This is a genomic window from Amycolatopsis umgeniensis (genome assembly GCF_014205155.1).
Classification (GTDB): Bacteria; Actinomycetota; Actinomycetes; order Mycobacteriales; family Pseudonocardiaceae; genus Amycolatopsis; species Amycolatopsis umgeniensis.
The window spans coordinates 4,714,171-5,615,843 of the sequence record NZ_JACHMX010000001.1 but is presented as its reverse complement, the minus strand read 5'-3'; the positions used below and the strand labels follow the sequence as shown (position 1 = coordinate 5,615,843).

General features: G+C 68.5%; 909 protein-coding genes, 15 tRNA genes and 2 pseudogenes (2 of these 926 only partly in view). 379 read left to right on the top strand and 547 right to left on the bottom strand.

The window, feature by feature from the left end:
• On the top strand, nt 1-898 hold the 3' portion of the coding sequence (locus HDA45_RS26750) for a hypothetical protein (RefSeq protein ID WP_184899809.1). The gene continues 176 nt to the left of window position 1, outside the view; only the last 898 of its 1,074 coding nucleotides appear in the window; the start codon falls outside the window, past its left edge; the stop codon is at nt 896-898.
• Between the two features lie 144 nt (nt 899-1,042).
• Here HDA45_RS26750 and HDA45_RS26745 read toward each other — a convergent pair whose 3' ends face one another.
• From HDA45_RS26745 to HDA45_RS26720, 6 genes are all read right to left on the bottom strand, one after another.
• Nucleotides 1,043-1,825 carry a hypothetical protein gene (locus tag HDA45_RS26745; protein WP_184899807.1) on the bottom strand — a complete coding sequence of 261 codons (783 nt, stop codon included), beginning with the start codon at nt 1,823-1,825 and terminating at the stop codon, nt 1,043-1,045.
• Between the two features lie 92 nt (nt 1,826-1,917).
• A complete protein-coding gene (locus tag HDA45_RS26740; protein ID WP_184899805.1) occupies nt 1,918-3,204 on the bottom strand; it encodes a DUF58 domain-containing protein in 1,287 nt (428 codons plus the stop codon).
• Complete coding sequence (locus HDA45_RS26735; RefSeq protein ID WP_246480797.1) at nt 3,204-4,193, bottom strand: AAA family ATPase; 990 nt, start codon at nt 4,191-4,193, stop codon at nt 3,204-3,206. The genes HDA45_RS26740 and HDA45_RS26735 overlap by 1 nt, the downstream gene beginning before the upstream one ends.
• Complete coding sequence (locus tag HDA45_RS26730) at nt 4,190-5,314, bottom strand: DUF4350 domain-containing protein (RefSeq protein WP_184899803.1); 1,125 nt, start codon at nt 5,312-5,314, stop codon at nt 4,190-4,192. The genes HDA45_RS26735 and HDA45_RS26730 overlap by 4 nt, the downstream gene beginning before the upstream one ends.
• Nucleotides 5,311-5,952, bottom strand: coding sequence for a DUF4129 domain-containing protein (locus HDA45_RS26725; RefSeq protein WP_184899801.1), 642 nt, complete (start codon nt 5,950-5,952; stop codon nt 5,311-5,313). The genes HDA45_RS26730 and HDA45_RS26725 overlap by 4 nt, the downstream gene beginning before the upstream one ends.
• Nucleotides 5,946-7,046 carry a DUF7847 domain-containing protein gene (locus HDA45_RS26720; RefSeq protein ID WP_184899799.1) on the bottom strand — a complete coding sequence of 367 codons (1,101 nt, stop codon included), beginning with the start codon at nt 7,044-7,046 and terminating at the stop codon, nt 5,946-5,948. The genes HDA45_RS26725 and HDA45_RS26720 overlap by 7 nt, the downstream gene beginning before the upstream one ends.
• Before the next feature lie 216 nt (nt 7,047-7,262).
• Here HDA45_RS26720 and HDA45_RS26715 point away from each other — a divergent pair, with 216 nt between their 5' ends.
• A complete protein-coding gene (locus tag HDA45_RS26715; RefSeq protein WP_425491718.1) occupies nt 7,263-8,348 on the top strand; it encodes a neutral zinc metallopeptidase in 1,086 nt (361 codons plus the stop codon).
• Nucleotides 8,349-8,649: 301 nt separating this feature from the next.
• Here the strand turns inward: HDA45_RS26715 and HDA45_RS26710 are convergent, their stop codons facing one another.
• Together HDA45_RS26710 and HDA45_RS26705 are read right to left on the bottom strand one after the other, a co-directional pair.
• Nucleotides 8,650-9,057, bottom strand: coding sequence for a hypothetical protein (locus tag HDA45_RS26710; protein WP_184906066.1), 408 nt, complete (start codon nt 9,055-9,057; stop codon nt 8,650-8,652).
• Between the two features lie 180 nt (nt 9,058-9,237).
• A complete protein-coding gene (locus tag HDA45_RS26705) occupies nt 9,238-10,314 on the bottom strand; it encodes a potassium channel family protein (protein ID WP_005167664.1) in 1,077 nt (358 codons plus the stop codon).
• Nucleotides 10,315-10,403: 89 nt separating this feature from the next.
• Here HDA45_RS26705 and HDA45_RS26700 point away from each other — a divergent pair, with 89 nt between their 5' ends.
• Nucleotides 10,404-10,790 carry a DoxX family protein gene (locus HDA45_RS26700; RefSeq protein ID WP_184899797.1) on the top strand — a complete coding sequence of 129 codons (387 nt, stop codon included), beginning with the start codon at nt 10,404-10,406 and terminating at the stop codon, nt 10,788-10,790.
• Here HDA45_RS26700 and HDA45_RS26695 read toward each other — a convergent pair.
• Complete coding sequence (locus tag HDA45_RS26695; protein ID WP_184899795.1) at nt 10,787-14,044, bottom strand: ATP-dependent helicase; 3,258 nt, start codon at nt 14,042-14,044, stop codon at nt 10,787-10,789. The two genes, HDA45_RS26700 and HDA45_RS26695, sit on opposite strands and share 4 nt — an antisense overlap.
• On the bottom strand, nt 14,041-17,256 hold the full coding sequence (locus HDA45_RS26690) for a PD-(D/E)XK nuclease family protein (protein WP_184899793.1): 3,216 nt from the start codon (nt 17,254-17,256) through the stop codon (nt 14,041-14,043). The genes HDA45_RS26695 and HDA45_RS26690 overlap by 4 nt, the downstream gene beginning before the upstream one ends.
• 54 nt (nt 17,257-17,310) lie before the next feature.
• Between HDA45_RS26690 and HDA45_RS26685 the strand changes: the two genes are divergently transcribed.
• Together HDA45_RS26685 and HDA45_RS26680 are read left to right on the top strand one after the other, a co-directional pair.
• The gene (locus tag HDA45_RS26685) at nt 17,311-17,634 is read left to right on the top strand and encodes an MGMT family protein (protein ID WP_184899791.1); all 324 of its coding nucleotides are present in this window, start codon (nt 17,311-17,313) and stop codon (nt 17,632-17,634) included.
• Nucleotides 17,635-17,648: 14 nt separating this feature from the next.
• On the top strand, nt 17,649-18,479 hold the full coding sequence (locus HDA45_RS26680) for a siderophore-interacting protein (protein WP_184899789.1): 831 nt from the start codon (nt 17,649-17,651) through the stop codon (nt 18,477-18,479).
• A 417-nt stretch (nt 18,480-18,896) separates the two neighbouring features.
• On the opposite strand, the gene HDA45_RS26675 is transcribed toward HDA45_RS26680, so the two are convergent.
• Genes HDA45_RS26675 through HDA45_RS26665 form a run of 3 tightly spaced genes read right to left on the bottom strand, consistent with a single transcriptional unit; the run spans nt 18,897 to nt 22,010 of the window.
• Entirely contained in the window at nt 18,897-20,186 is a 1,290-nt protein-coding gene (locus HDA45_RS26675) for a sensor histidine kinase (RefSeq protein WP_184899786.1), read from the bottom strand.
• Between the two features lie 53 nt (nt 20,187-20,239).
• Nucleotides 20,240-21,049 carry a uroporphyrinogen-III synthase gene (locus HDA45_RS26670; RefSeq protein ID WP_184899784.1) on the bottom strand — a complete coding sequence of 270 codons (810 nt, stop codon included), beginning with the start codon at nt 21,047-21,049 and terminating at the stop codon, nt 20,240-20,242.
• Nucleotides 21,042-22,010, bottom strand: coding sequence for a helix-turn-helix transcriptional regulator (locus HDA45_RS26665; RefSeq protein WP_184899782.1), 969 nt, complete (start codon nt 22,008-22,010; stop codon nt 21,042-21,044). The genes HDA45_RS26670 and HDA45_RS26665 overlap by 8 nt, the downstream gene beginning before the upstream one ends.
• Nucleotides 22,011-22,070: 60 nt before the next feature.
• On the opposite strand from HDA45_RS26665, the gene HDA45_RS26660 reads away from it, so the two are divergent.
• Entirely contained in the window at nt 22,071-22,466 is a 396-nt protein-coding gene (locus tag HDA45_RS26660) for a DUF3224 domain-containing protein (RefSeq protein WP_184899780.1), read from the top strand.
• Nucleotides 22,467-22,474: 8 nt separating this feature from the next.
• A complete protein-coding gene (locus tag HDA45_RS26655) occupies nt 22,475-23,593 on the top strand; it encodes a DNA glycosylase AlkZ-like family protein (RefSeq protein WP_184899778.1) in 1,119 nt (372 codons plus the stop codon).
• A gap of 349 nt (nt 23,594-23,942) precedes the next feature.
• On the opposite strand, the gene HDA45_RS26650 is transcribed toward HDA45_RS26655, so the two are convergent.
• Genes HDA45_RS26650 through HDA45_RS26625 form a run of 6 tightly spaced genes read right to left on the bottom strand, consistent with a single transcriptional unit; the run spans nt 23,943 to nt 32,772 of the window.
• Nucleotides 23,943-25,046, bottom strand: coding sequence for a uroporphyrinogen-III synthase (locus HDA45_RS26650; RefSeq protein WP_184899775.1), 1,104 nt, complete (start codon nt 25,044-25,046; stop codon nt 23,943-23,945).
• Nucleotides 25,043-25,390 carry a nitrite reductase small subunit NirD gene (nirD, locus tag HDA45_RS26645; protein WP_184899773.1) on the bottom strand — a complete coding sequence of 116 codons (348 nt, stop codon included), beginning with the start codon at nt 25,388-25,390 and terminating at the stop codon, nt 25,043-25,045. Before nirD ends, HDA45_RS26650 begins: the two co-directional genes overlap by 4 nt.
• Nucleotides 25,387-27,891, bottom strand: coding sequence for a nitrite reductase large subunit NirB (nirB, locus tag HDA45_RS26640; RefSeq protein ID WP_184899771.1), 2,505 nt, complete (start codon nt 27,889-27,891; stop codon nt 25,387-25,389). The genes nirD and nirB overlap by 4 nt, the downstream gene beginning before the upstream one ends.
• Entirely contained in the window at nt 27,891-29,249 is a 1,359-nt protein-coding gene (locus HDA45_RS26635) for a nitrate/nitrite transporter (RefSeq protein WP_184899769.1), read from the bottom strand. Before HDA45_RS26635 ends, nirB begins: the two co-directional genes overlap by 1 nt.
• Before the next feature lie 29 nt (nt 29,250-29,278).
• Nucleotides 29,279-30,706, bottom strand: coding sequence for an FAD-dependent oxidoreductase (locus HDA45_RS26630; RefSeq protein ID WP_184899767.1), 1,428 nt, complete (start codon nt 30,704-30,706; stop codon nt 29,279-29,281).
• Nucleotides 30,703-32,772, bottom strand: a complete 2,070-nt coding sequence (locus HDA45_RS26625) for a molybdopterin-dependent oxidoreductase (protein ID WP_184899765.1) — start codon at nt 32,770-32,772, stop codon at nt 30,703-30,705. Before HDA45_RS26625 ends, HDA45_RS26630 begins: the two co-directional genes overlap by 4 nt.
• 202 nt (nt 32,773-32,974) lie before the next feature.
• Between HDA45_RS26625 and HDA45_RS26620 the strand changes: the two genes are divergently transcribed.
• From HDA45_RS26620 to HDA45_RS26610, 3 genes are read left to right on the top strand one after another with little or no spacing between them, the layout of a single operon-like run.
• Complete coding sequence (locus HDA45_RS26620; protein ID WP_184899763.1) at nt 32,975-33,499, top strand: PadR family transcriptional regulator; 525 nt, start codon at nt 32,975-32,977, stop codon at nt 33,497-33,499.
• A gap of 18 nt (nt 33,500-33,517) precedes the next feature.
• Nucleotides 33,518-34,198, top strand: a complete 681-nt coding sequence (locus HDA45_RS26615; protein WP_184899761.1) for an ATP-binding cassette domain-containing protein — start codon at nt 33,518-33,520, stop codon at nt 34,196-34,198.
• The gene (locus HDA45_RS26610; RefSeq protein WP_184899759.1) at nt 34,195-36,429 is read left to right on the top strand and encodes an FtsX-like permease family protein; all 2,235 of its coding nucleotides are present in this window, start codon (nt 34,195-34,197) and stop codon (nt 36,427-36,429) included. Before HDA45_RS26615 ends, HDA45_RS26610 begins: the two co-directional genes overlap by 4 nt.
• Nucleotides 36,430-36,470: 41 nt before the next feature.
• Here the strand turns inward: HDA45_RS26610 and HDA45_RS26605 are convergent, their stop codons facing one another.
• The 4 genes from HDA45_RS26605 to HDA45_RS26590 all read right to left on the bottom strand — a co-directional run bounded on the left by HDA45_RS26605 (nt 36,471) and on the right by HDA45_RS26590 (nt 40,962).
• The gene (locus tag HDA45_RS26605; RefSeq protein ID WP_184899757.1) at nt 36,471-37,268 is read right to left on the bottom strand and encodes a TIGR02569 family protein; all 798 of its coding nucleotides are present in this window, start codon (nt 37,266-37,268) and stop codon (nt 36,471-36,473) included.
• Nucleotides 37,269-37,563: 295 nt separating this feature from the next.
• A complete protein-coding gene (moeZ, locus tag HDA45_RS26600; RefSeq protein ID WP_184899755.1) occupies nt 37,564-38,742 on the bottom strand; it encodes an adenylyltransferase/sulfurtransferase MoeZ in 1,179 nt (392 codons plus the stop codon).
• Between the two features lie 117 nt (nt 38,743-38,859).
• A complete protein-coding gene (locus HDA45_RS26595; protein WP_343072155.1) occupies nt 38,860-40,023 on the bottom strand; it encodes a DUF3152 domain-containing protein in 1,164 nt (387 codons plus the stop codon).
• 81 nt (nt 40,024-40,104) lie between these two features.
• On the bottom strand, nt 40,105-40,962 hold the full coding sequence (locus HDA45_RS26590) for an alpha/beta fold hydrolase (protein WP_184899753.1): 858 nt from the start codon (nt 40,960-40,962) through the stop codon (nt 40,105-40,107).
• Between the two features lie 280 nt (nt 40,963-41,242).
• Between HDA45_RS26590 and HDA45_RS26585 the strand changes: the two genes are divergently transcribed.
• Nucleotides 41,243-41,866 (top strand): TetR/AcrR family transcriptional regulator, encoded by a 624-nt coding sequence (locus HDA45_RS26585; RefSeq protein WP_184899751.1) that lies wholly within the window; start codon nt 41,243-41,245, stop codon nt 41,864-41,866.
• A gap of 71 nt (nt 41,867-41,937) precedes the next feature.
• Here the strand turns inward: HDA45_RS26585 and HDA45_RS26580 are convergent, their stop codons facing one another.
• Nucleotides 41,938-43,359 (bottom strand): amidohydrolase family protein, encoded by a 1,422-nt coding sequence (locus tag HDA45_RS26580; RefSeq protein WP_184899749.1) that lies wholly within the window; start codon nt 43,357-43,359, stop codon nt 41,938-41,940.
• A gap of 172 nt (nt 43,360-43,531) precedes the next feature.
• Here HDA45_RS26580 and HDA45_RS26575 point away from each other — a divergent pair, with 172 nt between their 5' ends.
• Nucleotides 43,532-44,068: a carboxymuconolactone decarboxylase family protein gene (locus HDA45_RS26575; RefSeq protein WP_184899741.1), complete on the top strand. Its 537-nt coding sequence runs from the start codon at nt 43,532-43,534 to the stop codon at nt 44,066-44,068.
• 68 nt (nt 44,069-44,136) lie between these two features.
• Here HDA45_RS26575 and HDA45_RS26570 read toward each other — a convergent pair whose 3' ends face one another.
• Both HDA45_RS26570 and HDA45_RS26565 read right to left on the bottom strand, forming a co-directional pair.
• The gene (locus HDA45_RS26570) at nt 44,137-45,060 is read right to left on the bottom strand and encodes an alpha/beta fold hydrolase (RefSeq protein WP_184899733.1); all 924 of its coding nucleotides are present in this window, start codon (nt 45,058-45,060) and stop codon (nt 44,137-44,139) included.
• A complete protein-coding gene (locus tag HDA45_RS26565) occupies nt 45,057-45,965 on the bottom strand; it encodes an AurF N-oxygenase family protein (protein WP_184899731.1) in 909 nt (302 codons plus the stop codon). Before HDA45_RS26565 ends, HDA45_RS26570 begins: the two co-directional genes overlap by 4 nt.
• A 50-nt stretch (nt 45,966-46,015) precedes the next feature.
• Here HDA45_RS26565 and HDA45_RS26560 point away from each other — a divergent pair, with 50 nt between their 5' ends.
• Together HDA45_RS26560 and HDA45_RS26555 are read left to right on the top strand one after the other, a co-directional pair.
• Nucleotides 46,016-46,795, top strand: coding sequence for a TetR/AcrR family transcriptional regulator (locus HDA45_RS26560; RefSeq protein WP_181777028.1), 780 nt, complete (start codon nt 46,016-46,018; stop codon nt 46,793-46,795).
• Nucleotides 46,792-47,118 carry a DUF4873 domain-containing protein gene (locus HDA45_RS26555; protein WP_016331491.1) on the top strand — a complete coding sequence of 109 codons (327 nt, stop codon included), beginning with the start codon at nt 46,792-46,794 and terminating at the stop codon, nt 47,116-47,118. Before HDA45_RS26560 ends, HDA45_RS26555 begins: the two co-directional genes overlap by 4 nt.
• Before the next feature lie 348 nt (nt 47,119-47,466).
• Here HDA45_RS26555 and HDA45_RS26550 read toward each other — a convergent pair whose 3' ends face one another.
• The 3 genes from HDA45_RS26550 to HDA45_RS26540 form a co-directional block, all read right to left on the bottom strand.
• The gene (locus HDA45_RS26550; RefSeq protein WP_184899729.1) at nt 47,467-48,747 is read right to left on the bottom strand and encodes a heparan-alpha-glucosaminide N-acetyltransferase domain-containing protein; all 1,281 of its coding nucleotides are present in this window, start codon (nt 48,745-48,747) and stop codon (nt 47,467-47,469) included.
• Between the two features lie 114 nt (nt 48,748-48,861).
• Nucleotides 48,862-49,092, bottom strand: a complete 231-nt coding sequence (locus HDA45_RS26545; RefSeq protein ID WP_005167610.1) for a DUF3107 domain-containing protein — start codon at nt 49,090-49,092, stop codon at nt 48,862-48,864.
• Between the two features lie 60 nt (nt 49,093-49,152).
• Nucleotides 49,153-49,806, bottom strand: a complete 654-nt coding sequence (locus tag HDA45_RS26540) for a ferritin-like fold-containing protein (RefSeq protein ID WP_184899727.1) — start codon at nt 49,804-49,806, stop codon at nt 49,153-49,155.
• Nucleotides 49,807-50,268: 462 nt separating this feature from the next.
• Here HDA45_RS26540 and HDA45_RS26535 point away from each other — a divergent pair, with 462 nt between their 5' ends.
• Nucleotides 50,269-51,864 carry a DEAD/DEAH box helicase gene (locus HDA45_RS26535; protein ID WP_184899725.1) on the top strand — a complete coding sequence of 532 codons (1,596 nt, stop codon included), beginning with the start codon at nt 50,269-50,271 and terminating at the stop codon, nt 51,862-51,864.
• A gap of 35 nt (nt 51,865-51,899) precedes the next feature.
• Nucleotides 51,900-53,294 (top strand): Rv3212 family protein, encoded by a 1,395-nt coding sequence (locus HDA45_RS26530; protein ID WP_184899723.1) that lies wholly within the window; start codon nt 51,900-51,902, stop codon nt 53,292-53,294.
• A gap of 40 nt (nt 53,295-53,334) precedes the next feature.
• Here HDA45_RS26530 and HDA45_RS26525 read toward each other — a convergent pair whose 3' ends face one another.
• The 7 genes from HDA45_RS26525 to HDA45_RS26495 all read right to left on the bottom strand — a co-directional run bounded on the left by HDA45_RS26525 (nt 53,335) and on the right by HDA45_RS26495 (nt 57,955).
• Nucleotides 53,335-53,979, bottom strand: coding sequence for a hypothetical protein (locus HDA45_RS26525; RefSeq protein WP_184899721.1), 645 nt, complete (start codon nt 53,977-53,979; stop codon nt 53,335-53,337).
• A 114-nt stretch (nt 53,980-54,093) separates the two neighbouring features.
• Nucleotides 54,094-54,438 carry a hypothetical protein gene (locus tag HDA45_RS26520; RefSeq protein WP_184899719.1) on the bottom strand — a complete coding sequence of 115 codons (345 nt, stop codon included), beginning with the start codon at nt 54,436-54,438 and terminating at the stop codon, nt 54,094-54,096.
• Between the two features lie 34 nt (nt 54,439-54,472).
• Nucleotides 54,473-55,333 carry a RecB family exonuclease gene (locus tag HDA45_RS26515; RefSeq protein WP_184899717.1) on the bottom strand — a complete coding sequence of 287 codons (861 nt, stop codon included), beginning with the start codon at nt 55,331-55,333 and terminating at the stop codon, nt 54,473-54,475.
• A 204-nt stretch (nt 55,334-55,537) separates the two neighbouring features.
• Nucleotides 55,538-56,167: a MarC family protein gene (locus HDA45_RS26510; protein WP_184899715.1), complete on the bottom strand. Its 630-nt coding sequence runs from the start codon at nt 56,165-56,167 to the stop codon at nt 55,538-55,540.
• Complete coding sequence (locus HDA45_RS26505; protein ID WP_184899713.1) at nt 56,164-57,027, bottom strand: PHP domain-containing protein; 864 nt, start codon at nt 57,025-57,027, stop codon at nt 56,164-56,166. Before HDA45_RS26505 ends, HDA45_RS26510 begins: the two co-directional genes overlap by 4 nt.
• Before the next feature lie 181 nt (nt 57,028-57,208).
• Nucleotides 57,209-57,769, bottom strand: coding sequence for a PH domain-containing protein (locus HDA45_RS26500; protein ID WP_101612506.1), 561 nt, complete (start codon nt 57,767-57,769; stop codon nt 57,209-57,211).
• 24 nt (nt 57,770-57,793) lie between these two features.
• Nucleotides 57,794-57,955: a hypothetical protein gene (locus HDA45_RS26495; protein ID WP_005167589.1), complete on the bottom strand. Its 162-nt coding sequence runs from the start codon at nt 57,953-57,955 to the stop codon at nt 57,794-57,796.
• 186 nt (nt 57,956-58,141) lie between these two features.
• On the opposite strand from HDA45_RS26495, the gene HDA45_RS26490 reads away from it, so the two are divergent.
• Nucleotides 58,142-58,570, top strand: coding sequence for an NUDIX hydrolase (locus HDA45_RS26490; protein ID WP_184899711.1), 429 nt, complete (start codon nt 58,142-58,144; stop codon nt 58,568-58,570).
• Between the two features lie 103 nt (nt 58,571-58,673).
• Here the strand turns inward: HDA45_RS26490 and HDA45_RS26485 are convergent, their stop codons facing one another.
• Together HDA45_RS26485 and HDA45_RS26480 are read right to left on the bottom strand one after the other, a co-directional pair.
• Nucleotides 58,674-59,777 (bottom strand): DUF2332 domain-containing protein, encoded by a 1,104-nt coding sequence (locus tag HDA45_RS26485; protein WP_184899709.1) that lies wholly within the window; start codon nt 59,775-59,777, stop codon nt 58,674-58,676.
• Nucleotides 59,778-59,809: 32 nt separating this feature from the next.
• Entirely contained in the window at nt 59,810-60,388 is a 579-nt protein-coding gene (locus HDA45_RS26480; RefSeq protein WP_246480796.1) for a MaoC family dehydratase, read from the bottom strand.
• 250 nt (nt 60,389-60,638) lie between these two features.
• Between HDA45_RS26480 and corA the strand changes: the two genes are divergently transcribed.
• The 3 genes from corA to HDA45_RS26465 all read left to right on the top strand — a co-directional run bounded on the left by corA (nt 60,639) and on the right by HDA45_RS26465 (nt 63,389).
• A complete protein-coding gene (gene corA / locus HDA45_RS26475; RefSeq protein WP_184899707.1) occupies nt 60,639-61,727 on the top strand; it encodes a magnesium/cobalt transporter CorA in 1,089 nt (362 codons plus the stop codon).
• Between the two features lie 178 nt (nt 61,728-61,905).
• Nucleotides 61,906-62,553, top strand: coding sequence for a metallophosphoesterase family protein (locus HDA45_RS26470; protein ID WP_184899705.1), 648 nt, complete (start codon nt 61,906-61,908; stop codon nt 62,551-62,553).
• Nucleotides 62,550-63,389 (top strand): ParB N-terminal domain-containing protein, encoded by an 840-nt coding sequence (locus HDA45_RS26465; protein WP_184899703.1) that lies wholly within the window; start codon nt 62,550-62,552, stop codon nt 63,387-63,389. The genes HDA45_RS26470 and HDA45_RS26465 overlap by 4 nt, the downstream gene beginning before the upstream one ends.
• A 421-nt stretch (nt 63,390-63,810) precedes the next feature.
• Here the strand turns inward: HDA45_RS26465 and HDA45_RS26460 are convergent, their stop codons facing one another.
• Nucleotides 63,811-65,334, bottom strand: a complete 1,524-nt coding sequence (locus tag HDA45_RS26460) for an MFS transporter (RefSeq protein ID WP_184899701.1) — start codon at nt 65,332-65,334, stop codon at nt 63,811-63,813.
• Between the two features lie 121 nt (nt 65,335-65,455).
• On the opposite strand from HDA45_RS26460, the gene HDA45_RS26455 reads away from it, so the two are divergent.
• A complete protein-coding gene (locus tag HDA45_RS26455; RefSeq protein ID WP_184899699.1) occupies nt 65,456-66,133 on the top strand; it encodes a TetR/AcrR family transcriptional regulator in 678 nt (225 codons plus the stop codon).
• Between the two features lie 214 nt (nt 66,134-66,347).
• Here the strand turns inward: HDA45_RS26455 and HDA45_RS26450 are convergent, their stop codons facing one another.
• Complete coding sequence (locus HDA45_RS26450; protein WP_184899697.1) at nt 66,348-67,274, bottom strand: hypothetical protein; 927 nt, start codon at nt 67,272-67,274, stop codon at nt 66,348-66,350.
• Nucleotides 67,275-67,474: 200 nt separating this feature from the next.
• Between HDA45_RS26450 and HDA45_RS26445 the strand changes: the two genes are divergently transcribed.
• Nucleotides 67,475-67,675, top strand: coding sequence for a PspC domain-containing protein (locus HDA45_RS26445; RefSeq protein WP_184899695.1), 201 nt, complete (start codon nt 67,475-67,477; stop codon nt 67,673-67,675).
• 23 nt (nt 67,676-67,698) lie between these two features.
• On the opposite strand, the gene HDA45_RS26440 is transcribed toward HDA45_RS26445, so the two are convergent.
• From HDA45_RS26440 to HDA45_RS26415, 6 genes are all read right to left on the bottom strand, one after another.
• Nucleotides 67,699-68,877, bottom strand: coding sequence for an ABC transporter ATP-binding protein (locus HDA45_RS26440; protein WP_184899693.1), 1,179 nt, complete (start codon nt 68,875-68,877; stop codon nt 67,699-67,701).
• Nucleotides 68,878-68,880: 3 nt separating this feature from the next.
• Nucleotides 68,881-69,723, bottom strand: a complete 843-nt coding sequence (locus tag HDA45_RS26435; protein WP_184899691.1) for a carbohydrate ABC transporter permease — start codon at nt 69,721-69,723, stop codon at nt 68,881-68,883.
• Nucleotides 69,723-70,673, bottom strand: coding sequence for an ABC transporter permease subunit (locus tag HDA45_RS26430; RefSeq protein WP_184899689.1), 951 nt, complete (start codon nt 70,671-70,673; stop codon nt 69,723-69,725). Before HDA45_RS26430 ends, HDA45_RS26435 begins: the two co-directional genes overlap by 1 nt.
• Nucleotides 70,670-71,992 (bottom strand): ABC transporter substrate-binding protein, encoded by a 1,323-nt coding sequence (locus tag HDA45_RS26425; RefSeq protein ID WP_184899687.1) that lies wholly within the window; start codon nt 71,990-71,992, stop codon nt 70,670-70,672. Before HDA45_RS26425 ends, HDA45_RS26430 begins: the two co-directional genes overlap by 4 nt.
• 226 nt (nt 71,993-72,218) lie before the next feature.
• The gene (locus HDA45_RS26420; protein WP_184899685.1) at nt 72,219-72,728 is read right to left on the bottom strand and encodes a general stress protein; all 510 of its coding nucleotides are present in this window, start codon (nt 72,726-72,728) and stop codon (nt 72,219-72,221) included.
• A 60-nt stretch (nt 72,729-72,788) separates the two neighbouring features.
• The gene (locus HDA45_RS26415; protein WP_184899683.1) at nt 72,789-73,985 is read right to left on the bottom strand and encodes an acyl-CoA dehydrogenase family protein; all 1,197 of its coding nucleotides are present in this window, start codon (nt 73,983-73,985) and stop codon (nt 72,789-72,791) included.
• A 259-nt stretch (nt 73,986-74,244) separates the two neighbouring features.
• Here HDA45_RS26415 and HDA45_RS26410 point away from each other — a divergent pair, with 259 nt between their 5' ends.
• Nucleotides 74,245-74,619: a DUF4190 domain-containing protein gene (locus HDA45_RS26410; protein WP_184899681.1), complete on the top strand. Its 375-nt coding sequence runs from the start codon at nt 74,245-74,247 to the stop codon at nt 74,617-74,619.
• 49 nt (nt 74,620-74,668) lie between these two features.
• Nucleotides 74,669-75,289, top strand: a complete 621-nt coding sequence (locus HDA45_RS26405; protein WP_184899679.1) for a DUF4190 domain-containing protein — start codon at nt 74,669-74,671, stop codon at nt 75,287-75,289.
• Between the two features lie 272 nt (nt 75,290-75,561).
• Here HDA45_RS26405 and HDA45_RS26400 read toward each other — a convergent pair whose 3' ends face one another.
• Nucleotides 75,562-76,392, bottom strand: coding sequence for a slipin family protein (locus tag HDA45_RS26400; RefSeq protein ID WP_184899677.1), 831 nt, complete (start codon nt 76,390-76,392; stop codon nt 75,562-75,564).
• Nucleotides 76,393-76,480: 88 nt separating this feature from the next.
• Here HDA45_RS26400 and HDA45_RS26395 point away from each other — a divergent pair, with 88 nt between their 5' ends.
• Genes HDA45_RS26395 through HDA45_RS26380 form a run of 4 tightly spaced genes read left to right on the top strand, consistent with a single transcriptional unit; the run spans nt 76,481 to nt 80,401 of the window.
• The gene (locus HDA45_RS26395; protein ID WP_184899675.1) at nt 76,481-77,392 is read left to right on the top strand and encodes an aminoglycoside phosphotransferase family protein; all 912 of its coding nucleotides are present in this window, start codon (nt 76,481-76,483) and stop codon (nt 77,390-77,392) included.
• 44 nt (nt 77,393-77,436) lie between these two features.
• Nucleotides 77,437-78,744: a magnesium transporter MgtE N-terminal domain-containing protein gene (locus HDA45_RS26390; RefSeq protein ID WP_184899674.1), complete on the top strand. Its 1,308-nt coding sequence runs from the start codon at nt 77,437-77,439 to the stop codon at nt 78,742-78,744.
• Nucleotides 78,737-79,246 (top strand): DUF1003 domain-containing protein, encoded by a 510-nt coding sequence (locus tag HDA45_RS26385; protein WP_184899672.1) that lies wholly within the window; start codon nt 78,737-78,739, stop codon nt 79,244-79,246. The genes HDA45_RS26390 and HDA45_RS26385 overlap by 8 nt, the downstream gene beginning before the upstream one ends.
• Before the next feature lie 9 nt (nt 79,247-79,255).
• Nucleotides 79,256-80,401 carry a P-loop NTPase gene (locus HDA45_RS26380; RefSeq protein ID WP_184899670.1) on the top strand — a complete coding sequence of 382 codons (1,146 nt, stop codon included), beginning with the start codon at nt 79,256-79,258 and terminating at the stop codon, nt 80,399-80,401.
• A gap of 72 nt (nt 80,402-80,473) precedes the next feature.
• Here HDA45_RS26380 and tatB read toward each other — a convergent pair whose 3' ends face one another.
• Together tatB and HDA45_RS26370 are read right to left on the bottom strand one after the other, a co-directional pair.
• The gene (gene tatB, locus HDA45_RS26375; protein ID WP_184899667.1) at nt 80,474-80,899 is read right to left on the bottom strand and encodes a Sec-independent protein translocase protein TatB; all 426 of its coding nucleotides are present in this window, start codon (nt 80,897-80,899) and stop codon (nt 80,474-80,476) included.
• A gap of 55 nt (nt 80,900-80,954) precedes the next feature.
• On the bottom strand, nt 80,955-82,496 hold the full coding sequence (locus HDA45_RS26370) for a S1C family serine protease (protein WP_184899665.1): 1,542 nt from the start codon (nt 82,494-82,496) through the stop codon (nt 80,955-80,957).
• Between the two features lie 160 nt (nt 82,497-82,656).
• On the opposite strand from HDA45_RS26370, the gene HDA45_RS26365 reads away from it, so the two are divergent.
• Complete coding sequence (locus HDA45_RS26365) at nt 82,657-83,310, top strand: LppU/SCO3897 family protein (protein ID WP_184899663.1); 654 nt, start codon at nt 82,657-82,659, stop codon at nt 83,308-83,310.
• A 9-nt stretch (nt 83,311-83,319) separates the two neighbouring features.
• Here HDA45_RS26365 and HDA45_RS26360 read toward each other — a convergent pair whose 3' ends face one another.
• Together HDA45_RS26360 and sigE are read right to left on the bottom strand one after the other, a co-directional pair.
• Complete coding sequence (locus HDA45_RS26360; protein WP_184899661.1) at nt 83,320-83,997, bottom strand: anti-sigma factor family protein; 678 nt, start codon at nt 83,995-83,997, stop codon at nt 83,320-83,322.
• Complete coding sequence (gene sigE, locus HDA45_RS26355; protein ID WP_378316435.1) at nt 83,994-84,614, bottom strand: RNA polymerase sigma factor SigE; 621 nt, start codon at nt 84,612-84,614, stop codon at nt 83,994-83,996. Before sigE ends, HDA45_RS26360 begins: the two co-directional genes overlap by 4 nt.
• Nucleotides 84,615-84,792: 178 nt before the next feature.
• On the opposite strand from sigE, the gene HDA45_RS26350 reads away from it, so the two are divergent.
• Nucleotides 84,793-85,443 (top strand): class I SAM-dependent methyltransferase, encoded by a 651-nt coding sequence (locus HDA45_RS26350; RefSeq protein ID WP_184899659.1) that lies wholly within the window; start codon nt 84,793-84,795, stop codon nt 85,441-85,443.
• A gap of 26 nt (nt 85,444-85,469) precedes the next feature.
• Here the strand turns inward: HDA45_RS26350 and HDA45_RS26345 are convergent, their stop codons facing one another.
• A complete protein-coding gene (locus HDA45_RS26345; protein WP_184906063.1) occupies nt 85,470-86,705 on the bottom strand; it encodes an MFS transporter in 1,236 nt (411 codons plus the stop codon).
• A 105-nt stretch (nt 86,706-86,810) separates the two neighbouring features.
• Between HDA45_RS26345 and HDA45_RS26340 the strand changes: the two genes are divergently transcribed.
• A complete protein-coding gene (locus HDA45_RS26340; protein WP_184906062.1) occupies nt 86,811-87,695 on the top strand; it encodes a LysR family transcriptional regulator in 885 nt (294 codons plus the stop codon).
• Nucleotides 87,696-87,765: 70 nt separating this feature from the next.
• Complete coding sequence (locus HDA45_RS26335) at nt 87,766-88,377, top strand: phosphatase PAP2 family protein (RefSeq protein ID WP_184899657.1); 612 nt, start codon at nt 87,766-87,768, stop codon at nt 88,375-88,377.
• A 361-nt stretch (nt 88,378-88,738) separates the two neighbouring features.
• Here the strand turns inward: HDA45_RS26335 and HDA45_RS26330 are convergent, their stop codons facing one another.
• Both HDA45_RS26330 and HDA45_RS26325 read right to left on the bottom strand, forming a co-directional pair.
• The gene (locus HDA45_RS26330) at nt 88,739-90,214 is read right to left on the bottom strand and encodes a leucyl aminopeptidase family protein (protein WP_184899655.1); all 1,476 of its coding nucleotides are present in this window, start codon (nt 90,212-90,214) and stop codon (nt 88,739-88,741) included.
• Between the two features lie 91 nt (nt 90,215-90,305).
• Nucleotides 90,306-90,473, bottom strand: coding sequence for a DUF3117 domain-containing protein (locus HDA45_RS26325; protein WP_005155393.1), 168 nt, complete (start codon nt 90,471-90,473; stop codon nt 90,306-90,308).
• 196 nt (nt 90,474-90,669) lie between these two features.
• Between HDA45_RS26325 and HDA45_RS26320 the strand changes: the two genes are divergently transcribed.
• Nucleotides 90,670-91,464 carry an enoyl-CoA hydratase-related protein gene (locus HDA45_RS26320; protein WP_184899653.1) on the top strand — a complete coding sequence of 265 codons (795 nt, stop codon included), beginning with the start codon at nt 90,670-90,672 and terminating at the stop codon, nt 91,462-91,464.
• A 103-nt stretch (nt 91,465-91,567) separates the two neighbouring features.
• Nucleotides 91,568-92,044, top strand: a complete 477-nt coding sequence (locus HDA45_RS26315; RefSeq protein ID WP_184899651.1) for a hypothetical protein — start codon at nt 91,568-91,570, stop codon at nt 92,042-92,044.
• Here HDA45_RS26315 and HDA45_RS26310 read toward each other — a convergent pair.
• The 6 genes from HDA45_RS26310 to HDA45_RS26285 are packed head-to-tail and all read right to left on the bottom strand — an operon-like array spanning nt 92,041 to nt 94,995.
• On the bottom strand, nt 92,041-92,607 hold the full coding sequence (locus tag HDA45_RS26310; protein ID WP_184899649.1) for a DNA-3-methyladenine glycosylase I: 567 nt from the start codon (nt 92,605-92,607) through the stop codon (nt 92,041-92,043). The genes HDA45_RS26315 and HDA45_RS26310 overlap by 4 nt on opposite strands.
• Complete coding sequence (locus HDA45_RS26305) at nt 92,600-93,049, bottom strand: SRPBCC family protein (RefSeq protein ID WP_184899647.1); 450 nt, start codon at nt 93,047-93,049, stop codon at nt 92,600-92,602. The genes HDA45_RS26310 and HDA45_RS26305 overlap by 8 nt, the downstream gene beginning before the upstream one ends.
• Nucleotides 93,046-93,348, bottom strand: coding sequence for a DivIVA domain-containing protein (locus HDA45_RS26300; RefSeq protein ID WP_184899645.1), 303 nt, complete (start codon nt 93,346-93,348; stop codon nt 93,046-93,048). The genes HDA45_RS26305 and HDA45_RS26300 overlap by 4 nt, the downstream gene beginning before the upstream one ends.
• Nucleotides 93,345-94,019, bottom strand: coding sequence for a permease prefix domain 1-containing protein (locus HDA45_RS26295; protein ID WP_184899643.1), 675 nt, complete (start codon nt 94,017-94,019; stop codon nt 93,345-93,347). The genes HDA45_RS26300 and HDA45_RS26295 overlap by 4 nt, the downstream gene beginning before the upstream one ends.
• Nucleotides 94,016-94,672: a permease prefix domain 1-containing protein gene (locus tag HDA45_RS26290; RefSeq protein ID WP_184899641.1), complete on the bottom strand. Its 657-nt coding sequence runs from the start codon at nt 94,670-94,672 to the stop codon at nt 94,016-94,018. The genes HDA45_RS26295 and HDA45_RS26290 overlap by 4 nt, the downstream gene beginning before the upstream one ends.
• Nucleotides 94,669-94,995, bottom strand: a complete 327-nt coding sequence (locus tag HDA45_RS26285) for a helix-turn-helix transcriptional regulator (RefSeq protein WP_005155407.1) — start codon at nt 94,993-94,995, stop codon at nt 94,669-94,671. The genes HDA45_RS26290 and HDA45_RS26285 overlap by 4 nt, the downstream gene beginning before the upstream one ends.
• Nucleotides 94,996-95,135: 140 nt before the next feature.
• Here HDA45_RS26285 and HDA45_RS26280 point away from each other — a divergent pair, with 140 nt between their 5' ends.
• From HDA45_RS26280 to cydC, 4 genes are read left to right on the top strand one after another with little or no spacing between them, the layout of a single operon-like run.
• The gene (locus tag HDA45_RS26280; protein WP_184899639.1) at nt 95,136-96,314 is read left to right on the top strand and encodes a cytochrome ubiquinol oxidase subunit I; all 1,179 of its coding nucleotides are present in this window, start codon (nt 95,136-95,138) and stop codon (nt 96,312-96,314) included.
• A 3-nt stretch (nt 96,315-96,317) separates the two neighbouring features.
• The gene (locus HDA45_RS26275) at nt 96,318-97,310 is read left to right on the top strand and encodes a cytochrome d ubiquinol oxidase subunit II (protein WP_184899637.1); all 993 of its coding nucleotides are present in this window, start codon (nt 96,318-96,320) and stop codon (nt 97,308-97,310) included.
• 9 nt (nt 97,311-97,319) lie between these two features.
• The gene (gene cydD / locus HDA45_RS26270; protein ID WP_184899635.1) at nt 97,320-98,879 is read left to right on the top strand and encodes a thiol reductant ABC exporter subunit CydD; all 1,560 of its coding nucleotides are present in this window, start codon (nt 97,320-97,322) and stop codon (nt 98,877-98,879) included.
• A gap of 11 nt (nt 98,880-98,890) precedes the next feature.
• Nucleotides 98,891-100,429 (top strand): thiol reductant ABC exporter subunit CydC, encoded by a 1,539-nt coding sequence (cydC, locus tag HDA45_RS26265; RefSeq protein WP_343072154.1) that lies wholly within the window; start codon nt 98,891-98,893, stop codon nt 100,427-100,429.
• Here cydC and HDA45_RS26260 read toward each other — a convergent pair.
• The gene (locus HDA45_RS26260; RefSeq protein WP_184899631.1) at nt 100,415-101,320 is read right to left on the bottom strand and encodes a glucosyl-3-phosphoglycerate synthase; all 906 of its coding nucleotides are present in this window, start codon (nt 101,318-101,320) and stop codon (nt 100,415-100,417) included. The genes cydC and HDA45_RS26260 overlap by 15 nt on opposite strands.
• Before the next feature lie 51 nt (nt 101,321-101,371).
• On the opposite strand from HDA45_RS26260, the gene HDA45_RS26255 reads away from it, so the two are divergent.
• Entirely contained in the window at nt 101,372-102,046 is a 675-nt protein-coding gene (locus HDA45_RS26255; protein ID WP_184899629.1) for a lysophospholipid acyltransferase family protein, read from the top strand.
• Between the two features lie 337 nt (nt 102,047-102,383).
• On the opposite strand, the gene HDA45_RS26250 is transcribed toward HDA45_RS26255, so the two are convergent.
• The 3 genes from HDA45_RS26250 to HDA45_RS26240 all read right to left on the bottom strand — a co-directional run bounded on the left by HDA45_RS26250 (nt 102,384) and on the right by HDA45_RS26240 (nt 105,721).
• Entirely contained in the window at nt 102,384-102,962 is a 579-nt protein-coding gene (locus HDA45_RS26250; RefSeq protein WP_184899627.1) for an LOG family protein, read from the bottom strand.
• Nucleotides 102,962-103,747, bottom strand: a complete 786-nt coding sequence (locus HDA45_RS26245; RefSeq protein ID WP_184899625.1) for a TIGR00730 family Rossman fold protein — start codon at nt 103,745-103,747, stop codon at nt 102,962-102,964. The genes HDA45_RS26250 and HDA45_RS26245 overlap by 1 nt, the downstream gene beginning before the upstream one ends.
• Before the next feature lie 111 nt (nt 103,748-103,858).
• Nucleotides 103,859-105,721, bottom strand: coding sequence for a glycoside hydrolase family 9 protein (locus tag HDA45_RS26240; RefSeq protein WP_184906061.1), 1,863 nt, complete (start codon nt 105,719-105,721; stop codon nt 103,859-103,861).
• 152 nt (nt 105,722-105,873) lie between these two features.
• Between HDA45_RS26240 and HDA45_RS26235 the strand changes: the two genes are divergently transcribed.
• The 5 genes from HDA45_RS26235 (at nt 105,874) to HDA45_RS26215 (ending at nt 112,921) form a co-directional block, all read left to right on the top strand.
• Nucleotides 105,874-106,077, top strand: a complete 204-nt coding sequence (locus HDA45_RS26235) for a DUF397 domain-containing protein (RefSeq protein ID WP_184899623.1) — start codon at nt 105,874-105,876, stop codon at nt 106,075-106,077.
• 48 nt (nt 106,078-106,125) lie between these two features.
• A complete protein-coding gene (locus HDA45_RS26230) occupies nt 106,126-107,439 on the top strand; it encodes a helix-turn-helix domain-containing protein (protein WP_184906059.1) in 1,314 nt (437 codons plus the stop codon).
• A gap of 280 nt (nt 107,440-107,719) precedes the next feature.
• Nucleotides 107,720-109,984: a M4 family metallopeptidase gene (locus tag HDA45_RS26225; RefSeq protein WP_184899621.1), complete on the top strand. Its 2,265-nt coding sequence runs from the start codon at nt 107,720-107,722 to the stop codon at nt 109,982-109,984.
• 90 nt (nt 109,985-110,074) lie between these two features.
• Nucleotides 110,075-111,661, top strand: a complete 1,587-nt coding sequence (locus HDA45_RS26220; protein ID WP_184899619.1) for a M20/M25/M40 family metallo-hydrolase — start codon at nt 110,075-110,077, stop codon at nt 111,659-111,661.
• A 204-nt stretch (nt 111,662-111,865) separates the two neighbouring features.
• Entirely contained in the window at nt 111,866-112,921 is a 1,056-nt protein-coding gene (locus HDA45_RS26215) for a chitinase (protein ID WP_184899617.1), read from the top strand.
• A gap of 166 nt (nt 112,922-113,087) precedes the next feature.
• On the opposite strand, the gene HDA45_RS42465 is transcribed toward HDA45_RS26215, so the two are convergent.
• Complete coding sequence (locus HDA45_RS42465) at nt 113,088-113,384, bottom strand: zinc metalloprotease (protein ID WP_246480795.1); 297 nt, start codon at nt 113,382-113,384, stop codon at nt 113,088-113,090.
• On the bottom strand, nt 113,381-113,599 hold the full coding sequence (locus HDA45_RS42460) for a hypothetical protein (protein WP_246480794.1): 219 nt from the start codon (nt 113,597-113,599) through the stop codon (nt 113,381-113,383). Before HDA45_RS42460 ends, HDA45_RS42465 begins: the two co-directional genes overlap by 4 nt.
• A 111-nt stretch (nt 113,600-113,710) precedes the next feature.
• On the opposite strand from HDA45_RS42460, the gene HDA45_RS26205 reads away from it, so the two are divergent.
• Together HDA45_RS26205 and HDA45_RS26200 are read left to right on the top strand one after the other, a co-directional pair.
• On the top strand, nt 113,711-114,964 hold the full coding sequence (locus HDA45_RS26205) for a helix-turn-helix domain-containing protein (RefSeq protein WP_184899615.1): 1,254 nt from the start codon (nt 113,711-113,713) through the stop codon (nt 114,962-114,964).
• Nucleotides 114,961-115,851, top strand: coding sequence for an aminoglycoside phosphotransferase family protein (locus HDA45_RS26200; RefSeq protein WP_343072153.1), 891 nt, complete (start codon nt 114,961-114,963; stop codon nt 115,849-115,851). The genes HDA45_RS26205 and HDA45_RS26200 overlap by 4 nt, the downstream gene beginning before the upstream one ends.
• Here the strand turns inward: HDA45_RS26200 and dapE are convergent.
• Nucleotides 115,844-116,917, bottom strand: a complete 1,074-nt coding sequence (dapE, locus tag HDA45_RS26195) for a succinyl-diaminopimelate desuccinylase (RefSeq protein WP_184899613.1) — start codon at nt 116,915-116,917, stop codon at nt 115,844-115,846. The genes HDA45_RS26200 and dapE overlap by 8 nt on opposite strands.
• 49 nt (nt 116,918-116,966) lie before the next feature.
• On the opposite strand from dapE, the gene HDA45_RS26190 reads away from it, so the two are divergent.
• From HDA45_RS26190 to HDA45_RS26180, 3 genes are all read left to right on the top strand, one after another.
• On the top strand, nt 116,967-117,356 hold the full coding sequence (locus HDA45_RS26190) for a hypothetical protein (RefSeq protein WP_221471236.1): 390 nt from the start codon (nt 116,967-116,969) through the stop codon (nt 117,354-117,356).
• A gap of 28 nt (nt 117,357-117,384) precedes the next feature.
• Nucleotides 117,385-118,371, top strand: a complete 987-nt coding sequence (gene dapD, locus HDA45_RS26185; protein WP_184899608.1) for a 2,3,4,5-tetrahydropyridine-2,6-dicarboxylate N-succinyltransferase — start codon at nt 117,385-117,387, stop codon at nt 118,369-118,371.
• 117 nt (nt 118,372-118,488) lie between these two features.
• The gene (locus HDA45_RS26180) at nt 118,489-119,457 is read left to right on the top strand and encodes a CHAD domain-containing protein (protein WP_184899606.1); all 969 of its coding nucleotides are present in this window, start codon (nt 118,489-118,491) and stop codon (nt 119,455-119,457) included.
• Here the strand turns inward: HDA45_RS26180 and HDA45_RS26175 are convergent.
• The gene (locus HDA45_RS26175) at nt 119,433-120,836 is read right to left on the bottom strand and encodes an FAD-dependent monooxygenase (protein ID WP_184899604.1); all 1,404 of its coding nucleotides are present in this window, start codon (nt 120,834-120,836) and stop codon (nt 119,433-119,435) included. The two genes, HDA45_RS26180 and HDA45_RS26175, sit on opposite strands and share 25 nt — an antisense overlap.
• Nucleotides 120,837-120,916: 80 nt before the next feature.
• Between HDA45_RS26175 and HDA45_RS26170 the strand changes: the two genes are divergently transcribed.
• Nucleotides 120,917-121,525 carry a TetR/AcrR family transcriptional regulator gene (locus tag HDA45_RS26170; RefSeq protein ID WP_184899602.1) on the top strand — a complete coding sequence of 203 codons (609 nt, stop codon included), beginning with the start codon at nt 120,917-120,919 and terminating at the stop codon, nt 121,523-121,525.
• A gap of 56 nt (nt 121,526-121,581) precedes the next feature.
• On the opposite strand, the gene dapC is transcribed toward HDA45_RS26170, so the two are convergent.
• From dapC to HDA45_RS26155, 3 genes are all read right to left on the bottom strand, one after another.
• Complete coding sequence (gene dapC / locus HDA45_RS26165; RefSeq protein WP_184899600.1) at nt 121,582-122,676, bottom strand: succinyldiaminopimelate transaminase; 1,095 nt, start codon at nt 122,674-122,676, stop codon at nt 121,582-121,584.
• Nucleotides 122,673-122,993, bottom strand: coding sequence for a ferredoxin (fdxA, locus tag HDA45_RS26160; protein WP_016331413.1), 321 nt, complete (start codon nt 122,991-122,993; stop codon nt 122,673-122,675). Before fdxA ends, dapC begins: the two co-directional genes overlap by 4 nt.
• A 110-nt stretch (nt 122,994-123,103) precedes the next feature.
• Nucleotides 123,104-123,298, bottom strand: coding sequence for a hypothetical protein (locus HDA45_RS26155; RefSeq protein WP_037316170.1), 195 nt, complete (start codon nt 123,296-123,298; stop codon nt 123,104-123,106).
• A 55-nt stretch (nt 123,299-123,353) separates the two neighbouring features.
• Between HDA45_RS26155 and HDA45_RS26150 the strand changes: the two genes are divergently transcribed.
• The 7 genes from HDA45_RS26150 to HDA45_RS26120 all read left to right on the top strand — a co-directional run bounded on the left by HDA45_RS26150 (nt 123,354) and on the right by HDA45_RS26120 (nt 128,344).
• Entirely contained in the window at nt 123,354-124,088 is a 735-nt protein-coding gene (locus HDA45_RS26150) for a GNAT family N-acetyltransferase (protein WP_184906055.1), read from the top strand.
• Entirely contained in the window at nt 124,085-125,083 is a 999-nt protein-coding gene (gene cofD, locus HDA45_RS26145; RefSeq protein ID WP_184899598.1) for a 2-phospho-L-lactate transferase, read from the top strand. The genes HDA45_RS26150 and cofD overlap by 4 nt, the downstream gene beginning before the upstream one ends.
• Entirely contained in the window at nt 125,076-126,413 is a 1,338-nt protein-coding gene (locus tag HDA45_RS26140) for a coenzyme F420-0:L-glutamate ligase (RefSeq protein ID WP_184899595.1), read from the top strand. The genes cofD and HDA45_RS26140 overlap by 8 nt, the downstream gene beginning before the upstream one ends.
• On the top strand, nt 126,410-126,955 hold the full coding sequence (locus tag HDA45_RS26135; RefSeq protein ID WP_184899593.1) for an NUDIX domain-containing protein: 546 nt from the start codon (nt 126,410-126,412) through the stop codon (nt 126,953-126,955). The genes HDA45_RS26140 and HDA45_RS26135 overlap by 4 nt, the downstream gene beginning before the upstream one ends.
• 30 nt (nt 126,956-126,985) lie before the next feature.
• Nucleotides 126,986-127,639 carry a hypothetical protein gene (locus tag HDA45_RS26130; protein WP_246480793.1) on the top strand — a complete coding sequence of 218 codons (654 nt, stop codon included), beginning with the start codon at nt 126,986-126,988 and terminating at the stop codon, nt 127,637-127,639.
• Nucleotides 127,640-127,723: 84 nt separating this feature from the next.
• The gene (locus tag HDA45_RS26125; protein ID WP_184899589.1) at nt 127,724-128,074 is read left to right on the top strand and encodes a GntR family transcriptional regulator; all 351 of its coding nucleotides are present in this window, start codon (nt 127,724-127,726) and stop codon (nt 128,072-128,074) included.
• 36 nt (nt 128,075-128,110) lie between these two features.
• A complete protein-coding gene (locus tag HDA45_RS26120; protein WP_343072152.1) occupies nt 128,111-128,344 on the top strand; it encodes a hypothetical protein in 234 nt (77 codons plus the stop codon).
• A 13-nt stretch (nt 128,345-128,357) separates the two neighbouring features.
• On the opposite strand, the gene HDA45_RS26115 is transcribed toward HDA45_RS26120, so the two are convergent.
• The gene (locus HDA45_RS26115; RefSeq protein WP_184899587.1) at nt 128,358-129,254 is read right to left on the bottom strand and encodes a DNA-3-methyladenine glycosylase 2 family protein; all 897 of its coding nucleotides are present in this window, start codon (nt 129,252-129,254) and stop codon (nt 128,358-128,360) included.
• A gap of 75 nt (nt 129,255-129,329) precedes the next feature.
• On the opposite strand from HDA45_RS26115, the gene HDA45_RS26110 reads away from it, so the two are divergent.
• Nucleotides 129,330-129,782 carry an adenylyltransferase/cytidyltransferase family protein gene (locus HDA45_RS26110; RefSeq protein ID WP_184899586.1) on the top strand — a complete coding sequence of 151 codons (453 nt, stop codon included), beginning with the start codon at nt 129,330-129,332 and terminating at the stop codon, nt 129,780-129,782.
• Nucleotides 129,783-129,915: 133 nt separating this feature from the next.
• Nucleotides 129,916-130,413: a hypothetical protein gene (locus HDA45_RS26105; protein WP_184899584.1), complete on the top strand. Its 498-nt coding sequence runs from the start codon at nt 129,916-129,918 to the stop codon at nt 130,411-130,413.
• A 56-nt stretch (nt 130,414-130,469) separates the two neighbouring features.
• Here the strand turns inward: HDA45_RS26105 and HDA45_RS26100 are convergent, their stop codons facing one another.
• The 4 genes from HDA45_RS26100 to HDA45_RS26085 all read right to left on the bottom strand — a co-directional run bounded on the left by HDA45_RS26100 (nt 130,470) and on the right by HDA45_RS26085 (nt 135,055).
• Nucleotides 130,470-131,510, bottom strand: a complete 1,041-nt coding sequence (locus HDA45_RS26100) for a serine hydrolase domain-containing protein (protein ID WP_184899582.1) — start codon at nt 131,508-131,510, stop codon at nt 130,470-130,472.
• 59 nt (nt 131,511-131,569) lie between these two features.
• Nucleotides 131,570-132,433, bottom strand: coding sequence for a glycosyltransferase (locus tag HDA45_RS26095; RefSeq protein WP_184899580.1), 864 nt, complete (start codon nt 132,431-132,433; stop codon nt 131,570-131,572).
• Between the two features lie 359 nt (nt 132,434-132,792).
• The gene (locus tag HDA45_RS26090) at nt 132,793-133,929 is read right to left on the bottom strand and encodes a glycosyltransferase (RefSeq protein ID WP_184906051.1); all 1,137 of its coding nucleotides are present in this window, start codon (nt 133,927-133,929) and stop codon (nt 132,793-132,795) included.
• 67 nt (nt 133,930-133,996) lie between these two features.
• Nucleotides 133,997-135,055: a glycosyltransferase family 4 protein gene (locus HDA45_RS26085; RefSeq protein ID WP_184899578.1), complete on the bottom strand. Its 1,059-nt coding sequence runs from the start codon at nt 135,053-135,055 to the stop codon at nt 133,997-133,999.
• Between the two features lie 18 nt (nt 135,056-135,073).
• On the opposite strand from HDA45_RS26085, the gene HDA45_RS26080 reads away from it, so the two are divergent.
• From HDA45_RS26080 to HDA45_RS26070, 3 genes are all read left to right on the top strand, one after another.
• Entirely contained in the window at nt 135,074-135,985 is a 912-nt protein-coding gene (locus HDA45_RS26080; protein ID WP_184899576.1) for a glycosyltransferase family 2 protein, read from the top strand.
• Between the two features lie 200 nt (nt 135,986-136,185).
• On the top strand, nt 136,186-138,699 hold the full coding sequence (locus tag HDA45_RS26075; protein WP_184899574.1) for a glycosyltransferase: 2,514 nt from the start codon (nt 136,186-136,188) through the stop codon (nt 138,697-138,699).
• Nucleotides 138,692-139,780 carry a glycosyltransferase gene (locus tag HDA45_RS26070; protein WP_184899573.1) on the top strand — a complete coding sequence of 363 codons (1,089 nt, stop codon included), beginning with the start codon at nt 138,692-138,694 and terminating at the stop codon, nt 139,778-139,780. Before HDA45_RS26075 ends, HDA45_RS26070 begins: the two co-directional genes overlap by 8 nt.
• 147 nt (nt 139,781-139,927) lie before the next feature.
• Here HDA45_RS26070 and rfbD read toward each other — a convergent pair whose 3' ends face one another.
• Nucleotides 139,928-140,818 (bottom strand): dTDP-4-dehydrorhamnose reductase, encoded by an 891-nt coding sequence (rfbD, locus tag HDA45_RS26065; protein ID WP_343072151.1) that lies wholly within the window; start codon nt 140,816-140,818, stop codon nt 139,928-139,930.
• Nucleotides 140,805-141,788 carry a dTDP-glucose 4,6-dehydratase gene (gene rfbB, locus HDA45_RS26060; protein ID WP_184899571.1) on the bottom strand — a complete coding sequence of 328 codons (984 nt, stop codon included), beginning with the start codon at nt 141,786-141,788 and terminating at the stop codon, nt 140,805-140,807. Before rfbB ends, rfbD begins: the two co-directional genes overlap by 14 nt.
• Before the next feature lie 151 nt (nt 141,789-141,939).
• Here rfbB and HDA45_RS26055 point away from each other — a divergent pair, with 151 nt between their 5' ends.
• The 3 genes from HDA45_RS26055 to HDA45_RS26045 all read left to right on the top strand — a co-directional run bounded on the left by HDA45_RS26055 (nt 141,940) and on the right by HDA45_RS26045 (nt 145,597).
• Nucleotides 141,940-143,478 (top strand): LCP family glycopolymer transferase, encoded by a 1,539-nt coding sequence (locus HDA45_RS26055; RefSeq protein WP_184899569.1) that lies wholly within the window; start codon nt 141,940-141,942, stop codon nt 143,476-143,478.
• A gap of 90 nt (nt 143,479-143,568) precedes the next feature.
• Entirely contained in the window at nt 143,569-144,879 is a 1,311-nt protein-coding gene (locus tag HDA45_RS26050) for an LCP family protein (protein ID WP_184899567.1), read from the top strand.
• Nucleotides 144,880-144,889: 10 nt separating this feature from the next.
• Nucleotides 144,890-145,597: a TIGR03089 family protein gene (locus HDA45_RS26045; RefSeq protein ID WP_184899565.1), complete on the top strand. Its 708-nt coding sequence runs from the start codon at nt 144,890-144,892 to the stop codon at nt 145,595-145,597.
• A gap of 55 nt (nt 145,598-145,652) precedes the next feature.
• On the opposite strand, the gene HDA45_RS26040 is transcribed toward HDA45_RS26045, so the two are convergent.
• Entirely contained in the window at nt 145,653-146,078 is a 426-nt protein-coding gene (locus tag HDA45_RS26040) for a DoxX family protein (protein ID WP_184899563.1), read from the bottom strand.
• 201 nt (nt 146,079-146,279) lie between these two features.
• Here HDA45_RS26040 and HDA45_RS26035 point away from each other — a divergent pair, with 201 nt between their 5' ends.
• A complete protein-coding gene (locus HDA45_RS26035) occupies nt 146,280-146,735 on the top strand; it encodes a hypothetical protein (protein ID WP_184906033.1) in 456 nt (151 codons plus the stop codon).
• Here HDA45_RS26035 and HDA45_RS26030 read toward each other — a convergent pair.
• On the bottom strand, nt 146,683-147,111 hold the full coding sequence (locus HDA45_RS26030; RefSeq protein WP_184899561.1) for a hypothetical protein: 429 nt from the start codon (nt 147,109-147,111) through the stop codon (nt 146,683-146,685). The genes HDA45_RS26035 and HDA45_RS26030 overlap by 53 nt on opposite strands.
• A gap of 387 nt (nt 147,112-147,498) precedes the next feature.
• Complete coding sequence (locus HDA45_RS26025; protein ID WP_184899559.1) at nt 147,499-148,671, bottom strand: acyl-CoA dehydrogenase family protein; 1,173 nt, start codon at nt 148,669-148,671, stop codon at nt 147,499-147,501.
• 105 nt (nt 148,672-148,776) lie between these two features.
• Between HDA45_RS26025 and HDA45_RS26020 the strand changes: the two genes are divergently transcribed.
• A complete protein-coding gene (locus tag HDA45_RS26020) occupies nt 148,777-150,426 on the top strand; it encodes a class I adenylate-forming enzyme family protein (protein ID WP_184899557.1) in 1,650 nt (549 codons plus the stop codon).
• 3 nt (nt 150,427-150,429) lie between these two features.
• Here the strand turns inward: HDA45_RS26020 and purE are convergent, their stop codons facing one another.
• The 5 genes from purE to HDA45_RS25995 all read right to left on the bottom strand — a co-directional run bounded on the left by purE (nt 150,430) and on the right by HDA45_RS25995 (nt 155,622).
• Entirely contained in the window at nt 150,430-150,927 is a 498-nt protein-coding gene (gene purE / locus HDA45_RS26015; RefSeq protein ID WP_184899555.1) for a 5-(carboxyamino)imidazole ribonucleotide mutase, read from the bottom strand.
• A 10-nt stretch (nt 150,928-150,937) separates the two neighbouring features.
• The gene (locus HDA45_RS26010; RefSeq protein ID WP_184899553.1) at nt 150,938-152,122 is read right to left on the bottom strand and encodes a 5-(carboxyamino)imidazole ribonucleotide synthase; all 1,185 of its coding nucleotides are present in this window, start codon (nt 152,120-152,122) and stop codon (nt 150,938-150,940) included.
• Nucleotides 152,123-152,135: 13 nt separating this feature from the next.
• Nucleotides 152,136-153,341, bottom strand: a complete 1,206-nt coding sequence (locus HDA45_RS26005) for a glycosyltransferase 87 family protein (RefSeq protein WP_184899551.1) — start codon at nt 153,339-153,341, stop codon at nt 152,136-152,138.
• Nucleotides 153,316-154,668 (bottom strand): glycosyltransferase 87 family protein, encoded by a 1,353-nt coding sequence (locus tag HDA45_RS26000; RefSeq protein WP_184899549.1) that lies wholly within the window; start codon nt 154,666-154,668, stop codon nt 153,316-153,318. Before HDA45_RS26000 ends, HDA45_RS26005 begins: the two co-directional genes overlap by 26 nt.
• Before the next feature lie 81 nt (nt 154,669-154,749).
• On the bottom strand, nt 154,750-155,622 hold the full coding sequence (locus tag HDA45_RS25995; protein ID WP_101612417.1) for a nucleotidyl cyclase domain-containing protein: 873 nt from the start codon (nt 155,620-155,622) through the stop codon (nt 154,750-154,752).
• Nucleotides 155,623-155,878: 256 nt separating this feature from the next.
• Between HDA45_RS25995 and HDA45_RS25990 the strand changes: the two genes are divergently transcribed.
• From HDA45_RS25990 to HDA45_RS25955, 8 genes are all read left to right on the top strand, one after another.
• Nucleotides 155,879-158,188, top strand: coding sequence for a sigma-70 family RNA polymerase sigma factor (locus tag HDA45_RS25990; RefSeq protein ID WP_184899547.1), 2,310 nt, complete (start codon nt 155,879-155,881; stop codon nt 158,186-158,188).
• A 10-nt stretch (nt 158,189-158,198) separates the two neighbouring features.
• Complete coding sequence (locus tag HDA45_RS25985) at nt 158,199-158,699, top strand: GtrA family protein (protein WP_184899545.1); 501 nt, start codon at nt 158,199-158,201, stop codon at nt 158,697-158,699.
• Nucleotides 158,700-158,808: 109 nt separating this feature from the next.
• Complete coding sequence (locus HDA45_RS25980) at nt 158,809-159,348, top strand: GtrA family protein (RefSeq protein WP_101612414.1); 540 nt, start codon at nt 158,809-158,811, stop codon at nt 159,346-159,348.
• Between the two features lie 234 nt (nt 159,349-159,582).
• The gene (locus tag HDA45_RS25975; RefSeq protein WP_184899543.1) at nt 159,583-160,941 is read left to right on the top strand and encodes an MDR family MFS transporter; all 1,359 of its coding nucleotides are present in this window, start codon (nt 159,583-159,585) and stop codon (nt 160,939-160,941) included.
• Between the two features lie 12 nt (nt 160,942-160,953).
• Nucleotides 160,954-161,790 (top strand): NAD(P)H-binding protein, encoded by an 837-nt coding sequence (locus HDA45_RS25970; protein WP_184899541.1) that lies wholly within the window; start codon nt 160,954-160,956, stop codon nt 161,788-161,790.
• Between the two features lie 633 nt (nt 161,791-162,423).
• On the top strand, nt 162,424-163,071 hold the full coding sequence (locus HDA45_RS25965) for a response regulator (RefSeq protein WP_184899539.1): 648 nt from the start codon (nt 162,424-162,426) through the stop codon (nt 163,069-163,071).
• A 130-nt stretch (nt 163,072-163,201) separates the two neighbouring features.
• Nucleotides 163,202-163,834 carry a helix-turn-helix transcriptional regulator gene (locus HDA45_RS25960; RefSeq protein ID WP_184899537.1) on the top strand — a complete coding sequence of 211 codons (633 nt, stop codon included), beginning with the start codon at nt 163,202-163,204 and terminating at the stop codon, nt 163,832-163,834.
• A gap of 4 nt (nt 163,835-163,838) precedes the next feature.
• Nucleotides 163,839-164,252, top strand: coding sequence for a Pvc16 family protein (locus HDA45_RS25955; RefSeq protein WP_184899535.1), 414 nt, complete (start codon nt 163,839-163,841; stop codon nt 164,250-164,252).
• Here HDA45_RS25955 and HDA45_RS25950 read toward each other — a convergent pair.
• From HDA45_RS25950 to HDA45_RS25940, 3 genes are all read right to left on the bottom strand, one after another.
• Nucleotides 164,230-164,742 carry a hypothetical protein gene (locus tag HDA45_RS25950; protein WP_343072150.1) on the bottom strand — a complete coding sequence of 171 codons (513 nt, stop codon included), beginning with the start codon at nt 164,740-164,742 and terminating at the stop codon, nt 164,230-164,232. The two genes, HDA45_RS25955 and HDA45_RS25950, sit on opposite strands and share 23 nt — an antisense overlap.
• 63 nt (nt 164,743-164,805) lie before the next feature.
• On the bottom strand, nt 164,806-166,089 hold the full coding sequence (locus HDA45_RS25945) for an ATP-binding protein (RefSeq protein WP_184899534.1): 1,284 nt from the start codon (nt 166,087-166,089) through the stop codon (nt 164,806-164,808).
• Nucleotide 166,090: 1 nt separating this feature from the next.
• Nucleotides 166,091-166,795 (bottom strand): response regulator transcription factor, encoded by a 705-nt coding sequence (locus HDA45_RS25940; RefSeq protein ID WP_184906029.1) that lies wholly within the window; start codon nt 166,793-166,795, stop codon nt 166,091-166,093.
• Between the two features lie 42 nt (nt 166,796-166,837).
• Between HDA45_RS25940 and hisN the strand changes: the two genes are divergently transcribed.
• Entirely contained in the window at nt 166,838-167,623 is a 786-nt protein-coding gene (gene hisN / locus HDA45_RS25935; protein WP_184899531.1) for a histidinol-phosphatase, read from the top strand.
• A gap of 3 nt (nt 167,624-167,626) precedes the next feature.
• On the opposite strand, the gene HDA45_RS25930 is transcribed toward hisN, so the two are convergent.
• The 5 genes from HDA45_RS25930 to HDA45_RS25910 all read right to left on the bottom strand — a co-directional run bounded on the left by HDA45_RS25930 (nt 167,627) and on the right by HDA45_RS25910 (nt 171,243).
• On the bottom strand, nt 167,627-167,902 hold the full coding sequence (locus HDA45_RS25930) for a hypothetical protein (RefSeq protein ID WP_184899529.1): 276 nt from the start codon (nt 167,900-167,902) through the stop codon (nt 167,627-167,629).
• Complete coding sequence (locus HDA45_RS25925; protein WP_343072149.1) at nt 167,899-168,708, bottom strand: TNT domain-containing protein; 810 nt, start codon at nt 168,706-168,708, stop codon at nt 167,899-167,901. The genes HDA45_RS25930 and HDA45_RS25925 overlap by 4 nt, the downstream gene beginning before the upstream one ends.
• Nucleotides 168,709-168,803: 95 nt before the next feature.
• Nucleotides 168,804-169,736: a hydroxymethylglutaryl-CoA lyase gene (locus tag HDA45_RS25920; protein ID WP_184899527.1), complete on the bottom strand. Its 933-nt coding sequence runs from the start codon at nt 169,734-169,736 to the stop codon at nt 168,804-168,806.
• The gene (locus tag HDA45_RS25915; protein ID WP_184899524.1) at nt 169,736-170,320 is read right to left on the bottom strand and encodes a PH domain-containing protein; all 585 of its coding nucleotides are present in this window, start codon (nt 170,318-170,320) and stop codon (nt 169,736-169,738) included. Before HDA45_RS25915 ends, HDA45_RS25920 begins: the two co-directional genes overlap by 1 nt.
• A gap of 98 nt (nt 170,321-170,418) precedes the next feature.
• Nucleotides 170,419-171,243: a biotin--[acetyl-CoA-carboxylase] ligase gene (locus tag HDA45_RS25910; protein WP_184899515.1), complete on the bottom strand. Its 825-nt coding sequence runs from the start codon at nt 171,241-171,243 to the stop codon at nt 170,419-170,421.
• Between the two features lie 80 nt (nt 171,244-171,323).
• Here HDA45_RS25910 and HDA45_RS25905 point away from each other — a divergent pair, with 80 nt between their 5' ends.
• A complete protein-coding gene (locus tag HDA45_RS25905) occupies nt 171,324-172,439 on the top strand; it encodes an NlpC/P60 family protein (RefSeq protein ID WP_184899512.1) in 1,116 nt (371 codons plus the stop codon).
• Nucleotides 172,440-172,499: 60 nt separating this feature from the next.
• Here the strand turns inward: HDA45_RS25905 and HDA45_RS25900 are convergent, their stop codons facing one another.
• Nucleotides 172,500-173,342, bottom strand: coding sequence for an alpha/beta fold hydrolase (locus HDA45_RS25900; protein ID WP_184899510.1), 843 nt, complete (start codon nt 173,340-173,342; stop codon nt 172,500-172,502).
• A gap of 33 nt (nt 173,343-173,375) precedes the next feature.
• Here HDA45_RS25900 and HDA45_RS25895 point away from each other — a divergent pair, with 33 nt between their 5' ends.
• From HDA45_RS25895 to HDA45_RS25865, 7 genes are all read left to right on the top strand, one after another.
• Complete coding sequence (locus HDA45_RS25895; protein ID WP_184899508.1) at nt 173,376-174,026, top strand: methyltransferase domain-containing protein; 651 nt, start codon at nt 173,376-173,378, stop codon at nt 174,024-174,026.
• Nucleotides 174,027-174,054: 28 nt separating this feature from the next.
• Complete coding sequence (locus tag HDA45_RS25890) at nt 174,055-174,450, top strand: nitroreductase/quinone reductase family protein (protein ID WP_184899506.1); 396 nt, start codon at nt 174,055-174,057, stop codon at nt 174,448-174,450.
• A gap of 45 nt (nt 174,451-174,495) precedes the next feature.
• A complete protein-coding gene (locus tag HDA45_RS25885; protein ID WP_184899503.1) occupies nt 174,496-174,891 on the top strand; it encodes a MerR family transcriptional regulator in 396 nt (131 codons plus the stop codon).
• A complete protein-coding gene (trxA, locus tag HDA45_RS25880; RefSeq protein ID WP_184899501.1) occupies nt 174,891-175,229 on the top strand; it encodes a thioredoxin in 339 nt (112 codons plus the stop codon). Before HDA45_RS25885 ends, trxA begins: the two co-directional genes overlap by 1 nt.
• Before the next feature lie 156 nt (nt 175,230-175,385).
• Nucleotides 175,386-176,009: a LysE family transporter gene (locus HDA45_RS25875; RefSeq protein ID WP_184899499.1), complete on the top strand. Its 624-nt coding sequence runs from the start codon at nt 175,386-175,388 to the stop codon at nt 176,007-176,009.
• 16 nt (nt 176,010-176,025) lie between these two features.
• A complete protein-coding gene (locus tag HDA45_RS25870) occupies nt 176,026-176,952 on the top strand; it encodes a sigma-70 family RNA polymerase sigma factor (RefSeq protein ID WP_184899497.1) in 927 nt (308 codons plus the stop codon).
• Nucleotides 176,953-176,994: 42 nt separating this feature from the next.
• Entirely contained in the window at nt 176,995-177,429 is a 435-nt protein-coding gene (locus tag HDA45_RS25865) for a VOC family protein (protein ID WP_184899495.1), read from the top strand.
• On the opposite strand, the gene HDA45_RS25860 is transcribed toward HDA45_RS25865, so the two are convergent.
• The 5 genes from HDA45_RS25860 to HDA45_RS25840 form a co-directional block, all read right to left on the bottom strand.
• Nucleotides 177,426-179,189 carry a S9 family peptidase gene (locus HDA45_RS25860; RefSeq protein WP_184899493.1) on the bottom strand — a complete coding sequence of 588 codons (1,764 nt, stop codon included), beginning with the start codon at nt 179,187-179,189 and terminating at the stop codon, nt 177,426-177,428. The two genes, HDA45_RS25865 and HDA45_RS25860, sit on opposite strands and share 4 nt — an antisense overlap.
• A 4-nt stretch (nt 179,190-179,193) precedes the next feature.
• The gene (locus HDA45_RS25855) at nt 179,194-179,634 is read right to left on the bottom strand and encodes an SRPBCC family protein (protein WP_184899491.1); all 441 of its coding nucleotides are present in this window, start codon (nt 179,632-179,634) and stop codon (nt 179,194-179,196) included.
• A complete protein-coding gene (locus HDA45_RS25850; protein WP_184906025.1) occupies nt 179,631-179,948 on the bottom strand; it encodes an ArsR/SmtB family transcription factor in 318 nt (105 codons plus the stop codon). The genes HDA45_RS25855 and HDA45_RS25850 overlap by 4 nt, the downstream gene beginning before the upstream one ends.
• Nucleotides 179,949-180,015: 67 nt before the next feature.
• On the bottom strand, nt 180,016-180,732 hold the full coding sequence (locus HDA45_RS25845) for a lysoplasmalogenase family protein (protein WP_184899489.1): 717 nt from the start codon (nt 180,730-180,732) through the stop codon (nt 180,016-180,018).
• 61 nt (nt 180,733-180,793) lie between these two features.
• Nucleotides 180,794-181,804 carry a GlxA family transcriptional regulator gene (locus tag HDA45_RS25840; protein WP_184906023.1) on the bottom strand — a complete coding sequence of 337 codons (1,011 nt, stop codon included), beginning with the start codon at nt 181,802-181,804 and terminating at the stop codon, nt 180,794-180,796.
• A gap of 43 nt (nt 181,805-181,847) precedes the next feature.
• On the opposite strand from HDA45_RS25840, the gene HDA45_RS25835 reads away from it, so the two are divergent.
• Nucleotides 181,848-182,648 carry an NAD(P)H-dependent oxidoreductase gene (locus HDA45_RS25835; RefSeq protein WP_184899487.1) on the top strand — a complete coding sequence of 267 codons (801 nt, stop codon included), beginning with the start codon at nt 181,848-181,850 and terminating at the stop codon, nt 182,646-182,648.
• On the opposite strand, the gene HDA45_RS25830 is transcribed toward HDA45_RS25835, so the two are convergent.
• Entirely contained in the window at nt 182,645-183,214 is a 570-nt protein-coding gene (locus HDA45_RS25830; protein WP_184899485.1) for a flavodoxin family protein, read from the bottom strand. The two genes, HDA45_RS25835 and HDA45_RS25830, sit on opposite strands and share 4 nt — an antisense overlap.
• Before the next feature lie 98 nt (nt 183,215-183,312).
• Between HDA45_RS25830 and HDA45_RS25825 the strand changes: the two genes are divergently transcribed.
• From HDA45_RS25825 to HDA45_RS25790, 8 genes are all read left to right on the top strand, one after another.
• Nucleotides 183,313-183,732: a MarR family transcriptional regulator gene (locus tag HDA45_RS25825; RefSeq protein ID WP_184899483.1), complete on the top strand. Its 420-nt coding sequence runs from the start codon at nt 183,313-183,315 to the stop codon at nt 183,730-183,732.
• Nucleotides 183,733-184,052: 320 nt separating this feature from the next.
• On the top strand, nt 184,053-185,204 hold the full coding sequence (locus HDA45_RS25820) for a sensor histidine kinase (protein WP_184899482.1): 1,152 nt from the start codon (nt 184,053-184,055) through the stop codon (nt 185,202-185,204).
• A complete protein-coding gene (locus tag HDA45_RS25815) occupies nt 185,201-185,863 on the top strand; it encodes a response regulator (RefSeq protein ID WP_184899480.1) in 663 nt (220 codons plus the stop codon). The genes HDA45_RS25820 and HDA45_RS25815 overlap by 4 nt, the downstream gene beginning before the upstream one ends.
• A 58-nt stretch (nt 185,864-185,921) precedes the next feature.
• Nucleotides 185,922-187,559, top strand: coding sequence for an acyl-CoA carboxylase subunit beta (locus tag HDA45_RS25810; protein WP_184899478.1), 1,638 nt, complete (start codon nt 185,922-185,924; stop codon nt 187,557-187,559).
• Complete coding sequence (locus HDA45_RS25805; protein ID WP_184899476.1) at nt 187,556-187,774, top strand: acyl-CoA carboxylase epsilon subunit; 219 nt, start codon at nt 187,556-187,558, stop codon at nt 187,772-187,774. The genes HDA45_RS25810 and HDA45_RS25805 overlap by 4 nt, the downstream gene beginning before the upstream one ends.
• 118 nt (nt 187,775-187,892) lie before the next feature.
• A complete protein-coding gene (locus HDA45_RS25800) occupies nt 187,893-188,726 on the top strand; it encodes a Scr1 family TA system antitoxin-like transcriptional regulator (protein ID WP_184899474.1) in 834 nt (277 codons plus the stop codon).
• Between the two features lie 197 nt (nt 188,727-188,923).
• The gene (locus tag HDA45_RS25795; protein WP_184899472.1) at nt 188,924-189,130 is read left to right on the top strand and encodes a DUF397 domain-containing protein; all 207 of its coding nucleotides are present in this window, start codon (nt 188,924-188,926) and stop codon (nt 189,128-189,130) included.
• Nucleotides 189,127-189,447, top strand: a complete 321-nt coding sequence (locus HDA45_RS25790; RefSeq protein WP_184899470.1) for a hypothetical protein — start codon at nt 189,127-189,129, stop codon at nt 189,445-189,447. Before HDA45_RS25795 ends, HDA45_RS25790 begins: the two co-directional genes overlap by 4 nt.
• Here HDA45_RS25790 and HDA45_RS25785 read toward each other — a convergent pair.
• Entirely contained in the window at nt 189,444-190,823 is a 1,380-nt protein-coding gene (locus HDA45_RS25785) for a serine hydrolase domain-containing protein (RefSeq protein WP_184899468.1), read from the bottom strand. The two genes, HDA45_RS25790 and HDA45_RS25785, sit on opposite strands and share 4 nt — an antisense overlap.
• A 158-nt stretch (nt 190,824-190,981) precedes the next feature.
• Between HDA45_RS25785 and HDA45_RS25780 the strand changes: the two genes are divergently transcribed.
• Nucleotides 190,982-191,608, top strand: a complete 627-nt coding sequence (locus HDA45_RS25780) for a PadR family transcriptional regulator (RefSeq protein WP_184899466.1) — start codon at nt 190,982-190,984, stop codon at nt 191,606-191,608.
• Nucleotides 191,589-193,202 carry a DHA2 family efflux MFS transporter permease subunit gene (locus HDA45_RS25775; protein WP_184899464.1) on the top strand — a complete coding sequence of 538 codons (1,614 nt, stop codon included), beginning with the start codon at nt 191,589-191,591 and terminating at the stop codon, nt 193,200-193,202. Before HDA45_RS25780 ends, HDA45_RS25775 begins: the two co-directional genes overlap by 20 nt.
• 79 nt (nt 193,203-193,281) lie before the next feature.
• On the opposite strand, the gene HDA45_RS25770 is transcribed toward HDA45_RS25775, so the two are convergent.
• Nucleotides 193,282-195,087, bottom strand: coding sequence for a glycoside hydrolase family 3 N-terminal domain-containing protein (locus tag HDA45_RS25770; protein WP_184899462.1), 1,806 nt, complete (start codon nt 195,085-195,087; stop codon nt 193,282-193,284).
• Between the two features lie 166 nt (nt 195,088-195,253).
• Between HDA45_RS25770 and HDA45_RS25765 the strand changes: the two genes are divergently transcribed.
• A complete protein-coding gene (locus HDA45_RS25765) occupies nt 195,254-195,892 on the top strand; it encodes a Maf family nucleotide pyrophosphatase (protein ID WP_184899460.1) in 639 nt (212 codons plus the stop codon).
• A 100-nt stretch (nt 195,893-195,992) separates the two neighbouring features.
• Complete coding sequence (locus HDA45_RS25760; RefSeq protein WP_184899458.1) at nt 195,993-197,360, top strand: cation:dicarboxylate symporter family transporter; 1,368 nt, start codon at nt 195,993-195,995, stop codon at nt 197,358-197,360.
• An 84-nt stretch (nt 197,361-197,444) separates the two neighbouring features.
• Here the strand turns inward: HDA45_RS25760 and HDA45_RS25755 are convergent, their stop codons facing one another.
• Nucleotides 197,445-198,134 (bottom strand): hypothetical protein, encoded by a 690-nt coding sequence (locus HDA45_RS25755; protein ID WP_184906021.1) that lies wholly within the window; start codon nt 198,132-198,134, stop codon nt 197,445-197,447.
• A gap of 83 nt (nt 198,135-198,217) precedes the next feature.
• On the opposite strand from HDA45_RS25755, the gene HDA45_RS25750 reads away from it, so the two are divergent.
• From HDA45_RS25750 to HDA45_RS25730, 5 genes are all read left to right on the top strand, one after another.
• On the top strand, nt 198,218-198,502 hold the full coding sequence (locus HDA45_RS25750; protein ID WP_184899456.1) for an SAV_915 family protein: 285 nt from the start codon (nt 198,218-198,220) through the stop codon (nt 198,500-198,502).
• A 107-nt stretch (nt 198,503-198,609) separates the two neighbouring features.
• Entirely contained in the window at nt 198,610-200,400 is a 1,791-nt protein-coding gene (locus HDA45_RS25745) for an ATP-binding protein (RefSeq protein ID WP_184899454.1), read from the top strand.
• Nucleotides 200,401-200,446: 46 nt separating this feature from the next.
• Nucleotides 200,447-200,902 (top strand): DUF1707 domain-containing protein, encoded by a 456-nt coding sequence (locus HDA45_RS25740; RefSeq protein ID WP_184899453.1) that lies wholly within the window; start codon nt 200,447-200,449, stop codon nt 200,900-200,902.
• Nucleotides 200,903-200,943: 41 nt separating this feature from the next.
• Nucleotides 200,944-201,318 carry a DUF1707 SHOCT-like domain-containing protein gene (locus tag HDA45_RS25735; RefSeq protein WP_184906019.1) on the top strand — a complete coding sequence of 125 codons (375 nt, stop codon included), beginning with the start codon at nt 200,944-200,946 and terminating at the stop codon, nt 201,316-201,318.
• A 21-nt stretch (nt 201,319-201,339) separates the two neighbouring features.
• Nucleotides 201,340-201,870 carry a GNAT family N-acetyltransferase gene (locus tag HDA45_RS25730; protein WP_184899450.1) on the top strand — a complete coding sequence of 177 codons (531 nt, stop codon included), beginning with the start codon at nt 201,340-201,342 and terminating at the stop codon, nt 201,868-201,870.
• A gap of 29 nt (nt 201,871-201,899) precedes the next feature.
• Here HDA45_RS25730 and HDA45_RS25725 read toward each other — a convergent pair whose 3' ends face one another.
• The gene (locus HDA45_RS25725; protein WP_184899447.1) at nt 201,900-203,363 is read right to left on the bottom strand and encodes an aldehyde dehydrogenase family protein; all 1,464 of its coding nucleotides are present in this window, start codon (nt 203,361-203,363) and stop codon (nt 201,900-201,902) included.
• 98 nt (nt 203,364-203,461) lie between these two features.
• Nucleotides 203,462-205,201, bottom strand: a complete 1,740-nt coding sequence (locus HDA45_RS25720) for an FAD-dependent oxidoreductase (RefSeq protein WP_184899445.1) — start codon at nt 205,199-205,201, stop codon at nt 203,462-203,464.
• Nucleotides 205,202-205,436: 235 nt separating this feature from the next.
• Between HDA45_RS25720 and HDA45_RS25715 the strand changes: the two genes are divergently transcribed.
• Both HDA45_RS25715 and glpK read left to right on the top strand, forming a co-directional pair.
• The gene (locus HDA45_RS25715) at nt 205,437-206,192 is read left to right on the top strand and encodes an aquaporin (protein ID WP_184899443.1); all 756 of its coding nucleotides are present in this window, start codon (nt 205,437-205,439) and stop codon (nt 206,190-206,192) included.
• A gap of 13 nt (nt 206,193-206,205) precedes the next feature.
• Nucleotides 206,206-207,720 carry a glycerol kinase GlpK gene (gene glpK, locus HDA45_RS25710; protein WP_184899441.1) on the top strand — a complete coding sequence of 505 codons (1,515 nt, stop codon included), beginning with the start codon at nt 206,206-206,208 and terminating at the stop codon, nt 207,718-207,720.
• 74 nt (nt 207,721-207,794) lie between these two features.
• On the opposite strand, the gene HDA45_RS25705 is transcribed toward glpK, so the two are convergent.
• The 6 genes from HDA45_RS25705 to HDA45_RS25680 all read right to left on the bottom strand — a co-directional run bounded on the left by HDA45_RS25705 (nt 207,795) and on the right by HDA45_RS25680 (nt 212,714).
• Complete coding sequence (locus HDA45_RS25705; RefSeq protein ID WP_184899439.1) at nt 207,795-208,409, bottom strand: hypothetical protein; 615 nt, start codon at nt 208,407-208,409, stop codon at nt 207,795-207,797.
• A gap of 73 nt (nt 208,410-208,482) precedes the next feature.
• Nucleotides 208,483-209,016, bottom strand: a complete 534-nt coding sequence (locus tag HDA45_RS25700; RefSeq protein WP_184899437.1) for a hypothetical protein — start codon at nt 209,014-209,016, stop codon at nt 208,483-208,485.
• Between the two features lie 5 nt (nt 209,017-209,021).
• Nucleotides 209,022-209,693, bottom strand: a complete 672-nt coding sequence (locus HDA45_RS25695; RefSeq protein ID WP_184899435.1) for a class F sortase — start codon at nt 209,691-209,693, stop codon at nt 209,022-209,024.
• 146 nt (nt 209,694-209,839) lie between these two features.
• On the bottom strand, nt 209,840-210,439 hold the full coding sequence (locus tag HDA45_RS25690; RefSeq protein ID WP_184899433.1) for a hypothetical protein: 600 nt from the start codon (nt 210,437-210,439) through the stop codon (nt 209,840-209,842).
• 329 nt (nt 210,440-210,768) lie between these two features.
• A complete protein-coding gene (locus HDA45_RS25685) occupies nt 210,769-211,206 on the bottom strand; it encodes a hypothetical protein (protein ID WP_184906017.1) in 438 nt (145 codons plus the stop codon).
• A gap of 104 nt (nt 211,207-211,310) precedes the next feature.
• Nucleotides 211,311-212,714 carry an NAD(P)H-quinone dehydrogenase gene (locus tag HDA45_RS25680; RefSeq protein WP_184899431.1) on the bottom strand — a complete coding sequence of 468 codons (1,404 nt, stop codon included), beginning with the start codon at nt 212,712-212,714 and terminating at the stop codon, nt 211,311-211,313.
• Nucleotides 212,715-212,841: 127 nt separating this feature from the next.
• On the opposite strand from HDA45_RS25680, the gene HDA45_RS25675 reads away from it, so the two are divergent.
• Entirely contained in the window at nt 212,842-213,294 is a 453-nt protein-coding gene (locus tag HDA45_RS25675; protein WP_184899429.1) for a gamma-glutamylcyclotransferase, read from the top strand.
• Between the two features lie 42 nt (nt 213,295-213,336).
• Here HDA45_RS25675 and HDA45_RS25670 read toward each other — a convergent pair whose 3' ends face one another.
• The 6 genes from HDA45_RS25670 to HDA45_RS25645 all read right to left on the bottom strand — a co-directional run bounded on the left by HDA45_RS25670 (nt 213,337) and on the right by HDA45_RS25645 (nt 221,345).
• Complete coding sequence (locus tag HDA45_RS25670; protein WP_184899427.1) at nt 213,337-214,230, bottom strand: endonuclease domain-containing protein; 894 nt, start codon at nt 214,228-214,230, stop codon at nt 213,337-213,339.
• Between the two features lie 177 nt (nt 214,231-214,407).
• Nucleotides 214,408-215,706 (bottom strand): amidohydrolase, encoded by a 1,299-nt coding sequence (locus tag HDA45_RS25665; RefSeq protein WP_184899425.1) that lies wholly within the window; start codon nt 215,704-215,706, stop codon nt 214,408-214,410.
• Nucleotides 215,707-215,944: 238 nt separating this feature from the next.
• Nucleotides 215,945-216,244: a hypothetical protein gene (locus HDA45_RS25660; RefSeq protein WP_184899423.1), complete on the bottom strand. Its 300-nt coding sequence runs from the start codon at nt 216,242-216,244 to the stop codon at nt 215,945-215,947.
• A gap of 59 nt (nt 216,245-216,303) precedes the next feature.
• A complete protein-coding gene (meaB, locus tag HDA45_RS25655) occupies nt 216,304-217,302 on the bottom strand; it encodes a methylmalonyl Co-A mutase-associated GTPase MeaB (protein WP_184899421.1) in 999 nt (332 codons plus the stop codon).
• 3 nt (nt 217,303-217,305) lie between these two features.
• Nucleotides 217,306-219,474, bottom strand: coding sequence for a methylmalonyl-CoA mutase (gene scpA, locus HDA45_RS25650; RefSeq protein ID WP_184899419.1), 2,169 nt, complete (start codon nt 219,472-219,474; stop codon nt 217,306-217,308).
• Entirely contained in the window at nt 219,474-221,345 is a 1,872-nt protein-coding gene (locus HDA45_RS25645) for a methylmalonyl-CoA mutase family protein (RefSeq protein ID WP_184899417.1), read from the bottom strand. The genes scpA and HDA45_RS25645 overlap by 1 nt, the downstream gene beginning before the upstream one ends.
• 178 nt (nt 221,346-221,523) lie before the next feature.
• Here HDA45_RS25645 and HDA45_RS25640 point away from each other — a divergent pair, with 178 nt between their 5' ends.
• Entirely contained in the window at nt 221,524-223,296 is a 1,773-nt protein-coding gene (locus HDA45_RS25640; protein ID WP_184899414.1) for a protein kinase domain-containing protein, read from the top strand.
• Here the strand turns inward: HDA45_RS25640 and HDA45_RS25635 are convergent.
• Entirely contained in the window at nt 223,276-223,917 is a 642-nt protein-coding gene (locus tag HDA45_RS25635; RefSeq protein ID WP_184899412.1) for a MerR family transcriptional regulator, read from the bottom strand. The genes HDA45_RS25640 and HDA45_RS25635 overlap by 21 nt on opposite strands.
• A 120-nt stretch (nt 223,918-224,037) precedes the next feature.
• On the opposite strand from HDA45_RS25635, the gene HDA45_RS25630 reads away from it, so the two are divergent.
• From HDA45_RS25630 to hisS, 11 genes are all read left to right on the top strand, one after another.
• The gene (locus HDA45_RS25630) at nt 224,038-225,012 is read left to right on the top strand and encodes a hypothetical protein (protein WP_184899410.1); all 975 of its coding nucleotides are present in this window, start codon (nt 224,038-224,040) and stop codon (nt 225,010-225,012) included.
• Nucleotides 225,009-225,440, top strand: a complete 432-nt coding sequence (locus HDA45_RS25625) for an ABA4-like family protein (RefSeq protein ID WP_184899408.1) — start codon at nt 225,009-225,011, stop codon at nt 225,438-225,440. The genes HDA45_RS25630 and HDA45_RS25625 overlap by 4 nt, the downstream gene beginning before the upstream one ends.
• Nucleotides 225,433-226,218, top strand: a complete 786-nt coding sequence (locus tag HDA45_RS25620) for a purine-nucleoside phosphorylase (RefSeq protein ID WP_184899406.1) — start codon at nt 225,433-225,435, stop codon at nt 226,216-226,218. The genes HDA45_RS25625 and HDA45_RS25620 overlap by 8 nt, the downstream gene beginning before the upstream one ends.
• A 105-nt stretch (nt 226,219-226,323) precedes the next feature.
• Nucleotides 226,324-227,961, top strand: a complete 1,638-nt coding sequence (locus HDA45_RS25615; protein WP_184899404.1) for a phosphohexomutase domain-containing protein — start codon at nt 226,324-226,326, stop codon at nt 227,959-227,961.
• A 5-nt stretch (nt 227,962-227,966) separates the two neighbouring features.
• Nucleotides 227,967-228,419 (top strand): NAD(P)H-dependent oxidoreductase, encoded by a 453-nt coding sequence (locus HDA45_RS25610; RefSeq protein ID WP_184899402.1) that lies wholly within the window; start codon nt 227,967-227,969, stop codon nt 228,417-228,419.
• Nucleotides 228,420-228,781: 362 nt separating this feature from the next.
• Complete coding sequence (locus HDA45_RS25605) at nt 228,782-229,174, top strand: helix-turn-helix domain-containing protein (RefSeq protein ID WP_101612343.1); 393 nt, start codon at nt 228,782-228,784, stop codon at nt 229,172-229,174.
• Complete coding sequence (locus HDA45_RS25600) at nt 229,171-229,692, top strand: hypothetical protein (RefSeq protein WP_016331300.1); 522 nt, start codon at nt 229,171-229,173, stop codon at nt 229,690-229,692. The genes HDA45_RS25605 and HDA45_RS25600 overlap by 4 nt, the downstream gene beginning before the upstream one ends.
• A complete protein-coding gene (locus HDA45_RS25595) occupies nt 229,689-230,822 on the top strand; it encodes an MAB_1171c family putative transporter (protein ID WP_184906015.1) in 1,134 nt (377 codons plus the stop codon). Before HDA45_RS25600 ends, HDA45_RS25595 begins: the two co-directional genes overlap by 4 nt.
• The gene (locus HDA45_RS25590) at nt 230,819-232,015 is read left to right on the top strand and encodes an amidohydrolase family protein (protein WP_184899400.1); all 1,197 of its coding nucleotides are present in this window, start codon (nt 230,819-230,821) and stop codon (nt 232,013-232,015) included. Before HDA45_RS25595 ends, HDA45_RS25590 begins: the two co-directional genes overlap by 4 nt.
• Before the next feature lie 451 nt (nt 232,016-232,466).
• Nucleotides 232,467-232,859, top strand: a complete 393-nt coding sequence (locus HDA45_RS25585) for a hypothetical protein (protein WP_184899398.1) — start codon at nt 232,467-232,469, stop codon at nt 232,857-232,859.
• Nucleotides 232,860-232,869: 10 nt separating this feature from the next.
• Nucleotides 232,870-234,156, top strand: coding sequence for a histidine--tRNA ligase (gene hisS, locus HDA45_RS25580; RefSeq protein WP_184899396.1), 1,287 nt, complete (start codon nt 232,870-232,872; stop codon nt 234,154-234,156).
• Between the two features lie 42 nt (nt 234,157-234,198).
• Here the strand turns inward: hisS and HDA45_RS25575 are convergent, their stop codons facing one another.
• The 3 genes from HDA45_RS25575 to HDA45_RS25565 are packed head-to-tail and all read right to left on the bottom strand — an operon-like array spanning nt 234,199 to nt 236,608.
• On the bottom strand, nt 234,199-235,200 hold the full coding sequence (locus HDA45_RS25575; protein ID WP_184899394.1) for an aldo/keto reductase: 1,002 nt from the start codon (nt 235,198-235,200) through the stop codon (nt 234,199-234,201).
• A gap of 26 nt (nt 235,201-235,226) precedes the next feature.
• Nucleotides 235,227-236,210, bottom strand: a complete 984-nt coding sequence (locus HDA45_RS25570) for an aldo/keto reductase (protein ID WP_184899392.1) — start codon at nt 236,208-236,210, stop codon at nt 235,227-235,229.
• Nucleotides 236,207-236,608 (bottom strand): MerR family transcriptional regulator, encoded by a 402-nt coding sequence (locus HDA45_RS25565; protein WP_184899390.1) that lies wholly within the window; start codon nt 236,606-236,608, stop codon nt 236,207-236,209. Before HDA45_RS25565 ends, HDA45_RS25570 begins: the two co-directional genes overlap by 4 nt.
• A gap of 84 nt (nt 236,609-236,692) precedes the next feature.
• Here HDA45_RS25565 and HDA45_RS25560 point away from each other — a divergent pair, with 84 nt between their 5' ends.
• Complete coding sequence (locus HDA45_RS25560; protein WP_184899388.1) at nt 236,693-237,286, top strand: TetR/AcrR family transcriptional regulator; 594 nt, start codon at nt 236,693-236,695, stop codon at nt 237,284-237,286.
• Between the two features lie 75 nt (nt 237,287-237,361).
• Here the strand turns inward: HDA45_RS25560 and HDA45_RS25555 are convergent, their stop codons facing one another.
• Genes HDA45_RS25555 through HDA45_RS25540 form a run of 4 tightly spaced genes read right to left on the bottom strand, consistent with a single transcriptional unit; the run spans nt 237,362 to nt 240,372 of the window.
• The gene (locus HDA45_RS25555) at nt 237,362-238,642 is read right to left on the bottom strand and encodes a hypothetical protein (RefSeq protein ID WP_184899386.1); all 1,281 of its coding nucleotides are present in this window, start codon (nt 238,640-238,642) and stop codon (nt 237,362-237,364) included.
• On the bottom strand, nt 238,639-239,232 hold the full coding sequence (locus tag HDA45_RS25550; RefSeq protein ID WP_184906014.1) for a sigma-70 family RNA polymerase sigma factor: 594 nt from the start codon (nt 239,230-239,232) through the stop codon (nt 238,639-238,641). Before HDA45_RS25550 ends, HDA45_RS25555 begins: the two co-directional genes overlap by 4 nt.
• A 54-nt stretch (nt 239,233-239,286) precedes the next feature.
• Nucleotides 239,287-239,910: a uracil phosphoribosyltransferase gene (gene upp / locus HDA45_RS25545; protein WP_184899384.1), complete on the bottom strand. Its 624-nt coding sequence runs from the start codon at nt 239,908-239,910 to the stop codon at nt 239,287-239,289.
• Nucleotides 239,911-239,928: 18 nt separating this feature from the next.
• A complete protein-coding gene (locus tag HDA45_RS25540; RefSeq protein ID WP_184899382.1) occupies nt 239,929-240,372 on the bottom strand; it encodes a protein-tyrosine phosphatase family protein in 444 nt (147 codons plus the stop codon).
• Between the two features lie 105 nt (nt 240,373-240,477).
• Here HDA45_RS25540 and HDA45_RS25535 point away from each other — a divergent pair, with 105 nt between their 5' ends.
• The 5 genes from HDA45_RS25535 to HDA45_RS25515 are packed head-to-tail and all read left to right on the top strand — an operon-like array spanning nt 240,478 to nt 245,560.
• Nucleotides 240,478-241,089 carry a DUF1707 SHOCT-like domain-containing protein gene (locus HDA45_RS25535; protein WP_184906013.1) on the top strand — a complete coding sequence of 204 codons (612 nt, stop codon included), beginning with the start codon at nt 240,478-240,480 and terminating at the stop codon, nt 241,087-241,089.
• 23 nt (nt 241,090-241,112) lie between these two features.
• Entirely contained in the window at nt 241,113-242,270 is a 1,158-nt protein-coding gene (locus HDA45_RS25530; protein WP_184899380.1) for a serine hydrolase domain-containing protein, read from the top strand.
• 19 nt (nt 242,271-242,289) lie between these two features.
• Nucleotides 242,290-243,264: a deoxyribose-phosphate aldolase gene (deoC, locus tag HDA45_RS25525; protein ID WP_184899378.1), complete on the top strand. Its 975-nt coding sequence runs from the start codon at nt 242,290-242,292 to the stop codon at nt 243,262-243,264.
• A gap of 3 nt (nt 243,265-243,267) precedes the next feature.
• Nucleotides 243,268-244,701: an aldehyde dehydrogenase family protein gene (locus HDA45_RS25520; RefSeq protein ID WP_184899376.1), complete on the top strand. Its 1,434-nt coding sequence runs from the start codon at nt 243,268-243,270 to the stop codon at nt 244,699-244,701.
• Nucleotides 244,694-245,560 (top strand): aldehyde dehydrogenase family protein, encoded by an 867-nt coding sequence (locus tag HDA45_RS25515; protein WP_184899375.1) that lies wholly within the window; start codon nt 244,694-244,696, stop codon nt 245,558-245,560. The genes HDA45_RS25520 and HDA45_RS25515 overlap by 8 nt, the downstream gene beginning before the upstream one ends.
• A 214-nt stretch (nt 245,561-245,774) precedes the next feature.
• Here HDA45_RS25515 and HDA45_RS25510 read toward each other — a convergent pair whose 3' ends face one another.
• Nucleotides 245,775-246,413, bottom strand: a complete 639-nt coding sequence (locus tag HDA45_RS25510) for a TetR/AcrR family transcriptional regulator (RefSeq protein ID WP_184899373.1) — start codon at nt 246,411-246,413, stop codon at nt 245,775-245,777.
• Between the two features lie 217 nt (nt 246,414-246,630).
• Between HDA45_RS25510 and HDA45_RS25505 the strand changes: the two genes are divergently transcribed.
• On the top strand, nt 246,631-247,845 hold the full coding sequence (locus HDA45_RS25505) for a cytochrome P450 (protein ID WP_184899371.1): 1,215 nt from the start codon (nt 246,631-246,633) through the stop codon (nt 247,843-247,845).
• 8 nt (nt 247,846-247,853) lie between these two features.
• Nucleotides 247,854-248,048, top strand: a complete 195-nt coding sequence (locus HDA45_RS25500; RefSeq protein ID WP_184899369.1) for a ferredoxin — start codon at nt 247,854-247,856, stop codon at nt 248,046-248,048.
• A gap of 125 nt (nt 248,049-248,173) precedes the next feature.
• Here HDA45_RS25500 and HDA45_RS25495 read toward each other — a convergent pair whose 3' ends face one another.
• From HDA45_RS25495 to HDA45_RS25480, 4 genes are read right to left on the bottom strand one after another with little or no spacing between them, the layout of a single operon-like run.
• Entirely contained in the window at nt 248,174-248,989 is an 816-nt protein-coding gene (locus tag HDA45_RS25495) for a carbohydrate ABC transporter permease (RefSeq protein WP_101612323.1), read from the bottom strand.
• Nucleotides 248,986-249,921: a carbohydrate ABC transporter permease gene (locus HDA45_RS25490; protein ID WP_184899367.1), complete on the bottom strand. Its 936-nt coding sequence runs from the start codon at nt 249,919-249,921 to the stop codon at nt 248,986-248,988. The genes HDA45_RS25495 and HDA45_RS25490 overlap by 4 nt, the downstream gene beginning before the upstream one ends.
• The gene (locus HDA45_RS25485; RefSeq protein ID WP_184899365.1) at nt 249,921-251,261 is read right to left on the bottom strand and encodes an extracellular solute-binding protein; all 1,341 of its coding nucleotides are present in this window, start codon (nt 251,259-251,261) and stop codon (nt 249,921-249,923) included. The genes HDA45_RS25490 and HDA45_RS25485 overlap by 1 nt, the downstream gene beginning before the upstream one ends.
• Nucleotides 251,254-252,258, bottom strand: coding sequence for a zinc-dependent alcohol dehydrogenase family protein (locus HDA45_RS25480; RefSeq protein WP_184899363.1), 1,005 nt, complete (start codon nt 252,256-252,258; stop codon nt 251,254-251,256). Before HDA45_RS25480 ends, HDA45_RS25485 begins: the two co-directional genes overlap by 8 nt.
• Nucleotides 252,259-252,387: 129 nt before the next feature.
• Here HDA45_RS25480 and HDA45_RS25475 point away from each other — a divergent pair, with 129 nt between their 5' ends.
• Nucleotides 252,388-253,368, top strand: coding sequence for a sugar-binding transcriptional regulator (locus HDA45_RS25475; RefSeq protein ID WP_184899361.1), 981 nt, complete (start codon nt 252,388-252,390; stop codon nt 253,366-253,368).
• Here HDA45_RS25475 and HDA45_RS25470 read toward each other — a convergent pair.
• Nucleotides 253,337-253,705 carry a winged helix-turn-helix transcriptional regulator gene (locus HDA45_RS25470; RefSeq protein ID WP_184899359.1) on the bottom strand — a complete coding sequence of 123 codons (369 nt, stop codon included), beginning with the start codon at nt 253,703-253,705 and terminating at the stop codon, nt 253,337-253,339. The two genes, HDA45_RS25475 and HDA45_RS25470, sit on opposite strands and share 32 nt — an antisense overlap.
• Before the next feature lie 75 nt (nt 253,706-253,780).
• Between HDA45_RS25470 and HDA45_RS25465 the strand changes: the two genes are divergently transcribed.
• Nucleotides 253,781-254,374, top strand: coding sequence for an NADPH-dependent F420 reductase (locus HDA45_RS25465; protein WP_184899357.1), 594 nt, complete (start codon nt 253,781-253,783; stop codon nt 254,372-254,374).
• A 98-nt stretch (nt 254,375-254,472) separates the two neighbouring features.
• Here the strand turns inward: HDA45_RS25465 and HDA45_RS25460 are convergent, their stop codons facing one another.
• Nucleotides 254,473-256,983, bottom strand: a complete 2,511-nt coding sequence (locus HDA45_RS25460) for a DEAD/DEAH box helicase (RefSeq protein WP_184899355.1) — start codon at nt 256,981-256,983, stop codon at nt 254,473-254,475.
• A 153-nt stretch (nt 256,984-257,136) separates the two neighbouring features.
• On the opposite strand from HDA45_RS25460, the gene HDA45_RS25455 reads away from it, so the two are divergent.
• Nucleotides 257,137-258,381 carry a primosomal protein gene (locus tag HDA45_RS25455; RefSeq protein WP_184899353.1) on the top strand — a complete coding sequence of 415 codons (1,245 nt, stop codon included), beginning with the start codon at nt 257,137-257,139 and terminating at the stop codon, nt 258,379-258,381.
• Nucleotides 258,382-258,401: 20 nt separating this feature from the next.
• Here HDA45_RS25455 and HDA45_RS25450 read toward each other — a convergent pair whose 3' ends face one another.
• On the bottom strand, nt 258,402-259,610 hold the full coding sequence (locus HDA45_RS25450; RefSeq protein ID WP_184906011.1) for an MFS transporter: 1,209 nt from the start codon (nt 259,608-259,610) through the stop codon (nt 258,402-258,404).
• Nucleotides 259,611-259,675: 65 nt separating this feature from the next.
• Entirely contained in the window at nt 259,676-260,776 is a 1,101-nt protein-coding gene (locus tag HDA45_RS25445; protein ID WP_184899351.1) for an adenosine deaminase, read from the bottom strand.
• A 209-nt stretch (nt 260,777-260,985) separates the two neighbouring features.
• Between HDA45_RS25445 and HDA45_RS25440 the strand changes: the two genes are divergently transcribed.
• Nucleotides 260,986-262,074, top strand: coding sequence for a PA containing protein (locus tag HDA45_RS25440; protein WP_101612312.1), 1,089 nt, complete (start codon nt 260,986-260,988; stop codon nt 262,072-262,074).
• Between the two features lie 395 nt (nt 262,075-262,469).
• On the opposite strand, the gene HDA45_RS25435 is transcribed toward HDA45_RS25440, so the two are convergent.
• From HDA45_RS25435 to HDA45_RS25410, 6 genes are all read right to left on the bottom strand, one after another.
• Complete coding sequence (locus HDA45_RS25435) at nt 262,470-263,750, bottom strand: thymidine phosphorylase (protein ID WP_184899348.1); 1,281 nt, start codon at nt 263,748-263,750, stop codon at nt 262,470-262,472.
• Nucleotides 263,747-264,136, bottom strand: a complete 390-nt coding sequence (locus HDA45_RS25430) for a cytidine deaminase (RefSeq protein WP_184899346.1) — start codon at nt 264,134-264,136, stop codon at nt 263,747-263,749. Before HDA45_RS25430 ends, HDA45_RS25435 begins: the two co-directional genes overlap by 4 nt.
• Before the next feature lies 1 nt (nt 264,137).
• On the bottom strand, nt 264,138-265,367 hold the full coding sequence (locus tag HDA45_RS25425; protein ID WP_184906005.1) for an ABC transporter permease: 1,230 nt from the start codon (nt 265,365-265,367) through the stop codon (nt 264,138-264,140).
• Between the two features lie 38 nt (nt 265,368-265,405).
• Complete coding sequence (locus HDA45_RS25420; RefSeq protein ID WP_184899344.1) at nt 265,406-266,494, bottom strand: ABC transporter permease subunit; 1,089 nt, start codon at nt 266,492-266,494, stop codon at nt 265,406-265,408.
• The gene (locus HDA45_RS25415; protein WP_184899342.1) at nt 266,491-268,071 is read right to left on the bottom strand and encodes an ABC transporter ATP-binding protein; all 1,581 of its coding nucleotides are present in this window, start codon (nt 268,069-268,071) and stop codon (nt 266,491-266,493) included. The genes HDA45_RS25420 and HDA45_RS25415 overlap by 4 nt, the downstream gene beginning before the upstream one ends.
• Nucleotides 268,072-268,149: 78 nt before the next feature.
• Nucleotides 268,150-269,292: a BMP family lipoprotein gene (locus tag HDA45_RS25410; RefSeq protein ID WP_184899340.1), complete on the bottom strand. Its 1,143-nt coding sequence runs from the start codon at nt 269,290-269,292 to the stop codon at nt 268,150-268,152.
• A 543-nt stretch (nt 269,293-269,835) separates the two neighbouring features.
• Between HDA45_RS25410 and sdhC the strand changes: the two genes are divergently transcribed.
• From sdhC to HDA45_RS42455, 5 genes are all read left to right on the top strand, one after another.
• Entirely contained in the window at nt 269,836-270,279 is a 444-nt protein-coding gene (gene sdhC / locus HDA45_RS25405; RefSeq protein ID WP_184899338.1) for a succinate dehydrogenase, cytochrome b556 subunit, read from the top strand.
• Nucleotides 270,279-270,692 (top strand): succinate dehydrogenase hydrophobic membrane anchor subunit, encoded by a 414-nt coding sequence (locus tag HDA45_RS25400; protein WP_181771737.1) that lies wholly within the window; start codon nt 270,279-270,281, stop codon nt 270,690-270,692. Before sdhC ends, HDA45_RS25400 begins: the two co-directional genes overlap by 1 nt.
• Before the next feature lie 28 nt (nt 270,693-270,720).
• The gene (sdhA, locus tag HDA45_RS25395) at nt 270,721-272,475 is read left to right on the top strand and encodes a succinate dehydrogenase flavoprotein subunit (protein ID WP_184899336.1); all 1,755 of its coding nucleotides are present in this window, start codon (nt 270,721-270,723) and stop codon (nt 272,473-272,475) included.
• The gene (locus HDA45_RS25390) at nt 272,475-273,245 is read left to right on the top strand and encodes a succinate dehydrogenase iron-sulfur subunit (RefSeq protein ID WP_184899334.1); all 771 of its coding nucleotides are present in this window, start codon (nt 272,475-272,477) and stop codon (nt 273,243-273,245) included. The genes sdhA and HDA45_RS25390 overlap by 1 nt, the downstream gene beginning before the upstream one ends.
• Before the next feature lie 735 nt (nt 273,246-273,980).
• Nucleotides 273,981-274,376, top strand: coding sequence for a hypothetical protein (locus HDA45_RS42455; RefSeq protein ID WP_246480784.1), 396 nt, complete (start codon nt 273,981-273,983; stop codon nt 274,374-274,376).
• Nucleotides 274,377-274,438: 62 nt separating this feature from the next.
• Here HDA45_RS42455 and HDA45_RS25380 read toward each other — a convergent pair whose 3' ends face one another.
• The 3 genes from HDA45_RS25380 to HDA45_RS25370 form a co-directional block, all read right to left on the bottom strand.
• Nucleotides 274,439-275,656, bottom strand: a complete 1,218-nt coding sequence (locus HDA45_RS25380; protein WP_221471232.1) for a M14 family zinc carboxypeptidase — start codon at nt 275,654-275,656, stop codon at nt 274,439-274,441.
• 133 nt (nt 275,657-275,789) lie between these two features.
• A complete protein-coding gene (locus tag HDA45_RS25375) occupies nt 275,790-277,202 on the bottom strand; it encodes a S8 family peptidase (RefSeq protein WP_184899328.1) in 1,413 nt (470 codons plus the stop codon).
• 80 nt (nt 277,203-277,282) lie between these two features.
• Complete coding sequence (locus HDA45_RS25370) at nt 277,283-277,537, bottom strand: SCO4848 family membrane protein (protein WP_184899326.1); 255 nt, start codon at nt 277,535-277,537, stop codon at nt 277,283-277,285.
• A 43-nt stretch (nt 277,538-277,580) separates the two neighbouring features.
• Here HDA45_RS25370 and HDA45_RS25365 point away from each other — a divergent pair, with 43 nt between their 5' ends.
• Nucleotides 277,581-278,819, top strand: a complete 1,239-nt coding sequence (locus tag HDA45_RS25365; RefSeq protein ID WP_184899324.1) for a serine hydrolase — start codon at nt 277,581-277,583, stop codon at nt 278,817-278,819.
• Nucleotides 278,820-278,828: 9 nt separating this feature from the next.
• Here HDA45_RS25365 and HDA45_RS25360 read toward each other — a convergent pair whose 3' ends face one another.
• Entirely contained in the window at nt 278,829-279,851 is a 1,023-nt protein-coding gene (locus HDA45_RS25360) for a YhjD/YihY/BrkB family envelope integrity protein (protein WP_184899322.1), read from the bottom strand.
• Between the two features lie 41 nt (nt 279,852-279,892).
• On the bottom strand, nt 279,893-280,912 hold the full coding sequence (trpS, locus tag HDA45_RS25355; RefSeq protein ID WP_184899320.1) for a tryptophan--tRNA ligase: 1,020 nt from the start codon (nt 280,910-280,912) through the stop codon (nt 279,893-279,895).
• A gap of 163 nt (nt 280,913-281,075) precedes the next feature.
• Between trpS and HDA45_RS25350 the strand changes: the two genes are divergently transcribed.
• Complete coding sequence (locus HDA45_RS25350) at nt 281,076-281,822, top strand: S1 family peptidase (protein ID WP_184899318.1); 747 nt, start codon at nt 281,076-281,078, stop codon at nt 281,820-281,822.
• 459 nt (nt 281,823-282,281) lie between these two features.
• Here HDA45_RS25350 and HDA45_RS25345 read toward each other — a convergent pair whose 3' ends face one another.
• Entirely contained in the window at nt 282,282-282,599 is a 318-nt protein-coding gene (locus tag HDA45_RS25345; RefSeq protein ID WP_184906003.1) for a hypothetical protein, read from the bottom strand.
• 401 nt (nt 282,600-283,000) lie between these two features.
• On the opposite strand from HDA45_RS25345, the gene HDA45_RS25340 reads away from it, so the two are divergent.
• The gene (locus tag HDA45_RS25340) at nt 283,001-283,888 is read left to right on the top strand and encodes a glycoside hydrolase family 19 protein (protein ID WP_184899316.1); all 888 of its coding nucleotides are present in this window, start codon (nt 283,001-283,003) and stop codon (nt 283,886-283,888) included.
• 60 nt (nt 283,889-283,948) lie between these two features.
• Here the strand turns inward: HDA45_RS25340 and HDA45_RS25335 are convergent, their stop codons facing one another.
• On the bottom strand, nt 283,949-284,446 hold the full coding sequence (locus tag HDA45_RS25335; RefSeq protein WP_184899314.1) for a MarR family transcriptional regulator: 498 nt from the start codon (nt 284,444-284,446) through the stop codon (nt 283,949-283,951).
• A gap of 64 nt (nt 284,447-284,510) precedes the next feature.
• Between HDA45_RS25335 and HDA45_RS25330 the strand changes: the two genes are divergently transcribed.
• A complete protein-coding gene (locus HDA45_RS25330) occupies nt 284,511-285,011 on the top strand; it encodes a cupin domain-containing protein (protein WP_184899311.1) in 501 nt (166 codons plus the stop codon).
• On the opposite strand, the gene HDA45_RS25325 is transcribed toward HDA45_RS25330, so the two are convergent.
• The 4 genes from HDA45_RS25325 to HDA45_RS25310 are packed head-to-tail and all read right to left on the bottom strand — an operon-like array spanning nt 285,005 to nt 287,491.
• The gene (locus HDA45_RS25325) at nt 285,005-285,904 is read right to left on the bottom strand and encodes a hypothetical protein (protein WP_184899309.1); all 900 of its coding nucleotides are present in this window, start codon (nt 285,902-285,904) and stop codon (nt 285,005-285,007) included. The genes HDA45_RS25330 and HDA45_RS25325 overlap by 7 nt on opposite strands.
• A gap of 12 nt (nt 285,905-285,916) precedes the next feature.
• Nucleotides 285,917-286,192, bottom strand: a complete 276-nt coding sequence (locus HDA45_RS25320) for a nucleotidyltransferase domain-containing protein (RefSeq protein ID WP_184899307.1) — start codon at nt 286,190-286,192, stop codon at nt 285,917-285,919.
• Between the two features lie 31 nt (nt 286,193-286,223).
• Entirely contained in the window at nt 286,224-287,030 is an 807-nt protein-coding gene (locus HDA45_RS25315; RefSeq protein WP_184899305.1) for an exodeoxyribonuclease III, read from the bottom strand.
• A gap of 26 nt (nt 287,031-287,056) precedes the next feature.
• Nucleotides 287,057-287,491 carry an SRPBCC family protein gene (locus tag HDA45_RS25310; RefSeq protein ID WP_184899303.1) on the bottom strand — a complete coding sequence of 145 codons (435 nt, stop codon included), beginning with the start codon at nt 287,489-287,491 and terminating at the stop codon, nt 287,057-287,059.
• Nucleotides 287,492-287,575: 84 nt separating this feature from the next.
• Between HDA45_RS25310 and HDA45_RS25305 the strand changes: the two genes are divergently transcribed.
• Both HDA45_RS25305 and HDA45_RS42835 read left to right on the top strand, forming a co-directional pair.
• Complete coding sequence (locus HDA45_RS25305; RefSeq protein WP_184899301.1) at nt 287,576-288,319, top strand: MBL fold metallo-hydrolase; 744 nt, start codon at nt 287,576-287,578, stop codon at nt 288,317-288,319.
• Nucleotides 288,320-288,502: 183 nt separating this feature from the next.
• Nucleotides 288,503-289,447, top strand: coding sequence for a cold-shock protein (locus tag HDA45_RS42835; RefSeq protein ID WP_184899299.1), 945 nt, complete (start codon nt 288,503-288,505; stop codon nt 289,445-289,447).
• A 122-nt stretch (nt 289,448-289,569) separates the two neighbouring features.
• Here the strand turns inward: HDA45_RS42835 and HDA45_RS25295 are convergent, their stop codons facing one another.
• Nucleotides 289,570-289,875, bottom strand: coding sequence for a hypothetical protein (locus HDA45_RS25295; protein ID WP_101613722.1), 306 nt, complete (start codon nt 289,873-289,875; stop codon nt 289,570-289,572).
• Nucleotides 289,876-290,067: 192 nt separating this feature from the next.
• Nucleotides 290,068-291,291, bottom strand: a complete 1,224-nt coding sequence (locus HDA45_RS25290) for an NADP-dependent isocitrate dehydrogenase (protein ID WP_184899297.1) — start codon at nt 291,289-291,291, stop codon at nt 290,068-290,070.
• A 249-nt stretch (nt 291,292-291,540) separates the two neighbouring features.
• On the opposite strand from HDA45_RS25290, the gene HDA45_RS25285 reads away from it, so the two are divergent.
• From HDA45_RS25285 to HDA45_RS25275, 3 genes are all read left to right on the top strand, one after another.
• Entirely contained in the window at nt 291,541-292,050 is a 510-nt protein-coding gene (locus HDA45_RS25285; RefSeq protein WP_246480782.1) for a hypothetical protein, read from the top strand.
• Between the two features lie 82 nt (nt 292,051-292,132).
• Nucleotides 292,133-292,723: a hypothetical protein gene (locus HDA45_RS25280; RefSeq protein WP_184899295.1), complete on the top strand. Its 591-nt coding sequence runs from the start codon at nt 292,133-292,135 to the stop codon at nt 292,721-292,723.
• A gap of 21 nt (nt 292,724-292,744) precedes the next feature.
• Entirely contained in the window at nt 292,745-293,740 is a 996-nt protein-coding gene (locus HDA45_RS25275; RefSeq protein ID WP_184899293.1) for a DUF2203 family protein, read from the top strand.
• A 4-nt stretch (nt 293,741-293,744) separates the two neighbouring features.
• Here HDA45_RS25275 and HDA45_RS25270 read toward each other — a convergent pair whose 3' ends face one another.
• Together HDA45_RS25270 and HDA45_RS25265 are read right to left on the bottom strand one after the other, a co-directional pair.
• Complete coding sequence (locus HDA45_RS25270) at nt 293,745-294,596, bottom strand: alpha/beta fold hydrolase (protein WP_184899291.1); 852 nt, start codon at nt 294,594-294,596, stop codon at nt 293,745-293,747.
• Between the two features lie 108 nt (nt 294,597-294,704).
• On the bottom strand, nt 294,705-295,139 hold the full coding sequence (locus HDA45_RS25265) for an Lrp/AsnC family transcriptional regulator (protein ID WP_343072148.1): 435 nt from the start codon (nt 295,137-295,139) through the stop codon (nt 294,705-294,707).
• A gap of 115 nt (nt 295,140-295,254) precedes the next feature.
• On the opposite strand from HDA45_RS25265, the gene HDA45_RS25260 reads away from it, so the two are divergent.
• Both HDA45_RS25260 and HDA45_RS25255 read left to right on the top strand, forming a co-directional pair.
• Nucleotides 295,255-296,115 carry an NAD-dependent epimerase/dehydratase family protein gene (locus HDA45_RS25260; protein ID WP_184899289.1) on the top strand — a complete coding sequence of 287 codons (861 nt, stop codon included), beginning with the start codon at nt 295,255-295,257 and terminating at the stop codon, nt 296,113-296,115.
• A gap of 3 nt (nt 296,116-296,118) precedes the next feature.
• On the top strand, nt 296,119-296,946 hold the full coding sequence (locus HDA45_RS25255) for an aldo/keto reductase (RefSeq protein ID WP_184899287.1): 828 nt from the start codon (nt 296,119-296,121) through the stop codon (nt 296,944-296,946).
• Here the strand turns inward: HDA45_RS25255 and HDA45_RS25250 are convergent, their stop codons facing one another.
• On the bottom strand, nt 296,947-297,561 hold the full coding sequence (locus HDA45_RS25250) for a LysE/ArgO family amino acid transporter (protein ID WP_184899285.1): 615 nt from the start codon (nt 297,559-297,561) through the stop codon (nt 296,947-296,949).
• Between the two features lie 66 nt (nt 297,562-297,627).
• Between HDA45_RS25250 and HDA45_RS25245 the strand changes: the two genes are divergently transcribed.
• Complete coding sequence (locus tag HDA45_RS25245) at nt 297,628-298,506, top strand: ArgP/LysG family DNA-binding transcriptional regulator (protein WP_184899283.1); 879 nt, start codon at nt 297,628-297,630, stop codon at nt 298,504-298,506.
• 66 nt (nt 298,507-298,572) lie between these two features.
• On the opposite strand, the gene HDA45_RS25240 is transcribed toward HDA45_RS25245, so the two are convergent.
• Together HDA45_RS25240 and HDA45_RS25235 are read right to left on the bottom strand one after the other, a co-directional pair.
• Complete coding sequence (locus HDA45_RS25240) at nt 298,573-299,301, bottom strand: MAE_28990/MAE_18760 family HEPN-like nuclease (RefSeq protein ID WP_184899281.1); 729 nt, start codon at nt 299,299-299,301, stop codon at nt 298,573-298,575.
• 8 nt (nt 299,302-299,309) lie between these two features.
• Entirely contained in the window at nt 299,310-300,425 is a 1,116-nt protein-coding gene (locus HDA45_RS25235) for a GmrSD restriction endonuclease domain-containing protein (RefSeq protein ID WP_184899279.1), read from the bottom strand.
• A 155-nt stretch (nt 300,426-300,580) separates the two neighbouring features.
• On the opposite strand from HDA45_RS25235, the gene HDA45_RS25230 reads away from it, so the two are divergent.
• Nucleotides 300,581-301,168, top strand: a complete 588-nt coding sequence (locus tag HDA45_RS25230; protein WP_184899277.1) for an HhH-GPD-type base excision DNA repair protein — start codon at nt 300,581-300,583, stop codon at nt 301,166-301,168.
• On the opposite strand, the gene HDA45_RS25225 is transcribed toward HDA45_RS25230, so the two are convergent.
• The 4 genes from HDA45_RS25225 to HDA45_RS25210 are packed head-to-tail and all read right to left on the bottom strand — an operon-like array spanning nt 301,169 to nt 303,398.
• A complete protein-coding gene (locus HDA45_RS25225) occupies nt 301,169-301,735 on the bottom strand; it encodes a GNAT family N-acetyltransferase (protein ID WP_184899275.1) in 567 nt (188 codons plus the stop codon).
• A gap of 7 nt (nt 301,736-301,742) precedes the next feature.
• Nucleotides 301,743-302,336 (bottom strand): hypothetical protein, encoded by a 594-nt coding sequence (locus HDA45_RS25220; RefSeq protein ID WP_184899273.1) that lies wholly within the window; start codon nt 302,334-302,336, stop codon nt 301,743-301,745.
• A complete protein-coding gene (locus HDA45_RS25215) occupies nt 302,318-302,962 on the bottom strand; it encodes a spermine/spermidine synthase domain-containing protein (protein ID WP_184899270.1) in 645 nt (214 codons plus the stop codon). The genes HDA45_RS25220 and HDA45_RS25215 overlap by 19 nt, the downstream gene beginning before the upstream one ends.
• Before the next feature lie 22 nt (nt 302,963-302,984).
• Complete coding sequence (locus tag HDA45_RS25210) at nt 302,985-303,398, bottom strand: TrmH family RNA methyltransferase (protein ID WP_281400953.1); 414 nt, start codon at nt 303,396-303,398, stop codon at nt 302,985-302,987.
• Nucleotides 303,399-303,606: 208 nt separating this feature from the next.
• Here HDA45_RS25210 and HDA45_RS25205 point away from each other — a divergent pair, with 208 nt between their 5' ends.
• The gene (locus HDA45_RS25205; protein WP_184899266.1) at nt 303,607-303,795 is read left to right on the top strand and encodes a DUF1918 domain-containing protein; all 189 of its coding nucleotides are present in this window, start codon (nt 303,607-303,609) and stop codon (nt 303,793-303,795) included.
• 3 nt (nt 303,796-303,798) lie between these two features.
• On the opposite strand, the gene HDA45_RS25200 is transcribed toward HDA45_RS25205, so the two are convergent.
• A complete protein-coding gene (locus HDA45_RS25200) occupies nt 303,799-304,968 on the bottom strand; it encodes an MFS transporter (RefSeq protein WP_184899264.1) in 1,170 nt (389 codons plus the stop codon).
• 277 nt (nt 304,969-305,245) lie between these two features.
• On the opposite strand from HDA45_RS25200, the gene HDA45_RS25195 reads away from it, so the two are divergent.
• Both HDA45_RS25195 and HDA45_RS25190 read left to right on the top strand, forming a co-directional pair.
• Nucleotides 305,246-305,566: an ArsR/SmtB family transcription factor gene (locus tag HDA45_RS25195; RefSeq protein ID WP_184899262.1), complete on the top strand. Its 321-nt coding sequence runs from the start codon at nt 305,246-305,248 to the stop codon at nt 305,564-305,566.
• 195 nt (nt 305,567-305,761) lie between these two features.
• The gene (locus HDA45_RS25190) at nt 305,762-306,934 is read left to right on the top strand and encodes an MFS transporter (protein ID WP_184899260.1); all 1,173 of its coding nucleotides are present in this window, start codon (nt 305,762-305,764) and stop codon (nt 306,932-306,934) included.
• A 19-nt stretch (nt 306,935-306,953) separates the two neighbouring features.
• Here HDA45_RS25190 and HDA45_RS25185 read toward each other — a convergent pair whose 3' ends face one another.
• On the bottom strand, nt 306,954-307,253 hold the full coding sequence (locus HDA45_RS25185; RefSeq protein WP_184899258.1) for a DUF3017 domain-containing protein: 300 nt from the start codon (nt 307,251-307,253) through the stop codon (nt 306,954-306,956).
• Nucleotides 307,254-307,370: 117 nt separating this feature from the next.
• Here HDA45_RS25185 and HDA45_RS25180 point away from each other — a divergent pair, with 117 nt between their 5' ends.
• On the top strand, nt 307,371-310,106 hold the full coding sequence (locus tag HDA45_RS25180) for a TNT domain-containing protein (RefSeq protein WP_246480781.1): 2,736 nt from the start codon (nt 307,371-307,373) through the stop codon (nt 310,104-310,106).
• Nucleotides 310,107-310,175: 69 nt separating this feature from the next.
• Here the strand turns inward: HDA45_RS25180 and HDA45_RS25175 are convergent, their stop codons facing one another.
• The 8 genes from HDA45_RS25175 to HDA45_RS25140 all read right to left on the bottom strand — a co-directional run bounded on the left by HDA45_RS25175 (nt 310,176) and on the right by HDA45_RS25140 (nt 318,962).
• Nucleotides 310,176-310,763: a pentapeptide repeat-containing protein gene (locus tag HDA45_RS25175; protein ID WP_184899253.1), complete on the bottom strand. Its 588-nt coding sequence runs from the start codon at nt 310,761-310,763 to the stop codon at nt 310,176-310,178.
• A gap of 4 nt (nt 310,764-310,767) precedes the next feature.
• The gene (locus HDA45_RS25170; RefSeq protein ID WP_246480780.1) at nt 310,768-311,853 is read right to left on the bottom strand and encodes a reverse transcriptase family protein; all 1,086 of its coding nucleotides are present in this window, start codon (nt 311,851-311,853) and stop codon (nt 310,768-310,770) included.
• 139 nt (nt 311,854-311,992) lie between these two features.
• A complete protein-coding gene (locus HDA45_RS25165; RefSeq protein ID WP_184899251.1) occupies nt 311,993-312,475 on the bottom strand; it encodes a VOC family protein in 483 nt (160 codons plus the stop codon).
• A gap of 68 nt (nt 312,476-312,543) precedes the next feature.
• Nucleotides 312,544-313,053, bottom strand: a complete 510-nt coding sequence (locus tag HDA45_RS25160; protein ID WP_184899249.1) for a hemerythrin domain-containing protein — start codon at nt 313,051-313,053, stop codon at nt 312,544-312,546.
• A gap of 106 nt (nt 313,054-313,159) precedes the next feature.
• Nucleotides 313,160-316,513 carry an error-prone DNA polymerase gene (locus HDA45_RS25155; RefSeq protein WP_184899247.1) on the bottom strand — a complete coding sequence of 1,118 codons (3,354 nt, stop codon included), beginning with the start codon at nt 316,511-316,513 and terminating at the stop codon, nt 313,160-313,162.
• 3 nt (nt 316,514-316,516) lie between these two features.
• The gene (locus HDA45_RS25150) at nt 316,517-316,669 is read right to left on the bottom strand and encodes a hypothetical protein (protein WP_184899245.1); all 153 of its coding nucleotides are present in this window, start codon (nt 316,667-316,669) and stop codon (nt 316,517-316,519) included.
• 2 nt (nt 316,670-316,671) lie between these two features.
• Nucleotides 316,672-318,273, bottom strand: a complete 1,602-nt coding sequence (locus tag HDA45_RS25145) for a DNA polymerase Y family protein (RefSeq protein ID WP_184905992.1) — start codon at nt 318,271-318,273, stop codon at nt 316,672-316,674.
• 14 nt (nt 318,274-318,287) lie between these two features.
• Entirely contained in the window at nt 318,288-318,962 is a 675-nt protein-coding gene (locus HDA45_RS25140) for a hypothetical protein (RefSeq protein ID WP_184905994.1), read from the bottom strand.
• A gap of 232 nt (nt 318,963-319,194) precedes the next feature.
• Between HDA45_RS25140 and HDA45_RS25135 the strand changes: the two genes are divergently transcribed.
• Nucleotides 319,195-319,785, top strand: a complete 591-nt coding sequence (locus HDA45_RS25135) for an HD domain-containing protein (RefSeq protein WP_184899243.1) — start codon at nt 319,195-319,197, stop codon at nt 319,783-319,785.
• Nucleotides 319,786-319,789: 4 nt separating this feature from the next.
• Here HDA45_RS25135 and HDA45_RS25130 read toward each other — a convergent pair whose 3' ends face one another.
• Genes HDA45_RS25130 through HDA45_RS25120 form a run of 3 tightly spaced genes read right to left on the bottom strand, consistent with a single transcriptional unit; the run spans nt 319,790 to nt 322,141 of the window.
• On the bottom strand, nt 319,790-321,136 hold the full coding sequence (locus tag HDA45_RS25130; RefSeq protein WP_184899241.1) for a hypothetical protein: 1,347 nt from the start codon (nt 321,134-321,136) through the stop codon (nt 319,790-319,792).
• 58 nt (nt 321,137-321,194) lie between these two features.
• Complete coding sequence (locus HDA45_RS25125; protein ID WP_184899239.1) at nt 321,195-321,644, bottom strand: VOC family protein; 450 nt, start codon at nt 321,642-321,644, stop codon at nt 321,195-321,197.
• 11 nt (nt 321,645-321,655) lie between these two features.
• A complete protein-coding gene (locus tag HDA45_RS25120) occupies nt 321,656-322,141 on the bottom strand; it encodes a pyridoxamine 5'-phosphate oxidase family protein (protein ID WP_184899237.1) in 486 nt (161 codons plus the stop codon).
• Between the two features lie 180 nt (nt 322,142-322,321).
• Here HDA45_RS25120 and HDA45_RS25115 point away from each other — a divergent pair, with 180 nt between their 5' ends.
• Nucleotides 322,322-323,026 carry an SRPBCC family protein gene (locus HDA45_RS25115; RefSeq protein ID WP_184899235.1) on the top strand — a complete coding sequence of 235 codons (705 nt, stop codon included), beginning with the start codon at nt 322,322-322,324 and terminating at the stop codon, nt 323,024-323,026.
• Here the strand turns inward: HDA45_RS25115 and HDA45_RS25110 are convergent.
• The 9 genes from HDA45_RS25110 to HDA45_RS25070 form a co-directional block, all read right to left on the bottom strand.
• Nucleotides 323,023-323,796: a hypothetical protein gene (locus tag HDA45_RS25110; protein ID WP_184899233.1), complete on the bottom strand. Its 774-nt coding sequence runs from the start codon at nt 323,794-323,796 to the stop codon at nt 323,023-323,025. The two genes, HDA45_RS25115 and HDA45_RS25110, sit on opposite strands and share 4 nt — an antisense overlap.
• Before the next feature lie 278 nt (nt 323,797-324,074).
• Nucleotides 324,075-325,637: a bifunctional phosphoribosylaminoimidazolecarboxamide formyltransferase/IMP cyclohydrolase gene (gene purH / locus HDA45_RS25105; RefSeq protein WP_184899230.1), complete on the bottom strand. Its 1,563-nt coding sequence runs from the start codon at nt 325,635-325,637 to the stop codon at nt 324,075-324,077.
• Nucleotides 325,634-326,251: a phosphoribosylglycinamide formyltransferase gene (gene purN, locus HDA45_RS25100; protein ID WP_093935171.1), complete on the bottom strand. Its 618-nt coding sequence runs from the start codon at nt 326,249-326,251 to the stop codon at nt 325,634-325,636. The genes purH and purN overlap by 4 nt, the downstream gene beginning before the upstream one ends.
• A gap of 76 nt (nt 326,252-326,327) precedes the next feature.
• Nucleotides 326,328-327,797, bottom strand: a complete 1,470-nt coding sequence (locus tag HDA45_RS25095) for a cell division protein PerM (protein ID WP_184899228.1) — start codon at nt 327,795-327,797, stop codon at nt 326,328-326,330.
• Between the two features lie 142 nt (nt 327,798-327,939).
• A complete protein-coding gene (locus HDA45_RS25090; protein ID WP_184899226.1) occupies nt 327,940-328,755 on the bottom strand; it encodes a DUF5336 domain-containing protein in 816 nt (271 codons plus the stop codon).
• Nucleotides 328,756-329,054: 299 nt separating this feature from the next.
• Nucleotides 329,055-329,942 carry a succinate--CoA ligase subunit alpha gene (gene sucD / locus HDA45_RS25085; RefSeq protein WP_076163092.1) on the bottom strand — a complete coding sequence of 296 codons (888 nt, stop codon included), beginning with the start codon at nt 329,940-329,942 and terminating at the stop codon, nt 329,055-329,057.
• A 1-nt stretch (nt 329,943) separates the two neighbouring features.
• Nucleotides 329,944-331,113: an ADP-forming succinate--CoA ligase subunit beta gene (sucC, locus tag HDA45_RS25080; RefSeq protein ID WP_184899224.1), complete on the bottom strand. Its 1,170-nt coding sequence runs from the start codon at nt 331,111-331,113 to the stop codon at nt 329,944-329,946.
• A 117-nt stretch (nt 331,114-331,230) separates the two neighbouring features.
• Nucleotides 331,231-331,590, bottom strand: coding sequence for a hypothetical protein (locus tag HDA45_RS25075; RefSeq protein WP_184899222.1), 360 nt, complete (start codon nt 331,588-331,590; stop codon nt 331,231-331,233).
• Nucleotides 331,587-333,416 (bottom strand): hypothetical protein, encoded by a 1,830-nt coding sequence (locus HDA45_RS25070; RefSeq protein WP_184899220.1) that lies wholly within the window; start codon nt 333,414-333,416, stop codon nt 331,587-331,589. Before HDA45_RS25070 ends, HDA45_RS25075 begins: the two co-directional genes overlap by 4 nt.
• Nucleotides 333,417-334,036: 620 nt before the next feature.
• Between HDA45_RS25070 and HDA45_RS25065 the strand changes: the two genes are divergently transcribed.
• Nucleotides 334,037-334,723: a peptidoglycan DD-metalloendopeptidase family protein gene (locus HDA45_RS25065; RefSeq protein WP_184899218.1), complete on the top strand. Its 687-nt coding sequence runs from the start codon at nt 334,037-334,039 to the stop codon at nt 334,721-334,723.
• Nucleotides 334,724-334,910: 187 nt separating this feature from the next.
• On the opposite strand, the gene HDA45_RS25060 is transcribed toward HDA45_RS25065, so the two are convergent.
• Both HDA45_RS25060 and pcrA read right to left on the bottom strand, forming a co-directional pair.
• On the bottom strand, nt 334,911-335,159 hold the full coding sequence (locus tag HDA45_RS25060) for a hypothetical protein (protein WP_184899216.1): 249 nt from the start codon (nt 335,157-335,159) through the stop codon (nt 334,911-334,913).
• Between the two features lie 241 nt (nt 335,160-335,400).
• On the bottom strand, nt 335,401-337,818 hold the full coding sequence (pcrA, locus tag HDA45_RS25055; RefSeq protein WP_184899214.1) for a DNA helicase PcrA: 2,418 nt from the start codon (nt 337,816-337,818) through the stop codon (nt 335,401-335,403).
• A gap of 90 nt (nt 337,819-337,908) precedes the next feature.
• Between pcrA and HDA45_RS25050 the strand changes: the two genes are divergently transcribed.
• The 7 genes from HDA45_RS25050 to HDA45_RS25020 all read left to right on the top strand — a co-directional run bounded on the left by HDA45_RS25050 (nt 337,909) and on the right by HDA45_RS25020 (nt 344,930).
• Entirely contained in the window at nt 337,909-338,319 is a 411-nt protein-coding gene (locus HDA45_RS25050) for a DUF1707 SHOCT-like domain-containing protein (RefSeq protein WP_184899212.1), read from the top strand.
• A gap of 168 nt (nt 338,320-338,487) precedes the next feature.
• Nucleotides 338,488-338,775, top strand: coding sequence for a chorismate mutase (locus HDA45_RS25045; RefSeq protein WP_184899210.1), 288 nt, complete (start codon nt 338,488-338,490; stop codon nt 338,773-338,775).
• A 283-nt stretch (nt 338,776-339,058) separates the two neighbouring features.
• Entirely contained in the window at nt 339,059-339,364 is a 306-nt protein-coding gene (locus HDA45_RS25040; protein WP_005165118.1) for a hypothetical protein, read from the top strand.
• A gap of 339 nt (nt 339,365-339,703) precedes the next feature.
• Complete coding sequence (locus HDA45_RS25035; protein ID WP_246480778.1) at nt 339,704-340,924, top strand: hypothetical protein; 1,221 nt, start codon at nt 339,704-339,706, stop codon at nt 340,922-340,924.
• A 255-nt stretch (nt 340,925-341,179) separates the two neighbouring features.
• Nucleotides 341,180-342,019, top strand: a complete 840-nt coding sequence (locus HDA45_RS25030; RefSeq protein WP_184899208.1) for a hypothetical protein — start codon at nt 341,180-341,182, stop codon at nt 342,017-342,019.
• 219 nt (nt 342,020-342,238) lie between these two features.
• Entirely contained in the window at nt 342,239-343,855 is a 1,617-nt protein-coding gene (locus tag HDA45_RS25025) for a protein kinase domain-containing protein (protein ID WP_184899206.1), read from the top strand.
• Between the two features lie 13 nt (nt 343,856-343,868).
• Nucleotides 343,869-344,930, top strand: a complete 1,062-nt coding sequence (locus tag HDA45_RS25020; RefSeq protein ID WP_184899204.1) for a serine/threonine-protein kinase — start codon at nt 343,869-343,871, stop codon at nt 344,928-344,930.
• Here HDA45_RS25020 and HDA45_RS25015 read toward each other — a convergent pair whose 3' ends face one another.
• Complete coding sequence (locus HDA45_RS25015; RefSeq protein ID WP_184899202.1) at nt 344,931-345,599, bottom strand: alpha/beta fold hydrolase; 669 nt, start codon at nt 345,597-345,599, stop codon at nt 344,931-344,933.
• Nucleotides 345,600-345,714: 115 nt separating this feature from the next.
• Nucleotides 345,715-346,614, bottom strand: coding sequence for a LysR family transcriptional regulator (locus HDA45_RS25010; RefSeq protein ID WP_184899200.1), 900 nt, complete (start codon nt 346,612-346,614; stop codon nt 345,715-345,717).
• Between the two features lie 101 nt (nt 346,615-346,715).
• On the opposite strand from HDA45_RS25010, the gene HDA45_RS25005 reads away from it, so the two are divergent.
• Nucleotides 346,716-347,657: an EamA family transporter gene (locus tag HDA45_RS25005; protein WP_184899198.1), complete on the top strand. Its 942-nt coding sequence runs from the start codon at nt 346,716-346,718 to the stop codon at nt 347,655-347,657.
• Nucleotides 347,658-347,803: 146 nt separating this feature from the next.
• Here HDA45_RS25005 and HDA45_RS25000 read toward each other — a convergent pair whose 3' ends face one another.
• The 3 genes from HDA45_RS25000 to HDA45_RS24990 are packed head-to-tail and all read right to left on the bottom strand — an operon-like array spanning nt 347,804 to nt 350,244.
• The gene (locus HDA45_RS25000) at nt 347,804-348,172 is read right to left on the bottom strand and encodes a DUF4345 domain-containing protein (RefSeq protein WP_184899196.1); all 369 of its coding nucleotides are present in this window, start codon (nt 348,170-348,172) and stop codon (nt 347,804-347,806) included.
• A complete protein-coding gene (locus HDA45_RS24995; RefSeq protein ID WP_005165099.1) occupies nt 348,173-348,847 on the bottom strand; it encodes a response regulator in 675 nt (224 codons plus the stop codon). It abuts the gene before it with no gap.
• 41 nt (nt 348,848-348,888) lie between these two features.
• Nucleotides 348,889-350,244: a PspC domain-containing protein gene (locus tag HDA45_RS24990; protein WP_184899194.1), complete on the bottom strand. Its 1,356-nt coding sequence runs from the start codon at nt 350,242-350,244 to the stop codon at nt 348,889-348,891.
• Nucleotides 350,245-350,355: 111 nt separating this feature from the next.
• On the opposite strand from HDA45_RS24990, the gene HDA45_RS24985 reads away from it, so the two are divergent.
• Together HDA45_RS24985 and HDA45_RS24980 are read left to right on the top strand one after the other, a co-directional pair.
• Entirely contained in the window at nt 350,356-351,630 is a 1,275-nt protein-coding gene (locus HDA45_RS24985) for a PspC domain-containing protein (protein ID WP_184899192.1), read from the top strand.
• On the top strand, nt 351,623-351,865 hold the full coding sequence (locus tag HDA45_RS24980; protein WP_184899190.1) for a hypothetical protein: 243 nt from the start codon (nt 351,623-351,625) through the stop codon (nt 351,863-351,865). The genes HDA45_RS24985 and HDA45_RS24980 overlap by 8 nt, the downstream gene beginning before the upstream one ends.
• A gap of 178 nt (nt 351,866-352,043) precedes the next feature.
• Here HDA45_RS24980 and guaA read toward each other — a convergent pair whose 3' ends face one another.
• Nucleotides 352,044-353,600 carry a glutamine-hydrolyzing GMP synthase gene (gene guaA, locus HDA45_RS24975; RefSeq protein ID WP_343072146.1) on the bottom strand — a complete coding sequence of 519 codons (1,557 nt, stop codon included), beginning with the start codon at nt 353,598-353,600 and terminating at the stop codon, nt 352,044-352,046.
• A 127-nt stretch (nt 353,601-353,727) separates the two neighbouring features.
• Between guaA and HDA45_RS24970 the strand changes: the two genes are divergently transcribed.
• Genes HDA45_RS24970 through HDA45_RS24960 form a run of 3 tightly spaced genes read left to right on the top strand, consistent with a single transcriptional unit; the run spans nt 353,728 to nt 356,811 of the window.
• The gene (locus HDA45_RS24970; RefSeq protein ID WP_184899184.1) at nt 353,728-354,258 is read left to right on the top strand and encodes a DinB family protein; all 531 of its coding nucleotides are present in this window, start codon (nt 353,728-353,730) and stop codon (nt 354,256-354,258) included.
• A gap of 53 nt (nt 354,259-354,311) precedes the next feature.
• A complete protein-coding gene (locus HDA45_RS24965; RefSeq protein WP_184899182.1) occupies nt 354,312-355,346 on the top strand; it encodes a zinc-dependent alcohol dehydrogenase family protein in 1,035 nt (344 codons plus the stop codon).
• Between the two features lie 19 nt (nt 355,347-355,365).
• Nucleotides 355,366-356,811: an aldehyde dehydrogenase family protein gene (locus HDA45_RS24960; RefSeq protein ID WP_184899180.1), complete on the top strand. Its 1,446-nt coding sequence runs from the start codon at nt 355,366-355,368 to the stop codon at nt 356,809-356,811.
• On the opposite strand, the gene HDA45_RS24955 is transcribed toward HDA45_RS24960, so the two are convergent.
• Genes HDA45_RS24955 through HDA45_RS24945 form a run of 3 tightly spaced genes read right to left on the bottom strand, consistent with a single transcriptional unit; the run spans nt 356,808 to nt 360,753 of the window.
• Nucleotides 356,808-358,262, bottom strand: a complete 1,455-nt coding sequence (locus HDA45_RS24955; protein WP_184899178.1) for an FAD-binding oxidoreductase — start codon at nt 358,260-358,262, stop codon at nt 356,808-356,810. The genes HDA45_RS24960 and HDA45_RS24955 overlap by 4 nt on opposite strands.
• Before the next feature lie 52 nt (nt 358,263-358,314).
• On the bottom strand, nt 358,315-359,037 hold the full coding sequence (locus HDA45_RS24950) for a maleylpyruvate isomerase N-terminal domain-containing protein (protein WP_184899175.1): 723 nt from the start codon (nt 359,035-359,037) through the stop codon (nt 358,315-358,317).
• 9 nt (nt 359,038-359,046) lie between these two features.
• Nucleotides 359,047-360,753: a GMC family oxidoreductase N-terminal domain-containing protein gene (locus HDA45_RS24945; RefSeq protein ID WP_184899173.1), complete on the bottom strand. Its 1,707-nt coding sequence runs from the start codon at nt 360,751-360,753 to the stop codon at nt 359,047-359,049.
• A 77-nt stretch (nt 360,754-360,830) separates the two neighbouring features.
• Here HDA45_RS24945 and HDA45_RS24940 point away from each other — a divergent pair, with 77 nt between their 5' ends.
• Entirely contained in the window at nt 360,831-361,391 is a 561-nt protein-coding gene (locus tag HDA45_RS24940; RefSeq protein WP_184899171.1) for a DinB family protein, read from the top strand.
• 110 nt (nt 361,392-361,501) lie between these two features.
• Here HDA45_RS24940 and HDA45_RS24935 read toward each other — a convergent pair whose 3' ends face one another.
• The 3 genes from HDA45_RS24935 to guaB form a co-directional block, all read right to left on the bottom strand.
• Nucleotides 361,502-362,635, bottom strand: coding sequence for a GuaB3 family IMP dehydrogenase-related protein (locus HDA45_RS24935; protein ID WP_184899169.1), 1,134 nt, complete (start codon nt 362,633-362,635; stop codon nt 361,502-361,504).
• A 172-nt stretch (nt 362,636-362,807) separates the two neighbouring features.
• The gene (locus HDA45_RS24930) at nt 362,808-363,296 is read right to left on the bottom strand and encodes a DUF3574 domain-containing protein (protein ID WP_184899167.1); all 489 of its coding nucleotides are present in this window, start codon (nt 363,294-363,296) and stop codon (nt 362,808-362,810) included.
• Nucleotides 363,297-363,377: 81 nt separating this feature from the next.
• Complete coding sequence (gene guaB / locus HDA45_RS24925; protein ID WP_184899165.1) at nt 363,378-364,889, bottom strand: IMP dehydrogenase; 1,512 nt, start codon at nt 364,887-364,889, stop codon at nt 363,378-363,380.
• Nucleotides 364,890-365,024: 135 nt separating this feature from the next.
• Here guaB and HDA45_RS24920 point away from each other — a divergent pair, with 135 nt between their 5' ends.
• Nucleotides 365,025-365,411, top strand: a complete 387-nt coding sequence (locus tag HDA45_RS24920) for a DUF5319 domain-containing protein (RefSeq protein ID WP_076163060.1) — start codon at nt 365,025-365,027, stop codon at nt 365,409-365,411.
• 92 nt (nt 365,412-365,503) lie between these two features.
• Here HDA45_RS24920 and HDA45_RS24915 read toward each other — a convergent pair whose 3' ends face one another.
• The 5 genes from HDA45_RS24915 to HDA45_RS24895 form a co-directional block, all read right to left on the bottom strand.
• Nucleotides 365,504-366,457: an anti-sigma-D factor RsdA gene (locus HDA45_RS24915; protein WP_184899163.1), complete on the bottom strand. Its 954-nt coding sequence runs from the start codon at nt 366,455-366,457 to the stop codon at nt 365,504-365,506.
• On the bottom strand, nt 366,458-367,030 hold the full coding sequence (locus tag HDA45_RS24910; RefSeq protein WP_037314832.1) for a sigma-70 family RNA polymerase sigma factor: 573 nt from the start codon (nt 367,028-367,030) through the stop codon (nt 366,458-366,460).
• 382 nt (nt 367,031-367,412) lie between these two features.
• Nucleotides 367,413-368,009 carry a response regulator transcription factor gene (locus HDA45_RS24905; RefSeq protein WP_003073605.1) on the bottom strand — a complete coding sequence of 199 codons (597 nt, stop codon included), beginning with the start codon at nt 368,007-368,009 and terminating at the stop codon, nt 367,413-367,415.
• Between the two features lie 130 nt (nt 368,010-368,139).
• Nucleotides 368,140-368,988, bottom strand: coding sequence for a hypothetical protein (locus HDA45_RS24900; RefSeq protein WP_184899161.1), 849 nt, complete (start codon nt 368,986-368,988; stop codon nt 368,140-368,142).
• Nucleotides 368,989-368,997: 9 nt separating this feature from the next.
• Nucleotides 368,998-369,915 (bottom strand): MerR family transcriptional regulator, encoded by a 918-nt coding sequence (locus tag HDA45_RS24895; protein WP_184905988.1) that lies wholly within the window; start codon nt 369,913-369,915, stop codon nt 368,998-369,000.
• 249 nt (nt 369,916-370,164) lie between these two features.
• Here HDA45_RS24895 and HDA45_RS24890 point away from each other — a divergent pair, with 249 nt between their 5' ends.
• Nucleotides 370,165-370,467 carry a WhiB family transcriptional regulator gene (locus tag HDA45_RS24890; protein ID WP_037315007.1) on the top strand — a complete coding sequence of 101 codons (303 nt, stop codon included), beginning with the start codon at nt 370,165-370,167 and terminating at the stop codon, nt 370,465-370,467.
• 283 nt (nt 370,468-370,750) lie between these two features.
• Here the strand turns inward: HDA45_RS24890 and groL are convergent, their stop codons facing one another.
• Complete coding sequence (gene groL, locus HDA45_RS24885; protein ID WP_184899159.1) at nt 370,751-372,364, bottom strand: chaperonin GroEL; 1,614 nt, start codon at nt 372,362-372,364, stop codon at nt 370,751-370,753.
• A gap of 99 nt (nt 372,365-372,463) precedes the next feature.
• Nucleotides 372,464-372,757: a co-chaperone GroES gene (groES, locus tag HDA45_RS24880; RefSeq protein ID WP_007031106.1), complete on the bottom strand. Its 294-nt coding sequence runs from the start codon at nt 372,755-372,757 to the stop codon at nt 372,464-372,466.
• 306 nt (nt 372,758-373,063) lie between these two features.
• Between groES and ubiA the strand changes: the two genes are divergently transcribed.
• Nucleotides 373,064-373,924: a 4-hydroxybenzoate octaprenyltransferase gene (ubiA, locus tag HDA45_RS24875; RefSeq protein ID WP_184899156.1), complete on the top strand. Its 861-nt coding sequence runs from the start codon at nt 373,064-373,066 to the stop codon at nt 373,922-373,924.
• Between the two features lie 52 nt (nt 373,925-373,976).
• Here the strand turns inward: ubiA and HDA45_RS24870 are convergent, their stop codons facing one another.
• Entirely contained in the window at nt 373,977-374,639 is a 663-nt protein-coding gene (locus HDA45_RS24870; protein ID WP_184899154.1) for an HAD family hydrolase, read from the bottom strand.
• 141 nt (nt 374,640-374,780) lie between these two features.
• Between HDA45_RS24870 and HDA45_RS24865 the strand changes: the two genes are divergently transcribed.
• The gene (locus HDA45_RS24865) at nt 374,781-376,676 is read left to right on the top strand and encodes an N-acetylmuramoyl-L-alanine amidase (protein ID WP_184899151.1); all 1,896 of its coding nucleotides are present in this window, start codon (nt 374,781-374,783) and stop codon (nt 376,674-376,676) included.
• 43 nt (nt 376,677-376,719) lie between these two features.
• On the opposite strand, the gene HDA45_RS24860 is transcribed toward HDA45_RS24865, so the two are convergent.
• Nucleotides 376,720-378,108, bottom strand: coding sequence for an XrtP-associated glycosyltransferase (locus HDA45_RS24860; protein WP_184899149.1), 1,389 nt, complete (start codon nt 378,106-378,108; stop codon nt 376,720-376,722).
• Complete coding sequence (xrtP, locus tag HDA45_RS24855) at nt 378,108-378,599, bottom strand: exosortase P (protein ID WP_184905986.1); 492 nt, start codon at nt 378,597-378,599, stop codon at nt 378,108-378,110. The genes HDA45_RS24860 and xrtP overlap by 1 nt, the downstream gene beginning before the upstream one ends.
• Nucleotides 378,600-379,032: 433 nt before the next feature.
• Here xrtP and HDA45_RS24850 point away from each other — a divergent pair, with 433 nt between their 5' ends.
• From HDA45_RS24850 to wecB, 3 genes are all read left to right on the top strand, one after another.
• The gene (locus HDA45_RS24850) at nt 379,033-379,809 is read left to right on the top strand and encodes a choice-of-anchor protein CoaP (RefSeq protein ID WP_184899147.1); all 777 of its coding nucleotides are present in this window, start codon (nt 379,033-379,035) and stop codon (nt 379,807-379,809) included.
• 21 nt (nt 379,810-379,830) lie between these two features.
• A complete protein-coding gene (locus tag HDA45_RS24845) occupies nt 379,831-380,010 on the top strand; it encodes an LPXTG cell wall anchor domain-containing protein (protein WP_184899145.1) in 180 nt (59 codons plus the stop codon).
• A 109-nt stretch (nt 380,011-380,119) separates the two neighbouring features.
• Nucleotides 380,120-381,271, top strand: coding sequence for a non-hydrolyzing UDP-N-acetylglucosamine 2-epimerase (wecB, locus tag HDA45_RS24840; protein WP_184905984.1), 1,152 nt, complete (start codon nt 380,120-380,122; stop codon nt 381,269-381,271).
• Here wecB and tsaD read toward each other — a convergent pair.
• Genes tsaD through tsaB form a run of 3 tightly spaced genes read right to left on the bottom strand, consistent with a single transcriptional unit; the run spans nt 381,268 to nt 383,455 of the window.
• The gene (gene tsaD, locus HDA45_RS24835) at nt 381,268-382,314 is read right to left on the bottom strand and encodes a tRNA (adenosine(37)-N6)-threonylcarbamoyltransferase complex transferase subunit TsaD (RefSeq protein ID WP_184899142.1); all 1,047 of its coding nucleotides are present in this window, start codon (nt 382,312-382,314) and stop codon (nt 381,268-381,270) included. The genes wecB and tsaD overlap by 4 nt on opposite strands.
• On the bottom strand, nt 382,314-382,793 hold the full coding sequence (gene rimI, locus HDA45_RS24830) for a ribosomal protein S18-alanine N-acetyltransferase (RefSeq protein ID WP_184899140.1): 480 nt from the start codon (nt 382,791-382,793) through the stop codon (nt 382,314-382,316). Before rimI ends, tsaD begins: the two co-directional genes overlap by 1 nt.
• Entirely contained in the window at nt 382,790-383,455 is a 666-nt protein-coding gene (tsaB, locus tag HDA45_RS24825; protein WP_184899138.1) for a tRNA (adenosine(37)-N6)-threonylcarbamoyltransferase complex dimerization subunit type 1 TsaB, read from the bottom strand. The genes rimI and tsaB overlap by 4 nt, the downstream gene beginning before the upstream one ends.
• A gap of 285 nt (nt 383,456-383,740) precedes the next feature.
• Here tsaB and HDA45_RS24820 point away from each other — a divergent pair, with 285 nt between their 5' ends.
• The 3 genes from HDA45_RS24820 (at nt 383,741) to HDA45_RS24810 (ending at nt 387,423) form a co-directional block, all read left to right on the top strand.
• Complete coding sequence (locus tag HDA45_RS24820) at nt 383,741-385,162, top strand: AMP-binding protein (protein WP_184899135.1); 1,422 nt, start codon at nt 383,741-383,743, stop codon at nt 385,160-385,162.
• Entirely contained in the window at nt 385,159-386,490 is a 1,332-nt protein-coding gene (locus tag HDA45_RS24815; protein WP_184899133.1) for a carboxyl transferase domain-containing protein, read from the top strand. The genes HDA45_RS24820 and HDA45_RS24815 overlap by 4 nt, the downstream gene beginning before the upstream one ends.
• Nucleotides 386,491-387,009: 519 nt before the next feature.
• Nucleotides 387,010-387,423, top strand: coding sequence for a hypothetical protein (locus tag HDA45_RS24810; protein ID WP_184899130.1), 414 nt, complete (start codon nt 387,010-387,012; stop codon nt 387,421-387,423).
• Nucleotides 387,424-387,543: 120 nt separating this feature from the next.
• On the opposite strand, the gene tsaE is transcribed toward HDA45_RS24810, so the two are convergent.
• From tsaE to glmS, 8 genes are all read right to left on the bottom strand, one after another.
• The gene (gene tsaE / locus HDA45_RS24805) at nt 387,544-388,008 is read right to left on the bottom strand and encodes a tRNA (adenosine(37)-N6)-threonylcarbamoyltransferase complex ATPase subunit type 1 TsaE (RefSeq protein ID WP_184899128.1); all 465 of its coding nucleotides are present in this window, start codon (nt 388,006-388,008) and stop codon (nt 387,544-387,546) included.
• Nucleotides 388,008-389,105 carry an alpha/beta fold hydrolase gene (locus HDA45_RS24800; RefSeq protein ID WP_184899127.1) on the bottom strand — a complete coding sequence of 366 codons (1,098 nt, stop codon included), beginning with the start codon at nt 389,103-389,105 and terminating at the stop codon, nt 388,008-388,010. Before HDA45_RS24800 ends, tsaE begins: the two co-directional genes overlap by 1 nt.
• Entirely contained in the window at nt 389,102-390,241 is a 1,140-nt protein-coding gene (gene alr, locus HDA45_RS24795; protein ID WP_184899125.1) for an alanine racemase, read from the bottom strand. The genes HDA45_RS24800 and alr overlap by 4 nt, the downstream gene beginning before the upstream one ends.
• A 28-nt stretch (nt 390,242-390,269) precedes the next feature.
• On the bottom strand, nt 390,270-391,361 hold the full coding sequence (locus tag HDA45_RS24790; protein ID WP_184899123.1) for an ABC transporter ATP-binding protein: 1,092 nt from the start codon (nt 391,359-391,361) through the stop codon (nt 390,270-390,272).
• 4 nt (nt 391,362-391,365) lie between these two features.
• Nucleotides 391,366-392,793, bottom strand: coding sequence for a xylulokinase (gene xylB, locus HDA45_RS24785; protein ID WP_184899121.1), 1,428 nt, complete (start codon nt 392,791-392,793; stop codon nt 391,366-391,368).
• Nucleotides 392,783-393,598 carry a DeoR/GlpR family DNA-binding transcription regulator gene (locus HDA45_RS24780; RefSeq protein ID WP_184899119.1) on the bottom strand — a complete coding sequence of 272 codons (816 nt, stop codon included), beginning with the start codon at nt 393,596-393,598 and terminating at the stop codon, nt 392,783-392,785. The genes xylB and HDA45_RS24780 overlap by 11 nt, the downstream gene beginning before the upstream one ends.
• 221 nt (nt 393,599-393,819) lie before the next feature.
• The gene (locus tag HDA45_RS24775) at nt 393,820-395,265 is read right to left on the bottom strand and encodes an NAD(P)H-hydrate dehydratase (RefSeq protein WP_184899117.1); all 1,446 of its coding nucleotides are present in this window, start codon (nt 395,263-395,265) and stop codon (nt 393,820-393,822) included.
• 14 nt (nt 395,266-395,279) lie between these two features.
• On the bottom strand, nt 395,280-397,142 hold the full coding sequence (gene glmS / locus HDA45_RS24770; protein ID WP_184899115.1) for a glutamine--fructose-6-phosphate transaminase (isomerizing): 1,863 nt from the start codon (nt 397,140-397,142) through the stop codon (nt 395,280-395,282).
• 128 nt (nt 397,143-397,270) lie between these two features.
• Here glmS and HDA45_RS24765 point away from each other — a divergent pair, with 128 nt between their 5' ends.
• Complete coding sequence (locus HDA45_RS24765) at nt 397,271-398,095, top strand: dienelactone hydrolase family protein (RefSeq protein WP_184899113.1); 825 nt, start codon at nt 397,271-397,273, stop codon at nt 398,093-398,095.
• 240 nt (nt 398,096-398,335) lie between these two features.
• Here HDA45_RS24765 and HDA45_RS24760 read toward each other — a convergent pair whose 3' ends face one another.
• The 5 genes from HDA45_RS24760 to HDA45_RS24740 all read right to left on the bottom strand — a co-directional run bounded on the left by HDA45_RS24760 (nt 398,336) and on the right by HDA45_RS24740 (nt 403,764).
• Nucleotides 398,336-398,872, bottom strand: a complete 537-nt coding sequence (locus tag HDA45_RS24760) for a hypothetical protein (protein WP_184899111.1) — start codon at nt 398,870-398,872, stop codon at nt 398,336-398,338.
• 28 nt (nt 398,873-398,900) lie between these two features.
• Nucleotides 398,901-401,318 carry a collagen-like domain-containing protein gene (locus HDA45_RS24755; RefSeq protein ID WP_184899109.1) on the bottom strand — a complete coding sequence of 806 codons (2,418 nt, stop codon included), beginning with the start codon at nt 401,316-401,318 and terminating at the stop codon, nt 398,901-398,903.
• Nucleotides 401,318-401,632 carry a hypothetical protein gene (locus HDA45_RS24750; RefSeq protein WP_101612201.1) on the bottom strand — a complete coding sequence of 105 codons (315 nt, stop codon included), beginning with the start codon at nt 401,630-401,632 and terminating at the stop codon, nt 401,318-401,320. Before HDA45_RS24750 ends, HDA45_RS24755 begins: the two co-directional genes overlap by 1 nt.
• Nucleotides 401,633-401,771: 139 nt before the next feature.
• A complete protein-coding gene (locus HDA45_RS24745; protein ID WP_020633351.1) occupies nt 401,772-402,077 on the bottom strand; it encodes an acyl carrier protein in 306 nt (101 codons plus the stop codon).
• Nucleotides 402,067-403,764, bottom strand: a complete 1,698-nt coding sequence (locus HDA45_RS24740) for a fatty acyl-AMP ligase (protein ID WP_184899107.1) — start codon at nt 403,762-403,764, stop codon at nt 402,067-402,069. The genes HDA45_RS24745 and HDA45_RS24740 overlap by 11 nt, the downstream gene beginning before the upstream one ends.
• 15 nt (nt 403,765-403,779) lie before the next feature.
• Here HDA45_RS24740 and HDA45_RS24735 point away from each other — a divergent pair, with 15 nt between their 5' ends.
• Nucleotides 403,780-404,712: a cytochrome P450 family protein gene (locus tag HDA45_RS24735; RefSeq protein WP_184899105.1), complete on the top strand. Its 933-nt coding sequence runs from the start codon at nt 403,780-403,782 to the stop codon at nt 404,710-404,712.
• A 4-nt stretch (nt 404,713-404,716) separates the two neighbouring features.
• Here HDA45_RS24735 and HDA45_RS24730 read toward each other — a convergent pair whose 3' ends face one another.
• The 6 genes from HDA45_RS24730 to rplM all read right to left on the bottom strand — a co-directional run bounded on the left by HDA45_RS24730 (nt 404,717) and on the right by rplM (nt 410,609).
• On the bottom strand, nt 404,717-405,193 hold the full coding sequence (locus HDA45_RS24730) for a hypothetical protein (RefSeq protein ID WP_184899103.1): 477 nt from the start codon (nt 405,191-405,193) through the stop codon (nt 404,717-404,719).
• 19 nt (nt 405,194-405,212) lie between these two features.
• Nucleotides 405,213-407,648 (bottom strand): hypothetical protein, encoded by a 2,436-nt coding sequence (locus HDA45_RS24725; protein WP_184899101.1) that lies wholly within the window; start codon nt 407,646-407,648, stop codon nt 405,213-405,215.
• Complete coding sequence (locus HDA45_RS24720; RefSeq protein WP_343072144.1) at nt 407,648-407,962, bottom strand: type VII secretion target; 315 nt, start codon at nt 407,960-407,962, stop codon at nt 407,648-407,650. The genes HDA45_RS24725 and HDA45_RS24720 overlap by 1 nt, the downstream gene beginning before the upstream one ends.
• A 78-nt stretch (nt 407,963-408,040) precedes the next feature.
• Nucleotides 408,041-409,375 (bottom strand): phosphoglucosamine mutase, encoded by a 1,335-nt coding sequence (gene glmM / locus HDA45_RS24715; RefSeq protein ID WP_184899097.1) that lies wholly within the window; start codon nt 409,373-409,375, stop codon nt 408,041-408,043.
• A gap of 251 nt (nt 409,376-409,626) precedes the next feature.
• On the bottom strand, nt 409,627-410,142 hold the full coding sequence (rpsI, locus tag HDA45_RS24710; RefSeq protein ID WP_184899095.1) for a 30S ribosomal protein S9: 516 nt from the start codon (nt 410,140-410,142) through the stop codon (nt 409,627-409,629).
• A gap of 14 nt (nt 410,143-410,156) precedes the next feature.
• Nucleotides 410,157-410,609: a 50S ribosomal protein L13 gene (gene rplM, locus HDA45_RS24705; protein WP_005166833.1), complete on the bottom strand. Its 453-nt coding sequence runs from the start codon at nt 410,607-410,609 to the stop codon at nt 410,157-410,159.
• A 275-nt stretch (nt 410,610-410,884) separates the two neighbouring features.
• Between rplM and HDA45_RS24700 the strand changes: the two genes are divergently transcribed.
• Together HDA45_RS24700 and HDA45_RS24695 are read left to right on the top strand one after the other, a co-directional pair.
• Nucleotides 410,885-411,775 carry a hypothetical protein gene (locus tag HDA45_RS24700; protein ID WP_184899093.1) on the top strand — a complete coding sequence of 297 codons (891 nt, stop codon included), beginning with the start codon at nt 410,885-410,887 and terminating at the stop codon, nt 411,773-411,775.
• A 62-nt stretch (nt 411,776-411,837) separates the two neighbouring features.
• Complete coding sequence (locus tag HDA45_RS24695) at nt 411,838-412,590, top strand: DUF4333 domain-containing protein (protein ID WP_184899091.1); 753 nt, start codon at nt 411,838-411,840, stop codon at nt 412,588-412,590.
• Between the two features lie 116 nt (nt 412,591-412,706).
• Here the strand turns inward: HDA45_RS24695 and HDA45_RS24690 are convergent, their stop codons facing one another.
• The 5 genes from HDA45_RS24690 to eccCa all read right to left on the bottom strand — a co-directional run bounded on the left by HDA45_RS24690 (nt 412,707) and on the right by eccCa (nt 419,958).
• A complete protein-coding gene (locus HDA45_RS24690; RefSeq protein WP_101612192.1) occupies nt 412,707-412,991 on the bottom strand; it encodes a WXG100 family type VII secretion target in 285 nt (94 codons plus the stop codon).
• Nucleotides 412,992-413,044: 53 nt separating this feature from the next.
• A complete protein-coding gene (locus HDA45_RS24685; protein WP_005166828.1) occupies nt 413,045-413,365 on the bottom strand; it encodes a WXG100 family type VII secretion target in 321 nt (106 codons plus the stop codon).
• Between the two features lie 231 nt (nt 413,366-413,596).
• Nucleotides 413,597-413,959: a hypothetical protein gene (locus HDA45_RS24680; RefSeq protein WP_184899089.1), complete on the bottom strand. Its 363-nt coding sequence runs from the start codon at nt 413,957-413,959 to the stop codon at nt 413,597-413,599.
• Nucleotides 413,960-413,971: 12 nt separating this feature from the next.
• Nucleotides 413,972-415,882: a type VII secretion-associated protein gene (locus tag HDA45_RS24675; protein WP_184899087.1), complete on the bottom strand. Its 1,911-nt coding sequence runs from the start codon at nt 415,880-415,882 to the stop codon at nt 413,972-413,974.
• A gap of 68 nt (nt 415,883-415,950) precedes the next feature.
• Entirely contained in the window at nt 415,951-419,958 is a 4,008-nt protein-coding gene (gene eccCa / locus HDA45_RS24670; RefSeq protein ID WP_184899085.1) for a type VII secretion protein EccCa, read from the bottom strand.
• 458 nt (nt 419,959-420,416) lie between these two features.
• Between eccCa and eccD the strand changes: the two genes are divergently transcribed.
• Both eccD and HDA45_RS24660 read left to right on the top strand, forming a co-directional pair.
• Nucleotides 420,417-421,781, top strand: coding sequence for a type VII secretion integral membrane protein EccD (gene eccD / locus HDA45_RS24665; RefSeq protein WP_184905982.1), 1,365 nt, complete (start codon nt 420,417-420,419; stop codon nt 421,779-421,781).
• 23 nt (nt 421,782-421,804) lie between these two features.
• Nucleotides 421,805-423,454, top strand: coding sequence for a S8 family serine peptidase (locus tag HDA45_RS24660; RefSeq protein WP_184899083.1), 1,650 nt, complete (start codon nt 421,805-421,807; stop codon nt 423,452-423,454).
• A 99-nt stretch (nt 423,455-423,553) separates the two neighbouring features.
• Here the strand turns inward: HDA45_RS24660 and HDA45_RS24655 are convergent, their stop codons facing one another.
• The 3 genes from HDA45_RS24655 to eccB all read right to left on the bottom strand — a co-directional run bounded on the left by HDA45_RS24655 (nt 423,554) and on the right by eccB (nt 426,719).
• Entirely contained in the window at nt 423,554-424,705 is a 1,152-nt protein-coding gene (locus HDA45_RS24655; RefSeq protein WP_184899080.1) for a WXG100 family type VII secretion target, read from the bottom strand.
• Nucleotides 424,706-424,710: 5 nt separating this feature from the next.
• A complete protein-coding gene (locus HDA45_RS24650) occupies nt 424,711-425,025 on the bottom strand; it encodes a hypothetical protein (protein WP_184899078.1) in 315 nt (104 codons plus the stop codon).
• A 68-nt stretch (nt 425,026-425,093) separates the two neighbouring features.
• Entirely contained in the window at nt 425,094-426,719 is a 1,626-nt protein-coding gene (eccB, locus tag HDA45_RS24645) for a type VII secretion protein EccB (protein ID WP_184899076.1), read from the bottom strand.
• A 280-nt stretch (nt 426,720-426,999) separates the two neighbouring features.
• On the opposite strand from eccB, the gene HDA45_RS24640 reads away from it, so the two are divergent.
• The 4 genes from HDA45_RS24640 (at nt 427,000) to HDA45_RS24625 (ending at nt 430,364) form a co-directional block, all read left to right on the top strand.
• On the top strand, nt 427,000-427,191 hold the full coding sequence (locus tag HDA45_RS24640) for a hypothetical protein (protein ID WP_184899074.1): 192 nt from the start codon (nt 427,000-427,002) through the stop codon (nt 427,189-427,191).
• Between the two features lie 59 nt (nt 427,192-427,250).
• Complete coding sequence (gene eccE / locus HDA45_RS24635) at nt 427,251-428,432, top strand: type VII secretion protein EccE (protein ID WP_184905980.1); 1,182 nt, start codon at nt 427,251-427,253, stop codon at nt 428,430-428,432.
• Entirely contained in the window at nt 428,429-429,151 is a 723-nt protein-coding gene (locus HDA45_RS24630; RefSeq protein ID WP_037314709.1) for a hypothetical protein, read from the top strand. Before eccE ends, HDA45_RS24630 begins: the two co-directional genes overlap by 4 nt.
• Nucleotides 429,152-429,404: 253 nt before the next feature.
• A complete protein-coding gene (locus tag HDA45_RS24625; RefSeq protein WP_184899072.1) occupies nt 429,405-430,364 on the top strand; it encodes an endonuclease domain-containing protein in 960 nt (319 codons plus the stop codon).
• On the opposite strand, the gene truA is transcribed toward HDA45_RS24625, so the two are convergent.
• The 40 genes from truA to HDA45_RS24425 all read right to left on the bottom strand — a co-directional run bounded on the left by truA (nt 430,334) and on the right by HDA45_RS24425 (nt 455,479).
• A complete protein-coding gene (gene truA, locus HDA45_RS24620) occupies nt 430,334-431,167 on the bottom strand; it encodes a tRNA pseudouridine(38-40) synthase TruA (RefSeq protein WP_246481357.1) in 834 nt (277 codons plus the stop codon). The genes HDA45_RS24625 and truA overlap by 31 nt on opposite strands.
• A 73-nt stretch (nt 431,168-431,240) precedes the next feature.
• Nucleotides 431,241-431,804 carry a 50S ribosomal protein L17 gene (rplQ, locus tag HDA45_RS24615; protein ID WP_101612181.1) on the bottom strand — a complete coding sequence of 188 codons (564 nt, stop codon included), beginning with the start codon at nt 431,802-431,804 and terminating at the stop codon, nt 431,241-431,243.
• A 75-nt stretch (nt 431,805-431,879) separates the two neighbouring features.
• Nucleotides 431,880-432,953 (bottom strand): DNA-directed RNA polymerase subunit alpha, encoded by a 1,074-nt coding sequence (locus tag HDA45_RS24610; RefSeq protein WP_005166811.1) that lies wholly within the window; start codon nt 432,951-432,953, stop codon nt 431,880-431,882.
• 127 nt (nt 432,954-433,080) lie between these two features.
• Nucleotides 433,081-433,686, bottom strand: coding sequence for a 30S ribosomal protein S4 (rpsD, locus tag HDA45_RS24605; RefSeq protein WP_184899070.1), 606 nt, complete (start codon nt 433,684-433,686; stop codon nt 433,081-433,083).
• Between the two features lie 23 nt (nt 433,687-433,709).
• Nucleotides 433,710-434,117 (bottom strand): 30S ribosomal protein S11, encoded by a 408-nt coding sequence (gene rpsK, locus HDA45_RS24600; protein WP_004558885.1) that lies wholly within the window; start codon nt 434,115-434,117, stop codon nt 433,710-433,712.
• Nucleotides 434,118-434,135: 18 nt separating this feature from the next.
• Complete coding sequence (locus HDA45_RS24595) at nt 434,136-434,321, bottom strand: hypothetical protein (protein WP_004558884.1); 186 nt, start codon at nt 434,319-434,321, stop codon at nt 434,136-434,138.
• Nucleotides 434,318-434,698 (bottom strand): 30S ribosomal protein S13, encoded by a 381-nt coding sequence (gene rpsM, locus HDA45_RS24590; RefSeq protein WP_005166805.1) that lies wholly within the window; start codon nt 434,696-434,698, stop codon nt 434,318-434,320. Before rpsM ends, HDA45_RS24595 begins: the two co-directional genes overlap by 4 nt.
• 205 nt (nt 434,699-434,903) lie before the next feature.
• A complete protein-coding gene (rpmJ, locus tag HDA45_RS24585; protein ID WP_004558882.1) occupies nt 434,904-435,017 on the bottom strand; it encodes a 50S ribosomal protein L36 in 114 nt (37 codons plus the stop codon).
• 36 nt (nt 435,018-435,053) lie between these two features.
• Nucleotides 435,054-435,275 (bottom strand): translation initiation factor IF-1, encoded by a 222-nt coding sequence (gene infA / locus HDA45_RS24580; RefSeq protein WP_005166804.1) that lies wholly within the window; start codon nt 435,273-435,275, stop codon nt 435,054-435,056.
• Nucleotides 435,276-435,741: 466 nt separating this feature from the next.
• Nucleotides 435,742-436,518 carry a type I methionyl aminopeptidase gene (gene map / locus HDA45_RS24575; RefSeq protein WP_184899065.1) on the bottom strand — a complete coding sequence of 259 codons (777 nt, stop codon included), beginning with the start codon at nt 436,516-436,518 and terminating at the stop codon, nt 435,742-435,744.
• A 44-nt stretch (nt 436,519-436,562) separates the two neighbouring features.
• A complete protein-coding gene (locus HDA45_RS24570; RefSeq protein ID WP_101612177.1) occupies nt 436,563-437,117 on the bottom strand; it encodes an adenylate kinase in 555 nt (184 codons plus the stop codon).
• The gene (secY, locus tag HDA45_RS24565) at nt 437,114-438,421 is read right to left on the bottom strand and encodes a preprotein translocase subunit SecY (RefSeq protein WP_184899063.1); all 1,308 of its coding nucleotides are present in this window, start codon (nt 438,419-438,421) and stop codon (nt 437,114-437,116) included. The genes HDA45_RS24570 and secY overlap by 4 nt, the downstream gene beginning before the upstream one ends.
• Nucleotides 438,422-438,743: 322 nt before the next feature.
• A complete protein-coding gene (locus tag HDA45_RS24560) occupies nt 438,744-439,376 on the bottom strand; it encodes a LysE family translocator (protein ID WP_184899061.1) in 633 nt (210 codons plus the stop codon).
• A gap of 50 nt (nt 439,377-439,426) precedes the next feature.
• Complete coding sequence (locus HDA45_RS24555; RefSeq protein WP_343072143.1) at nt 439,427-440,035, bottom strand: hypothetical protein; 609 nt, start codon at nt 440,033-440,035, stop codon at nt 439,427-439,429.
• A 508-nt stretch (nt 440,036-440,543) separates the two neighbouring features.
• Nucleotides 440,544-440,990, bottom strand: coding sequence for a 50S ribosomal protein L15 (rplO, locus tag HDA45_RS24550; protein ID WP_184899057.1), 447 nt, complete (start codon nt 440,988-440,990; stop codon nt 440,544-440,546).
• Nucleotides 440,987-441,172 (bottom strand): 50S ribosomal protein L30, encoded by a 186-nt coding sequence (gene rpmD / locus HDA45_RS24545; RefSeq protein WP_005166796.1) that lies wholly within the window; start codon nt 441,170-441,172, stop codon nt 440,987-440,989. Before rpmD ends, rplO begins: the two co-directional genes overlap by 4 nt.
• A gap of 1 nt (nt 441,173) precedes the next feature.
• A complete protein-coding gene (rpsE, locus tag HDA45_RS24540) occupies nt 441,174-441,809 on the bottom strand; it encodes a 30S ribosomal protein S5 (RefSeq protein WP_184899055.1) in 636 nt (211 codons plus the stop codon).
• Nucleotides 441,810-441,840: 31 nt separating this feature from the next.
• The gene (gene rplR / locus HDA45_RS24535; RefSeq protein ID WP_039919720.1) at nt 441,841-442,239 is read right to left on the bottom strand and encodes a 50S ribosomal protein L18; all 399 of its coding nucleotides are present in this window, start codon (nt 442,237-442,239) and stop codon (nt 441,841-441,843) included.
• Between the two features lie 2 nt (nt 442,240-442,241).
• The gene (gene rplF / locus HDA45_RS24530) at nt 442,242-442,781 is read right to left on the bottom strand and encodes a 50S ribosomal protein L6 (RefSeq protein ID WP_184899053.1); all 540 of its coding nucleotides are present in this window, start codon (nt 442,779-442,781) and stop codon (nt 442,242-442,244) included.
• A 16-nt stretch (nt 442,782-442,797) separates the two neighbouring features.
• Nucleotides 442,798-443,196 carry a 30S ribosomal protein S8 gene (rpsH, locus tag HDA45_RS24525; RefSeq protein ID WP_005166791.1) on the bottom strand — a complete coding sequence of 133 codons (399 nt, stop codon included), beginning with the start codon at nt 443,194-443,196 and terminating at the stop codon, nt 442,798-442,800.
• Nucleotides 443,197-443,378: 182 nt separating this feature from the next.
• The gene (locus tag HDA45_RS24520) at nt 443,379-443,564 is read right to left on the bottom strand and encodes a type Z 30S ribosomal protein S14 (protein WP_005166789.1); all 186 of its coding nucleotides are present in this window, start codon (nt 443,562-443,564) and stop codon (nt 443,379-443,381) included.
• A 4-nt stretch (nt 443,565-443,568) separates the two neighbouring features.
• The gene (gene rplE / locus HDA45_RS24515; protein WP_101612171.1) at nt 443,569-444,132 is read right to left on the bottom strand and encodes a 50S ribosomal protein L5; all 564 of its coding nucleotides are present in this window, start codon (nt 444,130-444,132) and stop codon (nt 443,569-443,571) included.
• A 2-nt stretch (nt 444,133-444,134) separates the two neighbouring features.
• Complete coding sequence (gene rplX / locus HDA45_RS24510) at nt 444,135-444,449, bottom strand: 50S ribosomal protein L24 (protein WP_076163007.1); 315 nt, start codon at nt 444,447-444,449, stop codon at nt 444,135-444,137.
• 3 nt (nt 444,450-444,452) lie between these two features.
• On the bottom strand, nt 444,453-444,821 hold the full coding sequence (gene rplN / locus HDA45_RS24505) for a 50S ribosomal protein L14 (RefSeq protein ID WP_005166785.1): 369 nt from the start codon (nt 444,819-444,821) through the stop codon (nt 444,453-444,455).
• Between the two features lie 90 nt (nt 444,822-444,911).
• Entirely contained in the window at nt 444,912-445,190 is a 279-nt protein-coding gene (gene rpsQ / locus HDA45_RS24500; protein WP_005166784.1) for a 30S ribosomal protein S17, read from the bottom strand.
• A complete protein-coding gene (gene rpmC, locus HDA45_RS24495; RefSeq protein WP_184899051.1) occupies nt 445,187-445,435 on the bottom strand; it encodes a 50S ribosomal protein L29 in 249 nt (82 codons plus the stop codon). Before rpmC ends, rpsQ begins: the two co-directional genes overlap by 4 nt.
• Nucleotides 445,435-445,854, bottom strand: a complete 420-nt coding sequence (gene rplP / locus HDA45_RS24490) for a 50S ribosomal protein L16 (RefSeq protein ID WP_004558864.1) — start codon at nt 445,852-445,854, stop codon at nt 445,435-445,437. Before rplP ends, rpmC begins: the two co-directional genes overlap by 1 nt.
• A gap of 3 nt (nt 445,855-445,857) precedes the next feature.
• On the bottom strand, nt 445,858-446,709 hold the full coding sequence (gene rpsC / locus HDA45_RS24485) for a 30S ribosomal protein S3 (protein WP_061979957.1): 852 nt from the start codon (nt 446,707-446,709) through the stop codon (nt 445,858-445,860).
• Entirely contained in the window at nt 446,709-447,125 is a 417-nt protein-coding gene (gene rplV, locus HDA45_RS24480) for a 50S ribosomal protein L22 (RefSeq protein WP_005166780.1), read from the bottom strand. Before rplV ends, rpsC begins: the two co-directional genes overlap by 1 nt.
• A 28-nt stretch (nt 447,126-447,153) precedes the next feature.
• Nucleotides 447,154-447,435, bottom strand: a complete 282-nt coding sequence (gene rpsS, locus HDA45_RS24475; protein WP_026468892.1) for a 30S ribosomal protein S19 — start codon at nt 447,433-447,435, stop codon at nt 447,154-447,156.
• 18 nt (nt 447,436-447,453) lie between these two features.
• Entirely contained in the window at nt 447,454-448,287 is an 834-nt protein-coding gene (gene rplB, locus HDA45_RS24470) for a 50S ribosomal protein L2 (RefSeq protein WP_076163002.1), read from the bottom strand.
• Between the two features lie 16 nt (nt 448,288-448,303).
• Nucleotides 448,304-448,615 (bottom strand): 50S ribosomal protein L23, encoded by a 312-nt coding sequence (gene rplW, locus HDA45_RS24465; RefSeq protein ID WP_101612167.1) that lies wholly within the window; start codon nt 448,613-448,615, stop codon nt 448,304-448,306.
• Entirely contained in the window at nt 448,612-449,298 is a 687-nt protein-coding gene (gene rplD, locus HDA45_RS24460; protein WP_184899049.1) for a 50S ribosomal protein L4, read from the bottom strand. Before rplD ends, rplW begins: the two co-directional genes overlap by 4 nt.
• A 2-nt stretch (nt 449,299-449,300) precedes the next feature.
• On the bottom strand, nt 449,301-449,951 hold the full coding sequence (rplC, locus tag HDA45_RS24455; protein ID WP_061979959.1) for a 50S ribosomal protein L3: 651 nt from the start codon (nt 449,949-449,951) through the stop codon (nt 449,301-449,303).
• Between the two features lie 31 nt (nt 449,952-449,982).
• Nucleotides 449,983-450,288: a 30S ribosomal protein S10 gene (rpsJ, locus tag HDA45_RS24450; RefSeq protein ID WP_003102098.1), complete on the bottom strand. Its 306-nt coding sequence runs from the start codon at nt 450,286-450,288 to the stop codon at nt 449,983-449,985.
• Between the two features lie 394 nt (nt 450,289-450,682).
• Nucleotides 450,683-451,876, bottom strand: a complete 1,194-nt coding sequence (gene tuf / locus HDA45_RS24445; protein WP_076162999.1) for an elongation factor Tu — start codon at nt 451,874-451,876, stop codon at nt 450,683-450,685.
• 124 nt (nt 451,877-452,000) lie between these two features.
• The gene (gene fusA, locus HDA45_RS24440) at nt 452,001-454,100 is read right to left on the bottom strand and encodes an elongation factor G (RefSeq protein WP_184899047.1); all 2,100 of its coding nucleotides are present in this window, start codon (nt 454,098-454,100) and stop codon (nt 452,001-452,003) included.
• 63 nt (nt 454,101-454,163) lie between these two features.
• Nucleotides 454,164-454,634 (bottom strand): 30S ribosomal protein S7, encoded by a 471-nt coding sequence (gene rpsG, locus HDA45_RS24435; RefSeq protein ID WP_005166770.1) that lies wholly within the window; start codon nt 454,632-454,634, stop codon nt 454,164-454,166.
• Entirely contained in the window at nt 454,634-455,008 is a 375-nt protein-coding gene (gene rpsL / locus HDA45_RS24430) for a 30S ribosomal protein S12 (RefSeq protein WP_003102113.1), read from the bottom strand. Before rpsL ends, rpsG begins: the two co-directional genes overlap by 1 nt.
• Before the next feature lie 324 nt (nt 455,009-455,332).
• On the bottom strand, nt 455,333-455,479 hold the full coding sequence (locus tag HDA45_RS24425; protein WP_020633314.1) for a hypothetical protein: 147 nt from the start codon (nt 455,477-455,479) through the stop codon (nt 455,333-455,335).
• A 178-nt stretch (nt 455,480-455,657) separates the two neighbouring features.
• On the opposite strand from HDA45_RS24425, the gene HDA45_RS24420 reads away from it, so the two are divergent.
• Genes HDA45_RS24420 through HDA45_RS24405 form a run of 4 tightly spaced genes read left to right on the top strand, consistent with a single transcriptional unit; the run spans nt 455,658 to nt 459,179 of the window.
• Nucleotides 455,658-456,245: a YbaB/EbfC family nucleoid-associated protein gene (locus HDA45_RS24420; RefSeq protein WP_184899045.1), complete on the top strand. Its 588-nt coding sequence runs from the start codon at nt 455,658-455,660 to the stop codon at nt 456,243-456,245.
• On the top strand, nt 456,242-456,580 hold the full coding sequence (locus HDA45_RS24415) for a hypothetical protein (RefSeq protein WP_184899043.1): 339 nt from the start codon (nt 456,242-456,244) through the stop codon (nt 456,578-456,580). Before HDA45_RS24420 ends, HDA45_RS24415 begins: the two co-directional genes overlap by 4 nt.
• 13 nt (nt 456,581-456,593) lie before the next feature.
• Nucleotides 456,594-457,757, top strand: coding sequence for a hypothetical protein (locus HDA45_RS24410; protein WP_184899041.1), 1,164 nt, complete (start codon nt 456,594-456,596; stop codon nt 457,755-457,757).
• Between the two features lie 9 nt (nt 457,758-457,766).
• A complete protein-coding gene (locus HDA45_RS24405) occupies nt 457,767-459,179 on the top strand; it encodes a hypothetical protein (RefSeq protein WP_184899039.1) in 1,413 nt (470 codons plus the stop codon).
• A 4-nt stretch (nt 459,180-459,183) separates the two neighbouring features.
• On the opposite strand, the gene HDA45_RS24400 is transcribed toward HDA45_RS24405, so the two are convergent.
• The 6 genes from HDA45_RS24400 to HDA45_RS24375 all read right to left on the bottom strand — a co-directional run bounded on the left by HDA45_RS24400 (nt 459,184) and on the right by HDA45_RS24375 (nt 464,544).
• Nucleotides 459,184-459,684, bottom strand: a complete 501-nt coding sequence (locus tag HDA45_RS24400) for a GNAT family N-acetyltransferase (protein WP_184899037.1) — start codon at nt 459,682-459,684, stop codon at nt 459,184-459,186.
• Nucleotides 459,685-459,826: 142 nt separating this feature from the next.
• The gene (locus HDA45_RS24395; protein WP_184899035.1) at nt 459,827-460,318 is read right to left on the bottom strand and encodes a hypothetical protein; all 492 of its coding nucleotides are present in this window, start codon (nt 460,316-460,318) and stop codon (nt 459,827-459,829) included.
• Between the two features lie 55 nt (nt 460,319-460,373).
• Nucleotides 460,374-460,607: a hypothetical protein gene (locus HDA45_RS24390; RefSeq protein WP_184899033.1), complete on the bottom strand. Its 234-nt coding sequence runs from the start codon at nt 460,605-460,607 to the stop codon at nt 460,374-460,376.
• Nucleotides 460,608-460,634: 27 nt separating this feature from the next.
• Entirely contained in the window at nt 460,635-460,868 is a 234-nt protein-coding gene (locus HDA45_RS24385; protein ID WP_184899031.1) for a hypothetical protein, read from the bottom strand.
• 44 nt (nt 460,869-460,912) lie between these two features.
• Nucleotides 460,913-462,664 carry a hypothetical protein gene (locus tag HDA45_RS24380; RefSeq protein WP_184899030.1) on the bottom strand — a complete coding sequence of 584 codons (1,752 nt, stop codon included), beginning with the start codon at nt 462,662-462,664 and terminating at the stop codon, nt 460,913-460,915.
• Between the two features lie 80 nt (nt 462,665-462,744).
• The gene (locus HDA45_RS24375) at nt 462,745-464,544 is read right to left on the bottom strand and encodes a hypothetical protein (protein WP_184905974.1); all 1,800 of its coding nucleotides are present in this window, start codon (nt 464,542-464,544) and stop codon (nt 462,745-462,747) included.
• Nucleotides 464,545-465,185: 641 nt separating this feature from the next.
• On the opposite strand from HDA45_RS24375, the gene HDA45_RS24370 reads away from it, so the two are divergent.
• The gene (locus HDA45_RS24370; protein WP_184899028.1) at nt 465,186-465,986 is read left to right on the top strand and encodes a M15 family metallopeptidase; all 801 of its coding nucleotides are present in this window, start codon (nt 465,186-465,188) and stop codon (nt 465,984-465,986) included.
• 232 nt (nt 465,987-466,218) lie between these two features.
• Here the strand turns inward: HDA45_RS24370 and HDA45_RS24365 are convergent, their stop codons facing one another.
• The 4 genes from HDA45_RS24365 to rpoB all read right to left on the bottom strand — a co-directional run bounded on the left by HDA45_RS24365 (nt 466,219) and on the right by rpoB (nt 476,869).
• On the bottom strand, nt 466,219-467,319 hold the full coding sequence (locus HDA45_RS24365; protein WP_343072142.1) for a serine hydrolase domain-containing protein: 1,101 nt from the start codon (nt 467,317-467,319) through the stop codon (nt 466,219-466,221).
• 132 nt (nt 467,320-467,451) lie between these two features.
• Nucleotides 467,452-469,182 (bottom strand): hypothetical protein, encoded by a 1,731-nt coding sequence (locus HDA45_RS24360; RefSeq protein WP_184899024.1) that lies wholly within the window; start codon nt 469,180-469,182, stop codon nt 467,452-467,454.
• A 190-nt stretch (nt 469,183-469,372) separates the two neighbouring features.
• Nucleotides 469,373-473,284 carry a DNA-directed RNA polymerase subunit beta' gene (locus tag HDA45_RS24355; RefSeq protein ID WP_184899022.1) on the bottom strand — a complete coding sequence of 1,304 codons (3,912 nt, stop codon included), beginning with the start codon at nt 473,282-473,284 and terminating at the stop codon, nt 469,373-469,375.
• A gap of 84 nt (nt 473,285-473,368) precedes the next feature.
• A complete protein-coding gene (gene rpoB, locus HDA45_RS24350; protein WP_184899020.1) occupies nt 473,369-476,869 on the bottom strand; it encodes a DNA-directed RNA polymerase subunit beta in 3,501 nt (1,166 codons plus the stop codon).
• A 639-nt stretch (nt 476,870-477,508) separates the two neighbouring features.
• On the opposite strand from rpoB, the gene HDA45_RS24345 reads away from it, so the two are divergent.
• Nucleotides 477,509-478,741 carry a hypothetical protein gene (locus HDA45_RS24345; RefSeq protein WP_184899018.1) on the top strand — a complete coding sequence of 411 codons (1,233 nt, stop codon included), beginning with the start codon at nt 477,509-477,511 and terminating at the stop codon, nt 478,739-478,741.
• Between the two features lie 104 nt (nt 478,742-478,845).
• On the opposite strand, the gene HDA45_RS24340 is transcribed toward HDA45_RS24345, so the two are convergent.
• The 13 genes from HDA45_RS24340 to rplJ all read right to left on the bottom strand — a co-directional run bounded on the left by HDA45_RS24340 (nt 478,846) and on the right by rplJ (nt 491,794).
• Complete coding sequence (locus HDA45_RS24340; protein ID WP_184905972.1) at nt 478,846-479,754, bottom strand: hypothetical protein; 909 nt, start codon at nt 479,752-479,754, stop codon at nt 478,846-478,848.
• An 84-nt stretch (nt 479,755-479,838) separates the two neighbouring features.
• The gene (locus HDA45_RS24335) at nt 479,839-480,360 is read right to left on the bottom strand and encodes a hypothetical protein (protein ID WP_184899016.1); all 522 of its coding nucleotides are present in this window, start codon (nt 480,358-480,360) and stop codon (nt 479,839-479,841) included.
• A 31-nt stretch (nt 480,361-480,391) separates the two neighbouring features.
• Nucleotides 480,392-481,657: an MCE family protein gene (locus tag HDA45_RS24330; protein WP_184899014.1), complete on the bottom strand. Its 1,266-nt coding sequence runs from the start codon at nt 481,655-481,657 to the stop codon at nt 480,392-480,394.
• Nucleotides 481,657-482,856 carry an MCE family protein gene (locus HDA45_RS24325; RefSeq protein ID WP_184899012.1) on the bottom strand — a complete coding sequence of 400 codons (1,200 nt, stop codon included), beginning with the start codon at nt 482,854-482,856 and terminating at the stop codon, nt 481,657-481,659. Before HDA45_RS24325 ends, HDA45_RS24330 begins: the two co-directional genes overlap by 1 nt.
• Nucleotides 482,856-484,034 (bottom strand): MCE family protein, encoded by a 1,179-nt coding sequence (locus tag HDA45_RS24320; RefSeq protein WP_184899010.1) that lies wholly within the window; start codon nt 484,032-484,034, stop codon nt 482,856-482,858. Before HDA45_RS24320 ends, HDA45_RS24325 begins: the two co-directional genes overlap by 1 nt.
• Nucleotides 484,031-485,017, bottom strand: coding sequence for an MCE family protein (locus HDA45_RS24315; protein ID WP_184899008.1), 987 nt, complete (start codon nt 485,015-485,017; stop codon nt 484,031-484,033). The genes HDA45_RS24320 and HDA45_RS24315 overlap by 4 nt, the downstream gene beginning before the upstream one ends.
• Complete coding sequence (locus tag HDA45_RS24310) at nt 485,014-486,045, bottom strand: MCE family protein (protein ID WP_184899006.1); 1,032 nt, start codon at nt 486,043-486,045, stop codon at nt 485,014-485,016. The genes HDA45_RS24315 and HDA45_RS24310 overlap by 4 nt, the downstream gene beginning before the upstream one ends.
• Nucleotides 486,046-486,145: 100 nt before the next feature.
• Nucleotides 486,146-487,489, bottom strand: coding sequence for an MCE family protein (locus HDA45_RS24305; RefSeq protein WP_184899004.1), 1,344 nt, complete (start codon nt 487,487-487,489; stop codon nt 486,146-486,148).
• Nucleotides 487,486-488,322, bottom strand: a complete 837-nt coding sequence (locus HDA45_RS24300; protein ID WP_184899002.1) for an MlaE family ABC transporter permease — start codon at nt 488,320-488,322, stop codon at nt 487,486-487,488. The genes HDA45_RS24305 and HDA45_RS24300 overlap by 4 nt, the downstream gene beginning before the upstream one ends.
• Nucleotides 488,323-488,325: 3 nt before the next feature.
• Nucleotides 488,326-489,078 carry an MlaE family ABC transporter permease gene (locus tag HDA45_RS24295; RefSeq protein WP_020633292.1) on the bottom strand — a complete coding sequence of 251 codons (753 nt, stop codon included), beginning with the start codon at nt 489,076-489,078 and terminating at the stop codon, nt 488,326-488,328.
• A gap of 38 nt (nt 489,079-489,116) precedes the next feature.
• On the bottom strand, nt 489,117-490,286 hold the full coding sequence (locus HDA45_RS24290) for an ABC transporter ATP-binding protein (RefSeq protein WP_184899001.1): 1,170 nt from the start codon (nt 490,284-490,286) through the stop codon (nt 489,117-489,119).
• Nucleotides 490,287-490,804: 518 nt separating this feature from the next.
• Nucleotides 490,805-491,191: a 50S ribosomal protein L7/L12 gene (rplL, locus tag HDA45_RS24285; RefSeq protein WP_184898993.1), complete on the bottom strand. Its 387-nt coding sequence runs from the start codon at nt 491,189-491,191 to the stop codon at nt 490,805-490,807.
• A 51-nt stretch (nt 491,192-491,242) separates the two neighbouring features.
• Nucleotides 491,243-491,794, bottom strand: coding sequence for a 50S ribosomal protein L10 (gene rplJ, locus HDA45_RS24280; RefSeq protein WP_184898991.1), 552 nt, complete (start codon nt 491,792-491,794; stop codon nt 491,243-491,245).
• Between the two features lie 328 nt (nt 491,795-492,122).
• On the opposite strand from rplJ, the gene HDA45_RS24275 reads away from it, so the two are divergent.
• A complete protein-coding gene (locus HDA45_RS24275) occupies nt 492,123-492,956 on the top strand; it encodes a hypothetical protein (RefSeq protein ID WP_184898989.1) in 834 nt (277 codons plus the stop codon).
• An 88-nt stretch (nt 492,957-493,044) separates the two neighbouring features.
• Here HDA45_RS24275 and HDA45_RS24270 read toward each other — a convergent pair whose 3' ends face one another.
• The 6 genes from HDA45_RS24270 to HDA45_RS24245 all read right to left on the bottom strand — a co-directional run bounded on the left by HDA45_RS24270 (nt 493,045) and on the right by HDA45_RS24245 (nt 496,678).
• Nucleotides 493,045-493,809 carry an alpha/beta fold hydrolase gene (locus tag HDA45_RS24270; RefSeq protein WP_184898987.1) on the bottom strand — a complete coding sequence of 255 codons (765 nt, stop codon included), beginning with the start codon at nt 493,807-493,809 and terminating at the stop codon, nt 493,045-493,047.
• Nucleotides 493,810-493,885: 76 nt separating this feature from the next.
• The gene (rplA, locus tag HDA45_RS24265) at nt 493,886-494,599 is read right to left on the bottom strand and encodes a 50S ribosomal protein L1 (protein ID WP_184898985.1); all 714 of its coding nucleotides are present in this window, start codon (nt 494,597-494,599) and stop codon (nt 493,886-493,888) included.
• A gap of 85 nt (nt 494,600-494,684) precedes the next feature.
• The gene (rplK, locus tag HDA45_RS24260) at nt 494,685-495,119 is read right to left on the bottom strand and encodes a 50S ribosomal protein L11 (RefSeq protein WP_076164368.1); all 435 of its coding nucleotides are present in this window, start codon (nt 495,117-495,119) and stop codon (nt 494,685-494,687) included.
• 78 nt (nt 495,120-495,197) lie between these two features.
• Complete coding sequence (nusG, locus tag HDA45_RS24255; protein ID WP_184898983.1) at nt 495,198-496,049, bottom strand: transcription termination/antitermination protein NusG; 852 nt, start codon at nt 496,047-496,049, stop codon at nt 495,198-495,200.
• Between the two features lie 76 nt (nt 496,050-496,125).
• The gene (gene secE / locus HDA45_RS24250) at nt 496,126-496,578 is read right to left on the bottom strand and encodes a preprotein translocase subunit SecE (protein WP_184898981.1); all 453 of its coding nucleotides are present in this window, start codon (nt 496,576-496,578) and stop codon (nt 496,126-496,128) included.
• A 27-nt stretch (nt 496,579-496,605) separates the two neighbouring features.
• Nucleotides 496,606-496,678 (bottom strand) — tRNA-Trp (locus tag HDA45_RS24245).
• Between the two features lie 206 nt (nt 496,679-496,884).
• Here HDA45_RS24245 and HDA45_RS24240 point away from each other — a divergent pair.
• Nucleotides 496,885-498,114 (top strand): pyridoxal phosphate-dependent aminotransferase, encoded by a 1,230-nt coding sequence (locus HDA45_RS24240; protein ID WP_184898978.1) that lies wholly within the window; start codon nt 496,885-496,887, stop codon nt 498,112-498,114.
• On the top strand, nt 498,111-499,007 hold the full coding sequence (locus HDA45_RS24235; RefSeq protein ID WP_184898976.1) for a TIGR03619 family F420-dependent LLM class oxidoreductase: 897 nt from the start codon (nt 498,111-498,113) through the stop codon (nt 499,005-499,007). The genes HDA45_RS24240 and HDA45_RS24235 overlap by 4 nt, the downstream gene beginning before the upstream one ends.
• 33 nt (nt 499,008-499,040) lie before the next feature.
• Here the strand turns inward: HDA45_RS24235 and HDA45_RS24230 are convergent, their stop codons facing one another.
• Nucleotides 499,041-499,256, bottom strand: a complete 216-nt coding sequence (locus HDA45_RS24230) for a hypothetical protein (protein ID WP_184898974.1) — start codon at nt 499,254-499,256, stop codon at nt 499,041-499,043.
• 144 nt (nt 499,257-499,400) lie between these two features.
• On the opposite strand from HDA45_RS24230, the gene HDA45_RS24225 reads away from it, so the two are divergent.
• Complete coding sequence (locus HDA45_RS24225; RefSeq protein ID WP_184898972.1) at nt 499,401-500,306, top strand: GDSL-type esterase/lipase family protein; 906 nt, start codon at nt 499,401-499,403, stop codon at nt 500,304-500,306.
• Nucleotides 500,307-500,431: 125 nt separating this feature from the next.
• On the opposite strand, the gene HDA45_RS24220 is transcribed toward HDA45_RS24225, so the two are convergent.
• The 6 genes from HDA45_RS24220 to HDA45_RS24195 all read right to left on the bottom strand — a co-directional run bounded on the left by HDA45_RS24220 (nt 500,432) and on the right by HDA45_RS24195 (nt 504,473).
• Nucleotides 500,432-500,836 (bottom strand): MaoC/PaaZ C-terminal domain-containing protein, encoded by a 405-nt coding sequence (locus tag HDA45_RS24220; RefSeq protein ID WP_184898970.1) that lies wholly within the window; start codon nt 500,834-500,836, stop codon nt 500,432-500,434.
• Nucleotides 500,833-501,282, bottom strand: a complete 450-nt coding sequence (locus HDA45_RS24215; RefSeq protein ID WP_184898968.1) for an FAS1-like dehydratase domain-containing protein — start codon at nt 501,280-501,282, stop codon at nt 500,833-500,835. Before HDA45_RS24215 ends, HDA45_RS24220 begins: the two co-directional genes overlap by 4 nt.
• 88 nt (nt 501,283-501,370) lie before the next feature.
• Entirely contained in the window at nt 501,371-501,535 is a 165-nt protein-coding gene (rpmG, locus tag HDA45_RS24210; RefSeq protein ID WP_005152047.1) for a 50S ribosomal protein L33, read from the bottom strand.
• 45 nt (nt 501,536-501,580) lie between these two features.
• A tRNA-Met gene (locus HDA45_RS24205) sits at nt 501,581-501,653 on the bottom strand.
• Between the two features lie 50 nt (nt 501,654-501,703).
• A tRNA-Thr gene (locus HDA45_RS24200) sits at nt 501,704-501,776 on the bottom strand.
• 81 nt (nt 501,777-501,857) lie between these two features.
• On the bottom strand, nt 501,858-504,473 hold the full coding sequence (locus tag HDA45_RS24195; protein WP_184898966.1) for a putative bifunctional diguanylate cyclase/phosphodiesterase: 2,616 nt from the start codon (nt 504,471-504,473) through the stop codon (nt 501,858-501,860).
• Between the two features lie 279 nt (nt 504,474-504,752).
• Here HDA45_RS24195 and HDA45_RS24190 point away from each other — a divergent pair, with 279 nt between their 5' ends.
• From HDA45_RS24190 to lon, 3 genes are all read left to right on the top strand, one after another.
• Entirely contained in the window at nt 504,753-505,691 is a 939-nt protein-coding gene (locus HDA45_RS24190) for a GNAT family N-acetyltransferase (protein ID WP_184898964.1), read from the top strand.
• A 39-nt stretch (nt 505,692-505,730) separates the two neighbouring features.
• Complete coding sequence (locus HDA45_RS24185; RefSeq protein WP_184898962.1) at nt 505,731-506,579, top strand: SAM-dependent methyltransferase; 849 nt, start codon at nt 505,731-505,733, stop codon at nt 506,577-506,579.
• 335 nt (nt 506,580-506,914) lie between these two features.
• Complete coding sequence (gene lon, locus HDA45_RS24180; RefSeq protein ID WP_184898960.1) at nt 506,915-509,317, top strand: endopeptidase La; 2,403 nt, start codon at nt 506,915-506,917, stop codon at nt 509,315-509,317.
• 45 nt (nt 509,318-509,362) lie between these two features.
• Here lon and HDA45_RS24175 read toward each other — a convergent pair whose 3' ends face one another.
• A complete protein-coding gene (locus HDA45_RS24175) occupies nt 509,363-510,295 on the bottom strand; it encodes a zinc-dependent alcohol dehydrogenase (RefSeq protein ID WP_184898958.1) in 933 nt (310 codons plus the stop codon).
• An 84-nt stretch (nt 510,296-510,379) separates the two neighbouring features.
• Between HDA45_RS24175 and HDA45_RS24170 the strand changes: the two genes are divergently transcribed.
• Nucleotides 510,380-511,093, top strand: a complete 714-nt coding sequence (locus tag HDA45_RS24170; protein ID WP_343072140.1) for a TetR/AcrR family transcriptional regulator — start codon at nt 510,380-510,382, stop codon at nt 511,091-511,093.
• An 87-nt stretch (nt 511,094-511,180) separates the two neighbouring features.
• On the top strand, nt 511,181-512,341 hold the full coding sequence (locus HDA45_RS24165) for an alkaline phosphatase PhoX (protein WP_184898956.1): 1,161 nt from the start codon (nt 511,181-511,183) through the stop codon (nt 512,339-512,341).
• A gap of 62 nt (nt 512,342-512,403) precedes the next feature.
• On the opposite strand, the gene HDA45_RS24160 is transcribed toward HDA45_RS24165, so the two are convergent.
• A complete protein-coding gene (locus tag HDA45_RS24160; RefSeq protein WP_184898954.1) occupies nt 512,404-513,054 on the bottom strand; it encodes a DedA family protein in 651 nt (216 codons plus the stop codon).
• Between the two features lie 135 nt (nt 513,055-513,189).
• On the opposite strand from HDA45_RS24160, the gene HDA45_RS24155 reads away from it, so the two are divergent.
• Genes HDA45_RS24155 through HDA45_RS24140 form a run of 4 tightly spaced genes read left to right on the top strand, consistent with a single transcriptional unit; the run spans nt 513,190 to nt 515,687 of the window.
• Entirely contained in the window at nt 513,190-514,332 is a 1,143-nt protein-coding gene (locus HDA45_RS24155; protein WP_184898952.1) for a sensor histidine kinase, read from the top strand.
• Nucleotides 514,323-514,967, top strand: coding sequence for a response regulator (locus HDA45_RS24150; RefSeq protein ID WP_184898950.1), 645 nt, complete (start codon nt 514,323-514,325; stop codon nt 514,965-514,967). The genes HDA45_RS24155 and HDA45_RS24150 overlap by 10 nt, the downstream gene beginning before the upstream one ends.
• Nucleotides 514,968-515,010: 43 nt before the next feature.
• Entirely contained in the window at nt 515,011-515,301 is a 291-nt protein-coding gene (locus tag HDA45_RS24145) for a metalloregulator ArsR/SmtB family transcription factor (RefSeq protein WP_184898947.1), read from the top strand.
• Nucleotides 515,298-515,687 carry a VOC family protein gene (locus HDA45_RS24140; protein WP_343072139.1) on the top strand — a complete coding sequence of 130 codons (390 nt, stop codon included), beginning with the start codon at nt 515,298-515,300 and terminating at the stop codon, nt 515,685-515,687. Before HDA45_RS24145 ends, HDA45_RS24140 begins: the two co-directional genes overlap by 4 nt.
• Nucleotides 515,688-515,739: 52 nt before the next feature.
• On the opposite strand, the gene HDA45_RS24135 is transcribed toward HDA45_RS24140, so the two are convergent.
• Together HDA45_RS24135 and HDA45_RS24130 are read right to left on the bottom strand one after the other, a co-directional pair.
• Nucleotides 515,740-516,120, bottom strand: coding sequence for a VOC family protein (locus HDA45_RS24135; protein ID WP_184898945.1), 381 nt, complete (start codon nt 516,118-516,120; stop codon nt 515,740-515,742).
• Between the two features lie 46 nt (nt 516,121-516,166).
• The gene (locus tag HDA45_RS24130) at nt 516,167-516,310 is read right to left on the bottom strand and encodes a hypothetical protein (protein WP_161780884.1); all 144 of its coding nucleotides are present in this window, start codon (nt 516,308-516,310) and stop codon (nt 516,167-516,169) included.
• Between the two features lie 95 nt (nt 516,311-516,405).
• Here HDA45_RS24130 and HDA45_RS24125 point away from each other — a divergent pair, with 95 nt between their 5' ends.
• On the top strand, nt 516,406-517,044 hold the full coding sequence (locus HDA45_RS24125; RefSeq protein ID WP_184898943.1) for a TetR/AcrR family transcriptional regulator: 639 nt from the start codon (nt 516,406-516,408) through the stop codon (nt 517,042-517,044).
• Here HDA45_RS24125 and HDA45_RS24120 read toward each other — a convergent pair.
• Nucleotides 517,026-517,715, bottom strand: a complete 690-nt coding sequence (locus HDA45_RS24120) for a GNAT family N-acetyltransferase (protein ID WP_246480774.1) — start codon at nt 517,713-517,715, stop codon at nt 517,026-517,028. The genes HDA45_RS24125 and HDA45_RS24120 overlap by 19 nt on opposite strands.
• Before the next feature lie 40 nt (nt 517,716-517,755).
• Between HDA45_RS24120 and HDA45_RS24115 the strand changes: the two genes are divergently transcribed.
• From HDA45_RS24115 to HDA45_RS24100, 4 genes are all read left to right on the top strand, one after another.
• Nucleotides 517,756-518,319: a dihydrofolate reductase family protein gene (locus tag HDA45_RS24115; RefSeq protein ID WP_184898941.1), complete on the top strand. Its 564-nt coding sequence runs from the start codon at nt 517,756-517,758 to the stop codon at nt 518,317-518,319.
• Between the two features lie 72 nt (nt 518,320-518,391).
• The gene (locus tag HDA45_RS24110) at nt 518,392-518,772 is read left to right on the top strand and encodes a hypothetical protein (RefSeq protein ID WP_246480773.1); all 381 of its coding nucleotides are present in this window, start codon (nt 518,392-518,394) and stop codon (nt 518,770-518,772) included.
• Nucleotides 518,773-518,887: 115 nt separating this feature from the next.
• Nucleotides 518,888-519,211: a hypothetical protein gene (locus tag HDA45_RS24105; RefSeq protein ID WP_184898940.1), complete on the top strand. Its 324-nt coding sequence runs from the start codon at nt 518,888-518,890 to the stop codon at nt 519,209-519,211.
• 9 nt (nt 519,212-519,220) lie between these two features.
• Complete coding sequence (locus tag HDA45_RS24100; protein ID WP_184898927.1) at nt 519,221-520,222, top strand: hypothetical protein; 1,002 nt, start codon at nt 519,221-519,223, stop codon at nt 520,220-520,222.
• A 9-nt stretch (nt 520,223-520,231) separates the two neighbouring features.
• Here the strand turns inward: HDA45_RS24100 and HDA45_RS24095 are convergent, their stop codons facing one another.
• Both HDA45_RS24095 and HDA45_RS24090 read right to left on the bottom strand, forming a co-directional pair.
• Complete coding sequence (locus tag HDA45_RS24095; RefSeq protein ID WP_184898925.1) at nt 520,232-520,756, bottom strand: GNAT family N-acetyltransferase; 525 nt, start codon at nt 520,754-520,756, stop codon at nt 520,232-520,234.
• Nucleotides 520,757-520,822: 66 nt separating this feature from the next.
• Nucleotides 520,823-520,904: transfer RNA gene (locus tag HDA45_RS24090), tRNA-Tyr, on the bottom strand.
• Between the two features lie 119 nt (nt 520,905-521,023).
• Here HDA45_RS24090 and HDA45_RS24085 point away from each other — a divergent pair.
• Nucleotides 521,024-521,515 carry a YajQ family cyclic di-GMP-binding protein gene (locus HDA45_RS24085; RefSeq protein ID WP_005152002.1) on the top strand — a complete coding sequence of 164 codons (492 nt, stop codon included), beginning with the start codon at nt 521,024-521,026 and terminating at the stop codon, nt 521,513-521,515.
• Nucleotides 521,516-521,569: 54 nt separating this feature from the next.
• Here HDA45_RS24085 and HDA45_RS24080 read toward each other — a convergent pair whose 3' ends face one another.
• On the bottom strand, nt 521,570-522,253 hold the full coding sequence (locus HDA45_RS24080) for a hypothetical protein (RefSeq protein WP_184898923.1): 684 nt from the start codon (nt 522,251-522,253) through the stop codon (nt 521,570-521,572).
• A 183-nt stretch (nt 522,254-522,436) separates the two neighbouring features.
• Between HDA45_RS24080 and HDA45_RS24075 the strand changes: the two genes are divergently transcribed.
• Nucleotides 522,437-523,585 carry a sialidase family protein gene (locus HDA45_RS24075; RefSeq protein WP_184898921.1) on the top strand — a complete coding sequence of 383 codons (1,149 nt, stop codon included), beginning with the start codon at nt 522,437-522,439 and terminating at the stop codon, nt 523,583-523,585.
• 53 nt (nt 523,586-523,638) lie between these two features.
• Nucleotides 523,639-524,520, top strand: coding sequence for a glucose-1-phosphate thymidylyltransferase RfbA (rfbA, locus tag HDA45_RS24070; RefSeq protein ID WP_184898920.1), 882 nt, complete (start codon nt 523,639-523,641; stop codon nt 524,518-524,520).
• Here rfbA and HDA45_RS24065 read toward each other — a convergent pair.
• The 3 genes from HDA45_RS24065 to htpX all read right to left on the bottom strand — a co-directional run bounded on the left by HDA45_RS24065 (nt 524,510) and on the right by htpX (nt 527,906).
• A complete protein-coding gene (locus tag HDA45_RS24065) occupies nt 524,510-525,826 on the bottom strand; it encodes an NtaA/DmoA family FMN-dependent monooxygenase (protein ID WP_184898919.1) in 1,317 nt (438 codons plus the stop codon). The two genes, rfbA and HDA45_RS24065, sit on opposite strands and share 11 nt — an antisense overlap.
• Nucleotides 525,827-525,829: 3 nt before the next feature.
• Nucleotides 525,830-526,903: an LLM class flavin-dependent oxidoreductase gene (locus HDA45_RS24060; protein ID WP_184898917.1), complete on the bottom strand. Its 1,074-nt coding sequence runs from the start codon at nt 526,901-526,903 to the stop codon at nt 525,830-525,832.
• A 136-nt stretch (nt 526,904-527,039) separates the two neighbouring features.
• Complete coding sequence (htpX, locus tag HDA45_RS24055; RefSeq protein WP_184898916.1) at nt 527,040-527,906, bottom strand: zinc metalloprotease HtpX; 867 nt, start codon at nt 527,904-527,906, stop codon at nt 527,040-527,042.
• A 134-nt stretch (nt 527,907-528,040) separates the two neighbouring features.
• On the opposite strand from htpX, the gene HDA45_RS24050 reads away from it, so the two are divergent.
• From HDA45_RS24050 to HDA45_RS42430, 18 genes are all read left to right on the top strand, one after another.
• Nucleotides 528,041-529,009 carry a YncE family protein gene (locus tag HDA45_RS24050; RefSeq protein ID WP_184898914.1) on the top strand — a complete coding sequence of 323 codons (969 nt, stop codon included), beginning with the start codon at nt 528,041-528,043 and terminating at the stop codon, nt 529,007-529,009.
• Nucleotides 529,010-529,048: 39 nt separating this feature from the next.
• Entirely contained in the window at nt 529,049-529,921 is an 873-nt protein-coding gene (locus HDA45_RS24045) for an LLM class F420-dependent oxidoreductase (RefSeq protein WP_184898912.1), read from the top strand.
• A gap of 41 nt (nt 529,922-529,962) precedes the next feature.
• Nucleotides 529,963-531,150 carry a BtrH N-terminal domain-containing protein gene (locus HDA45_RS24040; RefSeq protein WP_184898910.1) on the top strand — a complete coding sequence of 396 codons (1,188 nt, stop codon included), beginning with the start codon at nt 529,963-529,965 and terminating at the stop codon, nt 531,148-531,150.
• Nucleotides 531,151-531,214: 64 nt separating this feature from the next.
• On the top strand, nt 531,215-531,685 hold the full coding sequence (locus HDA45_RS24035) for an acyl-CoA thioesterase (protein WP_343072138.1): 471 nt from the start codon (nt 531,215-531,217) through the stop codon (nt 531,683-531,685).
• Between the two features lie 135 nt (nt 531,686-531,820).
• Complete coding sequence (locus tag HDA45_RS24030; RefSeq protein WP_184898908.1) at nt 531,821-533,746, top strand: S8 family serine peptidase; 1,926 nt, start codon at nt 531,821-531,823, stop codon at nt 533,744-533,746.
• 539 nt (nt 533,747-534,285) lie between these two features.
• A complete protein-coding gene (locus HDA45_RS24025) occupies nt 534,286-535,521 on the top strand; it encodes a class I SAM-dependent methyltransferase (protein ID WP_184898906.1) in 1,236 nt (411 codons plus the stop codon).
• Nucleotides 535,518-536,315, top strand: a complete 798-nt coding sequence (locus HDA45_RS24020; protein WP_184898904.1) for a sugar phosphate nucleotidyltransferase — start codon at nt 535,518-535,520, stop codon at nt 536,313-536,315. Before HDA45_RS24025 ends, HDA45_RS24020 begins: the two co-directional genes overlap by 4 nt.
• Nucleotides 536,312-536,962 carry a PIG-L family deacetylase gene (locus HDA45_RS24015; protein ID WP_184898902.1) on the top strand — a complete coding sequence of 217 codons (651 nt, stop codon included), beginning with the start codon at nt 536,312-536,314 and terminating at the stop codon, nt 536,960-536,962. The genes HDA45_RS24020 and HDA45_RS24015 overlap by 4 nt, the downstream gene beginning before the upstream one ends.
• 5 nt (nt 536,963-536,967) lie before the next feature.
• On the top strand, nt 536,968-537,990 hold the full coding sequence (locus HDA45_RS24010) for an NAD-dependent epimerase/dehydratase family protein (protein WP_020633242.1): 1,023 nt from the start codon (nt 536,968-536,970) through the stop codon (nt 537,988-537,990).
• Nucleotides 537,990-539,264, top strand: coding sequence for a DUF4910 domain-containing protein (locus HDA45_RS24005; protein WP_184898900.1), 1,275 nt, complete (start codon nt 537,990-537,992; stop codon nt 539,262-539,264). The genes HDA45_RS24010 and HDA45_RS24005 overlap by 1 nt, the downstream gene beginning before the upstream one ends.
• Before the next feature lie 7 nt (nt 539,265-539,271).
• Nucleotides 539,272-540,546 carry an MATE family efflux transporter gene (locus tag HDA45_RS24000; RefSeq protein ID WP_184898898.1) on the top strand — a complete coding sequence of 425 codons (1,275 nt, stop codon included), beginning with the start codon at nt 539,272-539,274 and terminating at the stop codon, nt 540,544-540,546.
• On the top strand, nt 540,543-541,493 hold the full coding sequence (locus HDA45_RS23995) for a glycosyltransferase family 2 protein (RefSeq protein ID WP_184898896.1): 951 nt from the start codon (nt 540,543-540,545) through the stop codon (nt 541,491-541,493). Before HDA45_RS24000 ends, HDA45_RS23995 begins: the two co-directional genes overlap by 4 nt.
• On the top strand, nt 541,490-542,677 hold the full coding sequence (locus HDA45_RS23990; RefSeq protein WP_184898894.1) for a polysaccharide pyruvyl transferase family protein: 1,188 nt from the start codon (nt 541,490-541,492) through the stop codon (nt 542,675-542,677). Before HDA45_RS23995 ends, HDA45_RS23990 begins: the two co-directional genes overlap by 4 nt.
• Nucleotides 542,674-543,222 (top strand): dTDP-4-dehydrorhamnose 3,5-epimerase family protein, encoded by a 549-nt coding sequence (locus HDA45_RS23985; RefSeq protein ID WP_184898892.1) that lies wholly within the window; start codon nt 542,674-542,676, stop codon nt 543,220-543,222. The genes HDA45_RS23990 and HDA45_RS23985 overlap by 4 nt, the downstream gene beginning before the upstream one ends.
• Nucleotides 543,223-543,227: 5 nt before the next feature.
• On the top strand, nt 543,228-544,544 hold the full coding sequence (locus HDA45_RS23980) for a glutamate-1-semialdehyde 2,1-aminomutase (RefSeq protein ID WP_184898890.1): 1,317 nt from the start codon (nt 543,228-543,230) through the stop codon (nt 544,542-544,544).
• On the top strand, nt 544,541-546,040 hold the full coding sequence (locus tag HDA45_RS23975; protein ID WP_246480771.1) for a right-handed parallel beta-helix repeat-containing protein: 1,500 nt from the start codon (nt 544,541-544,543) through the stop codon (nt 546,038-546,040). The genes HDA45_RS23980 and HDA45_RS23975 overlap by 4 nt, the downstream gene beginning before the upstream one ends.
• Nucleotides 546,041-546,096: 56 nt before the next feature.
• A complete protein-coding gene (locus HDA45_RS23970; protein ID WP_184898888.1) occupies nt 546,097-547,542 on the top strand; it encodes a right-handed parallel beta-helix repeat-containing protein in 1,446 nt (481 codons plus the stop codon).
• 142 nt (nt 547,543-547,684) lie between these two features.
• On the top strand, nt 547,685-548,635 hold the full coding sequence (locus HDA45_RS42430) for a hypothetical protein (RefSeq protein WP_343072137.1): 951 nt from the start codon (nt 547,685-547,687) through the stop codon (nt 548,633-548,635).
• Here the strand turns inward: HDA45_RS42430 and HDA45_RS23960 are convergent.
• The 11 genes from HDA45_RS23960 to HDA45_RS23910 form a co-directional block, all read right to left on the bottom strand.
• Nucleotides 548,619-549,254 carry a phosphatase PAP2 family protein gene (locus HDA45_RS23960; RefSeq protein WP_184898886.1) on the bottom strand — a complete coding sequence of 212 codons (636 nt, stop codon included), beginning with the start codon at nt 549,252-549,254 and terminating at the stop codon, nt 548,619-548,621. The two genes, HDA45_RS42430 and HDA45_RS23960, sit on opposite strands and share 17 nt — an antisense overlap.
• Entirely contained in the window at nt 549,251-550,432 is a 1,182-nt protein-coding gene (locus tag HDA45_RS23955) for a glycosyltransferase (protein WP_184898885.1), read from the bottom strand. Before HDA45_RS23955 ends, HDA45_RS23960 begins: the two co-directional genes overlap by 4 nt.
• Nucleotides 550,429-551,646, bottom strand: coding sequence for an O-antigen ligase domain-containing protein (locus tag HDA45_RS23950; protein WP_184898883.1), 1,218 nt, complete (start codon nt 551,644-551,646; stop codon nt 550,429-550,431). Before HDA45_RS23950 ends, HDA45_RS23955 begins: the two co-directional genes overlap by 4 nt.
• A gap of 1 nt (nt 551,647) precedes the next feature.
• The gene (locus HDA45_RS23945) at nt 551,648-553,177 is read right to left on the bottom strand and encodes a right-handed parallel beta-helix repeat-containing protein (protein ID WP_184898881.1); all 1,530 of its coding nucleotides are present in this window, start codon (nt 553,175-553,177) and stop codon (nt 551,648-551,650) included.
• Nucleotides 553,174-555,111 (bottom strand): heparinase II/III family protein, encoded by a 1,938-nt coding sequence (locus HDA45_RS23940; protein ID WP_184898879.1) that lies wholly within the window; start codon nt 555,109-555,111, stop codon nt 553,174-553,176. The genes HDA45_RS23945 and HDA45_RS23940 overlap by 4 nt, the downstream gene beginning before the upstream one ends.
• A complete protein-coding gene (locus tag HDA45_RS23935; protein ID WP_184898877.1) occupies nt 555,111-557,291 on the bottom strand; it encodes a Gfo/Idh/MocA family oxidoreductase in 2,181 nt (726 codons plus the stop codon). The genes HDA45_RS23940 and HDA45_RS23935 overlap by 1 nt, the downstream gene beginning before the upstream one ends.
• 7 nt (nt 557,292-557,298) lie before the next feature.
• Nucleotides 557,299-559,206 (bottom strand): asparagine synthase (glutamine-hydrolyzing), encoded by a 1,908-nt coding sequence (asnB, locus tag HDA45_RS23930; protein WP_184898875.1) that lies wholly within the window; start codon nt 559,204-559,206, stop codon nt 557,299-557,301.
• Nucleotides 559,207-559,221: 15 nt separating this feature from the next.
• Nucleotides 559,222-560,982, bottom strand: coding sequence for a Wzz/FepE/Etk N-terminal domain-containing protein (locus HDA45_RS23925; RefSeq protein ID WP_184898873.1), 1,761 nt, complete (start codon nt 560,980-560,982; stop codon nt 559,222-559,224).
• Nucleotides 560,979-562,259: a YveK family protein gene (locus HDA45_RS23920; protein ID WP_184898871.1), complete on the bottom strand. Its 1,281-nt coding sequence runs from the start codon at nt 562,257-562,259 to the stop codon at nt 560,979-560,981. The genes HDA45_RS23925 and HDA45_RS23920 overlap by 4 nt, the downstream gene beginning before the upstream one ends.
• Nucleotides 562,260-562,409: 150 nt before the next feature.
• Complete coding sequence (locus tag HDA45_RS23915) at nt 562,410-563,597, bottom strand: glycosyltransferase family 4 protein (protein WP_184898869.1); 1,188 nt, start codon at nt 563,595-563,597, stop codon at nt 562,410-562,412.
• The gene (locus tag HDA45_RS23910) at nt 563,578-564,894 is read right to left on the bottom strand and encodes a nucleotide sugar dehydrogenase (RefSeq protein ID WP_184898866.1); all 1,317 of its coding nucleotides are present in this window, start codon (nt 564,892-564,894) and stop codon (nt 563,578-563,580) included. The genes HDA45_RS23915 and HDA45_RS23910 overlap by 20 nt, the downstream gene beginning before the upstream one ends.
• Nucleotides 564,895-565,173: 279 nt before the next feature.
• Here HDA45_RS23910 and HDA45_RS23905 point away from each other — a divergent pair, with 279 nt between their 5' ends.
• A complete protein-coding gene (locus HDA45_RS23905; protein ID WP_184898858.1) occupies nt 565,174-566,583 on the top strand; it encodes a carboxypeptidase-like regulatory domain-containing protein in 1,410 nt (469 codons plus the stop codon).
• A 477-nt stretch (nt 566,584-567,060) separates the two neighbouring features.
• Here the strand turns inward: HDA45_RS23905 and HDA45_RS23900 are convergent, their stop codons facing one another.
• The 3 genes from HDA45_RS23900 to ddaH form a co-directional block, all read right to left on the bottom strand.
• A complete protein-coding gene (locus HDA45_RS23900; protein ID WP_184898856.1) occupies nt 567,061-567,738 on the bottom strand; it encodes a glycoside hydrolase family 75 protein in 678 nt (225 codons plus the stop codon).
• Between the two features lie 116 nt (nt 567,739-567,854).
• Nucleotides 567,855-568,511 carry a polysaccharide deacetylase family protein gene (locus HDA45_RS23895; protein ID WP_184898854.1) on the bottom strand — a complete coding sequence of 219 codons (657 nt, stop codon included), beginning with the start codon at nt 568,509-568,511 and terminating at the stop codon, nt 567,855-567,857.
• Between the two features lie 91 nt (nt 568,512-568,602).
• Nucleotides 568,603-569,445 carry a dimethylargininase gene (gene ddaH, locus HDA45_RS23890; protein ID WP_184898852.1) on the bottom strand — a complete coding sequence of 281 codons (843 nt, stop codon included), beginning with the start codon at nt 569,443-569,445 and terminating at the stop codon, nt 568,603-568,605.
• Nucleotides 569,446-569,519: 74 nt separating this feature from the next.
• On the opposite strand from ddaH, the gene HDA45_RS23885 reads away from it, so the two are divergent.
• The 4 genes from HDA45_RS23885 to HDA45_RS23870 all read left to right on the top strand — a co-directional run bounded on the left by HDA45_RS23885 (nt 569,520) and on the right by HDA45_RS23870 (nt 573,992).
• Nucleotides 569,520-569,966: an Lrp/AsnC family transcriptional regulator gene (locus tag HDA45_RS23885; RefSeq protein ID WP_005151923.1), complete on the top strand. Its 447-nt coding sequence runs from the start codon at nt 569,520-569,522 to the stop codon at nt 569,964-569,966.
• 13 nt (nt 569,967-569,979) lie between these two features.
• A complete protein-coding gene (locus HDA45_RS23880; protein WP_184898850.1) occupies nt 569,980-570,732 on the top strand; it encodes an enoyl-CoA hydratase in 753 nt (250 codons plus the stop codon).
• 288 nt (nt 570,733-571,020) lie between these two features.
• On the top strand, nt 571,021-572,928 hold the full coding sequence (locus tag HDA45_RS23875) for a 2-oxoacid:acceptor oxidoreductase subunit alpha (protein WP_184898848.1): 1,908 nt from the start codon (nt 571,021-571,023) through the stop codon (nt 572,926-572,928).
• The gene (locus tag HDA45_RS23870) at nt 572,925-573,992 is read left to right on the top strand and encodes a thiamine pyrophosphate-dependent enzyme (protein WP_184898846.1); all 1,068 of its coding nucleotides are present in this window, start codon (nt 572,925-572,927) and stop codon (nt 573,990-573,992) included. Before HDA45_RS23875 ends, HDA45_RS23870 begins: the two co-directional genes overlap by 4 nt.
• Nucleotides 573,993-574,058: 66 nt before the next feature.
• Here the strand turns inward: HDA45_RS23870 and HDA45_RS23865 are convergent, their stop codons facing one another.
• Both HDA45_RS23865 and HDA45_RS23860 read right to left on the bottom strand, forming a co-directional pair.
• Nucleotides 574,059-575,357, bottom strand: a complete 1,299-nt coding sequence (locus HDA45_RS23865) for a sunset domain-containing protein (RefSeq protein WP_184898844.1) — start codon at nt 575,355-575,357, stop codon at nt 574,059-574,061.
• A gap of 13 nt (nt 575,358-575,370) precedes the next feature.
• Nucleotides 575,371-576,396: a polyprenyl synthetase family protein gene (locus HDA45_RS23860; RefSeq protein ID WP_184905958.1), complete on the bottom strand. Its 1,026-nt coding sequence runs from the start codon at nt 576,394-576,396 to the stop codon at nt 575,371-575,373.
• A gap of 159 nt (nt 576,397-576,555) precedes the next feature.
• Here HDA45_RS23860 and HDA45_RS23855 point away from each other — a divergent pair, with 159 nt between their 5' ends.
• On the top strand, nt 576,556-577,491 hold the full coding sequence (locus HDA45_RS23855; RefSeq protein ID WP_184898842.1) for a neutral zinc metallopeptidase: 936 nt from the start codon (nt 576,556-576,558) through the stop codon (nt 577,489-577,491).
• A gap of 11 nt (nt 577,492-577,502) precedes the next feature.
• Here HDA45_RS23855 and HDA45_RS23850 read toward each other — a convergent pair whose 3' ends face one another.
• Nucleotides 577,503-577,808, bottom strand: coding sequence for a DUF6204 family protein (locus tag HDA45_RS23850; protein ID WP_184898840.1), 306 nt, complete (start codon nt 577,806-577,808; stop codon nt 577,503-577,505).
• 179 nt (nt 577,809-577,987) lie between these two features.
• Between HDA45_RS23850 and HDA45_RS23845 the strand changes: the two genes are divergently transcribed.
• Both HDA45_RS23845 and HDA45_RS23840 read left to right on the top strand, forming a co-directional pair.
• Entirely contained in the window at nt 577,988-578,647 is a 660-nt protein-coding gene (locus HDA45_RS23845) for a hypothetical protein (RefSeq protein ID WP_184898838.1), read from the top strand.
• Between the two features lie 114 nt (nt 578,648-578,761).
• Nucleotides 578,762-579,397 carry an SRPBCC family protein gene (locus tag HDA45_RS23840; RefSeq protein WP_184898836.1) on the top strand — a complete coding sequence of 212 codons (636 nt, stop codon included), beginning with the start codon at nt 578,762-578,764 and terminating at the stop codon, nt 579,395-579,397.
• Here HDA45_RS23840 and HDA45_RS23835 read toward each other — a convergent pair.
• The 3 genes from HDA45_RS23835 to HDA45_RS23825 are packed head-to-tail and all read right to left on the bottom strand — an operon-like array spanning nt 579,373 to nt 582,469.
• A complete protein-coding gene (locus tag HDA45_RS23835) occupies nt 579,373-580,113 on the bottom strand; it encodes an HNH endonuclease (protein ID WP_184898834.1) in 741 nt (246 codons plus the stop codon). The genes HDA45_RS23840 and HDA45_RS23835 overlap by 25 nt on opposite strands.
• On the bottom strand, nt 580,110-581,297 hold the full coding sequence (locus tag HDA45_RS23830; protein ID WP_184898826.1) for an AAA family ATPase: 1,188 nt from the start codon (nt 581,295-581,297) through the stop codon (nt 580,110-580,112). The genes HDA45_RS23835 and HDA45_RS23830 overlap by 4 nt, the downstream gene beginning before the upstream one ends.
• A gap of 26 nt (nt 581,298-581,323) precedes the next feature.
• Nucleotides 581,324-582,469 (bottom strand): hypothetical protein, encoded by a 1,146-nt coding sequence (locus tag HDA45_RS23825; protein ID WP_221471226.1) that lies wholly within the window; start codon nt 582,467-582,469, stop codon nt 581,324-581,326.
• A 299-nt stretch (nt 582,470-582,768) separates the two neighbouring features.
• Between HDA45_RS23825 and HDA45_RS23820 the strand changes: the two genes are divergently transcribed.
• From HDA45_RS23820 to HDA45_RS23805, 4 genes are read left to right on the top strand one after another with little or no spacing between them, the layout of a single operon-like run.
• Nucleotides 582,769-583,191: a hypothetical protein gene (locus tag HDA45_RS23820; RefSeq protein ID WP_184898824.1), complete on the top strand. Its 423-nt coding sequence runs from the start codon at nt 582,769-582,771 to the stop codon at nt 583,189-583,191.
• Nucleotides 583,191-583,817: a DUF3558 domain-containing protein gene (locus HDA45_RS23815; RefSeq protein ID WP_184898822.1), complete on the top strand. Its 627-nt coding sequence runs from the start codon at nt 583,191-583,193 to the stop codon at nt 583,815-583,817. Before HDA45_RS23820 ends, HDA45_RS23815 begins: the two co-directional genes overlap by 1 nt.
• Nucleotides 583,817-585,118 (top strand): hypothetical protein, encoded by a 1,302-nt coding sequence (locus tag HDA45_RS23810; RefSeq protein ID WP_184898820.1) that lies wholly within the window; start codon nt 583,817-583,819, stop codon nt 585,116-585,118. The genes HDA45_RS23815 and HDA45_RS23810 overlap by 1 nt, the downstream gene beginning before the upstream one ends.
• 27 nt (nt 585,119-585,145) lie before the next feature.
• Nucleotides 585,146-585,898: an ESX secretion-associated protein EspG gene (locus tag HDA45_RS23805; RefSeq protein WP_184898818.1), complete on the top strand. Its 753-nt coding sequence runs from the start codon at nt 585,146-585,148 to the stop codon at nt 585,896-585,898.
• Here the strand turns inward: HDA45_RS23805 and HDA45_RS23800 are convergent.
• From HDA45_RS23800 to HDA45_RS23690, 23 genes are all read right to left on the bottom strand, one after another.
• Nucleotides 585,895-586,632 carry a helix-turn-helix domain-containing protein gene (locus HDA45_RS23800; protein WP_246480770.1) on the bottom strand — a complete coding sequence of 246 codons (738 nt, stop codon included), beginning with the start codon at nt 586,630-586,632 and terminating at the stop codon, nt 585,895-585,897. The two genes, HDA45_RS23805 and HDA45_RS23800, sit on opposite strands and share 4 nt — an antisense overlap.
• Nucleotides 586,633-586,769: 137 nt before the next feature.
• The gene (locus HDA45_RS23795; protein WP_184898814.1) at nt 586,770-587,318 is read right to left on the bottom strand and encodes a hypothetical protein; all 549 of its coding nucleotides are present in this window, start codon (nt 587,316-587,318) and stop codon (nt 586,770-586,772) included.
• A gap of 87 nt (nt 587,319-587,405) precedes the next feature.
• A complete protein-coding gene (locus HDA45_RS23790) occupies nt 587,406-588,890 on the bottom strand; it encodes an alpha/beta hydrolase (protein ID WP_343072136.1) in 1,485 nt (494 codons plus the stop codon).
• 113 nt (nt 588,891-589,003) lie between these two features.
• Nucleotides 589,004-589,324, bottom strand: a complete 321-nt coding sequence (locus HDA45_RS23785; protein WP_184898810.1) for a hypothetical protein — start codon at nt 589,322-589,324, stop codon at nt 589,004-589,006.
• Between the two features lie 145 nt (nt 589,325-589,469).
• The gene (gene nuoN, locus HDA45_RS23780) at nt 589,470-591,035 is read right to left on the bottom strand and encodes an NADH-quinone oxidoreductase subunit NuoN (protein WP_184898808.1); all 1,566 of its coding nucleotides are present in this window, start codon (nt 591,033-591,035) and stop codon (nt 589,470-589,472) included.
• A 118-nt stretch (nt 591,036-591,153) separates the two neighbouring features.
• A complete protein-coding gene (locus HDA45_RS23775; RefSeq protein WP_184898806.1) occupies nt 591,154-592,725 on the bottom strand; it encodes an NADH-quinone oxidoreductase subunit M in 1,572 nt (523 codons plus the stop codon).
• Entirely contained in the window at nt 592,725-594,623 is a 1,899-nt protein-coding gene (nuoL, locus tag HDA45_RS23770; protein WP_184898804.1) for an NADH-quinone oxidoreductase subunit L, read from the bottom strand. Before nuoL ends, HDA45_RS23775 begins: the two co-directional genes overlap by 1 nt.
• A gap of 12 nt (nt 594,624-594,635) precedes the next feature.
• Nucleotides 594,636-594,935 (bottom strand): NADH-quinone oxidoreductase subunit NuoK, encoded by a 300-nt coding sequence (gene nuoK, locus HDA45_RS23765; RefSeq protein ID WP_005151882.1) that lies wholly within the window; start codon nt 594,933-594,935, stop codon nt 594,636-594,638.
• The gene (locus HDA45_RS23760; RefSeq protein WP_184898802.1) at nt 594,932-595,777 is read right to left on the bottom strand and encodes an NADH-quinone oxidoreductase subunit J; all 846 of its coding nucleotides are present in this window, start codon (nt 595,775-595,777) and stop codon (nt 594,932-594,934) included. The genes nuoK and HDA45_RS23760 overlap by 4 nt, the downstream gene beginning before the upstream one ends.
• Nucleotides 595,774-596,316, bottom strand: coding sequence for an NADH-quinone oxidoreductase subunit NuoI (gene nuoI / locus HDA45_RS23755; protein WP_184898800.1), 543 nt, complete (start codon nt 596,314-596,316; stop codon nt 595,774-595,776). The genes HDA45_RS23760 and nuoI overlap by 4 nt, the downstream gene beginning before the upstream one ends.
• Entirely contained in the window at nt 596,303-597,643 is a 1,341-nt protein-coding gene (gene nuoH / locus HDA45_RS23750; RefSeq protein WP_343072135.1) for an NADH-quinone oxidoreductase subunit NuoH, read from the bottom strand. The genes nuoI and nuoH overlap by 14 nt, the downstream gene beginning before the upstream one ends.
• Nucleotides 597,640-600,111, bottom strand: a complete 2,472-nt coding sequence (locus HDA45_RS23745) for an NADH-quinone oxidoreductase subunit G (protein ID WP_184898798.1) — start codon at nt 600,109-600,111, stop codon at nt 597,640-597,642. The genes nuoH and HDA45_RS23745 overlap by 4 nt, the downstream gene beginning before the upstream one ends.
• On the bottom strand, nt 600,108-601,388 hold the full coding sequence (nuoF, locus tag HDA45_RS23740) for an NADH-quinone oxidoreductase subunit NuoF (protein WP_184898797.1): 1,281 nt from the start codon (nt 601,386-601,388) through the stop codon (nt 600,108-600,110). The genes HDA45_RS23745 and nuoF overlap by 4 nt, the downstream gene beginning before the upstream one ends.
• Nucleotides 601,388-602,257, bottom strand: a complete 870-nt coding sequence (gene nuoE / locus HDA45_RS23735) for an NADH-quinone oxidoreductase subunit NuoE (RefSeq protein WP_184898795.1) — start codon at nt 602,255-602,257, stop codon at nt 601,388-601,390. The genes nuoF and nuoE overlap by 1 nt, the downstream gene beginning before the upstream one ends.
• A complete protein-coding gene (locus tag HDA45_RS23730; RefSeq protein WP_184898793.1) occupies nt 602,254-603,585 on the bottom strand; it encodes an NADH-quinone oxidoreductase subunit D in 1,332 nt (443 codons plus the stop codon). The genes nuoE and HDA45_RS23730 overlap by 4 nt, the downstream gene beginning before the upstream one ends.
• A complete protein-coding gene (locus HDA45_RS23725) occupies nt 603,582-604,343 on the bottom strand; it encodes an NADH-quinone oxidoreductase subunit C (RefSeq protein ID WP_184898790.1) in 762 nt (253 codons plus the stop codon). Before HDA45_RS23725 ends, HDA45_RS23730 begins: the two co-directional genes overlap by 4 nt.
• Before the next feature lie 5 nt (nt 604,344-604,348).
• Nucleotides 604,349-604,897 carry a NuoB/complex I 20 kDa subunit family protein gene (locus HDA45_RS23720; protein WP_005151847.1) on the bottom strand — a complete coding sequence of 183 codons (549 nt, stop codon included), beginning with the start codon at nt 604,895-604,897 and terminating at the stop codon, nt 604,349-604,351.
• A gap of 6 nt (nt 604,898-604,903) precedes the next feature.
• Nucleotides 604,904-605,311, bottom strand: a complete 408-nt coding sequence (locus HDA45_RS23715) for an NADH-quinone oxidoreductase subunit A (RefSeq protein WP_184905952.1) — start codon at nt 605,309-605,311, stop codon at nt 604,904-604,906.
• Nucleotides 605,312-606,090: 779 nt separating this feature from the next.
• Nucleotides 606,091-607,377, bottom strand: a complete 1,287-nt coding sequence (locus tag HDA45_RS23710) for a geranylgeranyl reductase family protein (protein WP_184898788.1) — start codon at nt 607,375-607,377, stop codon at nt 606,091-606,093.
• Between the two features lie 2 nt (nt 607,378-607,379).
• Nucleotides 607,380-608,078, bottom strand: coding sequence for a demethylmenaquinone methyltransferase (locus tag HDA45_RS23705; protein WP_184898786.1), 699 nt, complete (start codon nt 608,076-608,078; stop codon nt 607,380-607,382).
• A 68-nt stretch (nt 608,079-608,146) separates the two neighbouring features.
• Complete coding sequence (locus tag HDA45_RS23700; protein ID WP_184898784.1) at nt 608,147-608,917, bottom strand: BTAD domain-containing putative transcriptional regulator; 771 nt, start codon at nt 608,915-608,917, stop codon at nt 608,147-608,149.
• Between the two features lie 68 nt (nt 608,918-608,985).
• Entirely contained in the window at nt 608,986-610,089 is a 1,104-nt protein-coding gene (locus HDA45_RS23695; protein WP_184898782.1) for a glycosyltransferase family 4 protein, read from the bottom strand.
• A 44-nt stretch (nt 610,090-610,133) separates the two neighbouring features.
• Nucleotides 610,134-611,252 (bottom strand): glycosyltransferase family 4 protein, encoded by a 1,119-nt coding sequence (locus tag HDA45_RS23690; RefSeq protein ID WP_343072134.1) that lies wholly within the window; start codon nt 611,250-611,252, stop codon nt 610,134-610,136.
• Nucleotides 611,253-611,363: 111 nt separating this feature from the next.
• Here HDA45_RS23690 and HDA45_RS23685 point away from each other — a divergent pair, with 111 nt between their 5' ends.
• Nucleotides 611,364-612,194, top strand: a complete 831-nt coding sequence (locus HDA45_RS23685) for an inositol monophosphatase family protein (protein ID WP_184898779.1) — start codon at nt 611,364-611,366, stop codon at nt 612,192-612,194.
• Nucleotides 612,195-612,373: 179 nt separating this feature from the next.
• Here HDA45_RS23685 and HDA45_RS23680 read toward each other — a convergent pair whose 3' ends face one another.
• From HDA45_RS23680 to menD, 3 genes are all read right to left on the bottom strand, one after another.
• Nucleotides 612,374-612,817 (bottom strand): DUF3592 domain-containing protein, encoded by a 444-nt coding sequence (locus HDA45_RS23680; RefSeq protein WP_184898777.1) that lies wholly within the window; start codon nt 612,815-612,817, stop codon nt 612,374-612,376.
• A 22-nt stretch (nt 612,818-612,839) separates the two neighbouring features.
• Entirely contained in the window at nt 612,840-614,360 is a 1,521-nt protein-coding gene (locus tag HDA45_RS23675) for a M1 family metallopeptidase (RefSeq protein WP_184898775.1), read from the bottom strand.
• 109 nt (nt 614,361-614,469) lie between these two features.
• The gene (gene menD, locus HDA45_RS23670; RefSeq protein ID WP_184898773.1) at nt 614,470-616,146 is read right to left on the bottom strand and encodes a 2-succinyl-5-enolpyruvyl-6-hydroxy-3-cyclohexene-1-carboxylic-acid synthase; all 1,677 of its coding nucleotides are present in this window, start codon (nt 616,144-616,146) and stop codon (nt 614,470-614,472) included.
• A gap of 57 nt (nt 616,147-616,203) precedes the next feature.
• Between menD and HDA45_RS23665 the strand changes: the two genes are divergently transcribed.
• The 4 genes from HDA45_RS23665 (at nt 616,204) to HDA45_RS23650 (ending at nt 619,490) form a co-directional block, all read left to right on the top strand.
• Nucleotides 616,204-617,127, top strand: a complete 924-nt coding sequence (locus tag HDA45_RS23665; protein ID WP_184898771.1) for a 1,4-dihydroxy-2-naphthoyl-CoA synthase — start codon at nt 616,204-616,206, stop codon at nt 617,125-617,127.
• 54 nt (nt 617,128-617,181) lie between these two features.
• The gene (gene menE / locus HDA45_RS23660; protein WP_184898769.1) at nt 617,182-618,306 is read left to right on the top strand and encodes an o-succinylbenzoate--CoA ligase; all 1,125 of its coding nucleotides are present in this window, start codon (nt 617,182-617,184) and stop codon (nt 618,304-618,306) included.
• Between the two features lie 62 nt (nt 618,307-618,368).
• Complete coding sequence (locus HDA45_RS23655) at nt 618,369-618,527, top strand: hypothetical protein (protein ID WP_168214479.1); 159 nt, start codon at nt 618,369-618,371, stop codon at nt 618,525-618,527.
• 93 nt (nt 618,528-618,620) lie between these two features.
• Nucleotides 618,621-619,490 carry a 1,4-dihydroxy-2-naphthoate polyprenyltransferase gene (locus HDA45_RS23650; RefSeq protein ID WP_184898767.1) on the top strand — a complete coding sequence of 290 codons (870 nt, stop codon included), beginning with the start codon at nt 618,621-618,623 and terminating at the stop codon, nt 619,488-619,490.
• 401 nt (nt 619,491-619,891) lie between these two features.
• Here the strand turns inward: HDA45_RS23650 and cds1 are convergent, their stop codons facing one another.
• From cds1 to HDA45_RS23635, 3 genes are read right to left on the bottom strand one after another with little or no spacing between them, the layout of a single operon-like run.
• Entirely contained in the window at nt 619,892-620,974 is a 1,083-nt protein-coding gene (cds1, locus tag HDA45_RS23645) for an L-cysteine desulfhydrase Cds1 (RefSeq protein WP_184898765.1), read from the bottom strand.
• The gene (locus HDA45_RS23640; protein ID WP_184898763.1) at nt 620,971-621,249 is read right to left on the bottom strand and encodes a DUF4229 domain-containing protein; all 279 of its coding nucleotides are present in this window, start codon (nt 621,247-621,249) and stop codon (nt 620,971-620,973) included. Before HDA45_RS23640 ends, cds1 begins: the two co-directional genes overlap by 4 nt.
• Nucleotides 621,250-621,260: 11 nt before the next feature.
• The gene (locus HDA45_RS23635; protein WP_184898761.1) at nt 621,261-621,734 is read right to left on the bottom strand and encodes an Lrp/AsnC ligand binding domain-containing protein; all 474 of its coding nucleotides are present in this window, start codon (nt 621,732-621,734) and stop codon (nt 621,261-621,263) included.
• A 238-nt stretch (nt 621,735-621,972) separates the two neighbouring features.
• On the opposite strand from HDA45_RS23635, the gene HDA45_RS23630 reads away from it, so the two are divergent.
• Together HDA45_RS23630 and HDA45_RS23625 are read left to right on the top strand one after the other, a co-directional pair.
• Nucleotides 621,973-622,185 (top strand): BldC family transcriptional regulator, encoded by a 213-nt coding sequence (locus tag HDA45_RS23630; RefSeq protein WP_005151795.1) that lies wholly within the window; start codon nt 621,973-621,975, stop codon nt 622,183-622,185.
• 149 nt (nt 622,186-622,334) lie between these two features.
• Complete coding sequence (locus HDA45_RS23625) at nt 622,335-622,517, top strand: hypothetical protein (protein ID WP_184898759.1); 183 nt, start codon at nt 622,335-622,337, stop codon at nt 622,515-622,517.
• 59 nt (nt 622,518-622,576) lie between these two features.
• On the opposite strand, the gene HDA45_RS23620 is transcribed toward HDA45_RS23625, so the two are convergent.
• The 8 genes from HDA45_RS23620 to hemL form a co-directional block, all read right to left on the bottom strand.
• Nucleotides 622,577-623,902: a nucleotide-binding protein gene (locus HDA45_RS23620; protein ID WP_184898757.1), complete on the bottom strand. Its 1,326-nt coding sequence runs from the start codon at nt 623,900-623,902 to the stop codon at nt 622,577-622,579.
• A gap of 79 nt (nt 623,903-623,981) precedes the next feature.
• Nucleotides 623,982-624,953, bottom strand: coding sequence for a c-type cytochrome biogenesis protein CcsB (gene ccsB, locus HDA45_RS23615; RefSeq protein WP_184898755.1), 972 nt, complete (start codon nt 624,951-624,953; stop codon nt 623,982-623,984).
• 5 nt (nt 624,954-624,958) lie between these two features.
• Nucleotides 624,959-626,458, bottom strand: coding sequence for a cytochrome c biogenesis protein ResB (gene resB, locus HDA45_RS23610; protein WP_246481349.1), 1,500 nt, complete (start codon nt 626,456-626,458; stop codon nt 624,959-624,961).
• A gap of 74 nt (nt 626,459-626,532) precedes the next feature.
• Nucleotides 626,533-627,306, bottom strand: coding sequence for a cytochrome c biogenesis protein CcdA (locus HDA45_RS23605; protein ID WP_184898751.1), 774 nt, complete (start codon nt 627,304-627,306; stop codon nt 626,533-626,535).
• A 264-nt stretch (nt 627,307-627,570) separates the two neighbouring features.
• Nucleotides 627,571-628,239 carry a rhomboid family intramembrane serine protease gene (locus tag HDA45_RS23600; RefSeq protein ID WP_184898749.1) on the bottom strand — a complete coding sequence of 223 codons (669 nt, stop codon included), beginning with the start codon at nt 628,237-628,239 and terminating at the stop codon, nt 627,571-627,573.
• A 130-nt stretch (nt 628,240-628,369) separates the two neighbouring features.
• Nucleotides 628,370-628,951: a TlpA family protein disulfide reductase gene (locus tag HDA45_RS23595; RefSeq protein ID WP_184898741.1), complete on the bottom strand. Its 582-nt coding sequence runs from the start codon at nt 628,949-628,951 to the stop codon at nt 628,370-628,372.
• Entirely contained in the window at nt 628,948-629,580 is a 633-nt protein-coding gene (locus HDA45_RS23590) for a histidine phosphatase family protein (protein ID WP_101612025.1), read from the bottom strand. The genes HDA45_RS23595 and HDA45_RS23590 overlap by 4 nt, the downstream gene beginning before the upstream one ends.
• Entirely contained in the window at nt 629,577-630,881 is a 1,305-nt protein-coding gene (gene hemL, locus HDA45_RS23585; RefSeq protein WP_184898739.1) for a glutamate-1-semialdehyde 2,1-aminomutase, read from the bottom strand. The genes HDA45_RS23590 and hemL overlap by 4 nt, the downstream gene beginning before the upstream one ends.
• A 122-nt stretch (nt 630,882-631,003) precedes the next feature.
• On the opposite strand from hemL, the gene HDA45_RS23580 reads away from it, so the two are divergent.
• A complete protein-coding gene (locus tag HDA45_RS23580) occupies nt 631,004-631,495 on the top strand; it encodes a tryptophan-rich sensory protein (protein WP_184898737.1) in 492 nt (163 codons plus the stop codon).
• A gap of 57 nt (nt 631,496-631,552) precedes the next feature.
• Here HDA45_RS23580 and HDA45_RS23575 read toward each other — a convergent pair whose 3' ends face one another.
• Genes HDA45_RS23575 through hemB form a run of 4 tightly spaced genes read right to left on the bottom strand, consistent with a single transcriptional unit; the run spans nt 631,553 to nt 633,884 of the window.
• Entirely contained in the window at nt 631,553-631,927 is a 375-nt protein-coding gene (locus tag HDA45_RS23575; RefSeq protein WP_184898735.1) for a hypothetical protein, read from the bottom strand.
• On the bottom strand, nt 631,905-632,360 hold the full coding sequence (locus HDA45_RS23570; protein ID WP_184898733.1) for a hypothetical protein: 456 nt from the start codon (nt 632,358-632,360) through the stop codon (nt 631,905-631,907). Before HDA45_RS23570 ends, HDA45_RS23575 begins: the two co-directional genes overlap by 23 nt.
• Nucleotides 632,357-632,902 carry a hypothetical protein gene (locus tag HDA45_RS23565; RefSeq protein WP_184898731.1) on the bottom strand — a complete coding sequence of 182 codons (546 nt, stop codon included), beginning with the start codon at nt 632,900-632,902 and terminating at the stop codon, nt 632,357-632,359. The genes HDA45_RS23570 and HDA45_RS23565 overlap by 4 nt, the downstream gene beginning before the upstream one ends.
• A 10-nt stretch (nt 632,903-632,912) precedes the next feature.
• Nucleotides 632,913-633,884: a porphobilinogen synthase gene (gene hemB, locus HDA45_RS23560; protein ID WP_184898729.1), complete on the bottom strand. Its 972-nt coding sequence runs from the start codon at nt 633,882-633,884 to the stop codon at nt 632,913-632,915.
• A gap of 151 nt (nt 633,885-634,035) precedes the next feature.
• On the opposite strand from hemB, the gene HDA45_RS23555 reads away from it, so the two are divergent.
• Nucleotides 634,036-635,322 (top strand): Nramp family divalent metal transporter, encoded by a 1,287-nt coding sequence (locus HDA45_RS23555; RefSeq protein ID WP_184898727.1) that lies wholly within the window; start codon nt 634,036-634,038, stop codon nt 635,320-635,322.
• A 255-nt stretch (nt 635,323-635,577) separates the two neighbouring features.
• Here the strand turns inward: HDA45_RS23555 and HDA45_RS23550 are convergent, their stop codons facing one another.
• From HDA45_RS23550 to HDA45_RS23515, 8 genes are all read right to left on the bottom strand, one after another.
• Nucleotides 635,578-635,943, bottom strand: coding sequence for a hypothetical protein (locus HDA45_RS23550; protein ID WP_246480768.1), 366 nt, complete (start codon nt 635,941-635,943; stop codon nt 635,578-635,580).
• Between the two features lie 129 nt (nt 635,944-636,072).
• Nucleotides 636,073-637,605 carry a bifunctional uroporphyrinogen-III C-methyltransferase/uroporphyrinogen-III synthase gene (locus HDA45_RS23545; RefSeq protein ID WP_184898723.1) on the bottom strand — a complete coding sequence of 511 codons (1,533 nt, stop codon included), beginning with the start codon at nt 637,603-637,605 and terminating at the stop codon, nt 636,073-636,075.
• 60 nt (nt 637,606-637,665) lie between these two features.
• A complete protein-coding gene (hemC, locus tag HDA45_RS23540) occupies nt 637,666-638,613 on the bottom strand; it encodes a hydroxymethylbilane synthase (RefSeq protein WP_184898721.1) in 948 nt (315 codons plus the stop codon).
• Between the two features lie 7 nt (nt 638,614-638,620).
• Nucleotides 638,621-639,925 carry a glutamyl-tRNA reductase gene (locus HDA45_RS23535; protein WP_184898719.1) on the bottom strand — a complete coding sequence of 435 codons (1,305 nt, stop codon included), beginning with the start codon at nt 639,923-639,925 and terminating at the stop codon, nt 638,621-638,623.
• Between the two features lie 2 nt (nt 639,926-639,927).
• Nucleotides 639,928-640,755: a redox-sensing transcriptional repressor Rex gene (locus HDA45_RS23530; RefSeq protein ID WP_369862300.1), complete on the bottom strand. Its 828-nt coding sequence runs from the start codon at nt 640,753-640,755 to the stop codon at nt 639,928-639,930.
• Nucleotides 640,756-640,933: 178 nt separating this feature from the next.
• Nucleotides 640,934-642,469: a molybdopterin-dependent oxidoreductase gene (locus HDA45_RS23525; protein ID WP_184898717.1), complete on the bottom strand. Its 1,536-nt coding sequence runs from the start codon at nt 642,467-642,469 to the stop codon at nt 640,934-640,936.
• Between the two features lie 58 nt (nt 642,470-642,527).
• Entirely contained in the window at nt 642,528-642,764 is a 237-nt protein-coding gene (locus HDA45_RS23520) for a glutaredoxin family protein (protein ID WP_037332991.1), read from the bottom strand.
• Nucleotides 642,765-642,774: 10 nt separating this feature from the next.
• Entirely contained in the window at nt 642,775-644,259 is a 1,485-nt protein-coding gene (locus HDA45_RS23515) for an AMP-binding protein (protein ID WP_184898715.1), read from the bottom strand.
• 292 nt (nt 644,260-644,551) lie between these two features.
• Between HDA45_RS23515 and HDA45_RS23510 the strand changes: the two genes are divergently transcribed.
• From HDA45_RS23510 to HDA45_RS23500, 3 genes are all read left to right on the top strand, one after another.
• Complete coding sequence (locus HDA45_RS23510; protein WP_184898713.1) at nt 644,552-645,259, top strand: sigma-70 family RNA polymerase sigma factor; 708 nt, start codon at nt 644,552-644,554, stop codon at nt 645,257-645,259.
• 109 nt (nt 645,260-645,368) lie between these two features.
• Nucleotides 645,369-646,457 carry a DUF5667 domain-containing protein gene (locus tag HDA45_RS23505; protein ID WP_184898711.1) on the top strand — a complete coding sequence of 363 codons (1,089 nt, stop codon included), beginning with the start codon at nt 645,369-645,371 and terminating at the stop codon, nt 646,455-646,457.
• A 96-nt stretch (nt 646,458-646,553) separates the two neighbouring features.
• Entirely contained in the window at nt 646,554-647,456 is a 903-nt protein-coding gene (locus HDA45_RS23500; RefSeq protein WP_184898709.1) for an HAD-IB family hydrolase, read from the top strand.
• 164 nt (nt 647,457-647,620) lie between these two features.
• Here HDA45_RS23500 and HDA45_RS23495 read toward each other — a convergent pair whose 3' ends face one another.
• The 11 genes from HDA45_RS23495 to HDA45_RS23445 all read right to left on the bottom strand — a co-directional run bounded on the left by HDA45_RS23495 (nt 647,621) and on the right by HDA45_RS23445 (nt 657,962).
• Nucleotides 647,621-648,724 carry a 1-acyl-sn-glycerol-3-phosphate acyltransferase gene (locus HDA45_RS23495; RefSeq protein WP_184898707.1) on the bottom strand — a complete coding sequence of 368 codons (1,104 nt, stop codon included), beginning with the start codon at nt 648,722-648,724 and terminating at the stop codon, nt 647,621-647,623.
• Nucleotides 648,721-649,770 (bottom strand): NAD-dependent epimerase/dehydratase family protein, encoded by a 1,050-nt coding sequence (locus HDA45_RS23490; protein ID WP_184898705.1) that lies wholly within the window; start codon nt 649,768-649,770, stop codon nt 648,721-648,723. Before HDA45_RS23490 ends, HDA45_RS23495 begins: the two co-directional genes overlap by 4 nt.
• Nucleotides 649,771-650,056: 286 nt before the next feature.
• Nucleotides 650,057-650,158: a 30S ribosomal protein bS22 gene (locus tag HDA45_RS23485; protein ID WP_007030867.1), complete on the bottom strand. Its 102-nt coding sequence runs from the start codon at nt 650,156-650,158 to the stop codon at nt 650,057-650,059.
• A gap of 145 nt (nt 650,159-650,303) precedes the next feature.
• On the bottom strand, nt 650,304-650,519 hold the full coding sequence (locus HDA45_RS23480) for a helix-turn-helix domain-containing protein (protein ID WP_016330918.1): 216 nt from the start codon (nt 650,517-650,519) through the stop codon (nt 650,304-650,306).
• A 143-nt stretch (nt 650,520-650,662) separates the two neighbouring features.
• Entirely contained in the window at nt 650,663-651,472 is an 810-nt protein-coding gene (gene proC, locus HDA45_RS23475; protein WP_184898703.1) for a pyrroline-5-carboxylate reductase, read from the bottom strand.
• 24 nt (nt 651,473-651,496) lie between these two features.
• Nucleotides 651,497-652,327, bottom strand: coding sequence for an acyl-CoA thioesterase domain-containing protein (locus HDA45_RS23470; RefSeq protein ID WP_184898701.1), 831 nt, complete (start codon nt 652,325-652,327; stop codon nt 651,497-651,499).
• A 141-nt stretch (nt 652,328-652,468) separates the two neighbouring features.
• Nucleotides 652,469-653,266, bottom strand: a complete 798-nt coding sequence (locus HDA45_RS23465; RefSeq protein WP_184898699.1) for a sugar phosphate isomerase/epimerase family protein — start codon at nt 653,264-653,266, stop codon at nt 652,469-652,471.
• Between the two features lie 22 nt (nt 653,267-653,288).
• Nucleotides 653,289-654,866, bottom strand: coding sequence for a hypothetical protein (locus tag HDA45_RS23460; protein WP_184898697.1), 1,578 nt, complete (start codon nt 654,864-654,866; stop codon nt 653,289-653,291).
• A 105-nt stretch (nt 654,867-654,971) separates the two neighbouring features.
• Complete coding sequence (locus HDA45_RS23455; protein ID WP_184898695.1) at nt 654,972-655,961, bottom strand: Ppx/GppA phosphatase family protein; 990 nt, start codon at nt 655,959-655,961, stop codon at nt 654,972-654,974.
• An 82-nt stretch (nt 655,962-656,043) separates the two neighbouring features.
• Entirely contained in the window at nt 656,044-656,733 is a 690-nt protein-coding gene (locus HDA45_RS23450) for a response regulator transcription factor (RefSeq protein WP_005167072.1), read from the bottom strand.
• Nucleotides 656,730-657,962: an ATP-binding protein gene (locus HDA45_RS23445; protein ID WP_184898693.1), complete on the bottom strand. Its 1,233-nt coding sequence runs from the start codon at nt 657,960-657,962 to the stop codon at nt 656,730-656,732. Before HDA45_RS23445 ends, HDA45_RS23450 begins: the two co-directional genes overlap by 4 nt.
• Nucleotides 657,963-658,253: 291 nt before the next feature.
• Between HDA45_RS23445 and HDA45_RS23440 the strand changes: the two genes are divergently transcribed.
• The gene (locus HDA45_RS23440; RefSeq protein ID WP_184898691.1) at nt 658,254-658,901 is read left to right on the top strand and encodes a DNA-binding response regulator; all 648 of its coding nucleotides are present in this window, start codon (nt 658,254-658,256) and stop codon (nt 658,899-658,901) included.
• Nucleotides 658,898-659,815, top strand: a complete 918-nt coding sequence (locus HDA45_RS23435) for a hypothetical protein (RefSeq protein ID WP_184898689.1) — start codon at nt 658,898-658,900, stop codon at nt 659,813-659,815. The genes HDA45_RS23440 and HDA45_RS23435 overlap by 4 nt, the downstream gene beginning before the upstream one ends.
• A 72-nt stretch (nt 659,816-659,887) precedes the next feature.
• Here HDA45_RS23435 and HDA45_RS23430 read toward each other — a convergent pair whose 3' ends face one another.
• The 7 genes from HDA45_RS23430 to HDA45_RS23400 form a co-directional block, all read right to left on the bottom strand.
• Entirely contained in the window at nt 659,888-660,637 is a 750-nt protein-coding gene (locus tag HDA45_RS23430; protein WP_184898687.1) for a phosphoglyceromutase, read from the bottom strand.
• 758 nt (nt 660,638-661,395) lie between these two features.
• Entirely contained in the window at nt 661,396-662,307 is a 912-nt protein-coding gene (locus HDA45_RS23425; RefSeq protein WP_184898685.1) for a DUF4349 domain-containing protein, read from the bottom strand.
• A 67-nt stretch (nt 662,308-662,374) separates the two neighbouring features.
• Entirely contained in the window at nt 662,375-662,890 is a 516-nt protein-coding gene (locus tag HDA45_RS23420; protein WP_184898683.1) for a type III secretion system chaperone family protein, read from the bottom strand.
• Nucleotides 662,887-664,191: a D-inositol-3-phosphate glycosyltransferase gene (mshA, locus tag HDA45_RS23415; protein ID WP_184898681.1), complete on the bottom strand. Its 1,305-nt coding sequence runs from the start codon at nt 664,189-664,191 to the stop codon at nt 662,887-662,889. Before mshA ends, HDA45_RS23420 begins: the two co-directional genes overlap by 4 nt.
• Before the next feature lie 21 nt (nt 664,192-664,212).
• On the bottom strand, nt 664,213-665,025 hold the full coding sequence (locus HDA45_RS23410) for an alpha/beta fold hydrolase (protein ID WP_184898679.1): 813 nt from the start codon (nt 665,023-665,025) through the stop codon (nt 664,213-664,215).
• A 140-nt stretch (nt 665,026-665,165) separates the two neighbouring features.
• Nucleotides 665,166-666,344 (bottom strand): Ig-like domain-containing protein, encoded by a 1,179-nt coding sequence (locus HDA45_RS23405; RefSeq protein WP_184898677.1) that lies wholly within the window; start codon nt 666,342-666,344, stop codon nt 665,166-665,168.
• Nucleotides 666,345-666,511: 167 nt separating this feature from the next.
• The gene (locus HDA45_RS23400; RefSeq protein ID WP_184898675.1) at nt 666,512-667,576 is read right to left on the bottom strand and encodes a UDP-N-acetylmuramate dehydrogenase; all 1,065 of its coding nucleotides are present in this window, start codon (nt 667,574-667,576) and stop codon (nt 666,512-666,514) included.
• Between the two features lie 26 nt (nt 667,577-667,602).
• Here HDA45_RS23400 and HDA45_RS23395 point away from each other — a divergent pair, with 26 nt between their 5' ends.
• Genes HDA45_RS23395 through HDA45_RS23375 form a run of 5 tightly spaced genes read left to right on the top strand, consistent with a single transcriptional unit; the run spans nt 667,603 to nt 671,105 of the window.
• Nucleotides 667,603-668,100 carry a DUF2505 domain-containing protein gene (locus tag HDA45_RS23395; protein ID WP_184898674.1) on the top strand — a complete coding sequence of 166 codons (498 nt, stop codon included), beginning with the start codon at nt 667,603-667,605 and terminating at the stop codon, nt 668,098-668,100.
• Entirely contained in the window at nt 668,082-668,891 is an 810-nt protein-coding gene (locus HDA45_RS23390; RefSeq protein ID WP_184898672.1) for a class I SAM-dependent methyltransferase, read from the top strand. The genes HDA45_RS23395 and HDA45_RS23390 overlap by 19 nt, the downstream gene beginning before the upstream one ends.
• Before the next feature lie 47 nt (nt 668,892-668,938).
• Nucleotides 668,939-669,598 carry a VTT domain-containing protein gene (locus HDA45_RS23385; RefSeq protein WP_184898670.1) on the top strand — a complete coding sequence of 220 codons (660 nt, stop codon included), beginning with the start codon at nt 668,939-668,941 and terminating at the stop codon, nt 669,596-669,598.
• Nucleotides 669,576-670,460, top strand: a complete 885-nt coding sequence (gene purU, locus HDA45_RS23380) for a formyltetrahydrofolate deformylase (protein ID WP_184898668.1) — start codon at nt 669,576-669,578, stop codon at nt 670,458-670,460. Before HDA45_RS23385 ends, purU begins: the two co-directional genes overlap by 23 nt.
• 15 nt (nt 670,461-670,475) lie before the next feature.
• On the top strand, nt 670,476-671,105 hold the full coding sequence (locus HDA45_RS23375; RefSeq protein WP_184898666.1) for a pyridoxamine 5'-phosphate oxidase family protein: 630 nt from the start codon (nt 670,476-670,478) through the stop codon (nt 671,103-671,105).
• A 24-nt stretch (nt 671,106-671,129) separates the two neighbouring features.
• On the opposite strand, the gene HDA45_RS23370 is transcribed toward HDA45_RS23375, so the two are convergent.
• The 3 genes from HDA45_RS23370 to HDA45_RS23360 all read right to left on the bottom strand — a co-directional run bounded on the left by HDA45_RS23370 (nt 671,130) and on the right by HDA45_RS23360 (nt 673,899).
• Complete coding sequence (locus HDA45_RS23370) at nt 671,130-672,128, bottom strand: zinc-binding dehydrogenase (RefSeq protein ID WP_184898664.1); 999 nt, start codon at nt 672,126-672,128, stop codon at nt 671,130-671,132.
• A 104-nt stretch (nt 672,129-672,232) separates the two neighbouring features.
• Entirely contained in the window at nt 672,233-672,667 is a 435-nt protein-coding gene (locus tag HDA45_RS23365; protein ID WP_184898662.1) for an SRPBCC family protein, read from the bottom strand.
• Nucleotides 672,668-673,002: 335 nt separating this feature from the next.
• Nucleotides 673,003-673,899, bottom strand: a complete 897-nt coding sequence (locus HDA45_RS23360; protein WP_184905950.1) for an ABC transporter substrate-binding protein — start codon at nt 673,897-673,899, stop codon at nt 673,003-673,005.
• Nucleotides 673,900-674,074: 175 nt separating this feature from the next.
• On the opposite strand from HDA45_RS23360, the gene HDA45_RS23355 reads away from it, so the two are divergent.
• Nucleotides 674,075-674,761, top strand: coding sequence for an ABC transporter permease subunit (locus HDA45_RS23355; RefSeq protein WP_184905948.1), 687 nt, complete (start codon nt 674,075-674,077; stop codon nt 674,759-674,761).
• Nucleotides 674,758-675,474 carry an ABC transporter permease gene (locus tag HDA45_RS23350; protein ID WP_184898660.1) on the top strand — a complete coding sequence of 239 codons (717 nt, stop codon included), beginning with the start codon at nt 674,758-674,760 and terminating at the stop codon, nt 675,472-675,474. Before HDA45_RS23355 ends, HDA45_RS23350 begins: the two co-directional genes overlap by 4 nt.
• Here HDA45_RS23350 and HDA45_RS23345 read toward each other — a convergent pair.
• The 5 genes from HDA45_RS23345 to HDA45_RS23325 form a co-directional block, all read right to left on the bottom strand.
• Nucleotides 675,413-676,867, bottom strand: coding sequence for an aromatic amino acid lyase (locus HDA45_RS23345; RefSeq protein ID WP_184898658.1), 1,455 nt, complete (start codon nt 676,865-676,867; stop codon nt 675,413-675,415). The genes HDA45_RS23350 and HDA45_RS23345 overlap by 62 nt on opposite strands.
• On the bottom strand, nt 676,864-677,418 hold the full coding sequence (locus tag HDA45_RS23340) for a YbaK/EbsC family protein (RefSeq protein ID WP_184898657.1): 555 nt from the start codon (nt 677,416-677,418) through the stop codon (nt 676,864-676,866). The genes HDA45_RS23345 and HDA45_RS23340 overlap by 4 nt, the downstream gene beginning before the upstream one ends.
• A gap of 13 nt (nt 677,419-677,431) precedes the next feature.
• On the bottom strand, nt 677,432-677,725 hold the full coding sequence (locus HDA45_RS23335; RefSeq protein WP_184898655.1) for a DUF2516 family protein: 294 nt from the start codon (nt 677,723-677,725) through the stop codon (nt 677,432-677,434).
• An 86-nt stretch (nt 677,726-677,811) separates the two neighbouring features.
• On the bottom strand, nt 677,812-678,492 hold the full coding sequence (locus HDA45_RS23330) for a hypothetical protein (protein WP_184898653.1): 681 nt from the start codon (nt 678,490-678,492) through the stop codon (nt 677,812-677,814).
• Nucleotides 678,489-678,896, bottom strand: a complete 408-nt coding sequence (locus HDA45_RS23325) for a helix-turn-helix domain-containing protein (RefSeq protein ID WP_184905946.1) — start codon at nt 678,894-678,896, stop codon at nt 678,489-678,491. The genes HDA45_RS23330 and HDA45_RS23325 overlap by 4 nt, the downstream gene beginning before the upstream one ends.
• 151 nt (nt 678,897-679,047) lie before the next feature.
• Between HDA45_RS23325 and HDA45_RS23320 the strand changes: the two genes are divergently transcribed.
• Complete coding sequence (locus tag HDA45_RS23320) at nt 679,048-680,172, top strand: methyltransferase domain-containing protein (RefSeq protein ID WP_184898651.1); 1,125 nt, start codon at nt 679,048-679,050, stop codon at nt 680,170-680,172.
• Here HDA45_RS23320 and HDA45_RS23315 read toward each other — a convergent pair.
• Genes HDA45_RS23315 through HDA45_RS23305 form a run of 3 tightly spaced genes read right to left on the bottom strand, consistent with a single transcriptional unit; the run spans nt 680,143 to nt 681,572 of the window.
• Entirely contained in the window at nt 680,143-680,793 is a 651-nt protein-coding gene (locus tag HDA45_RS23315) for an AAA family ATPase (RefSeq protein WP_184898649.1), read from the bottom strand. The two genes, HDA45_RS23320 and HDA45_RS23315, sit on opposite strands and share 30 nt — an antisense overlap.
• Nucleotides 680,794-680,795: 2 nt before the next feature.
• Nucleotides 680,796-681,170, bottom strand: a complete 375-nt coding sequence (locus HDA45_RS23310) for a zf-TFIIB domain-containing protein (protein ID WP_184898647.1) — start codon at nt 681,168-681,170, stop codon at nt 680,796-680,798.
• Between the two features lie 33 nt (nt 681,171-681,203).
• A complete protein-coding gene (locus HDA45_RS23305) occupies nt 681,204-681,572 on the bottom strand; it encodes a VOC family protein (protein WP_184898645.1) in 369 nt (122 codons plus the stop codon).
• Between the two features lie 60 nt (nt 681,573-681,632).
• On the opposite strand from HDA45_RS23305, the gene HDA45_RS23300 reads away from it, so the two are divergent.
• Nucleotides 681,633-682,133 (top strand): CGNR zinc finger domain-containing protein, encoded by a 501-nt coding sequence (locus tag HDA45_RS23300; protein WP_184898643.1) that lies wholly within the window; start codon nt 681,633-681,635, stop codon nt 682,131-682,133.
• A gap of 303 nt (nt 682,134-682,436) precedes the next feature.
• Here HDA45_RS23300 and HDA45_RS23295 read toward each other — a convergent pair whose 3' ends face one another.
• The gene (locus HDA45_RS23295; protein ID WP_184898641.1) at nt 682,437-683,735 is read right to left on the bottom strand and encodes a DUF445 family protein; all 1,299 of its coding nucleotides are present in this window, start codon (nt 683,733-683,735) and stop codon (nt 682,437-682,439) included.
• A gap of 29 nt (nt 683,736-683,764) precedes the next feature.
• Here HDA45_RS23295 and HDA45_RS23290 point away from each other — a divergent pair, with 29 nt between their 5' ends.
• Entirely contained in the window at nt 683,765-684,928 is a 1,164-nt protein-coding gene (locus HDA45_RS23290; protein WP_184898639.1) for a pyridoxal phosphate-dependent aminotransferase, read from the top strand.
• A gap of 12 nt (nt 684,929-684,940) precedes the next feature.
• On the opposite strand, the gene HDA45_RS23285 is transcribed toward HDA45_RS23290, so the two are convergent.
• Complete coding sequence (locus HDA45_RS23285) at nt 684,941-685,414, bottom strand: sigma-70 family RNA polymerase sigma factor (RefSeq protein WP_184898637.1); 474 nt, start codon at nt 685,412-685,414, stop codon at nt 684,941-684,943.
• A 401-nt stretch (nt 685,415-685,815) separates the two neighbouring features.
• Between HDA45_RS23285 and HDA45_RS23280 the strand changes: the two genes are divergently transcribed.
• Entirely contained in the window at nt 685,816-686,865 is a 1,050-nt protein-coding gene (locus tag HDA45_RS23280; protein ID WP_184898635.1) for a hypothetical protein, read from the top strand.
• 515 nt (nt 686,866-687,380) lie between these two features.
• On the opposite strand, the gene yczR is transcribed toward HDA45_RS23280, so the two are convergent.
• Complete coding sequence (gene yczR, locus HDA45_RS23275) at nt 687,381-688,835, bottom strand: MocR-like transcription factor YczR (protein ID WP_184898633.1); 1,455 nt, start codon at nt 688,833-688,835, stop codon at nt 687,381-687,383.
• A 61-nt stretch (nt 688,836-688,896) separates the two neighbouring features.
• On the opposite strand from yczR, the gene yczE reads away from it, so the two are divergent.
• Nucleotides 688,897-689,520: a membrane protein YczE gene (gene yczE / locus HDA45_RS23270; protein WP_184898631.1), complete on the top strand. Its 624-nt coding sequence runs from the start codon at nt 688,897-688,899 to the stop codon at nt 689,518-689,520.
• Nucleotides 689,521-689,937: 417 nt separating this feature from the next.
• Here the strand turns inward: yczE and HDA45_RS23265 are convergent, their stop codons facing one another.
• Together HDA45_RS23265 and HDA45_RS23260 are read right to left on the bottom strand one after the other, a co-directional pair.
• On the bottom strand, nt 689,938-690,462 hold the full coding sequence (locus tag HDA45_RS23265) for a Clp protease N-terminal domain-containing protein (protein WP_184898629.1): 525 nt from the start codon (nt 690,460-690,462) through the stop codon (nt 689,938-689,940).
• A complete protein-coding gene (locus HDA45_RS23260) occupies nt 690,462-690,671 on the bottom strand; it encodes a sigma factor-like helix-turn-helix DNA-binding protein (protein ID WP_004559389.1) in 210 nt (69 codons plus the stop codon). Before HDA45_RS23260 ends, HDA45_RS23265 begins: the two co-directional genes overlap by 1 nt.
• 62 nt (nt 690,672-690,733) lie before the next feature.
• On the opposite strand from HDA45_RS23260, the gene HDA45_RS23255 reads away from it, so the two are divergent.
• Both HDA45_RS23255 and HDA45_RS23250 read left to right on the top strand, forming a co-directional pair.
• Nucleotides 690,734-691,507 (top strand): protein phosphatase 2C domain-containing protein, encoded by a 774-nt coding sequence (locus HDA45_RS23255; RefSeq protein WP_184898627.1) that lies wholly within the window; start codon nt 690,734-690,736, stop codon nt 691,505-691,507.
• Nucleotides 691,508-691,560: 53 nt separating this feature from the next.
• Nucleotides 691,561-692,112 (top strand): annotated as a pseudogene (locus tag HDA45_RS23250) (DUF998 domain-containing protein); the annotation flags it as partial.
• Nucleotides 692,113-692,190: 78 nt separating this feature from the next.
• On the opposite strand, the gene HDA45_RS23245 reads toward HDA45_RS23250, so the two are convergent.
• Nucleotides 692,191-693,195 carry a D-cysteine desulfhydrase family protein gene (locus HDA45_RS23245; RefSeq protein WP_184898625.1) on the bottom strand — a complete coding sequence of 335 codons (1,005 nt, stop codon included), beginning with the start codon at nt 693,193-693,195 and terminating at the stop codon, nt 692,191-692,193.
• A gap of 74 nt (nt 693,196-693,269) precedes the next feature.
• Here HDA45_RS23245 and HDA45_RS23240 point away from each other — a divergent pair, with 74 nt between their 5' ends.
• From HDA45_RS23240 to HDA45_RS23210, 7 genes are all read left to right on the top strand, one after another.
• On the top strand, nt 693,270-694,652 hold the full coding sequence (locus HDA45_RS23240; protein ID WP_184898623.1) for an amidase: 1,383 nt from the start codon (nt 693,270-693,272) through the stop codon (nt 694,650-694,652).
• A complete protein-coding gene (locus HDA45_RS23235) occupies nt 694,649-695,197 on the top strand; it encodes a TetR family transcriptional regulator (protein ID WP_184905944.1) in 549 nt (182 codons plus the stop codon). The genes HDA45_RS23240 and HDA45_RS23235 overlap by 4 nt, the downstream gene beginning before the upstream one ends.
• Nucleotides 695,194-696,048 (top strand): oxygenase MpaB family protein, encoded by an 855-nt coding sequence (locus HDA45_RS23230; protein ID WP_184898621.1) that lies wholly within the window; start codon nt 695,194-695,196, stop codon nt 696,046-696,048. Before HDA45_RS23235 ends, HDA45_RS23230 begins: the two co-directional genes overlap by 4 nt.
• Before the next feature lie 113 nt (nt 696,049-696,161).
• The gene (locus tag HDA45_RS23225; RefSeq protein WP_184898619.1) at nt 696,162-697,610 is read left to right on the top strand and encodes a hypothetical protein; all 1,449 of its coding nucleotides are present in this window, start codon (nt 696,162-696,164) and stop codon (nt 697,608-697,610) included.
• Entirely contained in the window at nt 697,607-698,023 is a 417-nt protein-coding gene (locus tag HDA45_RS23220; RefSeq protein ID WP_184898617.1) for a FixH family protein, read from the top strand. The genes HDA45_RS23225 and HDA45_RS23220 overlap by 4 nt, the downstream gene beginning before the upstream one ends.
• Before the next feature lie 19 nt (nt 698,024-698,042).
• Nucleotides 698,043-699,176 (top strand): hypothetical protein, encoded by a 1,134-nt coding sequence (locus tag HDA45_RS23215; protein WP_184898615.1) that lies wholly within the window; start codon nt 698,043-698,045, stop codon nt 699,174-699,176.
• Entirely contained in the window at nt 699,169-699,717 is a 549-nt protein-coding gene (locus HDA45_RS23210; protein WP_221471222.1) for a hypothetical protein, read from the top strand. The genes HDA45_RS23215 and HDA45_RS23210 overlap by 8 nt, the downstream gene beginning before the upstream one ends.
• 59 nt (nt 699,718-699,776) lie before the next feature.
• Here HDA45_RS23210 and HDA45_RS23205 read toward each other — a convergent pair whose 3' ends face one another.
• Nucleotides 699,777-700,031: a DUF397 domain-containing protein gene (locus HDA45_RS23205; protein WP_184898613.1), complete on the bottom strand. Its 255-nt coding sequence runs from the start codon at nt 700,029-700,031 to the stop codon at nt 699,777-699,779.
• Between the two features lie 353 nt (nt 700,032-700,384).
• Here HDA45_RS23205 and HDA45_RS23200 point away from each other — a divergent pair, with 353 nt between their 5' ends.
• Nucleotides 700,385-700,657 (top strand): hypothetical protein, encoded by a 273-nt coding sequence (locus HDA45_RS23200; protein ID WP_101611959.1) that lies wholly within the window; start codon nt 700,385-700,387, stop codon nt 700,655-700,657.
• Between the two features lie 5 nt (nt 700,658-700,662).
• Entirely contained in the window at nt 700,663-700,929 is a 267-nt protein-coding gene (locus tag HDA45_RS23195; protein WP_184898611.1) for a hypothetical protein, read from the top strand.
• A 10-nt stretch (nt 700,930-700,939) separates the two neighbouring features.
• On the opposite strand, the gene HDA45_RS23190 is transcribed toward HDA45_RS23195, so the two are convergent.
• The 3 genes from HDA45_RS23190 to HDA45_RS23180 are packed head-to-tail and all read right to left on the bottom strand — an operon-like array spanning nt 700,940 to nt 703,519.
• Entirely contained in the window at nt 700,940-701,797 is an 858-nt protein-coding gene (locus tag HDA45_RS23190; protein ID WP_184898609.1) for an SAM-dependent methyltransferase, read from the bottom strand.
• A gap of 14 nt (nt 701,798-701,811) precedes the next feature.
• Nucleotides 701,812-702,633, bottom strand: coding sequence for an SAM-dependent methyltransferase (locus tag HDA45_RS23185; RefSeq protein WP_221471221.1), 822 nt, complete (start codon nt 702,631-702,633; stop codon nt 701,812-701,814).
• A 28-nt stretch (nt 702,634-702,661) separates the two neighbouring features.
• Nucleotides 702,662-703,519: a helix-turn-helix domain-containing protein gene (locus HDA45_RS23180; RefSeq protein WP_005163455.1), complete on the bottom strand. Its 858-nt coding sequence runs from the start codon at nt 703,517-703,519 to the stop codon at nt 702,662-702,664.
• Between the two features lie 221 nt (nt 703,520-703,740).
• Between HDA45_RS23180 and HDA45_RS23175 the strand changes: the two genes are divergently transcribed.
• On the top strand, nt 703,741-704,649 hold the full coding sequence (locus HDA45_RS23175) for an MBL fold metallo-hydrolase (protein WP_184898607.1): 909 nt from the start codon (nt 703,741-703,743) through the stop codon (nt 704,647-704,649).
• Between the two features lie 444 nt (nt 704,650-705,093).
• Nucleotides 705,094-706,533 carry an NADP-dependent phosphogluconate dehydrogenase gene (gene gndA, locus HDA45_RS23170; protein WP_184898605.1) on the top strand — a complete coding sequence of 480 codons (1,440 nt, stop codon included), beginning with the start codon at nt 705,094-705,096 and terminating at the stop codon, nt 706,531-706,533.
• Between the two features lie 74 nt (nt 706,534-706,607).
• Here gndA and HDA45_RS23165 read toward each other — a convergent pair whose 3' ends face one another.
• Nucleotides 706,608-707,822 (bottom strand): NAD(P)/FAD-dependent oxidoreductase, encoded by a 1,215-nt coding sequence (locus HDA45_RS23165; protein WP_184898603.1) that lies wholly within the window; start codon nt 707,820-707,822, stop codon nt 706,608-706,610.
• Nucleotides 707,823-707,953: 131 nt separating this feature from the next.
• Here HDA45_RS23165 and HDA45_RS23160 point away from each other — a divergent pair, with 131 nt between their 5' ends.
• On the top strand, nt 707,954-709,303 hold the full coding sequence (locus tag HDA45_RS23160) for a nucleobase:cation symporter-2 family protein (RefSeq protein WP_184898601.1): 1,350 nt from the start codon (nt 707,954-707,956) through the stop codon (nt 709,301-709,303).
• Here HDA45_RS23160 and HDA45_RS23155 read toward each other — a convergent pair.
• Nucleotides 709,300-709,839 (bottom strand): serine/threonine protein kinase, encoded by a 540-nt coding sequence (locus tag HDA45_RS23155; RefSeq protein WP_184898599.1) that lies wholly within the window; start codon nt 709,837-709,839, stop codon nt 709,300-709,302. The two genes, HDA45_RS23160 and HDA45_RS23155, sit on opposite strands and share 4 nt — an antisense overlap.
• A gap of 246 nt (nt 709,840-710,085) precedes the next feature.
• Here HDA45_RS23155 and HDA45_RS23150 point away from each other — a divergent pair, with 246 nt between their 5' ends.
• Together HDA45_RS23150 and HDA45_RS23145 are read left to right on the top strand one after the other, a co-directional pair.
• Nucleotides 710,086-712,854, top strand: coding sequence for a sensor domain-containing protein (locus HDA45_RS23150; RefSeq protein ID WP_184898597.1), 2,769 nt, complete (start codon nt 710,086-710,088; stop codon nt 712,852-712,854).
• Nucleotides 712,851-713,150, top strand: coding sequence for a GNAT family N-acetyltransferase (locus HDA45_RS23145; protein WP_184898595.1), 300 nt, complete (start codon nt 712,851-712,853; stop codon nt 713,148-713,150). Before HDA45_RS23150 ends, HDA45_RS23145 begins: the two co-directional genes overlap by 4 nt.
• 4 nt (nt 713,151-713,154) lie before the next feature.
• On the opposite strand, the gene HDA45_RS23140 is transcribed toward HDA45_RS23145, so the two are convergent.
• The 10 genes from HDA45_RS23140 to HDA45_RS23095 all read right to left on the bottom strand — a co-directional run bounded on the left by HDA45_RS23140 (nt 713,155) and on the right by HDA45_RS23095 (nt 719,313).
• Entirely contained in the window at nt 713,155-713,976 is an 822-nt protein-coding gene (locus HDA45_RS23140; RefSeq protein ID WP_184898593.1) for an arylamine N-acetyltransferase family protein, read from the bottom strand.
• Nucleotides 713,977-714,015: 39 nt separating this feature from the next.
• Entirely contained in the window at nt 714,016-714,507 is a 492-nt protein-coding gene (locus HDA45_RS23135) for a hypothetical protein (RefSeq protein WP_184898591.1), read from the bottom strand.
• 8 nt (nt 714,508-714,515) lie between these two features.
• The gene (locus HDA45_RS23130) at nt 714,516-715,718 is read right to left on the bottom strand and encodes an ABC transporter permease (RefSeq protein ID WP_184898589.1); all 1,203 of its coding nucleotides are present in this window, start codon (nt 715,716-715,718) and stop codon (nt 714,516-714,518) included.
• Nucleotides 715,715-716,419, bottom strand: a complete 705-nt coding sequence (locus HDA45_RS23125) for an ABC transporter ATP-binding protein (protein WP_184898587.1) — start codon at nt 716,417-716,419, stop codon at nt 715,715-715,717. The genes HDA45_RS23130 and HDA45_RS23125 overlap by 4 nt, the downstream gene beginning before the upstream one ends.
• Nucleotides 716,416-717,621 (bottom strand): efflux RND transporter periplasmic adaptor subunit, encoded by a 1,206-nt coding sequence (locus HDA45_RS23120; protein ID WP_184898585.1) that lies wholly within the window; start codon nt 717,619-717,621, stop codon nt 716,416-716,418. The genes HDA45_RS23125 and HDA45_RS23120 overlap by 4 nt, the downstream gene beginning before the upstream one ends.
• 129 nt (nt 717,622-717,750) lie before the next feature.
• Nucleotides 717,751-717,824, bottom strand: a tRNA-Phe gene (locus tag HDA45_RS23115).
• Nucleotides 717,825-717,855: 31 nt separating this feature from the next.
• Nucleotides 717,856-717,929: transfer RNA gene (locus HDA45_RS23110), tRNA-Asp, on the bottom strand.
• Nucleotides 717,930-717,971: 42 nt separating this feature from the next.
• Nucleotides 717,972-718,044 (bottom strand) — tRNA-Glu (locus HDA45_RS23105).
• Nucleotides 718,045-718,155: 111 nt separating this feature from the next.
• Nucleotides 718,156-718,929 (bottom strand): SCO6745 family protein, encoded by a 774-nt coding sequence (locus HDA45_RS23100; RefSeq protein ID WP_184898583.1) that lies wholly within the window; start codon nt 718,927-718,929, stop codon nt 718,156-718,158.
• A gap of 126 nt (nt 718,930-719,055) precedes the next feature.
• A complete protein-coding gene (locus tag HDA45_RS23095) occupies nt 719,056-719,313 on the bottom strand; it encodes a hypothetical protein (RefSeq protein ID WP_020633070.1) in 258 nt (85 codons plus the stop codon).
• Nucleotides 719,314-719,861: 548 nt separating this feature from the next.
• Here HDA45_RS23095 and HDA45_RS23090 point away from each other — a divergent pair.
• Entirely contained in the window at nt 719,862-720,281 is a 420-nt protein-coding gene (locus HDA45_RS23090) for a hypothetical protein (protein WP_184898581.1), read from the top strand.
• A gap of 120 nt (nt 720,282-720,401) precedes the next feature.
• Here the strand turns inward: HDA45_RS23090 and HDA45_RS23085 are convergent, their stop codons facing one another.
• Nucleotides 720,402-720,605 (bottom strand): cold-shock protein, encoded by a 204-nt coding sequence (locus tag HDA45_RS23085; protein ID WP_003097368.1) that lies wholly within the window; start codon nt 720,603-720,605, stop codon nt 720,402-720,404.
• A gap of 420 nt (nt 720,606-721,025) precedes the next feature.
• On the opposite strand from HDA45_RS23085, the gene HDA45_RS23080 reads away from it, so the two are divergent.
• The 6 genes from HDA45_RS23080 (at nt 721,026) to HDA45_RS23055 (ending at nt 725,965) form a co-directional block, all read left to right on the top strand.
• Nucleotides 721,026-722,267 (top strand): L,D-transpeptidase, encoded by a 1,242-nt coding sequence (locus HDA45_RS23080; RefSeq protein ID WP_184905937.1) that lies wholly within the window; start codon nt 721,026-721,028, stop codon nt 722,265-722,267.
• A gap of 132 nt (nt 722,268-722,399) precedes the next feature.
• Entirely contained in the window at nt 722,400-722,735 is a 336-nt protein-coding gene (locus tag HDA45_RS23075; protein WP_184898579.1) for a hypothetical protein, read from the top strand.
• On the top strand, nt 722,736-723,293 hold the full coding sequence (locus HDA45_RS23070) for a SigE family RNA polymerase sigma factor (protein ID WP_184898577.1): 558 nt from the start codon (nt 722,736-722,738) through the stop codon (nt 723,291-723,293). It abuts the gene before it with no gap.
• 4 nt (nt 723,294-723,297) lie between these two features.
• A complete protein-coding gene (locus HDA45_RS23065) occupies nt 723,298-723,756 on the top strand; it encodes a hypothetical protein (RefSeq protein WP_246480765.1) in 459 nt (152 codons plus the stop codon).
• Nucleotides 723,757-723,955: 199 nt separating this feature from the next.
• Nucleotides 723,956-725,371: an MFS transporter gene (locus HDA45_RS23060; protein WP_184898573.1), complete on the top strand. Its 1,416-nt coding sequence runs from the start codon at nt 723,956-723,958 to the stop codon at nt 725,369-725,371.
• 9 nt (nt 725,372-725,380) lie between these two features.
• The gene (locus HDA45_RS23055; RefSeq protein ID WP_184898571.1) at nt 725,381-725,965 is read left to right on the top strand and encodes a PaaI family thioesterase; all 585 of its coding nucleotides are present in this window, start codon (nt 725,381-725,383) and stop codon (nt 725,963-725,965) included.
• 4 nt (nt 725,966-725,969) lie between these two features.
• On the opposite strand, the gene HDA45_RS23050 is transcribed toward HDA45_RS23055, so the two are convergent.
• Entirely contained in the window at nt 725,970-728,651 is a 2,682-nt protein-coding gene (locus HDA45_RS23050) for a tetratricopeptide repeat protein (RefSeq protein WP_184898569.1), read from the bottom strand.
• Between the two features lie 131 nt (nt 728,652-728,782).
• On the opposite strand from HDA45_RS23050, the gene HDA45_RS23045 reads away from it, so the two are divergent.
• The 4 genes from HDA45_RS23045 (at nt 728,783) to HDA45_RS23030 (ending at nt 732,116) form a co-directional block, all read left to right on the top strand.
• On the top strand, nt 728,783-729,535 hold the full coding sequence (locus HDA45_RS23045) for an ESX secretion-associated protein EspG (protein ID WP_343072131.1): 753 nt from the start codon (nt 728,783-728,785) through the stop codon (nt 729,533-729,535).
• A 94-nt stretch (nt 729,536-729,629) separates the two neighbouring features.
• Nucleotides 729,630-730,046: a hypothetical protein gene (locus HDA45_RS23040; protein WP_184898567.1), complete on the top strand. Its 417-nt coding sequence runs from the start codon at nt 729,630-729,632 to the stop codon at nt 730,044-730,046.
• An 11-nt stretch (nt 730,047-730,057) separates the two neighbouring features.
• Complete coding sequence (locus HDA45_RS23035; protein ID WP_184898565.1) at nt 730,058-730,609, top strand: DUF3558 family protein; 552 nt, start codon at nt 730,058-730,060, stop codon at nt 730,607-730,609.
• 19 nt (nt 730,610-730,628) lie between these two features.
• Nucleotides 730,629-732,116, top strand: coding sequence for a PPE domain-containing protein (locus HDA45_RS23030; RefSeq protein WP_184898563.1), 1,488 nt, complete (start codon nt 730,629-730,631; stop codon nt 732,114-732,116).
• A 42-nt stretch (nt 732,117-732,158) separates the two neighbouring features.
• Here HDA45_RS23030 and HDA45_RS23025 read toward each other — a convergent pair whose 3' ends face one another.
• The 8 genes from HDA45_RS23025 to HDA45_RS22995 all read right to left on the bottom strand — a co-directional run bounded on the left by HDA45_RS23025 (nt 732,159) and on the right by HDA45_RS22995 (nt 739,461).
• Nucleotides 732,159-733,124, bottom strand: a complete 966-nt coding sequence (locus HDA45_RS23025) for a glutamate ABC transporter substrate-binding protein (protein ID WP_184898560.1) — start codon at nt 733,122-733,124, stop codon at nt 732,159-732,161.
• Nucleotides 733,124-734,518: a hypothetical protein gene (locus tag HDA45_RS23020; RefSeq protein WP_184898558.1), complete on the bottom strand. Its 1,395-nt coding sequence runs from the start codon at nt 734,516-734,518 to the stop codon at nt 733,124-733,126. Before HDA45_RS23020 ends, HDA45_RS23025 begins: the two co-directional genes overlap by 1 nt.
• Nucleotides 734,519-734,624: 106 nt before the next feature.
• Nucleotides 734,625-735,263, bottom strand: a complete 639-nt coding sequence (locus HDA45_RS23015) for a response regulator (RefSeq protein WP_184898556.1) — start codon at nt 735,261-735,263, stop codon at nt 734,625-734,627.
• Nucleotides 735,260-736,381 (bottom strand): sensor histidine kinase, encoded by a 1,122-nt coding sequence (locus HDA45_RS23010; RefSeq protein ID WP_184898554.1) that lies wholly within the window; start codon nt 736,379-736,381, stop codon nt 735,260-735,262. The genes HDA45_RS23015 and HDA45_RS23010 overlap by 4 nt, the downstream gene beginning before the upstream one ends.
• 7 nt (nt 736,382-736,388) lie before the next feature.
• Nucleotides 736,389-736,511, bottom strand: coding sequence for a hypothetical protein (locus HDA45_RS42830; protein WP_279629241.1), 123 nt, complete (start codon nt 736,509-736,511; stop codon nt 736,389-736,391).
• A gap of 67 nt (nt 736,512-736,578) precedes the next feature.
• Nucleotides 736,579-737,841, bottom strand: coding sequence for a GAF domain-containing protein (locus tag HDA45_RS23005; protein WP_184898552.1), 1,263 nt, complete (start codon nt 737,839-737,841; stop codon nt 736,579-736,581).
• 71 nt (nt 737,842-737,912) lie between these two features.
• On the bottom strand, nt 737,913-738,794 hold the full coding sequence (locus HDA45_RS23000) for a diacylglycerol kinase family protein (RefSeq protein ID WP_184898550.1): 882 nt from the start codon (nt 738,792-738,794) through the stop codon (nt 737,913-737,915).
• Nucleotides 738,745-739,461, bottom strand: a complete 717-nt coding sequence (locus HDA45_RS22995; RefSeq protein WP_184898548.1) for a DUF998 domain-containing protein — start codon at nt 739,459-739,461, stop codon at nt 738,745-738,747. Before HDA45_RS22995 ends, HDA45_RS23000 begins: the two co-directional genes overlap by 50 nt.
• A 133-nt stretch (nt 739,462-739,594) precedes the next feature.
• On the opposite strand from HDA45_RS22995, the gene HDA45_RS43070 reads away from it, so the two are divergent.
• Both HDA45_RS43070 and HDA45_RS22985 read left to right on the top strand, forming a co-directional pair.
• Nucleotides 739,595-740,845 (top strand): histidine kinase, encoded by a 1,251-nt coding sequence (locus HDA45_RS43070; protein WP_184898546.1) that lies wholly within the window; start codon nt 739,595-739,597, stop codon nt 740,843-740,845.
• Nucleotides 740,842-741,501, top strand: coding sequence for a response regulator (locus HDA45_RS22985; protein ID WP_184898544.1), 660 nt, complete (start codon nt 740,842-740,844; stop codon nt 741,499-741,501). The genes HDA45_RS43070 and HDA45_RS22985 overlap by 4 nt, the downstream gene beginning before the upstream one ends.
• Before the next feature lie 65 nt (nt 741,502-741,566).
• Here HDA45_RS22985 and HDA45_RS22980 read toward each other — a convergent pair whose 3' ends face one another.
• The 3 genes from HDA45_RS22980 to HDA45_RS22970 all read right to left on the bottom strand — a co-directional run bounded on the left by HDA45_RS22980 (nt 741,567) and on the right by HDA45_RS22970 (nt 744,113).
• Complete coding sequence (locus tag HDA45_RS22980) at nt 741,567-741,770, bottom strand: cold-shock protein (protein ID WP_037319152.1); 204 nt, start codon at nt 741,768-741,770, stop codon at nt 741,567-741,569.
• A 233-nt stretch (nt 741,771-742,003) separates the two neighbouring features.
• Nucleotides 742,004-742,174 (bottom strand): hypothetical protein, encoded by a 171-nt coding sequence (locus tag HDA45_RS22975; RefSeq protein WP_184898543.1) that lies wholly within the window; start codon nt 742,172-742,174, stop codon nt 742,004-742,006.
• A 277-nt stretch (nt 742,175-742,451) separates the two neighbouring features.
• Nucleotides 742,452-744,113: a thiamine pyrophosphate-binding protein gene (locus tag HDA45_RS22970; protein WP_343072300.1), complete on the bottom strand. Its 1,662-nt coding sequence runs from the start codon at nt 744,111-744,113 to the stop codon at nt 742,452-742,454.
• A 117-nt stretch (nt 744,114-744,230) separates the two neighbouring features.
• Here HDA45_RS22970 and HDA45_RS22965 point away from each other — a divergent pair, with 117 nt between their 5' ends.
• Both HDA45_RS22965 and HDA45_RS22960 read left to right on the top strand, forming a co-directional pair.
• Complete coding sequence (locus tag HDA45_RS22965) at nt 744,231-745,517, top strand: hydroxyacid-oxoacid transhydrogenase (protein WP_184898541.1); 1,287 nt, start codon at nt 744,231-744,233, stop codon at nt 745,515-745,517.
• A complete protein-coding gene (locus HDA45_RS22960; protein WP_168214469.1) occupies nt 745,511-745,930 on the top strand; it encodes an acyl-CoA thioesterase in 420 nt (139 codons plus the stop codon). Before HDA45_RS22965 ends, HDA45_RS22960 begins: the two co-directional genes overlap by 7 nt.
• On the opposite strand, the gene HDA45_RS22955 is transcribed toward HDA45_RS22960, so the two are convergent.
• The 4 genes from HDA45_RS22955 to lanKC all read right to left on the bottom strand — a co-directional run bounded on the left by HDA45_RS22955 (nt 745,886) and on the right by lanKC (nt 752,131).
• The gene (locus tag HDA45_RS22955; RefSeq protein WP_184898540.1) at nt 745,886-747,622 is read right to left on the bottom strand and encodes an ATP-binding cassette domain-containing protein; all 1,737 of its coding nucleotides are present in this window, start codon (nt 747,620-747,622) and stop codon (nt 745,886-745,888) included. The two genes, HDA45_RS22960 and HDA45_RS22955, sit on opposite strands and share 45 nt — an antisense overlap.
• A complete protein-coding gene (locus tag HDA45_RS22950; protein WP_184898539.1) occupies nt 747,619-749,286 on the bottom strand; it encodes an ABC transporter ATP-binding protein in 1,668 nt (555 codons plus the stop codon). Before HDA45_RS22950 ends, HDA45_RS22955 begins: the two co-directional genes overlap by 4 nt.
• Before the next feature lie 122 nt (nt 749,287-749,408).
• Complete coding sequence (locus HDA45_RS22945; protein ID WP_101613675.1) at nt 749,409-749,549, bottom strand: SapB/AmfS family lanthipeptide; 141 nt, start codon at nt 749,547-749,549, stop codon at nt 749,409-749,411.
• A gap of 38 nt (nt 749,550-749,587) precedes the next feature.
• On the bottom strand, nt 749,588-752,131 hold the full coding sequence (gene lanKC / locus HDA45_RS22940) for a class III lanthionine synthetase LanKC (protein ID WP_184898538.1): 2,544 nt from the start codon (nt 752,129-752,131) through the stop codon (nt 749,588-749,590).
• Between the two features lie 425 nt (nt 752,132-752,556).
• On the opposite strand from lanKC, the gene HDA45_RS22935 reads away from it, so the two are divergent.
• Both HDA45_RS22935 and HDA45_RS22930 read left to right on the top strand, forming a co-directional pair.
• Complete coding sequence (locus tag HDA45_RS22935; RefSeq protein ID WP_076164161.1) at nt 752,557-752,922, top strand: hypothetical protein; 366 nt, start codon at nt 752,557-752,559, stop codon at nt 752,920-752,922.
• A gap of 19 nt (nt 752,923-752,941) precedes the next feature.
• Nucleotides 752,942-753,349, top strand: coding sequence for a hypothetical protein (locus HDA45_RS22930; RefSeq protein WP_378316284.1), 408 nt, complete (start codon nt 752,942-752,944; stop codon nt 753,347-753,349).
• A gap of 48 nt (nt 753,350-753,397) precedes the next feature.
• Here HDA45_RS22930 and HDA45_RS22925 read toward each other — a convergent pair whose 3' ends face one another.
• Nucleotides 753,398-754,384 (bottom strand): MCE family protein, encoded by a 987-nt coding sequence (locus tag HDA45_RS22925; RefSeq protein WP_184898534.1) that lies wholly within the window; start codon nt 754,382-754,384, stop codon nt 753,398-753,400.
• Between the two features lie 109 nt (nt 754,385-754,493).
• Nucleotides 754,494-754,886, bottom strand: coding sequence for a MerR family transcriptional regulator (locus HDA45_RS22920; RefSeq protein ID WP_184898532.1), 393 nt, complete (start codon nt 754,884-754,886; stop codon nt 754,494-754,496).
• Between the two features lie 54 nt (nt 754,887-754,940).
• Between HDA45_RS22920 and HDA45_RS22915 the strand changes: the two genes are divergently transcribed.
• The gene (locus tag HDA45_RS22915) at nt 754,941-755,900 is read left to right on the top strand and encodes an SDR family NAD(P)-dependent oxidoreductase (RefSeq protein WP_184898530.1); all 960 of its coding nucleotides are present in this window, start codon (nt 754,941-754,943) and stop codon (nt 755,898-755,900) included.
• Here HDA45_RS22915 and HDA45_RS22910 read toward each other — a convergent pair.
• Nucleotides 755,884-756,972: an alpha/beta hydrolase family protein gene (locus HDA45_RS22910; protein ID WP_184898528.1), complete on the bottom strand. Its 1,089-nt coding sequence runs from the start codon at nt 756,970-756,972 to the stop codon at nt 755,884-755,886. The genes HDA45_RS22915 and HDA45_RS22910 overlap by 17 nt on opposite strands.
• Before the next feature lie 139 nt (nt 756,973-757,111).
• Between HDA45_RS22910 and HDA45_RS22905 the strand changes: the two genes are divergently transcribed.
• On the top strand, nt 757,112-758,314 hold the full coding sequence (locus HDA45_RS22905) for a histidine kinase (RefSeq protein WP_184898526.1): 1,203 nt from the start codon (nt 757,112-757,114) through the stop codon (nt 758,312-758,314).
• Nucleotides 758,311-758,958 (top strand): response regulator, encoded by a 648-nt coding sequence (locus HDA45_RS22900; protein ID WP_184898524.1) that lies wholly within the window; start codon nt 758,311-758,313, stop codon nt 758,956-758,958. Before HDA45_RS22905 ends, HDA45_RS22900 begins: the two co-directional genes overlap by 4 nt.
• On the opposite strand, the gene HDA45_RS22895 is transcribed toward HDA45_RS22900, so the two are convergent.
• On the bottom strand, nt 758,948-759,592 hold the full coding sequence (locus HDA45_RS22895) for a GNAT family N-acetyltransferase (protein WP_184898522.1): 645 nt from the start codon (nt 759,590-759,592) through the stop codon (nt 758,948-758,950). The genes HDA45_RS22900 and HDA45_RS22895 overlap by 11 nt on opposite strands.
• A gap of 159 nt (nt 759,593-759,751) precedes the next feature.
• Entirely contained in the window at nt 759,752-759,955 is a 204-nt protein-coding gene (locus tag HDA45_RS22890; RefSeq protein WP_037319102.1) for a cold-shock protein, read from the bottom strand.
• A gap of 197 nt (nt 759,956-760,152) precedes the next feature.
• On the opposite strand from HDA45_RS22890, the gene HDA45_RS22885 reads away from it, so the two are divergent.
• The gene (locus tag HDA45_RS22885) at nt 760,153-761,046 is read left to right on the top strand and encodes an alpha/beta fold hydrolase (protein ID WP_184898520.1); all 894 of its coding nucleotides are present in this window, start codon (nt 760,153-760,155) and stop codon (nt 761,044-761,046) included.
• A 9-nt stretch (nt 761,047-761,055) separates the two neighbouring features.
• Entirely contained in the window at nt 761,056-761,796 is a 741-nt protein-coding gene (locus HDA45_RS22880) for a MerR family transcriptional regulator (RefSeq protein WP_184898518.1), read from the top strand.
• 81 nt (nt 761,797-761,877) lie between these two features.
• On the opposite strand, the gene HDA45_RS22875 is transcribed toward HDA45_RS22880, so the two are convergent.
• The 4 genes from HDA45_RS22875 to HDA45_RS22860 all read right to left on the bottom strand — a co-directional run bounded on the left by HDA45_RS22875 (nt 761,878) and on the right by HDA45_RS22860 (nt 765,521).
• Entirely contained in the window at nt 761,878-762,711 is an 834-nt protein-coding gene (locus tag HDA45_RS22875) for a hypothetical protein (protein ID WP_184898516.1), read from the bottom strand.
• 114 nt (nt 762,712-762,825) lie between these two features.
• The gene (locus tag HDA45_RS22870; RefSeq protein WP_184898514.1) at nt 762,826-763,599 is read right to left on the bottom strand and encodes a hypothetical protein; all 774 of its coding nucleotides are present in this window, start codon (nt 763,597-763,599) and stop codon (nt 762,826-762,828) included.
• A 298-nt stretch (nt 763,600-763,897) separates the two neighbouring features.
• Nucleotides 763,898-764,809, bottom strand: a complete 912-nt coding sequence (locus HDA45_RS22865) for a trypsin-like serine peptidase (RefSeq protein WP_246480764.1) — start codon at nt 764,807-764,809, stop codon at nt 763,898-763,900.
• Nucleotides 764,810-764,876: 67 nt separating this feature from the next.
• Nucleotides 764,877-765,521, bottom strand: coding sequence for a lytic polysaccharide monooxygenase auxiliary activity family 9 protein (locus HDA45_RS22860; protein WP_184898512.1), 645 nt, complete (start codon nt 765,519-765,521; stop codon nt 764,877-764,879).
• Between the two features lie 493 nt (nt 765,522-766,014).
• On the opposite strand from HDA45_RS22860, the gene HDA45_RS22855 reads away from it, so the two are divergent.
• The 5 genes from HDA45_RS22855 (at nt 766,015) to HDA45_RS22835 (ending at nt 768,788) form a co-directional block, all read left to right on the top strand.
• Nucleotides 766,015-766,524 carry a DUF2625 family protein gene (locus HDA45_RS22855; protein WP_343072130.1) on the top strand — a complete coding sequence of 170 codons (510 nt, stop codon included), beginning with the start codon at nt 766,015-766,017 and terminating at the stop codon, nt 766,522-766,524.
• Between the two features lie 504 nt (nt 766,525-767,028).
• A complete protein-coding gene (locus tag HDA45_RS22850) occupies nt 767,029-767,412 on the top strand; it encodes a TIR domain-containing protein (protein WP_184898510.1) in 384 nt (127 codons plus the stop codon).
• Nucleotides 767,409-767,870 carry a RipA family octameric membrane protein gene (locus tag HDA45_RS22845; protein ID WP_221471216.1) on the top strand — a complete coding sequence of 154 codons (462 nt, stop codon included), beginning with the start codon at nt 767,409-767,411 and terminating at the stop codon, nt 767,868-767,870. The genes HDA45_RS22850 and HDA45_RS22845 overlap by 4 nt, the downstream gene beginning before the upstream one ends.
• Nucleotides 767,870-768,169 carry a DUF7701 domain-containing protein gene (locus HDA45_RS22840; RefSeq protein WP_184898508.1) on the top strand — a complete coding sequence of 100 codons (300 nt, stop codon included), beginning with the start codon at nt 767,870-767,872 and terminating at the stop codon, nt 768,167-768,169. The genes HDA45_RS22845 and HDA45_RS22840 overlap by 1 nt, the downstream gene beginning before the upstream one ends.
• Nucleotides 768,170-768,173: 4 nt before the next feature.
• Complete coding sequence (locus HDA45_RS22835; protein WP_221471215.1) at nt 768,174-768,788, top strand: hypothetical protein; 615 nt, start codon at nt 768,174-768,176, stop codon at nt 768,786-768,788.
• 11 nt (nt 768,789-768,799) lie between these two features.
• Here HDA45_RS22835 and HDA45_RS22830 read toward each other — a convergent pair whose 3' ends face one another.
• Together HDA45_RS22830 and HDA45_RS22825 are read right to left on the bottom strand one after the other, a co-directional pair.
• Nucleotides 768,800-769,219 carry an NUDIX hydrolase gene (locus HDA45_RS22830; protein ID WP_184898506.1) on the bottom strand — a complete coding sequence of 140 codons (420 nt, stop codon included), beginning with the start codon at nt 769,217-769,219 and terminating at the stop codon, nt 768,800-768,802.
• 8 nt (nt 769,220-769,227) lie between these two features.
• Nucleotides 769,228-769,584 (bottom strand): annotated as a pseudogene (locus HDA45_RS22825) (DUF5919 domain-containing protein); the annotation flags it as partial.
• A gap of 14 nt (nt 769,585-769,598) precedes the next feature.
• Between HDA45_RS22825 and HDA45_RS42425 the strand changes: the two are divergent.
• Nucleotides 769,599-769,880, top strand: a complete 282-nt coding sequence (locus tag HDA45_RS42425; RefSeq protein ID WP_343072299.1) for a tyrosine-type recombinase/integrase — start codon at nt 769,599-769,601, stop codon at nt 769,878-769,880.
• A 1,493-nt stretch (nt 769,881-771,373) separates the two neighbouring features.
• On the opposite strand, the gene HDA45_RS22815 is transcribed toward HDA45_RS42425, so the two are convergent.
• Nucleotides 771,374-771,449 (bottom strand) — tRNA-Lys (locus tag HDA45_RS22815).
• A gap of 99 nt (nt 771,450-771,548) precedes the next feature.
• Here HDA45_RS22815 and HDA45_RS22810 point away from each other — a divergent pair.
• The 3 genes from HDA45_RS22810 to HDA45_RS22800 all read left to right on the top strand — a co-directional run bounded on the left by HDA45_RS22810 (nt 771,549) and on the right by HDA45_RS22800 (nt 774,565).
• The gene (locus tag HDA45_RS22810) at nt 771,549-772,088 is read left to right on the top strand and encodes a DinB family protein (protein WP_184898504.1); all 540 of its coding nucleotides are present in this window, start codon (nt 771,549-771,551) and stop codon (nt 772,086-772,088) included.
• A gap of 25 nt (nt 772,089-772,113) precedes the next feature.
• The gene (locus HDA45_RS22805) at nt 772,114-773,487 is read left to right on the top strand and encodes a nitrosuccinate lyase (protein ID WP_184898503.1); all 1,374 of its coding nucleotides are present in this window, start codon (nt 772,114-772,116) and stop codon (nt 773,485-773,487) included.
• A gap of 82 nt (nt 773,488-773,569) precedes the next feature.
• Nucleotides 773,570-774,565 (top strand): SCO0930 family lipoprotein, encoded by a 996-nt coding sequence (locus HDA45_RS22800; protein WP_184898500.1) that lies wholly within the window; start codon nt 773,570-773,572, stop codon nt 774,563-774,565.
• A gap of 12 nt (nt 774,566-774,577) precedes the next feature.
• Here HDA45_RS22800 and HDA45_RS22795 read toward each other — a convergent pair whose 3' ends face one another.
• A complete protein-coding gene (locus HDA45_RS22795; protein ID WP_184898498.1) occupies nt 774,578-775,174 on the bottom strand; it encodes a DUF4383 domain-containing protein in 597 nt (198 codons plus the stop codon).
• Nucleotides 775,175-775,371: 197 nt separating this feature from the next.
• Here HDA45_RS22795 and HDA45_RS22790 point away from each other — a divergent pair, with 197 nt between their 5' ends.
• A complete protein-coding gene (locus tag HDA45_RS22790; RefSeq protein WP_184898496.1) occupies nt 775,372-776,283 on the top strand; it encodes a serine hydrolase in 912 nt (303 codons plus the stop codon).
• A 45-nt stretch (nt 776,284-776,328) separates the two neighbouring features.
• Nucleotides 776,329-777,159 (top strand): oxygenase MpaB family protein, encoded by an 831-nt coding sequence (locus tag HDA45_RS22785; RefSeq protein ID WP_184898494.1) that lies wholly within the window; start codon nt 776,329-776,331, stop codon nt 777,157-777,159.
• Here the strand turns inward: HDA45_RS22785 and HDA45_RS22780 are convergent, their stop codons facing one another.
• Nucleotides 777,160-778,377: an alpha/beta hydrolase gene (locus tag HDA45_RS22780; protein WP_184898492.1), complete on the bottom strand. Its 1,218-nt coding sequence runs from the start codon at nt 778,375-778,377 to the stop codon at nt 777,160-777,162. It lies immediately after the preceding gene.
• Nucleotides 778,378-778,513: 136 nt separating this feature from the next.
• A complete protein-coding gene (locus HDA45_RS22775; RefSeq protein WP_184898490.1) occupies nt 778,514-779,461 on the bottom strand; it encodes an alpha/beta hydrolase in 948 nt (315 codons plus the stop codon).
• A 136-nt stretch (nt 779,462-779,597) separates the two neighbouring features.
• Here HDA45_RS22775 and HDA45_RS22770 point away from each other — a divergent pair, with 136 nt between their 5' ends.
• The 5 genes from HDA45_RS22770 to HDA45_RS22750 all read left to right on the top strand — a co-directional run bounded on the left by HDA45_RS22770 (nt 779,598) and on the right by HDA45_RS22750 (nt 784,637).
• Nucleotides 779,598-780,065 carry a MarR family winged helix-turn-helix transcriptional regulator gene (locus tag HDA45_RS22770; RefSeq protein WP_184898488.1) on the top strand — a complete coding sequence of 156 codons (468 nt, stop codon included), beginning with the start codon at nt 779,598-779,600 and terminating at the stop codon, nt 780,063-780,065.
• A 27-nt stretch (nt 780,066-780,092) separates the two neighbouring features.
• A complete protein-coding gene (locus HDA45_RS22765; RefSeq protein WP_184898486.1) occupies nt 780,093-780,941 on the top strand; it encodes an SAM-dependent methyltransferase in 849 nt (282 codons plus the stop codon).
• A gap of 128 nt (nt 780,942-781,069) precedes the next feature.
• The gene (locus tag HDA45_RS22760; protein ID WP_184898484.1) at nt 781,070-781,606 is read left to right on the top strand and encodes a PadR family transcriptional regulator; all 537 of its coding nucleotides are present in this window, start codon (nt 781,070-781,072) and stop codon (nt 781,604-781,606) included.
• Nucleotides 781,607-781,616: 10 nt separating this feature from the next.
• Nucleotides 781,617-783,635, top strand: a complete 2,019-nt coding sequence (locus tag HDA45_RS22755) for an NADPH-dependent 2,4-dienoyl-CoA reductase (RefSeq protein ID WP_184898482.1) — start codon at nt 781,617-781,619, stop codon at nt 783,633-783,635.
• A 48-nt stretch (nt 783,636-783,683) separates the two neighbouring features.
• Nucleotides 783,684-784,637 (top strand): prephenate dehydrogenase, encoded by a 954-nt coding sequence (locus tag HDA45_RS22750; RefSeq protein ID WP_184905927.1) that lies wholly within the window; start codon nt 783,684-783,686, stop codon nt 784,635-784,637.
• 69 nt (nt 784,638-784,706) lie between these two features.
• Here the strand turns inward: HDA45_RS22750 and HDA45_RS22745 are convergent, their stop codons facing one another.
• From HDA45_RS22745 to HDA45_RS22730, 4 genes are all read right to left on the bottom strand, one after another.
• Entirely contained in the window at nt 784,707-784,952 is a 246-nt protein-coding gene (locus tag HDA45_RS22745) for an antitoxin (RefSeq protein WP_184898480.1), read from the bottom strand.
• Between the two features lie 63 nt (nt 784,953-785,015).
• Complete coding sequence (locus HDA45_RS22740; protein ID WP_184898477.1) at nt 785,016-785,948, bottom strand: TauD/TfdA dioxygenase family protein; 933 nt, start codon at nt 785,946-785,948, stop codon at nt 785,016-785,018.
• Between the two features lie 204 nt (nt 785,949-786,152).
• Nucleotides 786,153-786,491, bottom strand: a complete 339-nt coding sequence (locus tag HDA45_RS22735) for a hypothetical protein (protein WP_184898473.1) — start codon at nt 786,489-786,491, stop codon at nt 786,153-786,155.
• Between the two features lie 75 nt (nt 786,492-786,566).
• Nucleotides 786,567-788,531 (bottom strand): FUSC family protein, encoded by a 1,965-nt coding sequence (locus tag HDA45_RS22730; protein ID WP_184898472.1) that lies wholly within the window; start codon nt 788,529-788,531, stop codon nt 786,567-786,569.
• A gap of 49 nt (nt 788,532-788,580) precedes the next feature.
• Between HDA45_RS22730 and HDA45_RS22725 the strand changes: the two genes are divergently transcribed.
• Nucleotides 788,581-789,021 (top strand): SRPBCC family protein, encoded by a 441-nt coding sequence (locus HDA45_RS22725; RefSeq protein ID WP_184898471.1) that lies wholly within the window; start codon nt 788,581-788,583, stop codon nt 789,019-789,021.
• A 339-nt stretch (nt 789,022-789,360) separates the two neighbouring features.
• Here HDA45_RS22725 and HDA45_RS22720 read toward each other — a convergent pair whose 3' ends face one another.
• The 6 genes from HDA45_RS22720 to HDA45_RS22695 all read right to left on the bottom strand — a co-directional run bounded on the left by HDA45_RS22720 (nt 789,361) and on the right by HDA45_RS22695 (nt 795,142).
• A complete protein-coding gene (locus HDA45_RS22720; RefSeq protein WP_184898470.1) occupies nt 789,361-791,964 on the bottom strand; it encodes a CHAT domain-containing protein in 2,604 nt (867 codons plus the stop codon).
• Between the two features lie 42 nt (nt 791,965-792,006).
• Nucleotides 792,007-792,492 (bottom strand): carboxypeptidase regulatory-like domain-containing protein, encoded by a 486-nt coding sequence (locus tag HDA45_RS22715; RefSeq protein ID WP_184898469.1) that lies wholly within the window; start codon nt 792,490-792,492, stop codon nt 792,007-792,009.
• Nucleotides 792,489-793,094: an RNA polymerase sigma factor gene (locus HDA45_RS22710; protein ID WP_007030724.1), complete on the bottom strand. Its 606-nt coding sequence runs from the start codon at nt 793,092-793,094 to the stop codon at nt 792,489-792,491. Before HDA45_RS22710 ends, HDA45_RS22715 begins: the two co-directional genes overlap by 4 nt.
• 334 nt (nt 793,095-793,428) lie before the next feature.
• On the bottom strand, nt 793,429-793,596 hold the full coding sequence (locus HDA45_RS22705) for a hypothetical protein (RefSeq protein ID WP_184898468.1): 168 nt from the start codon (nt 793,594-793,596) through the stop codon (nt 793,429-793,431).
• Between the two features lie 116 nt (nt 793,597-793,712).
• The gene (locus HDA45_RS22700; protein ID WP_184898466.1) at nt 793,713-794,438 is read right to left on the bottom strand and encodes a GDSL-type esterase/lipase family protein; all 726 of its coding nucleotides are present in this window, start codon (nt 794,436-794,438) and stop codon (nt 793,713-793,715) included.
• 71 nt (nt 794,439-794,509) lie between these two features.
• A complete protein-coding gene (locus tag HDA45_RS22695; protein WP_184898464.1) occupies nt 794,510-795,142 on the bottom strand; it encodes an NAD(P)-dependent oxidoreductase in 633 nt (210 codons plus the stop codon).
• 96 nt (nt 795,143-795,238) lie between these two features.
• Here HDA45_RS22695 and HDA45_RS22690 point away from each other — a divergent pair, with 96 nt between their 5' ends.
• A complete protein-coding gene (locus HDA45_RS22690; RefSeq protein WP_184898462.1) occupies nt 795,239-795,823 on the top strand; it encodes a TetR/AcrR family transcriptional regulator in 585 nt (194 codons plus the stop codon).
• Between the two features lies 1 nt (nt 795,824).
• On the opposite strand, the gene HDA45_RS22685 is transcribed toward HDA45_RS22690, so the two are convergent.
• Nucleotides 795,825-796,328: a GbsR/MarR family transcriptional regulator gene (locus HDA45_RS22685; protein ID WP_184898460.1), complete on the bottom strand. Its 504-nt coding sequence runs from the start codon at nt 796,326-796,328 to the stop codon at nt 795,825-795,827.
• 94 nt (nt 796,329-796,422) lie between these two features.
• Between HDA45_RS22685 and HDA45_RS22680 the strand changes: the two genes are divergently transcribed.
• Nucleotides 796,423-797,319 carry an ABC transporter ATP-binding protein gene (locus HDA45_RS22680; protein ID WP_184898458.1) on the top strand — a complete coding sequence of 299 codons (897 nt, stop codon included), beginning with the start codon at nt 796,423-796,425 and terminating at the stop codon, nt 797,317-797,319.
• A complete protein-coding gene (locus tag HDA45_RS22675; RefSeq protein ID WP_184898456.1) occupies nt 797,316-798,950 on the top strand; it encodes an ABC transporter permease in 1,635 nt (544 codons plus the stop codon). Before HDA45_RS22680 ends, HDA45_RS22675 begins: the two co-directional genes overlap by 4 nt.
• A gap of 45 nt (nt 798,951-798,995) precedes the next feature.
• On the opposite strand, the gene HDA45_RS22670 is transcribed toward HDA45_RS22675, so the two are convergent.
• The 6 genes from HDA45_RS22670 to HDA45_RS22645 all read right to left on the bottom strand — a co-directional run bounded on the left by HDA45_RS22670 (nt 798,996) and on the right by HDA45_RS22645 (nt 802,158).
• Nucleotides 798,996-799,388 carry a hypothetical protein gene (locus HDA45_RS22670; RefSeq protein ID WP_184898454.1) on the bottom strand — a complete coding sequence of 131 codons (393 nt, stop codon included), beginning with the start codon at nt 799,386-799,388 and terminating at the stop codon, nt 798,996-798,998.
• A gap of 36 nt (nt 799,389-799,424) precedes the next feature.
• Nucleotides 799,425-799,748: a hypothetical protein gene (locus tag HDA45_RS22665; RefSeq protein WP_184898452.1), complete on the bottom strand. Its 324-nt coding sequence runs from the start codon at nt 799,746-799,748 to the stop codon at nt 799,425-799,427.
• Nucleotides 799,749-799,801: 53 nt separating this feature from the next.
• Nucleotides 799,802-800,377: an SbtR family transcriptional regulator gene (locus HDA45_RS22660; RefSeq protein ID WP_184898450.1), complete on the bottom strand. Its 576-nt coding sequence runs from the start codon at nt 800,375-800,377 to the stop codon at nt 799,802-799,804.
• A gap of 61 nt (nt 800,378-800,438) precedes the next feature.
• Nucleotides 800,439-801,224: a metal-dependent hydrolase gene (locus HDA45_RS22655; RefSeq protein WP_184898448.1), complete on the bottom strand. Its 786-nt coding sequence runs from the start codon at nt 801,222-801,224 to the stop codon at nt 800,439-800,441.
• A gap of 57 nt (nt 801,225-801,281) precedes the next feature.
• The gene (locus HDA45_RS22650) at nt 801,282-801,635 is read right to left on the bottom strand and encodes an STAS domain-containing protein (RefSeq protein WP_101611865.1); all 354 of its coding nucleotides are present in this window, start codon (nt 801,633-801,635) and stop codon (nt 801,282-801,284) included.
• Between the two features lie 214 nt (nt 801,636-801,849).
• Nucleotides 801,850-802,158 carry a WhiB family transcriptional regulator gene (locus HDA45_RS22645; protein WP_101611864.1) on the bottom strand — a complete coding sequence of 103 codons (309 nt, stop codon included), beginning with the start codon at nt 802,156-802,158 and terminating at the stop codon, nt 801,850-801,852.
• A gap of 135 nt (nt 802,159-802,293) precedes the next feature.
• Here HDA45_RS22645 and HDA45_RS22640 point away from each other — a divergent pair, with 135 nt between their 5' ends.
• The 3 genes from HDA45_RS22640 to HDA45_RS22630 all read left to right on the top strand — a co-directional run bounded on the left by HDA45_RS22640 (nt 802,294) and on the right by HDA45_RS22630 (nt 803,983).
• A complete protein-coding gene (locus HDA45_RS22640) occupies nt 802,294-802,710 on the top strand; it encodes an anti-sigma factor (protein WP_184898446.1) in 417 nt (138 codons plus the stop codon).
• Complete coding sequence (locus HDA45_RS22635; RefSeq protein WP_184898444.1) at nt 802,707-803,480, top strand: SigB/SigF/SigG family RNA polymerase sigma factor; 774 nt, start codon at nt 802,707-802,709, stop codon at nt 803,478-803,480. The genes HDA45_RS22640 and HDA45_RS22635 overlap by 4 nt, the downstream gene beginning before the upstream one ends.
• Before the next feature lie 77 nt (nt 803,481-803,557).
• Nucleotides 803,558-803,983, top strand: coding sequence for an ATP-binding protein (locus HDA45_RS22630; protein ID WP_184898442.1), 426 nt, complete (start codon nt 803,558-803,560; stop codon nt 803,981-803,983).
• On the opposite strand, the gene HDA45_RS22625 is transcribed toward HDA45_RS22630, so the two are convergent.
• A complete protein-coding gene (locus HDA45_RS22625) occupies nt 803,952-804,428 on the bottom strand; it encodes a MarR family transcriptional regulator (protein ID WP_184905925.1) in 477 nt (158 codons plus the stop codon). The two genes, HDA45_RS22630 and HDA45_RS22625, sit on opposite strands and share 32 nt — an antisense overlap.
• Nucleotides 804,429-804,483: 55 nt before the next feature.
• Between HDA45_RS22625 and HDA45_RS22620 the strand changes: the two genes are divergently transcribed.
• Nucleotides 804,484-805,119: a nitroreductase family protein gene (locus HDA45_RS22620; protein ID WP_184898439.1), complete on the top strand. Its 636-nt coding sequence runs from the start codon at nt 804,484-804,486 to the stop codon at nt 805,117-805,119.
• Here the strand turns inward: HDA45_RS22620 and HDA45_RS22615 are convergent.
• On the bottom strand, nt 805,097-805,753 hold the full coding sequence (locus HDA45_RS22615) for an alpha/beta fold hydrolase (protein ID WP_184898437.1): 657 nt from the start codon (nt 805,751-805,753) through the stop codon (nt 805,097-805,099). The two genes, HDA45_RS22620 and HDA45_RS22615, sit on opposite strands and share 23 nt — an antisense overlap.
• Nucleotides 805,754-805,781: 28 nt before the next feature.
• Nucleotides 805,782-806,450, bottom strand: a complete 669-nt coding sequence (locus HDA45_RS22610) for a GmrSD restriction endonuclease domain-containing protein (protein WP_184898435.1) — start codon at nt 806,448-806,450, stop codon at nt 805,782-805,784.
• 156 nt (nt 806,451-806,606) lie between these two features.
• Between HDA45_RS22610 and HDA45_RS22605 the strand changes: the two genes are divergently transcribed.
• On the top strand, nt 806,607-807,599 hold the full coding sequence (locus tag HDA45_RS22605) for a tetratricopeptide repeat protein (protein ID WP_184898433.1): 993 nt from the start codon (nt 806,607-806,609) through the stop codon (nt 807,597-807,599).
• Nucleotides 807,600-807,757: 158 nt separating this feature from the next.
• Here HDA45_RS22605 and HDA45_RS22600 read toward each other — a convergent pair whose 3' ends face one another.
• Nucleotides 807,758-808,651 carry an SWIM zinc finger family protein gene (locus HDA45_RS22600; RefSeq protein WP_184898430.1) on the bottom strand — a complete coding sequence of 298 codons (894 nt, stop codon included), beginning with the start codon at nt 808,649-808,651 and terminating at the stop codon, nt 807,758-807,760.
• Nucleotides 808,652-808,655: 4 nt separating this feature from the next.
• Complete coding sequence (locus HDA45_RS22595; RefSeq protein WP_184898428.1) at nt 808,656-809,336, bottom strand: SDR family oxidoreductase; 681 nt, start codon at nt 809,334-809,336, stop codon at nt 808,656-808,658.
• Nucleotides 809,337-809,360: 24 nt separating this feature from the next.
• Between HDA45_RS22595 and HDA45_RS22590 the strand changes: the two genes are divergently transcribed.
• Entirely contained in the window at nt 809,361-809,930 is a 570-nt protein-coding gene (locus HDA45_RS22590) for a TetR family transcriptional regulator (RefSeq protein ID WP_184898426.1), read from the top strand.
• Here the strand turns inward: HDA45_RS22590 and HDA45_RS22585 are convergent.
• Together HDA45_RS22585 and HDA45_RS22580 are read right to left on the bottom strand one after the other, a co-directional pair.
• Nucleotides 809,927-811,126 (bottom strand): hypothetical protein, encoded by a 1,200-nt coding sequence (locus HDA45_RS22585; protein ID WP_184898424.1) that lies wholly within the window; start codon nt 811,124-811,126, stop codon nt 809,927-809,929. The genes HDA45_RS22590 and HDA45_RS22585 overlap by 4 nt on opposite strands.
• Nucleotides 811,123-812,577, bottom strand: coding sequence for an AAA family ATPase (locus HDA45_RS22580; RefSeq protein WP_184898422.1), 1,455 nt, complete (start codon nt 812,575-812,577; stop codon nt 811,123-811,125). Before HDA45_RS22580 ends, HDA45_RS22585 begins: the two co-directional genes overlap by 4 nt.
• 162 nt (nt 812,578-812,739) lie before the next feature.
• Here HDA45_RS22580 and HDA45_RS22575 point away from each other — a divergent pair, with 162 nt between their 5' ends.
• The 6 genes from HDA45_RS22575 to HDA45_RS22550 all read left to right on the top strand — a co-directional run bounded on the left by HDA45_RS22575 (nt 812,740) and on the right by HDA45_RS22550 (nt 815,917).
• Nucleotides 812,740-813,747, top strand: coding sequence for a phosphorothioated DNA-binding restriction endonuclease family protein (locus HDA45_RS22575; RefSeq protein ID WP_184898420.1), 1,008 nt, complete (start codon nt 812,740-812,742; stop codon nt 813,745-813,747).
• Between the two features lie 515 nt (nt 813,748-814,262).
• Nucleotides 814,263-814,336, top strand: a tRNA-Arg gene (locus HDA45_RS22570).
• A 57-nt stretch (nt 814,337-814,393) separates the two neighbouring features.
• Nucleotides 814,394-814,483: transfer RNA gene (locus HDA45_RS22565), tRNA-Ser, on the top strand.
• Between the two features lie 3 nt (nt 814,484-814,486).
• A tRNA-Arg gene (locus HDA45_RS22560) sits at nt 814,487-814,558 on the top strand.
• A gap of 14 nt (nt 814,559-814,572) precedes the next feature.
• Nucleotides 814,573-814,647, top strand: a tRNA-Cys gene (locus tag HDA45_RS22555).
• Between the two features lie 103 nt (nt 814,648-814,750).
• Entirely contained in the window at nt 814,751-815,917 is a 1,167-nt protein-coding gene (locus tag HDA45_RS22550) for an SRA domain-containing endonuclease (protein WP_184898418.1), read from the top strand.
• A gap of 78 nt (nt 815,918-815,995) precedes the next feature.
• Here HDA45_RS22550 and HDA45_RS22545 read toward each other — a convergent pair.
• The 8 genes from HDA45_RS22545 to HDA45_RS22510 form a co-directional block, all read right to left on the bottom strand.
• A tRNA-Arg gene (locus HDA45_RS22545) sits at nt 815,996-816,069 on the bottom strand.
• Nucleotides 816,070-816,111: 42 nt separating this feature from the next.
• Nucleotides 816,112-816,201 (bottom strand) — tRNA-Ser (locus HDA45_RS22540).
• A gap of 65 nt (nt 816,202-816,266) precedes the next feature.
• On the bottom strand, nt 816,267-817,916 hold the full coding sequence (locus tag HDA45_RS22535; protein WP_184905923.1) for a phosphatidylglycerol lysyltransferase domain-containing protein: 1,650 nt from the start codon (nt 817,914-817,916) through the stop codon (nt 816,267-816,269).
• A gap of 33 nt (nt 817,917-817,949) precedes the next feature.
• Nucleotides 817,950-819,926, bottom strand: a complete 1,977-nt coding sequence (locus HDA45_RS22530) for an acetoacetate--CoA ligase (protein WP_184898416.1) — start codon at nt 819,924-819,926, stop codon at nt 817,950-817,952.
• A gap of 19 nt (nt 819,927-819,945) precedes the next feature.
• Entirely contained in the window at nt 819,946-820,707 is a 762-nt protein-coding gene (locus HDA45_RS22525) for an ESX secretion-associated protein EspG (protein WP_184898414.1), read from the bottom strand.
• Nucleotides 820,707-821,837 carry a PPE domain-containing protein gene (locus tag HDA45_RS22520; protein ID WP_184898412.1) on the bottom strand — a complete coding sequence of 377 codons (1,131 nt, stop codon included), beginning with the start codon at nt 821,835-821,837 and terminating at the stop codon, nt 820,707-820,709. Before HDA45_RS22520 ends, HDA45_RS22525 begins: the two co-directional genes overlap by 1 nt.
• Entirely contained in the window at nt 821,837-822,316 is a 480-nt protein-coding gene (locus HDA45_RS22515; protein WP_246480761.1) for a hypothetical protein, read from the bottom strand. Before HDA45_RS22515 ends, HDA45_RS22520 begins: the two co-directional genes overlap by 1 nt.
• Before the next feature lie 47 nt (nt 822,317-822,363).
• On the bottom strand, nt 822,364-822,996 hold the full coding sequence (locus tag HDA45_RS22510) for a dienelactone hydrolase family protein (RefSeq protein ID WP_184898410.1): 633 nt from the start codon (nt 822,994-822,996) through the stop codon (nt 822,364-822,366).
• 97 nt (nt 822,997-823,093) lie between these two features.
• On the opposite strand from HDA45_RS22510, the gene hisC reads away from it, so the two are divergent.
• Nucleotides 823,094-824,149 (top strand): histidinol-phosphate transaminase, encoded by a 1,056-nt coding sequence (gene hisC / locus HDA45_RS22505; RefSeq protein ID WP_184898408.1) that lies wholly within the window; start codon nt 823,094-823,096, stop codon nt 824,147-824,149.
• Between the two features lie 48 nt (nt 824,150-824,197).
• Here hisC and HDA45_RS22500 read toward each other — a convergent pair whose 3' ends face one another.
• Nucleotides 824,198-824,959: a sulfite exporter TauE/SafE family protein gene (locus HDA45_RS22500; RefSeq protein WP_184898406.1), complete on the bottom strand. Its 762-nt coding sequence runs from the start codon at nt 824,957-824,959 to the stop codon at nt 824,198-824,200.
• Nucleotides 824,960-825,028: 69 nt separating this feature from the next.
• On the bottom strand, nt 825,029-825,673 hold the full coding sequence (locus HDA45_RS22495; RefSeq protein WP_184905919.1) for a GNAT family N-acetyltransferase: 645 nt from the start codon (nt 825,671-825,673) through the stop codon (nt 825,029-825,031).
• A 74-nt stretch (nt 825,674-825,747) separates the two neighbouring features.
• On the opposite strand from HDA45_RS22495, the gene HDA45_RS22490 reads away from it, so the two are divergent.
• Both HDA45_RS22490 and HDA45_RS22485 read left to right on the top strand, forming a co-directional pair.
• Nucleotides 825,748-826,440: an FCD domain-containing protein gene (locus HDA45_RS22490; RefSeq protein WP_184898404.1), complete on the top strand. Its 693-nt coding sequence runs from the start codon at nt 825,748-825,750 to the stop codon at nt 826,438-826,440.
• A gap of 77 nt (nt 826,441-826,517) precedes the next feature.
• On the top strand, nt 826,518-827,333 hold the full coding sequence (locus HDA45_RS22485; RefSeq protein WP_184898402.1) for a class I SAM-dependent methyltransferase: 816 nt from the start codon (nt 826,518-826,520) through the stop codon (nt 827,331-827,333).
• Between the two features lie 191 nt (nt 827,334-827,524).
• Here the strand turns inward: HDA45_RS22485 and HDA45_RS22480 are convergent, their stop codons facing one another.
• The gene (locus tag HDA45_RS22480; RefSeq protein ID WP_184898400.1) at nt 827,525-828,025 is read right to left on the bottom strand and encodes an FBP domain-containing protein; all 501 of its coding nucleotides are present in this window, start codon (nt 828,023-828,025) and stop codon (nt 827,525-827,527) included.
• Nucleotides 828,026-828,109: 84 nt separating this feature from the next.
• Here HDA45_RS22480 and HDA45_RS22475 point away from each other — a divergent pair, with 84 nt between their 5' ends.
• Complete coding sequence (locus HDA45_RS22475; RefSeq protein ID WP_184905917.1) at nt 828,110-829,594, top strand: adenylate/guanylate cyclase domain-containing protein; 1,485 nt, start codon at nt 828,110-828,112, stop codon at nt 829,592-829,594.
• Here HDA45_RS22475 and HDA45_RS22470 read toward each other — a convergent pair.
• Nucleotides 829,581-830,618: a beta-ketoacyl-ACP synthase III gene (locus tag HDA45_RS22470; protein WP_184898398.1), complete on the bottom strand. Its 1,038-nt coding sequence runs from the start codon at nt 830,616-830,618 to the stop codon at nt 829,581-829,583. The genes HDA45_RS22475 and HDA45_RS22470 overlap by 14 nt on opposite strands.
• A gap of 154 nt (nt 830,619-830,772) precedes the next feature.
• Here HDA45_RS22470 and HDA45_RS22465 point away from each other — a divergent pair, with 154 nt between their 5' ends.
• Nucleotides 830,773-831,258, top strand: coding sequence for an Lrp/AsnC ligand binding domain-containing protein (locus tag HDA45_RS22465; protein WP_184898396.1), 486 nt, complete (start codon nt 830,773-830,775; stop codon nt 831,256-831,258).
• A 330-nt stretch (nt 831,259-831,588) separates the two neighbouring features.
• Nucleotides 831,589-831,993, top strand: coding sequence for an SsgA family sporulation/cell division regulator (locus HDA45_RS22460; protein ID WP_101613663.1), 405 nt, complete (start codon nt 831,589-831,591; stop codon nt 831,991-831,993).
• 112 nt (nt 831,994-832,105) lie between these two features.
• Here HDA45_RS22460 and HDA45_RS22455 read toward each other — a convergent pair whose 3' ends face one another.
• Entirely contained in the window at nt 832,106-833,200 is a 1,095-nt protein-coding gene (locus tag HDA45_RS22455) for a S1 family peptidase (protein WP_184898395.1), read from the bottom strand.
• A 472-nt stretch (nt 833,201-833,672) separates the two neighbouring features.
• On the opposite strand from HDA45_RS22455, the gene HDA45_RS22450 reads away from it, so the two are divergent.
• The 7 genes from HDA45_RS22450 to HDA45_RS22420 all read left to right on the top strand — a co-directional run bounded on the left by HDA45_RS22450 (nt 833,673) and on the right by HDA45_RS22420 (nt 845,900).
• Nucleotides 833,673-836,615 carry a helix-turn-helix transcriptional regulator gene (locus tag HDA45_RS22450; RefSeq protein WP_184905915.1) on the top strand — a complete coding sequence of 981 codons (2,943 nt, stop codon included), beginning with the start codon at nt 833,673-833,675 and terminating at the stop codon, nt 836,613-836,615.
• 212 nt (nt 836,616-836,827) lie between these two features.
• Complete coding sequence (locus HDA45_RS22445; RefSeq protein ID WP_184898393.1) at nt 836,828-837,679, top strand: ESX secretion-associated protein EspG; 852 nt, start codon at nt 836,828-836,830, stop codon at nt 837,677-837,679.
• A gap of 30 nt (nt 837,680-837,709) precedes the next feature.
• Nucleotides 837,710-838,123: a hypothetical protein gene (locus HDA45_RS22440; RefSeq protein ID WP_184898391.1), complete on the top strand. Its 414-nt coding sequence runs from the start codon at nt 837,710-837,712 to the stop codon at nt 838,121-838,123.
• A 9-nt stretch (nt 838,124-838,132) separates the two neighbouring features.
• Nucleotides 838,133-840,091 (top strand): hypothetical protein, encoded by a 1,959-nt coding sequence (locus HDA45_RS22435; RefSeq protein ID WP_184898389.1) that lies wholly within the window; start codon nt 838,133-838,135, stop codon nt 840,089-840,091.
• Nucleotides 840,088-840,417, top strand: coding sequence for a type VII secretion target (locus HDA45_RS22430; RefSeq protein WP_184898387.1), 330 nt, complete (start codon nt 840,088-840,090; stop codon nt 840,415-840,417). Before HDA45_RS22435 ends, HDA45_RS22430 begins: the two co-directional genes overlap by 4 nt.
• Entirely contained in the window at nt 840,414-840,926 is a 513-nt protein-coding gene (locus tag HDA45_RS22425) for a YbaB/EbfC family nucleoid-associated protein (protein ID WP_184898385.1), read from the top strand. Before HDA45_RS22430 ends, HDA45_RS22425 begins: the two co-directional genes overlap by 4 nt.
• Nucleotides 840,927-840,962: 36 nt before the next feature.
• Nucleotides 840,963-845,900: an RHS repeat-associated core domain-containing protein gene (locus HDA45_RS22420; RefSeq protein WP_184898383.1), complete on the top strand. Its 4,938-nt coding sequence runs from the start codon at nt 840,963-840,965 to the stop codon at nt 845,898-845,900.
• A gap of 318 nt (nt 845,901-846,218) precedes the next feature.
• Here the strand turns inward: HDA45_RS22420 and HDA45_RS22415 are convergent, their stop codons facing one another.
• From HDA45_RS22415 to HDA45_RS22400, 4 genes are all read right to left on the bottom strand, one after another.
• Nucleotides 846,219-847,355 carry a GGDEF domain-containing protein gene (locus HDA45_RS22415; RefSeq protein WP_221471210.1) on the bottom strand — a complete coding sequence of 379 codons (1,137 nt, stop codon included), beginning with the start codon at nt 847,353-847,355 and terminating at the stop codon, nt 846,219-846,221.
• Nucleotides 847,356-847,648: 293 nt separating this feature from the next.
• Nucleotides 847,649-848,911: an MFS transporter gene (locus HDA45_RS22410; RefSeq protein WP_184898381.1), complete on the bottom strand. Its 1,263-nt coding sequence runs from the start codon at nt 848,909-848,911 to the stop codon at nt 847,649-847,651.
• 106 nt (nt 848,912-849,017) lie between these two features.
• Nucleotides 849,018-849,674, bottom strand: a complete 657-nt coding sequence (locus HDA45_RS22405; protein ID WP_246480760.1) for a hypothetical protein — start codon at nt 849,672-849,674, stop codon at nt 849,018-849,020.
• A gap of 120 nt (nt 849,675-849,794) precedes the next feature.
• Nucleotides 849,795-850,619, bottom strand: a complete 825-nt coding sequence (locus HDA45_RS22400) for an SDR family NAD(P)-dependent oxidoreductase (protein ID WP_184898377.1) — start codon at nt 850,617-850,619, stop codon at nt 849,795-849,797.
• Between the two features lie 147 nt (nt 850,620-850,766).
• Between HDA45_RS22400 and HDA45_RS22395 the strand changes: the two genes are divergently transcribed.
• Both HDA45_RS22395 and HDA45_RS22390 read left to right on the top strand, forming a co-directional pair.
• A complete protein-coding gene (locus tag HDA45_RS22395) occupies nt 850,767-851,528 on the top strand; it encodes a trypsin-like serine peptidase (protein ID WP_184898375.1) in 762 nt (253 codons plus the stop codon).
• Nucleotides 851,529-851,535: 7 nt separating this feature from the next.
• The gene (locus HDA45_RS22390; RefSeq protein ID WP_184898373.1) at nt 851,536-851,754 is read left to right on the top strand and encodes an RNA-binding S4 domain-containing protein; all 219 of its coding nucleotides are present in this window, start codon (nt 851,536-851,538) and stop codon (nt 851,752-851,754) included.
• A 393-nt stretch (nt 851,755-852,147) separates the two neighbouring features.
• On the opposite strand, the gene HDA45_RS22385 is transcribed toward HDA45_RS22390, so the two are convergent.
• Complete coding sequence (locus HDA45_RS22385) at nt 852,148-853,092, bottom strand: Ldh family oxidoreductase (RefSeq protein ID WP_184898371.1); 945 nt, start codon at nt 853,090-853,092, stop codon at nt 852,148-852,150.
• Between the two features lie 113 nt (nt 853,093-853,205).
• On the opposite strand from HDA45_RS22385, the gene HDA45_RS22380 reads away from it, so the two are divergent.
• From HDA45_RS22380 to HDA45_RS22370, 3 genes are all read left to right on the top strand, one after another.
• Nucleotides 853,206-853,493: a DUF2277 domain-containing protein gene (locus tag HDA45_RS22380; RefSeq protein ID WP_101611822.1), complete on the top strand. Its 288-nt coding sequence runs from the start codon at nt 853,206-853,208 to the stop codon at nt 853,491-853,493.
• 28 nt (nt 853,494-853,521) lie between these two features.
• A complete protein-coding gene (locus tag HDA45_RS22375) occupies nt 853,522-853,899 on the top strand; it encodes a DUF4190 domain-containing protein (RefSeq protein WP_184898369.1) in 378 nt (125 codons plus the stop codon).
• A gap of 95 nt (nt 853,900-853,994) precedes the next feature.
• A tRNA-Ser gene (locus HDA45_RS22370) sits at nt 853,995-854,083 on the top strand.
• 50 nt (nt 854,084-854,133) lie between these two features.
• Here HDA45_RS22370 and HDA45_RS22365 read toward each other — a convergent pair.
• Nucleotides 854,134-855,909 (bottom strand): RICIN domain-containing protein, encoded by a 1,776-nt coding sequence (locus tag HDA45_RS22365; protein WP_184898367.1) that lies wholly within the window; start codon nt 855,907-855,909, stop codon nt 854,134-854,136.
• A gap of 103 nt (nt 855,910-856,012) precedes the next feature.
• On the opposite strand from HDA45_RS22365, the gene HDA45_RS22360 reads away from it, so the two are divergent.
• Both HDA45_RS22360 and HDA45_RS22355 read left to right on the top strand, forming a co-directional pair.
• Nucleotides 856,013-856,420, top strand: coding sequence for a YciI family protein (locus HDA45_RS22360; RefSeq protein ID WP_184898365.1), 408 nt, complete (start codon nt 856,013-856,015; stop codon nt 856,418-856,420).
• Nucleotides 856,421-856,428: 8 nt separating this feature from the next.
• Complete coding sequence (locus HDA45_RS22355) at nt 856,429-857,571, top strand: RNA polymerase sigma factor (RefSeq protein ID WP_184905911.1); 1,143 nt, start codon at nt 856,429-856,431, stop codon at nt 857,569-857,571.
• Here the strand turns inward: HDA45_RS22355 and HDA45_RS22350 are convergent.
• The gene (locus tag HDA45_RS22350) at nt 857,561-858,064 is read right to left on the bottom strand and encodes a MarR family winged helix-turn-helix transcriptional regulator (protein WP_184898363.1); all 504 of its coding nucleotides are present in this window, start codon (nt 858,062-858,064) and stop codon (nt 857,561-857,563) included. The genes HDA45_RS22355 and HDA45_RS22350 overlap by 11 nt on opposite strands.
• Before the next feature lie 538 nt (nt 858,065-858,602).
• On the opposite strand from HDA45_RS22350, the gene ypfJ reads away from it, so the two are divergent.
• Nucleotides 858,603-859,526, top strand: coding sequence for a KPN_02809 family neutral zinc metallopeptidase (gene ypfJ, locus HDA45_RS22345; protein WP_184898361.1), 924 nt, complete (start codon nt 858,603-858,605; stop codon nt 859,524-859,526).
• Nucleotides 859,527-859,714: 188 nt separating this feature from the next.
• Here ypfJ and HDA45_RS22340 read toward each other — a convergent pair whose 3' ends face one another.
• The gene (locus tag HDA45_RS22340; RefSeq protein WP_246480758.1) at nt 859,715-861,262 is read right to left on the bottom strand and encodes a M28 family metallopeptidase; all 1,548 of its coding nucleotides are present in this window, start codon (nt 861,260-861,262) and stop codon (nt 859,715-859,717) included.
• 80 nt (nt 861,263-861,342) lie between these two features.
• Here HDA45_RS22340 and HDA45_RS22335 point away from each other — a divergent pair, with 80 nt between their 5' ends.
• Nucleotides 861,343-862,320: an NAD(P)H-quinone oxidoreductase gene (locus tag HDA45_RS22335; RefSeq protein WP_184898359.1), complete on the top strand. Its 978-nt coding sequence runs from the start codon at nt 861,343-861,345 to the stop codon at nt 862,318-862,320.
• Here HDA45_RS22335 and HDA45_RS22330 read toward each other — a convergent pair.
• Nucleotides 862,317-863,516 carry a cysteine desulfurase-like protein gene (locus tag HDA45_RS22330; protein ID WP_184898357.1) on the bottom strand — a complete coding sequence of 400 codons (1,200 nt, stop codon included), beginning with the start codon at nt 863,514-863,516 and terminating at the stop codon, nt 862,317-862,319. The two genes, HDA45_RS22335 and HDA45_RS22330, sit on opposite strands and share 4 nt — an antisense overlap.
• 134 nt (nt 863,517-863,650) lie before the next feature.
• Between HDA45_RS22330 and HDA45_RS22325 the strand changes: the two genes are divergently transcribed.
• Entirely contained in the window at nt 863,651-864,241 is a 591-nt protein-coding gene (locus HDA45_RS22325; RefSeq protein ID WP_184898355.1) for a bacterial proteasome activator family protein, read from the top strand.
• Here HDA45_RS22325 and HDA45_RS22320 read toward each other — a convergent pair whose 3' ends face one another.
• From HDA45_RS22320 to HDA45_RS22310, 3 genes are read right to left on the bottom strand one after another with little or no spacing between them, the layout of a single operon-like run.
• Nucleotides 864,242-865,396 carry an epoxide hydrolase family protein gene (locus tag HDA45_RS22320; protein WP_184898353.1) on the bottom strand — a complete coding sequence of 385 codons (1,155 nt, stop codon included), beginning with the start codon at nt 865,394-865,396 and terminating at the stop codon, nt 864,242-864,244.
• Nucleotides 865,393-866,391 (bottom strand): spore coat protein, encoded by a 999-nt coding sequence (locus HDA45_RS22315; RefSeq protein WP_184898351.1) that lies wholly within the window; start codon nt 866,389-866,391, stop codon nt 865,393-865,395. Before HDA45_RS22315 ends, HDA45_RS22320 begins: the two co-directional genes overlap by 4 nt.
• Nucleotides 866,388-867,134, bottom strand: coding sequence for a cytidylyltransferase domain-containing protein (locus HDA45_RS22310; protein ID WP_184898349.1), 747 nt, complete (start codon nt 867,132-867,134; stop codon nt 866,388-866,390). Before HDA45_RS22310 ends, HDA45_RS22315 begins: the two co-directional genes overlap by 4 nt.
• 49 nt (nt 867,135-867,183) lie before the next feature.
• Here HDA45_RS22310 and pseB point away from each other — a divergent pair, with 49 nt between their 5' ends.
• Together pseB and HDA45_RS22300 are read left to right on the top strand one after the other, a co-directional pair.
• A complete protein-coding gene (pseB, locus tag HDA45_RS22305) occupies nt 867,184-868,167 on the top strand; it encodes a UDP-N-acetylglucosamine 4,6-dehydratase (inverting) (protein ID WP_184898347.1) in 984 nt (327 codons plus the stop codon).
• Nucleotides 868,160-869,293 (top strand): DegT/DnrJ/EryC1/StrS family aminotransferase, encoded by a 1,134-nt coding sequence (locus HDA45_RS22300; RefSeq protein ID WP_184898340.1) that lies wholly within the window; start codon nt 868,160-868,162, stop codon nt 869,291-869,293. The genes pseB and HDA45_RS22300 overlap by 8 nt, the downstream gene beginning before the upstream one ends.
• Nucleotides 869,294-869,648: 355 nt before the next feature.
• Here the strand turns inward: HDA45_RS22300 and pseI are convergent, their stop codons facing one another.
• Genes pseI through HDA45_RS22280 form a run of 4 tightly spaced genes read right to left on the bottom strand, consistent with a single transcriptional unit; the run spans nt 869,649 to nt 872,328 of the window.
• On the bottom strand, nt 869,649-870,704 hold the full coding sequence (gene pseI, locus HDA45_RS22295) for a pseudaminic acid synthase (RefSeq protein ID WP_184898338.1): 1,056 nt from the start codon (nt 870,702-870,704) through the stop codon (nt 869,649-869,651).
• A 10-nt stretch (nt 870,705-870,714) separates the two neighbouring features.
• Entirely contained in the window at nt 870,715-871,233 is a 519-nt protein-coding gene (locus HDA45_RS22290; RefSeq protein ID WP_184898336.1) for a GNAT family N-acetyltransferase, read from the bottom strand.
• Nucleotides 871,230-871,664, bottom strand: a complete 435-nt coding sequence (locus tag HDA45_RS22285) for a hypothetical protein (protein WP_184898334.1) — start codon at nt 871,662-871,664, stop codon at nt 871,230-871,232. The genes HDA45_RS22290 and HDA45_RS22285 overlap by 4 nt, the downstream gene beginning before the upstream one ends.
• 34 nt (nt 871,665-871,698) lie before the next feature.
• On the bottom strand, nt 871,699-872,328 hold the full coding sequence (locus tag HDA45_RS22280) for a glycosyltransferase family 29 protein (RefSeq protein ID WP_184905906.1): 630 nt from the start codon (nt 872,326-872,328) through the stop codon (nt 871,699-871,701).
• Between the two features lie 144 nt (nt 872,329-872,472).
• Between HDA45_RS22280 and wzm the strand changes: the two genes are divergently transcribed.
• Genes wzm through glfT1 form a run of 3 tightly spaced genes read left to right on the top strand, consistent with a single transcriptional unit; the run spans nt 872,473 to nt 875,150 of the window.
• Entirely contained in the window at nt 872,473-873,417 is a 945-nt protein-coding gene (gene wzm / locus HDA45_RS22275) for a galactan export ABC transporter permease subunit Wzm/RfbD (protein WP_184898332.1), read from the top strand.
• 3 nt (nt 873,418-873,420) lie between these two features.
• A complete protein-coding gene (wzt, locus tag HDA45_RS22270; protein ID WP_184898330.1) occupies nt 873,421-874,245 on the top strand; it encodes a galactan export ABC transporter ATP-binding subunit Wzt/RfbE in 825 nt (274 codons plus the stop codon).
• The gene (gene glfT1, locus HDA45_RS22265; protein WP_184898328.1) at nt 874,242-875,150 is read left to right on the top strand and encodes a galactofuranosyltransferase GlfT1; all 909 of its coding nucleotides are present in this window, start codon (nt 874,242-874,244) and stop codon (nt 875,148-875,150) included. Before wzt ends, glfT1 begins: the two co-directional genes overlap by 4 nt.
• Nucleotides 875,151-875,201: 51 nt before the next feature.
• On the opposite strand, the gene HDA45_RS22260 is transcribed toward glfT1, so the two are convergent.
• The 4 genes from HDA45_RS22260 to HDA45_RS22245 form a co-directional block, all read right to left on the bottom strand.
• A complete protein-coding gene (locus tag HDA45_RS22260) occupies nt 875,202-876,683 on the bottom strand; it encodes a hypothetical protein (protein ID WP_184898326.1) in 1,482 nt (493 codons plus the stop codon).
• A gap of 12 nt (nt 876,684-876,695) precedes the next feature.
• The gene (locus HDA45_RS22255; protein WP_246480756.1) at nt 876,696-877,244 is read right to left on the bottom strand and encodes a DUF3558 family protein; all 549 of its coding nucleotides are present in this window, start codon (nt 877,242-877,244) and stop codon (nt 876,696-876,698) included.
• A 2-nt stretch (nt 877,245-877,246) separates the two neighbouring features.
• Nucleotides 877,247-877,723, bottom strand: coding sequence for a hypothetical protein (locus HDA45_RS22250; protein ID WP_221471209.1), 477 nt, complete (start codon nt 877,721-877,723; stop codon nt 877,247-877,249).
• Between the two features lie 146 nt (nt 877,724-877,869).
• A complete protein-coding gene (locus tag HDA45_RS22245; protein WP_184898322.1) occupies nt 877,870-878,634 on the bottom strand; it encodes an ESX secretion-associated protein EspG in 765 nt (254 codons plus the stop codon).
• A 114-nt stretch (nt 878,635-878,748) separates the two neighbouring features.
• Here HDA45_RS22245 and HDA45_RS22240 point away from each other — a divergent pair, with 114 nt between their 5' ends.
• Nucleotides 878,749-878,991, top strand: a complete 243-nt coding sequence (locus HDA45_RS22240) for a hypothetical protein (RefSeq protein WP_037315352.1) — start codon at nt 878,749-878,751, stop codon at nt 878,989-878,991.
• Here HDA45_RS22240 and HDA45_RS22235 read toward each other — a convergent pair.
• The 3 genes from HDA45_RS22235 to HDA45_RS22225 form a co-directional block, all read right to left on the bottom strand.
• Nucleotides 878,988-879,998, bottom strand: a complete 1,011-nt coding sequence (locus HDA45_RS22235) for an acyl-CoA dehydrogenase family protein (RefSeq protein WP_184898320.1) — start codon at nt 879,996-879,998, stop codon at nt 878,988-878,990. The two genes, HDA45_RS22240 and HDA45_RS22235, sit on opposite strands and share 4 nt — an antisense overlap.
• 307 nt (nt 879,999-880,305) lie before the next feature.
• Nucleotides 880,306-882,231 (bottom strand): glycosyltransferase, encoded by a 1,926-nt coding sequence (locus HDA45_RS22230; protein ID WP_184898318.1) that lies wholly within the window; start codon nt 882,229-882,231, stop codon nt 880,306-880,308.
• Nucleotides 882,232-882,237: 6 nt separating this feature from the next.
• Nucleotides 882,238-882,735 carry a GtrA family protein gene (locus tag HDA45_RS22225; RefSeq protein WP_184898316.1) on the bottom strand — a complete coding sequence of 166 codons (498 nt, stop codon included), beginning with the start codon at nt 882,733-882,735 and terminating at the stop codon, nt 882,238-882,240.
• 137 nt (nt 882,736-882,872) lie between these two features.
• Between HDA45_RS22225 and dprE1 the strand changes: the two genes are divergently transcribed.
• The 6 genes from dprE1 to HDA45_RS22195 all read left to right on the top strand — a co-directional run bounded on the left by dprE1 (nt 882,873) and on the right by HDA45_RS22195 (nt 888,278).
• Nucleotides 882,873-884,207, top strand: coding sequence for a decaprenylphosphoryl-beta-D-ribose oxidase (dprE1, locus tag HDA45_RS22220; RefSeq protein ID WP_184905902.1), 1,335 nt, complete (start codon nt 882,873-882,875; stop codon nt 884,205-884,207).
• On the top strand, nt 884,204-884,959 hold the full coding sequence (dprE2, locus tag HDA45_RS22215) for a decaprenylphospho-beta-D-erythro-pentofuranosid-2-ulose 2-reductase (RefSeq protein WP_184898314.1): 756 nt from the start codon (nt 884,204-884,206) through the stop codon (nt 884,957-884,959). Before dprE1 ends, dprE2 begins: the two co-directional genes overlap by 4 nt.
• A 73-nt stretch (nt 884,960-885,032) precedes the next feature.
• Nucleotides 885,033-885,515, top strand: a complete 483-nt coding sequence (locus tag HDA45_RS22210; protein WP_184898312.1) for a YbaB/EbfC family nucleoid-associated protein — start codon at nt 885,033-885,035, stop codon at nt 885,513-885,515.
• A complete protein-coding gene (locus tag HDA45_RS22205; protein WP_184898310.1) occupies nt 885,512-887,002 on the top strand; it encodes a WXG100 family type VII secretion target in 1,491 nt (496 codons plus the stop codon). Before HDA45_RS22210 ends, HDA45_RS22205 begins: the two co-directional genes overlap by 4 nt.
• Nucleotides 886,999-887,685 (top strand): hypothetical protein, encoded by a 687-nt coding sequence (locus HDA45_RS22200; RefSeq protein WP_184898308.1) that lies wholly within the window; start codon nt 886,999-887,001, stop codon nt 887,683-887,685. Before HDA45_RS22205 ends, HDA45_RS22200 begins: the two co-directional genes overlap by 4 nt.
• Nucleotides 887,685-888,278, top strand: a complete 594-nt coding sequence (locus tag HDA45_RS22195) for a hypothetical protein (RefSeq protein ID WP_184898306.1) — start codon at nt 887,685-887,687, stop codon at nt 888,276-888,278. The genes HDA45_RS22200 and HDA45_RS22195 overlap by 1 nt, the downstream gene beginning before the upstream one ends.
• Here HDA45_RS22195 and HDA45_RS22190 read toward each other — a convergent pair.
• From HDA45_RS22190 to glf, 5 genes are all read right to left on the bottom strand, one after another.
• Nucleotides 888,275-889,783, bottom strand: coding sequence for a hypothetical protein (locus HDA45_RS22190; protein WP_184898304.1), 1,509 nt, complete (start codon nt 889,781-889,783; stop codon nt 888,275-888,277). The genes HDA45_RS22195 and HDA45_RS22190 overlap by 4 nt on opposite strands.
• Nucleotides 889,784-889,821: 38 nt before the next feature.
• Nucleotides 889,822-890,241 (bottom strand): hypothetical protein, encoded by a 420-nt coding sequence (locus HDA45_RS22185; protein WP_184898302.1) that lies wholly within the window; start codon nt 890,239-890,241, stop codon nt 889,822-889,824.
• Between the two features lie 97 nt (nt 890,242-890,338).
• Complete coding sequence (locus tag HDA45_RS22180) at nt 890,339-891,298, bottom strand: decaprenyl-phosphate phosphoribosyltransferase (RefSeq protein WP_184898300.1); 960 nt, start codon at nt 891,296-891,298, stop codon at nt 890,339-890,341.
• Nucleotides 891,295-891,810, bottom strand: coding sequence for a phosphatase PAP2 family protein (locus HDA45_RS22175; protein WP_184898298.1), 516 nt, complete (start codon nt 891,808-891,810; stop codon nt 891,295-891,297). The genes HDA45_RS22180 and HDA45_RS22175 overlap by 4 nt, the downstream gene beginning before the upstream one ends.
• Complete coding sequence (glf, locus tag HDA45_RS22170) at nt 891,803-893,029, bottom strand: UDP-galactopyranose mutase (protein WP_184898296.1); 1,227 nt, start codon at nt 893,027-893,029, stop codon at nt 891,803-891,805. The genes HDA45_RS22175 and glf overlap by 8 nt, the downstream gene beginning before the upstream one ends.
• An 81-nt stretch (nt 893,030-893,110) precedes the next feature.
• Between glf and HDA45_RS22165 the strand changes: the two genes are divergently transcribed.
• On the top strand, nt 893,111-895,120 hold the full coding sequence (locus HDA45_RS22165) for a DUF6541 family protein (RefSeq protein ID WP_184898294.1): 2,010 nt from the start codon (nt 893,111-893,113) through the stop codon (nt 895,118-895,120).
• 519 nt (nt 895,121-895,639) lie between these two features.
• Here the strand turns inward: HDA45_RS22165 and HDA45_RS22160 are convergent.
• Nucleotides 895,640-896,533, bottom strand: coding sequence for an LLM class flavin-dependent oxidoreductase (locus tag HDA45_RS22160; RefSeq protein ID WP_184898292.1), 894 nt, complete (start codon nt 896,531-896,533; stop codon nt 895,640-895,642).
• A gap of 46 nt (nt 896,534-896,579) precedes the next feature.
• On the opposite strand from HDA45_RS22160, the gene HDA45_RS22155 reads away from it, so the two are divergent.
• A complete protein-coding gene (locus HDA45_RS22155; protein ID WP_184898290.1) occupies nt 896,580-897,416 on the top strand; it encodes an HAD family hydrolase in 837 nt (278 codons plus the stop codon).
• Here HDA45_RS22155 and HDA45_RS22150 read toward each other — a convergent pair.
• Entirely contained in the window at nt 897,413-898,147 is a 735-nt protein-coding gene (locus tag HDA45_RS22150) for a lysophospholipid acyltransferase family protein (RefSeq protein WP_184898288.1), read from the bottom strand. The genes HDA45_RS22155 and HDA45_RS22150 overlap by 4 nt on opposite strands.
• A gap of 101 nt (nt 898,148-898,248) precedes the next feature.
• Between HDA45_RS22150 and HDA45_RS22145 the strand changes: the two genes are divergently transcribed.
• A complete protein-coding gene (locus tag HDA45_RS22145; RefSeq protein WP_184898286.1) occupies nt 898,249-899,499 on the top strand; it encodes a hypothetical protein in 1,251 nt (416 codons plus the stop codon).
• On the opposite strand, the gene wsfD is transcribed toward HDA45_RS22145, so the two are convergent.
• Both wsfD and HDA45_RS22135 read right to left on the bottom strand, forming a co-directional pair.
• Entirely contained in the window at nt 899,460-900,926 is a 1,467-nt protein-coding gene (wsfD, locus tag HDA45_RS22140; protein WP_184898284.1) for a glycan biosynthesis hexose transferase WsfD, read from the bottom strand. The two genes, HDA45_RS22145 and wsfD, sit on opposite strands and share 40 nt — an antisense overlap.
• Nucleotides 900,923-901,673, bottom strand: the 3' end of a protein-coding gene (locus HDA45_RS22135) for a hypothetical protein (protein ID WP_184898282.1). 860 nt of this gene lie beyond the right edge of the window; 751 of the gene's 1,611 nt are visible here — the last part of the coding sequence; its start codon lies off the right edge, out of view; it ends in the stop codon at nt 900,923-900,925. The genes wsfD and HDA45_RS22135 overlap by 4 nt, the downstream gene beginning before the upstream one ends.

Here is a 901,673-nt window from a genome sequence, read left to right as displayed (position 1 = left end):
GTATCTCGTGTTCAACCCGGCCGACAACACCGTCGCACACAATTTCTGGACCTGGAACCAGGCGGACTTCCCCGCCCCGGTCAACAGCGGCGACGTCTACTTCTGCGGCGACTGGACGCCGGGCACCAATCCCCGCAACAACTGCCCGATCAAGACCGCGCCGGGGTTCACCGGTGAGCCGAACGGCCACTTCACCGGCACCTACACCGAGAACTCCGGGCAGGTGGGCATCACCTGGACCAGCAGCACCGTCAACGGCACCACCTCACCCGTGAACCTCCAGGAGACCTGGTCGGTTTCGGAGACGCGGCCGGGGCTCGGCCGGATGCAACTGGTCGGCGACAGCTACTCGATCTCCAGCGGCATCGCCTACGGCAGCAACGCCTCCCTCGCCCAGACCAGCAAGGCGCCGATGAGCTCGGTCCGCGCGACCCAGCGGTCGTACCTGCTCGAAGGCCAAGGCGTGAATCACCGCGCGATCACCAACTGGACCAGGGGAAGCAGCGGCGCGCTGGGCGTGGGCCCGGGGTGGAACAAGTGTGACGACGGTTCCTGCCTCGGTTTCGTGCAGTACGACTCCGGCTGCGACCCGTCCTCCTGCTGCCCCGCCGGCCCCGGCCACGCGGCGTGCGCGCAGAAGATCATCGACACCGGCGACAGGCGCTTCTACTACCTGAGCGACGCCTTCGGCGGACGGCGCAACAGCTACGAGTTCTGGTGCGAATGCCTGTCCTACAACGGTTGCTACCTCGGCAACAGCCACGTCCGCCCGCTGCTGCAGGTGATCGACGACGCGGGGGCGTTCCAGGGCTGGGTCGGCGCCGAGGTCAGCCCCGACCGAAGCGGCTCGCGCGATCCCTCGGGCGAGTACTACTCCAGTTTCGCGCTGGTGGCTTAGTTCCGGATCGGTCGTAACTCGCGTGATTGGACGCCGCACTCAAGTGTTCGCCGCCCAATCACGCGAGTTCGCCGTCTGATCACGCGAGTCACGCCTTCCGTCCCGGCGAACAACCGTCCGGAATCCTCCCCAGGCCAAACTGGTTCAGCAGGTGCAGCTGCCCTCGAAAGCGATGCTGTTCCCGTCCTCCAGACTCGCGCTGCCCGCGAACCGGATCTCGAACTCGCCGGGTTCGGTCAGGACGATCTTCGGGCTCGTCGCCGCACCGTCGGCGCCGGTCTTCGCCGTCGCGGTCTCGGCGCCGCCTTCGAAGACCAGCACGTTCTTCGGCCGCGCCGCGCGCACGAAGAAGTTCACCGGCACGTCGGCGGCGGGCTGGCCGTTCTCCCCGATCACGCGCACCACGAACGGCTGCCCCGGCGTCTTCGTGGCGAGCCGCTGCCCGTTGCCGGAGAGGATCGCGAGCGTCCGCACCCCGGCCGCCCAGGTGTTGGACAGTCCGGGCAGCGAGCAGACCTCCTGGTACAGCCGCGCCCCGGCGATCGGCGCCTCCGCGGTCAGGCAACGCGCGGTCGCGACGTTCGCCAGCAGCACAAGCCCGGGCAGCCCGGCGTTGCGCCGCCACTGCTGGTACCGGTCCTTTCCGTCGCACGCCAGGAGTTTGACGCCGTTCCCGTCCACCGGGCTGATCGCCGCCAGGCACTGTCCACTCGCGACATGTTTGTACGAAAGCGCCGCCTTGTCGTACACCCACAGCGCGCCCGCGTCCTTCGCGTCGGCGAGGGCGGGCTTGCCCCCGGCCGCGGCCAAGGACACGTTTCCACCCCCGTCGGCGAGGTAGACCGGGGTCCCGGCGGGCTGCGCGGACGCGGGTGACACGAGCAGCGCCATCGGGAGCAACGCGAAGAACAGCACGACCTTGCGCAAGCCGGAACCCCGTCCTGTCGGTGTGGATCTCGTTCCGAGCTAACCGCCCGCGACACCCGCCGCCAACCGGCACCACACCATCGGGTTCAGCGTCACAGCCGCCCGGCCGCCTTGAGCGCGAGATACCGATCGGCCAGCCGCGGCGGCAGCTCCTCGGGCACGGCGTCGACGACCTCGACCCCGTGCCGCGCCAGCCGCGCGGTGACCTGACGTCGTTCGGCCAGCACCCGCTCGGCCGCGGCCGCGTCGTAGACGGCCTCCGCGTCACCACGGCCCGCCGCCATCTCGGCGATGCGCGGATCCGCGACCGAAGCGATCATCAGCTGGTGCCGTGAAGTCAGCTTCGACAAGATCGGGAACAGGCCCTCTTCCAGCGGCGCCGCGTCCAGCCCGGTCAGCAGGACGACCAGCGCCCGCCGCCTGGTCCGCCGCAGCACCTCCGCGACCATCCCCCGCGCGTCGGTCTCGATGAGCGACGGTTCGAGCGGCGCCATCGCGTTCACCAAGGCGGGCAACAGATCCGTCGACCCCTGGACCGCGGCATGGACCTGGCGGTCATAAGCGAGGAGGTCGACGCGGTCACCCGCGCGCGCGGCGAGCACGGCCAGCAGCAGGGCCGCGTCCATCGCCGCGTCGAGACGTGGCGCGTCGCCGACCCGGCCCGCCGAAACGCGGCCGGTGTCGAGGACCAGCACGACGTGCCGGTCGCGTTCGGGGCGCCAGGTCCGCACCATCACGTCGGACGCGCGTGCCGAGGCCCGCCAATCGATCGACCGGACGTCGTCACCGATCACGTACTCGCGCAGGGAGTCGAATTCCGTGCCCTGGCCCCGGATCAGCACCGCGTTGCGGCCGTCGAGCTGCTGCAGTCGCGCCAGCCGCGACGGCAGATGTTTGCGGCTGTGGAACGGCGGCAGCACCCGCACGGTCCACGGAACGTCGTGCGAACCCTGCCGCGCCGCGAGTCCCAGCGGCCCTGTCGACCGGACGGTGACCCTGACCGCCCGGCGGTCACCGCGCCGGGTCGGCAGGAGCGTGGTGGTCACGACGCGGCGTTCGCCCGCGGGCAAGGTCAGACGGTGCCTGTCGTCCGCGCCCGAACTGGGCGGCCAGGCGTCCCGGAGCCGGGCGCGCACCGCACGGCCACCGGGATTGGCCACGGTCAGCGTGACCTCGCAGGCCTCCCCCAGCCGTACGGACGTCGCGCCGGACCGCGCGAAGCGCAGCTTCCGCACACTCCCGGCGAGCAGGAGATCCAGCACCACCAGCAGGAACAGCACCGCCGCGGCCAGCCCGATCCCGGCCCATGAGGGCAGCAGGAGACCGACCACCGGCGCCGCGAGGAGCGCCAGGAGCCCGAGCCGCCCGGTGACGGCCATCAGCGCGGGACGGGCACGGACGCGAGGACGCGGTCCAGCACACCGTCCGCGGTCGCGCCTTCGAGTTCGGCTTCGGGCCGCAGGTCGAGCCGGTGCCGCAAAGACGGCCGCGCCAAGGCTTTGACGTCGTCCGGGGTGGCGTAGTCGCGGCCCGCGAGCCACGCCCACGCCCGTGTCGCGGCCAGCAGGGCCGTCGCGCCACGCGGGGAAACACCGAGGCGCACGGACGGCAGCGCCCGCGTCGCCCGGCAGACGTCGACGATGTAGGCGAGCACCTCGGGGCGCACGGTGACCCCGGCGACCGCGCGCCGCGCGGCGTCGAGTTCGGCGGCCCCGGCGACCGGCTTGATCCCGGCCGCGGCCAGGTTGCGCGGATCGAAACCCTGTGCGTGCCGGGAAAGGATGCCGAATTCGTCCTCACGGGACGGTGTCGGCATGGTCAGCTTCAGCAGGAACCGGTCGAGCTGCGCCTCGGGAAGCGGGTACGTGCCTTCGTACTCGACAGGGTTCTGCGTCGCGATGACGATGAACGGATCGGGCAGCGGCCGTGTCTTGCCGTCGCTGGAGACCTGGCGCTCCTCCATCGCCTCGAGCAGCGAAGACTGCGTCTTCGGCGGCGTGCGGTTGATCTCGTCCGCCAGCAGCAGATTCGTGAACACCGGGCCCTCGCGGAAGGAGAACTCGCCGCTGTGCGCGTCGTAGACGATCGAGCCGGTGATGTCGCCCGGCATGAGGTCCGGCGTGAACTGCACCCGCGTCGTCTCCAGGTCCAGTGCCGCGGCCAAGGCCCGCACCAGCAACGTCTTCGCCACGCCCGGAACGCCTTCGAGCAGCACGTGTCCCCGGCACAGCAACGCGATGATGAGCCCGGTGACGGCCGCGTCGTTGCCCACCACGGCCTTTCCGACCTCGGCGCGCAGGGCGATCAGCGCCGCCCGCGCTTCGGCCGCGCCGTCCCCTGTGTCCAAATCGGACTGTTCGGTACTCAAGACCGCTCCACCTCTCGTTCCACGACATCGAGTCCGTCCGCCAGCCGCACGAGCGCAGCGTCGTCGGCGGGCGGGTCCCCGTACAGCAGCGCGCCGATCTCGGCGGGCATCCCGCCGGTCCGCGCGGCGACGGATTCCACCAGCGCCGCGGGTTCGGCGTCGCGGGTGAGCCCCAGCAACGGCCGAAGCCGCGCGCGGGCCGCCTCGCGCAGGGTCTCCCCGGCGTGCGCGGCGGCCTTCGCCTTGCGATACAGCCGCGCCCGTCCCTCGGTGGCCTCGGCCGCGCGCACCACGACCGGGATCGGCTCGGTCACCACCGGCCCCAGCCTCCTGGAACGCCACAGCGCCAGCAGCACCACCGCGACCCCGGCCTGCAGCGCCGCGTACGACCAGCCGGCCGGGATCAGTTCCGACAGCGGCTTCTTCTCGTTCTCCAGGAAGGGATCGGCCGGTGTCGGCAGGTACCAGACCAGCCGATCGTGCTTCCCGAGCAGCCGCATCGCCAAGGCCGCGTTGCCCTCGTCGGCCAGCCACTCGTTGGTCAGCGGCGCGGGAGCGCCGAGTACGGTCACCGTCCCTTGTGGACCGGGCACTTCCAGGTACGAACCGCCGTAGCATTCCAGTGCCCTCGGCTGCGTGGCCGAATACTTCAGGCCGCCCATCGTCGCGCTCCCCGCCGCGACAGGGTCCTTCGCCTGGCAGTCGGGGGCGCGGGTCTCGGTTTCGAGCTCACCCGTCACCCGCACCCCGGGAAGGACTTCGTCGACCGTGCCGGCGCTCGGCTGCACCAGGACGACATCCGAAGCGATGCGCCGGAGTTCGGTGAACGTGCGCTTGGGGACGTAGGAGGGCTGGGTGATCAGGACGGTCGCTTTCCCCGCGACGTCGTCGGCCTCGGCCGCAGTGCGCACCGTGATGATCTCGACGCCTTCGCGTTCCAGCAGGGTCACCAGCGCGCGGCTGCCGCCGGGCTCGTACGAACCCGGCTCGAGCGCGCCGGTGGTCTGCTCGCCTTGGAAGAGGACGAGCAGCGTCCCGGTGAGCACGAGCAGGAGGACGACCGCGAGCGGGAGCCGCACCCCGTGCCAGATCCGGCGGGCGTCGGGCGAAACCGAGGTCATCCGGCCGCCAAGGCGACGGGCCGGGCGCGACGGCAGCGTTCGTCCAATTCGGACAGTGACCGGTAGCCGGCCTCGGTGGCCGGGATCCCTCCATAGTGGACATCGTCGAACAACCGGGCGCCCGCGCGCAGCGGGTCCGCGACGTCCGGGAGCAACCGTCCGGCCTCGTTGGCGGCCTCGTCCGCGGTCCGGCCGGACTTCTCGTCCAGCAGCGCGCGCTCCTCCAAGGACCGCACCACGGCACGGAAGCTCTCCCGGACGGCGTCGTCGAAGTCACCCCGCGACGCGGCCTCCTCGGCCGCCCTGCGGTGTTCACCGGAAGCCTTGCGCTGTCCGGCGAACACGGCGCGGCCGCCCTTGGCCGACGTCGCCAGCGGGCCGGACCGCAACCGGATCACCACGACCAGCACGATCAGCACGACGACCAGCAGCACCACGGCGAAGATCCCGCCGGGCACGGCGCTGTTGACGGTGTTGAGAAAGCCCAGCAGGTTTTCGAGCACCCAGGTGAACGCCTCGGACAACCAGCTCGGTTTCGCGGCCTGATACGCCTGGCCCGAGAGCTCCTCGGCCGCGCGCAGCCGGGCCGTGTCCCGGTCGATGTCGACCGGGACCTCGGTGAGGAAGCGCGTCACCATGCCTGCGGCGGGGGCGGCGGCGTGATCCCGGCCGCGCGGGCCAGCTCGATGTCCATGCCTTCGCGGCGCATCCGCTGGTCGATGTAGAGGATCACGGTCACCAGCGCGGTGAAGGGGCCGACGATCGTCTGCGCGACCACCGTGCCCACCGACTGCAGGATCAGGTCACCGGTCGACGGGACGTACATCTGGTTCAGGTTGCCGAAGATCGACATGAAGGCGCTGAAGCTGAACGGCAGCGTGATGATCGACGCCAGGAACGACGAGATCACGGTGGCCAGCAGCAGGATCCCGAAGACCCGCCAGAACATGCCCGAGACCAGCTTCACCGACCGGCGGAACGACTCCATCACCGTGCCGCGTTCGAGGATGAACGCCGGGCTGGCCAGCGCCCAGAAGGTATAGGGGATGATCGCGGGCAGCAGGCAGAAGATCGCGGCGACCATGATCGCCAGCGTGTAAAGCACGGTCAGCCCGAGCAGCGGCAGCAGCCGGGGCGTCGCCTCTTTCAGCGCCTCTTTGAAGGTGACCGGTTTGCCCAGCACGGCTTTGCCCATCAGGACGGTCAAGAAGCCCGTGAGCAGCGTCGTCCCGAGCAGGGTCGCGATGAGGCCGATGAACGAGCTCGCCAGTGTGCCGCCGAGAAGGCTGAACATCTGGTTCAGCAGTTCCTGATCGGTGGCGGCCGGGCCGAGGTCGCGGACCTTCTCGAGGTCACTGGTGGTGTCCACCAGCAGCAGCCCGACCAGGTTGATGGCCGCGGTGAGCACGGCGGTGACCGCGGCGGCACCGAAGACCATCCGCCAGTACTTGCGCATGGCCGTGACCGCGCCGTCGAGGATGTCGGTCAGGTTCAGCGGGCGCAGCGGGATGACCCCTGGCCTGCCGAGGCCGACCTTCCAGTCCGGGCCCTGCTGCCGCGGCGGTTGATAGGACGGCAGCGGAGGCGGCGGCGTGGCCCCGGACGGGGATTGCCATTGCTGCTCCGGCGCCGATGGTGGCCGCACTTCGCCCTGCGGCGGCGTCGGTGCGTCCGCCTGCGGCTTCGGCGTCTCGGTACCTTCCGGCCCGGACGGTCCGCCGGTCTCCGTCATGCGACAGCCCCTTACCCGTTCACGTTGCTTACGCACACTCTTCCAGAGGGTCCGACACCCAGCCAGAGCTGGGGGGACGACACTGATGGGTGACCGCTCGCCTCACGCTGGATACCCTCTGCAGCCGAGCAGTGGGAGGGCAGGCCATTAGCTCGTTATGCTGAACATCGGGCCGGGCACCCCCGGTCCGCCCCTAGAACCACCGGGACCGACTTGATGACGCAACCGCCCCACGGCCAGTGGCCGCCACGCGGCGCCGTCCAGCCACCGCCGGTGCACGGCCCGCCCCCTGCCCAGTGGCACGGTGCGCCGCACCACTTCCCGCCGCCGCCACCGCGCCGGTCGATGGGCGCGATCATCGGGATCTGCCTCGGCGCGGTCGCCGTCCTGGTGCTCGGCCTGGTCGCGATCGTTTCACTCAATCGTGACGACAAGGATCACGTAGCGAACGCGGGTTACAGCACCCTGCCGAACCCGACTTCCCCGGCGGCCCTGCCGCCGAGCGGGTCGTCGTCACCGTCCTCTTCGCCGAACCCGTTCCCGACGTCACCCTCCCGGGCGCCGTCGTCGTCGAGCGGGCCGCAGAAGATCCTCAAGCTGGGCGACCACCCGATCCTCCAGGACCCCAACGCGGGCCTGCAGAACCGCGTCTGCGCGCTGCCGCAGTGGCAGAGCAGCCAGCAGGCCGCCGAGGCGTTCTTCACCGCCGCGGGCAAATGCCTCGACAACGCGTGGGGCCCGTTCCTCGAGGCCTACCGCCTGCCCTTCACCCCGCCCGCCCTGCACTTCCCGACCGGCGCCAGCTTCGAAACCGAATGCGGCACGATCCAGGTGGGCATCGCGACGGCGGCGTACTACTGCGAGAACAACCTCTACGTGCCGTTCCGTGGTCTGCAGACCGACCAGTACGGCAACAACCCCGGCGTCTACCTGGCCCTGTTCGCGCACGAGTACGGGCATCACGTGCAGGAGGTCGCCGGGCTGATGGACGCGGCCTGGCAGAAGATCTACGACGCCGGTCAGAACAGCCCCGCCGGGCTGGAGATGTCACGGCGCAAGGAACTGCAGGCGCAGTGCTTCTCCGGGATGTTCCTCGGCGCGCACGTCGACCAGGGCGGCACGGTCAGCCGGGACATGTACAACAAGGCCTGGAACGACCAGGAGACCCGGGGCGACAACACCTCGCGCAGCCAGGACCACGGGACGAACGCGCATTACGCGTCCTGGTGGCGGGCGGGTGCGAGCAACAACCGCGTCGCCGACTGCAACACCTTCTCGGCGCCGGCGAGCGCCGTTTCCTAGCTTCGCGCGTGAAGGCCCCCTTCCCTCGGCTCGGCGGGTGGCTGCCGCTCGCCGATGGATCCGGGGCCGTTGGCGATTCCGGCTTGTTCGGTCCCGCTGGTCATCGTGGCTCGTGATTGGACGCGCTACTCGCGTGATTGGAGCCGGATCTCGCGTGATCAGAAGGCGAACTCCGTGATCGTCGCCCGATCACGCGAGATCCGGCTCCAATCACGCGTGATCCGTCTCTGATCACACGTGATCGCCACCCGGACACGCAACTTTCGGCCATAACCGCCCCTTGCCACTCAAGGGGCTCGTGTCAGGCCGTCGCCATCCGACGCGGCCCGCGCACGACGAGGAACACGTACATCCCGCCCGCGAAGCAGCTGAACACCAGCAGGGCCAGCCCGAGCGGCCGCCGCGCGTCGCTGGCACCCGCCGCCGCGTCCGCCGCGTGCACCGAGACCGCGTCCCCCGAAGCACCGTCAGGGACGACGACCTCGAGCCGCTCGCCCTTGCCGTGCCCGCAGCCGTTGAGCGAGCCCTCCGTCGGCTTGCCGCCGAATTCGAACTTGACGGTCTCGGTCGCGCCGCCGCCCGTACAGGGCGCGGGCTGGACGACCTCGGCCTGCACCGTCGTCCCCTGGGCGTCGTTCGAGATGCCGAACAGCCCCGGCCCGGCGAACCAGGCCAGGAAGATCACCAGCAGGCCGGCACCGGCCGCCACGGCCAGGGAGTTCCACCCCGGGGTGAGCCCTCTGGCGGGGTCCGATCGGTTGCGCACGATCGCCATGCTCCCAGAACCTCGCGGCAAAACACAGCGAGCCCGCTCGTCGGGGAGGGTGATACCAGCGGCAGAACACAGGAGCCCATTTGTCCCGGGGGCGGCGACACCAAAGGTCCCCCGCTACCGCTCGATCGTCTCCGCGGAAGTCACCTTCCGGACGTACAGCAGCTTGTCGCCCGGCTCGATCGCGTCCGCCTGCGGCGCGTCCACGCGGTACAGGACGCCGTCGCGGACGACGCCCAGCACGATGTCCGGCAGATGCCGCGGCGAACCGCCCTCTTCGGACGGCTCCACCGGGCGTTCGGCGATGGCGAGACCGGACTCGGGGGTGAGCAGGTCCTCGACCATGTCGACCACCAGCGGCGTCGAAGTCGCCATGCCGAGCAGGCGCCCGGCGGTCTCGCTCGACACCACGACCTGGTTCGCGCCCGACTGCTTGAGCAGGTGGACGTTCTCCGCTTCCCGCACCGAGGCCACGATGTGCGACTTCGGCGCCAGCTCGCGCGCGGTCAGGGTGACCAGCACGGCGGTGTCGTCCCGGTTCGGGGCGACGACGACGGCCTTGGCCCGCTGCACGCCGGCGACCCGCAGGACGTCGGCGCGGGTGGCGGAACCGTGCACCGTCACCAGGCCGAGTGAGGTCGCCGCTTCCAGCGCCTGCTGGTCGGTGTCGACGACGACGATGTGGTCGGGTTCGACGCTCTCGTCCCCGAGCAGCGCGTTGACCGCCGACCGGCCCTTCGTGCCGAATCCCACGACGACCGTGTGGTCACGCACCTTCGTCCTCCACTTTTGGATCTTGAAAGCCTGGCGAGAGCGCTCGGTGAGCACTTCGAGTGTGGTACCGACCAGGACGATGAGGAAGAGCACCCGCAGCGGGGTGATCACCAGGACGTTCACCAGCCGCGCGGACGACGTCGCGGGGGCGATGTCGCCGTAACCGGTGGTCGACAGCGACACCGTCGCGTAATAGAGGCTGTCGAGGAAGCTGAGCCCGTCGCCGTTGGCGTCGCGATAGCCGTCTCTGTCGAGGTAGACGATCAGAACGGTCGCGAGCAGGGCGAGCATCGCGCCGATGATCCGTTTGAGGATCGACCGCAGCGGGCTGACCGTCAGTTCCGGCATCCGGATCACGCCGACGAGCTCGTGGTCCGGGCGGTCGCTCAGCCTGACCGGGAAACGCTTGAGAACCCTCATGCACAGGCTCCGGCCTGGTCCGTGTGACTCACGGTCGCCGAGGATAGCCGAAGAACCTTGCGTTCAGCTCGGTATGCGAAGCTCAGGGCATGTCTTCGGATCACAAGCCGTCTCAGCGGCCCGCATATTTCCTCGCCGGCCTGCTCGGCGCGGCCGGTGTCCTGCACTTCGTCCAGCCCAAGCCCTTCGACGCCATCATCCCGAAGCAGCTTCCCGGCTCCGCCCGGGCGTGGACCTACGGCTCCGGGGTGGCCGAGCTGGGGGTCGCCGCCGCGGTCGCCGCTCCGAAGACGCGCCGTCTCGGCGGGCTCGCGGCCGCGCTGCTGTTCGTGGTGGTCCTGCCGGGGAACGTGAAGATGGCCCTCGACGCCGACCGCCGGAAGGCCCCGAAGCACTGGCGAGCGGCTTTCTGGGCGCGCGTCCCGCTGCAGATCCCGCTCGTGACCTGGGCACTCAAGGTCCGCGACCGCGCCTAGAGCGTCGGGACGCTTCGCAGCAGTTGTCGCAGGCCTTCGGCATCCAGCAGATCCGCCGGGCGGACGGTTTTGTCGTGTTTCACGTAGTGGAACGCCGCCCGTACCTTCTCCACCGGCACCTTCCGCAACGCGGCCCACGCCAGCCGGTACGCCGCCAGCTGCACGGCCAGCGGCGCGAGCCGGTCCTTCTCCGGGACGGCACCGGTCTTCCAGTCGACGACGGTCCAGCCGCCGTCGGGATCGGCGAACACCGCGTCCATCCGCCCGCGCACCGTCACGCCCACGACGTCGGCCGAGAAGGGGACCTCGACGGCGTGCGGCACCCTGTGCGCCCACTCGCTCTTCTCGAAAGCCGTCTGCAAGGCCTCAAGCTCGGAATCCGGCGCCTCGTCGACGTCCGCGGCGCCCGGCAGATCGTCGATCTCCAGTAGTTGCTCCCCGCCGAACCGCTGCTCCAGCCAGCCGTGGAACGCCGTCCCCCGGCGTGCGTAAGTGTTGGGGCGTACAGGAAGCGGCCGCCGCAGCCGTTTGGCCAGCGCGGCCGGATCGGCCGACAGCTCGACCAGCTGGCTCACCGAGAGATGCGACGGCAGGACAACCTGCTGGACACGGTTCTGTGCCCGCGCGCGCTCTTCCAGCAGCACCTTGGTGTCGGAGATCCAGCCGTCCGGGTCTTCCTCCTCCTCGGAGCCGGCTTCTTCGGCGTCCTCCATGGCGCCGAGGACCAGATCGACGCCGTTGGTGACGCCCTCGCGCCGCGGCCACAGCGGGTCGACCGGCCATCGGGACCGGCGGGAGTCGGCTACCAGCGGGTTCTCGCCGTCGGACTCCGGCTCGTCGGCCCAGTGCTCGATCCGGCCGACCGAGTTCTCCCGCATCACCTCGCCGATTTCGAGCAGGAACTCCGACGGCCCTTTCGGCCGCGCGCTGCTCTCGTTCCACCAATGACCGGAAATCAGCATGGTGTGCTCGGACCGGGTCAGCGCGACGTAGCAGAGTCGCCGCTCCTCATCCGCCTCGCGCGCGACGAAGCCCTCTTCGTGCAGTTCCAGCGCTTCCTGGACTTCCTTGCGGTCATAGCCTTCCGCGACGCGCAGTTCCGGCAGGTCCTCCGAGTCCCCGCGCAGCGCGGCCGGGAGCGACGTCGATGTCCGCAGCCACGAAGAAGACCGGCGCCTCCCGGGGAAGACCTCCTTGACCAGGTGCGGAACCGCGACGATCCGCCATTCCAGCCCCTTGGCCGAGTGCACGGTCAAAACCTGGACCCGGTCCGGGACGACCTCCACCTCGCCGGGGGTGAGCCCGTCTTCCGCGTGCGTGGCCGTGTTCAGGTAATCCACAAAGGACAGAAGAGTGGCCGTCGGCGAGGTCTCGGCGAAATCCGTGACGACGTCGGCGAAAGCGTCCAGATGCGCACGACCGGCGGGGCCGGGGCGGGCCAGGGATTCGACATCGAGCAGCATGGTGCGTTCCACGTCGGCGACCAGTTCGGGCAGCGACTGGTCGAGGCGGCGGCGCAACGCCGTGAGCTCGGCGCCGATCCGCCTGATCCGCCGGAGGCCCTCGGGCGAATACCGTTCCGCCGCACCGGGATCGTCGATCGCGTCGGCGAGGCCCGCCTGCTCGACCCGTTCGGTCACCAGCACCGGTTCGTCCACATCGGACTTCCCCGAAGGCGGCACCGGCGACGAAAGTTCACCGGCGCGGCGCCACAACGCCGCGAGGTCGGCCGCCGCGATCCGCCAGCGCGCGCCGGTCAGCAACCGCGCCGCCGCACTGCCCGCGAGCGGATCGGCGAGCACCCGCAACGTGCTGACCAGGTCCGCGACCTCCGGTTCGTCGAGGAGGCCACCGAGTCCGACGACCTCCACCGGCAGTCCGCGGGCCCGCATTTCGGCCGCGATCGGCGCCATGTCGGCACGACGGCGCACCAGGACCGCGGCCGTCGGCGGTTTTCCGGTTTCTTCGACGGTTTCGAACCAGCGTTTCGCCACCGCGTCGGCGACCCACTCGCGTTCGGCGCGGATGTCCGGCAAAAGCGCGGAGGCGATGTCCGCCGTTCCCGCGCCTTCCAATGCGCGCAGCCGCGCGACGCCGAGGCCGCGCTCCCGCAGCGGTTCCGAGATCGCGTTGGCCAGTTCCAGCACCTCGGGCGGATTGCGGAAACTCGTCAGCAGCCCGAAATCCAGCGCCGGGACGAGCCTTTCACCGTTGTCGCGAGGGAAGTCCGTGGTGAACCGCGGCAGGTTCGCCGCGCTCGCCCCGCGCCAGCCGTAGATGGCCTGCGCCGGATCGCCCACCGCCGTCACCGGCATCGGCGGATGTTCGACACCGCCGAACAGTGACCGCAGCAGGATCCGCTGGGCGTGCCCGGTGTCCTGGTACTCATCGAGCAGGACGGCTCCGTAGCGCTCGCGTTCCCCCGTGACCACCGCCGGATAGCTGCTGGCGAGCTGCGCGGCCAGTGACATCTGGTCGGCGAAGTCGAGCGCGCCCTCCGCTCGTTTCCGCGTGTGATAGGCCTCGACCAGCGGCAGGAGCGCGAGCCGGAACCGTTGCGCCGTCATGACTTCGGCCAGCTTCTGCGGCAGCGCCGCACGTTGGCCCTTGGCCCGCGGCGCTTTCTCGATGACATCGCACAGCCAGGACGTGTACCGCGCCAGCCGTTCGGTCTCGACCAGGTGCTCGCCGAGCTCCCCGGCCAGCGCCAGCAGCTGCGCCGTCACCGTGGATGGCACGCGATCGGTGTCGAGATCGTTGTCCCAAGTGGACACCACGCGATGCGAGAACTGCCACGAGGACGTCTCCGAGAGGAGCCGGACCCCGGGCTGGACCGGCAGCCGCAGGCCGTGTTCGGACAGTAGCCGTCCGGCGTACGCGTGATAGGTGAGCACCGTCGGTTCCCCGGCGGTCACCGTCGTGCGCAGGTCACCGGTCGGGTCGATCCTGTCGAGCAGCCCCGAGCCGACCAACCGCCGCAGCCGGGTGCGGACGCGTTCGCCGAGCTGACGGGCCGCCTTGCGCGTGAAGGTCAGGCCGAGGACGCGTTCCGGCGGCACGATGCTGTTGGCCACGAGCCACACCACGCGCGCGGCCATCGTCTCGGTCTTGCCCGCGCCTGCCCCCGCGACCACCAGCGACGGCTCGATGGGGGCGGCGATGACCTCGGCCTGCTCGTCGGTCGGGCTGTGCAGACCGAGCGCGCGGGCGATCTCGCCCGGTTCGACCTGGCGGCGCTGGAGTTCGGAGATCAAGGACCGGTCACCTGCCTGCCCTCGGGCCGCAGCGGACAGCAACCCCTTGCCGGGCAACGATCACAATCCGGGTTCTCGGTGACCCCGTACTCGGGGCCCGCGGCGGAACCGGCCGCCGAACGCACCAGCTCGAGCCATTGCTTGCCGCCGTCCTCGTCCAGCGGCGCCTGCTCACGCTGGGTGGATCCGGTCTTGTTGTTGGACTTCGCGACGTAGACCAGCCGCGCGCCACCGGGTTTCGAACCGCCTTCGACGGCGCCGAGCAGCACGGCCAGCTGGTATGCGGCCAGCTGCGGATGCTGTTCGGCGTCGGACGCGGAGATCGGGACCTTGCCGGTTTTGATGTCGATGACGACCGGGCGGCCGTCCTTGTCCATCTCGACGCGGTCGACGCGGCCGCGCAGGAGCACGCGGAGATCGTCATCGCCGACCGGCAGCTCGACCTCGATGTCCTGCTCGACCCCGGCCTCGATCAGCTCCTTGCGGCTGGACTCCAGCCAGGACACGAAGTTCCGCAGCATCTGCTCGACCCGCGACCGCTCACGGCGCGAGAACCACGGCGCCCCGGCGTCGACCCGCACCCACGCCTCGTCGAGGGCCGCGCGGATCTGCTCGTCGCTGCTGCCGCCCGCGACAGCCTGCGCGAGACCGTGCACCAGGGTTCCGGTGACGGCCGCGAGCTGCGCCGGGTCGCTGCCGCCGTGGCGTTCGATCAGCCACCGCAGCGGGCATTTGACCAGAACCTCCACAGTGGACGGTGAGATGCGGATGAGATCGCCCGGTCCGTGCACGGGTTCGCCGGTGGAGGGTTCCAGCAGCCCGTACCAGGTGCCCGGATGCGCGCCCGGCACCCCGGCGGCGGCCAGTTTCGCGAGCTGACGCGCCGCCCTCTGCTGCCGTTCGGGGGCGCTTTTGTCATCACAGACGACCTCGCGCAGTTCTCCGACGAGTTCGGCGAGCACCAGCGAACGTCCCGCCGGTTTCATCCGCGAGTCGAGGCCGCCGTCGTCCGCGCCGTTCTCCTCCAGATCGTCGATGAACCGCGAGGGCTGCTCGTCCTCCCCCGCGACCGCGCTGACCAGCAACGTCTTCCGCGCGCGGCTCGCGGCGAGGTAGAACAGCCGCCGCTCTTCGGCGAGGATCGGCGCGGTGGCGGACACCTTCTCGTCGTCGACGCCGGACATGAGGTCGACCAGCCGCTCCACCCCGAGCACGGAACCGCGCAGCCGCAGATCCGGCCAGCTGCCCTCCTGGACGCCGGCGATCGACACGACCGTCCACTCGCGGCCGGCGGCCCCGTGCGCGGTGAGCAGTGAGACGCCCTCGCTCTTGATGGCCGCGGGCGCCAGCGTGCCACCGGCGATGTTCTGCGAAGACAGGTAATCCGCGAACGAGGCGACACTCGCCCTCGGCAATCTGTCGACATAACGACCGGCCGCGTCGAAGAGCGCGACGATCGCGTCGAGATCACGATCCGCCTGGGAGCCGAGAGAACCGCCGCGATCGACCAACCGCAGGAAGCGCTGTTCCAGGGCGCTGTTCTGCCACAGCTCCCACAGCACCTGCTCGACACCTTCGCCGCGCGCCACGGCTTGATGTGCCGCGTGCAACAGGCCACCGATCCGGCGCATCGGCAAGGACTCGGCCTCGGCCAGCCCGGTGAGGACGTCGTTGACGCGCAAGGCTTCCACCAGCAGCTCGTCGCTGGACCGCTGGCCACCGCCCGCGAGTTCCAGCCTGCGCAGACCGCGACGCAGCCGCCGCAGGGCGAGCGGATCCGCGCCGCCCAACGGCGAGGAGAGCAGCATCTCGGCGAGGTCGACGTCGAGCAGTTCCGGATCCGCCGCGAGCCTCAGCATCGCCAGCAACGGCCGGACGGCGGGTTGTTTCGCGAGCGGCAGTTCCTCGGTGGCCGAGCCGATCGGCACCCCGGCCGCGCGCAGAGCACGTTGCAGGACAAGGAAAGTGCGCGCGGGCGAGCGGACGAGCACCGCCATCTCCGACCACGGGACACCGTCGACGAGATGTGCGCGACGGAGCTGATCGGCGATCCAGCTCGCCTCGGAGGCCGGTGTCGGCATCAGGCGGACGCGGACGGCTCCGCCCTCGGCGTCCGGCGCGTCGACGAGTTTGCGCTGCGGCGACGAACCGGGCAGCACGGAGCCGAGTTTCGTGACGGCCGTGCGGATCACCGGGGCGAGCCGGTGCGCGGTGGTCAGCAGCACCGTGCGCTCACCGTCGTCGTCCGCGTCGGCGAACAGCCGGGGATCCGCGCCGCGGAAGGAGAACACGGACTGATCGGGGTCGCCCGCGACGACGAACTCGTCGGCCGCGTGCCCGATGAGCCGGATGAGCTGTGTCTGCAACGGGTCGAGATGCTGGGCGTCGTCGACGAACAGGTGCCGGATCCGGCGCTGCTCGCGTTCGCGCAGTTCAGGGTCGTCCTCGAGCGCCAGCAGCGCGGAAGTGACGAGCTCCGCCGCGTCCAGCGCGGGCGCGCTCGCCACGCCGAGCGCGTTGCCGCCCGCGCCTTGCAGCAGCGTGACCTCTTCGTACTGGCTCCAGAACCGCCCGGCCGCGATCCACTCGTCGCGGTCGCGGCGCCTGCCCAGTTCGACCAGATCCTCCGGGCCGAGCCCGCGTTCGGCGGCGCGGAGCAGGAGGTCTCGCAGCTCCTCGGCGAAACCGGGGACGTTCAGCGCGGGCCGCAGCTGCTCCGGCCAGTCGAGCGCGCCCGCTTCGAGGTCGCCCGCGAGCAGGTCCCGGACGACGACGTCCTGTTCCGCCCCGGCCAGCAGGCGGGGTGGCGGGAGATCGTCGGCCTGCGCCTCCATCCGCAACAGCGCGTACGCGTACGAATGCACGGTGCGCACGAGCGGCTCGCGGATGGTGCGCGGGAGCGGATCTTCCTCCGGATCGGTGGTGAGCCGGTGGGTGATGTCGGCGCGCAGGACGTCGGCCGCCTTGCGGGAGGTGGTCAGGATGAGCACGCTCTCCGGATCCGCGCCCTCCGCGATACGCCGTGAGGCCGCCGACGCCAGCAAAGCCGTCTTACCCGTGCCAGGGCCACCGAGGACCCGGCGGAAGCCGTCCGGGGCGGCCAGCAGGCGGCGGGCGCCGGAATCCCACTGGAAGGACGGCGTGCCGGTGACCGGCGTGCGGACCAGCCGCGCGTCGGTTCCTGCCGCTGTTCGCCGCCCGTTCACGCCCACGATGGAACCACGCCCCGCCGACACAACCTCGCAGCGGCACGGCAAAGTGGTCCCATGGATGACGAACTGCACGAGCGGGTGCGCGAGGTCATCGCGAGCGTGCCCGCCGGCTCGGTCGCGACTTATGGGGATATAGCGTCGGTTTCGGGAGCTCCGTCACCGCGGTTGATCGGGCGGGTCCTCAGTGAGGACGGCCACGATCTGCCTTGGCACCGCATTCTGCGCGCCGACGGGACACCGGCCCCGCATCTGCTCGACGAACAGCTGCAACGGCTGCGCGAGGAGGGCGTCTTGCCCGATGGCCAGCGCGTCGACCTGCGAAAATACCGGTGGCGACGTGATCCCGACGACGACGCTGGCCCCGGCGCTCTCTTTTAGGTTAGCCTCGCCTAATGAGTTACATCGAGGCGAAGGTGACCGGCGTCCGGCGGCTCACCCCGCATATGAGCAGGGTGACCTTCTCCGGTGCGACGCTGGACGACCATGCGCCCGACCAGTACCTGAAGGTGTTCTTCCCGCAGCCCGGCCAGGCGGAGCCCGTCCTGCCCCCGCCGCTGGGCGGTGACGAAGTGCTGTCCTGGTACCGGACGTACCTCGCGATGCCGGACGACGTCCGGCCGTCGATGCGCACGTACACCGTGCGCGCGCTGCGTCCGTCGGTGCAGGAGGTCGACATCGACTTCGTGCTGCACGGCGACGAAGGCCCCGCCTCCGCGTGGGCTTCGCGTGTTTCGGAGGGCGACAAGGTCGCCCTCCTCGGGCCGCACGGGCTCTACGACGTGCCCGAGGGGACGACCTGGCAACTGCTGATCGGCGACGAGACCGCGATCCCGGCGATCGGCGCGATCGTGGAGGCGCTGCCCGCCGGGACACGGGCGCTGGTCTACGTCGAGATCGGCGACCGCGAAGACCGGCAGGTCTTCGAAACGCGGGGGACGGTGGAACTGCACTGGGTGGTGCGGGAGCCGGGTAGCCCGGTGGGTGACGCCGTGCTGGAGGCCGTGCGGAAGGCGGAACTGCCGGGCGGGACGCCGTACGCGTGGATTTCGGGCGAGGCGAACATGGTGAAGCTGACGCGGCGGCACCTCGTGCGGGAGCGCGGCGTCGACAAGCGGGCGATCTGCTTCACCGGGTACTGGCGACAGGGGCTGAGCGAAGAGGCCGCCAGCCGCGAAGCCATGCGTCAGATCGAGAGCGGCGAAGTCCCCGCTGAGGAAGACTGACCGCCCTCGAGCCCCTCTGCGCGCAGCCGTCGACGTTGCGAAAGCCACTTTCGCAACCTTGAAGGTTGCGAAAGTGGCTTTCGCAACGTCCCGCTCGGCCCGCCGGACCGGCGCAAGAGAGCAAGGGACCTTTGCTATCACTTGCGTAGGCAGGCGATAGCAAAGGTCCCTTGCTGTCGCCCTCGGTTCGAGCGGTCCGTGAAGGCCTCCTTAACCTACCCTGAAGGTAGTGAAGGAGACCTTCATTGGTTTACCTGCGTGTAGCTGGTGGCTCGATCTGTTCGGGGATCGACGGTGGAGGATTTGGGACGTTCAACGTCCCAAATCCTCCACACCCGAACCCACACACACCAGCAGGTCAGCAAACACAAGCCCGCTAAGGAGGCCTTCACGGACTTGAGGGACGACCAGAAAGCGTCAGTGCGGCACCCACAGCGTCACCCGGGTCCCCCGCCCCGGATGCGAATCGATCGTCCCCCGCCCGCCGACCTCCGTCAGCCGCGCCATGATCGACTGGCTGATCCCGAAGCCCGGCGGCCGGTCCAGCATGCTGAAGCCGGTTCCCTGATCCCGCGCGATGACCGCGATGCCGCCTTCGCGCTCTTCGACGCGAAGCACGACCTGTTTCGTCCCGGCGTGCTTCACAGTGTTTCGGAGTGCTTCGCGGACGGCGTCGCGGATGGCGGTCCGGCGCGCGTGCGAGAGGCGGTAGTCCTCTTCGGTCTCGGCCGCGACGAGCTGGGTGCGAAGGCCGTCGCGCGCCATTTCGGTGGCGACCTCGGCGAGGTCCGCCGCGAGGCCGCGTGTCGACGGCGCGTCCGGGCCGGTCAGTTCGCGCCGCAGTTCGACGGCCTGCGCCCGCGCCGTCGCGCGCATTTCCGCGAGGCGTTCCGCGGCCGCGGAATCGTCGTCCGGCGCCTCCAGGCCCATCGCTTCCAAAGTCTGGAGCACGGAGTCGTGCATGACCCGCTGCGTCCGCAGGCGTTCGGCACGTTGCCCTCGGCGCATCCCGATCCCCAGCGCGAACCGGGTCCCGACGCCGAGCAGGATCAGGATCCCCGCCGTGGTCACCATCGCCACGACCAGCGCGATCATGCAGCCCACCGACCGGCTCACCGCGAGCGGATGGTCGATCGGGAGCCCGCCGATCCAGGTCAGGAACGCCCGGAACGGCAGGGCCGCGATCAGCAGCAGGAAAGCGGCGGGCAGCCCGAACGACAGCGTCCACAGCGCCACCGTCCCGACCATCCACGTCCACGCGACGTCGATGGCGAACGGCTGGATCTCGGTGGGCGCGGCCACGGCGACGATCGTCGTGAGCACCACGCCCACCGCGAGATCCGCGTACATCAGCAGCCCGGAGGTCTTCGCCCGGATCCCGCGTCCCCGCACCACCCACCAGACCGCGATGACGTTGAGCAGCACCGCCAAGATCGTCGTACTCAGCACCGGGACGATCCCCGCCGACCCGTTCGCGACCAGGAAACCCAGGTATACCTTGGGAAACGCGGCCACGCGATAGAAGATCGGGCCGAGCGCGGAGTAGCGGATCGCGCGCATGAGCAGCGAATCGCCCGCGTCTTCGCGGTAGCGCCAGTCGGGAACGGAATCGGGGTCGGGTGCTTCGTCGGCGGGGCTCGCGCCCAGCACCGAGGATCCCTTTCGCAACATGGCTCGAACGAAGGTGACCGATTCCGACCCGGACATCCGCCGCCCTCCCGTGCGTCCGGTGTCGAGCCTGGCAAAGCGGATTAGCCGCGTCAAGACGGCCGAATGCGCAGTTCCGCGACGAGAAGTTTCACCAAGGCGCCGAGCCGCTGCCGTTCGGGCTGGACGGTCGGGACTCCGGCGGCTTCCAGCGGCGCCGCGGTCACCGGTCCGACGCAGGCACAAAGGACTGGACCACGTAGTTCGGCGAGAAGGTCCTCCCGGCGCGACCCCGCGAGCGCCAGAAGATTCGCCGCCGCGGGGGCGGAAGTGAACGCGAGCGCGGCCACCCGCCCGGCGATCACACTTTCGACGAGATCGTGCACCGGTTCGACGTCCGCGGGCGAAAGCCAGCGATACGGCTGTGCCTGGACGACATCCGCGCCGGAATCCCGCAGCAGCCCGGTGAGTTCGGGCAGCAGGGTGCCGTGCAGCTGGACGGCGACCCGCGCCCCGCGCACTCCGGCGTCGCGCAGGCCCTCGAACAGTCCGGCGTTGCTCTCCTCCGGCGCGGAGAACTCCTCGCGCAACCCCTCGCCGCGCACCGCGCCTGCCGCTTTCGGCCCGCGCACGAAGATCCGTGACGCCGCCAGCCGGTCCAGCAGCGGTTCGCGCAGCCCCCAGCCTTCGGCCGCCGAAAGCCAGCCGCGGAATCCGGCGCCGGTGGTGACCGCGGTGAACCCGACCGGTTCGGCCAGCACGGCGTCCGTCGCCGCCCGGAGTTCGGTGTCGTCGGGCAGCGGGACGATGCGGATGGTGGGCGCGTGCAGCACGGTCGCGCCGTTCCGTTCCAGCGCGGCGATGAAGTCTTCGGCCCGCCGCTCCGCGGTGATCCCGATCGTGATGCCGTCCAGGTCAGCCATAACGCGCGCCCATCTTCCTGATCTCCTCCGCCAGCCGCTCGCGCAGCTCCGGCGGTTCGAGTACTTCGAGGTTCCCGCCGAACCGCAGTAGTTCGCCGACGGCCGATTCTCCCGGCTCGACGAGCAGGTCCATCGTCAGCCAGCCGTCCTCGTCCGGCTCGGCATCCGCTTCCCGCAACGCGCGCGCTCCGACGGCCCCGAGATAGAACGGCAGCAGTATGCGGGCGAACTCGTTCAAGCGGACCACCGCCATCCGCGAGTACATGCGTTTTTCGAACTGCTCCGACCACTCGTGCCAATAGCGCGCGAGATCGAAGTCGGACGGCCGCTCGAAGGTCTCGCCGAGATCGTCGAGCTCTTCGATCCGGGAGACCCGGTACGTGCGATCGGTCCCGTCGCACCGCGCCGCGAGATACCAGTTCCCCGCCTTGAGGATCAGGCCCAGCGGGTCGAGGACACGATCGACCTTCCGCTGCCCCCAGCGTTCGTACCGGACCTTGATCCGCCGCGCGTGCCAGACCGCGTCGGCCAGTTCGGACAGTCGCGGCAGGCTCTCGATCCCGCGATGCCAGCCAGGGACGTCCAGGTAGAACCGGTCGGATACCTTGCTCGCCCCGGCACGCAGCTCCGCGGGCATGGCCGCGTGCAGTTTGAGCTGCGCGGCGGCGAGCACCGTGCCCAGCCCGAGTTCGGCGGCCGCCCCCGGCAGGCCAGCCAGCGAAAGCGATTGCGCCTCCTCCTCGGTCAGCCCGGTCAGCCGCGTGCGATAGCCGTCGACCAGCTGATAGCCGCCCGTACGCCCGCGATCGGCGTACACCGGCACGCCGGCCGCGGACAGCGCCTCGACGTCGCGGTAGACCGTCCGGACCGAAACCTCCAGCTCCGCCGCCAGCTCCTCGGCCGTCATCCGGCCGCGATTCTGCAGCAGGAGGAGGACCGACAGGAGTCTGCTCGCGCGCATGACTCCAGTATCCCCGAAAACCTGACACAACCTGACAGGTATCGCTGACAGGGTGAACCCATGAACACTTTCGCCGTGAAGAACTGGGAAGAAGCCATCGTCAGCGGCGCCGACGGCGGCCCGCGAGTGGCCCACGCGCACGCCACGTTCGGCTACAACGGGTTGATCGAAGGCGAGTCGATTCTCGACTACCTGCTGTACTACGCGGGTGAGGGCTACGACGGCGAAGGCACGACGGCCGCGGGCTTCGAGCGTTTCGAGGGCAGTGTGGACGGGCGTAAGGGAAGCTTCGTGATCAAGCACGACTGCGGTTTCGACGCGAAGGGCTTCTCGTCGACGTTCAAGGTCGTCGAAGGCTCCGGAACGGGTGAACTCGCCGGGATCACCGGGTCCGGTACCACCACGGGCGTCCTCGGTGAGCCGACGATGTCGTACACGCTCGAATACTCGCTTTAGGAGGATCAGTGCTCGAGGTCGATCGCGAGCAGGTGCTGGCGTACCGGATCGCGGCGCACGGGCTGCACCGCGAGGAGACGGATCCGGCCGCGGCGGCCGTGTTCGACCTCGGCCTGCAGGATTCCGTGCGCGACACCGCCTTGCTGGGACTCGCGGCCCGGATCGACGGCGACATCACGCCCGGGGTCTGGGACGACGAGCGCTTCGTCCTCGCCTGGACGCATCGCGGCGCCCCGCATTTCCACCGTCGCGCGGAACTGGACGCGATCAGGGCGGCGCTCGTGCCGCTCGACGAGAAGGACGCGATGGCTCGCGTCCTCTGGCAGCGCAAGCAGGTCGAGGACGCCGGTATGTCCGCGACGGACGCGCTGTTCACCGCGGCGAAGGCGATCCGCGAGGTCGTCACCGGCGTGCAGACCAAGGGCACGGTGAGCGGCGCGATCACGAAACTCATCCCCGACGGTCTCTCGTACGCCTGCCGCGGCTGCGGTGTCGTGCACATCTACGAACAGTTGATGCGGGTCGCGTCGATCCACGCCGGGGTCCGGCTGGAACCGGGCGCGACACCGGCGACGTTGGCACCGCTGGAACAGCGCGGCAGGCTCAAAACCAAGCCGGACGCCAAAGCGGCCACGCGCGTCGTCGAGGGGTACCTGCGGATCAACGGTCCGGCCACCCCCGGTGACACCGCGACCTACGTCGGGACGACCCGCACCGGTGTCGACGCGATGTGGCCGGAAGACCTGGTCGAGGTCCGGATCGACGGCAAGAAGGCCTTCCTGCCGAAAGACCGGGTGCCGTCGCTGGAGAACCCGCCGGAGCCGGACGTGGTCCGCCTGCTGCCGCCGCTGGACCCGTTCGTCCAGGCGCGCGACCGTGCCGTGCTGGTGCCGGACAAGGCCAGGCAGAAGGAGGTCTGGAAGATCCTCGGGAGTCCCGGCGCGCTGCTGGCGGACGGCGAGATCGCCGGGGTCTGGCGGGCCAAGGCGAGCGGGAAGAAGCGGCTCGACCTCACCGTCACCCCGTTCGACGCGCTCCGCCCGGCCGTACGGAAGGCGGCTGAGGAGGAGGCCGCCCGCGTCGCCGCGGCACGGGAGTTCCCCGACCACCGCGTCACCTTCTCCTAACCCCCGCGTTTAGTCCTCTGGATGCGGTAGTTGCACGCGCAAGGACCGCATCCAGAGGACTAAATGCGGGGCGAGGCATCCTGGCCGGTGCCTGCCGCGGCGTGTGCTCCTTGGGAAGGCGTTGCGAAAGCCACTTTCGCAACCTTGAACGTTGCGAAAGTGGCTTTCGCAACGCGCAGGTGCGTCTCCGCCCGGAGCCCGCCCCCCTCGGCACGCCTCACCGCCATCTCGGGTGTCGCGAAAGCCACTTTCGGGACATCAGACGTCCCGAAAGTGGCTTTCGCGACATGTGCGGCACGCTCACCGGCCGGCACACCCCCACGCGTTTAGTCCTCTGAACGCGGAAAGATCATGGGTCGACGGCCAGGCGGTAGCCCCGTTTCACCACCGTCTGGACGAGTTTCGGGGCGCCCAGGGAGCTCCGCAGACGCCCGATGGCGGTTTCGACGGCGTGCTCTTCGCCGCCGTCGGGCAACGCGGAGATCAGCTCCCGCCGCGAGAACACCCGCCCCGGCGACTCCGCCAACGCCCGCAGCAGGGCCATCGGCGCGGGCGCGATGTCACACCACTGCCCGTCGACCACCGCCGCCTGCCCGCGCAGTTCGATGCTCCGCCCGCCAGCCGTCAGTCGCGACGAGCGAGCTCCGAGCTCGTCGGACACCGTCCGCGCCAAGGCCCCGATCCGCGAGCGCGCCGGCTGCACCGTCGGGATCCCGAGCGCGGCCAACGGCCCCGCGGTGATCGGCCCGACGCAGGCCACCACGACCCGCTTTTCCAGTGCCTGGACGATTCCCGGCAGCCGCCCGGTCCGCCTCGCCATCGCCAGCATGGACGCGGCTGCGGGCGCGCTGGTGAACGGCAGAGCGTGCACCGAGCCATCGAGGACGGCGTCCAGCAGCCGGTCCAGCGGGCCGGGGTCTGCCGGGCCGACCCAGCGGTACACCGGCACCTCGATCACGTCGGCGCCCGCCGCGCGAAGACTGTCCACAAAGTACGGAAGCGGTTCACCGTGCAGCTGCACCGCGATCCGCTGACCGTCCACACCGGATTCGAGCAGATGCCGCAGCACCTCGGCGTTGCTCTCCGAGGCGGGCGAGTAGTCCTCCGAGAGTCCGGCCGCGCGGATCGCACCCTTGGCCTTCGGGCCGCGCGCGAGCAGCGAAGACCGCCCGAGACCGGCCAGCAGTTCCTCCCCCACGCCCCAGTCCTCGGCCGCCTCGATCCAGCCGCGGAAGCCGATCCCGGTCGTCGCGACGACGGCGTCGACCCGGTCCTGAAGCAGGCGCATGGTGGCCGCCCGCAGTTCGGTGTCGTCGGCGAGCGGCACGATCCGGATCGCCGGGCCGTACCGCACGGTCGCACCCTTACGCACGAACAGCGCGCCGAGCTCGTCAGCCCGTCGCGCCGCCGTGATGCCGATGACGAATCCCGCCAGGGGAGGGACTTCTGTCACGGTGAAGCCTCGACCTCCACCACACCCCCGGAAACCCGCACTCCGTATGCGTCCACCGAGACCCCCTCGACGTCCAGACAGGCGCCGGTCCGCAGGTCGAACCGTTCCTTGTACACCGGCGAAGCCACCACCGGGACACCGCCGGCATCGCCGACGATCCCGCGCGAAAGCACCGCCGCACCGCTGATCGGGTCCATATTGGACAGTGCGTACCACCGGTCGCCGGGCAGCCGGAAGATCGCCACCTGGCTCCCGTCGTCGAGCAGGGCGGCGACACCGGACCATTCGGGGACGGCGCCCGCCGCGCAGACGGCGGTCCAGGTGCGCTCGATCGAAGTCGTCACTGTTTCACCTCCGGGATGCCCAGCAGTACGGGCACCTTCTGGTCACGTTCGGTGCGGAACGAGATCGTCGGATCCGGCGTGCCCGGCGCGTTGACGAACGAGCTGAACTTCGCCAGCTTCTCGGGATCTTCCAGCACCCCGCGCCATTCGTCGGCGTAGTCGCCGACGTGTTTGGCCATCGCCGCGTCGAGGTCCTCGCAGATACCGAGCTTGTCGTCGACGATGACCGCGCGCAGATGATCGAGACCGCCGTCCATCTCCTCGACCCACGGCGCGGTGCGCTGCAACCGGTCGGCCGTGCGGACGTAGAACATCAGGAACCGGTCGATCGTGCGGATCAGCGTCTCGGTGTCCACTTCGGACACCAGCAGATCGGCGTGCCGCGGGGTCGCGCCGCCGTTCCCGCCGACGTAGAGGTTCCAGCCCTTGTCGGTCGCGATGATCCCGAAGTCCTTGCTCCGCGCCTCGGCGCATTCCCGCGCGCAGCCGGAGACCGCGGACTTCAGCTTGTGCGGCGAGCGCAGGCCGCGGTAGCGCAGTTCGAGTTCGATCGCGAGTCCGACGCTGTCCTGCACGCCGTAGCGGCACCACGTCGAACCGACACAGGACTTCACCGTGCGCAACGACTTCCCGTACGCGTGCCCCGACTCGAACCCGGCGTCGACGAGCCGCCGCCAGATCAGCGGGAGCTGGTCGACGGTCGCGCCGAACAGGTCGATCCGCTGCCCGCCGGTGATCTTGGTGTACAGCCCGAAATCCATCGCCACCTGCGCGATCACCATGAGCTTCTCCGGGGTGACCTCGCCACCGGGGATCCGCGGCACCACCGAGTAGGTCCCGTTGCGCTGGAGGTTCGCCAGGAACTTGTCGTTGGTGTCCTGCAGCGTCGCCTGCTCGCCGGCGAGGATGTGCCCGTTGCCCAGCGTGGCCAGGATCGACGCGATCGCCGGTTTGCAGAGGGCGCAGCCGGTTCCGCTGCCGTAGCGATCGATCATCTCGCTGAACGTGCTGATCCGCGTGGCCTGCAGGATCTGGAACAGCTCCGCGCGCGACTGGCCGAAGTGCTCGCACAGCGCCTTCGACTGCTCGACGCCGCAAGCCGTCAGCAGCTTGCCCAGCAGCGGGACACACGATCCGCAAGCCGTACCCGCCCGCGTGCAGCCCTTGATCTTGGCGACCGAATCGCAACCCTGCTCGGTGATCGCATGCGTGATGGCGCCCTTGGACACCGCGTTGCACGAACAGATCTGCGCGGCGTCGGGCAGCGCGTCGACACCCACCGCCGCCCCGCCACCGGCCGGGGCGAGGATCGCGCCCGGCTCGGCGGGCAACGGCCCGCCGACCATCGCGCGCAACGTGTTGAACTCGCTCGCGTCGCCGACCAGCACCCCGCCGAGCAGCGTCTTCGAGTCGTCCGAGATCACGAGTTTCTTGTAGGTCCCGGCGACGGCGTCGTTGAACGCGACCTCCAGCGCACCCTCGGTCGCCGCGTGCGCGTCGCCGAAGCTGGCGACGTCGACACCCATGAGCTTGAGTTTCGTCGACATGTCCGGCTCGGGGAACGTGCCCTCGCCGCCGGTCAGCCGCGCCGCGACGATCTCCGCCATCGCGTAGCCGGGCGCGACGATGCCGTACATCTTGCCGTCCACGGCCGCGCATTCGCCGATCGCGTACACCGCCGGATCCGACGTCCGGCAGGAGTCGTCGACCAGGATGCCGCCCCGCGCGCCGACCTCCAGCCCGGACGAACGCGCGAGGTCGTCACGCGGCCGGATCCCGGCGGAGAACACGACCAGGTCGACGTCCAGCTCGGTTCCGTTGCCCAGCTTCGCGATGTAGCGAGAGCCGTCCGGCTCGATGGCGTCGGTCGACGTTCCTGTGTGGACGGTCACGTCGAGCTCGGTGATCAGGCGCCGCAGCAGACCGCCGCCGCCCTCGTCGACCTGAAGCGGCATCAGGCGCGGCGCCATCTCGACCACATGCGGCGAGAGACCCATGTCCCGCAACGCCTTCGCGGCCTCCAGACCGAGGAGCCCACCACCGATGACGACCGCGGACCGGCGACCGCGGCCGGGCCGCTGAGCGGCTTCCCGGATGGCGTCGAGATCCTCGATCGTCCGGTAGACGAAACAGCCGGGAAGATCGTGCCCCGGCACCGGCGGGACGAACGGCCGCGAACCGGTCGCGAGGACGAGCGCGTCATACGGCTGCTCGTACCCGGATTCGGTGACGACGACCTTGCGCTCCCGGTCCACCGAGGCCACCGCGTCGCCGAGCCGCAGCTCGACCTGCTCGTCCCCGGCGTAGTCGGCGCCTTCCAACGCCAGCGACGCCGGATCCCAAGTGTCCACATAGGACGTCAGCGCGACCCGGTCGTAGGCGGGGCGCGCCTCCTCGGCGAGCACCACGACCTGCCATTCGCCGGTCTTGTCCTCCGCGCGCACGGCCTCCACGAGCCGGTGCGCGACCATACCGTGTCCCGCGACGACGAGTTTCCGCATCAGACCTCCGCTCCGGCGAGCGCCAGACCTCGGGTGCTCGCCACCTCCGTCTGCTGTTTGCGCAGGTACACCGCCCAGGTGACGGTGAAGCACAGGCCGTAGAAGACGAGGAAGGCGATGAACGCCGGCACCCCGCTCTTGGTGTCCGCGAAGGACTGCCGGAAGGCCAGGTTGATGAACAGCCCGCCGAGCGCGCCGATCGCCCCGGCCAGCCCGATCAGCGCACCGGAAAGCCTGCGCGCCTTGAGCATTTCGAGCGCCTCGTCCGCGCCCTCGCTGATCGCGACCTTCGCCTTGGCCCGGAAGATCGCCGGGATCATCTTGTACGTCGAGCCGTTGCCGATCCCGGTGAGCACGAACAACACGATGAACGCGACGGTGAACAGCGCCAGCGAGTTCGACGTCGAAGCCAGGATCAGCACGACGGTCGCCGCGGCCATCCCGACGAACGTCACGAAGGTGACCTTGCCGCCGCCGATCCGGTCGGCCAGCCAGCCGCCCGTCGGACGGGAGAAGGAGCCGAGCAACGGGCCGAGGAAAGTCACCGCGGCCGCCTGCAGCGGCGTGCGGCCGAACTGGTTCTGCAGCACCAGGCCGAAGGCGAAGCTGTAGCCGATGAACGAACCGAACGTGCCGACGTAGAGGAACGACATCACCCAGGTGTGCGGATCCTTGACGACCTCGCGCATCGCCTTGGTGTCGCCCTTCATCGAGGCGAGGTTGTCCATGAAGAAGTACGCGCACGTCGCGGCGATGATGATCAGCGGGAGATAGATCGCGAGCACCAGCCGGGGCGCGGCCGCGCCGACGGTACCGATCACCAGCAGGCCGATCAGCTGGATCGCCGCCACACCGAGGTTCCCGCCGCCCGCGTTGAGCCCGAGCGCCCAGCCCTTGTGCTTCTCGGGATAGAACGCGTTGATGTTCGTCATCGAAGACGCGAAGTTCCCGCCACCGACCCCACCGAGCGCGGCGATCAGCAGGAACGTGCCGAGTGCGGTGCCCGGTTCCATCGCGATCGCGGCCAGCGCGGTGGGCGCCAACAGCAGCAACGCGCTGACGATCGTCCAGTTCCGGCCGCCGAACCTCGCGACGGCGAAGGTGTACAGGGGCCGCATGAGCGCGCCGACCACGGTCGGGGTCGAGACGAGCAGGAACTTGTCCGCGGCCGAGAAACCGTACTGCGGTCCCATGAACAGGACCATGACCGACCACAGTGTCCAGACGGAGAAGCCGATGTGTTCGGCCAGGACGGAGAACCAGAGGTTCCGCCGGGCGATCTTCTTCCCGGTCTCCTCCCAGAACCGCTCGTCTTCCGGATCCCAGTGCTCGATCCAGCGCTTGCCACGAGCGTGCATGAGGTCCTCCTTGGTGAATGCGTTCGGGTTCACTGCGCGGCCAGCCATTTCGCGACCCCGCCGACGGCGTCCTTGCAGCCACCGCAGCCGGTGGTCGCGCGGGTCGCCCCGGCGAGGGCGGGAACGTCGGTGGCACCGGCACGCCAGGCCTCGACGAGCCGCCCCTTGGTCACCGCGTTGCAGCGGCAGATGACCGCCGAAGCGGGCAGATCGGCCGGGCTCGACGCCGACGGCGCCCCGGCGGGCAACGAGCGTCCTAAAAGGACAGCCAGCCGGTCTTCGGGCACTGGCGTGCCCCGGTCGTAGAGTTGCGTGATCGTCGCGGCCGCGTCGGGCAGCCCGAGCAGGATCGCGCCCGCCACCCGGTTCTCGCGGACGACGAGCTTGCCGTAGCGGCAGCCCGCCGGGTCGCTGAACGTGAGCACCTCGGCGGTCGGGTCGTCCGCGCCGGTCATCGTCTCGCCGAGCGCGGTGAGGTCGATGCCGCGGGCCTTCAGCCGCGTCACCGCCTGGGTGCCGCGATAACGTGACGCGGATTTCGTCCCGGTGACCAGATCCGCGACGACGGCGGCCTGTTCCCACGCGGGTTGCACGAGCCCGCCGAAAGCGCCGGGATGCCGGGCGCAGTCGCCGATCGCGTGGATCCGGCCGTCGCTGGTGCGCAGGAGATCGTCGACGACGATGCCGCCGTCGACGGCCAGCCCGGCGTCCACGGCCAGTTTCGTCTCGGCGCGGACACCGGTCGAGACGACGATGAGGTCGGCGGGCACGTGCGTGCCGTCGTCGAGTTTGAGCCCGTCGCCGCTCACGTAGCGCGCGGCTCCGACACCGAGCCGGAAGTCGACGCCGAGTTCTTCGAGCTTCCTGGTCAGCACCCGCGCGGATTCCGCGTCCAGCTGCCGTTCCATGATGTGCGGCATCGGATGCACGACGGTGACGAGATTTCCGCGTCCGGCAAGGCCTCGCGCCGCCTCCAGGCCGAGCAACCCGCCGCCGAGCACGGCGACCGGGGCACCCAGTTTGGCGGCGTCGAGGATGCGGGCGCAGTCGTCGAGCGTGCGGAACGCGACCACGTCCGGCCCGGCTTCGAGCCCTTCGACCGGCGGCATCCACGGGTTGGCGCCGGTGGCGAGCACGAGCGCGTCGTAGTCCACAGTGGACCCGTCGTCGAGGTGCACCCGCCGTGCCGCGCGGTCGATCGCCGTCGCGGCGACCCCTCGGCGCAGATCGGCCCCGGTGCGGGTCGGCCACTCGTCGTCATGGAGCCGGACGACCTCGGGCCGCATGGTCCCGGCGACCACCGAAGACAGCAGCACCCGGTTGTAGGCGGCGTGCGTCTCCGCGCCGACGACGGTGAGCCGGACCCGTTCGCCGTCGGGATCGCGGCGGCGGATGTCGTCGGCCAGCCGGGCGCCCGCCATCCCGTAACCGGCGATGACCACCGAGCGGGGGCTCACGCGACGACCTCGGCCGGGGCGAGCGCGACCGCGCACACCTTGAACTCGGGCATCCGGCTCGTCGGGTCGAGCGCCGGATTGGTCAGCAGGTTCGCCCGGCCCTCGCCGGGGAAGTGGAACGGCAGGAACACCAGGTCCGGGCGCAGCGACGACACGCAACGGACCCGGGCGACGGTCTCCCCGCGCCGGGACCGCACGACCGCGAGGTCGCCCTCGGCCAGCCCCGCCCGGGCGGCGGTGTCGGGATGAACTTCCACGAAGGCCTCCGCCACGACGTCGTTCAGCTCCTTCACCAGCCGGGTCTGCGCCCCGGACTGGTAGTGCTGCAGGACCCGGCCGGTGGTGGCCTGCAAGGGGAATTCGGCGTCGGGCACCTCGGCCGGGCCGACGTGGTCCACCGGCACGAACCGCGCGCGGCCGTCCGGATGAGCGAAGGAGCCGAGGAACATCCGCGGTGTGCCGGGATGCGTTTCCGCCGGAACGGGCCAGTACAGGGCCTCGCCGTCACGGAGCCTTTCGTAGGTGATGCCCGAGTAGTCGGCGACACCACCTTTGGACGCGCGGCGAAGCTCGGTGAAGACGGTCTCCGCGTCGGTGGGGAACCGGCCGTCGGGCTGGCCGAGCCGCCGGGCGAGTTCAGAGAGCACGTACAGATCGGTCTTCACGCCGGACGGCGGGTCGATGGCCTTGCGCCGCAGCAGGACACGGCCCTCGAGATTGGTCATCGTGCCGTCCTCTTCGGCCCACTGGGTGACCGGCAGGACGACGTCGGCCATTGCCGCGGTCTCCGAAAGGACGAGGTCCGAGACCACCAGGAAGTCCAAAGAGGACACTTTTTCCTGGATCTTCCCCGCCCCGGGCGACGAAACGACGAGGTTGCTGCCGAACACCATCAGCGCGCTCGGCCCGTCGTCGGTGCCGAGCGCCTCCAGCAGCTCGACGGCCGAACGGCCCGGCCCCGGCAGGGATTCCGTCGGCACACCCCAGACTCCGGCGACGTACTCGCGGGCGGCGGGGTCGTCGATCTTGCGGTAGCCGGGCAGCTGGTCGGCCTTCTGCCCGTGCTCGCGGCCGCCTTGCCCATTGCCCTGGCCGGTCAGGCAGCCGAATCCGGACCCCTTGCGCCCCGGCAGGCCGAGCGCGAGCGAAAGATTGATCCAGGCGTTGACCATCGCCGTGCCGTTGGCGTGCTGTTCCGTGCCGCGTGCGGTGAGGACGTAGGCGTTGCGGGCCGAGGCGAGTTTGGCGGCGACGCGACGCTGATCCGCGGCCGAGACCCCGGTGATCTGCTCGACGCGCTCCGGCCACCACGCCGCGACCGAGCGCCACAGTTCCTCGAAGCCGTTCGTGCGTGCGTCCACATAGGACTGGTCGAGCAGGCCGTCGGCGACGACGGCGTGCAGGATCCCCTGCGCGAGCGCGAGATCGGTGCCGGGCGGAGGCGCGAGGTGCAGTCCGGCGAGTTCGGCGGTCGGGGTGCGGCGAGGGTCGACGACGATCAGGTCCGCGCGCTTGAGATGCTGGGTGAACGGCGGCATCGTCTCGGCCGGGTTCGCGCCGATCAGCAGGACGGCGTCGGCGTCGGCGAGATCCGTGACCGGGAACGGCATCCCGCGGTCGGCGCCGAACGCCTTGATCCCGGCGGCGGCCGCGGAAGACATGCAGAACCGGCCGTTGTAGTCGATCTGCGAGGTGCCCAGCGCGACCCGCGCGAACTTCCCCAGCAGATAGGCCTTTTCGTTGGTGAGCCCGCCGCCACCGAAGACGGCGACCGAGTCGGCGCCCTTGGCCGCGCGGATTTCGGTGAGCCGCCGCGCGACCAGGTCGAGCGCCTGCTCCCAGCTCGCGGGCCGGAGTTCGCCGTCGACCCTGATCAACGGAGTCGTCAGCCGGGAAGGCGAGGTGAGTAGCTCCCCCGACGTCCACCCCTTCTGACACAGGCCGCCGGCGTTGACCGGGAAGTCGCGCGGGGTGACCCGGGCGCCGTCGAGGCTCATCCCGCACTGCAGGGCGCAGTACGGGCAGTGCGTGTCCACCGCGGTTCGGGCGGGAGCGGCGAGCGGCACGGGCACCTCCTCCAGGCGTCGATTGCGCTTGAAGGTAGGTAGGCCGTGTTACCTGGAAACTCCTGAATGTTTCAGGCGTTTGACATTGCCCCCGGCCGACGGACGTCACACCGTGAGGTGGAGCGGGGACTGAAGGGGCCCTTCAGCAGCTATAAACCGCGTGTATAGACGGTGCGTATACACACTGTGTATAGTCGCCCGCATGTCCATCGGGAACACCCTGCTCGGCCTGCTCGAAGCCGGCCCCAAGCACGGTTACGACCTCAAACAGCTCTACGACAAGCAGTTCCGCCAGGACCGCCCACTGCACTACGGGCAGGTCTACTCGACGCTGAACCGGCTCCTGAAGAACGGTCTCGTCGAGGAGAACGGCGTCGAAGCGGGCGGCGGCCCGGACCGGAAGCGGTACGCGATCACCGAAGCCGGCGTCACCAACGTCGAAGAATGGCTGAAAAGTCCGGAAAATCCCTCGGTTTACCTGCAGAACACGCTCTACACCAAGGTCGTGCTCGCGATCCTGTCCGGCCGGGGCGCCCACGATCTGCTCGACGCCCAGCGCGGCTCCCACCTCCGCGCCATGCGCGAGCTCACCGCCCGCAAAACCGGCGGCGACCTCGCCGACCAGCTCATCTGCGATCACGCGCTGTTCCACCTGGAGGCGGACCTGCGGTGGCTGGAGCTCACCGCCGCCCGCCTCGACGATCTCGCGCGCCAGCTGGCGCGCTGAAACCCTGGGGACCACTAAGTGGAAACACCGTTGTTACAAGGCTTGGGCCTGCACAAGGCTTTCGGCCCCGATCAGGCGCTGGCCGGGGCCGGGCTGACACTCGAAGCCGGCGAGATCGTCGCGATCATGGGTCCGTCGGGCTCGGGGAAGTCGACGCTGCTGCACTGCCTTTCCGGCATCGTGCGGCCCGACAGAGGACAGGTGCTGTACCGCGGCCGCGAGCTCGCGAGCATGTCCGACGCCGAACGCAGTGCCTTGCGACGTACCGAGTTCGGCTTCGTCTTCCAGTTCGGGCAGCTCGTGCCGGAGCTGACCTGTCTGGAGAACGTCGCGCTGCCACTGCGTTTGGGCGGCATCAAGCGCCGTCCCGCCGAGCGGCTCGCGCGCGACTGGCTCGACCGGCTGGAAGTCGGCGACTCCGACGACAGCTTGCCCGGCCAGGTGTCGGGCGGGCAGAGCCAGCGGGTCGCCATGGCCAGGGCGCTGATCACCGAACCGTCGGTGATCTTCGCCGACGAACCCACGGGCGCGCTGGACACGCTCAGCGGCGAGCTCGTCATGCGCCTGCTTTCCGAGACGGCGAAGCAGACGAACGCCGCCATCGTCCTGGTCACCCACGAACCGCGGGTGGCCGCCTACTCGGACCGGGAGATCATCGTGCGTGACGGCCGGACTCGTGAACCGGTGGTGACCCGATGACCGGGCGCGAAGACCTGTTGCTGGGGTTCCGGCTGGCCGTCGGGGGCGGCCGGGGCTCGATCGTCAGGCTCGTCCTGAGCGCCGCGGGAATCGGGCTCGCGGTGGCGATCCTGCTGATCGGCGCCTCCGCGGGCACCATCAAGGAGAACCGGGACCAGCGGGCGTTCGACTCGTACGTGCGGAGCGAACCGATCCCTGACGTCGCCCCGCTGTTCTACAACTCGACGACGACCGACTTCCGCGGTCAGGCGATCGCGCTCGTCCATCTGCGGCCGACCGGCCCGAATTCGCCGCTCCCACCGGGTGTGGACCGGCTGCCGTCGCCGGGTGAGGTCTTCCTCTCGCCGAAGCTGGACGAACTCGTCGCGTCCGACACGAGCGGCCTGCTGCGACCTCGTCTGCCAGGCAAGCCCGCCGGGCTCATCGCGGCGGGGACCACGCTCAATCCGAACGACCTGATCGCCTACGTCGGCACGGACACCATGCAGAACGGAACCACGATCTACGGGTTCGGCGCCGAACCCGCCTACCACGACGTGCTCGAAAACGGGATCCTGATGCTCCTGCTGATCGGGCTCTTCGTCCTGCTCACGCCGGTGTTCATCTTCATCGGGACGATCTCCCGGCTCGGCGGCGCCGCCCGGGACCGGCGGCTCGCCGCGGTGCGGCTGGCGGGCTCGTCCGCCCGGCAGCTGCGCCGGATCACCGCGGCGGAATCGCTCGTGAGCGCCGCGGCCGGGCTCGTCGTCGGCGCCGCGTTGTTCCTGCTCTTCCGCGGCGCCGTGACGAACTTCCAGGTGCTCCGCTTCGGGCTCTACCCGAAGGACCTCACACCGTCGTGGCCGCTGGTGGTGCTGATCGTGCTCGTCGTCCCCGCGCTGGCCGTGGTGACGGCGTGGTTCGCCCAGCGGCACACGATCGTCGAACCGCTCGGCGTCGTCCGCGAGACCGCGCCGCCGAAGCGCCGGTTGTGGTGGCGACCGCTACCGATCCTCGTGGGAATCGCCTTGGTGGTACCGAATTTCGGTATGGCGAGCGAGCTGGGCCGCGCGGCGCCGATCGCCGGGGCGGTACTGCTGATGCTCGGGATCCCGGCGATGCTGCCATGGCTGCTGGAACGCGCCGTGTCCCGGATCAAGGGCGGGCCGCCGTCGTTCCAGCTCGCGATCCGCCGTCTGCAGAGCGACAGTGGGACCCCGTCGCGGGTGGTCGCGGGCGTCTGCATGGTGCTCGCCGGGGCGATCGGGTTGCAGAGCCTGATGGCGGGCCAGGCGGTGGAGCAGGGCGGGTACCAGGACACGATGGCAGGCCGGATGATCGTCCACGCGGAGGGCCCGATGGCCGATCAGGCGGTGGCCGCGGCGCGAGCGGTACCGGGTTCGGCCGACTTTCAGTCCATGCGCTCGATGTACTTCGACCTGAGCGGTGCTCTCGTCTCGTTCGGTGTCGCCGACTGCCCCACGATCGAAGCGTCGACGGGGGCGACGGGCTGCCACGACGGCGACGTGTTCGCCGAGGCCCCGTCGTTCCACAAAGGACAGTCGGTGACGCTCACCGACATGGCCAAGCGGCAACAGTCCTGGACCGTTCCGGTCACGCCTCGGACACTCGCCCCGAAGCCGTCGGGAATCGCCGGATATCTCGGGGTGCACGTGCTCGCGACACCGGCCGCGATGACGGGCGTCGACCTGTCCGCCGCCTCGATCTCGGTGAGCCTGCGTGACGGGACCGCGAACCCGGACTTCGTCGAACTGGTGCGGAACTCGGTCGCCCCGTTCGGCTGGCAGGCGTCCGTGACGGCGTACAACCAGAAGCGGATCACCGACGAGGCCCAGAGGATCGGGGACGCGCGGAACATCCTGCTCGGTGGCGCGCTGTTCGTCCTGCTGCTGGCCGGGGTGTGCCTGCTCGTGCTCGCCCAGGAGCAGGTCCGGGAGCGGCGGCGGGCCCTCGGCGCGCTGTCCGCCACCGGCGTCCCGGTGCGCGTGATCCTGCGGTCCTTGCTGTGGCAGAACGGGATTCCGCTGCTGCTGGGGATCGTGATCGCGACGGGGATCGGGATCGGCATCGCCGCGGTGGGCAAGCGGATGTTCTGGAAGGCGCTGTACGTCGACTGGGCCGCGGTCGGGGTGCTCGCCGCGGCGACGATCGCGGTGGTGCTGCTGGTGACGGCGTCGACGTGGCCGCTCGTGCGCTCGGCGGCGAAGACGGAAAGCCTTCGCGCCGAGTGAGCCGTCCGTGAAGGCCTCCTTCTCAGGGGGCCTTCACGGATTCACAGCACGGCGCTGACGTCGCGGGCGGCGGCGCGGAGGCCGTCGTGAGCCGCTCGCGTCGACCGCGGGTCGAGGGCGTTGGCGGCCAGGCGGAAGAGGACGGCCCGCAGGAGAAGCTGGGGCCATTGCGGGAGATGCGCCCAGCGTTCGAGCAGATCGATGGTGGCGCCGCCCCAGGCCAGCGCGTCGACCGCGACGATCGCGGCACCCCATTCACCCGGCCGGTAGTACGGCACGAAATCGACGATGCCGGGCGCCTCGTCGGCGTCGAACAGCACACCGGCGAGAAGTTCGCCGTGCACGACCTGGTCCGGCAGGTTGACCGGTCTTCGGGAACCGGCCAGCACCTCGAACCAGCGGCCGCCCTTGTTCTCGTCGAGGGACATGTCCGCCTCGCCCCACGCGAGTTTGTCGGCCAAGGCCTCGATGTCGGTGCGCCGCCCCAGGAAGTCCGGCCGCGGCAACCCCGCCGTCGCGCGGTGCAGCTTGACCGCCGTGTGCACGACCTCGTCGTACCGGTGCTCGGCCGTACCGGACACGAACCGGTTCGCCGACCAGCCGCCGACCACCCACCGGCCGTCACTGGACCGGACCGGCTTCGCGACCCGCAGCCCGGGCTCGTCCACGGCTTCCAGCGCCCGGGCCGTCCACAGGGTCCGCGACTTGTCCACGACCGGCTTCAGCACGAGATCGGCGTAGCGCCAGGCGCCGGTGCCGGGCATCGGCTCCGCGTCACCGTCACGTCCGCCGAACGCCGAACAGACGTGTTCCGGAGGGCTTTCTAGGGTGGCACGCACGGCACGGGACGTTACCTCGTGAGCCGTTCCACGAACGAGAAGACGCGCTGGTCATCGAGTAGCGATACTCAAGACAGGATCACTCCTGACCTGCCGTTCTTCCACCGTTGCCGCCCGATGTGCCTGGGGCAAGTCCGTGAAGGCCTCCTTGAGGGACTCTGGGTCCCTCAAGGAGGCCTTCACGGATCGCCATCGTCGTAAGAGAGCAAGGGACCTTTGCTAGCGTTCGTTAGCGCACTAACTGACGACAGCAAAGGTCCCTTGCTCTCTTTCCGCTGGTCAGCGGCGGCAAACCTCAGTAGGTCGGCAGGCTCTGGTCGATCTGCCGCGCCCAAGCCAGTACGCCGCCACCGAGGTGCGTCGCGTCCTTGAACCCGGCCTGATGCAGCGCCGCGAGCGCCTCCGCCGAACGCGCGCCCGACTTGCAGTGCAGCACGATCGGCTTGTCCTGCGGCAGTTCCGCCAGCGCCTCGCCCGAGAGAATCCGGTCCTTCGGGATCAGCGTCGCGCCCTTGATGTTGACGATCTCGTACTCATGCGGCTCGCGGACGTCGATGAGGGCGAACTTGTCGCCGTTGTCGAACTTGGCCTTGAGCTCGGCCGGAGTGATCGTGCTGCCGGCGGCGGCCGAAGCGGCCTCGTCGGACACGACACCGCAGAACGCTTCGTAGTCGATGAGTTCGGTGATCTTCGGGGTCTCCGGATCCTTGCGGATCTTGACCTCGCGATACTTCATCTCCAGCGCGTCGTAGCTGACGAGCCTGCCCAGCAGCGGCTCACCGATGCCGGTGATGAGCTTGATCGCCTCGTTGACCATGATCGAGCCGATCGACGCGCACAGCACGCCCAGCACGCCACCCTCGGCGCACGACGGGACCATGCCGGGCGGCGGCGGCTCGGGGTAGAGGTCGCGGTAGTTGAGGCCCTTGCCGTTCGGCGCGTCCTCCCAGAACACGCTCGCCTGTCCCTCGAACCGGTAGATCGAGCCCCACACGTAGGGCTTGCCGGTGAGCACGGCGGCGTCGTTGACCAGGTATCGCGTGGCGAAGTTGTCGGTGCCGTCGAGGATCAGGTCGTACTGCTCGAACAGCTCCAGCGCGTTCGACGACTCGAGCCTGTCGGTGTGCAGGTGCACCTTCACGAAGGGGTTGATCTCGGCGATCGACTCCTGCGCCGACGCGGCCTTGAGCTTGCCGATATCGGACTGGCCGTGGATGACCTGGCGGTGCAGATTCGATTCGTCGACCTCGTCGAAGTCGACGATGCCGAGCGTGCCGACCCCGGCCGCGGCGAGGTACAGCAGCGCGGGGCTACCGAGGCCACCGGCGCCGATGACCAGCACCTTGGCGTTCTTCAACCGCTTCTGCCCGGTCACCCCGACGTCCGGGATGATCAGGTGACGGCTGTACCGGGCCACCTCTTCCTTGGTGAGCTCGGCGGCCGGCTCGACGAGCGGCGGCAGCGTGCCTGACATCGGGTCCTCCATCTCGCGTGGATCGCGGGTCGCATCCCAGTATCTACAACACCGACAGGCGGAAACGACTTCCCCTGTTTCATATCCTGGGAAATTCCAGCAGATGGGACAGCGAGACTAAGGTGTCTGATTCGGCCAGGAACCCGGCTTGCAGACGAGGCCGTCCGCGGGCACCCGGCCGCGGTCACCGCCGGGGAGATTGTTCAGCTGCGCCACGAAGTCGTTGGAGACGCCGAACGTCTGCTGCATCATGACCGGCGCGATCCCGCCGTTCACCTTGCAGCCCACGTGCTTTCCGCCCAGGGCGTGCCCGACCTCGTGGTTGATGGCGTACTGGCGATACCCGACCATGTCGCTCTCGAAGGCCATCGCCCCCCGCACCCAGCGGGCGAGGTTGATCACCACGCGCTTGTCGAAGCTCGAGCGGTAGCACGACGTCTCGTAGGTGATCTGGAACATGCAGACGTCCGCGCGATGCGTCGTGTTCGGTGTGGTGAGGCTCACCCGGAAGCTCGGGTTCGGGAAACTCGCGTCCACGCGCTGGAGCGCCTTCTTGCCGTCCCACGTCCAGCTCTTGGGATTGGACAGGGTGCCCTCCACCATCGTGGCGAAGCTGTCGTCACCGCCGTAGCTGGCCGGATCGATGCCGTCCTCGACCTCGACCGTGTAGGTGTACAGCTGCCCCGTGCCCACCTTTTCGCCCTTGCCCGGCACGGCGTGATAGGTGCCCTTGCCGGACTCGGTGAAAGGCTCGCCCTTGGGCAGGTCGGCGGTCGGGATCTTGAGGTCGACCGGTTTGGCCGGGTTCTCCGGGAGGACGTCGCCACCCCCGTCGACACCGGCACCGGTCTCGCCGCCGTCACCACCCGAACCGTCGGCCGAAGCGAGGCTCGTCCCGTCGGAGGCGATCGGCTCGGCCGGGCCGGTGGCGGTGTTGAACACGACCAGCGCGGTGATCACCACGAGGATCGGCAGCGCGTACACGCGCCAGCCGTAGGTCTTGGCGAAGTGGCCGATGCCGCCCTTGCTCTTGCGCTTGCCCGTCTTGGCGCCGGGCTCGTGCGGCTTCCAGGACGCGCTGAGCGGCTGGGCGCTGGTCCGGCGGCCGCCCGGGCGGTAGCGATCTTCGTCGAGCCGCTGCGACGGCGGCGGCGACGGCCGGTACTGGCCGGTGCGCGGAACGTCCGAGGTCCGGGGCTGGGCGCGTGGCGAACGGCGGGCGGGTGCGGAGTACTGAGACCGCCGACCTTCGCCCTGCGCGCCTTGCTTAACCCGATCCACGGGCACCAGGGTGCCATAACCGAACTGTGATGTTGTGAGCGACCGGCGCATGGTGCGGCGTGTCCCGCCCACCCGAATGGACTACCAGGCGCCCGATTCGACCGATTCCCACATCCCCAAAACGGCCTTCGCTACGACATTCGGGCGTTCCATCTGCGCCACATGGCCGGTTCGAGGGAGAACGAGCAACCGGGCGTGCGGAATCAGCCGAGCGGTGCGTTCCGCGCGCCGGACGGAGATCACCCGGTCGTGCTGACCCCAGACGACGAGTGTCGGCGTGGCGACCGTCGGCGCGACGGCCCACAGCGACGCGGGTCCGCGCGCGGACCACGTCCGGAAGATGCCGAACGTGCTGCGGGCCAGCGCCGGGGCGGCCCAGGCGAAAGCGGCACGGGCGCTGTGCTCCTCCTCGAGTTCGTCCAGCCTGCTTTCGGCGAAGCGGCCTGGATCGGCGAAGCACAGCTTGATGACCTGCATGGCGCGTTCCCGCGGGCCGAGCGCGGCCAGCTGACGGCGCACCCGCGGGCCGACCAGCGGCAGGTACGCGAACGCCATCCGCGGATCGGACAGCCGCTTCATGCTGGGACGAAGATCCGGCATCGCGGGCGAGATCAGCGTCAGCGTCTTCACCAACTCCGGACGGCGGGCCGCGACGAGCAGCGCGACAGCGCCGCCCATCGAGTTGCCGAGCAGGTGCACTGGGCCGGCTTCGAGGCTCTCGATATGGCTCGCGACGATCTCGGCGTGCGCGTCGAGGCTGAAGCTGAAGCCGTCAGGCGGTTCCGAATAGCCGAAACCCGGCAAATCGACCGAGGTGCCGCTCGCTTGGGGCGCCAGGAGCGTGGCGAGGTCGGTCCAGTTCGTGGACGAGCCGCCGAGCCCGTGGACGTACACCGCCGTCCCGGGGCCGCCCGGTGTCCGGCGGATGTGTAATTTCACCCCGCCGACACCTATTGTTTCACCGGGCCAAGGTGGCGGCGCGGGGTCCAGCGACGGCAATGACCTGCGTGACAGCGGCACGTGGGTCAGCGGCGGACGGTCCCGGGCGGCACGGGAAACTGGAGACGACACAGCACCAGGATGCCCGACCCTTGGCGGTCCGGCCGTACCGGCGAGTAATCTCGGGTTCACTTCACGCGGCGGTGACCCCGCCCGCGGAGCCCGCTCGACTGCGCTGATGCGTTCTCGGCGGAGACGAGTGCCTCGAACTGGAGGAACGATGACAGAAATGGCGCGACTGCAGGCCCGGGGCGTCCGCCTGCCCAGAACGGAACGCCGCGCCCAGCTGCTGGCCGCCGCGCAGCGGGTGTTCGCCGCGAACGGCTACCACGCCGCCGCGATGGACGAGATCGCCGAAGAGGCCGGGGTCAGCAAGCCGGTCCTCTACCAGCACTTCCCCGGCAAGCTCGATCTCTACATCGCGCTGCTGGAGAGCCACGTCGACGAATTGGTCAGGCGGGTCAAGGAGGCGCTCGACTCCACGACGGACAACAAGCAGCGCGTCCCGGCGACCGTCGGCGCGTTCTTCGACTTCGTCGACAACGACGCCGGCGCGTTCCGCATGGTCTTCGAGTCCGATCTGCGCGGCGAGCCCGCCGTGCAGGAGGCGGTGGACCGCGCGACGTCGGCCAGCGTCGACGCGATCACCGAGACCATCACCGCCGACGCGGGCCTCGACGAGGACAAGGCGCGGCTCCTCGCCGTCGGCCTCGTGGGTCTCTCGCAGGTCAGCGCCCGGTTCTGGCTGGCGCACCACAAGTCGATGAGCAAGGAAGAGGCCGTCGCGCTCACCGCCAACCTCGCGTGGCGGGGCATCGGCGGTGGTTTCCCGCTGCAGCACTGACCCGCGTTTCGTCCTCTCGATGCGGTACTTGCACGCGCAAGGACCGCATCGAGAGGACTAAACGCGTGGGGTTACTGGGGCAGCAGCTTCTTGATCCGGTCCGCGGCGGCCTGAGCGTCGGCGACGACCTTCGCGGTGTCGAGACCGACAACGCGGCCTTCGCGCTTGAGAGCGCGTCCGTCGACGAAGACCCATGAGACGTTCGCGGGCTGGGTGTTGAAGACCAGCTGGTTCACCCAGTCGACCTTCGGCGCGAAGTTGACCGCCTGAGCGTCGACCAGCTGCAGATCCGCCCTCTTGCCCGGCGTCAGCGAGCCGATCTCCTTGTCCATCCCGAGCGCTTCCGCGCCGCCGAGGGTCGCCATGCGCAGGACGTCGGCCGTGGTCGGATAGACCGCCGGATCCGTCGCGATCGCCCGCTGGAGGCCGACGGCCGCGCGCATCACGTTGAACATGTCGCTCGTGTCGTTGGTGCCGCCGTCGAGACCGAGCCCGACCTTCATGTTCCGCTTCTTCATCTCCGGCAGCCGGATCACGCCCGACGCGAGCCGCATGTTCGACAGCGGGTTGTGCGCCACGCTGACACCCGCGGCCGCGAGTTCGTCGAGGTCGGCGTCGGTGGTCTGGATGACGTGGTTCGCCACCAACCCTGGGTGCAGCGCGTTCGCCCGCCGGAGGGCGTCCATCTGGCCCGCGGTCAGATCGGCCTTCGCTTCGAGCAGGTGGACGTTCAGCGAGACGCCGAGTTCGCGCGCGAGCTTCTCCGAAGCGTCGACACTCGGGAAGTTCCCCGTGGACGGATGCGTGCCGATCTGCAGGCGGGCCAACGGGTTCGGGTCGATGACCTCGCGCTTCACGCGGCGGATCTCGTTCTGCAGCGCGGGATCGGTGGTCCCGTTGTAGGAGTAGAGGAACCGCAGTTTCGACTCTCCGAGCGCGCGGAGGCCGCCCTTGGCGAAGTCGGTGTTGAACGCGTGCGACCAGTCGGTGACCGTGGTGATGCCGGTCGAGACGACGTCGGCGGCCGCGAGCTTCGTGCCCGCGTACGCGTCCGCGTCGGTCACGGGGGCGCGGTACAGCGGGATGACGCATTTGCCGAGCCAGCCGATGAGTTCCTTGTCGGCCGCGCAGCCGCGGATGAGCGACTGCCACAGGTGGTTGTGCAGGTCGACGAAGCCGGGCAGCACGATCTTGCCGCGACCGTCGACGACCCGGGCGTTGCCCGCCTCCAGGTCCTTGCCGACCTGTTTGATCTTGGTGCCCTCCAGCACGACGTCGGCGTCGGCGAGGGCGCCGAGCGGTCCTTCGCCGAGGCTCGGGTCCATCGTGAGCACCATCGAGGCGTCGCGGATGACGACCCGGCCGGCACCGGTGAATTCCGCGTCGCTCCCGGCTCGGGTGTTTTCGCCGCCGAGGCCGACGAGCAAGGCGGCGCCGAGCGCCACGGCGAGAGTGAGGGTGAAGACGGACAGGATGGATCCGCGTTGTTTCATCGTTTCAACTCCCCAGTCGAAAAAGATCACGTTAGCCCACCTGGCACGGATCTTCCGACAGTCGGGCGCACGATGCCTTCGTTCTTGCTGGGGTCCGTCCAGCGGCACCATGGCGGCCCGGATTTCGACTATGAATCGAGCGACCGCGTTGCCGATCCGCGAGGAGTGCCCCATGCCCCACATCGCGCTCGACGAGAACCTGCCTGGTATCACCGCCCTGTTCGCCTACCGGCCGGAGACGGCGGCACCGCTCGGACAACTCGCCGAGGTCCTGCTTCGCGGCCCGAGCAGCCTGAGTGTGGGCGAGCGCGAGCTGATCGGCGCGGTCGTCTCACGCGGCAACGACTGCACGTTCTGCTCACGCAGTCACGCCGCCGTCGCCGCCGAAGCGCTCGAAGGCGGTCTGTCTGTCGTCGAGGCGGCATGGAAAGACGTCGACGGCGCTCCCGTGTCGGCGAAGATGAAGGCGCTCCTGCACGTCGCGCTCGCTGTCCGCGAGGGCGGGAAGTCCGTGAGCGAAGACCTGATCGCGGCCGCCCGCGCGGAGGACGCGACGGACCTCGAAATCCACGACACGGTGCTGATCGCGGCCGCCTTCTGCCTGTTCAACCGCTATGTCGACGGGCTCGGGACCCCCGCCCCGGACGACCAGGACGCCTATCAGGACACGGGGATCCGCCTTCTCGAGGAGGGCTACACCCGCCTCTGAAAAGAGCAAGGGACCTTTGCTACCGCTTGCCCCACCGAGAGCGATAGCAAAGGTCCCCTGCTCTCTCCTCAGACCCGCGCGGCTCGGCGGACGAGTGCCGCGATGCGGGCCGAGACCTCTTGCGCCCGTTCCTGCGGGAGCATGTGCCCCGCGCCGGGGTAACGCACGAATTCGGCCTCCGGCAGCGCGTCGGCGATGACCTTGGCGTGCGTCGTCGGGCACAGCCTGTCCCGCTCCCCCGAAAGCACGATCACCGGTTTCCCCGACAACGCGGCGAGCGTGACACGGCAGTCGTGCCGCGAAATCGCGTCCTGGAATCCCGCGACGCTCGCCGGATGCGCACACAACAACTGTTCGGCGACCGAGTCCAGGTCCGCCCGCTGCGGCCGCCGTCCGAAGACGAGCAGGCGCGCACCCGGGCGCACCACCGACAGCGGCAACGGCAAGGCGTCCCGGCGGTTCTTCGCGAGCAGCTTCGCGAGCCGGCGTTCGAACCTCGCCGCGCCGCTGCCCGCGATCCCCGGCAAGCCGAGGGTGATCCGGTCCATCTCACCGGACGACGTGGCGACGAACGCGACCCCGGCGACGCGCCGGGCCACGAGTTCGGGGTGGCTGCGGGACAGTTCCATGATCGTCATGCCGCCCATGGAGTGCCCCGCCAGCACGATCGGACCGTCCGGGACGCGGTCTTCGATCAATTCGGCGAGATCGTCGGCGAGGGTCTGGATCGTGGCCGTCCCCGGTTTCGCCGGTGCGGAACCGCCGTGCCCGCGCAGGTCGTAGCGCAGGATCCGGCCGGAATCGCCGAGCCGGGCCACCACGCTGTCCCAGGTCCGGTGGTCCTGTGTCCAGCCGTGCACGAGCACCAGCGTGAGTTCGGAGTCGGCGGGGCCGCTCGTCTCGACGTGCAGGGCGGTGCCGTCGGCGGTCACGAACCGGTGTTCCCGCGACGGATCCCAGGAGACGGCGCCGCGCTGCTTGACGCTCCTCATCGCTTCCCCGGCAGCAGGAAGGACTTGCGCCAGAAGTACATACCGGGTTTGCCGATCAGACCGGATTCCTGCAGGAACGGCATGATCTTCTCGCCCGCCCACTGGACGCTTCCCTGCCAGTTCGGGTTGTTCAGCGCGGCCTCGACGCCGTCACGCGGCCGGATGCCGACGGCCTTGTAGACGTTCGGGTTGATGAAGGCCCGCGTCACGAAGTACGAAATGAGCGCGATGATGAACTGCTGGTAGACGATTTCCTTCTTCGTCAGCTTCGCCATCCCGCGAGTGACCTCTTCGCGGGCGAAGGTGACGTGCCGGGCTTCTTCGAGCACGTGGATCCGGTTGACCATGCGCACCAGCGGCTGGATGTCCGGGTCGTTCATCTGCTCGCGCTGAAGCCGGTCGAGGACCTCTTCGGCGACGAGGATCGCGCCGTAGCGCGCGGGGCCGTAGCTGATCGACGGCATCAGTTTCGCCAGGCGTCGCAACCACGGCACGGGGCCGTAGGACGGGCAGCCGATCCGCGACGCCATCCGCGCGAACATCGTCGAGTGACGGCATTCGTCCGCGATCTCGGTCAGCGCGTACTGCGCGTGCGAACTGGTCGGGTCTTCGTCGTAGACCTCCTTGAGCAGCATCTGCATCAGGAGGATCTCGAACCACAGCCCGGTCGTGGCGACACTCGCGACCTCGTGTTTGCCGAGCTCGATGCGCTGCTCTTCGGACAGTGAGTCCCACAGTTCGGTGCCGTAGAGCGAGGAACGGTGGGCGGGGATGTAGCGCTTCCCGTCCACGAGAGGAGCGTTCCAGTCGATGTCGACGTCGGGGTCGTAGAACTTGTTTGCGGAGGACTTGAGCAGCCGCTCGGCCGTCTTCTCCCGGTCTGTTTCCTTCAGCGCCCGCGTCATTGCCGACACACCCCTATCTGTAACTCGCGGTAACAGTTACCTCTGGTAGCATGACTTGGGTGATCGAACGTGTCAAGCGCAACAGCAAGCAGTCGAGCAAGCACCCCACGGCGGGTGAGGCCGACACGGGCGACGCTCGTCGCGACCGCTGGCGCAAGCACCGGATCGCGCGCCGCGCGGAATTCGTCGAGGCCGCCCTGCGCGCGCTCGACACGCACGGACCGGACCTCGGCATGGAGGACGTCGCCGCCGAAGCGGGCGTCACGAAACCCGTGCTGTACAGGCACTTCGACGACAAGGCCGATCTGTACGTCGCGCTCGGGCAGCGCGGCACGGAGATCCTCTTCCAGCGGCTGATCCCGGCGATCAACTCCGAACTGGCCCCGGTCCCCCGGATCCGGATGGCGCTCGACGCGTTCTTCAGCGTCATCGAGGAGCACCCCAACCTGTACCGCTTGCTCGCCCGCGGCGGCCTGCAGGAGAAGGTGCTCGTCAAATCGGACGTCGTCGCCGAGGACAAGGAACTGATCGCCACCGCGCTCACCGCGCTGCTCGGCGACTACATGCGGATGTTCAACATGGACTCCGGCGCCGCGGAACCGTGGGCGCACGGCATCGTCGGCATGGTCCAGAGCACCGGCGAATGGTGGCTGGACAGGCGCTCGATGGGCCGCGACAGCGTCGTCGAGTACCTGACGCAGATCATCTGGGCCGCGATCGACGGCCTCTCCCGGCAGCAGGGCATCGTCATCGACCCGAATCTGCCGCTCGAAGAGAACAAGGTCGTCCAGATGCGGAAGACCGAGGAAAAGCAGGTGGAGGGGCAATGAGCGAACACGACGAAGACGGCTACGCCGGCGAAGCGGTCCTCGTGATCGACGGGACCGAAATCGCGACCACGGTCGACCTGCGGGGCTATTTCCAGCCCATCGACGGGTACTACCGCTGGTACGGGCGTGTGGCGACCAACGAGCAGGTGTCCGCAGCCGCCGGTGGCAAGAAGACCGCCGTCGAGATCCGCGCGGGCGAGTACAGCGCGAAGGGCGAACTCTCCGACCCGGACCCGTGGGACCGCTACCGCATCATGGGCACCAGCACGCCGCCGTTCCACGTGCCGACCAGCCTCGAAGAGCTGAACGAGCTCAACGCCTGACGCCCGCTCCTCCAAAGTCCGTGAAGGCCTCCTTGAGGGACCCTGAGTCCCTCAAGGAGGCCTTCACGGACTTGCGGCCGCCCCGCGACAGCAAGGGACCTTTGCTCACGTTAGTTAGTGCGCTAACTAACGTGAGCAAAGGTCCCTTGCTCTCTTTTCGCAGCTCAGCACGCCAGCACAGGTTGCGAAAGCCACTTTCGCAACCTTGAGCGTTGCGAAAGTGGCTTTCGCAACGCGCCGCCACCCCAGGAGCGCGTGAAGGCCCCCTTCCTTGCGCCTGGCGCAAGGAAGGGGGCCTTCACGTACAACAGGCGGGTAAGCACAGGTACCGCTTCGGTGCCTTGCAGCTCAGCCGCGCCGTTGAGCGGGCACCCGAGCGGCGTCGAACAGGTATTTCGGCCAGCTCGACAGCTTGTTCATCGCCCATTCCAGCGGCCCGCGCCCGATGAACTTCCGCCACAGCACCGCGGCGGTCAGCGCGACCACCGAGAACTCGACGAAGTGCAGCACGCTGAAGATCGAATCGCCGTCGCTCTCGTCCCACAGCAGCGCGATCGCCACGAAATGCAGCACGTACGCGCTCAGCACCCGCCCGCCCAGATCCGAAAGCGGCCGCAGCACGCGCTCGAACCTCGGCATCAGCAGCTGGCAGCCACCGATCACCGCGGCCGCGATCCCGATCGAGATCAGCAGGTCGAACGGCGTGTACGAGGTCCCTGTCGGCAGCAGCTCCCAGGCCCAGCTGGTGGTCGGCGGCGTGCCGTGGATCCAGGTCTGGTGCAGCCGGAAGAACTCCGGTGGCGACATCCCCATCTGCGCGGCGGCCGGTTCCAGTGAGCGGTACACGGCCTGCATGCCGCCGAGCGGTCCGGTCGCGATCCAGGACACGACGTACCCACCCACCGCGAGCGCCGACCCGCCGAAGAACAGCCGTCGGCACACACTGCGCGAGGTCAGGTCCATCCGACCGAGGGACATCCCGGCGAACACGTACGCCATCAGCGTCAACGCGGGGAAGGTCCCGGTCAGGACGAGGACTGTCGCGGCCTTGAGCAGCCCCGTCGACGTGACGTCGTCCGCGGTCAGGTCCGGTGCGAAGAACAGGAGGTCGCGGGGCAGCAGCTGGGCCCTGACCAGGTGAGAGAACAGCGGGGCGGCCACGGCGACGGCGACCGCGGCGATCGCCAGGGTCTTCGCGCTCGCGCGCAGCCACGGGATCGCGAAGAGGAAACAGGCCCCGTAGTAGGCCAGGATCACCATGTAGCCGGTCTCGAGGCTGGTCAGCCACAGCCCCAGCACCACCAGAAGCGGTGCGCGGGTCGCCAGCTTCAGCGCGACACGGGTCCGGTCGCGGCCCAGTTTCGGGCGGCGCCCGCCGGACATCAGTGCGATCGAGACTCCGGCCAGCACCGCGAACAGCGCCGCGGAATGGCCTTCGAACGGTTTGAACAGCACCCCGACGCCGCCTTTGGCGGGATCGGGGCCGACATGCACCGCGTACATGCCGAGTACGGCCAGGCCGCGGGCGACGTCGATACCGGTCAGCCGCCCCGCGGCCCGTTTGCCTTGTCCGGGAACAGTGCGCGCGCCGTCGACCAGCGCGCGGTCCATCACAGTGACGCCGTCCACCTCATTTCTCGGCTAGCCCCCTGCCGTCCCCGCCATAGCGTGACGATCAAATCTGAGAGCTGGCTGAGACGCAGCGGTGACGCCACTGTGACATCCGACTACAACCCGATCGGGTTAGCCACCAACAGCGAAGCCGACCTTGCGAACATCCGACGGCGCGATCTCGACGTAGGCGATCCGGTCGGTGGGCACGATGTACTTGCGGCCCTTTTCGTCGTCGAGGCGGAAGATCCCGTCGCCGGCCCTCAAGGCGTTCGCGACCAGTTCCTCGACCTCGTCGGGTGACTGGCTGCTGGACACCACGAGCTCTCGCGGCGTGTCCTTGATGCCGATCTTGACCTCCACGTGGGACCTCCGCTTGAAAGTTCGTGAATTACTGGTTCGTCAAGGCTAGCCGAAGAGACCTCAGCCGAGCCCCAGCACCTGCATGCGCTTGGTGTGCCCCTGCTGCAACCGGCGGAACAGCGCGGCGATTCCCGAGAGGTCGCCCGACCCTTCGACGATCAGCTCGGCCAGCCCGTCCCGCTCGGCGACCACGTACTGGGCCTGCGTCAACGCCTCGCCCAGCAGACGGCGGCCCCACAGCGCGAGCTTGTCCCGCGCCTTCGGATCGGCCACGATCCCGGCCGCGACTTCGCGTTCGGCGAACGCCGAATGTCCCGTGTCGGCGAGCACGGTGAGCACCAGATCCTTGGTCTCGAGGTCGAGCCAGCTGGCCATCTCGCGGTAGAGGTCCGCCGCGAGCCCGTCGCCGACGTACGCCTTCACCAGGGACTCGAGCCACGACCGCGGCGCCGTGGAGGCGTGCCACGCGTCGATGTGCCCGACGAACGGCCGCATCGCGTCTTCGATCGCGACGCCGTGCCCCGCGAGGTGCTTGGTGAGCAGGTCGTAGTGCCCGATCTCGGCGGCCGCCATGGAGGCCAGCGCGGCCCGGCCGGACAGCGTCGGCGCGGTGCGCGCGTCCTCGGCCATACGATCGAATGCGGACAATTCCCCATAGGCGAGTACGCCGAGCAAATCGACTACGCCTTCACTGATCTGCTTTGCCTCCGTCACGGCGATGAGGGTATCGCCGAACACACCTCCGACGTCGTGAAGAGACCGATCCCACCCTGGTCGGCGCGCCGGGGACTTCCCCAAAAGCGCAGACCAGGTACACTGGCGGCCGGAAACGACGGATCTTCCGTCCGGACCGGAGCGCTGCTGCGGCTGAAGGACAGTCGGCGCGGCACCGGTCAGCACAAAGAATGATGTGCGTGCACGCCATCCTGCGGCATTCCCACGAAGGGCCGCTTCAGCGCCAGTAGCGCGGAGCCGAGCGAATTTTCGTGGTCGAGTGTCGATCGGTGACCAGGGCAGTGCGCGCTGGTCACGAGAGAGGCGAGCACCCTGACCACGAACGAAATCACCACCGAAGAGAACACCACCACGAGCGTCCCGGAGGCCGTCGCGCTGGAGCACAGCGAGACAGGCCCGGCCGCGCTCGACACGTCGCACCCGCTGCAGGCGGGCGCGCCGGTGGAGCCCGAATCCCCTACTTTCGCTTCCTTCGGCGTCAAGCCGGAGATCGTGAAGGCCCTCGGCGAGGCCGGGATCGAGCGCACCTTCGCCATCCAGGCGCTGACGCTGCCGCTGGCCATGGCCGGCGACGACCTGATCGGCCAGGCCCGCACGGGTATGGGCAAGACGCTGGGCTTCGGCGTCCCGCTGCTGCACCGCGTCGAGGTCCCGGGCGACGGCACCCCGCAGGTGCTGGTCGTCGTGCCGACCCGTGAGCTGTGCATCCAGGTCGCGAACGACCTCAAGGGCGCGGGCAAGCACCTCGGCATCCGCACGCTGGCCATCTACGGCGGGCGTCCGTACGAGCCGCAGATCGCGGCGCTCCGCAACGGCGTCGACGTCGTCATCGGCACGCCCGGCCGCCTGCTGGACCTGGCCGAGCAGAAGCACCTGGTGCTGGGCAAGGTCCGCGGCCTGGTGCTGGACGAGGCCGACGAGATGCTCGACCTGGGCTTCCTGCCCGACATCGAGCGCATCCTGCGGATGGTCCCGGACAAGCGGCAGACGATGCTGTTCTCGGCGACCATGCCGGGCCCGATCATCACGCTGGCCCGCACGTTCCTGACCCAGCCGACGCATATCCGCGCCGAGGAGAACGACGCCGGCGCGATCCACGAGCGCACCACCCAGTTCGTCTACCGGGCGCACTCGATGGACAAGCCCGAGCTGATCGCCCGCGCGCTGCAGGCCGAGGGCCGCGGCCTGACGATGATCTTCACCCGCACCAAGCGCACCGCGCAGAAGGTCGCCGACGAGCTCGTCGAGCGTGGCTTCGCCGCCGCCGCCGTGCACGGTGACCTCGGCCAGGGCGCCCGCGAGCAGGCGCTGCGCGCGTTCCGCTCCGGCAAGGTCGACGTGCTGGTCGCCACCGATGTCGCCGCCCGCGGTATCGACATCGACGACGTCACGCACGTGATCAACTACCAGACGCCGGAGGACGAAAAGACCTACGTCCACCGGATCGGCCGCACCGGCCGCGCCGGGCGCACCGGTGTCGCGATCACCCTCGTCGACTGGGACGAGGAGCCGCGCTGGAAGATGATCTCGGACATCCTCGGGCTGGACATGCCCGAGCCCGCCGAGACGTACTCGTCGTCGAAGCACCTGTTCTCCGACCTCGGCATCCCCGAGGGCACCACCGGGCGTCTCCCGCTGTCGAAGCGGACCCGCGCCGGGCTTTCGGCCGAGGTCGAGGAAGACCTGGGCGGCAAGCGCCGGGGTCGTGGCCAGGGCCCGGCGAAGGACAAGGACGAAGAGGCCCCCCGCAAGCGCAACCGCACGCCGCGCAAGCGGACCCGCGGTGGAGCCGAGTCGGCCGCCAAGATCGAGGCGGCGGACGCCGCCGCGGCTGCCGCGGAAGGCACCGAGGGCGAAAGCTCGTCGGACGGCCGCACCCGCACACGCCGCCGCAGCCGTAGCGCCGCGAAGCCGAGCCCGGAGGCCAGCGGTCCCGCGGTCGAGAAGGAGGCAGGCGACAGCGCCGAGCGTCCGGCTCGCCGACGCCGCCGTCGCCGTCCCTCGGCGACTTCTGATACACCTGCGTCGGCAGACTGAGCTTTCATACTGCGGACGTGGGGAGCTAGGGGCACGTGAGCGAACGCTGGGACGCCGCGCCGGAGAACGATCCGGCGCGGCCCGTGCCCGTCGATCCCGAACAGACGACGAACGGCAGTGAGCCGGAAACCTCGGCCACGATCGGCACCGAAGACGTGCTGGACGCCCAACCCGTCCAGCCGGAGGCCACCGAGCCACCGCTGGGCGGGAAACGCGCCCGGCGCTCGCCGTGGAACCGCACACGGGATCGTGTGCTCGCCGCGGCGATCGTGGTGGTCGTCGCGGTCACCGGCGTCGTCCTCGGCGTGAACAGCGACAACGCGGCGACGGTCGCGCAGGTCGCCGCCACCCTGCCGCCCGGGCTCCCGCCCGCGCCGTCGGAGGTACCCGGCTCCCTGACCGAACTGTGGCAGGCGCCGAGTTCGTCGACGCCCGTCCCGATCGGTGAGGCCAACAGCGTCGTCACCGCCGACAAGGGCGAAGTGCTCGGCCGAGACCCGTACACCGGCGACGTCCGGTGGCGTTACTCGCGTGATCTCGAGCTGTGCACCGTCGCGCTCGCCGGGATCAAGGTGGACGCGGTGTACCGCAAGGAAACCGGCTGCAGCGAGGTCACCCAGCTCGACACGGGGACCGGACGCCGCACCGCGCAGCGCAACGGCGACGCCGAACTCGGCACCCGGCTGGTCGTCGATGGTTCGCACATCACCACGACAGGCAAGAAGCTGCTCAACACGTGGCGAGACGACCTGGTCAAGAGCATGGAGTACGGCCAGGTCCCCGCCATGGTGAACGCGAACAAGCAGCCGAGGACGGGCTGCACCTACGGCACGGTGGCCGCCGCGGCGGGCAAGATCGGCGTGATCGAACGCTGCCCCGGCGACCCGGCCGACCGCTTCACCGTCTACCGCGCGAGCAACGACGAAGCCGACGACCCCAAGGTCGACTACAGCACCGTGCTCGCCGGGAAGAACGCGAAAGTCGTCGCGATGTCCGGCGATCTCGCACTGATCGTGCTGCCCGAACAGAAACTGCTGGTCATCTACGGCGGCGACGGCGTGCAGAAGTCCGCGTACCCGCTCGACGTGCCCGCCGCGGACATCGCACAGGATCCGGTGGGCGGCGTCATGACGATCGCGTGGACCGCGCAGGGCGTCTACTGGTTCAGCGGCTCGAAGACCATGGCGTTCTCGCGAGACGACCTCACACCGCGCTGGACGCTGAACAGCTCTGTCGGCCCCGGCGTGACCTTCGGGGAGCAGCTGGTCGTGCCGATCCAGGGCGGGCTAGCCGTACTCGACGAGCTGACAGGCACCACGATCCGCACGGTCGGCGTCGACAGGCGCGGCTACAACGGCCCGGTGCAGCTCGCTTCGGTCGGGCCGGTGCTGCTGGAGCAGCGCGGTCCCACGCTGGCCGCCCTCAAGTGACCGCCAGGCGATAGCAAAGGTCCCTTGCTATCGCCCGGCGTCATCGCGTCGTCGAGGTCTTGGCACTACGCAGGCGGCCGATTTCCTTCCAGCACCAGTTGCCCGTCTCGCCGGACAGTGTGCCGGTGGCGGTGCGGCTTCGCCCTTCCACGCTCAGCGTGACGTCCACGTTGTACTCGGTCTCGGAGACCTTCGTGACCCCGCCGAGCGTGGCGTTCGAGACGTCGCTGACTCGCTCGATGGCCTGTTCGACGTCCTTTTCCGCGTTCCCGCACTTGATCGCCGTCAACGCTGTCCGGTCGTGGGCGTTGATGCCGTCGACGATCGCCTGCGCGGTCGCTTCGGGGCCTTTCGCTTTGTCGGCCTTGTCATCGCCGAGGAAGAACCCGGGAGCGACGAACCCGGTGACACCCAGCGTCACCAGCACCACGACACCGGCGGCGATGCCCACCAGCAGACCGGTCTTGCTGTTCTTCGGTGGCGCGGGCGGCCCACCGAAGCCCTGCCCGTACTGCTGGTTCTGGCCATAGGGCTGCTGCTGGCCGTAGCCGTGGTGCTGTTGGGAGTACTGCTGCTGCGGGTACGCGCCGCTCTGGTCGTAACCGCCCTGCTGGTACTGCTGTTCCGGGTACTGCTGCCCGTCATGGCCGTACTGGGGCTGTCCTGGCTGGGGTGGGTAGGTCATAACGGTGCCCTTCGTCCTCGCTGTGCGGCGGCGTGTTCGTCTACGACGCGCCCAGTGAGTTCAAAGTTTCGCCGTGCCGGATCCGTTTTCCTGGCGGATGGCAGTTTCCTGCCGTCAGTTCCACCAGAACAGGCTCAACGCGGCCGTCACGCTCACCACGACGCCGAGACCCGCGAAGCCCGCGACGCGGCCATTACGGCCATCGGCGACCCGTTGCGCCAGCAAGGCGACGACCGCCGCGACCGGATGCCCGATCAGCAGCAGCGGCCCCGGCCCGGGGGATCCGGTGAACAGGCAGATCCCGGCGATCGCGAGGACGCACACCGCGAGCACGACCATCCCGGCCGCGAGCGAACCGGTCAGCCCGCGCCAGAACCGGCCTCGTGCGGGCGTCTTGGCCTCGTCCGTGCCCACGGGCAGCGGCGTGGTCGCGAGCTCTTCGGTGTCCGGTGACGACACGTCCTCGCCTGTCCAATCGTCGGGTTTCGAGAATCTAGGGCGCCAGCAGCTCCCACGGCTGAGACGCGGGGCCTGCCTCCTGGCCGGCCGCGCAGCTGGGCCGGAAGTCGCACCATGAGCAGCGGCGGCCCGGGCGCGCCGGGAAGAGGACGTCCTCGTCGCCGCCGGCATTCAGGGTATCCGTTGCCAGCCGCAGGTCCCCGGCGGTCTCGTCGGCGCGTTGGAGATGCCGTTTGAGGCTCTGCTCGGTGTGCTCGGCGGCCGCGATCGTGCCGGTGGGCACGTGGTGCAGCTCGACCTGGTAGCACGGCGTCCGCAGCGTCCTGGCCGCCGCGACCGCGTACAGCGCCAAGGCCTGCGAAGAGCGCGCCTCGTACTCGTCCGGCTCTCGACGGCCGGTCTTGTAGTCGATGATCACCAGTTCCCGGCCGCGCTGGTCGATGCGGTCGGCGCGGCCCTCGATGATGAGGCTGGGCCCGCTGCCCGGCTCGAGCGTGACGGGCGCCGAAACCCACCGCTCCAGCCCGACCGGATCGACGCTGACGTCGTTGTGCTCGACGTACTCCGCCACCCATCCCTTGGCGCGGGCGCGATACCGGGCGGCCTGGTCGGAGTCTTCGAACCCGGCGTCCTTCCAGTGTTCGGCGACGAGCGCCATCGCCCGCTGCGGCACGCGTTTGATCACCGGCAGGTCGAACAACGCCCGCAAAGCGTTGTGCACCACCGCGCCGAGCGTGCTGTGCGCCCATGCCCCGGTGCGTGTCGGGGACGGGCGGTCGAGATACGACATGCGGTAGCGGCGCGGGCAGTCTTCGAACGTCGCGAGGCGCGCGGGCGAGACCTTCGTCAGCTTGCGCGGCGCCTCGACGCCGAAGTCGAAACCAATCTGCTCCATCGGATCACCCCGCCCGCAACGCTACGCACCCCCACCGACACTTTTCGAGGGCATCCCCGCCGAAGAGAGCAAGGGACCTTTGCTATCGCCCGGCGGTCAGGTGCCGGGGCAGGGGGCTGAAGGGGCCCATACCCGCATCCGACGCGGTGAAGGAGCTTTCGTCGCGTGGCATGAGGGGAAGGGCCCCTTCAGCCCCCCGCCCGGTCAGTTCCCGACGATGAAGCCCTTCACCGAGTTCGCCACCAGCTCGACCGCGATCGCGGCCAGCAGCAGACCGGCGATCTTCGCCAGCAGCGTGATCCCGCTTTCCTTGATCAGCCGGATGACCACGCCCGAGTACCGCATGCACAGGTACAGCACGAAGTGCACCGTCACGATCGAAAGCGCGAGAGCCACGTACGCGCCGACGTGCCCATCGGCCTGCCGCACGAAGACGATGGTCGCGGCGATCGCGCCGGGTCCGGCGAGCAGCGGCGTCCCGAGCGGCACGAGCGCGACGTTGACGTCGTCGCCCGCCGCCTCGGACTCGCCGCCGGTCTTCCCGGTCAGCAGCTGCAACGCGATGAGCAGCAGCAACAGCCCGCCCGCGCCCTGCAACGCCGGGATCCCGATGCCGAGGTACGACAGGATCGCCTGCCCCGCGACGGCGAACAGCGAGATCACCAGCAGCGAGACGAGCACCGCCTGCCGCGCGGCCTTGGCGCGGAAAGCCACCGGTTTGCGGCCGGTCAGGCTCAGGAACACCGGCACCGTGCCGGGTGGGTCCATGATGACGATCAGCGTGATCGTCGCGCTCATGAACAGGCGCGCGTCGAAGAAGTCCGTGATCGTCACCGGGTCACGACCTCGTACCCGGTCGACCGCGCGACGAGCTCTTCGAGCGCGAGCGGGTCGGTGGTCTCGTCGCCGAGATCGATGGTCTTGTTCGTGCCGTGGTAGTCGCTCGACCCGGTGCGCACGAGGCCCAGCTCCCCCGCCAGCCCGTGCAACCGGACGCGGGTCTCCTCGTCGTGGTTCGGGTGGTCGACCTCGACGCCGGTGAGCCCGTGCGCGGCCAGCCCGGCGAGCACGTCGACGGTGATGGTCGCGCCGCGCGTGTAGGCGAAGGGATGCGCGATGACGGTGACCCCGCCCGCGTCGGCGATCATGTCGATCGCGTCCTCGACGAGCGTGTCCTGCCGCGCCACGAAGTACCCGCTGCCGTTGCCGAGGTAGCTCCCGAAGGCCTCGTTCACCGACGCGACGACTCCGGCGCGCACCAAGGCCTGCGCGAGATGCGGCCGTCCGGCCGAACCGTCCTCCGGCAGCAGCGACATGATCTCGTCGGGATCGACCGGCAGGCCGTCGGCGGCCATCCGCTCGGCCATCACGCGCAGCCGCCACCGTCGCTCCGACCGCAGCCTGGTCTGCTCGGCGACGAGCGCCGGCGACTCCGGGTCGAAGAGGTAGGCGAGCAGGTGGACGCTGACGTGCCGCCCGGTCACCGGATCGACGGAGATCGTGGACAGCTCGGCGCCGGGCACCAGGGAGAGCCCCGGCGGGAGTGCCTCGGCGGCCGGGGCCCAGCCGGCCGTGGTGTCGTGATCGGTGATCGCGACTACGTCGAGGCCCGCCTTCGCGGCGGCGGCGACCAGCCCGGCAGGGCTGTCGGTACCGTCGGAGGCGGTGGAGTGGGCGTGCAGGTCGATGCGCATCGACTGTATTGTCTATCGCGCTGTTCAGAGCCGCGCTGCCAGGGCGCGGCCGGGTGACCTGCGTTGCAGCTGACGACGACGGCGCCCTGCCATCGCGCCCCTGAGGCCTGGCGGCCGAAAGGCGCGCGACCCCAAAAGATCAAAAGACCTGGGTCACCACGGGGCCGAGTCGGGACCTGCGCTAACCGACCTTCTTCTTGCCGCGCGCCGCACGCTGCGCCTTGATCATCGAAAAGCGCTCGGCCTGCTTCTGCTTGTCGCCGAACACGAGCTCGGAGATCGTGTCGTAGAACTCTTCCGGCTTGGGCAGGTAGTCGATGCGGTTCAGCGCCTGGATCTGACCGGCCGACTCGACCACCATCGTCCCGTAGCCGAAGATCCGGCCGGTCGCCGAACGCTCGTAGGTGAGGTCGGTGACCTTGGTGATGGGCATCATCAGCACCTTGGTGGTGTAGACGCCGGTGGTCATCACGAACCGTTTGTCCGTGACGACCAGCCGCTCGACCCACCACTCCATCACCACGTACGCGAAGCGCAGGATGACGAGCAACGCGGCGTACCAGAGAATGTTCTGGATCACCCACGCGGCGGGCGGCAGCAGGTAGGACACCAGGACGCAGATGGCCAGCAAGGCCACCGCCTCGAAGGTGTCCCACAGCAGCACCGCCCAGTGACGGCGAATCCTGATGACCCGCCGCTCGGTGTCGAGGAGATACTCGTCTGGATCGCGTGGGGCGAACATACCGATAGAGTATCCGCTCCTCCGCTAGCTGAAGACGTTGCTGACGAAGGTGATCACCGATTCGGCCGAGTCACGCAGGAATCCGATGATGTTTCCCACGAGGCCCGCGGCCTGACCTGGCTGCGCGATCACGAAGAACAGCACCAACGCGATTCCTGCGAAAGTGAGTAGCTTTTTCGCGTTCACGGCGATCAATCCTGTCTCTTACGGTGACTGACTGCGGATACTGGCTATTCATTTTGTACCGCACCTTCCACCGGCGCGGGAGGGAAGTCCCGCGCTTGGGTCAGCCGGCGAGGGGAAGTGTACCGTACGGCTACTCTCCGTGTACAGGACAGCCATTGTCAGGAAGCCCGTGTCTACCATTCGGGAATGAACACCGTTTCGAACAGCACCGTCCGCTGTGTCGGCGGCATCGTCCACGACGAACTCGGGCGGATTCTGCTGATCCGGCGCGCGAATGAACCCGGACGTGGACTGTGGTCGGTCCCCGGCGGGCGGGTCGAACCAGGCGAAACGGACGAAGCGGCCGTCATTCGCGAGATGCGCGAAGAGACCGGACTGGACGTGATGCCGGGCACATACGTCGGCAACGCCCGCCGCGGCCCGTATGACATCCACGACTACGCCTGCTCGGTCACCGGCGGCACTCTCCGTGCCGGGGACGACGCCGACGACGCGCGGTGGATCGACGCCGAAACCTTGATCGAACTCGACAAAGGCGGCCGGTTGGCCGAACTCCTGTTCGTCACTCTCCGCGACTGGGGTGTGTTGCCCACCGCAAATGCCTCACCTTCATGACAACTGCCGTGTCCGATTCGGCGAATAACGCGCGGATAAAGCAGCGCGTGAGGTGAAAATTATCCTCGTCGATGCTTTGCCGACATCCGGATGGGCCGAAAGGCTAAACAGCGAGCCAGGTCATCCGCTGCCCGTGCGGAGCCGTCCTGGCCAGCGCGCGGACGTCCGGATCGCCGCCGTCCCAGCGGACGAGCCCGAGCACGGCCTGATCCGCCGGCTCGGCCAAATCGGTGCGGCCGGGCACCAGGGGCTCCAGCGCGGCGGCGTAGAACTCCTCGCTGACCCACCACAGCGGCCTGTCCGCGGCGAGTTTCTTCAGCGCCTCGAGGAAGTCCGCCCGCCGCTCCCCCAGGTACGCCAGCACGTGGCTGGTCAGCACCACGAGCGGGACGTCGGCGGGCAGCGTGGCGGCCGCCGAGGCGAGGTCTTCGACGGCGTCGCCGGTGATCAGCTCCGGTCGCTGCTTGGCCTGCGCGGCCGCTGCCGTGCGCAGGAGCCGGATCCGGTCCGGCTGGTCGGCCCAGACGCAGGCTTCGAGCCAGGCCAGTTCGTCCTCGTCGGTCAGGTCCACCGGGGCGCGGTCGAGGCCGGCGCGAGCGGTGACCGTCAGCTTCTTCGGCACCTTCGGCGTGACGGCGCCGGGCGCGAGATCCAGCGCGCAGTGCAGGCCGACGGCGGCCTTCGCCGGTCCGGCGGTGAGCTGTTCGCCGCCGTCGCACTGGTAGCGGTAGGCGAATTTGTCCAGACCGAGGAGCAGCCCGGCGCTGCAGCCGACCTCCAGCAGCGCGATCTTGCCGCCCGCCTCCTTGGCCGCCGCCGTCACCGCGGGATAGAGCAGCGCGGCACGGCGGACCTCGTTGGTCTGCGTGTACCGCGAGGAGATGATCGCGCGCGCCTTGTCCGCCCGTTCCAGCAGGAACGAGCGGAACAGCGGCCACGTCTCCGAGTCCACGCCGTCGAAACCGCCGACGGACGGGTAGTAGCGCGAGAGCGGGTGGATCGGGTCGGCCTGGATGAGCCGGTGCGCTGTCGCCAGGAGCAGCGTGCCGCGCGCTTCACCGCCACGGGCGTCGGTGAGCAGGCCTGCGACTTCGTCGTCCTCGGACGCCTTCGCCGCCAGGTGCTCGTACAGCGGCGAAACACCGGCCGCCTCGACCGTCGCGAACTTCCGCAAGCGGCTCTTGATCTCATCCAGCCCGATGGGCATCGACGCGCTCCCTCTCCGGTTCCTGACAGCCGTTATTCGTGCGGCACGGGACGACCGGGCTGCTCGCCGCCCCTGGCGTCACCGTAGGACCGCTTCGGCACCATCACCTTGCGACGGAACACACACACGATCGTGCCGTCCTGCTTGTAACCGCGGGTCTCGACGTAGACGACGCCTCGATCGTCCTTCGACTTCGACGGCGTCTTGTCCAAAACCTCGGTCTCGCCGTAGATGGTGTCACCGTGGAAGGTCGGCTTCACGTGTTTGAGCGATTCGACCTCGAGGTTCGCGATCGCCTTGCCGGACACGTCCGGCACCGACATCCCCAGCAACAGCGAGTAGACGTAGTTGCCGACCACGACGTTCTTGCCGAAGTCGGTGGTCTCCCCGGCGTAGTGCGCGTCGAGGTGCAGCGGATGGTGGTTCATGGTGATGAGACAGAACAGGTGGTCGTCGTACTCGGTGACCGTTTTGCCCGGCCAGTGCTTGTAGACCGCGCCGACCTCGAACTCTTCGTAATAGCGACCGAACTGCACCCATTCCTCCTGCACGAGTAACGCGGCGTGAGCCTGGGACGACAGGCTTTCGTGTTGAGGAGTACCCTCGACCATTGGTGTCGGGTCGTCAACGCGACCCACACCACTGCGTAACCGTCCGTCGAGCCGAAGGAGGTGAGGAACCCGATGTCCAGTGGCGATAGTCCGCTTCCTAGTAGTCGCAGCGTTTCCGCCTTCACATCTCGCCGGATCCCCACCTGGCAGGGCTGACGAAACCGGGAACGCTGGCCTCGCCGAGCGGCCCCCCGACCGCTTGGCCCGTCGTCTTCGCGCATCAACGCACGACGTCTGCCCAGGAGATCCCATGCCTGCCATTCCCTCGCTCGGCGGCCTTCGCGGCCGGAGCAACGGCCGCGCCAAAGGTGCCCCCGAGCGCCCGCTGCCCGTCCCCCTTTCGGCGTACGTCGTCGACTGCGCGGTGTATGTGGAAGGCAAGCGCCTGCCCGGCCGCTGGTCGCATTCCGAGGCGATCAAAGAGGTGCGCAAGCGGCACGCCGGGTTCGTCTGGATCGGCCTGCACGAGCCCGACGCCGTCCAGATCCAGGGTGTCGCGGAGACCTTCGGCCTGCACGAACTGGCCGTCGAGGACGCGCTCGAAGCACACCAGCGGCCCAAGCTCGAGCGCTACGACGACACGCTGTTCATGGTGCTGAAGACGGTGCGTTACGTCGAGCACGAGTCACCCGCGACGGCGAACGAGATCGTCGAGACCGGCGAACTGATGGCGTTCCTCGGCCGCGACTTCGTGATCACCGTCCGGCACGGGAACCACTCGGGGCTCGCCCGGCTGCGCCGTGAACTCGACCAGGACCCGGAGCGGCTCGCCCTCGGGCCGTCCGCGGTGCTGCACGCGATCGCGGACCACGTCGTCGACCACTATCTCGACGTCACCACCGCGATCGAGTCGGACATCGACGAAATGGAGACGCACGTCTTCGCGCCGCGCTCCAAGGTGAGCGCCGAACAGATCTACTTCATGAAGCGCGAGGTACTGGAGCTGCGCCGCGCTGTCATGCCTCTCGGCACCCCGCTGCAGCGCCTGGCCGAGGGCTACACGCGGCTGATCCCGGACGAGGTCCGCTCCTACTTCCGCGACGTCTCCGACCACCTCACCACGGTCGCGGAGCGCGTCGCGAACTTCGACGAGCTGCTGACCACCCTGGTGGACGCGACGCTGGCGAAGATCACGCTCCAGCAGAACACCGACATGCGCAAGATCACCGCGTGGGCGGCGATCATCGCGGTCCCGACGGCGCTGGCCGGTATCTACGGGATGAACTTCGACTACATGCCGGAGCTGCATTGGCGCTTCGGCTACCCGCTGGCGATGACGATCATCTTCGGCGTGTGCATCCTGCTCTACCGAATATTCCGGAAGAACCGCTGGCTCTGACCACTCTTCCCCCTTCGGTAGTTCTGGAGTTCCCTCATGCCAAGGATCCTGACCAACCTCAAGTTCTGGGCACTGGCCTTCTGCGTCGTCTGGCTGGGCATCGTGATCGCGATCATCGCCAAGGACCCCGCGTTCGCGCACGGCACCAAGTAGCGCCTCCGGCATTACGCTGGAGCGCATGAAGGCGCTGGTCGTCGCGGACGAGGTCGAGGAGCGATTGTGGACTTCCGCTGTCCACGGTCACCGGGCCGACCTCGTGATCGGTGCCGGTGACCTGCCGTACGACTATCTCGAGTTCCTGGCGAGCGCGCTCGACGTGCCGTGCGTCTTCGTCCCGGGCAACCACGATCCCGATCTGTCCGGCTACACCCGCTACGGCGGGCTGTCCATGAAGGACGGCTTTCCCGCGGTGTGGCCGGGCCCGGCGGGCGGGGTGAACGCGGATGGCCGGATCGTCGACATCGGCGGGCTCCGGTTCGCCGGGCTCGGCGGTTCGGTCCGCTACAACGACGGCCCGAACCAGTGGACGCAACGCCAGCAGGCGCGGCGGGCCCGGCGGCTGGTGCGCCGGGCGCGGTTCCGCCGCTGGCGGGACGGGCGGGACGTCGACGTCCTGCTCACCCACGCGCCGCCGCGGCACTGCGGCGACCGCGAGGATCCGCCGCATCGCGGTTTCGACTGTCTCCATCGCACGATCGAGTCACTTCGGCCGAAATGGTTGCTGCACGGGCACATCCACCCGCACGGTGAACCCGTGCCGGACCGGGTGGTCGGCGGGACGACGGTACGCAACGTGGTCGGGCACCGGATCATGGAGTTCTTATGAAGGACACCGGTTTTCCCAGGGCGGACGCCGAGGCCGACTTCCTCCGCGCGCGACGCCGACAGGTGTTGTCGCGGCTGGCGAACTGGCTGCGCGGCGAGCCCGACGACGTCAACATCATGCTGCCGTTCCACGAGGTGGTGGACGCGCTCGGCTACCTCGGCGAGCGGCGGATCGGGGCGCGGGTGATCCGGCTCGATTCGATCGTCGGCAGCGTCGACAGGGGCCGCGACTTCGACCGCCGCTTCCGCCCGACGTCCGGCCGCGTCCGCGAACGCTGGGAACGGCTGGCGCTCGCGACCAGGCGCGGCGAGTCGATTCCGCCGATCGAGGTGTACCGCGTCGGCGAACTGCATTTCATCATCGACGGGCACCACCGCGTTTCGGTCTCGCACGCGATGGGACTGTCCACAATAGAGGCGACGGTCACCGAAGTGCGGACCAAACTGGACCCGAGCGGGATCCGGTACCGCGGCGACCTGATCGTCAAGGACTACCGGCGGCTGTTCCTCGAGCGCGTCCCGCTTTCCGGGCACTCGCGGGCTTCGGTGGTGTTCACGGATCCGTGGGACTACGCGCGGCTCGGTGAGCACGTGGAGGCGTGGGGTTTCCGGCTGATGCAGGACGAAGGCCGCTACTCGGACCGCGCGACGCTGGCGCAGCGGTGGTTCGACGAGGAATTCGTCCCGGTGGTGGAGATGCTGCGGCAAGCGGATCTGATCGGCGACCGCACCGACGCCGAGGCGTATCTGTGGGTGGCGTGCGAGCGGTACCGGCTGATCAGGACGCACCGGTGGGACGACGAGGTCTTCGAGGCCGTGCGGTCGCGGTCCCGCTGACACGCTCCGCGCGTGTTATGAACGGATCGTTCATAACAAATTCTGTTATGAACGATCCGTTCATAACATCGGGCGCGTCGGTGACGTGGGACCGCACTCACGTGATCGAAGGCGGATCTCGCGTGATCAGCGGCGGAAGACACGAGTGCGGCATCCAGTCACGCGAGTCACGTGCCTGATCACGCGAGTCACGCCTTCGCTCACGCCGCGCCTGTGTTCGCAAGTCCGTGAAGGCCTCCTTGAGGGACCCTGGGGCCCTCAAGGAGGCCTTCACGGACTTCGGAACAGTAGGTGCCCAAGACACCTTTGACTCTGACCCGAAACGCCGCGCGGCCCGCCCACCCATGCAATGAATGGCCCGTTACTTGCAAATTTTGCAAGTAACGGGCCATTCATAGCGTCCCCCCGCGCGCCTGGCGACCTACATGTGCACCGCGACCGGCGCGGCCTCCGAAGCGCCCTCCGGCGCCTTCGCCGGAGCACCGGACCGCAGCAGCAGCCCGCAGATCACCGCACCGATCACGAAGATCCACCCGCCCCACACGAAAGCGGTCGTGTAACTGTGCACGGCCGCTTCGGCCGCGAGTTGCGGCGTCGGCGTCTTGCCGACCAGGAAGGACGTCGCTGCGTTACCGGCCAGCGTGCTCAGCAGCGCTGTCCCGATCGAGCCGCCGACCTGCTGCGCGGTGTTGACCGCTGCGGACGCGACACCGGCGTCGTGCGTGTCGACGCCGAAGGTCGCGACGCTCATCGCGGGCGCCATGGCGAGGCCGATACCGACGCCCATGATCATCAGCGGGAACAGCACGCCGTTGGAGTACGTGCTGGTGGTGTCGATGGCCGAGAGCCAGAACAGGCCCGCCCCGGCGATCAGCATTCCCAGTGACACCAACGGTTTCGCGCCGAACTTCGGCAACAGCACGGCCGTCGCCGACGTCGCGCTGGCCATCAGGGTGGCCACCATCGGCAGGAACGCGACCCCGCTCTGCACCGGCGTGAACCCGAGGTTCAGCTGGATGTAGAAGGTGAGGAACAGGAAGATCGAGAACATCCCGATGGCGAGCAGGAACATCGCGAGGTACGAGCCGCCGCGATCCCGGTCGAGCAGGACGCGCAGCGGCAGGAGCGGATGTTCGGCCCGCTGCTGGATCACCACGAACGCGGCGAGCAGCACGACGCCGGCGGCGAGGAAACCCCACACCGAGATCGAGGACCACGAGTCGCGCTCGGCGTTCGCGAAGCCGTAGACCAGCGCGAAGAGTCCGGCCGAAGCGGTGATCGTGCCCGGGATGTCGAGCTTCGGGCGCGGGCCGTCGGTCTCGGAGTTCTTCAGCAGCACGAACGAACCGGCGAACGCGATCACCGCGAAGATGATGTTGACGTACATCGACCAGCGCCAGTCGAGGTACTCGGTCAGCACGCCGCCGAGCAGCAGGCCGATCGCCGCCCCGCCACCGCCGATCGCGCCGAAGACACCGAAGGCCTTACCGCGTTCCTTCGGGTCGGTGAAGGTCGTGGTCAGCAGCGAGAGAGCCGCCGGAGCGAGAAGGGCGCCGAAGACACCCTGTGCGGCGCGAGCGATGAGAAGCATCTCGATGCTGCCGGCGGCGCCACCGATCGCCGACACGATGGCGAAACCGGCGAGCCCGACCAGGAACGCGCGTTTGCGGCCGAAGAGGTCCGCGAGCCGACCGCCCAGCAGGAGCAGGCTGCCGAACGCGAGCGCGTACGCGGTGACGACCCACTGACGGGCGTCGTTCGAGAAGCCGAGGTCTTGCTGCGCGGACGGGAGCGCGATGTTCACGACGGTGGCGTCGAGCACCACCATCAACTGGGCGAGGCCGATCATCACCAGGATCAGCCATCTCCTGGCGTGGTGCGGGTTGGCGTGCTGTGTGGCGCCGGCCCCCGACGGCGTGGCGACAGCGGTGGATGACTCAGGCATACGGGCGGTTTCCTCACCGATAGTGACGAAGAAGCTATGTGGAGTAGGTATCTCCCCTTTCGTCGCCAAGGTACCCGAAAAGCGGAGAGGCGTCCTCTACTTCGTTTGTTAAGCTGGACGAATGGCTCGGGACCTCGCTCCCGCCGCACCGGCGCGGCCGCTGCGGCGCGACGCTGAACTCAATCGGCAGCGCATCATCGCGGCGGCACGCGATGTCTTCGGCGAGCGCGGGCTCGAAGCGACGCTCGACGACGTCGCGCATCACGCCGGCGTCGGCGTCGGCACCGTCTATCGCCGCTTCCCGAGTAAGGAACACCTGGTCGAGGCCATGTTCGTCGACCAGTTCGAGACGATCCGGCAGTTCGCCGAAGAGGCGCTTCGCGCCGAAGACCCATGGAAAGGCTTCACCGACTTCACCTGGCGCGCGGCCGAACTGCACGCCGGTGACCGCGGGTTACGCGAAGTCATGCTGTCGAACGTCTTCGGTCAGGAGCGCGTCGCCGAGGCGAAAGCCCGCATGGTGCCGTTGATCACACAGCTCGTCGAACGGGCTCAGTCGGCGGGCGTCCTCCGCGCCGACATCGTGCCGACGGACATGCCCCTGCTGCACCAGATGATCGGTTCGGTCATCGAGTTCACGCACGGTATCCAGCCGGACCTGTGGCGCCGCTGTCTCGCGCTGCTCCTGGACGGCCTGCGCGCCGAACCCGGCCGCGCCACCCCGCTGCCGCATCCGCCACTGGACTTCGAGGCGCTGGACGAAGTCATGTGCTCCTTCAGGCTCCCGAAGCTACGTTGACCCGCGTTTAGTCCTCTGCATGCGATCCCGCCCCGCCGCCAAGGCCGATCTCGCGTGCTTGGAGGCGGAACTCACGTGATCAGACCCGGAACTCGCGTGTCCCGGGCTCAGTCACGCGAGTTACGGCCCTGGTCACGCGAGTCCCGGGGTTGGTCACGCGAGTCCCGGGGTTGGTGACGTGACGGGGTACCGCGTTCAGTCCTCTGGATGCGGGTCAAGGGAGCTTCGGGAACACCGCCACCGCGACCTCCCGGGCCGCCGCGCACGTGGCGTCCCCCTCCGCGCCGTCGATGCCGACCACGGAGAGCATCGCCTGCTCGACCCGCTCCGGGGTGCCCGGGATCGGCCGGCGCGTGGTCACCTGGCAGAACGCGCCCGACGTGGTGACCTCGGCCTGCCGCCCGCCCAGCGCCTCCGTCGCGCCCGGCGTGGTGTCCGCCCCCACCGACAGCGTGAAGCTGACCTTGCCGCGGATGCAGTTGTGCCCGGAAAGCGCCGGGGCCGGTTTGGTCTCGGCACCGGCGGCCGCGTCGAGTTCGTGCCGGTCGAGCAGCGCGCACGGGGCGACTCGCCCCCATGAGCGCTGGTCGAGGTTCAGTCTCCCGACCTTCTGCCCGGTGATCGCCGCGGCCGCGCCGCCGACCGTCGTGTCGGCGATCCGGCACCGGACGGCCTGGTCGGCCGGGGTTTCGTTGTCCGAGGTCACCACGATGGGCAGCCGGATCCCGTCGGCGAAGGTCAGCAGCCGGGTGCAGGCGGTGCTCTCGTTGAACGTCGACTGCTGGACGCTGATGCCCTCCGGAAGCGGCCCGCCGTAGTCGTAGGGCTGATTGTTCGGATCCTGCCCGGAATCGATCGGTCCGGTGGTCACGGTGTAGCGGTTGGCACCCTCGACGAATTCGAGACGGCAGAAATCGAAAGAGGTCAGAGGCGGTTTGACCGCGTTTCCGCCGCCGACCACCTTCGCCTTGTCGACAAGACTGCAGTAGTCGAGGGACGCGTAGTCCCCGAGCGCCTCCGCGGCGGTCAGGGCCTCGTCGCGGGCCGTGGTCGGCGACGGCGTCACCGCCGGTTCCGGCGCGGCACAGGCCGCGGCGAGGAACAGGCCACCGAGGACTGCGATCAGACTCTTCGGGCGCACCGGAGCAGTATCGTCAAAAGAGCCGGGAACACCACCCCTTACGGGCGAAGAACACAGGGCAGGCCGGGTTTTCGCAGGTGGTCACCTCACGGCGATTTCACGCCCTTAGGGGTCCGTTTCGTTCCGCGGTGGGATGCGGTCGCGGCGTCGCGCGACGAAAATGGGTTTCACACACCGCGACTACCGAGAGGGACGAACCCGTGAGCAACTCCGTGGCCACCCGACTGACCCGCCCGCGCCAGGGCCGCATGATCGGCGGCGTCTGCGCCGGTATCGCCAAACGGTTCGGCACCACGCCGGGCAAGGTCCGCCTGCTGGCCGTGCTCTCGTGCCTGCTGCCGGGCCCGCAGTTCATCGTCTACCTCGTGCTGTGGCTCGCCCTGCCCGAGAGCGAGTACTGATCCCCGGGCAGGACGAGTCCGGATCACTCCGTGTAGGTCAGGTTCTTGCCGCTGGCCCCGTCGAACAGCTTGATCTTGTCCGCGTCGAACCAGAGTTCCACGTTCTGGTTTTCCGCGGCCGAGGACGCCGCCGAGAGCCGGGCCACGATCTGTGACTCCGAGCCCGGGACGTCCGAGGATCCGCTGTCGGCGGCGAGATCCGCGAGGTCGGACGACGACGCGGCCTCACCCTCGACCGAGAAGTGCGCGAACTTCTCGGAACCCATCGACTCGAGGACGTCCACGTGGGCGATGAACGTCGCGCCCTGACGGGCCGACGCGTCCACCAGAGCGGCGTCCTCGAAGTGCTCCGGCCGGATGCCGACGATGACCTCACGCGGCGCGTCGGCGGCCTCGACGAGTTGCCGCACCCGGTCGGTGAGCGGGATGTCGCCCAGCGCGCTGCGGGCGGTGCCGTTCTCCAGCGTCGCGGGCACGAAGTTCATCGACGGGCTGCCGATGAACCCGGCCACGAACAGGTTCGCCGGGTTGTCGTAGAGGAACTGCGGCGACCCGATCTGCTGCACGTAGCCCGCCCGGAGCACGACGACCCGGTCGCCGAGGGTCATCGCCTCGGTCTGGTCGTGCGTGACGTACAGCGTCGTCGTGCCCAGCTGCTTCTGGATCTTCGACACCGAGGTCCGCATCTGGCCGCGGAGCTTCGCGTCCAAGTTGGACAGTGGCTCGTCCATCAGGAACGCCTTGGGGTTACGGACGATCGCGCGTCCCATCGCGACGCGCTGACGCTGCCCACCGGAGAGGTTCGCCGGTTTGCGGTCCAGATGCCCGGTCAGATCGAGGATCTGCGCCGCCTCCTCGACCTTCGCCCGCACCGTCCGGTCGTCGACCTTGGCCAGCCGCAACGGGAACGCCATGTTCTCCCGGACACTCATGTGCGGGTACAGGGCGTAGGACTGGAACACCATCGCGATATCGCGGTCCTTCGGTGCCTTCTCGTTGACGCGCTTGCCGTCGATGCGCAGTTCGCCGGAGGAGATGTCCTCCAGGCCGGCGACCATGTTCAGCGTCGTGGACTTGCCGCAGCCGGACGGGCCGACCAGGATGATGAACTCGCCGTCGGCGATGGTGATGTCCACTTCGGACACTGCGAGGGCGCCGTCGGGGTACTTCTTGGTGACTTTTTCGAGAACGATTTCAGCCATGGGTCAGCCCTTCACCGCACCGGACGTCAGCCCCGCCACGATGCGACGCTGGAAGAACAACACGAACAGGATGATCGGGACGGTGATCACCACGGCGGCCGCGGAGATCGTCCCTGTCGGGTCTTCGAACTGCGAGGACCCGGTGAAGAACGACAGCGCCGCCGGGACCGTGCGCGAGGCCTCTGTCGAGGTCAGCGAGATCGCGAACAGGAAGTCGTTCCAGCAGAAGATGAACACCAGGATCGCGGTGGTGAACACCCCCGGTGCCGCCAGGGGCGCGATCACCTTCCGGAACGCCTGCGCCGGGGTCGCGCCGTCCATCTTCGCCGCTTTTTCCAGCTCCCACGGGATTTCGCGGAAGAATGCGGAAAGCGTGTAGATCGACAGCGGCAGCGCGAACGTGATGTAGGGCAGGATGAGCCCCGGCCACGTGTCGAACAGCCCCAGCTCACGTTCGATGTTGAACAACGGCGTCACCAGCGAAACCTGCGGGAACATCGCGATCAGCAGTGACATCCCGACCAGCAGCTGCTTGCCGGGGAAGTCCAGCCGCGCGATCGCGTACGCCGCCATCGTGCCGAGGACGACCGCGATCACCGTCGCGATGATCGCGATGCCGATCGAGTTCACCAGTGCCCGGATGAACTCCGTGGTCTCGAAGATGTCCGCGTAGTTCTGCCACGTCCATTCCTGCGGGATGAAGTACCCGTCGTCCAAGGTCTCCTTGGTCTTGAACGAAAGGGACACCACCCACAGCACCGGGAACAGCGCGAAGATCAGGACCAGGATGTCGACGAGACCCCATTTGAGCTTGCGGCCGGACGTGACCGCTCCACCGATGGCCATCAGCGCTTACCCCCATTGTCGCTACCGGGCGCGGCCGTGCCGAACACCTTGATGAAGAGGAACGCGATGATCGCCACCGTGATGAAGATCAGCACCGCCATCGTCGAGCCGATCCCGAGGTTCAACCCCTTGACCAGGTTGTTGTAGGTCTGCATCGACACCGACGACGTGTCCTGCGCGCCGTTGGTGAGCACGAAGATGTTGTCGAAGATGCGGAAAGCGTCCAGGGTGCGGAACAGCAGCGCCACCAGGATCGCCGGTTTCATCACCGGCAGCATGACCTTGGTGAACCGTTGCCACGCCGTCGCGCCGTCCATCGCCGCGGCCTTCAGCAGGTCTTCCGGCACGAGTGCCAGCCCCGCCATCAGCAGCAGCGCCATGAACGGCGTGGTCTTCCACACCTCGGCCAGCACGATGATCGCCAGCGAAGACCCGTACTCGGTCAGCGGCGCGCTGTCCGGGAAGAACAGATTGGCCAGGTAGCCCGTGTCCGGCGTCCAGGCGTAGTACCAGGAGAACGCCGCGACCACCGTCACGATGCCGTACGGGATCAGGGCGACCGTCCGCACGAGGCCCCGTCCGACGAGCGTCCGGTGCATGATCAGCGCCAGGATCATGCCCAGGACGAACTCGATCACCACCGAGACGACGGTCAATCCCATCGTCGTCCCGAACGCCGTCCACCAGTAACCGTTGGTCAGCACCGAAACGTAGTTGTCGAGACCGACGAACTCCTGCTGCGCGGGGAACCGGAGGTCGTAGCGCTGCAACGAGAGCCAGATCGAGTAGACGATCGGATACCCGGTGACGGCGATCATCACGAACGCCGCCGGGGCGCACAGCCAGAGCCCCAGTCTGCGCTCGGCCTTCTTTCCTTCACTGAGAACGGGTTTCGCCTTCTTGCCCGGCTTGCTCTCGGTCGCCGAACCGGCGGTTTCCTGCACGGTCACGGGATCACTCCCTTCGACTGGAGCGCGTCGGCGAGCTGTTCTTTCAGCTTCTCCGCCGTCTTCTGCGGATCGATTTCGGAAGGCGGGGAAAGGATCTTCGACAGAACCGTCGAAGCGTTCTGGTACGCGGGCGTCAGCGGGCGCACCGCGGCGTCCTTGAGCGCGTCCAGGATCGTTTCCCGCATCGGGTACTTCGTGTCCATGCTCGGGTTGTCGTCACTCACGCCCGCCGTCGCGTCGAGGGGGACCGTGTCGGTGTAGAGCGATTCGAGTGTCGGCGGGACGCCGTCCTTGAGCGCGGAGAACTTCTGGTTCTTCTCGTTGCGCAGGCACAGCGCGACTTCATAGGCCTCGGCCTTGTGCTTCGAAGTCGAGCTGACGGCCAGGTTGTAGCCACCGATCGTGGTCTTGGCGGGTTTGCCCGCTTCGAACCGCGGATAGGTGGTCCACTTGAAGTGCTTGAGCTCGTCCTTCTTCTCCTTGGCGTAGGAGGCGTAGACGAACGGCCAGTTCAATTCGAAGGCGGCGTTGCCACGCTGGAAGGCCTGGCGGACCTCGTCCTCCTTCGAGTTGGTCAGCGACGGATCGGTGATCCCCGCCGTGGTGACCTTCTTGAGCATCTCCAGCGCCTTGATCGCGCCCGCGTCCATCACGACGGACTTGCCGTCGTCGGAGAGGATCTTGCCGCCCGCCGACTCGACGAGCGTGTTGTAGATGACGACGAGGCCTTCGTACTGGGCGCCGGTGAACACGACGTTCGCCGGTTTGCCCTGTGCCTTGAGCGCCTGGGCCTGCTGGATCATCTCGTCCCAGGTCTTCGGCGGATTCGGGGTCAGCCTGTCGTCGTACCAGAGCAGCTGGACGTTGGTGTTCTTGGTCGCCGCGTAGAGTTTTCCGTTCCACGTGGCGGTTTCGAGCGGGCCCGGCAGGACGCCCGCTGTCGCCTCGGCCTTCGCTTCACCCGTCCATTCGTCGGCCCAGCCCGCCTCGGCGAACTCCGAGACCCACGTGACGTCCAACCCCAGTACGTCGAGTGAATCGTCGCCGGCGGCCAGCCGTCGCACCATCTGTTCCCGCTGGCCGTCGGCCGGCCGCGGGAGCTTGTTGTAGACGACCTCGTATCGCCCGCCCGAGGCCTTGGTGCAATCGTCCACAACGGACTGGAAGTTGTCTTCGGGCGCGTAGTAGACGTTGATCTTGAGTCCGGCATCCGACCCACAGCCCGCCAGCAGGCCGACCGTCAGCGCTGTCGCGCCGAGTAGCGAGCCGGTGCGGCCTGGTGAGCGGCCCCTCCGGCTCGCGCTCATCCTCTTCCCCATGAGGCCTCCTCACCCGCGCACGCCTGGGGATACGGCGGCACTAGGACGCGTTGAAGAAGCCCGCGCGCCAGCACCCCGACGTGCTAGTGCTCGGGCGGACACGCTGGAGTACGCGACCGCCCGACTGGTGTTGTGCAACCTATTCCGGGCGATCTACGCCCGCAAGCAGTATCGGTAACGATTCAGCGGAGTGCACGACGAACAGGTGAACCAGTACCGCCGAATGTCATCGATGCGGCCGCAGCGCGAGCTGGGCGAGGAGCTCCCGGCCCTGTTCGGCCGAACGCGGCTGGCAGAGCACGTCGTAACGACCGGCGACCAGCTGGCTCGCGGAGGAGAAGTCGCGGCGGGACATGCTGTAGCTGATGGCCGCGAAGACCGTCCACGCCAGAATGCCGAGCAGGAGCCCCCCGATCATCGGCTGCCAGGCGAAACCCTGGTTGTTGAACATGCCCAGCAACAGCCCGATGATCAGGCCGAACCACGCGCCCGACACCGCTCCGGTGCCCAGCACGCGGCCCCAGCTCAGCCTGCCGAGGATGCGTTCGACGAGCATCAGGTCGACGCCGACGATGGTCACGTCGGCGACCCCGAATTCCTTCTCCGCGAGAAAGTCCACGGCGTGCTGCGCTTCGCCGTACGTCGCGTAGGAGCCGATCGGCCAGCCGGAAGGCGGTGTCGGCAGCCTGGGCAACCCACCCGCGGCCCGGCCGCCTCCGCCAAAGGGAGCACTCACGTAATCACCTCTCGCCCGTCCCGGTCCATCTTCTCAAGGACGGGCGAAAGGCGCGAACGTTCAGGAGCGTGACTTGTACTCGCGGAGCAGTCCTCGGCTGATGATGGTCTTCTGGATCTCGCTGGTGCCCTCGCCGATGAGCAGGAACGGCGCCTCGCGCATGAGACGCTCGATCTCGTACTCCTTCGAGTAGCCGTAGCCGCCGTGGATGCGGAACGAGTCCTGGGTGACCTCGGCGCAGTACTCGCTCGCGATCAGCTTCGCCATGCCGGCCTCGACGTCGTTGCGCTCGCCGGAGTCCTTGAGCCGGGCGGCGTTGACCATCATCAGGTGCGCGGCCTCGACCTTGGTGGCCATCTCGGCGAGTTTGAACGCGATCGCCTGGTGCTCGGCGATCGCCTTGCCGAAGGTCTTGCGCTGCTGGGCGTACTCCACCGCGAGCTCGAAAGCGCGGATCGCGATGCCGCAGGCGCGCGCGGCGACGTTGACGCGGCCGACCTCGACACCGTCCATCATGTACGCGAAGCCCTTGCCCGGCGCCTCGCCGAGGACCTTGTCCGCGCCGATCTCGTAGCCGTCGAAAACGGCCTCGGTGGTGTCGACGCCCTTATAGCCCATCTTGTCGATCTTGCCGGGGATGGTGAGACCGGGAGCGACCTCGCCGAAGCCCTCGGGCTTCTCGACCAGGAACGTGGTCAGGTTCTGGTGGGCCTTCTCGGCCCCCTCGTCGGTTTTGACGAGCAGCGCGATCAGGTTGGAGCTGCCGCCGTTGGTCAGCCACATCTTCGCGCCGTCGATGACGTAACCGTCGTCGGTCTTGCGGGCGCGGGTCTTGATCGCGGCGACGTCGGAACCGAGATCCGGCTCGGACATCGAGAACGAGCCGCGGACCTCACCGGTGGCCATCCGGGGCAGGAAGTGCTGCTTCTGCTCCGGCGTCCCGTGGCGGGAGATCATGTGCGCCACGATGAAATGCGTGTTGATGACGCCGGAAACGCTCATCCAGCCGCGCGCGATCTCCTCGACCACGAGCGCGTAGGCCAGGAGCGACTCGCCGAGGCCGCCGTACTCCTCCGGGATGGTGAGCCCGAACAGGCCCATCTCCTTCATCCCCTCGACGATGTCGGCGGGATAGGTGTCGGAGTGCTCGAGCTCCTGCGCGCGCGGGATGACCTCCTTGTCCACGAACTGGCGGACCGTGGCGAGGATTTCGGACTGCACGTCGGTCAAGCCGGCGGTCTGGGCGAGGCGAGCCATCGCTGCTCCCTAAATTCGCGGGCACCGGGCTCCCGGCGCTGGGTTACCGGTGAGTATGACGCCTGTCCGGGGACCTCGCTATGAGCGCAGTCACGCGTACGCCATCCGTGGCCATGGCTCTACAGTGACTGGCCGATCACAGTCCGGGGGTACGAAGGGCATCCTGTACGCCATCGCGATCCCGGTCGCGGTGAACACCGCCGCGAAACACGGGGCCTTTCGGTAGCGATACCGTCCTGAACCGACGAGGGGACCCCGCATGACGAATCCGCACGACCCGTACGGGCAGCAACAGCCTTCCGGGCAGTTCCAGCAGCCGTACGGTCTCCAGCCCTATCAGCCTCCGCAGCAGTTCTACGTCCAGCAGACCTACGTGCGACCGCCGGACCAGGGCATGGCGGTGGCGTCGCTGGTGTGCTCGCTGCTCGGGCTCATCATGTGCTTCCCGGCGATCCTGGGGATCATCTTCGGGCACATCGCGCTCGGGAAGGCCAAACGCGGCGAAGCGGGCGGTCAGGGCATGGCGCAGGCCGGGATGGTCGTCGGCTACGTCATCACCGCGCTGTGGCTGATCCCGGTCATCCTGTGGTTCGTTTTCGTGGTGTTCGCGGTCGGAGCCGCGGGCGTCTCGTGACCCGTGCCCGGATACGGTGGGGTCCCGCACGAACCAGGGGGCCAACGGGATGAGCAGTTCCGACTCGCAGGACACACCGTCGACGTCGTCCTACACCGACTCGAACACTTTCTCGGATCCGACGTCTTCGGCGTCCGAGCCGGTGTCGAGCCCGTCGCCGGCGGAACCGCAACAGTTCCAGCCGCCCGCGCCGTTCACGCCGCCTCCGCCGTTCGAGCCGCCGGCGCCGTTCGAGGTGCCTTCCGCTCCCGCCGCGCCGGAACCGGTCGCGCAGGCCATCGACCCGCTGACCGCCGAGCCCGTCCCGCCGTCCTTCGCGGCTCCGGACGCTTCGGCTCCTCCGGCGTACACGCCGATGCCTGTCTCTTACCCGCCGCAGCCGTACGTCCAGGCGTACAACCCATACGCGGCGGCGGCACCGCCCCGGTCACAGGACAACGGCATGGCGATCGCCGGGCTGGTGTGCTCGCTCGTCGGGATCTGCTCGTGCGTGACCGTGATCGTCGGGCTGATCCTGGGGCACATCGGGCTGGCGAAGGCGAACCGAGGTGAGGCGGGCGGGCGCGGCATGGCGCTCGCGGCGGTGATCATCGGCTACGTCGTGCTCGCGTTGTACGTCGGGTTTTTCGGGACATTGATCATTTTGGGCGTCAACGGCCAGCTTGAGTAGCCAGGGTTCGATACGGGTGATGCGAACGCCTGGGGCTTCGTCATGTATCCGATGCACCGCGACTCGCCTGCCGGAAGCAAGGGACCTTTGCTATCGCCCGAGGCCCTGGCCTGAGAAAGGGACGGGTCGGGGTGTCGCGAAAGCCACTTTCGGGACGTCTGATGTCCCGAAAGTGGCTTTCGCGACACCCCGAAGCAGCGGTGAGACTTGGGCCGGGGCGGATTCCGCGTGGCGATGTACCGACGTGTTGCGAAAGTGGCTTTCGCAACCTTTCACGAGCCCTGGTCCGCATCGTCTGGTTCACGAGGTGCAGGCGCCACCTGACCGTTGTTCTCAGGAGCCGGGTCCTTCTTGGGTGTGTTCGCGTCGAGGAAGCGCAGCAACTCCACCGGGAACGGCAGGACCAGCGTCGAGTTCTTCTCCGCCGACACCTGCACGACGGTCTCCAGCAACCGCAGTTGCAGCGCCGCCGGGGTGTCGGCCATGGTCGCGGCCGCCTGCGAAAGTTTGTACGACGCCTGCAGTTCCCCGTCGGCCGAGATGACCCGAGCCCGCCGTTCGCGTTCGGCTTCGGCTTGGCGTGACATCGAGCGCTTCATGGACTCCGGCAGCGCGACGTCCTTGATCTCGACCCGGTCGATGTGGATGCCCCAGTCCAGCGCCGGGCTGTCGATCATCAGCTCCAGGCCCTCGTTGAGCCGCTCACGGTTCGACAGCAGGTCGTCCAGATCGCTCTTGCCGATGATGGACCGCAACGAGGTCTGCGCGACCTGGCCGACGGCCGAGCGGTAGTCCTGCACGTTCACCGCGGCCAGCACCGGGTCGATCACCTTGAAGTACACGACCGCGTCCACCCGCACGGTGACGTTGTCGCGGGTGATGCCGTCCTGCGCGGGGATCGGCATCGTGACGATCTGCATGTTGACCTTCTGCAGCCTGTCCGCGAACGGCACCAGCATCGCGAGCCCCGGCTCCCGGATGGCCGGGCGCACCCGCCCGAACCGGAACACGAGACCGCGTTCGTACTGCTTCACCACGCGGAGGCCGACCGCGAGCCAAGCACCGCCCGCGACGGCGACCGCACTGAGAATCTCCACCACCATGGCTGCTCCCGGGGTTGTTCTCGCTGTTCACGGTACGCCCGGCGGGTCACGGGGGAAACACGGTGGACAGGCCTGCCAAGGTGGGTTCGTGACCGGTTTCAAGATCCCGCCCAAGTTCCTCGACCGCGCCGCCGACCTCGGCCCCGGAGCCGCCGAATGGCTCGACTCCCTCCCGTTCCTCGCCGAGAAGTACACCGCCAAATGGCAACTCCAGTACGACGGCGAGGCCATGCACGGCTTCGTCGGCGTCGCCCAGCCCGTGCGCCGCGCGGACGGCTCCCCCGCGATCCTCAAGCTCGGCTGGCCGCACGAGGAATCCGACGACGAACCCCTCGCACTGTCCACTTGGGCCGGTCAGGGCGCGGTCCTGCTGTACGACAACGTTCCTGAGGACGGCGTGCTGCTCCTGGAGCGCCTCGACGCCACTCGCTCGCTCGAAACGGAGCCGATCCAGATGGCCGTCGAGACGGTCGGCGCGATAGCGCGGCGGCTCGCCGTCCCCGCTCCCGAAGCACTGCAGCGGTCCCTGCGCGAGGAGGCCGCGGAGCTGGTCACCGAACTCCCGGAGACCTGGAGCGAACTGGGCGAGCCGTTCGACCGGAAGTACCTGGACGCCGCCGTGGAGATCTGCGCGGACCTCGGGCCCACGGCGGGCGAGCTGATGGTGAACGAGGACCTGCACTTCGAGAACGTCCTCGCCGGTGAACGCGAACCCTGGCTGGTGATCGACCCGAAGCCGCTTTCGGGTGACCTCGAGTTCGGCGCGATCTCGATCCTCTGGAACCGCGCGGACGAGTCCACAATGGACGACAAGATCAGGTGGTTCAGCGAGGCGGCCGGGGTGGACGCCGAACGCGCGCGGGCGTGGACGCTCGTGCGCGCGGTGGAGAACTGGACCTGGCTGTACGAAGACCTCGCCGAGGGCGCCTCGCCCGAAAGCATCGCCGAAGACCCGGCCTACGCCGCCGTCCCCGCCATCGCCGCCTGGGCATTGCGGTGATCACACGAATCGTCTCCCGCGCCGGGAGCGGATAACCTTCGGACATGGCCGCCGTCAACAGGGTATTCGCAGCTCAGCTGGCCGGTTTGCCGGTTTTCGGACCGGATGGTGAATCGATCGGCAAGGTGCGGGACCTGGTGGCGGGCCTCCGGCTCGATCAGCAGCCGCCGCGGATCCTGGGCATCGTGGTCGAGCTGACGACGAGGCGCCGCGTGTTCGTGCCGATGTTGCGCGTGACCTCCATCGAGCCCAGCGCGGTCACGCTCGCCACCGGTTCGGTCAACATGCGGCGCTTCCATCAGCGCCCCAACGAGGTGCTGGTGGTCGGGCAACTGTTCGACGCGTACGCCACGCTCACGGGATCGGATACCCGGGTCACCGTCGTCGACGCCGGTATGGAGCCGACGAGGACGCGGGACTGGGTGCTCGCGAAACTCGCCATCCGCGAGCGGTCGAGCAGGCTCGGCCTCGGCAGGCGCCGAGCGCCGATGCAGGTGCTGCCGTGGTCGGAGGTGTCCGGGCTCGGGCTCACCGACCTGACCGGCCAGACCCAGGGCGCGGCGCAGCTGCTGATGCTGTTCGACACCATGCGCGCGGCCGACGTCGCCGCCACGGTCCGCGACCTGCCGTTGAAGCGGCGCCACGAGGTCGCCGACGCGATGGACGACGAGCACCTCGCCGACGTCATCGAGGAGCTTCCCGAGGACGACCAGAAGGAGCTGCTGTCCTACCTCGCCGAGGAACGGGCCGCCGACATCCTCGAGGCGATGAACCCCGACGACGCCGCCGACCTGCTGGCCGAACTCGCGCCCGCCGAACAGAGCCGCTTCCTGGAGCTGATGGAACCCGAGGAGTCGGCGCCGGTGAAGCGGCTGCTGAAGTACTCCTCGGACACCGCGGGCGGGCTGATGACGCCCGAGCCGGTGGTGCTGACACCGGACGCCACCGTCGCGGAGGCGCTCGCGCACATCCGCAACGCCGACCTCCCGGTGGCGCTGGCGAGCATGGTGTTCGTCTGCCGTCCGCCGACGGAAACGCCGACGGGACGCTTCGTCGGCGTCGTCCACTTCCAGCGGCTGCTGCGCGAACCGCCCGCGGAGATGGTGGCGAGCGCCGTCGACACGCAGTTGCCCGCGCTGCGGCCGAACGCCACGTTGTCCGAGGTCACCCGCTACTTCGCCGCCTACAACCTCACCTGCGGGCCGGTGGTGGACGCCGAGGACCACCTGCTCGGCGCTGTCACCGTCGACGACGTGCTCGACCATCTCCTCCCGGAAGACTGGCGCGAGACCGGGCTGCACGACATCACCGGCGACATCACCATCGACACAGAGGAGGCCGAGCGTGCCTGAACTGACTTCCGGACGGCGGCTCGACCAGCCCCGCCGCCAAGGCCGGTTCAGGCTGAACATCGATCCGGACGCCTTCGGCAGGCTCACCGAGCGGGTCGCGCGGTTCCTCGGCACCGGCAAGTACCTGTTCTGGCAGACGCTGATCGTCATCGTCTGGATCGTGCTGAACCTGGTGGCGGTCTCCTTGCGATGGGACCCGTACCCGTTCATCCTGCTGAACCTGGCCTTCTCGACACAGGCCGCCTACGCCGCGCCGCTCATCCTGCTGGCGCAGAACCGGCAGGACGACCGCGACAGCATCTCGCTGAAGGAAGACCGGAACCGGGCCGAGCAGACCAAGGCGGACACCGAATACCTCGCCAGGGAGCTCGCGTCGCTGCGGATCGCGGTCGGCGAGGTCGCCACGCGCGACTTCCTGCGGAGCGAACTCGACCGTCTCCGTGAGGATCTTGACGCCAAGCCGCGCAAGGGCAAACCCGACCGTGCCGCTACCGGTACGTAACATGGACGTGTGACCAGTACGCAGCAACTCCCCAGCGTCGACGATGTCCGCACCGCGCTGAAGGCCGTGTACGACCCGGAGATCAAGAAACCGATCACCGAACTCGGCATGGTCAAGGGCGTGGAGGTGGGCTCGGACGGTGTGGTCGTCGTCGGGATCTACCTGACGGTCGCCGGCTGCCCGTTGAAGGCGACGCTGACCAACGACACCACCGAAGCCGTCAAGAAGCTCCCCGGCGTCAGCGACGTCCGGGTCGAGCTCGACGTGATGAACGACGAGCAACGCACGGAACTGCGAAAATCCCTGCGCGGGGACGCCACGGAACCGGTGATCCCGTTCGCGCAGCCGGGTTCGCTGACGCGGGTCTACTGCGTCGCGTCCGGTAAGGGCGGGGTCGGCAAATCCTCGGTGACGGTGAACCTCGCCGCGGCGATGGCCGAGCGCGGGCTCTCCGTCGGCGTGGTCGACGCGGACATCTACGGGCACTCGGTGCCGCGGATGCTCGGCACGCACGAGAAGCCGACCAAGGTCGACACCATGATCATGCCGCCGCAGGCGCACGGCGTGAAGGTCATCTCGATCGGCATGTTCACCCCGGGCAACACGCCCGTCGTGTGGCGTGGGCCGATGCTGCACCGCGCGCTGCAGCAGTTCCTCGCCGACGTCTTCTGGGGCGACCTCGACATCCTGCTGCTGGACCTGCCACCGGGCACCGGCGACATCGCGATCTCGGTGGCTCAGCTGATCCCGAACGCGGAGATCCTGGTCGTCACCACCCCGCAGCAGGCGGCCGCCGAAGTGGCCGAGCGCGCGGGCGCGATCGCGCTGCAGACGCGGCAGCGGGTCGCCGGGGTCATCGAGAACATGTCGTGGCTGGAAACGCCCGAGGGCGAGCGGATGGAGATCTTCGGCTCCGGCGGCGGGCAATCCGTCGCCGACTCGCTGTCGAAGTCGGTCGGCTCGACCGTGCCGCTGCTCGGGCAGATCCCGATGGACCCGCGCGTGGTCTCGCTCGGCGACGCGGGAACGCCGATCGTGCTGGCGGAGCCGGACGCGCCGGCGTCGCTCGTGCTCAAGGAGGCGGCGAAGAAGCTGACCGTCCGGGCGCGCGGGCTGGCCGGGATGATGCTGAACGTCACCCCCGCAGGCCGCTGACCTGCATTTAGTCCTCTGGATGCGGTACTTGCACGCGCAAGGATCGCATTCAGAGGACTAAACGCGTGGGTATCAGGTGGCGTCCGGGTCGACCGGAGGGCGCTCGCCCGGCTTCAGCGGCTCGGGCTGCGCGGCCGTCGCCGGATAGCCGTTGGGCTTCGAAGCGCCGTTGGAACCGCCGCCGTGGGAACCGTTGGTGCCGTTGACGTCCTTGAGCCCCAGCGGATCCGTGTCACCGTCGAACAGGTGCTGGGTGACGACCCGCTTCGGGTCGAAGTTCCGCAGGCCTCGCAGATCCTCCAGCGGCTTGCGCAGCTGGTCGAACTCCGGACCCATCTCCTCGCGCAGTTGCGTCTTGGCCCCGGTCGCGAAATCGCGGACCTTGCGGACGCTCTTCGCCAGCCAGGCCGCCGCTTCGGGCAGCCTTTCCGGACCGAGGATGAAAAGACCCGCGACGACGATGATGAGGATCTCTCCCCAGCCGACACTCTCGAACACCCGTGTGAACCTCCGCCTCGGCGTCTTCCCCGTTCAGGGTACCCGGCCGAACTCGCTAGTCCGAGGCCAGTTTCACGTCGACGACAAGTGAAGACCCATCCCGGACAAGGCGGACAGGCACCATTTCGCCGACTTCACGCGCGCGGACCGCGACGAGCAGTTCCGCCGAGTCGCGCACGAGCCGTCCGCCCACTTCCGTGATGACGTCGCCTTCTTTGATGCCCGCGGACGCGGCCGGGCCACCCGGGGCGACGTTGCGGACCTGCGCGCCCATGGTGCTGGAGCCCGCGACGGTCGACGAAGCGTTGATGCCGATGTCGGGATGGACGACCTTGCCGTCCTTGATCAGTGTTTTCGCGATCTTCACCGCGTAGTCGCTCGGGATGGCGAAGCCGATGCCGATGCTGCCGCCCTCGGCGCTGGACGAGCGGATCGCCGAGTTGATCCCGACGAGCGCACCTGTCGCGTCGACGAGCGCGCCGCCCGAGTTTCCGTGGTTGATCGCGGCGTCGGTCTGGATGGCCTCGTAGATCACCGGCGCGCTGCCGCCGTCGCCGCCCGCGGTGACCGGGCGGTTGAGCGCGCTCACGATGCCCGCGGTGACCGAGTTCTGCAGCGCCAGCGGCGAACCGACGGCGATCACCGAATCGCCGACGGCGAGGTCGGACGACTTCCCGACCTGCAACGCGGTCAGGTTCTTGACGTCGACCTTGACCACGGCCAGATCGGTTTTGGCATCGGCGCCGACGATCTTCGCCTCGACGCGTTTGCCGTCGAAGAACACGGCGGTGACCTTGGTGGCCGAGTCGGCCGTCGCGGCCGAGATCACGTGCTCGTTCGTCAGCACGTAGCCCTGGTTGTCGATGACGACGCCGGAGCCCTGCTGGCCCGCGTCGGCGCCGGGTTTGAAGACCTCGAGCGAGACCACGGCGGGCGCCACCCGGTGGGCGATGTCCGCGATCGAGCCCGCCGGGCGTTCCTTGGCCGCGTCGGCCTCGGAGATGCTGGCCTGACCGGTCAGTTCGGTGCCGGTGTCGGCGAACCACCAGCCGATCAGCCCGCCCGCGGCGCCGATGACCAGCGCGACGCCGGCGAGGATCGCCAGCGCCTTCGTCTGCACGCGCCGCCCGAAGAGCACCTCCGGAAGGCTCAGCAACGCACCTTGCGGGCGCTTCGCGTCCTTCTCGGCTTCTGACTCCTGCTGCACGGCTGGTCCGGCGAGGACGGCGCCGGACGAGGGATCGCGCCACGGATCCGAGGTCGTGGTCCAGAGCGGGTCTTCCGCGCCGTTCGCGGACGGTTCGGAGCCGTTGGTGCCGTGCGGACGCTCCAGCACGACCCCTTCGGCGCCCGGCGGGCGGCGGAAGGCTTCGGCGAGCGATTCCGGTGTCGGCGGCGCCAGGTTCACACCCGGCGTGGCCTGCCCGTTCGTACCGGGCTGGTACAGCTTGTCGAAGGCGCCGTCGACGCCACGCGGCCTGCCGAACGTGGCCGCCTGCGCCGGATCGACGGCGGGCCGGGCCAGCGGGCGCGGCGCGAGCCGATCCCCCGCCGGGTCACCAGGCTGCTGAGGATTCGCGTTCGGCTGCTCGGTCATCATTCCCCGGGGCTGAGATCAGGTTGGCCGGACGCGAGAGTACGCCAAGCCTCGTCCTGGATTCTGCCGTGACCACGGTGAAGTGCGCGTTGATTCCCCGGAACACCAAGAAAAGTGACACTTGAAGCAACCATGTCCCACTTCTGGCAGTCTAACGGTCATGTCGGAGAACCCGGGGGCCCCTTTTCCGCCCCAGAACGCCCCTCACCAGCAGTGGCCCCAGCAGCAGTGGCCGCAACAGCAGGGCTGGCCGCAGCAGCCGCCCAAGAAGAAGGGGTTGTCCACCAAACTGAAAGTGCTGCTGCTCGTCGGCGCGCTCGTCGTGGTCGGCGGCGGGATCAGCCTGATCCTCGTGCTGAAGGCTGTCGCCGGGCCGGAGAAGCAGGCGAAGAGCCTGACCGAGGGCGACTGCGTCGTGCTGACCGGCTCCGGCAAGGAGGCCGATGCGGTCAAGACGGCGTGCGATTCCCCTCAGGCGCCGTACGCGGTGAGCCTCACCGGTCTCGACAAGGGTGAGTGGGAGTGCAAGGAAGGCTTCTACCGCTACGCCGTCCCTCGGCCGGCTCGCGGCGACGGCGTCGCCCTGTGCTTGGCGATCAACGCCAAGGTCGGGCTGTGCTTCGACGACATCGAGAGCAAGACCCCGCCGCCGTTGAAGGACTGCGGCTCGGCGCGGCTGAGGATCAGCGAGGTCTTCCCGCAGTCGAGCATGGTGAACAGTCCGTGCGCGGAAGGCACGGCGGAGGTCATCTCCTACGCCAGCTACGGGACTTCGAACTTCAAGAGCGCGACGATCTGCTTCGTCAAACCCTGACGAAGCGGATCAGCGGGCCGACACGGGCACGGGCAGGCTGGACGTGCTCGGGCTCGGCGCGGGGCTGCGCGGCGGCTCGGGCTTCGCGCCGCCGCCCAGCTGCGCGGGCAGCAGTCCGGCGTTGACGCCCTGCGGGGGCACGAACCCGGGGCCCGGCTGGTCTTCGGTGCCGTCACCCGAGGTCGCGACCAGGGCCAGGGCGCTCAGCACCAGACCCGAAACGACGACTCCGGCGCCCTGCGCGTACTTCCGGCGAGCGACGCCGAACCGCCCGCCGCCGAGGACGTTCGGCGACTGGCCCAGTGGCGCCGATGATCCCAACGGAGCCGTGCCGCCCAGCACTCCGGTGTCACGAAGGCCGGCGACCCTGTCGGGCCGCTGGATGGCCACCAGCTGACCGTCGGCCGTCATCGCCAGGTTGTCCGGCGCGCCGGGGAGTTCGGTGTTCTGCGGGATGGAGCACAGGCTGGCCAGGAAACCCGCCGACATCGACGGGGCTCCCGCCTGCTTCACGGCGGTGACGGCCTGACGCTGCGCGGTGACCTCGGCCGCGCACGACGGGCAGCGGGCGATATGCGCCGATGCCCTGTCCTGGGCGCCGAGAGTCAGCTCGCCGTCCACGAAGGCGACGATGGCGTCCGGAAGCAGATGCGACTCGGGGAGTCCCCAGCCTCGCGGTGCGGTCATACCCCCACCTTCGCAGACTCCTGCGCCGCGGCGCGACGACGCTCCAAAGAAGCGCGAAGTGCCTGGCGGCCACGGTGGATCCGGCTGCGCACGGTGCCGAGTTTGACACCGAGAGTGGCGCCGATCTCCTCGTAAGAGAGGCCTTCGACGTCACACAGCACGACCGCGGCACGGAACTCGGGCGGCAGCTCGTCGAGCGCGGCCTGCAGATCCGGGTCGAGATGGGTGTCCGAGTAGACCTGCTCCGGGCTCGGGTCGTCACCGACGATGCGGTCGGTGTCCTCGGGGAGGCCTTCCATCCGCACGCGTGAGCGGCGGCGGGCCATGTCGAGGAAGAGGTTCGTGGTGATGCGGTGCAGCCAGCCCTCGAACGTGCCGGGCTTGTAGGACGCGAGGGAGCGGAAGACCCGGATGAAGGTCTCCTGCGTCAGGTCCTCGGCGTCGTGGGCGTTACCGGTCAGGCGGTACGCCAGCCGGTACACGCGGTCGGCGTGTTCACGCACGACCTCGTCCCATGACGGCGGCGTCCATGCGGCCTCGTCCACGGTCACCGGCGTGACCTGGTCCGCTTGCTGGTCCTGCATCGTGTCCTGCATCGGGGAAGTAGGCACCTCCATCAGCGTCTTCTCCCAACTACTCCACCCAACGCGGGCGATGTGCACGGTGTTCCCGTTGTCGAGGACCAGTCTGTCCGGCCTGCTTATGTTTCTAGTGAGACTGGACTGAGAAGAGGCTGAGAAGTCGGTACCAGGGAGTCTTCGCCGTTTTGTCCACAGGCAGCGCTAACCTCCGCGTGTGAATTCCGGGACGCATGCGGGCTCGCCTGCCGAGGCCGCCGACGCCGACCTCGTCGACGGGTACCTCCCCGACGACGAGGTTCTGGCCACCGCGCGGGCACGGTCGGCCGATCTGGGGTGCGGTCCGCTGAGCGCGGGCGCGGGCGCGACCCTGCGTTTCCTCGCCACGACGCTGCGCGCGAAGGCCGTCGTCGAGGTCGGAACAGGGGCGGGCGTGAGCGGATTGTGCCTGCTCAGGGGCATGGTCGACGACGGGATCCTCACTTCGATCGACATCGAGCCCGAGTACCACCGGGCGGCCCGGTCCGCGTTCCGGGAGGCCGGTTACCCGCCGGGGCGGACCCGGCTGATCATGGGTCGCGCGCTCGATGTCCTCCCCCGGCTCACCCCCGGCGGCTATGACCTGGTGTTCGTCGATTCGGCGCCGGTCGAGTACCCGAGTTGCTACGAGAAGGCCGTCGCGCTGCTGCGGCCCGGCGGGATACTGGCGTTCCACAACGTCTCAGGGGCCCGAGTGACGGATCCCTCACGGCGCGACCCGGACACGCTCGCGCTGCGCGAGGTCGCGCGGGCCTTCCGCGAGGACGACAGGCTGGTCCCGGCGCTGCTGCCGGTGGGTGGCGGGCTGCTGGTCGGCGCGATCGCGTAGCAAGGGACCTTTGCTATCGCCGGGGCTCAGACGCGCTCCGTGAAGGCCTCCTTCCCTACTTTGAGGGTAGGGAAGGAGGCCTTCACGGACTTGGGGACCACCGCCACCACGGCCGCCGCGGCCAGGGCTAGCCAGCAGGCGGTGAGCACGATCAGCCAGCTCCAGCCCGCGTGCCCGTAGACGGTCGCGCCGACAGCGCCGCCGATGCTGCTGCCGAGGTAGTACGACAGCGTGTAGAGCCCGCCGACCTGGCCTCGGGCGTTCTCGGGCGCCTCCGCGGCGGCCCAGCCGTTGGCGACCGCGTGCGCGGCGAAGAACGCGCCGGTCAGCACCACGAAACCGGCGATGACCAGCGACAGCGAGTCGGACAGCGTCAGCGCGGCGCCCGCGATCGTGAGCAGCAACGCGCCGGCGAGGGCCCGGCGACGTCCGAACCGGCCGACGAGCCTGCCCGCCGTCGCCGACGAGACCGAGCCCATCGCGTAAGCGAGGAAGACGAGCGACGCGATCGCGGGCGAGAGGTTCAGCGGCTCGCCGGTCAGGCGGAATCCGGCGGCGTTGTAGAGCGCGACGAACGAGCCCATCGCCAGCAGCGCGACCGCGTATTGGACCAGCAGCACGGGCTTCCGAACGGCGGCGCCGAGGCCCGCGAGGACCGCCCGGCCCTGCTCACGAAGCACCTCTGACCTGCGGCGATCCCCGGAGGTGATAGCAAAGGTCCCTTGCTCCCCCGGCGGCAGGGCGAGCACCGTGACCACCGCGCAGACCAGTCCGATCACCGCGACGACGAGCAGCGCGCCGTGGTAGCCGAACGGTCCGGCGGTGAACCCGGCCGCGAGCCTGCCGACCATGCCGCCGACGGTGTTCCCGGCGATCATCGCGCCCACCGCCGCCGCGAGCCCGGCCTTGCCGAGCCGTTCCGCGAGGTAGGCGGCGGCCACCCCGGGGAACCCCGCGATGGCGACCCCCTGCAGGGCTCGCAGCACGAGCAGCGCCGGGTAACTGGGCGCCAGCGGCAGCAGGAAACCGAAGACGACCGACAGGACCACCGAAGCGATGATCACCGGACGACGTCCCACCACCTCGGAGAGCGCCGCGATCGGCAGGACGGCGATCGCGAGCGCACCGGTCGCGACGCTCACCGCGAGCGAAGCGCCACCGGGATCGAGGTGGTACTGCTCGGCCAGCTGCGGCAGCACCGGCTGCGGCGCGTAGAGCAGGGCGAACGACGAGATCCCGGCCGCCGCGACGGCGATCGTCACGCGGCGGGTGGTTCCGGTGGCAGGCACGATCTCGAAGCTAAGCCGAGCTAATCAATACGTCTAATACGCTCATCTGTCACAATCGATACCGTGCTGAATGAAAGGATGACCGCCCAGCTAGCCCCCCAGCTCGCGCTGCTCACCGCACTTCGCCGCACGACGAACGTCACACGTGCGGCCGAACTGCTCGGCGTCCCGCAGCCCACGGTGAGCCGCCGGATCTCGGCGCTCGGCGACGCCCTCGGCGCTCCGCTGACGGTCCCCGACGGCCGCGGCATCCGGCTCACCCGAGCCGCCGAACTGCTGGCCGACGCCGCCGAACGCGCCCTCGCCGCCGTCGACGCCGGGGTCCGCCAAGCCCGCGAGGAGGTCGACCCCGGATCCGGGCACGTCGTGCTCGGCTTCCTGCACCTGCTCGGCCGGTCGCTGGTCCCCACCATGCTCCGCGGCTACCGCGCGGACCATCCGGGAGTCCGGTTCACGCTGGTCCAAGGCTCACGTCAGGACATGGTCGACAGGCTGACCAGCGGTGAACTCGACCTCGCGCTGCTCGCGCCCGCACCCGTCGAAGACCCGCTGCTCGACACCGCCGTGCTCGCCGAACAGGAGATCTTCCTCTCCGTTCCGACCTCGCACCGCCTCGCCGACCGGCCCAGTGCCGCCATCGAGGACCTCAAGGACGAGGAATTCGTCCTCCTCGAGACCGGCTACGGCCTCCGCACCATCACCGACGACCTGTGCGCCGCGGCGGGCTTCGAACCGAAGATCGCCTTCGAGGGCCAGGAGTCCGACACCGTCCGAGGACTGGTCGCGGCCGGGCTCGGGGTCGCGCTGCTCCCCCGGTTCGAACCCGGCAGTCCGGCGGGCGTCGCCGAAGTCCCGCTGGTGCCGCCGGTCGGCCGGACCATCGGGCTGGCGTGGCGCAAGGACGTGATCCCGACGCCCGCGGTAATGCGGTTCCGGGAGCGGGTCCGCGCGGAGCGCTGGTGACGATCGTCAGGGGTGACTCCTGACGATGGTGCAAGGCGGAGCCGATGTCGCTTTCGCTAACTTAGGGTGAATGTACGACGACATCGTGGAGATGGCGGGCGAGAGCCCCAGCTGGCTTCAGGCCTCAGGCGTCCTCTTCACCGACGCGGGAATGCTGATCTTCGCCGCTCTGATGGTCTGGGTCCTCTGGCGGTCCCGCACCTCGCCCACCCGAATCGCGGTGTCGCTGCTGATGCCCACCGCCGCGGCGATCGCGTACGTGATCAGCGAAGGCGCGAAGAGCGTGATCCGGGAAGACCGGCCGTGCCGAGGCCTCGTCACGCTCGTCGACTGCCCACCGGTCGGCGACTGGTCCTTCCCGAGCAACCACTCCACGGTCGCGGCGGCGGCCGCCGTCGGACTCGCCCTCGCCTGGCGAAGGCTCGCGCCGTGGGTGCTCCCGCTCGCCCTGCTGATGGGCTTCTCCCGGGTTTTCGTCGGCGCGCACTACCCGCACGACGTGCTCGCCGGACTCGTCCTCGGCTCCGTGACGGCGTGGCTCGTGTTCCGGTACCTGAAAGGCCCCGCGACCGGGATCGCCCGACGGCTCACCGCGCACGCCGGTGACGCGCCGACCCAGCCCATGCCCAGGGTCCGCCCGCGGGGCGATAGCAAAGGTCCCTTGCTCCCGCCCCGCAGGTGAGGCTGACGTGGCACAACGCGAGCGAGGGGCATCGGTCGGGGATTGGAGAGGCACGTCCGTGAAGGCCTCCTTGCCTACCTTGAAGGTAGTGATGGCGGGCCGGTATTTGCTTACCTACGTCTGACTTGCGTGAGGACGGCTGGTTGCGCGGGGTCCGTCCGGTCACGGACCGGTGGCAGGCAACTCGAGTGGGGAGGATTTGGGACGTTGAACGTCCCAAATCCTCCCCACTCGACCGCCAGCCACACCAGTGGGCAAGCAAATACGAGTCCCTGAAGGAGGCCTTCACGGACTCGAGATCCGGCCCTCGGGCCAGGCGATAGCAAAGGTCCCTTGCTCCCGCCCCGCAGGTAACCGCAGGTCAGGCGTAAGAAGCGACCAGCTCGACCAGCGTCCGCGCCGCGAATCCGGTGGCTCCCGGGACGACGTCGGCGTAGGTCTTGTCGGCCCGCGCGGGGCCGGCGATGTCGAGGTGCGCCCACGGCACGTCGCCGACGAACTCCCGCAGGAACAACGCCGCGACGATGCCGCCGGGGCCGCCCGGCGCCTGCCGGATGTCGCCGAGCGAACCCTGCACGGTCTCGGCGAGGTCCTCCAGCAGCGGCATCCGCCACCAAGCCTCGCCGACCCGCTCGCCCGCCTTCGTGACCCGCTCCGCGAGCGCGTCGTCGGTGGCGAACAGGCCACCGGTCCGGACGCCGAGCGAGACCTTCATGGCGCCGGTCAGCGTCGCCGCGTCGATCACGGCGTCCGGTTTGTGCTTCTTGATGCCGTAGACGAGCGCGTCGGCCAGGACCATGCGGCCCTCGGCGTCGGTGTTGCCCACCTCGGTCGTCTTGCCGCCGTAGTGCCGGACGATGTCGCCGGGCCGGTACGACGAACCGGACACGTGGTTCTCGGCGGCGGGCACCAGCCCGGTCACCTTGACCGGCAGGCGCAGCGCGGCGATCGCGCGGACCGCGGCGATGATCGCCGCGCCGCCCGCCATGTCGGTGCGCATGAGGTGCATGCCGTCAGCCGGTTTGATCGAAAGACCACCGGTGTCGAAGGTGATGCCCTTGCCGACCAGCAGCAGATGCGTCGCCGCCCCGCGTGGCCGGTACTCCAGCTCGATCAGCCGCGGCGGAGCCGCCGAACCGCCGCCGACGGCGAGGACGCCGCCGAAGCCCTGCTCCGCCAGCCACTTCTCGTCCCGGACCGAAACGGTCAGGTTCGGGATGCCGCCGGCGACGCGCGCGGCGGTGTCGGCGAGCCAGGCGGGAGTCTTGATGTTCGACGGCGCGTTCGCCAGGTCGCGGGCGAACGAGGCGGCCGCGGCGAGTTCACGGATCCGCTCGAGCGCCTTCTCGTACGCGGGCACGGCGCGTTCGTAGCGAGTGAGCAAACGCACGGTCCGCAGGCTCGGCTTCGGCTCGTCGGCGGTCACGGTGAACCGGTAGCCGCCGAGCAGCAGCCCGAAAGCCAGCTCCTCGAGGTGCTCGGCGCCCACGTCCTCGGGCAGTTCGACGGCGAAGCCGCGGAACGCCTTCTGGCCCGCCTTGACGTCCTCGTCCAGCGCCGCCGAGACGGCGCGGACCAGCGCGGCGCCGGCCTTGCGGTACTGCCGCGGTTCGCCGTCGCCGACGCCCGCCAGCCAGCGGACGCGGCCGGTCGGCACGGTCTGCACGTCCCCGGCCTTGCCGGTGGGCCGCACGCCGCCGATCTCCGCGAGCCCGGCGTCACCGTCCTCTTCGGACGGCGCCGCGATCAGCGTGGCCAGCGGCGTACCGCGCCGCAGGTCGTCCGAGACTTCGAGTTCGAGCAGCTTCCCCGGAACGGGGGGTAGCGGGTTACGCACAGTGAGCGACCTCCGGGCGCAGATGAACCGCGACCCCGGCCTCCGAACGGAGACCGGGGTGCGGGTGGTTGAACGTAGGTGCGGTCCGGGCTCAGCCGGTGACCTCCTGCAAGGCCGCGCCGAGATCCTTCGCTTCTTCCGCGGAGAGTTCGACGACGAGGCGCCCACCACCTTCGAGTGGTACGCGCATCACGAGGCCCCGCCCCTCCTTAGTCACTTCGAGGGGACCATCTCCGGTCCGGGGCTTCATGGCCGCCATAGCGTGCTCCCTCCGTCTCAACCGGCGCGCCCGGGTCGCGCTCGTCAAAGCCAGCCGGGTCTACTGTCCATTGTCCCTCATCAGCGGCCGAGCGCGAACGCGGACCGATCTTTTGCCGCCGTATCGGTGCTGGTATGCGGCTCGCGAGGCTGAAAGACTTCCTCTCAGACCGCAGTTTCGCCGACTAGGAGATCCCGTGACCACATCCGACGTTCTGCTGACCGCCGACGCCGATGGCGTGCGCACCTTCACGCTGAACCGGCCGCAGGCGTACAACTCGCTGACCGTCGAACTCAAGGAACTGCTGCTGGCGGGCCTGACCGAGGCCGCGGCCGACGACAGTGTCCGCGCGGTCGTGCTGACCGGTTCGGGCAAGGCGTTCTGCGCCGGACAGGATTTGAAGGAGCACGTCGGGCTGCTGCAGGCGGGTGACCCGGCGCCGCTACACACGGTCAAGGAGCACTACAACCCGATCGTCAAGACGATCGTCGGGATGCCGAAGCCGGTCATCGCCGCGGTGAACGGCCCGGCGGCCGGCGCGGGCGCGGCTTTCGCGTACGCGAGCGACCTCCGGATCGCGGCGACGTCGGCGAACTTCCTGATGGCGTTCGCGAACGTCGGCCTCGGCCCGGACTCGGGCGCGTCGTGGACGCTGCAGCGGCTGATCGGTCTCGGCCGCGCGGCCGAGCTGATGCTGTTGGCGCGCACGGTCGACGCGGCCGAGGCGCTGACACTCGGCCTGGTCGGCGAAGTCGTCCCGGACGAGGAATTGGCGGCCCGCGCGCAGAAGGTCGCCGCGAAGCTCGCGGCGGGCCCGACGGTCGCGTACGCGAAGATCAAGAACGTCCTGTCCGTCGCCGCCGAGTCCTCGCTCGAGGAAGCTCTCGCCGCCGAGGACGACGCGCAAGCCGCGCTCGGCGCGACCGCCGACCACACCGAGGCCGTCGAGGCCTTCGTGGGCAAGCGCAAGCCGACCTTCCAGGGCAAGTAGGCGAACGGCCCGGTACTGGCAAATTTCGCCAGTACCGGGCCGTTCCCAGCGCACGGAACACCCATCGGGACCGGTACCGGGCGACCGCGATTAGCCTCCCGGCGTGACCCCGACCCACCTCGAGGCGAAGGCCGCGGAGCACGGCCTCGGCGACTGCCTCACCCGCTACCGCCGCAGGCCGGGAGCTGTCGGGACCTTCTTCGCTTTCGCGCCACTCGCGGGGGCGTTGGCGCTCGGGGTTCGCGAAGGTGACATGACCGGAGCACTGGCCATCGTGCTGTTCCTGTGGCCGCCGCTCTTCCTGTGGTGGTGCATCTCGACGAGAAAGCGCCTCGACGGCGGCCTCTACGTCTTCACCGGGGGTTTCGCCGACGTCCACGGGCGCAAGGTCCAGTGCGTGGTCACCTGGCCGATGATCCGCTCGGTGAAGTACCGGACCCGCTCACTCTGGGCCGGTCTGATTCCCGTCGCGTCCACCGCACGGTGTGTGGTCGAACTGCGGAACTTCCAGAAGATCGAGCTCGACGGCAGTTACCGGAAACTGCGGCAGCTGGCCGAAGACCTGCACGGCCACATCTAGGCCCGGAAGCAGTCCTTCACGTGGTCGTCGACCATCCCCGTCGCCTGCATCAGCGCGTAACAGGTCGTCGGCCCCAGGAACACGAAGCCGCGCTTCTTGAGTTCCTTCGCCATCGCCTTCGACTCGTCGGTGATCGCCGGGACGTCGCTCATCGTGCGAGGCCGCTTGTGCCGTGAGGGCGCGAACGACCACAGCAGGTCGTCCAGCGAACCATCGAGTTCCGAGATCGCGCGTGCGTTGTTGATCGCCGCCAGGATCTTCGCCCGGTTCCGCACGATCGACGCGTCCTGCATCAGTCGTTCGACGTCGTCTTCGGTGAAGACGGCGACCTTCTTCGGCTTGAACTTCTCGAACGCCTTCCGGAACGAGTCCCGCTTCCGCAGGATCGTGATCCACGAAAGCCCGGACTGGAAGGACTCCAGGCACAAGCGTTCGTACAACTCCTCGTCACCGTGGAGCGGGACGCCCCATTCGGTGTCGTGGTACTCCACGTAGTCCGGGGCCGAGTTGCCCCACGAGCACCGCTTGATCCCGTCCGCGCCCAGCAGACCCGCCTCAGCCAACCCGGTACCCCTCCGCGTACTTCACGAATTTCTGCAGGCACAACCGCAGCCCCAGTTCGAATCCCGGTTTCGCGACCGGCCAGCCGAGCCGTCCGACGACGCCGAACGGCGGCCGCAGATGCTCCGCCCAGACGAACGTCGACGAATGCGGCCCCTTCTCGATCACCTGGAACACCCCGGTGCCCTGCACGATCTTGCCGAGGTGCTTCACGACGCACCGCAGCGGTGGCTCCCAGCTGGTGATCTCCATGGTGTCGGTGAACCCGATCCCGGCGACGCCGGTGAAGGCGGACAGTTTGGAGCCCACACTGCGCCCGTTGCCCTCGACGACCTTGACCTCGGTGCCGAGCATCCATTCGCCCTGGCGTTCCCAGTCGGTCAGGGCGAGCCAAGCCGTCCCGGCCGGTACCGCGACGTCGACGGACACGACGACATCGGTCACCTGGCGCCCTCGCGCTCGGCCTCCAGCTCGGCCACCTTGGACCGCAGTTCTTCGATCTCGACGCCGAGCCGCCGCATCACCCAGTCCACTTCGGACATCTTGTACCCGCGCAGCACCATCTGGTAGCGGACGGCGTAGACGTCTTCGGCGGTGATGTCCTCGGCGGGCAGCCTGGTCGGCGAGCTGCCGGGGGGCAGCGGGGCCAGCTCCTCACCCCTGCCGAACACCACGGCGGCCAGCAAGAACACCACCGCGGCCACCAGCAGCATGACTACGAGATAGATCAGGGCGGTCGTCACGTCACGATCGTGGCACACGAACGCCACGATCGTCTCGCCAGCAACGCGAGTCGCACGCTGACCACCACCCAGAGCACCATCAGGATCCCGCACGGCACCGACAGGAACAGCCGTGACGCGTCGATGAGCCCGGTGGCGAACACCAGCAGCGCCACCGAGAACAGGTTCAACCCGACGGCCTCGCCGATCAGCACGCCGGCGGTCCTGACCAGCCGTCTCCCGTCCATCCGCCGCGAGAGCCAGCGCATGCAGACGAGCGCGAACACCCCCAGCACCGGCACGACGAACACCGAGCCGTGGCTGAACTGGGCGATGTAGAGGTACCAACCCGGTGTCGGCGTGTCGAGCCGCGACCAGTCGCCGAAGGTCCACTCGCGGGCGAACTCCCAGGCCAGCTGCATCACCGGCACGCCGATGATCAGCTTCCACAGGGTGCGGGTCCCGCTGTCCATCCCCAGTTCGGCCTGGTAGTCCCGCGCGATCAGGTGCACCGGCCCGAAATCGTCGACGGCGCGCCGTTGCGCGTCTTGCTCGCTCCAGCCTCCCTCGCGGTACGCGTCGGCGGCGTCGTTGAGCCCGTCCCGTGCCTCGCGCAGCAGATCCCGCTTCGCGGACGCCGGACCGTCCAGCCGCGTGCGCAGCTCGCCGAGGTACGCCTCGATCACCGTCATGCCGTGCTTCTCCGTCTCCGCGCGGCGACCGTGAGCCGCATGCTGAACAGGATCCAGGTTGCGGACAGGACCGCGCACGGCACGCTGACGATCAGCCTGGCGGGCTCCAGGAACCCTGTCGCGCCGCCGTACATCGTGACCGCGAGAAGATTCAGCCCCACCGCCCCGGCCAGCGACCACGAGACCACGCGGGCGATGGACGGCCCTTCCCGCCGCCGCGAGAGCAGCCGGGCGACGATCACCCCGCCGACCGCGACCATCGGGGACAGCGCGGCCAGGATGTCGGCCGCGCCGATCGCGCGGTAGTACCAGGACGGCGGATGGCCCAGCCGCGTCCAGTCGCCGGAGCTCAGCACCCGCGCGAGATCCCAGGCGAGGATCAGCATCGGGACGCCGACGATCAGCTCCCACAGGACGCGGATGTCCCGCCGTAGTCCCAGTTCCGCCTGGTACTCGCGGGCGATCAGGTCGGCGGGGCCGAAGTCGGCCACGGCGCGGCGTTCGGCGTCCGCCCCGTCGATACCGCCCTCGCGATAGGCCTCGGCCGCGTCGTGCAGACCGTCCCTCGCCTCGGTGAGCAGATCGGCCTTGGCCCCCGCCGACCCGCTCAACCGTCTGTCCAGATCATCGATGTACGCCTGGATGGCGGTCATGCCGTGCTCCCCCCGAGGACACCGCCGATCACGGTGGTGAACTCCTGCCATTCGGCCCGTTCCGCCGCCAGCGCCTTCTGCCCGGAGCGGGTGAGCTTGTACGTACGACGTTTGCGGCCGGACACGACGTCCCACTCGCTGGCGAGGAATCCGGCGCGCTCCAACCGGCGAAGCGCCGGGTAGACGGTGCCCGTCGGCAGGTCGAGCGCACCGTCACTGCGGAGCTGGAGCGCCTCGATGATGGCGTACCCGTGCAGCTTCCGGCCGTCGAGGACGGCGAGGAGCAACGCGTCGAGGTGCCCGCGCAGGCTGTCGGCCTTCATAGATAGACAGTCTACACATCGCCGCCTACCAGGGTAGCCGGGTCTTTCCGGGGGCGGCCTCAGGGAATGTCCCGGAGATGACCCTTAATTCATAGATTTTGTGCCTACATGTAGCCAGCCTACGTATACAGTGCATCGGCATGGACGCACTCCCGATCGCGAGACTCCAGTTCGCGACGACGACCTCGTTCCACTTCCTGTTCGTTCTGCTCACACTGGGGCTCGTGACACTCGTCGCGGTGATGCAGACACGCTCCGCATTCGGCGGTAAGCCGGAACTGACGCGGATGACACGCTTCTGGGGCAGGCTTTACGTGATCAACTACGCGCTGGGAATCGTCACCGGAATCGTGATGGAATTCCAGTTCGGGCTGACCTGGACGGGCCTGTCCACGGTCGCGGGCGACGTCTTCGGCGCCCCGCTGGCCATCGAGACGCTGGTGGCGTTCTTCGCCGAATCGACCTTCCTGGGGCTGTGGATCTTCGGCTTCGGAAGGCTGAACAAGTGGGTCCACCTGGCACTGATCTGGCTGGTCACGCTGACCGCCTACGCCTCGGCGCTGTTCATCATGGTGGCGAACTCGTTCCTGCAGAACCCCGTCGGCACCCACGCCGAGAACGGCGTGCTGAAGCTCGACGACTTCGGCGCCCTGTTCACCAACCCGGCGCTGGCGATGTCGCTGCCGCACGTACTGAGCGCGGCGCTCATGACCGGCGGATTCTTCGTGGTCGGCGTCAGCGCGTACCACTTCATCAAGCGCACCAAGGAGATCGAGTTCTTCCGGCGGTCGATGCGGATCGGCGTGCTCACCTCGCTGGTCGGCGCCGCGATGGTGATCGGCTTCGGCTTCGCCCAGTTCGGCCCGCTCGGGGAGTACCACCCCGGCAAGCTCGAATCACCGGAACCGCTGGTCGGCGCCCCGCTGGGGCTCATGATCCAGATCGGTTTCATCGCCTTCCTCGCTTCGATCCTCGGCACGCTGCTGCTGTACCGGAACTGGATCACCAAGGTGCGGCCGCTGCTGTACCTGATGGTGCTGGCCATCCCGCTGCCGTTCTTCGCGGCCATCTCCGGCTGGCTGGTGCGGGAGATCGGCAGGCAGCCGTGGCTGATCCGCGGTCACCTGAGCACCGCCGACGCCGTCGCGTCGATCCCGGCCGGGCAGATCCTGTTCTCCTTCATCGCGTTCACGGTGCTGTTCGCGGCACTCGCGATCGCCGATTGGGTGCTGATGTCACGGGTCGCCAAACGCGGCCCGGAACCCGAAGAAGAGGCGACCGCGCCTCGTGCCGAACTTCCCGTCCTGAGCGGAGTCTGACCCATGGTGATCCTGTGGTGGTGTGTACTCGGTTTCCTGATCTCCGGCTATTTCGCGCTGGCGGGCTACGACTACGGCGTCGGGATGCTGCTCGGCAGGCTCAGCCGTGACGAGGAGGGGCGGCGGCGCGTGCTCGGCGCCTTCGGCCCGTTCTTCCTGGCAAACGAGGTCTGGCTGGTGGCCGCGGTCGGCGTGCTGTTCGGCGCTTTCCCGCATCTGGAAGGAAAAGTGTTCTCCGGGGCCTATCTCCCGGTCGTGGCCCTGCTGCTCGGGCTGGTCACGTTCACCGCGGCGGTGCAGTTGCGCAGCAGGCGGCCGGACGCCGGTCGCGGCGCCTGGACGCTGGCGATCACCGTCGGCGCCTGGGTGACCGCGGTGTCCTGGGGCGTCTTCCTCGGCAACCTCGTCCTCGGGCTCCCGCTCGACGCCGAGGGACATCCGGCCGGCGGTGTCCTCGCCGTGTTCGATCCGTACGCGCTGGTCTGGGGTGCCGGGTTCGTCGCGCTGTTCGCCTTGCAGGGAGCGGCTTTCCTCGCCGTCCGGGCGCCGGCCGACTTCACCGCCCGCGCGAACCGGATCGCCAAGGCACTGCTCGCGCCCGCACTCGCGTTCCTGGTCGTGGCGGTCGTCTGGGGCGCCGTCGAGACCACCGCGTCGTGGACCGTGCTGCCCGCGATCGTGCTGGCTTTCGGCGCTTGGGGCGCCGCGTCCGTCGCGGTGCGCGCGGGCAGGCACAAGGCGGCGCTGATCGCGACGATGGTGTTGTCCGCGTCGCCGGTGCTGGCCGTCGGGACACTGCGCCTGCCGGACGCATTGGTGTCCTCTGTGGACGGAGGATTCTCGCTGAGCCTGACGGAAGCGGCCACGAACACCGAAATGCTCGGCCTGCTCACCTTGGTCCTGCCGCCCGCGCTGGTGGTGATCGCCGCCGTGCAGTGGGTGACCTGGCGCAGGCACGGCGACCGCGTCGACCGGCGCTCGTTGCTGCACTTCTAGGAGCCGATGATGCCTCCCCTTCCCGGACTGCGGCGCCATTTCGGCGTTCTGGCCGTCCTCGGCACGCTGACCGCCGCGGCGATCCTCGTCCAGGCGGACGGTCTCGCGACGCTGCTCACCGGCGGCGGCGTGACCTGGACGCTCGCGGCCGCCATCGCGGTGCGGGCGCTGCTCGCGGGCGTCCAGGGTTCCGTCGGCGGCCGGTTCGCGGCGATGGTCAAAGCCAAGCTGCGCAACCGGCTTCTCGGCGCGGAAGCGGAGCAGCCGGGCGAGGTCGCGGCCCTGGTGACCAAGGGCATCGACGCGGGCGACGCCTACTTGACGGGCTATCTGCCGACGGTCGTGCTGTCGGCGATCGTGCCGGTCGCGGTGCTCGTCCGGCTGTTCGCCGCGGATCTGGCGTCGGCGCTGATCATCACCGCGACACTGCCGCTGATCCCGGTGTTCGCGATCCTGGTCGGCCAGCACACCAAGGCGAAGACCGCCAAGCAGTGGGCACTGCTTTCCAGGCTGGGCGGGCATTTCCTCGACGTCGTGCGCGGACTGGGCACGCTCAAGGTGTTCGGGCGCGCCGAGGCGCAGGCCAAGACGGTGCGGGCGATGGCGGACGCGCACACCGACGCGACGATGCGCACGCTGCGGGTCGCGTTCCTGTCCGCGCTGGTGCTGGAACTGGTGGCGACGCTGTCGGTGGCGCTCGTCGCGGTGCCGATCGGATTCCGTCTGCTGGAAGGCGGGATGGTTGTGCACACCGCGGTGCTGGTGCTGCTGCTCGCACCCGAGGCCTACCTGCCGTTGCGGGCTGCCGGGGCGAAGTTCCATGCCAGCGCGGAGGGGCTCGCGACGCTGCGGGAGGCGCTGGCCGTGCCGTCGGAGGAGAGCGTCTGGGGATCGCAGATGGCCCGTCGCGGTGCGCCGCGGATCGAGCTGGAGAAGGTGAGCGTCGCGTACGGCGACGAGATCGTGCTGTCCGAAGTGGACATGACGATCGAGGCGGGCGAGCACGTCGCGCTCGTCGGTCCCAGCGGTTCCGGGAAGAGCACACTGCTGGCTGTCCTGCTGGGCTTCGTCACGCCGACGTCCGGCCGGGTCCTCGTCGACGGCGTCGACCTGCGCGAACTCGATCCGGCCCCGTGGCGGGCCGGGACGGCGTGGGTGCCGCAGCGGCCGACGCTGTTCACCGGGACCGTCGAGGAGAACATCGCCATGGGCCAGGTGCCGGACGTCCAGGCGGCGGCTCGCGCGGCGGCGTTCGACGAGGTCGTGCGGGGGCTGCCCGACGGCTACCGGACACGGATCGGGGAACTGGGCGCACCGCTTTCCGCCGGGCAGCGGCAACGGCTCGGGCTCGCCAGGGCGCTGGCCCGCACGGAAGCGGGCCTGGTGCTGCTCGACGAACCGACCGCGAGGCTCGACGCGGAGACCGAAGCGGCCGCGCTCGGCGCGACCCGCGAACTGCTCACCGGCCGGACGGCGGTGCTCGTGGCCCACCGGCCCGCGATGGCCGCGCTGGCCACCCGCGTCCTCGAAGTCCGTGATGGTTTCCTGAGAGAACGGGAACTGGTGTGAACGTCTGGGGTGTGTCCACCAAGGATGTCGTCCGGCTGATCCGCGCCGGGCTGATCGCGGCCGGGGCGGAACTGGCCGGGCTGGCGCTGATGGCCACCGCCGCGTGGCTGCTGCTGAAGGCGGCCGAACAGCCGCCCCTGGCGTCGCTGACGGTGGCGATCGTCGCCGTGCGGACGCTGGCGTTGCTGCGTGGTGGGCTGCGCTACGCGGAACGGCTCGCCGGGCACGAAGTCGTCTTGCGTTATCTCGGCGCCTTGCGGACGCGCGTGTACACGTCGTTGCTGCCGCACCGGGTTCCCCGGCATTCCGGCGGCGACCTCGTCACGCGGCTGGTGTCCGATGTGGACGCCGTGCAGGACGCGATCCTGCGCTGCCTGCTGCCCGCCGGTGTCGCCGCCTTCGTGAGCGTCGTGTCGACCACGTTCGCACTGATCGTCAGCCCGGCGGCCGGGCTCGTGCTGGCGCTCGGGCTCGTCGTCGCGGGGGTCGGCCTGCCGTGGCTGTGCGTGCGGATCACTCGTACGGCGGCGGAAGTGAGCGCTCCGGCGCGGGCCGACCTCGCCGAACGGACGGTCGAGCTGATCACCGGACGGCGGGAGCTGATCGCTTACGGCGTCCATGAGTCCACTGTGGACGCAGCACACAGCGCTGTCGACGCGCTCGCCGTCCGGGACCGGGCAACGGCGAACCGGACCAGCCTGCTGAGCGCGGCCGGGATCCTCGTCCAGCTGCTGACCTGCGTCACGATCGCGCTGACAGCCGGGGTTTCGCCGCCGCTGACGGCTGCTCTGGCCCTCGGCGCGCTGACCGTGTTCGAGCTGGTCCTCCCGCTGACCGCGGCCGCCCAGCGCTGGGTCGAGGTCCGGGCGTCGGCGAGCCGCGTGCGCGCGCTGCTGGCGGAACCCGCTCCCGTGCGCGGGACGCTGGTGCCCGAACCCGGACACCTGCGGCTCGAGGGCGTCGGCGTCGTCTTCGAAGGCAGGGCTCCGGCGCTGGAGGATGTCGACCTGGACCTGCCGCCGGGCAAGCGGGTCGGGATCCTCGGGCCGAGCGGGGCCGGGAAGACGACGGTGCTGAACGTCCTGCTCGGTTCCGTGGCGCCGACGTCCGGCCGGGCTTTGCTCGATGGTCGCGCGCTCGACGAGTACGACCCCGTTCTGCTGCCCGCGGTGGTCACCGGCGCGCTCGCGGACGCGCACGTCTTTCACACGACGGTCCGGGAGAACCTGCTGCTCGCGAAGCCCGGTTCTTCGGACGCCGAGTTGCTCGCGGCGTGTGAAACGGCGGGTTTCGACCTGCCGCTGGACCGTGAGACCGGTTCCGACGGCGACGCTCTGTCAGGAGGGCAGCGTCAGCGGCTCGTCCTCGCGCGGGCGGTGCTGGCCGCGCCGCCGGTCCTCGTGCTGGACGAACCGGTCGAGGGGCTGGACCCGGAACATGGCGACGCCGTCCTGGCGGACGTGCTCGCTGCCGCACGCGGCACCGTCGTCCTCGTGACGCACCGTGAAGCGCACGTGGCGGGCTTCGACGAGGTGCTACGACTCGGTTAGGCCGCGCACTTCCCGCATCGGGGGGCGGTCACTGATCGACACCTCGGCGACCTCCGGCAGCCATTCGTCCTCTAATTGCACGAATTGGGTGAGCTGAGCCGGGTCGTCCGATTTGATGCCGCAGCGCGCGAGCGCCGTCCCGAGGATCTGCCGGGCCATCACACCCAGCTGAAGCAGCGAACGGTTGCGATGCTTGCGTACGCCGAGGTTGACCTGCGCGAGCCCTTCGAGGCCGTAGCGCGCTTCGGCGTCGAGGATGAGCCCGATCTCGACGCCGTACCCGGCCGCGAAGGGCACGGACTCGAGGAACTCGCGTGTCGCGGCGTACTCGCCGCCGAGGGGCTGGATGAGCGCCGACAGCGACGGGCGCAGCGCCGAAAGGACCGGTCGTGCCAGCAACTCGGTGACCCGGCCACCGCCGCTGCTCTCCAGCCGCAGCGGCCGCCGGTAGAACCCCTTGACCAGATGGACGCCGTCTTCACAGAGCAGGGGCCCGAGCAGGGTCGGCACGAAGGCCGGGTCCGGGTCGACCAGGTCGGAGTCGAGGAAGACGACGACGTCACCGGTCGTCGCGGCCAGCGACCGCCACAGCACCTCGCCCTTGCCCGGCACCGGCGGCAGCCCGGGGAGCACGTCCTCGCGGTGCACCACCCGCGCGCCGGCGCGTGCGGCGAGCTCGGCGGTCGCGTCGGTGGACCCGGAGTCCATCACGACCAGTTCGTCGACGACCGTGCCCAGCAGAGGGCGGACCGTGCCGACGACGTCGGCGACGGTGTCCTCTTCGTCGAGTGCCGGTAGCACGACCGAAACCGTGCGGTCACCCTTCGCAGCGACGATGTCGTCGAGCGTCCAACCGGGGTTCTGCCACGTACGCCGCTCGAACCAACTCATGAGTAGTGATCGTGCCATGCTGGACTCCGACACCCCGTCGATGGAGGAACCTTGCTACCGCTACTCGTCCGATTCGTACTCGGTCCGCTGGTCAGGGCCCTGTACCGCCCCGAGATCCGCGGCGTGGAGAACATCCCCGCCGAGGGGCCGGTGCTCCTGGCACCCAACCACCGGGCGGCGCTGGACACCGGCGTGATCACTTTCACGGCGATGCGGCAGGTCAAGTTCCTCGGCAAGGCGGAGTACTTCACCGGCCGCGGCCTCCGGGGCAAACTGATGGCGGGTTTCCTGGGCGGCCTCGGCTACGTCCCGGTCGAACGCGGCAACGCGCAGGCCGGTCTCGCCGCGCTGGAAGCGGCGCGGAAGGTGCTCGACGCGGGCGGCGCTTTCGCGATCTACCCCGAGGGCACCCGCTCGCTGGACGGGCGGCTGCACCGCGGCCACACCGGCGTCGCGGCCTTGGCGCTGGCGACCGGCGCGAAGGTCGTTCCCGTCGCCCTCTCCGGCACCGAAGACCTGCAGCCCGCCGGGAAGCGGATCCCGCGGCGGGCGAAGATCACGGTCACCTACGGCGAGCCTCTGGACTTCTCGCGGTACGAGGGACAGGACTCGTCGCCGGCGATCCGGCGCTCGGTGACCGACGAGATCATGTACGCGATCCTGGAGCTTTCGGGGCAGGAGTACGTCGACTCGTACCATAAACGCCCTGATCAGAGCGCTGCCTGACGCCTCGGCGATAGCAAAGGTCCCTTGCTTCCCCGCGCGGCCTCCTTCGCGAGGCTGTGTGGAAATAGGGACGTTAGATGTCCCTAAATCCACACACCCCCCCCCGCCTCGGCGATACCAAAGGTCCCCCGCTCCCCCGACCGCGATCCAACCTCCTCGGGACAAGGTGACCGTGTGGATTTTGGGACGTTGGATGCCCCAAAACCCACACAGTCACCACTCGCCGATCCACCAGCGATACCAAAGGTCCCCCGCTCCCCCAGCGCGGCCCCAAGTACGTGAAGGCCCCCTTCCTTGCGCTAGGCGCAAGGAAGGGGGCCTTCACGTACCAAAAACCCTACTTAGCCCACTTAGGCCGCGGAGGAGGGACGTAGTCCGCGAAGCTGTCCAGGAGCAAAGAAGCGTCCGAGTCGATCGAGAGCATGTCCCGGTACCCCGCCGCCAGGAAGCCCTCCGACACCATGTGGTCGGCGAACTTCAGCAGCGGCGCGTAGTAGCCACCGACGTCGACCAGCCCGATCGGCTTCTCGTGCAGCCCGAGCTGAGCCCACGTCCAGACCTCGAAGAGCTCCTCCAGCGTCCCCGCACCGCCGGGCAGCGCGAGGAAGCCGTCGGACAGCGCGGCCATCTTCGCTTTCCGCTGGTGCATGTCGGCGACGACGTGCAGTTCGGTCAGGCCCGCGTGCGCGATCTCGACGCTGCCGAGCGCCTCCGGGATCACGCCGATCACCTCGCCGCCCGCGGCCAGCGCGGCGTCCGCGATGACGCCCATGGTCCCGACGGAGGCGCCGCCGTAGACCAGTCCGATCCCCCGCGAGGCCAGCAGCGTGCCCAGCGACCGCGCCTCCTCCGCATAGCGCGAGTCGAAGCCCATCGAGGAGCCGCAGAAGACGCACACCCGGCGTGGAGCCGCCATCAGTGGGTGTCCTCCCATGCCTGGTACGAGTCCTGCACGACGCTCACGGCATCGTCGATGTCGTCGGTGACGTGCAGCAGGTCGAGGTCCTTCTCGCCGATTTTGCCCTCGGCGAGCAGCGTCTTGGCGATCCAGTCGTACAGGCCGCCCCAGTAGTCGCTGCCGAACAGCACGACGGGGAATTTCGTGACCTTCTTCGTCTGCACCAGGGTGAGCGCCTCGAACAGCTCATCGAGCGTGCCGAAGCCGCCGGGCAGGCAGATGAACGCCTGCGAGTACTTGATGAACATCGTCTTGCGGGCGAAGAAGTACCGGAAGTTGACGCCCAGGTCGACCCACGGGTTCAGGCCCTGCTCGAACGGTAGCTCGATGCCGAGGCCGACGGAGAACCCGCCCGCCTCGTTGGCGCCGCGGTTGACCGCTTCCATCGCGCCGGGGCCGCCGCCGGTCATCACCGCGAAGCCCGCGTTCGCGAGCGCGCCGCCGATCTTGCGGCCGAGTTCGTACTCCGGGTGGTCCCGTTTGGTGCGTGCCGAGCCGAACACGGTCACCGCGCGCGGCACCTCGGCCAGCGCGCCGAAGCCCTCGACGAACTCCGCCTGGATCCGCAGCACACGCCACGGGTCGGTGTGCACCCAGTCACTCGGTCCCCGCGAGTCCAGCAGGCGCTGGTCGGTGGTGCTGCCCTGGTCACGGCGATCCCGCCGCAGCACGACCGGGCCCTTGTGGCGCTCGATCGGACGTTCCGGGTACTGGCCGTCGGGGAACTCGCTTGTCTCACTCACCCCGCCAAGACTACGACGTCGTCACCGTCCGGAGCGGCAGCATCGCCGCGAACAGGAGTTGTCGGGTACGCGAACGCGGGGCCCGCCGTCCGGTGGGCCCCGCGAAAGCGTCTAGGAACGCCCGGTCAGCGCGAACGCGAGCATGGCCGTCGAGGTGAAGTCGATGGCGGGCTCGTTGCTCGGCCAGGAGGCCAGGTCGTCGGTGTAGCGGGACTCGGTCGTGTCGAAGGCGTCGAACGGCTTCGTGCACTCCTTCGCCCCGGCGGGGAACGGCAGGTCCGCGAAGTGTTCCGCGCCGTTCGGTCCATTCACGACAGCGCCGTAGAGCACCTTCTGCTCACCCGCGAGGTTCGCCGCCTGGTGGTGCGGGCATTTCGGCGACGTCGTGCCGACGCCGACGACCAGCGACACACCCCACGCGTTCGCGCCGAGGGTGAAGTTCCGTTGCTGCGAACCGAAGGCCGCGTACCGCCGGTCACCGGTCACGTCCGCGTACAGCCGCTCGGTCGCGGCGAACCCGAAGCTCTTGCTCGCCGCGTCGAAGTCCTTGACCGAGACAGCCGTCCGGAAAGGACTCTTCGCCGCGCCGGCGACACCTTCGTCGAGCTGACGCCGGAGGTCGCCGATCAGCTCCTTCGGACCGAGCGCGGCACCCGGGACACCGTGCCGCAGGAGCTTCGCCAGTTCGGCGTGCGCCAGCGCGCTGGTGTCGTACAGATTGAGCGTGCTCTTCTCCTCGAGATCGATGTACGCCTTCGCCCAATGCGCCGCCTGCCGCGTCCACTCGATCGCCCTCGGGTCCCGCAACGCCTTGCCCGCCAAGGCGAGCTGCGTCGCGCCGAGTTCCATGTCGTCCCGCCAGGACGATTCCGGGTAGTACGCGTGCGGGAAGGCGGTGACGAGTTCGCCGACGTCCTTCGTCTTGGCCTGCGCGAAAACCGAGGCCGCCTCGGCGAGGTACTTCCGCGCCAGCACCGGGTTCCGCTTCGCCTCGACCTGGGCGCCGAGCGCGAACGCCGCCGCCACCCGGCCCGCCAGGTTCGGGCTGAGCGCCGAACCGCCGGGGTTCGCCGGGAAAACGGGCCGGTGCTTGACGAAGTACTTGGGGTCACCGGGTTTCACGTCGAGCGGATCGTCGTCGTGCGGGTTCCGCCAGACGTCGTGGTCGCCGAGGAAGCCGAACTTGTCGCTGCCCGTCCCGATCCCGACCTGGGCGTAGAGCGTCTTGTTCCGCGAGTCCCACATCTTGTCGAGCCAGTCGAGGCCGAGCTTGACCTCCTTGGCCAGCACCGGGTCGTAGCCCTCGCGGAGCACGTAACCCAGTTCCGCCAGCGAGTACGCCGTGTTCGAGGTGAACTTGACGAAGTCGCCCGCGTCGACCCAGCCGCCTTCGACGTCGATCGGCCCGCCGATCGGCTTCAGCGGTTCGGCGATCTCGTCGCCGCCCTCGCCGACGAACACCGGCCAGTCGTAGACCGTGGCCTGTTTGTCGGCCAGATGCGACGGTTTGCGGTCGAGACGCCCGGGGATGATGTCGTCACCGTCGCGCTGTGCCTGGAAGAACTCGTTGGTGGCACGGACGAGCGGCGTGAAGAGCCGGTCCTTCGTGTCCACCCGGAACGTCGGCGACGTCGCCTTGGTCTCGCCGCTGACCTCGATCCGGTACTTGCCCGGCAGCCAGACCTTCGACAGGTCGAGCTGGTACACCGCCGGGTACTTCGCGTTCCACGCGCCGAGCGACTGCCCCGTCCGTCCACGATGGACGGTCCGGCCGCGTTCGTCGACCACCGAGAACGACCCCGGCGCGCTGGACAGCAGATAGGCGTACTTGGTTTCGGTGAGGCCGTAGCCGACCTGGTCGACCCGCACCTCACCCGGCACCGCCGCCGCGGCCGAAACCACCGGAACCGTCAAACCCCCGAGGACCAGTGCCGAAACCGCCGCCACCGCCCGGGACCAGGAACTCACCATCATCGGCGCCCCGCTCACGACTAGTCAGATTAGTTAAGAAAGTTTCCTTTTTATTGCGCAAGACGCTAGCCGTCGGGACACGTGCAGTCAATATGTCCGATTCGCCGGGTAAAAGTCACATGATTCGCCACCCGGTTGGCGGGTATCCCACCAAGATGAACTGGAATCAGCACCTGAGCGGCTGGCACAAATCCAGCTACACCCACTGGGAGGAGAACGCTTGCGTCGAAGTCGGCACCGACGGTGACTTCGTCGGCATCCGCGACACCAAGCAGCGTGAACTCCCGGCCGAGGTAAGACCGGTTCTCGTGGTGCCCGCCGCCGGATTCGCCGCGTTGCTCACCCACTTGTCCGGCTGACCGGCGGAAACCGCCGGGAAATCGTCTACCGTTGGTCCGGTGCCGTCCATGCCGACCGAGGCCGAACCACTCGGCGCGCGGATCCGGCGGTTGCGCCAGGCCCGCGGGCTGACCCAGCGTGAGCTCGCCGAGCCCCGCTACGACCGCGGCTTCCTCGCCAAAGTCGAATCCGGCACCCGCGCGCCCTCGGACGACGTCCTGACCCACCTCGCGCGACGGCTCGGCCTGACCGTCGACGAACTCCGCTTCGACAGGCCACCGGGCGCGGCAGAGGAACTCACCGAAGCGCTCGAGACGGCGTATCGCGAGCTGCAACAAGGCGGGCTCGAAGCCGCCGAGCGCGAATTCGTCCGCGTCGAACGGCGAGCGGCCGAGTACCGGCTGCCGGACGTCCAATGTCACGCACGGTTCTATCTCGGCGAAGTCCAGTGGCAGCGCTACGACATCCCGTCCGCGGCCGAAGGGTTCGCGCACGCCTCGGAACTCGCCGTCGCCGCTTCGCCGCGGTTGCGCGCGATGATCGTCAACCGCGTCGCCGCCTGCCGCGCGCTCTCGGGTGATCTGGGCGCGTCGGTCGCGCTCGTCGAAACCGCGCTCGCCGAACTCAGGGCCGCGGGCCCCGTCGATCCCGACGCCGAACTGGCCCTGGTCACCGCGTTGATCCATCCCCTCATCGAAATGGGCGCCCTCCGCCGTGCCCGGCGGGCGGCCGAAGAGGGACGCCGCGCCCTCGCTTCCGCCCGCCGCAAGGACATCTCCGCGCGGTACCACCGGCAAGCCGCGCAACTATGGCAGGCGATCGGCCTGGTGGACCGCGCGGAGAAGGACCTTTCGCGAGCATTGCGCCTCTTCACTTCCATCGGTTACGACCGTGACGCCGCCCGGAGCCGCTGGGCACGCGGTTTCCTGTGGCGACGGCTGGGCAAACTCGACGAAGCACATGCGGAACTACTGCTCGCCCGCGATCTCCTGGCCAAGGCCGGTTCGAAGGAAGGTGTGCTCGGCGCGACCATCGAACTCGCCGACGTCCGCCGTCGGCAAGGGGCACTCGACGAAGCCGTCGAACTCGCCGAGGGGATCCGGCCGCTTCTGGATCGATCCCCCGACATCGAGGCCAGGGCGGAGGTTCTCCGTCTGCTGGGACTCGTCGCCCGCGCCCGCGGCGATCTGCCCGAGGCGACGGCGTTGCTCGAAGAAGCCGCCGCCGCACAGGAAAAGTCCGAATTGCGGGGCGCGCTCGTCGCCACCTCGTTGCATTTGGGCGACACGTTGCGCGCTCGCGGATTAATCGACGAAGCGGCGGAGGCCTATCGGCGTGGCGTACGCGCGGCCGCTATGTCCGATTCCGGGCCGACGGACTGAAAACCATACGAAAGTCGCCATATATCGCGACTGGCGGGAAAATCCTTACTACACAGGGATTTTATTCCCGACAGAATGATCTTCGCCGGTCCCGCTAGGCCATCCGGCCCATTGACGCCCCCTGTGAACGGCTCCTTTACTCGGACGTGTCCACCGAGATAACTCCAGTTATCCGAATGGGCACGCTCCCCGTCCCCCGCCGTGCTCCCGCCCCGGTTCGATTCCCCGCCGCGCCAATGGCCCGTTCCGGGAACACGGTCCTGCCCATGGAAGGTTCCCCATGACCGTTCAGCGAGGGCTCAGAACAGGGTTGGCGGCCATCGCCGGCCTTGCCCTGAGCATGACGTTCCCGGTGACCCCGGCGAACGCGACCACCGCCACCATCCAGCCCGCGAGCCCCGACTCGGTGGCCGCCAGCGCGGCAGACCAGGCCGCCGCAGCTGGTGTAGACCACTTGCGGAAGGGGGCCCAGGAGGGCTTCCGCCGCGTCGGGCTGACACCGGGTGGCGGAGGACTTTTCTACGCCGCTTACGAACGAACCTACCGTGGCCTGCCGGTTGTCGGCGGGGACGCGGTGGTGGTCGCCGACGGCGCCGGGCGCGTCCGCGGCACCAGCGCCGCGGAGACCGCGGCGATCTCGGTCGACACCAAGGCCAAGATCACCGCGGCGAAGGCGACCGCGGTCGCCCGTGACCAGCTGTCCAAAGTAGACAGTGTCACCGCGCCGAAGCTCGTCGTGCTGGCGGGGAACTCCCCCAAGCTCGCCTACGAGGTCGTCGTCGCGGGCACCAAGGCTTCGTCGCCGAGCAATCTGCACGTGTTCGTGGACGGCGCCACCGGCGCGATCCTCGAAACCCGTGACGACGTCAAGCAGTCCAACATCCCCACCGCCGCGCGGACCACGTCCACCGACGCCAGCGTGCTGGGCGCCGGGAACAGCTACTACGTCGGCAACGTGTCCATCGACACGACGAACTCCGGCGGCACCTACACCATGCGCGACCCGCAGCGCAGCAACATCAGCTGTGCCCGCCAGAACGGCTCGCCCTACAGCGGCCCGGACGACAACTGGGGCAACGGCTCCGGCACCGACCTCGAAACCGCTTGTGTCGACACGCTTTTCGGCGTCCAGACCGAGTGGAAGATGCTGAGCGAATGGCTCGGCCGCAACGGCATCAACGGCAACGGCGGCGGCTTCCCCGCCTACGTCGGCCTCAACCAGGTCAACGCCTACTGGAACGGTTCGTCGACCACCTTCGGTCACTCGCAGGACAACCAGCGCCAGGCCACCCCGATGGACGTCGTCGCGCACGAGTACGGCCACGCCATCTTCCAGACCACGCCGGGCGGCGCGGGCAGCGGCAACGAGAACGGCGGCCTCAACGAGTCCACCGGTGACATCTTCGGTGCCATCACCGAGCACTACGCCAACAACGCCAAGGACCGCCCCGACTACGACGTCGGCGAGGGCGTGAACCTGGTCGGCCAGGGCCCGATCCGCTACATGAACCAGCCGAGCCGCATCTCGGGCAACCCGAACTGCTACTCCTCGTCGATCCCGAACACCGAGGTGCACGCCGCCGCCGGCCCGCAGAACCACTGGTTCTACCTGCTGGCCGAGGGCACCGCGCCGGTCGGCAAGCCGACCAGCCCGACCTGCAACAACACCTCGATCACCGGTATCGGCATCCAGAAGGCCGCGAAGATCTTCTACAACGGCCTGCTGAAGAAGACCTCGAGCTGGAACCACAAGGCGGCCCGCAAGGCCACCCTGGAAGCGTCGCTCGCGCTGTACCCGGGTTCCTGCACCGAGTTCAACACCACCAAGGCGGCTTGGGAGGCCATCAGCGTCACCGCGGCGACCGGTGAGCCGACCTCGTGCACGCCGTCGGGCCCCGACTTCTCGGTCGGCGTCACCCCGGCCTCCGGCGCCGTCAAGCCCGGCGCGTCGGCGACCACCACGGTCAACACCGCGACCGTCAACGGTGCGGCCCAGACGGTCGCGCTGACCGCCTCCGGCCTCCCGTCCGGGGTGACCGCGACGTTCGACCCCGCCTCGGTTCAGTCCGGCGCCTCCTCGACGCTCACCATCGCGACGTCGGAGAGCACCCCTGAAGGCACCAGCACCATCACGGTGACCGGCACCGCGGCCAGCGGCGCGCACACCGCGCAGTACACGCTGACCGTCGGCACCGGCGGCAACGTCCGGTCGTTCACCAACGACACCGACTTCCCGCTGAACGACTACGCCACGGTGAACAGCCCGGTCACCTCCACCGCGACCGGCAACGCCGTGTCTCCGGTGAAGGTGACCGTCACCGGGACGCACACCTGCTCCGAGGACCTTCGCATCAGCCTGAAGGCCCCCGACGGCAGCACGTATTCGGTCAAGGCCACCGGTTCCCTGCCCTGCACCGATCTGGGCACCCGGAACTACTCGGTCCCGGTGACCAACGAGGTCGCGGCGGGCACCTGGACCCTCGTGGTCTACGACGCCTACGCGCAGGACACCGGCACGCTCAGCAGCTGGTCCATCACGGTCTAGCTCTCTCTCGCGCGTGAAGGACTCCTTCCCTCGGCTCAGTCGAGGGAAGGAGTCCTTCACGCAAACCCCTCAAGGAAGGAAAACCCCGGCATGAAGTGGGGAAAGCGAATAGGAGCGGCCGTAGTCGGTATGGCCGCCGTACTGGGTGTCGTCGCGGCACCAGCGCAGGCGACCACCACCGCCGCACCGGACATCTCCCTCGCCAACGTCAAGGCGCACCTGAGCCAGTTGCAGACCATCGCCAACCAGAACGGCGGCAACCGCGCCTCGGGACGGTCGGGCTACACGGCTTCGGTGTCCTATGTGGCGCAGAAGCTGCGCGACGCGGGCTACAACGTCACGCTGCAGACCTGCACGGGCTGCGCGGGCCAGAGCCAGAACGTGATCGCGGAATGGCCGCAGGGTGACGCCAGCCAGGTCATCATGCTCGGCGCGCACCTCGACAGCGTCGCCGCCGGCCCCGGCATCAACGACAACGGTTCGGGCTCCGCCTCGATCCTCGAAGTCGCGCTGACCCTGGCGCGCGAGAACCCCACGATGGCCAAGCGGGTCCGCTTCGGCTGGTGGGCCGACGAGGAGTCCGGCCTGCGCGGCTCCAAGCACTACGTCAACAACCTGCCCGCCGCCGAGCGCACGAAGATCAAGACCTACCTGAACTTCGACATGATCGGCTCCGACAACTGGGGCTACTTCGTCTATGACGACGTCGCTTCGGTCAAGTCGGTGTTCGACGAGTACTTCAGGACGATCGGCATCCAGACCGAGGGTGACACCGAAGGCGACGGCCGTTCGGACCACGCGTCGTTCAAGAGCGCGGGCATCCCGGTCGGCGGTCTCGCGACCGGTGCCGGGTACACGAAGAGCGCCGCACAGCAACAGAAGTGGGGCGGCACCGCCGGGCGGGCGTTCGACAGCTGCTACCACCGCGCTTGCGACACGCTGTCCAACATCCCGGACACCCCGCTGGAGAAGAACAGCGACGCGATCGCCTACGCACTCTGGAAGCTCGCCGTCGGCACGTCGACGGGTCCCGACTTCTCGCTCGGTCTCTCCCCGGCGTCCGGCACCGTCCAAGCAGGACAGTCGGCGACCGTCACGGTCAACACCGCGACGACTTCCGGTGCGGCGCAAACGGTCGCGCTGAGCGCCAGTGGTCTTCCCGCCGGGGCGACCGCGACGTTCAACCCGGCTTCGGTCCAGTCCGGCGCCTCCTCGACGCTCACCATCGCGACGTCGGCGGACACGCCCAACGGCACCAGCACCATCACGGTGACCGGTGACGGGACCTCGGTGGACCGCACGGCGCAGTACACGCTCACCGTCGGCAACGTCAGTGTCCGCACGTTCACCAACGGCACCGACTTCGCGCTCAACGACTACGCCACGGTGAACAGCCCGGTCACCTCCACCGCGACGGGTACGGCGACCTCGCCGGTCAAGGTGTCGATCACCGGTACGCACACCTGCTCCGAGGACCTTCGCATCAGCCTGAAGGCCCCTGACGGCAGCACGTATTCGGTGAAGGCGACCGGTTCCCTGCCCTGCACCGACCTGGGTACCCGGACCTACTCGGTCCCGGTGACCAACGAAGCCGCTTCCGGCACTTGGACGCTCGTGCTCTACGACGCCTACGCGCAGGACACCGGCACGCTCGACAGCTGGACGATCACCGTCTGACCATCCGAATGGCGAAGGCCATCTCACGAGGACACCCGGCCTCGTGGGATGGCCTTCGTGCGTGAGAGAGATTTTCGGACAACCTTTCGATATCTGGTCTAGACCACCCGATCGTCGGTAGCGGGGGCCGGGCACCGCGACCTATGTTGAGCCGAACGGCCGCTTCCTGTTCGTTCACAACCGCTTTCGAGATGGGAGCTGGGTATGTTCGGTCGCGTCTCACGGCTGCTCGCAATCACCGGCGCGGCGGTACTCGCCGTCACCACCCTCGTCGTCCTGACCCCGGCGCAGGCCGCGGTGGACGCCGAGACCTGCGCGGTCAAATCGAAGCCCGCGGGCAAAGTCCTGCAGGGCTACTGGGAGAACTGGGACGGCGCTTCCAACGGCGTACATCCGCCGCTCGGCTGGATCCCGATCACCGACGCTCGGATCAAATCCAACGGATACAACGTGATCAACGCGGCCTTTCCGGTCATCCTGTCCGACGGAACGGCAAAATGGGAGGATGGGATGGACGCGACTGTGAAGGTCGCGACACCGTCCGAAATGTGCGCCGCGAAAGACGCCGGCGCGACGATCCTGATGTCCATCGGCGGTGCCACCGCGGGCATCGACCTCAATTCGGCGACGGTGGCGGACAAATTCATCGCGACCATCGTGCCGATCCTGAAGAAGTACAACTTCGACGGGATCGACATCGACATCGAGACCGGACTCGTCGGCGGCGGGAACATCGGGACGCTTTCCGCGTCGCAGAAGAACCTCATCCGCATCATCGACGGCGTGCTCGCCGCGATGCCGTCGAACTTCGGGCTCACCATGGCGCCCGAGACCGCCTACGTCACCGGTGGCAGCGTCGTCTACGGCTCGATCTGGGGCGCGTACCTGCCGGTCATCAAGAAGTACGCGGACAACGGCAGGCTGTGGTGGCTGAACATGCAGTACTACAACGGAAGCATGTACGGCTGCTCCGGTGATTCGTATCAGGCCGGGACGGTCCAGGGCTTCGTCAAGCAGACGGAATGTCTCGACAAGGGGCTCGTGATCCAGGGTCAGACGATCCGCGTCCCCTACGACAAGCAGGTCCCGGGTCTGCCCGCGCAGGCCGGCGCCGGTGGCGGGTACATGTCGACGGGCCTGGTTTCCCAGGCCTACCGCAGCATTCCGGCGCTGAAGGGCCTGATGACCTGGTCGATCAACTGGGACGGCTCGCGGAACTGGACCTTCGGGAACAACGTGAGGTCGTTGCAGGGCCGGTAAAGCCGCGCGAGGGTCGAGTTTTCGGCTGAGCCGCGTGAAGGGGGCCTTCCGTGAAGGCCTCCTTCACTACCTTCAGGGTAGGCAAGGAGGCCTTCACGGACCGGACCTGCGACCAACCGCAGCCAGAATGCCAGTAGGCACCTTTGGCCCTAGCCACCCTTGCCACTCACGAGTCGCCGCGCGGGATCGGATCGTCGTATTCCCCCGAAGGACCCGAGTACTGCGTGCCGTCCGGATAGGGCCAGGGATTCGGCTCGCAGCCGTGCAGGCCGAGGGTCTGCTGTCGCATCACCGGCGCGAGGGCGCCCGGCACGGGACAGGTCTCCTGACCGCGCCCGAGCCTGAGCACGACGCTGTTCCCGTTGCGGCACGAGGTGTAGCCGTCCGGCCTGCCACACAGGACATCGTGCGTCTTCGGCGTCGCGAGGTAGAGCGTGAAGTCGAACGGTCCGTCCGGGCTCACACCGGCAATGTCGGCTTCGACGGCGACGCGGTACCGCAGCAGCCTTCCGGCCTGCCCGGCGACCGGACCTTCGCCGCCGGGAAAGAGCCGCTGGCCGAAACCGTTGCCGAAACGGCGGGTGCCGGCGTCACCACGGGAGGGGCGATCGAGTGAGCTTCGCAGCCGGCGGCCACCAGGACGCACACGATGACGGCCAGAACCCCGCGCATGGTCATCGGTCCTCCCGGAGAATTTCGGTCTCCTGGGGAGATACGGACCGGAGCCGCGAGAAGTTGTGGGTCCGCACGCGCAACCTTTCGGCTCGTTCGGCCGTATCGTTCTCGGTCATGGGTGAGGAGGTCGGCGGACGGCTGCGGCGGCTGCGTGCCGATCGCGGCTTCACCCAGCGTGAACTCGCCGAACCGCACTACACCGCCGCGTACGTCTCATCCGTCGAAACCGGTGCGCGGACACCGTCGGGCGACGCGTTGCGCCACTTCGCCGCGCGGCTCGGGGTGGACACCGGTGAACTGCTCGGCGTGACCTCGCCCCGCGACGACGTCCGGCTCGACCTGGACATCGCGGCGGCCGCGGCGGACTTCCTCGCGGGGAACGGTTCGGCGCCCAAGATGCGGCGGCTGGCGCGGCTGGCGGAGAAGATCGGCCGTGATCGCCAGGCCGGACTCGCCTGGCTGTGGCTCGCGCGGTTCACCGAGGGTGACACCCGGCCGCGGCAGGTGGCCGCCGCCGAAGCCGCTCTGGGCGGCGACATCCCGCCGTACCGCGAACTGGCCGTCGCGCTGCGGGCGAACGTCCTGATCGGCCGCGGCGAGCCGCACCACGCGATGCACCTGCTCCGGACGGCGCTCGACGCGAGCCTCGGGCGTCATCCGCATCCGGTGCTCCTGCTGACACTGCACGCGTACCTCGCCGACGGGCAGCTCCGTCTGGGCGAGACCGTCCAGGCCGCGTACCACGCGGGCGAGGCATTGCGGCTGGCCCGCGGCGGCGAGGAGATCCTGTCCGAACTCACCGAGAACCAGCGTCGGCTGGCCGAGGCGTACCTCGGCGAAGGGCGGATTGCCGACGCCGTCGCGGCCGTGTCGATCCTGCACGACCTGCTCCACGAACGAGCCCTGCGGCCGGTGCTGGCCCGGTGCCTGTTCGCCCGGGCGCTGGCCCGGCGCACCGACGATCTCGAAGGCGCCCTCGCGGATCTTCGCGCGTCACGATCGGCCGCGGCCGATCATGCCGTCACTTTGGAACTCGCCGACGTCTGTCGCGAACTCGGCCGTCTCGACGACGCGGCCGCGCTGCTCGCCGAAGCGGCCGAAGCCATCCCGGCGGACTCGCCGCACTCCGCGTCACTCACGTTCCAACAAGGCTCGCTGGCCCTGGCACGCGGAGACCTGGAATCAGCCGAAGCGGGCTTCGCGCACGCCATCGACGTCGCCGCCCTCCGCGACGCTCGCGGCGTCCTGGCTGCTTCAATCGACAAGGCGGGAGAGCTGCTTCGCGACCAGGGGCGCTCCGAAGAGGCCGCGGATCTGCTGCGACGCGGTCTGCTCTTGCTCGGGGCTGAGGAGGACGTTCAGAAGTGACCGGGGTGGACATGGAGGACATCGGCGCTCGTTTGGTGGACCGCTTCGGTCCCGGCGCCGAAGGGTGGCTCGCCGACGTCCCGGCGCTCGCCGCGCGGCTGGCTTCGCGCTGGGGATTCGTCGTCGGTGAGTTGTTCGAAAGTGGAGCCTCGTCCGTCGTGCTGCGCTGCAGCTGGCCTGACGGGACACCGGCGGTGCTCAAACTCAGCCCGGACGGGGCACTGCTGGCCAAGCAGGTCGAGATGCTGCGCGTGTTCGCGCCTTCGGGCCGGGTGCCCGCCGTGCTGGCCGCCGACGCGGACGCCGGCGCGATGGTGCTCGAGGAGATCCTGCCGGGCACCGCGGCCGAGGACCTGCCGCCGTCGTCCTTGCCTCAGCGATGGGGCGAACTGCTCACCGCGCTGCACTCCGTGGCCCCGCCCGCGGACTGGCCGCTACGCCTGCGAGGCCGGTTCGAGGAGTCCTTCGCCCGGATCGGCAAACGGCTGGCCGACCCGGCCATCAGCGCCCGGATCGGCGAGGACACCTGGCAACGAGCGATCGAACGCTGCGAGGAGCTGCTGGACACGCAAACCACGAACGTGCTGCTCCACGGCGATCTGCACCTCGGCAACGTCTTGGACGGAGGCGCGTCGCGCGGACTGATCGCGATCGATCCGAAGGCGTGCGTGGGCGATCCGTGCTTCGACGCCGTCGACTACGTGGTGGGCGGCGCCGGGTACGAGGGCGTCGAGGCCCGTTGCCGTCTGGTGGCGGACGCGTGCGGTCTCGACGGGGACAGGCTGTACGCCTGGAGCCGCGTGGTCGCGCCCATGTTCGTCATCTCGTTCCTCACCTACGGCGGCCCGGAACAGGCGATCGGCGAACTGCTCGCCCTGGCTAGCTGAGGAATTCGCGCAGCACCGCGGCGACCTGCCGGATCTCGCCCGCCCGCACGTTCTCCTGCCGCGTGTGCGCGAGTGTCGGGTCTCCGGGGCCGAAGTTCACCGCCGGAATCCCGAGAGCCGCGAAGCGCGCGACGTCGGTCCAGCCCAGCTTCGCGACAGCCTTGCCACCTGCCGCGGCGACCAGCTCGGCCGCCGCGGGGGCGCTGAGGCCGGGCAACGCTCCTGGCGACAAGTCGACAATCTTGACGTCGTAGCCCTCGAAGACCTCGCGTAGGTGCGCCTCCGCTTCTTCCGCGCTGCGGTCGGGGGCGAACCGGTGGTTGATCGTCAGCACGGCCTCGTCCGGCACGACGTTGCCCGCGACACCGCCGCCGATCTTCGTGGCCTGCAGGCCTTCGCGGTAGGTCAGGCCGTCGATGTCGACCACGCGCGGCGTGTACTCGGCCAGCCTGCGCAGCGGTTCGGCGAGGCCGTGGATCGCGTTGACGCCCATCCAGCCGCGCGCGGTGTGCGCCCGGACGCCTTCGACGCGGATCTCGATCCGCATCGTGCCCTGGCAACCGCCCTCGATACCGCCGTTCGAAGGCTCGCCGAGGATCGCGAGATCGGCTTGCAGCCACTCGGGCAGCTCGCGCTCGATGCGGCCGAGACCGTTCTTCGTCGCTTCGATCTCTTCGCAGTCGTAGAACACGAAGGTGATGTCGTGCTTCGGCTCGCGCAGGGCGGCGGCGAGGTGCAGGAAGACGGCGTCGCCGCTCTTCATGTCGACGGTGCCCAGACCGTGCAGGATCTCGTCGTCACCGGTCCCCTCGCGGCGCACGGGCATGTTCTCGTTGACCGGCACGGTGTCGAGGTGCCCGGCCAGCAAAACCCGCGACGGGCGGCCGAGATTCGTGCGCGCGAGGACCGCGTCACCGTTGCGGATCACCTCGAGATGCGGGGCCTGCGTCTCCAGCGCGGACTGCACCGCGTCCGCGATGACCTTCTCCTCTTCCGAGACACTGAAGATGTCCACCAGCGTGGCGGTGAGGTCGACGGGGTCGGCGTGCAGATCGAGCGAAGGCATGCCAGCACCGTACCGGCGAGACGGCAGGGCTACCGTGAAAGGTGTGCGCATGAGAACGATCTTGGTCGCCCTTCTCCTGGTGGTCAGCGGCTGCGGGGCGAACGAGGTCCCGGTCACCGTGAAGCCCACCCGCAGCACCGGGCCGGACGTGCTGCCGATCAAGCTCAAGGCGCTGACGACCGATCGGTGCTACCTGGCGCCGGGGACCGAATCGCCCAAGGGCTGCCAGAAGTACGTCACCGAACTCTCCGGCGCGGCGGGCAACGTCCGCAAGCGCAGGCCGGATCTGGTGCCGAACGCCGAAGCGCTCGACCGCCCGATCTCCGTCTTCCGCACCACGAACTGCCAGGACCAGGCGGCACCGGGCGGGCCGTGCACCCAGGCGCTCACCGACATGTCGGCGGCGCTGACCACGGTGCAGAACCTCGTCGGCGGTTGACGCAGGTCACTGGGTTACCGTTCAGGGCGTGAGCGAGCAGACCCCTGATCCCGAAACGACCGGCGCCACCGGCGTCGGACTGGCCACCGTCACGAGCGACGGCACGGTGCTGGACACCTGGTTCCCGCTGCCCAAGCTGACCAGCGGCACCGAGGGCAAGGCCGGCACCGTCCGGCTGACCGCCGAAGAGGCGACAGAGGCCCTCGGCGAGGCGGCCGCCGCCCAGCTCGGCCCGGACACCGATCGCGGTGTCGAGGTCGTCGCGGTCCGCACGACCGTCGCGCGCCTCGCCGACGCCCCCGGCGACACGCACGACGTCTACCTGCGTCTCCACCTGCTGTCGCACCGTCTGGTCCGGCCGCACGGCGCGAGCCTGGACGGCGTCTTCGGCCTGCTGGCGAACGTCGTGTGGACCAACCACGGTCCGTGCCCCGTCGAGGGCTTCGAGGCGACCCGGCTACGTCTGCGGGCGCGCGGCAACGTCACCGTCTACAGCGTGGACAAGTTCCCGCGGATGGTGGACTACGTCGTGCCCACCGGCGTCCGCATCGCCGACGCCGACCGCGCCCGTCTCGGCGCGCACCTGGCCAACGGCACCACGGTCATGCACGAGGGCTTCGTCAACTTCAACGCCGGCACGCTCGGCGCCTCGATGGTCGAAGGCCGGATCTCGGCGGGTGTCGTGGTCGGCGACGGCTCCGACGTCGGCGGCGGCGCGTCGATCATGGGCACGCTGTCCGGCGGCGGCAAGGAGACCATCTCGATCGGCGAGCGCTGCCTGATCGGCGCGAACGGCGGCGTCGGCATCTCGCTCGGCGACGACTCGGTCGTCGAAGCGGGCCTCTACGTCACCGCGGGCACGAAGGTGAGCTTCGAGGGCAAGGTCGTGAAGGCGCTGGAGCTGTCCGGCATCTCGGGCGCGGTGTTCCGGCGGAATTCCGGGACCGGCGCCGTCGAGGTCGTCGCACGCAGCGGCGTCGGCATCGAGCTGAACGCGGCCCTGCACGCCAACTGACCTGCGGGAAGAGAGCAAGGGACCTTTGCTATCACTCTCCCCCGGAGAGCGATAGCAAAGGTCCCTTGCTTCTCTCACGGCCTGGACCACCTTGCCGGTTCACTTAGAATTCATCTTGTGACAGCCGAGACCCTGCCGCGTAAGAACGTCCCTTCGACCACTCCGGCCGCGCTCGGGCTCGGCGACCGTCCCGCGAAAGCCGGGCCGGAGGATCCGGCGGCCACCCACGTCCGGGTCAAACTCGACGTCGAGATCCGCGCGCTCCTCGCGCACGAGCCCGGCACCAAATCCGGCGTCGACCCCGAAGACCTGCACCAGATGCGGGTCGCGCTGCGCCGCATGCGGAGTGTCCTCAAACTCTCGGGCCGCCTCGTCGGCCCGGACGCGGAGCCCGTCCGCGCCGAACTCGGCTGGCTCGGCCAGTCGCTCGGCGACGTCCGCGACTTCGACGTCCTGATCGGGCATCTCCGTGAGGTCGTCGCCGAGTTCGAGGTGCGCGACCAGCCCGCCGCGCGCCGCCTGGTTTCGAAGTTCGTCACCGAACGCGGGGTCGCGAAGCGGCGTCTCACCCGCGCGCTCGCCAGCCCCCGGTACGCCTCGATGCTGCAGGACATCGGCCGTCTCGCCCGGCAACCCGCCACCGAAGAAGCCGACGAAAGCCCCCAGACCTCGGCTGATCTGGTCGCCGGTCTCGCGAAGCCGCATCGAAAGCTCGCGAAGGCCGTGAAGGCGCTTCCCTCCGTTCCCCCGGACGACGACCTTCACGCGCTTCGCATCTACGGCAAGAAGCTGCGCTACGCCGCCGAGATGGCGAAGCCCGCCGCGAAGAAGAAGCAGGCGGAGCGGATCCAGCGGCTGATCAAGGCGACGAAGAACTTCCAGACCGTCCTCGGGGACCACCAGGACGCCTGCGTCGCGGCCGATCGCATGCGCGGTGTCGTGGACTCCGTCGACGCCGAAGTCGCCTTCATCGCGGGCCGGGTCGCGGAGAAGGAACTGCTGCGCCGCGCCGAGGTCCGTGCCGTCTGGCGCGACGTCTGGGCGGAGGTCGACGCGGCCGCTCAGGCGGTGAGCCCGCGGATGTAGCCGTCCGGACGGATCTGCACCTGCCGCCCGTTCTCGGCCTCATACGCGGCGAAGGCGTGCCCGCCGACGTCCTCGAAGTCCACATCGGACAGTGCGCTGCCCGCGGGAAGGATCCGCCGCGCGCCTTCGGGTGCCGGACCGTCACCGAACACCAGCACCGTCGGCTGCGGACCGCGCAGCAGCTCGAACAGCCGGACCGGCTTGCCGTTCGCGTCCTTCAGCGGCGCGTCCGGCGCGCGGTCACCGGGCCGGATCCGGCCGGTCGTCTCGGGCGCGAGCGGGCCGCCTCGGTAGCCGATGTCGAGCTGACGGGTGTTCTCGCCACGCTCGAGGGCGTCGTCCGCGCCTTCTCGGTACTTGTCGAGGATCTCCGTACTGATCTTCAGCACCCGCGCGGCGACCCCGCGCCGCTCCGGCTCGTAACTGTCGAGCAGCTCCGGTGCCCCGTCGGCGAGCTTCCAGCCCAGGTTGTATGCGTCCTGGACGCCGGTGTTGAGTCCCTGGCCGCCGGTCGGCGGGTGGGCGTGCGCCGCGTCGCCGGCGAGGAACACACGGCCGTCGCGGAACCGCTTGGCCAGCCGGATGTTCGGCCGCCACACCGTCGACCAGGTGAGGTCGTGCAGGCGGACCCCGCCGCCGGACAGCGCGTCGAGGTGAGCCTGCAGCGTGCCCAGTGACGCCTCGACCTGCTCCTCGCCGAGCGGCGCGCCGAACTGGAAGTGCGGGACCCCGGGCAGCGGCGTGAGCACGATCCCCGACATCGGGTCCTCGGGCTTCGCGAACCAGTGCCCGTACGCGCGATCGAGGCCCTCGGCCTGGACGTCGCCCAGCAGCATGCGGATCGATTCGTCGGTGGTGCCCTCGAACGCGATGCCGAGCGCCTTGCGTACGAAGCTCTTCCCGCCGTCCGCGCCGACGAGGTAGTCGACCCGGATCCGCTCGCCGGGCAGTTCGGCGGTCACGCCGTCGGCGTCCTGCTCGAAGCCGATCAGCGGAGTGCCCAGCTCGACCTTGACCCCGAATTCGGCGAGCCGGTCGCGCAGGATCCCCTCGGTCCGGGACTGGCCGAGGAAGAAGCCGTTCGGGTAGGGCACGTCCGGGGTCGGTTCGACGTGCTCGGCCATCATCCGCTCGCCGACGACTTCGCCGCCGAGGTGGATCTTCAGGGGCACCGGTGCCTGCCCGGCGGCCAGCACCGCGTCCAGTACGCCGAGATCCTCGAAGACCTCCAGCGTGCGCGGCTGCAGACCGTCTCCGCGTGAGCCCTCGAAGAACGTCTCGGCTTTCTCCACGATCCGCACGCCGACGCCGCGGCGCGCGAGGTCGATGGCCAGCGTGAGCCCGGTCGGCCCCGCCCCCGCGATCAAAACCTGGGTCATCTCACCCTCCAGTGAATTATGATTCAGTGAATCTTGATTCACTATGACCGTTGCTAGCCTTCCCTGTCAAGGAGGTGCCGATGACGGCGACGAGCCGCAAGGAGAAGGCGGCGGAGACCGAGGCCGCGCTCAAGGACGCGGCGAAGCGCGTCTTCGCGGCGAAGGGGTACTTGAACACCAAGATCACCGACATCACGGCGGAGGCCGGACGCGCGGCGGGATCGTTCTACAACCACTTCGCGGGCAAGGAAGAGCTGCTCGAGGCGCTCCTCGCGGACCTCGCGGCGGCGAGCGACGTCAACGCCGCCATGCCGGAGCACAAAGCCGACTTCACCGACCCGGACGCGGTGCGCTGGCACGTCCGCGAGTACTGGAACTTCCATCGCGACAACGCCGCGACGATGCTCGCGCTGCGTCAGGCCGCGATGGTCAGCGAAGACTTCGCGCGCACCTTCGCGCGGTTCGGCGCCGAGCAGGCGGCGGACATCCTCGACCACCTCGGGTACATCACCGCGGCGGGGATGGAACTCCCGGCGTCGGAACGGCTTTCGCTCGCGATGATGGCCGAGTTGGTCAACGGCTTCGCGCACACGTGGCTGCTCGACCCGTCGTCAGCCTCCGAAGAGGAAGCCGTGGAGGCGCTGACGCGGTTCATCTACCGGGGGTTCACCGGTCGCGACGTGGGCTGAAGGGGCCCATGGCCGAATGCGATGCGACGAAGGGGGCCTTCAGGCCGTAAAGGACCTCAAGTGGCGGCGAGGCGCTCCGCGGCGGCGTCGATCCGCTCGTCCGTCGCCGTCAAGGCGATCCGCACGTGGTTGCCGCCCGTCGGCCCGTAGAACGTGCCCGGCGCGGCCAGGATGCCGCGATCGGCGAGCCAGTCGACCGTGTCGAGCGCGGATTCCCCGCGTGTCGACCAGAGATACAACCCCGCCTCGGAGTGCGAGATCTCGAAACCGCTGTCCAGCAACGCCTTCCGCAGCACCAGCCGGCGGCGCGCATACCGTTCCCGTTGGACGGCAAGGGCTTCGTCGTCCTTCAGCGCGGCGACCATGGCCTCCTGCACCGGACGCGGCACGATCAGCCCGGAGTGCTTGCGGATCTCCAGCAGCCCGGCGACGAGTTTCGGGTCGCCGGTGACGAATCCGGCGCGGTAGCTGGCGAGGTTCGCCGACTTCGACAGCGAGTGGACGGCCAGCAGGCCGTCGAGGGAGCCGCCGTGCACGGACGGGTGCAGGATCGAGACGGGCTCGCTTTCCCAGCCCAGCGCCAGGTAGCACTCGTCGGACACCACGACGACATCGCGTTCTCGCGCCCATTCGACGACTTTGCGCAGGTGGTCGACGCCGAGCACGCGCCCCGTCGGATTCGACGGCGAATTCAGCCACAGCATCGACGGCCGCTGCGGACCGAGCGCGAAAGTGCTGTCCGCGCGAAGCAGGGAAGCACCCGTCAGCAGGACGCCGACCTCGTACGTCGGGTACGCCACTTCGGGGATGACGATGAGGTCACCGGGGCCGAAGCCCAGCTGCCGCGGAAGCGACGCGACCAGCTCTTTCGAACCGATCGTCGGCAGCACGGCCGCTTCGGGAACGCCTTCGACGCCGTGCCGCCGCGAAAGGGCTTCGATCGCGGCGGCCCTGAGCTCGGGGATCCCGTGCGTGGTCGGGTACCCCGGGATCTCCGACACGGACGCGAGCGCCGCGCGGATGCTCTCGGGGACCGGGTCCACCGGCGTGCCGATCGACAGGTCGACGATGCCGCCGGGATGCGCCTGGGCCTTCGCCTTGGCTTCGGCGAGGGAATCCCAGGGAAAATCAGGAAGTGCGACCCGGCTCATTCGCCCTGCGGGGGAAGAGCCTTGATGAAGGCGGGGTCGTGGCTGGTCTTGCCGACCTTCGAAGCGCCACCAGGCGAACCGAGCTCGTCGAAGAAGTCGACGTTGGCCTTGGTGTAGTCGTTCCACTCGTCGGGGACGTCGTCCTCGTAGTAGATCGCCTCGACGGGACAGACCGGCTCGCAGGCACCACAGTCGACGCATTCGTCCGGGTGGATGTACAGCATGCGGTCACCCTCGTAGATGCAGTCCACGGGGCACTCGTCGATACACGCCTTGTCGAGCACATCGACGCAGGGCTCGGCGATCACGTAGGTCACTGCGCACTCCTGCTTTATCTCTGCTTCACCAGTCTGCAACGGACATTACGCGCCCACGGGCGCGACCGGCCCGCTTAGGCCACCCTTATCCGTACTCCGGGTATGGGCTTTCAGCGGTCTTTCCGGCGCGGCGGTGGAGTGGCCCTGCTGTCCCCGGTGATGACGAACTTGGGCGCGGCGGGCTTCGCCGCTTCCGCGTCTTTCTCCTCGACGGCCTTTTCCGCGCCCAATGCCCGGTTGAAGCCGTCAGAGATCTCGCGGACCAGGTCTTCGTTGTGCCTGTCGTCCTTGCGCGCGATGCTCATCCGGGGTCCCTCCCACTGCCTTCCTTGGCACAATCTAACCGTGAACAGTGCGGAAATGCTCGAGCTCGCCTGTAGTCAGGCTTGGACTCCCCTGCTGGAGAGCCGGATCGGCGACTGGAGGCTGCGCTGGGCGGACGGGTTCACCGCCCGCGCCAACAGCGCCCTGGCTGTCGGTGACCCGGGAAAACCGCTGCCAGACGCCTTGCGGGCGGTCTGTGACTTCGCCCACGATCATGCCATCCCGCCGGTCGTTCAGGTGATCCAGGACACGTCCGTCGAAGAAGCGATCGCCGCCTCGGGCTGGGTCCAGTATGTGGAACACCGCCCCGCGCACGAGGTACGCCTGATGACGGGGCCGCTCTCGCGCGGGACCTCGGCGGGAGCGGTGATTCTCGACGATCCGACGTCCGGATGGTGGGAAATGACGGCGGGCAGCGCGGAGCCGGCGGAGGGGCCGCGGCATGTCCTCGGCACCGGCAAGGTCGGTTTCGGGGTCGTGGAGCTGGACGGCGTCACGGCCGGGGCGGTCCGCGGCGCGATCGTCGGCGAGTGGCTGCACGTCGCCCGTTTGGCGGTCCGGCCGGAGTTCCGGCGGCGGGGGCTGGCGCGCGGGCTGATGAACGCCGCGGGCGCCTGGGCCGCCGGTCAGGGCGCCACCGGGATGCTGCTGCAGGTCGCGCTGTCGAACTCCGGCGCGCTGAAACTCTACGAAGACCTGGGCTGTACGGAGCACCACAGGTACCGCTACTGGGCCCCGGGTCCGGGCGCGTGCGAGGATCGCCCGTCGTGAAGGTCGTCATTTTGGTCGGCGGAGTGGGCGGGGCCCGCTTCCTGCTGGGGGTCAAACAAGCACTGGGTCTGCCCGCGATCGGTTCCGCGCCGGAATCGCCGCACGAGGTGACCGCGCTGGTGAACACCGGGGACGACGTGTGGATGCACGGTCTGCGCATCTGCCCGGACCTGGACACCTGCATGTACACCCTCGGCGGGGGGATCGACAAAGAGCGCGGCTGGGGCCACTCCGGCGAGACCTGGACGGTCAAGGAGGAGCTCGCCGAGTACGGCGCCGAGCCGACCTGGTTCGGTTTGGGCGACAAGGACATCGCGACGCATCTGATCCGCTCGCGGATGCTGCGCGCGGGTTACCCGCTCTCCCAGGTCACCGAGGCGCTGTGCGACCGCTGGCAGCCGGGCGTACGCCTGCTGCCGATGTCGGACGACCGCGTCGAAACGCATGTCGTGATCGACGACCCGGAGGATCCGGACCAGCGCAAGGCGATCCACTTCCAGGAGTGGTGGGTGCGCTACCGCGCCGAGCCGAAGGCGCATTCGATCATCGCCGTCGGCGCCGACGAGGCCAAACCGGCGCCGGGCGTGCTCGACGCGATCGCGGGTGCCGACATCGTGCTGTTCGCGCCCTCGAATCCGGTGGTCTCGGTGGGCACGACCCTCGGAGTCCCGGGAATCCGTGACGCGCTGCGGAAGACGCGCGCCAAGGTCGTCGGCATCTCGCCGATCATCGGCGGGAAGGCGTTGCGCGGTATGGCCGACGCCTGTCTGAGCGCGATCGGCGTGGAGACCTCGGCCGAGGCCGTCGGACGGCATTACGGTTCCCGCAAGGAATCCGCGGAGGGCGTGCTCGACGGCTGGCTGGTCGCCGAGGGCGAGACCGTCGACGTACCAGGGGTCGCCGTTCGCGACGTCCCCCTGCTGATGTCCGATGTGGACGCGACCGCGGCGATGGCGCGCGCGGCCTTCGACTTGGCCGGAGTTCCCGTTGACTGACCACGCTTCCGCGAAGATCGAGATCCTCCCCGTCGACGGGCTTCCGGAATTCCGCCCCGGCGACGACCTGACCGGGGCCTTCGTCGGCGCGGCCCCGTGGCTGCGCTCGGGCGACGTCCTGGTCGTGACGAGCAAGATCGTCTCCAAGGCCGAGGGCATGCTCATTCGCGTGCCGTCCGACCCCGAGGAGCGCGACGCCGCGCGGCGCAAGCTCGTCGAGGACGAGTCCGTCCGCGTGATCGCGCGGATCAACCGGACGGTGATCACCGAGAACAGGCTCGGCATCGTGCAGGCCGCTTCGGGGGTGGACGCGTCGAACGTCGCCTCGGGTGAGGTCGCGCTGTTGCCGTCCGACCCGGACGCTTCCGCGCTCGCGCTGCGGAACGGGCTGCGTGAACGGCTGGGCGTCGAGATCGCCGTCGTGGTCACCGACACCATGGGCCGCGCGTGGCGGGTCGGGCAGACCGACGCCGCGATCGGCTCGTCCGGCTTGCGGGTGCTGCATTCGTACGCGGGCGAGGTCGACAGCCAGGGCAACGAACTCGCGGTCACCGAAGTGGCGATCGCCGACGAACTCGCCGCCGCGGCGGATCTGGTCAAGGGCAAACTCGGCGGGACACCGGCCGCCGTCGTCCGCGGGCTGCGCCTGACCGACGACGGATCCACCGCCCGCAAGCTGATCCGCCCGATCGAAGAGGACCTGTTCCGGCTCGGCACCGACGAAGCCATCGCGCAGGGCCGCCGGGAGGCGGTGCTCGCGCGCCGTTCGATCCGGTCGTTCACCGACGAGCCGGTCGATCCCGAGGTGCTGCGCCGTGCCGTCGGGACCGCGCTGACAGCGCCCGCGCCACACCACACGAAACCGGTCCGGTTCGTGTGGCTGCGCGAGGAAGGCTTGCGCCACAAGCTTCTCGACGCGATGAAGGCGTCTTGGCAGGCCGATCTCGAAGGTGACGACTTCACCCCCGAGCAGGTCGCGAAACGCCTCAGCCGCGGCGACATCCTGTACGACGCGCCCGAGGTCGTGGTGCCGTTCCTCGTCGCCGAGGGCGCGCACACCTACCGCGACGACCGGCGGAACGCTTGCGAGCACACGATGTTCACCGTCGCCGGTGGCGCCGCGGTGCAGGGACTGCTGGTCGCGCTCGCCGCCGAAGACCTCGGCTCGTGCTGGATCGGGTCGACCATCTTCGCCGCCGACCTCGTCCGCGAGGTCCTCGGCCTGGACGAGCGCTGGGAACCGCTCGGCGCGGTCGCGATCGGACACCCCGCCGCCCTGCCGCCCGCGCGCGGTTCCGTCGAACCCGGTGAAGGACTTCTCGAACTGTGACCCTGCATGACGACGTTGTGTCCACTTTGTCCAGTTGGCGGCCCGCGGACACGGCTCAGGAATCCTTGCGCCAGGCCTACTTGGGCTTCCTCGCCGCCCGCGAAGACGTCTGCCGCCGCGAATGCGCGGCGGGGCACATCACCGCGTCGGCCGTCCTTCTCGACGCGGACGCGGAGAACGTCCTCCTCACACTGCACCCGCGGGTCGGGCGCTGGCTCCAGCTCGGCGGGCATTGCGAACCGGAGGACGCCACGCTCGCCGCGGCCGCTTTACGTGAGGCCCGCGAGGAATCCGGGATCGACGACCTGGTGATCGACCCTGTCCCGGTGCATCTCGACGTCCACCCGATCACCTGCTCGCTCGGCGTACCGACACGGCATTTCGACGTGCGTTTCGCAGTGCGCGCGCCGCGCGGAGCACAACCGGTCCAAAGCGACGAATCGGACGATCTTCGGTGGTGGCCGGTGAATTCCCTGCCGAAAGGGTCGGAAGATCTCGCCGAACTGATGGAAGCCACCCTCCCCGCGACGTCCGGCCGTTAGGGTGTCGGCTGACGTTCAAAAGGGGGAATGATGCTGACGACGCTGACGCCATACCTGGACCGGGTCCGGGTCCACAGCAGCGGGGACGGCGACGGCGCCGGCTGGGTCCTGCTGATCCTGGCGATCATCATTATCATCATCGTGGTCGTGGTGATCATCGTGAAGGTCAATCAGGCGAAGAAGCCGCCGATGACCTTCCCGCAGAACCCGAACTTCGGCGGTGGCGGCCCGGCTCCGGGCTTCCCGCCCCCTCCGCCGCCCGCCGGCGGCCCCGCCCCGCAAGGCGCTTGGCCGCAGCAGCCCGGTTTCCCGCCGCCTCAGCCCGGTTACGGTCAGGCGCCCGGTTTCCCGCCGCCCCCGGCACCGGCTCCGATGGGTTTCCCGCCGCCGCCCGGCGCCCCGGCCGGTTTCGCGCCGCCGCCCAACCCGTTCGCGTCCCAGCCGCCGATGCCCCAGCCTTCGATGGCCCAGCCTTCGATGTCCCAGCCCGGTTTCCCGCCGCCTCCGCAGGCCGGGCCGCCGGTCGACGGCAGCGCCGACCGCACGCAGGTCGTGTCCCGGCAGCAGCAGGCGGACGCGGGCGCCGATCGCACCCAGGTCGTCTCGCCCGCGGGCGGTGACCGGACGCAGGTGGTGCCCGGCGGCGGTGGCGACGCCACCCAGGTCGTCCCGCCCCGCCAGTAGCCCGAACATTCCGTGAAGGCCTCCTTCCCTACTCTCAGAGTGGTGAAGGAGGCCTTCACGGCATTTCCAGCAGGGAGAAACCGCATGGTCAGGGTCGACCCGAACTCCTCGGTCCCGCCCTTCGAGCAGGTGCGCACCGCCTACGCGACGCGGATCAACGACGGCTCGCTGCCCGTCGGGGCGAAACTCCCGACAGTGCGGAAGCTGGCCGAGGACCTCGGCATCGCTCCCAACACCGTCGCCAAGGCCTACCGCGAACTCGAAGAGGCGGGGTTGATCGAGACCCGTGGCCGGGCGGGCACGTTCGTCAGCGCCGTCGGCGACGAAACCCGCGAACGAGCGCGGCGGGCAGCCGCCGACTACGCCGCGCTGACCAGGAAACTGGGCCTCGACCGCGACGAGGCGAAGGCGATCGTCGACGCGGCCCTGGGCTGATCTACCCTCCGCTGGGACGAACGAAGGGGGTCTGTCGTGGTCGGGATCATCGAACTGCTGCTCATCATGGCCGTGCTCGCGGGTGTGGGAGTCGGGATCTTCTTCTTGATCAAGACGCTCAACAAGCCGAAGCCGCCTTATCCGCCCCAGTACCCACCATATCCGCCTCAGTACCCACAGGGTGGTCCTCAGGGCCCGTACCCGCCTCAGCAATACCCCGGTCAGCCGCCGCAGCAACCGCCCTATCCGCCGCAGGGCTGGGGCAACTAGTCCCGGAGGCCGCTCACATGGCGCGGTAGTCGCGGAGCTCGATCTTCGGCCCGAACCTCGGCCGGCGGAACCCCGCCGTCGACAGATAGCGCACCGCGCGCTGACGCTGCGGCGAATACGGCGCCAGCACCTCGGACATCCCGGCGTCGTCGAGTTTCGCGCCGACGAGCGCGTGCCCGACCATCGACGGGATGTTGTAGTCGCCGAAGCTCACCGCGTCCGGATCCCCCCAGGCGCGCTGCGCGATCTCCGCCGCGGTCCAGACACCGATGCCGGGCACCTTCCGCAGCCAGGCCCGGCCTTCGAGACCCTTCAGCTCGACGGCCTTCTCCAGCCGCGGCGCGACCCTGGCCGCGGCGATCAGCGTCGTCCGCCGTTTCAGGTCCACCCCGGCGCGATGCCATTTCCAGTCCACAATGGATCGGATGGCGACGGGCGTCGGCGGAACGCGCAGCCGTGACGGCCCCGGCCCTGGCGCCGGTTCGCCGAACCAGCGGCACAGTTCACCCCACGACCGCAGCGCCTCCGTGCTGGTCACCTTCTGTTCCAGCACGGCGAGCACCAGCGCGTCCCACACCCGGCCCGTCGAGCCGAGACGCAATCCCGGGTTCCGGCGCCGCGCCGACGCGATGACGTCGTGGTGCGCGACGAACGTGGAGTCGTCGTCGTGCGCGCCCAGCATCGCCGGGACACCGTCGAGCAGCTTGTCCGCGCCGGGCCCCCAGGCCTCCGCCTCGATCTCGCCGTCCGCGCGCCGCAGCAGCGCGAGGGTGCCCGCGCCGTCCGCGGTGTTGGCGGCCAGCCAGGTGACCCCGCCCTCGGTGCGGACGACGTTGGGCGAGCGCGACCCACGGCTCAGCGGACCCAGCACCGTGTCCAGGTCGAGTTCGAAGCCGGGGCGGAACAGCACACGGTGAAACTACCCGGCACTCGGCTAGGGTTGTCCGGGCCACCCGAAACCGTAAGCCGACGGAGGACACTGACGATGACCGAGCGACCGGCGAAGGCCTCGATCGTCAGCGGGTACTTCAACCCGCTCCATCAGGGCCACCTCGACCTGTTCGAGGACGCGCAAGCACGGTCCGGCTACCTGATCGTCATCGTCAACAACGATCACCAGCAGGTCCTCAAGAAGGGCAGGGTGATCCAGACCGAGGACATCCGGGCCCGGATCGTCCGCGCGCTGCGCATCGTCGACGACGTGTACGTCGCCGTCGAGCAGGGGCCGGGCATCAGCGAATCGTTCGACCTGATCAGGGCGGCGTACCCGGACACGGAACTCGAGTTCTGCAACGGCGGCGACAGGCGCAGCATCGACGAGCTTCCCGCCGACGAGGTCGAGGCGGGCGCCCGCAACAACATCTCGATGCTCTACGGCATCGGCGGCACGGACAAGGCCGATTCCAGCACCCGGATCCTTTCGGACATGGAAGCCTGAGTTCCTCGCGGGCAACTTTTGTCGGAAGACGTTTGCGGGTCTGCTGACGGCGGCCGCTCCTAGGGCCTACCCTAGACATCACACAGTCGGCCCTGAACCCAGAGGGCCCCAGGTCAGTCGGGAGGCCTAGGGGATGGACCCCCGTGCTCGGGCGGACGCCTTGCTCGCACGCGCCAGCGCGCGTGGAGCCTTCGTCGTGACACCGGACAACGCGACGTCGCCGATGGACTCCGCGAACACCCAGCAGATCCCCCGATCGGTGGTCGCCGAGATCGACCGATCATCGGACCCGGACACGACCACCCAGCTACCGGCCTCACTGATCGCGGAGAACGATCACCCGCTGGCGGGGCCCGAACCGACGACAAGGCTGGACCTGCCGCCGGCGCGGGGCGAGGGCTCGACACAGCCGCAGCCCTATCCTCGCCGTCCCGGTATGCAGCCGACCAGGCCCTTGCCGCAGGCGACGACCCCGCTCACCCGGCGGCCGCCCGCCGCGCCGGTGCAGAGCCCCTTGATAGAGCAGCAGGAACCGGAGACAGCCGAGAACGAGATCGGCGGTCTGGTGCCGACGGTGAAGCAGAACACCTCGGGGCGGTCGAACCTGTCACGACGTCTGGACGGGATCTAGCCCCTCACGCGCACGCATCGAACGGCCCGTTACTTCGGTAGCGGGCCGTTCGCGTTTCAGGAACCGCGGATCACCCTGTCGATCTCCTTGATCGCGGCGCCCCCGCCGTACGTGGCGTTGGACAGCATGGCGACATCCAGGTCCTCGCCGGGATAGTGCCGTGCGAGCGAGCAGACGCCCGTGTTCCCGCCGTCCTTGTAGTAGTTCCCCACCGAACCGTCCTGCTCCAGGACGAATTCGAGGCCGAAGCCGTACCAGACGCCGCTGCTGTGGAGCACCTGCGGCGTGAGGAACTCCTTCGTGCGCTCCGGGCTCAAGAGCCGCTCCTCGCGAATCGCCCGCAGCAGCCGGACGAGGTCGCCGACGGTGCAGTACGCACCCCCATCGGGTGAACCGATCGGCGGATAGCTGAAGATGTTCTGCTTCCAGCCGGTGATCCGCTCGCCGTCGAAGATCGGGTCCCAGCCCTCGGCGACCCTCGGCTGCGGATCACGCCGGTCGAAGAATCCGGAATCGGTCATCCCCGCGCGCTCGAGCACGGTTTCCCGGACGTGGTCGCGATACGTCCTCCCGGTGATCTCCTCGATCACCAGACCGGCGAGGACATAGCCCGAATTGCAGTACCGGCAGCCCTCGCCCGGCGCGAAATTCGGTGCCCGGTAAGCGAAATTGGGCAGATGATCCCGCGTGTTCACCACCGAGTACACCGGCTTGTCGACCCACAGCGCCTCGTAGCTCTCGCCCGCTTCCTCGTCGGCGTCGTCGGCGATGCCGGACGTGTGTGTGAGCAGCTGCCGCGTCGTCGCCCCCGGTGCGATCGCCGTACCGCCGAGGTCGAGGATCTCGCCGATCGGGCGGTCGAGGCCCAGCCGCCCCTCGTCGACGAGCCGCAGGGCGGCGATCGAGGTGATGACCTTGGTGATCGACGCGGTGTCGTACCGGACGTCCGGCGCGTTCGGCACCGACCAGCGGCGGCTGGCCAGGCCGTATCCGCGTTCGAACAGCGTTTCGTCGCCGCGCCGGATCAGCACGACCCCGGAGAAGCGGTCCTCCCCGGCGCGTTCGGTCAGCCAGGTGTCCAGCGCGGCGAAGTCCATGCACCGACGGTAATGACGACGGGGAGCCGCGTCGCGCGAGTTCCGCTGGCCGGAACGGGCTACTTCTTGCGCGTCTCGAGTTTGAGCCGCAGCGCGAGTCCGGCCTTCACCGCGAGCATGACCGGCTTCCAGAGGAGGCCGCGGTGGCGGTCCGCGAGGTAGCGGTACGCACTGTCGTGGTGCGCGCGCAGCATCTTCTCCGAAGCCTGCGAAGTCGAGTGCCCGCCGATGTGCATGACACTCGACGAAGGCGCGTACACGTTCAGCCAGCCCGCGCGGGAAAGCCGTTCACCGAGGTCGACGTCCTCGAAGTACATGAAGTAGCGCGTGTCGAACCCGTCGACCGAGTCGAAGGCCTCGCGGCGGATCAGCTGGCAGGACCCGGAAAGCCAGCCCGCCGTGCGCTCGACCGGGGTGCCGGTCTCCTGCCGGTACTGACGCGTCCACGGATTGCCCGGCCAGACCTTGCCGAACGCGGCGTGCCCGATCCCGCGGCCGAACGACGGCAGCAGCCGGGCCGACGGGTAGACGGTGCCGTCGAGGTCGTGGATGAGCGGACCGAACGCGCCACCACGCGGCCAGCGCTCGGCGACCTCCAGCAGCGCGTCGAGGGAACCGGGTTCCCATTCGAGGTCCGGGTTCACCACGACGACCCAGCCGTAACTGTCGTCGAGCTCCGCGACCCCGCGGTTGGCGGCCGTGCCGTAACCGACGTTCTCGCCGATGCTGAGCAGCTTGACGTTCTCCCGGCGGGCGGCCTTCTCCGGCGCGCCGTCGGTGGAGTCGTTGTCCGCGACGACGACCTGGACGTCCCGGTCCGTCGCCTTCTCGAGCGTGTCGAGGAACTTCTCGAGGGTCTCGCCGGGGAAGTACGTCACGGTCACGACGGCGATCCCGTCGCCGTAGCTGGGGTGCTCAGTCACGCGGCCATTGTCCACCCGTCACCGAACGCGATTCCGGCCCCCACCCCCGAGCGTCGGCGATAGCAAAGGTCCCTTGCTCCCCGAGCGGCCGCACCTGTTGCCGGAAAGGCGAAAGCCCGCGAGACGACCGTCCGGACGCGTCGCGGGCTCTCATACTCGGCCCCACCGGGACCTCGCGCTCGAAGAATACTTCCCTTCTCAACCGAAGGACCAGCCCACCTGTAAGAAAAGGTCCCTTGCTCCCCTGACCCGACGCCCGGGGGGCTGAAAGGGCCCTTCGCCTCATCCGACGCGGCGAAGGGCCCTTCCCTGCATCTAACGCGGGCAAAGTCCCCTTCAGCCGCCGCGGCCAGAGCGCTTCAGCCCGCTCGCCGCTGCGAATGCCGGTACCAAGCCTTCGCGTAAGCCTCCCGGTGGCGCTCCGCTGTCGTCGCCCACGAGAACTCCTTCGCCCGCAGCTGCGCGGCTTCGGCCAGCTCGGCCCGCCTCGCGGGAGCATCGAGCAGTTCCGCGATGGCCGCCGCGACATCCCCGGCGCCGACACCGCAATAGGCGACCGCGTCCCCGCCGACCTCCGGCAGGGAAAGCCGCCGGGTCGTGAGCACACTCGCGCCGCACGCCATCGCCTCCAGCACCGGCAGCCCGAAACCCTCGCCGAGACTCGGGTACGCGACCAGTTCGGAGCCGCCGAGGAAACCCGCGAGCGTGTCGAACGGCAGATAGCCCGCCCGGATCACCCGCAGGCGGTGCGGCACGGCGTCCAGTGCGCGTTCGACCTGCGAATCCCAGCCCGGTTGCCCGGCCAGCACCAGCGCCGGCGGATTCGGCCTGCCGATCACGGCGTGCGCGAAGCCGCGGATCAGCGCGGGCACGTTCTTGCGCGGTTCCAGCGCGCCGAGGAAAGCGACGTAAGGCGTCTTCCCGAGTCCGACGGCTTTGCGCGCGGCCTCGATCTCGGCGGACGACGGCGGATGGAACCGATCCGGTTCGACGCCGTGGTGGATGATCTCCAGCTCGGCCGTCCGCACCTGGCCGACGCGCTCCAGTTCGGCCGCCGTCGCGAGGCTCGGCACGACGCACAGCGTCGCTCGGCGAAGCGCCGTCGCGGTCCAGGCGCGGAAGAAGCGCGCCTTCACCGAAGAGTGCAGGACGGCGTCGGTGAAGAAGGTCGCGTCGTGCAGTGTCACGACCGAAGCGGCGGGGCTGGCCAGCGGCATCGTGTAGTGCGGCGAGTGGACGACGTCGGCGGCGAGCCGCCGCACCAGCCGGGGCAGGGTCGCCTGCTCCCAGGTCAGCCGGGCCGTCCTGGTCGACGTCGAGGGCGAGGTGGGCACGATCCGCGCACCGGGGGCCAACCTGTCGTAGAGCACCGCGTCCCGCGGCTGGCAGACGACGGTGATCCGCGCGCCGTCCTCGTCCAGCGCCGCGACCAGCGAATCCACGTAGCGACCGACGCCACCCCGGTCCGCCGGGACGGCTGTCGCGTCGATCAGCACGCGAGGGTCATCGGTCACCCTCGCAGGGTACGACGGCGGCCCTCCCCCGCGGTGGGGAACCGACAAACTAACCGCGCAGGTGAAGGCCCCAAACGGCGGAAGCGGCACGCTGCCAGGTGAACTCACTCGAACGGCTGAGACCACCGTCACGCAGCGCCGATGACCGCTCCGGATGGTCCAGTACGCCCCGCAGCGCGTCGGCAAGCGCTTGCGCCTCGCCCACCGGGACGGCGACGCCCGCTCCCCCGGCCACCTCGACCAGGGCCGGGACGTCCGAATGCACCACCGGCACCCCGGCCGCCATCGCCTCGATCAGCGGCAGCCCGAAACCCTCCGCGCGGCTCGGCATCGCCAGCGCCGACGCGCCCCCCAGCACGAACGCCAGTTCCGCGTCGCTCACCTTCCCCAGCACCCGGACGTCGGCGCCGTGCTCGCGCGCCAGGGCCACCGGGTCGATCCCGCCCCAGCCGGGTTGCCCGGCCAGCACCAGCGGCACCCCGATCCGGCCCGCGGCGTCGATCAGCACGTCGATGCCCTTGCGCGGCTCGATCGTCCCGATCGCCAGCACGTACCGTTCCGGCACCGCGACCTCGGCGAATTCCGCGAGCGGCCGGACGCCGTGCGGGATCACGCGCAGGGGCACCGACACCGGCACCAGCCCGGCGAGCTCGTCCGCGATCGCTCGCGTCGGCACGGTCAGCGCCGTCGCCGTCCGCGCGGCCCGCGCGATCACCGCCTTGTGCCACGCGACGCCGCGCGGGGTCAGCGTCTCGGGATGGGTCCACGGGACGGTGTCGTGCACCGCGACCGACAGCGTCTTCCCCTTCGGCACCCGGGCGGGCGCGAGCGGCGTCGGCGCGTGGACCGCGTCACCGCCCGGCCACCACGGCAGGCCCAGCTGCCAGGCCGCGATCAGCGCCCGGGGCGGGATCGGCAGCACACGCGGCCCCTCGACCCCTTCGACGACAGCGGCCTCGACGTCGGCATGCCGCGCGACCACACTCGACACCGTCCAGCCGGGCGGCGCGGTCTCGGCGAGCGCCCGCAGCAGCTCGCCGGTGTAGCGGCCTGTCCCGCCGGGGACGGGCGCCAGCAGCTGCTCGGCGAGCACGACCAGTTCGGGCATGTCTCTATTCTCTCTGGCATGACCAGCACCACCGTCGTCGTGGTCACCTGGCGCGGCGCCGCGCACATCACCGACTGCCTCGACGCCCTCTCGGCGCAGTCCCGTCCGCATCGCACCCTGATCGTCGACAACGCCTCCGACGACGGGACAGCCGCGCTGCTCGCCGCCCACCCGTCGAAGCCCGAGGTGCTCCGGCTGCGGCGCAACACCGGTTACGCGGGGGCCATCGCCGCCGCGCTGGACAAAGTGGACACCCCGCTGATGGCGTGGCTGAACGACGACGCCGCGCCCACCCCGGATTGGCTCGCGACCTGCGAAGACACCCTCGGCAAGGCCCCGCTCGCCGCGGCCGTGAGCGCCCGGCTGACGCTGGCCGACGGGACCGTCCAGTCCACCGGGGTCCGCCTGACGGCCGACGGCCACGGCGCCGACCTGCCCGAACCCGCCGCCGAGGTCTTCGGCTTCTGCGGGGGCGCGGCGGTGCTGGACGTCGAGGCGCTCCGCTCCGTCGGCGGCGTCCCGGCCTCCTATTTCTGCTACTACGAGGACACCGACACCGCGTGGCGGCTGCGGCTGGCGGGCTGGGACGTCATCGGCGCCGAAGCCGAGGTCACCCATCAGCATGGCGCGAGTACGCATCCCGGTTCGGTCCGGTTCCACCTGTGGAATGAGCGCAACCGCCTGCTGACCCTCCTCCGGTGCGCCCCGCGCGCGGTGGCGATCCGCCAGCTGATCAAGTTCGCCGCCCTCACCGCGGTACTCCCTTTACGAGGGAAACCGCACGCGCCGAACTTCCGTCTGAGCCTCCGATGCCGGGTGCTGGGCGCCGTCGCCGCCCGCCTGCCGCGCACGCTGTTCGAGCGGCGGGCCATCGGGCGCCGCGCGGCGCTCGACCGAGGCGCGGTCTGGGAGGCGTGGGCCGGGCTTTAAGCTCTGACAGAAGACGGAGATGAAGATCGAGCCCGAGAAGTGCCTCGCAGGAGCCCGCCCTCGGCCGAAGGCCCCGCTTCTCGACGGCAGGGCGCCCTAGCAGCAGTGGCGAGGGACAGGCCAGACGAGCGCCCTGGCGGCGTGAAGCGGTCGCGGGCTCTTCATCGACACCGTCCATTCGAGTAGCAGGGAGTACGACTTTGGCGCAGGGGGAAACGCAACCGGTCGTCTCGGTGATCGTGGTGAACTACCGGGGAGCCGCCGACACCGTCACCTGCCTGCGCGCGCTCGCCGAACACGATTACCCGAACCTCGAGGTCATCTGCGTCGACAACGCCTCCGGCGGCGCCGACGTGGCCGAGATCAAGGCGGCCGTCCCGGGCGTCAAGCTCGTCGAGTCCCCGGTGAACTCAGGGTTCGCGGGTGGCTGCAACCTCGGCGCGAAGCACGCCACCGGCACCGTCCTCGCCTTCCTCAACAACGACGCCCGCCCCGCGCCCGGCTGGGTCGGCACGGCCGTCGCCGAACTCCGCGCGCAGCCGACGGTCGCCGCGGTGGCCAGCAAGGTCCTCGACTGGGACGGCACCGGCACCGACTTCGTCGACGCGGGCCTGACCTGGTTCGGCATGGGCTACAAGCGCCACGCCGGCAGCCCCCTGTCCGACGTCCCCGCCGCCGAACACGAGATCACCAAGGACGTCCTGTTCGCGACCGGTTCGGCGATGTTCGTCCGCGCCGGGGTGTTCGCCGAACTCGGCGGGTTCGACGAGCGGTTCTTCATGTTCTACGAGGACGTCGACCTCGGCTGGCGGCTGAACCTGCGCGGCTGGCGCGTGCGGTACGTGCCGGAGTCGCTGACCTACCACAAGCACCACGCCACGATGTCCACAGTGGACGCGCCCGACTCGGGCCGCGAGACGTTCTTGCTGGAGCGCAACGCTTTGGCCGCACTGTACAAGAACCTCTCCGACGAGACCCTCTCGCGCGCGTTGCCCGCCGCGCTGGCGCTCGCCGTCCGCCGGGCGACGGCGCGGGGCGACCTCGACGCCACCCGGTTCGACCTCGCCCAGGGCGTCGGCCCGGCCGAAACCGGTCCGGTGGAGGTGCCGCGGACGACGTTGGCCGGCGTGCTGGCGATCGATCAGTTCGTCGAACTGCTGCCGTCGCTCGCCGAGTCGCGCGCCGCCGAACAGGCCGCCCGCGTCCGTACCGACGCCGATCTGCTTCCCTTGCTGCGCAAGGCCTTGGAGCCCGCGTACCCATTGCCGCGCTATCTCGCCGCGCACGACATCCTGGTCGAGACGTTCGGCATCGACGCGCTCTTCGGGCAGCGCCGCAAGGTACTGGTGATCACCGGCGACGCGATCACCGAACGCATGGCGGGACCGGCGATCCGCGCGTGGAACATCTCCGCGACCCTGGCCACCGAACACGACGTGCACCTGGTGACGGTCAACCCCCTCGCCGATCCGCCGCCCGCGCCGTTCCAGGTCAGCGCGGCGAACCGGCGCGAGCTGGAGGCCCCGATCGCCTGGGCCGACATCGTCGTCCTGCAGGGTCACGTGCTGGAACTCGCGCCCTCGCTCAAGAAGCAGTACGCGCACAAGATCGTGGTCGCGGACCTGTACGACCCGATGCACCTGGAACTGCTCGAACAGGGCAAGGGCGTCCCCGACGACAAACGCGCCCTCGACCTCATCGGCGTCACCAAGGTCCTCGACGCGCAACTGGAACGCGGGGATTTCTTCCTGTGCGCGTCGGAACGTCAGCGCCACTTCTGGCTCGGGCACCTCGCCGCGATGGGCAGGCTCTCGCCGCGACTGTACGACGCCGACCCGACCACCCAGTCGCTGCTCTCGATCGTCCCGTTCGGACTGTCGCCGCAGGCACCGGTCCGCACCGGCCCCGGCCTCCGGTCCACTTTGGACGGAATCGGGGAAACCGACCACGTCGTGCTGTGGGCGGGCGGCGTCTACAGCTGGTTCGACCCGCTCACCCTGGTCCGGGCGATCGAACGGCTGCGGCAGCGCCGCGGCGACGTCCGCCTGGTGTTCCTCGGGATGAAGCATCCCAACCCCGAGGTCACCGAGATGGACATCGGCGCGCGGACGATGCTGCTGTCCGACACGCTCGGCCTCACCGGCAAGCACGTGTTCTTCAACCAGCAGTGGGTGCCGTACGAGGAGCGCCAGAACTGGCTGCTGGACGCGAACTGCGGCGTCACCACGCATTACGAGCACGTCGAGACGACGTTCGCCTTCCGCACCAGGGTGCTGGACTATCTGTGGGCCGGGCTGCCGATCGTCACCACCGACGGCGACTCGTTCGCCGATCTGGTCCGCGAGGAGCGGCTCGGCGTCGTCGTCCCGGCCGAGGACGTGGACGCGCTGGCCGACGCACTGGAAAAGGCGCTGTACGACGAGGAGTTCGCGGCGGGCTGCGTCGAGCGGATGGCCGCCGTCGCCCAGCGCTACGCCTGGCCGGAAGCGCTGAAACCGCTGGTGGAGTTCTGCCGGAACCCGCGGCCCGCCGCGGACCGGCTGCCCGGTTCGGAAGACCTCGTCGTCACCGTTCCGGCGCGGGGCAAGGAAATGCTGCGCCGTGACGTCGACCTGATCCGCGAGTACCTCGCCGACGGCGGCCCGAAGGAACTCGTGCGGCGCGTCGGGGGCCGGGTGGTCAAGGTGGCCAAGCAGAGGCTCGGCCGTGGCTGACCGCCCCTTGCGCGTCCTGCTCGACGGGACCCCGCTTCTCGGTGCCAGGACGGGAATCGGCCGGTACACGGTCGCACTGTCCGAAGAGCTCGCTTCGATGTCCGAAGTGGACACTCGCGCGGTGGCGTTCACGTTGCGCGGCTGGCGAAGGCTGCGACACGTGCTCCCGCACGGCGTCCGCGCCCGAGGCATGCCCGTGGCGGCGCGGTTGCTGCGCAAGGCGTGGCTGCGGTCGCAGCTTCCGCCGGTGGAACTGTTCGCCGGGCCGACTGACGTCGTGCACGGCACCAACTTCGTGCTGCCGGGCCGGTTCCGCGCGGCGGGCGTGGTGACGATCCACGATCTGGCCTTTTTGGACGCTCCCGAGGAACTCGCGCCGAGCGATCACGAACTCCCGCAACTGGTCCGCCGGGGCGCGCGGCTCTCCGACGTGATCTGCACGCCCACCAACGCCGTCGCCGACCAGATCGCCGAACGGCTCGACGTGGACCGCCGCAAGATCGTGGTCACCCCGCTCGGGGTCAACCCGGCCTGGTTCACCGCGCGCCCGCCGGACAAGGAACAACGCAAGGAACTCGGCCTCCCGGACAAGTACCTGCTCTTCGCGGGTGCCCCCGGGCCTCGCAAGGGCCTGCACTGGCTCCAGCAGGCCCACGAGGCCGCGCCGGATCTGCCGGAACTGGTGTTCGTCGGTCCCGGTTCGTTCTCGGTGGGCTCACGTTCACGACACGTGGGCTACCTGTCGGACGTGAACCTCCGCCGGGTCGTCGCCGGGGCCAGCGCGCTGGTGCTGCCGTCACGCGACGAGGGTTTCGGGCTCCCGGTGCTGGAAGCGATGGCGTCGGACGTACCCGTGGTGTGCACGGACATCCCGGCGCTGCGCGAGGTCGCGGGCAACTGCGCGAGCCTCGTCCCCTACGAGGACGTCGACGGTCTCGTGGAGGCGCTGCGGACCGCCGTCAGCGACCCGCACGCCGTCGCCACCTCGGCCACGCGCCGCGCCCACGTCGCGAACTTCACCTGGCGCGCTTGCGCCGAACTCACCGTCGCCGCCTACCGCAAGGCCAGCACGACGCACTGAACCCCCGCGAGTCCCGCCCCCAATCACGTGAGTTCCGCCCCCAATCACACGTGATCGCCCTCCAGACACGCGTGTCGTCCATCCACACACGAATGCCGTCTGTGGGAAGGGCGAGTTCGCGTGCTTGGAGACGTGACTCACGTGGGGTCAGGAGGCGAAATAGGCCTTCAGCGCGTCATGCCAGTCCCGAAGCGGCGTGAGACCCGCCTCGCGCCACGACGCGTTCGACAGCACTCCGTACGCCGGACGCGCCGCAGGACGCGGGAACTCCGCCGTCGTACAGGGCTTCACGCGCGCCGGATCCGCGCCGAGCTCCGCGAAGATCGCCCGCGCGAACCCGCACCAAGTCGTCGACCCGCCGCCCGTGCAGTGCAGCACCCGCTGCGACGGCCCCTGACCGGCGACGACGCGACCGGCCAGTTCCAGCAGCCCGGCGGCGAGATCGCGCGACCACGTCGGCGCGCCGGTCTGATCGTCCACAACGGACAGTTCTTCGCGCTCTTTCTCCAACCGCGCCATGGTCTTCACGAAGTTCGACCCGGTTTTGCCGTACACCCAGGACGTCCGCACGATCCAGGAGCGAGCTCCCGACCCGAGGACCGCGTCCTCACCGGCCGCCTTCGTCCGGCCGTACGCGTTGAGCGGGGCCAGCAGATCACCGGTCTCGTACGGCGAAGTCGCGTCGCCGGCGAAAACGTAGTCCGTCGACACGTGGATGAGCGGCACCCCGCGCGACGAGCAAGCCGCGGCGAGCACCCGGGGGCCGTCGGCGTTCACCGAGAACGCCCGCTCCTCATCGGTTTCGGCCGCGTCGACGGCGGTGTAGGCCGCCGCGTTGATCACCACCGGCGACGTCCCGGCCGCCCGCGCCCGGTCCGCCAGCTCGGTCACCGCGGCGACGACCTGGCCGGTGTCGCGCACGTTCAGCTCGGACGACGACGGTGCCGCCGCGTCCGGCGCCAGCGCCAGGATGTCCTGCCCCAGCTGGCCGGATCCGCCCGGTACGAGAACACTCAGCAACTCGTCACGCCCCCGCACGGTTCTTCAGCGGCTCCCACCACGAACGGTTTCCGCTGTACCAGGCGACGGTGTCGGCCAGACCGTCCTCAAAGGACTTCCGCGGTGCATAGCCGAGCTCCTGCGAGATCTTGGAGATGTCGACGGAGTACCGGCGGTCGTGCCCCTTGCGGTCCTCGACCGGCTCGACGCTCTCCCAGTCGGCACCGACGGCGCCCAGCAGCAGCTCGGTCAGCTCGCGATTGGTCAGTTCCGTGCCGCCGCCGATGTTGTAGACCTCGCCCGGCCTGCCGCCGTCGGCGACGAACTGGATACCGCGACAGTGATCGTCCACGTGCAGCCAGTCACGCACGTTGAGGCCGTCGCCGTAGAGCGGGACCTTCTTGCCGTCGAGCAGGTTGGTCACGAAGAGGGGGATGACCTTCTCCGGGAATTGGTACGGACCGTAGTTGTTCGAGCACCTCGTGACACACACCGGCAGCCCGTGGGTGCGGAAGAAGGACCGTGCCAACAGATCCGAGGACGCCTTCGACGCCGAATACGGCGAATTCGGCTCCAGCGCGTGGTCTTCGGCCCAGGATCCTTCGTCGATCGAGCCGTAGACCTCGTCGGTGGAGACGTGGACGAACTTCCCGACCTCGGCTTCGAGCGCCCCCTGCAACAGGGTCTGCGTGCCGAGCACGTTGGTCAGCACGAAGTCGGCCGCCCCGGCGATCGAACGGTCCACATGGGACTCGGCGGCGAAGTGGACGACCAGGTCGACCCCCCGCATCAGCTCGCTGACCAGGGCGGCGTCACAGATGTCACCCTTTTCGAACCGGTAGCGCGGGCTCTTGCTCACCGGCTCCAGGTTCGCTTCGTTGCCCGCGTAAGTCAGCTTGTCGAGCACGACCACTTCGGCGTCGGCAAGGCTGGGGTACGCCCCCGTCAGCACCTGACGGACGTAATGCGAACCGATGAAACCGGCACCACCGGTGACCAGCACCCGCATCCCGTGATCCTCCCTTTACGACTTCCCGGACCAGCCGAGTGTGTCACGACCGGGGCAACCTTTCACCAGCCTACGGACGTCTAACAGGGGGATCAGTAGAGTTGTCCGAGTGGCACGCGTGTGCCCTGGGGAGATTCGTGGAGGACCGCACGTGACCGAGTGGCCCGGGCCACCCATCGAAGCGCGCCGTGGCGGCGGCGTCGTGGTGTTCGCCCGCCGTGGGGTGAAGGTCGTGTTCAGCCTGGTCTCGATCACGATCCTGACGCTGACCTGGTGGGGCTGGCAGTTCATCGGCGACCCGTCGCAGGGCTTCGCCACCACGAACATCTTCGAGGACAACGGCCATCCGCCCGCGAAACCGCTGGACGGCGCGATCGACATCCTGCTCGTCGGCCAGGACAGCCGCACCGACGCGCAGGGCAATCCGCTGCCGCGCGAAGTCCTCGACATGCTGCACGCCGGGGTCTCCGACGGCGAGCGCCAGACCGACACGATGATCCTGGTGCACATCCCCCAGAACGGTAAGAAGGCTGTCGCGATCTCCTTCCCCCGCGACTCCTGGGTCGAGATCACCGGCGGTTTCGGCAAGCACAAGCTCAACAGCGCGTACGTGTACGCCTACAACGACACGTCGAAGACGCTGCAGCAGCAGGGCAACTCCGATCTCAAGGACGTCGACGCCAAGGCCAAGGACGCCGGCCGCAAGAACCTGATCGCGACGCTCGAGAAGTTCATCGGCAAACCGAAGATGATCGACCGGTACGCCGAGGTGAACCTGTCGAGCTTCTACGAGATCACCAAGGCGATCGGCGGCGTCGAGGTCTGCCTCAACGGCCCGGTCAAGGAGAAGAAGTCCGGCGTCGACCTGCCCGCCGGACGGCAGACCGTCGAAGGCGTCCAGGCGCTCGCGTTCGTCCGCCAGCGATACGACCTGCAGAATGGCGACCTGGACCGGATCGCGCGGCAGCAGGCCTTCCTGTCCGGGCTGGCGAACAAGGTCCTCTCCTCCGACGTCCTGATCAACCCGGCGAAGATCTCCGACCTGATCGCCGCGGTGAAGAAGTCGGTCGTGCTGTCGGCGGGCTGGGATCTGCCGGAGTTCGCCGCGCAGATGCGCGGGCTGACCAGCGGCAACGTCGAGTTCCACACGATCCCGACCCAGGGTGACGCGACCATCGGCGGCGCCGCCGTGCTCCGGGTGGACCCGGCGCAGGTGCAGGCCGAGGTCACCCGCCTGACCTCCGACGGGCAGACGGCGCCCACCGAGACCCCGGACAAGCTGCCGGGCGCGGAAGCGGTGACCGTCGAACTGTTCGACGGATCCGGCTCCCCCACCCTGGCCACCGAGACCCGCGCTCTCTTGCAGGGCAAGGGTTTCAAACTCGCGCCCGACACCAAGCTCAGCACCCGCAACTCCACGGTCATCCGGTACGCGCCGGGCGACGAAGACGCGCTGGCCCTGATCAAGCAGCTCTTCGGCACCGCGGTGCAGGCCGAGGCGGATCGTGATGTCGCCCCCGGCAAGGTGCGGGTCCTGCTCGGCAAGGACTTCAAGGGCGCGTCGGGCGGCGCGAGCGCGCCCCCGTCGAAGACGTCGACACCCTCGAAGCCGGCTCAGCCGCCCTCCAGCGCTCCGGCGGCGCCCACCACGACGCCGATCGTCGCGGGGAATGTGCCCTGCGTCAATTAGTGGCCGGGTACTCAGCGTGGCCGACCTCATGGTGGCCTAGCCTTCTCCTACGATCGGACTAGCGAGCAGCTCCAGGGGAGGTGAGTAGGGATGGACAGCGAAGACAAAGACACCGATGCGCGTTCTGAGCAGTTGGACGCCGAAGACACGAAGCCGGAAGAAGACACCGCGTCGGACACCGAGAGTGACGAAGAGCCCCGGTTCGTCCCGACCCCGTACCCGCGGAATCCGCTCCCCCAGCCGTCCGGCCCGCCCGAGGACGAAGCGGTCTCGGGAGTGCTCGCCGTACCCGAACGCGGGCTGCGCCGCGCCGGCCGGATCACCCGCCGGATCGCGCTCGGCCTCGTTTCGCTGCTCGCCCTCGGCACGACGGGCTACGCCTACGTCACCAAGGACCAGCTGCAGGACAACGTCCCCACGACGAACGCGCTGAGCAAACCGGACGATCCCGCCGCGCCGCCCGCCGACGACGGCGCGAACGACATCCTCCTGGTCGGCAGCGACGCCCGCACCGACGCGCAAGGCAATCCGCTGCCGCTCAAGGTCCTCAAGGAGCTGCGCACGGAGGAAAAGCCGGGCGTCAACACCGACACCATCATCATCCTGCGCATCCCGAAGAACGGCGGGAAACCGTCCGGTATCTCGATTCCGCGCGACACCTGGACCGAGATCCCCGGCCGCGGCCCCAACAAGATCAATTCGGCGTACGGCGTCGCGAAGGCCAACTACGCGAACGCCCACCGCGGCGAGCCCGACCAGGCGAAACTCGAACGCGACTCCGACCAGGAAGGCCGCAAGGCACTGGTCCAGACCGTTCAGGACCTGACGCGGATCCGCATCGACCACTACGCCGAGGTCAACCTGCTCGGGTTCTACCTGCTGACCGAGGCCCTGGGTGGCGTGAAGGTCTGCCTGAACCACTCCACCGAGGACAAGGACTCCGGCGCGAACTTCCGGCGCGGTGAACAGACCGTTTCCGGCGGTGAGGCGCTCTCCTTCGTACGGCAGCGGAAGAACCTGCCGCGCGGCGACCTCGACCGCATCGTGCGGCAGCAGACCTTCCTGTCCTCGGCCCTGAACCAGGTGCTCTCGGCGGGCACGCTGACCAGCCCGTCGACGATGAGCGGGCTGATGGACGTCGTGCGCCGGTCGATCGTCCTGGACGAGGGGCTGGACCTGCTGGAGTTCGCACAGCAGGCGAAGGGGATCGCGTCGGGCGACCTGACGTTCACGACCATCCCGGTGATCAACATCAACGGCCGCAGCGCGGACGGGCAGAGCATCGTCGAGATCGACGCCGCCGCCGTGCGGACCTTCGTCTCCGGCCTGGTGGGCCGTGGCGGTGGCGGCAGCGCCCCCGGTGCGGCTCTCGCCGCGTCGAGCGTTCCCTGCGTCAACTAGCGTTGGGGGCGTGAGCCTCACCGAACTGCTGCTGCGGCCCCTGCTCGGGTCGCCCGCGAAACCGCTGATCACGCACTACGACGACAAGCAGGGCAGCCGGGTCGAACTGTCCGTGGCGACCACGGTGAACTGGGCGGCCAAAACGGCGAACTGGCTGGTCGACGAGTTCGACGTCGAACCGGGTGACGAGGTCGCCGTGGTGCTGCCGTCGCATTGGCAGACCGCCGGTGTCCTGCTGGGCGCGTGGTGGTGCGGTGCCAGGGTGGTGACGGAGACCGCGGGCGCGCGGGTGGCGTTCGTCGCCCCGGGCGGCGCTTCCGCCGCGGCCGCGACGGCCGTCGTCTCGCTGCACCCGATGGGACTCGGGCTGCCCGCCGGCTCCGTACCCGACGGCGCCATGGACTACCTGACCGAGGCCCGGCTTTCGGGCGACCAGTTCAGCCCGCTGTTCCCCATTCCCGGCGACACTCCGGCGCTGGGTTCGTCCACTGTGGATGAAGTGCTCGCCGAAGCTCGCTCCCGCGCTTCCGGCTTGGGGCTGTCGGCCGAGGATCGCGTCCTGTCCACTGTGGAATGGTCCGGCGAGGACGGGATCCTCGCGGGATTCCTGACACCGCTCGCGGCCGGTGCGCATCTGGTCCAGGTCACCGACGCGGATCCGGCCAAACTCGCGTCCCGGCGCGAATCCGAACGGACGACCGCGGATCTCCCCGCCTGACACGACAGAATGGGCCGTTCCCGGCGGAGCGGCCCATTCTTGTCAGGCTTGGAGATCAGGCGTCCTGAAGCTGCTTCGCCTCACGCTTGCGTCCGAAGAGCACGTGGTCGAGCGACAGTTTTCCGGCGTTGAAGCCGATCGCGAGTCCGGCCACCGCCAGGACGAGGACGAGTTCGTAGCCACCCTGACCGGTCAGGCCGTTGTCGAGGTGCACCGAGAGCAGTGCGCCGACGGAGACCACGACGAAGCCGAGGCCGACCAGCGGCGTCAGGAAACCGACGATGAACAAGATGGCTCCCACGATCTCCACCGCGATCGCGAAGATCGCCGCGAGTGTCGGCAGCGGGATGCCTGTCTGCTCGAAGAACTTCGCGGTGCCGTCGATCCCGTTTTCCCACTTCTGCAGGCCGTGTGCGAGGAAGACCACACCGACACCGATCCGGCCCAGCAGAAGGGCGACATCCTTGAAACGAGCGAACATCGGGTATCAGCTTTCTGGTCGGTGAATATTCAACTTACCGGGATCACGGTAAGGCACCGAGCGCCTCGGACGGCACCTCCGGAGCGTGATCGACAGGTACCCGACAGGAACCGGACCCTGTCCTCTGTGGAAGGTCGCGGAGGTTATTCGCCCGGACGGCGCCGTTGTCCCGAACGACCGGCGGGCAGAATCTCCTGGGTGATGGATGAACGCCTGATCGGCCTGTGGTCGGATCGCATGCTGTATCCGAGCGATGTCGAGTCCGCCGAACTCGCGTTCCGCGGCGACGGCTCAGGATGGCTCTACTGGTCGAGCTGGAGCACCGAGTTCACGGTGTCGCGCTACACGTGGGCGGCGTTCACCCCCGGCAAACTGGCCTTGAAATTCCACCGCACCCTCGGCGGCACGTGGTCGATCGACAACGGCATCACCCGGCACGACGTCGAGTCGGACGAAAAGGAAGACTCCGTGGTCGAAATCGGCTACGGGATCGCGCCCGGCGAAGACCCGTTCGGCAGCCCGGTGACCCTGCTCTCGCTGGACCGCCCGCTGGACGACCACCTCGCGGGCTCGAGGTTCGCTTGGGTCGAGAAACCGGAGTCGCTCAGCGATCCGTCCGCCGATGCTCCGCGGCCAGACCCGTCCAGCCCCCGCTGACGGCCAGCACCGCGAGCACCCGCTCGGCCTGCTCGGCGAACCCGGCCAGATCGGCGTGGAGCAACGCTATCCGCTCGGCGTCGAGCGGGACCTCGTCGTCGGCCCACAGCTCGATCACCGTGCTGACGGTCCACACGAGGAACTGGATGATCCGGATGAACTCGTCGGAGGGCTCCTCGACGGCCTTGCGGTAACCCGTCTCGATCTCGTCGCAGGCCGCGACCAGCTCGCGCAGCGGCTTGACGACGTCGGCCGCCGTCCCGTCCCACGCGGCCGACGGCCACAGGCGATCCCCGAGCTCGAGCCACAACCGCCAGCCGGCGATCAGCTCGGCCTCGTCGTGCGGTGTCCACGACACCGGTGCGGACCAGAACATCCTTCGAGAGTGACACCGTCGGCCCATGATCGCCGTACTTCCGTGAAGCATCTCACCGGTGCAGCGCGATCGGTCACCTACTTGCGTGACAGCCCGCCGCAAAGTGACGGTTTCGCGTGCTTGGGCGGCGAACACGCGTGATCGAGCGCCGAACTCACGTGTCCAGACGGACGACACTGAGCGAAACCCGGTCGCGGGCGTGTTCCGCCCCCAATCACGTGTGTTCGGCCCTCAATCACGCGAATTCGCCGTCCAATCACGCGAATTCGCCGCCCGATCACGCGAATTCGCGTAATTGGCCCTCTGGTCGCGTAGGCCGCAATCGCGTGAAGGCCCCCTTCCCTCGGCTGAGCCGAGGGAAGGGGGCCTTCATGTACTTGGCGAAAGTCAGCCCTTGAGCAGGGCGCGTGCCATGACCATGCGCTGGATCTGGTTGGTGCCTTCGTAGATCTGGGTGATCTTCGCGTCGCGCATCATGCGCTCCACCGGGAAGTCGCGCGTGTAGCCCGCGCCGCCGAAGAGCTGCACCGCGTCCGTCGTCACCGACATCGCGATGTCCGACGCGTACGCCTTCGCGGCCGCGGCCATGTAGCCGCCGCGCTTGTCGCCGCGTTCGGTCGCCGCGGCGGAGGCGTAGACGAGGTTCCGGGCGGCCTCGATCTTGATGCCCATGTCGGCCAGCATGAACTGGACGCCCTGGAACTCCGAGATCGCCTTGCCGAACTGCTTGCGCTCCTTGACGTACGCGATGGACGCGTCGAGCGCGCCCTGCGCGATGCCCAGCGCCTGCGCGCCGATGGTCGGGCGGGTGTGGTCGAGGGTGCGCAGCGCGGTCTTCAGGCCGGTGCCGGGCTCGCCGATGATGCGGTCGGCGGGGATGGTGCAGTTCTCGAAGTGGATCTCGCGGGTCGGCGAGCCCTTGATGCCGAGCTTCCGCTCCTTCGAGCCGACGGTGAAGCCGGGGTCGTCCTTGTGCACGACGAACGCGGAGATGCCGTTGGCCTTCTTCTCGGCGTTGGGGTCGGTCACCGCCATCACGGTGTACCAGGACGATTCACCCGCGTTGGTGATCCAGCACTTGGTGCCGTTCAGCACCCAGTGGTCGCCGTCGAGCTTCGCGCGGGTGCGCATCGAGGCGGTGTCCGAGCCGGCTTCGCGCTCCGAAAGCGCGTACGACGCCGAGGTCTCGCCGGAGGCGATCGACGGCAGCACCAGCTTCTTGAGGTCTTCCGACGCGGAAAGGATGATCGGCACGGTGCCCAGCTTGTTGACCGCCGGGATCAGCGACGCCGACGCGTCGACACGCGCGACCTCTTCGATCACGATGCACGCGCCGATGGCGTCCGCGCCCTGGCCGTCGTAGGCCTCCTCGATGTGGACGGCGTTGAAACCCGACTTGACCAGCGCGTTGTACGCCTCGATCGGGTAGCGCTCGTCCTCGTCGACCTCGGCCGCGTACGGCTCGATCTCCTTCTCCGCCAGGGCACGCACCGCGGCCCGCAGCTCTTCGTGCTCCTCGGCAAGCTGGTACAGACCCGGGCCGTCAGACACCTTCGTCACCTCTTCAAACCGTGAATGGGAGTTCGACCGATGTTAGCGCTCGTTCACATTGTGCGACATCGCGAGCGCTTGTGTCTTTGACCGCAAAGTCCGTACGTTCGGGTGATGCAGCTCACCCCGTTCCCCCGGTCGCTCGAGTATCCCGAGGTCCCGGTCGGCTCGGTGCTGGCAGGCGCCGCTGCTCGCTGGGGCTCCCGCACGGCCTTCGCCCACGGAGACCAGAGCCTCACCTTCGCCGAGACGTACAGCGCGGCCTGCCGGTTCGCGAACGCCCTGCGCGCCGAGGGCATCGGACGGGGTGACGTCGTCGCGCTCCACCTGCCGAACTGCCTGGCGTATCCGGTCGCGTACTACGGGACGCTGCTCGCCGGTGCCACCTTCAGCCCGGCGAACCCCCTGCTCCCGCCGGAGGACCTCGCTTTCCAGCTGGCCGACGCCGGGGCGGTCGCCGCCGTCACCGTCGGGCCGGTCGCGCGGGTGCTCGCTTCGATCCGCGATCGGACCTCGGTCCGGCTGAGCATCGTCGTTCACCCGCCCGAGGCCTTGGGGCAGGGAGAGGTCGAGTTCACCGAGTTCCACTCCGGTCACTCCGACGAGCGGCCGGACGTGGAGATCGACATTTACCGCGATCTCGCCCATCTGGCGTACACGGGCGGCACCACCGGACGTTCGAAGGGTGTCTGCCTGCCGCACCGGAACGTCGTGGTCAACAGCCTGCAGAGTTCCTGCTGGCGGCTGGGCGCGGTCCCCGCCGTCGACGACGCGGGCGAGGTGATCGTCGAGCAGTTCGGCGGCCCGGACGAATGGCCGTCCCGGATCGGCACCGGGATCGCCCTCAACCTGACGCCGTGGTTCCACGCCATGGGCACGATCGCCGCGCTCAACGTCCCGTTGCTCGACGGCGGCACCGTCGTCCTGCACGACCGCTTCGACCCGGCCGCGTACGTGGCCGACGCCGAGATGCTGCGGGTCACCACCATCGGCGGCGCGCCCGCGTTGTTCGCCGCGCTGCTCGCCTGCCCCGAGTTTCACACGGCCGACCTGTCTTCGGTACTGACCATCGGCTCCGGCGCGGCGCCGATGAACCACGAGATGATCCGCGCCCTGCAGAACCGCTTCCCCGGCGTGCTCGTCATCGAGGGCTACGGCCTCACCGAGGTCACCATGGGCGCCGTCATCGCGCCGTCCTTTCGCTCCGCCGTCCGGAAGGTCGGCTCGGTCGGCCTGCCGATCCCCGACACCGAGGTCAAGATCGTCCCGGCCGAAGGCGGCGAGGATCCCTTGCCCGCCGGGGAACGCGGCGAGGTGTGCCTGCGCGGCCCGCAGGTGATGACCGGCTATCGCAACCGCCCCGAGGAGACCTCGGCCGCGCTCGTCGACGGCTGGCTGCACACCGGCGACATCGGCGTCCTCGACGAAGACGGCTATCTGTCCATTGTGGATCGCAAGAAGGACATGCTGCTCTACAAGGGATACAACGTCTTCCCGCGCGAGCTCGAGGAGCTCCTGATCACCCTGCCCGGGGTCTCCGCGGCGGCCGTCGTCGGGAAACCGGACGCCGAGGTCGGCGAGCTGCCGGTCGCGTTCGTGGTCCGCAGCGACGAGAACGTCACCGCCGAGCAGCTCATGGAGGCCGTCGGCACTCGCGTCGTGCCGTACAAACGGCTGCGGGCGATCCACTTCGTCGACCAGATCCCGGTTTCGGCCGCCGGGAAGGTGCTCAAACGGGAGCTGCGGAAGCAACTCGCCGACTGAGCGTCAGCCTTCGACGCGTTTGCGCAGTGCGGCGTCCTTGTCGAGCACCAGTTGCTCGAGGTCCGCCTGGAATTGCGCCATCTTCGCCTGAAGTCCTACGTCGGACGCGGCGAGGACGCGGACCGCGAGCAGGCCCGCGTTCCGCGCGCCGCCGACGGAAACCGTCGCGACCGGGACACCGGCGGGCATCTGCACGATCGAGAGCAGCGAGTCCATGCCGTCGAGGTACTTCAGCGGCACCGGCACCCCGATCACCGGCAGCACCGTCGCCGAGGCGACCATGCCCGGCAGGTGCGCCGCCCCGCCGGCGCCCGCGATGATCACGCGCACGCCACGCGAAGCGGCCGACGTCGCGTAGTCGAGCATCCGCTGCGGAGTGCGGTGCGCCGAGTAGACGCCGACTTCGTACTCGATGCCGAATTCGTCCAGCGCCTGGCCTGCCGCTTCCATCGTCGGCCAGTCCGAATCGCTGCCCATGATCAGGCCAACCTGCGGCGACATCTTCATACTCCTAGTGGATCTCGTAGCCGTCGAGCCAGACGGCGTGGGACAGCCAGTGCGCGGAGAGCAGCGCGCGGTCGCGCAGTTCCTCCATGCGTTCGCCGACGAAGTTGACGTGGCCGAGTTTGCGGCCGGGACGTTCTCCCTTGCCGTACAGGTGAACGCGGATGTCCGGGTACCGCGCGAAGAGATGGTGCAGCCGCTCGTCCGGCCCCATCTCCGGCGTCTCGGGAGCGCCGAGGACGTTGGCCATCACGCAAGCGGGAGCGATCAGGTCGGTCAGCCCGAGCGGATAGTCGAGTACGGCGCGCAGGTGCTGCTCGAACTGCGAAGTCCGCGAGCCGTCCTGCGTCCAGTGTCCCGAGTTGTGCGGCCGCATGGCGAGTTCGTTGACCAGCAGGCCTTCGTCGGTCTCGAACAGCTCGACGGCGAGCAGCCCGGTCACGTTCAGGGTCGCGGCGATCCGCAGCGCGAGGTCCTGCGCCTCCTGCGTGCGCTCGACGCTCAGCCCCGGCGCCGGGGCGAGCACCTCGGTGTTGATCCCGCCGGACTGCACGGTCTCCACCACCGGCCACGCCGCGCCCTGCCCGAACGGGGACCGGGCCACCAGCGCGGACAGTTCGCGCCGCATGACGACCTTTTCCTCGACCAGCAAAGGGGTTCCGGCGTCGAGCAGTTCGGGGACGGTCTCGCGCGCCTGCTGCGCGGTGTCGAGCATCCAGACGCCGCGGCCGTCGTAACCGCCCTGCGCCGCCTTGAGCACCACCGGCCACGAGTGCTTGTCCCCGAAGGTGATCACATCGTCCACAGAGGACACTTCGGCGAACTCGGGGCCGGGGATCTCGAGTCCGGCCATCATCTCGCGCATGATGAGCTTGTTCTGCGCCATCGACAACGCGGCCGGATCGGGCCGGATGGTGACGCCTTCCATCGCGAGCGTCAGCAGGTGCTCGCCGGGAACGTGCTCGTGGTCGAAGGTCAGCACGTCGACCCCGGCGGCGAACGAGCGCAGCGCTTCGAGGTCGGTGTGGTGCCCGTGCACGACCTCACCCGCGACGAGGCCGGCGGATTCGTTCTCCCCGGCGGCCAGCACGCGCAGGGACTGGCCGAGGGAGATCGCCGCCTGGTGGGTCATCCTGGCCAGCTGTCCGCCGCCCACCATGCCCACGATCGGAAGACCGGTTCGTTTGTCCATAACGACGGAGAGATTACTTGGCCGCCACCGCCGCGACCTGGGCGGACCCGCGTCGCAGCTCCCGCACGGCCAGACCTGTGATGGCGATCGCAGCCGTGAGGACGTAGACGTTGCCGAGCAGCGACCAGCCCAGCCCCCAGCCGAACTCGGTCTCGCCGCCGTTGGGCACGAACATGATCACGCCGCTCGCGAACAGCACCGCGACGCCCGCGGCCGGAACCCACGATCGGCGGATGACGAGCAGGACGAGCAGCGGCACCGTCCACACCCAGTGGTGCGACCAGGACACCGGCGAGAGCAGCAGGCCGTAGAACGCCGTCACCAGCAGCGCGCCGACCGGGTCACCGCGGCGGTGCAGGCGCACGACCAGCCAGACGGCGGGGACGGCGAGCACGGCGGCGATCGCGACGGCCACGGTCAGCGACCACGGCGCGAGTTCCGAGGCGCGGTTCACCAGCCCGTTGAGTGATTGGTTGAAGATCCAGTGCACGGAGCCGACCCGGCTGGGGTCCGTCGCCGATTCGGTCCAGAACCGGACGGCGTCGCCGGGAATCACCGCGAACATCACGGCTTCGAGCACGACGAACGTGCCGAGCGCCCGCAGCCCGTCCTTCCAGCGACCGGTGAAGAAAAGGTGCGGCACGAAGATCAGCGGTGTCAGCTTGATCGCGGCCGAGATCCCGATCAGCACCCCGGCCCAGCGCGAACCGCGTGCCGAAAGCACCAGGACGTCGAGGACGATCAACGCCATCAGGATGAGGTTGATCTGGCCAAGGAAGATCGTCTTCCAGACCGGCTCCAGCGCCAGCGCGCCGGCCGTGGCCAGCGGCAGGACCCACCACCGGATGAGGGGCGCGCCGCAGGCTCGGGCGACCACGGAGATCACGACACTCAGGCAGACCAGCGAGAGCGCGCCGACGACACCCCAGGTCAGCCCGGCGGGGACGATCGCGAGCGGCAGGAACAGCGGCGCCGCGGCCGGGGTGTAGGTGAACGGCAGCAGCACCCACGGCGGCAGCGTCGTCAGCGCCTCGCGGGTGTAGAGCGGTTCACCCTTCAGCAGGGTGAGGGCGCCGGCGCGGTAGACGGCGCTGTCCGCGCCGAGGTGCCATTCGCCGAGCCAGGCCACGATGCCCAGCCCCAGCATCGCCAGTGCGAGCGCGCCGGCCAGCGCGGCCCCGACGACCCGGGGCTCAGCCGCCGGACGCGACTTCAGCATGTTCCCCGTCATCCCCCGCGCCCTGCTTCCGGCGCAGGTACCACCAGCGCCCGGCGAGTGCGAGCGCCAGCACCAGCGGCATGAAGATGTACGCGCTGCCGAGGATGTTCTGCCACACCTTCCAGTGCAGCTCGACGTTGCGGCCGTTGGGCAAGATCAGCAGTACGCAACTGATGAAGACGAAGAACACCCCGAAGGTGCCGAGCCAGCGTTTCCACGCGGTGGCGGGCGTGGTCTTCGGCAGGCGCGAGACCAGCAGGACGACCAGCGGCGCCACCCACACCCAGTGATGCGTCCAGGAGATCGGCGAGATCAGCAGGATCCAGAACGCCGTCACCAGCATCGCCGCGAGCGCCTGGCCCTTGCGGTGGAAGCGCAGCACCAGCCAGATAGCCGGGATCGCGAGCAGCGCGCCGATCCCCATCGCCGCCTTCGACGCCCAGGGCGCGAGTTCGGTGAAGCGGTTCATCAGCGCGTTCAGCGACTGGTTGCCCGCCCAGTGCACCGGGCCGATACGGCCGGTGTCGGGCAGGGTGTAGGTCCAGTACCGGGCCGCGTCGTGCGGGATGATCAGGAACATCAGGCCCTGCATCACGATGAAGGTGACGAGTCCTCGGATGGCGTCCATCCGGCGGCCGGTGATGAACAGATGCCCCAGGAAGACGATCGGGGTGAGCTTGACCGCGGCCGCGACGCCGACGAGCACCCCGCCCCAGCGGCTGCCCCTGGCCCCGATGACCAGGATGTCGAGCATCACCAGCGCCATCAGGATGATGTTGATCTGGCCGAGGAAGATCGTGCGCCACACCGGCTCGAGGCCGAGGAACACCAGGAAGAAGGCGATCGTGGACCGGGCGGGCGAGGCCCACCAGCGGGGACCGTCGCTCGAGGGCTTCGGCAGCGCGCCGATGGCGATCCGGACGCACAGCGCCAGCGCCAGCAGCGAGACCGCTGTCAGAAGCCCCCAGGCGACCTGCGTCGGCACCAGCGCGAGCGGGATGAACAGCAGCGCGGCCGTCGGCGGATAGGTGAACGGCAACAGCGCCCACCACGGCTCCACCGCGAGTGTGTTGGCGTCGTACAGCGGATCACCGTTGAGCAGTGTCTCCGCACCGGCGCGGTACACCGCGCTGTCCACGCCGAGCACCCATTCGTGCTGCCAGCCCCAGATACCGAAACCGATCGCGACCAGCGGGATCACCGACAGGATCAGGATCGACCTCGGCCGGACGGACAAGCGGGCGAGCGACCTCCGCAGCGACAGACGATGCTGCGGGCGGCTCGCCGAAACGTCGCCGTTGGTGTCGGCGGGAACAGTCCGGGTCACGCAAACAGGAAATCATGAACCGGGTCGTAGCTGGTCGACAGGGTCGGCCGTGACCTGGAGAACGTCTTGCGCTACCCCCAGTCAGGACCGGGCGAGACCGGTGAGGAGATCGCACGCCTGGTCGTAGGTCGCCGGGAGCCGGACCGCCGAAATCTGCGGACGGCCGGTGTCCCGCAACTGGGCGTCCACCGAGAGCCGCTCGTTGAGCGCCCTTCGCAGCGCGACGCCGGACGAAGCGAGCCTCACGTCCTTCGGCACCAGCACGCCCGCGACGGACGGCCCGAGCGAAGCGACGCTCTCCCCGCCGTCGAACACCTGCTTCAGCGCGTCCGCGACCAGGATCATCCCGGTCAGCCGGGGCCAGCCCGCGACGGAGCTGAAATCCATCGAGACCACGAGCAGGGTGTGCGCCTCCGCGACCGGCCGCTCGTCGCGGCGGGCCTGGCGGTACAGCTCGCTCAGCCGGGTCCTCAGGTACGCGGCGGTGGGCAGGCCGGTGAGCGGTTCGGTGACTTCGGTGTTCACGAGCTGATCGGTCGCGACGTCCGCCCACGCCAACGCCGTCACCCGGAGTAACCGGGAGGGCGTGGAGTCGACATCGGGCGCGATGAACCCGTCGACGGCGTCCGGGTCGGCGAGCACGGCGTGCAGCGCCGCGAGGTCCGCAAGTGTCTCCGCCAGCCCGGCACCCGCCGCGGCGCGTGCCCGGCCCAGTCCGGCGAGAGCGGTTTCCGCCACTTCGGCGGTGACGGCCCGGCCGTTCTTGATCACCGCCGCGCAGACGGCGTCCACCTCCGGGAGACCCCAGTCGCTGGGGAAACGCCAGCCGGCGGCCAAGCTGGCTGTCCGCCAACGAGCCCGCAGGGCACGGAGAGAACGATCCCGTTCGAACCGGTTCCAGGCGGCTTGCCCGTCGGGTCCCCCGGACGGCGCACCGGTAGCCGGTACGTCCACTGCCCACCGCCCCTTCCGTCCCGATCTTTTCGATCTTGCGATCGCTTCACGGTGGGGACGCCGGTCCACGTCGCGCGTGACGGCGTTTTCCAAGGATCTTTCCGAACTCTTCGGTAACCCGAGGCGGGTGAAGGTGTTGCGCTCTCCGGGTCATCGGCGGGGCCGCGAGGTGACGTGCGTCGCCCAGTCCGTCACACTGAGCGTGTTCGGGCGTTTAAGTCAGTAGACCCGCCGAACCAGCAGATGAAGGAGTCCCGTGTCCACCGTTCCCGCCGATCTCACCGGTAAGAGTGACGCCGAGCTGATCGCCGAGGTGCGTGACGGGAAGATCGCGTCTTACGGAACGCTTTACGAGCGTCACGCCGGCGCGGCGCACAACCTCGCCCGCCAGCTCGCCCGCTCCAGTTCCGAAGCCGATGACCTCGTTTCGGAAGCCTTCGCGAAGGTGCTGGACACACTGCGCGGCGGCAAAGGCCCCGACACCGCGTTCCGCGCCTATCTGCTGACCGCGCTCCGGCACACCGCCTACGACAAGACGCGCAAGGACAAGCGCGTCGACCTGAACGAGGACATGTCCGACGTCGGCGGTGCCGTCGGCGAAGCGCTGACTGTCCCCTTCTCCGACACCGCCGTCGCCGGGCTCGAGCGCACGCTCGCCGCGAAGGCGTTCACAAGGCTGCCTGAGCGGTGGCAAGCGGTGCTGTGGCACACCGAGATCGAGGGGCAGAGCCCCGCCGAGGTCGCGCCGCTGCTGGGACTGACCGCGAACGGTGTCTCCGCGCTCGCGTACCGGGCCCGTGAGGGCCTTCGGCAGGCGTACCTCCAGGTCCACCTGGCCGAGAACTCCGGCGAACGCTGCCGCGCGAGTGCGGACAAGCTCGGCGCGTGGACCCGTGACGGACTGTCCAAACGCGAACGGGCCCAGGTGGAGAACCACCTGGACGAATGCGAGAAATGCCGTGCGCTGGCCGCGGAACTGGCCGACATCAACGGCGGTCTGCGCGGGATCATCGCGCCGATCGTGCTCGGTGGCGCGGCGCTCGGTTATCTGGCCGCGGCCGAGGCGGGCAAGGCGGGCGCGGTCACCGCGGCCGCGACGGCCGCCACCGCGGGTTCCGCCGCGGGTGCGGCCGGAGCCGCGGGGACGACTTCGAGCTCGAGTTCGGGCGGGGCGGCCGGCGCCGCCGCGGCCGGACCGCGCCAGTTCGCCACGGTGGCCGGATCGAGTGCGGCCATCGTCGCCGCCGTCGCGGTGGCGCTCGCCGCCGGTGGCGGCACCCAGGAGATCCCGGCGGCCGCGGCCGTCCCGCCGCCCGCCGTGGTACCCGTTCCCACCCCGGTGGTCCCGCCCGCCGTGCCTCCGGCGGTCCCGCCGCCGAAGCCACAGCCCGTTCCGCCGCCCGCTGAGCAGCCACCGCCCGCCGAGCAGCCGCCGCCTGCTCAGGAGCCCCCTCCCGCCCAGCAACCGCCCCCCGCTCAGCAGCCGCCGCCGACGTCCTCCTCCGAGCCGCCCGTTCCTTCGCCGGAGATCCCGTCGCCTCCGGTGATGACGGCGTCGACCCCCGCCGGTGGAGTCCAGCTCGAACCCGGCGAAGACGCCAACCTGCCGATCACGGTGCGCAACGACGGCGGCTCGAAGTCCGAGCCCGTCGCGATCTCGCTGAACCTGCCGAAGGGCGTGACGGCCGTTCCCGCCGGTGGCGGTCGCGCGCTGGGCGCCCGGCAGCAGGCGACCCCCGCTCCGATCGCGGTGAGCTGCCCCGGCGGCACCGGCACGGTGACCTGCAAGACCGGTACCGGCCTCGAACCGGGACAGTCGGCGGTGCTGACGTTCCGGTTGCGTGCCGACGAAACGGCCGAAGCGGGCAGCATGGTGACCGGTTCGGTGACGGCGGGCGCGCAGATCAAGGTCCAGGTTTCGGTGAAGGTCACCGTGAAACCGCCGCCGGACGACCTCGTCCTGCGGGCCGAGAGCGACGGGCTGTCGGCGTTCCCGTGGAACCGCAACCCGCTCGTGCTGGTCCGGGTGAAGAACACGGGCAAGACGACCAAGCCGGTGACGATCACCCTCGACCACCGCGTGCTCAGCTCCTGGAGCGTGTACGGCATCCCGTGCACCCCGACCGGCGCGGGCGCTTCGTGCACTTCGCGCGGCTCGCTGACCCCGGGACGTCAGGTGAGCCTGTGGGTCCGGCTGAAGGGCCGCCCGGCGGACAACGTCCCGGTGACGGTGAACGCCACTCTCGGTGTCGCGAAGGCGAAACCGGTCGAGGTCTACTTCGGTTGCTGGCACCACTGGTGTGACGACAACTCGCTGCTTCCGCCGACCACTGTGCCTTCGCTGCCTTCGGTCACTTCAAAGCCTCCGGCCACTTCGGAGACGACGAAGCCTGGTCGACCTGGATGGCCTTCTCCGTCGAAGAAGCCTTCGCCGTCCGCGACACCTTCGGAGCCCGCGAAGAAGGAACCCGCCCCGCCGGCCGCGACCACGAGCGCGCCACCGAGGCCGGGCAAGACGAAGCCGACCGTCGAGCCCAACGGGATCGTGGACCGCATCTTCGAGTAGCGTGGCCCGCATGCTGGGGAGGCACCGGGAACTGCTGCGCTTCGCCGTGGTCGGGGGTGCGAGTTTCGTCATCACGATGACGATCACCTATGGGCTGAAGTTCACCGTGCTGACCACCAAACCGGTGACAGCGCTGATGATCGGCGTGCTGGTCGCGACCGTTTTCTCCTACGTCGCGAACCGCGAATGGTCCTTTCGCTCCCGTGGCGGTCGTGAGCGCGCTCACGAAGCGGCGCTCTTCTTTCTTCTCAGCGCGATCGCGCTCGGCCTCAACGCGCTTCCGCAACTGTTTTCGCGGTACGTGCTCGAGCTGGAACAGCCGCATGTCGGACTGCTGACGCAGGAGATCGCCGACTTCGTCAGCGGCGCGATCATCGGGACGCTGCTCGGCACCGTGTTCCGCTGGTGGTCGTTCAAGAAGTGGGTGTTCCCGGAGGCGGACGCGCGGCCGCGGCTGCTGCGGGGCGAGGGACGGATCGACGCCGACATCCCCGAGGACCCGGCCGCCTGATCCGCGTCGCCCATGACGCTGGTCGTCAGAATCGCCCAAAGGGTCCTATAACGCTCTGTCCAAGCCCCTGCCAGCCCGTTCGGTCGCCCGAGCGAATTAGACTGACCTCGTGACCGTGGTCGAATCCGTCCTTTCCCGGACGCCCGAGCCGCTCCGATCCGTGCTGATCAAGCACCGGGAGCTGTTGAAATTCGGAATTGTCGGTGGCACGACGTTCCTGGTGGACAACGGCGTCTGGTACCTGCTGAAGCTCAGCGTGCTGGAGTCGAAGCCGACCACGGCGAAGGCGATCGCGATCATCGTGGCGACGATCGTGTCCTACATCCTCAACCGCGAATGGTCCTTCCGCACCCGCGGCGGCCGCGAGCGGCACCACGAGGCGGCGCTCTTCTTCGTGATCAGCGGCATCGCCGTGGTGGTCAACCTGATCCCGCTCTACACGTCGCGCTACATCTTCGACCTCGAAGTGCCGCACGTGACGCGGTTCGTCCAGGAGTTCGCGGACTTCACGAGCGGGTCGATCATCGGCATGCTCCTGGCGATGTTCTTCCGTTTCTGGGGTTTCAAGAAGTGGGTCTTCCCGGACGAGCTGGGCAAACGCCGCCGGGACAGCGACGAGCCGGACGACGACGTCGTTCCCCTCCGCTAGGTACTTGTCAAAAGACATGTGATTGTTTAGAGTCATCCATGTCAACGTTCCTTCACTGATGACGCCGGCCGGGTTCGTACGGTCGAGCGGGACGAATTCGAGGTGATCGCCAAGCGCGAAGAGGACCGCATCCGGTTCGGATGACGGTTGAGCCTTTTCCCGTCTTGGCGGGGACCGGAGTGACCCTCCGCGTCCTTCGCGTTCCCTCGTTTCTTCCAGTGAACGGATCTCTTCTTGAGCACCACTCTCGGCGCGCCTCCGCGTGCCCGGAACACCCTTGCCCTCGTCGGGCTCTTCGCCGCCGTTTTCCTGGCGATGCTCGACGCCCAAGTCGTCGCGACCGCCCTCCCCCGTATGGTCGGCGAACTCGGCGGCGCCACGTCGTTCACCTGGGTCACCACCGCCTATCTGCTGGCCGGCAGCGTCAGCGCTCCCGTCTACGGGAAACTCGGTGACCTCTTCGGCCGCAAGCGGGTCGTCCTCGTCTCGATCGCGCTGTTCGTCCTCGGCTCCATCGCCTGCGCGCTCGCGCCGACGATGCCGCTGCTGATCGCCGCCCGTGTCCTGCAGGGCGTCGGCTCCGGCGGCCTGTTCGTCGCGGTCGCCGCGATCATCGGCGAACTGTTCCCCGGTCGCGAAGGCGCTCGCTACTTCGCCTGGTTCTCGATCTGCTTCGCCGGGTCCTCGCTGGCGGGCCCCGTCGTCGGCGGCGTGCTGACCGATCTCGCGGGCTGGCGATCGATCTTCCTGGTCAACGTCCCGATCGGACTGATCGCACTCGTCGTCGTCGCCCGGTTCCTATGGCTCGAACGTCGCCGGAAGACCGCGCCGTTCGACTTCGCGGGCATCGTCGTCCTGTCCGGCGCGATCGTCGGCCTGACGCTGGCGACACCGCTCTCCGCGTCGATCGGCGCGGTGCTGCTCGTCGCCTTCCTGGCCATCGAACGCCGGGCGGCCGAACCGGTCGTCCCGCTCCGGCTGTTCCGCGCCAGGATGTTCAGCCTGAGCGTGCTGGCCAGTGCCGCGGCCGGATTCGTCTTCCTCGGTTCGGTCAACTACCTGGCGCTCTTCCTGCAGACCGCGGGCGGCGCCGGACCTTCGGAAGCCGGACTCCTCCTGCTGCCGATGACGCTCGCCGTCGCCGCGTCGTCGATGGTCGCGGGCCGGATCATCGCCAAGACCGGCGCCTATCGCTGGGCACCGATCCTCAGCATGACACTCGGCCTCGCCGCCGCCCTCGCGATGTCCACAATGGACGAAACAACGCCCTTGCCGCTCGTCGTCGGCTATCTCGTCGTGTTCGGCGCGGCGGCCGGGCTCAACATGCAGGTGCTTTCCATGGCGGCCCAGCAGAACGTGGCCCGGACCGATCTCGGCGCGGTTTCGGCGACCGTCGGCTTCCTGCGTTCACTCGGCACCACGGCCGGGCTGACCGTTTTCGGCGCGGTGTTCACGAGTTCTTTCGGCACCGACAGCCCCGCCGGATACGCCTCCGCGCTCGACGGCGTGTTCTGGGTGATGATCCCCGCCCTCGTGATCGGCCTCGCCGCATCCCTCTTCCTGCCGCGTGTTTCCTTGCGGCGCAACCACTGAAGGAGTTTTCCGATGATCCTCGTACTCGGTTCCACCGGCAAGATCGGCCGCGAACTCGTTCCCTCGCTGCTGGACAAGGGCGCTCGGGTTCGTGCTCTGACACGCGACCCCGCCCGCGCCCGGATCGATCCGCGTGCCGAAGTCGTCACCGGCGACCTCGACGCCTTCGATCCCGCACTGCTCGACGGCGTCGACAGCGTCTTCATCCTGACCTCAGGACACGGCTCGAACCCGCTCGCCCAGGAACAGGCCGTGCTCAAGGCCGCCGCCGATGTCCCGCGCGTCGTGAAGCTCTCCACCACCGGAGTCCATTTCGGACAGACAGACCCGGTCTCGTCGGTGCACGCCGCGGCCGAGCAGGCCGTCCGCGAAGCCGGACCGGAGTGGACGATCCTGCGTCCCGGCACGTTCATGGACAACCGGTTCGCCTGGCTGCACGCCGTACGAGGCGACGGGGTCATCCGCGTCCCCGAAGGCGATCCGGCGTCCGCGCTCGTGCACGTCCGCGACATCGCCGAAGTCGCCGCGACCGTGCTGATCACCGACGGGCACGCGGGCAGGACGTATCCGATCACCGGCGGCGAGGCACTCACGACCCGGCGGCAGGTCGAGATCCTGGGCGACGCCCTCGGACGGCGGCTGACCTACGCCGAAGAGCCCGAAGCCGACGCTCGCGCCCGGATGCTCGGCTTCGGCTGGCCCGCTTCGTCGGTCGACGGGATCTTCGAGCTCAAACGGCAGTCCGCCGGGAACGAGGAGATCGTGTTCGACACCGTTCGCGAACTCCTCGGCCGGGCGCCGCTGACGTTCGCCGACTGGGCCCGCGAGCACGCCACTTCCTTCGCCTGACCTGGGCCGGTGCAGGGGCCAAGTACATGAAGGCCCCCTTCATTGCGCCTAGCTCCGTGAAGGGGGCCTTCATGTACTTGCGTCGGCGCGAAGGGCGAGTTCCCTCGGCTGAGCCGAGGGAAGGGGGCCTTCGCGCGGCGTCGCCGTGATGGGTGGGGTTTCTGTGGGACCTGGGGCGATCCACCGCTCAGCCCAAGTCCGTGAAGGCCCCCTTGAGGGACTCGTGTTTGCGTGCCCACCGGCGTGGCCGGCGGTCGAGCGTGAAGGATTTGGGACACTCAACGTCCCAAATCCTTCACGCTCGGTCTCGTCGCTTAGGGATCCGGGCACTGAGCGTCCCCTCATCCCTGGTGCTGGATGCCGGCGCGGTCGAGTGGGGAAGATTTGGGACGTTCAACGTCCCAAATCTTCCCCACTCGAGTTGCCTGCCACCGGACCGCCGTGACGGGGAGGCGATAGCAAAGGTCCCTTGCTTCCCCGTCTGGTCCGAAAGGGTTAATGACTTGGGCGTGCCTCCTCGATACGCGACACTCATCAGGCGTTTAATTCTCGCCGGTCCGCTGTCCGGACCACGCGTTGTCCGCGACCGGCCCTCTCGCTAACGTGCCGCGCGGGGAGACAGGGGGAGACCGTATGAACGAACGTCTTCGCGTGCTCGTGGTCGACGACCATCCACTGTTCCGGTTCGGGGTGTGCACACTCCTCGCCAACGAACCGGAGATCGACGTGGTCGGCGAAGCCGCGAGCGGGGCGCACGCGATCAGCGCGGCGAGCGCCCTCGGGCCCGACGTCGTCGTCATGGATCTGCATTTGCCCGACGTCAGCGGCGCCGAAGCGACCCGGCACATCGTCGCCGAACGGCCCGACGTCGGAGTGCTCATGTTGACGATGGCGGACGAAAGCGAATCCGTTTTCTCCGCGATGCGCGCCGGAGCCCGCGGTTATCTGCTGAAAGACGCGGAACCCGACGAAATCATCCGTGCCGTTCACGCCGTCGCGAGGCGCGAGGCGATCTTCGGGCCCGATATCGCGACACGGGTTCTCGGCTTCTTCAACCACACTCAGCCGAGCACGGACACGGTGTTCCCGGAACTGACCGTCCGCGAACGAGAGGTCCTTTCGCTCATCGCCGGCGGTCACAGCAACACCGCCATCGCCAGCACTCTGTGTCTCAGCCCGAAAACCGTGCGGAATCACATTTCCAACGTCTTCAGCAAACTCCACGTCGCGGACCGCGCCGAGGCGATCGTCATGGCCCGTGAGGCAGGCCTCGGCCGTTGAAAACCTCATTTGGGGCGGCTTTTCGGGCAATGTCGGGACCGGAGTCCCATGCGCCCGGGACACCTCACCCGGCAGGGTGAGTAGTGCGAGGGGTGGGGCCCTCGCACCGTTCGAGGGGAATGGGAATCACATGTTCGAACCGAACAGGACACCGGTGGTCGTCCGCGCCACCGATCCGATTTTGCACAACGGCGTCTGCATGACGCTCCGCTCCCGTGACGACGTCTGGCTGGTGGACGGGGAGGCGGCCGACCCGACCATGGTGGCCCTCCTGGTCACCGACCGCCTCGACGAGGCGATGACTCAGATGCTGTCCGCACTGCACCACCAGGGGTTCACCCGCATCGTGCTCATCGCGGGTGAAGTCGACGACAACGAGATCCTGAGCGCCATCGAGCACGGCGTCTGCGCGGTCGCCCGCCGTTCGGAGGCAGGCGCCGACGTCCTGGTCCGGCTGATCAAGGCGGCCGCCGCAGGTGAAGGGGCGCTCCCGCCCGATCTGCTCGGCAGGTTGCTGCACCGGGTCTCCCGGTTGCAGCGTCAGGTCCTGCAGCCGCGTGGCCTGCACTTCGGTGGCATGAGCAGCCGCGAAACCGAGGTGCTCAAACTGGTCGCGTCGGGGTTCTCGACGCAGGAAATCGCCGACCAGCTCTGCTATTCGCAGCGCACGGTGAAGAGCATCCTGCACGACGTGACCAACCGGTTCCAGCTCCGGAACCGTTCGCACGCGGTGGCTTACGCACTGCGCGAGGGATTGATCTGACACCGTGATCACTCAGGTCGACGAGGCCTTGTGCCTGCTCATCGCACCTCATCTGCCGGAGGGGACGGTGGTCCGGCTCGATCCGCCGAAACCCACCTGGCAGACCGAAACACAGGTGTCGAGCGTCGATCTGTTCCTCTTCGCCCTGCACGGCGCCGGTCCGGGAACCGGCGCCGTGCGGGCGAAGCGCTGCGAGCTGTCGTACCTGGTCACCGCACGGGCGGACAAGGTCCGTGACGAGCACAACCTGCTCGACCGATCGCTGCGGGTGCTGCTCGGCACCGAATTCCTGATGGTCGACGAACAGCCGCTACGGCTGACCCTCGGGAAGACCGATCCGACCGGGCTGTGGGTCAGCCTCGGCCTGCCCGCTCGCGCGGCGTTCGTCGTCACGGTCACGGCGGAGTACCGAGACTGAGTACCGAAGCCCGCCGCAGGACCACCCCTCCGATGGAGGCCAGCTGCCCGCCGAAGAGCTCGCACCATTCGGCGGCGGTCTCCGGCGGACCGCAGTCGCCTGCCCGCCTCGCCCACCTCGCGCGGACTTCGAGGCGATAACCGACGATGCCGGTCAAGCTCAGCCCGTTCCGGCGGGCTCCGACCCCGCACATACCCCGGTAGAGCCAGCCGTCCGGTGGTTCGAACACGGCGCTCTCCTGGACGAACCGGTGTCCCGCCTCTCCGGTGACGGTCGCGACCGGCGTGTCGATCCCGCTGACGAACAGCCCCTTCGAGAGCAGGTCCAGGGCCTCGGCCTCCATCCGCTCCACCACGCCGGGCGGACGGCGGCACGCGTACAGGGCCCCGTCGAAGGACAACCGCAGGGAAATCGCCACCTTGCCGATCTCCACGGTCGCCGCGGCCACCGGACTCACCGGTGGGCGGTACCGGAACGCCGTCGCATGCACCCCCCGACGGTAGGTCGGCGCGCTCCCGCCGCCCTGCCCGAACGGGAGGTCCTTCGGGTGGTCTTACCGAGGGACCCGTTCGGCAGGCCACCGCACCTCGGCCACATCGCCCGGCCGAGGGACCTTCAGGAAGAGGCTGAACACCGCGGGCTGTTTGCTCGACAACTCCAGCCGTCCGCCGTCGGCCTCGATGAGCGCACGGGCGAGAGCGAGCCCGACGCCGGTCGACCCGCCGCCGGAGAACCCGCGTTCGAAGATGTGCGGCGCCAACTCCTCGGGCACCCCCGAACCGGTGTCGGCGACTTCGATGACCACGGTGCCGTCCGTGTCGCCGCGCCGCGCCGCGAGCGTGACCGTTCCCGCGCCGTGGCGCAACGCGTTGTCGAGCAGGACGTTGACGACCTCGCGCAACCGGCCCGGCGTCGCCCGCACCCTCAGTCCATCGGTGACGCGAAGCCGCAGATGCCTGCCTTCGGCGCGAAGCAGCTGTCGCCATTCCTCGGAAACCGCGGGGAGCACCTCGGGCAGATTCACCGGTTCCGCGCCGACCTCGCGCGCCGCCCGCGCGGCGGCCAGTAGCTCGTCGAGAGCCTCCGCCAGCCGGTCCGCCTGTTCCTGCGCGGCCTTCGCCTCGTCGACGACGTCCTGATCGGGATGGACCGTGAGCGGTTCGAGCCGCAGCTGCAACGCGGTCAACCGGCTCCGCAGCTGGTGGGAGACATCGCCGACGAGCTGACGTTCCCGCTGGACGAGCTGCGCCAGCGCCGAGCCGGACGCGTCGAGCGCTTCGGCGACCATGTCGAGCTCGCCGACGCCGTAGCGCTTCGGATCCGGCCGGAAATCGCCGCCGCCGAGTTTGACCGCGCGATCGGCCACGTGTCTCAGCGGTTTCGCGAGCCGTCGCGCGGTCACGGTCGCGACCACCGTGCCGGTGCCCACCGACAGTACGACCAGCAGCACCACGAGCAGCGTCACCTGGGTCTGGCGGGTGCGCATCGGCCCGGCGGGCATGGCCAGCTCGACCTCGCCGTGCAACGCGATCGGCGCCCGTTCGGACACGACGTCGGAGCCGGGGTCGCTGCCGTACCGCTTCTCGATCTGTCCCTGCGCGCGGACCGTCAGCAATCCGCCCTGCGGGACGGCCACCCGGACCAGATCGAGGTTGATCGGCTGGCCGACGGCGATCTCGTTGTCCAGCGTCGCCGCGATCCCGCGCGCCGAGGAAGCCAGGTTCTCGCGGTTGAGGTTCTCGACCAGCTGCCAGGCGGTGATCCCGAGCGGGATGCCCAGCACCGCCGCGGTGACCGCGACGGCGAGCAGGATCGCCAGGAGGATGCGACGGCGCATGCTATTCCGCGTTGAAGCGGAAGCCGACGCCGCGGACGGTCGCGATGCGCCGTTCCCCGTCGCCGTTCCCGCCGGGTTTGCCCGCCCTGCCCGCCGCTTCGTCGGCGGCGATGCTGAGCTTCCGGCGCAGCCACGACATGTGCATGTCGAGGGTCTTCGAGGTCTTCGATTCGAGGTCGTTCCACACCTCGGCGAGGATTTCGTCGCGGCTGACCACCTGACCGGCGCGGCTCATCAGCACGCGCAGCAGCTCGAACTCCTTGTTCGCCAGCTGCACCTCGTGCAGGTCCACGGTGACCATCCGGGCGCCGAGGTCCATCCGCACTCCCCCGGCTTCGAGCACCTCGGGAGCCCGGCGCCGCAGCAGCGCCCGGATACGGGCCAGCAGTTCGGCGAGCCGGAACGGTTTGGCGACGTAGTCGTCGGCGCCGGCGTCGAGCCCGACCACGAAGTCGACCTCGTCGGTGCGCGCGGTGAGCATCAGCACGGGCACCTCGGTCCCGCTGGCGCGCAGGCGCCGGCACACCTCGAGGCCGTCCATCCCGGGCAGCCCGAGATCGAGGACCAGGAGATCGACGCGATCGCTTTCGGTCGCGTCGAGCGCGGCCGGGCCGTCACCGACGACACGCACCTCGTACCCCTCCCGCTGAAGAGCGCGCGAAAGGGGATCGGCGATGGCCGGGTCGTCCTCGGCGAGTAGCACCATGCTCACCTGGCCAACTCTACGACTGCCGGGCGTGAAAGCATCGTGACCGTGCCTGGCTACGAGAATGATCTGGAACTCGCCACCCGGCTGGCCGACGCCGCCGACGCCATCACCACCGCCCGGTTCCGCGCGCTGGACCTGGCCGTGGAACGCAAACCGGACCGGACTCCGGTCACCGACGCGGACACCGCGGTCGAAGACGCGATCCGTGCGATCCTCGCCACAGAACGCCCGGACGACGAGGTACTCGGCGAGGAACGCGGCGGTTCAGCCGCGACCGGCCGCGCCTGGGTGCTCGACCCGATCGACGGGACCAAGAACTTCCTGCGCGGCGTCCCGGTCTGGGCGACGCTGATCGCGCTGGTCGAAGACGGCACGCCCGTGGTGGGCCTGATCAGCGCGCCGCTGCTCGGCCGCCGCTGGTGGGCGGCCACCGGGGACGGCGCCTGGATGAGCGACTCCGCGGGCGAACGTCGCCTCGCGGTGTCGAAGGTCGCGTCGCTCGAAGACGCGTATCTGTCCACAACGGACCTGAACTCGTGGGTGGAGTACCACTCGCGGGAGAAGTACGTCGACCTCGTCGACGCGTGCTGGGAAAGCCGCGCTTTCGGCGATTTCTGGCAGCACTGCCTGATCGCCGAGGGCGCGCTCGACATCGTCGCCGAATGCATCGTGAACCCTTGGGACGTCGCCGCGGCCCAGGTCCTGGTCACCGAAGCCGGTGGCCGGTTCAGCGATCTGAACGGGGAAGCGCGCTACGACAACGGCTCGGCCCTGTCGACGAACGGCCTCCTCCACGACGAGGCTTTGGCCATCCTGAAGCGCTGAAGCTCACTGCGCGCCGGGCAGGAGGCCGACGGCGCCGCGGGCGACCTGCGACCAGGCAAGCCGTCCGAAGAGGTAGTGGCAGGCGACCTGTTCGCTGGTGAACCGTGCCCAGTCGTACCGGTTGCCCTGCTCACGCCAGAACACTTCCCAGGCGGGCTCGGCGTCTTCCTCCTCGGTGCGCATGAGGCACCAGGCGTTGTCCGTTTCCGCGCCGACCGAGACCACCTCGGGCGGCACGCCCAGCGCGGCCAGCCACCGCAGGATCGTCCCCGTGTTCACCGAACCTCCCCCGTGACGTCCGCCAGGAAGCCCAGCGTGACGAGTTCATCGGCGCCCAGCACCGCGCGGAAGCGCACTCCGCCGCCGGGCTGGCCGAACCACTCGGCGGTCACCGAACGCCAGACCGGCAACGGCCGGACGACGCGGTAACGCCGGTACGCGGCGACCTGGTCCGGCGGTGCCGAGCGCATCGAATACAAGGTCGCGTCTTCGGCGAACACCCGGCCGTGCTGGTCCCCGAAGCGGTCGAGGTGGGTACCCACCTCGAGCATCACCGGTGTCGCCGCGTCGATCCCGCCCTCGCCGGGAGGCCACACATAGCTCGTTTCGCCCACGAAACGCTCTCGCCAGTCCTCTTGGGACTCCCCGCCCCACGGGTCGTGCCCCCTGGTCAATTCCGGCGGGGGAACGACCGACGGGGTCGTCGGGGCTCGCCGGAACCCGCTACTGACGTGCGACAACGCGTCCAGATCGTCCAGCACGTCCGCCTCGGGGTGATCCTGCGGACCGGAACCGCCGCCGGGGAGCGGCAACTGGCGCGCGGGTTTGCCCATGGCCACCGGGAGATGCCCGATGGGGAACATGTGCACGAGAAACAGCGCGATCACGCTCTCGCGTTCGGTCCGCAAGGCGCCCATGGGCGGCGGGGCGACGGGCGGCGGTGGCAAGGGCACTCGCAACGGTGCCACCGCGGGCGGCCACGGCGAAGGCGCGTACGGAGCGCGCACACCGTGAGGTGTGGTCGGGGGGTCGTACTGGACAGGCACCCGGATCGGGCCCGTTCCGGCCTCGCTCGGATCGGTCACCGCACCTCCCCCCAAGGAATCGATCCCACCGTGAAGGGGGAGGCAGCGGACAGGACGCGCTACGACCTTAGCGCCGACCGGTGTTCCCGTCGGTGCTAACCCGCGAGTGCGTTGACCACCCGGGACGGACTCGGCCTGCCGAGCTTGCCCGCCATCCACTTGCTCGTCGCCACCAGCGCGTCGAGATCGACACCGGTCTCGACGCCGAGACCGTCGAGCATCCAGACCAGATCCTCGGTCGCGAGGTTCCCGGTGGCCGATTCGGCGTACGGGCAGCCGCCCAGCCCGCCGGCGGACGAGTCCACAGTGGACACACCGCAGCGAAGGGCGGCCAAGGTGTTCGCGAGCGCCTGGCCGTACGTGTCGTGGAAATGGACGGCCAGGGTGCCGACGTCGGAGAACTGCCCGATCAGTGCCTCGACCTGGCCGGCGGTGGCGACGCCGATCGTGTCCCCGAGCGAAAGCTGCGAACAGCCCAGGTCCAGGAGCCGTTTGCCCACCCCGGCGACCTGAGTGGCCGGAACGGCGCCCTCCCACGGGTCGCCGAAACACATCGACACGTACCCGCGGACGTCGAGACCTTCGGCCCGCGCCCGGGTCACGACGGGTTCGAACATCGCGAACTGGTCGTCCACCGTCGAGTTGAGGTTCTTCTTGGCGAAGGTCTCGGTGGCGCTGGCGAAGATCGCGATATGCGAGACCCCGGCCTCCAGCGCCCTGTCCAGCCCGCGCTCGTTCGGGACGAGCACCGGGTACCGGACGCCTTCACGCTTTTCGAGCCCGGCCAGGAGCTGCTCGGCGTCGGCCAGCTGCGGCACCCATTTGGGGCTCACGAAACTGGTCGCTTCGAGCGTGGTCAGCCCGGCATCGGCGAGTTTGTCCAGGAATTCGAGCTTCACCCCGACCGGAACGATCGACTTCTCGTTCTGCAGACCGTCCCGCGGGCCGACCTCCCAGATCGTCACGCGCTCCGGCAGCGCGGCGGCGGACGGGACGCGATCGGGCAGCCCCAGCTCTCGCGTGCCCATCAACGGCGCCGGTTTCCGCGCGGCGGGTGCCCCTGTGGTGGAAGCGGCTCGGTCTGCTGCGGCGCCCCCGGGGCGGGCGGCGCGAAGTCGTCATACGGGTTGTCGTTGACTTCGCGGTAGATGACCGTGTGCACGCGCTCGACCTTGGGGATGTCGTCGAACTTCAGCGGTTCGTCCGACGCGGACTCGATCACCAGGGTGCCGCAGCCGAACACGCGGTCCAGGAGCCCGTGCTCGAACTGCACGCTGTTGATCCGCGACAGCGGGATGTCGATCCCGGTCCGCTTGAGCACGCCCTCGCGGGCGATCAGCCTGTCCGTGGTCACGATGAAGTGCGTCGTGCGCCAGCGGACGAACGGCGCCAGGAAGAGCCAGACGACGAGACCCAGGCCGACCGCGCCGACCGCGATCAGCGAGATCAGGTCCCACGGGGCTGTCGCGTCCTTCGCCAGGATGCCCAGCCAGATGCCCACGCCGAGCGTGACGATCAGCGCGAGGAAGGGGAAGATCAGCATCTTGAAATGCGGGTGACTGTGCACCACGACGTGCTCGTTTTCGCTGAGCAAATCGTCCGGATAGGCCACGACGGACGCTCCCAAAGTGTGTTCGGCGCTGGTGAGCTCACCGTACCGGCGAACGGTCCCGGCGGAAGAGGAGACGCCGCATTTCACGGCACACTCGATCAGGACCCGGCGGGCCGCACGTGGACGACGTCTCCGGCGAACACCGTGTACCGCTCACCACCGGGAACGTCGACCTGGAGTTGGCCGGCGGGATCGATGTCGGCGGCGCGGCCGGTCAGCGCCGAACCGTCGGGCAGCTGGACCTCGACGTCCTGTCCCAGCGTGGCGCAATGCCGCCGGTAGTCCCCGAGCAACCCCGCCTCGGCCAGCGACCCGCCGGCGAGCCGCCAGCGGCGCTCGAGGTCGTCGAAACCGGTGAGCAGCCGCGCGGCGATCTCGGCGCGATCGGTCTCGTCCGCCCCCTGCTCGGCCAGGGAAGTCGCGGGCAGGCCGCCGGGACCGGCGGGGACGTTCTCGCCGAGCGGCAGCACGTTCAGGCCGATGCCGAGGACCACGCTGGTCTCTTCACCGGCGGCGGCCTCCGCCAGGATGCCCGCGCATTTGGCGCGATCCGGCCCGGCCAGGACGTCGTTCGGCCACTTGAGGACGGCGTCGACACCCAAGCTCGCGGCGACCTCCCGGACCGCGAGGCCCGCGACCACGGAAAGTGAACCCAAATTGGCGAACGGGACGTCGCGCGGACGCAGCAAGACGCTGACGTAGAGGCCCGAGCCTTTCGGCGAGGACCACTGCCGGGCGCGGCGGCCGACCCCGGCCGTCTGCTCTTCGGCGATCAGCACGGTGCGGTCTTCAGCCCCCTTCGTGGCGGCTTCCCGCAGGTCAGCGTTGGTGGACCCGGTGCTCGCCACGACCTGGATCGCGGCGTACCGGCCGGACAGCGCGGCACTCAGACGCTCGGCGTCGAGCGCTCCCGTCTCACTCATCTGCCCAGAATATGAGAGTCCCCCTAACGTGCAAGGCGTTCGCTCGTTACGCAGAGGTGGTCTCCAATAACCTGGACGGCGTGACCGAGCCCGAGTCCGCCCCGAGCGCGCCTGAAACCAGCCCGAAGAAGTCCTGGGCGCATGGTGTGGCGATGCGAAGCCTGGTCGCCCTCCCGCTGGTCGCGGGGCTCGCGACGGCGGGCTGGCTGCTCGCGGGCGGCAACGATCCGGCGCCCGCCGACGGGATCGCGCAGGTCCCCGTCCCCGCCGCCAACCAGGATCCGGCCACCGTCGGCGGCGGCGCGGGTCCGTCGGTCCTCGAAGTCAGCGCACCGGTCAAGGCCCAGGAAACGCCAAAGGACGCCCGGCCGCTCGAAGAGTGGGCCACCAAACTCGCGGGACCGCTCGACATCCCGGCGAAAGCGCTGATCGGCTACGCGAACGGCGAGCTGGCCCTGCGCGGCGAGCAGCCGAACTGCCACCTCTCCTGGGTCACCCTGGCCGGGGTCGGCGCGGCGAGCTCGAACCACGGACGCGGCGGCGACAACCCGCTCGGCCTCTCGGCACAGCAGTGGAAGAAGCACGGCACGTCGATCCCCGGCATCGCGAAGCCCGCGCTCGCCGACCCCGACTCCGCCTCGGTCGCCGCCGGTCGCGCGCTGTGCGCCTCCGGAGTCGACCTCGGCGGCGGCAACGGCTGGTGGAAGGCGATCGCCGGTTATCAGGGCGGCAAGGGCAACGAGGCCGAGCTGTTCCGCCAGCGCGTCCTCGGCAACGCCCAGCTGTACGCGACCCTGTCCCTCGACCCGGCGCGAGGATCCAGCCCCGCGGTGAAGGCGACCAGGTTCGCCCTCGGCCAGCTCGGGCTCCCGTACGTGTGGGGCGGCAACGGGCCGGAAGCGGGCGCGGCGGGCTTCGACTGCTCCGGGCTCACCAAGGCGTCCTACGACGAAGCCGGTGTCGGGCTCCCGCGGACCGCGGACAGCCAGTTCCGGTCGCTGCCGCAGGTGCCGGGTGAGCCGAAGCTCGGCGATCTCGTGTTCTACGGGAACCCGGCGACGCGGATCCACCACGTCGGCCTGTACCTCGGGAACGGCCTGATGATCAACGCGCCCACCGAGGGCCAGGCGATCCAGATCCACACGTATCACTCGAAGGGCGACGACTACACCGGTGCTGGGCGGCCTTCGGCCTGATGGCTCGTGAGTGGGCGACGGATGTGCGGACTGTCTAGGTCGACACTCGCGCGGGCCCTCTTACCCCTGGCGAGGCAGGTGGTCGGCCACCCATTCCAGTGCGGCTTCCCCGTGGCGGAGGACCGAGATGTGCCCGTCCTCCGGAAAAGTGCGCACCTCGGCCGTGGCGCACTGCTTGCCGAGCCACTCCCCGTGCGCGAAAGGCGCGATCCGGTCCGCGCCGCCGTGCAGGAGCAGAACCGGGGCCGTGACATCGGACGGCTGGAACCCCCACGGCGCAACGTAGGCGAGATCGTCGGCGATCAACCCGCCCGGCCCGCCCTCGATCGCGGGACCGACGACCTCCAGGAACCACTTCCAGTCACCCGCCAAGGCCGCGTGATCCGACGCGGTGAACATCTCGGGGTCGTACTCGGCCGAAGCCTCGTAGGCCTCCTTTTCCGCCCGTCCGGCCAAGGCCGCCGTCAGGGAGCCGACTCCCGCCGCGCTCATCCCCGCGAACCAGTCCAGACCGTCGCCGCCGTACGGCGCCATGCTCGCGACGCCGACCACCGCCGACACCCGTTCCGGCATCAGCGCCGCGCACGCGAACGCGTGCGGTCCGCCGCCGGAATGGCCGAAGACCGCGAACTTCTCGATGTCCAAGGCATCTGCGATCTTCGCGACATCCGCCGACGCCGACGCGACATCCCGCCCCGGCCGCGGCGACGAACCGCCGTAGCCGGGCCGGTCGTAGGAGACCCACCTCAGCCCGAGCCGCTCGGCGGCGGGGAACAACGGTGACGGCGGAGCGCCGATGTTCGGGGTCCCGTGGTGCCAGAAGACCACCGGACCGGTCCCGCCCGTGTCGTACGTGTGCAGTGTGGTCCCGTCCCCCAGGTCCACGTCGGACTCGTTCACCATGTGCCGAGGGTACTGACGGTACCGTCGGCGATCGTGACCGATCAGACGCGCCGGAGCTACGACCTGGTGGCCGACCGGTACGCCGAGGAACTGGGCGACGAACTCCGGCACAAACCACTGGACCGCGCCTTGCTCGGTGCCTTCGCCGAGCTGGTCCGGGACGGAACGGTCGCGGACGTCGGCTGCGGGCCCGGGCAGATCGCCGCGTACCTGGCAGCTCGTGGGCAGCGGGTCGTCGGCATGGATCTCTCGACGTCGATGTGCGAAGCCGTCCGACGGCGCACCTCGCTCCCCGCGTGTGCCGCCGACATGACGGCTCTACCCGTACGCGACGGAGCCCTGGCCGGACTCGTCTGCCTGTACGCGACCATCCACCTCGACGACGATCGCCGGGCGGCGGCCCATCGCGAATTCGCCCGGGTGCTCCGGCCCGGCGGGTACGTCCTGCTCTCCTTCCACGTCAGCGATCCCGACTTCCCCGCCGGAGGGGTGAAGACCCTCGCCACGTGGTGGGATCGCGACGTCGAGCTGAGTTTCCGCTTCCTCGATCCGGACGCCGAGATCGCGGCGTCACGCTCCGCGGGGCTCGAACTCGTCGCCCGGCTCGATCGCGGACCGCACGACGGCGTCGAACACCCCAGTGAGCGATGCAGCCTGCTGATGCGTCGGGCAACCTTGACCTAGAACCCCCTCTTCGAACTTCAGGAGCCACATGTCGCGCTTTCACGAGATCAAGCACCGGGTGGCCACGACGTTCCAGCGGCACGTGGGCAACCCGCTCCTCGTCCGGCTGCCGAACCAGCCGATCCTCGAGACCACGGGACGCAAGTCCGGGGTGCCCCGGCAGACGCCGATCGGTGGGCGCCGGGTGGGCCGCGAGTTCTGGATCGTCTCGGAGTTCGGCGAGAAGTCGCACTACGTCCGCAACATCCAGGCCGATCCGCGGGTCCGGCTCCGGCTCAAGGGCCAGTTGCACACCGGCACGGCGCGGCTGCTCCCGGACGACGACCCCCGCGCCCGGCTGAAGGCCCTGCCCAGGTTCAACAGCGCCGCCGTCCAGGCGATCGGCACGGATCTGCTCACCATCCGGGTCGATCTCGACGGCTGAACAGGTTTTGCCTTGACGCCAGGGTCAAGGTTTACGCTCGGGACCATGCGGATCGGCGAACTCGCCGCGCGTACCGGAACCACCACCCGCGCGCTGCGTTTCTATGAGTCACAAGGGCTTCTCGACGCACGGCGCGCGTCGAACGGATACCGGGAGTACGACGAAGACGATTACCGTCTGGTCAACGAGATCCTGACCCTGCAAGCGGTCGGGCTCAGCCTCGAAGACACCAGGCCTTTCGTCGAATGCCTCCGCGCCGGCCACGAAAGCGGCGACTCGTGCGCCGATTCGATCGAGGTCTACCAACGCAAACTCGCCGAGGTGGACGCCTGTCTGGCCAGGCTCAACGAAGCGCGGGACAGCCTGCTGGCCAAGTTGGCGGGCGCGTTGAAGACGCCGCCGGGTCCGTGCGTCGTCATCCAGGGAAACGAGGAGACCTGATGTCATCCCTTTCTGTCGTCACCGACGAAACCTTCCGAGAACTCGTCCTGGACCAGGACAAGCCGGTGCTGGTGGACTTCTGGGCGCAATGGTGCCCGCCTTGCCACATGATCACGCCGGTGCTCGCCCAGATCGCCGAAGAGCGCGCCGACGTGCTGATCATCCGCAAGCTGAATTCCGACGAGAACCCTCTCACGGCACGGAATTATCAGGTCATGTCCTTGCCGACGCTGATCCTGTTCCGCGACGGGAGTCCAGTGTGGACGACCGTCGGCGCCCGGCCGAAAGCGCGGCTGCTGGCCGACCTGGACGCCGTTCTGCAGACGACCGGCGTCTGAGCTCGCCTCGTTAATTGTGTTGCGCGCGGGGCCGTCCGTTCGCATCCTTCTGCACATGACTTCGACCCGCGCCTTCCTGCCGAAACCCTCCGTCCACCGACGGGTGCGGGTGCAGCAGCAGGCCGGGACCGGTCGGAGGCCGACACCAGTCCGACCGTGAGCGCCGCGCTCGTCGCGGGCCTGCTCGCCGGGTATGGCATCGCCATCCCGGTGGGCGCGGTCGCGACCTATCTGGTGGTGCTGACGGCGAGGTCGGGGCTCAAGATCGGCGCGTACGCCGCCTTGGGCGTCGCGACGGCCGACGGCCTCTATGCCCTGGTCGCAGTGCTCGGCGGCAGCAAGCTCATCCCGGTCATCCAACCGATCGCCGAACCGCTGCGGTGGGTTTCGGTGGTGGTGCTGCTCGGGCTGGCCGTCCACATCGGATTCACCGGGGTCCGGGATTTCCGCGCCTGGGCGAAGGCCGAAGTGAGCCAGCCGGTCGTGATCGGACCGCTGAAGGCCTACGTGAGCCTGCTCGGGATCACGCTGCTGAACCCGACGACGGTGGTCTATTTCGCGGCGCTCGTCCTCGGCAGCGAGGACATGGCCGTGGCGACCGGAGCGGAGCACGTGGTGTTCGTGCTCGCGGCGTTCGCGGCTTCGGCCAGCTGGCAACTGTTCCTCGCGGGTGGCGGCGCGGTACTCGGCAAGGCGTTGACCGGGCGTCGCGGACGACTGGTCACCGCGCTCGCCTCCAGCGCGCTGATCACCGTGCTCGGAATCCGCCTACTGTGGTGAGCCTGGAGGCGAGGCGATGGCGGAGACACTGCTCGAGACCGCGCAGGCGGGCGACTCGGCCGCTTTCGGGCGGCTGGTCGCCCCGTTCCGCGGTGAGGTGCACGCGCACTGTTACCGCATGCTCGGTTCGGTGCACGACGCGGACGACGCGCTGCAGGAAACGCTCGTCCGCGCCTGGACGAGTCTCGGACGCTTCGACGGCCGCGGCTCGATCCGGCCGTGGCTCTACAAGATCGCCACGAACCGGTGCCTGACCGCGATCGAGCGCCGAGGTCGTCGCGAGCTGCCCACCGACCTGGGTCCGGACGCGCCGGGAACCGAACGCGTCTGGCTCGAGCCGTATCCGGATCAGGGGCCCGAAGCCGGGTTCCTGATCCGCGAGAACATCGAGCTGGCCTTCGTCGCGGCGTTGCAGCGCCTGTCCGCGTCGCAGCGGGCGGTGCTCGTGCTTCGCGAGGTGCTGCAGTTCTCCGCGCAAGAGGTCGCCGACCAGCTGGAGACCACGGTCGCGTCGGTCAACAGCGCGCTGCAACGCGCCCGCAAGGTCGTGCGGCTTCCCGGGGAGACGGCGCCGATCGGCGACGTTCGCGAAGTGGCGGGCAGATACGTCGCGGCTTGGGAGAGCCGGGACGTCGACGCCATCGTCGCGATGCTCACCGAAGACGCCAGGTACAGCATGCCGCCGCTGCCCGAGTGGTATCAGGGACACGACGCCATCCGCGCGTTTCTGCGCGACGGCCCGCTGACCAGGGAGTGGCGGTTGCTCCCGGCGCGCGCGAACGGGCAACTCGCGTTCGGCACCTACCTGTGGGACGACACCGAGAACGCCTACATCCCCGGCGGGCTCGACCTCGTCACGCTGCACGGCACGAAGATCGCCGAAGTCGTGTCGTTCCTGACCGCCGATCCGACCCGGTTCGGATTGCCGGGAAAGATTCCCTGATCGAGGACCGCAGGTGTCCGCATTGGTCGCCAAGCTGTGCCCATGACCGAAACCACCGCCCGTCCCGCTTCCCTCCACTCCTACCTCGCCTACCGCGACGCGCCGAAGGCACTTCGCTGGCTCGAACAGGCCTTCGGCTTCGAGACCCTCATGGAGTTCCCCGACGACAAGGGCCTGATCCAGCACGCCGAACTGCGTCGCGGCGGGGCCTCGATCATCGTGTTCAGCGCGGAGGACGACTACGACCGCGCGACCCGCAAGGGGGAGACCGTCGGCCACGGCCTCTACGTCAGTCTTGCGACGCAAGAGGCCGTGGACGCCGTCTTCACGTCTGCCATCGAAGCCGGGGCGAAGCCGGTCTGGGAACCGGCGAACACCGAATGGGGCAACTACCGTTGCCGGGTCGACGATCTCGAGGGATACGAATGGACTTTCGGCACGCACATTCCTGGTGAGCCGCAGGCCGACTGGAGCTAGAGCAGCCGGGCGAACCATTCGCGAGAGCGGCGGAGCAGGTCCAGCTGGTGCTCCCGCCCGCGGAGCGAGTGCCCTTCGCCGGGATACACGACGAGGTCGTGTTCGACGCCGAAGTGGCGTAGCGCGCGGTGGAAGAACTCCGCCTGGGACAACGGGACGTTCGTGTCTTCCGCACCGTGCACGATCAGCACGGGGGTCTCGATCTTCGACGCGTAGGAGATCGGGCTGAGCTGATCGTGCCGGTGCGGGCCTGCCCCTTCCCAGCCGATACTCCCGCCATGCGCGGCTTCCGTCAGCGGACCGAGTTCACCGGTCGCGGCGAGCATTCCCCAGTCACAGATCCCGGCCACCGTCAGCGCCGCCTTGAACCGGCGGGTCTGTCCGACGGCCCAGGCCGTCATGAATCCGCCGTGACTCCCGCCCACGATCCCGAGCCGCTCCGGATCGGCCACTCCTTCGGCGATGAGGAGATCGATCCCGGTCTCGAGATCGCTCCATTCCTCCAGGCCTACCCGCCCCGCGACGGAAGCGGCGAATTCATGCCCATGACCTTGTCCCCCACGGGGATTCGGCAGGAAGACAGCGTGCCCTGCCAGGGCCAGCCACTGCGCGGACGGGAACCAGCCGAGATGGAAGCGGTCCGCGGACCGGTCGTAAGGTCCGCCGTGCGGCACCGTGATGAGCGAGAAAGGTCCTTCGCCCCGGGTCTTTCCCGGCGGCAGAACGAGCAGGCCGTCCAACGCGAGGCCGTCGGACGCCTTGTAGGACAACCGCTCCTGGGAGCCCCAGGAAATCCCGGCGAATTCCGGTGCCGTGTCGCTGACCCGTGTCAACGGCTCGCCGATCGGTCCACAATGGACATCTTTCGGCTCGTACGCGGTGCTCAGCACGGTGACCACGATCTCGCCGTTCGAGGCCACCGCGTCGGCTTGCCCACGCCAGAACGACACTTCGCCGGACCCGAGCCGATGGAGGGCAGTGTCGAGCCCGTCGGCGACGAGCACCAGAGGAGCACCGGAATCGACCTGCGCGAGCTTGACCGGACAGGTCGATTCCTCGGTCAGGTTCCGATGTTCCCCCGTTTCCACGGCGACGTCGAAGACCGCCCGGCCACCCACCGGCTCCGGATTCCCGAGATACGCGATGTGCCAGCCGTCCTCTTCCCGCCACCAAACGGGGCCGGCGGCTTCGAACGCGACCTGGCCGAGGTCGCGCCGCTCACCGGTTTCCAGGTCCAGCAAGGAAAGCCGGGGTTCGAGACCGCCCGGTTCGAGCTCCGGCGTCGGCCAGGTGACGACGGCGAGCGCCTTGTCGTCCGGACGGCGGGCAACCGCGACGACGTGGTCCTCGACCAGCGTCTCGATCTCGCCGGTACGCGGGTCGAAACCCCGCAGCCGCGCCGGGCGGAGGCTCTCACTCCAGACCCAGACGGCCGGCGCGGGGGTCTCGTCCTCGGCGATGAACACGATCCGGTCGTGCAGCGGAAGGAACCCGGAGATCTCACTCCGCCAAGCGAACAGTTCCTCGTCCCCCGAACGGACACGGCCGTCCCGGAGGAAATAGAGGGCATCCGCGGACCACTGGGGCGAGGACCCTTCAGCCAGCTTCCGGGGCTTCTCGCTGCCGTCCACGGCGGCGAGCCAGATCTCGGGGACGCCCTTCGTGATGGTCGAGACCTGGTAGGCGACCCAGTTCCCGTCCGGGGAGAGCGCGGGTTCCGAGGGAAAACGGCTGTCGACGATCAACTCAGCGGTCAGCATGCCTTCATGATGCCGACAAGGCCTTGCCCAGGTCGTCGAGCCAGCAGCCGGTGCCCTGCTCCCGCCAATTCGGTTCTTCGTGCCCGTCGAGGAAAGTACCCTGTTCGATCAACGTCAGCCGGGTTCCGCCCGCTTCGGCTTCGAGCAGCACCGTCGTGAGCGAAACGGTCGCGAGGACGTCGTCGGTGGACAGGGTCGTCGCGTAGACGATCCGCTCGTTGTCGACGATGTCCTCGTAGCGCGAGTCCGCGATCAGCTTCCGCCCGTCGCCGGTGGGCCCCGTGGTGACCTCGCGGCCGCCGACGCGGAAGTCCAGGGAATGCTCACCGCCGGACACGGTGAACCAGCCTGCCTTCTCGGCGGGATCGGCCCAGGCCGCGAAAACCCGTTCCGGCGGCACGGAATAGACGCGTTCGAGGGTGAAAGTGGCGTGTTTGACCGTCATGACCGTTTCCCTTCATCGGAGTCCAGAAAGCCACCAAGGCGATCGAGGCGGTGTTCCCAGCCGGTGCGCTGCCCGACGAGCCAGTCTTCGGCCCTCCGCAGACCGTCCGGTTCGAGGTGGCAGGTGCGGACGCGCCCTGCCTTCTCCGTCCGGACCAGCCCGCAGGTTTCGAGCACCTGGAGGTGCTGCATCACGGCGGGCAGCGACATCGACAACGGCTGCGCGAGCTCCCCCACCGAGGCGGGTCCCCGGGTGAGGCGCTCGATCATTTCGCGGCGCGTCCCGTCGGACAGCGCCTTGAACACCTGATCCAACCATTGGTTAGGCACATGCTTAACTATGCGCCCGCGTCGCGCGATAGTCAAGTAAGTACTTAACTTTTTAGTCTTCCGCGGTCATACCCTCGACGAGCAGCCACTGCGAGGCGAGGTACGAGGTCAGCACGAAGGTCTCGAGGTTGGCCCGCACCCGCTCGCTGGTGACGAAGTTGCGGCGGATGAGGATCGCCAGGTCCGACGCGGAGAACAGCAGGGCCCCGGCGGCGATCCAGGTCCGGCGATCGCCCGACGGGACCACCATCCCGCCCGCGACCTTGGCCTTCGGCGCCAAGGCCGGGTCGGCCGCGAGGGTCGACGTCGTGCTCAGCAAGCCTCCGTAGACCGAGAGCACCGAGGAAACCGGAGACGGTTTCGGCAGCGCCATCGCGACCGCGGCCGCCGCCCACGCCGCGAGCCGGGGCGGCGCCGTCGCGGGACGCGGACGAGCACCACGACGCCACAGCAGCGCGGAATACAGCACCTGCATCACACCGAACGAAGTCGCGCCCTTGATCAGCTCGCCGTCCTCGTGCGACCTGCCCATGAAATGGTCGCCCGCGCCGGCCGCGACCAGACCGGCGACGAGCAGGCCCTTCTCCCCCGGTGCAAGCGTTTGCGCCCGGACGACGCGAGCGGCGAGCACAGGGACCGCGGCCGGTTTGGTCACCAGTTGCAACCGCCGGTTGCCCGTCCTGGCGGAATACACGGTGCCGATCGCGGCGACGCCGAACAGCACACGCTCGGCGAACTTGAGGGCCTTCGCTGCAGGCGCTGTAGGCACTGACCACCTCCGGAACTTATTTCTGGGTAAGTTACCAGGAAGTCAGCTCGCTGCGCCTCTCCTAAACGGCCTCACGGAAGGTGCTTCGGTACGTGCTCGGCGAGACCCCCAGCGCCGCTTGCAGATGCTGGCGCAGCGAAGCGGCGGTGCCGAAACCGGCCTCGGTGGCGACCCTGTCCACCGGCAAATCGGTCTCCTCGAGCAGCTGACGGGCCCTTTCGACCCGCTGCTGGGTCAGCCACTGCAACGCCGAAACCCCGACCTCGTCCCGGAAACGCCGCGTGAACGTCCGCGTGCTCATCGACTCCTTCGCCGCGAGTTCGCGCAACGTCAGTGGCCTGTCGAGGTTTTCCAGCGCCCAGGCCCGCGCCGCCGCCGTCGACGAGGACTGCGGTTCCGGGACCGGGCGCCGGATGAACTGCGCTTGCCCGCCCTCCCGGTGCGGCGAGACGACCGTTCCCCGCGCGACCTCGTTCGCGACGGAGGCACCGTGATCGCAGCGGATCATGTGCAGGCACAGGTCGATCCCGGACGCGACGCCCGCCGCTGTCAGCACGTTGCCGTCGTCGGTGTAGAGCACGTTGGGGTCGAGGGCGACCTTCGGGAACTTCGCCTGGAAGTCCAGCGCCGAACGCCAGTGCGTGGTCGCCTTCCGGCCGTCGAGCAGGCCGGCGGCGGCGAGCACGAAGGCGCCCGTGCAGATCGACGCGATCCTGGCGTCCGGCCGGATCAGCTCCAGCGCCCAGGCCAGCGGCTCGGTGAGATCCTGCCCTGTCGGCTCGTACTCGGTGGACGACGCCGGGATGACCACGGTGTCGGCCTCGGCCAGCACCTCGGGCCCGCGCGGGACGGAGATGGTGATATCGGCGTCCGTCCGGATCTCCCCCGGCTCCGGCGTGCAGGTGACGACGTCGTAGAGCTTCTCGCCGTCGGCCGATTTGGCCGTGCCGAACAGCCGCGTGACGATGCCCAGCTCCATCACCAGCATGCCGTGCCGGACCAGCACGGCGACCCGATGACGGTCCGGATACGCGTAAATGCCCATGGCTCGATTCTTGCACATGTTGGCCATCGGGCCACTCGCGTCGATCGGGAGCCCGGGGGACGGTGGTGACATGAACGTGTTGTGGATCTTCGCGCATCCGGAACCCCGTTCCCTCGGCGGCGCGCTGCGTGACGAAGGGTTGCGCACGCTCCGCGCGCAGGGGGCGAACGTCCGGGAATCCGACCTGTACGCGATGAAGTGGAAGGCCGTCGTCGACGCCGACGACTTCGGCGCGGCCGCGCATTCCGGTTCGGCGGCGCCGTTCGAGCCGGGACAGAGCGATCGGCTGATCGTCGGCTCGACGTCGAAGACCGCCTTCGAGACCGGCGAACTCAGCGACGACATCCGCGCGGAGCACGAAAAACTGGACTGGGCGGATACCGTGATCGTCCAGTTCCCCCTGTGGTGGTACGGAATGCCCGCGATCCTCAAGGGCTGGTTCGACCGTGTCTTCGTCAAGGGTTTCGCTTACGGGGTGCGGCGCTCCGACGGCAAGACGTCGCGCTACGGCGAAGGGGCACTGGCCGGAAAGCGCGCCATGGTCCTGCTGACCGCGGGCGCACCGGAGGCCACGATCGGACCGCGCGGCGTGAACGGCGAGATCGACGACCTGCTGTTCCCGCTGCAGCACGGAACCCTGTGGTACGCCGGAATGTCTGTCCTCCCCCCAGTGACGGTCTGCGGAGCGGACCGCGTTTCCCCTGAGCAGTACGACGCCGCCGTCGAAGCGCTGCGCGACCGGCTGCGGACACTGTCCACACGCGACCCGATCCCGTTCCGCCGTCAGAACGGCGGCGACTACGACGAGGACCTGGTCCTCCGCGCGGATCTCGCCCCCGGCCGGAGCGGGAACGGCGTTCACCTCCTTTAGACGCGCACGAGGTCCGCGCCCGCGAAGAAGGCCTCGGCCGACTTGAGCGCACCCTCGTCGAGCAGGACATCACCAGGGCGGCTCCCGTTGCCGAGCAACTGCCCACCCCACCGCATTCCGAGATATTCGGCGGTTTTGCGCAAGGTCCCGATCAGCGGTTCCGCCTGCTCCGGCTGCTCGGCGAGCACGCTCACGCCCCACAGGGTCTTTCCGCGCATCCGCGCCTTGAACTCCAACTCGGGCTGATCCAGCCAACCCGCCCAGTGGTCGAAGTACAGCTTCATCGACGCCGAAACGCTGTACCAGTACACCGGCGACGCGATCACCAGATCCGTGGCGGCGAAGGTCGCGTCGAGCAGCAACCGCTCGTTTCCGGCCGGTGGCACCAAATCCTCACCGTCGTGCTTCCGGTCGACGAAAGGCGCCAACGGGACCTCGGCCGTTCGGATCCACCGCTGCCCGACGCCACGAGGAAGCTCCTTGGCCGCCCTCCTCGCCAGGATCTCCGTGTTGCCGCCGGCGCGGGCGCTCCCGAGAAGGAACAGGAAACTTCGATCTTCGGCCATCGCGACCCCCCCCCAGAAGTGATTTCGAAGTAAATGTATGTGCAAGCAGATTCTGTCACTGCATGTAAACTGGTGTCAAGGAATCAAGGGAGGTCGCCGTGACCGGCGATGAACTGGCGTGGGGCCGCGTCCTCGCGTTGCACGGGCGTATCGAGCAGGAACTCGCGAAGGCACTGCAGCGACGGCACGGACTCGGTCTCTCCGAGTTCCGCGCGCTCGGCAAGCTGGCCGCGACCGGGAAGGGCGTCCTGCGCATGCAGGAACTCGCCGAGGCGATCGGGCTCAACCAGAGTTCCGTGAGCCGGATGGTCGTCCGCCTCGAAGACGCCGGCCTGACGGAACGCGACCCCTGTGAGAACGACCGCCGCGGCGTGTATTCGTGCATCACCAAGGAAGGCAGGAAAAGGCACGCCGAAACCGAGCCGACCTACCGGGAGGTACTGGCGGCTGCGCTCGACAAGGCCGAAGCCGACCCGGAGCTGAAGGGCGCTGTAACCGCGCTTCGTAGCGTGTCGTGAGGGTGTGTCCCGGCGCGACGGTCTCGCGATCGGGACTCTCGATGCCGCGTTGGGTGCACTCCCCGCCCCGCGACCCCGCTCCCGACAAGACCCGAAGGGCCCTTTCGCTTCATCAGACGAAGCGATGGGGCCCCTTCACCCCTGGCCCGAGAGGGCTGTGTGGAAATAGGGACATCCAACGTCCCCATTTCCACACAACCCCCACCTCTCCGACCTAGTCCAGCCACGACCGGACCAGTCACGAGAAGCCGATCTCCACCCTGAGGATGACCTCCACCGGACGGACGCGCGGAAGTCGCACGCCCGGCTAGGTTCGCCCTATGAAACAGCCGTCTGCGCTCCCTAACCGGGTGGCGTACACGATCGACATCCTCGTCGCGCTGGTGCTCGTGGTGGCCGTCGGCGGGAACCTCGCGGCGAACACGTGGACGTTCAACGTCCCGATCCCGGTTTGGCTCGCGTGGGCCGCGACCGGCGCCTGCGCGATCGCCATCCTGCTGCGCCGTCACCGGCCGGTGACGGCCTACTCCCTCGCGCTGACCACACTGATCCCCGCCTCGCTCGCGGGCGGCGGCCTCGGCCCGGCTGCCGCGCTGGCCACCGCGTCCGCGCTCTACACGACGGCGCTGGAGTACCCGCGTTCCCGTTCACTGATCGCGATGGGCGCGGGCCTGGTCGTGGTCGCGTTCCTGGAGTTCCTTCAGCTCGGGCCGAGCACGCTCGCTTCGACGGCACTGGCGGGCGGCGGGGTGGCGGGCTCGTGGGCGCTGGGCTGGACGGCGCGGCAACGGCAGTCGAACCTCGCCCTGCTCGCCGAGTCCCAGGCCGATCAGGCGGTTTCCGACGAACGGCTGCGCATCGCGCGCGAGATGCACGACGTCGTCGCGCACAGCATGAGCCTGATCGCGGTGAAGGCGGCGGTGGGCAATCACGTCGCGAAGGAGCAACCCGAAGAAGCGCGCGAAGCGTTGCGGATCATCGAACTCACCAGCCGCGAAACCCTCGTCGAACTCCGGCGGATGCTCGGCGTCCTCCGATCCGGCGACGGTACCCCCGAGGTCGCGCTCGGACCGTCGCCGAAACTCGCCGATCTGCGGACGCTGGTCGAGCGCGCCGGGGAGGCCGGGATGCGCGTCGAGCTGACCGGCGAGGGGGTGGACGAGCTTCCCGAAGGCGTCGCGCTTTCGGTCTACCGCATCACGCAGGAGGCGGTGACCAACGTCTGGAAGCACGCGGGGCCGTCGGTCTGCCGGATCACGATCACCGAAGGCCCGGGAGAGGTCAGCGTCGAGATCGTCGACGACGGCCGCGGTGAAGGCGCGACCTCGACCACCGGCGGGCACGGTTTGATCGGCATGCGCGAACGCGTCGCCGTCTACGGTGGTGACTTCGAGGCGGGACCACGGTCCGCCGGGGGATTCCGGGTGTTCGCGCGGCTGCCGTACGCCGTCAAGGAAGTGGGGACACGATGATCCGCGTTCTGATCGCCGACGACCAGGCGTTGCTGCGCGGCAGCTTCCGCGTGCTCGTCGACAGCGCGCCGGACCTCCAGGTCGTCGGGGAGGCGGGCAACGGCGCGGAGGCGGCGGAACTGGCCGAGAAGGAGCGCCCGGACGTCGTGCTCATGGACGTCCGCATGCCGGAACTCGACGGGATCGAGGCGACGAGGCGGATCTGCGCCTCGGCCGCCACCGAAGGCGTCCACGTGTTGATGCTGACGACCTTCGATCTCGACGCCTACGTCTATTCGGCGCTGCGCGCGGGCGCGAGCGGATTCCTGCTGAAGGACACTCCGCCCGCCGAGCTGCTGACAGCGATCAGGGTCGTCGCGGCGGGTGAAGGACTGCTCGCCCCCTCGATCACGCGAAGGCTCATCGCCGAATTCGCCCGGCTGCCCGAATCCGGCCAGCGCGTCGCGCCGTCGCTCGACACCATCACCACCCGCGAGCGTGAGGTCTTGAGCCTGATCGCGCGCGGCCTGTCGAACGACGAGATCGCCGGCACGCTGCACCTCGGGCTGGCGACGGTGAAGACGCACATCGGCCGTCTCCTGCACAAACTCGCGGCACGGGACAGGGCGCAGCTGGTGATCGCGGCCTACGAGTCCGGTCTGGTGCGCGCCGCCCTCTAGCCGGGACGTTGCCTACGCCACACGCGAAGTGACCGCTGAGTAGCTAGGCTGCGGATTCATGAGCAGTGCGACGGAGCCGCTCGGGACGCCGCCCGAGGACGAACCGGACATCCACACCACGGCCGGCAAGCTGGCCGACCTGTACCGCCGGTATGACGAGGCGGTGCACGCGGGTTCCGCGAGGGCGGTGGAGAAACAGCACGCCAAGGGCAAGAAGACGGCCCGCGAGCGGATCGAACTGCTGCTGGACGAGGGCTCGTTCGTCGAACTCGACGAGCTGGCGAAGCACCGCTCGGTCAACTTCGGCCAGGAGAAGAACCGGCCCTACGGCGACGGCGTCGTCACCGGCTACGGCACCGTCGACGGCCGTCCGGTGTGCGTGTTCAGCCAGGACGTCACCGTCTTCGGCGGTTCGCTCGGCGAGGTGTACGGCGAGAAGATCGTCAAGGTGATGGACCTGGCGATCAAGACCGGCCGCCCGATCGTCGGCATCAACGAGGGCGGCGGCGCGCGGATCCAGGAAGGCGTCGTCTCGCTCGGGCTGTACGGCGAGATCTTCAACCGCAACGTCAAGGCGTCCGGCGTCATCCCGCAGATCTCGCTGATCATGGGCGCCAACGCGGGCGGGCACGTCTACTCCCCCGCGCTGACCGACTTCGTGGTGATGGTCGACAAGACCTCGCACATGTTCATCACCGGCCCCGACGTCGTGAAGACCGTGACAGGCGAAGAGGTCTCCTTCGAGGAGCTCGGCGGCGGGCGCACGCACAACACCCGTTCGGGTGTCGCGCACTACCTCGGTTCCGACGACGAAGACGCCATCGCGTACGTCAAGGAGCTGCTCTCGTTCCTCCCCGCGAACAACCTCTCCGAGGCCCCGCTGTTCGAGACGGACTCGCCCGCGGGCGGGTTCTTCGACGACGTCACGGAGTCGGATCGCGAGCTCGACACGCTGATCCCGGACTCGCCGAACCAGCCGTACGACATGCACGAGGTCATCAACCGCGTGGTCGACGACGGCGACTTCCTCGAGGTGCACGAACTGTTCGCGCCCAACATCATCGTCGGTTTCGGCCGGGTGGACGGGCGCAGCGTCGGCATCGTGGCGAACCAGCCCACCCAGTTCGCCGGCTGCCTCGACATCGACGCGTCCGAGAAGGCCGCGCGGTTCGTGCGCACCTGCGACGCGTTCAACATCCCGGTCTTGACCTTCGTCGACGTCCCGGGCTTCCTGCCCGGTACCGACCAGGAGTGGAACGGCATCATCCGGCGTGGCGCGAAGCTGATCTACGCCTACGCCGAAGCGACCGTCCCGCTGGTCACCGTCATCACCCGCAAGGCCTACGGCGGCGCGTACGACGTCATGGGGTCGAAGCACCTCGGCGCGGACATCAACCTGGCGTGGCCGACGGCGCAGGTCGCGGTCATGGGCGCACAGGGCGCGGCGAACATCGTGCACCGCAAGACGCTCGCCGCGGCCGCCGCCGACGGCAAGGACGTCGACGCGCTGCGCGCCGAGCTGATCCAGGAGTACGAAGACACGCTCCTGAATCCGTACGCGGCTGCCGAGCGCGGTTACGTCGACTCGGTGATCGTGCCCGCGCACACCCGCGGCCACGTCGCGAAGGCGCTCTCTCTGCTCCAGGGCAAACGCGAGACGCTGCCGCCCAAGAAGCACGGGAACATCCCGCTGTGAGCGCGCCCGAAACCCCGCTGCTGCGGGTCGTCCGCGGCGAGCCGAGTGACGACGAACTCGCCGCGCTGACAGCCGTCGTCGCGGCGGCGGCGAGCGCGCGGGCCCCGGAACCCGACCGGAAACAGGACTCCTGGTGGGCGGACAAGGCCTCGCTCGTGCGGGCCCCGCTCGCCCCGGGCGAAGGCGCCTGGCGGGCTTCGGCTCTCCCTCGCTGAAACAGTTCGCTCGAAAAGCGCGGATCGGGATCGCGCGGGTTATCGTGTCAGATCTGGCGGTCCGGCTCGTCCGGTTCGCCAGGTCTTCGGTACCCGCGATCGCCCCAGAAAGCCGTGCGTGACGAACCAAGACCATCTCTCCGCCGAGTTGCGCCGTCTGCGCAAAGCCGCCGGGTTGTCCGGTACCGAGGCGGCGGTTCTCACCGGCCTCAGCCAGTCCAAGGTCTCGCGGGTGGAAACCGGCGCGTTCATGCCGACCGAGGATCAGGTCGTCGCGCTGTGCCGGGCTTACGGCGCGCCCGCGAAGATCCGGCGGGCCTTGGTGGCGATCACGCGGGACCTTCGCGAAGAAGCGTCCTCCGCCCGCGTCGTCCTCCAGCGCGGTGCCTGGCGGATGCAGCAGCGCATCGGCAAGATCGAGACGGCGTCCGCCCGGATCCGGAGCTTCCAGCCGACCATCGTGTTCGGCCTGCTCCAGACCCGCGACTACATCACCGCGCTGTTCGGCGATTCCCTGCCGGACGGCGAACGCGACCAGACGGTCGAGGCCCGGCTGGAGCGCCAGCGGATCCTCGACTCGGACCGTGACTTCCACTTCGTGCTGACCGAGGGCGCCCTGCGCTGGAACATGGGCGGGGCGGCGACCATGCAGGCGCAGCTCGGTCACCTCATCGAAGTGTCCTGCCGCGGCCGGGTGCGGCTCGGCGTGATCCCGTGGACCACCCCGGTTTCGGTCCCCGTCCTCCACGGTTTCGACATCTACGACTCCCGCGCGGTCCTTCTCGGGACGCAGACGGCCACGGCGCTCGTCACGGACGAGCGGGAAGTCACCGACTACGAGAAGAACTTCGCGGAAGTCGAGCGCTACGCCACCTACGACGACGTCGCCTGCGCCCATCTGTCGCGGATCGCGACCGACTACCGACAGCTCGCGACCGAATCTCGTTGGTGACCAAAGACCCTTGGCGCTATGCAGTCCGACGGTGCATCGTGAGTAAACCAGCTTGCGGTGAAGGCCACTTTTCGTGCGCCGAACGCGATCACCGGAGCCGTTCACCGACGAACGGGAACAGATCACCCGATCTCGCCAACCTTGCCGCCGCGCAACCCGTCTACTTGCCGAAACAGTCACTGGGGAAAGGCCCTCCGATGACCACCTGGCACGAACGCATGACCGACTGGCACAAGTCGACCTACACGCACTGGGAAGAGAACGCCTGCGTCGAGGTCGGCGGTTCGCCCGGTCTCGTCGGCATCCGCGACACCAAACAAGGGGCACTGCCGGACGAGACCCGGCCGATCCTGGTGCTCCCGGCCGAGTCCTTCGCCGCGCTGCTCGATCACCTTGGCCGATGAACGACGTCGCCGAGCCGTACATGGTCCACGATCCGCGGGAGATGGCGGGCCAGCTGATCAACGGCAACTGGATCGTCGCGCGCTGGGAGCACCTCGGTGAAGACGAGGACCTGGAACACTGGACCGCCGTCCTGCGCGAGAACTGCGAAGAACTCGGAGTCGATCCGTACGTCATCAACATCCCGCGCAAGAGCCTGACGATCGTCTTCAACGGCGCGCTCCCCGCACCGACGTTCGAACAGCTGGAGAACTCGGTGGCGGCCATCGAGTACCACCGCTTCCTCGACCGCGAAATCGGGCCGAGACGCCTGAACTAGGCGACCTTGGGGGCCGCGCGCATCCCGATGTACACGCATTCCATACCGGTCGAAAGCGTCGAGAACACCACAGGCATCCAGTCTTCGCTGAACGACGGCCCGGCCCCCGACGCGGCGAAGACGGTGTCCGTGACGGGCGTCAGATCCATGTCCAGCGGCGGCGAGAAGTCCTTCATCCCGTCGACGAATTCGTACCTCAGCCGTGAATCCGCGGTCACCGTGATGACAACGCCTTCGCGGCGGTAGACGCCCGCGAACCGGGCCGGATCCACCACCGGAGGTTCGGCGGGCGGCGCGAAGGCGTCGGGCATCCGGACGTCGGCGAACTCCTCGAGCAGTTCACGGAACAAGGCCGCGTAGAGCTGCCGGGCGCCGCCGCCGTTGGTCACCAAGGCGATGGCCACGCCCGCGGACGGGACCACCCGCAGGTACGCGTACTGCCCGATGGCCGCGCCGTCATGACCGAAACCGGGCGTGCCGTCCCAGTCGTAGAGCGTCCAGCCGAGCCCCCAGCCGTCCGCGCTGACCGTCCACTTGTCGGGGACGTCGGTCTCGCGGCGCTGCATCGTCTCGACCGTTTCCGGTGCCAGGACACGGGTTCCGTCGGGCGCCGCACCGCCGTCGAGGTGCATCCGCGCGAGCCGGACGACGTCGCCGGCGGAGGCGATCACCCGCGCGCCCGGTCCCGCCGAGCGCGGCATCAGATCCCAGGCGGGCGCGGGCTCCGGATCCTGACCCGGCTCCCCGAGGTGACTCATCGCCGCGCGGAAACTCAGCGCCTCTTCGGGCAAGGTCATCGACTGCTTCAGCCCCAGCGGCGCGAAGATCAGCTCTTTCAGCGCCTGATCCCAGGTCAGCCCGGTCACCACCTCGACGATGCGGCCGAGCACCTGGAAACCGACGCTGCTGTAGGAGACCGCCGTCCCGGGCGGGCAGTCCATCGCGATCCCCTTGCTCGCCTCGACGAACCGGGCGATGCAGTCGTCGCCCCGGCCGGTGTCGAGGTGGAAATCGCAGGTGAGGCCGCTCGTGTGGCTCAGCAGCCGCCGGATGGTGATCGCCCTGGTCGCCTCCGGGTCGATCGTCTCGAACTCCGGCAGCACCTCGGCCACCGGCGCGTCGAGGTCCAGCTCGCCGGTTTCGACCAGCCGCATGACCAGGGTCGCGGTGTAGATCTTGGCTATCGAACCGAGCTGGAAGACGGAATCGGTCGTCGCCTCGACCCCGGTCCCGCGGTGCAGGACGCCGCTCGCGAGTTCGTGGATCTCGCCGCCGGTCAGAACGGCGAGCACGGCGCCCGGAACGTGGTAGGCGGCGCGAAGCTCGTCCAGCTTGGCCTGCCAGCGCTTCGAGTCCCAGTTCGCGGTGTTCGTCATGACTTCCCCTTCGTTTGCGTACGTCGTTCTCGTCTTGCGCACACCGTACGCATATGCGATCGACGTACGCAAGTAGCGGGCTCGCTTGAGGTGGACGGGACTCGTGCCATATAGTCCACGCGGAATAATCGGCACGGAATCTTCCGAGAGGATCATGCATGGCCGCGAAACTCACTCCGCTCGCCATGGCGGTGCTGGAGCTCCTCCACGAGCGGCCCATGCATCCCTACGAGATGGCGCAACTGATGAAGGAGCGCTATGTCAGCACCCGCGTCAAGGTGAAGGCGGGATCGCTCTACCACGCGGTGGATCGCTTGCAGCAGAACGGTTTCGTCGAGATCGTCGAAACACAGCGAGACGGGAAGCGCCCCGAGCGCACCGTCTACGCGATGACGGACGCCGGCCGCGACGAGTTCGTGGACCGCGCACAGGACATGTTGAGCACGCCCGCCGAGGAGTACCCCGAGTACCTCAGCGCCCTCGCCGTCATCGACGAACTCGGCCCGGAAATGTCGATCACCCAGCTCAAGCACCGTGTGCTGCGGCTCCAGGCCTCCGCCGCCTCCGACCAGGTCGTACTCGAAAGCCTGGTCAACGAACACAAACTCCCCGAGATCTACTGGCTCGACTGGTCCTACGCCACCGCGCGGCGGGCCTTCGAGCTCGAGTGGACCCAAAAACTCGTCGAAGACCTGGAATCCGGTCGCATCCACTTCCAGGACCACTGCACGCCGAAACTGAACCTGGTCACCGAGGACGACATCGATGAACGCAAGACAAGCTAATCCCTGGGCCGCGCTTTCGGCGCTGTGCCTCGGTTTCTTCATGATCCTGCTGGACACCACGATCGTTTCGACCGCGATCCCCGCGATGCTGCGCGAACTCGGCGCCGGGCTGAACGCGATCGTCTGGGTGATCAGCGTCTACCTGCTCACCTACGCGGTGCCGATGCTGTTCGCCAGCCGCCTCGGCGACCGGTTCGGCCCGAAACGGGTCTACCTGGCGGGCCTCGTGGTCTTCACGCTGGCCTCGCTGTGGTGCGGGCTCTCCGGCTCGGTCGAGATGCTCATCGCCGCCCGCGCGGTGCAGGGCCTCGGCGCCGCTTTGATGACGCCGCAGACCCTGGCGTTCATCAGCCATCTGTTCCCGCCGTCGAAACGCGGCCCCGCCATGGGACTGTGGAGCGGGGTCGCCGGGATCGCGGCCATCGTCGGGCCGCTGCTCGGCGGCGTGCTCGTCGACCACCTCGGCTGGGAATGGATCTTCTTCGTCAACCTGCCGGTCGGCGTGGTCGCGCTCGCGCTGGCGTTGCTCAAGGTGCCGGACTGGCAGCCGAGACACTCGCATTCCTTCGACGTCCCCGGGATCCTGCTCTCCGGGGCCGGCCTGTTCCTTGTCGTATACGGCGTCCAAAATGGACAGCACTACGACTGGGGACGCGTACTCGGCCCGATCACCGTGTTCGAGTTCATCGGTGCCGGAGTGGCCCTGCTGGTCGCTTTCGTGGTGTGGCAACGGTTCAACCGCAAAGAACCGCTTCTCCCGCTGAGTGTCTTCTCGAACCGCAACTTCTCCGCCGGGACGCTGACCTCGGTCACCGTCGGCTTCGCGATGACGGGCATGTTCCTGCCGCTGGTGATCTACATCCAAGCCGTCCTCGGCGAGTCGCCGACGATGTCCGGCCTGCTGTTCGCGCCGATGTCTTTGCTGGCAGGCATGATCGGCCCGTTCGTCGGCCGCGCTTCGGACAAGGTCAACGGCAAGGTCCTGCTGATCATCGGCCTGACCGCGCTGGCGACGGGGATGGGATTGGTGGCACTGATCGCCCGGGCGGGCGCGAACGCGTGGACGCTCACCCCGGCGCTGCTCGTGGCGGGCGCCGGGATCGGGTTCATCTTCGCGCCGATGGGCAACATCGCGATGAGTTCGGTGGAACCGCGGCTCACCGGGACCGCGTCGGGCATCTTCAACACCGCGCGCCAGGTCGGCGGCGTCCTCGGCAGTGCCGCCGTCGGCGTGCTGCTGCAGGCGCGGATCAGCGCTTCGATCGCCGACGAGGCGGCGACCGCGGCGACGGCGTTGCCGGAGCAGTACCGCGCCCCGTTCGCGGAAGGGATCACGAAAGCCGCGGAGTCGACCGGGGAATTCGGTTCTTCCGGGCAGACGGCCATGCCGGGGCTTCCCGCGGACGTGGCGGAGCAGGCTCAGCGGCTCGCCCTGGAAGCCGTCCACAATGGACTGACGGACGCGGCACGGGTGACCCTGCTGCTTCCGGCCGCCGTCCTGATACTGGGCGTGCTCGCGGCGCTGACGATGCGTCGTCCGGCTCCGCGCGTTCCTCCCGCCCCGGCTCCGGAACCCGCCACGAGCGCCGCCTGACCTTCCCGCTCACGGCGATGAACGGCCCGTTCCGTGCGGAACGGGCCGTTCATCTCATCCGCGGGAGGGCGGAAGCTTCCTACCGGCGGTACCGCAGGCCGAAGCCATACGGGTACAGCGCCTTCTTGCCGTCACCGACGTTCACCGGCTCCTGCGCCGCGCTGGCCGGCCAGCTGAACGTCAGCTTTCCTGTCGGGTTGTAGTCGCCGTAGAGGACATCGGCGACACCGGCGCCTTCGCTACCCGGGAGCCAGGCGGCGACGAGTCCGTTGAAGCGCGGCAGTTGCGCGGCGATGTCGAGCGGACGCCCGGACACGGTCACCACGACGACCGGAACCCCGGAACTCTTCAGTTTGGCGATCGTGGCGAGATCTTCCGCGTCGAGTCCGAACCCGTCGGGCCGGTCTCCCTGCCCTTCGGCGTACGGCGTTTCGCCCACCACGGCGACGGCGGCCTTGTAGCTGCCGTCGATTCCGTCACCCTCACGGTCATAGGTCACCGTGGTTCCCTTCCCCGCTCCCGACTTCAGCCCGTCGAGAACGGTGGTGCCCGGGATGACCGGGCCGCTCTGGCCCTGCCAGGTGAGCGTCCAGCCGCCCGCCTGGTTGCCGATGTCGTCCGCGTTCTTGCCCGCGACGAAGATCTTGTTGTTCTTCTTCGCCAGTGGCAGCACACCGTCGTTCTTCAGCAGCACCTGGGATTCACGGACGGCCTGCCGGGCCAGCTCGCGATGTTCCTTGCTGCCGAACGTCTTCTGGAGCGAACGGTCGGTGTACGGATGCTCGAACAAGCCGAGCTCGAACTTCTCCGCCAGGATGCGGCGGTTCGCGTCGTCGATCCGGTCGCGCGAGACGCGGCCCGCGTCGACCTCGGCCTTGAGGTAGGCGATGAACTGCGGCGCGTCCCACGGGACCATGAACATGTCGATGCCCGCGTTGACCGAAAGCCGCACTTCTTCGGGCGTGAAGCCTTCCTGCCCGTCGATCTGGTTGATCGCGTTGTAGTCCGAGATCACCAGGCCCCGGAACCGCAGTTCCTTCTTGAGGACGTCGGTGATGAGGTAGCGCTGGGCGTGCATGCGCACCCCCTGGAAGCTGGAGAACGAGATCATCACCGAGCCGACACCGCGATCGATCGCCTCACGGAACGGCGGCAAGTGGATCTGGCGCAGTTCGCGTTCGCTGATCTCGGTGTTGCCCTGGTCGACACCGTTGGTGGTGCCGCCGTCGCCGACGTAGTGCTTCGCGGTCGCGAGCACCGAGCCCGGCTTCTCCCCGAGCTTGCGCCCCTGGAGACCGGTGATGGCCGAAGCGTTGGCGATGGCGTCACGCGGGGTTTCGCCGAAGGACTCGTACGTGCGGCCCCAGCGATCGTCACGGGCGACACAGAGGCACGGCGAGAAGTCCCACTGTGGCCCGGTTCCGGCGACTTCCAGCGCCGTCGCGCGGCCGATCTTCTCGACCAGGCGCGGATTGTTGGCGGCGCCGAGGCCGATGTTGTGCGGGAAGATCGTCGCACCGTAGACGTTGTTGTGGCCGTGCACGGCGTCGACGCCGTAGATGGTGGGGATGCCGAGCGGCGTCGAGACCGCCGCCTTCTGATACGAGTCGACCATGTCGGCCCAGCCGGTCGGCGTGTTGGAGGCGGGGACGGAACCACCGCCGGACAACAAGGACCCCAGTTTGAGGGCCGCGGCCTGCTCAGGGGTGACGGCGCCGCGTTCGGCCTGGGTCATCTGGCCGATCTTGTCGTCGAGGCTCATCCGCTTGAGCAGGTCGTTCACCCGCACGGACGTCGGGGCGTGGGGATTCTTGTACACCGGCCCCGGGGCGGCCGACGCCATCGGCGTCAGGGCCGAACCGGCCAGGACCAGGCCTGCGAGCACTGTGGTTTGCGTCGTGCGAAGTGATCTTCTGACGCGGAGGCGGGGCGACATTGGTTCCTCCGTAGCTCGAACAATCCATATGTTGCGCGCCACAACAAACTAACTCCACGTCCGGGTGTCCCAGGTCACAATTAGGCAACGGAGGGCCGTCGAGTACCTTTCGGAGGTGCGTTTCGTCCTCGCTTCCCAGTCCCCCGCCCGCCTCGGCGTCCTGCGTTCCGCCGGCTTCGATCCGAGCGTCGTCGTCTCCGGCGTCGACGAGGACGCGGTGGCCGCGTCCCTGACCGATCCGGCCCCGGTGGAGCTGGTCCGCGCGCTCGCCGTCGCGAAGGCCGAAGCGGTTTTCGAGACGCTCATCGGATCCCACGACGGACATGCCGACATGGTCATCGTGGGCTGCGATTCGATGCTGTCGATCAACGGCGAGATGGTCGGGAAGCCGCTTACGCCGGAGGCCGCGCGCGAGCGCTGGGCGTCGATGGCGGGCAAAACCGGTGAACTTCTGACCGGCCACGCGATCATCCGCGTCGAGAACGGTGAAAGGACGAAGGAGGCCTCGGGCACCGAGGGCACCACCGTCCGCTTCGGCACGCCGTCGCAAGAGGAGATCGAGGCTTACATCGCGTCCGGCGAACCGCTCCAGGTGGCGGGCGGCTTCACGCTGGACGGACGCGGCGGATGGTTCATCGAGGGCATCGACGGCGACTTCTCGAGCGTCATCGGGATCAGCCTGCCGCTGACCCGGCGCTTGCTGACGGAGGTCGGCGTGAGCGTCATCGAGCTGTGGACTCGTCCCGCATCCTGAGACGACTCCCACACGATCGGGTGATCCGGAAGAGTCCTGACGGGTCGAACGTTCTTCACGTTCGGGAAATCAGGAAACTTTCACGCACCGGAGTCGCCCCGTGTCTTTCATTCGGACCTACACAAGGCCAAAGGTCTTCGCGGCGGCGGTCCTCGGCTCGCTCGTCGTGGGCGCCCTGCTCGGCGTCGTCGCCAGGACGACCGAGGCGAGCTGGCTGACCGACCTGCTCGACCAGATCGGCACGATCTTCACGACGCTGCTGCAGATCGCGGTGATCCCGCTGGTCTTCACGGCGATCGTGGTCGGCATCAACAGCCTGCGCAACCTCGGCGGCGGCAAGAAGGCCGCCAGGCTGGGCGGGAAGACCGTCCTGTGGTTCGCGATCACCTCGTTCATCGCGTCGCTGATCGGCATCGCCGTCGCGAAGCTGTTCAACCCGGGCAGCGGCGGACTCGGCGAGGGCATCGCCGCGACCGCGAAGAACGCCGACAAGGCCACCAAGAGCGTCGACAACTGGGGCTCCTGGAGCGCCTTCGTCGAAGGCTTCCTGCCGAAGAACTTCTTCACCGCCTTCACCGAGGGCTCGACGCTGCAGGTGCTGTTCCTCGCCGTGCTGATCGGCGCGGCGGCCTACAGCCTCGGCGACCGGGCCAAGCCGTTCGTCGACTTCACCACCAGCGTCTTCGAGATCATCCAGCGCTACCTCGGCTGGATCGTCCGGCTCGCCCCGATCGGCATCGTCGGCCTGATCGGCGCCGCGGTCGCGAACTACGGTGACGCCCTGTTCCGGCCGCTGCTCACCACCACTCTCGCGGTGTACGTCGGCTGCTTCGTGGTGCTCCTGGTGGTCTACCCGATCCTGCTGCAGTTCGTGGCGAAGGTCAGCCCGCTGACGTTCTTCTCGAAGGCCGGCACCGCGATCCAGTTCGCGTTCGCTTCGCAGTCCTCGGCCGCGACGCTGCCCCTGACCCGGCAGTCCGCCGTGAACCTGGGCGTCCAGCCCGCGTACGCCGCCTTCGCGGCTCCGCTGGGCAGCGCCACGAAGATGGACGGCTGCGCCGCCGTGTTCCCCGCGATCGGCGCGATCTTCATCGCGAACCTGTCCGGTGTCTCGCTGAACTTCTGGCAGTACCTCGGGATCGTCGTGGTCGCCGTACTCGGCGCGCTGGCCACCGCGGGCACCACCGGCTGGCTGACCGCGCTGACCCTGACCACCGCGTTCATCGGACTCGACGCGCAGCAGGTCGCGCTCGGGATCGCGCTGATCTACTCGGTGAACCCGATCATGGACATGATCCGCACCGCGACGAACGTCGCGGGCCAGATCGTCGTGCCGGTCGTCGTCGCCCGAAGCGAAGGCCTGCTGGACGACGAGGTGCTCAACTCGCCGACAGACCCTTCGCCCACTGAGAACGGCGAAGCGGCTACGACCTCCGAGAAGAAGGAGCCCGCCGCCGCTGGCGCGTAGCGGTTCTCTTCAGTCCCAGGCGATAGCAAGGGACCTTTGCTCTCGTTGCTTAGCACGCTAACTAACGAGAGCAAAGGTCCCTTGCTATCGCTCCGGGCAGGGTCGCAGGTCCGCCTTCGTGAGTCGGACGTCCGGCCAGCCCCTCAGCTCCGAAGGCGCGGTGTACCGGCGCGTGCAGCCCACCGAGCCGCGGGCGACGTCGTAGACCTCCGCGAGCACCGGCGCCGCCTGGCACCGGGCCGAGCCGGACTGCGCGCCGGGGCACTCGTGCCGCACGACGATGACGTCCGCGATCCCGTCGGCGGTCACGTCGTTCAGGACGACCGTCCCGGCGTCGGAGAAGTACGGCTTCCCGGGATCCCGCCAGACCCCGCCGCGCGCGACCAGCAACTCGCCCGCCGAACCGCCGCCGGTTTCGCCGCGCACCAGGCAGACCGGCGTCGCGCCGTCGACACAGCGCAAGGAATCGCCCTTGAGGGTGACCCCCAGGTCGTTGATGATCAACGGGAACACCGCGTCCGCCCCGATCCGGACCACGCCCTGTTTGCCCGCTTCGTCGGCCAGCAGCACGACGGGCACCCCGCCGACGGTCATCGCGCCTATCTCCCGGCAGGCCGAGTGGCCGCAGTTGACCTTCGGCGCGCTCGGGGCGCCGTCGGGCAGCGGAGCGGCGCCGGGCTCGCCGGTGGGCGCCGGGGCGGACGGGCGGAGCAGGATCACGGCCACGATCACCCCCGCCGTGACCACGACGGCCAGCAGCGCGGTGAACAGCACCGATCGCGGCGTCCGCGCTTCCTGAGTCCGCATATCCGAGAGCGTAAGTGATCTAGCGCAGAGTGCACGTCTATGTTGTTCCCGTGACGAACCCCGGATTGCCCAACGCCCTGTTCCTCCCCACGGCGAAAAAGCCGAAGGACTTCACGCGCGCCGAGATCGAACTCCGCAGGACCAGCGACGGCCGGATGGCGCTGATCGCCTTCAGTTCGGTGCAGCGCCTGGTCGAATGCTGCGGCGAGCACCAGCCGTGGGCACTGGTCAAGGCCGAGCACCTCGGCCGGGTCTACCAGGTCCAGCCGTACGACCTGATCGTGCTCGATTCCGACCTTCCAGAAGAACTGCGGCACCGCGAGGCGCTGGTATAAACGAAGTCACTGGGTGGCCTTGCTCTCATCAATCAGGGCGGGAACTTCCGTAAACTGCTGCGGAGCCGCATCGGGGCGGCCCGACGTGCGAACGCAGGAGGTACGGCGTGACCGAGCAGGCCGGCACAGGTGGTCCGGTGACCAAGATCCTGATCGCGAACCGCGGCGAGATCGCGGTACGGGTGATCAGGGCGGCGAAGGACGCCGGGCTGACCAGCGTGGCCGTCTACGCCGATCCGGATCGTGACGCACCCCATGTCCGCCTCGCCGACGAGGCCTTCGCGCTCGGCGGCACCACCGCGGCCGAGAGCTACCTCGTCTTCGACAAGCTGCTCGACGCCGCCAAACGGTCGGGCGCGGACTCGGTTCACCCCGGCTACGGATTCCTCTCCGAGAACGCGGACTTCGCCCAGGCGGTGATCGACGCCGGGCTGACCTGGATCGGCCCGAGCCCGCAGGCCATCCGCGACCTCGGCGACAAGGTCACCGCGCGCCACATCGCGCTGCGCGCCGGAGCCCCGTTGGTGCCCGGTACGAAGGACCCCGCCAAGAACGCCGACGAGATCGTCGCCTTCGCCGACGAGCACGGCCTCCCGGTCGCGATCAAGGCCGCGTTCGGCGGCGGCGGCCGCGGCCTCAAGGTCGCCCGCACCCGCGAGGAGATCCCGGAACTCTTCGAATCCGCGACCCGCGAGGCGATCTCCGCCTTCGGCCGCGGCGAATGCTTCGTCGAGCGCTACCTCGACAAGCCGCGCCACGTCGAGGCGCAGGTCCTCGCCGACCAGCACGGCAACGCCATCGTCGTCGGCACCCGCGACTGCTCGCTGCAGCGCCGTCACCAGAAGCTGGTCGAGGAGGCGCCCGCGCCGTACCTGACCGACGAGCAGCGCAAGCGCATCCACGAGTCCGCGAAGGCGATCTGCAAGGAAGCCGGCTACTACGGCGCCGGGACGGTCGAGTACCTCGTCGCCGTCGACGGCACGATCTCGTTCCTCGAGGTCAACACGCGGCTGCAGGTCGAGCACCCGGTGTCCGAGGAGACCACGGGCCTCGACCTCGTGCGCGAGATGTTCCGTATCGCGCGCGGCGAGAAGCTCCGCATCACCGAAGACCCGGAACCGCGGGGTCACTCGATCGAATTCCGCATCAACGGCGAGGACGCCGGCCGCGGCTTCCTGCCCGCGCCCGGCACCGTGACGAAGTTCGTCGCGCCGAGCGGCCCGGGCGTCCGGGTCGATTCGGGTGTCGAGTCCGGCAGCGTCATCGGCGGCCAGTTCGACTCGATGCTCGCGAAGCTGATCGTCACCGGATCCGACCGGCAGAACGCGCTCGAACGCAGCCGCCGGGCGCTGGCCGAGATGGTCGCCGACGGGATGGCGACGGTCCTGCCGTTCCACCGCGTGATCGTGGACGACCCGGCGTTCATCGGCGACGAGAACGGTTTCAGCGTGCACACGCGCTGGATCGAGACCGAGTTCGAGAACAAGATCGAGCCGTTCGTCGCCCCGGAAGCCGCCGAGGCCGAGGAAGAGCAGCCCCGCCAGAACGTGGTCGTCGAGGTCGGCGGACGTCGTCTCGAGGTGTCGCTGCCCGGCGGGTTCTCTCTCGACGGCGGTGGCGGCGGCACGGCCGTCAAGGCCAAGCCGCGCAAGCGCGCGGGCGGCACCAAGGCCGCGGTGAGCGGCGACGCCGTCACCGCGCCGATGCAGGGCACCATCGTCAAGGTCGCCGTCGAAGAAGGCCAGCAGGTCGAAGCGGGTGAGCTGGTCGTCGTGCTCGAGGCGATGAAGATGGAGAACCCGGTCACCGCGCACAAAGCGGGTACCGTGACCGGCCTTTCGGTCGAGGTCGGCACCGCCGTGACGCAGGGAACCCAGCTGTTCGAGCTCAAAGACTGACGAATGTCGTGGTTGACGGGGCCTCGCTCGGCCTACCATCGAAAGGGTGAGCGAGGTTCCGTCTCCGCAGCTGCGGATCAGTGATCAGGATCGAGAGTCCGCCCTGACAGCGCTCGGCGAGCACATGACCGTCGGCCGGATCGACATCGACGAGTTCGGCGAGCGGTCCGCCAAGATCACCGCGGCCAAGACGCGCGGCGAGCTGTCCGAGGTCTTCCTCGACCTGCCCGAGCCGCATCCACTCTTCGACGCCCCCAAGACAGCCGTGAGCGAACCGTCTTCACCGTTGGCGGGTATCTCCTCGGCGCAGCGGGTCATGGGCGCGCTGCTGCCGATCCTCTTCATCGCCACCATCGTGTTCATCATCGGCACCGGCGCCAGCTGGTGGTTGATCGCCATCCCGATCGGGATCAGCGTCGCCGGCGAAGGTCTCTGGGGCAAGGGCTGGGAGAACGCCCACAAGAAGCTCACGAAGCAGCGCCGCCGGGAACTGGACGGCTGATCCGCCCGTAGACTCGGGCCGTGAGTGCCGAGAGACCGGACATGCGGCTGAGCGACGCCGAACGCCAAGACGCGCTCGACGCGCTGGAAGAGCATGTCCGCACCGGCAGACTCGACCTCGACGAGTTCGGCACCCGGTCGGCGAAGGTCAGCGCGGCGAGGATGGCGAGCGACCTCGAACCGCTGTTCACGGACCTGCCCTCCCCTCGTCCCAGTGCGCTGCTGCCCCTGCCGCCGATGCCCGGCGTCGCGCAGGCGTCCGCGAAGAACGAGGCCCAGCCGTCGAAATGGCTCACGGCCAGCGCCGTGCCGATCGCCGCGGCGGTCGCGATCGCGTTGTTCTTCTTCACCCGGGGGACGTTCATCGTTTTCCTGCTCCCGCTGGCCGTCGCGCTGATCATGAGCCGCCGCCGCTGAAGATCCGGTTACCCTCGAAGAGTGGAACCGGTGGAGATCAACGCGGGCGAGTACTACCTGCGACAGCTGCGGGCGGACAAGGCCCTCGACGATCGCCCGGCGCTGGTCGCGGCCTTCGCCGATCCGACGCACCGCAAATACGTCCTGAACTACCGCTTGCGGGACCTCGACGAGGCGACCGAGTACGTCGCCCTGCGCGCGGCCCAGTGGGCCGGTGACGAACGCTGCTCCTGGGCGGTGGCCGAGCCGACGACAGGGGATCTGCTGGGCGAGGTCGGCCTGCGGGATCTCGATCTCGACACCGGGTACGCGGAGGCGTCGGTCTGGGTGCGCGCGGCGTCCCGGGGCAAGGGTGTCGCGAGCACCGCGCTCAACGCGGCCCTGCGATTCGGTTTCGGCGGGCTCGGCCTGCGTGAGGTCAGCTACCGCTACGAGGAGACGAACGAGGTCTCGGCCTCGGTCGCCCGGAAATGCGGGTTCGCCCTGGTCGGGCCCGAGTTGGACCCGGCCCCGACCGGGGAACGCCTCATCCGCTGGCGCCGCACCGCCTGACCTGCGTTTAGCGGGCTAAACGCGATCTGTCAGAAGGGGTAGGCGGGCGGCGGGTTCCGGACGGTGACCCAGCGCGTCTCGGTGAAGGCCTCGACGTTCGCCGCCGCCCCGCCGAAGCGGCTTCCGGTGCCCGAAGCGGCGACACCGCCGAAGGGGCTGTTCGCCTCGTCGCTGACTGTCTGGTCGTTGATGTGCACGATCCCCGTCGGGACGCGATCGGCCAGCTCCAGTCCTTTGAGGACATCGCGGGTGACGATCCCCAGCGAGAGCCCGTATTCGCTCGCCGTGGCGAGGCGGATGGCCTCCTCCGCGTCGGAGAACCGCACGACCGGCGCGACCGGGCCGAAGATCTCCTGGGCGACGGCGGGCGCGTCCGGCGGCACGTCGGCGAGCACCGTCGCGGAATAGAACAGCCGGTCGTATTCGGCGCCGGCGGCGACCCGCGCCCCGGCCGAGACACTGGCGGTGACCAGTTCGTGGATCTTGTCCCGCTGCCCGGCGTCGATGATCGGCCCGAGCGCGACCTCGTCCCGCGCCGGATCGCCGACCCGCAACGCGGCCGCCTTCGCCGCCAGCCGCTCGACGAAGTCGTCGTAGAGCCGCTCGTGCACCAGGTGCCGTCCGGTGGTCATGCAGATCTGGCCCTGGTGGAAGAAGGAACCGAAAGCGGCGACCCCGGCGGCTTCGTCGACATCCGCGTCGTCGAGCACGATGAGCGCCGAGTTCCCGCCCAGCTCCAGATGGGCCCGCTTCAGGTGTTTCCCGGCGAGTTCGCCGACCTTGCGCCCGGCGCCGGTCGAACCGGTGAACGAGATGACCCGGACGGCCGGATGCGTCACCAGTGTCTCGCCGACGTCCGCGCCGCCCGGCAGCATCTGCAGGACCCCGGGCGGCAGGCCCGCTTCCTCGAAGATCCGGGCGAGGACCACGCCGCCGGTGACGGCGGTGCGCGGGTCCGGCTTCAAGATCACCGCGTTCCCCAGCGCGAGCGCCGGGGCGACCGAGCGGATGCCCAGGATGATCGGCATGTTGAACGGCGAGATCACCGTAACGACGCCGGCGGGCACCCGGCGCGCCATCGAAAGGCGCGGTTCCTCGCTCGGCAGGAGTTCGCCGTACGGGCGGCCGGGCAAGGCCGCGGCCTCGTAGCACTCCTGTTCCGCGACGTGCAGCGAGAAACCCGCGACGCCGGGCACCGCGCCGACTTCGCGCACGTTCCACCAGCGGATCTCGTCGGCGTACTCGGACCACAGCCGGGCGGCCTTGCGCAGGACGGCGGCCCGCTGGACGTGCGGTGTCGCCGCCCAGCCCCGCTGCGCCTCGGCCGCGGTTTCCGCCGCCTTCGCGGCATCCTCGGCCGAGGCGATACCGACGCTTCCCAGCACCGCGCCTGTCGCGGGCTCCGTGACCTTCCGGGTGCCGCCGCTGCCGGGCACCCAGGAACCGCCGGCGAAGATCCGGTCCGTCCACGTCGACGAGTCGAGAAACACCACTAGGCCGCCTTCCGTCTCAGGGACGGCCGACGCTATGCCAGATTCGCTCGATCAGGCAATGATCCCTGCGCGCGTGGCACATCATCTGGCGGGAAGGGTCAACTCACCGGTTCGATGATCCCGGAACGCGCTTCCGGCGCGGCCGATCGCAACGCGTCGGCGGCTTCGTCGCTCGGCTGCGACTGCGACTCCCGTTCCGCGTCGACCCGCGCCTTGTACACCTCGACCTCACGTTTCTCCTGGTCCTTCGACCAGCCGAGCACTTCGCCCACCAGTGTGGCGACCTGCGCGGCGCAGTCGACCCCGCGGTGCGCGTACTCGATGGAGATCCGCGTCCGGCGCGCCAGAACGTCTTCCAGGTGAAGCGCGCCCTCGTGACTGGCCGCGTACACGACCTCGACACCGAGGTAGTCCGGAGCGTGCTCCAGCGGCTTGAGCAGTTCCGGCCGTCCTTCGCCGAGTGCGAGGACCTCGTGCACCATCGAGCCGTACCGGTCGAGCAGGTGACGGACGCGGTACGGGTGCAGTCCGTGCTCGCTGGCCAGATGGTCGGCCTGGTTCACCAGCGCGTGGTAACCGTCGGCGCCCAGCAGCGGCACCTTGTCCGTGATGGACGATTGCGGCCTGCCGGGAAGGTCGACGGCCGCGGCGTCGACGGCGTCGGCCGCCATCACCCGGTAGGTGGTGTACTTGCCGCCCGCGATCGCGACGAGCCCCGGTGCGACCCGCGCGACGGCGTGCTCACGCGAAAGCTTCGACGTCTCTTCGCTTTCCCCTGCGAGCAAAGGACGAAGACCGGCGTAGACACCTTCGATGTCGTCGTGCGTCAGCGGTGTCGCGAGCACGGTGTTGACGTGTTCGAGGAGGTAGTCGATGTCGTGCTTCGTCGCGGCGGGATGCGCGAGGTCGAGATTCCAGTCGGTGTCGGTCGTTCCCACGATCCAGTGATTGCGCCACGGGATGACGAACAGCACGGACTTCTCGGTGCGCAGGATCATGCCCGATTCCGAGACGATCCGATCGCGCGGGACGACGATGTGCACACCCTTGCTCGCCCGGACGCGGAACCGGCCGCGGCCACCGGAAAGCCGCTGGAGTTCGTCGGTCCAGACGCCGGTGCAGTTGACCACCGCCGAAGCGTGGATCTCGGTCTCGCGGCCGTCTTCGACGTCGCGTACGCGGACACCGGAAATACGGTCGGCCTCGCGGAGGAAACCGACCACCTGCGTGGACGTGCGCACCACGGCGCCGTAGTGCGCGGCGGTGCGGGCGACGGTCATCGTATGCCGCGCGTCGTCGGATTGCGCGTCGTAGTAACGGATCCCGCCGATCAACGCGGACCGCTTCAGCGCCGGGACCATGCGCAGCGCGCCGGCGCGGCTCAGGTGTTTCTGGCCGGGGACCGACCGCGCGCCGCCCATCGTGTCGTACATCAGCAGGCCGGCCGCGGTGTACGGACGTTCCCAGATCCGGTGGGTCAGCGGGTACAGGAAGCTGACCGGCTTCACCAGATGCGGCGCGATCGTCGTCAGCATCAGCTCGCGTTCACGCAGAGCTTCGCGCACCAGACCGAATTCCAGCTGCTCGAGGTACCGGAGCCCGCCGTGGAAAAGCTTGCTGGACCGGCTCGACGTGCCCGACGCGAGGTCGCGTGCTTCGACGAGGGCGACCCGCAGTCCTCGTGTGGCGGCGTCGAGCGCGGTACCCGCTCCGACCACTCCGCCACCGATGACGACGAGATCGAATTTGTCCTTGCCCAGCCGCTGCCACGACTCTTCCCGCTTGAGCGGTCCCAGCCTGGCGGGGCTGTTTTCGGCTTCGCGCTGAGAGCTTGCCACGTGACATTCCTCCTTGGTGCCGCTGTGACTCCAGCATCGCACGATCGGCCGCGACCGGTCCGTTATGCGGGTGACACATGTGGCGTAACCCTCGCCGATCTTGAAAGAATTCGTACGGCCAGCGCCTGGAAGGAACAAATACGCGACGGTAACGTGCCTCGAACGTGGGTCGGCAAGGGCGCCGTAGCACACCGTGTTCGACCCTGCGCGGAATGTCCAAAGTGGAGGTCGTACGGTGAGTGTGGGAGCCATATTCGTCTGGGAGTTGCTGGGAACGGCGGTCCTGATCCTGTTGGGTAACGGCGTGGTCGCCAACCACGTGTTGCGCAAGAACAACGGCCACGGTGGTGGCGTCGTGATGATCACTCTCGGGTGGGCGTTCGCGGTCTTCGCCGGTGCGAGCATCGCCGCGCCGAGCGGTGCGCACCTCAACCCCGCGGTGACACTGGGACTCGCCATCGCGGACAAGACGAAGTGGGCGGACGTCCCGATCTACTTCGCCGGGCAGATGGTCGGCGCGATCCTCGGCGCCGTGCTCTGCTGGGCGGCCTACAAGCTGCAGTTCGACGACCACCCGCAGCGGAACGAGACGCTCGGCATCTTCTCGACCGCGCCGCAGATCCCGAACAAGGCCTGGAACCTCGTCACCGAGATCATCGGCACCTTCGTGCTGGTCGCGTGGATCCTGCTCAGCCCGGTCTACGCCAACGCGTCAGGTGAAGGCGGCACGCCGAACTTCGGCAACTCCGCGCTCGGCTACGCGGGTGTAGCGTTCGTCGTGCTGGTCATCGGCCAGTCCCTCGGTGGCCCGACCGGTTACGCCATCAACCCGGCCCGAGACCTCGGCCCCCGTATCGCGTACGCGTTCCTGCTGCCCATCAAGAACAAGGCCAACCCGAACTGGGGCTACTCCTGGGTCCCGGTCGCCGGCCCGCTGATCGGCGGCGCCCTGGCCGCCCTGCTGTTCCTCGCCGTCCACAACCTGACCTGAGACTGGAGCTTCGATGACTTCGTACGTAGCCGCGATCGACCAGGGCACCACGTCGACCCGCTGCATGATCTTCGACCACTCCGGCCGTGTGGTCGCCGTCGACCAGCGGGAACACGAGCAGATCTTCCCGAAGGCGGGCTGGGTCGAGCACAACGCCGAAGAGATCTGGGAGAACACGCGGGCCGTCGCGGCGGGCGCGCTCGCCAAGGGGGACCTGGTCGCGAACGACATCATCGCGGTCGGCATCACCAACCAGCGCGAGACCACGCTGGTGTGGGACCGCACCACCGGCAAGCCGGTGTACAACGCGATCGTGTGGCAGGACACCCGCACCGACAAGATCGTCAGCGACCTGGGCGCGCTCGGCGGCGGGCAGGAGCGCTACCGCGCGAAAGTCGGCCTGCCGCTGGCGACCTACTTCTCCGGACCGAAGATCAAGTGGATCCTCGACAACGTTGACGGCGCCCGCGCGAAGGCCGAAGCGGGCGACCTGATCTTCGGCAACATGGACACCTGGGTGCTGTGGAACATGACCGGCGGGGTCGACGGCGGCGTGCACGTCACCGACCCGACCAACGCCTCGCGGACCATGCTGATGGACCTCGACACGCTGGCCTGGGACGCCGAGATCGCCGAAGAGATGACGATCCCGCTGGCGATGCTCCCGGAGATCCGGTCTTCCTCGGAGGAGTACGGCAAGGTCCGCGAGAAGGGCGCGCTGGCCGGGGTCCCGATCTCGGGCATCCTGGGCGACCAGCAGGCGGCGACCTTCGGGCAGGCGTGCCTCTCGCCGGGTGAAGCGAAGAACACCTACGGCACCGGCAACTTCATGCTGCTCAACACCGGCACCGAGAAGGTCATGTCGGACAACGGGCTGCTCACCACGGTCTGCTACAAGATCGGCTCGAACGACACGGTGTACGCGCTCGAGGGCTCGATCGCGGTCACCGGTTCGCTCGTGCAGTGGCTGCGGGACAACCTCGGCCTGATCGGCTCCGCGGCCGAGGTCGAGCAGCACGCCCTCACCGTCGAGGACAACGGTGGCGCGTACTTCGTGCCGGCGTTCTCGGGCCTCTTCGCGCCGTACTGGCGCTCCGACGCCCGCGGCGCGATCGTCGGCCTCACCCGGTTCGTCAACAAGGGGCACATTTCGCGGGCGGTCCTGGAGGCGACGGCGTTCCAGTCGCGCGAGGTGATCGACGCGATGAACGCCGATTCCGGTGTCCCGCTGAAGTCGCTGAAGGTCGACGGCGGCATGGTCGTCAACGAACTGCTCATGCAGTTCCAGGCCGACATCCTCGGCGTGCCCGTGATCCGCCCGGTGGTCAACGAGACCACCGCGCTCGGCGCGGCTTACGCGGCCGGGCTCGCGGTGGGCTTCTGGAAGAGCGAAGACGACATCCGCAACAACTGGGCGCAGGACAAGCAGTGGGACCCGTCGATGGACGAGGCCCGCCGCGAGTCGGAGTACCGCAACTGGAAGAAGGCCGTCACGAAGACCTTCGACTGGGTCGAGGGCGGAGACTGAGCCTCGCGGTTCGCGCGTGAAGGCCCCCTTCCCTCGACTCAGCCGAGGGAAGGGGGCCTTCACGCGCTCAAGGCTCAGCCGAGAGCGCCGTCGCCGGTCTGCGGCGCACCCTTCGGCGTCACCTTCACCTGCGGTTTCCTGCCCGGGGCCGGAGGCGTCCCGCACGGCTTCGTCAACGCCGCCGGGACGACGGCCCGCGAACTGCTCCCGGGCGGCGCGCTGGAACTCGACGGCGGCTGGCTGCTGGACGGCGGTCGGCTGCTGCTCGACGGCGGCTTACTGCTCGACGGCGGCGCGGTGGGCGTTGCCGTCGGTGGCAGGCAGACGATCTCGAACTCGACTGTCGCGGTCCCGCTGGCGGCCGGCAGGTTCGGCCCACCGTCGCAGTGGAAGCTCGCCTTGTACTTGCCCGTCTTCCCCACCGCCTTACCGTGCCCGATGTACGGCGCCTGATTCCCCGAGCCTGACTGCACCTGAAGCGTGACCGGACCGGTCAGGCCCGCCGACGTCACCTCGGTGCGCGTGCCGTAGCAACTCGCGGTGAATTCCAGCGCCTGCCCCGGCGCGACCGTCGCCGGGCTGACCCAGAGCTTGGGCGGCGGCGCCGTCGCCGACGCCTGCGGGGCGAGACACAACCCCGCCGTCATCGCGAGCAGACCCGCGCCCACGACGATTGTCTTCATTCCCATGATCTTTCTCCCTCAGTGCGAGCCCTCGCACAAGGAACACTTCCGGGAATGGGAAAAGGTTGCCTTTCACCGATCACGAGTTCACAAAAGCGGTTCCCCCGCCACCGGTTTGCGGCGCCCCCACCGGAATCTTCGAAACCTGACGACCAACGGCGGGTTTCACCGGCGAAACCGTTTTGCTCGGTGAAACCGTCGGCTTCGGCGGTTTGCTCGAAGAAGTCGGCAACGCGACCACTTCGAGATTGATCGTCACCGTCGTCGTCTTGCAGTTCGCCTTGACCGCGTAGAAACCGGGTTTCACCTTGTCGCCGATATGCGCGACGGCGCCGAGGATCACCGGGTCCTCCGAAGTCACCTCGAACTTCCCGATGCGGTCCAGCGCCATGGACTTCACCTCGCCGAGGTCGGCGACCGGGCAGCCGACCGAAACCAGCACCTCCTCCCCCGGAGTCGACTTCGACGGGGAGAGGGCGACGAACGGGTACTGCATCGGCGGCGGGCTGGGGGACGTCGTCGGAGTGGCCGAGACGTCCTCGGCGTACGCGGCGGCCGGGGCCATCCCGCACGCCACCGCCGCCACCATCAGGGCGGACCGGTACCTGGTCATGGAACTCACCTCTGGATCAGCCGAGCGAAGACGATGATGTTGTCGAGATAGTTGTGCGACGCCTTGTCGAAGACCCCGCCGCAGGTGATGAGCCGCAGTTCCGGCGCGGTCGTGTCGCCGTAGACCGCGTCGGTGGGGAACTTGTCCTTCGCCACCTTCTCGACCTTCGTGACCGCGAACTCGGCCGTCTTGCCGTCCTTGCGGGCGATCGAGACCTTGTCGCCGGGCGCCAGCTCCTTCAGCCGGAAGAAGATGCCCTTCTGCTTGTTCCCGTCGACGTGCCCGAGGATCACCGAAGGCCCGACCTCCCCCGGAGTCGGCCCGTTCTCGTACCAGCCCGCCTGCATCGGCTGGGTCACCGGCGGCACCTCGACGGTGTTGTCCTCGTTGAGCCCCAGCGGGACCAGACTGGACTTCGCCTCGATCTTCGGCACGTCGATCGAGACCGGCTCCGCCTTCGGCATCCCCTCGACGGCGGCACCCCCGTCAGCGGGCGCGTCGGACTCGCTCGGCTCGACCGACGGCGTCTCCGGCTGGCTCGTGACGGCCTGCGGCGCCGCGGTCTGGCCGGTCTCCCCAGGACCGGACAGGACGAACGCCAGCGTCGCCAGTACGGCCAGCAGGACGACCGCGAGCACCAGCGGCGCCCGTCGTCCTCGCATCCATGTCGCCTTCATGTTCACCCCTTGAGAAAGCGGGTCGAGAGCGACGAAGCCGGTCCCGGCCCCCAGACCGGAACCAGCTCGCCGTTCACCCCCACGCCTGCCTGACGCCACACGCGACCGCATGGTTGCCCGCACAGGTCACGAAATGGTCGCGATCGCTACGCCCGGTCCGCACGACGACGGTACGCGGCCGTCCCGACCCCGCCCACCACCAGCGCGAGACCACCCGCGACGGCGGCGAGGACGCCGATGTGGTCGGCGGGGCCCTCGGTGCCACCGGTCTGCGGGGCACCGGCCGGCACCTTCGCGACCTGGCCCTTCTTGGCGATCACCTCGAAGGTGACCGTCGACTTCTGACCCCAGCAGCTCAGCGTCACCGGGTACTTGCCGGGCTTGATGTCCTTGACCGTCGCCGACCACTTCCTGGAGTCGACCGAGTTCGCGGAGTCGACGGTGAGGGCCGCCGAAGTGACCTTCGGACCGAGCTCGTTGTTGCGGGTGGCGCACTGGAAGTCCAGCTTCACCTTGTCCCCGGGCTTGCCCTTGGCGGGCGAGAGGGTCAGGTTCTCGAGGATCCCGACCGGCGACGCGTGCGGGCCGGGGCCGTCGGGGTCCTCGGTCGGGGACGCCGACGGAGAAGGCGAAGCCGAAGAAGAGGGCGAAGGAACACCCGTCGGAGAAGTCGCGAGAGCGGCGCCTGGCGCGAGGAGAAGGAATCCGGCAACGGTGCCGGCGGTGAGCATGATGGTGCGCTTCATTGGATTACCCCTGAAAAAGGAATGTGGATGGAAATCGGAAAGAAGAATTCCGCGCCCCTGTTCCCCCAGTGGCGGTTCTCTGTTTCTCCGACACCCTCATGACGCCCCGAACCGGGGTCGGGTTGCCCGGTTTAGTCACGAAAAGATCGCGAAATCCGAGCCCCGTCTGAAGTACATGAAGGTGTGAAGGTTTCCTCGGCTGAGCCGCGTGAAGGGGTCCTTCACTACCGTCAGGGTAGGCAAGGGGCCCTTCACGACCCTCGACCCCACTCACCCCAACGAAAACCGCCCCCGGAGCAAATCCGAGGGCGGCGCGAAACGCAGAGAACTCAGGACGCCATACTGCCGTCCCCGGCACGAGCGCCACCGGAAGGCACCGCGCCCACCTGCCGGGAAGGAACGGAAAACGTTGCCGTATAAGACTTTCCGTTGCAGTTCACGGTCAGCGGGTAGGCGCCGGGCGCCGTGCCCTCCTTGAGTTCGACCTCCGCGCTGACGTTCGCCGGGACTCCGATGAGCGGCCCGTAGTCGTACTTCCCGACGCTCAGCACCGGCGAAGAGAACGTCGTCGACCGCGGCGCCTTCAGTCCCTCGCCGGGGCACTGCGCCAGCGCCACGTTGGAGTCGCCGTGCACGTACTTGTTGACGAGCCCGAGTTCGTAGGCCGTGTTGTCGTTGAGCTGCACCGTGACGCCGGGATCGGGCTGGGGTTGCTGGGCGAGACCGGTCGCCGGCCCCGCCAGCACCGCCGCACCGATCGCCACCACACCGGCGAGAACCCTGCGAATCACGAAAAACCCCTAGCTGTCAACGAAACACCGACACGCGCTAGACGCGGTCACCCCCGCGAGGGTTGCTTCGCCGGAGAAGATCAGTCCAAGTCGTCGTGGCGCATCAGCTGGCGGCCCGCTTCGGTGATCGACCCCGAGAGCGACGGGTACACCGAAAATGTCAGTGCCAGGTGTTCCACTGTGAGCTGGTTCTGGACGGCGAGCGCGATGGGAAGGATGAGCTCGCTCGCGTTCGGCGCCACCACCACGCCGCCGACGACCACGCCGGTGGCAGGGCGGCAGAACAGTTTCACGAAACCGCGCCGCAGGCCTTCCATCTTCGCGCGGGCGTTCGTCGCGAGCGGGAGCATGATGGTGCGGGCGGGCACCTCACCCGAGTCGATCGCCTGCTGGCTGATGCCGACGGTCGCGATCTCGGGGTGGGTGAACACGTTGGCGGCGACGGTCTTGAGCTTGATCGGCGCGACGCCCTCGCCGAGCGCGTGCCACATCGCGATGCGGCCCTGCATGCTGGCCACCGAGGCGAGCATGAGCACTCCAGTGCAGTCGCCCGCGGCGTAGATGCCGGGCGCGCTGGTGCGGGAAACCCTGTCGACGCCGATGAAGCCGCCGGGGCCGGGCTCGATGCCGACCTTCTCCAGGCCGATGTCGACGGTGTTGGGCACGGAACCGACGGTCATCAGCGCGTGGCTGGCTTCGATCACGCGGCCGTCGGCGAGGTGGATCTCGACGCCCTTTTCGGTCCGCTCGACCTTGTCGGCGCGGGCCTGCTTGGCGACGGTCGTGCCGCGCTGCGAGAAGACCTCTTCGAGCACGGCGGCGGCGTCGGCGTCCTCGTGCGGGAGCACGCGGTCGCGGCTGGACACGACGGTGACCTTGACGCCCATCTCGGTGTACGCCGACGCGAACTCGGCGCCGGTGACACCCGAACCGATGACGGCCAGGTGCTCGGGCAGTTCGCGCAGGTCGTAGAGCTGACGCCAGTCGAGGATGCGCTCGCCGTCCGGTACCGCGCCGGGCAGCACCCTCGGGGTGGCGCCGGTCGAGATGAGGACGACGTCGGCGTCGAGGATCTCGACGGTGCCGTCGTGGGCGGTGACGGCGACCTTGTGCGTGGCGAGGCCGGTCTCCTCGTCGTCGAACCGGCCCTGGCCGATGACGACGCGGACGCCTTCGCGTTGGACACGGGCGCGGATGTCGGCGGACTGCGCGAGCGCGAGGCCCTTCACCCGGCCGTGGACGGTCGGCAGGTCGACGCTCGTGTCGGCCATGTCGGTGTTGATCCCGAGTTCGCGAAGGTCGTGCATGTTCGCGAGCGCGCCGGAGGAGGCGATGAAGGTCTTCGACGGAACACAGTCGTAGAGCACGCAGGCGCCGCCGAGACCGTCGCGTTCGACGATGGTGACGTCGGCTCCGTGCTGGGCCGCGACCAGTGCCGCTTCGTAACCGGCGGGGCCTCCGCCCATGATCACGATCTTGGTCACTGGTCTCCTCCTCGCAGCGGTGTCTGTGACTGCGTTTACCGTACGCGGGCGACCGTTGGGCGGATTGAGTGGCCGGACACGGCATGTGCGTCCAGCCGGGTGACCGCCGGGTCGCTAGGCTGTCGCCGTGCCGTTGTATGCCGCGTATGGATCCAATATGGAGCCCGCCCAGATGTTGGAGCGCGCTCCGCACTCGCCGATGGCCGGCACCGGCTGGCTCGAGGGCTGGAGGCTGACCTTCGGCGGCGAGGACATCGGCTGGGAAGGCGCGCTGGCGACCATCGTCGAAGACCCGGGCTCCCGGGTCTTCGTGGTGCTGTACGACGTCACGCCGCTGGACGAGGACGGTCTCGACCGCTGGGAAGGCGGCGAGCTCGGCATGCACACCAAGCTCCGGCTGCGTGTACAGACCATGGAGGGCTCCGTCCTGCCCTGGCTGTACGTCCTGGACGCCTACGAGGGCGGGCTCCCGTCCGCGCGGTATCTCGGCGTTCTCGCCGACGCCGCCGAGGCGGCGGGCGCCCCCGCCGACTACGTCGACGCCCTCCGCACCCGCCCCTGCCAGGGCATCAGCGGCTGATCACGCGAGTCGTCCACCTGATCACGCGTGTCGTCCCTCTGGTCACGCGACCGCGCGCTTTTCGAACGCTCTGGCCAACTCGGCCAGCAGACGTCGGGGATCACGGAGGTCCGCCGCGGACGCCCGGATCGTGACCCACCCCCGTCCGGCCATTCGTGCGTCCCGCTCGGCGTCGTGGTCGCGACGCTCCTCGTGGGAAGCGAAGCCGTCGTACTCCAGAGCGATCCGCAGCGACGGCCAGGCCATGTCGAGGACGTACAGCTTGCGTCCCTCGATCGTGGTGATCTCGTACTGGACCTCCGGTATCGGGAATCCCGCCTCGACGACGATCAATCGGAGGATACTTTCCGGCGGGGATTCCGCCTTGCCGGTCGCCATGTCGAGCAGCAGGAGCGACCTGTGGATACCTCGCTGGTCGCGACGGTCCGCGAGACGGTCCCGAACGTTCTCCCGCAGGACCCGGACGTGGTCCGGCGTAAGTCCGCGCATCGCCTCGTCCAGCGCGGCGAGCGCGGTCCGCTTGTCCCCACGGCAGAGGAAGTCAGCCAAAGCCAAATCCAGCGAGAACGTGGTGAGGCCGTCGAGCTCGACGACATCGGAAGGCCGGAAATCAGCCTGGTGGACAATCAGCCCTGGCTTCGACTTGATCCGTCGCGAGTAAGGGACCGACACATGGATTCTCGTGTCGTCGACGGCCGAAATCCCGTGCAGCGCAAGGGATGTAGCTCCTGACAAGGTGGCAGGTCGTCCCACCGCCAGCAGGGCTGCCTCAGCCCGTGTGGTCAGTTTGAGCGCGTCGGCGGCATGGACGACCACTCCCCGCCAAGGCTGGGCGAGGACGCCTGTGGCCAATCCTTCAAGGACCATTCGGCGCCCAAGAACCCTGTCAGCCTCACTACGCGAGACCGCCCCATGCCGTCCTCCCCAGTCGATCATGCCTTCGAGGATCGCGGGTTCGGGACGCCAGAGCACCCTCTTGTCCACATCTGTGGATAACTACACAGGTTGTGGATAACCCTGTGGACAGGTGTTCGACACCGACAGTGGCGAACACCTGTGCACAGGTGGACGACACGCGTGATCAGATGGACGACACGCGTGATTCAGTGGCCGTCAGGCCAGGGTGGCCAGAGCGGTGTGGACCAGGGTGCGGACACCGCAGAGCAGCGACCGCTCGTCGAGGGTGAAGGTCGGGCGGTGGATGTCGGCCATCGGGCCTTCACCGGGCCACACGCCGAGCCGCGCGAAGGCGCCTTGGACGTGCTCCAGGTACCAGCCGAAGTCCTCGCCGCCGGAAGACTGCTCAGTTCCGGCCACAGCGGACTCGCCCAGCGCGGCTTCGACACCGGCCCGCATCAGCGCGGTCGATTCCGGGTCGGAGACGACCGGCGGGACGCCGCGGCGGTAGTCGAGCGAGAACCCGACGCCGGTCGGCGCGAGCAGCGACTCCACCGAAGACGCGACGAGCGGCTCCAGCATCGTCCAGACCTCGTGATCCGCGGTGCGGAGCGTGCCGCGCAGCACCCCGTCCTGCGGGACCGCGTTGGCGGCCTGCCCCGCGTGCACCGCGCCCCAGACCAGCACTGTCCCGGATCGCGGGTCGACGCGCCGCGAAAGGACCGCGGGCAGCGACGTGATCACCGTGCCGAGCGCGTGCACCAGGTCCGCGGTCAGATGCGGCCGCGAGGTGTGCCCACCGGGCGAGGTGAGGCGCAGCTCGATGAGGTCCGCGGCGGAGGTCAGCGCGCCTTCGCGCAGGCCGATCTTGCCGACCTCGAGCCTCGGGTCGCAGTGCAGCCCGTAGATCCGCTCGACGCCTTCCATCGCACCGGCGGCGATCATGTCCAGCGCACCGCCGGGCATGACCTCCTCGGCGGGCTGGAAGATCAGCCGCACGCGTCCAGGCAGCTCCGGTGCGCCCGCCAGTGCCCGCGCCGCGCCCAGCAGGATCGCGGTGTGCGCGTCGTGCCCGCACATATGCGCGGCGCCGTCGGTCTTGGAGGCGTACGGCAGCCCGGTCGCCTCGGTCAGCGGCAGGGCGTCCATGTCGGCGCGCAGCGCGACACAGCGGTCGCCGCTGCCGATGTCACAGACGACACCGGTGCCGACCGGCAGCACCCAGGGCTTGAGCCCGACCGAGCGGAGCAGGGACATGACCATTTCGGTCGTGGCGAACTCGTGGCGGGAGAGCTCCGGATGCGCGTGGATGTGCCGACGCCACGCGAGGACGTCGGTGGCGTTCGCGCGAAGCCAGTCGTCGAGCCAAAAGGGGCCACGCCCGGCACCCAGATCATGCACAGGTGCCATGCTGACGCCGGCCTCGGAAATCAGCGCGGTGGACGCCTCGTTAGGGGTAATGACGCGACCTTCCGGGTCGCCTGGAATGTCCGGCCGTGAATCGAGCACCGTCACGCCGCACCTCCTCCCGCAACACAGTTGCCTTCGTCTACCACCGTACGAGTGGTCACTGAAGACACGCTGGGTGCCGTTCGATCTGTGATACGCATTTGCGATAGATCGTGCACCATGCAGATGACAAGCCGCTCGTCGAGTGATCGAGCCGGAGACGGCCGGTAGTGGATCTGCGTTGAACGGCTACGAGGAGTTCGGCCCGGACTAAGCGGAGAGTCCTTCTACTTACCGGTAGCGGTCAGGACTTCTTTTTCTTCGAACGGGAGCGGCGGCCGAGGATCACCAAGCCCAGCAGGATCGCCGCGGCGATACCCGCGATGACCTTGTTCTTGGTCTCCTGGCTGTTGGCCTTGTCGGTCTCGGCGGGGTCGAGCACCGGTCCGGGAGGCGGCTGCGACAACGCGTCGTGCGCCGCCGCTGCCTGCATGATCACCGGCGCGGGCGCCTGGATCTCACCAGCCTGCGCGACGGGCGCGCAGACGACCAGCCCGGCGATCAGAAGCCCGGCCAGCTGCCCGAGACGAGACCTTGTAGCCATGACTCCCTTTCATCGTCGAAGAGTGCGAATTCGATTCTGCACTCTGCCGGGTTCCGGCGTCAGCCGCCACGCGGAGGACCGGAGAACGCCTCCAGAATCCGTTGCGCGGCCAAGGTCGGGGTCAGTTCACCGTCCCGGACCGCCCGTTCGACGTCCGGAACGACCGCTCGCACGTCCGGATGCGCGGCGAGCCGCCCGAGAAGCTGTTCGCGGACCATCGCCCAGGTCCACTCCACCTGCTGCCGCCGTCGCCGTCCGTCGAGTTCCCCGGACGCGGTCAAAACGTCACGGTGACGCCCGATCTCGACCCACACCTCGTCGAGCCCGACGTCGGTGAGCGCGCTGCACGTCAGCACCGGCGGGGTCCACTCGGCGTCACGCCCGTAGATCATCCGCAGCGCGCCGGCGAGTTCGCGGGCCGCGCGCTTCGCGTCGCGTTCGTGATCGCCGTCGGCCTTGTTGACCGCGATGACGTCGGCCAGTTCGAGAACGCCCTTCTTGATCCCTTGCAGCTGATCGCCGGTGCGGGCCAGGGTCAGGAACAGGAAGCAGTCGACCATGTTCGCCACGGTCACCTCGGACTGCCCGACCCCGACGGTCTCCACCAGCACGATGTCGTATCCGGCCGCTTCCATCAGCACGATCGTCTCGCGGGTCGCCCGCGCGACACCGCCGAGAGTCCCCGAAGTCGGCGAAGGACGGATAAACGCCTTCGGGTCCACCGCGAGCCGCGCCATCCGGGTCTTGTCGCCCAGGATCGAGCCGCCGGTCCGCGTGGACGACGGGTCGACGGCCAGCACGGCGACCTTGTGCCCGGCTTCGGTCAGATCCGTGCCGAGCTGGTCGATGAAAGTCGACTTGCCGACCCCGGGGACGCCGGTGATGCCGACCCGCCGCGCGCCGCCCGCGTGCGGGAGCAGCTCGATCAGCAGCTCCTGCGCCTGCGCCCGGTGGTCCTCGCGGTGGGATTCGACGAGCGTGATCGCCCGCGAAAGCAGGCCTCGGTCACCCGCGAGGACGCCCTTGGCCAGCGCCCCGACGTCGATCTTGCGCGGCAAGGTTCAGGACTCCTGGGCGGTCAGCTGTCCGATGAGGTCGATCGCCGCGTCGGCGATGACCGTGCCGGGACCGAAGATCGCCGCCGCGCCCGCCGCGCGCAGCTCCTCGTAGTCCTGCGGCGGGATGACGCCGCCGACCACGACGATGATGTCCTCGCGGCCCTGGTCGGCGAGTTCGGCGCGCAGCGCGGGCACCAGCGAGAGGTGCCCGGCTGCCAGCGATGAGACGCCGATGACGTGCACATCCGCCTCGATCGCCTGCCGCGCGACCTCGCCGGGGGTGGAGAACAGCGGGCCGACGTCGACGTCGAAACCGATGTCGGCGAAGCCCGTCGCGATCACCTTCTGGCCGCGGTCGTGGCCGTCCTGGCCCATCTTCGCGACCAGGATCCGGGGACGGCGGCCTTCCTCCTCGGCGAACTTCTCGACCAGCTCGCGCGCCTGCTCGACGTTCTCGGCCTTGCCGACCTCCTCGCGGTACACACCGGAGATGGTACGAATCTGACCGGAGTGGCGCCCCCAGATCTTCTCCAGCGAGTCGGAGATCTCCCCGACCGTGGCCTTCGCCCTGGCGGCGTCGATGGCCAGCGCGAGCAGGTTGCCGTCGGCCTGAGCACCCGCCGTGAGCCGCCGCAGCGCGTCCTGCGTCGCGTCCTCGTCCCGCTCTTCGCGCAGCCGCCGCAGCTTCTCCAGCTGCTGGGCGCGCACACCCGCGTTGTCGACCTTGAGCACGTCGATCTGCTCGTCGTCGGTGACCTGGTACTTGTTGACGCCGATCACCGGCTGGCGGCCGGAGTCGATCCGCGCCTGCGTCCGCGCGGCGGCCTCCTCGATGCGCAGCTTCGGGATGCCGGCGTCGATCGCCTTCGCCATCCCTCCCGCCTGCTCGACCTCGGTGATGTGGCCCCACGCCTTGCGGGCGAGGTCGTACGTCAGCTTCTCGACGAACGCGCTGCCGCCCCACGGGTCGATGACGCGTGTGGTGCCGGATTCCTGCTGGAGCAACAGCTGCGTGTTCCGCGCGATGCGGGCGGAGAAGTCCGTCGGCAGCGCGAGAGCCTCGTCGAGGGCGTTGGTGTGCAACGACTGCGTGTGACCCTGGGTCGCCGCCATCGCCTCGACGCAGGTGCGGACGACGTTGTTGTAGACGTCCTGCGCGGTCAGCGACCAGCCCGAGGTCTGCGAATGCGTCCGCAGTGACAGGGACTTCGACGACTTGGGCTCGAAGCCCTTCACCAGCTTCGCCCACAGGAGCCGCGCCGCGCGGAGCTTCGCGACCTCCATGAAGAAGTTCATCCCGATCGCCCAGAAGAAGGACAGGCGCGGCGCGAACTTGTCGACGTCCAGCCCGGCCTCGACACCGGCGCGGATGTACTCGACACCGTCCGCGAGCGTGTACGCCAGCTCCAGATCGGCGGTCGCCCCGGCTTCCTGCATGTGGTAGCCGGAGATGGAGATCGAGTTGTACTTCGGCATGTTCTGCGAGGTGAACGAGAAGATGTCCGAAATGATCCGCATCGACGGCTGCGGCGGGTAGATGTAGGTGTTGCGGACCATGAACTCCTTGAGGATGTCGTTCTGGATGGTCCCGGCCAGCTTGTCCGGCGTGACACCCTGTTCCTCGGCCGCGACGACGTACAGCGCGAGCACCGGCAGGACGGCGCCGTTCATGGTCATCGAGACGCTCATCTTGTCGAGCGGGATGCCGTCGAAGAGCTGGCGCATGTCGTAGATGGAGTCGATCGCGACGCCCGCCATGCCGACGTCACCGGCGACACGCGGATGATCCGAGTCGTAGCCGCGGTGCGTCGCGAGGTCGAAGGCGACCGAAAGGCCCTTCTGCCCGGCGGCGAGGTTGCGGCGGTAGAAGGCGTTCGACTCCTCGGCGGTGGAGAAGCCCGCGTACTGGCGGATGGTCCACGGCTGGTTGACGTACATCGTCGGATACGGGCCGCGCAGGTACGGCGCGACACCGGGGTACGTCCCGAGGAAGTCCACTCCGGACAGATCGTCGGCGGTGTAGACCGGTTTGACGCCGATCCCCTCCGGCGTCTCCCACGCGAGCGCGTCGGGACCCTTGCCGGTGGCGGCGTGCAGGGCTTCGGTCCACTGAGGACGGTCGACCGGATCCGGGGTGCCGAGGTCGACACCGGCGAAGTTCGGGATGGTCATCACTGCACTCCGAGCTCGTTCAACGTGCCGGTCAGGACTTCGAGGGCGTCACAGCCCGTGAAGAGGTAACCCGAGACGTCCGCGTGGTCGCCGGGTTTTCCGGCGAGAAGCACGGACGTGGCGCCTGCTTCCTTCAACGCCTTCGCGACGCTGTCCGCTTCTTCCGCGTAGGAAGTGTTGCTTCCGCAGAGACAAGCGATCTTCGTTCCGCTGGCCCGGAATTCCGCGACGACGTCCTCGGGGGCGCCGGGGTTCACGGCTTCGATCCCGCCCGCTTGGAACAGGTTCGCCGCGAAACTCGCCCGCCCGGTGTGCGCCGCGACGGGGCCGAGCGTGGCGAGGAAGACGCGGGGGCGGCTGGGATGCGCGTCCGCCCGGTCCCGCAGGGCCTCGAAGGCTTCGGCGTACCGATACCGCGGCAGACCACCGTCCGGCAGTTCCTCGACGGGATCGCGGACGACCGCTTTCTCCGTCAGATTGGGGAATTCGCTGACGCCGGTGATCGGATCGCGACGGGTCCCGATGCGCTTCGACCGCTTCTGCCAGGTTTCGGCGAGGCGTCCGGCGAGCGCGCCGGACGCCAGCTCGGCCTCGATCCCGCCCGCCGCCTCGATGGCGGTGAACTCGCGCCACGCGGCCTTGGCGAGGTCGTCGGTGAGCTTCTCGACGTACCAGGAACCGCCCGCGGGATCGATGACCCCGGCGAGTTTGGACTCCTCCAGCAGGACGGCGTGCGTATTGCGCGCGATCCGCGCGGAGAACGCGTCCGGCTGGCCGATCGCGGCGTCGAACGGGAGCACGGTGATCGCGTCGGCGCCGCCGACCCCGGCGCCGAAACAGGCGAGCGTGGTCCGCAGCATGTTCACCCACGGGTCGCGCTGGGTCAGCATCGCGGGCGAGGTGACCGCGTGCTGCCGCATCCCCGCCCCCTTGCCGCCCGAAACCTCGGTGACGCGGGCCCACAGGCGCCGCGCGGCGCGGAACTTGGCGATCGTGAGGAACTGGTCGGCCGTGGCGGCGAGCCGGAACTCGAGCTGCCCGGCGGCGGTGTCGACGTCCAGCCCCGCTTCGGTCAGCGCCCGCAGATAGGCGACGCCCGCCGCGACGGTCGCGCCGAGCTCCTGCGCGTCCGAACCGCCCGCCTCGTGGAACGGCAGGCCGTCGGCGACGATCGTGCGCACTTTCGGGTGACTGGTGGCGACGCGCGCCGCCAGTTTCGCCGCGGGGGCGAGCGGATGCGTCGTGCCGGTGCGCGCGGTCAGGCCGATCGGGTCGGCGCCGAGCGTCGCGGTCACCGCGCTCGCCGGGATCTCGCGCTCGGCGAAGAGAGCGAACAGCTCGTTCGCGGCGGCTTCGTACTCTTCGCCCGCGTCGAGGGTGACGGGCGCTAGGTCGACGTAGACCTCGTTCAGCGCGTCGCCCAGGTCGGAGACGGGGACCCCGGTGCCGCCCGCGCGCAGCCAGATCGAGCTGACGCCGCCTTCGAGGTCGGCGAGGATCGCGGTGTTCGTGGCCTTGGCGTCACGGCGCGCGTACCGGGCGCGGATGTCCCAACCGGTCGTCACCGATCCCTCGGGCCGCGCACTGCGCACGAACGGCGGAAGGCCCGGGAAGCCTGTTCCCTCGACCGTGTCATCGGCGGTGTAGAGCGGCTGGATCTCCAGGCCGTCGTACGTCCGGGTGACGAGCTTGCTTTCGGGCAGGCCCTCGAACCCTTCGTCGATCGCGCCGCTCTTGCGCAACACGCCGGCGACGAGCTCGCGCCACTGCTCACGGCCCACTTCCGGGAACTCGGCCGCCAGCCTCAACTCGTCCGGCGCGTCGGGCTCGTCGGGTGTCGGCACTGACTCCGTTCCGGCCACATCCGTCATAGCCAACGATGCTAACGGCCCTTAACAACACCTACCTGTGACGCTAGTCGCGCCGAAGATGTTGCGCCTGCCCGGTGAGCGGTGGCTCGCGAGGCACAGGTGGCCGTGAGAGGTCCGTTCACTCCGCCAGGGCACGGCGCATAGGCCCGCCACGGGGGCATACGACACAATTGGGGCCGTGCCGTCCGACACCACCGAGTCCAGCGAGAGCCCCGGCGACGAGAAGCGTGTCGTCGCCGGGCGATATCGGTTGCGCTCGGTCATCGGATCGGGGTCGATGGGCACGGTCTGGTCGGCCTACGACGAGTTCCTGCACCGCCCGGTCGCGGTCAAAGAGGTCCGCCTCCCGCCCGGCGTCCCGGCCTCGCAGGCCGACGAACTGCGCGAACGGACCCTGCGCGAAGCCCGCGCGATCGCCGTCCTGAGTCACCCGAACGTGATCATCCTGCACGACGTCGCGCGCGAGAACGACGAGCCTTTCGTGGTCATGGAGCTGCTGCCGTCGCGCAGCCTCGCGCACATCCTGCGCGACCACGGGCCGCTGACGGTCGAGCAGGCCGCGGCGGTCGGCATCGCGGTGGCGTCCGCGCTCGAAGCCGCGCATGCCGCCGGGATCACCCACCGTGACGTGAAACCGGGCAACGTCCTGGTCGCGGGCGACGGCCGCATCAAGCTCACCGACTTCGGCATCGCGCGCAACGTCTCCGAAGCCACCATGACCCGCACCGGGATGATGCTGGGCTCCCCCGCCTACATCGCGCCCGAAGTCGCTTCGGGCGGCGCGGTCGTCCCCGCCGCCGACCTGTGGGGTCTCGGCGCGACGCTGTTCGCCGCCATCGAGGGCTCGCCGCCCTACGACGCCGACGGCGACCCGCTCGAAACGGTCGGCAAGGTCGTCAACGGGAAGGTGCCGAAGCCCGGCCCCGGTCCTCTGGCCGACGTCATCGGCGCGCTCATGAAGAAGGAGCCGTCGAAGCGGATCACCCTGCGCGAGGTGCGGCGCCGTCTGTACCCGCTGCAGGCCAAGACGCTGATCGACCTCTTCCCCGCCGAGCTGTTCCACACGCCCGACGGCAAGAAGACCACCGCGCATCTGGACGCGACCGACACCCAGGTGATCAAGCCGGTCGCCCCCGAGAAGCCCGGTGAGGGCACGAGCTCCGAACTCGCCGCCGACCCCGGCCCGCTGCCGTTCCTGAACCAGCCCGCCGCGGCCCCGCAACCTCCGGCCGAACTCGAGCCGATGCCGACGGTCACCCCGACGCCGCCTCGCGTGCCGGGCCGGTCCCCGGTGGCCAACGTCCTGCTGGCGCTCGCGTCGGTCATCCTCTTCCTGGTGGCCGCCGGAGGTGGGTTCGTGCTGGCCAGGACCGCCGGTGGGCAGGAGTTGCGGCCGCCGGAGGGGATACCGCAGGGCGACACGATCGTCACCCAGCAGCCGCTCAAACTGATCACGCAGCAGGGTGACGCCAGCACGGTGAACGGCATCAAGGGCGGCCGGTTCAGCATCGGTGTCCCGGAAGGCTGGCAGAAGTTCGTCGCGCCGCACGTCACCAAGGGTGTGCCGAGCACCGTGGTCCAGTACGTCTCGCCCGACGGCCGTCAGGTCATCCGGGTCGAGCGGCTGAGCGGCTTCCTGTCCGAAAGCCCGCCGCCCGCCTATTTCAGCTGGCTGAAGAGCCAGCATCCGGACATCGACCTCATCGGCGAGCCCGTCACCGTGCCCGGCCGGGGCGACGACAGCATGCGGTACACCTACCGGACGACAGAGCGATCCGCCGAGGCCAGGGACACCGCGAACGACACCGCCAGGCGCACGACGTTCATGGACCTGTTCAGCGGGGGCGCGGACCTGTGGATCCTCTCGGTGACCTCGCCGATCGAGCAGGAGACGTCCGCGCGGACAGCGGTCTTCGAGCCGATCGCGCGGTCACTCGTCATTGACGGCTAGCCGCGCGAAGTGCTCCTTCGACGCACGCTGCTGCGCCAGCCTCCTCAACACCGAAAGCAGCCTGTCGCCGAGAACGGTTTCCACGACGGCGATCTCGATGATCCGCTCCAGTGAGTCGACCCCGGCAATGCCTTCGAGGTCCAGGTCGGCGGTCCGGTCGGCGATCTCGGCGTAGGCGTCGAGTTTCTCGAGGTACCAGCCGTGCCCGACGTCCCGGATCGCGCACAGGACGCCGACGAGGGCCTGGATGATCAGGTCGTCGTAGTCCTTGCACGGCCAGTTCCGGCGCTCGGCGAGGTCCTGGACCGTGGCGAGCGCCCATTCCCGGCTTTCGTCGTCGACGACCTGACGGGAACTCGTGATGCCTTCCTGGGCGAGGCCGAGGATGCGATGAGGACTGGCCTTCCCCTCGTCGACCGCGGCCAGCACTTCGCCGACCGTCGCGAGCGAAAGGCCGCCGACGTCCATCAGCGCCCTGATCAGCTTGATCCGCTGGACGTGCGCGTCGTCGTACTTGGCCTGGTTGGGGCTCGTCCGCTCCCCCGGCGGGACCAGTCCTTCCCGCAGGTAGTACTTGATCGTGGCGACCGGGACCCCGGCTTTTTCGCTCAGCTCCGCCATCCGCACGCGTTGTCACTCCGATCTCGGGGTCGGTTCCAGGGTCATCCCTGAAGATTTCTCAGGATGGATAGCTTACCTTCCCATAACGGAGAGCTTGACTATCCATTCCGGGAGGGGCCCATGACCATCTTGACCGATCTCCGCGAGAGAACCCGCACCTGGCACCGAGGTTCGTACCGGCTGGCTCAGATCCTCGCCGTGGTCACCGTGCTGTGCGTGCTGGCCATGCTGATCGATCAGCGGACACTGAACGGCGCGCCGCTCTGGGCGAAACCGTTCAAATTCGCCGTCTCCGGCATGCTGTACTTCTTCACCTGGAGCTGGCTCGTCTCCCTGCTGCCGAAGTTCCGGCGGACGGCGAGCGTGCTGACGAACGGGCTCGTCGTGATCTTCGCGGCCGAGTACGCGCTGGTGGTGTTCCAGGCCGTCCGTGTCCGCGCGAGCCACTTCAACAACGCGACCCCGCTGGACAACACGATCTTCCAGATCATGGGCGGGATGATCGCCACGCTGTGGGTGATCAACCTCGTGCTGACGGTCGGCGTCATGTTCACCCGGCTCCCCGACCGCGCCACGACGTGGGCGGCCAGGATCGGCGCGATCCTCGGCGTGATCGGGCTCTCGCTGGCGACGCTGATGAGCAGCCCGACCCCGGAGCAGCTGGCCACACTCCGCGCGACCGGCCAGTCCGCGATGATCGGCGCGCACACCGTCGGCCTCCCCGACGGCGGCCCCGGCCTGCCGATCCTCGGCTGGAGCACGGTCGGCGGCGACCTGCGGATCCCGCATTTCATCGGCCTGCACGGCCTTCAGGCGCTTCCGCTGATCGCGCTCGCCCTCGGCGTCCTCGCCACCCGCTACCCGCGGCTTCGCGACGACGTCCTCCGGCTGCGGCTCGTCGTGATCGCCGGCGTCGGTTACGCGGGCCTTCTCGCGCTGCTCACCTGGCAGGCGCTGCGCGGCCAGTCGATCGTCGCTCCCGACAGCACCACCCTGACCGCCTTCGCCCTGCTCCTCGCCGGCGTCGCCTTTAGCGGGCTAATCGCGATCGGGCGGCCGTCGAGGCACCGGGAGCTGGAGGACTCCGTCCGATGAGCGTCGAGACACTGTTCACCTGGACCTTCCCGCTGGCGACGCCGTTCTGGCTGCTGATGATCTTCCTGCCGGGCTGGTCGTGGACCCGCCGGATCCTGTCCTCGCCGTGGGTGCCGCTGGTGCCGCTGATCCCGTACTTCGTGCTCGCCATCGCGCATCTCGGCGAGCTGTGGACGGCGGTCAGCAGACCGGATCTGGACGTGCTCAGCGCTTTCACCGGCACGCCGTACGGCGCGGCCACGATCTGGGCGCATCTGATCGCCTTCGACCTGTTCATCGCGCGCTGGATGTACTTCGAAGCCCGCGAGCACCGCATCCATCCGCTGGTGACGGGCCCGATCCTGGCGCTCACGATCTTCCTTTCCCCGTTCGGGCTGGTGGCGTTCCTGCTCGTGCGAAGTGTCCGGATACGCTCGTCGCATGAGTGAGAACGAGGTCGCGGCGGCCGCCGCCATCGCCGAACGCACCGGCGTCGAGAAGCACGACATCGCCGTCGTGCTCGGTTCGGGCTGGCGCCCGGCGGCGGACGTCATCGGGGAGCCCGAGGCGGAGATCCCGCTGGGCGAACTGCCCGGATTCGTCGCGCCGGGCGCGATCGGGCACGGGGGAACCGTCCGGTCGGTCCGCGTCGGCGAGAAGCGCGCGCTGATCCTGCTGGGCCGCACGCATTTCTACGAGGGCAAGGGCATCGACCCGGTCGTCCACAACGTGCGCACCGCCGCCGCGGCGGGCGCGCGCACGGTGCTGCTGACCAACGCGGCCGGCGGACTGCGCGAGGGTTTCAGTGTCGGACAGCCGGTGCTGATCTCCGACCACTTGAACCTGACCGCGCGTTCGCCGATCGTCGGCGCGAACTTCGTCGACCTGACGGACCTCTATTCGAAGCGGCTGCGCGACATCGCGCGGACCATCGACCCTTCGCTGGAAGAGGGCGTCTACGCGGGACTGACCGGACCGCATTTCGAGACGCCGGCGGAGATCCACATGCTGCGGACGCTCGGCGCCGACCTCGTCGGCATGTCGACGGTGCTGGAGGCCATCGCCGCCCGCGCCGCCGGGGTCGAGGTGTTCGGGCTTTCGCTGGTGACCAACCTGGCGGCCGGGATGACCGGGGAACCGCTGAACCACGAAGAGGTCCTCGAAGCGGGCCGCCAGTCCGCGACGCGGATGGGCACCCTGCTGAAGGAACTCGTCGCCCGCGCCTGACGCACGCGCGTGAAGGCCCCCTTCCCTCGGCTGAGCAGAGGGAAGGGGGCCTTCACGCGACCATGATCGATCGCACCCTTTCCTGCGTACCCGTAGGCTGACTCGGTGACGACTTCCTTGACCCCGGATCTCCGGGATCGGGCGTTCCGCTGGATCGCCGACGATCCGGACGACGACTCCCGTGTCGAGCTGCAGAACATCCTCGCCCGCGCGATGGGCGGCGAAACCGGTGCGGCGGACGAACTCGCGGACCGGATGTCCGGCCCGCTCGAGTTCGGCACCGCCGGGCTGCGCGGCCCGGTGCGCGCGGGGCCGCAGGGGATGAACGTCGCGGTCGTGACCCGCACGACGGCCGGGGTCGCGGCCTGGCTGCGGGCCGGAGGACACGCGGGCGGGGTCGTCGTGGTCGGCCGCGACGCGCGGCACGGTTCGGAAGCCTTCGCCAAGGCCGCCGCCGAGGTGCTGACGGCCGACGGCTTCGCGGTGAAGGTGCTGCCCGGACCGTTGCCCACTCCGGTGCTCGCGTTCGCCGTGCTGGAACTCGGTGCCGTCGCGGGTATCCAGATCACCGCGTCGCACAATCCCCCCGCCGACAACGGCTACAAGCTCTACGACGCGACAGGCGGCCAGATCGTCCCGCCGTCGGACGGCCAGATCGAGCAGGCCATCGAGGCCGCGCCTCCGGCGATCAGCGTGCCGCGCGCGCCGGGCGCCGAAGTACTGGGCGACGAACTCCTTGACGCGTACCTCGTCAAGGTCGCGCTCCTCCCGCGTGGACCGGAACGCGAGGTCAAGGTCGCCGCGACGGCGTTGCACGGCGTCGGCGCGGAGACCCTGCGCGCCGCTTTCGCCCGCGCCGGGTTCGCCGATCTCCACGTGGTGGCCGAGCAGGCCGCGCCGGATCCCGACTTCCCGACGGTCGCCTTCCCGAACCCGGAGGAGCCGGGAGCGACGGATCTCTTGCTGGCACTGGCCTCCGAAGTGGACGCCGAGCTGGCGATCGCGCTCGATCCCGACGCCGACCGGTGCGCGCTGGGTGTCCGCGAACGGGACGGTTCGTGGCGGATGCTGCGCGGCGACGAAACGGGCGTCCTGCTCGGCTGGCATGTCCTGTCCACTGTGGACGACGTGGATCCGTTGGTGGCCACGACGATCGTGTCGTCGTCGATGCTCGGCGAGGTCGCGAAGGAGTTCGGCGCGCGGTACGCGGAGACGTTGACCGGGTTCAAATGGCTCGTCCGCGCGGGCGACGGTCTCGTGTTCGCCTACGAGGAGGCTCTCGGCCTCTGCGTGAACCCCGGTTTCGTGCGCGACAAGGACGGCATCTCCGCCGCCGTGCTCGCCGCGGGCCTGACCGCTTCCCTGCGCGCGGCGGGCCGCGGCCCGCTGGACGTCCTCGACGAACTGGCCGTGCGGCACGGAGTGCACGTGACGGATCAGGTTTCGTTGCGGGTCACCGATCTGTCGGTACGGGAGAAGCTGATGGCGGGCCTGCGCGCCGCTCCTCCCGCGGCGTTGGGCGGAACCGACGTCACGATGGAGGATCTGCTGCCCGACGCCGACGTCCTGCGCCTGACCGGTGAAGGCGTGCGCGTGGTCATCAGGCCGTCCGGAACCGAGCCGAAGCTGAAGGCGTACCTGCAGGTGAAGCAGGCGGTGACCGGCGACCTCGCCGAGGCGCGCGCCGCCGCGGACGCCCGACTGGCCGCGCTCCGCGCCGACATCGAGTCCCGCTTGGCCTGACGACCGTGGCCCAGTTGCTGATCGTCCACCACACGCCGTCGCCCTCGACGCAGGCGATGTTCGAAGCCGTGCTCTCCGGCGCGAACCATCCGGACATCGAGGGCGTCGACGTCGTACGCCGTCCGGCGCTGGGCGCGACCGTGCCCGACGTCCTCGCCGCGGACGGCTACCTGCTGGGCACCCCGGCGAATCTCGGCTACATGTCCGGCGCGCTGAAGCATTTCTTCGACACCGTCTACTACCCGTGCCTGGACGCCACGCGAGGACGTCCGTTCGGGTTCTTCGTGCACGGCAACAACGACACCGCGGGCACCGTGCGCGGGATCGAGGGCATCACCACCGGCCTCGGCTGGGAGCGTGCGGCTTCCCCGGTCCTCGTCACCGGCGAACCGGACAAAGAGGATCTGGCGGCCTGTTTCGATTTGGGCGGCACCCTCGCGGCCACGCTCATGCCCTGACTCGGCCAGCGCGAAGGACGCTTTCAGCCCACGTCGGAAAAATAAAGGGGCCTGTCACCGGAAGCCCTGGGGGTCGACCTCCGGCAACAGGCCTAGGCCAAGGGTTCGCCTGATGGCGATCAACCTTGGCTGCCCAAGCGTACTACATCGAGCACGATCTTGTGCACCCACCTGGAAAAACGCCTCTCACTCCGTTGTCCGTACACCCCCAGGGCACGGATTTCGGAGCGAGAGGCCAGGACACGGCACGAAACCGCTCACAACTGTAAACCACTGCATACATAGGCTGTCAACAGCTGCGGACAGGCTGAATCGCGTTACACTCCCACTACAGAACGGGATCATGGAACGAACGGGGGACCATGTCGCCGCACCAGACCTTCGCCCAGAAACTGAGCGCGCTGATCGACTCGGTACGCGCGGACGAAGGCGCCCCGCACAGCTATCGCGAGCTGTCGGCGGCGATCGATCGCGCCGGCGGGCCCGCCATGTCGCCCGCGTACCTCCAGCAACTCGCCACGGGCAAACGGATCAATCCGAAGATCCACTACGTCGAGGCGCTGGCGCGACTCTTCGGAGTCCCGATCACCTACTTCTTCGAGGAGCAGGAAGCGCAGCCCGTCGGGGAAGCGAAGCTCATGGCCATGCGCGCGCAGGAGCTTTCCCCGCAGGGCCGGCGGCAGGTCATGGACCTGCTGGAACTCGTCGAGCGCTATGAGCGGGCCGAGCGCGATCAGCCGGGCGAAAGCCGATGAAGGAACGCGAGCTCCGCAAACGGTGCCGGAAGATGCTGAACAAGCTCGACATCGAACCACCGCTCGACGTCGGTGTGCTCTGCGAACGGCTCGGTGAGCAGCGCGGCAGGCCGATCCGGCTGATGCCGTATCCGCTGGAGGTCCCCGGCCCGTTCGGCTGCTGGATCGCCACCGGTTCGGCCGATTACATCTTCTTCCAGCAGGAGACCACGAAATCCCATCAGGATCACATCATCCTGCACGAACTCGGGCATATGCTCGCCGATCACCATCCCGGCGGGGACGCCGAACCCGCCGATTTCCTGCGCGGCCCCGCGCCCGGGCTCGACGGCGACGCCGTACACCGCGCCTTACGCCGCACCTCCTACGATGAGGCGCACGAATGGGAAGCCGAGACCGTGGCGACCATCATCCTCGAATGGGCGTCGGTCTTGAACTACACGATTCCCCGTCGCGCCGACGACGATGACGTCCGCCGTGTCCAAGGCGCGCTGGGCGACCATCAAGGGTGGCTGTGAACTCACTGTTCTCCCCTCTCAACGTCGTGGCCATGGCGCTGTTCGCGACAGCGCTCGCCTGGCGGATCTACCAGACGTACCGGGCGCCGCGAGTGCTGCCGAACTGGGCGATCACCATCACGATCGTCTGCGTCGCCGGTTCCTTCCTCGCCCAGCAGAAGGTCATTTCCGGCTGGCTCGACGGGCTGACGGGCAAGGGCACCGGCCGCCTCGTCAACAACGTCCTGCTCGCCATCGGCGTCTGCGCACTGCTGATCGTCTTCCTCGGCTCCGCGCTGGGCCCGCGCAGACCGCGACGGGTCCTCTTCGAGCTGATCCCGCTGTCCGGCGCGATCGCGCTGATGCTGGTCGCCATGGCCGTCACCCCGCCGCGGGCACGCGGACTCGCGCTGAGCCCGAAACTCGTGCACGAGCCCGGGGTGGCGCTGTTCTACCTGGGCGCCGGGCTGTACCTGATCTACGGCCTGTCCGCGTGCGCCTGGTGGATCTTCCGCTACATCCGCACCGCGGACCGCCATCTGAGGACCGGGCTGAAACTCAGCGCGGCCGGGCTGATCGCCCTTTCGGTGGGCAGCGTCTTCCGCGCGCTCTACATCGTGATCGCCTGGGCTTTCGGGCCGTCGATCCCGCTCCTGCTCACCGTCGCCGTCCCGTTGGTGCTCCTCGGGATCGTGCTCTTCCTCGCGGGGATCACCTATCCCGGCGTCCGCGCGCGGTTCGCCGCGCTGCGACGCCGTCGCCAGCACCGGCGGCACCACGAACGGCTCACGCCCCTGTGGACCGCGCTGGCCGAGGTCTATCCGAACATCGTGCTCCGGACCACGCCACAGGGGCCGTGGGAGCGCTGGCGTCCGCGTACGGTCCACCGCCACTACTACCGCCGGGTGATCGAGATCCGGGACGGGCTCGTCCAACTGAGTCCGTACCTGGAAACCGATCTGACCGCACTCGCCGTCGACGATCCGCGAGCGGCGGCGGAGGCGCTGAAGACGGCGATCGCCCGGCAGACCGCGGGCGAGGAGAACGACGGGCGGGCGAAACTCGTGCTCCCCGGCGGCGGCGCGGACATCGAATCCGACGTGCGGCCGCTGCTCGCGCTGTCGGCCGCCGTGGCCGGGAACGGAGCATGACCTTGCAGCTTCTCCTGACGGCGGAACGGATCCTGCCGCGTCCGAGCACGCCCGTCGAGGACGGCGCCGTGCTCATCGAGGGCGAAAGGATCCTCGCGGCGGGCCCGCGCGCCGAGGTCACGGCGCAGGCTTCGCCGGACGCCGAAAGGCTCGACTTCCCCGGCGCGACGCTGATGCCCGGCCTGTTCAACGCGCACGTGCACCTGGCTTTCGACGCCACCCGCGAGATGCTGCCGAACTTCCTGTCGAGCGAAGACACCACTCTGCGCGCGGGCGCCAAGAACCGTTTGGGGCAACTGCTGCGCAGCGGCGTCACGACGGTGCGGGACCTCGGCGATCGTGACGCTCTCGGCGCGCGGGTCCGGGCCGAGCTCGCCGCCGAAGGTGTCGCCGCTCCGCGGCTGCTGACCGCGGGCACACCCCTGACAGTCCTCAATGGACACTGTCATTTCTTCGGCGGCGAGGTCGGCGACGACCACGCGATCCGGGCCCTGATCGACGCCGACGCGGCCGCCGGGGCGGACGTGATCAAGGTGATGGCCAGCGGCGGCCAGATCACCGAGGGCGGCGCGGACATGTGGGAATCCCAGTTCGACGTCCGGGAACTCCGGCTGATCGTCGAGCACGCGGCGAGCCACGGGCTCCCGGTCGCGGCGCACGCCCACGGCGCCGACGCGATCGAGGCGTCGGTCGAGGCCGGTGTCCGCACGATCGAGCACTGCACCTGGATGACCGGGCCGCAGCGACAGGACCGGCGCGACGGCGTCGCCGAACGGATGGCCGCCGAGGGCATCGCGGCGTGTTCGACGAGCAGCCGCAACTGGCGGATGATGGCCGAGCGCATGGGCGAGGAACTCGCGAAAACCGTCTACGGCAGGCTTTCCTGGCTGGAAGAGCTGGGCGTGCCACTCTTGTCGGGGACGGACGCCGGGCTGCCCGGTTCGGTTTTCGACGATCCCGTCGGCGCCCTCGAACTCTACGAATGGCTCGGTTTCGGCCGTCGCCGGATCCTCGAGATCGCCACCGAGGACAGCGCCGCAGGACTCGGCCTCGGCGACGTCACCGGACGGCTCGCCCCCGGTCTGAGCGCCGACGTCCTGGTGGTCGACGGCGACCCGCTCGCCGATCTGTCCGCCCTCCGAAACCTCCGCCTGGTCCTCTCGCGCGGGGTCGTGAGTGGCGATTCGGGTTAGGACCAACAGTGCCTTGAGTACCTACTGGCATTCTGGGCACGGTCACATCCCAGGCCTCGGTCCGTGAAGGCCTCCTTGAGGGACCCTGGGTCCCTCAAGGAGGCCTTCACGGACTTGCGGATCAGCCAGCGTCCACACGCACCAGCCCGTCACAGCGGCCGCGCGCAAAGGCCCGGAACCGAGTTGGCCCGGGTCTCACCGCGAGTCAGCCGTCCCGTCACGTGAGTCGTCCGTCTGATCACACGTGCCGTCCACTCAGTCACGCGAAGTCCTGAGTACCTGCTGGGTTGTGGCTGTGGTCGTTCGTGGTGCGGGTCAAGCGACCAAGGCACCGAACCGTAGCGGTCACCGCTCGCGGCGAGGGACTCCCGGAAGTGGGACGACAACTTTGGTGACACCGTTTTAAAACAGTGTTATCGTTGCCTTCACCCCCACCACGAAGGGAAAGACCATGGAAGGCCCGATCAGGCTGTTCACCGTCATCGCGCTCGTTTCGCTGCCGACGGTGATGTACGGCGGTTACGCGCTGATGGGCGTCCTGCGCGACAAGAAACTGACCGAACACCAGCGGACCATGTTCCGCGCGGGACACGCCCACGCCGGTGTCCTGCTCGTGCTGGCGCTGGTCGCACTGCAGATCCTCGGGCAGACAGGGCTCTCCGACGCCGCCTTGTGGATCGCGTGCTTCCTGCTGCTGTTCGGCGTGCTCGCCCAGTCCGGCGGCTTCTTCCTGCACCTGGCACCGGGCAAGGGCAAGCTCGGCGGACGGGTCACCAGCGCCGGGGCCGTCCTGCTCGGAGCGGCGATGCTGACCACCGCGTACGGCGTCGCCTTCGCTGGTTAAGCTTGCTGACGTGCCTGAATACCTGCCGACAGCCCCCGCGAAGGGGACCCGCGACTTCCTGCCCGCCGAGATGTCCGTCCGGACGCAGGTGTTCGGCCATCTCTACGACGTGCTCGAACTGCGGGGTTTCCTCCGCTACGACGGGCCGATCCTCGAACCCGCCGAGATCTACGAGCGGAAGTCCGGACAGGAGATCGCCGACCAGCAGCTGTACACGCTGACCACCAAGGGCGGCGAGCGGCTGGCGCTGCGACCGGAGATGACCCCGTCGGTCGCCAGGATGATCGCGGGCAACGCCAAGTCGCTGCAGTTCCCGGTGCGCTGGTACAGCCACCCGAACTGCCACCGCTACGAGCGGCCGCAGCGTGGCCGGGTCCGCGAGCACTGGCAGATCAACGCGGACATCTTCGGTTCGGACAGCGCGAACTGCGAGATCGAGATCTTCGAGCTCGTCCACGACATGATGAGCGCGCTCGGGGCGACGCCGGACATGTTCCAGGTGCGCGCCAACGACCGGAACCTGCTTTCTTCGGCGCTCACCGACATCGTCGGCGTGACAGCGGAGCAGCTGCCGCAGGTGTTCACACTGGTGGACCGCTGGGAGAAGTCGGACCGCACGAAGCTGAGCGACACCGCGGCAGAGATCGGCCTGACCGAAAAGCAGTTCGAGAAGCTGGCCGAGATCCTCTCGTCCGGCACCGCGCTGCTCGACGAACTGCCCGAGCAGGTCAAGGAGAACTCGAACCTGGTGAAGGTGCTGAACAGCGGCGCCGCGAACCTGATCACGTTCGATCCGATGATCGTGCGCGGGCTCGCGTACTACACGTCGACCGTGTTCGAGGTCTTCGACACCTCTCCGGAGAACCGCCGCGCCCTCTTCGGCGGCGGCCGCTACAGCGACCTGGCGTCGTTGTTCACGTCGCAGCAGATCCCCGGGATCGGCTTCGGCATGGGCGACGTCACGCTGATCGACTTCCTCGACACCCACGAACTGACGCCGAAGCCGCGCAGCGAGGCCGATGTCGTGGTGATCCCGGTGGTCGAGGAGCTCACCGACGCCGCCCGCGAGGTCGCGGGACGGCTGCGGAAGGCCGGTCTGCGCACGCTCACCCCCGTCGAGCTCCGCAAGCTGGGCAAGGAGCTCACCCGGGCCGACAAGGCCGGGGCGCGGGCCGTGGTGATCGTCGGTCAGGAGGACTGGGACGCCGGGAACGTGACGGTCCGCAGCCTCGAGACCCGCGAGCAGCAGACGGTCGCCCTCGACACCGTGGTCCCGACGGTCACGTCTTTGCTCTGACGACGAAAGCCGGCGCCCGCGAGCGGGCGCCGGCTTTCGCGTTCAGCGCGACAGGGTCTTCATGGACGCTTCGGGGTAGCGCTCCCCCGCGACCGCGTCGGCCGGGACGGCCTCCTCGATCGCGGCCACGTCCTCGGCGGTCAGCTCCAAGCCGACGGACGCGACGTTCTCTTCGAGATACTTGCGCCGCTTGGTGCCCGGGATCGGCACGACGTCCTCACCCTGGGCCTGCACCCAGGCCAACGCCAGCTGACCCGCTGTCACACCCTTCCGCTCGGCGAGCGCACGAAGCGCTTCGACCATCGCCAGGTTCCGTTCCAGGTTGCCGTCGGCGAACCGCGGCTGGGTCGTCTGCCGGAAGTCGCCTTCCGCGAAGTCCTCTTTGGACTTGAAGCGACCGGTGAGGAAACCGCGCCCCAGCGGGGAATACGGCACCAGGCCGATACCGAGCTCACGGCAGACCGGAACGACCTCGTCCTCGATGTCGCGCGACCACAGCGACCATTCCGTCTGCACGGCCGTCACCGGATGCACGGCGTGCGCGCGCCGGATCGTCTCCGGACCGGCCTCGGACAACCCGATGTGCCGGATCTTCCCCTGCTCGACCAGCGAGGACAGCGTGCCCACGGTCTCCTCGATCGGCACTTCCGGATCGACGCGGTGCTGGTAATAGAGGTCGATGTGGTCGACGTCCAGCCTGCGCAGCGAAGCCTCGACCTGTTGCCGCACATAGAATTCGTCGCCGCGGATCCCGCGCTTGCCGGGATCGGCCTCGTCGCGCACGATGCCGAACTTGGTGGCCAGCACGACCCGATCCCGTTTGCCGGCCAGCGCGCGGCCGACCAGTTCCTCGTTGCGGCCGAAGCCGTACATGTCCGCCGTGTCGATCAGGGTCACGCCGAGCTCGATCGCGCGATGGACGGTCGCGATCGATTCGGTGTCGTCACCTTGGCCGTAGAACTCGCTCATCCCCATGCAGCCGAGCCCCTGCGCGCCGACTTCCAGCGTGCCGAGCCTGCGTGTGGGCAGCATTGAACCCGTCATGAACTCTCTCGCACTTCTTTCGGTTCTTACTTGCCGGCGGCGCGGGCGAGCCGTTCCGGGTAACGCTCACCGGCGATCGACTCGACGGGCGCGGCCTTTTCGATGGCTTCGATGTCCACTTCGGACAGTTCCAGTTCCGCCGCCGCGGCGTTCTCTTCGAGGTACTTGCGCCGTTTGGTGCCCGGGATCGGCACGACGTCGTCACCCTGGGCCTGCACCCAGGCCAGGGCCAGCTGACCCGCTGTCACGCCCTTGTCCGCCGCCAGCTCGCGCAGCGCCTCGACGATCGCCATGTTGCGCTCGAAGTTGCCCTCCGCGAAGCGGGGCAGGCCGCGGCGCATGTCGTCCGCCGGGAGGTCCTTCACCGACGTCACACTGCCGGTGAGGAAACCGCGGCCGAGCGGTGAGAACGGCACGACACCGATCCCCAGCTCGCGAGTGGTCGAGCGGATCTCCCCTTCGATGCCGCGGGTCCACAGGGACCATTCGCTCTGCAGGGCCGTCACGGGGTGGACGGCGTGCGCGCGGCGGATCGTCTCGGCACTGGCCTCGGAGATCCCGGCGAACCGGATCTTGCCCTCGTCCACCAGCTCCGCGAGCGCGCCCCAGGTCTCCTCGACCGGCGTGTTCGGGTCGACCCGGTGCTGGTAGTAGAGGTCGATGTGGTCGACGTTCAGCCGGCGCAGCGACTCTTCGCAGCTCTGCTTGACGTACGCCGCGTCGCCGCGAGCGGACATCCCGCCGTCTTCCGCCCAGACGATGCCGAACTTGGTCGCCAGCACGACCTGATCCCGTTTGCCCGCGATCGCGCGGCCGACCAGCTCTTCGTTCGCGCCGGCGCCGTAGACATTCGCGGTGTCGAGCAAGGTCACGCCCAGTTCGAGGGCGCGGTGGACGGTGGCGATCGACTCCGTGTCGTCGTCGCGGACACCGTAGGCCTGGCTCATCCCCATGCAGCCGAGCCCCTGCGCCCCGACTTCCAGACCGCCGAGCCTCCTGGTGCTGATCACGCTGAAATTCCCTCCACGGTGGCTCCGGTGCCGAGCACCGCGCGTTCCACCTGGTCGTAGTGGTCGATCTTGTAGTCGAGGATGTCGAGGCAGGCCTGCAGCTCGGCGATCCGGTCGGCGACCGATTTGCGCTGGTCGACGAGGATCGCCTTGCGCCGTCCCGCGCTCGCCGATCCGTGGTGGCGCAGGGAGGCGTACTCCCGCATGCGCTTGATGGGCATGCCGGTCAGGCGCAGCTTGGTCAGGAACCCCAGCCAGCCGAGGTCGTCGTCGGTGTAGGCGCGGCGCCCCGCGGTGTCCCGCGCCGGGGGCTCGACGAGTTTGATGCGCTCGTAGTACCGGAGAGTGTCGATGGACAACCCGCTACGTCGCGCGGCTTCCGCTATCGAGTAGCTCATGTCGACGACAGTACGACCTGGAGTGCGCTCCAGGTCAACTCCGAATCCGAGCGATTGATAACAGCGTTGCGATACGATCGGATCATGCCCCGCCCCAGGACGCACGACGAGAACCTCCGGCTGAAACTGCTGGACCGCGCCGGTGAGCTCATCTCGGCCGACGGCCCGAAGGCCCTCAGCCTGAGGAAGCTGGCCGCCGACGTCGGCACGTCCACCACCGCGGTCTATTCGCTCTTCGGCGGGAAGACGGATCTGGTCGGCGCCCTCTTCGTCGAGGGATTCCGCCGCTTCGGCCTGCGGATGTCCAGGGTCTCGCTGAGCGGCGACCCGGTCGAGGACCTGGTGCGGCTCGGCGTCGCGTACCGGGAAAGCGCGCTGGCCGACCCGCACCTCTACGCGATCATGTTCACGAAGTCGGTGCCCGGTTTCGAGCCGGCGGAGGAGACGTCCGAGCAGGCTCGCGCCACGATGGCGCCGCTCGAGGAGACGATCCGCAAGGCCGTCGCCGAAGGCGTCTTCCTCGACGTGCCCGCCGAGGTCGTCACCGTGGCGTGCTGGGGATTCGTGCACGGGCTCGTGTCGCTGGAGCTGAACGGGAACCTGCCGGAGGAGTTCACCGTGAGCGCGGCTTACGAGATCGCGCTGCGGGCGAACGCCTCCGGCTGGCTGCGCCACTGAGGCCTCGCCTTTAGCGGGCTGAACGCGATCCGCCGGGCGGGCGGGAACACCTCGCCTTTAGCGGGCTAAACGCGATCAGTACATCGGGAGCGTGCCCTGGTGCAGGGTCTTTCCCGCCGCGTCCACGACGGTGATCCCGACCTTCGCGTTCTCGTAGTCCCGGCTGACGTTGTCCGGCATCCACGCCGCGAAGGTCCCGTCAGCGACCGTCGCGTCGATCTCCCCGCCGGTCCCGAAGTCGAGCTTCACACCGACGGCGGCCTCGGGGACGACCCCCAGGTACGGGTTCCGCGGCGGGACGGTGGCCCCGTTCCGATCCACGTTGCCGACCGACTCGGTTCGCAACGTGTGCACGGGCTCCGCGGACTTCGACTGGTCGTACATGACCCGGTAGTACTCGGTCTTCCCGTCCAGGTACCCGAGCCCGCCCTGGCACACGATGGCCCTGCCACCGAGGCGAGCGACGACGACTTCGACGTCTTCGCGTTCGAGCAACGCGCCGGCCCGGTAGGCGTCCTCGTCCGACAGCGCTTCGGACGCTCCCCTCGTGCAGGTGTTGAAGAACTCACCCGCCGGCGTGGCCCGGTCGGGAACCGGGAACACCGGCTTGTCGAGTTCCGACGCGGCCGGCTCCGGCGCGGGTCGCAGGAGGTACGGCGCCTGGTAGTGGATCGGGCGGGATTGCTCCCCGGGTGTCGGCCCGACCGCGTAGGTGGTCCGCGACGGCTTCATCGGCGCGATGTGCACGAACAGGTTCCCCGGCCGGAAGATCGAGATCTCCCGCAGAGAAGCCGACTGCTCGTTCTGTCCCGTCACTTCCAGTTTCGGCCATTCGGGATCGGCGACGCCCGCGAACGTCCCGGCCGGGGTCATCAGCAGGGCCGCGGTCCGCGTGCCCTGCGTGTACATCGGGGCGGCGTTCGGATCGGACACGGTCGCCGTCATCAGCGTGGTCTCGCAGAAGAAGGGTTTGTCGTCCACCGTCACCGCCACGACGGTGATTTCCCAGGAGCTGACGGTGAACCGCGGTACCCATTCGTCCCGGTCCGGGAAGTTCGCCGCCTTGCCCTGCGTCTGGAGAACGGCCCAGCACCGGTTCATGGCCTCGACAGCCTTCGGCCAGTCGAGGGAGAAGTCAGGGTTCGCGACGACGGGTCCCGGGGCGTCCGGGTCCCGGATGATCGCGGTCGCGACCAGGGCCCCCGCGAGAACCAGGACGACGGCGGCCGCGGCGGCGACGATCGGCCATCGCCGCCGCGCGGGTTTTCCCATCCCCTCTCGCAGGGACATCCGCAGGTTGTCGAGCACTTCCGGGGGGAGTTCACGCCTGCCGGGCAGGCCGAGGTCGTCGGTCATTTCTCCTCCAGGGCGGCCCGCAGCTGCGCGCGGGCCCGCGAGATGTGGGCGCGAACGGTCACCTCGGCGACACCGAGCAGTTCGGCGGCGTCCTGAAGGGAAAGATCGCCGAGGAGGCAGAGTTCGACGGCCTGACGCTGCGACTTCGGCAGCTTCGCGACCAAGGCGAGCACCTGCCGGAGACGGTCTTCGCCGTCGAGCTGATCGACGACGGTTTCGGCGTGGTCGGACACCGACCGGGGCTCCGGCAGCCGCCGGACGAGCCGCAGTCGCCGCCCCGAGCTGCGGTGTTCGGTACGCGCGAGGTTCCCCGCGACGGTGTACAGCCAGGGCAGCGCGCTGTCGCGGATGAGCGTGATGTCGGCCCTCCGCCGCCAAGCGGTGAGAAAGGTCGTCGACGTCAGGTCTTCGGCCGACGCCCAAGACCCCGTCAGCCGGTAGGCGTGGTTCCACACCGACTGGGCGTGCCGTTCGAAAAGCTCGGTGAAAGCCCCGTGATCACCGCCCGCGGCCGCCAGCCAAAGCTCCGTGTCACTCCGGTCGGGAGGAGATCCGTTCGAGTCCACCGGCACCCCCGCCGATCCGGTCACTGTTCTGGTCACATCCGTCAGTGACCGGCATCGGCGGCGATGTTGCGAAACGGGTCAGACGGCCCCGTACTGCCGGTCCCCCGCGTCCCCGAGACCCGGCACGATGAAGCCGGAGTCGTTCAGCCGCTCGTCGATGCTCGCGGTCACCACCCGCAGCGGCAGACCGGTCTTCTCCAGATGCGCGATCCCCTCGGGCGCCGCCAGCGCGCAGATCGCGGTGACGTCGGTGGCGCCCCGGTCGGTGAGCAGCCGGATCGTGTACTCCATCGACCCGCCGGTCGCCAGCATCGGGTCGAGCACCAGCACCGGCCGGTCGGCGAGCGATTCGGGCAGCGACTCCAGGTACGGCGTCGGCTTGAGCGTCTCCTCGTCGCGGGCGAGCCCGACGAAGCCCATCTGGGCGTCGGGGATCAGCTTGTGCGCCTGATCCGCCATCCCCAGCCCGGCCCGCAGCACCGGCACCAGCAGCGGCGGGCTCGCCAGCGCGTAGCCGTCGGTGCGCGCCACCGGCGTGTGGATCCGCTCGATGCGCACGGGCATGTCCCGCGTGGCTTCGTAGACCAGCATGACGGTCAGCTCGTGCAGCGCCGCGCGGAAGGCGGCGCTGTCGGTGCGCGCGTCGCGCATGGTGGAAAGCCTGGCCTTGGCCAGCGGGTGATCAACGACGTGCACATCCATGCCGGTCAATTTAGCTCGTCACGCCTGCCGCGCGAACCAGCCGACCCAGCGGCGCTGCCACGGTGTCTCCACCGAACGCGGGTTGTGGTTCGCCCGCGCCCACGCCACGGCCTCGTCCGCGCCGAGCCCCGAAAGCGTGGCCAGACAGGACACCACCGTGCCGGTCCGGCCGACCCCGCCGTAGCAGGCGACCTCGACACCTTCCCCGGCCGCGGCCCGCTCGTGCAGCGTCACGATCCGCCGCCGCGCGTCCGCCCAGTCCGTCGGCAGCAGGAAGTCGGGCCAGCGGATCCACTCCCGCTCCCAGTCCATTTTGTGGTCGTGCTTGCGGCGCAGCTTCGCGCCGCCCAGATACAGCCCGAAATCCGGCGAGGGCCCTTCCGGCCAGGGGCGACCCAGGCCCCGTCCTCGCACCATGACACCGTCCGGCAGCTTCAAAGCGCCGGGTAACGAGTTCCCCATCACCGCAGAATCCCACTGTCGGCCATAAGATGGACGCCCGGCCCTCCCACCGGCGCTAGGCTCCTGCGCGTGAGCGAAGAGCCAGCCCTGCCAGGACCCGAACAGATGCGCATCTCCGACGCCGACCGCGAGCAGGTCGCGCAGGTGCTGCACGCGGCGATGTCCGAGGGGCGCATCACCATCAACGAGCTGGAAGAACGGCTGACCACCGTTTACGCGGCCAAGACCGTCGGCGACCTCAAACCGGTCACCGCGGATCTGCCCCAGCAGGCGCGGTCGGCGATCGAACCCGCGACCTCGCGCGCGCTCGGCCTGCCCGACGACCGTATCGGCGGGCATCCGGGCTCCGGCGCGTCGATCGCCGTCATGTCCGGCGCCTCACGCAAGGGCAGCTGGGTCGTCCCGCCGCAGCACAACAGTTTCGCGTTCTGGGGCGGCACCGACATCGACCTGCGGCACGCGCGCTTCGCCGAGAAGCACACGACGATCACCGCCGTCGCGATCATGGGCGGGATCGACATCATCGTGCCCGACGACATCAACGTCGACGTCACCGGAATCGGCTTCATGGGCGCCTTCGAGCTGGAGGATCGCGCCGGGACACCCGCGGCGCCGCCGACCGCGCCGACGGTGAAGATCACCGGCTTGGCGTTCTGGGGTGCCGTCACCGTGGTACGAAAGTCACGTAAGAAGGACACACCCGAATTGGAAGCCTGACTTTGAACTGGGGGGTTCACACCATGCGCCGAAGTTTCGTCGCCATCGCTTGTGCCGCACTGCTTTCCGTCACCGCCTCGCCCGCGGCGGCCGCCGGGAAGACCGATCCGCGCCAGGCCGCGATGGACGCGGCCGTCGCCGCGGGCATCCCGGGCATGGTCGCCGTTGCCGACGATTTCCGCGGCGTCAGCGGCGTCGCGAACATCACCCGGCCCGGTAAGCCCACCGTGTCGGGACGCTGGCGGATCGCCAGCGTTTCCAAGGTGTTCGTCGCCACGCTCGTCCTGCAGCTCGTGGCCGAAAAGCGCGTCGGGCTCGATGAGCCCGTGCAACGCTACCTGCCGGGGCTGCTGCCGTATCCGGAACCGATCACCGTCCGCCAGGTGCTCCAGCACACCAGCGGCCTCCCGCGTGACCTGCTCCCCGAGGACTCCTGGGCGACCGGGCCGGAGATCGACACCGAGCGCTTCGAGCATTTCGACAGCGACGACGAGATCCGCCTGAGCACGTCGAAGCAGCCGCTGCAGTTCAAGCCCGGAACGAGCTGGGCGTACTCCAACACCGGCTACAACGTCCTCGCCCTGCTGGTCGAGAAGACCACCCGGAAGCCCCTCGAACGGGTGCTGGCCGAGCGCATCACCGGGCCGCTGCACCTGCGCGACACCTCGCTCCCCCGCGACTTCCCGTTCCTGATCGGCGCGGCCGCCCGCGGCTACGAGCAGCTGTACGACGCGCCGCGCGGCCTCACCGACGTCACCACCTACAACTACTCGCGCTACTACGGCGCGGGCGGCATGGTGTCCTCGGGCGCCGACCTCAACCGCTTCTTCGAGGCCCTGCTCGGCGGCCGCCTGCTGCCCGCGGACCTGCTCGCGCAGATGAAGAAGACGGTCCCGGCGGACGGCATGGAGTACGGCCTCGGCCTGATGAAGCTGAACCTCAAGGAACTCGGCGCGTGCGCGGAGAACATCGTCATCTGGGGCCACGGCGGCGACCTGCCGGGCTACAACACGCTCAGCTTCCACGACGAATCCGGCAAGAACATCTCCACGCTGGCCACCGTGGACCTCACCGCGTCGCCGGACGCCGCGCTCAAGCGTCAGCTGCCGATGGTCAACGAGTTCTGCTCGCCGGTGATCCCGGCCAAGGCCGCCGCCCAGGGCCCGGTGCCCAGCTTGTAGGCCGCCTACACTCACCCGTATGACAGCTACGACCAGCTCGTCAGCGGCGACGGCAACCCCGTCGCCGCTGACGGACGCGACTCGCGACGAGGCGAGCCTGCGCCGGTTCCTGCACGGGCTGCCTGGTGTCGACCAGGTCGGCGTCGAGCAGCGGGCGGCGGGCCTCGGCACGCGCAGCATCAAGAAGGCCGCCAAGCTCTGGGCGATCGACACCGCCATCTCGATGGTCGACCTGACGACCCTCGAAGGCGCCGACACGCAGGGAAAGGTCCGCGCGCTCGCCGCGAAGGCCAAGCGGCCGGACCCGGAACGGCCGGACACCCCGCGGGTCGCGGCCGTCTGCGTGTACCCGGACATGGTCGAGACGGCTGTCGAGGCGCTTCAGGGCACCGGCATCCACGTCGCGAGTGTGGCCACCGGCTTCCCCGCCGGGCGCACGAGCCGCGAGATCAAGCTGGCCGACACCAAGATCGCCGTCGACGCCGGCGCCGCCGAGATCGACATGGTGATCGACAGGGGCGCTTTCCTGGAGGGCCGCTACCTGGCGGTCTTCGAGGAGATCCAGGCCATCAAGGCCGCCTGTGGCAGCGCTCACCTCAAGGTCATCCTCGAGACCGGTGAGCTGGCCACCTACGACAACGTCCGCCGCGCGTCCTGGCTCGCGCTGCTGGCGGGCGGCGACTTCATCAAGACCTCCACCGGCAAGGTGTCGCCCGCGGCGACGCTGCCGGTCACCCACGTCATGCTGCAGGCCGTCCGCGACTGGTTCGTCCAGACCGGTGAACTGCGCGGCGTCAAACCCGCCGGTGGCATCCGGACGACCAAGGACGCGATCAAGTACCTGGTCGCGGTGCACGAGGTCGCCGGCGAGCAGTGGCTGACCCCGGACCTGTTCCGTTTCGGGGCGTCCAGCCTGCTCAACGACCTCCTGCTGCAGCGCCGCACCCAGGCCGACGGCCACTACAGCGGCCCCGACTACGTGACGGTGGACTGATCCATGGGCATCTTCGAGTACGCGCCCGCGCCCGAATCGCGCGACCTCGCGAACCTCAAACCGCACTACCGGCCGTTCGTGAACGGCGAGTTCGTCGACGGCTCGGGTGAGCCGCTCAAGACGATCAACCCGGCCACCGAAGAGGTGCTCGCCGAGGTCGGCACCGCGTCGGTGTCCGATGTGGACACCGCGGTGAAGGCCGCGCGCAAGGCGTACACCGGCGTCTGGTCCAAGATGCCGGGCTCGGAGCGCGCCAAGTACCTGTTCCGCATCGCGCGCCTGATCCAGGAGCGGTCGCGGGAGCTGGCCGTCCTGGAAAGCCTCGACAACGGCAAGCCCATCAAGGAATCGCGCGATTCCGACGTGCCGACGGCCGCCGCGCACTTCTTCTACCACGCGGGTTGGGCCGACAAGCTCGACTACGCGGGCTACGGCCCGAACCCGAAGCCGCTCGGCGTCGCGGGGCAGGTCATCCCGTGGAACTTCCCGCTGCTGATGCTGGCTTGGAAGATCGCGCCCGCGCTGGCCACCGGCAACACCGTGGTGCTCAAGCCGGCGGAGACCACGCCGCTGACAGCGCTGGTGTTCGCGGAGATCTGCCGGCAGGCCGAACTCCCGCCCGGCGTGGTCAACATCCTGCCCGGCGCCGGGGACATCGGCGCCGCGCTGGTGGGCCACGGCGACGTGAACAAGGTCGCGTTCACCGGATCGACCGAGGTCGGCAAGGCCATCCAGCGCCAGATCGCGGGCACCTCGAAGAAGCTGACGCTGGAACTGGGCGGCAAGGCGGCGAACATCGTGTTCGACGATGCCGCGCTGGACCAGGCCGTCGAGGGGATCGTCAACGGGATCTTCTTCAACCAGGGTCACGTCTGCTGCGCGGGCTCGCGTCTGCTGGTGCAGGAGTCCATCGCCGAGGAGCTGCTCGAAAAGCTCCGCCACCGCGTCTCGACCCTGCGGCTGGGCGACCCGCTGGACAAGAACACCGACATCGGCGCGATCAACTCCGCCGAGCAGCTCGCGAAGATCAAGGGGCTGGTGGAGTCCGGCGACGCCGAGGGCGCGGAACGCTGGACCAGCCCGTGCCCGGTGCCGGAACGGGGTTTCTTCTTCGCTCCCACGGTGTTCTCCGAGGTTCAGCAGTCGATGCGCATCGCCCGCGAGGAGATCTTCGGGCCAGTGCTTTCGGTGTTGACCTTCCGCACCCCGGACGAGGCCGTCACGAAGGCGAACAACACGCCGTACGGGCTTTCCGCCGGAATCTGGACCGAAAAGGGCTCGCGCATCCTGTGGATGGCGAACCAGCTCCGCGCCGGCGTCGTCTGGGCCAACACGTTCAACCGCTTCGATCCCGCCGCGCCGTTCGGCGGCTACCAGGAGTCGGGTTTCGGCCGCGAAGGCGGACGCACCGGACTGGAGGCCTACCTCGATGTCTGACCGTATTTCGGTAGCCAAGACCTACAAGCTCTACATCGGCGGCAAGTTCCCGCGGTCGGAGTCGGGCCGGGTGTACCCGGTCACCGACGCCAAGGGCAAGTTCCTGGCGAACGCCTCGCACGCGTCACGCAAGGACGTCCGTGACGCGGTTTCCGCCGCCCGCAAGGCTTTCGGCGGCTGGTCGGCGGCGACGGCGTACAACCGCGGACAGGTGTTGTACCGGGTGGCGGAGGTGCTGGAAGGCCGCCGCGAGCAGTTCGTCGCGGAGGTGTCCGCGTCCGAAGGCGTCGCGGCGAAGAAGGCTCAGTCCCTTGTGGACGCGGCGATCGACCGCTGGGTCTGGTACGCGGGCTGGACGGACAAGATCGCGACCGTGCTCGGCGCGGCCAACCCCGTCGCGGGTCCGTACTTCTCTTTCACCGTCCCGGAACCGACCGGTGTCGTGGGCGTGCTGGCGCCGCAGCAGTCGTCGCTGCTGGGTCTGGTGAGCGTGCTGGCCCCGGTGCTGGCGACGGGCTCGACAGCGGTGGTCGTCTCCAGCGCGGACCGGCCGCTGCCCGCGATCACGCTCTCGGAGGTCCTGGCGACGTCCGACCTGCCGGGCGGGGTCGCGAACATCCTGACCGGCCGGGCGGCGGAGCTGGGTTCGTGGCTGGCCTCGCACGGTGACGTCAACGCGCTGGACCCGACGGGCGCGGAGCCGTCCGCGCGGGCGGACCTGGCGCGCGACGCGGCGGGCACCGTGAAGCGCGTCCTGACCGTGCCAGACGCCGAACCCGACTGGACGGCCGACGCGGACATCGCGCGGCTGCGGCGGTACCTGGAGGCGAAGACCGTCTGGCACCCCCTCGGCGTCTGACGCCCCACACCCACCGCATTCAGTCCTCTGAATGCGGTGGGTCACGCGCGGCCGCCGGATCTCGCGTGATTGGAGCCGGAACACGCGTGTCTCCAGCCGGAAGACACAGTGCGGAGTCCAATCACGCGAGATCCGCCTTCAATCACGCGAGTTCGGTCCCCGGACACGCGCGTCGCGTCCTCCGGCGGAGCGCGTTTAGCGGGCTAAACGCGATCTAGGGGTCCAGGTCGGCGCCGGTCAGCACCCGGCCCGGAAGCGGCTCGTTCGAGCCGTCGGCCCGCAACCCGTCGATCATGATCCCGATGCAGCGCCTGGTCGCCATCCGCGCGATCTCCTCGCCCTTGCCCGGCATCTGCCGCAGCACGGTCGCGAACAGGATCGCCACGTCACCGGTCGCGACGTCCGGCCGGAGCCGCCCCTCCTCCTGCGCTCCCCGGACGAAGGCCTCCATCACCAGGAGCAACTCGTCCCGCAGGGCCTTGATCGCGGGATCGCTCGTGAGGATCGCCAGCGCGCGAGGCGACACCATCGCGAGCTGGATGCTCAACTGCAGTTCCATCGACTGGTGCAGGAGCCGGATCAGGGCGTCCCAGTCCGAGGACTCCTGATCCTTCGCGGCCTTCGCGTCCCTCAGGACCCGATCGAAGTTGTCGACGGCGACCGCGCGGATCAACGCGTCCCGATCCGGGAAACGCCGGTAGAGGGTGCCGACACCCACGCCCGCCGAGCGCGCGATCTCCTCCATCGGGACCTCGGCGCCCTGAGCTGCGAAGATCACTCTCGCGGCGGCCAGGATCTGATCCCGGTTCCGGCGCGCGTCGGCGCGCAAGCGGGTCTCGGGGTCGGCTGTCATGATCCTCGCCTCTCGAAGGTCCTTCAGGGCCGTGATTCTCGCACGTAAGGGCGTGCCCTTCACGCTTCCCGGGAAACCACCCCTTCGCGAGTGGACGACCTGTCTCCACTTGAGTACCTTGGTGACATAAGCGGAATGAAACCATCCGCATACTTTTTGGGGCCTCCTGTCCGATATCGCCCGAACCCACCCGACACCCTGGGGAAAGGACAACCCGATGACTGACGTCGAGGAAACCACCGCCACCTTGCCGCTGGTACGCAAATGCCCGTTTTCGCCGCCGCCGGAATACGACAGACTTCGTACGGAAAATCCGGTTTCCCGCGTCGGGCTGCCGTCCGGTCAAACGGCGTGGGCACTCACCCGGCTCGAAGACATCCGCGAAATGCTGAGCAGTCCGCATTTCAGCTCCGACCGGCTGGATCCGGCGTTCCCGCTGATGGTCGCGCGGCAGATCCGGCGCGAGGACAAGCCTTTCCGCCCGTCCCTCATTTCGATGGACCCGCCGGAGCACAGCCGGGCCCGGCGTGACGTCGTCGGGGAATTCACGGTCAAACGCATGAAGGCGCTGCAACCGCGCATCCAGCAGATCGTCGACGAACACATCGACGCCCTGCTCGCGGGCCCCAAACCCGCCGATCTGGTCCAGGCGCTTTCGCTGCCCGTCCCGTCGCTGGTGATCTGCGAACTGCTCGGCGTCCCCTATTCGGACCACGAGTTCTTCCAGGCCCGCAGTTCCAAGATGCTCAGCCGGGAAGTCAGCCCGGAAGACCGGCAGGCGGCGTTCGAGCAGCTCGAGAACTATCTCGACGAACTCGTCACCAGGAAAGAAGCGGACGTCACCGAGGACGACCTCCTCGGCCGTCAGATCCTGAAACAGCGGGAAGCGGGCGAAACCAACCACGACGAACTCGTCAGCTTGGCGTTCCTGCTGCTCATCGCCGGACACGAGACCACGGCGAACATGATTTCGCTCGGCACGGTGACCCTGCTGGAGAACCCCGAACAGCTGGCGAAGATCAAGGCGGACCCGGACAAGACCCTCCCCGCGATCGAGGAACTCCTGCGGGTCTTCACCATCGCCGAGACGGCGACCTCACGCTTCGCCACGGCGGACATCGAGATCGGCGGCACGCTCATCCGCGCTGGTGAAGGCGTCGTCGGCCTGAGCAACGCGGGCAACCACGATCCGGACGGATTCGAGAACCCCGACGCCTTCGACATCGAACGCGGCGCGCGGCACCACGTCGCGTTCGGGTTCGGCGTGCACCAGTGCCTCGGCCAGAATCTGGCGCGGATGGAACTCCAGATCGTGTTCGATACGCTGTTCAAGCGTATTCCGGGCATCCGGGTCGCCGTTCCGGTCGACGAGCTGCAGTTCAAGCACGATTCGACGATCTACGGCCTCCACGCCCTTCCGGTCACCTGGTAGGAGGAGCCATGAAAATCACCGCGGACACCGGGAAATGTGTGGGCGCCGGCCAGTGCGTGCTCACCGACCCCGACCTGTTCGACCAGAGCGAGGACGACGGCACGGTCATCCTGCTGAACGCCGAGCCCGAAGGTGACGAGGCGGAGGAGAACGCGCGCACCGCCGTGCACATCTGCCCTGGTCAGGCACTCTCGCTCGCCTAGCCGCAGGGCTCGTGAGTGGGCCCAGAACCAGACACCGACTGTGTGGAAATAGGGACGTTCAACGTCCCTATTTCCACACAGCCTCACCCTGGCTCGCACCGCATGCGGCCAACAGCCACGAGGCGTTACTTGACAGCGCCCATCGAAAGCCCTCGCACCAGGTGGTTCTGCGCGATCCAGCCGACGATCATCACCGGCAGTGACGCGAGCAGGGCCGCCGCGGACAGCTGCGCCCAGTACAGGCCCTCGCTGGTGATGAAGCCGACCAGGAACACCGGCACCGTCCCGGCGCGCGCGGCGGTGAGGTTGACCGAGTAGAAGAACTCGGTCCACGAGAAGATCACGCAGATCAGCGCGGTCGCGGCCACCCCGGGCGCGACGACCGGCATGATGATCTTCCGCAGCAGCACCGGCAAAGTCGCGCCGTCGATCCGGCCCGCTTCGATCATCTCGTGCGGCACTTCGAGGAAGAACGACCGCATCATCCAGATGGCCAGCGGCAGGTTCATCGATGTGTACAGGATGATCAGCGCCCACACGTTGTCCAGCAACTGGGTGTTCTGCGAGATCACGTACAGCGGGATGATCGCGGCCACGATCGGCAGCATCTTCGTCGACAGGAAGAAGCCGAGCGCGTTGCTCGTCCCCTTCACCGGCGCCAGCGACAGCGCGTACGCCGCCGGGATTCCCAGCAGCAGTACGAAAATCGTCGAAACGACGGTGACGAAAGCCGAGTTCGACAGATACGGCAGGAACCCGCGTTCGAGCACCCCGGCGAACTGGTCGAGCGTCGGCGTGAAGAACAGCCGCGGCGGATCGGTGTAGGCGTCGGCCTCCTGTTTGAAGGCCGTGAGGATCATCCACAACAGCGGGAAAACGAACAGGATCGCGATCACCCAGGTCGCGACCGTCAACGCGCCCGCGCCGAACCGGCCTTTCATTTCGCGCCTCCCTGGACCGAGAACGTGCGGAACATCAGCCGCAGCGCGAAGGTCGCGACGATCATCGTCAGGATCACGACGATCACCCCCATCGCGGACGACTGCCCGATGTCGAAACCTTGGAACGCCCGCTGGTAGATGTAGAAGGGCAGGTTCGTGCTGGCCGTCCCCGGACCTCCCTGTGTCATCAGGAAGATCGCGTCGAAGCTGTTCACGATGTAGATCGCGCCCAGCAGCGTCGCCAGCTGCAGGAACCGGCTCAGATGCGGCAATGTGATCGCGGTGAACGTCCGCCAGCGGCCGGCGCCGTCGACCGACGCGGCCTCCAGGACGTCCTTCGGCTGGCTCTGCAGCCCGGCCAGGATCAGCAGCATCATGAACGGCGTCCACTGCCAGACGACCTGGGCGATCACCGCCGCGAGCGGGAACTCCGAAAGCCAGTCGACGTCCGTGCCGAACACGAAGTGCAGCAACCCGTAGGTCGGATCGAACATCGTCGTCTTCCACAGCAGCGCGCCCGCCGCGGGCAGGATCAGGAACGGCGTGATCAGCAGGGTTCGGACCACGCCGCGGCCGAGGAACTTCCGGTCGAGCAGGATCGCGAGTCCCAGTCCGAGCAGCAGGGAGAAGAACACGCAGACGACCGTCAGCACGACGGTGTTCAGCAACGCGCCGAGGAACGTCGAGTCGGCGAAGACGTCGATGTAGTTCTGCAGCCCGACGAAATGCCGCGAGCCCGGCCGCACCAGGTTCCACGACTGGAACGAGTAGAACACCGTCAGCACGAACGGCAACTGGGTCACGGCGACGACGAACAGCAGCGCGGGCAGCAGCGGCAATCGTCGTTTGAACGGCGTGTCGGTGCCGCGTTTCGGCGGCGCCTTCTTGGCGTGGGCGGGTTCTGTACGGGCAGGAGCGGAGATCGTGGACATCACTGCGCCTCCTGATACGACTTGCCGACGGTCTGCGCGTACTCCTGTGACTGCTTCAGCGCCTCGTCCACGGTGATCTGGCCCGCGATCGCCGCCGAAAGCTGCTGGCTCACCCGCGTGCCGAGATCCTGGAACTCGGGGATGCCGACGAACTGGATCCCGGGGTAGGGCACCGGATTCGCCATCGCCTTCCGCTGGTTGGCGTCCGCGATCCCGTCCAGCGTCGGCTGCGCGTAGGCCTTGGCGGCCTCGCGGTACTGCGGGATGTCGTAGGTCGACTTCCGCACACCCGGCGGGACGCGGTTCCAGTCGCCGTACTCCTTGGCGACCCGCTGCACGTAGGCCTTGTCGGTCATCCAGGACATGAACTTGAAGGCGGCGTCCTTGTCCTTGGCGACCTTCGGGATCGCCAGCGCCCAGGTGTAGAGCCAGCCGCTCGCCTGCGTCTTCTCCACCGGAGCCGGGGCGTAACCGGACTTCCCGACGATCTTGCTGGCCGCCGGATCCTCGTTCGTCCCCGCCATGACCGTGGCGTCGTACCACATCGCGGCCTGGCCTTGGGTGTACCGCGTGCCGCATTCGGAGAAGCCCGCGCTCGACGCGCCGACCTCGCCGTGGTTCCGCACGAGGTTCACGTAGAACTCGGCGGCCGCCTTGAACTCGGGGCTGGTCAGCTTCGCGTTCCAGTCCTTGTCGAACCACTGCGCGCCGAAGGTGTTGGCGACCGTGGTGAACGGCGCGAGGCTCTCGCCCCAGCCCGGCTTCCCGCGCAGGCAGATCCCGGCCAGGCCCTTCGACTTGTCGTCGAGTTTCGCGGCGTACTCGGCGATCTGCGACCAAGTCGGCTTGGCGGGCATGGTGATCCCGGCCTGCTCGAACAGATCCTTGCGGTAGGCCAGGAACGAAGACTCGCCGTAGAACGGCAGCGCGTAGAGCGATCCGTTGTGCGACAACGATTCCTTGATACTCGGGATGAAGTCGGCCGAGTCGTACGAAGGGTTCGCCGCGATATGCGGCTCGAGGTTTTCGAGCCAGCCGTTCGCCGCCCACTGCGGGGCTTCGTAGTTGCTGATCATGACGACGTCGAACTCGCCGCCTTCGGTGGCCGTCGACGCGGTGATCTTCGCGCGTGCCTGGTTTTCGGGCAGCGACACGAATTTGAGGGTGACGCCGGGATTCGCCTTCTCGAACTCGCCGGAAAGCTCGATGGCGTCCTTCATCTGCGGGTTCGCGACGATCGCGACGACGAGCGTCCGGTCGCCGGTCCCGAGCGCGCCCGCGCCGGCGCAGCCGGTGAGGGTCAGCAGGAGAACCGCGAGCAGAGCGACTGCTTTACGCACTTTCGCCTCCCGGTAAGACCTGCACCTTCAAGCCGGCGCCACTGCGCATGAGGGCGAGCGCGTCGGGGTACTGCTCCAGCGGCAGCGTGTCGGTGAGCAGCGCGGCGGTGTCGACGGCGCCGTCGGCGACCAGGTCGAGCGCGGCGCCGAAGCTGTTCATGACGGCCATCGAGCCGACGACGGTGATTTCGTCGTTGTAGATCCGGAACGGCGAAAGCGCGACACGCGCTTCGGCGGGCGCGACCCCGAAGACCAGCAAGCGGCCTCCGCGCTGGAGCGAGTCGAAGGCCGCTTCGATGGCGGGCGCGGCGCCGGTGCAGTCCGCGGCGGCGTCGAACTTCTCGTCGTCCAAGTCCTTCACGTCACCCGCGACCGCGACGGCGCCGAGATCCTTGGCGCGGCCGAGGCGGGAGGTGTTGCGGTCGACCACCGTCACGTGGGCGCCCGCACGCTGCAACAACTGCTGCATGATCAGGCCCATCGTGCCCGCGCCGACGACGAGGAACCGCTCGCCCGCCTCGACGCCGATCCGCCGCACGCCGTGGACGGCGCACGAAACCGGCTCGACGAGCGCGCCCTGTTCCCAGGTCATCGTGTCCGGCATGCGATAGCAGTTCGCCGACGGAACGGCGACGTACTCGGCGAAAGCGCCGTTCACGGTGTCGCCGGTCGCGTTCCAGTTCTCGCAGAGGTTGCCGCGGCCGGACCGGCAAGGCTTGCAGTAGCCGCAGAACAGCGACGGGTCGACGGCCACCCGGTCGCCGACCTTCCAGCCGCCCGGCACGTCGGCGCCGAGTTCGACGATCTCGCCGGCGAACTCGTGGCCGGGGACGATCGGATAGGGCGTCGGCGGGAAGTGCCCGTCGGCGATGTGGAGGTCGGTCCCGCAGATCCCGCAGGCACCCACCTTGACGACGACCTGGCGATCCCCCGGTTTGGGATCGGGCACCTCGCCGACCCTGATCTCCCCGGGCTTGTCCACGATCGCGGCACGCATGCCAGCTCCTCTTCTCTCCGCTCAAATGAGCGGGGTGGGCCTATGCTTCGGACTGCATGTTCAGGCATGGTGAACTTTTTCCAAGTGTTACGTCAACCTTTCGGGTTGATTTCGCGGTATAGTGCTCAAATGAGCGGGAAGAAACAGGGTCCCGGCCTGGTGGAGTCGCTACGCCTGGCCGCGGTGGCCCGGCGGTTCTACGAACAGGGCGCCTCGAAACTGGAGATCGCCGAGGAGTTCGGCATCAGCCGGTTCAAGGTCGCCCGGATGCTCGACACCGCCAGGGAAAGCGGCATCGTCAAGGTCGAGTTCCAGCTGCCGGCGCCGGTCGATCTCGTGCTGTCCGAGGAAATCCGCGCCGCGTACCGGCTGGACAGGGTCCTCGTGCTCGAACGAGCGCCCGAACCGGAATCCCGCCAAGTCGCCCGGCGGAAGATCGGCACGCTCGCGGCCCGGCTCCTGACCGAAATCCTCACTCCCGGCGACGTTCTCGGCCTGTCTTGGGCACGGTCCGTGAACGCGATGACCGACGCGATCCAGTCGCTGCCGAAATGCCCGGTCGTCCAGCTGTGCGGTGTCCAGGCGGGGATGGACATGCGGGACCGCTCGGTGGAGACGGTCAGCCGGGTCGCCTCGGTCTCCGGCGGGCAGGCGTACCCGATCTTCGGCCCGCTCGTCCTCCCCGACCGCCGCACCACCGAGACACTGCGCAGGCAGCCCGGGATCGCGGAAACCTTCGGGCAGTTCAAGAACCTGACCAAGGCCGTCGTCAGCATCGGCGCGTGGAAGCCCGAGGAGTCGACGGTCTACGACGCGCTCGACGAAACGGAGCGGAGCGCCATAGCGAAACGAGGTGCCAAAGCCGAGGTTTCCGCGCGCCTGTTCGACGCCGACGGCACACCGATGTCGACGGGGCTGGCCCACCACGTGCTGGCCATAAGCGCCGAGGAACTGCTGGCGGTCCCCGAGGTGATCGCGCTGGGCTACACGGAGCCGAAGGCCGAAGCGATAGACGCCGTCCTGCGCTCCGGCATGGTTTCGACGCTGATCACCGACGCCGCGGCGGCCGCCCCGCTCCTCAAGCTGGCCGAGGCTCGCCCGCCCGCTTGACCGCCTCGTCCTGGGCCGCCATCACGTCGTCACCGTGCCGGAAGGCCCACTCCCCGAACGCCTCGATGGGCGCCAGCAAGGTGACCCCGAGGTCCGTCAGCGCGTACTCGACCTTCGCCGTCCGGCCGCAGTCGCGCCTGCTGACCAGACCGTTGAACTCGAGCCGCCGGACAGTCTCCGTGAGCACCTTCGTGCTGATCCCGCCCAGCCGTCGCCGCAGCTCGGCGGGGCGGAGCGCGCCGTCCCGCAGGGCCCAGAGGACGACGGGGTTCCACGTGTTCGCCATCAGATCGAAGGCCAGCCGCGCACGGCAGTCGGCGAGGAAGACGTCGTCCATGGGACCTCCGGTAACCACTTGGTACCCGCGCCGCTTTCTACGGTCGTGTCGTAACTCGATCTTAGGGAGTGGCACATGCGTATCGGAATCTTCGGCGCGGGCGGGATGGCGGAAGCGCTCGGCGGCCAGTGGTCCGGGCACGAGGTGATGGTCGCCGCGCGCGACCGGGCCAAGGCCGAAAGGATCTCCGCTCGCGTGGGGACCTGGGAGGAGACCGCTCGCGCGAGCGAGGTGATCCTGCTCGCCGTTCCCGCCGGGGCGGTGACGGAAGTCCTTGCCAGTGCGGGTGAATCCCTCGCGGGCAAGGTGCTGATCGACTGCACCAACGCGGTCGGCCCCGGCGCCGTGCTGACGGTCCCCGGCCAGGCGGAGCGGATCGCCGCCGCCGCTCCGGACGCGCACGTGGTCAAGGCGTTCAACCTGTGTCACGTCGACGTCTGGCGGATGACTCCCCCGGTGTTCGGCGGCCGCCCGCTCGCGGTGCCGCTCTGCGGTTCACCGGAGGCCGTCGAGGTGGTGAGCGGTCTCGTGCGCGACATCGGGTGCACACCGCTGAACGCGGGCGGGCTCGACCGGGCGCGGCTCATGGAGGCGACCATGGCGTTCACCGTCGGGCTGTGGTTCGACGGCCACGACGCCCAGGCCTGTTTCCCGCCCCTTGCGGCCTGATCTCACCGCGCCGCTCCCCCGTGAACTGAAGGAAACCTTCACCTCATCTCACGCGGTGAAGGGCGCTTTCCCCGCATGACATGCGGGGAAAGTCCCCTTCAGCCCCCGAGCCGGTCCACCGCCGTGATCCGGATGACCGCCGAGCCCGCCTCGTCCGAAGCGGCCAAGTCGACCTCCGCGCCGATACCCCAGTCGTGGTCGCCCGCCGGATCGTCGAAGATCTGCCGCACCCGCCAGATCTCCGGCTCCTTCTCGATGATCAGCAACTGCGGCCCGCGCGCGTCCGGCCCGATGCCGAGCGTTTCGTGCTCGTCGAAGTAGTCCTCGATGGCGTCTTCCCACGCGTCCGCGTCCCAGCCCGACGCGGAGTCCAGCTCGCCGAGCGCCCAATAGGCACGCCGCGACGCCAGCTCCACGCGCCGGAACAGTTCGTTCCGCACGAGCACCCGGAAGGCGCGCTCGTTCCGCGTGACCGCGGGCGGCTCGGACGGCGGACGAGCCGAAACCGGGCCCTCCTCTTCGGGATGCCGCAACGCTTCCCATTCGTCCAGGAGACTCGAGTCGACCTGGCGCACCAGTTCACCCAGCCACTCGATGAGGTCCTGCAACGGTTCCGTCTTGGCCTCGTCGGGCACCGTGTGCCGGAGCGAGTCGTAGGTGTCGGTGAGGTACCGCAGCACCAGCCCTTCCGACCGCGCGAGCTGGTAGAAACCGATGTACTCGACGAAGTTCATCGCCCGCTCGTACATGTCGCGCACGACGGACTTCGGCTTGAGCTCGTAGTCGTCGACCCACGGATGTCCTTGCCGGTAGCGGGAATACGCCGCTTCCAGCAGTTCCTCCAGCGGCTTCGGGTACGTGACGTTCTCGAGCAGCTCCATCCGCTCGTCGTACTCGATGCCTTCGGCCTTCATCGCCTGCACGGCCTCGCCGCGCGCCTTGAACTGCTGCTGCGAAAGGACCGGCCTCGGATTGTCCACTGTGGATTCCACAGTGGACACGACGTCGAGCGGATACGACGGCGATTCGAGGTCGAGCAGTTCGATCGCGGCCAGCGCGAACGGCGAAAGCGGCTGGTTCAGCGCGAAATCGAACTGCAGGTCCACGGTGAGCCGGACGATCCGGCCCTGCTCGTCGGGTTCGTCGAGCCGTTCCACCACACCGGCGGCGAGCAGCGCGCGGTAGATCGCGATCGCACGCAGGATCAGTTTCCGCTGGGTGGGGCGGTCGGAGTGGTTGTCCTCCAGCAGATGCCGCATCGAGTCGAACGCGTTGCCCGGCCGGGAAACGACGTTCAGCAGCATCGAGTGGCTGACGTGGAAGCTCGACGTGAGCGGCTCCGGCTCGGCCGCGATCAGCCGGTCGAAGGTGCTCTCCGTCCAGTTGACGAACCCTTCGGGCGCCTTCTTGCGGACGATCTTCTTTTTCTTCTTGGGATCGTCGCCCGCCTTCTCCAGCGCCTTGGCGTTTTCGACGACGTGGTCCGGTGCCTGCACGACGACGTAACCGTCGGTGTCGTAACCCGCCCGGCCCGCGCGCCCGGCGATCTGGTGGAACTCGCGCGCCTTGAGATGCCGCTGCCGCACGCCGTCGTACTTCGTCAGCGCTGAAAAGACCACTGTGCGAATAGGTACGTTGATGCCGACGCCGAGCGTGTCGGTCCCGCAGATCACCTTCAGCAGCCCGGCTTGCGCGAGCTGCTCGACCAGGCGCCGGTACTTCGGCAGCATTCCGGCGTGGTGCACGCCGATGCCGTGCCGCACCAGCCGCGAGAGCGTCTTCCCGAACCCGGCGGCGAAGCGGAAGTCACCGAGCAGCTCGGCGATGGCCTCCTTCTCCGCCTTGGTGGTGACGTTGATGCTCATCAGCGTCTGCGCGCGCTCGATCGCCGCCGCCTGCGAGAAGTGCACGACGTAGACCGGCGACTGACCACCGTTGAGCAGCTCGGACATCGTCTCGTGCAACGGCGTCAGCGCGTAACGGAAGGTGAGCGGCACCGGCCGTTCGGCCGAGGTGACCACCGCGGTCGGCCGCCCGGTCCGGCGGGTGAGGTCCTTCTCGAAGAACGACACGTCGCCCAGCGTCGCCGACATCAGCACGAACTGCGCCTTCGGCAGTTCCAGCAGCGGCACCTGCCACGCCCAGCCGCGATCGGGCTCGGAGTAGAAGTGGAACTCGTCCGCGATGACCTGGCCGACCGGCGCGTCGGCACCGAACCGCAACGCCATGTTCGCCAGGATTTCCGCCGTACAGCAGATGATCGGCGCGTCGGCGTTCACCGCCGAGTCGCCGGTCATCATGCCGACGTTCTCCGCGCCGAAGATCTCGATGAGCTGGAAGAACTTCTCCGAGACGAGCGCCTTGATCGGTGCCGTGTAGTAGCTGCGGCGGCCGTACGCGAGCGCGGTGAAGTGAGCCCCGACGGCGACCAGGCTCTTCCCGGACCCCGTCGGCGTCGAAAGGATCAGGTTCGCGCCGGAGACCACTTCGATGATGGCCTCCTCCTGCGCGGGGTACAGCTCTAACCCGCGCTCGGCCGTCCAGGTGGAGAAGGCTTCGAACAGCGAGTCGGGGTCGGGATCCGCAGGCAGGAGGTCTGTAAGAGTCATCAGAGGACCTATCGTGCCATCCGTTGGTCGCTTCTTGCCCAGGGGTGATCGCGCCCATCGGCGGAAACCCGTAGGCTTCGCGGTACCGCGCACCCACCGGGCATGCATCATCCGGCCGCGCGCACACAGGCGGTAATCCGAGAGGGCTAAGGAATGGCACAGGACATCATCCCGATCGAACTCGGCCTGCCACAGGGTGACGTCGTCACTCTCTGGGCGCCGCGCTGGCGGGAAGACGGCGAGGAGTGGGAAGCCTTCCTCGGCGACGAGGAAGACCTGTACGCCTTCCCGGACGCCGCGCATCTAGCCGCGTTCGTGCGGACTTCAGAGCAGCACGACCTGCTCGACCACCCCGCGTGGGAGGTCGTACCGGCGCTGAACGTCCCCGAGCTGATCCCGGACGACGACCACACCTACGACCTGGTGGGCGTCCCCGAGCTCGTCGCCGAGAAGCCGGACCAGTGGACGCTGGGCGAGCTGGCCGAGATCATCGGCATCGTGCGTTCGCTCGCGGACGTGTGCGAACTCGACGACGTCCACGAGGTCCTCGACGCGCACGAGAGCTTCTCGCTGCTGGATCAGGGCACGCTGCCCTTCTCCGGCCGCGACGGCGAGCGCCTCTGGGCGGACCTCTCGCAGGCCGTGTCCGAGAAGTGGGACATCGTGCTCGACGCGATCGACGGTCTGGTGACCGCTCCCGACGTCGACGAGAAGGTGCTGGAGCAGACGGCGGAGGAGCTCGCGACCTTCCTCGCGGAGTCCGCCGAAGCCGAGGCCGCGGCCGCCGAGGGCCTCGAAGACGTCGATGATGACGAAGACGAGGACGAAGACGACGAGCCCGTCGGTTTCTGGGGCGAGGTCGGCATCGATCCGATCAAGATCATCACCTCCGGCGCCGAGTACTACACGCTGCGCTGCTACCTCGACGACAAGCCGATCTTCCTCGGCAGCGAGGGCGAGATCGACGTCTTCTCCTCGGAGAAGGCGCTCATCCGCGCGATCGCGGACGGCAAGGAGCTGGCGGACAACGATCTCGCCCAAGTGTCCACTTGGGACGAGGTGACCACGAAGGCCACCGCGGGCGAGCTCGAGATCGACGTCGACGCCGAGAACACCTACGTGCTCAACGGCATCGCCGACGACATCGCCGAGGGCCCCGAGTCGATCGACCCGACCCAGCTGGAGCTGGCCGTCGAACTGATCACCGACGCCGCCGAGTGGGCCGAGGACGACAGCGTCGACACCGCGCTCGCCGCCAACGAAAGCCTCGGCTGGCTCGTGTCGTTCGTGCTGCGGCCGGACCCCACGCGCCTCGAGCCGAGTGCTCCGTTCGACGCCGAGCAGTCCGAGTGGCGCAAGCTCGTCGAGACCTTCGAGAACCGCCTCACGGTCGTCTGATCCACCCGCGAAAGAGCCCCTCAGGTTCGTCCTGAGGGGCTCTTTTCGTCTTTGACGGGCACCAGGGCCACGGCCAGCACCGGGAAGACCGCGGCGACACAGAAGGCCAGCGCGTAGCGCGAATCGCCGATGACCAGACCCAGCATCGGCGGGGTCAGGGCGGCGGCGATGTTCTGGCCGGTGTTCTGCGTGCCCATCGCCCGCCCCGCCCACGCGAGCCCTGCCATCTCCGCCGACGCGGTGAACCCGAGCCCGTTGTCGGACACGGTGATCACCGCGGCCAGGACGAGCGCGAGCAGCACCAGCCACGGCCCCGTCGCGTCCCCGAGCGCGACCAGCAGCATCACCGCGGCGCTCGAAATCGCCAGCTGCCGCATCGGCCGCAGCCTGCTGCCGACGCGGTCGGACCAGTAGCCCGACACGAGCCTGCCCAGCGCGCCGAGGATCTGGACGCCGCCGACGAACCAGCCCGCCGACGCGGCCGTCCAGTGATGCATGGTCACCAGGTACACCGGAGTGAATGCCGAAACCGTGAACTGCGGGACGACGAGCAGCGCGCTCGCGCCGTGGACTCGCCACAGCGCCGGCTTCCGGTACGGCGAAGGCGGCTTCTCCCCCGCACTCGTCCCGGACTCCGGACGCGGCGGGTCGACCAGCAGCCAGGCGACGAGCAGCGCGACGACGATCGAGGCCAGCGCGGGCAGCATGAGCGAGACCTGGAAGCCCCAGCGATCCGCGAGCGGCGGGAGGCCGAACGCGGCGACGCCCACCCCGAGCGGCTGGGCCATCTGGCGGATGCCCATCGCGAAGCCCCGCTCGGCCGGGCCGAACCAGCCGAGGACGGCCCGGCCGCTCGCGGCGTTCACTGACGCGGTGCTCGCACCGGCGAGCAGGAACACTCCAAAGAGGATCCCGAGCGAGTGGTCCCCGGCTGCCGCGTACACGAGGAGTAACCCCGAGACGCCCAGTCCGAGGGCCATTACCAAACGCTCTCCGTAACGGTCCGCGGCCGCGCCCCACAGGATCAAGGTGAACAGCAGGCCAAGACTCGGCGCCGCGACGACCGTTCCCGCTTCGGCGAGTGTCAGACCCTCCGCACGCTGCATGGACGGCACCAGGAACGGGATCCCGTAGAGGAACGAACAGCTCGCCGTCTGCGCGGCGAGGCCGAGCGCGAGGATGAGCCAGCGTCGTTTTCCGCCGATCTCCACGTCCGCGACCTGCGCCATCATCGCCACCGTTTCACTATTTGGGAAAGTTCTCCTACATAGTGAACGATAGTTGTCGCTGCTAACTACCGCAAGGCCGCGTACCCGGGCTTGATGACCGTGGTGATGATGTCGAGCCGCTGGTCGAAATCGAGGAACGCGGATTTCATCGCATTGATGGTGAACCACTCGAGATCGGCCAGCCCGAAGCCGAAGGCCTCGGCCAGGGCGGCGAATTCGCTGGTCATCGAGCAGCCGCTCATCAGCCGGTTGTCGGTGTTGACGGTGACCCGGAAGCGCAGCCGGGCGAGCAGGCCGATGGGATGTTCGCCGATCGAGCGCGCCGCTCCCGTCTGGACATTGGACGTGGGGCAGATCTCCAGCGGGATCCGGCGGTCGCGGACGTAGGCGGCCAACCGTCCCAAATGGACCGTGCCGTCACTGTCGGTCTTGATGTCGTCGACGATGCGCACACCGTGGCCGAGCCGCTCCGCGCCGCAATGCTGAATCGCCTCCCAAATGGACGCGAGCCCGAACGCTTCCCCGGCATGAATGGTGAAATGCGCATTATTCGTGCGCAGAAACTCGAATGCGTCGAGATTTCTGGTAGGCGGAAATCCGTCTTCCGGTCCGGCGATGTCGAACCCGACGACGCCGGCGTCGCGGTACCGGACGGCGAGACCGGCGATCTCGAGCGCGCGGGCGTGCTGGCGCATCGCGCAGAGCAACGTCCCGACGCGGATCCGGCCGCCTCCGGCCGCCACTCTCCGTTCACCTTCCGCGAACCCGGCCTGAATGGCCTCGACCACCGCATCGAGTGACAGCCCGCGTTCGACGAAGAGTTCGGGGGCGTAACGCACCTCGGCGTAGACGACCCCGTCGGCGGCAAGGTCTTCCACCGCTTCGGCGGCCACTCTGACCAGCGCTTCCTCGGTCTGCATCACGCCGCAGGTATGCGCGAACGTCTCAAGGTACGAGACAAGGGAGCCCGAATCGGCGGCGTCGCGGAACCATCGGCCGAGTGCGACGGGATCGGCGGTGGGCAGGGCCTGGTAACCGGTCTGTTCGGCGAGTTCGGCGACCGTGGCGGGACGCAAGCCGCCGTCCAGGTGGTCGTGCAGGAGGACCTTGGGAGCGCGGGTCAGTACCGCCTCCGGGATGCGGGAACTGGTGCTTTCAGAGGACATACGTAACGGTAACCAGGCTGTCATTCCCCTACATGGAGGTAACTCTCCAGCTGCGGTTAACCCTCAGCTTTGTGGATCACGGGCTGAATCGGCCATCAGGGCAGAGCTCGGCATTGTCCGATACCCGGGGGCCATACGCACAGCAATTTCGCAATGGATAAGCTTCACGTCACGTCCCTCCCATTTCCCCGCCCACGAAGGACACCGCAGTGACCACTGACAACCACATTGCAGCCCCGTCCTTCGACCGGATGCGCAACATGCTGGTGCGCGCGGCCGAAGTGCGTGAGAGCGAACAGCAGCAGATCTTCGACGCGCTCGACGACATCTACGCACGTCTGGCGCCGGTCGACTCGCTCGGCGCGGTCCGCAAGCGCCTCTCGGAGATGCCCGACCGCACCGAGACCAGCGTGCTCGCCGAGCGCCTCGACGAGACCATGTCGCGGCTCGAAGCGCAGGACACCGCGATCGCCGCGCTGACCCGCGCCGTCGAAAGCATCGTCGACAAGCTCGCCAAGCCCTTCGCCCAGCTCGACGGCCGCCTCGACGGCATGGCCGCGAAGTTCGAGGGCGTCGCTGGCCGGATGGACGGGCTTGAGGACAAGCTCCAGAACATCCACCGTCGTCTCGACGAACTCGGCTCGCACCTCGACAAGCAGGACGTCAAGACCGACTCGCTGCCCCAGTCGGTGATCGGCCCGGTGCGCGAGCGCGTCGAGCAGGCCGAGTCGGTGCTGCGCGACCGCGTCGACACCGTCGACCGCGAGCTGCGTACCCGCGTCGAGAACCTCGACAAGGCCACCAAGGAAAGCCTCACCGCGAACACCGAGGCGCTGAAGACCGCGCTGACCGAGACCGGCGAGATGATCGACGCCTCGGAGCGCCTCGACGGGCTCGGCGACCGCCTCGAGAAGGTCACCTCGCGGCTCGACGACCTGGCCGAGCGGCTCGACAAGGTCGAAGACGGCTTCACCGGGCGCCTCGGCGACCTCGACGGCTCGATCCGCAGCGGCCTGTCGAAGGTCGAGAGCACGCTCCAGAAGCAGCCGGACACCGACTCGGTCGACACGCTGGTGCGCAAGAGCAACGACGAGTCCGTGCGCCGCATCGGCGGCCAGCTGGACGAGGCCATGGCGACCTTCGCGGAGCTCATGCTCGGCGGCGGCCCGGCCGTGCAGCAGATCTCCCCGCCGCCGCCCGCCCCGCGTCAGCCGCGCCGCAGCTCGCGCAACGGCCGGGCGCCCAAGGCTGCCGACGCCAAGGCGAAGGCCGACGGCACCGACGAGACCACCGACTGACCTCTTCACACGTGAAGGCCCCCTTCCCCGGCTCCGCCTCGGGAAGGGGGCCTTCACGCTTCTCCGCCCCGCTTCGCTCCCCCGCCCTCGGAGGTGCGTTTAGCGGGCTAAACGCGATCCGGCGTCGGCTGGCACGCCCCGCATTTAGTCCTCTGAATGCGGAGGGCTCACCGCGACAAGGGCGCGCGCCGCAGGTGCCCGGTGTGGTCGCCGGCGTCGGTGCGGGAACGCGTCGCGTTTAGCGGGCTAAACGCGATCCGGCGCCAAGCCGGGCCCCGGACGTCTTGAAGGCCCCCTTTGAGACGTTGAACGTCTCAAAGGGGGCCTTCAAGACACGAGGCCGCAACCTGGCACCCGGCGCCGCCACAGATCGCGTTTAGCCCGCTAAACGCAGGTCAGGGGCGCACGGTCTCCAGGACGAGCGGAGCGGAGACCGGGCCCTCGGAGCTGACCGCGTAGGCGTCTTCGAGCGCAGCGAGAGCCGAAGCAACCGCATCAGGCGTATCGGTGTGCAGCTCCAGCAGCGGCTGCCCGGCCGCCACCTCGTCGCCCGGCTTCGCCAGGCACAGCACGCCCGCCGCGGCCTGCACCGGATCCTCCTTGCGCGCCCGCCCGGCCCCGAGCCGCCATGCGGCGACCCCGACCGAGTACGCGTTCAAAGACGTCAACACACCATCCGAAGGCGCCGAAACGACGTGCACATGTCGAGGCCGCGGCAGGGCGGCCTCAGGATCCCCGCCCTGAGCGGCGATCATCCGGCACCAGGTCTCGTAAGCCCGACCAGAAGCCAGCACCGCGGCCGGGTCCACATCGGACAGCCCCGCCAACTCCAGCATCTCCCGCGCCAAAGCCACGGTCAGCTCGACGACGTCGGCCGGGCCGCCGCCGCGCAGCACCTCGACCGACTCCGCGACCTCGATCGCGTTCCCGACGGCATGTCCCAAAGGCACGTTCATGTCCGTGATCAGCGCCGTCGTCGCGACGCCGTGCGCGGTCCCGATCTCCACCAGGGTCCGCGCGAGTTCACGGGCCTGCGGAAGCGTCTTCATGAACGCGCCCGAACCGGTCTTCACGTCGAGAACGAGCCCGGCCGAGCCCTCGGCGATCTTCTTGCTCATGATCGAGCTGGCGATCAGCGGGATCGACTCCACCGTCGACGTCACATCGCGCAGCGCGTACAGCTTCTTGTCGGCCGGAGCCAGCCCGGACGTCGCCGCGCAGACCACCGCGCCGACCTCGTCGAGCTGCCGGATGATCTCGGATGTCGACAAAGCGGCACGCCAGCCCGGGATCGACTCGAGTTTGTCCAGCGTCCCGCCGGTGTGCCCGAGCCCGCGCCCGGACAGCTGCGGCACGGCCGCGCCACAAGCCGCGACGAGCGGCGCCAGCGGAAGCGTGATCTTGTCGCCGACACCGCCCGTCGAATGCTTGTCGATCGTCGGACGGCTGACCTTCAGGTCCAGCCGCTCCCCCGACTCGATCATCGCGCCGGTCCACCGCGCGGTCTCGCCGGAATCCATCCCCCGCAGGAAGATGGCCATCGCGAGCGCGGCCATCTGTTCCTCGGCGATGTCGCCGCGCGTGTACGCGCCGATGGTCCAGTCGATCTGCTCGTCGGAGAGCCGTCCGCCGTCCCGTTTGGCGCGGATGACGTCGACGGCGGCGAAAGCGCTCACGGCAGATCGTCCGGCCCGAAGGCGTCCGGCAGCACCGCCGACATCGGCAGGATGCCGCTCGGCGTGTCCACCAGGCAGTCCGCGCCGCCGTGCTCGAACAGGATCTGACGGCAACGCCCGCACGGCATCAGCAGAGCGCCTTCACCACTGCGGCACGCGACGGCGACGAGCTTGCCGCCGCCGGTCAGCCGCAACTGCCCCGCCATCGTGCATTCCGCGCACATTCCCAAGCCGTACGAAGCGTTTTCGACGTTGCAACCGATGACGATCCGGCCGTCATCCACCACACCCGCGACACCGACGTGCAGACCCGAGTACGGCGCGTACGCCGACTTCGCCGCCTCGACGGCTTGAGCCCGCAGGGCTTCCCAGTCGTACTCCGCCATGTCAGTCCTCACCTCGCCGGTACAGCGCGCCGTCCGCCTTGGGCGGCCGCAGCCGCTGCGAAGCCACCGCCAGCACGATCAGCGTCACGAAGTGCGCCGTGTACGGGATGAGGTCGCTGGGCAGATCGTCGTTGGTCCAGTAGATCGCGTACAGCAGAGCCGCGCCGAAGACACCGAGCGCGGCGGCGATCCACTGACGGCGGAACAGTTGCACCGCCACGATCACGGCCAGCAGGATCACCGCGCCGTACAGCAGCGCGAGCACCGCGGTGCCGCCACCGGCGAGCTGGAGACCGTCGGCGTACCCGAACAGCGCCGCGCCGCCGAGCAGGCCGCCCGGCCGCCAGTTGCCGAAGATCATCGCCGCGAGGCCGATGTACCCGCGGTTGTTGGTCTGGTTCTCCAGGTAGTCCGCGCCACCGGCGAGCAGCACGAGCGACGCGCCACCCATCCCGGCGAGCCCGCCGGAGATGAGCATGGCGACGTACTTGTGCAGGTACACGTTGACGCCGAGGGACTCGGCCGCGACCGGGTTCTCACCGCAGGACCGCAGTCGCAGGCCGAACCGCGTGCGCCACAACACGAAGTAGCTGATCGGGACCAGCGCGATCGCGATCATCGTCAGCGGCGCGACCTCGGTGATCAGTCCATTGAGGATTCCGGCGAGGTCGGAGATGAAGACACGCTGCATCTTCTCCAGGTCCGCCAGCCAGTCCGAGAGGAACGTCGCCGAATAGGTGTCGAACTTCGGCACCGGCGGCGACTGGCGCGGGTTCCCCGAGAGCGGGGTGAAGATCAGGTTCGCGAGGTACTTCGCGACCCCGAGACCGAGCAGGTTGATCGCCACACCGGAGACGATGTGGTTGACGTTGAAGGTCACCGTCGCGACGGCGTGCAGCAGCCCGCCGAGCGCGCCGAACACGACCGCCGAGATCAGCCCGGCCCAGACCCCGCCGTGGTAAGCGCCCCACGCGGCACCCCAGGTGCCGAGGATCATCATGCCTTCGAGGCCGATGTTGATCACGCCCGCGCGTTCGGCCCAGAGCCCGCCGAGCGCGCACAGCAGGATCGGCAGCGCCAGCCGCAGCGCGGTGTGCGCGGTGTTGGTCGAGGTCAGCGTGTTGACGCCGGTGGCGTACGACGCGATCGCGAGGACGCCGACGGCCAGCAGCCCCCAGATCGCGCCCTTGGCCCAGCCGGGAATGCGGCGCTTCTGCCGTTTCACCGGCATGGTCGTCCCGCCCGCGTTGGACGAAAGAACATCCGTGCTCACACCGCACCCCCTTCGGAAACGCTGGAACCCTTGCCCGCCAGCGCGCGACCGACGCGTCGCTGTTCGGCGGCCAGATCCGCGCGGCGCACGATCTCGTACGCGATGACGACCGACAGCACGATCACGCCCTGCATGATCACTGCGATCTCTTTGGACACGTTGATCTGTTCGAGCGACACCGCGGACCGGTCGAGGAACGCCCACAGCAGGGCGCCCAGCGCGATCCCGGCCGGGTGGTTACGGCCGAGCAGCGCGACCGCGATGCCGGTGAAGCCGTACATCTGGGTCGACGTGATGCCGTAGGTGAAGTCGCGGCCGAGCAGTTCCGGCATCGCGACCAGACCGGCGACACCACCGGAGAGCAGCATCGCGATCAGCGTCATCTTCTTGGCGTTGACCCCGCCGGCCGCGGCGGCCGTCGTCGATTCGCCGGAGGCCTTCAGCTCGAAGCCGAACCGGGTCCGGTTGAGCATGAACCAGTAGGCCGCGCCGATCAGCGCCGCGATGAGCACGAAGCCGAACAGTTCACCCGAACCGATCGGGATGCCGGGGATCCGGCCGGTCTCGGCGATCTCACGGGTGGCGATGTTGTTGCCGGTCTGCACGCCGAACTGGTCCGCGTTGACCAGGAACGCCACGATGCCGCCGACGATCGCGTTCAGCATGATCGTCGAGATGACCTCGGAAACCCCTCGGGTCACCTTCAGCACCGCCGGGATGGCCGCGTAGAGCATGCCGCTGGCCACCGCGACGAGCAGGATCGCGATCACGTGGATCACCGGCGGCAGCCGCAGCGCCCCGCCGATGATGGCGGTGACGATGGCCGCGAACCGGTACTGGCCCTCGACACCGATGTTGAAGAGGTTCATCTGGAAGCCGATGGCCACCGCGAGCCCGGACAGGTAGTAGACCGTCGCCAGGTTCACCGTGTCGACGGCGGTCGAGCCCTTGAAGAGCTGGCCGATCATCGTGCCGTAGGCCTGCAGCGGGTCCGCGCCCGAGATGATCAGCGCGATGGCCGTCAGGATGACGGCGAAAACGATCGCGAGCAGAGGCGGCAGCAGCCTCGTACGCCAGGAACTCACGATGCACCTTCTTCTTCGGAGTCTTCGGAAGCACCCGTCATCGCGGAGCCCAGTTGCTGCGGGGTCACGGTCGCGGGGTCGGCCTCGCCGACCAGCCGCCCGCGGAGCATGACCTGGATGGTGTCCGACAGCCCGATCAGCTCGTCGAGGTCGGCCGAAACCAGCAGCACGGCCAGCCCGGCCGCGCGTGCCTGCCGGATCTGTTCCCAGATCAGCGCCTGCGCGCCGACGTCGACACCGCGCGTCGGATGCGAAGCGATCAACAGCACCGGGTTGCCGGAAAGCTCGCGCCCGACGATCAGCTTCTGCTGGTTGCCACCGGAAAGCGCGGCGGCCGGGACGTCGATCCCCGGCGTGCGGACGTCGTACTGCTCGACGATGCGGCGGGTGTCCTCACGCGCGCCCGCGATGTCGAGCAGCTGGCCCTTCGCGACCGGCTCGCGCGTTTGGTAACCGAGGATCCTGTTGACCCACAACGGCTGCGTGAGCAAGAGGCTGTGCCGCGTGCGGTCTTCGGCGATGTAGCCGATCCCGGCCTCGCGGCGGGCGAGCGTCCCCAGTTTGTGCAGTTCGACGGTCTTGCCGTCGACACCCGTGAGCTCGATCCGGCCGCCGCCCTTGCGCATGCCCATGATCGTCTCGACGAGTTCGGTTTGGCCGTTGCCCTCGACGCCCGCGATCCCGAGCACCTCACCCGCGTGCACGGTGAAGGAGATGTGGTCGAGCACGTTCCGCTCGGAACCCTCGACGCTCAGGCACACGTCGTCCAGGCGCAGGACATCCCGATCGGTGACGGTGGACTCGCGGGTCTCCGGGCTGGGCAGCTCCGAGCCGACCATCATCTCGGCCAGCTGGCGCGAGGTGATCGTCTTCGGATCGGCCGTGCCGACGGTGGTGCCGCGGCGGATCACGGTGACCGTGTCGGCGATCGCGCGCACCTCGTCGAGCTTGTGCGAGATGAAGAGGAAGGTGAAGCCGTCCTTCTGCATGGCGCGGACGGTCTCGAACAGCGCGTCGACCTCTTGCGGCACGAGTACCGCGGTGGGCTCGTCGAGGATGATGATCCGCGCGCCGCGGTAGAGCACCTTGACGATCTCCACGCGCTGGCGGTCGGCGACGCCGAGTTCTTCGAGCAGCACGTCGGGGCGGGCGTTAAGGCCGACCTGCTCGGCGAACTTCGCCAGCTTCGCCCTCGCCGCGCGGCCGATGCCGTGCAGGTTCTCCGCGCCGAGGAAGACGTTCTCCCCGACGGTGAGGTTGTCGGCCAGCATGAAGTGCTGGTGGACCATCCCGATCCCGGCCTTGATGGCGTCCTGCGGATTGCGCAGTTTCACCGGTTCGCCGTTGATCGCGATGTCGCCCTCGTCCGGCTGCTGCATGCCGTAGAGGATCTTCATCAGGGTCGATTTGCCCGCGCCGTTCTCGCCGCAGACGGCGTGCACCTCGCCTTTGGTGACGGTGAGGTTGACATCGGAGTTGGCCACGACACCGGGGAATCGCTTCGTGATCCCGGTCAGCTGCACGGCCGGTTCACCCCGGTCGGGGGCGTCGGTGACCTCGGCCTGGGGAGCGCTCATCAAAAAGCCATCCAGTTCTGGGTAAACAGGTGAGGGCTCGGAAGGGTCGTCCTTCCGAGCCCTGCTACCTGGTGGAGCTTACTTCTGCGGCTTGTCCGAGACGGTGATCGCCCCGGAGACGATCTGCGCCTTGTAGCCGTCGAGGACGTCCTTGATGTCGTCGATCTTGCCACCGGAGGTGGCGTAGCCGACGCCGTCGACCTTGAGGTCGAAGCGCTTCGGCAGCGACGTCAGGTCACCCTTGGCCAGTGCGCGCAGGTAGTCGAACACCGCCACGTCGACGCGCTTGAGCATCGAGGTGATGATGACGTCCTTCGACGCCTCGACCGTCTTCTGGTTGTACTGGTCGGAGTCGACGCCGATGGCCAGCGCGTTGTTCGACTTCGCGGCCTCGAAAACGCCCTTACCGGAGGCACCGGCGGCGTGGTAGACGACGTCCGCGCCCTTGGCGATCTGCGCGGCGGCCTTCACGTTGCCCTTCGCCGGGTCCTGGAACCCGGAGAAGTCACCGGCCGGGGTGAGGTACTCGTCCTCGATGACGGCCTTGGTCGAAGCCGCCTTCACACCCTGCAGGAAGCCCGCCTCGAACTTCTGGATCAGCGGCGTGTTCACGCCACCGACGAAGCCGACGTGGCACTTCTTCGACTTGTACGCGGCGGCGACACCGGCCAGGAACGAGCCCTGCTCCTCGGCGAAGACCAGCGGGGTGACGTTCGGCGCCTTGACGGAGTCGTCGTCGACGATCGCGAACTGGGTGTTCGGGTACTTCGGCGCGATGGCGCCGACGGCCTTGGCGTAGGCGAAGCCGACCGCGATGACCGGGCTGAAGCCCTGCGAAGCGAGCTGGTCGAGACGCTGCGACTTCGCGGCCTCGTCCTCGGTCGCGGCGGCGGTGCTTTCGGTGACCGAAGTGATACCGAGTTCGCTCTTGGCCTTGTCGGTACCGGCGGCGGCGGAGTCGTTGAACGACGCGTCGCCACGGCCGCCGACGTCGAAGGCCAGCGCGACCTTGAGCTTGCTGCCGTCGACCTTCTCACCGGCCTGGCTGCTGCTGGTCGAGGCGGCCGCCGCGGCGGGCGGCTTCGGCGCCGTCACGCAGCTGGCGGACTGGTCCCCACTGCTCGCGTTGTTGTTGTTGTTCCCCGCACCTGAATCCTTCGCGCATCCGGCCAGTACCAGAGCACCGGCCATGGCGGCGGCGGCCAGCGCGGTTCCACGCATGCGACGCAACGTGTGTCTCCCTCCCCGCTGATCCAGCGGATGGTCCGAAGAAACGACCCGGCAACGCTGCCGGGTTCGACCGAGAGACGGTACCTAACGGCCGCTTTGCTGCCATAGGAAAGGCACGCTACGTAACACAAACGTTTACTCATGAATCGCGAGCGCGACGGAGGGAGTACTTACGGTGATCATCGCTGGCAATAAACGGCCCCCTGGCCGCGTGAAGGACCGAAGATCGTCACGCACCGTTTCAGGGCCCTCCGGGGCACGACCTGTGGCGACCGTCGCGTCCACAGTGGACGAACCGGTGAGTTACGCGGGTCCCGTCACTCGATCGTGCGAGGCCTCGATGTCTGGTCCATCACACAGAGGAACCCGGAGGTGAGCCCACCGTGAGGTGCGGGTCTAGCATCCCTTTTATCCACGCTCGATGACCATGATCTCGGCACCGTCGCCGGAGCCGTCCCCAGGTGGGCGACCCGGCGCAGGCGCGGAAACCAGCGGTCAGCGGGCCCAAGCCATGACGTTGGAGGCCGTTCACCGATGTCCACCACGGCTAGCGCCGCCACTGAGGCGGCAGCGAGCGATCGGGCGGGTGCCTCACGCCGGCAGGGGACCTTCTACCGGGGCGACCCCGGTATGTGGTCCTGGGTGCTGCACCGCATCACCGGCGTGCTGACATTCTTCTTCCTCTTCGTGCACGTGCTCGACACCGCGCTCGTGCGCGTGTCGCCCGACACGTACAACGAGGTCATCGAGACCTACAAGACCCCGATAGTCAACCTCCTCGAGGTCGGCCTCGTCGGCGCGGTGCTGTTCCACGCGCTCAACGGCATCCGGGTCATGCTGGTCGACTTCTGGGAGAAGGGACCGAAGTTCCAGAAGCCGATGCTCTGGACCATCCTGGCCATCTGGGTCGTGGTGATGATTCCCGGTGCCTTCTTCATGATGAAGCGCACCGTCGAGGTTATGTTCGGGGGGCACTGATGTCTGAACTCGCACTCGAGCGCCCGCGCGCGCCGAAGCGCGCCGCCGCCCGCCGCAGCAATTTCGAGCTCTACAGCTGGCTGTTCATGCGCATCTCGGGCCTCGCCCTGATCGTGCTGGTGCTCGGCCACCTGTTCATCATGAACATCCTCGACGGCGGCGTGCACCGCATCAACTGGGGCTTCGTCGCCGGCCGCTGGGCCTCGCCGTTCTGGCAGTTCTGGGACCTGTCGATGCTGTGGCTCGCCGAAATCCACGGCGGCAACGGGCTGCGGACGATCATCGACGACTACGCCCGCAAGGACAGCACCCGGTTCTGGCTGAAGATCGTGCTCTACGTCTCGATGGTGCTCATCCTCGCCGTCGGCACGATGGTGATCTTCACCTTCGACCCAGGTATCTCGGCCAACTGACGCCCACCACACGTTAAGCGGAGTCCTCATGCAGTTCCACAAGTACGACGTGGTGATCGTCGGCGCCGGTGGCGCCGGCATGCGCGCGGCCATCGAGTCCGGCCAGCGCACGCGCACCGCGGTCCTCACCAAGCTCTACCCGACGCGTTCGCACACCGGCGCCGCGCAGGGCGGCATGTGCGCCGCGCTGGCGAACGTCGAAGAGGACAACTGGGAGTGGCACACCTTCGACACGATCAAGGGCGGCGACTACCTGGTCGACCAGGACGCCGCCGAGATCATGGCGAAGGAAGCCATCGACGCCGTCCTCGACCTCGAAAAGATGGGCCTGCCGTTCAACCGGACGCCCGAGGGCAAGATCGACCAGCGCCGCTTCGGCGGGCACACCCGTGACCACGGCAAGGCCGCGGTGCGCCGCGCCTGCTACGCCGCGGACCGCACCGGCCACATGATCCTCCAGACGCTGTACCAGAACTGCGTCAAGCACGGCACCGAGTTCTACAACGAGTTCTACGTGCTCGATCTGGTGCTCACCCCGGACGAGAACGGCAACCCGGTCGCCTCCGGCGTCGTCGCCTACGAGTTGGCCACCGGCGAGCTGCACGTCTTCCAGGCGAAGTCGATCGTGTTCGCCACCGGCGGCGCGGGCAAGATCTTCAAGACGACGTCGAACGCGCACACCCTCACCGGTGACGGCCTCGGCATCATCTTCCGCAAGGGCCTGCCGCTGGAGGACATGGAGTTCTTCCAGTTCCACCCGACAGGTCTGGCCGGGCTCGGCATCCTCATCTCCGAGGCCGTGCGCGGTGAAGGCGGCATCCTCCGCAACGCCGACGGCGAGCGGTTCATGGAGCGCTACGCCCCCACCATCAAGGACCTCGCGCCGCGTGACATCGTCGCCCGCTCGATGGTGCAGGAAGTGCTGCAGGGCCGCGGTTGCGGCCCGAACAAGGACTACGTCGTCCTCGACGTCACGCACATCCCGGAAGAGACGCTGAACGCGAAACTCCCGGACATCATGGAGTTCTCCCGGACGTACCTGGGTGTCGACCCGGTCACCGAGCCGGTGCCGGTGTTCCCGACCTGTCACTACGTGATGGGCGGAATCCCGACGAACATCCACGGCGAAGCGTTGCGGGACAACGAGAACGTCATCCCCGGCCTGTACGCCGCGGGTGAGGTGGCGTGCGTTTCCGTGCACGGCTCGAACCGCCTCGGCACCAACTCGCTGCTCGACATCAACGTCTTCGGGCGTCGTGCGGGCATCGCCGCCGCCGAGTACGCGCTGGCGCACGACTTCGTCGAGCTGCCGGAGAACCCGACCACCATCGTCGAAGAGCAGCTTTCGGGCCTGCTTTCGGAGCACGGTGACGAGCGTGTCGCCGACATCCGCACCGAACTGCAGAAGACGATGGACTCGCACGCTTCCGTGTACCGCACCGAGGACACGCTGAAGCAGGCGCTGACCGACGTGCAGTCGCTGAAGGACCGCTACGGTCGGATCACCGTGTCGGACAAGGGGAAGCGGTACAACACCGACGTCCTCGAGGCCATCGAGCTGGGCTTCCTGCTCGAACTCGCCGAGGTTCTCGTCGTCGGCGCCCTGGCGCGCAAGGAATCCCGCGGCGGGCACGCGCGCGAGGACTACCCGAACCGCGACGACACGAACTTCATGCGGCACACCATGGCCTACAAGGAGGGTGCCGAGCTGTCCGCCGACATCCGACTGGACTACAAGCCGGTGACCTTCACCCGCTACGAACCGATGGAGCGGAAGTACTGATGACCACGGCCACCCCCGAGAAGTCGGAGGCCGTGTCCTCCGACCACACGCCGATCACCGTCACGCTGAAGATCCTGCGGTTCAACCCCGAGGTCGACAACGAGCCGCACTGGGAGTCCTACGACGTCCCGGCGCAGCGCACCGACCGCCTGCTGAACCTGCTGTTCTACGTGAAGGACTACATCGACGGGACGTTCTCGTTCCGCCGCTCGTGCGCCCACGGCGTCTGCGGTTCCGACGCGATGCAGATCAACGGCATCAACCGGCTGGCGTGCAAGGTCCTGATGAAGGACCTGCTGTCGCAGGACGGCAAGAAGACGACCATCACGATCGCGCCGATCAAGGGCCTGACGACGCTCAAGGACCTTTACGTCGACATGGACCCGTTCTTCGAGGCGTACCGTGCGGTGAAGCCGTACCTGATCGCCTACGGGAACGAGCCCACACGCGAGCGGATCCAGTCGCAGGCCGATCGCGACCGGTTCGACGACACGACCAAGTGCATCCTGTGCGCCTGCTGCACGTCCTCGTGCCCGGTGTACTGGAACGACGGCTCGTACTTCGGCCCGGCCGCGATCGTCAACGCGCACCGGTTCATCTTCGACTCGCGTGACGAGGGCGCCGAAGAGCGTCTCGACATCCTGAACGACTCCGAGGGTGTCTGGCGCTGCCGGACGACGTTCAACTGCACCGACGCCTGCCCGCGCGGCATCCAGGTCACGAAGGCGATCCAGGAAGTCAAGCGCGCCCTGCTCTTCAAGCGCGTCTAACGCTCCCTGCAGTCTCCGCAAGTCCGTGAAGGCCTCCTTCCCTACTCTCAAGGTAGGGAAGGAGGCCTTCACGGCATTCGGGAGTTATCCACAACACCCCAGTTATCCACAGGTTCGGAAAGTGGGGCTGCCGCGGACGGGTTTCATGCGGACAGGCTGGACCTCGTGGTCAAGAGGGGAAGATGGGCACAGCATCCCGAACTGCTGCTAGCGCGAAGCCGTAATGGCGTTGTCCGGGTCGCCGACTTGGAATCATTGGAGATGCCAAGCAAGACGATCTACAGCCGATGCTTGCCAGGTGGTCCATGGCAGCGACTTCTACCCGGGATCGTCCTGCTGCACGATCAAAAGCCGACCTCGACGGAATTGGTGACAGCAGCGCTCCTGTACACAGGCCCCGAGGCAATGCTCAGCGGCATCGAAGCCTGTCGACCACACGGACTCCGACCGTCCTCGCTACCGGACGACTCGGGACTGCATTTGCTGATACCGCACGGTCGCAAGGTACGAAGCATCGGCTTCGTCACCACGGAAAGGACCGTACGGCTACCGTCGCCGACGAACCGGAACGGTGTCCCTCTCGCTCCGCTGATCCGCGCGACTACCGACGCTGTTCGGCGGCTCACCGATCCGCTGGCGTCGGAAGAGCTGCTTATCGAAGCAGTCCAACAAGGCAGATGCCACCCCAAAGCTCTGCTGTGGGAACTCGATCACGGCACTCAGCGAGGAACCGCGGTGCCGAGACGTCTCTTGACCGGCTGGGTGGACATCCGCTCGATGGCCGAGTCTCGGGCAAAGGTGCTCAGCCATCGGCTGAAGACGCCGCCCAGCCATTGGAATACCGAACTCTTCGACGCTTCCGGTAGATATCTGGGACGGCCGGACGCGTGGTGGGACGACGTCGGCCTCGTATGGGAAATCGATTCGTTCGACTTCCATTTCCGCCGAGCCGGATACCGGCGGACCCTGGACAGGAACACCCGGTACGCGACATCAGGAATCGTCGTCGTACAGACGCTGCCCTCGCAACTCTTGGACGATCCGGCTGCCGTGGTCACAGACCTGGCAACCGCCTGGCAGATCGCGGCTTCTCGCCCGCGCCCGCAGGTTCGTCTCGCCACCGCAGCCTGATGGTCCGTGAAGGCCTCCTTCCCTACTCTGAGGGTAGGGAAGGAGGCCTTCACGGCCAACGGCTACTCCAGCACCCGCGCCAAAGCGGCCGAATCGGCGGTACCGGGCAGCCGGTCGAAAGCCTCCGGGTCGATGTACTCGACGGCGCCCGTGCTCACGTCCCGCAGCATGTTGTACAGCCCCGCCATCACCGCGCGCGTGAAACGCTCCCGGTGCTGCTGCCCGAGCGTCTGCGTCTGCCCGCGCACCTCGAACAGCACCGTCCCCGTCCCGTTCAAGGCGAACGAGCACCGCGCCTGCCCCGGCAGATCGCGATCCGCGGCATGCGGGTAGCGCGCCCCGACGAACCCGCGCGACGTCATCCCGTTGAACCCGCTGATCGCCAGCTGCCGCGATTCGTCCTTTGTGTACACGTCGCGGTACTTCGCGTATTTCTGGCCGGGCTCGAAGAACTTGTCGGGCAGCGGCGGATAGTCGATGCCGACGTCGAGGAGCCGGTCGCTGCCTTCCTGCCGGACGCACGCGCCTTGATGGTGCAGATCGACGTACACGTCGGGCACCTTCCCGCGCTGTTCGGCCAGCGAGACGTACACCGAGCGCAGCGCCCGCGCCTCGGGCGTGATGAACCAGCCCGGCTGGTCCGGCGCGCCGGGGAAGTCCTCCGCGCGCGGGACGTAGTTCAGCTCCGGATTGAAGTCTCGGTTGACGTCGAAGCCGGGACGCTTCCGGTAGTCGTCACCCTGGATGACGTCACTGAGGTAGTTCCAGGCGGGCGGGCGGTCCTTGAGTTGCGGGAACCTCTGCTGGACCTCGGCCCACGACAGGTCATTGCCGCGCCGGTCGAGTTCGGCGCCGTCCGGGTTCAGTTTCGGCACGGCGACGAACGTGATGGTCTTCCGCAGCCGCTCGGCGTCCCGCGACTCCGACGTGCCGAGATAGTCGAGGATGCGCAGAAGCGCGTCGGTGCCGGTTTTCTCGTTCCCGTGGATCTCGCTGGAGACCACGAAGACCTTCGGCCCCGTCCCGACGCTCGCCTGATGGATCACCCGGCCGCGCGTGGACCGCCCGACCTCCTTGACCGCCACCCGCCCCTTGCTCACGCGCTCGAGCCTGCCGAGTTCCCGCACCATCTCGCGATAGTCGGTGAACTCGTTGATGGGCAGCTCCCGCGGTTCCTCACTGCATGCCTGGACGGGCGCCGCCACCGCGGCGGGCGCGCTGACGAGCGGGAGCACCGCCAACCCCACCATCACGGGAACCAACCGACCGAACACCGACATCGTGAACTCCCCACTGTCGAAGGTGTTCACAACGTAGCGAGTCCGGCACCGCTCGCGAATCCGGCGAAAGTACCCCGAAAACGAAACCGGGGCCGGCCCATGGAAATGGACCGGCCCCGGTGGTCGAAAAGGCTTACTTCACCGCGTCCAAAGCGTTGACGCGGCCGTGCCCGTAATACGAGTTGTCCTTCGCCGGGCCTTCACAGACCGGCGCGGCGGTGCCGCAAGCGACCGTGTCCGCCTGGTGCTCGAGCAGCCACCTCAGCGCCACGGGCGGCGCGTGACGGTAGCGGGACGCGAGCAGCGCGGCGACACCGGCGGCGTGCGGGGACGCCATCGAAGTGCCGCACTTGGTGCCGTAGGCGCCGTTGAAGATCGTCGACAGCGGGCAACCGGCACCCTGGCCGGCGGGCGGCAGCTGGGCGCGGTCGCCACCGGGGGCGGTGACCGAAACGTCGTTGCCGTAGTTGCTGAACGACGACTTCGTGCCCGCGTAGCCGATGGACGAGACGTTGACGACGCCGTCGATGGCCTTGGGCAGGATGCCGCAGCTCTTGTCGACCGGGTGCGGCCGGTTCGGGTCGACGGTCTGCTTGTCCGGGTCGAAGCCGCTGTTACCGGCGGCGGCGACGTTCAGCACGCCCCGGCCGGTCGAGTAGGTCACCGCGCGGCGGACGGCCTCGAACGCGGCCGCGTCGCCCGGCTCCTTCGCGCAGTAGAACATGCCCGGGTCGATGTAGTAGCTGTTGTTCGTGACCGGGAAGCGGTGCTTCGCGGCCCACATGAACCCGCACACGGCGGCTTCGGGGAGGATCAGGCCGTCGTCGTTCACGACCTTCACCGAGGCCAGCTTGACGCCGGGCGCGATGCCCGTGAAGCCGCGCGCGGTGTCCTTGCCCGCGATGGTGCCCGCGACGTGCGTGCCGTGGTCGGAGTTCGTGGGCGCCCAGGCGGCGGGCGTGGTGTCGGGCGCGCCCGAGTTGCAGCCCGCGGACGTCTTCGGGTCCAGTGCCCCCTTCAGCGCAGGGTGGGTGGGCTCGATGCCCGAGTCCAGCACGCCGACGGTCACCGAGCGGCTGCCACCGGAGACCTTGTTGGCCTCGGGAGCCTGGATCGCCCGCATGTCCCACTGCTGGGCCGACAGATCGTCTTCGACGGCGACGCTGGTGGTCTCTTCGCTTTCCTTGGTGTCGACCACGGCGGAGCGGGTCGACCGGGCCGAGGCCGCGGGCGGGAACGCCACGTCACGGCCGCCCGAGTAGGCGCGGAAGACGCCGATCTTCGCCTGGAAGTCGGCATTGCGCGAGGTCGCCACCGCGACCCCGATCTCCGGGTAGTACGCCACCTTCTCGCCGCACTTGGCACGCAGCTCGGTGTCGACCTTGCGCTCCGGGGTACGCGGGTTGTAGAGCACCACGTAGTTGAACGGCGCGCTCGCGGTGTCGCACTCCGGTGCCGGCGCGGCACTCGCCGACGGGGCCGCGAACACACTTCCCGCCGCCGCCGCGACGAGCGCGGGGACGAGCAGGCGTCTGATCCGGGACATTCCACCTCCATGATTCGGTGAGGTGAACGTTAGGGAGCCGAAGGCGGGCCCACCACCGTCAAAAGGACGACAAAACCCGATCAGGCGTCAGCCTTTTCCGCATCCCGTGACTTGGCGCCACGAAGCGTGCGCAGACCGATGACGCCGATGACCGTGCCGAGCACGAACGAGACGACCGTCAGCACCGCGTGCACGATGAAGTAAGCGGTGGGCGAGCCGTCGGCGGCCCAGGCGCGGTCGCTGTCCCAGAGGTTCTTGGCGAACGTGATCCAGATGATCCACGACCACACGCCGAAACCCAGCAGGAACATCGAAGTACCTCGCGAAATGCGCATGCCCCTGAGTATGCAGCGAGCCCGGCGACGCTACATTGCTCGGGTGCACAGCGCTATCTCCCGGTCGCTCATGGTCCTCGTTTCCGGTGTGCTCGCCCTCGCGGTGACGCCGGTGGCCACAGCCGCGCCGAAGCCACCAGCCCAGGCGCAGCCGTGCGCGAACAAGACGACACCTCCCGCGCCCATCGACACCTCCGAGAAGCCGCGCCCCGGCGAGGCCGTACCGGAGCCGTTGCCGGTCCCGCCGGTCCCGGTGGGCGGCGACCGGATGGCCGAATGCGGGCTGGTGCTCCCGAAGCGCGCGCTGAACCCGCCCGACGGGAGCACCGCCGCGGCCTGGGTGCTGCAGGACCTGGAGACCGGCGACATCATCGCGGCCAAGGATCCGCACGCGCGTCAGCGGCCGGCGTCGCTGATCAAGGTGCTGCTCGGACTGGTGGTGGTCACCGAACTCCCGCCGGGCAAGGTCATCACCCCGACCAAGGAGGACGCCGAGCAGGAGTGCACCTGCGTCGGCATCGCCGCCGGTGGTCAGTACACAGTGGACCAACTGCTGCACGGGCTGCTGATGCACTCGGGCAACGACGCGGCGCACGCGCTTTCCACCGTGCTCGGCGGCGTCGACGCCACCGTCGCGAAGATGAACTCGTTGGCCACCAAGATCGGTGCCACGGACACGAGGGCCGCGACACCGTCCGGGCTCGACGGCCCCGGTATGTCGACCTCGGCCTACGACATGAGCCTGATCTTCCACCACGCGATGAGGCAGCCGGAATTCGCGCAGGTGGTCAAGACCAAGAGCTTCGAGATCCCGCCCACCGCGGGAAAGCCGGTCATCACGGTCTACAACGACAACAAGCTCCTCGGGACGTACCCCGGATTCATCGGCGGGAAGACCGGCTTCACCGACGACGCGCGCCACACCTACGTCGGCGGAGCGCTGCAGAACGGTCACCGGGTCGCGGTCGTGATGCTTCGCGCCGAACAGCGCCCGACGCGGGTCACCGAGCAGGCCGCGAAGCTTCTCGACTACGGCATCGCCTTGCGCGAGGCCAAGGCCGAATCGGTCGGGCGGATCGACTACAAGCCGGCGGAATCCGTGAACGCGGAGGTGGCCAAGCCCGCTCAGAACGCCGACGGCTCGTCGAACAGCGGCGCCGCCGCCACCGCCGAGGACCCGTTCGGGACGACGGGCTGGATCATCACGCTGGCCGTCTTCCTGATCATCGTCGCGTCGTTCGTCGTCGGCCACCAGCGCAAGAAGGCCCTGGAGCGCGGATAGCCCGGACGATCAGGACTTCCGGCGGCCGAGCCAGCCCAAAAGCGCTCCGGTCGCGAAAGCCCCGCCGACGGCACCGAGCCCCGGCCCCTGCTGAACGGTCACCCTCGGGTGGATCAACACGGGGGCGGGCGGCTCGACGACGGTCGACATGTTCTCCTTCGCCGTCGCCGTCCACGCGGTGACGAACAGCAGGAACCGCGAAACCAGGTTCGCGAACACGAGCAGGCCGATCACCGGTCCGAACAAGGTGAACGCCGGCGATTTCGTGACGCTGCCGAGGTAGAGGGTCGCACCCTGCTGGAGCACGATGAACCCGACGGCGGCGAAGATCGCGCCCTTGACCGCACTGCGCAGCGCGACGTGCTCGCGCGGAAGCCTAGCGATGACCCACAGGAACACCAGCGTGTTCGCGAGCAGGCCGAGCAGGATCGTCGCGACCTTCAGCAGGAACACGGCCCAGCCCTGGTTTTCCAGGCCGACCAGCTCGAGCAGGAATCGCCCGATCCCGCTGCCCGCGGCGGTGAGGCCGAACGAGACCGCCAGCGCGACGCCGAGCCCGACCAGCGACAGCAGGTCCTTGATCGTCGTCGAAACCAGCGGCAGCTGCTGCTTTTCCTGGCCCCATTGGGCCGTCAGCGCGTCACGCAGGTTCGTCATCCAGCCGACGCCGGAGTACAGCGCGAGCACCAGGCCGAAGATCCCGATGCCGCCGCCGGACTTCAGCGCCGCGCCGACGATGCCGCCGACCAGGTCGCGCAGACCGTCGGGCACCGATTTGTTGATGCCGTCGGTGATCTGGTTGAGCACCGTCTGATCGCCGGCGACCACCATCCCGATGACCGCGAAGGCGACCATCAGGATCGGGATCACCGAAAGCACGCTGAAGTAGGTGATGGCCGCGGCGTAGTGGTTGCCGTAACGCTCGGTGAAGGCGTCGTTCGCCCGGATGAGGTGATCGAGCCAGCTGTACTTCCGCCTCAAGCGCGGTAGCAGCTTGTCCTCGTCCGGCTTCGCGCCGTCATCTTTCGCCACCTGTTGACGCTAACCACGCCCAACGCCGCCCGCAGCGCGAATCAGCCTGCCGGGGGAAGGAACCCGATGTTCTCGTAGACGTTCCGCAAAGTCACCGAAGCGACCTCCCGCGCCCTCTCCGCACCGAGGGCCAACGCCTTGTCGAGCTCGGCGACGTCGTCCATGTACGACTGGACGCGTTCCTGCACCGGCGTGGCCCACTCGACGAACGCCTCGGCGACACCTTTTTTCAGGTCGCCGTAGCCCTTGCCTTCGTAGGCGGTGACGAGTTCGGCGACCGGCTGGTCGGTCAGCGCGGAGAGGATCGTCAGCAGGTTCGAGACGCCCGGCTTGTTCTCGGCGTCGAAAACGATCTCGCGGCCGGTGTCGGTGACCGCCGAGCGCACCTTCTTCGCCGACTTCTTCGGGTCTTCGAGCAGCTCGATGAGGCCGTTGCCGGTCGACGAGGACTTGCTCATCTTCGCGGTCGGGTCCTGCAGGTCGTAGATCTTCGCCGTGTCCTTGACGATATGCGGCTCCGGCACGGTGAACGTCTTGCCGTAGCGGTTGTTGAAGCGCTGCGCGAGGTTGCGCGTCAGCTCCAGGTGCTGACGCTGGTCCTCGCCGACGGGGACCTCGTTCGCCTGGTACAGCAGGATGTCCGCGGCCTGCAGGACCGGGTAGGTGAAGAGGCCGACGCTGGCGCGATCCGTGCCCTGCTTCGCGGCCTTGTCCTTGAACTGCGTCATCCGGCTCGCCTCGCCGAACCCGGTCTGGCACTCCAGCACCCAGCTCAGCTGGGCGTGCTCGGGCACCTGGCTCTGGACGAACAGCGCGCTGCGGGCCGGGTCGACGCCGAGCGCGAGCAGCTGCGCGGCCGAGCGGCGCGTGCGGTCGCGCAGCACCTTCGGGTCCTGCTCGACGGTGATCGCGTGCAGGTCGACGACCATGTAGAAGGTGTCGTGGGTGTCCTGCAGCCGCACCCATTGCCGCAGCGCACCCAGGTAGTTGCCCAGGTGGAACGAGTCGGCGGTCGGCTGGATCCCGGAGAGCACCCGCGGGCGCTTCAGTTCGTCGGACACGCCCGGATTCTGTCAGGCCACGCCGCGGCGGGTCATCCGAGGTCGGTCCGGCCGAACGGTCTAAACGGTTAAACGCCACATACTTCCGACGGTTCTGGGCGCGGTGTCCGATTCCTAGCGTTCATGGCACCGGATCTTCCGGCCACACCGAAGGAGAACCCAGATGAAGGCACGATCCCTGCTGATGGGCTTGGCCATCGCGGCTGCGGCCGTGTTCACCCTCCCCGGCGCCGCGACGGCGGCCGAGCCCACCGGCGGCGTCCAGCCGAACATCGTCGGCGGCGGCAACGCGACGCAGGTCTATTCGTTCATGGTGTCCCAGCAGTCGAGCGGCGGCGGACACCAGTGTGGTGGGTCATTGATCAGCTCGACCTGGGTGGTCACCGCGAAGCACTGCGGCACGCCGTACCAGGTGCGGGTCGGAACCACGAACCGCACCAGCGGCGGCACCGTGGCCCGCGTGGCCCAGCGGATCGCCCACCCGAGCGCCGACCTGGCGCTGCTGCGTCTCTCGACGGCGGTTTCGCAGGCGCCGGTCACGATCGCCAGCGCGTCCGGGGCCGTCGGCACCGCGACGCGGATCATCGGCTGGGGCCAGACCTGCGCCCCGCAGGGCGGCTGCGGTGCCCCGATCACCCTGCAGCAGCTGGACACCTCGATCGTCGCCGACAACCGTTGCCTCGGCATCAGCGGCGCGAGCGAGATCTGCACCAACAACCCCGGCGGGAACAAGGGCGCCTGCTACGGCGACTCGGGCGGCCCGCAGGTGAAGCAGGTCAACGGTGTCTGGCAGCTGGTCGGCGCCACCAGCCGCGCGGGGAACAACAGCAGCACCTGTGCGACCGGGCCGTCGATCTACGTGGACGTCCCCTACTTCCGCAGCTGGATCCGCACCAACTCCGGAGTCTGACCCGGCTCCCGCGTCGCCCCACCGTCCCCTGGGGCGACGCGGTCCCAGCCGATTCAGCAAGGAACCGTGTGGAAGTTCGAAGAGCCGCTCCAGCAGCGCGACCGCCTTCAGGGAGTCGCACCGCTCGGGGCGGCTTCTTCCTGTCCGCCAGTAGCTCAAGGTCGCGACACTGACCCGGACGCCCTGCTGGGCGAGCCGGTGCCGGATCCGGTCGAGTCCGAGACCGCTGTCCGTGATCGCCTTGTCCAAGGCGCGGGGGAAGGGGTCACCGGGCCGGCTGCGACGCCGCGTCACCGTCATGCACCCGAGCGTGGCGATCAGCGAGCGCCTAAACAATCCGGGCGGGACTAGGTGTACCTACCCAAGTAATCCAGCGCGGCGACTTTAGCGGGCTAATCGCGATCCGGGGGCGCGGCGACTTTAGCGGGCTAAACGCGATCCGTGCCGGGAAGGTGCAGGTCAGGGGCGCTGCGGGCGCGTGAGGGCGTCGTCTTCGACGAGTACGGCCTCGGCCATCGCGGCGACGTCCGGGGTGGCGGGCCGGATGGGGGCGGGGGCGGCGGCGCGGGCCTTGCGGCGCTGACGGAACACCCCGAAGGCCATGCCGACGATGCCGAGCGCGACGGCGATCAGGCCGACCGGGCCCAGAAGACCGAACGCCATCTCCGAGCGCGACGTCGACTCCGCGGCCGACGCCGGGACGGCGCCCGCGACGAGCAGCGCGGCCGGGACCGCGATGACCGTCGCCACCCTGGCCGAGGCCAGGGTCGACCGCATCAGGAGATGAACTGGGTTCCGCACCGGAGTGCCTCCCGTGACGTGACTTTGCCGAATCGGAACGCTAACCCGAAAGAGTGAGTATTTCCAGGCTGCTGGTCAAAAAACTACCGAGCGTGTCAAGACCTGTGGGTTCTGATCAACTCGGGGCACGAGACTAGCCCCTCACAGGGGGGATCTTTCGAGCGCCCCTCTTCTCAGAGTTGCGACGCGCGGAAACGGTTTCTGACAAAACCGGACAGGGTTAGGCCATTCGTAGGTCGCCACAGGGCCGAACAGGCACGATCCGACTTTCCCCGGTTGGTTTCTTGTCCGCAATGGTCTATACCTGTTGGCCATACCCCTTAAAAGGTATAGACCAATATCTCCCTGCATGGTCCCCTCGTACGAAGGAGCCACCGATGTCTCTTCGACGTATTCTCGCGGCGGTCGCCGCCACCTTCGCCGCCACCACGGTCGCCGTGGTCGTCCCGGCCCAATCCGCCTCCGCCGCGGACTGCGTGGCGCCGTGGAACGCGAGCTCGGTCTACTGGGGCGGCAACACCGCCTCGCACAACGGGCACAACTGGTCCGCGAAGTGGTGGACGCAGAACGAAACCCCCGGCTCGGCACAGGTCTGGGCTGATCAGGGCGCTTGCGGCGGCGGCACGACCAACCCGCCGAACCCGTCCGGCTTCGTGGTCAGCGAAGCCCAGTTCAACCAGATGTTCCCGAGCCGGAACGCCTTCTACACCTACAACGGCCTCGTCACCGCCCTCAGCGCGTACCCGGCCTTCGCGGGCACCGGCAGCGACACCATCAAGAAGCAGGAAGCGGCCGCCTTCCTGGCGAACGTGAGCCACGAGACCGGCGGCCTGGTGCACGTCGTCGAGCAGAACCAGGCCAACTACCCGCACTACTGCGACACGAGCCAGTCCTACGGCTGCCCGGCGGGCAACGCCGCGTACTACGGCCGCGGCCCGATCCAGCTGAGCTGGAACTTCAACTACAAGGCCGCCGGCGACGCGCTGGGCCTGCCCCTGTTGACCAATCCGTGGCTGGTGCAGAACGACGCGGCGGTCGCCTGGAAGACCGGCATCTGGTACTGGATGACGCAGAACGGCCCCGGCACGATGACCCCGCACAACGCGATGGTCAACAGCCGAGGCTTCGGCGAGACCATCCGCAGCATCAACGGGAGCCTCGAGTGCAACGGCGGCAACCCCGGTCAGGTCCAGAGCCGCGTGAGCAAGTACCAGCAGTTCACCGGAATCCTCGGCGTCAACCCCGGCGGCAACCTGTCCTGCTGATCAGCCCAGGGAACTGAAGGGGCCCTTCACCGCATGCGATGCGGCGAAGGGCCCCTTTCGTCACTCGAGAGAGCTCAGCAGCCGCCGCAGCGAGGCGTCCAGGACTTCGAGGTCGTCACCTAGCGGCGAAAGCAGCTTCGCGACGTTCGCGGTGTGCTCGGTCATCGCGGCGTCGACGACTTCGAACCCACGCTCGGTCAGCGTGACACGGAAACTGCGCCGATCCTCGGGGTCGAGCGCGCGCTCGACCAGCCCCGCCGACTCGAGCCGGTCGATCCGGCTGGTCATCCCGGCCCTGGACATCATCAGCGTCGCGGACAGCTCGGACGGGATGAGCGTGTACGGCTTCCCGGATCGCCTGAGCGCCGCGAGCACGTCGAACTCCCCTTGCTTCAAGCCGTGTTTCGCGAACACGGCCTCCACCATCGGCGTGGTCAGCAGCACCGCCCGGCCGAGCCGCCCGGCGATCCCGATCGCGGCCAAGTCCAAATCCGGCCGTTCCCGCCGCCAGGCGCCGACCACCGCGTCGATCGCGTCCACGTTTCGCTCTTCACTCACGGACGCAGTCTATTCGACAGGAGATAGTTTGACAGCGAACTATCAGCGGTGGAACTATCGGGGCATGACTCAGCGCATCGAAACCCGTGAACCCGTCCTCGTCCGTGCCGCCGAAGCCGAGACCGTCGGCGCGGCCCCCACACTCGTCACGCTGCTCGCCGACGTCTCGACCACAGGCGGGGTGATGAGCAGCGCGAGAACACAACTGGGCGCCGGCGCCGATGGAGCGGCGCCGCACTACCACACCAGCTCGTCCGAGATGTTCTTCATGCTCGGCGGAGAGCTGGAAGTCCTTGTGGGAGAAGAGATCGTCACCGTTTCCGAGGGCGACATGCTCCTCGTCCCTCCGTTGACCACGCACGCTTTCCGCGCGGCGGTGGGTTCATCGGCGGACGTGCTGATCGTGTTCATCCCCGGCGTGGAACGGTTCGGCTATTTCCGGCTGCTGGAAAAAGTCGGCCACGGCAAGGCGACCGTCCAAGATCTCTTGGACAGCCAGGAAGAATTCGACAACCACTTCGTCGAAAGTCCAGTGTGGACGGAGAGCGCGAAGACCCGTCAGTAACCGCGCGGCGGATACCCCGGCGGCGGCCCGTACGGCCCGGGCGGCGGGTAACCCTGCGGCGGATACCCGGGCTGTGGGTACTGCGGTTGGGGATAGTGGGGCGGCGGGTACTGCTGCGGCGGATATTGCTGCGGATACGGCTGTTGGCCGTACTGCGGCGGCGGCGGATATTGCTGCGGGTACCCGGGATGCTGCGGTGGATACGGCTGCTGTGGGTACTGGGGCTGCTGCGGAGGTGGCGCGGCGGGCTGCCCGCCACCGAGGTGGAGCGGCAGCACCGAAACCAGCTGCGCGAGCCGTCCGAGCGTCGAGAGCACGTCGTCCGGCTTGGTCCGGCCGAACGTCGGATTCTCGACGTAGACCAGTTCCGCTCCCACCAGCGACCAGGTGTGCAGCTTCAACGACCGCATCAGGCCTGCGACCTGCGGCGTGAGCACCTGGACCGCGATGTTCGGATCCGTGTCGATCAGCTTGTACCAGCGATTGAACTTCCGGTCCGCCGTGGCGGGCTCGGGGTACTGCTCGACGTCCCAAGCGGACTCGATGCTCGACACGATCTGGAAGTTCGGCATCGGCGCGGGCAGGCTGATCACCCAGACCGAGTCGATCGAGAGCGTGTCGAGTTCGTTGACCTTCTTGTTCGTCCACCGCGTGTGCACGCTCGTGACCGTCGGGCGGCGGTGGTAATCGAAGACGTTGAACCGCAGCCCTTGATAGGCGCCGCTCAGCGCGCCGAACGCGATCCGTTTGTCACCGCGCTGGTTGAACGGCAGCACCGTCCAGCGCTCCAGGAGGTTCGGCGCGTCCGGGCTGAACTCCCACCCGTACTGGCCGGACATCGCGTAGCGCTCGGCGTTCGTCGCCTCGATCCGCTTGGCTTCGTTGGTTTCCATGACGAGACCAGGTTAGCCGGTGCACCGCTCGAACCTACGCATCCTGCAACCGAGAAGCTCCCGGGTCTCCAGCACCTGCTGCTTGAAGTAGGGATTGCGAATGCTGGTCACGTTGACGAGGTCTACAGGGCGGCCCAGTATCCGCTCAAGGCCTTCCTTCAGATCGAAGTATGTACCGAAGTAGTCAAACCCAGGCCCTGCGTCGAACTCGACGAGCACGTCGACGTCACTGGACACCAGGTCGAACCTGTCACTCACGGCAGAGCCGAACAAATCGAGGCGGCTCACCGAGTGCCTGCTTGTGCCTGACCGGACCAGGTCAGCCGGAATAGGTCGCTGTCACGGGGGCGTGATCCGACCAGCGCTGGTCGTAGGACTCGGCGCGCTCGACCACGACGGAGGTGCAGCGCTCGGCGAGACCGGGAGTGGCGATCTGGCAGTCGATGCGCCAGCCCGAGTCGTTGTCGAACGCCTTCCCGCGGTACGACCACCAGGTGTACGGGCCGGGGCCTTCCGGATCCAGTTTGCGCTGCACGTCGACATACCCGGCCTCGCTGAACACACGGCCGAGCCACTCCCGCTCCTCCGGAAGGAAGCCCGAGCTCTTCTGGTTGCCGCGCCAGTTCTTCAGGTCGGTGTTCTCGTAGGCGATGTTCCAGTCACCCACGACGACGACCTCACGGCCGTCGGCCGCCGCCTTGGCACGCAGGTCGACGAGGTACGGCAAGAACGCCGCCATGAAGCGCTCTTTCTCGTCCTGGCGCGGGGTGCCGACGTCACCGCTGGGCAGGTACAGGCTCGCGACCACGACGTTCGGCAGGTGGATCTCGGCGTAGCGGCCGCTGTCCTCGAATTCGGGCTCGCCGAAACCGATGCGGACCTCTTCCGGCTCGGCGCGGCTGAACAGCATGACGCCGTTGCGCCCCTTCTGTACCGACGGCGCGTGCACCACGTGCCAGCCTTCGGGCGCGGCGGCACCGGCCGGGAGCTCTTTGAGCTCGGCCCGGACCTCCTGGCAGGCGACGACGTCGGCCTCGGTGGCGCCGAGCCACTCGATGAAGCCTTTTTTCGCGGCGGCGCGGAGGCCGTTGACATTCACAGTGGAGACGGTCAGCACCCTTCGCACGCTACCCGGAGGGTCCGACAGAACCGTCAGGGGTTGAGGCGCGCGGAGAGGTCTTGTTCGTAGCGATCCGAGATCTTCTGCAGTGACGGGCCCATGCTGAACTCCAGCAACCGCAGGAATCCGCGCGTTTCGATGGTGACGTCGCAGATCACCTCGGTCCCGGTGCCGATGCTCTTCAGATGCCAGGCACCCGACACGGTGACCGGCCCCCGATCCAGCGTGCGGAACGCGACTTCGGTCGGCTCGTCGGCGCGGGTCAGCTCGACTTCGCTGCCGATCTCCTTGCCGCGCGGTTTCACCCGCTGCTGGTACTTCGCCCCCGGTTCGCCACCCGTGCCCGCGGCGAGCGAGCACGAGATCACGTCGAACCGCCACTCAGGCTGGTTGGTGAAGTCGGCGAGGTAGGCGTAGACCTCGTCGATCGGCTTCGGGGTGATGACCCGGCTCTGGACCTGCTTCATGACGGACCTCCTCACGATCCCCCCGGTCACGAAGTCGTCGGAAAAGGCGGGCCGTTACCGGGGGCTCTCTGCGAGACTGCGCGCATGAGCGAGCTGACCGTGCTGGGCAGCTGCGGCGCTTGGCCGGAAGCCGGCCGGGCCTGCGCCGGATTCCTCCTGGTCCACGAGGGTTTCAAGATCGTGCTCGACCTCGGATACGGGGCCGCGTCACGGCTGTTCGGCCACTGCCCCGGCGGCCGGGTCGACGCGGTGGTGGTGACGCACGAACATCCCGATCACTGCGCCGACGTGAGCGCGCTCGGCCGTGCCCGCGCCTACGGGCTGCCGGACGAGCCGAAGATCCCGCTGCACTGCACGCCGGGGACGGTGCGGCGGCTCGAAGCGATGGAGCCGCGGCCGCATCCGACGACGATTTTCGACGTCTGCGACCTCGGCCCGCCACGCGAGGTCGGGCCGTTCCGGATGACCACGTTCCCGCTGCCGCACCATGTGCCGAACCACGGGGTCCGGCTGACCGCGCCGGGGCTCACCGTCGCCTACACCGGCGACAGCGGGCCCAGCCCGCTCCTGGCGGAGCTGGCACGCGACGCCGACCTGCTCATCGCCGACGCCACGCTGCAGGGCCCGTCTCCCGAGGACACGCCGCGGCTGGTGTCGACGGCGGGCGAGGCCGGGTACTGGGCCGAGCGCGGCGGCGCCCGGCGGCTGCTGCTGACCCACTTCTGGCCCGGTTCCGACCGCGAGGTCTCGGTGGCCGAGGCGAGGGCGGAGTTCAGCGGCGAGGTGCTGGCGGCCGAGGAGGGCGCCCACCTGCGTTTAGCGGGCTAAACGCGATCCGGCGGCCGAGCGCCCACCTCGCCTTCGACCTGGTCTCGAACTCGGCGTGTCGCTAGGTGAACCGACGGCCCGCCCCTGGCTCCGCACCGCCCGCCTGTGGGCCCGGCCCGACGGACCGGAGGTCTGTCAGAGAGACTGGGGGCCAGTGCCCGCCCTCTCGACCTGGAGCCTTTTATGCCGCAAGGGACCGTCCGTTGGTTCGACGCCGAACGGGGATTCGGCTTCCTCGCGCCCGAGGACGGCTCGCCGGACGTGTTCGTGCACGCCTCCGAGATCGTCGGGGACGGCGCGAAAGTGCTCCGCGAGGGTCAGGCCGTCGTGTTCGAGGTCGGCGAGAACGACCGCGGGCCCGAGGCGCTGCGCGTTCGCGTTACCGCCGATGCGGCCACCGGCAGCGCCGTGGGCCTGCTCGGCACCGTCAACTGGTACGAGCCGGGCAAGGGGTACGGCTTCGCGTCGCCGGACGGTGGCGGCGCCGACATCTTCGTGCACAGCTCCGCCATCGTGACCGGCGGCGTGGTCACCGAGGGGCAGCGAGTGGCCTTCCTGATCGTCGAAGGCGAGCGCGGCCCGCAGGCCGGGCACGTGATCCCGCTGGGACCAGGGGCGGGCTCACCCGCTGCGGCTGGTATCGCGGACGGTGCCGACGGCACGGTGGCCTGGTACGACGAGGACAAGGGCTTTGGCTTCATCAACCCCGACTCCGGCGCCGGGGACGTCTTCGTTCACGCCCGGGCACTGGCCGAGGGGCTGACGTGGCTCGCGGAGGGCGACCGCGTCGCCTACGAGGTGGCCAGTGGAGACAAGGGCCCGCAGGCCCGCGACGTGCACCTGGTCCGGGGCGCCGAGCCCCAGACGGCGCCGCAGCGGTCGGCACCTGCCGCGGCCGCGGGGCCGGCGGCGCGGGACGTGCCCGTACGAGGCGGCGAGGGCGTCGTCGCGCGCTACGACGACGACCGCGGCTTCGGCTTCATCACCCCGGACGCGGGCGGCGACGATCTCTTCGCCCACGCGTCCGTGATCATGGGGTCGGAGCCGCTGCAGAAGGGCGACCGGGTCCGGTACGCGGTGCGTCAGAGCGACCGGGGCCCGCAGGCCGACCGCGTCGAACGCCTCTGAAGAGGCGGCCCCACCGAGGGCTGATCACTTCCCGACGAGAGTGCTCGTTCATCCCCGTCGATGGTGCCGTCAGCAGCGCGCCTCGCCTGTCGCCTTTAGCGGGCTAAACGCGATCCGGCAGGTCACGGGCCGCATTTGGAGCCTTCGACCGGGGGCGCGAACTGGGCCGAGACCCATTTGCCCTCGGCGATCTTGCGGAAGCCGTTCTCGACCACCGGCTGCGCGTCGATCTTCGCGTCCTTGACGTACTTGCCGACGATCTTCTGACCGCCGGGGGTGTCGCGCGCGTTGAGCACGTCGGCCGTCACCACGACCTGGCAACCGGTCGGGCTCGAAGCGCTCGACTCCCTGTCCTGCCCCGAGATGGCGACGACGACGATCAGCGCGGCGCCGGCGCCGAGGAAAAGGACCGGTTTCGAGATGGCCATGATGGTCACTCCTCGAACAAGGGAATCGTTTTCTTCCTCGACCAGAGTGGCAGAAACCAAGGCGGTCGCCCAGTTTCCGGATTGCCAACCACCCGGAGGCGCCAACCGGACGGCGTTCGCGCTACCCAGGGTCACAACGCGAGAAGGCCCCCTCCCGCGAGGAAGGGGGCCTTCAGGTGCTCACCGCGAAACTCAGCCCTGGGAGATCTTCTTGGCCAGGTTTTCGTCCAGCGTCGCGAGGAACTCCTCGGTGGTCTGGAACGCCTGCTCCTTGCTGATCAGCAGCGCGAGGTCCTTGGTCATCTTGCCGCTCTCGACGGTCTCGACGACGACCTGCTCCAGCTTGTTCGCGAACCCGATCAGCTCCGGGTTCGAGTCCAGCTTGCCGCGGTGCTCGAGGCCCCGGGTCCACGCGTAGATGGACGCGATCGGGTTGGTCGAGGTCGGCTTGCCCTGCTGGTGCTGGCGGTAGTGCCGGGTCACCGTGCCGTGCGCGGCCTCGGCCTCGACGGTCCGGCCGTCCGGCGTGCGCAGCACCGACGTCATCAGGCCCAGCGAGCCGAAGCCCTGCGCGACCGTGTCGGACTGCACGTCACCGTCGTAGTTCTTGCAGGCCCAGACGTAGCCGCCCTCCCACTTCATCGCCGCGGCGACCATGTCGTCGATCAGGCGGTGCTCGTAGGAGATGCCCTTGGCGTCGAAGTCGGCCTTGAACTCGGCCTGGTAGATCTCCTCGAACACGTCCTTGAACATGCCGTCGTAGGCCTTCAGGATGGTGTTCTTGGTCGACATGTAGACCGGGTACTCACGGTCGAGGCCGTACTGCAGCGAGGCGCGCGCGAAGTCCTCGATGGACTTGCGGTAGTTGTACATGCCCATGGCGACGCCGCCGCCCTCGGGGAACTTCGCGACGTCGAACTGCATCGGCTCGGAGCCGTCGTCCGGGGTGTAGCTGATGGTCAGCGTGCCGGGGCCGGGGACCTTGAAGTTGGTCGCCTTGTACTGGTCACCGTGCGCGTGACGGCCGATGATGATCGGCTTGGTCCAGCCCGGCACGAGGCGCGGGATGTTCTGGATGACGATCGGCTCGCGGAAGATCACGCCGCCGAGGATGTTGCGGATCGTGCCGTTGGGCGAGAGCCACATCTTCTTCAGGCCGAACTCTTCGACACGCGCCTCGTCCGGCGTGATCGTGGCGCACTTGACGCCGACGCCGTGCTTCTTGATCGCGTTGGCCGAATCGACGGTGATCTGGTCGTCGGTGCGGTCCCGCTCCTCGATGCCCAGGTCGTAGTACTCGAGGTTGAGGTCCAGGTAGGGGTGGACCAGCTTGTCCTTGATGAACTGCCAAATGATGCGGGTCATCTCATCGCCGTCGAGCTCGACGACGGTGCCCTGGACCTTGATCTTGGCCATGAGCAGCGGTGCTCCTTCCGCGGATCTTCGCGTTCTTCTTCAGTCTCTCCGGTAGCGGTACAAGCGTACTGCTTAACGGCGCTGGATGGTTCCAGTAGTGGTGGGTATCAAGTCTCCACGAGGCCGATGTGGCCGACGTCACCCGGTCGGACGACGGCCATCCGGCCGTCACGGGACACCGGGGAACCGCGACATCATCGAACCGCACTCCATCTTCGGCACAGCCGGCCACCGGAAAGGGCGGTCCCCATGTCCACCAACCCCTACGCGGTACCGCCACACGAGCAGCCGCCCGCGCCGGAGCCCTACCTCCAGCCTAGGCAACCCAGCCGCGCGGTGCCTCGCGTGATCAGCGCGCTCGGCGGGGTCCTGCTCACCCCGGTCGCGCTCGGGCTGGTGATCTACGGCGGCTCACGGCTGCAGCGGACGTACGCGCAGGCCTACACCGTCGGCGAAGAACCGCTGGGCTTGATCCTGCTGATCGTCGGCGGCCTCCTCCTGCTCGGCGTCGCGCTCCTCGGCGCGCTGTCCGGGCTCGGGCCGGTGCTCGGCGGGCTGATCTGGGGAGTGGTGCCGGGGCTGACCACACTCCTCGGCGGGCAAAGCGTCATGAGCACCATGTACGACCTCGGCGGCCGCGAACTCGGCGTCGGACTGGTGACCTGGCTCATCATGGGCGCCCTGTTCGGGAGCGGTTTCCTCCTTGTCGGGGCCGGCCTGGTCGGCACCCTCACCCGGCGCCGCACGACTCGCCTTTAGCGGGCTAAACGCGATCCGTGGAGATCGAAGTGAACCGGGTGGGCCTCGGATCCGTAGTCCGGATCAGGGAGGTGGCCCGCCCATGTCATCGCACCGGTACGTCGCGGAGTACGACGACGAGGACTACCAGGAGTACGGCGAGTACGAGCAGCAACCGAAGGATCCGCGAAGGCCTTACGAGGACGTCGAGTCGTACGAACCGTACGAGCCGCCTTTCGACGACGACCTGGGTCCCGAGGACAGCCGTGCCGGCCGGGGCGTGCGCCGGGTGCTCAGCGGCGCGGGCGGCCTGATCCTGACGCCGGTCGCCCTCGGCCTGCTGGCTTGGGGTGGCCTGCGGCAGCAGATGCTCGTCCAGGCGACGCTCAGCACCCAGCGTGACGTCTTCAGCATCGGCCTGCTCGTGGGCGGCGGGATCCTGCTGCTGGCGGTCGGGCTGCTCGGCGCGCTCTCGGCGACCGGCCCGATCCTCGGCGGTCTCGTCTGGGGTGTCGCGCCGGGCGTCGCCACCGCCGCGGTCCCAGAATGGGGCTTCCGCCTGGTGAAGTATCTGCCGCAGAACGACGTCACCTACGGCGTCACGAGCTGGCTGTTCATCGGCGGACTGCTCGGTACGGGCTTCCTCCTCGTCGGCGCGGGCCTCGCGTCGAGACTCGCCCGGCGGCGCCGCTGAGCGAGCTGGGACCATCGGCGCATGGGATTGTTCACCGTTCCTGAAGCCCGCGCCGAACTCGCCCGGCTACGCCCCGTGCTCGACGAGCTCGTCCGCCTGCGCGCCGACGCGGCCGAACTCGCCGCGGCCCTCCGCCCGGGCGGCCGCGAGACCGCGCTCGGCGGGATGCCGGAGTGGAAGGCCGCGCAGGCCCGCCTGGACGATCTGATGACCACCGTCCAGCGGACGGGCGCGGAGCTGAAGGGGTTCGCCCCGCTTCTGATCGACTTCCCCGCCGAACTCGACGGCGCCGACGTCCTGCTCTGCTGGCTCGAGGGCGACCCGGAACTGTGCTGGTACCACCGCGTGGATCTGGGTTTCGCCGGCAGACGCCGCCTCCCGGATAGGGTCGCCGTCGTGACCGAGGAGATCGCGGCGGACCTCTTCGACGGCATCGCCGCCCACTACGACGAAGACACCTTCCACGGCCTCGTGGCCGAAGCGCTCGTCGACGGCCTGGGCCGCACGGCTCCCGAACGCGTTCTCGACATCGCGACCGGGACCGGCGTGGCCGCGTTCGCCGCGCTGCGCCTGGAGCCGGGCGAAGTACTCGCGATCGACATCTCGCCGGGCATGATCGCCCAAGCCGAGGCGAAGGCCGCGACGCGCGATCCCGGCAAGCTCATCACCTGGCAGGTCGCCTCGGCCGTTCCGTCGCCGGTCGAGGACGACGGCGCCGACGCCGTGCTGTGCGCGTCCTCGCTGCATTTCCTCGGCGCGGCCGCGCTCCGCGACTGGCTGCGGGCGCTGCGCCCCGGCGGCCGGGTGGGCTTCAGCCTGCCACTGGCTTCGGCGTTCCGGCCGTCGGAGGCGTTCGCCGCGATCGTCCCCACCGACCTGAAACTGCCGGAAACCGAGGACGACGCGGCGGAACTGGCCTCCGAAGCGGGCTTCACCGAGGTGACCGTGAAGCGCCTCGACGTCGAGTCCGAGGACAGGGTCCGGTCGGTGTTCGTGGTGCACGCGACCAAACCCTGAGCCCCTACAGCGGCGCGAAGAACGGCACGCACTTCGGCGCGGGCGCGCCCGCCGGGTCGAGCGCCTTGAGGATCAGGCTCGTCACGTTCGGGTCGATCGCCTGGCTCAGATGCCCGGACACGTCCACGCCGCACCTGTCCTGCAGCACGATGTCTGTCGCGCCTGGTTCGTTCAGGACACCGCTGGTGTACGGCGTGACCACTCGATCGTGGCGGCTCACGATGCTCGTGTACGTCGGCCCCGGCACGGTCACGCCGTCACGGGCGAGGTCGTCGAGGAAGTCCGACGGCGCGAGGTACTCGCGGCACGCCCCGCACACGCCGTCGGCGAGCAGATCGAGACCGGGCAACGAAAGCACGGCCTTGGCCAGCCCGGAAAGGCCGTTGAGCGACGTGCCCTTGAAGTTCGAGCCGAAGCCGACGAAATGCTTCACCTTCTCCGCGCCGCCCTCGAATTTGAGGTAGTACGCGGGCATCGTCGTACCCTCGGAATGCCCGACGATGTCGACCTTGCCCGCGCCGGTGCTCGACCGCACGCGATCCACGAAAGCGCCGAGTTCGACTGCGCTCTTGCGCATCGAGGCCATCCCGCCGAACAACTGTCCACCCAGGACGGTGCCGCCGTAGGTCAGCGAGTAGACGCAGTAACCGGCGTTTTTGAGCTTCGGCGCGTGGTAGAACCAGTTGGTCGTCGCGTTGCCGCCGAGGCCGTGCACCAGCACGACGGGCTCGGGGTGCTTCGCGCTCGGTTTGCACGACCAGTCGTTCCAGCCGCTCGTCGGGGCCGCGCTCGCCACCGCCGGGACGGCGATCGTGAATGCCAGTGCCGCGACGAACGTGGTGAGGATCCTCCTCATCCCTGCCTCCGGTTACTCGTCAGTATGTGATTTGAGTCATCATGCGTCACAAACCAACGGTGAGAACCGGGACAACGACCAGACTTGCGCGCCGCACCTTGTGACGGATCACAAGGGCAGGAGCACCCGCCGTTCGATCGGACTGGACATGACGATCGACGTCGTCGTGGCGCCCAGCGTGGACAGGTCTTCGAGCAGATCTTCCAGATGCGAGGTGTCGCGGACGGCGATCTTGAGGATCCAGCAGTCCTCCCCCACCACATGGTGCAGTTCGAGGATTTCGGGGCGGTCCATGATCTTCCGCGTGCGCGGATGCCGGACGGTGAACCCGCTGTGCGGCGCCATCCGCACGAACGCCCGCAGCCCGAGGCCGACCCCGGACGGTGAAACGAGCGCCGCGTAGCCGGTGATCGTGCCATCCGCCTCCAGCCGTTTGACCCGTTCGCCGACGGCGGCGGGGCTCAGCGAAACGCGGCGCCCGAGCTCGCTCAGGGTGATGCGCCCTTCCTCCTGGAGGAACTCGAGGAGTCGCCTATCGATCACATCCAGTGAGCTTTCAGCGAAACCATGATTTGACCGAGTTTCTTTCAGTGATTCCGCAGATTCGCCCATGTTCTCCCCTTCAATCACCCGGATCACCACCGTAACACTGGTCAGCATGAAGAAAGTGCTCGTGCTGGGCGGAAGTCGGCACTTCGGCCGCGGCGTGGTCGAGCGGCTGCGCGACGCCGGACTGGACGTCACCGTGCTCAACCGCGGCTCCTCCCCCGCGCCGCCCGGTGTCGCCCACCTGATCGCCGACCGCGACGACGAAGCCGGCCTCAAATCCGCACTGGGATCCCGTTCCTTCGATGTCGTGCTCGACCAGGTCTGCTACACCCCGGTCCAAGCGCTCATCGCGCGCCGCGTCCTCCGCGCGGACCGGTACGTGATGACTTCGACGATCGAGGTCTACGACCAGGTGCAGACGTTCACTCCGATGACCGAATCGCTGGTCCCCCGGTCTCCCGTCGATGTCGAACTCCCTTGGCACGACGAGGAATTCCTCGAAGCGCACTACGGTGAGGGCAAGCGTCAGGCGGAGGCTGTCTTCGCGGGCGGAGACGCGTCGTTCGCTTCGGTGCGCGTCGCGCACGTCCTCGGCGGCGACGATTTCACCGGACGGCTGCGCCATTACGTCGAACGGCTGGACGCGGGGGACGCCGTCGAAATCCACGCGGAGCCGCGGCCGGCCACGTTCATCCACGCGAGTGAGATCGCGGACTTCCTGACCTGGGCCGCGCGAGCGGACTTCACGGGTCCGGTCAACGCCGGTTCCCACGGCGAGCTGTCCGCGCTGGACCTCGCCGCCGCGATCACCGCCGAGCCCCGGTTCCGGATAGTCGAGCGGGACGCCTCACCGTTCTCCTTCGACCGGTACGCCGTCCTGGACACCTCGCGTGCGACTGATCTCGGCTTTTCCTTCTCCACCACCACCGATTGGCTCGGCGAAGCCATCGAGAACCTCAGAAAGGCTTGAGCAATGCGCTACCGCAGCATCGGAGACGTCGAAGTGAGCGCGATCGGTCTCGGCGCGATGCCGTTGTCGATCGAGGGCCGTCCGGACGCCGGACGCGCGATCGCCACGATCCACGCCGCGCTCGACGCCGGGGTCACGCTGATCGACACGGCCGACTCTTACCACTGGCACGCGGGCGAAACCGGGCACAACGAGGTCCTGATCGCCGAAGCGCTGGCCACTTACGGCGGCGGCTCGGACGCGGTCCTCGTCGCGACGAAAGGCGGCCGTGGCAGGCCCGGTGACGGCTCGTGGACCGTCACCGGGACGCCCGCGCACCTCAAGAACGCCTGCGAAGGTTCGCTGAAACGGCTCGGCGTCGACGCGATCGGGCTCTACCAATTGCACAAGCCCGACCAGAACGTGCCGTGGACGGAGTCCGTCGGTGCGATCAAGGAGCTGGCCGACGACGGCAAGATCCGGCTCGCCGGAGTGTCCAATGTGTCCAGTGCGCAGATCCTCGAAGCACGGGAGATCCTCGGCGACAAGCTGGTTTCGGTGCAGAACGAGCACTCGCCCGCGAATCTGACGCATGAGCCGGAGCTGGCGCTGTGCACCGAACTCGGGCTCGCCTACCTGCCGTGGGGGCCGCTCGGCGGGATCGGCGGGGAGTTCCTCGCCGTGGCCGCGGAACTCGGTGTCAGCCCGCAGCGGGTGTGCCTGGCTTGGCTGCTCGCGAAGTCGCCGTCGATGATCGCGATCCCCGGTTCGACGAGGCCCGCGACGATCCGCGATTCGGCGGCCGCCGCCGACCTCGTGCTCACCGCCGGGCAGCTGGCTCGCCTGCCGTGATCAGGCACTGGCCACCAGCGTCACGCCCAGGGCGATCATCATCGCGGCGACCAGGCCGTCCAGCACCCGCCACGACGAAGGCTTGCGGAAGAACCCGCTGAGCAGCCGCGCGCCGAAGCCGAGCGCAAGGAACCAGAGCACGCTGGCGGACACCGCTCCGACGCCGAACGCCCACCGGCCACTGCCGTGTCCCGCGGCGATCGCGCCGAGCAGGAGCAGCGTGTCGAGGTAGACGTGGGGGTTCAGCCAGGTGATCGCCAGCGTGGTCAGCACGATGCGACGCAGCGAACCGCCGGTCTCCGGGCCACCCGTTTCCAGTGTCGACGGTTTGAACGCGCGACGAGCCGCGAGAGCGCCGTAGCAAAGCAGGAAAGCACCGCCGATCAGGGCGACGATGGTCAGCGCTTCGGGCGAAGTCCCCACCAGCGCGCCGACACCGCCGACGCCGAGGCTGACCAGGATGACGTCCGAGACGATGCAGATCAGGACCACCACGGGGACCGCTTCGCGACGGATGCCCTGGCGCAGCACGAACGCGTTCTGCGCGCCGATCGCGACGATGAGGGCCATGGTGGCGCCGAACCCGGCGACGGCGCTGAGCAGAACGTTTCCCATGCGAACGACACTAGGAAGCGGATAGTCAACAGTACAGCTAAAGATTCTTACGTAACATTAGCGTTCGTGACGACAGAATTACCGCTGGACCTCGTCCGCACGCTCCTGGCGGTCGCCGACGAAGGCACGTTCGACGCGGCGGCCTCGGCCCTGCACGTGACGCCGTCGGCGATCAGCCAACGCGTGAAAGCGCTCGAACAACGCACCGGCCGGGTCCTGCTGATCCGCACGAAACCGGTGCGCCTGACCGAATCCGGGCAGGCTGTCGTGCGCTTCGGCCGTCAGCTGGCCCTGTTGGAAGCCGACACCCGGGCCGAACTCGGCCTGACCGCCGATGACGAACCCGTCCGGCTGCCGATCGCGGTGAACGCCGATTCGCTGGCGACGTGGTTCCTGCCGGCGCTCAAGCGCGTGCCGCCCGAGCACAAGATCTGCTTCGAACTGCATCGCGAGGACCAGGACCACACCACGACCCTCCTGCGGGAAGGCCAGGTGATGGCGGCCGTGACGTCGTCCCCGGATCCGGTCGCGGGGTGTTCGGTGCACCGGCTCGGGCACATGCGCTATCTGGCCGTGGCGAGCCCGGCACTCGGCACGGACCTCGACCTCGCCGAAGCCCCCGTCGTCGTCTTCGGCCGCCGTGACGACCTCCAGGACCGCTTCGCACGCGAGCGAGGCACGATCGCGAGCTCACTGCGGCACTACGTCCCGTCTTCGGAAGGGTTCTTCGACGCCGTCGCCTCCGGGATGGGCTGGGGCATGGTGCCGCTCGCGCAGATCGGCGACCGCCTGCGCGACGGCACGTTCGCCTGCCTCGACCCCGGTCACCCGATCGACGTACCGCTGTTCTGGCAGCGATGGAAGCTCGACTCCCGCGCGCTCGCGGCGGTGTCGGCCGCCGTCACCTCCGCGGCCGCGGACCTGCTCGTCGACCCACACGGATGAGGACGCGCGTACCGGCCCGGTCGTGAGATCCTGGGCCCATGACCCGGGCCGGTGCGCTCAATGCGGCTATCGCAGCGAACAACTATATTCTATTCTTCCCGAAATCAGCTCATCAATCGCCTCTGCAACCTTCAAGAGAAAGAGTAGATAGTCGCGCACTTCGGAATTGACAGGCTTTTCGGTCAAGTCGCCATGTGCGATTTTGTTTCTTTTGCCTACGATCTCCTGCAATTTAACGCCGACATTGACTTTCGCCAGCCCTCCTCGCGAACGCACATCTCCTTGAATGTCACCAATAGGATCGTCGACTCCTACTAGCATCAATGCCGCTCCCAGAGATTCAGGGCCAGCATTGGTGAACTGCCTCGCAAGAACTGACCCCGAAATCAATCTCGGGTTAATACTTCGATCTTCATCCCATAAATCAGAATAGACGGCAAAAAGGCGCCGCATACGGAGCGCACGCTGTTTCCCGTCCTCAGTCTGGGAAAGCTCCCGTATTCTCTCTTTAGTGAAGAGATCCAGCAGTGCATCCGGAACTCTCCGAGAAGGCGGCTTGGCATCACATATAGCGTCCACATATTCTGCAAGCGACGACTTGACAAATCCCTCAAAGTGAGCGACGAGCATGACAAGACCAGCCCTCGATAGGGCATTCTTCAAATCTCGACTATCCCGTCGATCCCCGGGCTCGGGGAGAGACTTTTCGGGACGCCCTTCGGCGTTCAGCAGGACCTCGACTTCCCGTATGCTGTCAACAAAGCTTTTCAAGGACTCTGTTTTGTAATCACCCATCCGAAGCCTCACTTAAGCGCAATCGGCGGCAGATCACACGGAACGCCTATACGCTTCAGACCGTCAGCAAAGGCATGGGTCCTGGTTCGCATCCTAAGACGATCAGCGGTCGCTCGACCAATCGCCGTACTAAAGTCGTCATCGGTGATGAGTCGCTGTCGAAGTTGTCGAACCTCATCCCCGTTTTTCATCGCTTTAGATCTATCCGCGTAAGCCAGCGGCAGCATTATCGCGTCAAAGAGCGCCTTGTTGAAAGCACCGAGTTGCTTGCCCGCACTTTTGGCAGGCAACCGGAAGGCTTCCTTCCCGAAAATGTAAGACACGGTTCTGCATGTATCTTCAAAAACCTGAAGCTCACCCCTCCGCGGACGCTCCTTCCTATGATCGCGCATGTATCCGTTCAATAGTTGCCGCAGCGGCGGCTTATATGAGCTAAAGTCGTCATACAACGCGAAGAACCTCAAGGCAAGCTCCGCATATTCCATCCGCTGATTCTGCAGCCCGCCCAAAATTCCCGTGAAGTACGCGTTTTCCGCCAGTTCCTTGAGCGATGTATTCAGCTCGCCACGGTAAATACAGTTCCGCAACTCTTGATGCGCCAGCCTGGCAGAACCAGTATTAAGCCTCTCGAAGACATCGAATTTGATGTCGGGATGCGAGTCCTCTGTGATAACTATACAACGCACGGTCCGATTTTGAAGGCGACGCTGATCCTTGGGCGACATCTGTGAGAATGTCAGCCCATCCAGCTCTCGAAGAACAGATACACCCCGGAGAGGAAAATCATCCTCCAGAAAGTTCTTGATTGTAGTTATTCGCTGAAGGCCGTCGATCACCTCATAGGTGCCGTCTTCATTCTCCGCAAAATAGCAAACCGGGACCGGGATGTTGATCAAAAAGCTCTCGATGAGCCTGCTCGCCTTGGCGCGATCCCATACATACTTTCTTTGATACTCGATATTCAGCAAAAGTCGACTGCGTTCAATGTCGTCGACCAATGTGGCAAGCGAAAGGTCATAAGGTTGGGTAACTAGTCGACGCTCAGAAAGACTTATCTCCAAGGGTTCCGACTGATCATCGGCGCCATCCTCATCAAGATCATTTTCGAAGAGGTCTTCCTGCACGTCTAGCTCCCACCCTCAAACCTTCGTTGGACCCGAAAACTTAGCCCACCTATCCCGCGTTTTCCAGGGAAATAAGGCCCTACCACCGATCTGGATCAACGATAGACCGCAAAGCCGCAGGTGACGTTGGGGTGCGGTCGTGAGATCCTGGGCCCATGACGCGCGCATTGCACCTGGTCGGGGACGAGGAAGCGGACCGGCTGCTGACCGAGGATCCGTTCGCGCTGCTCGTCGGGATGCTTCTCGACCAGCAGTTCCCGATGGAACACGCGTTCCGCGGCCCGCAGAAGATCGCGGACCGGATGGACGGTTTCGACATCAAGAAGATCGTCGCGATGGACACCGAGACGTTCGTCGAGCTTTGCGTGGTCCCGCCCGCCATCCACCGCTACGGCGGCTCGATGGCGCGACGGGTGAAGGACCTCGCCCAGCACGTCGTCGAGGTCTACGACGGCGACGCGGCCGGGATCTGGACCGCCGGGCGCCCGAAACCGGACGGCCCCGAGGTCCTCAAACGGCTCAAGGCGCTGCCCGGCTTCGGCGACCAGAAGGCCGCGATCTTCCTCGCGCTGCTCGGCAAACAGCTCGGCGTGCAGCCCAAGGGCTGGCGCGCGGCCACCGGCTCGTATGGCGACCGCGGCTCCCGGCGTTCGATCGCCGACGTCGTCGACACGAAGACCCTCGGCGAGGTGCGGGCGTTCAAGAAAGCGGCGAAGGCCGCTGCCAAGGCTCCGGCGAAGTAGCTACCCCTTCGCGGCTCCCGGCCACGGCCCCGGCGTCTCGGCGGGCAGTTCGGCTTGCTCGGTTTCGGTGCGGAACAGCCGGAAACCGCGTGCCTGGTAGTTCTTGAGCGCGGCGGGGCCGTCCGTGGTGCAGGTGTGGACGGTCACGCGGCGCGTCGCCGTCTTGCCCGGCCAGCGCCCCGCGAGCGCCCATGCCTCCCGGAGCGCGACGGTCAGCAGATGCCCGCCGATGCCCTTCCCGACGAAGGACGACATCAGGCCGAAGTACGCCAGCTCGACGTCACCGTCGCCGCTGCCGTCGAGTTCGAAGTAGCCGCACGGCGTCCCCTGCACGTACGCGACCCAGGTCTCGACGCCCGGCCTGTCCAGCCACTCGACCCACTGTGACCACGTCCAGCCGAGCCTGTCGATCCAGAACCAGTCGCCGCCGACGGCGCTGTAGAGGTAGCGGTTCAGCTCCGGGCTGACCAGCTCGGAGCGGGTGACCGTCACCGGTACGGCGGGCGGTTTCGCCGTGCTCAGGTCGTCCGGCGAGGTCTGTTCGAGGTGCCAGGTCGTGATCTCCATACGGGGATCATTTCAGCCATACCCGCAGCGGTCCGAGTGCCGTGTAGCCGTTCATCAGGGCGGCGTCGAGATCGTCGCCGCGTTCGTAGCCGGTGATCGGCAAGCCGGGGAAGCTCGCCGCGACGGCCGAGGTCGCGCCACGCCACGCGTCGTCGAGACCGCCGTGAGTGTACAAATTGGACAGTCCGGCGAAGTCGCCGTCACGGTTGGCCGTCACACCCGAGACGCCGTCGGACCACACCGCGACGGACGGGTCTTCGAACCGGTCCTCGTCGCGGAACCAGCCCGGTTCGAGCGGCACTTCGGCCGTCCGGGCGATCCACGTGGCTTCGAAGAGCACCTTGAAGCCCGCTTGCGCAAGATCCAGGCAGGCGAAGCTGTCCTTGACCGAACAACCCGGTGACGTGTCGATCCCGTCCAGCACTTCGGGCACCGTCGCGTCCTGTGACAGGGTCACCGCGTCCGGGTACAGCTGCGGCGACCGGCGTGCCGACTTCCAGACATGAAGCGCGAAAGTCCCGGCGAACCCGTGCGCCCGGCACACCGTGTCGCACCAGCGGGCGTTGACGCGCGCGGCGTCCGCTACACCCGCGCGAACCACAGCACGTCCGGTTCGCCTTGCGGCACCGGGATTTTCAGCTCCCGCACTTCCCCGAACCGCGCTCGCAACCGCCTCACGAACGACGGCACCGACTCGGCGCTCCACACCGCGAGCACGCCGCCGGGCCGCAGCCGCGCGGCGAGCATGTCGAGCCCGTCGTTCCGGTACAGCTTCGCGTTGCCGTCGGTGACCGTCCACTCAGGACCGTTGTCGATGTCGAGGCACAGGGCGTCGAACCGCTCCTCCGTCCGGCGCAACCACTTCACCAGATCGGCCTCGACCACGGTGACCCGCTCGTCGGAAAGGGCGTCGTCGTGAACGTCCCTGAGCGGACCGTCGCGATTCCACGCGATCACGGCGGGTTCGCGCTCGACGACCACGATCTCGCCGACGCCGGGGTGATCCAGGGCGGCGCGCAGCGAATAGCCGACCCCGAGACCGCCGATCAGCATCCGCGCCTTGCCCGGCACCAGATCGGCCGCCACCGAGACGAGCAACCGTTCGGATTCCCCGTTCCGGGTGTCCATCAGGAAGACGCCGTTGGCGATGACCTCGAAGTCTTCTCCCGTCCGGCGAAGCACCAACTCGCCGCTTCTCCCCGCCACCGTGTCGAGTACGTCGGTCATCCAGGCAGCCTATCGGCGACGGTCACAGCAAGCCCGCCATTTTGTACAACACGAGACTGCCCGCGACGGCGACATTGAGGCTCGCGCCCATGCCCACCATCGGGATTTCGACGACGGTGTCGAGCAGATCGAGCGCTTCCGGCGGAATGCCCTGCTGCTCGTGGCCCAGCACGACGATCGCCCGGCCCCGTGCGGGCGGGAGATCGGCGAGGCGCACGGCTTCGTCGGCGAGTTCGACGCCGACGACCGCCGTACCCGCCGCCCGCTCCCGCGTCAGCCAGCCCAGCGGGTCGTGGACCCAGTGCACACAAGCCGGACGGCGCAACGTGTTCCCGCGGCGCAGCGCCTCCGGCACCCACGGAAACCTCGGCACGGCAAGGCAGGCACCCACCGCGTCACAGGTTCGCAAAAGAGTGCCGAGATTCGCGCCGTGCAGCGGCCACAGCGGTGCCGCGACGAGATGTCCCCAGCAGGAATGGGCTTTTCTTCTTCGGGCCGCACGCAGTTCCGAGGGGGTGCGGACCCGGATCGACGGGCTCACCGGCGGTGAGGCGTCGCGCCTCCGAGGATTTCGAGGATCATGCCCACACTGTAGCGGGATCACCTCCGCCGCTCCTAACCTTGAAGCTTCGGAGGTGGTTCTCATGCAGGCGACCGTCGGAGACGAAATCCACGTGCACGGACGCACGGTCGGATCGGCCGAGCAGCGCGGCGAAATCCTCGAAGTACGCGGCGAACACGGTGGCCCGCCGTATCTCGTCCGGTTCGCCGACGGGCACGAAGGGCTGGTCTTCCCCGGCCCTGACTGCGTGGTCCAGTCTCGCGCCGAGTAGGCGTCACTCGGCCGGCGCGGGCTGCCTCACGCGGCTCCGCCAGCCCGCCACGACCACGGCCGCGGCGATCGCGGTCAGCACCGCCGCGATCTCGGGCAGCAGGAGCGGCCCGCCGCCGCTGAGCACCGCTCCCCCGACCAGGCCGGAGAGGCCGACGCCGAGATAGATCGCGGACGCGTTGAGCGAGAGGACGAGCCCGGCGTTCTGGCTGGACAGCTCGATCAGCCGGTGCTGGATCGGCGGGTTGATCGACCAGGTGGCCAGTCCCCAGAGGAACAGCACGACGGCCGCGCCCGCGACGCTGGTCGCCACCAGCGGCAGCATCGCGAGGACGACGGTGATCCCGGCGAACACGACCAGCAGCGGCGCCCTGGCGCCCCAGCGGTCGGTCGCACGGCCGCCGAGGACGTTGCCGAGCGCGCCGCCCGCGCCGTAGACGAACAGCAGCAGGCTGACCGTCGTGCCGTGGACGCCCGCCGTGGCCGACAGGACCGGCGAGATGAAGGTGTAGACGGAGAACGCGGCGAGGCAGCCGAGCACGGTCGCGCCGAGCATGGCGAGGACGCGCGGGTCCTTGGCGACGGTGAACCGTTCGGCCAGCCGGACCGGAGGCGGCGCCGGGACGGCGGGCAAGACCATCCGGACCGCGAGGGCGCCGAGGAGCGAGAAGGCCGCGACGAGGCCGAAGACGGCCTGGTAGCCGACGCTCTGCGAAAGGACACTGCCGAGCGGGACCCCCAGGATCGTCGCGATGGTCAATCCGCCGAAGACGAGCGCGACCGCGCGGCCCCGGCGTTCCGGCGAGGTGAGTTCGGCGGCGACGGCGCTCGCGGCCGGGGTGAAGACCGCCGCGCCGATCGCGGTGACGACCCTCGCGAGGAGCAGGGTCACGTAACCGGGCGCGAGGGCGGCGAGGGCGTTGCCGATGGCGGTGACGACGAGGGCGGCGACCAGAAGCGTCCGCCGTTCCCAGCGGCCCGTGACCGCGGCGAACAGCGGTGAGCCGACCGCGTACGCGATGGCGAAGGCGGTGACCAGCTGAGCGGCGGCCGTCTCGGAGACCCCGAGCTCGCCGGTCAGCGCGGGCAGCAGCCCGGCGACGACGTAGCCGCTGGTGCCGACCGCGAAAGTACCGAGCGCCAGCACCGCGGTCCTAGGTGGTGCGAAAGTCATGACTCCCCAGCTCCAGACCCCTTTTACGCCCTCTTCCCGCTTCCGGCCGAGATCGCGTTTAGCCCGCGAAAGTCGCTCCGGGCCCCTGTCGCCCAGGTGCCGCCCGGATCGCGATTAGCCCGCGAAAGTCGACCTGGGCCCTGGGGCACCTGGCCGGCACCGGATCGCGTTTAGCCCGCTAAAGTCGCATGGGGTCGTTGTTCGATGGTTGTCGTAGTTCGATGGAGACCGTACTACGAACTCGCGGAAAGTTCGAGGGGCGTCGTACTATGGGCGGATGGCCGCGACCACGACCCCGCAGTACGTCTACCCCGGACAGGACGAGATCCGGATCGAGGCGGTCCTCTCCGCGCTCGCCGACCCGGTGCGGCTCGACATGGTCCGGCAGCTGGCCGAAGCCGGCACCGAGATCTCGTGCAGCGGTTTCGACGTCGCCGTGACCAAGTCCACACTCACCCATCACCTGCGCACCCTGCGCGAAGCGGGCGTCATCATGGGCCGCCAGCAGGGCACCGCGCGCTACAACTCCTTGCGCCGCAAGGATCTCGACGAGCTCTTCCCCGGCCTCCTCCAGGGAGTGCTCGCCGCCCGCCGCTGAGGGTGGGCAGCCTCACCCGAAACCGGGATGACAAAGGCCCCCTCGATCCGTTGAACTGGACGCAGGGCAGCTCGTCGACGCACGCGCCGAACGCGCTGTCTTCTTTTGTGCCCGAGACCTAAATCGATTCAGCTGCCCATCCGCGACGCTGGGCGAGTAATCGTTTACTCACGTACGACCCTCGAAGGGAGAGCCGTGCCCGTCGCGCTGCTCGCGCTCGCCATCGGTGCCTTCGGCATCGGGACCACCGAATTCGTCATGATGGGCGTGCTGCCCGAAGCCGCCGCCGATTTCGGCGTGTCGATCCCGTCCGCCGGCTACCTCATCTCCGGTTACGCCCTCGGCGTCGTGGTCGGCGCCCCGCTGCTCACCGCGGTCGCCGTCCGGCTGCCGCGCAAGACCATGCTGCTGGCGATGATGGGGCTGTTCACGCTCGGCAACGTCCTCTTCGCGCTCTCGCCGAACCAGGAGTTCGGCGTCGCCTTCCGCTTCCTCGCCGGCCTGCCGCACGGCGCGTTCTTCGGCGCCGGCGCGGTCGTCGCGTCCAGTCTGGCCAAGCCGGGCGAGCGTGCGAAGGCCGTCTCGATGATGTTCATGGGCCTGACCTTGGCCAACGTCGTCGGCGTCCCGCTCGGGACACTCCTCGGCCAGAAGGTCGGCTGGCGCGCCACCTTCGGCGTCGTCGCCGTGATCGGCCTGCTCGCCATGGCCGCGATCGCGAAACTGGTCCCCCACCAGGGCAAACCGGTCGAGCCGTCGCTGCGCGGCGAACTCGGCGCTTTCCGTCGTCCGCAGGTGTGGCTCGCGCTCGCGATCGTCACCTTCGGCCTCGGCGGCGTGTTCGCCTGCCTGTCCTACATCGCGCCGATGCTGACCGACGTCACCGGCTACTCGCCGTCGAACGTCACCCTGCTGCTCTCGCTGGCCGGGGTCGGCATGACGATCGGCAACTACCTCGGCGGCAGGCTCGCCGACAAGGCGCTGATGCCGAGCCTCTACGTCTCGCTGTTCGGGCTGGCCACCGTGCTGGCGATCTTCACCTTCACCGCGAACGGCAAGGTCGGCGCCGCCGTGACGATCTTCTTCGTCGGCCTCGCCGGCTTCATGATCGGCCCGATGATGCAGGCCCGGATCATGGAGAAGGCGGGCGGGACGCCGTCGCTGGTCTCCGCCGCCGTGCAGTCCGCGTTCAACATCGCGAACTCGATCGGCGCCTACCTCGGCGGCCTGGTGATCGCGGGCGGCCTCGGCCTGGTCGCGCCCAACTGGGTCGGCGCGTCACTGGCGGTGCTGGGACTCTCGCTGGCCGTCGTCTCCGGCGGTCTCGACCGCCGCGAGGCCCGGCTCACCCCGGCCATGGCCTCCTGACCGTCCACCGGTGGTCCTCTCAGGACAGAGGGCCGCCGGTGATCGTGAAGGCGATGAAGAGGATCAAGACAGAAAGCGCGCCATAAGTCAGGACGTCGACAGGCTTGCCCCGGATCGCCAGCAGCCCGGCCTTCGCGTCGGGCAGGACCGCCCTCAGCAGTCCCGCGAGCAACAGCGCCCCGCCGATCAGCACGGTCCCCTGACGCCAGTGGTACTGGCCGATCCGCAGGGCGGCGACGGCCACCACCACCATCACCAGCAGGAACGGCAGGTGATGGAGCAGTGCCCCACGGTCACGCCGCTGTCCGGCCAACGTCATCAGTCCTCGTCCTTCACGGCCTCGCGGGCAAATCGGTTCACGCCGTCAGTATCCCGGGTGAGTCATCCGGCAGCAGGTCAGGGCGTCTTCCACATTGTCAAGAGCGGCAAAACCCACATGCGGGGTGCACACGAGCGCGGATACGGTCAAAATGTGACCGTGGCACAACCGACGACTCAGCTGAACGCGACCGAGCAGGACACCCTGGTCAAGCAGATCGGCCTCGCCCTGCTGCGGGCCGCGCCGCGTGATTGGCGGAAGGTGACCGCCGAGTACCGAGCCGTCGGCAGGTACCACGAGATGACCGGCGAGATCATCACCGAGGACGGCACAGCGCACGAGTGGGTCGCGACCCACGACATCGCGACGCTGTTCGGCAGACTCCGTGCCGGGATGTACCGCGACGGCCGCGGCACCTGGTTCAACGCCCGGTACCAGCTCGATCACCCGTCCAGTTACAACCTCGAGTACAACCGCGACGAGCCACAGTGGCGTCTCGCGCCGCCTCCGCAGGCACTCTCCGACGAGCTGCGCATGTTCCCCCGCTCCGAGGAGAACGTGCCCGAATGGCTGATCCGGCGCATGTCCGGCCTCAGCCCCGAGCAGCCGGGACCGCATTTCCGCATCGCCCGCATCTTCGACACCATCGGCCCGGCCGGACGTCCGGTGATCAACCGGCCCGACCTGGAGATCGAGGAGCAGGACAGGCTGCTCGAGTACCTCGATCACGCGCCGCTGGTGGTCACCGAGCGCGGCTACGACATCGACAGGCTCGCGCAGACCCCCGAGGCCACCGTCCCGGTCGCCTTCCACAGCGACGGACAGTGGATCTGGCCCGCCGCCGTCAACTTCTACCTGCGCGAATACGGCGTCTCACCGGAACTCGACCTGATCGACCACGTCCGGCAGAACGGCTTCACGCTGCCCGAGGTCGACGACCCGACGCTCCAGGCCGCGGCGGGGTACCTCACCCGGGGGAATCAGCCCCCGCAGCAGCGCCCCAACGGGGGGCCGGGTGGGCCCGCGGGTCCGCCACCGCAGGGCCCGCCGCAGAACGGTCCGGTGCCGAACGGTCCGCTGCAGAACGGTCCGGTGCCCAACGGGCCCGTGCCGCCGCAGCAGGCCGCGGTCAACCAGGGCGGCGCCCCCGGCCAGCCGGGTCCCAACGGTCCGGTGGGCCCCGGCCCGAACCAAGCGGCTCAGCCGCCCGTCCCGCCGCCGCACCAGCAGCAGCAAGGCCCGGATCCCGCCGTGGTGGCGGCCGCGGCCGCGGCGCCGGTCGCCGCCGCGGCGGCGGCCGTTCCCGCCGCCGAGGCGAGCGTCCCGGATCAGGCCGAGCAGGCCCAGCGGTACGAAGAGGACTACGACACCCAGGACTACCAGGCGCAGGACTTCCACGAAGCCGCCGCCGAGCAGCAGTACGAAGACGGCTACGAAGACGGCTACGCGCACGAAGAGGCCCCGTTCCACGAGTCCGAACAGGACGCCTACACCGATGAGGCCCGGCAGGACGACCGCGCCGAGCCCGAGCCGGCGCCGCGGATCGCCGACCCGGAGGCCACCACGTACGCGCGGCCCCCGCAGATCGACGCCCACGAGCCGCCGCACGAGGAAGAGCAGGACGAGACCCAGCCGTACGCGCCTCCCGAGGAAGAGGCGACCACCGGTTACACGCCGGTCGAGCAGGCCGACGCCGGTCCTGAGCTGCCCCTCCTCACGCACGACGCGGAGCCGCCTCCGCTCTCGGACTCCGAGGTCACGCAGGTCGACGGCCCGCAGCAGGAGCGGGGGACCTTTGCTACCGCCCCCGTGTCCCGTCCGGAGCCCGAACCCCAGCGCGAGGAAGCACCGCGCCGCGTCGAGCACCCCGTGCCGGTGCTGAACGAACTGCAGTCGAAGTTCGACGACCTCGACGTGCCCGACGACGTCTACCGCATCGGCTCTCCCGCCGAGCACGGCTGGAGCGTCGAGCAGGTGGACGGCGGCGGCTGGCGGGTCGGCTGGTACGACGGGAAGCTGACCAACCCGGCGGTGTTCGGCGACGCCGAGGACGCGGCCGCGTTCATGCTCGGCAAGGTCCTGCTGAACCCGAACGGCGCCCCGCCCGCCGACGAGCAGCACTTCGACGAGCCGCCCGTCGTCGAACAGCAGCCTGTCGAGGAGCCGCCTCCCGCTCCGGCACGGCCCGTGCTGGCGACGCTCTCCCCCGAGATCGCGACGGGTTCGCATCCGGTGCCGCCGAGGGAGTCGATCCCGGCACAGGAGCAGACGGCGTTCACGACGGCCGAGGAGCTGCTCGGGGACGATTTGGACGACGAGCCCGCTCCCGCTCCGGTCCCGCCCGCGCCCCCGGTGCGGCCGCCGAACCCGGCGCTGGCGAGCCCGCCGCCCGCTCCGCCCCGGCGCGAGCCTCCGGTGACGCCGTCTCCGCCGATGCGGCGCGAGGAACCGGCCCGTCCGCCGGTCTCGCCGAACGCGGGACCGCCCGACGCCAAGCAGAACTGGCCGATCTCGCCGCTCAACGGCGAGCCGCCGCTGACGCTGTTCCGCGGCAAGGAACTGCGTGAGCTGCCCGCGGGCAGCGAACTGGACCGTTTCGGCGGCCCGAACGGCAACCTGACCTACGCGGCCGGGACGCCGTTCGAGGAGCGCTCGCTCGTGCCGGAGTGGGTGAACCGGCCGTATCACGTGTACCGCGTGCAGCGTCCGCTCGAGGCGCTCGCCGGTGTCGCGATCCCGTGGTTCAACCAGCCGGGTGGCGGCTCGGCGTATCTGCTGCCGGCGTCCATCGAGGAACTGCTCGCCGAGGGCGACCTCATCGAGCTGGACCCGGGCGAACCGCCGATCGACTAGCTCTCGAACGTCATGAAAGGGCCCTTCCCGGCGGAACTCGCCGGGAAGGGCCCTTTCATGACGCGGGCTTCAGTGGATGACGAGGCCGTGCGCGGCGGCGTAGGCCACCGCGGTCTCGGTGTCCACGTGGACGCCCGAAAGGTTCGCCTGCACCAGGCCGTTGGCGTCGATCCGCGCGCCGCGCAGGTCGGCACCCACGAGCTTCGCCCCGGCCAGCCGGGCTCCGGTGAGGTCGGCGCCGCGCAGATCGGCGCCGGTGAGATCCGCCTCGGTCAGGTTGGCCTCGCGCAGCCGCAAGCCGGAGAGATCCACTTTGGACAGTCGATTGCGGCTCAACGAGACCAGCGACAGATCGCATTCGGTGAACGCGATCTTCTGGAACCGGCAGTCCACAAAGGACGATCCGAGCATCGAACAGGAGCTCCACCGTGTGCCGGCGAGCACACTGCGGTCGAACGTGCAGGACCGGAACGCCGATGCCTCGTGCCGCGAGCCCTCGAAGTCGGCCTTGGTGAAGTCGCACTGGTCGAAGGTGCAGCCCTGGGTACGCAGCCCGCGCAGGTCGGCCTCGGTGAAGTCGCAGCCGACGAAACTGCGTTTTTCCCACCATTGCTGGGAAAGGACGGCTTCTCGATAGTCTTCGGCGGTCTCGATCACCCGTTCAGGATCGCATACTCGCTCGAACCCAGGTGATCCCGTCGAACAACGCGCGCAACTTCGCCGCCCGTGCCTCCGACGACGCGGCGATCCAGCCGATACGGCCGAGCAGATGGGCGCGGAAGTCCGGATGCGCGGCCCGGTTCTGTGCCTCGGGCCCGGTCCGGGCGCAGTTGTGCAGCAGCGCGCGCAGGGCGTCGTAGTCGGCGCGCGTCGCGGCGGGCGCGCTGTTGACCACCAGGCCCGCGACCCGTTGCCGCTGATGCGCACCGGCGATCGACGTCTTGTCGTCCCGCAGCCGGAACCCCTCGCCGGTCACGATCCGCCGGACGCCGGGCAGCAACCGGTGCAACGGCAGCGAATCCCCGGAGAACGCCAGATCGTCGGCGTACCGCGTGTAGGCCGCGCCCAGTGACAGCGCGAGACCGTCGAGCCGCCGGTCCAGATGGTGCGTGACCGCGTTCGCGACCGCGGGCGAGGACGGCGCGCCCTGCGGCAGATGCGTGGCCGCCAGGTTGCTCAGCAGCCGCGCACGCGCGGGATCCCGCCGCCCGCCGGGCACGGTGGCGAGGACGTCGGGCGGGACGGCCGTGGTGAGCACGCCCGCCAGTGCCTCCGCCACGGCGGGCGGATACCCGGCGAGCGCGAGCAGCGCCGAGATCCGGCGCGCGGACACCGTCGGGAAGAACCCTTCGAGATCCATCCGGACCACGGTTTCCCGACCGGCGTGCGGGGTGGCGCAGGACAGGGGTGACCGTCCGCGCCGGAACCCGTGCGCGGCCTCGTGCACCGGCAGCGCCTCGACGACGTGCCGCAGGATCCGGCGCTGTAGTTCGGCGAGCCGCGGCTTCGGCCGCTCGATGAGCCGGACCCCGCCCGAGGCGGTCGGGATCCAGCGGTAGCCGTAATGCCGGACCGGATCGGCCGCTCGCCGGTTCCAGCCCTTCGCGTCGGCGAACCACGAGAGTTCACCGGGCGTCAGGTCGAGCGCGGCGGCGCACTCGTCGAACGTCGTCCAGCGGGCGACCTGCCACCGCCAGACCGGCATCGGCCCGAGAAGCGACGCGGAGGTGACTTTTTCTCCTGTCATCCGCGCGAACCCGCACGCGAAGCATGCCGCTCTCGCGCGGGGCGCCTTGTCTTGCTGTCCTCGTACTCCCCGGGGTTGCCCCGGAGTGGGTGGTGATCCACCGGCTCACCTCCGCGTCGCGATCACCACCCTACCGAATTCAGCGGGTCGGGATGATCTTCGAACCCGACACGTACTTCATGGCCTCGATGAACTTCGGATCGTTCATCCGGCGCTCCATCTCCGGGAAGTCGAGGTCGACCAGCCGGGTCTGGATCCACCACAGGTTGCCGAACGGGTCGAGCACCCGGCCGACGCGGTCGCCGAAGAAGAGCTCGGTCTGCCTCGTGACCTCCTTGGCGCCCGCCTCGATGGCGCGGCGTTGCGTCTCCACGCTGTCTTCGACGTAGAGCCGCAAGTACGCCGGGGTCTCGACCCAGTCGTCCTGCGCGTCGAACAGCATGACGACCGAGTCGCCGACGCGGACCTCGGCGTGCCCGATCTTCCCGCCCTCGACGTACACCGGTTCGCCCATCGGCTCGGCGTCGAAGACGCGTTTGAGGAAGTCGATCACGCCCGCGGTGTCGCGCGAGATGATCCACGGGGTGACCGAGTGGTAGCCGTCGGGGATCGGGTTGCTCATCGGAGTTCTCCTCAGTCGTCGTGGTGCGATGAGGAGAACGTTAGAACCCGTATAGGACAGATTATGTCCTAATGTGTTTTCAGCAGGAAGGCCGGTTTCGAGTCCTGCCACTCCGGCATGTCCAGCGAGTCGAGCGCCTCGACGATCCGCTTCTCTTCGTAGCGGAAATGCGTCTCCATGATCGCCGTGAGCCCGTCCAGTTCCCGCTGGACGTACAGGATCTCGGGCTGGCTCGACCCCGGGCCGACCTCGGCGACCAGTTCTTCGAGCCGTTCGATGATCCCGGTCATGACTTCGTGGTCGTGTGCGAGTTCTTCGAGCACCGGCCGCAGCTCGGGGAATTTCTCCGCCAGCACAAGGAAAGCGCCGCCGTCCTCGCCGGTGTGATGTCTGGTCAGCGCCGAGCAGAAGGTGAGGCAATGCGCCCGGAGATCGCGCAGCCGCTCGGCACGGCCGTCCGCGACCGACCCGAGGTCGTCGTGCAGCCTGGCCAGCTCTTTACGCAACCAGTTGTGAACTTGGACGAGTTGATTTCCGAACGCCGTCAACCGGCCGTTCGGCGAAGAAGGGGTTTCCATGATTTCCCATGGTCCGACGCCTCCGCGCCCACGACGGTCTCTTTGCCGGGTGCACTGCGACGTTGATCGAACTACAGCACGGACACCGCCGGGCCGTCAAGTGAGGTCAGTGGAAATCACGGGACTTCGCGGTGATCCGCAGCGGCAGGTGCCGCATCTGTTCGGCGAGGACGTTCACCACCTCTCCGGTGCGCTCGACCACGCCGCGGACCAGCAGCGCGGGACTGCCGCGGGCGACCCGGTGATAGCGCTGCCACACCCCCACCGTGCAGATGACGTTGATCATCCCCGTCTCGTCTTCGAGGTTCATGAAGGTGACGCCTCCCGCTGTCGCGGGCCGCTGGCGATGGGTCACCGCGCCACCGGTCAGCACCCGCGTGCCGTGCGGGATCTCGCGCAGACCCGCCGCCGTGACGACGCCGAGTTCGTCGAGGTTCTCCCGGATGAACTGGGTCGGGAAGCTGTCCGGCGACACCCCGGTGGCCCAGACGTCCGCGGCGGCGACGTCGATTTCGTCCATCCCCGGCAACATCGGCGCCTTGACCCCGGTGGTGAGCCCCGGCAGCTTCTCCAGGCTCTCGTCGGCGACGGCACCCGCCGCCCAGAGCGCGCTCCGCCTGCTCTCGCCGAAACAACCGAACGCGCCGGCCGTGGCCAACGCCTCGACCTGTGGTTTGGTCAGCCGCACCCGCCGGGCGACCTCGGACAGATCCGCGAACGGGCCGCCGCGTTCCCGCTCCTCGACGATCTCCTTCGCCAGGTTCTCGCCGATCATCCGCACGGTGGACAGACCACCCCGCACGGCGAGCAGTTCTCCCCCTTCCGGCAAGGGTTCCAGCGTCGCGTGCGGGAGGCTCGCGTTGATGTCCGGGCCGAGCACCCGCACCCCGTGCCGCCGCGCGTCGGCGACCAGCGACTGCGGCGAATAGAACCCCATCGGCTGAGCGCGCAGCAGCCCGGCCAGGAACGCGTCCGGGTGGTAGTACTTGAAATACGCGCTCGCGAACACCAGCAGGGCGAAGCTCAGCGCGTGGCTCTCCGGGAAACCGAAATTCGCGAACGCCTTGAGCTTGCCGAAAATCTTCTCCGCGAGCTCCTCGCCGATGTCATGCTTCGCGGCGCCTTCGAGGAATCGCCTTTTGAGCCGCTCCATCTTCTGCTCGGAACGCTTCGCGCCCATGGCGTGCCGCAACTGATCCGCCTCCGCCGGGGTGAAATCGGCGACGTCGAGGGCTATCTGCATCATCTGTTCCTGGAACAACGGGACGCCGAGGGTCTTCTTCAGCGCGTTCTCCAGTTTCGGATGGTCGAAATCCCATTTCTCCTGCTCGTTCTTGCGCCGGATGTAGGGATGCACCGAACCACCCTGGATCGGACCGGGCCGGATGAGCGCGACCTCGACGGCGAGGTCGTAAAACTTCCTGGGGCGCAAGCGGGGCAGGGTGGCCAGCTGCGCACGGCTCTCCACCTGGAAAACGCCGATCGCATCGGCGCGGCACAGCATTTCGTAGACGTTCTGATCCTTGAGATCCAATTCGGAGATGTCGACCTCTTCCCCTTTGTGGTCGTGAACCAGATCTATCATATAGTGCAGGGCCGACAACATCCCTAGTCCGAGCAGATCGAATTTGACCAAACCCGCGGCGGCGCAGTCGTCCTTCTCCCACTGCACGACGCTGCGGTTCTCCATCCGGGCCCATTCGATCGGCACGACCTCGCTCACCGGCTGTTCGCAGATCACCATCCCGCCGGAATGGATGCCGAGATGCCGGGGAAAGTCTTCGAGCGCGCAAGCCAGCTCGACGACTTCGCCGGGGATGTCGTGATCGTGGTCCTTCTCCGTGGCCCGCAACGCGCCCCAGCGGTCGATCTGCTTGCTCCACGCGTCCTGCTGGCCGGGCGAGTACCCCAGTGCACGCGCCGCGTCCCGGACCGCGGACCGCGCCCGGTAGGTGATCACGTTCGCCACCTGCGCGGTGTTCAGCCGTCCGTATTTTTCGTAGACGTACTGGATCGCCTCCTCACGGCGGTCGGACTCGATGTCGAGGTCGATGTCCGGATAGCCGTCGCGGTCGGGGGCGAGGAACCGTTCGAAGAGCAGTCCGTAGCGCACGGCGTCGACCTTGGTGATGCCGAGCGCGTAGCAGACCGCCGAATTCGCGGCCGAACCCCGGCCCTGGCAGAGGATCTTCTTCTCCCGGCAGAACCGCACGATGTCCCAGACGATCAGGAAGTAGCCGGGGAAGCCCAGCTTTTCGATGATCTCCAGTTCGTGCGTGATCAGCTTCCGGGCTTTTCGGCGGTACTCGGGAGTTTTGTTCTTCTCGTGGTCCTTCGCGCCCTCAAGGGTGAGCTTCTTCAGGTAGGACGCTTCGGTGTACCCCGCCGGAACGTCGAACGGCGGCAGCTTCGGTGCGATGTGATGCAGTTCGAACGAGCATTCCCGGCCGAGCAGCGCCGCCCGCTGCACGGCACCCGGGTACCGCGCGAAGATCTCGGCCATCTCCCGCCCCGACCGCAGGAACGCCGTCCCCGCGGCGGGCAGCCAGCCCTCCATGTCCTCCAGGCCCCGCCGGGCGCGGATGGCGCTGAGCGCGTCGGCGAGCGGGGCCCGCTCCGGCCGCGCGTAATGCGCCGCCGTGGTCGCCACCGTCGGCAGCCCGAACTCCTCGGCCATCTCGCTCAGCAGGTCGTTGTGCGTACTGTCCAAGGGAAGGCTGTGATCGATGAGTTCGACGTAGACGTTCTCCCGGCCGAAGCAGTCGATGAGTTCCTTCAGTTTCTCCACGGCCGCGACGGGGCCTCCGGTGACGAGCGCCTTGCGCACCGCGCCCTTGCGGCAGCCGGTGAGCACGACGCACCCCCCGCTGACCTCTTCGGCGACCGCGCGCAGATCGTAGACCGGCCTGCCCTTCTCGGCCCTTTCCTTGGGCGACAAGGATTCCCTGTCGAAGCCGTACAGCTGCCCGGCGGTGATCGCCCGGTTCAGGCTCAGATAGCCTTCCTGTTTCTTGGCCAGCAAGAGAAGGTGCTCGCCTTCGGGGTCGGCGAACCCGTTCTGCGGCCCCGACAGGCCGAAGCTGAGCTCCGTGCCGAAGACGGTGTGCACGCCCAGTTCCCTCGCGGCTTCGGCGAAGCGCACCACGCCGTACATGCCGTCGTGATCGGTGAGCGCGATCGCGTCCAAGCCCAACCGCGCGGCCTCCTCCACCAGTTCCTCGGGGTGACTCGCCCCGTCGAGGAAACTGAAGTTCGAATGGCAGTGCAATTCGGCGTACGGCACCCGGTGCGCGGTGGCCCCGTCGTCGTCGCCGATCAGCCCCGAAAGGTCCGCGGGACGCTGGTAGCCCTCCCGCTTGGCACTCCAGGCGGGACTGTCACCGCCGTCGCCGGGCTGGACCTCGCCCGCGAGTTCGCGTGCGAGATCCTTCCACGGCTTCGGAGGGTTGTTCCAGCCCATCGGTCACCGATTCTCGATCGAACGTCTCGGCGGGGGGACGAACACTTCCGCGCGCGGGACGCACGCCGCCCAGGCCGTGTCCAACTCGGCACGCTGCACCGGGATGGCCGGTTCTTCCAGCCATCGCCGCACCAGCCGCGTGTACTCCTCGTCCATGGTCAGTCGTACTTCCCTTCCAGTGTCCACATCGGATTCTCGTGGTGTGCGAAGCGGAGCAGCACCGCTTCCTCGGCGCCCTGTCCGTCGGCCAGCAGTACCTGCACCCGGATCCGGGTGCCCGAACGCGCGTGACCCGCCCCGGCCCGGACGCCGACCAGCCAAGGCCCGGCCCAGGCGAGGACCTCGCGCGGCTCGCCTCCCTCGAAGCTCACGAGGAACGGCGTGCCGGTGACCCGGCGCCGCGCGGTGATCTCCACGACGCGCCCGTTCTCGTCCAGCACCTGGGCGGGCACCGGCCTGGCGAACACCGTCGCCGGGGAAGGCGACGGGAGCCGTCCGGCCCAGTTCGCGTCCGCCCGCGCCGACTTCTCCCGTCTGTCGCCCCACGGCACCAGCCGGACACGCTCGGCGGGACCTCGGCCGCCGTCGAGCACCGCGGTGAAGACGCTCTCCGGGCCGAGCAACCCCTGCACCCGCACCAGCGCGCGGCCCGCGCGTTCACCGGCCAAGCCTTCGTCCTCTGTGGACGGACGCAGCGCGCCTGCCGCCCCCGCCTGCCACAACCCGAGCTGCAGCGACCGGCCTTCGACGGTCTCCTCCGGCTCCAGCCGCAGCCGCACGACGCCCGACCTGGGCCGCGCCGAGGTGTCCCGGACCTTCAGCCAGCCTTCGAACTGCCAGCGCACCCTGTCCGCGACGCCGGACGGGGTCAGCGGTTCGGCGCAGCGCCACACCCGGCCGAGTTGTTCACCGGTCTCGGTGGTGGCGTAGATACCGAGGCGGGTGCAGGCCAGCCCGTGCGCGGCGAGCCCGGCGTGAAAGCTCTCGCCGAGCCCTTTCGCCACGAACGCGGCGGCGTCGACCCTGTCGATCGGCGGGTCGAACGTCTTCGCGAGCGAGAGTTCCGGTGGTGGACGGCGGCGCAAGGGCGGACGTTCGGACCGCCCTCGAGCCAGCCGGTGAGCGAGTACGCCTTCCATGCCGAACCGCGCGGAGACATCGCTCTCGCCGAGCGTCGCGAAGGCGCCCAACGTGCGAAGGCCGAGCTGCCGGAGCAGGGTGACCAGTTCGGTTCGCCCCGCTTCGGGCTGATCGAGTTCACGGATGGGCAAGGGAGCGAGGAATTCCGCCGTCCCGCCCGGCCCGACCAGTGTCGAGCGGCGGGCGGCGAGCGTCGCGGCGAACAGGCCGTCGGCGACGCCGACCTGGCATTCCACCCCCGCCGCCACGGACACCTCGTCCACCAGCCTTTCGAGGAGACCGTGCTCGCCGCCGAAGTAACCGGCGGCGCCGTCGACCGGGACGGCGACGATCCCCGGGCGTACGACCTCCACCCCGACGGCCAGCCCTTCCACCGCCTGCGCGACGGACTCGAAGAGCCGGGCGTCACGGCCGTCGTCCTCGCCGAAGACCGCCAGCTCCGGGCAGCAGGACTGGGCCTCGCGCCGCCGCATCCCTCGGCGGACGCCGTATCCCCTGGCCACCGCGGTGCAGGCGACCACTCGGTTCGCCGAGAAGACCGCGGCCGGTCGGCCGACCGGTTCGCCCGCGAGGGCCGCGGCGGCGACCGCGGGCCAGTCCGGGCACCACAGCACCAGCATGCGTACAGGTGAGTTCACGCCGTCCCCCACCTCGCCGCGGGGAAGTCGGCCTTCTCGACTTCACCCTCGCCGGGGAAACGCAGCAACGCCGCCATCGGCCGGGCGGCCGCACCCCGGCCACCCGCCCGCACCTCGACCTCACGAGTTCGCAAATAGCCCGCTCCGCCACCGGTGAAACCCGTCCAGCGCGAGCGGTGGCAGCTCAGCTCGACCTCCGCACCGGGCCAGGAACCCAGCGAAAGCAGCACCGAACCACGGTTGCGGGCGCGGGCGGACAGCCGTCTCGCCACGTCGGGCCTGGCGAGACCCGGCCCGACGACCACGAGGTCGAAGCCGTCGAGCAGGGCCGCGGTCACCGCCGGGAACTCGGCACCGGGACGGGGGACCAGCGCGAGCCTGCCCACCTCGACCCCGAGTTCCGCGGCGGCGACCACCCCGAGCGCGGGCAGGCCGACCGCGACCGCCCACGCGCCGCCGGCTGTCGCGGCGGCGAGCAGGGTGAGCATCAGTGACGTGGACCCCAGCACCGAAACGGTGCTCCCGCGCCGGAGCCCCGCGGCGGGCAGCAGACCGGACAACGCCGGGGACACCGGGAGCACCCTTCCCGTCGTCCTCGCGTGTTCGGCCGCGGAAGCCACGCCACTGGCCGTGCTCACTCCTGGCAAAGCCGCCAGCCTCGCCAACGGCAAGGCCCGTGCTTCGACCACCTCCGCTGTCACCGGACCTCGCCTCCCCACGACACCTGGACCGTCCTTTGTGGACGGTTCTGGGCGTGCCACGGGGAAGGCAGCACATCGAACGCTTGTTCGATGTCTCCAGTACACCGGTCGGCGCAGCGGTTGTCAAGCGGATGCGGCCGTCACCCGAATCTCACATGCACGGTGCTCATCGGCGGACCAGGTTCCTGCCATTCTGGATGCCATGTCCTCGCCAGCTCTGCGCCGCGCCCTGACCGATCCCGGTGAGCCGCCGCTCCGCCCGTTGCCGGAGGAAGTGGGCGGACTGCTGGAGAAACTGGCCGCTCCCCCGCGCCTCGCCGCGCATCTGCGCGCGGTCCACGATGTGGCTTGCACGCTGGCCGACTGGCTGGAGAAGCGACACCCGGAGGTGGTCTTCGACCGCGAAGTGACCCTGTTCGGCGCGGCCGTCCACGACGTCGGCAAGACGATCCACCGCGAAGAACTGTCCGGACCGGGTTCCGCGCACGAGCAGGCCGGTTACGAACTCCTTGTCTCCCAAGGAATCGACGAGGACCGGGCGCGATTCGCGCGGACGCACGCCGCTTGGGGCGCGGACGTCGGCGTCGAAGACCTGCTCGTGAGCGTCGCGGACAAGGTGTGGAAGGCCAAGCGGGTCACCGATCTCGAACAGGCGCTCGTCGACCGCTTGGCCGCCGCGACCGGGCAACCTCCTTGGGAGGTCTTCATGGCCTTGGACGACGCGCTCGAAAGGATCGCGGCCGAAGCCGACGGGAGGCTGGCCTTTCAGGCGAGCCATCCCGTCGGCGACTGACCGGTCAGGCCACACGAGGCAGCGGGGCCGGGTGATATCGCCGGAACGCGGGCCCGGAAGTGCCCGGTTCGCCGTGCAGCCAGTCGTAGAGGAAGTGGAACTCCGGGCCGAATCGGTTCGCCTCGGCGTTCAGCCGCTCCGGCGACGTCGACGGCCAGCGGCCCGTCTCGACGCGATCCCGCAGCACGCGCAACGCCGTCAGCTCCTCCGCCGCGGTGTGCTGGCAATGCCCGCCCCGGTTCACGAACAGCTGCCGGATCCGGCCGGGATCGACGCGGTCACCATGGGTCCGCTCGTGCTCGGGGGCGACGCCGTCGCCGATCGGGTGCAGCGTGACGATCGGCTGGTGACCGCGTCCCGTCGGGGTCCCGGTGCGGTCGAGCCGACGGGCCGCGGCGTTGTCGGCCTTGACGCGCGGCGCGGCGGCGAGCTTGGCCAGATCCGCGCCCAGGTCCAGGCCCGCGGCGCGGTAGGCCTGCTGCACGAGGTCACGTTCACTCGACCGGGCGAGCAGGCCGCGGTAATCCACCCCGGTGTTCCCGGTCGGATTCCCGCCGGCCCGCGCCTCCAGATCGGCCCGGTGGGCGCCCCACGAAAGCTGGTCGTAAACCGCCTGGACGAACTTTGTCTGCTGGCGGATCTGCTCGACGACGTCGGCGGAGCGGGGATGATGCGCTGTCGACCAACCGGGGACGTCGGCGAACGCGTTGGCGAGGGCGAGCCGCGCCCGTCCATCGGGTGATTCCAGCGCCTTCGCGATCGCCTGATGGGCTTTCGCGAGGTTCGTGCGCGGGTCGGCGATGCGGACGATCTCCAGTTCGGGCGCCAGCAGCGTCCGGACCGCGAACCCGAGGTCCAGCGCCTGAGCGAACAACGCGGAGCCGCCCGCGACGGGCCCGCACATCGCCAGCGCGCCGTCGATCCGGTGTGGGAGCCGCTCGGACAGCAGGACCGCGTTGAGCCCGCCGCCGGACGCTCCCCAGGTGAGCACCTGCGCCGGACGTCCGACGTTGCGGTCGAACCAGGACAGCAGCGCCGTCTGATCGTGAACGGCTTCCCGGGCGGAGAAGCCGTTCGGCTTGCTGTAGAGCGACGCGGCCAGCGCGTACCCCTCGCCGAGGAGAACGGGCTTGGCCTCCGGCCGGTTGGCGAGCTCGATCTCCTCGGGAACGTAGCCCGGCGGGTAGATCCCGTGGTTGTACAGCAGGAGTTTGCCGTTCCAGTTCGACGGCACCTCGACCCGGTACCGGGCGCCGTCGATCGCTCCGGTGTGGACACGGACGTCGTCCGTGGCGAGGGCGGGCGCACCGGTGACAATCAGCGCGGCGGCCAGGATTCCTGTCAACGTCATGCCCGAAATGCTGACAGCGCAAGGCTTCGCGGGAATCCGTCGAGACGCGGCTTCTCTCCTACGCTTCCCGACGTACGAGCTCTTCCGCCAGTTCGACGACGATCCCCTCCGGGCCGCGGACGTAACAGAGCCGGTAGCTGTCCTCGTATCGCACCACTTCGCCGACGAGTTCGGCACCGTGCGGCCGCAACCGTTCGAGGACGTCGTCGATGTCCTCCACCGAGAACACGAAGTGGCGGATGCCGGGCGTGTTCATCGGCGCTCGCGAATCGGCTTCCCGGCCGGACGGCGCCTGGTACTTGATCAGCTCCACCCCGCCGTGGCCGTCCAGTGGGCGCAACACCGCGATATCCGTCCGGACCCCTTTCAACCCGGTGAGGCGATCGACCGTGTCACCCTTGAGCGACGCCTCGCCTTCGAGTTCGAGACCGAGTGCGACGAAGAAGGCCTTGGCCGCTTCGAGATCGTGGACGACGACACCGATGTGTTCCAGCCTCTTGAGTGTCATGACAGTTCCTTTCAGGCGCTCTGCCGGCGCATGAGCTCTTCGACGGCGGTGGGCAGCGTGGTCTCGAAGTCGATGAGCTTGACCCAGGTCGGGGTCACCACGATCCGGACCATGCCGTCGTAGAGCGACCGCACCTGCTTCTCCCACTCGACCCGCTGCTCGGGCGTCATCTCGTAGGTGCCGCTCCACTGCATGTACTCGTCGGGGATGCCGTCGACGTGGTCCAGCTCGACGGTGCCGCGGAGGAGCAGGATCTTCGGCGGATGCGATTCGGTGTCGATGGTCAGGGCGACGGCGGGGTTGCGGCGCAACGACGGCAGTTTCGGCGCGTTCGTCGGGGTGCACATGACGATCTCCTCGCCGTTCCAGTGGATGCCGATCGGGATCGACCGCGGCGTGCCGTCGAGCGCGGTGTAGGCCAGCCGGGCCAGGTCACGGGCCAGGAGCTCCTGGCTGAGCGGGCGGTTCAGGATCTCGTCGATCTTGCTCTGCTGCATGTCGCTCTCCTCGGGTCGCCTTCTTCGCGGACACCCCGGGGACGCCGCCGTCCCCCGCACTTCGACACTCCGGAATGTGACTCGCGTCACAGCGTCTTTAGCGGGCTAAACGCGATCCGTTTGTCGAAAGCGCCCCTGGCCAGGCGTCGCCTCTATGAAGGCAGACGAGAGAGGACAGTCATGGCGAAGGAATCCGAGGTCCGCTTCGAGGGCTTGATGCCCACCACACCCGCCGACACCTGGGCCGCGATCACCACGGGCAGCGGAGGCTGGCTCTGGCCGATCCAGTACGAACCGCGCGACGGCGGCGCCGAATCCGGCCTCACGCCGAACGGCGGCATGGTGACCGTCTGGAAGCCGTCACGACGCTTCGTCACCTATGCCGAAGACGAGAAGGGCTGGTTCAACACCCTCGAGTACGTCCTCGAACCGAAGGACGGCGGCACGTACCTGCGCTACGAGCACACCACCGTCCTCGACGACTGGGACGTCGAATACGACGCGTGCAAGCGGCACACGGCGTTCTACCACCACTCGCTGGGCGAGTACCTGACGCATTTCAACCGGCGTCAGGCGAAGTACTTCAAGGCCGACGCGCCTGAAGCGTCGACAGCTCCGGAGGCGTTCGAGGCCGTGCGGACCGCGTTAGGCGCGGCGGTCGCGGGCGACCGGGTGTATCTCGACGTCCCCGGAGTCGAAGGCGTCGTCGACTACCTGACGTCGGCATTCATCGGCGTCCGCACCGAGGACGCGTTGTACCGCTTCTACGGCCGGAACGTCTGGGGCTGGCCTGTCGGCATCGGCCACCACCTGTTCGCCGAAGACGCCGACGCGGACAAGGCCGAGAAGGCGTGGACGGTCTGGCTGAACTACCTGTACGCCTAGCGGGGCAGGTTCTTCGCGAGCTCGGCCCCGACGGACTTCGCCGCTTCGGCGGACTCCCCGGGCGGGATCGGCGAGTTCGTGAAGAACCCCTTGTCCCAGCCCTTGTAGGTGACGATGACGACGTACACGCCCTGGGTGAACCGCAGCTCGGCGCCGCTGAAGGCGCTGTCGGTATCCAGGGAGACGAGAACCGCCTTCTCCCCGATCCCCTGCACCTGCTGCTGGCGCTCGGACGGCGCGGCCGACCCGACGGACGACTCCGCCGCCCGCTGCTCGGCCTCCGGTCCTTCGTGGCGGTACACCATGACCTGGAGGGTGCGGTCGTGGACGTTGTCACCGTCCGGCGCCGACCAGGAGCAGCCTCGCTGCTTGGTGACGATCTGTCCCGCCTTGATCTCGTTCTCGCGAGAGCCCTGGAAGCTGTTGGTGACCGTTTTGTTCAGGGCCTCCGGGGAGACCTGGCATTCGGTGGGCGGCTGCTCGGAGACCGGTGCCTTGCCGACCGACGAGTAGTACTCCGACGCGAAGATGCCACCGGGGATGCCCAGTCCGAGCAGCACGACGCCGCCCACGATCAGGCCGACGATGAGCCCGGTCTTTTTCTTCTTGGGCGGCTGCCCGTAACCGGGCGGCGGGTATCCGGGAGGCGGACCGTACCCCGGGGGCGGGCCGTATCCCGGCTGCTGCTGCCCGTAGCCCGGCTGGCCTCCTTGCCCAGGTGGCGGGCCGTATCCCGGCCCCTGGCCATACCCCTGCGGCGGCTGGTGCACCGATCCTCCTAGCGATCCTCGCGTACGCTCGCGCGTCGCGATTAGCCCGCTAAAGGCGACACGCGGCCAGCATGGCACGACGGCCGCGGGCGCGGGTGGCGGATGGGCTCAGCCCACCGAATCGAAGGCAGCCAGGGCAACCGACTTGGCCTCGCCGGAGAGCACGTCGGCGGGTATGCGCTCGTCCGCGAAGAAGCCTTTGTCCTTGCCGGGGGTGCGCCTTTAGCGGGCTAAACGCGATCTGCGCGTCGCGATTAGCCCGCTAAAGTCGAGTCGGCCTAGTGCGCGAAGTGGCGCGTACCGGTGAGGTACAGGGTGACCCCGGCGGCCTCGGCGGCGGCGATGACCTCGGCGTCGCGGATCGAGCCGCCCGGCTGGACGACGGCGCGGACGCCGGCTTCCAGCAGGACCTCGAGCCCGTCCGGGAACGGGAAGAAGGCGTCCGAAGCGGCGACGGAGCCCTTCGCCCGGTCCCCCGCCCGCGAGACCGCGAGCCGCGACGAGTCGACCCGGTTGACCTGCCCCATGCCGACACCGACTGTCGCACCGTCGTTCGCCAGCAGGATCGCGTTCGACTTCACCGCGCGCAGCGAACGCCACGCGAACTCGAGGTCGGCCAGCGTCCGCTCGTCGACGGCCGCGCCGGTGGCCAGCGTCCAGTTCGCCGGGTCGTCACCCTCGGCGGCGATCGTGTCGACGGTCTGCACCAGCATGCCGCCGGAGATCGGCCGGAACTCGATCGGATCCGGCGACGTGATCTCGGGCAGTTTCAGCAGCCGCACGTTCTTCTTGCGCTGCAGGATCTCGAGCGCCTCGGCGTCGAAGTCCGGCGCCAGGACGACCTCGGTGAACACCTCGGAGATCTGCTCGGCGGCCTCGCGGCTCACCGGCCGGTTGGTCGCGATCACCCCGCCGTAGGCCGAGACCGGGTCGCACGCGTGCGCCTTCCGGTGCGCCTCGGCGATGTCCTCGCCGACGGCGATCCCGCACGGGTTGGCGTGCTTGATGATCGCGACCGCCGGGGCGTCGAAGTCGTAGGCGGCGCGGCGCGCGGCGTCGGTGTCGACGTAGTTGTTGTACGACATGGCCTTGCCGTGCAGCTGCTCCGCGTGCGCGAGACCCGGCCGCCAGTGCTTGTACAGCGCGGCCTTCTGGTGCGGGTTCTCGCCGTAGCGCAGCACGTCGCCGCGTTCCCACGAAGCGCCGGTGAAATCCGGGAAGCCGGAGTCGTCCGCGGGCGCGTAGACGTTCGCGAACCACGAGGCGACAGCGGTGTCGTACGCCGCCGTGTGCGCGTACGCCTGAGCGGCGAGCCGCTTGCGGTCGGTCAGCTCGAAACCACCGGCGGCGACGCGCTCCAGCACCCAGCCGTAACGGGACGGGTCGACCACGACGGCGACGCTGTTGTGGTTCTTCGCCGCGGCACGCACCATCGCCGGGCCGCCGATGTCGATGTTCTCGACGCAATCCTCCGGGCTCGCGCCCGAGGCGACGGTCTGCGTGAACGGGTACAGGTTGACCACGAGCAGGTCGAACGGCGCGATGTCGAGCTGCTTGAGCTGCTCGACGTGCTCCGGGCGGTCACGGTCGGCGAGCAGGCCCGCGTGCACGCGCGGGTGCAGCGTCTTGACCCGGCCGTCGAGGGACTCGGGGAACCCGGTGACCTCTTCGACCGGCGTCACCGGCACCCCGGCGTTCGCGATGACCTTCGCCGTGCCACCGGTCGACACGATCTCGACACCCGCCGCGTGCAGCCCGGTGGCGAGTTCGAGCAGACCGGCCTTGTCGGAAACGCCGATCAGCGCGCGCCGGACGGGACGTTGTCCCTGAGCGGTAGTCACGAAAACCTCACCTTTCGTCCCTCGACCGCGCACCCGCTCCGGCCGAGCTTTTCGATCGTTTCCACCAGGAGCCTGCGTTCCACGGCCTTGATCCGCTCGTGCAGGACATGCTCGTCGTCATCGGATTCCACGATCACCGGCTCCTGCGCGATGATCGGACCGGTGTCCACCCCGGCGTCGACGAAGTGGACCGTCGACCCGGTGACCTTGACGGCCATCGCCAGCGCGTCGGCCACGGCGTGCGCGCCGGGGAACGACGGCAGCAACGCCGGATGCGTGTTGATCACACGGCCGGGGAACCGCGCGAGGAATTCGGCGCCGAGGATCTTCATGAACCCCGCCGAGACGACCAGGTCGGGCTGATAGGCGGCGACGGCTTCGGTGATCGCCTTGTCCCAAGCCGCGCGGTCCGGATGATCGGCCATCCGCACGGTGAACGACGGCACGTCGGCGCGTTCGGCCCGCGTGAGCGCCTCGATCCCGGTGCGGTCGGCTCCGACGGCGACCACCTTCGCCGGGAAGTTCGGCTTTTCGACGGCGTCGAGCACGGCTTGCAGCAGCGTGCCGGAACCGGACGCGAGGACGACGAGCTTCACCGGAGTGGGCAGGTCCAACCGACTAGCCAGAACGGGCTCCTTGCCACGGCGGTACGCACTCGGGCGCACGGCGCTTCACCTGGTCGCGACAACCCTAACGGTCGCCGCCGGGCGCGCTTTCGTCGCCGGACCCGTCGGTGGACTCGGTCACAGCGGTGTCCTGCTCCAGGTCGGTTTCGGCCCCTGGTTCGGGCTCGGGCTCCGCCGGGGTTTCGTCGAAGTCCTCACCCAGCTCCCGGGCGAGTTCCGCCTCGGCCTCGTCGTCGAGTTCCTCGTCGTCGAGCGCGGCTTCGGCTTCCTCCGCCGGTTGGTCCTCGACGGGCTCTTCTTCCTCGGCTTCGGCGACGTCTTCGGGTTCACCTGGCGGCTCCGGCGGCTCGTGCGCTCCGGCGAAGAAGGCGACGAAACCGCCGGGGATCACGATCCAGCAGAAGGCGATCACCGACGCGACCCCGACCGGCACGCTGACCGGGTCGAACGGGCCGTCGCCGAGCCTGCCGCCGGCGAGGGTCCCGAGGACGACGCACCCGAACGCGACGAGCGCGCCCGCGACGGCGACCGCCCGCATCCGCAGCATCGGATCCTCGTCGATCGTGCGGATCTTCCAGCCGACCAGCACTCCCGCCAGCGCGGGCAGGAGCAGCAACGCGGGCCACCAGACCGCGTGGTGCGACGGGATCCCCGCCAGCACCGGCACCCCCGGCAGCTGCCCTTCGCGGTAGCCGAACATGCCGACGGTCAGCGAACCGACCGAGAAACCCGGCCCGGTGGTGAAGGACAACGCGGCGACGATCGCGTTCGGCAGATACGCCACGGAAAGCGCGAACAGGCCGAAGCTCGTGCCGAAGCCCGGCTCGAACAGGCTGTCCACAGTGGACCACGAGAGCGCGGTGGCCGCGGTGAACACCACGGCGCCGCAGGCGATCATCGCGGCGAGGCCGAGCGCGCCCGCCCGCAGGCCCCGCACGGCCACCGGGTCGAACCGGTCCCGCACCGCGGCGGGCAGCCCGCAGACCTTGGCGATTCCCGCGACGGCGGCGAGCCCGGCGATCAGCCCCGGCACGCAGAAAGCGGTGAGCGGGTTGACCCCGATCGGCGATCCACTCGCCATCAGGGCGATGAGCACGCCGAACAGCGCGTGCGCCCCCGCTGTCACCGCCACCACCGGGACGGCGTCCGCCGGGGTCCGGCCGCCGATCCGGCGCACGGCGCGCGCGGCCGCCCTCGCCACGAGCCACGCGACGACGAGCGTCGGCAGCAGCGGCAGGATGCCGAGCGGATGACCGCCGAGATCGAGTTCCACCTGCCACGCGGCGAGCCAGCCCGGCCCGGCGGCGAGCAGCGCGCCGGTGGCGGAGAAGCGGGACCGGTCGGCCGCGAACGCGACCACCGCGAGCACGGTCGCGACGGCGGTGTAGGAGAAGAGCAAAGGCGCGCAGGCGGCGGCGAGCAACACCCGGACCCGCTTCGCCCTGGACACCTCCGGCTCGGGCACGAGGTCGCTCACCGGCTCTTCGCCCGGCGGGCGTTCGTCGCGGGTGAGCAGCGTCATGATCCGCACCATGACATCCGGACTGGGCCGTCCGGGTGAGGCACGCCGCCGCCGGACGGCGCACGTGGCCCAACCCACCCGGTCGGGTAATCCGGAAAACGAAAAGCACCCGCTGTGACCCTGTGTCACAGCGGGTGCTTTTCGGTGCGAAAGATCAGCTCTGCCGGTCGAAACCACCCGGCGGCGTGCCCGGGTTCTGGCCCTGCTCCGAGGACGGCGGCTGCTGGAAGAACTGGCCCTGCTGCGGCGCGTACGTCGTGGCCTGCTGGCCCGGCGGCTGCGTGACCGGCGGCTGGAATCCGCCCGGCTGCGCGAACGGACCGGACGGCTCGCCCTGGGGCTGCTGACCCTGCTGCCCCGCGCCGGGGAACGGCTGGACCTGGGTGGCGGCCGGGCCCTGCTGACCCTGCTGGCCGAACGGCCCCTGCGGGCCCTGCTGCGCGAACTGCTGGCTGTACGGGCCCTGCGGCGCCTGCTGCTGCGGCTTCGCGGCGGGCACCTTGAGGACGTCGTGCTCGAACAGCAGCGCCGCGACCGCGACCAGCATCTGCAGGATGCCGAGGATCAGCACCACGGTGAGGATGCCGGGGACCGAGACATCCTCGCGACCGCTCCCGTAGCCGATGATCAGGTCGAGGCCGCCGAACGCGCCCAGGACGCTGAACAACGCCGCGAACGGCAGCGTCTTCGGGCCGCGCGGCAACGCGTGCAGTGCCGCGAGCAGACCGCTGACCAGGAGGAAGACCGAGACCTGCCCAGCGGCGTCGGCCTCGTCGGAGAAGCCGATGAAGAACTGCACCAGGCCGAGGACGGTGACGGCGAGCGCGAGCAGCAGCGCCAGGTTCAGCGGGCTCGCCGGTGACGACGGCGCCTGCTGCTGGGGGAAGGCTCCCGAGCCGGGGTGAGGCTGAGGGGGTTGCTGGCCGCCACCCTGCTGGGGGTAGCCGGGCCCACCGCTGGGATAGGACATCCGAATGCTCTCCTGTCGTTGGACCGGCACCCCGGGGCGCGCGGGACTCCCGGGACAAACGAGGCGGCTGTGATGCTCGAACGCTAGCGCACGCACGGTCACCCCACGCCTCGGGCTCTGAGACGTCTGTACACCCGATCGGGTTCCACGCGGAACCCCCTCGGCGACGCCCATTTCGCGTTTAGCCCGCTAAAGGCGACGCGGCGGGCGCGTCGCCTTTAGCGGGCTAAACGCGATCCGGCGGGCCGGGCACCTGGTGAGGCGCCCGGCCCGCCGGGGAAAGCGTCAGTCTCCGAAGATCAGAGGCTGTTGTACAGCTCGCGCGCCAGGACGGCGGTCTCGCTCGGGGTCTTCCCGACCTTGACACCGGCGGCCTCGAGGGCCTCCTTCTTCGCGGCGGCCGTGCCGGAGGAGCCGGAGACGATGGCGCCGGCGTGGCCCATCGTCTTGCCCTCGGGCGCGGTGAAGCCCGCGACGTAACCGACGACCGGCTTCGTCACGTTGTCCTTGATGTAGGCCGCGGCGCGCTCTTCGGCGTCGCCGCCGATCTCGCCGATCATCACGATGACCTTGGTCTCGGGGTCCGCCTCGAACGCCTCGAGGGCGTCGATGTGCGTGGTGCCGATGATCGGGTCGCCGCCGATGCCGACACCGGTCGAGAAACCGATGTCACGCAGCTCGTACATCATCTGGTAGGTCAGCGTGCCGGACTTCGACACGAGACCGATCGGGCCCGCACCGGTGATGTCGGCCGGGATGATGCCCGCGTTCGACTTGCCGGGGCTGATCACGCCGGGGCAGTTCGGCCCGATGATGCGGGTCTTGTTGCCCGTCGCGACCGCGTGCGCCCAGAAGTAGGCCGAGTCGTGCACCGGGATGCCCTCGGTGATCACCACGGCGAGCGGGATCTCGGCGTCGATCGCCTCGATGACGGCGTCCTTGGCGAACTTCGGCGGCACGAAGATGACCGAAACGTCGGCGCCGGTCTCCTTGATGGCCTCCTCGACCGTGCCGAACACGGTGAGGTCCTTGCCCTCGACGGAGACGGTCTGGCCGGCCTTGCGGGCGTTGACGCCACCCACGATGTTCGTGCCGGACTTCAGCATCTTGGTCGCGTGCTTCATGCCCTCGGAGCCGGTGAGCCCCTGGACGATGACCTTGCTGTTCTCGTTGATGAAGATCGACATCTCACGCACCTGCCGCGGCGAGCTCGGCGGCCTTGTCGGCCGCGTTGTCCATTGTGTCCACCACGGTGACCAGCGGGTGGTTCGCGTCGGCGAGGATCTGGCGACCCTCGACGACGTTGTTGCCGTCCAGCCGCACGACGAGCGGCTTGCTGGCTTCGTCACCCAGGATCTTCAGCGCCTCGACGATGCCGTTCGCGACCGCGTCGCAAGCGGTGATGCCACCGAAGACGTTGACGAACACGCTCTTCACGTCGGTGTCGTTGAGGATGACGTCCAGACCGGCCGCCATGACCTCGGCCGAAGCGCCGCCGCCGATGTCGAGGAAGTTGGCGGGCTTGACGCCGCCGTGCTTCTCGCCCGCGTAGGCCACGACGTCCAAAGTGGACATCACGAGACCCGCGCCGTTGCCGATGATGCCGACCTCGCCGTCGAGCTTGACGTAGTTGAGGTCCTTGGCCTTGGCCTTCGCCTCGAGCGGGTTCTCCGCGTCCTTGTCGACCAGGGCCTCGTGGCCCGGCTGACGGAACGAGGCGTTCTCGTCGAGGGTGACCTTGCCGTCGAGGGCGATGATCTTGTCCTGCGGGTCACGGACCAGCGGGTTGACCTCGACCAGCGTCGCGTCCTCGGAGACGAAGGTCTCCCAGAGCTTCACGACGACGTCGGCGGCCTCGTCGACCACGTTCTCCGGGAACTTGCCCGCGGTCAGGATCTCGACGGCCTTCGCCTTGTCGACACCGATGATCGCGTCGACCGGGATCTTCGCGAGCGCTTCGGGACGCTCGACGGCCAGCTGCTCGATCTCCACGCCGCCTTCGGCCGAAGCCATCGCGAGGAAGGTGCGGTTCGCACGGTCCAGCAGGAAGGAGAAGTAGTACTCCTCGGCGATGTCCGAGGCTTCGGCCACCAGCACGCGACGCGTGATGTGGCCCTTGATGTCGAGACCGAGGATCGCCTCGGCCTTTTCCGCGGCCTCGTCGGGCGTCTGGGCCAGCTTGACGCCGCCGGCCTTGCCGCGGCCGCCGGTCTTGACCTGGGCCTTGATGACGACCTGGTTGCCGATCTTCTCGGCGGTGGCCTTGGCTTCTTCGGGGGTGTTTGCCACGGCACCCGGCAGAACCGGTACTCCGTGGGCGGCGAAGAGATCCCTCGCCTGGTATTCGTAGAGGTCCACTACTCCAGTCTCCTGACGACACGCCACTGTGGTGGTCCGTTGCCGGACCGCGCTGTCGGACCAGTCGAGGTTAGCGACCTGCGCAGAAGCAGGGGACTCCGCACCTGGTGAAGTCGGTCACCGTACGCGGTCAGACGGTGTTTCCACGGTGTGAGACCGCACACCGGAGACCCAGTTCGCCGCCTCTTCCAGGCTTTCGAAGGCGTTCTCGAACCCACCCGGCCCGTTACCGACCGCGAAGAGAAGGACGTCCGGGAGCGCGTCGGCGAGTCCTTCCGGTGCGCTCTCGCCGCATACGACGCCGAGGATGTCCGGATCCTCCTGTTCGACCGTCCGGACGAGCTGATCGGCCGTCTCGAGACGTCCGGCGTAGACGACCTCGACACCGTCGTCGCGCAGCAGTCTCCCGAGCGCGACCGCCGAACCCTCCTCGACGCCGAACTCGGCCAGGACGACGCGAAGGAGACGACGCGTCACTCGGACCGCCGCGAGCCCGCGGCGGCCATCCCGGCCGCGACGAGGGAGACGACGGCAGCGCCCAGCGCGAGCCAGAACCCGATCCCCGCCGAGGAGCCGTCGTACTCCGAGCCGACGAGCGGCAGTTCCGCCGCCCGCAGGCCGAGCACCAGCGCGGCACCGGCCAAGGCGCTCGCGGCCGCGACCGGCCTCGAGCGCACGACGAGCGCGTACAGGCCGAGCACGACAGCGAGCGCGCCGAGCAGCCCCCACGACGCCGCGCCGAAGTCCGACCACAGACCCGCAGCGGTGTAGCCGGGCGCGGTGAACACCGGCGTGCCGAAAGCGGCGATCGCCAGCACCGCCGCCGCGACGAGGGGGGTGAGCACGTTCCCGTTCGCTCGCGGTTCGTCCATTCCGCCGTCTTCGGAGTCGTCGCGCTCGACCACCCCGGTGATCACGGCGGCGAGCGCGGCCACGGCCGCCAGCGCGAGCGCGACGAAGGTCCACGTGACGCCAGGGCCCGCCGAGTAGCCGACCTTGTCCGGCAGCGGCAGCGGGAGATCGACGCCGAACAGCGCCGGATCGACGGCCTTGTCCTCGGTCACGGACAAGGCCGCGCTCAGCACGGCGGCCCCCGCGAGCACGACGCCCGCCCAGGTGGCCGCGACGACTCCTCTGGCGAACGCGGAGAGCCGCGGCACGAAGACGAACAGAGCGGGCACGGCGAGTACGACGGCGGCACCGAGCAACAGCCAGCGCGAAGGCGTCTCCGGTACGGGTGTCGCGCCATTGGCCTTCAGCACCGGGGTCAGCGCGCCGGCGACCGCGGCCGCGGCGGCGAGCAGCGCCAGCCCGCCGGTGACCAGCCGCCACCAGAACAGCCCGGGCAGCCTGGCCTCACCGGCCAGGTCACCGGTGACCGCCTCGCCGGCTTCCGCGACGTCGAACCTGGTGCAGGCCAGTCCGGACAACGCGAGACCCGCGACGGTCACCAGCACCGAACCCGGCGCGACCGAAAGCCGGTCCACGACCAGCCCCGCGACCATCGGCGGCACGCCGACCGCGAGCGCCGCCAGGCCCGCACCCGCGAACCCGCCCTTGCCGACGGCGGCCGAGGGGGAACTCACCGCCACGAGCACGGTCAGCGGGAGCAAGGCCGCGAGCAGCAGGTACCCGGCCATCGCGACCGTCGGCCCCTCGAAGGCGTTCTTGGCCAGCAGGTACGCGTTGCCCGAACCCAGGGGGGCGAGCAGCAGGCCGATCCCGCCCGTGACGCCGAGCACCGGCCCGAGCAGCCGCCACCGGCGCCGTCCGTCGAGTTCGCCCGCCAGTTCGGCCTCGTCGCGGGCGGCTCCCGCGGCGAACGCCCCGGCGGCGAGAGTGAGGAGGTGGCCCGCCACCAGCGGCCACAGTCCCGGCCCGGCCGGAGGCAACGCGAGCAGTCGATCGGCGAGGAACAGTTCCGGCCGCGCGGCGAGCGATCCGTCCGCGAGCAACTGCAGGTCCACCAGCAGCCGACCGGGCGCGAGCGCGGTCAGCCCGAGCACCAGCCCGGCGGTGAGCCCTGAACGTCCCGTCGACACCGCGTAGAGCACGGCCACGGCGGGCGCCAAGGCCAGCACGACCAGCAACGGCGCGGCGGTGAACCCGGGTGAACCACCCCGGACGACGGGCAGCAGCGCACCGACGGCCAGCGCGACCGCACCGGCCGACACCAGCCCCGCCGACAGCAGGAGCGCTCGCGGGCGGGCGCCCGGTTCGCTCCGGAGAAGTTCGGCGGACGCGGTCCCGGGGACGGCCTGTCCGGCGGAGGTGCCACCGGGGTGCCGTGAGCGCGAAGTCATCGACGGCGACGCTAGCAAGCCGGGCCCGCCCAGGCCCGCCAGCAGGGGGATCGCGGGCCTCACCAGCACTCGGGCGCCCCTGAAGCCGGTGCACTCGATACCCCCGGAGCTCTCGCTGAAACACCGGGAGCGGGGCAAACGTCCTTCAACACCGCTGGGCAACCGGTTATTTCCCTCGTTTGCCCCCTTTCCGGCCCTCCGGTACCCCCGAACGGCCGCTTGATCTTGTAACGCAAATCACAAGGTTAAGAGTAAACCTGATCTAACTTTGGGTAATCTTCACTGGATAACGGCCAGATCTCCGTCGCCCGATCGGCCGAGGGTGCGGCCAGATCTTGCTGATCGGGGTGCCGCTTCGTTACTGTCCCCGAGTCCCCATTACAGTCAGATCACGAATAAGAGCATCGAACGAACCACCCCCGAGGTCGTTCACCGGGTTCCCCCGCCCGGGCTCTTGATCCGACTCCCCGAACATGGAAGGCCCCGTCTTGGCTTCACACCGCTCCCCCGGCGGCCAAGCTCCTTCCCCGGCGCTCGAGAACGCACTCGATGGTGCGGTCGTTCGCGTCCGGGGCTCGCACCGACTGTCGCCCCCGTCCTCGGCCCTTCGTGGCCGTGTCGTGGTCGCGGCCGTCGCTGCCGGCGCCTTCGCGGCCGCCGCTGCCGGGCAGACCCTGAAGTCCGTTTCGGAATCCTCCGATGCCGCCGTCACCCCGCTGGCCAGCACCCAGGACGCGAGCGCCTCGTTCGCCCTCGGTGGCGGAGCCGCTGGTGGCGCCCCGGAGTTGCTGCCGACCAGCCAGTCGGCGAACGCCTCCGCCGAGGCCCAGAAGCTCTCGGACAACAACAGCATCACCCAGGCCCGCGTGAAGCGTGAGGCCGAAGCGGCCCGCAAGGCCGAAGAAGAGGCCAAGCGCCCCAAGACCTGCATGCCGACCAAGGGAACCTTCACCTCGGGCTTCGGTGCCCGGTGGGGCACGAGCCACCTCGGCATCGACCTCGCGGCCCCGATCGGCACCCCGATCGTCGCGGCCTCCGACGGAACGGTCATCGAAGCGGGCCCGGCCAGCGGTTTCGGCCTCTGGGTCAAGGTCCAGCTCTCCGACGGCACCGTTCACGTCTACGGCCACATGAACTCGTTCTCCGTCCGCGAAGGCCAGAAGGTCAAGTGCGGCGAAGAGATCGCCGAGGTCGGCAACCGGGGCCAGAGCACCGGCCCGCACCTGCACTTCGAGGTGTGGCAGAACGGCTCCAAGAAGATCGACCCGCGTCCGTGGCTCGCCGCTCGCGGCGTCAGCGTCAGCTGATCGAGCGTCTTTCCCGCTTTCCACAACGCGCTTCTCACTCCGGCTAGCTCCGCCGAAAGCACGGGCGCGCCGAGCAACGACGCTCTGGCGTGCTTTCAGGACCTCCGCTCCCCCCTTTTCGGGCACAGGGAAGCGTCGTAGGTCCTCCGGCTCGGAGCAGGTCTGGTTTTCCGGGCCCTGAAAGCCCTCAGGCGACGTCGTCGGGCAGTTTGCGGACGAAGTACCCCACGGCGACCTGCCATACGGTGCAGAGCCCCGCCGGGCGCCGTTCGATCGGCCGCCATCCGGCGAGAAGTCCCCGGGAACGAACTCGGTACCCGGCTGGCCGCGGCCCGAACAGCCATCGCCGCGCGTGCCCGCATACGACACACCGTCCGGCCCCGTCCGGTTCGTGCATCCGCAGTAACGCGCGCCAGGCCGCGACCAGCCTGAGCACTTCCGGCGGTTCCGGACCCCGATCCGGTCCCGCCCCTTTTTCAACACCCCGCAAGTACTCCAGTACCCCACTGGAGAGAACCCCAAACAAGACCCCGTCCACACCGCGCGCCCCCTCCCCTTGAGCGGGGCACACCGGCTTGTCCAGCATACCCCAGCGCATCGAACTCGTGTTCGATGGCACAGGTATACGGGAAGGGTCCGACAGTTTTCGGTCGCGGCGAGGAAACCGCAGGTCAGAGCTACAGTTTGACCATCGGGACGCTCCCGATGAGCATCAGCCGGACCTTGCCCGCGGCGCCGAAGTCGATCGTCGCGGTGGCACGGGGTCCGGCGCCGTCGCAGGCGACGACGGTCCCGAGTCCGTACTTGTCGTGGCTGACCCTGTCGCCGACGTCGAGTTTGAGCGCGACGGTGTCCTTCCAGCCCTTGCCGAACGGGCTCGTACCCGCCGACCGCGACGGCGACGAGGAGCCGCCACCGCGGCTTCCCCACGTCGTCGCCGCACGCGGCGAGCCGCCCGACGAACCGAAACCGCCGGAGGACGACGACGGCGCGAGCCTGCGCCAATCGACCAGATCGGCGGGGAGCTCGTCGAGGAACCGCGAAGCCGGGTTCATCTGCGGCTGGCCCCAGGCGGAACGCACCATCGAGCGGGAGACGTAAAACCGCTTCCTGGCACGCGTGATCGCGACGTAGGCCAGCCGACGCTCCTCGGCCAGCTCTGTCGGGTCACCGAGCGCGCGCATATGCGGGAAGATCCCGTCTTCCCAGCCCGTGCCGAAGACGACCGGGTACTCAAGGCCCTTCGCGGTGTGCACGGTCATCAGCGTGACCACGCCCGCGTCATGCCCTTCGCCGTCGTCTCCACCGTCGGCGGCGGGGATCGAGTCCGCATCCGCGACCAGCGAAACCCGCTCCAGGAACGCGGGCAGCGAGCCCGGCTCCGGTACTCCGGGGTCGACGGGGACGGCTTCGGGGAGTTCGCCGTCCGGACCGGCGACCTCGGCGGTGAATTCGGTGAACTCCCGCGCGACGGTGACGAGTTCCGTCAGGTTCTCCACCCGCGACGCGTCCTGCGGATCGTCGGACTCTTCGAGTTCCGCGCGGTAGCCCGTGCGCTCCAAGACCGCTTCGAGGATGTCCGCGACCTCGGCGCCGCTCTCGACGATCTCGCCGAGCTCGTCCATCAGCTCGACGAAACCGGTGATCGCCTTGGCCGAACGCGGGTTCAGCAGCGGCACCTCACCGTTGACGGCGCCGCGCAACGCCTGCGCGAACGAGATGCGCTCCCGCTCGGCGTACGTCGCGATGACCGCTTCGGCACGGTCGCCGATGCCGCGTTTGGGGACGTTGAGGACACGGCGAAGGCTGACAGTGTCTTCCGGATTCGCCAGCACCCTCAGGTACGCGAGCATGTCGCGGACTTCGCGCCGTTCGTAGAACCGCACCCCGCCGACGACCTTGTACGGCAGGCCGAGGCGGATGAAGATCTCTTCGAAGACACGCGACTGGTTGTTGGTGCGGTAGAAGACCGCGACGTCGGAGTAGTCCGCTTCGCCCTTGTCCGCCAGCGCGTCGATCTCGCCCGCGACGAACGCCGCTTCGTCGTGCTCGTTGTCCGCGACGTAGCCGACGATCTTCTCGCCGTCACCGGAATCGGTCCACAGCCGCTTCGCGCGCCTGTTGGGGTTTCGCGCGATGACCGCGTTCGCCGCGTTCAGGATCGTCTGGGTCGAGCGGTAGTTCTGTTCCAGCAGCACGGTCCGCGCGTTCGGGAAGTCGCGTTCGAATTCCTCGATGTTGCGGATGGTCGCCCCGCGGAAGGCGTAGATCGACTGGTCCGCGTCACCCACGACGCACAGCTCGGCCGGCTCGAGCTCCGCCTCGTTCTCCTCGGTGCCGACCAGCTCGCGGATCAGCGTGTACTGCGCGTGGTTCGTGTCCTGGTACTCGTCGACCAGCACGTGCCGGAACCGCCGCCGGTAGTACTCGGCGACGTCCGGGAAGGTCTGCAGGAGTTCGACCGTCCGCATGATGAGGTCGTCGAAGTCGAACGCGTTGGCCTGGTTCAGCCGCCGCTGGTACTCGACGTAGACCTCGGCGACGCGGCGTTCGAGATCGTTGCCCGCGTCGGCGACAGCCTTGTCCGGGTCGATCAGTTCGTTCTTGAGGTTCGAGATGTGGATGGCCAGCGTGCGCGCCGCGTACTTCTTCGGGTCGATGTCGAGATCACGGGCGACGAGCGTGATGAGCCGCTTCGTGTCGTCCGAGTCGTAGATGGAGAAACTCGACGACATGTCCAGCGTTTTGGCCTCACGGCGCAGGATCCGCACGCACATGGAGTGGAACGTCGACACCCACATCGCGTTCGCGCGGCGGCCGACGAGGTCGCTCACGCGCTCCCGCATCTCCGCGGCCGCCTTGTTGGTGAACGTGATCGCCATGATCTGGCCGGGGTGCACGTCCCGCTCGGCCAGCAGATACGCGATCCGCCTGGTCAGCACCCGGGTCTTGCCGGAACCCGCGCCCGCGACGACCAGCAGCGGCGAGCCCGCGTGGGTCACGGCCTCGCGCTGCGCCGGGTTCAGGTCGTCGAGCAGGTCCGCGTGCCGGGGCTTGGCGGGACCGTCCGCTGGGAGATCGAAGAGGGTGTTCATCGCCGGTCCACGCTACAGCGCCGGGCGTAGACGCCGTTGCCGCCTGCCGTCCGACGCGCGGCCGGTGTTCGCGGCGGAAGATCGGATGCCATGGACACCAACGGAATTCCCTCCCGGCTCAGGGCCGCCGACGCCGACCGCGAGCGGGTCGCCTCGCTCATCCAGGCCGCCGGCGGCGAAGGCCGTCTCACTCTCGAAGAAGTAGAAGACCGGCTCGGCACTGTGTATTCCACCAAGTACACAGACGAACTCGACGCGCTCACCTCGGATCTGCCGAAGGCCACGCCGAAGCGGCGCCCGGTCGTCTTCGGGCATCCGGCGGTGCGGATCCACCTGGCGGTCGCCGTGGTGCTCTCGGTGCTGCTGATCGTCCGCTGGACGGTTTCGGGCGTGCCGTTCTTCTGGCCCGCGATGCCGATGTTCTGGCTGGCCATGAGCGTCCTCGTGCACGCGCGGGTGCGAAGTCGTTTCCGGCGGGGTGGCGGCATCGCTGTGGCATAATGATCGGTATGCGGCACGCGACGCGATTTTTTTACGGGACCCGGACTCCGGCTCCCGTGATCGCATAGTGCCACTGATGCCATCACCCGAAGCCCCGGAGTCCACGGACCCCGGGGCTTTACGCTGTTCCGGGGGCCAGCAGGGAATCCGGACCGAAGAGAGGTCCCGATGAACACCACACAGAAGCCGGACGCCGAAGAACCCACCGCCACGGCCGAAGAGATCGGTGAGCTCCGCGAGGAGATCGACTGGCTCGACGGCGAAATCCTGCGGCTGGTCAAACGCCGTGTGGAGGTCTCCAAGACGATCGGCGCGGCGAGGATGGCCGCGGGCGGCACCCGGATCGTCTACAACCGCGAGATGGACGTGCTGGCGCGCTACCGCGAACTGGGGCCCGAGGGGCGGCAGCTGGCGATGGCCCTGTTGAACCTGGGCCGGGGCAGGCTGGGGCGATAGCGAGGGCAGGGGCGAGGTGTCACCCGCTCGCGGTCGGTCCGCGGAGACGCAACATCACCTGTCCGACGGACCGCACCGGACCGAGGGGGACTCGAGCGGGCTCGGACGGGTTCGCGTGATCAGACGGACGACACGCGTGGCTGGAGGAACGACTCGCGGTGAGACGCGGTCCGGGCGATAGCAAAGGTCCCTTGCTCTCCCCCGCGTCACGATTGCGTGCAGTGAGGCGGAACTCAGGGTGTTCCCCGAGCCATCACGGCTCGGGACCAGGCAAACTGGACACATGATTAACCTCATCGCCGTGATCATCGCGATCGCCGGCGTCCTCGCGGCATTGGGCCATCTCGGTTACCTCGCCATGCTGAACAACGCGGCGGGTAAGCGCGCGGGCGGTACCCCCATCGCCCAGTACGTCAAAACACGCTGGCCGATCGCAGCGGGTACCACCGCCGCCTCGTTGTTCGCGTGGTTGCTCACGAGTGGGGGAACGCCGCTCGACATCATCGCCATTTTGCTTGCAGCGGGTAGCGGGATCACCGCCACCAAAGCCCTGCAGTCGACCCAGCAGAAGTACCGCAGCGGCAACTGAACGGCTTCACCTGCCCCGATAGCACTGCGTAACGTCACCGAGGCCCGTTCGGCCGCGCCCGACCGAGTGAAACATCTGCAACTTGCAGAGTGGGTGAAGACTTGCGGGGCATCGAGCTTTTAGTGTGGATCCCGTGAGGACCCTTGCGTCTGGGTCGGGCGATGCCCGTATGGCGCGCGGGGGCATCGGCCCCGCGCGCCCACAGTCGCATGCGCGTGCATTTGCTCACGAGAGTGCCCGGGAGTCTGCAAGCGAGGGATCCCGTGAAACCGCTGCTCCGTTCGGCTTAATCGGTGTCACATCGCCGTCAGGGGCGGCCCATGAGGGGGTCGCTCGGACATGAACGGCTGGGCGGGACACCAGGGACGGGACGGCACCGCGCAAGCGGGCCGTCACCGGGCGGGCGGCACCGAAAGCTGGACTCCACCAGTGCCGCCGCGGCGGCAACGCCCCACCGGGCACGGGCATCACGCGCACAGCGAGTTCGCCCCGCCCTCCACCGGTTCCCTGCCCCTGCCGCCACCGCGGAACAGGAGGGCGCCGAGCCCCGGCTATGCCCCATCGAGCGGCCGTCTGCCGCTCCCCCAGCCCGCTCGCGAGGTACCCGTGGAACGCCCGGCCCGTGTCGAGGTCTCGTTCACCGAACCCGTCCGGCCCGCGAAGGCGGCCCAGCGCACGAAGGTGACACTGACAGCGCCCGCTCCCCGTCGCCCCGAACCGATCGAGACCGACGAGAGTGACGACGTCCGTGTCTACATGGCCCCGCCCCTCGACGGTCTGAGCACCTTCGATCTCGGGTCGGTGCCCGCTTCGGTGACCCCGCCCAAGACCTGGCGCAAAGCCGCCTGGTTCGCCGCGGCCGCGTCCGCGCTGGTCGTCGTCGGCCTGCTCTTCGCCGGTTCGTTCCTGGTCGGCAAGCCCGCCACGGAACAGCAGAGCCAAGGCGGCTGGCCCGGATATCGCGGCGGCAGCCCGTTGACGAACGAAGGTCTCGCCGGCAACAGCGACCCCGCCACGCCTCAGGGCGGCGCGGCGGCCAACCCCTCCGATTCCGAGACCGACTCCTCCACCCGGGACGACCGCAGTTCCGTCAATTCCGACACCTCCTCGGACACCGACAGCCCCGGTGGCGGCGGGTCGCGACCCGACTCGAGCGGCCCTGTCACGACCGGACGGCCCGCGCCGTCGTCGAGCGATCGGCCGCAGAAGCCGCCGGTCATGCCCGCCGACCGCACGACCACGACTTCCCCCTGGTACGCGTCGCAGCCGGACGCGAAAGCGATGGGCGACAACACCGAGGTCTTCCTCAACACAGTCACCACGAACCCCAACGAGGCCTCCTCGGTGACCTCCGGCGGCCTGCGCGAAGAAGGTGCTCAGGGTCTCCGTGAGCGCTACGCCGACGTCGCCTACTTCGAGGTGAAGAAGGTCAGCATCGACCAGCGCCGCGGCGTCACGGTCAACACCGTCGAGGTCACTCACAAAGACGGGACGAAGACCATGGAACAGCGCACGCTGACCTTCGGTGACGACGACAAGATCGTCGACGACGGCATGTAGGTGTCGCGCACGTGCAAGCGTCCTGTTCCTCTGCACGTGCGGTGCGACAAGCGGTTGCCCCTGGTCCGGGTGGGTGACCTAAGCTGCCGTTCGTCGTATCGCGACGGCATTCCGGCGATAGAGCCTGGCCGCGGACCGTCTCCACAGGGTTACCTGACGACAGCAAGGTCCGCACCGTTCAGAAGACGGCCGCGCGGACCAAAGGCGTCGGCCGAACGGCCCAACGCCTGCCCCGGAACCAGAGCGAGGAATTTCGTGCTTGATCGACAGCGCATACGGCGTGAGGACGCCGTACGTGTCGAGGACGTCATCCCAGAAGAGATCCTGAACGACACCCGCGTCGACCGCGAGTACCTCGAGCAGGTCTTCCGCGAGCCGCAGAAGTTCGTTCCCGCCCGCACCCGTGAAGAGCCGTCGCCGCGGCCCGAGCCCGAAGAAGAGCCGGAGAGCCGCACCGCCCGGCGGGCCAAGCTCGCCGGTCTGGTCGCCGCGGGGCTGCTGGTCGCGGGTGCCGTCGTCACCGCGGGCGTGCTCGCGGGGACCCAGCGGCAGGACTCGGTATCGGGCGCCGCCGCGACCGAAGTGATGAGCGGAGCCGCCGCGCTCGGCGGGCTCGCCGTCCCGGACGCCACCGAGCCGCAGCGGAAGCAGGAGACGCCGACGCCCTCGGGCACCAGCACGAAGGCCCAGCCGTCCTCAGGCACCGGCTCGGGTTCGGGCACCCGGCAGGGTTCGACGTCCAGCAGCACCAGCTCGCAGCCCGCCGCCAAGCCCGCCGTCGGCACCGCCGAGGGCAAGATCGACGCGGTCCGGAAGTTCTACCAGACCGTCGACGCGGATCCCTACGGCGCGATGTCGCTGCTCACGCCGGTGCTGGCCGATTCGGAAGCGGGCAGGCTGATCCAGGCGTGGAGCTCCATGGACGCCATCCAGATCCAGGACATCCGGGAACAGGCCGACGGCACGATCCTCGCCGTGGTGACCATGCGCAATCCGGACGGCGCGCTCGTACGGGTCACGCAGGTGCTGGAATTCGCCGACGAGACGACGGGCCTGATCACCGACGCCCGGCTGTTGTCCGCGCAGCACATGTGACGGATACCCGGCGTCGAACAGCCCTCTACCCAGGGCGATCAGAGTGTGCCGCGTGTGTGTGCGCAGAGTGAGCGCCTAGCCTTGTCACGAGTCGGTCTCGGAAAAGCCGGCACACAGACCACTACATGTGCATACGCTCCAACGCTGTGGCGTGCTGAAGGCCGCACCGCGTGCGCGGACGACTCCGCGGCGTGAAGACGGAGCCCAAAGGGAGGTCGCGTGAGCGACGAGGGTCGCCTGGTCGCCGGTCGATATCGCATCGCCGGGCGGATCGGCACGGGCGCGATGGGTGCCGTCTGGCAAGCGCACGACGAGGTACTCGGCCGCACGGTGGCGATCAAGCAGTTGCTGCTGCAACCGGGCCTCGAAGCTCACGACGCCGAGGACGCGCGCCAGCGCACCATGCGTGAGGGCCGGATCGCCGCCAGGCTGCACCATCCGAACGCCATCTCGGTGTTCGACGTCGTCACCGACGACAACGGTCAGCCGTGCCTGATCATGGAATACCTGAACTCCACCAGCCTCGCCCAGGAATTGCAGGAGCACCGGACGCTTCCGCCGATCGAGGTGGCCAGGATCGGCGCGCAGGTCGCGGCGGCGCTGACCGAGGCGCACGCGGTCGGCATCGTGCACCGGGACATCAAGCCCGGCAACATCCTGCTGGCGCCCAACGGCACCGTGAAGATCACCGACTTCGGCATTTCGCGGGCCAAGGACGACGTCACGGTCACGAAGACCGGGATGATCGCCGGAACCCCCGCCTACCTGGCGCCCGAGGTGGCCATCGGCGGCGACCCCGGCCCGGAGTCCGACGTCTTCTCGCTCGGCTCGACGCTCTACGCGGCCTGCGAAGGCCAGCCGCCGTTCGGCCTCAGCGAGAACACGCTGAGCCTGCTGCACGCGGTCGCGGCCGGGCAGATCATCCCGCCGCGTCAATCCGGCCCGCTCGCGAGTGTGCTGGCCGTGTTGCTGCACCCGGAGATCCGGCACCGCCCCACCGCCGAAGAGTGCGAAGAGCTCCTCGCCGCTGTCGCGCGGGGTGAAACGCCGCTGGGCGGCCCCGCCGACGAGACCGTGCTCGCCGCCCCGGTCGCGGGCGCGCTCGCGGGCGCCGGCGTGACCCAGGCACTCGACAGCGAGTCGGCAGGCCATTCGGGCTCGCTCCTCGACGAGCAGACCGCGGCCGGTTCGTACTACGACGAAGACGACTACCACCAGCCCGCCGCGTCGAGGTACCCGGAAGACGACTACGACGGGTACGACAACTACGACGAGACGGCGTTGCTGTCCGAACGCGGTCACCCCGGCGGCGGCCCGGCGCCCACGCGCGCCGTCCCGATCCCCGCGGGCGACTACGACGACGATCCTTACGACGACGACTACGACGACAACCCGCCTCCGCCGCCTCCTCCCACCCGGGCGCGGACCAGCCCGGTGGATGACGACGACGAGAAGCCGGGCGCGTGGAAGAAGCCCGCGATCATCGGTGGTGTCGTGGTCGTGGCGCTGGCCGCGCTGGGCTTCTGGCTGCTGAGCCCGAACAACCCGGAGACGCCCGCGCAGGTGGGGAACTCCTCGACGAAGCCGACCCCGTCGGCGACGTCTTCGGCTCCCGAGACGACGGAATCGCCGTCGGACACGCAGTCGGCCGAGCCGCCGAAGGAGACGACGTCGTCGAAGAAGACTTCGAGCAAGGCGACTCAGACGCAGGAGCCGGATCCGCCGACGCCGACGAAGACGCCGACCAGGACGACGCCGACGAAGACGCCGACTCCCACGACACCGACGCCGACGAAGTCCGAACCGACCGACACGTCCCCTCCGGCGACCCCTTGACCCGAGGATTGCATTGAGTTCTGAAGGTTCCATCGTCGGCGGCCGATACCGCCTGGACCAGCCCATCGGGCGTGGCCGGGCGGGCATCGTGTGGCTGGCGTTCGACACACGCCTGCTCCGCACCGTCGCGATGAAGCGCATGTATCTGCCCGTCGGTCTTCCGCCGGACCGGGCGGAACAGGCCAAATCCGTCGTCGTCCAAGAGGGCAAGGACGCGGCCAAGTTCGAGCACGCCACCGCCATCAAGGTGTTCGACGTGCTGCCCGACGGGCCGGACGTCTGGCTGGTGATGGAGTACATCCCGTCGCGCGGGATGGCGACCTTCCTGGCCGAGCACGGCAGGCTGACCGCGGAACAGGCCGCCGCGCTGGGCATCATGCTCGGCCGCGCGCTGGCCGCGATGCACGAGGCCGGGGTGGTGCACCGGACCGTCGAGCCGGGCACCGTCCTGCTGGCCGACGACGGCAGCGTGAAGCTCACCGACATCGGCATCACCGGTGGCGGCGCGAGTCCGGCGTACCGGGCGCCCGAGGTGGCGCGCGGCGAACCGGCGACTTCGGCTTCCGACGTGTTCTCGCTGGGCGCGACGCTGTACACGGCCGTCGAAGGCGTGCCGCCGTTCGGTGAGGACGGCCAGTCTTCGGAACGGCCACCACAGACCGCCGGCCCGCTGGCCGGCGCGCTGCGCAAGATGCTGCGGGCCGAGCCGGACGTGCGGCCGACGATGGCCGACACCGTCCGCTCGCTGGGCGCGATCACCGAGGGGCGGCAGACGGCGTTCATCCCGCCGACGGCGCCCGCCATGCCGACGATGCCCGCGTCGATGCCGATCCCGATGCACCAGGCGCCGCAGCAACAGCAGCCGGTTCCGCAGTTCCCCCAGCACCAGCCGCAGCAGTATCAGCCGCCGCAGCCGCAGCAGTACGTGCCACCGGCGGCGCCGCAGCAGCAGTACGCTCCCGCGGCGCCGTCCGCGGCGAAATCGCCCGACACCCGCAAGTGGCTGTTCACGGCGGGCGCCGTGGTGGCGGCGATCCTCCTGGGTGTGCTTTTCGCGGAGCTGTTCCTGATCTAGCTACAGCCGCTCGCGAATCAGCGTCACCAATTCGACGGGGCGGCTGAGGTACGGGCTGTGGCTCGCGCGCCAGGTCACCTGTGTGTCGCATCGTGCGGCGAAGTGGGCGACCATTTCCGGTGCCAGCGCCCGGTCTTCGGTGCAGGTGATGTAGGTGTTCGGGGTGTTCTTCCAGGCCGCCCCGATCGGTGATTCGGTGAAGATCGAGACGGGCTCCGGGCGCAGCAGGGCCGTGGCCCGCTCGACGTCGGCGTCCGAGCAGTCCGCGTACATGGCCTCGCGGACTTTGGCGAGGTCGAGGTGGGTCATGCCCGCGTCGTCGAAGATCAGGGGCAGCGGCTCGGGTTCGCGGCCGGTTTCTTCCTGGACCCGGTCGATCCAGTACTGCGCGGTCTCACCCGGTTCGCTGACGATCGCGGCCAGGAGGATCAGGTGGGAGACCCCCTGGAGCCCGCCAGCGATCACTCCACCGTAGGAATGCCCGAGCACCACCGGCGGTTCGGCGGCCTTGTCGACGATTTCCTGGACGATCCGGGTGGATTCGGCGACCGGGCGGGCGCCGATGTCGGGGACGGTGACCTCGGCGCCTTCCCGACGCAGGCGCCCGGCGACGTCGTCGAAATGGGCGGGCTGGTGCCAAGAGCCGTGCAGGATGATCAGGGGACGCACGGGGGTCCTTTCGCTGGCGGGGGTTCGTGGCTTCCCCTCCAGGCTGTCGACCGCCGGCCCGGCTGTTCAAGCGCAGCCGGTTTTCGTGCCCATCCGATCCCGGTTGTCTGTCCGGTCAGGCCGCTTTCGCCGCTTCGCGGATCGCGCCGAGGAACCGGCGCACCGCGGGATGTTCCCTGGCGTGCGCGGCCACGGCCGCGTGGATGGAGCGCACCGGATCGGGACGGCGGACCTTGCGGATGGCGACGCCGGGATGCGGGGCGCCGAGGCCGAGTTCCGGGATCAGTGCGACCCCGAGCCCGGCGGCCACAAACCCTTGTGCGGTCTGGTAATCCTCGGATTCGACGACGTGGTTCGGGGCGAATCCGGCCGCGCCGCAGGCGTCGAGCAGGATGTCGCGGCAGGCGCCCGGGAGGCCGTCGACGCCGACCCACGGATCCTCCGCGAGCTCGGCGAGATCGAGGACGCGTTTGCGGGCGAGCCGGTGGTTCTTCGGCAAGATCGCGCGATACGGGTCGTCTAGGAGGTGGATGTACTCGACACCCTTGACGCGGGGAGTGCTGGTGGGGAGCACGATCATCGCGACTTCGGCCTTGCCGGACTCGATGTCGGGCATCGAATCGTCGGGCTCGACCAGTTTCAGGTCGAGGCGGACACCCGGGAAGTCCCGGCGCAGCGCGGCGACGGCCAACGGCACCAGCGAGGCGCCCGCCGTGGCGAAGTAGCGGATCGCGAGCCTGCCGGTGCGGCCTTCCTTGAGTTCGGTGAGCGCCGCCTCGGCCTTGGCGAGCTGGGTGCTGAGCGTTTCCGCGTGCTCGGACAGCAGCGAACCGGCGGGCGTCGGGCGCACGCCGCGGCCGACGCGCTCGAGCAGTTCGACGCCTGCTTCCCTTTCCAGGGTGGACAATTGCTGGCTGATCGCGGAAGGTGTGTAGCCAAGGTTCCGGGCGGCGGCGGTGATCGAACCGCTGCTGATCACGGCTCGGAGGACCTGCATGCGGCGGACGTCCAGCATGGTCTGATCTTACAGTTCTTCTTAACTCTCCATGCAGTTATTTTCGCTTGTCCTTACGCGTCGGCGCAGTGAAGCTGAGCCAGGCACATAAGGAGGACTGGGTGGGCGAGACGAAGACCCTGCTGCGGATCGGCGCGCTGGCGCTCATGTGGGGATCGAGCTTCTTCTGGATCAAACTGGGGCTCGGCGCGTTCTCGCCGGTGCAGCTGGTGCTGGCGCGGGTGGCGCTCGGCGCGGCGGTCCTGATCGGGCTCTGTTATCTCGGCCGGGACAGGCTGCCGTCGGGTCGGCGGATCTGGGGACATCTGGCCGTCGCGGCGTTCTTCCACAACGCGCTGCCGTTCCTGCTGTTCGCGTGGGGTGAGCTGACCGTCGACTCCGGGATCACCGGCGTCCTGAACTCGACGACGCCGCTGTGGGTGCTGCTGGCCGCACCGATGCTGGGCACGCGGACCAAGATGACCGCGGTCCGCGTCGCCGGGCTCGTCGTCGGACTCACCGGGATCCTGCTGATCTTCGCGCCGTGGGAAGCCTCCGGTCTGCTCAGCTGGGGCGCGCTGGCCTGCCTCGCGGCGGCCGCGAGCTACGGGTTCGCGTTCGTGTACGAGGGCAAGTACCTCACCGGCACCGGCGACTCGCCGATGTCGCTCGCGGGCGGGCAGATGCTGCTCGCGACCGGGTTCCTGCTGCTGGCGATGCCGATGGGCGGTTTCGAACCGGTGCACCTGAGCACCGGCGCGATCGTCGCGGTCGTGATCCTGGGGATCGGGTCGACCGGGATCGCTTTCGCGCTGAACTACCAGCTCCTCGCCAGTGAGGGCGCCGTCGCGGCGTCGATCGTCGGCTACCTGCTGCCGGTGGTCTCGGTGCTGCTGGGGGCGGTGTTCCTGGCCGAGCCGCTGAACTTCCGGGTGATCGCCGGGATGGTCGTCGTGCTGGGCGGGGTCGCGCTGACCCGGCTCCGCCCGAAAGAGCGGGGGACCTTTGCTACCGCCCCCGTGGTGGAGCGCCCCCTCGCCGCGGCCGGGGACGCGGCCCCGTGACCTGCGTTTAGCGGGCTAAACGCGCTCCGCCCGCCCGGGCACCCGCCCAGACCGGCGGAGCGACTTTAGCGGGCTAATCGCGACGCGGTGGGGCCTGGGGGGCGGGCTCGCCGGATCGCGATTAGCCCGCTAAAGGCGACGTGTCGTCAGAGGACCGAGACGACGAGCAGGGCGGCCATGACCAGCTCGACCCAGAAGTAGAGCCAGCTCGGGTAGAACCGTTCGGGCCGTTCCGCGAACCGCGCGACCAGCCGTCCGAAGGCCATCCCGGCGAGCGCGACGGCCACCGCGATCGCGGCACCCCGCTGGATCCCGCCGACGTCGAAGGCCGCGAAACCGAGCAGCACCGCGATGGCCACCCCGAAGCCGCCATAGACCGCGCGCACCTCTGTCCGAGCGGTCGCGGAGTCCAATTTGATCCCGAACGGCTGGATCAGCCGCCTCGGCGCGGCGAGCCCGAGCAGCCCCATCCCCAGGAAGAACACGGCCACCAAGCCGATGAGAACAGGCGCCATCTAGACGAGGCGCCGGTCGGAAGCCCACCGCGAAAGCTCGTACCGGTTCGAAAGCTGCGTCTTCCGCAGCACGCTCGAAACGTGCGTCTCGACGGTCTTCACCGAGATGAACAGCTCCGACGCGATCTCCTTGTACGCGTACCCGCGCGCGAGCAGCCGCAGCACGTCGCGTTCCCGCGGCGTCAGCAGGTCCAGGTCCGGGTCGCTGATCGGCGCGGAACCCGGCCGGTCGGCGAAAGCGTCGAGCACGAACCCGGCCAGCCGCGGCGAGAACACCGCGTCGCCGTCCGAGACCCGCACGACGGCGCGCACGAGTTCCTTCGACGAGATCGTCTTCGTGACGTACCCTCGCGCCCCGGCGCGGATCACGGCGATCACGTCCTCCGCGGCGTCGGAGACCGAAAGCGCGAGGAACACGACGTCCGGCAGTTCCGGCCGGACCCGGCGCAGCACCTCGGCGCCGCCGCCGTCCGGCATGTGCACGTCGAGCAGCACGACCTGCGGCTTCGTCCTGGCGATCCCCGCGACCGCCTCGGCCACCGAGCCCGCCTCACCGACCACGCGGACGTCGTCGGTGATCGAGTCCAGTTCGGTGCGCACGCCCGCCCGGAAAAGCGCGTGGTCGTCGACGAGGAAGACCTTGACCGGCTCCCGCGTCTGCTGGTTCTCCGTCACGATGCTCCCTCACTCGCCCTGTGGGAGTGAGCATAGCGACCTCACGCCGCACCCTTCCCCGCTTTGACCGGCATCTCCAGCTGGACCTCGGTTCCTTCACCCGGTGCGGTACGCAGTTTGAGCTTCCCGCCGTGCCGTTCCATCCGCCCCCGGATGGAATCGGCGAGACCGTGCCGATCATTCGGCACCACGTCGGGGTCGAACCCCTTGCCCCTGTCACGTACGAAAACCGTCACCGCCGTCGGCTCGACCTCGGCGTACACGCTGACCTCGTCGACTCCCGCGTGCTTGGCGGCGTTGACGATCGCTTCGCGGGCAGCCTGGACCAGTGCGGTCAGCGGCTCGTTCAGCGTGGCCTCCCCCACGACGACCTGCTGCACCGAAATCGCGAACGCGTCCTCGACCTCGCCGCACGCGGCCGCGAGCACCTCGGACAACTGCCCGCTGACGGCTTCCTCCTCGGTCTTCTGGCTCTTGCCGTACCCCGTCGGCCCGTACAACCAGCCACGCAGCTCACGTTCCTGGCCGCGCGCGAGCCTGGCGACCTCACGCGGCGATTCCGCCTGCTTCTGGATCAGCGCGAGGGTCTGCAGGACCGAGTCGTGCAGATGTGCAGCGATCTCGGCGCGTTCGTCGGTGCGGACGCGGGCGGTGCGCTCGTCGGAGAGGTCGCGGACCAGGCGCAGCCAGAACGGGACGGTCAGCACGGCCACCCCGAACAGCGTCGCGATCACCGCGACCAGCGCGAACTTGACCTGGTCGATACTGCCGCTCTGCAGGACGACGACGCCGATCCCGGTCATCACCAGCGCGACGCCCGCGACGACCCGGATCGCGGCCGACCAGCCTCCGCCGCCGAGGAACGCCCCGGCGACACTGCCCTTGGCGCCGAGACGCCAACGCCTGCGCTGCGATTCGTCGGCCTCGCGCCAGACGACGGCCGCGCCGATCATGGCCAAGGCCAGCGGGATGGCGACCCAGCCGCTGATCAGGCCGGTCAGCGTGCCGCTGGCGACGGCGAGGCCGACACCCAGCGCCATCAGGCCGAACGCCTGCTGCTTTTCCTTCGGCGCGGATTTCTCCGGCTCGACCTCACCGGACTGCTGCTGGACGAACACCCAGAGCAGGCCGTACGCGAGCAAGCCCATGCCGTTCAGCGCGGCCAGCAACGCGAACGCCGTCCGGACCCAGAGCACCTTGACGCCGAGGTGGTCGGCGAGGCCGCCGGCGACGCCCGCGATGGCGCGGCCGGACCGTCGGCGGTACATCTTGGGCGGTTCGAACGGCGTCAAGGGCAGGCTGCCGGGCACGGGCACCGGAGTGCGCTCGATGATCGTCGGCTTCACCTGCTCGGCGAGCTCGTCGGGGACGGATTCCTGCACGTTCTCCATGGTCACATGGAGTGTGGCACTGATCCATCGGGGAAACCCCTGACTCTTCCCGCTGGGGGAAACCTCAGGGACGTTCCCGGATGTGGCGGGGGTCGGCCGGGGCGCATTCTTTGTGGCATGAGTGGGAGTGAGACACACACGCCGAAGCGCGGCCCCGCGGCCGGCTTCGAAGAGACCGTCAAGGATTTCTGGCGGAGCAGGCCGGTCCGCCCGGCACACGGCCGCAAGTTCGCCGGTGTCGCCGCGGGGATCGGCTACCGGTACGGCATCGACCCGACCGTGGTCCGGGTGGCGCTGGTCGCCGCGACCGTGTTCGGCGGCTTCGGTGTCTTCGTCTATCTGCTGGGCTGGCTGTTCCTGCCGCAGGAAGGCGACCGCGTTTCCGCGTTCGAGGGCCTGATCGGACGGGGCCGCTCGTCGAGTTCGCCCGCGTTCGCGGTACTGCTGCTGATCCTGCTGTTCCCGGGACTCACCTGGACCCTGAGCGGCGGCTGGATGACCGACGGCACCGGCCTGATCGGTTTCGCGCTGATGGCCGTCGCGCTGTACTTGCTGCACCGCAACCGCGGGCAGTTCAACCGGCCGGTGCAGCCCGCTCCGGCTCAACCGACCGCAGCGTTCTCGATGGCGTCGGCGTCTTCGGCGGCCTCCGCCTCGACGGCGACCGCGGGTGGCTGGGACCCGCTCGCGGCGGACCCGTCCGCCTGGGACCTGCCGAACGCGTCGCCGTCCGGCGGGCTGCCGCCGCAGAGCCCCCCGCCGCCTCCCGCGCCGCCGGTGCCCCGCGGCCGGAAGTCGAAGATCGGCGTCGCGACCTTCGGGATCGCCGTGCTGGTCGGTGGGGTCGGCACCGTCCTGGGCTTGGACGGCGAGGCGTGGTTCACCCTGCAGCACGTCGTCGGGCTCACCCTGGGTGTGGTCGGCATCGGACTGGTGGCCGGTTCGTTCGTGCGGGGCGGTCGCGGACTGATCGGGCTGGCGGTGCCGCTGGCGATCGTCGGGATGGCGCTGACCACGGTGCCGTTCGAGAACTTCTCCGTGAAGGGCGGCCTCGGCGACCTGAAGGCCACGCCGAGCCAGGTGTCGGAGGTGCTGCCGGAGTACCACCGCTCGGCGGGGGACATCGACATCGACCTGACCAAGCTGCCCGCGGGAGCGTCGGTGACCACGAAGGTCTCCAGCGGGGCCGGCAACTCGACGGTGCTCGTGCCGATGGGTGCCGAAGTGAAGGTCTCCTGCGAGACGGGTGCGGGCGACGTCGACTGCCTCGGCCAGTCCCGCTCGGGGGTCGGTGAGGACGCCGTCGACTTCACTTCGGCGGGCACCAGCGGCCAGAAGATCGTCCTGCAGGTCAAGAACAGCGTCGGAAACGTGGAGGTGCGTCGTGGCTGAGTACGACTACGACAACTACGACAGCACGCAGGCCCAGTCGGCTCAGCCCGCGAAGCGCGGGGTGGACGTCTTCACCCTGGTCGTCGGGATCGCGACGCTGCTGGTTTCGGGTTACGTCCTCTCGGACGGCTCCTCGTGGCTCCCGCAGTTCGACTTCCGCTGGGTGATGGCGGGCGGCGCGATCTTCGTCGGTGTCCTGCTGCTCGCCGCGTCGGTGCGCAAGAGCCGCCGCTAGCGGCCGCTCTCACGATCCACCCCACTCCTGAAGGCCCCGGCCCCTCGCCGGGGCCTTCGCCTTGCTCCCACCTGCGGAGCGGAGCGACTTTAGCCCCCTAATCGCGATCCGGTCGCCCAGGTGCCCGAGGCCCCCAGATCGCGATTAGCCCGCTAAACGCGGGTCGGGCGGGGACGGGTCACTCCCACTCGATGGTGCCCGGCGGCTTGGACGTGACGTCCAGGACCACCCGGTTCACCTCGGCGACCTCGTTGGTGATGCGGGTCGAGATCCGCTCCAGGACCTCGTAGGGCAGCCGCGTCCAGTCCGCGGTCATCGCGTCCTCGGACGACACCGGCCGCAGCACGATCGGATGCCCGTAGGTCCGCCCGTCGCCCTGGACGCCGACACTGCGGACGTCGGCCAGCAGCACCACCGGGCACTGCCAGATCTCACCGTCCAGCCCGGCCGCGGTGAGCTCCTCGCGCGCGATGGCGTCGGCCGCGCGCAGCGTCTCGAGCCGCTCGGCGTCGACGGCGCCGATGATCCGGATGCCGAGTCCCGGCCCGGGGAACGGCTGCCGCTGCACGATCGTCTCCGGCAGCCCGAGCTCCAGCCCGACGCGCCGCACCTCGTCCTTGAACAGCAGGCGCAGCGGCTCGACGAGCTCGAACTGCAGGTCGTCGGGCAGCCCGCCGACGTTGTGGTGGCTCTTGATGTTCGCCGCGCCCTCGCCGCCGCCGGATTCGACGACGTCCGGGTACAGCGTGCCCTGGACCAGGAACTTGTAGTCACCCTCGGCCTTGAGGTCACGCTCGGCCTGCTCGAACACGCGGATGAACTCGCGGCCGATGATCTTGCGCTTCTCCTCGGGGTCGGTGACCCCGGCCAGCGCGTCGAGGAACCGCTCGCGCGCGTCGACGGTCACCAGGTTGACCCCGGTCGCGGCGACGAAATCGCGCTCGACCTGGGTGCGCTCACCGGAGCGAAGCAGCCCGTGGTCGACGAACACGCAGGTCAGCCGGTCACCGATGGCCCGCTGGACCAGCGCGGCGGCCACGGCCGAGTCGACACCGCCGGAGAGCCCGCAGATAGCCCGGCCGTCGCCGACCTGTTCGGCGATGCGCTTGACCTGGTCGTCGACGATGGACGACGTCGTCCACTGCGGCCGGATGCCCGCGATGTCGTGCAGGAAGCGGCGAAGCACCTCTTGTCCGTGCGGCGAGTGGTGCACCTCGGGGTGGTACTGAACGCCGGCGAAGCGACGCTCGACGTCTTCGAATCCGGCGACGGCGGCACCGTCGCTCGACGCTGTCACGGTGGCGCCCTCGGGAGCCTTGGTCACGCTGTCGTTGTGGCTCATCCACGCGGGCTGGCTGTTCGGCAGCCCGGCGTGCAGGACGCCGCCCTCGCCGGCGACGCGGACCTCGGTGCGGCCGAATTCGCGGATCCCGGTCGGCTCGACCGTGCCGCCGAGGGCCTGCGCGAGCACCTGGTGGCCGTAGCAGATGCCGAGGATCGGCACGCCCGCGTCGACCAGCCCGGGGGCGAGGGCGGGGGCGTTCTCCGCGTACACGCTGGAAGGACCACCGGAAAGGATGATCGCAGCCGGATCCTTGGCGAGGACGTCCTCGGCGCTGGCGGTGTGCGGGACGACCTCGGAGTAGACCTGCGCCTCGCGCACGCGGCGCGCGATCAGCTGCGCGTACTGCGCCCCGAAGTCCACGACGATTACCGGACCGGTGGGACTGGGCACCTGAAACCTCCAGATCAGAGCAGTACGCTTCCCCACCATCGTCCCAGGTGGGCCCGGTCACCCCGCCGCCAACCCCCTCCCGATTCAGGACAGCGGCTGACCTCGAGTGGGCCTACCGTCCAGGAATATGAGCATCGACTGGAGCAAGGAACTTTCCGAACAGCTCGACTGGCACTGGACGCAGCACCTCCGGCCGCGGCTGGACACCCTCACCGACGACGAATACTTCTGGGAGCCCGCCGAGGACTGCTGGTCGATCCGTCCTCAGGAGGACGGCCGCCTGATGATCGATTGGGCGTACCCCGAGCCCTCACCGCCGCCGGTGACGACGATCGCCTGGCGCCTCGCCCACATCGTCATCGGCGTCTTCGCGATGCGGAACGCGTCGCATTTCGACGGCCCGCCCGTCGACTATCAGACCTTCCCCTACGCGGCCTCCGCCAAGGAAGCGCTGGAGCAGCTCGACGACGCCTACGCGCGCTGGCGTGACGGCGTCCGCGGCCTCACCGCCGAAGACCTCGAGCGCCCCTGTGGCGAGGCCGAGGGCCCCTATGCGGAGTACCCGTTCGTGGCCCTGGTCCTGCACATCAACCGCGAGGCCATCCACCACGGCGCCGAGATCCTCCTGCTGCGCGACCTCCACGCGCGTCGCGATTAGCCCGCTAAAGGCGACGCGCCCATACTGAGGCGAGCCCAGGAAAGGACCTCGTCTTGCGAGCGACAGTCATCTACGGCGCCGGCGACGTGCGTGTCGAGACCGTCCCGGACCCGAAACTGAGCGAACCGACGGACGCCCTCCTCCGCGTCGTCCGCTCGTGCATCTGCGGCAGCGACCTCTGGCCGTACGGCAGCATGCCCGCGCGCGATCGCGGCGTCCGGATCGGGCACGAGTTCCTCGGCGTCGTCGAGGCCATCGGCTCCGACGTCACCACGCTCAAAACCGGCGACCTGGTCGTCGCGCCCTTCGTCTACTCCGACAACACGTGCCAGTTCTGCCGCGAAGGCCTCCACACGTCGTGCCTGCACGGCGGCTTCTGGGGCGCGAAGGGCGTCGACGCCGGCCAGGGCGAGGCCGTCCGTGTCCCACAGGCCGACGGCACCCTCGTCAAACTGCCGCACACCGAGGACGACGACCTGCTCGCGGGGCTCCTCACCCTCTCCGACGTGTTCCCGACGGGCCATCACGCCGCGACCAAGGCGGGCGTGAACGAGCGCACGACGGTCACCGTCATCGGCGATGGCGCCGTCGGCCTCTCCGCGGTCCTCGCGGCGAAGCGTCTCGGCGCCGAGCGCATCATCCTGATGGGTCGTCATCGAGCCCGCACGGACCTCGGGCGCGAGTTCGGCGCGACGGACGTCGTCTCCGAGCGCGGCGACGAAGGCATCGAGAAGGTCCGAGAGCTGACGAACGGCGAAGGCACTCACACCGTTCTCGAATGCGTCGGCACGAAGCCCGCCTTCGAGATGGGCGTCGGCGCGGTCCGCCCGGGCGGCACGATCAGCCGCGTCGGTGTGCCGCAGTACGAAGAAGGCCCTATCGGCCCGCCGCTCTTCCGCCGCAACATCACCGTCACCGGCGGCGTCGCCCCCGCACGCCACTACATCCCCGAGCTGCTCGACGACGTCGTCGAGGGCAGGTACCACCCGGGCAAGGTGTTCGACCGGACCATCGGGCTCGAAGAGGTCCCCGAGGGTTACCGCGCGATGGCGGATCGCGAAGCGCTCAAGGTGCTGGTCAAACCCTGACTGGAATACCTTGTCATCCATGGACATGATCACCCCGGAACCGCGCCCCGCCTGGATCGCCGGCCGCGCCGAGCAGGGCGCTTCGACGCTCACCGTGCACCACCCCTACGACGGAAGCGAAGTCGCCACCGTCGCGGTGCCCGGCCCGGAGCAGGTCGAACGAGCGGTGAGCGCGGCGGCGAGCGTCGCGAAGGAGTTCCGACGGTCCTCGGCGCACAGCCGCGCCGCGGCGCTCGACCATGTTTCGCGGGTTCTCGCGGGCCGCGCCGAGGAGATCGCCGAGGTCATCACCGCCGAGAACGGCAAACCGCTCAAGTGGGCCGAAGCCGAGGTGCGGCGCGCGGTGTCGGTGTTCCGGATCGCCGCCGAAGAGGCCCGCCGGTTCAGCGGCGACCTCCAGCGACTGGACACCGACCCGGCCGGTGAAGGCAGGCTGGCGCTCACCCGCCGGATTCCGCGCGGCCCGGTGCTGGGCATCGCGCCGTTCAACTTCCCGCTGAACCTGGTGGCACACAAGGTCGCGCCCTCACTCGCGGTCGGCGCGCCGATCATCGTCAAACCCGCGCCGCGGACACCGCTGGCCGCATTGATCCTCGGCGAGATCCTGGCCGAGACGGACCTGCCGGAAGGCGCGTTCTCAGTGCTACCGCTCGGCAACGAGGAGACTTCGTCGCTGGTCGCGGATCCCCGTCTGCCGGTCGTTTCGTTCACCGGTTCGGGTCCGGTCGGCTGGTCGCTCGCGGACGCCGCGCCGCGCAAGCACGTCGTGCTCGAACTCGGCGGCAACGCGGCCGCCGTCGTACTTCGCGACTGGCCGGATCCCGAAGGCGCGGCCCATCGCATCGCGACCTTCAGCAACTACCAGGCCGGGCAGTCCTGCATCGCCGTGCAGCGCGTCATCGTCGAACGCGAGGTCGCCGAAGAATTCGTGCCCGCGCTGGTGGAAGCCGTGCAAGCACAGCAAACCGGCGACCCTTACGACAAGAACACCGACGTGGGACCGGTCGTCGACGAGGCCGCCGCCGAGCGGATCGTGGCCTGGATCGACGAGGCCGTCGCCGCGGGCGCGAAGATCCTCACCGGCGGCAAGCGGGACGGCGCGACGGTGGAGCCGACCGTGCTCACCGACGTCCCACCGTCCACAAAGGCCTGGGCGGAGGAGATCTTCGGCCCGGTGCTCGCCGTGTCCATTGTGGATGGTGTCGACGAGGCTTTCGCCTCGGTCAACGAATCCGCTTACGGTTTGCAGGCCGGAGTGTTCACCCGCGACGTGCATCTCGCCTTCTACGCCTCGACAGAACTCGAAGTCGGCGGCGTGATCATCGGCGACGTCCCGTCCTACCGCGCGGACCAGATGCCCTACGGCGGCGTCAAGGGATCGGGCGTCGGCCGGGAAGGCGTTCTCGCCGCGATGCACGACCTCACCGAGGAACGCGTCACCGTCTTCACCGGCATCGACCTTTAAGCCGGGGTGACGGCCTGCGCGAACCCGAACACCTTGTCCGGGTCGTAGGTCTTCGCCACCTGCTTGAGGCGAGTGGCGTTGTCGCCGTAGTAGGCCGTCATCCAGTCGGGCAGGCCGGGGTCGATGTAGTTGACGTAGCCCCCGCTCAACCCGATCCCCGTCACCACCTCGGCGACGGAACCCGTTGCCACGGAACGGTTACGCGTATCCGCCTGGCTGTAGATCTGCACACTGCCGATCGCCTTGCGATGCCAGAACGCGGTGGCGTCCGGAGCGATGTCGGCGACCGCCCCGCCGAGGCCGTCGACCAGCAGGTCCATGCCTCGCCTGCCGTTGAGGATCGAGGTCAGCTTCGCGGGATCCGTCGGTTCACCGAGTATCCGCGATGAGGCCACAAAGGACTGACGATTCTCGCTGCCGGAGAAGTACTTCATGGCGCCGAGATAGTCGAGCTGCTTCACCGTCCGCGTTCCCTTGACCTTGCTGGTCAGCTTGTCCAGCTCCCGACCCAGTGAAGCGGAGTCGCCGACGTAGCAGCCGGAAACCCGCGCACCGACCGGAGATCCTCCCGACAGCACGACGTTCGCCCACAGCTCCGGCGGCGCTTCGGGCAGCCATCGTTGCCACTCGGCGAGGACGTCGTTCGCGCTGCCCGCCGGGAAATGCAGCGAGAACACCGAGACGACCGAGGGCGACGGATCGGTGCGGAAGGTGAACGAGGTGACGACACCGAAATTACCGCCACCTCCCCCGCGCAACGCCCAGAACAACTCCGGCTCGGAATCGGCCGAGGCCGTCCGCAGCTTTCCGTCCGCCGTGGCGACCTGCGCGGACACCAGGTGATCACACGTGAGCCCGTATTTGCGGGCGAGGACACCGATTCCGCCGCCGAGCGTCAGCCCGGCGATGCCGACGCTGGGACAGGATCCCGCGGGCAGGCAGCGCCCCGCGCTCGCGAGGGTGGCGTAGACATCCTTGAGTTTCGCGCCCGCGCCGATCACGACCTGTTCGCCCTGAACGTCCACTGAGGACATTCCGCCGAGGTCGATCATCAGGCCCGCGTCGGGAACGGAATAGCCCGCGTAACTGTGGCCACCACTGCGAGCGGCGATCGGGACGCGCCTCGCCGCCGCTTCGACGGCGGCCTGCACGTCTTCCGGTTTGGCGCATTTCGCGATCGCGGCGGGTTTGAGACCGTCGAAGGCGGGGTTGAACACGCGTTTGGCGTTCTCGTAGCCGGAATCACCCGGCAAGAGCAACGAGACCTTGTTCCGCAGCGCGGCCCAGTCCGGCGGGCCGGACGGCGGCGTGACGCCGGTGCTGGGCGGAAGCGACGTGCCTGGGGCCGAGGTGGGCGCTTGCGCGGGAGGTGCGGCGGAGCACGCCGTCGCGGCCGCCCCCGCCGCGGCCGCGCCGGCGAGTTTGAGGAAGTTCCTTCGCCCCAACTTCATACTTGTGAAGACGCGTGGACGTCGGCCAGGTTGCCGGGCTCACCCGACCGAGTCAGAGCCAATGCGGCAGCGGCGGCACTTCGCCGTCCAAAGTGGACCCTTCGGAGCGGCCGGTGATCCAGGCGAGGACGTCACCGGGCGCGCCGGTCACCTTGGCCGGGTCGCCGGTGCCCATCCGCCACTCGTGCCGCGTCCCGTCGCCGTCGACGGCGACCAGGAGGACCGCGGGCAGTCCCTCGCCGTACCAGGCGATCGCACTGCTCACCATCACCTCGAACTCCTGGCCGAGCAGCCCGGAGACCCGGTCGAAGTCGTAGCCGGAGTCCAGATCGACGAGGTGGATCGAGGTTTCGGACAGCCTTTTGACCAGCACTCCCTCACCGGTGGCCGACCTACCCTGCCGATCGCGCACCTCACCGATCCACGCCTCGTCCGGCATGGACGCGGCCAGGTCCGTGAACCGCTCACCGGAGTCGACGACGTCGTCGACGATCGCCGCGGCGGAGCGGTCGGCTCCGGCCTCGATGCCGGCGTCTCGAGCTGTGGCGGTGGCGTACATCGGCGTCTCGATGCCGGTCTTCGCCCAGGTCAACAGGTTGCCGAGGCCGTCGGCGTTGCGCGCGACGTGCGAGAGCAGATGCGCCCTCGTCCAGCCGGGCAAGGCGCTGGGGGCATGCACCGCGTCCTCGTCGAGCGCGCGCACCACCCGCGCCCATTCTTCGTGCATGGCACGGACTCGTTCGAGCAGGACGTGGGCGCGTTCCGAGGCGGTCACCAGCCCAACTTACCGCCGGAGTGCCGCCGGTGCGTCCGCCGGAACGGACGGGTTCTTGGGCGCGATCGGCTCCAGGCGCGTGTACGGCGAGTCCTGCGACGGCCGATTGTCCGTTTCACCCTTGTTGGGCCACAGCGAGAACGCCCGCTCGGCCTGCGCGGTGATGGTCAGCGAGGGGTTCACGCCGAGATTGGCGGTGATCGCCGAGCCATCCACAATGGACAGACCGGGATAGTTGAAGACCCGGTGGTACGGGTCGATCACGCCGTTGTCGGCCGCCGTGCCGATCGGGGCGCCGCCGATGAAATGCGCCGTCAGTGGGATGTCGAAGATCTCGCCCCAGGTGCCGCCCGCCATTCCACCGATGCGCTCGGCGGTGCGGAGGTTGGCCTCGTGCCCGGCGGGGATGAAGCTGGGGTTCGGCTCGCCGTGGCCCTGTTTGGACGTGTACTTGCGGCGGCCGAAGAGACCGCGCTTGGTGTAGGTGGTGATGGAGTTGTCGAGGCTCTGCATCACCAGCAGGATCACCGTGCGCTCGCTCCAGCGGTAGCCGTTGAGCAGGCGAACAGTCTGGACGGGGTGCTTGAGCATGAAATTGACGGCCTGGCGCCAGCGCGGGACCGCCGAATCGCCTTCGGTGGCGATGGTCTGGAGCAGGCTCATCGCGTTGCTGCCCTTGCCGTAGCGGACGGGCTCGATATGCGTGTTGTCGTCGGGGTGGATCGACGACGTGATCGCGACGCCGCGGCTGAAGTTCCGCTCCTCGTCGACCGAGGTGCGGGCGGCGCCGATGATGGCCTCGGAGTTGGTGCGGGTCAGTTCGCCGAGACGCGGCGAGAGCTTCGGCAGGTTGGCGGTGTCGCGCATGCCGTGGAGCAGGTTCTGCGTGCCCCAGGTGCCGGCGGCGAGCACCACCTGCCCGGCGGTGAGCTTGTGGCGGAACTTGCGCGACGTGGTGCCGGTCTTCCTGATGCTCACCTCGTACCCACCCGCGTTTAGCGGGCTGATCGCGCTCACGGTGGTGAGCGGGATGACCTTCGCGCCGTCCTTCTCCGCGAGGTAGAGGTAGTTCTTGACCAGGGTGTTCTTGGCGCCGACGCGGCAGCCGGTCATACAGGCGCCGCATTCGGTGCAGCCGGTGCGAGCCGGACCCGCGCCACCGAAGTACGGGTCCTCGGCGCGCTCCCCCGGCTTGCCGAAGTACACGCCGACGGGCGTCGGGTGGTACGACCCCGGGACGCCCATGTCCTCGGCGACGCCCTTCATCACGACGTCGGACGGCGTGACGCTGGGGTTGGTGACGACGCCCAGCATGCGGCTGGCCTGGTCGTAATGCGGGCCGAGTTCGGACTCCCAGTCGGTGATGTGGGACCACTGCGGGTCGACGTAGAACGGCTTCAGCGGGCGGTACAGCGTGTTCGCGTAGACCAGCGAGCCGCCGCCGACGCCCGCGCCGGCGAGCACCATGACGTCCTTGAGCATGTGGATGCGCTGGATGCCGAAGCAGCCGACCTGGGGCGCCCAGACGTAGCGGCGCAGGTCCCAGGACGTCTTCGCGAACTCGTCGTCGGCGAAGCGTCGGCCCGCCTCGATGACGGCTACGCGGTAGCCCTTTTCGGTCAGGCGGAGGGCAGCGACACTCCCGCCGAACCCGGAGCCGACGACGATCACGTCGTAGTCGAAGTCGTCTTCAGTGGTGGTGTTACTGGCAGTCACACCCTCGACTGTAACCCCGGCCACCCCTTCTGACCAGAGGTAAGTTACTCGCCGGTTACCTTCCACTCGGATGGTGCATGCTCGTCTTCGTGATCGATGAATTCGCGAAGGAATACCTGCACGGCGATCTGCAAGAGGTCCGCGAGGCGGTGCTCCGCAAGCTCGACGGGCTGTCCGAGTACGACATCCGCCGTCCCCTGACCTCGACCGGGACCAACCTTCTCGGCCTGGTCAAGCATCTGGCGGCATGGGAGGCGCGGTACTTCGGCGAGGTCTTCGATCGGCCGTTTCCCGAGGCCATCCCCGAACGCGGCACCGACCTGTGGGCGACCGAGCACGAAACCCGCGAGGAGATCATCGATCGCTACCGACGTGTCTGGGCGCACTCCGACGCGACCATCGCCGCGCTCGCCGTCGACTCGCCCGGTCACGTGCCCTGGTGGCCGCGTCCCGACGTGATGCTGTTCAACGTGCTGGTCCACATCCTCACCGAGACCAACCGGCACGCCGGGCACGCCGACATCCTGCGAGAGCAACTGGACGGCTCCGTCGACCTGGCCCCGGCCAAGGACGCGGCCTTCTGGGAGACCCGGCGGGCGGAAATCGAACGCGCGGCCAGGGCAGCCGAGCGACTTTAGCGGGCTAAACGCGAAACAGGAGGGGCTCATGGGACTGCTGGGGCACCTGAGCGCAAAGTGGCCCGGGTCGCGTTTAGCGGGCTAAACGCGACCCGGGCCTGGAGCGAGCGTTAGCGGCGGACGGTCAGGCCGACCCGCTGGAACTCCTTCAGATCCGAGTAGCCCGTCTTCGCCATCACGCGGCGAAGCGCGCCGAAGAGGTTTACGACGCCCTCAGCGTCCGAGGACGGCCCGAAGAGCAGCGTCTTGAGGTCGACGGCGTAGTCGGGGCCCAAGGCCACGCGAGAGCGCGGCAGAGACGGGTGCGCGGCCGCCGACGTCCAGTAGAGCCCCTGCCCCGGCGCCTCGGAGGCGGCGGCCAGCGGCGCGCCCAGCATGACCGCGTCGGCACCGCAGGCGATGGCCTTGGCGATGTCGCCGGACACGCTCATCCCGCCGTCGGCGAGCACGTGCACGTACCGGCCCCCGGTCTCGTCGAGGTAGTCGCGGCGCGCGGCCGCGGCGTCGACGATCGCGGTCGCCATCGGCGTCCCGATCCCGAGCACGCTGTCGGTGCTCGTCACGCCGCGGCTGGCTCCGTGACCGACGATGACGCCGGCCGCGCCGGTGCGCATCAGGTGCATCGCGGTGCGGTAGTCGCTGACGCCGCCCGCGATCACCGGGACGTCGAGACGTCCGATGAAGTCCTTGAGGTTCAGCGGCTCGACGTCGCGCTGGACGTGCTCGGCCGAGATGATCGTGCCCTGCACGACCAGGATCTCGACGCCCGCCGCCAGCAGATCCGGCGTGAGCTCGGCGGCGTGCTGCGGGCTGACCCGCGCCGCCACGGTGACGCCGGACTCGCGGACCGTCTTGATCGCCTCGGTCAGCAGATCCAGCCGGATCGGGGCGGAGTGCAGTTCCTGCAGCTCACGCACGATCGCTGTCGGGTCCTCCGTGTCCTCCGCGGCCCGGACGAGGCGGAAGATCGCGTCCTCGACGTTCGGGTGCCGCGCCCAAAGCCCTTCGGCGTTGAGGACGCCCAGCCCGCCGAGCTCGCCGACGGCCACCGCGGTTCCCGGCGACACGATCGCGTCGGTGGGGTGCGTGACCAGCGGCAACTCGAAGCGGTACGCGTCGATCTGCCAGGCGGTGGACACGACCGAAGACGACCGGGTGCGCCGCGACGGCACGATCTCCACGTCATCGAGGTCATACGCCCGCCGCGCGGTGCGGCCCATGCCGATCTCGACCAGATCCCGCACGTCAAGTCCCTTCTCACCGACGACCGTTACACCCCATTGTCGCTAGGCCGCGTGGGTGACCTGCGCACGGGGCTCCCGAACCGGGCCCGAAGTCACACCAGCCCCGCTCGCCCCACCCGTTTCGCGTTTAGCCCGCTAAACGCGCTCGGGTGGGGCGGATGGGGCGCGTGGGTCAGAAAGAGACCTTCTCCACGGAGTCGGTCCGGAGGACGGATTCCTGCGAGAAGGCCTTTTTGTAGTCGGTCCTGATCTCTTCGATCTCGCGGTTCGCGTCGCGGTCGCTGAACGGGTACACGACGACGATCACCTTCGACTTCTCCCGCGAGATCTTCCCGTCCGAACCGCGCCACTGCCCGCGCCCGGTCAGCTCGGTGAACCCGTCCGGGAAGCGCGGCGTGACGACCTTGTCGGTGAAAGCGGTGAACTCGGCGTCCGTCAGCTCCCCGCCGCCCGGCTTCGTCGTGCCGAAGTACAGCTCGGTGCGCTTCCAGAGGTCGCCCGGCGACGCCTGGAGTCCGGCGGCGTCGGCCTGGACCGGAGCGGCGGAAGCGGTGGGGACGGCCGAAGCCGCCACCCCGCCGCCGAGCCCGAGGGCCGCGGCGGCGAAGACGGCCAGCGCGGTCCGGCGTGACATCGACAGCGCGTTCAGCGAGAAAGACATCGGGTTCCTCCCAGGAGACTTGATCAGCGGATCAAGTCTCCTGGCAACGGAACCGGATGCGTAAGTGTCCTAAAGGGCGGACTACCGGGTGGTGTAGTTCGGTGCTTCGACGGTCATCGTGATGTCGTGCGGGTGGCTCTCCTTGAGCCCGGCGGCGGTGATCCGCACCAGCTGCGCCTCCTGCAGCTCGGGGATCGTCGACGCGCCCGCGTAGCCCATGCCCGACCGCAGCCCGCCCACGAGCTGGTGGACGACGTTCGCGAGCGGCCCGCGGAACGGGATCCGCCCTTCGATGCCCTCGGGGACCAGCTTGTCCTCGCTCAGCACGTCGTCCTGCGCGTAGCGGTCCTTCGAGTAGGACTTCGCCTGGCCGCGCGACTGCATGGCGCCCAGCGAACCCATGCCACGGTAGGTCTTGAACTGCTTGCCGTTGACCAGGATCAGGTCACCGGGCGATTCGGCGGTGCCGGCGAGCAGGCTGCCGAGCATCACCGTGGACGCGCCGGACGCGATCGCCTTCGCGATGTCGCCCGAGTACTGGATGCCGCCGTCGCCGATCACCGGGATCCCGGCCGGGCGAGCGGCCTGATCGGCCTCGTAGATCGCGGAGATCTGCGGGACGCCGACCCCGGCGACGATGCGGGTGGTGCAGATGGAGCCCGGGCCGACGCCGACCTTGATCCCGTCCGCGCCCGCCTCCACCAGCGCCTGCGCGCCCGCACGGGTCGCGACGTTGCCGCCGACGATGTCGACGGTCCCGCCCAGTTCCTTCTTCAGCAGCGCGACCGTCTCGACGACGGCGCGGGAGTGCCCGTGCGCGGTGTCGACCATCAGTACGTCGACCCCGGCGTCGGCCAGCGCCATCGCGCGCTTGTGCCCGTCCGGGCCGACCCCGACGGCGGCACCGACGATCAGGCGGCCGTTGGTGTCCTTGGAGGCGTTGGGGTACTGCTCGGTCTTGACGAAGTCCTTGACCGTGATCAGCCCGCGCAGCTTGCCCGCGCCGTCGACGATCGGCAGCTTCTCGATCTTGTGGCGGCGCAGCAGCCCGAGCGCGGCCTCCGCGGTGACCCCGACCTGCGCGGTGACCAGCGGCAGCTTCGTCATGACCTCGTGCACCGCACGGGTGTAGTCGACCTCGAACCGCATGTCGCGGTTGGTGATGATGCCCACCAGTGTCCCGGCGGCGTCCGTCACCGGCACACCGGAGATCCGGAACCGCGCGCACAGCGCGTCGACCTCGGCGATGGTGTCCTCCGGCGAGCACGTGACCGGGTCGGTCACCATGCCGGCTTCGGAGCGCTTCACGACCTCGACGGCGGAAGCCTGGTCGTCGATCGGCAGGTTGCGCTGCAGCACGCCCATCCCGCCCTGGCGCGCCATGGCGATCGCCATCCGGCCTTCGGTGACCGTGTCCATGGCGGCGGAGACCAGCGGGATGTTCAGGGTGACGTTGCGCGAGAGCCGGGTGCGGGTGCTGACCGCACTGGGCACCACATCGGACTCGGCCGGCAGCAGCAGCACGTCGTCGAAGGTCAGCCCGAGCATGGCGAACTTGCTCGGGACGGGGGCGGTGACGCTGTCGCTGGTCATAGCAGGCGAAGGGCCTTCCTAGCGGTGACAATGAGAGCCGCCGTGGCTGGGTTACATCACGGCGGGGGCCTGCCCCTCATGATATCCGGGCCGGGCGGCCGCCCGGCCCGGGTGGGCGCCCGGTAGCGTGCAGGCGTGCCGCAAGATGCGTTGCCCCCAGACCCGTTCGCGGATGACCCGGACGACCCGGCCCGCGCGTTCATCGACGAAGCCGACCGGCTCGACGAGCCGATCAGCGACGAAGAACGCACCGAGTTGCTGGCCGACCTTTCAGATCTTGCCGTCTACCAGGCGCTTCTCGAACCGCGCGGGGTACGCGGGATCGTGGTCGACTGCGGTGAATGCGACGAACCCCACTACCACGACTGGCATCTGCTTCGCGCCAGTCTCGAGCAGCTGCTCGCCGACGGCCGTATGCGGCCGCACGAGCCCGCGTTCGATCCGAACCCCGGTGACTACGTGAGCTGGGACTACTGCCGCGGCTTCGCGGACGGTGTCACCGCCAACGAGAGCGCCTACTGATCGCGTTTAGCCCGCTAAAGTCGCTTTGAGCCGTACACGAAAAGGGCCTGGTGAGAGTGATCTCACCAGGCCCTTTCGGTGTTTCGGGGGTGTTACGGCGTCTCGACCGCGGCGGCGGGCGCCTGCACTCCGGCGCCCGTGCCCGGCGAAGGCTCGTTACGTGAGCCACCGGGGTCGTTGCCCGAGGCCGGCGGCGTCGTGGACGTCGTGGGCGGGGGCGGCTCGCTCGTCGAGGTCGGCGGAGTCGGTGTGGGAGTCGTGGTGCCCGGCAGGCTCGTGCCGGGGTTGCCGCCTCCGGGCAGCGACGTCGGCGGAGCTGTCGGCTGCGGAGTGGGCTGCGGGGTGGTCGCGACCGGAGTCTGCGTCGGCGACTGCTGATCCGGTGGCAACGGCTGCTGGCCGGGGTTCTGCAGCTGAGCGCTCAACTGGCGATGCTGCTCGAGCAGCTGATCGCGATTTTCTTCGTCGGTCACCTGGCTCAGCGCGGCCTGAGCCTCGTCGAGCGCCTTGCGCGCGTCGTCGAGGCGCCCACCGGCGAGCGCGAGGTTGGCTTTTTCCAGATCGAGTTTGGCCGCCGCCGCGGCCTCGACCGACCGGGCGTGGTCGGCGTAAAGCACCTTGGTCAGGCCCCAGAGCGTGTCACCAGGCTGCGCGTCCTTCGCGGCGAGACCGGTACCGGCGAAGGCGATGGCCAGGACGGCCGCCGCGGCGGCCACCGGGACCAGCAGCCGGCGTCTTCCCCCGTGTTTGCGGGCGAGCGCGGCTGTCTTCACGGTGACGACGGCGGTGTCGACGTCGACGAGTTCCGCGAGCGGCTCGCTGTCGATATCGCGCCGCCAGGCGAGCAGCAGCGCGTTGAGCTCCTGATCGCCGAGGTCGTCGGCCATCTTCGGGTCCGAGCCGCCGAGGGCGTCGAGCAGCGCGTCATCGGCCTGAACGGCCGAAAGATCAGCGGCGAACTCTGCCTCGGAGGACGTCAGCCCTCTTTCGAAGGCCGTCAGTTCACGATCGGTCCCAGGGGAGAACCGATGGTCGCGATCGGTCACTCAGATCACCTCCTCAGCGGCCAGAACCTTACGTAGGCGCGCAAGGGCGCGATGCTGGGCCACCCGGACGGCGCCGGGGGTGGACCCCACGGCCTCTGCCGTCTCTTCGGCGGACAGTCCGACGACAACACGCAGGACGACGATCTCGCGCTGTTTGTCGGGAAGTACACGCAGCAGCTGCGACATGCGCTCGTTCAGCTCGCCTTGGAGAGCACGCTGCTCGGGACCGACGCCGCCCTCGATCTCATCGGGGACCTCGGCGACCGGTTCGGCGCGGTTTCGGGCCGCGGCGCGATGCGCGTCGGCCACCTTGTGCTGGGCGATCCCGTAGACGAAGGCCAGGAACGGGCGGCCCTGATCACGGTACGAAGGCAATGCCGTGAGCACCGCGAGACACACCTCCTGAGCAACATCGTCTGCGGAAGCGAACGAACGCTCCTGCCTGCCAACCCGAGCGCGGCAGTACCGCACTACCAAAGGACGGATGGCCGCCAGCAACCGCTCGACCGCTTGAGGATCACCCTCAACAGCAGCGGCGACCGGCTCATCCAGTCCGTCCCCCACATTGGCCATCGCAGACAACAGTCCCAGTGTTACGTATAGGTGTGCAAAGAGTCCGGCGTGTGACTTCGGAGGCCACTACCGGTGACAGCTACCGTACCGCCCGGGCCCGCCGCCTTCGTTGACGGCCGCCATCGGCGTGCCGCCTGTCCGGCGAGCACGCTGAGACCCGGGTCTTCGTGGTTCCCTTCACTCGTAGTCGAACTTTCAACGAGCTGGAACGCAGTGGGGTACGACGGTCCACCCGAAGGCGGACACGCTCGGGCAAGAGTGCCCGAGCGGTGAACATAAATGCGCGAAGCGTGACAGGGAACACAGGTACGGGCCAGGGGGTTCACCCCCGGCCCGCTGTCACCCGTTGCGCGATCTAACCGGCGAAATCAGGAAAGCATTGTCAGGACACGAGTCCACGGCGGAATCCGTGGGCGACGGCCTGAGCTCGGTCACGCACGCCGAGCTTGCGGAACAAGCGACGGGCGTGGGTTTTCACGGTGTCTTCGGACAGGTACAGCTCGCGGCCGATCTGTCCGTTGCTCTTGCCCTGGCTCATCCCACGGAGCACCTGGAGCTCGCGCTCGGTGAGCTGGACGCCGGGGTCGGACGGCTGGCGCGGCGCCGGCACCGAGGTGCTGGCGAGGGTGTGCGCCAGTGCGGCGACCAGCTCGGGACGCGAGGCGTCCCAACGCAGGTAGCCGCGGGCTCCGCCGGCGATCGCGGCGGCGATGCTGCCCGCGTCGTCCGGGGCGCCGAACACGATCACGTTCGCTTGGGGGTTCGCCGAGACGAGCCGCCGGGTGGCTTCGACGCCAGTCGGGACAGCGCGCTGGGTTCCGACCAGCACGACGTCGACCGGCTGACGGGAGTACCGGGCCAGCAGCTCGTCACCGTGCGCTACGCAGTCGATGCGACTGACCCCTGGGACCGCGGACATCACTCGGGTGAGCCCTTCGCGGACACTGCGTCGGTCGTCGCAGATCAAGACCGTCGTCACGGGGTTTCCTTCCTGCAGCCGGGTGACATTCCACTTCCCCTATCGGACGCTTTAGCCCGAACCTTGACACGATCCGGTGGCTTTTTTTGAAAACTCTTAGCCCAGTTGCCGGAATGGGCCCTCCAACAGGCTAGACGCCCTCGGCCGGGACCCACGGAGATTCCCGGGCGAGCCGCCTCCCGCAAGGATCTGCGTGCCGTAACACTGCGTGCAACAGTTCGGGCACTCTGAATCGATACTCATCGGCGTGTCCTGCCGCGAAGTCGGCCGCGACCAGGCAGGCCACCCACAGAAGTGAATTGAATTCGTATTTATCGGCGGTTTCGCGGGCGCTCTCCACCAGCGCCTTCGCACGGTCCCGCTCAGCGGAACTCCCATTCGCGATCGTCACGCCGAGTACAAGCTGCGATTTGACGACATGTCGGCAGGCGCCCCGGGCTCGCGCCGTTTCCAGCGCCATTTCCGCAGGTGCGATCCCCGCCTCGGAAATGTTACTCGCCAGTTCGATTTCCGCGCCCACCCAACCGGCCCTGGTCCGGCTCCGCCAGTTGCCGGTGTGCGCCTCCGCACGGGCCACCAGCCGCCGGGCGGCGGCCAGCCTGCCGCGTCCGAGGTTGTCCGCCGCGAGCCCGAGGAGGGCGTCCGCACGCGCCCCCTCGGCGTCCAGGCCGTCCGGGTCTGGTTCCTCTCGCGGCGCAGTGATCGCCAGCGCGAGCGCCTCACCGTCGAGGGTGAGGGCCGCGGCGTGCCCGCCCAGCTGGCGCCGATGCGACGCGAGCGTGCTGGCGGCCAAAGACGCGAGCACCGGATCCTTGCTCGCGCGCAAATCGTTCAGGAGGGTGGCCGCCGCCGCGTACCGGCCGCGGCCGCCGAGCACGATCGCGGCGAGCAGCCGTCCGCGAGGCGACGCGGGCACGCCGAAGGGCTTCGGCGGCGGCACTCCGTCACCGAACGCGGCGGACCGCAAGGACGCTTCCATGCGTCCTTTCTATCGCCTCGCACCGACAAGAACGTGCTCGATCCGGTCGGCGGCCGTCGACAGCTCGCCGAGCAGTTCGATCTTGTCCGGGAGGGTGGCGGGATCCCAGCCGGGACCGCACGCGAACAGCCTGCTGCGCTGACGGCCGCGGGACACCCTGGCGAACAGACGCGGGTCCGCGGTCGCGGGCCGTCCCGACCACAGCACCACCGCGGCCGGAACGCTGCGGCGGACCGTCACCGCGAGCACCTCGGCCGGCAGGGAGGCGCCGAACAGCTGCGCCCCGATCCGGCGGCCCGCGAGCGCCGCGGCGAGTGCGTACATCGGCATGTTGTCGCGCTCGTCCGGGACGCAGGTCAGCAGGACCGGCCGCTGGTTGCGCGGTTCGCGGAGCACCGGCGTCGCGCGGACGAGGGCGGCGTACACGCATTCGGCGAGCAGGTACTCGACCTCCGCACCGGCGCTGACCCCGCGCCAGCGCGCGCCGAGCGCGGTCAGGACCGGCGACACGACGCCGGTCCAGGCGGGCAGGACCCCGAGTTCGCGGATCGTGTCGGCGAGCATGCGCTGGACCGCGCCGAAGTCCATCGCGAGCGCGGCCGTGCTCAGGCGTCTGGCGAGGCGGGACGGGACGTCGTGATCCTCGGCGGGCGGCGCGGTGGCCTGTTCCTCCACTTGGACCGCGGCGGTTTCCGGGTTTTCCGCCGCCGCTGCCCGGGGCATCTGCTCGAGCGCGTACTTCGCCGCTTCGGCCGTCGAGGCGCCGCGGAGCAACGCGCGCTGCATCAGTTCGAGACGGCCGATGTCGGAGCTGCCGTAGCGGCGGTGGCGACCGTTGGTGTGGCGGCTCGGTCCTACGCCGTACCTGCGGTCCCAGGTTCGCAGGGTGGACGGTGCGACCCCGAGCCGGCGAGCGACCGAGGCCACCGGCAGGGTGGGTTCTTCACTGCTGATCCGAGATCCCACTCGACCCAATATCCAGGCAGGCCGGGGCGGGGGCAACCGGAACGGAAAGTACCGCTCACACATCCGGGGGATGCCTAACGGCTGAATCGTCTTGAATCTCTTGAACAAGTATTGGCGCGCTTCTAACGTTACCGCCGTTGCACCGAATGGAGTATCCGCAGCGCAGCAGAGCAGGTTAAACGCTTCGACCGGATGACGGAGGCGGTCAGGATGGCGGACACACGCAGGCTCCCGGGGCCCAACGCCGATGTATGGGATTGGCAGCTCGAAGGGTCGTGCCGAGGCATGGACAGCGCGTCCTTCTTTCACCCTGACGGCGAACGCGGGCCGGCCAGAGCCCGCCGCGAGGCGCGGGCCAAAGCCGTGTGCCTGGCCTGCCCGGTGCTGGCCATGTGCCGGACCCACGCGCTCGCCGTACACGAGCCCTATGGGATCTGGGGCGGGCTCTCGGAGTCCGAACGCGAGCACATCATCAAGGCGGACAAGCGCACATTGAGCATGTCGAACGGCTGATCCGGCCGAGTCGGCAACGCGGAAGGGCGGCATCCGGGTGGGGTGCCGCCCTTCCGCGTGTCCAGGCCCGTGCGGATCGCGATTAGCCCGCTAAAGTCGCTCCCTCGCGGCCTCCGCTCCCCCGGCCCCGGATCGCGATTAGCCCGCTAAAGTCGCTCGGCTCGCGCCTGGCCGCCCCCGCCGCCGGATCGCGATTAGCCCCCTAAAGTCGCTTCGGCGGGGTGGTCGGGACGACAAAACGGGGCGGCACTCCAGTGGAGTACCGCCCCGCTTCGGGGTGGAACTAGTGCGCGTGGCCGTGCCCGCCCGCGGCGGGCTCCTCGTCGGCCGGCTTCTCGACGACGGAGCTCTCCGTCGTGAGCACGAGCCGGGCGATGGAGGCGGCGTTCGCCACCGCGGACCGGGTCACCTTGACCGGGTCGACGATGCCGGCGGCCAGCAGGTCGGTGAGCTCACCGGTGGCGGCGTTGAAGCCGTGCCCCCAGCTCTGCTCCTGGACCTTGTTCACGATGACCGCACCCTCGTGGCCCGCATTGGTCGCGATCCAGAACAGCGGGGCGGACAGCGCGTCACGGACGATCCGGACACCGGTCGCTTCGTCGCCCTCGAGGCCGAGGCCACCTTCGAGCTCCTTGACCGCGTGCACGAGCGCCGAGCCACCGCCGGGCAGGATGCCCTCTTCGACGGCCGCCTTGGTCGAAGCCACGGCGTCCTCGATGCGGTGCTTACGCTCGTTGAGCTCGGTCTCGGTGGCCGCGCCGACCTTGATCACCGCGACACCGCCGCCGAGCTTCGCCAGCCGCTCCTGCAGCTTCTCGCGGTCCCAGTCGGAGTCGGTGTTCTCGATCTCCTTGCGGATCTGCGCAACGCGTCCGGCGATGTCGTCCTTGGTGCCGGCGCCGTCGACGAGCGTGGTGTCGTCCTTGGTGACGACGATGCGGCGCGCGTTGCCCAGCTGGGCCAGCGTGGTCTCGGACAGCTTGTGCCCGATCTCGGCCGAGATGACCTCGCCGCCGGTGACGACCGCGAGGTCGTCCAGGAACGCCTTGCGGCGGTCACCGAAGAAGGGCGCCTTGACGGCGACGGCGGTGATCGTCTTGCGCAGCGAGTTCACCACGAGGGTCGACAGCGCTTCGCCGTCCACGTCCTCGGCGATGATCAGCAGCGGCTTCTTGGCCTCGACGACCTTCTCCAGCACCGGGAGCAGGTCTGCCAGGGACGAGATCTTCTCGCGGACCAGCAGGAGGTAGGCGTCCTCGAGGATCGCCTTCTGCTCTTCCGGGTTGGTCGCGAAGTGCGCCGACAGGAAACCCTTGTCGAACTGCACACCCTCGGTGATCACGAGCTCGGTCGCCAGCGTGGACGACTCCTCGATCGTGATGACACCGTCTTCGCCGACCCGCTCGACGGCCTCGCCGAGCAGGGCGCCGATGGCCGCGTCACGCGAGGTGACGGTGCCGACCTGGGCGATGTTGTCGCGGCCCTTGACCGGGGTCGCCTTCTCCTTGAGAACCGCGATGACCTTCTCCGCGGCGGCCTCGATGCCGCGGCCGACGGCCGTCGGGTTGGCACCGGCGGCGACGTTGCGCAGGCCGACCTTCACCAGCGACTGCGCGAGCACGGTCGCGGTCGTGGTGCCGTCACCGGCGACGTCGTTGGTCTTGGTGGCGACGCTCTTGGCGAGCTGGGCGCCGAGGTTCTCGAACGGGTCGTCGAGCTCGATCTCGCGAGCGACGGTGACACCGTCGAGGGTGATGGTCGGGCCACCGAACTTCTTGTCGAGCACGACGTGGCGACCACGCGGGCCGAGGGTGACCTTGACCGCGTCGGCGAGCTTGTTCACCCCGCGCTCGAGCGCGCGACGAGCGTCCTCGTCGAAACTGATCTGCTTGGGCATGCCTGTTCCGCTTACCTTCCAGTCTTACTGCTCGGAAAACACGAACGCCCCGTTCCCCGGCAATGCGGGGCCCGGGGCGTCATGCGCTGAGAGCGGACGTCAGTTGATGACGGCCAGCACGTCGCGAGCGGAGAGGATCAAGTAGTCCTCACCGTTGTACTTCACTTCGGTGCCGCCGTACTTGGAGTAGATGACGACGTCGCCGACGGAAACGTCGAGCGGGACGCGGTTGCCCTTGTCGTCGATGCGGCCCGGGCCCACGGCCAGAACCTTGCCCTCCTGGGGCTTCTCCTTGGCGGTGTCGGGGATGACGAGGCCGGAAGCGGTCGTCTCCTCGGCCTCACTCGTCTGGACAACGATCTTGTCCTCGAGCGGCTTGATGTTCACGCTCACCGGGTTGACCTCCACGGTCGTCGAAAGCGTTGGCAGGATGAGTTACGGCTCCTACCACCCCCGCCGTCGCGGGTGCCGGGGCGTGTTCGGGCCGTGCAATTAGCACTCTAGCCATGTGAGTGCCAGCTTTGCAAGGAGGGTCCGCTCACCTTGCGGAAACTCGGCCCCTGAGCTCCTGACCGGCCGTTTTGTTCCGCCGGGGTTCCGGCCCGCGTGCCCATCCGTTGACGGCCTCTTGGCCCATAGTGCCAAGTTCGGGCGACGCAGGTGGCGGGCCCACTAGCTTGTGACCGAGCTGGAGGGACGATGTCGCTGCTCCTCGCACGGAACAAGCTGCCGACGTACCTGCGCCTGATGCGGGCGGACAAGCCGATCGGCGCGCTGCTGCTCCTGTGGCCGACGTTGTGGGCACTGTGGATCGCCGGTCCGCCGACACCGTGGATCGTCGCCGCGTTCGTGGCCGGCGTGTGGCTGATGCGAGCGGCGGGCTGTGTGGTGAACGACTACGCGGACCGCGGGTTCGACGGTCACGTCAGGCGCACCGCGAACCGTCCGCTGCCGAGCGGCGCGGCGACGGGGACAGAGGCGCGCTACCTGTTCGGCGTCCTGGTGTTGCTCTCCTTCCTGGTGGCCATGACGCTCAATCCGCTGACCGTCTCGCTCTCGGTGGTGGCTCTGGCGCTGGCGTGCGTGTACCCCTTCGCGAAGCGCCACACGCATCTGCCGCAGGTGGTGCTGGGCGCCGCGTTCGGATGGTCGATCCCGATGGCTTTCGCCGCCGTCGGCGGATCCCTGCCGCCGGTTTGCTGGCTTTTGTTCCTCGCCAATCTCCTGTGGGTGGTCGCGTACGACACGCAGTACGCCGCTGTCGACCGGGACGACGACCTGAAGATCGGCGTGAAGTCGACGGCGATCCTGTTCGGCCGTCACGACAGGCTGGCCATCGGCGTTCTGCAGGGCGCGACGCTGGTGCTCATGGCGGCTGTCGGCCGGGTGGGCTCGCTCGGTTGGGAGTTCCACCTCGCCGTCGTGGTCGCGGGCGTGCTGTTCGTCCACCAGGGCAGGCTGACAGCGCGTCGCGAGCGCGACGGCTACTTCCGGGCGTTCATGAACAACAACTCCGTCGGGATGGTGCTCTTCCTTGGCCTGCTGGCGGATCGCGTTTAGCCCGCTAAAGTCGCTCGGCCCGCGGTCGCGCGTCCCCGCCGCCGGATCGCGTTTAGCCCGCTAAACGCAGGTCCGCCAGGGCGCCCACCAGGGCATCTGGGTTGACGGAGGCGAGGCTCCTGCGCTTCGCGGGCGTGACCGCCAGAGCGACTGAGGCGACCCCGGCGGCGCGAGCGGCGAGGACGTCCGCAGCGGAGTCGCCGATCATCACGCACTGCCCGGGCGAAGCACCGAGAGCGCGCATCGCGGCCTCGATCAGCGTCGGGTTCGGCTTCAGCTGTTCCGGATCGCTCGAGCTCCTCGCGCTGATCCGGCGGACCTGCTCGGCGAGGTCGTGCAGGGTGAGAAAGGACCGGATCGCGTCGACGGAGTTGTTGCTGACGATCGTCACCGTGAATCCCTGCGCGGCCCACTCCCGAATCGTCTCTTGCGCGCCAGACGCGGGCGAGATCATCGAGACGGCCTCGCCCTCCAGGCGGCTGAGCTGCCTCTCGACGACGTGTGCGGCGTTCGGACCGCACGACACCGCGTACTCGAGCACGTCGAACGGATCGGCGGAGGCGGCCACCTCGGCAGGCAGATCGGGCCCGACGAGGCGTTTGAGCCGATCGGCCACCTTCAGCGACGGCAGCTCGGCGAACACGTCGCACACCGGGCCGTCGAAGTCGAGGAAGATGTGGTCCTTCTCCTGCAGAAGCTCCTTCACCCCGGTCATGCCCCCACCTTGCCACCGGATCGCGTTTAGCCCGCTAAAGGCGAGTCGGAGGGACCTTACGGAAGGGGCGGGTTTCTGGTTAGGTTCCGACCATTGGGGTCGGTCCTGTACAGCAGACCTAGACACTGGGGGTACACGCCCATGCCGCGTCCCTTCCGTCCCGTTGCCCTCGAACCGCTCCGGCGCCGGTCCAAACGGACCGCCGGACTCGCGGTCCTCACCCTCGCCGCCGGCCTCCTGGCCGCCGTCCCCGCCGAAGCCGCCCCGGCGGATCAACAGCGTCAGCGGGACTTCGCGGCCGCCGCGCAGGAGTTCGGCGTCCCCGAGCACGTCCTGCTCGGCGTCTCCTTCCTGGAATCTCGCTGGGATTTCAACGCCGGCACCCCGAGCACGTCCGCCGGCTACGGCCCGATGCACCTGACCGACCTGCGCGAAGCGGGCACCGGCACGCATCACGACGACGGCGAGGAGGACCCGCGCGGCGACGACGCCCGCCGGGCGAAACTCCCGGCGACACCCGCGCCGAAACCTCCCCCACCCGGTCTCCAGACCATCGACGAGGCGTCCGCGCTGATCGGCCAGGACGTCGCGACGCTGCGCACGAACACGACGCAGAACATCCGCGGCGGCGCCGCTCTCCTCGCGAAGTACCAACGCGAAGCCGGTGACTGGTACGACGCCGTCGCCCGCTACAGCGGCGCGAAGGACAAAGCGGGAGCGCAGTCCTTCGCCGACGAAGTCTTCGACACCATCTCCAAGGGCGTCAGCCGCAAGACCGACGACGGGCAGAGCGTCACGCTCGCCGCGAAGCCGACGAGCTCGGCGCGCGCACAGACCGACGCTTCGAAGGCGGAGTGCCCGAAGAAGCTCTCGTGTCTTTCGGTGCCGGCTCCGTACCAGGAGTTGCCGAACAACGACTACGGCAACCACGACAAAGCGGATCGACCGAAGAGCCAGAAGGTCGAATACATCATCATCCACGACACCGAGGGTTACTGGGACACGGCGATGGACCTCGTCACCGACCCGACGTACGTGAGCTGGCACTACACGATCCGTTCCGCCGACGGCCAGATCGCACAGCACGTGCCGACCAAGGACGTCGCCTGGCACGCGGGCAACTGGTACGTCAACGCGAAGTCCGTCGGAATCGAGCACGAGGGCTTCGCCGCGAAGGGCACTTGGTACACGGAGGCGATGTACCGCACCTCCGCGAAGCTCGTCGGCTACCTCGCGCGGAAGTACGACATCCCCCTCGACCGCGCGCACATCCTCGGCCACGACAACGTCCCGGGCACGATCCCCTCGACCATCAAGGGGATGCACTGGGATCCGGGCCCGTACTGGGACTGGTCGCACTACTTCGACCTGATGGGCGCGCCGCTGGCCGGTTTCGGCCGTCCCGGTTCGCCGCTGGTGACCATCACGCCGGACTTCGCCACGAACCAGCCCGCGTTCACCGGCTGTGAGACCGCCGGAAAGCCTTGCCCGGCAAGGGGTTCCGGTTCGGTCGTCCTGCGCAGTGAGCCGGACGACGCGGCGCCGCTGCTCAAGGACATCGGCCTGCGCCCGGACGGTTCGGCGAGCACGATGGCCGTTTCCGACATCGGCAGCCGGGCGGAGACCGGCCAGCGCTACGTGGTCGCCGAGCGACGTGGCGGCTGGACGGCGATCTGGTACCTCGGCCAGAAGGGCTGGTTCCGCGACACGCGGACGACGAGTCCGGCGTTCGGCCTGGTCGTCACGCCGAAGCCCGGCTTGGAGACCGTGCCGGTGTTCGGGCGCGCGTATCCCGAGGCCGAGGCGTACCCGGCGAACGTGCCGGTTCAGCAGGTCATCCCGCTGCCGTACACGCTCTCGGCCGGGCAGCGGTACTCGCTCGGCAACGTCCTCGGCTCCGAGTACTACTCGGCGACGACGTTCGACCCGGCGAACCACGTGGTCGTCAAGGGCAAGACGCGGTACGTGCAGATCCAGTTCGGACACCGCATCGCCTTCGTGAAGGCGGACGACGTCCGGATCCTGCCCGCCTTCTGACCTCGCCCCCAGGTCGCGTTTAGCGGGCTAAACGCGACCTGGGTCAGGAGTCCAGGGCCACCTTGACCCCGGGGGCCTGCTCGGTGTTCCGCCGCGTCTTCGACCAGCCGTTGCGGCCGCGCACCAGGCGGAACAGCGCCCGCCACGACGTGATGTAGAACGTGTAGATGTACAGCGCGTAGGCGAAACCCATCCCGAGCCCGCGAAGGAGATTGCGGCTCTTCAGGCATTTGAACTGATAGATCGGGCCCCACACGATGAACGGCAGCAGCCCGAAAGAGCCGTAGATCGCGAACAGGATCCACGCGCCGTCGTCGGCGAACCAGGTCCACACCTGCGCCGGATCCCCCGCGGTGGTGAAGAGCAGCAGGATGAACGGGATCGGGTACAGCAGCGAGCCGAGCAACTGCATCCACGGCTGCGCGAGGTAGTACATCATCTCCGCCGCGCCCAGCGTGCTCACATGCGGCGAGTCCCAGATCCGCCGCAGGTACCGCGAACACTGCATCGTGCCCTGACCCCAGCGCGTGCGCTGCACCAGGAATCGCCGCAGGCTGTACAGCCCTTCCTGTTTCACATGGGAATCCGGCGTGTAGCCGGTCCGCCAGCCCGCGGTCAGCAGGTGCACGCCGAGTTCGAAATCCTCGAGCAGCGAACCGCGCCACGGCTGTTCGTCCGGCCCGGCGATCGAGTCCAAGGCGGACAGTCGCGTGAACTGACCGTTGCCGCCCATGGAGATCGTGCCGGTGAACCCGCGCGAGGTCTGGATCGCCGCGATGGCGGTGCGGAACTCCAGATCCTGCATCTGGGCCAGTTTCAGCCCGAAGGCACGCGAGAACCAGTTCTTCCCCGGCGGACGGCTGTCGGCGTTGCCCATCCAGACGTCGAGTTGCACGGCGCCGATCGTCTCGTCGCCGAACAGGTGGTCCGCGGCGCACACTTCGAGGCAGTTCCCCGCCGGTCGGCCGTCCGCGTCGACCACCACGACGACCACGTCTTCCCGGCTCGCGTCCGGGCCCATCCAGCGGTTGAGCGCCTGGTACGCGGCGTTGAGCGCGTCGCCCTTGCCCGTCCTCGCCTCCGGACGGCGGCGGGGCACCAGATGCAGATACGGGTCGTAGCCACCGTTGCGCCGCCAGATCGACTTGACCACCCGGGCCGTGCGGTCCTCGGAGTCGTCGTCGACGACCCAGACGTGCGCGTGCCGGAACGTCGAACGCAGGTACCGCACCGTTTCGCGGATGACGGTCTGCTCGTCCCGGCAAGGAACGAAGAAGTGCCAGGTGAAGTCGGCGGCGTCACCGACGGGCGCGGGTTTGCGCCGCAGGTACGGCACCACGATCACGACCACGTACACGATGAACGCGACGCTCATGGTCAGCGCGAAAGCCTGGGTGATCGCGAGCAGGATCTTGACCGAGCCGCCGCCCATCAGACGGCCTTGGGCTTACGGGTGCCCAGCCAGACGAACAACACGAGGGCGACAGCGCCGCCGATGACGCTCACCATCGAGCCGAGCAAAGTGTGACCCCAGTAATAACCTTCGTCCACGCCGAGCCAGTTCACGAGTCCGACGATCGCCAAAACCCTCATCTGATTGACAAGAATGACCACGGCCGCCGAAATGGCCAGCGACGTGAAGAGTCTCTTTGCATTTCTCGGGCGGAAATACAACATGACGGCGGTCACCAGCAACAGCGGCAGCAACATGAATGCCGACGAGCATTCCGGCGTCATTCTCAACCCGAGTGGAGTATCGCCCGACAACCCAAAGTAGACAGTCTCGCGTTCACCGGCGACGAAGACACCCGATGTGGTGATAACCCTCAGTATCAGGCCCGCGAGCTGCACTTCGAACACCCGATACAGGCGCTCGGCCAGCACCAGGCCGACCGCGACGGCGATCACCGCCAGCACCGCCATACGCAGCGGAAACCGGCTGGAACTCGGCAAAGGAGCGCTCGCAACGGCCACGATGACCCTCTCAGGAAAGGCGCAGCAACGACGGGATTCGGCGAAGCGGACAGGGACCTCGCCGACGAGAGTAAGTCAGCGGGAACCGGCCCTTTCGACCGGGGTTCGCATTCCAAACGTGATCATGAGCCCTTTCGGCACGATCGTGGAGAAACTTACTAGGCCGAAAGAGTGACACTGTCGATGACCTGCGGAAAACGCTCGCAACACCACCTGATCCGGTGATTCTCGCAGTTTTTTGTGCAATTTGAGAAACACTCGGCGATAGACGATCCGCGAGCCGAATCAGGCCGTCGGCGATTCGTCCGCAACGGTCGTGCCCATGCGCCGACCGAAGCTCCGCACAGGGAAACAATCCCCATGAATCAATTCGGAGGACCAGTTGAAGAAAACGCACCTCTTGCGACGAGGCGGACTGCTCGCCGCTGTGGTGGCGAGCGTGGCTCTCGCCGGTGCGGCGCCCGCCTCGGCGGCCCCCGGTGACGGCTCCGCGTATGGCGTCAAGGTCGACGTGAAGCTCCTCGGCCTCGACGCGGTGAAGGCCGGGCCGCTCGCAGAAGCGAAGACCGCGGGCCCGACCACCAACAGCCTCGCGAAGGCGAACCTCACCGGTGTGCTCACCGCCGGCGCGATCAACACCGAGGCCAAGCGGGACGACAACTCCGGTGCCGTGACGGCCAAGGCCAGCACCGCCGACGTCGGCCTGCCGCTGCTCAAGGGCGCGCTCGGCGACGTCGGCGTCAAGGTCGTCGAAGCCACCTGCACCGCGACCCAGAAGGGTGTGCAGGGCGCGACGAACCTGGTCGGGGCGAACCTCGGCAGCGCGGGCGCCGTCGACACGACGCCCGCACCGAACACCCAGGTCAAGGTCGGTCTCGGCAACATCAACGTCGCGACGATCATCCTCAACGAGCAGATCAAGAACGGCGACGGCAGCCTGACCGTCAACGCCATCCACGTGAAACTGCTGGGCCAGGCGCTCAACCCGCTCGGCTCCGGCGACGTGATCGTTTCGTCGGCCACCTGCGGTCCGGCCGGCCTGCCTGTGCCGCTCGCTTCCGGCGCGGGACTGTGGATCGGTCTCGGACTGCTCGGCGCCGTCGCCGTTCCGGTCGGTATCCGCGTCGTCCGCAACCGGCGCCCGGCGACCACCGCCTGACCTGGGTGAAGTGAGGTCCAGATGTACAAAGTGCCTGGCGCCGGAGTCGGCGTCGCCGGTGGCGGGGTGGGTGCCCTCGCCGCCACCGGAGCGGACGTCGGCTGGTGGCTGGCCGTCGGCGTGATCCTGGTGGTTCTCGGAACCATCGCGGTCATCGCCGGCTACCGCCGCACGAAACGGCTCGGCAAGGTGGGGAGCTGATCGCTCCCCGTTCGGCAGAACCGGCCGCCGGCGTGGGCCCCTCGCACGCCGGCGGCCATCACCGGAGTTTTCCGGGACACTCGAAATCGTGGATGAGGAGCGCGAACGCGTGGATGTGATGTTGCTGGCCGGGACCCGGCCGGAGGCGGTCAAGCTCGCGCCGCTGGCACTGGCACTGGCGGAGCACCCGCGCCTACGGCCCTTCGTCGTCCACAGTGGACAGCATCAGGGCATGGTCGAGCAGGCGCTGATCCCGTTCGGCCTGCCCGTCGACGCCTGGCTCGACACCCCGCCGCGAACCACGGGCACGCAGGCGGAACTGGTTTCCGGGCTGCTTCCCGCGCTCGACGAGTTGCTGCGACGCGTCGCCCCCGCGGCGATCGTCGTCCAGGGTGACACGACGACAGGGCTGGCGGGCGCGCTCGCCGCGTTCTGGCTGGGAATCCCGGTCGTGCATCTCGAAGCGGGACTGCGCACGCACGACCTCGCCGCGCCGTTCCCCGAAGAGGGCACGCGGCAGATGATCTCGCGCGTCGCCGCCCTGCATCTCGCGCCGACGCCGGGCGCCGCGGCCGCGCTGCGCACGGAAGGTGTGCCACGCCAACGGATCGCCGTCACCGGCAACACCGTCGTCGACGCCGTGCTCACGATCGCCGAACGTGATCTCCCGGCGAGGGACACCGCGCTCGCGTTGCTGGAGATGGAGATCGCCGAGGCGAACGAACGTCTCGTCCTCGTGACGTCGCACCGGCGCGAGTCGTGGGGCGAGCCGCTGGGCCGCACGCTCGCGGCCATCGAACTGATCGTCGCCGAGCACGCCGACGTCCAGGTACTGTTCCCGGTGCACCCCAATCCCGCCGTGCGGGAGCAGGTCGTGACAGCACTCGGCGGGACGCCTCGGGTGACGATCACCGAGCCGCTCGAGTATCCCGATCTCGTGCGCGCGCTGCGGCTTGCCGACCTCGTCCTGACCGATTCCGGTGGCATCCAAGAGGAAGCCCCGACCTTCGGCACGCCCGTGCTCGTGCTTCGCGACGTCACCGAACGGCGCGAAGCCGTCGAGGCGGGCTGTGCCTGGCTGGTCGGGACGGACACCGCCCTCATCGCCGACACCGCCGCGAAGATCCTGCGCGGCGACCTGCATCCGACGCATACCGGAAACCCTTACGGCGACGGCAATGCCGCCGCCTTGACGGTGGCCGCGCTGGAAGAGCTGCTAGACCTCGCCCCGGCGCCGCGCACCGCCGCCGAACTGCGTTAGATCGAGACGATCTGGACCGGCAGCGCGGGGTTCGCGGAAAAGTCGAGCGCCGCCTGCGGGCGTCCGGCGGCGACCACGTGCGCGCCGAGCGCGGCGATCATCGCGCCGTTGTCGGTGCACAGCCGCGGCCGCGGGACCCGCAGGGTGATCCCGGCCTCCGCGCAGCGCTCGGCGGCGAGTTCGGACAGCCGTGAATTCGCCGCCACGCCGCCGGAGATCACCAGCGTGTCCACTCCGTGTTCCTTGGCCGCCCGGATCGCCTTCTTGGTGAGAACGTCGGCGACGGCCTCCTGGAACGACGCGGCGACGTCGTCGACGGGGATTTCCTCGCCGCGGCGCTCGGCGCTTTCGATCCAGCGCGCGACGGCGGTTTTCAAGCCGGAGAAGGAAAAGTCGAATTTGGCGTCGCGCGGTCCGGTCATTCCCCGCGGGAACGCGATGGCCTCGCCGTCACCGTTCTTGGCCGCCTTGTCGATGGGCGGGCCGCCGGGATACGGCAGGCCGAGGACGCGGGCGACCTTGTCGTAGGCCTCACCCGCCGCGTCGTCCACAGTGGACCCTAGCTCGGTGATCTCGGACGCGATGTCGTCCACCAGCAGCAATTGCGTGTGTCCGCCGGAGACGAGCAAGGCGAGACAACGTTCGGGGAGCGGTCCGTGCTGGAGCGTGTCGACGGCGATGTGCCCGGCGAGGTGGTTGACACCGTAGAGCGGGATGTCGAGCGCGGCGGCGTAGGCCTTGGCCGCGGCGACGCCGACCAGGAGCGCGCCGGCGAGGCCGGGTCCGGCGGTGACCGCGATGGCGTCCACATCGGACAGTTTCAGCCCGGCCGTGGCGAAGGCGCGCTCGACCGTCGGGACCATCGCCTCCAGGTGCGCGCGGCTGGCGACCTCGGGGACGACGCCGCCGAAGCGGGCGTGCTGCTCGACGCTCGAGGCGACCTCGTCGGCGAGGAGCTCGACGGTGCCGTCATCGTGCAGGCGGACGAGGCCGACACCGGTCTCGTCGCACGAACTCTCGATGCCCATGATGATGCGTGGCATCAGCCCGCCACCTCGTCTCGGACCTGGGCCCGCGGACGGGCCATCGTGTAGGCGTCGGCGCCGGAAGGCTGGTAGTAGCGCTTCCGGAGTCCGACGCGTTCGAAACCGTGTCGCTCGTAGAGCGTGATCGCCGCGTCGTTGTCGGTGCGGACCTCGAGGAACACCGGCGCGGCGAGTTCGTCCGCGCGGCCGAGGAGCGCCTTCAGCAGCGTGGTGCCGATCCCGTTGCGCTGCCATCCCGGGTCGACGCCGATCGTGTGGATGCTCGCCTCGTAGTCGCCGCGGCGTCCGACGACCGCGAGCCCGGCGTAGCCGATGACCTCGTCGCTTTCGTCCGGGTGGGCGACCAGGTAGTAGCCGCCGCCGTCGAGTTCCGCGTGGAAGGCGTAGGCGGTCCACGGCGAATCGCCGGGGAAGAGGATCTTCTCTATCTCGACACAGCGCGGGATATCCTTGCGGCGTAAGGGTTCCAGCCTCACGGCGTGGTCACCTTCTTGCGCGCGGCCGGTTCGACGGCGTCCGGGCGGCGGAGGTAGAGCGGGGTGAGCGGAGCAGGGGCGTCTCCGCTTTGGAGGGCTTCGCGGGCGGCCTTGACCAGCCCGACGGGCGACGGGAAGCGCGGCTCGATCGGCTGGACACCGAGGGCGTCCGCGTGGAGGAGCACACCGTCGCCCGCCGCGACCTTGACGGTGGTCTCGAGCTCGGCCGGGCGCTGGACGTTCGGGCCGTCGGTGCGGGAGCCGTCGGCGGCGTACGCGGCCCAGTAGACCTCGCGGCGTCTCGCGTCGGTGAGGACGAGGAAGGGCGCTTCGCCGGGAGCGACGTCGGCGGCGATCGCGTCGAGGCTGCAGACCGGATAGGCCGGGATGCCGAGGGCGTGGGCGAGCGACGCGGCTGTCGCCATGCCGGCGCGAAGGCCGGTGAAGGGACCCGGGCCGACGCCGCAGACGATGGCGTCGAGGTCGCGAAGCGTGACGCCCGCGGCCTTGACGGCTTCGAGGGCGTGGGGCGTGATCAGCTCGCCGTGCGCGCGGGGGTCGACCGTCACGCGGTCGCCGCGGGCTTCGAGCGTGTCTCCGTCCAGGGCGACGAGGCCCGCGGTGACCGCCGGGGTCGAGGTGTCGATGGCCAGTACCAGCACGGTTACCCAGCCTACGACCAGCCCACCGGAGCGACTTTAGCGGGCTAAACGCGATCCGGTCCCGTGGCCGCTCCCCTGCCGCCGGATCGCGTTTAGCCCGCTAAAGTCGCTCTCCCGCTCCGCCCCCGGATCCCGGCGCCAGATCGCGATTAGCCCGCTAAAGTCGCGCCGGCCGGGGGGTGTGAAGCAGGTCGCAGGGGTGAAGGCGGCTGGAGCGGTACGGTTCGGCGAGGGCCCTCGGATCCACGCGCCCCGGCCCGGCGGAGTCGAGCAGGAGGTCACACGGTGCCCGATCGGTTGTTCCCCACGCTGGCGAGCGGCTCCGACAAGGAAGCCCTCCGTTTCGGCGGCACCTCCCTGACCTACGCCGAGGTCGCGGCCGTCGCCGGCACGCTCGCCCGTGACCTCCCGAGCGGCCGCGTCGCCGTCTGGGCGACGCCGACAGTGCACACCAGCGTCGCCGTGATCGCCGCGCTGCTCGCCGGCGTCCCCGCCATCCCGCTCAACCCGAAGATCGGCGAGCGCGAACTCGCGCACATCCTCGCCGACAGCGAGCCCGTCCTCGTCCTCGCCGAACCGGGCACCGAACTGCCCACCGGCCTCGACGGCCTGCCGCGCCGCGACATCCTCCTCGAAGGCACGCCCGTCGATCTTCCCACGGAACCGGACACCGAAGCCCCGGCGCTGATCGTCTACACCTCCGGCACCACCGGCCCGCCCAAGGGCGTCGTCCTCCCCCGCCGCGCGATCTCGACCACCCTCGACGCGCTCGAAGACGCCTGGGAGTGGACAGCCGACGACGTCCTGGTCCACGGCCTTCCGCTGTTCCACGTCCACGGCCTGATCCTCGGCATCCTGGGCCCGCTCCGGCGCGGCGGCTCGGTCCGGCATCTCGGCCGCTTCTCCACCGAGGGCGTCGCGCGCGAACTCGCGACCGGAGCGACGATGATGTTCGGCGTCCCGACCATGTACCACCGCATCGCGGGCGAAGTCGGCGAAGACCCGCCGCTCGCCGAGGCTCTGAGCGGCGCCCGGCTGCTCGTCTCCGGATCGGCGGCGCTGCCCGTCCACGACCACCAGCGCATCACCGCGGCGACCGGCCAGCGCGTGATCGAGCGCTACGGGATGACCGAGACCCTCATGAACACCAGCGTTCGCGCCGACGGCGAGCGTGTCCCCGGCACCGTCGGCGTCCCGCTGGGCGGCGTCGAGCTGCGGCTCGTGGACGAGGCGGGAAAGCCCGTCGAGGAGATCGAGACCGTCGGCGAGATCCAGGTCCGCGGGCCGAACCTGTTCACCGAGTACCTCAACCGCCCCGACGCCACCGAAGCCGCTTTCGACGACGGCTGGTTCCGGACCGGCGACATGGCGACCCGCGACGCTTCCGGTTACGTGCGGATCGTCGGCCGGAAGGCGACGGATCTGATCAAGAGCGGCGGCTACAAGATCGGCGCGGGTGAGATCGAGAACGCGCTCATGGAACACCCCGGTGTCGCGGAGGTCGCCGTGACCGGTGAGCCCGACGAAGACCTCGGCGAGCGCATCGTGGCCTGGGTCGTGCCCGACGGGGACCGCCCGACGGAGTCGGAACTCGCCGATCACGTCTCACGCCTGTTGTCGCCGCACAAGCGGCCTCGCGTGGTCCGCTATCTGGAGGCGTTGCCGCGCAACGACATGGGCAAGGTCATGAAGCGGGCGCTGGGATGAGCAGGGCCTCCGCGCGGTCCGTCATCAAGGAGATCGCGACCGGTTTCGAGGACCTGGACGTTCCGCGTTCCGGTGAACCGGAGGACGGGCCGATCGGCTGGCCGGGCTACCACGCGGCACGCGAGGCCGCCGCGGAGCGATCGGGCGAAGACGAGTCCGTTCTCTGCGGGACCGCCAAGATCGGCGAGGTCGAGGCGGTCGTGATCGCCTTCGAATTCGGCTTTCTCGGCGGGTCGATCGGTCAGCGGACCGGTGATCGCGTCGAGGCGGCGTTCGCACGGGCGACGAGCGCCGGGCTGCCGGTGGTGTCGCTGATCGCGACCGGTGGCAGCCGCATGCAGCACGGGATGCGCGCGCTTTCGCAGTTGCAGCGCATCGCGCGGGCGGCGGCCGGGGCCCGGTCGGTGCCGCAGATCTCGGTACTGCGCGATCCGACCACGGGCGGCGGCTGGGCCACACTCGGCGCGAGCGCCGACGTCATCCTCGCGCTCCCCGGCGCGCAGGTCGGTTTCGCCGGTTCCCGGGTACGGCCGTCCGACGCACCCGCGGAGGCGTACACGGCCGAAGCGAAGCTCGCGTGGGGCCAGGTCGACAGGATCGTTCAGCCCGCCGACCTTCCCACGGTCCTGGAGCGGTGGCTGCGCTTGCTGGCTTCGCCGACCACAGAAGCCGCAGAGCCTCCCGGCGCGCTCGGGTCGGCGGGATTGCCCGACAACGGGTGGGCCGCGGTTCAGGCGGCGCGCTCCGCTGATCGGCCGAGGGCAGCGGAATACCTCGAGACGTATTTCGACTGGCGTGAGGACGTTTCGGGCGACAGGTGCGGCGGAGTCGACTCCGGTGTCCTATGCGGCTTCGGGTGGCGAGACGGCCGGACAATCGCGTACGCGGCGCAGTGCGGGACGCCGACGTCGCCCGCGGGTTTCCGGACGGCCGCGCGTCTGGTGCGGCTCGCGTCGAGGCTCGGGATCCCGGTACTCACCCTGGTCGACACCCCCGGTGCGGCCAACGACGCGGCCGCCGAGCGGGCGGGGGCCGGTGCGGCGATCGCGGAACTGTTCGAGGCGGTCGCGAGCGCGGCCGTGCCGATCACGACCCTGGTGATCGGGGAAGGCGGATCCGGCGGCGCGCTCGCGTTCGCGGCGCCGGGCTCGACCTGGGTGACGCCCGGCGCGTACTTCTCGGTCACCTCGCCCGAGGCGGCCGCGGCGATCCTCAAGCTGCCCGCCGACGAAGTCCCCGCCCTCGCGGACCGTCTGCGGCTACGCCCCCAAGACCTGGTCGACCTGGGAATCGCGCGCTCCGTGGTCGGCCCGGCGCGTCGCGTTTAGCGGGCTAAACGCGATCCGTTCGGGTTAATTGAAAAATCACCGAATACATTCGGATCGAAGGTAAGCGACAAACGGTCGAAGATCGGCGCTGAACGGGCACGCCGTGCCGAGCATGACCATCTGCATGTGCGAATGCAGCTTTCGAACGTCCGGTATTGAACATTTCTTTCAGCGCAGACGATGCTAGTTCACTAGATAGCGTGAATGCGAACCACTCTGGGTGTACTCAGCTCCTGCTATCTGCCAAAAGAGAGTGTGCAACACGTCCGCAACTACTCTTTCGAGTTACAGCATCGGAATCCGATGACCCGGGGTGAAGTGCGCCGACCGCTCGGCGCAGAATCCAGCAACCTTTCACTTACCGCCCCGTAGGTCCGGAAAGTTCGTCCACAATGGCTTGTGTTGCGGCTCAGCAACAACCGAATGCCGCGCATAAAGGAAGCGGCTCCCCGTGCCTGGGGAGCCGCTTTGAAGTTCAACAGCTCCACCAACCCGAAAAGTTTTATGGAGGCGTCAAACATGACCAGCGTAGCGCCGTGTTCCGGCGGTATGCCAGAGGAGCCACCCCAGCCGCAGGCGATGACCCCGGATACGAACCAGGATCACCGCGACGGGTGTCACCCGGCAGAAGTCACTCTCGACGAATTGCTCGACCTGGCAGGCGAACCGGTCGGCATGGTCACCGACCCCGCTTGCCGTCGAGTGCATCTCCGTCCCGCGGCCCACTGGCCCGATTTCTGGCGAAGCACGTTCTTCGGCAGCAAGGAGAACAGCAGGCGTGTCCTGCTCTACTGGTTCGCCTTGATCGCCGCGCTGCTCGCGCTGGCCATGGTCGCGACACCCGCCGCGCAAACCGGCATGATCGGCCTGTGCGGCTTGTGGTGGCTTCACCGTCGCCGCGGGCCGCGGGCCGAACCGGTCCCCGCCGCCTAGGAAGCAGGGTGCGCATGCCGCTGTGGGTACCAGCGGCATGCGCACCCCCGAGCCCGCTTGGGGCATGGAGGGGACGTTCCGCCTGGACGGCCCTGACGCGGCATCCGGGTGAGATCGCGTTTAGCCCGCTAAACGCAGGTCGGGCGCGCGGGAAGCCCAGGTGCCGTGCGGCTCCAAGGTGACCTCACGGACGTCGTCCTCGCGACGATCCAGGCGCACGACGAGGTAATCGTCCGAAAGGCGCTCCGCCGCTCCCTCACCCCATTCGACGACCAGGGCGGACCGCTCCAGTTCGGTGTCGAGGTCCAGATCGTCCAGCTGCGAGAGATCCCCGCCGAGCCGGTACGCGTCGACGTGCACCAGAGCCACCCCGGGCTCACCCGCCGGATGCACCCTGGCGATCACGAACGTCGGCGAGCTGACGCGTCCGCCGACGCCGAGACCGTCCGCGATCCCGCGGGTCAGCGTCGTCTTGCCCGCGCCGAGCGGTCCGGCGAGCAACACCAGATCGCCCGCGCGCAGCGAACGTCCGAGCGCTCGCCCGAAATCCATCGTCGATTCGGGAGTCGGGAAAGCGAAGTTCATCAGCGTTGCCACCACCAGGTTCGCCGGTCGGAAGATTCACCATCGGTGCCCGTGCACCGTTGCACCAAGTCGATCAGGTGGCTGTTCACCAGTTCGGGTTGTTCCAGCTGCACCATGTGTCCCGCTCCGCGCACGCGCACCAGCTCCGCGTCCGGTAGCTCCGCCGCGATCCGCTCGGCGTGCGCGATCGGCGTGAACCGGTCGGAATCCCCGCCGACGACCAGCACATGCGCGTGCTTCAACCCGGCGAGCGCGGCGTACCGGTTGTGGCTGCCGAGCGTGTCGACGAAGTTCACGAGCCCGCGCACCGGCGTCACTTCGAGCATTTCCAGCATGAAGTCGACGAGTCGCGGAGACACGTCTCGACTGCCGAAAGCCAGCCTGCGCACGGCTTGCCGAGTCAGCTGTCCTCCGGCCGCGCGCACGAACTCGACGAGTCCGGGTTGCCAGCCGGCCAGCCCACCGACGCCTCGCGTGAGCGGGTTGTACTTCGAAAGCAGCGACCGCGGCAGTCCCCGAGCACCGACTTCGCCCGCCGCGGTCGCGATGAACGCGACACCGCCGACGCGGTCGTCGAACAGCTCGGGATGCTCCGCGGCGAGCTCCATGATCACCATGCCGCCCATCGAGTGCCCCATGAGCACGATGGGCCCTTCCGGCACCACCGAGCGCACGACCATGTCGAGGTCGCGCGCCAGCTGCTCGATGGTGCTGGTTTCGGCGGTCGCGGCGCCGGATTGCCCGTGCCCACGATGGTCGTAATAGACCTGACGCACGCGCGGAAGCTTCAGCGACGCGAGGTCTCGCCGCTGAAAATGCCAGCAGCGCTTCGACAACGCGAAACCGTGCACGCCGACGACGGTCAGCTCCGGTTCGCCCCCATCAGCCGGATCGATCTCCTCGACCGCGAGCGGCGTTCCGTCCTCCGCCGCCACGGTCGATGTCCGGTCCGGTTCAAGATCCCCCAACGGCTCGTCCACGAACGGATCCTCATTCTGCCGCCGCTGCTGTGCGGCGACGGCGATCGCGGCGGCGGTGCCGGTGGCCACCGCCCCGACGCCGCCGACGATGGCCAGCAGTCGTCGTGAAGGTGTCACGAGCCTGCCTCCAGATACGTCCGGTGGATTCGCGGGCGATACATCGAGGTCACGATCTCGTAGTCGATCGTCCCCAGCTTGTCAGCCCATTCCCTGGCCGTGGGCTCGCCAAACTCGCCCTGGCCGAAGAGGATCACTTCGCTGCCGACGGCCGGTTCGTCGTCTCCGCAGTCGACGACGAGCTGGTCCATGCACACGCGACCGACCACCGGACGGCGACGTCCGCCGAGCCAGACGTCCATCCGCCCGGACAGCGAGCGCGGCACGCCGTCGGCATACCCGACCGGGACCAGGGCGAGGGTGGTGTCGCGCTCGGCCGTCCAGGTGTGGCCGTATGAGACCGATTCGCCGGACGCGATGCGCTTCGTGAGCACGACCGACGATTTGAAGGTCATCGCGGGGCGCAGGTCCTCGGCGGCGGGCACCGGGTTCAGCCCGTAGATCCCGATCCCGGGACGCACGAGGTCGAAGTGCAGGTCCGGCCTGGTCAGCACGGCGGCGGAGTTCGCGAGGTGCCGCATCGGGTTCAAGCCCGCCGCACGGGCGATGTCGTAGGCCTCGTCGAACCGCTTCGCCTGCGCGTCGATGGACGGGTGGCCGGGATCGTCGGCGCAGGCGAGGTGCGACCAGATCGCGACGACCTCGACGAGCGGCTTCGCGGCCGCCGCTGCCTTGACCAACGCGGGCCATTCCGCAGGTGGGCAGCCATTTCGGGAGAGACCGGTGTCGATCTTGAGGTGCACCCGCGAGATCGCGTTTAGCCCGCTAAAGTCGCGCGCCCGGCGCGCGCCATCGGCCACGCGGGCGAGTTCGCCGAGGGAGCTGACGGCGACGTCGATGTCTTCGGCGACCGCGGGTGCGAAGTCGGCTTCGGGGGTGTCGAGCCAGCTGAAGAGCCGGGCGCCGATTCCGGCGCGACGCAGCTTCAGGGCCTCGTCGAGAGAGCAGGTGCCCAGCCAGGTCGCTCCGCCCTCGATGGCGGCACGCCCGGCCTCGACGGCTCCGTGGCCGTAGCCGTCGGCCTTGACCACGGCCATCGTCTGGGACCCGGGGGCACGGGAAGCGAGCAGGGCGACATTGTGCCGGATGGCGGACAGGTCGATGACGACCTCGGCACGCGGGAAACTGGCGGTCATAACGACCACCAGTTTCCCACGAGCGGGCTCAGGACAGGCGCGCCCCGTCAGTGGCGGAGAACACGTGCAGCTCGTCGGGACGGATCCGCAGGTGCAGGGTGTCGCCCATGGTCGGCGGCTTACGCGGGTCGACCCGGGTGACGACGTTCGACTTCGTGCCCTCGGCGTCGGTCTCGGCGAGCTTGCCGTAGACGTACGCGTCCGAGCCGAGCTCCTCGACGAGGTCGACCTTGATCGGCAGCGTGCCGTCTTCGCTGGTCGTCACCTCGAGCGACTCCGGCCGGAAGCCGAGGGTGACCGTGTCGCCCGAAGCCTTGGCGAGGATCTCGCGGGTCAGCGGCACCCGCGCGCCACCGAGCTCCGCACCGTCTTCGGTGAGCTTCGCGGTGACGAGGTTCATCGCGGGCGAGCCGATGAATCCGGCGACGAAAGCGTTTGCGGGCTTGTCGTACAGCGCGCGCGGGGTGTCGCACTGCTGCAGGAGACCGTCGGAGAGGACCGCGACCCGGTCGCCCATCGTCATGGCCTCGACCTGGTCGTGCGTGACGTACACGGTGGTGACGCCGAGACGGCGCTGCAGCGCGGCGATCTGCGTACGCGTGGAGACACGCAGCTTCGCGTCGAGGTTCGACAGCGGCTCGTCCATCAGGAAGACCTGCGGCTCACGCACGATGGCGCGGCCCATCGCGACACGCTGGCGCTGACCACCGGAGAGCGCCTTCGGCTTGCGGTCGAGATACTGCTCGATGTCGAGCAGCTTGGCCGCGTCGAGCACCTTCTGCTTGATCTCCGAAGCCGGGCGGCCCGCGATCTTGAGCGCGAAGCCCATGTTCTGGCCGACGGTCATATGCGGGTACAGCGCGTAGTTCTGGAACACCATCGCGATGTCGCGGGCGCGCGGCGGCAGCTGCGTGACGTCGCGGTCGCCGATCCACACGGCGCCTTCGTCGATGTCCTCGAGGCCGGCGAGCATCCGCAGGCTGGTGGACTTGCCACAGCCGGAAGGCCCGACCAGCACGAGGAATTCGCCGTCGGCGATCTCGAGTTCGAGTGCGTCCACGGCGGGCCGCTCGGAACCGGCGTAGCGCCGGGTCGCCTTGTCGTAGGTGATCGTGGCCATCGGTTCAGTCCTCTTTCGGTTTCGCGGAAATGCCGTGCCCGAGTTCGCGGGCCTCGAGATGCCGTTGCTGGATCCGGTGTCCCTCGGCGCGGTCCGCCTCGGTCGGTTCGAGCGGGGTGGTGCCGTGGTCTTTCTGCCAGCGGGGAGGTGCCGTGCTGGAAGCGAGGGCCCAGGCCGCCTGCCGCGCGGCGCCGACCGCGACGTACTCGGCGACCTCGGGGATGACGACGGGGACGCCGAACACGATCGGCGCGACAGCCCGGACGGCGGCCGACTGCGCGCCGCCGCCGATCAGGAGCACTCGGCGGACTTCGAGCCCCTGTTCGCGCAGGGCGTCGAGACCGGCGGCGAGGCCGCACAACATGCCTTCGACGGCGGCGCGGGCGAGGTTCTCGGGCGTCATGTTCGCGCGGGACAGGCCGAAGAGGGTGCCCTTGGCGTCCGGGAGGTTCGGCGTCCGCTCACCGTCGAGGTACGGCAGGAAGGTGAGACCGCCGGAGCCCGGCGCGGCCGCGAGCGCCAGCTTGTCGAACTCCGCGAGTTCGACGCCGAGCATCGCGGACGTGGCGGTGAGCACGCGGGCGGCGTTGAGGGTGCAGGCGAGCGGCAGGAAACGGCCGGTGGCGTCGGCGAATCCGGCGACGATGCCGGACGGGTCGGCGCTCGCGGCCTCTGAGACGCCGAAGACGGTGCCGCTGGTGCCCAGCGAGACCACGACGTCACCGGGAGCCAGTTCGAGGCCGAGCGCGGCGGCCATGTTGTCGCCTGTCCCCGCCGAGACCAGGATCCCGTCCGGCGTGTGGCCCGCGGCTTCGGCGGGGCCGAGGACCTTGGGCAGCTCGGGAGTGCGGCCGCCGAAGGCGTGCGCGAGGAGGTCTTGGCGGTATTCGCCGGTCGCGGGCGAGAAGTACCCAGTGCCGGAGGCGTCGCCGCGGTCGGTGACCGGCTCGGCGCCGTCGCCCAGCAGCCGCCAGGTCAGCCAATCGTGTGGGAGGAGGACGCGGGCGACGCGATCGGCCAGCTCGGGCTCGTTCTCCGCCATCCACCGCAGCTTCGTGACGGTGAAGCTGGCCACCGGCAGCGAGCCGACGGACTTCGCCCAGTTCTCGGGACCGAGTTCGCCGCCGAGGTCTTCGGCGGCCTTCGCGGACCGGGTGTCGTTCCACAGCAACGCGGGCCGGACGACCTCTCCGGCTTCGTCGAGGGTGACCATGCCGTGCTGCTGACCGCCGATGCCGATGGCGCCGACGCCGTCGAGCAGGCCGTCCGTGGCCTCGCGGAACGCGTCCCACCACGCGGAGGGGGCGACCTCGGTGCCGTCAGGGTGCGAAGCGCGGCCGGTGCGGACGATCTCGCCGGTGTTCGCGTCGCAGACGACGACCTTCGTCGACTGGGTCGACGAGTCGATTCCGGCGACCAGATCAGATTTCATATTCCGGCCCTTCCGGATCGCATTCGATCTGCTCGATGGCCGTTCCCGCGTTCAGCGCGGCCTCGATCTCCTCGGTCGGCGTCAGATCGTCGGTGATCAGGAGGTCGTAGTCGCCGATGTCGCCGTGCGCGAAGGTGGCCGTGCGGCCGAACTTGGAGTTGTCGACGACCAGGACGTTGTGGCTCGCGGTGCGCAGCGCGGCCTTCTTGAGCGCGGCGTAGTCCTGGACAGGGTGGAACAGGCGACCGACGGCGACCGCGGCGACGGAGACGAACGCGATGTCGGCGTGAGTGCGCTCGAGGAACGCGAGGACGTCCGGGCCCGCGCACGAGTCGAACTCGTGGTGGTACTTGCCGCCGGCGAGTACCACCACGACGGTCTTGACCGGGCCGAGGATGCGGGCGGCTTCGAGCGAGTTGGTGATGACGGTGAGGTCTTCGATCGCGCCGAGGCGGCGGACGAGCGGGAAGAGCGTCGTCGAATCGTCGATGAAGACCGTCTGGCCGGCGTGGACGTGCGCCGCGGCGGCCTCGCCCAGTGCGTCCTTCGTGGCCTGGTTGAAAGTGTCACGGAAACGGGCGGCCGACTCCATGGTCGTCGCCGGGTAGGCCTCGACCTTGCCACGCAGTTTGCGGAGGAGACGGCGCTCGGCGAGGTCGTCGAGGTCGCGGTGCATCGTCATCAGGCTGACGCCGAAGCGAGTGGTGAGGTCGTCGATGCGGACCTCGCCGGTGGCGATGACGTGATCGAGGATCTCCTGGCGCCGGTGCTCGACGGCGGCGTCCGAAGGCCTGGTCTTAGACATGGGCGACACCGTTCACGACCCGGACCATCGCGGTCTCGGCGGGGTGGGTGTCGGCGCTCACACCTGCTTCTTACCAGATTATTCGCCCGGAGTTAACATGTAACTCGATAACTTCGGCATTTTCCTCACCTCGCCCTTCCGCCCGACGACGTGCGTTTAGCCCGCTAATCGCGTTCTGGGGGCAGGTGCCCGCAGAGCGCGTTTAGCCCGCTAAATGCAGGTCAGGGCACCAGGGAACGGACGGCGCGAATGGCGTCCGAGACGGCACCGAGGATGCCGGACGCCGAGGTCGGCGCGCCGTCGGCGGCCAGCGACCCGGCAAGGGAGTGGACGTGCGCGGCGGCACCCGCCGCCAGCCACGGGTCGAGCCCGGCGGCGAGCAGCGCCCCGGCCAGACCGGACAGCACGTCCCCCGAACCCGCCGTCGCGAGCCACGATCCCCGCGGCGTGTTCACCAGCACGCGGCCGTCCGGCGCCGCGACCACCGTGCAGTGCCCCTTCAAGAGCACGACCGCGTCGTACTTCCGCGCGGCCGCCCGCGCCGCCGCGACCCGATCCGCTCCCGGCGGTGAACCCATCAGCCGCTCGAACTCCCCCGCGTGCGGGGTCAGCAAAAGCGGCGTGTCCGGGTCGCGCGCGTCGAGCACGTCGGGCGAGCGCGCGATGATCGTCGTCGCGTCGGCGTCCGCGCACACCGGCACCCCGCGCCCGAGGACGAACCTCAGCACTTCCCGCCCCTCGTGCCCTGTCCCGATCCCCGGCCCGACGACCCACGCCTGCACCCGTCCGGCATCGGTCACCGACCCCGTCGCGATGACCTCGGGCCAGTGTCCGCGCACCACATCCGCGGCGTGCCCGGCGTACCGCACCAGCCCGGACGTCGCCCGCACGGCGGCGCCCGCCGCGAGCACGGCCGCACCCGGGTACGTCGCGGATCCCGCGGCCACCCCGACCACACCTTGGCTGTACTTGTCGTCGCCCGGCCCGGGCACCGGCCACGCCGCGGCGACGTCGGCCGTGTCGAGCCGCCGCAGATCGGGTTCGCCGAGTTCCGGCCGCAAGCCGATGTCGACCAGGGCGATCTCGCCGCAGGAGGCGGGTGCGAGAGCGTGCACCGGTTTGAGCGCGCCGAAAGTGACCGTGCGGTCGGCGACGACCGCCGGCCCGTCGACGGCGCCGGTGTCCGGATCCACCCCACTCGGCAGATCGACGGCCAAGATCGGTGCGCTCACGTGCTCCAGCAGCGCGGCGGCATCCGTCCGCAAGGGTCCTCGCGCCGAAATCCCGACGATCCCGTCGAGGACGAGGTCGGCCCGGCTAATCCACTGTGGACCGTCCTCAACGGACACAATCCTTCCGCCGGATCGCTTCAAAGCGGCCAAACCAGGCCCGTGAGCGCGTTCGGGCTTCAACAGGATCGCCGAGACGGCCACGTTGCGACGGCGAAGGAATGCGCCGGCCCACAAGGCGTCACCGCCGTTGTTCCCCGACCCGACGAGCAACGTCACCCGCCGCCCGGACACCGAACCCGTGTGGTCTTCCAGCATCTCCGCGGCGTGCACCGCGAGGCCGAACGCCGCGCGTCGCATGAGCACGCCGTCGGGAGTGACGGCGAGCAACCGGTCCTCCGCCGCGCGAATCCGTTCCGTGGTCCAGATTCCCTGCACGACGCCTCCGGTCTTTACTCGACGGTGACCGACTTCGCCAGGTTACGCGGCTTGTCGACGTCGTACCCGCGGGTGCGGGCGATCTCCGCCGCCAGCACCTGCAGCGGAACCGTCGAAACCAGCGGCTGCAGCAGCGTCGGCACGGCCGGGATCTCGATCAGCTCGTCGGCGAACGGGCGGACGGTTTCGTCGCCCTCCTCCGCGATCACGATCGTGCGGGCGCCGCGCGCCTGGATCTCGCTGATGTTCGACACCAGCTTCGAGTGCAGCACCGCGCGCCCCTTCGGCGACGGCATCACCACGACGACGGGCAGGCCGTCTTCGATCAGCGCGATCGGGCCGTGCTTGAGCTCACCGGCGGCGAAGCCTTCGGCGTGCATGTACGCCAGTTCCTTGAGCTTCAGCGCACCTTCGAGGGCGACCGGGAAACCGACGTGACGGCCGAGGAACAGCACGGCCTTCGAGTCGGCGATCCGGCGGCCGAGGTCGCGGACCTGGTCCACAGTGGACAGGACCTTCTGCACCGCGGCGGGCATGGCCTCGAGCTCGGCGAACTCGCGGGCGACCTCGTCCGGGTACTTCGTGCCACGGGCCTGCGCGAGCGCCAGGCCGACCAGATAGTTGGCCGCGATCTGCGCGAGGAAGGCCTTGGTCGAAGCGACGCCGATCTCCGGACCGGCATGCGTGTAGAGGACCGCGTCCGACTCGCGCGGGATCTGCGCGCCGTTGGTGTTGCAGACGGCCAGGACACGCGCCTTCTGCTCGCGCGCGTGGCGGACGGCTTCGAGGGTGTCCGCGGTCTCGCCCGACTGCGAGACGGCGACGACCAGGGTCGCGCGGTCCAGCACGGGGTCGCGATAGCGGAACTCGCTGGCCAGCTCGACCTCGACGGGGAGGCGGCACCAGTGCTCGATGGCGTACTTGGCGACGAGGCCCGAGTGGTACGCGGAACCACAGGCGACGACGAAGACCTTGTCGACGTCACGCAGGTCCTGATCGGAGATGCGCTGCTCGTCGAGGATGATCCGGCCGCCGTCGAAGTGACCGCGCAGCGTGTTCGCCAGCGCTTCCGGCTGCTCCTCGATCTCCTTGAGCATGAAGTACTCGTGGCCGCCCTTTTCCGCGGCCGAGAGGTCCCAGTCGACGGTGAACGGCTTGGCCTGGGCGGCGTCGCCGTGGAAGTCCGTGACCTCGTACCCCTCGCGGGTGATCACGACGAGCTGGTCCTGGCCGAGTTCGACGGCCTCGCGGGTGTGCTCGATGAACGCGGCGACGTCGGAAGCGACGAAGTGCTCGCCTTCTCCCACGCCGACGACCAGCGGCGAGGAGCGACGGGCGGCGACGATGGTGTCCGGCTGGTCGGCGATGGTCACGACCAGGGTGAACGCGCCTTCGAGACGACGGCAGACCGCGGCGACGCTGGCCGGGAAGTCGCCCTTAGTGTCGCCCTCGGCGTAGGCGCGGGAGATGAGGTGCGCGGCGGTCTCGGAGTCGGTGTCGCTCGCCATCTCGACGCCGTCGGCCTCGAGCTCGGAGCGCAGGGCGGCGAAGTTCTCGATGATGCCGTTGTGCACGACGGCGACGCGCTGGGAGGCGTCGCGGTGCGGGTGCGAGTTGCGGTCGACCGGGGCGCCGTGGGTGGCCCAGCGGGTGTGGCCCATCCCGGCGGTGCCGGTGAAGGCGTCCCTGCCGACGGTTTCGAGCTGGTTCTCCAGGTTGGCCAGGCGGCCTGCCTTGCGCTCGACGTTCAGCGCGCCGGCGCCGTCGAGGACCGCCACGCCTGCCGAGTCATAGCCGCGGTACTCCATCCTGCGCAGGCCGCCGATGACGACGTCCAGAGCCGGGCGGTGTCCTACGTATCCCACGATTCCACACACGGCCACCAGCCTAACGACGGAAATCCGGCCGTTTCGCGCGGGCGCCCGCACTCGCGTTTAGCGGGCTAAACGCGATCCGCGGGGCGGCGCGCGGGCCGGACGCGGGTGCGGGCAGTAAGGTCACGAACATGGCCAGCAAGCCCAAACAGCTGCTCGCGGAGCTGTCCCACCCAGGTCCGCACGAGGTGCTGCGCGGCAACCTCGCCCTGGTCGGACTGCCCGGCGTCGTGTTCACGCCCCGATCCGGGCTCGGTCTGCCCGCGATCGCGTTCGGGCACGGATGGCTGCAGCCGACAGGGAGCTACCGGCACCTGCTCCGGCACCTCGCGAGCTGGGGAATCGTCGCGGCGGCTCCGGCCACTCAGCGCGGGCCGCTGCCGTCGCACCGGCTGCTGGCCGGCGACCTGCTCACCACGCTCGACCTGATCACGACGGTCCGCCTCGGACCGGACGGCATCAGCGTCGACCCGGCGAAGCTCGGCCTGGCCGGGCACTCGACCGGTGGCGGCTCGGCCATCCTCGCCGCCGCTCAGGCGGCTGAGAACGGCGAGCGCCCCCAGATTCGCGCTGTCGCGACCATCACTCCCGCCCAGACGCTGCCGCCGGCGACGGTGTCCGCCCAGTCGGTGACCGTGCCCGGCCTGCACCTCGCGGCGAGCGAAGACCTGGTCGCGCCGCCTGTCGGACATGCCGAGGCCATCGCGGACGCGTGGGGCGGGCCGGTGCAGCTGCGGACGCTCGGGAAGTCGTCGCACCTCGGTGTCACCGAAGGCAAGCACTGGAGCCAGCTGCTGCTGCACGGGAAGCCGCACCGCGGGACCCAGCAGCTGACGAGGGCGCTGTTCACCGCGTTCTTCCTCACTCACCTGACGGGGACGACGAAGTACCAGCCCCTCCTGGACGCCGACGTCAAGCGCGCCCCCATCGAAGCCCAGGACGAGCCCGCCGCCTGACCTGCTCCCCCGGCCGACCTGCGTTTAGCGGGCTAAACGCGATCCGGGCCCCGGACGCGCGCCCGGTTACTTAGCCTTCCTACGCGTCACGTTTAGCCCGCTAAAGTCGCCCCGCCCCAGGCGAGCGCACCCCGCCGCCGGATCGCGATTAGCCCGCTAAAGTCGACGCGGGCCGGGCGAGCGGAGTGAGCAAGAAGGGCCCGGCTCTGGTGAGCCGGGCCCTGAAGTGCGGTGAAGCGGTCAGTCGACCATCCACGAGTTGTTCGAGAAGTCGTCGTCGTCGAAGCCTTTGTCGTCGCGGGCGTGACGGCCTCGACGACGCGCGGGCGTGCCAGGCTCTTCGGGCGCCCCGGCACTCGGAGCGGGCGTCGGCGCCGCAGGCGGCGGGACGTCCACGGTCGCCGGCATCCCGGGCACCCCCGGCGCGACCGGAGGAGGCGGCGGAGGCGCCTGTCGCGACGCATCGGGACGGCCACCGAACTCGGCGAACCGGGCGTCCGGCTTCTCGTCGTCCTCGATGCCGAATCCCATCGTGTGGCTGCGGTCGGCGGTCGTCTTGCCGGTCAGCCAGCCGCCCGCCTCCTTGCTCCGCTTCCCCAGTTCCTGCATGTGAGCCGCGTACTTGTCGTGGACGGCGGCGTCCTTCTGCATGGTTTCCATCGCCTGGGCCTTGGCGTCGGCGAGGTGCCGCTCCCGAAGCCCGCGCTGCTCCTGCTGCTCCGTGATGGCGGCGTCCTGCCTCGACATGGCGGCCGCCAGCCGATCGACAGCGCTCATCGGTCCTCCCTCGTTCCCCGGTTACCGATCATCGCTCGTAGCTGATCGAACGGTCGCCGCCCTCGTCGTCGAGCGAACCGCTGATCCGGCCGCCCGCGCCGCTGGTCTCGAAAATGCCACCCTCGACGCGGTACTGGCTGGACCCACGCTGCGTGTCACCCCCGCCACCACCGGCCGCGCCGCCCATGGCGCCCATTCCACCCATCATGCCGCCCATACCGGCGGACGAGCTGCCGGCACCGGCTCCCGCGGGCGCCGGGTCCATCCCGCCGGGCGCCATTCCGAGACCGCCTTCGGCCCCGGCCGGCTGTGCACCGCCTCCGGTCTGGATGCCCGCTTCGAGCGAACCAGCCTCGTTCAGCGACCCCGCCGAACCACCGTCGCCGACGCCGCCGAGCGCTCCTTCGAAGCTGCCACCGCCTCCGCCGCCACTGGCTGTCGGCACGGTGCCGTCACCACCCGCGCCCGAGCCTGACGCGGCACCACCGGCGGCCTCGGCCTCCGCGGACACCGCGGCGGTCCCTTCGCCACCACTGACTCCAGCGCCGACCTCGACACCGCCCGGAGCGGCAAAGCCCGCGCCGTCCGCCGGAGCGGGCATCGTGCGGACCTCGTCGACCTTGCCGGGCTGCGGGTTGCCGGGATTCCGGTCGTCGAGACCGTTCTTGATTTCGTCTTTGTCGATGACGTCGCCGGGCTTGAGTTCCTTCTTCTCACCCTTTTCGTCGAGGGTGTAGGTGGTCGGCTCGCCCTTGCCGTCGTCGACGGTCACCACTGTCGGGCCGTTCGGACCGTCCGGCTGCTCGGCGGTGATCTTGAGGTTGCCGTCCTGGATGTGGATCTTGCCGTCCGGACCGGGCCGGTAGACGCCGTCCTTGCCGGGCTCGCCTTCCTTGACCGCGCCCTGCGGGCCGAACTCGCCGTCCTTGCCGTCCTTGGCCTTGTCGCCGTCCTTGCCCTCTTCGCCCTTGGGGTCGTCGAAGTCGAGCTTGTAGTCCTTCTCGTTGCCCTTGCCGTCGTCGACCTTGATGTCCATTTTGCCGTCTTTATCCGGCTCGGTCATCTCGATCTTGTTGTCGCCCTTTTGGACGGTCATGGTGTCCTGACCGTCGATGCCGTCCTTGATCGCCTCACCCGTCGCCGGGTCGATCGGGTACGGCTTGCCGGTCTCGGGGTCCAGCTCGAGCGGCTTCCCGGTGACCGGGTTCGTACCCTCGGCGGGCTTGTCCTCCGGTTTCGGCGCCTCGGGGACCTCCGCCGCCGGCGGTGTGCTGCCGCCGCCTCCGCCACCGGGAGGCGTGCCGCCCCCGCCGCCGGGCGGGGTACCGCCGCCACCACCGGGCGGGGTGCCGTTGCCGGGCGGCTTCTCGGAGCCCGGCGGCTTCTCGTTGCCCGGCGGCTTCTCGTTGCCCGGCGGCTTCTCGGAGCCGGCCGCGGGGAACGGGTTCGTGTAGTCCTCCATGAACCGCGAAAGCTCGTGGTACTGCGTGTTGATCGTGTCGGTCGCGTTCTTGCAGAGCTTCTTGAAGTTCTCGAACCGCTCACCGAACTCAGTGGCGAACGAACCCTTCAGCCACTGCTTCGCGGCTCCAATCGCGTAGTCCTTGTTCTCGTCGTTCAGCTTGCAGTCGTCGTGACGCAGCCGCTCGGCGAGGTTGTTGCCCGGACACGCGGAGTCGAGCCAGTACGCGACGTCCATGAGCTTTTCTTTGGAATCGACCTTGCCGTTCGCGATGTCGACGACCTGCTTCGCGATGTACAGAGGTGCAGTCGCGACCTTGTCGACCCGGAGCTTCAGCGTTTCGTCGACCTTCAGCTTCAGCGCGGTGTAGATCTTGTCGATGGTCGAGGGCACCAGTTTGATGGCGCCGTCCATCTGCGCGATGAGTTCCTTCGCGTCGGGCTGGATCCGCTGTTCGTACTTGACCTTCGCGGCCGTCGCGCCCTCGCCCTTCCAGTCGTGGAAGAGCGTGGTCAGCGCCGAAGTCGCGTCCTTCTGGGTCTGCTCGACGATCTTCTTGGCGTCGCCGAGATCCTCGACCTCGTCGAACATCTTCTGGAAATTGATCTCACGGTTCTCGTGGAACCGGTCCCAGATGTCGGTCTTGTAGCTGATTTCGCCCGACTTCTCCGGCATCTTGTTCCAGACCTGCTCGGCCCAATCGGAGAAGAAGTCCAGTGCCGGCTTTCCGAGGTCGAGCACCTGGTCGGATTTGGTGGTCGCGCCTCCGGCGGCGGGCCGGGCCATCGAGTCGAGGTCCTTGTCGGCCTGTTTCGTGTCGGCCGCCTGCTTCTTGTCCCCCGCGGCGTTCGAGTCGCGTTCGGCGACGGCCTTCTTATATGCCGCTTCCCTGGTCCACGGCATCATCAAAGCGTCTTTCGTGCCCTGAGTGACGTAGGGGTCGTTCAGCATTTCCTTGATCTGAGCGGGCGTCGGTTCACTCATTACTGGGTTCCCGCCTTGTTGGCAGCCGCGGCGTTCGCCTGGTCGGATGAGGTGTAGCGGGTCGACGCGGTGCTGACCCCGCCGGCGAGCTGGGTGAGCTGGCCCGCGTAGCCCTTCATCGCGTCGGAAATGGCGAGAATCCCGGTGGCGTAGCCCTTTTGGTAGTCCTTGTGGACTCGGCCGAAGTTCTCGGGCCCGACCTGGGTCGGCCCCACCTTCCCCGCCTCGGACGTCGTTTTCTCAGCCGCGCGCTCCAGCGACGTCGACGCCGTGAGCATCGCCTCTGAATCGGCTTTGTAGCCCCCGTCCGGCATGACCGGTGCCCCCTTCGTCCCGCTGTATCCGCCTCGTTGTCCCACCTACGACGCACGCCGACCGCATCAGGTGCCATCGCATATGCACACAAGAATGTACCCACCGGTCACCGAGGCCGCAGGAACATTCACACCTTTGCTAACTCAAACGATTTCGACGCAAGAAGCCTGGTAGACCGCGTTTTCGCGGTTTCGCCCCCGCCTCGACGGCCTCGGCGAGAACGGTCGCCGCGCCCCGGATGTCGACCAGGCGATCCAGCTCGTCGAGGTCGATGTCGATGCCGAACTCCACTTCGACCGTCGCCAGGAGCCGGACGCGGCGGCGGGAGTCGACGCCCATCTCGGCGAAGGGCGTGTTCTCGTCGATGGTGTCCGGATCGACGTCGAAGGTCTCGCAGACGAGGGCCTTGATCTCGTCGACGTACTCGCTCCCGTCAGCTGCCATGGGGGGATTCTGTCCCATCCGGCTCCCAATACCGCGTTCTGGCCGCGGAACGCGCGACCTTGCCGCTCGACGTCCGCGGCAGACCGCCGGGTTTCACCAGGAGGAAGGCCTTGAGCCGCACGTCGTGACGTTCGGCGACGGCGCGGGCGGCCGCCCGCGCGACCTCGTCTTCCTCGAAGTCGGACGCCTTCCGCGCGCGTTCGGCGACCACGACGACGCCCTCACCGTCGTCGAGAGCGACCGAGAACGCGGCGATCCGGTCTGCCCCGAGGATGGGGTGAGCGGCGGCGACGGTCTCTTCGATGTCGTGCGGGCTGTGGTTGCGGCCGTCGATGATGATCAGGTCCTTCAGGCGTCCGGTCACCGACAGCCTGCCGTTCCGGATCGAGCCCAGGTCGCCGGTGCGGAGCCAGCCGCGTTCCCCGTCGAGTTCGGCGTCGAAGACCTCGGCGGTCAACTCCGGACGCCGCCAGTACCCTGCCGCCACGTTGGGCCCCTTGACCCAGATCTCGCCCACGTCGCCTTTAGCGGGCAAAACGTCATCCGCCCGCGCGACGACGCGGACCCGCTGCCCCCTCGGCCAGCCGATCTCGACGACCTCGCGGCCGTCCACTTCGGTCACCACCGGGCCGCTGGAATCGCCGCTGGCGACGTACACCGTCGCCTCGGCCAGACCGTAGGACGGCCGGAAGGCGCCCCGCGGGAAGCCGTGGGGTTCGTACGCGGCGAGGAAGTCGCGGACGGTCGCCACGCGGACCGGTTCGCTGCCGCTGAGCGCGATCGACACCGTCGAGAGGTCGTACTCGGCGCGCTTCGCCTCGGGCACGGTCTCGGTCACCAGGTCGTACGCGAAGTTCGGCGCCGCCGTGAGCGTGTTCGGATACGCCGACATCAGCAGCAGCCAGCGTTCCGGGCGCCGGATGAACTCCAGCGGCGCGATGAACACCGTCCGGCCACCGGCGTGCATCGTCCCCGCGAGCAGTTGCGCCAGCCCCATGTCGTGGAAGAACGGGATCCAGCCGACGCACGTGGTGTGCTCGCCGACGTCGTAGGCGTCGCAGATCTGCCAGCACGCGGCCGACAAGGCCCGCTGCGTGATGATCACACCGGCGGGTGATCGCGTGGTGCCGGACGTGTACTGCAGATAGGCGGGGTCTTGGGGGGAAACCGGCGCCGGCAGGGATCGGTCCGCCGGATCCAGCGGCAGGGTGTCGATGGCGACGATCTCGCGGGGCGCGGGCACCGGCTCGGCCTCGGCGAACTCCTTGAGCCGCTCGACCAGGGCTTCCGAGGTGAGCCAGATGTCGGCGTCGCAGTCGTTGAGGACCCCGACGAGCCGTTCGCGGTGAGCGCGGACGTCCGGCGCGGACAGTGGCACCGCGACGGCCCCGGCGTACAGCGCGCCGAAGAACGCGACGACGTAGGAAAGGTCCTGCCGCGCCGTGATCGCCACTCGGTCTCCCGGCTGGATCACCTCGCGCAGCTTCGCCGCGACAGCTCGGACGTGGGCGAGGAGGTCGGCCCAGGTCAGCGTGTCCTCGACGGGTTCGTGCCGGTTCGAGCAATCGAGGTGCGTGTACGCCGGGCGCTCGACCTCGGCGCGCTCGAGCAGGCGATGCACGAGCGGGGTCCGCAACACTTCTTCGGGCACTTCTCGTGACACTTGCACATCCTCCGGCCGCGGCATGGGCATCATACGAACGTGGACGACTTCTTCGTGCTGGACGATCCGGCGGACCGTGTCAAGGCCCTGCGCGACCGCGAGCTCAGCTCGAACCCCGGCGGTGCCGCAGCCGAGACCCCGAACCTCCTGCTGATGGACGGCATGGACCACCGGCGGCTGCGCGCGGTCGTCAAGGAGGTCATCGCCCTGGTCGAGCCGCTGCCGGACGCCCTGCTCACGGACCTGCGCGTCGCGATTAGCCCGCTAAAGTCGCGCGCCCGGTTCGACCTGGTGGCCGACTTCGCCAGGCCGGTGGCGGCCAGGGTGACGGAAGCGGTACTCGGCACGGTCGAGCCACTCGGCGAGAAGCTGCTGACGAACCTTTCGGAGACCGCCGCGAACTTGGACGTCTGGTCGGGCGGACCGGCCGGGGCCGATATGGCCGCGCTCAGGGTCGCGATGTTCTTCCTCAAGGCGGAGGCTGTCGAAGGCGGCGGGCTGGCTCTGCTCCGCGAAGCGCACGAAGCGGGCCGGATCACCGAAGACGAGCTGATGATCACGCCGGTGATGCTCGCCCACGCGGCGTACGAGAACTCCATGAACTTCCTCGCCCTCGCCGCCCTCGAACTCCTACGCCGCCCAGACGTCCTCGACAACGTGCGCGGCCTGATCCACGAAGTCGCCCCGACCCGTTTCGCCGCCCGCCGCGTGACAGCGCCGTTCTCCTTGGGGGACAAGGACTTCACGACCGGGGACAAACTGGCCGTCCCGCTGGGCCCCGGCACCGAACTCGCGTTCGGCCTCGGCCGCCACACCTGCCCCGGCTCGCGGATCGCGGTCGCCGAGGGCGAAGTGGCGCTTCGCGCGCTCGCCGAGATCCTGACGCCCGGCCACGTCGTGGAAGACGTGCGGTACAAGACGCACGCCGTCTTCCACGGCGTCGAGCGGGCCATCGTGACGCTGCGAACCTGAAGGCTCAGGTCGCCAGCCAGTCGGTGTTCGCGAAATCGTCGTCGTCACCGCGCGCGGCCGCCCGCCGATGCCGCCCGGCCGGACGTTCTTCCGGTACCGGCGCCGGGGGCGGCGGGGGAACCTGAGGAGCGGGAACAGCGGGCGGCCGGAACGAGACCGGCGGCTCCTCGGCCGTCCGATACCCGGCACGGCGCTCGTTCTCGGTCTCGTCCTCCTCGAACCCGAAGTCGCCGTCGTCCTCGACCTTGTCGCCGAGGGTCGACTCGGTCGCCCAGCCGCCCGCGGCCTCCGCCCGCCGCTTCTGCTCGAGACGCGCGGACAGCGCCGCGCTCGTCTCCTGCTTGAGCTTGTCGCCCGCGGCCTGGGTCTCCTCGATCGCCTTCGTCGCCCGGTTGTCGACCAGGTACATCCGGTCGCCGTTCTCGCGCTCCAGCCCGGCGAGCTTGTGCCGGAGTCTGGCGAGATCCTCCTCAGGATTCACTGATCCCCTCCCCTGACCGCTAGCGGAAGCCGATGACGCCGTCGTCGTCGAGCGAGCCGCTGATCCGGCTGCCCGTCGTCGCGGTGTCGAACAGGCCGCCGTCGACCCGGTATCCGCTGGACGTGCGCTGCTGGTCTTCACCGGACCCTTGCCCGCCTCCGGCCGCACCGCCGCCCATCATGCCCATGCCGCCCATCATCCCCGCACCGGACGCGGCCGGATCCTGGGCGCCCCCACCGGGTGCGGCACCGAGCCCCGACGGCGCCGCGGGAGCGGACGCGCCACCACCGGCTCCGGCGGGATCCGACGCGTCACCGAGATCACTTTCGAACGGGTTGCTCAGCGACTGGGCCGTCGTCGATTCGGAATCGCTCGCCGCGGCGGCCACCGGTTCGACCGGATGACCGGGCGCCGAGGCCGGTGCTCCGCCGCCGACACCGCCGGACGTCGTGTCGTGCGAAGGAACGGCCTGCTGACGTGCGGCGTCTTCGACCGGCCGCGCAGCAGCAGCGGAGCCATCCGCGATGTGCCTGCCCGTGGCCTGCGGCGTGGAGTCCGGGCTCGCGTGACGACCGCTCGCGGGCTCGTCCTCGCCCAAGGTGTACTTCGACGGATGTCCCGACCCGTCGTCGACGGTCACCAGTGTCGGCCCGCCAGGACCACCGGGCCGTTCCGCGGTGATCTTGAGCCCGCCGTCCTCGATGTGGATCTTGCCGTCGGGACCGGGCTGATAGACCTGTCCCTGGCTCGCGGTGGGCCGCGACGCCGACTCGGGAGTGTCCCGGTGCACCGGCCCGCCCGCCGCGTCACCGGTTCCCGGCGTGGCCTTGCCGTCGCCGAAATCGAGGTTGTAGTCCTTGGCCTGACCGGCGCCGTCCTGGACGGAGATGCCCATCTTCCCGTCGGCTCCCGGCTCGGCCATGGAGATCTTGCGGTCGCCCTGCTCGACCGTCATCGTCTCGGGCTGGGTGCCGTCGGTGTCGCTCTTGATCGCCTCACCCGTACGGGGGTCGATCGGATACGGCTCGCCGGTGGCCGGGTCGACGTCGAGCGGCTTGTCCGTGACCGGGTTCTTCTCCTGCCCCGGCACTTCCGGCGTCTCGGACTTCTCCGGCTGCTTGTATTCGACGGCGCTCGGCGGCGGCATCTGCCCACCGCCACCCGAAGACTTCCCGCCACCGCCGGAGGACGGGCCGCCGCCGGTGTCCTTCCCGCCGCCGCCCTTCTCGACGGGCTTTTCGCCACCCGTCTCCGGGGTCTTGCCCAGATCCCCGTAGGGATTCTCGACCACCTGACCGAGTGAATCGAAGTACGCCTTCCACGCGCCGTTGATCGCGTCGCGCGTGTTCTTGCACACCAGCTGGAAATTCTCGATGTGCTTGCCGAACCAGCCGAGGAAGACGGTCTTCAGCCAAGCGACCGCCTGAGGTTTGATGACCTCGTCGATGGTGCTCTGGTCGATGTCACCGCCGTCGTCGTTGAAGGCGTTCTTGGCTTCGATGCTCAGGAATTTGATGCAGTGGATGATGTCGTTCTGGCTGCACGAACCGTCGGCGATGCGGATGATCCGCTCGATGTCCTGCGCCGTGGCACCGTCGATGTTGTCGGTGTACCACTTCTGCAGCCAATCGACCTTCTCCCGGCAGAACTTGCCCACCGAGGCGTTGGTCCGCAGAAGCCCGTCACCGGCGGCCTTGAAAGCCTCGGCGACCAGACCGGTCTTGTCCGAATAGGCCTTCTGATAGGCACGCGCCTGATCCGCCGCCGCGCCGTCCCAGGTGCCGAGCGAATTCCCCAGCTTCCCGGAGACGTCCTGCGCCGATCCGGCGATCGCGGTGCCGACCGCGGTCAGCTCGTCCGCGCTCGCCTTGAACAGGTTGAACGGGATGTTGTCCTGCTCGTGGTACAGCCGCTGGAGTTCGGTGAGGGCGATGGCCGCTCCTCCGCCCGCCAGGCTCAGCGCGCGGAGGTAGAGCGGGTGGAAGGTTTCGTAGACCTTGAACCCCGAAAGACCGGGGACCATGATGTCGTTCGAATTCGCGCAGCCCGGGTCGGTCTCGGTGGCGCGACCGGCGATCTCCTGGCTTTTCGCCGCGTCCTTGTTCAGCGCGTCGCGATCGCCTTGCCGTCCCGCGGCCTGGCTCGCGTCGTACTTTTCCTGCGCGGTCTTGTAAGCCTTTTTGACCTCTTCGAGGGAACCGTCATTGACGTTGAGGTCACCCTCGGTGATCCAGTCACCGTTCATCGACTTGAGGTGGTCCCGGAAGCCGTTCCGCTCGGCTTCGCTGGCGAAACCGCAGCTTTCCGGCGACTCGTCCTCGATGTAGTCGATGTAGTTGAGGGCGAGCTCGCGTTTGGTGTCGCGGTCGATGTTCGGGTCGTTGAGGATCTTCTCGACTTCGGCCCGGCTGGGAATGTCGTGCCCGGTGTCACCACCGACGTCCGCGAGAGGCATCAGTGCTTCCTCATCTCGGCCGCGTTGGCGTCCTCATTGGACTGATAGAGGTCCTTGGACGCCGCGAGTTTGCGGCCGAACTCGTCCGACGCCGCGAGGTAGCTGCGCGCGCACTTCGCCATGCGCTGGATGCTCGCGGAATAACCGGTGAAGCAGTCCCCGTGTGCCGGGCCGAAGCTCGCGGCGCTCAGATTGATCTGCTCGACCGCCGCGATCGGCCCTTCGCAGGCCTGCTTCGGCAGGTCTTGCAGGACCTTCGCGGCCTCGTTCAGCTGCGCCGGATCGACCTTGTGCCCTTTACCCGCCACCGTCACCCTCCCCTAGGTATACGCACACGGAATGTACCGGGCCGGTAACCCAGGCGCAGCGACTTGGGAAGATCGTGAGTGGGCTTACGAGGCGGAGGAAACGACTCCCGCGAGCCTGTCGGCGGCCGCCTGTGCGGTGTCGTGCGCGGGGGCCTCGACCATGACGCGGACCAGCTGCTCGGTGCCCGACGGGCGCAGCAGGACACGGCCCTCGTCGCCGAGTTCGGCCTCGACGGCGCCGACGGCGTCGCGGACAGCGGCCGAGACGGCGACAGCCGCCTTGTCCGCCACGGGAACGTTCACCAGCACCTGCGGCAGGCGGTTCATGACGGCGGCGAGGTCGGCGAGCGATTTGCCGGTGGCCGCCATGCGGCTCATCACCCGCAGCGCGGTGAGGAGACCGTCGCCGGTGGTCGCGAACGCGGGCAGGACGACGTGGCCGGACTGCTCGCCGCCGAGCGCGAGCCCGCTCGCGCGGAGCTCTTCGAGGACGTAGCGGTCTCCGACGGCGGTGGTGACCAGGTTGATGTCGTGCGCGCGCATCGCCAAGTGCAGGCCGAGGTTGCTCATCACGGTCGCGACCAGGGTGTTCTTGGTCAGCTCGCCGCTCTCGGCGAGCGCGAGCGCGAGGACGGCCATGATCTGGTCGCCGTCGATGAGTTCGCCCGCGGCGTCGACAGCGACGCAGCGATCCGCGTCACCGTCGTGCGCGATCCCGAGGTCGGCGCCGTGCTCGACGACGGCCGCGCGCAACGCGTCCGGGTGATTCGAACCACAGTGCTCGTTGATGTTCACGCCGTCCGGGTCGGCGTGGATCGCGATGACCTCGGCGCCGGCCTTGCGGTAGACCTCGGGGGCGGCGAAGGACGACGCGCCGTTGGCGCAGTCGACGACGACGCGCAGCCCCGCGAGCGGATGCGGGGTGGCCGACAGCAGGTGCTGGGTGTAGCGCTCACCCGCGTCGGGGACGTCCTTGACGCGGCCGACGCCGATTCCGGTCGGGCGGGTGACGGGAGCGGCGAGACCGGCCTCGATCTCGTCCTCGATCCCGTCGGGGAGTTTGTGCCCGCCCGCCGCGAAGAGCTTGATGCCGTTGTCGGGCATGGGGTTGTGGGAGGCGGAGATCATCACGCCGAGGTCGGCTTCGAGCGAGCCCACCAGATACGCGACGGCGGGTGTCGGGAGGACGCCGAGACGGAGCACGTCGGCACCGGCGGAGGTGAGGCCCGCCACGACGGCGGCCTCGAGCATCTCGCCGCTGGCACGCGGGTCACGGCCGACGACCGCGACCGGGCGGTGCGAACGGTCGTGGGCGGCGAGGACGCGGGCGGCGCTGGCGGCGAGCGAGAGCGCCAGCTCCGGAGTCAGCTCCTCGTTGGCGAGGCCACGTACGCCGTCGGTACCGAATAGACGAGCCATCTGTCGACCTCCTTGAAAAACCACCACGACAACCTAGCGAGTGCCCATGCCCGCCTCCCCGCACCCCTGACTTCGCCTTTAGCGGGCTAAACGCGACGCGCGGAGCGCGTTTAGCCCGCTAAAGGCGAACGCGTGGGGCACGCGGGACTGCTGTGACAACGGGGCCCGAGAGAACGGCGGGACCCCGGAAACACGGAAGCGCCCATCCGAAAGACGGATGGGCGCTTCCGCGGGTTGCGCCAGAGGCGCGATCAGCGCTTGCTGTACTGCGGAGCCTTACGGGCCTTCTTGAGGCCGTACTTCTTCCGCTCCGTGGCGCGAGCGTCACGGGTCAGGAAGCCGGCCTTCTTCAGGGCCGGGCGGTCGTCGGCGTCGACCTCGACGAGCGCACGGGCGATCGCGAGACGGAGCGCGCCGGCCTGGCCCGAGATCCCGCCACCGTGCAGGTTGGCGAAGATGTCGAACGAGTCGGGCTTGTCGACCGTCACCAGCGGCTCACGGATGAGCTGCTGGTGCACCTTGTTCGGGAAGTACTCTTCGAGCGTGCGGCCGTTGAGCTTGAACTCACCGGTACCGGGAACGACGCGCACCCGGACCACGGCTTCCTTGCGGCGGCCGACGGTCTGGGCGTTGCCACCGGCGGCACGCGACGGCCGCGGGGCGGCAGGCGTCTCGCTGGTCGCGACGGCGTCGCCGACTGCGGGGGTCTCCGTGGTCGCGACGGCCTCGGTGGTGGCCTCGGTCGCGGTCTCCTCGGTGCTGGTCACAGACTGTTCCTCACTCACTGCGCGACCTGCGCGATCTTGGTGATCTCGCGCGCCTGCGGCTGCTGCGCGGCGTGCGGGTGCTCGGCGCCGGCGTACACCTTGAGCTTCTTCGCCTGGGCGCGGCCGAGCTTGTTCTTCGGGAGCATGCCCTTGACGACCTTCTCGAGCAGGTGCTCGGGCTTGGTGTCGAGCAGTTCGCCGAAGGAGCGCTTCCGCAGGCCGCCGGGGTAACCGCTGTGCCGGTACGCGAACTTCTGCTCGCGCTTGTTTCCGGTGAGCGCAACCTTCTCGGCGTTGACGATGATGACGAAGTCACCGGTGTCCACGTGCGGGGCGTAGGTCGGCTTGTGCTTGCCGCGCAGCAGCGTGGCGACCTCGGTCGCGAGCCGGCCGAGCACGACATCCTCGGCGTCGATCACGTGCCAGGCACGAGTGACGTCGCCGGGCTTGGGGCTGTACGTGGGCAAGGGTCTACCTCGTCGTCAACATTGCGTGTGGGTTCTGTGCGGGCCTAGCGCTTACGCGCCGCAGCGCACAACGACATATGAAGATACCCCCACGCCCGACCCTACTGCGAAGCGGGGGTCGGTCCGGGGTCCCATACTAGGACCGGCGCCCGGCGGGCGCCCCGCAACTGTACCTCGCCGGTGTGGCGGAACCGCCCACGGCATCGTCCTTCGCGGGAGAGGATGAGACGATCCGGACGCGCACCGCGCGCGGGGACTCGATCAGGGGAACGGCGATGAACAAACGGCCAACGACCATTTTGTGCGTGCTGGGCGCCGTGCTGGCGCTCACCACCGCCTGCGGCCAAGCGCGTGCGGGCACCGCCGTGCCGAAGGGCGACGACGCGGCGACCTACGTCGGCACGAAGTTCGAAGCGGCGATGAACAAGCTGCAGGACACCATCGGCGACCAGCGTGACGTCACCAGCGAATCGGGCGCCTACTTCCGGTTCGACGAGAAGTACGTCCGCAGCACGATCTCCTCGGCCCGCACCGGTTCCCCGGAAGGCCGGGTCAGCCGTCAGCGCTCGCAGAAGAACCCGGACGACAGCATCGACTGGTACACCCCGGCGGACGGGGCCGTCGAGTACGTGTACCTCGGGCCCGTCTACAAGAGCCTCGCCCCGACGCCGTGGGTTTCGATGCTGAAGTCCGAGGCCGGGCTGACCATTCCCTGCGCCTGGGTCGGGATCATCCACGCCTGCAAGATGGCCGACGCGATCGCCGTGGCCTACAACGCGGACAAGAAGATCGTGAAGGGCGCCAAGAGTCTTCCGGACAAGCGGACCGAGCTGACCGCCGACGTCCCGTTCGGGAAGTTCATCGAACGCCGGGTGGAGGTCCTGCCGGCGTCGATCAGCAGCGGCATCACGGACGAGATGAAGAAGGCCCCGGTGCGGACCACGGTCTCCCTCGACCCGGACGGGACGCTGAGCCAGATCGTGATGGAGGCGAAGATCGAGGGCAACGGGCACAAGATCGAGCTGCGCTACGACTTCCGCTTCACCGGCAAGGCGAGCACACAGGACCTGCCGAAGCTGCCGGACGCCTCGCAGATCACCGTGCTGCCGGACAAGGCGGCCAAGGACGACTTCAACCGCCGGTACAACGAGTTGAAGGGCGTCTGAAGCATGGCCGAACGCCTTCGTCCCGACGCCGTGCAGTTCTCGACGCCCCGAGGTGACCACCGATGAGCCAGCCGCCCGAACAGCAACCGCAACAGCCACAACAGCCGCAGCAGTGGTGGCAGCCACCGGCGAATCCCGGGAACCAGCAACAGGGCTGGCAGCAGGAAGGGCAGGCCACCGGGCCGCATGCCGGTCAGTGGCAGCAGAACGACGCGGGCGCGGCGAGCACCGGCTCCTACACGGGGCAGTGGCAGCAGTCCCCGCAGCCCGGCGTCACCGGCTCGTTTTCCGGGCCCTGGCAGCAAACCGCCGGTCCGGCGCCGGCTTGGCAGCAGCAACCGCAGCAGCAGCCGGCGCCGCCGCAGCAGCAGGATTGGCAGGCACAGCACCAGGTTCCGGGCACTCCCCCGCAGGGGCAGTACGGCGGCGGGTTCCAGCCAGCGCAGTCGTCCCAGTACGGCGGGCTCGGCGCTTTCGGCGCGGGGCCAGAGAAGAAGCCGAAGGTTTCGAAGAAGACGTTGCTGATCGGCGGGGTCGCCGCGGCCGTCGTGATCGCGGGTGGCGTCGGGGCTTGGCTGCTCGGCGCTTTCGCGGGCGACAGTCTCGATCAGAAGTCGGTCCAGGACGGTGTCGTCCGCGTGCTCAACGAGCACTACGGGGAGCCGGACGTGAAGAACGCGGAATGTCCTTCCGGACAACCGGTGGTGAACGGCACCACTTTCGATTGCTCGATCGACCTTTCGGGACAACGGAAGAAGGTCACCGTCCGGGTGCTGAACACCACGCCGGAATTCGAAGTCGGAGCGCCCCACTGATACGCCGAAAGCCGCGACGGGAACACCCGTCGCGGCTTTTTTCTTTACCCCAAACGAAACGGCGGGCTCGGCATCCGAAGATGCCTGCCCGCCGTTGCTCGTTCGGAGCGTGAGACTCAGAACAGGCCGGTGACGCCCTGCTCCGTGCTCTGGTAACCGTCGGCCAGCTGCGGCAGCACGCCGGCGACCTGCGCGAGGAGCTGCTTGAGCTCGTCGAACTTGTTGTCCCACTCCTGCTGAGCGGCCAGGTACGCGGTCTGCGCGTCACCCTGCCAGGTGTTGACCAGCGGGGCGAGGTCGCTCTTCAGCTGACCGAACAGGGACTCCAGTTCGCCGCCGGTGCTCGAGCAGTCGTCCGCCGCCGCGTGGATCGTGGCGTAATCGACCTTCATATCGGCCATGATTTCCTCCAGTACTCAAGAAAGACTTGGTTTTGATCGGGTGGAACAGAAGATCAGCCGAGGACGCCGAAGCCCTTGTTGACCGAGTTGATGAGTTCCTGCTGCTGCTGCTCGGAAGCGTTGTACTTCGAGCCCGCCTGCTCCAGCAGTTCACCGATGTTCTGGAGGGCCTGGTTCAGCCCCCGGCCCGCTTCGTCGAAGCGCTTCATCACGTTGTTGAACGCAAGAGCCGCGTCACCGGTCCACCCAGCGCGGGTGGCCTCGATGTTGTCGCGAAGCTTGCTCAGGTTCTGGTCCATCGAAACGCGAACCTCGGTCACCCGCTTCTCGGACTGGGTGAACTGTTCGACGCTTCCTTGAAAACCAGCAGCCATGGGAGCTACCCCCTTCGTTCGTGGTTATCCGCACTTGGTGTGTTCGTTTCGTACGGACCTACGACGGAGACCCTGCCACGTCTGGTTCCCCCTTGTCGCTGTTTGGTTTCAAGTAGTTGCTTGCGTGAACGCTCCCCATGGGAACCGGGCCGCGATGGACCGTCCACACCTTGCGAATCATCCGGAGAAATGGCCTTTCACCACGGGATTTCGCAAACGCACAGCGGTCGATCATTCCACGCGGCGCATGATTCGCGACTGCGAAAAGTCCTCGTCGTCGTCACCCACACGTGGCCGTCTGGCCGCCGGTTCTGGCCGAAAGGGAACCAAGTCTGCCGCTGAGGGCAAAGCGGGAACCGGAAGACCGGCGCCCGTGCGGAACCGTTTCGCGGCGTTCCGGAGGGCGGCGGGTGTCGGCGCGGTCTCACCGCCCGCGAGCCGTCCCTTGCCGAATTGCTTCGCCAGTTCGGCGTTCTCGCCCCGGCGGCGTTCGTACCGCGCCTTGGCCGTGCGAGCGACCTGCCGGGCATAGGTGACCGCGTCGCGCCCTGTGCGCGCGAAGTGCTCGGAGGCTGTCTCGGGTTCGGGTGGCATGTGCCTCCCCCTTCAGTTGACGACCACCATCGTTTTGACGACCTGCTCGCAGGCCGCGCTCACCCGCTGTTCGAGCGGTGAGCCGGTGCCGTACTGGCAACCGATGTGGACGCGGATCTTTCCCTGAGCGACGACGTACCAGTCGACGCGTGCCTTCGGCTTGGTCTCGCGGTAGTAGATGACGGTTTTGCCCGCGTAGGTCGCGGAACCGTTGAAACCGCTGTACTTGTCCGGCTCTCGCCCGGCCTCGGCGCCGAGGTCGTCGACGAGCTTCTGTCTGTCGGCCGTCGCGTCGTAGTTCATCACGTACTCCTGGGCGACCACGAGGTCGTCCCCGGCGAGGGAGTCGTTCGGATGGATCACCACCTGACGCTTGGCGACGCGGTCGTCGGTCTGCATCCAGTCCAGCGGCGCGATGAAGCGATAGTCGTACTGGGCGAGCGTCCGACCTTCCGGCTCGTCCTCACCGCTGTTGACCGCGAAGAGCACGCCGCCGACTACGGCCGCCACGACCACGACGGCCGCCGCGATGATCCAAGGCGTCTTCTTGCCCTTGCCGCCTCGCTCGGCGGGCTTGGTCTCACGGGAGGGCTCACCCGGCCGCCAGGGCGGCGGTGTCGGCGGCCCCTGCCGCGTCGCGTTTAGCGGGCTAAACGCGCTCTGCGGGGGCGGGGCGGGCTGGCGAGGGCCTGGGGCGAACTGAGGGCGCCGGTCGGCGGGAGCCGGTGCGGGGGCGCCGCCGACACGGGAGACCGCGGAACCCGCCAGCGATCCGGTCCGGTCCGGGTCGATCAGCACGGCGCGCAGGGCGCCGCGGGCGACCACGGTCTCCGGCTGGTCCAGGGTCGTGGGGACGACACCGGTCCGTTCGTGCACGAGCCGGGACACCATCGGGATCCGGCTCGACCCGCCTACGAGGAAGATCGCCGTCAGCTGCTTCGGCCGCAGCCCGGAATCACCGATCGCGGCCACGGTCAGCTCGACCGCGCGGCCGAGCGGGCCCGCGATGATCCGCTCGAGGTCCTCGCGGGTCACGTGGGCGTCGGCGAACGGCGGCGGCATCGGAACGTCGGTGTACGCGTGCCGCGACAGCGTCTCCTTCGCGCCACGCACGTCCTGCCTCAGGACTCGGCGACGCCGCCTGTCGGTCAGCTCTCGGCCTTCGACCAGCTTCCGCCATTCCGGCGGATCGACGGACGACACCAGCGAACCCACGTGTTCCAGGAGCGCCTGATCGACGTCTGCGCCCCCGAAGCTCGGATCCCCCCGGGTGGCCAGCACCTGGAACCCGGCGCGTTTAGCGGGCAAACTGCGATCCGCCGGACTGCCGGGCATGCGCTGGACCACGGAGACGTCGACGGTGCCGCCACCGAGGTCGAGCACCGCGAGGGCGTCCCCCGGCCTGCCGCTGAACTCGACGGTGCGCTCGGAGTTGAGATCGGCCGGGGCGAACGTCGCCGCGTGGTAGACCGCCGCGGCGACCGGCTCCGGCACGAGGGCGACCTGACGCGCGAGCCCGCCCGCGGCCTGCCGGAGCAGACGGGTCCGGGTCGCGCCCCAATCGGCCGGGTGGGTCAGGACGAGCAACTCGACCTCGGCGTCACCGGCGAGCCGGCGAGCCTCTGTCACCGCGCGTTTCAGCACTGCGTGGACGACGTCGGTGACGCGGAGGACGTTGTCGCCCAGCAGCAGGTCGCCTTCGTCGATCCGGCGCTTCGGATTCGGCTCGTAGCGCGACGGATCCACCGCCGCCTGCCGTTCCGCCTCCTGGCCGACGAACAGCGTCCCGTCCGGCGCGGCGTAGACCGCCGACGACATCAGGGGCTGCCCGTCCACCACGACGACCTGCGGCTCGCGGCCGTTGATCGACGCCACTACGCAGGTGCTCGATGTCCCGAAGTCCACCGCTACCCGCACAGTCACAAGCCACTCCCGCAGATCGTCGTCGTCACCCCGAGCCCGGCCCGTCCCTCACCTGGTTCCGCGGGAGGTCAGTCCGGCTGGATCCACGAGACCTGCATGAGCTGCTTGCCGTGCTTCCGGGTCACGAGGTTTCCCCGTCCCGGCGGCATCTGGCTCGGCTTCACGTTGGAGACGAGGTTGCCCTCGTCCCGCGAGCCGTTCATGACCATACCGGGCGCCGCGATCTCCCTGAGCTTGCCGAGGATCGGGTCGAACATCGCCCGGCTCGCACCACCACTGCGGCGCACCACGATCACGTGCAGACCGACGTCCTTCGCCTGCGCGAGGAACTCGGCGAGCGGCTTCAGCGGGTTGCTCGTCTGGGTGGCGACCAGGTCGTAGTCGTCGACGATGATGAACAGCTCCGGACCGGTCCACCAGGACCTGGTCTTCAGCTGCTCCTGCGTCACGTCCGGACCGGGGAGCCGCCTGCTCATCGACCCGTGGACGTCCTTGACCATGCTGTCCAGCTGCGCGGCGGAAACCGCGTAGCCGAGCAACTGGTCTCCGCCGACGAAGCCGAGCATCGTGCGCCGGTAGTCGACGAGGATGACGACCGCTTCCTGCGTCGTGTACCGCTCGGTGATGCCCCGGGTGATCTGGCGCAGCAGGTTCGTCTTGCCCGACTCGCCGTCGGCGAACGCGTAGAAGTGCGAATCGGCGGCGAAGTCGAGGTAGATCGGCTGGAGGTCTTCCTCGTTGACACCGATCGGCACCAGCTTCGTGTTGCGCTTGGTGTCGATGGACAGGACCTCGTCGTAGGTGACCATCTCCGGCAGCAGGCGGACCTGCGGTGCCGGGCGGCCCCGCCACGCGGCCTTGATCTTCGCCACCGCGTCGGCGACACCGGCGGCGACGTCGTCCGGGTTGCTCGATCCGTCGATGCGGGGAAGACCGGTCAGCAGGTGCAGCTTGTCCCTGGTCAGACCGCGGCCGGGACGGCCGGACGGGACGTTCACCGCGACCCGGCGGTCGATGTCCGACTCGCTCGGGTCACCGAGGCGCAGCTCGAACCGGGTGCCGATCATGTCCTTGATCGCCGGGCGGATGTCCGCCCACCGGTTCGCCGCGATGATGACGTGCACGCCGTAGGAAAGACCCTGGGTGGCGAGCTTGGTGATCGAGGTCTCCAGCTCGTCGAAGTCGTCCCGCAGCGCCTTCCAGTTGTCGACGATCAGGAAGGCGTCACCGAAGGCGTCCTCTTCGGGCTTGATCTCGCCCCGCCGCTTACGGTTGCGGAACTCGTTCATGGAGTCGATGCCCATGGCACCGAACCGGCCTTCCCGCTCGGTGAGCAGGGTGGTCAGCTCGGCCACGATCCGGCGGGCCTTGTCCGGCTCGCGCCGGGCGACGGCGACACCACCGACGTGCGGCAGGCCCTGGAGACCGGCCAACGTACCGCCACCGAGGTCGAGCGCGTAGAACTGCGCTTCCTCGGGGGTGTGGGTCAGCGCCATCGACATGATCAGGGTCCGGAGCATGGTCGACTTGCCCGACTGCGGACCGCCGACGATCACGCCGTGCCCAGCGGCACCGGAGAAGTCCCCCCAGAGCAGGTCACGACGCTGCTCGTACGGTCGGTCGACGATGCCCATCGGCACCTGCAGCCGCCCGTTGCCGAAGAACCCGACCGGGGAAAGGCCGCGGTCGTCGGTGGGGTTCAGGTTCGGCAGCAGGGTGTCGAGCGAGTTCGGTTCCTTCAGCGGCGGCAGCCACACCTCGTGCGCGGGCGGGCCCTGGCCGATCAGCCGGGACACGATCACGTCGAGCTCGCTGGGCTCGACGGCTTCCTCCGACTTGGCCTGCTCCACCGGCGCGGCCTCGATCTGCTGAGGCTCCGGTTCCTTCGGCAGCTCGACGAAGTCCGGGACGAACAGCTGCGGCCGCTTGTCCGCGCGGACCACGGTCGCGACCGGGCCCGCCGCCTTGATACCGGCGGGCCGATACGGGCCCGAGACGTACGAGGCCTTGAAGCGGACCAGCGTCGAGGTGTCGTACTTGAGGTAACCGCCACCCGGCACGGACGGCAGCTCGAACGCGTCGGGCACGCCGATCGCGGCACGGGATTCCGCGGCGGAGAAGGTCTTCAGACCGATGCGGTAGGAAAGGTGCGAGTCGAGACCGCGCAGCTTGCCCTCTTCCAGCCGCTGCGACGCGAGGAGCATGTGCATCTGCAGCGACCGGCCCAGCCGTCCGATGGCGACGAACAGGTCGATGAAGTCCGGCTTCGCGGCCAACAGTTCGGAGAACTCGTCACAGACGATGAAGAGCGCGGGCAGCGGGTCGAGGTCGGCGCCGTTCTCACGGGCTTTCTCGTACTCCCAGACGTTCTTGAAGTTACCGCCGTTCTTCAGCGCCTCCTGGCGCCGGTTCATCTCACCGGCCAGCGCGTCCTTCATCCGGTCGACCAGCGTGACCTCGTCCGCGAGGTTGGTGATGACCGCGGAAACGTGCGGGGCGGCGTCCAGACCGAGGAACGTCGCACCACCCTTGAAGTCGACGAGGACGAAGTTCAGCGTGCTCGACGAGTGCGTGGCGAGCATGCCGAGCACCAGGGTGCGGAGGAACTCGGACTTACCGGAACCGGTCGCCCCGATGCACAGGCCGTGCGGGCCCATGCCCTCCATCGCGGCTTCCTTGATGTCCAGCTCGACAGGCTGGCCGTACTCGCCGACGCCGAACGGGACGCGGTAGCGGTCTCGCACCGGGCGCGGACGCCAGGCCTGCTGGACGTCGAAGGTCATCGGGTCGCCGGGGATGCCCAGCAGTTCGAGCAGACCGGGGTTGGACAGCAGCGGCTCTTCCTCGGCGGCGTCCTGCGCGGCGGTGCCGACGCGGTACGGGGCGAGAAGTCGTGCCAGCGCTTCGGATTCGACCACGCTGAGGGTGTCCGGACGGCCGAACCACTCGACGCCGCCGGCGCTGCGCGCGCCGAGGCGGTCTTCCTCGACGACCAGCCGCAGGCCGCGACGGGCCGCGAGGTTGCCGATGGAGTCGGAAAGGTCGATCAGCGTGACGCCGACCAGACCCTCTTCGAGGATGATCTGCTCCTCGCGGGTGACCTCGGCGTCGTCGACGATGATGACGACGTGCGGCTGGTCCGGGGCGGGCGTCGCGTTACGGGAGAACCGCTGGCGGTCACGGAGTTCTTCGTCGAGCCACTGCTCGATCTGCGCGAGGGAGCCCGCCATCATCCGCAGCTGGCCGATGCCGTCGGCGAGCGCCGGGTGCTGGGCGTGCGGCAGCCACTTCGCCCACTCCCACTCTTCCTTGGCACGGCCTGCCGTCGCGACCGCGATGAGGACGTCGTCGGGGCTGTGGAAGGTGACCAGCTGGGCCAGCATCGCCCGGGTCAGGCCGCGGGTGAGGCCGCGGTCGCCCTGCATGCTGACCGCGGCGAACCCGCGGAGGGTGATCTGGGTGGGCAGGTCCGGGACGATCGAGTGCGCGCGGACGAACCGGCGCAGGGCGAGCGTCGCGATCGGCTCGAGTTCGTCGACGGGGCCTGTCTGCGGCGGCACGAGCCGCGTCGCGAGACGGTGCGAGGAGCGGCCGACGCGGAGGTGGAGGAAGTCCTGGTCGTTCTGGCGGCGTTCCCACATGCGGCGGCTCGCGGCCAGCGACCACAGCGTCTGCGGGTCGGGGTGGACCCATTCGAGCGCGGCGCGCTGGTCGACCATGGCCTCACGGGCCCTGTCACGCATCTGGCCGAGGTAGCGCAGGTAGTCCTTGCGGTCCTCGTCCATCTCGGCTTTTTTGGCGCCGCCGCCCTTGCCCGCGCCGCCGGCCATCATGCCGACGGTGCTGAGCACCATCATGCCGCCCATCATCATCATCATGGGATTGCGTCCACCCGTGGTGAACATGAAGACCATCATCCCGAGGGAGGCGACGATCATCACCGCGGGAAGCAGCTTCATGACGATGTTGCCCGGGATGGTGCGCGGCACCTCAGGCGGCGGTTCGAGATGCACCTCGCCGCCCGGCGGCCGCGGCGCCGCCAGGCGCGGTGACTTCTTGAACTGCAGCGTGCTCATCGAAGGACCCCTCTTCAAACTCGACGATGGCGGCCACCGTTGGTGCGCGTACTGGTGCGCGAGACAACCTATCGAACGTGGCCGGTGAAATCCGGACAACGCCGAGAACGGCCCCGGCCGGGGCCGTACGCATGTCGGGAGTGTAGGGCTCCGGACCGACAGTCCCCAACGAACCCGCAGGCCTCCGGCCGACCCACGTCGACTTTAGGGGGCTAATCGCGATCCGACGGCCACGGGACCTCCGGAACACTTAGGCCCCCTAAGCGTCGCGATTAGGGGGCTAAAGTCGACGCGCGCGGAGCCGGCGTGAGGGGCTTCGGAAGTCGCCTCGCCTACTTTTGCCGGTCTTTTTCCGACAGTCGATGATGTGGGCACCCGGGTTCGGTATAGGTTCCCCGGGACCAGACTTTCAGGGCAGGGGGATGGCAGTGGCAACGGGCACGACGGTATTCAGCAGGGTGACGGTGGTCGCGCCACGCACCCGGATCGACGTGGCTTTGCCGGCTGACGTCGCGGTGGCGGACCTGCTGCCCATGCTGTTGGAGATGGCGAAGGAGGCGACGCCGGACGGCGGCGCCCGCCACGGCGGCTGGGCCCTGGCGAAGCTGGGCGACGCACCCCTCGACCCGAGCCGGACCCTCGCGTCCCTCGGCGTCGTCGACGGCGAACTGCTGCAGCTGCGCAAACGCAACGAGAACCCGCCGCCGCCGCTGTACGACGACGTCGTCGACGCGATCGCCGAGTCGTCCCCGGACAGCTTCCGTCCGTGGACCAAGGAGACGGCACGCCGCTTCGGGCACATCGCCGGTGGCCTGGCGCTGTTCTTCTCGGCTCTCGCGCTCTTCACCAGTGGGTCGTTCTACGGCGGCAACGCCCTCGCCGCCGCGATCGCGGGCGGTGTCGGCGCGATCGCGTGCGTCGCGGTCGGCGCGACACTCGCCAAGGCCTACAAGGCCGAGGCGACAGGCGTGCTGATCGCCGCGACAGGCGGCCTCCCGCTGGCCTTCGTCAGCGGGTTCTACATCGTGCCGGGGCTGTCCCTGTGGGCGAACCTGCTGCTCGCGAGCACGCTCGTGATCATCGTGGCGGCGGTCTGCATCCTCGTCATCGGACACGGGATCACCACCTTCATCGCGGCCGCGACGACGGCCACGATCTCGGCGCTGACGTTTCTGGCCGCGACGCTCATCGACACCCCGATCGCCGGTGTCGCCGCCGGTGCCACCGCGCTGTCGCTGGCTCTCATCTCGATCCTGCCGCGCGCGACGATCAAGCTCGCCGCCCTCCCGACGCCGCATGTTCCCGGCAGCGCCGAAGAACTCAAGGAAGACTCCGGCTTCCCGGACTACCGCGCCATCGAGCGCCGCACCGCGGTCGCCCACGAGTACATGACCGGTCTGCTGACCGGCTGTGGCGCGGCTACCGCGCTGTTCGCGATCATCGCCTCGACGTCTCCGTCGGTCTTCGGCCCGATCCTCGGCGTCGTCGCCACGCTGGTCCTGCTCCTTCGGGCGCGGGCGTACGCGAACGGCGCCCAGGCCATCGCGCTGCTGACCACCGGCATGGTGTCCGGCGCGGGCATCCTGCTCGGCTGGATGTGGTCGGCGAGCCCGCTGAACCGCGTCCTGTTCGTGTTCGGCGCGCTGCTGCTCATCGGCGCCGGCGCACTCGTGGTCGGCGTGATCTTCCCGAACCAGCGCTTCTCGCCGCCGCTGCGGCGGACCGTGGAGATCTTCGAGGCCGTCTTCATCGCGACGGTGCTCCCGCTGGCGCTCGGCGTCATGGATCTCTACACGACGCTGCGCCACCTCAACTTCAAGTGACGACTCGATCGGATGATGCTCTGATGGCCGCAGCGCGGAAGTCCAGGGGGACGCGCGTCCGCCACCTCGGCCTCGCCGGACGTACCGGAACGGTGCTGCTGGCAGCCGGTATCGGTGTCCTCTCACCGGCTTCGGTGGCGCTTCCCGCATGGGCGCAGCAAAGCAGCGTCGCGCCGGACGCCGGTGGCTACTACGCGACCCCGCCTCCGGTGGACACGTCCAAGAAGCCGACCGACTCGGGTAAACCGGACAAGACCTACGAGAAGAAAACCGAGTGCGTGCAGCGCAGCAAGCTCGGCGGTGACCAGGTCGACATCAAGAACCGGCCCTGGGGCCAGGAGTACCTGCAGATCGAAAAGGTGCACCAGCTGATGCGCGGCGCCAAGAAGTCGATCGGTGGCGGCGTCAGGGTCGCCGTGATCGACACCGGCGTCTCCGCGCACCCGTACTTCACGAATCCTGTGGAATCGGGCGGTGACTACGTCGCGACCCCCGGCGGCGGCAAAGCGCCGGGGCTCGAGGACTGTGACGGTCACGGCACCGAGGTGGCGGGGATCATCGCGGCGAACCCACCCGACGCGAGTATCGGGTTCCGGGGTGTCGCGCCGGATGCCACGATTCTGTCGATCCGTCAGTCGAGCCAGAACTACGAGGAAGCGGAGAAGAAGTCCGAACCTCCGCCCGTGTCGAACTCCGCTCCGCCTCCTTCATCGAACAATCCGGGGTCGCAGCTTCCGCCTTCGTCGCAGGGAAACGGCGCGGTCGGCGGCGCGGCGGACGGAACCGCACCGGGCCAGGACAAGGGCGGACGACAGCAGGAGCAGGGCAAAACCGCGGGCACGCTGGCAACGCTCGCGCAGGCCGTGGTCCGGGCCGTCGACAAGCGCTCCAATGTCATCAACATGTCGGTCGACAACTGCCGTTCGGCCACCGGCAGCATCAGCAAGGGCGAGCAGGAACTCCAAGCGGCGGTGAACTACGCCGTCCAGAACAACGTGGTCGTCGTCGCGGCGGCGGGCAACGTCGGCGACAAGTGCCCGCAGAACGATCAGCCGGACCCCAAGTCCCCCAAGACGATCGTCACGCCGCCTTGGTTCTCCGACGACGTGCTGTCGGTCGCGGCGATCGACGACACCGGCGGCGTCGCGGAATTCAGCGTCCACGGGCCGTGGGTCAGCGTCGCCGCTCCGGGCACCAAGATCATCTCGCTCGACCCGGCGGAGGGGTCCAGCAGCCTGGCCAACCTGACTATCGAGGGCAACGGGGAGCCGGGTGCCATTCAGGGGACCAGCTTCGCCGCCCCGTATGTCGCCGGTGTGGCCGCACTTGTGCGCGCGAAGTTCCCGGAGCTGAACGCGCGCGAGGTGATGAACCGGATCAAGGCGACGGCGCAGCACCCCGCGGCGCCGGGCGGCCGTGACAACTTCGTCGGCTTCGGGGTCATCGACCCGATCGCGGCGCTGACGGCGATCGTGCCGTCGGAGGCGGACAAGGCAAAGTCGGTTCAGCTGCCCGCGGACCTGCCGCCCGCGAACGACCGCGATTCCGCTCCGATGATCGTCGCGCTCGCCGGTACCGGCGGAGGCCTGGTGGCACTGCTCGTCACGCTGTTCGTGGTGCACTCGGTGCGCCGAAACCGGCCGACCACCTCACCTGGCCGCAAAACCCCGTAGGACTCGCGTTTAGCGGGCTAAACGCGATCTGTCCGGGTCTCGCCTCCGAGCCGCCCAGATCGCGTTTAGCCCGCTAAAGTCGCTCCGCCCATGGGGCACCTACTTGGCGGGCTTGGGCTTCTGAGCGGGCTTCGCCGGGGCGTCGTCCTCGCCGATCACGGGCGGGACGACCTGGCCGGGCTCCCCGACCACATCGGACGGCTTGGACGCGGGCCGCGTCTTCGACTGGTGAGCCGTCCGGCCTCCACCACCACCGCCCATCCCCATCATGGGCGCCATCCCCATCGGCATCATCGCCGAGCCCGTCCCCGCGGCCTGCCCCTGAGCCGGAGCGGCCTGCACGGGCGCGACCTCCGGGATCAGCGCCTGCCCCTGCTCGGTCAGTGGTTCCTGCGAGCCGGTCTTCCGGCCGTCGGCGGGATCGGCCGCGGACGGCGACGTCGACTGCTCCTCGGACGCGGCACCGGAATCCGGTTCAGCGGCGTCCCTCTCCGGCGCCGGCGCACTGGCCGCCTCGGAATCGTCGTGGAGCTTGAACTCGTCCTGCGGGTACCGGTGGGCGATCGCGATGCTTCGCGAGACGGCGTCAGGATCATCGACGCCGTCGCAAAGCCGCACGAATCCCTCAAGGACGTTGCGAGCGGCTTCGAAAAGCGCCTTGGCCGACTCCTGCGCCTCCTCCAGCTGAGCTCGCGCCCGCCGGACGCCGCCGACCGGCAACATGGCGGTCTCGGAGGTCAGTTCGGCCGTATCGACCAGAACCTCGACCAGATCGGTCAGGATGCGACGGATCGACAGCACCAGCTCGTCGAGCGAACCCGCCAGCGTGTTGAGGGCGTCTTCGACGTCATTGCCCGCGACGTTGATGTCCGCGATGTAGGCGACGAACGCATCGGCGTCCTTACCGGACCACCCCGCGTCGAGGCGGCCGAGATCCTCCGACAATTCTTTCGACACGGTGCCCGCGGTCGCCGCTGCTTTCCGGAGCTTGTCCGCCTCGTCCTTCAAGTCCTCCCAGCGCCCCGCGAGCGGGGTCAGGTAGGTCTCGACCGGATCGATCAGCCCCAGTTGGCCGGACAGTTCCGAAACGAAGGCGAGATGCGGCGCCGCGGCCTCGACCAGGTCTTCACCGCCCGAGCCGGTCGCGTTTAGCGGGCTAAACGCGATCGGGGTCGCCTCGGGAGCGGCTTGGCGTGCGGCCGCCATCGGGTGCGGGATGGAATCGGTCGGGTTGTCCGACTCGGCGATCATGCGGTTCAGAGCTCCACGGCGCGTTTGATCATCTGGGCGGCCTCGTCGTCGTGCCCGGCGTGCCGCGCGGTCACCGTGTGCAGCGCCTCCGAGGCCGACCGCAGCGCGGCCGCGCCTTCCACCAGCTGACGCCGGATGGTCTCGGTCGCACGTCCATACGACGCGCCCAGCCCCAATTCCTCCCCCAGCGCGCCGTGGGACTCGACGGTGACGCCGTCCCCGGTCACGTCGGCGGCCGCCAACTCGAGCTCTCCGGCGGCCGCGTCCACCCGCTTCGCGTAATCACCGACGACGGTGCCGTCGATCTTCAGGCCGGCCACTGCACCCTCCACTCACCCGGTACTGCTTGGGCGTTGAGACGCTCGCGCCGTCCAAGGGGTTCCCGCGATCAGTTGCCCGCCGGAGTCTGCTGCGACTGCGTGGCGACCGAGCCGGCCCGATCGTCGATCGGCACCGTGTCGAACGTGCGGAGCACGTCCTGCGTGTTCAGTGAAGCACCGGTGGGCAGGATCCGGACGATGGACTCGGGCGCGGGCACCCGCTTGTTGAGCCCGATCGAGTCCGCCGTGACCGCGTCGGGGATGCCGTACCGGATCCCACGATCGGAGATCAGCTGGATCGGTCCCTTGTCGAAGGTCTCCCTGCCCGTCGCCGACTGGACGACGGCCGCGAAACCGGGATCCATGAAGAAGCTGTTGATCGGCGCGCCGACCGGACCAGGGGTGCCGATCTTGACGCCGGGCGCCGAACCGTCGGCGTTCCTGCCCTTGGGCATCTTGTCGTCGACGAACACCGCGGTGTGCCCGTCCCTGCTGGCGCCTTCGCCGGTGATGGACCAGCTCAGGCACGAAACCCGCGAACCCTGAGTCGCGTTGAGCACGGTCGGCACGGCCTGGGGGTACGCGTCGAGGTCGACAAAGCCCTGTTGTCCCGCGGTCACCCGCGTGACGTTGCGGATCTTGCCCTGCGCGACGGACATCACCGAGGTGCTGCCGTCGTTCTTCCCGGTCTGGACGATGTCCGCGACCGCCGGCGAAATGGGCTGGATCCCTTCCCTCAAGATGAGGTGGAAGTTCTTCTGCCCCTCGGCCTGCTCGGTGGAAAAGACGTCGCCGACCCTCAGGCCTTCGATCTGGAAGTTGGGGTTCTCCCCCTTGCCCTCGACGTCCGGCAGCTTCAGCTCCGGCACCTCGGGAATCGCGTCCAGAAGGCCCTGCGAAATCCCGCGAGGCTGGTCGGGCAGCTTCAACGCGGAAAGGACCGCGCTCGCGTCAGGCTTGATCTCGGCCTTGACGGCGTTCGCGTTCGGGAGGTTGGGATTCGCTGCCAGCCGGTAGATCAGATAGGTCCTGCCGTTGGTGGCCTTGGCCAGCAGAGCCTCGTTCTGGCCGAGCTCACGGTTTCCGAGCTGCTTCACACCGGCGTAGACGGTCGTTTCCGTCTTCGTCAGATCGGGCTTCGGCACCGACTGGTCGTACATGACCTCGTCGCACACGCCCCAGTCCGCGCTGACGCGCTGACCTTCCGTCGGCATCAGCTGCGGGCCGTTGGGAATGCCCATCAGCTGACCGCGGGGAATGTTCTTCAGCTGCTCGTCCGAAACGACTGTGGGGTTCTTCACTTCGGAGGCCTGCGCGGGCCCGGAAGGCTTGGTCCCCGCCTGCTGCGCCCCCTGCTTCGACTGCGCGATGATCAGCAGCCGTGCGGAGGCGAGGTTGAAGGTCGGGATCAGTTTCTTCGGGTTCCCCGCCACGACGTACACCGTCCCGGACTGTTCGCCGATGACGATGTTGCCCGCTTCCGGCACGGAGGGCTTCGGGCTCAGCAGCCCCCAGATCACGAAGACCAGGACGCCCAGAGCGGCCAGGACGACGCCCACGATGGTGGCGCGCGTATGCGTCCGCATGGGGTCGTGGAGCATGACGGCGTCGCGACGGACCAGCGCGGATTGCATCCTGCGCAGAACGAACTGATAAGCCTGAACTTGAGACTTAGTAGTCGGTGTTGATGGCATTCTCGACCTACAGTCCTCCCCGTCGCGGTACGGTTCCGCAGGATAGCCGTACGGGGACCGTCTGGTGTGGGGTTTCTACCAACTCCAGCTAGTGTCAAGTTCCTCGGGACCGGCTTTCCGGGTACGCAGCACGCACGAGGGGAAGAGAAAGCGCGGATGTCCGTCACCACTCCTCCACGTCCGCCCGGCCCTCCGGGGTCGCAACCTCCAGGCCGTCCGCCGGGACCGCCGCCAAGGCCCGGCAGACCAGGTGGCCCGGCCGGAGGCCAGGGAGGTCCCGGTGTTCCTCGGGGACCCGGCGGGCCCGGTGGACCTGGCGGTCCTCAGGGGCCTGGTGGTCCCGGTGGCCCGGGAGGGCCTGGGGGCCCCGGTGGACCTGGCGGTCCGGGAGGCCCCGGTGGGCCAGGCGGCCCTGGCGGTCCTCCGTCCGGTGGCCCCGCCCCGCAGCCCGGTCCTCCGCCCGCTCCGGTGACCCGGATCGCGGCGCCCTCGAGGCGCCGGACCGGTGGGATCAACCTCGGCCCGCTGCCCGTGGCGAATCTGGTCGTGCTCGAACTCGGGCTCGCGATCGGCCTCGTCCTGCTCGCGATCGAAATGAAGCTGAAGTACGTCGCCATGGGCGTACTCGGGGTCGCGATCATCATCGCGTTCCTGCGTTGGGGCGGCCGCTGGTTCACCCAATGGGCCGGACTCACCATGCGGTACATGTTCCGTTCGCACGATCGGGTGGCGAATCCGCTTCCGCCGAGCAGCATCGAAGCGCTCGCCGCCGAAGAGGACGCCGTCACCGGCCCCGACGACGCCCGCGTGAACCTGCTTCGTCTCGCTGTTCCCGATCTCGTCGTCGCGCACGGCGTCGACCACGAGCGCCAGCAGGTCGGCCTCGCGTGGAACGACGGGACGTGGACCGCGGTCCTGCTCGTCGAACCCGCGCCCGCGCTGATCACCCAGGCCGGCGGCGCGCCGAGCCTGCCGCTGTCCGCGCTCGCGCCGTGCCTCGAAGACCGCGGTGTGGTCCTCGACTCGATCCAGATGATCTGGCACTGCTACCCCGGTAGCGCGGCGCTTCCGTCGGACTCGCCTGCGCTCAGCTCCTACATGGAGGTGCTCGGCCCGCTTCCCGCGGCCGCGCGGCGGACGACTTGGGTCGCCATCCGGCTCGACCCGCGCCGGTGCCCGGCCGCGATCCGCGAGCGCGGCGGCGGCGTCGTCGGTGCGCATCGCGCGCTGATCGGCGCGCTGTCGCGGGTGCGCAACGCCTTGGAATCGCAGGGAGTGCCGACGAGGCCGCTCGACCCGGACGAGCTGCTGCGGTCCAGCATTTCGGCCGCGGAACTGACCGCGGTCGCCGGTTCGCCCGCGAAAGTCGGTCTGCAGGAGCGCTGGACCGGCGTCACCGCGGCAGGCATCGGGCACGCGAGCTACGCGATCACCAGCTGGCCGAAGGGCAAGATCAGCGGCAGCCTGAACGCGCTGACCAGTGTCCGCGCGCTGTCGGCGACGGTGGCGATGTCGATCTCGCCGTCCGCGGACGAAGGCAAGATCGGCCTGCGGGGCATCGTGCGCCTGAGCGCGCGGAATCCGCGTGAACTGGACGCGGCCGACCAGCGGCTGCAGGGCATCTCGGACCGGTTGGGTGTGGCGCTGACGCCGTTGCGCGGCCTGCAGATCTCCGGGTTCTCCGCGACTTTGCCGATCGGAGGCACAGCATGAGCACCCGTATGCGTGACGCCGGTCAGAACGCCGGTGTCGCCCCGGAATTCACCGTCGACCCGGCGATGCTCGACGCGATCAGCCCGTCCGGCGACCGAGGCGGGATCGTCCTCGGCTCCGGGCTCAAGGGTGAGCCGCTGACGATCTCCGCACTGCGCTCGACGCCGACCCGGATCGTGCTCGTCGGCGGGCTGTACCTGGCTCGCCAGGTGGCGCTGCGGGCGATGGCGGTCGGGGCTTGGGTCGTCGTGGCGACAGGTCGTCCCGCCGCGTGGCAGGTCCTCCCCCAGGCGGCGGGAAATCAGCCCAACGGCAGGCCTTCGCCGCTGGTGCAGATCCGGCGGCTGTCGCCGGTGGATCTCCCGCGCCCGTCCGAGGACGCGCCGCTGCTGGTGGTGACCGATGGTGGGCCGACGCCGCAGGACCTGTTCCCGCCGCGGTCCCCGTGGCAGACGACGGTTTACGTGCTGCCGTACCTGCACCCGCAGGCCGGGGCGACCGCGAACGCGGCCGACCTGGTGCTGATGCAGCGGCTCCCGCCGGGGCAGGCCGAACTGGCCGCGCGGATCTGGCGGCTCCCGCCGCAGATGATGAAGCAGCTCACGACGTTGAAGGACGACCAGGTCGTCGCGCTCGGCCGCAACCTTTGGCGTCCCCTTCGCCTGGTCACCACCGCGAAAGAGCAGCAAATCCTGGGCCCGGTCCGGCGCGGCGACTAACCCGACACGGCGACTTTAGCGGGCTAATCGCGCTCCGCGGGGGCATTGTCCACATCGGACAGTGCCCCCGTTTTTGCGTCCGCCCCGCGTGACGATTAGGCGGCTAAAGTCGACCTGAGGCGGGAAGCGGGGCGCGAGTAGTCCGTCAAGGGGCAATCGCGTCGGCTGTGGATAAGCCGGGGGTTGTGGATAAATCGCCTCTGAGAGGCGGCGATGGCGGTGTGTTGTCGGTCAGGTAGATCACCGTGGTGGCATGACCAAGCCATTCGATTCATCCCATCTCCCCGACGTTTTCCGCGGCTCCGAGGCGCGCAAAGCGGGCCTCATCACGGCGAGCCGGCTGCGCGGTTCCAGCGTCCGGAGGCTGTTCCAGGACGTCTACACACGCGCCGACGTGGAAGTCACGCACGAACTGCGTTGCCGGGGCGCCGCGTTGCTGGCGCCTCCGGAAGCTGTGCTGACCGGGCGATCGGCCGCGACCGTTCAAGGCGTCGAGCTGGCCAACCCCAACGATCCGGTCGAGATGGTGGTACCGGAGAAGCACCGATTCGGCCCGATAGACGGTATCAGGATTCGACGTACCGAGATCAAACCCGAAGAATCGAAGCCCTGGAACGGCATTCGTATCGCACGTAAGATCCGGGTCGCGCTGGACCTGCTGCTCCGGCTTTCTCCTCGCAAATCCGGGTGGGTCCGACGGCTCCGCATCGGCGTCCCGGATCTGGACCAGTTCATGAGAGCCGAGAAACTGACCGATCTGCATCTCAACGGCGAATTTTACGGTCGTCGCAATCGGGGAATCCGCTTGGCAAGACATGCTTTGTGGCTGTCCGACCCTCGTGCGGAGTCACCCCCGGAATCGGAAGTCCGCATCGTGCTGGCTGCCGCCGGCATCACCGCGACTCCTCAGTTCGAGGTCTTCTCCCGAACGGGTCATTTCGTCGCTCGCCTCGACCTAGGGGACGAGCAGTTCCGGGTCGCCATCGAATACGACGGCCGATGGCACAACACGCCGAAGCAACAAGCCCACGACCGCAAACGCCGAAGACGAGCGGAAGCCGAAGGCTGGCGCTTCGTCATCGTCACCGCCGAAGACCTGGCGAACGACTTCCACGGCATCGTCGAGGCCGTCTGGCGCGCCCGACGCGGCGCGTTTAGCCCGCTAACTGTGCCGCGGGCGGGTCAGGAGGAAGTGCGCATGGCGCGCGTTTGATCGGCGCGGGCCGCGAGTTCGGTGTCCGGCGGGTAGTCGACGGCCATCAGCGTGAGGCCGTGCGCGGGAGCGACAGCGCTATCGCGCGTGCGGCTCTCGAGGACGTCTCCGGGCCAATCCAGCGGGCGACGACCGTCGCCGACCAAGAGCAGCGCCCCGACCAGGCTGCGCACCATTGAGTGACAGAACGCGTCAGCGGAGACGTCGACCTCGACAGCGTGTGGTCCTGTCCGCCGCCAGACAAGCCGTTGCAGCTCTCGAATGGTCGTCCCGCCCTCGCGCTGCTTACAGAAGGCCGCGAAGTCCTGGAGCCCCATCAGAGACGCCGAGGCCTCGTTCATCGCCTCGATCGAGAGAGGCCGCCCCCAAGCGAGCGTGTCGTGACGCCGCAGGGGATCCACGCCCCAAGGCGCATCCGAGACGCGGTAGAGGTAGTGCCGCCGTACAGCGGAGAACCGCGCGTCGAATCCGGGCGCGGCGACCCGGGCATCCAGCACCCGCACGTCACCCGGCAGGTACCGATTCCATCGGTGACGCATCCGCCCCAGGTCAGGAATGCCCTGCTCGTCCAGTTCCAGGCGGCCGGATCGCGTTTTGCCCGCTAAAGGCGACACGTCGACGTGGACCACCTGGCCGGAGGCGTGCACACCGGCATCGGTGCGGCCGGCGACGACGACGGACTTCGGGACCGAAGCTCCCGGAGGCTGCTTCGCGAGCGCCTCTTCGAGGACTCCCTGGACCGTGCGCCGCCCGGGCTGTCGGGCCCAGCCCGAGAAATCGGTGCCGTCGTAGGAAACATCCAGACGCAGACGAACGAGCCCGCCCTCCGCAGTGGGAGTGGCGGGCTCGTCCGGGGTGTTCGGTGCCGTCAGGACGTCAGTCCTTCTTGCTGTCCGCGTCCGCGGCGGGGGCCTCAGCGGCCTCGTCGGCGGCGGGAGCCTCGGTGGCCTCCGGAGCCTCGGTGGCGGCCTTGTCGGCCGCCTCAGGGGCGTCGGTGGTCTCCTCGGCGGCCGGGGCGGCAGCCTTCGGCTCGTCCTTGGCGAACTTCGTCTTGCGCGCGGCCTCAGCCTCGGCGGTGACGGTCTTCTCGGCCACCAGCTCGATGACCGCCATGGGGGCGTTGTCGCCCTTGCGCGCCATCGTCTTGGTGATCCGGGTGTAGCCACCCGGACGCTCCGCGAAGAACGGGCCGATCTCGGCGATCAGCTTGTGCACGACGTCCTTGTCGCGCACGATGCGCTGGATCTGACGACGGTTGTGCAGGTCGCCCCGCTTCGCCTTCGTGATCAGCTTCTCGGCCAGCGGGCGCACCCGCCGGGCCTTCGCCTCGGTCGTCGTGATCTTGCCGTGCTCGAACAGCTGGGTGGCCAGGTTGGCCAGGATCAGCCGTTCGTGCGCGGGCGACCCGCCGAGACGGGGTCCCTTTGTGGGGGTGGGCATCGGTTCTCCTCGTTCAGCTCACAGCTGGAGGCCGGGGCTCCCCCACCCCTACCGGTGAGGGAGCCGAAGCTGGCCTTACAGCTGCTCCGTCTCTGCGTAGTCCTGGCCATCGTCGTGGCCGTTGTCCGAAATTCCGTCCGTGATGCTGTCGACGCCCTCGGACCAGCCTTCACCGTCGTAGCTGGCCGCGGCCGCGGTCGGGTCGAACCCGGGCGGGCTGTCCTTCAGCGCGAGGCCGAGACCGACGAGCTTGAGCTTGACCTCGTCGATCGACTTCGCACCGAAGTTGCGGATGTCCAGCAGGTCGGCCTCGCTGCGCGAGACCAGTTCGCCGACGGTGTGGATGCCCTCGCGCTTGAGGCAGTTGTACGACCGGACGGTGAGGTCCAGGTCCTCGATCGGCATCGCGTAGGCGGCGATGGTGTCCGCCTCCTGCGGCGACGGGCCGATCTCGATGCCTTCGGCGTCGACGTTCAGCTCGCGCGCGAGACCGAACAGTTCCACCAGCGTCTTACCGGCCGACGCGACAGCGTCCCGCGGCGTGATCGACGGCTTCGTCTCCACGTCCAGGATCAGCTTGTCGAAGTCGGTGCGCTGCTCGACACGGGTCGCCTCGACCTTGTAGGTCACCTTCAGCACCGGGGAGTAGATAGAGTCGACCGGGATCCGGCCGATCTCCGCGCCCGCCTGCTTGTTCTGCAGGGCCGGAACGTAACCGCGGCCGCGCTCGACGACGAGCTCGATCTCGAGCTTGCCCTTGCCGTTCAGCGACGCGATGTGCAGATCCGGGTTGTGCACGGTGACACCGGCCGGGGGCACGATGTCGGCAGCGGTGACCTCACCGGGGCCCTGCTTGCGCAGGTACATGGTGACCGGCTCGTCCTCTTCCGAGGAAACCACGAGCTCCTTGAGGTTCAGGATGATGTCGGTGACGTCTTCCTTCACCCCGGGAACGGTGGTGAACTCGTGCAGCACGCCGTCGATGCGGATGCTCGTCACGGCCGCGCCCGGAATGGACGACAGCAGCGTACGACGCAGCGAGTTGCCGAGCGTGTAGCCGAAGCCGGGCTCCAGCGGTTCGATGGTGAACCGGGAGCGGGTCTCGTTGACCGTCTCTTCGCCGAGAGCCGGTCGCTGGGAAATCAGCATCTTTCCTAATTCCTTTCCAAACGGCGCCCGCCATATGACACCGAAAGGGATGGCGACGCGGCGGCGCATTCTGAACGCCGCCGCGCGAACCCATACCGGGCCGGAGGATCTCCGGCCCGGTGATGGATCACTTCGAGTAGAGCTCGACGATCAGCTGTTCCTGAACCGGAACATCGATCTGAGCGCGCTCCGGGAGCTGGTGGACCAGCACCCGGAGGTTGGACGGAACAACCTGGAGCCACGCGGGAACGGGACGCTCGCCGAACGACTCCTTGGCAGCGACGAAGGGCAGCATCGCGAACGACTTCGGCCGCACGTCGATGATGTCCCACTTGCTGACCTGGAACGAGGGCACGTTGACCTTGACGCCGTTGACCACGAAGTGACCGTGGCTCACCAGCTGACGCGCCTGACGGCGGGTGCGGGCGATACCGGCGCGGTAGATCACGTTGTCCAGGCGGGACTCGAGGATCTGCAGCAGGTTCTCACCGGTCTTACCCGGACGCCGGACGGCTTCCTTGTAGTACCGGACGAACTGACGCTCGAGAACGCCGTAGGTGTAACGAGCCTTCTGCTTCTCCTGCGACTGCAGGAGGTACTCGGACTCCTTGATGCGCCCGCGGCCGTGCTGGCCCGGCGGGTAGGGGCGACGCTCGAAAGCCTGGTCGCCGCCGATGAGGTCAACCTTGAGGCGACGCGAAATACGCGTCGCGGGGCCGGTGTAACGAGCCATTTCTTCTTACTCCTCCCCGTTCCTCAGACCCGGCGCCGCTTGGGCGGGCGGCAGCCGTTGTGAGGCTGCGGGGTCACGTCCTGGATGGTGCCGACCTCAAGGCCGGCCGCCTGCAGCGAGCGGATCGCCGTCTCGCGGCCCGAACCCGGGCCCTTCACGAAAACGTCGACCTTCTTCATGCCGTGTTCGGCAGCCTTGCGGGCGGCGTTCTCGGCGGCCATCTGCGCGGCGAACGGGGTGGACTTACGCGAGCCCTTGAAGCCCACGTGACCACTCGACGCCCACGCGATCACGGCACCGGTCGGGTCCGTGATCGAGACGATGGTGTTGTTGAAGGTGCTCTTGATGTGCGCGTGGCCGTGCGCGACATTCTTCTTTTCCTTACGGCGGACCTTCTTGGCCCCCGCCGCAGTACGAGACTTCGGTGGCATGTTCTGAGGGTTCTCCTGTTAGCGCGCGTTCTCTTGGTGAGCGGCGACCGCTTCGGCCTGGCCGCGACGGATGATCGATCCGGCGTCGGTGTACAGGTTGCGGAGCGCCATCGGGCGGGCGTAGAGCGCCTTGGGCGAGACACAAGCCGAGCCGCGGCGGTGGACGCCGCCCATCTGCACGACCTTCTTGCCCTGGACGCTCACTTCTTGCCAGCCTTCTTCTTGCCGGCGACCGTCTTCTTCGGACCCTTGCGGGTGCGTGCGTTGGTCTTGGTGCGCTGACCACGGACGGGCAGTCCGCGACGCCAGCGAAGGCCCTCGTAGCACCCGATCTCGATCTTCCGACGGATGTCGGCGTTCACCTCACGGCGAAGGTCACCCTCGACCTTGAAGTTCTCTTCGATGTAGACCCGCAGCTTGGCGAGGTCGTCATCGCTCAGATCCTTGACGCGGGTGTCCGCGTTGAGCTCGGCAGCCGCGATGAGCTGCTTCGAGCGGGTACGGCCGATGCCGTAGATGTAGGTCAGCGCGATCTCCAACCGCTTTTCGCGGGGGAGGTCTACGCCAGCGAGTCGTGCCATTGGCGTTGATGCTCCTTCATAGAATTCATCTTCAGGTCTGCTCCCCGTCCGGTCCCGGGACCGACTCGCCTGTCGTGCCCTTGGCTCGCGCTTCGGGTGTCCCGGCCCCGGCCTGAAGCCCGGGGGTGAACCGGGCCGTTCTCACGGCCCGGCAGGTGCGGGGAGATTGTTTAGCCGTCAATCCACTCTGAACGAGTGCGAGTGATCAGCCCTGCCGCTGCTTGTGCCGCAGGTTTTCGCAGATCACCATGATCCGGCCGTGACGGCGGATCACCTTGCACTTGTCGCAGATCTTCTTGACGCTCGGCTGGACCTTCACGTCTCCTGCTCTCCTGCTTGTGCTAACTCGTCGTGATCACTTGTAGCGGTAGACGATGCGACCACGAGACAAGTCGTAGGGCGAGAGCTCCACGACAACCCTGTCCTCGGGCAGGATGCGGATGTAGTGCTGCCGCATCTTGCCGCTGATGTGTGCAAGGACCTTGTGGCCGTTCTCCAACTCGACGCGGAACATCGCGTTGGGGAGCGGCTCGACTACGCGGCCTTCGACCTCGATGGCCCCGTCTTTCTTGCCCATGTCCTCCGCATTTCCTGTCGCTACGCTGTGTTATCAGTCAGAGCTTGAGTGCTTGGCTGGGTGGTGCTTCGGCACACTCCTCCCCGGGTCCAATGTCCGTTCGCGAGAAATCACGAGCGCGCAGGATCCGGGCGCGATGAGTACACCGACTTGACAGTGTACGCAACCCGTGTCGTGAGCCCCAAACGGGGGGTAACCGTGTTAGGTGACCGCTGAGCCCACCAGTAGCGACCTTTGCCATCGTACGCCTCCGCCGACCTGCGTTTAGCGGGCTAAACGCGATCCGGCGGGGCGGTGGCCTGGCGCGCTCGGCGGACGAGGTGCACCCGATGGAGGCAACGCCCGGGCGCCTCATCGGCGGGCTTCGGCACTACGCCGACCAGCGGGCGGACTTGCGTTTAGCGGGCTAATCGCGCTCTGGCCACCTCGCCTTTAGCGGGCTAAACGCGATCCGGGGCCAGAGGCGTCAGGCGTCTTCGGGGGCTGTCAGCACCCACGGGCCGTCATCGGTGATGGCGACGGTGTGTTCCCAGTGCGACGCCCGCGAGCCGTCCGCGGTCACGACGGTCCACCCGTCCTCGAGTTCGACGGTCTCACCGCCGCCACCGGTCAGCATGGGCTCGATCGCGAGCGCCATCCCGGTCTTGAGCCGCGGGCCCTTGCCAGGTTTGCCCAGGTTCGGCAGGAAGGGGTCCATGTGCATCTGGCGCCCGATGCCGTGGCCGCCGTATTCGACGATCATCCCGTACTCGATGCCGTCGTCCCGGCCCGCCTTCTCGGCCGCGGTCTGCACGGCATACGAGATGTCCGTGAGTCGGCCGCCCGACGACACCGCGGCGATCCCCGCCCACATCGCCGCTTCGGTGGCCGCCGAAAGCGCCAAATCCGCCTCCGACACCTCGCCGATCGCGATGGTGACCGCGGAGTCGCCGTGCCAGCCGTCGAGGATCGCTCCACAGTCGACGGAGATGATGTCGCCGTCGTTCAGGACCTGCGTCTTCGACGGGATGCCGTGGACGATCTGCTCGTTCACCGACGCGCAGATCGACGCCGGGAAGCCGTGGTACCCCTTGAACGAGGGCACCGCGCCGGCGTCGCGGATCGTCTGCTCGGCGAGTTCGTCGAGATCGGCCGTGGTCGCCCCAGGCTTGGCGATCTCGCGCACCGCGGTGAGGGTGCGCCAGACGACCAGGCCCGCGGCCCTCATCGCCTGGAGCTCACCCGGGGTCTTGAGTTCGATCATGCGCCCACGACGAAGCCGTTGCAGTACACGCAGTCCTCCGAGGTTCACGTGCGGTCGCGCAGCGCTTCCAGCACGCGGGCGGAGATCTCGTCGACCGAGCCGACACCGTCGACCGTGACCAGGATTTCCGCGTAGTACTCGAGCAGCGGAGCCGTCTCGGACACGTAGATCTGCTGGCGGCGACGGATGACCTCTTCGGTGTCGTCCGAGCGGCCGCGGGACAGCAGCCGCTCGACGACGACGTCTTCCGAGACCTGGAGCTGGATGACCGCGTTCAGCTCAGTGTCGACCTCGCCGAGGATCTCACCGAGGACGTCGGCCTGCTTCGTGTTCCGAGGGAACCCGTCCAGCAGGAAGCCGACCTTGGCGTCGGGTTCGGCAAGGCGCTCGCGCACCATCTCGTTCGTGACCGAGTCGGGCACGAGTTCGCCGGAGTCCAGGTAGCGCTTGGCTTCCTGACCCAGCGGCGTCTGCTCGCCCACGTGGGCGCGGAACAGATCGCCGGTCGAGATGTGCGGGATCCGGAGCTTCTCCGACAGTGCTACCGCCTGAGTACCTTTGCCCGCGCCAGGAGGGCCAACGAGAACCAGGCGCGTCACTTCAAGAACCCTTCGTAGTTACGTTGCATCAGCTGGCTTTCGATCTGCTTCACGGTGTCGAGACCGACACCGACCATGATCAGCACAGCCGTGCCACCGAACGGGAAGTTCTGGTTGTTCCCGCTACCGGTGACGGACAAGAAGAAGTTCGGAAGGATCGCGATGATGCCCAGGTACAGCGAGCCCGGCAGGGTGATCCGGCCGAGGACGTAGCTGAGGTACTCCGCGGTGGGACGCCCCGGGCGGATACCCGGGATGAAGCCACCGAACTTCTTCATTTCCTCCGCACGCTCGTCCACGTTGAACGTGATCGTGATGTAGAAGTACGTGAAGAAGATGATCAACGCGAAGTACAGCAGGACGTGGGCCCAGCTGGACTGGTTGACGATGTAGTTCTGGATGAAGACCTGCCAGCCGGAGTTGCTGTTGGCGTCACCGACGAGGCGGCTGATCAGGTCCGGCAGGTAGAGCAGCGACGAGGCGAAGATGACCGGGATGACACCGGCCTGGTTCACCTTGATCGGCAGGTAGGTCGAGGTACCGCCGTACATGCGGCGGCCGATCATGCGCTTGGCGTACTGCACCGGGATCCGGCGCTGGCCCTGCTCGACGAAGATGACGCTGGCGATGATCACCAGGCCGAACACACAGATCAGAGCGAAGACGACGCCACCCGCGCTGCTGAGGATGTTGCCACCCTCGATCGGGATGCGGGCCGCGATGTTCAGGAAGATCAGGACGGACATGCCGTTGCCGACGCCGCGCTCGGTGATCAGCTCACCCAGCCACATCATGACGGCCGTACCGGCGGTCATCGTGATGACGATGATGGCCAGCGTGTAGACGCTGTTGTCCGGGATGATCGCGGTGTCGCACTGCGGGAAGAGCTGCTTGCGGTCGGCGAGCGCCACCACACCGGTGGCCTGCAGGACCGCGAGCGCGATCGTCAGGTACCGGGTGTACTGGGTCAGCTTGCCCTGGCCGGCCTGGCCTTCCTTCTTCAGCTCCTCGAACCGCGGGATGACCACGGTGAGAAGCTGGACGATGATGCTCGCCGTGATGTACGGCATGATGCCGGTCGAGAACAGCGAGAGCTGCAGCAGCGCACCGCCGCTGAACAGGTTCAGCAGCTGATAGACGCCCTCCTGCGACCCGGTTTCCGTACATTGCTGGACGGCGGAGTACGAGATGCCCGGGGCCGGGATGGTGGCACCGATTCGGTAGACCGCGACAATGGCTAGCGTGAACAGGATCTTCTTACGTAGATCCGGCGTCGCGAGAGCCGAGCGGAAGGCGCTGAGCACGCGGGGGACCTCCTCGGCGTCGTCGGCTGTCTTACCGACGATCGGCTTGGCCGACCTGGGGCCGGCGGGAACACACAGCTTTCTGGCACAAGCCAGGAACGCTTCGGGGCACACTCGTCCCGAAGCGTGTCGCCGACTCTAACAGCTTCACAGGGCGTGTCCGCAGTGCGTGTGGGTTTTCCGAACGAAGGTTGGTCCTTGAGGTTGATCGACTTCCTCATCTTGCTCCGGAACCTTGACAGAACGCCTTGCCGTTCCCCACTTTCCGGCCCTCACCGCATCGCGATCAGCCCGCTAAACGCGCTGTGATCGGAGACCGGGCTCAGGAGCTCGAAGCGGCGAGTGCGCCCGCCATGCCGAGGAGCACTGCGCCGGTGCCGCGATCGACGTTGCGAGTGGCGCGGCGGGACAGCCTGAGCGATTTCACGAGCGTGCCGACTCCGATGTAGGTCGCGCCCGCGACGAACTCGGCCAGCAGATATACAGCGCCGAGGATCGCGATCTGGCCGGGAAATGAGCCGTGAGCTGCGTCGATGAACTGGGGCACGAACGCGGTGAAGATGAGGATCGCCTTCGGGTTCGTGATCGCGACGACGAATTCCTTCCTCGCGATCCTCAAGGCCGGTACGGGCTCGGTGGCTCGGGGCTCTTGGACCAGGGCGGCCGAGCCGCCGCGGCACGTCGACCACAACAGCCGTCCGCCGATCCAGACCAAGTAGGCGACACCCACCCATTTGATCACCGTGAGTGCAAGTTCAGAGGCTGCGAGGAGCTGTCCGAGCCCTGCGGCGACAGCCGCGATCAAGACCGTGAATGCGGCCAATCGGCCTAACAGGCCGGCGAGCCCCTTCCACGCTCCCTGTGTCATGCCGTGGTGCAGACCGAGCAGATTGTTCGCCCCTGGCGTAAAAGCCACGAGCACCGCCGCTCCGAAAAAGATCATCGCCCAAGTCATCGGCCACCTCCTCGCCCACCGTATCGACCGACGCGAGTGCGTTTAGCGGGCTAATCGCGCTCTTTCGGACCGGGATCCGGAGGCGGGGCGAAGGCCGAGTAGTCCGGCTGCTCGGGCTGTGGCTCCGGCGGAAGCACCGTGATGGAGATGCCGTCCTTCGGAGTGGGCATCTCCGCGAGACTCAGGTCGCCGCTCACCGGGACCTCGGCCTCCTCGACACGGTGGCTCATGACCGCGGCACCCAGTGATGCGGCGACTGCGGCGAAGAGAGCCCACATGCCCGCTTCGAGGGTCACGGTCACCTTGACGTCATCTCCCAGTCGGGGTCCGACCCCCAGCGTGGCGACGCAGCTGACGACGCCGGCGAGGAATACCGCCGCGATGGTGGTGAGCCACTTGTCCAGAGCTCTCGGGCGAGGACGCCCGACGAGCCGCGTGCTGACGACCGCAGCCGCCAGCAGGAGCGTCGCGGCAGCCAAGAGCGGGATACCGATCGGTGACGTCGATGTCGACGTCGCGGAGGCGGGTTGGCCGCGCTGTTCCGCGGTCGTGTCCCACGCGCTCTGCACGAATACGAACATGGTCTGTTCGACGGCTTCGAAAGTGAACCGATGCTCGGTCCTGAAGAGCGGGAAGAAGCAGCCTACGAGGGTCAGCACCAGGGCCAGAGCGACCAGCCCCGCCGTGACGAGCCTGCGAGGCTCAGGCCGGCTTGGTTCTCCTGGAGGATCGAGGGGACCTGAAACGGATACGACCGTCGGCTGGACATCCGGCTGCTGCTGGAAGGGCCGCCGATCCTGCCCGGAAGGTGTGTCCACCTCGTGATTCTCCCAGCACAGCGCCGCAGCCGCCACGCCCGGCGCGGCGACTTTAGCGGGCTAAACGCGATCTGGGCCGCGGGCGCCCGGGCGACCACCCGATCGCGATTAGCCCGCTAAAGTCGCCGCGCTGGGCCGGGAGGGCTCAGGGCCCCAGATCGCGTTTAGCCCGCTAAAGGCGAGCCCCCGGGAGGGCCAGGGAGAAGGGGCCGGATGACGATTAGCCCGCGAAAGTCGCGCCGGTGGAGCGGAGCCGAGCGGAGCGAGGGCGCGCGACCGAAGCGAGCGCAAGCGAAAGGCCCGCCCAGCGGAGCCGGGCGGGCCTTTCGGTGAAGCGAGCGAAGAAAGCTCAGAGCGTGGTGGCGGAGCCACCGGCGGCGGAGAGCTTCTCCTTGGCGGAGCCGGAGAAAGCATCGGCGGTGACGTCCAGCTTGACGCCGTTCAGGTCACCGTTGCCGAGCACCTTCACGAGCTTGTTCTTGCGAACAAGACCCTTCGCGACGAGCTCCTCGTTGCCGACCGTGCCACCGTCCGGGAACACGCGGGCGATGTCGCCCAGGTTCACGGGCTGGTACTCGGTGCGGAAGCGGTTCTTGAAGCCGCGAAGCTTCGGGAGCCGCATGTGGATGGGCATCTGCCCACCCTCGAAACCGGCGGGCACGTTCTTCCGGGCCTTGGTGCCCTTGGTACCGCGACCGGCGGTCTTGCCCTTCGAGCCCTCACCACGGCCGACGCGGATCTTGTCGCGCTTCGCGCCCGGAGCCGGACGAAGGTGGTGGATCTTGATGGCAGTCATGCCTTGACCTCCTCGACCTCCACCAGGTGGCGGACCGTGTGGATGAGGCCGCGAACCTGGGGGGTGTCTTCACGCACGACGCTCTGGCGGATCTTGCGCAGCCCGAGGGTGCGCAGCGACTCGCGGTGAGCGTGCTTCGTGCCGATCTTGCTCTTGACCTGGGTCACCTTGAGCTGAGTCATGTCAGACCCCCTGGCCCGCGCGCTGACGCAGCATCCGAGCCGGGGCGACGTCCTCGAGCGGGAGACCGCGGCGGGCCGCGACCTCTTCGGGACGCTGCAGACCCTTCAGGGCCGCCACGGTCGCGTGCACGATGTTGATCGCGTTGTCGGAGCCGAGAGACTTCGACAGCACGTCGTGGACACCCGCGCACTCCAGCACCGCGCGGACCGGACCACCGGCGATGACACCGGTACCGGCCGAGGCCGGACGCAGCAGCACGACACCGGCGGCTTCCTCACCCTGGATGGGGTGGGGAATGGTGCCACCGACGCGGGGAACGCGGAAGAAGTTCTTCTTCGCTTCCTCGACGCCCTTGGCGATGGCCGCGGGAACTTCCTTGGCCTTGCCGTAGCCGACGCCGACCTGACCGTCGCCGTCACCGACGACCACCAGGGCGGTGAAGCTGAAGCGACGACCACCCTTGACGACCTTGGCGACGCGGTTGATCGTCACGACCTTCTCGAGGTGCGGGGTCTTTTCCTGGCCGGCCCCGCCACGGCCGCTGTCGCGCCGGTCACGGCGGTCGCGACGGTCATTGCGGTCGTTGCCGCCCTGCCCGCCCTGGCCGCCGCCGAATTGCCGTGTACGTCCCGGCATCAGGCTTTCCTTCCATTCACGAGCATCTGCATCAGAACTCCAACCCCGCCTCACGGGCAGCGTCGGCGAGCGCCGCGATGCGGCCGTGGTAGGCGTTGCCTCCACGGTCGAACACCACGGTCGAGACACCGGCGTTCTTGGCGCGGGCGGCGAGAAGCTCCCCGACCTTGGCGGCCTTGGCCTTCTTGTCGCCGTCCAGCGCGCGAACGTCCGCCTCGAGGGTGGACGCCGACGCCAGGGTCTTGCCGGCGAGGTCGTCGATCAGCTGCACGGCGATGTGCCGCGACGAACGCTTGACGACCAGGCGCGGACGCTGGTCCGTGCCGTTGATCTTCTTGCGAAGGCGGAAGTGCCGACGGGCCTTCGCGACGCGGCGGCGGGTCGAGATGTCCTTGCCGACCGGCTTGCGCTTCGTAGTCGTGTCGCTCATGATCACTTACCCGTCTTTCCGACCTTGCGGCGGATCTTCTCACCCTCGTAGCGCAGGCCCTTGCCCTTGTACGGGTCCGGGCGGCGCAGCTTGCGGATGACCGCGGCGATCTGGCCGACCTTCTGCTTGTCGATGCCCGAGACCGAGAACCGGGTGGGGGTCTCGACCTTGAAGGTGATGCCTTCCGGGGCCTCGATCTTCACCGGGTGGCTGTAGCCGAGGGCGAACTCGAGGTCCGAACCCTTGGCCTGCACGCGGTAACCGACACCGTGGATTTCGAGCTTCTTCTCGTAGCCCGCGGTCACACCGACGACGAGGTTGTTGACCAGCGTCCGGGTGAGACCGTGCAGGGCACGGCTGTTGCGCTCTTCGTCGGGACGCTTCACCTGCAGCGTGCCGTCCTCGGCGCGCTCCACGGTGATCGGCTCGGCGATGGTGTGCTCAAGAGTGCCCTTGGGCCCCTTGACCTTGATCTGCTGACCTTCGATGGTCACCTCGACCCCGGAGGGGACGGCGACCGGCAGCTTTCCGATGCGTGACATGTCTGTGCCCCCTTCCTTACCAGACGTAGGCGAGGACTTCGCCGCCCACGCTGTTGCGCTTGGCCTGACGGTCGGTCTGGAGGCCGGACGACGTCGAGATGATCGCGACGCCGAGGCCACCCAGAACGGACGGCAGTTCGGTCGATTTTGCGTAGACCCGCAGGCCGGGCTTGGACACGCGGCGGAGGCCGGCGATGCTGCGCTCACGGTTGGGGCCGTACTTCAGCTCAACGATGAGGTTCTTGTGCTTCTCGCCCGGCTCGTCCCGGTATCCCGAGATGTAGCCCTCGCGCTTGAGGATCTCGGCGATGTTCGCCTTGATCTTCGAGTGGGGAAGCACGACCTCGTCGTGGTAAGCCGAGTTCGCGTTACGCAGACGGGTCAAGAAGTCTGCGATGGGGTCGGTCATCGTCATGGTGACCTGTCAACCTTTCTCGCCTGGTTCCCTGCAGAACTGCAAGGCCTGTGGCGAAGTGGGAGTTCTGTATCCGATTGTTTGCCAATCCGACCGGCAGTCACGGCGGAAAGGGAACCGGTGAGCCCTTGGGCTCGCGGTCCGTATCCGCCTGCTTTCGGCCGAATTGGCAAAAAGGACTCTTACCAGCTGGACTTGCGGACGCCGGGCAGCTCGCCCGCGTGTGCCATCTCGCGAAGGCAGATCCGGCAGAGCCCGAACTTGCGGAACACCGAGTGCGGGCGACCGCACCGCTGGCAGCGCGTGTAACCGCGAACCTTGAACTTCGGCGTCTTCGCGGCCTTGTGGACCAGTGCTTTCTTGGCCATCGACTCAGTTCTCCTTGAACGGGAAGCCGAGCTTGCGAAGCAGCGCGCGGCCCTCGTCGTCGGTGTTGGCGGTGGTGACGACAGTGACGTCCATACCGCGCGGGCGGTCGATGGCGTCCGGGTCGATCTCGTGGAACATCGACTGCTCGTTGAGACCGAACGTGTAGTTGCCGTTGCCGTCGAACTGCTTCGGCGAAAGCCCGCGGAAGTCACGGATACGCGGCAGCGCGATGGTCAGCAGCCGGTCGAGGAACTCCCACATCCGGTCGTTGCGCAGCGTCACGCGCGCACCGATCGGCTGGCCCTCACGCAGCTTGAACTGCGCGATGGACTTACGAGCCTTGCGAACCTCGGGCTTCTGCCCGGTGATCGCGGCCAGGTCCTTGATGGCGCCTTCGATCAGCTTGCTGTCACGGGCGGCGTCTCCGACACCCATGTTCACGACGACCTTGACGACGCCCGGGATCTGGTGGACGTTCTCGAAGGAGAACTCCTCCTGGAGCTGTCCCTTGATCTCCTCGCGGTACCGCACCTTGAGGCGCGGGGCGATCTTCTCTGCGGTGGTCATGATCAGATGTCCTTACCGTTCCGGCGCGAGACCCGGACCTTCTTGCCGTCCTCGCCGATGCGGTAGCCCACCCGGGTCGGCTTGCCGTCGGAGTCGACGACCATCACGTTCGAAACGTGGATGGGCGCCTCCTGCGTGACGATGCCGCCGGACTGCGCGCCGCGCTGGGTCTGGGAGATCCGCGTGTGCTTCTTGATCCGGTTCACGCCCTCGACCAGCACACGCTCGCGCTCGGGGTAGGCCTGAATGACCTTGCCCTTGGCACCCTTGTCCTTGCCGGCGACGACGACGACCGTGTCGCCCTTCTTCACCTTCATGCTCTACAACACCTCCGGCGCGAGCGAAATGATCTTCATGAACTTTCGGTCGCGCAGCTCGCGGCCCACCGGGCCGAAGATGCGGGTGCCGCGGGGCTCATTGTCGTTCTTGATGAGCACAGCAGCGTTCTCGTCGAAGCGGATGTAAGAACCGTCCGGACGACGGCGCTCCTTGCGCGTGCGAACGATGACCGCCTTGACGACGTCACCCTTCTTCACGCCGGCAGCCGGCATGGCGTCCTTCACGGTGGCGACGATGATGTCGCCGATGCCCGCGTAGCGCCGCCCCGAGCCGCCGAGAACGCGGATGCAAAGGATTTCCTTCGCGCCCGTGTTGTCGGCAACCCGAAGCCGCGACTCCTGCTGGATCACGTCTACTCCTGTATGTCGCGCTGGTTCTCGCGTTCTTGAATGTCACAGCGACGCGAGCCTTGCGGAACTAAGGGACTCAATGAGCCCTACTTACTTGGCCTTCTCCACGATCTGCACCAGACGCCAGCGCTTGGTCGCCGACAGCGGGCGGGTCTCCATCAAGGTGACCCGGTCGCCCACGCCCGCCTCGTTGTTCTCGTCGTGCACCTTGACCTTGCTGGTGCTGCGGAGAACCTTGGCGTAACGACGGTGCTTCTTGCGGTCCTCGAGCTCGACCACGATCGTCTTGTTCATCTTGTCCGAGACGACATAGCCCTCACGGACCTTACGGTCGTTGCGGCCGGCCGCCTCGGTGGGCTGCTCGCTCATGCGGCACCTTCACTCTCGGCGTCAGGGGAAACGGACAGGCCGAGTTCACGCTCGCGCATGACCGTGTAGATCCGCGCGATGTCCGTACGGACGGTGCGCAGACGACGGTTGTTGTCGAGCTGTCCGGTCGCCATCTGGAAGCGGAGGTTGAAGAGCTCCTCCTTGTATTCCTTCAGACGCAGAACGAGCTCTTCCGCGGTGAGCTCACGCAGCTCTGATGCCAGTGCGGCACTTGCCTTCGCCATCAGAACTCACCACCTTCACGGGTCACGATGCGGCACTTCATGGGCAGCTTGTGGATCGCGCGGCGGAGCGCCTCACGGGCGGTCTCCTCGTTCGGGAACGAGATCTCGAACATCACGCGGCCCGGCTTCACGTTGGCGATCCACCACTCGGGCGAACCCTTACCGGAACCCATGCGGGTTTCCGCCGGCTTCTTGGTCAGCGGGCGGTCCGGGTAGATGGTCGTCCACACCTTGCCGCCACGCTTGATGTGACGCGTCATGGCGATACGAGCGGACTCGATCTGCCGGTTGGTCACGTAGCTGTGCTCAAGCGCCTGGATGCCGTACTCGCCGAAGCTCACCTTCGTACCGCCCTTGGCGGCACCGTGGCGCTTCGGGGAGTGCTGCTTCCGGTGCTTGACCCTGCGCGGGATGAGCACGTGTCAGCCCTCCGTCTTTTCTGCAGTCTCAGCAGCCGGGGCCTCGGTGGCCGCGGGGGCGGTGTCGTCGCTCTTGGCGGCGGCAGCGGCCCGACCGGCTTCGGTCGAGGTCGGCGTCGTGCCCGACGCGCCGGAACGGCGCGGGCGGGACGGACGGTCACCACGGTCACGGCGCGGGGCGCGCTCGGCGGCCGCGGCGGCGTCACGCGCCTCACGGGCCTTGAGGCCACCCACGAGCTCGCCCTTGTAGATCCACACCTTCACGCCGATGCGACCGAACGTCGTCTTGGCCTCGAAGAAGCCGTAGTCGATGTCGGCACGCAGCGTGTGCAGCGGGACGCGGCCATCGCGGTAGTGCTCGGAGCGGGACATCTCGGCACCGCCGAGACGACCGCCGCACTGCACGCGGATGCCCTTGACCTGCGGCGAACGCATGGAGGTCTGGATCGCCTTGCGCATCGCGCGGCGGAACGCCACACGGTTGCTCAGCTGCTCCGCGACACCCTGAGCGACGAGCTGGGCGTCGGCCTCGGGGTTCTTGACCTCGAGGATGTTCAGCTGGACCTGCTTGGCGGTCAGCTTCTCCAGCGCGCCGCGGATCCGGTCGGCCTCCGCGCCGCGGCGGCCGATGACGATGCCCGGCCGGGCGGTGTGGATGTCGACGCGGACACGGTCACGGGTGCGCTCGATCTCGACCTTGGAGATCCCGGCGCGCTCCATGCCCGTGGACAGCAGCTTCCGGATCTTGACGTCCTCGGCCACGTACTCCGCGTACTGCTTGTCGGCGTACCAACGCGACTTCCAGTCCGTGGTGATACCCAGGCGGAAGCCGTGCGGGTTGATCTTCTGGCCCACTACCGGCCACCTGCCTTCTTCTTGCCCTGTGCCTTCTTGGCCTCGGCCTTGGGACGCGACTCCACCTCGACGGTGATGTGGCTGGTCCGCTTGCGGATCCGGTACGCGCGGCCCTGGGCCCGCGGACGGATGCGCTTGAGGGTCGGGCCCTCGTCGGCGTAGGCGTTCTTGACCCAGAGGGTGTCAGGGTCGAGATCGAGGTTGTTCTCGGCGTTGGCCACGGCGCTGGCGAGCACCTTCGCGACCGGCTCGCTTGCCGCCTGCGGGGCGAACTGGAGCACGGCCAAGGCGTCGGCGGCGCTACGTCCCTTGATCAGCTCGATCACCCGGCGCACCTTGGTAGGCGAGTCCCGGACGAAGCGAGCCCGCGCGTAAGCCGTCGGCAAAGCCTCGGCCACGTCGTTCTGGGCGTTCATCGCTAGTTCCTTGTTCTCTCGTGCCCGCTCAGCGGCGGCGCGACTTGCGGTCGTCCTTGATGTGGCCCTTGAAGGTCCGAGTCGGGGCGAATTCGCCCAACTTGTGACCCACCATCGCCTCGGTGACGAACACCGGGACGTGCTTGCGACCGTCGTGCACCGCGATCGTGTGACCCAGGAAATCCGGGATGATCGTGGAGCGTCGCGACCAGGTCTTGATGACGGTCTTCTTGCCCGACTCGTTGAGAACGTCCACCTTCTTGAGCAGGTGGTCGTCCACGAAGGGGCCCTTTTTGAGGCTACGTGGCATGTTCTTCTACCTCCCTGCTCAGCGCTTCTTGCCGGTACGCCGGCGGCGGACGATCATGGCGTCGGAGGCCTTGCGGCGGCGGGTGCGGCCTTCGGGCTTTCCGTTCGGGTTCACCGGGTGGCGACCACCGGAGGTCTTACCCTCACCACCACCGTGCGGGTGGTCGACCGGGTTCATGACGACACCACGGACGGTGGGGCGCTTGCCGCGCCAGCGGTTACGACCCGCCTTGCCCCAGTTGATGTTGGAGTGATCGGAGTTGCCGACCTCGCCGATGGTGGCGCGGTTGCGCACGTCGACGTTCCGGATCTCGCCCGACGGGAGACGAAGCTGGGCGTAAGGCCCGTCCTTCGCCACCAGCTGCACCTTGGCACCGGCGGACCGCGCCATCTTCGCGCCGCCACCGGGGCGGAGCTCGATCGCGTGGATCACGGTGCCGACCGGGATGTTGCGCAGCGGCAGGTTGTTACCCGGCTTGATGTCGGCGCGGGGGCCGTTCTCGACCGTGTCACCCTGCTTGAGCTTCTCCGGGGCGATGATGTAGCGCTTCTCGCCGTCGGCGTAGTGCAGGAGCGCGATACGAGCGGACCGGTTGGGGTCGTACTCGATGTGCGCGACCTTGGCGGGAACGCCGTCCTTGTCGTTCCGGCGGAAGTCGATCAGCCGGTACGCACGCTTGTGGCCACCGCCCTTGTGGCGGGTGGTGATCTTGCCGCTGGAGTTACGGCCGCCGGACTTGCTCAGCGGACGCAGCAGCGACTTCTCCGGGGTGGACCGAGTGATCTCGGCGAAGTCGGAGACGCTGGAGCCACGACGACCCGGGGTCGTCGGCTTGTACTTGCGGATGCCCATGTGTCAGCTCAGTCCTTTACGCGGTGGGTCCGCCGAAGATCTCGATCGGCTTGCTTTCAGCCGAAAGAGTCACGATGGCGCGCTTGGTGTCCTTGCGCTTGCCGAAGCCGGCGCGAGTCCGCTTACGCTTGCCCTGGCGGTTGAGGGTGTTGACACTGACCACCTTGACGCCGAACACCTTCTCGACCGCGATCTTGATCTGGGTCTTGTTGGCGTCCGGGCGAACCACGAACGTGTACTTGTGGTCCTCGAGCAGCCCGTAGGACTTCTCGGAGATCACCGGCGCGAGCAAGATGTCGCGGGGATCGGGGATGGCGATCGCACTCACTGCTCGTCACTCCCTTCAACCTCGCTCGACCGGGCCGAAGCCTTCGCGCTCTTGCCCCGGACGGGGCCGGCGACGAAAACGTCGTAAGCGGCCTTGGTGAACACCACGTCGTCGTTGACCAACACGTCGTAGGTGTTGAGCTGGTCGGGCGTGATGATGTGGACCTCGGCCAGGTTGCGCAGCGAGTTCCAGCTCAGCTCGTCGTCGCGGTGCAGCACCACGAGAACGCGCTTGGCCTGGGTCACCGCGGCGATGACGGCCTTGGCGGATTTGGTGGACGGCTTCTCGCCGGTCACCAGTTCGGTGACGACGTGCAGCTGTCCGGCGCGGGCCCGGTCGGAGAGGGCGCCACGCAGGGCGGCGGCCTTCATCTTCTTCGGGGTCCGCTGGGTGTAGTCACGCGGCGTGGGGCCGTGGACGACGCCACCACCGGTGAACTGCGGCGCACGGGTCGAACCCTGGCGGGCGCGGCCGGTGCCCTTCTGGCGGTACGGCTTCTTGCCACCACCGCGGACTTCACCGCGGGTCTTGGTGTCATGCGTGCCCTGGCGCGCGGCGGCCAGCTGGCCGACGACGACCTGGTGCATGAGGGGCACGTTGGCCTGCACGTCGAAGATCTCCGAGGGGAGCTCGACCGTGCCGTCGGCTTTACCGGCCGGGGTCTTCAGCTCGACGCTGCTCATCTTCAGTTACCACCCTTCGCGGCGCTGCGAACGAACAGCAGGCCGCCCTTGGGACCGGGCACGGCGCCCTTGATCAGCAGCAGGCCGTCCTCGGCACGCACGGCGTGCACGGTCAGGTTCTGCGTGGTGACCCGGTCGTTGCCCATCCGGCCCGCCATGCGCAGGCCCTTGAAGACACGGCCCGGGGTGGCGCAGCCACCGATCGAGCCGGGCTTGCGGTGCACGGCCTGGGCACCGTGGCTCGCGCCCTGGCCCTTGAAGCCGTGACGCTTCATGACACCGGCGTAGCCCTTGCCCTTGCTGGTACCGGTCACGTCGACCTCGATACCGGCCTCGAACACCTCAGCGGTGATCTCCTGGCCGACCTCGTAGGTCTCGGCGTCGGTGGTACGCAGCTCCGCAAGGAAACGACGCGGGGTCACGCTCGCCTTGTCGAAGTGGCCGGTGCGCGGCTTGTTCACCCGGCGCGGGTCGACCGCGCCGAAAGCCAGCTGCACGGCCTTGTAGCCGTCGGTTTCCTGGGTCCGAACCTGGGTGACCACGTTCGGACCGGCCTGCACGACGGTCACCGGGACGACCCGGTTGTTCTCGTCGAAGACCTGGGTCATGCCGAGCTTGGTGCCCAGGATGCCCTTCACTTGCCTGTCAGACATGAGTCTCTTACTCTCCGCCGCTCGCCAGCCGCTACTGGATGTTGACGTCGACGCTCGCCGGCAGGTCGATGCGCATGAGCGCGTCGACCGTCTTCGGCGTCGGGTCGAGGATGTCGATCAGACGCTTGTGCGTGCGCATCTCGAAGTGCTCGCGCGAGTCCTTGTACTTGTGCGGCGAGCGGATGACGCAGTAAACGTTCTTCTCGGTGGGCAGCGGCACCGGCCCGACAACACGGGCGCCGGTGCGCGTGACCGTCTCGACGATCTTGCGCGCCGAGGTGTCGATCGCCTCGTGGTCGTAGGCCTTGAGCCGGATGCGGATCTTCTGTCCCGCCATGGTGGCTGCGTTCCTTGTCGTCTCGTGCCGCTTTGTCTCTTCAAACCTCGGTCGTGCCTGAGGTTTTCCCAGCTCAACGGCCCTGTGTCCGGTCCACGCGGTCGGGCGTGTCGCACCCGACGCACAGACCGATCCCTTGGGATCTTCGTCTTGCTGGTCTTCCTCATGTGAGGAGGCAGCGATCCGGCCGTGCCGTCTCAACCGCCGTGCCCGCTGGCCTCAACCGAAGGAAGAGCTTCACGGACCATGGCCACTCATACCAGGGCGGCCGGAACCTGCTTGTCGAATGACTTACAGGATTCGGCCGCCCCAGGACGAGCAACCTGAATAGTGTCGCACACGTGATTTGACGCCTTGAACCCGGGGGTGTATCAGACCCCCGGGTGGCGTTAAATCACTTGTTGATCTTGGTGACCTGGCCGGCGCCGACGGTCCGTCCACCCTCACGGATGGCGAAACGCAGACCCTCGTCCATGGCGACCGGCTGGATCAGCACAACGCTGATGTCCGTGTTGTCGCCCGGCATGACCATCTCGGTGCCCTCCTTGAGGGTCACCACGCCGGTCACGTCCGTCGTACGGAAGTAGAACTGCGGGCGGTAGTTGTTGAAGAACGGGGTGTGACGGCCACCCTCGTCCTTCGACAGGATGTAGACCGAGCCCTCGAACTCCGTGTGCGGGGTGGTGGTGCCCGGCTTCACGACGACCTGGCCGCGCTCGACGTCCTCGCGCTTGATGCCGCGGACCAGCAGACCGACGTTGTCGCCGGCCTCACCCTGGTCGAGCAGCTTGCGGAACATCTCGACACCGGTGACGGTGGTCTTGGTCGACTTCTCCTTGATGCCGACGATCTCGACCTCTTCGTTCACGTTGACGCGGCCACGCTCGATACGGCCGGTCACGACCGTGCCACGGCCGGTGATCGTGAAGACGTCTTCGATCGGCATCAGGAACGGCTTGTCGAGCTCACGCACCGGGTCCGGCACGTTCTCGTCGACGGCCGCCATGAGCTCGAGAACACTCTCGCCCCACTTGGCGTCGCCCTCGAGGGCCTTCAGGCCGGAGACCTTGACGACCGGAGCGTCGTCACCCGGGAAGTCCTGGGAGGACAGCAGCTCGCGGACCTCGAGCTCGACGAGCTCCAGGATCTCTTCGTCGTCGACCATGTCGGCCTTGTTCAGCGCGACCACGATGTAGGGCACGCCGACCTGCTTCGCGAGCAGCACGTGCTCACGGGTCTGCGGCATCGGGCCGTCGGTCGCCGCGACCACGAGGATCGCGCCGTCCATCTGCGCCGCACCGGTGATCATGTTCTTGATGTAGTCCGCGTGACCGGGGGCGTCCACGTGGGCGTAGTGACGCTTCTCGGTCTGGTACTCGACGTGCGAGATGTTGATCGTGATGCCGCGCTGCTTCTCTTCCGGCGCGTTGTCGATCTGGTCGAACGCCGACGCCGTGTTCAGCTCGGGGTACTTGTCGTGCAGAACCTTGGTGATCGCCGCGGTCAGAGTGGTCTTACCGTGGTCGACGTGACCGATGGTCCCGATGTTGACGTGCGGCTTGGTCCGCTCGAATTTCGCCTTCGCCACTGGAATGTCCTCCTGGACTGTTTTGCTTACTCACCGGCCAACGTGGCTGTCGGACGGAGATTCGTTTCTGGACGGATGCTGCGGACGTTCAGGAGTGTTCCTTATGCCCGCGAGCGGACGGGAACTACTCCCCCGTCGCCTTCGCGATGATTTCCTTCGCGACGTTCGCGGGAACCTCGGCGTAGGAGTCGAACACCATCGAGTAGTTGGCACGTCCCTGGGTACGCGACCGCAGGTCACCGACGTAGCCGAACATCTCCGACAGCGGCACCAGAGCCTTGACGACACGGGTGCCGGCGCGCTCCTCCATGGCCTGGATCTGGCCACGGCGGGCGTTGAGGTCGCCGATCACATCGCCCATGTAATCCTCGGGCGTGGTGACCTCGACGGCCATCAGCGGCTCGAGGATGACCGGGCCGGCCTTCCTCGCGGCTTCCTTCATCGCGATGGAGCCGGCGATCTTGAAGGCCATTTCCGAAGAGTCGACCTCGTGGTACGCGCCGTCCAGCAAGGTGAACTTCAACCCGACGAGCGGGTAGCCCGCCAGCACGCCGTACTGCATGGCGTCCTGCGCGCCCGCGTCGACCGACGGGATGTACTCCCGCGGCACGCGGCCACCGGTGACCTTGTTGGAGAACTCGTAAAGGGCACCATCGGTGGACTCGAGCGGCTCGAGCTTGACGATGACCTTCGCGAACTGACCGGAACCACCGGTCTGCTTCTTGTGCACGTAGTCGAGCTTCTCGACCGTCTTGCGCACCGTCTCGCGGTAGGCGACCTGCGGCTTACCGATGTTCGCCTCGACCTTGTAGTCGGACTTCATCCGGTTGACCAGCACCTCGAGGTGCAGCTCGCCCATACCCGCGATGATCGTCTGGCCGGTGTCCTCGTCCAGGTTGACCTGGAACGTCGGGTCTTCTTCGGCCAGCTTCTGGATCGCCAGGGACAGCTTCTCCTGGTCGGCCTTCGTCTTCGGCTCGATCGCGACGCGGATGACCGGCGCCGGGAACGTCATCGACTCGAGGACGACCGGGTTCTGCGGGTCGGCGAGGGTGTCACCGGTGGTGGTGTCCTTCAGGCCGATGACCGCGTAGATGTGGCCGGCCTGGGCCTCGTCGACCGGGTTCTCCTTGTTGGAGTGCATCTGGAAGAGCTTCCCGATGCGCTCCTTGCGCTCCTTGGTGGCGTTGATCAGCTGCGCGCCGGAGGCGACCTTGCCCGAGTAGACCCGGATGTAGGTCAGCTTGCCGAAGAACGGGTGCGCGGCGATCTTGAACGCCAGAGCGGCGAACGGTTCGTCGACGGACGGCTTCCGGGAGACCGGGGTCTCGCCGTCGGGCAGCGTGCCCTCGACGGCGGGGACGTCCAGCGGCGACGGAAGGTAGTCGATGACCGCGTCGAGCATGGGCTGAACGCCCTTGTTCTTGAACGCGGAACCGGTGAGCACCGGGTACGCCTCGCGGGCGACGGTGAGCTTCCGGATACCGGCCTTCAGCTCGGCCTCGGTCAGCTCGACACCCTCGAGGAACTTCTCCATCAGGGAGTCGTCGGTCTCGGCGATGGCCTCGACCAGCTTCTCCCGGTACTCGGCCGCCTTGTCGGCGAGCTCGGCCGGGATCTCCTCGACGGCGTAGTCCTCGCCCTTCTGGACCTCGCCGCGCCAGGTCAGCGCCTTCATGCGGACCAGGTCGATGACGCCTTCGAACTCGTTCTCGGCGCCGATCGGCAGCTGGATGACCAGCGGGCGGGCGCCGAGGCGCTCCTCGATGGTGCGGACGGTGAAGTAGAAGTCCGCGCCGAGCTTGTCCATCTTGTTGACGAAGCAGATACGAGGAACCTCGTACTTGTCCGCCTGACGCCAGACCTGCTCGGACTGCGGCTCGACACCTTCCTTGCCGTCGAAGACGGCGACGGCACCGTCGAGCACGCGGAGCGAACGCTCCACCTCGACGGTGAAGTCGACGTGGCCCGGGGTGTCGATGATGTTGATCTGGTGATCGGCCCAGAAAGTGGTGGTGGCAGCCGAGGTGATGGTGATACCCCGCTTCTGCTCCTCCTCCATCCAGTCCATGGTGGCGGCGCCATCGTGGACTTCACCGATCTTGTAGTTGACCCCGGTGTAGAACAGGATCCGCTCGGTGGTGGTGGTCTTACCGGCGTCGATGTGGGCCATGATGCCGATGTTGCGGACCTGGTTCAGGTCGGTCAGCACTTCACGTGCCACGAGAGTGTTCCCCTGTCTCAAAATTGGGGCCCGGCAAGGCTTTGATCGGCAGCCGGGCGGTCATCACCAGCGGTAGTGCGCGAAGGCCTTGTTGGACTCGGCCATCTTGTGCGTGTCCTCGCGCCGCTTCACGCTGGCGCCGAGGCCGTTGCTCGCGTCGAGGAGTTCGTTCTGCAGGCGCTCGATCATGGTCTTCTCGCGGCGGGCCGCGGAGAAGGAGACCAGCCAACGCAGGGCGAGGGTGGTCGAACGACCCGGCTTGACCTCGATCGGCACCTGGTAGGTGGCACCACCGACGCGGCGGCTCTTCACCTCGATGGTGGGCTTCACGTTGTCAAGGGCGCGCTTCAGCGTGACGACCGGGTCGGTGCCGGTCTTCTCGCGAGCGCCTTCGAGAGCGCCGTAGACGATGCGCTCGGCCAGGGACCGCTTGCCGTCCTTCAGCACCTTGTTCACCAGCTGGGTGACCAGCGGGGATGCGTAGACGGGGTCAGAGATCAGCGGCCGCTTAGGGGCCGGACCCTTGCGGGGCATTAGCTCTTCTCCTTCTTCGCGCCGTACCGGCTGCGCGCCTGCTTACGGTTCTTGACACCCTGGGTGTCGAGCGAACCGCGGATGATCTTGTAACGGACACCCGGAAGGTCCTTCACACGACCACCACGCACGAGCACCATCGAGTGCTCCTGCAGGTTGTGGCCCTCACCGGGAATGTAGGCGGTGACCTCGATGCCGCTGGTCAACTTCACACGAGCGACCTTGCGAAGCGCCGAGTTCGGCTTCTTGGGGGTTGTGGTGTACACGCGAGTGCACACGCCACGCCGCTGCGGGCTCCCCTTGAGGGCCGCGGTCTTCTGCTTGGCAGCCTTGTCCTGGCGGCCCTTACGGACCAGCTGCTGGATCGTGGGCAATGGACCAGCTTTCTGTTCGCGATCTTGCTACTACGTGTCTGTCTCCGGCCCCCGCGGTCGGGCGTGTCGGCCCGCGTCACGGTCTCTCGACCGGTAACTTCCCGTAGGGATTTTCCGTCGGATCCCGTGTGGGCGAAGCCTTCGGACCGGATGCCTGAGCACCCCGTCCATGCCGCACGGCACACGGGACGGCCCGACGCCTGCCGGGCACGGTCTCCAAAGATACCCGGCCACTTCCGGACCGGCCAAATCGGGGGGTCGATAACTATATCGTGCCGGGCGTCACGCCGCGGCCACCCTGATGGAACGGCGTTTCGGGCCGTCCTATTCCTCGTCGGGCTTGGCGTGATCCGCCCGGCCGGGATGCGGATCCCGGTTGAGGTCGATCAACGGATGCACGGGTGCCCCCTCCGGCGCCGCGTGACTCCCCCGCCTGGGTTCTTCGGTGCTTTCCTGCTGCTCGGCGTCCACGACGCCCTCCCCTCGCTGTGCTGATATCGCCTTACTCGGCGAACCACGCTACCTATTCCCCCAACGGGTGAGCCGGATGGATCCGGAAAGCACACCATCGCGTCAAAGCGGCGAATGGGTCACGATGACACCGGTCACAGTGATGGCCGGTTGACGCAGCGCGAGCACGGGAGGGTCCATGTCGGCCGAGTTCGAACAGTTGGTCGCGGAATTCGAGAAGTTCCAGTCCAAGATCAAGAAGGCTGAAACGCAGTTCGCGAAGGTCGGCGAAATGCAGGCGGAACTGGCCGAGCTGGAGTCGGTGGCGGCGTCGCCGGACCGTTCGGTCACCGTCGTCGCGGGGCCGGGCGGGTCCGTGAAGGACATCCGCCTGAGCCCGGAAGCCCTTCGGCAGCAACCACAACAGCTCGCCGCGGCGATTCTGTCCACTTTGCACACCGCGGTGGCGGACGCGGCGCGGAAGCAGGCGGGGATCGTCGACGAGCAGTTCGGTTCGACGTTCCATCTGAACGTCGAAGAACAGGTTCTGGAAGCCCAAGCGGAAGCGCTGGGAACCACGGCCGACGATTTGCGGTCTCAGATGTCGGAGGAGCCACCACCGGAGACCGCCCGCCCCGCCCGCCGCCCTCGGAACGAGGACGACTTCAGCGAGGAGACGGTGCTCCGGCGGTCGGACGAAGCGACTCCCGGCCAGCCGTCGGCGGGCGGGAACTCGGCCGGTGACCAGTTCCTCAAGAACCTGTTCGACGAGGAGGACCACCGATGACCGGACCAGGTGCCGGCGGGCACGCGGTCAAGACGCAGGCCTTGACCGACTACGCGAACAATCTCGGTTACTACAAGGACGAGGCTGGCAAATTCGGCGGCCTCGTCGACCAGGCCGACGTCACGGACAAGTCGTGGGGCCTGATCGGGCTCGCCGTGAAACAGACCTACACCGGCAAGCTCGCCGATCTGCGTGAGCTGCTCGAGCTGATGAAGACCGGGGTGGACGCCTTCTCCGGGAAGTTCAACCAGGCGGCGTCGATCTACAACGGCTTCGAAAACGACGCGACGATCACCCTGGGGAAGTACGAAGCCAAGATCGACGGACCGAAGTGAGCTGGGGGACGGCATGACCGACGAGAAGGCGAGCATCGCCGGCGGCGTCAAGATCACGGGTGACGACAGCTTCGGCAAGAACGCGCTCGACGCGGCGAAGAAGGTGCCGATCGCGGGCAAGGGCGTCACCACGGTCGCCAACGCCTACGACAAGTTCAGCACCGCGCAGGGCCCCGGCGACGTCGCGGCCGCCGGCGGGCAGCTGGTGCAGGACGGCGTCGGGTTCATCGCGGGGGCGGGCGCGGACGTCGCGAGTTTCGTGCTCGACCCGGTGGGCTGGCTGGTCAGCAACGGTCTGAACATCCTGATCGAGCTGATCCAGCCGCTGCAGGACGCGCTGCACTTCGTCACGGGTGACGGTCCGGCGCTCAAGACCGCGGCGGGCAACTTCGGCAACATCGCCAAGGGTTTCGTCACGCTGGCCGACGACTTCGTCAAGACCGGCGACGAGTCGCTGAAGGACTGGGTGGGCGACGCGGGCGACGCCGCTCGCAACGCGCTCGGCGACTTCGCCGTCGGCATCAAGGGCATCGGCAGCAGCGCCGGGACGGTGGCCGAGACGCTGCAGATGTGGTCGATGGTGATGACCGTCATCGAAGAGGTCGTCAAATCGATCATCTCCGAGCTGGTCACCTGGGCGATCTACATCTGGCTGCCCGCGCTCGCCGCGTCCGTGGTCAGCTTCGGCTCCTCGGTGGCCGCCGCGATGACCGCGACGATCACCAAGGCCGCGAACGCCATGCGCAAGATCACCAAGCACCTCGGCGCCCTCGGCAAGCTGCTCGACAAGTTCATGGGCTTCATGGCCAAGTGGACCGACGACCTGATCAAACAGGGTTCGAAGCTGACGAAGGCGGGCAAGATCGGGATGACGCCCGGTCAGGAGAAGTCGATCGTCGGCGCGATCGCCAAGGGTTCCGGGACGCAGCTGGGCACGTTCGGCGATGCCGCGAAGGACGTCCTCAAGTCCGTGCCGAACCAGGCGATCAAGCAGGTGGTCGGGGTCAATCCGGCCGATCTGTCGAAGGGGTCGGCGTATCAGGGCAAGGCCGGTTTCGACTTCGTGAACAAGACGATCGACAACTCGCGCACCACCATGACGGGGCAGGAGTACGGCCGCACCGGCGGACATCACAGCGAAGAGGAGACCCGCGAGAACCTCGACGTGGACCAGTAGGGTCGCGCGATGGACGATCAGCTGGCCGGGCCGTGGCTCATCGCCGGTGGGTACGCACTGGCACTGGCGCTGCTCCTGCTCGGCGGGCGGTTCGACGGCAGGCGGCCGACAGCGGCGGCCGTCAGCTACGCGCTCTGCGGGATCCTCGTGTCCGAGACGTCGCTGTACTGGCTCTCGGCGGGGTTCGGCTGGCTGTGGTTCGCGTTCCCGGTGGTCATCGCGGCTTTGGCGGCGTGGCGGGGCTATCGGCAGAAGACGTGGATCGGCAGGCTCGACGGGGCCGGTGAGCCTTCGTTCGGTGTGCTTCCCGTGCGGGGAATCGCGGTCGCCCAGGCGTCTCCCGAGTCCGTGGTGACGGCGGTCGAGTTCGGGCACAACGGGCATCGGCTGCTGGGGGTCGAGTACGGGCTCGGTGGATCTCCGGAGCCGGCTGGGACAGGCGACCTGATGGGCGGGACGTACGCCCTGATCCAGCTTCGGACGCCCGTCGTGCCGTCGGTCGTCATCACTCCCGCCACGGGCGCGTTCGAGCCGGAACGGTTCACGCCGTTGGAGGACGCCCGCATCACGCGGAACACCGTCGGAGCGCCGAAGCCGGACGCTCTGCTGGAACGGTTCGAGACGGGCACGGAGTTCGACCGCCGGTTCACCGTGACGACGTCCGATCCGGAGTTCGCGCGCGCCCTGCTCGGCACCGGCGTCCGTGACCTGCTGGACGGCGATCCGTGGTTCCGGGTCCGGGAAGTGGCTTTCCACGGCGGCTCGCTGTGGGCCTCCGAAGCCGGGACGCTGACCGAAGAGGTGATGTTCGCCGACTCCCGCCGTCTGGCCACACTGGCGTCCACAGTGGACTGGGAAGACGCGGATTTCCGTGCTGTCGCAGCGGGTTCCGACACGAGTGACGCCGGATGGCTCGGGAAGCGGCAGGGCCCGCTCGCGGGGCTCCGCGGGCCGCTCAACCGGCGCCGGGAAGCCGGCGGGCGTCAGCCGCTGTCGACGCTGTCACTGGTGGCGCGCACGGTCGTCGCGCTCGCCTTGGTGCTGCCGGGGCTGGCGCTCGCGGTGAACTCGCTGACCGCGTTGACCGGGCTCGCTCCCGAGGCGCGGCTCACCGTGACCGCGACCCTGCGGGCGGAGGCGGGTACGGCTAGCTGCACGAGCTGCGGCAACAGCAACCTGGTGGACGGCACCTACGAACTCGACGGTGAGGCGCACGAGGTCAAGGACCTGTGGTGGATGTCGTTCGGGACGTTCCCGGAGCGTGGCGACGTCGTCGACATCGCCGTGACGCCGCTGTGGTGGCATCCGCTGATCGAAGGCAAGGACACAGGCGTCTTCCTGCTGCTGATCGGACTGACCCCCGTCCTCGTCGGCACCCTCCTCGCGAAGGCCACCTACGCCCCCCGCCCACGTCGCGTTTAGCGGGCTAAACGCGATCCGGCAGGGCCGCGGCCAGGGACTTCGCGAAGTAGTGATGGGCGTACGGCTCGTCGTTGAAGGGCTCGACCGTTTCGTAGCCGAGGCGCGTGTACAGAGCCCTCGCCTCGACGAGGTCGTCACGGGTGTCGAGGCGGATCAGCGTGGCCCCGAGGCCGCGGGCGACGTCCTCGGCGGCGGCCACGAGCAGCGCCGCGCCGCCCTTGCCCCGCTCGGACTTGCGCAGGAAGACGCGGGTGAGCTCGGTGATGTCGGGAGCGGCGACCCGCAGCCCGGCGCAACCGGCGAGCACCCCGTCGCGCCACGCGAGGAGGAACGCGCCGGTCGGCGGGGTCAGATTCCGGCTGTGGTGCTCCTCGAGCGCGGCGTCGAGCTCGTCGTCGGTGATCTGGCGCCCGTAGAAGCGGGACGCGATCTCGTCCAGGTACTCGCGCAGCAGCCGGGCGGCGTCCGGGTGATCGACGGGGGTGACTTCGAAGCTCCAGGTCATGGCTACATTCTGCCGACCCCGGCCAGTGAATTTCCCCGACCACCGGATCGCGTTTAGCCCGCTAAAAGTCGCAGCGCGGGGCCGGGAGCGTGCCGGGCGCCGGATCGCGATTAGCCCGCTAAAGTCGCCGCGCGCGGGGTGGTCAGGAGGGGGCCAGGCGGCCGGCGCAGGTGGCGACCTCGCCCGGGGTGGACTTCTCCGAGGTGACGACGGCGCCGCCCACGGCCACCCGGCATTCGACGGCGCCCTCACCCTGCCCCATCAGCTGGACGGTCGGCGGTGTGCCGGTGTTCTTCCACGTGAGCTCCTTGCGCCACGGCAGCGTCACCTGCAGCTCCTGGTGCACGAGCCCCAGCCCGTTCGAGTCGTAGACCACGGTCGCGGTCCCCGTCCCGACGAGCTCGTAGGCGATCTGCCAGTCGTTCGACACCGGTTGCGGCTGCGCCTGGCTCAGCGTCCGGGTGATCGTGCGATCCGGCTCTCGCGACGGCGCGGCGCCGGTCGGCTCCCCGACGACGGCCACCGTCTCGGCCTGCGGTTCTTCACCGCCGTTGAGCAGCACCACACAGGTCGCGAGCGCGGCCACCACGATCCCCGCGATGGCGATGCGCCCGATCAGTTGTCTGTCGGCCATCGGTTCTCCTCACCGAAAGCGGCGGCGCGGCCCGAGAGCCGCGCCGCCACGGAAATCAGGACGGCAGCAGCTTGCCGAGAACGCCGTTGAGCGACTGGATGAGACCCAGCACCGGGACGCCGAGCGGCGCGAACGTCCAGATGTTGTCGAGGTCGCTCGTGTCGGGCTCGTCGACGACCACGACATCGTTCGGCGCCGCCTGCACGGCGAGCGCCGGAGCGGCCGAGCCGAGCACGACGAGGCCGGCGAGCGCCGCGCCGGTGACCGCGCGGACGAAGGTCTTCTTCATGAGATTCTCCTTTGCTGGTAACGGTTCTTAAGAAATCGGCGTGATGATCCCGTAGATCGGGGCGAGCAGGTCGGTGGGCACGGGGGCGGTCGGTCCGAGCAAGCCGCCGAGGTCGAGGCCGGGAATCAGCCACACCGCGGGGTTGCCGCCGCCGGTCGGCAGACCCGGCAGCGGGTCGGCCGAGGCGACCCCGCCCGCGAGTCCGGACAGCGCGCCCGCGACGGCGAGCGGCAGCAGCACACGGGCCGCGATTCGCTTCATCTCTTCTTCCTTTCTTCACCGCTACTGGAATCGAGCGGAATCCTTCACCGCAGTACCGAGCTGATCGGCACGATCGTGCCGTCGGGGATCCACTGCCCCGCGTAGTTCCGGTCGGCGATCATCCCGACGGCGTGCGGTTCGCCCGGGTATATCGGCATCGCGTTGACCTGTGCGGCCGCGAAGATCTGGACGTCTCCGTTCAGCGGGGCTCCCAGCCAGTTCCGGAATCCGCCGAGCGTCGGGCTTTCACCGCCGAAGGCGTTGCCCGCGGCCACGGCGAAGCTCACGGCGACCTGCTCGCGAGGGTCGAACCTCAGCGGGAGCGAGGAACTCGCGACGGAGTTGACGATCGGCCCGTTGAGCAGCCACGGAGCGAGATACAGGCCGTACTGGTGGGTCGGCTTGAGCCGCTGGGACTCGGCGGCGCGCGTCATCGCCGTGTAACCGCCCGCCCAGCCGGACACCACCACCAGCGCGGTGTTCGGGCCCGCCTCGGTCCGCACCGGGAGCCCGGAGCGCGCGGCGGTCTCGCGGACCAGCTTCGCGGCCGCCACGCTGCGCGGTGAGGAATCCTCGACGAGGGTGAGCGCGGAAGGCTTGCGCGCGGCGAGGAACTCGACGAGTTTGACGAGCGAACCGCTGTCCTCGCCCGAAAGCGCGTCGGCGGGGCATGAGGTGAGGGCTTCGCGACGATCGGCGATCAGGCCGCCCAGCGCGGCCGAAGCGCACTCGGGCGCGTCCGCGTCCACGATGGTGGGCCCTTCGTCTTCGCCCGCGTCGACCTCGATCGTCGTCTTCTCCCCACCGCGGCTGATGACCAGGTCGCTGCGGCCCTTCGGCAGGTCGACCTCGGCCCAGGTGCCTTCGGCGCCGGGACGCACGATGGCCTTGCCGATCAAGCCGCCTTCGATTCCGGCGGACAGTTCGTCTCCCGCGCTCGCGGGGAAATGGACGAGGTTCTTGCCCGGCCGCTGCGGGCTCACCAGCACGGGGAACCGCCGGTCACCGACAGAAGCGTCAGAAAGGAGGGCGACGCCGGGGATCGGCGGTTCAGGCGGTTTGGGGATGGCCGCGAGGGCACTCCAGGCGACGAAACCGATCGCCACGGCGGCCGCGCCGAACCGGTAGGCACGCGTGGAATCCGCGTCGGAGAAGAAGAATCCGGCGACGACGGTGGCGAGCACCGGCAGTAGGGCGATCACCAGCAACGTGACGCCGAAGAGCGTTTCGTAGATCCGGCGGTCCAAGCCGACTCCCGAGGAGAACAGCTGGACCGCACCCGCGACGACGAGAAGTCCGCCCAGTGTCAGGGAAAGCGGTCCGAGCCGGAAGTTCGTCTGGCGCCACCGCTCGGCGGGCACCCACCCGGAAAGAACGGTGACTCCGAACCACAAGGCAGCCGCGGCGACGTAAACGGTGTCGATGGCGAACTCGACGCCTGTCCGCCCCAGCGAGGTTTCGAGCACCACCAGCGCGGCGAGCGCGAGGGAGGCCCAGCGGCCGACGGACGGCCACCGGATGACGACCGGAATGGCGAGCGCGAGCACGAGGTGCACGATCAGTGCGATGACGTTGACGTCGGTCGCGAAGGCGGAAACCGCCGCGAGGACGGCGGAGACCCCGCCGAGCACGGCGATGGTGAAGTGCAGGCGCTTCGGCAGTTCGCCCACGAGCGGGCGCAGGATTCCGGTACCGGCGAGGAAAGCGGTCGCCAGCAGGAGGCCGAGCCGGAGCAGGACCAGGGCGATGTCGACTCCGGCGGAACCCGAACTCGCCGGTATGACGTGGTGATCCATGGGAACCTTCCGAAGCAGGTCGGCGGGGTCGTGGGTGGCGGGGTCCGCCCACCACCCACGACCTTCCGCGCCGAGCAGGGTTATTTGAGATCCGCGTCAGCCACGACGAACAGTTCGGAGTGCGGCTTGGCGTTGCCGAAAGACCCGTGCGGCCAGGTCTTCCGGTTGAAGTTGATCCCGACCTGTCCGGTGAACTCGTCCCGGAAGTTCTGGTCGACGGCGAGCTTCCCGTCCTGGGCGAGGTTCAGCAGGTTGACCTTGTGGTCACCGTCCAAACCGGACCGTGCGACGAAATAGTTCGACACCGCGAGGTGCTGCGGCTTGTCGGTTTCGCGGTAGAAGCCGTCATCACCGAGCACGAAGTTGTCGTACGCGCCCCAGTGCGGTCCGCCACCCGAGGTGCCCGGGTTGATCGGCGCCGCGCCGACGACGGTCGGCAGGTCGCCGCCACCGCCCTGCTGGGACTTCTCCTTCGTGTCGATCCGGCCGTTGATGTTCTCGACCTTGTCGCCCGCGGCGAGCAGCTTCTGGATGTCGAGGACGTACACGCCACCGGTGGTGCCGGGGTCGTCCGGGCCGAGCGCGCCCTTGGACCGTCCGGTGATCGCGCGGTAGAGGTACTTGTCGTCGGGGCTGGTCTGGATCCAGCCACCGTTCGACCCGCCACCGTTGGAATCGTTGTTCGGATGGATCGCCTTGTTCGCGGCGCCGTCGTCGAACACCTGGATCCAGTGCGGCTCCTTGGCGGTGATGTCCGGCGTGTAGAACACCGCGCCGCCCTGCATGGTCTGGGCGAACGCGCCCTTGTGACCGGGCAGGTTGGTCACCGTGGTCTCCATGACCGCGCGGCTCTCGGCGTGCAGCGGGTCCGCGGGATCGGCCCTCGGACCGTCCGGCAGATACGAGACCGCCTTGAGCTTCGGCTTGTTGCGGTCGGAGATGTCCCAAGTGCGGACGGTCGGCCGCCGCAGATACGGCGACGGCTGCTTCACCGGGTCGAGAATGATGTTGCGCGGCTCGGCGTAGTCACTGGTGACCAGGGTGTTGAGGTCCTCGCGCGCCTGGATGCCGTGCGGGTTGGCGCAAGTCGGCTTGTCCAGCTGCGGGAGGTTGTCGCACAGCTTCTTGTTGTCGCCCTGCGGTGTGGCCGCCGGGGACTCGGAGAGCACCTGTGCGTTCTGGTCGAAGCGGACCACCTCGCCGGGGCTGCCGGCGAAACCGTTGCCCACCACGGTGGAACCGTTGGCGTAGGTGTGCGGGCCGGGTACCACCGGGCCGCCCATGTACGTGCCGTACGCGGTGCCGTCCTTGAGCACCCAATACGCGTCCGGTACGGAACCGCCGAGGGTCTGGGTCGGGAGGCTGACGCCCTTGAGCTTCAGTTGCGGCAACGCGGAGACGTCGAAGGCGTACGTCGCGGCGGCGAACAGCGCGCCGGCGTAGATCGTGTCGCCCTTGTGCCACACGTATTGCATGTGGTGCGGCTCGTTCTCGACGAGCGGCCCGACGGTGGCGGTGTTGACGACCTTGCCGTAGGTCGGCGAGCCCTGCGTCGCGTCGATCACGGCGAGGAAGTCCGGACCGGGCAAGGCGTTCTTGATCTTGTTCAGACCACCGCCGAGCGAACCCGGCAGGTTCTTGATGTCCTTGACCAAGGTGTCGGCGATGTTCTCGTCACCGGCCCAGACCAGCAGCCACTTCTTGCGCTGGCCGTCGGCGCTCCGGGACGCCGCGACGTCCTTGGACACCAGGTGGTTCTGGACCCAGTACTCCTTGCCGTCGGCCGCCTTCTTCGCGTCCTTGACGACCTGGACGTCGGCGTAGGCACTCGTCGTGGAGCCGGTATAGGTCACCATTCCCACGGCGAGCACCGCCGCCATGGCGCCTATCACCACTTTTCGCCACTCTTTTCGCCGCTTGGGCGTGCTGGATAGCATTCTTTCTCCCTGTTTTCGCTACCGAAGCGCCAGACAAATTGGCACACCTCTCCCCTCTTTCGCGCAGGCGTCACCGGCACGGATCAGGGGAAAGCAATCAACCGCCGGTTCGACCTGGGAACCGTTGCGGCACAGCGGAAAGCGTCAGCGCACGAAGAACGGGCACATCCGTTTCGGATGCACGAATTCAAGGACGACGCAATGAGCCGGAATGTGTCAGAAATCCGTACACAGCGCGCTTGCTTGCTGCCGCAAGTCAACGTGCCGGCGCCACACCAAGGCGACTGGGGATTGCATGGGCGAAATACTCGTGCGAAGCCGCCCGAGTGTCAATCTCGTGATCAAAGAATGGGACATGCCACGGTCGAGTGAATTTCCCACGATGCGGATGCGCCACTAGGCCGAACGGGTGGCGGTTTTCCGAGCAATGGGAATTGGGCCACCTGGCGGCACTACTGCAGGTCACAACGGACCAGTAACCTGCATCCGGCAAGTCCGCGGGCGTTATGTTTTCGTTATGCAATCTGGGGAACTCTGGTAGATCCGCAGGTCCACGGAGTCTTCGGAGAAGGTAAGACAGGTCCATGCCGAAGACGTTCAGAAGGGCATTGGCCGCTGCCGCCCTCGCCGTACTCACCGCGATTCCCACGCCCGCCCAAGCTTCTGAGGCTTCGTCAGAGTTCGTGGCGCTCTCCGATGTGGCGCCGACGATCCTGCACGAGATCCGGTACCGCGGTCAGCACAACTTCGTCGGCCGGAAGATCGACGGGTACGTCCAACCGCTGTGCATCCTGACCCGGCAAGCCGCCGAGGGGTTGCGCACGGCGCAACGGCGGCTGCTGCGGCAGGGCTACACGCTGAAGGTGTACGACTGCTACCGGCCGCAGCGCGCCGTCGACCACTTCGTCCGGTGGGCCAAGGACCTCTCCGACGAGAAGATGAAGGCGGAGTTCTATCCGAACGTGGCGAAGGACCGCCTGTTCGCCGACGGGTACATCGCGGAGAAGTCCGGGCACAGCCGCGGGAGCACGGTGGACCTGACGATCGTGAAGCTGCCGCCTCGGCCTCAGCGCCCCTATCGGCCCGGCGAGGCGCTGACTCCGTGCTTCGCGCCGGACCGATTCCCGGACAACATGGTCGACATGGGGACCGGCTACGACTGCTTCGACACGCTCTCGCACACCGAGGACCCGCGGATCACCGGCGAGGCCCGGGCGAACCGGCAACTGCTCAAGGGCACGCTCGCGGCGGCCGGGTTCCGGAACCTCGCCGAGGAGTGGTGGCACTACACGTTCAACGGGGAGCCGTTCCCGGACACCTACTTCGACTTCCCCGTCTCCCGGCACTCCCTGACCTGCGGCCCCCTCGCCCCGGATCGCGTTTAGCCCGCTAAACGCACGTCCCCTCCCCCACCGGCACGACTCGCCTTTAGCGGGCTAAACGCGATCCGGCGGGCGGGCGGGCCAAGGGCGGGCAGAGCGCCTTTAGCGGGCTAAACGCGATCTGGCGGCCAGGGGGCGTGGCGCGGCCCGGATCGCGATTAGGGGGCTAAAGGCGAGTCGTGCCCCCAGGCCCCGGATCGCGTTTAGCCCGCTAAAGGCGAGTCCTGGGGTGGGGTCAGGCGGGGCCGCGGAGGGCTTCCTGCTTGAGGGTCGCCAGTGCGGCGTCGATGGGATGCGGGGCGTCTTCGGGGTCGGGCTTGCGCCAGCGCACGAGGTTCAGGGCGGCGGAGAACTGCCGCCCGCTGTCGGCGCTGGCCCACGCCATCGTCAAGGCACCCCAGACCGTGCCGTCGTGTCCCCAGTAACGACCCTCGGGCGTCTCGGTCTTGTATAGGCCGAGGCCGTAGTCGAGTGTCCGGCCGTCCTGGGCGATGACCGGGACGGTGCGCTGCATCTCCGCCAACGACGACGGGCTGACGATCTCGCCGTCGAGCAGCTTCCGAAAGAACCGGTTGAGATCCCCGACGGTCGAGATCAGGCCGGCACCGGTCATCACCCAGGACATGTTGTAAACGCTGTAGTCGCGCGGCGGGTCGATCGCGCCGAACAGCGCTTCGTACATCCGCGAGTGCGACCCCACGATCGGCGGACCGGCGGGAAAGCCGGTATGCGCGAGGCCGGCGGGTTCGATGATGGCGCGGGAGATGTGCTCTTCCGCCGGCGTGCCGGTCAGATGTTCCAGGAGCTCACCCAAGAGCAGGTAGTTCGTGTTGGAGTAGATCCCGGGAATGCTTCCCGGCTCGCCGGTGGCGGGCGCGCCGACGCCCAGCTCGATCAACTCGGCCGCGCTGAAGCGCCGGAACCGGTTGTCGTCGAGGCTCCCGGGCGCGAGTTCTTTGAGTGACGGGAACGCGTAGGGCAGGTATTCGGCGAGGCCGCTGGTGTGGTTGAGCAGCATGCGGACCGTGATCGTCCTGCCTCGTTCCCCGGGAACCAGCTGCGGCAGGTAGTCACCGATCGGCGCGTCGAGCCCGAGCCGACCTTCCTCGACCTGGCGCAGAACCGCGGCCGAGACGAACGTCTTGGTGATGCTGCCGACACGCTGCCGCATCCCGGCCTCGACGGGGCGGCCGGTTTCGAGGTCGGCGACTCCGGCGGCGCCGCGCCAGATCCGCTCGCCCGCGCGCACCTCGGCGAACACACCCGGCACGCCTGCCAGATGGACACCGTCCAAGGCGGACTTCAGGTTCTTCGCGGCCGTGATCTCATCTGTCACAAGAGGTTCCATATCGACCATCCTTTCGGCCGACAGCCCCCGGATCGCCCGCCATCCGTCGCGTATCCAAGCGGATACCGCACCGTTTGTCGGACCCCCTCGCCCCCGGCCCGGGGGCTTCTCTGAGGGGTGCTATTCGACGGAACGGCGACGGCGGGTGCCCAGAAGCAGGACCGCGCCGAGACCCAGCGTGGCGAGCGCGAGCGCGCCGAGCCAGATCACGTCGGCGCCGGTGCTGGCCAGACCGGAGCGACCCTGGCCGCCGCCGGACCCCTGCTGTCCGGGTGCCGGTGTGGTGGTTCCGGACGCGTCACAGCCGGGACGCCGGGACGGCATGGTGAGCGGCGGTTCCTGGCCCTCTTCGACCACGAACCGTAGCTCGTGAAGGTTGTCCGCCGGGCCGATGGCGTAGACCTTGATCGGGTTCTCGTTCTTCATCCGCCACCCCTGCGGCGGCGCGAAGAACAGACGGTACTTCGGCCCCGTCACGATGTTGTCGATCTTGAAGCGCCCGTCGGCGCCGGTCGTCGTTTCGACGACGGTCGGGCAGTCACCGTCGGAGGTAAGCACGAGCTTGACTCCGGCGAGCCCCACCTCCGGCTTGCCCGGATCAGTGATCCGGATCAACCGTCCGGCGAGGGTGGCCATCCCACCCGGCACCTCGGCCGCGTCCATCGCGACCGGGCTGCCGTCGAGACCGACGTCGGCATAGCCGAAGTCGCAGACGACGGAGACGCGGCCATAGTTCAGTGCGGCGTCCGGGATTGTCTTGGTCACGTCGAAAACGCGAGTCTGGCCGGGCAGGATCGTCGCCCCGCTCCCGAGAGTGGAGAGTTCGCCCCAACCGGCACCGTCGCTCGTCAACTCGAAGTCGTTTCCGACGCGATTGCACCCGGCCACGATGCCGACGAGCGGACGGGTGCCGGAGTTCGACAGCTTCACGGTGAGATGGGCGAGCTCGCCGGACTTGTAGATGTCCTTGGCGAAGGAGATCGACGCCTTGAGTGCCCCGTTCAACGGTCGCACACCGCGGATGGACAGGTCCTCGGTGTCCTCACCGACCTGGATGGTCCGAAACGGGAACAACCAACCCTTGATCCCGTCGCCGCTGAGGAAGTATCTGGCGGCCGGGACATCACCGAAATCGATCTTCCCGCCGGGGCCGCTCGTGGCGTGGTACTCCTTGGCACTGATGGCGTGCCGCAAGGTGAGCGGGAGACCGGTCAGCTGCTCGCCGTCGTCGAGTTTGCCGTCACTGTTCTCGTCGCCGAACACGACGCCGGTCGCCCGCCCGGTGTTCTTGGTGACGGCGACCTCGGCGTCGAAGCTACCGACGCCGAACCCGCTCGTGTCGGAAACGAAGCCTCGGACGACGGCTTTGCCCAGGTCGAGATCCTGGATCTGCCCGGTGACGGAAAACTCGATGGTCCCTTCCGGCGCGAGGTTCATTCCCGGCGCGCGCCCCAGCTCTCCCCAACCTGGTTCATAGGGGATCGACAGCGCTCCCGGCACAGTGAGCCATTGGTTGATCCGAAGACCGACCGCGGAGACCTTGCTGACGTTCGTCACCTTGAAGGTGAACCGGACGTTTTCGTCGCTCCGGTAAGCGGCCTTCTCGAAGACGACGGACGCCTCGACCGTCGGCCGCTCGGCCCGCGGCTCCGCCGCAGCGGGCGAAGGGCTCTCGACGGGCGTCGGCGCCGGAGAGCTGCTCGTCGGTTCCGAAGTCGCCGGTGCGGTGGACGTGGGCACCGGCGGCTCCGCCGCGGCAGGCAGGACGAACACACCGGTCAGTGCCGCCAAAGCGGCCAAGTAGACGACCCCAGCACGCGCGATCGATCTCGCGCCAGGTTTCTTGCTCACGCAGAGTCTCCCCAGATACCCCATGGAATGCGCACAGCCCCCGAACCGCGTGGAACTCGTTCAATTTAGCGAGCGTCGAGGAGGGTGCGTACTTGTTTCGGGTGAAGGGGGTTCAAATCGGAACATTGCCGGAAACGGGAAAGGCCCCCGCCGGAATCGGCGAGGGCCTTTCTCGTGGATTTCGCTTCGATCAGCGGAAGTCGCGGCCGAAGTCGTAGTCGTCCAGCGGCACCGCGGCGCCCGGCGTGGAGCCGAACACATCCGGGGTGTAGTAGCCGTCATCGTAGGACGGGATCGCGTAAGCGGCGACCCGCGCCTCCTCGGTCGGCTGCACCTGGATGTTGCGGTACTTGTTGATCCCGGTACCGGCCGGGATCAGCTTACCGATGATCACGTTCTCCTTGAGGCCCACGAGCTTGTCCGAGCGGCCGTTGATGGCCGCGTCGGTCAGGACACGCGTGGTCTCCTGGAACGAGGCCGCCGACAGCCACGAGTCCGTGGTCAGCGAGGCCTTCGTGATCCCCATCAGCACCGGGCGACCCGAAGCCGGCTCGCCACCTTCGGCGACCGACGCACGGTTCTTCGCCTCGAACTTGGTCCGCTCGGGCAGCTCGCCCGGGAGGAAGTCCGTGGCACCGGAGTCGATGATCGTCACGCGGCGCAGCATCTGCCGCACGATGACCTCGATGTGCTTGTCGTGGATCGACACACCCTGCGCCCGGTACACCTTCTGGACCTCGTCCACCAGGTGCATCTGCGCCTCGCGCGGCCCCATGACCCGCAGGACCTCGTGCGGGTCCGGCGTGCCCTCGAGCAGCTGCTGGCCGACCGCGACGCGGTCACCGTCACCCAGCGGGCCGTTCGGGGTGTTCGCGAGCCGCTGACGCTTGGACAGCTTGTCGAAGACGATCTCTTCGCTGCCGTCGTCCGGGATCAGCGTGATCTTCCAGAATCGCTCGCTCTCCTCGATGCGCACACGGCCATCGACGTCGGCGATCGGCGCCTTGCCCTTCGGGACACGGGCCTCGAACAGCTCCTGGACACGGGGCAGACCGGTCGTGATGTCGTCACCGGCCACACCACCCTGGTGGAACGTACGCATCGTCAGCTGCGTACCCGGCTCACCGATCGACTGGGCCGCGACGATACCCACGGCCTCGCCGACGTCGACGAGCTGACCGGTCGCCATGGACCGGCCGTAGCAGGTGGCGCAGATACCGACGGCCGACTCGCAGGTCAGGACCGAACGCACCTTGACCTTGGAGATCCCGCTGCCGATGAGCTTGTCGATCGCCGGGTCGCCGATGTCGTCACCGGCGTTCAGCACGACGTTGCCCTTGGCGTCGACCGCGTCGGTCGCCAGGTTCCGCGCGTACACGCTGGTCTCGACGTGCTGGTCGCGCAGGACCTTGCCGCCGCCGACGTCCTCACCGATCGGCATGTTGATACCGCGGGTGGTGCCACAGTCGACCTCGCGGACGATGACGTCCTGCGACACGTCCACCAGACGACGGGTCAGGTAACCCGAGTCGGCGGTACGGAGCGCCGTGTCCGCCAGACCCTTACGGGCACCGTGCGTCGCGATGAAGTACTCCGCCACCGAAAGGCCTTCACGGAAGTTGGCCTTGATCGGACGCGGGATGTACTCACCCTTCGGGTTCGACACCAGACCACGCATACCGGCCAGCGACCGGACCTGCGTCATGTTGCCCGCCGCGCCCGACTTCACGATCATCGCGATCGGGTTGTCGTCCGGCAGCGCCGTTTCCATGATCTTGTGGACCTCTTCGGTGGCCTGCGTCCACACCTTGACGAGCTCGTTGTTGCGCTCGGCGTGCGACAGCTGACCACGCTGGTACCGCTTCTCGACCTGGTCGGCCTTGCCTTCGTACTCGTCCAGAATGGCCTTCTTGCCCTTCGGGACCAGCACGTCGGAGATCGCGACCGTGACACCCGAACGGGTCGCCCAGTAGAAACCGGCGTCCTTCAGGCGGTCCAGGGTCTGCGCGACCTGGGTCATCGAGTAGCGCTCGGCGAGGTCGTTCACGATCAGGGCCTGACGCTTCTTGGGCATCGGCTCGTTGATGAACGGGTAGTCCGCCGGCAGCAGCTCGTTGAACAGCACGCGGCCCAGGGTGGTCTCGGCCAGCCAAGCCTTGCCCGGCTCCCAGCCCTTTTCCGCGAGCTCCGCTTCGTCGGCCTTGGCGGGCTGACGGTCGATGATGCGGATCTTGACCTTGGCGTGCAGGCTCAGGGCCTTGCGGTCGAACGCCATGATCGCCTCGGCGGGCGAGGAGTAGGCGTTGCCCGTGCCTTCGGCGTTCTCGTTCAGGCGGGTCAGGTGGAACAGACCGGTCACCATGTCCAGACGCGGCATGGCGAGCGGGCGGCCCGACGCCGGCGAAAGGATGTTGTTCGCCGACAGCATCAGGATGCGGGCCTCGGCCTGCGCCTCCGCGGAAAGCGGGAGGTGCACGGCCATCTGGTCACCGTCGAAGTCCGCGTTGAACGCTTCACAGACCAGCGGGTGCAGCTGGATGGCCTTGCCTTCGACCAGCTGCGGCTCGAAGGCCTGGATACCGAGGCGGTGCAGGGTCGGCGCACGGTTCAGCATCACCGGGTGGCCGGTGATGACCTCTTCGAGCACGTCCCACACCTGCGGCCGCGAGCGCTCCACCATCCGCTTGGCGGACTTGATGTTCTGCGCGTGGTTCAGGTCGACCAGCCGCTTCATGACGAACGGCTTGAACAGCTCGAGCGCCATGTCCTTCGGCAGACCGCACTGGTGCAGCTTCAGCTGCGGGCCGACGATGATGACGGAACGGCCGGAGTAGTCGACACGCTTGCCGAGCAGGTTCTGACGGAACCGGCCCTGCTTGCCCTTGAGCAGGTCGGACAGCGACTTCAGCGGGCGGTTACCGGGACCGGTGACCGGGCGGCCGCGGCGGCCGTTGTCGAACAGCGCGTCGACGGCCTCCTGCAGCATCCGCTTCTCGTTGTTGACGATGATCTCGGGCGCGCCGAGGTCGATCAGCCGCTTCAACCGGTTGTTCCGGTTGATGACCCGGCGGTAGAGGTCGTTCAGGTCGGAGGTGGCGAACCGGCCACCGTCGAGCTGGACCATCGGGCGCAGGTCCGGCGGGATCACCGGGACGGCGTCGAGCACCATGCCGCGCGGGTCGTTGCCGGTGGCCTGGAAGGCCGCGACGACCTTGAGCCGCTTCAGCGCGCGGAGCTTCTTCTGCCCCTTGCCGTTGCGGATGGTGTCGCGCAGGTTGTCGGCTTCGGCCGCGACGTCGAACTCGGTGGCCAGCTTCTGGATGGCCTCCGCGCCCATGCCGCCGGTGAAGTACTCGCCGTACCGGTCGATGAGCTCGCGGTAGAGCAGCTCGTCGGCGATCAGCTGACGCACGTCGAGCTTGGTGAAGGTCGTCCAGACCTCCTCGAGACGGTCCAGCTCGCGACCGGCGCGGTCACGCAGCTGACGCATCTCGCGCTCGCCGCCTTCCTTGACCTTGCGGCGGACGTCGGACTTGGCGCCCTCCGCCTCCAGCTCGGCCAGGTCGGCTTCCAGCTTCTGCGCCCGTGCCTCGATGTCCGCGTCACGCTTGGTCTCGAGGTTCTTGCGCTCGACGCCGATCTCGTTCTCGAGGGTCGGCAGGTCGTTGTGCCGCAGCTCGGTGTTCACACCGGTGATCACGTAGGCCGCGAAGTAGATGATCTTCTCGAGGTCCTTCGGCGCCAGGTCCAGCAGGTAGCCGAGGCGGGAAGGAACACCCTTGAAGTACCAGATGTGGGTGACGGGCGCGGCCAGCTCGATGTGGCCCATCCGCTCACGGCGCACCTTGGCGCGGGTGACCTCGACGCCACAGCGCTCGCAGATGATGCCCTTGAAGCGGACCCGCTTGTACTTACCGCAGTAGCACTCCCAGTCCCGGGTCGGGCCGAAGATCTTCTCGCAGAAGAGGCCGTCCTTCTCGGGCTTGAGCGTCCGGTAGTTGATGGTCTCCGGCTTCTTGACCTCGCCGAAGGACCACTGACGAATGTCGTCGGCGGTAGCGAGGCCGATGCGGAGCTCATCGAAGAAGTTGACGTCCAGCACGTCTTTACATCCCCTTGGGGTTGATGCGACTAGAGGAGTTGGCGAGTGGAGGCGGGAGCCTGGCGGGCTCCCGCCTCATCGCGGTCAGTGCACGACGTCGTCCACCGAGGGCGACTCGTTGCGGGACAGGTTGATGCCGAGGTTGGCGGCGGCGCGCTCGAGGTCCTCGTCGTCGGAGTCGCGCATCTCGATCGCGGCGCCGTCGCTGGACAGCACCTCGACGTTGAGGCAGAGCGACTGGAGCTCCTTCAGGAGCACCTTGAACGACTCGGGGATACCCGGCTCGGGGATGTTCTCCCCCTTGACGATCGCCTCGTACACCTTCACGCGGCCGACCACGTCGTCCGACTTGATGGTGAGGAGCTCCTGCAGGGTGTATGCGGCGCCGTACGCCTGCATCGCCCAGCACTCCATCTCACCGAAGCGCTGGCCACCGAACTGCGCCTTACCACCCAGCGGCTGCTGCGTGATCATCGAGTACGGACCGGTGGACCGGGCGTGGATCTTGTCGTCGACGAGGTGGTGCAGCTTCAGGATGTACATGTAGCCGACCGCGACCGGGTACGGGTACGGCTCGCCGGAGCGGCCGTCCAGCAGCGTGGCCTTGCCGTTCTGCTTCACCATGCGCTCACCGTCACGGTTCGGCTTGGTGGCGCCGAGCAGACCGGTCAGCTCGTCTTCCTTGGCACCGTCGAACACCGGGGTGGCGGTGTTCGTGCCGGGGTCGACGTCGTAGAGCTCCTCGTTGAGGTTCTTCGCCCAGTCGGGGTTGCCCTCGATCTTCCAGCCCTGCGACGCCAGCCAGCCCAGGTGGAGTTCCAGGACCTGGCCGATGTTCATACGACGCGGGACACCGTGGGTGTTCAGGATGATGTCGACGGGCGTGCCGTCCTCCATGAACGGCATGTCCTCGGCGGGGAGGATCTTGCCGATGACACCCTTGTTCCCGTGGCGGCCGGCGAGCTTGTCGCCCGGCTGGATCTTCCGCTTCTGGGCCACGTAGACGCGGACCAGTTCGTTGACGCCCGGGGGCAGCTCGTCGTCGTCCTCGCGCGAGAACACGCGGATGCCGATGACCTTGCCGGTCTCGCCGTGCGGCACCTTCAGCGAGGTGTCGCGGACTTCGCGGGCCTTCTCACCGAAGATCGCGCGGAGCAGGCGCTCTTCCGGGGTCAGCTCGGTCTCGCCCTTCGGCGTGACCTTGCCGACCAGGATGTCGCCGTCGCGGACCTCGGCACCGATGCGGATGATGCCGCGCTCGTCGAGGTCGGCGAGGACCTCTTCGGAGACGTTCGGGATGTCCCGGGTGATCTCCTCGGCGCCCAGCTTGGTGTCGCGGGCGTCGATCTCGTGCTCCTCGATGTGGATCGACGTGAGCACGTCGTCCTGCACCAGGCGCTCCGAGAGGATGATCGCGTCCTCGTAGTTGTGGCCCTCCCACGGCATGACCGCGACGAGCAGGTTCTTGCCGAGCGCCATCTCACCGTTCTCGGTGGACGGGCCGTCGGCGATGACCTGACCCTGCTCGACCCTGTCGCCCTCGTTGACGATCGGGCGGTGGTTGAAGCAGGTGCCGTGGTTGGAGCGACGGAACTTGTACAGTCCGTAGCTCTTCCGCGTGCCGTCGTCGTGCATGATCGTGATCAGGTCGGCCGAGAGCTCCTCGACGACACCGGACTGCTCGGCGACGAGCACGTCACCGGCGTCGACCGCGGCGCGAAGCTCCACACCGGTGCCGACGTACGGCGCCTGGTTGCGCAGCAGCGGAACGGCCTGACGCTGCATGTTCGCGCCCATCAGCGCGCGGTTCGCGTCGTCGTGCTCGAGGAACGGGATCATCGCCGTCGCGACCGAGACCATCTGTCGCGGCGAGACGTCCATGTAGTCCACGTCGAGCGGGTCGATCAGCTCGACCTCGCCGCCCTTCTTACGGACCAGGACGCGGTCTTCGACGAAGGTGCCGTCGTCGTGGATCGGCGCGTTCGCCTGCGCCTTCACGTAACGGTCTTCCTCGTCCGCGGTGAGGTAGTCGACCTGGTCGGTGACGCGACCCTCGACGACCTTGCGGTACGGGGTCTCGATGAAACCGAACGGGTTGACCCGCGCGTACGAGCAGAGCGAACCGATCAGGCCGATGTTCGGGCCTTCCGGCGTCTCGATCGGGCACATGCGGCCGTAGTGCGACGGGTGGACGTCACGGACCTCCATGCCGGCGCGCTCACGCGACAGACCACCGGGGCCGAGGGCGGACAGACGACGCTTGTGCGTCAGCCCCGACAGCGGGTTGTTCTGGTCCATGAACTGCGACAGCTGCGAAGTACCGAAGAACTCCTTGATCGCCGCCACGACGGGACGGATGTTGATCAGGGTCTGCGGCGTGATCGCCTCGACGTCCTGCGTGGTCATCCGCTCGCGGACGACGCGCTCCATCCGGGACAGACCCACGCGGATCTGGTTCTGGATGAGCTCGCCGACGGTGCGGAGACGACGGTTGCCGAAGTGGTCGATGTCGTCGGTCTCGACCGGGATGGTCTGGTCGCCGACGGTCGCCTTGTCCTCGCCCGCGTGCAGGCGGACCAGGTACTCGATCGTCGAGACGATGTCCTCTTCGGTCAGCGTCCCGGTGTCGTACGGCGTGGTCAGGCCGAGCTTCTTGTTCAGCTTGTACCGGCCGACCTTCGCCAGGTCGTAGCGCTTCGGCTTGAAGAACAGGTTCTCCAGCAGCGTCTGCGCGCTCTCCTTGGTGGGGGGTTCGCCCGGGCGCAGCTTGCGGTAGATGTCGAGGAGCGCCTCGTCGGTGCCGGCGGTGTGGTCCTTCTCGAGGGTGGCGAGCAGCGTCTCGGAGAAGGAGAAGCGCTCGCGGATCGCCTCGGTGGTCCAGCCGAGCGCCTTCAGCAGCACGGTGACCGGCTGGCGGCGCTTGCGGTCGATGCGGACGCCGACGGTGTCGCGCTTGTCGACGTCGAACTCGAGCCAGGCACCCCGGCTCGGGATGACGCGGACGTTGAAGACGTCCTTGTCCGTGGTCTTGTCGACGCTGGTGTCGAAGTACACACCAGGCGAACGGACCAGCTGGGACACGACGACACGCTCGGTGCCGTTGATGACGAAGGTGCCCTTGTCGGTCATCACCGGGAAGTCGCCCATGAAGACCGTCTGGCTCTTGATCTCGCCGGTGTTGTTGTTCACGAACTCGGCGGTCACGAACAGCGGGGCCGCGTACGTCATGTCCTTGTCCTTGCACTCCTCGACGGAGGCCTTGACCTCGTCGAAGCGCGGGTCGGAGAAGGACAGCGACATGGATCCGGAGAAGTCTTCGATCGGCGAGATCTCGTTGAGGACCTCTTCCAGGCCACCGACCGGGTTTTCTTCACCTTCTTCGACGCGGCGTTCGAACCACGCCTCGTCGCCGGTGAACCATTCAAAGGACCTGATCTGCACGTCGAGCAGGTTCGGGGTGCTGAGCGGCTCGCGAATCTTTGCGAAGGAGACCCGTTTGGGGGCTCCCGGGATTCCCGTGGACTCCGAGCGAGATACAGCCGAGGTGGTCGCAGCAGTGGCCTGGTTCGCGGGAGAGACTGCCAAGATGCGTCCTTCCGGGGACAATGAGCGGTGAGCAGCCGCGTCAGCAACAGCTGATGCGGACTGTCAAGGGTGCCGTGTGCCCACTATCCTAACTACCGGCTCCGGGCAGCCTGAAAGAGGGCAGCGCAAAGAAGCAGTCTAGCCCGAACGTCGCGGTCTGTCCAGGGGGCGCTCCCGATGGGGCCCAGCCTGCATCGCAACGTCTTCAGGTATGCCTCTCCTCGGCCTCCCCGTGGCTGTCCCTCCCGCAAGGGCGCCGCCGGTTCTCACCGTTGGCAGTAAGCGTGACCCCACGCGGGCTCTGAGTCAAGATGCCGCGCGGTGGTCCCGCCGGTTGGCGCAGCGTGGAAGAGGTTCCACGCGGGGTCCTTCACAGGACGATCATCCTGGTTACCGCCCGGTACCCGCAGGTGACGGCGCCGGCACGCCGACCTGCGTTTAGCGGGCTAAACGCGACCCGGCCGGCGGGCCGCCCTGGAGAGTCACCGGGTCGGGGCGGGGTGTTCCGGGGCGCTCTGAGGTCGGTGGAGGCCTGTGGCGGCTGTGGCCGGTGGGCTGGTTGGTGCGGCGCACAGGAACGGCCCCAAGTCGCGATTAGGGGGCTAAAGTCGCGGCGGCCGCCCCTGCGAAACTGGCGGTATGAACGAGCAGAGGCCCGAGTCCGACGCGCCGCCGACGATGCCCGCGGTCGTTCTGCCGCCGGAGGCCGAACTGCGGATCGCCGCGGAGCAGAGCCTGGTTCTGAAGGACCTCCGCCGCTACGTCGCCGCTGTGGGCCGTCCCGGCGAAGCGGAGGACGGCGCGCTGATCCCTCGCTGGGCCGAAGCCTGCGGACTGGTCCGCGTCTCCGACGGTGCGCACATAGCCGTCGAGGAGAACGCGAACCTCCTCGACAGCCCTGTCGAGCTCTGGGAGCGGGCGTACCTGACGATCGGCGAGACCGGGCCCGGCTTCGTCGCCGAGGACGACGGCGTGCCGCCGGGTTTCGAACTGCTGCTCCCCCGGCTGGTCTCGACGATCGCTTTCACGCTTTACGGATCGGGCCCGGCCCCGGTTCCCGTCGACCTCCTCCCCGAGGTCCTGACGGCACTGCTCGGCCTCGAACCGGGCGAGTCGACGCGCCACGCGGTGGCGGTCACGCTGGACCTCCTGGAACGGCTCGGCGCCCTCCATCAGGGCGTCGCGGATCCGGCCGAACTCACGTCGGTCGCCAAGGTCACGGGCGACCCCAGCCCGTCACCGGCGATGATCTGGCTCACCCCGATCGCGGTGTGGGCGATCAACCGGGAACTCCGCGCGGCCGGGGCGAACGCGCCGGTCGTCGGTGAGTCCGCGGACGAAAGTCTCGACAGCCTGTGTTCGGACCTCGTCGGCGCCGCACCGGCGACCTCGGAGGCCGAGCTGCAGGCCTGGGCCCGGCACCGATCGCCCTCCGCCGCGATCGAGGAAGCGACTGAGTTCCTCCGGACCACGACGCGTCCTGAGGGGCGGCTCTTCGCTCTGATCGCGCTCGGGGCCACCGGCACGCGCGGTCTCGAAGCCGCGGCCGGAGTCCGCGCCGAGGGCGGTGTGCCCGGCGCCGTCGCCGCGATGTGGCTGTCCGAGCGCGGAGCGGTCCGGCGCGAAACGATCACCCGCGAGGAAGTCGCCGTCGGGATGACCGACCACTTCGCGGCCATGCACGTGCTCGGCTCGTTCGTCCATCAGCTCGCCGGCTTGGACGACGGCTTCGACGTGGTCGATCTGCTGACGTCCTCCGGCCACCCGGCCACGCGCGAACTCCTGGACGTGGTCGGCCAGAAGCATCCGGACCGGGCGACGGCCAAGAAGGCGCGGACGGCGAGCTTCAAGCTCCGATCCCAGGGCGCGTAACCCAGGTCGACGCGCCCACGCGTCGCGTTAGCCCGCTAAACGCAGGTCCGGGCACCCAGCGCACCGGATCGCGATTAGCGGGCTAAACGCAGGTCCCGGCGGCGCTACTTGGAGGGCGCAGGCGAAGCGGGGGGTGCGGCGGGAGCCGAGGAGGCGGCCGGGTTGGGCGGAGCGGCGTAGGTGTTCATCGCCGTGATCTTCCACTTGTCGCCCTGCAGCTCCGCGTTCAAATGCAGCTGCGCGCTCCCGGCGGTGGTCTTGTTCGTGTCGGCCCGAGTCGAACTCTGGTCGACGAAGACCATCACGTCGGCCCTGTCGCCCTCCAGCCGGATGACGGCGCTGCGGGTGACCTTGCAGGTCACGACCATCTTCTGCTGCGGGGCCAGTCGCTTGACCTCGCCCATCAGCAGGTTGTACTTCGCCCGCACCTCGTCGTTGACCAGCAGATCGCCCGCCGCGGTCTCCGTCTTCGCGATGTTCTTGTAGTCGTACGAGAAGAGCGCCTCGGTCGCCTTCGCGACCTGGTCCTTGACCTGCGCGGTCTTCGCGACGTCCAGCAGCGCCGTGTTGTCCGTCGAGCTCGACACCTCGGAAGCCTTGAGATGGAAGAGCACCGCTGTCGCGGCCAGCAGCAGCCCGACGACGACCAGCGCGCCCGCCAGGATCAGCTGGCGAGAGCCTGGCTTCTTCTCGGACTCTGACTCAGAGGCTTCGGAAGCGGCCTCGGCTTCGGCCTCTTCGAGGTCGTCCGGCTTCTCCTCCGCGACCGCAGGGGCCTTCGCGCGCGGGCTCGGCTTCGCGACAACCTCGTCTTCGGGAGCCTCCTCGACCTCTTCAGGAGCGTCGACGACGGCTTCCTCAGGCTCGGGTTCAGGCGCAGGACGCGGAGCGGGCCGCGGCGACGGACGGCGAACCGGCGCCGGCGTTTCGTCGACCTCGACCTCGACCTCGGGAGCGGAGACCTCGGGAGCCTCATCGACAGGAGACGCACCGGGCCGTCGCAGACCGGCCACCCGGGGGCGGCGCACCGGCGGAGTGCTGCGAGGGGGCTGGCGACGGGAGGGGGGCACTACGGGGCTCCGTTCTAGGTGACGCTCTTACTGACCGGCCGCGACGAGGGGCACGTTGTCGATCCCGGACAGCTTCCACTCATCGCCGACCCTGGTCATCGAGACCTCCAGGCGCAGCGCCTTCGAACTCGCCTTGTCGCCCTGGGTGACCTGGGTGGTGATGGCGGCGAGGAAACTCGCCTTGCCCTCGTGGTCGTCGAGTTCCTCGACGGCGATGTCCTGGATCGTGGTCGCGACCTTGGTCTTCGCGTCGCCGAGCGCCTTGCGGTAGGTCGGCTCCAACTGGGCCAGCTGCTGGCTCATCTTGTCGTCGGAGACGGCCTTCTGCCGGTTGAAGAACTCGTCGAGGTTCTCGAAGTCGACCTCGGTGTACGCCTTGATCGCGGTGCCGCCCGCCTTGACCACGTCGTCCCGCGAGCGCGCGAGGTCGGCGTTGTCGTCCGAAGCGGCCACGGCCCACTGGACCCCGAAGATCGCCGCTGCGACGAAGGCGGCGAGCGCGAACGCCGCCGCGCCCAGGACCAGGGTCCGCGATCGAGAAGAACTCATGACACTCCAGGGTAGGTATACGGTCTCGGGCTCAGCCGGGCAGGCCCAGCAGCGACCCGAGGCTGGCCAGGCTGACGCCCGGGCTCTGCAGGACGCTCGGCATGCCCTGCGCCGCCCGCAGCGCGGCCAGTTCCTCGGCCGACCGGCCCGCGTTCGCGGCGACCTCGCCCTGCGACGGGATCTGCGGGACACCGTTGTACGGCACGTTCTGCGAACCGCGCACGTTGATCGGGCTGCCCTTCGGCTCGGCGCAGTACGCGTCGTCCTTCGGCGGCCGGTTCGTGGTGTCGGTGCCTTCGCGGTACTTGTCGAGGCCGATGTAGCCCTTGGTGCACGAAGGCGGGTTGAACAGGTTGAGCGCGAGGCCCAGGTGCGCGGTGCCGTCGTTGGCGACGCTGTTCGCGCCCGCGGCCAGCACCGGGTAGGTCACCAGGCCCTGCTCCAGCCCGTCGAGCCGGGTCACCAGCAGGTTCGACGTCGTGAGCAGGTTCGCGGTCAGCGCGCCCAGCCCCGGCCCCGATTCCGCCAGCACCTCGCTGATCTGGGTCGCCACCTGCGGGGTGATCCCGATCAGCTTCCGGATGTCGGCGTCGGAGTTCTTCAGCGTGCCGGACAGTTTGTTCAAGTCCGCGCTGAACGACTTCATCGAGCTCGCCATGTCGTTCTGCGTGTCTAGGACCTGCCCGCCCTTTTCCAGCAGCTGGATGGTCTGCGGCAGGTACTCCTGCGCGGTGGTGGTGAAACTGCGCGCGGTGTCGAGCAGCCGCTGCAGATCCGGGCCGGTGCCGTTGAAGGCGTTGTACGACTCGTCGACGACCTTGCGCAGCGAATCCGTCGGCACCGACGCCGCGAGGCTGTCGAGGTCGCCGATGAGCTGTTCGGTGGGCACCGGCGTCTTGACCTTGTCGGCGGGGATGACCGATCCCGGCTTCAGGAACGGCCCCTTCTCGCTCTTGGGCCGCAGGTCGACGAACTGCTCGCCGACCGCCGACCGGTTCGCGACCACCGCGTCGAGGTCGCTGGGCACGGCGGGGGCGTCCGGCGCGATGTTGAGGTCGGCTTCCAGCCCGGTCTTGGTCAGGCGCAGCTCGCCGACCCGGCCGATGTTGAAGCCGCGGTAGGTGACCTCGGCGTTCTGGAAGATGCCGCCCGACTCCTTGAGCTCGAGTTTCACCGTGTAGCCCTCGTCGCCGAAGACCTGGCCGAGTCCGGCGAACCGGATCAGGGCGTACACGATGGCGACGACGGAGATGATCGCGAAGGCGACCAACTGGAGCTTCGTCCTTTTGACCAGCATCAGCCCGCACCTCCCGACAGCAGGCCGAAGATCCCGGCGGGCCCGGTCTGTTGCGGCTGCCCGCCGCCCTGCGGCGCACCGGCCTGGCTACCGGAAACACCGCCGACGCTGTCGGGGATCGGCAGCGGCGGGTTCACGCCCGGCCCCTCGGTCCCGCCGGTCAGTCCCGGCACCGGGATGACGTCCTGGAGCGGGTTCTGCCGGCTTCGGCCGAGGTTCTTCAGGATCTCGTTCAGGTTCAGATCGACCTTCGCGAACAGGTTGAAGTAGTCACCCTTGACGCCGTCGTAGGCGGCGTCGCTGAACGGGAAGGTCAACAGGATCTCCAGCGCCTTGGGCAGATCCGAGCCCGCCTCGCCGAGCTTCTGCAGCGTCGGCTGCAGCGCCTTGAGGTCGGCGACGAGGTCTTCCTTGCTCTTGTTCACCGTGTCGATGGCGACGCCGGAAAGGTTGTTGAGCGCGTTCAGCATCGTCACCAGCTGGCCGCGCTGCTGCTCCAGCACACCGAGGCCGGGTCCGAGGTTGTCGACCGCGCCGACCAGCTTGTCCTTCTGGCCGTTCAGCGTGAGCGAGAGCCGGTTCAGCCCGTCGAGCGCCCGCGTGATGTTCGCGGACTGCCTGTCCAGGTTCGTGACCAGCTGGTTGGTGTTGTTCAGCAGCGCCTTGAGCTCCGGCGAACGGCCGCTGGTGGCGTTGTTGAGTTCCTTGGTGATCGTGTTGAGCTGCTCGACCCCACCGCCGTTGAGCAGCAGCGAAAGCGCGCCGAGCAGTTCCTCGACCTCGACGCTGCGGTTCGTGCGGGCCAGCGGGATCACCGCGTTGTCGGCGAGCTTGCCCTGCCCGTCGGCGGGCGCGGCCAGCTCGACGTACTTCTCACCGAGGAGGCTCGACTGCTTGACGTTGGCCAGCGCGTTCGCCGGCAGTTTCACGTCACCGTTGACCCGGAGGGTGACCTCGGCGTTCCAGCCGTCCTGGGTCAGCCCGATCGCTTCGACGCGGCCGATGGAGACCTCGTTGACCTTCACCCCGGCCTGCGGGGTCAGGTCCAGCACGTCCCGGAACTGCACCTTGACCGTGTACGGGTGGTCGCCGAGTTCGGCGCCGCCGGGCAGCGGGATGTCGTAGATCCCGCTGAACCCGCAGCCGCTCAACGTCAGCGCGGCGACGGTTCCGCAGGCCACCAGAGCGAGTTTCCGCATCACTTCGCCGCCGATCCGTAGAGCTGGCCCGCGATGGGCAGCGGAAGCGGCGGCAGCTGGCCCGCCTGCGAGGACTGGATCACCTGCGCGATCGACGGCAGCGGCACCAGCCCGTCGACCAGTCCGGCGATCCCCTTGCACGCGTCGCCCAGCGCGTCGAGCGCGTCCGGGGTCTGCTTGAGCAGGTTGCACACCATCACCAGCGGCGGCTGGGTGAGCTCATTGAGGTTCGCCCGCGCGTCGAGCGTTCCCGACGAGGCGTTGTAGGTGTTGACCAGGTTCCCGAGGCCGACCGGGGCGACGTCGAGGATCTCGGCGAGCGCGCCGCGCTGGTCCACGAGCACCTTGGTCACGCTGGCCAGCTTGTCCACATTGGACTTGAGCCGGTCGCGGTTCTTCTCGATGAAGCCCTGCACCGCGGTGAGTGTGTCGGACAGCTGCTTCACCGTGGCCGCGAGGTTCTCCCGCTCCCCCGCGAGGAAACCGCTGACGTCGGCGAGCTGCCGCTCGAAGTCGCGGACCTGCGAGTCGCTGTTCACCAGCGTCTGCGAGAAGGAGCCGAGGTTCTCGACGGTCTTGAACAGGTCGTCCTTGTTGCCGGACAACGTGCCCGCGGCCTGGCCGAGTTTCGTGATCGTGTCGTGCAGCGCCTGCCCGTTGCCGTCGAAGTTCTTCGCGGCGGTGTCGAGCAGGTTCGACAGCGAACCGTTCTTGTTGGCGCCGTTGGGGCCGAGCGACTTGCTGACCCGCGAAAGACTCGCGGCGAGCTCGTCGACTTCCAGGGGGACTTCGGTGCGGTCGAGGCCGATGACCGCACCGTCGGCGATCCGCGCGCCGCCCTTGTAGGCCGGGGCCAGCTGCACGTAGCGGTCGCTGACCAGCGACGGCGACACGATGATCGCCTTCGCGTCGGCGGGCACCGCCACCGAACGGTCGTATTCGAGATCGACGCGGACCTGGTTGCCCAGGGGCTGGATCTTGGTGATCGTGCCCATGTCGACGCCGAGCATGCGGACGCTGTTGCCCTCGTAGAGGCCGACGGCACCGGCGAAGTAGGCGGTCAGGTGGTTGCGGCCGGCGTCCTTGAGCGTCCACCACAGCGCGCCGGCGACGACCAGCGCGAGCACGATCGCGATGGTGAAGCCGCGTGCGAGGCCGGCTCCGAGACGGGTACTCATTTCTCGTAGCACCCCTTGTCGTTGATCGGGCCGAACGACGGCAGGACCAGTCCGCAGATGTAGTTGTCGAACCAGCGGCCGTTGCCGATCGTGTTCGTGAACACCCGGATGAACGGTGCGAACCGCGCGATGCCCTGGCCGAGCGCGTCCTGATTGCGCTGCAACATCGAGGTCAGCTGGTCGAGCTGGGTGAGCACCGGGTCGAGCTGCGCGTCGTTGTCGTCGACGAGGCCCTTGAGCTGGGTGGCGAGGTTGCGCGAGCCGTCCAGCAGCGCGGCGATCGCGTCCTTGCGCCGGGACACCTCCCCGAGCAGCTTGTTGCCGTCGGACAGGAGCTTCTGGAACTCGGCGTCACGGTCGACGAGCGTCTGCGAAACCTGTCGCGTGTTCGCGAGCAGGCTCGACAGCTGCGAGTCACGTTTGGCGATGGTGTCCGAGAGGCGGGAAAGGCCGTTCAGCGCGCCCTTCACGTCAGCCGGGGTGTCGGCGAAGGTCTCCGTGATGACGTCGAAGCTCTTCGCCAGCTGCGTCGTGTCGATGTCGTCGACAGTCTGCGAAAGCCCGCGGAAGGCGTCGAGGACGTCGAACGGCGACATCGTGCGCTCACGCGGGATGGTCGCGCTCGGGTCGAGCGTGCGCTGACCCTGCGGGTCGAGCGCCAGGTACTTCTGGCCGAGCACCGTCTTGATCTTGATCGCCGCGCTGGTCTTGTCGCCCAGCCAGGCGTCCTTGACCTTGAAGGAGATCCGGACCTTGTCGCCGTCGAGCTTGATCTCGGAGATCTTGCCGACCTTCACCCCGGCGACCCGGACGTCGTTGTCCTGCTGGAGGCCGGAAGCCTCGCTGAAGTCCGCGGTGTAGGTGGTGCCGCCGCCGATCACCGGCAGGTCCTCGGAGTTGAGCGCGGCGAGGAAACCGAGCAGCAGCACCGAGATGCCGACCAGCGCGATCGGGATCGGATTGCGTTTCTGGAACGACTTCATGCCGTGCACCTCGCCCGGTTCACCGGCAGCAGCGGCAGATTGATCGGCTCGTTGATCAGCGGAGGCAGGGCGACGGCTCCTGTCAGTTCACAGGCGAAGAAGTTGAACCAGGAGCCGTAGTCGGCGGTGCGGGTCAGCGCCGTCACCTTCTGCGGCAGGAACTGGATGAAGTGCTCGACGATCGGCTGGCTGTCGTTGAGGTTCTTCGTCAGCGTGCCGAGCGCGGCGATGTCCTGCTTGAGCGGCTCACGAGCCTCTCCGAGCAGGCCCGACGTCGTCTGCGCGAGAGTGCCGAGCGAGTCGATGGCGTCGCCGATCGGCTCGCGGTCCGCGGCCAGCCCGGAGACCAGCTGCTGGAGCTTGACGATCAGGTCGTTCAGCTGCGGCGTATGCGCGTTGACCGTGTCGAGCACCGAGTTCAGGTTGTCGATGACCTCACCGATCACCTGGTCCTTGTCGGAGATCGTGGTGGCGAGCGAAGCGGTGTGCTTCAGCAGGCTTTCGATCGTGCCGCCCTCGCCCTGCAGGACCTGGATGACCTCGTAGGACAGCTTGTTGATGTCGTCCGGGTTGAGCGCGGTGAACAGCGGTTTGAACCCGTTGAACAACTGCGTCAGGTCGAGCGCGGGCGTGGTCCGCTCCAGCGGGATGTTGCCGCCGGGCGCCAGGTTCTTGCCGGAGGAGTCGGTGCCCTGACCGAGCGAGAGGTAGCGCTGGCCGACCAGGTTCCGGAATTTGATCTGCGCGGTGACCCCGGCGGGCAGCTTGCGGCCGGCGTCCACTTCGAACTCGATCTCGGCCTGGCGCCTGTCGACGATGCGGACCTCCTTGACCTGCCCGACCCGGACGCCCGCGATGCGGACGTCGTCGTTGGGCAGCACCAGGGTCGCGTCGCTGAAGCGGGCCTTGTAGGCGTTGGTACTGGTGGTGTTGATGTTGGCGATGCTGATCCCGAGGATCGTCGTGAACAGCACGGTGACCACGATGAAGGCGCAGAGCTTGATCAGCGGTGCGAGAAGTCCCCTCATGCCTTCCCCCCGTCTGCGCGCGATCGCGATCGCGTAGCCTCCGGCCGGAACGCGCGCGTGTCGATCACCTTCTCGACAAGGGGCGCAACTTCCATTCCAGTCATCGGACGTGCACCTCCGCTCCGCGATAGAGCGGCCCGACGAGCAGCGAACCCCAGCCGGGCACGTCCGAGGCGGACATGCCGACCTGCGGGGCGACCAGCTGCGCGAGGAAGTCCGATTCGGACGTGCTGTAGGTCGGGTTACCGGCGGGCGCGCTGCCGCCGTTTCCGTTGTAGCCGCCGTAGTTCGCGTAGTTGTTGGACGGCGAGAGACCGTCGTTGGTCGACCGTGCGGGCGGCTTGTGCGTGGTGCCGTCCTGGATCGGGCCGTCCGGCGGGTCCTGCGGGAACGGGTCCGGGAACTGTTTCAGGTCGTAGCAGCGCGGACCGCGTTTGTCCTCGAACTTCGGTTCGTCCTTGCCGGGCAGGTACGGGCCGCGGTTGACGGTGATCTCGATGGTCGCGTGCAGACCGGGCCGGTTGGTGCCCTTGCCGAGCGCCTTGTCGATCTTCGGCAGGACGTCGGCCATCTGCCCGACGACGCAGGGATACTCCGGCGCGTACTTGGCCAGCAGCTCCGCCGTCGGGCGGGCGCTGTCGGCGAGGCGGATCAGGTTGTCCGCGTTGTTCCCCAGGAAGGTCTGGAGATCGACCGAGGCCTGGGTGACGCTGCCGTAGAGGTTCTGCAGGTTCATCTTCTGGTCCACCACGGTGCGGGTGGTGGTGCTCAGGTTGTCCAAGGTCTGCACCAGATCCGGGGCGACGGCGTTGAGGTTGTCCGAGAACTCCGCCAGTTCCTTGAGGTTCCGCTGGAGCTGGGGCTCATGGGGGTTCAGGTCGCCGACGTAGGTGCCGAGCTGCGCGAGGGTGTCGCCGAGCTGGTCGCCGCGGCCGTTGAGCGCGGTCGAGATCGCCGAAAGCGTGCTCGACAGCTTCTGCGGCTGGACGGCCTGGAGCACCGGCATCAGATGGGCGAAGGCCTGCTCCAGTTCCACCGCGCTGGACGTGCGGTCCTGGGTGATCACGTCGCCCTCGGCGATCGTCTTCACCGAAGGGGCGGCCGGGATCTCGAGGGAGACGAAGCGCTCACCGAACAACGTCTTCGGCAGGAATCGCGCGGAAACGTTCTGGGGGATCAGTTTCGCGGACTCCGGGTTCAGCGCGAGCGTGAGCTCGGCGCCATCCGGCGTCGCGGCGATCTCCTTCACCGAACCGACGATGAGGCCGCGGACCTTGACGTCGGACTGCTTGAGCAACTGGTTCCCGATGCTGCTCGATTGCAGCTTCACGCTCACCACCGGGGTGAACGCCTTCTCGTACAAGGCGATGCTCAGCGCCACACCGCCGACGATGACGGCGACGAGCATCAGGCCCAGTAGCCTGCGCCGGACTGTCGCGATCATCCTGCGATCCTCACCGTGACGTCGGTTCCCCAGATCGCGAAACCGATGAAGAAGTTCATGATGGACACCGTGACGATGCTCAGCCGCACCGCCTTGCCGACCGCCACGCCGACGCCGGCGGGGCCACCGGAGGCCCGGTATCCGAAATAGCAATGGGACAGGATGATCAAGACGCTGAACAACAGCACCTTGATGAACGAATAGAGCACATCCTGCGGTGGTAAGAAGAGGTCGAAATAGTGGTCGTAGGTTCCCGCTGACTGGTTGTAGATGTAGATAACGACCAATCTGGACGCGAGATACGAACTCAGCAGGCCGATGACGTACAGCGGGATGACCGCGACGAAACCGGCGATGATCCGCGTGGTCACCAGGTACGGCAGGCTCGGCACGCCCATCACCTCGAGCGCGTCGATCTCCTCCGAGATCCGCATCGCGCCCAGCTGGGCGGTGAACCCGGCGCCGACGGTCGCCGACAGCGCGAGGCCCGCGACCAGCGGCGCGATCTCGCGGGTGTTGAAGAACGCTGTGAGGAAGCCGGTGAAGGCCGAGGTGCCGATCGAGTTCAGCGCCGAGTAGCCCTGGAGGCCGACGAGGACACCGGTGAACAGCGTCAGGCCGACCATCACGCCGACCGTGCCGCCGATGACCGCGAGCGAGCCGGAACCGAAGCTCACTTCGGCGAGGAGCCGGAGGACCTCTTTGGTGTAGCGGCGCAGCGTCCGCGGCGTCCACAGCAACGCGCGGCCGTAGAACGACATCTGGTCACCGAGGGTGTCCAGAGTCTGCAATGGACGGTTGGCGACCCGCTTGGCGCCCTGGAGAAAGGTCATGCGTCAGTCCAGCTTTCCGGGCACGATCTGCAGGTAGATCAGCGTGATCACGAAGTTCACCACGAACAGCATGAGGAACGTGATGACGACCGACTGGTTCACCGCGTCGCCGACGCCCTTCGGGCCGCCGGACGGGTTCAGTCCCCGGTAGGAGGCGACGACCGCGGCGATGAAGCCGAAGATCAGCGCCTTCAGCTCGCCGACCCAGAGGTCGGGGAGCTGGGCCAGTGCGGAGAAGCTCGCCAGGTACGCGCCCGGCGTCCCGCCCTGGAGGACGACGTTGAAGAAGTAGCCGCCGAGCACGCCGATGACGCTGACCATGCCGTTCAGCAGGAGCGCCACCAGCATCATCGCGAGCACACGCGGCACGATGAGGCGCTGCACGGCGGAGACGCCGAGCACCTCCATGGCGTCGATCTCTTCACGGATGGTCCGCGCTCCGATGTCGGCGCAGACGGCGCTACCGCCGGCGCCCGCGACCAGCAGCGCGGTGACCAGCGGACTGGCCTGCTGCACGGTGGCGAGCACCGACCCGGCGCCCGTGTAGGACTGGGCGCCGAGCTGGCGGGCGAGCGAACCGAACTGAAGCGAGATGACCGCGCCGAACGGGATCGCGACGAGCGCCGTCGGCAGGATCGTGACGCTCGCGATGAACCAGGCCTGCTGGATGAACTCCCGCAGCTGGAACGGGCGCTGGAAAATGCCACGAACGATGTCGAGGCCAAGGGCGAACAGGTTTCCGGTCTCGCGCAACATGCCGATTCCGGGAATCTTCGCCGATGAAGCGGGAGAGCTCACGCGCCACCTGACCCCGGATCATGTGGCCGCATGCGGTGGTTGCCCGGTCTCCCCGGATGCGGGATCGAGGCGACCTGATCGTCGGGCAGCTGCCCCTGGTGGTGGTTCGGCATCGAGCCGTCGCTCGGCTGCGAACGGTGCCCCGCGGCGGCGAGGCGCTGCGGGCGGACACCGTAGTGCTGCTGCTCCTCCGGGGAGAGCGACTCGATGATGCTCTGCTGGGCCTCGTGCGGGAGACCGGACAGGATCTGCATGACGCGGTCCTTGCGGCGGACAGCGCCCATCCGCGTCGGCACGCCGGGGGTGGGCTGCATCTGCGGCGGCACCCCGCTGACGTCTTCGACACCGCCCGAGTGGTGACCGGCCTCGAACATGGCGCGCTCGGCGGCGAGCTGGGCCGAGTCCTTCTCCTCGCTCATGCCGATGGGGCCGTCCATCTTGCCGTTGAGGAACTGCTTGACGACCGGCTCCTCGCTGGTCAGCAGCACCTCGCGCGGGCCGAACATGACCAGTTCCTTGCGGAACAGCATGCCCAGGTTGTCCGGGACGGTGCGGGCGAGGTTGATGTTGTGCGTGACGATCAGGAACGTCGCGTCGATCTGCGCGTTGACGTCCAGGAAGAGCTGGGAGATGTAGGTGGTGCGGACCGGGTCGAGGCCGGAGTCCGGCTCGTCGACCAGGATGATCTGCGGGTCGAGCACCAGGGCGCGGGCGAGGCCGGCGCGCTTGCGCATACCGCCGGAGATCTCGCCGGGCAGCTTCTTGTCGGCGCCGTTGAGACCGGTCATCTCGAGCTTCTCGAGCACGATCCGGCGGACCTCGGTCTCCGACTTCTTCGTGTGCTCCCGCAGGGGGAACGCGACGTTGTCGTAGAGGTTCATCGAGCCGAAGAGGGCGCCGTCCTGGAAGAGGACGCCGAAGAGCTTGCGCACCTCGTAGAGCTGGTGTTCGGAGCACGTCACGATGTCGACGCCGTTGATCATGCAACGGCCCTTGTCGGGCTTGAGCAGACCGATCATCGACTTCAAGAAGACGGACTTACCGGTTCCGGACGGACCGAGCATCGCCGAAACCTCGCCCGGAGGCAGGGTCAGCGTGACGTCCCGCCAGATGGCCTGCTTACCGAAGGACTTGCTCAGACCTTCGATGACCACCTCGGCACCCATCGCACCTCCAGGAGCTGTTCCGCGTCGTCGCGCACTGCCTTCCCGTCCCACTGGCTCGGGAGGGCGCATGCGTCCGCGCAGCGATACCCGCGTCAACCAGGTGCAACGAGCTGAGTGCGAACAGGTTACTCACCAGTTTTCTTTTCTGGCCAGACCCGCGGGTAACTTTTCGCGCAGCCCGCTCCGGCCCGTGCACCGCTAGCGGCACCGTAGTGCACGTCACCCCTCGGCGCAGATCCACAACCCGCCCCTTACCCCAGGTCGGCGCGGTGCCGCGTCGCGTTTAGCCCGCTAAACGCAGGTCAGCGGGGGTCGCGCCGGGCCGCCCCCTGGAGCGCCTTTAGCGGGCTAAACGCGATCCGGCGCCCTCGGCTCGCTCGGATGCTTAGCGTGGCTACGCGTCGCGATTAGGGGGCTAAAGTCGACGCGCGCGGGGGCCGGAGACAGCGAAGGGGCGGGCATCCGAGTGGATGCCCGCCCCTTCGACGGTGCTGCGGTAGGCGCTGACGCGCCCGAGATCACTTGATGGTGATCTTGGCGCCCGCGGCCTCGAGCTTCTCCTTGGCGGCCTCGGCGGCCTCCTTGTCGACCTTCTCCAGGAGGGCCTTGGGAGCGGCCTCGACCAGCTCCTTGGCCTCCTTCAGGCCCAGGCCCGAGACGACCTCACGGACGACCTTGATGACCTGGATCTTCTTCTCGCCGGCCGACTCGAGGACGACGTCGAACTCGTCCTGCTCCTCGGCGGCGGCCGGGGCGGCACCGGCCGGGCCGGCGGCGACGACGGCAGCCGGGGCGGCCGCGGTCACGTCGAAGGTGGTCTCGAATTCCTTGACGAACTCGGACAGCTCAAGAAGGGTGAGCTCCTTGAAGGCGTCGATCAGGTCCGCGGTGCTCAGCTTCGCCATGGTGGCTTTCCTCTCTGAAACGAACTAAAAAACGTTCGGGGTGGGGGTTGTTCAGCTCTCGGCGGGTGCTTCGGCTGCTTCGGTACCGGCGTTGCGCTGCTTGTCCTCCAGCGCGGCAGCCAGGCGAGCGACCTGGGACGCCGGCGCCTGGAACAGCGCGGCGGCCTGGGACAGCTTCGCCTTGAACGCGCCCGCCGCCTTGGCGAGCAGGACCTCACGGCTGTCGAGATCGGCGATCGTGTTGATCTCGTCCACGGACAGCGTCTTGCCGTCCATGAAGCCGCCCTTGATCACAAGCGCGTTGTTGTCCTTCGCGAAGTCGCGAAGCGCCTTCGCGGCGTCAACAGCTTCACCTTCGACGAAGGCGATGGCGGTCGGGCCGACGAACAGGTCTTCAAGGCCCTCGATACCGGCGTCCGTGGCGGCACGCTTGACGAGGGTGTTCTTCGCGACCCGGTACTTGGCACTGGTGCCGAGAGCGCGGCGCAGCTGCGAAAGCTGGGACACGGAGAGGCCGGTGTACTGGGTAACGACTGTGGCCGAGCTGCTGCGGAAGCTCTCCGCGATCTCGGCGACGGCCGCCTCCTTGTCGGGCTTCGCCATGGTCGCCTCCTCTCTTGGCTAGTGGTCCACTGGCCTTGAGAGCCCTGAAACGACGAAACGCCCCAGCGCAGACAGGCGCGGGGCGTCAGGGCACGCGACAAAGTACGTCGCGGGCGAGCCTCGTTCCTCCTGCGCGGGTCGCCCGCCCTAGCGGGGCCTTCGTTCTCCAGGCCAGATGACCAGGAGAAGACCAGCGGTCTTCGGTAGAACCTTGACAAGAGTACGTGACCCCGTTCGCCCCCTGCTCGCACCCCCCTCCAGATCGCGTTTAGCCCGCTAAACGCGACCGGCGGAGTGCGCCGGGGCTCTCGCGAGGCATCATGGTGACGTGGCGGAGCAGCGTGATGACGGAAAGCCGGGCAGTGAGCCCGGCACGGACATCGAGCCCAAGGCGGGAGGTCAGCCCGCGCCTCAGCTGGACGAGGAGCAACTGCGCCAGTTCCAGCAGTTTCAGCAGTTCCAGGACTATCTGAAGTTCACCGAGGCCCAGCAGCAGGGCCTCGTGCCGACACAGCCCACGCAGCCCGTGACCCAGCATTACGCCCAGCCGCCGGGGCCGCCTTCCGGCACGCTCGTCCCGGCTCCTCGGCCGCGAGTGCCGCGCTGGCTGCGACGCCTCGGCGGGAAGCTCCTGGCCTGGGTGATCGTGATCGTGCTGATCTGCGTCGGGGCCACCATCGCGTACCGGCAGATCTTCCCCAGCGACGCCGGGCAGACCACTGCGGAATTCGTTCAGGGTGGCGGCGGCAAGCACCACACCAACCAGGTCCTTTCGACCAACCCCTGGGAAGCCGTGCGCGCGATCTACGACACGATCGGCAAGCCCTATCCGCCCGCCACCCGGGTCGAAAAGGTCTGCCTCTCGATGAGCGAACAGGCGCAGGCCGAGTTCGCCCGGAATCTCGGCTACCCGGACTGCGCCACCGCTGTCCCGGCCTTGAACGCCAAGGTCACCGACATCACGCCGTACATCTACGCGGTCCGCCCGATGTCGAGCGTGGTCCCGCGCCAGAACCTGACGATCCACTCGTGCTGGTACAGCATCCGCGGTGGCCCCCTGCTGGGCAGCTTCACCCTCCAGGAAGTCGAGATGGGCCAGTGGCTGATCACCGGGCACGCGAACTCCCCGGAGCCTTGCCCGGCTCCCCCCACCGGCAACTGACCTGGGCCTCGTCACCCCCAGATCGCGTTTAGCCCGCTAAAGGCGAGTGCCCGCCGGATCGCGTTTAGCCCGCTAAAGGCGACGTGGGTCAGAGGTCGTGCGAGGTGAGGAAGGCCGCCAGAGTGGAGCCGAAGGCGGGGTGCATGACGGCGGTCATGTGATCGCCGGGGACGCGCACGAGCCGGGCGCCGGCGATGGCGGCGGCCAGGCGTTCGGGTTCGGCGGCCAGCGGGTCGGTGTCCCCGGCCAGGATCAGGGTCGGCACCGCGATCGCCGTCAGGTCCAGTTTCGGGTTCGCGGTCCCGCGCGCGACGGCGGCCAGCGCGACCCGGTCGGCGCGCAGCGCGTCGGCCAGCGCCCGGAAAGGCGCCGAAGACGGCGGAAGCGCCGAAGGATCTTCCGCCAGCAGCGCCTCGCTGATCGCGTCCGGGGTGACCACTCGCGTGTCCACACCCCCGAAGTCGACGATCCCCGAGCCGACCCCGCCGATCGCGAGGCACCGGATCCGCGGATCGGCGGCCACCGCGCCGAGCGCGATCATCGCGCCCATCGAGTAGCCGACCATCGACACCTCGTCGAGGCCCAGCTCGTCCAGCAGCGCCGACACGTCGCGGACCATCGCGTCATCGCCGTAGCTCGCCTCGTCGTGCGGCTTCGCCGACCGCCCGTGCCCGCGCGCGTCGAGGCTGATCACCGGTAGTCCGGCGTCCTGGAGGGTGTCGACGACGCCGGGAGCGATCCAGTTGGCGTTCGTATCCGCCGCGAAGCCGTGCTGCAACAGCACGGGACGTCCTTCACCTTCCCAAACGGTGTAGCTCAGCTGGAGCCCGTCGAACGACGCGAAGGTAGGCATCCCTCCAGCAAACACGAAAAAGGGGCGACCCCGCCGTAGCGGGACCGCCCCTTTCTCAGTGATGTCTAACTCAGACTCACGCTTCCTCGGAGAGGAGGTTGCGGGTCCGGGCCGGGTCGACCGGGACACCCGGGCCCATCGTCGTGGAGATCGTGACCTTCTTCAGGTAGCGACCCTTCGCCGACGACGGCTTGGCGCGCAGGATCTCGTCCAGCGCGGCCGCGTAGTTCTCCACCAGCTTCTCGGTGTCGAACGAGGCCTTGCCGATCACGAAGTGCAGGTTGGCCTGCTTGTCGACGCGGAAGTTGATCTTACCGCCCTTGATGTCCGTCACGGCCTTCGCGACCGCGGGGGTCACGGTGCCGGTCTTCGGGTTCGGCATCAGGCCACGCGGGCCGAGGATGCGGGCGATGCGGCCGACCTTGGCCATCTGGTCCGGCGTCGCGATCGCGGCGTCGAAGTCGAGCCAGCCACCCTGGATGCGCTCGATCAGTTCGTCCGTGCCGACCACGTCCGCGCCGGCGGCCTCGGCCTCGGCGGCCTTGTCACCGACGGCGAAAACGATGACGCGAGCGGTCTTACCGGTGCCGTGCGGCAGGTTCACGGTGCCGCGGACCATCTGGTCGGCCTTACGAGGGTCGACACCGAGGCGCATGGCGACCTCGACGGTGGCGTCCATCTTCGACTTGGAGGTCTCCTTGGCCAGCTTCGCGGCCTCGAGCGGGGCGTACAGCCGCTCGCGGTCCACCAGCTCGAGGGCCTGACGGTAGGCCTTGCTGTGCTTGGTCATGCTTCTGTCCTCAACTCTTCAAAACGGATCAGTGTGGTGTTGGAGCCAGCACTGGCTCTCCCACGTGGTGCTGGAAAGAACAGCGTCAGTCGACGACCGTGATGCCCATCGAGCGGGCGGTGCCGGCGATGATCTTCGCGGCCTGGTCGACGTCGTGCGCGTTCAGGTCGGATTCCTTGGTCTTCGCGATGTCGCGGACCTGGTCCCAAGTGACCTTGGCGACCTTGGTCTTGTGCGGCTCGCCGGAGCCCTTCTCCACGCCCGCGGCCTTCAGCAGCAGCTTCGCGGCCGGCGGCGTCTTGAGCTTGAAGTCGAACGAACGGTCTTCGTACACGGAGATCTCGACCGGGACGACGTCCCCGCGCTGCGACTCGGTCGCGGCGTTGTAGGCCTTGCAGAACTCCATGATGTTGACGCCGTGCTGACCCAGCGCGGGGCCGACCGGCGGCGCGGGGTTGGCCGCACCCGCCTTGATCTGCAGCTTGATGATCGCCGCAAGCTTCTTCTTCTTGGGTGGCATTTCGTTTGTTCCTTCTTACTGACTTGAGTCCCCCGCACACCTGCCAGTACGCGGGGACTGCCGGCCGTCTGGCGGCCGTCAGATCTTGGAGACCTGGTTGAACGACAGTTCGACCGGGGTCTCCCGGCCGAAGATCGACACCAGGACCTTCAGCTTCTGCCCGTCCACGTTGACCTCGGAGATCGTCGCGGGGAGCGTCGCGAACGGGCCGTCCATGACGGTGACCGACTCGCCGATCTCGAAGTCGACCTCGACCGCGGGGCCGCCCAGCTGCGACTCGCTGGAAGAGGAGTCGCCCTTGCCGGACTTGGCGGGTGCCGCCGTCTCGACCTTGGGCGCGAGGAACTTGAGCACTTCTTCCACGGTCAGCGGCGACGGACGCGACGTGGCACCGACGAACCCGGTGACGCCCGGCGTGTTGCGCACCGCGCTCCACGAAGCGTCGTTCAGGTCCATCCGGACCAGGATGTAGCCGGGCAGCACCTTGCGCTGCACCTGCTTGCGCTGGCCGTTCTTGATCTCGGTGACCTCTTCGGTCGGGACCTCGATCTGGAAGATGTAGTCCTCGACGTCCAGCGTCTGGGTGCGGGTCTCGAGGTTGGTCTTCACCTTGTTCTCATAACCCGCGTACGAGTGCACGACGTACCACTCACCGGGAGCGGCGTTGAGTTCCGCGCGCAGCTTCTCGACCGGATCGACGTTCTCGTCGACCTCAGGCTCGGCCGTGGCGGCGTTGTCGTCGTCTGCGTTGTCGTCGGACGCCTCTTCGGCCTCCACGACATCTCCGGCTTCGTCGACCTCGTCGCCTGCGGCGGGCACCTCGACGGAGTCCAGGTGCTCGGACTGCTCGTCGCCGAGTGCCGCGTGCACCTGCTCGTCGGAAAGCTCGGTCAGCTCATGACCGGCTGCTGTGCCGTTGTCGGAGGTCACGTTCCGTCCTCTCAGTTGATCGGTTGCCGTGGCGCAGGCCACCGTGCGGTGCGCTCAAGCACCGCTACCGGCTGCCTCAGCTGCCGAAGACGGCACCGACGACCTCTTTGAAGGCCAGGTCGAGGCCGCTCACCAGCGCCACCATGAACACCACGAAGACCAGCACCACCGCGGTGTAGGTGACCATCTGCTTGCGGTTCGGCCAGATGACCTTGCGCAGCTCGGCCCAGACTTCGCGGATGAAGCGCATCAGCCGGGCGAAGATCGACGCCTGCTTCGGCTTGCGGTCGCGCTTCGGAGTCGCCGTGCCCTTGGCGTCCTTGGACTTCTCGGTCTTGTCCCCGGCCTTCGCCTTGCCGGCGGGACGGGTCTTGTCGTCCGACTTGGCGTCGGCCTTCCCGGACGGGCGCGCGGACGCACGGCGCTCACGCCGGGCAGCGGCGGTCACCGGGCGGGACTCTTCGTCGGGCTTCTGCCCGGCGCCGTCCTGCGCCTTCTCACCGCTGGCGTCGCTGTCGCTCACGACCACTCCTCCGCCTTCACCAGTTCGCTTACGCAGGGGTGACAGGACTTGAACCTGCAACCTGCGGTTTTGGAGACCGCTGCTCTGCCAATTGAGCTACACCCCTTTGGAGCCCCGATGCTCTGGAGCTCCCGAGGACGCATTCCATCGTCCCCACCGCCGTGGCGGGGATGACCGTAGTGCGTTCCGAGACCAGAAGTCTACGGCAACCCCCGAACAGCTTCGCAACCGCGCCCCTCGAAGGCGGCGCGGAGCAGCCTTCCGCGGGGAAAGTCCCCCCGGCCGACCCCATGATCGTGCCACGATGTCGCCATGAGCGCTCCCGCACCCTCGCCTTCGGCCGCCTCCCGCGTCTCGGCCCGCATCGGCGGCATCACGCCGTCGGCCACGCTGGCCGTCGACGCGAAGGCCCGAGAGCTCAAGGCGCAAGGCCGTCCGGTGATCGGGTTCGGCGCCGGGCAGCCGGACTTCCCGACCCCGGCCAACGTGCTCGAAGCCGCCGAAGCGGCCGTCCGGGACAGGGTGAACCACGGCTACACGGCCGCGGGCGGGCTGCCGGAGCTGCGCGAGGCGATCGCGGCGAAGACCGTCCGCGACTCCGGACTCGAGGTCGACCCCGGCCGTGTCCTGGTGACCAACGGCGGCAAGCAGGCGGTCTACTCGGCGTTCGCGACGCTGCTCGACCCGGGCGACGAGGTGCTGCTGCCCGCGCCGTACTGGACGACCTACCCGGAGTCGATCGCCCTCGCCGGTGGCGTCGGGGTGCAGGTGACGGCGGACGAGACGACGGGCTACCTGGTCACCGTCGAGCAGCTCGAAGCCGCCAGGACGCCACGCACGAAGGTGCTGCTGTTCGTCTCGCCGTCGAACCCGACGGGCGCGGTGTACCCGCGCGAGCAGGTCGAGGCGATCGGGCGCTGGGCGCACGAGAACGGCCTCTGGGTCATCACCGACGAGATCTACGAGCACCTGGTCTACGACGGCGCCGAAGCGCCTTCGATGCCCGTCTTGGTCCCGGAACTCGCCGATCGGACGATCATCCTCAACGGGGTCGCGAAAACATACTCGATGACTGGCTGGCGGGTGGGCTGGCTGCTCGGCCCGCAGGACGTGGTCAAGGCGGCGACGGCGTACCAGTCCCACTTGTGCGGCAACGTTTCGAACGTCGCGCAGCGGGCCGCGCTGGCGGCGGTGAGCGGCCCTCTCGACGCCGTTTTCGCGATGCGCGAAGCTTTCGACTCCCGGCGTAAAACGGCGCTTTCGCTGCTTTCCGAGATCGAAGGAGTGGAAACTCCGGTGCCACTCGGCGCCTTCTACGTCTACCCGTCGATGAAAGCCTTGCTGGGCAAGGAGATCCGCGGCGAGCGACCGGCCGACACGGTGGCGCTGGCCGATCTGATCCTGCGCGAGGCCGAAGTCGCCGTGGTGCCCGGCGAGGCGTTCGGGACACCCGGATACTTCCGGATTTCCTACGCACTGGGCGAAAAAGACCTCACCGAGGGGATCACCAGGATGGGCCGGCTGCTCGCGGAAGCACGGTGACCGCGATGCGCCTGGGAATCGCCCTTCCGCAGTACGGTCCTCTGGCGTCCTTGGGTGCCGTCACGGGTTTCGCCAGTGCCGCCGAGGAACTCGGGTACGAGTCCTTGTGGGTCGGGGATCGGGTGCTGGCCCCGGTTTCGCCGTCGGACTTCTATCCCGGCGGCACGCCGGAACGGCCGTACCCGCCCGAATTCGTCACCTTCGCCGATCCGCTGATCCTGCTGACGGTGGCCGCGAGCGTCACGAAGAACGTCCGGCTCGGCACCAGCACGCTCACCGGGACGGTGTATCCGGCCGTGGTGCTCGCCCGGATGCTCACTTCGCTGGATCAAGTGAGCGGAGGCCGTCTGGACGTCGGGCTGGGCACCGGATGGCTTCGCGACGAGTACACCGCGACAGGCACTCCCTGGCAGGGGCGCGGCAGGCAACTGGAGGAGCTCCTCGACGTCCTTCGGAAGTTCTGGACCGGCGACCCGCTCGAGCACGAGGGCGAACGCTGGCGGATCCCGGAGTCGAAGGTGGGACTGCGACCGGCGCAGAGCCCGCATCCGCCGGTGTTGCTGGGCGGACGCTCGGCCGCGGCGCTGGACCGCGTCGGACGCCGCGCGGACGGCTGGTTGCCCGCCGGTTTGCCCGCGCCCTACCTCGCGAAGCTCTGGGAAACCGTGGTGAGCTCGGCGGAGAAGGCGGGCCGCGACCCCGGCACGCTGCGACGGGTACTGCGGATCAACCCGAAGCCGGGCACCGATCTCGGGGACGTCGCGGCGACGCTGGAAGCGGCCGCCGAAACCGGGGTCACCGAAGCCTTCGTCGACCCGCACTACCTCGCACGGGACGTCAGCCACGCCCTCGATCTCGCCGCCGAGCTGCGCGCTCTCGTTCCGAAGGACTGAAGGCCCTCCCCGGCGGGAAGGGCCTTCAGAGGGTCAGGATTCGCCGTCGGCGAGCTGCACGAGGGCGTGCGCCTTCGCGGCGTACTTCCAGTTGCCGAGGTCGCGGACGGTCTTGATCTTGAGTTCCGCGAGGACTTCGTCGTGCTTCTTGGTCAAGCCCTCGAGCGCGGACGGCGGAGCGTCCAGCAGCTCGTTGATGCTCTTGTCCTCCCACGCCTTGTCGACCAGCTTGTTCAAGTTCAGGCTCACGTCATTCGCCTTTCCTCGGGGCTAGGTACGAGCCCCACCCTGAACGTGATCCACGTCTCAGGCAACCGGTGATCACCCGTTCACGCGTAGTTCACCGACGGTCGGACCCATGACAACGCGACCCTGGTCGCGTACAACGAACGGGTGACGCAGCGGAGAACTGGCGGCGGCTGTCTGTTCCTGGTGATCGTGCTATCCGTCCTGGGGATCGCTTACCACCTGTGGGAGCGAGGGACATCGGTGACACCAGCGGGGGTCACCACTTCGGATGGCTCGGGCCGATATGTGGCCCTGGGTGACTCCTATACGGCCTCGCCGGGCACCGGGCGGCCCGTGGGCACACCGGTGGGCTGCGACCGCTCGGACAACAACTACCCGAGCCTGCTCGCCGCGAAGCTGCGGCCGGCGCAGTTCGCCGATGTCAGCTGCGGCGGCGCCACGACCGAGCACCTCACCGGCGAGCAGAAGACGCGCGACGGCACGAACGCTCCGCAGCTCGACGCGATCAATGGCGACACGACGCTGGTGACCGTCGGGATCGGCGGCAACGACGTGGGCTTCGTCGGCTTCGCGAGCGAGTGCGCGACGCAACTTCAGACCGCTTCGCCTTGTAAGACCCGGCTGACGATGGGCGGACGCGACCAGCTCGCCGAGCGGATCACCGCCGCGGCGGACCGGCTCGGCGGGATCTTGGACGAGATCCGCTCCAGGGCGTCCAAAGCACGCGTCGTGGTCGTCGGCTACCCGACGGTGCTTCCGGACGACGACGCCGGCTGCTGGCCGGTCCTGCCGGTCGGTGCGGGGGACGTCGCCTACTTCCGCGACTCGCTGGAGCGGCTGAACACCGCGTTGGAGGAGACGGCGAAGGAGCACGAAGCGGGCTTCGCCGACATGTCGACCGCCAGCAAGGGGCGGGACATGTGCAGCGCCGCGAACCGGCGGTGGGTCGAGGGGCCCGCGCCCGCGGTCCCCGCGGCGCCGCTGCACCCGAACGCCCGGGGCGAGGAAGGCATGGCGGAGGTCATCGTGAAGCTGCTGAAGGTCGCGTGACTCGCGTGATCAGGCGCGGGACTCGCGTGATCAGATCCGTGACTCGCGTGATCAGACACCGCACACGAGAGATCCGCGTCTGATCACGCGAGATCCGGGTCTGATCACGCGAGTGCGGGGTCAGGTCACGCTCGGACGACCGCTTGGGCCTTCCCGAGGACGGCCTTGCCGTCGAACTTGGCGGTGATGTCGATCCGCGCGGTGCCGTCGTCGTTGACCACGGCGACCTTCCCGGTGAACTCGATCCTCGCCGCGCCGTCGTTCGGCACGACCACGGGGCGCGTGAAGCGCGCGAAGTAGTCGATGAGGCGGCCGGGGTCGCCGAGCCAGTCGGTGACGAGCCGCGCCCCGAGCGCCATGGTGAGCATGCCGTGCGCGATGACGTCCGGCAGGCCGACCTCCTTGGCGAAGGCCTCGTTCCAGTGGATGGGGTTGAAGTCCAATGAAGCGCCCGCGTAGCGCACCAGCTGGTCCCTGGTGACGTCGATGGTCAGCGGCGCCAGTTCTTCTCCGACGGTGAACGTGCTCACGCGCCCTCCCCTCGGACCACGAGCTGGGCGTACGTGGTGGCGATCGGGCCGCCGTCGGCGCCGGAGATCTCGGCGCGCAGGTTGATGAAGTCGTTCCCGGCGCGGGTCATGATGTTGTCGATGTACGTGGTGAGCGACAGGACGTCGCCCGCGTGCACCGGCCGCGTGTAGGTGAACCGCTGGTCGCCGTGGACCATCCGCGAATAGTCCAGGCCCAGCTCGGGGTCCGAGACGATCGCGTTGATCGAGGCGAGGTTGATGATCGTGAGGAACGTCGGCGGCGCGATGACGTCGGGGTAGCCGGCCGCCTTCGCCGCTTCGGTCTCGCGGTAGAGCGGGTTCGCGTCGCCGAGCGCGTCGGCGAACTCCCGGATCTTCTCGCGACTCACTTCATAGGTACTGGTCGGCGGGTACGCCCGCCCGGTGAACGACTGATCCAAGGCCACCCGAGCAGGCTACCCAACCCGGAAAATACCGAAGCCGCCCTGGTGACCAGGACGGCTTCGGGGTAAGACAGGTAGAACCGCTAGACGCTCAGCGGGTCTCTTTGTGAGTCCGGTGCGTACCGCAGTTCGGGCAGAACTTCTTCATCTCCAGGCGATCCGGGTTGTTGCGCCGGTTCTTCTTGGTGATGTAGTTGCGGTGCTTGCACTCCTCACACGCGAGCGTGATCTTCGGTCGCACGTCAGTGGCAGCCACAGCATTTCCTTCTCTACTAGGCCTGGGATACCCAGGATTACCGCGTAGCGGTGGCCGGACTTGAACCGGCGACACAGCGATTATGAGCCGCTTGCTCTGCCAGCTGAGCTACACCGCCCTTACATACCCCTAACCGCGACACGCTTGCGTGACGCGGTTAAGGTAGCGAGCCCCTTTACGGAATCGAACCGTAGACCTTTTCCTTACCATGGAAACGCTCTACCGACTGAGCTAAAGGGGCCTTGCCCTCTCGCGAGGACTTGGAAAGATTAGCAACACCTCCGTGAGCCCCGTGAAGGAGGGGTCACTTTAGCGCAAAACCTCAGGTCAGCAGGGTCAAGACGGTCTCGGAGTGGCGTCCCGGCGAGCGCGCCGTACGGGCCTGCAACCACGCCTCCAGGCGATCCTCCGGCAGCGGACGCGAGATGAGGTAGCCCTGTGCCACGTCACATCCCATCGCCTCGAGCTGATCCCTCGCGACGTCCTCCTCGACGCCCTCCGCCACGACCGTGAGGCCGAGCGAGTGGCCCAGTTCGACGATGGAACGCACGACGGCGAGGTCGCCGAGGTCGGTGCCCATGCCGAGGACGAAGCTCTTGTCGATCTTGACCTGGTCGACCGGGAGCTGCCGCAGGTAGGCCAGCGACGAGTACCCGGTGCCGAAGTCGTCGACGGCGAGCACGATGCCCAGCGAGTGCAGCTCCCGCAGGATCGGCAGCGCCTTCTGCGGGTCGGACATCACACCGGATTCGGTCAGCTCGAAGGTGAGCAGCTCGGGCGGGATGCCGAAGCGGTCGAGTTCGCGCGCGACCTTCGTCGGGAAGTCCTCGTCGGCCAGGTTCCGCACCGACAGGTTGACCGCCGCCGAGATGCGCAGACCCTCGTCGAGCCACTTCCGCACGCGCTTCAGCGACTCTTCGAGGACGAAGGACGTCAGGACGCCGATGAGGCCCGCCGCTTCGATCGCCGGCACGAACTCGTCCGGGCCGAGCCTGCCGAACTCCGGGTGCACCCAGCGCACCAGCGCCTCGACACCCTGGATCTGCCTGTTCGGCAAGGTGATCTTCGGCTGGTAGTGGACGCTCAGCTGGCCTTCTTCGAGCGACTGCCGGAACTGCGTGACCATCTGGAACCGGCGCATGAAGATCTGGCCCATGCTGGCCATGTAGCCGCGGACCTCTTCACCGCCCTTGGTCGCGCGGACGGCGACGTCAGCGCGCTGCAGGAGCCCGTCGACGTCGACCTGGTCGTCGTCTTCCGCCGAGGACGTGGCGTAGCCGATCATCGCGTTGGCTTCGACGGAGAGCCGGTCCACCGGGTACGGGGCGACGAGTTCCGCGCGGAGCAGTTCCGCGGCGGCCTGGGCGCGTTCCGGCGCGCAGCCGACGAGGAGCGCCGCGAAGGACGCGCCTTCGAGCCTGGCGAGCGGGACGTCGGGGCCGAGCGCGTCGCGGATCCGGCGGCCCGCGGCGATGACCATCCGATCGGCCCACACGTAACCGAGTGCGTCGCTGACGGTGGAGAAGACGTCGAGGTCGACTCGCAGCACGACCGCGTCGACCTGTTCCCGCAACGGTTCCTTGGCGACCTGCCGGAAGCCCGGCCGGTTGAGCAGACCGGTCAGCGGATCGTGGTAGGCGTCGTGGCGCAGGGTCGCGAGCAGGCGCCGGTTGTCCAGCGAGGTCGCGAGGTGGCTGGCCATCGTGCCGAGCAGTTGGACGTCGTACTTGCCGAAACCACGCCAGCGGGACAGCCTGTCGTGCGCTTCGACGACGCCGAGGAGCTGGTTCGCGCTCCGCAGCGGGACGACCAGCGCCTCCTGCGCGCCGCGATCGAGCAGCGCGGAGCGGACGTCGGGATTGGCTTCGGTGATCCGGAAGTGCCGGACGTGCGCGCCGGGCAGGCGCAGCAACGGGTCGTCGGCGGCCGGGTCGACGGGTGGCAGCTCGTCGCCCGCGACGACCATCCGCATGGTGTCCTTGGGTTCCAGCCGCAGCCTGAGCACGACACGGCCGGCGGCGAGCTGGTCTTTGATGCGTTCGGCGATGGTCGCCCACTCGCGGACGTCCACGCCTCCGACGAGCTCGTCGGCCCGGCCCGCGGGACGCGCGGCGGCCTGCTGGCCGGATCTTGCGACCATGAGACTGACGTCGGACAGTGCTTCCATGTCGCGCTGTTCGCGGAGCAGATCGGAGTACGCCCAGTACAACGCGGTGAGCCCGAGGAAGACGGCCAGCACGAGCGGCCAGGCCTTCGGCGTACCGGAAATGACCAAATAGCCGGAAAGACCGACCGAAGCGTTGACGAATCCGACGACGAGGATGCGGCCGGTCAGCCGGATCGCGGTGCTGACCCGCATGCGGCGGCGCAGCACGCGGACGGCGGCGAGCGCGAGCAGCGTGCTGACCAGCGGCGCTGTCAAAGTGCCTGCCAGCGCGGCGATCCAGGTCATGTCGTGGGCGCCGGAGGCCTGTTTCACCAGCCCTGCCACGGCGAACGCGCCGGTGATCTCCAGCAGGAAGGCGCCGGCGTTGTAGAGGACGCGGCCCGCGACCTTGCGGGCCAGCAGTGTTCCGATGCCCGCCGCGAGATGCGCGGCGAGGACGACTTCGAACGGTGCGACGAAGAATCCGATGACCAGGGGGATCTCGGTGAACGAGATCGTCCACGAGATGCCGCTGCGGACGTCGACGTTGATGCCGAGTTGTTCGGCCAGCAGGAACGCGAGCGCGAGGATCGGCCCGATCCACAACAAATCGTCCGAGGCTTCGAAGTCCAGCCAGAGGCTGACCGCGGCCGCGGCGGCGATGCCCATGGTGAGTACCGCGAAGGTGTAGACGCGGAACCGTCGCTCGTCGGTACGAGCCTCCGTAACGGCGCCTCCCTTGCCCGGTGCCGCCTGTGCGGCGCTCACGGGCCTGCCGTTCGTGTCCGGCATCCGACCTTCCTTCCCGGCTGCCCAACCGGTCTTGTCCTACCGCGACCTCGGGATGAGGGCAATACAGTACCCCGGAGGGCGTACCCAAGTCCCATTCGAGACAGTATGAGATCACCCCAGGGTTAACAATGGGCGCGTCGCGCTGACCTGCGTGGACCAAGGGGTGAAATGGGAGCGTTATTCGCGTTCCTTCCGACTACCGGAAGTCACCTGGCGCCACGCCCCGGCCAATCTCGTGAAGTTCCCGTCGGACCCGTCAGTAGGGGCTTGAATAGTCCTATGAATAGCCACGCCATCGCCGCCGGGCATGCCGAGCGGCTCGCCACCGTGGACGCCCTGCTCCCGGAAATGCCTGCACTGGAGCCTGTCGAGGGCTCCGTGTCACTCTCCGCGACAGCGGGCGACTCGGCCGCCGCCGGATTGTCGGTACGGACTGAAGCGGGCCCCGATTCTGTTGACTCTCCGTGGCGGGCCCTCGTCGAACATCGCCTCGAAGCGCGGCTCACCGGCCCCCGTCCGGAAGAGGCCCTCGACGCATTACTCACCCGATGGGATGAACATCTGAAGACGGTCGCCCCACCTGGGGATGTCGAAACGGCGGCGACCGTGGTGCGGCCCAGCCGCGATTCGCCCGGCTCGGCCGAATTGCTGCGCCGCGGCTTCGCTCCGGTGCTGGTGATCGCGGTCCGTCCGGCGGACCGGCTGGCCGTGACGGGACCGCCCGCCACTCCCGGGGTGCACATCCGGCCCGCCGAAGCGGATGATCTCGAAACCGCCGTCGGGCTCGAACTGGAATTGCAGCGCTATGACGCGCAGTTCGGTTCGGTCACTTTGCGCGAGGGCGCGGAGGAGGCGATCACCGCGGACCTGTCGAAACAGCTGGAGCGGGAAAACCCGACGTTGTGGATCGCGGAGTTATACGGGCGTCCGCTGGGCATGGTGCGGGTGCAGTTCCCCGACGAGACGGCGTGGATCGGCGGCCGGGTCGCGGCCGAGCGGGTCGGCTACCTTTCGTCGCTGGCGGTGGCCGAACCGGCGCGATCGAGCGGGGTGGGGTCGGCGCTCGCCGCGCACGCGCACCAGATCTTCGACGAATGCGGGACCGAAGCCGTGCTGCTGCACCACGCGCTGGCCAACCCGCGCTCGACGCCGTTCTGGTACGCGCAGGGCTATCGGCCGCTGTGGACGTACTGGCAGCGGCGACCGGCGGTTCCCTGATCCCGATAGGCTCTTTCGCAGAAGATCAGGGGGTTTTCTGTGACGAGGGACGATGACACGGCCCCGGTGGCGCCGACCGGGGTCGACACCGAAAAGCCGTCCGCGGCGAGGATCTACGACTGGTTTCTCGGCGGAACCCACAACTGGGCCGTCGACCGCGAGTTCGCCCGCGCGCTGGAACGGCAGTGGCGGTGGGTGAAACCGGGCGCGCGGCACAACCGCGAGTTCATGAACCGCGTCGTGCGCGCGGCGTTGGACGCGGGGATCCGGCAGTTCGTCGATCTGGGTTCCGGTGTCCCGACAGCCGGGAACGTGCACGAGATCGTCCAGGAGGAACTGGAGCCGGGCGATGCGGCGAAGGTCGTGTACGTCGACTACGAACCGGTGGCGGTGGCGCACGCGGAACTGATCCTCGAGCGGCACGAGGCGACCGACTGGGCCGGGATCGTGCATGCCGACATGCGGCGGCCTAAGGACGTCCTGCGGCATCCGGAGACGCTGCGGCTGATCGATTTCTCGCAGCCCGTCTGCCTGATGATGATGGCCGTGCTGCATTTCGCCGGGCCGCACGACGATCCGCCCGCGCTGGTCGCGACCTATCGGAACGCGCTGGCGCCGGGTAGCTGGCTGGGGCTGTCGCATATGAGCTTCGGCGGGCAGACCGGTCCGGACGCGGACGGGCTCGGCTGGATGGTCGAGCAGTACCGGAAGACGAGTAACCCGGTGTGGATGCGGGACCGCGAGGAGATCGAGCCGCTCTTCGGGGACTGGCCGCTGCTGGAGCCCGGGGTCGTCCACCTGCCCGACTGGCGTCCGGTCCGGGAGCTGCGGCGGGACGAGGAAGGCGCCCGGCCGTTCGCCTGGTGCGGTGTCTCCGTCCACCCCTGACGTCCGACCTCTGCCGCCTGCGCGTCGCGTTTAGCGGGCTAAACGCGACGCTTTGGGGCGCGGAGATCGGAGGGGTGGGGCACAAAGGGGGCCGGGTGTCGCGAAAGCCACTTTCGGGACACCTGACGTCTCGAAAGTGGCTTTCGCGACGTCCGCCCGACTCGAAACATCCGATGCCTACCCGCGTCGCGTCGCGTTTAGCGGGCTAAACGCGACGCGTTGGGGCGCAGAGATCGGAGGGGTGGGGTGATCGCTGACGGCGAACAGTGGGAGGAAACAAACGGGTCGATCGGAGAGTTGAGCTAGGCAGACTCAACTAACCGAGGAGTGCACAGATGACCGACAACCGCCTCCTGCCCGTCCTCCCGCTCGATGACGACGTCGTGCTGCCGGGCATGATCGTCCCGCTCGACCTCGCCGACACGGAGACGCGGGCCGCGGTGGAGTCCGCCCAGGCCAACACGCCCGCCCAGGCTTCCTTCCCCGGGATCCGCTCCGGCACCACCGCCAAGGCCGAGGTCCTGATCGTCCCCCGCGCCCACGGCGAGTACGCCGAGCTCGGCACCATCGCGACCGTCGAGCGCATCGGCCGCGTCCCCGGCGGCAAGACCGCGGTGCTGCTGCGCGGCACCCGCCGCGCCGTCGTCGGCCGCATCGCCGACGGTCCCGGCGCCGCCCGCTGGGTCCACGCCGAGGTCGCCACCGAGACCACCGACGACAACTCCGCGAAGCTCGCGTCCGAGTACAAGAGCGTCGTCCTCGCGATCCTCCAGCAGCGTGGCGGCTGGCAGATGATCGACGCCGTCCAGGAGGTCGAGGACCCGTCCGCGCTCGCGGACCTCGCGGGCAACTCGTCTTACCTGAACACCGAGCAGAAGCTCGAACTGCTCTCCACGCTCGATGTTTCGGCCCGCCTCGAAAAGGCTCTCGAATGGAGCCGTGAGCAGCTGGCCGAGCTCGAGGTCACCGACACCATCCGCAAGGACGTCCAGGAGGGCATGGAGAAGCAGCAGAAGGAGTTCCTGCTGCGCCGCCAGCTCGAAGCGATCCGCAAGGAGCTGGGCGAACTCGACGGCACCGCCAACGACGACGACTACCGCGCCCGCGTCGAGGCCGCCGAGCTGCCGGACGCCGTCAAGAAGGCCGCACTGTCCGAAGTGGACAAACTGGAGCGGACTTCGGACCAGTCCCCCGAGGGCGGCTGGATCCGCACGTGGCTCGACACCGTCCTCGAACTGCCGTGGAACAACCGCACCACCGACGTCCACGACATCGCCGCCGCGCGCGAAATCCTCGACGCGGATCACGCCGGTCTCGACGACGTGAAGGAACGCATCATCGAGTACTTGGCCGTCCGCAAGCGCCGCGCCGAATCGGGTCTCGGCCCGGTCGGTGGACGGCGTTCGGGTGCGGTGCTCGCGCTCGCCGGTCCTCCCGGGGTCGGCAAGACCTCGCTCGGCGAGTCCGTGGCGAAGGCGATGGGACGCGAGTTCGTCCGCGTCGCGCTCGGCGGTATCCGCGACGAGGCCGAGATCCGCGGTCACCGCCGCACCTACGTCGGCGCGCTGCCCGGCCGGATCGTCCGCGCCATCAAGGAAGCGGGCTCGATGAACCCGGTCGTGCTGCTCGACGAGATCGACAAGGTCGGCGCCGATTACCGCGGCGACCCGACGGCCGCGCTGCTGGAGGTGCTGGACCCGGAGCAGAACCACACGTTCCGCGACCACTACCTCGAGGTCGAGCTGGACCTGTCCGACGTCGTGTTCCTCGCGACGGCGAACGCGCTCGAGACCATCCCCGGGCCGCTGCTGGACCGGATGGAGCTGGTCACCCTCGACGGCTACACCGAGCACGAGAAGGTCACCATCGCCCGCGACCACCTGCTCCCCCGCGAGCTGGACCGCGCGGGCCTCGCCAAGGACGACGTCACGCTGACCGACGACGCCTTCAGCCGCATCGCCGCCGAGTACACGCGGGAAGCCGGGGTGCGCAACGCGAACCGGACCATCGCGAAGGTGCTGCGGAAGGTGGCGACCAAGGTCGCGCTGGACGAGGTCGAGCTGCCGCTGACGATCGACGCCGACGGGCTCGAGACCTACCTCGGCCGCCCGCGGCACCTGCCGGAGTCTTCGCTGCCGGCGTCGACGCAGCGCACGTCGACCCCCGGCGTGGCGACCGGTCTGGCGGTGACCGGCGCCGGCGGTGACGTCCTCTACATCGAGGCGTCACTGGCGGATCCGGAATCCGGCTCGACCGGGCTGTCGCTGACAGGCCAGCTGGGTGACGTGATGAAGGAGTCGGTGCAGATCGCGCTGTCGTACCTGCGTTCGCACGGCGCGGAGCTGGAACTGCCGGTCGGCGACCTGAAGGATCGCGGCATCCACGTGCACGTCCCGGCGGGCGCGGTGCCCAAGGACGGGCCGAGTGCCGGAATCACGATGACGACGGCGCTGGCGTCCCTGCTTTCGGGCCGGGTCGTGCGGTCGGACGTCGCGATGACCGGTGAGGTGTCGCTGACCGGGCGCGTGCTGCCGATCGGCGGGGTCAAGCAGAAGTTGCTGGCCGCGCACCGGGCGGGGATGAAGACGGTGATCATCCCGCAGCGCAACGAGCCGGATCTCGACGACGTCCCGGCCGAAGTGCTGGCCCAGCTGGACGTCCACGCCGTGGCGAACGTCCGCGACGTGCTGGACATCGCGCTGGCCCCGGCGTCCACGCCGGTCGCCCAGGCCGCGTAACGCCCGAAGCCCCGGATCCCGCCCAGGATCCGGGGCTTTCGGCGGTCAGGGGTGCAGGACGACCTTGATGGCGCCGGAGGCCCTGTCACCCGCCACGCGGAAGGCCTCCGCGGCGTCGGCGAGGGGGAAGCGGTGGGTGATCACCGTCCGCGCGATCTCGGGATCGGCGGCGAGCAGCGCCGCGGCCCGTTCGGTGTCGCGGACGCCGTCATGCCTGCTGTAGGCGATGGAGTGCACGTAGCTGAGCTCCTTGACCAGGCTGACGATGCCCGGGACGGGAGCCGTGTGCTGATAGACGCCCATCAGCACGACGCGGCCGCCAGGGCGGGCGAGCTCGGCACACCGGGCGAGGCCCGCTTCGCTGCCCGCGGCGTCGATCACGACGTCGTAGGTGCCCGCCACCGAGCCGGCTTTCAGGCGTTCCGCCGCCATCCTTTGGTGCTCATGGCGCGTCTCGACATCGACGTCGAAACCGCGCTGCCGGGCCGTCGCCGCGGCCAGGAGCCCGATGCTGCCGCCGCCGACGACCGCCACCCGCTCCCCCGGCTCGAGTGCCGCTACACGGACACCGTGCCCGGCCACTGACGCGGGCTCGACGAGACAGGCGTCGCGCACGTCCAAGCCTGGCGGGAGCTCGACGAGCATGTCCTCGGGAACCGTGATGGCGTCGCACATTCCGCCGTCCCGGAAGATGCCGAGCGTCCCGTGTTCCGGGGCGGCGCATCGCTGGACGTGGCCATCGCGGCATTGGTCGCATGCTCCGCAGTAGACCGTCGGTTCGACGGCGTAGGACCGGCCGTCGGCGGTGGTCCCGGCGAACTCGTGTCCGTAGATGTAGCCCTGAACGCCGCCCGCCGCGAAGGTGACGTCCGTCCCGCAGACACCCATCGAGGCGACGGCGAGGCGGACCCCGGGGCCTCCCGGCTCGTCGGCTTCGGCCACGAGGATGCCCTGATCGGTGTTTCGCACGGCACGCATGGTGCTCCCTTCGGCCACTGTTATGCGAACGGCGTTAGCTTATCGCAAAGTGATACTTGTTCGCATAAGACCTATGCTGACCCCGTGCACGAACCGACGACAGAGCCACGGCCGGGAACGGCGGCCTGGTGGCTTGCCAGGGAGAACGAACCCGAGCGGCCGCGAAGGCGCAGATCGCTGACCCTCGAAGGCATCCTCGACGCATCCCTGGCCCTGCTCGACGAGCGCGGAGCCGCCGCGCTGACCATGCGCAACGTCGCCGAGGAACTCGACTGCACACAGGCGTCGCTCTACCGGCACGTGCGCAACCGGGAAGAGCTCGTGACCCTGCTCGTCGACAGGGCGATCAGCGTGGCGAGCGCCGCTCCGCCCGAGGACGCGGATTGGGCGGGGAAGGCGGCGTGGTCCGCACGCCGGTTCCGAGAGCACCTGCGCCGCCATCCCGGTGTCGCCTCACTCCTTCGCGGAACCGAGCGGCTCGGCCCCAACTCCCTGGCCGGGATGAACTACGCCCTCGGGCTGTTCATCGGCGCGGGCCTGAGCCCCCGGGTCGCCGCGGCCGCCGCGTCTTCGCTGGCGACCTTCGTCATCGGCTCGGTGAACTTCAACCTCGGAGTCGACACCCGAGATCCCGAGGAGAGCCGTCATCGGCGACAGCTGTTCCGCTCGCGAGACGCCAGTGTCGTCCCGTTGCTCGTCGAGCACGCCGACACACTCGCGGATCTCGGCGACGACGAGTTCGAAGTCGGCCTCACCGCGTTGCTGACCGGATTCCGCGCACTGATCGAGAACGACTGAATACGCCGCGAATTCACCTGGAAGTCCCGTTCCGCCCGTAACCTCCTCTCCGCTCCTTCCCGCACCACCACTTCAGCGGAGGCACGAGTGAAGCGACGGAATTTCCTGCGCGCGGCCGTGGTCGGCGCCGGCGTCACGGCGTTCGGAAACAGGCTCTCGGGGGCGGCACTGGCCGCACCAGCCCAGAACGGACCCAGCCCCTACGGCGCGCTCCAGGCCGCCGACGCCAACGGGATCCAACTGCCCGCGGGATTCACCAGCCGCGTCATCGCGCGCTCCGGCCAGAAGGTCGCGAGCACCGGTTACACCTGGCACAACGCCCCGGACGGCGGTGCGGTGTTCGCCGACGGCAGCGGCTGGATCTACGTGTCGAACTCGGAGATCAACCCCGGCGGCGGCGCGAGCGCGGTCAAATTCGACGCGAGCGGGAACGTCACCGGCGCCCACCGCGTGCTGGCGAACACGCGCCAGAACTGCGCGGGCGGCAAGACTCCTTGGAACACTTGGCTTTCCTGTGAGGAGATCGACCTCGGGTTCGTCTACGAGTGCCAGCCGAACGGGCCCGCCTCGGCCGCCGTCCAGCGGCCCGCGATGGGCAAGTTCAAGCACGAGGCCGCCGCGGCCGACCCGGTGCGCAAGGTCGTCTACCTGACCGAGGACACCACGGACGGCTGTCTCTACCGCTTCGTCCCGACGACCTGGGGCAACCTCTCCGCCGGAACGCTGCAGGTGCTGAAGGCGGGCTCGGCGACGTCGGGCAGCTTCACCTGGGCGAACGTGCCCGACCCGGACGGCTCCCCGACGGCGACGCGTAACCAGGTTTCCGGCGCGAAGCGGTTCAACGGCGGCGAAGGACTCCACTACGCCAACGACACCGCGTGGTTCACCACCAAGGGCGACAACCGCGTCTGGCAGCTCAACCTGACCAACAGCACCTACGAGCTCGCCTACGACGACTCGCTGGTGAGCCCCGGATCGGCGCCGCTGACCGGCGTCGACAACGTCACCGGCACCTCGTCGGGCGATCTGTTCGTCGCCGAAGACGGCGGCAACATGGAGATCTGCATCATCACGCCGAACGACATCGTGGCGCCGTTCCTGCGGATCGGCGGCCAGAGCTCGTCGGAGATCTGCGGTCCCGCGTTCACCCCGGCCGGGAACCGGCTGTACTTCTCCTCGCAGCGCGGCACTTCCGGTTCTTCGTCCGGCGGGATCACCTACGAGGTGACCGGTCCGTTCCGCTCCTGATCCCGCGTGAAGGCCCCCTTCCCTCGGCTGAGCCGAGGGAAGGGGGCCTTCACGCGCGTTCGTCAGGCGTTGGTGCGGTTCTTCTCGCGGAGCCGGGTCACGACGAAGAGCGTGATCGCGATCGCGACGGCGGCGATCACGAAGTACTGGAAGAACCCGGCGTACTTCTCGACGATGTGCCAGCTCTCCCCCAGCCCGTAGCCCGCCAGGACGAACACCGTGTTCCAGATCAGGCTGCCCACCGTGGTCAGAGCGAGGAAGCGCCAGAACGGCATCCGTTCGATCCCGGCGGGCAGGGAGATGAGGCTGCGGAAGATCGGCACCATCCGGCCGAGGAACACCGCCTTCGCCCCGTGCTTCTGGAACCAGGCCTCGGTCTTGTCGAAGTCGGACGTCTTGACCAGCGGGATCTTCGCCATCCAGCGGCGGGTGCGGTCGCGGCCGAGCAGCATGCCGAGGTAGTACACGATGATCGCGCCGGCGACCGAGCCGAAGGTCGTCCACACCAGCGCTTCCACCAGGGTGAACGTCCCCTGGCTCGCGGAGAACCCGGCGAGCGGGAGCACCAGTTCGCTGGGGATCGGCGGGAACAGGTTGTCCAGACCGACGATGATCGCGGCCCCCGGACCTCCCAGTGAGTCCATCAGTGACACCGCCCAGCCGGCGAGGCCGCCCATCGGTTCGCTGGCGGCTTGGGCGAGGAGGAGGTTCATGGCGGCCTTTCGTGGTCGTCTGCAGGTGTCAACGAACGTACGAATTGCCCGGGTTCCGCACCCTGCGGTGAAGCGGCACAGATCACTGGGGAAAACCGCAGTACCGATCTCCGGTTACCCCGTTAGCCTGGCGTTATGCCTGATCCGGCCGCTACGCGCCGCTACCTGCGCAAGATGCTCCGCGGCACGCTGGGCGTGGCGATCGGCGCCGCGACGGCGTTCGCCGAGTTCTTCTATGTCCTCTTCGGCGGTATCGCGCTCGCGATCCCCGCGCTGAGGCCGCCCGTCTTCGCCGGCGCCCGCGCACTGTCCGAAGTGGAGCGACGGCGGATCGAGAAGTACCTCGGCGCGGAGAACGCGACCGACTACACCGGACGCCGCGCGATGACGTACCTCGTGCCGCGTTGTGTCATCGGCCTTTTCAGCACCGGGATCTTCCTGCTGCTCGGCTACGGCGTGGTGATCGGAACGTATGTCGCCTACCAAAAAGCCTTCGGCGAATGGCCTGGCGAAGGCAGCCTTTCCGACCAGATCGCCACCGTCGGACTGGGCGTCCTGCTGCTTTTCCTTTCCGCGCAGGGACTCATCGGCATCGCGACGCTGGAGCGCAAGCTGGCGAGGCGCTTTTTCGGGCCCAGCAAGAAGGAACAGTTACGCCGCCGTGTCTCCGAGCTCGCGACGAGCCGCGCCGAAGTGGTCGAAGCGGTCAACGGCGAGCGGCGCCGGATCGAACGGGATCTGCACGACGGCGTCCAGCAGCGGCTCGTCGCGCTCGGGATGCTGCTCGGGCGGGCGCGGCGCACCGGCGATCCGGACCACGCGTCGGAGCTGCTCCGGCAGGCGCACGAGGAGTCCCAGCGCGCCCTCGAAGACCTGCGCGAGGTCTCGTGGCGGGTGTATCCGATCGCGCTGGACTCGGACGGGCTGCACCCCGCGCTGGAGGCGCTCGCGGAACGCTCCGGCGTACCGGTGAATCTGCGCGTCGACCTGCCGGAACGGCCACCGGCGGCCATCGAGACCGTCGTGTACTTCGTCGCGTCCGAGGCGGTCACCAATACGATCAAGCACGCCGCGGCGACGCGGATCGACATCGAGGCCGAGCGGGACGGGGACAGGGTGCGGGTGCGGATCACCGACGACGGCACGGGCGGGGCGCGGGAGTCCGGGGGCGGCCTTTCCGGCCTCGCGCGGCGCGTCGCGGCGGCGGACGGCGAGTTCACCGTGGACAGCCCGCTCGGCGGCCCGACAGTGGTGACGGCGGTGCTGCCGTGCGAGTGATCCTCGCCGAAGACTCGACCCTGCTGCGCGAGGGACTCGTCCGGCTTCTTGTCGAAGAGGGGCACGACGTCGTGGCATCCGTCGGAGACGGCGAGGCGCTCCTCTCGACGACTGCCGCCTACCAGCCGGACGTGATCGTCACCGACGTCCGCATGCCGCCGACCCACACCGACGAGGGCCTCCGCGCGGCGCTCGAGATCCGGAAACGCTGGCCGGAGATCGGGGTCCTGGTGCTCTCGCAGTACGTCGAGAAGCGCTACGCCGCCGATCTGATCACCGGTGACGGCGAACGCGTCGGCTATCTCTTGAAGGACCGGGTCGCCCAGGTGGGCGAATTCCTGGACGCGCTCGACCGGGTCGCCGCGGGCGGGGCGGCGTTCGATCCGGAGGTGGTCCGGCGGTTGCTCGCGAGGACCACGCACACCGATCCGCTCGCGAAGCTGACCGCCCGCGAACGCGAAGTACTGGAGAAAATGGCGCAGGGCCACACGAACGCCGGGATCGCCGAGTCGCTGTACGTGTCGCAGAGCGCCGTCGAGAAGCACGTGAACGCCCTCTTCGACAAGCTCGGGCTGGCCAACACCGCCGGTTACAGCCGCCGCGTCCTGGCCATCCTTCGCTATCTGGGCTCCTGACCCCGGCTTGACAGGCAAGTGACCACTTGCCTATAAACGGGTGGTGGACGGCGACCTGTTCAAGGCGATCGGCGACGCGACGCGACGAACCATCCTCGACGAGCTGATCGAAAAGGACGGTCAAACACTGTTCGAGCTCTGCGGGCGGCTGACCATGAAGCACGGCTTGGCTTCCTCGCGCCAGGCCATCTCGCAACATCTCGCGATGCTCGAACAGGCCGGCCTGGTGCACACCCGGCGGCAGGGCCGCTACAAGTTCCACCACATCGACACGAGCCCGCTGCGCTCGATCGCCGAGCGGTGGCCCATCGAGCGAGAGGAACCAAACCCGTGATCCGCATCAACATCACCAGCGTCTTCGTCGACGACCAGGCCAAGGCGCTCGCCTTCTACACCGAGAAGCTGGGGTTCACCAAGAAGCACGACGTGCCCACCGGCGACGCGCGCTGGCTCACCGTGGTCTCGCCCGCGAATCCCGACGGCGTCGAACTGCTGCTGGAGCCGGACGGCCACCCCGCGGCGAAGCCGTTCAAGAAAGCTCTCGCGGCCGACGGGATCCCGTTCACCCAGTTCGCCGTCGACGACGTGTTCGCCGAGGTCGAGCGGCTCAAGGGGCTGGGCGTCGAGTTCACCCAGGACGCCGTCGACCTGGGGCCGGTGGTCACCGCCGTCTTCGACGACACCTGCGGCAACCTGATCCAGCTCGCCACGATGAAGTGACCGCAAAGCGGGGCCTGGTCCATTGTGGACCAGGCCCCGCTTCGGCGTCTCCTTACTGCTGCACCCATTCCACGAGTTCCACGGGCACGCCGTTCGGGTCGGTGACCATGAAGAGGCGTTCTCCCCACGGCTCTTCCCGCAGCGGCAACGTGATCTCGACACCTTCGGCGCGGAGGCGCTTCTCCTCGGCTTCGAGGTTCTCGACCGTGAAGGCCACGATCACCCCGGACGCGCGCTGCTGCCGCAGGTTCTCCGGCAACACCTCGATCCCCGCCTGGAGCAGGACGATGGCCAGCTTCGCTGTCTCATGCCCGAGGGACACGAAACCCTCGGCGGCCATCTGCTCCGTGAAGCCGAAGTGCTCGGTGAAGAAGCGGCTGGAGGCGGTGACGTCGTCGACGGTCAGCGAGACGGTGGAGGCAAGGACGTTCATGGGCTATCCCCTTCGGTCGGCAGTGCGGTGCGGATGAACTGGTCGGTCAGTAAGACCGGCGGCGCGGGACGCCGATCGAACGGCGCACCGGCGTCGAGCGGCCGGGAAACGGCTGCTGATGGCGGCGGTCGTTCCGGCGGGCCTGGGCGCGGTTGGTGCCTTCGTTGCCTTGGGGGATTCGAGCGGTCAAGGAGCCTCTTCTCACTGGTCGGTAGTACGGACGTAAGTTTACACTCGACCTACCGTAAGTCAAGGATATTTTTACTACGGTGGTAAACTTCGCCCATGACCAGCACGGATGTGGGCTTGCGAGAGCTCAAGAAGCAGGAGACGCGGCAGCAGATCTCCGACCAGGCGACACTGCTCTTCATCGAGAAGGGCTTCGAGGAGACGACGATCGCCGAGATCGCCGCGGCGGCGAGGGTCGCGAAGAAAACCGTCACCAACTACTTCGCACGCAAAGAGGACCTGGCGCTGGACCAGCACGAGGAGTTCACGAACGGGCTGGCGAACGCCGTCGCCGCCAGGAAGCCGGGTGAGTCGGCGCTGGCCGCGCTACGGCGCACCTTCCTCGACGCGGTGGCCGAGCACTCGCACGTCATCGGTTTCGCCGGGCCCGACTTCTCGAAGATGGTGCTGGAGAGCCCGACCTTGACCGCGCGGCTGCGTGAACTGCACGAACTGCGGGAAGAGGCGCTCGCCAAACTGCTCGCGACCGAGACCGGAGCCGACCTGGACGACGTCACCCCGGTGATGGCGGCCGCCGAACTCAACGCGATCGACCGTGTTCTGTTCCGCGACGTCCTCCGGCGGTCGCATGCCGGCGAGAGCAACGACGAAATCGCCGAAGCGCTGACGAAGGCGACGAAGCGGGCTTTCGAACTGCTGGAACCGTCCTTCGGCGACTACGCGATTCGGGAGTAGTTCAGCGATTCCTGCCCGCCATCACCACGGCGACGATGACGGCGCCGACGAAGACGACCGTGAGCAGCAGGATGATCAGGTGCCACGGCTGGATCGCGAACACGTTGTCCCCCTTCGGTTGCGGAGCATCCTAGAGACGTTTCACGGGGACACGTAAAGAAGCATGTCGCGTGCGGTGCCGCCGATCTCCTGATGCTCGGGCAATAGGCCCTCGCGCCGATAGCCCGCTCCTTCGGCGGCGAGGATCGATTCCACGGCTCGATGTACAGCTCGATCCGCTCGATTCCAGGGACGGTCCAGGCGAAGCCCGTGATCGCTTCGATCGCGTCCGTCGCGAAACCGCGGCGCCGATGGCGAGGTGAGACCGAATAGCCCAGGATCCCGATTCCCTCGGACAGTTTCCGCAGCCAGAGCCCGATCGTACCGACCGCCTCCCCGTCGACGGTGATCACGAAGGGGAATCCCCGGCCTTCGGCATGACGGCTTCGCTGCCGCAGCACCCAGGCTTCGGCCTCCTCCCGGGTCGGATGCGCGGGGAGGCTGCCGATGAGCGGGATGTACGGATCTTCGCCGAGATCGAGGGCGAGAGAGACGGCGGTTTCGGCGAACTCGCGCAGAACGACGGATCCGTGGGCAGGTGGCGTGGCGGGCCAGGGCGTCGGCTCGGTCATCGGTCCATTCTTGTCGGAGGGCGGCGGTACTGTCGGGCTCATGCGGGAGTTGATCGTCACGGAGAACAGCACGATCGATGGCGTGATCGAGCTGACGGGCGACTGGTTCAGCCCGGGCGACAGCGATCCGGGCGCCGATCTGTCGGACGTCCTGGCCGCGCTCCACGAACAACGTGAAAACGCGGACGCGTTCCTCCTCGGGCGCGTCACCTTCGAAGACATGCGCGGCTACTGGCCGAAACAGACGGAAGACAAGACGGGCATCTCGGCCTACCTCGACTCGGTGAGCAAGTACGTGGTCTCCAGCACGCTGACGGAGCCGGAGTGGGAGAACACGACGGTGCTCTCCGGTGGCCTGCGTTCGGAGATCGAAAGGCTGAAATCCGCCGAGGGCAAGGACATCGTGACAACCGGCAGCATCTCGCTGGTGCGCGCGCTGATCGCCGAAGGGCTCGTCGACGAGTACCGCCTGTTCGTCTATCCCGTCGTAGTGGGGGAAGGCCGTCGGCTGTTCGAGGGCGCGACGAGCGTTCCGAAGCTTCGGCTCGTGGAGGAGCGGGCGTTCACCTCGGGGATCGTGCTGCTGCGCTACCGGGCCGCCTGATCGCCGCTTCACCGGGTCGTGCCGCTCGGTAAGGTCGTCGTACCCCGGCGTAGCGACCGGGGAACGACGGAGGTGGCGGTGGTGGTCGACGCGTCGAAGTTCACGGCCGAGGTGTACCGCCGCGCGGCCGCGCGGCCCGATGCCCCGCCGCGGCTGGCCAGGGCGGCGGATTGCGTTTTGGAAGGCAAGTTCAGCTGGGAGGAAGTCGCGGCCGGGACGTGCCCGCATCCGCTCGCGCAGGCGCTGTTCACGCCGAAGGCCCAGGAGAAGCTGTGGCCGCTGCTGGCCGAGGTCGCCGCGGAACCCGCGCAGGCGCCCCCGCCGGCCGCACCCGCCCGCGCGGTCAAGGCACCTCCGACGGACGACGACTTCAGCGAGTTCACCTACCTCGAAGACCTGGCCGAACCGAACAGTCATCCGGCGTGGCCACAGAGGCCGGATCGCGGCCGGTGAAGGCCCACGCGTTTGCAGACGCGATCGATACTTGCCCGACAGGGTGATCCAGGAAACCGACGGGCGTCTTCGAACGTCTGCAATGCGACCGGCCGAAGTGACATGGAGGGGTCAAATGCCACATTCGCGAGGGTTCAGCGTCGAGATCGACGATCTGAAAGCCATGGCCACGGACACGAAGGGCCACGGGATGCCCACCGCCGAGGAGCGGGTCCGGGACGCGTCGGAGTCGATGCGAAAGCTCTACACCTCACCCGTCGAAGCGTTCGGGTCCGAGGTCGACGAGGCCACACAACTGGGCCGCAACCGGAACAAGCTGATCGCGCTGCTGATCACGGGCGGGCTGGGCATCAGCGATTCGCTCGACGTGGCGGCGTCACGGCTCAAGACCATCGCCGAGATGTACGAGCGGATCGAACAAGAAATCGTCGGGAAGTAGGAGACTTCGATGACCGACTTCAGCCCTGAAGCCTTCACGACGATGTACAAAAGCCTGTGCGAGAAGGCGCGCAGCGAGTGGCCCGCGACGCCGGGCGCCTCGGATGACACCCTTTTCCTGCTTCAACCGCTACGGGACTGGCTGAAGTTCGCCGTGGACGGCGAACTCGGCGCGTTCTCTGGGGCGCCGGGCGACATCCTCCGGAAGAAGGAGGCGTTCGACGAGTCCCGGGACATCCTGAAAGGCATTGGCGACCGGCTGGTCAGCCGCTGGTCCGGTGAAGCGTCGCGGGAGTACGTCACCTATCTCAACCTGGTGCAGAGTCACCTGGGGTACTTCGCGGGCGACTCCGAGAACATCGACGACGCCGAGGGCTACCTGCCCGAGGCGTCCGGACTGCTGGACGCGGCGTTCGCGGTGCAGGCCGCCCGCAAGAACGACCTGCACCAGCTGGGGATGTCACTGGACTCGGCACTGGACCGACTCGACGAAGGCACCGACGTACGAGCGGCCATGCTCTTCTGCGGCAAGGTGGCCGAACTCGCGATCGGCCAACTCCCCAATGGGAAACTCGGCCTCGACGTGGTCCGGCTGCTGTGGGGAACAGGTGGCGTGGCTTCCGGAGCACCCACCCAGGCCCAGGGCGGGGACTCGATGCACATCGACACCAGCAGCGGCACCCTCGCGGTCGGGGTCACCGACGTGATGTGGGCGTTCCAACAGCAGCTGAACAAGGTGATGGAGAACTACCGCAACGCCGTGAACGCGCTGAACGGGCGGATGGACCGGCTGTTCGCCCACATCGACGCCCGCAACACCGCGGACCTCGAGTGGAAGGACCACATCCCCAGCTGGGAAGGGAAGAGCGGGCTCACACTGGCGCAGCTGCTCTCCCTCGCCAACGCGACCGCCGAGCTCGCGGACAAGGCGGGCAACACACGCGCGCCGGAGATGCCCCCGGAGAAGAAAAAGGAAGAACACCGCCCGCCCGGCCCTCTCGTCGGGCACTGAGCCGTCTGCTCAGAGCGGCCCCGAACCTGGGGCTGCCCTGTCGATCGCTATCCAGAAGCGATCCTCGCCGTCGACTCGACCGTCCGGCTTCCCGCCGTTGGCCAGGATGGCCCGGCGGGAAGCCGTGTTGTCGGCGTCACAGGTGAGCAGAACCCGGCTCAGCCCGAGGCGGCGGCATTCGACGAGTCCAGCACCCAGGATCCGGGTGCCGTGTCCACGCCCCCGCCACGGAGTCGCGATGCCGTACCCGATGTGACCCCCGGTCCGGGCCAGCGCCGGCGTCAGCTCGTGACGGATGACGAGCTCACCGAGGTACTGCGTGCCGGAGACGTACCAGAGAACGGTGGCGGGAACTCCCCACAACCGCAGCACTCCCTGCCGCTCGGCGACGAACCGCTCGAAGTCCGCGGCGGCGCGCTTCAGCAGCTCCGTCGAACCCCCGTCGGCCGCGCGGTCCGCCCGCTCGCCCTCCAGCCACGACCGGCGCACCGTCGTCGTCGGCGGCGAGAGCCGAGGCGGTTCCAGCAGCCGCATCCCCTCAGCTTACGAAACAGAATCGGCCCCGTGACCAGGTTTACTGGTCACGGGGCCGATCTGGTGTGGCGAGTGAGGGATTCGAACCCCCGAAGGCGTAGCCGTCTGATTTACAGTCAGATCCCTTTGGCCGCTCGGGCAACTCGCCGTGGCCGGGCAAGCCCGGTCGAGACGAAAGAATACCCAATGCCATGGCGGGCCGGTCAACCGGGTTCCGCAGGGCTAGGGTGGAAGCTCCTGACAAGCGAGTACGAGGTGTGAGAACACGTGGCGGATCCCTCTTTCGACGTGGTGAGCAAGGTCGATCGCCAGGAGGTGGACAACGCCCTGAACCAGGCCAGCAAGGAACTCGGTACACGGTTCGACTTCCGGGGTACCGGGACCAAGATCGACTGGTCCGGCGAGGAGGCGATCGCGATCGAGTCGGAGACCGAAGAGCGGGCGCTGGCGGCGGTCGAGGTGTTCAAGGAGAAGCTGATCAAGCGCGGCATCTCCCTGAAGGCCTTCGAGGCGGACGAGCCGGCGTTGTCCGGCAAGATCTACAAGGTGGGCGGCAAGATCCTGCAGGGGATCGCGTCGGACAAGGCGAAGCAGATCGCCAAGTTCATCCGCGACGAAGGTCCCAAGGGCGTCCAGGCGCAGATCCAGGGCGACCAGCTGCGGGTGTCCGGCAAGAAGAAGGACCAGCTGCAGGACGTGATCGCCTTGCTGAAGGGCAAGGACTTCGAGATCGCGCTGCAGTTCACGAACTACCGCTGACAGCGGCACCGACAAGGCCACCTTCGGGAGCACCGAAGGTGGCCTTCGTCATGGCTACGACGCCGTGATCGTCCAGGTCCCGTCGCCTTCCAGCGACACGTACGCGGGGCCGGGCACGGGCACGCTGCCCTTGTAGTCGCCGAGCTGGTTCACGGGGAGATCCGAGTAGTCGCCGCTGTGCACCCACACCGCGGTGTTGCCGTTGCCCTTGGTGCTGACGGCGACCGCCGAGACGGCGTCGGGCACGGAGAAGACCGCGTCGCGTTTGCCCGAGAGGGTTTTACCCGGCTCCAGCACGGGCAGGCCGCTTTCGTCGGTGATGGTCAGCGTCCAGGCGGCGTTGGCCTTGATGGTGAACGTCTTCGCCTGGTAGCCGGGCATGTCGTTGATCCACTGCGTGCCCTTGTAGGGCCCGGTGTCGTTGACGATCAGCTCGTGTTCGGTGTTGACCGCGACGTGCCCGGAACACTTCGGGCAGTCGAAGGTCACGAAGCCGAGGCGCATCGGCCAGCTCATGGGGACCGACGCGTTCCCCTTGCCCGAGTGCGTCTCCACCGGCTGGGGGCCGGGTGGCGGGGTGGTGGTGGACGTCGGCGGTGGCGGCGCCGGGGTTTCGGAGTCACGCAGGCCCTCCGACGCGGCGCGCGGGACGATCCGGCCCGTGTTCGGCGGCGAGCAGGCCACCAGGCCCGCGGTCACCAGCACGGCGCACAAGGCCGCGCACAAACGCCTGATCACGTACGTCCCCCTAGCTGTTCGGTCATGGGATCTTCGCGGGCCGATAGCCCAGCGTTACCGGGCCACCCGGCCGAGCGATTCACGCCACTCGGGCGTGGGTTTCTGCCGCAACGCCTTCGCGGGAGTCCGAAATGGACAAATGTCCGTGTTGTAATCCGGCGACCGCGTTCAAGGAAGGTCCCGATGAAGCGCCGTTTCAGCTCCGCACTCGCCCTCACGCTGTCACTCACCGTGATCGCATCGCTGTTCACCTCCGCGCAGGCCGCGGAACGCCAACAGCTCGTGCCCGGCTACGGCTCGTACGCGCGGCTCATCCGCCTGGAGCATTCCGCGATCGGCCGCGGCCGCATCCTCGCGTCGCTGACCAGCGAAGACGCCAGCGGCAAGTTCACCCCGATCATGGAAAGCACCGACGAGGGGCAGAGCTTCCACAAGATCGGCGAGGTTCGCGACCGCGACGGCCGCTACGGCATGTGCTGCGGAACGCTGTACGAGCTGCCGCAGCGGGTCGGCAGGCTTCGCGCGGGCACCTTGCTGTGGGCCGCGAGTTACCGTCAGGACGCCGGTCCGCAGCGGCGGATCGGCATCAAGATCTGGTACAGCCGTGACGCCGGCCGCAGCTGGGCCTTCCTGTCCGAAGCCGCCCGTTCGCACAACCACGACGGCATCTGGGAGCCGGAGTTCGTCGTCGACGCGGGCGGCACGCTGTGGTTGCACTACGCGGACGAGACCGAGGCGCCGCAGTTCGCGCAGGTGATGAACCGGGTCGCCTCCACCGACGGGGTGCACTGGGGCACCAAGCAGCGCACCATGGCCATCCCGCCCCACCGGGTGCGGCCGGGGATGCCGATCATCCGGCGTCTCCCCGACGGCCGGTACTACCTGGCCTACGAGATCTGCAACTACGGCAACCGCTACTGCGACCCGTACTTCAAGATCTCCTCCGACGGCGCCAACTGGGGCGATCCGCTCGACCCCGGCACCCGCGTCACCACCGCCAGCGGCAACTACTTCCAGCACGCCCAGACGATCACGCTGTTCCCCGGCGGCCCGAACGGCGTGCGGCTGGTGATGGTCGGGCAGATCTACACCAACGCCGCCGGGGTCCCCCAGGACAAGAACGGCCAGGTCCTGCTCGCGAACGACAACTTCGGCGCCGGGAACTGGTACGAACTGCCCGCACCCGTGCACATCACCGGCATCCACAACAACTTCTGCCCCAACTACAGCTCGACGCTGCTGCCTGTCGACGGCGGCAAGAACGTGCTGCAGATCTCCACCGAGTACAACCTCGGCTGCAAGGCGTACTTCGCGAAGGGCCCCGCGTTCTGATCCACCCGGTAGTGTGAGCCGTCGAGCGAACGGCTACGAAGCGGGGGCGACGGATGAAGGGCATCGTGCTGGCCGGGGGAAGTGGGACGCGTCTGCATCCCATCACCCAGGCGGTCTCGAAACAGCTGTTGCCGGTCTACGACAAACCGATGATCTACTACCCGATCTCGGTGCTGATGTTCGCCGGGATCCGCGAGATCCTGATCATCTCGACCCCCGTCGACCTTCCGCATTTCCGCAGGCTGCTCGGCGACGGCAGCCAGTTCGGGCTCAGCTTCAGCTACGCCGAACAGGCCGCCCCCAACGGGCTGGCCGAGGCGTTCGTCATCGGCGCGGACTTCATCGGCGACGACGAGGTCGCGCTCGTGCTCGGTGACAACATCTTCTACGGCCAGGGGTTCTCCAGCAGGCTGCAAGCCGCCGTGACCGCGCTCGACGGCTGCGTGCTGTTCGGGTATCCGGTGAAGGATCCGCAGCGCTACGGCGTCGGCGAGATCGACGCCGACGGCAAGCTCCTCTCCATCGAGGAGAAGCCCGAGAAGCCGAAGTCGAACAAGGCCATCACCGGCCTGTACTTCTACGACAACCAGGTCGTCGAGATCGCCCGCGAGCTCAAGCCCTCGCCGCGGGGCGAACTCGAGATCACGGACGTCAACCTCGCCTACCTGCGGCAGGACCGCGCGACCCTGGTCGACCTCGGCCGCGGGTTCGCGTGGCTCGACACCGGCACGCACGACTCGCTGCTGGAAGCGGGCCAGTTCGTGCAGGTCCTCGAGCACCGGACGGGCGTCCGGATCGCCTGTCTCGAGGAGGTCGCGCTGCGGATGGGCTTCATCGACGCCGACCAGTGTTTCGCGCTCGGTGCGAAGCTGGCGAAGTCCGGCTACGGCGAATACCTGATGAACGTCGCCCGCTCCCAGGGCGCTACCGGCTGAACAGGTGCTCCCGCAGGGTGTCGCCGGTGTAGTCCGTCCGGAAGACACCGCGTTCCTGCAGATGAGGGACGACTTCGTCGACGAACACGTCCAGCCCGCCCGGCGTCAGATGCGGCACCAGCACGAAGCCGTCGGCGGCGTCGCTCTGGACGTACTCGTCCACCGAGTCCGCGACCTGACGGGCGGTGCCGACGAACTGCTGGCGCGCGGTCACCTCGATGACCAGTTCGCGGATCGAGAGCTTCTTCTCCTCCGCGATCGCCCGCCATTTCGCGGCCACGGCCAGCTGATCCTTCTCGTGCCGGACCCGGCCCCAGGTCAGCGGTTCGGCGTCGGGGTCCGGGTCGATCTCGGGTAGCGGGCCGTCGGCGTCGTAGGCGGAGAGGTCGCGGCTCCAGACCTGTTCGAGGAACTGGATCGCGGTCGCCGGGCGCACCTGCTGGTAGCGGATCTCGCGGGCGTACTCGTGTGCCTCCTCCTCAGTGTCGCCGAGGACGAACGTCGCGGCGGGCATGATCAGCAGCTCGCCGGGCTCGCGGCCGTGGACGGGCAGCCGTCGCTTGATGTCGGCGAAGAACTCCTTGCCGCTTTCCAGCGACCCGTGGCGGCTGAAGATGACGTCGGCGGTCTTGGCGGCGAACTCCCTGCCTTCGTCGGAATCCCCGGCCTGGATGACAATCGGCTGACCTTGCGGTGTCCTCGGGACAGTGAACTCACCGCGGATGTCGAACTGCTGTCCCTTGTGGACGAAGCGGTCGATGCCGCGGGCGAAGACACCGTTCTCCTTGTCCCCCACCACCGCGTCGGGTGCCCAGCTGTCCCAGAGTTCGCGGACGGTGGCGAGGAATTCCTCGGCGCGCTGGTAGCGGTCCTCGCGTTTCAGGAAGCCGCCTCGCCGGAAGTTCTGTCCCGTCCACGCGTCCGGTGAGGTGACGACGTTCCACGCGGCGCGGCCGCCGGAGAGGTGGTCGATGCTCGCGACCTGCCGCGCGACCTCGTAAGGCTCGTTGAAGGTCGAGGACAGTGTTCCCGCGAGGCCGAGCCGGGTGGTGACCGCGGAAAGCGCGGCCAGCACGGTGGTGGTGTTCGGCCGCCCGACGACGTCGGAGTCGAGGATCTCGCCCGCGTGCTCGCGCAGGCGCAGGCCTTCGGCGAGGAACAGGAAGTCGAACTTGCCCCGCTCGGCCGTGCGCGCGAGATGTTCGAAGGACGAAAAGTCGATTTGGCTACCCGAACGCGGGTCGCTCCACACGGTCGTGTTGTTGACGCCGGGGAAATGGGCGGCGAGTTTGACCTGCTTGGGCATCTGTCACGCCTCCGCGTACTGGTTGGCGGCGACCCCGAGGCCGAGATGGTCGCGCAGGGTGGTGCCGGTGTAGGCCTGCCGGAACACGCCCGCGGCCTGGAGGGCGGGGACGGTCTCGGCGGTGAAGAGCTCCAAGTCGTCGGGCAGGACGGCGGGCCGGATGTGGAAGCCGTCGAGACCGCTCGCGGCGGCGAGGCGGGGCAGTTCGGCGGCGAGGTCGGCCGGGGTGCCGGTGAAGCTGAGGCCGCCCGTGGGGAAGGGGGCGTAGGCCTCCAGGGCGTGACGGCGGTCGATGGCCGCCTGCTCGGTCTCGGCGAGCACGACCGACAGGCCGGCCAGGAGCTTGGCGCCCGGGAAGCGCACGCGGGCGTCCCGGATCTCGTCGATCAGGACGACCTCGGCGCCCTGCGCGTACGGCGAGTCGCCGTACACCGCGACGACGGGGTGGCCCTGCGGCGGACGCGGCGTGATCGAAGGTCCCTTGACGCTGAAGAAGCGGCCCTCGAAGTCGACGTAGTGCAGTTTCTCGCGATCGATGAAGCGGCCGGTGGGCTCGTCGCGGATGATCGCGCCGTCCTCCCAGCTGTCCCAGAGGCGGGCGATGACGTCGACGACCTCGGCATTCTCCGCTTCGGCGTCCACCTCGGACGGCAGCGTGCGCCTGCCGAAGTGGGCGACCTCGGCTTCGGTGCGCGAAGGCACCGCGAGGACGCCGGCGCGGCCGCGGCTCGCGAAGTCGAGCGAGGCGACTGCCGTCGAGAGGTGGAAGGGCTCGGTGTGCGTGGTGGTGACCGTCGGGACGAGGCCGATCCCGCTGGTCACGGGGGCCAGCGCGGCAAAGGTCAGCAGCGCGTCGAGCCTGCCCCGGACGACCTCTTCGCCGCCCGGCTGGAGCGCGAGGGTGTCGTCGAGGGTGACGAAGTCGAGCGAAGCCGCTTCGGCGAGCCTCGCGTGGGCTAGGTAGTGGGCGGCGGTGAACAAGGCGGCCGGGCGGATGCCGGAAACCCGCCAAGCGGCCGGGTGCTGCCCGGCCCCGTCGAGCGCGACCCCGAGGTGCAACTGCTGTGCGGAACCCATGCCCGGGGAACTCCCGCGCCCACCTCGGGATTCCCTCTCCCACGAGGTGAGACACCCCCGGCGACCTCGCCTTTAGCGGGCTAAACGCGATCCCGGCGGCGACTCGCCTTTAGCGGGCTAAACGCGATCCGGCTGGTCAGAAGGGGCGGCGGGCCATCTCTTCGAGGCGCCGGATGCGTTCGTCCATCGGGGGGTGGGTCGAGAAGAGCTTCGAGAGGCCCTCGCCCGAGCGGAAGGGGTTCGCGATCATGAGGTGCGACTGCGAGACGAGCTTCGGCTCCGGCACGAGTGGCGCCGCGCGGGTCCCCCGGTCGAGTTTCCGCAGCGCCGACGCCAGGCCGAGCGGGTCTCCGGTGAGCTCCGCGCCCGACGCGTCGGCCTGATATTCCCGCGAGCGGCTCACCCCGAGCTTCACGATGGCGGCCGCGATCGGCCCGATCAGCACCAGGAGCAGCGCGACCAGCGGACTGTCGCCCTCCTCGCGGTCGTTGCCGCCGAAGATGCTCGCGAACATCGCGATGTTGGCGATCACGCTGATCACGCTCGCCAGCGCGCCCGCGACGCACGAAATGAGGATGTCGCGGTTGTAGACATGGGACAGTTCGTGCCCGAGCACCGCGCGCAGTTCGCGCTCGTCGAGCAGGTCGAGGATGCCGGTCGTGCAGCACACCGCGGCGTGCCGGGGGCTGCGGCCGGTGGCGAAGGCGTTCGGGGCCTGCGTGGGGCTGATGTAGAGGCTCGGCATCGGCTGACGCGCGGTGGTCGCCAGCTCGCGCACGATCCGGTACATCGCGGGCTGCTCGGCCTCGGAAACCGCCCGGGCGCGCATCGCCCGCAGCGCCAGCTTGTCGGAGTTGAAATACGCGTAGGCGTTGACGGCGAGCGCCACCACCAGGCCGATGACCAGCGCGCCCCGTCCGAAGAAACCGCTGATCCCGACGATGAGCGCGGACAGCACGCCGAGCAGGACGACGGTCTTCAGTCCGTTCTGGTGTTTGTGCACGGCGTCCTGCTCCTTTCTTTCTCCGGGGTGGGGGTTACTCATCGGAAACAACGCGATCGGGGGACGCGAAGTTCCTTCGCCCGGCCGGACCGCGGGTTATCGTCGAGCTCCGGAACGATCATGGGGAGGCGCCCGTGCGAGGACCCGAACTGAGCCGCCGAGCCCTGCTCACGCTGGCCGCGGCCGGCGCTTCGGCGATCGCCTTCGCTCCGGCGGCCAGAGCCGAGAAAGTCCTCCTCGTCGAGGTCGGGGGCACCCCGGAGGCGATCGCGGTGAATTCCGTCACCGGCTTCGCCTACGTCTCGGATCCGTCCACCGGCACGGTCGTCGTACTCGACTCGCGGAGCGGCACCGTCGGCGCGGTGATCCCGGTCGGCGGCGAGCCCGCCGGTCTGGCCGTGGACACCGTGACCAACCGGGTCTTCGTGACCAATCCGCCCGCGGGGACCGTCCTCGTCCTCGACGGACTGGCCAACGAGGTCATCAGCGTGGTGCCCGCAGGCCCCGGCGCGTCCGGTGTCGACATCGACGAGCAGGCGAACCGCATCTACGCGGTCAGCGACCTCACCGGAACGCTCGCCGTGATCGACGGCGTCGGCTGCCGCCTGCTGAAGCTGATCCCCGCGCCCACGCCCGGCCTGTCCTCGATCGCGGTGGACGGCGGCCGCAAGCTCGCGTACGCCACCAGCACGCGCACGGACTCCCTCGAGGTCTTCGACTTCGGCGCGGAGAAGTTCACCGGCGGGATCCCGGTCGGCAAGTCGCCGACGGGGGTCACCGTGCACCGCGGGAGCGGAACCGTGTTCGTCGCGAATTCGGCGATCCATCATCTGTCCGTTGTGGACGCGAATGAACGCAAAGAAAAAGCGACCGTGCTGCTGCGCTCGGAATCGTCGGCGGTCGCGGTCCATCAGGGTACGAACACCGTGTACGCCAACGGAGGCCCCAACGGCGTCGCCCGGATCGACGGCGTGACGAACCTGCTCACCGGTGACCTGTCACTCGGCGTGAACCCCGGCGCGGTCGCGATCGACCAGCGCACCAAAACGGTGTACGTGACGGATCCCTTGCGCGGCAGGGTTTCCCTGATCCGGGATTTCTGAGGTCTCACGTGGAGTAACTCCGGGTATACCGTCGAAAGCATGAAACTCGGTTTGCAGATCCCGGACCTCACGTGGCCGAACGGCGCGAGCGCGCTGGGCGCCGATCTGGCGGCCGTCGCCAAGAAGGCCGACGAAGCCGGCTTCGACTCCCTCGCCCTGATGGACCACTTCTTCCAGATCTCGGTGGTGGGCCCGGTGGAGAACGACATGATCGAGGCCTACACCGCGCTCGGTTTCCTCGCCGCGCACACCGAACGCGTGAAACTCCTGACCGTCGTCACCGGGGTGCACTATCGCGAGCCCGGCCTGCTGGCGAAGGCCATCACGACCCTGGACGTCCTTTCCGGCGGCCGCGCCATTCTCGGCATCGGGGCCGGTTGGAACGAAGAGGAATCGCGCGGGCTCGGCTTCCCCTTCCCCTCCACCGCGGAACGTTTCGAGCGGCTGGAAGAGACGCTGCGCTACGTGCGCCAGATGTGGAGCGAAGACGACGGCCCCTTCCAGGGCAAGCACTACCAGGCCGAAAGGTTGATGAACGTTCCGCAGGCGCTGTCGAAGCCGCGTCCGCCGATCATGATCGGGGGCGGCGGCGAAAAGAAGACGCTGCGGTTCGTCGCGAAATACGGCGACATGTGCAATCTTTTCAACGGCCCGGACCTCGAACGCAAACTCGGCGTGCTCAAGCAGCACTGCGAGAACGAGGGACGCGACTACGCCGAGATCACCAAGACCGTCTATCACACCCTCGACATCGGGCCGAAGGGCGAGAATACCGGCGAACTCAACGACGCACTCGGCAAACTGGCCGAACTCGGTGTCGACGTCGCGCTCGGTTCGATCCCCGGCCTTCCCGACCTCGACCTGATCGAAAAGATCGGCGCGGACGTCATCCCGGCCGCGGAAAAGCTCTGACGACACTCGCTCACCCCGCCTTCCACGGGCATGATGGCGGGGTGAGCGAGTACGAATTGCGTGGCGGGCTTCAACCGGACGTGTCGGCCGTGGCGGCCGTACTGGCGCATCACGGTGTCGAAGGGCCGGACGGGAAGGCGCCCAGCGAGGCCCTGCTCTTCGCCGTGTCCGGCGGGATCGGTGCCGGCTACATCCTGTGGGACTTCGCGCACGAGACGATGTCGACGATCGTGTTCGGTTTCCGTGCGCGCTGGCAATATCCGCAGGAGTGGCTGAAGTCCACAATGGACCGTCTCGGGCTCGGCGTCGACATCCACACCACCGGCGGCAAACGCGCCGCGGCGAAACGGCTCACCGCCGATCTCGAGGCGGGACGGCCGGTGATCGTCCTCCCCGACAACGAATCGCTCGGCTACTGGCATCTCCCACCGGAGATGTCCGGCGGTGGCGGGCATTTCGTCGTCGCGTACGGCGAGGAGGACGGCCGGGTGCTCGTCGACGACCGGAACCTCGCCCCGCTGACGGTCGACCGGAAGACGTTCGACGCCGCGCGCGCCCGGGTCGGCTCGTACAAGAACCTGCTCGCGACGACTCAGCCCGGCGAGGTCTCCGACTGGCGGGCCGCCGTGCGCGGCGGGCTGACGGACTGCGCGCGGAACCTCTCGGCGCCGTCGAAGTCGTTCTCGCTGCCCGCCTGGGGACGCTGGGCGAAGGCGATGACCGACGAACGTGACCCCAAGGGCTGGCCGCGCGCTTTCGGCGAGCGGCGCGGGCTTGTCGGGGCGCTGTTGAACGTCTGGGAGAGCGTCACCCCGGCCGGGATGGCGGGCGGGCATCTGCGCGGGCTGTTCGCCGACGCGCTCACCGAGGCCTCCGGCCTGCTCGAACTCCCGGAGCTGGCCGATCAGGCGTCGACGTGGCGGGGGATCGGCGAGCGCTGGGCCGAGCTGGCCGAGGCCGCCGTTCCGGCGTCGACAGCGGAGTTCGCCTGGGTGCGCGGGCTGGTCAGCGCGGTTTCGGCGGGTGTCCGTGAAGGCGACGCGGGGCAGGACGCGGCCGCGGCGGCGGGCGCGGAAATGTGGAAACTGCGCGCGCACTACAACGACGAGATGCCGTTCACCGACGTCGAGGTCGGCGACCTCTTCGCCACGATGGGCACGCTGATCCGGGACATCCACACCGCCGAGACCGAGGCGATCCGCGAACTCTCCGAAGCCCTGATGGAGTGAACCCGGGTAGCTGTCCGTTGCGCCGCGCGGCCGGATCGCCACGCGATCCTTGAAGATCCACTTCGTGCACGCACATCCGCTGGGGACGACCAGTGCGCGTCCCGCTCCCGAGATCCACCTGTACCGCCACCGCCTGCGTGTCGCCGACCTGGACTATCTCGGCCACGTCGGGAACGTGCGGCTGCTGGACTACCTCCAAGAAGCCCAGGTCGCCATGCTCGACCCGCTGCGTGAGCGCGTCTTCCGGACGAAAGGACCGGCCTATCTGATCGCGAAGCACAACGTCAGCTACGTGCGGCGGCTGACCTTCCGCGACCATCCGGTCGAGGTGGAGACCGTCGTCGGCCGGATCGGGACCTGCGACGTCGTGGTGAACAGCAGGCTCCGCGACGAGATGGCCGTCTACGCGCGCTGCCGCACCATCTGGGTCGCGTGCACTCTGCCCGAAGGCAGCACGCGGCGCCTCGACGAAGAGGAACGCGAGCGGCTGACGCGGTTCAGCGGGGCGATCGACGAAATCCCCGCCGCCCGCTGAATCGACTTTTTAACCGTTTATGCTCCATTTCCCGCAACACCGGAAAACGGCTGGGCCGTTCAGCGGCTGATCATCGCACTTTTCGGCCGGTACCTTCGAAAGATCTCTCCCTGCTGAGATCCCCGGAGGTATTTCATGCCACGGCCGAAGTCTGTCCGCTTTCTCGCGCCCTTGGTCGGCGCGCTCCTCCTGACGAGCGGGGTGGCGGCCGCCGCCCCGTCCGGAGAAGATCCGCAGTTCATCCGTCTGGCCAGCAGGACCTTTGATCCACTCAGCCAGCGGACGGCCGCGAGCCAGGACTGGAAGGGCGCCTACCTGCTCCAGGTCCGCGGCTCGCTGACCGACACACAGCGCGAACGATTGCGCTCACTGGGCGTGCGAATCGGGACCTACATTCCCGATTTCGCCTACGTGGTCCGGCTGAAGCCGGAGAACCGCGAATCGATCGCGAAATTGACTTTCGTCCGCTGGCTCGGCGAATACCGGCCGGATGACAAGGTGGAAATCTCGCTGGCCGGGACGGGCAGCTATCTGGTGACACTGGTCGAAACCGACGCACGGGACCAGCGGGCGGTGGCCGAGCGGATCCTGCGGCTCGGCGGCAGCGTCGAGGCGATCTCGCAAAGCGGGCAGCACATCGTCGCGAAACTCGGCTCCGGCCAGGCGGCCACCGTGGCGCAGGGTGCCGAGGTGCTCGCTGTCGGCGCGATCACCGCACCCGAGACCGATATGGCGAACGCGCGGGAAAGCAGCGGCGCGAACTACATCGAAAGCGCCGGCGGCTACCGCGGCCAGGGTGTGCGCGGTGAGGTGATGGACGGTGGACTGCGGGCCACCCACCAGGAGTTCAAGGCGCGGCCGACCGTGCTGCACGGCACGAACTCGACCGACACCAGCCACGGCACTTCGACGTACGGCCAGATCTTCGCCTCGGGCGTGAGCGCGCCGCAGCGGGGCCTGCTGCCCGAGGGGCAGGGCATCTTCGCCACCTACAACAAGCCGGACCGCTACGCCCACACCAAGGAGCTGGTCGACCCGGCGGGCAAGTACCGCGCGGTGTTCCAGAGCAACAGCTGGGGCGGCGGGCTGACCACGGCGTACAACTCGGTCTCAGCCGAGCTCGACCGCATCGTTTTCGACCACGACCTGCTGATCTGCCAGTCGCAGAGCAACGCGGGGAGCCAGCAGTCACGGCCGCAGGCCTGGTCGAAGAACGTGCTCTCGGTCGGCGGGCAGTACCACTACAACACGCTGGGCCGCACCGACGACAAGTGGAACGGCGGCGCCAGCATCGGCCCGGCCGCCGACGGCCGGATCAAACCGGAGCTGTCGAACTACTACGACAGGATCGACACCACGTCGTCCGGCAGTGACACCTCGTACACGACGTCGTTCGGCGGCACGAGCGGCGCGACCCCGATCACCTGCGGAAACGCCGGTCTGCTGTTCCAGATGTGGGCCGACGGCGTCTTCGACGGCGGGCCCGGCAAGGGCCGTGACGTCTTCACGAGCCGACCGCACGCCGCGACCGCGAAGGCACTGCTGATCAACGGGGCCGACCAGTTCGCGTTCACCGGCACGTCGCACGACATGACCCGGACGCACCAGGGCTGGGGCACCGCGAACGTGCGGTACCTGCACGAACAGGCCAAGGCGAACGGCTGGAAGCTGCCGGTGCTGGTCAACGAGACGGATCTGCTGGGCACCGGGCAGTCCAAGAAGTACACGGTCGCGGTGAACGGGACGAAGCAGTTCAAGGCGACGCTGGCCTACACCGATCCGGCGGGCTCGCCGAGCGCGTCGGTCACCAGGGTCAACGACCTGACGCTGAAGGTCACCGCGCCGAACGGGACCGTGTACTACGGCAACAACGGGCTGAAGGCGGGCAATTTCTCGACCTCGGGCGGGGCGCCGAACACCGTCGACACGGTGGAGAACGTGATCCTCGAGAAGCCCGCCGCGGGCACGTGGACGGTGGAGGTCGTCGCGACGCAGGTGAACGCCGACGGTCACCCGGAGACGTCGGCGACCGACGCGGACTACGCGTTGGTGGTTTCTTGACGGTGTGAGGGGCGCCACTGCCGCTTGGGTATTTCCGGCGCTTCCGCTTTGCGCGTGAAGGCCCCCTTCCCTCGGCTGAGCCGAGGGAAGGGGGCCTTCACGCGGGTCTTGGAGGTGAGCTGAGGTGGCGGTGAAGGGATAGCTGCATGCGCCTGGCGCAAGGAAGGGGACCTTCCGGTACTCGCAAGTCCGTAAAGGGCTACGGAAATGTCGCGTTCATCCCATCGTCACCGCAGATCACTCCGGCAATGTCGTGAAGGCCCCCTTCCCTACTCTCAAGGTAGGGAAGGAGGCCTTCACGTACTCGCGCACCGTGTTTCAAGGTGACGACCCACCAGGCCCACGGGCCACCATGATCACCCTCGGTAGCGCTTCGGCCGCGTATTGCCCGCGCCCGGATGGCCGAGACGTCTGCGCCGATGGCCGAGACGACAGGTTTCGGTTAAGAGACGGAAATGTGAGAGCCCTGAATGGCCTGTAACGAGGGGGCCCGGGGTGCCGACGTCTGGGATACGTGACGCGAGCCAAGGAGCCTCTCGATGACCACCTGCCGACTCTGCGGCTCGGCCCATCTCGCCAGCGTCGTCGACCTCGGAGCGACGCCGCCGTGCGAACGTTTCCTGACCGCGGGCGGGCTCGCGGAACCGGAACCGACCTACCCCCTGCACCTGCAGGTCTGCACCGAATGCTGGCTCGCCCAGATCCCGCCGCTGATCACCCCGGAAGAGACTTTCACCGAATACGCGTACTTCTCGTCGTATTCCGCCTCCTGGGTCGAACACGCCAAGACCTTCGTCGACGGCGCTGTCGAGCGGCTCGGCCTCGACGATTCTTCGTTCGTCGTCGAAGTCGCCAGCAACGACGGTTATCTCCTCAAACACGTTGTGGCGCAGCAGATCCGCTGTCTGGGTGTAGAACCTTCGGTGAACGTGGGCCAAGCCGCGCGTGACGCCGGGGTGCCGACGAAGACCGCCTTCCTCAGCCCCGAAAGCGGACGCGACGTCCGCGAGGAGCACGGTCCCGCCGACCTCGTCGTGGCGAACAACGTTTACGCACACATTCCGGACATCATCGGCTTCACGCACGGGCTCCGCGCCCTGGTCGCCGATGACGGCTGGGTCAGCATCGAGGTCCAGCACCTGCTGACGCTGATCCAGGAGAACCAGTACGACACGATCTATCACGAGCACTTCCAGTACTACACGGTGGAATCCGCGCGCCGGGCCCTCGCGCGCGGCGGATTGTCCGTTGTGGACGTCGAGCTCCTCCCCACCCACGGCGGGTCCATCCGGCTGTGGGCGCGCCCGGACGCCGTCGCCGGTGAGCCGAGCGAGCGGATGATGGAGATCCTCGACGCCGAGAAGGCGGCCGGACTGCACGAAATGTCCGGCTACACCGAATTCTCCGAGCGGGTCACCAAGGTCCGGCTCGACCTGAACAAGTTCCTCACCGACGCGGCGCTCGAAGGCAAGACCGTCGTCGGTTACGGCGCTCCCGGCAAGGGCAACACGCTGCTGAACCACTGCGGCATCCGCCCGGACGTGCTGCGGTACACCGTCGACCGCAACCCGTACAAGCACGGCCGCTTCACCCCCGGCACCCGGATCCCCATCCTTCCGCCGGAGCGCATCGAAGCGGACAAGCCCGACTACGTGCTCGTCCTTCCGTGGAACCTCCGGAAGGAACTGACCGCCCAATTGTCCTTTGTGGACAGCTGGGGCGGAAAACTGGTCTTCCCCATCCCGCACCTGGAAATCGTCGAGGTGAAGTCGTGAAGGTAGTCCTCTTCTGCGGCGGCTACGGCATGCGGATGCGCAACGGTGACGCGTCCGACGTGCCCAAGCCGATGGCCATGGTCGGCCCCAGACCCCTGATCTGGCACGTGATGCGCTACTACGCGCATTTCGGGCACACCGAGTTCATTCTCTGCCTCGGTTACGGCGCGCACCACATCAAGGAATTCTTCCTCAATTACCAGGAGACCGTCTCCAACGATTTCGTCCTGCGGAACGGCAAGGCGGAACTGCTCTCGACCGACATCGCGGACTGGTCGATCTCCTTCGTGCAGACCGGCCTCGAATCGGCCATCGGCGAGCGGCTGCGCCGGGTGCGCCCGCATCTCGACGGCGACGAGATGTTCCTCGCCAACTACGCCGACGTCCTCACCGACGCCCCGCTGCCGGAGATGATCGACCGGTTCAAGAACTCCGACGCCGGCGCGTCGATGATGGTCGTGCCGCCGCAGTCGTCGTTCCACTGCGTCGAAATGGGCGAGGACGGCCGCATCGGCGCGCTGACCCCGGTCAGCGAGATGCCGCTGTGGGAGAACGGCGGGTACTTCGTGCTGCGCCAGGAGGTCTTCGACCACATCCCCGAGGGCGGTGACCTGGTGGCCGACGGCTGCGGCGAACTCGCCAAGCAGGGCAAGCTCCTGGCGTACCCGTACCGCGGGTTCTGGAAGCCGACCGACACCGTGAAGGAACGCGTCCAGCTGGACGACGCCTACGCCCACGGCGACCGCCCCTGGGCGCGGTGGGAGCGCGAACCCGCGACGGCGAGCACGGCGTGATCGGACTCGGTACCAGGATCGAGCGGATCGTCGCGCTCGGCGCGCATTGTGACGACATCGCCATCGGGGCGGGCGGCACACTGCTGACGTTGTGCGCGGCCAACCCGGGTGTCCGGGTCGACGCGCTCGTCCTGTCCGGCGGCGGCACCGAACGGGAGGCCGAGGAGCGCGCCGCGCTCGCGGCCTTCTGCCCGGGCGCCGACGTCGAGGTCACCGTGCTCAAACTGCCCGACGGCCGGTTCCCCGCGCATTGGGAAGAGGCCAAGAACGGGCTGGAGGAACTGCGCCGCCGCACCGAACCGGACCTCGTCCTCTCCCCGCGCACGGCCGACGCACATCAGGATCACCGCGGCCTGGCGACGCTGGTGCCGACGGTGTTCCGCACCCATCTCCAGCTGGAGTACGAGATCGCCAAATGGGACGGCGACCTCGGCAAGCCCACCGCGTACGTCCCGCTCTCGACCGAGCTCGCCGAAGAGAAGGTCCGGCTGCTGCAGGAGCATTACGCCTCGCAGCGGCACCGGCCTTGGTACGACCGGGAAGCCTTCCTCGGCCTCGCCCGCATTCGCGGTATCGAATGCGGGCAGCGCTATGCCGAGGCCTTCGACCTCAAAAAACTGACGCTCGACCTCACTTCGAAAGGCTGAAAGCGATGCGTGTGCTGCTGACCGGGCACAAGGGGTACCTGGGCACGGTGATGGCCCCGGTGCTGGCCGCCGAAGGCCACGAGGTGATCGGCCTCGACTCCGGTCTCTACGACACCTGCGTGCTGGGTCCCCAGCCCGAAGACCCCGAAGGCTTCGAGGTCGACCTTCGTGACGTCACGGCCGAGCACGTGGCCGGGGTGGACGCCGTGATCCACCTCGGCGCGCTGTCCAACGACCCGCTCGGTTCGCTGGCGCCGGAGCTGACCTACGACATCAACCACCACGCGTCGGTCAAGCTCGCCAAGCTCGCGAAGGACGCCGGGGTCAAGCGGTACCTCTACGCCTCGACGTGCTCCGTCTACGGCGCTTCGGGTGGCGACGGCCTGGTCGACGAGGACGCGCCGCTGCGCCCGGTGACGCCCTACGCCGAGTCGAAGGTGCGGGTCGAGGACGACGTCCAGGAGCTCGCCGACGGCGACTTCAGCCCGGTGTACATGCGCAACGCCACCGCTTTCGGCTTCTCGCCCCGGCTGCGCGGCGACATCGTGCTCAACAACCTCACCGCGCACGCCCACCTCTCCGGTGAAGTCCTGGTGCTCTCCGACGGCACGCCGTGGCGGCCGCTGGTCCACGCCAAGGACATCGCGCGCGCCTTCGCGGCGGCCCTGGTGGCACCCAAGGAAGCGGTGCACGGCAAGGCGTTCAACATCGGCACCGAACGCAACAACGTGACCGTCGCCGAGATCGCCGAAGAGGTCGTCGAGGCCGTTCCCGGCTCGACGCTGCGGATCACCGGGGAGGCGGGCGCGGACCCGCGCTCCTACCGGGTCGACTTCTCCCGGTTCCGCGCGGCGATCCCCGGTTTCGACTGCGACTGGTCGGTCAAGGACGGCGCGCTCGAACTGATCGACGCCTACAAGACCCACGGCCTCACCGAACACGGCTTCCAGCGCCTGTTCACCCGGCTCGCGCGGCTGCAGGACCGCACCGCGGCAGGCGAACTCGACGACACCTTGCGACGTCGCTGATGACATACCGGGACCTGGAGACGAGCGCCGACCTGCGAAAGCTGGTCGAGCGCTTGTACCCGTTGTGCCGCAGCATCACCGGCGACGGCGTCCGCCGCACGCTGGAGATCGTCGGCGAGCACATCCCACTCCAGATCCACGAGGTCCCCACCGGCACCGGAGTACTGGACTGGACGGTGCCGCAGGAGTGGAACATCCGCGACGCGTACATCAAGGACGCCTCGGGCCGCCGCGTGGTCGACTTCGGCGAGTCGAACCTGCACGTCGTCGGCTACAGCGTGCCGATCTCGCGGAAGATGCCGCTCTCCGAGCTGCGCGAACACCTGCACACGCTGCCCGAGCAGCCGTCGCTGGTGCCGTACCGGACCAGCTACTACTCGCCGACGTGGGGTTTCTGCCTGGCGCAGGACACTCTCGACGCGATGCCGGACGGCGAGTACGAGGTGCACATCGATTCCACCCTGGCCGACGGGCACCTCACCTACGCCGAGCACGTCGTGCCGGGCGAGGTCGCCGACGAGGTGATCATCTCCTGCCACACGTGTCATCCCTCGCTGGCGAACGACAACGTCGCCGGGATCGCGATCGCCGCCGCGTTCGCGCAGACGCTCGAAAAGCCCCACCACACGTACCGGTTCCTGTTCATGCCGGGCACGATCGGCGCCATCACCTGGCTCGCGCGCAACAACGAACGCGTCGGCCGGATCAAGGCCGGGCTCGTGCTGGCCTGCGCCGGTGACCCGGGATCGTTGACATACAAGCGAAGCCGTCGTGGCGACGCCGAGATCGACCGCGTCCTCGCGTACGTCCTCGCCGATCGCGCGCACAAGATCGTGGACTTCTCGCCGTACGGATACGACGAGCGTCAGTTCTGCTCCCCCGGCTTCGACCTCGGTGTCGGCTCGCTGACGAGGACGCCGTACGCGGGCTATCCCGAGTACCACACCTCGGCCGACAACCTCGATTTCGTCTCCACGGAGGCCATGGAGGAAACCCTCCGGACCCTGCGGGACGTGCACGCCGTCCTCGACCGCGACCGCAGCTACGTCAACCTCAGCCCCTACGGCGAGCCGCAACTCGGCAAGCGCGGGCTGTACGACTCGCTCGGCGGTCGAAGCGACGCCAAACAAGCCCAGATGGCCATGCTCTGGGTGCTCAACCTCTCGGACGGCGAGCACAGCCTGCTCGACGTCGCCGAGCGGTCCGGGCTGCCGTTCGATTCCGTCGTCGCCGCCGCTCAGGCGCTCCACGACGCCGGATTGCTCAAGGATTAGAGGCCCCATGCGATCACTTCTGCGTTCCCAAGCCGTCCGGGCCATGGCCGGACGGCTCAGCTGGGGCCTCGGCGACCAGGCCGTCTCCAGTATCACCAACTTCGTGGTCGGGCTGTTCGTGGCGCGCTCGCTCGGCACGTTCGCCTTCGGCATGTTCAGCCTCGCTTGGGTCAGTTACGGCGTGGTGCTCAACCTTTCGCGCGGGCTGACGACGGATCCGCTGATGGTGCGGTTCTCCGGGGTGTCCACCGAGTCCTGGCGGACCGCGACCGCCAAGGCGACCGGGACGGCGCTCTCCGTGGGTGTCGCGGCCGGTCTGGTGAGCGTCGCCGCCGGTCTCGTGGTGGGCGGGCCCATCGGCGGGGCGTTCATCGCGCTCGGCTTCGTCATCCCCACCCTGCTGCTGCAGGACGCCTGGCGGTTCACCTTCTTCGCCGCGGGGCACGGGAAGAAGGCGTTCGTCAACGACCTCGTGTGGGGTGTCGCGCTGATCCCCGCGCTGTTCATCGCGCACCGCTGGTTCGACACGGTCGTCGCGTTCATCCTGGCGTGGGGCCTTTCCGGCGCGGTCGCCGCAGGCTACGGCTGCCTGCAGTCCGGGGTCCGGCCCGATCCGCGCGGCACGCTCGAATGGCTCAAGGCACACCGCGACCTCGGCACCCGCTACCTGATCGAAAACGTCAGCAACAGCGGCTCGTCGCAGCTGCGGATGTACGGTCTCGGCGCCATCGCCGGGCTGGCGAGTGTGGGCGCGGTCCGCGGCGCCGAGCTGCTCCTCGGGCCGTTCTTCGCCCTTTTGATGGGACTTTCCCTGGTCACAGTGGCCGAAAGCGCGCGGGTGCTCCAACGGGCCCCGCATCGCCTTCGGAAATTCTGCGCCGTCCTCGGCGCCGGCCAGGCGGCAGCGGCCCTGCTCTGGGGCCTCGCCTTGCTTCTGGTACCCCATGACGCCGGCCGGTTCGTACTCGGTGACGTCTGGGATCCCGCTTCGGAACTGATCCTCCCGGTGACCATCGGCATCGCCGCGGCGGGGTTCAACACCGGGGCGGCCGCCGGATTGCGTGCGCTCGGCGCTGCGAAAAGGAGCCTTCGCGCCCAGCTGATCAACTCGGCCGGCTATGTCGGTTTCGGGCTCATAGGCGCCTTCTTGGCCGGGGCGTCCGGATCCGCTTGGGGGGTCGCGTTGGCGATCACCAGCGGTTCCGCGGTGTGGTGGCTTCAGCTGCACATCGCTCTCAAAGAGCACCTGACTTCGGAGAAGGAAGAAATGAGGACGTCATGAGCACCGCTCCTCGGTTGAGCATCGGGCTCCCGGTCTACAACGGCGAGGACTACCTCGCCGAATCGCTGGACGCACTCCTCGGCCAAAGCTACGAGAACTTCGAACTGATCATCTCGGACAACGCGTCCACTGATCGCACCGAAGAAATCAGCCGTGAGTACACGAAGCTGGATTCCCGCGTCCGCTATGTTCGCCAGCCGGTGAACATCGGCTGCGCGCCCAACCACAACTACTGCGTCGACGTCGCCCGCGGCGAGCTGTTCAAGTGGGCCTCCGACGACGACCTGTACGCGCGCGACCTGCTGGAGCGGTGCGTCGAGGCGCTCGACGAGCACCCCGAGTTCGTCCTCTCGCACTCGTGGACGGCGATGATCGACGAGAAGGCCGTCGTCACGCAGGCGCTGGAGTACCCGCTCAACACGGTCTCGCCGCACGCCGCGGAACGCTTCCGCAGCACGCTGTTCGCCCCCGGCGGGGACGACGACGGCGCGGTCATCCGCACCGAGGTGCTGCGCCGCGTCGCGCCGCTGGACAGCTACCACCACGCGGACCGCACGATCATCTCGGAACTGGCCCTGCACGGCCCGTTCCATCAGGTGCCCGACTGGCTGTACTTCCGGCGCGACCACCCCGGCCGCTCCGAACACGAGCACCCGACCGTGCGCAGGCGTGCCACCAACCTCGACCCGAAGCGCGCCGACAAACTGCGTCACCCGATGATCCGGCTGCTCGGCGAGTACGTCCTGGGGTACGTCAACGCGATCCGCAACGCGCCGATCTCGGCCGCGGAGAAGCGTGAATGCTTCCGCTACCTGCGGCAATGGATGCTGAACCGGGCGGGGAACCCGGCGATGGGGCGGATGCCGGTGCAGGCCGAGGCCGAAACCGGTCCGCGTGAAGTGTCCGTGGTTTCAGTCGTGGCCGGCCAGGAGGGACGAGTCCCTTGACCTCGCCCGCGAGAATCGGGCTGTTCGGACTCCTCGGATCGGGGAACCTCGGCAACGACGGTTCTTTCGAGGCGGTCCTCGGGTATCTGCGCGCGGAACATCCGGGCGCCGCGATCAGCGTGATGTGCGGCGGTCCGGAAATCGTCGCGTCGCGCTACGACCTCGAGACGACCGCGTTGAACTGGTACCAGGGTGAGTACCGGACGGCTTCGGGACCGCTTTCCATCGCCATGAAGGGTTTCGGCAAACTCGTCGACATCGTCCGCACGGTGGCGTGGGCACGGCGCCAGGACGTGGTGATCGTGCCGGGGATGGGTGTCCTCGAATCCACCCTTCCCTTGCGTCCGTGGGGTTTCCCGTACGCCTTGCTGCTGCTTTCGGCGTCCGGCCGGATGGTCGGCACCAAGGTGGCGCTGGTGAGCGTCGGCGCCAACGTGAGCACGCACCGGGTCACCCGGTCGGTCATCGGCTGGGCCGCGCGGCTGGCGACGTTCCGGTCGTACCGGGACGAGCCGTCACGGGAGGCGATGCGCGCGATGGGGGTGGACGTCACGAACGACCGCGTCTACCCCGACCTCGCCTTCGCCCTCCCCGCGCCTTCGGAACCGGTGGTGCCCCGTTCCGTCGGGGTCGGGGTGATGGCCTACCACGGCGGGAACGACGACAGGGCCCGCGCCAACGACATCTACGAGTCCTATGTGGACAACATGACCCGGTTCGTCGCCCGGCTCGTCGCCGACGGCAGGCCGGTGCGGTTGTTCATCGGCGACCGGGCCGACCGCCAGGTCGTCGACGAGATCATGCGGGAACTGGAATCCCCGCTGATCACCGCCGCCGACACGGCCACTTTGGACGACGTGCTGCGGGCGATGTCGGCTGTCGAGACCGTCGTCGCCACCCGGTACCACAACGTCCTGTGCGCGCTGAAGCTGGCGAAACCGACGTTGTCCATCGGGTACGCCGGCAAGAACGAGGTCCTCATGACCACACTGGGGCTGGGGGAATTCTGCCAGTCGGCCAAGGAGATCGATTTCGACTCTCTGGTGCGCCAGTTCGCGGAACTCGAGACCCGGGCGGGCGAACTGGCCGGCACCCTCGCGAAACGCGGCGCGGAACAGGTGCGACTACTGGACGAGCAGTTCTCCGAGCTGTCGGCCGCCTTCCTGCCGTTGGGAGTCCGATGAAGGTGATCCCGGTGCCCGCCATCGCGGGCGCGTTCCTGTTCGAACCGACCCCGCACGCCGACGAGCGCGGCTTCTTCAGCCGCACTTTCGACGCCGACGTCGTCCGGTCGGCCGGGATCGATCCGGACGGGTTCCTCCAGGACAGCGTTTCCCGGTCCCGCAAGGGAGTGCTGCGCGGGATGCATCTCCGCTCCGGTCTCGGCGAGGCGAAACTGGTCCGGTGCTCGTGGGGCGCCGTCTTCGACGTCGTCGTCGACCTGCGGCCGGATTCGCCGACCTATCTCGGCAAGGAGACGTTCGACCTGTCCGGCGAGACCCAGGTCTCGCTGTACATCCCGGCGGGCTGCGCGCACGGGTTCCAGGCGCTCACCGAATACGCCGACGTCTCCTACCGGATCGACCGCGCGCACGATCCCGCCGAAGACGTCGCGATCGCCTACGACGACCCCGAGCTGGCGATCGACTGGCCGCTTCCGCCCGCCTTCGTCTCGGAGCGGGATCGCCGAGCCCTTCCCCTTTCCGCGGTACTACAGAACACGAGGTGAGACAGGTGACCCGTCATCTCCCCCGATCCATGCGGGCCAATGAGCGCCTCCACGCGATGATCCCCGGAGGCGCGCACACCTACGCCAAGGGCGACGACCAGTACCCGGAGAACCTGGCACCGGTCATCTCCCACGGGCGCGGCGCGCATGTCTGGGACGTCGACGGGCACGAGTACATCGAGTACGGCTCGGGGCTGCGCGCGGTCAGCCTCGGGCACGTGCACCCGCGGGTCAGCGAAGCCGCCAAGCGGGAGATCGACCGGGGCGCGAACTTCGCTCGTCCGTCCATCGTGGAGGAACGGGCGGCGACGAAGTTCCTCGAGACCGTCCCCACCGCGGAGATGGTCAAGTTCGCCAAGAACGGTTCGGACGCCACCACGGCCGCGGTCAAGCTCGCCAGGGCGGCCACCGGCAGGCCGTTGGTGGCGATCTGCCGCGACCACGCCTTCTTCTCCATCGACGACTGGTTCATCGGCACCACCGCGATGTCTTCGGGGATCCCGGACGAGATCACCGGCCTGACCGTTTCGTTCCCGTACGGCGACCTCGCGGCGACGGAAGAACTGCTGCGGGAAAACGCGGGCCGGGTCGCGTGCCTGGTCCTGGAGGCGTCCACCCAGCTCGAACCGCCCGCCGGCTACCTCGTCGGCCTGCGGGAACTCGCCGACCGGTACGGCTGCGTCCTGGTCTTCGACGAGATGATCACCGGTTTCCGCTGGTCGGAGGCGGGTGCGCAGGGGCTCTACGGTGTCACGCCGGACCTCTCGACGTTCGGCAAGGCGCTCGGCAACGGGTTCGCCGTCTCGGCGCTGGCGGGCAAACGCGAACTGATGGAGCTCGGTGGCCTTCGCACCGCCGGGGACCGCGTCTTCCTGCTGTCGACCACACACGGCGCCGAGACGCATTCGCTGGCGGCCGCGATCGCGGTCATAGAGACCTACACCGAAGAAGGCATCGCCGCGCGGCTGCACGCGCTCGGCGATCGGCTCGCCGCCGGGGTCCGCGAAGTCGCGGCCTCGGCAGGGGTCGAAGAACACGTCGTCGTGCGCGGCCGGGCGAGCAATCTCGTCTTCGCCACACTCGACGCGGAGAAGAAACCGTCGCAGGACTATCGCACCTTGTTCCTGCGGCAGCTGGTCACCGGTGGGATCCTCGGACCGTCGTTCGTGGTCAGCAGCGCGTTGTCCGAAGAAGATGTCGACCGGACAGTCGAAGTGGTCTCGCAGGCTTGCCTCGTGTACCGCAAAGCGCTCGACGCGGATGATCCGGCGCCGTGGCTGGGTGGCCGTTCGGTCAAGCCGGTTTTTCGGAGAAGGGTATGAGTTTAGGGATCGCATATCGCTCGGCCGGCTCGCGCGCGCTTCGCGTCGCTTTGTCGGTATTACTGCTCCAGGTCGCCGTTGAATCCCCAGCGGTGGCGACACCAGAGCCGACTCGAGGGGTGTGCGGCACGACCGTCGGCGTCCCTTCAGCGCCGGAAGGTGCCCAGGTCATCGAACCGGGCACCGATCTGACCGACAAGACCCGCTTCAGTCCTCCGGGGAGCACGTTCTGGCTGGCCCCCGGCACGCATACGCTGAGTTCCGACCAGTTCGGCCAGGTGATGCCCAAGGACGGCAACGTCTACCTCGGCGCGCCCGGCGCCGTGCTGGACGGACGCGGGATCAATCGCGCGGCCTTCACCACCTCGGCCAAGGATGTGGTGATCCGCGGGCTGACCATCCGGGGTTTCGTCGCCGAACGGGATCAGGGCGTGGTCAACCACGATTCGGGCGAAGGCTGGACCATCGAAAGCAACATCATCGAGGACAACGACGGCGCCGCGATGATGACCGGATCCGGCCAGCGGGTCATCGGGAACTGCCTGCGGAACAACGGGCAGTACGGCATCAACGCCTACCGTTTCGGCGGCGGGCTGTCCGATCTGGTGATCGAAGGCAACGAGATCGCCGGGAACAACACCGGCGACTGGGAGACGAAGATCCCGGGCTGCGGTTGCAGTGGCGGCGCGAAGTTCTGGGCCGTGAACCGTGCCGACATCACCGGCAACTGGATCCACCACAACCACGGTGTCGGTCTCTGGGCCGACACGAACAACAACGACTTCCTGATCGAGGACAACCTGATCGAGGACAACGCGTCCGAGGGGCTGTTCTACGAGATCTCCTACAACCTGGAGCTGGTCGGGAACACGTTCCGGCGCAACGCGCTGGTGCAGGGCCGCACCCGGGCCGCGAAGGGTGACAACTTCCCGGTCGCCGCGGTGTACCTCAGCGAATCCGGCGGCGAACCGAGACTGCCCGCCCGGACCAGCCAGATCGACATCCGGGGCAACATGTTCTCCGACAACTGGTCGGGGATCACACTGTGGGAGAACGCCGACCGGTTCTGCAACAGCCCGGCCAACACCTCCACGCTCTCCTGTACGGAACTGGTCTCACCGACGACCGCCTGCTCCGATCCGGGCATCAAGACCGAACCGCTGTACGGCGACTGCCGGTGGAAGACCCAACGCGTTCTGGTGCACGAGAACACGTTCGAGTTCGATTCGACGATGGAGGGCTGTCTCGGCCTCTGCGGACGGATGGCGGTGCTCTCGAACTACGGGACCTTCCCGGCCTGGTCGCCGTACCGCGGGCCGGTGATCTCGGAAGCGATCACCTTCCGCCAGGACAACCGGTGGTACGACAACCAGTACTACGGGCCTTGGACGTTCGTCGCCCACGACACGTCGCGGCGGCTGACCGCGGAACAATGGAAGGCGGCGCCCTATCTGCAGGACGCCTGCAGCGGGTTCGGAGAGTCGACGACGTGCTGAAGGTTCACCTGTAAGTGTCCATCTGGGACCGTCCATAGTGGCTTACCGTTTCCGGTATGCCCGCGTTCCTGGTCATCTTGATGCTGCTCGCGACAGGAGTCGTCACGGCCTCCCCGGCTCTGGCGGCTCCTGTCGCGGTCTGCGAGGCGGGCCCGATGAGCCCGCCGAAACCGGACGGTGCCGTGGTCGTCGAACCGGGGACGGATCTCTCCGCCAAGACGCGCGAACTCCCGGCCGGCACGACGTTCTGGCTGGCCGGGGGCAAGCACACCCTGGGCCAGGACGAATTCGGCCAGATCATCCCGAAGGACGGCAATGCCTACCTGGGCGCACCCGGCGCCATCCTGGACGGGGGCGGCGTCAACCGCTACGCGTTCACCCAGCAGGCACGCGACGTCGTCATCCGCGGCCTCACGATCCGCGGTTTCGCGGCTCCGCAGGATCAGGGCGTGGTCAACCACGACTCCGGTGAACACTGGACCATCGAGGGCAACACCATCGAAGACAACCGCGGCGCCGCGATGATGGCGGGACCGCGTCAGGAGGTGCTGCGAAACTGCCTGCGCGACAACGGGCAGTACGGCATCAACGCCTATCGGGCGGGCGACGGGATCACCGGGCTGCTCGTCGAGGGCAACGAAATCACCGGGAACAACACCGAAGACTGGGAGAAGAAGGTTCCCGGCTGCGGCTGCAGCGGCGGCGCCAAATTCTGGGCCGTGGACGGCGCCGACATCCGCGGCAACTGGGTCCACCACAACCACGGCGCGGGCCTGTGGGCGGACACGAACAACAACGACTTCGTCGTCGAGGACAACCTGATCGAGGACAACGAGGCGGAAGCTCTGTTCTACGAGATCTCCTACAACCTCGTGGTCCGCGGGAACACCTTCCGGCGCAACACCCTCGTCCAGGGACGCGCTTTCGCCGCTCGCGGAGACGATTTCCCGGTCGGGACGATCTATCTGTCGGAATCGGGCGGTGAGCCGCGCGTTCGTGCCAGGACTTCGCTGGTGGAGATCGTCGACAACGTCTTCGAGGACAACTGGGCCGGGATCACCCTGTGGGAGAACGCGGACCGCTTCTGCAACAGCCCGGCGAACACCTCTTCCGGCTCGTGCACGCGTCTCGTCCCCTCGGTCTCGTCCTGTTCTTCTCCGGGGATCGCCTCTCGTCCTTTGTACGATGACTGCCGGTGGAAGACCCAGCGGGTCTCGATTCACGGCAACAAGTTCTCTCACGGATCTTCGTGCACGGCGTTGTGCGGGCGGATGGCCGTCTTGGCGAATTTCGGGACCTATCCGGAGTGGTCGCCTTATCGGGGTTCTTCCGTTTCGGAGGCTGTCACTTTCCGGCAGGAGAATCGGTGGTACGACAACGCTTATACGGGCTCTTGGCGGTTCGTCGTTCATGACACTTCGCGGACGGTGGGGGCTTCGGCTTGGCAGGCGGCTCCTTACTCGCAGGATGCTTGTAGTTCGTTTGGGGGCGGTAGGTGTTGAGGGTCGGGTTCGCGCGGTGACGATGTGGGAATTGGGACACTCAACGTCCCAATTCCCACATCGTCACGACCTTTGGGTCGTGAAAGGTACTTTCGTGCGAGCCGAGAGCAAAATTGTCGGTGCTCGGTCGCACGATGTTCCGGTGCGACGAGGAATCTGGACAACCGACCCCTTGCTCACCGCTCCGGACCGGCCGGAAGTGGTCCGCGCGACCGATCTCGAACAGATCGGTGTGCCACGCCGGACCATCTCCCGTCGATGCGCGGCGGACGGGCCCTGGCGAACTCTGCTACCCGGCGTCGTCCTGCTGAGCAACGGTCCACCAAGCGACGAGCACCGCGTCCACGCCGCGCTGCTCCATGCCAGGCAGAACGCGGTACTCACCGGCACTTGGGCGCTCCGGCGGCACGGCCTGGAAAGGGTTCCTCGGCAGGAGGAGGTCCATGTCCTCATTCCGGCGAACCGCGGTGTCGCCAACGCCGGATTCGCCCGCGTGGAGCGGACTCACCGGTTGCCCCGCCCTCACCTACGAGGTGGGCTCCCCGTCGCGCCCGTCCCTCGGGCCGTCATCGACGCCGCCCGAAGACTCACCGACCGAGACGAGATCCAGGCGCTGATGGCCGAGTCCGTCCAACGCCGCTTCTGCACCACCGACATGCTCGCCGAGGAGCTCGACCAAGCCGGCCGCACCGGAACCGCCCTGGTCCGCAAGGCCCTGACCCCGCTCCAGGCCGGTGCGAGATCCGTCGCCGAAGCCGATGCTTGGGAGCTCTGGCAAAGGTCCGGTCTCCCGCCGGGCCAGTGGAACGTTCCCATCTTCGACGCGAACGGGAACTACATCGCCACCCCGGACTTCTGGTGCGACGAGATCGCCTTCGCGTGGGAGATCGACTCCTACCGGCATCACGCGAATCTCGAGGACCATCGCGCGACCGTCGCCCGCAACGCCCGGTACGTCGCCGCGGGGATCGTCGTGCTGCAGACGCTGCCGTCCCGGTTGCGCACCGAGCCGGACGAGGTCGAGCGCGAGCTTCGAGCCGCGTTCCGGACCGCGCAAGCCCGGCCTCGCCCGAACGTCAAGCGGGTCGCGTGAGCCGGTCCACCGCCCACCCCACCACCGGCACCACCGCGACAGCCACCCCGAAGCCCCCGAAGGTGTCCGTCGGATAGTGCGCCCCCAGCGCCACCTCGGCCCACCCCATCGCGAGTCCTGTGAACGCGACCAGCCCCACCAGCACCCCGGCACCGGCAAGAGGCCCGAGATCGCGGACGTCGATCACCAGCAGCGCGACCACCGTCGCCACGGTCACCGCGAAGGCCGTGTGCCCGCTGGGGTACGAGAGGAACTCGCCGTGGATCAGCCTGCCCGTCAGGGGTTTCAGGCCGGTGGTCAGCGCCACGGTCACCCCGGAGGCGGCGACGAGCAGGATCGCGGTCCGCGGCCGTCGGTGCCGCAGGCACAGCCAGCCGAACAGCGCGATGACGACGACCGCGCCCACCGGTTCGCCCGCGAAGTCGATCGCGGTCGCCAGGTACCAGAGCGGTCCCTCGACCCTGTCGATCACCGGCAGCACCAGGGCGTCCAGTCCGGCGGTGTGGGAGGTCCCGGCGTAGCGCACGGCGAGGACGAGGGCGACGAGGAAGCCGAAAGCGCCCAGAGTCCAGAGCGGGATCCGTGCCCGTGGCGGGAGCGCCGGAGGACCCGCGATCACGCGTCGATCGCGGCCTGGTAGCCGCCGACGAGTCGTTCAAGGCCGACCTTCGGCGTGAATTCCTGTTCGTAGACCAGTCTGGCCGCCCAGCCCATTTCCTGGTTCCGCTCGGCGTCGCCGATGATCTCGCGCAGCCGCGCCGCGAGCGAGTCGGGGTTCCCGGGTTCGTGCAGCAGGCCGGTGACACCGTCTTCGACGAGTTCGCGGAAGGCGCCGTGGGCGGCGGCGACCGTCGGGACGCCGGCGGCCATCGCCTCGACCACGACCAGTCCGAAGGCTTCCAGCCACTCCGAGGGGGCGACGACGGCGTTCGAGCGGGCGATCAGGTCCCGACACTCCTCTTTGGACTGAAGCCCGACATAGCGGACGTCGTCGCGCCCGTGGGCCCAGCGCGCGACCTCGTCCTGCATCGGGCCGGTGCCGGCGATCACCAGCGGCGGCAGGGGGCCGCCCACCGCGGCGAGCTGGTCCCAGGCCGTCATCAGCAGGCCGATGCCCTTTTCCGCGGTGATCCGGCCGAGGAACAGCACATGATCCCCCGCACCCTTGCGCGTCTGGCCCGGATCGGCGACGTAGTTGTACTTCACCGCGAGCCGTTCGCCGGGCATCCCGGCGGCGATCAGCACCTCACGCTGGGCTTTCGAGATGCAGAAGAACCGCGAGACCCCGGACCACCAGCGTTTGCGGTTCAGCACCAGACTCGCCGCCATCGGCACGGTCGCGAGCCCCGAGCCGCGGTAGCACCCGTGCCGCACCGCCGGGATCGGCTTGCGTCCCACGCAGTCGGTGCACACGTAGCCCTCGCGGTACAGCGTGCCGGGAGGGCAGATCAGGCTGTAGTTGTGCACGGTCGCGACGGTCGGGACCCCGGCGTCGGCGCAGGCGGCCAGCACCGACGGCGACAGCAGCGGGAAAGTGTTGTGGATGTGGACGACGTCCGGCCGGTCGTCGGCCAGCCGCTTGGCCAGTTCCGCGCGTACGGCCCGGTTCCACGGCACCTGGAGCGGGACGACGGCCTTGCGCGGCAAGGACATCTCCGCGATGTCGTCACTGCGCTTCTCGAACAGGCCGACGTCGTGCCCGGCCTCGCCCAGCAGCGCGACCTCTTGGTCGACGACGTTGTTCTCGCCGCTCGGCTGCTCGGATCTGTACCGGTTGTGGATCACGAGGACCTTCACGCGGACTCCTTGAGAAACTCGGGTTCGTCGGCGGGCGCACGCACCAGCAGCGACGCGGCCAGCGCGAGGTGCAGCAGGTACGGCGACGCGTCGCCGAGGCCCGCCTCGGTGTAGGAGGCGGAAAGACAGTAGGTGATCAGGAAGATCGCGCACGCCCTGGCCGGTGACGGCGGCCGCAGCACCGCGACCACCACCAGCACGAGCAGGAACGCCGCCACGATCGCGATCCCGACGAAACCCTGCTCGTGGTAGACCGCGAGCCAGCTGCTGTCGATCGGGAGCCCGTCATAGGACTTGTCGGTGAGACCGACGCCGAACAGGTACTCCAGCGTCGTCCGGGGCGCGCCGAGCAGCGCGTCCCACACCTTCGCGCGGCCGGTGAGGCTGGAGAAGTTCTCCTCGGACTGCCCCCGCAGGAACCACGTCTGCAGCAGCCCGCCCAGCACGACCACGGCGAACACGCCGCCGAAGACCAGTCCGGTGAACACCTTGCGGGCGCGGGCGCTGGACATCCATTGCGAGATCAGCGCCACCACGGTCCCGGCCACCAGGCCGAGCATCGCGGTGCGGGTGTGGGTCAGCAGCAGGACCCCGAACGACGGGATGATGACGACGAGCGCGTTCCGCCGGTCCAGCTTCCCGCTGAGCCACAACAGGGTGGTGAGGCCGATGACGATGGCCGCGTACTGCCCGACCTGCGGCGGGGTCAGCGGCCACAGCGTCCCGGTGAGCCGCCCGCCGTACTCGAACGGCATCGCGTTGCCCGGGCCCAGCGCGAGCCCGATCACCACCGTCACGAGCACCACGCCGTAGGCGCGGATATGCGTGCGGACGAGATCCAGCCCGCCGTTCCACCAGCGGGTCAGCAACCACAGCGTGCTGAGGAAGAGGGTGAACCGGAAGCAGCGGAACAGCGCGCCGAAACCGCCTTCGAGGTTCAGGCTCGCGACGATGCTCAGCACCAGCAACAACGTGAGCAAGGAGAGGTACGCGCTGGGCCTGATGCGCAGCTTGCTGTTCAGGGCGAGCGCGATGACGAACGCGGCCCCCAGCGAGCCCATGGTGATCAGCTGGCTGACCGACCTCGGCAGCGGGATGACCGTCTTCGCGCCCGTCGAGCCCAGGGTGTTGATGATCAGCAGCGTCCAGGCGATGCCCGCCGCCTTGGGGATGCCCCGGATCGCCGCCGCGGGCCGGACCGCGGGTTCCAGCATGTCAGCCACCTCCCGCACGCACGAGTTTGCTGCCCTGGTCCTGCCGGTACGGCGAACCCTGCCACTCACCGAAGCCCAGCACCCGGCTCGGTTCGAACGCCACGAAGTTCCACGGCCCGGAGTAGGTGTTGTCGTAGAGCCGGTTGCCCTGGTCGAACGTGATCGCCTGCTGCACGACCTCGCCCTTGTACGGCGACCACTCCGGGAACGTGCCGAAGTTCGCGAGCATCGCCATCCGCGAGCAGCTCTCCTCGCAGTTGGTGACGGCCGGGTCGAGCACGAACCGGTTGTGGTGGATCTCGACGCGCTGAGTCTTCCACCGGCAGTCCGCTTTCAGCTCGCCCGCCGCGATGGCGGGCTGCGCGCATTTCCCCTGTTCGGGGACCAGCCGTGTGCAGGAACCGGACGACGTGTTGGCCGGGCTGTTGCAGAACCGGTCGGAGTTCTCCCAGAGGGTGACCCCGTTCCAGTTGTTCTCGAACGTGTTCCCGGAGATCTCCAGTTTGTCGGTGCGCGCCTTCACCCTCGGCTCGCCGCCGGATTCGGAAATGTAGATCGACGCCACCGGGAAGCTGTCGCCTCGGTCGATGTAGCCCTTGCCGTCCACCCAGTTGTTCCGGCGGATGGTGTTGCCGGTGATGACGGCGTTGTAGCTGGTCTCGTACATCAGGGCGGAACCGTCGTTGTTCTCGATGACGTTGCCCGCGATGCGGAAGTCGTTGTTGTTCGTGTCTGCCCACAGCCCGACGCCGCGGTTGTCGTGCACCCAGTTGCCGGTGATGTCGGCGCCGTTGACCGACCAGAACTTGATGCCGCCGGTGCAGCCGCAGCCGTCGATCTTGCTTTCCCAGTCGCCGGTGTTGTTGCCGGAGATCTCGTTGCCCTCGACGACGAGGCCGGTGATCCCGTTGCTCTGCGCGTAGGCGTTCATCCCGTACTGCCCGTTGCGCCGCAGGCAGTTCCCCCGGACCTGCTGCCGCGCGCCCGCCATCAGCGCCGCGCCGTCGTTGTCCTGGACGGCGCTGTGCTCGATGACCCAGCCGTCGGCCGAATCATGGTTGACCACGCCCTCGTCGTGCGGCGCGGCGAAACCCTGCACGGTCAGGTACTGGATCTTGACGTCGGCGGCGTTGCCGGAGAAGGCGTACTGGTTGATCTTCCGGCCGTCGAGGATCGCGTTCGGGCCGCCGAGGTAGACGTTGCCCTGCTTCGGGTTGACCTGGTCGAAGCGGTCGTCGCCGAGTTTGTGCGTCCCCGGTGCCAGCCAGAACGTCGTCCCGGCCGGGCTCGACCGTGTCTTCGTGGCGAGGTCGCCCGGCACCGCCGGGTCGATCTTCACCGCCCCCGCCGGCGCTTCCGCCGGACCCGCCGGCAGTTTGTCGCACACCTGCGCGATCGAACCGGCGGGCGCCTTGGCCGGATCCGGTCCCGGCCCGGCCTCGTCGGCCGGGGTGGTGCAGGCGGTGAGCGTCAGCGGGCCGAGCAGCACCAGAAGCGCTGCCCGGCGGAGGCGGTGCGGTCGTGCGATCACAATGGGGGATCCTCGTTGCCTGATTCGAAGGTGAGCGTGGTGGTGAACTCGGCGCCGGTTCCGCCGCCGAGCAAGGTCCACGCGGGTTCGCGGCGGCCGAACCCGGCCGAGTACCAGCCCACCGGCGGCGAGGTCTCGCCGCGGTGCGCCGACCACCGTAGTTCCGGCGGCAGCTCGAGTGAAGCCGTCCGGCTCTGGCCGTCGACGGTCCAGGACAGCTTCGCCGTCCCGCCGGAGAGCACGACCTCGACGGCCGGGCCGAAGTGGAACGCGAGACGGCAGCGCGGTGCCTCACCACCGCGGACCTCGTCGAAGATGCGCAGCGTCGAGTCCTCCAGTTCCACCGAACGCCGGTGGATCGCCGGGGCGTAGCCGTCGTGTTCGGCGCTCCAGCGCGACGGCGTCCCGGCCCCGGTCACGGTGGTGACGGCGTGTTTCGTCCACAGGAACGGACCGCCGGAGACGGACTGGTCGGTGCCGGCGAGCTCGAGTGTGTTGTGCCCGGCCGTGGACCGGAAGTACGACCGCCATTTCGGCTCACCGTGGTAGCAGTAGGTCCCGGGGTCGGCGAGGATGTCGACGCCGTCGTGCCGGACCTCCACCGAGAGCGCGTCCGCGTGCGCGTGCGCGGCGATGGACAGGAAGCCGTGCGGCCCGCCGTCGCAGCGGGCCCAGATCTCGCCGTCGCGCAGGATGGTCATCCCGGCGTCGGCGAAGTCGTCCCGCCGCCGCACCGGGCGCTGGACGCGGACCTCGATGTCCTTGGCCAGCGAGGAGAAGAGCGGCGTCCGGACATCTCCGCCGCGCCTCTCCGGCCACCAGTCCAACCGTCCGAAAAGGACGGATCCGGTGTTGAGCAGCGACGCCCAACGGCTCGTCTCGTCGCCGTCGACGATCAGCCCGAAGCCGTCGTCGGCGTCGCCCTGCCGCGGCGGCCGCAGTCGATTGTCCACAATGGACGCCAGTGCGTCGGTCATCCGGAGCAGCACGAGCCAGGTCGACTCCGGCACCGCGACACCGGCGGCCCTCGCCTCGAGTGCCCCGGCGAGCCCCAGTTCCAGGACGAGCCCGTGGTACTCGGTGGCGAGTTCGCGGTTGATCCCGGAGTCGAAGGTGTTGTGCCGCAGCATCTTGTCCAGCGACGCCAGTGCCGTGTCCCGCCACTGGGCCGACTCCGGGAACCAGGCGAACGCGCAGGCCGCGGCGAGCTGCCCGGCGTCCTCGGCGATCACGTGGTTGTTCGCCGACGAACCCCGGCTCGGGAACGCGGCCAGCCAGCGCTGGTGGTGCCAGATCTGGCCGAGCGCCACGGGGTTGTCCTCGAACAGCGCCGGGGCGGGCGCCCAGCCGTCGAGCAGGCGCCGGACCCACACCCACGACAGCAGCCGGATGCCGAGCTCGATCCCGCTGACCCAGTGCACCCCGCGCATCGGCGGGTTCGCCGCCCACCACGACCTCAGCTGCGCGGCGACACGCTCGGCGTACCGGTCTTCGCCGGTCAAGGCGTACGCGGCGGCCAGCACGGTGAGGTGCTGGTGCCGGGACGGCTCCCAGATCTGCTTGATGTCCCCGACGGCTTCCTCGCTCCGATACGGGATGTCGAAGGAGTACACATCGGACGGTGCCCGGCGACCGGTCTTCGGGTCGAACGACCAATCCGGGTCGACGAGGTCGTCCCGTTCGACGCCGAAGTACTCGGCGTGGCCGTCCATCAGGCGGTCCGCGGTGACGAGCAGATCCTTCACCGCTTCACCGGAAACGGCGGCGAGGACCTCGTCACCGGGCACCGCCGCGAACCGGCGGTCCGGCAGCCAAACCGCCTTCTCCCCCGCCACCCCGCGCCACTGGCGTTTGCGCACGACGTCGGTGACCCGGCCCGCGATCTCGGCGGGCCCCATCCGCGACAGTCTTCGCAGGTACCAGGACGGATCCATCAGGCCAAACCCTCCTTGGCGTTGATCCGCACCGCGGCACCGGTCTCCAGGCTGCGGTTGACCGCGAGCGTGGCCAGCGTCGTCGAGACGAGCGAGTCGACCGAAACCGGCATCGCGACACCGGTCTTCAGCGCGTTGACGAACGCTTCGAGCTCGGCGGCCTGGCCCTTGTCACGGCCCTTGGGGATCCGCGAACTGGCCCACTTCTTGCGGCCGAACACCGACGCGCGCGCGAAGTCGTCGAACTTCAGCACCTTGCCGTCGGCGGTGACGTCGATCGTTTCCTTGGGGAACGCCGACGAACCGCTCGTGGTGTACGCGATCGACGCGGTCGAGCCGTCCGGGTAGCGCAGCAGGATCTGCAGGTCCTGGTGACCGGGCGTCGCGGTGGCGTACACCGAGACCGGGTCGGATCCGAGCAGCCAGCTGACCGTGTCGATGAAGTGACCGCCCTCTCCCGCGAACCGCGAACCCTCGCTTTCGGCCTGGTTGTACCAGCTGCCGGCGTCGAGCTGACCGGCGTTGACCAGGTACCGCACGGAGGCCGGGCCGATGCGCGGGCCGAAGTGGAGCACCGACTCGTTCAGCAGCGGGGCGAAGCGGCGGTTGAAGCCGACCTGCAGCCGGTCGTTGCCGGACTCCTCGATCGCGCCGAGCACGACCTCGAGTTCCTTCTCCGAAAGCGCAAGGGGCTTCTCGACGAAGACGGCCTTGCCCGCGAGCAGCGCCCGCCTGGTCAGCTCGGCGTGCGAGCTGTGCCGGGTCACGATGAACACGGCGTCGATCGAGGAGTCGTCGAGCATCGTGTCGAGGTCGGTGGTGGCGCGGGCGAAACCGAACTTGCGTTTTGCGTTCGCGCCCGAGAGCGCGGAGGTGGTGACGACCTCGGTGAGGTGGACGTGCTCCATCTCCGCCAGATGCGGCAGGAGCATCGAGGACGCGTAGTTGCCCGCGCCGATGAACGCGACCCGTACGCCGCCGCCCTTGGGCACCGCCCGGGTCGTCACGGTCTTCGGCATGGCGACCGCGGTGACCTGTTCGGTGACGGCGGCCGGGCGCTTCTCGTACTCGAACAGCACCGCGACGGCCTTGAGCTCGCCCTCGTTCAGCTTCCGGTACGTCTCGACGGCGTCGGAGAAGTCCGACATGTGCGAGATCAGCGGCTCGACGTCGAGGCGGCCGCTGCCCATCAGGTCGACGACGCATTCGAGGTTGCGGCGCTCGGTCCAGCGGACCTGGCCGATCGGGTAGTCGCGGCCCTCGAGTTCGTACTCCGGGTCGTAGCGGCCGGGGCCGTACGACCGGGAGAACCGGACGTCGAGTTCCTTCTCGTAGTAGGCGTTCCACGGCAGGTTCAGCGAGCACTTGCCGATGTCGATCACGCGGCCGCGGTCGCGGGCCAGCTTCGCGGCCAGCTCCACCGGCTCGTTCGTGCTGCCGCCCGCGGCGAGGTACACCTGGTCGACGCCGTGCCCGGAGCTGATCTCCGCGACCGCCGTGTCGATGACGCCGGAGCCGGGGTCACCGCATTTGAGCGCGCCGAGCTGTTCGGCGAGCGCGCAGCGCGCCGGATCCGGATCGACGCCGACCACGCGGACCCCGGAGGCGACCAGCAACTGCACGACCAGCTGGCCGATCAGGCCGAGCCCGATGACCAGCGCGATGTCACCGATCTGCGGTTCGCCCTGGCGGACGCCCTGCATCGCGATCGAACCGACCGTGCCGAACGCGGCGTGCCGCGGGTCGACGCCGTCGGGCACCTTCGTGTACAGGTTCTTGGGCACCCAGTTCAGTTCCGCGTGCAGCGCGTGCTCGTTCCCGGCGCACGCCACGTAGTCCCCGACGGCGACGTCGTGGATGCCCGCGCCGACCTCCTCGACCACACCGCACAGCGAGTAGCCCAGCGGCGTGTACGAGTCGAGTTTGTTCATCGCCTTGCGGTAGGTGGCGCCGAGCCCGTTGGTCGCGACGCTCTGCATCACCTTCGCGACCTGGTCCGGCCGCGCCTTCGCCTTGCCCACCAGCGAAAGACTCGCCTCGGACACCTTCATCATCTCGGTGCCGGTGGAGATCAGCGAATAGGCGGTGCGGACCAGCACACCCCCCGCCTTGCACGCGGGGACTTCGACGTCGAGGAGCGCCAGCTCCCCGCTCTTGTAGTTCTGCACTACCTGCTTCACGTCGCTCCTAAGCGGATCGGGCCGAAACGGCGCCGCGGTACCAGTACTCGAGGGTCAAGATGTGCCAGAGATGCTTGGACCGGTCCTGCTGCCCGGACGCGTCTTCGTCGACGAGCCGTTGCAGGGCCTCACGACGGAGGAACCCGGCCTTCACCAATTCACCTTCGTTCGTCACCTCGCGCACCAGCGGCGCGAGGTCGCGGCTCATCCAGGCCCGCAGCGGCGCGCTGAACAGGCCCTTCGGCCGGTGCACGATCTCGGCGGGGAGGATCGAGAGCGCCGCTTCCTTGAGCGCCATCTTCCCTTGGCGCTTCACGATCTTCTTGTCACCGGGGATCCGGAACGCGGCCTTCACGACCTCGATGTCGACGAACGGCGTCCGCACCTCGGTGGAGGCAGCCATGCTGGAGCGGTCGGTGTAGGCGAGGTTCAGCCCCGGCAGGAAGAGCCGGGAATCGGCGAGGCACATGCGGTTCACGAAGTCGGTCAACGTGTTGTCGTGATAGGTGTCCGCGTGCTCGGTGATCACGTCGTCCACCGCGCCCGCGAGATCCGGGTTCAGCAGCCCGGCGAGCTCGGCCTGGTCGTACATCGTGTAGCTGCGCCGGAACGCGGTCTCCTCCGGCAGTTCCGCGAACGAGAGGAACCGCTTGGCGAACCGGACCGAACGGAACCCGCGCTTCGACGTCGCCACCGGCAGTCTGTCCACAAGGGACTCCACCGGTCGGCGGACGAGACCGGGAACCCGCTGGTACTGCACGGCGATCTTGTTCGCGAGATGTTTGCGGTACCCGGCGAACAGCTCGTCGGCGCCCATCCCGGACAGCATCACCTTGACACCGGCCTCACGGGCGGCGGTGCAGATCAGGTAGCTGTTGATCGCCGCCGGATCGCCGATCGGCTCGTCGAGGTGATACGTCATCCGCGGCAGCAGGTCCAGGACTTGCGGCGCGATCTCGATCTCGTGCAGGTCGACGCCGAACTTCGCGGCGACCTTCTTCGCGTACATGAGGTCGTCCGGCATCGCCTCGAACTTCGCGTCCTCGGCCCGGAAACCGATGGTGTACGCGGAGATCCCGGGCTGCTCGCGCGCGGCGAGCGCCGTCAGGTAGCTGGAGTCGAGGCCGCCGGAGAGGAACGTCGCGACCGGCACGTCGGCCATCAGGTGCTTGCGCGTGGAATCCTCGATGACGGCGTTGAGGTCGAAGTCTCCTTCGTACGCCGCGCCCTCCTCGGCGACCTGGCGCAGCGACCAGAAGGTGCCGCGTTCGACGTCGCCGTTGGGCCGGAACCGCGCCCAGCTGCCCGGCGGCAGCTTTTCGGCCTCGCTGAACGCGCACCGGCCGTCCGGAACCCAGTAGTAGAGCAGGGAAGCGACGAGCGCGGTGTCGTCGACGGTCAGCGAGCCACCGAGTTCGGTGGCCAGGGCCTTCAGTTCGGACGCGAACGCGACACCCTTGCCGCGGCGCACCAGGAACAGCGGTTTGATGCCCAGCTGGTCGCGCACCAGCACGAGCTCACCCGTGCGCTCGTCGAAGACGCCGAACGCGAACATGCCGCGCAGCCGGTGCAGGCCTTCGGTGCCCCACTTGCGCCAGGCTTCGAGCAGGACTTCGGTGTCGGACGTCCCCCGGAACCGCACCCCGGCGGCTTCGAGCTCCTTCCGCAGCTCCGGCGAGTTGTACAGCTCGCCGTTGTAGGTCAGCGCGAGACCGTCCTTGACCATCGGCTGCGCGCCTGTCTCGGTCAGGTCGACGATCGACAACCGCCGGTGTCCTAAATGGACATCGCCGTCACCCGCGCGGTGGTCGTATCGCCCCGAACCGTCCGGTCCGCGATGGGCGATGATCTTGGTGAGCCGATCGGTGAGCGGTCCCCCGTCCGGCCATAGGTAGGCCCCTGCGATGCCGCACATCTGCTTTCGCTCCCCTTACAAGGCTTCGGCGTTATCCGGTGACACAGGTGAGAATCGTTTTGTCGGCTGATCCGCGTTGTCGTGGTCTTCGGGCCGCTTGTACGGCGTCGGAGGCCGTCGTCGCGCGCTCTTCTTCTCCCGCGGCGGCTCCAGCACCCGCTCGACGGTGCGTTCCGCGTCCGTCTCGACCGGCGCCACCGTCGAAAGCCGCCGCACGGGGGTGTCCTCGGGGAACATCTCGACCGGCTTCGGCGCGGGCCTCGGGCGCCGCTCCGGCATGGCCTTGCGCTCGGGCACGGCCTTGCGCTCGACGACCGGGCGGGCGGGCGCCACCGGTCGCGCGGGCACGGGCAGCGGCTCCGGGACCACACCGGCACGGCCGCGCAACGCGGTGTGCAGGCCGTCCCACAACGTTCCGTCGGTGTGGTCGCGCGGATCGGGATCCACCACCACGACACCGATGATCGGGATGCGCCTGTCGGCCAGCTGCCGCGCGACGGTGTGCAGCCATTCGGTGTTCGCGTACCCGGTGCGGACGACGAGGATCGTCTCCTCGCCGAGGAATCCGAGGTCGGTCCACGCCGTGCCGGGCTCGATCGAGCCGACGCCGATCCGGCGTTCCCTGCCGGCCACCGGCGCGTCGCCGCGGTCCAGGACCTGGATGGGGCCTTCCCCCGCCAGCTCGCGGAGTTTCGCCTTCGGCAGGTCGTCGACGAGCGAGACCGGCCCCTTCTCCGCCAGCTCGAGCGCCATGTCGACGGCGAGCGCGGCGGTGACGTCGCGGGCACCGAGGTCGAGCACCGACACCGAACCGCCCTCCTGGCGGACGGCACGGACCAGCGTCGCCGCGACCCGCTTCCGGCGGCTCGCCGCACGCGACTTCAGCAGGAGCCGCGGCGGCCTCTGCAGCTGCGCGATCACCGAAGCGCCGAGGTGCCGCGAAAGCTCGCGGCGCAACACCGGACGGTCCTTCACCACGCTCGTGATGGCCGCGAGCGCCAGCCCGGCGAGCAGTCCCAGCGCGAACCCGATCCCGGCGTCGGTGGCGAGGGTTTTGAGCAGCGAACGCGGCAGGATCCGCGGCGCGTCCACGATCTGCGTCCCGGCGGCGACCTTCGGCGTGCCGATGCCCGCCTCCTGCGCGCGGCCGTCGTAGTCGGAGATCTTCGAGTTCAGCTCCGCCCGGCGCGAGTACAACCGCTCCAGCTGGGCCGGGTTGGCGTTCCCGCGTTTGGCCTCTTCGGTGACGATCGCGCCTTCGATCGAGGTGAGCTCGGTCTGGGCCTGGTTGCGCTGGTCCAGCAGGGCCTTCTGGGTCGCCGCCGCGGCCGCCTGGTTGCGGGCGATGTACTCGGTGATGAAGGCGTCGGAGATCGCCTGCGCGCGGGCCAGCGCCTCGTCCTTGCTCTTGCCCTTGACCGTCAGCTGGAGAACGTTGTTCGTCAGGCCCAGCCCCTCGTAGTCCTTGAGGAACTCCTCCGGGGTCTGGGTGCTGTTCAGCTTCTTGAGCGCCTCGGTGGCGATCTTCGTCGTCTGGAGCACGGCGACGTCGGTCCGCATCAGCGTTCCGCTGTCGGTCGGCGAGTCGTCGGGGTGGATGACCAGGATCTGCGCGACCGCGGTCGGCGGCGACGGCAGGAGCATCGCGACCAGCCCGCCGGCGATCAGCCCCAGCAGGGCGGTGGCCAGCCACAGCCGTCGTCGTCTCCGGACCGAGACGACCAGCCGCTGCAGGTCGATGAGCGGCTCGGACTTCGTTTTTTCGGCGCTGGTCACGCTGTACCTGCCAGTGCTTCGTGGTCGGTGGGGGTGGAGGCGCCGGATCGGGTGCGGGTCGGCCGGACCGGGCGGGCCAGCACGATGCCCACCACGGCGAGGCCCGCGTCGGCGACGGCTTCGGCGATCCCGACCAGCTCCCAGTCGGACCGGGAGCCGAGGCCCGACACGACCAGGACTCCTTCCGCGTCGGCGTCTTCGACGACGGGCCGGACCGGGGACACGGTCGTCACGGTGAACCAGCGGTCGGAGAGAGCGGCGATCCGCTCGGCGGCCGCCTGCCCGGCGTGGTCGCCGTCGGCGGTCAGCACGAGCAACCGCCGGTGCGGGAGCCGGGAGACCAGGCGCCGGTAGTGGACGTCGGCGTCGACCTCGTCGGCGAAGACGTCGACGCGCGGGGTGTTCCACGGCCTGTCGTCACCCAGGAGCTTGGCCCGCAGGGTGGTCGCGGCGGGCCGCTCGTCCACGACGTCGAAGACGGCCAGCACCGGGCCGCCGATCGCCGCGGCGATCTCCTCTTCGTCCCGCAGCCGCCGGTCGGTGCGGGCGGTGAAGAGGTGCCCGAACAGGCCGATCAGGAAGAACAGCGCCGCGCCGCCGAGGGCGAGCTGCGGCAAGGTGGGCGCCGCCGCCGCGGACGGCAGCTCGGCCGAACCCAGGACGACCATGTTGCCGAGGCCGCTCGCGGTGTCGGCCGCGTTCAGGCTGGACATCGCCGATTCGATCGACGAGCGCAGGCCTTGCAGTTCGGTGCGGAGCTGGACGCTCTCCACGGTCGTCTTGCCTTCGTTGACCTTCGTGGAGAGCTCGCTGATCCGCTGGTTCGTCTGCGCGACCTGCTGGCGCAGCGTCTCGCGGCGTTCCTGCGCCAGCTGGACCGCGGCGTCGCCGGAACCGGCGATGATCTGCGTGGAGTACTTCACGAACTCTTGGGCGAGCCGATCGGCCATCCGCTGCGTCTGTTCGGCGGTGTCACCGGTGGCCTCGATGGTGATGACATTGCCCTGTGCGACCGACGTGGCCACCTTGTCCCGCAGGTCGGCGCCGGTCTCGCCGTCACCGAGTACGGCGGCGGCCCGGTCGAGCACGACCGAACTGGTCGCCACCTCGGCCTGGGTGAGCAGTTCGTCCGCCTCGCGCGGGCCCTGGAGCAGCACGCTGGACGAGGTGCGGTAGCCGGGAGAAAGGATCACCGACGATCCCGCCCCGACCAGGGCACCGAGGACGGCGAGGACCACCAGGGTCCGCCATCGCCCGCGCAAAACCTGTCCGATCATGGACAGGCGCACCGTGTCGTCAGTCAAACCGGGATCTCCCATCGGTGCCTGGCACCGCCGCAGACGGCGTATCACCAACCCCGTCGGAGAGACCGCGGAGTTGGTTACAGGATTGCCCGAGTCTTGTTCAAAACGCGACCGGGAAGTCGATCAACGGACCGCGGCCGCATAGGCCGCGAGCAGGGCTTTCTGGGAGTTCTCCCAAGAGAGCGGGCCGGCGACGCGCGCCCGCCCCAGCTCGCCCATCTCGGCCCGCTGTTCCGGCGAGTCGAGCAGATGCGCGATCAGCTTCGCGAACTCCGGCTCGTCGTTCGCCGGTGCGTACAGCGCAGCCTCTCCGGCCGAAACCCGGGCTTCCCGCAGTTCGAAGGAGACGATGGGGCGGCTCATCGCCATGTACTCCATGATCTTGTTCATGGTGGACACGTTGTTGAGCGGGTTCAGGGGGTCCGGCGAAAGGCACACGTCGGCCGAGGACAGGTAGCGCAGCAGGTCCTCGTCGGAGATCCGGCCGGTGAACTCGACCTGGTCGTCGAGCTTCAGTTCCTTGGACAGCGCGACCATGGCGTCGAAGGCGTCGCCGGAGCCGATGAACACGGCGTGCCAGTCGGTGCGGCCGACCTCGTCACGCAAGGACGCGAGCGCGCGCAGGGCGTAGTCGACGCCATCCTGCGGGCCCATCACGCCGAGGTACGCGAGCAGATGCGGCTTGCCCTTCTTCAACTCGGGCTCGGCGGACACCTGGTGGAACCGTTCGACCACGGGCGCGCTTCGCACGACGAAGACGTCTTCCGGCGACTTGCCGCCGCGTTTCACGGCGACGTCCTTGTAGCTCTCGTTGGTCGCGATGACGACGTCGGCCGTCTTGTAGGTGCGGCGCTCCAGCGCGCAGACCGCGCGGTACAGGAAGTCCTCGCCGCGGTTGAACCGCGAGAGGTACAGCTCGGGGCAGAGGTCGTGCTGGTCGAAGATGAACTTCGCGCCCTGGCGCTTGAGGTACAGCGCGACCAGGAACAGCATGTCCGGCGGGTTGCACGCGTGCACGACGTCCACGCGGCCGACCTTGCGGGCGAGCCGGAGCGTGTGCCACAGCGCGGAGCCGTACTCCTGGACGTACCCGGCCGGACCGCCGGTGGCGGCCTTCAGCGGGTACCGCAGGATGTGGACGCCGTCGATGGTGACTTCGGCCTCGGTGTCCCGTTTGGTCCCTTGTGGACAGATGACGTGGACTTCCCAGCCCGCGCCCGTGAGTGTCTGGCACTCCTGCCAGACACGGCGATCGAAGGGGACGGAAAGGTTCTCGACGAGGATGAGAGCTTTACCAGGCAAGACCGACATATCCCTCTTCAGCCCGGCGCTTGTCAGCATCGGGTACGCGGACGAGATCGATGATGGTGCGGCCGCCGCCCACCGGATGCGCCGCGAGGACGTCCGGGTCGTTGCAGCCGATGAGGGAGACCTCGGCGTGGTCGAGGACCTCGTCGATGGAACCGGCCAGCAGCTGGCCGAGATGCGGCAGCCTGCCCTCGATGTATTCGCGGTTCGCGCCCATCAGCCGCGAAAGGCTGACGTTGGCGTCGTAGATGCGCAGGTCGTACCCCTTGCCGAGCAGGCGCTCCGCGAGCTCGACGAGCGGGCTCTCCCGGAGGTCGTCGGTGCCGGGTTTGAAGGACAGGCCGAACAGCCCGACCTTCCGTTTCCCGGTGCGCGCGACCAGATCGAAGGCGCGCTGGAGGTGTTCGTCGTTGGAGGGCAGCACGTGCGAAAGGATCGGGACGGCGACGTCCGCGCGGTGCGCGGCGTAGACCAGGCCGCGCAGATCCTTGGGGAGGCACGAGCCGCCGAAAGCGAACCCGGGGCGGAGGTAGGCGGGGCTGATGTTGAGCTTGCGATCGGCGAGGAAGACGTCGATCACCTGGTGCGAGTCGAGCCCCAGGGCACGGCAGATGGCGCCGAGCTCGTTCGCGAAACCGATCTTGAGCCCGTGGAAGGAGTTGTCGGCGTACTTCGTCATCTCGGCCACCGGGATCGCGACACGGAAGACCTCGCCGGGAAGCCCTTCGTAGAGCGCCGCGACGACGTCGCCGCTGGCCGCGTCGAGCTGGCCGATGACGGTCTTGGGCGGGTCGAAGAAGTCCTTGACGCTGCTGCCCTCGCGCAGGAACTCGGGGTTCACCGCGACACCGAAGTCGACGCCGGCGGTGAGGCCGGACGCCTTCTCGAGGATGGGGACGAGCAGGTCGAGGCAGGTGCCCGGCAGCATCGTGCTGCGGAAGACGACGGTGTGGCGCTCGGCCTTGGTCTTGAGCGCCTCGCCGATCTCCTCGGCCACGCGCTCCAGGAACGCCGTCGACAGGCTGCCGTTCGGCGCCGACGGGGTACCGACGCAGATCAGGGAGACTTCACTGTCCGCGACCGCCTGTCTGACGTCGGTGGTCGCTCTCAGCTTGCCTTGCGCGACCACCTCCGCGGTCAGTTCCCCGATCCGCTCCTCGACCACCGGCGCCTTGCCGCCGGAAATGAGGTCGATCTTCACCGGGTTCACGTCGACCCCGACGACCTCGTGCCCGCGTCCGGCAAGGCACGCCGCCGACACGCAACCGACGTAACCGAGCCCGAAGACACTGATCTTCATGGTGAATTCCTCCAGCCGCATTCGCTGCCCGTTGGTCGGCGGACGGACCGGGTTCGTTACCGCCGTCCACAAGTCGCCTGCTTTTGGCGGAATGCCTGTGCGGCAAGGGAATTACTCATCGCTCGAGGGGCGCGAAACGCTACAGGCGGCGCGTAACGATCTCGTGAGTGTTCGGTCCGCCGTCTTTGCCCTAGGGTCGCTTTCGTCAACGACGCACGTCGTGGGGGGATCCGTCACGAGGACGGCCGCCGCATCACGCGTGACTTGGGGGAAATACCGATGCGAAGAACCCTGCCCGGAAGATCGCTTCGCGCTGTCGGCGCGATGACCTTGGCCTTCACCCTCGCCGGAACGATGGCCGCTGTGCCCGCGTACGCCGATCCCGGCCCGAACCTCAAGATCACAGCGGCCGTGCCGGACGGGCGCTGGCTCCGGGACGAGACCATTCCGATCGATCTGACGATCACCAACATCGGCGACACCACGGCGACCGAGGTCCGGGCGCAGGGGAGCACCTATTCCGGCCCCCATTACAGCTTCGAGACGAACACCTGGGGCGACCTGAACTTCGACGGCCCCGGAACGTCCTTCCTGGCGGGCGAAAGCCGGACCTATCGCCTGACCGGCAGGATCTGGGCCGTTGAACCGGGCAATCCCGTGGTGCGGCTCAGCGTGTTGACCCCGGTGGACACCGACCGCACGGACAACGGCGCCGACGTCCCGGTGAACCTGGTCCCACCGGAGACCACCGAACGCGTCGCCGGTCAGGTGTACGGGGACAAGAACCGCGACGGCGTGCTTTCCCCCGGGGAGGAACTGGCCGGTATCACGGCGCGGGTGGGCAGTTTCGGAATGCCCCAGGAACTGTCGGTGATCACCGACTCAGCCGGACGGTTCGCCTTCGACGCCGTCCCCGTCGGATCCCATCGGGTCCTCTATTTCCGGGACGTTCCCGACGGCTGGATGCTGCCGGACGACAACGTGATGCGCCTGGACGGCAGCGGCAAGTACCAGAACCTGAGCGTCCAAGGCAGGCAGCCGCTCGAAAAGGACCTTCAGGCGAAGATCGAGCTCGACAAGGCGCGCTACGCGCCGGGAGAGGCGGCCAAGGCGACAGTCACTCTCACGAACACTGGCGCGTACCCGCTCTCCGGCCTCTACGCGACCTGTGAGGATCGCGAGGGCACCGGTATCGATCTGAAGATCCCGCAGGAGCAGTGGGGCGCCTTCGGTCCCGCGCAGGCGGGCACGCTGGCCCCGGGACAGCGACTGGTCCTCACCCTGACCGGCCAGGTGGCCGAGAAGGCGCCGTACTTCGGCAGGACCTATCTCGACTGCAACTTCAGCGGCAAGACCTACCTGAACGGGCCTTGGGTGTCGGCCGAAGCCCAGGTCCCCGGCAAACGTGCCGATGCCCGCGGCCAGGCCTGGGTCGACAAGAACCACAACTGGCGACCGGACGACGGTGAAGGTCTGGCGAACACCACCGTCACCGTGTCCACAAAGGACAACAGGCTGGTTTCGCTCGCCAGGACCGACGCCAAGGGCTTCGCGACCTTCCCCGGTCTCGCCGTCGGCGAGTACGTGTTCCGTGCGGCCGGCGGCTGGAAGGCCGTCAACGAGTCGACCCTCCGCCACGTCGCCCCGCCCTACGGCTGGGAGTGGTCGATGCTGCTGGAACCGCGGTGACTCACGAGACCCGCCACGGTTCGGCACCCTGATCGCCTGAAGTCCGTGAAGGCCTCCTTGGCGACCCCCTGATTTGCTTGCCCACTGGCGTGGCCGGATGGACCCGCGCAACCACCGTCCTCACGCAAGTCAGACGAAGGTAGTGAAGGCCTCCTTAACGGGCTTGTGTTTGCTGACCTGCTGGTGTGTGGGTCCGGGTGTGGAGGTTTCAGGACGTTGAACGTCCGGAATGTTCCTCGCTCGGTCGTCGGCCACGAGGTCGTGACCGACACTGCCTCGATCAACCAGGGTGACTCGCGCGACGGTGGAGGATTTGGGACGTTGAACGTCCCAAATCCTCCACCGTCGATCCCCGAACAGATCGAGCCGCCAGCTACGCGCAGGTCAGACGTAGGTAAACAAATGAAGGCCTCCTTCCCTACCTTGAGCGTAGGGAAGGAGGCCTTCACGGACCGGCGGCCGCCGCGGGGGCCGCCGTCAGCCCTGCACGAACTTCGCCGCCAGTCCCTCCCCCACGGAGGTCGACTTCGCGTGGTCTTCGATCGGCGACACCTTCGAGTTCTTGAAGCAGATGTAGGTGACCCCGGAGTCGACGCCGCCGTTCGCCGGATCCGGGTTGATGCCCAACGCCTTCGCCGCCGCGTAAGACGCTTCGCCGATGATGTCGTTCGGCCCGGTGTCACCGATGACGGCGTAGAGCACCTTGTTGTTGTAGATCACCGCGCACGAGCCGGCGCCCTTGAGCCCCGAGTTCCCGAAGTTCCACGTGCTGCTGACGCTCGGCACGACGATGTAGGGCGTCTGGTCGGCGATGAGCGCCTTGCCGTCGGAACGCGGGAACGCCGTGCCGTCCTGGAACCACGGGTCGGTGTCCTTGTTGCACCGCGCGGTCGGCTGCCCGTCGCAGTCGATGTCCATGTCGGCCTTCCAGAACACGGCACCGCCCGCGTCGCAGACCGCGATGGTCCGGCCGGTTTCGTCGTCGGTCTTGTACTTGCCGTTCGAGACCTGCTTGCAGCTGGTGGTCTTCGCCAGCAACTGCTGAGCCGTCGGACCCGCCTGGACGGCGACCGGGGCCGTCGAGGCCACGGCCGTCGCCGCGGGGGCCAGTCCTGCGGCCACCACCATCGCCGAGAACAGGAGCAACTTCCGCATACCGTGCACCCCTTAGTTAATAAGGCTTCTTATCGAGGGCGCCCAGAATGCAGCCGTCAGTGACCGTTCTCAAGGGCTGACGGGGTGTTGTTTTCCCACTACGCAACGAAAACCGGTCAAAAGCGGACAAGCCTGGAGACTCGCGCCATCACCCGTCCCGCTCGGCGGTACAGGCCGTCCCGATCACCGAGCACGCTGTCGATCCAGTCCTGATCGACGTCGTACCCGACCTTGGTCCGCGGGCGCACCAAACCATCGCGCGACGCCACGCCCCCTTCGGCGGCGTAGATCCTCGTCGCGCCGGAACGCCGAAGCCTCCCGAGGACCCGCCGGTCGTAGGCGCCGAACGGCGGCACGTACGCGCGCACGGGCTTCCCGCTCAAGTCGGCGAGCAGTTTCGGCGCGACTTCGAGTTCGCGCCGGGCGTGCCTGGCGTCGAGCCGCCGCCAGTCGCGGTGCTCCCAGCCGTGCGAGCCGATCGTCATGCCCGCCTCGGCCAGCTCGCGCAAGCCGTCGGCGTCGACGAAGCCACGCTGGCCGATCCGGCCCGCGAGCGGGAAGAACTCCGCCGTGAGATCGCGCTCCACCAGCCTGGGGAGCGCGATCTCGACGTCGGAGGAGTTGCCGTCGTCGAAGGTGAGCCCGACGTCTTCACGTCCGGCCACCGCGTCGAGTACCCGCTCGAACTGTTCGACGGTCACCCATGTTTCGTCTTCGCCTGGATCCAGCGCGCGCACGGGCCTGCCCACGCCGCCAATCGCCAGGATCACCATCCGCGCCTCATTCGGGACCGAGTGTGTTTCCCGATTAATCGAGTTGGCGAATGGAGTAGTTACATGATCGTGCAAGGTGTCCACGAACGGATTACTTGCGGATCTCCAGGGTGCAGCACTTCGGGCCGCCGCCCGCCTTCCTGAGCTCGGAGATGTCCAGGAAGACGACCTCGTAGCCGCGTTCGGTCAGCCGCGCCCCCAACTCGGTCGCTTCGACCGGCAGGACGACGTTGCGGCCGTCGGACACCCCGTTCAGCCCAAAGCATTCCGCGTCGGCCCGGTTCGCGATTACCGCGTCCGGGAACATCCGCGCGAGCACCTTCCGCGACCCGGCCGAGAACGCCTCCGGGTAGTAGGCGATCTGAGCGGGCGTGACGTCGGTGGCTTCGGCGAGCACGAACAGCGCGGTGTCGAGGTGGTAGTAGCTCGGGTCGATCAGTCGCAGCGAGACGACCGGGACGCCGAGGACCTCCTGCGCTTCGGCGTGCGCGGCGGGGTCGGTGCGGAAGCCGGTGCCGGCGAGCAGGACCTTGCCGGTCCAGGCGAAGTCGCCTTCGGCTTCGTTGATCTTCTCGGGCATGGTGATGTCGCGGTAGCCGTGCTCGACGAACCACCGGCGGAAGTGCTCGGCCTCGGCGGTGCGCTGCGGGGCGCGGAACCGGGAGCCGAGGACACGGCCGTCGACGACGGTGCCGGAGTTCGCGGCGAACACCATGTCGGGCAGGCCGGGTTGGGCGTCGATCTCCTCGACCGTGTGGCCGAGGCGTCGGTAGGTGTCCCGGAGTTCGGTCCATTGCGCCATCGCGGTGTCGACGCTGACCGGGACGGACGGGTCCATCCACGGGTTGATGACGTAATCCACCGCGAAGTACCGCGGCGGGCACATGAGGTAGCGGCGCGTCGTGGGCACACGGGGCTGCTCTAGTACCGGCATACACGAAGGGTAAGGCTCACCTAATTCCGCAATCAATCGCTGTTCGCTGCGCGTATACCTGCTAAACATTGCGTGTGAACACCATCGACCAGCGAATCGTTTCATGTCTGATGGCCAACGCGAGGTCCAGCTACGCCGACATCGGGAAAGTCGTCGGACTGTCCGCGCCCGCGGTGAAGAGGCGGGTCGACAGACTGCTCGAAACCGGGGTCCTGCGCGGGTTCACCGCGGTCGTCGACCCCGAGGCGCTGGGCTGGGGCACCGAGGCGTTCGTCGAGATGACCTGCAACGGCAACATCACCCCGGCCCGGATCCGCGCCCGGCTGGAGCCGTTGCCGGAGGTCGTCGCGGCCTACACGGTGTCCGGCGCGGCAGACGCGATCGTCCATCTGCGCGCGTCGGACATCCACCATCTGGAGACCGCGCTGGAGCGGCTGCGCGGGCTGGAGATCGTCGACCGCACGGTCTCGACCGTCGTCCTTTCCCGGTTGCTGGAACGCCCGCCGACCCCCGAAGCGTGAAACCCTCGGCACCGTGACCGATCAGATCCTCTCCAGCCATGACGGCGGAGTCGCGGTGCTCACCATCGACGCGCCCAAGACCCGCAACGCCCTGACCCTCGACCTGTCCGCCCAGCTGGCCGAGGCCGTCGCACGCGCCGAAGCCGACGAGAGCGTCCACGCCGTGGTCGTCACCGGCACGCCACCGGCCTTCTGCGCGGGCGCGGACCTGGACACGCTCGCCGGGGCGCGGGAGGACGGACTCCGCGCGATCTACGACGGCTTCCTCTCGATAGCCCGCTGTTCCCTGCCGACGATCGCCGCCGTCGGCGGTGCCGCGGTGGGCGCCGGACTGAACCTCGCGCTCGCCGCGGACGTCCGCATCGTGGGACCGAGGGCGAAGTTCGTGGCCAGATTTCTGGATCTGGGCATCCATCCCGGCGGCGGGATGACGTGGATGATCCAACGGCTCGTCGGCCCGCAGAAGGCCGCCGCGATGACACTCTTCGGCGAGATCGTCGGCGCCGAAGCCGCTGTCGAATCCGGGCTCGCGCTCCGGCTCGTCGAAGGAGATCTGCTCGAAGCCGCCCTTGAACTGGCGAAACCCGCTGTCGACGCCCCGCGCGACGTCCTTCTGGCGACGAAGCGCACGCTTCGGCACACCGCTTCACTGACCGACCATTCGGCCGCCGTCGACGCCGAGATCGAGCCGCAGCTGACGTCACTCACCGCACCCGCGTTCGCCGAGCGGCTCGCCAGGCTGAGGGCGTCCATGACCGGCCAATGACCGTTCCTCTACCGGACTTCACTACCCTCTAAGGAGATACGGCTCACAATCGAGTCGGATCGTTAACCGTTACCATCGGTAACAGATAAACCGGATAACCCCCGCTCAGCGACGAGCTCAGGACACTCGAGGAGTAGGTCCAGGCCGTTCATACGGCAACCTGGGAAGTGTGCCGAGGACTAGCCTCGGGACACGGCACCTGTGACCTGGCCGACATCGCCGGGCGAGGACCGGATCTCCGGCGCTGCCGGGGACGACGCACGTCGGGAGAGAGGGAATCCCTGACCTATGAGCACGAGTGCGAACGGCAACAGCTCCTTGTCGGCCGTGAGGCCCACCGAGGTCGCCAAGCTGGACCGGGTGGTCATCCGGTTCGCCGGCGACTCCGGTGACGGCATGCAGCTGACGGGCGACAGGTTCACCTCGGAGGCGGCCGCCTTCGGCAACGACTTGTCCACCATGCCGAACTTTCCCGCGGAAATCCGCGCGCCACAGGGCACCATCCCGGGCGTCTCGAGCTTCCAGGTGCACTTCGCCGACTACGACATCCTGACGCCGGGCGACCGGCCGGACGTCCTGGTCGCGATGAACCCCGCCGCGTTGAAGGCGAACCTCGCCGACGTCCCGTCAGGTGGGACGATCATCCTCAACACCGACGAGTTCACGAAGCGGAACCTGGTCAAGGTCGGCTTCGAGAACGACCCCCTCGACGACGACACCCTTTCGGCCTATCAAGTCCACCGGGTGGCCATGTCGACGTTGACCAGAGGCGCGCTCGAAGAGACCGGACTGTCCAAAAAGGACGCCGAACGCGCGAAGAACATGTTCGCGCTCGGGCTGCTCTCCTGGATGTACCACCGGCCGACGGAGGGCACGGAACGCTTCCTGCGCGAGAAGTTCGCCAAGAAGTCCGACATCGCCGAGGCCAACATCCTGGCGTTCCGCGCCGGCTGGAACTACGGCGAGACGACGGAGTCGTTCGCGACGACGTACGAGGTCGCGCCCGCGAAGCTCAACCAGGGCACGTACCGCCAGATCACCGGGAACACCGCGCTGGCGTACGGGCTGGTCGCCGCCGGGCAGCAGTCCGGCCTGCAGATCCTGCTGGGCACGTACCCGATCACCCCGGCTTCGGACATCCTCCACGAGCTGTCCAAGCACAAGAACTACGGCATCCTCACCTTCCAGGCCGAGGACGAGATCGCCGGCATCGGCGCGGCACTCGGCGCCTCCTACGGCGGTGCGCTGGGCGTCACCTCGACGTCCGGACCCGGTGTCGCGCTGAAGTCCGAGGCCATCGGCCTCGCGGTGATGACCGAGCTGCCGCTGGTCGTCGTCGACGTGCAGCGTGGTGGCCCGTCCACCGGGCTGCCGACCAAGACCGAGCAGGCCGATCTGCTGCAGGCGATGTTCGGCCGCAACGGCGAGTCGCCGGTCCCGATCGTCGCGCCGCTGTCCCCCGCGGACTGCTTCGACGCGGCACTGGAGGCGACCCGGATCGCGCTGAAGTACCGCACCCCGGTGTTCCTGCTGTCGGACGGCGCGATCGCGAACGGCTCCGAGCCGTGGCTGATCCCGGACGTCGAGACGCTGCCGGATCTGCGGGTGGAATTCGCCACCGAGCCGAATGCCGAGGACGGTTCCGGGGAATTCTGGCCGTATGTCCGCGACCCCGAGACCCTCGCCCGAGCGTGGGCGGTGCCGGGCGCCGCCGGTCTGCAGCACCGGATCGGCGGACTGGAGAAGGCCGACAAGACCGGTCACATCTCCTACGACCCGGACAACCACGAGAAGATGGTCCGCCTGCGCCAGGCCAAGATCGACGGCATCGACGTCCCGGACCTCGTCGTCGACGATCCGAGCGGCGGCAAGGCACGGGTGCTGGCGCTCGGCTGGGGCTCTTCCTACGGGCCGATCGGCGCCGCGTGCCGCCGCGTCCGCAAGGAAGGCATGCCGGTCGCGCAGGCGCATCTACGGCATCTCAACCCGTTCCCTGGCAACCTCGGTGACGTACTCCGTTCGTACGACACCGTGGTCGTCCCCGAAATGAACCTCGGCCAGCTTTCGATGCTCTTGAGGGCGAAGTACCTCGTGGACGTGAAGTCGTACACGAAGGTCGCGGGGCTGCCCTTCAAGGCCGAAGAGCTGCAAGGCGTGTTCACGGAGATCATCACCAGTACGGAGGCGGCGAAGTGACCGCGATTGACCTGGGGATTCCCACACTCGGCGGCTTGGACCTCGTTCCGGCCGAAACCGAACCGCAGAAGGCGAAGGACTACAAGTCGGACCAAGAGGTCCGCTGGTGTCCCGGCTGCGGGGACTACGTCGTGCTCAACGCCGTGCAGTCGTTTCTGCCGACGCTCGGCCTCAAGCGCGAGAACATCGTGTTCATCTCGGGTATCGGGTGCTCGTCCCGGTTCCCCTACTACCTGAACACCTACGGCATGCACTCGATCCACGGCCGCGCGCCGTCGATCGCGACGGGGCTCGCCACGGCGCGGCCGGATCTGTCGGTGTGGGTGGTCACCGGTGACGGCGACGCGCTGTCCATCGGCGGCAACCACCTGATCCACGCGTTGCGGCGCAACGTGAACATCAAGATCCTGCTGTTCAACAACCGGATCTACGGCCTCACCAAGGGCCAGTACTCGCCGACGTCCGGGCCGGGCATGGTCACCAAGTCCACCCCGATGGGCTCGGTCGACACCCCGTTCAACCCGCTTTCGCTGGCGATCGGCGCCGAGGCGTCGTTCGTGGGCCGCGCGCTCGACTCGGACCGCAAGGGCCTGACCGAGGTGCTGGAGGCCGCCGCGAAACACCGCGGGTCGGCGCTGGTGGAGATCTACCAGAATTGCCCGATCTTCAACGACGGCGCTTTCGACGTCCTCAAGGACAAGGACGAGGCCGCCGCCCGGCTCATCCCGCTGAAGACCGGCGAGCCGATCCGCTTCGGGCCGCAGGCCGAGTTCGGCGTCACGCGCGGCGGCTGGGGCGGGCTCGAGGTCGGGAAGGTCGCGAACATCGGCGAGGAAAACCTCGTCGTGCACGACCCGGCGATCGAGGACACCGCGTATGCGTTCGCGCTTTCGCGGATCGGCGACCAGAACCTGAACCACGTGCCGACCGGCATCCTGCGTCAGGTCGAGCGGCCGACATACGACGACCAGGCGCGTGCCCAGGTCGAGACGGCCCGCGCGGCGCGCAAACCGGATCTGCAGGGACTGCTGCGCGGCAAGGACACCTGGACCGTCGTCAGCTAGCCGGTCCTCAAACGCGTGAAGGCCCCCTTCCCTCGGCTCAGTCGAGGGCAGGGGCCTTCACGCGTTTCAGCTGAGGGGCCGGAAGCCCACGCGCTCCGCGTCGGTGGAGGAGCGGAACCAGACCTCCGCGACCATCTTCGGGAACTGGGGCGAGTCCTCGGTGCAGTACCGCAGGGCCGTCACGCTGGCCTTGACCGCGAAGTCGTCGGCGGGGCGGCCACCGCCCGGCCGCGGCATCGCCGAACCGGGACCGAACGGGCCGGGCGGGACGGACTCCGAGACGGGAGCGGCGGCCTGCCGCGCGGGAGGGGGCTCCGGGGCGGGCATCGCGTCGCCCGGCTGGACGGCGGGCTCGAACAGCGAACCGCTCTGCCCACCGGACAGATCCGGCTCACGACGTTCGATCGCCCGCATAGACGGCTGGATCGGCTGCGGCGGCTCGAAACCGCCGCGCACCACACCCTTCGGGGTGCGCTTCGGCAGCACCTGGGTGGCTTCGGCGGGCGTCTCGGGCTCCGAATCGAGGAGACCCGCCTGCGCTTCTTCGTCGGAACCGAAGGCGTACGCGGGCGGATCCTGCAGCTCTTCTTCCCGCTCGAACCAGTTGGTCTCGACGGGCGCCTGCTCCGTGTCGACGCGCGACGCGGGGTTGAACAGCGAGACCGGCTCCGGCTGCGTCTCGACGCCTTCGGGGTCCAGCTGCATCTCGAGGCGGGACCGGTACGGCCCGTCCGCGGCCGGGATCGGCTCGGGCTCCGGCTCGACGTCCAGCTTCGACGCGGGCTGGAGGTACTCGGTCGCGGCGGCCGCGTACGGGTTCTCCGGCTCGGGTTCCGGCTCCAGCTGGGCCGCCGGGATGAACTGCGTCCGCTCGGCCGCGGGTTCCGGATCGGGCTCGGGCTCCGCCTCGGGTGCGGTGCGGTACTCGGCCTCGTACTCGTCTTCCGGCTCGAAGGTCCGCGTCGGGGCGGAGACGTGCTCGGGCTCTTCGATGACGTCCTGGACAGGCTCCGGGGCCTGCTCCTGGACAGGTTCGGACCACACCTGCGCGGGCTCGTGCTCGGTGAGGGTCTCGGGGTATGCCGGCTTCGGCACTTGAGGCTCTTCGGTGGCCGCGAACTCTTCGTCCAGCTCTTCGTCCGACGGCTTCGTGAAGTACGCCGTCCCGCCCGCGGCGGCCGCGGCTCCCGCGCCGAGGCTCACCCCGGCGGGCAGCCGGGACGTCTCGGCGTGCACGGTGGCCAGCGAGCTTTCCAGCTCACGGATGCGCTTGCGCGCGGGAAGCACCAGTACCAGCCAGGTGAGCAGCGCGCCGACGACGAACGCCAGCAGGCTCCACAGCCAAACCTGTCCGAAAATGGACATCTATCTTGCCCCTTTAATGCGTTCGCGCGACCAGGTAGTCGGCGACCGATTCGCAGGCGTCCCGGGCTGGCGACGCGGGCAGCGACGCGAGCTCGGCACGCGCCCGACGAGCGTAGTCGGAAAGAGTTTCGCGTGCGCGTTCGAGTCCGGACGAGGCCCGCAGCAGGTCCAGGGCCTCGGCGACGAGTTCGTCGTCGGAGATCGGGCCCGACAGCAGCTCGACCAGACGCGGGTCGGTGGCCGGGTCGGCCAGCGCGTACAGCATCGGCAGCGTGCGGACGCCTTCGCGCAGGTCCGTGCCCTGCGCCTTGCCGAGCTCGTCCGAGGCCGACGCGATGTCGATGACGTCGTCGGAGATCTGGAACGCCGTGCCGATGATGTCGCCGAAGCGGCGAAGCGCGTCGATGTACTCGTCGGGAGCGCCGGACATCATGCCGCCGAAACGGCCGGAAGTGGCGATCAGCGAACCGGTCTTCTGCGCGATGACCGTGAGGTAGTGCTCGACCGCGTCGTCGCCTTCGGCCGGGCCGACCGTCTCGCGCATCTGGCCGGTGACCAGCTCGCCGAAGGTCTCGGCGATGATCCGGGCCGCGTCGGTGCCGAGGTCCGCGACCAGCCGCGAGGCGTGCGCGAACAGGAAGTCGCCGGTCAGGATCGCGATGGTGTTGTCCCAGCGGGCGTTGACGCTCTCCGCGCCGCGGCGCATCGTCGCCTCGTCCATCACGTCGTCGTGGTACAGCGTCGCGAGGTGCACCAGCTCGACCGCCGCGGCGGCGATGACCACCTGGTCACCCTGCTTCGGCCCGAACTGCGAGGCCAGCAGCGTGAACAGCGGACGGAAACGTTTGCCCCCCGCCTCGACCAGGTGCGAAGCGGCGTCCTCGACGGCCTTCACGTCACTGCGGACGACGTCGCGAAGCAGCGTCTCGACGTCGGCGAGGCCTGTCGCGAGCGTGCGCAGGAGCTGTTCATCGGCGATCTGGAGCCCCACGGACGCGCGCAGGTCCTCGATGGCACCACCTGGGGCAGGTGAAGACACAGACACGTCGGCTCCGCTCTCTTTGACACCGTTCGGGATTGCTTCCAGCGTAGTGGCTACCCACTGAGCCCTGTTGACGTGCTGTCCAGGGGAAACGGTGACGAACATGACACCCCCGCCGAGTATCCTGCCGACCTTGGCGCGAACTGGGGGAACACCATGGAAAGACCGGACGATTCCGGCGAAAGACCGGCATGGACGCCTCCCGCCGATGACCACCGGGAGCAGCGTTCGACGGTGTGGCTCACCGTCATCCTCTTCGCCGTGTTCATGGCGGTGATGCTGGTCGTGGCCGTACTGGTCGTGGGCGGTATGAAGGAGTCGAAGGCGGGCGCCGTCCAGCCCCGGCAGCCGACAGTCTCACCGTCCTCCGCGCCTTCGGTCTCGCGGCCACCGGTGCCGACTCGCAAGTACGAGACGGCGGGCAACCCGCTCGTCGCCCCTGGTGTGACCATCCCGAAAGTGACTTGTGAGCTGCCGAAACTCGGCGGCACGAAGGAGCGGCTGGAAGCGTTCTACCGGGCGCTGATCCCCTGCCTGGAGCAGGCGTGGCATCCGGCCCTGACCCAGGCGGGCGAACCGCGGATCCCGGTCGCGGTCAACGCCGACGACGTCGGGAACACCGCGTGCGGCCCTCCGCCGCCCGCCTCGGAGGCCATGGGCTTCTACTGCTCGGATGGCGCGACGATCTTCGTCCCGTCGCCGAGGCAGCTCGCGGACGGCGGCCCCGACCTCTTGACCCAGCTGTTCCTGCTCGCCCACGAGTACGGGCACCACGTCCAGGAACAGTCCGGCATCCTCTCGAAGCACGACTCGCTCTACCGCGAGGCGGACGGCGACCGGCCGAAGATCCTCGACCTGAGCAGGCGGCTCGAGCTCCAAGCCGACTGTTTCAGCGCGATGTTCCTCGCCAACGCCGCCGGCCGCGGCTCGATCGGCGCCGGGCTGGTCTCCCAGCTCAGGCAGAGCACGTTCGAAAGCAGCGACACCCATGGCTCGTCGAAGAGCGCCGCGTTGTGGCAGAAACGCGGCTTGAAGGCCACGGACACTTCGGCTTGCAACACCTTCGCCGCGCCGGCGAGCGAGGTTTCCTGACCGGCTGAGGTCTAGCGGCGCCGGATCTTGATGTCGTCCATGCACGTCGCCTTGCCCGCGACGTCGCGGTACGGGTACCCCTTGGCGTCCAGGAGTTCCATCACCTTCAACTCGGCCTCGTCGAGCACGTCGCGCTCCTCTTCCCCTCGCAGCGTGATGCGGAAGGTGAACGCGCCGAGGTGCGCGCTGTAGGTGAGCAGGCCGTCCTCGGTGAACCCGATCGCCTGGTGGTGAGCCAACCCGGCCAGGAGCCGGGCGCGGGTTTCGGCGTCGGGGTGGTCGAACTTGCCGTTGACGAGGACGCGGTAGGTCGGCATGAGTCGAATATACAGACCTGTATCTGGATACGAACCTGAATATCCAATGGGTGTCCATGATCCACGGTCGAGTGAAACGACCGTCACGCACGCAACGGTCGAATCCGACACGCAGATAGTGATCACAAAGGGAAGAACGGCCGATCCGGCTCGCTCTCCATCACGTCAGGAGGAAGCCCATGCGCATCACCATCGCAAGCCGGGCCGGCCTCGTCGGCGCGCTGCTGCTGGCAGGTCTCGCCGTCGGAGTGACGCCCGCCTCCGCGGCCAACCCGGACGGCGTGGCCTCACTCGGCTCCGCCGCCTTCACCAAGGGCAACTCGGCGCCGATCTCCATTTCGTCGCTCGCCGATTGCGCGGTCGAGGGACCGACGGCCAACTCGTCCGGGGCCGTGAGCAAGACCGGCATCACGTTCGGTGGCGGCACCACGACCTGCACGACCACGGTCGTCGACCCGGCGAACGACGTGACCACGACGAAGTCCGAGGCCAAGGGCAAGAACTTCGAACTGTCGGCACTGGTCTCGGCGCGCGGGCCGCGCATCAGGATCGGGGACTACACGGTCTCCTGCTCGGCGACGCAGCGGGAAACGAGCGCGAGCTGGACCTACGGCGGCGCGTCCGGACTCGGCACCCTGCCGAAGCCGGTGCCGGTGGGCTACGTCAAGCCGCTCACCAAATCCGACGGGACCCTGCTCGCCGAAGCGATCTTCAACGAACAGCACCTCCCGGGCAACGGCAGCATCGGCCTGACCATGCTGCGGATCAAGTTCGCGCCCGCCTCCGGCATCACCGGTGAAGTGGTCATCGGGCGCGCGGCTTGTTCCCCCACTCCATAAACCATCCCGCCAGGGAAAGGGGCGCCCGGGGCCTTGCCGGGCGCCCCTTTTCTGTTCTGGCTTATATAAGTCAACGCTGATACCTTGGCGGCAACCGAGCCGAGGAGGGCACCGATGGTCGACGTGACCAGCCAGATCAACTCCGTCCAGCGCAAGCTGGACAAGCGCGTGGTCGAAGCGGGCGAGGCGGTGACGGCCACCGTCAGCCAGGTCTACGACACCGATCTCGACGATCTGTGGGACGCCTGCACCAACCCCGAGCGCATCCCGCGCTGGTTCCTGCCGGTCAGCGGCGATCTGCGCGCGGGCGGCAAATACCAACTCGAAGGCAACGCGGGCGGCACGGTCGAAAGCTGCGATCCGCCGAAGAGCTTCGCCGCGACCTGGGAGTACGGCGGCGACGTCAGCTGGATCGAGGTCCGGCTGAGCGCCGAAGCCGACGGCCGCACACGGTTCGAACTCGACCACACCGCCGTCCCCAATGAGCACTGGAACCAGTTCGGGCCGGGTGCTGTCGGCATCGGCTGGGACATGATGCTCAACGGGCTCGCATTGCACCTCGAATCCGGTGAGGCCGCCGATCCCGAGGCCGCCATGGCCTGGATGACCAGCGAAGAAGGCGTCCGGTTCATGACCCTGAGCAACGAAGCCTGGTACGAGACCGACGTCGCCAGTGGCACCGACGCGGACACCGCTCGCACGCGTGCCGACGCCACCCTGACCGCTTACACCGCGCCGCCGGAGAGCTGAAGGTCCTCGGCGAGTTCCGGGGCGCGGAGCAGATCGATGAGCTCGTCGTCCGCCCGGAACACCGCGCGGGCTCCGGGCATCCCCGCCTGCCGGAGCATCGCGTGGAGGACGTCGGCGTGCGGCTGGTCGAGCAGCGTCCAGGCCATCGCTCGCCGTTTCACGTCGTCGCCCAGTTCGCGTGCGGTCCACCACCCGGTGACGAGCGCGCCCACCTGATTGACCGCCGTCTCCCGTCCGCGCGCCAGTTGCGCGCGGTTCAGGCCGCACACCTCGATGGTCTGCTCGCCCTTTTCGGTCAGCGGACGGTAGGTCCCGATCGACAGGACCAGGAACAGGTGGTCCAGCGGGTCTTCGGCGGTCGGGTCGATCAGCAGGCTGTTGCCGTCGGCGTCCACCGGGAACAGGTCGCGTTTGTGGTGGCTGTTGCAGTACTCGCACGCGAGCACGTGGTTGAGCCAGTCGAACGCGCGCCCCGGATTCCGCGCGATCGGCTCGAAGTGGTCCACAGTGGACCCGAGCCCGTCACCGCAGTACATGCAGTACCCACGGCCGGCGGCCATCACGTCGAGGCCCGCTCGCAAAGAACGCCGCACGGCGCGGGAAACCCGCCAGAGCCGCCGAGCTTCTTTGCTGTCACCGGAAGGGATCCGCGCGGTCAGGTCTTCGAGATCGGCCACCACCCGCCCCGGCAGCGCGATCCGGCGGATCCCGATCACCGATCGTCGGCCTCGAACCGCCTGGCCACCTCGTCCACCCGGCTCGGCGGCGAGCTGCTCAACATGTCCCGGAGGCGTTCCCACTCCCGGACACCGTTCGCGTCCGCCCGCCCCGACGCCACCTGGAACTCGAGCTCGGCGAGATGCTCCCGCAGTTCGACGGCCTGCGGCGAATAGGGCGTGTCCAGGCCGAAGAGATCGGACAGCACGGCGTCGTCCCCGGTGCCGAACACGACCCGCTCGTACAGCTCCTCGGAGACCACACGCGGCGGAACCTCCTCATCCGGCCCGGAAAGCCGGATGAGCCCACCGGGATCGGCGGCCTGGCAGACATAGGGACTGTGCGTGGTGACGATGAACTGGATTCGCGGGAAATGCGCCTTGAACCACGGCCCCATGCGTTTCTGCCACGACACGTGGAGATGGGCGTCCACCTCGTCGATGATCACGACACCGGGACTCTCATGGTCGAGGCCCGCGCCGTCGAGCTGTTTGAGCAGGTCGACCACGAGCGCCGTCACCGTGCGGTAGCCGTCGCTCATCTCGCGCAGCGGGAACCTGTCACCCCGGTATTCGACCCAGAGCCCGTCCGAATCGACGTCCCGGATCCGGTAACCGCCGGGCAGGAGCCCGTCGCCGAGGATCTCCAGCGCCGCGTCCTTCAGCTCGCGAGCGCCCGCTTTCCCTTCCAGGGCACGGAGATGCTGGTTGATCAGCCACGTGACACCCTCGGCGAGCGAGGCGTCTTCGTGGAACAGGCTGGCCATCCGCGCCAGCGATCCCGCGCCGCGCATCCACGACTCGGCCTCGCCACTACCGCCCGCGAGCCGCCGGAAAGGCCCGTAAGCCGCGCAGAACGGCTGGCCGGGTGGGAGTCCCGAGATCGGCAACAGACCGGAGTCGAGCCAGCGGACCTCGACCGGCGCCGGACCCTCCTCGCGCATCACCGACAGCTCGATCGACCCGGAGGTCTGGTCCATCGAGATCCAGCTGCCGGCGTCCGACAGCAATCCCCAGGCCACGTCCGGCGCCGCCGCGACGGCGATGGCGCGCAGCAGCGACGTCTTGCCCGAGCCGTTGCGACCGGCGAGCACCACCCAGCCGGGGCCGGGTAACCGCAGGTCGACGGTGCGGGCACCGCTGAAGCCGCGGATGTTCTCCAGCCGGACCCGCTCGATGTACATGAAGGAAGCTTACGACGGCGCGGACGTCACCTGGTCGTCCGAAAGTGGGTCGCCATCGCCAGTTCCATCACAGCGTGTGCCTTGGCGACGTCCACGGTCGTGACCGTCTTCGACCGATCCCAGTCGTCGATCCCGCGTTCCCGCTCGGGTGTGATCTTCAGCCGGACATGCCCGACGGCGTCGAGGTTCCCGAGCGGAGAGACGTAAAGGGAGAACTCACCGTCGTCCTTCGAACGGAACGTGACACCCGGATTGCCGCTGAACGAGGTCTGACGGTGGTCCTTGTAGGTCTTGTTCGGATCCGCGAGCCACTCCCCCGGCGCGCCGCCGTTCGCAGTGGCCCCGGCCTCGATCTGAAGCCGGTGCTTCGGCTCGACGAAGTAGCAGGAGCCCGGCGTGGCGATCGGCTCGAAGTCCTGGCCGAAGGTCTTCTTGACCGCGTCGCGGAACACCGCGCACTCGACGTTCGGATCCGCCGCCCCGGCGGCGAGGGCCAGCTCCGCACCCGCGGGCACCTGGACGTCGACGGCCGGGTCGCAGTTCTCACCCTTGCTGGTGGAAACCCAGTTCGCGCAGGCGCCGACGCGGCCGTTGTCCTGACCGTCCGGTGGGTAGACGAGATCACGCGACAGCTTCGCGGCGCCGGCGGTGGCGAAGTCGCGGAGGAGACCACAGTCCTTGCTCCGGCTCATCCCGAGTTGGAATTCGATCGCGCGCTGGAAGCTGACCGGGACTGTGATCGCACAGCCGCTGACACCGCCGTCACGACGGGTTTCGACCTGATAGGCCTTGACGCCGCCGAGGTCGACCACGGCACCGTCGTTCCGGAGCCACGCGTGGCCCGGATCCTTGTCCTGGACGCGGACGAGGTCTTCGTAGCCGTCGCGGTAAAGCGTGCAGGTTTTCCTGCTGTCCTTGACCTTGGGCTCGCGCGTGACGGGCCGAGTGTCGCCACCCTTCCTACGGTCGTACGCGGCAAGGTCGATCAGCTCACAGAAATCGAGTGCCGCGAGGGCCGCGCCGACGGCCTGTTCGTCGCGATCGGCGGGACGCGGTTGGTTCGGCTGCCATTTCGGAAACTGTGGTCGCGGCGGGGGCGTATGCACGGAATCCGTACAAGCCGCCAATAGGCCGACAAGTACCGCGCCGAGAATCACTCTTCGGAACTTCATTACGCAGAGTATGCGAATTCAGCGTGGTGACCACCAGGAAGAACCCTGCTTTCCAAGGAGGGTTCACCTGAATGGTTTTCACGGATAGTCACTGTGATCCGTGACGCTATTCAGTGGGGAGTGTGACTTTATGCAGGCGGGTTCCTCGCCACGGGAACCCTGGTAATCTTCCCGGCGTCGGATTACGCAGGGGGCATCGGGGAGACGCGCCTTGTAGCCACGGGAGGGGCACATGACGACGGTGACTTCGGGGCGGGTTCGCCCATGCAGCGGGGATCGATTCGGGGCGGCAGGGGTGCATGGCCGTGTCTGACCAGCCACCCGTCTACACACCGGGCTTCAACCCCGGCTCGATCTGCAAAGCCCCACCGACCGGTGGCACCTACGGGACACCGGTTGCCGAAGGGGCGGGGTTCAAGTACGACGAGGCGACCCTTCACGAACTGGTGGCGGAGTGGCGTGACCTGGCCAACGAGTACATCGACGACCTCGATGCCGCTGGCAAGGTCGCGAGGGCCATGCCTCCGGGAAAAGAGTATGCCAGCGGAGACAACGCCAAGGTCACTCGGCTGTCTGGCGCCGCACTCGAGGAGACTCTGAGGCAACGCATCTCCTATTGCGAGAACATGGCAAAGAAGTACGTGACCGCCCTCGGCAAGTACGCCACTGCGGAAGACCACGCCACTTCAGTCATCAACCAACAGCCGAAGGGCATCGCCTGATGCGACGTACCGTCCTAGTTCTCAGCGCAGCCACGCTTGCCCTCTCCGCGTGTTCGACACCTACCACTGACGGCAAGCCCACACCCACCAGTGACGGCAATGGCCCGACCACCTCGAACACAACAGGACAACTCCCGGGTCCCGGCGTACCAAAGGTCGCAAGCTCAATCGACCTGACGCAGATCAAGCAGGCGCCCTGCAACGCCCTTACCGAAATACAAGCCAAGGAAATTCTCGGCTCGGAGGCAGAAACCACGGACCGGCTAGATGGCGCTTCCGGCCCCTCCTGTAGGTGGTCCCCGCCAGCTGCCACCCGCCCTCGAGTCAACGTGCTCTTCAGCAAGTCACCCGACCGAGGTATGACAAGTGTCTACGAAGCCAAGGGGAATCCCTACAAACTCTTTGAACCGCTCGAAGCTATCGCCGGATACCCGGTCACCGCGTACGGCACGGAGGATGAGCGAACATCTCGAGGCCGATGCTCAGTCGCACTAGGAACCAGCGATAACGAGACCATCGACGTCGTACTTGAGCAGTCTGAGGCCAACATCGGCAAGAAAGACCCCTGCAACGCAGCACGCGAAGCGGCGATCAGAGTCCTCGCCACCATTCGCGGAGGCAACTGATGGCCGCGGAAGCACCACTTACTGCCGCCCAGATCTACGAACAGGTCACCGGCGGCAAAGGCACTGGCTCGCTCTCCGACGCCCAGCAAGGCGCCTTCGATCTGACCCAGCGGCACCACGAACGTGCGCAGAGGCTCACCGCACTCGCGCAGAAGACCATGGCCGGTTGGCAAGGTGCGTCCGGCAGTGCAGCAGCGGATGCGACGAAGCCGCTCGTCGAGGCATCGATGGACGACGCGATGCACCTGGCTCGCGCCCAGAGCGCCATCACCGCGCAGATGGGCGCGTTCGGGTCGGCGAAGAACTCCGTCAAGCCGGTGCCGCCGGAGCAGCCCCAGCCCACCGCTCAGGATGCGCTCGACCTGATGGAGGGCAAGCCCGTCGGCTACTTCGACAAGCTCAAGGGCTACCAGGCCGACAGTCAGCACAACATCGACACCTTCGCGACCTACCACTCGGCCAGCACTTCCAATGGCGACGAGTTGCCCGCTCAGTACGCACAGCTCACCGACCCAGGCGGCAGCGTCACGATGGACGACGGTGGCTCTGGGAAACCGGCGGCCAAGGGGTTCGGCGACGACAGGCGCGATCCCGGAATCGGTGAGCCCTATCAAGGACCTAGCGGACCCAGTGGGCCAAGCGGGCCGGGTGTCAACGCGCCAGGGCCGGGCCAGGGCGGTCCCGCCGACAGCGGCCCACAGCCCGGACAAGGCCCCCAACCGGGTCAGCACTCGCCGGGCCAACAGCCCGGCGCACACCAGCAGCCCGACGACGGCACCCGCGCAAATTCCTACACGCCGCCCCAGACCACGCCGGTCGTGCCACCGGCGGCGAACCTCGACTTCGGGCCGAATGGCAGGCCACCGACCTCCTACAACCCGCCCGGCACTTTCCCGCCCGGGTATGGCCCCTTCGGTCCGGGGACCGGAGGGCCGGTCACCGGCGGGCCAGGAACCGGGCTCGGCGGCCCGGGAACGGGCAGCAAACCACCTGCCGTCGCCGGAGGCGGCTTCCGAGGCGGAGTCCCAGGTGGTCCGGGGCAGCCGGGCATGGGCGGCAGGAGCGGCGCCGGGATGCCAGGTGAAGGCGTCGGTGGCCGTGGTACGGCGGGTTCCGCCGGGGCAGCGGGCCGTGGCGGGGCCAACGGGATGCCGATGGCACCCGGAGCGAGCCGAGGGAAGGGCGAGGAGGACAAGGAGAAGAAGGCTCCGGCGTACCTCCAGAACCCGGATCCGGACGAGACCTTCGGTGGCTTCACCGAGAAGCCGACGCCACCGGTGATCGGCGAAAAGAAGAGCTAGCGCCACAGTCCCAGGGGAGGGAGACACGTGGTGCTCGCGCGCCCGGTCGAGATCACGCTCGACACTTTGTTGACCGCGTTCCGTCACGTCGGCTGCGGAGATCCGCATCTGATCTTCGCGGGCGGCCTGCGCTACATCCCGCCGTCGTCGCAAAACGGCGAAGACCGGGCGGCGTTCGAGGAGCTCGGCGGGCTCGGGTTCACCGAGGGCAAACGGTTGACGAGTGACTTCGAGGACGTCCTGCACGTACTCGACCGGCCGAACACCGAGTACTACGCGACCGTGCGGACGGAAACGGAACAGTACGGCGTGCTCGTCGCCGTCCGCGGGCGTGCTGCGGTGACCGCGATCTGCGAAGGAAGCCGAGTGTGGCTGAAAGGCGTGCGGACCACCGATCGCGCGGCGGCCCTCGTGATGAACCTGCCCGAGTACCCACCGGCGCGGTTCGCCCCGTTCTCCTTGCCGCAGGACGACTTCAAGCTCGACACCGGAAACGACCTCTACGACGAGCCTGGGTCTCGAAGCCGGGACGCACGGCGTCTGGACGAGGTCTTCGAGCAGCCGTACTTCGGTGTCGGGTTCTTCGCCGCGGCCAAACGTCCTGACGGGGGAAGACGCACCGAGGCCGTCGACGGCCTGACGTATCTGGACCTCGACGCCGGACGTGTCGCCATGCACGTGAGCGGCTCACCTTCGAACCGGTACATCACCGTTCTGCCCGGCGAACCCACGCTGCTGGCGCAGAAGGTCGCCGCGCTACGGGCGAGCCTCGACCACTAGGCGGGCGGGACCAGGCTCTCGATCAGGCGCTTCGATCGCGCCGGGTCCAGCGCCACCGCGTTCGACAGAACCGTCGACCGCGCATAGGGCTCGACGTCGACAGCGCGGTGCAGGAACACTCCCGACCGCTGGTGTTCCAGCCTCACAACGGGTGACCTGTCCGCGAGTTCGAGCAGGACGTAGGCGCCGCTCATCCCCGGGTGCCCGCCGGCTTCAAAGGGGAAGACCCGAAGTTCGACGGAGGGCCGCTGAGCCATCGAGACGAGATGCCGCACCTGATTCGCCATGATCCGCGTGCCGCCGATCTGCCGTCGCAAGGCTCCCTCGTCGAGGTAGGCGACCAGCTTCTTCCACTCCAGCACCTTCTGGCGTTCCAGCCGCGCTTCGATTTCCTCGGCCGGAACACCGATCGCGACCAGCGCGGCCCTCATATAGGAGGGCGTTTGCAGAAGGGCGGGCACCATCGCGCTGCCTGACTCGATGATTCTGGTGGCCTCTTTTTCATACTGCGCAAGGGTTTTCACCTGGCACGGCACGCCATCGCGGCAGGTCTCGAGCCAGCTCGGCCGGTCGACGTCGCGAGCCATCTCAAGCAGCGCGTCCCTCCGCGCCCCTGTGATCCGGTAGACCGCGAGCAGAGCCGACACCTCTTCGATGGACGCGGCGCGCACTCCGGTTTCGAGACGGCTGATCGTCGACTGGGACCAAGCCAGTTTGTCGGCCACTTCGGTCATGGCCAGTCTGGCTTCTCTCCGCGCGACTCGAAGTCCCTCGGCAAGTCCCCGAGCCAGCGGTGTGGGCTTCGGCTTAGGCATCGCTCCCCTTCTCCAGGCGAGCGACCTTGCCACGTGCACGACGGCAAGTCGTCTACTCAATAGGTGTCTTCATCGGTCCAATCGGTCTGCGCGAAGTCTTCGTCGTCCACAGGCGGCCGGGTCCTACGCGGCTTCTGGACCGGCGGTTCCGGCTGTGCGAGGATTTCCGGCTTCGGAGCTTCCGGAGCAGCGGCTTCGGGAGCGGGTGTTCCGTCGGGCCAGACACACGGCGACGTGGCAATCAAGTAAAGACCACCAAGAGAATTGGCCTTCAACGCCATCCGGACAGAGTCGGAGTTGTTTTCAAGCCACAGATATTCGTTCGGCGGGTTGTTGTCCAGGATGCGGAAGTTGTGACTCTGCGCCCACTCCTTCACCGCCGTGAAGTACGACGGAATGTTTTCCTTCGGCAAATCAAAGATCTGGAAAGTACGCGTGGCGATGACACGCTCACCCGAACCGCCATCAGTGGGGTCAAGACAGGGGCCGTGTTCCTCTGATGCCGTCAGCTTGTATCGTGCTTCGGCGGGAAAGGCCACCCGTACCTGCGTGAGGTAGTCAGTGACCTTCTGGTTGGCCTGCACGATCGTGATCGTCGGCTTCATGTCGTTCCCTCCAGTGCAACCGGCTGCCAAAACTGCCAGCGCGGCCAACGCCACCGGCATCCTCCACCGCATGGATTTCCTTCTGTGCTAGTAAGTGGGCTTACCGGCGATGATCCGGCCCATGTTGTCCAGGGCCCTGTTCTCAGGATCCCAATACTGCGAATGCGCGGCGTCGTCGTAGCCTTCCCAACTCGAAGGCGGCGGCTCGTTCCGTCCGCCCGACGAGAAAACATCCGCGCCCTCGAAGAATTGCGGCTCGATCCCGTGTACCGGGACCAGCTGGATCGGATCGTTTCGGTCCACCGTCGCATGGACACGATCGGCGGGCAGACCAAGTTCGTGGGCTTCCTTCACTCCGACGCCAGGGCTCGCGACGAAAACGATGTCGTCCACCGCCAATTGCTCGTCACGGGCCGCGTGCCCGATCACCGTGGTTCCGTAGCTGTGCCCGATCACTGTGTTGTGCGACGGAGAACCTTCATGCGTCGCTCGCAAACCGTCCTGGAAACGGTCGAGGTCCTTCTTCGCGTTATCCGCGTAGCTCTCGCTCATTGCGTTAGGCAGTACATCATCTGGAGCGTCGTAGCCGACCCACGAGACAACGGCCGTTGAAGGCGACCCTGCCTGAGCGGCAGCATCGACCATTCGGTCCGAGCGCACCATCTCACCATTGATCCCCGCCAGATCCGCCCCGGTCCCAGGAACGTACGTCGCCACATTGCTCGCCCTGTCAGGATTCCCCGCCGAAATGATCGCCTTGCCATCCCCGCTGACGTCCAGTCCCACGAGAAACGCCTGCTGCTGACCAGGACCCGGACGATCAAGACGCCCCTGGATCGCCCGCAGACCGTCCAACTTCGCCGCGATTTCGTCGAGTTTCTCCTTCCCCGGCCAGTCACCCTGATGAGGCGTACGCGGATCGTTCGGGTTGGCGCGCGAGATCTCGGTCGCTTCGCTTTGCAGGCGGTCGATCTCCCGTTGCAGAACGGCGCGGTTGGCCGCGTCGCGATCGACCACCGGGACACCGTCCAGATTGCGGATCAGGTCCGGCGCGTTTTGCAGCAAAGCGACCTTCGCCGTGTCGGACAGGCTGTCCCACCACGCCTTGTTGTCGCTCGGCGTGCCGCCCTCGGGCGGTCCGATGATCGACAGGCCGCTCTGCGCGGCACCGACGTCAGCGGCTTGGGCGAGGGTGCCGACACCCTGTTCACTGATCTCGCCGCGCATCGCCCTGGTCATGATCGCGGCGAAATCCGCGTCCACGTCCGCCGCCCGGCGCAGGATCTGCTCGACCTTGTCCGTGATCTCCGCCTGAATCCCCGGCGCGAGAGGTGGCTGGCCGGGGATCGGCACCACACAACCGTCACCGATCGTCAGCCCGTAGTGATGCGCGAGCTCTTCGGTCTCCCGGACGAACGCGCTGATCCGCTCGAGCGCGATCTGCACCTCATGCGCACCACGGCGGACGGCCGACGCCTGCGCGACCAGCTGCTCCACGGTGGTGATCAGCGAGTTTCCCCGGGTCGAAGCGGCGACGGACGCGTCGCCGGTCCAGCCGTCGAACCGCGCCATCGACTCGATGTCGTCGTTCGCGCCGATGATCCGAGTGCACCACGCGGTGAGGTCGTCCGCGACCCGGCCCACCGCGGCCGGATCCCATCGGCGGACGTCGGCCCACGTGACCATCAGACCGGCCTCCGACCGCCACCGGGGGCCACGGGGTGCAGGTCGTGAACGGCTGACTGCTCGTTCGACCGGTATCGCGCCACGGCCTGGTCCAGTTGGGCCGAGTAGGCGTCGACGTTCTCGACCCAGGTCGGCACCGCCCGGCCCCAAGCGTCGGCGAGCAGCCGGGCCGCTTCACCGGAGACCCCGCCTGGCAGGCCCGTTGAAACGCCGGTCAACCCCGCCGCGAGATCCGTCGGCCGGACCACTTCGGCCGCGCGTTTCGCCGCGCCGGCCGATGACTCGATCGCCGTCAAGACGATCTCATACCCGCCTGACATCGCACCCCTCCCCGAGCGTGACAACGTGACCACACTATGACGCGAGAAGCGTGCTTGCGGACCCCTCGCCGGGCAAGTCGAGTAGTTCTACCCAAGTGAAAGGCCCCCTCCACCGAGGTGGAGAGGGCCTTCACACGCAAAAGAACTACTTGAGGGCGAAGCCGCCCGAGCCCGCCCAGTCGAGGGCGAACGCCGGGATCAGGCCGAGCACCAGCGTGACGATGACGCCGAGCGTGATCGCCGTCGTGGTGAACGCGCCGGGCACGGTGACGGTCGGGCCGTCGGGTGCCGGTTCGGAGAAGTACATCAGCACGATCACCCGCAGGTAGAAGAACGCGGCGACGGCGCTGAAGATCAGGGCGATGACGACCAGCGGCGCCATACCGTCGGACAGGGCCGCCGAGAACACCACGAACTTGCCGACGAAACCGCTGGTCAGCGGGATACCGGCCAGCGCGAGCAGCAGGAAGGTGAACACGCCTGCCAGCACCGGAGACCGCTTGGCCAGCCCCGCCCACGCGGACAGGTGCGTCGCCTCGCCGTTCGAGTCCCGCACCAGCGAGACGACACCGAACGCGGCGAGCGTGGTGAAGCCGTAGGCCAGCAGGTAGAACAGCGTGCTCGACAGGCCTTCCTCGGTCATCGTGATCGCGCCGATGAGCAGGAATCCGGCGTGCGCGATGGACGAGTAGGCGATCATGCGCTTCACGTCGGTCTGCGTCAGGCCCAGCACCGCGCCGATCAGCATCGAGAGGATCGCGACGCCCCAGAGCACGCCGCGCCATTCCCAGCTGGTCGACTCGAACGCCACCGAGAACACCCGCAGGATCCCGCCGAACGCGGCGACCTTGGTGCAGGCGCCCATGAAGGCGGTGACCGGGGTCGGCGCGCCCTGGTAGACGTCCGGGGTCCAGGTGTGGAACGGGCCGACCGAACCCTTGAACAGCAGGCCGACCGCGAGCAGTCCGAGCCCGGCGAACAGCAGCGTGTCCGACCGGTCCGAGCCGGCGGCGGCGTTGGCGATGTCCGACAGCTGCACGGAGTTCGCGTAGCCGTAGAGCAGCGCGAGACCGTAGAGGAAGAACGCCGACGAGAAAGCGCCGAGCAGGAAGTACTTGACCGCGGCTTCCTGCGAGAGCAGGCGACGCCGCCGGGCGAGACCGCACATCAGGTACAGCGGCAGGCTCAGCACTTCGAGCGCGATGAACATGGTCAGCAGGTCGTTGGCCGCGACGAAGGCCATCATGCCGCCGAGCGCGAACAGCGTCAGCGGGAAGACCTCGGTCTGCATGCCGGTGGTGCCGACCTGCGCGCGGTCCTGCACGGTGCCCGGGCGGATACCGGCCTGCGCGACGAACGCGCCGCCCGGTTCGACCGAGCGGTCCGCGATCAGCAGCAGCGCGCCCAGCGCCAGCGCCAGCAGCGTGCCCCACAGGAACAGCGACGGCCGGTCGACGGCGATCGCGCCGCTGAAGGTCGTGACGCCGTTCTTCGGCGCGGACGAACTGGCGTACCAGGCCAGGAAGACACCCGCCCCGCCGATCCCGAGCAGGGACAGGAAGACCTGCGAAGGCCACCGCATGTGCTTGGGCAGGAAGGCTTCGAACAGCACGCTGACACACGCCGCGCCGAGGATGATCAGGATCGGCGTGACGGCGAAGTAGTCGATCGACGGCACCTGCACCGGTGGCGCCTGAGTCAAGAAGAGCACTGTTACTTGCCTCCCTGTACGGCGCCTATGAGGAGGGCGCACCCGTGTTCACGTAGACAGACCTCCGGCCTGCCTCCGCGAGCACGGGCCCTTCGGGCGAAAGCGCCCTCGGACTTGGTCATTTTGCGCCTCCAACATTCACGCTCTGCGCATCCAGCGACGACATCGTCGCCTGCACCGACGGGGTGATCGTGTCGAGCACCGGCTTGGGGTAGAACCCGAGCGCGATGATCAGCACGACCATCGGCGCCAGGATCGCGATCTCCTTGCCGCCGAGGTCCTTGATGGCTTTGGTGGCCCCGAGTTCGGGTGCGATCGCCGTGCCGGGGCCTCCACCGGCGCCCACCAGGGCGTCACCGCGGACGGGGCCCTGCATGACGCGCTGGTAGAGCCAGAGCACGTACGCCGCGGCCAGCACCATGCCGACGGTCGCGATGATCGTGTAGACCGGGTAGTCCACAAAGGACCCCAGTAGCACCAGGAACTCACTGATGAAGGAGTTCGTGCCGGGCAGGGACAAAGTGGACAGACCGGCGATGAGCAACATCCCGCCGAGCAGCGGGGTCACCTTCGCCATGCCGCCGTAGTCGGAGATCTTGGTGGATCCGCCGCGCATCACGATCAGCCCGACGACCACGATCAGCATCCCGGTGGCGAGGCTGTGGTTGAGCATGTACGACACCGAGCCGACCATCGCCTGCTCGTTGAAGGTGAAGATGCCCAGCGCGATGAAACCGAAGTGGGCGATCGACACGTAGGCGATGAACCGCTTCATGTCGCGCTGGCCCGCGGCGAGGATCGATCCATAAAGGACACCCGCGACGGCGAGCACCAGCACCCACGGCGCGAGTTCCTTGCTGGCCGCCGGGAACATCGGGAGGAGGTAGCGCAGGAACCCGAACGTGCCGACCTTGTCCAGCACACCGACCAGCAGGACCGCGACGCCGATGGGCGCCTGTCCCGCGGCGTCCGGCAGCCAGGTGTGGAACGGCACCAAAGGGGCCTTGATCGCGAAGGCGAGGAAGAACCCGAGGAACAGCCAGATCTGGGTGCCCGTCGGAGCGTCGCGGACGACGGTGACGAGCGTTTCCCAGTCGAAGGTGCCCTTGCCGAGCTCGTCCGACGCCATCGAGTACGCCCCGATGGCCGACGCCAGCATGATCAGGCCGCCGAGGAACGAGTACAGGAAGAACTTGACCGCCGCGTACTGCCGGTTCGCGCCGCCGTAGCCGCCGATGAGGAAGTACATCGGGATCAGCATGATCTCGAACAGCACGTAGAACAGGAAGACGTCGGTCGCGGCGAACACCGCGATGGTCAACGACTGCTGCACCAGGATCAGCGACAGGTACCCGCCCGCCGAGCGACCGGCCGGGAGCTTGTCGGTCAGGCCGAGCGAGCCGACCACGATCGGCACCAGCAGCCCGATGACCGCGATCATCACCAGCGCGATGCCGTCGATGCCGAACGAGATGTGGATGCCGAAGTTCGGGATCCAGTCCATCGAGGACTTCTGCTGGATCCGGTCCCCCGTCGGCGAATAGCTCGCCCACAGCGGGATCACCAGCAGGAACGTCAGGATGGACACCGCGAGCGCGGTGAGCGTCGCCAGCCTGTCGTTCTTCTTCATCCCCGCGACGACCGCTGCACCTACCAGCGGCACCAGGATGGTTGCCAGGAGCCAAGTCATCAGGAGAACCTCACCAGCAGGAGTGCCGCCAGAAGCAGGAATGTGCCGCCCAGCATGGACAGTGCGTACGAGCGGACGAAGCCGGTCTGCAGGCGGCGCAGTCGCCCGGATCCGCCGCCGAGCGCGGCGGCGAGGCCGTTGACCGCGCCGTCGACCCCGCGGTTGTCCACGTAGACCAGCGCGCGGGCGAGCCAGGTGCCCGGACGGGCGACCAGCGTCTCGTTCAGGGTGTTGCCGTAGAGGTCGTTGCGCGCGGCCTTGACCACGGCGGAGACCCGTTCGGGGCGTTCCACCGGAACGTCCTTACGACCGACGAAGAGCCAAGCGGCGAGCGCGCCCAGGACGGACAGCGCCACGGTGAGGAACGGGACCAGCAGGTGCGGGATGACACTGTGGCCACCCTCCTCGAGCGGGCCGACCACCGGCGAGAGCCATTCGGCGAACCGGTCGCCGAGGGCGAAGAACGCACCGGCGCCGATCGAACCCACGGCGAGGATGATCATCGGCCACTTCATCACCGCGGGGCTTTCGTGCGGGTGGAAGTCGCGGCCGTCGCTGGACTTGATCTCCTTCCAGCGTTCCTTGCCGAAGAAGGTCATCACCATCAGGCGCGTCATGTAGAACGCGGTGAGCCCGGCGCCGAGCAGTGCCGCGCCGCCCATCACCCAGCCGCGCCAGCCGCCCTGGCTCAGCGCCGCTTCGATGATCGCGTCCTTGGTGAAGAAGCCGGAAAGCGGCGGGATGCCGATCAGCGCGAGGTAGCCGAGCGCGAAGGTCCAGAAGGTGACCGGCAGGTGCTTGCGCAGCCCGCCGAACTTCCGCATGTCGACCTCGTCGTTCATGGCGTGCATGACCGAACCGGCCCCGAGGAACAGCCCGGCCTTGAAGAAACCGTGCGCCACCAGGTGCATGATGCCGAGCGCGTAGGCGATCGGCCCGAGGCCGACGGCGAGCATCATGTAGCCGATCTGGCTGACCGTCGAGTACGCCAGGACCTTCTTGATGTCGTCGTAGGCGCACCCGATGATGCACCCGATCAAGAGCGTGACCGTGCCGACGAGGGTGACGATCAGGCGGCCGTCCGGGGTGGCGTTGAAGATCTCGTGCGCGCGGGCGACCAGGTAGACGCCCGCGGTGACCATCGTCGCCGCGTGGATGAGGGCCGAGACCGGGGTCGGGCCCTCCATCGCGTCCGGAAGCCAGGCCTGCAGCGGGAACTGACCGGATTTACCGCACGCGCCCAGCAGCAGCAGGATCGCGATCGCGGTGACGGCGCCGGTCGGGATCTGGCCGACGGCGCCGAAGACCTCGGCGTAACCGGTGCTCCCGACGTACTTGAACATCAGGAAGATCGCCAGCGCGAGCCCGACGTCGCCGACGCGGTTCATCAGGAACGCCTTCTTCGCCGCGGTGGCCGCGGACGGGCGGTCCTGGTACCAGCCGATGAGCAGGTACGACGCGAGGCCGACGCCTTCCCAGCCGAGGTACAGCGTCACGAAGCTGTTCCCCAGCACCAGGATCAGCATCGAGGCGACGAACAGGTTGAGGTACGCGAAGAACCTCGACCGATCGCGGTCCTCGGACATGTAGCCGATCGAGTAGAAGTGGATCAGCATGCCGACGCCGGTGATCAGCAGCACGAAGGTCAGCGAAAGCGCGTCGATCCGGAGTCCGAAGTCGACCTGCAGCGCCGAGACCGGGATCCACGAGAACAGCTTGACGTCCGCGATGTTCTTCGTGTCGGCGGTGAAGAAGAGGATCAGTCCGTACACAAAGGACAGTGAGACGGTCGCGCTGCCGAGGAGGTGTCCCCAGGGGCGGGCTCGTTTCCCGGCCAGCAGAAGAATGAGGGCGCCGAGGGCGGGAAAGGCCACCAGCAGCCACGATGATGCGGTCACTCTCGGTGCTCCCTAGTACTTCAGCAGGTTGGTGTCGTCGACCGAGGCCGAGCGCCGGGTGCGGAAGATCGCCATGATGATCGCGAGGCCCACCACGACTTCGGCGGCGGCGACGACCATCACGAAGAACGCCATCACCTGACCGTCGAGCGACCCGTTGATCCGGGCGAACGTGACCAGGGACAGGTTCGCCGCGTTCAGCATCAGCTCGATGCACATGAACACGACGATCGCGTTGCGGCGCACCAGCACCCCGACAGCGCCGATGGCGAACAACAGCGCGGACAGGAGCAGGTAGTACGTCGGGGTCATTCCTCGTCCCCTTCTTTCTTGCCGACGAGCGCGTGGGCGTCCGGGCCCGGTTCAGAGCCGGACACCTGCTTGCGCTCGTCTTCCAGCCGCGAGGCCGAAGTCGATTCGATGATGTCCGAAAGCGACTCCGGGGCGATCGAACCGTCGGGCAGCAGCGCCGGGGTGGCGACCGAGTTGGCGGTCGCGAAGACACCCGGACCGGGCAGCGGCGAAGGCCTGTCGTGCTTTCCGGTGAACCGGTCGACGACGAGTTCCTTCTGCGACTTCTTGCCGCCCTTGGCGTGCCTGTCCGTGAAGGCGAGCACCATCGCGCCGAGCGCGGCGGTGATCAGCAGCGCCGAGGTGAGCTCGAACGGGAACAGGTACTTGGTGAAGATGAGCCGTCCCAGCCCGCCGGGGCCGCCGCCGTCGACGTTCGCCGGGTCGAGCGGCAGGGCCGGGGTGACGTTGGCCAGCGCGCGGGCGAGGCCCGCGGCGAGCAGCCCGCCGACGCCGATGCCGAGCAGGGTCGCCATGACCCGCTGCCCGCGCAGCACCTCGACGACCGAGTCCGAGCTCTCCCTGCCGACCAGCATCAGCACGAACAGGAACAGCATCATGATCGCGCCGGTGTAGACGATGATCTGCGTGAAGCCGAGGAACGGCGCCTGCTGGATCATGTACAGCGCGCCGAGGCACAGCATCGTGAGGACCAGCCACAGCGCCGAGTGCACGGCGTTGCGAGAGAAGATCATGCCTAGTCCGCCAAGCAGCGCGAGCGGGCCGAGCACCCAGAACGCGATGGTCTCGCCGGTGGTGATGCCGGCCGAAACGTCGGTCTGGGCGAGGAAAGCCGTGATCACTGGACGGCCTCCGTCGACTCGATCGACTTCTGGCGCGCGAGCTCGGGGCCGTTCACGTAGTAGTCCTGCTCGTTCTCGCCGAGCCGCATCGGATGCGGCGGCTGCTCCATGCCGGGCAGCAGCGGCGCGAGGAGGTCTTCCTTGGTGTAGATCAACCGCTGCCGGTCGTCGTCGGCCAGCTCGTAGAAGTTGATCATCGTCAGTGACCGGGTCGGGCAGGCCTCGACGCACAACCCGCAGCCGATGCAGCGCAGGTAGTTGATCTGGTAGTCGGCGCCGTACCGCTCACCGGGCGAGAAGCGTGCCTCTTCGGTGTTGTCGCCGCCTTCGACGAAGATCGCGTCCGCCGGGCAGGCCCACGCGCACAGCTCGCAGCCGACGCATTTCTCCAGCCCGTCCGGATGCCGGTTGAGCTGGTGCCTGCCGTGATAGCGCGGGGCGGCGGGGGCGCCTGCCTCCGGGTACTCCTCGGTGGCGACCTTCTTGAACATCATCCCGAAGGTGACACCGAAACCCTTGATGGGATCAAACATCCCCATCGCCGGCCTCCCTTCCACTGGAAACCGCCGCGGGCTTGCGCTTGGCCGCCCGGGCTTCGGCCTTCTCGAGGGCCTTCTGACGCGGAGTCTTGTCCGGAACCTGGAGGTCGAGCGGCGGCACCGGGAACCCGCCGCCGGTCACCGGGATGTAGTCGTCTTCCGGGACCTTCTTGTCCGGCAGCAGCAGGCTCAGGATGACCAGGAAGACGAGGACCGCCCCGCCACCGATGAGGATCTGCGGGACGCTGAGCCCACCCTCCTGGCGCAGCAGCGCGCGGACCGTGACGATCACCACGATCCAGACCAGGTTGACCGGGACCAGGACCTTCCAGCCCAGCCGCATGAACTGGTCGTACCGCAGCCGGGGCAGCGTGCCGCGCAGCCAGATGAAGCCGAACAGCAGGATGAACAGCTTGGCGGTGAACCACAGCAGCGGGAGCCAGCCCTGGTTGAGCGCGTGGTCGGCGCCGACGAACGGGAACTTCCAGCCGCCGAGGAACAACGTGGTCGCGAACGCCGAAACGATCACCATGTTGACGTACTCGGCGAGGAAGAACATCGCGAACTTCATCGAGCTGTACTCGGTGTGGAAACCACCGACCAGCTCGGATTCGGCCTCGGGGAGGTCGAACGGCGCGCGGTTGGTCTCGCCGACCATGGAGATCAGGTAGATCACGAAACTCGGCAGCAGCAGGTAGAAGTACCAGCCGCCCTGCTGCGACTCGACGATCTGCGAGGTCGACATCGAACCGGCGTAGAGGATCACGCCCACGATGGACAGGCCCATCGCGATCTCGTAGGAGATCACCTGCGCCGCGCTTCGCAGTCCACCGAGCAGCGGATACGGGGAACCCGAAGACCAGCCCGCGAGCACCAGGCCGTACACGCCGATCGAGGAGCAGGCGAGGATCACCAGCACGCCGACCGGGAGGTCGACCAGCTGGAGCACGGTCTTCTCACCGAAGATCGAGACCACCGGGCCGAACGGGATCGCCGCCAGCGCGATCAGCGCGGGCACCGCCGAGATGACCGGGGCGAGGAAGTACACCTTGCGGTCGGCGGTGTCCGGGATGATCTGTTCCTTGAACGGCAGCTTGATCGCGTCCGCGAGGGACTGCAGGTAGCCGCCGGGCCCGACCCGGTTGGGGCCGGGGCGGTTCTGCATCCGGCCGACGGCCTTGCGCTCCCAGACGATCAGGAAGATCGTCAGGATCGGGCCGATCAGCAGGATGACGACCGTCTTGATCAGGACCAGCCACAACGGGTCGTCCGCCAGCAGCGCCGCCCGTTCGGCGGCGTCCGGCATCTGGCTGAGCAACGGAGTCACTTCTCACCTCCGGTGAGGTTGACGGCCGAACCGTGTCCGGCGGCCAGCGCCGCGCGGACGGCTGAGCCGTCGGAGTTGCCCGGGAGCCACACGACGCCGTCCGGCAGGTCCGCGACCTCGATCGGCAGCGTGATGGAACCGCGTTCGGTGGAGACCTTCACGGTGCCGCCCAAGCCTTCGGCGGTCTTCGCCGAGAGCTTGGCGACGACCTCGCGCTGCGTGCCCTTGAGGTGCGGCTCGTCGTCCTGCAGCGAACCGTTGTCGATCAGCTGACGCCAGGTGGCGAGGAGAACCTTGCCGTCGCCCGCGATCGCGGCGGCCGTGGCGGCCACCGGTTCGAAGGTCGCGGGCTTGGTCTTGCCGGGCAGTTTGGCCAGATCGGCGGCCGCGGCGGCCGGGGTCTGGGTGAACAGGTCGGCGTCCATCTCGACGGCGAGGGTGTCGAGCACCCGGCAGTCCGGCAGGGCGCCGGTGCCTTCGAGGGTGACGGCGAACTCGCGGTGGCGGCCTTCCCAGTTGAGGTAGGTGCCCGCCTTCTCGACCGCCGGGGCGATCGGGAGGACGACGTCCGCGTGCTCGGTGACCGCACTGTGCCGCAGTTCGAGGCTGACCACGAACTTCGCGTTCTCCAGCGCGCGACGGGCCAGATCCGGATCCGCCAGGTCGTCCGGGTCGACCCCGCCGACGAGCAGACCGTCGAGGTCATTGCCGGAAGCGGCCTTGAGGATCGCGGTGGTGTCGCGGCCCGCCGTGGCGGGAAGCGTGACACCCCAAGCCTTTTCGACCTCGGCGCGAGCCGCGGCGTCGGTGACCGGACGGCCGCCGGGCAGCAGCGTCGGCGTCGCGCCCGCCGCCAGGGCGCCGCGCTCACCCGCGCGACGCGGGATCCACGCGAGCCGGGCGCCGGTGCGCTCCACCAGCCGGTGCAGGGCCGAGAACAGGCCGGGGACCTCGGCGGCACGCTCGCCGACGAGGATCACGGAGCCTTCGGCCGTCAGGGCCTGGTCGACGTCCTGCGCGTGCTGCGCGATCCCGTCGATCGCGGCGGCTTCGCTGCCCGGCGCGCAGGCCAGCAGCTCACCGAAGGTCTTGCGGACCGAGGAGGTGGTCCACTGTCCCAAGTGGACGACGCGGGTACGGTTCTTGCGGGCCGCCTTGCGCAGCCGCAGGAACACGATCGGCGCCTCGTCCTCCGGCTCGAACGCGACGCACAGCACCGTGCGCGCCCGCTCGATCTCGCCGAAGGTGACGCCGCTTTCCGGCGTCGTCCCGACCACGTGCGTGGCGAGGAAGCCGAGCTCCTCGGCCGAATGCGGACGGGCCCGGAAGTCGATGTCGTTGGTGCCCAAGGCGATTCGCGCGAACTTCGAGTACGCGTAGGCGTCCTCGACAGTCAACCTGCCGCCAGTCAGCACCGCGGCGCCCTTGCCGTCCCGCGCCTTGGCGAGCCCGGCCGCGGCCGCGCGCAGCGCGTCGGTCCAGGAAGCCTCTTCCAGCACTCCGTCGGCGTTGCGGACCAGCGGACGGCGGACGCGGTCTTCGGCGGTGGCGTAGCGGAAGCCGAACCGGCCCTTGTCGCAAAGCCACTCTTCGTTGACCTCGGGGTCGTCGCCCGCGAGCTTCCGCATGACCTTGCCGCGGCGGAAGTCGGTGCGCTCGGCGCAGCCGGACGAGCAGTGCTCGCACACGCTCGGCGCGGACACCAGGTCGAACGGCCGCGAACGGAACCGGTACGCGGCCGAAGTCAGCGCGCCGACCGGACAGATCTGGATGACGTTGCCGGAGAAGTACGACTGGAACGGCTGGCCCGACGTGGTCCGGGAAGCCAGGTCCAGCACGTCAGCGGTCTCGGCGGTGCCGATCTGCTGGTGGGCGCCGCGTTCGAGCAGTTCGATGAACGGGTCGCCGGCGATCTCGCGCGAGAACCGGGTGCAGCGCTGGCAGAGCACGCAACGCTCCCTGTCCAGGAGCACCTGCGAGGAGATCGGCAGCGGCTTCGCGAACGTCCGCTTCGTGTCGACGAAACGGGACTCCGCGCGGCCGTGCGCGAGCGCCTGGTTCTGCAGCGGGCACTCGCCGCCCTTGTCGCAGATCGGGCAGTCCAGCGGGTGGTTGATGAGCAGCAGCTCCATCACACCCTGCTGGGCCTTGTCCGCGACGGCCGAGGTCAGCTGGGTCTTCACGACCATGCCGTCGGCGACCGTCATGGTGCACGAGGCCTGCGGCTTCGGCATCGGACGGCCGCCCATTTCGACCTCGACCAGGCACTGGCGGCAGGCGCCCGCCGGGTCGAGCAGCGGGTGGTCGCAGAAACGCGGGATGACCGTGCCGAGCCTTTCGGCGGTGCGGATCAGCAGCTCGCCCTTGGGCGCGATGACCGTCTCACCGTCGATGACCAGCTTGACGTGGCCTTCGGGAACCGGAATGTCCTCTGTGGACGTTTCGGGCCTGTCGGGTGCGATCGTCATGCCTGCGCCCCCACCAATTCGCGCTTGTTTGCGTTACACAAAGCCAGGAATTCATCCCGGAAGTACTTGATCCCGCTCTGGATCGGCGAGACCGCGCCGTCACCGAGGGCGCAGAACGAGCGGCCGAGGATGTTGTCGCAGACGTCGAGGAGGGTGTCGATGTCCTCTTCGGTGCCCTTGCCCTCGACCATGCGCTCCAGGATCTGCGCCAGCCAGTACGTGCCCTCGCGGCACGGCGTGCACTTGCCGCAGGACTCGTGCTCGTAGAACTGCGTCCACTTCATCACGGCCCACGGCACGGAAACGGTCTCGTTGAAGACCTGCACGGCCGTCGTGCCCAGCATCGACCCGGCTTCCGCCGCGCCTTCGAAGTCCAGCGGAACATCGAGGTGTTCCTTGGTGAACATCGGCGTGGACGAACCACCCGGCGTCCAGAACTTCAGCGGGACGCCGTCCTTCATGCCGCCCGCCATGTCGAGCAGCTCGCGCAGCGTGGTGCCGAGCGGGCATTCGTACTGGCCGGGCTTCTCGACGTGGCCGGAGATCGAGTAGATCTTCGGACCGGGCGACTTCTCGCGGCCCATCTGGCGGAACCAGTCGGAACCGCCGTTGATGATGTACGGCGCGCTGGCGATGGTCTCGACGTTGTTGACCGTGGTCGGCGCGGCATAGAGACCAGCGGCTGCCGGGAACGGCGGCTTGAGCCGCGGCTGGCCACGACGGCCCTCCAGCGAGTCCAGCAGCGCCGTCTCCTCGCCGCAGATGTACGCCCCGGCGCCCGCGTGCACGGTGATGTCGAGGTCGAATCCGGAGTCGAGGATGTTCTTGCCGAGGTAGCCCGCTTCGTAGGCCTCGCGCACGGCCGCGTTGAGGCGGCGGATGCAGTGCAGCGCCTCGCCGCGGACGTAGATGAAGCAGTGGTGCGAGCGCATCGCGTACGAGGCGATGATGCAGCCCTCGATCAGCGAGTGCGGGTCCGCCATCATCAGCGGGATGTCCTTGCAGGTGCCCGGCTCACCCTCGTCGGCGTTGATGACGAGGTAGTGCGGCTTGTCCTCGTTCGGCGGCATGAAGGACCACTTGATGCCGGCGGGGAAGCCCGCGCCGCCCCGGCCGCGGAGGCCGGAGTCCTTGACCAGCTGGACGATCTGCTCGGGAGTGCCCTTGAGCGCCTTGCGGATCGCGGTGTAGCCCTCAAGGGCTTCGTAGGACTGGATCGTCCAGGAGTTGGGCGAAAGCCAGCGCTTCGTGAGGACCGGAGTGATGGGATCTGCCATTACTTCTTCTCCACTTCCGGCAAGGCCACGTCCTTCATGGCGGGCGCCGTCCAACCGCGGTCCTGCGCGACCTGCGCGCCCCGCAGGGTTTCGACGGCCTGCGAAGGCCCGTCGACATCCGTGCGGTACTGCTGCGCGTCGTCGGGGAAGAACCCGGCGAGCTGCAGTTCGGCGCCCTTGAAGCTCGTCAGCGGCGCGCCACGCGTCGGGGCGGGCTTCTTGCCCGCCTGCAACGCGTCGACCAGCGCGACGGCCTTGTCCTCGGTCTGGTTGTCGAAGTACTCGTAGTTGACCTGGATGACCGGGGCGAGGTCACAGGCCGCGAGGCATTCGGCGTGCTCCAGCGTGATCGAGCCGGGCTCGTTCGGCGTTCCCGCGGTCTCGTTGTGCCCCAGCGGCTTCTCGTCGGAACCGAGATGCGTCTGGAGCTTCTTGTAGATCGCGTCGCCGCCCATGGCCGCGCAGAGCGTGTTGGTGCAGACGCTCACCAGGTGCTCGCCGCACGGGCGGCGTTTGTACATGGTGTAGAACGTCGCGACCGCGCTGACCTCGGCGTCGGACAGATCCAGCTGCGCGGCGCAGAAGGCGATGCCCTCCTGGCTCACGTAACCCTGCACCGACTGCACGAGGTGCAGCAGCGGCAGCAGCGCCGAGCGCGACTGCGGGTAGCGCGAGATCAGGTTCTGCGCCCTGGCGTGGGTGTCGGCGTCGAAGATGTCTTCGGGCTTCGCGTTCTCCAGGATCCCTTCCGCCTCGGCGGGATCCGGCGCGATCGCGATCACGTCGACGTCACCACCGGCGGCGACGTGGGTCTGCTCGGCGAAACTGGTGCCGGGCTCGGGCGTCGGTGTCGTTCCGGGCTGGGTCATCGGTCCACTCCCCCCATGACGGGGTCGATCGAGGCGATGGCGGCGATGACGTCCGCCACCAGGCCGCCTTCGGCCATCGCGGGCATCGACTGCAGGTTCACGAAACTCGGTTCGCGCACGTGGACCCGCAGCGGCCTGGTGCCGCCGTCGGACACGAGGTGCACGCCGAGTTCGCCGCGCGGCGATTCCACGGTCGTGTAGGACTGGCCGGCCGGGACCTTGAAGCCCTCGGTGACCAGCTTGAAGTGGTGGATCAGCGATTCCATCGACTGGCCCATGATCTTGCGGACGTGCTCGAGCGAGTTGCCCAAGCCGTCACTGCCGAGCGAGAGCTGCGCGGGCCAGGCGACCTTCTTGTCCTCGACCATGACCGGGCCCGGCTCGAGCTTCTTCAGGCACTGCTTGATGATCCGCAGGCTCTGGTGCATCTCCTCGACGCGGATCAGGTACCGCGCCCAGCAGTCCGCGTCGGTCGAGGTCGGGATGTCGAACTCGAACTCGTCGTAGCGGGAGTACGGCTCGGTCTTGCGCAGGTCCCACGGGAGACCGGCGCTGCGCAGCACCGGACCGGTGACACCGAGCGCGAGGCAGGCGTCCACCGGCAGGTAGCCGACGCCCTTGAGCCGGTTGCGCCAGATCGGCTGGCCGGTGAAGAGCTTGTCGTACAAGGGAAGCCGCTCGTCCATCGTCTTGACGAACGCGCTGACGACCTCTTGGTAGTCGTCCGGCATGTCCTGCGCGAGGCCGCCGGGGCGGATGAACGCGTGGTTCATCCGGAGACCGGTGAGGTGCTCCAGCAGGTGCAGGACCTCTTCGCGCTCACGGAAACCGAGCGTCATCGCGGTGGTCGCGCCGAGCTCCATACCGCCGGTGGCGATGTAGACCAGGTGCGAGCCGATGCGGTTGATCTCCAGCAGCATCACGCGCAGCAGCTCGGCGCGGCGCGGGGCCTGGATGCCGAGCAGCTTCTCGACCCCGAGGCAGTACGCGAGTTCGGTGGAGAGCGGCGCGAGGTAGTCCATGCGCGTCACGAAGGTGACGCCCTGGGTCCACGTGCGGTACTCGCAGTTCTTCTCGATCCCGGTGTGCAGGTAGCCGATGACCGAGCGGAGCTGGGTGACGGTCTCGCCCTCCATCTCCAGCACGAGCCGGAGCACGCCGTGCGTCGACGGGTGCTGCGGGCCCATGTTGATGACCATGCGCTCGTCGTGGCGCGAGTCCTCGATGAGGTCTTCCCAGTCACCGCCGGAGACGGTGTAGACGCGGCCTTCGGTGGTCTCGCGGGAGTCGGCTTCGGGGACTTCCGTTTCCTGGAATTCGGTGCTCACGAGTACGACCTCCGCTGGTCCGGCGGCGGGATCTCCGCGCCCTTGTATTCGACCGGGATCCCGCCGAGCGGGTAGTCCTTGCGCTGGGGGTGGCCGTCCCAGTCGTCCGGCATGAGGATGCGGGTCAGTGCCGGGTGACCGTCGTAGACAATGCCGAACATGTCCCAGGTCTCCCGCTCCTGCCAGTCGGCCGTCGGGTAGAGCCCGACCAGCGACGGGACGTGCGGATCCTCGATGTCGAGGGTGACTTCCAGCCGGATGCGACGGCGGTAGGTCATCGACGTGAAGTGGTAGACCGAATGCAGCCGCTGCGGGACGTCGACGCCGTAGTCGACCCCGGAGACCGAGCTGAGCAGCTCGAACCGGAGGCCGGTGTCGTCTCGCAGGGTCCGCGCGATCTCGACGAGGTGCTCGCGGGCGACGTAGAAGGTGATCTCGCCGCGGTCGACGGTGGTCTGCAGGACCGCGTCGGCCGGGATCTTGTTGTCCGCCAAGGCCGCGTAGAACTCGTCGGCGAACTCGTCGAACCAGCCGCCGTACGGACGCTCCGCCGGGGGCGGGTTGAACGCGGGGAGGCGGACGCCGCCGTAACCGGAGGTGTCACCGGTGCCGTGCACGCCGAACATGCCCTGGCGCTCTTTACCGGTGACGACCGGTTCGGCCGGGCGGACGCCCTGCGGCTCCAAGCCGCCTTCGGGCCTGTCCGCGCTGGACTGCTCGCCGCCGGTTTCCGGGGTCTCGGGAGTCTCTTCAGGCACTTCGCTCACTTCTTCGCGTACTTGATCGAGGAGGCGATCAGCTCGGTGCGCTCACCACTGGCGGCGCGGATCGCGGCCCGGCGGGCGTTGATCGGCTCGTCCTGGATCTTGGCGTGCAGCTTCAAAATCGCGTCGAGCAGCATCTCGGGGCGCGGCGGGCAGCCGGGGAGGTACATGTCGACCGGGACGATGTGGTCGACGCCCTGCACCACGGCGTAGTTGTTGAACATGCCGCCGGACGAGGCGCAGACGCCCATCGCCAGCACCCACTTGGGCTCGGCCATCTGGTCGTAGATCTGGCGGAGCACCGGCGCCATCTTCTGCGTGACGCGGCCCGCGACGATCATCAGATCCGCCTGGCGCGGCGTCGCGCTGAAGCGCTCCATGCCGAAGCGGGCGATGTCGTAGCGGGAACCGCCGACGGTCATCATCTCGATCGCGCAGCAGGCGAGACCGAAGGTGGCGGGCCACATCGAGTTCTTGCGGGCCCAGTTCACCAGGCCTTCGAGACTGGCCAGCAGGATGCCGTTGGGGAGTTTTTCTTCGAGGCCCATGCTTCTCTAGTTCCAATCCAGGCCGCCGCGACGCCATACGTAGGCGTACGCGAAACCGACCGTCGCGATGAACAGCACGATCTCCACCAGGCCGAACATGCCCAGCGCGTCCGCGGAGACCGCGAACGGGTAGAGGAAGACCATCTCGATGTCGAACAGGATGAACAGCATCGCGGTGATGTAGTACGCGACCGGCATCCGGCCGCCGCCGACGACCGGCTGCGGCGACGGTTCGATGCCGCATTCGTAGGCCGCGAGCTTCGCCTTGTTGGCCCGGCTCGGGCCGACGAGCGGGCCGAGCAGCACCGAGAGCACCGCGAATCCGAGAGCGAGGACGAACAGGAGGACCAGGGGGAGGTACATGTCCAGGTTGGGCACCGTAGGGGTGTCCGCCTGGGCCAGCACGGGCAACATCAGCACGGGGTTTTCGCCATCCTTTCCGCGCCGCTGCGGTTTTCGAGTCGGGGTTCACCGCTTCCCTCGGTCGGCACCCTAAGTCACCTGGGTCACACCGCCGAGGGTTAGGCAACCCTTACGGGCCGTGCATGACGGCCCCCTTGCTTGTGAAATAGTTCACAAGCCTCCCGTCGAGGATGTGAAGCGATTCACAAAGCATGGGGCGAGTGTAGGACGTGACTCACATTCTTGTCCCTAGGCCCCGTGCTATAAGGCTGCCCTAACTTGGCCGCACGGCCAGTACGGGTTCTTCCGGCGTGCGATACCGGTGACCTGCGACGTCGTTCTCAAGATCGAGTCGGGGAGTCCGTTTGACCACGTTTGTCCTGTGACCGATACCACTGCGCGGAGTACCGGCGATTGGTCCAGACGTGTGGAACCACCGCAGGTGGGACGTCTCGCGGTGAGGAACAGGGCGGCGGTGGGGCGTGGGTCGGGTGGGGCGTGCGTGAGTGGACGGCGCGTGTGATCAGACGGACGACACGCGTGACCGGATGGACGACACGCGTGTGGCCGGGGTCTCGCCGCGTGTCGTCCGTCTGATCACGTGTGTCGTCCGTCTGATCACGTGAGATCGCTCGACTGTAGGTACCTGAGACAGGTTGGCCCTAGCCCGAAACGCCACTCACGACCCCGGCACCTGCGCGGGCGCCTGAAGGGGACTTTGCCCTCGTCAGACGCGACGAAGGGGCCCTTCACCGCGTCGCATGCGGTGAAGGGCCCCTTCGGCCCGAACGTCAGCGCGGGGTGGGGGTGGCGCGCGCCAGAGCGGCGATGAGGCGGTCCACGCCGTCCCCGCCCTTGGCGTCGTAGCAGCCTGAAAGTCCCTTGTAGACCAGCGGAAGGATCGAGTTGATCCGCAGGCCGTACTTCGTCGCGGCGTGCATGATCTTCGGCTTCCCGATCAGCTTCGCGAACACGTTGCCGAGCCGGTAGTAGCCGCCCATCAGCTCCCCGACAGCGCGCGGGTAACCCTCCAGCGCCCGCTCACGCGAAGGCCCCTCACGTCGCGCCAGGGCCTGCACGACGAACTCCGACGCCAGCTGCGCGGACTCCATCGCGGCCGAGATGCCCTCGCCGTTGAACGGGCTGACCATGCCGCCGGCGTCGCCGAGCAGCAGCAGGCCGTCGCGGTAGTGCGGGGTGCGGTTGAAGCCCATCGGGAGACCGGCGCCGCCGACCTTGCCGATGGCGTTCTCCTCGCGGTAGCCCCATTCCTCAGGCGTCCCGTCGAGCCACTGGCGCAGCAGAGCGCGGTAGTCGGTGCTGCGGAACGCGGCCGACGTCGACAGCATGCCGAGGCCGACGTTCACCGTCCCGTCACCCAGCGGGAACGCCCAGCCGTAGCCGGGCAACAGCTTCGGGTCGCGCGGGTCCGAGCGGTCCCACAGCTCCAGGTGACCCTCGATGAACGGGTCGTCGTGGCGCGGGCTCTTGTAGTACTGGCGCACCGCGACGCCCATCGGGCGCTTCTCGTTCTTCTGGATGCCGACACTCAGCGCGAGCCGCGCGGAGACGCCGTCGCAGGCCAGGACCAGCGGAGCGCGGTAACTCACCGGCGTCTTCTCCGGGCCGACCTTCGCCTCGACGCCGATCACGCGGCCTGCCGGGCTGGTGATGGCGCCGGTGACGGTGGTGCGCTCGTAGAGCCGCGCGCCCGCCTTGACCGCGGTCTTGGCGAGCAGGTCGTCGAAGTCCTGACGGGTACGCGAAACGCCGTAGGGCGGGTAGCTCGTCAGGTCCGGCCAGTCGAGCTCGAGCGTCAGCTCGCCGGTGAGGATCCGCAGGCCGCGGCTGTGCACCCAGCCCGCGTCCTCGCTGGTGTCGATGCCGAGGTCGATGAGCTGCTTGACGCCGCGAGGGGTCAGGCCGTCGCCGCACACCTTCTCGCGCGGGAACTCGGTCTTCTCCAGCAGCAGCACGTCGACGCCCGCGCGGGCGAGGTACGTGGCGGCGGTGGAGCCGGCCGGTCCGGCACCGACGACGATGACTTCGGCGTCGTGGTCAGCGTTGCGACGGGTCATGCCTAAGAATCTACAGAGGGCTTTTTGGCACGGTGGATGGCGACGACGCCGAACGTGAGGTTCAGCCACTCCACCTCGGTCCACCCGGCGCTCGCGATGATCTCGCCGAGCGTCCGCTGATCCGGCCACGCCAGCATGGATTCGGCCAGGTAGGAGTAGGCCTCGGGGTTCGACGAGGTCCGGCTGCCGACCCAGGTGAGCAGCTTCGCGATGAACGTCCGGTGCAGGAACCGGATCGGCGGGAATGTGGGCGTCGACACTTCGCAGATGACCAGGCGCCCACCCGGTTTGACCACGCGCGCGATCTCGGTGAGCGCGGCTTTGGTGTCGACGAAGTTCCGCAGCGCGAGCGAGATGGTCACCGCGTCGAAGCTGTCGTCGGCGAACGGCAGCTTCAACGCGTCGGCGGCGACCATCGGCACGCCGCGATGCTTGCCCGCTTTGAGCATGCCGACCGAGAAGTCCGCGGCGAGGCACCAGGCCCCGTTGCGCGCGTACTCGACGGTGGACACGCCGGTGCCCGCCGCGAGGTCCAGCACCTTCTCGCCGCGTTTGGCGTCCAGCACCCGTGCGGTGGTGGTACGCCAGCGGCGGTCGAAGCCGAAGGTCATGAACGAATTCGCGCGGTCGTAGCCGTCCGCGACGTCGTCGAACATGGCGGCGACTTCGTGCGGATCCTTGTCAAGACTCGCTCGGGACATACCCGAACACTACTTCGCTCGTCCTGAGGCATCTCGGCCAAGCGGGAGCAAAGCGGCGCGCCGTAGGGTCACCTGGCCCGGTGAAGCAACGCCGGGGCACGGTGCGCACCGGCCCCCGCGACCTCGCCGGCGAGGATCCGCCGCTCCAGCAACCGCAGTTCCGGCCCCGGCTCGAGGCCGAGCTGATCGACCGAGACCCGGCGCGCACGCCGATACGCGGCCAGCGCTTCGGAAGTGCGCCCGGCTCGCCAGAGAGCATCCATCAGGAGGTACTGAGCGCGCTGCCGCAACGGATGCCGCCGCACCAGATCCGCCAGCTCGACGGCCGCGCTCGCGTGCCGCCCGAGGCTCAGTTCGGCCTGGTGAAGCTCTTCGAGCAGGACGAGGCGGTGCTCCGAGAGGCGCATCGTCTCGTCCGAAAGCAGCGGGACGTCCAGGCCTTCGTAGGGCGCGCCGTGCCAGTGCGTGAGGGCCTGTCGGATCAGCGAGACACGCTGCTCAGGGTCCGCGGACTTCAGCGCCTGGCTTCCCAGCGTCTCGAAGGTCTCGACGTCGAGCTCGCCGGGGTGGACCTCCAGCCGGTAGCCGCCGTTGTCGAATCCGAGGCGGTCGCCTTCGGGCAAGGCCTGCCGCAGCTTGTGGACGTGCCAGTGCAGCTTCGGCACCGCTCGCGGCTCCCACCGGCTCTCCCACAGGGCCTCGGTGAGCACGTTCACCGGTACGAAGGTGTTCGCCCGGACCAGCAGCACCCCGAGGAGCGTTCTTCTCATCCGGCCGTGCAACGGGACCGACCTCGGACCGGAAGAGATGCTGAACGTGCCCAGTACTTCGAACCTCACGTGCCGTCCTCTCGCTCGATGGCTGAGGGGACGATGAATGCCGGTTGTACAAATTGGATACAAAGTGATCAGGCGAGCGCGGAGAGCATTCCCTGCACCGACCGCGGCCAGGCGAATTCCTCCGCTCGCGCCCGTGCCGCCGCCCGCCGGGGGATCTCTGGTCTCTTCAAAAGCTCGGTGACGGCACCCGCGAAAGCCGGAGCCAGATCGTCGACGGCCTCGCCGCAGCCGGGGCGCACGATCTCCCGCAGCGCCGACGACGACGAGACCACCACCGGCGTCCCCGAAGCGAGCGCCTCCAGCGCGGCCAGCCCGAAAGTCTCGTGTGGACCGGGCGCGAGGGAGACGTCGGCGCTGGCCAGCAGGCGCGCGACGTCACCGCGTCCGGAGAGGAAGCCGAGGAAGGTCACCGGAAGTCCGCGCGCCCGCCGTTCCAGCGCCCGCCGCCGGGGTCCGTCGCCCGCGATCACGAGCCGCACCCGATGCCCGGCGTCGGTCAGCTCGGCGACGGTGTCCACACTGCGCTCGACGTGCTTCTCCGGCGACAAGCGTCCACAGTGGACGAGCAGCGCGTCCGCGTCACCGGACAGCGTGTGCCGCCAGCCGTCGTCGCGCCGAGCAGGGGCGAACGTCGTGAGGTCGACGCCGAGCGGGACGCGCCGCACGTTCGGCGCGGCGATCCTGTCGAACTCCGCGCGGGCGAACGCCGTCGTGCAGACGACCGTGTCGTAGCGCCGCGCCATCCGCCGGTTGGCGACGTCCGCGACACGCCGGGCGACGGGTTCCGGCATGAGGAACTGCTCCAGCAGCCTGTCCAGCCGCTCGTGCGAGATCACCATGCTGGGCACGCCGTTGCGCCGCGCCCAGACGCCCATGCCGCGCAGCGTGAGCCGATCGGAGACCTCCAACCTGTCCGGTTCCAGCCGGTTCAGCACCACGCGCACCCGGTGCGGATCGACGGCGCGATAGCCGCCCGTCCCCGGGATCTGCGGTGCCGGAAGGGAAAACCGGCGGACTCCCGAAGGCAGGGTCTCGTCCACATACCGCTGCCCCGGCACCACGAGGGTGACCTGGTGGCCACTCGCCACGTAACCGGCGCCGAGGTGGTGCAGCGCCGTCCGCAGCCCGCCCGAGCGTGGCCCGTAGAAGTTGGCCAGCTGGACTATATGCATTCGAGTCCGCCTCGTGCCCGGCCCTTTCCCAGCCGCTGCATTTCTTAAGCCGCGCGAGCGATCTTGCCTTGAACCGCCTCGTAGTGGCCGACGAGTTCCCGGCAGACCGCGGGCCAGGTCCTGTTCAGCACGACCTTGCGCGCCTTCTCCCCCAGCCTGGCGCGCAACGCGTCGTCACGCAGGTCGTTCACCTTCTCCACCAGCGCCGTCGAGAACCCGGCCCGGTCGGCGGGCAGCAGATAGCCGGTGCGGCCGGGCAGGACCAGGTCCTTCGGGCCGCCCGCGTTCGGCGCGAGCACCGGCAGCCCGGACGCCATCGCCTCCTGGATGGCCTGGCAGAACGTCTCGTGCGGTCCTGTGTGGACAAAGACGTCGAGGCTCGCGTACGCGGCGGAAAGCTCCTCGCCGTATCGGGCACCGAGGAACGCGGCACCCGGGATCCGGTCGCGCAGCATCGGCAGCTCCGGCCCGTCGCCGACGACGACCACGCGGACCCCGTCGACACCGGCGAGCGCGGTCAGCCGCTCGACCTCCTTTTCGGGCGCCAGCCTGCCGACGAAACCGACCAGCAATTCGCCGTTCGGCGCCAGCTCGGCGCGTAACGCGGGAACGGCGTGGGCCGGCGAGAACCGTTCGATGTCGACGCCACGCGCCCAGCGGTGCACCCGCGGGATCCCGTGGAGTCTCAGCTGCTCCACCGAATCGGACGACGGCGCGAGCGTGCGATCGGCCCGCGAATGCAGGCGGCGCACCCAGCGCCAGGCCGCGCGGGCGGCGATGCCGAAGCCGTACGCGGCGGCGAAACCGGCGATGTCGGTCTGGTACACCGCGACGCACGGCACCCGCAGCCGTCTCGCCGCGGCGAGACCGCGGGCGCCGACCACGAACGGCGACGCCAGGTGCACGACGTCCGGTCCGAAATCGGCCAGCGCGGTGAGCACCGTCCTGGTCGGCACGCCGATCGGGAGGGAGTTCACGCCGGGGAAGTCGAGGGCGGGAATGCGCACGACCGGGGCGCCGAGGTACTCCCCGGGACCCGGTCCCGGGGCGATGATCAGCACGTCGTGCGCACGGTCGCGGAGGTGTTCCACGACGCGGAGCACGGAGTTGGTCACGCCGTTCACCTGGGGCAGGAAACTTTCGGTGACTATCGCGACTCGCACGCCGATCACTGTCGCATCCGGTTGTGACGCCCACGCCAACAAAAACGGAACAGACGACATGTCATCTCAAGGTCGTGTTCCGGAAACCAGTTTCGGCCACACTAGGCAGGCATGACCCTCCTGTCGTCAAGGCCGCCTCAGCCCGTCGAGCCAGGGCTGTTGTCGAGGGCCCTCGAAGTGGCCGGGCGGCTGGCCAACGACGCGACCGACGTGATCACCGCGACCGCGGGCCGGGGCGCCCAGCCCGATCCGAACGACTCACCCTTCGACTGGGTCACCGACACGGACCGGATCCTCGAACGTCACACCCGCCGGGTGCTGACCGCGGAATTCCCCGGCATCCCCGTCGTCGGCGGTGAATTCGGCGCCGACCACGGTGCCGACGTCGCCGAATACCGCTGGGTGGTCGACCCTGTCGACGGCACCGCGAACTACGTCGCCGGCGTCCCCTGGTGTGCCTACAGCCTCGCCCTGATCGACGCTTCGGGGCCGGTGGTGGGCGTGGTCGCGGACCCGTATCGCGCCCAGATCTACGCGGCCGCGCGCGGCCGCGGCGCGCGGGCGAACGGCAAGCCGATCACGCTGACCGACCGTCGCGGGACAGCCGGGGCGATCGTCTGCACGGAACTCACGCGCAAGGGTGTCTGGCCGGGAATGGGCCAGTTCATCGAACGGGCCGCCGCCGCGCACGCCGGGGTCCGGGTGCTGGGCTCGGCGGCGCTGGCGATCGCGCAGGTCGCGCTGGGGCACGCGGCCGCGGCGGTGCTGCACAACTACCGCGAATGGGACGTCGCCGGCTCGGTCGCGCTGGCCATCGAGGCGGGAGCCGTGGTGCTGGACCGGCACGGGGAGGGCTCGGCCTTGCCTGTCGACGCGCTTCTGGTCGCGGCGCCGGGGGTGGCCGACGAGGTGCTGGGCTGGTGGCAGGAGTCGGTCGGCTGAGTCCCGCCTCCAATCACGCGAGTTCCGCCTTCAATCACGCGTGATCGCCGTCTGATCACGCGTGATCGCCGATTCCGCACGGCAAGCGCACGCGCCGATCCGGACGACTCACGTGATCAGACGCGGGACTCGCGTGATCAGAGGGACGACACGCGTGATTGGGGGCGGAACTCGCGTGATCAGGCGCGGGACTCGGCGCGCGACCGGGTGTTCAGCCGCCGGATCCACCACAGCAGCGGCCCGGCGACCAGCCAGGTGAAGAAGATCATGCTGCCCAGCGGCAGCAGCGTGTTCGACGCCGAGCGCCCGGCCACCCGCGCGAGTTCCGGGTCGCCGACGTCGTACTCGATGTTCACCAGCTGCCCGGCGGCCAGCCCGGCCGGGTAGAGCACGCCGTTGGCCGGGCTGTGCACGATGCCGTCGGGGGTGGCGTAGTTGATGATCGTGCGGTCGAATGTCACCGACTCGACCTGCGCCGTCGCCTGGCCGAGTTCGGCTTCGATGGCGCTGTCGTTGCGGAACGCGGCGAACAGCAGCGAGACGCAGAGCACGGTGACGAGTGAGGCGACAACGAGGGCGGCATACCACCCGATGCGCCTCACCCGCTCCGCTTTGGCCGTCACGCCGCGAGCGTAGCGCTACCCGTCAGTGGGCGTGTCGCTCGCCGAGGAATTCGTGCGTCGCCTTGATCTGCGGGTAGGACTTGGGCGCGACCGGGACGGAAGCCGCCCGGAGAGAGGCGGCCGGAGTCCCGTTAGGACTCACCGCGGGCTTGCCCTTGGTGTACAGCCAGGTCTGGAACAGGTCGTACAGCGGCTTGCCCGAGATCTTCTCCGCCAGCGCGATGAACTCCGGGATCACCGCCGACTTGCTCTTCTTCACCTGCTGCCAGGTCTGCAGGATCCGGAAGAACGTGTCGTCGCCCACAGCCTTGCGCAACGCGTGCACCGCGAGCGCGCCGCGGTCGTAGACGGCCGCGTGGAACTGGTTCGCCTCACCGGGGTCGGCGGGCAGGACCTGCCAGAACGGGTCCTCGGCGGGCGCCGAGTCGTAGATGTACTGGGCGAGTTCGTCGGCCGTGCCCTCGCCGGTCTCCTCCGACCACAGGAACTCGCCGTAGGAGGCGAAGCCCTCGTTCAGCCAGATGTCGCTCCACTTGCCGAGCGTGACGTTGTCGCCGAACCACTGGTGCGCCTGCTCGTGCGCGACGACCGACGTGTTGGAGCCGGATCGGAACGCCCGCGCGCCGTACACCGGCCGCGTCTGGTTCTCCAGCGCGAAGGTGATGCCGGTGGTGGCGACGCCGCCCTGCGCCTCGAACGGGTAGGGCCCGAACTTCGAGGCGAGGAACTCGGTGATCTCCGGCGTCCGCTCGATGCTGGCCTTGGCCGCGCCGAGCGATTCGCCGAGGTCCGCGCCGTAGGCGGTGATGAACGGCTTGCCGTCCGGCGTGGTCTGCTCGTTCACCTCGAACTTGCCGACCTCGAGCGACGTGAGATACGTCGCCTGCGGTTTGGTGCTGCGCCAGTTCCAGCGCGTCCAGCCCGGCCGCTGCACCGTCTTGCGCACGAGCGTGCCGTTGGACAGCGCGGCGACGTCGTTCGGGACCTCGACCGAGATGTCGTAGGTGGCCAGATCGGTCGGGTGGTCGTTGGACGGGAACCACCAGGCCGCGCTCTGCGGCTCGTCGACGGCCAGCGCGCCGTCCGGGGTCTTCTTCCAGGCGGTGAAGCCGTCGATCTTCACCTTCGACGGGGTGTCCGCGTAGGCCACGACGACGGTCGCCGTCTGGCCCTTCTTCAGCGGCGTCGACGGCGTGACGGTCAGCTCGCCGGTGCCGTCGGTCGAGGTCGCGAACTGCGCGGGCCGGTTGTTGACCCGGACGCTCGTCACCTTGAGGCCGAAGTCGAGGTTGAACCGCGAGAGGTCTTGCGTCGCGGTGAGCAGGATCGTCGTCGCCCCGGACAGCAGGTCCGTCGAGGGCTGATAGGACAATCTGAGGTCGTAGTGCCCGACGTCGTAGCCGCCATTCCCGGCGTGCGGGTAGTACGGGTCGCCGACGCCGATCGAACCAGGCGCGGGTGCGGCGGCCGCGGAGCCCACGAGCAGCACCGAGACGACGCCCGCGGTCAATCCGGCGAAGCCGGCGCGAGTCTTCAAGCGCATTGCGAATCCCTCCCAGGATTTGTCAGCGCGCTCGAACGTAGCCAGATGATCAGCACGCAGACACGTCCGAAGGAGGGGTTCCTACCCTCTGGACTGAGACGGAAATCGGCTAGACAGCGCGCACGGCCGAGGAAACCGCCGTACGGAGTCGCGCGTGGAGCTCGCGGTGGCGCGTTCGGTCCACCCGGACTTCCACCACTCGCAAACCCGGCGCGGGCTTCAGCGCGGCACGGAACTCGGTGAGCGTCTCGGCGACGACGTGCGGCACGCGGTAGCCGGCGCACAGGGCACCGAGATCGGCGCCGTGCGGCGTCCCGAACACGCGCTCGAAGCTGGCGTTGTGCTCGGGGGCGCCCTGCTCGAGCAGCGAGAAGATGCCGCCACCGTCGTCGTTGAGGACCACGATGGTCAGGTCAGGGCGCTGTTCGGCGGGACCGGTGAGCAGGCCGCTCGCGTCGTGCAGGAACGTCAGGTCGCCGAGCAGGGCGTACGAGTGTCCCCTGTGGACTGTCGCGGCACCGATCGCCGTCGACACCATGCCGTCGATCCCGGCGACACCGCGGTTGCGGTGCACGAGGACGTCGGGCCGCAGCCGTCCGGCGAGCGCGACGTCGCGGGTCGGGTTGGACGAGCCGACGACCAGCAGCGATCCCTCCGGGACCGCGTCGACCAGCTCGGTGGCCAGGCGCAGCCCGCTCGGCCACGGTTCGTCGGCCAGCGCCTCGGCCACCGCCGACGACGCCGCCTTGTCCGCGCGCTGCCAGCTGGCGAGCCACTCCGGATCGGCCGGTTTGGTCGGTTCGTCGAACCACTGGCCGACCTGGCGGACGTTGTGCGCGGGCGCGGGCCAGTCCGAATCGGGCCGGACCAGCAGCACCTCGACGTCCGGATCGGACAGCACCCGCTGGACCTGCCGGAACACCGTCGGACGGCCGATGCAGAGCACCTGCTCGGGCTTGTGCCGCGAGATGAACTCCTCGACGCCGAGCAGCCACGCGCCGGACGAGATCGCCGTCCCACCGGCCAGCCCGATTCCGCCGGTCTCGGAGACGACGGGCCAGCCGTGCAGCTCGGCCCATTCGCTGGCGGCCTGCACGCCGGTGTCGCAAGCGATGACCAGGCCGTGGCGGGCCGAGGGCACCACGAACGAGGGAAGCGCGCCGAAGTCGGGGAGCTCGGTCCAGCGAGCGCCGTCGGGACGCCCTTCGAGTGACTCGTACCACTCGCCGTCGTCGTCGATGTCCGGGACGAGCGGCTCGCGGAACGGGATGTTGAGATGCACCGGCCCGCAGCGCCACTCGCCGTACGCGGCGTTCCAGGCGCGGCAGATCTGGCCACGCCAGTACGAGTTCTGCCCGGCGCGGCGTTCGGCGACGGCGAGCTCGTCGAAGTAGCGGATGGCGTTGCCGTAGAGCTGGTGCTGGTCGATGACCTGGCTCGCGCCGGCGGCCCGCAGCTCGGGCGGCCTGTCCGCGGTCAGCACGATCAGCGGGACACCCGCGCGGTCGGCCTCGAGGACGGCGGGGTGGAAGTTCGCGGCCGCGGTGCCCGAGGTGCACAGCACGGCCACGGGACGGCCGGTGCGCGCGGCGATGCCGAGGGCGAGGAAGGCGGCGCCGCGTTCGTCGATGCGGACGTGCAACTGGAGGCGTCCGGCGGCCGCCGCGTCGTAGAGCGCGATCGACAGCGGGGCGTTCCGTGAGCCCGGACAGAGGACGACGTGCGAGACGGTGTTGCGAACGAGTTCGTCGACGATGACCCTTGCCTGCGCGGTGGAAGGATTCACCGGCAGACCTCGGATTTCACACTACGACTCACGGCCACACGTCCTATTCTCCCAAACGTGGATGACGCCCAGGTTTCCGAGCTGTTCGACCCCGCCTCGTGGGGAGAAGTCGAAGGTTTCGACTTCACCGACATCACCTATCACCGCTCCTCTGAGAGCCGCTCAGGCAAACGTGTCGTGCGCATCGCGTTCGACCGTCCCGAGGTCCGCAACGCCTTCCGTCCGCACACCGTCGACGAGCTGTACCGCGCGCTCGACCACGCGCGGATGAGCTCGGACGTCGGCTGCGTCCTGCTCACCGGCAACGGCCCGTCGCCGAAGGACGGCGGCTGGGCGTTTTGTTCCGGTGGTGACCAGCGTATTCGCGGACGCTCCGGGTATCAGTACGCGGATGGGGAGACCTCCGACACGATCGATCCGGCGAGGGCCGGACGGCTGCACATCCTGGAGGTCCAACGGCTGATCCGGTTCATGCCGAAGGTGGTCATCGCGGTGGTCCCGGGGTGGGCGGCGGGCGGCGGGCACTCGCTGCACGTGGTGTGCGACCTCACGCTCGCCTCCGCCGAGCACGCGCGGTTCAAGCAGACCGACGCCGACGTCGGCTCCTTCGACGGCGGCTACGGCTCGGCGTATCTGGCCAAGCAGGTCGGGCAGAAGTTCGCGCGGGAGATCTTCTTCCTCGGACGCGAGTACACGGCCGAGCAGATGCAGGCGATGGGCGCGGTCAACTCCGCCGTCCCGCACGCGGAGCTCGAGGCCGAGGCGCTGGACTGGGCGTGGGCGATCAACGGCAAGTCGCCGACCGCGCAGCGGATGCTGAAGTACGCGTTCAACCTCACCGACGACGGCCTGGTCGGCCAGCAGCTCTTCGCCGGCGAGACCACGCGGCTCGCGTACATGCAGGACGAAGCCGTCGAGGGCCGCGACTCCTTCCTTGAGAAGCGCTCCCCCGACTGGTCGACCTTCCCGTACTACTACTGACCTGCGTTTAGCGGGCTAAACGCGATCCGGCGGGCGGGCGCATAGGGTGGCGGGATGCGTGCGGTAGGGGTGGACGGGAGTCCGGAGTCGATCACCGAGCTGACCGCGGCGCTGGCCGGGGCGCTCGGCGGCGGCCCGGCCGTCCTCCCCTACGCGTCGGAGACCCTCCGGGACGCGATGGAGCCGACACGCCCGGCCGAGCCCGGGACGGCGGTGATCATCGCCACCTCGGGGTCCACCGGCGAGCCCAAGGGCGTCCTGCTCTCGGCCGCCGCGCTGGCCGCGTCCGCGCACGCCACCCACGCGCGGCTCGGCGGGCCGGGACACTGGCTGCTCGCGACACCGGCGCAGTACATCGGCGGCCTGCAGGTGCTGGTCCGCTCGCTCCTGGCCGGGACGACGCCCGCCGTGCTGCACGCCCCCGGGTTCCGTCCGGACGACTTCGCCTCGGCGGCCGCGCCGATCCTCGCGCTGGAAGGGCCGCGCTACACCGCGCTCGTCCCGACTCAGCTCGGGCGGCTCCTCGACGCGGGCGGCCCCGGCTTGGCGGCGGCCCGCGCTTTCGACGCGATCATCGTCGGCGCCGCGGCGACCACCGCGGAACTCCGCGAGCGCGCGGCCGGAGCGGGCGTGAAGATCGTGCCCGCGTACGGCATGAGCGAGACGGCCAGCGGCTGCGTTTACGACGGTGTACCGCTGGATGGAGTACACGTCGAACTCGAAGACGAGCGGGTCTGTATCACGGGTGACGTCCTCGCGCACGGCTACCGACTGCGACCCGACCTGACCGCGGAGGCCTTCGAGGCAGGCCGGTTCCGCACCTCCGACCGCGGCCGGTTGTCGCCCGGCGGACGGCTGGAGATCCTCGGGCGGATCGACGACATGATCAACACCGGCGGGGTGAAGGTGGCCGCCGCGGCCGTCGAGCGGATCTTGACCGCACAGCCCGGAATCCGTGACGCGTGCGTGGTCGGAGTACCTGACCCGGAGTGGGGCGAGGCCGTCGTCGCGCTCGTCGTCGGCGCTGGTTGCGACGTCGATTCGCTGCGTGCCGCCTGCCGCGAAGAGGCCGGTGCGGCGGCCGCTCCGAAGCGGGTCGAATTCACGGAAGAACTACCGTTGCGGGGCCCCGGGAAGGTCGACAGGACGGCCGTCCGGAATCTCCTACGAAGGTCGTGAATTCCCCACCGATTGCTGGGACGTTGTTGACAGGATCATTACCCGCGGGTTTACGTCTAACCATGACGCGCTGGACACGCACAGTATTGGCCTGCACCGCCGTCACGATGGGTCTGGTCGCTTTGGCCGGGCCCGCGCTGGCGGACGAACCGGAAACCGCCGTTCCGAACAGCGGCACACTCACCTGGACGCTCGAAGACACGATCAAGGATCTGAAGTAGCGCGATTCGTCCCCTGCTCGCGGTGGCTCGGCGCCGCGAGCGGGTGACGAGCCCCGCATACCGGCCGGTAGTCGCCAGGGCCAGAATGGCGGCATGGCGACTGCTGGTGAATGGATCGAAGGGGCGCGCCCGCGGACGCTGCCCAACGCGGTGGCGCCGGTGGTCGCCGGAGTCGGCGCGGCGGTCGCGCTCGACGGCTTCTCCTGGTCCCGGTCGCTCCTCGCGCTGCTGGTCTCACTGGCGCTGATCGTCGGCGTCAACTACGCCAACGACTACTCCGACGGCATCCGCGGCACCGACGAGAACCGCGTCGGCCCGCTGCGGCTGGTCGGCTCCGGGGTCGCGAAGCCGAAAGCCGTCCTGGCAGCCGCTCTCGTATCCCTCGGGCTCGCCGGAGTCCTCGGGCTCGTGCTCGTCGCGATCAGCGGACTGTGGTGGCTGCTGGCGATGGGCGCGGTCTGCATCCTCGGCGCCTGGTTCTACACCGGTGGCAAGAAGCCTTACGGCTACTACGGTTTCGGCGAGATCGCGGTCTTCGTCTTCTTCGGGCTGGCCGGCGTGCTGGGCACGGTGTACGTCCAGGCCGGACAGATCAGCTGGACGGCCCTCGGCTGCGCGGTCGCCGTCGGCTCGTTCTCGACCGGCGTGCTGACCGCCAACAACCTTCGCGACATCCCGACCGACATCGAGTCCGGTAAGCGGACGCTCGCCACCCGGCTCGGCGACGACGGCACCCGGCAGCTCTACCTGACGCTGATCGCGGTGCCATACGTCGTGAGCGCGCTGCTCGCCTTCGTGACGCCGTGGGCGCTGCTGGGCCTGCTGACCGCGCCGCTGCTGCTGAAGTCGGTCAAGGCCGTCGGCGGCGGCGCGCAGGGGCGGGCGCTGATCCCGGCGCTGCGGGACACTGGGTTCGCGATGCTGGGGTGGGCGGCGCTGACCGCGGTCGCCCTGGCGCTCTGAAGCCTAGGTTAGGGCCGGGCTGAAGGGGCCCTTCACCGCGTGCGATGCGGCGAAGGGCCCCTTCGCTACGTCTGATGCGGCGAAGGGCCCCTTCAGCCCACGTCGGGTCGGGGCGCGCGAGGAGGCGTGAACGGACCGTTCATTCCTTGGGTTTCCCGCTTCGACCCACTACCCGTAGGCGTCCCACGCTGGGCCGACCACAACGGGTGGCCCAGGCGATAGCAAAGGTCCCTCGCTCCTTTGGTGATCCCGCGATCTTGAGGTAAGCCCAGGTAGTGAGTGACAAATCGGGTTCTTGAGGGGGCAGGCAAAGGCGGCGGGTTGCGAAAGCCACTTTCGCAACGTTGAACGTTGCGAACGTGGCTTTCGCAACGTCCCGCGGCACGCCGGGCAGCCAGAACTCAGGCCTCCGGAGCGAGCTTTCCGCTCACCAGGAACTCCTGGTACTTCTCCAGATAGGGCGCGATGTCGATGTTCTTCCGCGCCAGCCACTCGTCGTCGTAGTACGTGTTGGCGTACCGCTCACCGCCGTCGCACAGCAGCGTGACGATGCTGCCCGCCTGGCCTTCCGAGATCATCCGCGAGATCAGGGTGAACGCGCCGAAGAGGTTGGTCCCGGTCGAGCCGCCCGCCCAGTGACCGGTCCGTTCGCGCAGCACGCGGATGGCCGCCAGCGAACCTGCGTCCGGCACCTGCAGCATTTCGTCGATCACGCCGGGCACGAACGACGGCTCGACGCGCGGCCGCCCGATCCCCTCGATCCGCGAAGGCATGCCGGTGCTGTAGTCGAGCGCGCCGGTCTGCCAAGCGCCGAAGAACGATGAGTTCTCCGGGTCGACGACGGCGATCTTCGTGGTGTGCCGCTTGTAGCGCACGTAGCGGCCGAAGGTCGCGCTCGTGCCGCCGGTCCCGGCGCCGACCACGATCCACGTCGGCACGGGGTGCCGCTCGGACTGCATCTGCGCGTACACCGATTCGGCGATGTTGTTGTTCCCGCGCCAGTCCGTCGCGCGCTCGGCGTAGGTGAACTGGTCGAGGTAGTGGCCACCGCATTCCGAGGCGAGCCGCTCGGCCTCCGGGTACATGTCCGGCGCCCGGTCGACGTAGTGGCATTCACCGCCGTAGAACTCGATGAGCGCGATCTTCTCCGGCGACGTGCTGCGCGGCACCACGGTGATGAACCGCAGGCCGAGCATCCGCGCGAAGTACGCCTCCGAAACCGCCGTCGAGCCGCTGGACGCCTCGACGAGCACGGTGTTCTGCCCGATCTGGCCGTTCACCAGGCCGTACAGGAACAGCGAACGCGCGAGCCGGTGCTTGAGCGAGCCTGTCGGGTGGACGGACTCGTCCTTCAGGTAGAGGTCGATTCCCCATTCCGCGGGCAGCGGGAAGACGTGCAGGTGTGTGTCGGCGCTGCGGTTCGCGTCCGCCTCGATGATGCGGACGGCTTCGCGGACCCAGCTGCGGCTGTGGAGCCTGCTCACGCTGTCCCGTCCGCTCGGTCGCCACGCAGCTGGGAGCGTAGTTCGGCACGAGCGCGAGCGCGTTTTTCGTTGCGGCGGGCGAGCCCGGCGGTCACGCGCACGTTCAGCGAGCGGAACAGCAGCATGCCCAGCGGCAGCCCGACGAGCAGCCCGATCAGCAGCGCCACCAGCAGCGGGACGTTGGCCAGCAGCAACCCGCCGCCGATGACCCCGACCAGGGCGAACCTGGCCAGCAAGTACAACGTCAGGTCTCGGGGCAGGTGATTGTCGCTCACATCAACGGAGGCTACGCGTTGCCGTTCCGCTCGTCCTCCAGGCCCGCGTTGTTGGGCCGCCCCTCGAAGCGGGTGGAGAGCACGACGGTGGTGTTCGTCCTGCCGACGCCGGGGATCCGCCGCAGCCTGCCGAGCGACCGCTCCAGATCGTCGACGGTCGCCACGCGCACCTTGACCACGAAGGCCTCGTCACCCGCGACGGCGTAACAGCTTTCGACCTCGTCCAGTGCTCCCAACGCCGCCGCGACGTCGTCTTCGGTCGCGGTGTCGGTGGGGTGGATGCCGACCAGCGCCGTCACCCCGAGTCCGACCGTGCTGGGGTCGACCATGGCGTGGTAGCCGGTGATCACGCCGGCGGCCTCGAGTTTCCCGACCCGCTCGTGCACTGATGAAGCCGAGAGCCCGACAGACCGGCCGAGGTCGGCGTAGGTAGCCCGGCCGTTCTCCCGCAATGCCGCGATGATCTTCCGATCCACCTGGTCCACCGCTACACCTTAGGTGCCATGGCCCGATTCGCATGACCAGGGCGCGTTTTCGTACATCCGTGACAAGTGCGCGGGGCATGTCGCGGTTGTCGGTTTTGACCTTTAAGGGCTCTTTACTGTTGGACAACCGTTCGAGTACCTGACGGGTGAGATGCAACGATTGCCGTGTTGGCTACCCGGCACGACGGGCACTGTGCCCGCCTCCGGTTTAGCAGTGAAGCCGTGAAGGAGGCGGAAAATGACCGCGACCATGGGCGGAAGGTTGCTCACCCCCGGTGAAGTGGCGGCCCTGTTCCGGGTTGACCCCAAGACCGTGACCCGATGGGCGACCGCGGGCCGGATCGGCTCGATCCGCACTCCCGGCGGGCACCGCCGGTTCCGTGAGGCCGAAGTGAACGAGCTCCTCGCCGAGCTGACCACCGACGCCAGCGAGCCCGCCCGCAAGGTCTGACCTCGCATTACTCCCAATTGGGACTCCGGTGACGAAGGGTTCGTAACGGCCCTTCGTCACATTGGGGTATCCATGAGTCCCCCCGCGCGCGGCAAAGAGGCTAGCCTCGTGGGACTGAGCAACGTCCTCCACGCGGAAAGGGACCGAGCATGATCTATCTGCTCGCGGCCATCGGAGCGCTCACCGTCGCCGTGGTCTTGTGGCGCGCGTTCGGGATCGAGCGCGTCGGGGTGCCCTCGGCGCGGCCGACGCTGGCCCCGGACGACGACCCCGACTTCCTGCGCAAGCTCGGTGAGCAACAGCGCAAAGGTAAAGACGAAGACAAAGAGTAAAGACTAGGCCTGGGAGCGAAGCTCCTCCGTTGAGGGTGGCGGCGGGGGCATGGATGGACTCAGGGCTGGATCGGCTGATACTGCTGGCCGCCGAAACCGTCGGCGACGGTGGCGGCCAGTTCCAGCAGCGCCAGCCTGGTGTCGGCGTCGAGCCGGTCCAGTTCGATCTCGGCGCCTTCTTCCAGATGCGGGTCGAACGGGATGCGGCAGACCGAACGGACCCGCGCGCCGAAGTGCGCGGAAAGCTTGTCGAGGTCGACGGAGCCGCCCTTCGGCCGCACCGAGTTGATCACCGCGACGGACCGTTTGACCAGGTCACCGTAGCCGTGCGCCTCCAGCCAGTCGAGCGTCGCCGAAGCACTGCGCGCCCCGTCCACGGACCCTGACGAGACCACCACCAGCGCGTCCGCGACGTCCAGGACGCCCTTCATCGCCGAGTGCATCAAACCGGTCCCGCAGTCGGTGAGCACGATGTTGTAGAAGTGCTCCAGCAGGTTGACCGTGCGCCGGTAGTCGTCCTCGGAGAACGCTTCCGAAACCGCCGGGTCCTGCTCGCTGGCGAGGATCTCCAGCCGGCTCCCGCCCTGCGAGGTGTAGGACCGGACATCGCTGTAGCGGGTGATCTTGTCCGCGTCGCGCAGCAGGTGCCGGACGGTCGCGGTGGTCTCGATCGGGATCTTCTGCGAAAGCGTCCCGCGGTCCGGGTTCGCGTCGACGGCGACGACCCTGTCCCCGCGCAGCGACGCGAACGTCGAGCCCAGCGTGGTGGTCGTGGTGGTCTTGCCGACACCGCCCTTGAGGCTCAGCATCGCGATCTTGTAGCACCCGCGCAGTGGCTGGTTGATCTGCGCGATCAGTTCACGCTTACGGGTGTCGGCCGGGCTCTCCCCCGGGTTGAGGAGCTTGCCGGTGCCCACGTAAAGCGCCTTGCGCCAGCCCGACTGCGGCTTGCGCTTCTGCGGCTTGACCAGGCTCGCGGTGGCGAGTTCGTCCGGGAGCGCGTGCCTGCCCTGCGGCTGCGGGAGCCCCGGCACGCCGGGCTGCTGGACGGCCTGCTGCTGAGGCGGCGGCGCGTACCGCTGCTGCGGCGGGTACTGGGCGGCCTGCTGCTGAGGGTGCAGCGGGGGCAGGTTCTGGTCGTAGGGCTGCTGGTACTGCCCCTGCGACGGCTGCGGCAACGGCGGCTGCTGTTGAGCGGGCTGCTGCGGGTACTGAGCCTGCGGCGGGTACTGGGGCTGGACGACCTGCGTCGGCTCGGCCTCGAAGCCGCTCGCCGTCGGATGCGGCGCCGAGTCCGTCCTGTCCTCGGAAAACAGCTCCGAGGGCTGGGCGCTCTCGGTGGGTTCGGGGTGGCCAGGAGCCGATTCTTCGCTGGGTCCGGTCACCGCTGAATTCCTCCTCCGCGCACGTCTTCCCCCACTACCTCAGTATTGACGGTAGTCGGCTCGCGTGCAGCGGCGACGGTCAGCCCCCGGCGTAGGAGTGCAGCCCCGAGGTCACCAGGTTCACGAAGAACAGGTTGAACACCGTCGCCGAGAACCCGACGACGTTGATGATCGCCGCCCGCTTCCCCCGCCAGCCGGCGGTGGCGCGGGAGTGGAGGTACGCCGCGTAGACGACCCACGCGACGAACGCGACGGTCTCCTTCGGGTCCCAGCCCCAGAAGCGGCCCCAGGCCGCCTCGGCCCACACGGCGCCGCACAGCACGCCGAAGGTGAAGACGGGGAACGCGAAGATGGTCGTGCGGTAGGCGATGCGGTCGAGCACGTCCGCGGTCGGCAGCTTCGGGCCGAACTTGGGGAACTTGGCCGGGTTGTCGTCGTGGGCCGCGCGGAACAGGTAGAGCACGCTCGCGACGCCGGGGACCAGGAAGACACCCGAGCCGATGATCGCCGCGGAAACGTGGATGATCAGCCAGTACGACTGCAGCGCGGGCTGCACCGGCGCGGCCGTCGTGTACAGCATCGTGCCGTTGATGAACATCAGGATCACGACCGGCGTGAGCAGGAAGCCGGTGAGGTGGCGGACCGGGAACTTCCGCAGGATCACGATCCAGGTCAGGACCGCGATGAAGGTCGTGGCCATGCCGTACTCGTACATGTTGCCCCAGGGCGCGCGGTGCACGGCGAATCCGCGCAGCACGATCGCGGCCAGGTGCAGCAGCGCGGCGAGCACCAGCAGCGCGGCGCCCATGCGGCCGATGCGCTCGGGGCGGCCGACCTCGCGGGGAGGCTCGGCGGGCGTCACGGTGGTCACCGACGGTCCGCCCGCGCCGACCAATTCGCGGACGCGCTGCTTGCTGCGCTCCGTCGCCAACCGGCCCTTCGCCCCGAAACCCTGCTCGAACAGGGTGAACATCAGCGCGAGGACGTAGATCGCCGTCGCGGTCGTGTAGGAGTAGTCGCTGTACTGGGACAGCGTCTCGTTGATCGGCATGACCTCTAGTTGCCTCTCTGCCCCTGGACCAGCTTGTCGCCGATCCGCTGGAACTCTTCGCCGTAGCCCGCCTGATCGGTGCGCGCCAGCCCGGCGACCTCGATCACGGTACCTGTGTCACCTTCGCGCGCCGGGGTCACCCGGACCCACACCCGACGCCGTTTGACCAGCAACGATCCCGCCAGCCCGATCAGCATCGCGACCGCGCAGCCCAGCACCCAGCCCTGCACCGGATCGTGCGAGACCTGGATGGCGACCCATTCCTGGACGCCGTCGAAACGGACCTTCGTGCCGTCGTCCAGCACGGTCTCCTGGCCCTGGTTCAAGTTCTGCCTGGTGAGCTTCTTGAGCCTGCCGTCCTCGACGAGCGACTGGTCGATCTGGAAGATCGACTGCCCGCGGCCGGCGTCGAGGCCGAGGTCGCCGCGGTAGATGTCGACGGCCACCGCCGGCTTGTTCGCCTCGGGCCGCGACGACGTCAGCACGTTGCCGTGCAGGAACGCCGTCGGCGCGAGGAGTCCGGTGATCGCCAGTTGCCGGGTGCGGCGCTCGATCGGGTCGGCGATGCCGGGCTGGTCGATCTTCGTCGCGCCTTCGGAGAGCTTCGTCGGTTCGTCGGCGGGGCGCCACGGCGTGATGTTGGTGCGTACGGTGCCGTCCGGGAAGGTCACCGTGAACTTCGGGGAGTAGCCGAAGTTCAGCAGGTAGACGCGGTCGCCCGCGGTGCGCAGCGGCGAGTTGACCTCGAGTCCGTACGGCTTCCACGCGCCGGTCTGCAGATCCTCTCCGGACTGGTACTCCATGTCGGAGTGGTAGAAGTTCGCCTGCCCGGACGCGGTGTAGCGCGCTTCGAAGTCCTTGAGCCGGATGCAGAAGGGGTTCAGGTCGGTGCCGTCGACGCGGAGACCCGCGTTGAAGGTGTCGTAGCCGAGGATGCCGGAGTTGCACCACTGGCTGTTGTCGGCCTGGACGATGACCTGGCCTTCGTAGCCGAAGAGTTTGCCCAGCGCGAAGAAGATGATCAGGCCGAGCATGCCGAAGTGGAAGACGAGGTTGCCGGTCTCGCGGAGGTACCCGCGTTCGGCGGAGATGCTTCGGACTCCGTCGGCCTCTTCGCGCTCTACGCGGCGCCAACCCTTGAGCAGCGCGTGCGTGTCCTTCATGACCGTCTCGGGGGTCCGATCGGTCGTGGTGGACACGTGATGCGGCATCCGCGAGAGCTTGCGCGGCGTGATCACCGGCTTCGCGCGCATCGCCTTCGCGTATTCGAAGCTGCGCGGCGCGAGGCAGCCGATGAGCGAGACCATCAGCAGGATGTAGATCGCCGAGAACCAGACGCTGCCGTAGACCTCGAAGAACTGCGTGCGCTCGAGCAGTTCACCCCACCAGCCGTGCGCGGCGATGTACTCGTCGGTCTTGGCGGCGTTGAGGTTCCGCTGCGGCAGCAGGGCACCGGGCATCGCGGCGAGCGCGAGCAGGAACAGCAGCACCAGCGCGGTGCGCATCGACGTCAGCCCGCGCCAGGTGTTGCGGAGCAAGGCGAAGGCACGCTTCAACGGCGTCTGGCGATATTCGGTCGTCACAAGGGCAGCCTGAGGTCGGTCACGAGGGTGTTCCGGATCCAGCCGGTCATGTCGCCCCACAGCCCGGTCACCAGCAGGAGGCCGACGATCAGCAGCAGGACGCCGCCGAAGACCTGCACCTGACGGCCGTGGCGGCGCAGCCAGTCGGTCGCGCGGACGGCCCAGCGGGCGCCGAACGCGATGAGGAGGAACGGGACGCCGAGGCCGAGGCAGTAGACGAGGATCAGCACGTAACCGCGTGCCGCCGCCCCGCCGGTGGCGCTGGCCATGGAGATGACCGCGGACAGCGTCGGCCCGATGCACGGCGTCCAGCCGAGCCCGAACACCGCGCCGAGCACGGGCGCGCCCCACAGCCCGCCGCGCGGCACGTGGTGGGAACGGAACTCGCGCTGGAGCCCGGGGATCCAGCCGAGGAAGACGAGCGCCATCGCGATCGTCAGCACGCCGCCGAGGCGCTGGAGGAGGTCCATGTTGATCGCGACGGCGTCGGCGATCCAGACCAGCGTCCCCAGTGTCACGACGAAGACGACGGTGAACCCGAGCACGAACAGCGCCGCAGCGCCGACGACGGCGTAGCGGCCCTTCTTGCGCTCCTCGTCGGCGCTGACCGCGGGGGCGTCCGCGCCGACCAGCGCCGCCAGGTACGCGAGATACCCGGGCACCAGCGGCACGACGCACGGCGACGCGAAGGAGATCGTCCCGGCCAGCAGCGCGACACCCGCGGCGAGCAGCAGCGGCCCTGAGAGCGCCAGCTCGGTAACGGAGTTCACTCGGCTGAGCGTAGGGAGTGTGGTCGGAGTGAAAACGCCGGGGCGCCCTCAACGGGACCTACGTCGCACCCGGTCAGGACGTTGGTCCCGTCCCTCTCTCGCGCGTTTAGTCCTCTGGATGCGGTAGTTGCACGCGCAAGGACCGCATCCAGAGGACTAAACGCGGGGCGTGAGGTGGGGCCCTCCAGCCCTGTCGTGACCGAGGATCTCGCGTTTCGTCCTCTGGTTGCGGTAGTTCGCTGACGAACTACCGCAACCAGAGGACTACTTGAGGGTGTCGGGCGGCGTCAGCGGGACGGTGGGGAAGGCGGGCGCGGTGACCTCGGGTTTGGGACGGCGGTCCCGGAACACCCAGCCGCCGACCAGACCGCCGAGGAAGCCGAAGAGATGCGCCTGCCAGCTCACGAGCTCGTTCTGAGGGAACAGGCTGGCGAACTGGTAGGCGAAGCACAGCGCCATCACCAGCCCGATGACGATGTCGATCTTGTGGCGGTCGAAGATCCCGCGCACCAGGACGTACCCGAAGAAGCCCATCACGAGGCCACTCGCGCCGAAGCCGATCAGACCGGAGGGCGAGAGGAACCAGGCGCCGAGGCCGCTCGCCATGGCGATCAGCAGTGTGACGCCGAAGAACTTCTTCACCCCGCGATACGCGGCGAGGAAGCCGAAGATGAACAGCGGGCCCGAATTGCCCTCGATGTGCTCCCAGCCGGTGTGGATGAAGGGCGCGAAGAGAATGGCGGGCAGCGTGCTGATGTCCCGCGCCCGTGCCCCGGTCTCGAAGACCGCGTATCCGTCCAGCGCGTTGAAGATCTGGACCGCCCAGATCACCACGAGCAAGCCGACCATGACCCAGAAGGCCTTCTTGGCCTCGGCGATCATCGCCTCGGCGTCCTGCTGCCCGGATCTGGGCAGGTTCGAAGCAGTCGTCATTTCCTTCTCCCCAGTTCAGCGCCGCTCCGTGCGGCAGAGGAGGAGGATAACCAGCCCCACGCGTTTAGTCCTCTGGATGCGGTAGTTGCGCATGCAAGGACCGCATCCAGAGGACTAAACGCGCGAGGGGTCAGGCCGGTTCGGCCACCAGGCGTTCGACGACGGGCAGCAGGTCCGAAGCCAGCAGGTCGCGCAGGAACACCGCCGCGACGCGGTGCTGTTTGTCCAGCACGATCGTCGACGGGATGATGTTGCGCGGATAGCCCGAGAGCTGCAGCAGCGTCCGCCCGGCCGGGTCGTAGATCGACGGGTACGTCAGCTTCCGGTCGCGCACGAAGTCCTGCGCCGGTGCCCGGTCGTTGTCACGCAGGTCGATGCCGACCACCTGGACACCGGACGCCTTGGTCTGGTCGTAGACCTTCTGCATCTCAGGCGCCTCGACGCGGCAAGGACCGCACCACTGGCCCCACAGGTTCAGCACGATGACCTTGCCGGGGAACTCGGCGATCGAGAGCTGCTTGCCCTCGTTCATGAGGTCGTCGCCGGACAGCGTCGGCGACTGCTGGCGATCGGCGACGTCGTAGGTGATGTCGACCTTCCCGCCCGGCGACACGAAGTTGAACGTGCCGCCGGTGACGACGGCGTCCTTGCCGGTGGTGCAGCCCGTGACGACGAGCAACAGCACCGCCATGGCCGCCAGCATCCGCTTCATGCCCCGGTCACCTTCGGGTCGGTGGTGCCGGCGGGCTCGCTGTAGACGATCCGCACAAGTTCTTCGCCCTCGAAGACCAGGCTGGTCAGCGAAGCGAGCGAGCACTGCCGGACGCGCGGGTCGTGCCAGAGCCGCTTCGCCTCCAGGAACCGTCGCACGGTCCAGATCGGCAGCTGGTGCGAGACGCACAGCGCCTCGTGCCCCTCGGCCGCCTGCCGCGCCCGGTAGATCGCGCCGAGCATGCGGTGCGCGATCTCGACGTACGGCTCACCCCACGACGGCCGGAACGGGTTGACCAGCTTCGGCCAGTGCTTCGGCTGGCGAAGGGCGCCATCGCCGACGGCGACCCGCTCGCCCTCGAACTGGTTGTCCGCCTCGATGAGCCGCTCGTCGGTGTCGACGTCGAGCCGGTGCGCGGCCGCGATCGGGGCCGCGGTCTCTTGCGCGCGCTGAAGCGGCGAAGCGACGACGTGCGTGATGTCGTGCGTCGCGACGGCTTCGGCGACAGTCAGCGCCTGCCGCTGACCGCGGTCGGAGAGCTTGAAGCCGGGCAGGCGGCCGTACAGGATCTTGTCCGGGTTGTGCACTTCACCGTGGCGGAGCAGGTGCACGATCGTCGTCTCGCTCACGCCTGGACCGCCTCGGCCGCGGCGCGGGCGGCCACGCGCAGCGCGGACTCGATGATCTCGAACTCGGCGTCCCCCATGGCCGCGTTGACGAACCACGCCTCGTACGCGCTCGGCGGCGGGTACACGCCGTTGTCCAGCAGCGCGTGGAAGAACGCGGGGAACCGCCAGGTCTCCGAAGCCTGCGCGCCCGGGTAGTTCGTCACCGGGTTCTCACTGAAGAACACGCTGACCAGGTTGCCCGCGTACTGCACGGTGTGCGTGACCCCGGCCTCGGTCAGCGACCGGTCGAACAGGTCGCCGAGCCGCTTCGCGTTGGCGTCGAGGGCCGCGTACACGGTGTCGTCGGCCGCGCGCAGCGTCGCGAGCCCGGCGGCGACGGCGACGGGGTTCCCCGAAAGCGTCCCCGCCTGGTAGACCGGCCCGCCCGGGGCCAGCTTCGCCATCACGTCGGCGCGGCCGCCGAAGGCCGCGGCGGGCAGCCCACCGGACATCACCTTGCCGAAGGTGTACAGGTCGCCGGCGACGCCTTCGAGGCCGAACCAGCCCGCCTTCGAGACGCGGAACCCGGTCATCACCTCGTCCATGATCAGCAGCGCGCCGTGCTCGTTCGCGATCTCCTTGAGCCCGGCGTTGAAGCCCTCGGACGGGGCGACGGCGCCCATGTTGCCCGCGGCGGCTTCGGTGATGATCGCGGCGATCGAGTCGGAGTTGTCCACAAAGGACTTCCGGACCGCGTCGAGGTCGTTGTAGGGCAGGACGATCGTGTCGGCCGCCTGCGCGCCGGTGACACCGGGCGACGTCGGGAGGCCGAGTGTCGCGACGCCGGAGCCCGCTTCGGCGAGCAACGCGTCGACGTGGCCGTGGTAGCAGCCCGCGAACTTGATGATCTTCGCCCGGCCGGTGAACCCCCTGGCCAGCCGGATCGCGCTCATCGTCGCTTCGGTGCCGGAGTTGACCAGGCGGACCTGCTCCACCGGCTCGACGCGGCGGATGATCTCCTCGGCCAGCTCGACCTCACCGCGGGTCGGGGTGCCGAACGACAGTCCGTCGACGGCTGCTTCACGCGCGGCGGCGACGACGTCCGGATGCGCGTGCCCGAGGATCATCGGCCCCCACGAGGAGACCAGATCGACGTAGCGGTTGTCGTCGGCGTCCCACAGGTACGGGCCCTCGCCGCGCACCATGAACCGCGGGGTACCGCCGACGGAGTTGAAGGCCCGCACCGGGGAGTTCACCCCGCCCGGGACCACGGCCTTCGCTCGTTCGAACCATGCCTTGGACTGATCGACTCCGGTAGTCACGCCCCCAGTCTCGCAAATCCCGGATGACACCCGACGCCGAGTCCTCGCGGTTCCGGGCGCGGCGTGACCGGTCCCACTAGGGTGGGAAGCACTCCTGTCGAAACACTCGCGGAGGAATCCACGTGTCCACGGTGCCGTCACCGCCGACCCATCACCGTCGCCTGCGCTGGCAGGCCCTGACGGGATTCATCGCCCTCTCGGTGATCGTGGGGGCGGTGGCCGCGTTGGCCGTGGCCACCCGCTCCGAGGCCGACAAAGCGCTGGCACGCCCGTCATGGGCGCCGCCGGGCTGGCTCTACGGTCCGGTGTGGTCGGCCCTGCTCCTCGTGGTCGCCGTCGCGGGCTGGTGCTACTGGCGGACGGACGGCGAAACGCGCGGCTTCGCCTTCTACGGCCTCTGCCTGCTGCTGACTCTGTTGTGGACGCCGCTGTTCTTCGCCGGCAGCGCGCACGCCCTGGCGCTGGCCGACGTCGTCCTGCTGGACTTCGTGGTGCCCATCACGATGATGGAGTTCGGGCGCCGGTCGAAGCTCGCGGCCTGGCTGCTCGTGCCGTACCTGCTGTGGCTGCTGTTCTCGACGGCCGTCAACGCCGCCGTCGTCTGGCTCAACTAGGCGGTGCCGGAGTAAGTCTGGGCGCGAAGACCGCGACCAGACTTACTCCGGCAGTGCCTAGTCCTTGGGCTTGCGCTGTTTTGTGCGCACCGCGAGCAGGAACTGGCGGATGGCGTCCACGACCAGGATCGCGGCCAGCACACCCAGCCCGATGGCGCCGGCGAGCGGACCGCCGAAGTAGCGCTGTGATTCGAGGGTCGTCGTTTCGCCGTAGGTGATCACGACCTGGACGACCCCTGCTTTCCAGCACGCGAAAACGCCCCACACCGCGAGAGCGGCGAGGATCAGTTCCACGGCACCCACCACGGCGCGCAGGGGTTTGTGCAGCCGGGCCGCGGGCCGGGCGTCCTCCGGTGGCCACAGGTCGGCCCCGGTCGGCTGGGGAAGGTCGATCACGGTGAGCAGTTTCTCATGACTCTGTGGTGCGAGCACGCACCAAATCCTCGAGCGCCTCGCGGAGGGCGTCCGGATCCTTGGCCCAGGCTCGGACGAACACCCCGTCTTCGAGCTTCAGCCCGACCTCGCCGTGCTTCTTGGGGATCGTCCAGCCACCACCGAGGACCCGTGCCCCGACCGGAGCCTCGTCGTCCTCGAGGACCTCGGCGATCCGGGCCGCCTCCAGGGTTTCGCGGCCCTGCCGGTAGCCGTCGGCGGTGACTTCGAGCGAGAGGTACCGGCGGCGGGCGTAGACCCACGGCACGGTGATCACCACCAGTCCCACGCCGACCAGGATCCAGGCCGGCCAGTGCACCGGCCCGCCGGTCGCCAGTTCGGCGAGCAGCCCGGCGAGGGCGAACAGCGGCGCCCACAGCAGCGCCGTCCAGCCGACGCCGGGTTCGCCGTAAAGAGCCGGCTCGGGCGTCATGGCAGCTTGCGCCCGACCTTCGGGTAGTAGTCGGCGACGCTGGGCAGGTACATCAGGATCAGCGCGATCACCGCCAGCAGCGTGCCGATGACCACGAAGATCGCACCTGCGAGGTAGAAGAGCCCGATGAGGGCCAGTACGACCGCGAGAACGGTCAGCACCGTCCTGGCCGAACGCGTTCCCTCGCGGGCCTTGTAGGCGAAGAGCGCGAAGAGCAGGGCGAACGTGATCGCTCCGACGAACAGGTTCAGGATCAGCCCGTCGACCCCGTCAACGATCCGCGCCGGATCGACCTTCAGCGCGGGGTCGCGCTGTTCGGCGTTCTGTTTGGTGAACTCGTCGATCACCGACTGCCTGCCGATCAGCAGGTAGACCGGCCCGGCCAGCAGGAAGACACCGGTCGCGATCCACAACCAGAACGAGAGCGCGACCGGCTTCGGCACGGCGGGCTTCACCGGCTCCTGACCTGGGAGGAGCGGATCTGGTGCCCTCCCCCGCTTGCGGCGCTCGTCGTCCGTTTCGCCCGCTTTGCTGTCGCTCACGCGAGGCAGCCTAGTCCAGCCAAGCGGCGGCTTCGGCGGCCCAGTAAGTGAGGATCATGTCCGCGCCCGCTCGGCGGATCGACGTCAGCACCTCGAGGATCGTGCGCTCGCGCTCGATCCAGCCGTTCGCGGCGGCGGCTTCGACCATCGCGTACTCGCCCGAGATGTTGTACGCCGCCACGGGAACCGGCGACGCTTCGGCGGCGGCCCTGATGACGTCCAAATAGGACAGCGCGGGCTTGACCATGACCATGTCGGCGCCCTCGGCGATGTCCAGCTCGATCTCGCGCAACGCTTCGCGCACGTTGCCCGGATCCTGCTGATACGTCTTCCTGTCGCCCTTCAGCTGCGAGTCGACGGCCTCGCGGAAGGGGCCGTAGAACGCGCTGGCGAACTTCGCCGAGTAGGCGAGGATCCCGGTTTCGGTGCGCCCGGCGCGGTCGAGCGCGGCGCGGATGACGCCGACCTGGCCGTCCATCATGCCGCTGGGCCCGAGCAGATGGGCGCCCGCTTCCGCCTGGGCGAGGCCCATTTCCGCGTAAAGACGCAGGGTCGCGTCGTTGTCGACACCGCCCTCGGCGTCGAGGACGCCGCAGTGACCATGATCGGTGAACTCGTCGAGGCAGGTGTCGGCCATCAAGACGGTCGCGTCACCGAGTTCGGACCTCAGATCGCGCAGGGCGACGTTGAGGATGCCGTCCGGGTCGACAGCGCCGGAACCCTCCGCGTCACGCGTCTTCGGGATGCCGAACAGCATCAGCCCGCCGACACCGGCGTTGACCGCGTCGACGGCGGCTTTGCGCAGCGTGTCGCGGGTGTGCTGGACGACCCCGGGCATGCTGGCGATCGGGCGGGGCGCGTCGATGCCCTCGGCCACGAACATCGGGAGGATCAGCTGGCGCGGGCGCAGCGTCGTCTCACCGACCAGCCTGCGCATGGCCGGAGTGGTACGGAGCCTGCGGGGACGATGCTCAGGAAACACCCCTACGACGGTACTCCGGCTCGCTCGGGAACCGGTCCGCAGGCGCGGTGAACGGCCCATTGGTCCAGTCGGGCGGCATTCCCTAAGAGACGGTAAAGAGTCACCTTTGTCCAGTTCCCTCGGTGGTGTGACGCGGGTTACTTTCCACCGCATGTCGAGTTCACCGGTGATCGACCAACTGGAAGAACCGCCCGTCGGCTGGCGCGCACGGCTGCGCCAGGTCGGGCCCGGGATCATGGCCGCCGCGACCGGGGTCGGCGCGGGCGACCTCGTCGCCACGATGGTGGCCGGATCGCGCTTCGGGTACACGCTGCTGTGGGCGGTGCTCGTCGGGACGATCTTCAAACTCGCGCTGGCCGAAGCCGTCGGCCGCTGGCATCTGACCTCGGGTCGGACGATCCTGTCCGGCTGGCGGACGCTGGGGATCTGGGCGCTGATCTACTTCGGGATCTACGCGGTGATCTGGGGGTTCGTCTACGGCGCGACCGCGATGTCGGCGTCGGGACTGCCGCTGAACGCGCTCTTCCCCGCGCTTTCGGTGCGGTACTGGGCGATGCTCTGCGGCCTGCTCGGCTTCGCGCTGGTGTGGTTCGGCCGCTACGCGATCATCGAGAAGCTGATGACGGTGCTCACCGGCGTGATGTTCGTGACCGTCGTCGGCACCGCGATCCTCGTCGTGCCGAACTTCGCCGAGTTGTTCAAGGGCGCCGTCCCCACGCTGCCCGACGGCTCACTCGTCTACGTCCTCGGCCTGATCGGCGGCGTCGGCGGCACGATCACCATGGCGGCCTACGGCTACTGGACGCTCGCGAAAGGCTGGCGTTCGGCGAAGTGGCTGCCGATGATGCGCACCGACAACGCCGTCGGCTACCTCATGACCGGGATCTTCGTGATCGCGATGCTGATCGTCGGCGCGGAACTGCTGCTGGGCCAGAAGATCCTCTCGGGCGACAAGGGCCTGCTGTTCCTCGGAGACACCCTCGCCGCGGACTACGGGCAATGGGCGCGGATCCCGTTCCTCATCGGCTTCTTCGCGGTTTCGTTCACGTCGGTGATCGGGGTCTGGCACGGCGTGAGCCTGCTCTTCGCGGACTGGTGGCGCATCCTCCGGCTGCCCGCGGACACGACGGAAAGCGTTGAGACGTATGAAAAGAAGGCCGGGGAACGCAGTCCCGCCTACCGGGGTTACGTGCTGTGGCTGACTTTTCCGCCGATGGCGTTGCTGTTCCTCGACCAGCCCTTCCAGCTCACCGTGATCTACGGCGTGCTGGGCTCGTTGTTCATGCCGTTCCTGGCGGCGACGTTGCTGGTACTGCTGAACACTTCGCGGGTGCCTCGCGAAGGGCGGTCCGGCTGGGTTTCGAACGGGCTGCTGGGGGTGTGCCTGGCGATGTTCGCGTATCTGGCGTACACGGAGGTCGTGAAGTTCTTCTCGTGAGTGGCGTCTGGGGCCGTTGAGGCGAAGCTCCGGGTGTCGCGAAAGCCACTTTCGGGACGTCTGATGTCCCGAAAGTGGCTTTCGCGACATCAGGGTGGCTGCGGGATGCCGGGCTGGGGTGGCGAGTGGCAGGTGCCGTTCTGGTCGCCACTCGACCAGTTCGGGCGAGTCGGTGTTTCGCGTGATTGGGTGGACGACACGTGTGATCAGACGGACGACACGCGTGATTGGAAGGCCAACACGACCGCTGGGGTCTTACAGCCGGATGATGGTCTTGCTGTTGCAGTTGTTCACGGTGGAGCAGGCCTTCACCGTCAACTGCTTCCAACCGGCGGGCAACCTGACCACGGCGTGGAACACCCCGTCGTCGACGCGGACGATGGCGATCTGACCCGGCGAGGACACGATGAACTGCGCGATGAGAGCCGCAGTCGGCGAGTTGTCGGTCAACGTGGCGAACACCGTGTCCGTACCGATGGTGAACTGGACGCTCTGCACCGCGCAGCCGAGCGGGCTGCACACCTCGAACGGCGTAGGAGCCGCGGCCGCCGCGCCCGCGAGTCCGGCGGAACCGAGGGCCAGTACACCCAGGACGGTGGCGGCCCGTGCAAGAGACTTCATGATCACTCCCCAGTGCTTGTCGAAGCCACCGAGGCTAGGGCCCACCGCTTCGCAAGCGGTAAAGCTTCACTAAGGAACGAAAAAGCCCCCTTCCCACGCGAAACGTGAGAAGGGGGCTTTCGGCGATCGTCAGGAGCGGCGAGCCCGCTTGGCCTTGCGCGGCGGCGGGAGCGCGCCCTCGGCGCGGAGCCGCGCGGCGTGCTCGGCGAGCGCGTCGACCAGGTGCGGGACGTCGGCCTTCTCGGGCTGGACGTCGACCCGCAGCCCGAACTCCACGGCGGTTTCCGCGGTCTTCGGGCCGATGCACGCGACCAGCGTGCGGGTGTGCGGCTTGCCGGCGATGCCGACGAGGTTCCGCACGGTCGAGGACGAGGTGAAGCAGACCGCGTCGAAACCGCCGGTCTTGATCATCTCGCGGGTCTCGGCTGGCGGCGGCGCGGCCCGCACCGTGCGGTACGCGGTCACGTCGTCGATTTCCCAGCCGCGTTCCCGCAGACCGGCCGAAAGGGTCTCGGTGGCGATGTCCGCCCGCGGCAGCAGCACGCGGTCGACGGGGTCGAGGACGTCGTCGTACGGCGGGAACTCGGCGAGGAGGCCTTCCGAGGACTGCTCACCTTCCGGGATCAGCTCGGGGATGATGCCGAACGAGCGCACCTTCGCGGCTGTCGATTCGCCGACGCAAGCGATCTTGACGCCGGAGAAGGCGCGGGCGTCGAGGCCGAACTCCTCGAACTTCTCCCACACCGCGCGGACGGCGTTGGTCGAGGTGAAGACGATCCACTGGTAGCGGCCGTCGACGAGACCCTTGACCGAACGCTCCATCTGCGCGGGGCTGCGCGGCGGCTCGACCGAGATGGTCGGGACCTCGTGCGAGGTGGCGCCGTGGCCGCGAAGCCGCTCCGCCATCTCACCGGCCTGCTCCTTGGTGCGCGGCACCAGGACCTTCCAGCCGTACAGCGCGCGCGACTCCCACCACGACAGCTTCGAGCGCTGGCCGACGGCCTGGCCGATGGTCACGATCAGCGGGCCGACGAGCTCGCCCGCCTCGTTCGCGACGGTGGCCAGCGTGGTGTCCAGGGTGCGCTGGGTGTTGATCGTCCCGTTCGACGTGACCGCGACCGGGGTGCTCGACGGCAGCCCGTGCTCGGTCAGCGCGGACGCGGCCTCGGCGAGATGCGCCGAAGTCGCGTGCAGCACGATCGGGCCCGGGGTGGCGGCCAGTGCGGCCCATTCGACGTCACCGCGGACGTCGACCTCGGTGTGGGTGCCGCCAAGCGCGACACCGGCGTACGCCGGGACGGCGGCGCCGGGCGAAACGCCCGGGATGATGTCGAAGACGGCGCTGGTCCGGGAAACGGCCTGCACCTCGGCGACGACGGCGGGCTGGGTCAGCGGGTCACCGGCGATCAGCCGGAGCACCAGCCGTCCCGCCTTGGCCTCGTTCACCAGGTCCTTGGCGACCTCGGTGGCCTCGCCGACGGCGGGGCGCACTTCGGCGCCCTCGGCGGTGAGGGCCAGGACGCCCGAAGGGACGTCCGGGTCGGTCACCACGACCTCGGCCTTGGCGAGCAGCTCCTGAGCGCGGACGGTCAGGAGACCGGCGTCACCGGGGCCCGAGCCCACGAAGGCGACACGCCCGGTGGTCTTACGCGCGGGGGTCATCTGTGCGTTCTCCTCTTGAGCGGCCGCAGTCGATCGCGGCCCTACCTTCAACGTTCTGACTCACTGGGCGGGGCCGGACAGCGCGCCGGCCCCCAGGTTGAGCAGTTCGGCGGCCAATGTCCGCCCGAGCTGCTCGGCTTCGTGCTTGTCGGCGAGCGCGGAAGCGCGCACCATGTCGACCGCGTCCCCGTCCCCTTCGACGGCGGCGGTGCCCCGCAACGAGATCCGCTCGACGACCCGCCCATCGGCGTCCAGGTCCTCGACGATCTCCGCCAGCGCTCCGACCGGTGCGCTGCACCCGGCTTCCAGCGCCGCGAGCAACGCCCGCTCGGCGGTCGCCACGGCACGGGTGCCTTCATCGTCCACTGTGGACCCGAGCAGGTGCTCGATGTCCACGTCACCGGCCCGGCACTCCACCGCCAGCGCACCCTGTGCGGGCGCGGGCAGCATCTGGATCGGGTCGAGGGTCTCGGTGATCTCCTCCGCCCGGCCGATCCTGGCCAGTCCGGCACGCGCCAGGACGACGGCGTCGAGCTCTCCGTCGGTCACCTTGCGCATGCGGGTGTCGATATTGCCTCGGATCGGCACGATTTCCAAACCGAGACCGAGCGCGCGCAGTTGCGCGGTGCGCCGCGGCGAGCCGGTGCCGACCGTCGAACCGGGCGGGAGCTCGCCGAGAGTGAGCCCGTCACGGGCGATCAGCGCGTCACGCGGGTCCTCGCGGCGCGGCACGGCGGCGAGCGTGATGCCCGGCTCCGGCTTCGTCGGCAGGTCCTTGTACGAGTGCACGACGACGTCGACTTCCTCGCGCAGCAAGGCTTCGCGCAGCGCGGAAGTGAACACGCCGACCCCGATCGTCGGGATCGGGGCGGAAGATTTGTCGCCGGGGGTCGTCACGGTGACGAGCTCGACCTCGGCCCCGGTGGCGCGCAAGGCGTCGGCGATGGTGCCGGTCTGCGCGAGGGCGAGTTTGCTGCCGCGCGTCCCGATCCGGATGACTCTGCTCACTTGATGATCACTCGTCTTTCGTCGCGGTGGGACTCGCCACGGCGGCGGGCGCCTGCGGGTCGAGGCAGAACAGCTCGCGCAGCGCGTTGGCGTAGTCGGTGTCGGCCGTCTCGGCGGCCAGCTGCTTGACCCGCACCGTCGGCGCGTGCAGCAGCTTGTCGACCACGCGGCGGACCGTGCGGCCGACCTCCTCGCGGACCCCGGCCTCGAGATCCGGCAGGCGGTTGTCCAGCCGCAGCAGTTCGGCGTCGACCACCTCGGCCGCGCGGCGCCGCAGCGCCGTCACCGTCGGGGTGACCTCGGCGCTGCGCTGTCCGGCGAGGTACTCGCGCACCTCGTCGAGCACGATGCCGGTGGCCTTCGCGGTCTGGCGTTCGGTGGTCGGGGCGCCCGCTTCGCGCATGCGGCGCTGGATGGTCTCGAGGTCGACGACGGTGACGTCGGCCAGCTCGGCGACCTCGTGCTCGACGTCACGCGGGAGGCCCAGGTCGCAGACGACCAGCGGGCGTCCGGCGCGGGCCGGGACGTGCCCGGCGGTGAACACGGCGGCGTTCGCGCCGGTGCAGCAGATGACGATGTCCGCCTCGGCGACCGCGTCCGCGATCCCGCTCATCTGGACGGCCTTGGCGGGCACTCCCTGCTCGACGCTCGCGGCGGCGAGACGGGCGGCCCTGGCCTCGGTGCGGTTGGCGATGGTGATCTCGCCGATCCCGGACTTGCGCAGCTGGGACGCGGTCAGCGCGCCCATCGAACCGGCGCCGACGATCAGCGCGTGCTTGCCCGCGATGTCCCCGGCCGCGGCCAGCGCCTCGGAGACCACCGACGCGCCGAGCTTGTCCAGACCGGTCTCGGAGTGAACGCGCTTGCCGACGCGCAGCGTGGTCTGGATCAGCTCGTGCAGTGTGCGGCCGACGGTGCCGGCGTCGCGCGCGGTGGCGTACGAGGACCGGATCTGGCCGAGGATCTGCGTCTCGCCGACGACCATCGAGTCCAGCCCGGAGGTGACCGAGAACAGATGCTCGATCGCGGCGCCCGCGTAGTGCACGTACAGCGAGTCGTAGAGGTCCGCGGGCTCCATCCCGGCCTGGCGGGCGAGCACGTCGGAGACGTCGTTCAGGCCGCCGTGGAAGGTCTCGACGACCGCGTAGACCTCGATGCGGTTGCAGGTGGAGACGAGGATCGCCTCGCTGACGTGCTCGGCCTGCTGCAGTTCGTGGAGCACCTTGGTCACGTCGGTCGCGGGGACCGCGACGCGCTCCAGGGTGTTCAGCTCGGCACTGCGGTGCGAGAGCCCGACAGCCAACACGCTCATTTTCAGCGCACCACCATTCCGTTGCCGTGGCCGTTCACGCTGCCATTCTCGGCGCCCTTGGGGGCGGCGTCTCCTCCGCCGTTGCCGTGAGCGGCCAGATCGGCGCGGCGAGCGACGTGGAACGACAGGATCTGCAGCTCGACGGCGAGATCGACCTTGCGCACCTCGATATGTGCCGGAACCTGCAGCACCACCGGGGCGAAATTCAGGATGCACTGCACGCCACCTGCGACGAGCCTGTCGCAGACCGACTGCGCGGCGGTGGGCGGAGTGGCGATGACGCCGATGGAGATCTGCCGTTCGGCGCAGACTTTGGGGATCTCGTCGAGATGCGAGACCGGGAGACCGCCGACCGGGACGCCGACCAGGTCCGGGTCGAGGTCGAACAGTGCCTCGACCGGGAACCCGCGGCCGGGGAACCCGCCGTAGTTGGCCAGCGCGTGCCCGAGGTTTCCGATCCCGACCACGGCGACCTTGTGCTTGCGGGTCAGGCCGAGGATCCGCTCGATCTGGCTGACCAGGACGCTGACCTCGTAGCCGACGCCGCGCGTGCCGTACGAGCCGAGGTACGACAGGTCTTTGCGCAGTTTCGCGGAGTTGACGCCCGCGGCCTGCGAGAGTTCCTCGCTGGAGATCGTCGTCGCGCCCTGCTCGGCCAGCCCGGAAAGGACGCGGAGGTAGACGGCGAGGCGCGCGACGGCGGCCTCGGGGATCGACTTCGCGCGGACCGCTTCCGGTTCGGCGGTGGCCTCGACGGCGGGCATCTCCGCGGTGGGCGCGTTGTCGGCGTCCGGTGTCACCCGGGTGCGCCGGCCTCGTTGCGACACCACGCTTGTCCGCTCCTCTGGTCCTGCTGACGACATGAGTCGCCCGAACCACGAAATCGGCTCTTGACCCGCGGCGCTGAGTCCGGTTCGATGCCGGGCGCTTTCGGAGGCGACGTATCTACGGTAGCCACTTGTGAACGCAGGCACAAAGTCACTGGTAGGTGCTGTGTCCAAGCTCGCGTCAGCGCGCGTTGACCGCCACCGTGTGAAGTCCGGTGGCGCCGTCGGGCACGGTTCCGACGCGCTCCTCCGTCTGCGTGTAGCCCGACCGATCCGTCGCCCGGACGGCGATCTGATGCTGACCAGCGGCGACGTCGACTTCGGTCCACCACATGCGCCAGGTGTCCTTCGTCGTCTCGGCCGAAAGGACGGTCTCCCGCCACGGCCCCTGGTCGACCCGGATCTCGACCTTCGCGACGCCGGTGTGCTGCGCCCACGCGATCCCGGACACGACGACCTTGCCCGCCGTCACCGCCGAACCGGGCGCGTCGATCCGCGACTGCGTCTTCACCGGTCCCTCGCGCGCCCAGCCCCGGTTCAGCCAGTACGCGTCGCGGTCCTTCCAGGTGGTGATCTCCAGCTCGGTCACCCATTTCGTGGCGGACACGTAGCCGTACAGCCCGGGGATCACGATGCGCGCGGGAAAGCCGTGCTCGATCGGCAGCGGTTCGCCGTCCATGCCGATCGCGAGCATCGCGCCGCGCGCCGGATCCAGGGCCGCTTCGACCGGGGTTCCGCAGGTCCAGCCGTCGACACTGGTCGCGAACATCTGCTCGGCGCCGGGTTTCACGCCCGCCTCGTTCAGCAGGTCGCGCAGGTCGATGCCGAGCCAGCGCGCGTTGGAGATGTACGGACCGCCGACCTCGTTGGACACACAGCACAGGGTGACGTCGCGTTCGATCAGCGGCCGCGAGCGCAGGTCCTCATACGAATAGGTGACCTCGCGGCCGACCATGCCGTGGATCCGCAGACTCCAGTCCTCGGTGCGGACCTGCGGGACGACCAGCGCCGTGTCGATCCGATAGAAATCCTTCGATGGGGTGAGGTACGGCGGGGTGCCGAACTTCACGAAGTCCGCGTCGGGCGGGATCGGGGGCGCCGTCTTCGCCGCGACGAGCCTGCCGACGGCGGCGCGAGACTCCTCGGCGTTCTTCCGCGTTCCGACGAACTGGCCGGTCAGCGCGGCGACACCGGCCCCGGCCGCGACGGAAGCGCCGGTGATCAGCACCTTCCGCCTGTCCGGTCCCTCGCCCTCGCGGGCGTCGAAGAACACCGGCGGGCGGAAGAACGACTGCAACCAGGTGAAGACGACGAGTCCGGCGACCGTCGCGGCCACCGGCGCCAGCAACGCGATCTGCCCGAGGTCGGTGCGCACGAAGACGGCGGCGACGCCCGCCGCGCCGAGCAGGCCGACGATCACCTGGCCGGGCAGCGGCTTGCGACGCGAAAGCTGTCCCGCGAGCAGCGCGATCAGCACCAGCACCACGGCGAGGCCGATCTTGAGGATCGGCTTGTCCCACGTCTCGAGCGTCCGCTCGGCCCAGGCGACGACGGCGTGCGGGCTGTGGTCGATGACGAAGTTCGCCACGGCGACGAACGGCGAAGCCGTGTACCCGACGAAGCCCGCGACGAGATGTCCGACGCCGAGCGCGGCGGCGAGAGCGAGCAGCCCGGTCAGAGCGGCTTGCGGGAAGGTGATCCTGCGTTCGTCGTCCACGACTCCATCTTCGGAGCGAAACCCGCTTCGGGTCGGCCGTTCGCCCCTTACGAGTGTGTTACGCCAGCGCTTTCCGGAGCCTGTCCTCTTCGACCCGCCAGTAGCCGTGCTCGGCGTCGTCGACCAGGATCACCGGCACGCGGTCGCCGTATTCGGCCCGCCATTCGGGGTCGCTGTCGACGTCCTCCGCCGACCAGGCGACGCCCAGCTCGCCACAGATCCGCTCGATGTCCTGCTCCGCGACCTCGCACAGGTGGCAGCCCGTACGGGTCATGACGGTCACGTGGTGCGCCATGCGTCAATCCTTACCTGAGCCTCAGACGCCGGAGCTTGCCGGTGGCGGAATGCGGCAGCGACTCCGCGAACTCGACGGTGTGCGGCACCTTGTAGCCCGCCAGGTGCTCCGCGCAGTGCTCGACGACCTGCTGCTCCGAAAGCGAAGCGCCGGGCGCGGGGACGACGACGGCCTTCACCGCTTCGCCGGTCCGCTCGTCGACGACGCCGACGACACCCGCCTCGACGACCTCTTCCAGCATCGAGATCACGTTCTCGACCTCGTGCGGGAAGACGTTGAAGCCGTTGACGATGATCAGGTCGTTGGCCCGGTCCACCAGGTGCAGGTCGCCGTCGGTGTCGAGGTAGCCGACGTCGCCGGTGCGGAACCAGCCCTCTTCGTCGGGGCCGTGCGAGCCGTCGGGCCAGTAGCCGGAGAACAGGTTCGCGCCGCGGATCGACACCAGCCCGGTACCGCCGTCCTCGTCGAAAGCGTCGCCGAGGTCGTCCGGGTCGAGCGGAACGGGCTCCGCGTCGCCATCGCTGTCGACCAGCCGGAGCTCGACGCCGGGCAGCGGCCGCCCAACCGAACCCGGCTTCGGGTAGCCGGTGACCAGCGTCGTGGTGACCACGGGAGCGCATTCGGTGAGGCCGTAGCCCTCGTAGACGTCCAGCCCGGTGGCGCCGCGGATCGAGGTGAGGATCTTGGGGTGCAGCGGCGCCGCGCCCGAGGTCATCCGCCGAACGGTGGAAAGGCCCGCCCCGAGTTCGTCGGGGTCCATCGCGGCGAATTCGGCGTACATCGCGGGCACGCCGGCGATGGAGGTCACGCGGTACTCGGCGCAGTCGGCCAGGGTCCGCTCGGCGAGGAAACGTTCGGACAGGATCGCCGTCGCGCCGACCGACGTGGTCTGCAACAGGCCTGGTCCGAGGCCGTAGACGTGGAACAGCGGGATGGTGATGAGCACGCGGTCGCCGTGGACGAGCGGGGTCGGGACGATCCGGCTCAGCTGGTCGAGGTTCGCCAGCAGCGCCCGGTGCGACAGCATCACGCCGCGCGGCGGGCCGGTCGTTCCGGAGGTGTACGAAATGACCGCTATGTCCTCACCGGCCCCGGCCGCGTCGACCGGTTCGGCTGCTCCATCCGAATTAATCGGCGGTGAGAGGCTGATCACTCCGTCGAAGAGGTCCTCGGTCGTCTCGCGTTCGAGGAGGAGCCGCGCGCCGCTGTGCTCCAGCAGCCCGTTCAACTCCGCCAGCGGAGCCTGCGGCGAGATCGGGACGACCACCGCGCCCGCCCGGAGTGCCCCGAACAGCGAGACGGCGAACGCGGCCGACGTCGGCAGCCGCAACGCCACCCTGTCGCCCCGCTCGATTCCCGCGTCGAGCAGGGCACGGGCCAGCGCGTGGACGACGGCGTCGAGTTCCGCCCAGGTCAGCGCGACCCCGTCGCCGGTCTCCTGAACGGCCGCCTTCCCGGGCCACTGCCGGGCGGCCTCGACGAGCAAGGTGGGCACACTTGGATCGGCAACCTGCTCCGCGCTCAACTGCGAACCTCTTCCCTCGGTGAACGGCGTTGCCAGTTTGTCATCTCGGCCACCGTCATGGGTGTCACTCGCTTTCGTCGCAGTTCCGTAACCCCGGCACCGCTACCTACTTCGCGGTAACTACACGTATGCTGCTGGTCGTCGTCGAGTGGTGTTGATCACTCGATGGTGAGAAAGGGAGTCCGGACGTGCAGATCTTGCAGGCCCACGCGGCGGTGGGACATGCCGGCCGGTTCTCCCTGTCCGGAACGGGAGGTACCGCGTGACCCTTCCCGCGCCGAACCCCGTCTCGATGCTGGCGGGCCACATCCTCCGCCGGAGCGGTTTCCCCTCGGTCTCGTCCCGGTCCAAGGCCGGCGACACCACCGAGAGCACCGACGCCGCCGCTGAGGCCGCGAAGGCCGAAGCGTGGGAGCTGGTCAGCGCCGCGCAAGACGGCGACACGTCCGCCTTCGGCAGGCTCTACGACCGCTACGTCGATGTCGTCTACCGCTATGTCCTGTTCCGCCTCGGCGACCGGGACCTCGCCGAGGACGTCACCAGCGAGACCTTCCTGCGCGCGCTGCGCCGCATCACGTCGGTGAGCTACCAGGGACGTGACGTCGGCGCCTGGTTCGTCACCATCGCGCGCAACATCATCCTCGACCACGTGAAGTCGAGCCGGTTCCGCCTCGAGGTCGTCACCGACGAGGTCGCCGAACCGAACGGGGCACCGATCGGGAACGTCGGCGTGCAGGCCGTCGCGGGGCCGGAACAGCAGGCCATCAGCCGCGCCACCCGCGCCGAGCTGCTGCGTTGCGTCGCCGAACTCGGCGAAGACCAGCGTGAGTGCATCGTGCTGCGGTTCATGCAGGGGCTCTCGGTCGCGGAGACCGCGGCGATCATGAAGCGCAACGAGGGCGCCATCAAGGCCCTCCAGCACCGCGCGGTACGCCGTTTGGCACAACTTCTGCCCACAGGATTGCGTTAGAGTCCCATATTTATCCCTCACCGGGCCTTGCCGTAACCCTTGGGCGCTCCCGCTCGTTTTCCCAGCCAGACCGGTGTCAGGACCGGGCTGAGCAGATGGAGACTTCGCCGTGGGCGTGCCGGGATGGTTCGCACGGGAGCGAGCGGACGGTGACCGCTTCGCGGACCTTGTCGACGGCACCTCGGCTCCGGACGACGACGAATTCGCGCACGAACTGGCGCTCGTCGGCGGCTTGCGCGAGCTGGGTGCCGGCGGCGCCCCCGACGCCGAAACACGGAAGCGCATCCGCGACGAGATCGCCGGACGCCTCGCCGAAGCCGAAGCCCCGTCGAAGCGCCGTGGTCACGCCATCGCCAACCTTTCGGCCGCCGCCGTCGCCCTCGTGCTCGCGCTGGGCGGCATCACCCTGCTGCTGTCCAAGGACGCGTTACCGGGCGATCCGCTCTACGGCATCAAACGAGCGGGTGAATCGGCCGCGCTCGGGCTCACTTTCGACGAGCAGGACAAGGCGAAGAAGCATCTGGAGTTCGCCGCCGACCGCGTCGGCGAACTCGACGAGCTGACCCGGCAAGGCGCGTCCACCGGGGCGTACTTCACCGGGCTCTCCGATTTCGAGACCGATCTGCGGGCAGGCGTCTCGCAGCTGACGGCGATCGTCACCGATCAGGGCGGCCAGACCCGGCTGGCCGAACTCCGCACCTGGGCACGGCAGCAGTCCGACAGGCTCGGCCTCCAGATCGGGCACGCCCCCGTCGACGCCCGCGACAAGTTCGCCTCGGTCCGCGTCCTGCTCGACAAGGTCCAGGCGCGTACGACGGATCTCGGCTCGAGGCTGGTCTGCTACACGATCACGACGGGCTCTTCCGACGATCTCGGCGCCGTCCCGGCCGCCGGTGACTGCGTCCGCAACCCCGACTCCCCCAACGCCGCCGTGCCGCCGGTGACGTTGCCCGCGCCGTCCTCGGCACCGACCGGATCACCGTCGCCGACCTCGCCGCCGCCGTCGTCGTCGTCCGGAGTGGACACCGCGACCCCGACAGGACCGCTCGCACCGCCGCCGGGAAGCAAACCGCCGCCCGTCGTGGCGACGCCCGCCCCCACGACGAAGACGCCGCCCCCGACGACCACCACGCGCCCGCCGCCGCTGATTTCGATTCCGCCGCTCATCCCGGGGTTACCGCCGATAATCATCGGCTGACAGAGCGTCGACTGAGGGAGACGCCACACCCGGTACGACTCGGTTGAGCTCTCGCTACGCTGTGCGTAGGCACCTGGGATTCCGGAGGCGGTGTGCGTGTCAGTTTGGCGGAGCAAGGATAAGAGTCAAGAGCTCGAACGGCTGGCCGAGCTGGCGGGCGAGGCGTCGGCCGAGGCCGCCATGGCGACCGCGTCCGCCGAAGCCCTCGAACCGCCCGCACCGCCCGCCCCGCCGGACCTGACAGCGGCCGCGTTCTTCGACGTCGACAACACCATGATGATGGGCGCGTCGATCTTCTACTTCGCCCGCGGCCTGGCCGCGCGCAAGTTCTTCACCTCCGCCGATCTGGCCGGATTCGTTTGGCAGCAGGTGAAATTCCGGCTCGGCGGCCGGGAGAACAAGGAAGACATCAAAACCCACCGCGAGCGCGCACTGTCCTTTGTGGCCGGTCGTACCGTGCAGGAACTGACCGACATCAGCGAAGAGATCTACGACGAGCTGATGGCGGACAAGATCTGGTCCGGCACCAGGGCGCTCGCGCAGATGCACCTCGACGCCGGACAGCGCGTCTGGCTCGTCACCGCGACCCCGATCGAACTCGCGGCCATCATCTCGCGGCGCCTCGGCCTCACCGGCGCGCTGGGCACGGTCGCGGAGACCAAAGACGGCGTCTACACCGGCCGTCTCGTCGGCGACCTCCTGCACGGCCGCGCGAAGGCCCACGCCGTCCGGGCGCTGGCGTCACGCGAAGGGCTGAATCTCAAGCGCTGCACGGCGTACTCGGACTCGCAGAACGACGTCCCGATGCTGTCGGTCGTCGGGACCGCGGTCGCGGTGAACCCGGATGGCGGCCTCCGGGACGTCGCGCGTGCGCGTGGCTGGGAGATCCGCGATTTCCGGACCGGGCGGAAGGCCGCGAAGATCGGCGTGCCTTCGGTGCTCGGCGTCGGTGCCGTGGCCGGCGCCGTCGCGGCCGGCATGGCCTACCGGCGCCGCTGACCCGTCACACGCGTGAGTCACGCCGTGACTCGCGTGTTTGGGGCCGGAACTCAAGAGTTCCGGCCCCAAACACGGGAGTCACGCCCCCAATCACGCGAGTCACGATTCTGATCACGTGAGTGACGCGGAGCCCACCGCCACAAGAGGACTAAACGCGTGGAGCGTCAGCCCTTGAAGACGCTCTTCCGCTGCGAAAGGCGTTTGTACAGCGACTGCTGGATCGACTCGCGGACCTGGTCGGTCAGCGTGAACACCAGCATCGGGTCGTCGACGGCGTCCGCGTCGTAGGTGTCCGTGCGGATGGGCTCGCCGAACTCGATGCTCCACTTCGTCGGCAGCGGGATCGCGCCGAGCGGGCCGAGCAGCGGGAAGAACGGCGTCACCGGGAAGTACGGCAGGCCGAGCACCCGCGCGAGCAGCTTGATGTCGCCCATCTTCGGGTAGATCTCCTCCGCGCCGATGACCGACACGGGGATGATCGGCACCCCGGTCCGCAGCGCGGCGGAAACGAAACCACCGCGGCCGAACCGCTGCAGTTTGTACCGCGACGAGAACGGTTTCCCGATCCCCTTGAACCCTTCCGGCCAGACGCCGACGAGTTCTCCCTTGCGCAGCAAGCGTTCCGCGTCGGCGTTGCAGGCGAGCGTCTGCCCGGACTTGCGGGCGAAGGAGCCGACCAGCGGGACCTGGAACACCAGATCCGCGCCGAGGCCGCGCAGGTGCCTGCCGCCGGGGACGTGGTCGTGCACCGCGACGGCGGTCATCAGCGCGTCGAGCGGCAGCGTGCCGGAGTGGTTCGACACCAGCAGCGCGCCGCCGTCGGCGGGCAGGTTCTCGACGCCGAAGGTGTCGACCCGGAACCACTTCTCGTACAGCGCGCGCAGCGGCGGCAGCAGCAGGGTTTCGGTGAGCTCGGCGTCGAAGCCGAACTCGTCGACGGTGTAGTCACCGGTCAGCCGGTCCCGCAGGAACCCCAGCGCCGTCCTGAGCGAGGCCGGGAGGAGGTCCGCGTCGGCCGGACGGGTCCGGGCGGGCGAGACCCGCGCCGCCCCGGGGAACTCGACGACGGGCGCGTCCACCCCGCGCTCCTGGTTCAGCTGCTCTTGCGCCTCTTCGGACTCGCGAAGATCCCGATCCGCCTGAGCGGCCGGGTCCGGCTTCTCTCTGCCGGGGCCGTGCAACGGGATGACCTGCGCTTCAGCGCCGCTCACGTCTTCCGCCTCGCCTTCGTGAGAGTTTTCGGGGGTGTCCTCGTGCGGCCTGCTCACCGGTGCGCCGCCTGCCCGGTCGCCGCGGCCACCAGGACCTTGCCGGCGAATCCGGCCAGCCTGCCGCCGTCCACCACGGGCCTGAGCCCGCGGCCGGTGATGTAGTCGTCGAACGCCTCGCGCGTCGTCCACCGTGGGGTGTAGCCGAAGTCCTTCTTGAGCTTCGTGACGTCCACGACACGGCCGAAGTTCAGCAGCCGGACCTGATCGGCGGAGAAGTCGACCACGCGGGCTCCGCGCAGCACCTTGCCGACCGACGGCACGACACCGCTGGGCATCGGCAGTTCGACCCGGCCGGCTCGCCGGATCGCCTGTGAAAGCGTGAGTACCCCCTCCGAGCCGACATTGAACACGCCCGGTTTGTCGTACTCCGTCGCCTGCTCGAAGACGGCCAGCGCGTCCGTGGCGTGGAGCAGCTGGATGCGCGCGTCGTAGCCGAAGACGGTCGGGACCACCGGGAGCGCGAAGTAGCGCGAGAGCACGGTGTCGATCTCGGGACTGATGATGTTGGCGAACCGGAACAGCGTCGTCGTGATGTCGGGACGGCGGCGCATGAGCCCGCGGACGTAACCCTCCATCTCGACGGCGTCCTTCGCGTAGCCGCTGGTCGAGGTGGGGATGAGCTCGGAATCCTCGGTGAAGACGGCCTGGGAGCGCGCGCCCGCGCCGTAGACCGCGGCCGTCGACTTCACCACGAGCTTGCGCACGAGCGGCGAGCGCTGGCAGGCCGCCAGCAGCCGCATCGTGCCGATGACGTTGACCTCTTTGATCGCCGTGCGGCGAGCGGGACCGGCCGGATGCGCGGTGCACGAAGCGTGCACGACGGTGTCGACCTTGGCCGTGCTGATCACCTTGGCGATCAGCGGATTGCGGATGTCGGCACGGACGTACTCAGCGCGCCCCATGCGCTGCAGCACCGACTTCTGCGGGGGCGTGGTGTCCACGCCGATCACCCGCTCGAACTCCGGATTGTTGCCGAGTCTGGCGAGCAGCTTCCCGCCAAGGTCTCCCCCGACCCCGGTCACGAGCACGATGTTCGACGGCATAGGACTCCCTGCGGCTTTGGGCGGTTCTCGGACTTTCGATCACGGGGTCCTGATGACCTTGAGCGCGAATTGATCCACCGAGCGTGCGCGTACCTGCACTCACTGGAAGCATCGCGCGGCTGCCCTTGAGATGTTACCGCTCATTAGGGGTAGTCGAGCCAGCGCTTACATGCTATTAACCAGGCGCTCGCAGAGGGGACGCACGTCTCACTCGAATGGGCGGAAACCGTCCACTAAATGGGAATGGCCCGTCCAGAAACTGGACGGGCCACTCACCGGCTGTGTCTTACTTGCCGGCCTTCCTACGCTGAACGCGCGTCCGGCGCAGCAACTTCCGGTGCTTCTTCTTCGACATGCGCTTACGGCGCTTCTTGATCACAGAGCCCATCGAGAGCGCTCCTTCCTTCGTCGTCGGTCACGCTGCCCGGCGCAGCGTCCAACGGGTGGAGCGCACAGGCACGAGCGGTCTTCCAGGGTACTCGCGCCCCGGAAGACGCCCTCGGGCGGGCACGCTGTGCTCCGCGAAGCGAGCCTCAGCCCACGTCGAAGTACGCGCCCTGCAGATACTCGTGAACGGCCTTTTCGGGCACTCTGAACGACTTCCCGACGCGCACCGCGGGCAACTCGCCCGAGTGAACCAGTCGGTAGACGGTCATCTTGGAGACCCGCATCAGCGTGGCCACCTCGGCGACCGTCAGGAACTGGACCTGTCCCACCGAGGGCAGATCATCCTTCTTGTTCGGCGGCATGATTCACCGTGTCCTTCGACACGTGTCGCGCCACGAGGCTTCCCCACCTGTGGTATCGACACGCACGTGCTCTCCTGAGAGTAGCGGGACACGTGTGGCTAAAGCGACGCGAGTCACCGAGATGGGCCTGTATCCAGCGGATTTCAGCCTTCGTGGGCACGTCCCAGCTCGGTCGAGCGGTCCTTCGCGGCTTCGATGGCGGCCAGCAGGGCCGCGCGGACACCGTGCTTTTCCAGCTCGCGGATGGCGTTGATGGTGGTTCCGGCGGGCGAAGTGACGGCTTCGCGCAGCAGCACCGGGTGCTCCTCGGACTCCGCGAGCATCTTCGCCGCCCCGACGGCCGACTGGATGATCAGCTGCCCGGCGAGCGCACGCGGCAGGCCGAGCAGGATCCCGGCGTCGATCATGGCCTCGACCAGGTAGAAGAAGTAGGCGGGCCCGGATCCGGACAGCGCCGTGACGGCGTCCTGCTGCGACTCCGGCACCTCGACCACCTGCCCGACGTGCGAGAGCAGGTCCTTCACCACCGCGATGTGCTCGGCGGTGGCGTGCGCGCCCGCGGAAACCGCGCTCATCGCCTCTCCGACGAGCATCGGGGTGTTCGGCATGACCCGCACCACCGGGACGCCCTCGGCCAGCCTGCGCTCGTACAGGGCCGTCGGCAGGCCCGCGCACAGCGAGACCACCAGCGAGCTCTCGCCGAGCAGCGGGGCGAGGTCGGCCAGCACCGGGTCGATGTCCTGGGGTTTGACCGCGACGACCAGCACGTCGGCGCGGCGCGCGGCGTCGGCGACGGTGACCCCGTGCACGCCGTAGCGTTCGGTCAGCTCTGCCGCGCGTGCCGGATATCGCTCGGTGAACAGCAGGTCATCGGGGCTGTGCCCGCCGTGCAGCAGGCCCGAGAGCAGGGCTTCCCCGATTTTTCCGGCGCCGAGAACCGCGATCACGCTCATGCCTTTCAGCGTGCCAAACCGCCGTCAGCCCCCGGGCGCCGGGGCAAGTGCCAGCTGGCGCGACTGGCAGACGAGCCTGCCCTGCGAGTCGACCACGACGGCGTCCGAGTCGAACCAGGCCTCGTGCACCGACTGGGCCTCCACGATCACCCTCAGCCAGCCCGGCGCCGGACGGGTGCGCAGCAACGCCGTCAACTGCACCGTCGGCGCCCAGCCGACGCGGCCGAGGTTGTAGACCACCGGCGGGTTCACGTCCCCCGCGAGCAGGGCGAAGTACGGATCCGGCAGACCGTGCCGCGGCCGGACCCACAGCCGGATCTTCGGCGGGTCGCCGATCCGGCCGTGCAGGTAGCCGACGCTCGCCGGATCCAGCCGGACTTCGCAGCCTTTCGCCAGGTTGAACATGCCTTCGGAGGTCTCGCCGGTCATCGGCACCGCTCCGGGCGGCGGCTCGGCGGGCATCGCCGGGACGTCGGTCCATTCCGGACGCCGCATCGGCAGCCGACCGGTGGTCACCCTGGCCTCGACACAACTGCGGCCCCGCTGCTCCAGCAGGACAGCGACGACCGAGGCGCGCCTTCCGACCTTCCGGACGTCGGTGCGCAGCAGCACCGGGCCCACGGCGGGCGGGTGCAGGAACTCCGCGCTGATCGCCAGCGGCTCGGATGGCGGCTCACCGCGTTCGTGCAGGAGCGAAAGGGCGGTTCGTGCCATGAGGGCCATCAGGAAGCCGCCGTGCGGATGGCCGCCGACCGACCATTCGGTGCGCAGTACCGCCGTGAACGTGCCGTCACCCAGTGATCGAGTCGCGCATGCCGCGTCGAAGGAGGTGCCCGTGTCGTCGGCCGCGCTCACCGAGCACTGACCCAGGCCACGAGCCGATCCATCGGGGTGCGGGAGATCAACAAGCGCAGCTGGTTCACGGTCGGAACTTTACGTGTACCAGCGCCTCGGGCGCAGGCAGGAATGAATCTCCGCACCTGGGGACGATCTTTGTCACTGACCGAGGTGAAACCTCGCGAACAGAAGTGACTCCGCGAGGTCCCGCGACCGCTGCGCCGCGCTCGGCGACCGGCGGGTGTTGATCTCCAGCACGACCTGCCCGGAGAAATCGCTGTTCACGAGCTTTTCGAGAAGTTCGGCGCAGGGTTCGATCCCGCGTCCGGGCACCAGATGCTCGTCCTTCGGGAGGCCCGTGCCGTCCGCCAGATGGACGTGCGTGAGCCCGGAACCCATCCGTTCGGCGAGCGAGAGGGCGTCCATCCCGGCCGCCGCCGTATGGGACAGGTCGAGCGTGTAGTGGCGAAACCCTACGTCCGTAGGGTCGATCGAGGGCCGGAAAGCCGAAACGCGCGACGTCCGCGAGCCGCCGGGCGGGCGGACCTTGAACATGTTCTCGACCGCGATCTCGATGCCGCTCTCTTCCTCGAGTTCGTCGACGAGGTCGCCGAACGCGTCGCCGTAGCGGCGCTGCCACCGGAACGGCGGATGCACCACGACCGTGCGCGCGCCGAGTTCCAGTGCCGCGTCCACGGACATCCGCAGGCGCACCTCGGGATCCGGCGACCACACGCGCTGGGTGATCAGCAGCGACGGCGAGTGGATCGACAGCACCGGCACGCCGGTGCGGCGCGACCAGCGGCGCAGCGCGGAGACGTCCTGGCTGACCGGGTCGGCCCAGATCATCACCTCGACGCCGTCGTAGCCGAGGTCGGCGGCCATTTCGAAGGCCACGCCCGCCTTCAACGGCCAGACGGACGCGGTCGAGACACCCACCGGAATCGGAACAGCCATTCCGGCATCCTCCACGAAGCCGCTAGCGCGCGACGAGCAGGAGTGCGGCCGGTGAGACCGTCACCACCAGTCCGACCAGCACCGCGAGCACCAGGGTCTGCAGGTCCTCGGCCTTGCGGATCTTCCGGACGATCCACACCAGCGCGACGATCACCAGCAGCGCGGCGACCAGCGCGGCGGCGGGGATGTTCACCCACAGCCAGTTGAAGCCCAGCCAGACCCCGGCGCCGCCGACCACGCCGAGGGCGAGCTGACCGGCGAGTGCCAGCCACTGCTTGCCCGGCGAGGTGTTCTCGGCGGGCGCCTCGGGCTCGTCCTCGTCGGCGACTTCCGCTTCCCGGTCGTCGTAGTCGTCCTCGTAGTCGTCGGCGCGGTAGCCGTACTCCTCGCGGCCGAAGTCCGGGCCGCCGTCGGGGTACGCCGGGTCGGCGAATTCGCGCTCGTAGTCGTCGAGGTTGTCCTGCCGATCGCGTTCGTCGAGCGAATGCGGGGGCACGAACGGCATCGGCGCGGGATGGCCCATGGTGGGCGGCCCGGCGTCGAAGGGGTCCGGTTCGGGGTCGGTGTCGGGTTCGACGGGCGCGACCGGGAGCGGCACCGGCGGGATCCCGCCGATCTCGGTGTCCTCGGACTGCACCTTCTGCCTGCGCTTGCGCCAGCCGGCGAGACCGGCGGGCGGAGCCGCGGGCTCGACGGGCGCGGACGCCTCGGCTTCGGGCGCGGTGTCGTCGCCGACCGCGGCGAACTGCTCGGTGCTCGGCTCGGCCTTGGGCTGGGCCGGACGGCCCGGCGGACGGCGGCGCCGCGCCGGCTGTGCGGGCGGTGTCGCGAACGCGCCGCTGGGCATCGGGCCGGGCGCCTCCTGGACGTCTTCGGGCGGAGCGTCGGCCCCGCCGTCGAGTCTCGCCGAAAGCCCCGAAGACGGGGGTCCGGCGGGCGGCTCGGGGCGGCGGCGGACCGGCGGCACCGCGCCGCGGGTCTCCTCCGGACCGGCGGGCCGCGGACGGCCGCGCGGGGGCAGACCTTCGGAATCCGGCGGACGCTGCTGGTAGCCGGACTGTTCCTGCGGCGGAGTCGGCCGGACGAACTGACCAGACTGCTGAGGCTGCTGCGGCGGGCGCTGCTGATAACCCGACTGCTCCTGCGGCGGAGTCGGTCGCACGAACTGACCCGACTGCTGCGGCGGGCGCTGCTGGTAGCCGGACTGCTCCTGCGGCGGGCGCACCGGCGGTGTCTGCCTGGTCGGGGCCGCGGCGTTCGGCGGCACCGGCAGCGGCGCGGAATCCTGTGGCGGCGGAACCGGGCGCGCGCCGGTTTCCTGCGGCGGAAGGGGACGCGCGCCGGAGTCCTGAGGCCGCGAGCGGCGCGGAGGACGGTTGGGCGGCGGCGGGGTGTCGCCGGACACCCTGTCGATGATGGCCTGCGGCGCGGTGTCGCTCACCGACGGCGCTCGCCTGCCGCGCGTCGGCTCGGGAGCCTCGTCCTCGTCGTCGGCCGCGCGGCGTCGCCTGCGGCGCCCGCCTTCGGGCTGGGCTCCGTGCTGCGCGAGCAGCTCCGCCACGGTCTTCTGCGGCGGGCCGCTCTCTGTCTCGTCCGTCATACCGTGATGTCCAATGCGCGCTCCAGCCGTTGCGAACCGGCACGCGACGGGGCATCGGCGGCGTCGCGCGCGCTATCCACCGTCATCCGCATTTCCGTCACCTCTTCACCGTGCCCGTTCTCCTTCGACGAAGTCCAGTCGGGCGCTGCCGCCCCCAGTCTCGTCCGCACCGTTCGAATGGTCCAGCCGTCGCAGGATGACACCTTCTCGCAGTGCCCACGGACAGATCTCCAGTTCTTCCAGGGAAAGCGCCCGCATGGTGGCTTGTGCGACGAGCGCGCCCGCCACCAGCTGATGCGACCTGCTCGCGCTGACCCCCTCGAGTTGTGCCAGGTCATGGGCGGTCATCCGGGAGATGAACGCGATGAGCTGGCGCAACGCGGTGTCGGTCAGGGTACGGCGCACATGCGGCCCGCTGGTCGACGGCGCCGCCCCGGTCAGCCGAGCGAGTGACCGGAACGTCTTCGACGTCGCCACGACACGATCGGGTTCACCCAATTTGGCGACCTTCTTCGCGAGCGGGGCCAGTTGTTCTTCGAGCCACGCCGAAGTCGCGATGAGCTCGGATCGGGTCGGCGGGTCGTGCTGGAACCGCGTCCGGGTGGTCCGGCCCGCGCCCAGCGGGAGGGACTCGGCTAGCTCGGGCTCCTCGTCGCGGCCCATCGCGACCTCCAGCGAGCCGCCGCCGATGTCGAGCACCAGCAGCTTGCCCGCCGACCAGCCGAACCAGCGGCGGACGGCGAGGAAGGTGAGCCGGGACTCGTCGACCCCGGAAAGCACCTTCAACTCGACGCCGGTCTCTTCTTGGACCTTCGCCAGTACCTTCGGGGCGTTCTTGGCTTCGCGGACCGCGGAGGTCGCGAAGGCCATGACGTCTTCGCAGCCGAGCCGCAGGGCCGACGCCTTCGCCGATTCGACCGCCCGCACGAGGCTGTCCGCGCCCGCGCGGCTCAGGTCGCCGTTGCGGGTGATCTGCTCGGCGAGCCGGAGGACGGCTTTTTCGGAATGCATCGGGGTCGGGTGGGCGCCACGGTGGGCGTCGACCACGAGCAGGTGGACGGTGTTGGAACCGACGTCGAGTACCCCTAGGCGCACGAGCGTCTACGGTACCCGCCCGCACGTCAGGTCACGAAACCGTAACCGTGATCTGTATCGCAACAGGCGGGTACCGAGCGGCTCACGTCTCGAACTTGTAGCCCAGACCACGCACCGTGACCAGGTGCCTAGGCGATCCCGGGTCCGGTTCGATCTTCGACCGCAGGCGCTTCACGTGGACGTCGAGCGTCTTGGTGTCGCCGACGTAGTCCGCGCCCCACACCCGGTCGATCAGCTGCCCGCGGGTGAGCACGCGGCCCACGTTGCGCAGCAGGTACTCGAGCAGGTCGAACTCCTTCAGCGGCAAGGAGACCTCCTGGCCGTCGACGGTCACCACATGCCGCTCGACGTCCATGCGCACCGGCCCGGCGGTCAGCACGAGGGGTGCGAGGTCACCCTCGGACCCCGGCTCACCGCCACGCCGCAGCACCGCGCGCACCCGCGCGATGAGCTCACGGGCCGAGTACGGCTTGGTGACGTAGTCGTCGGCGCCGAGCTCCAGCCCGACGACCTTGTCGATCTCGCTGTCGCGCGCGGTCACCATGATCACCGGCACCGCGGAACGCTGCCGGAGCTGCTTGCAGACGTCGGTGCCGCTCATACCGGGGAGCATGAGGTCGAGAAGGACGATGTCGGCGCCGTTGCGGTCGAACTCCTCGAGCGCCTGCTGCCCCGTCACGGCGACGGCGGCGGTGAAGCCCTCTTTGCGGAGCAAGAACGCGAGCGGGTCGGCGAACGACTCTTCGTCCTCGACGATGAGAACCCTCGTCACAGGTTTCCTCCATGGTCGGGGCTTTCTTGCCCTGTTGCCACGAGACGGGGTGTCCGCTCGGGGGTCTTCTCCGGCCGGGATGCCGGCGGAGCCTGTTTCGCGGCCGCGGCCGGTTCGGCACCGATGTGCGCGGGGATCCGCAGGGTGAACGTCGACCCGGTGCCGGGACGGCTCCAGAGGCCGACCGAACCGCCGTGGTTGGCCGCCACGTGCTTGACGATCGCCAGCCCCAGCCCGGTGCCGCCGGTCGCCCGCGATCGCGCCTTGTCCGAACGGAAGAACCGCTCGAAAACGCGCTGCTGCTCGTCTTCGGCGATCCCGATGCCGCGGTCGGTCACCGCGATCTCGACCTTGCCGTCGACCAGCCGCCTGCTGATCGACACCGGGCTGCCCGCCGGCGAGTACGCGACGGCGTTCTCCAGCAGGTTCGACAGCGCGGTGACCATCAGCGTCCGGTCGCCCTCGATCAGCAGCCCGCTGGCCGAGTCGGTGGTGATGGTGATCTCGGCGGATTCCGCCGACAGGGTGGTCCGGCCGAGCGCCTCGCGGACGACGGCGTCGACCTCGACCACGTTCAGGTCGGGCAGCCTCTCGGCGCCCTGCAGCCGCGAAAGCGCGATCAGCTCGGTGACGAGCTGGCCGAGCCGGGTCGACTCGCGGAGGATCTTGCCGCCGAACCGGCGGACCTCCTCGACGTCCTCCGCGGCGTCGAGCACGGCCTCGGTGAGCAGCGCGATCGCGCCCACCGGCGTCTTGAGCTCGTGGCTGACGTTGGCGACGAAGTCCCGCCGGACGGCTTCGAGGCGGATCGCCTCGGAGTGGTCGACGGCCTCGACCACGGTGAACCCGTCGCCCAGCGGGCGGACCTCGCCGAGGACGGCTTCGGGCTGACGGCCCCTCGCCTCCAGCGGGGACAGGTCGATCTCCATCGGGTCGTCGGTCTCGACCACCTGCTCGGCGGCCTTGCGGGCCCGCGGATCGGCCTGGTTGACCTTCACCAGGCCCAGCTCGTAGGCACGCGGGTTGTGCAGGACCATGTCGCCGAACTTGTTGAGGACGACGACACCGTTGTTGCTGGAACGCACGAGGCGTTCGAGCAGTTCGGCCACGGTGGGGCCGGTCGGGCGCCGCTCCTCGCGGCGGGCGCGGCCCCTCGCGATCAGGAAGCCGACGACCACACCGACGATCAGTCCGCCGACGGCCAGGGCGAGTGCAACAGGCGTGGTCACAGGGGAATCGTAAGCGTGCGGGTAGCCTTTTGGCCTAGTCCCGGCCGCGTACTCGTGATGCCTATGACACCTGGGGACACCCTGTTCGCCTGCAGGTCAGACGCCGTTCACGTGGCCGCCCCCTGACCGAGATCTGCCAGGTGAGGCGAGTCACCCGAAGTGGGGACCCCGTCGGGGCCGGACGCCCGGATCCCTACTTTCGTCGTGATTATCAGGGCAGCGTTCTTCGGGCTCGCGGGCAAATAGCGACGTTCCCGCACGGCCGCCGGGGAATGTTGGAAGACTGTCGCCGTGGAACTCGTCAGTGACATCTCCCTGATTCGCGGAGAAGAAGAGCTGTTCGACCGGACGGCTCATCTGTTCGTCGCGGCGACCGACATCGCGTGCGCGGCCGATGACCTCTACACCTGGGCACTTTCCCGGCCGTCGCTCACCCGGCAGGGCGAACGGCTGGTGCGCGACAAGCGGATCCGCAAGCTGTACCGGCCCGGCGTCCTGCTGAACGAGCAGACCGCCGAGCACCTGCATCACCTCTCCGGCCTCGGCGCGCAGATCCGGATCGGCACCGAGGAGATCAACGAGACGATCCTGCTCGACGAGCGGGTCGCGATCATGGCCGGCGACGAGGGCAAGGCGGTGCGCTCCTACAGCGTCATCTCGCGCCCGGAGCTGGTCCAGGGCATTCTGTCGCTGTTCGAAACCGCCTGGCAGGCGGCCGCGACGCTGGAGACCTTCGACGCGCGGTTCGCCGACATCCGGATGGAGGCACCGCAGATCCTCGAGTTCCTGACCACCGGCTGCAAGGACGACAAGGCCGCGAAGAGCCTCGGCATGGGCGTGCGCACCTATCAGCGACGTGTCTCGGAGCTGCTGGTCGCGCTCGGCGTGACGTCACGGCTCCAGGTCGACGCGCGGGCGCGGGAGCTCGGCCTGCTGTGAAGCGCTGGGCGGGGTTCGCCGTGCTGCTCGCGCTCGCGGGCTGCACCACCGCGGTCTCCGGCACCGCCCGGCCCGAACCGGAGACCCCGCCCGCGAACCTCGCGCTCGTCGATCCCGCGCGGACGGCGTCGGTGCTGACGGCGGTCAAGACGGCCACCGAAGCGGTGTTCTCCTACGACAGCACGGCCGTACCCGCCTACGAGAAGGCGATCGCCGACAATCTCACGCCGGGCGCGCGCGACGAACTGGCGAAGCTGTTCGCCGAGGTCCGGAAATCGCCGGAACCGATCAAACTCGTCACGAAGACGATCGTCTCGGCCGCCGTCGAGCAGACGCCGGACAAGGCGCGGGTGCTGGCCGTACTCGATCAGAGCAGCACCAGGGCGGGCACCACCAGCAAGGGCATCGCGTCGGTGCTGCTCGCGACGGTGCGCGAGGGCGAGCGCTGGCGTATCGGCGAGATCAAGGTGAACCCGTCGGACTCCCCGCTCGCTCCGGCGAAACCGGGCGCGGGTGACCGGGCGACCGCGAGAGTCCGGGACTCGGCCCGCGACGGCGCGCTGAAGGCCGCGGAGGCCCTGCTGAGCTTGGACCCGGCCAACCCTGAAGGCAGCTACGCCCGCTACGAGGCCGTCTCGACCGGACAGCTGCTGACGGGGTTCCAGAAGGACAAAGCCGAGCGGATCGCCCAGTTCCGCGCCTCGGGCGCGAAGTCGTCGATGGATCCGAACGCGGCCGCCGCGGTCATGGAGATCGTGGACGACAAGGCGAGTGTGCTGCTCTTCGCGACGACGACCGTCACGGACGCGGCCGGCCAGGCGAGCAAGAAGTACCTGCCGATCGTCCTGCGCCTCCAGCGCCTGCCCGAGGGCTGGAAGGCCGCGGCCATCGAGGCCGTCCAGGCCCTCCCTTAACGCATTTCGTCCTCTGAACGCGGTGGTTCGAGAGCGAACTACCGCATCCGGAGGACGAAATGCGAGGAGGAGCTAGCGGCCCTGGTTCGCCACGGCGGCCGCGGCTTCCTTGGCGGCCTCGGGGTCCAGATACGTCCCTCCGGCGGTGACCGGCTCGAGGTCGTCCGTCAGGTCGTAGCGCAGCGGGATGCCGGTCGGGATGTTGAGCCCGGCGATGGCGTCGTCGGAGATGCCGTCGAGGTGCTTCACCAGCGCCCGCAGCGAGTTGCCGTGCGCGGCGACCAGGACGGTCTTGCCCGCGCGGAGATCCGGCACGATCGCGGACTCCCAGTACGGCAGCAGCCGCGCGACGACGTCCTTGAGGCATTCGGTCAGCGGGGCGGAGTCGCCGAGGTCGGCGTAGCGCGCGTCGCCCGCCTGGCTGAACTCGTCGGCCGGGTCGATCGGGGGCGGCGGGGTGTCGTACGAGCGGCGCCAGAGCATGAACTGCTCCTCGCCGAACTCGTCGAGCGTCTGCTTCTTGTTCTTGCCCTGCAGCGCGCCGTAGTGCCGCTCGTTGAGGCGCCAGTCGCGCTTCACCGGGATCCAGTGCCTGTCGGCGGCGTCGAGCGCCAGGTTGGCGGTCGAGATCGCCCGGCGCATCAGCGACGTGTGGACGACGTCCGGCAGCAGACCCGACTCGGCGAGCAGTTGCCCGCCCTTGCGCGCCTCCTGTTCGCCCTGCTCCGACAGCGGCACGTCCACCCAGCCGGTGAACAGGTTTTCGGCGTTCCACGTGCTCTGCCCGTGACGCAGCAGCACCAGAGTCCCAAGCTCAGCCATGAGGTTCAGCCTGCCAGAGGCGGCAGAAGCGCCGGTCAGAGGGCTGGAATTGAACCACGTTCTACGGAGAGTGCGTTACCCGCGAGTAACACTTTCACCCGTCCAGAAGACGAGGTGCCAACAAGTGCGATTCCCCGGAAAACAAGCTGCACTCCGTTATCCCGGTTTTCGAAGTTCACTCGAACGGAGTAACCGGTAGTCTTGTGATTACAGGTGGAGATCTGACAAGTTGACTACGTCCCGCGCGGCCGGATTCCACGCACTCCCCGGCTCGACGCGGGTGACGACCGCGACTCGTCTCCCCCCTGCCGAGTCGCGGCGCCCGCCGGCCCCGTTGGCATCCCCCTCGTCACCGGGTCCACCTTGGCGGGAACTTCAGCGGGGCGGCTCGAGATCGCGACTCCCCCCTCCCTCGAGCCGTCCCGCCTTGTCTTTTTCCGGGCACGGTCGTGCCGGAGTTGACGGTGGAGGATTTGGGACGTCGAACGTCCCAAATCTTCCCCGCTCGATGGTCGGCCGGAGATCGTGACCGGCATGAACTCGATCAACAGAGGGTCGGGGACGGTGAGTGCAGCCAATCTCCAGCGATCAAGATCGAAGACCGGCGTGCCCTCGCGACGATGAAGGATTTGGGACGTCGAGTGTCCCAAATCCTTCACCGACGACCTCACAACCGCCGCCCTCGTCCAACTGGGGCGTAGGTAGATGAACACGGATCCGCTCTAGCGGTCCTCACCACTCACGACCATGCGCAAGGCTCAGTCCAGCGGCGGCGCGGTCGGCAGATCCGAAGCCGTCGCCATCGCGGGCTCGACCGGACGGCGCCGCTTGCGCAGCCACCACACCAGCGCGACCGCGGGAACGCCGAAGACCAGCACGAACGGCGCCATCGCGCCGAGTACGGTCAGCAGCCCGCCGCCGAAGGTCAGGAACGCGTCCCAGCCGTTGGTCAGCCCGCCGAAGAACCCACCACCGGATTCCTCTGCCGCCGCGACCGTTTCCGCCTTCACCTGCACCGAAATAGTCGACATGGCGACACTTCCGGCCAGGCTCTCGCGGCGCTTCAGAAGCGACTCGAGTTCGGCTTCGCGGCTCGTGAGCTCACTCTCGACCGAAGTGATCTCCGAGACCGAAGTCGCCCTCGCGAGCAGCGCGCGGATGCGTTCGACGCTCGCCTTCTGCGTGGCCAGCCGCGAGTCGATGTCGACCATCTGCTCGGTCACGTCCGTCGCGGTGACCTCTCGCCGGACCTGCTTCCCCAGCTTTCCCAGCTGGTCCAGCACACCGTCGAGGCGTTCGGAGGGGACGACGACGGTGATCGTCGCCCGCTTTTCCTGGGTGCTCTCCTGCCCGGTGTAGCCGACGGCGCCCTGGGTGACGACACGGATCTGCGAGATCACGTCGGCCACGTTCGGCGTGGTGAGCTCCAGGCTCGCCGTGCGCACCAGCTTGCGGTCGGTGACGCCCGGCTGCCCCGCGGGCGCGGGCGCCTTCTCCTGGCCCGCCTTGCCCGCGCTGTCCTTGTTCGGCGCGCCCTGGTTCGGCGCCGCCTGCTTCCCGTCGGCCGACATCGGCATCGCGGCGGATTCGCCACCGGACTCGCTCGCCGAACAGCCGGCCAGCGTCAGCGCGACGCCGACGACGGCCACCCATCTCAATCGCTTGTACATCGGTCCTTCTCCCTCCAGTGCTGCGGAGAGAGACGGAACCGGATTCAGACCCGTTGCACCGTTCGGGTCACGAGTCGGTCAAGGCTCCGGGTTCGTGGCCGTTCGCGGGCTCGACGAGGTGTTTGAACGCCTCCAGGTTCGCGAGCGACTCGCCGCGCGAGACGCGCCAGTCCCATTCGCGCCTGATCGACTCGGCGAACCCGAGTTCCAGCAGCGTGTTGAAGTCGCCGTCGGCGGCCTCCAGCACCTGCCCGAGGATCTTGTCCAATTCGGACTCGGTGACGGTGTCCAGGCCGAACTTGCCGACCAGGTAGATGTCGCCGATCGCGTCGACGGTGTAGTGCACGCCGTACAGTTTCGCGTTGCGGCGCAACAGGAATCGGTAAACGTCCTCATGGGACTCATCGGGACGGCGGCAGACGAAGGCCTCGACGGCGAACGCGTGGTCCCCGGCGACCAGCCAGCAGTTCGTCTGGAGCTTCTTGGTTCCGGGCAACGTGACGAAGTACTTGCCCTCGCCGCGCCTGTCGTACTCCAGGCCCGCACTGTCCAAAGAGGACCGCAGGGTCTCGTCGAGCGTCAAACCGCCACCTCCGCGCGCTGTTCGAGGGCGCGCCGGAACGCGCCGGTCGCCTGAGCGTACGTGTCCAGCAGGCGGTCCGTCGTACGGCGCCAGGAAAAGCGCTGCGCGTGGACGACGGCGTTGGCCGAAAGCTCGGCACGCCAGCCGGGCCGCAGCGCGACGTTGGCGAGCGCGCCCGCCCACTCCTTCGGATCGTGCGAAGGCACCAGCAGCCCGGAAACCCCGTGCGGGACCGCGACCGGCAGGCCGCCGACCTCGGCCGCGATCACCGGTGTCCCGCAGGCCTGCGCCTCGAGCGCGACCAGTCCGAAGGATTCGTTGTAACTCGGCACGGCGACGATGTCGGCCGCGCGATAGACGTTGACCAGCGACCGGCCGGGCTGCGGTGGCATGAACCGCGTCTGCTCCTCGATGCCGAGGGAGACGGCCAGCTCGCGCAGGGCCTGCGGCTGCTCCAGCCCGGTCCCGGACGGGCCGCCGACGATCAGCACGACCAGCCTCGACGCCAGTTCCGGCCGCTCGCGCAGCATTTCGGCGGCGGCCAGCAGGAGGACGTCCGGCGCTTTCAACGGCTGGATCCGGCCCGCGAACGCCAGCACGATCGCGTCCTGCGGCAGGCCGAGCGCCCGGCGTGCGGCGGACCGCGAACCCGGCGTGAAACGGTCGAGGTCGACGCCCGGCGGGATGGCGTGCACGGCGTGCGGGTCGGCGTCGTACAGCTCGATCAGTTCGCGGGCCTCGACGCGGGTGTTCGCGACCAGGCAATCCGCCTCGGTGACGACCTGCTCTTCGCCGATCACGCGGGTGCGCGGTTCGGGGGTGTCGCCCTCGGCCAGCGCGGCGTTCTTGACCTTGGCCAAGGTGTGCGCGGTGTGCACCAGCGGAACGCCCCAGCGGTCACGGGCGAGCCAGCCCGCCTGGCCGGAGAGCCAATAGTGCGAATGGATGAGGTCGTAGTAGCCCGGCTCGTGGAACGCCTCGGCCCGCAGCACCCCGGCGGTGAACGCGCACAGCTGCGCCGGCAGCTCGTCGCGTCCCAGCGGCTCGAACGGCCCGGCCGGGATGTGCCGCACCAGCACGCCGGGTGCCAGTTCGGCGATCGGGGGCTGGTCCGAAGACGTCGCCCGGGTGAACACCTCGACCTCGACGCCCCGGCGGGCCATCTCCGTGGCCGTCTGGCTCACGTAGACGTTCATCCCGCCGGCGTCGCCGGTACCCGGCTGCTCCAGCGGAGAGGTGTGCAACGACAGCACCGCGACGCGCCTGGGCGCGGCATCGAACCCGTGCAGAGGGATCGTCACCTGGTCAACACTCCCGAAGTCCTACTGATCGGCGAACCCGCGCAGCAGATCACCGAACTCATCCGCTGCTTCGGCGAACGGCAGATGCCCCACCTCAGGTAACCAACGCATGACGGCACCCTGAATCTTCCCGGCCGCGTATTCCGCCGACGTCGGATCGATCACAGCGTCCGCGAGACCATGGACGATCAGCGCCGGTTTGTCCAGATCGCGAAGAACGTCCTCGCTCCCGACGTCGCGCCGGAACAGCGCGGAACGCACCGCGGGCGGCGTGGAAAGACAGGCTCCGAGCAGTGATTGGGTCAGCGTCCCGGACACCGGGGACGCGGTCATCCGCGCGCTGAACTGCACCAACGCGGGAATCGCGACCGCCGGATCGTCCGACAGCACCGCCGGGATGGCCTCGCGCATGGCGGGCCCGACCTTGCCGCCGGGCCGGTTCTTGCCGATTTCTGTGATGGCGCCCACAAAGACGACGCCACTGAGCCTCGAGGAGCCGTGCACCCGGAGGTAGTCGGTGATGACCAGCCCGCCGTAGGACCAGCCGACGACGATCGCGTCGTCACCGGCGAAGTCGAGCACGGAAGCGAGATCCTCGGCCCAGACCCGCGGGTCGTCGTAACCCGCGGAGGGGACCTCGGAGTCCCCGTGACCGCGCAGATCCATCGCGACCAGGCGAAACCGCTCGGAAAGCGCGGGATCGGCCATCTGGGGTGCCCAGGCCTTGGCGGACTGGGCCCAGCCATGCACGAACACGATCGGACGAGTGTTCTCGGCGCCTTCGACCCAAAGGCCGATCCGCGTCCCGCCGTAGCCGACTACCTCGGTCTTCATACCCGCACTTTATGAGGTCCAGACCCCTCGGATAGTCGTGAGTGCTGGAGGTGCCGCCACCGCCGGGTGTCGCGAAAGCCACTTTCGGGACGTCTGATGTCCCGAAAGTGGCTTTCGCGACACGGCCTCGGCGCTCACGGCTACTTGATCGCGGAGAGTGCCTTCCAGGACTTCCAGTCGTAGAACCAGTTCTTGACGTCCGATTTGGTCGGACTGCCCAGTTTCGAACCGGTGATCTCGACCGGGTCGCCGATCAGCGCCGAGTCGAAGTACTTCTTCGCGTCCGCTTCGAGCAGGTTGACGCAGCCGTGCGAGGTGTTGGCCTTGCCGATGTTCGACGCGTTGTCCTGGTTCTCGTGGATGTACTCGCCGTTGTTCGAGATGCGGCAGGCCCACTTCTTGTTGACGTTGGTGTAGCCGTAGCGCGCGTTGTCGAAGCGGGCCGTGGGCTCCTTCGTCATCACGATGAACGTGCCGTTGGGGGTGTTGCGCTGGACGTCGCCGTCGAGCCCGTTCGAGCACGGGTAGCTCGCCGACTCCGACCCGCCGCGGTAGACCTTCATCGTGTGGTCCGGCGTGTTCACCTTGACCACCTGGTTACGGCCGATCTTGAACTTGGTGGTGACGTCGGCCTTGCCGTACGCGCCGCCGCCGAGCGCGACGCCGTAGAGCTTCGCCTCGACGTTGACCGTGATGTTCGCGGGCCAGTACTCCTTGGGCCGCCAGTCGACCTGCGTCTCCGACAGCCAGCCCCAGGAGCCTTCGACGTTCTTGTCCGTCGTCACCTTGAGCGCCTTCTCGGCGGCCGCCTTGTCCTTGACCGGGGACGCGAACTTCACGCTGATCGGCATCGCGACACCGACCTCGGCGTCGTCGGCCGGGTTCAGCGTGGCGCGGACCTCCTTGGCGGGCTTGACCGTGGTGAAGGTGCCCTTGAACTCGGCGGGTTTGTTGTCGCTGCCGGTGGCCTTCGCGGCGTAGGTGTAGGTCTTGCCGTAGCCGAGGACCTCGGAACTGGTCCAGGTGAGCCCGTCGGGGGAAAGTTCGCCCTTGACGTCCTTGCCGCCGTCCCCGGAGACCTTGACCTCGGTGAGCTTGCCGTCGGCGACCTTCACCACGACCGGCGTGACCACGGAGGCGTCCTTGGCGTCGGCGGCGGGCTCGGCGGTGATCTTGGCGACCGGAGGCGCCGAGGCCTCCCCTTCGCCACCACTTCCCTCCGGCTTGGCGTTTCCGCCTGCTTCGCTGGAGCAGGCTGCCGCCACCATGGCCGCACCCGCGGCGAGCGCGGCCTTGAACACCGTGCGCCGTTCGATCACCGTGTACCTCCCATTGGCCCCCCGCGAGCTTCTACCCGCTCAGCGCTGGGAACCTCTCCGACGTTACCCGCGGCGACGGAACTCACCCTCGCCCCTCGGAGTGATAGACGCGCGGGGGCGGCACGGGGTTGTTCACTCCCCGCATTTAGTCCTCTGAATGCGGTAGTTCAGAGCGAGCAGTTGATGAGCAGGGGCTCCGGGTGCAGCGAAACGCCGAAGCGAGCCTCGACGCCGTCACGCACTTCGCGCGCCAGGGCGAGGAGATCCGCTGTCGACGCCTTACCCCGGTTGGTGAGCGCGAGCGTGTGCTTCGTCGACAGCGAGACCCGGCCGCCCGGCCCCTCGTGCCCCTTCCCGAATCCGGCGCGCTCGATCAACCACGCCGCGGACAGCTTCGTGCCGCCGGGCGCCGGGTACTGCGGCACGCGCACGTCCTCGCCGACGACGTCCACGATCCCCGCCAGCACCTTCGCCAGCCGTGCCTCGCCGATGATCGGGTTGGTGAAGAACGAGCCCGCGCTCCACGTGTCGTGATCGTCCGCGTCCAGGACCATGCCCTTGCCGCGACGCAGGCCGAGGACAGCTTCGCGCGCGTCGGCCGCCGGAACCCGGTCACCGATCTCGACGCCGAGCGTGCGGGCGAGTTCGGCGTAGCGGATCGGGGCCGAGAGACCGTCCTCGGTGACCTTGAAGCGCACTGTGAGCACGACACCCGCATCGGTCCCCTTCAGGATCGACGTGCGGTAGCCGAAGCCGAGTTCCTCCGCGCTCAGCGTGCGGATCTCGCGGTCGGCACGGTCGTAGAGGTCGACCGAGACCAGCGACTCGGCCACCTCGCAGCCGTACGCGCCGACGTTCTGGATCGGGGTCGCGCCGACCGAACCGGGGATCCCGGACAGACATTCGAGTCCGCCGACGCCCTCGGCGACCAGGCCTTCGACGAAACCGTCCCAGTTCTGCCCGGCCGCGACCTCGACGAGATCTCCGTCACGCGTCCAGCCGGTGTTGCCGACCTTCAGCAACGTGCCCTCGAAGCCGTCGTCGGCGACGACGAGGTTCGAGCCGCCGCCGAGCAGCAGGACCGGCTCGCCCGCTTCGTCGGCCTCGCGGACCGCGTCGACCAGGGCCTGCGCCGTCGTCGCCTCGGTGTAGCGCCGCGCCGGTCCGCCGAGCCGCAGTGTGGTGTGGTCGGCGAGGGCGGCGTGCTGGGTGGGAGTTTCGGCAGTGCTCACGCCCATGAACGGTACTGTCTGGCGCCATGGCCTCCCGTATCGAGCACCGCACAGCCTTCTCCGCCGACCTCGCGAGCGCGTGGGACGCGGTGGCGGGCGAAGAGGCGCTGCGGGCCAGGCTGGAGCAGATCGGCGGCGACAACGCGGAACTGCTGGAGTACGTCCCGGCCGGGGACGGGGTGCGCTACAAGCTGCGTCAGGGCATCAGCTCGGACAAGCTCCCGTCGGCCGTGCGGACACTGCACCGGGGAGACCTCGTCGTCGAGCGCGAGCAGCTCTGGAAGGCCGCCGGCGGCGGCTACACCGGCACCGCGACGGCGTCCGTGCAGGGCGTGCCCGGCGAGATCACCGCGAAGACGTCGCTGACCGGCGAAGGTGAGCAGACGACGCTGGTCAACAGCGGCGAGGTCAAGGTGCGGATCCCGTTCGTCGGCGGCAAGCTGGAGAACGTGATCGCCGAACAGGTCACCAAACTGCTGGAACGCGAGGCCGAATTCGTCGCGAAGTGGCTGGCCGAGCGCTGAAACCGGTCGGGGCACCGACACGCGGGACGACCAACCCGAACCGGCTCCGCCGCGTGGACAGGTGGCTCGCGAGCGACCCTGCCGTGACACGGCTGCTGCGCCGCGCGGACGAACCGCTCGTGGTGGACCTCGGTTACGGCGCCTCACCGGTGACCACGGTCGAGATGGCGCGCTGGCTGCGCTCGGTCCGGCGTGACGTCCGCGTGCTGGGCCTGGAACTGGACGCCGAACGGGTCGCCGTCGCGCAAGCCGCCGTCGACGAGCCGTGGCTGGACTTCCGGCGCGGCGGGTTCGAACTCGCCGGGACGCGGCCGGTGCTGGTGCGCGCGTTCAACGTGCTGCGGCAGTACGACGAGACCGAGGTCGCGGGGGCCTGGTCGCTGATGCTGGACGCGATGGCGCCGGACGGACTCCTGGTCGAAGGCACCTGCGACGAGATCGGACGGCTGAGCGCCTGGGTCGCCGTCGGGCACGACGGCCCTCGCGCGCTGACCCTCTCCGTCCATCTCGCCAGCCTGGAGCGTCCGTCCACAGTGGCCGAACGGCTGCCGAAAATCCTCATTCACCGCAACGTTCCCGGCGAGCGGGTCCACGAACTACTGTCCACTCTGGACACCTGCTGGGCGACGGCGGCACCGCATCAGAACTTCGGCGTCCGAGCCCGCTGGGCGCATACCGTGCACCTGCTCACCGCGCGCGGCTGGCCGGTGCTGAACCGGCCGTCGAGGTGGCGGCTGGGCGAGCTCACCGTGCCGTGGTCCGCCGTGGCGCCCAGGAATTCACCGGTATAACGCCGCTCCGTCACCCGTAAGCGACCTGCGGTGATCACCATGGAGCCGTGGAACTGCTGGAATACGTCACCGAGCTGCTTCGGGGCTCGCTGGGATCACCCTGGCTGTGGGTGATCGTGTTCCTCGTGTCCGGGTTGGACGCGCTCCTGCCGTTCATGCCGAGCGAGACGACGGTCATCACCGTCGCCGTCCTGATCGGCCCGGACTTCCCCCAGCTGGCGCTGCTCGCGCTGGTCGCCGCGCTCGGGGCCTGGGTGGGCGACTGCCTCGGCTACACCGTCGGCGCCGCCGCGGGCCCGCGGGCGCTCGCCCGCCTGCAGCGCGGTCCGGACGGGATCCGGCGCTACGAATGGGCGAAGATCCAGGTGCGGCGCAACGCCGTCCTGCTCATCCTCGCCGCCCGCTACCTGCCCGGCGGCCGCGTCGCGAGCGGGCTCGCCAACGGCAGCCTCGGCTACCCGCCGGGCAAGTTCGTCCCGCTCGACGCCCTCGGTGCGAGCATCTGGGCGGTGTACAGCGTCCTGATCGGTCTCGTCGGCGGAGCGGCCTTCGCGGACGAGCCGGAGAAGGGCCTTCTGCTGTCCTTCGCGCTCGGCTTGGTGCTGGTCGCGGCGATCGAGATCGGGCGGCGGGTCCGCGTCCGCATCCTGACCCGGCGCCGCGCCGCGGCCGAGACCGGCGACAATGGCGTGTGTGTCGAACCCTGAACGCCGCTATGTGATCTCCTTCGGTTGCCCTGACCGCACCGGCATCATCGCCCGGATCTCGGGTTTCCTCGCCGAACACGGCGGCTGGATCGTCGAAGCGGCGTACCACACGGACCCGGACACCGGCTGGTTCTTCACCCGTCAGGTCGTCCGCGCCGACTCTCTCCCGTTCGACGCCACAGAGCTGCGCACGCGCTTCGCCGACGTCGCGGAGTCGCTTTCGGCCGAGTCGAGCTGGCAGGTCAGCGACACCGGTGAGCGACGTCGCGCGGTGATCCTCGTCTCCAAGGCCGGGCACTGCCTCTACGACCTCCTCGGCCGCGTCGCTTCCGGCGAGCTGGACGTCGACGTCGCCGCGGTCATCGGCAACCACGAGTCGCTCGGCGACATCACCCGCGCCCACGGCATCCCGTTCCACCACGTCCCGTTCCCCGCCGGCGACGCCGAAGCCAAGGCGTCCGCGTTCGCCGAGGTGCGGAAACTGGTCGACGAGCACGAACCGCACGCCGTCGTCCTCGCCCGGTTCATGCAGGTCCTGCCCCCGGAACTGTGCGAGGCCTGGGCCGGGCGGGCGCTCAACATCCACCACAGCTTCCTGCCGTCGTTCGTCGGCGCGCGGCCGTATCACCAGGCCCACGCGCGCGGGGTGAAGCTCATCGGCGCGACCTGTCACTACGTCACCGCCGACCTCGACGCGGGCCCGATCGTCGACCAGGACGTCATCCGCGTCGACCACGGCGACTCGGTCGAGGACATGGTCCGCAAGGGCCGCGACATCGAAAAGGTGACCTTGGCGCGCGGGCTGCGGTGGCACCTCGAGGGCCGCGTTCTGGTGCACGGGAACCGGACTGTCGTCTTCTAATGGTTCACTGAGGTCATGGGGACTTCAGAGATCAAAGTGATCGAGACGCAGGAAGCGCTGCGCGAGCACCTCGGCCACCCGGCGGAGAGGACGAAGGGGAAGATCCTCCCGTTCGTCGACGAGCACGCGCGCACACTGATCGAACACTCGCCGTTCTACCTGCTGGCGACGGCGTCGGCCGAGGGGACCTGTGACGTCTCCCCGCGCGGAGACCCGGCGGGGTCCGTGAAGGTGCTCGACGACCAGACGCTCGTGCTGGCCGACAGGCCCGGCAACAAGCTGCTCGACAGCCAGACCAACATCCTCGAAAACCCGCACGCCGGGCTGCTGTTCCTGGTGCCGGGGATGAACGAGACGCTGCGGATCAACGGCCGCGCGAAACTGGTCGCGGACGCGCCGTTCTTCGACGACCTCGTGGTCAAGGGCAAGCGGCCGACACTGGCGATCCTGGTCGAGGTCGAAGAGCTGTACATGCACTGCGCCAAGGCTTTCCTGCGGTCCTCGCTGTGGAAGCCGGAGACCTGGCCGGATCGCTCCAGCCTGCCGACGGCCGGCCGGATCTTCCGCGACCAGATGAAGCTGGACGTCACCGCGGAGGCGCTGGACGCCGCGCTGACGGAAGGCGCCCTCACGACGCAGTACTGAGCGGTGAGGGCGCCGGGAACGGCGTCAGACGCGGACCAGCATCTTGCCGGTGTTCGCACCGCCCAGCAGGTCCAGGAAGGCCTGCGGCGCGTTGCGGATACCGTCCACAATGGTCTCGGAGTACTTGAGTTCGCCGGCGGCGACGAGCGGCGCGACCTCCTTGACGAACTGCGGCTGCAGCGCGAAGTGGTCACCCACGAGCATGCCGCGCATGGTGAACCGCTTCGCGATGATCGACGCGAGGTTGCGCGGCGCCGCGGCCGGTTCGGTGTTGTTGTAGACCGAGATCATCCCGCAGATCGCCATGCGACCGTGCAGGTTGATCGAGTCGATGGCCGCTTCGAGGTGGTCGCCGCCGACGTTGTCGAAGTACACGTCGATCCCCTCGGGCGCCGCCGCGCGCAGCTGCTCGATGACCGGGGCGTCCTTGTAGTTGAACGCCGCGTCGAAGCCCAGCTCGTCGGTCAGCCACTTGACCTTGTCGTCCGTGCCCGCGCTGCCGATGACCCGCTTCGCGCCCTTCAGCTTCGCGAGCTGGCCGACGACGGAGCCGACCGCACCGGCCGCGCCGGACACGAAGACGGTGTCGCCCTCCTTGAACTCCGCGACGTCGAGCAGTCCGGCGTACGCGGTGAGCCCGGTCATGCCGAGGACGCCGAGGTACGCCGAGATCGGCGCGGCCTCGGGGTCGACCTTCACCGCGTGCTTGGCGGCGACGACGGCGTGGGAACGCCAGCCGAGGCCGTGCAGCACGATGTCGCCCGGTTCGAAACCGTCCACGGTGGACTCGAGCACTTCACCGACGGCGCCGCCGTGCATGACCTTGCCGACCTCGTACGGCTCGGCGTAGGACTTCGCGTCGCTCATCCGGCCGCGCATGTACGGGTCCACGCTCAGCACCTGGTTGCGGACCAGGATCTCGCCCTCACCCGGCGTCGGGATCTCGACGTCCGCGATTTCGAAGTTCTCGAGCGTCGGGACGCCGTGCGGACGGGAGGCGAGCCGGATCTCGGTTGCGTTCACGAGGTAACTCCAAGTCTGTTGCGAACCACAAGCGGGGCGATCGCCCCGTATTCACGACGGGTACAACGAGCTAACCGGGGCGGCCATTCCGATTGTGGCGAGCGCTACACGACCTCGGCGAGTTTGCCGAGAACGCCCTCGTAGATCCGCTTGAGGCCACCGGGCGCGAAGGTCTTCTCGAAGAAGCCGCCGATGCCGCCCGCGCCGTCCCAGGTCGTCTCGATCCGGACGAGGCTGCCTTCCGGCACCTCGCGGACGGTCCACGTGGTGACCATGCTGGAGTTCGCGTCGGTCTCGACGATGGTGCCTTCGGACGGCTCGGTCACCGTCGCGGCGACGTCACGCACCCGCTTCGACGTCGCTTGCAGCTTCCAGCTCGCCTTCGTGCCCGCGCCGACGCCGCCCTCGGTGACCTCGTAGTCGCGGTAGTGCTCCGTCAGCAGCTTCGGCCGGGTTTCGGCGTAGTCCGCGACGAGCGCCCTGACCTTGTCCGCCGGCGCCTCGATGGTGCGCTCCGCGATGGCCGTGACCTTTCCCATCCCACTCCCTTTCACCCCGTGTGCAAGACAGCGTCCACGATTCCACCGCCGCTCGCTGGGGGAACGAGCGCCCCCTTCGGGTAGCGGTGGAACGACACGGCCGTGTTGTGAAAGGGGCTTTCGCGACCTTGTCCGAAGTAGGGCGACCACGGGTCTCAGCGTTGGGGCTGAAGGCTCCCTTCGTCGCATGCCACGCGGCCAAGGGAACCTTCGTCCCACGGCACGCGGCGAAAGCTCCCTTCACCTCCGCGGGCCTGACCCACCCCCGGACGCCATGAAGGGGACCTTCATCGCAAAATTCGCAACAAAAGTCCCCTTCATGGCACGCACCGGGGCTAGATGAGGGACTTCTCCTTCAGCCAGTCCTTCGCGACGTCGCCCGGCTTCTCGCCGTCCGAGTCGACGCGCTTGTTCAGCTCACGCAGCTGCACGGTGTCGAGGGCCTTGCTCACCGCGTTGACGACGGCCGCGAAGTCCGCGCCGCGCTCGTCGAGGACCTTCTTGTTCACCGCGGGCACGACGTTCTCGGTCGGCACGATGGCGAGGTCGTCTTCCAGGGCCACGAACTGCGGGTCGCCCACGAGCGGGCTCACCGAGTCGACCGGGATGACGGTGACCTTGCCGGACCGCAGCTGCTCGACGCGCGGGCCTGCCTCCTGCACGGTCTGGAAGGTGGCCTTCAGTTTGTAGACGTCCGTGAAGCCCTTGAAGCAGGGAAGCCGCTTCTCGCACTCCGGACCGCCCGCGACGATGAGATTCTCGACCTTGGACAGGTCGCTGATCTTCGTGAGCCCCTTCTCCTTGGCGAGATCGGCCTTCACGATGTACGTGTTCTTGTCCTCCGCCGGCGAGTAGTCCAGCAGGCCGATGCCGTCGGCCTCGAACAGCTTCTTGAGCTGCTCGTGCTCGCCCGCCGCGTCCTTCGCGGCCTCCTTGCCGAAGCCGGTGGTGATGGCGGCGCCCTGGTACTCCGGGACGAACTGCAGTTCCCCGGACTTCAGAGCCGGGTAGATCAGCTCGCGCGAACCGAGGTTCAGCTTGCGGGTGATCGGATAGCCCTTGGCCTCCAACGCGTTCGCGTACAGCTCGGCGAGGATCAGGCTGTCGGTGAAGTTGAAGGAGGCGACCACGATCGGCGCCCCGCCCTTGCCCTGCGCGGCCGGGGCGGCCGCGTCTTCGCCACCCCCGCAGGCGGTCATACCGAGGACGGCGGCGGCGAGCACCGCGCCCACTCGAACATTCCGTGTCCAGCGCACGTGCACACACTCCTATGACTCGAACAGAGGAATGGACAGTATCTCCGGGTCACGACAGAATCCACATTTTGAGAGTTGCGCCCCGTGTGCTCCCAGAGAGCGGAATCGGGGCGTCCGAACGGGGTAGGGTCGGCCGGTGCGAGTCTCCTCCGTGTTCCCCGTATCCGCCCAGGGCGGGCGGCCACTGTTCGAGTGGCGGTGGGTGGACCGCAATCTCGACGAGATCTTCGAGCGGCTCGGCGAGCACATCACGCTGACCGCGGCGGCACTCGCCATCGGGCTGGTGGTGTCGATCGGTGTTTCCGTGCTTTCGCTGCGTCGCCGGTGGTTCTACGTCGTCGCGCTGAGCGCGGCCGGTTCGCTGTACGTCATCCCGAGTCTCGGCGCCTTCGCCGTGCTGGTGCCCTTCACCGGTCTGACGTCCTTCACCACCGCGGTCATCCCGTTGGCGACGTACACGTTGCTGATCCTCATCCGCAACATCGTCACCGGCGTCGAACAAGTACCCAAGGAAGTCCGCGAAGCCGCGCTGGGCATGGGTTTCACGCGGACACGGTTGCTGTGGCAGGTCGAACTGCCGCTCGCGCTGCCGGTGGTGATCGCGGGCCTGCGCGTCGCGGCGGTGACCACGATCGGGCTCGTGACGGTGACTTCGATGCTCGGCAAGGGCGGGCTCGGGTACTTCATCCGCGCCGGAATCCAGACGGCGACGCCGAACCCGACCTCGATCATCGTCGGCGTCGGGCTTTCCGTGGTCCTCGCCGTACTCGTGGATCTTCTGCTGTGGCTCGGTGGGCGCGCGCTCGCGCCGTGGTCGCGGAAGGCGGCGTCGCGATGAGCATCATCGACCAGACCATCGAATGGTTCGGCGAACCGGATCGCTGGAGCTGGACCGAATCCGAAGGCATCCCGTACCGGACGGTCGAACATCTCCAGTTCTCGGTGCTGGCACTGGCGATCTCGGCCGTGCTGACGATCCCGCCCGCGTTGTGGCTGGCGCACTACCGCCGCGCGCAGTTCCTCGCCACCAGCGCGGTGAACATCGGCCGCGCGATTCCCAGCTTCGGGCTGGTGATCCTGTTCTGGTTCCTGGCTTCCCGGCTCGAAGCCGACACGACGTTCTGGCCGCTGATGCTCGCGCTGGTGGCGTTGGCGCTGCCGCCGTTGTTCACGAACACCTACGCGGGCGTCATCCAGCTGGAACAGGAAACCGTCGACGCCGCGCGCGGAACCGGTTACCGCGAGTGGCAGATCATGCTGCGCCTGGAGTTGCCGCTCGCGTCACCGGTCATCCTCGCGGGTGCCCGCGTCGCGTTCCTGCAACTGGTGGCGACCGTCGCGATCGGCGCGATCGTCAACGACGGCGGCGGGCTCGGACGGTACATCGTGGACGGTTTCGCGCTCGGGGATCCGGGCCACGGCGAGATCCTGGCGGGCGGCATCGCCGTCGTCGTACTGGCTTTGGTGTGCGAGGCGGTCTTCGCGCTCATCACCCGGGCGGTGACCCCGCGCGGGCTGGCGATCCAGTCCCGAGCGGAAACCCGTTCCTGAGCGCCGAAACCAGAGTCGTCACCTCGGGCCCCAAGGACCGATCCGCGACCACCGGCGGCACCAACGTCCGAAGTCGTCCGTAGGCGGCCCGGAGCCCGGGCGCTCCTTCGCCGGACGCCAGCCATCGCGCCTGCGAACCCGCGATCAGCTCGCACGCCGTGATGGCGGACATCCGCGCGCAGGCGTCACGGAGCTGATTTCCCGCCGCCCAGGCGAACGCCTGCACGTCCTCCTGTCCGGCGGAAGTGTCGGCGGAGCCCACCGTCGCGGGCGTGGCCAGCCGTCGCAACGCGTGCAGTTCGCCCGCCGCGCGTTTGTGCAGCGGCACCAGCCCGGCCTGCGGCCCCGGCGTGGGGGTCAGCTGCGCGGGCAGCCCGCTGAACCGCTCGTCCAGCAACCGGTGCATGCGCTGGACGCTCACCTCGCCGAGATGCACCAGCGCGGCCGTCACCGCGTCCATCCGCAGTCCGAGTTCGACGGCGTGAAACCCTGTCGTGGAAACGAATTCACCGTCCAGGAACGACGGCGAATCGGTCGGCATCGAGCGACGGAGTGCCTCGTCCAGCTCATCGGCGACCCTGGTCAGGTGGGCGATCGCGCGCGGCGCGACCCGCACGGAAACGGGCGCCTGCACGACTTCCGGCCGTTCTACGGAGCCGCGGATCAGTCCGCTCACTTCGAGAAGCACCGTGCGGAGAACCTGATCGTCTCCCGCCAGCGAAGGGCGATACACCGCTTGTGGCGCACCGAGAACGTCAATCGCGATCGCCGCGGCCAGCGTCTGCGAGCTCACGAGCCGACGGACCTCGACGAGCGCGAAGGCGGCGAGCGTCTCGGCCAGTGGCGAGCCCTGAATGAGGGTCGCGCCTTCCTTGAGGCCAGGCTCGTACGGCTTCGCCAGCACCTCCGAAGCGGGCGTCTCGACACCGTCCACGAGCACGGTCCCGATGCCGAGAAAGGTCTGGAAGGCATGCGCCAGCGGGATGATCTCGCCGGCGCTGCCCAGTCCCGTCCTCGGCACGGCGGGCGTGAATCCCTCGTTCAGCCTGTCGACGAGGAACGTCACCAGCTCCGGACTCGCGCCCGCCTCCGGCGCGAGCAGATCCCGCAGGCGCACCAGCAGGAGCCGGCGCACTTCCCCGGCCGAGAGCCAGGGCGGACCGCCTACCGCACGGCCGATCAGCAGGTTCCGCTGATGCGCCTCGGGGGTGTCGAGCGCGACACCGGCGAGCCGTCCCATGCCGGTGTTCACCCCGTAGACGGGGCGATCGGTCAGCGCGGAGAGTACGCGGGCACGGTTCTCGCCGACCCTCGCCAGCAACGCGGGATCGATCTCGAGGAACTCGGCCTCGAACGCCGAATCCAGGTCGAAGTCCTTTGTGGACAGCCTCACTCGACGGGTCGCGCGAGCCCGTCGATCACTTCGGCGCCGGGCAGGGACGCGAGAACCGAGCCCGGGATCAGCAGTTTGCCGCCGCGGATCCCACTCCCGATGACCAGTTCGGGCTCGTCCGCGACGCGCTGGTCGATCAGGATCGGCCACGCGTCGGGCAGGCCGACCGGCGTGATGCCGCCGTACTCCATGCCGGTGAGCGAGACGGCCTCGTCCATCGGGGCGAAGGAAGCCTTGCGGACGTCGAGGCGGCGTTTGATCACGCCGTTCACGTCGGCGCGGGTGGTGGCGAGGATCATCGCGGCGGCGAAGCGGACCTCACCGGCACGTTTACCGGCGACGACCACGCAGTTCGCGGACGCGGAAAGCGGTGAGCCGTACGCCTCGCAGAAGGCGGCGGTGTCGGCGAGGTCCGCGTCGATCTCGACGACTCCGACGGCGTCAGGATCGGGAAGGGCGGCGAGCGCCTTGGCGACGGGCTCGGCGAGCAGGTCCGGGCGGGAGAGGGCGGGGACGACGGTGAGACTTCCGGCGATGGTCCAAGTGGTCACAGCGCCACGATAGTCACCAGTTGCGGCCGCCGCGCTGGACCTCGAGGAGCTTCGGGCGGACGTCCACGAGGTAGACCAGGACCGCGACCAGTGCGGGCAGCCACAGGATCATGCCGCCGCCGTAGAACTCGAAGAAGGTCATCACGACGGTGGACCCACCGGTGATGAGCATCCAGATGGGTTTGGTCTTCCGATCGGCGGCCGAATACGCGTCCGAGCGCTGGAGCAGCGCATGTACGAAAGCGAACAGCCCCGTCAGCGCGCCGCTCCAGTGGATGGCGATGAGGATCCAGTTGGCAACGAACACGAAGTCAGCTTACGTCAAACCGGGCGAATGACCCGGGCCCCTGGCACCGAATCCGGCGCCAGGGGCCCTGGGATCAACGCGGACCTTTACTTCTCGGTCGTCTTCGGCGCGGTGGCCGGCTTCTTGGCGACCGGGCTGCTGGTGGTGGAGGTGCGGCGCGCGGGAGAGGTCGTCTTCGGCGCGGTCTTGTTGGCGACCTTGCGCGAAGCCGAACGGGTCTCGTGCGCGAGGTCGTCACCGATCTCCTCGACCTCGTCGGCGATCTCGCCCGCGACCTCGGTCACCTTGCGGGCGGTCTTCTCGCCCACCGAGCGGGTGCCCTTGGTGACCTTGCCGAGCACGGTGTCGATGCGCTCACGGGCGTCGGTGGTCGCGCCTTCGACGCGGTCCTGCGCGGTGCTCAGCGCGTCCTCGAGCTGCTCGATGGCCTTCTTGACCTGCGGCTGCGCGGCGATCTTGTCCCACGCCTGCTCACCGGACTCGGCCAGCTTGTTGTACAGCTTCAGCGCGGCCTCGGTGTACTCGTCGATGACCTTGCGCAGCTCGGCCGGGTCCAGCTTCTCGCGGAGGCCCTCGACGTCGTGCGGCAGCTCTTCGATGTTCTTGCGGGCGGCCTCGCCGCTCTCGACGACGCGCTCCTTGGCCTTCGCCACGGCGTCGACGACGGCCTGGCCCGCCAGGTTTCCGGCGCCCAACGCGGCCAGCAGCGGCGTGCGGACCTGGTCGAGGGCGGTGGTCTTGCGTTCGGTCTTGGTGGCCGTGGTCATGCTGACTCCTTGGTGTCTGCTGCTGGTTCTGGGGTTGCCGCCTGCTGTTCTGGCTTCGCGGCGGCGTTCTCGCGGCGGAACGATTCGTAGACGTCGAGCAGGACCTGCTTCTGCCGTTCGGTCAGCTCGGTGTCGGCGCGGATCGCGTCGCCGACCGGGCCGCCCGTCGGCAGATCGAGGATTCCCGCTTGCACGTAGAGCGCCTCGGCCGAAATACGCAGGCCCTTGGCGATCTGCTGCAGGATCTCCGCGCTGGGTTTGCGGACCCCGCGCTCGATCTGGCTCAGGTACGGATTGGACACGCCGGCGAGTTTCGACAGCTGCCGCAAGGAGATCTTCGCGTTGCTGCGCTGCTGGCGGATGTACTCGCCGATGTCGGAAGCGATGTCCGCGACCTTCTCCATCGGTCCACCCGATGTGGGCTGATCCCGGTTGGTGTCTGACATCGGTCACCTCCTCGCGACGGTTTCAACGCTACGCGCGAGTGCTAGCTATTGCAAGCACTCTGCTTGCAACCATCGGGTGTGTTGCCGCTCACCCGGCTACGGTGGAGGGATGTCGAACGCGACGCGGCTGCGGCGGCGCCTCGTCGAGCATCTGCTCGCCGAGGGCGTGCTGCACGACGCGCGGTGGATGACCGCGTTCCGGGCCGTGCCGAGACACGTCTTCCTGCCGCGGTTCTTCGTCCCGGCGGCGAACGGCTGGGCCGCGGTGGAGAACGGCGACGAAGACTGGCTCAGGCGCGTCTACTCCCCCGACGTGCTGGTCGTCCAGCTCGACGACGATTCCGGGCTCTGGGAACGGGCGCGCTATCTGGGCGCGCAGCCGGGAACGCCGACGAGTTCGTCCAGCCAGCCGTCGATCATGGCGATCATGCTCGAAGAGCTCCGGGTCGCCGACGGGCACCGCGTACTCGAGATCGGCACGGGCACCGGATACAACGCCGCGTTGCTCTGCCATCGGCTCGGCTCCGGGCTGGTGTACACAGTGGACATAGATCCGGATCTGGTCGACGCCGCGCGCAAGCGGCTCGCGGAAGCCGGGTACGCGCCTTCGTGCGCCGCGTCCGACGGCGCCGACGGATTCCCGGCGGGCGTCCTCTACGACAGGGTGCTGTGCACGTGCTCGGTGTCTTCGATCCCGCCCGCGTGGCTGGAGCAGACGGTGCCGGGCGGGCTGATCGTCACCACGCTGAACCGGCCGATCGGCGGCGGACTCGTCCGGATCGTCGCGGGCGAAGGCGCGACGGGACGAGGACGCGTGCTCGGCCGCGACGGTCGCTTCATGCCGCTGCGCGCACACCGGTTCAGCTCGTCGAAGGTGCCGGACGGCGACATCGCCTGGCGGCCGACACGGCTGCCGATGGGGGTCATTACCGAAGTCCGCAGCCGCTTCGAGTTCTTCGCCGGGCTCCAGCTTCCCGGCGTGACCGCCTTGCGAGACGGCCAGAGCACCGCGCTCGTCCATCCGGACGGCTCGTGGGTGCGGCACCGGCAAACGGGCCAAGAGTGCGAAGTGGCCGAGGGCGGCCCGCGACGGCTGTGGGAACTCGTCGAAAACGCTCAGGAGGAATGGCTCGAACTCGGCCAGCCGTGGCGGGACCGGTTCGGGCTCAGCCTCGACGGTGACGATCAGGTGATCTGGCTGGATTCACCCGACGGCCGCACCTGGCCGCTGTGAAAGCAGGCCGCGCACCCACAGTTCGACGTGGTCGACGGCGGCGTCCACCGGGATGTGGGTGGTGTCGAACACCTCGACGGGCGGCTCGAGCGACGGCGCTTCCCGCTGCAGCCACTCGTTGAACTCCAGCATCTCCTCGACCCGCTCCTCGTCCCACTCGCGCCAGGCGGGCCTCGCCAGCAAGCGCTTGCGCAGGGCGTCGGGCTCGCTGACGAGCGCCAGGTAGTGGATATCGGAGAAGAAGACGCGCTCGGGCAACTGCTCGAACTCGGGCGGCGCGACGGTGCCGCAGAGCACGACCGGACGTCCGTTCTGGTGCAGCATCGCCGCCATCCGCAGCCAGGTCGAGCGGAACGCGGGATGGCCGGGGACGTCGTCACGCAACGCCCCTGTCCACAACACGTCCTGCTCGACCACGAGCGCGAGGTCGCCGAGCCGTTCCGCCAGTCGCGGCCCGACGGTGGACTTACCCGCTCCGCTCGGCCCTGTCAGCGCGAACAGCGGGAGCCGCCGGAACGGCCACCGGTGCGCGCATTCCGCGCACACCAGCAGCCCGCTCTCGACTCGTGGCCGTTCGGCGCGATCGCCGCAGGCCGGGCAGATCTTGAGATCGAGGACCACGGTCAGTCGAAGAGGCCCTCGAGGAAGCCGCCCTTACGACGTTTGCCGTGGTGGCCGTAGCCGTGCGGGGAGTCGGCGTGGCCGCGGTACCCCTTGGGCGAGTCGGCATAACCACCCCGGTAGCCCTTCGGCGAGTCCGAGTACCCGCCGCGGTGCGGCCGCGGGGAGTCCGGACGGCCGTAGTGCGGAGCCGGCGCGTGCCCACCTCCCTGGTACGGCGGGGGCTGGTGCCCGCCGTAGTACGAGTTCTCGGCACCGGCGATGGCTTCCAGCTCGCCCCTGTCCAGGAAGATGCCGCGGCATCCCTGGCACTGGTCGATGTGGACACCGTTCTTGTCGACGGTCTTCATGGCGTTCTGGCACTTCGGACAAATCACGTATCAGAGATTACGCATTTTTCGCGTCCGAGGTCAGCAGGCGCACAGGCAAAACGGATGTCCGGCCGGATCCGCGTACACCCGGAAGGTCTTCGGGGAGTCGTCGAGCAGCTTCGCGCCGATGGCCAGCGCGCGCTCGTGACCGGCTTCGAGATCGGTGACGTCGAGGTCGACGTGCGCCTGCTGCGGGTTCTCGGCGGAAGGCCACGCGGGCGGCCGGTGGTCAGGCACACGCTGGAACGAGAACCGCGCGCCGCCTTCCGGGTTCCGCAGGGTCACCCAGTGACCGTCTTCGGCGACTTCGGCCGCCTTCCAGTCGAGGAGCTCGCGGTAGAACTCCGCCAGCGCGACCGGATCCGGACAGTCGAGGGCCACCGCGCCGAAGGTCGGTACCGCACTCATGGGTCAGCCTCCACGATGATCGAGTAACCAGCGAATGGAGTATGCGGGTTATCGGAGCCGATGACAACCGGTCTCGCCCGTACACTGGGCGGGGTGAACACCGACGCGTCCCTGGTGGTCGAGTTTCTGAACACGGTGAACGTCGAACGCGGCGCCGACCTCCTGGACGATCTGGAGACCTGGCAACGCTGGGCCCGCGATCACCGGCTGCGCGCGGATACCCCCGCGGCCGCGCGCGAAACCCGGGACGCGCTGCGCGCGGCGATCGGCGACCCGCGGCTCCCCCGGCTCGGACTGCGCGCGAAGGCGGAGATCGTCCTCGGCCCGGAAGGCCCGCTCCTGGTCGCGGAGTCGGTCAGCGAAGCGGTGATGGCGGCTTCGACCCGGCTGACCGTGCTCGGCGAATGGATCCGGCTCAAGATCTGCCCGGCGGACGACTGCCTGTGGGCCTTCTACGACGAGTCGCGCAACCGGTCGCGGACGTGGTGCTCGATGCGGGCGTGCGGGAACCGGGAGAAGGCGCGGGCGTGGCGGGCGCGGACGGCGGACGTCTCGACCTGACGCCCCACCCCCGTGCTCGGGGACGGAACTCGCGTGATTGAGGGCGGAACTCACGTGATTGGAGGCGTCACGGCTTCAATCACGCGAGATCCGGCTCGGCGCACGCGAGATCCGGCTCCGAGCACCACCTGCCGGACCCGAACGACCACAACTTCTGGGGTCACCCACCCCCGAGTTACCCCCAGGGGTTGTGCACACCGTTAGGCCAAAGACGTGAAATGCTGTGGATAACCCTGGGGATGACTCCACTTCCTGTGGACAACTCCCGGTGAGGCCTCCGGAGTGTGGTATAGATGCCGCCGCTCAGAAGAGCAGCTGCGCGACCGCGTAGATCACCAGGCCGGCGAGCGCGCCGACCACCGTGCCGTTGATCCGGATGAACTGCAGATCCCGGCCGACCTGGAGCTCGATCTTGCGCGAGGTCTCCTCGGCGTCCCAGCGCTCCACGGTGTCGGTGATGATCGTGGTGATCTCCTGGGAGTAGTGCGTGACCAGGTAGGCCGCCGCGCCCTCGACCCAGTTGTCGACCTTGGACCGGATGTGGTCGTCGGAGACCAGCCGCTCGCCCAGCGTCTCGAGCCCGGTGCGCACCCGGCGCCTCAGCTCGCTCGACGGGTCCTCGGCGGCGTTGAGGAGCATGTCCTTCGCCGTCGCCCACGCCGAGCCGATCAGCTTCTGCACCTCGTCGTGCCCCAGCATCTGGGATTTGACCTGCTCGGCGCGCGCCATCACCTCGGGGTTGGTCTGCAGGTCGAGGGCGAACTCGCCGAGGAACTTGTCCACCGCCAGCCGCATGGGGTGGTTGACGTCGGTCTTGACCGCCCACACGAAGGACAGCACCTCGCCGTAGACCTTGTCCGCGAGCATCTCGTCGACGAACTTCGGCGACCAGCTCGGCGCCCGGTCCGAGACCACGCGCAGCATCGTCGTGTGGTTGTCCCGCACCCATTCGTAGGCGCGGTCGCACATCAGGTCCACCAGCTTGTGGTGCGCCCCGTCGGCGAACACGCCCTCCAGGATCTTGCCCAGCGGCGGACCCCACGGCTTGTCCACGATCCGCTTGACCACGGCCTGTTCCATGATCGCCTGGACGTCTTCGTCGCGGAGCACCTTGACCGCGGCCCGCACGACGGTGGCCAGCTCGGACGTCACGCGTTCGGCGTTCTGCGGCTGCGAAAGCCAGCCACCGAGCCGCTTCGAGACCTCGACCCGGCTCAGCTTCTCGCGGATCACCGACTCGGACAGGAAGTTCGAGCCGACGAAGTCGCCGAGGCTGCTGCCCAGCGCGTCCTTCTTGTTCGGGATGATCGCGGTGTGCGGGATCTTGATCCGCAGCGGATGCCGGAACAGCGCGGTCACCGCGAACCAGTCGGCGAGCGCGCCGACCATCCCGGCTTCGGCGGCGGCGCGGACGTAGCCGACCCAGCCCGGCCAGCCCGCGGCCTCGGCCCAGCTGGTCAGCAGGAAGATCACCGTCGCACCGAGCAGGAACGACAGCGCGACCATCTTCATCTTGCGCAGGCCGCGGCGCTTCTCCTCCTCGGCGGCTGTTCCACCTGGCGGATCGGCTGGGGTCACCTTGGCGGGCGTCAGTTGCTCCACAGAGCCATTGTCCGTGAGGATGGCTGATCGTGCGCGAACCTGTCCTCGTACCCCGCCTCCAGCCCTTCACGTCGACCATCTTCGCGGAGATGACGGCGCTGGCCGTCCGCCACGAAGCCGTCAACCTCGGCCAGGGTTTTCCCGACACCGACGGGCCGGCCGGAATGCTCGACGCCGCCAAGAACGCGCTGTTCGGGGGTGCGAACCAGTACCCGCCGGGGCCGGGGCGCCCGGAGCTGCGCGCCGCGATCGCGCGGCACCGTCTCCGCTACGGCGTCGAGTACGACCCCGGCACGGAGATCCTGGTCACCGCCGGGGCCACCGAGGCCATCGCGGCGTCGCTGATCGCGCTGACCCAGGCGGGCGACGAGGTCATCGTCATCGAGCCGTACTACGACTCGTACGCGGCCGCCGTCGCCATGGCGGGTGCCGAGAGGCGCGTCGTCGGCCTCGTGGAGCGTGACGGCCGGTTCGCGCTGGACATCGAGGGCCTGCGCGCCGCGGTGACCGAGCGGACCAGGGCGATCTTGATCAACTCGCCCCACAACCCGACGGGCACGGTGTTCACGCGCGCCGAACTGGAAGCCGTCGCCGCGCTCTGCGTGACGCACGACCTGATCGCCATCACCGACGAGGTGTACGAGCATCTGGTCTTCGACGACGCCGAGCACGTCCCGCTGGCGACCCTGCCCGGCATGCGGGATCGCACGGTCTCGATCTCCAGCGCGGGCAAGACGTTCAACTGCACCGGCTGGAAGATCGGCTGGGTCTGCGCGAGCCCCGAGCTGGTCGCGGCGGTGAAGGCGGCGAAGCAGTTCATCACCTTCGTCTCGGGCGGCCCGTTGCAACCGGCCGTCGCCCACGCGCTGGACCACGAACTGCCGTGGGCCGAAGAGCTGCGCACGAGCCTGCAGGGCAAACGGGACAGGCTCGCCGCCGGCCTCGCGGAGGCGGGCTTCGCGGTCCGGCCGACCGCCGGGACGTACTTCATCTGCGTCGACGTCCGCCCGCTCGGCTTCGACGACGCCGCGGAACTGGCTTGGGAGCTCCCCGAACGAGTGGGCGTGGCGGCCGTCCCCGTAAAGGTGTTCACCGATCACCCGGAAGAGTGGAAACACCTCCTGCGTTTCGCGTTCTGCAAACGCAACGAGGTCATCGACGAAGCGGTCACCCGATTGCGCAAACTCCGGTGACTCGTCCGATGTTCAGTTCCAGCCACCGACTTCGAGGGCACGCTTGAGCCGGTCCAGACACCGTCTTCGCACCCTGCCCACACTGGCCGGGCTGATCCCCAGTTCCCCGGCGAGCTGGGCGTAGGACAGCTCCGGCCGGTGCGCGAGGAGCCACATCAGCCGCCGGTGTGAATCCGGCAGGCGGTCGACCGCCGCCCAGAGCGCGCTGTCGCGGGCGGCGCGCACGACGTCGGCCTCAGGGGTCGTTTCCGGCTCCGGGAGCGGCCGCCGCGTTTCGCGCCTGTTCCTGGTGATCATCCGGAGCGCTCGGCGCCGTGCGGTGGTCGTCAGCCATGCCCGGAGTTTCGCTTCGTCACGGAGCGCGGCCGGCGCGCGGAGCAGTTCCAGCCAAGCGTCCTGACAGATGTCCTTGGCGTCGGCTTCGCTCAGGCGATAGGTCTTCAACGCTCCGAGCACCGCCGCCGACACCGCGTTCACGTCCCACATCGCGGACTCTCCCCTTCCGGCGGTTCACCTCCGCCACCTCGGTCACCGAACGCGACTTCGACGGCACGCACCGCAGCAGGGATCCGGAAAACATCAGGTCACCGAGGATTTGAGTAGTTCCACCCGTGCCCGGATGGCCGCCGGGCACACACCGAGAGTGATCAACTTCGGTACTCCATGCACCGGAGCCGGTTGCGTCGTTCCGCCTAACGGGCTGGATCAGCGGCGGCAGAGGTGAAACACTCCCCTCCGGTGCTAAAACTGGTCCAGCCCCGGGGGAACTGTGACCTGACCGGAAAAGACCCCAAGCAAGATCGAACTCACGCGGAGAACGTGGGTTTCAGGCGCGGACGGTGGTGATTGCTGTGAGTGGTGCGGCAGTCGTGAATCGTCGCGGCCTCATGAGCCCGAAAGCCGGTGCGCGAATTCTTTTCGCGAGCGGGCTCGCACTCACGGGCTGGCTCCTCGGCGCCGTCCTGAGCACCCCGGCGTCGGCCGACGAGCAGACCCCCGTGGCGCCGGCGACCTCCGTGGTCCAGCCCTCGGATGAAGCCGGATCCGGGAAATCGACTACTCCCGAGAAGTCCACTTCGGACTCCGGCCCGGCCGAAACCACGAAACCCGTTGAAGCCACCGAAACCACGAAGGCCGAGACCCCGGCACAAGAGCCCGCTCCCGCTTCGAGCGAGGAGCCTGAGGCCACTGTCGAGGAGCAGGCCGTTTCGAGTGCGAACTCCGTTCCGGAGCCGTCGAAGAAGACCGCGAAACCCCAGGCGGCCAACGGTTTGCTGGGCGGCCTCATCGGCGGCGTGCTGGACCTCGTCACGAACACGGTCGGCGGCGTCGTCGAAACCGTCGGCGGGGTCGTCGGCGGAATCGGCGAACACGTCGTCGCTCCGATCGTCACGCCCGCCCCGTGCTGCGGAGGGGGCGCCCCGGTGATCCTGCCGGGCACCGGCGACATGCTCGACCCCGTCTTCGGCGGCGGCTCGGGCGAGTCGGCGGGCGGCTCGGTCACCATCGCCGTCCCGGCCAAGAACATCGCGACGGGCACGCCCGCGCCGATCACCCCGGACCCGCGTCCGTTCGTCCCCGCCGAGACACCCACACCGGCGGCGGCTCCCCAGAACCACCGCGTCACCCTGCCGATCCGGGTGAAGCTCGACGCCCAGCCCGCCGTGGCCGCACCCATCGAATCCGACACGCACGCGTCGCCGGACGGCGGCGGCTCGGGCGGCGGCGGTGGCCTGCCGAACACGCCGGTGGCCCCGCTCGCGCCCACGACGAGCGCCCAGCCGGGCCACGACCACTCCGGTGGCGGCCGCGGGCCGCTCGCCGTACTCGACTCCGGAATCCCCGCCACGCAGCTGAAGCTCCTCGGAACCGGCTGCGATCACGAAGGCGAGCGCACCGGCCGGGAAGCCGCGCTTCCCGCCACCTCCCCCGACTGACCTGACCGGGTCGCCGGGGAGAACCACGTCCAAACCAAGATCAACTTCGGTTTTCGACGTCCTCTGAAATCTCCGGCTTGAGTCGCTTTTCGCCTGCCCTCGTTCAGGTATCCCCTTGTCTTCCCGAACGGCCGACCGCGCCCGGCCGGTTCGGATCCCGGCCCCGGCGCCGCGCTGCCCCTGCGGCGCCGGGACCAGCACCGGGTGGACTTCGGGGGCTTCTGCTCACCGCGCCGAGCAGGAGCCGGCCAAGCTCGAAGACCACCTGAACCGCGGGCGGTTCCCGGCACGTCGAGGGGCTGTGCCGGGTAACCGCCGCGGTGCCCGCCCGCGAGATTCCGGTCTCGGGGCGGGCCGGATAGCCGGTGCGCCGGTCGTGCGGCGCCGATGCCCTCCCTGGAGCATCGGCCGCCCCGCCGGCGCACCGGCTGTTTCCGTTTTCCGGACGCGTTCAGTCCTCTGGATGCGGTAGTTCGCGTTACCAACTACCGCATCCAGAGGACTAAATGCGGGGGTCAGGTGACCTGGACGGCCATCGGGGCGACCGTGGCGGGAGTGGCGGCCACCGAAGCGGCGGCCGCGCCCAGCCGTCGCACGGCCTCGAAGAGCCTGTCCGCCGGGAGCGCGTACGGCAGCCGTAGCCAGCGCTCCAGTCCACCGTGGACGCCGAAGCGAGAGCCCGGAGCCACCTGCACCCCGTGCCCCGCCGCCGCGACGGCCAGGCGCGTGCTCATCGGCTCCGGAAGACGGCACCACAACGAAAGCCCGCCGGGCGGGACGGTGAACGTCCACTCCGGGCAGTACCAGTTCAGCGCCCCTGTCAGCGCGTCGCGCAGGGCGAGTGTCTCCTCTCGACGGTGCGCGAGCGCGGCCCCGCCGTCGTCCAGCAGTTCGGCGAGGACGAGCTGTTCGAAGACCGGAGAGCCCAGGTCGACGGCGAACCGGGCCGCGACCAGCCTGCCGATGACGTCCTCCGAGGCGCGGATCCAGCCGAGCCTCAGGCCGGCCCAATGCGATTTCGACGCCGAGCCGATCGTGATGCCGAGATCACCCGCGAAAGCGCCCAGCGGCGGCGGCCCGTCGGCCGGATCGCCTTCGAGGTCCAGTTCGACGAGCGTCTCGTCGATGATCGCCGGCGTCCGCGCGCGGCTCAGCGCGGCCGCGAGCCGCTCCCGGCCGACGGCGTCCAGACGCAGGCCCGTCGGGTTCTGGAAGTCCGCGACGAAGTACGCGAGCCTCGGCGCGGATTGCCTCAGCGCGGCCTCGATCCCGACGATGTCCCAGCCGGTGGCCGGGTCGAGCGGGACCGGGACCGGGATGGCGTGCGCGGCGCCGATGGCTTCGAGCGCGTTCGGATACGTCGGCTGCTCGACCAGCACCCGGTCGCCCGGACCGGCCAGCATGCGCAGGACCTGCACGAACGCGTGATGCGCGCCGTTGGTGATCATCACCTGGTCGGCGTTGGTCGGCAGGCCGCGTTCGGTGTAGCGGCGGGCGATCCGCTCGCGCAGGACGCGCAGCCCGCGTACGTGATAGCCGTTCTCGCCGAGATGATCCGCCAGCGCCTTGCGCGCGGCGTCCACGGCGGGGATCAGCCCGGGGATCGCGGGCGGGCAGGCCTGGGCGAGGTCGATGAGATCCTCCCCGGACGGCAGGATCGTGTCCCGGCCGCGGCCGCCGGGTGCCGCGATCCAGGAGCCCGCCCCGCGACGGCTGGCGACCAGCCCGTCGGCCCGCAGCTTGTCCAGCGCGGCGCCGATCAGCGTGCGGCTGACCTCCAGCGCGTCGGCGAGCTCCCGCTCGGCCGGGAGTTTCGTGCCGAGCGGCAGCCTGCCGTCGAGGACCAGCAGCTCGACGGCCGCCGCGAGATCCACGGCACCGTGTCGAGAACCACTCTGATGCCAACTCCCCAGCAAAGTGGCCAATTTCAGGCCCGAAACGCGTCCAGTCAGTGGGATCAGCGGCTCCATAAGACCAATTGTTCCAGATTGGCCATGGTCAAGATAGCCACTTACCCCTGATGGTGCACTCGTGGCACTCAAACTCGACCTCAGACCCGTCGGCATCTCCCACGACACCACCCGCCGCTCGATCCAGCTCGTCGGCGGGCTCGCCCTCTACGGCGGCAGCATGGCCATGCTGACCAGGTCGGGGCTCGGGCTCGACCCGTGGGACGTGCTCCACGAGGGCCTGATGAAGATCACCGGACTCTCGTTCGGCACGGTCACCGCGATCGCTTCGGTCCTGGTGCTCGTGCTGTGGATCCCCCTGCGGCAACGGCCCGGCATCGGCACCGTCGCCAACATCGTGGTCATCTCGCTCACCGTCGACCTCGTGCGGATCTTCCTGCCCGACCAGCACGTGCTCGGCTGGCAGATCCTCAACCTGGTCGCCGGTGTCGTGCTCAACGGCCTCGCCGCCGCGATCTACGTCGGCGCGCGGCTCGGCCCCGGCCCCCGCGACGGGCTGATGACGGGCTTCGCACGCCGGACGGGCAAATCGATCCGCCTCGTCCGGACCCTCATCGAGATCACCGTCCTCGCCGCGGGCTGGCTGCTCGGCGGCACCGTCGGGGTCGGCACGGTCCTCTACGCCCTCACCATCGGACCGCTCACGCAGGCTTTCCTGCCGTACGTCGTGTGGCGTGAGCGCTAAGGCGAATGTCGCGTGTTCGTGGGCGGATCATCGGCTCTTCGTAACGCCGACTGTGACTGGTCGGGTCGCGACGGCCGGGCGGTTCGCGTGACCGGTGGGACGACACACGTGACCGGGCAGACGGCACGCGTGATTGAACGGACGACACCCGGGGGACTCGAGTGTCGTGAGTGGTGAGGACGGTATTGAGGGGTACGGCAAACGTGTCTTGGTCGCGGACGGCCTGTGGCGATGTCGCGAAAGCCACTTTCGGGACATCAGGCGTCCCGAAAGTGGCTTTCGCGACACCCGAGCCGACACGCGGGCAACGACCCGCTGGGGGAGGCACGCTGCGTTCGCAAACCCGCCCACGTATCGGGCACCGGAACGCCACCTTTGCCGTACCCCTCGATAGAACCGCCCTTACCGCTCACGAGATCAGCTGGCCGCGCGTTGCTCCAGCAGGCGCCGGACGGCGAGGTAGTCAATGCCCCGCTGCGCGAGGACGTCGGCGGCCACGCCGGGGATGGAAGTCAGGGCCAGCAGGAGGTGTTCGGCCTCGATGCGCTTGCTGCCGACATCGATGGCTTCGCGAAGGCTCTTCTCCAGCACCTTCTTCGTCTCCGCGATGAAGGGCCGATGGCCGCGCCCGCCGCGCTGCCCCCCGGTCAGCGCGCCGGGGCCGTGGGTCTGCTCGACCCGCTCGACGATGTGCTCGACGTCGATGCCGAATCCGCTCAGCGCTTCGACGTCGGCGTCACTCATCCCGCCTCGGCGGCGGACGCGCCGGAGGTCGTCGGCCAGTTCGTCCGCCGGGCAGCCCAGCGTGGTGAGCACGCCGGTGTGCCGGGCGAGTGACGTCAGCAGATGCAGCGAGTCGACGTTCGCGGACCCCTCGTCCGACGCGACGCGCTGCGCCCCCATGACGACCTCGCGGAGTTCGGTGGTGAACCGTTCGAACATCAGTGCCTCCCGTACTTCTTGTGCACCGCTTGCCTGCTGACCCCCAGCTCGGCCGCGATCTCCTGCCAGGACCAGCCGTGCACCCGCGCGCTGCGGACCTGCACGGCCTCGAGTTGTTCCAACAGCCGGCGCAAGGCGGCGACGGCGCGCAACCCCACCCGGGGGTCGCGGTCGCCGGCTCGCGCGGCCAGATCTGTCGCTTCGGTCATGACGTCAACCTACGTTGACATGGAGTCCGCGTCAACCTCGGTTGACAGTTAGGGTCGGGGTCATGGTCGAAATCGCAGTGGCCGAAAGGGACGGAGTAGGCGCGGACGGAGCACCGCGCCCGACCGAAGACCACGTCGCAGTACTCGGCAACGCCGTGGTGGTGCTCGACGGGGCGACCTCGCCGCAGCCGGATCTGCCACCCGGCGGCTGGTACGCGGGCCTGCTCGTGCGCAGCCTGTCGCAAGCGCTGAGCGCGGAACCCCAGGCGGATCTCGCGGTACTGCTGGCCTGGTCGATCGCCGACGTCGCGCGGCGTGAAGGGCTCGAACCGGGGCGCTCGCCGTCGAGCACGGTCGCGATCGCGCGCTGGACCGACGACACCGTCGACGCCCTGGTGCTCGCCGACAGTCCCATCATCGCCTTCGGGCCCTCGGGCGCGGACCCGCTCACCGACGACAGGCTGGTCTCGCTGCGCGACAGCGGACAGCTCCGCACGGGGGCCGACGTCCGCGCGAAACGCAACGCGCCGGACGGCTTCTGGGTCGCCGAGGCGGAACCGAAGGCGGCCGCTGAGGCCGTGCGCCGCAGTTGGCCGCGCTCGGAGGTCGAAGCTCTCCTGCTGGCGACGGACGGTGTCGCGATCGGTGTCGACGAGTACCACCTGTTCGACTGGCCCGAGGCGCTCGCCATCAGCCGGAAGCGTGGCCCGGACGCGGTCCTCGACGCGGTGCGCACGGCGGAGAAACAGGACCCGGACGGCGAGCGCTGGCCCCGCGCGAAAAGGCACGATGACCAGCTACTGGTAGTGGTCGAGTTAGGGGTAGCCCCAGGGTAAAACCGGGGGCTTCCCGGATCGGAAAGCCGCGCCCGCGCGAGCAGGCTGAACGCATGACGTTCCCTGGGGAGAGATCGCGGGCCAAGCCTTGGCTGATCGCGTCGGGTGCGGCCATCGGCTGGGCGTTGTTCACCATGGTGGTCCTGCATCTGATCAGCTCACGCGATCCGGTGTTCGACACGTTGTCCAGCTACGCCTACGTCGACCGCGGCACGGGCATGCTCGGGGCCAGCGTGCTCTCCCTGTCCATCGGCTCGCTCACCGCGCTCGGCGCGCTGGCCGCGGCCGGGATCCCGCTCAGCCGCACCACGAAACTGCTGTTCGTGCTGTGGTCACTGGGGCTGGCGGCGGCCGCGGTCTTCCCGGCGAGCTACCCCGAATACCCGGACCCGGTCAGCGGCGAAATCCACCTTTACGCGTGCCTCATCGCGTTCCTCAGCCTGCCCGCCGCCGGGTTCACCCTGCGCGACAACCTGCGCGGCACCCCCGCGGCCAGGCAGGTCGGCCGCCTGGCCTGGGGCAGCGCGGCGGGGCTGATCGTCTTCGGGCTCAGCTTCATCTTCGTGCGCCTGTCCGACATCCCGTTCTTCCTGACGCTGACCGACATCGTGCCGGTCGGTGTCGCGCAGCGGCTTTCCTTGGTGGCGCACGTGATCCTGATCGCCGGGATGCTGAAGGTCGCGTCAGCGGCTCACCGCGCCGGTGAATTCGGGGGCGTAACCGTAGAGGCCGGGCAGACCGCCCGTGTGCAGGAAGACCACGTGCTCGCCGGCCGCGAAATGGCCTTCCGCGGCCCACTGGATCAGCGCGGCGCCCACCTTGCCGGTGTACACGGGATCGAGCGCGATCCCTTCCGTACGACCGAAAAGCCGCACCGCCTCCCACGTCCCGTCGGTCGGGATCCCGTAGCCGGGGCCGATCGTGCGGTCGTCGATGCGCAGACCGTCGAGTGACGGCGGCTCCCCTCCCAGCAGCACGGAGGCCGCGATGGTGAGATCGGCCAGGTTGTCCAGGGCCTCGTCCACCGGATGGCTGACGCAGGCGATGTCGAGCGTCAGCCAGTCGAGATCCGCCGTTCCGACGATGAGCCCGGCGGACGTGCCGCCGCTGGCGTGCGGGGCGACCAGCCGCGCCCGGGTGACGCCGAGCTCGGCGAGCTGGCCCGCGATCTCCCGCGCGGCCGCCACGTAGCCGAGCGCCCCGACCCCGTCGGAGCCGCCGACCGGGAACGTGGCCACCTTGCGCCCCTCGGCCGCGGCCTCGGTGATCAGCCGGTCGTAGGTCTTGCCGGTCTCCTCGCCGTCGCGGCAGACGTGCACGTTCGCGCCGAAGAGATGGTCGAGGGAGACGTTGCCGGACCGTTCGTACGCGTCGCCGTCGCGAGGAACCTTCGCCGTGAGCACGAGTTCGCATCGCAGCCCCAGCTTCGCGCAGGCCGCGGCGGTCTGGCGGCCGTGGTTCGTCTGGAGCGCGCCGAAGGTGATCACCGTGTCGACGTCCGCCTCGATCGCCGCGCCGAGCAGGAACTCGAGTTTGCGCAGCTTGTTGCCGCCCACGCCGAGCGGATGCACGTCGTCCCGTTTGAGCAGCAGGTTCGGGATGCCGAGGGCCTCGCCCAACCTGGGGGCCGGATGCAGCGGCGTCGGGTAGCCGCCGAGGTCGACGCGAGGGAAGCGATCGAGGTTCATGCAGGTCACGTAACCACACCGAGGCTACTCAGTGGTATCGTTCGTTTGAACGAACGAGATACCCAGGGGGAGCCATGACCACCTCGAAACCGGACCTCGCGTTCACCGGACTGGCCGAACAGGCCTCGATGCTCGCCAGCGGGGCCACGACGTCAGTCGAGCTCACGCGCCTGGCGCTCGAAAAGGCCGAAGCCAGCCAGCCGACTCTCAACGCCTTCAAATGCCTTCGCGCCGAAGAAGCCCTTCGCGAGGCTGAGGACGCCGACCGCCGGCTGGCCGCCGGCGAGACCGCTCCCCTGCTCGGCGTGCCCACCGCGATCAAGGACGACCTCGACGTGACCGGGCTGCCGACGGCGTTCGGCTGCGAAGGCGACTTCTCCGTCGCGACCACGGACTCCCCGCCCGTCGCCGCGCTTCGCCAGGCGGGCGCGGTGCTCATCGGCAAGACCAACACTCCGGAGCTCGGCCAGTGGCCGTTCACCGAAGGCCCCGCGTTCGGCGCGACCCGCAACCCGTGGGACACCGAACGCACGCCGGGCGGCTCCTCGGGCGGCGCGGCGGCGGCCATCGCGTCGGGGGTGATCGCCGCCGCGCTGGGTTCCGACGGGGCGGGGTCGATCCGGATCCCGGCCGCGTGGACCGATCTGGTCGGGATCAAACCGCAGCGCGGCCGCGTCCCGACCGAACGCGAACTGTTCCACGGCCTGACCGTCGTCGGCCCGCTCGCGCGCACCGTCGCCGACGCGGCCCTGCTGCTCGACGTCGCGGCCGGGACCGGGACCGCGTTCCAGGCCGCCGCCCGCCGTGAACCGGGCAGGCTCCGCATCGGACTGTCCACGCGGATCCCTTTCACCGCGACGAAAACCCGGCTCGACCCGCACGCGCACACGGCCGTCGTCCGGCTCGCGGAGCGGTTCGCCGAACTCGGCCACGAGATCGTCGAGGTCGAACCCGACTACCGGCTGATCGGCCTCACCTTCCTGCCGCGATCACTCGTCGGCGTGCGTGACTGGTCCCGTCGCGTCCCGGATCAGGCGCGGCTCGACCCGCGCACCCGCGCCAACGCACGGCAGGGCTCGGCGCTCGCCGGCCCGGCGCTGAGGCTCGCCAGGGCCACGGAACCGTTGCTGCAGCGGCAGATCGGCTCGGTGTTCGGCCGGGTGGACGTCCTCCTGACCCCGACCACCGCGACGCCGCCGCCGCGGATCGGCACCTTCGACAAGCTCACCGGCTGGCAGACCGACCAGGCCATGATCGCCGCGTGCCCTTACGCTTGGCCGTGGAACGTGCTGGGCTGGCCGGGGGTCAACGTCCCGGCGGGGCTGAGCCCGGCGGGCCTGCCGCTCGGTGGGCAACTGCTCGGCCCCTCGCACGCGGAGGAACGGCTGATCTCGCTGGCCGCGCAACTGGAAGAGGTCGAACGGTGGCAGGACCGCAAACCCGAGACCGCTTGGTGAACACCCGCGAGACCATCCTTCACGCCGCGCTCGAGGTCGTCGGGGAACAGGGTGTCGGCGGGCTGACCAACCGCCGGATCGCGCGGCAGGCCGAGGTCTCCCTCGGCACCCTGACCTATCACTTCCCCAGCCAGACGGCGTTGCTGCGCGAGGCGATGCTGCTGTTCGTCGAGGAAGAGACCACGAAGCTGACAGGGTTCGTCGACGCCTACCGTGAGCAGGGGTTGAGCCTCGAGCAGGCCGCGTCCGTGGTCGAGCAGGTCATCAAGCAGCTCCCGTTCGGCACCGACGAACTCGGTGCGCACGAGCTGTACCTGCAGGCCGCGCGCGACCCCGAACTCCAGGACGCGGCGGCGCGGTGTTTCGCCGCCTACGACGAACTCGCGCTGGTGATCTTGCGAACGCTGGGCGTCCCGTCACCGGAACGACTGACCGGTCCGGTGGTGGCACTGATCGCCGGGCTGCAATTGCGCAGGCTCGCCACGGGTGACGACGGCGTCGGAGTGGCGGAGTCGTTGATGATGCTCGTCCGCGGCGCGTCATGAACGGTCCGCCGATCGTCAAGGGGACGGCGGCGTGGAGGTACTTCGGCGACTTCCGGGCCGGGCTGATGGCGGGGCAGGTGCTGGTGCTGCAGGTCGCCCATCCGGTGGTCGCGGCCGGGGTGCGGGACCATTCCGACTACATCGAGGATCCGTGGACGCGGTTGATGCGCACGGCCGCGTCACTGTCCATCTACATCTACGGCGGCGAGGCGGGCGCGCGCTACGAGGCGGAACGGTTGCGCGCGCTGCATCGCGAATTCACCGGGGTCGACGCGGACGGCCGTCGATACAGCGCGCTGAACCCGCACGCCTACGCCTGGGTGCACGCCACGCTCGTGATGGTTCCCGTTGACACGCAACGGTTTTACGGCACCCCGATGACAGCGTCCGAAGTGGAGGAGTACTACGCGCAGATGTGCGACGTCGGACGGCTTCTCGGCCTGCGCGAGCAGGACCTGCCGCCGACGTGGCCGGAATTCGAGCGGTATTACGCCGACATGATCGACGGTTTCGGCCCGAACGAGACGATTTCGACGTTGTTCGAGACCATCCGGACGGTGAAGAACCCCTGGCGATGGCTGCCCGACAAACGCTGGGTGCGGCTCCAGCGGTGGCAGTACCGGGGGCAGATGTTCGTCCTCCGCGGCACTTTGCCGCCCGCGCTGCGCGATCGTCTCGGTCTACAGTGGACAGAGAGGGACCAGCGCCGGTTCGACCGGTTTCGCGCGGCGGTGCGCTGCTTCGGCGGACTGGTGCCGACGACGTTGCGTTCGTCGCTCGTACGCCGGATCGGCAGGCTCAACGTCTGGTTCCGCGCCCATCCGCGCGCGTACCGTTTCCTGGGCGGCTGACCTCCAGGGTCACCCCCCGGCCGGAGTAAGGGCCACGATCCCCTTTACGGGGGACCCAGGTTCACTCCGCGCCGTGACGCTTTCCCCGGCCGCCGTCACTAACTTCAGCCGGGATGGGGAATTCACCGAGGGGGCGGCGCACGGCGCCGTCGGTCATCGCCCGCGTGCTCGTGCTCTGCGCGCTGGCGTCCTTGCTGTTGGGCGGCACGGCCCACGCGGACGGCGTGTCGAGCGGGGCGGACGTCCAGGTCGCGCAGACGCTCGGCACCCGCGACCTCACGGTCGTGCTGCGGCGGATGGACATCGCGCCCGGCCCGCTGCACGTCGACGTCGTCACGCACGCCGGAAGCGCGCCGGGAACGCTGAAACTGCGGGCGTCCACCGCGGGAACGACGTTTTCCGAAACCACGGTCCGGCTGGACGGGAAGCCCGGCGCCCATCCGGCGCTGTTGAAGGTCGACCAGCCGGGGCCGTGGGAGCTGGGCCTCGACGACGGAACGGACACCGCGTCGATCCCGTTCATCGTCCCGGCCAGGGTCATCCCGCCGTGGGAGAAGGCCACCTTCGGCGGCTTCGTCGCGGCGGGCGTGTTCCTGGTGATCGGCCTCGTCGTCGCGATGCGCGTCCGACGACCTCAGCTCGCCCTGATCCCCGCCGGCGGGATGGTCGCCGCGCTCGCTGTCGCGATCACCGGTGCGATGCTCTCGGCGTCGACACCGGCTCCGCCCGCGCCGGGCGCGGCGCTGGACCCGACGATCGACAACATCCAGGATCCGTACGCGAACGCGCAGATGTCCACTGTGGACTTCTCGCGGCCTCCGGTGAACCTCGCCGTGCACTCCGCGAACCCCAAAGCGGGCAGCCTCGCCGACGTCCGGCTCGCCGTGGCCGACGGCGCGACCGGCCGCCCCGTGGACGATCTCCTGGTGCACGACAACGCTTTGATCCACCTCGTCGTCATCTCGCCGACGGGCAGGCTCTGGCATCTGCATCCGGTGCGCGTCGGCCCCGGCGACTACCGGGTGAAGTTCACGCCGCCCGAGGCCGGGACGTACGCCGTCGCCGCGGAACTCGCCCGGCGAGGCGGTGGCGTGCAACTGGTCCGCACGACCTTGCCGGTCGCGGCCGGGACGGACTCCCCCGCCGAACCCGTGCCCGCCGGGGCCGGTGCGCGGATCGTCGACGGGAATCCGGTCGACGTCGACGTCAAGACGGGAACGCCGACCACGATCACCGCGCGGTTCGGCGAAGCGGATCTCCAACCGTGGCTGGGCATGCTCGGCCACCTGATCGTCGTCGGCCCGATAACCGACGGCAGCCGGGTCGGCGCGGATGCCGCTGCCGCGCCGACCTGGGCCCATGTGCACTCGATGATCCCGCAATCGCCGGGCATGCCGGGAAAGCCCGACGAGACCGTCGCCGCGTACGGCCCCGACGTCCCGTTCACCTACACCTTCGCCGCCCCCGGCAAGTACCGGATCTGGCTGCAGGCCGAACGCGACTACCGGGTGCTGACCGTGCCCATGCAGATCGAAGTCCCACCGGGAGGGGCACCGCAATGACCATCGAGCCGTCCACAGTAGACAGACGCAAACCCGCCCTGCTCATCTCGGTGGTCGCCGTGCTCGTGGCGGCGATCGTGGCCTGGCTGGTGTGGCCGAGCAGCGGCGGGGAGCAGGTCCAGCGCTCGACACAGGGCCCGTACACCGTGCAGATGTCGGTCGAAGATCCGCACCAGGGCGGCAATGTCTTCGCGGTGACCGTCACCGGCGCCGCGCCGGAGGTCGTCACCGTCGAACCGGTGATGCCGCAGATGGGGCACGCGCTCGCCCCTTCGCCCGCGATGGCCGAGGCACCGGGCCGGTTCCGCACCGGCGACGTCCTGCTGCCGATGTCGGGGCAATGGGAGATCACCGTTTCACTGCGTGGGCCGTCCGGCGCCACGCAGCACGTTTTTCCTTTGCTGGTCAAGTAAGAGAGGGAGGTCGGGGGGTATGGATCTCACCGCGGGAGGGGCGAGGGTCGCCTCGGTGGCACGCAGTGAACGCACGGGAGCCGTCCCGGCGGGCACGGTGCTGGCCGGGTCGGTGATCTCGCTGGTCGGGCTCACCTGGGACATCCAGTGGCACGGCGACGTCGGACCGGACACGTTCTTCACGTTGCCGCATCTGTTCCTGTATTCGGGCAGCGCGATCTCCGGGCTCGCGAGCCTCGTGGTCGTGCTGATGACCACGGCCGCGCGCCGGGCGGGCCGTCAGGTCGACGCCCGCGTCGGCGGCCGCGCGATCAACGTCTTCGGCAAGGTCTTCGCCGCACCGGCGGGCTACCTGGTGACCGGGACCGGCGCGGCGATGTTCCTGCTGTACGGCCTGTGGGACCAGTGGTGGCACGGTCTGTACGGCTTCGACGCCGTGATCGACTCGCCGCCGCACATCGGGCTGCTGCTGTCGATCACGTTGAGCATCATCGGCACGGTCATGGTGTTCGCGGCCGCGCGGGAGCACCGCTGGGGCACCCTCGGCGTGGTCGGCACGCTCGGCGTGCTGATCGCGTTCAGCACGGTGACCGTGCTGGGGCTGCAGCAGATCGACAGCGACCTGGTCGACGTCGTCTCCGTGGGGATCGCGCTGCTTTCGGTACTGCTGGTCTCGGCGGGCGCCGGGTTCTGGGGGCGACCGGGCGGAGCGGTCCGGGTGGCCGCGGCGCTGGCGGTCATCCAGGCGATCACCTGGTGGTTCTCGCCGTGGGCCGCGGAGGCGTACGCGAGCGCCGTCGGGCTGCCGATGCGCGACTACATCGACGGCGTGCCCGCCATGCCCGCGATGATGCCGATGGCGCTGCTGCCGATCGCGGCCGTCCTCGAAGCGGTCTACCTGCTTTCGCGGCGCGGCTGGACCGCGGGCCGCGTTTCGGTGCTGGCGGGCGGGATCGGCGGTTTCCTGGTCGGCGCGAGCATGCCGATCCAGAACACCGTCGTCTACGGGGGCGACTCCGTCGACTGGGCTGTCGTGTTCGCGACGGCCGCGGCGGGCACGGTGTTCGGGCTGCTCGGCGGGTTCGCCGGGTGGCGGTTCGGCGGGATGCTGCGGCTGCTGGCGCCGGCGAAGGGGGACAACGCGCATGCGTAAGACACTGCTGGCACTGGCGGCGGCGATCGGGTTGCTGTTCGCGACCACTCCCGCGGCGAACGCCTACGAACCGGTGAACATCGTCCATACCGAACGGGTGCAAATCGGACCGTACGGGATGACGGTCGGGTTCAGTACGTGGCCGTTGCGCGCCATGCAATCGCTGGACTTCACGTTCATCCCGGACGACGGGATCGCGGGGAAGTCGGGAACGCTCGCGTTCCTCAACCCGGAGACCGGGCGGCTGGGCCGCCCGCAGCCGCTGGCGAAGCATCCGCGGAAGCTGGAGGTGTGGGGGCTGGACATCCGTGCCCTGCAGACCGAGGGCTCGTGGACGTTCCGGTTCGAGATCGACGGGCCCGCGGGCAAGGGCGCGGGGGAACTCCGCGATCTGACGGTGCTCGAACAGCCGGGGCCGCCGATGGCGGTGAGCTGGTCGATCAGCCTGATCCCGCTGATCGTGCTCGCCGTCTTGGTCACCGTCGCCTGGCGGCGCACCAAACTCAGGCTGCGGGGGAACGGTCTCCCGGCGACGGTGTGACTCGAAGTGACCGAAGATCGGATGGCTCGCGTGTTCCTGTTGGGCACGCGAGCCCTTCGTCATGGGCTCAAATCGAACTGTCCGGCCTTGACCGCCTTGAGGAAGGCGTTCCACTCACCGGAATCGAAGACGAAGACGGGACTCTCGGCCAGTTTGGTGTCACGCACCCCTACCAGGCCTTCTTTGCCCAGGTTGACCTCGACACAGTTCCCTCCGTTGGGTTCGCTCGCGAAGGACTTCTCCCAAGCTGCGTCGTCGAACAGCGACACGGCCGTGGTCGGATCGTAATCCGCCGCCGATGGATAATCGGCCATTGGTCGTACCTCCGAACGTCGGTCGGGGGTGCGGGTCGCGACCTGCGCGAACCGTCACGGCCCCGGCTTCTCCCTGCCTCAACGGGACTATCCCGCACGGCCAAGTGGGTGATCAACTCTGCCCACCCTCGACATGAAGATTATTCCAGGAGTAGGATTAATCGCAGCGGCCGGGGCTCGGTTGTTGGTGAATCGCTCGCAGTATGCAAAGACCTCGGCGACAGATGTCACCGGGTGGCGTTCAGCAGGGAGTTTCGCCGTTCCAGCAGGACACCGACGGCAGGTGACCGGCTGGGGCACCACACCCCGCGGCGCATGACCACCCACCGCCGACCTCGTGGGGGAGGATCAGCGTGATCATTCAAGACACCATGCCGGCGACGGTACTCGCCGTCGGCAGGCTCATGGCCGGGACGGCGGGCGAAAGCCGTCGCTCCGCGCATCTGTTCGACCTGCACTCCGGGGGTTCGCACCCCGAATTCCTGCACGCCCGTTGCGGCGCGGCGATGCCTTACGACCATCTGGAATGGATCCCCGTCGGTTCGGGGATGCCTTGTGAGCGTTGTCTCGGCCTGGCCGGTTCGGCCGATCAAACGCGGTTGCCGCGGCCGAGCCGGGGGGTGTGACCGCCATGGCCGTCCGCCTCACCACGTTGTTGTTCCGCCGTGAGGACGAACGCCTGGCATCGGCGAAGCACCGCAACATCGGTCTCGAACTGCGTCAGCGGTTCGGGTTCAGCCTCATCCAGGCACCGCTGCGCAAACAGCCGCCGTGGAACTCCGAAGTCGATTTCCCCGGCGGGCGCGGTGCGCACCGGGATCCGATCAGGACCGGCAGGCCGCTCGAAGGTCACTTCGAGCTGACACCCTTGATCGGGCATCTGACCGGCCGGGCCTGATCTCCGGGGCTCAGGGCTTGCGGCCCAAGCCGCCGAGTCCGCCGGTGAAGGTCGGGTCGTCGGCGAACCTGTCGCTCGCGCGGGAGGCCGCCTCGTCCAGATGCCAGGCGGCCATCCAGTCGATACCCGGCTCCACCATCTCCAGTCCGTCGAAGAACGACGCGAACTCCGCGCGGGAGCGCAGGTGGAACGGTGCGCTCGTCTTCTTGTACAGCTCCTGGACGTTCTCCCGGTTGTCGCCCTCCTTGCGGGTGACACCGTCTTCGGTCAGATGCGAGGACAGGAAGTACGAACCCGACGGCAGCAGGTCGAGGTAGCGCTGGACCATTTCGTGGACGGGTTCGTCCGGGCCGAGGAAGTACAGCAGGCCCACCAGGACCAGCCCGATCGGCTGCCGGGGGTCCAGCACCCCTGTCTCGAGGGCGCGCTTCCAGATGTCGGCGGGATCCCGTACGTCGCCCTGCAGGACAGCGTGCCGTCCGAGCAGGCCCTCGCGTTCCAGGAGCAGCTGGGAATGCGCGACGGCGACCGGTTCGATGTCGATGTAGACGACGCGGGAGTCCGGGTTGATCGCGCTCGCGATCTGGTGGACGTTGCCGACGGTGGGCACGCCGGAGCCGATGTCGAGGAACTGGGTGATCCCCTGGTGCGCCAGGTATCCCACGCCGCGGCCGAGGAAATCGCGTCCGACCCTGGCGAACGTCTTGACCTCGGGGAACTGCTTCAGCACCTGCGCGCCGAACTCGCGGTCGATGGCCCAGTTGGCCGAACCGCCGAGGAACCAGTCGTACACCCTGGCCACGTTGGGCCGTTCGAGATCGACACCTTCGGGGGCTTCAGGGTCTCTGGGGTCCTGCTGCGTCGTCATACCGTCACACCTCGTCAGAAACCGGGTTTGCGGGCGACCCCGCCGATGGCGCAGTTAAGCGTAGGCGAGCGGGGGTCGTCCAGCCGCCATGCGCCGACCGGGACCAGACCCGGTGCCACGAGGTCGAATTCCCCGAAGAAGCCGAGGATCTCCTCCTTGTCGCGGAAGGACGCCGGCGTGCTCGACTGTTCGTACTGCTTCACGACGCGCTGGATCTGTTCCAGCTCGGAACCTTCCACTCCGGACATCGTGACGTGGGAGAGAACGTAGAACGAACCGGCGGGCAGCAGCCGTCGGTACCGCGCGATGGCGGGGGCCAGCCCGGGGTTCGGCACGAAATGCAGGACCGCGACGGTGAGCAGGGCGACCGGTTTCGCCGGGTCGAGGACGCCTGTGTCGAAGGCGCGCTCCCAGACGTCGTCCGCGTCGCGCAGGTCTGCGCCGATCACCGCGTGCCTGGCGGGGTCGCCGCTCTTCTCCAGCAGGATCCTGGCGTGCGCGACGGCGACCGGCTCGTTGTCGACGTACACGCACCGGCTTTCGGCGTCGATCTCTCCGGCGATCTCATGGACGTTGCCGACCGTCGGCACGCCGGAGCCCAGGTCGAGGAACTGGGTGACGCCGTGTTCGGCGCAGTGCCGCACCGCGCGGCCGAGGAAGGCCCTGTTGGCCCTGGCGAGGGCACGGATGAGCGGGAAGGCCTTGACCAGTTGCTCGCCGAATTCCCTGTCCACCGCCCAGTTCGCGGTTCCGCCGAGCGCCCAGTCGTAGATCCGCGCGGCATTGGGCCGCTCGAGATCTACGCCCTCGGGAAAGAACTGCGGGTCCACGTCCATGACCCTACCGAAGGGAGGCCGTCGTTCCTCAGGATTGCATCTGATTGCGGTACAGCTCGGCGAGTTCCTTGAGGAATTGCCGGGTCTCCTGGCGTTCCAGTGCCGCGCCGCGCAGACGGTCCCAAGAATCGACGAAAATGTTGAAGTCCTTGACGTCGTCGAGGTACAACCCGCCCGCGGAATGCTCGATGTAGACGAAATCCCTGGTGCGGTCGGGAAAACGCATGATGGTGAAGTCGTTGGGCACCGCGGCGAGCCGCGCACCGAACGGCAACACGTGCACGTACACGCGCGGATGCTTGTCCAGTGCCAGCAGATGCTCCACCTGGTCCAGCATCACCGCCGGGGCCGAACCGCCGGGAGCGCGGCGCAGGGCGCCTTCGCTGATGATGAACCGGTAGTAGGGCGGTTGCTGTTGCTCGAAGACGGCTTTGCGGTCCAGCCGGTTACGCACCAACGAGGTGACGTCGGTGGCGCCCGCCTCGGTGAACTGCTTGAGCATGTAGTGCTCGGACTGCAACGGGCCGGGGATGCGCTCGCCGTGCCAGGTGAGGATCTCCGCGGCCGCGGGTTCGAGGTCGGTGAAGGTGCGGAACCAATGCGGCACCACGGATCGGTAACCGGACCAGTGGCCGCGCTGCCCGGCCGCGGCACGGGCCAGGTTCATCAGCGTGTCGGCCTCGTCGCCGTTGATCCCGAACGCGTTCAGCATCGATCGCACATCCCCGAGCTTGACCCCGACGGCACCGGACTCGATCTTGTTGACCTTGCCCTGGGTGCAGCCGAGAACTTCGGCGACCTGCTGCTGTGTCATCCGCGCGGCGTTGCGGGCATGCCGGAGCTCGTTCCCGAGCTGCTTCCGGCGCGAGGTGACGGTGCTGGCCATCAGCCTTGCTCTCCCGGACCACATAGCCAGGACCGCGGCTTCCCGCCGTCCTGCGCGCGAATACTTCGAACCCACCCAGGGTACTTCACCTTGCGGGGTTCGATGATGACATTGCGCAGCGTTCCAGGAAACGGCCGAAAACACCAGTCACCTGGTACGTCACCCTGGTGGCGGAACGATCTCGTCACATTTCGGGCACGTTCGTCGGGCATAGTGACCGAGTGGACCAATCCCCCTTCGCCCAGCGGATCTCCGATGGTGTCTTCGGGTACGTGCAGCCCGACGGCTCGTGGTGGATCAACAACTGCGGGTTCGTCGCCGCGGGCGATCACACCTTGGTGATCGACACGTGCTCGACCGAACGCCGCACGCGCGCCCTGCTGGAGACGGCGACGTCGACGGGCGGGGCTCCGGTGACCACTGTGGTCAACACGCATCACCACGGCGACCACACGAACGGCAATTACCTGGCGACCGGCGCGACGATCATCGGGCACCGCAAGACCCGTGAGGTGATGGTCGCCACCGGGATCAACACCTACGAGAACTCGTTCACCGGAAGCGACTGGGGTCATCTGGAGTTGCGGCCGCCGGAGGTCTTGTTCGACGACCGGCTGACCGTGCACGCCGGCGACGTCCGGCTGGAGTTGATCCATCCTGGACACGCCGCGCACACCACCAACGACGTGCTGGTCTGGCTGCCGGAGCGGCGGGTGCTGTTCGTCGGCGACCTGATCTTCAACGGCGGCAGCCCGTTCGCGCTGATGGGCTCGCCCGCGGGCTGGCGGAAGGCCCTGGACCTGGTGCGCGAACTGGAACCGGAGACGATCGTGCCGGGCCACGGCCCGGTGTGCGGGCCCGAGTCGATCGACGTCGTCGACGGTTACCTGGGTTTTCTGCAGAAACTCGCCGCACGGGGGAAGGCCGCGGGCCTGACGCCGCTCCAGGCCGCCCGGGAAGCCGATCTCGGGCTCTACGACGCACTGTCCGAACAGGAACGGCTGCCCGCGAACCTGCACCGGGCGTACGCCGAACTGGACGGCCTCGAGTGGGGCGCGCCGATCGACCTCGGGGCGGCCATCGTGGACATGGTCACCTACAACGGCGCCCCGATCCGCTGCTTCTCCTGACGCGACCGCGCTTTCGCCCCCTCCGCCCGCCGGGACGCCTTGGGACCCCTGGGCCGCCCGGGCCGGGTGTCGCGAAAGCCACTTTCGGGACATCTGACGTCCCGAAAGTGGCTTTCGCGACACCCCGGGCCGACTCATGGGCGCTCCTCGCGCGGGCGACAGAAGCGATGTTGCGAAAGCCACTTTCGCAACGTTGAAGGCTGCGAAAGTGGCTTTCGCAACACCCCGAAAATCCCCCACGCCCGAACCCCAGCCCCCCACCCGGCCCTGGGGGACGGCCCCGAACCCAGCGTACCGCCGCCACCCGCCGGCGCCGGGCCCGAAGCCGAGTTGTCCACAGGTCGGCCCACTTGTGGACAACTCGCGTTTGATCCCTTCTCGCCCCGTCGCCGTATCCCTCAACGGGGATAGGCTCGGCACGGGAATCGAAGCGGAAGGGTGCGGATGAGCAAGAAGGCGAGCATCGGGGTCACGGGCCTGGCGGTCATGGGCCGCAACCTGGCCAGGAACCTGGCGAGGCACGGGCACACGGTGGCCCTGCACAACCGCTCCGAGAAGCGGACGAAGGAACTGGTCGAGCAGTTCGGCGACGAAGGCGACTTCATCCCGGCGTATTCGGCGCAGGCGTTCGTCGACGCGCTGGAGCGGCCGCGCCAGGTCGTGATCATGGTCAAGGCCGGTGCGCCGACGGACGCCGTGATCGACGAGTTCGTCCCCCTCCTCGAGAAGGGCGACGTGATCGTCGACGCGGGCAACGCGCACTTCGCGGACACCCGGCGCCGCGAGGCCGCGCTGCGCGAGAAGGGCATCCACTTCGTCGGCACTGGCGTTTCCGGTGGCGAGGAGGGCGCGCTGCACGGGCCGAGCATCATGCCGGGCGGGTCCAAGGAGTCGTACCAGTCGCTCGGGCCGCTGTTCGAGGACATCTCGGCGAAGGTCGACGGCGAACCGTGCTGCACGCACGTGGGCGCGGACGGCGCCGGGCACTTCGTCAAGATGGTGCACAACGGCATCGAGTACGCCGACATGCAGCTGATCGCCGAATCGTTCGATCTGCTGCGCGGCGCGGGCGGTTACTCCCCCGCCGAGATCGCCGAGGTCTTCCAGACCTGGAATTCCGGACGGTTGGACTCGTACCTGATCGAGATCACCCAGCAGGTGCTGGCCCACACCGACGCCGCCTCCGGCAAGCCGTTCGTCGACATCGTGGCGGACCAGGCGGAGCAGAAGGGCACCGGCCGCTGGACCGTCCAAATCGGACTCGACCTGGGCGTGCCGATCAGCGGGATCGCCGAAGCCGTCTTCGCGCGGTCGCTGTCCGGTTCGTCGAACCTGCGTGAGGCCTCCCGCGGTCTCGGTGGCCCTTCGCGTACTCCGCTGACAGGGTCCGCTTTGGACACCTTCGCGGACGACGTCGAGCAGGCGCTGTACGCGTCGAAGGTGGTGGCGTACGCCCAGGGCTTCAACCAGATCCAGGCGGGCGGCGCCGAATACGGCTGGGACATCGACCTCGGCAAGGTCGCGTCCATCTGGCGCGGCGGCTGCATCATCCGGGCGAAGTTCCTGAACGACATCACCGCCGCGTACGCCGAAGAGCCCGGGCTGCCGACGCTCCTGACGTCCGGCGGCTTCCGCAAGGCCGTCGAGGACGCCCAGGACTCCTGGCGTTCGGTGATCTCCACGGCCGTGCGGCTCGGCATCCCGACCCCGGGCTTCTCGACCGCGCTGGCCTACTACGACGGTCTGCGCGCGGAGCGGCTCCCGGCCGCACTGGTGCAGGGCCAGCGGGACTACTTCGGCGCCCACACGTACCGCCGGGTCGACAGGGAAGGTTCGTTCCACACCGCTTGGGCGGCCGACGGCCGTCCCGAGTCCTCCGCCTGACGGAGCTGAAGGGCCCTTCACCGCATCTCATGCGGTGAAGGGCCCCTTCAGCCCGGCTCAGCCCAAACCCAGCGTCACCCCCGGGTAGCCGCGAAAGTCGCCTTGAGGTCGAACCCGTTGGCCTCCAGCGTCTCGAACCGCGGCGCCGGATCCGCGGCGAACAGGCGGCGCGCGGCGATGTGGTCCGGCGGCCGGTTCACCGATTCGACACCGGCGAGCACGCCGTCCCGGAACGACAGCACCGAGAACTTCCCGCCTTCCCGGTCCCCGGTCACGACGACCTTTTCGGCCCCGGTCAGGATCCCGGCGATCTGCAGTTTCGCGCCGAGCTGGTCGGTCCAGAACCACGGCAGGCTGTCGTAGGGCGCGGGTTCGCCCGCGATGGCGGCGGCCGCCGCCCGTCCCTGGTCGACGGCGTTCTGCACCGACTCCAGTCGCGTCGCCGTCCCCGCCTGGACGCACGGGAAGTTCGCGCAGTCCCCGACAGCCGAGATCTTCGGGTCGCTCGTGCGGAGGTGCTCGTCGACGACGACACCGTTCGCGACGGCGAGCCCGGCTTCCTCCGCCAGCCGCGTCCGCGGTTCCACGCCGACCCCGACCAGCACCAGATCGGCGGGCAGGCGTCCGCCGTCACTCAGTTCCACCTCGGCCACCCGGCCGTCGCCGTGCAACGCCGCGACACCCTTGCCGAGCAGGATCGTGTGCCCGGCTCCCTCGTGCAGAGCGGCGAAGTACGCCGAGACCTCCGGGGTCGCGACGCGGGCCATCAGCCTGTCCTGCGCTTCGACGATCGTCACGGGCCGCCCGGCGTGCGCGGCGAATTCGAGCCCGATGAACCCGCCCCCGACCACGACGACGTTCTCCGCGTTTTCCAGGGCAGCACGCAAGACGTCGGCGTCGTCCTTGGTGCGCAAGGTGAACACACCGTCCAAAGTGGACCCGGGGACCGGCAGCACACGATTGGCCGCACCCGTCGCCAGCACGAGGTGGTCGTACTCGTGGGCACTCCCGTCTTCGAGCACCACCTTCGCGCCGTCGCGATCCACCGACGCGACGCGGCCCGGGATCAGTTCGATGCCCTTCTCCGCGAAGAAGTCCTCGGGCCTCAGGCGCAGCTGAGCGTCACCCGCGGTTCCGGCGAGGTAGCCCTTCGACAGCGGAGGCCGTTGGTACGGCAGGCCGGGTTCGTCGCCGATCAGCACCACCCGCCCGTCGAACCCCTTGTCCCGCAGCGAGGTCGCGACTCCGAACCCGCTCTGCCCGGCCCCTACGACGAGGACGGTCTCCATCGGCGCTCCTTTCCGTTGTACCCGGTGTCCATTCAACACAGCTCCGGCCCTTTCAACCGCCCTTTCGCGACGTGATCCTCACGCGGCGAAGGCGCTACGGTTGGCGTTCCCGCACGTGAGGAGGCGGTTCCATGACCCAGCCCGAGATCCATCCGGTCGACGCCCGCCCGCCGCTGCCGAAGCTGACATTGCTCGGCCTGCAGCACATGTCGATCATGTACGCGGGCTCGGTGGCCGTCCCGCTCGTCGTGGGCAGCGCCCTGAAACTGGACGCGGCGACGATCGCGCTGCTGGTCAACGCCGATCTGCTGGTCGCGGGGATCGCGACGCTGATACAGGCGATCGGGATCGGCAGGATCTTCGGCATCCGGCTGCCGGTGGTGGCGGGCGCGACGTTCACCGTGGTCAACCCGATGATCATGATCGCCTCCCAGTACGGCATGCAGGCCGTCTACGGCGCGATGATCGCGTCGGGCGTGTTCGGCCTGCTCATCGCCAAACCCTTCGCGAAGATGATCCGGTTCTTCCCGCCGCTGGTTTCGGGCACGCTGCTGGTCGTCATCGGCATCTCGCTCATCGCCCCCGGCGTCGGCCTCATCGCCGGCCACGACACCGGCTCGCCGGATTACGCCGAACCCGCGAACATCGCGCTCGCGTTCGGCGTGATCGCGGTGATCGTGCTGTTCACGCGGGTCCTGCACGGCTTCGCGAACCAGATCGGGCCGCTGCTGGCACTCCTGATCGGCCTGGTCGCGGCCATCCCGATGGGCCTGGTGAGCTTCAAGGGCATCGCCGACGCCGACTGGTTCGGCCTCGCGTCGCCGTTCCACTTCGGCCCGCCGACCTTCCCGATCGCGGCCATGCTCTCGATGTGCGTCGTGATGCTGGTGACCTACACCGAATCCACCGCGGACCTGGTCGCGGTCGGCGAGATCACCGGGCGGCCGCCGACGGACTCCGACCTCGCGCGCGGTCTCGCCACTGACGGTCTCTCGGCCATCCTCGGCGGCGCGATGAACTCGTTCCCGGACACGGCTTTCGCACAGAACGTCGGTCTCGTGCAGATGACCGGGGTGCGCAGCCGGTGGGTGGTCGCGATGACGGGAGGCCTGCTGGTGCTGATGGGCCTGGTGCCGAAGGTCGGCGCCTTCGTCGCGGCCGTGCCGGAGCCGGTGATCGGCGCCGTCGCGGTGGTCATGTTCGCGATGGTCGCCGTGGTCGGCGTGCAGAATCTGAAGAAGGTGGACTTCTCCGGCAACCACAACACTTTCATCGTCGCGGTGTCGTTCGGCGTCGGCCTGCTGCCGGCGTTCTCCACGAATCAGTTCGGCAACTCGATCTTCTTCCAGCACTTCCCGGCGTGGCTTCAGACCATCTGCGGCAGCCCGATCACGGTCGCCGCGATCGTCGCCTTCACCCTCAACCTGCTGTTCAACCACCTCGGCAAGCGCCGGGAGCCGGATCTACTGAAGGCTCCCTAGCACCAGAGCCATTTCGGCCACAGGTTGCACTCTTCGGTGGGCGTCGTGGACGGCGCCGTCGGCGGATTCGGGTTGGGCGGCTGCGGAGCGCCGGTGGAGCCGGTCGTGCGCGGCGGGTCCGCCGGACCGCGCGAGGAGGTCTGCGTCGGCGGCGGATCGTCCGGGGAATCGGACGTCGACGTGGCCGAACTCGACGTGCGCCTGCTGGACGTCGTCTTGCTGGGCTGCGACGAGGTCTCTCCGTCGCCGCTCGCGCCGGTTCCGACCGTCTCGGTGGTCGGGACCGCGGACGTCGCGTCGGCCCCTCGGTTTTCCGAGGGTCGCTTCGGCATCTCGATGACGCTGATGTTGTTCGGCTGCGCGTTCTGTTCCGGATCCGGGTCGAACCCGACGAGAACACCGGCCGCGCCGCATGCGACGACCACGGCGATCACCACCGCGATAACTCTCCAGCGTGACTTTGCCCGTGACTCCTCGTGGTCGTCCCAGCCCTCGCGAATGAGCAGGTCGGCGACCGAAACGTCGTCGTCATCCACCAGCTGAGACCTTTCGCACCGGGAACGAGCGAACCGTAGTTTTACCGCAACTCACCGCCGAATGGGTGAAGTTAACCAAAAATTATTCACCCGATGGAAGACACTAGTGGGTGCCAGTCACACAGCGTGTATTCATATGCTTTCGCGCATATCTGCGGTGGTCGCCCTTCGGTTCGCGTATACAGCGCCCTCCGCGGGTGGTGTAATCGACGGTGCCAGCACCGGAAGAGGGGGTTCGGACGGATCATGGAGGCTGACGCCCTCGCCGTGCCGGGAGCCGGAAATTCCGGTCATCCGACAGGCGCGCCGCTCGGAAACGAGCCGGTCGGCGATCTCGGCCTCGCGGGCGACCACGCCGCCATCTGGTCGTACGATTTCGGGAGCGAGACGCTGTCCTGGCTGCCAGGACTGGAGAACCTGCTGGGTGTCACCGAAGCCGACATCGAATCCCGGCTCGCCGATCTGGTCGCACCGCTGACCTCCGGCACCCGCACATCACCGCCTTGGCGCGAGTTCGAGCTCGAGCAGTCGTTCCGGAACCCGGCGGGCGAACTCCGCTGGCTTCGCCTGCGTGCCCGCACCCTCGGCGACGAGAACGGCTCCACGGGGCTGCTCGGGATCGCCACCGACGTGACCGACGTCCGCGAGAACCGGCAAGCCCTCGAGGATCTCACTGACCGTTACCGGCTCTTGGTGGAACTCAGCCCAGACGCGGTCTGTGTCCACGAAGCCGGCGTCGTCACGTACGTGAACAGGGCCGCTGTCACCGCGCTCGGCGCGTCCTCGACCGCGGAGCTGATCGGGCGGCCGATCATGGACTTCGTCGCCGACGAGTCGCTTCCGGCCCTGCTGGACAGGATCGCGTCACTCCACCGGCAGGGCGCGTCGACCGACCCGGCCGACACCGTCATGCTCCGCCTCGACGGCGCGAAATACCTGGTCCAGAGCATTTCCGTGCGGACGACCTGGGAGGGCAGGCCCGCTTTCCAGGTCATCATGCGCGACATCAGCGCGCAGAAGGCCGCCGAAGCGACCCTTCGCTACCAGGCCGCGCTGATCAGCCACGTCAGCGACGCGATCATCGCGACCAGCAGGACCGGCGTGGTGACCAGCTGGAACCCCGCCGCGGAGAACGTCTACGGCTGGACGGCGGGCGAGGCGATCGGCGGCACGGTGAGCTACCTCGTCGGCGCCGCGCTCGACCCGGAAACGGTGCTGCGCAAGGGCGGCGTCATGCGGACGACCCACCGCCACCGCAACGGCTCAACCTTGGCCATCCGCATCTCGGCCGCGGAGATGAACGACGGTTTCGTCCTGGTCTGCGCCGACGAGACGGCCCGGCGGCGTGCCGAGCAGCACTACAGCACCGTGGTCGCGTCGCTCGACGAAGGCGTGGTCGTGATCGGCCCCGGCGGGCTCATCGAATCGGCCAATCCGGCGGCGTGCCGGATCATCGGCGTCGACCACGACGATCTCATCGGCATCCCGTGCGTGACGCTGGAGCTGTACGACGAACAGGGCCGCCTCCCGCCCGCGCGGATGCCGTCGGTGCTGACCAGGCGCACCCGGGTCACGCAGAACGGCCTCGTGCTGCGGCTGCGCAGGCCCGACGGCGGCGACGTCTGGATCTCGCTGACCTCGCGGCTGCTGACCCCGGAAGACCCGTCGGCCACCGCGGTGGTCACGTCGTTCACCGACATCACCGAACGCCGCGCCATCGGCGAGCGGCTCGCCCACGAGGCGACGCACGATCCGCTCACCGAACTCGCGAACCGGACGCTGGTGCTGGACAGTCTCGCCGAGGCGCTGTCGGGCGCCGGCCGCGCCGAGCTGACCACGCTGCTGTTCATCGACCTCGACAAGTTCAAGGTGATCAACGATTCCCTCGGGCATTCCGTCGGCGACAAGGTGCTCCGCATCGTCGGCGAGCGGCTGCGCCGGGGTATCGGCGAGAGCGACCTCGTCGGCAGGCTCGGCGGCGACGAATTCGTCGTCGTCACCGCGGAGATCACCGAACCGGGCGAGATCAAGGCGCTGGCCGAGCATCTGCGCGAGGCGCTGACCGAACCGATCACGGTCAACGGCAGGCAACTGCACATCGACGCCAGCATCGGCATCGTCACCGCGGCCAACGACGACACCCGGACCGCCGAAGATCTGCTGCGGGACGCGGATGTCGCCATGTACCAGGCGAAAACGCTCGGCCGCGCGCGTTACGAGTTCTTCGACGTCGAGCTGCGCGAGCGGATGCAGCGGCGGCTCCGCATGGAGCAGGATCTGCGCGACGCACTGCAGAACGAGGAACTCTGGACGGCGTATCAGCCCGTGGTCGACATCGAATCCGGTGAGATGGTCGCCGTGGAAGCGTTGCTGCGCTGGAAACATCCCGTGCACGGCACGATCTCGCCCGCCGAATTCATCCCGCTGGCCGAGGAAAGCGACCTGATCAACCTGATCGGCAAGTACGTCCTGCGCACGACCACACGCGAGATCGCCAAACGCCGCGAACAGCTCGGCATCGACCTGAATCTCAAGGTCAACCTGTCGGCCCGGCAGCTGGACGACCCGCATCTGGTGCCCACGGTGCAGGACGCGATGAAGACCACCGGGCTCCCGCCGCACGCGCTGACCTTGGAGGTCACCGAAAGCGCGCTGATGCGGGATCAGGCCGCGGCCGCGGAAGTCCTCACGTCGTTGCGCGATCTCGGGGTCTCGCTGGCGATCGACGACTTCGGCACCGGTTATTCGTCGCTCGCGCAGCTGCAACGGCTCCCGCTGGACACGCTCAAGATCGACCGCACCTTCGTCACCGGCATCGCGGAGTCGCGCGACGCCGCCGCGATCGTCAAGAGCATCATCGCGATGGCGCACGCCGTCGACCTGATCGTCGTCGCCGAAGGTGTCGAAGACGAAGATCAGCTCATCGTCCTGCGTGAGCTGCGCTGTGACCAGGCGCAGGGCTTCCACTTGGGTCGCCCCGCGCCCCCTGACCAACTTTTCGGAGCGGTTGAATGAGTGTCGAGATCAAGTCCGGAGAAGACCGCTACGACATCGTCGTGGACGGGAAGCCCGCCGGGTTCCTGGAAACCCGTACCCGGCCGGACGCGATTCTGTTCCTGCACACCGAGATCTCGGACGACTTCGCGGGACAAGGCCTCGCGGGCAAGCTCGTGACCGCCGCGCTCGATGACGTCCGGTCGCAGGGCAGGTCCGTCCTGCCCTACTGCCCGTACGTGCGTTCGTTCATCGCGAAGCACCGCGAGTACGAGGATCTCGTGCCCGAGGACAAGCGCGCGGAATTCGAGCTCTGACCTCTCAGCCCCGGTAGATCGTCAGCAGCTTCGCGAGTTCCTCCTCGGTCAGCACGACGTCGAGCTCGCGCAGTGTCGCGTCGAGCCGCTCGGGAGGGACCGGGGTGGTCTCCTTGGTCCCGTCCGGGCGCTCGACGATGAACTCGGTGCCGACCAGCTTGCGGCTGAGCCCTTCCTCGAGGCGCATGACCACCAGCTGACCGGTGAACGGCGAACGCGGATGCGTCGACGTGTAGTGGTGGTACACCTCGTAGTCGATCCGGTGCATCGGCGTGAGAGTGAAGGCGTGCAGGTCGGTCCAGTCGCTGTCTTCCTTCTTCTGCAGGCGCCACCAGTCGCCGTCGGCGACGAGCCGGTGCGGCCACCCCGCCTGATCCACCACGGCGCCGTCGACCAGCGGCATCGGCACCAGCATCCCGGCGCCGAAACCGACGTCGACGAGGTGCTGGACACCGTCGGCCTCGATCGCGAGCGTCATATGCGTGTACGGGCCGTTCTTCTGCGGCTGGACTCGCGCGACCAACCGGCGCACGGGGTAGCCGAGTTTCTCGGCGGCCGCGGCGAAGAGGCTGCCGTGCTCGTAGCAGTAGCCGCCGCGATGACGGCGGACGAGCTTGCCGATCACGTCGTCGAGCGCGATCCCTTTGTGCTGCTCCAAAACGACGTCGACGTTCTCGAACGGGACGGCCAGGACGTGCGCCTTCGCCAGTTCACGCAACGCGGCGGCGGAAGGCTTCGCCCGGTCCTGGCCGATCCGGCCGAGGTACGCGTCGAGATCGAGGGTGTCGACGGTCCATTCGTCGACCTTTTCAGCTGCGAGTGTCATGGCTCCAGCCTGACACCTCCACCTAGATGGAGGTCAAGATCATCGTCCCGCCTCCTGGGTGATGGACCGCGCGGCCACCGTCCCGTCCTCACCCGCCTGCCCCTGGACGACGACCGTCGAGCCCGGTTTCAGGTCGGACAGCTTGCCCGCCTGCGTCACGCCGATGGTCGTGTCGTCCGTCGTGGACACCGTGACCTCACTACCCTGCGCGTTCTTGACGTAGACCTTGGCCCCGTCGACGCGGTCGATCGTGCCCGTGGTGCCGCGTCCCGCCGCACCACGGAGGCCACCCGGCTGCCCTTGGCCGCTGGGCGCGGCGGCCTGGCGGGCGGGCGCCGGGGCCGAGGTCGAACCGAACGCCGCGTGTGTCGAGGCGCCCCCGGCGAACACGGCCGCCAGCACGACCAGACCGGCCAGCACCTGCGTCGTCCGGGAGAACGGCCGTGCGGCGCGGCGCATCTCGCCGTGGAGATCACCGGTCACCGCCGGACCCGCGACGATCTCCTCCGCGGTCGGTTCAGTTGACGGCATCGAAACTCCTATTCGTGACGCAGGGCGTTGATCGGCCGCAGCTTCGCGGCCCGGTTCGCTGGGAAGACCCCGAAGAACAGCCCGATGAGGGCGGAAACCGCGAAGGCCAGGAAGATCGAGGACGGCACCACGACCGGCTGGATCCCGGAAACGGTGAACCGGCTGCCGATCAGCCCGATCGCGACGCCGAGCAACCCGCCGAACAGGCTGAGCATGGTCGCTTCGGCGAGGAACTGGCCGAGAATGGCCGATCGCGGGGCGCCGACCGCCTTGCGGATGCCGATCTCGCGGATCCGCTCGGTCACGGTCACCAGCATGATGTTGGTGACGCCGATCCCGCCGACCAGCAGCGAGATCGCCGCGACGGCCGCGAGCAGCACGGTGAACGTCTCGGTGGCCGAGGTGCGGGTCGCGAGCAGTTGCTCGGAGTTCTGGATCTGGTAGTCGGCGGTGGCGCCCGTGCGGATCCCGTGCCGCGCGTCGAGGATCGCGGTGATTTCAGCCTGGGCGAGGGAAACCGAGTCCGCGCCGGTCGCCTGCACGGCGATCTGGCTCAGGCTTCCGTAGCCCGCCAAGGAGTTCTGCACCGCCGAGATCGGCGCGATCGCGACGTCGTCGACGTTCTGCGGCCCGGTGCTCCCCTGGGCTTTCAGCACTCCGGCGACGGTGAACTGGATACCGTTGAGCAACACGCTCCCGCCGACAGGCTCGGCCGTGCCGAAGATCGATTGAGCAGCCGTGGCACCGAGGACGACGACCTTCCGCGCGGCCGTGACGTCCTCGGCGGTGAACAGCGCGCCGTCGGCGATCTCCTTGTTGGTCGTGGTGAAATACGCGGGCTCGGTGCCCACGACGCTCGAGATGTCGTACGACGTCTGCCCACGGGTCGCGGTGGCCGTCGTGGTGACCACGGGCGACGCCGCCTTGACGTCCGGCGCGCCGATCGGGTCGACGAGCGCGTGCGCGTCCTGCACCGTCAACGGGCGAGCCGTCGCGCTCTGGCCGCCGCCGCGCGCCGGCGAGACGTTGACGACGTTGGTGCCGAGCCCCTGGATACTCGCCGCGATGGCGGCGGAGGCACCGTTTCCGACGGCGACGAGCAGGATCACCGCCGCCACACCGATGGTGATGCCGAGGGTGGTGAGCGCCGAGCGCAGTTTGTTCGCGGTGAGACCGCGGATCGCGAACCGCAGGATCTCCAGGAAGTTCACGACGCCGCTCCAGCCATACCGGACAACTCGTCGGAGACGATCAGCCCGTCGTCGACACGGACCACGCGGCGGGCGTGCGCGGCGACCTCGTCCTCGTGCGTGATCACCACGATGGTGCGGCCGAGCCGGTTCAACCGGTCGAACACCCCGAGGACGTCCGCGGTGCTGCGGCGGTCGAGGTTGCCGGTGGGCTCGTCGGCCAGCAGCATCGCGGGCCCGGTGACCAGTGCCCGCGCCACGGCGACCCGCTGGATCTGCCCGCCGGACAGCTCGCTGGGCAGATGCTTGGCACGATCGGACAGGCCGACCATCTCCAGCGCGGCGAGCGCGCGCTCACGGCGCACCGACCGGCGGAGTCCACTGTAGACCAAGGGAAGCTCCACATTGGACACCGCGGACGTCCGAGGGACCAGGTTGAACGACTGGAAGACGAAGCCGATCTTGCGATTGCGCAGCAACGCCAGCTGACGTTCGTTGAGTTCGCCGACACCGAATCCGTCGAGCAGGTACTCCCCCGAGGTCGGCACGTCCAGGCAGCCGAGCATGTTCAGCAGCGTCGACTTGCCCGAACCGGAAGCGCCCATGATCGCGACGTACTCGCCGGGCAGGATGGCGAGGTCGACGCCGCGCAACGCGTGCACGGCGGTTTCCCCTTCCCCGTAGGTCTTGCGCAGCCCGGAGACCGCGATCACCGGATTCATCCCCGACCGCCTCCTGCACCGGTGCCTCGCTGGCCGCCGCCGGGGAAGCCTCCGGTCCCGCCTCCGGGAAGCCCGCCGGTGCCGCCCGTCCGCCCGGTGCTCGTGGCGGCCGTCGCGGTCAGCACGACGTTCTCTCCCTCGGTGAGCCCCGAGGTGATCTGCACCGTCGACTCGCCGCGGATCCCGACCTGCACCTGACGCTGGACGTTCTGGCCGTTCTCCCGCACGGTGACGACGTTCCCCCGCACCGCCGCGGCGGGCACGCTCAGCGCGTTCTGCGCCTCGGCGACGGTGACCACGACGCTCGCCGACTGGCCGGGCCGCAGGCCTTCCGGCGGATCGGTCAGCGCCAGTTTCGTGCGGTAGGAGACGATGCTGCCGCTGGTCGTCGGGGTCAGGTCGACGCTGGAGACGGTCGCCTGGACCGGCTTGTCCGGCGACGAATTCAGCGTCACCGTCGCCTTCTGTCCGGCCTTGACCTTGCTGACGTCGATTTCGGCGATCGAGGTGTCGACGACCAGGTCGGTCATGTTCGTGATGGTGACGAACCCAGTGCCGCTGGCAGAAGCGGACGACGTCGAGGCGCCGTTGTTCCCGCCCTGCGTGGACGGCTGCGAGTTCGAGCTCGAGGAGGACCCGCTGGAGGACTGCTGTCCGACGGTGCCGCTGATCGCGGTGACCGTCCCCGCGCCGGGCGCGTGGAGGGTGGTGTTGTCGAGCGCCGTCTGCGCGTTCTGGACGTCGAGTTCGGCCTGGTCCACTTTGGCCTGCGCCGAGGCGACACTGTTCTGTGTGCCCTGGCCGGCGCTGGGGGTGTCCTCTGCCGTCTCGGCGGTGTCGAGGTTGTCCCCCGCGACCACGAGGTTCGCCTTCGCGACCTGGAGCTCCTTCGCGGCCTGAGCGCTGTCGATGGTCGCGAGCTTCTGGCCCACCGACACGACATCGCCGACCTTCACGTCGATCGACGCGACCTTGCCCGCCGTCGCGAAGTTCGCCGTGCCGGTGTAGCCGCTCGCGAGCGTCCCGGCGGCGGAGACGGTCTCGGTGACCGTGGCCCGGCGAACCGGCGTGCTGCGGGTCTGGGCCTCCGCCGCGTTCTGTTCTGGGCTGAATGCCTGATATATCCCAAAACCTGCTCCGGCCAGCAGCACGATCAGGGCACCGTTGATCACCCAGGCTTTGGAGGGACGAGCTCGCGTCATGCGGCGACACTGCTGCCGTTGCTTGGCAAGGACCTGTTGATTGCCTGTGTACCGGCTGTGTGTTTCGACATCCGGGTCCTGGGCATGAAAAAACCGCCTCGATGTGCATCGAGGCGGTTCGAAGAGCGGTGGCCAGGGCCGGGGTCGAACCGGCGACCTTCCGCTTTTCAGGCGGACGCTCGTACCAACTGAGCTACCTGGCCGGGAACGCCGGCAAGGAGCCGAACGATCTTGCGACCCTGACGGGACTCGAACCCGCGACCTTCGCCGTGACAGGGCGACGCGCTAACCAACTGCGCCACAGGGCCTTGCATACTGCTTTGTAACTGTACTGCGCTAACGGTACTGCGTACTCCCAACGGGATTCGAACCCGCGTTGCCGCCTTGAAAGGGCGGAGTCCTAGGCCGCTGGACGATGGGAGCCCGGTTCGGTTTCGGCGAACCGACCGACCCGCGCTCTCCGGTGTCCCCGGGAGCGAACATAACTATAGGACACCCCCGTTTCCGCTCTCACACAGGGGGTCCTCTAGTTGTTCACAGGGCCGGGACCTGCGATAACGCGGCAAGACGCCGCCGAAGCTCGTCTTGCTCGTCATCCGTGAGAGTGACGGCGAGAAGTTCGGCCACGCGCCGGTCGGTCAGGTCCTCGGCGTGCCGCCACCGCTGCCGCAGATCGCCCTTGGCCTCCGCCGCGGCGATCAGCGTGTCAGCGGCCTCCTCGGGCCACGCGGTGCGCAGGAGGCGCCCTCGTCCGCCTTCCGGGTCCGCGACGACGGCCTCGGGCACCGTCAGGCCCACCGCGCGGAGGGCCGCGAAGTGGACGCCGCCGCGAAACTCGCGGAAGACCATGAGCGCGAACGCCAATCGCTCGATGGTGTCCTCCGGACGTTCGGCGAGTTGCCATCCGGCGAACAACGCGAGACCGCTCGCGTCCGCGGCGTACACGAGACGAAAGAGCAGATCCGCCGAACGGCCGGGATCTTCGGCGTCCGAAAGGTTGACGTGCGCCCACTTCGCTGATGACCGCGAGTAGGCGCGGACCGCGGAGGCCGCGTCGAGAGCCGCCATCGCGGGCGGCAAGGCGAACTCGAAGAGCCACCGCGGGAAGATCCCGAACAGCTCGGCGACGACCTTCGGCGGCGGGTCGCCCAACACCGCCGAACGCCCTCGCAAGTACAGCGTCCGCGGCGGCAAGCCCACCTCCGCCTCGACTTCGGCGAGCTCGGGAGAGGTCATGAACTTCCCTCCCAGTACCTGCACCGCGCCCCGGATCTCCCGCGCCAACGCGTTCGCCGCCTCGTCACCCATTTCGCCCGACACCTTCCCGCCGGTTGATTTATAACAGTGTTACACAACTGGCGGTCCCCGCGTCAAGCGCAAACGAAAGCCCGGCCGAGCGGTGAGCACACCGCACGACCGGGCTTCGCGAACGAACTAGCGCTGAACGGGCGCCTGCCCGTCCTCATCCAGCGTCAACCCCAACATGTCCAGCAACTGGACACAGTCATCGACACCCAGCGCCCCGTTGGCCACCGCCAGCCGGGCACGCCGCACCTGGTCGTCGGACACCCGCTGGGCATCCCCCTGACCCGTGCGCTGCGCCGGCAGACCACCAGCCAACGTCGTCGAGCTTCCCCCATCGGCACCTTCGTACCGAAGGAGGAACTGTCGCACTTCCACAGACCCACCCATGGTTCCTCCAGACGGCCAACGAACAGCTTGGCCGCGAGGCTAACCAGAGCCGGCCGCGACACACAGCCCCCCGGAGAGTGAACCTGTCGCCACGCTCCGCACAACACAGAGCAACCACGCGCACACCGGCGCCACATGAACCACAGGCGAACCACAGGTGGCGCCCCGACCGGAATTCTGCCCGCGCCCACTCGCCCTTCTCAGCAAACCGTGCAACAATCGATTTGCTGACACACCCCCGGTCAGCGCCTGTGGAGATCCCCTCCGACCCCCGCGTTCCTCCCCCTGGCGCGGGGGTCGCTCCGTGTTTTGGGGGGCCACCCCCCAAGCCCCCAGGGTCCGTGCGGCGGCGGTTGGCAGCCCCGCACCGGTGACGGTTGAGTGCCCGAACTTCTGTGGCGTGAATGGTTCTCCTTCACCTTGCTGATTGCGTTTAGTGATCACGGGGTGAAGTTGAATGGGTCCAGTTGGGCCGTTTGGGGAAAGTTTTGGGTGTGTCGTGGCTCACTGTGGTTGGTTTGCCGAGACCGAACCGTTATCGTGGCCCGGTGCCCCTTCCTTCCTTGAGCCGTCGTAGCGGCAGCCGCACGAACTTGAAGCCGGTCAACCCCGGTCGTCACCGCAACTCCTCCACCAAGGAGGCCGAAGCGGTCGTCGAAGACACGGAGCTCACCAGCTACCTTCGTGCCCTCGCTCCGGACAACGACCCGGAAAGCACCGGCACCGGCAAGCGCTTCGGTGAAGCGCAGGTGTTCCAGCTGCGGATGAACCTCATCGCCATGGAGCAGCTCAAGGACGCCGCCCAGGAACGCAACCTTTCGCCGCAGGCGCTTGCGCAGGAATGGATCCTCGAGCGCCTCTCGTGGGAGTCGCAGGCCAACTCGGCCCAGCAGCGCCGCCACGAAGAAGCTCACACCGACGAGTTCCGCTTCGACGCGGACGCGTGGGAGCAGCCCGTTTCGCGCTGACCCCGTCGACCCCGGAACGGAACAGCACAACCGAAGAAGCTTTCAAAGCAGAGAAAAGGCCCCCGGCGAGAACGCCGGGGGCCTTTTCTGATCAGTCTGAGCAACGCCGAATGGGCGGACTCAGATCGCGCGGACCTTTTGGGCCTGCGGGCCCTTCTGACCCTGACCGACTTCGAACTCCACTCGCTGATTCTCCTCGAGAGTGCGGAAACCGCGACCCTCGATTTCCGAGTAGTGAACGAAGACGTCGCCCTCGCCGCCATCCTGCGCGATGAAGCCGAAGCCCTTCTCCGCGTTGAACCACTTCACAGTGCCTTGCGCCACCGCTGTACTCCTCGTTGCACATCCGCTTCGAGTGCCTCCGAAGCGACACCCAGACCGTCCCGGGCGGTTCCAACGAGTCGAGCGAAGAGCGCGTCACCGGCTCATGGCTCGCGTCAGAAGTTCCGCGAGTGTGAAGCCACGAACACGCAAAACGACGGCCTGATGGCAGAGTACCGGGATCTGGCCATATTTGAAGCCCGTGATCGGACTCTGGGCACCCCCGAGTACCAAGGTCACCGGAACGTCGTATACCGGTCCGCGTTCTGTCGGACCCTCTCGCTACCCTGTCGCCGCACGCCGACCTCAGCTCATCGCCGGACACGGACCGAAGTCGGCCATGCCCCGATCGTGAACTATGATCACCCGATTGTGACCCGCATCACTCTCGATGGGATCAACTTCAGGGGCGGTCCGGACGTCATGGTCGGTGTACAGGGGAGCAAAGGGGAAGCTTTGAGGTTCACTGAATCCGCCCGCCGCCGTGCGGCGATCGCGGCACTGGGGCTGGTGGCCGTTCTGACGCTGGGGGCGTGCAGCAGCGAGCCGACCGTGTCGGCCAGCGGGCCCGACGGCGGCGGCCCGGTCAGCAGCGAGACCGGCGGGAAGGCGGCCGCGCCCGCCAAATTGACGTACGAGCCGGCCGCGGGCGCGCAGGAAGTCGCGCCGGGCCAGCCCATCAGGGTCAGCGTCGCCGACGGCACGCTCGACCAGGTCGTCCTGACCAACCCGGAGGGCAAGCAGGTCGCGGGCCAGCCGTCCGAAGACAAGAAGAGCTGGTCCACCACCGAACAGCTCGGCTACGGCAAGGCCTACACGTGGTCCGGCAAGGCCACCGGCACCGACGGCAAACCCGTCGAGGTCGGCGGGGCCTTCACCACGGTCAAGCCGCGCAAGCAGGTGGGCGCGAACATCAACGTGTTCGACGGGCAGACGTACGGCATCGCCATGCCGATCACGCTGACCTTCCCGAGCAAGGTCACCGACAAGGCCTCAGTCGAGAAGGCGCTGTCGGTCGAGACGACGCCGAAGACCGAGGGCTCGTGGGCCTGGGTCCACGACGACACTTCGGTGCACTGGCGGCCGAAGGCCTACTGGCAGCCCGGCACCACGGTGAAGTTCAACGCCAAGATCTACGGCGTCAAGATCGGCGACGGCGTGTACGGCAAGGAAGACCGCTCGGCGAGCTTCACGATCGGGCGTTCGCAGATCGTCAAGGGCAACACCCAGACCCACCGGCTCCTGGTGATCCGTGACGGTCAGCAGATCGCGGACTACGCGGCCAGCTACGGCCTCGACGCCGATCAGGGCCGGGTCACCCCGAGCGGCACGCACGTGGTGATGTCCAAGCACGACACGTACTCGATGACCAACGAGCGCTACAACTACGAGAACATCGTCGTGCCGTCCGCGGTGCGGTTCTCGACCAACGGCGAGTTCATCCACGGCTACGGGCCCTCGATCTGGGCTCAGGGCAAGAAGAACATCTCGCACGGCTGTGTGAACCTCGCTCCGGTGAACGCCAAGGAGTACATGGCGGGCGCGCTCGTGGGCGACCCCGTCGAGATCGAGGGCAGCACGGTGAAGATCAACCGGGCGCGTGACTACAGCGACTGGACTTACGACTGGGCCGAGTGGTCCAAGCTTTCCGCTCTCGCGAGCTGAAGTACTTCCGTGGAACCGGGCGGCCGGAGACCCCTGCGGTCTCCGGCCGTTCGTGCGTCGGAATCCGGGAAAACTCGATGCAACCGATGGGCGGGCGAGGCGCATGTCTAACGACGTGAGGCGCCGCGGCCAATGAGCGGCGCCCGGATCGAGGAGACACCCTTGCGTACTCGTATCGCTCTTTCCCTCGGCGCGCTGCTGCTCGCGGGCGGCGCCGCCTTCGCGACCACGTCGCTGGCGTCGGCCGACCAGAGCGCCCCGTCGCCGACGGCCACTCAGGCTCCGGCCCCGGCCCCCACCACCGCGAAGCCGGCCGAGCCGACCCGGGCCACCACCGCCGCGCCGCAGCCCGCCCAGAAGACCCCCGCCGTCGAAAAGCCGGGCCAGCACCGCGTGCCCAAGGCCGTCCCGGCCGGGCCGACCGGGGACCTGAACCTCCCCGCGATCGTCGAAGGAGCCGGTAACTAGGTGTCGTTGAGCCGCTCGTCGAAGACCGGGACGGGCTCGCCGTGGGACGGTGAGTTCGCCCGGTACTTCGGCGAGCGCGCGCACAGCCTGCGCGCCACCGCGTACCTCCTGTGCGGGGACTGGCATCAGGCGGAGGACATCACCCAGGCCGCGCTGCTGAAGCTGTACCTGGCTTGGCCGAAGCTCTCCCGGCACGACGCGCTCGACGGCTACGCGCGCAAGATCGTGCTGCGGACGTTCCTCTCCGAGCATCGGCGCGTCTGGCGCAAACGGGAGAAGCTCACCGACGCCCTCCCGGAAGTCCCGAGCGAAGCGAACGGGACGGAGCAGGAGATGCTGGTCAGGCATGCTCTGTCCGGTATCGCCCCGAAGCAGCGGGCGGTACTGGTACTGCGTTACTTCGAAGATCTCAGCGTCGAGGAGACGGCCGCGGCGCTGGGCTGCAGCACCGGCAACGTGAAGAGCCAGAGCGCGCGGGGTCTGGCGACCCTGCGCAAGCGGCTCGGACCGCATTTCAGTGAACTGACCTTGAGCGGAGCGCACGGCGATGGGAGGTGAGGAAATGGACGAGGACATCAAGAGCGTGCTTTCGCACGAGGTGAGCGGGCCACCGCTCGGCATCCGGGCGGCGGACATCATCGAGCGGGGTGGCCGGATCCGCCGACGGCGCAAGCGGCTGGCGGTGGCGGGCAGTTCGCTGGCGACGGCCGCGGTGATCGTGTTCGGCGCGGTCGCCGTCGGTGGCCGCGGCGGCGAGGGAACGGCTCCGGTGCAGCCCGCCGGGCCCGGACTGTCCACCATCTCCCCGGCGCCGGTCACGCCCGCCCCTTCCGAGGTGGCTCCCCCCGCGGAAGTCAGTCCTCGGGAGCCGTCCGCGAGGCCGAGCCAGACCCGCTCGACCCCCAAGACCTCGCAGCCCGGCCGGACGACGACCGCCGTTCCCCCGCGTGTTCCCACCGCGACGAAGCCGTCGAATGTGGAGCCGCCGGCACCGGGCAAGACCACCGACGGTGTCCGGTAAGTCCTAAATCCGAGAAGTCACCCAAAGTAGTCGGAAATTCTCCGAGATCGGGTTCACCTGGTGGTTCGTCACCGGTTTGGGGGAACGGCAGGGGTGCGATCGGCCCGAATCGCTGAACCCGGACGTTTGAACACCTACGGTCGAGGGAACAAACCCTCGTCGATGGGTAAGTAAACGGGTGGGTCGGGAGGTCAAACCCATGGCCGAAGAGGCGCTGAGCGCGTCACATCAGGAAAAAGGGGAACCCGCGGAGGCCCCACCTGAGCAGATCAGAAAGGCCGTCGCCGGAGCGGCGATGGGTAACTGCATCGAGTGGTACGACTTCGGTGTTTTCGGCTTCATGCCCGCCATTCTCGGGCAGGTTTTCTTCAACGCTTCCAGCACTTCCGAAGGCGCGCTGGCGACCTTCGCGGTCCTGGCGATCACCTTCATCGTGCGGCCGTTCGGCAGCTTCGTGTTCGGTCCGCTGGGGGACAAGATCGGGCGCCAGAAGGTACTCGCGCTGACGATCATCCTTATGTCGGGCTCGACGTTCATCATCGGCCTGTTGCCGTCCTACGCGACGATCGGTCCGGCCGCGGCGGTCCTCTTGATCCTGCTGCGGACCATTCAAGGTTTCTCGGCGGGCGGTGAGTACGGCGGCGCGGCGACGTTCATCGCCGAGTACGCGCCGGCCCGGCGCCGGGGTTTCTGGGGCAGCTGGCTGGAATTCGGCACGCTCGTCGGTTTCGCGATGGGCGCCGGCTTCGTCACGATCTTCACCGTCGTCCTCGGCGACGAGGCGATGCGCGAATGGGGCTGGCGTCTGCCGTTCCTGATCGCCGGTCCGCTCGGCATCGTCGGTCTCTACCTGCGGAACAAGCTGGAAGACACCCCGCTGTTCCAGGAGATCGAGAAGAAGGATCAGGTCGAGAAGTCGCCGCTGAAGGCGCTGCTCAAGAAGCACTGGACGTCGATCCTGCACCTGATCGGCATCGTGGTGATGCTGAACGTCGCCGACTACATCGTGATCACGTACCTGGAGACGTATCTCAAGGACGTGGTCGGCTTCAGCGGGCACACGCCGTTGCTGATCATCCTGGCGACGATCGCGCTGATGCTGATCTTGATCGTGCCGGTCGGCATACTGTCCGACCGCATCGGGCGAAAACCCATCCTGATCGCGAGTTGTGCGAGCTTCCTGGTGTTGCCGATCCCGGCGTTCTCGCTGATGGGCGCGGCCGCGGACGACCAGAACGCCTGGCAGCTCATGCTCGGCCTGGTGATGATCGCGGTGCCGCTGGTGCTGATCCTCGCCGTGCTGGCGGCCACGCTGCCGGCGATGTTCCCGACGCAGGAGCGCTACGGCGGTTTCTCCATCGGTTACAGCGTTTCCACCGCGTTCTTCGGCGGGACGGCGTCGTACATCATCGGCAGCCTGGTGAAGAACACCGGCGACAACCTGTGGCCCGCGTACTACCTGATGGGCGCGGCGGCGATCGCGGCCATCCCGATCCTGCTGCTGCCGGAGACGGCCGGGGTTTCGCTGCGCGGCATCGTGAACTCGCGGATCGCACGGCGCAAGAAGCCGGAACCGGCCACTCCCGGCGGCGCCTCGGAGCTACCGGCGAGTTAACGTCTTGCCATGAGCCGTATCTCGCAGCCGTGGCCGCCGGTCGAAGTCGAACCGGCGACCGTCCACCCGAAAGCTCCGCAACCGGGCAGTCATCTGGGCATCCACTTCGATGAATGCTTCGGATGCGGTGACGAGATCGAGGCCGGGCTCCACCTGCACTCGACGGTGGGCGAAGGGACGACGGTGTACTCCAAGTTCACCGTCACCTCCGCCCACCAGGGTGCGCCCGGCCTCGCCCACGGCGGCCTGCTGGCTTGCGCCTTCGACGAGGCGCTCGGCGCGACCGTCGGCAACCTGCTGCGCCGTCCCGCCGTCACCGGAAAGCTGGAGACGGACTTCCTGCGGCCGGTCCCGGTCGGCTCGACGCTCTACATCGCCGCGAAACTGGACGGCGTCGCCGGCCGGAAGATCTACGTGAGCGCCGATGGGCGTCTCGACGCCGAAGACGGCCCTGTCGCGCTGCGCGCGCGGGCGTTGTTCGTGCAGGTCGAGTTCGAGCACTTCAGCAACCACGGGGATCCCGAGGCCCTGCAGAAGCTCGCCGCCGCACACGAGAAGGCCCAGCGCGAACGCGAATGGGACATCAACCCGTGAGCGCCTAGGTGAGCGTCCTGGGGCGGATCGCGTTGGCCTTGTCGACGAGTTCGACGCGCTGGTCGACGGTTCCGGCCAGGCGGGCGAGCGTCCGGTAGCAGCGTTCGAGCCCGAATCGCAGATCTCGCTCGTCCAGCGCACACCCCAGCACCTTCGCGCCCGGCGTCGGCCGGTTCTGCGAGTTGAGCCAGCCATGCGCCGCTTCGAGCACCTCCGCCGACAGGCGCGTACGGCGTTCGGCGTCGAGCTGCAAACGCTCGAGCCGCGTCGAGGCGTCGACGAGATCCCGCTCGGACACCTGCACCGGATCCTTGCCGCCGCCGTTGATCCTGGTCTTGATCTTGATCGCGGCCACCTGCGCGGCGACGTAGTGCGTGGACGACGCCGGGACGGCCTCCAGCACCTCGATCGCGCTGGCCCTGGCGCCCTGCGCGAGATACACGCGAGCGAGCCCGAAGGCGGCGCTGACGTACGACCGGTCCGTCCGCCACACCAGCTCGTAGTAGCGCGCGGCGCCGAAGTAGTCCCCGACACCCTCCGCGCTGACGGCCAAGGCCAGCTTCGGGGCGATTTCGCCGGGCAAGTCGTCGTACACCGCTTCGAACGCGACGTGCGCGACGCGGGACCGGCCGCCCGCGAGCTCGATCAGGCCGCGGTACCAGTCGATCCGCCAGTCGTGCGGGAAACCGGCCTTGATCGCGAGGTACTGCGCGGCCTGCAGCTGCCGCTGCGCCTCGACCAGCTCACCGAGCTCGATCCGGGCGCGGACGATGCGCAACCGGACCTCGATGGACTCGCGCGGCGCTCCGGCCAACGACTCGATCGCGCCGGCCGGGTCGAGTGCGACGGTCGACGCGAGCATGCCCGCCGCCGGGTCGTCCGTGTCGACCTGCGGGATCGGCAGGCCCGAGACCACCTCGCCCGGATCCGGCAGCGGCACGCTCCCGCCGTGCTCCGGGACGACCAGGTCGACGCCGAACGTGCGGGTCTCCGGGCCGAAGACGGTCGAAGCACCCGGACGCGGTTTCCCGGTGCCCAGCGCCATGATCTCGCGGAGCACGCCGGTCAGCTGGTCGCCCATCTCCTCGGCCGCGATGAACCGGCGATCCGGGTCGGTGTGCGTCGCGCGCCTCAAGAAGCGGTAGTACGAACCGAAGAGCGCGAACAGCGGGACGACGTCCGGGCCGGGCAGGGTCGCCTTGTACTTGCTGGTGTATCCGGAGAACTCGAAGCTGAGGACGGCGAGCGTCCGGCCGACCGTGTACAGATCCGACGCCACCGAAGCGCCGTGGGTCGCCAGCTCCGGCGCGCTGTAGCCGGTGGTGAAGAACAGCGGGCTCTCGTAGTCGTCGATGCGGCGGACCGCGCCGAGGTCGATCAGCTTGAGCTGTTCGTGGGTCTGGATGACGTTGTCGGGCTTGAGGTCGCAGTACAGCAGGTTCTGGCTGTGAAGGTAGCCCATGGCGGGCAGGATCTCGAGCCCGTAGGCGATCACCTGGCCGATCGGCAGCGGCTCCGGGCGCTTCGTCTCGCGATGGTGCGCGAGCGCGAGCTGGCGCAGCGACTGGCCGCCGACGTACTCCATGACGATGTAGCCGACGGAGTTGCCGGTGTCGCCGTCCGGATGCTGTACGAAGTTGTGGATCTTGACGATGTTGGGGTGCTCGACCTCGGCGAGGAACCGCTGCTCGTTGGCGGCGGCCGCCATCGCGGTGGCGTCACCGGTGTCGATCAGGCCCTTGAGCACCACCCAGCGGTCGCTGACGTTGTGGTCCTGTGCGAGGTAGATCCAGCCGAGCCCGCCGTACGCGAGCGCGCCGAGCACCTCGTACTGGCCGCCGACGATCTCGTTCGGCCGCAGCTTCGGGACGAAGGAGAACGGGTTCCCGCACTTCTCGCAGTTGCCCTCGGGAGAACCGGCTTCGCCGTCCTTGCCGCGGCCGACCTTGGCGCTGCAGTTGCCGCAGAAGCGTTTCTCCTCGGACACCATCGGGTTGTCGAGGACGGCGGACGCCGGGTCGCGATACGGGACCTGCGGGACGTCGACGAGCCCGGCGCCCAGACGGCCGCGGCGGGAGGTGCGTGACGACGTCCGGCGCGCGGTGCCGGGGAACGACCCCGTTCCGGTGCCGGTGCCTGTCCCCCGGCTGCCCGAACCGGTTCCCGTGCCGGTGCCGGTTCCCCGGCTCTCGCTGGACCGTTCGGGGAGGACGCTTTCCGTGCCCGGGTCCGGGAGCACACCGGGACCGCTGTCGACGCGCGGCGCCGGCGGCATGATGCTCTGCGTCTCCGGGGTGGGCGAGGAGAGGACGCTGGTCGGCTGCGGCGCGTCGGCGGGGGCCTGCCACGCTGGGCGGACGACCTGGGTCTGCGGGCTAACCGGGGCCATCTCGCCCGGCGGACGCGTCGGATCTTCGGCGCCGGGGATCGGCCGCTGCTGGCCGCGCGGCGGGGTCTGCGGACGCTGGACCGGCGCGTGGAAGATCGTGCGCTCGGCGTCGGTCTCGGGCTTCGGCGCGGAGTTCGGCTTCGGCGGCTCGGGGAAGTCGAGCCTGCCGGAAATGGACGGTTCGGGCGTTTCCCAGCGGACCGGTGCGGGCGGCGTCCAAGAAGCGGGCTCCGCCTCCTGGCCGGACTTGGCGTCATCCGGCGCTGCGTGCCGAGGACGGCGCGGCTCTTCCGACACTGGTACCTCCCGAATCCCCGCGACGGCGTCGACCTGATCCTAGACGTGAGCAGGCAGGTCGTGCCCGCGCCGGGTCGAACCCGCTACGGTGCGAGAGAGAACCGATTCAGCAGGTGATGAGGGGGAGACCGGTGCCTGCGTCATTTTCGATGTCGATGGCCCAGCTCGACGTCGTACTCGAAGAGCTCGGGCTCGGCAGATTCGTGCTGCCCTTCGAAATCCCGACCGTCGGCACGACCGTCACCGAACGCGAACGGCATTGCGAGGCTGTCTGGGCCGAACTGACCGACCGAGGATTCGCGCGCGGCCGCGAACTCTTGCGCGACTACGAACAGACGCTCCGACTCTGGGCGACCGGGGACTTCGTCGTCACTCTGGAAGCGCACGAAGTCGAGCAGAACGCGGAATACCTCTATCGGGGTGGTTGGGACCGTCGCCTGGGCGTCGTGAGCCAGCAGCGCGGATTCGACATCCTCTTCGAGCCGGTTTACCCCGAACAGGTCGTCACCACCCTTCTCGGCAACCTGCCGTCACTGCAGCCGTTCCCCGGACGGGTGACGACGTCCAGCACCCTCCCCCCGTCCAAACGACCGGACGACCCGTTCGACGAGGACCCCGGCAACCTCCGCTTGGGGGCGGCCGGCCGGTTCTTCGAATTCCCCCTCGCGAGGCTCGGCACGATCAGCCTCACCCTGCGCGACGACAGGGGTAAACCGCAGCAGAAGAGCGTCCAGTGGTTCGACAGTGTCCAAGGCCGCTTCATGCTCACCACCGACCGCTTCCCCGACGGCGAAGTCCGCCGCACGTTCACCCCGACGAGCGGCTCTCACCTGGCACGATGGATCCACGACCTGGTCGAAGCCGCCCGCGTCGGCAGCGCGTGATCCTCGCCGGAAGGCGGCCTTTCGGGCCACTTCCGCTGATATCGTGACTTGACGAGCGCTACGAGTAACCGGGACTTGGTACAGGGGAGAGACCATGGCAGACGGCACCGGCGGACCACCGGGTGACTTCTCGCAGATGCTGGGGGATTTCTCGGCGCAGGCGGACGCGATGGTGAAGGCCGCGAAGGACGGGGACTTCAAGGTCAGCGAAGAGGCCGGAGAAGCTTTGAAGCAAGCGATCTCCGACTACGTGACCGACTGGTCGAACAACCAGCGAGCCTTCTTACGGCTCGCCGAACAACCGAAACTGGGCACCGGGCCGTTCGCGCAGCAAGTCGGTCAACATGCGATCCGAGTCGCCGAAGGTGATGACCTCTCGGCCAAAACCCAGCTGGACGCGCTACGGGATGTACTCAACCGCGCTGACGAGGCGATCGATCTGGCGAAGACCAAGTACCGGCATCGAGATGGCGACAATGCCGATCAACTGAAATCTCTCCAAAAGGACTGACACAGACCGATATGATCGCGAAATCACGGCTCCCGCTCATCGTCGCATTGCCGACCTTTCTTGTTCTCGTCCTTTCCAGCTGTTCTTCGGAGAAACCCGGCAAGGCAACACCTGCCCCAACGCAAAGCGGCGACTCTTCGGCTTCGAAGAGCACCGCACCCGGCGATGTGTTCGGGGATCTCAAAGCCTGCGATCTACTGGAACCCACGACCAGCGCCAAAGGCTTCGACCCTCCGGTCGTGGAGACCTACGAAAGCGACAACGGCTGCGCCAGCCGAAAACAAGGTTTCGGTTCGGTGAGCATTTATCTCGTTCCCGAGGCCGGAATCGACCAACTGTCCGCCGGGCAAGGCACCAAGGTTCCGACGAAGGTCGGCGAACGTGAGGCAGTCGAGATCCCCGGCGACGCGGGTAAGCAAGCTTGCACGGTGGCGATCGCGGTCACACCGACGTCTCGGATGACGGCCTCGACCAGTTTGAACAAGGGAACCAACGAGGAAGCCTGCGCTCTGTCCAGGGAACTCGCCACATCCGCTGAACCGAAACTGCCTAGAGGCAACTGACTACGGAACGGGAGGGACCATGGTCAACGTCGGGCAAGACGACTTCGACAGCACGTTCTCGGCGTCGGGTAAGGCGAACCGCGATTACGAGGCCAAGCGCTACTCCGACACCTACAACGAGACCAACGCCGGACCCGGCGGGAACTCCCTCACAGCCAGGTTGACGGCTGAGGCAAAAGCGGGGCAGTACTCCGGTGAGCAGGCCGCGGCGCTCGCTCAAGGACAGCAGTTTCGCACTGGCCTCAATCCCTCGGAACAGCGCTACGAAGCGGTCCCGCACGGCGATCTGAAGAACATGGTCACGCAGGATCTCGACCCCCGCGACATCGACGAAAAGGGGGAGCTCTGGAATAACCAGGGCAACTCCCTGAACACCTTCAGCACCGCCGTCAAAGCCGCGATCAGCAAAGAGGGCGAGCACTGGCAGGGAGACGGTGCCAAGACGGTCACCGATTTCTTCTCCAACATCAGCAAATGGGCCGACACCGCGGGCGACGGCGCGTACCTCGCATCCAACCGCTTCTCCCAGTCGGCGGCCGCAGCCACCACCGCGAAGAACTCCATGCCCGAAGAGGTCCCCTTCGATCGCAACGCCGAGTACAAGAACGCGATGCAGCAGCTCGGGGCCGGGAACTTCGCGGGTGCGGTGGAGACGGTCGGCAACATCTCGGCCAAGCAGGAGCAGTCGTTCCAGGCGCATCAGCAGGCCGCGCAGGTGATGCACACCTACGACCAGTCGCTCTTCGACGTCAATTCCAAGCAGCCCACCTTCGCCCCGCCGCCGGAAATGGGCGAGTCGACGACGGCGTCCGGGTTTTCCGGGGGTACCGAGGTCAAGGGCTTCAGCGGCGGGCCGGGGTCCGGGCCGGGGGTGTCCGGACCGGGGTACACGGGCGGACCAGGGCCGACATCGGGGCCTGGGCCGGGGATCACCACGGGCGGCGGGCACACCGGGGTTCCGGGGCCGGGGCAGCCGCTCAGCGGGCCGCCCGCGTCGTTCCGGCCCGGGCCGACGCCGGGGTTGGCGGCCATGAACGGTCCTGGCCCCAGCGGTCTCGGACGGCTGGGCAGCGAGCAGTACCGCGGCAAGCCCGGCCGGACACCGACCGGGCCGGGCGGCAGTGCGGCGAGCCGGTTGACCGGCGGCGGGGGTGGCAAGAGCGGCGGGTTCGGGCGCAACGGCGGATCCGGCAACGTCGCCGAGCGGCTCGCGGGCGGCAAGGTTTCGGCCGGTGAGGCCGAGAAGCTGGCGGGCAAGGGCGGCGGGTCCGGGGCCGGCAAGTTGCCGGAGGAGCGCGTGACGCGTGGTGGCGCGGCCGCGGCGGGCAAGAGCGGCGGTCAGGGGCCGATGGGCGCGGGCGCTCCCGGTGGCAAGGGGCAGAAGGAAGAGGACAAGGAAAAGAAGGCCCCGAACTACCTGCAGGAAGAGGACGCCGACGTCTTGTTCGGCGGCTACGACGGCGACATGAAGCCGGTGCCGCCGGTGATCGGCGAGAAGTCCTCCTGAGACGAAGCGGGCCGTTCGGGATCGTTCCCGAACGGCCCGTTCTCATTTGTACTGAGGTGAAGGCGGCGTGCCGCCTTCGAGTTTGTTCCCGATCCACTTCGCGTAGCTCGTCTGCCACGCGCCGCCGCGCACGTTCTCCAGCACGGCGTTCACGTACCGCACCATGTCCTCGTTCTCCTTCGGGACACCGATGCCGTAGTTCTCCTCGGTGAACCGGTCCCCCACGATCTTCAGCGTCGGGTCCTGCGCGAGCATCCCGGCGAGGATGACGTCGTCCGTCGACACGGCCTCGACCTGCTTCTGCTGCAGCATCACCAGGCAGTCCGACCAGTTATCCACCGAGACCGGCACCGGCTTCGAGGGATCCGCCGCGATCTTCAGCAGCGAGGTCGACGTCTTGGTCGCGCAGACCCGGCGGCCTGCGAGGTCCGAGAGCTGGGCGACCTTCGAGCCCGATTCGACCAGGATCCGTTGCCCCGCCTTGTAGTACGCCGTCGAGAAGCCGACCTTCTGCAGACGGCTGCAGGTGATGCTGTAGGTCCGGACCACGATGTCGACCTGCTTCTTCTGGAGCACGTCTTCCCGCAGTTTCGACGGGATCGCCCGGAACTGGACCCGGCCTTCCGCGCTGCCGAAGATCGCTTTCGCGATCTCGTTGACCATGTCGATGTCGAAACCTTCGAGCTGGCCCGACGTCGGATTGCGGAAACCGAACAGGAACGTGGTCTGGTCGACGCCGGCGACCAGTTTGCCGTTCTGCTTGATCTGCGCCATCGTCGATCCACTGGTGATCGTCGTGCCGCTGGTCGGCCGCAAACTCGCCAACGGGTTGCAGCTCGTGTCGGAGGTTCCGCCACCACCGGCGTTGTCGGCGCCGCCGACGTTCGCGGGCAACGGCGGGGCGACCTCGCCGACCGGGGCCGGTTCGACCGGCGCCCCCGCGCCGCCACAAGCCGTCGCCAGCACCAAGACGGCGCCGAGCACGGCCGCCCGCAGACCGTTCCGCATCACCGGTACTCCCTCAGCCGTTCACGGATTCCCAACGCGGACCCCGCCGCCGCGATCAGCGCCAGCACCGCGATCCCCGGCGCGAGCAGGGTCAGCGCCCGCTCGGCACCACGGGTGTCGTCGAGGAATTCCTGCCGTCCCACGTTGATCGCGGCCACCAGGTTCTCGTCGAGGTGCAGGAACGCCCCCGCCGCGCCGTCCTTCTTGTCGTCACGGATGGCCATGTCGACGGCGTCCTGGTAGAAGCCGTCGTCGTCGAGGCGCCGCACCTCACCGTGCGCCTTGAACCACGCCGACGCCGCTTGGATCGCCGCGTCCACCTTCCCCGCGGCCGCGCCGCCCGCCGCGAGACCGCGGGCCTCGCCCAGCAGGCCGCCTTGGCCGTCCGTCCCGCCGAGTTGCCCGGCGAGGTCACGGAAGTCCTGTTCATACGCCGCGCCGTCGCCGCGCGCGACGAGGGTCAGCGTTTCGTCGGCCCGTGCCTGCAGCGCCGCGATCCGGGCGCGCACGAGGACGTCCACCTGATGCGAGCCGTCCTCCTCGCCTCCACCGACGAGGCTGCTCTGCACGATCAGCGACACCGCGCCCCACAGCAGGGCGACGACCACCGACGCGGACGCGACGACGAGCCCGACGTTCAGCAGCCGGTTGGTCTTCCTGGTCAGATGCACCTGCGTGACGATCAGCGCCGCGAGCAGGGCAAGCACCAAAGCCGTTGCCAGCCAAGGGAATCCGGTCGCGTCGTCCTGTTCCGCGGCGAGCCTGTCGGTGTCGATGCGGTACAGATCCTGTGCGGCGGGAAGGATTTTCGTCCGCATCAGCTCGGAGGCTTCACGCAGATACGAGGCACCGACGGGATATCCCTGACGGTTGTAGGTGCGCGCTGTTTCGATCAGTCCTGTGTAGACAGGGATCTCGCGGCCGAGGGTGTTGATCTGTTCGGCCGCTTCATCGACGCCGGACGAGTCCGACGCCGCCTTCGCCAGCGCGGCACCGGCCTCCGCGACGTCGCGTTCGTAGCGCTGACGCATCGGGAGCGGCTCGGTGCCGATCGAGAGGAACGAGCTGGCCGCTGTCGCGTCGGCGTCCGAAAGCGCGCGGTAGACCTGTTGCGCGGCGGCCGCGAGGGGTTCGCGGTGGTCGATCAGGCCGTTGATCGTGTCCTTCTTGTCCTGCGCGGCCAGCGTGCCGAACAGGCCCGCGACCAGCGACAGCAGGACGAGCCCGATCGCGATCACCGACAATCTGCCCGGGGTGGTCGCCGCCGACCGGACGATCGCGCGGATCCCGTTCCCCGGCAGCTCGAGCAGTCCGGCGATCCCGCCGCGGCCCTCCGGCGCAGGGGGCGGCGCGGGGCTGCCCGGTGGCCCCGTCCGGGTCACAGTGCTCGTCATCGCCGATCCTCCCCATTGGCTCTACCCGCAAAGAAGGTATCCGAGTCGGGAACAGCGCAGCCAGTGACACCGGCGTGTGTCATCGGCACGTGATCTCCGGGCAGCGTCAGAGGCCTTTTTCCAGGCCGTACCGCACGGCCTCCGCACGATTGCGCACACCGATCTTGGCGAAAGCGTGGTTGATGTGGCTTTTCACGGTGGCTTCGCCGATGAACAGCTCGGCGGCGATTTCCGGATTGGACAACCCGCGCGCGATGAGACCGAGCACTTCGGCCTCGCGGGCGGTGAGCCCGTCCGGGAGCTCGGTCTTGGCCCGGGCGACCGGTCTCGCGTCGAGAGCGGCGACGAGTCTGTCGGAGACTTCGGCGGCGAAGATCGCCTGCCCGTTGGCCGCGGAGCGGACGGCCGCCCCGATCTCGGCGCGGCCGGCGTCCTTGGTCAGATAACCGCGAGCCCCGGCTCGCACCGCGTCGGCGATCGAAGCGTCGTCCGCGTAAGTCGTGAGCACCACGACCGCCACTTCCGGGTGATCCCGCTTGAGCAGCCTGGTCGCGGCCACCCCGTCCAGGACGGGCATGCGCAGGTCCATCAGCACGACGTCGGCCGCGGTCCCGCGCAGCAGCTCGAGCGCCTGCCGCCCGTCTCCCGCGGAGCCCACGACCTCGACCCCGTCGATCAGCCCGAGCAACGCGACGAGCCCTTCGCGCATGACCTGCTGGTCATCGACGACGACCACCCGGATCACGTCCGCACCACCGCCTCCACCGTCCAGCGCCCGCCGTCCGGGCCCGCGGTCAGCGTGCCACCGGCGAGCGCGAGCCGCTCCCTCATCCCGGTGAGACCGAACCCGCCGGTGTCCTCGACGGTTTCGCCGAGATCGTTCCAAACCCGCAAACGGACCTCCGAGGAGGTGAAGCTCAGCAGCAGCGCCACCGGCCGCCCGGGAGCGTGTTTGGCCGCGTTGGTCAGCGCCTCCCGCGCGACGCCGACCAGCGAGACCACCGCGGCGGACGGCAGCGGCCGCTGGTCGCCCGAGACCTCGAAGGTCACCCCGTCGTGATGCGCCTCCACCAGCAGCCGCAAGGCTTCCGCCGTCGACGGGACGTCGCTGCGCAAGGCGGCGACAGCGTCGCGAGCCTCGGCGAGCCCGTCCGCGGCCAGCCGCCGGGACAGCCGGACCCTGCCGAGTGCACCGTCCACATCGGACTTCTCGGCCAGCAGCGCCTCGGCGACCTCCAGGTGGATCCCCAGCGCCCCCAGCGAATGCGCGAGGACGTCGTGGATCTCCCTGGCGATCCGCGTGCGCTCGTCGAGCGCGGCCGCCCGCGCGTGTTCGCTCTGCGCCAGCTTGGTCTGTTCCAGCAACGCGGCCGCCTGCGCCGCCTGCACCTCGTACTGCCGCCGGTTCAGCCCCAGCAGCATCAGCACGAGCAGCACCCCGACGTTGCCGAACACCAGTGGCGCGGACGCGCCCGCGACCAGGCCGGTGACCACCGCGAGGCTCGCGTCGAGCCCCACCACCCCCAGGATGGCGGCCACCGACGGCTCGGTCAGCGTGGCGAACCGACTGACCGTGACCACCGCGAGCACGATGGCGGACGAATCCTCCGCCCAGCCGAGCGCGATCGACGGCGCGACGCTCGCCACCGCGAGCAGGACGGTCGCCACCCGGGGGAACCGCGGGGAGACCGCCACGAAGCCCAGCCAGCAGGCCCCGCAAACGCCGTACGCCGTCCAGATCCAGGCACTGGACTCGCTCGCGGTCAGCAGCACCACCACGACCGCGGCCGTGCCGAGCAGCTGGACGACCAGCCAGCTCGGCGCGATCGTGTCCGGCAGCAGCGGCCTCTCCCGTTTCCCCATTTTCCCCTCAGTGATCGCTCAGCCGCGTGATCATCTCCACCAGGATCAGCCGGTAGGCCAGGAACCCCAGCAGGACGACGACACCTATCACTACCAGCCCCAACAGGCCTTTCACGTTCATTTTTCCCATGACACGGACGGTAGGCACGCCGACGGGTGGAGCGGGACCGTCGCCGGGTGGAGCCGGGGGTGGAGGTTCAGTCGCGGACGGCGGGCGCGACGGAATGCGGAAGGACGTCGCCACCGTCGGCGGGCCGTTCGACGACCACCTCGACGTCGTCGGCGAAGCGGTACGGCCTGCCCAGCAGGATCCCGCCGAAATGGCGCCGCATCCTGGACATCTCCGCGCGGACGGTGACGGTGCGGCCGGCGTCCCCGAAGAGGTCGCGCGAAAGTTCCGAGGCCGACCGCCCCTCCCGGTGCAGCGCGAGGACGTACAGCATCTCCGCGTGCCGCGGGCTCAGCCGATGCGACCAGGTCCCCGCCGGGCCCGAGGCGCGCAGCGTGCTGTCCCGCGCCGACCTCAGGTCGAGGACGACACGGGTCGGCGGCGTGTCCTCCTCCTCGGTGAGCCGGACCAGCCAGCCTCCCGGTAGCGGCTCCAGCAGGCAGTTCCCGTAGGCGGGCAGCCAGTTCCGGCCTGCGGTCGCACCGTTCGGCAGAGCGATCCGGCCGACCGGGACGAGGCCCGCCGACGCCGCGATCCAGCCGTGCGGATCGGCGATCACCGCCCGGCCCTTCACCTTGGTGAGCAGGGGCGAAGCGAGCCCCCGCAGCCGCTCGAGCTCCGAGAGGTGAGTGGTGCGCAGATGCGCCTCGGCGAGCTTCGCGACCGCGTCGACCAGCGCGAGGGTCGTCGGGTGCACGGTCGAGGCCGGGCCGGAGAGATCGACGACGCCGAGGAGCCTGCCGTCCCGCGGATCGTGCAGCGGCGCGGCGGCGCAGGTCCAGTCGTGCTGGTTACGGACGTAGTGCTCGGCCGAGTAGACCTGGACCGGATGCCGGGTGACCAGCGCCGTGCCGATGGCGTTGGTCCCGGCGGAGTTCTCGTGCCAGTCGACCCCTTCGACGAACCCGAGCGCGTCGGCACGGCGGCGGACGGCGGTACTGCCGTCGCGCCAGAGGACGCGGCCGTCGGCGTCGACGACGGCCATGATGTGCGCGGCCTGCTCGGCGAGGCTGATCAGGCCGCCCCGCAGGGCGGGCAGGACAGCGGCGAGACCGCTCCCGCGACGGCGCGCTTCCAGCTGCTCGGGAACGAGTGTGGGCACCGGCGCACCGCGGTCCGGGTCCAGGCCGAGACGGCGCATGCGCTGCCAGGACGCACCGATGACGGCGCGCGGATGACTCGGGAGCGCGTTGCCCGCGAGGGCGGCTTCGTGCACCTTGGCGAGGACGCGCGCGTGCCGTCGCGGATCCGCGCCGACCGGCAACGCCGCCTCCAGCTGCACCTGGCCCACTCCTCTGGTCCGTTTCGGCCAGTGTGCCCGGGGATCCCGGCGTGCGGAAGGTCTCTGTGACCTGGGCGGGTTTACGCGGTGAAGGGCGCATCCACCAGGTGGGACGCGGGAAAAGCCCCCTGCGGCTTCCGGCCGAGCAGGAGTCCGGTCCTGGTGGCCTCGGCCATCACGGCGCGGACGTCGACGCACCACGGGCCGTCGGGCTTCAGCTCGACGAAAGCGCTCTCTCCCGACTTCAGCACGAAGTGCGGTTCGCCGTCGAGCGCGATGGAGCCACCGGCGGCGGCGAGGTCGACGCGGACCCCTGCGTGCAGCACGCTCCAGCCCCGGACGCCCACCGCCCGGACCTCACCGGGTGCGATCGGCGCCTGTACGACGTACGGCGTCTCCTCGACCGGCCCGAGCGAGACCGCGACACCGTCCACAGTGGACTTCGGACTGGGGCAGAGCCTGCCGGGGATGCTCGACAGGCCGATTCCGTCCGGTACGGCGAACGTGCAGTACAGCTCGGTCAGCGAAGCGGGATCCCACCGGCTCTCCGAACACACGCTGACGTCGTTCAGCGCGATCTCACGGCGGGCCTTGGTGACGACCTCGAGTACGGTCGCGCGGTTCGTGACCAGGTCCGCGTCCACCTGATGGGTGGCCAGCAGTCCGGCGGCGAGCCCGGCGACGGTGGGCTCGGGGAGCGTTTCGGTGCTCCCCGACGGCAGCATGAGCAACGGGACGTCGCCGCAAGCGGCCGCGGCGGCGCGCATCATGCCGTCGCCGCCGAGGCAGATGAGCACGCTCGCTCCCGCGTCCACCATCCGGCGGACGGTGCCGATGATCTTCCCGGACTCGGTCCACACCATCACCCGCCCGACTCCCGCCACACGGAGTGCCGAACGCAAGCTCTGGATGTCACGCTCCGAAGCGGGGTTCGCCACGATCCCCGCAACCGCTTCGCCCACATGTCCTCCGCTGCCGCGCCAAGTCCCTACAAGGAAACGACGTCAGGGCCACGAAGGAAAGAGTTGCACGAGGTTGCATCGCCAGGCTAGGGGTCGAAGTGCCCGATTTTCGGTGAACCGCCGTCCGGCGGGCGAACATGACCACCAACGCGAGTTCGAGCACCAGCAGGATCCGTTCGGCCAGCCCGCTCACCGCGCGGGCGTCGACCAGGAACGTCCCGACGAAGACCACCAGCGCGGCGAACGTGGCGATCGACCATCGCCGGGCAGCGCCGAGAACCAGCCCCGCCAGCGACAGCGCGGCGAAGGCGGCGAGCGCGACGTAGCGGTGGATCGCGCCGTGCCAGGTCAGCGGCTGGTCCATCGGCTCCTGCGGGAACACCGCGAGCACGCACAGCCCGACGCCGAACACGGCGACGAGCCTGGCCGCCCACACCGCCCCCGAAAGCCGGACACCGCCCGCGACGGTCAGCGCGCCGAAACCGGTGGCCAGCATGGCGACCCCGACGAGCCGCGCGCCCTGCCCGAGGTGGACGTACTCGCTGAAAGTGGTGGCGAGCGGATCGACCGCGCCGGCGTTGACGATCTCGACATAGACCGCGATGACCGCCCCCGTGAGCAGCCACGCGAACGTGGACAGCCGGATCAACTTTCCGATGTCGTTCATGACGAGGAGCCTGACCGCGCACCGCCGTCCGGCACATCGCGCCGAAGCGAGCAGTCCGGGTCACACCGTGGGGGACAGCGGATGTCCCCCCAGCGGGGATGTGCCCGGACGGCGGCGTCGTTAGCGTCGGGACATGGCTTCGAAAGGCGGGTCCCTGGGCTGGGCGCTCCTCACCGGACGCGACGGCGACCTCGACCCACCGTCGGCGTGGTGGCGCGGGCCGGCCTGGGTCAAGGTCATCCTCACCACCGCGGCGCTTCTCGTGCTGGTGGGACTGACCTACGGCTCGTGGGCGCGTTACCTCGGCGGCGGCAGTGTTCCGCTGATCTTCTTCCTGCTGCTCCTGCAGCTCACGCCCCCGTTGCTCGTCCTGCGGTTCCCGCTGACCGCCGTGCGGGTGGCGGCGGTGGGGATGGTCAGCTCCATCATCGCGATCCTTTTCCCCGCGCCCTACGCGCTGTTCGGCCCGTCGCTGTCGGAGTGGCCGTTGCAGGTCCAGGTCCTGCCGTACCTCCCGGTGCTCGCCATGACGCTCGCCCGCACGAAACCCGGGCAGGGCTGGGGGATCTCGGTCATCGCGATCGCGCTCGCCACCGCGGTCGGCATCGTGCAGATACCGCGGACCGGCACGAAGACCCTGGTGTGGTCGTTGGTCGTGGTGGCCGTGACCATCGTGGCGGGATACGGGATGCAGCAACGCCGCCGGGCGCTGGAGCAGGCCGACGAGGCCGAGCGCACGACCGTGGAGGAGCGGACCAAACGCACGGCGCTGCAGGAACGCGCGCTGATCGCGAGGGAACTGCACGACATCATCGGCCATCACCTGTCCCTGATCGCCTTGCGGACCGACAGCGCGCGCTACCGCGTCCCGGACGTCTCCGAGGCCGCGCAGGAGGAGTTCCGCGCACTCGGCGTCGCGGCGAGGGAAGCACTCGACGAGGCGCGGCGGCTGGTCGGCGTGCTGCGGGACACCGACGCCGAACCGGAACACGAACCGCAGCCGGGGCTCGCGGAGGTGCCGTCGCTGATCGACGGCTGCCGGGCGTCCGGGATCGAGATCCGGGCGGAGCTCTCCGGTGGGGACGTCCCCGCCATGATCGGACTGGCCGCCTACCGGATCCTGCAAGAGGCACTGAGCAACGCGGCCCGGCACAGCCCAGGGTCCACTGTGGACGTCGAGGTGCGACGGGAGCCTGAAGGGCTCACGATCCTCGTCGAAAACGGGCCGCCCTCCCGGCCTGCCGCGCCGACGGGCGGGGACGGCGTCGGCCTCGCCGGGATCGCCGAACGCGTTACGCTGATCGGCGGCACTTGCGAGACCGGGCCGCGGGAAGACGGCGGTTTCCGGGTGGCCGTCACACTGGAAATCACGGGGGAAGCGTGACGACCGTCTTCATCGTCGACGACCAGGCCATGGTGCGGGAAAGCTTCGCCAGCCTGCTGAAAGCGCAGCCCAGCTTGGCTGTTGTAGGCCAAGCGGGTGACGGAATCGAGGCCCTGGCAGGCATCTCCGCCTTGCCCGCGCCGCCGGACGTCGTCCTGATGGACATCCGGATGCCGGTGATGGACGGTCTCGAAGCGACCCGGCGCTTGCTCGAAGGCGACGGCGACAAGCCGAAGGTGATCGTCCTGACCACGTTCCATTTGGACGACTACGTCTACGAAGCGCTGCGGGCGGGCGCGAGCGGGTTCCTGTTGAAGGACGCGCCGTCGGCCGAGCTGATCACCGCGATCGGTGTGGTCGCCGCCGGTGACGCGCTGCTCTCCCCCGCGGTCACGAAGCGGCTCATCACGAACTTCGTGGCGAGCGCGCCGGATCCGCGGCCGTCCCCGGCGCGGTTCGACGTGCTCACCGAACGCGAACGGGAAGTGTTGCGGTTGATCGCGAAAGGACGGTCCAATCCGGAGATCGCGGCGGATCTGGTGCTTTCGGCGCAGACGGTGAAGACGTATGTGGGCCGGATCCTCGCGAAACTCGGGTTACGGGACCGGGCGCAGGCGATCGTGCTGGCCTATGAGACCGGACTGGTCTCGCCCTGAAGACCCTGAAAAAGCAGCAGGGCCGCCTCCCCGAGGGGATGACGGCCCAGCTTGGAAAACCTGGATCAGATCACGTTGACCGAGGTGGCCTGCGGACCCTTCGCGCCCTGCCCGATTTCGAACTCCACGCGGGCGTTCTCCTCGAGGGTACGGAAGCCGTTGCCCTTGATCTCGCTGTAGTGCACGAAGACGTCGCCGCCGCCGTTGTCGGGAGTGATGAAGCCGAACCCCTTCTCGGAGTTGAACCACTTCACAGTGCCCTGAGTCATAAAATCTCCATATGCAACACAAACAAACAGGAAGCCACGTCGGCAGCCCGGGTCATGACCAGACGGTTTGCTTCCCCGGAAACACGAGGAGACACTACGCCCGCTGAGTTCTGCGAGCGTGAACCAACACGAACACAAAAATCGAGACCTGGAGCAGTAAAGCACACCTCACGCAGGCCGACAAGCATCTTCACCCGGGTGTGCGCGGCCGCACGGTGCCCTTTTCCGGGGGGCTATTCGCCGCTCGCGGCGCGCAGTGGTACGTCGGCGCCGAACGGCGAACGGCGCAACACCTCCCGGTTCGTGGCCACGACGGCCACATCGTGGGTCTCGGCGTCCGCACTGAACTGCACCGGCACCACACCGGAAACGGACTTGTCCTGTGGCTTCGTCTCGTCAGCCATGTTTTCTCCCCTGTGTCAACACAACGCTCGTAGTACCGCGCAACACACTGCGTGCCAACAACCCACCGGCGAACGGTCGCGGGCCCAAGGGCCGCTCCGGTCCATATCGGACTCTCGGTGTTGCCGCGATTGTGCCACGGCCGACCGACAAAATCCGGTCTCCGCGACCGAAACTCGGCCGAGTCGTCACCACATTCCCACCCTTTGGAGCAGGTGAAGGCGGCACCACAAGGGTTTCTGTGTATCCCCTGAGAAAAAGTACCGCCTGGTAATCGCCCTACTGGCCGCCCTGCTGCGGCCTCGCGGCGCCCAGCAGGCTCGTCAGCCGGATGTCCGGGGTCACCACGTCCGGATCCGTCCTGATGTCGATCACACACGGCCGTTGCCGCACCAGCGCGCTCGCGATGATCGGTTCCAGTTCCTCGCGGTCGTCCACGGTGTACCCGGCGGCGCCGAGCCCTCGTGCCCACGACGCGAAGTCGGTGATGGGGACTGTAACCCCCGACAGCCGACCGTGCTTGCGCGCCTGGTGCACGGCGAGCGGACCGTGCAGGCCGTTCTGGAACACCAGGACGGTCACCGGCACCCGGTAGCGGACGGCGGTCTCGATCTCCTGCCCGGTCATCAGCGCGCCGCCGTCGCCCGCCATCGCGATCACCGTCCGGCGTGGCTCGGCGAGTTTCGCCGCGACCGCCGCGGGGACCGCGTAGCCCATGGCCGCGTTGCTCGGGCCGAGCTGGCTGCGCGGCGCGGTGAAACACCAGTAGCGGTGCATGAACTGGGCGAAGTTGCCCGCGTCGCTGGTCACGATCGCGTCTTCGGGCGCGAGTTTGCGCACCGCGCGGATGACGTCGGCGGGGTGGACGCGGGTGGCGCCGCTGGTGTCGGGCGGCGTCATGAAGGTGTGCACGGCGGCGTTCGCGGCCGACGCGCGGCGTGTCCGCGGCGAGGCGACGTTGCGTAGCTCACGCAGGAACGGCTCGACCTCTGAGTCGACCCGGAAGGTCAGGCCACCACGCCGGGCGGGCTCGATCCCGGTGCCGACCAGCACCAGCGTCTGCGACGGCGTCGGGTAGCGGAAGGACTGCGTGGTCACCTCGTCGAGCTGCGTGCCCAGCGCGAGCACGAGGTCGGCGCGCTCCAGCGCGTCGAGCTGCCGCGCGGGGATGCCGATGCCGAGGTGGCCGGCGTAGCGCGCGTGGTTCTCGGGGAAGGCGTCCTGACGGCGGAATGCGTTGTACACCGGGAGCGCGAGTTCGTCGGCGACGGCGATCAGCTCTTCGCGCGCCGCGCGGGCCCGGCCGCCGACGATCACCACCGGGTAGCGGGCCTCGTCGACCAGCTGCGCGACCGCCTCGGCGGTCCGGCCCAGCGCGCCGGTGACGGGCGGACGCACGGAGGCGACCGGTTTGGCCGAATCGAACGGGACACCCCAGAAGTCGGCGGGGACGGCGACGACGGTGGGTCCCGGCCGTCCTTCCCGGCAGCGGGTCAGCGCCTCGACCAGCAGGCCCGGGACCTCGTCCGGCGATTCCGCGCGGCCGGTCCACTTGGCGATGGGTTCGAGCATCGCCGTCAGGTCCGCGGTGGGGAGTTCGCTGGTCGGACCGGGGCTGGACGGCGGGTTCTCCAGCAGGACGACCATCGGGCTCTCGTCCTGGTACGCCGTGGAGACGCCGATCGCGAGGTTCGCCGCGCTCGGACCGCGGCCCGCCAGCAGGACCGCCGGATGCTCGGTGAGCTTGCCTTCGGCCTCGGCCATGAAGGCCGCGCCGGAATCGTGCCGCGCCGAAACGAAGGTGATCGACCGCTCGCGTTGCAGCGCGTCGAGCAGATCCAGGAAGGACTCACCGGCCACCGCGTACACGCGGTGGATCTGCGCCTCGGTCAGGATCCGCACGGCCGTCTGGGCGACGGACGCTCCCGGTTGGTATCTAATGAGTACGAGCTTAGGCGGGCGGTGATCGGTGCCGTCAAGCGATCTTTCGATTCCGGCAACCCCGGGGCGGCAGAATGTCCGATATCGGAACGTGTTCGAGCAAGGGAGCACGAAAACGTGACCTCAGCCACCGCTGGACGTGAAACTGTTTTCACTTACGGCGCACCGGCCTTGAAGTACGGCACCGGGGCGAGCGATGAGATCGGCTACGACCTCACGCAGTACGGCGCCCGCCGGGTGCTCGTCCTGACCGACGCGGGTGTCGCCGCGACGGGCTGGCCACAACGGATCGCCGAAGGCATCGAGACCTACGGCATCGAAGCGGTCGTCTTCGACGGCGTGCACGTCGAGCCGACCGACGTCAGCATGCGGAAGGCCGTCGAGTTCGCCAGAGGACAGGGCCGCTGGGACGCCTTCGTCGCCGTCGGCGGCGGATCGGCCATCGACACCGCGAAGGCGGTGAACCTCTTGACCAGCAACGACGGTGATCTGCTGGACTACGTCAACGCCCCGGTCGGCGGCGGCCGAGCGCCGAGCGCGCCGCTGAAACCGCTGGTCGCGGTGCCGACCACCACCGGGACCGGTTCGGAGAGCACCACGGTCTGCGTGCTGGACGTGTTGTCACTGCGGGTGAAGAGCGGTATCAGCCATCTCCGGCTGCGGCCGAGCCTCGCCGTGGTCGACCCGAGACTGACGGTCTCCCAGCCACCGGAGGTCACCGCCGCGAGCGGGATGGACATCCTCTGCCACGCAGCGGAAAGCTACACCGCCAAGCCGTACACCGAGTTCGACCGGAAGCGGCCGGAAGACCGGGTTCCTTACTGTGGCTCGAATCCGCTGGCCGACATGTTCGCCGAGCAGTCGCTGCGGCTGCTGTCGTGGGCGCTGCCCGCGGCCGTGCGGGACGGCTCGGACATGAAGGCGCGCGAGGCGATGGCACTCGCGGCGACCTTCGCCGGGCTCGGGTTCGGCAACGCCGGCGTGCACATCCCGCACGCCAACGCGTACCCGATCGCCGGGCAGGTCAGGAAATTCCATCCCGGCGGCTATCCGGGTGACGAGCCGATGGTGCCGCACGGGATGGCGGTGTCTTTGACAGCACCCGCGGCCTTCCGGTTCACCTTCGACGCCGCACCGGACAGGCACGAACGCGTGGCCCGGCTGCTCGCGCCGGACTTCGAATGGCCGGGCGATCTGGCCGACCACCTGCCCGCGGTGCTGCGGCAGATCATGCGGGAGATCGGGATCCCCAACGGGATCGGCGAAGTCGGCTACACCGAGTCCGATGTGGACTCTTTGGTTTCCGGCACGGTGAAACAACAACGGCTCCTGGCGACGGCGCCGCGCGAGGCGTCCGAAGAGGACCTCGCCGGGATCCTGCGGGATTCGGTGACGCTGTGGTGAACGCCGAGTATCCGCACTGGCAGACGGTTCCGTTGCGCTGGAAGGACAACGACGTCTACGGGCACGTCAACAACGTCGTCCACTATTCGGTGATGGACACCGTGATCAACACGTGGCTGATCGAACGCGGCGGGCTCGACATCGAGACCGGCGGGGTCATCGGGCTGTGCGTGGAATCGCAGTGCAAGTACCACGCTTCGGTGTCTTTCCCGGGAGAGCTCGAGGTCGGCCTGCGGGTGGGGCATCTCGGCCGGTCGAGTGTCCGCTACGAGGTCGGGATGTACTCGAAGGAGACGGTGATCGCGGAGGGCCATTTCGTGCACGTCTTCGTCGATCGCGAGTCCCGGCGCCCGGTCGCGGTCGACGGTCTACTCAGGAGCGCGCTGGAAGAACTGCGCACTGGGCTGGGGTAGCCGCGGCGACCACGCGTGCATGAGCTGGGCGTAGCGCGTGGACCGGTCCATCAGTTCGAGATGGGTGCCGAGGGCGGTTTCCTTGCCGTCCATCACCAGGACCCGGTCCGCGCGCAGCGCCGACGTCAGCCGGTGCGCGATCACCACCAGCACCCCGCCCCGCTCGGCGAACGCCCGTTCCGCGCGGGCTTCGGCGGGCGGGTCGAGGTGCGACGTCGCCTCGTCGAGGACGACGACGTCCGCGTCGCTCGCGTACACCCGCGCGAGCGCGATCAGCTGTGCCTCACCGGCGGACAGCGTGCCGTGCCCGATCTCGCCGTCGAGACCGCCGAGCCGCGTCACCAGCGGTTCCGCGCCGACGGCCGCCACGGCCGCCCGCAGTTCGCCGTCCATCGCGGTCTGCGCGAACAGGCCGACGTTGTCCCGCACGGAGCCCGCGAAGACGTAGGCCTCCTGCGGGATCAGCGCGACCATCCGGTGCCGCAGCGCCGCCGGGATCTCCCGGACCGGGGCCCCGCCGAGCAGCACCCGGCCCGCCTGCGGTTCGAGCATCCCGGTCAGGAGCCCGGCCAAAGTCGATTTGCCGATCCCGCTGGGCCCCACCACCGCGAGCCGCTCGCCGGGCCGCAGATGCAGGTCGAGACCGCGCACCACCGGCTCCGCCGCCGCGCCCCAGCTGAAGGTCAGGTCACGCACGTAGATCGCGGACCCGTCCGGTTCGGCCGTGCCGTCGGCCTCCGGTTCGGCCTCCGCGGTTTCCGCCAGCCGCCGCAGCGCGACGATCAGCCGCAGCACCACGGTGCTCGCGGTCGCGGCCAGTCCCCGCAACGCCGGCTGCATCGTCGTCGCCAGGTAGACGAGCGCGCCGAGCGCGGCCCCGGCGGTGAGCACGCCGTCCTTGACCATCCCGGGCGCCACCAGCAACGCCACGAGCAGCGGCACGAAACCGCCGATCGCGATCACCACCGACCGGGCCGCCCCGGATCGCGCCACCCGCACGGCGGCCTTCGCCTGCGTGTCGATGGCGTCGTAGAGCTCGAGGGCGGCGAGGGGTTCCGCGCCGCAGGCGACGACGTCGCGCATCCCGGACAGCGACGCGCCCGCGACCTCGGCGGTCCGCTCGTCGGCCAGTGCGAGCGCCCGCTGACGGCGGGCCAGCGACGGCAGCAGGCAGGCGAACACTCCGACCGCGACCACCACCGGGATCGCGACGATCAGCGCGAGCGAACCGGCGACGGTGAACAACCCGGCCAACGCCGCCACCGTCGTCACGATCATCCCGCGCGCCTGCACCAGGAGCCCGGCCGTGGCGTCGCGGACCACTTCGACGTGCTGGGTGATGCGGGCGACGCCGCTGGCGTCCGGCTGGTTCCGCGGTGGCGCCGGATCGTGCAGGACCCCGCGTACGACGGCGGTCACCAGTGCGTCGCGCAGCGGCTCGACGACCTTGCCGAGCTGATGCCACACCAGCCGCGAACCGAGCGCGCCGAGCACGGCGACCAGGGCGAACACCGCGAGCCAACGCAGTCCGGTGCCTGGCCGAGCCGCGGCAAACCCCTCGTCAACCGCGAGTTCGACCAGGCGACCGGACAAGAACGCGGGCGCGCTCTCCAGCACGGAGCAGGCCAGCAGTACCAGCCCGCCTCTCCACTGCCCGGCCAGCGCCGAACGGTAGAGCCCCCAGACGCTCACTGCGCGTCCCCGGTGAAAACAGCCTGATAAGCCGGGTTCTTCCACAACTCCGCGTGCGGGCCGGCCGCGCGGACCCGGCCGTCTTCCAGCCACACCACGGTGTCCGCCCGCGCCGCGGTGGCCGCGCGATGCGTCACCACCACCCGGGTCCTGCCGGGAAGGGTGCGTTCGATCGCTTCCTCGACGGCGGCTTCGGTGACCGTGTCGAGGCTGGCGGTGGCGTCGTCGAGGATGAGCACCCGCGGCGCGTGCGCGATCGCGCGCGCCAGCCCGATGCGCTGCGCCTCCCCGCCGGAAAGCGGGGTCTCCGCAAGCGGGGTCCGATAGCCGTCCGGCAGCCGGACGATCAGGTCGTCGACCTGCGCGGACTGGCAGGCGCCGCGCACGGCGGCCTCACCGGCCCACGAGCCGTACCCGACGGCGTCGCCGATGGTCGCGCCGAGCAGCGCGGGCCGCTCGAAGGCGAACCCGACGACGGCGCGCAGTTCGTACGGCCGCAGCTTCTCCAGCGGACGGCCGTCGAGCACCGCGGTCCCCTCGTCCGGGGTCACCAGCCCGCCGAGGACGTTGACCAGCACGGACTTCCCGGCGCCGGAGCGTCCGACGACCGCGGTGAACCGGCCGCCCCGCACGAGCAGGTCGACCTCGCGCAGCGCGCCTTCGACGGTGACACCGCGCAGTTCGAGCGTGCCCCGCCCGGGGACGACGCCGAGTTCACCCGGTTCGGGGACCGGCGAGGCCAGCACCTCGCTGATCCGTTCCGCACACGACCGCGCGCGGGAAAGTGTGGTGAGCAAAGGAATCTGGGTGACCAGGCCCATGCCGAGCGCCACGTAACCGAGCGCCGCGAGGACCTGGCCGACGGTCAGCCGTCCTTCCATCACGCCGAAACCGGCGGCGACGAGCACGGCGAGTTCCGCCGCGGGCAGCAGCAGACCGGAGCGCCACACCATCCGGGCCTGCGTGCGCCACATCCCGCGGCCGGCGAGACTCAGCTTCGGCAGCGGCCGCAGCACACGTTCGGCTTCGCGGTCGGCGGTGCCCGACGCGGCGATCGTGCGGAGCCCGGCGACGGCGTCGATCATCCTCGCCGCCAGTTCGCCGGACACCTCTTGATAGGTCAGGACGTCGTCGGCGGTGTTCTTCAGATGCGTGCGCGCCAGCATCAGGCCGAACGGGATGCTGGCGAGGAAGACGAGTGCGAGCCGCCAGTCCATCAGCGCGAGCAGGACGACGGAGCCGCCGGAGATCACCGTCGTCGAACCGAGCTGGACGACGACCGAAGCGACCAGTCCGGCACCGGTGCAGTCGCTGGTGAGCCTGCTGATCGAGTCACCGTCGGCGAAGGCCGATCGGGTGCCGAGCGCCAGGTAGCGGTCGGTGAGTTCGCGGCGCAGCCACGCCGTCGCGTAGGCCGTCATCCGCGCTGTCAGGATCCCGCCGATCAGGACGACCGCGATCTCGGTGACACCGAGGACGACCAGCCAGGAGACCTCGGGGAGGCTGGGACGTCCGGCCACCACGGCGTCGACGGCCGCGGCCAGCGCGCCGGGCAGGAGCAGTCCCGCCGCCGTCCCGGCGAGCGCGCTCAAGATCAGCACGACCAGGCGGGGACGATCGAGCGTGGTCACGGTGGTCAGCAGCCGATCGGCGGGCCCCGCCATGCCACTCCTCAATCCGTGATCCCATCGAGACGATTCGAAAGGCAAAATGAAAGCGCGGGAGCGGCGCACTTGGCCTGTGCCGCTCCCGCACCTTCAGTGTTCAGCTGGCGACTCGCCGATGATCAGTGGCAGGTCAGCAGGCTGATGGTGCTGTTGTTGCAGGAAGCGAGCAGGCTCAGGTTGCTGCCCCCGCCGCCGCCGCCGTGGCCACCTTCGAGAACCTCGGGGGCTTCCAGGGCCTGCAGGTCGAGAACCAGTTCCATGGTGTTCCCTTTCATCGGTTTTCTGTTTCCGCCGGCCGTCAGTGGCCGGTGGTCCGGGAGGACAGGAAAGGCAGCACGGCCTTTCCGTCCAGGGTCGCGGCGAGGGCGAGGAGCACGCCCGCGCCGCCGGTGACGACGTCCATCGACAGCCGAAGCAGCTGGTTGCCGGGGAACGCCAGGCCGCCCTTGTACGGCATCGCGTACCAGGAAAGCCGGGAAAGATGCAGGTCGATGGCGTCGCGGACGCGTTGATCAGGCTCGGACCCCATCGAGAGCGCGGTCATCAGCCCGCACCGGCCGAAGAAGAGGCCGGGATGGATGACGAACTCGCCTCGGCAGGCTTCCCGAAGACCGGAGAGGCTCTTCAACGACTTCGCGTCCGGGCGGTACTTCGCCAGCTCTTCGGCGACCATGAGGATCCCCGCGCCGCCGACACCCACGTAAGGCAGCGTCCTGGATTCGCCGTCGCGGGCCTGCAAGGAGCCGTCGTCGGACTCGACGCATTCCTCGAGATCCCGCTCCAGCGCCTGGTCGGCGAAGGACAGCCAGCCCTCTTCACGGGTGCGCTCGAACAGCCGGACGAACAGCAGCGCCGGCCCGGACCAGCCGTTGAGCAGGCCCGCCCTGGCGAATTTGCCGGGTGGGTCGGCGGTCTCGAGCGCCTCGGCGAGCCGCACCGCGGTGGCGAGCGCCTGCCTGCCGAACTCGTTGTCCTTGCGGGCCACCGCGAAGTGCAGCTGGGTGAGCCCGATTCCGGACAAACCGCCTTCGAGGCTGTGGTCGGTGGTCTGCTCGACCAGCGTCGCCGACGCCGCCAGCAGCTTGGTGGCCTCATCGCGGTATCCGAGCTCTTCGAGGACGTACGCGATTCCGTACGAGCCGTCGTAGAACCCCGGGCGGCCGGGCGGTTCGCGGCGGATCGAGTCCAGCAGCCAGCGTTCGTGATCGGGATACCGCTCGCCGCCGACAGCCTTCAGGGCATGGAGGACACCGGCCGCGCCGTAGCCGAAGCAGGCTCCGCCGACGCGGAACTGCTCGATGTCGCCGGGGAAGAGCCGGTCGGTGCGCTCGGGGGTCGCGGAGGCGAGGATCCCCTCCACGATCTGCTTGCGGACCAGCGCCCAGTCGGGTTTTTCCTGGTCGAGCTCGGTCGAAGCGCTCCGAGGCGGGGTGTTCCGCGGCGCGAGTTCGGCGACGATCGAGTCGGCGTAGCCCTCCGGGACGTCGAAACGCCGCTGGACGAAGTCCGCGAGCCCGCGCAGCTTCGCGGGGGCGAGCTCGAGGAGCGTGGTGAGCGGCAGGAAGATCCACAGCTTCAGCACGGCGATCGCGTAGTCGTCGATCTCGAACCCGTTCCGGTCCCGCGGGGCGCGGAACCCGGGTGCGCCGAGCGCCGGCCGTTTGCCGCTGTCGGCGTCCGTGGCCATCTCGAAGTCGATCAGCCCGATCTTGTCGTCGTCGCCGTCGACCAGGATGTTCATCGAGTGCAGGTCGCCGAAGACGATCCTGCGGTCGTGCACCTCGTCGACCATCCGCTCCACGCGGCCGACCAGCGCCAGGGCTCGCTCGGTGTAGGCGACGATGTCGGCCTCGGTGCAGTCCCGCCGGGTGAGCGGGTAGTTGCGGGCCAGCCAGCTGCCGAGGGAAACGCCCGGCATGTACTCCATGGCCAGGAAGTGGTGCTCCCAGACGGTGAAGCGGTCGAAGGTCGCGGGGATGCCCTCGATGCCCTTCAGCCGCTCCAGCACCTCGTGCTCCCAGCGGAGACGGTCGACGGCGTCGATCTCGTCGCGGTCGAGGCCGGCGAACGGCCTGGCCTCCTTGAGGACCACCTCTTCGCCGTCGTCCTTCCGGTCGGCGAGGTACACGCCGCCGCCGTTCGAGAAGTGCAGTGAACTTTTCACCTGATAAGGGAATCGATCCGCGCCGCCACCCTTGCGAGCTGCGAGATGAGGCGCGAGGAACTCCGGAATCGTCACCCAGTCGGGTACGGAGAAGGTGGGCTCGCGCTTGTCCGGGACCAGGGTTCCGTCCGGTTTGCGCACCGCGAGGACACGTTTCCCGTCGAGTTCGACCCATTGCTCGGCGAATCCGCCGTAGCGGACGTAGAGCGGCCCGGCACCATACCGGAGATCACTGAGAATGTACGCGCCGGGTTCCCCGTCGAGCTTCGCGGACAACTCGACGAGAACGCGCTCGAGCTCGTTGTTGTCAGCTGGATAAAGAGTCAGTAACTTGCCGCTTCCGTCACGCGGGGCGTATTTGGAATTCCGGGCGAGCAGGGTGCTCCGCGAGCGAAGGTGCTTGTAGGACAGATTGTGCTCGAGACAATGCTCGTGCACCTTCACGAGCACTCGCTCGGCGTTGCCCAGCCCTGCCGAAACGTGGATTTTCCAGCCCTGCAAGGGAAGGTTTCGAGCAAGAGGGTGCATCATGCGCCACACTCCGCGCACCCCGGTCCGCCAACCTGACTCGGGAGCCGGCAACAGGGAGGCGAAATCGTCGGCGGCGTCCCCGGTTTCCCGCTGCTCATCGAAGAACAGCGGATCGGCGAAGCAATACGCTTCGTACCGGACGTCCATCGAGCGCCCCCTCCTTGGCACCAATCGGATGGGCCATGTGCACCATCGCGATGGGGAATATTCCACCCGCCGGATACCGAACGGCCAATCCGCCATACCGGGGGTTCGGATGGGCTGTTCAGGGACGTGAATTCGAAACCTACCGAATAGTAGGGGTACCCAGCGTGAGATCATCGAGGATTTCAACCACCCGGTCGGTGTGTAACAGGAACGTACCTGCGACGTAATCCCTGGTCCCGGCGCCGATCACAATAATGCGCGGCGGAATCGGCCGAGTGCCGACCAAAAGCGCTTCGTGATCTATTCACCCGAGGTCTGGACCACTGCCCGCCCCGTGGCCTCCGCCACGCGGCCCACCGGTCGCCCGTCGGCGGCGACCCGTCCGGAGGTACGTTGTCGCCGGTGGAGCGGGTAAGGAGGCGGGTGTGATCACAGGCTTCGCGGTGACCGTCGCGATCTGCGCGACGTTGGTCGCGGTGTGGAGTTTCGTGCAGTCCGCGCGCAAGAAGCTCCCCGACAACCCACTGCTCGCCGGCCTCGCCGTCGTCGAACTGCTCCTGGTGGCCCAGCTCGTGATCGGCGTGGTGCTGCTGATCGACGGCGGCCGCCCCGGCAGCATGGCCACCTATCTGGCTTATCTGATCGGCTGCCTGGTCGTGCTCCCGCTCGGGACGTTCTGGGCGCTGGCCGAGCGCACGCGGTCGAGCACCGCGATCCTCGGGATCGCCTGCCTCGCGATCCCGGTGATGGTGCTCCGGCTGCACGAGGTGTGGGCGGGCGCCAGTGCCTGAAGGAACCGAGGAGAACACGGTGGACACCGCTACCCCCGCCCGTACGGACAAGGCCTCCGGCCCGGGTCGGATCCTGGTCGCCGTGTACGCGATCTTCGCGCTCGCGGCGACCTCACGCGCCGCCGTGCAGATCAGCACCAAATTCGACGAGGCCCCGCTGGCCTACGCCCTCTCCGCGTTCGCGGCCGTCGTCTACCTCCTGGCCACCGTGGCCCTCGCCCGCCGCGGCGCGGGCTGGTGGCGGATCGCGCTGGCCGCCTGCGGGATCGAACTGCTCGGCGTGCTGACCGTCGGGACGTTCAGCCTCTTCGACCGCGAGGCCTTCCCGCACGCGACCGTTTGGTCGGTGTACGGGCAGGGGTACCTGTTCATCCCGCTGGTGCTGCCGGTGGTCGGGCTGTTCTGGCTGCGGCGGACTAAGCCCTAGCGACCGCTCTCGGGCCCCGCCACCTGCTCCTGCTACTCCGCTCGGTTGTCACTTCTCGAAGCAGCCCTTCTCGTTGATCGGGCCGAACGAGGGCAGGACGAGCCCGCACAGGTAGCCGTCGATCCAGTGCCCGTTGCCCGCGACGTTGGTGAGCACCCGGATCGCCGGAGCGAACGCCGCGATGCCCTTGGCCAGCGAGTCCTGGTTGCGCTGGAGCATCGACGTCAGCCGGTCGAGCTGTTCGAGCACCGGCCCGAGTTGCCCGTCGTTGTCGGCGATGATGCCGTCGAGGGCGGTCGCGAGCCGTTTCGATCCGTCGAGCAGATCCTTGATCGCCTGCTGGCGGGTGGAGATCGCGCGCAGCAGCGCGTTGCCGTCCTGGATCAGCCGCTGAGCCTCGGTGTCGCGGTCGACGAGGGTCTGCGAGACCTGCCGCGTGTTCGCCACCAACGTCCGGAGTTGCCGGTCACGGGAGGCGATGGTGCCGGAGAGCTTCGAAATCCCGTCGAGCGCGGCGCGGACGTCGGCTGGAGTGTCGGCGAAGGTCGCCGAGATCGCGTCGAAGCTCTTGGCGAGCTGATCGACATCGATGGCGTCGACGGTTTTCGACAGATCCCGAAACGCTTCAAGGACGTCGTACGGCGCGGTGGTCCGCCGCAACGGGATCGGGTCGCCGGGATCGAGGACCGCTTCGCCGCGCGGGTCGAGCGCCAAGTACTTCTGCCCCAGGACGTTCTTGATCTGGATGGACGCGCTCGTCGCGTCGCCGAGCCAGGCGTCCTTGACCCGGAACGAGACGTGCACGCGATCGCCTTCGAGGTCGATCTCGGACACCTTGCCGACCTTCACCCCGGCGACCCGGACGTCGTTGTCCTCGCGCAGTCCGCCCGCGTCGGAGAATTCGGCCGAATAGGTGGTGCCGCCACCGATCACCGGCAGGGCGTCGGCGTTGAGCGCCGCGGCCATCCCCAGTGCCATCGTGGTGAGCCCCGCGAGCGCCATCTTCACCGGATCCACCGCGCCGAAGGACCTCATCGTCTCACCTCGCAGGTCACAAGCGGGAGAGCCTAGGGGCCGCCCCGGACGATCGCCAGGCGAAACGTTGCACCGATCGGGTGGTGCCGTCTGTCCACTGTGGACACGCTTATCGCCAGAGATCGCCCGCCGTCCCCCGCGCGACGTGCTCCTCGTAGACCTCGACCTTCCTGGTGATCAGCTCCAGGCAGTCGCCCAGTTCGGCGATCCGCTCGCGGACGGTGTTCTGATGTTCCCGCAGCAGGTCCAACCGCTTTTCCTCGTTGCCGGGCCCCTGCCGGACGAGTGCGGCGAATTCGCGGATAGTGGCGAGCGGCATCCCGGACGCCCGGAACTTCGTGCAGTTCAGGATCCATTCGACGTCGTGCTCGGTGTACACGCGACGGCCGTTCGCGTCCCGTTTCACCGGCGCCGCGAGCAACCCTTCCTTCTCGTAGAAGCGAAGCGCGTGCACGCTGAGGCCCGTCCTGTCGGTGACCTGTCCGATCGCGAGTTCCGTCACGTGGCCGACACTAGCGTTGACCTAGAGAGCCCTCTAGCTCCTAGCGTTCGCCGCATGACCACCTCACAGCACAAGATCGGATCCGGCTTCGGCGCGCGCAGTACCGCCGAGGAGGTCCTTCGCGGAATCGACCTCTCCGGCGAACTCGCCCTTGTCACCGGCGGATATTCGGGACTGGGCCTGGAAACCACGCGCGCACTGGCGAACGCCGGCGCGCACGTGATCGTCCCCGCCCGCCGTCCGGCCGACGCGGAGGCCGCCCTCGCCGGGATCCCCGGCACCGAAGTCGGCGAGCTCGACCTCGCGGACCTGACGAGCGTCGAGACCTTCGCGCGTCACTTCCTCGACACCGGACGCTCCATCGACCTGCTGATCGCGAACGCCGGGATCATGGCCGCGCCGGAGCGGCGGGTCGGCCGCGGCTGGGAGTCGCATTTCGCGATCTGCCACCTCGGCCACTTCGCCCTGGTGAACCGGCTCTGGCCCGCGCTGGCGGCGTCCGGCGGCGCCCGCGTGGTCTCGGTGGCCTCCTCCGGTCACCACTCTTCCCCGATGCGCTGGGACGACGTCCAGTTCGAACGCGGCTACGACCGATGGCTCGCCTACGGTCAGGCCAAGACCGCGAACGTGCTGTTCTCGGTGCACCTGGACGCGATCGGCGCCGAGCACGGGATCCGCGCCTTCAGCCTGCATCCGGGCGCGATCCTCACACCCCTGCAGCGGCATCTCCGGCAGGAGGAGATGGTCGAGTTCGGCTGGATCGACGAGCGCGGCGCCCAGGCCGACCCGGATTTCAAGTCACCGCGGCAGGGCGCCGCCACCCAGGTCTGGGCCGCGACGTCACCCCGGTTGGACGGCATGGGCGGGCTCTACTGCGAGGACTGCGACATCGCCGAGATCGCCCCCGAAGAGGGCGAGTGGGTGGGCGTGCGTCCCTTCGCGATCGACGCCGGTGAGGCCGCCCGGCTCTGGGAGCTTTCGGACGGCCTCACCGGAGTCAGTTCCAGAACTTGACCTCGGGGTTGCCCGCCACCGGACCGTCCAGCAGCGGCTGCCGTCCGCCGCGCAGGCTCTTGTCGAAGAAGGCGGACACGTAAGCCCTGGTCAGCGCCAGCCCCCGGTCGCCGCCGAGCGTTCCGGGCGGGGCCAGGCCGAGCTGTTCGCCGAGCGGGCCGACGTCGGTGAAGGAAGCGTGCCCGGCCGTCGCGACGCTGATCCAGCGCTTCCAGCCGGTGAGGTTCGGCCAGCTGCCCGCCCAGGTCGTGTCCGGACCGGCCGGGGTGTACTCGCTTTCGCGGCCGAGCAGCAGGAACGGCCGGTCGATCCCGGACGCGGGGACCGGCGACCACAGCCTGCCGTCCAGATCGGCACCGGCGCGGATCCGCTGATCGGCGACCATCGCCGACGGCGTGCTGTACCCGCCGATGGAATGCCCGGCCATGCCGATCCGCGTCCGGTCGATCAGCCGGGACCACTTCGACGAAGGCCTGGTCAGCGTGTCGAGGACGAACGAGACATCCAGGGCGCGGATCGGCGGGAGCAAGGTGGAATCGGATCCGCACGCGACGCAGCCGGTGACCCGCCCGTCCGGGAAGGCGGTGCCGAAGGATTCGTAGTTGTGGCCGATCACCGCGACGACGAAACCCTTGCTCGCCAGCTCTTCCGCCAGCCCGGTGAGCGTGGTGCGAGGTTTGTTGAACCCTGGCGACAGGACGACCAGCGCGCGCTTTCCCGGCAGTGGCGGGGCATCGACCCTGGCGGTGGTCCGGACCCCGGCGAGCCGCCCGGGATCGATGTCCGGGAGACCGGATTCGGTCAGGAACATCTTGGCCTCGGCCAACGTGAGGTACGGCCGTTTCGGGCCGAACGGCAGGGCCGGGTAGAACATCGACACCATCAGCTCGCGCGGCCCCGCCGGCACCCACGGGTCCTGACGCGCGGAGTCGACCAGATGCAGGTCGGTGGAGCCGACCGGATGCGGACCGGTCGGCGGCGGCAAGGTCAAGGGCGTCGCGGCCGCCGAAGCCGGGCTCGCCAAGGACACCATGGCGGACAAGGCGACCAGTGCGACGAGAAGCCTTCTCATGAGGATTCCTGTTCTGTCGAGGATCTTCCGCGACCCAGCCTGCTGCCCGGCGGCGTGTTCGCGCGTCTGTCGCAGGTCTCATGCCGGGGTCTGCCGCGAGATGGATCCGCGACGCCGGATCCGGGATTACGCTCGGCTGGTGCTGGCCATCCTCAGGAGTCACCCGAAGGCCGTGGACCTCGGGCTGACCGTACTCATCGGACTGTCCACTGTGGTCTCGGCCGATGACCCCGAGGGCTTCGAATGGTGGATGACCTCCTTGGTGGCCTTGGCCTCTCTGCTCATCCGGCACCGCAACCCGACGATCACGTTCGCGACCGGGGCGGTGGTCTCCCTCCTGCATCTGGCCATGGGCAACGATCTCCGCCCTGTCGACGGCGTGGCGTTGATCGGCCTCTTCTCCGTCGCGGCCTGGGGTTCGCGGCGGCTCTCCCTCGCGCTGCTGGCGGCGGGACTGCTCGTCGCCGGAGCGTGGTCGTTCCATTCCTCCGAAACGAACTCGCGGACACCGGCGCCGATACCGCCGCGGATCATCATCATCGATCCGCTGGCACCTCCCGACTTGGACGCCGACCACCGCCAGGTCCAGGACTGGGGCGGGTTCGCCGGTATCGGGCTCTCGCTCGCGGTGGCCTGGCTGGCGGGGCTGAACACGCGGCAGCGCCGGATCCGGCTGTCGGTACTGGAACAGCGGGCCGCCGACCTCGAACGCGAGCGTGACACCCAGGCCGCGCTGGCCGTCGCCGCCGAACGCGGGCGGATCAGCCGCGAGCTGCACGACGTCGTCGCGCACGCGCTTTCGGTGGTGGTCCTGCAGGCGCAAGGCGCCCAAGCGGAACTGGACCGGCGGCCCGAGCGGTCGCGTGAGGCGCTGGACGCCATCGTCGGCACCGGGCGGACCGCGTTGAGCGAGATCCGGCGGCTGCTCGGCGCGCTCGGCCAGGACACGCCGGACTGGGAACCCCAGCCGGGCGCGGAACGCCTGCCGCGGCTGGCCGCCGACATCCGCGCCGCGGGCACACCGGTCGAGTTCCTGGTCGAAGGGGAACCCCGGCCACTTCCGTCCACAGTGGACTTGGCGGCCTACCGCATCGTGCAGGAGTCACTGACGAACGTGCTGAAACACGCCGGCCCGGACGCGTCGGTGACTATCGTGATGCGATACGAGCCCGGTGCGCTGGAGATCGAGGTTTCCGACGACGGCAACGCGACGGAACCGCCGTCCGGCGTCGGGCACGGCCTCGAAGGGATGCGGGAACGGGTGAACGTACTGGGCGGCACCTTCGACGCGGGACCGAGACCGGATCGCGGCTTCGCCGTCCGCGCGAGCCTGCCGTCATGACGATCCGGGTGGTGATCGCCGACGACCAGGCACTCGTGCGCACCGGCCTGCGGATGATCCTGGACAACGCGGAGGACATCGACGTCGTCGGCGAGGCGGGTGACGGCGCGGAGGCCATCGAACTGGTGGCGGACCTCGATCCCGACGTCGTGCTCATGGACATCCGGATGCCCGGGATGGACGGCGTCGAGGCCACCGCCGCGATCGCCGCCGCCCACCGCACGCGGGTCCTGGTGCTGACCACGTTCGACCTGGACGAGTACGTCTACGCCGCGCTCCAGGCGGGGGCCAGCGGCTTCCTGCTCAAGGACGCGCTGGCGCCGGACCTGCTCTCCGGCGTCCGCGTCGTGGCCGCCGGTGAAGCCACCCTCGCGCCCACCGTCACCCGGCGGCTGCTCGACCGCGTCGTCACCGGCCTGCCCGCGCCGTCGCCCGACGCCAAACTCGCCCTGCTCACCGGCCGCGAACACGAGGTGTTGCAGCAGCTGGCGCGCGGTCTGTCCAACGCCGAGATCGCCGAGCTGCTGTACCTCTCGCAGGGGACGGTGAAGACCCACGTCGGCCGCATCCTCACGAAACTGGGCCTGCGCGACCGTGTCCAGGCTGTCGTCTTCGCCTACGAGTCCGGGATGATCAGCCGCTGACCGCGGCGGGCGCGCGCCAGTGCTTGCCGCGGCGGGGCCGCCGGTGCTGACCACGCCGTCCGAGGTCGGTTTGGCCGTCCGAGGGCCGCGCGGCGAACTCCTCGGCGGTGATCCCCATCCGCACCAGGTACTTGATCTCGCCGCGCACCACCTCGGTGTCGCGCAGCCTGCCTTCCTCGCGGAAGCCGAGGCCGCCGTGCAGCGAAAGCGACGCCAGGTTGCCGCCGTACACGCTGACCTCGCATTTGCGGAAGCCGCGCTGCTCGAACATATGCGCCAGGAGGACGGTGATGGCGTCCGTGGCGTACCCGCAGCGCTGGTGGCGAGGGGCGATCCCGATGCCGTAGCCGAACAGGCCGGTCACCGGGTCGGCGCCGATGGTGCAGACCGAGCCGACCAGCATCCGGCCGCGCACCGTCTCGATACCGAAGTGGATGTCGTCGCCCGCCGAACCCGAACGGTGCGAAGCCCAATGGCGGTGCCCGCCGCCGATCAGCGGCGTCGCCTCACGGGCCATGTCGCGGTCGAAGCCCATCAGGACCCTGCGGTCCCGGAGGCCGACCTCGCGCAGCCGCACCTTCCGCCCGACCTGCTCGGGCTCCGGGGCGGTGCGGCTCACCGTGTCCGGCCGCACGTGTGCTCACGAACGATCACAAGCATCCCTTGACGATATCGGTAGCCGGAACACGAGCTCCAGAGCCCATCGTCCGGCCCGCGAATGAGCCTGGACACACCCCGGAAACGCCCGAAGGCCCCCACCCGAACGGGTGAGGGCCTTCGGCGTGAAAAAACGTCAGATGGCGACGACGCGCTGGGCCTGGGGGCCCTTCTGACCTTGGCCGATCTCGAATTCGACGCGCTGCCCTTCGTCCAGGGACTTGAAGCCGTTGCCCTGGATCTCCGAGTAGTGCACGAACACGTCCGGTCCGCCGTCGTCCTGGGCGATGAAGCCGAAGCCCTTTTCGCCGTTGAACCACTTAACGCTGCCCTGAGCCATACTTTTTACCTGCTCTTCATAGCGAGTCTGAGCCCATTCGATGCCCCGATCTCAGTGGCAATTATCGCAGGTCTTCCCGGGCCGCACACGTCGTGTCCCGGAAAACTTTGGTGGCGGGGCACCTTTCCGCAGGTCAGACCGAAGATCTCGACCGGAGGCTTGACCTTGACCCAGCGTCAGGGTCGGAGGGTTGGGGCATGACGGACGACAGCACTCCCCCGGCCCGGCCCGCGCCGCCGATCGGGGGCTTCCAGGAGATCGACGGCCGCCGCCTTTTCGTGCACCGGTCGGGCGACGGCGGACCGGCCGTCGTGGTCCTGCCGGGCGCCAGTGCGGTCGGCCTGGACTACCTCGGCATCCAGCAGGAGGTCGCGCGGTTCACCACCGCCGTGGTCTACGACCGCGGGGGCACGGGCTACAGCGATCCCCTCCCGCTGCCGCGCACCGCCGCCGCGGTGGCCACGGAACTGCACGCGCTGCTGCTCGCCCAGGACGTCCCCGACCCCTACGTCCTGGCGGCGCACTCCCTCGGCGGCCTCTACGCGCACCGATTCGCGCAGCTCTACCCAGGTGAAGTGGCGGGACTGGTGTGGTTGGACGCCCTTCATCCCGCCTGGGACGACTTCATGCCCGCCTCGGCGAGCCTGGCCGAGGCGGAGCGCACGGCACCCGACGTGGAGCAGCTCGACAGGCTGCGCCCGGTCCTCCGCGAGACGTACGCGGAGTTGCGTTCCGGGTACCCGGAGCACGTTCGCGAGGCGCTGATCGAGGCCAAGGTCAGCGACGACTGGCTCCGCGCCGGCGTCGCCGAACGCGGCGGCCTGGTCGAACTGGCCGCCGAGCTGCGGGCCGGACCGGAGCTCCCCGACGTGCCGGTGATCGCGCTCACCGTCGTGGGCACCGACCCCGCCCAGCCGGAACAGCTGTCACGCGAGCTGTGCGACGGCAAGACGAGAATGGACGCGGCCCTGGTGAGCAAGGTCTCCCGAGGGGAGCAGCGCGTCCTCACCGACACCCTCCACCACCGGCTCTGCTTCGACCGCCCCGACGCCGTGGTCCAGGCGATCCGCGATGTCGTCGACCGCTCCTAGACTCAGCGGATGCTCACGATCGGCCAGCTCGCGGCGACCGCCGGCGTGACCGTGCGCACCGTCCGCCACTACCACCACGTCGGCCTGCTGCCCGAACCCGGACGCGATGCCTCCGGCTACCGCCGGTACGGCGCGCAGGCGGCGGTGGATCTCATCCGGATCAGAACCCTCGCCGACGCCGGTGTGCCACTGGCCCGGGTCGACGCGCTGCTGCACGCCCAGCCCGCCGAGTTCGCCGCCGCCATCACCGACATCGACGCCGCACTGCGGCGCAAGATCGACCAGCTCACCGAAAACCGCCCCCGGATCGCCGAACTGGCCGTCGGCGAGCGGCTGGTCCTGCCTCCCGACGTGGTCGCCCTCCTGGACCGGATGCGCGAGCTGGGGGTCAGTGAACAGCGGGTCCTGCTCGAGCGCGACGCGTGGATCCTGATGCAGGCGCTGGATCCACGCGTCATGCCGGAGCGGCTACGGGACAAGAACGCCGCCTTCGACGATCCCGAGACGTTGCGCGTCTATCTCGCCTGTGACCAGGCGATCGGCTGGGATCCGCGCGATCCGCGCCTGGACCGGCTCATCGACGATCTGGACGCCTGGGAGATCGCTCACGAGGGTGACGGCGGGCGGCCGGGCTACCTCGAACTGGTCGTTTCCCGGATCTCCGAGGCGTCACCGGCGTGGCAGCGCGTCGTCGGCGAACTCACGCACCGCGCCCGGCTGCGGGCCGGACACGAAAGCGCGGGTGGGTAGCTCGCCCGAGCACCGGAGAACGACCAGAGGCCCGGGTACAGGTGTACCCGGGCCTCTCGTCGCATCGATTCCTGGCGAGCGCTACTTACGAAGCAGGCTTTCCGCCGTGCCGGTGACTTGGTGCGTCAAGTCGTTCTCGGACAGCGCGCCGAGCAGGGGGAGGCTCCCGCTGGTGGCCATGTGCGTGGGAAGTGTCGAACCGCCACCCGACAAGAGCCCGCCGACCAGCGGAAGCTCGGATGCGGACCGGTCAGTGCGCTGAGGGTGGCCCGGCACGTCGGCCATCGCCGGCATCGGCGTCAGGCCAGGAGCCTCGTTCGAGTTCGCCACCTGCGGTGCCTCGGCGTGGAGAGCGGTCACCCTGGTGCCGGAGCCGGCGTTGAGCGGGTCGGACGCGACGGTGCCGCTCAACGGAACGAGCGGAACCGCCAGTTCACTCTGGACGGGGATGGCGGGTTCGTGTCCCGCGAGTGTGTTTTCCACCTGCTCCACGCGAGGGAAGACCGGCAGGATCGGCAACTGGGTCGCGCCCAGCTCGGCACCCAGCGGCTGGTACAGGTCCGGCTCGGGCAGGGCTTCGGCGACATCGCCGACCTTCGGCGGCAGGAGGTCCAGCAGGTCCGCCGGAACCGGGTAAACCGGTCCGACCGGGGTCGACGTGGGAGGCACCGCGGCCGGGACGTCGGTGACCATCGTGTCCACGGCGGGCAGCACCGAGTCCTGCTTCGCCGTGTCCAGCTGCCGCAGGGCCTCGGCCAGCCCGCTCGTCACGGGTGCGGTGGTGTGCTGGTCCAGCAGGGACGCCGGCAGATCGGGGTCGACGTTCTCGGCCGCCGAGGCGATGCCCGTGCCCAGCATCAGCAGGCCACCACTGGCAAGGGTGGCCTGAAGGATGTACTTAACCCAGTTCTGCATGACAAATACTCCTTTGAGCATGAGAAGAAGTGATTCGTGGCCGGAACCCGGCGAAAGCCGATCCACCACGGAAAAGAGGTGCGGCGAGGGAAAGCGGTGAAATCGCGGGCGCGATCAGCCCGGTGTGACGCCCGGCCGGATCGACACGGCTCGGACTGCCTGGTGCTCGAAGTCGCGGTATCCCGCGGAAAAGGGGATGTCCCAGGCCACGCGGCCCGGTAGGACGGTGCCACCCTGGTGGTCGCCACCGGACGCGGTGGCGGCGCTCGTCGCCGTTCCACACGCGGACATCGGCGACCACGGCGGATTCGGTGTCGACGCGTCGCGATCGGAAGGTGGCGGGGACGTCACCGGGGACGGATGATCGACGACGGTCTCATACCGGCACGGCGAGCCAGCCGGCTCAGTCGCGTCGAAAGAGACAGAAGAGGTCGCCGCCGGAACCGACGCGGGCACACCACTGTCGAGCGGCGAAGCGAGGACAGGTCCGCGCGCGGCCTCGGACGGCTGCCGCAGGATGACGATGTCGAACGGCGTCTTCGGCACGCGTTCGGTTGTCGCCGTCACGACGCCCATCGCGGGCTTCAGGATTTCGGCGAGATCATCCGACGGACCGGCGACGCGGCCGACAACGGCACTGACGTCGTCCGAGATTTCCCGCGTGAGGGGGGAAGCCTGACTTTCGCCCCACAACCGGGCCTGGTCGACATCACCGATGGTCGTCGGGACATCGAACCCTGACGGCACATCGATGGCGGCTGTGTCCGCGCTCGCGGTCGCCTCGACGGCGAACCATGCCACGACGACACCGCCCAGTACGGCGAGCGTGCGAGCCACGAAACGACCGGCACGCGCCGCGTCGATCGTCTGAGCTCCCACATCCGTCACAGCGAAATTGCTCCGATTACTCGTCGGGTTGGCGCACGGTCGGCATCAGCGATTCAGTGCCGTGAAAAGACCATAACCGCGCATTTCGACAGGCGTCTCGCACCCCTGGCCGAAAAACGCCCCTTTCGACGAAACAATCTCCATTTTCGAGCTCTGACCAGCGGTTATCCAGTTCGGGTCACCGCGATACCCCGGTCAATACACATAAAGCGGATCCACTCGAATTGACCACCACACGGCGGGTAAAGCGATGTCCTCGCGTAACACGATCGCGCGAACAGTTTCGCGGTCGCCCGGCTCAGAGTTCACCGGCTCGCTCGTACAGGTTCCGCACGGGCTCCGTGAAGGCGGCGCCGCTCAGGTCCGTGGTCACACCGTCCTCGGTCATCGTTCCCCGGCTGGTGACGCTGAAAAGGGTTCCCTTGCCGGTGGCGGGATCGAAGTTCCGCAGCCACGGACCGCCGCTGGAACCGCCCGCCAGATCGCAATCCGTGTTCCACGTCGTGTTGACCGAGTTGACCTCGAGAGTGGCCGGCCGCACGCAGGAGAACAACGCCTCACCGCCTGCCGCCTTCGACACGGGGTAGCCGAGCATGGTCGTGTCCACAGTGGACGGAAGCTCGTCGAACGAGATGTCCTGGGTGCCGGCGACGTCCGCGACGTGGCGACCGCCGACCGGATCCAGCGCGATCACCGCGTCGTCGTCCGTCCCGCTCATCGGCCCCGGGTAGGTTCCGGACCAGGCGAACGCACGGGCCGCGAACACCCCGTGCGGCGCCGCGCCGTGGTCGTAACCCGGCACGAACACGACGTTGACGATCTTGATCGGGTTGTCGTACCGGTCCAGTCCGCCGTTCACGCAGTGCCCGGCGGTGAAGGCGACATCCTTGCTGGAACTGGGAACCACCGTCGCCGTGCAGGATCCGTCGACGCCGGGCTCGGCGGTGAAGAAAAGCCGTCCGACCCCCGGCGGCACCCGTCCGTCCCACTCGCGGCCGATCTTCTCGGCGGGCGGCAACCATTCCTCGCCCACCCACTGACGCATCCGCTCCGGCGTCCAATGGGCCAGCGCCGCCGCCCGGTCGGCCTCGCTCACGACGGTCACCACCCGGTCATCGGCCGCGGACGCCGGAGCGGCCACGACCACCAGTGCGGCACTGAACGCCGCCGACAAAGCGACGACTCGGCGGGATGCGCGCTTCAAGTCCATGATCAAGAGACGCTTCGCCGGCGGCGAGGTTGTTCCGTGTCCGCGAGCCCGGGCCGGGCCGTGGAGATCAGGTGAGGATCACGTCCGAGCAGGTGTAGAAGGCCTCGCCGGAGTCGGGCCAGTGGCGTTGCCAGATCGAGTAGATCAGGTGCCTGCCGGTGCGCCCGCCGGGCATATTCGCCTTGAGCTGGTAGGCGTTGCCGACGATCGGCGGGTTGTCCTGCTGGTAGAACGGGGTGTCTTCCAGGTCGGACCACTTGAGCGGTTTCGTCGGGTCGTAGCCCGGCTTGGTGACGTACAGCTCGAAGGTGCCCGGATGCGCGGCGGTCCGCTGGTACTTGAAGGTGTACGGGCCGCTGCCCGGCATCGTGGTGGCCGGCCAGTCGTCGCGGGCCAGGTCGAGCCCCTTGTACTTACCCCGGCCGGCGCTGCACAGCTTGCCGTCCGGGATGATCTCGCGGCTGCGGCCGCTGGCGTCGCCGATGTTGACCTCGTCCCAGTCGTAGATCGGCCAGCTGTCGCCCACCGCGATGGCGGCCTTGCACGCGGCGGACCGCGGGTTCTCCGGGCCCTCCTGGAAACATTGCATGATCCGGCTGATCGGGTTGCCCATCGAGCCGTGCGCGAGGGCGGGGACGGCGGTGAACACCGAGACCGTGCCGAGCACGGCGGTCAATATCGCGATTTTGATGGCGGAGCGGGAAAAATTCATCGCGAGGTTCCTCTCATGAGAGGTCTAGACCAAGCCATGGTAGGCGTCCTGGCGCACCGGCTCGTAGGCCCGAAAGTCGGACTCCGACGCCCATCTCGCACACGGCCGCCGGGGTGACCCAGTCCGTCTCGAAAACCGGGGAGATGATCTTGGTCTTGGGTGGCCACAACGCGTGGACCAGGTGAAAGAGTGGGCCGCCTGGGGCTCGAACCCAGAACCTACGGAGAATAAGCCCAGGTCAGCGGCTAGTTCTCGTCATCTGTCGATACCAGTCTTCACCTGCACGGACGTCCGCGCCAAACGATCATGGTCGGTCGCTGGTTCTCGTCGTTCTGCGTCGTTTCCCGGGGGAAAACCGGGGAGATGATCATGCCTCTCGGCGATCGCGCCACCCACTCGTGCATGTCACCGTACCGTCGTCTGACAGGCTCTTCGACGTGACGACATCGGCATGGGACGAGTGTCCGCAGTAGTGGCGGCAGCACCGTACCCGGTGGTCGTGCTCGACTCGGAGAGCGAGCGTGCTGCCCGCTGCCTGCGCGAGCTGCGCATCACGACCACGTCGTGGTTGGGTGCCGTCGTCGGCCACACGGGCGGCCTACTGGTGGACCACGGCTGGCTGCGGGTGCTCGGCAGCGGCACAGAGGCATTGCCCGACATCCTGGATCGCGCCGAGCCTGCCTCAGGAATCTTGCCGGTCGCCTACGACGTATTGGGCGGCATGTACGTCTGGGCTACCAACCCTGCGGGCTGGCCGACCATCCACTACTTCGGGCCGGACCTTCTCGAATGGCAAGACCTTGAGCAGGGCTACGCCGACTGGCTGCATGCGGTGCTCGCCGGTTCGCTCGACAGGTTTTACGAGAACCTGCGCTGGCCCGGCTGGGAGAACGAGGTCGGTGCAGTCGCGGGCCAACCAGGGCATTCATACCTTCCCGCCGCCGTGGAGCAAAGAGGGCCACGACCTCTCGACGGTCTCGCGTGCGGTCGTCGCGTTGCCTGAGTTGGTGTCATTCCACCAGGACGCCGCGCGGCAACTGGCCAGCCAGGAGCTCTGACCTCACCGCCCACACCTCCCCCGCCATCCCGATACGAAGCAAGCACGCGGCCGGTGGCGTCGGGTCAAGGCACGCTTTCCAGCCTTGACGCGGCGCTACCGGCCGTTGTCACGATCAAGCTTCGGGATGGTGCTTACCGCCGAATGGGCGTAACACGGTCGCTCCTGACGGCGACCCGAGTTGTACGACTCATCGGCGAGGGAGGCTCGACGTTGGCTGAATGACTCAGACACGCCGTCGGCGGGCGGCGCCGCGCAGCTGCACCGAAGGCGGCCCCGCCGCCCGGCCGGTCGGCAGAGCGGAGCCGGCCGTGCCGGGCTCGGGCGTGGTCGCCAACGGGAGCAGCTACGCCAGGCGACCGGCGCGCCGCCCGGCGACGCGCCCTTGATCCCATAGAGCCAAGTTCGGCAGTATGCTTCGACATTAAGATGACGAGAGGATTCAAAATCATGACAAAGCGAGTCTTCATCAGCTTCGACTACGACTACGATCAATTCTTAAAGGAAGCTTTAGTCGGACAGTCTAAAAATGCCGACTCGCCGTTTTCGATTGCAGATTGGTCGATCAAAGAAGCCTCCGCAGACTGGAAGAAAAAAGCGCGATACCGAATTCGCGCCTCCGATATCGTAGTCGTGCTATGCGGAGAACATACTCACCAGGCAGTTGGGGTCGGCGTTGAGCTTGAAATAGCCCAAGAAGAGGAGATTTCTTACTTTCTCCTACGGGGGTACAGTTCGAAAACTTGCTACAAGCCAACTACGGCGCGTGCATCAGATAAGATGTACGACTGGACCTGGCCGAACCTCAAGAAACTAATCGGTGGCGCCAGGTGACGGATAAAGCGTCGGAGATTGACCCGCGGGAACTCGAATTATATAAGCTAGCTGTTGAAATGGCCGATCGAGTATCCGCAAGGCGCTCGGCCGCGAATACATTCTACCTGACAGTTCAAACCGCTTTTGTCACAGTCCTAGGAATAGCTACACCTAAGCTGAATGAATCCAACTGGTGGAACTCCTTAGTTGTATCAATTGTCGGGATGGCAATTTCAATATCGTGGTGGCTGCAGTTAAGGAGTTATCGAGACCTGAACAAAGCGAAGTTTACGGTCATCAACAAAATGGAAGATAGGCTGCCAGTTAGCATCTTCTCCGATGAATGGGAAGGCCTCAAAAAAGATCCAGTTCCAGGCTGGCGTGGAAGATATGCCGAACTGGGAACGATTGAGCGAATAATACCTGCACTGTTCGCCGTTTTGTACCTACTACTACTGGTTGCTAGACTCACCTAATGTCTAACTACCTGTCAGATCTGGCGGCAAGAGTCAGGGCAGCGGTGCCCTCGGAAGCCGAGCCACCTGCAGATACTGATGACCTGTTCGTCCTGTACGCGATCCTCGTTCGAGTAAAAGGCACACAGACTTCACTTTCAGATGTACATGATGCTTGGTCCGGTTGGATCATCCAGAAGGGCATGCAACATAAATCTCTTGTCCCATTTGATCAACTAGACGCGAGCACCAAGTCAGAAGATAGTCCCTACCTAGCCGCAATACATAAGGTTGCCCACGACCTGGACAAGAACACCTAAACAGATGCCCGAAGACGAGCATGGCGGCGTAAAAGACGGCCGCTCTTCCTACCTAGAGCCAGGAACCGGGTACGGAACCTCGATTTTCTTCAGCTTTCCGAAGCCTTACAATGCTGCTCAAGTAGCCTTCATCAGGCACTTGTCGGACAACTTGAAGAGCCGAGGTTTTTTCCCACGCACACTAGGGGTCACCGATTACGACATGGATGCGCCCTTGCGGGCCGTCAGGCGTCTAATGTTTGAGTCCCACGGACTTCTCGCTGTAGCATTTCGACGGATTTACGTTAAATCCGGCACGGGCAACTTTCGAGCCGACCTCGACCATATCAATCAGTATCCACTGTCGGACGTCTGGCTCAGCACTCCTTGGATCCACATTGAGCCAGCAATGGCTTACCAGCTCGGCCTACCCACTTTGATCATGCGAGAAACCGGCGTTCTCGCAGATGGACTCCTCGAAAAGGGCGTAACTGGTCTGTACGCACCAGAATTTGACCTTACAGGAGACCCTCTCAACTACCTGAAATCATCGGAGTGGAATCAGATATTAACCCGCTGGGAGCATCAAGTACGAACAGTGCTTGAAAGAAAAGGAAACCCGCCCAGACTATACGACTAGCCGGGCTTTGATTAATCTTGCAAGCACGGACGAATTAACGGATCTCCATACAGCCTGGTCCAGGCTACTTCTTTGCTCTCGTCACTCGTTCGAATCCCGCCGCTTTTTGGGACCGCCCGAAAGCAGATCGAGAACTCCTGGCGAACTTCACCATCGTCGTAGGCGATCACGTGCTTGGGATCCGAATACAGCCCAATCACGCCCGTGATCTCACACTCGATGCCGGTCTCCTCGCGGACCTCCCGAACCGCCGCCTCGGCTAGTGTTTCGCCGAGTTCCAATTGGCCACCTGGGATCGAGTACAAATCGTTGTCAGTACGCCTGATCATCAAGATCCGGCCTTCGTCATCCTGGATGAATGCTGAGACCGCTACTACGATGCTGTTGGCCTCGGGCGCGTTCGGGTCGTTGTAGTAGTCGACTCGGGGCATGCTGCCTCCTAGAAGGTGGCCGGCTTGGCGAGGTTCCAGACTGACTCGAAGCTCTCCGAGTATGTCTCAAAAAGGTCCCCGGCGGAAAGTCGTCGCAGGTGGAGGGATGGGGCGTGGGCTCCCTGGAACCCGTACACGTGCGTGTTGATGATCATCTCATCGTCGAACCGGAAGATCGAGTTGTAGAGCGTCGTGTTGTGGAAGCGCATCTCCACCCCGTCGACCCCGACCAGGGGCCGGTAGGAGGCCAGCGCGTTGCGGATGCGCGCCGCGAGCGTCCCGTCGCCGAGCTGCTCCTCCTCGCCGCGCAGGGCGACACTGTCTCCCTCTGGGTCTCCGAACATAAGACGGATCTTCGCGCCCGCCGGATGGCCGGCCACTGGCTAGCCCGATCTTCGCCAACACGACCGGCACGCTGCGGGACCCGAACAACGTCCTGCGGGTGCTCCGCGAAATCCGGGGATCGGACGACTTCCTGTGGCTCACGTCGCACAACTTCCGCAAGACCACGGCAACCGCCCTGGATGACGCGGGCGTCTCAACGCAGCTGATCGCGGACCACCTCGGCCACTCGCGGGTGTCGATGACGCAGGACACCTACCTGGGCCGGAGAACGGTCGACCCGATCACGGCACAAGCCCTTGAGGATCTGCTTGACTAGCCATCGTCTTCGAGAGGCTGACGGAATGTCGCTCTGACGGCCTCTCGAACGGTCGCTCAGCACACCTTGTAACACAAGTCGGTACACCACCGACCCCTCACCATGAGTAAGCGTGTTGACCTGTACCCGGGAGGAGCTCGGTAGGTGACTGGTGCGGGCCCCCTCCGCGTTGAAGTTAATATTCCGCGAGCGTCAAACCTCGGAGATCCTCAGAAGAAATTACTGATCGACCGGATCGAATCTTTCTCGAAAGAGTTATTCCACGCAGCAGAAACTTACGAGGAACGCTCCAGAGGAAACTCATCCAATATACGACAATTTACAACAACTCATATAGCAGACGCATACTTAGAGGTAAGGCGATCGGCCAAGCCCTCAAAAGGTGATCGAGCGTTCGCCTTCTTCCTTCGGCTCATCCTCTACCTTGCCGCCGCTGGCATTGGCGTCGGAGGAAATAAATTGGACCAGAGCTGGGGTATAGCATTATTCTGGGCCTCCCTAGCCATCGGCCTAGTTATGGTAGCAATCGTTGAGATTCGCGGCTGGAAAGGAGAATAGCCGATGGAACTTTGGCAAGATGCCGAGAGTCGGCTCACTCCCGCAGCTCGCGAAACACTCGATGAGCTCATCGAAGATATTCGTCGGCAGATCATACTGACAGCCGACCGCACAGCGTACAGTAGCGAGATCAGCGTAAGAGATGTAGTAGAAGCCGCCCAGCGCAGCGACGTTGCTCGTCCATCCGCGTCAGGCCCGGGATCGCACCGACGTCGTCGGCTAATATTTCTTGTCGCGATCATATACGCGACGATCGGTGCAGCAACTGCTTTTTATGGAGTGCTATCCAAGAATTTTCTCGACCTTCCAGGCAATACTTCGTCGCTTATCACAATCTCTGGCGCGAGCTTAATGACCGCATCAACCCTTCTGGTCGCTATTTCGTACCTGCAACTCAGAAAGGCTCGACGCGAGGAGAGCATACGAGGACGGACCGAGTATGGAATAAATGAGTTTTTGAGCGAGTTCGTCCAGGTCGAATCTAAACTGAGGCTATCAACGGCGAATCTACTAGGCGAATCCACGTCGGAACGACCAATAAATCAAATCGCGAGAGATCTCGCTAAGGCCGGGTTCCTAACAGAGGCTGACGTAGCCGAGCTCCAAGACTTGTCCGCGATCCGAAACAAGATTGTTCACGGAGCGACACAACCAGGGGATGCCGCGCTGCATCAAAGTGTTCGCCGGCTCACCCGACTACTTTCTGTAGTAGGTCGGCTCGCCGACAAGTGACAGGCCGCACGCGGGCATGGTCGCGACTCCACCGCGCGCCGGTCGTCCCGAGCGATGCTCGCCGCCCAGTGTGTCGACACATCGTGGGTCGCGTACCTCGTCCGCCCGGCGGTGCCGGAGGTAAAGGGTCCGAAGCTAAGCCGGGGGTAAGTCGGGGAGTGATCTCGCTCTTCGACTTACCCCTGGCCCCGGACCTGGGCGTTTGGTGGGCCGCCTGGGGCTCGAACCCAGAACCTACGGATTAAAAGTCCGCAGCTCTACCAATTGAGCTAACGGCCCGTGCGACCGAGTCTAGTAGATCGCCGCCGACCACCAGGATGGCGGGGCCGCCGCTCGAGCGCCACGGAATTGTCGGGGGTGTCTGCCATGGTCGTGGGCATGGACACGATCCCTGACGAGAACTACTCGCCCAAGTGGTCCGGTGACCGGCCGGAGCCGCCGCGGGTGGGGAGCGAGCGCGAGATCCTGACGTCCACGCTCGACTGGCACCGCCGCACCTTCGAGCTGAAGTGCCAGGGTCTGACGCCGGAGCAGCTGGCGCTGCGGCCGGTCGATCCGTCGACCCTGTCACTGCACGGGCTGCTCAGACACCTCACCGGGACCGAGCGCTGGTGGTTCCGCATCCAGTTCGCGGGTGAGGAGGTCCCGATGCTCTATTACTCCGACGAGCGGCCCGAGCAGGACTTCGACGACACCGATGGTGACGTCGAGGCCGCGTGGGCGGCGTGGCGTGAGGAGTGCGCGCGGTCGAGGCAGATCGTGGCGGCCGCCTCGCTCGACGACTTCGGCCGGACCCACGGCACCGGCGAGCCGTTCTCGCTGCGCTGGCTGCTGACGCATCACATCGCCGAGTACGCGCGCCACGACGGCCACGCCGACCTGTTGCGCGAGCGCATCGACGGGAGGACAGGCCACTGAGACCCGGTAGTGCGATGCTGGGCCGATGAACGCCGATCCCGATTCCGGCCTCCTCTCCCCGGTCCGCGCCGGCACGCCCGCCGAGGCGGCGACGGGTGATCTCGCCTGGGTGCGGGCCTTGCTCGATACGGAGGCCGCGCTCGCCAGGGCGCAGGCCCGCACCGGGTTGATCCCGCGGGCCGCGGCCGAGGCGATCACCGAGGCGGCCGCGTCGGCCGAGATCGACGTGGTCGCGCTGGCGAGGGCGGCGCGTGAGACGGCGAATCCGGTCGTGGGGCTGATCAAGGAACTGACGGCGGCGGCCGGTACGGAGTACGTCCATCGCGGCTCCACGAGTCAGGACATCTTCGACACCGCGATGATGCTGGTCGCCGCGCGGACGAGGGTCCTTCTCGCGGCCGACCTCGAGGCGACGGCGGACGCGCTGGAGGGTCTCGCTCGCGCGCATCGCGACACGATCATGGCAGGGCGCACCCTCACCGCCCACGCCGTTCCGACCACGTTCGGGCTCAAGGCGGCGGGCTGGCGCCAGCTGACGCTCGACGCGCTCGACAGGCTCAGCCGTGTCGTCCTGCCGGTCTCGCTCGGTGGCGCGGCCGGCACTCAGGCCGCGTACGCCGAGTACGCGCGTCTCGCCGAGCTGCCCGACGGCTATCCGCAACGGCTTCAGTCGGCCTTCGCCGAAGAGACCGGTCTCGCCGAGACCACGCTTCCCTGGCACACGCTCCGCACTCCGACGGCCGACCTCGCGGCCGCCCTCGCCTTCACCGCCGCCGCGCTCGGCAAGATCGCGGTCGACGTCCAGTTCCTGACGCGTACCGAGGTCGGCGAGGTCACCGAACCCGCGGGCGAGGGCCGTGGCGGTTCCTCCGCGATGCCGCACAAACGCAATCCGGTGCTGGCGACGCTGATCCGTTCGGCCGCGCTCCAGGTCCCGGTGCTGGCCACCGGCGTCACCCAGTCGTTGATTTCCGAGGACGAGCGGTCCGCGGGCGCGTGGCACGCCGAGTGGCAGTTGCTGCGCGAGTGCCTGCGCCTGACCGGCGGCGCCGCTTATACGGCGGCCGAGCTCGCGCGCGGCCTGGTCGTCAACGACGAGCGTTCGCGCGAGAACCTCGACTTCACGCACGGCCAGATCGTTTCCGAGCGGCTCTCGACGGTGCTCGCCCCGCTGCTGGGCAAGGCGCGGGCCAAGGAGGTCCTCGGACGCGCGTCCGGGCTCGCACTGAAGCAGGGCCGGAACCTCGGCGAGGTTCTTTCCGACCTGCCGGAGATAACCGGAGTCCTCCCCGCGGAATCCCTCGCCGACCTGCTGGATCCCGCGAACTACACCGGCTCGGCCGGGGCACTGACCGACAACGCGCTGGAAGCGCGGAAAGAAAATCCGGGAACTTCTTGAACCGGTCCCGAACAGGGCCCGTGTAGGGGGTACAAGCTCACCGCGCCAAGCCGCGGAACCCCTACGGACAAGGAGAAATCCCATGCTTCGCAAGCGTTTCGTCGTCGCAGCGGCGGCCGCGGCCGCGGGCCTGGTGCTGCTGTCGGCCTGCTCCGGTGGCACCGAGGCCGCCGCACCCGCCGTCGCACCCGCCGCGGCGGTCGCCGGAGCGGGCGGGAACGCCCCCGCGGCCAAGGGCGAGACCAAGGTGGCCGTGGCCGAAGCCGGGGAGCTCGGTCAGGTGCTCGTCGACAAGGGCGGGTTCACCTTGTACCGCTTCGACAAGGACAGCGCGAAGCCGCCGAAGTCCAATTGCGACGGTGACTGCGCGAAGGCCTGGCCGCCGGTGCTCGCCGACGGCGAAGTGCAGATCGAAGGCGTGGACCAGGCACTGGTCGGCGAACTGACCCGCGCCGACGGCCGCAAGCAGGTCACCGTCGGTGGTTGGGCGCTCTACCGCTACGCCAAGGACGCCAAGGCCGGTGAGGCGAAGGGGCAGGGTGTCGGCAGTACTTGGTACGCCGCGAACGCCAAGGGCGGCAAGGCGGGCCAGGCGGCCAAGGAGGCTCCGGCCGAGGAGAAGGCGGACGGCGCGACGAAGCTGGTCGCGAGCAACGTCGACGGCATCGGACCGGCCATTGTGGACCAGGAGGGCTTCACCCTCTACATGTTCACCAAGGACAAGAAGAACAAGCAGCCGACCTGCAACGGTGACTGCGCCAAGAACTGGCCGCCGGTGCTCGCCGAGGGTGACGTCCAGCTCGAAGGCATCGATGCGAAGCTGCTCGGCACGGTGAAGCGCGCGGACGGCACCACGCAGGTCACCGTCGGCGGCTGGGCCGTCTACCGCTACGCCAAGGACGCCAAAGCCGGCGAAGCGAACGGTCACGGCGTCGGCGGCACCTGGTTCGTCATCGAACCCGCCGGGTGCAAGAGCACCGCGCCGGTCAAGGACAAGGCGGCCCAAAGCGGGAACGCCGCCCCCAAGAAGGAGGAAGGCGCTCCCGCCCAGTCCGGTGGTTCGGAGTACGGATACTGAGCCCGAGAAGACCTAGTGGGCGAGGCCCGGCGGTCGCTCTTCCCGAGCGACGGCCGGGCTTTTCTCATGCTTCGGCCGACGCGAACCGTCCGCGACGGGTTCGACGACCGTGGCGCTGTCGGCCCGATCCGTCACGACGGTTTCCTCTTCGTCCTCCGGCAGCAGCACCTTGTGCCGCGCGGGCAGGAACGCGATCACCAGCCCGAGTGCGGCGAGGCCGAGGTGCAGCCAGTTGTCCGGCCCGTTGAGGTTGAACGGGTTACCCGCCTGTGAGACCGGGTTCGTCGAGACGGTCCCGGTGATCATGAGGCCCCAGACGAACAACGCCCCGAAGGCGGCGAACGTCAGGAGACCGAAGACCCGGGACCGGCCCGAGCCGAAGGTCAGCAGCAGACCGATCGCGCCCAGCAGGACGAATCCGAGGTTGTAGAGCGGGTTCACCGAGAACCCCAGGACTGTCGCGTCGTTCCGGCCGACGAAGTCGGCGAACCCGGTCCTGGTGAAGCCCACGATCCCGAACACCAGGAAGGCCAGGCTCGCCAGCCCGGCGAGGACCTGCGCGGGCTGGAGCCCCGCCGTCCGGATACGAGGGCGTTGTACACGTGCCATTGCTCCGCCTTCCAGAGTTGGCCACCTAAATTCACGCTGGGGGTCAGATACCCCGGCGGCCTCCCGGACAAACCGGAAAGACGCGCTCTGGCCACACCGCGCGGTCGGGACGTCACGGAACGCGTGGTCAAACGAGATCCACGCCACACGATTGGCCTAACCGCGAACACGAAAGTGTGAATCGGCCAACAACTCGTGTGGGCAAGGTGAGCGGAGTCTTCCTCCTCGTGGGGCTGTGCCTGGGAGCCATCATCGCGATGCTGCTGGTTCCACCGGCGCGTCCCGGCTCGGAGGCGATCGCGGTCGCGGCGTCCGGGGCGTCGGAAGTGACCGTGGACGTCGAATCGGCGCCCGCCGAATCACCTGCCCCGACGCCTTCCCCACCTTCGAAGTCCGCCGAGCCGGGCAAACCGTCGACGGACATCGACACGAAGGCCCTCGCGGAACTCGTCGACGGCGGACAGGTGAGCGTGGTCCTCTACGACCGCACGGCCAAGAAGAGCACGGTTTCCCTCAAATCAGAACGTTCCTACACCTCGGCGTCCCTCGTGAAGCTCCTCATCGCGCTCGAAGCGCTTCAGGCTGGCGCACCGCCGAGCAGCGTGCAGCGGATGCTCTCGGCCAGCGACGACGACATCGCCAGCAGGCTGTGGACCGCGTACGGCGGCCCCGCCATCGTCACCCGCTGGGCGCTCAAGATCGGCCTCGGCGGCACCCATCCGCCCGAAGATCCCGGCCGCTGGGGCGACACGCGGATCACCGCCGCGGACATCGTGAAGATCTACCGCTACGTGCTGGACCAGGTCAGCGCGGGAACGCGGACGACGATCATGCGGGCGTTGAGCGGCGCGACGGAGAGCGGCTCCGACGGGATCCGGCAGTATTTCGGCGTGCCGGACGCCGTCGGCTCCCTGCCCTGGTCGATCAAGCAGGGCTGGGCGTGCTGCCGCGGCTCACGGATCCTGCACAGCTCGGGCGTCCTCGGGAAGGACAACCGCTACATCGTCGTCGTGCTGACCTCTCAGCCGACGTCGACCACCTACGCCAGCGGCGGCAAAAGGGTGACTGACGTGGTGAAAGCGCTACTTCCCGCTATTGACGACATGTAAACAAGGTGGGACAGTGGCCGCACGCCGCTCTCTCGGGAGGTCGTCATGAGCACCGGATCCCGCCTGCCCGCCGTGACCCCGCTCGGCCCGGATTCCGTTGCCTGGCAAGTGGTCGGCGACCGGAGACTGCTGCTCGGCGCGGGGACCGCGCTACTGCTGCAGGTCGCCCATCCGGTGATCGGCGCCGGTGTCCACGACCATTCCGACTACGTCGAAGATCCGTGGGGCCGCCTCGACCGGACCATCGATTCGTTGCTGTGCCAGGTTTTCGGCGGCCGGGAAGCGATCGTGGAGGCCGAGCGGCTCCGCGAGATGCACAAGGCCATCAAGGGCGTCGACCATCACGGCGAGCGTTATCACGCGCTGAACCCCGAGGCCTACTGGTGGGTGCACGGCTCGACCTTCTGGACGACCGTCCGCATGCAGGACGTCTTCGTGCATCCTTTGTCCCGCATGGAAAAACGCCGCTTCTACGCGGAGTGGCGGCAACTCGGCCTACTCCTCGGCCTCCGTGAACACCACATGCCCGCGGACCTCGAAGGATTCGAGACGTACTTCGACGACGTCGTCGCGAACCGGCTCGAGGACAACCACACGGTCCGAGAACTGCTCGGCTCGATCACCATGCGGGACACTCCCCCGCCGCCGTGGTGGTTCTTGCCGGAACCCTTGTGGCGTCCCGTCCGGCCGGCGGGCGGGAACGTGCTGACCCGGTGCGCGATCGGCCTGCTGCCCCCGGCCCTACGCGACCGGTTGAGTCTCAAATGGACAGACGAGGACGAACGACGTCTCCAGCGGTTGGGCGCGGTCGTAAGGGCGGTAGGGAACCGAGTTCCCGCACGGCTTCGCTTGTACCCCAGGGCATATCGCGCCTAGCTACTCGACGACGTCGACCAGCGCGCCCTTCGCGCCGGTGTTGGGCAGGGGCCACGGCGTGACCCCGCCGTTGGAGACGATCTTCTTGTCCTGCGGCGCGCACGGCGGCACCGTCCGCGCGCCGATCCACGCCAGCACGTCGGGGACCTGCGCCTTGAAGGTGTTCATGTTGTGCCCGGCGTCCGGGATCCGCCACGACGAGAGCGTCGTGGGCGCGCGGACGGCCGCCTGCATCTGGTCGATCGAGAAGCTCTCGAAGTTTTCCTTCTGCCCGGCGATCGCGAGGATGTCGACCGGCGCCGGATGCTTCTGCATGTTCACCGTGACCGTGTTCGCGTCGATGATGTCCTGCCTGCCCTTGAACAGGTTCTCCGTCTCCGCGTCCACCGAAGCCTTGTAGTAGCCGCTGACGCTCGCCGCCTGGCCGTACCACTGCGGATGCCGGGTCACCAGGTTCATCGCGCAGTACCCGCCCGAGGACCAGCCCGCCATCGTCCAGGCCTTCCGCTGCGGGTTGGCACCGAGTTTCTCGATCGCCCAGTCGCGGATGTCGGCGGTCAGGTATGTGTCGTTGGCTGTCCCGTTGACCTCGTCGATGCACTCGGTGTCGTGGCCGATCTTCGGCTTCCCCGTCGGGTCCGGGATGACCACCAGGGTCGGCGGCAGCAGGTGTTTCGCGATGGCCGCGTCCAGTTTGGCGGGAAGTTCGTAGGGTCCGGTGACCACTTCCGGACCGGACGGGTAGTTCGGGATCCATTCGATGACCGGGAATTTGAGCGCCCGGTACGCGGGATCGTAGTACTGGGGCGGGAAGTAGACCGAGACGTCACGGGTGAGGCCGGTGCGCTTGCCGGTCACCGTCATGTGCACGACGGAGCCCTTGCCCTCCTTGGCCCGCATCGCCCCGGCGTCGCGCAGCTTGTCGAGGTCCGACCCGTTCTGGCCCGCGACGGCGTCGACGCTCTCCCCCGAGTAGACGCCGGTCCCGAACAGGGCGCCGACCGTCGGGAAGAACCCGCCGATCATGTTCCCGCCCATGGCGGTGCTGACCACGATCAGCACCACCGCGACGAGGATCGTGCTGCTGCGGCCGAGCACCTTGCGGCGCCAGCGCTCCCAGAGGAACGGCACGGCGATGATCGCGAGCAGCGTCAGCACCACGACGATGACGAGGTTCAGCGTGGAATCGAGCCGGATGGCACTCAGTCCCAGTCCCATGGCGATCGTGTCCCTCTCCGGCCGCGGCACGCCCCCGCACCGCACTTCCCACATCTGGATCAAGAGACGTGTGACCACCGGGAAGTGTTGTCCAGGGTGACGCGTGTCACCCTGGACAAACTGTGTCCTGGGCTACTCACCCCGCGAGAGCGGTACGCAACGCCTCGATCGCCTGCTTTATCGCCGCCTCCGCGGCGTGGGTTTCGCGCAGCGTGTTGAGCATGACGAAGTCGTGGACGATGCCCTGGTATCGCACGGCCGTCACCGGCACTCCGGCCTGACGCAGCTTCGCGGCGTACGCCTCGCCTTCGTCACGCAGGACGTCGGCCTCTCCGGTGATCACCAGCGCGGGCGGCAGGCCGGCCAGTTCGTCGAGGCTCGCCCGCAGCGGCGACGCGGTGATCTCCGCGCGCTGCGCCGGGTCGGTCGTGTACTGGTCCCAGAACCACTTCATGCCTTCGAGGGCGAGGAAGTAGCCCTCGGCGAACTGCTTGTAGGACTCGGTGTCGAAGTTCGCGTCGGTGACCGGGTAGAAGAGGACCTGCTGACGGAAGGTGACGTCGCCGCGCTGTTTCGCGAGCAGGGTGAGCGCGGCGGTCATGTTCCCGCCGACGGAGTCACCGGCGATCGCGATTTTCGTGCTGTCGAGCCCGTTTTCGGCGCCGTGTTCGGCGACCCACTTCGCCACGGCGTAGTTCTGCTCGAGGGCGACCGGGTAGCGCGCCTCCGGCGAACGGTCGTACTCGGGGAAGACGACGGCCGCGCCGGTGCCGACGGCGAGTTCGCGGACGAGGCGCTCGTGGGTGTGGAAGTTCCCGAAGACCCAGCCTGCGCCGTGGATGTAGACGATCACGGGCAGCGGGCCGGTGGCGCCCGGCGGGCGGACGATGCGGACTTCGACGCCGTCGACATGCGTGGTCTCGACCTCCGCGGCGGGCAATTCGACGTCACCGCCCTGGACCTCGTCGACAGCCTTGCGCCCTTCCTCGGGCGGCAGCTGGAAGAGGAACGGCGGGGTCGCGGTGGCCTCGACGAAGGCCTGGGCGGCCGGTTCGAGGACCAGCTTGTGCGGGTTGGCGGTCATTTTTGCCTCCTGGGGTCGATGACCTGAAGGTAGCTTGCAACTTAGTTGTACACAACTTAAATGCCTACAACGAGATTTAGCCCACTCGAGTGGCGGACTGGGGCATGATCGACGCACCATGGGAGAAGGAGGACCGATGCCGACGGAAAACACCGGATCGCTGTGCTTGGACGATCAGCTGTGCTTCGGGCTGTACGCGGCATCGCGGGCCGTGACGGCGCTTTACCGCGTGGTGCTCGACGATCTGGGCCTGACCTATCCGCAGTACCTGGTGATGCTCGCACTCTGGGAAGAGAACGAGCGGCTGGTCAAGGAGCTCGGCACCTTGCTGAGCCTCGATTCCGGCACGCTTTCACCGCTGCTCAAGCGCCTGGAGAAGTCCGGGCTGGTCCGGCGTGACCGGCGGGCCGACGACGAGCGGTCCGTTCGCATCAGCCTCACCGAGGACGGCGCCCGGCTCCGGGACCGCGCGAGCGGGATCCCGAAGGTCATCGGCGACGCGATGGGCCTCGACGCGGCCGGGCTCGCCCGCACCCGCGCGGAGCTCGATCGCTTGACCGAATCCGTGAACGCCTACCGCGAGGCCTACGTTCCCGCCGGTTAGCATGGGATTTCCGGCGCGGACAAAGGGATGACGATGATCGATCACGACGCGGCGCTCAAGGCCGTCGAGAACAGCTTGGACCGGCCGTCCGCGGCCCGGGTCTACGACTACTTCATCGGCGGCGACACGCACTACGCCATCGACCGCGAGTTCGCCGAAAAGGTGCGCAAACGCCTGCCGCTGATGGGCGATTACTGCCTGACCAGCAGGCAGTTCCTCGGCCGGGCCGTGCGGCACTGCGCCGAACTGGGTATCCGGCAGTTCGTCGACATCGGCTCCGGCCTGCCGACGGCGGGCAACGTGCACGAGGTCGCCGACGAGGCGCGGCCGGAGGAGGACACGCACGTCCTCTACATCGACAACGAGCCGATCGCGCTCGCGCACTCGACGCTGCTGCTCGCCGACACCGCCGACCCGGATCGGCACCACGCGATCGCCGCGGACCTGTTCGACCCCGAGGGTCTCTGGGAGCGGGTGATGGACTCCGGCATCATCGACGTCCGGCAGCCCATCGCGCTGGTGATCAACGCGGTCATGCACTTCATCAAGGACGAGCAGGATCCGGACGCGCTGCTGGACTTCTACCGCGACCGGCTCGTGCCGGGCTCGCTGCTGGTGATCTCGCAGATGACCAACGAGAACCCGGCCAACGACGAGGAGCGGCAGGCGCTGCTCGACATCCTCGAGTACTACGAGACCACGACGAACCCCGGTTTCCTGCGCACGATGGACGAGTTCCGGCGGTTCTTCGGCGGCTGGCCGCTGCTGGAGCCGGGCCTGGTCTACGCGCCGGCGTGGCACCCGGACGAGAAGACGGTTTTCGCGGGCGTGCCCTCGGAGTCGCGCGTCATCGGCGGTATCGCCCGCAAACCGTAGCTTTTCTCGCGTGAAGGCCCCCTTCCCTCAGCCATGGTTTTGAGTGACCAGCCGAGGGAAGGGGGCCTTCACGCGCTTGTGACGCGCGTCGCCTTGCAGTGCAACTAGGTGCATATGAAACTAGGTGCATGGCACTGGAGCACGCGATCCTGGTTTCGCTGTCCGAGCGGTCCGGCTCGGGCTACGAGCTGACGCGCCGCTTCGAGAAGTCCATCGGACTGTGGTGGAACGCCACCCACCAGCAGATCTACCGCGTCCTCAAGCGGATGGAGGACGCGGGCTGGGTCGCCGTCGACCATGTCGCGCAGTCCGGGAAACCCGACAAGAAGGTGTACACCGTCGGCGACGAGGGCCGGGCCGAACTGGCCCGCTGGCTCGCCGAACCCGATCCCGCGGCCACGGCCCGGGAACTCGCCGTGAAGATCCGCGGCGCGACGCTCGGTGATCCCGGTGCCGTCGCCGCCGAGATCACCCGGCATCGCGACACGCACGCGGCCCAGCTCGACGCGTACCTGCTGATCGAGAAGCGCGACTTCCCCGACCCCAGCGTCCTCAGTGGACAGTCGTTGCACCAGTTCCTCGTGCTGCGTGGAGGAATCCGAACCGAACAGGGCCACGTCGAGTGGCTCGAGGAAGTCCTCCAGGCATTCCACCACGATGCGTAAGGACCCCGCGATGAGCCAGTACCCGAACCTGCTGTCCCCGCTCGACCTCGGCTTCACCACCCTGCGCAACCGGGTGATCATGGGCTCGATGCACACCGGCCTCGAAGACAAGGAAGCGCATTTCCCGCAACTGGCCGAGTACTACGCCGAACGCGCCCGGGGTGGCGTCGGGCTGATCGTCACCGGCGGGTTCGCGCCGAACCGGACCGGCTGGCTCCTTCCCTTGGCGTCGAAGCTGTCGACACGCGCGGAAGCCAAGGCGCACAAACAACTCACTGATCCCGTGCACGAGGCGGGCGGCAAGATCGCGCTGCAGATCCTGCACGCGGGCCGGTATTCCTACCATCCGCTGAGCGTTTCGGCGTCGGGGATCAAGGCGCCGATCAACCCGTTCAAGCCGCGCTCCCTTTCCGGATACGGCGTGCTGCGCCAGATCCGCGCGTTCGCCGATTGCGCCTTCCTGGCCAAGGAAGCGGGCTACGACGGCGTCGAGATCATGGGTTCCGAAGGCTATTTCATCAACCAGTTCCTCGCCGAGCGCACCAACAAGCGCACCGACCGATGGGGCGGTAGCGCCGAAAACCGGCGCCGGATCGCCGTCGAGATCGTGCGCCGCACGCGTGAGGCGGTCGGCGAGGACTTCATCATCATCTACCGACTGTCCATGTTGGACCTCGTCGAAGGCGGCCAAAGCTGGGAAGACGTCGTCACGCTGGCCAAAGAGGTCGAAGAGGCGGGCGCGACGATCATCAACACCGGCATCGGCTGGCACGAGGCGAGGGTGCCGACGATCGTGACGTCCGTGCCGCGCGCGGCCTTCACGTGGGTGACCGGGAAGCTCAAACCGCACGTCGGGATCCCGGTCGTCACGTCGAACCGGATCAACATGCCCGAGGTCGCCGAGGAGGCGCTCGCCGGCGGCGACGCGGATCTGGTGTCGATGGCGCGCCCGTTCCTCGCCGACCCCGAATGGATCCGGAAGGCCGAGACCGGACGCGAGGACGAGATCAACACCTGCATCGCCTGCAACCAGGCCTGCCTCGACCACGCGTTCAAGCGGAAACTGGTGTCCTGCATGGTCAATCCGCGCGCGGGACACGAGACCACGTTGACCCTTTCGCCCACCCGGAAGACCAAACGCGTCGCCGTCGTCGGCGCGGGGCCGGCCGGGCTCGCGGCCGCGACCAGCCTCGCCGAGCGGGGGCACGCCGTCGAACTGTTCGAGGCCGAAGACGAGATCGGCGGCCAGTTCGGGATCGCGCGGAAGATCCCGGGCAAGGAGGAGTTCGCGGAGACCATCCGGTACTACACGCGACGGCTGGAGGTCACCGGCGTCAAGGTCCATCTCGGCAGCCGCGCGACCGCCGCCGCGCTCGTCGACGCCGGATTCGACGAGGTCGTGCTGGCCACCGGCGTCACTCCCCGGGTGCCGTCGCTGCCCGGCATCGACCACCCCAAGGTGCTGTCCTATGTGGACGTCGTCCGGCACGGGAAACCGGTGGGCGGCAGGGTCGCCGTGATCGGCGCGGGCGGGATCGGCGTGGACGTCAGCGAATTCCTGACGCACACCACCTCCCCCGCGCTCGATCTGGACGCGTGGATGGCCGAATGGGGCGTCACCGATCCCGAGCGGGCGCCGGGCGGGCTGACCGAGCGGAAGGTCGAACCGTCACCGCGGCAGGTCTTCCTGCTGCAGCGCAAGAAGTCCGGGATCGGCGCGGGGCTGGGCAAGACCAGCGGCTGGGTGCACCGGGCCGCGCTGAAGGCCAAACGCGTCGAGCAGCTCACCGGGGTCACCTACGACCGGATCGACGACGAGGGCCTGCACATCACCGTCGGTGACGAGCCGCGTGTGCTCGATGTGGACACCGTGGTCGTCTGCGCGGGACAGGAGCCGGTGCGCGACCTCGCCGACGAGCTTCGGGCGGCCGGACTGCCGGTGCACCTGATCGGCGGCGCCGACGTCGCGGCGGAACTGGACGCCAAACGGGCCATCGATCAGGGAACGCGCCTCGCCGCCGTTCTCTGACGAGTGGGCCCGCAGATGGCAGGATGAACCCTTGTGCGGGACGTATGCGTGATCGGGCTCGGGTTGATCGGTGGTTCACTGCTGCGCGCGGCGCGTTCGATCGGCCGCACCACGTTCGGGGCGACGACCTCGGAAGCGGACGCGGACGCGGCCAGCAGAGCGGGTTACGACGTGACCACGCAGGTCGAAGCGGCGCTGAGCAAGGCCGCGGAGCGGGACGCGATGATCGTGCTCGCGGTTCCGCTGCCCGCGGTCGAGGACGTGCTCCGCACCGTTTCGCGGGTCGCCGGCCACTGCGTGCTCACCGACGTCACCAGCGTGAAGGGTCCGGTGCTCGACGCCGTCCGCCGCCGAGCGCCGTACGCGAAGTTCGTCGGCGGGCACCCGATGGCCGGGACGGCGGAGTCCGGCTGGAAGGCGAGCAACCCGGCGCTGTTCGGCGGTGCCGCTTGGGTGCTGGGCGTCGAGCACGACACCGATCTGACGGCGTGGGCCGAGGTCGCGCAGCTGGTACTCGACGTCGGCGCGCACGTCGTGCCGCTGCCCGCGGACTCACATGACGAGACGGTCGCGCGGATCTCGCATCTGCCGCATATCTTCGCGGCCATCCTGGCCACGATCGGCGCGCAGGGCGGACCGCTGGCGATGTCGCTGGCCGCCGGGTCCTACACGGACGGCACGCGGGTGGCCGGGTCGAGCCCGGCGCTGGTGCGTGCGATGACCGAGGGCAACCGGGACGCGCTGCTGCCGATCGTCGACGAGGCGCTCGGGCGGCTGGGCGCCGCGCGGGGTTCGCTCGCGTCGACGGGTGGGCTCGCGGTGACGGTCAACGCCGGCCACGAGGGCGCGCAAGCGTTTGCGGCCGGCAAGGACGCGGAACGCGCCGGGGTGCGCGTCAGCCTGACCGCCCCGGACGCGCGGGACGGCCTGATCGCCCTCGGCGAGCGCGGTGGCCGGATCACGGCGATCGACGGCGGCACCGCGCTCGGCGAAGTCTCCTGACGCGTTTCGTCCTCTGGATGCGGTCCTTGCGTGTGCAACTACCGCATCCAGAGGACTGAACGCGAGGGGTCACTGGCCCTGCGGCGGCTGCTGGCCTGGGTTCTGCTGATCCTGGGGCGGGTTGTCGGGGGTGTCGTCGTACTTGTTGATGAACCCCTTCGCCTTGTCCACGCCGGAGTCGATCTGCGAGTCGTGGCCGGAGAACTTCGACTTGGCGAAGTCCGCCGCCTTGTCCAGGCCGCCCTCGATCTTGTCGTTGTGCTCGCGGAGAGCGTCGGTGGCCTTGTTCTTCAATTCATCGAAGTTGATGCCCATGACCTCATCGTCACACAGGTACCGGGCGATCCGCCCGGACGATCACCCGTCGCGGGGACGCGCTCAGAACGGCCGGTCACCCATGATGGCGACACGTTCGGCGACCCGCGCGTACGGGTGGTAGTCGTTGACGGCGTAGTGCTGCGTGGCGCGGTTGTCCCAGAAGGCCACCGAACCGGGCCGCCAGCTGAAGCGCACCTGGAACTCCGGGATGTGCGCGCGGCTGAACAGGTACCGCAGGAGCCTGTCGCTCTCGTCGCGGTCGATGCCGACGATGCGGGTCGTGAAGGCCTGGTTCACGAAGAGGGTGCGGCGCCCGGTTTCCGGATGCGTGCGGACGACCGGATGCTCGACCGGCGGGAACGCGTCTTGGTGGCGTAGCAGCAGTTCCGGGTCGCTGAAACGGTCGAAGCCGGGGATGAAGTCGTGGACCGCGTTGAGGCCGTCGATGCGTTCGCGGACGTCTTCCGGAAGGTTGTCGTAGGCGGCGGCCATGTCGGCCCACATCGTGTCGCCGCCGACCGGCGGGACCTCGATCAGCCGCAGGACCGAGCCGAGCGCCGGCGCGGGCCGGAACGTGACGTCCACGTGCCAGATGTTCTCGAACGCGGGCATCGTCGCCGAGCGGGTGAAGCGAGTGGTGTCCTCGGTCTCCCCCTTCGGGATGAACGGGTTCGTCTCCAGCTCACCCCAGTGGGCGGCGAAGGCGCGCTGATGCGCCGAAGTGATGTCCTGGTCGCGGAAGAACAGCACCTTCCACTCCAGCAACGCGCGATTCAGCTCCGCGTGGAGAGCGGGTGTGAGGGGCTCGGCGAGGTCGACGCCGCCGATCTCGGCACCGATCACCCGTCCCAGCGGGCGCAGCGCGAAAAGCTCGTAAGGACGTTCTTCCGCGCCCTCCGGCAGGCGCCGCAACACGCGCGGCCCCTCGAGGATCCCACCGTCGGGGACGGTCGCGGGGCGGAGGCGGACACGGTCGGGCAGTTCGATGGACATACGTGCTCCCTGGGTTTCACCGTCGTGGATGACTTGGCGAGAAGGGGCTACGCGGGCGGCGAGCCCAGACGTCCACGACGCAGGAGCAGTGCGACGACACCTTCGCTCGCCGAGCGGCTCGGCGAGGACTTCAGGATGGCGGACACGTCTTCATGGTGGCCGCGGGAGGGAAGGAGGGTCAACCTCGTCCACGGGACGGGACGATCATCGTCTCCGCTCGGAGGGGAAGCTTCCCGACCACGCGTTCCGTTCCTCGCGGGGGCGCAGCGCCTCGGCCAGCACCCACTGGGAATGCGTCGTGCCGCCCCGGCCGATCGGGCCGAGCTGGAAGGTCACCCAGCCGACCCAGTGTGCCGTCGTCGTCGCGCGCCACATCCCCAGCAGGCCGGGGACGGTGGCCGTCAGGTCCAGGCCGTCGGGTAGGCGGGTCTTCGTCGCGCTGACCGGGTACACCAGCTTGAGGTCGACCCAAACGGGCTGGTTGGGCCGGACCATGTGCAGGTGACGCGGCCCCGGCGGCAGCGTGTCACCAGTGTCGAGCATGCGTCGATTATGCGTGAAAACTCGAACATTAGTTCGAGACCATGCTCACCCTCCCCCATCCGGGTGGGTCTGTCGCTAGGCGCGGCGGTGGTACGGCAGGAATCGCCGGACCAGCCGTAGCGGCGCGCGCTCGACGAGGTCGGGGCCTCGCACGGTGTCGAAGGCGGCGCCGATCTGGTCGACGACGCCGGACAGCTGCTCGTTGTCGGGCATCGGCATCTCCGCGGGCTCCCGTTCCTCGCGGACGGCGGCCGCGAGTTCGGCGAGCGCGGCCGTCAGCAGGGCGATGTCGGCCTCGGCCGGTGCCGGGGCGCCGCCACCCAGGGTGACGCCGACTTCGGTGACCGCGTCCGCGACGCGTTCGAGCCCGGCGATGACCGGCCACCAGGCGACGGCCTGACGTCCGGCGGCGGAGGGTTCGACGACGACCTGCTGGAACGCGGTCCGGAGGTCGGCCAGGGCGCGGTAGGCACGGCGGCGGGCGCGTGAGCGTTCCAGTCTCGCTTCGCCCGACGGCGCGAGCACGAGCCCCTTGTCGACGTATTCCACCAGGCTGTCGAGGCTGTCGGAGAGCCGTCCGCCGATCTGTGGGCGACGGCTGCCCGGCCAGAGCAGGTAGCCGAAGAGCAGGACGATCGCGCAGCCGAGCACGGTGTCGACGAGCCGCGCGAGCACGACGTCCCAGCTTCCGGTGCTGGCGAGGTCCATCTGCAGGATGATCAACGGGGTCACGAAGGCGCTGAGGATGCCGTAGTTGCGGACCTTGCCGACCGCGACGCCGCCCGCGAACACGGCGATCAGCAGGACCAGCAGCCAGCCCTCGCCGCCCGCGGCGAGCACGGCCGCGCCGATGCCCACGCCGATCACCGTGCCGATCCCGCGCAGGACCGCGCGGCCGAACACCGAGCCGAAGTCCGGTTTGAGGACGATGCCGACGGTGAGCGTGATCCAGTAGGAGCGTTCGAACGGGACGAGCAGCGCGACGACTTCGGCGATAGCGACGCACAACGTGAGGCGGAGCGCGGCGAACCAGGTGAGCGGGCCGGAGATGAGCGAGCCCGCCCAGCCGCGGAGACGTTTGTGCCAAGGCTGGACCTCGCGCCGCTTCCGGTTGTCGCCCTTGCCGATCCGGGCGAGCCCGGCGTAAAGGGCGGCGAGGACCGGGTCGGCGTCTTCGGGCGCCTCGGGTGGTTCCGGCGGTTCCTGGTTGGCGAGCACGGCGGCCGAGGTGGCGATGAAGTGGCCGATCACGTCGTCCGGGGCCTGGCGGCCGGCGTTGACCATGGCGACCGAGGCCTCGACGGCGGGGGTGCTGGCCGAAAGGAGGTTGAGCAGCTGGCGGTAGGTGGCGTCGCGGCCCGACAGCCAGGATCGCGCGGTGAGCAGCCGGTCGTACGCGGTGTTCATCGCGGTCGTGAGCTGGTGGCGCGCGACGCGGGAGGTGGCTTCGTCGGTCGCGGAAAGCATGGCGGCGAGCTCGACGTAGACGTGCGCGACGGCGCCGCGTTCCGGGCTGGTGGCGCGGAAGGTCCAGGTGGCGAGGGCGATGAGCAGGCTCCACGCGGCGCCGATGCAGAAGTAGCCGAGGAGGATTTCGACGCGCAGGCCGGTGACGTGCTGGCCGGTGCCGAGGACGCAGAAGACGAACATCTGCAGTCCGGCGACCGACGCGTTGCTGCCCGCCGCGCTGATCAGCGCGGACACCGCGGCGACTCCGACGACGACCGGGATGGACGCGGCGGGGATGCCGCCGGTGATCAGTCCGGCGAAGTAGCCGAGGGCGGCGGCCGCGGTGGCGCCGCCGAGCCGACGGGCGCGGTAGCGGTACGGGCCCGCGGATTCGGAAAGGACGGTGGGGAGGGCGCCGGTGGAGATGAGCGCGCCGACGCCGATGTCGCCGAGCGCGTAGCCGACGGCCAGCGGGACGGCGAGCGCGAGGACGGCGCGGGCGACCATGTTCCACGGGATGGGAACCGGTGTGCTGCGGAGCAGCTGCACCAGCCAATGCGGTGCGGCGATCTCGCGGCGCGTCGTGCTCACGCCCCTATCTTGACTTATCCGTGGCGGCTGGAGCGGTTATCGTCGCCACATGGGCAAGACGTACTCCTTCGAGATCAACCGGACGAGCAGCGCCTCGCCCGCTTCCCTTTTCGCGCTGGAGGCCGACGGTTCCCGGTGGTCGGAATGGGCGAAACCGGTGGTGTTCCACTCGCGCTGGGCGCGGGAACCGGGTGAGGACGGGGTGGGCGCCGTCCGTGCTGTCGGCCTGTGGCCGGTGTACCTCCACGAAGAGACGCTGGAGTACGAACAGGACCGAAAGCACGTCTACGGCTTCGCGGGCCTCAAGCTGCTGAAGGACTATCGCGCCGAAGTCTCGTTCACGCCGAACGCCTCCGGCGGCACGGACCTGCGCTGGACCGGCCGATTCACCGAACCGCTGCCCGGCACCGGCACCGCCGTCCGCACGGCCCTGCGCACCGTCGTCTCACTCCTGGCCACACGCCTGGTGAAACACGCCGAACGCCCCTGACCCCACCCCCCGCCCGTCCCAGGGGGGCGACCCCGAGTCCAGTCTACCGGGGGTGGGCGGGGAAACGGGCTGGTCAGCCGAGTTGTCCACAGGTCACGGTGATTGTGGACAACTCCTGTGGGCTACTGGGGGAGCTGAAGGACGCCATGGCCGCATGGGACGCGGTGAAAGCGTCCTTCGCAGCGCCGCCTCGAGAACCCCATCGCGTCACGTTGCGAAAGCGCCCTTCACCGCATCACACGTGGCGAAAGCGTCCTTCGCACGCGCCGCCTCCAGAAACCCCGCCGCATCATGTTGCGGAAGCGCCCTTCACCGCATCACACGCGGCGAAAGTCCCCTTCAGCCCGCACCAAGGCAAAGGAACGGGCGCCGCAGCGGATCCGCGGCGGTCGCCTCGGCGAGCGCCAGCGCGGGCGCGGTTCCCGAGGCCAGCCGCCGGTGCAGATCGGACATCGCCTCGGCGGCGGCCTTGTCGCCGACCCGCGCGATCGCGCCGATGACCGTCCGCGAACCGCTGGCGAGCAGCGTCCCGGCGAACCCGAGCGCCTCCTCACCGGGCCGGATGTGGCTCATCGCGAGTTCGCAAGCGGCCAGCACCACCCGTTCCGGCGGCTTCGCGAGCCGGGCGGTTTCGTGCGCGTACAGCGGGCCGCCGACGAGTTCCAGCCGCGAGAACAACGCGTTCGCCGGTTCGTGCGCGCCGTGCGCGACCAGATGCGCCATCCCGGAACCGTCCAAAGCGGACAGTACGGTGTCGCTGGTCGCGTCCATCCCGTCGACGAGCCGGGCCTGCGGGTACACCGTCCGCAGGTTCCGCACCTCGCCGACCGAACCCGGCACGCCGGGACCGCCGGCGAGCAGGACCGGGCCGGAGTTCCGCCGTCCGGACGCGGTCACCCAGGCCGTCGCCGACGGCGCGATCGACACCGGATGCCCGTGCAGCGACGGCAAAGCGCCCCACGGCAACGCGTACAGCGAACCGATCGGCACGATGATCAGCTCGCGGTTTTCCAGCGTCTTCGCCAGCGACGCGGAGATCAGCTTGTCCAACTTGTCCGCCCGGCGCCGCGCGGAACCGGTGACGACTTCGACCAGCGGCGCGGGCAGGTTGTCCGGGGCCAGCGCGTCGAGGTCCGCGTGCAACTGCCGTGCGGTTTCGACGATCTCCCCGAGCGGCCCCAGCTTCACGAGCCGGAACCGGCCGCGGTCGACGACCACCGCGTACAAGGTGTCGCGATAACCCATCAGGCTGACGAGTACGCGATCCCCGAGCCGCTCGACCACCTCTTCGGGCGCCGAAACCGGCCGCGGCCGCCCCCATTGGCTCGTGTACCACCCGAGCCGGGTCGCCTCCTGCTGCAGCCGGTCGTAGCGCTCCTCGAGTTTCCCGACCGGTTCGCCGGACAGCCGCCGAGCCTGGATCGTCCCCTGCAGGTGCCGCATTTCGTTGATGTGCCGGGCGAGCGCGGGATCCTCGATGACCGGGAGCGGTTCGTAGCGGTACACCTGCGCGCGCGTGCGTTCCAGCCACGCGAACAGGCTCTTCGCCCCGGCGCCGCTGCGCCTCGCCTTCTTGAGCACCAGCGTCAGCGCGAGTTTGCCCAGTTCCTCGCCGTGCGCCGCCGTCCCGCAGACGAGGTCGAGCCCGCCCATGCGGTCGCGGATCTGCCCGAGTTCCGCCAGTCCGGCCCGTGCCTGCGCGAGCGCCGAACGCGGCCGGTGGGACGCCACCGCGAGTTCGGCCCGGCACAGCCGCAGCAGCATCCGGTGGTCGATCGGCGTGGTCTGCCGCGGTTTCGGCACCAGGGCCAGGAGTGCTTGCGCGGCGGCCGTCTCGTCGCGACGGAGCAGCAGCCGCACCGCGAACATCCTGGCCGCGCCCGCTTCGTCGCGCAGGCCGAGTTCGGCCAGCCGGATGGCGAGATCGGCCAGCTGCTCGGGCAGTTTCGCGGACGGCTTCTTCTCCCTGTCCGCCAAGACCTTCACCGCGTCCGCGCGGAGCCGGGTCAGCGCGGCGATCTCCGCCCAGCGTCCCTTGCCACGCCGCAGGAAACTCCGCCTCGCCGACGCCGCGAGCTTCTTCGCCAGCGCGTAGTCGCGCTCCAGGATGGCGGCGCCGGCCCTGGCGACCTCCGCCTCGGCGACGAGGTGCACCGCGCCGTTGGCCTGGAGTTCCGGGATCGCGTCGTCGAGGTGCCGCGCCGCTTCTTCGGCGAGTCCCGCCGTCAGCAGCGCCTTCGCCTGATCAAGCCGGACGAGCGGCAACGAGCCGGGACCGTCGGTCACGAAGATCGTGGCGGCCTGCTCGTAGTTCCGCAGTGCTTCCGGGATGTCGCCGAGCAGCTGCGCGTGATCGCCGAGGTTATGCCGGATCTTCCCCTCCAGCAACCGATGGCCGTGCTCGACAGCGAGATCCAGCGCCTCGACGAGGTCCCGGTACGCCGCGTCCGGATTGCTCATCTCCAGATGCAGCCAAGCGCGGTTCACGAGCGACCGGGTCAGCACGATGCTGTACTTGCCCGCCTCGGCGGCCAGCCCGGGGAGAAAGGCGTTGTTGAGCGCGAGCGACTCTTCCAGCCTCCCGGCGCGCATCAGCACGACGGCGCGCTGGAGCCCGACGACGAACCGCAGCTCGTGGCGGACGTCGCCGCCCGGCAACAGCAGCCGGATGCGTTCCGCCTCGTCGAGCCGGGCGAGACCGTCCTCTTGGGACACGAACTCCGCCTCGGCCGCCGCCAGGCTGATCAGGATCCGGCCCCGGATCTCCAAGCGGGCGACCAGATCCGCGTCCACCGGGCCGAGCAGGGCGAGCGCTCGCCGGAGCAGCCGGATCGGCCTGCGGAGCCCGTGATCCGAGGCGGCGGCCCTCGCTCGACGATGGAGGTCGGCCGCTTCCTCGGCTACGGGATCGACGACAGGAGGAGACGGCGCGGGCACACGCACTATGGGAGCACACCCACGCCGCATAACGGAACAGCCGTCCGGTTAGAGCACCACTGTGGGGGTCACGACCGTCCGACGGCACGTCACGTCGCCGAGGTGGATCACGATCTGAGTGGTTCCCTGGGGAACGTTGTCCAGCACGAACCTGCCTCCTTCGTCGGCGGTGGTGGAACTCGTCCCGTGCTCGGCGACGCGAACCTCCACTCCGTACTCGCCGGCGGGCACGAGCCAGCCGTCGATCCGGTGTTTCTTGCCGATCTTGGTGAGGTTGATCATCACCGTCAGATCGCTGACGGTGAAGGTGATCGTGCCGGTGTCGCTGCCGCTGCCGCGAACGCCTGCCGTGGCGTCCATCCGTTCCCAGCGGGCGACCTCGACGTCGAGGTTTTCGAGCGCGAGCGCGAACTGAACCCGCTGCACCAGATCTCCCGGTGGCGGGTCCAATTCGTCCATGAAGCGCCCGATATCGGCGAGCAAGGCCTCATCGCCCGGGGAGGTCATCTCCCCCGGCGTCCCGAGGTCGTTCATCGGCTTCCCCCTTCGTGGGCCAGTAGATCGCGCATCGATTCGAGGCAACGGCCCCTGGTCGGGCCGACACTGCCGCGCGGCATGCGGAGTGCTTCGGCGACCAGCTGGTACTCGGCACGCCCGGCGAGCACGGTCAGCCGAAGGAGCTGCTGACAGCGGTGCGGCAGGCGGAGGAAGGCGCGCCAGACCCGGCGATCCCGGTCGGCGCGGACGGCTTCCTCCTCGGGAGCCGGGTGGGTGCTCTCCATGCTTTCGGCCAGCTCGTCGGTCAGCGGGACGGGCTGAGCGCGGCGGCCGAAGGGATGCTGTGCTTCGCGTCTGGTGGTGGTGATCAACCAGGCGGCGAGCGCTTTGGGATCACGAAGTTTTTCGAGCTGACTGAACAGGGCGAGCCATACCGTCTGGACTACGTCCTCGGCGGTCAGGCGATCGAGCCCGTTCGCACGCGCGACATGCCACACGAGCGGGGTCAGCTCGTGCACAAGTCTGTCCATCGCCTGGCGGTCACCGGCCCGCGCCGCGCGCATGCAGGCGGCATGCAGGTCGGCACCGGTCAGTCCTTCCCATGGCGGGTCTACCTCGGTCGTTTGCACGTCGGTCACCGTATCTGCCCCACTTCGGACGTGTCTTCGTGTCGGCGCTGGCAGTATCGCGGGCCCTTCGGGGAGAAGGAGCGTGCAAGAGGCTCTGGGATACATCAAGTCACTAACTTTTTCGTCGGCGGTCCGTTATTCCCCCTCGTTCGGCTGAACCGAGGGCAAAGGCACCGGCCGGCGCGAGTAGGTGTGGACTGCGCACCGGCCGGTCCTTTTTTCCCTCCCCCCGGGCCCGCTCCCCAACGGGCCCGCGTCCAGGTGTCCCCCTCCCCCGAGGGAGCACCCGGAGGTGATGCCCGGAGGCCCCCTCGGCCTCCGGACATCACCTGTCCGTGTTCGTTCAGTTCACCGGCGGTTTGGTGCCGTGCGGGTCCCAGTTGCCGTCCGGGCTCGTGCCGGGACGCGGCGGGACGGGCGCCGTAATGGGGCCCGGCTTCGGGGTCTCTTCGAGGTCCTCGGTGGCCTTGGCCTCGTCCTCGACGGGTGCGGTGTTGGTCTCGGTAGTCATCGGGTGTCCCTCATTTCCTCGACTGCTCCATAGGACGCAACGAGGCTGCCACCAGATACACGCAGAGCCAGCTTTTTCACAGAAATTTCTTGATTTGTGGCAGGCGAGTGACCTGATCAGCGCTTTTCCGGACCAATGGTGTCGCTGAGTAGTTGGCGGCTCACGTCCGCGAGTTGTTCGGCCCAGCGCCGGTAGCCCTCGGGTCCGGGGTGGAAACGGTCCTCGGCGAAGGTCGCGGGATCCAGCATCGCGGCGGGCATCGGGACGTGGACGACACCGGGCAGCAACGCCAGCCGGGCCGCCGCGGCGTCGAGGGCGGCCGACCGCGCGCCGAGGACGTCCCGCAGCGGACGCGGCAACGCGGGGAACCGGCCCATCGGCGGCACACCCGCCAGTACCACCGGGACCCGTCCGGCGCGGCGTCGCAGGGAGACGATCAGATCGAGCAGGTCACGCCGGTAGCGCGCGGCCGAATGCAGTTCGATCGTGTCGTTGACGCCCAGCGCGATCACCACGAGGTCGGCGGGTTCGAGCAGCGGCAGCAGCTCCTCGCGCACCACCTTGGCGTTGGCGCCGGTCTTGCCGACGGCCTGCCAAGCGACCGCGCGGCCGTCCCGCGCGAGCTCGTCCGCGAGCCGTCCGGTCAGCGCTTCGGCGTGCGTCGCCGCGCCGACACCGTCCACCGTGGACTCGCCGAGCACCGCGAGCCGCACCGGGCGGCCGCGGCCGGCCACGAGACCGCGGACAGGTCCGGTCGCGCCCGGCAGCCTCGGCGTCGTACGGCGCACCCGGACGGCTTGCGCGAGAAGGATCGGGGCGAGCATCACCGCACGGCTGATCACCGGGCGACTCTACTTCCGCGTTCAGTCCTCTGGTTGCGATCGTTGCGCACACGACAACCGCATCGAGAGGACTAAACGCGGGCGATCGAGGCCGTCTGACGGATGAGCGAGTCGTCCGCGGCCGCGCGAAGCAGGTAGTCGGCGACGTCGGCGCGGTCGATGCTGTAGCTCCCGCGGACGTTGCCGTCGGTGCGGACGGCGATCGCGCCGGTGTGCGGCCCGTTCAGCAGCCGCGGCGGGCGCACGATCGTCCAGTCGAGGTCGCTCGCCCGCACGACCCGCTCCGCGGCGACCATGTCGGCGAACGCGTGTTTCAGGAGCTTGCCCAGGAGCGGCTTGACGAAGTTCCTGGTGAAGAAGGCGTCGCCGTCGACGAACGCTCCGCTCGCGCTCACCAGCAGCAGCCGCCGGTTCCCCGCGGAGCGCATCGCGGTGACGGCGGCGTTCGCGCCGTCGGTGACGACGGTCGTCGGAGCGCGGTCGCGGGCGCCGAGCGCGGAGATCACCACGTCGCGACCCGAAACCGCCTCGGTCAACGCGCCGTGCTCGGACAATCCGGCGACGACGACCTCCAGCAGTTCGCCCTCGACCTTCAGCCTGGACGGGTCACGGACGACGGCCGTGACGTGATGCCCCGCCGCGAGGGCCTGCTTGACGACTTCGGAACCGACCCCGCCCGTGGCACCGAAAACGGTGAGCTTCATGATCACGCCTTCCTGGGTTAGTGAACACTCACCCACTATGGTGAGTGTTCACTGACCACTTGTCGAGCGAACGCTGAGAAGCCCTCAGGAGCGAACATGGGAAGCCGCGAGGAGATCGTCGCCGCGGCGGCGAAGGTGATGCGCGAGCAGGGCTACGCCCATGCCACGACGAAGGCGATCGCGCGGGCGGCGGGCTACTCCGAGGCGCTGCTCTACAAGCACTTCAAGGACAAGACCGAGATCTTCATGAGCGTGCTGACGGAACAGCTCCCCGCGCTCGGGACGACCCTGGACGGGTTGATGGAGACCGCGGCGGACAGGCCGCTCGCGGCGAACCTCACCCGGCTGGCGAGGATCACGCTGTCGTTCTACCTGGAGAGTTTCCCGATCGCGGTTTCGCTGTTCTCCTCGCGGGAGTTGCTCGCGACCCATCGCGAACGGGTCACGAGCAGACGCGGCGGGCCGGACATCCCGCTCGCGCGGGTCACCGGCTACCTGGGCGAAGAGGTCCGGCTCGGCCGGATTCGCGAGGACGCGGACCTCGACGCGTCGGCGTCCCTGCTGCTCGGGGCTTGTTTCCAGTACGCGTTCCTGGCGTCCTTCGAGGACCGCGAGCCGCCCGGGGCGGAGCTCGACGAGTGGGCGGAACGGCTCGCGGCGACGCTGACGCGGGCCCTCTGACCTACTTGCCCTTTTCGGCCCGCATCTTGTGCCACTTCGCGTACATGTCGTTGAGTTCCTCGATCATGAAGCTCAGGAAGTCCCGCATCTCGGCGACCCGCTCGCCCGCCGGAGTGCCCGGCCCCAGCGCCGAGACACCCTCGTCGGCGGCGTCGCGCCACAGGGCGATCATGCGGTCGCGTTTCATGAAGGTGGCGTACCAGAGGTCGTCGAAGAGCCGGTAGTGATCACGGCGCGAGCCCGGTTCGCGTTCCTTGGCGACCAGGCCGATCTGCTCCAGCCAGCGCACGGCCCCCGAGATCGCCGCGGGGCTCACCGAAAGCTGGTCGGCCAACTCGGCGGCGGTCAGGCGGCCGGCGTCGGTGGTCATCAACGCGGCGAACACCCTGGCGGGCATCCGCTGCATCCCGATCTGGGAGAGCGTGAGGCCCAGGTGCTCCACGTAACGGCGGACGGCGTCCTCGTCTCTCTGGGTGCTCGAAGCACTCTCAGGCGTCGTCGTCATGACCCCATCCTCTCTCACGTCCCCCAGAGTGATCACACCATCCATATGTTTTCTTAACTTCACAACTTCGTGAAATCACTGTACCTTCAGCTTCATGGAAAACGCCATCTCCATCTCCGGCCTCCACAAAGCGTTCGGCCGGACCAAGGCTTTGGACGGCCTCGACCTGCAGGTACCCGCCGGGGAGGTGCACGGCTTCCTCGGTCCGAACGGCGCGGGGAAGTCGACCACCGTCCGGGTCCTGCTCGGCCTGCTCCACGCGGACTCGGGCGACGTCCGCCTCCTCGGCGGCGACCCCTGGAAGGACGCGGCGAGCCTGCACCGGCGCCTCGCCTACGTCCCCGGCGACGTGAACCTCTGGCCCAACCTCTCCGGCGGCGAGGTGATCGACTTGCTGGGGCGGCTGCGGGGCGGGCTCGACCAGCGCCGCCGCAAGGATCTCATCGAACGGTTCGACCTCGACCCCAAGAAGAAGGGGCGCACCTACTCCAAGGGCAACCGGCAGAAGGTCGCGATCGTGGCCGCGCTGTCCTCGCACGTGGACCTGCTGATCATGGACGAGCCGACCTCCGGCCTCGACCCGCTGATGGAGGCCACCTTCCAGTACGCGATCCAGGAGGAGCGCGAGCAGGGCCGCACGGTGCTGCTGTCGAGCCACATCCTCGCCGAGGTCGAGGCGCTCTGCGACAAGGTCAGCATCATCCGCAACGGGCACACCGTGGAGACCGGCACACTGGCCGAACTCCGGCACCTCACCAGGACGTCGATCTCGGCCGAACTCGCCGGCCCGCCGAACGGGCTGACCAGGCTCGAGAACATCCACGACCTCAAGGTCGAGGGCAACCGGGTCCGCTTCGACGTCGAGACCCGGTCTCTCGACGAGGCGCTGCGCCAGCTCACCGAGGTCGGCGTCCGCAGCCTGACCAGCCAGCCTCCGACGCTGGAAGAGCTGTTCCTCCGTCACTACACCGCCGAAGCGAGCGCGAAATGACCGCGACGCTCGACCGCCCCGCCGTCACCGGTCCGGCACACGGGTTGGTCGGCACCTGGCATCTGACCAGGCTGGCGCTGAGGCGGGACAGGATCGTCCTGCCGATCTGGATCGTCCTGCTGGGCATCATGCCCTCGACGTCCTCGGGGACGTTCGAAACGCTGTATCCGACGGCCGCCGAACGGGCCGGGCTCACCGCGAGCATGGGCGCGAACCCGTCGCTTTCGCTGATCTACGGCCCGGCCTTCGACCTCTCGACCGCGGGCGGGTTCACCGCTTGGCGGCTCGGCGGGTTCCTCGCCCTGATCATCGGGCTGATGGCGGTGTTCACCGTCACCCGGCACACCCGCGCCGAGGAGGACTCCGGCCGCGCGGAGCTGCTGGCTTCCGCGGTGGTCGGCCGGTACGCGCTGCTGAGCGCGGGCGTGCTGGTGTCCGCGGGGGCGAGTGTCCTCATCGGACTCGTCGAGGTCGGGCTGATGATCGGCGCGGACCTGCCCGCCGAAGGGGCGCTCGCGCTCGGCGGCGCCACCGCGGCGACCGGGCTGGTCTTCACGGCGATCGCGGCCGTCGCCGTCCAGGTGGCCGAGTATTCGAGGACGGCCAACGGGATCGGCGCCACCGCCGTCGGTGTCGCGTTCCTGCTGCGCGCGGTCGGCGACTCGACCTCGGACGCGACCTGGGTCTCGTGGCTGTCCCCGATCGGCTGGGCGCAACAGATCCGGCCGTTCGCCGACGAACGCTGGTGGGTCTTCCTGCTGCCGTTGGCCGCGACCGTGGTCGTCGGCGCCATCGGCTACGCGTTGCTCCCCCGGCGTGACGTCGGCACCGGCATCATTCCGCCTCGGCCGGGGCCCGCCGAAGCGGTGGCGTCGCTGCGCAGCCCGTTCGCGCTGGCGTGGCGGTTGCACCGGGGACCGTTGATCGGCTGGCTGATCGGCACGGCGGTCTGCGCCGCGGTGTTCGGCTCGGTCGCGAGCGGGATCGGCGACGTCGTCGGGCAGAGCGAGCAGGCGAAGGAGATTTTCCAGCGCCTCGGTGGCACGGACGGGCTGATCGACGCCTTCATGGCGGCGATGACCGGCCTGTTCGCCATGGTCATCGCGCTCTACGGGGTGCAGGCCGCGTTGCGGATCCGCGCCGAGGAGACCGCGATCCGCGTCGAGCCGTTGCTCGCGACGGGCGTGGGCAGGCTGCGGCTGCTGGGGAGCCACCTCGTGTTCGCGTTCGCCGGAACGGCGCTGATGATGGTCGTCAGCGGTGTCCTTTTGGGACTGTCGAACGGGATGCGGGCGGGCTCCGTCGGCGACTCCGTCGGGGACATGGTGGTCGCGTCGCTGGCCCAGCTCCCGGCGGTGTGGGTGATCGTCGGCCTCTCCGTGACGCTGTTCGGCCTGGCGCCGAAGTTCTCGACGGCGGCGTGGGCGATCGCCGGGCTGGCGTTGCTGCTCAGTCTGTTCGGCCCGGTGCTGAACCTGCCGCAGATCTTGCTGGACGCTTCGCCGTTCTCACACGTACCGAAACTGCCCGCCGCGGAGTTCACCGCGACACCGCTGCTCTGGTTGACCGGGGTCGCCGTGGTCGCGCTCGTGGCCGGGCTCATGGGCTGGCGACGTCGCGACGTCGGCTAGCCACCAGGGGAAACCGTGGAGGCCGCTCTTCGGGGAGAGCGGCCTTCACGGTTCTTGCCGTACTTCGCCGCCGGACGTGACGACCAGTTTCGCGACCGGCACACCGCCTCCGCACTCCTCGCCCGCCGGATAGGCGATCGCCGGTGTCACGACGAGGAAGTGGGGTTTCCCGTCGTCGAGGGTCACCGTGGTCTTGATCGGCGTGGTCGGCAGACCCTGGACCGGGATGAAGACGTGCTCGCCACCGGACGCGGCTTGGGTCACGCACTCACCGGCCCAGCACAACTCCAGCGACACGCGCTCGAGCCCGGCGGCCACTTCCGGAGCGATGCCGAGCGAGACCCCCTCCGACAAGGCGATGGCCGGGCAGGCCTTGTCAGCCGGTTGGCACGCGGTCACGGTCGCGAGCAGGAGCAGGGAAACGGGTAGCCGCCGCATACCGGGCAGACGTCGCGAGAGGCCCTCCGGGTTGCATCAGTCGCTTCGATATCCCGTGGTCGACGTGGGCGGGAGCACCGTCGAGGTGGTCGACGGCGTCACTGTCCTGGTCACCGTCCGCGGCGCGGGTGTGCTGGTGCGCGTGACGGTGAGCGGTTCCGGGATGATCGCGGGCAAGGTCACCGTGACCGGCCCGACCGAACGGGAGGTCGACGTCGGTGAAGGGGTCGTACTGACTTCGCGGACCCGGGACTGTGGCTCGCGGCCTGCCACCAGGAGGGCGGCGACGAGCAGTCCGGTGGCGACGCCCGCGAGGGCCGCGACCGTGACGGAACCGGTGGTGGGACCTCGACCGAACATCCGGCACCCCCTCGCCATGCGAAGCGCAGGTACGAGGACTACTCGCGTTGATCTTACGTTTTGTTACGCAGCGTGCAAGTTGAGTCGAATGTCCGCAATCCGTCGACGAGAATCCGCACCAGATGGCGATCCGGCCGCGAATATCGTTCCGCGGCGAGGCAACCGGCGATCAGGGCGCGCAGGTCTTCGCCGTCGATGTCCTCGCGGACCGCGCCCGCGACCTGCGCCCGCGTCAGCAGGGCCTGCAGCGCCGCCCGGAAGTCGGTGCCCGCGCTCGCCTTGAAACCCAGCCCCGTCGTCTCGGCGAGCGCGTCACACAATGCCCGGTTGAGGGATGCCTGCCTGACGACGCGTTTGAAGAAGTCGAAGAACGCCTCGCCGGGGTCTTCGGCTGTCAGCAGTTCGCGTGCTTCCCGCGCGAACTGCTCCAGCCGATCCAGGACGACGGCCTGGAAGAGTGCTTTCTTGCTGGGGAAATGCCGGTAGACCGTACCCGCGCCGACACCGGCGAGGCGGGCGATCTCGTCGAGGGGGACGGCGAGGCCGTCGATGGCGAAGGCCTCTTCGGCCGCCGCGAGCACCTTCGCTCGGTTACGTCGCGCGTCGGCGCGCAGCACGGGCTTGTCCACTGTTCCCCCTCTAACCGGGTCCGGCGTTCCGATTCAACGCCGCCGGCGGCGGGGGCATTCCTCACTGCACCGCTGTCTGCGTCCCGTCCGGCGTGAGCAGGCCCTGGACCGTGGTGAAGAGGTACTCCCAGACACCCGGGATCAGCACCACCGCGGCGACCGCGAACACCGGGAAGATCAGCCGGTTCTCCACGTTCTTGCCGGTGCGGAACCGCAGCGGCTTCGGCGGCCGGATCTCGTACCAGGTCTCACCCGCGATCGGGATCGGGAACAGGAACGGGCAGCCGGACTCGGTCAGCGCGTCCCCGAGGCAGTGCACGAAACACCCGGCCGCGACGGCGATGCCGAGCCAGCCGGAGATCTCCGCGAGTTGCGCCGTCTTGTCCGGCGGGGCGGTCCACACCCACCATCCGACGGCGGCGCCGCTGACCGGCAGCAGCCAGTCGCCGAGCGCGCCTTCCGCCAGCAGCAGACCCAGGACGACGACGCCGAACACCGCCCACGGTCCGCCTTCGGTGGTGCCCCAGTTGGTCAGGAAGCCGAGGCCGACGGCGAACAGCACGGTGTGCGAGAGGTGCCTGTGCTTACCGGTGACCTTCTCGTCCCGAGGTCCCTTGGTCAGCGCGTAGAGGGCCGCGGAAACACGGCGAAGCAACCAGGAGATCGCGCCGGTGAACCAGCCGAGCAGCCTCGACGCGCGAGCGCCGGGGTGATCGAGGTCGGGCAAGAGGGCGAAGCCCGCCGTGGTCGCGGCGAAGACGACGGCTTGGTGCACCGTGCCCGCCCCGACGACGGGTGCGAGCGCGAGGCCCGCGCACCAGCCTGTCAGGGCATGCGTCCGCCCCATCATCGTGCTGCTTCCCCCAGGTGTCGCGGATCACGAGCCCACGACCGTAGCGGGGGATCAGGCGGGGGGCTCTTCCGACACGCTGAGGTGTTCGGCGACGCCGGTGAGCTCGATCACTCGGCTCACCTGCGGGCTGGGCACCACTTCGAGCTCGACGGCCTTCTCGGCGGCCTGGCGCTGTGCCTGGAGCACCACGTTCAGCGCCGAGGAGTCGAAGAAGGTCACGCCGGTCAGGTCGGCGACGACCCGCCCCGACGGTTTGTCCGTGATCAGCGCCCCGAGGGTCTCCTGGAGCTGTGGGCTCGTCAGCAGGTCGAGCTCACCGGTGACCACCACGCGCGGTACAGAAGCGTCGGCGTCCAGCGTGATGCTGAAACCGGGCGGCGTGGTGTTCTGGTCCGCTGCGGGCATGCACATTCTCCTCATCAGGTGAGAACCGACGCTCAGCGCCGGAACGCGCCTGTGGTCTCAAGCGACGGCCGCGCCCAGTCCGGACACGGACGCACGCTCTTTTTCGGCGGGTAGGCGTGGCTGTCCCCGCAACGACAGTCCCAACCCTAACCCAGTCCGGACGGGGCGCCACGATCGCCGTCACGCGCGTCGCCGACCGGTGTCCGGGGCGCGCTCAATGCGCGGTCAAAGCCTTGCGCCCGGCGCGGCGTTCGCGGAGGAACAGCTCGCGCCGCTCGATCTCGCCGAGGCCACCCCAGATCCCGTACGGCTCCTGGACGGCCAGCGCGTGCTTGCGGCATTGCGCCAGCACGGGGCAGGCCTGGCAGATCGCCTTGGCGCGGGATTCGCGCCGCTCACGGGCCGAACCGCGCTCGTTGTCCGTGTGGAAGAACAAGCTGCTGTCCGCGCCTCGGCACGACCCACGGAGCTGCCAATCCCACTCTTCCGCCACCACGTTCGGCAGCCGGCTCACGTCAGCCATGTCGGTCCCCGCCTTTCCAGGAGATCGTTTGTCGCCGGTTACATGCCCGCCGCCTGCGCGAGTCAAACGTGGGTTTGGTTTGCTCACACCAAGGGCAACTGACGGTCGGCAGCGCAGCTGGAGAGAGGAACACACGTGGTGGACAACACCCCGCCCAGCGGGGAGGGCGCTCAACTCATCGAGGTACGCACGGCCGCGGTACCGCACGTGGTACCGACTCTCCGGACGATCGTCGCGGACATCGCGATGCGCCAGGACTTCGACCTGGACGCGGTCGAGGACCTCCGGATGGCGGTGGACGAGGCCTGCTCCATGCTGCTTCCCTCGGCCTCCGACGGCCATCTGACCTGCGTTTTCTCGTGGAAGGACGGACGGATCGAGGTGACCGTCTCGGTGCTTTCGGACTCCCCGGAACCCGACGACGAGACCGGTCTGTCCTGGCAGCTGCTCACCGCGCTGGCGACGTCCGCGCGACGGAGTGTGACCCCGGCCGACGGCGGCTACCTGTCCAGGGTGGAGCTCATCCGGGAGAGCGAGGCGGCCCGGCCGTGACCGAACCCGTCGAGCAAGACGGCGCGGACGTCCCGGCCCTGTTCGAGCGCATGTGCGCGCTGCCCCAGAACGCACCCGGGCGTGAACGGCTGCGGGACGAACTGGTGCGCGCGCATCTGGAACTGGCGCGCAACCTGGCGCGCAAGTTCCGCAACCGCGACGAGTCGATGGAGGATCTGGTCCAGATCGCGACGATCGGGCTGATCCACGCCGTCGACCGTTTCGACCCCACCCAGGGCAGTGACTTCCTGGCCTTCGCGGTCCCGACCATCTCCGGCGAGTTGCGGCACCACTTCCGCGACAACAGCTGGTCGGTGCGGGTCCCGCGACGGCTCAAGGAGCTGAACGCGAACATCTCGGCCGTGCGCGAGGAGCTGACCGTCCGGCTCTCCCGCGCACCGAAGCCCAGTGAGATCGCCGCCCATCTCGGCGTCCCCATCGACGAGGTCTACGAGGGTCTCCGCGCCGGCCAGGGCCGGTACGGGGCTTCGCTGGACAACCTCCTGGAGAACTCGGCGCACACCCGCTTCGGCGAGGCGGACGCCAACCTGAGCCAGGCGGAGCTCCGCGAGGCGCTGCGGCCGATGCTGGAACGGCTGCCCGATCGCGAGCGTAAGATCGTCGCGCTGCGGTTCGGGTCCGGGATGAGCCAGTCGGATATCGCGCGCCGTGTCGGGGTTTCCCAGATGCAGGTGTCCCGTTTGCTGGCCTCCACGCTCAAGAAACTGCGTGAAGGACTGACCGAGACAGAACTCACGGACGGAGTCTGATTCGACGTCCACCCTTGTGGGTATCTGGGAGGCGAACAGAGGATCTGGGAGTCTCTCGTGAGGGGAGGTGCGGAACCATGACGATGTCCAAGACACGATCGGAGGGCACGTTGCCGGTGGTCTCCCTGCCCCTGCCGGTCGACGTGACGGCCCCGGCCGTGGCGCGGCAGGCGGTGCGGACGACTCTGGCGAGCCTCGGTCTCGAAGGCCCGGCTGTCGATGACGTCCTGCTCGCGACCTCCGAACTGGTCACCAACGCTTTCGAACACGGCGAGAAGCCGGACAGGCTTGAGGTCGAGTACGCCGAAGGCAGGCTCACCCTGCGGGTCTTCGACTCCGGCTCGGACCGGCCGAAGCTGAAGGAGCCGTCGCCGATGGCGGCGCGCAGCCGCGGCCTGCAGCTGGTGCACGCGTTGTCCGAAGACTGGGGGCACGAGCCGTGTGCCGGCGGCAAGTTCGTCTGGGCTGTGTTCAGCCTTCACCGGGCCGACGCCCGAGCCTGAGCGCGGCGTCCGTTTCGGCGATGCGTTCGCGGAGCGATTTCCGTTCCAAGGCCTCGACGGCGGCGACCAAGACCTCCCTGAGCGGGTACGGCAGTTCGGCTTCCAGCTGTTCGGCCGCGGCGGTGGTCGCCGCCCATTCGGCCTCGAGCGTCGGCATCAGGCGCCGGGTCTTTTCGGTCAGGGAGACGATTCGCTGACGGGCGTCCGTGCCCGGCTTCAGCGAGACGAGATCCTGACGCGCCATCTGCGCGACTGTCTGGCTGGCGGCGGAATGCGTGACACCGACTTCGACGGCGAGGTCGCGGATGGGCATCGGCCCGCGCGCGACGATCGCGCGGACCATCGGGGTGAACCGTGGCCGGTAGTCCCCCAGCCCGATGTCTTCGAAGAACGCGGAGACGTCCGCCTCGGTCAATTCGAGGACGTGGCGGAGCAACGTCCCCATCCCTCGTTCGCGCGGCGGCCTCCCCACCAGCGGATCATAACGACATAATCTTCCGATGACGCCCGAAGAGCTGCTGACGACCACCCGAACCGTCCGCAAACGACTGGACCTGACCCGTCCGGTCCCCCTCGAACTGGTGAAACACGCCCTGCAAGCCGCGCTGCAGGCGCCGAGCGGGTCGAACACGCAGCACTGGCACTGGCTCGTGATCACCGATCCCGGGCAGCGCGCCGAACTCGGCAAGCTCTACCAGCGGGCGTGCCGCGAGTACTTGGATTCCCCGCGGGCGGCGGGAAAACTGTTCGCGGACGACCCGGTGCGCTCGAAGGTGCAGCAGCGCGTCGGCTCCAGTGTCGAGTACCTGGCCGACAAGATGGGCGAGGTGCCGGTGCTCGTCATCCCGTGCCTGGAGACGGGAAGCGCCGAGCTTCCGGCGGGCAACCAGGCGGGCCTGTGGGCGAACCTGCTGCCCGCCGTGTGGAGCTACATGCTCGCGGCGCGGGCTGTCACGCTCGGCACGGCGTGGACGACGCTGCACCTCGCGTACGAGAAGGAGGCCGCGGAGATCCTCGGCCTGCCGGAGAACGTGCACCAGGCCGCGCTCATCCCGACGGCGTTCTACACCGGCGACACCTTCAAGCCCGCCGCGCGTCAGCCGCTCGAAGACGTCATGCGCCTGGATCGCTGGTGAGGTAGGACTCGAGCCTGTCCGCCAGGACCTTGGGGTGGCTCAACGGAACGGAGTGCGAGCCGTCGATCTCGTCGGGCGCGAAGCCGAACCGTTCCTGGACGACCCGGCGCTGGAACTCAGGCGTGAAGAAGCGGTCTTCGCGCGCGATGAGCACCTTCGTCGGGACGTCCGGCCACTTTTCCAGCGGCCACGGCTCTCCCCATTCGGCGCTGACCTGGTTGCGGCCGTGCGAGCCCGCCTCCGCGACGACGTCCGCCGGGACGCCGTTGTAGAACTTTTCCTCGTCGCTGAGGTCCTGGTTGTCCGCGAATCCCGTGTTGCCCCACCAGTCCCCCGGTGATTCGCCCGGCTTCGGGATCATCGCGGTCAGCATCACGAGCAGCCGCGCCGAGTGCTTCGCGGCGACCAACGGCGCGGTGAAACCGCCGTAGGAATGCCCGAGCACGACCAGGTCGCCGCGATCGCCGATCGCCTTGGTGACGGTGTCGACGTGCTCGGCGAAGCCCGCCTTCTCGTCTTCGATCGGCAGGTTCACCGCCACGACGTCGTGCCCGCGGCCGGTCAGTTCCGCCTCGAGGAGGTGGAAGTCCCAGGCGCTGCCGCCACCGCCGTGGATCAGTACGAAGGTCGCCATGGCCCCAGCTAAGCCGAAGCCGGGGAGATCAGCAACGACCGAGCATGTCGCCGAGAGCGCTCTTCTCCTGCGTGGTGATCGTGAGGCCGTAGTAATGCTTCACGGTGATCCAGTCCGTGGCGTAGGTGCACCAGAACGAGACGAGCGGCGGCTTCCACTGGTCCGGCGCCTTGTCGCTCTTCTCCTGGTTGACGTTGTCGGTGACGGCGAACAGCTGCGGGCGGGTCAGGTCGTTCGCGAACTGGCGGCGCTTCTCGTCGGTCCAGGACTTCGCGCCGCTGACCCAGCTCTGGGCGAGCGGGACCATGTGGTCGATGTCGACGTCGGTCGGGCTGGTCCAGGTGTCACCGTCGTAGATGCTGGTCCAGCTGCCCGACGTCGGGGCGCAGTCGGACCCGGCCGTGACGTCCTTGCCGTCCCGCTTGAGCACGAACTCGCGCGTGTTGCAGTTGTTCCCCTGGTTGTCCCAGTGCGGGTACTTCTTGCGGTCGTAGCCGTCCATCGAACCGCGCGGCGCGACGGTGAGTTCGTCCAGCTGCTTGCGCGCGTCCGCGGCGCTGGCGGTGTTCGCGGGCTTCGGTTGCAGCGCGTCGCCCTTGCCGCTCACGAACCAGAACACCGCGAGCACGACGGCGGCGAGGGTGATCAGTAGAAGCAGTCGCTGGGCCGTGGTCATCTGCCGCGTACGCGTGGCCACCGCGCGATTCCTCTCGACGGGGGATGGGAGCGCCCCAGTATCGCCGCGTCGCGTGCGGAAACCGGGAGCGACACGGCGATGACAGCAGGTAGTTGTTGTCACATCGGGGCCCTGATCTGCGACTACCCCTGGGACGCTGCCGGAAGGAGCGGGCTTGTGGGCGCCGAAAAACGCAAATGGAACACCCGGGTGGACGACTACCTGAACCGGAAGGCCGCGGAACGCGGACACGTGATCGCCATGGCACGTATGGGATCCACCGCGCTGGAACGCGGCGACCTCGACGAGGCCGAGGCGTGGTTCCGCAAGGCCGCGGCGGGCGGGGACCGGGTCTCGATGGGCAACCTGGCGCACCTCCTGCGCGACCGCGGCGCGCCCGAACAGGCCGAACGCTGGTACCGCGAAGCCGCGACAGCCGGTGATTCGCATGCCATGTCGCAGCTGGGAAATCTCTGTGCGCAGCGAGGAGATCTCGGCGCCGCGGAGGACTGGTGGCGGCGAGCCGCCGACGAGGGCCGCGTCGAAGCGATGGCGGAACTCGGGCGGTTGCTGCACCGGCGCGGCGAGCTCGACGAGGCCGAGGGCTGGGCTGGCCGGGCCGCGGAGGCGGGCAACGTCGAAGGGATGATCACGCTCGGCGCCGTGCTGTGCGACACCGGGCGGACGCGTGAAGCGGAACCGTGGTGGCGCAAGGCGGGCGAAGAAGGCGACGCCTCCGCCCTGTGCAAACTCGGCCTCAAAGCCGAGCGGCGGGACGACCTCGCGCGCGCCGAAAGCTGTTACCACGCGGCCGCGGTCGCCGGCGCCCACGAAGCCGCGGTCCGTCTCGGCCTGGTGCTGCACCGGCGCGGCGAGGTCGAAGCCGCCGAACACTGGTATCTCAAGGCCGCCAAACGGGGCGACGCCGCGGCGATGACGAACCTCGGCGTCCTCGCCAACGACCGGAACGACCCCGGCGAGGCCACCGCGTGGTACCGGAGGGCCGCCGAACTCGGCAGCGTCCCCGCGTACACCAACCTCGGCAGGCTCGCCGCCGACCACGGGAACTTCCAAGAAGCCGAACACTGGTTCCGCGCGGCCGCCGACACCGGCGACCAGGCGGGACAGCGCGATCTGGAGGAGCTGTACCGCAACCGGCAGCGGTTCTAGGCCGTGTCCTGCGCGTCGGGTCGATGGGCTTCGTGATCCAGGCGGCCTCTGACGGTGCGAGCGGCTCGGCCTCGTACCGGGTTGTACTCGGCCGAGTCGCTCGTGCCGTCAGAGGCCGCCTGGGCGCGAAGACCGCGGACTGACGCGCAGGACACGGCCTAAACCTGCCAGTTGCGCATCGCCGCGAAGCCCTCGCGCAGCCGCTGGAGTTTGCGGGTGCGGTACGGGTCCTCGCCGTCGTCGAGCCGCCACCGCTCCTCGACGCCGGCGCGGAACACCGCGAGCCCCTCGAAACCGAGCCCGGCGGTGAAGTCGGCGATGCTCACGTCCACGCGGCCGGAACCGTCAAGATCCAGTCGTAGCAACCACTCCGCGAGCTCCTTGGGCTCCGGCGGCGAGTCGGCGCAAGCCTCCGCGTATAGCGCGAGCGCGCCCCTGACCTCTTCACCGAGCGCGCCGAACGAGTCCTCGACGAAGTCGAGCGCCTCGGTGACGAGTTCGATGATGCGGCACAGCAGCGGTCCGTCCATCACTTCCCTGGCGGTGGCGAGCACCTCGCGGACCTTCCCGGTGTACGCGACTGTGCCCTGGAAGCCGACGAAACCGCGCAACCGCAACGTCCCCTCGACATGACGCCGCAACGCGTCGAGGTCTTCACGGCCCGCCCTGAGCGACAGTTTGCGGAACAGCGCGGGGTCTTCGTTCGCGTGCCCGACGAGCAACTCGATCAGCTCCGCGCGGTCCAGCGTCTCGACGTACCCGCGGATGTCCGCCGCGCCGCCGTCCGCCGCCCCCTCGAGGACCAGCAGCCCGACGGCCACACAGTGCTTGCAGAAGAAGCCGTCCGCCGCGTGCGGGCAGGAACACTCGCCCACCAGCTCGCCGCCGACGTCGCGCAGCCGGACGGTGTACCGGTCGGTGCCGCTGACCACCGCCGTGACCCCGCCCGCGACGTCGTCCAGCGTCTCCACCGACTCCAGGTACTTGGCCCCGCGCGCGAAGGAGACGTCACCGGCCTGCCTGCGGAGTTCGTCCTCGCTGAACCACGTCACCGCCCTATTGAACCCCTTGGGCCGGCGGCCCAAGGAACAACCCGCCGCTCGCGTCGAGGACCTGCCCGGTCACCCACCGGGCGTCGTCGGAGGCGAGGAACGCGACGACGTCGGCCACGTCCTCGGCGCGCCCGAGCCTTCGGTGCGCGGTGAGGCTCGCGATCGCCGTTGTGAGCTCCGGCGTGAAGATCTGCGCGTTGTCCGCCGTCCTGGTGGCCCCGGGCGCGACGACGTTGACCGTGATCCCACGGGGTCCGAGCTGGTGGGCGAGGGTGCGGCTCATCGTCTCGAGCGCTCCCTTGGTCATCGCGAAGGACGTCTGCGCCGGGTTGGCCATCCGGGTGGCGACCGACGAGACGTTGATGATGCGGCCACCGTCGTTGATCGGTGCCCGTTGGATGAGGAAGTACGGCGCTCTCACGTTCACCGCCATCAGATGGTCGAAGCTTTCTGGCGTGTCTGTCTCGATCGGCCCTTGGGGTGTGGTCGCCGCGTTGTTGACCAGGATGTCGAGACTGTCGATGCCTTCGAGGGCTTTGTCGACGCCCTCCATGGTCGACAAGTCGGCCTGGCCGCTGTCATGCCTTCGGACTTTGACGCCGTCTCTCTCGAGCCTCCGCGCGATCGCCGCCCCGATCCCCCGTGAGGCTCCCGTCACCAATGCCGTTTTCAAACTGTCAGTCACTACCACTTTGATAGTATCTACCACGTGAGTCTCCGAGACCGCCAGCGCGTCGAAACCCGGCTTCTGGTGCAAACGCACGCCGTCCGCCTCTTCACCGACGTCGGCTATGACGCGACCACCGTCGCCGACGTCGCCGCGGCCGCCGGCGTCTCGGCGATGACGGTCTACCGGCACTTCCCGACGAAGGAAGACCTGGTCCTCTACGACGAGTACGACCCCGTGACCGCTTCTGCCGTGCTTGGGGAGCCTGCTTCTCTTCGGCTTTCCACTCGGATCGGTCGCGCACTTTCGGAGACGGCCGCTCACGGGTCCTCGTCGGAGAAGGCGTTCCTGCTGGCGCGGCTGCGGCTGATGATCTCGGTGCCGGCGCTGCGGGCGCGGCATCTGGACAGCCAGTACGCGACGGCCGATGCGATCGTGACTGCCCTTTGCGGGCCTTCGCCGGATCCTGGCGAGGAGTTTCGGGTGCGGGCCACGGCCATGGCTTGCCTGGGGGCGGCGCATGTGGCGCTGATCCGGTGGGCCGAGACGGACGGGCAGGGAGATCTGGCGGGGTTGATTCGGGAGGCTCTGACCAGCGTCTTTGGGGCCTAACTGGCCAGCCAACCCTTGAACACCCGTGTCAACTCGCCCTTGAGGTGTTCAGGCGCGCAGTAGATGAGCGGACCTGCCAACGTACGCCCCACTCCCACTCTCGGCGCCGCCTCGATCGGAGCCACGACGAACGCCTCGCCTTCGTCGATGAGCAACGTCCTGGCCTCAACCAGATACGCCAAAGCTTGGTCGTACCCACTACGCAAGTAGTCGCCCCTGGCGGTGTACTTGCACTCGATGACCACCCCACGCCTCTTCGCGTGGTCTACCAAGAACAGGTCAGCTCCCCGAACATGACCTCGTTGAGCCAGCCCCCTGGTTGCTTCTTCATACGGTTCGGTATTCCCTGTTGTGCTCCAGATTTCCGCGGCTTCGAACCACAAGTCCCAAGCGTCGTTACCGGGAACTTCCACCCGGAACGCAGGCCCGTGTGAACGTCCAGCCAGCGGGCGGCGGCTGATCGGCCTGCACTGGAGGTCCCGCAGGACACCAAGCATCGTTCCCAGCACACAAAGATGGAAAAGCCGCCACCTGAGTTCATCGTCAGGCGTCAGCAGCTCAGCGGCGAGCCGAGCCAGGTCACTGGATTCCTCCCGGCTGAGCAGGTCAGCCAGATCCCCGACCACTCGCCAAAGTGGCCCAGCACGCCGGATCCCTTCAACCATCAGCAAGTCCGGTGGCTCGGCCTCCACACCTTGCAGTTCTGGCCTCACTGCCAGATCGTCCAGCGTCGCCAGCTGGCCTTGCACCTTCTTACCGATCGTCGGCCGCATCTCCTTGGCATGAAGGTGAACCTCGAGGAGACGCTCGATAGTCCACCGCAAGCTGCTCAACAGCTCATCGTCCACCCTGCGATGGCGAACTCGTCCCGAAAACTCGGTCGGTGGCCACCCTCGCCGGCGAGTGTCGGCCCAGTTGATGGCGCCGCGCGGAGATCGACTGCGCACCGTCTCCGCTTGGGTAGCCACCGGCAGGACCTTCAACCAGTCCTGAAGGTTCTCAGGCAATTGCTCAATGAGTGGTCGACACTGCTCGAAGAGAATGACATGAGCCCGACGCTCGACATCGTCCTTTGTCCACTCGAAGTCATCCTCACTCAGCACCGCAGCCAGACCTGCATACAGCTCGCCCTTGCCAGACCAGCTGCGGAAAAGCTCAACAAGACCGTCCTCAGGGAAGGACAGCTTCTTCGTCATCGAAGAGCCTTCAGCTGGTCCAGTACCCACACCCACTGCTCGCCCAGCACATCCCCATCGCCCAGCACGGCGCCCAACTTGCCAAGTCTGCTCCCGTCGTAACCGGACAGCCAGGACCCCATACTGGCCAAGTAGCCCTCAGCGACCAACTGCGCGAGGTCTGAGTCAGGATCTCCTAACCCTGCAGCCACGTACTCAGAAACGTCGAGAAGAGCCGCTGGCCCCATCGGATCCAAAAAGTCACCTTGGGCGGCATAAATCCGCTCCAGGATGGCGCGCAGTTGACTTCCTTGCGGCTCCGGCACCTTGCAATCACTAAGCCTGTTTGTCAGCGCTGTCGTGAATTGGTCGGCCGAAGGCGCCGACACCGGAACGTGGCCGAACCGTCGACCGAGGGCTTGACCAAACCGGAACACGCGCTGGGCATCGACCGCATTGTAGGTACCGATGAGCCGCCAGTCAGTCCCCGCCACATAGTAGATTGGTTCGTTCGACGGACTTTCCGATCGGAGACGCTCTTCACCGACTACAACGCTCCTGGGGCCTGAGCCCCAAGTGAGGATGATTGGGCTCGACCGCGGATCCGCACTGACCCGACCAACCATGACCTCCTTGCCAGAGAGCCAGGTGAGCAATCCGCCGAAGATCCTGTCTAGATCAGCGCGGTTTGCTTCGTCGAGAACCAGCCACTGGTCCTGCGCGATGGCTTCCAGCACATGACCAGGGCTGAACCGCAGGCGCCCCTGATCGTCGACCGTGTCGCCGCCGACCAGATCTCGGGTAGTCCATGACTCATCCGGTGTCACGATGAGCGGATCGTGAATGAGCCCCATCCCGAAGGCCTTGGGGCTCTTGCCAATATCATCAATGAGCTCGCCGACCAATTGCGTCTTCCCAGTACCAGGTGGCCCCACCAACATAACCGACTTGCTGGACCGCACAGACAGCCGAAGCATCCGATTGATGCGATCATCGATGGCTAGCCTATGCGCACGAGTGCGGATCTTCGGAGCTTTCACTACAACGGTTTCTAGCTGCATTCCGAAGAACGTGGCCAGCACCCCGGCGGAGGTAATCTCGGCACCCTCCTGCACGCCAACCCACTTGACGTTCCACCCAGATTCGTCTTTTCCAAGCAGAAGAGCCGCGGGTGTCTCGCTTGACCGCAGGTAGTCGCGAAGCTCGGCGACTGCCCGGTCCGTGTCAGCCAGAGGAACGACCACCGCCACAACCTCGGCGTTGTCAACCCTCGTCGATCGCCTCAGCTGGCCAGACATCTCCACGGCCCTGCTGATTTGAATTGCCGCAACACGAGTCACTCGGATGTCCGCGACACTTCCCAGGTAGTACTCGAGGCGCGAAAACTTCGTCCCGCTTGGCGAGCCTAGGTCGACCTGATCCAGGCCGTCTCGGAGCACCTTCTCAGGGGTCCATTTCTCCGCCTCAGTCATGAAACCAAAGGTACCGGCGTGCGGCCAGCACGCCCCCGCGCCACGCGCAGTGACAGCCCAGCGACTGTGCTCCCGAAAGCGACACGCTTCGCGCTACTAGTTGCGCGTACGCAACCTTCGCGCCACTACACTCAGTCGTCTGCGTCACACGGAGGGGTGGTTGTGGACGAGAACGGCCTGCACGAGCAGCTTCGTAACCTTCAGACCCAGCGGGTCGGGGGTCAGCACGCGCTCCACAAGCCCTTGTTGTTGCTCTGGCTCTTCGGCAGGTACCTCGATGAGCGTTCCTCTGAGACAAGCTTCGAAGCCGCAGAAGGCCCCCTTGACCGCTTGATTGATCGGTTCAGCTTGCGCAAGGTGCCTGCCTCGCAGCCCTTCTGGGAGCTCGAGCGGACGCTATGGACTCCGACAACAGAAGGCGGGTCGCTCATCGCCGATACTCCCCACTCGGCGAAGTGGTTGCGAGATAATGGAGCACAGGGCAGTCTCAGGGACGAAGTAGTGAATGTCCTCGACGAACCACGTGGCATCTTCACTGCAGCCGACGTGCTCTACGAGTACTTCGCCCCCGACGTCGTCGACACCCTCCGCAGCGCAGTCCGACTCGTCCCGCCAGTGTTTTTCCGCCCTGCCGCGCTGAAACGTGAGGCACCCACAACGACCACGAGGTTGCCGCAGGCACGGCGGACCAAGAGCCGCGAAGTGCCTATCGAGTTTGAACGGTCAGTCCGCAATGCGGTCTTCAAGTGGCTCGAAGACTTGACGGCCCAGAACGGTGGCCCGATCCCGTTCGCACAAATGGCCAACTTCATCTTCGATGGCACGCGCATCCCAATCCTCAACCCCCAGTCCGGCATTCACAAGCCAGCAAAACTCGGTAGCGCCCTGTCAATCAAAACGGTCTACCGACGACCAACCGAAGAACGTCCCTACGAGGACGAGCTGGACGAAAGTGGTCGAATTCTTCGCTACAAGTATCGAGGCGAGGACCCACTCCATTCCGACAACGTCGCTCTCCGGAACGCGATGGAGCGGAAGCTTCCACTGTTCTGGCTCAAGGGAGTCGACCCCCACGCGAACTACGAGACACACTTCCCCCTGTGGCTCACGGCAGAGCGGCCGGAGCAGCATCTCTTCGAGGTGTCGTTCGAAGGACCGCCGAAGGACTAGCCGTCCACACTCTGATCGATGCACCACAAAGGCGTTGCATCGCAGCAAGTGTTGAGTCATAGTTAACGCACTCAACCACGCACAGGAGCAGCCATGATGCACATGCACGAGCGGAAGACGCAGCTTCGGCAATCAGCCGCCGCGTCCATCGCCGTATGTCCGTCACGCCGCTCCTGGCGACGTTCATGCCAGTCTGGCCAACGAGTTCTGGCCCGCGAGGGCTCCCCATCATGACGCCATAGCGTGCGTGATGCCAGGGAGCCGCCCATCGGGAAACCGATCCGGGCGGTTTCTCTTTTTGGTATGCCCGAAAGCAATTCTTCTATCGGCGAACTGGGGAAGCGGAACGGCCTCCAAAACCGTATCCAGGGGGTTCGACTCCCTCCGCCGGTGCTTGACGCTGCCCATTTCAGCGCGAACTTTGATAACCGAAGACTTTTTCCCAAGCTTGTCCCCGTCGCCGCAAGAGGCAGCCAGGACGAGCGCCGGTGGAGGCGTGCACTCGTCTCCACCTCGCCCTTGTAGCTCAGGTGGACAGAGCGCCGCATTACGGATGCGGAGGTCCCAGGTTCGAGTCCTGGCAGGGGCACAGATCGGTGTGTCCGAGGGGGATACACCGGTCGACGGATACAAGGCAGCGCAGTAAGGAGGATTGGCCGAGCCCGGTAAGGCAACCGTCTTGAAAACGGTGGTCGGCGTGAGAGCGCCCGCGCAGGTTCGAATCCTGCATCCTCCGCAAGCCCTCGTGGTCCAACGGATACGACGCCGGCGTCCGAAGCCGGGAACGCAGGTTCGACTCCTGCCGGGGGCGCGGTGACCGAACTTGACCCACTTCACGACGGTCGTGCGGCGGTCTGCAAAGCCGTTGGACTCCGGGTTCGACTCCCGGGTGGGTCTCCACAAGAACCGCCGACCGGGCGACGGTGTTGCGCTCGCGGGACCAGAGTTTCACCGACGCAAGTCTGTGCGCTACCTTCGGACATACGTTCGAACGGGAGGTCGTGTGTCCCTGAAGAAGCTCACAAGTAGCGACGCCGTGACCGAGGCATTACGGCAGTCCGATGCAGTCGACCTCGGAACCTCCGCGCCAGGGGACGGTTCCTATCGGGGCTACCTCCTCGAGTTCGAAGGCAAGTACTACCACCCAGAGAGGGTCGCTAGTGTCGCCTACGGCGTCCAATATCCAGACCGCAGCATCCTCCCTCCTGCTGAGTTCAACAAGACTGCCGCTAACGTCGCGCTGCACTTCGAGCGGCTGAACTTCACGATCGCCACGACCGCTAAGTTGCGGCCACCGAGGGTGGAAGACGCGTACCCCAACCGGACCGCCATTTACAACGCCTATGGCGGCAACAAGATAGCCGGGATCATCAAGTTTCCGCGCGACACTGTCGTCAACGCCTTCTCAGATGAGGAAGGACCGTACGCGGACGAACCGCCAAGCATGGTGGAGCCGTTCGAGTACCGCGGCGAGGGACAGTACGGCGACCAAGACCTGGACGTACCAGGCAACAAGATGCTCGATGAAGCCCGCAAGAATTCTCGCGCAGTGCGGTACTGGTATCGCCCCTCGGGCGGTCCCTTCAAGTTCGTCACGTGGGTGGCAGTTCTCAACCGGGCGCAGGTGTGGTCTCCAGATGAGAACAAGGAAATACGCCTCGAGTACACGTTTCAGATGATGGCGGTCCCTGGCCCCGAACCGAGCACGTGGCCGCCCGATGTGCACGCACTGCTCGACGATCGGGAGATCAAAGACACTTCCCTGCCGAAACCGCTAGCGCCGGGGGCCAGTAAGAAGGATCGACAGAAGACTTATCAGGAGTACCTTCGAGTCATCGGTGATCCGAAGGATGACGAAGGCGAGTCTGAGCCAACCAGGCGAGGTCGCAACCACTACCGCCGCAGCGTCAAGTCACGCCTGGCAGTGCTCGCTCGCGCCAACAACGAGTGCGAAAACGACCGGTGCACTGGCATGCCAGGAGACACCAAGCCCAACGGCGACGCGATCCTCGAAGTTGACCACCTTGACGATCGGGCGCTCGGTGGCTCTGATCACCCCACAGACATGATCGCCCTGTGCCCCAACTGTCACACCGCGAAAACCTACGGGCTTAATCGAGCCTCTCTCAAAAGGCACCTTCGGGCCAGGATCGCTGCAATGCACCGCTAGGCAGCTAGCTGTCCACACTGGACAGACAAAAAGGCCCTCCCGCGAACGGGAGGGCCTTAGTGCTGTCTCAACCAGACGTGCGCCCGAAGGGATTCGAACCCCTGACCTTCTGATCCGTAGTCAGATGCTCTATCCAGCTGAGCTACGGGCGCTTGTTCAGTTTTCAATCTAGCACCTGCCGGAACAGGTGCCAGCGGAGGCTCCGGGATTTGAACCCGGGAGGGGGGGTTACCCCCAACCGCATTAGCAGTGCGGCGCCATAGACCAGACTAGGCGAAGCCTCCCAGGTCGAACGACCACTGCCCAGATAGGTTACACACCCCGCGAACCCCCGCGAAAGGGACCCCCCTTAGATCCGTTGCAACGCTCTGAGCAGCAGCGGAGAGCGTCCGCCGAGTCCCTCGGCTTCGAAGACGGCGACGCCGACTCGGGGTAGGTCGCGGGCCGAGGGGTACGCCAAGTAGCGCGGGACCCAGCGGGGCTGGAACTTCGCGTTGAAGCGGTAGAGGGTTTCGATCTGGATCCAACGTGAGAAGAATCGCAGCGTCCGGGCGGACAGGCGGGCGACGGGGCCGGCGCCGATGCGTTGGCCTTGTTCCAGGACGGCGCGGAAGGCGGCGAAGTTCAGGGAGACGTGGTCGGCGGGGGTCGTCAGGAGCAGTTCGGAGATCATCAGCTCGTTGATGCCGTTGTCGGCGCTCCGGTCGCGGCGCATGACGTCCATCGAGAGGCCCTTTTCGCCCCACGGGACGAACTGGAGGACTCCGCGCACCTTCCCGTCGTGCTCGGCGGTGACCAGGACCGAGCCCGGATCGCCCATGCGGCCGAGCGCCATCGAGAAGCCGCGTTCGGTGTCGGTGCCGCGCCAGGTGGCGGCGAGGGCGCGGAGTTCGTCGAGTTCCGCGGGAGGCAGGTCTTCGGCCTTGCGAACGCGGACGGTGTAGCCGGCTCGCTTCGTGCGCGAGACGGCTTGGCGGACGCCGCGCATGACGCGCCCTTCGAGGGTGAAGGTCGCTGTGTCGACGACGGCTTCGTCGCCGATCTCCAGCACCTCCAGGCCGAAGCGTGCCCAGACGGTCGCGCCCAGTTCCGAGCAGCCCATGGTCGCCGGGGTCCACGCGTACCGCCGGCAGACGTCCAGGTACTCCTCGATCGCGCCCGGCCACGCTTCCGGGTCGCCGAGTGGGTCCGCCGAGCACAGCGCGACACCGGCGATCACGCGATACGTCACCGCGGCCTTCCCCGACTTCGAGAAGACGACGAACTTGTCCCTGCGCAGCGCGAAGTACCCCAGCGAGTCCCGTTCGCCCACCAGCGCCCTGAGCCGCTCGATCTCGTCGTCGGTCAGCTCCGGCGCGGGTTCGGCCGAGCGGAGCATGAAGTACGCGGCCAGCAGCACGGCGCCGATGCCGAACAGCAGGCCGACAGCCGCCGACAGGTCCTCCAGCCACAGCGAGTGGAACTCCGCCGGGCCGCTGACGCCGACCAGGGCCAGGACCGACTGCGACAAGCGATCACCGACACTCGAGTGGGCCAGCGCGACCGACAGCAGCACGAAGTTGATCGCGACCCCGGCCACCGTCAGTTGCAGGAAGACCCGGACCGCGCGCCACCTTCCGGTCACCGGATCGGGGAGCGCGATGAAGTGGCGCCGCGTTGCGATCAGGGCGATCAGCAGCGCGAGCGAGACGAGGCCGGCGCCGAGGACGTGCCGCAGGCCGAGATGCGACACGGTGAGCAGGACCGCGGCGGCGACCGCCAGTTGCCAGGCTCGCCGCTTCCGCCGTTTGAGGCCGGCGGCGAGCAACACCAGCAGCACACCGGTCACCAGCGCGACCGTCGCCGCGCCGACCGTGGCCTCGTGCGGCAGTTCCAGCCATTCGGCGACGCGTCCGCGCAGGGTGCGCCGCCCGGCCGGGACCAGCACCGAGACCAGGGCCAGCAGTCCGGCCAGCCGCGTCACCCAGGTGACCACCACCACCGAGGTGGCACCCGCCACCCGCCACGCGCCCGCCAAGTCCCGCTCCTGGATTCAGCTCCCTGCCAGCTCCACGAACGGTACAAGGGCGTCGGGGTTCAAGAGCGCATCCCGGCTGACGGCGCGGTCAGGTGAAACCCCCGAAAGGATCTTCTTGACCGGAACCTCGCATTTCTTGCCGTTGAGCGTGCGGGGCACCGCGCTCACCGGGATGAACCGGTCGGGCACGTGCCGCGGCGAGAGGGCCCCTCGCAGTTCCTTGCGCAGGGCGGGCTCGATGTCGTCGAGCGAGACACCGTCGGCCAGGACGAGGAAGCACAGCAGTTGCCCGTTCTCGTTCCCCGCCGCCGAAGTGTCGATCACCAGCGAGTCCGCGACCTGGTCGAACGCCTCGACGACCCGGTAGAACTCCGCCGTGCCCATCCGGACGCCGCCGCGATTGAGCGTCGAGTCGCTGCGCCCGTAGATGACCGCGGAGCCGCGGCCGGTGATCCGGATCCAGTCGCCGTGCCGCCAGATCCCGGGGTACATCTCGAAATACGCCTCGCGCAGCCGCGATCCGTCCGGGTCGTTCCAGAAGAACACCGGCATCGACGGCATCGGCTCGGTGATCACCAGCTCGCCGACGGTCTCCACCACCGGTTTCCCGTCCTCGTCGAACGCGGCGACGGCGACGCCGAGTGCACGCACCGAAAGCTCGCCCAGCCAGACCGGGACGTCCGGGGCCGACGCGACCAACGCGGCGCACAGGTCCGTACCGCCGGACACCGAACAGATCTGGACGCGTTTGCCGACCTCGTCGACGATCCACCGGAAGCCCTCGACGCTCAGCGGTGCCCCGGTGGATCCCAAGACGCGCAACGCGGTGAGGTCGTAGCGCTCCGCCGGCTTGATCCCGGCTTTCAGACAACTCTGGATGTACGGCGCCGACGTGCCGAAGTAGGTGACGCGGTGCTGTTCGGCCAGATGCCACAAGACGGTGAGGTCCGGGCTGCCGGGGCTGCCGTCGAAGAGCACGATCGTGGTCCCGGTCAGCAGGCCGGAGACGAGGAAGTTCCACATCATCCAGCCGGTGGTGGTGAACCAGAAGAACCGGTCGCCCGGGCCGAGATCGTTTTGCAGCGCGAGGGCTTTGAGGTGTTCGAGGGTGATGCCGCCGTGCCCGTGGACGATGCCCTTCGGCAGGCCGGTGGTCCCTGACGAGTACAGGATCCACAGCGGGTGCCCGAATTCGACGGGCTCGAAGGCCAGTTCCGCGCCTTCGTTGTCGGCGAGCAGCTTGTCCCAGTCGAGGGTGCCGTCGAGGCGGCCGCCCACGTAGTCGATGAGCACGGTCGCTTCGAGCGTGGAAATCTCGTCCCGTAACGAGTTCACCGTCGAACGGCTGTCGAACCACCGTCCATTGTAGACGTACCCGTTGACCGCGATCAGCACTTTCGGCTCGATCTGCACGAAGCGATCGGTGATCGCGCGGACCCCGAAGTCCGGCGAGCACGACGACCAGACGGCGCCGAGGCTCGCGGTGGCGAGGAAGGCGATGAGCGTCTGCGGACAGTTCGGGGCCAGCGCGACGACTCTGTCCCCTTTGGACACTCCCAGTTTCCGCAGGCCCTCGCGAGCCGCGGCGACGGCGGAACGCAAGGCACCGAAGGTCAGTTGCGAAGAGAGGCCGTCTTCTCGGTGGAAGAGCACGGCGATCTCGTCGTCGGCCTTAGCGGCGCCCGCGACGCCGGACATGAGCGAGTGCTCGGCGTAGTTCAGCGTGCCGCCCTCGAACCACCGGGCGTCCGGCATCTCGCCGGTGAGCACCTCGCCGGGCTGATCGTGCCAGCGCAGGCCGAGGAATTCGCCGACGGCCGACCAGAACTCCGGGCCGCGCCGCACGGAGAACTCCCACAACTCGTTGTAGTCGTCGACTTCCACGCCGCGTTCGGTGCGCAGCCACTGGCGGAACGCGTCGATCTTGGTGTCGGACAGGCGGCTCGGCTCGGGGCGCCAGAGCACTTCCGGGGTGTCGGCGGTGTGCGTCACTCCGCGAACTTAACCCTCGTTAACCTGCTTGGCGAGCCCCCGTGAACAGCTCGTACGCCATCGTCTTGAGGCGAGCCGCGTCCAGCGGCGTGACCGTGAGCCATCCTCGATCGCGACGAAGCCCGTACCGGCCGTCGGGGGTGTCCACCCAGGTCAGCGTGCCTTCTCCGCGCACCCAGCGGCCCTCCCACGACTTCCTGGCCGCGCCGAGGCGTCCGCTGCCGATCCGCTGCGTCGCGATCCGGACCATCACGATGACCTCGGGTTCGCGCAGCCCGGCGTCGCGCAGGACGTCGGAGAAAGCCGGCTGCCCGCCGCGCTCCCCCGCCTCGCACGCGGCCGTGTAGTCGTCGACGCGCAGGTTGACCGAAAGGCCCCGCCCCTGCTCGCACGGCGGCAACGCCTGCAGCAGGGTCGCGGCGACGAGCGGTTCCCGCAGTGCCGACAACTCGACGTCGGCGCCGGCGACACCGATCGCGACGGCGCCGCGATCGGACACGCAGCCGACGGCCCGGTACCCGGGATCGCCGTCGAGGCGCAGGTCCAGTGTCAGTTCACTGTTCGCGAGGGTGTGCAGCAGCCCGACCAGTTCCGGCGCGGGGGCCTCCACCGTGCCGAGGCCGCGTTCGGACAGCGTCCGGCTCGCCGTGGCGACCAGTTCCGCCCGGAACTCCGGCGTCCGCCCGACGTGCGGGACCTCCAATACCGCGGGCAGTTCGTCGCGTCCGTGCGCCGACCACAGGAAGAAGAGCTCGCCGATGTGCAGGCGGATCCAGTCCATCAGCGGCCGCCTCTCGGGTCTTCGCCGATGACCGGCGGGGTCACGTGCCCGCTGAGACCCCAGACGTCGGAATCCTCGACGAGGTAGCCCGGCGCTTTGTGTTCTTCCTCGTCCTGACGTCCTTGTTGCGGCGCCATGCCCATCGGCATCCCGCCGAAGCCGCCCATGCCCGCGGCGGCGGCCCGTGTCCCGGCGACTTGGCCGGGCTGTCCCGACGGACCGAAGCCGCCGACGCCGGATCGGCCGCCCTGTCCGAGCTGCTCCTGGGTTCCGCCGGTGGCGCCGGGCGGCGGCGGTACGAAGGCGCCGCTGCTCGCGCCGGGCGTCCGCGGCGCCTCGACCGACTCGCGCACCTGGATCGGGGCGGCGTCTTCGGCACCGCTGCTGCTTGTCGAGTCGTCCGGCGGCGGAACCGGTTCCGGCTCGGGCTCGGGCTTCGGCCGCGGCTCCGGTTCTTCGGGCGTCTTGAGGAGCCGCGGCTGCTTGCCGTACGAAGTGAAGCGAGGGACGGTCTCGTAGACCTCGCCGGAGTTCCGCTGCATCCGCGTCATCACGTCGGCGGCCTGGCGGTGCGCGTCCTGCGAGCTCTCGTCGGTGGGTTCGGCGACGATCCGGCCGGCCTCCGCGAAGCCGGGATTCGAGGGCGCCGACGCCGACATGGCCTGCGTCGAATCGGAGACCGGGATCGGACGGCGTCTCGGCGGCTCCGGCACCTTGGGCCGGGGGGCGGTTCCCGGCGGCTCGGGCATCGTGCGCCGCGCGGTTTCGGCGATGTCCGCCTGGCGGCGTACGCAGTTCGCGACGTTCTCCGCGCGCCAGCCTGTCTCGTCGGCCCAATCGACGAGCTTGATCGCGGCGTCACGCGCCCTGTCCGCGCCTTCGCCCGTCCAGCCGTCGGCGGTGGCGACGATGGCCGCCTTGAGCTCGGAAGCGGCCTTGTCCAGGAACGCGCCGATCTTCGACCACTGCGCGGCGACGGCTTCCGCGCTCGCCAGGTCCAGCTCGTTGTGGACCATCTCGTAGAGCTCGCGATGCGAGTAGCTCATCCAGTCGATGTCAGCACGGAGATGATCAGGGCCGGGTTGCGGCTCGGGCTCGGGCGGCGGCCACGGCGAGGGCAAGATGCGCATCAGTGCTCGTCCTTCCGCTCTTGGTCGACCATGTCCTCGAGGTCGAACCGGCGGGCGACCTTTTCGAGCTGCTCCTGGCCCTCCTCGTCCGCGGCGACGTACATCTTGCGCGCCGCCATCACGGTGAGCTGGAAGTCCTTGAGCACCACGGCGAAGTCGCCGAGGACGGGCACGGCGGCTTCGGTCCCCTCGGTCGCCGCGCCCTGGAAACGTTCGCTCATCGTGTGCCCGACGAAGTTGTCGCCCAGTTTCAAGGGCGCCTTGAACTCCGTCGAGTCCTTGATCAGCGCGTTGAGCTCGTGACGCGCTTTGAGCAGCGCGTCGACGAGCTTCTTGGCGGCGTCCTCGGTGACCTTGACGGTCCCCTTCTTGGCAGCGGTCTTGGTGTCCCGGATCTGACCCGCCACCGGCGCCAAGGCCGGCGCCGAAGCTCCGAACGCGTCCTGTGGCGTCACGGGCACCTTGGGTGACTGTGCCATTCGACCCTCCCCTGTCACATCTCAGGGGAATGTTAGCGCGAATGGAGTCAGCGTAGGTGGGCGTCGAACCAATTCAACGTGCGCTGCCAGGCCTCCGCGGCCGCGTCCGGGTCGGCGTCGAAGCGGTGGTTGGCGCCCGGGTAGTGGACGACGTTCGTCGCGACGCTCGCCGTCGCCGCCGCGTCACGCAGCTGCTCGACCTCGACACCTCCGGCCTCGTCGCCCGAGTCGCCGTACATGCCGAGCCACGGGCTGGTGAGCCGTCCCGCGATCTCGACGAGGACCGGCAACCCGGTGACGCCCTGCCCGCCGACGCTGACCGCCGCGCCCAGCCTGCGGTTCGACGCCACGACCAGAGCCGCCGTCCCGCCGAGGTCGAAACCGACGACACCGACGAGATCCGCCTCGACACCGCGCTCACCGAGCCAGGCGAGCGTCGCGTCGGTGGCTTCGAGCAGATCCTGCTGAGTGAGGTTGTCGCGATCGAGATGCGGGGTGACGGTGAGCCAGCCTTCGCCGGCGAGACCCGCCAGGAGCAGGCCCAAACCCTCTTCGACCTCTTCGGCCTCTTCATGCAACACCACGAGTCCGCCGCGGACGACGCCTTCCGGCTCGGCGAAGGTCAGGCGCAGCGTGTGGCCGTCGGCGTGCTGGTGTTCCACGGTGGTCGTCAGGGTCATTCCTCCATCAGACCACTCTTAGGTAAATATTCGGGGCTTGCCGTTGCGCGGGAGGATACGGTGTCGGAGCCGTCCCCCAGACGTAGGAGCGCCGAAGATGTCCCCTGTTTCGCCGCGTGCGGATCTCGAATCGTTGCCGAAGTACGTCCCTGGCCGGACAATCCAGGGTGCGATCAAGCTTGCGAGCAACGAGGTTCCCGGCGGACCCTTGCCGAGTGTGGCGCAGGCCATAGCCGAGACGGCGCAGGGCATCAACCGGTACCCGGACATCACCGCGTCCGCGCTCGTCGAGCGGCTGGCCCGCGAACTGGACGAGCCGATCGAGCGGATCGCCATCGGCTGCGGTTCGGTTTCCCTTTGCCAGCAAATGATCCAGGCCCTGTGCGAACCGGGTGACGAGGTCGTCTTCCCGTGGCGTTCGTTCGAGGCGTATCCGATCGTCACGCAGGTCGCAAACGCCGTCAGCGTGAAGGTGCCGCTGACAGCCGAGCATGGGTTGGATTTGGAGGCGATGCTCGCCGCCATCACGCCGAAGACGCGGCTGGTCTTCGTGTGCAACCCCAACAACCCGACCGGGACGGTCCTGCGGCGCGCGGAACTGGAGCGCTTCCTCGACGCCGTGCCCTCGGGCGTGCTCGTCGTGCTCGACGAGGCGTACAAGGAGTTCGTGACCGACGTCGAGGTGCCGGACGGCGTCGAGCTGGCGCGCGGCAGGGACAACGTCGCCGTGCTGCGGACTTTCTCGAAGGCGTACGGCCTCGCCGGTCTCCGCGTGGGTTACGCGGTGGCGCCGGAAGCGATCACCGTCGCGCTGAAGCAGGTGTACGTCGCGTTCTCGGTGAACCTGATCGCCCAGGCCGCGGCCATCGCCTCCCTCGACGCGGCGGATGAGCTGCTGGAGCGCTGCAAGGAGATCATCTCGGAACGCACCCGCGTCCGGGATGCCCTGGTGGCCAAGGGTTACGAGGTTCCGGAGACGCAGGCGAACTTCGTCTGGCTGCCGTTGGGCGAGCGGACGACGGCGTTCGCGGAGCACGCGCTGGAGCGGAAGCTGATCGTGCGCCCGTTCGCGGGCGAAGGCGCGCGAGTGACCATCGGGACGCCTGAGGAGAACGACCTCTTCCTCGAAGCGGCCGGGTCTTTCCCGCGCTGACAAGCACTTCGGGGAAGCCCGTACTCCGTTCGCGGGGTGCGGGCTTCCCTATTTGAGGAGCAGCTGCACCATCGCGGCGACACCGACCACGACGATCACGCCCCGCAGCACTGTCGGCGACAGTTTGCGGCCGATCTTCGCGCCGATCTGGCCGCCGATCGTCGACCCGACCGCGAGCAGCGCGACCACGGGCCAGCTGACCGGCGCGGTGAAGGCGTAGATCGCGCCCGCGACGATGTTCACGACGGCGGAGAGCGCGTTCTTGACGCCGTTGAGCCGCTGCAGCGATTCGGACATCAGCATGCCCATCACGGCGACCATCATCACGCCCTGCGCGGCCGTGAAGTATCCGCCGTAGATGCCGATCAGGAAGATCAGGAACAGCAGGAGCGGCCCGATCTTGTGGACCTTCCCGTTCTCCTCGCGGCGCTTCGCGACCCAGGCGGCCACTCGCGGCTGGACGATCACCAGCACCACCGCGAGCCCGACCAGCGCGGGCACGATGGTCTCGAAGGCGTCCTTCGGCAGCGAGAGCAGCAAGATCGTCCCGCAGATCGCGCCGAGGAACGACGCGACGGCGAGTTTCGCGACCTCGGGCCAGTAGCCCTTGAGCTCATGGCGATACCCGATCGCCCCGCTGACCGTTCCGGGGGCGAGGCCGATCGCGTTGGACGTCGTCGCCGTCAGCGGCGAGTAGCCGAGCGCGACCAGGACGGGGAAGGTCACCAGCGTGCCCGAGCCGACGACCGTGTTGATCGTGCCCGCCCAAAGCCCCGCGACGAAGATCAGGACCGCGTGCCACCACGTCATAAAGCACTCACTCGCGCACCATAAGCACCGTTACCTCCTTTCGCGCTCTGGATGTGTCTCGTCGAACATTCAGCTGCCCGTTATGCCGTTTTTCGGCTCCGGCAGATGGGCCGCGGTGATCTCCGCGTCGACCGTCCAGCCGAGCGTCAGGTACAGCGCCCGTCCTTCTTCCGTCGCGACCAGCACCGCCCTGTCCGCCCCGGCGGCGACAGCCACCTCGTCGAGCCGTCGCATGACGAACCGGCCCAGCCCTCGCCGCTGGTGCTCGGGCTCCGTCACGACCTGATCGACCACCGCCGTGCCCCCGGCGATCGCGACCCGGCCGGTGGCCGCGCGCGAGCCGTCGGGCGCGCGCACCACGACGTCCGTGACCACGCCGTCGCCGACCAGCTCCGCCCGGTACGGCTCGGGCGCGGCCATGACCGGCCGCACCGCGAGCGGAGTGCTCATCAGGTACTCCGGCGGACCGACCTCCCAGTTCGGCGGCACCGTCTCCGCCACCTCTTCACGCGAACCGCTCACCTTCAGCCAGGTGCCGGGCTCGGTCAGCGCGCGAGCCCGGCGCGCGACCGATCCGGTGTCCGCCAGCACATACCTCACGCGATGCCCCGGACGCCCGACATCGAGCCGGTAGCCGTCCGGTTCGGCCACCGGGACCCCGACGCCGCGGGAAAGCGCCCACCCGTGCACCCATGCCTTGATCAGCCCTGCCACCCCAGTCATCATTCGATGATGACACCGGCCACCGACATTTCCGGCCGGTTCGCCGAACCTGCCAGGATGAGGCCGTGGCCGAGGACGAGCGCGAACAGGTGTGGAGCACGACGGTCGATCATCTGCGCACGATGATCGACTCGGGCAGGCTCCCCGCCGGGTCGAGGCTGCCGGCCGAGCGGGCGCTCTGCGAACAGCTCGGGATCAGCCGCGGTTCGCTGCGGCAGGCGTTGCGGGTGCTGGACTCCATCGGCTACGTGCAGGTGCGGCCGGGTTCGGGCACGTACGTCCGCGAGAACGTCGGCGAGCAACCGCTCCGCACCTGGTTCTCCGAGCACGAGCAACTGGTCGAGAAGCTGTTCGACCTGCGGACCACCGTCGAGCCGACACTGGCCGAGCGGCTCGCGCTCGATCACACGCCGCGGGTGCTCGGGCGGCTGGAAAGCACCGTCGACGAGATGGACCGGGCCGCGGCCGACGGCGACATGCTGCGCGTGATCGCGGCCGACGCGGAATTCCACCGGGTGATCGCGGGCAACGCGGGCAACGACGACGTCACCGATCTGCTGCGATCGGTCCTCTCACTGGTCGGCGAGGAGCGTCGGGCGGCACTGCGGCTGCCCGGGCAGATCCGCAAGGCCGTCGACGAGCACCGCGCGATCCTCGAGGCGATCCGCCGTTCGGACGCGGAGGCCGCGCGGGAGATCACCCGGCGGCATCTGCTCGACGCCAAGACCTACGTCCACGACTACACGACCCGGGATTGACGCTTTCTTGACGGCGGGACCTGCTCCACGCGAGTATTGTTTTCAGAAGTTTGTGAAACTTCTGATGGGGGTGTGCGGTGGAGAAGGTCCGGTTCACCGAAGAGAAGGCGACGATGCTGGCCACGCTGTACGGCCGGGCGCTCGACGCGCGCAGTGAGCGGCCGGTGCTCGGCGACAAGGCCGCGGACGAGGCCGTCAAGCAGATCGACTACGACTTCGGTTCGCTCGGTGTCGACGGCCAGCTCGGACTGACCGTCGCGCTGCGGGCCAAACCGATGGACGACTGGGCGGCGGACTTCCTCCGGGAGCATCCGGACGCGACCGTCGTACAACTCGGCTGCGGGATGGACAGCCGCGTGTACCGCCTCGACCCGCCGCCTTCGGTGCGGTGGTTCGACGTCGACTACCCCGAGGTCGTCGATCTGCGCGGCCGGATCTACCCCTCGCGGGACGGGTATCGGACCATCGGCTCGTCCGTGACGGACTTCGGGTGGATCGACGAAATCCCGTCGGACAAACCAGGTCTGGTGATCGCGGAGGGCCTGACGATGTATCTGCGGCCGTCCGAGGGCGAGGAATTGCTGCGGCGGCTGATCGCGCGTTTCCCGCAGGGCGGCGAAATGGTGTTCGACACGTTCAGCAGGCTGGGGATCAAGCTGCAGAAGCTGAATCCCGTGGTGCGCAAGGCCGGGGCGACGCTGTACTGGGGCATCGACTCGATTGCCGAACTGGAGGACCTTGGGCTGACGCTGGTCGCGAAGCTCGACTCGACGGATTACGCGACGCCTGAGGTCAAGGATCGGCTTTCGTCGTCGTTGCGGGCGCAGTTGTGGGTCGCGGGCCTTTTCCCGGCGTTCAAGAAGATGGGGCGGATCCTGCGGTTCCGGTTCTGAGGGGGCCGGAAGCGTGACTCGCGTGATTGGGGACCGCACTCGCGTGATTGGGCGCGGAACTCACGTGATTGGAGGCGGAACTCGAGTGTGCGGCGCCTGATCACGTGAGTTCCGCTTCTGATCACGCGAGATGCGGGTCTGATCACGCGAGTTGCGTCCCGGCTCCGGGCGGGCGGGCGCTCACCGCCGCGTCAGCGTGATTCCAGCACCCGCTCGACGAATCGGTGCAGCTTGTCCTCCAGCCGGAGAACGCGTTCCTCGAGCGTCAGCGTTTCCGACGGCTGCGGCACGTCCGGCTTCAGCTCGCCGCGGATGTACTGGCTGCACGCGAGGTTCGCGCACGTGTAGATGCCGAGCGTGTTCCCCTCCCGCCCGAGTTTCCCCGCGCGGCGGCCGGAGAACAGCGCGATGTCGGACAGCGGATGTGTCGTCGTGCACAGGCCGCACATGTTGCTCAGCAGGACACGGCCCTTCGGCCGGGGCGCGGCGCGAAGGGACAGTCCGACGGTTTCCCCGTGGTAGGGCAGCACGAGATACGCCCTGGAGGTGGCCTTCGGATCACGCCAGCCGAGGAATTCCCTTTTCTCCCAAGGGATTTCTTCGGGCCGGGCGGGCAGGGTGACTCCCTTGGCCTCGCCGCGCGTGCAGTTCACGAAGGACGCCCTGATCTCGTCCTGTCCCAGCGGTTCCATACCGGCACCGTAGCCACCGCACCCGAGAACCGGCCAACCGTTTTCCGGCGGAGGTCATACGATCACCGGGTGCGCGGGAAGACGATGTCGAGCCGGTTCCGGCTGGTGCTCAGGACCAGTCTCGGTTTCGCCGCGCTCGGTATCGGGTCCAGTGTGTGCGGTGCCGGTGTGGTGGCGTTGCTGCTGCTCCTGCAGGGCCTGCCGAGCGAAGTCGGCGACAGCGGCTGGATCCTCGGGGTCACCGCGGCCGGGATCGTGGCGCTGTCGCTGGTGGTCGGCACCCTGTGGACGGCGTGGCTGCAGCGGCGCACGGCGGTCTGGTTCGTCTTCGGCCGCCCGCCGACGAAGGCGGAGGCCGCGCGGGCGCTCCGGCTCCCGGTCGACATGGGGATCGTGAGCGGGACGCTCTGGCTGATCGGCACGATCGTGCTCGGGTCACTCGCCAGGGTGCTCGGGTCCTGGATGGACGCGCTCGGGATGGCGCTGGTCATCGGGCTCGGCGGGCTGACCACGGTCGGCCTCACCTATCTCGCCGCGGAGTGGGTCGCGCGGCCGGTGATGACGATCGCGCTCAAGGTGACCCCGCCGAAGGGGTCGCTCAAGGTCACCGTGCGGACCAGGGTGATCGTCACCTGGTCGCTGGCGAGCGGTGTCCCGTTCCTCGGTGTCCTGCTGGTCGCCACGCCGCCGGACCTCGGCCAGGGTGACCACGTCGCGAGCCTGATCATGCTTTCGGTGATCGGGCTGGGGGTCGGCGCGATCGGGACGGGACTGCTCGCGAAGGCCGTCGCGACCCCGCTGCACCGGCTCCGGGTCGCGCTCGACGAGATCGCGCGCGGCAACAAGGACATCGTGGTCGACGTCGACGACTCCAGTGAGATCGGCCTGCTGCAGACCTCGGTCAACGACCTCGCCGCCGGACTCCGCGAACAAGAACGGATGCGGGACCTCTTCGGCAGGCACGTCGGGGACGAGGTCGCCCGCCACGCGCTCGAGTACGGCGCCTCCCTTTCGGGTGACGTGCGCGAGGTGACGGCCCTGTTCGTCGACGTCGTCGATTCGACGGCCCTGGCGAGCCGCACCCCGCCCGAAGACCTGGTGACGATGCTCAACCGGTTCTTCACCAGCGTGGTCAACGCCGTCGGCGCCCGCGGCGGGCTGCTCAACAAGTTCCAGGGTGACGCCGCGCTCTGCGTCTTCGGCGCCCCGACACGGCTCGCGGACGCGCCGACGGCGGCGCTTTCGGCCGCGCGCGCGATCCGGGACGCCGTCCAGGCGACCGGCGAGCTGGACCTCGGCATCGGGGTCGCGAGCGGGCGGGTCTTCGCCGGTCAGCTGGGGACGAGCAGCCGGTTCGAATACACCGTCATCGGCGACGCGGTGAACGAGGCCGCGCGCCTCACCGAGCACGCGAAGTCCGCCGGCGGCCGGATCCTGGCCAGCGAAGCGGTGCTCAAGGCCGCGCTGGAGAGCGAGCGCGCGCACTGGGAGCCGTACGCGGAGCTCGAGCTGCGCGGGCGCCAGGAGCCGACGCACGCCTGGGAGGCGAGCGCGCTCAGCCCGGAATGACGTCCGGCCAGCGCAGCAACGTCGAACCCCAGGTCAGACCGGCTCCGAAGGCGCCCATCACGACGCGGTGCCCCGGCTGGAGCGACCCGTCCTTGACGGCGTCGGCCAACGCGATCGGGATCGACGCCGCGCTCGTGTTGCCCACGTTCTCGATGTTCGAGTACATCACGTCCTCCGCGAGCCCGAGCTGCTTCGCGCAGGTCTGCAGGATGCGGATGTTCGCCTGATGCCCGATGAACCGGTCGATGTCGCCGACCACCCACCCGGCGGTGGCCAGGACCGCGCGCGCCGACTCGGCCATCCGCGCGCACGCGTGGCGGAAGACGGTCTGGCCCTGCATCACCAGATAGTGGTCACGCGGGTCTTCCGAGCGGCGGTTCTTCGCGCCGCCGGCCTCGACCCACAGCAGCTCCGCGAGCTCCCCTTCGCTGTGCAGGTCGAAGGCGCCGAGCGCACCGAGCTCGTCCGCGTCACCCGCGCGCAGCAGGACGGCGCCCGCGCCGTCGCCGAAGATCGGCACGGTGCCGCGGTCTTCGGGGTCGACGAGCGAGGTGAAGACGTCCGCCCCGATCACCAGCACGCGCCGCGCGATCCCGGCGGCGATCAGCCCGGCGCCGGTCGCGAGGCCGTAGATGAACCCGCTGCACACGGCGTTGACGTCGAACGCGGCCACGCCGTTCAGCCCGAGCTTGGTCGCGACCTGCGGCGCGCTGGCCGGGCACAGCTGGTCGGCGGTCGACGTCGCGAGCACGACCGCGTCCGCCTCGGCCTCCCCCGCCGACGCCAGCGCGCGGCGCCCCGCCTCGACGGCGAGGTCCACAGTGGACGTCCCGGGGTCGACGACCCGGCGTTCGGCGATACCGGTCCGCGAGCGGATCCACTCATCGGAGGTGTCCAGCCGCTGGGCGATCTCCTCGTTGCCCACCACGCGCGGAGGCAGCCAAGAGCCGAGACCGGCGAGAACGGCCGCCTGAGATGAGGGCACCAAGAAATCCTTTCGCGGGGAAAAAGAGAGGTCTGCCATTCACTTGTAAGCGCTACCATTCAGTAGACCCGTCAGTTGTGTTCCGGGTCACAATTCGAAGAATCCTCACCGCCCCCGATGGGGTGATCCACGCCGCCCCGCGGCGCGAACAAAGATCAGGCGTCCCGGAGAGTCGTCCGGTTAGCCTGACCGGGTGCACACACCCGACCTCGACCGCCTGGACGTCGCCATCCTCGCCTGCCTTCAGTCCGACGCCCGCACGATCGCCGAGAGCATCGGCGCGAAGGTGGGCCTGTCCGCGGCCGCCGTGCAGCGGCGGATCAAGCGACTGCGCGAGACCGGGGTGATCGAACGCGAGGTGGCGGTGCTGTCGCCGCAGGCGCTCGGGCTGTCGATGACGTTCGTGGTGATGGTCGAGATGGAGCGGGAGAACCTCGCGGTGCTCGACGGGTTCCGGCGGCAGGTCCTCGCGGACGACAACGTCCAGCAGTGTTACTACGTCACCGGCAACGCCGACTTCGTGCTCGTGGTGACCTGCCGGGACATGGCGGACTTCGAGGTGTTCACGCGGCGGATGTTCTTCGACAACCCGAACGTGCGGCACTTCACGACGTCGGTGGCGATGGACAGGGTCAAGACGGGACTGACCCTGCCGCTGGACCCCCTGACCGGGGGCTGAAGGGGCCTTTCCCCGCGTCCCATGGGGCGAAAGCGTCCTTCACCGCGTCACATGCGGGCATGGCACCCTTCGGCTCCCCAGGATCCAAAAAGGACAGTCCTCAGTGGAACGTTGCGTCATGCGCAACGCCAGGTGGGCTCCCCGGCCTCGTCACCACGGGTATCGGCCCGAACGCAAGGGGTCTGTGCCCGGCGTTACACCACTATGGACATATGCAGCCGATAGCGTGAACGTGGCCATAGTCGCGTCATTCGCCCCGTACCCGGCCATCTCCCCCTCGAGACGAAAAAGTTCGCGCCGCGCGAACCACGAGAGCACCGAGGAGTGGCCGTGCACACCGACGCAATTCACCAGAGCCAGTTCGTTCTGCTGAACAACAGCAGCACGCCCGTTCTCTCCCGCCTGTCCTTCCACGTCGCCGAGCCGTACGCGGTCACCGTGGCGTTCCGGACCGAGCGCGGCCGGTGGGTCGAGTGGACCTTCGCGCGTGAGCTGCTCGCCGCCGGTCTCACCGACCCCGCCGGACTGGGCGACGTCCGCGTCCGCCCCGACCTCTCCGAGGACGAGGCCATGTTGACGCTGGAAATCGAGTCACCCGACGGTTATGCGTCGTTCGAGCTCGAGCGTGAGGATGTCGAGTCCTTCCTCGGCTCGACCTTCGAGCTGGTCCAGCTCGGCTCCGAGAGCGAGTACTTCGACGTCGAGGCGCTGATCGAGGAAATCAGCAACGTGTAAGACCCAAGCCACCGCTCCCGCGGTACGAAGACGAAGGGCGGCCCGAGTGCGCTGGAGGCACTCGGACCGCCCTTCGTCCTGTTCGGCGGCCTCGGCGACCGGGAGGGGTTGATCAGCCGAGGACCAGGGAGGTTCCGGTCGCGGACAACGCCGGCCGGACCGGGAAGAAGTACGTCACCGAGCTGTTACCGCCCGACAGCATGCCCTGGGCCTGGTTGCCCGCGATGAACGATCCACCGGAGTCGCCGGCCTGGGAGCGCACGTTGGTGGCGGTCATGCCGTAGACCGTGCCTTCGGCGTAGCGGACGGTCTGGTTCTTGGCGCCGACGGTGCCGCAGGTCCAGCCGGTGGTCGAACCCGATTTGCAGACCGAGGCGCCGGTGGCCGCCACGTTCGAGCCGCTCACGCGGGTGCCGTTGTTGATGATGCCGCGCGGCGTCCAGTTGCTGTTGACCCGGACGCTGGCGTAGTCGTTGCTCGGGAAGCTGACCCGCGAGAACGAGCCCATCGCGACCCGGTTGGAGCCGGTCACCGTGCCGGGGCCGCAGTGTCCGGCGGTGAGGAAGCCGCCGTTGACCGAGAAGCCGATCGAGCAGCGCGAAGAATTGTTGATGTAGTAGGCGTCGCCACCGCGGACGTCGTACTTCAGGGTCGGCACCGAAGAGGTCTCGACCACCGTGACGGCGGCCTTGTCCACACCGGTCTTCTCCAGGTACGAGTCGACGACGCCGCTCTCGCCCGGCAAGACGTTCAGCGTGACGCGGTTGGTCTTGGCGTCGACGCCCCAGCCGGTGATCGCGCCGTCCGCCGCACGCTCACCCGCGTTCAGTTTGTCCACAGTGGAATCGAGGTGGGCCGCCGAGAAGCGCACGAGTTCCGCTTCCGCGCCACTGGCGAGGACCTGGCCCAGTTTCGCCGCGTCCGTGACGCCGACGCGGAGCTTGCCGGTGGCCTCGTTGTAGCTCGCGCCGCCGAAGCTGCCGGCGAGCGCGGAGGCGAGTGTCTGTTCGAGCGTGCCGGCGGCGGTCTCGCTCTGGATCCTGGCGAGTGCCTGTCCGGCGGTCAGGCCGAGGTCCCGTTGCAGGGCGGGAACCATCTCGGCGTTCAGCAGGGTGTCCGAGGACGCCGCCGCGGGGGTACCCGTGACGAGCGCGCCGGTGGCCAGTGCTGCCGTGGCGGCCACACCGAGGAGCTTCGTGATCTTCATGCTTCTCCCTCGTCATCACGCACGGCTCCGGTTCGCCATGCGATAGCCCTCCCCTGACGGGTGAGAGTTCTGGAACGGGGCAGGGCCCGCAATCCGGATCGGCGCGGGATAGGTATACCCATTCTTCGGGAACCGAATCCGCTGCTCCAGGGGCGGTCACCTAGAGCAGGCACCCGTACGGACACGTCCGTAAGTAGGGATTCCTGTGAATACCTTGCGTAGTCATGGCCACCCCCTGAACGTGGGATGAATCGCCGGATCGGGTTTCTGGCCGATGTTTCGAGCGTCCGGTGATTTTCCAACCGACGATCCGTCAGCCAACCGGTGACGGTGCGTTCGCGGACGGCCTAACGGGGTGCCCGTGCTGTCCGTGTTGGGTGGTTTACGACCAGGTAGGCAGTGCTTAGGCTCCGCAGGACAACGCACAAGATCGTGTCGGGCTCAGCGGGAACTCCCAACCGAGGAGCGCATGATGTGGCTTGCCACCCCTCGCCCGACCTCGGTTTCGGTCCGCGCCGGATCGACGGCACTCGTGGGCCGCGACGTCGAGGTCTCGGCGATCGTGAAGATCCTGCTGCGCCGTCCCGCCGCCGTGCTGATCGAAGGCGAACCGGGGATGGGCCGCAGCAGGTTGCTCGAAGAGCTGGCCGGACGCCGTGAGTTCGCGGCGGGCCGGGTGCTCTCGGGTGCCTGCCAGCCGATGCGCGAGCCGTTCCCTTTCGGACCGGTGCTCGAAGCGCTGCGCTCGGCGGGCGACCGGCCGCTCGGCCCGCTCAGCCCGGTCGCCGGGGTGCTGAGACCCCTGCTGCCCGAACTCGCGGAAAGCCTTCCACCCCAACCGGAACCGCTCACCGACCCGTGCGCCGAACGGCACCGCCAGTTCCGCGCCGTCCGTGAACTCCTGATCGCCTGCGGGCCCGCGCTCGTCCTGATCGACGACCTCCAGTGGGCCGACGAGGGCACCCGTGACCTGATGCGGTTCCTCGCCGCCGCCATGCCCGCCGAACTGGCCGTCGTCGCCGCGTACCGGACCGGCTCGTCGTCGAGGCACGGCGGCGCGGGCATCCCGTTCCGCACGCCGCCGAACGTCCAGACCGCCCGCGTGACACTGGGCCCGCTCGACGTCGAGGCCGTCGGGAAACTGGCCGAGGAGCTGCTGGACCTGCCGAGGGTTTCCGCGCCGTTCACCGCGAAACTCCACGAGAGCACCGCCGGGATCCCGTTCGTGGTCGAAGAGACCCTGCGGGCGCTGCGGGACGCCGCCGGACGGCTGCCGATCGGCGAAGTGCTCTCGGACCGGCTGCTGGAAAGCCTCGAAGTCCCGATCTCCCTGCGCGAAGCCATCACCGAACGGCTCGAAGGACTGCCCGAACCCGCGGTGCGGCTGGCCGGTGCGGCGGCGGTGCTCGCCGTCCCGTCCGAACCCTCGGTGATCGGCGAACTCGCCTGTCTCTCCGGCGACAGGCTCCGCGCCGCCCTTCTGTCCACTTTGGATGCCGGTGTGCTCGGCGAACTCGGCGGCGACCGGTACGGCTTCCGGCATCCCTTGGCGCGCAAGGCGGTCTACGACACCATCAGCGGTCCGGAACGGACCTTGCTGCACTCGCGGGCCATCCAGGTGCTCGCCGAACGGCCGGTGCCCCCGCTGACCCAGCTGGCGAACCACTCGCGCGCGGCGGGGCGGACCGAACAGTGGCGTCACTACGCCGAAGCCGCCGCCGACGAGGCCATCGCCCAAGGCGACACGTCACGCGCGATCGACCTGCTCCAGTCCGTCCTGGCCGAGGCCGGGCTGGGCGAGGACGACATCGCCCGGCTGGCCACGAAACTCAGCCAGGTCGCGCTGCGCGGCTTCCGCCCGGACGTCATCGAGACACTGGAACGGATCCTCGAAGACCTCACCGACCTGCGTCCGAGCGTGCGCGGGACGATCCGGCTCAGCCTCGGGATGCTGCTCGTCCGCACGATCGGACGGCTCGGCCGCGGCCGGGTCGAGGTGGAGAAGGCGATCACCGAACTGGTCGACGAGCCGGAGCTGGCCGCGCGCGGGATCAACCTGCTCGCGCAGCCGATCGACGGGCTGACGCCGTTGTCCTGGCACGAGGTCTGGATGGCGCGCGCCCGCGAGGTCTTCGACCGGATCGAGGACCCGGAGCTGCGGCTCGCGCTCCTCGGCGACCGGATCTCCACTCAGGCCCATATCGGCGACGGCTCGGCCTGGACCGAGTTCACCCGGCTCCCGGACCAGGGCAGCGGCGTCGCCGAACGCGTCCAGCTCGCGCGCCTGTGGTGCAACCTCGCCGACGCGCAATCCTGGGCCGGGCATCTCACCAGGGCCGAAAAGCTGGTCACCGAAGGGATCCGCCGCGCGACCGACGCCGGCGCGCTCTACGCCGCCGGGCTCGCGCAGGGCACCAGGGTCCGGCTGGACTGGGTGCGCGGTGACTGGTCCGGGCTCGCCGAGACCACCGAGCAGCTTCGCGACGGCTACCCCGACCTGGGCCCGATCGTCATGGAGTCCTCGCTCGTCCTCGGCGGGCTGGCCGCCGTCCGCGGGGAATTCGCCGCCGCGCAACGACATCTGACCGCGGCGGGGGTGCACGCGCCGGAGCACGGGCCCATCCCCGTCGTCCTTTCGGCGGCGGGGGTCCTCATCCGCGTGCTCCTCGCGACGGAAGACGTCGACGGGGCGTGCGCGACGGCCGACAACGCCGTCGCGGCCGCCCGGCGCAAGGGCGTCTGGGTGTGGGCGGCCGGGCTGGTCCCCGCCGCGGCCGAGGCCTACACGCGGGCCGGGCGCTGGTCGGAGGCGGACGCCGTGGTCGAGGAGTTCGCCCGCGGCGTCGAAGGCAAGGACTCGCCGGTCTCCCGGGCCGCGCTGCTCGCAGGCCGGGCGATCCTGCTCGACGCGCGCGGCAAACACCCCGCCGCGGCAACGGTTTTCGACGAGGCGGCGGCGGCCTACGAGGCGCTGCCGATGCCGTACCAGGCCATCGGCGCCCGGGAGCGGGCGGCGCTGTGCCGGCTCAACGCGGGCCGTCTGAACGCGAGCCGTCTCACCGCGGGCAACCGCCCCGCGATCGAAGAACTCGCGGCGGCCGCGGAGGCCTACGAGCGGCTCGGCGCGACCAGGGACGCCGGCCGGTGCCGCCACCAGCTGCGGGAGCACGGCGCGTGGGCACCCTCTCAGCGCGGCAGGCGTGGCTACGGCCAGGAGCTTTCGCCGCGGGAACTCGAGGTCGCGAGGATGCTTTCCGACGGACGGACGAACCGGGAGATAGCGGACGGACTGTTCCTTTCCCCGCGTACGGTGGAACAACACGTCGCCAAGGTTCTGCGGAAACTCGGGGCCCGATCGCGAACGGATGTGGCCCGCCGGATGACGACCTACGCGCCCGCGGCGGTCGACCGGTAACCTCGCGGCGAACAGCCGTTATTCCTTTAGGGGCAAGAAAAGTGCCCGATCGGGCATTGTGATCCATTCCATCGGGTCGAGCGGTGTCGGTGTGGTTCCGTACAGTCATGCGCTGTGCTAGTTTGTTTTGGCCATTAACAAAGTCGGCCCCCTCTATGCAGGTCAGCCGATCGTGACGGGGCTTGGCCCCCGCGAGGGAGTAGCGCAGAAGCATGGCTGAGCGAGCCGATTTCGCGCTGGGGACGGTCGAGGCGACAGTGGTCGGGCAGGCGCTGGGCGTCGACGTCCGATTGTTTCCCTTGCGCGTCCGCAACACTTCGATCGACCCGGAGCGCTACACCGCGGTCATCCGGAAGGTCTACACCGATCTCGAGCAGCGCAGGCTCTCGGTCAACGGCGAGCTGAGCCCGGCCATCCGGACCGCGTTCGCGCTGCTGGCGAACCACCGGATCACGGTTTCGATCAACGGCATCGACGGGATCGGCCAGGACATCGCCGTCCTCACCCTCACCGACGGCAGGCAGGCGCTCGGCATCACGCAGGCCCACGGGGAAGACGACCTCCAGTTCGCGCTCTTCTCCGACGAAGAGCTGGTCGAGGTCCTTTCCGGTGTCCTGCCCCGGATGCGCCCCGCCTCGACCGGCCGCCGCACGATCGTGCAGAAGGAAGAGCGCGCCGTCTCCGCGATGACAGCGCGCCGCCAGGCCGAAGCCGAGTTCGACGAGGAGGAGACCGACGCGTTCGGCAACCTCCAGTTCACCGGCGTCGTCCGCGCCAGGACCGAGGCTCCGGCCCCGCGCAACGACGAGAGCGACATCGAGGTCCTGGAAAAGGTGCTGTCCGGGACCCGTCTCGGCGGCGGGCACATCATCGTGAGCGGGATCGGCCGCCGCGGTGAGCGGCTCCGGTCCACGCCGTTGAGCTGGCTCGACACCGAAGACGGCCGGTACTTAGTCTGGACTGAGACCGACGAAGCCTCAGGCGCCGTGATCGGTCACTACGACCCGGCCAGTCAGGCGGGCGTGGCGAACTCGATCCGGGAAGCCATCGCTGACATCTACTGACCTTCCTGAACCCGGCGAGAGGATCCTCCGTTGACCGAGGAAGCACAAGAACTGAAGCCGGCCATGGCGTGGGCACCGACGAAGATGCTCGCGGGCGTGGAACTGAAGCGTATGGCGGTGCAGGGCGGGTTCGCCGTCGACGAGAGCACCGGCCAGGAGATGATCCGCTCACTCCAAGGTGTGATCGACAGCCTCGAGGAGCGCTGGAGCGCGCTGAGCAAGCTGCAGAAGTCGCCGCCGATGAGCTCCACCGCGACCGCGCAGTGGGTGTCCCAGCACATGCACGGCACCGCGACGGACGCGCAGGGCCTGCTCACCCAACTTCAGGCCGCCCGCGCCGAATTCCCGACCTACGTCGAGGCGATCGAACTCGCGAAGAGGAACTACCGGGAACGCGACAACGAGAACCAGCGCAACCTGAAGCGGATCGACACCGAGATCTAGGAGAGACCCGTGACCGAATCCGCGGAGAAGACGGCGAAGGTCTCCGACCCGAACTCGCCCGAGTACAACAAGCTCGACCCGTTCTACGACGTCACGGCCGACTCGTCGTCCCAGTACTACGTGGGGCCGCTGGCCGACAAGGCCGCCTCCGGCGACGAGATCCGGGCCGGGGCCTCGGCCGGGACCGATGTCCTCTTCCACCTCCTCGGCTGGGGTGACAAGGCACTCGACGGCGTAAAGGACAAGTTCACCCAGAAGGTGTACGAAGGGCAGCTGGAGAAGGCGCGCGAAGGTCTCGAGAAAGACCTGGAGATCCGCAAGCCCGGCGAGCCGCCGTCCACGGTCTGGGGCAACGCCACCCACGAGCAGATGCAGGCCGCGATCGCGGAGAACGCGGATTCGGCCGCGGTGGGCGAGACCTCCGAGGAGTGGGTCCGGGCGGGCAACGACCTGGCGAGCCACCAGCGCAACCTGGCGAAGGCGATCAACGCGAGCACGGGCAACTGGCAGGGCGAGGGCGGCGACGCGGCCCGCGAACACCTCGCCGGTGTCGGCAAGTGGCTCGGCTCGACCGCGAACGGCGCCACCCTGACCGGACGGCAGCAGCAGATCCACTCGCAGACGCTCAACGAGACCCAGAAGCTCATGAACGCGAACCCGCCGGTGGCGTTCAGCGTGCAGGAGGCCAACGCCAACCTGCAGACGATCAAAGACCCGCAGCTGTACATGGCCCAGCTCGGGAAAGACCTCGGCACCTTCAAGAAGCAGCAGGACGCGCGCGACCAGGCCGCGAAGGTGATGACGGAGTTCGACACCACGGTCGGCTCGGCGATCGCCACCCCGGCGTTCCCCGCTCCGCCGAAGCTGCCGACGGCGCAGGCGACCAGGCAGATGCGGGGCACTCCGATGTCCGGCGGCGGTGGCGCGTCGCCCGCCTCGCTTCGCGACCACATGTCGCCCGACGGCGCGGACGGCACGCAGAACCCCAGCCCCTTCAACGTGGGCTCGGACGGTACGCGGCCGGACGGCATCGCGGCTTCGCTCGACGGCTCGCCGCAGGGCGGGCCCGGTGGCGGCCCGGGTGGCGGTCCCGGCAGTGTGTCGCCCTTCAACTCGCCGAACGGCGGCCCTGGCGGCGGCTTCCCCGGTGGCGGCGGTCCTGGCGGCGGCCCTGGCTCGAACCCGGCCATGCCCAACATCTCCATCCCGAACGGGCCGACCGGTGGCGAAACCTACCGTCCCCCGGCGGCGAGCTATCAGCCGCCGAACCTGCCGAAGATCGACGACACCACGCACACCACGGGCTACACGCCGCCGTCCGTGACGCCGCCGTCGTTCACCCCGCCGAACATCCCCTTCCCCGAGTCCGGCGGCCCGCGCCCCGGCGGCGGTCTCCCGTACAACCCGCCGAACATCGGGATCCCGAACATCCCGGGGCCCAACGGCGGACCGAACCAGGTCCCGCCGAGGATCCCGCCGATCCCGCGCCCGAACATCCCCAACTTCCCGGACCCCGGCTCGTCCTACAAGCCCACGCCGTACACCCCGCCCAAGATGCCGAACATCCCGAACATCCCGGGTGGCGGCACCGGCGGTAGCGGTTTCGGCGGCGGCAGTGGTGGCAGCGGCTTCGGCGGCGGCAGCGGTGCCGGTGGCTCGGGCGCCGGCGGTCTCGGCGGCGCCGGGAAGATGACCGGCGCGCTCGGCATGGGCGGCGCCGCGGGCGCGATGGAGGCCGAGGCGGCCGCGGCCCGTGCGGCCGGTGCCGGTTCCGGCAAGCCGGGCACCCCCGGTGGCATGGGCCCGATGGGTGGCGGCATGGCGCCCGGCGGCAAGGGGAAGGGCGAGGACGACAAGGAGCACAAGGCCGCCGACTACCTCGAATCCGACGACCCGTCCTTCTTCGCCGCCGACGAGATCGTCGCACCGCCGGTGATCGGTGACTGGAACAACAAGGACTGGAAGTGACGGCTTCGTTCGAAGTCGATCCGGACGACCTGACCGCGCACGCGAGCCATCTCGACGGGCTCGTGGACCGTTTGGACACCGCGCACGGCGCGACCGGTTCGGCGATGTCGTCGGACGCGTACGGCCTGCTGTGCGCGTTCCTGCCGCCGATCGTCAACCCGACCGGCGAACGCGCGGCGGAGGCGATCAAATCCGCCGCGGAAGGGATCCGGGCGACGGCGGACAACGTCCGCACCGCCGCGAAGTCCTATGTAGAGGGCGACAAGAACAACGCGGAACCGTTCAACGCCGATTTCAAGGCCTTGGACATCGGAGGAAAGAAGTGACCCGCCCGAACGAGCTCGGGGATCTCATCAGGGACCCCGACGAGGCAGAACGCAAGTTGGACCAGTGGGCCCAAGGTCTCGAGGACAAGGCTCAGCGCTACGCGGCCGCCCAGGAGCGGACAGAGCAGTTGCGGCTGTCCGCGTCCAGCTCCGACGGCGCCGTCAAGGTGACCGTCGGGGCGGACGGCGGCGTGACGGGCCTCGAATTCGGCAACAAGGCGAGGACGTACCCGCTCGAGGAGCTGTCGCGGCAGATCCTCGCGACCATGCACCAGGCGCAGGCCGGGATCGCGGGCCAGGTCGCCGAGGTCATGCAGGAAACGCTCGGCGACGAGGACCAGGAGACCCGGTCGCTGATGATCGGCACCCTGCGCAGCCGCTTCCCCGAAATCGAGGACGAAGAGCCTCCAGCGGACGACGCGCCCCCGCCACCGTCCGCCGAGACCCCGCAGGCGCCTCGTGAGAAGCGCCACGAAGCGCCGGAAGACGAGGGCAACTCACCCTGGTGAGACCGTCGTTCCTGAACATCGAAGAAGGTTTGTGTCTTGGGTAACCCGCTGGTCGCTGACGTAAAGGACTCGACGAAGGCCTACACCGGCTCCTCTCTGCTGGAGTCGGCGTTCGATCTGAAGTCGGCCATCGAAAGTGGCGATTGGGCTTCGGTGGCGCTGGGCGCGGTCGGGACAGCGCTCGACGCGCTGTCGATGGCGATGGACCCCTTCGGCGCGATCCTCGCGAACGGCGTCGGCTGGTTGATGGAGCACGTCGGGCCGCTCAAGGAAGCACTCGACGCGCTGACCGGCAACGCCGACGAGATCAACGCGAACGCCGAGACCTGGAAGAACATCGCGACCGAACTCGGCGCGGTCGGCGCCGATCTGGCCGGGATGGTCTCCGCCGATCTGCAGAGCTGGACCGGGATCTCGGCCGACACCTATCGTGACCGGGCCAAGGACACGGCCACCCTGCTGGAAGCGGCGAAGGAAGGCTGCGAAGGCGCCTCCAGCGGGGTGAAGACGGCGGGCGAGGTGGTCGCCGCCGTGCGCGCGCTGGTCCGCGACATCATCGCCGAGCTGATCGGGCACATGATCAGCTGGGCGCTGCAGGTGCTGTTCACCCTGGGCATCGGGCTGACCTGGGTGGTCCCGCAGGTGGTCAACGCCGTGGCGAAGACCGCGAGCAAGATCGCGAACCTGACGAAGAAGACCGTCAAGGCGCTCAAAGCGCTCATGCCGCTGCTCAAGCGAGCGGACGACCTGTTCGCCGACGCGGCCAAGGCGATGAAGAAGTTGCAGCCCGGAAAGGGCGCGCCCGGGCCCAAGCCGAAGAAGCTGGACGAAGGCACGACACCCAAGGGCAGCCCCGACGGCGACAAGGGCGGCGGCACGTCGCCGTCCGGCGCACCGCCGAAGAACGATCCGCCGCCACCGCCTCCGAAGAACGACCCGCCGCCTCCGCCGAAGAACGAGACCCCGGACGGGCCGACCACGCCGTCCGGGAGCCCACCACCTCCGCCCAAGGACCGCGGCGCCCCCAAACCGGAGCCGGACAACCGGATCAAGAACAACAACAACGATCCGGGCAACGGGGTCCCGCCCAAGAAGCGCCCCGACTGCGGTGACCCTGTCGACGTCGCGACCGGCTCGATGATGCTGACACAGGACGACGTCGTGTTCGCCGGTGTCCTGCCGCTAACCGTTTCGCGGACGCATCTGTCGTCGTACTCGCTCGGCCGGTTCTTCGGTTCGTCGTGGGCGTCCACTTTGGACCAGCGGATCGAGGTCGAGGACGACGGCCTGCATCTCGCGCTCGCCGACGGGTCGCTGCTGACGTACCCGGTCCCGTTGTCCGACGCCCCCGTCTACCCGGCTTTCGGACAGCGGCTCGCACTGTCCAAAGTGGACCACGGCTACGTCGTGTCCACTCCGGACGGAATGCTGCTCTTCTCCGGCGACGGGGACACGCTTCCGCTGCGCGGGATCGCGGTCGGCGACGGCCACCGGATCTTCCTGCGCTACGACGACAACGGCGTCCCCCGCGAACTGGAGCACACCGCGGGATACCGCCTGCTCGTCGAGTCGAAGGACGGTCTCGTCACCGCGCTTCGCCTGCCCGGCGCGGAAACCGCGATCCAGAGCTACCGGTACGACGAGCGGCGCCGTCTGGTCGAGATCGTCGACGGCGCCGGTTCGCCACTGCGGTTCACCTATGACGCCGCGGGCCGCATCGTGCGCTGGGAGGACGTCAACGGGCGCTCGTACGGGTACGGCTTCGACTCCGAAGGCCGCGTCGTCCGCGCGCAGGGCACCGGCGGCTTCCTCGACGTCGACATCGAGTACGACCGGGAAAACCTGGTCACGTCGGTCACGAACTCGCTCGGCCACGTCACCCGCTACCAGCTGGACGAACTGCACCGCGTCGTCGCGGAGACCGATCCGCTGGGCAACACCACGCGGTACGAACTCGACGTCTTCGGCAAACTGCTCAGCCGCACGGACGCCCTCGGCCGCACGACGCGGTGGGAAATGGACGACGAGGGCAACGTCGTCACCGTGATCCAGCCGGACGGCGGCCGCGCGCTCGCGGAATACAGCGCGCTGAACCGGTGGACCAGCATGACCGGACCGGACGGCGCGGTCTGGCGCCGCGAGTACGACGCGCGCGGGAAGGTCGTCCGCGCCACCGATCCGACCGGCGCCACCACCACCTACGGATACGACGAAGCGGGCAACGTCGCGGTCGTGACCGACGCGCTCGGCGGGGTCACGCTGATCGAGTCCGACGCGGCGGGCCTGCCGGTCTCCGTCACCGATCCGCTCGGCGGCGTCACGCGGTTCACCTACGACGAGTTCGGGCAGACCAGCTCGGTCACCGACCCGCTCGGCGAGGTCACCAGGATGAAGTGGGACGGCTTCGGTGAGATCGCCGAGCAGATCGAACCCGACGGCTCCGTATGGCGCTGGAACCGCACCACCGAGGGCTCCAGCGACGAAACGGTGGACGCCCGCGGGCTCTCGGTGCGCACCGAGTACTCGCAATTCGACCTGCCCACCGCCGAAATCGGCCCGGACGGCGATCGGCTGTCCTACTCCTACGACACCGAGCTTCGGCTGGTGTCGGTCACCAACGAACACGGCCTTTCCTGGCACTACGAATACGATCCCGCCGGGAACCTGATCAGCGAAACCGACTTCAACGGCCGCACCACCCACTACGGCTACGACGCGGCGGGGCAACTGATGTTGCGCGCCAACGGTCTCGGCCAGACGGTCGCCATCGAACGCGACGCGCTCGGCCGGGTCGTCAGCCGCCGGGCGGGCGACGACGTCGCCACGTTCACCTACGACGCGGCCGACCGGATGACCTCGGCGCGCAACGCGCATTCCGAGGTCACCATCGCCTACGACGCGCTGGGCCGGATCGTCGCGGAATCCCTGAACGGCAGGGCCGTCCTCTCGGAGTACGACGCCGCGGGCCGCCGGGTCAGCCGCCGCACCCCGTCGGGCGCCGAGTCGTTCTTCGCCTACGACGCCGCGAACCGTCCTGTCGCGCTGCGGACCGCCGGACGCACCCTGCGCTTCGAATACGACCCCTCCGGCCGGGAAGTGCTGCGACGGCTGGAGGGCACGCCTGTCGAGCTGCGCCAAGGCTGGGACGCTTCGGACAGGCTGACCTCCCAGACCGTTTCCAGTGGCCGGGGTGTCGTTCAGCACCGCGAGTACGGCTACCTGCGGGACGGGCTCGTCTCGTCGATCTCGGACCTGATCTCGGGACCGCGTTCGCTGCGGGTGGACCGCGCGGGCCGGGTCGTCGACGTCCAAGGGCAGGGCTGGCGCGAGAGCTACGGCTACAACCTCGCCGGCGCGATCACGCAGGCGGGCTGGCCCGGCGCGGATCCCGCCGTCGGACCGCGGCACTACCAGGGCACCCTGGTGACCGGAGCCGGTTCGACGTCGTACCTGCACGACACCGAAGGCCGCACGATCGCCCGGCGCAAACTCGGGCGTGACTGGTCCTACCAGTGGAACTCCGACGACCGGCTGACCGGTGTTGTCACGCCCGAGGGCGAGCGGTGGCTCTACCACTACGACGCGCTCGGGCGGCGGATCGCGAAACAGCACCTCGACCTCCACGGCCGGATCCTCGAACAGATCGACTTCGTCTGGGACGGCTCGAACCTCGCCGAGGAGCTTCGAGGCGGCACCGCCGTCGTCTGGGACTGGGAACCGGGCACGGAACGGCCGATCACCCAGATCGAACGGATCCCGGGACAGGACGCCCGCTTCCACGCCATCGTCACCGATCTCGTCGGCTCGCCGAGCGAACTGCTCGACGAAGCGGGCAACGTCGCCTGGCATCTGCACACGTCGTTGTGGGGCAAGGTGCTTTCGCCGCCGGGGCAGGCGTACACGCCGTTGCGCTTCCCCGGTCAGTACCACGACCCGGAAACCGGGCTGCACTACAACTTCAAGCGCTACTACGACCCGGACACCGGGCGGTACCTCTCGCACGACCCGCTCGGCCTCGAACCGGCGTCGGACTCGCTGGCCTACGTCGGCAACCCCACGGACATGATCGACCCGCTCGGTCTCGTCGCGACGAAGCCTCAGACAGGCCCATGCCCCAAGGCGATCGCCAAGGCCGCCGCCAAGAAGAAGAGGTCGCCGGGCAACCGGGTCACCAAGCCGACGCCGACGCCGGGACCGAAGAAGCCGCGGCGTCCGCCGCAGAGCTACGCCGACGGCACGCACGGCGCGAAGAAGCGCGAGCAGAACCGGCTCACGGGGAAGTACGACAACGAACTCAAGGCCGACGGCCGGGAGAAGGTCTCCGGGCAGTCCCACGAGTCCGAGCACCCGATCCCCTACGAGGCGATCGGCCGCGGCAGTGGCGGCGCGCGGGGTTCGAGCCACGCCCAGAAGGACATCGAGAACCACGCCTGGGCCTACCAGGAGGCCAAACCCGCGCACGCCTCGCACCAGGGCACCGGCAACAAGGGCACCGAGGGCGGGTCCGGCTTCACCGGCAAGTCCTACCGCGATGCCGAGCGCAACGCGATCGAGGCGGGCGACCCGAACACCGCGATCCAGCTCAACCAGCTCGACTACGCCTTCCAAAAGCCGTTCAAGGACACCAACAACACCCTCGACGGCAAGATCGCGGACGACTCGTACCACAAGATGATCGACGACGCGCACGCCAGCGGGAAGGGCCTCACCTACTCGACCGGCCCCGGGACGACCGCGACCACCCCGCCGCTGTCGGATCTCGACCGCCGGGAACTGCACCTGACCCGGGACGCCGTCCGGGACGGCGAGTGGCCGGATCAGGTGAAGCGGTCCTACGACGACGACCTCAAGGACATCCACGACGCGACCTACAAGACGCCGACCAAGGAGGACTGGGACAAGCTGGACGCCGGCGGCTTCGGTCCTCTCGACACCGGCAAGAAGAAGGATCCCAACGCGATGGACACCGACTGACCTCGTCGCGTTCAGTCCTCTGGATGCGGTAGTACCGCATCCAGAGGACTAAACGCGGGCTGGTCCGGTGGCCACGGCGACGCGTTTCCAGTGGCCACTCGATGTGGTCGGTGAGGGGTGTGTGGAAATAGGGACGTTGGATGTCCCTATTTCCACACACCCCTCACGTCTTCGGCGGTCCGTCTGTCGTGACCGGACCGGTCAGCCACGAAGGACGCCCCTCGGTCCTGATCAGGCACGGTCTCGGGTGTCGCGAAAGCCACTTTCGGGACGTCTGATGTCCCGAAAGTGGCTTTCGCGACACCAAACGCGGGCGGGTCAGGCGGCGGCGAGGGAGACGACGCGGTTCCGGCCGTTCCGCTTCGCCTGGTAGAGCGCGGAATCGGCCACGTGCAGCAGCCGCTCCAGCACGGTCCCGCCGGACGGGTAGACCGCGACACCGATCGACACCGATAGCCCCCGCACGGTCCGCGGTCCCGAAGCCGTCCCGACCTCGACCTCGATGTCCATCACCGCCTGCCGGACCCGCTCGGCCACGGGGATCACCTCGGTCTCCGTCGCTCCGGGCAGGAGCACGACGAACTCTTCGCCGCCGAAGCGCCCGACGGAGTCGTAGTCGCGTACATGCTCGGAGATCGTCGTCGCGACGACCTTGAGCACGACGTCGCCCGCGAGGTGGCCGTAGACGTCGTTGACCTGCTTGAAGTGGTCGAGATCGAGCATCAGCACGCCGAGTTTGCTCTTCGCCCTGGCCGCCGACGAAAGTTCCCGCTCGCTCAGCAGATGCCACGCGTGCGCGTTGAGCACGCCGGTCTTGCCGTCGATGTTCGCCGCGATCTCGAGCTGCCGCACCAGCACGCTGCGGTGCAGCACCAGCACCGGCAGCAGGACGAACGGGACGAGCGCGGGCGCGTGCACAATGCCCAGCGCGGTCGAGGTCCCGAGCACCAGTGTGGTGACTTCCAGCAGGTTGTCGTCACCGCTGCCGAACAGCGAACGCGGCGACCGGGCCCCGGTGTGCAGGTAGACCGAGAGCGCCACGATGAACGCGTTGGCCGCGGTGAACACGGCCGCCGCCTCGACGATCCGCAGCGACCCGGTGAACCCGACGGGCAGCCCGTTCCAGCCGGCGACGATGACTCCCGAAGCCAGACAAGAGAGGACGATCGCCGCCGCGCAGTACACCACCCGGTAGGCAGGGCGGTGGCTCATCCCCCGCCACACCCGGAGCCAAAGATGCAGGTAGATGAGCAATCCGAGGGCGAGCGCGAGCCCCGACGGCAGGACGAGCACCCCCGCGAACGTCCACACCGAAGTCATGTTGATGTGCGGCCGGTCACAAAGTGTGCGCCGAAGCCGTTCCACCGAACGGGAAAGCTCGGCCTGCAGGAAGGCGAGGCCGAGCAGTGATCCAAATCGGACGAATTCCGTAATCTCGTAGTTCGATCGGAGCAAGGCGATTACGGCGACTGCCGCCGCAAGTCCTTCCACGATAAGAAAAACCGCAGGTACGCCACGTGGTCCGGACCATAACTCCCAGCGTCCCACCCAGGCTCTCAGACGTGTGCCGGCCCCTTCTCCGGCGAGTTCCACATCCCCCATAATCATCGTCACCGGTCCCCCTTCCGTACATATTTCAATGTATCCGAGGTAGTACTGAGGGTGGCTCGCGTGAATTCCGGAACACACAGATGGAGCAGTGGGAGGGAGGACCATCATGAACGGTCGCGAGGACTGATCCCACCAATTCAGCCGGCTCGGCTCCCGGCCGGGAGCCATACATCCGACCCGGTGGCGATGGCGCGTTTCCACGCCATCGCCATCGGGCCCGCCGTGGCGACGGCGACCGCCGCGGCCACTCCGACGGCCACGAACGGACCGGTCAACTGGGCGAGACCGCCCGCGAGCATGATCCCGATTCCTTGCACCGTCACCAAACTCGTCGAGGTCAGACCCATCACCTGCGCCCGGACGCCGTCCGGCACCGCGCGGGCCATCAGCGCGACGGCCTGCAAGTGGTACGGCGCCGCGCAGGCACCGCTGAGCCCGATCAAGACGAGGCAGACGGGCAGCGGAGGATGAAAGAAGACAAAAAGCAAAGGAACGACGGATGCCAGGGCGAGAATGCCCACGATTCGCGTTTTCCGCCGAGCGGGTACCCATTTCGTGAAGATCCACGATCCAATTACCGAACCCACCGGATCCGCCGCGAGAATGAGACCGACCGCGAAACTCCCCGCCCCGAGTCCGACGGCGAGCGGTGCCGCGAGCCCTTCCGGCGCGATGGCGAATCCGGCGAGCATCTTGAGCCCGAACAGCACCCGGATTCCCTTGCCCCGCCACAGTTCTCGGGCGCCTTCGCCACTGAAAGCCCTCGCCACCCGGCTTTTCACCGATGATTCCGCGACGGCGGGCGTCCTGCGACGGACCCCAGTGGACACGAGCAGCGCCGAGACCACAAAGGTCACCGCGTCGATCACCAGTCCCCAGGAGGGCGTCACGAGCCCGATCACCAGTCCGCCACCGCCGAAACCGGCCAGCTGTGCCGTTTGGATGGTGATCGTGCGGACCGCGAGCCCGGCGACGTACCGCTCGCCTTCCAGGACGTCCGGGAGCAACGCGAGTTGCGCCGCCCGGAACGGTCCGCCCGCCATCGTCAGGATCACCAGCAGTCCGGCCAGTACCGGCAAGGGCATCCCCGGCACCGCCATCAACGCCGCGAGCGCCGCCCGCAGCAGATCGCAGACGATCATCACCGTCCGCCGCGAATACCGATCGGCCAGTCCGGCGAACAGGGTGCCGCCGATCAGCGTCGGCAGATACGTCAGCCCGTAAGTGAGCCCCGTCAGCCCCGCCGACGCCGTTCTTTCCCAGACCAGCACCGACAACGCGACCCTGGCCAGCTGGTCACCGGCCTGCGAAAGCGCCTCGGCCGCCCATAACGCGCGGAACTCCCCGACGGCGAACGCCGCCCTGAATCCGGTGCCCCGTGCGGAATCCCCCTCTTCCATGAGCCCCTCCCCTTGGCTCACGGTAGTGGATCACTTCCGCTGTGTCAGCGGCCATCCGGCCCACGATGCCGGGAAGTGTCCATTGTGGAGAGATGGTTCCGGGAGGTCAGCGGCGGTAGCCGTACCCCATCATCCCCTGCGCCATTTCCATCGCCAGCGAACTCGCCACGGCGGGATTCATCATGCTCCGGAAACCCTCCGTGACCTCGTCCGGCGATCCGGTGTCGGAGCGTGGCTGTTCCGTCGGCCGGGGCTCGGCGGGCGGCAGGGCGACGACCTGTTCCTTCGCGGGCTTCTTCTTCGTCGTCGTCGCGGGCACTCGCTGCTTCACGGTGACCGGGACGTAGACGGTCACCGGGGCGGCCTGCGGCGCGGGCTGCGGTTGCGGCACGGCCTGCTGGGTCGCCACGGCGGGCAGCGGCGGCTCGGGCAAGGCGGTGTCGTCGACCGGCGCGAGGGTGAACGTGCCCGCGAACCAGCCGATCGCGAGCAGCGCCACCCCGGCTCCGCCGACCAGCCAGGACCTGGCGCGGCGATGGATGACGACGGCCTTGGGCCGCAGATCCTTGTCGACGACCGGATCGCAGACCGGGGTCCGGACCGGCATCGGTTCGGGCTCGGGTTCGTTCTCGGGGCTGCGCCGCCGTTTCGGCAGGCTCGCCGCGATGATCCCCGTCCGGTCCAGCAATTCGGCGGTCTCGACGGGCAAGCTCGCACAGAACGCGGCATCGGTCGGCGTACGGCGCTGGGCGGCGCGCGGCATGGGGACCTCCGGAAGGGGAATCACGAACTTGAGCATTGTGGTGCATTTCCGACGCCGCCGTAAGTAACGCACCCCGATCGAGTTATCCCCGGCCGTCCGGACCACGGAGGGTTACTCCATTCAGAGGTTCTTCATGCCCAAGCGCCCCAGCAGTGCCAACGGTCGCTGGTAAAACGAGCCGAGAACCCGGGGAATCGCGTCGATGACATAGGCGTCCGGACCGATCAGGATGCGCGGCGTCCCCCGTTCGATACCGCGCGCGATGGTCTGCGCGGCCTTCTCGGGTGTCGTCCTCGCGATCTTTTCGAAGCCCTCCGCGGCTTTGTCGATGTCCCGCTCGACGCCGCCCCGCGCGTCGCGGGCGATATTCGTCTTGATGCCACCGGGATGCACGCAGCTGACCTTCACCGGATGCCGGGCGATCAGCATTTCCTGCCGCAGCGCCTCGGTGAACCCCCGCACGGCGAATTTGGCCGCGTTGTAGGCGCTCTGCGTGGGCACGCCGATGAAGCCGAAGACGCTCGAGAGGTTGACGATGTGCCCGTCGCCCGAAGCGATCACCTGAGGCAGAAAGGCTTTCGTCCCGTTGACCACCCCGCCGAGATTGATCCCCATCAGCCAGTCGTAGTCGTCCCAGGTCATTTCCTCGACCGTCGCGCCGAGTGCGACCCCGGCGTTGTTCACCACGAGGTTGGCGCCCCCGAAATCGACGGCGACCTCCTCGGCGTGCGCGAGGACGGCGTCACGATCGGCGACGTCCAGTTCGTACGCCTTCGCTGTCGCGCCCGCCTTTTCGCACAGCGCGACGGTGCCGGCCGCGCGAACGGCGTCGACGTCGGAAAGCGCGAGCCTGGCCCCCCGCCCCGCCAGGTCGACCGCGAGCGCCTGGCCGATTCCCGACCCCGCGCCCGTGATCACCGCGACCTTGTCCGTGAACGACTTCATACCCGCTCCCAACCAGCTCGACTGTTACCGGAGGTAACACATACTACGGCTGTGAGCTTGCTGTGCGTTGATCGATTCGGGCTGTGTTCGTGGACCGCTTATGGTGATCTGTAGCCAGGACAGCCGTGGACGAGCGAAAGGAAGGCGATGCGCCGCGCCCTGTTACTCGCGCTTTGTGTCGTTCTGACCGGTTGCTCCGCCGCGTCGGACCCCGCCGAGACCGACGCGGGGAACACCGCCGCGACCGTGGCGGCGACCCCTGCTTCGGCGCCGCTCAACCCGGCGATCGGTGCGCTCTTTCTCGAGGGGATGCACTTCTGCACGGCCAGCGTCGTCCACAGCGGCCCGGGAGATCTCCTGCTCACCGCGGCGCACTGCCTCCACGACGGCGAAGGCGGCGAGTACGCGACAGGAATCTCGTTCGCGCCCGGCTATCACGACGGCGTCGCGCCCTACGGGTATTGGGACGTCTCGGACCCACAGGTTCCCGAAGGCTGGGCCGATTCGTCCGATCCGGACCTGGATGTCGGGTTCGCGACCGCGCGCCAGGCGGGGAACACGAAGACCCTCGAAAGCGTCACCGGTGCCAACACCCTGGTGACCGGCGGCGGATTCGCCCACACGATCACCCTCACGGGGTATCCCGACGAACGGGAAGCGCCGGTCGTCTGCCACGGCACCAGCGCCCAGGCCGACACCTACCAGATGCGGGTCGGCTGCCCCGGCTTCACGACCGGCACCAGCGGCGGCCCGTGGGTGGTCGACCCCGATCCGGAGACCGAACTCGGCACCGTCGTCGGCGTGATCGGCGGCTACCTGTACGGCGGGGACGATCCGGACACGTCCTACAGCAGCTACTTCGACACCGACGTCGCCACCTTGTACCGGAAGATGGACGCGCGGGGATGATCTCCCCATGAGCATCCACGACGTCCCGATCACCGGCGAACCGATCCGCCTCGGCCAGTTCCTCAAACTGGCTACCCTCGCCGAAGACGGCTCGCACGCCAAAGACCTCCTCGACGCCGAAGAGGTGACTGTCAACGGCGAGGTGGAGGTCCGGCGCGGCCGTCAGCTGACGAACGGCGACGTCGTGGAGGTCGGCGGCGAAGGCGGCCGCGTCGTCCTGGCCTAGCGGGAGCGGCTGGTCCTCGGCCCTGGTCGGGCACGGCCTCGTGAGTGGCGATTCGGGCGTTGGGGCCTGTGTCGCGAAAGCCACTTTCGGGACGTCTGGTGTCGCGAAAGTGGCTTTCGCGACATGCTCGACGTGTGGGTCACGGGTCGGCCGGGTGGGCCGTGAACGAGAGGGTGCCCTGACCGTGTTGCGAAAGCCACGTTCGCAACCTTCAACGTTGCGAACGTGGCTTTCGCAACACCCTCCCTGCGTCCGACGCCGAAGGACGGCGCGAGCGCGCCACTCACGACGTTCCGGCGTAGCGGCTGAAGGGAGCTTTCCCCGCATCACATGCGGCGAAAGCTCCCTTCACCGCGTCTCACGCGGGGAAGGTCCCCTTCAGCTCGTCCTGGCCTAGCGGCCCTGCAACGGTGCCAGGCGCAGGGCCTTGGCGAGGTCCTCGAGTTCGCGGTGCACCGGCTCGTTCAGCGGGACACCCAGCGCTTGGCACTGTTCGAGGTACTGCGCCTCGCGCCAGCCGGGGTAGCGGACCGGGGTCCCGCCCTCCCAGCCGAGCAGGCTGCCGAACAACGCGCTCGCGGCCTTGTAGAAACCGTCGGCGCTGCGCAGCGTCGTCGGCGCGATGGCCATCACCATGAGACCGGTGTCGTGGTCGTGGTCGCCGACGCCCGAAAGGACCCCGGCGAAGATCTCGACCAGCAGGGCGAATCCGGCGACGGCGGCGCTGTCGACGTCCGCGAGGGTGTCCAGGTCGAGGACGAATTCGGGATACGCGCCCGCGGGCGCGGCCATGCCGAGCGGGTTCGCGGCCGTCCCGCGCTCCCCGCCCGCCGCCATGACGAGCCCGATCATGCTGTGCGGCAACGCCCTCGCGGCGTGGTGCCCGGCGCGGCCGAACGGCCCGACGCCGCGGACCGACATGAGCCCGACGCCGTACCGGCCCGCGCGGGAGACCGCCCTGTCCATCGCGTCACCGACGGCCCACAGCCCCGGCGCGCGGCGGTAGTCGATCAGGGCGGCGGCGCCGCGGTCGGCGATCATCAGCGGTTCGGCCCTTGGCCGCACCATGCCGTTGACCAGCATCGGCAGATGCAGCCGCGTCAGTTCGGCGACACCGGCGTCGGGGGTTCCGGTGAGATCGCCGTGGCACACCGCTTCGGCGGCCATACGGGCACGCGACCACGGCAGATCGTGCGAGGTGAAGACCTCGGTGACGAGGTCGATCAGGGCGTCGATCGGGACACGCTGCCAGACCTGTTCCGGGATCGGGGAGGGCTCGGCCGGTTCGGGGATCGGCTCGACGGGCGCACGGCGAAGAGAGCGAGGTCTGAGGGGCACTCCGCCGAGAGTGCCTAAACGCGTTTTTCGGCGTCAACGAACCTGAGCACCTTCTAACCGACTGTGTGATCGAAGCGCCCGGAAGCGTCGGTGGGCGGACGTACGATCGGGGCATGTGCCGGAACATCACCACGCTTCGAGGCCTGGAGCCGGCGGCGACGCCGGACGAGATCGAGGCCGCCGCCCGCCAGTACGTCCGCAAGGTGTCCGGGGTGCAGAGCCTCTCCGACGCCACGCGCGAGCCGTTCGAGGCCGCCGTCGCCGAAATCACGGCGATCACCAGGCGGTTGCTCACCGAGCTGCCCGCGCGCCGTCAGCCGCCGACGACGGTGCCGCCGTTGCGCCGTCCCGAGGTCCAAGCGCGCATCGCCGCGAAGGCCGCGAAGACTCAGGCGTCCTGAACCAAGCCCCGGCGGTTACGGTGAGCCGGTGACATATCCGCAGGACCCCTACGGTCAACAGCAGCCCTACGGTCAGCAACCTCCGTATGGGCAGCCGTACCAGCAGCCCGGCTATGGCCAGCCGGGCTACGGCTACGGCCCCGCCATGCCGCCGCAGGATCAGGGCCTGGCGATCGCGGCACTGGTCGTGTCGATAGCCAGCCTGGTCGTCTGCACCGGCCTGCTGTCGGTCATCGGCGTGATCATGGGGCATATCGCGCACTCGAAGGCCAAACGCGGCGAAGCCGGCGGCCAGGGGATGGCGCTCGCGGCGATCATCATCGGCTACATCGGTGTCGCGATCATCGTCGGTCTCGTGCTGGTGTTCGTCATCGTCGGCATCGCGACCGACTGGGACTTCGACTAGTCCATCCATGCCCCCGCCACCACCCTCAACGGAAAGCTTCGCTTCGACTAGATCCGAAGCGTTCCAGACAAAGACCGTCGGATATCCTCGGTGGCGGTAGCGTGTCCGAGCGGCCGAAGGAACATGTCTTGAAAACATGCGAGGGCTCTGTCCTCCGTGGGTTCGAATCCCACCGCTACCGCCAGTCTTGAGAAACGAAAGCTCCCCAGGCCGGTAGACCTGGGGAGCTTCGCGTCACGCGGGCACGAGGGCCCAGACGGTCTCGTCGCTACGGCCGCCCACGAAGGGGCGTTGCTCCAGGATCGAAGCCGTGCCGTTGTTGACCTGTCGCACCGCGAGGTTGCTCGCCCGGTTCACCAGCCCGTAGCGCATGTCGGCGCTCCGGAGCAGCTTCCACTGCTGATTCGTGGACGAACCACAGTGCGTCTGTTCGAGGAGCGCACCGTCCGCGGTGCTGCCGGAGACCGGCCGCACGCACTGGCCGCTCCTCTCGTTGACGATCTTCCAGTACCCGCCGCCCGCGTCGGTGAGCTTCCACTTCTGGCCGTTGTCGTCCTGCCTGGCCACGTTGGTGATCTTCGCTCCGGCGGACGTCGAGCCGTCGACGACGGCCGCGCTGTTGCCGTTGGTGGCGACGGAAAGGTAGTACTTCTTGTTCGCCTGCGGACCGGGATCGGCGACGGCGTTCAGGGTCCACTGCTGGTTGGCCGCCCCGGTGTAGGGCTGCTGGACCAGCGGCGCCGGATACGCGCCGCCGTCGGTGATCGCGTAGCCCGTGAGGTAGTTGAAGATCGCCACCTTGCCGTTGCCGAGCGGCTGGAACGCCCACCGCATGCCGTTCTGGCCGTTGCAGTTGTACTGGAGGATCTGGGTGCCGGGCGCCGTCCCGCTCTGGGCACTGTCCGCGCACAACTGGCTGTTGGCGTTGACGAGCTGCAGGCCGGTGTTGTACCCGAGGATCCACTTCTGGCTCGTGGAGCCGTTTTGGGGCCGGTGGCTGAGGTTGGCGAGTCCGCCGGTCGAGGAACCCACGACGTCGATGGCGTTGCCGCTCGCACCGGTGATGACGTAGGTCTTCCCGCCTCGGGCGTGGCCGTCGTCGTTGTCCGGAGTGTCCTTTTTGATCAGGAAGGCGCTGTTGGCGACGTTCCAGTGCGTGGCGAGCCAGCTCCCGGGGACGGGATTCGTGCTGAAGTAGTCGTCGTTGCCGCAGTCGAACAGCCGGTCGGAATCACGCTGCGGGCAGTCGAAGGACTGGGTGTCGCCGTAACACATCAGGTCCCATTCCTGGGAGCAGTGCCCGCCGCCCTGGTAGTGCGGAGCGCCCGGCAGGACCGCGCCGAGCACGTGGCCCAGTTCGTGGGCGGTGGCGTTGACCCCCCAGCAGGGCACGGCGATCTCCGTGTAGTGCCTGCCGTTGTTGAAGGCGTTGGCGGGACCGGGCTGGTCGTCGCTGTCGCCCCACGTGCCCGCGCAGGTGTGGGGGTTGTCGGAGAACAGGACGTAGTCACGGTCGGCGTTGTAGAAACCCGCCTGGATGGCGCGGTCGCGGATCGCGCCGGACAGGTACGTGCCGTCGGGCACCACCAGGTTGGCGACGGCGACCTGGCAACCCGCGCCCGCCGTCGTCACGTACCGGACGTGCCTGCTGCCGCCCGTCACCGCGGCGCTGTCGTTGATCCCGTCGTCGATTCCTGACGCGTAGGCGCGCAGGGACGGCACGACGGTCGAGTACCGATCGGGCTGACCGGCCTCACGGACGTAGACCAGCTCGATGCGTTTGCCGGAAACCCCGTCGCCCTCGCAGACCACCGGGTTGGCGGCGATCTGCGCCTCGGCGACGGAGGCGGCGAGCGGGGCCACCGGGGTCGCGCCGGGTGGCAGTGGCCTGGCGGTGAAAGCGGCGATGTCATCGGAGGCCGTGGCTCCCGCGGTCTCACCGGCGAGCAAGCCGCAGATGAGGCCGACGGTCACCAGCACGCCGGAGTAGCGTCTTTTCGCTTTGGACAAGTGCTCTTCCTTTCGCGATGGAGGAACGCGTTAAGAAGGCTAGAGATCGGATGTATAGACCACCAGGCAGAAGGACCGGCAGACTGCCATTACCCTTCCCGGCATGGCCAAGTACCTGCTGCTCAAGCACTACCGCGGCGCTCCGGCGGCGGTCAACGACGTGCCGATGGACCAGTGGGCGCCGGAGGAGATCACGGCGCACATCCAGTACATGAGGGACTTCGCGGACCGGCTCGTGGAGACCGGCGAGTTCGTCGAGGAGCGGGCGCTCGCGCCCGAGGGGACGTTCGTCCGGTACGACGGCGAGGGCAAACCGCCGGTCACCGACGGCCCCTTCGCCGAGACCAAAGACCTCATCGCCGGCTTCATGCTGATCGATGTCGACAACTACGAGCGCGCGCTCGAACTCGCGGGCGAACTTTCGGCCGCTCCGGGGGCGGGCGGGAAGCCGATCCACGAGTGGCTCGAACTGCGTCCGTTGTGGGGCGAGCCGCTCGTCATCACGGAGTGAACACCGGGATGGACGAGGCGCTGCTCCGGAGCCTCACGCCGAACGTCCTCGGGATCCTCGTCCGGCGCGGAGCCGATTTCGCGGCGGCCGAGGATGCTGTGCAGGAAGCGTTGATCGAGGCCATCCGCGTCTGGCCGGGAGACCGGCCGAAGGATCCGAAGGGCTGGCTCGTCACCGTCGCCTGGCGCAAATTCCTCGACGCGGCCAGGTCGGACGCCGCCCGTCGCCGTCGCGAGGACCTCGTCGACGACGAGCCGGAACCCGGGCCCGCTCCCGATTCGGACGACACGTTGCAGCTCTACTTCCTGTGCGCCCACCCGTCGCTGACACCGTCGTCCGCGGTGGCGCTCACCCTGCGCGCCGTCGGCGGGCTGACCACCCGCCAGATCGCCCAGGCGTATCTGGTGCCCGAAGCGACCATGGCGCAGCGCATCAGCCGGGCCAAGCGCACCGTCTCCGGGGTGCGGTTCGACCAGGCGGGCGACGTCGCCACCGTGCTCCGCGTGCTCTACCTGGTCTTCAACGAGGGCTACTCCGGCGACGTCGACCTAGCCGCCGAAGCCATCCGGCTCACCCGGCGGCTCGCGGCGTCGATCGACCACCCCGAGGTCGCCGGGCTCCTCGCGCTCATGCTGCTGCACCACGCCCGGCGCGCCGCCCGGACGGCGTCCGACGGCGCCCTGGTGCCGCTCGCCGAACAGGACCGCGGCCGCTGGGACACGCGCCTGATCGCCGAGGGCGTCGAGATCCTGCAAGCGGCGCTGGCCCGCGACAAACTGGGCGAATTCCAGGCACAGGCCGCCATCGCGGCGCTCCACGCCGACGCGCCCGCCGCCGAGGAGACCGACTGGGTGCAGATCGTCGAGTGGTACGACGAACTCACGCGCCTGACCGGCAGCCCCGTCGTCCGGCTCAACCGCGCGGTGGCCGTCGGCGAGGCGGACGGGCCGCGCGCGGGTTTGGCGGCGCTCGCGGAACTGGACGACACCCTGCCCCGGCACGCGGCGGTGGCGGCGTACCTCCACGAGCGCGACGGCGATCTCGCGACGGCGGCGCGGCTGTACGTCGAAGCCGCCGAGAAGGCGGCGAACCTGGCCGAACGCGCTCACCTGACGCGTCAGGCCGCCCGGATCAACGCGCTCACGAAGTGATCGGCGGCAGCCGCGGGAGGCCGTCGATCTCCGACAGGTGCTCCAGCACCCGCCCGAAGGCCTGCCCCAGCACCCGCTGCTCTTCCGGGCTCAGGAGGTCGATCAGGTGCTCCCGGACGCCTTCGACATGCGTCGGCGCCGCGCCCTCCAACAGTTCCGAGCCACGCCCGGTCAGCTCCGCGACGACGCCGCGTTTGTCCGCCGGGTCACGGGTGCGGCGGATGATGCCCTCCGCCTCGAGCCGGACCATCTGGTGCGAAAGCCTGCTCTTGGTCGAGCCGAGCATGCTCGCCAGCTCCGTCATCCGCATCCGGTTGTCGGGCTGCAGCGAAAGACAGACCAGGACCTCGTAGTCGGCGAGGGTGACGTCGTGACGCTCGGAGAGTTCACGATGCAGCCGTTGTCGCAGGCGCATGGTGGCGACGATGTACGAGCGCCACGCGACCATCTCGGGCTCGGACAGCCAGCGCACTTCCTTCTGCTCCACCGCCATCCACGCAGGGTAGATCGTTGATCTCACGACGCGCATACCCACCGGTCACTTTTCGCCCCTGAAAAATTCGATCGGACATTCGCCCGAAGGAGGGTTACGAAAAGGTTGAGACTCGGCGAGAAAAGGCGCATTCTGCTTGTCAGCGGATGGTAGGGCAAGTATCGGGCGAGCTTCTCGGACGGCCGCCGGACCTGCTGCCAGCCGGGAAGGGTCAGGTGGTGGTATGGCGGGTGATTCTCGCGGTTGACCGCCTGCTGTGTCCCCGCGATCGGAACGGAAAGGACCGGGTCGGTCGCGACTGCGAACAGCGACGAACGCGGGCATCTCAGATGCGCTCGACAATTTCTCGCGCATTCGGCGTCACTCCGGCCTGTTTCGGGTTCGCGGCCTCTTCGACCGCCTCGGCAGTGCCCGGCGCCGGCCCGGTGATCGCGGCCAACCGGCGATCAGAACAAAGACAACCTCGGTAGTCCTGGGTGCGGCCACTTCGCGTGGCCGCACCCAGGCATATCCGGGCCTGTGCGGCTACGCTTCCCCCGTGCGATTCGACGAAGGCGCGGGCCTGGACACCTCCGAAGTCGAGGACCTGCGCGGCGGTGGCGGTGGCGGTATCGGCGGCCGGGTGGCACTCGGCGGCGGCGGGCTCGGCGTGGTCGGCCTCGTCATCTATTTCCTCCTCTCCCAGTTCGGCGGCGTGAGCCTGGACCCGTCCTCGGGCGGGCTCGGCGGCTTGGGTGCCGTGGGTTCCGGGCAGCAGACGGACAACACGTCGCTTTCACAGGAGTGCAAGACCGGCGCGGACGCGAACCGGAACCACGACTGCGCGATCGTCGGCATCATCAACTCGATCCAGGACTACTGGGGACAGGAGTTCCAGCGGTCCGGATCGACCTACCGCAAGGCCGTCACCAACTTCTTCAACGGCGGCGTGAACACGGCCTGTGGCAACGCGACCTCCGACGTCGGGCCGTTCTACTGCCCCGGCGACTCCGAGGTCTACATCGATCTCGGGTTCTTCAACGAACTCCGCACCCGCTTCGGCGCGCAGGGCGGGCCGTTCGCGGAGGCGTACGTGCTGGCCCACGAATACGGCCACCACGTGCAGAACCTCACCGGAGTGTCCAAAAAGGGCACCGGGAGCGGGCCGACGTCGGGTTCGGTGCGGCTCGAACTGCAGGCCGACTGCTACGCCGGGGTCTGGGCGAACCACGCCACGACCGCACCGACCGAGACCGGGCGTCCGCTGATCACCGAGATCAGCCAGGAAGACATCAATTCCGCGCTCGACACCGCTTCGCGCATCGGTGACGACTACATCCAGACGAAACTGGGCGGCGGCCGGGTCGACGAGTCGAAGTTCAGCCACGGTACTTCGGCGCAGCGGAAGAAGTGGTTCACCACCGGCTTCCAGACCGGCCAGCCCGCGCGGTGCGACACCTTCGGGACCAACAACCTGGGCTGACACAGGACCGCGGGTGGCCGCTCGCGTCAAGGCGGTTCTTGAGTGTCCGTGAAGGCCTCCTTCCCTACCCTGAGGGTAGGGAAGGAGGCCTTCGCTACCTTCGCGCACCAGCAGTCACAGTGGCCGCGCGTGAAGGCCCCCTTCACTGCACCTAGCGCAAGGAAGGGGGCCTTCATGTACTTCAGGTGTTACGCGGCGGCGGCACCGTGGTGGTCGTCAGCGTGGACGGAAGCCGTCAGGCTCCGCTGCTTGGACCGCTCGGCCGCGCGAAGGGCCTTGGCCTTCGCGGCCTTGCCACCCGGGACACCGTTGATGTTCTCGGTGCTGGTCGCGTACACGCCCAGCGCCCAGGCGACGGCGTCGGAGTTGCGCTCGAGCGCGACGCGGTCGATGTTGCCGAGGTTGTCGCAGGCCTGGTGGTAGCACTTGTCGTAAGGAACGTTGGCGCTACCGCCCCACTTGGCGGCCTGTGCCGCGGTCTTCACGCCTTCGGCACCGGTGAACAGGCCACCGGCCGGGATGCCGACCGCGATGAACTGGCCGTAGTCCGAACGACCGGTGAAGTCCGTGCCCTCGACCGGGACACCCTTGCCCTTCTCGAGGTAGTCCACGAGGGTCTTCTCGAGCTGCGCGGAGCCGTACGGGCCCGCGCCCGCGCCTTCACCGTCGGAGTTGTCGCCGTCGTAGGCGAAGTACGCCGCGTTCGGCGAGCCGATCATGTCGTAGTTGTAGTACAGCGCGATGTCGAGCTGCTGCTCGAAGCTCAGTGAGTTGACGTAGTGGGTCGAGCCGACGAGTCCGAACTCCTCCGCGCTCCACCAGCCGAAGCGGACGGCGTTGTTGGCCTTGGGCTTGCTGCCCAGCTGCAGCGCGGTCTCCAGCAGCGCGGCGGAACCGGTGCCGTTGTCGTTGATGCCGGGGCCCTCGGTGACGCTGTCGAGGTGGGCGCCGAGCATCACGACGTTGTCCTTGCGACCGGTCTTGGTCTCGGCGAGGACGTTGTAGCTGGTCCGCGCCTCCTGGAAGGCACGCAGGTCGAGGGTGACCGAGGCGCCGGCCTTGCCCGCGAGCACCTGGCCGTCGGCCTGGGTGATGCCACCGGTCGGGATCTTGCCCGCGGCCGGGTCGCCCAGGGTGCCGTTGACCGGGCCCGGGACGTTGTTGTAGACGATCGCGCCGACGGCACCGGCCTCGGCGGCGGTCGCCTGCTTCTGCGCGAAGGAACAGCCACCGCGCTGGATCAGCGCGATCTTGCCGGTGACCCCGCCGGCGTAGTCGGCCGCTTCGCAGCCGCTGGTGTCGTCGACCGGGACCACCGCGAGCGGCGCGGTGATTCCGCCGGCGGGCGTCGAGGGGCTGTAGGACATGATGATGATCGGGACGTCGGCGCCCGCGACCGTCAGGTTCTCCGCGAGGGTCTCCGCGTAGGTGAACGGGAACTCCTGGCGCGTGACCGTGAAGCCCGCCTGCTCCAGCTTCGTGGCGACATACTCGGCGGACTTCTTGTGGCCCTCGGTGCTGGCGGCGCGGCGGCCACCGTTCGCGTCCGAGATCCGCTGAAGCGCGATCAGGTGCCGGTTGACGTTGCCCACGTCGACCTTGTTGACGAGCTGCTTGGCCAGAGCGGGACCGTCGAGTTTCGGCGCGGCCGTCGCAGCGGGAGCCATTCCGACCGTGAGCGCGGCGGTGGCCATCACCACGATCGAGGGAACAATGCTTCTTCGCGAATATGACATGAGCGTCACCTTTGTGTGGTTTGCGTCATAGGTCAACCGACGTTCGGCGGACTTCCCATCACCGTTATAGGGTCGGTTGTATGTACGCGATCACCATCCGTGAGCCCGGCGATCCCGACGTTCTCGAATGGACCGAGGTCCCCGATCCGGTGGCGGGCGAAGGCGAAGTGGTCCTCGACGTCGCCGCGAGCGCCGTCAACCGCGCTGACCTGCTGCAACGCCAGGGTCATTACCCTCCTCCGCCGGGTGCGAGCGAAATCCTCGGGCTCGAATGTTCGGGCACGATCGCCGAAATCGGCGAAGGCGTCGAAGGATGGCAAATCGGGGACGAGGTTTGTGCTTTGCTCGCCGGTGGTGGCTATGGGGAAAAGGTCGCCGTCCCGGCGGGACAACTGCTTCCGCTTCCCGCCGAAGTCGAATTGCTCGCGGCCGCCGGATTGCCCGAAGTCGCGTGCACGGTCTGGGCGAACGTGGTGATGCACGCCGGGTTGTCCGAAGGCGAGGTCCTGCTCGTCCACGGCGGGGCGGGCGGAATCGGCACGCACGCGATCCAGGTCGCCAAGGCGCTCGGCGCGACGGTCGCGGTGACCGCGGGTTCGGCGGAACGACTGGAGAGCTGCCGCCAGCTCGGCGCCGACATCACGATCAACTACAAGGAGCAGGACTTCGTCGAGGTCCTGCGCGCCGAAACCGGCGGCGCGGACGTCATCCTCGACAACATGGGCGCCAAGTACCTCGACCGGAACGTCGACGCGCTGAAAGCGGACGGCAGGCTCGTGATCATCGGCATGCAGGGCGGGATCAAGGGCGAGCTCAACATCGGCAAGCTGCTGGGCAAACGCGTGAGCGTGTACGCCGCCGGCCTGCGGTCGCGGCCGCTGGAGCAGAAGGCCGCGATCGTCGCCGACGTCCGCGAGCGGCTGTGGCCGTTGGTGGAGCAGGGTTCGGTGAAGCCGATCGTCGGTCAGGTCGTCCCGATGGCCGAGGCGGCTTCGGCGCACCGCGCGCTCGAAGAAGGCTCGGTTTTCGGCAAGGTTCTTCTCGCCGCGAAGTCTTAGCGGATCTCTTCCAGCACCCGGACGAGCTGATTGACCTCGAAGACGTTCGAGTAGTGCGCGAGGCCGATCCGCACGGCGCCGCCGACTTCGGCGGCGCCCAGTGATCCGAAGACACCGCTCGTGCCGTCGTCGGCGAAGGCGCAGAGCCCTTGGGACGCGAGATACTCCGCGACCTCGGGCGACTTCTTGCCCGCGACGGCGAAGGCCAACGCGGGGATCCGGCGCATGGCGTCGCCGATCACCATGACGTGCCGCAGCGAGCGCAGTTCGGTGGACAGCTGCGCCAGAAGTCCCGCGTGGTACGACTTCGCCGACCCCAGCGACGTCACCAGCTTCTCGCGCCGCGAGCCCATCGCGGCGTCGTCCAAACCGGCCAGATAGTCGATCGACGCGATCAGGCCCGCCAGCAACGGGTACGCGTGCGGGCCCAGTTCCATCCGGGCCGGACCGCGCGCGGCCGGGTCGAGCGAGACCGACGGCAGGCGCTCGAGCAGTTCGGGATCGCGGAAGACCAGTGCCCCCACCGACGGCCCGCCCCACGCCTGCGCCGAAACCACCATCACGTCGGCGCCGAGCTCGTTGAGGTTCAGCGGCACGAACGGCGCCGCGTACGTCGCGTCGACGACGACCAGCGCGCCGACGCGTTTCGCGAACTCGATCACCGTCGGGACGTCGGGCCGGGTGCCGACCGAACCGGACGCCAGGGTGACCGCGACGGCCTTGGTGCGGGCGGAGACGAGGTTCTCGTACTGCCAGGCGGGCAGCTCGCAGGTCTCGATGTCGATCTCGCCCCAGCGCACGACGGCGCCGACGCGTTTCGCGGCGCGGCGCCACGGCGCGAGGTTGGCTTCCTCGTCGAGCCGGGAGACGACGACCTCGTCGCCGATCGTCCAGCGATCCGCCATCGCGTCGACGAGACGGCGGATGAGGTCGGGCGCGTTGGGTCCGAGCACGACTCCGGCCGGGTCGGCGCCGACCAGGTCGGCGACCGCCCGGCGAGCGGCCGTGACAATGCTTTCCGCACGCTGTGAGGCCGGAAACGCTCCACCCGGCCCGGACACCGGAGCGCGCATGGCCGTGGATACGGCCGAAGCGACCTGTTCAGGTACGAGCATTCCGGCGGCGCCGTCGAAGTGAATCCAGCCGTCACCCAGCGCGGGAAACAACCCACGGATACGAGCGACGTCGAACGCCATGGGGACACCGTACGGACGTGCGGTTTGGCGCTTTACCCGGGGTTGGGTGCCCGACCACGGGGCGCGACGATTCCCGCTACGCTCGGAGACGGCGCCGAAAACCACACTGCGCTTCGTGCCCGACGTAGTCCAGGATGGAGCACATGACCGACCCAGTTTCCCGCGAATCGACCACCCCCGGCGACGGCGGCGGAGACTCCTCACCCCACGTGGTGGTCGTCGGTCCCGACGGCGTCCCGGTCGGCACCGCGCGCCTCGCCTCCGGCTCCGACGAGGAGACGCCGCACGAGGAGTCGCTCGGCGACCTCGTCGAAGAGCCCGCCAAGGTGATGCGGATCGGCACGATGATCAAGCAGCTGCTGGAGGAGGTCCGCGCCGCGCCGCTGGACGATGCCAGCCGCACGCGGGTGCGCGAGATCCACCAGACCTCGATCCGTGAGCTGGAGCAGGCGCTGGCGCCGGAACTGCAGGACGAGCTGGAGCGGCTGGTGCGGCCGTTCACCGAGAACTCGACACCCTCGGACGCCGAGCTTCGGATCGCGCAGGCTCAGCTGGTCGGCTGGCTGGAAGGGCTGTTCAGCGGCATCCAGACCGCGCTGTTCGCGCAGCAGATGGCCGCGCGGGTGCAGCTGGAGCAGATGCGGCGCGGGCTCCCGGCCGGTCCTTCCGCGGGCAGCGCCCTGGGCGGCCCCGGCGAAGCGCACGGCCCCGGCCAGTACCTCTGATCAGCGCAGCGGGCGGAAGAACGTCCGCAGGTCGCCGATGAGCAGATCCGGCACCTCCAGCCCAGGGAAGTGCCCGCCACGGTCCAGAGTGGACCAGTGCACGACATTGTCGGTGCGCTCGGCGAGGTGCCGGATCGGGAGTCCGGTGTCCTTCGGGAACACCGCCACCCCGGTGGGCACCGTGGACTTCGGCGGTTCGTCGCCCCAGGCCGCTCCCAACGCGGCATAGATCCGCGAAGACGAGTTCGCCGTGCCGGTGAGCCAGTAGAGCATCACGCTGGTGAGCAGCTCGTCGCGATCGATGGCGTCTTCCGGGACGTCACGAGAGTCCGAATAGGACTTGAACTTCTCCACGAGCCACGCGAGCTGCCCGGCCGGTGAGTCGGTGAGCCCGTAGGCAAGCGTTTGCGGCTTGGTCGACTGGATCATCGCGTAGCCCAGCTCGCCGTACTGGAACTCCCGCCCGCGCGCCAGCGCCGCCTCACCGCGCGCGAGCTCGTCGCCGGTGAGCCCGTCGAGATCGGCCTCGGACTCGGGCACCGCGCTCGGCAGCATCGTCAGATGCGCGCCGATCACCCGCTCCGGGCATCGGACGCCCACCTGACGCGACACGAGCGCGCCCCAGTCGCCGCCGTGCAGCCCGAACCGCTCGTACCCGAGCCGCGACATCAGCACCGGCCAGGCGTCGGCGATCCGGTCGGGCCCCCAGTCCGTCTCGGTCGTCGGCCCGGAGAACCCGAACCCGGGCAGTGACGGCACGACGACGTGGAAGGCGTCCTCGGGGTCGCCGCCGTACGCACGCGGATCGGACAGGGGGCCGATGACGTCGAGGAACTCCACAATGGACCCCGGCCAGCCGTGCGTGAGCACCAGCGGCTTCGCGCCGGGCTCGGGTGACCGCGCGTGCAGGAAGTGGACGTTCGCGCCGTCGATGTTCGTCATGAAGCCCGGGAAACCGTTGAGGCGCTCTTCGTGCGCGCGCCAGTCGTAGCGGAGGCGCCAGTACTCGGCCAGCTCCTGGAGGTACCCGAGCGGCGTCCCGAGCCCCCAGCCGACGCCGTCGATCTCGTCCGGCCAGCGGGTGTTCGCCAGGCGGGCGGCGAGGTCGTCGAGGTCGCGCTGGGGGACGGTGATCCGATGCGGCGAGATGGTCATACGGAGAACGGTAGGGAGGAACGAGGACACCTTCGGTCCTCAAGAGCTTCCAACCGGTCCAGCACGCGGTCCACACCCTTGCCGTCCACCACGGACGCCGCCTTTTCCGACAACCGCCGCCGCGCTTCCGTGTCCCGCAGCAAGGTCCGCAGCGTCTCGACGGCTCCCGCGTCGAGCGCCGACGCGCTCCCCAGCCCGGCCGCCAGCCCGAGATCCAGCGCGCCCCGGTAGCCCGTCTCCTGGTTGTCGACAAGCTGCACGACGCCGGTCGGGACGCCGAGGCAGCACAGCTCCAGCAGGGTGACGCCTGCCGCGCTCACCGCGACGTCCGCCTCCACCAGCAGGTCCAACAGCCCCGGTCCGGGCGGCGCGATGCGGAATTCCTGGCCGGGCAGGGCGGCCGGCACGGTGGGTTCACCGCGCACGAGCACGTCGGCGACGAAGGGCAGCCCCGTATCGCGCAACGCGTGCAGCAACGCGCTGACCGTGCCCGCCCATTCGGTCCCGCCGCCGAGCACCACGGTCACGTGCGGCCGCTCGGCCTCTTCACGACCGCGACGCTTCTCTCGCGCCTCCCGGACCACGTCTCGCAGCGGCGCGTAGGCCACGCCTCGCAGCAGTGCGCCGGAGCCGTCGTCGGGCCTCGGCGCGGGGGCGAAACCGCAGTCGACGACGAGGTCCGCTTCGCGCCTGCCGAACACGTCGTCCTCGATGGACACCAGCAACGCGCCCGCGGCGTTGACCTCCTGACGCAGCTCGCCGAGGTCGTAGTGGTCGACGAGCACCACGTCGAAGTCGTCGAAGGGCGCGGACGGCACCACGGGAACGGACAGCTCGCCGAACCGTGCGGCCAGCCACTCGGCGTTGTCCACCCGGCCGGAGAACACGACCTCCCAGCGCCGCGCGACCGCGCGTTCGGCATAGGCGACCATGCGCGAGACGTGGCCCGCGCCGATCGTCCCGGAGGCGTCGGCCCGGAGCATCAGCCTCCTCAACGGGCCACCTTCTTCTGCTCGACGTGCTGGTTGAGCCTCGCGAGGTCGGGTCGCCGTCGCAGCACCGCGACCACCTCACGCCAGTCTCCGGGGCGATCCCCCAGCTCGGCCACGACACCTTCGATGACGGACCAGTCCTCGACGGTATCCAAGGTCACGCGCAGGTCGTCCGCGGACGGGCTGACCACGACACCGGAGCACGAGTAGATCTCCGGCCGCGAGTAGATGCCGGAAGTCACGTGTTCCCGATCGGCGCCGCGGGCGGTCTCGACCTGCTCGGCCAGGACGGCCCCGCGCACGAGTTCCGCGTCGAATCCCCGGGGCAGCGTGCGCACGAGCGTCGTGCTCAAGTAGTCCAGCGAGGGCCGGGCCCGCCACAGCGTGACGAGCTGCCCGATCAGCGCCGGGTCCAGCAGCGGGCAGTCGGCGGTGAGCCGCACCACGGCGTCGGCCGGATACGACTCGACGGCCACGGCGAAGCGTGCGAGGACGTCTTCGAGCGGTCCCCTGGCGACCAAGGCACCGTGCCGGGTGGCTTCCTCGGCCACCGCGTCGTCCTCGGCTTCCGTGGAGGTCGCGACCACGACGGCGTCGATTCCCGGCGAGGCCGCGGCGGCCCTGACGACCCAGCCCAGCACGCTCCGGCCCGCCAGTGGCCGGAGCACTTTGCCAGGTAGCCGGGTCGACGACGCGCGCGCCTGGACGACGGCGTTGACCACGTGGGCCCCGGGGTCTGGATCCATGGGTGACATGATGGCCTGCGGCAGCAGCACCGAAACGCGGAGGTCAACGATGTCCGAGCTGGATGGCTCCAGCATCCTGCTCACCGGCGGGACCGGTTCGTTCGGCAAGGCGTTCATCACCTACGCCCTGGCCGAGCTGAACCCGCGACGGCTGGTCGTGCTCTCCCGCGACGAGCTCAAGCAGTACGAAGCCCGGCAGCAGTTCGACGACGACCCGAGGCTGCGCTGGTTCATCGGCGACATCCGCGACCGCCGCCGGCTCGAGCGCGCGATGCACGGGGTCGACTACGTGGTGCACGCCGCCGCGCTCAAGCAGGTGGACACGGGTGAGTACAACCCGTTCGAATTCGTGCAGACCAACGTCGTCGGCTCGCAGAACGTCATCGAAGCCGCGATCGACACCGGCGTGAAGAAGGTCGTCGCGCTCTCGACCGACAAGGCGTCGAGCCCGATCAACCTCTACGGCGCCACGAAACTGTGCGCCGACCGGATGTTCATCAGCGCGAACCACTACGCCGCGACGCATCCGACCAGGTTCTCCGTGGTCCGCTACGGCAACGTGATGGGCTCACGCGGCAGTGTCATCCCGTTCTTCCGCGCGCTCGCGGCCAAGGGCGAGTCGCTGCCGATCACGCACAAGGAGATGACCCGCTTCTGGATCACGCTCCCGCAGGCCGTTCGGTTCGTGATCGACTCCTTCGACCAGATGAACGGCGGCGAGCTGTACGTGCCGCGGATCCCGAGCATGCGGCTGGTCGAACTCGCGCAGGCCATCGCGCCGGGTTCGCCGATGCACGAGGTCGGCATCCGGCCCGGCGAGAAGCTGCACGAAGAGATGATCGCCCCCGACGACGCCCGCCGGACCGTGCGGCTGACCGATCGCTATGTCGTCCAGCCGCATATCGCGGGCTGGGGCTACGAGCCGCCGACGGACGGCGAGCCCGTGCCGGAGAACTTCGCCTACCGTTCGGACACCAACGACCTGTGGCTCGACCCGGAAGAGCTGCGCGACCTGGTCGAGCAGTATGGCTGAGTTCCTCCCGTACGGCCGTCAGTCCATTTCGGACGAGGACATCGCCGCTGTCACCGACGTGCTGCGCGGCGACTGGCTGACCACCGGCCCCGCCGTCACGCGTTTCGAGGAGGACCTCGCCGAGTTCACCGGCGGCACGCCCGCCGTGGCCGTCACCTCGGGCACGGCCGCGCTGCACGTCGCCTACGCGGCGGCCGGGGTCGGTCCGGGTGACGAGGTCGTCACCTCGCCGATGACGTTCGTCGCCACCGCCGCGACGGCCGCGCTGCTCGGCGGCAAGGTCGTGTTCGCCGACGTCGAGACGGACACCGGCAACCTCGACCCGGCGGCGGCTTCGGCAGCCGTCACTTCGCGGACCAAGGTCATCGCGGCCGTGGACTACGCCGGCCACCCGGCGGAACTGGACGAACTCGGCCGCCTCGCCCATGCCAACGGCGCACTGCTGCTGGAGGACGCCGCGCATTCCGTCGGCGGGAGCTGGCAGGGCAGGCCGGTCGGCTCGCTCGCCGACCTCACGACGTTCTCCTTCTTCCCCACCAAGAACCTCACCACGGCCGAAGGCGGCGCGGTGGTCGCCGCTTCGGACGAGCTGCTGACGCGGGCCCGCGGTTTCCGCAACCACGGGCTGGTGCGGGACAAGACGGCGCAGCGCTATCCGGACGAGGGCGCGTGGCATCAGGAGGTGCACGAGTTCGGCCTCAACTACCGGTTGCCGGATGTGCTGTGCGCCTTGGGAAGCAGCCAGCTGCGCAGGCTCGCCGAGTTCAAGAAGCGGCGCGCGGAGATCCACGCGCGGTACACCGCCGCACTGTCCTCTTTAGACGGAGTCTTGACGCCCGCCGTACGCGAAGGCGCGGACCCGGTGTGGCACCTGTACCCGCTGCGAGTCCTCGAAGGACGCCGTCGCGAACTGTTCGACTACCTGCGCGGCAAGGGAATCGGCGTCCAGGTCAACTACATCCCCGCCTACTGGCATCCGGTGTTCGAGGACCTCGGGTACCGGCGCGGGCTGTGCCCCAACGCGGAGCTGTACTACAGCCAGGAGCTTTCGCTGCCCCTGTTCCCGGCGTTGACCGACGCCGACGTGGACCGTGTCATCGACGAGGTCCACGCCTTCTTCCGCTGAGCCGCCAGGACGGTTATCGAGAGGCAAGGAACGGTGTCGTGGTCATGCCTCTCTGTGTCGGAGCCCTGTTCTCACTCTTGTCTGCCTTGCGGTACGTGAGGGCCTCCTTCATTGCGTCTAGCGCAGTGAAGGAGTCCTTCACGTACTTGGGGAGGTGTGAAGGTCGAGTTTCTTCGGCTGAGCCGCGTGAAAGGGGCCTTCACGCGGCGTCGCTGTGACTGCTGGTACTTCTGAGGCCACTGGTGTTCGGGTGCCCCGACAGGACAAGGTTTGCCTTACCCCTCGCACGGCTACCCCGGTACCGGATCTTGATCAGGAACGAGAGCGCATGTCTCGCCACCCCTCACTCACGACGCTAGATCAGGCCCCAGGTGAGCGCGGTGCCCTTCGGGACATCGGAGGCGAAGGTGCGGCCGAGCACGTTCACGATCTCGGCGGGCGCCAGCCCACCGGCTGGCCGGATCGACCGGACGTTCTCCCGCGTCACCGTGTCCCCGGCACGCACGTCCTCGACGACATACAGGGAACGCCGGAACCGCAGGCCTTCCTTCTCGCTCTCGCGCGGCCCGATCACCGCCGCGCCCAGCGCCTCCCAGGCGCGGTGCGACTCGGTGACCAGCGCGGCCAGCTCGGCGGGTTCCAGGGAGAACTCCGAGTCGACGCCGCCGTCGGTCCTGGCCAGCGTCACGTGCTTCTCGATCGCGACGGCGCCGAGAGCGACGGCCGCGAGCGGGGCGCCGATGCCGGGCGTGTGGTCGGACAGGCCGACGAGCGTCCCGGTCACCCCCGCCAAAACGGGCAGACCGCGCAAGTTGCTCTCCGCGGGCGACGCCGGATAGCTGGCGGTGCAGCCGAGCACGACGAGCTGGTCGTTGCCCGCCGCACGCGCCGTCCGCACCGCCGCGTCGATCTCGGCGACGCTGGCCATCCCGGTCGAGATGATCAGTGGTTTGCCGGTTTTCGCGCACAGTTCGATCAGCGGCAGGTCGACGATCTCCGACGACGCGATCTTGTACGCGGGCGCGTCCAACGACTCCAGCAGCTCGACGGCGGTGGGGTCGAACGGGCTGGAGAAGATCTCGAGACCGCGGGCGCGGGCGCGTTCGAACAGCGGCTCGTGCCACTCCCAAGGCGTGTGGGCGCGCTCGTAGAGCTTGTAGAGGTTCTCGCCGCCCCACAGCGAATGCGAGTCGCCGATCCGGAAGTCCGGGGTGTCCACGTCGATGGTGATCGTGTCCGGCCGGTAGGTCTGCAGTTTGACCGCCTGCGCACCGGTTTCGGCGATCGCGTCGACGATCTCCAGTGCCCGGCCGAGGTCACCGTTGTGGTTACCGGACATTTCGGCGATCACGAACGGCGGGTGCGCTGCCGAGAGGACGTGTGCGCCGATGCGCACCTCGCTGGCGGTCATCGGGGAACGACTACCTCTTCTTCCTGGTCCGGCGGTCGGCGGCACGCAGTTCGGTCCAGACGACCTCGCGCGGCTCGCCGTCGACCTCCCGAACATACCTGCGTGTTTCGGTGAAGCCGAATCGCCGGTGCAGCTGCAGGACCTGCCGGTTGTCGGCGAGCGTCGCGCCGCCGAGCAGGCTCAGGCCGAGGACGTCGAAGCCGTAGTCGACGGCCGCGCCCTCCAGTTTCAGCCAGGCGGGGAGGGTCTCCGGGCCGAGGCCTTCGACGTCCAGGTAGAAGTGCCATTCCGCGCTTCCGGCCTCGGTGTCGATGTCGCTGAACAGCACGACGCCGGCGGGCACCCCGCCGTGCCGGTACACGAGTACGCGACGGCTCGGGTCCGCGCGGACCGCCTCGAACCAGCCACGGTGTTCTTCGGCACCGATCTCGTGCGTGGTGAAGCTGACCCGCCGGACCGACGGGTGGTTGCGCCACCGCCGGATCCGGTCGAGGTCGGCTTCCCCGGCCTCGACCAGCGAGCCGGTCATTCGCCTGCCGGGACGGTGATGGTCTCCTCGAGACGGCGCAACCGGTCCTCGTAGCGGGCGATCCCGGCGAGCCGGACCCGGATCTGGGCGTGCTGGCGCTGGATCTCCTGGATCAGGCTGCGCGCCTCGGCCAGTTCGGGCTTGTCGGCGTGCGCCGGCAGCGACAGCGACTCGCGCAGATCCTCCAGCTGGGCCTCCTGGGCCGCGACGCTCGGGATCAGGCGGTCCAGCTCGGCGCGGGTCCAGCGCAGGTCGCCGCGCGCGTGCTCGAGGCTGCCTTCGGCGCCGTCGAGGCGGCGGCGGTGGTCCGCGGTGGCGTGTTCGAGTTCGTTGACGCGCCCATTGAGGTCGCGGAGCCGCTCGTCGATCCGGAAGTCGATGAGCCTGGCGATCCGGCCGATCACGCCGCTGCGGAGTTTCTGCACTGCCATGGGTGGTCCTTCTCGGGGTGGGCTGGCTGGGAGTTCAGCGCAGGAGTTCGGTTTCGCCGGTCTTCGTCCAGGAGTCCAGCAGCCTGCCCTCGGCGGCGATCCGGTGTTCGGGCCCGACGATGCAGGAGTCACCCGCGGCGTGCTCCCAGCGGGTCTGGGCCGGGTCGTCGATGAACGAGAACCCGGACAGGACCAGGTTGGCGTGCGGGAACGACGTGCGCGCGATCCAGGCGGCCAGCGTCCCCGTGGTCGACCACAGGCCCTCTTCCCGGCTCGGCAGGCCCAGCGCGTCCGAAAGCGGCAGGACGACCTCGCGGTTCGGCACCGGCACGTAGCCGAGGTCACCGGGCCACCAGCCCGGGATGTCTTCGGGCTCCCAGTGCATCCGCCCCGGCTCGACCAGCAGGTAGAGCCGCTTGCGGTAGTCACGGAAGACGTGTTTGGTGGCGCGGACGGCGCGGTTGAACACGACGACGTGCACCCGGCTGCCGACGGTTTCGGGGCCGCCCGGCTCGTCCACGACGAAACCGTTGACCCGGATCACGAGGTCGCAGGCATCGATGGCCTTCGCCCGCCGGGGGTCCGGCGGGAGAGGCTGGTTTCCGACCACGGCCACCGAACGCGGCTCCGGCCGGTCGGCGTAGGCGGCGAGCAGATTGACCATCAAGCTCGCGTCGCCGAGTGCAGCAGTCATGAGGGGAGAAAGTACCAGCACACGGACCGCATCCGGGTTCGAAGCCGACGGTAGCGGTCCGTGGTCGGACGGGGCGGCCCAGGCTCCGGCGGCCCCATCGGTACCCTCGTTCCCGTGCATGCCACCAGCACGGTTCACGCCCCCGACGGTGCTGCGCCGACCTCGGTTCCGCCGATTTCGGACAGCAAGACCTTTTCGCGGGCGTTCGCCGACATCAAGACCGGGTTCGCCGCCAAAGAGCTGTGGGGACACCTCGGCTGGCAGGACATCAAGCAGCGCTATCGCCGCTCGGTGATCGGCCCGTTCTGGATCACCATCAGCCAGGGCATCATCGCGCTCGGCCTGGGACTGCTGTACTCACAGCTGTTCGCGCTGCCGACAGCGACGTTCCTGCCGTACATCAGCACCGGTTTCATCATCTGGGGCTTCATCAGCGGCTGCTTGTCCGAGGGCATGGAGACCTTCATCGCCAACGAGGGGCTCATCAAACAGCTCCCGGCACCGCTTTCGGTCTACGCCCTCCGCACGGTGTGGCGGCAGACGCTGATGCTGGCGCACAACCTGATCGTCTACGTCATCGTGGTCGCGATCTTCTTCACCAGCCTGGACCAGCCGTATGCGATGAGCGGCGATTGTGTCGGGCAGGTCCTCTGCCACCCCGGGATCGGCTGGTACTCGCTGAGCGCGATCCCCGGCATCCTGATGCTCGCGCTGAACGCCGGCTGGGTCACCCTGCTGCTGGGTATCATCTCGACCCGCTACCGCGACATTCCGCAGGTGATCAACTCGCTCATCCAGCTGCTCTTCTACATGACGCCGATCGTGTGGCCGATCGACCAGCTGATGGCGGGTGGCGCCCGTGACAGCATTTCGGGAGCGTTGCCGTTCGTCTACGCCAACCCGCTCTTCCACTTCATCCAGATCGTGCGTGCCCCGTTGATCGGGCAGGCCGTCAGCATCAACAGCTGGTTCGTGGTGCTCGGCATCACCGTCGTCGGCTGGGGCCTCGCCCTGGTGGCGATGCGCAATTACCGTTCCCGCGTCTCTTATTGGGTGTGACAGATGGTCAGCATTGATGTGCACAACGCCTACGTCGACTTCCCCATCTTCGACGCGAAGACCCGGTCCATGAAGAAAAAGGTACTGGGCAAGGTCGGTGGCAAGATCGGCACCGAAAGCAAGGTGCCGATCATCGAAGCCCTCCACGACGTGACGCTCTCCCTGAAGCAGGGCGACCGCGTCGGCCTGGTCGGCCACAACGGCGCCGGGAAGTCGACGCTGCTGCGGCTGTTGTCCGGGATCTACGAGCCCACCCGCGGCTCGGCGAAGATCTCGGGCAAGATCGCACCGGTCTTCGACCTCGGGATCGGCATGGACCCGGAGATCTCCGGGCTGGAGAACATCATCGTCCGCGGCCTGTTCCTCGGGATGACCGCGAAGGAGATGGAAGCGCGTGTCGACGACATCGCGGAGTTCACCGAACTCGGTGACTACCTGCAGATGCCGTTGCGGACCTACTCGACCGGTATGCGCGTGCGGCTGGCGCTGGGCGTGGTCACCTCGATCGACCCGGAGATCCTGATCCTCGACGAGGGCATCGGCGCGGTCGACGCGGCGTTCCTCAACAAGGCCAAGGACCGGCTGAAGGACCTGGTGAAGCGGTCCGGCATCCTGGTGTTCGCCAGCCACTCGGACGAGTTCCTCTTCGAACTCTGCGATTCCGCGATCTGGATGGACGAAGGACACGTGAAGCAGCGCGGTTCGCTGCGCGACGTGCTCACCGGATACAAGGGCCGCGACCCGTTCGAGAACATGAGCCAGGAGACGCTGGAGCGCTTCGGCGTCGCCCCCGAGCCCGTCGCGACGACGAACGGCGGCCAAGGATGACCAGCGAGACCCGGCAGTTGCCCGAAGGCGCCGTCGTCGGCGTCGTCGTCACGCGCCATCGGCGGGAACTGCTCGCGGACTCGCTCAAGGTGATCGCCGCGCAGACGCGGCCCATCGACCACCTCGTCGTGGTCGACAACGGGCCGGACAAGTCGGCGCGGGACATCGTCGAGAACTTCCCGCTCCCCTTCACGTACCTGCCTTCGCACCGCAATCTCGGTGGCGCGGGCGGGTTCGCGCTCGGCATGCTGCACGCGCTTTCGCTGGGCGCGGACTGGATCTGGCTTGCCGACGACGACGGCCGTCCCGCCGACGAGAACGTCCTCGCGATCCTGCTGGACGAGGCCGAAAAGCGGAATCTGGCCGAGATCTCGCCGGTGGTGTCGAACATCGAAGCGCCGGACAAACTCGCGTTCCCGTTGCGGCGCGGGCTGACCTGGAAGCGTTCGTCGTCGGAACTGGGCGTCGACTTCCTGCCCGGTATCGCCTCACTGATGAACGGCGCGCTGTTCCGGGCGTCCACTTTGGACGTCGTCGGTGTGCCGGATCTGCGGCTGTTCTTCCGCGGCGACGAGGTCGAACTGCACCGGCGCCTGGTGCGGTCGGGGTTGCCGTTCGGCACCTCGCTCAAGACCGCGTACCTGCACCCGGACGGCTCGGACGAGTTCAAGCCGATGCTGGGCGGCCGATTCCACGCGCAGGACCCGGAGAACGAGGTCAAGCGCTACTACACCTACCGCAACCGCGGATACCTGCTGTCGCAGCCGGGTATGCGCAAGATCGGCGCACTCGAAGTGGTGCGGTTCGGGCTGTACTTCGTCGGGGTGAAGCGGGACCCGAAGGCCTTCCTGCAGTGGCTCAAACTGGTGCGCCAGGGCCGCAAGGAAAAGTTCTACCGCTACTGAGACCACGGAAAAGGGCCCCTCGCTCGCGCGAGGGGCCCTTTTCCGTGTCCGTTATTCGCCGATGACCGGCGGCGCGGTGCGCATGTCCGTCCCGAAGACCTCGTCCGGGTCGCCCTCGACGAGGTACGTCGGACGCTGGTGCTCGGTGTCCTCGTCCCCGTCCGACTGCTGACCGCGGCCACCCATGCCGCCGCCCATACCCGGCCCGCCGCGGCCTCCGGCGCCACCGCCGAGACCGCCCATACCGCGGCCTGCCGCCGCTTCCGCGGCACCGACACCGCCGGGACGGGCCGCGCCGGACGCGGAACCCGAACCGGGCGTGGAGCCCCCCGCGCCGCTGCCGGGGCCGAACCCGCTTCCGCCGCCGCCGCGGCTGTTCCGGCCGTTGTAGTCGGAGTCGCCCATGCCGCCGCCCATCATGGGCGACATCGGCATGGGGCTCATCGGCATCGCGTTGGCGTTGTTGTTCGGGCCCGGCGTGCTGACCGGCGGCTGGTTGCCCAGGAAACCCGACGGCGTCGTGCTCGACGGGATGCTGCCGGAGCCCGTGCTGCTGCCGGGGCCGGGGAGATGCCCGGTGCCCGGCGGGACCGCGGTGCCGCCACCTCCGCCTCCGCCGCCCCCACCGCCGTTACCCGGTGGGATGTAGGTGTTGCCGGGCGGATTGTCCTTGTCCCAGGGGAATTTCTCGCCCGGGGGCAGCTTGTGGATGCCGGGTTTGCCGGTGCCGTCGTCGATGCCGCCACCGCCGTCGACGCCGAACTTCGGCGGCTCGGCGAACGCGGGCTGCTTCGACGCGGCCTCGAAGAGGGACTTGTCGTAGTCGTGCATGGCGGAGGCCGCCTGGGTGTGCGCCTCCTGGCTGTCCTTCTGCTTCTGGATGGACTTGTCGATGTTGTCGCCGAGGTTGAACGGGTTCGACGTCATCCAGCCGCCGACCTCGTCCTTCCAGTTGAAGGGGATCGGCGTGGGCATCACGTTCTTGACGTGGGAAGCCGCGGTGCCCTGGTCGTAGATCGTCTCGGAGGCGAGCTTCGCGTTCTGGGAGTTCGTCTCGGACCACTTGCTGAGGCTCTTGAAGTAGCCCTGCGCGTTGCCCGCCGCGTCGCCTTCCCAGGTGCCCTGCGACGCCGTGACGGCCTTGTCCATCGTCGTCGAGAAGGTGTTGAACGCCTTGTGAAGGTCGTGGTACGCCGTGGAGACCTCGGTGACCTGCTCGACGTTCAAGTCGCTCTTGATGAACTGTTCGAGCTTCTCGTGGTCGTACCCCTGGTAGTCCGCGTTCGACGGCTCCAGGCCCTCGACGTACTGGACGTCGCCGTTCTTGGTCAGCTGATCGACGTTCTTGTCGCCGACCTCCTGGGACTGCTGGTGCGCCTTCCCGGAGGCCATGAACTGCTTGACCGCGCCGAACAGCCAGCCGTCACTGGGGTCGACGCCCTCCTGGGCCTTCTGCTCGAAGTAGGCGTCACGTGCCGCGGGCGAAAGGTCGGAGACCTGCTTCTCGCTCAGGTTCGGTGTCTTCGTGGTCATCCTGATTCCCCCTTAGCTCTTCGGAAGCTTCGGTTCGACGATGTCGGCGACCTTCTCGGCGATCCCGCAAGCCTTCTCGGTGTCGTCGGTGGCGATCAGGACGTCGACACGCGCCGACGAGCCGAGTTCGAGTGCCATCAAGCACCCCGCCGGGGGCCTGGGCGCGAGAACCGCCTTGCGCCCGTTGACGTTGCCGGTGGTCTTGCCGTTGCCGGCGTCACTCACCGTTTCGAGCCCCTGTGTGTCACGGACGCCGATACCGATCGAGAGGCTTTCCGAGGCTGTCGCCGCCTCCTTGCTCAGCGTGCAGAGACGGGCTCCGCCCGCGTTCTCGGTCGTCGGTGGCTTGAACGTCCCATAGGACGCCAGGTCCGACGCGCCGACGAGTGAACACGGTTCGATCGACGCGGTGTCCGCGCCGGACGTGGGCGCGCTGGACGCGCTCGACGACGCGGGCGGGGCAGACGGCGCGGGGCTGGCGTTTCCCGGCTTTTCGCTGGAGCACGCGGCCAATACCAGGCCGGCCGCGGCGAGCGGCACCACGTAAAGCTTTTTCATCATCCTCAAGCCTGAACCTTCTTGGTGGCGTCGATCGCCCTGTCCTCGACGCCCTTGTACAGTCCGGCGGCCCTGGCCAGCGCCTCGTCGGCGTCCTTGACCACCTTCTCGAACTGCCCGATGACCGCGCTCGCGGAGTTGGCCGACTGGGCCGCGCCCTTGTGGTCGTGGGCCGCGACCGCTTTGCCGTAGGGGTGACCGCCCAGCTGCGGGGCGTCGTTCAGCGCCATGGTCTTGATCTTCAGCGCGCTGAGTTCCTCCGACATGTTCGCCAGCGCCTCACGCAGCGGTTTGACACCCTCTTCGCTGATCTTGAAGCCGCCGCTCTTGGCGGCCGAGACCAGCTTCTGGGTCTCGGCGCTGACCTTGGCGATCGCCTCCTGGTTCAGGCCGCCCTTGGCCACATAACCGGCTGCCGCTCCCATGGCGGCGCCGATCGAGTAGTCCGGCCCCGCCTGTCCGCCATCCGCTTCGAAAGCCATCGTCCGCCCCACTGCATCGTCTGCTCGCCCGTGCGTACCGCCCGGCAGTCTACTAGCCGAACACTCAGCGCAACGGTGATTCGCCGATCACCGAAGATCTCTCCGGCAAGTGTGACGAAACGGGCGTCATCCCGGTTCCCGACGGTTCAGAACTGGCCTTCGAGCTGGGCGTACAGCTGTTGCGCGATCCTCGCGTTGTCGGCGGGAGCGTAGGTCAGCCAGCTTTGCCCGTCGGCAGCCTGACGCGAGGTCATCATGAACCGGCCCGCCTCGGTGTCGAACCAGGCCAGCGGCGGGAACACGCTCCCGCCGCGGATGAACACGCTGAACTGGCCCACTCGCGTCTTCGCCTTCTCGAAGATGCGCTCCACCTGCCGCTGCTGCGGGTTCGACCCGTGGGTACGAGGACCGCTGACACCGGCGAAGGGGTCGTAAGCGTCGTCGTTGCGAGGACGCTTCGGCACGCTGGCCGGCTTCGCGATGGTGACGGACTGGCCGGGTCCCGCCGGGGTGAGCGGCAGCAGGTCGACGATCGACGCGACGATCGCTGTCGGCCTGGTCTCTTCGAAGACGAGCAGGTTCTCGTCCTGGCGCGCGACGACCGCGAACTGGCCGTTCGTCGCCGCCCTCGCGAACAGCTGCTTGTCCTTGTCCATTTGCGCGACCGCCCAGACGGCGAGCTGCGGGTTGACGAAGGTGGCGAGCGCGAGCTCGACGTCCGCGTCGAGCCTGCCGCCGCGCATCAGGCCGCGTCCTTCGAGATCGCGGAAGACGGCCTCGCGCACCATCGCGCGCTGCTCGACCGTGGTGCCGATGTGCGGGACTTCGAACGGAACCGGCGCCGGGCCGAACCGGCCGTGTTCGAGCAGGATGTCCACCGCCGCCAGTGACAGCGAGAACGAGTGCGGCATCGCCTTTTCCCCCCGCGGGTGTCTTGTTCGTCGGGTTGAACGTAGTCCACGTACCCGGTACGCCCGCAGCGAACCCGCTTGCCCGGCTGTGATCACGGCTGGTGCCATGGGTTCATGGCAGACCAGAAACCCGCGCTCGTGCTCCATCTCGCCACCGGTGGGGAGCCGCTGCTCTTCGCGCTCACGACGGAAGAAACCGAACGGCTGACCAAGGACCTTTCGCATTTCGTCCGCACCGGCTCGGTCCAGACGATCCAGACCAAGGACGACTCCGAGGTGGCGATCAACTTCTCCCACGTCGCCGCCGCCTACATCGACGACCTGAACCGCAAGACCCGGGTGTTCGGCCTCCACTAACGGGAGAAGAGCTCCAGCAGGCCCGACTTGATCTCCGGGCGGCTGGCGGCGACCAGCAGGAAGGTGGCTTCCCGGACGAGCCGCTGGGGGTGTCGTCCGGCGAGTACCGACGTGCTGCCGTTGGCCGCGACCAGCGCGCCCGCGGCCCGGAACGCGAGCTCCGCGCCCGCCGCCCGGGCCGCGGGCAGTGACGGAGGATCGGCGAGACTCGCGTCGAGACGTCCACGGACGCCGTCGATCTCCGCCGTGATCCCGGCGGCGACGTCGGCCTTCCCGAGGTCTTCGATCAACCGCGCGGCCCGGGCGGCCAGCCCCAGCGGCGCGCAGCCGTTGAGGCGGGAGACGAAGGTGTTGCCCGCGATGAAGTCCGCGTACGGGACCTTGCCGTAGACGCTGTCGTCGGCGAGGAAGTAGCGGGTGAAGCCGAGGTGCACGGTGGACGTGCCCTGCGCCGCGACGAGGTCGAGCGGCTGGACCTCCAGATGCTCCCCCGCCACCGGGTCGATGATCGCGCTGACGATGGTGTCGCCGTCCCTGGCGCAGAGCTGGAGCAGGTCGATGATGCCCCAGCCGCTGACGAACGGGGCCTCGCCGTCGAGCAGGTAACCGCCCTCGACCCGTTCCGCGCGCAGCCTCGGCGGGGTCGGGATCACCGCGGCGAACGAGGCACCCGCCTTGAGCTCGCCGCTGATCAGCGCCGGGAGGTAGCGCTCGCGCAGGTCCGCGCGGTCGGTGAGCGACAGCCCGGCGACCAGGCCGTGATGCTGGACCCAGGTGAACATGGTGCTGAGGCAGCCGCCCGCCATGGCCTCGAGGACCTGGATGATCGTCGGGAAGTCGATACCCGGCCCGCCGACCTCCTTGGGCGCGGCGAGACCGTAGAAGCCTTCGGCCGCGAGGGCGTCGAAGTGACTCGAAGGGACTTCTCCCTTGAGGTCGACTTCGATGGCTGCCGGGAAGAGGAGGTCGTCGGCGAGAATGCGGGCTCTAGCGGCCAGATCCGTCATGAAGGTAAGGGTACCCTAACTCGACCTTGGTTGGGTCTAGCACCGCTAGGAAAGCTAGCGATACTAAAGGTCCCTTGCTCCCCTCGGGTGCGCTCCTGCGGGGCCGGTCACGCCGGACTGTGTGGATTTTGGGACGTTGGATGACCAGAAATCCACACAGTCCCGCGTGACCGGTCGGGTCACGGAGGGGCTGTGTGGAAATAGGGACACTCAACGTCCCTATTTCCACACACCCCCACCGCGGCCCAGACGCGAAACGGCCCGTCACTCACGAGAATTCGTGAGCAACGGGCCGCCGAAGCACTGCTTACAGCTCGTAGAGCCGCTTCCAGTTGTCCCGCGAGGTCAGCTCGGGCATGGAGCGCTTGTACTGCTCCTGCACCGCGGCGCCTTCCTTGCGAAGCCGCTGGAGGACCTTCGCGCCCTGACGCGCCAGCTCGAACATCTTCGCGCGGTCGTACGAGCGGACCCGCACGCCTTCCTGCGAAGCGTCGGTGACGACGGCGGTGTCGAAGGTCGCGACGTGCCACCAGTGGGCCTCGTCGATCGGGATCGCGCCGAGCGAGTGGCGGCTGCGGCCGAGCACCCTGTCGAGGACTCGCTTGATCAGCACCAGGCGCTGCATGCTGGGCCGCGGCGCGCTGTTGATGATGCCGATGTCGTTCGACGCGATGCCCGGGACGTCGGTGGCCTTGTGCCGTTTGGTCTCGGGGTACTCGTCGCGGATCCGGCGGATCTCCTTCATCGCGGCGACGCCGCCGTCACGCAGGACCTCCGGTCCCTCGAGGAAGTCCTCGACGGCCTTGATCAGCGTGGCGGACAGGCCGTACTGCATGCCGAGCAGGTACCGGACCAGCTGCGCGACGAGCACGCGCGAGAGCAGGTTCAGGTTGAACGGCGAGTGCAGCGCGGCGGTGATGATCGAGTTCCGCAGGTTGAAGTAGCGGTGCCACTCGTCCCAGTCCTTCCAGTGGAAGTCGGCGTGCCAGACGCCGGCGCCCGGAAGGGTGACGGTGGGGAAGCCCGCGCCGCGTGCGCGGTAGCTGTACTCCGCGTCGTCCCACTGGAAGAAGAACGGCAGCGGGTAGCCCGTGGCCTTGACGACCTCGTACGGGATCAGGCACGACCACCAGCCGTTGTACCCGGCGTCGAGGCGGCGTTCCTGGCGGTTCGGCTTGAGGGTCTCCTCGTCGACGCCGAGCAGGTCGGCGGTCGAGAGCGAGTGCGTCACCGGCTGGCCGGGCTCCAGCGTGTTCAGCCGGGCGTATTCGGCGCCGACGTGCAGCTGGTTCGGGTGCAGCAGGTTCAGCATCTGCCCGCCGACGATGACCGGGTTGACCGTGCGGTTGGAGAACGCGGTCATCCGGATCACCAGATCCGGCTCGAGCAGGACGTCGTCGTCCATGAACAGGACGTTCGCGTGCTCGGTCTCGGTGTGCCCGGCGACCTCGTAGAGGCCGCGGGTGAAGCCACCGGCACCGCCGAGGTTCGGCTGCTTGATGTAGTGCAGCTTGTCGCCGAGGTCCTTCGAGACCTGCTCGAAGCCTTCGCGCGACTCGACGCGGTCGGTGCCCTGGTCGGCGACGTAGATCGCGTCGAGGGTCTCCAGCGAAGAGACGTCGGCGGCGAGCGCCTGCAGGTTCGACAGGCAGTCGTCGGCGCGGTTCATCGTGCAGATGGTCACCGCGGTCGGGCGGATCTTCTCCGGCGCTTCGACCGTCCAGCGGACGTTCTCGACACGCAGCGACTGGCCACCCTCGGTCTCGAGGTCGAGCCAGAGCGCGCCGCCGTCGTAGAACTTGTCGAGCTTCGCGGTGAGCGTGACCTTCTGCCGCTTCGCGCCCGCGACGATCTCGGCGGCGACCACACGAGAGTCGCCCTCGATGTCGGAGGCGCCGACGGACAGCTGGCCGTCACCGGTGACGACGGCCTCGACAGCGACCTCGGTCACGTCGGTCCAGCGCTGCCAGTAGCTCGCGGGGAAGCGCCCGAAATAGGTGTTGCCGGAAACCTTCGACGCGGGCTCGATGGAGATGCCCGCGCGTTCGCGCACGGCACTGCCCCATTCGAGCTCGGCGTAGAGGTCCTTGCTGACGATGGGGGCCGGGCCGGCGTAGAGCCCGCGCTGCGCGGTGAGACGGCCCTGCGGGGTGCGTTCCGCGAAGCGGGTGTCGTCGATAGTGCTCACCATGGCGCTCGGGGCCTCTCCGGTGACGGCGGCTTTACCGGGCATGAATCCTCAGTTCTCCTCTGTGCTTGTCAAGACCGGGCTGGTGGCGGTGCTGCGGGGCTCACGGAAAACGACCCACTTGAGCATGACGAAGTTGATCACGGTCGCGGTTGCCTGCGAAACGATCCAACCGAAAGTGGCCTTCCAGGCCGACTCCGGCAGGACGTGCAGCATCGTGCGGTTGACGCCGACGGCGACGAGGAAAGTCACGGCGTACAGGAGTACGAAGCTACCGATCTGACGTGCGCCCTCCTGCCGTCCACCGGCGAAGGTGAACTTGCGGTTCAGGAAGAAGGCTGTCGTGGTACCCACGATGAAACTGAGCGCGCGGGCGACGTCGACCCACGGCGAAGCGTCCATCCCGAGGGCACGAAGCCCCTGGTAGACGCCGAAATCGACCAAGGCGCAGAAGCCGCCGATGAGGCCGAAGCGGATGAGCTGCCCGAGCAGCCCAGGGGAGGACGGCTCAGCTGCCGTCACGCCGGCTTTCGGGTCGGTCGCCACCACTGCTCTACCTCATAAACTGCTGGGGCTGATGCGCAAAGTGTAGAAGCGAGCACTTCAGGGTCACGTTCCGGGCAGTGTTCGGCGTGGTTACCCTGGTCGGCGTGACCCAAGCACCCAAGACACAGCGACAGTCGCTCATGGGCTGGGCAAGGACGTCGCCGAGCATCGCGGACGTCCTGAGCACCCCCGACGTGGAAGCCATCGCCCGCGCGGTGACGCAGGCCGGGGCACGCGGGGTCATCGCGCGCGGTCTCGGCCGGTCCTACGGCGACCCGGCGCAGAACGCGGGCGGCCTGGTCGTCGACATGACAGCGCTGGACCGGATCCACTCGATCGACCCGGACTCCGGAATCGTCGACCTCGACGCCGGGGTCAGCCTCGACAAGCTGATGCGCGAGGCGCTCCCCTACGGCCTGTGGGTCCCGGTGCTGCCGGGTACGCGCCAGGTGACCATCGGCGGCGCGATCGCGAACGACATCCACGGCAAGAACCACCACTCGGCGGGCAGCTTCGGCAACCACGTCGTGTCGATGGACCTGGTCACCGCCGACGGGCAGGTGCGCACGATCACGCCGGACGGCCCCGAGTCGGAGCTGTTCTGGGCGACCGTCGCGGGGATCGGCCTCACCGGCATCATCGTCCGGGCCAAGGTCCGGATGACGAAGACCGAGACCGCGTACTTCAAGGCCGACCTCGAGCGCACCGCGAACCTCGACGAGACCCTCGAGCTGGTCAGCAACGGTTCCGACGACAAGTACACCTACTCGTCGGCGTGGTTCGACACGATCTCCACGGGCTCGAAGCTGGGCCGCGCCGCCTTCGGCCGCGGCTCGCTGGCCAAGCTCGACGAGCTGCCCCCGAAGCTGCGTGCCGACCCGCTGAAGTTCGACGCGCCGCAGCTGGTGACGCTGCCCGACGTGTTCCCGAACGGGCTGGCGAACAAGCTCACGTTCGGTTCGATCGGCGAGCTGTACTACCGCAAGACGCCCAAGAAGGCCGTGGACAAGATCCAGAACCTGACGGCGTTCTACCACCCGCTCGACCTGTTCGGCGAGTGGAACCGCGCCTACGGCTCCAAGGGTTTCCTCCAGTACCAGTTCAGCACGCCGCTGGACGCGCACGAGCCGCTGCGCCGGATCATCCAGAAGGTCGCGGACTCCGGGCACGTGTCGTTCCTCAACGTGTTCAAGCGGATGGGCGAGGGCAACGCGGCGCCGCTGTCGTTCCCGCATCCCGGCTGGATGATCTGCCTCGACTTCCCGATCAAGGACGGCCTGAGCCGGTTCTGCCAGGAACTCGACGAGGACGTGCTCGCGCTCGGCGGCCGCCTCTACACGGCGAAGGACTCGCGCACCTCCGCGGAGAACTTCGCGAAGATGTACCCGCGGCTCGAGGAATGGCGCAAGGTCCGCGCTTCCGTTGACCCCGAAGGCGTTTTCGCCTCTGACATGTCCCGAAGGTTGGAACTGTGATCGACGCTGTGGGCAACCCCCAGTCCCTGCTGCTGCTCGGCGGCACCTCCGACATCGCGCTCGCGATCGCGGAGAAGTACCTGGCCGAGCGTCCCCTCCGGATCGTGCTGGCCGGACGTCAGTCCTCGCGGCTCGACGCGGCCGCCCAGCGCCTGAAGGACAAGGGCGCCGAGGTGTCCACCGTCGACTTCGACGCGAAGGCCATGGACACCCACCCCGCCGTACTGGACAAGGCTTTCGAGGGCGGCGACATCGACGTCACCGTCGTCGCGTTCGGCCTGCTCGGCGACCAGGAAGAGCTGTGGCAGGACCACGCGAAGGCCGTCGAGGCGGCGACAGTGAACTACACGGCCGCGGTGTCGGTCGGTGTCGCGCTGTCGAACAAGCTCAAGAAGCAGGGCCACGGCAAGGTCATCGCGCTGTCGTCGGTCGCCGGTGAGCGGGTTCGCCGGTCGAACTTCGTCTACGGCTCCTCCAAAGCCGGTTTCGACGGCTTCTACCTGGGCCTCGGCGAAGCGCTGGCGGAGTCCGGCGTGCAGATCACCGTCGTCCGCTCCGGCCAGGTCCGGACCAAGATGACCGAAGGCCTCAAGGACGCCCCGCTGACGGTGGACGCCGCGCAGGTCGCCGAGACCGCCGTCAACGCCTCGCGCGCGGGCAAGGAACTGGTGTGGTCGCCCGCGCCGTTCCGCCTGGTCATGTCGGCCCTGCGGCACATCCCCCGGCCGATCTTCCGGAAACTGCCGATCTAGGGAACGAGCGCACTACGCCATTCGTCTCACCCGGGCACGGACACCCCATCCGTCCCCGGGTTGAGAGGAATCGATGGCTGACCAGGAAGCCAAGCTCGACGCGGCCATCCGGTCGTTTCAGGAGCAGGCCGCCAAAGCCGCGGAACTGAAGGACAAGATCGCCGGATTGCGCGGATCCGCGCGCAACGCCGACGGTTCGGTGACGGTCACCGTCGCCCCGTCGGGCGCGCTGCTGGGCCTCCAGTTGTCCCCCAAGGCGATGAACCGCTCGCACACCGCGCTGCAGCAGGACATCCTGAACGCGATCAGAGAAGCGACGCAGCAGGCCGCGGCCGCGATGCAGCAGACCGTCCAGCCGATCCTCGGCGACCGTGCGGACCAGTTCAAAGAGGCGTTCAACGCCCACGTCGAACCGCTCGGGCCGAGCGCTCCCCCGCCCGCGGAATCCCTCGCCGGACCCGCTGTTCAGCAGCCTGTCCGCACCCAGCGTCCGGCACGCCCGGCACCCAGCGACGACGAGGACTTCGGCGGCCCGATCCTGCGGAGGGACTCATGACCGGCTTCGGCGTCCAGACGGAAGCGCTCACCGCGCACGCGACGGGGTCCAAAGAGGCGTCGGGGAACTTCGGCAGCCTCGCGAGCCTGCTGGAGCAGGCCAGGGTCTCGGACGACTGCTTCGGCCCGCTCGGCGAGCTGATGGCGTTCAAGTACTTCGAGGGTCTGCAGGAATGCCAGGACCTCGCCGAACAGGCGAAGTCCTTCATGGACCAGATCGCCGACAAGACCACCACCGCGGCGAAGACCTACGTCGACCACAACCAGGGCACCGCCGAGGCCATCACCGGTCTCGGCGCCGGACTGGACGACGGCGGCAGCGGGCCAGGCAGCCTGAGCGACGTGAACAGCGCCGGCGACTCGGGCCGCAAGGGGTACTGGGAGCAGAACGGCGGCTACGGCAGCTCGTGGCTCAGCACGTCTTCGGACGTGGCCAGGGCGAGCAGCCCGCCGGACGTCGCGATCGCGGCCGTGCACGCGCGGATGGAACAGCTTCAGCTCGTGATGAGCCCCGGCCAGTCCTTTTTGGACAACGGACTCGGCTTCCTGATCGGGATCGTGATCAGCCCGCTGGTCGAGCTGGTGCTGGAGCCCGCGATCGGTGACCCGGAGCAGATGCGCAGCACCGCCAAGGGCTGGGAGCAGACAGCGAAATGGCTCGACGGTGTCGCCGAGCACGAGCAGAAGCGCGCCGAAGGCACCCAGGAGGCTTGGAAGGGTCAGGCGGGCGACGCTTTCCGCGGCCAGATGACCGAGTTCTCGGGCGGTGCCAAGGCGTTCGCGACCGACGTCCGCGGGCTGCAGCAGATCCTGGAGATCGCCGCCGACCTGTTCGACGCGTTCGTCGAGATCGTCATCGACATCATCCAGGAACTGGTGATGGGCCTGATCATCGAGTGGCTGGCCGCGCTGGCCGCCTCGTGGATCACGGCGGGCGCCTCGGTCGGCGCGGCGGGCGCGGCGACGGCCGGTCAGGTCGCGGTGACCGGCGGACGGCTCGGGATGAAGGTCAAGCAGCTGCTCGGCAAGCTCAAGCCGCTGATCGAGAAGCTCGAAGAAATCCTCAAGATGCTCCGCAACGGGCCGCTGAAGAAGGTCGTCGAGCGCGCCGAGGGGCTGCGCGAAGGCAACTGGCTGCAGAAGCGGCTCGCCGACCAGATCGACAAGAACCCGCTGGCCAAGATCGTCACCAAGGCCAACCCGACGACCGGGGCCTCCAAGACCGCCAACAAGTTCGCCGACCGGTTCGGCGTCGGCGGCGAGGGCTCCGACGCGCTCACCACGAACCTCACCGAGGCCGGGCTGCGCGCGATGGGCATGAGCGGGACGACCAGTGTCGGCAAGGCCGCTTTCCGCGGCAGTGCCGGTAACCTGGGCGAGCTGGGCGTCGAGCAAGGCGTCAAGGCCGGATACAACGAGTCTCAGGATTCGTCGTCCGAAGAAGAGCGCCGCGCGGCGACCGACAGAGGGTTCACGATCGAAGAATGAATCTCGGCTACCCGCTCGGGGCCGCGTCGCAGGCCCTGCCTTCGCTGCACCCGGGCGAACGGTTGCTGTGGGCCGCGTACGGCCGGACGCTGAACTACGACGTACGCGGCCTCGATCCGTGGGGTGTGCCGAAGAAGAGCGTGCTGGGCAAACTCGGCTCGGGTGCCGCGAACTTCGCCGGTGACATGGTCAGCGCCGCCCTGGGCGGGGGCGACGACGGCGGCGCGTCGAATCCGCCGTCACCGCAGGTCATCATTCTCGGCGAGCAGGGCGGCCTCGCGCACGCGGCGGTACGGGAGCTGTCCACCAGCGGTTCGCTTTCGCGGCTTTGGGCGCTGACCAGCGCCCGGCTGCTGGTGCTGGAGAAGTTCGTCCCGCCGGAAACGCCCTCGAAGAAGTCGTTCATGTCGAAAGCGATCGGGTTCGGCAAGGACATCGCGGCGATCATGACCACGAAGACCTACGGCGAGAACGCCGAGGGTGTCCCAATCGCACGGCACGAAATGGTGCCGCGCGCCGAGATCCCGCGCGAGTCGATCGCCGGTTTCGCGGTGGCCGAGCACGGCAAGAAGCGGCGCCCGTGTCTTCGCGCGTCCTTTGTGGACGGATCGGGCATGGATTTCCTTTTCGACTGTGACGATCCCCAGCAGTTCGCTTGGCTGTACTCGGTGACGGTGAGCTGATGGAGAACACACCACTGACCGCGAAGACCGTCGACGAGATCGTCGAACGGGAGCTGCACCAGTTCTGGCTCGCGCCGGGCGAACGCCTGATCATCGGCTGCCCGCCCGCACACGGGTACGTCGGCCTGCTGCTGGACGGCAAGCTCACGCTTCCTTACGAGGCGGCCAGGGAAACCCCTGCGGTGACAGGGAAATCGCGATGGCCGCTGCCCGCGCCGGACGTCCTCGAAGGCGACTGGACCGACGATCCGACGATCGCCTACTGGGCCGTCGCGCGGACCGCGGACCAGACGGCCGCGCGGATCGCGGACCATCTCGCCGGCGGCCGCGGCGAGGCACGGCTGACGCTGTCCGACCGGCGACTGGCCGTCGTGTACCCGGCGAAGATGCTGGAGGGTGAGGACCCCGCCCAGCCGTTCCGGACCTTCGACGAGATGCCGTCGGGAATCGTGCGTTCGGTGTCCGCGCAGTACCTGGGGCGGAGTTTCCCCGCGCGGCCGGTCCTTCGGTTCGTCTTCGCCGACGGATCCATGGTCTTTCAACGCGACATGCTCGCCGTCACGAAGGCGGCCCGGGCCGAATCGCGCCGTTAACGGGCGGCGGGTAGCAGGTAGAGCTTCTGGGTGCCCATCCACGGCGAGTGGATCGTCCAGGTCGCCAGCGCGTTCGACGGCGGCGTCTTGCTGGTGGTGGCCAGCACCAGATCCGGGGTCGCGGGCGGGACGCTGTGATCGAAGAACCGGAAGTTCGCTTCCAGCAAGGCCTTGCCGAGATCGCCGCTGCGGTTCTTCGTCTCGATGATCGCCGGGTCGACCGAACCGCGGTCGGAGAACTGGTCGACGATGTCGCAGTCGCAGGCGTAGGCGAGCGCGCCGACCTCGCCCGCGCTTTCCACCTTGCGCCCCTTGGTCAGCTCGCCCAGTTGCGAGCCGATCCGGCGGTACTCGTCGGACGCGGCGTGGTTGCTGGTGATGGGCGCGAACCGGCGTGGCAGTTCGGGGGTCGCGTAGGCGACGGCGCTCACGAACAGGAACGCGGCGGCGAGGATCCCGGCGCCGACTCGCGCCCTGCCGGGTATCGCGCAGGCAGCGGCGGCGAGGAAGATCGTCGCGCCGATGATGCTCGGCGCGTAATACCAGTGGTACGGCGGGACGTTCAGCCAGCAGTAGGCCAGATAGTGCGCCGCACCGGCGATCGCGAGCGTCGCGAACGGCACGAGGCGTTTCGCCCGCTCCGAGCCGCGCCGGAAATGGAATGTCCACAGTAGACCGGCGAGTCCGCCGATCACGAGCGGCAGAAAGGAAAGTGTCGCCGCCAGCGGGAAGTTGCGCCAGTACAGCAGCGGGCCGTTGGTGAAACTGAACGGCCCCCACGAGCGCTGCATGATCTTGATGACCAGGGTGTCCGGCACCGCCGAACCCAGCACCAGCCAGCTGAACACGAACCACGGCAGCATCACCGCGAGCGCGGCGAACGTCATCCGCCAGATACCCGTCCAGAATTCGCGGCGCGCGAGGAACAGGACGAACGCGATCAGCAGCAGATCGATCCGGATCAGCGCGATCAGGCCGATCACCGCGCCCGCGGCGGCGGGACGGCGTTCGTGCAGGAACACCATCAGCCAGACGACGGCCGTCGCGCCCAGGGCGACTTCGAGGCCGACCGAAGACAGCAGCAGCGGGTTCACCAGCAGCAGGCCGAGCGCCAGCGGCGCGAACCCGGCGGGAAGACCGGTCGCGGTGCCGATCCGGCGCAGACCGAGGACGAGCGCGACCTGACTCGCGACGAAGACGATCCCGGCGGCGAAGACGGCATCGCGGACGATGAACGTGACGAACGCCAGCACGAGGACGTTCAGCGGCGATGTCGCGGTGTTGGCGGTGCCGTCTTCGATCAGGCCCCAGTGGCCGTGGAAGGCGAGGTTCTTCGCATACGACAGCGTGATGTACGTGTCGTCGATCAAATGCCCGCTGACCAGCACGAACACCAGGGCCGAAGCCACCGCCGCCCCGGCGGGCAGCACCCACGGGCGGGTAAGGACGGCGGCTCCCGGCAGCGCACCGGAAGCCTGGGGAAGTTCTGCGGAGGCGCTTCGCATCACGGACACCGTACACGGTGCCGTGATGATTCCGTTATCTACCCTCGGTGGGAATCGTCACGCCAGCCGCGGTCACCGGGGCCGTCACGGAAGTCCCGGTGCGCTCCGGGGCCGCCTGGACCACGGTGATCGCGGGAGATCCCCGGCCGGTCGTCGTGCCTGGCGACGGCGAGACCGACGGCGGTGCCGATGATCCCTCCGCCGAGCAGGAAGCCGATCAGGCCGACCGCGACCAGTTGCGTCGCGCGGTGCCCCACGAAGCGCCGGAAGCCGCCCTTCGCGGGCGGAGCCTGCTGAGCAGGAACCCAGCCCGGCGGCGGCCCGGTTGGGGCGGCGGCGGGCGTTTCGGTGGTGGTCTCCGCCGGGGTCTCGGCGGGTTTCTTCGCGGTCTCGTCGCCGACCGCGGGCTGCTCGACCGTTTTGTCCTCGTCACCGGACGGCCGCTGCGGGTCGCTCATCTTTCGCTCCTCAGTCGATGGGAGCGGGCGTCGTACCCGCTCCCATCACCGAGGATGCGTGCGCAACCTGTGGATGCGCTGTGCCCAGGCTGTCGAATCAGAGATAGAACGACAGGAACAGCGTGACGACCCAGCTCGCCCCGAGCACCTGGAGCACGCGGTCCTTGAGCGCGATCTCCTCGGGCTCGCCCGCGTTGCCGCCGTCGACGTCGACGGCGTAGCGCAGGACGGCGACCACGAACGGCACCATCGAGACGACCGCCCAGACCGAATCGTGCTCGACCTGGCGGATCTCGAACGCCCACAGGCAGTAGGACATGATCAAGATCGCCGCGGACGTCGCCCAGACGAACCGCAGGTAGCTCGCCGAGTACTTCTTGAGCGAAGAGCGGATCTTCGCCCCCGTGCGCTCGAACAGCATGATCTCGGCGTAGCGCTTGCCCGCGACCATGAACAGCGAACCGAACGCGGTGACCAGCAGGAACCACTGCGACATCGCGATACCGGCGGCCACACCACCGGCGATCGACCGCATCAGGAAGCCCGAGCCGACGATGGCCAGATCGACCACCGGCTGGTGCTTGAGCCCGAAGCAGTAGCCGAGCTGGACAGCCTCGTACACCGCCAGCACGACAGCGAGCTGCCAGCTGGCGAAGAACGAGATGCCGAGGCCGACGGCGAAGAACACCACCGCCGAGACGTAGGCCACCGGAACCGGCACGATCCCGGCCGCGATGGGCCGGTTCCGCTTGGTCGGGTGCGCCTTGTCCGCCTCGACGTCGACGGCGTCGTTGATGAGGTAGACCGAGGAGGCCACCAGCGAGAACGCCGCGAAGGCGATCAGCGCGGCGATCAGCAGGCCTGTCCGGTCCGTCGACTTCGAAAAGGCGAAGAACGGTGCGGCGAACACCAGCACGTTCTTCACCCACTGGCGCGGGCGTGCCGTCTTGATGATGCCGCCGACGAGACCGCCGGCGATCTTCTTCGGTTCGGCGGCCTCGGCCACGGGATCTACGTCGTCAGGCTTGGAATCGGCCTTCTCGGTCGTTTCACTCATCGTCGCTTCAGCTTCCTACGTATCAGGCCGCCGACTACGCCCCCTAGGGCCGCTCCGGCCAGAACGTCGGTCGGGTAGTGGACGCCGAGCACGAGCCGGGAGGCCAGCATCGGCGGTACCAGGGCCGGGACCAGGTTACGCCCGGTCAATCCGGAGTAGAGCACCGCCGCCGCCGTAGTGGAGGTGGCGTGCGAGGACGGGAAGCTCAGCTTGCTCGGCGTGGAGACCAGGACCTCGACGCTCGGGTGGTCCGGTCGCGGCCGCCTGACCACGCGTTTCACCGCGATGGACGCGGCGTGCGCGCCGACCACCCCGACCGCCGCGACCAGCCAGTCCTTGCGCCGTTTCTTGTCCACCGCCGCCCCGACGAGGCCCAGCGCGAACCATCCCGCGCTGTGCTCGCCGAAGTGCGAAAGACCCCGCGCCGCCTTGACCGTGACGTCGCTCTTCAGGACGCCCTGGGCCTTGGACAGGACGGCCACTTCACCCGTGGGTGCGCCCTTCTCAAGCATCGAGGGACCCGTCCAGAGGCGCGCCATCGGTCAGGTGCGGCGCGATCTTGTTGTCGAAGGCGGACAGCGCCGAGCCGATGGCCATGTGCATGTCGAGGTACTTGTAGGTACCGAGACGGCCGCCGAACAGCACGTTCTTGTCCTTGGCCTCGGTCTTCGCCAGCTCGCGGTAGGCCTCGAGCTTCTCGCGGTTGTCCGGGGTGTTGATCGGGTAGTACGGCTCGTCGGCCTCACCGGCGAACCGGGAGTACTCGCGGAACACGACCGTCTTGTCGTTCGGGTAGTGCTTGCGCTCCGGGTGGAAGTGCCGGAACTCGATGATCCGGGTGTAGGGCACTTCTTCGTCGTTGTAGTTGACCACCGAGGTGCCCTGGAAGTCGCCCGTCTCGACGACCTCGGACTCGAAGTCCACCGTGCGCCAGGTGAACCGGCCGGCGGAGTAGCCGAAGTAGCGGTCCAGCGGTCCGGTGTAGACGGTCGGGGTGCCGGCGGGGATGTGCTCGCGGACGTCGAAGTAGTCGACGTTCAGCCGGACCTCGATGTTCTCGTGCTCGGCCATCTTCTCGAGCCACGCGGTGTAGCCGTTGACCGGCAGACCCTCGTAGGTGTCGTTGAAGTACCGGTTGTCGAAGGTGTAGCGGACCGGGAGCCGGGTGATGATGTCGGCGCCGAGGTTCTTCGGGTCGTTCTCCCACTGCTTGGCCGTGTAGGCGCGGATGAACGCCTCGTACAGCGGCCTGCCGATCAGGGAGATCGCCTTCTCTTCGAGGTTCTGCGCGTTCGCGGTCTCGAACTCCGACGACTGCTTGGCGATCAGCTCGCGGGCCTCGTCCGGCGTGTGCGACTTGCCGAAGAACTGGTTGATCAGGGCCAGGTTCATCGGCAGCGGGTAGACCTGCCCCTGGTACTTGCCGAACACCCGGTGCTGGTAGCCGGTGAACTCGGTGAAGCGGTTGACGTACTCCCACACGCGCTTGTTCGAGGTGTGGAACAGGTGCGCACCGTAGCGGTGCACCTCGATCCCGGTCTCCGGCTCGGCTTCGGAGTAGGCGTTGCCACCGATGTGATGGCGCCGCTCCAGCACGAGGACCTTCTTGCCGAGCTCGGCCGCGGCCCGTTCGGCCACGGTCAGCCCGAAGAATCCGGACCCGACCACGATGAGGTCGTAGCCGGCGAAATCGGCTTCAGTAATCTTGTCGGGGTTCGTGTGCGCGCTCACGGGCGTCGAGGGTACGCAGGTCGCCTCCGTGCCCTGCACCGAGCACCGGTTTTCACCTTCGACAGACACATTTAGGAAGCAGTGCCTACTCCGGACACCTTCTGGTCGTACTTCGGTGCGACCATCACGTACCTCGCCGTGCTGGCGATCCCCGGCGGACTCGTCGGGCGGGCCGCCGGCCTGCGCGGTTGGGCCCTCGCGGGGCTGGCCCCGCTGTTGTCCTACACGGTAACCGGGCTGGCCGGTCCGTGGCTGGCACTCGCTGGCGTGTCGTACAACCCCCTGACCGTGGCGGGCGTCACGGCCGTGCTCGCCGGGATCGGCTTCGGCCTCAGAAAGCTGGGTCAGAGCCGCGGCTGGATCAAGCCGGGCGCCGAGGAACCGCCGACGAAGTGGCACCCTCGGGCGCACTACGCCGTCGCGGCCTGTGTGGCGCTGGCCGTGGGGATCTCGATCCTCGTGGTGCTCTCGGCCCGCGGCGGGACGACGGCGGTGTTCCAGCGCTGGGACACCGTGTTCCACGCGAACGGCATCCGCTACATCGCCGAGACCGGCGACGGCTCGCTCACCGGCATGGGCAGCATCAACTGGTACCCGGACGGCTCGTTCTACCCGAACGCGTATCACCTGGTCGGCTCGCTCGTGTACTCGATCTCGGGGACGACGATCCCGGTCACCCTGAACGCCATCACCATGCCGGTCGCCGGGATCTTCGCGCTGTCGATGGTCGCCCTGATCCGTCAGCTGGGCGGGCGCGCGGTGTTCGCGGGCTGCACGGCCCTGGTGGCCGCCGCGGCCACCACCGGCGCGTACGAGTCGGTGTCCAGCGGGCTGCTGCCGTTCGCGCTGGGGATCGTGCTGACGCCGCTGGCCGTGGTCGCGCTGGCCCGGTTCCTCGCGCGGCCGGGCCTCGACACCGGCTACGTGCTCGCGCTGACCGCCGTCGGCCTGCTCGCGGCGCACTCGTCGGCGCTGTTCGGCGCGCTGCTGTTCGCCTTCCCGCTGGTGGTGCAGCGCTGGTACCGCGCGCTGCGGCGCAAACCGCTCGACGGCGTACCCGAGGGCCGCGCCGCCTGGCGGGTCATCGGCGGCGACGTCGTCAAGATGGTGCCGGTGATGGTGGGGAGCGCGCTGCTCGCGGCGCCGCACATCCTCGGTGCCCTGAAATTCACTTCGGGTTCATATCCGTACTACGCCTGGGGCTCGCAGCTGCCCGTCGAGAAGTCGCTGATGCTGCTGGTGACCTTCCGGCAGGTGCTGAGCGCTCCGCAGGTGTGGCTGACGGTGCTGCTGACCATCGGCGTCCTGAGCCTGTTCAGGCTCGGCCGGATGCGCTGGCTCGGGCTCGCGGCGCTCGGGTTCTCGGCCCTGTTCGTGCTGGTCGCGTCGTTCGGCGCGGAACCGTGGGTGATCTCACTGTCGCGGCCGTGGTGGAACGACAGGTACCGCCTGATGGCGCTCGCCGCCATCCCGCTCTGCCTGCTGGCCGGGCACGGGATGGCGGAGCTGCAACGCTGGTTCGCGAAGTGGGCGAGCGGCCGTTCCTGGGTGAAGAGCCGTCCCGCGCTGCCCGCCCGGCTCGGGCTGGCGACGGCGGTGTTCGTGGTGGCCGCGTCGGCCGTGCTGACCAAGGGCTTCTACACCGAGTCGAACGCGCACGCGGTGTCGTTCCTGTACTACAACGGGCCCGAGGGCGAGGTCACGCCGCCGGTCAGCGCCGACGAACTGGCCGCGATGGACGCGCTCACCAAGATGAACATCGGTCCGGACGAGAAGGTGCTCAACGAGCGCTTCGACGGGACGGCCTGGCTGTACGCGATCACCGGCATCCACCCGGTCGCCGGGCATTACGACCCGGGCGTGCCGCCACCGGACGCGAAGTACCTGGCGCTGCACTTCCGGGACTACGACACCGACCCCGAGGTGCAGGCCGCGGTCAAGCGGCTGAACATCAAGCACGTGCTGATCGGGAGCACGCCGATCAAGATCGGTGAACCGCCGGCGCCGGGGCTGCGGGACCTGGACGGGCTGAACTTCCTGCGCAAGGACTTCGGCAACGCGGGCGCTTCGATCTACACGCTGACGCGCTGACCTGGGCGCGGTCCGGTCCGTGAAGGCCTCCTTACCTACCCTGAAGGTAGTGAAGGAGGCCTTCACGGACTTGCGGATCGGTACGTCCGCCGCACGCGCACCAGCGGTCACTGCGGCCGCGCGCGAAGGACTCCTTCACGCGGCTCAGCCGAGGAAACTTGACCTTCACACCTGACTCAAGTACATGAAGGCGCCGGAACCGAGGCGGTCCAGCACGTGTGATCAGACGGACGACACTCGGCGACGGTCGAGTCCCCGCGTGTCGTCCGTCCAGTCACGTGTGTCGTCCCACCGGTCACGCGAAACCGCCCGACCGTAGGTACCGGGCCCCAAAGATAAAGGCTCGCGTGGTCGCGGACTGCCCCCGCCGCGACCACGCGAGCCTCAGTCCCCCATTCACCCCCGGGGTGACCCATGAGGGGTAGCCACCCGGCGGCCACACCCACTCGCTGTACTCATCCTTCAGACGACCGTTGGGCGGAACCGGTTTACCCGGCCCGCCAATGTCACCCGATCGGCCTAAGCGCTTCTTCCCTGGAGTACCGGGAGTACGTCGCTGACGACCTCCTCGAGCGTCGACTCGCGGCCGACGTAGTAGTCGCCGGAGCGCGGCCAGTGCGTGACGATGTCGGTGAACCCGAGCTCCCCGGCCCGCCCGGCCGCGTCGGTGAACGCGCCGACGCTGGAGAGGGAGAACACCGGCGCCGAGTCGAGGCTCAGGAACCGCTGCACGCTCCCCTTGTCCCGGCCCACGGCTTCGAGCCGCTCGTCGAAGGTCTTCACGAGCCCCGCGACACCCTTCCACCACTCGTCCTGGGTGTCCGACTTGACGCCGGTGGTGACCCAGCCCGCCCCGAACCGCGCGGCGAGCGTCATCGTGCGCGGGCCGTTCGCGGCCACCAGGAACGGCAGCCGCGGCCGCTGCACGCAGCCGGGCAGGTTCCGCGCGCCCTTGGCCCGGTAGTACTCGCCCTCGTAGTCGAAACCATCGGTCATCAACAGCCCGTCGAGGGCTTCGACGAACTCGGCGAAGCGGTCCGTGCGCTGTTTGACCGACAGTTCCGGGCCGTCGAGGACGGCGGCGTCGTAGTTGGACTGTGGGACACCTGCGCCCACGCCGAGGATGAAACGGCCGTCGGAGATGTCGTCGAGGGTGGTCAGCTCGCGGGTGAACGGCACGGGATGCCGAGCGACCGGTGACGCCACGAAGGTGCCCAGTCTGATCTTCGACGTCACCAGCGCGGCCGCCGTCAACGTTGGCATCGCACTGAACCACGGGCCGTCGACGAGATTCCGCCAGCCGAGGTGGTCGTACGTCCAAGCGTGGTCGAAGCCGTATTCCTCGGCGGCCCGCCATTTCGGCTCGGCCGCCCACCAACGATCTTCCGGAAGGATCACGATGCCTACGCGCACACCCCGGAAGGTAGCGGTGTCCGTCGGACCTTCGCCCGATGGGCGGATGTTCGGGGACAATGCGACGGTGGAAAAACCCCTTCTGATCGCGTCCGATGTCGATGGCACCCTGCTCGGCCCGATGGAGGCCCTGACCGAACGCACGATCGGCGTCGTCGCGCGGGTCACCGAGGCCGGAGTCCCGTTCGTGCTGGTCAGCGGGCGTCCGCCGCGCTGGATCGCCCCGATCGCGAACCCGCTGAACCTGACCGGGTACGCGGTCTGCGCGAACGGCGCGGTGCTGTACGAGGTCGGAACCGACCGGATCGTGGCCGTCCACGGCATGCTCGAACCCACGCTGCTGCACGACGCCGTGAGTGCTCTTGATCACGCTCTTCCCGGCTGCCGGTACGCCGCGGAGCGGATCGGCGAGTCCGCGCTCGACCCGGAAATGCGCAATTTCGTGATCGAACCCGACTATCACAACCCCTGGGGTGACAACGAGGGCACGCAGGCACCGAGGGCCGAGGTGCTCGGGCATCCGGCGATCAAGCTGATGATCAGCAGGCGCGGGATGACCTCCGACGAGATGGCTCTGGCGGCGCGCGAAGTGCTCGACGGCGCAGTCGACATCACCTACTCGACGAACTCCGGCCTGATCGAGGTCTCCGCGCACGGCATCACGAAGGCGACCGGGCTGGCCGAGGTCGCCGAGCGGCTGGGCGTCCCCGCCGAGCGCGTGATCGCGTTCGGTGACATGCCCAACGACGTCGAGATGCTCGGCTGGGCCGGGCACGGGGTGGCGATGGCCAACGGCCACCGCCTCGTCCTGGACGTCGCCGACGAGGTGACCGCCCCGAACTCCGAGGACGGGGTGGCGCAGGTGCTCGAGCGCTGGTTCTAGCGGCGCTCGCGGTCCAGTTCGGCGGCCTCTTCCGGCGTCGGCGCCGTCCCGCCGAGGTGCGCGGGCAGCCACCAGCGCTCGTCGTCGGCTCCCGGCTTCTCCGGGTAGTCCGCCTGGACTCGGTCCACCAGCGCGGACATCCGCACGCGAAGGTCCTTCGAAAGGACTTCGGCGTCTTCTTCGGCCTTCGGGTACATCGGCTCGCCGGCGAGGATCGAGATCGGGACGTGCCGTTTGGTGAGGTCCTTCGGGCGGCCCTTGGTCCACAGCCGCTGGGTGCCCCACAGCGCCATCGGCACGACGGGGACGCCGGCTTCGGCAGCCATCCGGACGGCGCCGGATTTGATGTCCTTCACGGTGAAAGACCGGCTGATCGTGGCTTCGGGGAACACGCCGACGACCTCTCCGGCCTTCAACCGCTCGACGGCTTCCCGGTACGACGCGAGACCCGCGCCGCGGTCGACGGAGATGTGGTGCATACCGCGCATGAGCGGTCCGGCGACGCGGTTGCTGAAGATCTCCTTCTTCGCCATGAACCTGACCAGGCGTTTCGCCGGTTGCGCGCCGAGCCCGCAGAAGATGAAGTCGAGGTAGCTCACGTGGTTGCAGGCGATGACCGCCCCGCCGGTGGCCGGGATGTGCTCGGTTCCCTCCACCCGGATGCGGTTGTCCAGCACCCGGAACATCAACTTCGCCGCCATGATGACGGGCGGGTAAACGAGTTCGGCCATTCGTCCAGGTTACGCTACCGTAGGGTAACCAACCTACGGTCGCGTAGGTCACATGCTGGCTCTGACGCCATCACCCCAGGTCACTGCCCTAAAATACGATCGTGACGCACGAAACCACCGAAATCGCTCTCTTGCCGAGAGGACGGCCCGGCGCTCAACGCCTCTGGGCTTATCTCGCGCTGAGCACGGTTTCCCTGATCAACCTGATCTCCTTCATGCCGAAGTTCCCCAAGCCGCACGAGCAGGCCTGGGGCGACGCGATCAACTACTACCGCATGTCCGAGCAGACCGGGGCGGCCGTCGAGAACCCGTTCGCGCTGCGCATGCTGAGCCCTTGGCTCGTCCATCGCGGCAATCTGTTGACCGGGCTCTCGCTCGACGTCCTCTGGGTCGCCCTCACCTTCGTGGTCACGCTGGCCACGGTCCTCGTCTTCTTCGAATTCCTGCGCTCGTACCTGAAGCTCCAGTTGTTCACCTCGGTGCTCGCCGCCGTCGCGCTGGCCTGCACGTTCTGGTACGCGCCGTACGCCTTCAGCAACCCGTGGCTGGTCGACCCGCTCAACAACCTGCTCTACCTGCTCGCGATCTGGTTCGTGCTCAAGCGGAAGCTGATCCCGTTCGCGATCGTCATCGTGCTGGGCGCGATCAACAAGGAGACGACACTCCTGCTGGCCCCGCTGTACCCGCTCATCGCGTGGACACGAGGCCGTTCGTTCCGCGATCGCGACGTCCTGGGGGGCATCGGCGTTTTCGTGGTCGCCGTCGGCGTCTACATCGGCTACCGGCTCTGGGCGCAGAACCTCATCGGCGGCGACTACGGCTTCGGCTCGGGTCAGTCCAACAGCGGTCTGCTCGACAACATCCGCTTCGCGCTCAACGCGAGCAAGGGCACCGGCCAGGTCGAACTGTTCAGCACGTTCCACTTCTTCTGGCTGATCTTCGGCTACGGCCTCTACCAGCAGTACCGCCGCTACGGCCTGCGCGCGGAACTGCTGATCGCCAGCATCTGGCTGTTCGCCTGCTGCCTGGCCGGACGGCTGGTCGCGACCGACACCGCACGCGTGTTCGTGATGATGGCGCCGCTGATCGTCGCGGTCGTCGCGGTCGTGCTCGACCAGCAACGGAGTGAGGGACGGCGGCTCTGGGTCGGCGCGCTGTTCTTCCTCTACGTCGCGGTGAACCTGCGGTTCGTCGGCGGCGCGGCGGTGTTCTGGGTCGACGCCGTCGCACTCCTGATCTTCGCCGCCCTGGTGTCGTTCCCGACCACGTCACGCTGGGCGCGGAACAAGGGCTTCAACGGCTTCCGGCCGCATCAAGGGACCTTGGACGTCGAAGACGCCAAGTCCTCCTGACGCCCGAAGGTCACCAGCGCCAGGACGACGCCGAGCAGCGTGCAGTACAACGCGATCACCTGGTGCTTGACGTTCTCCAAGCCGTCACCGAGCGCGGCCAGCACGAACTGGCCGGCGGCGACGGCGAGCAGGAAGCCCAGCGCGACGCCCACCGCGTCGCGCCGGGTTTTCCAGCCACGCCACGCGAGCAGGGACCAGATCGGCAGCAAAGCGAAGAAACCCAGTGGCGCCAGGAGTTTCGTGACTGTCGAGGCCACCGGGACGCGGTGTTCCTGCGCCTCGGGGGCGAAGCCTGCCGAGGCGTCGAAGCTGCCGAGGTAGGGCGGCCGCGCGGTGAGCAGATCGCCCGCCGCGCGGTCCAGGATCCCGATGGTGCGCAAGGGATGCGTCGCGAAATACTCGATGACGTTGCGCCTGCTGATCTGCTCGCGGTACTTCGGGTACTCGGGATCCATCGTGGCGGGCCGGGGGTGCCACCAGCCGTTGCCCGCGTACTGGCCGAACGACGCGGGCAGTCCCAGCGCGGCGAGATCGGCCTCGGTGTCGTGCTGACCGTCCACAATGGTCAGGAAGATCGTGTTGAACATGTTGATCTCACGCGAATCATCACCAGGACGCGCGGCGAGTGAACCGTCGGGCAGCTTCGCCGGTTCGACCGTCTGCTGCGCGTACGCCGTACCTCCGGCGAGCGCGCCGATGACGAAAACCACGGGGAGCCAGCGCCGGAGGCCGCGGACGCCGTCCGGGCGGACGAGCAGCACCGCGAGCGCGAGCAACGGCAGGATCATCAGCGTCTGGACCTTGGCGTTGACCGCGATGACGCCGCCGAAGAGCAGCACCGCGAGGCCCGCGTAGCGCCACCAACCGGGCCTCGCGGCCACCAACAGGCCGCCGACGGCGAGCAAGAGACCGAGGAACGCGGCCCCTTCGCCGAGCACGGAAGCGAAGTAGCCGAAGAACGCGGAGTCCGCGACGACCAGCAACAGCCCCACGGTCGCGAAGCCGCGGACGCGGCGCGAGTACGGCAGTCCGACGACGATCAGCGCGACCGCCGCGGCGGCGAGAACGCTGGTCAGCACGCCGAGTACGACCAGGCTGAGCGTCGACTCGAGGCCGAGGAAGCCGCCGATCGACCGCGCGATCCGCGCGAACCAGCTCTGGGTCAGGAGATACGTGGCGTCGCATTCGCCTGCCGGAACGGTGTAGGCGAGATGGACGAACTGTTCCGGCTTGCCCTTCCACGGGATGCCCGCGCCGCACAGCACGCGGAAGCCGTCGCCGTTGTCGGATATCGCGATCGGCCGCGGCACGAGGAAACGGACGAGCAGCACGGTGAGAGCGGCGGCGAACACGCCGAAGCCGAACAGGCGCGAAGGTGCTTCGAGCGCTACTGGCCGGCTGGGAAGGACACGTTCGTCGACACTCACGAAGGGCACGGTACGTGGCGGAAGTCGGGTGAGAAGTCGAGGGCCGACGTGACCGACCGCTCGACGTCGGCCCGCAGGAAGACGGTGAGCCACGACGAGGTTCCTTCACGCGCGAAGGTCGCGACGCGGTACCTCTCCGAGTACGCCGGGTCGATCACGCACGACTGCGTCGACGAGTAACCACTGTCGGTGATGACCGCGATCGTCGGATGGCGCCGGGAGACGACGGCCTCGCCCGCTTCCTCGGTCTGCCCGCGGACGCCGACGATCTGCAGCTGCGTCCCGGCGTGGTACGACAGCACACCGGGCGCGGAAGTGCTCACCACCGAACCGGGCGGCAGATACGCGTCGAGCCAGCGGCCGATCTCCTCCATCTGGGCGCCGTGGTCGTGCCAGGCGCGCACGCGGGCCAGCATGTCCGGGCTGAACACCGAGACCAGTACCGCGAGCCCGGACAACGTCACCGCGGCGGCGGGCATCAGCCGCTGGACCGGCGGCCGCGGGCGCGGGCTCGGTTTCGTGACCGCGGTGAGCACGCCGTAGACCGACACGGCCACCACCGACAGCAACGGCGGGATCGGCGCCAGCAGGCGCCAAGCGGGTCCGGCGTCGCCGCCGAAGAAGACCACGAACCCGGTGAGCGCGACGGCGGTGACGAGCATCAGCCAGGTCAGCGACCTCGCCTCGGCCTCGGGCGGTGTCCGGCCGTTGCGGCGCAGGAGCAGCGCCCCCGCCGCGACCAGGCCG

What these genes read in the sequence shown, in the direction of transcription:
- HDA45_RS23745 (WP_184898798.1), bottom strand. Translation starts at nt 600,111, where the DNA reads ATGACGATCGCACCCGACAGGCCCGAAACGTCCACAGAGGACATTCCG.
- HDA45_RS26500 (WP_101612506.1), bottom strand. Translation starts at nt 57,769, where the DNA reads ATGTTCGCCCCACGCGATCCAGACGAGTATCTCCTCGACACCGAGCGG.
- guaB (WP_184899165.1), bottom strand. Translation starts at nt 364,889, where the DNA reads ATGACCAGCGACAGCGTCACCGCCCCCGTCCCGAGCAAGTTCGCCATG.
- HDA45_RS22910 (WP_184898528.1), bottom strand. Translation starts at nt 756,972, where the DNA reads ATGAGAAGGCTTCTCGTCGCACTGGTCGCCTTGTCCGCCATGGTGTCC.
- HDA45_RS25270 (WP_184899291.1), bottom strand. Translation starts at nt 294,596, where the DNA reads ATGAGGAGGATCCTCACCACGTTCGTCGCGGCACTGGCATTCACGATC.
- HDA45_RS25635 (WP_184899412.1), bottom strand. Translation starts at nt 223,917, where the DNA reads ATGGCGGAGCTGAGCGAAAAAGCCGGGGTCCCGGTCGCCACGATCAAG.
- HDA45_RS26455 (WP_184899699.1), top strand. Translation starts at nt 65,456, where the DNA reads ATGGCTCGGGACCTCGCTCCCGCCGCACCGGCGCGGCCGCTGCGGCGC.
- rplL (WP_184898993.1), bottom strand. Translation starts at nt 491,191, where the DNA reads ATGGCGAAGCTGAGCACCGCGGACCTGATCGACGCCTTCAAGGAGCTC.
- HDA45_RS24325 (WP_184899012.1), bottom strand. Translation starts at nt 482,856, where the DNA reads ATGCGGAAACTCGCTCTGGTGGCCTGCGGAACCGTCGCCGCGCTGACG.
- HDA45_RS24740 (WP_184899107.1), bottom strand. Translation starts at nt 403,764, where the DNA reads ATGCCGCGGCCGGAGGATGTGCAAGTGTCACGAGAAGTGCCCGAAGAA.
- HDA45_RS25855 (WP_184899491.1), bottom strand. Translation starts at nt 179,634, where the DNA reads ATGACGGTCAAACACGCCACTTTCACCCTCGAACGCGTCTATTCCGTG.
- HDA45_RS22795 (WP_184898498.1), bottom strand. Translation starts at nt 775,174, where the DNA reads ATGGCACGTGTACAACGCCCTCGTATCCGGACGGCGGGGCTCCAGCCC.
- tsaE (WP_184899128.1), bottom strand. Translation starts at nt 388,008, where the DNA reads ATGAACTTCGCTTTCCCGACTCCCGAATCGACGATGGATTTCGGGCGA.
- rplO (WP_184899057.1), bottom strand. Translation starts at nt 440,990, where the DNA reads ATGACTGCCATCAAGATCCACCACCTTCGTCCGGCTCCGGGCGCGAAG.
- HDA45_RS22835 (WP_221471215.1), top strand. Translation starts at nt 768,174, where the DNA reads ATGCCCGAAGACGAGCATGGCGGCGTAAAAGACGGCCGCTCTTCCTAC.
- HDA45_RS23195 (WP_184898611.1), top strand. Translation starts at nt 700,663, where the DNA reads ATGGCCGTCCGCCTCACCACGTTGTTGTTCCGCCGTGAGGACGAACGC.
- nuoE (WP_184898795.1), bottom strand. Translation starts at nt 602,257, where the DNA reads ATGACCCAGCCCGGAACGACACCGACGCCCGAGCCCGGCACCAGTTTC.
- HDA45_RS25670 (WP_184899427.1), bottom strand. Translation starts at nt 214,230, where the DNA reads ATGATCGACTGGGGAGGACGGCATGGGGCGGTCTCGCGTAGTGAGGCT.
- HDA45_RS25510 (WP_184899373.1), bottom strand. Translation starts at nt 246,413, where the DNA reads ATGACAGCCGACCCCGAGACCCGCTTGCGCGCCGACGCGCGCCGGAAC.
- HDA45_RS23825 (WP_221471226.1), bottom strand. Translation starts at nt 582,469, where the DNA reads ATGAAGTTCCGAAGAGTGATTCTCGGCGCGGTACTTGTCGGCCTATTG.
- purE (WP_184899555.1), bottom strand. Translation starts at nt 150,927, where the DNA reads ATGTCGCCGCAGGTTGGCCTGATCATGGGCAGCGATTCGGACTGGCCG.
- HDA45_RS22400 (WP_184898377.1), bottom strand. Translation starts at nt 850,619, where the DNA reads ATGAAGTCGTTCACGGACAAGGTCGCGGTGATCACGGGCGCGGGGTCG.
- HDA45_RS24195 (WP_184898966.1), bottom strand. Translation starts at nt 504,473, where the DNA reads ATGCCGGACACGAACGGCAGGCCCGTGAGCGCCGCACAGGCGGCACCG.
- HDA45_RS25415 (WP_184899342.1), bottom strand. Translation starts at nt 268,071, where the DNA reads ATGAGCGCTCCCCAGGCCGAGGTCACCGACGCCCCCGACCGGGGTGAA.
- dprE1 (WP_184905902.1), top strand. Translation starts at nt 882,873, where the DNA reads ATGGGCTGGGCAAGGACGTCGCCGAGCATCGCGGACGTCCTGAGCACC.
- HDA45_RS25700 (WP_184899437.1), bottom strand. Translation starts at nt 209,016, where the DNA reads ATGACCAGGTACCGGTCCGCCCTGATGGTGGCGGCGGTGGCGTGCGGG.
- HDA45_RS22830 (WP_184898506.1), bottom strand. Translation starts at nt 769,219, where the DNA reads ATGCCCCGAGTCGACTACTACAACGACCCGAACGCGCCCGAGGCCAAC.
- yczR (WP_184898633.1), bottom strand. Translation starts at nt 688,835, where the DNA reads ATGGAGCCGCTGATCCCACTGACTGGACGCGTTTCGGGCCTGAAATTG.
- HDA45_RS24270 (WP_184898987.1), bottom strand. Translation starts at nt 493,809, where the DNA reads ATGCCTACCTTCGCGTCGTTCGACGGGCTCCAGCTGAGCTACACCGTT.
- HDA45_RS23095 (WP_020633070.1), bottom strand. Translation starts at nt 719,313, where the DNA reads ATGGGTGGGTCTGTGGAAGTGCGACAGTTCCTCCTTCGGTACGAAGGT.
- HDA45_RS24065 (WP_184898919.1), bottom strand. Translation starts at nt 525,826, where the DNA reads ATGCCCAAGCAGGTCAAACTCGCCGCCCATTTCCCCGGCGTCAACAAC.
- HDA45_RS25170 (WP_246480780.1), bottom strand. Translation starts at nt 311,853, where the DNA reads ATGACAGGAGAAAAAGTCACCTCCGCGTCGCTTCTCGGGCCGATGCCG.
- dapC (WP_184899600.1), bottom strand. Translation starts at nt 122,676, where the DNA reads ATGAGCCGGGTCGCACTTCCTGATTTTCCCTGGGATTCCCTCGCCGAA.
- rpsE (WP_184899055.1), bottom strand. Translation starts at nt 441,809, where the DNA reads ATGCCGGGACGTACACGGCAATTCGGCGGCGGCCAGGGCGGGCAGGGC.
- HDA45_RS25495 (WP_101612323.1), bottom strand. Translation starts at nt 248,989, where the DNA reads ATGAAAGGCCGGTTCGGCGCGGGCGCGTTGACGGTCGCGACCTGGGTG.
- HDA45_RS24385 (WP_184899031.1), bottom strand. Translation starts at nt 460,868, where the DNA reads ATGAAGCGAATCGCGGCCCGTGTGCTGCTGCCGCTCGCCGTCGCGGGC.
- menE (WP_184898769.1), top strand. Translation starts at nt 617,182, where the DNA reads ATGCGTGCGGTAGGGGTGGACGGGAGTCCGGAGTCGATCACCGAGCTG.
- infA (WP_005166804.1), bottom strand. Translation starts at nt 435,275, where the DNA reads ATGGGCAAGAAAGACGGGGCCATCGAGGTCGAAGGCCGCGTAGTCGAG.
- HDA45_RS23035 (WP_184898565.1), top strand. Translation starts at nt 730,058, where the DNA reads ATGATCGCGAAATCACGGCTCCCGCTCATCGTCGCATTGCCGACCTTT.
- HDA45_RS24240 (WP_184898978.1), top strand. Translation starts at nt 496,885, where the DNA reads ATGAGCGCTCCCGCACCCTCGCCTTCGGCCGCCTCCCGCGTCTCGGCC.
- HDA45_RS25165 (WP_184899251.1), bottom strand. Translation starts at nt 312,475, where the DNA reads ATGAGCAACCCGATCCCCGACGGCTACCACTCGGTCACCCCGTGGATC.
- deoC (WP_184899378.1), top strand. Translation starts at nt 242,290, where the DNA reads ATGACAGCTACGACCAGCTCGTCAGCGGCGACGGCAACCCCGTCGCCG.
- rplD (WP_184899049.1), bottom strand. Translation starts at nt 449,298, where the DNA reads ATGAGCAGCGTCGAGCTGAAGACCCCGGCCGGTAAAGCCGACGGCACG.
- HDA45_RS22995 (WP_184898548.1), bottom strand. Translation starts at nt 739,461, where the DNA reads ATGAACGACATCGGAAAGTTGATCCGGCTGTCCACGTTCGCGTGGCTG.
- HDA45_RS26610 (WP_184899759.1), top strand. Translation starts at nt 34,195, where the DNA reads ATGACCGGGCGCGAAGACCTGTTGCTGGGGTTCCGGCTGGCCGTCGGG.
- HDA45_RS23685 (WP_184898779.1), top strand. Translation starts at nt 611,364, where the DNA reads ATGACCCTCCTGTCGTCAAGGCCGCCTCAGCCCGTCGAGCCAGGGCTG.
- HDA45_RS24345 (WP_184899018.1), top strand. Translation starts at nt 477,509, where the DNA reads ATGAACGAGCAGAGGCCCGAGTCCGACGCGCCGCCGACGATGCCCGCG.
- HDA45_RS26740 (WP_184899805.1), bottom strand. Translation starts at nt 3,204, where the DNA reads ATGGCCGTCACCGGGCGGCTCGGGCTCCTGGCGCTCCTCGCGGCGCCG.
- HDA45_RS25045 (WP_184899210.1), top strand. Translation starts at nt 338,488, where the DNA reads ATGAACACCACACAGAAGCCGGACGCCGAAGAACCCACCGCCACGGCC.
- HDA45_RS23210 (WP_221471222.1), top strand. Translation starts at nt 699,169, where the DNA reads ATGCGTAAGACACTGCTGGCACTGGCGGCGGCGATCGGGTTGCTGTTC.
- HDA45_RS22650 (WP_101611865.1), bottom strand. Translation starts at nt 801,635, where the DNA reads ATGCCCGCAGCGGACCAGAACACCACGCCGCCCGGTTTCAGCATCACG.
- HDA45_RS23720 (WP_005151847.1), bottom strand. Translation starts at nt 604,897, where the DNA reads ATGGGCCTCGAAGAAAAACTCCCCAACGGCATCCTGCTGGCCAGTCTC.
- HDA45_RS24025 (WP_184898906.1), top strand. Translation starts at nt 534,286, where the DNA reads ATGACCACCTGCCGACTCTGCGGCTCGGCCCATCTCGCCAGCGTCGTC.
- HDA45_RS24060 (WP_184898917.1), bottom strand. Translation starts at nt 526,903, where the DNA reads ATGGGTTCCGCACAGCAGTTGCACCTCGGGGTCGCGCTCGACGGGGCC.
- HDA45_RS25940 (WP_184906029.1), bottom strand. Translation starts at nt 166,795, where the DNA reads ATGGTGCTACTCGCCGAGGACGACCCGGCCATCGCCGATCCCCTTTCG.
- HDA45_RS22360 (WP_184898365.1), top strand. Translation starts at nt 856,013, where the DNA reads ATGGCCAAGTACCTGCTGCTCAAGCACTACCGCGGCGCTCCGGCGGCG.
- eccCa (WP_184899085.1), bottom strand. Translation starts at nt 419,958, where the DNA reads ATGAGCACGCTGCAGTTCAAGAAGTCACCGCGCCTGGCGGCGCCGCGG.
- HDA45_RS26660 (WP_184899780.1), top strand. Translation starts at nt 22,071, where the DNA reads ATGAACACTTTCGCCGTGAAGAACTGGGAAGAAGCCATCGTCAGCGGC.
- HDA45_RS23055 (WP_184898571.1), top strand. Translation starts at nt 725,381, where the DNA reads ATGAGCCGTATCTCGCAGCCGTGGCCGCCGGTCGAAGTCGAACCGGCG.
- HDA45_RS25820 (WP_184899482.1), top strand. Translation starts at nt 184,053, where the DNA reads ATGAAACAGCCGTCTGCGCTCCCTAACCGGGTGGCGTACACGATCGAC.
- HDA45_RS22745 (WP_184898480.1), bottom strand. Translation starts at nt 784,952, where the DNA reads ATGGGCATCAACTTCGATGAATTGAAGAACAAGGCCACCGACGCTCTC.
- HDA45_RS26215 (WP_184899617.1), top strand. Translation starts at nt 111,866, where the DNA reads ATGTTCGGTCGCGTCTCACGGCTGCTCGCAATCACCGGCGCGGCGGTA.
- HDA45_RS23595 (WP_184898741.1), bottom strand. Translation starts at nt 628,951, where the DNA reads ATGAAGCGGATGCTGGCGGCCATGGCGGTGCTGTTGCTCGTCGTCACG.
- HDA45_RS22705 (WP_184898468.1), bottom strand. Translation starts at nt 793,596, where the DNA reads ATGACTACCGAGACCAACACCGCACCCGTCGAGGACGAGGCCAAGGCC.
- HDA45_RS26705 (WP_005167664.1), bottom strand. Translation starts at nt 10,314, where the DNA reads ATGAGGGTTCTCAAGCGTTTCCCGGTCAGGCTGAGCGACCGCCCGGAC.
- HDA45_RS23065 (WP_246480765.1), top strand. Translation starts at nt 723,298, where the DNA reads ATGGACGAGGACATCAAGAGCGTGCTTTCGCACGAGGTGAGCGGGCCA.
- HDA45_RS23830 (WP_184898826.1), bottom strand. Translation starts at nt 581,297, where the DNA reads ATGTACATCGAGCGGGTCCGGCTGGAGAACATCCGCGGCTTCAGCGGT.
- HDA45_RS23900 (WP_184898856.1), bottom strand. Translation starts at nt 567,738, where the DNA reads ATGCGGAAGTTGCTCCTGTTCTCGGCGATGGTGGTGGCCGCAGGACTG.
- HDA45_RS25520 (WP_184899376.1), top strand. Translation starts at nt 243,268, where the DNA reads ATGGGCATCTTCGAGTACGCGCCCGCGCCCGAATCGCGCGACCTCGCG.
- HDA45_RS22445 (WP_184898393.1), top strand. Translation starts at nt 836,828, where the DNA reads ATGGCTGAGCGAGCCGATTTCGCGCTGGGGACGGTCGAGGCGACAGTG.
- HDA45_RS22180 (WP_184898300.1), bottom strand. Translation starts at nt 891,298, where the DNA reads ATGAGTGAAACGACCGAGAAGGCCGATTCCAAGCCTGACGACGTAGAT.
- HDA45_RS23950 (WP_184898883.1), bottom strand. Translation starts at nt 551,646, where the DNA reads ATGCTGGAACCCGCGGTCCGGCCCGCGGCGGCGATCCGGGGCATCCCC.
- HDA45_RS26275 (WP_184899637.1), top strand. Translation starts at nt 96,318, where the DNA reads ATGGTGATCCTGTGGTGGTGTGTACTCGGTTTCCTGATCTCCGGCTAT.
- HDA45_RS26050 (WP_184899567.1), top strand. Translation starts at nt 143,569, where the DNA reads ATGGACAGCGAAGACAAAGACACCGATGCGCGTTCTGAGCAGTTGGAC.
- HDA45_RS25195 (WP_184899262.1), top strand. Translation starts at nt 305,246, where the DNA reads ATGGCCGCGACCACGACCCCGCAGTACGTCTACCCCGGACAGGACGAG.
- HDA45_RS25450 (WP_184906011.1), bottom strand. Translation starts at nt 259,610, where the DNA reads ATGGCGCAGGTCGCGGACGTGGAGATCGGCGGAAAACGACGCTGGCTC.
- lon (WP_184898960.1), top strand. Translation starts at nt 506,915, where the DNA reads ATGACCGACAACCGCCTCCTGCCCGTCCTCCCGCTCGATGACGACGTC.
- HDA45_RS24700 (WP_184899093.1), top strand. Translation starts at nt 410,885, where the DNA reads ATGAACAAACGGCCAACGACCATTTTGTGCGTGCTGGGCGCCGTGCTG.
- HDA45_RS26400 (WP_184899677.1), bottom strand. Translation starts at nt 76,392, where the DNA reads ATGGTGGTGGAGATTCTCAGTGCGGTCGCCGTCGCGGGCGGTGCTTGG.
- HDA45_RS25230 (WP_184899277.1), top strand. Translation starts at nt 300,581, where the DNA reads ATGACGCGCGCATTGCACCTGGTCGGGGACGAGGAAGCGGACCGGCTG.
- HDA45_RS23220 (WP_184898617.1), top strand. Translation starts at nt 697,607, where the DNA reads ATGACCATCGAGCCGTCCACAGTAGACAGACGCAAACCCGCCCTGCTC.
- HDA45_RS24520 (WP_005166789.1), bottom strand. Translation starts at nt 443,564, where the DNA reads ATGGCCAAGAAAGCACTGGTCCACAAGGCCGCGAAGACGCCGAAGTTC.
- HDA45_RS26715 (WP_425491718.1), top strand. Translation starts at nt 7,263, where the DNA reads ATGACGCAACCGCCCCACGGCCAGTGGCCGCCACGCGGCGCCGTCCAG.
- HDA45_RS25840 (WP_184906023.1), bottom strand. Translation starts at nt 181,804, where the DNA reads ATGGCCAACATGTGCAAGAATCGAGCCATGGGCATTTACGCGTATCCG.
- HDA45_RS22690 (WP_184898462.1), top strand. Translation starts at nt 795,239, where the DNA reads ATGGGAAGCCGCGAGGAGATCGTCGCCGCGGCGGCGAAGGTGATGCGC.
- HDA45_RS22500 (WP_184898406.1), bottom strand. Translation starts at nt 824,959, where the DNA reads ATGACGTGGTGGCACGCGGTCCTGATCTTCGTCGCGGGGCTTTGGGCG.
- HDA45_RS22630 (WP_184898442.1), top strand. Translation starts at nt 803,558, where the DNA reads ATGACGATGTCCAAGACACGATCGGAGGGCACGTTGCCGGTGGTCTCC.
- corA (WP_184899707.1), top strand. Translation starts at nt 60,639, where the DNA reads ATGCCTGCCATTCCCTCGCTCGGCGGCCTTCGCGGCCGGAGCAACGGC.
- HDA45_RS22695 (WP_184898464.1), bottom strand. Translation starts at nt 795,142, where the DNA reads ATGAAGCTCACCGTTTTCGGTGCCACGGGCGGGGTCGGTTCCGAAGTC.
- sucD (WP_076163092.1), bottom strand. Translation starts at nt 329,942, where the DNA reads ATGTCGATCTTCATCAACGAGAACAGCAAGGTCATCGTCCAGGGGCTC.
- HDA45_RS22685 (WP_184898460.1), bottom strand. Translation starts at nt 796,328, where the DNA reads ATGACGACGACGCCTGAGAGTGCTTCGAGCACCCAGAGAGACGAGGAC.
- HDA45_RS24135 (WP_184898945.1), bottom strand. Translation starts at nt 516,120, where the DNA reads ATGAACGTCCTTGCCTCCACCGTCTCGCTGACCGTCGACGACGTCACC.
- HDA45_RS26205 (WP_184899615.1), top strand. Translation starts at nt 113,711, where the DNA reads ATGGGTGAGGAGGTCGGCGGACGGCTGCGGCGGCTGCGTGCCGATCGC.
- HDA45_RS24105 (WP_184898940.1), top strand. Translation starts at nt 518,888, where the DNA reads ATGCCACATTCGCGAGGGTTCAGCGTCGAGATCGACGATCTGAAAGCC.
- HDA45_RS26675 (WP_184899786.1), bottom strand. Translation starts at nt 20,186, where the DNA reads ATGTCCGGGTCGGAATCGGTCACCTTCGTTCGAGCCATGTTGCGAAAG.
- HDA45_RS22200 (WP_184898308.1), top strand. Translation starts at nt 886,999, where the DNA reads ATGAATCTCGGCTACCCGCTCGGGGCCGCGTCGCAGGCCCTGCCTTCG.
- HDA45_RS23325 (WP_184905946.1), bottom strand. Translation starts at nt 678,896, where the DNA reads ATGGAGAAGGTCGCGGACATCGCTTCCGACATCGGCGAGTACATCCGC.
- HDA45_RS25325 (WP_184899309.1), bottom strand. Translation starts at nt 285,904, where the DNA reads ATGGAAACCAACGAAGCCAAGCGGATCGAGGCGACGAACGCCGAGCGC.
- HDA45_RS25290 (WP_184899297.1), bottom strand. Translation starts at nt 291,291, where the DNA reads ATGGCCAAGATCAAGGTCCAGGGCACCGTCGTCGAGCTCGACGGCGAT.
- HDA45_RS24305 (WP_184899004.1), bottom strand. Translation starts at nt 487,489, where the DNA reads ATGATCGCGACAGTCCGGCGCAGGCTACTGGGCCTGATGCTCGTCGCC.
- purU (WP_184898668.1), top strand. Translation starts at nt 669,576, where the DNA reads ATGGCGTGTGTGTCGAACCCTGAACGCCGCTATGTGATCTCCTTCGGT.
- HDA45_RS24815 (WP_184899133.1), top strand. Translation starts at nt 385,159, where the DNA reads ATGAGCAGGGCCTCCGCGCGGTCCGTCATCAAGGAGATCGCGACCGGT.
- HDA45_RS26105 (WP_184899584.1), top strand. Translation starts at nt 129,916, where the DNA reads ATGGACCCCCGTGCTCGGGCGGACGCCTTGCTCGCACGCGCCAGCGCG.
- HDA45_RS22915 (WP_184898530.1), top strand. Translation starts at nt 754,941, where the DNA reads ATGACCACCTCACAGCACAAGATCGGATCCGGCTTCGGCGCGCGCAGT.
- xylB (WP_184899121.1), bottom strand. Translation starts at nt 392,793, where the DNA reads ATGAAATCTGATCTGGTCGCCGGAATCGACTCGTCGACCCAGTCGACG.
- HDA45_RS24005 (WP_184898900.1), top strand. Translation starts at nt 537,990, where the DNA reads ATGACATACCGGGACCTGGAGACGAGCGCCGACCTGCGAAAGCTGGTC.
- HDA45_RS23040 (WP_184898567.1), top strand. Translation starts at nt 729,630, where the DNA reads ATGGCAGACGGCACCGGCGGACCACCGGGTGACTTCTCGCAGATGCTG.
- HDA45_RS22280 (WP_184905906.1), bottom strand. Translation starts at nt 872,328, where the DNA reads ATGGTCAATCTGCTCGCCGCCTACGCCGACCGGCCGGAGCCGCGTTCG.
- HDA45_RS24155 (WP_184898952.1), top strand. Translation starts at nt 513,190, where the DNA reads ATGCCTGATCCGGCCGCTACGCGCCGCTACCTGCGCAAGATGCTCCGC.
- HDA45_RS26230 (WP_184906059.1), top strand. Translation starts at nt 106,126, where the DNA reads ATGCCGACCGAGGCCGAACCACTCGGCGCGCGGATCCGGCGGTTGCGC.
- rplA (WP_184898985.1), bottom strand. Translation starts at nt 494,599, where the DNA reads ATGACCAAGCACAGCAAGGCCTACCGTCAGGCCCTCGAGCTGGTGGAC.
- HDA45_RS26665 (WP_184899782.1), bottom strand. Translation starts at nt 22,010, where the DNA reads ATGCGCGCGAGCAGACTCCTGTCGGTCCTCCTCCTGCTGCAGAATCGC.
- HDA45_RS25305 (WP_184899301.1), top strand. Translation starts at nt 287,576, where the DNA reads ATGAGCGAGCTGACCGTGCTGGGCAGCTGCGGCGCTTGGCCGGAAGCC.
- HDA45_RS26235 (WP_184899623.1), top strand. Translation starts at nt 105,874, where the DNA reads ATGAACTGGAATCAGCACCTGAGCGGCTGGCACAAATCCAGCTACACC.
- map (WP_184899065.1), bottom strand. Translation starts at nt 436,518, where the DNA reads ATGATCGAACTCAAGACCCCGGGTGAGCTCCAGGCGATGAGGGCCGCG.
- HDA45_RS22320 (WP_184898353.1), bottom strand. Translation starts at nt 865,396, where the DNA reads ATGACCATCTCGCCGCATCGGATCACCGTCCCCCAGCGCGACCTCGAC.
- HDA45_RS26620 (WP_184899763.1), top strand. Translation starts at nt 32,975, where the DNA reads ATGTCCATCGGGAACACCCTGCTCGGCCTGCTCGAAGCCGGCCCCAAG.
- HDA45_RS42460 (WP_246480794.1), bottom strand. Translation starts at nt 113,599, where the DNA reads ATGACCATGCGCGGGGTTCTGGCCGTCATCGTGTGCGTCCTGGTGGCC.
- HDA45_RS25960 (WP_184899537.1), top strand. Translation starts at nt 163,202, where the DNA reads ATGTTCGAACCGAACAGGACACCGGTGGTCGTCCGCGCCACCGATCCG.
- HDA45_RS26005 (WP_184899551.1), bottom strand. Translation starts at nt 153,341, where the DNA reads ATGCTGAAGTCGCGTCCGGCGGCTGAGCCCCGGGTCGTCGGGGCCGCG.
- HDA45_RS23240 (WP_184898623.1), top strand. Translation starts at nt 693,270, where the DNA reads ATGACCACCTCGAAACCGGACCTCGCGTTCACCGGACTGGCCGAACAG.
- HDA45_RS26085 (WP_184899578.1), bottom strand. Translation starts at nt 135,055, where the DNA reads ATGCCCGAACTGGTCGTGCTCGCCGAGCAGCTGCTGGCGCCCGTCCCC.
- HDA45_RS22865 (WP_246480764.1), bottom strand. Translation starts at nt 764,809, where the DNA reads ATGGACTTGAAGCGCGCATCCCGCCGAGTCGTCGCTTTGTCGGCGGCG.
- moeZ (WP_184899755.1), bottom strand. Translation starts at nt 38,742, where the DNA reads ATGTCAGGCACGCTGCCGCCGCTCGTCGAGCCGGCCGCCGAGCTCACC.
- hisC (WP_184898408.1), top strand. Translation starts at nt 823,094, where the DNA reads ATGTCCCCTGTTTCGCCGCGTGCGGATCTCGAATCGTTGCCGAAGTAC.
- HDA45_RS24115 (WP_184898941.1), top strand. Translation starts at nt 517,756, where the DNA reads ATGCGGGAGTTGATCGTCACGGAGAACAGCACGATCGATGGCGTGATC.
- HDA45_RS24120 (WP_246480774.1), bottom strand. Translation starts at nt 517,715, where the DNA reads ATGACCGAGCCGACGCCCTGGCCCGCCACGCCACCTGCCCACGGATCC.
- HDA45_RS26425 (WP_184899687.1), bottom strand. Translation starts at nt 71,992, where the DNA reads ATGGGGAAGAGGATGAGCGCGAGCCGGAGGGGCCGCTCACCAGGCCGC.
- HDA45_RS24190 (WP_184898964.1), top strand. Translation starts at nt 504,753, where the DNA reads ATGAATAGCCACGCCATCGCCGCCGGGCATGCCGAGCGGCTCGCCACC.
- HDA45_RS24295 (WP_020633292.1), bottom strand. Translation starts at nt 489,078, where the DNA reads ATGTTGCGCGAGACCGGAAACCTGTTCGCCCTTGGCCTCGACATCGTT.
- HDA45_RS26035 (WP_184906033.1), top strand. Translation starts at nt 146,280, where the DNA reads ATGGATGAACGCCTGATCGGCCTGTGGTCGGATCGCATGCTGTATCCG.
- pseB (WP_184898347.1), top strand. Translation starts at nt 867,184, where the DNA reads ATGTCCGAGCTGGATGGCTCCAGCATCCTGCTCACCGGCGGGACCGGT.
- HDA45_RS22850 (WP_184898510.1), top strand. Translation starts at nt 767,029, where the DNA reads ATGACAAAGCGAGTCTTCATCAGCTTCGACTACGACTACGATCAATTC.
- HDA45_RS26570 (WP_184899733.1), bottom strand. Translation starts at nt 45,060, where the DNA reads ATGAGGAGCGTCAAGCAGCGCGGCGCCGTCTCCTGGGATCCGTCGCGG.
- HDA45_RS26370 (WP_184899665.1), bottom strand. Translation starts at nt 82,496, where the DNA reads ATGACCGAGCAGCCGAACGCGAATCCTCAGCAGCCTGGTGACCCGGCG.
- HDA45_RS22655 (WP_184898448.1), bottom strand. Translation starts at nt 801,224, where the DNA reads ATGGGGCGGACGCATGCCCTGACAGGCTGGTGCGCGGGCCTCGCGCTC.
- HDA45_RS23075 (WP_184898579.1), top strand. Translation starts at nt 722,400, where the DNA reads ATGAGCGGCGCCCGGATCGAGGAGACACCCTTGCGTACTCGTATCGCT.
- HDA45_RS24300 (WP_184899002.1), bottom strand. Translation starts at nt 488,322, where the DNA reads ATGACCTTTCTCCAGGGCGCCAAGCGGGTCGCCAACCGTCCATTGCAG.
- HDA45_RS22755 (WP_184898482.1), top strand. Translation starts at nt 781,617, where the DNA reads ATGAGCCAGTACCCGAACCTGCTGTCCCCGCTCGACCTCGGCTTCACC.
- HDA45_RS22620 (WP_184898439.1), top strand. Translation starts at nt 804,484, where the DNA reads ATGACGCCCGAAGAGCTGCTGACGACCACCCGAACCGTCCGCAAACGA.
- HDA45_RS25505 (WP_184899371.1), top strand. Translation starts at nt 246,631, where the DNA reads ATGACTGACGTCGAGGAAACCACCGCCACCTTGCCGCTGGTACGCAAA.
- HDA45_RS23165 (WP_184898603.1), bottom strand. Translation starts at nt 707,822, where the DNA reads ATGGAGACCGTCCTCGTCGTAGGGGCCGGGCAGAGCGGGTTCGGAGTC.
- HDA45_RS25785 (WP_184899468.1), bottom strand. Translation starts at nt 190,823, where the DNA reads ATGACGAACACCGCGAACTGGGACTCGAAGCGCTGGCAGGCCAAGCTG.
- HDA45_RS25590 (WP_184899400.1), top strand. Translation starts at nt 230,819, where the DNA reads ATGACCTTGCAGCTTCTCCTGACGGCGGAACGGATCCTGCCGCGTCCG.
- HDA45_RS23875 (WP_184898848.1), top strand. Translation starts at nt 571,021, where the DNA reads ATGAGCACGAGTGCGAACGGCAACAGCTCCTTGTCGGCCGTGAGGCCC.
- HDA45_RS23365 (WP_184898662.1), bottom strand. Translation starts at nt 672,667, where the DNA reads ATGGGAAAGGTCACGGCCATCGCGGAGCGCACCATCGAGGCGCCGGCG.
- rplR (WP_039919720.1), bottom strand. Translation starts at nt 442,239, where the DNA reads ATGAGCGACACGACTACGAAGCGCAAGCCGGTCGGCAAGGACATCTCG.
- HDA45_RS25285 (WP_246480782.1), top strand. Translation starts at nt 291,541, where the DNA reads ATGTCCACCAACCCCTACGCGGTACCGCCACACGAGCAGCCGCCCGCG.
- HDA45_RS26125 (WP_184899589.1), top strand. Translation starts at nt 127,724, where the DNA reads ATGGTCAGGGTCGACCCGAACTCCTCGGTCCCGCCCTTCGAGCAGGTG.
- HDA45_RS22230 (WP_184898318.1), bottom strand. Translation starts at nt 882,231, where the DNA reads ATGCCCGGTAAAGCCGCCGTCACCGGAGAGGCCCCGAGCGCCATGGTG.
- HDA45_RS23395 (WP_184898674.1), top strand. Translation starts at nt 667,603, where the DNA reads ATGGCCTCCCGTATCGAGCACCGCACAGCCTTCTCCGCCGACCTCGCG.
- HDA45_RS25390 (WP_184899334.1), top strand. Translation starts at nt 272,475, where the DNA reads ATGACCACGGCCACCCCCGAGAAGTCGGAGGCCGTGTCCTCCGACCAC.
- HDA45_RS26480 (WP_246480796.1), bottom strand. Translation starts at nt 60,388, where the DNA reads ATGGTCGAGGGTACTCCTCAACACGAAAGCCTGTCGTCCCAGGCTCAC.
- HDA45_RS23280 (WP_184898635.1), top strand. Translation starts at nt 685,816, where the DNA reads ATGAGCCCGAAAGCCGGTGCGCGAATTCTTTTCGCGAGCGGGCTCGCA.
- HDA45_RS22680 (WP_184898458.1), top strand. Translation starts at nt 796,423, where the DNA reads ATGGAAAACGCCATCTCCATCTCCGGCCTCCACAAAGCGTTCGGCCGG.
- rpsJ (WP_003102098.1), bottom strand. Translation starts at nt 450,288, where the DNA reads ATGGCGGGACAGAAGATCCGCATCCGGCTCAAGGCCTACGACCACGAG.
- HDA45_RS26525 (WP_184899721.1), bottom strand. Translation starts at nt 53,979, where the DNA reads ATGACCTACCCACCCCAGCCAGGACAGCCCCAGTACGGCCATGACGGG.
- HDA45_RS22150 (WP_184898288.1), bottom strand. Translation starts at nt 898,147, where the DNA reads ATGGCCGAACTCGTTTACCCGCCCGTCATCATGGCGGCGAAGTTGATG.
- HDA45_RS26260 (WP_184899631.1), bottom strand. Translation starts at nt 101,320, where the DNA reads ATGAGTTGGTTCGAGCGGCGTACGTGGCAGAACCCCGGTTGGACGCTC.
- pseI (WP_184898338.1), bottom strand. Translation starts at nt 870,704, where the DNA reads ATGACCGCCAGCGAGGTGCGCATCGGCGCACACGTCCTCTCGGCAGCG.
- HDA45_RS23675 (WP_184898775.1), bottom strand. Translation starts at nt 614,360, where the DNA reads ATGCGCTTGAAGACTCGCGCCGGCTTCGCCGGATTGACCGCGGGCGTC.
- ccsB (WP_184898755.1), bottom strand. Translation starts at nt 624,953, where the DNA reads ATGCCGATCAACGAGACGCTGTCCCAGTACAGCGACTACTCCTACACG.
- HDA45_RS26440 (WP_184899693.1), bottom strand. Translation starts at nt 68,877, where the DNA reads ATGGCTGAAATCGTTCTCGAAAAAGTCACCAAGAAGTACCCCGACGGC.
- HDA45_RS26100 (WP_184899582.1), bottom strand. Translation starts at nt 131,510, where the DNA reads ATGGACTTCGCCGCGCTGGACACCTGGCTGACCGAACGCGCCGGGGAG.
- rfbB (WP_184899571.1), bottom strand. Translation starts at nt 141,788, where the DNA reads ATGCGGGTGCTGGTCACCGGTGGTGCCGGTTTCATCGGTTCGCATTAC.
- HDA45_RS22840 (WP_184898508.1), top strand. Translation starts at nt 767,870, where the DNA reads ATGTCTAACTACCTGTCAGATCTGGCGGCAAGAGTCAGGGCAGCGGTG.
- HDA45_RS24685 (WP_005166828.1), bottom strand. Translation starts at nt 413,365, where the DNA reads ATGGCTGCTGGTTTTCAAGGAAGCGTCGAACAGTTCACCCAGTCCGAG.
- HDA45_RS24970 (WP_184899184.1), top strand. Translation starts at nt 353,728, where the DNA reads ATGAGCATCGACTGGAGCAAGGAACTTTCCGAACAGCTCGACTGGCAC.
- HDA45_RS25095 (WP_184899228.1), bottom strand. Translation starts at nt 327,797, where the DNA reads ATGGTGCGGATCATGACGCTGCTCACCCGCGACGAACGCCCGCCGGGC.
- HDA45_RS23630 (WP_005151795.1), top strand. Translation starts at nt 621,973, where the DNA reads ATGACCGCGACCATGGGCGGAAGGTTGCTCACCCCCGGTGAAGTGGCG.
- HDA45_RS24955 (WP_184899178.1), bottom strand. Translation starts at nt 358,262, where the DNA reads ATGAAGTTGGGGCGAAGGAACTTCCTCAAACTCGCCGGCGCGGCCGCG.
- HDA45_RS23140 (WP_184898593.1), bottom strand. Translation starts at nt 713,976, where the DNA reads ATGACACTCGCAGCTGAAAAGGTCGACGAATGGACCGTCGACACCCTC.
- HDA45_RS25885 (WP_184899503.1), top strand. Translation starts at nt 174,496, where the DNA reads ATGCGGATCGGCGAACTCGCCGCGCGTACCGGAACCACCACCCGCGCG.
- HDA45_RS22405 (WP_246480760.1), bottom strand. Translation starts at nt 849,674, where the DNA reads ATGCCGCGCGCCGCCCAGCGCCGTACGCCGACCGATGCCGCGTTCTGT.
- HDA45_RS26490 (WP_184899711.1), top strand. Translation starts at nt 58,142, where the DNA reads ATGAACACCGTTTCGAACAGCACCGTCCGCTGTGTCGGCGGCATCGTC.
- HDA45_RS23490 (WP_184898705.1), bottom strand. Translation starts at nt 649,770, where the DNA reads ATGCCGTCGAACATCGTGCTCGTGACCGGGGTCGGGGGAGACCTTGGC.
- HDA45_RS23865 (WP_184898844.1), bottom strand. Translation starts at nt 575,357, where the DNA reads ATGTCCATTTTCGGACAGGTTTGGCTGTGGAGCCTGCTGGCGTTCGTC.
- HDA45_RS25480 (WP_184899363.1), bottom strand. Translation starts at nt 252,258, where the DNA reads ATGCGTGCCGCGATCGTGGACAAGCCCGGGGAGATCAGGGTCGGCGAG.
- glfT1 (WP_184898328.1), top strand. Translation starts at nt 874,242, where the DNA reads ATGACCAGCGAGACCCGGCAGTTGCCCGAAGGCGCCGTCGTCGGCGTC.
- HDA45_RS25775 (WP_184899464.1), top strand. Translation starts at nt 191,589, where the DNA reads ATGAACGCAAGACAAGCTAATCCCTGGGCCGCGCTTTCGGCGCTGTGC.
- pcrA (WP_184899214.1), bottom strand. Translation starts at nt 337,818, where the DNA reads ATGAACACCCTCTTCGATCTCCCAGCGGACGGTCCCGCCAAGCCCCGG.
- HDA45_RS24890 (WP_037315007.1), top strand. Translation starts at nt 370,165, where the DNA reads ATGGCGGACACACGCAGGCTCCCGGGGCCCAACGCCGATGTATGGGAT.
- rpmC (WP_184899051.1), bottom strand. Translation starts at nt 445,435, where the DNA reads ATGGCGAAGGCAAGTGCCGCACTGGCATCAGAGCTGCGTGAGCTCACC.
- HDA45_RS24680 (WP_184899089.1), bottom strand. Translation starts at nt 413,959, where the DNA reads ATGCCACCCGAACCCGAGACAGCCTCCGAGCACTTCGCGCGCACAGGG.
- HDA45_RS25240 (WP_184899281.1), bottom strand. Translation starts at nt 299,301, where the DNA reads ATGGGTGATTACAAAACAGAGTCCTTGAAAAGCTTTGTTGACAGCATA.
- HDA45_RS23480 (WP_016330918.1), bottom strand. Translation starts at nt 650,519, where the DNA reads ATGCCGCCGAACAAGAAGGATGATCTGCCCTCGGTGGGACAGGTCCAG.
- HDA45_RS24860 (WP_184899149.1), bottom strand. Translation starts at nt 378,108, where the DNA reads ATGGGCGGCGGCTCGGTCAAGATCCTGCTCGCGATCACCCAGGCTTTC.
- HDA45_RS24745 (WP_020633351.1), bottom strand. Translation starts at nt 402,077, where the DNA reads ATGGCAGCTGACGGGAGCGAGTACGTCGACGAGATCAAGGCCCTCGTC.
- HDA45_RS22245 (WP_184898322.1), bottom strand. Translation starts at nt 878,634, where the DNA reads ATGCCGCACTCGTTCTCGCTGTCACTGGCGGCGGTGGACATCCTGCTC.
- HDA45_RS25445 (WP_184899351.1), bottom strand. Translation starts at nt 260,776, where the DNA reads ATGTCCTCTGAAAGCACCAGTTCCCGCATCCCGGAGGCGGTACTGACC.
- HDA45_RS23795 (WP_184898814.1), bottom strand. Translation starts at nt 587,318, where the DNA reads ATGAAGCCGACGATCACGATCGTGCAGGCCAACCAGAAGGTCACTGAC.
- HDA45_RS25920 (WP_184899527.1), bottom strand. Translation starts at nt 169,736, where the DNA reads ATGGGCACGCGAGAGCTGGGGCTGCCCGATCGCGTCCCGTCCGCCGCC.
- HDA45_RS23570 (WP_184898733.1), bottom strand. Translation starts at nt 632,360, where the DNA reads ATGACGCCCGAGCCGGCTCTTTACGGCGAACCCGGCGTCGGCTGGACG.
- HDA45_RS25865 (WP_184899495.1), top strand. Translation starts at nt 176,995, where the DNA reads ATGACCGAAACCACCGCCCGTCCCGCTTCCCTCCACTCCTACCTCGCC.
- HDA45_RS24125 (WP_184898943.1), top strand. Translation starts at nt 516,406, where the DNA reads ATGACCAGCACGGATGTGGGCTTGCGAGAGCTCAAGAAGCAGGAGACG.
- HDA45_RS22250 (WP_221471209.1), bottom strand. Translation starts at nt 877,723, where the DNA reads ATGGCTTTCGAAGCGGATGGCGGACAGGCGGGGCCGGACTACTCGATC.
- HDA45_RS26150 (WP_184906055.1), top strand. Translation starts at nt 123,354, where the DNA reads ATGCTCGAGCTCGCCTGTAGTCAGGCTTGGACTCCCCTGCTGGAGAGC.
- HDA45_RS22520 (WP_184898412.1), bottom strand. Translation starts at nt 821,837, where the DNA reads ATGCGCATCTTGCCCTCGCCGTGGCCGCCGCCCGAGCCCGAGCCGCAA.
- HDA45_RS22480 (WP_184898400.1), bottom strand. Translation starts at nt 828,025, where the DNA reads ATGGAACCGCTGGGACAGGACGAGATCAGGGCGTCCTTCGTGAACTGC.
- HDA45_RS26435 (WP_184899691.1), bottom strand. Translation starts at nt 69,723, where the DNA reads ATGGCCATCGGTGGAGCGGTCACGTCCGGCCGCAAGCTCAAATGGGGT.
- rpsQ (WP_005166784.1), bottom strand. Translation starts at nt 445,190, where the DNA reads ATGAGCGAGCAGCCCACCGAGGCGGCCGGCCGCAACGACCGTAAGGTC.
- HDA45_RS25380 (WP_221471232.1), bottom strand. Translation starts at nt 275,656, where the DNA reads ATGTCGGTGTTCGGTCGGTTGGTTCCCGTGATGGTGGGGTTGGCGGTG.
- HDA45_RS26405 (WP_184899679.1), top strand. Translation starts at nt 74,669, where the DNA reads ATGAGCAGTTCCGACTCGCAGGACACACCGTCGACGTCGTCCTACACC.
- HDA45_RS25310 (WP_184899303.1), bottom strand. Translation starts at nt 287,491, where the DNA reads ATGAAGCAGGTCCAGAGCCGGGTCATCACCCCGAAGCCGATCGACGAG.
- HDA45_RS26335 (WP_184899657.1), top strand. Translation starts at nt 87,766, where the DNA reads ATGTACGACGACATCGTGGAGATGGCGGGCGAGAGCCCCAGCTGGCTT.
- HDA45_RS22670 (WP_184898454.1), bottom strand. Translation starts at nt 799,388, where the DNA reads ATGCGGCGGCTACCCGTTTCCCTGCTCCTGCTCGCGACCGTGACCGCG.
- rpsS (WP_026468892.1), bottom strand. Translation starts at nt 447,435, where the DNA reads ATGCCACGTAGCCTCAAAAAGGGCCCCTTCGTGGACGACCACCTGCTC.
- HDA45_RS25790 (WP_184899470.1), top strand. Translation starts at nt 189,127, where the DNA reads ATGAACGACGTCGCCGAGCCGTACATGGTCCACGATCCGCGGGAGATG.
- HDA45_RS22975 (WP_184898543.1), bottom strand. Translation starts at nt 742,174, where the DNA reads ATGGCTGACGAGACGAAGCCACAGGACAAGTCCGTTTCCGGTGTGGTG.
- HDA45_RS23815 (WP_184898822.1), top strand. Translation starts at nt 583,191, where the DNA reads ATGCGACGTACCGTCCTAGTTCTCAGCGCAGCCACGCTTGCCCTCTCC.
- HDA45_RS25375 (WP_184899328.1), bottom strand. Translation starts at nt 277,202, where the DNA reads ATGTCCCGGATCAGACGCCTGCTCGTCCCCGCGCTCGTCGCGGCGGCG.
- HDA45_RS22615 (WP_184898437.1), bottom strand. Translation starts at nt 805,753, where the DNA reads ATGGCGACCTTCGTACTGATCCACGGCGGTGGCGGCAGCGCCTGGGAC.
- HDA45_RS22810 (WP_184898504.1), top strand. Translation starts at nt 771,549, where the DNA reads ATGGACACGATCCCTGACGAGAACTACTCGCCCAAGTGGTCCGGTGAC.
- HDA45_RS25345 (WP_184906003.1), bottom strand. Translation starts at nt 282,599, where the DNA reads ATGCGGTCGACCCTGGCCTCGGCCAGGGTGGCGACGGTCATCGCGGTC.
- HDA45_RS25050 (WP_184899212.1), top strand. Translation starts at nt 337,909, where the DNA reads ATGGACACCAACGGAATTCCCTCCCGGCTCAGGGCCGCCGACGCCGAC.
- HDA45_RS23080 (WP_184905937.1), top strand. Translation starts at nt 721,026, where the DNA reads ATGGTCGGTGTACAGGGGAGCAAAGGGGAAGCTTTGAGGTTCACTGAA.
- HDA45_RS23850 (WP_184898840.1), bottom strand. Translation starts at nt 577,808, where the DNA reads ATGCCGACCTACCGCGTCCTCGTCAACGGCAAGTTCGACCACCCCGAC.
- HDA45_RS26020 (WP_184899557.1), top strand. Translation starts at nt 148,777, where the DNA reads ATGCAGCTCACCCCGTTCCCCCGGTCGCTCGAGTATCCCGAGGTCCCG.
- HDA45_RS24310 (WP_184899006.1), bottom strand. Translation starts at nt 486,045, where the DNA reads ATGAGGGGACTTCTCGCACCGCTGATCAAGCTCTGCGCCTTCATCGTG.
- HDA45_RS23215 (WP_184898615.1), top strand. Translation starts at nt 698,043, where the DNA reads ATGGATCTCACCGCGGGAGGGGCGAGGGTCGCCTCGGTGGCACGCAGT.
- HDA45_RS23520 (WP_037332991.1), bottom strand. Translation starts at nt 642,764, where the DNA reads ATGGCGCACCACGTGACCGTCATGACCCGTACGGGCTGCCACCTGTGC.
- HDA45_RS22580 (WP_184898422.1), bottom strand. Translation starts at nt 812,577, where the DNA reads ATGACTGAGGCGGAGAAATGGACCCCTGAGAAGGTGCTCCGAGACGGC.
- HDA45_RS24400 (WP_184899037.1), bottom strand. Translation starts at nt 459,684, where the DNA reads ATGACCTGGAGCTTCGAAGTCACCCCCGTCGATCACCCGGACGCCGCC.
- rplB (WP_076163002.1), bottom strand. Translation starts at nt 448,287, where the DNA reads ATGGGCATCCGCAAGTACAAGCCGACGACCCCGGGTCGTCGTGGCTCC.
- HDA45_RS23425 (WP_184898685.1), bottom strand. Translation starts at nt 662,307, where the DNA reads ATGTACAAGCGATTGAGATGGGTGGCCGTCGTCGGCGTCGCGCTGACG.
- HDA45_RS23940 (WP_184898879.1), bottom strand. Translation starts at nt 555,111, where the DNA reads ATGGATCCGTCCTGGTACCTGCGAAGACTGTCGCGGATGGGGCCCGCC.
- HDA45_RS24370 (WP_184899028.1), top strand. Translation starts at nt 465,186, where the DNA reads ATGCCGAAGACGTTCAGAAGGGCATTGGCCGCTGCCGCCCTCGCCGTA.
- HDA45_RS22410 (WP_184898381.1), bottom strand. Translation starts at nt 848,911, where the DNA reads ATGGAAGAGGGGGATTCCGCACGGGGCACCGGATTCAGGGCGGCGTTC.
- HDA45_RS26030 (WP_184899561.1), bottom strand. Translation starts at nt 147,111, where the DNA reads ATGTTCTGGTCCGCACCGGTGTCGTGGACACCGCACGACGAGGCCGAG.
- HDA45_RS25130 (WP_184899241.1), bottom strand. Translation starts at nt 321,136, where the DNA reads ATGACGTTGACAGGAATCCTGGCCGCCGCGCTGATTGTCACCGGTGCG.
- HDA45_RS25040 (WP_005165118.1), top strand. Translation starts at nt 339,059, where the DNA reads ATGATTAACCTCATCGCCGTGATCATCGCGATCGCCGGCGTCCTCGCG.
- HDA45_RS26110 (WP_184899586.1), top strand. Translation starts at nt 129,330, where the DNA reads ATGACCGAGCGACCGGCGAAGGCCTCGATCGTCAGCGGGTACTTCAAC.
- HDA45_RS22380 (WP_101611822.1), top strand. Translation starts at nt 853,206, where the DNA reads ATGTGCCGGAACATCACCACGCTTCGAGGCCTGGAGCCGGCGGCGACG.
- HDA45_RS23970 (WP_184898888.1), top strand. Translation starts at nt 546,097, where the DNA reads ATGCCCGCGTTCCTGGTCATCTTGATGCTGCTCGCGACAGGAGTCGTC.
- HDA45_RS25475 (WP_184899361.1), top strand. Translation starts at nt 252,388, where the DNA reads ATGAGCGGGAAGAAACAGGGTCCCGGCCTGGTGGAGTCGCTACGCCTG.
- HDA45_RS23410 (WP_184898679.1), bottom strand. Translation starts at nt 665,025, where the DNA reads ATGAAGACCGAGGTAGTCGGCTACGGCGGGACGCGGATCGGCCTTTGG.
- xrtP (WP_184905986.1), bottom strand. Translation starts at nt 378,599, where the DNA reads ATGGCGGTGCTGGCGGTGATCGCCGTCGCGGTCGGCCTGGTGCTGGCC.
- HDA45_RS24335 (WP_184899016.1), bottom strand. Translation starts at nt 480,360, where the DNA reads ATGAGTTCTTCTCGATCGCGGACCCTGGTCCTGGGCGCGGCGGCGTTC.
- HDA45_RS26460 (WP_184899701.1), bottom strand. Translation starts at nt 65,334, where the DNA reads ATGCCTGAGTCATCCACCGCTGTCGCCACGCCGTCGGGGGCCGGCGCC.
- HDA45_RS23650 (WP_184898767.1), top strand. Translation starts at nt 618,621, where the DNA reads ATGGCGACTGCTGGTGAATGGATCGAAGGGGCGCGCCCGCGGACGCTG.
- HDA45_RS25600 (WP_016331300.1), top strand. Translation starts at nt 229,171, where the DNA reads ATGAAGGAACGCGAGCTCCGCAAACGGTGCCGGAAGATGCTGAACAAG.
- HDA45_RS24760 (WP_184899111.1), bottom strand. Translation starts at nt 398,872, where the DNA reads ATGAGCGCTGTCGATCGGCTGGCGGCCGCCATGTCGAGGCAGGACGCC.
- HDA45_RS25870 (WP_184899497.1), top strand. Translation starts at nt 176,026, where the DNA reads ATGGCGGAGACACTGCTCGAGACCGCGCAGGCGGGCGACTCGGCCGCT.
- HDA45_RS25835 (WP_184899487.1), top strand. Translation starts at nt 181,848, where the DNA reads ATGAACGTGTTGTGGATCTTCGCGCATCCGGAACCCCGTTCCCTCGGC.
- HDA45_RS26485 (WP_184899709.1), bottom strand. Translation starts at nt 59,777, where the DNA reads ATGCCCATCGGGCTGGATGAGATCAAGAGCCGCTTGCGGAAGTTCGCG.
- HDA45_RS26250 (WP_184899627.1), bottom strand. Translation starts at nt 102,962, where the DNA reads ATGGCGGCTCCACGCCGGGTGTGCGTCTTCTGCGGCTCCTCGATGGGC.
- HDA45_RS23840 (WP_184898836.1), top strand. Translation starts at nt 578,762, where the DNA reads ATGGTCGACGTGACCAGCCAGATCAACTCCGTCCAGCGCAAGCTGGAC.
- HDA45_RS25160 (WP_184899249.1), bottom strand. Translation starts at nt 313,053, where the DNA reads ATGGAAACCCCTTCTTCGCCGAACGGCCGGTTGACGGCGTTCGGAAAT.
- HDA45_RS26295 (WP_184899643.1), bottom strand. Translation starts at nt 94,019, where the DNA reads ATGACGGTGATCGAGGCGTACCTCGGCGAGCTGCGCACGCGGCTGGAC.
- HDA45_RS25945 (WP_184899534.1), bottom strand. Translation starts at nt 166,089, where the DNA reads ATGCGCCGTCGCATCCTCCTGGCGATCCTGCTCGCCGTCGCGGTCACC.
- HDA45_RS25000 (WP_184899196.1), bottom strand. Translation starts at nt 348,172, where the DNA reads ATGGCGCCTGTTCTCATCGGCTTGGTGGCCGTGTTCTTCCTGGGGATG.
- HDA45_RS26040 (WP_184899563.1), bottom strand. Translation starts at nt 146,078, where the DNA reads ATGTTCGCTCGTTTCAAGGATGTCGCCCTTCTGCTGGGCCGGATCGGT.
- HDA45_RS22735 (WP_184898473.1), bottom strand. Translation starts at nt 786,491, where the DNA reads ATGCTCGACACTGGTGACACGCTGCCGCCGGGGCCGCGTCACCTGCAC.
- HDA45_RS22195 (WP_184898306.1), top strand. Translation starts at nt 887,685, where the DNA reads ATGGAGAACACACCACTGACCGCGAAGACCGTCGACGAGATCGTCGAA.
- HDA45_RS26410 (WP_184899681.1), top strand. Translation starts at nt 74,245, where the DNA reads ATGACGAATCCGCACGACCCGTACGGGCAGCAACAGCCTTCCGGGCAG.
- HDA45_RS25455 (WP_184899353.1), top strand. Translation starts at nt 257,137, where the DNA reads ATGGCACAGGACATCATCCCGATCGAACTCGGCCTGCCACAGGGTGAC.
- HDA45_RS23920 (WP_184898871.1), bottom strand. Translation starts at nt 562,259, where the DNA reads ATGATCGGACAGGTTTTGCGCGGGCGATGGCGGACCCTGGTGGTCCTC.
- rplJ (WP_184898991.1), bottom strand. Translation starts at nt 491,794, where the DNA reads ATGGCGAAGCCCGACAAGGAGGCGGCCGTCGCCGAGATCGCGGAGAGC.
- HDA45_RS26325 (WP_005155393.1), bottom strand. Translation starts at nt 90,473, where the DNA reads ATGGCGGCCATGAAGCCCCGGACCGGAGATGGTCCCCTCGAAGTGACT.
- HDA45_RS22390 (WP_184898373.1), top strand. Translation starts at nt 851,536, where the DNA reads ATGAGCATCCACGACGTCCCGATCACCGGCGAACCGATCCGCCTCGGC.
- HDA45_RS26280 (WP_184899639.1), top strand. Translation starts at nt 95,136, where the DNA reads ATGGACGCACTCCCGATCGCGAGACTCCAGTTCGCGACGACGACCTCG.
- HDA45_RS25205 (WP_184899266.1), top strand. Translation starts at nt 303,607, where the DNA reads ATGCAGGCGACCGTCGGAGACGAAATCCACGTGCACGGACGCACGGTC.
- HDA45_RS25350 (WP_184899318.1), top strand. Translation starts at nt 281,076, where the DNA reads ATGAAGGCACGATCCCTGCTGATGGGCTTGGCCATCGCGGCTGCGGCC.
- HDA45_RS26390 (WP_184899674.1), top strand. Translation starts at nt 77,437, where the DNA reads ATGGCCGCCGTCAACAGGGTATTCGCAGCTCAGCTGGCCGGTTTGCCG.
- HDA45_RS25280 (WP_184899295.1), top strand. Translation starts at nt 292,133, where the DNA reads ATGTCATCGCACCGGTACGTCGCGGAGTACGACGACGAGGACTACCAG.
- HDA45_RS23705 (WP_184898786.1), bottom strand. Translation starts at nt 608,078, where the DNA reads ATGTCCCGAGCGAGTCTTGACAAGGATCCGCACGAAGTCGCCGCCATG.
- HDA45_RS22350 (WP_184898363.1), bottom strand. Translation starts at nt 858,064, where the DNA reads ATGGCGGTGGAGCAGAAGGAAGTGCGCTGGCTGTCCGAGCCCGAGATG.
- HDA45_RS24630 (WP_037314709.1), top strand. Translation starts at nt 428,429, where the DNA reads ATGAGCACCCGTATGCGTGACGCCGGTCAGAACGCCGGTGTCGCCCCG.
- HDA45_RS22290 (WP_184898336.1), bottom strand. Translation starts at nt 871,233, where the DNA reads ATGACCGGCTCGCTGGTCGAGGCCGGGGAAGCCGACCTCGACCGGATC.
- HDA45_RS25630 (WP_184899410.1), top strand. Translation starts at nt 224,038, where the DNA reads ATGACCATCTTGACCGATCTCCGCGAGAGAACCCGCACCTGGCACCGA.
- sdhC (WP_184899338.1), top strand. Translation starts at nt 269,836, where the DNA reads ATGTCCACCACGGCTAGCGCCGCCACTGAGGCGGCAGCGAGCGATCGG.
- HDA45_RS23550 (WP_246480768.1), bottom strand. Translation starts at nt 635,943, where the DNA reads ATGAAGTCTCTTGCACGGGCCGCCACCGTCCTGGGTGTACTGGCCCTC.
- HDA45_RS22330 (WP_184898357.1), bottom strand. Translation starts at nt 863,516, where the DNA reads ATGGCGTTCGACGTCGCTCGTATCCGTGGGTTGTTTCCCGCGCTGGGT.
- HDA45_RS23205 (WP_184898613.1), bottom strand. Translation starts at nt 700,031, where the DNA reads ATGGCCGATTATCCATCGGCGGCGGATTACGATCCGACCACGGCCGTG.
- HDA45_RS24000 (WP_184898898.1), top strand. Translation starts at nt 539,272, where the DNA reads ATGCGATCACTTCTGCGTTCCCAAGCCGTCCGGGCCATGGCCGGACGG.
- HDA45_RS26555 (WP_016331491.1), top strand. Translation starts at nt 46,792, where the DNA reads ATGAGCGAACACGACGAAGACGGCTACGCCGGCGAAGCGGTCCTCGTG.
- HDA45_RS23715 (WP_184905952.1), bottom strand. Translation starts at nt 605,311, where the DNA reads ATGTTGCCCGTGCTGGCCCAGGCGGACACCCCTACGGTGCCCAACCTG.
- HDA45_RS22205 (WP_184898310.1), top strand. Translation starts at nt 885,512, where the DNA reads ATGACCGGCTTCGGCGTCCAGACGGAAGCGCTCACCGCGCACGCGACG.
- HDA45_RS26080 (WP_184899576.1), top strand. Translation starts at nt 135,074, where the DNA reads ATGACCAGCACCACCGTCGTCGTGGTCACCTGGCGCGGCGCCGCGCAC.
- HDA45_RS23260 (WP_004559389.1), bottom strand. Translation starts at nt 690,671, where the DNA reads ATGACCGAAGCGACAGATCTGGCCGCGCGAGCCGGCGACCGCGACCCC.
- HDA45_RS25225 (WP_184899275.1), bottom strand. Translation starts at nt 301,735, where the DNA reads ATGGAGATCACGACCTGGCACCTCGAACAGACCTCGCCGGACGACCTG.
- HDA45_RS24095 (WP_184898925.1), bottom strand. Translation starts at nt 520,756, where the DNA reads ATGCGGCTGCTGGAACCGCCTCGGCTCTCGCCGCCGACGACGACGGTG.
- HDA45_RS26515 (WP_184899717.1), bottom strand. Translation starts at nt 55,333, where the DNA reads ATGGAGCAGATTGGTTTCGACTTCGGCGTCGAGGCGCCGCGCAAGCTG.
- HDA45_RS22470 (WP_184898398.1), bottom strand. Translation starts at nt 830,618, where the DNA reads ATGGCAGACCTCTCTTTTTCCCCGCGAAAGGATTTCTTGGTGCCCTCA.
- HDA45_RS26575 (WP_184899741.1), top strand. Translation starts at nt 43,532, where the DNA reads ATGCCCCACATCGCGCTCGACGAGAACCTGCCTGGTATCACCGCCCTG.
- HDA45_RS22880 (WP_184898518.1), top strand. Translation starts at nt 761,056, where the DNA reads ATGCTCACGATCGGCCAGCTCGCGGCGACCGCCGGCGTGACCGTGCGC.
- HDA45_RS25815 (WP_184899480.1), top strand. Translation starts at nt 185,201, where the DNA reads ATGATCCGCGTTCTGATCGCCGACGACCAGGCGTTGCTGCGCGGCAGC.
- HDA45_RS25705 (WP_184899439.1), bottom strand. Translation starts at nt 208,409, where the DNA reads ATGGGAATGAAGACAATCGTCGTGGGCGCGGGTCTGCTCGCGATGACG.
- HDA45_RS23375 (WP_184898666.1), top strand. Translation starts at nt 670,476, where the DNA reads ATGGGGACTTCAGAGATCAAAGTGATCGAGACGCAGGAAGCGCTGCGC.
- HDA45_RS24100 (WP_184898927.1), top strand. Translation starts at nt 519,221, where the DNA reads ATGACCGACTTCAGCCCTGAAGCCTTCACGACGATGTACAAAAGCCTG.
- HDA45_RS25555 (WP_184899386.1), bottom strand. Translation starts at nt 238,642, where the DNA reads ATGACCGACGACCTCGGCCTGCCCGGCAGGCGTGAACTCCCCCCGGAA.
- HDA45_RS26415 (WP_184899683.1), bottom strand. Translation starts at nt 73,985, where the DNA reads ATGGCTCGCCTCGCCCAGACCGCCGGCTTGACCGACGTGCAGTCCGAA.
- HDA45_RS25970 (WP_184899541.1), top strand. Translation starts at nt 160,954, where the DNA reads ATGATCCTCGTACTCGGTTCCACCGGCAAGATCGGCCGCGAACTCGTT.
- rpsD (WP_184899070.1), bottom strand. Translation starts at nt 433,686, where the DNA reads ATGGCTCGTTACACCGGCCCCGCGACGCGTATTTCGCGTCGCCTCAAG.
- HDA45_RS22525 (WP_184898414.1), bottom strand. Translation starts at nt 820,707, where the DNA reads ATGGACTGGATCCGCCTGCACATCGGCGAGCTCTTCTTCCTGTGGTCG.
- HDA45_RS23100 (WP_184898583.1), bottom strand. Translation starts at nt 718,929, where the DNA reads ATGGGTGACGAGGCGGCGAACGCGTTGGCGCGGGAGATCCGGGGCGCG.
- HDA45_RS23460 (WP_184898697.1), bottom strand. Translation starts at nt 654,866, where the DNA reads ATGACGGACGAGACAGAGAGCGGCCCGCCGCAGAAGACCGTGGCGGAG.
- HDA45_RS22785 (WP_184898494.1), top strand. Translation starts at nt 776,329, where the DNA reads ATGAGCACCGGATCCCGCCTGCCCGCCGTGACCCCGCTCGGCCCGGAT.
- HDA45_RS26470 (WP_184899705.1), top strand. Translation starts at nt 61,906, where the DNA reads ATGAAGGCGCTGGTCGTCGCGGACGAGGTCGAGGAGCGATTGTGGACT.
- HDA45_RS24780 (WP_184899119.1), bottom strand. Translation starts at nt 393,598, where the DNA reads ATGTCTAAGACCAGGCCTTCGGACGCCGCCGTCGAGCACCGGCGCCAG.
- nirB (WP_184899771.1), bottom strand. Translation starts at nt 27,891, where the DNA reads ATGCGGAAACTCGTCGTCGCGGGACACGGTATGGTCGCGCACCGGCTC.
- HDA45_RS22950 (WP_184898539.1), bottom strand. Translation starts at nt 749,286, where the DNA reads ATGGCGGGGCCCGCCGATCGGCTGCTGACCACCGTGACCACGCTCGAT.
- HDA45_RS26505 (WP_184899713.1), bottom strand. Translation starts at nt 57,027, where the DNA reads ATGCGCATCGACCTGCACGCCCACTCCACCGCCTCCGACGGTACCGAC.
- glpK (WP_184899441.1), top strand. Translation starts at nt 206,206, where the DNA reads ATGACTTCGTACGTAGCCGCGATCGACCAGGGCACCACGTCGACCCGC.
- HDA45_RS24375 (WP_184905974.1), bottom strand. Translation starts at nt 464,544, where the DNA reads ATGGCGGCGGTGCTCGCCGTGGGAATGGTGACCTATACCGGCTCCACG.
- HDA45_RS24690 (WP_101612192.1), bottom strand. Translation starts at nt 412,991, where the DNA reads ATGGCCGATATGAAGGTCGATTACGCCACGATCCACGCGGCGGCGGAC.
- HDA45_RS24695 (WP_184899091.1), top strand. Translation starts at nt 411,838, where the DNA reads ATGAGCCAGCCGCCCGAACAGCAACCGCAACAGCCACAACAGCCGCAG.
- HDA45_RS22395 (WP_184898375.1), top strand. Translation starts at nt 850,767, where the DNA reads ATGCGCCGCGCCCTGTTACTCGCGCTTTGTGTCGTTCTGACCGGTTGC.
- HDA45_RS25135 (WP_184899243.1), top strand. Translation starts at nt 319,195, where the DNA reads ATGTCCTCGCCAGCTCTGCGCCGCGCCCTGACCGATCCCGGTGAGCCG.
- HDA45_RS24845 (WP_184899145.1), top strand. Translation starts at nt 379,831, where the DNA reads ATGTACAAAGTGCCTGGCGCCGGAGTCGGCGTCGCCGGTGGCGGGGTG.
- HDA45_RS25430 (WP_184899346.1), bottom strand. Translation starts at nt 264,136, where the DNA reads ATGGCGGAGTACGACTGGGAAGCCCTGCGGGCTCAAGCCGTCGAGGCG.
- HDA45_RS24175 (WP_184898958.1), bottom strand. Translation starts at nt 510,295, where the DNA reads ATGCGTGCCGTGCGAAACACCGATCAGGGCATCCTCGTGGCCGAAGCC.
- HDA45_RS24390 (WP_184899033.1), bottom strand. Translation starts at nt 460,607, where the DNA reads ATGAAGAAGACCTTCGTCCGCGCGGTCACCGGCGCGGCGCTCGCCGGC.
- HDA45_RS22450 (WP_184905915.1), top strand. Translation starts at nt 833,673, where the DNA reads ATGTGGCTTGCCACCCCTCGCCCGACCTCGGTTTCGGTCCGCGCCGGA.
- scpA (WP_184899419.1), bottom strand. Translation starts at nt 219,474, where the DNA reads ATGACCATCCCGAACTTCGCCGGTGTCGACCTCGGCACCCCGGATCCG.
- HDA45_RS22455 (WP_184898395.1), bottom strand. Translation starts at nt 833,200, where the DNA reads ATGAAGATCACGAAGCTCCTCGGTGTGGCCGCCACGGCAGCACTGGCC.
- HDA45_RS23655 (WP_168214479.1), top strand. Translation starts at nt 618,369, where the DNA reads ATGACGCGCTGGACACGCACAGTATTGGCCTGCACCGCCGTCACGATG.
- HDA45_RS22510 (WP_184898410.1), bottom strand. Translation starts at nt 822,996, where the DNA reads ATGACCCTGACGACCACCGTGGAACACCAGCACGCCGACGGCCACACG.
- dapE (WP_184899613.1), bottom strand. Translation starts at nt 116,917, where the DNA reads ATGCCTTCGCTCGATCTGCACGCCGACCCCGTCGACCTCACCGCCACG.
- HDA45_RS25795 (WP_184899472.1), top strand. Translation starts at nt 188,924, where the DNA reads ATGACCACCTGGCACGAACGCATGACCGACTGGCACAAGTCGACCTAC.
- HDA45_RS22255 (WP_246480756.1), bottom strand. Translation starts at nt 877,244, where the DNA reads ATGATGAAAAAGCTTTACGTGGTGCCGCTCGCCGCGGCCGGCCTGGTA.
- HDA45_RS24960 (WP_184899180.1), top strand. Translation starts at nt 355,366, where the DNA reads ATGGACATGATCACCCCGGAACCGCGCCCCGCCTGGATCGCCGGCCGC.
- HDA45_RS22300 (WP_184898340.1), top strand. Translation starts at nt 868,160, where the DNA reads ATGGCTGAGTTCCTCCCGTACGGCCGTCAGTCCATTTCGGACGAGGAC.
- HDA45_RS22325 (WP_184898355.1), top strand. Translation starts at nt 863,651, where the DNA reads ATGGAGCACATGACCGACCCAGTTTCCCGCGAATCGACCACCCCCGGC.
- HDA45_RS22340 (WP_246480758.1), bottom strand. Translation starts at nt 861,262, where the DNA reads ATGTCATATTCGCGAAGAAGCATTGTTCCCTCGATCGTGGTGATGGCC.
- HDA45_RS23485 (WP_007030867.1), bottom strand. Translation starts at nt 650,158, where the DNA reads ATGGGCTCTGTGATCAAGAAGCGCCGTAAGCGCATGTCGAAGAAGAAG.
- HDA45_RS23150 (WP_184898597.1), top strand. Translation starts at nt 710,086, where the DNA reads ATGGAGGCTGACGCCCTCGCCGTGCCGGGAGCCGGAAATTCCGGTCAT.
- HDA45_RS25900 (WP_184899510.1), bottom strand. Translation starts at nt 173,342, where the DNA reads ATGGTGAACGAGTCCGACGTGGACCTGGGGGACGGGACCACACTGCAC.
- HDA45_RS22890 (WP_037319102.1), bottom strand. Translation starts at nt 759,955, where the DNA reads ATGGCTCAGGGCAGCGTTAAGTGGTTCAACGGCGAAAAGGGCTTCGGC.
- HDA45_RS25185 (WP_184899258.1), bottom strand. Translation starts at nt 307,253, where the DNA reads ATGACGTTGGCCGGACAGCGGCGTGACCGTGGGGCACTGCTCCATCAC.
- HDA45_RS25425 (WP_184906005.1), bottom strand. Translation starts at nt 265,367, where the DNA reads ATGCCGGTGAAACGGCAGAAGCGCCGCATTCCCGGCTGGGCCAAGGGC.
- wzt (WP_184898330.1), top strand. Translation starts at nt 873,421, where the DNA reads ATGGTCAGCATTGATGTGCACAACGCCTACGTCGACTTCCCCATCTTC.
- HDA45_RS24755 (WP_184899109.1), bottom strand. Translation starts at nt 401,318, where the DNA reads ATGAGTGAACCGACGCCCGCTCAGATCAAGGAAATGCTGAACGACCCC.
- HDA45_RS25250 (WP_184899285.1), bottom strand. Translation starts at nt 297,561, where the DNA reads ATGGGAAACGTTCTGCTCAGCGCCGTCGCCGGGTTCGGCGCCACCATG.
- trxA (WP_184899501.1), top strand. Translation starts at nt 174,891, where the DNA reads ATGTCATCCCTTTCTGTCGTCACCGACGAAACCTTCCGAGAACTCGTC.
- sigE (WP_378316435.1), bottom strand. Translation starts at nt 84,614, where the DNA reads ATGGAGGTGCCTACTTCCCCGATGCAGGACACGATGCAGGACCAGCAA.
- HDA45_RS24410 (WP_184899041.1), top strand. Translation starts at nt 456,594, where the DNA reads ATGACCGACGAGAAGGCGAGCATCGCCGGCGGCGTCAAGATCACGGGT.
- HDA45_RS26670 (WP_184899784.1), bottom strand. Translation starts at nt 21,049, where the DNA reads ATGGCTGACCTGGACGGCATCACGATCGGGATCACCGCGGAGCGGCGG.
- HDA45_RS24610 (WP_005166811.1), bottom strand. Translation starts at nt 432,953, where the DNA reads ATGCTGATTTCCCAGCGACCGGCTCTCGGCGAAGAGACGGTCAACGAG.
- HDA45_RS23300 (WP_184898643.1), top strand. Translation starts at nt 681,633, where the DNA reads ATGACAACCGGTCTCGCCCGTACACTGGGCGGGGTGAACACCGACGCG.
- HDA45_RS25860 (WP_184899493.1), bottom strand. Translation starts at nt 179,189, where the DNA reads ATGCTGACCGCTGAGTTGATCGTCGACAGCCGTTTTCCCTCGGAACCC.
- HDA45_RS23185 (WP_221471221.1), bottom strand. Translation starts at nt 702,633, where the DNA reads ATGGACGTGGACCCGCAGTTCTTTCCCGAGGGCGTAGATCTCGAGCGG.
- HDA45_RS24075 (WP_184898921.1), top strand. Translation starts at nt 522,437, where the DNA reads ATGAAGCGCCGTTTCAGCTCCGCACTCGCCCTCACGCTGTCACTCACC.
- HDA45_RS25690 (WP_184899433.1), bottom strand. Translation starts at nt 210,439, where the DNA reads ATGAAGCGCACCATCATGCTCACCGCCGGCACCGTTGCCGGATTCCTT.
- HDA45_RS26010 (WP_184899553.1), bottom strand. Translation starts at nt 152,122, where the DNA reads ATGGACAAACGAACCGGTCTTCCGATCGTGGGCATGGTGGGCGGCGGA.
- HDA45_RS22860 (WP_184898512.1), bottom strand. Translation starts at nt 765,521, where the DNA reads ATGAATTTTTCCCGCTCCGCCATCAAAATCGCGATATTGACCGCCGTG.
- HDA45_RS22765 (WP_184898486.1), top strand. Translation starts at nt 780,093, where the DNA reads ATGACGATGATCGATCACGACGCGGCGCTCAAGGCCGTCGAGAACAGC.
- groL (WP_184899159.1), bottom strand. Translation starts at nt 372,364, where the DNA reads ATGCCCAAGCAGATCAGTTTCGACGAGGACGCTCGTCGCGCGCTCGAG.
- HDA45_RS25295 (WP_101613722.1), bottom strand. Translation starts at nt 289,875, where the DNA reads ATGGCCATCTCGAAACCGGTCCTTTTCCTCGGCGCCGGCGCCGCGCTG.
- HDA45_RS25260 (WP_184899289.1), top strand. Translation starts at nt 295,255, where the DNA reads ATGAAGAAAGTGCTCGTGCTGGGCGGAAGTCGGCACTTCGGCCGCGGC.
- HDA45_RS23330 (WP_184898653.1), bottom strand. Translation starts at nt 678,492, where the DNA reads ATGACCACGGCCACCAAGACCGAACGCAAGACCACCGCCCTCGACCAG.
- HDA45_RS22190 (WP_184898304.1), bottom strand. Translation starts at nt 889,783, where the DNA reads ATGCGAAGCGCCTCCGCAGAACTTCCCCAGGCTTCCGGTGCGCTGCCG.
- HDA45_RS25515 (WP_184899375.1), top strand. Translation starts at nt 244,694, where the DNA reads ATGTCTGACCGTATTTCGGTAGCCAAGACCTACAAGCTCTACATCGGC.
- HDA45_RS23695 (WP_184898782.1), bottom strand. Translation starts at nt 610,089, where the DNA reads ATGCATATAGTCCAGCTGGCCAACTTCTACGGGCCACGCTCGGGCGGG.
- HDA45_RS25145 (WP_184905992.1), bottom strand. Translation starts at nt 318,273, where the DNA reads ATGCTGGTGCTGTGGTGCCCGGACTGGCCCGCGGTCGCCGCCGCGGCC.
- HDA45_RS23245 (WP_184898625.1), bottom strand. Translation starts at nt 693,195, where the DNA reads ATGAACCTCGATCGCTTCCCTCGCGTCGACCTCGGCGGCTACCCGACG.
- HDA45_RS25530 (WP_184899380.1), top strand. Translation starts at nt 241,113, where the DNA reads ATGCGCCGAAGTTTCGTCGCCATCGCTTGTGCCGCACTGCTTTCCGTC.
- HDA45_RS24010 (WP_020633242.1), top strand. Translation starts at nt 536,968, where the DNA reads ATGCGTGTGCTGCTGACCGGGCACAAGGGGTACCTGGGCACGGTGATG.
- HDA45_RS22770 (WP_184898488.1), top strand. Translation starts at nt 779,598, where the DNA reads ATGCCGACGGAAAACACCGGATCGCTGTGCTTGGACGATCAGCTGTGC.
- rpsH (WP_005166791.1), bottom strand. Translation starts at nt 443,196, where the DNA reads ATGACGATGACCGACCCCATCGCAGACTTCTTGACCCGTCTGCGTAAC.
- HDA45_RS26175 (WP_184899604.1), bottom strand. Translation starts at nt 120,836, where the DNA reads ATGACCCAGGTTTTGATCGCGGGGGCGGGGCCGACCGGGCTCACGCTG.
- HDA45_RS25125 (WP_184899239.1), bottom strand. Translation starts at nt 321,644, where the DNA reads ATGACACTCAAGAGGCTGGAACACATCGGTGTCGTCGTCCACGATCTC.
- rfbA (WP_184898920.1), top strand. Translation starts at nt 523,639, where the DNA reads ATGAAGGGCATCGTGCTGGCCGGGGGAAGTGGGACGCGTCTGCATCCC.
- rpmD (WP_005166796.1), bottom strand. Translation starts at nt 441,172, where the DNA reads ATGACTCAGCTCAAGGTGACCCAGGTCAAGAGCAAGATCGGCACGAAG.
- upp (WP_184899384.1), bottom strand. Translation starts at nt 239,910, where the DNA reads ATGGATGTGCACGTCGTTGATCACCCGCTGGCCAAGGCCAGGCTTTCC.
- rpsK (WP_004558885.1), bottom strand. Translation starts at nt 434,117, where the DNA reads ATGCCACCGAAGTCTCGTACTGCGGCGGGGGCCAAGAAGGTCCGCCGT.
- HDA45_RS22800 (WP_184898500.1), top strand. Translation starts at nt 773,570, where the DNA reads ATGCTTCGCAAGCGTTTCGTCGTCGCAGCGGCGGCCGCGGCCGCGGGC.
- HDA45_RS25150 (WP_184899245.1), bottom strand. Translation starts at nt 316,669, where the DNA reads ATGGACGAGGAGTACACGCGGCTGGTGCGGCGATGGCTGGAAGAACCG.
- HDA45_RS22155 (WP_184898290.1), top strand. Translation starts at nt 896,580, where the DNA reads ATGTTCGGGGACAATGCGACGGTGGAAAAACCCCTTCTGATCGCGTCC.
- HDA45_RS26685 (WP_184899791.1), top strand. Translation starts at nt 17,311, where the DNA reads ATGGATGACGAACTGCACGAGCGGGTGCGCGAGGTCATCGCGAGCGTG.
- HDA45_RS25560 (WP_184899388.1), top strand. Translation starts at nt 236,693, where the DNA reads ATGCCCCGCCCCAGGACGCACGACGAGAACCTCCGGCTGAAACTGCTG.
- HDA45_RS23915 (WP_184898869.1), bottom strand. Translation starts at nt 563,597, where the DNA reads ATGTCGGTCTTGCCTGGTAAAGCTCTCATCCTCGTCGAGAACCTTTCC.
- HDA45_RS25035 (WP_246480778.1), top strand. Translation starts at nt 339,704, where the DNA reads ATGAACGGCTGGGCGGGACACCAGGGACGGGACGGCACCGCGCAAGCG.
- HDA45_RS23225 (WP_184898619.1), top strand. Translation starts at nt 696,162, where the DNA reads ATGGGGAATTCACCGAGGGGGCGGCGCACGGCGCCGTCGGTCATCGCC.
- HDA45_RS24420 (WP_184899045.1), top strand. Translation starts at nt 455,658, where the DNA reads ATGTCGGCCGAGTTCGAACAGTTGGTCGCGGAATTCGAGAAGTTCCAG.
- HDA45_RS22260 (WP_184898326.1), bottom strand. Translation starts at nt 876,683, where the DNA reads ATGACCACGAAGACACCGAACCTGAGCGAGAAGCAGGTCTCCGACCTT.
- HDA45_RS24660 (WP_184899083.1), top strand. Translation starts at nt 421,805, where the DNA reads ATGGCCGCAGCGCGGAAGTCCAGGGGGACGCGCGTCCGCCACCTCGGC.
- rplC (WP_061979959.1), bottom strand. Translation starts at nt 449,951, where the DNA reads ATGTCTGACAGGCAAGTGAAGGGCATCCTGGGCACCAAGCTCGGCATG.
- HDA45_RS25605 (WP_101612343.1), top strand. Translation starts at nt 228,782, where the DNA reads ATGTCGCCGCACCAGACCTTCGCCCAGAAACTGAGCGCGCTGATCGAC.
- HDA45_RS24395 (WP_184899035.1), bottom strand. Translation starts at nt 460,318, where the DNA reads ATGGCCGACAGACAACTGATCGGGCGCATCGCCATCGCGGGGATCGTG.
- HDA45_RS22645 (WP_101611864.1), bottom strand. Translation starts at nt 802,158, where the DNA reads ATGGCTGACGTGAGCCGGCTGCCGAACGTGGTGGCGGAAGAGTGGGAT.
- HDA45_RS23995 (WP_184898896.1), top strand. Translation starts at nt 540,543, where the DNA reads ATGAGCACCGCTCCTCGGTTGAGCATCGGGCTCCCGGTCTACAACGGC.
- HDA45_RS25275 (WP_184899293.1), top strand. Translation starts at nt 292,745, where the DNA reads ATGGGATTGTTCACCGTTCCTGAAGCCCGCGCCGAACTCGCCCGGCTA.
- HDA45_RS23350 (WP_184898660.1), top strand. Translation starts at nt 674,758, where the DNA reads ATGAGCATCATCGACCAGACCATCGAATGGTTCGGCGAACCGGATCGC.
- HDA45_RS23160 (WP_184898601.1), top strand. Translation starts at nt 707,954, where the DNA reads ATGACCCAGCCCGAGATCCATCCGGTCGACGCCCGCCCGCCGCTGCCG.
- HDA45_RS23625 (WP_184898759.1), top strand. Translation starts at nt 622,335, where the DNA reads ATGATCTATCTGCTCGCGGCCATCGGAGCGCTCACCGTCGCCGTGGTC.
- HDA45_RS23285 (WP_184898637.1), bottom strand. Translation starts at nt 685,414, where the DNA reads ATGTGGGACGTGAACGCGGTGTCGGCGGCGGTGCTCGGAGCGTTGAAG.
- HDA45_RS22310 (WP_184898349.1), bottom strand. Translation starts at nt 867,134, where the DNA reads ATGGATCCAGACCCCGGGGCCCACGTGGTCAACGCCGTCGTCCAGGCG.
- eccB (WP_184899076.1), bottom strand. Translation starts at nt 426,719, where the DNA reads ATGCCATCAACACCGACTACTAAGTCTCAAGTTCAGGCTTATCAGTTC.
- HDA45_RS26720 (WP_184899799.1), bottom strand. Translation starts at nt 7,046, where the DNA reads ATGACGGAGACCGGCGGACCGTCCGGGCCGGAAGGTACCGAGACGCCG.
- HDA45_RS25370 (WP_184899326.1), bottom strand. Translation starts at nt 277,537, where the DNA reads ATGCGCATTTCGCGAGGTACTTCGATGTTCCTGCTGGGTTTCGGCGTG.
- HDA45_RS23555 (WP_184898727.1), top strand. Translation starts at nt 634,036, where the DNA reads ATGTCGAGTTCACCGGTGATCGACCAACTGGAAGAACCGCCCGTCGGC.
- HDA45_RS22285 (WP_184898334.1), bottom strand. Translation starts at nt 871,664, where the DNA reads ATGGCAGTGCAGAAACTCCGCAGCGGCGTGATCGGCCGGATCGCCAGG.
- HDA45_RS24315 (WP_184899008.1), bottom strand. Translation starts at nt 485,017, where the DNA reads ATGAAGTCGTTCCAGAAACGCAATCCGATCCCGATCGCGCTGGTCGGC.
- HDA45_RS23265 (WP_184898629.1), bottom strand. Translation starts at nt 690,462, where the DNA reads ATGTTCGAACGGTTCACCACCGAACTCCGCGAGGTCGTCATGGGGGCG.
- HDA45_RS24910 (WP_037314832.1), bottom strand. Translation starts at nt 367,030, where the DNA reads ATGGCCAATGTGGGGGACGGACTGGATGAGCCGGTCGCCGCTGCTGTT.
- ubiA (WP_184899156.1), top strand. Translation starts at nt 373,064, where the DNA reads ATGTCGCTGCTCCTCGCACGGAACAAGCTGCCGACGTACCTGCGCCTG.
- sdhA (WP_184899336.1), top strand. Translation starts at nt 270,721, where the DNA reads ATGCAGTTCCACAAGTACGACGTGGTGATCGTCGGCGCCGGTGGCGCC.
- HDA45_RS23010 (WP_184898554.1), bottom strand. Translation starts at nt 736,381, where the DNA reads ATGGGGAAACGGGAGAGGCCGCTGCTGCCGGACACGATCGCGCCGAGC.
- HDA45_RS26285 (WP_005155407.1), bottom strand. Translation starts at nt 94,995, where the DNA reads ATGAAGGCCGACAGCCTGCGCGGGCACCTCGACGCGTTGCTCCTCGCC.
- resB (WP_246481349.1), bottom strand. Translation starts at nt 626,458, where the DNA reads ATGCGCACCGCGCTGGTGCTGCTGTTCCTGCTCGCGCTCGCCGCGATG.
- HDA45_RS22625 (WP_184905925.1), bottom strand. Translation starts at nt 804,428, where the DNA reads ATGGGGACGTTGCTCCGCCACGTCCTCGAATTGACCGAGGCGGACGTC.
- rplF (WP_184899053.1), bottom strand. Translation starts at nt 442,781, where the DNA reads ATGTCACGCATCGGAAAGCTGCCGGTCGCCGTCCCCTCCGGGGTCGAG.
- HDA45_RS26565 (WP_184899731.1), bottom strand. Translation starts at nt 45,965, where the DNA reads ATGACGCGGGCGCTGAAGGAAACAGACCGGGAGAAGACGGCCGAGCGG.
- HDA45_RS25540 (WP_184899382.1), bottom strand. Translation starts at nt 240,372, where the DNA reads ATGGGGAACTCGTTACCCGGCGCTTTGAAGCTGCCGGACGGTGTCATG.
- HDA45_RS26220 (WP_184899619.1), top strand. Translation starts at nt 110,075, where the DNA reads ATGAAGTGGGGAAAGCGAATAGGAGCGGCCGTAGTCGGTATGGCCGCC.
- HDA45_RS24045 (WP_184898912.1), top strand. Translation starts at nt 529,049, where the DNA reads ATGAAACTCGGTTTGCAGATCCCGGACCTCACGTGGCCGAACGGCGCG.
- HDA45_RS22725 (WP_184898471.1), top strand. Translation starts at nt 788,581, where the DNA reads ATGGGCAAGACGTACTCCTTCGAGATCAACCGGACGAGCAGCGCCTCG.
- tsaD (WP_184899142.1), bottom strand. Translation starts at nt 382,314, where the DNA reads ATGCCACGCATCATCATGGGCATCGAGAGTTCGTGCGACGAGACCGGT.
- rpsG (WP_005166770.1), bottom strand. Translation starts at nt 454,634, where the DNA reads ATGCCCCGCAAGGGTCCGGCCCCTAAGCGGCCGCTGATCTCTGACCCC.
- HDA45_RS22475 (WP_184905917.1), top strand. Translation starts at nt 828,110, where the DNA reads ATGTCGAGCCGGTTCCGGCTGGTGCTCAGGACCAGTCTCGGTTTCGCC.
- HDA45_RS22875 (WP_184898516.1), bottom strand. Translation starts at nt 762,711, where the DNA reads ATGCAGAACTGGGTTAAGTACATCCTTCAGGCCACCCTTGCCAGTGGT.
- HDA45_RS23180 (WP_005163455.1), bottom strand. Translation starts at nt 703,519, where the DNA reads ATGGCCAGCACCGTCACCTCGCGCCGGAAGCAGCTCGGGAACGAGCTC.
- rplX (WP_076163007.1), bottom strand. Translation starts at nt 444,449, where the DNA reads ATGAAGGTGAAGAAGGGCGACACGGTCGTCGTCGTCGCCGGCAAGGAC.
- HDA45_RS22885 (WP_184898520.1), top strand. Translation starts at nt 760,153, where the DNA reads ATGACGGACGACAGCACTCCCCCGGCCCGGCCCGCGCCGCCGATCGGG.
- HDA45_RS25090 (WP_184899226.1), bottom strand. Translation starts at nt 328,755, where the DNA reads ATGTCCTATCCCAGCGGTGGGCCCGGCTACCCCCAGCAGGGTGGCGGC.
- HDA45_RS22585 (WP_184898424.1), bottom strand. Translation starts at nt 811,126, where the DNA reads ATGACGAAGAAGCTGTCCTTCCCTGAGGACGGTCTTGTTGAGCTTTTC.
- HDA45_RS26170 (WP_184899602.1), top strand. Translation starts at nt 120,917, where the DNA reads ATGACGGCGACGAGCCGCAAGGAGAAGGCGGCGGAGACCGAGGCCGCG.
- HDA45_RS26360 (WP_184899661.1), bottom strand. Translation starts at nt 83,997, where the DNA reads ATGACCGCACCGCGAGGCTGGGGACTCCCCGAGTCGCATCTGCTTCCG.
- HDA45_RS24160 (WP_184898954.1), bottom strand. Translation starts at nt 513,054, where the DNA reads ATGAACCTCCTCCTCGCCCAAGCCGCCAGCGAACCGATGGGCGGCCTC.
- HDA45_RS26560 (WP_181777028.1), top strand. Translation starts at nt 46,016, where the DNA reads ATGACTTGGGTGATCGAACGTGTCAAGCGCAACAGCAAGCAGTCGAGC.
- HDA45_RS23125 (WP_184898587.1), bottom strand. Translation starts at nt 716,419, where the DNA reads ATGAATCCGGTGATCGCGGTCTCCGGGCTGCGCAAGACCTACGGGGAA.
- HDA45_RS26725 (WP_184899801.1), bottom strand. Translation starts at nt 5,952, where the DNA reads ATGGTGACGCGCTTCCTCACCGAGGTCCCGGTCGACATCGACCGGGAC.
- HDA45_RS25565 (WP_184899390.1), bottom strand. Translation starts at nt 236,608, where the DNA reads ATGAGCTACTCGATAGCGGAAGCCGCGCGACGTAGCGGGTTGTCCATC.
- HDA45_RS24290 (WP_184899001.1), bottom strand. Translation starts at nt 490,286, where the DNA reads ATGGGTGCCGAGGTGGTCATCGAAGGTCTGAGCAAGTCCTTCGGTAAG.
- HDA45_RS23810 (WP_184898820.1), top strand. Translation starts at nt 583,817, where the DNA reads ATGGCCGCGGAAGCACCACTTACTGCCGCCCAGATCTACGAACAGGTC.
- nuoK (WP_005151882.1), bottom strand. Translation starts at nt 594,935, where the DNA reads ATGACCCCGACGTACTACCTGCTCCTGTCCGCGCTGTTGTTCGCCATC.
- HDA45_RS22925 (WP_184898534.1), bottom strand. Translation starts at nt 754,384, where the DNA reads ATGAGGTCCTTCGGCGCGGTGGATCCGGTGAAGATGGCGCTCGCGGGG.
- HDA45_RS26290 (WP_184899641.1), bottom strand. Translation starts at nt 94,672, where the DNA reads ATGACCGCCATCCAGGCGTACATCGATGATCTGGACAGACGGTTGAGC.
- HDA45_RS23020 (WP_184898558.1), bottom strand. Translation starts at nt 734,518, where the DNA reads ATGACGAGCACTGTGACCCGGACGGGGCCACCGGGCAGCCCCGCGCCG.
- HDA45_RS23710 (WP_184898788.1), bottom strand. Translation starts at nt 607,377, where the DNA reads ATGACCCGTCGCAACGCTGACCACGACGCCGAAGTCATCGTCGTCGGT.
- HDA45_RS26730 (WP_184899803.1), bottom strand. Translation starts at nt 5,314, where the DNA reads ATGACCTCGGTTTCGCCCGACGCCCGCCGGATCTGGCACGGGGTGCGG.
- HDA45_RS25585 (WP_184899398.1), top strand. Translation starts at nt 232,467, where the DNA reads ATGGAAGGCCCGATCAGGCTGTTCACCGTCATCGCGCTCGTTTCGCTG.
- HDA45_RS26700 (WP_184899797.1), top strand. Translation starts at nt 10,404, where the DNA reads ATGTCTTCGGATCACAAGCCGTCTCAGCGGCCCGCATATTTCCTCGCC.
- HDA45_RS25695 (WP_184899435.1), bottom strand. Translation starts at nt 209,693, where the DNA reads ATGAAGGCGACATGGATGCGAGGACGACGGGCGCCGCTGGTGCTCGCG.
- gndA (WP_184898605.1), top strand. Translation starts at nt 705,094, where the DNA reads ATGAGCAAGAAGGCGAGCATCGGGGTCACGGGCCTGGCGGTCATGGGC.
- HDA45_RS25120 (WP_184899237.1), bottom strand. Translation starts at nt 322,141, where the DNA reads ATGCAGCAGAGCAAGATCGACGAGATCCTGAACCGCCCGCTCAGCCAG.
- HDA45_RS25010 (WP_184899200.1), bottom strand. Translation starts at nt 346,614, where the DNA reads ATGCTGGACGTCCGCCGCATGCAGGTCCTCCGAGCCGTGATCAGCAGC.
- HDA45_RS24725 (WP_184899101.1), bottom strand. Translation starts at nt 407,648, where the DNA reads ATGCCTCTCGCGGACGTCGGTGGTGACACCGGGCACGACATTCCCAGC.
- HDA45_RS25780 (WP_184899466.1), top strand. Translation starts at nt 190,982, where the DNA reads ATGGCCGCGAAACTCACTCCGCTCGCCATGGCGGTGCTGGAGCTCCTC.
- HDA45_RS23845 (WP_184898838.1), top strand. Translation starts at nt 577,988, where the DNA reads ATGCGCATCACCATCGCAAGCCGGGCCGGCCTCGTCGGCGCGCTGCTG.
- HDA45_RS22185 (WP_184898302.1), bottom strand. Translation starts at nt 890,241, where the DNA reads ATGAGCGACCCGCAGCGGCCGTCCGGTGACGAGGACAAAACGGTCGAG.
- HDA45_RS23895 (WP_184898854.1), bottom strand. Translation starts at nt 568,511, where the DNA reads ATGGTGATCCTGGCGATTGGCGGCGTGGGCAGGCCCGTGCGCGCGCTG.
- HDA45_RS23775 (WP_184898806.1), bottom strand. Translation starts at nt 592,725, where the DNA reads ATGACTTGGCTCCTGGCAACCATCCTGGTGCCGCTGGTAGGTGCAGCG.
- HDA45_RS43070 (WP_184898546.1), top strand. Translation starts at nt 739,595, where the DNA reads ATGGCTTCGAAAGGCGGGTCCCTGGGCTGGGCGCTCCTCACCGGACGC.
- HDA45_RS23120 (WP_184898585.1), bottom strand. Translation starts at nt 717,621, where the DNA reads ATGACGCGAGCTCGTCCCTCCAAAGCCTGGGTGATCAACGGTGCCCTG.
- HDA45_RS24900 (WP_184899161.1), bottom strand. Translation starts at nt 368,988, where the DNA reads ATGGAAGCGTCCTTGCGGTCCGCCGCGTTCGGTGACGGAGTGCCGCCG.
- HDA45_RS22715 (WP_184898469.1), bottom strand. Translation starts at nt 792,492, where the DNA reads ATGAACGACCTCGGGACGCCGGGGGAGATGACCTCCCCGGGCGATGAG.
- HDA45_RS26225 (WP_184899621.1), top strand. Translation starts at nt 107,720, where the DNA reads ATGACCGTTCAGCGAGGGCTCAGAACAGGGTTGGCGGCCATCGCCGGC.
- HDA45_RS24380 (WP_184899030.1), bottom strand. Translation starts at nt 462,664, where the DNA reads ATGGATCACCACGTCATACCGGCGAGTTCGGGTTCCGCCGGAGTCGAC.
- cydD (WP_184899635.1), top strand. Translation starts at nt 97,320, where the DNA reads ATGCCTCCCCTTCCCGGACTGCGGCGCCATTTCGGCGTTCTGGCCGTC.
- HDA45_RS25410 (WP_184899340.1), bottom strand. Translation starts at nt 269,292, where the DNA reads ATGCGTGGAACCGCGCTGGCCGCCGCCGCCATGGCCGGTGCTCTGGTA.
- nuoI (WP_184898800.1), bottom strand. Translation starts at nt 596,316, where the DNA reads ATGGGGATGTTTGATCCCATCAAGGGTTTCGGTGTCACCTTCGGGATG.
- HDA45_RS26155 (WP_037316170.1), bottom strand. Translation starts at nt 123,298, where the DNA reads ATGAGCATCGCGCGCAAGGACGACAGGCACAACGAAGACCTGGTCCGC.
- HDA45_RS25575 (WP_184899394.1), bottom strand. Translation starts at nt 235,200, where the DNA reads ATGACGGGTTCAATGCTGCCCACACGCAGGCTCGGCACGCTGGAAGTC.
- proC (WP_184898703.1), bottom strand. Translation starts at nt 651,472, where the DNA reads ATGAGCGTGATCGCGGTTCTCGGCGCCGGAAAAATCGGGGAAGCCCTG.
- HDA45_RS22515 (WP_246480761.1), bottom strand. Translation starts at nt 822,316, where the DNA reads ATGGCACAGTCACCCAAGGTGCCCGTGACGCCACAGGACGCGTTCGGA.
- HDA45_RS23145 (WP_184898595.1), top strand. Translation starts at nt 712,851, where the DNA reads ATGAGTGTCGAGATCAAGTCCGGAGAAGACCGCTACGACATCGTCGTG.
- rpsM (WP_005166805.1), bottom strand. Translation starts at nt 434,698, where the DNA reads ATGGCACGACTCGCTGGCGTAGACCTCCCCCGCGAAAAGCGGTTGGAG.
- HDA45_RS22760 (WP_184898484.1), top strand. Translation starts at nt 781,070, where the DNA reads ATGGCACTGGAGCACGCGATCCTGGTTTCGCTGTCCGAGCGGTCCGGC.
- HDA45_RS25490 (WP_184899367.1), bottom strand. Translation starts at nt 249,921, where the DNA reads ATGTCCACGATCTCCGCTCCTGCCCGTACAGAACCCGCCCACGCCAAG.
- HDA45_RS23305 (WP_184898645.1), bottom strand. Translation starts at nt 681,572, where the DNA reads ATGAGTGCGGTACCGACCTTCGGCGCGGTGGCCCTCGACTGTCCGGAT.
- HDA45_RS22210 (WP_184898312.1), top strand. Translation starts at nt 885,033, where the DNA reads ATGGCTGACCAGGAAGCCAAGCTCGACGCGGCCATCCGGTCGTTTCAG.
- HDA45_RS25255 (WP_184899287.1), top strand. Translation starts at nt 296,119, where the DNA reads ATGCGCTACCGCAGCATCGGAGACGTCGAAGTGAGCGCGATCGGTCTC.
- HDA45_RS24560 (WP_184899061.1), bottom strand. Translation starts at nt 439,376, where the DNA reads ATGACTTGGGCGATGATCTTTTTCGGAGCGGCGGTGCTCGTGGCTTTT.
- HDA45_RS25400 (WP_181771737.1), top strand. Translation starts at nt 270,279, where the DNA reads ATGTCTGAACTCGCACTCGAGCGCCCGCGCGCGCCGAAGCGCGCCGCC.
- HDA45_RS26340 (WP_184906062.1), top strand. Translation starts at nt 86,811, where the DNA reads ATGACCGCCCAGCTAGCCCCCCAGCTCGCGCTGCTCACCGCACTTCGC.
- HDA45_RS25660 (WP_184899423.1), bottom strand. Translation starts at nt 216,244, where the DNA reads ATGGCTACAAGGTCTCGTCTCGGGCAGCTGGCCGGGCTTCTGATCGCC.
- rplK (WP_076164368.1), bottom strand. Translation starts at nt 495,119, where the DNA reads ATGCCACCCAAGAAGAAGAAGCTTGCGGCGATCATCAAGCTGCAGATC.
- HDA45_RS25890 (WP_184899506.1), top strand. Translation starts at nt 174,055, where the DNA reads ATGTCGCGCTTTCACGAGATCAAGCACCGGGTGGCCACGACGTTCCAG.
- HDA45_RS26680 (WP_184899789.1), top strand. Translation starts at nt 17,649, where the DNA reads ATGAGTTACATCGAGGCGAAGGTGACCGGCGTCCGGCGGCTCACCCCG.
- HDA45_RS24865 (WP_184899151.1), top strand. Translation starts at nt 374,781, where the DNA reads ATGCCGCGTCCCTTCCGTCCCGTTGCCCTCGAACCGCTCCGGCGCCGG.
- HDA45_RS26365 (WP_184899663.1), top strand. Translation starts at nt 82,657, where the DNA reads ATGTCGGAGAACCCGGGGGCCCCTTTTCCGCCCCAGAACGCCCCTCAC.
- HDA45_RS24405 (WP_184899039.1), top strand. Translation starts at nt 457,767, where the DNA reads ATGGACGATCAGCTGGCCGGGCCGTGGCTCATCGCCGGTGGGTACGCA.
- HDA45_RS23430 (WP_184898687.1), bottom strand. Translation starts at nt 660,637, where the DNA reads ATGGCTGAGCTTGGGACTCTGGTGCTGCTGCGTCACGGGCAGAGCACG.
- HDA45_RS23785 (WP_184898810.1), bottom strand. Translation starts at nt 589,324, where the DNA reads ATGTCAGGCGGGTATGAGATCGTCTTGACGGCGATCGAGTCATCGGCC.
- HDA45_RS22235 (WP_184898320.1), bottom strand. Translation starts at nt 879,998, where the DNA reads ATGACGGATCTGGCCGCTAGAGCCCGCATTCTCGCCGACGACCTCCTC.
- HDA45_RS23465 (WP_184898699.1), bottom strand. Translation starts at nt 653,266, where the DNA reads ATGGCTGTTCCGATTCCGGTGGGTGTCTCGACCGCGTCCGTCTGGCCG.
- alr (WP_184899125.1), bottom strand. Translation starts at nt 390,241, where the DNA reads ATGACCGCCAGTTTCCCGCGTGCCGAGGTCGTCATCGACCTGTCCGCC.
- HDA45_RS25620 (WP_184899406.1), top strand. Translation starts at nt 225,433, where the DNA reads ATGAGTGAGAACGAGGTCGCGGCGGCCGCCGCCATCGCCGAACGCACC.
- HDA45_RS24320 (WP_184899010.1), bottom strand. Translation starts at nt 484,034, where the DNA reads ATGAGTACCCGTCTCGGAGCCGGCCTCGCACGCGGCTTCACCATCGCG.
- HDA45_RS26130 (WP_246480793.1), top strand. Translation starts at nt 126,986, where the DNA reads ATGCTGACGACGCTGACGCCATACCTGGACCGGGTCCGGGTCCACAGC.
- HDA45_RS25625 (WP_184899408.1), top strand. Translation starts at nt 225,009, where the DNA reads ATGAGCGTCGAGACACTGTTCACCTGGACCTTCCCGCTGGCGACGCCG.
- HDA45_RS25965 (WP_184899539.1), top strand. Translation starts at nt 162,424, where the DNA reads ATGAACGAACGTCTTCGCGTGCTCGTGGTCGACGACCATCCACTGTTC.
- HDA45_RS22805 (WP_184898503.1), top strand. Translation starts at nt 772,114, where the DNA reads ATGAACGCCGATCCCGATTCCGGCCTCCTCTCCCCGGTCCGCGCCGGC.
- HDA45_RS24030 (WP_184898908.1), top strand. Translation starts at nt 531,821, where the DNA reads ATGCCACGGCCGAAGTCTGTCCGCTTTCTCGCGCCCTTGGTCGGCGCG.
- HDA45_RS22355 (WP_184905911.1), top strand. Translation starts at nt 856,429, where the DNA reads ATGGACGAGGCGCTGCTCCGGAGCCTCACGCCGAACGTCCTCGGGATC.
- HDA45_RS24415 (WP_184899043.1), top strand. Translation starts at nt 456,242, where the DNA reads ATGACCGGACCAGGTGCCGGCGGGCACGCGGTCAAGACGCAGGCCTTG.
- HDA45_RS22980 (WP_037319152.1), bottom strand. Translation starts at nt 741,770, where the DNA reads ATGACTCAGGGCACTGTGAAGTGGTTCAACTCCGAGAAGGGGTTCGGC.
- HDA45_RS23025 (WP_184898560.1), bottom strand. Translation starts at nt 733,124, where the DNA reads ATGCGGAACGGTCTGCGGGCGGCCGTGCTCGGCGCCGTCTTGGTGCTG.
- HDA45_RS23910 (WP_184898866.1), bottom strand. Translation starts at nt 564,894, where the DNA reads ATGAAGATCAGTGTCTTCGGGCTCGGTTACGTCGGTTGCGTGTCGGCG.
- HDA45_RS23600 (WP_184898749.1), bottom strand. Translation starts at nt 628,239, where the DNA reads ATGACGACTGCTTCGAACCTGCCCAGATCCGGGCAGCAGGACGCCGAG.
- HDA45_RS25500 (WP_184899369.1), top strand. Translation starts at nt 247,854, where the DNA reads ATGAAAATCACCGCGGACACCGGGAAATGTGTGGGCGCCGGCCAGTGC.
- HDA45_RS22780 (WP_184898492.1), bottom strand. Translation starts at nt 778,377, where the DNA reads ATGGGACTGGGACTGAGTGCCATCCGGCTCGATTCCACGCTGAACCTC.
- HDA45_RS22240 (WP_037315352.1), top strand. Translation starts at nt 878,749, where the DNA reads ATGGCAGACCAGAAACCCGCGCTCGTGCTCCATCTCGCCACCGGTGGG.
- HDA45_RS22665 (WP_184898452.1), bottom strand. Translation starts at nt 799,748, where the DNA reads ATGTTCGGTCGAGGTCCCACCACCGGTTCCGTCACGGTCGCGGCCCTC.
- HDA45_RS23255 (WP_184898627.1), top strand. Translation starts at nt 690,734, where the DNA reads ATGGTCGAAATCGCAGTGGCCGAAAGGGACGGAGTAGGCGCGGACGGA.
- HDA45_RS24625 (WP_184899072.1), top strand. Translation starts at nt 429,405, where the DNA reads ATGACCAAGCCATTCGATTCATCCCATCTCCCCGACGTTTTCCGCGGC.
- HDA45_RS22675 (WP_184898456.1), top strand. Translation starts at nt 797,316, where the DNA reads ATGACCGCGACGCTCGACCGCCCCGCCGTCACCGGTCCGGCACACGGG.
- HDA45_RS24765 (WP_184899113.1), top strand. Translation starts at nt 397,271, where the DNA reads ATGGCCAGCAAGCCCAAACAGCTGCTCGCGGAGCTGTCCCACCCAGGT.
- HDA45_RS24930 (WP_184899167.1), bottom strand. Translation starts at nt 363,296, where the DNA reads ATGTCTTTCTCGCTGAACGCGCTGTCGATGTCACGCCGGACCGCGCTG.
- HDA45_RS24810 (WP_184899130.1), top strand. Translation starts at nt 387,010, where the DNA reads ATGACCAGCGTAGCGCCGTGTTCCGGCGGTATGCCAGAGGAGCCACCC.
- nuoF (WP_184898797.1), bottom strand. Translation starts at nt 601,388, where the DNA reads ATGGCAGATCCCATCACTCCGGTCCTCACGAAGCGCTGGCTTTCGCCC.
- HDA45_RS26190 (WP_221471236.1), top strand. Translation starts at nt 116,967, where the DNA reads ATGAGAACGATCTTGGTCGCCCTTCTCCTGGTGGTCAGCGGCTGCGGG.
- HDA45_RS23905 (WP_184898858.1), top strand. Translation starts at nt 565,174, where the DNA reads ATGCGAAGAACCCTGCCCGGAAGATCGCTTCGCGCTGTCGGCGCGATG.
- ddaH (WP_184898852.1), bottom strand. Translation starts at nt 569,445, where the DNA reads ATGCCGGTACTAGAGCAGCCCCGTGTGCCCACGACGCGCCGCTACCTC.
- rplV (WP_005166780.1), bottom strand. Translation starts at nt 447,125, where the DNA reads ATGAACGCCCAGAACGACGTGGCCGAGGCTTTGCCGACGGCTTACGCG.
- HDA45_RS24330 (WP_184899014.1), bottom strand. Translation starts at nt 481,657, where the DNA reads ATGCTGGTCAAAAGGACGAAGCTCCAGTTGGTCGCCTTCGCGATCATC.
- HDA45_RS25645 (WP_184899417.1), bottom strand. Translation starts at nt 221,345, where the DNA reads ATGACGGATGTGGCCGGAACGGAGTCAGTGCCGACACCCGACGAGCCC.
- HDA45_RS23545 (WP_184898723.1), bottom strand. Translation starts at nt 637,605, where the DNA reads ATGACCCCCGCGCGTAAGACCACCGGGCGTGTCGCCTTCGTGGGCTCG.
- HDA45_RS23985 (WP_184898892.1), top strand. Translation starts at nt 542,674, where the DNA reads ATGAAGGTGATCCCGGTGCCCGCCATCGCGGGCGCGTTCCTGTTCGAA.
- HDA45_RS22945 (WP_101613675.1), bottom strand. Translation starts at nt 749,549, where the DNA reads ATGGAACTGGTTCTCGACCTGCAGGCCCTGGAAGCCCCCGAGGTTCTC.
- HDA45_RS42830 (WP_279629241.1), bottom strand. Translation starts at nt 736,511, where the DNA reads ATGGGAAAAATGAACGTGAAAGGCCTGTTGGGGCTGGTAGTGATAGGT.
- HDA45_RS23320 (WP_184898651.1), top strand. Translation starts at nt 679,048, where the DNA reads ATGTCGAACGCGACGCGGCTGCGGCGGCGCCTCGTCGAGCATCTGCTC.
- HDA45_RS23790 (WP_343072136.1), bottom strand. Translation starts at nt 588,890, where the DNA reads ATGGCGCGGTTCGACGGCTGGACCGGCGACGCGTCCGTCGCCGCTTCG.
- HDA45_RS25470 (WP_184899359.1), bottom strand. Translation starts at nt 253,705, where the DNA reads ATGGACGACGTCTTCCTCGCCGACTGCCGTGCGCGGCTGGCCTTCGAT.
- HDA45_RS25200 (WP_184899264.1), bottom strand. Translation starts at nt 304,968, where the DNA reads ATGACTTTCGCACCACCTAGGACCGCGGTGCTGGCGCTCGGTACTTTC.
- HDA45_RS25735 (WP_184906019.1), top strand. Translation starts at nt 200,944, where the DNA reads ATGCGGCTGAGCGACGCCGAACGCCAAGACGCGCTCGACGCGCTGGAA.
- HDA45_RS22175 (WP_184898298.1), bottom strand. Translation starts at nt 891,810, where the DNA reads ATGCTTGAGAAGGGCGCACCCACGGGTGAAGTGGCCGTCCTGTCCAAG.
- HDA45_RS25830 (WP_184899485.1), bottom strand. Translation starts at nt 183,214, where the DNA reads ATGGCCGAAGATCGAAGTTTCCTGTTCCTTCTCGGGAGCGCCCGCGCC.
- HDA45_RS25535 (WP_184906013.1), top strand. Translation starts at nt 240,478, where the DNA reads ATGCGCATCTCCGACGCCGACCGCGAGCAGGTCGCGCAGGTGCTGCAC.
- HDA45_RS23820 (WP_184898824.1), top strand. Translation starts at nt 582,769, where the DNA reads ATGGCCGTGTCTGACCAGCCACCCGTCTACACACCGGGCTTCAACCCC.
- HDA45_RS24750 (WP_101612201.1), bottom strand. Translation starts at nt 401,632, where the DNA reads ATGCCGGACGGGGGCTACAAAGCCGATTCAGAGGCGATGCTCACGGCG.
- HDA45_RS23135 (WP_184898591.1), bottom strand. Translation starts at nt 714,507, where the DNA reads ATGCCGTCAACTGAACCGACCGCGGAGGAGATCGTCGCGGGTCCGGCG.
- HDA45_RS23975 (WP_246480771.1), top strand. Translation starts at nt 544,541, where the DNA reads ATGAGTTTAGGGATCGCATATCGCTCGGCCGGCTCGCGCGCGCTTCGC.
- asnB (WP_184898875.1), bottom strand. Translation starts at nt 559,206, where the DNA reads ATGTGCGGCATCGCAGGGGCCTACCTATGGCCGGACGGGGGACCGCTC.
- HDA45_RS25910 (WP_184899515.1), bottom strand. Translation starts at nt 171,243, where the DNA reads ATGAGTGAGACGGGAGCGCTCGACGCCGAGCGTCTGAGTGCCGCGCTG.
- HDA45_RS26580 (WP_184899749.1), bottom strand. Translation starts at nt 43,359, where the DNA reads ATGAAACAACGCGGATCCATCCTGTCCGTCTTCACCCTCACTCTCGCC.
- HDA45_RS24940 (WP_184899171.1), top strand. Translation starts at nt 360,831, where the DNA reads ATGCTCGTCTTCGTGATCGATGAATTCGCGAAGGAATACCTGCACGGC.
- HDA45_RS25465 (WP_184899357.1), top strand. Translation starts at nt 253,781, where the DNA reads ATGCGTATCGGAATCTTCGGCGCGGGCGGGATGGCGGAAGCGCTCGGC.
- HDA45_RS42835 (WP_184899299.1), top strand. Translation starts at nt 288,503, where the DNA reads ATGCCGCAAGGGACCGTCCGTTGGTTCGACGCCGAACGGGGATTCGGC.
- HDA45_RS24655 (WP_184899080.1), bottom strand. Translation starts at nt 424,705, where the DNA reads ATGATCGCCGAGTCGGACAACCCGACCGATTCCATCCCGCACCCGATG.
- HDA45_RS25155 (WP_184899247.1), bottom strand. Translation starts at nt 316,513, where the DNA reads ATGGGCTGGAACAACCCTCCGAAGCCGTGGAAGGATCTCGCACGCGAA.
- HDA45_RS24790 (WP_184899123.1), bottom strand. Translation starts at nt 391,361, where the DNA reads ATGGCCACGATCACCTACGACAAGGCGACCCGGCGCTACGCCGGTTCC.
- HDA45_RS26635 (WP_184899769.1), bottom strand. Translation starts at nt 29,249, where the DNA reads ATGCACGCTCGTGGCAAGCGCTGGATCGAGCACTGGGATCCGGAAGAC.
- HDA45_RS23535 (WP_184898719.1), bottom strand. Translation starts at nt 639,925, where the DNA reads ATGAGCGTGTTGGCTGTCGGGCTCTCGCACCGCAGTGCCGAGCTGAAC.
- HDA45_RS23030 (WP_184898563.1), top strand. Translation starts at nt 730,629, where the DNA reads ATGGTCAACGTCGGGCAAGACGACTTCGACAGCACGTTCTCGGCGTCG.
- HDA45_RS25810 (WP_184899478.1), top strand. Translation starts at nt 185,922, where the DNA reads ATGAGCAGTGCGACGGAGCCGCTCGGGACGCCGCCCGAGGACGAACCG.
- HDA45_RS25215 (WP_184899270.1), bottom strand. Translation starts at nt 302,962, where the DNA reads ATGACCGACGTACTCGACACGGTGGCGGGGAGAAGCGGCGAGTTGGTG.
- HDA45_RS23230 (WP_184898621.1), top strand. Translation starts at nt 695,194, where the DNA reads ATGAACGGTCCGCCGATCGTCAAGGGGACGGCGGCGTGGAGGTACTTC.
- HDA45_RS23060 (WP_184898573.1), top strand. Translation starts at nt 723,956, where the DNA reads ATGGCCGAAGAGGCGCTGAGCGCGTCACATCAGGAAAAAGGGGAACCC.
- HDA45_RS25340 (WP_184899316.1), top strand. Translation starts at nt 283,001, where the DNA reads ATGTCTCTTCGACGTATTCTCGCGGCGGTCGCCGCCACCTTCGCCGCC.
- HDA45_RS25985 (WP_184899545.1), top strand. Translation starts at nt 158,199, where the DNA reads ATGCTGGGGAGGCACCGGGAACTGCTGCGCTTCGCCGTGGTCGGGGGT.
- HDA45_RS25460 (WP_184899355.1), bottom strand. Translation starts at nt 256,983, where the DNA reads ATGACTCTTACAGACCTCCTGCCTGCGGATCCCGACCCCGACTCGCTG.
- HDA45_RS22775 (WP_184898490.1), bottom strand. Translation starts at nt 779,461, where the DNA reads ATGACCGCCAACCCGCACAAGCTGGTCCTCGAACCGGCCGCCCAGGCC.
- HDA45_RS25180 (WP_246480781.1), top strand. Translation starts at nt 307,371, where the DNA reads ATGCGGGGTGCACACGAGCGCGGATACGGTCAAAATGTGACCGTGGCA.
- HDA45_RS26465 (WP_184899703.1), top strand. Translation starts at nt 62,550, where the DNA reads ATGAAGGACACCGGTTTTCCCAGGGCGGACGCCGAGGCCGACTTCCTC.
- HDA45_RS22900 (WP_184898524.1), top strand. Translation starts at nt 758,311, where the DNA reads ATGACGATCCGGGTGGTGATCGCCGACGACCAGGCACTCGTGCGCACC.
- HDA45_RS22740 (WP_184898477.1), bottom strand. Translation starts at nt 785,948, where the DNA reads ATGTCCATCGAACTGCCCGACCGTGTCCGCCTCCGCCCCGCGACCGTC.
- HDA45_RS23190 (WP_184898609.1), bottom strand. Translation starts at nt 701,797, where the DNA reads ATGACGACGCAGCAGGACCCCAGAGACCCTGAAGCCCCCGAAGGTGTC.
- rplE (WP_101612171.1), bottom strand. Translation starts at nt 444,132, where the DNA reads ATGACCACCGCAGAGAAGATCGCCCCGCGCCTCAAGGTGCGGTACCGC.
- HDA45_RS22335 (WP_184898359.1), top strand. Translation starts at nt 861,343, where the DNA reads ATGTACGCGATCACCATCCGTGAGCCCGGCGATCCCGACGTTCTCGAA.
- HDA45_RS26240 (WP_184906061.1), bottom strand. Translation starts at nt 105,721, where the DNA reads ATGATGGTGAGTTCCTGGTCCCGGGCGGTGGCGGCGGTTTCGGCACTG.
- HDA45_RS26585 (WP_184899751.1), top strand. Translation starts at nt 41,243, where the DNA reads ATGACAGAAATGGCGCGACTGCAGGCCCGGGGCGTCCGCCTGCCCAGA.
- HDA45_RS25070 (WP_184899220.1), bottom strand. Translation starts at nt 333,416, where the DNA reads ATGACTTCGCGCTCACGGCACCCCGGTGGCACCTCCGCCGGACAGGCC.
- glmM (WP_184899097.1), bottom strand. Translation starts at nt 409,375, where the DNA reads ATGGCTCGTCTATTCGGTACCGACGGCGTACGTGGCCTCGCCAACGAG.
- lanKC (WP_184898538.1), bottom strand. Translation starts at nt 752,131, where the DNA reads ATGGACGTCCGGTACGAAGCGTATTGCTTCGCCGATCCGCTGTTCTTC.
- HDA45_RS25330 (WP_184899311.1), top strand. Translation starts at nt 284,511, where the DNA reads ATGACTCAGCGCATCGAAACCCGTGAACCCGTCCTCGTCCGTGCCGCC.
- HDA45_RS24870 (WP_184899154.1), bottom strand. Translation starts at nt 374,639, where the DNA reads ATGACCGGGGTGAAGGAGCTTCTGCAGGAGAAGGACCACATCTTCCTC.
- HDA45_RS23855 (WP_184898842.1), top strand. Translation starts at nt 576,556, where the DNA reads ATGGAAAGACCGGACGATTCCGGCGAAAGACCGGCATGGACGCCTCCC.
- HDA45_RS25115 (WP_184899235.1), top strand. Translation starts at nt 322,322, where the DNA reads ATGGCGAAGGAATCCGAGGTCCGCTTCGAGGGCTTGATGCCCACCACA.
- HDA45_RS24985 (WP_184899192.1), top strand. Translation starts at nt 350,356, where the DNA reads ATGAGTGGGAGTGAGACACACACGCCGAAGCGCGGCCCCGCGGCCGGC.
- HDA45_RS23800 (WP_246480770.1), bottom strand. Translation starts at nt 586,632, where the DNA reads ATGACCGAAGTGGCCGACAAACTGGCTTGGTCCCAGTCGACGATCAGC.
- rplQ (WP_101612181.1), bottom strand. Translation starts at nt 431,804, where the DNA reads ATGCCCACCCCCACAAAGGGACCCCGTCTCGGCGGGTCGCCCGCGCAC.